The 922,746-nt window shown below is 62.5% G+C and carries 781 protein-coding genes, 4 tRNA genes, 51 pseudogenes and 2 riboswitches (1 of these 838 running past the window's edge); of the genes and pseudogenes, 447 read left to right on the top strand and 389 right to left on the bottom strand.

The window, feature by feature from the left end; genetic code table 11:
- Positions 1-765: 765 nt before the first annotated feature.
- Positions 766-1,641, top strand: a complete 876-nt coding sequence (locus ABIG06_RS16770) for a hypothetical protein (protein WP_036014963.1) — start codon at positions 766-768, stop codon at positions 1,639-1,641.
- Between the two features lie 1,151 nt (positions 1,642-2,792).
- Here the strand turns inward: ABIG06_RS16770 and ABIG06_RS16775 are convergent.
- Positions 2,793-3,642: pseudogene (locus ABIG06_RS16775) on the bottom strand (hypothetical protein); the annotation flags it as partial.
- A gap of 805 nt (positions 3,643-4,447) precedes the next feature.
- On the opposite strand from ABIG06_RS16775, the gene ABIG06_RS16780 reads away from it, so the two are divergent.
- Positions 4,448-4,843: a Rieske (2Fe-2S) protein gene (locus ABIG06_RS16780; RefSeq protein WP_036031949.1), complete on the top strand. Its 396-nt coding sequence runs from the start codon at positions 4,448-4,450 to the stop codon at positions 4,841-4,843.
- Between the two features lie 8 nt (positions 4,844-4,851).
- Here ABIG06_RS16780 and ABIG06_RS16785 read toward each other — a convergent pair whose 3' ends face one another.
- Entirely contained in the window at positions 4,852-5,442 is a 591-nt protein-coding gene (locus tag ABIG06_RS16785) for a hypothetical protein (protein WP_036031952.1), read from the bottom strand.
- 244 nt (positions 5,443-5,686) lie between these two features.
- On the opposite strand from ABIG06_RS16785, the gene ABIG06_RS16790 reads away from it, so the two are divergent.
- The 9 genes from ABIG06_RS16790 to ABIG06_RS16830 all read left to right on the top strand — a co-directional run bounded on the left by ABIG06_RS16790 (position 5,687) and on the right by ABIG06_RS16830 (position 13,171).
- A complete protein-coding gene (locus ABIG06_RS16790; protein WP_036031955.1) occupies positions 5,687-6,007 on the top strand; it encodes a HesB/IscA family protein in 321 nt (106 codons plus the stop codon).
- A gap of 323 nt (positions 6,008-6,330) precedes the next feature.
- On the top strand, positions 6,331-7,503 hold the full coding sequence (nifS, locus tag ABIG06_RS16795) for a cysteine desulfurase NifS (protein WP_124163607.1): 1,173 nt from the start codon (positions 6,331-6,333) through the stop codon (positions 7,501-7,503).
- A gap of 5 nt (positions 7,504-7,508) precedes the next feature.
- On the top strand, positions 7,509-7,730 hold the full coding sequence (gene nifT, locus ABIG06_RS16800) for a putative nitrogen fixation protein NifT (protein ID WP_036031961.1): 222 nt from the start codon (positions 7,509-7,511) through the stop codon (positions 7,728-7,730).
- Between the two features lie 690 nt (positions 7,731-8,420).
- The gene (nifB, locus tag ABIG06_RS16805) at positions 8,421-9,974 is read left to right on the top strand and encodes a nitrogenase cofactor biosynthesis protein NifB (RefSeq protein WP_199752381.1); all 1,554 of its coding nucleotides are present in this window, start codon (positions 8,421-8,423) and stop codon (positions 9,972-9,974) included.
- 10 nt (positions 9,975-9,984) lie between these two features.
- Entirely contained in the window at positions 9,985-10,209 is a 225-nt protein-coding gene (locus ABIG06_RS16810) for a 4Fe-4S binding protein (RefSeq protein WP_036031964.1), read from the top strand.
- Between the two features lie 338 nt (positions 10,210-10,547).
- On the top strand, positions 10,548-10,862 hold the full coding sequence (locus ABIG06_RS16815; protein ID WP_036031967.1) for a nitrogen fixation protein NifZ: 315 nt from the start codon (positions 10,548-10,550) through the stop codon (positions 10,860-10,862).
- Positions 10,859-11,098 (top strand): nitrogen fixation protein NifZ, encoded by a 240-nt coding sequence (locus tag ABIG06_RS16820; RefSeq protein ID WP_124163608.1) that lies wholly within the window; start codon positions 10,859-10,861, stop codon positions 11,096-11,098. Before ABIG06_RS16815 ends, ABIG06_RS16820 begins: the two co-directional genes overlap by 4 nt.
- A gap of 14 nt (positions 11,099-11,112) precedes the next feature.
- Complete coding sequence (locus ABIG06_RS16825) at positions 11,113-11,472, top strand: DUF3024 domain-containing protein (RefSeq protein WP_124163609.1); 360 nt, start codon at positions 11,113-11,115, stop codon at positions 11,470-11,472.
- Between the two features lie 1,330 nt (positions 11,473-12,802).
- Positions 12,803-13,171: a (2Fe-2S) ferredoxin domain-containing protein gene (locus tag ABIG06_RS16830; protein ID WP_124163611.1), complete on the top strand. Its 369-nt coding sequence runs from the start codon at positions 12,803-12,805 to the stop codon at positions 13,169-13,171.
- A 417-nt stretch (positions 13,172-13,588) separates the two neighbouring features.
- Here the strand turns inward: ABIG06_RS16830 and ABIG06_RS16835 are convergent, their stop codons facing one another.
- Positions 13,589-14,332: an OmpW/AlkL family protein gene (locus ABIG06_RS16835; RefSeq protein WP_199763379.1), complete on the bottom strand. Its 744-nt coding sequence runs from the start codon at positions 14,330-14,332 to the stop codon at positions 13,589-13,591.
- 460 nt (positions 14,333-14,792) lie between these two features.
- Positions 14,793-15,206 (bottom strand): ArsC/Spx/MgsR family protein, encoded by a 414-nt coding sequence (locus ABIG06_RS16840; RefSeq protein ID WP_036032000.1) that lies wholly within the window; start codon positions 15,204-15,206, stop codon positions 14,793-14,795.
- Between the two features lie 569 nt (positions 15,207-15,775).
- Here ABIG06_RS16840 and nifH point away from each other — a divergent pair.
- The 7 genes and pseudogenes from nifH to ABIG06_RS16875 all read left to right on the top strand — a co-directional run bounded on the left by nifH (position 15,776) and on the right by ABIG06_RS16875 (position 23,636).
- Positions 15,776-16,660, top strand: a complete 885-nt coding sequence (gene nifH / locus ABIG06_RS16845) for a nitrogenase iron protein (RefSeq protein ID WP_027571409.1) — start codon at positions 15,776-15,778, stop codon at positions 16,658-16,660.
- A 148-nt stretch (positions 16,661-16,808) separates the two neighbouring features.
- The gene (locus tag ABIG06_RS16850; RefSeq protein ID WP_036032003.1) at positions 16,809-17,600 is read left to right on the top strand and encodes a nitrogen fixation protein NifQ; all 792 of its coding nucleotides are present in this window, start codon (positions 16,809-16,811) and stop codon (positions 17,598-17,600) included.
- A 264-nt stretch (positions 17,601-17,864) separates the two neighbouring features.
- Positions 17,865-19,071: pseudogene (gene nifV / locus ABIG06_RS16855) on the top strand (homocitrate synthase).
- A 475-nt stretch (positions 19,072-19,546) separates the two neighbouring features.
- Positions 19,547-19,888, top strand: a complete 342-nt coding sequence (gene nifW, locus ABIG06_RS16860; protein WP_124163612.1) for a nitrogenase stabilizing/protective protein NifW — start codon at positions 19,547-19,549, stop codon at positions 19,886-19,888.
- A gap of 984 nt (positions 19,889-20,872) precedes the next feature.
- Positions 20,873-21,982: an electron transfer flavoprotein subunit alpha/FixB family protein gene (locus tag ABIG06_RS16865; protein WP_074448543.1), complete on the top strand. Its 1,110-nt coding sequence runs from the start codon at positions 20,873-20,875 to the stop codon at positions 21,980-21,982.
- Positions 21,983-21,993: 11 nt separating this feature from the next.
- Positions 21,994-23,301 carry an FAD-dependent oxidoreductase gene (locus ABIG06_RS16870; protein ID WP_036014868.1) on the top strand — a complete coding sequence of 436 codons (1,308 nt, stop codon included), beginning with the start codon at positions 21,994-21,996 and terminating at the stop codon, positions 23,299-23,301.
- Between the two features lie 38 nt (positions 23,302-23,339).
- Entirely contained in the window at positions 23,340-23,636 is a 297-nt protein-coding gene (locus ABIG06_RS16875; protein WP_036014950.1) for a ferredoxin family protein, read from the top strand.
- A 238-nt stretch (positions 23,637-23,874) separates the two neighbouring features.
- Here ABIG06_RS16875 and ABIG06_RS16880 read toward each other — a convergent pair.
- Together ABIG06_RS16880 and ABIG06_RS16885 are read right to left on the bottom strand one after the other, a co-directional pair.
- Positions 23,875-24,359 (bottom strand): annotated as a pseudogene (locus ABIG06_RS16880) (carboxymuconolactone decarboxylase family protein).
- Between the two features lie 6 nt (positions 24,360-24,365).
- Positions 24,366-24,920, bottom strand: coding sequence for a peroxiredoxin (locus ABIG06_RS16885; RefSeq protein ID WP_124163613.1), 555 nt, complete (start codon positions 24,918-24,920; stop codon positions 24,366-24,368).
- 158 nt (positions 24,921-25,078) lie between these two features.
- Here ABIG06_RS16885 and tnpA (ABIG06_RS16890) point away from each other — a divergent pair, with 158 nt between their 5' ends.
- The 8 genes and pseudogenes from tnpA (ABIG06_RS16890) (at position 25,079) to ABIG06_RS16925 (ending at position 32,980) form a co-directional block, all read left to right on the top strand.
- Complete coding sequence (tnpA, locus tag ABIG06_RS16890) at positions 25,079-25,480, top strand: IS66-like element accessory protein TnpA (RefSeq protein WP_124163614.1); 402 nt, start codon at positions 25,079-25,081, stop codon at positions 25,478-25,480.
- Positions 25,477-25,824 (top strand): IS66 family insertion sequence element accessory protein TnpB, encoded by a 348-nt coding sequence (tnpB, locus tag ABIG06_RS16895; RefSeq protein ID WP_027520144.1) that lies wholly within the window; start codon positions 25,477-25,479, stop codon positions 25,822-25,824. Before tnpA (ABIG06_RS16890) ends, tnpB (ABIG06_RS16895) begins: the two co-directional genes overlap by 4 nt.
- A 93-nt stretch (positions 25,825-25,917) precedes the next feature.
- Positions 25,918-26,673, top strand: a pseudogene (gene tnpC / locus ABIG06_RS16900) (IS66 family transposase); the annotation flags it as partial.
- Positions 26,674-26,874: 201 nt separating this feature from the next.
- Positions 26,875-27,009, top strand: coding sequence for a hypothetical protein (locus tag ABIG06_RS16905; RefSeq protein ID WP_256436599.1), 135 nt, complete (start codon positions 26,875-26,877; stop codon positions 27,007-27,009).
- A gap of 214 nt (positions 27,010-27,223) precedes the next feature.
- The gene (gene ltrA, locus ABIG06_RS16910; protein ID WP_370137868.1) at positions 27,224-28,477 is read left to right on the top strand and encodes a group II intron reverse transcriptase/maturase; all 1,254 of its coding nucleotides are present in this window, start codon (positions 27,224-27,226) and stop codon (positions 28,475-28,477) included.
- A 546-nt stretch (positions 28,478-29,023) separates the two neighbouring features.
- Complete coding sequence (ltrA, locus tag ABIG06_RS16915; RefSeq protein WP_370137870.1) at positions 29,024-30,325, top strand: group II intron reverse transcriptase/maturase; 1,302 nt, start codon at positions 29,024-29,026, stop codon at positions 30,323-30,325.
- Between the two features lie 151 nt (positions 30,326-30,476).
- Positions 30,477-31,343 (top strand): annotated as a pseudogene (gene tnpC / locus ABIG06_RS16920) (IS66 family transposase); the annotation flags it as partial.
- A gap of 161 nt (positions 31,344-31,504) precedes the next feature.
- Positions 31,505-32,980, top strand: coding sequence for an IS4 family transposase (locus ABIG06_RS16925; RefSeq protein WP_124163619.1), 1,476 nt, complete (start codon positions 31,505-31,507; stop codon positions 32,978-32,980).
- A 980-nt stretch (positions 32,981-33,960) separates the two neighbouring features.
- Here the strand turns inward: ABIG06_RS16925 and modC are convergent.
- Positions 33,961-35,073 carry a molybdenum ABC transporter ATP-binding protein gene (gene modC, locus ABIG06_RS16930; protein WP_311740022.1) on the bottom strand — a complete coding sequence of 371 codons (1,113 nt, stop codon included), beginning with the start codon at positions 35,071-35,073 and terminating at the stop codon, positions 33,961-33,963.
- A 3,360-nt stretch (positions 35,074-38,433) separates the two neighbouring features.
- Here modC and ABIG06_RS16935 point away from each other — a divergent pair.
- From ABIG06_RS16935 to ABIG06_RS16945, 3 genes and pseudogenes are all read left to right on the top strand, one after another.
- Positions 38,434-38,640, top strand: coding sequence for a hypothetical protein (locus ABIG06_RS16935; protein WP_050996247.1), 207 nt, complete (start codon positions 38,434-38,436; stop codon positions 38,638-38,640).
- Between the two features lie 38 nt (positions 38,641-38,678).
- Positions 38,679-39,257: a hypothetical protein gene (locus ABIG06_RS16940; protein WP_050996249.1), complete on the top strand. Its 579-nt coding sequence runs from the start codon at positions 38,679-38,681 to the stop codon at positions 39,255-39,257.
- 63 nt (positions 39,258-39,320) lie between these two features.
- Positions 39,321-39,796: pseudogene (locus ABIG06_RS16945) on the top strand (NEL-type E3 ubiquitin ligase domain-containing protein).
- 461 nt (positions 39,797-40,257) lie between these two features.
- On the opposite strand, the gene ABIG06_RS16950 reads toward ABIG06_RS16945, so the two are convergent.
- The 12 genes and pseudogenes from ABIG06_RS16950 to ABIG06_RS17005 all read right to left on the bottom strand — a co-directional run bounded on the left by ABIG06_RS16950 (position 40,258) and on the right by ABIG06_RS17005 (position 49,674).
- Complete coding sequence (locus ABIG06_RS16950) at positions 40,258-40,977, bottom strand: hypothetical protein (protein ID WP_036031124.1); 720 nt, start codon at positions 40,975-40,977, stop codon at positions 40,258-40,260.
- 59 nt (positions 40,978-41,036) lie between these two features.
- Entirely contained in the window at positions 41,037-41,786 is a 750-nt protein-coding gene (locus ABIG06_RS16955) for a hypothetical protein (RefSeq protein ID WP_036031156.1), read from the bottom strand.
- Between the two features lie 927 nt (positions 41,787-42,713).
- Positions 42,714-42,953, bottom strand: a pseudogene (locus ABIG06_RS16960) (hypothetical protein); the annotation flags it as partial.
- Between the two features lie 454 nt (positions 42,954-43,407).
- Positions 43,408-43,593, bottom strand: a complete 186-nt coding sequence (locus tag ABIG06_RS16965; RefSeq protein ID WP_424578354.1) for a hypothetical protein — start codon at positions 43,591-43,593, stop codon at positions 43,408-43,410.
- Positions 43,594-43,606: 13 nt separating this feature from the next.
- Positions 43,607-44,281: a hypothetical protein gene (locus tag ABIG06_RS16970; protein ID WP_424578355.1), complete on the bottom strand. Its 675-nt coding sequence runs from the start codon at positions 44,279-44,281 to the stop codon at positions 43,607-43,609.
- 119 nt (positions 44,282-44,400) lie between these two features.
- Complete coding sequence (locus tag ABIG06_RS16975; protein ID WP_245333766.1) at positions 44,401-44,805, bottom strand: tetratricopeptide repeat protein; 405 nt, start codon at positions 44,803-44,805, stop codon at positions 44,401-44,403.
- Between the two features lie 216 nt (positions 44,806-45,021).
- On the bottom strand, positions 45,022-47,112 hold the full coding sequence (gene sctV / locus ABIG06_RS16980; protein WP_124163623.1) for a type III secretion system export apparatus subunit SctV: 2,091 nt from the start codon (positions 47,110-47,112) through the stop codon (positions 45,022-45,024).
- A gap of 9 nt (positions 47,113-47,121) precedes the next feature.
- Positions 47,122-47,550, bottom strand: a complete 429-nt coding sequence (locus tag ABIG06_RS16985) for a tetratricopeptide repeat protein (RefSeq protein ID WP_036031136.1) — start codon at positions 47,548-47,550, stop codon at positions 47,122-47,124.
- A gap of 2 nt (positions 47,551-47,552) precedes the next feature.
- Positions 47,553-48,089, bottom strand: a complete 537-nt coding sequence (locus ABIG06_RS16990; protein WP_036031139.1) for a hypothetical protein — start codon at positions 48,087-48,089, stop codon at positions 47,553-47,555.
- Between the two features lie 33 nt (positions 48,090-48,122).
- Positions 48,123-49,016, bottom strand: coding sequence for a SctD/MshK family protein (locus tag ABIG06_RS16995; protein WP_036031142.1), 894 nt, complete (start codon positions 49,014-49,016; stop codon positions 48,123-48,125).
- 115 nt (positions 49,017-49,131) lie between these two features.
- Positions 49,132-49,323 (bottom strand): hypothetical protein, encoded by a 192-nt coding sequence (locus tag ABIG06_RS17000; protein WP_036014847.1) that lies wholly within the window; start codon positions 49,321-49,323, stop codon positions 49,132-49,134.
- 42 nt (positions 49,324-49,365) lie between these two features.
- Complete coding sequence (locus tag ABIG06_RS17005; protein ID WP_036031147.1) at positions 49,366-49,674, bottom strand: hypothetical protein; 309 nt, start codon at positions 49,672-49,674, stop codon at positions 49,366-49,368.
- Between the two features lie 922 nt (positions 49,675-50,596).
- Here ABIG06_RS17005 and ABIG06_RS17010 point away from each other — a divergent pair.
- On the top strand, positions 50,597-52,042 hold the full coding sequence (locus ABIG06_RS17010) for a DUF1521 domain-containing protein (protein ID WP_036031150.1): 1,446 nt from the start codon (positions 50,597-50,599) through the stop codon (positions 52,040-52,042).
- A 660-nt stretch (positions 52,043-52,702) separates the two neighbouring features.
- On the opposite strand, the gene ABIG06_RS17015 is transcribed toward ABIG06_RS17010, so the two are convergent.
- From ABIG06_RS17015 to ABIG06_RS17025, 3 genes are all read right to left on the bottom strand, one after another.
- Positions 52,703-53,128 carry a hypothetical protein gene (locus tag ABIG06_RS17015; RefSeq protein ID WP_225114932.1) on the bottom strand — a complete coding sequence of 142 codons (426 nt, stop codon included), beginning with the start codon at positions 53,126-53,128 and terminating at the stop codon, positions 52,703-52,705.
- A 790-nt stretch (positions 53,129-53,918) separates the two neighbouring features.
- Positions 53,919-54,785, bottom strand: coding sequence for a hypothetical protein (locus ABIG06_RS17020; protein ID WP_245454656.1), 867 nt, complete (start codon positions 54,783-54,785; stop codon positions 53,919-53,921).
- A gap of 305 nt (positions 54,786-55,090) precedes the next feature.
- On the bottom strand, positions 55,091-55,786 hold the full coding sequence (locus ABIG06_RS17025) for a secretin N-terminal domain-containing protein (RefSeq protein WP_199752385.1): 696 nt from the start codon (positions 55,784-55,786) through the stop codon (positions 55,091-55,093).
- Positions 55,787-55,970: 184 nt separating this feature from the next.
- Here ABIG06_RS17025 and ABIG06_RS17030 point away from each other — a divergent pair, with 184 nt between their 5' ends.
- Genes ABIG06_RS17030 through ABIG06_RS17080 form a run of 11 tightly spaced genes read left to right on the top strand, consistent with a single transcriptional unit; the run spans position 55,971 to position 64,391 of the window.
- Positions 55,971-56,471 (top strand): nodulation protein NolB, encoded by a 501-nt coding sequence (locus tag ABIG06_RS17030; protein ID WP_199752391.1) that lies wholly within the window; start codon positions 55,971-55,973, stop codon positions 56,469-56,471.
- Positions 56,472-56,479: 8 nt separating this feature from the next.
- Positions 56,480-57,346, top strand: a complete 867-nt coding sequence (gene sctJ / locus ABIG06_RS17035) for a type III secretion system inner membrane ring lipoprotein SctJ (protein WP_124163625.1) — start codon at positions 56,480-56,482, stop codon at positions 57,344-57,346.
- Positions 57,347-57,357: 11 nt separating this feature from the next.
- The gene (locus ABIG06_RS17040) at positions 57,358-57,990 is read left to right on the top strand and encodes a nodulation protein NolU (RefSeq protein WP_124163626.1); all 633 of its coding nucleotides are present in this window, start codon (positions 57,358-57,360) and stop codon (positions 57,988-57,990) included.
- Entirely contained in the window at positions 57,987-58,607 is a 621-nt protein-coding gene (sctL, locus tag ABIG06_RS17045; RefSeq protein WP_036031175.1) for a type III secretion system stator protein SctL, read from the top strand. Before ABIG06_RS17040 ends, sctL begins: the two co-directional genes overlap by 4 nt.
- On the top strand, positions 58,604-59,959 hold the full coding sequence (gene sctN / locus ABIG06_RS17050; RefSeq protein WP_036014832.1) for a type III secretion system ATPase SctN: 1,356 nt from the start codon (positions 58,604-58,606) through the stop codon (positions 59,957-59,959). Before sctL ends, sctN begins: the two co-directional genes overlap by 4 nt.
- On the top strand, positions 59,935-60,471 hold the full coding sequence (locus tag ABIG06_RS17055) for a hypothetical protein (RefSeq protein ID WP_124163627.1): 537 nt from the start codon (positions 59,935-59,937) through the stop codon (positions 60,469-60,471). The genes sctN and ABIG06_RS17055 overlap by 25 nt, the downstream gene beginning before the upstream one ends.
- Entirely contained in the window at positions 60,468-61,589 is a 1,122-nt protein-coding gene (gene sctQ / locus ABIG06_RS17060) for a type III secretion system cytoplasmic ring protein SctQ (RefSeq protein WP_124163628.1), read from the top strand. The genes ABIG06_RS17055 and sctQ overlap by 4 nt, the downstream gene beginning before the upstream one ends.
- The gene (sctR, locus tag ABIG06_RS17065) at positions 61,582-62,247 is read left to right on the top strand and encodes a type III secretion system export apparatus subunit SctR (protein ID WP_124163629.1); all 666 of its coding nucleotides are present in this window, start codon (positions 61,582-61,584) and stop codon (positions 62,245-62,247) included. Before sctQ ends, sctR begins: the two co-directional genes overlap by 8 nt.
- A 2-nt stretch (positions 62,248-62,249) precedes the next feature.
- Positions 62,250-62,525: an EscS/YscS/HrcS family type III secretion system export apparatus protein gene (locus ABIG06_RS17070; RefSeq protein WP_036014823.1), complete on the top strand. Its 276-nt coding sequence runs from the start codon at positions 62,250-62,252 to the stop codon at positions 62,523-62,525.
- A 10-nt stretch (positions 62,526-62,535) separates the two neighbouring features.
- On the top strand, positions 62,536-63,357 hold the full coding sequence (gene sctT / locus ABIG06_RS17075; protein ID WP_036014821.1) for a type III secretion system export apparatus subunit SctT: 822 nt from the start codon (positions 62,536-62,538) through the stop codon (positions 63,355-63,357).
- Complete coding sequence (locus ABIG06_RS17080) at positions 63,354-64,391, top strand: EscU/YscU/HrcU family type III secretion system export apparatus switch protein (protein ID WP_036031186.1); 1,038 nt, start codon at positions 63,354-63,356, stop codon at positions 64,389-64,391. The genes sctT and ABIG06_RS17080 overlap by 4 nt, the downstream gene beginning before the upstream one ends.
- A 329-nt stretch (positions 64,392-64,720) precedes the next feature.
- Here the strand turns inward: ABIG06_RS17080 and ABIG06_RS17085 are convergent, their stop codons facing one another.
- The 5 genes from ABIG06_RS17085 to ABIG06_RS17105 form a co-directional block, all read right to left on the bottom strand.
- Positions 64,721-67,162, bottom strand: coding sequence for a hypothetical protein (locus ABIG06_RS17085; RefSeq protein WP_124163630.1), 2,442 nt, complete (start codon positions 67,160-67,162; stop codon positions 64,721-64,723).
- 1,219 nt (positions 67,163-68,381) lie between these two features.
- Positions 68,382-69,044: a CpaD family pilus assembly lipoprotein gene (locus tag ABIG06_RS17090; protein WP_036032006.1), complete on the bottom strand. Its 663-nt coding sequence runs from the start codon at positions 69,042-69,044 to the stop codon at positions 68,382-68,384.
- A 10-nt stretch (positions 69,045-69,054) separates the two neighbouring features.
- Positions 69,055-70,509 (bottom strand): type II and III secretion system protein family protein, encoded by a 1,455-nt coding sequence (locus tag ABIG06_RS17095; RefSeq protein ID WP_036032008.1) that lies wholly within the window; start codon positions 70,507-70,509, stop codon positions 69,055-69,057.
- A 27-nt stretch (positions 70,510-70,536) separates the two neighbouring features.
- Positions 70,537-71,226 carry a response regulator gene (locus ABIG06_RS17100; RefSeq protein ID WP_036032010.1) on the bottom strand — a complete coding sequence of 230 codons (690 nt, stop codon included), beginning with the start codon at positions 71,224-71,226 and terminating at the stop codon, positions 70,537-70,539.
- A gap of 2,040 nt (positions 71,227-73,266) precedes the next feature.
- Positions 73,267-74,244: a hypothetical protein gene (locus ABIG06_RS17105; RefSeq protein ID WP_245454657.1), complete on the bottom strand. Its 978-nt coding sequence runs from the start codon at positions 74,242-74,244 to the stop codon at positions 73,267-73,269.
- A 693-nt stretch (positions 74,245-74,937) separates the two neighbouring features.
- On the opposite strand from ABIG06_RS17105, the gene ABIG06_RS17110 reads away from it, so the two are divergent.
- The 3 genes from ABIG06_RS17110 to ltrA (ABIG06_RS17120) all read left to right on the top strand — a co-directional run bounded on the left by ABIG06_RS17110 (position 74,938) and on the right by ltrA (ABIG06_RS17120) (position 79,465).
- On the top strand, positions 74,938-75,378 hold the full coding sequence (locus tag ABIG06_RS17110; protein WP_036032015.1) for a VirK family protein: 441 nt from the start codon (positions 74,938-74,940) through the stop codon (positions 75,376-75,378).
- Between the two features lie 1,019 nt (positions 75,379-76,397).
- Positions 76,398-77,597, top strand: coding sequence for an IS256 family transposase (locus ABIG06_RS17115; protein WP_124163631.1), 1,200 nt, complete (start codon positions 76,398-76,400; stop codon positions 77,595-77,597).
- A gap of 485 nt (positions 77,598-78,082) precedes the next feature.
- Positions 78,083-79,465, top strand: coding sequence for a group II intron reverse transcriptase/maturase (gene ltrA, locus ABIG06_RS17120; RefSeq protein WP_245454658.1), 1,383 nt, complete (start codon positions 78,083-78,085; stop codon positions 79,463-79,465).
- A 227-nt stretch (positions 79,466-79,692) separates the two neighbouring features.
- On the opposite strand, the gene ABIG06_RS17125 is transcribed toward ltrA (ABIG06_RS17120), so the two are convergent.
- Positions 79,693-80,601 carry a hypothetical protein gene (locus tag ABIG06_RS17125; RefSeq protein ID WP_370137880.1) on the bottom strand — a complete coding sequence of 303 codons (909 nt, stop codon included), beginning with the start codon at positions 80,599-80,601 and terminating at the stop codon, positions 79,693-79,695.
- A gap of 2,422 nt (positions 80,602-83,023) precedes the next feature.
- Between ABIG06_RS17125 and ABIG06_RS17130 the strand changes: the two genes are divergently transcribed.
- The 5 genes from ABIG06_RS17130 (at position 83,024) to ABIG06_RS17150 (ending at position 89,856) form a co-directional block, all read left to right on the top strand.
- On the top strand, positions 83,024-84,364 hold the full coding sequence (locus ABIG06_RS17130; RefSeq protein WP_036032050.1) for an NtaA/DmoA family FMN-dependent monooxygenase: 1,341 nt from the start codon (positions 83,024-83,026) through the stop codon (positions 84,362-84,364).
- A gap of 34 nt (positions 84,365-84,398) precedes the next feature.
- Complete coding sequence (locus tag ABIG06_RS17135; protein WP_124163633.1) at positions 84,399-86,087, top strand: ABC transporter substrate-binding protein; 1,689 nt, start codon at positions 84,399-84,401, stop codon at positions 86,085-86,087.
- 23 nt (positions 86,088-86,110) lie between these two features.
- Positions 86,111-87,049: an ABC transporter permease gene (locus tag ABIG06_RS17140; protein ID WP_424578356.1), complete on the top strand. Its 939-nt coding sequence runs from the start codon at positions 86,111-86,113 to the stop codon at positions 87,047-87,049.
- Positions 87,046-88,728: a pentapeptide repeat-containing protein gene (locus ABIG06_RS17145; RefSeq protein WP_245454660.1), complete on the top strand. Its 1,683-nt coding sequence runs from the start codon at positions 87,046-87,048 to the stop codon at positions 88,726-88,728. Before ABIG06_RS17140 ends, ABIG06_RS17145 begins: the two co-directional genes overlap by 4 nt.
- 246 nt (positions 88,729-88,974) lie before the next feature.
- Complete coding sequence (locus ABIG06_RS17150) at positions 88,975-89,856, top strand: pantoate--beta-alanine ligase (RefSeq protein ID WP_124163635.1); 882 nt, start codon at positions 88,975-88,977, stop codon at positions 89,854-89,856.
- Positions 89,857-91,409: 1,553 nt separating this feature from the next.
- Here ABIG06_RS17150 and ABIG06_RS17155 read toward each other — a convergent pair.
- A complete protein-coding gene (locus ABIG06_RS17155; RefSeq protein WP_260374199.1) occupies positions 91,410-91,544 on the bottom strand; it encodes a hypothetical protein in 135 nt (44 codons plus the stop codon).
- Positions 91,545-92,886: 1,342 nt separating this feature from the next.
- Here ABIG06_RS17155 and ABIG06_RS17160 point away from each other — a divergent pair.
- Positions 92,887-94,122, top strand: coding sequence for a cytochrome P450 (locus ABIG06_RS17160; protein WP_124163636.1), 1,236 nt, complete (start codon positions 92,887-92,889; stop codon positions 94,120-94,122).
- Between the two features lie 1,195 nt (positions 94,123-95,317).
- Positions 95,318-97,531, top strand: coding sequence for a hypothetical protein (locus ABIG06_RS17165; protein WP_370137882.1), 2,214 nt, complete (start codon positions 95,318-95,320; stop codon positions 97,529-97,531).
- Positions 97,532-98,305: 774 nt separating this feature from the next.
- Here the strand turns inward: ABIG06_RS17165 and tnpC (ABIG06_RS17170) are convergent.
- From tnpC (ABIG06_RS17170) to ABIG06_RS17185, 4 genes are all read right to left on the bottom strand, one after another.
- A complete protein-coding gene (gene tnpC, locus ABIG06_RS17170) occupies positions 98,306-99,967 on the bottom strand; it encodes an IS66 family transposase (protein ID WP_124163996.1) in 1,662 nt (553 codons plus the stop codon).
- Positions 99,968-100,012: 45 nt separating this feature from the next.
- On the bottom strand, positions 100,013-100,333 hold the full coding sequence (tnpB, locus tag ABIG06_RS17175) for an IS66 family insertion sequence element accessory protein TnpB (protein WP_370137884.1): 321 nt from the start codon (positions 100,331-100,333) through the stop codon (positions 100,013-100,015).
- Between the two features lie 23 nt (positions 100,334-100,356).
- The gene (tnpA, locus tag ABIG06_RS17180; protein WP_074448291.1) at positions 100,357-100,758 is read right to left on the bottom strand and encodes an IS66-like element accessory protein TnpA; all 402 of its coding nucleotides are present in this window, start codon (positions 100,756-100,758) and stop codon (positions 100,357-100,359) included.
- A gap of 1,102 nt (positions 100,759-101,860) precedes the next feature.
- Complete coding sequence (locus tag ABIG06_RS17185) at positions 101,861-103,207, bottom strand: MFS transporter (protein ID WP_199752452.1); 1,347 nt, start codon at positions 103,205-103,207, stop codon at positions 101,861-101,863.
- A gap of 1,735 nt (positions 103,208-104,942) precedes the next feature.
- Here ABIG06_RS17185 and ABIG06_RS17190 point away from each other — a divergent pair.
- Together ABIG06_RS17190 and ABIG06_RS17195 are read left to right on the top strand one after the other, a co-directional pair.
- Entirely contained in the window at positions 104,943-105,530 is a 588-nt protein-coding gene (locus ABIG06_RS17190) for a hypothetical protein (RefSeq protein ID WP_036030845.1), read from the top strand.
- An 830-nt stretch (positions 105,531-106,360) separates the two neighbouring features.
- On the top strand, positions 106,361-106,669 hold the full coding sequence (locus tag ABIG06_RS17195) for a hypothetical protein (RefSeq protein WP_245454677.1): 309 nt from the start codon (positions 106,361-106,363) through the stop codon (positions 106,667-106,669).
- 293 nt (positions 106,670-106,962) lie between these two features.
- Here ABIG06_RS17195 and ABIG06_RS17200 read toward each other — a convergent pair whose 3' ends face one another.
- Positions 106,963-108,597 (bottom strand): outer membrane beta-barrel protein, encoded by a 1,635-nt coding sequence (locus ABIG06_RS17200; protein ID WP_199752450.1) that lies wholly within the window; start codon positions 108,595-108,597, stop codon positions 106,963-106,965.
- Positions 108,598-109,359: 762 nt separating this feature from the next.
- On the opposite strand from ABIG06_RS17200, the gene ABIG06_RS17205 reads away from it, so the two are divergent.
- From ABIG06_RS17205 to ABIG06_RS17235, 7 genes and pseudogenes are all read left to right on the top strand, one after another.
- Entirely contained in the window at positions 109,360-110,121 is a 762-nt protein-coding gene (locus tag ABIG06_RS17205; RefSeq protein ID WP_225114778.1) for a hypothetical protein, read from the top strand.
- 139 nt (positions 110,122-110,260) lie between these two features.
- The gene (locus ABIG06_RS17210) at positions 110,261-111,094 is read left to right on the top strand and encodes a prolyl oligopeptidase family serine peptidase (RefSeq protein ID WP_349629090.1); all 834 of its coding nucleotides are present in this window, start codon (positions 110,261-110,263) and stop codon (positions 111,092-111,094) included.
- A gap of 1,274 nt (positions 111,095-112,368) precedes the next feature.
- Positions 112,369-112,482 (top strand): annotated as a pseudogene (locus ABIG06_RS17215) (zincin-like metallopeptidase domain-containing protein); the annotation flags it as partial.
- Between the two features lie 1,189 nt (positions 112,483-113,671).
- Positions 113,672-113,956, top strand: a complete 285-nt coding sequence (locus tag ABIG06_RS17220) for a type II toxin-antitoxin system Y4mF family antitoxin (RefSeq protein ID WP_036030851.1) — start codon at positions 113,672-113,674, stop codon at positions 113,954-113,956.
- On the top strand, positions 113,956-115,236 hold the full coding sequence (locus ABIG06_RS17225) for a type II toxin-antitoxin system HipA family toxin (RefSeq protein WP_245333439.1): 1,281 nt from the start codon (positions 113,956-113,958) through the stop codon (positions 115,234-115,236). The genes ABIG06_RS17220 and ABIG06_RS17225 overlap by 1 nt, the downstream gene beginning before the upstream one ends.
- Before the next feature lie 879 nt (positions 115,237-116,115).
- Positions 116,116-116,310, top strand: coding sequence for a hypothetical protein (locus ABIG06_RS17230; protein WP_124163810.1), 195 nt, complete (start codon positions 116,116-116,118; stop codon positions 116,308-116,310).
- Positions 116,311-116,454: 144 nt separating this feature from the next.
- Entirely contained in the window at positions 116,455-119,505 is a 3,051-nt protein-coding gene (locus ABIG06_RS17235; protein ID WP_245454676.1) for a Ulp1 family isopeptidase, read from the top strand.
- Positions 119,506-119,678: 173 nt separating this feature from the next.
- On the opposite strand, the pseudogene ABIG06_RS17240 reads toward ABIG06_RS17235, so the two are convergent.
- From ABIG06_RS17240 to ABIG06_RS17255, 4 genes and pseudogenes are all read right to left on the bottom strand, one after another.
- Positions 119,679-120,111, bottom strand: a pseudogene (locus ABIG06_RS17240) (transposase domain-containing protein); the annotation flags it as partial.
- Positions 120,112-120,589: 478 nt separating this feature from the next.
- On the bottom strand, positions 120,590-121,009 hold the full coding sequence (locus tag ABIG06_RS17245; RefSeq protein ID WP_124163809.1) for an SET domain-containing protein: 420 nt from the start codon (positions 121,007-121,009) through the stop codon (positions 120,590-120,592).
- 2,207 nt (positions 121,010-123,216) lie between these two features.
- The gene (locus ABIG06_RS17250; protein ID WP_124163808.1) at positions 123,217-123,522 is read right to left on the bottom strand and encodes a hypothetical protein; all 306 of its coding nucleotides are present in this window, start codon (positions 123,520-123,522) and stop codon (positions 123,217-123,219) included.
- A 148-nt stretch (positions 123,523-123,670) separates the two neighbouring features.
- Entirely contained in the window at positions 123,671-125,044 is a 1,374-nt protein-coding gene (locus ABIG06_RS17255) for a hypothetical protein (protein WP_124163807.1), read from the bottom strand.
- Positions 125,045-126,511: 1,467 nt separating this feature from the next.
- On the opposite strand from ABIG06_RS17255, the gene ABIG06_RS17260 reads away from it, so the two are divergent.
- From ABIG06_RS17260 to ABIG06_RS17275, 4 genes and pseudogenes are all read left to right on the top strand, one after another.
- Entirely contained in the window at positions 126,512-127,135 is a 624-nt protein-coding gene (locus ABIG06_RS17260; RefSeq protein WP_124163806.1) for a J domain-containing protein, read from the top strand.
- 1,146 nt (positions 127,136-128,281) lie between these two features.
- The gene (locus ABIG06_RS17265) at positions 128,282-129,067 is read left to right on the top strand and encodes a helix-turn-helix transcriptional regulator (protein ID WP_311739829.1); all 786 of its coding nucleotides are present in this window, start codon (positions 128,282-128,284) and stop codon (positions 129,065-129,067) included.
- Between the two features lie 363 nt (positions 129,068-129,430).
- A pseudogene (locus ABIG06_RS17270) lies at positions 129,431-130,080 on the top strand (integrase core domain-containing protein); the annotation flags it as partial.
- 119 nt (positions 130,081-130,199) lie between these two features.
- Positions 130,200-130,349 (top strand): hypothetical protein, encoded by a 150-nt coding sequence (locus ABIG06_RS17275; protein ID WP_158626805.1) that lies wholly within the window; start codon positions 130,200-130,202, stop codon positions 130,347-130,349.
- A gap of 348 nt (positions 130,350-130,697) precedes the next feature.
- Here the strand turns inward: ABIG06_RS17275 and ABIG06_RS17280 are convergent.
- Positions 130,698-131,438, bottom strand: a pseudogene (locus ABIG06_RS17280) (IS3 family transposase); the annotation flags it as partial.
- Between the two features lie 1,282 nt (positions 131,439-132,720).
- Here ABIG06_RS17280 and ABIG06_RS17285 point away from each other — a divergent pair.
- Positions 132,721-132,867: pseudogene (locus ABIG06_RS17285) on the top strand (IS630 family transposase); the annotation flags it as partial.
- A gap of 307 nt (positions 132,868-133,174) precedes the next feature.
- Here the strand turns inward: ABIG06_RS17285 and ABIG06_RS17290 are convergent.
- Positions 133,175-134,311 carry an MFS transporter gene (locus ABIG06_RS17290; RefSeq protein ID WP_124163804.1) on the bottom strand — a complete coding sequence of 379 codons (1,137 nt, stop codon included), beginning with the start codon at positions 134,309-134,311 and terminating at the stop codon, positions 133,175-133,177.
- 464 nt (positions 134,312-134,775) lie between these two features.
- Between ABIG06_RS17290 and ABIG06_RS17295 the strand changes: the two genes are divergently transcribed.
- From ABIG06_RS17295 to ABIG06_RS17305, 3 genes are all read left to right on the top strand, one after another.
- Positions 134,776-135,237 carry a hypothetical protein gene (locus ABIG06_RS17295; protein ID WP_225115040.1) on the top strand — a complete coding sequence of 154 codons (462 nt, stop codon included), beginning with the start codon at positions 134,776-134,778 and terminating at the stop codon, positions 135,235-135,237.
- A gap of 67 nt (positions 135,238-135,304) precedes the next feature.
- Entirely contained in the window at positions 135,305-136,579 is a 1,275-nt protein-coding gene (locus ABIG06_RS17300; protein WP_199752454.1) for an IS256 family transposase, read from the top strand.
- Between the two features lie 259 nt (positions 136,580-136,838).
- Positions 136,839-137,465: a gamma-glutamylcyclotransferase family protein gene (locus ABIG06_RS17305; RefSeq protein ID WP_245454675.1), complete on the top strand. Its 627-nt coding sequence runs from the start codon at positions 136,839-136,841 to the stop codon at positions 137,463-137,465.
- 200 nt (positions 137,466-137,665) lie between these two features.
- On the opposite strand, the gene ABIG06_RS17310 is transcribed toward ABIG06_RS17305, so the two are convergent.
- Together ABIG06_RS17310 and ABIG06_RS17315 are read right to left on the bottom strand one after the other, a co-directional pair.
- The gene (locus ABIG06_RS17310; protein WP_124163803.1) at positions 137,666-138,220 is read right to left on the bottom strand and encodes an AidA/PixA family protein; all 555 of its coding nucleotides are present in this window, start codon (positions 138,218-138,220) and stop codon (positions 137,666-137,668) included.
- Positions 138,221-138,517: 297 nt separating this feature from the next.
- Positions 138,518-139,021, bottom strand: coding sequence for an inclusion body family protein (locus ABIG06_RS17315; protein WP_036032112.1), 504 nt, complete (start codon positions 139,019-139,021; stop codon positions 138,518-138,520).
- Between the two features lie 829 nt (positions 139,022-139,850).
- Between ABIG06_RS17315 and ABIG06_RS17320 the strand changes: the two genes are divergently transcribed.
- On the top strand, positions 139,851-140,444 hold the full coding sequence (locus ABIG06_RS17320; protein WP_124163802.1) for an HdeD family acid-resistance protein: 594 nt from the start codon (positions 139,851-139,853) through the stop codon (positions 140,442-140,444).
- 101 nt (positions 140,445-140,545) lie between these two features.
- Entirely contained in the window at positions 140,546-141,733 is a 1,188-nt protein-coding gene (locus tag ABIG06_RS17325) for an IS256 family transposase (RefSeq protein WP_199752527.1), read from the top strand.
- Positions 141,734-141,997: 264 nt separating this feature from the next.
- Here the strand turns inward: ABIG06_RS17325 and ABIG06_RS17330 are convergent.
- Positions 141,998-142,126 (bottom strand): annotated as a pseudogene (locus tag ABIG06_RS17330) (WGR domain-containing protein); the annotation flags it as partial.
- A gap of 363 nt (positions 142,127-142,489) precedes the next feature.
- Between ABIG06_RS17330 and ABIG06_RS17335 the strand changes: the two are divergent.
- Positions 142,490-143,347 (top strand): hypothetical protein, encoded by an 858-nt coding sequence (locus ABIG06_RS17335; protein WP_124163924.1) that lies wholly within the window; start codon positions 142,490-142,492, stop codon positions 143,345-143,347.
- A gap of 295 nt (positions 143,348-143,642) precedes the next feature.
- Here the strand turns inward: ABIG06_RS17335 and ABIG06_RS17340 are convergent, their stop codons facing one another.
- The 7 genes and pseudogenes from ABIG06_RS17340 to ABIG06_RS17370 all read right to left on the bottom strand — a co-directional run.
- Positions 143,643-143,945: a hypothetical protein gene (locus ABIG06_RS17340; RefSeq protein ID WP_124163925.1), complete on the bottom strand. Its 303-nt coding sequence runs from the start codon at positions 143,943-143,945 to the stop codon at positions 143,643-143,645.
- A gap of 1,288 nt (positions 143,946-145,233) precedes the next feature.
- Complete coding sequence (locus ABIG06_RS17345; protein ID WP_370140865.1) at positions 145,234-145,608, bottom strand: ATP-binding protein; 375 nt, start codon at positions 145,606-145,608, stop codon at positions 145,234-145,236.
- A gap of 6 nt (positions 145,609-145,614) precedes the next feature.
- Entirely contained in the window at positions 145,615-145,776 is a 162-nt protein-coding gene (locus ABIG06_RS17350; protein WP_370137892.1) for a hypothetical protein, read from the bottom strand.
- Positions 145,776-145,979 (bottom strand): hypothetical protein, encoded by a 204-nt coding sequence (locus ABIG06_RS17355; RefSeq protein ID WP_158672120.1) that lies wholly within the window; start codon positions 145,977-145,979, stop codon positions 145,776-145,778. The genes ABIG06_RS17350 and ABIG06_RS17355 overlap by 1 nt, the downstream gene beginning before the upstream one ends.
- A 250-nt stretch (positions 145,980-146,229) precedes the next feature.
- Positions 146,230-146,745 (bottom strand): IS21 family transposase, encoded by a 516-nt coding sequence (gene istA, locus ABIG06_RS17360; RefSeq protein WP_081493115.1) that lies wholly within the window; start codon positions 146,743-146,745, stop codon positions 146,230-146,232.
- A gap of 405 nt (positions 146,746-147,150) precedes the next feature.
- Positions 147,151-147,393: a hypothetical protein gene (locus ABIG06_RS17365; protein ID WP_124163926.1), complete on the bottom strand. Its 243-nt coding sequence runs from the start codon at positions 147,391-147,393 to the stop codon at positions 147,151-147,153.
- A 338-nt stretch (positions 147,394-147,731) separates the two neighbouring features.
- A pseudogene (locus tag ABIG06_RS17370) lies at positions 147,732-148,205 on the bottom strand (ATP-binding protein); the annotation flags it as partial.
- A 168-nt stretch (positions 148,206-148,373) separates the two neighbouring features.
- Here ABIG06_RS17370 and ABIG06_RS17375 point away from each other — a divergent pair.
- The 5 genes from ABIG06_RS17375 (at position 148,374) to ABIG06_RS17395 (ending at position 151,228) form a co-directional block, all read left to right on the top strand.
- Positions 148,374-148,835: a hypothetical protein gene (locus ABIG06_RS17375; RefSeq protein ID WP_124163927.1), complete on the top strand. Its 462-nt coding sequence runs from the start codon at positions 148,374-148,376 to the stop codon at positions 148,833-148,835.
- 320 nt (positions 148,836-149,155) lie between these two features.
- Entirely contained in the window at positions 149,156-149,416 is a 261-nt protein-coding gene (locus ABIG06_RS17380; protein ID WP_124163928.1) for a hypothetical protein, read from the top strand.
- 423 nt (positions 149,417-149,839) lie between these two features.
- Positions 149,840-150,199 (top strand): IS4/Tn5 family transposase DNA-binding protein, encoded by a 360-nt coding sequence (locus tag ABIG06_RS17385; protein ID WP_245334296.1) that lies wholly within the window; start codon positions 149,840-149,842, stop codon positions 150,197-150,199.
- 431 nt (positions 150,200-150,630) lie between these two features.
- Complete coding sequence (locus ABIG06_RS17390) at positions 150,631-150,822, top strand: hypothetical protein (RefSeq protein ID WP_225115037.1); 192 nt, start codon at positions 150,631-150,633, stop codon at positions 150,820-150,822.
- The gene (locus ABIG06_RS17395; RefSeq protein WP_245334297.1) at positions 150,785-151,228 is read left to right on the top strand and encodes a transposase; all 444 of its coding nucleotides are present in this window, start codon (positions 150,785-150,787) and stop codon (positions 151,226-151,228) included. Before ABIG06_RS17390 ends, ABIG06_RS17395 begins: the two co-directional genes overlap by 38 nt.
- A 700-nt stretch (positions 151,229-151,928) precedes the next feature.
- Here ABIG06_RS17395 and ABIG06_RS17400 read toward each other — a convergent pair.
- Positions 151,929-153,087 (bottom strand): annotated as a pseudogene (locus ABIG06_RS17400) (IS3 family transposase).
- A 1,902-nt stretch (positions 153,088-154,989) separates the two neighbouring features.
- Here ABIG06_RS17400 and ABIG06_RS17405 point away from each other — a divergent pair.
- The 3 genes and pseudogenes from ABIG06_RS17405 (at position 154,990) to ABIG06_RS17415 (ending at position 157,587) form a co-directional block, all read left to right on the top strand.
- Positions 154,990-155,820 carry a nodulate formation efficiency C protein gene (locus tag ABIG06_RS17405; RefSeq protein WP_100213463.1) on the top strand — a complete coding sequence of 277 codons (831 nt, stop codon included), beginning with the start codon at positions 154,990-154,992 and terminating at the stop codon, positions 155,818-155,820.
- Between the two features lie 732 nt (positions 155,821-156,552).
- Positions 156,553-156,660: pseudogene (locus ABIG06_RS17410) on the top strand (transposase); the annotation flags it as partial.
- A 450-nt stretch (positions 156,661-157,110) separates the two neighbouring features.
- Positions 157,111-157,587 carry a hypothetical protein gene (locus ABIG06_RS17415; RefSeq protein ID WP_199752495.1) on the top strand — a complete coding sequence of 159 codons (477 nt, stop codon included), beginning with the start codon at positions 157,111-157,113 and terminating at the stop codon, positions 157,585-157,587.
- 388 nt (positions 157,588-157,975) lie between these two features.
- Here the strand turns inward: ABIG06_RS17415 and ABIG06_RS17420 are convergent, their stop codons facing one another.
- Positions 157,976-158,179 (bottom strand): transposase, encoded by a 204-nt coding sequence (locus tag ABIG06_RS17420; RefSeq protein ID WP_199752497.1) that lies wholly within the window; start codon positions 158,177-158,179, stop codon positions 157,976-157,978.
- Positions 158,180-158,284: 105 nt separating this feature from the next.
- On the opposite strand from ABIG06_RS17420, the pseudogene ABIG06_RS17425 reads away from it, so the two are divergent.
- The 5 genes and pseudogenes from ABIG06_RS17425 to ABIG06_RS17445 form a co-directional block, all read left to right on the top strand.
- Positions 158,285-158,480: pseudogene (locus tag ABIG06_RS17425) on the top strand (IS110 family transposase); the annotation flags it as partial.
- A 268-nt stretch (positions 158,481-158,748) separates the two neighbouring features.
- On the top strand, positions 158,749-160,176 hold the full coding sequence (locus ABIG06_RS17430) for a di-heme-cytochrome C peroxidase (RefSeq protein WP_370137893.1): 1,428 nt from the start codon (positions 158,749-158,751) through the stop codon (positions 160,174-160,176).
- On the top strand, positions 160,128-160,406 hold the full coding sequence (locus ABIG06_RS17435) for a hypothetical protein (protein WP_370140866.1): 279 nt from the start codon (positions 160,128-160,130) through the stop codon (positions 160,404-160,406). Before ABIG06_RS17430 ends, ABIG06_RS17435 begins: the two co-directional genes overlap by 49 nt.
- Before the next feature lie 230 nt (positions 160,407-160,636).
- The gene (locus ABIG06_RS17440) at positions 160,637-161,035 is read left to right on the top strand and encodes an avidin/streptavidin family protein (protein WP_036032120.1); all 399 of its coding nucleotides are present in this window, start codon (positions 160,637-160,639) and stop codon (positions 161,033-161,035) included.
- A gap of 156 nt (positions 161,036-161,191) precedes the next feature.
- Positions 161,192-162,187: pseudogene (locus ABIG06_RS17445) on the top strand (IS3 family transposase); the annotation flags it as partial.
- A gap of 1,198 nt (positions 162,188-163,385) precedes the next feature.
- Here ABIG06_RS17445 and ABIG06_RS17450 read toward each other — a convergent pair.
- The 3 genes and pseudogenes from ABIG06_RS17450 to ABIG06_RS17460 all read right to left on the bottom strand — a co-directional run.
- On the bottom strand, positions 163,386-163,676 hold the full coding sequence (locus ABIG06_RS17450; protein ID WP_124163946.1) for a DUF3768 domain-containing protein: 291 nt from the start codon (positions 163,674-163,676) through the stop codon (positions 163,386-163,388).
- A gap of 138 nt (positions 163,677-163,814) precedes the next feature.
- Entirely contained in the window at positions 163,815-163,982 is a 168-nt protein-coding gene (locus ABIG06_RS17455; protein WP_157786120.1) for a hypothetical protein, read from the bottom strand.
- Positions 163,983-164,085: 103 nt separating this feature from the next.
- A pseudogene (locus ABIG06_RS17460) lies at positions 164,086-164,314 on the bottom strand (IS256 family transposase); the annotation flags it as partial.
- Positions 164,315-164,579: 265 nt separating this feature from the next.
- Here ABIG06_RS17460 and ABIG06_RS17465 point away from each other — a divergent pair.
- Positions 164,580-165,784, top strand: a pseudogene (locus ABIG06_RS17465) (IS110 family transposase).
- Between the two features lie 306 nt (positions 165,785-166,090).
- On the opposite strand, the pseudogene ABIG06_RS17470 reads toward ABIG06_RS17465, so the two are convergent.
- Positions 166,091-167,104 (bottom strand): annotated as a pseudogene (locus ABIG06_RS17470) (IS256 family transposase); the annotation flags it as partial.
- A gap of 157 nt (positions 167,105-167,261) precedes the next feature.
- Here ABIG06_RS17470 and ABIG06_RS17475 point away from each other — a divergent pair.
- The 5 genes and pseudogenes from ABIG06_RS17475 to ABIG06_RS17495 all read left to right on the top strand — a co-directional run bounded on the left by ABIG06_RS17475 (position 167,262) and on the right by ABIG06_RS17495 (position 169,818).
- The gene (locus ABIG06_RS17475; RefSeq protein ID WP_124163948.1) at positions 167,262-167,927 is read left to right on the top strand and encodes a hypothetical protein; all 666 of its coding nucleotides are present in this window, start codon (positions 167,262-167,264) and stop codon (positions 167,925-167,927) included.
- Positions 167,928-168,369: 442 nt separating this feature from the next.
- A pseudogene (locus ABIG06_RS17480) lies at positions 168,370-168,453 on the top strand (SEL1-like repeat protein); the annotation flags it as partial.
- Positions 168,454-168,465: 12 nt separating this feature from the next.
- Positions 168,466-169,089 (top strand): tetratricopeptide repeat protein, encoded by a 624-nt coding sequence (locus tag ABIG06_RS17485; protein WP_245334195.1) that lies wholly within the window; start codon positions 168,466-168,468, stop codon positions 169,087-169,089.
- Positions 169,090-169,434: 345 nt separating this feature from the next.
- On the top strand, positions 169,435-169,614 hold the full coding sequence (locus tag ABIG06_RS17490; protein WP_225115165.1) for a tetratricopeptide repeat protein: 180 nt from the start codon (positions 169,435-169,437) through the stop codon (positions 169,612-169,614).
- 24 nt (positions 169,615-169,638) lie between these two features.
- Positions 169,639-169,818: an SEL1-like repeat protein gene (locus ABIG06_RS17495; protein ID WP_245334194.1), complete on the top strand. Its 180-nt coding sequence runs from the start codon at positions 169,639-169,641 to the stop codon at positions 169,816-169,818.
- Positions 169,819-170,079: 261 nt separating this feature from the next.
- Here the strand turns inward: ABIG06_RS17495 and ABIG06_RS17500 are convergent, their stop codons facing one another.
- Positions 170,080-170,304, bottom strand: a complete 225-nt coding sequence (locus tag ABIG06_RS17500) for a hypothetical protein (RefSeq protein ID WP_311739830.1) — start codon at positions 170,302-170,304, stop codon at positions 170,080-170,082.
- Between the two features lie 525 nt (positions 170,305-170,829).
- Here ABIG06_RS17500 and ABIG06_RS17505 point away from each other — a divergent pair.
- From ABIG06_RS17505 to ABIG06_RS17520, 4 genes and pseudogenes are all read left to right on the top strand, one after another.
- Positions 170,830-173,154, top strand: a complete 2,325-nt coding sequence (locus ABIG06_RS17505; protein WP_424578357.1) for a DUF3141 domain-containing protein — start codon at positions 170,830-170,832, stop codon at positions 173,152-173,154.
- A gap of 457 nt (positions 173,155-173,611) precedes the next feature.
- Entirely contained in the window at positions 173,612-174,694 is a 1,083-nt protein-coding gene (locus ABIG06_RS17510; protein WP_124163950.1) for a hypothetical protein, read from the top strand.
- A 66-nt stretch (positions 174,695-174,760) separates the two neighbouring features.
- Entirely contained in the window at positions 174,761-175,060 is a 300-nt protein-coding gene (locus ABIG06_RS17515) for a hypothetical protein (protein ID WP_124163951.1), read from the top strand.
- 466 nt (positions 175,061-175,526) lie between these two features.
- Positions 175,527-175,684, top strand: a pseudogene (locus tag ABIG06_RS17520) (IS256 family transposase); the annotation flags it as partial.
- A gap of 19 nt (positions 175,685-175,703) precedes the next feature.
- Here ABIG06_RS17520 and ABIG06_RS17525 read toward each other — a convergent pair.
- Positions 175,704-175,880, bottom strand: a pseudogene (locus ABIG06_RS17525) (IS3 family transposase); the annotation flags it as partial.
- A 462-nt stretch (positions 175,881-176,342) separates the two neighbouring features.
- On the opposite strand from ABIG06_RS17525, the gene ABIG06_RS17530 reads away from it, so the two are divergent.
- The 7 genes from ABIG06_RS17530 (at position 176,343) to ABIG06_RS17560 (ending at position 186,108) form a co-directional block, all read left to right on the top strand.
- Positions 176,343-176,513 (top strand): hypothetical protein, encoded by a 171-nt coding sequence (locus ABIG06_RS17530; RefSeq protein ID WP_158626816.1) that lies wholly within the window; start codon positions 176,343-176,345, stop codon positions 176,511-176,513.
- Positions 176,503-178,572, top strand: coding sequence for a recombinase family protein (locus tag ABIG06_RS17535; protein ID WP_158672256.1), 2,070 nt, complete (start codon positions 176,503-176,505; stop codon positions 178,570-178,572). The genes ABIG06_RS17530 and ABIG06_RS17535 overlap by 11 nt, the downstream gene beginning before the upstream one ends.
- 80 nt (positions 178,573-178,652) lie before the next feature.
- Complete coding sequence (locus ABIG06_RS17540; protein ID WP_124163913.1) at positions 178,653-178,898, top strand: hypothetical protein; 246 nt, start codon at positions 178,653-178,655, stop codon at positions 178,896-178,898.
- 1,034 nt (positions 178,899-179,932) lie between these two features.
- On the top strand, positions 179,933-182,059 hold the full coding sequence (locus ABIG06_RS17545; RefSeq protein WP_124163914.1) for a prolyl oligopeptidase family serine peptidase: 2,127 nt from the start codon (positions 179,933-179,935) through the stop codon (positions 182,057-182,059).
- A gap of 983 nt (positions 182,060-183,042) precedes the next feature.
- Complete coding sequence (locus tag ABIG06_RS17550) at positions 183,043-183,417, top strand: helix-turn-helix domain-containing protein (RefSeq protein WP_124163915.1); 375 nt, start codon at positions 183,043-183,045, stop codon at positions 183,415-183,417.
- Positions 183,392-184,681, top strand: coding sequence for a type II toxin-antitoxin system HipA family toxin (locus tag ABIG06_RS17555; RefSeq protein WP_124163916.1), 1,290 nt, complete (start codon positions 183,392-183,394; stop codon positions 184,679-184,681). Before ABIG06_RS17550 ends, ABIG06_RS17555 begins: the two co-directional genes overlap by 26 nt.
- A gap of 296 nt (positions 184,682-184,977) precedes the next feature.
- Positions 184,978-186,108, top strand: a complete 1,131-nt coding sequence (locus ABIG06_RS17560; protein ID WP_370124235.1) for an IS701 family transposase — start codon at positions 184,978-184,980, stop codon at positions 186,106-186,108.
- Positions 186,109-186,153: 45 nt separating this feature from the next.
- Here ABIG06_RS17560 and ABIG06_RS17565 read toward each other — a convergent pair whose 3' ends face one another.
- The 4 genes from ABIG06_RS17565 to ABIG06_RS17580 form a co-directional block, all read right to left on the bottom strand.
- Positions 186,154-188,343 (bottom strand): hypothetical protein, encoded by a 2,190-nt coding sequence (locus tag ABIG06_RS17565; protein ID WP_124163917.1) that lies wholly within the window; start codon positions 188,341-188,343, stop codon positions 186,154-186,156.
- A gap of 759 nt (positions 188,344-189,102) precedes the next feature.
- Positions 189,103-189,624 (bottom strand): hypothetical protein, encoded by a 522-nt coding sequence (locus ABIG06_RS17570; RefSeq protein WP_158626807.1) that lies wholly within the window; start codon positions 189,622-189,624, stop codon positions 189,103-189,105.
- Between the two features lie 158 nt (positions 189,625-189,782).
- The gene (locus tag ABIG06_RS17575) at positions 189,783-190,277 is read right to left on the bottom strand and encodes a GSU2403 family nucleotidyltransferase fold protein (RefSeq protein WP_124163922.1); all 495 of its coding nucleotides are present in this window, start codon (positions 190,275-190,277) and stop codon (positions 189,783-189,785) included.
- Positions 190,278-190,333: 56 nt separating this feature from the next.
- A complete protein-coding gene (locus ABIG06_RS17580) occupies positions 190,334-190,684 on the bottom strand; it encodes a GSU2403 family nucleotidyltransferase fold protein (RefSeq protein ID WP_124163918.1) in 351 nt (116 codons plus the stop codon).
- Between the two features lie 538 nt (positions 190,685-191,222).
- Here ABIG06_RS17580 and ABIG06_RS17585 point away from each other — a divergent pair.
- Together ABIG06_RS17585 and ABIG06_RS17590 are read left to right on the top strand one after the other, a co-directional pair.
- A complete protein-coding gene (locus ABIG06_RS17585) occupies positions 191,223-191,594 on the top strand; it encodes a Wadjet anti-phage system protein JetA family protein (protein WP_349629093.1) in 372 nt (123 codons plus the stop codon).
- A complete protein-coding gene (locus tag ABIG06_RS17590; RefSeq protein WP_370124240.1) occupies positions 191,584-191,787 on the top strand; it encodes a hypothetical protein in 204 nt (67 codons plus the stop codon). Before ABIG06_RS17585 ends, ABIG06_RS17590 begins: the two co-directional genes overlap by 11 nt.
- Before the next feature lie 23 nt (positions 191,788-191,810).
- Here ABIG06_RS17590 and ABIG06_RS17595 read toward each other — a convergent pair.
- Positions 191,811-191,969, bottom strand: a pseudogene (locus ABIG06_RS17595) (phosphoenolpyruvate phosphomutase); the annotation flags it as partial.
- 720 nt (positions 191,970-192,689) lie between these two features.
- Here ABIG06_RS17595 and ABIG06_RS17600 point away from each other — a divergent pair.
- The 3 genes and pseudogenes from ABIG06_RS17600 to ABIG06_RS17610 all read left to right on the top strand — a co-directional run.
- A pseudogene (locus ABIG06_RS17600) lies at positions 192,690-192,887 on the top strand (response regulator transcription factor); the annotation flags it as partial.
- A gap of 778 nt (positions 192,888-193,665) precedes the next feature.
- Positions 193,666-193,872: a cold-shock protein gene (locus tag ABIG06_RS17605; protein ID WP_036030656.1), complete on the top strand. Its 207-nt coding sequence runs from the start codon at positions 193,666-193,668 to the stop codon at positions 193,870-193,872.
- Positions 193,873-194,422: 550 nt separating this feature from the next.
- Positions 194,423-194,698, top strand: coding sequence for a DUF4102 domain-containing protein (locus tag ABIG06_RS17610; RefSeq protein WP_124163919.1), 276 nt, complete (start codon positions 194,423-194,425; stop codon positions 194,696-194,698).
- Between the two features lie 282 nt (positions 194,699-194,980).
- Here ABIG06_RS17610 and ABIG06_RS17615 read toward each other — a convergent pair whose 3' ends face one another.
- Positions 194,981-195,133, bottom strand: coding sequence for a hypothetical protein (locus tag ABIG06_RS17615; protein ID WP_158626809.1), 153 nt, complete (start codon positions 195,131-195,133; stop codon positions 194,981-194,983).
- 2,661 nt (positions 195,134-197,794) lie between these two features.
- On the opposite strand from ABIG06_RS17615, the gene ABIG06_RS17620 reads away from it, so the two are divergent.
- The 7 genes from ABIG06_RS17620 to tnpC (ABIG06_RS17650) all read left to right on the top strand — a co-directional run bounded on the left by ABIG06_RS17620 (position 197,795) and on the right by tnpC (ABIG06_RS17650) (position 204,828).
- Entirely contained in the window at positions 197,795-197,998 is a 204-nt protein-coding gene (locus ABIG06_RS17620; RefSeq protein ID WP_225115078.1) for a hypothetical protein, read from the top strand.
- Positions 197,964-198,245, top strand: a complete 282-nt coding sequence (locus tag ABIG06_RS17625; protein ID WP_199752493.1) for a hypothetical protein — start codon at positions 197,964-197,966, stop codon at positions 198,243-198,245. The genes ABIG06_RS17620 and ABIG06_RS17625 overlap by 35 nt, the downstream gene beginning before the upstream one ends.
- A gap of 1,039 nt (positions 198,246-199,284) precedes the next feature.
- Positions 199,285-200,583 (top strand): glycoside hydrolase family 28 protein, encoded by a 1,299-nt coding sequence (locus ABIG06_RS17630; protein ID WP_124163920.1) that lies wholly within the window; start codon positions 199,285-199,287, stop codon positions 200,581-200,583.
- A gap of 251 nt (positions 200,584-200,834) precedes the next feature.
- Complete coding sequence (locus ABIG06_RS17635; RefSeq protein ID WP_124163921.1) at positions 200,835-201,839, top strand: pectinesterase family protein; 1,005 nt, start codon at positions 200,835-200,837, stop codon at positions 201,837-201,839.
- Positions 201,840-202,375: 536 nt separating this feature from the next.
- Positions 202,376-202,777 (top strand): IS66-like element accessory protein TnpA, encoded by a 402-nt coding sequence (tnpA, locus tag ABIG06_RS17640; RefSeq protein ID WP_074448291.1) that lies wholly within the window; start codon positions 202,376-202,378, stop codon positions 202,775-202,777.
- Between the two features lie 23 nt (positions 202,778-202,800).
- The gene (gene tnpB / locus ABIG06_RS17645; protein ID WP_370137884.1) at positions 202,801-203,121 is read left to right on the top strand and encodes an IS66 family insertion sequence element accessory protein TnpB; all 321 of its coding nucleotides are present in this window, start codon (positions 202,801-202,803) and stop codon (positions 203,119-203,121) included.
- Between the two features lie 45 nt (positions 203,122-203,166).
- Positions 203,167-204,828 (top strand): IS66 family transposase, encoded by a 1,662-nt coding sequence (gene tnpC / locus ABIG06_RS17650; RefSeq protein WP_124163996.1) that lies wholly within the window; start codon positions 203,167-203,169, stop codon positions 204,826-204,828.
- Between the two features lie 627 nt (positions 204,829-205,455).
- Here the strand turns inward: tnpC (ABIG06_RS17650) and ABIG06_RS17655 are convergent.
- A complete protein-coding gene (locus tag ABIG06_RS17655) occupies positions 205,456-207,174 on the bottom strand; it encodes an NEL-type E3 ubiquitin ligase domain-containing protein (RefSeq protein WP_424578358.1) in 1,719 nt (572 codons plus the stop codon).
- A gap of 812 nt (positions 207,175-207,986) precedes the next feature.
- Here ABIG06_RS17655 and ABIG06_RS17660 point away from each other — a divergent pair.
- The gene (locus tag ABIG06_RS17660; protein WP_124163668.1) at positions 207,987-209,705 is read left to right on the top strand and encodes an NEL-type E3 ubiquitin ligase domain-containing protein; all 1,719 of its coding nucleotides are present in this window, start codon (positions 207,987-207,989) and stop codon (positions 209,703-209,705) included.
- Between the two features lie 1,270 nt (positions 209,706-210,975).
- Complete coding sequence (locus tag ABIG06_RS17665) at positions 210,976-213,222, top strand: hypothetical protein (RefSeq protein WP_245454665.1); 2,247 nt, start codon at positions 210,976-210,978, stop codon at positions 213,220-213,222.
- Positions 213,223-214,183: 961 nt separating this feature from the next.
- Here the strand turns inward: ABIG06_RS17665 and ABIG06_RS17670 are convergent.
- Positions 214,184-215,764 carry a carbohydrate porin gene (locus ABIG06_RS17670; protein WP_370137914.1) on the bottom strand — a complete coding sequence of 527 codons (1,581 nt, stop codon included), beginning with the start codon at positions 215,762-215,764 and terminating at the stop codon, positions 214,184-214,186.
- 1,666 nt (positions 215,765-217,430) lie between these two features.
- Positions 217,431-218,767: pseudogene (gene hemN, locus ABIG06_RS17675) on the bottom strand (oxygen-independent coproporphyrinogen III oxidase).
- 1,659 nt (positions 218,768-220,426) lie between these two features.
- Here hemN and ABIG06_RS17680 point away from each other — a divergent pair.
- The gene (locus ABIG06_RS17680; RefSeq protein ID WP_124163665.1) at positions 220,427-221,458 is read left to right on the top strand and encodes an IS110 family transposase; all 1,032 of its coding nucleotides are present in this window, start codon (positions 220,427-220,429) and stop codon (positions 221,456-221,458) included.
- A 458-nt stretch (positions 221,459-221,916) separates the two neighbouring features.
- Here the strand turns inward: ABIG06_RS17680 and ABIG06_RS17685 are convergent, their stop codons facing one another.
- The 8 genes and pseudogenes from ABIG06_RS17685 to nodD1 form a co-directional block, all read right to left on the bottom strand.
- Complete coding sequence (locus ABIG06_RS17685; RefSeq protein WP_124163664.1) at positions 221,917-222,642, bottom strand: outer membrane protein; 726 nt, start codon at positions 222,640-222,642, stop codon at positions 221,917-221,919.
- A 484-nt stretch (positions 222,643-223,126) separates the two neighbouring features.
- Positions 223,127-223,372, bottom strand: a complete 246-nt coding sequence (locus ABIG06_RS17690; RefSeq protein WP_124163663.1) for a hypothetical protein — start codon at positions 223,370-223,372, stop codon at positions 223,127-223,129.
- A 985-nt stretch (positions 223,373-224,357) separates the two neighbouring features.
- Positions 224,358-224,720, bottom strand: a complete 363-nt coding sequence (locus tag ABIG06_RS17695; RefSeq protein ID WP_036030678.1) for a hypothetical protein — start codon at positions 224,718-224,720, stop codon at positions 224,358-224,360.
- Positions 224,721-226,226: 1,506 nt separating this feature from the next.
- Positions 226,227-227,366 carry a branched-chain amino acid ABC transporter substrate-binding protein gene (locus ABIG06_RS17700; RefSeq protein ID WP_245333607.1) on the bottom strand — a complete coding sequence of 380 codons (1,140 nt, stop codon included), beginning with the start codon at positions 227,364-227,366 and terminating at the stop codon, positions 226,227-226,229.
- A gap of 299 nt (positions 227,367-227,665) precedes the next feature.
- Positions 227,666-228,370 carry a MerR family transcriptional regulator gene (locus ABIG06_RS17705; RefSeq protein ID WP_199763004.1) on the bottom strand — a complete coding sequence of 235 codons (705 nt, stop codon included), beginning with the start codon at positions 228,368-228,370 and terminating at the stop codon, positions 227,666-227,668.
- A gap of 125 nt (positions 228,371-228,495) precedes the next feature.
- Entirely contained in the window at positions 228,496-228,705 is a 210-nt protein-coding gene (locus ABIG06_RS17710; RefSeq protein WP_199752393.1) for a hypothetical protein, read from the bottom strand.
- A gap of 570 nt (positions 228,706-229,275) precedes the next feature.
- Positions 229,276-230,269: pseudogene (gene nodD2 / locus ABIG06_RS17715) on the bottom strand (transcriptional regulator NodD2).
- Between the two features lie 646 nt (positions 230,270-230,915).
- Positions 230,916-231,860 (bottom strand): transcriptional regulator NodD1, encoded by a 945-nt coding sequence (gene nodD1 / locus ABIG06_RS17720; protein ID WP_124163661.1) that lies wholly within the window; start codon positions 231,858-231,860, stop codon positions 230,916-230,918.
- A gap of 832 nt (positions 231,861-232,692) precedes the next feature.
- Here nodD1 and ABIG06_RS17725 point away from each other — a divergent pair.
- The 14 genes and pseudogenes from ABIG06_RS17725 (at position 232,693) to ABIG06_RS17790 (ending at position 249,421) form a co-directional block, all read left to right on the top strand.
- On the top strand, positions 232,693-233,325 hold the full coding sequence (locus ABIG06_RS17725; RefSeq protein WP_124163660.1) for a NodA family N-acyltransferase: 633 nt from the start codon (positions 232,693-232,695) through the stop codon (positions 233,323-233,325).
- Complete coding sequence (nodB, locus tag ABIG06_RS17730) at positions 233,322-233,981, top strand: chitooligosaccharide deacetylase NodB (protein ID WP_124163659.1); 660 nt, start codon at positions 233,322-233,324, stop codon at positions 233,979-233,981. Before ABIG06_RS17725 ends, nodB begins: the two co-directional genes overlap by 4 nt.
- A 16-nt stretch (positions 233,982-233,997) precedes the next feature.
- Entirely contained in the window at positions 233,998-235,374 is a 1,377-nt protein-coding gene (gene nodC / locus ABIG06_RS17735; RefSeq protein ID WP_124163658.1) for a chitooligosaccharide synthase NodC, read from the top strand.
- 11 nt (positions 235,375-235,385) lie between these two features.
- A complete protein-coding gene (nodS, locus tag ABIG06_RS17740) occupies positions 235,386-236,015 on the top strand; it encodes a nodulation methyltransferase NodS (RefSeq protein ID WP_424578359.1) in 630 nt (209 codons plus the stop codon).
- 13 nt (positions 236,016-236,028) lie between these two features.
- Positions 236,029-237,738, top strand: a complete 1,710-nt coding sequence (gene nodU, locus ABIG06_RS17745) for a nodulation protein NodU (protein ID WP_424578360.1) — start codon at positions 236,029-236,031, stop codon at positions 237,736-237,738.
- A gap of 1 nt (position 237,739) precedes the next feature.
- The gene (gene nodI / locus ABIG06_RS17750) at positions 237,740-238,660 is read left to right on the top strand and encodes a nodulation factor ABC transporter ATP-binding protein NodI (protein WP_124163655.1); all 921 of its coding nucleotides are present in this window, start codon (positions 237,740-237,742) and stop codon (positions 238,658-238,660) included.
- 3 nt (positions 238,661-238,663) lie between these two features.
- Positions 238,664-239,452, top strand: a complete 789-nt coding sequence (locus ABIG06_RS17755) for an ABC transporter permease (RefSeq protein ID WP_124163654.1) — start codon at positions 238,664-238,666, stop codon at positions 239,450-239,452.
- Positions 239,453-239,770: 318 nt separating this feature from the next.
- A pseudogene (locus tag ABIG06_RS17760) lies at positions 239,771-240,182 on the top strand (carbamoyltransferase N-terminal domain-containing protein); the annotation flags it as partial.
- Between the two features lie 143 nt (positions 240,183-240,325).
- Positions 240,326-241,435, top strand: a complete 1,110-nt coding sequence (locus ABIG06_RS17765) for a nodulation protein NodZ (protein ID WP_124163652.1) — start codon at positions 240,326-240,328, stop codon at positions 241,433-241,435.
- A gap of 712 nt (positions 241,436-242,147) precedes the next feature.
- Complete coding sequence (locus tag ABIG06_RS17770; protein WP_124163651.1) at positions 242,148-242,984, top strand: SDR family NAD(P)-dependent oxidoreductase; 837 nt, start codon at positions 242,148-242,150, stop codon at positions 242,982-242,984.
- Positions 242,985-243,165: 181 nt separating this feature from the next.
- A complete protein-coding gene (gene nifA, locus ABIG06_RS17775) occupies positions 243,166-244,983 on the top strand; it encodes a nif-specific transcriptional activator NifA (protein ID WP_124163650.1) in 1,818 nt (605 codons plus the stop codon).
- Positions 244,984-245,489: 506 nt separating this feature from the next.
- Positions 245,490-246,353, top strand: a complete 864-nt coding sequence (locus ABIG06_RS17780) for an electron transfer flavoprotein subunit beta/FixA family protein (protein ID WP_124163649.1) — start codon at positions 245,490-245,492, stop codon at positions 246,351-246,353.
- A 1,182-nt stretch (positions 246,354-247,535) separates the two neighbouring features.
- Entirely contained in the window at positions 247,536-248,759 is a 1,224-nt protein-coding gene (locus tag ABIG06_RS17785; RefSeq protein ID WP_124163648.1) for a GFA family protein, read from the top strand.
- On the top strand, positions 248,744-249,421 hold the full coding sequence (locus ABIG06_RS17790) for a 2OG-Fe(II) oxygenase (RefSeq protein ID WP_124163647.1): 678 nt from the start codon (positions 248,744-248,746) through the stop codon (positions 249,419-249,421). Before ABIG06_RS17785 ends, ABIG06_RS17790 begins: the two co-directional genes overlap by 16 nt.
- Before the next feature lie 456 nt (positions 249,422-249,877).
- On the opposite strand, the gene ABIG06_RS17795 is transcribed toward ABIG06_RS17790, so the two are convergent.
- The 3 genes from ABIG06_RS17795 to trpD all read right to left on the bottom strand — a co-directional run bounded on the left by ABIG06_RS17795 (position 249,878) and on the right by trpD (position 254,671).
- Entirely contained in the window at positions 249,878-251,170 is a 1,293-nt protein-coding gene (locus ABIG06_RS17795) for a peptide ligase PGM1-related protein (protein WP_245454663.1), read from the bottom strand.
- A gap of 1,216 nt (positions 251,171-252,386) precedes the next feature.
- Entirely contained in the window at positions 252,387-252,746 is a 360-nt protein-coding gene (locus ABIG06_RS17800; protein WP_245454662.1) for a hypothetical protein, read from the bottom strand.
- 911 nt (positions 252,747-253,657) lie between these two features.
- Positions 253,658-254,671, bottom strand: a complete 1,014-nt coding sequence (trpD, locus tag ABIG06_RS17805) for an anthranilate phosphoribosyltransferase (RefSeq protein WP_124163645.1) — start codon at positions 254,669-254,671, stop codon at positions 253,658-253,660.
- 4,027 nt (positions 254,672-258,698) lie between these two features.
- Here trpD and ABIG06_RS17810 point away from each other — a divergent pair.
- Positions 258,699-259,106: a DUF7694 domain-containing protein gene (locus ABIG06_RS17810; protein WP_424578361.1), complete on the top strand. Its 408-nt coding sequence runs from the start codon at positions 258,699-258,701 to the stop codon at positions 259,104-259,106.
- Positions 259,107-259,785: 679 nt separating this feature from the next.
- The gene (locus ABIG06_RS17815) at positions 259,786-260,616 is read left to right on the top strand and encodes a YopT-type cysteine protease domain-containing protein (protein ID WP_124163643.1); all 831 of its coding nucleotides are present in this window, start codon (positions 259,786-259,788) and stop codon (positions 260,614-260,616) included.
- A gap of 1,412 nt (positions 260,617-262,028) precedes the next feature.
- Here the strand turns inward: ABIG06_RS17815 and ABIG06_RS17820 are convergent.
- From ABIG06_RS17820 to ABIG06_RS17830, 3 genes are all read right to left on the bottom strand, one after another.
- The gene (locus tag ABIG06_RS17820; RefSeq protein WP_158626804.1) at positions 262,029-263,579 is read right to left on the bottom strand and encodes an acyl-CoA dehydrogenase family protein; all 1,551 of its coding nucleotides are present in this window, start codon (positions 263,577-263,579) and stop codon (positions 262,029-262,031) included.
- Positions 263,580-264,334: 755 nt separating this feature from the next.
- Complete coding sequence (gene groL / locus ABIG06_RS17825) at positions 264,335-265,975, bottom strand: chaperonin GroEL (RefSeq protein ID WP_124163641.1); 1,641 nt, start codon at positions 265,973-265,975, stop codon at positions 264,335-264,337.
- A gap of 84 nt (positions 265,976-266,059) precedes the next feature.
- On the bottom strand, positions 266,060-266,374 hold the full coding sequence (locus ABIG06_RS17830; RefSeq protein ID WP_074448393.1) for a co-chaperone GroES: 315 nt from the start codon (positions 266,372-266,374) through the stop codon (positions 266,060-266,062).
- Between the two features lie 1,044 nt (positions 266,375-267,418).
- Here ABIG06_RS17830 and ABIG06_RS17835 point away from each other — a divergent pair.
- Complete coding sequence (locus ABIG06_RS17835) at positions 267,419-268,066, top strand: FkbM family methyltransferase (RefSeq protein ID WP_124163670.1); 648 nt, start codon at positions 267,419-267,421, stop codon at positions 268,064-268,066.
- Positions 268,067-269,075: 1,009 nt separating this feature from the next.
- Here ABIG06_RS17835 and ABIG06_RS17840 read toward each other — a convergent pair.
- From ABIG06_RS17840 to ABIG06_RS17850, 3 genes are all read right to left on the bottom strand, one after another.
- A complete protein-coding gene (locus ABIG06_RS17840) occupies positions 269,076-270,242 on the bottom strand; it encodes a flavin-dependent monooxygenase (RefSeq protein WP_370137926.1) in 1,167 nt (388 codons plus the stop codon).
- Between the two features lie 1,888 nt (positions 270,243-272,130).
- On the bottom strand, positions 272,131-272,874 hold the full coding sequence (locus ABIG06_RS17845; RefSeq protein ID WP_245333208.1) for a carbonic anhydrase: 744 nt from the start codon (positions 272,872-272,874) through the stop codon (positions 272,131-272,133).
- Between the two features lie 8 nt (positions 272,875-272,882).
- Complete coding sequence (locus ABIG06_RS17850) at positions 272,883-273,668, bottom strand: thermonuclease family protein (protein ID WP_245333207.1); 786 nt, start codon at positions 273,666-273,668, stop codon at positions 272,883-272,885.
- 317 nt (positions 273,669-273,985) lie between these two features.
- On the opposite strand from ABIG06_RS17850, the gene ABIG06_RS17855 reads away from it, so the two are divergent.
- A complete protein-coding gene (locus ABIG06_RS17855; RefSeq protein ID WP_124163825.1) occupies positions 273,986-274,234 on the top strand; it encodes a hypothetical protein in 249 nt (82 codons plus the stop codon).
- A 1,160-nt stretch (positions 274,235-275,394) separates the two neighbouring features.
- On the opposite strand, the gene ABIG06_RS17860 is transcribed toward ABIG06_RS17855, so the two are convergent.
- Entirely contained in the window at positions 275,395-276,117 is a 723-nt protein-coding gene (locus ABIG06_RS17860) for a nodulate formation efficiency C protein (RefSeq protein WP_245333206.1), read from the bottom strand.
- Between the two features lie 952 nt (positions 276,118-277,069).
- Positions 277,070-277,272: riboswitch (cobalamin riboswitch) on the top strand.
- Between the two features lie 101 nt (positions 277,273-277,373).
- On the opposite strand from ABIG06_RS17860, the gene metE reads away from it, so the two are divergent.
- The gene (gene metE / locus ABIG06_RS17865; RefSeq protein ID WP_124163823.1) at positions 277,374-279,719 is read left to right on the top strand and encodes a 5-methyltetrahydropteroyltriglutamate--homocysteine S-methyltransferase; all 2,346 of its coding nucleotides are present in this window, start codon (positions 277,374-277,376) and stop codon (positions 279,717-279,719) included.
- Positions 279,720-280,231: 512 nt separating this feature from the next.
- Here the strand turns inward: metE and ABIG06_RS17870 are convergent.
- Both ABIG06_RS17870 and ABIG06_RS17875 read right to left on the bottom strand, forming a co-directional pair.
- Positions 280,232-280,462: a hypothetical protein gene (locus tag ABIG06_RS17870; protein ID WP_245333205.1), complete on the bottom strand. Its 231-nt coding sequence runs from the start codon at positions 280,460-280,462 to the stop codon at positions 280,232-280,234.
- An 87-nt stretch (positions 280,463-280,549) separates the two neighbouring features.
- Positions 280,550-280,792, bottom strand: coding sequence for a hypothetical protein (locus tag ABIG06_RS17875; protein ID WP_124163822.1), 243 nt, complete (start codon positions 280,790-280,792; stop codon positions 280,550-280,552).
- A 1,114-nt stretch (positions 280,793-281,906) separates the two neighbouring features.
- Between ABIG06_RS17875 and ABIG06_RS17880 the strand changes: the two genes are divergently transcribed.
- The 3 genes and pseudogenes from ABIG06_RS17880 to ABIG06_RS17890 all read left to right on the top strand — a co-directional run bounded on the left by ABIG06_RS17880 (position 281,907) and on the right by ABIG06_RS17890 (position 283,752).
- Complete coding sequence (locus tag ABIG06_RS17880) at positions 281,907-282,167, top strand: hypothetical protein (protein WP_124163821.1); 261 nt, start codon at positions 281,907-281,909, stop codon at positions 282,165-282,167.
- A gap of 37 nt (positions 282,168-282,204) precedes the next feature.
- Positions 282,205-282,483: pseudogene (locus ABIG06_RS17885) on the top strand (IS3 family transposase); the annotation flags it as partial.
- Between the two features lie 81 nt (positions 282,484-282,564).
- Positions 282,565-283,752: an IS256 family transposase gene (locus ABIG06_RS17890; protein WP_199752527.1), complete on the top strand. Its 1,188-nt coding sequence runs from the start codon at positions 282,565-282,567 to the stop codon at positions 283,750-283,752.
- A 395-nt stretch (positions 283,753-284,147) separates the two neighbouring features.
- Here ABIG06_RS17890 and ABIG06_RS17895 read toward each other — a convergent pair whose 3' ends face one another.
- On the bottom strand, positions 284,148-284,429 hold the full coding sequence (locus ABIG06_RS17895; RefSeq protein ID WP_199752469.1) for a hypothetical protein: 282 nt from the start codon (positions 284,427-284,429) through the stop codon (positions 284,148-284,150).
- Between the two features lie 1,679 nt (positions 284,430-286,108).
- On the opposite strand from ABIG06_RS17895, the gene ABIG06_RS17900 reads away from it, so the two are divergent.
- A complete protein-coding gene (locus ABIG06_RS17900; RefSeq protein ID WP_074448398.1) occupies positions 286,109-286,294 on the top strand; it encodes a hypothetical protein in 186 nt (61 codons plus the stop codon).
- An 822-nt stretch (positions 286,295-287,116) separates the two neighbouring features.
- Entirely contained in the window at positions 287,117-287,518 is a 402-nt protein-coding gene (locus tag ABIG06_RS17905) for a sulfotransferase (RefSeq protein ID WP_424578583.1), read from the top strand.
- On the opposite strand, the pseudogene ABIG06_RS17910 reads toward ABIG06_RS17905, so the two are convergent.
- Both ABIG06_RS17910 and ABIG06_RS17915 read right to left on the bottom strand, forming a co-directional pair.
- Positions 287,465-288,130, bottom strand: a pseudogene (locus ABIG06_RS17910) (TauD/TfdA dioxygenase family protein); the annotation flags it as partial. The gene ABIG06_RS17905 and the pseudogene ABIG06_RS17910 overlap by 54 nt on opposite strands.
- Positions 288,131-289,759: 1,629 nt before the next feature.
- Positions 289,760-290,146: a hypothetical protein gene (locus ABIG06_RS17915; protein ID WP_124163893.1), complete on the bottom strand. Its 387-nt coding sequence runs from the start codon at positions 290,144-290,146 to the stop codon at positions 289,760-289,762.
- 44 nt (positions 290,147-290,190) lie between these two features.
- Here ABIG06_RS17915 and ABIG06_RS17920 point away from each other — a divergent pair, with 44 nt between their 5' ends.
- Entirely contained in the window at positions 290,191-290,985 is a 795-nt protein-coding gene (locus ABIG06_RS17920) for a hypothetical protein (RefSeq protein WP_148090223.1), read from the top strand.
- A 187-nt stretch (positions 290,986-291,172) separates the two neighbouring features.
- On the opposite strand, the gene ABIG06_RS17925 is transcribed toward ABIG06_RS17920, so the two are convergent.
- Positions 291,173-292,816: a recombinase family protein gene (locus ABIG06_RS17925; protein WP_245454687.1), complete on the bottom strand. Its 1,644-nt coding sequence runs from the start codon at positions 292,814-292,816 to the stop codon at positions 291,173-291,175.
- A 998-nt stretch (positions 292,817-293,814) separates the two neighbouring features.
- Here ABIG06_RS17925 and ABIG06_RS17930 point away from each other — a divergent pair.
- The gene (locus tag ABIG06_RS17930; RefSeq protein WP_124163896.1) at positions 293,815-294,174 is read left to right on the top strand and encodes an excisionase; all 360 of its coding nucleotides are present in this window, start codon (positions 293,815-293,817) and stop codon (positions 294,172-294,174) included.
- A gap of 1,065 nt (positions 294,175-295,239) precedes the next feature.
- Here the strand turns inward: ABIG06_RS17930 and ABIG06_RS17935 are convergent.
- From ABIG06_RS17935 to ABIG06_RS17955, 5 genes are all read right to left on the bottom strand, one after another.
- Complete coding sequence (locus tag ABIG06_RS17935) at positions 295,240-296,040, bottom strand: hypothetical protein (RefSeq protein ID WP_424578362.1); 801 nt, start codon at positions 296,038-296,040, stop codon at positions 295,240-295,242.
- A gap of 196 nt (positions 296,041-296,236) precedes the next feature.
- Positions 296,237-297,367 (bottom strand): tyrosine-type recombinase/integrase, encoded by a 1,131-nt coding sequence (locus tag ABIG06_RS17940; protein ID WP_124163898.1) that lies wholly within the window; start codon positions 297,365-297,367, stop codon positions 296,237-296,239.
- Complete coding sequence (locus tag ABIG06_RS17945; RefSeq protein ID WP_158626806.1) at positions 297,367-297,558, bottom strand: helix-turn-helix domain-containing protein; 192 nt, start codon at positions 297,556-297,558, stop codon at positions 297,367-297,369. Before ABIG06_RS17945 ends, ABIG06_RS17940 begins: the two co-directional genes overlap by 1 nt.
- A 329-nt stretch (positions 297,559-297,887) precedes the next feature.
- Positions 297,888-298,670 (bottom strand): hypothetical protein, encoded by a 783-nt coding sequence (locus ABIG06_RS17950; protein WP_370137942.1) that lies wholly within the window; start codon positions 298,668-298,670, stop codon positions 297,888-297,890.
- Between the two features lie 22 nt (positions 298,671-298,692).
- On the bottom strand, positions 298,693-299,256 hold the full coding sequence (locus tag ABIG06_RS17955) for a hypothetical protein (protein WP_124163901.1): 564 nt from the start codon (positions 299,254-299,256) through the stop codon (positions 298,693-298,695).
- Between the two features lie 500 nt (positions 299,257-299,756).
- On the opposite strand from ABIG06_RS17955, the gene ABIG06_RS17960 reads away from it, so the two are divergent.
- Together ABIG06_RS17960 and ABIG06_RS17965 are read left to right on the top strand one after the other, a co-directional pair.
- Complete coding sequence (locus tag ABIG06_RS17960) at positions 299,757-300,233, top strand: L-2-amino-thiazoline-4-carboxylic acid hydrolase (RefSeq protein ID WP_370137944.1); 477 nt, start codon at positions 299,757-299,759, stop codon at positions 300,231-300,233.
- A 44-nt stretch (positions 300,234-300,277) separates the two neighbouring features.
- Positions 300,278-300,496: a hypothetical protein gene (locus tag ABIG06_RS17965; protein ID WP_370137946.1), complete on the top strand. Its 219-nt coding sequence runs from the start codon at positions 300,278-300,280 to the stop codon at positions 300,494-300,496.
- An 11-nt stretch (positions 300,497-300,507) separates the two neighbouring features.
- Here the strand turns inward: ABIG06_RS17965 and ABIG06_RS17970 are convergent, their stop codons facing one another.
- Both ABIG06_RS17970 and ABIG06_RS17975 read right to left on the bottom strand, forming a co-directional pair.
- Entirely contained in the window at positions 300,508-300,729 is a 222-nt protein-coding gene (locus ABIG06_RS17970) for a hypothetical protein (RefSeq protein WP_370137948.1), read from the bottom strand.
- Between the two features lie 336 nt (positions 300,730-301,065).
- Positions 301,066-301,278: pseudogene (locus tag ABIG06_RS17975) on the bottom strand (ATP-binding protein); the annotation flags it as partial.
- 541 nt (positions 301,279-301,819) lie between these two features.
- On the opposite strand from ABIG06_RS17975, the gene ABIG06_RS17980 reads away from it, so the two are divergent.
- The 3 genes from ABIG06_RS17980 to ABIG06_RS17990 all read left to right on the top strand — a co-directional run bounded on the left by ABIG06_RS17980 (position 301,820) and on the right by ABIG06_RS17990 (position 306,559).
- Complete coding sequence (locus tag ABIG06_RS17980; protein ID WP_370137950.1) at positions 301,820-303,331, top strand: glucan biosynthesis protein G; 1,512 nt, start codon at positions 301,820-301,822, stop codon at positions 303,329-303,331.
- Positions 303,319-305,442, top strand: a complete 2,124-nt coding sequence (gene mdoH / locus ABIG06_RS17985; RefSeq protein ID WP_370137952.1) for a glucans biosynthesis glucosyltransferase MdoH — start codon at positions 303,319-303,321, stop codon at positions 305,440-305,442. The genes ABIG06_RS17980 and mdoH overlap by 13 nt, the downstream gene beginning before the upstream one ends.
- Positions 305,443-305,626: 184 nt before the next feature.
- The gene (locus ABIG06_RS17990) at positions 305,627-306,559 is read left to right on the top strand and encodes a hypothetical protein (protein WP_370137954.1); all 933 of its coding nucleotides are present in this window, start codon (positions 305,627-305,629) and stop codon (positions 306,557-306,559) included.
- Between the two features lie 91 nt (positions 306,560-306,650).
- Here the strand turns inward: ABIG06_RS17990 and ABIG06_RS17995 are convergent, their stop codons facing one another.
- The gene (locus tag ABIG06_RS17995) at positions 306,651-307,742 is read right to left on the bottom strand and encodes an enolase C-terminal domain-like protein (protein ID WP_124163909.1); all 1,092 of its coding nucleotides are present in this window, start codon (positions 307,740-307,742) and stop codon (positions 306,651-306,653) included.
- Positions 307,743-307,931: 189 nt separating this feature from the next.
- Between ABIG06_RS17995 and ABIG06_RS18000 the strand changes: the two genes are divergently transcribed.
- Positions 307,932-309,494: an adenylate/guanylate cyclase domain-containing protein gene (locus ABIG06_RS18000; protein WP_199752489.1), complete on the top strand. Its 1,563-nt coding sequence runs from the start codon at positions 307,932-307,934 to the stop codon at positions 309,492-309,494.
- Positions 309,495-309,757: 263 nt separating this feature from the next.
- On the opposite strand, the gene ABIG06_RS18005 is transcribed toward ABIG06_RS18000, so the two are convergent.
- From ABIG06_RS18005 to ABIG06_RS18015, 3 genes are all read right to left on the bottom strand, one after another.
- Positions 309,758-310,981 carry an ABC transporter substrate-binding protein gene (locus ABIG06_RS18005; protein WP_370137957.1) on the bottom strand — a complete coding sequence of 408 codons (1,224 nt, stop codon included), beginning with the start codon at positions 310,979-310,981 and terminating at the stop codon, positions 309,758-309,760.
- A gap of 167 nt (positions 310,982-311,148) precedes the next feature.
- A complete protein-coding gene (locus tag ABIG06_RS18010; protein WP_370137959.1) occupies positions 311,149-312,078 on the bottom strand; it encodes an alpha/beta hydrolase in 930 nt (309 codons plus the stop codon).
- A 308-nt stretch (positions 312,079-312,386) separates the two neighbouring features.
- Positions 312,387-312,956: an alpha-ketoglutarate-dependent dioxygenase AlkB gene (locus ABIG06_RS18015; RefSeq protein ID WP_370137961.1), complete on the bottom strand. Its 570-nt coding sequence runs from the start codon at positions 312,954-312,956 to the stop codon at positions 312,387-312,389.
- Between the two features lie 79 nt (positions 312,957-313,035).
- On the opposite strand from ABIG06_RS18015, the gene ABIG06_RS18020 reads away from it, so the two are divergent.
- Complete coding sequence (locus ABIG06_RS18020) at positions 313,036-313,176, top strand: hypothetical protein (protein WP_165935896.1); 141 nt, start codon at positions 313,036-313,038, stop codon at positions 313,174-313,176.
- A gap of 83 nt (positions 313,177-313,259) precedes the next feature.
- Here the strand turns inward: ABIG06_RS18020 and ABIG06_RS18025 are convergent.
- Positions 313,260-313,367: pseudogene (locus tag ABIG06_RS18025) on the bottom strand (two-component sensor histidine kinase); the annotation flags it as partial.
- Positions 313,368-313,564: 197 nt separating this feature from the next.
- On the bottom strand, positions 313,565-314,836 hold the full coding sequence (locus tag ABIG06_RS18030) for a DUF892 family protein (protein ID WP_370137963.1): 1,272 nt from the start codon (positions 314,834-314,836) through the stop codon (positions 313,565-313,567).
- Positions 314,837-315,175: 339 nt separating this feature from the next.
- Between ABIG06_RS18030 and ABIG06_RS18035 the strand changes: the two genes are divergently transcribed.
- A complete protein-coding gene (locus tag ABIG06_RS18035) occupies positions 315,176-315,382 on the top strand; it encodes a hypothetical protein (RefSeq protein ID WP_124163105.1) in 207 nt (68 codons plus the stop codon).
- Positions 315,383-315,433: 51 nt separating this feature from the next.
- On the opposite strand, the gene ABIG06_RS18040 is transcribed toward ABIG06_RS18035, so the two are convergent.
- Positions 315,434-316,279: an SDR family NAD(P)-dependent oxidoreductase gene (locus ABIG06_RS18040; RefSeq protein WP_370137965.1), complete on the bottom strand. Its 846-nt coding sequence runs from the start codon at positions 316,277-316,279 to the stop codon at positions 315,434-315,436.
- Between the two features lie 179 nt (positions 316,280-316,458).
- On the opposite strand from ABIG06_RS18040, the gene ABIG06_RS18045 reads away from it, so the two are divergent.
- The 4 genes from ABIG06_RS18045 to ABIG06_RS18060 all read left to right on the top strand — a co-directional run bounded on the left by ABIG06_RS18045 (position 316,459) and on the right by ABIG06_RS18060 (position 321,757).
- Positions 316,459-317,955 carry an aldehyde dehydrogenase family protein gene (locus ABIG06_RS18045; RefSeq protein ID WP_199752239.1) on the top strand — a complete coding sequence of 499 codons (1,497 nt, stop codon included), beginning with the start codon at positions 316,459-316,461 and terminating at the stop codon, positions 317,953-317,955.
- 109 nt (positions 317,956-318,064) lie between these two features.
- Complete coding sequence (locus tag ABIG06_RS18050; protein WP_370137966.1) at positions 318,065-319,192, top strand: alkene reductase; 1,128 nt, start codon at positions 318,065-318,067, stop codon at positions 319,190-319,192.
- Between the two features lie 126 nt (positions 319,193-319,318).
- Positions 319,319-319,822 (top strand): GFA family protein, encoded by a 504-nt coding sequence (locus ABIG06_RS18055; RefSeq protein WP_370137967.1) that lies wholly within the window; start codon positions 319,319-319,321, stop codon positions 319,820-319,822.
- Positions 319,823-320,095: 273 nt separating this feature from the next.
- A complete protein-coding gene (locus ABIG06_RS18060) occupies positions 320,096-321,757 on the top strand; it encodes a thiamine pyrophosphate-binding protein (RefSeq protein WP_370137969.1) in 1,662 nt (553 codons plus the stop codon).
- Between the two features lie 116 nt (positions 321,758-321,873).
- Here ABIG06_RS18060 and ABIG06_RS18065 read toward each other — a convergent pair whose 3' ends face one another.
- Positions 321,874-323,253, bottom strand: coding sequence for an LLM class flavin-dependent oxidoreductase (locus tag ABIG06_RS18065; protein ID WP_370137971.1), 1,380 nt, complete (start codon positions 323,251-323,253; stop codon positions 321,874-321,876).
- A 264-nt stretch (positions 323,254-323,517) separates the two neighbouring features.
- On the opposite strand from ABIG06_RS18065, the gene ABIG06_RS18070 reads away from it, so the two are divergent.
- From ABIG06_RS18070 to ABIG06_RS18095, 6 genes are all read left to right on the top strand, one after another.
- On the top strand, positions 323,518-324,903 hold the full coding sequence (locus tag ABIG06_RS18070; protein WP_370137973.1) for a M20 family metallopeptidase: 1,386 nt from the start codon (positions 323,518-323,520) through the stop codon (positions 324,901-324,903).
- 111 nt (positions 324,904-325,014) lie between these two features.
- Complete coding sequence (locus ABIG06_RS18075; RefSeq protein ID WP_124163097.1) at positions 325,015-325,926, top strand: amino acid ABC transporter substrate-binding protein; 912 nt, start codon at positions 325,015-325,017, stop codon at positions 325,924-325,926.
- Positions 325,927-326,043: 117 nt separating this feature from the next.
- Entirely contained in the window at positions 326,044-326,775 is a 732-nt protein-coding gene (locus ABIG06_RS18080; protein ID WP_124163096.1) for an amino acid ABC transporter permease, read from the top strand.
- 3 nt (positions 326,776-326,778) lie between these two features.
- Entirely contained in the window at positions 326,779-327,471 is a 693-nt protein-coding gene (locus ABIG06_RS18085) for an amino acid ABC transporter permease (RefSeq protein ID WP_370137976.1), read from the top strand.
- 11 nt (positions 327,472-327,482) lie between these two features.
- Positions 327,483-328,214 carry an amino acid ABC transporter ATP-binding protein gene (locus tag ABIG06_RS18090; RefSeq protein ID WP_124163094.1) on the top strand — a complete coding sequence of 244 codons (732 nt, stop codon included), beginning with the start codon at positions 327,483-327,485 and terminating at the stop codon, positions 328,212-328,214.
- A 204-nt stretch (positions 328,215-328,418) separates the two neighbouring features.
- A complete protein-coding gene (locus tag ABIG06_RS18095; RefSeq protein WP_370137979.1) occupies positions 328,419-329,279 on the top strand; it encodes a D-amino-acid transaminase in 861 nt (286 codons plus the stop codon).
- A 194-nt stretch (positions 329,280-329,473) separates the two neighbouring features.
- Here ABIG06_RS18095 and ABIG06_RS18100 read toward each other — a convergent pair whose 3' ends face one another.
- The 3 genes from ABIG06_RS18100 to ABIG06_RS18110 all read right to left on the bottom strand — a co-directional run bounded on the left by ABIG06_RS18100 (position 329,474) and on the right by ABIG06_RS18110 (position 332,829).
- The gene (locus ABIG06_RS18100; protein WP_370137980.1) at positions 329,474-329,935 is read right to left on the bottom strand and encodes a carboxymuconolactone decarboxylase family protein; all 462 of its coding nucleotides are present in this window, start codon (positions 329,933-329,935) and stop codon (positions 329,474-329,476) included.
- A 28-nt stretch (positions 329,936-329,963) separates the two neighbouring features.
- Positions 329,964-331,571 carry an MDR family MFS transporter gene (locus ABIG06_RS18105; protein ID WP_370137981.1) on the bottom strand — a complete coding sequence of 536 codons (1,608 nt, stop codon included), beginning with the start codon at positions 331,569-331,571 and terminating at the stop codon, positions 329,964-329,966.
- Between the two features lie 106 nt (positions 331,572-331,677).
- Positions 331,678-332,829, bottom strand: a complete 1,152-nt coding sequence (locus ABIG06_RS18110) for an HlyD family secretion protein (protein ID WP_370137983.1) — start codon at positions 332,827-332,829, stop codon at positions 331,678-331,680.
- A 142-nt stretch (positions 332,830-332,971) separates the two neighbouring features.
- Between ABIG06_RS18110 and ABIG06_RS18115 the strand changes: the two genes are divergently transcribed.
- Positions 332,972-333,883, top strand: a complete 912-nt coding sequence (locus tag ABIG06_RS18115) for a LysR family transcriptional regulator (RefSeq protein WP_370137984.1) — start codon at positions 332,972-332,974, stop codon at positions 333,881-333,883.
- Here ABIG06_RS18115 and iaaH read toward each other — a convergent pair.
- Both iaaH and ABIG06_RS18125 read right to left on the bottom strand, forming a co-directional pair.
- Complete coding sequence (gene iaaH, locus ABIG06_RS18120) at positions 333,878-335,302, bottom strand: indoleacetamide hydrolase (protein WP_370137986.1); 1,425 nt, start codon at positions 335,300-335,302, stop codon at positions 333,878-333,880. The genes ABIG06_RS18115 and iaaH overlap by 6 nt on opposite strands.
- A gap of 76 nt (positions 335,303-335,378) precedes the next feature.
- Positions 335,379-338,828: an indolepyruvate ferredoxin oxidoreductase family protein gene (locus ABIG06_RS18125; RefSeq protein ID WP_370137988.1), complete on the bottom strand. Its 3,450-nt coding sequence runs from the start codon at positions 338,826-338,828 to the stop codon at positions 335,379-335,381.
- Positions 338,829-338,977: 149 nt separating this feature from the next.
- Between ABIG06_RS18125 and ABIG06_RS18130 the strand changes: the two genes are divergently transcribed.
- The gene (locus ABIG06_RS18130; protein WP_124163086.1) at positions 338,978-339,433 is read left to right on the top strand and encodes an Lrp/AsnC family transcriptional regulator; all 456 of its coding nucleotides are present in this window, start codon (positions 338,978-338,980) and stop codon (positions 339,431-339,433) included.
- Positions 339,434-339,583: 150 nt separating this feature from the next.
- Here ABIG06_RS18130 and ABIG06_RS18135 read toward each other — a convergent pair whose 3' ends face one another.
- The gene (locus ABIG06_RS18135; RefSeq protein WP_370137989.1) at positions 339,584-340,369 is read right to left on the bottom strand and encodes a fumarylacetoacetate hydrolase family protein; all 786 of its coding nucleotides are present in this window, start codon (positions 340,367-340,369) and stop codon (positions 339,584-339,586) included.
- Between the two features lie 12 nt (positions 340,370-340,381).
- On the bottom strand, positions 340,382-341,749 hold the full coding sequence (locus ABIG06_RS18140) for an LLM class flavin-dependent oxidoreductase (protein WP_370137991.1): 1,368 nt from the start codon (positions 341,747-341,749) through the stop codon (positions 340,382-340,384).
- A 465-nt stretch (positions 341,750-342,214) separates the two neighbouring features.
- Between ABIG06_RS18140 and ABIG06_RS18145 the strand changes: the two genes are divergently transcribed.
- Positions 342,215-346,330, top strand: a complete 4,116-nt coding sequence (locus ABIG06_RS18145; protein ID WP_424578363.1) for a bifunctional diguanylate cyclase/phosphodiesterase — start codon at positions 342,215-342,217, stop codon at positions 346,328-346,330.
- Here ABIG06_RS18145 and ABIG06_RS18150 read toward each other — a convergent pair.
- The 5 genes from ABIG06_RS18150 to ABIG06_RS18170 all read right to left on the bottom strand — a co-directional run bounded on the left by ABIG06_RS18150 (position 346,304) and on the right by ABIG06_RS18170 (position 352,141).
- Positions 346,304-346,645, bottom strand: coding sequence for a hypothetical protein (locus ABIG06_RS18150; RefSeq protein ID WP_370137992.1), 342 nt, complete (start codon positions 346,643-346,645; stop codon positions 346,304-346,306). The genes ABIG06_RS18145 and ABIG06_RS18150 overlap by 27 nt on opposite strands.
- Before the next feature lie 223 nt (positions 346,646-346,868).
- A complete protein-coding gene (gene galE, locus ABIG06_RS18155; protein WP_124163082.1) occupies positions 346,869-347,861 on the bottom strand; it encodes a UDP-glucose 4-epimerase GalE in 993 nt (330 codons plus the stop codon).
- Positions 347,862-347,880: 19 nt separating this feature from the next.
- Entirely contained in the window at positions 347,881-348,684 is an 804-nt protein-coding gene (locus ABIG06_RS18160; protein ID WP_124163081.1) for a WecB/TagA/CpsF family glycosyltransferase, read from the bottom strand.
- Positions 348,677-351,049, bottom strand: a complete 2,373-nt coding sequence (locus tag ABIG06_RS18165; protein ID WP_370137995.1) for a Wzz/FepE/Etk N-terminal domain-containing protein — start codon at positions 351,047-351,049, stop codon at positions 348,677-348,679. The genes ABIG06_RS18160 and ABIG06_RS18165 overlap by 8 nt, the downstream gene beginning before the upstream one ends.
- Before the next feature lie 291 nt (positions 351,050-351,340).
- Positions 351,341-352,141, bottom strand: a complete 801-nt coding sequence (locus tag ABIG06_RS18170; RefSeq protein WP_370137997.1) for a class I SAM-dependent methyltransferase — start codon at positions 352,139-352,141, stop codon at positions 351,341-351,343.
- 386 nt (positions 352,142-352,527) lie between these two features.
- Here ABIG06_RS18170 and ABIG06_RS18175 point away from each other — a divergent pair, with 386 nt between their 5' ends.
- Positions 352,528-353,556, top strand: coding sequence for a glycosyltransferase family 2 protein (locus ABIG06_RS18175; RefSeq protein ID WP_370137999.1), 1,029 nt, complete (start codon positions 352,528-352,530; stop codon positions 353,554-353,556).
- 15 nt (positions 353,557-353,571) lie between these two features.
- On the opposite strand, the gene ABIG06_RS18180 is transcribed toward ABIG06_RS18175, so the two are convergent.
- Positions 353,572-354,558, bottom strand: coding sequence for a glycosyltransferase (locus tag ABIG06_RS18180; RefSeq protein ID WP_370138000.1), 987 nt, complete (start codon positions 354,556-354,558; stop codon positions 353,572-353,574).
- Positions 354,559-354,868: 310 nt separating this feature from the next.
- On the opposite strand from ABIG06_RS18180, the gene ABIG06_RS18185 reads away from it, so the two are divergent.
- The 3 genes from ABIG06_RS18185 to ABIG06_RS18195 all read left to right on the top strand — a co-directional run bounded on the left by ABIG06_RS18185 (position 354,869) and on the right by ABIG06_RS18195 (position 358,446).
- Positions 354,869-356,221 (top strand): O-antigen ligase family protein, encoded by a 1,353-nt coding sequence (locus ABIG06_RS18185; protein ID WP_370138002.1) that lies wholly within the window; start codon positions 354,869-354,871, stop codon positions 356,219-356,221.
- Positions 356,222-356,340: 119 nt separating this feature from the next.
- Entirely contained in the window at positions 356,341-357,486 is a 1,146-nt protein-coding gene (locus tag ABIG06_RS18190; protein ID WP_370138004.1) for a GNAT family N-acetyltransferase, read from the top strand.
- Positions 357,487-357,561: 75 nt separating this feature from the next.
- Positions 357,562-358,446, top strand: a complete 885-nt coding sequence (locus tag ABIG06_RS18195) for a protein-L-isoaspartate O-methyltransferase family protein (RefSeq protein ID WP_370138005.1) — start codon at positions 357,562-357,564, stop codon at positions 358,444-358,446.
- Between the two features lie 278 nt (positions 358,447-358,724).
- Here ABIG06_RS18195 and wrbA read toward each other — a convergent pair whose 3' ends face one another.
- A complete protein-coding gene (wrbA, locus tag ABIG06_RS18200; RefSeq protein ID WP_124163074.1) occupies positions 358,725-359,324 on the bottom strand; it encodes an NAD(P)H:quinone oxidoreductase in 600 nt (199 codons plus the stop codon).
- Positions 359,325-359,474: 150 nt separating this feature from the next.
- Positions 359,475-360,173, bottom strand: coding sequence for a pirin family protein (locus tag ABIG06_RS18205; RefSeq protein ID WP_370138006.1), 699 nt, complete (start codon positions 360,171-360,173; stop codon positions 359,475-359,477).
- Positions 360,174-360,288: 115 nt separating this feature from the next.
- On the opposite strand from ABIG06_RS18205, the gene ABIG06_RS18210 reads away from it, so the two are divergent.
- Positions 360,289-361,224, top strand: coding sequence for a LysR family transcriptional regulator (locus ABIG06_RS18210; RefSeq protein ID WP_124163072.1), 936 nt, complete (start codon positions 360,289-360,291; stop codon positions 361,222-361,224).
- A gap of 49 nt (positions 361,225-361,273) precedes the next feature.
- On the opposite strand, the gene ABIG06_RS18215 is transcribed toward ABIG06_RS18210, so the two are convergent.
- Positions 361,274-361,531 (bottom strand): hypothetical protein, encoded by a 258-nt coding sequence (locus tag ABIG06_RS18215; protein WP_199752229.1) that lies wholly within the window; start codon positions 361,529-361,531, stop codon positions 361,274-361,276.
- Between the two features lie 224 nt (positions 361,532-361,755).
- Between ABIG06_RS18215 and ABIG06_RS18220 the strand changes: the two genes are divergently transcribed.
- Together ABIG06_RS18220 and ABIG06_RS18225 are read left to right on the top strand one after the other, a co-directional pair.
- Positions 361,756-361,899, top strand: a complete 144-nt coding sequence (locus tag ABIG06_RS18220; protein ID WP_370138008.1) for a hypothetical protein — start codon at positions 361,756-361,758, stop codon at positions 361,897-361,899.
- Between the two features lie 94 nt (positions 361,900-361,993).
- Entirely contained in the window at positions 361,994-362,344 is a 351-nt protein-coding gene (locus ABIG06_RS18225; RefSeq protein WP_370138010.1) for a hypothetical protein, read from the top strand.
- A gap of 106 nt (positions 362,345-362,450) precedes the next feature.
- Here ABIG06_RS18225 and ABIG06_RS18230 read toward each other — a convergent pair whose 3' ends face one another.
- The 4 genes from ABIG06_RS18230 to ABIG06_RS18245 all read right to left on the bottom strand — a co-directional run bounded on the left by ABIG06_RS18230 (position 362,451) and on the right by ABIG06_RS18245 (position 367,918).
- Positions 362,451-362,918, bottom strand: a complete 468-nt coding sequence (locus ABIG06_RS18230) for a YbaK/EbsC family protein (RefSeq protein ID WP_124163069.1) — start codon at positions 362,916-362,918, stop codon at positions 362,451-362,453.
- A gap of 32 nt (positions 362,919-362,950) precedes the next feature.
- Positions 362,951-363,682 (bottom strand): haloacid dehalogenase type II, encoded by a 732-nt coding sequence (locus ABIG06_RS18235; protein WP_370138012.1) that lies wholly within the window; start codon positions 363,680-363,682, stop codon positions 362,951-362,953.
- Between the two features lie 597 nt (positions 363,683-364,279).
- On the bottom strand, positions 364,280-366,778 hold the full coding sequence (locus tag ABIG06_RS18240; RefSeq protein ID WP_370138014.1) for a hypothetical protein: 2,499 nt from the start codon (positions 366,776-366,778) through the stop codon (positions 364,280-364,282).
- Positions 366,779-366,956: 178 nt separating this feature from the next.
- Positions 366,957-367,918 (bottom strand): IS630 family transposase gene (locus ABIG06_RS18245; protein ID WP_370134972.1). Its coding sequence is split into 2 segments (ribosomal slippage): positions 366,957-367,582 and positions 367,582-367,918, totalling 963 coding nucleotides; the frame shifts between segments, so codons are not numbered across the junction.
- Positions 367,919-368,336: 418 nt separating this feature from the next.
- Between ABIG06_RS18245 and ABIG06_RS18250 the strand changes: the two are divergent.
- A pseudogene (locus ABIG06_RS18250) lies at positions 368,337-368,544 on the top strand (IS5/IS1182 family transposase); the annotation flags it as partial.
- A gap of 167 nt (positions 368,545-368,711) precedes the next feature.
- On the opposite strand, the gene ABIG06_RS18255 reads toward ABIG06_RS18250, so the two are convergent.
- Both ABIG06_RS18255 and ABIG06_RS18260 read right to left on the bottom strand, forming a co-directional pair.
- Positions 368,712-369,038, bottom strand: coding sequence for a hypothetical protein (locus tag ABIG06_RS18255; protein ID WP_370138017.1), 327 nt, complete (start codon positions 369,036-369,038; stop codon positions 368,712-368,714).
- A gap of 229 nt (positions 369,039-369,267) precedes the next feature.
- The gene (locus ABIG06_RS18260) at positions 369,268-369,639 is read right to left on the bottom strand and encodes a winged helix-turn-helix transcriptional regulator (RefSeq protein ID WP_370140870.1); all 372 of its coding nucleotides are present in this window, start codon (positions 369,637-369,639) and stop codon (positions 369,268-369,270) included.
- Positions 369,640-369,799: 160 nt separating this feature from the next.
- Between ABIG06_RS18260 and ABIG06_RS18265 the strand changes: the two genes are divergently transcribed.
- Positions 369,800-370,534 (top strand): SDR family NAD(P)-dependent oxidoreductase, encoded by a 735-nt coding sequence (locus ABIG06_RS18265; RefSeq protein WP_199752227.1) that lies wholly within the window; start codon positions 369,800-369,802, stop codon positions 370,532-370,534.
- Positions 370,535-370,752: 218 nt separating this feature from the next.
- Here the strand turns inward: ABIG06_RS18265 and ABIG06_RS18270 are convergent, their stop codons facing one another.
- Positions 370,753-371,637 carry an amidohydrolase family protein gene (locus ABIG06_RS18270; protein WP_124163064.1) on the bottom strand — a complete coding sequence of 295 codons (885 nt, stop codon included), beginning with the start codon at positions 371,635-371,637 and terminating at the stop codon, positions 370,753-370,755.
- 304 nt (positions 371,638-371,941) lie between these two features.
- Here ABIG06_RS18270 and ykgO point away from each other — a divergent pair, with 304 nt between their 5' ends.
- The 3 genes from ykgO (at position 371,942) to ABIG06_RS18285 (ending at position 373,240) form a co-directional block, all read left to right on the top strand.
- Entirely contained in the window at positions 371,942-372,067 is a 126-nt protein-coding gene (gene ykgO, locus ABIG06_RS18275) for a type B 50S ribosomal protein L36 (protein WP_006611362.1), read from the top strand.
- A gap of 106 nt (positions 372,068-372,173) precedes the next feature.
- On the top strand, positions 372,174-372,806 hold the full coding sequence (locus ABIG06_RS18280) for a tetratricopeptide repeat protein (RefSeq protein ID WP_124163063.1): 633 nt from the start codon (positions 372,174-372,176) through the stop codon (positions 372,804-372,806).
- 173 nt (positions 372,807-372,979) lie between these two features.
- The gene (locus ABIG06_RS18285; protein WP_124163062.1) at positions 372,980-373,240 is read left to right on the top strand and encodes a hypothetical protein; all 261 of its coding nucleotides are present in this window, start codon (positions 372,980-372,982) and stop codon (positions 373,238-373,240) included.
- Between the two features lie 7 nt (positions 373,241-373,247).
- Here ABIG06_RS18285 and ABIG06_RS18290 read toward each other — a convergent pair whose 3' ends face one another.
- Complete coding sequence (locus ABIG06_RS18290; protein WP_028180446.1) at positions 373,248-373,430, bottom strand: hypothetical protein; 183 nt, start codon at positions 373,428-373,430, stop codon at positions 373,248-373,250.
- 328 nt (positions 373,431-373,758) lie between these two features.
- Here ABIG06_RS18290 and ABIG06_RS18295 point away from each other — a divergent pair, with 328 nt between their 5' ends.
- Positions 373,759-374,715: an alpha/beta fold hydrolase gene (locus ABIG06_RS18295; RefSeq protein WP_370138020.1), complete on the top strand. Its 957-nt coding sequence runs from the start codon at positions 373,759-373,761 to the stop codon at positions 374,713-374,715.
- Between the two features lie 74 nt (positions 374,716-374,789).
- Here the strand turns inward: ABIG06_RS18295 and cycA are convergent, their stop codons facing one another.
- A complete protein-coding gene (gene cycA / locus ABIG06_RS18300) occupies positions 374,790-375,185 on the bottom strand; it encodes a cytochrome c-550 CycA (RefSeq protein WP_028182288.1) in 396 nt (131 codons plus the stop codon).
- 260 nt (positions 375,186-375,445) lie between these two features.
- Here cycA and ABIG06_RS18305 point away from each other — a divergent pair, with 260 nt between their 5' ends.
- The 5 genes from ABIG06_RS18305 (at position 375,446) to ABIG06_RS18325 (ending at position 381,437) form a co-directional block, all read left to right on the top strand.
- Entirely contained in the window at positions 375,446-376,939 is a 1,494-nt protein-coding gene (locus tag ABIG06_RS18305; protein ID WP_370138021.1) for an FAD-linked oxidase C-terminal domain-containing protein, read from the top strand.
- Positions 376,940-376,991: 52 nt separating this feature from the next.
- Complete coding sequence (locus tag ABIG06_RS18310; protein WP_124163113.1) at positions 376,992-378,230, top strand: FAD-binding protein; 1,239 nt, start codon at positions 376,992-376,994, stop codon at positions 378,228-378,230.
- Positions 378,227-379,549 carry a glycolate oxidase subunit GlcF gene (gene glcF / locus ABIG06_RS18315; protein ID WP_370138024.1) on the top strand — a complete coding sequence of 441 codons (1,323 nt, stop codon included), beginning with the start codon at positions 378,227-378,229 and terminating at the stop codon, positions 379,547-379,549. The genes ABIG06_RS18310 and glcF overlap by 4 nt, the downstream gene beginning before the upstream one ends.
- Positions 379,550-379,635: 86 nt before the next feature.
- Complete coding sequence (locus ABIG06_RS18320) at positions 379,636-380,004, top strand: histone (RefSeq protein ID WP_124163058.1); 369 nt, start codon at positions 379,636-379,638, stop codon at positions 380,002-380,004.
- Between the two features lie 401 nt (positions 380,005-380,405).
- Entirely contained in the window at positions 380,406-381,437 is a 1,032-nt protein-coding gene (locus ABIG06_RS18325) for a TorF family putative porin (protein ID WP_124163057.1), read from the top strand.
- 339 nt (positions 381,438-381,776) lie between these two features.
- Here ABIG06_RS18325 and ABIG06_RS18330 read toward each other — a convergent pair whose 3' ends face one another.
- A complete protein-coding gene (locus tag ABIG06_RS18330; protein WP_370138025.1) occupies positions 381,777-383,531 on the bottom strand; it encodes an ABC transporter ATP-binding protein/permease in 1,755 nt (584 codons plus the stop codon).
- A gap of 312 nt (positions 383,532-383,843) precedes the next feature.
- Between ABIG06_RS18330 and ABIG06_RS18335 the strand changes: the two genes are divergently transcribed.
- Positions 383,844-385,508, top strand: a complete 1,665-nt coding sequence (locus ABIG06_RS18335; RefSeq protein ID WP_370138027.1) for an L-lactate permease — start codon at positions 383,844-383,846, stop codon at positions 385,506-385,508.
- Between the two features lie 133 nt (positions 385,509-385,641).
- Positions 385,642-386,040, top strand: coding sequence for an META domain-containing protein (locus ABIG06_RS18340; RefSeq protein WP_370138029.1), 399 nt, complete (start codon positions 385,642-385,644; stop codon positions 386,038-386,040).
- A 186-nt stretch (positions 386,041-386,226) separates the two neighbouring features.
- On the opposite strand, the gene ABIG06_RS18345 is transcribed toward ABIG06_RS18340, so the two are convergent.
- From ABIG06_RS18345 to ABIG06_RS18355, 3 genes are all read right to left on the bottom strand, one after another.
- Positions 386,227-387,438, bottom strand: a complete 1,212-nt coding sequence (locus ABIG06_RS18345) for a hypothetical protein (protein WP_370138031.1) — start codon at positions 387,436-387,438, stop codon at positions 386,227-386,229.
- Positions 387,439-387,637: 199 nt separating this feature from the next.
- Entirely contained in the window at positions 387,638-389,269 is a 1,632-nt protein-coding gene (gene groL, locus ABIG06_RS18350) for a chaperonin GroEL (protein WP_124163051.1), read from the bottom strand.
- A 170-nt stretch (positions 389,270-389,439) separates the two neighbouring features.
- Complete coding sequence (locus ABIG06_RS18355; protein WP_025033779.1) at positions 389,440-389,736, bottom strand: co-chaperone GroES; 297 nt, start codon at positions 389,734-389,736, stop codon at positions 389,440-389,442.
- 316 nt (positions 389,737-390,052) lie between these two features.
- On the opposite strand from ABIG06_RS18355, the gene ABIG06_RS18360 reads away from it, so the two are divergent.
- Positions 390,053-390,574 (top strand): hypothetical protein, encoded by a 522-nt coding sequence (locus ABIG06_RS18360; protein WP_061879002.1) that lies wholly within the window; start codon positions 390,053-390,055, stop codon positions 390,572-390,574.
- 180 nt (positions 390,575-390,754) lie between these two features.
- Here the strand turns inward: ABIG06_RS18360 and ABIG06_RS18365 are convergent, their stop codons facing one another.
- Positions 390,755-391,534: a protein phosphatase CheZ gene (locus ABIG06_RS18365; RefSeq protein WP_199752221.1), complete on the bottom strand. Its 780-nt coding sequence runs from the start codon at positions 391,532-391,534 to the stop codon at positions 390,755-390,757.
- 314 nt (positions 391,535-391,848) lie between these two features.
- On the opposite strand from ABIG06_RS18365, the gene ABIG06_RS18370 reads away from it, so the two are divergent.
- On the top strand, positions 391,849-392,649 hold the full coding sequence (locus tag ABIG06_RS18370; RefSeq protein ID WP_370138034.1) for a L,D-transpeptidase: 801 nt from the start codon (positions 391,849-391,851) through the stop codon (positions 392,647-392,649).
- A 117-nt stretch (positions 392,650-392,766) separates the two neighbouring features.
- Here ABIG06_RS18370 and ABIG06_RS18375 read toward each other — a convergent pair whose 3' ends face one another.
- The 6 genes from ABIG06_RS18375 to ABIG06_RS18400 all read right to left on the bottom strand — a co-directional run bounded on the left by ABIG06_RS18375 (position 392,767) and on the right by ABIG06_RS18400 (position 398,840).
- Positions 392,767-393,600 (bottom strand): DUF2076 domain-containing protein, encoded by an 834-nt coding sequence (locus ABIG06_RS18375; RefSeq protein WP_370138036.1) that lies wholly within the window; start codon positions 393,598-393,600, stop codon positions 392,767-392,769.
- A 127-nt stretch (positions 393,601-393,727) separates the two neighbouring features.
- Entirely contained in the window at positions 393,728-394,573 is an 846-nt protein-coding gene (locus ABIG06_RS18380) for a ChbG/HpnK family deacetylase (RefSeq protein ID WP_370138038.1), read from the bottom strand.
- Positions 394,570-395,616: a glycosyltransferase family 2 protein gene (locus tag ABIG06_RS18385; protein WP_124163045.1), complete on the bottom strand. Its 1,047-nt coding sequence runs from the start codon at positions 395,614-395,616 to the stop codon at positions 394,570-394,572. Before ABIG06_RS18385 ends, ABIG06_RS18380 begins: the two co-directional genes overlap by 4 nt.
- Before the next feature lie 86 nt (positions 395,617-395,702).
- Entirely contained in the window at positions 395,703-396,680 is a 978-nt protein-coding gene (gene hisG / locus ABIG06_RS18390; protein ID WP_370138040.1) for an ATP phosphoribosyltransferase, read from the bottom strand.
- A gap of 3 nt (positions 396,681-396,683) precedes the next feature.
- A complete protein-coding gene (locus ABIG06_RS18395) occupies positions 396,684-397,835 on the bottom strand; it encodes an ATP phosphoribosyltransferase regulatory subunit (RefSeq protein ID WP_124163043.1) in 1,152 nt (383 codons plus the stop codon).
- 249 nt (positions 397,836-398,084) lie between these two features.
- Positions 398,085-398,840 carry a 16S rRNA (uracil(1498)-N(3))-methyltransferase gene (locus tag ABIG06_RS18400; RefSeq protein WP_370138042.1) on the bottom strand — a complete coding sequence of 252 codons (756 nt, stop codon included), beginning with the start codon at positions 398,838-398,840 and terminating at the stop codon, positions 398,085-398,087.
- Between the two features lie 210 nt (positions 398,841-399,050).
- On the opposite strand from ABIG06_RS18400, the gene ABIG06_RS18405 reads away from it, so the two are divergent.
- Together ABIG06_RS18405 and ubiA are read left to right on the top strand one after the other, a co-directional pair.
- Complete coding sequence (locus ABIG06_RS18405) at positions 399,051-399,713, top strand: hypothetical protein (protein WP_370138044.1); 663 nt, start codon at positions 399,051-399,053, stop codon at positions 399,711-399,713.
- A 142-nt stretch (positions 399,714-399,855) separates the two neighbouring features.
- Positions 399,856-400,812 (top strand): 4-hydroxybenzoate octaprenyltransferase, encoded by a 957-nt coding sequence (ubiA, locus tag ABIG06_RS18410; protein ID WP_124163041.1) that lies wholly within the window; start codon positions 399,856-399,858, stop codon positions 400,810-400,812.
- Between the two features lie 105 nt (positions 400,813-400,917).
- Here ubiA and ABIG06_RS18415 read toward each other — a convergent pair whose 3' ends face one another.
- Entirely contained in the window at positions 400,918-401,436 is a 519-nt protein-coding gene (locus ABIG06_RS18415; protein ID WP_124163040.1) for a DUF6101 family protein, read from the bottom strand.
- Between the two features lie 262 nt (positions 401,437-401,698).
- Between ABIG06_RS18415 and ABIG06_RS18420 the strand changes: the two genes are divergently transcribed.
- The 7 genes from ABIG06_RS18420 (at position 401,699) to ABIG06_RS18450 (ending at position 407,841) form a co-directional block, all read left to right on the top strand.
- Entirely contained in the window at positions 401,699-403,102 is a 1,404-nt protein-coding gene (locus ABIG06_RS18420; protein WP_370138046.1) for a TldD/PmbA family protein, read from the top strand.
- A complete protein-coding gene (locus tag ABIG06_RS18425) occupies positions 403,089-403,907 on the top strand; it encodes a 3'(2'),5'-bisphosphate nucleotidase CysQ (RefSeq protein ID WP_124163038.1) in 819 nt (272 codons plus the stop codon). The genes ABIG06_RS18420 and ABIG06_RS18425 overlap by 14 nt, the downstream gene beginning before the upstream one ends.
- 60 nt (positions 403,908-403,967) lie before the next feature.
- Positions 403,968-404,210, top strand: coding sequence for a DUF4170 domain-containing protein (locus ABIG06_RS18430; protein WP_124163037.1), 243 nt, complete (start codon positions 403,968-403,970; stop codon positions 404,208-404,210).
- Positions 404,207-404,926 carry a lysophospholipid acyltransferase family protein gene (locus ABIG06_RS18435; RefSeq protein ID WP_370138049.1) on the top strand — a complete coding sequence of 240 codons (720 nt, stop codon included), beginning with the start codon at positions 404,207-404,209 and terminating at the stop codon, positions 404,924-404,926. Before ABIG06_RS18430 ends, ABIG06_RS18435 begins: the two co-directional genes overlap by 4 nt.
- Entirely contained in the window at positions 404,919-406,235 is a 1,317-nt protein-coding gene (locus ABIG06_RS18440; protein ID WP_124163035.1) for a 3-deoxy-D-manno-octulosonic acid transferase, read from the top strand. The genes ABIG06_RS18435 and ABIG06_RS18440 overlap by 8 nt, the downstream gene beginning before the upstream one ends.
- The gene (gene lpxK, locus ABIG06_RS18445) at positions 406,228-407,244 is read left to right on the top strand and encodes a tetraacyldisaccharide 4'-kinase (RefSeq protein ID WP_124163034.1); all 1,017 of its coding nucleotides are present in this window, start codon (positions 406,228-406,230) and stop codon (positions 407,242-407,244) included. Before ABIG06_RS18440 ends, lpxK begins: the two co-directional genes overlap by 8 nt.
- A gap of 261 nt (positions 407,245-407,505) precedes the next feature.
- Positions 407,506-407,841, top strand: coding sequence for a GYD domain-containing protein (locus tag ABIG06_RS18450; protein ID WP_370138051.1), 336 nt, complete (start codon positions 407,506-407,508; stop codon positions 407,839-407,841).
- A 256-nt stretch (positions 407,842-408,097) separates the two neighbouring features.
- On the opposite strand, the gene ABIG06_RS18455 is transcribed toward ABIG06_RS18450, so the two are convergent.
- Positions 408,098-408,298 (bottom strand): hypothetical protein, encoded by a 201-nt coding sequence (locus tag ABIG06_RS18455; RefSeq protein ID WP_370138053.1) that lies wholly within the window; start codon positions 408,296-408,298, stop codon positions 408,098-408,100.
- A gap of 469 nt (positions 408,299-408,767) precedes the next feature.
- Between ABIG06_RS18455 and ABIG06_RS18460 the strand changes: the two genes are divergently transcribed.
- The gene (locus ABIG06_RS18460; protein WP_370138055.1) at positions 408,768-409,079 is read left to right on the top strand and encodes a hypothetical protein; all 312 of its coding nucleotides are present in this window, start codon (positions 408,768-408,770) and stop codon (positions 409,077-409,079) included.
- A gap of 16 nt (positions 409,080-409,095) precedes the next feature.
- On the opposite strand, the gene ABIG06_RS18465 is transcribed toward ABIG06_RS18460, so the two are convergent.
- Positions 409,096-409,323, bottom strand: coding sequence for a DUF2093 domain-containing protein (locus ABIG06_RS18465; protein ID WP_014491939.1), 228 nt, complete (start codon positions 409,321-409,323; stop codon positions 409,096-409,098).
- A gap of 194 nt (positions 409,324-409,517) precedes the next feature.
- On the opposite strand from ABIG06_RS18465, the gene ABIG06_RS18470 reads away from it, so the two are divergent.
- Entirely contained in the window at positions 409,518-410,342 is an 825-nt protein-coding gene (locus ABIG06_RS18470) for a dienelactone hydrolase family protein (protein ID WP_370138057.1), read from the top strand.
- Between the two features lie 203 nt (positions 410,343-410,545).
- Positions 410,546-410,695, top strand: a complete 150-nt coding sequence (locus ABIG06_RS18475) for a hypothetical protein (RefSeq protein ID WP_162832052.1) — start codon at positions 410,546-410,548, stop codon at positions 410,693-410,695.
- Positions 410,696-410,763: 68 nt separating this feature from the next.
- Here ABIG06_RS18475 and xseA read toward each other — a convergent pair whose 3' ends face one another.
- Positions 410,764-412,386: an exodeoxyribonuclease VII large subunit gene (gene xseA / locus ABIG06_RS18480; protein WP_370140871.1), complete on the bottom strand. Its 1,623-nt coding sequence runs from the start codon at positions 412,384-412,386 to the stop codon at positions 410,764-410,766.
- 174 nt (positions 412,387-412,560) lie between these two features.
- On the opposite strand from xseA, the gene ABIG06_RS18485 reads away from it, so the two are divergent.
- The 5 genes and pseudogenes from ABIG06_RS18485 to ABIG06_RS18505 all read left to right on the top strand — a co-directional run bounded on the left by ABIG06_RS18485 (position 412,561) and on the right by ABIG06_RS18505 (position 417,542).
- On the top strand, positions 412,561-413,361 hold the full coding sequence (locus tag ABIG06_RS18485; RefSeq protein WP_370138059.1) for an acetoacetate decarboxylase family protein: 801 nt from the start codon (positions 412,561-412,563) through the stop codon (positions 413,359-413,361).
- Positions 413,362-413,511: 150 nt separating this feature from the next.
- The gene (locus tag ABIG06_RS18490; RefSeq protein WP_370140872.1) at positions 413,512-414,687 is read left to right on the top strand and encodes an ABC transporter substrate-binding protein; all 1,176 of its coding nucleotides are present in this window, start codon (positions 413,512-413,514) and stop codon (positions 414,685-414,687) included.
- Entirely contained in the window at positions 414,684-415,442 is a 759-nt protein-coding gene (locus ABIG06_RS18495; protein WP_370138060.1) for an SDR family NAD(P)-dependent oxidoreductase, read from the top strand. Before ABIG06_RS18490 ends, ABIG06_RS18495 begins: the two co-directional genes overlap by 4 nt.
- A 392-nt stretch (positions 415,443-415,834) precedes the next feature.
- Positions 415,835-416,985: pseudogene (locus tag ABIG06_RS18500) on the top strand (IS3 family transposase); the annotation flags it as partial.
- A gap of 368 nt (positions 416,986-417,353) precedes the next feature.
- Positions 417,354-417,542, top strand: a complete 189-nt coding sequence (locus ABIG06_RS18505; RefSeq protein ID WP_370138061.1) for a hypothetical protein — start codon at positions 417,354-417,356, stop codon at positions 417,540-417,542.
- A gap of 39 nt (positions 417,543-417,581) precedes the next feature.
- Here the strand turns inward: ABIG06_RS18505 and ABIG06_RS18510 are convergent, their stop codons facing one another.
- Together ABIG06_RS18510 and ABIG06_RS18515 are read right to left on the bottom strand one after the other, a co-directional pair.
- Positions 417,582-418,127: a hypothetical protein gene (locus ABIG06_RS18510; RefSeq protein ID WP_370138062.1), complete on the bottom strand. Its 546-nt coding sequence runs from the start codon at positions 418,125-418,127 to the stop codon at positions 417,582-417,584.
- Positions 418,128-418,220: 93 nt separating this feature from the next.
- Positions 418,221-418,988: an IclR family transcriptional regulator gene (locus tag ABIG06_RS18515; protein WP_370138064.1), complete on the bottom strand. Its 768-nt coding sequence runs from the start codon at positions 418,986-418,988 to the stop codon at positions 418,221-418,223.
- A 42-nt stretch (positions 418,989-419,030) separates the two neighbouring features.
- On the opposite strand from ABIG06_RS18515, the gene ABIG06_RS18520 reads away from it, so the two are divergent.
- Positions 419,031-419,243 (top strand): hypothetical protein, encoded by a 213-nt coding sequence (locus ABIG06_RS18520; RefSeq protein ID WP_370138066.1) that lies wholly within the window; start codon positions 419,031-419,033, stop codon positions 419,241-419,243.
- A 498-nt stretch (positions 419,244-419,741) separates the two neighbouring features.
- Here ABIG06_RS18520 and ABIG06_RS18525 read toward each other — a convergent pair.
- Positions 419,742-420,272 (bottom strand): annotated as a pseudogene (locus ABIG06_RS18525) (REP-associated tyrosine transposase); the annotation flags it as partial.
- Positions 420,273-420,327: 55 nt separating this feature from the next.
- Positions 420,328-420,672, bottom strand: a complete 345-nt coding sequence (locus tag ABIG06_RS18530; RefSeq protein ID WP_370138068.1) for an REP-associated tyrosine transposase — start codon at positions 420,670-420,672, stop codon at positions 420,328-420,330.
- Between the two features lie 63 nt (positions 420,673-420,735).
- On the opposite strand from ABIG06_RS18530, the gene ABIG06_RS18535 reads away from it, so the two are divergent.
- Positions 420,736-421,149: a hypothetical protein gene (locus ABIG06_RS18535; protein ID WP_370138070.1), complete on the top strand. Its 414-nt coding sequence runs from the start codon at positions 420,736-420,738 to the stop codon at positions 421,147-421,149.
- On the opposite strand, the gene ABIG06_RS18540 is transcribed toward ABIG06_RS18535, so the two are convergent.
- On the bottom strand, positions 421,114-421,665 hold the full coding sequence (locus ABIG06_RS18540; protein WP_370138072.1) for a hypothetical protein: 552 nt from the start codon (positions 421,663-421,665) through the stop codon (positions 421,114-421,116). The genes ABIG06_RS18535 and ABIG06_RS18540 overlap by 36 nt on opposite strands.
- Before the next feature lie 297 nt (positions 421,666-421,962).
- Here ABIG06_RS18540 and purD point away from each other — a divergent pair, with 297 nt between their 5' ends.
- Complete coding sequence (purD, locus tag ABIG06_RS18545; RefSeq protein ID WP_370138073.1) at positions 421,963-423,246, top strand: phosphoribosylamine--glycine ligase; 1,284 nt, start codon at positions 421,963-421,965, stop codon at positions 423,244-423,246.
- Positions 423,247-423,448: 202 nt separating this feature from the next.
- Positions 423,449-424,354: an alpha/beta fold hydrolase gene (locus ABIG06_RS18550; RefSeq protein WP_370138074.1), complete on the top strand. Its 906-nt coding sequence runs from the start codon at positions 423,449-423,451 to the stop codon at positions 424,352-424,354.
- Here ABIG06_RS18550 and ABIG06_RS18555 read toward each other — a convergent pair.
- Entirely contained in the window at positions 424,351-424,809 is a 459-nt protein-coding gene (locus ABIG06_RS18555) for a nucleoside deaminase (RefSeq protein WP_124160348.1), read from the bottom strand. The two genes, ABIG06_RS18550 and ABIG06_RS18555, sit on opposite strands and share 4 nt — an antisense overlap.
- A gap of 120 nt (positions 424,810-424,929) precedes the next feature.
- Here ABIG06_RS18555 and ABIG06_RS18560 point away from each other — a divergent pair, with 120 nt between their 5' ends.
- Positions 424,930-426,981 (top strand): pseudouridine synthase, encoded by a 2,052-nt coding sequence (locus tag ABIG06_RS18560; protein WP_370138075.1) that lies wholly within the window; start codon positions 424,930-424,932, stop codon positions 426,979-426,981.
- 1 nt (position 426,982) lies between these two features.
- Complete coding sequence (rsmD, locus tag ABIG06_RS18565; RefSeq protein WP_370138076.1) at positions 426,983-427,537, top strand: 16S rRNA (guanine(966)-N(2))-methyltransferase RsmD; 555 nt, start codon at positions 426,983-426,985, stop codon at positions 427,535-427,537.
- A gap of 90 nt (positions 427,538-427,627) precedes the next feature.
- Here the strand turns inward: rsmD and mutL are convergent, their stop codons facing one another.
- Positions 427,628-429,439 (bottom strand): DNA mismatch repair endonuclease MutL, encoded by a 1,812-nt coding sequence (gene mutL / locus ABIG06_RS18570; RefSeq protein WP_370138078.1) that lies wholly within the window; start codon positions 429,437-429,439, stop codon positions 427,628-427,630.
- 250 nt (positions 429,440-429,689) lie between these two features.
- On the opposite strand from mutL, the gene ABIG06_RS18575 reads away from it, so the two are divergent.
- Positions 429,690-430,007, top strand: coding sequence for a ribbon-helix-helix domain-containing protein (locus tag ABIG06_RS18575; protein WP_370138079.1), 318 nt, complete (start codon positions 429,690-429,692; stop codon positions 430,005-430,007).
- A gap of 108 nt (positions 430,008-430,115) precedes the next feature.
- Here ABIG06_RS18575 and ABIG06_RS18580 read toward each other — a convergent pair whose 3' ends face one another.
- Genes ABIG06_RS18580 through ABIG06_RS18595 form a run of 4 tightly spaced genes read right to left on the bottom strand, consistent with a single transcriptional unit; the run spans position 430,116 to position 433,081 of the window.
- Positions 430,116-431,684 carry a GMC family oxidoreductase gene (locus ABIG06_RS18580; RefSeq protein ID WP_124160353.1) on the bottom strand — a complete coding sequence of 523 codons (1,569 nt, stop codon included), beginning with the start codon at positions 431,682-431,684 and terminating at the stop codon, positions 430,116-430,118.
- A gap of 30 nt (positions 431,685-431,714) precedes the next feature.
- Positions 431,715-432,263, bottom strand: coding sequence for a gluconate 2-dehydrogenase subunit 3 family protein (locus ABIG06_RS18585; RefSeq protein ID WP_124160354.1), 549 nt, complete (start codon positions 432,261-432,263; stop codon positions 431,715-431,717).
- Between the two features lie 35 nt (positions 432,264-432,298).
- On the bottom strand, positions 432,299-432,694 hold the full coding sequence (locus ABIG06_RS18590) for a VOC family protein (protein ID WP_124160355.1): 396 nt from the start codon (positions 432,692-432,694) through the stop codon (positions 432,299-432,301).
- Positions 432,695-433,081 (bottom strand): c-type cytochrome, encoded by a 387-nt coding sequence (locus tag ABIG06_RS18595; protein WP_199751520.1) that lies wholly within the window; start codon positions 433,079-433,081, stop codon positions 432,695-432,697.
- A gap of 309 nt (positions 433,082-433,390) precedes the next feature.
- Here ABIG06_RS18595 and ABIG06_RS18600 point away from each other — a divergent pair, with 309 nt between their 5' ends.
- On the top strand, positions 433,391-433,699 hold the full coding sequence (locus ABIG06_RS18600) for a hypothetical protein (protein ID WP_124160357.1): 309 nt from the start codon (positions 433,391-433,393) through the stop codon (positions 433,697-433,699).
- 62 nt (positions 433,700-433,761) lie between these two features.
- Here the strand turns inward: ABIG06_RS18600 and arfB are convergent, their stop codons facing one another.
- The 7 genes from arfB to ABIG06_RS18635 all read right to left on the bottom strand — a co-directional run bounded on the left by arfB (position 433,762) and on the right by ABIG06_RS18635 (position 442,753).
- Positions 433,762-434,178 (bottom strand): alternative ribosome rescue aminoacyl-tRNA hydrolase ArfB, encoded by a 417-nt coding sequence (gene arfB, locus ABIG06_RS18605; protein ID WP_028176613.1) that lies wholly within the window; start codon positions 434,176-434,178, stop codon positions 433,762-433,764.
- A gap of 118 nt (positions 434,179-434,296) precedes the next feature.
- The gene (locus ABIG06_RS18610) at positions 434,297-435,661 is read right to left on the bottom strand and encodes a M16 family metallopeptidase (protein WP_370138081.1); all 1,365 of its coding nucleotides are present in this window, start codon (positions 435,659-435,661) and stop codon (positions 434,297-434,299) included.
- Positions 435,658-437,052, bottom strand: a complete 1,395-nt coding sequence (locus tag ABIG06_RS18615) for a M16 family metallopeptidase (protein WP_370138083.1) — start codon at positions 437,050-437,052, stop codon at positions 435,658-435,660. Before ABIG06_RS18615 ends, ABIG06_RS18610 begins: the two co-directional genes overlap by 4 nt.
- Positions 437,053-437,247: 195 nt before the next feature.
- Entirely contained in the window at positions 437,248-437,970 is a 723-nt protein-coding gene (locus ABIG06_RS18620; RefSeq protein WP_199751521.1) for a hypothetical protein, read from the bottom strand.
- A 96-nt stretch (positions 437,971-438,066) separates the two neighbouring features.
- Positions 438,067-438,561 carry a signal peptidase II gene (gene lspA / locus ABIG06_RS18625; RefSeq protein WP_124160361.1) on the bottom strand — a complete coding sequence of 165 codons (495 nt, stop codon included), beginning with the start codon at positions 438,559-438,561 and terminating at the stop codon, positions 438,067-438,069.
- 10 nt (positions 438,562-438,571) lie between these two features.
- Positions 438,572-441,580, bottom strand: a complete 3,009-nt coding sequence (gene ileS, locus ABIG06_RS18630; RefSeq protein ID WP_370138084.1) for an isoleucine--tRNA ligase — start codon at positions 441,578-441,580, stop codon at positions 438,572-438,574.
- A gap of 201 nt (positions 441,581-441,781) precedes the next feature.
- Complete coding sequence (locus ABIG06_RS18635; RefSeq protein ID WP_370138085.1) at positions 441,782-442,753, bottom strand: bifunctional riboflavin kinase/FAD synthetase; 972 nt, start codon at positions 442,751-442,753, stop codon at positions 441,782-441,784.
- Between the two features lie 229 nt (positions 442,754-442,982).
- On the opposite strand from ABIG06_RS18635, the gene ABIG06_RS18640 reads away from it, so the two are divergent.
- A complete protein-coding gene (locus ABIG06_RS18640; RefSeq protein WP_008567674.1) occupies positions 442,983-443,378 on the top strand; it encodes a response regulator in 396 nt (131 codons plus the stop codon).
- Between the two features lie 153 nt (positions 443,379-443,531).
- Here ABIG06_RS18640 and ABIG06_RS18645 read toward each other — a convergent pair whose 3' ends face one another.
- Positions 443,532-444,386 carry a TIGR01459 family HAD-type hydrolase gene (locus ABIG06_RS18645; protein ID WP_370138086.1) on the bottom strand — a complete coding sequence of 285 codons (855 nt, stop codon included), beginning with the start codon at positions 444,384-444,386 and terminating at the stop codon, positions 443,532-443,534.
- A gap of 15 nt (positions 444,387-444,401) precedes the next feature.
- Positions 444,402-445,868, bottom strand: coding sequence for an EAL domain-containing protein (locus ABIG06_RS18650; protein ID WP_370138087.1), 1,467 nt, complete (start codon positions 445,866-445,868; stop codon positions 444,402-444,404).
- 272 nt (positions 445,869-446,140) lie between these two features.
- Between ABIG06_RS18650 and ABIG06_RS18655 the strand changes: the two genes are divergently transcribed.
- Positions 446,141-446,980, top strand: coding sequence for a class I SAM-dependent methyltransferase (locus tag ABIG06_RS18655; protein ID WP_370138088.1), 840 nt, complete (start codon positions 446,141-446,143; stop codon positions 446,978-446,980).
- Between the two features lie 43 nt (positions 446,981-447,023).
- Here the strand turns inward: ABIG06_RS18655 and ABIG06_RS18660 are convergent, their stop codons facing one another.
- The 7 genes from ABIG06_RS18660 to uvrC form a co-directional block, all read right to left on the bottom strand.
- A complete protein-coding gene (locus ABIG06_RS18660; RefSeq protein WP_370138089.1) occupies positions 447,024-448,154 on the bottom strand; it encodes a YihY/virulence factor BrkB family protein in 1,131 nt (376 codons plus the stop codon).
- Complete coding sequence (locus ABIG06_RS18665; RefSeq protein WP_124160368.1) at positions 448,154-448,738, bottom strand: phage holin family protein; 585 nt, start codon at positions 448,736-448,738, stop codon at positions 448,154-448,156. The genes ABIG06_RS18660 and ABIG06_RS18665 overlap by 1 nt, the downstream gene beginning before the upstream one ends.
- Before the next feature lie 91 nt (positions 448,739-448,829).
- Complete coding sequence (gene prmB / locus ABIG06_RS18670) at positions 448,830-449,789, bottom strand: 50S ribosomal protein L3 N(5)-glutamine methyltransferase (RefSeq protein WP_370138090.1); 960 nt, start codon at positions 449,787-449,789, stop codon at positions 448,830-448,832.
- Positions 449,789-450,256 (bottom strand): molybdenum cofactor biosynthesis protein MoaE, encoded by a 468-nt coding sequence (locus tag ABIG06_RS18675; protein ID WP_370138091.1) that lies wholly within the window; start codon positions 450,254-450,256, stop codon positions 449,789-449,791. Before ABIG06_RS18675 ends, prmB begins: the two co-directional genes overlap by 1 nt.
- A 4-nt stretch (positions 450,257-450,260) precedes the next feature.
- Positions 450,261-450,512 carry a molybdopterin converting factor subunit 1 gene (gene moaD, locus ABIG06_RS18680; RefSeq protein WP_027565391.1) on the bottom strand — a complete coding sequence of 84 codons (252 nt, stop codon included), beginning with the start codon at positions 450,510-450,512 and terminating at the stop codon, positions 450,261-450,263.
- Positions 450,509-451,126, bottom strand: coding sequence for a CDP-diacylglycerol--glycerol-3-phosphate 3-phosphatidyltransferase (gene pgsA / locus ABIG06_RS18685; RefSeq protein WP_060734879.1), 618 nt, complete (start codon positions 451,124-451,126; stop codon positions 450,509-450,511). Before pgsA ends, moaD begins: the two co-directional genes overlap by 4 nt.
- Before the next feature lie 97 nt (positions 451,127-451,223).
- Positions 451,224-453,302 (bottom strand): excinuclease ABC subunit UvrC, encoded by a 2,079-nt coding sequence (uvrC, locus tag ABIG06_RS18690; protein WP_370138093.1) that lies wholly within the window; start codon positions 453,300-453,302, stop codon positions 451,224-451,226.
- A gap of 235 nt (positions 453,303-453,537) precedes the next feature.
- Here uvrC and ABIG06_RS18695 point away from each other — a divergent pair.
- Positions 453,538-454,162: pseudogene (locus tag ABIG06_RS18695) on the top strand (outer membrane protein).
- A gap of 168 nt (positions 454,163-454,330) precedes the next feature.
- Here ABIG06_RS18695 and ABIG06_RS18700 read toward each other — a convergent pair.
- The 4 genes from ABIG06_RS18700 to ABIG06_RS18715 all read right to left on the bottom strand — a co-directional run bounded on the left by ABIG06_RS18700 (position 454,331) and on the right by ABIG06_RS18715 (position 457,111).
- A complete protein-coding gene (locus ABIG06_RS18700) occupies positions 454,331-454,546 on the bottom strand; it encodes a cold-shock protein (protein ID WP_008544396.1) in 216 nt (71 codons plus the stop codon).
- 262 nt (positions 454,547-454,808) lie between these two features.
- On the bottom strand, positions 454,809-455,669 hold the full coding sequence (locus tag ABIG06_RS18705; protein WP_370138095.1) for a 23S rRNA (adenine(2030)-N(6))-methyltransferase RlmJ: 861 nt from the start codon (positions 455,667-455,669) through the stop codon (positions 454,809-454,811).
- Between the two features lie 169 nt (positions 455,670-455,838).
- The gene (locus ABIG06_RS18710; protein WP_124160376.1) at positions 455,839-456,531 is read right to left on the bottom strand and encodes a ribonuclease T2 family protein; all 693 of its coding nucleotides are present in this window, start codon (positions 456,529-456,531) and stop codon (positions 455,839-455,841) included.
- Between the two features lie 118 nt (positions 456,532-456,649).
- A complete protein-coding gene (locus ABIG06_RS18715) occupies positions 456,650-457,111 on the bottom strand; it encodes a hypothetical protein (RefSeq protein ID WP_124160377.1) in 462 nt (153 codons plus the stop codon).
- A gap of 183 nt (positions 457,112-457,294) precedes the next feature.
- Between ABIG06_RS18715 and ABIG06_RS18720 the strand changes: the two genes are divergently transcribed.
- Both ABIG06_RS18720 and ABIG06_RS18725 read left to right on the top strand, forming a co-directional pair.
- A complete protein-coding gene (locus tag ABIG06_RS18720; RefSeq protein WP_124160378.1) occupies positions 457,295-457,594 on the top strand; it encodes a hypothetical protein in 300 nt (99 codons plus the stop codon).
- Positions 457,595-457,637: 43 nt separating this feature from the next.
- The gene (locus tag ABIG06_RS18725) at positions 457,638-458,168 is read left to right on the top strand and encodes a DUF3617 domain-containing protein (protein ID WP_124160379.1); all 531 of its coding nucleotides are present in this window, start codon (positions 457,638-457,640) and stop codon (positions 458,166-458,168) included.
- A 65-nt stretch (positions 458,169-458,233) separates the two neighbouring features.
- Here ABIG06_RS18725 and ABIG06_RS18730 read toward each other — a convergent pair whose 3' ends face one another.
- From ABIG06_RS18730 to ABIG06_RS18740, 3 genes are read right to left on the bottom strand one after another with little or no spacing between them, the layout of a single operon-like run.
- The gene (locus ABIG06_RS18730) at positions 458,234-459,622 is read right to left on the bottom strand and encodes an ATP-binding protein (RefSeq protein ID WP_370138097.1); all 1,389 of its coding nucleotides are present in this window, start codon (positions 459,620-459,622) and stop codon (positions 458,234-458,236) included.
- 24 nt (positions 459,623-459,646) lie between these two features.
- Positions 459,647-460,378, bottom strand: a complete 732-nt coding sequence (locus tag ABIG06_RS18735) for a response regulator (protein ID WP_124160381.1) — start codon at positions 460,376-460,378, stop codon at positions 459,647-459,649.
- Positions 460,375-460,917 (bottom strand): MarR family winged helix-turn-helix transcriptional regulator, encoded by a 543-nt coding sequence (locus ABIG06_RS18740; RefSeq protein ID WP_370138099.1) that lies wholly within the window; start codon positions 460,915-460,917, stop codon positions 460,375-460,377. Before ABIG06_RS18740 ends, ABIG06_RS18735 begins: the two co-directional genes overlap by 4 nt.
- Before the next feature lie 336 nt (positions 460,918-461,253).
- On the opposite strand from ABIG06_RS18740, the gene ABIG06_RS18745 reads away from it, so the two are divergent.
- The 4 genes from ABIG06_RS18745 (at position 461,254) to ABIG06_RS18760 (ending at position 464,891) form a co-directional block, all read left to right on the top strand.
- Positions 461,254-462,336: a branched-chain amino acid aminotransferase gene (locus ABIG06_RS18745; protein WP_370138101.1), complete on the top strand. Its 1,083-nt coding sequence runs from the start codon at positions 461,254-461,256 to the stop codon at positions 462,334-462,336.
- A gap of 205 nt (positions 462,337-462,541) precedes the next feature.
- On the top strand, positions 462,542-464,056 hold the full coding sequence (gene hisS, locus ABIG06_RS18750) for a histidine--tRNA ligase (RefSeq protein WP_370138102.1): 1,515 nt from the start codon (positions 462,542-462,544) through the stop codon (positions 464,054-464,056).
- 67 nt (positions 464,057-464,123) lie between these two features.
- Complete coding sequence (locus ABIG06_RS18755; protein ID WP_276477896.1) at positions 464,124-464,378, top strand: tautomerase family protein; 255 nt, start codon at positions 464,124-464,126, stop codon at positions 464,376-464,378.
- Positions 464,379-464,495: 117 nt separating this feature from the next.
- Positions 464,496-464,891 carry a thioesterase family protein gene (locus tag ABIG06_RS18760; RefSeq protein ID WP_124160386.1) on the top strand — a complete coding sequence of 132 codons (396 nt, stop codon included), beginning with the start codon at positions 464,496-464,498 and terminating at the stop codon, positions 464,889-464,891.
- A gap of 80 nt (positions 464,892-464,971) precedes the next feature.
- Here ABIG06_RS18760 and proC read toward each other — a convergent pair whose 3' ends face one another.
- Together proC and ABIG06_RS18770 are read right to left on the bottom strand one after the other, a co-directional pair.
- On the bottom strand, positions 464,972-465,799 hold the full coding sequence (proC, locus tag ABIG06_RS18765; RefSeq protein ID WP_124160387.1) for a pyrroline-5-carboxylate reductase: 828 nt from the start codon (positions 465,797-465,799) through the stop codon (positions 464,972-464,974).
- Positions 465,800-465,996: 197 nt separating this feature from the next.
- The gene (locus ABIG06_RS18770; protein ID WP_028176645.1) at positions 465,997-466,497 is read right to left on the bottom strand and encodes a YbjN domain-containing protein; all 501 of its coding nucleotides are present in this window, start codon (positions 466,495-466,497) and stop codon (positions 465,997-465,999) included.
- 544 nt (positions 466,498-467,041) lie between these two features.
- Positions 467,042-467,201: riboswitch (FMN riboswitch) on the top strand.
- Positions 467,202-467,279: 78 nt separating this feature from the next.
- On the opposite strand from ABIG06_RS18770, the gene ABIG06_RS18775 reads away from it, so the two are divergent.
- Entirely contained in the window at positions 467,280-467,840 is a 561-nt protein-coding gene (locus ABIG06_RS18775) for a 6,7-dimethyl-8-ribityllumazine synthase (protein WP_124160388.1), read from the top strand.
- A gap of 101 nt (positions 467,841-467,941) precedes the next feature.
- On the opposite strand, the gene ABIG06_RS18780 is transcribed toward ABIG06_RS18775, so the two are convergent.
- Positions 467,942-468,895 carry a ribose-phosphate pyrophosphokinase gene (locus tag ABIG06_RS18780; protein ID WP_199751498.1) on the bottom strand — a complete coding sequence of 318 codons (954 nt, stop codon included), beginning with the start codon at positions 468,893-468,895 and terminating at the stop codon, positions 467,942-467,944.
- Here ABIG06_RS18780 and ABIG06_RS18785 point away from each other — a divergent pair.
- Positions 468,885-469,070, top strand: a complete 186-nt coding sequence (locus ABIG06_RS18785; RefSeq protein ID WP_370138104.1) for a hypothetical protein — start codon at positions 468,885-468,887, stop codon at positions 469,068-469,070. The two genes, ABIG06_RS18780 and ABIG06_RS18785, sit on opposite strands and share 11 nt — an antisense overlap.
- A gap of 19 nt (positions 469,071-469,089) precedes the next feature.
- Here the strand turns inward: ABIG06_RS18785 and ABIG06_RS18790 are convergent, their stop codons facing one another.
- From ABIG06_RS18790 to lgt, 4 genes are all read right to left on the bottom strand, one after another.
- Positions 469,090-469,716: a hypothetical protein gene (locus ABIG06_RS18790; protein WP_124160390.1), complete on the bottom strand. Its 627-nt coding sequence runs from the start codon at positions 469,714-469,716 to the stop codon at positions 469,090-469,092.
- A 192-nt stretch (positions 469,717-469,908) separates the two neighbouring features.
- Positions 469,909-470,676 carry a peptidoglycan editing factor PgeF gene (pgeF, locus tag ABIG06_RS18795; protein WP_124160391.1) on the bottom strand — a complete coding sequence of 256 codons (768 nt, stop codon included), beginning with the start codon at positions 470,674-470,676 and terminating at the stop codon, positions 469,909-469,911.
- Complete coding sequence (locus ABIG06_RS18800; protein WP_124160392.1) at positions 470,673-471,791, bottom strand: class I SAM-dependent methyltransferase; 1,119 nt, start codon at positions 471,789-471,791, stop codon at positions 470,673-470,675. The genes pgeF and ABIG06_RS18800 overlap by 4 nt, the downstream gene beginning before the upstream one ends.
- 18 nt (positions 471,792-471,809) lie before the next feature.
- Positions 471,810-472,655: a prolipoprotein diacylglyceryl transferase gene (lgt, locus tag ABIG06_RS18805; protein WP_124160393.1), complete on the bottom strand. Its 846-nt coding sequence runs from the start codon at positions 472,653-472,655 to the stop codon at positions 471,810-471,812.
- Positions 472,656-472,853: 198 nt separating this feature from the next.
- Here lgt and ABIG06_RS18810 point away from each other — a divergent pair, with 198 nt between their 5' ends.
- The 4 genes from ABIG06_RS18810 (at position 472,854) to ychF (ending at position 475,985) form a co-directional block, all read left to right on the top strand.
- Entirely contained in the window at positions 472,854-473,117 is a 264-nt protein-coding gene (locus ABIG06_RS18810) for an accessory factor UbiK family protein (RefSeq protein WP_124160394.1), read from the top strand.
- 265 nt (positions 473,118-473,382) lie between these two features.
- Positions 473,383-474,099, top strand: coding sequence for a 50S ribosomal protein L25/general stress protein Ctc (locus ABIG06_RS18815; protein ID WP_124160395.1), 717 nt, complete (start codon positions 473,383-473,385; stop codon positions 474,097-474,099).
- A 58-nt stretch (positions 474,100-474,157) separates the two neighbouring features.
- On the top strand, positions 474,158-474,763 hold the full coding sequence (pth, locus tag ABIG06_RS18820) for an aminoacyl-tRNA hydrolase (protein WP_124160396.1): 606 nt from the start codon (positions 474,158-474,160) through the stop codon (positions 474,761-474,763).
- 124 nt (positions 474,764-474,887) lie between these two features.
- On the top strand, positions 474,888-475,985 hold the full coding sequence (gene ychF / locus ABIG06_RS18825; RefSeq protein ID WP_124160587.1) for a redox-regulated ATPase YchF: 1,098 nt from the start codon (positions 474,888-474,890) through the stop codon (positions 475,983-475,985).
- Between the two features lie 93 nt (positions 475,986-476,078).
- Here the strand turns inward: ychF and ABIG06_RS18830 are convergent, their stop codons facing one another.
- Positions 476,079-476,375, bottom strand: a complete 297-nt coding sequence (locus ABIG06_RS18830) for a DUF4282 domain-containing protein (protein WP_018648333.1) — start codon at positions 476,373-476,375, stop codon at positions 476,079-476,081.
- A gap of 166 nt (positions 476,376-476,541) precedes the next feature.
- On the opposite strand from ABIG06_RS18830, the gene ABIG06_RS18835 reads away from it, so the two are divergent.
- From ABIG06_RS18835 to ABIG06_RS18845, 3 genes are all read left to right on the top strand, one after another.
- Positions 476,542-476,994, top strand: coding sequence for a MaoC family dehydratase (locus ABIG06_RS18835; RefSeq protein WP_124160588.1), 453 nt, complete (start codon positions 476,542-476,544; stop codon positions 476,992-476,994).
- Positions 476,994-477,473, top strand: coding sequence for a MaoC family dehydratase (locus ABIG06_RS18840; protein WP_124160397.1), 480 nt, complete (start codon positions 476,994-476,996; stop codon positions 477,471-477,473). Before ABIG06_RS18835 ends, ABIG06_RS18840 begins: the two co-directional genes overlap by 1 nt.
- 240 nt (positions 477,474-477,713) lie before the next feature.
- The gene (locus ABIG06_RS18845; RefSeq protein ID WP_199751499.1) at positions 477,714-477,860 is read left to right on the top strand and encodes a hypothetical protein; all 147 of its coding nucleotides are present in this window, start codon (positions 477,714-477,716) and stop codon (positions 477,858-477,860) included.
- Between the two features lie 39 nt (positions 477,861-477,899).
- Here the strand turns inward: ABIG06_RS18845 and ABIG06_RS18850 are convergent, their stop codons facing one another.
- The 10 genes from ABIG06_RS18850 to ABIG06_RS18895 form a co-directional block, all read right to left on the bottom strand.
- Positions 477,900-478,037 (bottom strand): hypothetical protein, encoded by a 138-nt coding sequence (locus ABIG06_RS18850; protein ID WP_199751500.1) that lies wholly within the window; start codon positions 478,035-478,037, stop codon positions 477,900-477,902.
- 140 nt (positions 478,038-478,177) lie between these two features.
- Positions 478,178-479,119, bottom strand: a complete 942-nt coding sequence (locus tag ABIG06_RS18855; protein WP_370134307.1) for an IS110 family transposase — start codon at positions 479,117-479,119, stop codon at positions 478,178-478,180.
- 315 nt (positions 479,120-479,434) lie between these two features.
- On the bottom strand, positions 479,435-479,857 hold the full coding sequence (locus ABIG06_RS18860) for a hypothetical protein (protein ID WP_124160398.1): 423 nt from the start codon (positions 479,855-479,857) through the stop codon (positions 479,435-479,437).
- Between the two features lie 334 nt (positions 479,858-480,191).
- Positions 480,192-481,100, bottom strand: a complete 909-nt coding sequence (locus ABIG06_RS18865) for a hypothetical protein (RefSeq protein ID WP_370138106.1) — start codon at positions 481,098-481,100, stop codon at positions 480,192-480,194.
- A gap of 390 nt (positions 481,101-481,490) precedes the next feature.
- Positions 481,491-481,931: a nuclear transport factor 2 family protein gene (locus ABIG06_RS18870; protein WP_370138107.1), complete on the bottom strand. Its 441-nt coding sequence runs from the start codon at positions 481,929-481,931 to the stop codon at positions 481,491-481,493.
- Positions 481,932-482,153: 222 nt separating this feature from the next.
- Positions 482,154-482,600, bottom strand: a complete 447-nt coding sequence (locus tag ABIG06_RS18875) for a nuclear transport factor 2 family protein (protein ID WP_124160589.1) — start codon at positions 482,598-482,600, stop codon at positions 482,154-482,156.
- A 757-nt stretch (positions 482,601-483,357) separates the two neighbouring features.
- The gene (uvrB, locus tag ABIG06_RS18880; RefSeq protein ID WP_424578364.1) at positions 483,358-486,330 is read right to left on the bottom strand and encodes an excinuclease ABC subunit UvrB; all 2,973 of its coding nucleotides are present in this window, start codon (positions 486,328-486,330) and stop codon (positions 483,358-483,360) included.
- Between the two features lie 94 nt (positions 486,331-486,424).
- A complete protein-coding gene (locus ABIG06_RS18885) occupies positions 486,425-486,652 on the bottom strand; it encodes a hypothetical protein (RefSeq protein ID WP_370138109.1) in 228 nt (75 codons plus the stop codon).
- 56 nt (positions 486,653-486,708) lie between these two features.
- On the bottom strand, positions 486,709-486,927 hold the full coding sequence (locus ABIG06_RS18890) for a hypothetical protein (protein ID WP_370138110.1): 219 nt from the start codon (positions 486,925-486,927) through the stop codon (positions 486,709-486,711).
- Positions 486,928-487,042: 115 nt separating this feature from the next.
- Entirely contained in the window at positions 487,043-487,957 is a 915-nt protein-coding gene (locus tag ABIG06_RS18895) for a LysR substrate-binding domain-containing protein (protein WP_370138111.1), read from the bottom strand.
- A 123-nt stretch (positions 487,958-488,080) separates the two neighbouring features.
- On the opposite strand from ABIG06_RS18895, the gene ABIG06_RS18900 reads away from it, so the two are divergent.
- The 3 genes from ABIG06_RS18900 to ABIG06_RS18910 all read left to right on the top strand — a co-directional run bounded on the left by ABIG06_RS18900 (position 488,081) and on the right by ABIG06_RS18910 (position 489,901).
- Positions 488,081-488,860, top strand: a complete 780-nt coding sequence (locus ABIG06_RS18900) for a TSUP family transporter (protein ID WP_370138112.1) — start codon at positions 488,081-488,083, stop codon at positions 488,858-488,860.
- On the top strand, positions 488,857-489,087 hold the full coding sequence (locus ABIG06_RS18905) for a hypothetical protein (protein ID WP_370138114.1): 231 nt from the start codon (positions 488,857-488,859) through the stop codon (positions 489,085-489,087). Before ABIG06_RS18900 ends, ABIG06_RS18905 begins: the two co-directional genes overlap by 4 nt.
- A gap of 115 nt (positions 489,088-489,202) precedes the next feature.
- Positions 489,203-489,901 (top strand): glutathione S-transferase family protein, encoded by a 699-nt coding sequence (locus ABIG06_RS18910; RefSeq protein ID WP_370140873.1) that lies wholly within the window; start codon positions 489,203-489,205, stop codon positions 489,899-489,901.
- A gap of 41 nt (positions 489,902-489,942) precedes the next feature.
- On the opposite strand, the gene ABIG06_RS18915 is transcribed toward ABIG06_RS18910, so the two are convergent.
- On the bottom strand, positions 489,943-490,140 hold the full coding sequence (locus ABIG06_RS18915) for a cysteine-rich CWC family protein (RefSeq protein ID WP_370138115.1): 198 nt from the start codon (positions 490,138-490,140) through the stop codon (positions 489,943-489,945).
- 116 nt (positions 490,141-490,256) lie between these two features.
- Here ABIG06_RS18915 and ABIG06_RS18920 point away from each other — a divergent pair, with 116 nt between their 5' ends.
- The 3 genes from ABIG06_RS18920 to ABIG06_RS18930 all read left to right on the top strand — a co-directional run bounded on the left by ABIG06_RS18920 (position 490,257) and on the right by ABIG06_RS18930 (position 493,517).
- Positions 490,257-491,801, top strand: a complete 1,545-nt coding sequence (locus tag ABIG06_RS18920; protein WP_370138116.1) for a DUF1800 domain-containing protein — start codon at positions 490,257-490,259, stop codon at positions 491,799-491,801.
- Between the two features lie 2 nt (positions 491,802-491,803).
- The gene (locus ABIG06_RS18925) at positions 491,804-493,021 is read left to right on the top strand and encodes a DUF1501 domain-containing protein (RefSeq protein ID WP_370138117.1); all 1,218 of its coding nucleotides are present in this window, start codon (positions 491,804-491,806) and stop codon (positions 493,019-493,021) included.
- A 172-nt stretch (positions 493,022-493,193) separates the two neighbouring features.
- Positions 493,194-493,517 (top strand): antibiotic biosynthesis monooxygenase family protein, encoded by a 324-nt coding sequence (locus ABIG06_RS18930; RefSeq protein ID WP_035710403.1) that lies wholly within the window; start codon positions 493,194-493,196, stop codon positions 493,515-493,517.
- Positions 493,518-493,530: 13 nt separating this feature from the next.
- Here ABIG06_RS18930 and ABIG06_RS18935 read toward each other — a convergent pair whose 3' ends face one another.
- The 6 genes from ABIG06_RS18935 to ABIG06_RS18960 all read right to left on the bottom strand — a co-directional run bounded on the left by ABIG06_RS18935 (position 493,531) and on the right by ABIG06_RS18960 (position 497,413).
- Positions 493,531-494,472 carry an aldo/keto reductase gene (locus ABIG06_RS18935; protein WP_124160409.1) on the bottom strand — a complete coding sequence of 314 codons (942 nt, stop codon included), beginning with the start codon at positions 494,470-494,472 and terminating at the stop codon, positions 493,531-493,533.
- 256 nt (positions 494,473-494,728) lie between these two features.
- Positions 494,729-495,184, bottom strand: coding sequence for a GNAT family N-acetyltransferase (locus ABIG06_RS18940; protein ID WP_370138118.1), 456 nt, complete (start codon positions 495,182-495,184; stop codon positions 494,729-494,731).
- Positions 495,185-495,256: 72 nt separating this feature from the next.
- The gene (locus ABIG06_RS18945; protein WP_370138119.1) at positions 495,257-496,069 is read right to left on the bottom strand and encodes a PAS-domain containing protein; all 813 of its coding nucleotides are present in this window, start codon (positions 496,067-496,069) and stop codon (positions 495,257-495,259) included.
- Between the two features lie 128 nt (positions 496,070-496,197).
- On the bottom strand, positions 496,198-496,356 hold the full coding sequence (locus ABIG06_RS18950) for a hypothetical protein (RefSeq protein ID WP_061877464.1): 159 nt from the start codon (positions 496,354-496,356) through the stop codon (positions 496,198-496,200).
- Positions 496,357-496,429: 73 nt separating this feature from the next.
- A complete protein-coding gene (locus tag ABIG06_RS18955; RefSeq protein ID WP_199751502.1) occupies positions 496,430-496,606 on the bottom strand; it encodes a hypothetical protein in 177 nt (58 codons plus the stop codon).
- A 156-nt stretch (positions 496,607-496,762) separates the two neighbouring features.
- Positions 496,763-497,413: a glutathione S-transferase family protein gene (locus tag ABIG06_RS18960; RefSeq protein ID WP_124160412.1), complete on the bottom strand. Its 651-nt coding sequence runs from the start codon at positions 497,411-497,413 to the stop codon at positions 496,763-496,765.
- A 580-nt stretch (positions 497,414-497,993) separates the two neighbouring features.
- Here ABIG06_RS18960 and ABIG06_RS18965 point away from each other — a divergent pair.
- The 7 genes and pseudogenes from ABIG06_RS18965 (at position 497,994) to ABIG06_RS18995 (ending at position 506,159) form a co-directional block, all read left to right on the top strand.
- A complete protein-coding gene (locus tag ABIG06_RS18965) occupies positions 497,994-499,196 on the top strand; it encodes a pyridoxal phosphate-dependent aminotransferase (protein ID WP_370138121.1) in 1,203 nt (400 codons plus the stop codon).
- Positions 499,197-499,372: 176 nt separating this feature from the next.
- A complete protein-coding gene (locus tag ABIG06_RS18970) occupies positions 499,373-499,852 on the top strand; it encodes a DUF992 domain-containing protein (RefSeq protein ID WP_370138122.1) in 480 nt (159 codons plus the stop codon).
- A gap of 210 nt (positions 499,853-500,062) precedes the next feature.
- Positions 500,063-502,111, top strand: a complete 2,049-nt coding sequence (locus ABIG06_RS18975; protein ID WP_370138123.1) for an elongation factor G — start codon at positions 500,063-500,065, stop codon at positions 502,109-502,111.
- Positions 502,112-502,418: 307 nt separating this feature from the next.
- On the top strand, positions 502,419-502,691 hold the full coding sequence (locus ABIG06_RS18980) for a helix-turn-helix domain-containing protein (protein WP_124160417.1): 273 nt from the start codon (positions 502,419-502,421) through the stop codon (positions 502,689-502,691).
- A 93-nt stretch (positions 502,692-502,784) separates the two neighbouring features.
- Positions 502,785-504,516, top strand: a pseudogene (locus tag ABIG06_RS18985) (SulP family inorganic anion transporter).
- Between the two features lie 111 nt (positions 504,517-504,627).
- Positions 504,628-505,467: a shikimate dehydrogenase gene (locus ABIG06_RS18990; RefSeq protein WP_370138125.1), complete on the top strand. Its 840-nt coding sequence runs from the start codon at positions 504,628-504,630 to the stop codon at positions 505,465-505,467.
- Positions 505,468-505,532: 65 nt separating this feature from the next.
- The gene (locus tag ABIG06_RS18995) at positions 505,533-506,159 is read left to right on the top strand and encodes a hypothetical protein (RefSeq protein ID WP_165935879.1); all 627 of its coding nucleotides are present in this window, start codon (positions 505,533-505,535) and stop codon (positions 506,157-506,159) included.
- Positions 506,160-506,387: 228 nt separating this feature from the next.
- On the opposite strand, the gene ABIG06_RS19000 is transcribed toward ABIG06_RS18995, so the two are convergent.
- On the bottom strand, positions 506,388-507,524 hold the full coding sequence (locus tag ABIG06_RS19000) for an alpha-hydroxy acid oxidase (RefSeq protein WP_370138126.1): 1,137 nt from the start codon (positions 507,522-507,524) through the stop codon (positions 506,388-506,390).
- 127 nt (positions 507,525-507,651) lie between these two features.
- Here ABIG06_RS19000 and ABIG06_RS19005 point away from each other — a divergent pair, with 127 nt between their 5' ends.
- The 11 genes from ABIG06_RS19005 to ABIG06_RS19055 all read left to right on the top strand — a co-directional run bounded on the left by ABIG06_RS19005 (position 507,652) and on the right by ABIG06_RS19055 (position 518,935).
- Entirely contained in the window at positions 507,652-507,819 is a 168-nt protein-coding gene (locus ABIG06_RS19005) for a hypothetical protein (protein ID WP_165935878.1), read from the top strand.
- 224 nt (positions 507,820-508,043) lie between these two features.
- Positions 508,044-509,387: a phosphoglucosamine mutase gene (gene glmM / locus ABIG06_RS19010; RefSeq protein ID WP_370138127.1), complete on the top strand. Its 1,344-nt coding sequence runs from the start codon at positions 508,044-508,046 to the stop codon at positions 509,385-509,387.
- Between the two features lie 137 nt (positions 509,388-509,524).
- On the top strand, positions 509,525-510,772 hold the full coding sequence (locus tag ABIG06_RS19015) for an MFS transporter (protein WP_370138128.1): 1,248 nt from the start codon (positions 509,525-509,527) through the stop codon (positions 510,770-510,772).
- A 227-nt stretch (positions 510,773-510,999) separates the two neighbouring features.
- The gene (locus ABIG06_RS19020; protein WP_124160424.1) at positions 511,000-511,848 is read left to right on the top strand and encodes an outer membrane protein; all 849 of its coding nucleotides are present in this window, start codon (positions 511,000-511,002) and stop codon (positions 511,846-511,848) included.
- A gap of 167 nt (positions 511,849-512,015) precedes the next feature.
- The gene (locus ABIG06_RS19025; protein ID WP_124160425.1) at positions 512,016-512,897 is read left to right on the top strand and encodes an outer membrane protein; all 882 of its coding nucleotides are present in this window, start codon (positions 512,016-512,018) and stop codon (positions 512,895-512,897) included.
- A 75-nt stretch (positions 512,898-512,972) separates the two neighbouring features.
- A complete protein-coding gene (locus ABIG06_RS19030) occupies positions 512,973-513,563 on the top strand; it encodes a glutathione S-transferase family protein (protein ID WP_370138129.1) in 591 nt (196 codons plus the stop codon).
- Between the two features lie 18 nt (positions 513,564-513,581).
- The gene (locus ABIG06_RS19035; RefSeq protein ID WP_370138130.1) at positions 513,582-514,046 is read left to right on the top strand and encodes a GNAT family N-acetyltransferase; all 465 of its coding nucleotides are present in this window, start codon (positions 513,582-513,584) and stop codon (positions 514,044-514,046) included.
- A gap of 256 nt (positions 514,047-514,302) precedes the next feature.
- Positions 514,303-514,509, top strand: coding sequence for a hypothetical protein (locus tag ABIG06_RS19040; protein WP_028180066.1), 207 nt, complete (start codon positions 514,303-514,305; stop codon positions 514,507-514,509).
- A 79-nt stretch (positions 514,510-514,588) separates the two neighbouring features.
- Positions 514,589-515,761 (top strand): phosphoserine transaminase, encoded by a 1,173-nt coding sequence (locus ABIG06_RS19045; protein ID WP_370138131.1) that lies wholly within the window; start codon positions 514,589-514,591, stop codon positions 515,759-515,761.
- A gap of 169 nt (positions 515,762-515,930) precedes the next feature.
- On the top strand, positions 515,931-517,520 hold the full coding sequence (gene serA / locus ABIG06_RS19050; protein ID WP_370138133.1) for a phosphoglycerate dehydrogenase: 1,590 nt from the start codon (positions 515,931-515,933) through the stop codon (positions 517,518-517,520).
- A gap of 242 nt (positions 517,521-517,762) precedes the next feature.
- Positions 517,763-518,935, top strand: a complete 1,173-nt coding sequence (locus ABIG06_RS19055) for a thiolase family protein (RefSeq protein WP_370138134.1) — start codon at positions 517,763-517,765, stop codon at positions 518,933-518,935.
- Positions 518,936-518,995: 60 nt separating this feature from the next.
- On the opposite strand, the gene ABIG06_RS19060 is transcribed toward ABIG06_RS19055, so the two are convergent.
- Entirely contained in the window at positions 518,996-519,976 is a 981-nt protein-coding gene (locus ABIG06_RS19060) for a LysR family transcriptional regulator (protein ID WP_370138136.1), read from the bottom strand.
- A gap of 91 nt (positions 519,977-520,067) precedes the next feature.
- On the opposite strand from ABIG06_RS19060, the gene ABIG06_RS19065 reads away from it, so the two are divergent.
- Complete coding sequence (locus ABIG06_RS19065; protein ID WP_370138137.1) at positions 520,068-520,628, top strand: YybH family protein; 561 nt, start codon at positions 520,068-520,070, stop codon at positions 520,626-520,628.
- A 5-nt stretch (positions 520,629-520,633) separates the two neighbouring features.
- On the opposite strand, the gene ABIG06_RS19070 is transcribed toward ABIG06_RS19065, so the two are convergent.
- Positions 520,634-523,978 (bottom strand): PAS domain S-box protein, encoded by a 3,345-nt coding sequence (locus tag ABIG06_RS19070; protein ID WP_370138138.1) that lies wholly within the window; start codon positions 523,976-523,978, stop codon positions 520,634-520,636.
- A gap of 658 nt (positions 523,979-524,636) precedes the next feature.
- On the opposite strand from ABIG06_RS19070, the gene ABIG06_RS19075 reads away from it, so the two are divergent.
- Positions 524,637-525,071, top strand: coding sequence for a phasin (locus ABIG06_RS19075; protein ID WP_370138140.1), 435 nt, complete (start codon positions 524,637-524,639; stop codon positions 525,069-525,071).
- Between the two features lie 340 nt (positions 525,072-525,411).
- A tRNA-His gene (locus ABIG06_RS19080) sits at positions 525,412-525,488 on the top strand.
- 18 nt (positions 525,489-525,506) lie between these two features.
- On the opposite strand, the gene ABIG06_RS19085 is transcribed toward ABIG06_RS19080, so the two are convergent.
- The 4 genes from ABIG06_RS19085 to ABIG06_RS19100 form a co-directional block, all read right to left on the bottom strand.
- Entirely contained in the window at positions 525,507-525,893 is a 387-nt protein-coding gene (locus ABIG06_RS19085) for a hypothetical protein (RefSeq protein ID WP_370138141.1), read from the bottom strand.
- Positions 525,894-526,168: 275 nt separating this feature from the next.
- Positions 526,169-526,897, bottom strand: coding sequence for a class I SAM-dependent methyltransferase (locus ABIG06_RS19090; protein WP_370138142.1), 729 nt, complete (start codon positions 526,895-526,897; stop codon positions 526,169-526,171).
- A gap of 738 nt (positions 526,898-527,635) precedes the next feature.
- Complete coding sequence (locus tag ABIG06_RS19095; protein ID WP_370138143.1) at positions 527,636-528,040, bottom strand: nuclear transport factor 2 family protein; 405 nt, start codon at positions 528,038-528,040, stop codon at positions 527,636-527,638.
- Between the two features lie 345 nt (positions 528,041-528,385).
- Positions 528,386-528,619, bottom strand: coding sequence for a hypothetical protein (locus ABIG06_RS19100; protein WP_245454505.1), 234 nt, complete (start codon positions 528,617-528,619; stop codon positions 528,386-528,388).
- 77 nt (positions 528,620-528,696) lie between these two features.
- Between ABIG06_RS19100 and tenA the strand changes: the two genes are divergently transcribed.
- Positions 528,697-529,371, top strand: a complete 675-nt coding sequence (gene tenA, locus ABIG06_RS19105) for a thiaminase II (RefSeq protein WP_124160438.1) — start codon at positions 528,697-528,699, stop codon at positions 529,369-529,371.
- A 362-nt stretch (positions 529,372-529,733) separates the two neighbouring features.
- Here the strand turns inward: tenA and ABIG06_RS19110 are convergent, their stop codons facing one another.
- Genes ABIG06_RS19110 through ABIG06_RS19125 form a run of 4 tightly spaced genes read right to left on the bottom strand, consistent with a single transcriptional unit; the run spans position 529,734 to position 531,966 of the window.
- Entirely contained in the window at positions 529,734-529,865 is a 132-nt protein-coding gene (locus tag ABIG06_RS19110; protein ID WP_424578365.1) for a hypothetical protein, read from the bottom strand.
- Positions 529,866-529,873: 8 nt separating this feature from the next.
- Entirely contained in the window at positions 529,874-530,092 is a 219-nt protein-coding gene (locus tag ABIG06_RS19115; protein ID WP_424578366.1) for a hypothetical protein, read from the bottom strand.
- Positions 530,082-530,798 (bottom strand): HpcH/HpaI aldolase/citrate lyase family protein, encoded by a 717-nt coding sequence (locus ABIG06_RS19120; protein ID WP_424578367.1) that lies wholly within the window; start codon positions 530,796-530,798, stop codon positions 530,082-530,084. Before ABIG06_RS19120 ends, ABIG06_RS19115 begins: the two co-directional genes overlap by 11 nt.
- Position 530,799: 1 nt before the next feature.
- Positions 530,800-531,966: a CaiB/BaiF CoA transferase family protein gene (locus ABIG06_RS19125; protein ID WP_124160441.1), complete on the bottom strand. Its 1,167-nt coding sequence runs from the start codon at positions 531,964-531,966 to the stop codon at positions 530,800-530,802.
- Positions 531,967-532,454: 488 nt separating this feature from the next.
- On the opposite strand from ABIG06_RS19125, the gene ABIG06_RS19130 reads away from it, so the two are divergent.
- Together ABIG06_RS19130 and ABIG06_RS19135 are read left to right on the top strand one after the other, a co-directional pair.
- The gene (locus tag ABIG06_RS19130; protein WP_124160442.1) at positions 532,455-532,787 is read left to right on the top strand and encodes a hypothetical protein; all 333 of its coding nucleotides are present in this window, start codon (positions 532,455-532,457) and stop codon (positions 532,785-532,787) included.
- Between the two features lie 375 nt (positions 532,788-533,162).
- A complete protein-coding gene (locus tag ABIG06_RS19135; RefSeq protein ID WP_424578368.1) occupies positions 533,163-533,840 on the top strand; it encodes an AAA family ATPase in 678 nt (225 codons plus the stop codon).
- 139 nt (positions 533,841-533,979) lie between these two features.
- Here the strand turns inward: ABIG06_RS19135 and ABIG06_RS19140 are convergent, their stop codons facing one another.
- The 5 genes from ABIG06_RS19140 to trxB all read right to left on the bottom strand — a co-directional run bounded on the left by ABIG06_RS19140 (position 533,980) and on the right by trxB (position 537,815).
- Positions 533,980-534,126 (bottom strand): hypothetical protein, encoded by a 147-nt coding sequence (locus ABIG06_RS19140; RefSeq protein WP_199751506.1) that lies wholly within the window; start codon positions 534,124-534,126, stop codon positions 533,980-533,982.
- 132 nt (positions 534,127-534,258) lie between these two features.
- Positions 534,259-534,408: a hypothetical protein gene (locus tag ABIG06_RS19145; RefSeq protein WP_199751507.1), complete on the bottom strand. Its 150-nt coding sequence runs from the start codon at positions 534,406-534,408 to the stop codon at positions 534,259-534,261.
- 161 nt (positions 534,409-534,569) lie between these two features.
- Complete coding sequence (locus tag ABIG06_RS19150; protein ID WP_370138146.1) at positions 534,570-535,478, bottom strand: 4-hydroxy-tetrahydrodipicolinate synthase family protein; 909 nt, start codon at positions 535,476-535,478, stop codon at positions 534,570-534,572.
- Positions 535,479-535,921: 443 nt separating this feature from the next.
- Positions 535,922-536,845: a LysR family transcriptional regulator gene (locus ABIG06_RS19155; RefSeq protein ID WP_028178742.1), complete on the bottom strand. Its 924-nt coding sequence runs from the start codon at positions 536,843-536,845 to the stop codon at positions 535,922-535,924.
- A gap of 4 nt (positions 536,846-536,849) precedes the next feature.
- Entirely contained in the window at positions 536,850-537,815 is a 966-nt protein-coding gene (gene trxB / locus ABIG06_RS19160; RefSeq protein WP_370138147.1) for a thioredoxin-disulfide reductase, read from the bottom strand.
- Positions 537,816-538,081: 266 nt separating this feature from the next.
- Here trxB and ABIG06_RS19165 point away from each other — a divergent pair, with 266 nt between their 5' ends.
- Positions 538,082-538,561 (top strand): Lrp/AsnC family transcriptional regulator, encoded by a 480-nt coding sequence (locus ABIG06_RS19165; RefSeq protein WP_027534298.1) that lies wholly within the window; start codon positions 538,082-538,084, stop codon positions 538,559-538,561.
- A 142-nt stretch (positions 538,562-538,703) separates the two neighbouring features.
- On the opposite strand, the gene greA (ABIG06_RS19170) is transcribed toward ABIG06_RS19165, so the two are convergent.
- The 3 genes from greA (ABIG06_RS19170) to ABIG06_RS19180 all read right to left on the bottom strand — a co-directional run bounded on the left by greA (ABIG06_RS19170) (position 538,704) and on the right by ABIG06_RS19180 (position 544,167).
- A complete protein-coding gene (gene greA, locus ABIG06_RS19170; RefSeq protein ID WP_027563740.1) occupies positions 538,704-539,177 on the bottom strand; it encodes a transcription elongation factor GreA in 474 nt (157 codons plus the stop codon).
- A gap of 213 nt (positions 539,178-539,390) precedes the next feature.
- Positions 539,391-542,855: a carbamoyl-phosphate synthase large subunit gene (carB, locus tag ABIG06_RS19175; RefSeq protein ID WP_370138148.1), complete on the bottom strand. Its 3,465-nt coding sequence runs from the start codon at positions 542,853-542,855 to the stop codon at positions 539,391-539,393.
- A 142-nt stretch (positions 542,856-542,997) separates the two neighbouring features.
- Positions 542,998-544,167 (bottom strand): MFS transporter, encoded by a 1,170-nt coding sequence (locus tag ABIG06_RS19180; protein WP_370138149.1) that lies wholly within the window; start codon positions 544,165-544,167, stop codon positions 542,998-543,000.
- Positions 544,168-544,276: 109 nt separating this feature from the next.
- Here ABIG06_RS19180 and ABIG06_RS19185 point away from each other — a divergent pair, with 109 nt between their 5' ends.
- On the top strand, positions 544,277-544,654 hold the full coding sequence (locus ABIG06_RS19185; RefSeq protein ID WP_124160448.1) for an ArsR/SmtB family transcription factor: 378 nt from the start codon (positions 544,277-544,279) through the stop codon (positions 544,652-544,654).
- A 233-nt stretch (positions 544,655-544,887) separates the two neighbouring features.
- Here the strand turns inward: ABIG06_RS19185 and ABIG06_RS19190 are convergent, their stop codons facing one another.
- Positions 544,888-545,589 (bottom strand): class I SAM-dependent methyltransferase, encoded by a 702-nt coding sequence (locus ABIG06_RS19190; RefSeq protein WP_124160449.1) that lies wholly within the window; start codon positions 545,587-545,589, stop codon positions 544,888-544,890.
- A 113-nt stretch (positions 545,590-545,702) separates the two neighbouring features.
- Here ABIG06_RS19190 and ABIG06_RS19195 point away from each other — a divergent pair, with 113 nt between their 5' ends.
- Positions 545,703-546,224, top strand: coding sequence for a Dps family protein (locus ABIG06_RS19195; protein ID WP_124160450.1), 522 nt, complete (start codon positions 545,703-545,705; stop codon positions 546,222-546,224).
- Positions 546,225-546,334: 110 nt separating this feature from the next.
- Here the strand turns inward: ABIG06_RS19195 and ABIG06_RS19200 are convergent, their stop codons facing one another.
- Entirely contained in the window at positions 546,335-546,856 is a 522-nt protein-coding gene (locus tag ABIG06_RS19200; RefSeq protein WP_370138150.1) for a hypothetical protein, read from the bottom strand.
- Positions 546,857-547,001: 145 nt separating this feature from the next.
- Between ABIG06_RS19200 and ABIG06_RS19205 the strand changes: the two genes are divergently transcribed.
- Complete coding sequence (locus ABIG06_RS19205) at positions 547,002-547,217, top strand: hypothetical protein (RefSeq protein WP_424578369.1); 216 nt, start codon at positions 547,002-547,004, stop codon at positions 547,215-547,217.
- Positions 547,218-547,263: 46 nt separating this feature from the next.
- Here the strand turns inward: ABIG06_RS19205 and carA are convergent, their stop codons facing one another.
- Positions 547,264-548,454: a glutamine-hydrolyzing carbamoyl-phosphate synthase small subunit gene (gene carA / locus ABIG06_RS19210; protein WP_370138151.1), complete on the bottom strand. Its 1,191-nt coding sequence runs from the start codon at positions 548,452-548,454 to the stop codon at positions 547,264-547,266.
- 146 nt (positions 548,455-548,600) lie between these two features.
- On the opposite strand from carA, the gene ABIG06_RS19215 reads away from it, so the two are divergent.
- The 7 genes from ABIG06_RS19215 (at position 548,601) to ABIG06_RS19245 (ending at position 554,211) form a co-directional block, all read left to right on the top strand.
- Positions 548,601-549,329, top strand: a complete 729-nt coding sequence (locus ABIG06_RS19215) for an alpha/beta fold hydrolase (RefSeq protein ID WP_370138152.1) — start codon at positions 548,601-548,603, stop codon at positions 549,327-549,329.
- A gap of 33 nt (positions 549,330-549,362) precedes the next feature.
- Positions 549,363-549,818 (top strand): GatB/YqeY domain-containing protein, encoded by a 456-nt coding sequence (locus tag ABIG06_RS19220; RefSeq protein ID WP_370138153.1) that lies wholly within the window; start codon positions 549,363-549,365, stop codon positions 549,816-549,818.
- Between the two features lie 148 nt (positions 549,819-549,966).
- Positions 549,967-551,103 (top strand): epoxide hydrolase family protein, encoded by a 1,137-nt coding sequence (locus tag ABIG06_RS19225; RefSeq protein ID WP_370138155.1) that lies wholly within the window; start codon positions 549,967-549,969, stop codon positions 551,101-551,103.
- A 124-nt stretch (positions 551,104-551,227) separates the two neighbouring features.
- Positions 551,228-552,838 (top strand): acyl-CoA synthetase, encoded by a 1,611-nt coding sequence (locus ABIG06_RS19230; RefSeq protein ID WP_370138156.1) that lies wholly within the window; start codon positions 551,228-551,230, stop codon positions 552,836-552,838.
- A 9-nt stretch (positions 552,839-552,847) separates the two neighbouring features.
- On the top strand, positions 552,848-553,315 hold the full coding sequence (locus tag ABIG06_RS19235; protein WP_370138157.1) for a MarR family winged helix-turn-helix transcriptional regulator: 468 nt from the start codon (positions 552,848-552,850) through the stop codon (positions 553,313-553,315).
- Between the two features lie 81 nt (positions 553,316-553,396).
- Complete coding sequence (locus ABIG06_RS19240; protein ID WP_370138159.1) at positions 553,397-553,765, top strand: nuclear transport factor 2 family protein; 369 nt, start codon at positions 553,397-553,399, stop codon at positions 553,763-553,765.
- A gap of 2 nt (positions 553,766-553,767) precedes the next feature.
- Positions 553,768-554,211, top strand: coding sequence for a hypothetical protein (locus tag ABIG06_RS19245; RefSeq protein WP_370138160.1), 444 nt, complete (start codon positions 553,768-553,770; stop codon positions 554,209-554,211).
- 1 nt (position 554,212) lies between these two features.
- Here ABIG06_RS19245 and ABIG06_RS19250 read toward each other — a convergent pair whose 3' ends face one another.
- Positions 554,213-556,444 (bottom strand): ATP-binding protein, encoded by a 2,232-nt coding sequence (locus ABIG06_RS19250; protein WP_370138162.1) that lies wholly within the window; start codon positions 556,442-556,444, stop codon positions 554,213-554,215.
- Positions 556,445-556,691: 247 nt separating this feature from the next.
- Here ABIG06_RS19250 and ABIG06_RS19255 point away from each other — a divergent pair, with 247 nt between their 5' ends.
- Positions 556,692-557,468 (top strand): DUF2189 domain-containing protein, encoded by a 777-nt coding sequence (locus tag ABIG06_RS19255; protein WP_370138163.1) that lies wholly within the window; start codon positions 556,692-556,694, stop codon positions 557,466-557,468.
- Between the two features lie 133 nt (positions 557,469-557,601).
- On the opposite strand, the gene ABIG06_RS19260 is transcribed toward ABIG06_RS19255, so the two are convergent.
- Genes ABIG06_RS19260 through ABIG06_RS19270 form a run of 3 tightly spaced genes read right to left on the bottom strand, consistent with a single transcriptional unit; the run spans position 557,602 to position 558,888 of the window.
- A complete protein-coding gene (locus tag ABIG06_RS19260; protein WP_370138164.1) occupies positions 557,602-558,114 on the bottom strand; it encodes an SRPBCC family protein in 513 nt (170 codons plus the stop codon).
- Positions 558,111-558,581 carry an SRPBCC family protein gene (locus tag ABIG06_RS19265; RefSeq protein WP_370138165.1) on the bottom strand — a complete coding sequence of 157 codons (471 nt, stop codon included), beginning with the start codon at positions 558,579-558,581 and terminating at the stop codon, positions 558,111-558,113. Before ABIG06_RS19265 ends, ABIG06_RS19260 begins: the two co-directional genes overlap by 4 nt.
- Positions 558,574-558,888 (bottom strand): ArsR/SmtB family transcription factor, encoded by a 315-nt coding sequence (locus tag ABIG06_RS19270; protein ID WP_061880471.1) that lies wholly within the window; start codon positions 558,886-558,888, stop codon positions 558,574-558,576. The genes ABIG06_RS19265 and ABIG06_RS19270 overlap by 8 nt, the downstream gene beginning before the upstream one ends.
- 126 nt (positions 558,889-559,014) lie before the next feature.
- Here ABIG06_RS19270 and ABIG06_RS19275 point away from each other — a divergent pair, with 126 nt between their 5' ends.
- Positions 559,015-559,635 carry a LysE family translocator gene (locus ABIG06_RS19275; protein ID WP_199751509.1) on the top strand — a complete coding sequence of 207 codons (621 nt, stop codon included), beginning with the start codon at positions 559,015-559,017 and terminating at the stop codon, positions 559,633-559,635.
- Positions 559,636-559,638: 3 nt separating this feature from the next.
- Here ABIG06_RS19275 and ABIG06_RS19280 read toward each other — a convergent pair whose 3' ends face one another.
- Positions 559,639-560,442, bottom strand: a complete 804-nt coding sequence (locus ABIG06_RS19280; RefSeq protein ID WP_370138166.1) for an N-formylglutamate amidohydrolase — start codon at positions 560,440-560,442, stop codon at positions 559,639-559,641.
- Between the two features lie 76 nt (positions 560,443-560,518).
- On the opposite strand from ABIG06_RS19280, the gene ABIG06_RS19285 reads away from it, so the two are divergent.
- Complete coding sequence (locus ABIG06_RS19285; RefSeq protein WP_370138168.1) at positions 560,519-560,917, top strand: gamma-glutamylcyclotransferase family protein; 399 nt, start codon at positions 560,519-560,521, stop codon at positions 560,915-560,917.
- On the opposite strand, the gene ABIG06_RS19290 is transcribed toward ABIG06_RS19285, so the two are convergent.
- A complete protein-coding gene (locus tag ABIG06_RS19290) occupies positions 560,914-561,477 on the bottom strand; it encodes a chlorite dismutase family protein (protein ID WP_424578370.1) in 564 nt (187 codons plus the stop codon). The two genes, ABIG06_RS19285 and ABIG06_RS19290, sit on opposite strands and share 4 nt — an antisense overlap.
- Positions 561,478-561,732: 255 nt before the next feature.
- Here ABIG06_RS19290 and dnaG point away from each other — a divergent pair, with 255 nt between their 5' ends.
- Positions 561,733-563,754 (top strand): DNA primase, encoded by a 2,022-nt coding sequence (dnaG, locus tag ABIG06_RS19295; protein WP_424578371.1) that lies wholly within the window; start codon positions 561,733-561,735, stop codon positions 563,752-563,754.
- A 374-nt stretch (positions 563,755-564,128) separates the two neighbouring features.
- Positions 564,129-566,267 carry an RNA polymerase sigma factor RpoD gene (rpoD, locus tag ABIG06_RS19300; protein ID WP_370138172.1) on the top strand — a complete coding sequence of 713 codons (2,139 nt, stop codon included), beginning with the start codon at positions 564,129-564,131 and terminating at the stop codon, positions 566,265-566,267.
- 115 nt (positions 566,268-566,382) lie between these two features.
- Here the strand turns inward: rpoD and ABIG06_RS19305 are convergent, their stop codons facing one another.
- The 3 genes and pseudogenes from ABIG06_RS19305 to ABIG06_RS19315 form a co-directional block, all read right to left on the bottom strand.
- Positions 566,383-566,619, bottom strand: a complete 237-nt coding sequence (locus ABIG06_RS19305) for a hypothetical protein (RefSeq protein WP_370138173.1) — start codon at positions 566,617-566,619, stop codon at positions 566,383-566,385.
- Between the two features lie 519 nt (positions 566,620-567,138).
- Positions 567,139-567,481, bottom strand: a pseudogene (locus ABIG06_RS19310) (hypothetical protein).
- A 113-nt stretch (positions 567,482-567,594) separates the two neighbouring features.
- A complete protein-coding gene (locus tag ABIG06_RS19315; protein WP_124160472.1) occupies positions 567,595-568,119 on the bottom strand; it encodes a hypothetical protein in 525 nt (174 codons plus the stop codon).
- Between the two features lie 144 nt (positions 568,120-568,263).
- Between ABIG06_RS19315 and ABIG06_RS19320 the strand changes: the two genes are divergently transcribed.
- Positions 568,264-569,070, top strand: a complete 807-nt coding sequence (locus ABIG06_RS19320; RefSeq protein ID WP_370138174.1) for a lytic murein transglycosylase — start codon at positions 568,264-568,266, stop codon at positions 569,068-569,070.
- Positions 569,071-569,194: 124 nt separating this feature from the next.
- Here the strand turns inward: ABIG06_RS19320 and ABIG06_RS19325 are convergent, their stop codons facing one another.
- Positions 569,195-570,025, bottom strand: coding sequence for an SDR family NAD(P)-dependent oxidoreductase (locus ABIG06_RS19325; protein ID WP_370138175.1), 831 nt, complete (start codon positions 570,023-570,025; stop codon positions 569,195-569,197).
- 121 nt (positions 570,026-570,146) lie between these two features.
- On the opposite strand from ABIG06_RS19325, the gene ABIG06_RS19330 reads away from it, so the two are divergent.
- The 4 genes from ABIG06_RS19330 (at position 570,147) to ABIG06_RS19345 (ending at position 573,702) form a co-directional block, all read left to right on the top strand.
- A complete protein-coding gene (locus ABIG06_RS19330) occupies positions 570,147-570,521 on the top strand; it encodes a response regulator (RefSeq protein WP_370138177.1) in 375 nt (124 codons plus the stop codon).
- Between the two features lie 55 nt (positions 570,522-570,576).
- Positions 570,577-571,188, top strand: coding sequence for a LysE family translocator (locus ABIG06_RS19335; protein ID WP_370138178.1), 612 nt, complete (start codon positions 570,577-570,579; stop codon positions 571,186-571,188).
- A gap of 646 nt (positions 571,189-571,834) precedes the next feature.
- Positions 571,835-573,046 (top strand): GGDEF domain-containing protein, encoded by a 1,212-nt coding sequence (locus ABIG06_RS19340; protein ID WP_370138179.1) that lies wholly within the window; start codon positions 571,835-571,837, stop codon positions 573,044-573,046.
- Between the two features lie 35 nt (positions 573,047-573,081).
- Positions 573,082-573,702 carry a peptidoglycan recognition protein family protein gene (locus ABIG06_RS19345; protein WP_370140874.1) on the top strand — a complete coding sequence of 207 codons (621 nt, stop codon included), beginning with the start codon at positions 573,082-573,084 and terminating at the stop codon, positions 573,700-573,702.
- A 232-nt stretch (positions 573,703-573,934) separates the two neighbouring features.
- On the opposite strand, the gene rpoH is transcribed toward ABIG06_RS19345, so the two are convergent.
- Together rpoH and ABIG06_RS19355 are read right to left on the bottom strand one after the other, a co-directional pair.
- Positions 573,935-574,834, bottom strand: a complete 900-nt coding sequence (gene rpoH / locus ABIG06_RS19350) for an RNA polymerase sigma factor RpoH (protein WP_061880464.1) — start codon at positions 574,832-574,834, stop codon at positions 573,935-573,937.
- A gap of 219 nt (positions 574,835-575,053) precedes the next feature.
- Complete coding sequence (locus ABIG06_RS19355; RefSeq protein WP_370138181.1) at positions 575,054-576,061, bottom strand: RluA family pseudouridine synthase; 1,008 nt, start codon at positions 576,059-576,061, stop codon at positions 575,054-575,056.
- On the opposite strand from ABIG06_RS19355, the gene ABIG06_RS19360 reads away from it, so the two are divergent.
- From ABIG06_RS19360 to ABIG06_RS19380, 5 genes are all read left to right on the top strand, one after another.
- Positions 576,060-576,404, top strand: coding sequence for a hypothetical protein (locus ABIG06_RS19360; protein ID WP_370138182.1), 345 nt, complete (start codon positions 576,060-576,062; stop codon positions 576,402-576,404). The two genes, ABIG06_RS19355 and ABIG06_RS19360, sit on opposite strands and share 2 nt — an antisense overlap.
- Positions 576,405-576,461: 57 nt before the next feature.
- A tRNA-Glu gene (locus ABIG06_RS19365) sits at positions 576,462-576,536 on the top strand.
- A 539-nt stretch (positions 576,537-577,075) separates the two neighbouring features.
- Entirely contained in the window at positions 577,076-577,510 is a 435-nt protein-coding gene (locus ABIG06_RS19370) for a cupin domain-containing protein (protein ID WP_370138183.1), read from the top strand.
- A 305-nt stretch (positions 577,511-577,815) separates the two neighbouring features.
- On the top strand, positions 577,816-578,685 hold the full coding sequence (locus ABIG06_RS19375) for a LysR family transcriptional regulator (RefSeq protein ID WP_370138184.1): 870 nt from the start codon (positions 577,816-577,818) through the stop codon (positions 578,683-578,685).
- A 7-nt stretch (positions 578,686-578,692) separates the two neighbouring features.
- Positions 578,693-579,895, top strand: a complete 1,203-nt coding sequence (locus tag ABIG06_RS19380; protein WP_370138185.1) for an LLM class flavin-dependent oxidoreductase — start codon at positions 578,693-578,695, stop codon at positions 579,893-579,895.
- A 68-nt stretch (positions 579,896-579,963) separates the two neighbouring features.
- Here ABIG06_RS19380 and ABIG06_RS19385 read toward each other — a convergent pair whose 3' ends face one another.
- The 4 genes from ABIG06_RS19385 to ABIG06_RS19400 form a co-directional block, all read right to left on the bottom strand.
- Positions 579,964-580,959, bottom strand: a complete 996-nt coding sequence (locus ABIG06_RS19385) for a glycosyltransferase (RefSeq protein ID WP_370138187.1) — start codon at positions 580,957-580,959, stop codon at positions 579,964-579,966.
- A 640-nt stretch (positions 580,960-581,599) separates the two neighbouring features.
- Entirely contained in the window at positions 581,600-583,108 is a 1,509-nt protein-coding gene (locus ABIG06_RS19390) for a sensor histidine kinase (protein WP_370138188.1), read from the bottom strand.
- Positions 583,105-583,824 (bottom strand): response regulator, encoded by a 720-nt coding sequence (locus ABIG06_RS19395; RefSeq protein ID WP_124160500.1) that lies wholly within the window; start codon positions 583,822-583,824, stop codon positions 583,105-583,107. Before ABIG06_RS19395 ends, ABIG06_RS19390 begins: the two co-directional genes overlap by 4 nt.
- A gap of 891 nt (positions 583,825-584,715) precedes the next feature.
- The gene (locus ABIG06_RS19400; RefSeq protein ID WP_370138189.1) at positions 584,716-585,741 is read right to left on the bottom strand and encodes an alpha/beta hydrolase; all 1,026 of its coding nucleotides are present in this window, start codon (positions 585,739-585,741) and stop codon (positions 584,716-584,718) included.
- A 942-nt stretch (positions 585,742-586,683) separates the two neighbouring features.
- On the opposite strand from ABIG06_RS19400, the gene ABIG06_RS19405 reads away from it, so the two are divergent.
- Positions 586,684-588,174 (top strand): amidohydrolase family protein, encoded by a 1,491-nt coding sequence (locus ABIG06_RS19405; RefSeq protein ID WP_245454506.1) that lies wholly within the window; start codon positions 586,684-586,686, stop codon positions 588,172-588,174.
- Between the two features lie 3 nt (positions 588,175-588,177).
- On the top strand, positions 588,178-589,107 hold the full coding sequence (locus ABIG06_RS19410; RefSeq protein ID WP_370138219.1) for a CobW family GTP-binding protein: 930 nt from the start codon (positions 588,178-588,180) through the stop codon (positions 589,105-589,107).
- A gap of 48 nt (positions 589,108-589,155) precedes the next feature.
- Here ABIG06_RS19410 and ABIG06_RS19415 read toward each other — a convergent pair whose 3' ends face one another.
- The 8 genes from ABIG06_RS19415 to ABIG06_RS19450 all read right to left on the bottom strand — a co-directional run bounded on the left by ABIG06_RS19415 (position 589,156) and on the right by ABIG06_RS19450 (position 595,807).
- Positions 589,156-589,551 carry a GFA family protein gene (locus ABIG06_RS19415; protein WP_370138220.1) on the bottom strand — a complete coding sequence of 132 codons (396 nt, stop codon included), beginning with the start codon at positions 589,549-589,551 and terminating at the stop codon, positions 589,156-589,158.
- A gap of 298 nt (positions 589,552-589,849) precedes the next feature.
- Complete coding sequence (locus ABIG06_RS19420; protein WP_370138221.1) at positions 589,850-590,320, bottom strand: hypothetical protein; 471 nt, start codon at positions 590,318-590,320, stop codon at positions 589,850-589,852.
- 14 nt (positions 590,321-590,334) lie between these two features.
- Complete coding sequence (locus ABIG06_RS19425) at positions 590,335-590,835, bottom strand: hypothetical protein (RefSeq protein ID WP_370138223.1); 501 nt, start codon at positions 590,833-590,835, stop codon at positions 590,335-590,337.
- Positions 590,836-591,078: 243 nt separating this feature from the next.
- Positions 591,079-591,978 carry a polysaccharide deacetylase family protein gene (locus ABIG06_RS19430; protein ID WP_370138224.1) on the bottom strand — a complete coding sequence of 300 codons (900 nt, stop codon included), beginning with the start codon at positions 591,976-591,978 and terminating at the stop codon, positions 591,079-591,081.
- Between the two features lie 2 nt (positions 591,979-591,980).
- Complete coding sequence (locus ABIG06_RS19435; RefSeq protein WP_370138226.1) at positions 591,981-592,787, bottom strand: ABC transporter permease; 807 nt, start codon at positions 592,785-592,787, stop codon at positions 591,981-591,983.
- Positions 592,777-593,634 (bottom strand): ABC transporter permease, encoded by an 858-nt coding sequence (locus ABIG06_RS19440; protein WP_370138227.1) that lies wholly within the window; start codon positions 593,632-593,634, stop codon positions 592,777-592,779. Before ABIG06_RS19440 ends, ABIG06_RS19435 begins: the two co-directional genes overlap by 11 nt.
- Positions 593,635-594,684 (bottom strand): ABC transporter substrate-binding protein, encoded by a 1,050-nt coding sequence (locus tag ABIG06_RS19445; protein ID WP_370138228.1) that lies wholly within the window; start codon positions 594,682-594,684, stop codon positions 593,635-593,637.
- Between the two features lies 1 nt (position 594,685).
- Positions 594,686-595,807, bottom strand: a complete 1,122-nt coding sequence (locus tag ABIG06_RS19450; RefSeq protein WP_370138229.1) for an ABC transporter ATP-binding protein — start codon at positions 595,805-595,807, stop codon at positions 594,686-594,688.
- A gap of 211 nt (positions 595,808-596,018) precedes the next feature.
- Here ABIG06_RS19450 and ABIG06_RS19455 point away from each other — a divergent pair, with 211 nt between their 5' ends.
- The 7 genes from ABIG06_RS19455 (at position 596,019) to ABIG06_RS19485 (ending at position 607,250) form a co-directional block, all read left to right on the top strand.
- A complete protein-coding gene (locus ABIG06_RS19455; protein WP_370138231.1) occupies positions 596,019-596,789 on the top strand; it encodes a GntR family transcriptional regulator in 771 nt (256 codons plus the stop codon).
- A 1-nt stretch (position 596,790) separates the two neighbouring features.
- Positions 596,791-597,447, top strand: coding sequence for an aspartate/glutamate racemase family protein (locus tag ABIG06_RS19460; RefSeq protein WP_370138233.1), 657 nt, complete (start codon positions 596,791-596,793; stop codon positions 597,445-597,447).
- A 148-nt stretch (positions 597,448-597,595) separates the two neighbouring features.
- Positions 597,596-599,317: an AMP-binding protein gene (locus tag ABIG06_RS19465; RefSeq protein WP_124160514.1), complete on the top strand. Its 1,722-nt coding sequence runs from the start codon at positions 597,596-597,598 to the stop codon at positions 599,315-599,317.
- 12 nt (positions 599,318-599,329) lie between these two features.
- Positions 599,330-602,635, top strand: coding sequence for a carboxyl transferase domain-containing protein (locus ABIG06_RS19470; RefSeq protein WP_424578372.1), 3,306 nt, complete (start codon positions 599,330-599,332; stop codon positions 602,633-602,635).
- A 174-nt stretch (positions 602,636-602,809) separates the two neighbouring features.
- The gene (locus ABIG06_RS19475; RefSeq protein WP_199751512.1) at positions 602,810-604,681 is read left to right on the top strand and encodes a sigma-54-dependent Fis family transcriptional regulator; all 1,872 of its coding nucleotides are present in this window, start codon (positions 602,810-602,812) and stop codon (positions 604,679-604,681) included.
- 127 nt (positions 604,682-604,808) lie between these two features.
- Positions 604,809-605,696, top strand: a complete 888-nt coding sequence (locus ABIG06_RS19480) for a LysR family transcriptional regulator (protein ID WP_124160517.1) — start codon at positions 604,809-604,811, stop codon at positions 605,694-605,696.
- 363 nt (positions 605,697-606,059) lie between these two features.
- A complete protein-coding gene (locus ABIG06_RS19485; protein ID WP_424578584.1) occupies positions 606,060-607,250 on the top strand; it encodes an FAD-binding protein in 1,191 nt (396 codons plus the stop codon).
- Between the two features lie 19 nt (positions 607,251-607,269).
- Here the strand turns inward: ABIG06_RS19485 and ABIG06_RS19490 are convergent, their stop codons facing one another.
- Both ABIG06_RS19490 and ABIG06_RS19495 read right to left on the bottom strand, forming a co-directional pair.
- Complete coding sequence (locus ABIG06_RS19490) at positions 607,270-607,824, bottom strand: flavin reductase family protein (protein ID WP_370138237.1); 555 nt, start codon at positions 607,822-607,824, stop codon at positions 607,270-607,272.
- A 57-nt stretch (positions 607,825-607,881) separates the two neighbouring features.
- A complete protein-coding gene (locus tag ABIG06_RS19495; protein ID WP_157284997.1) occupies positions 607,882-608,979 on the bottom strand; it encodes an LLM class flavin-dependent oxidoreductase in 1,098 nt (365 codons plus the stop codon).
- A gap of 217 nt (positions 608,980-609,196) precedes the next feature.
- Between ABIG06_RS19495 and ABIG06_RS19500 the strand changes: the two genes are divergently transcribed.
- From ABIG06_RS19500 to poxB, 3 genes are all read left to right on the top strand, one after another.
- Positions 609,197-610,111, top strand: coding sequence for a 2-dehydro-3-deoxygalactonokinase (locus ABIG06_RS19500; protein WP_370138238.1), 915 nt, complete (start codon positions 609,197-609,199; stop codon positions 610,109-610,111).
- 13 nt (positions 610,112-610,124) lie between these two features.
- Positions 610,125-610,757 carry a 2-dehydro-3-deoxy-6-phosphogalactonate aldolase gene (locus ABIG06_RS19505; RefSeq protein ID WP_370138239.1) on the top strand — a complete coding sequence of 211 codons (633 nt, stop codon included), beginning with the start codon at positions 610,125-610,127 and terminating at the stop codon, positions 610,755-610,757.
- Positions 610,758-610,864: 107 nt separating this feature from the next.
- Positions 610,865-612,601, top strand: coding sequence for a ubiquinone-dependent pyruvate dehydrogenase (poxB, locus tag ABIG06_RS19510; RefSeq protein WP_370138240.1), 1,737 nt, complete (start codon positions 610,865-610,867; stop codon positions 612,599-612,601).
- A 65-nt stretch (positions 612,602-612,666) separates the two neighbouring features.
- Here the strand turns inward: poxB and ABIG06_RS19515 are convergent, their stop codons facing one another.
- A complete protein-coding gene (locus ABIG06_RS19515; protein ID WP_199751513.1) occupies positions 612,667-613,032 on the bottom strand; it encodes a hypothetical protein in 366 nt (121 codons plus the stop codon).
- A gap of 67 nt (positions 613,033-613,099) precedes the next feature.
- A complete protein-coding gene (locus ABIG06_RS19520) occupies positions 613,100-614,008 on the bottom strand; it encodes a PaaI family thioesterase (RefSeq protein ID WP_370138241.1) in 909 nt (302 codons plus the stop codon).
- A 150-nt stretch (positions 614,009-614,158) separates the two neighbouring features.
- Here ABIG06_RS19520 and ABIG06_RS19525 point away from each other — a divergent pair, with 150 nt between their 5' ends.
- Entirely contained in the window at positions 614,159-614,479 is a 321-nt protein-coding gene (locus tag ABIG06_RS19525; protein WP_061878930.1) for a hypothetical protein, read from the top strand.
- 167 nt (positions 614,480-614,646) lie between these two features.
- Here ABIG06_RS19525 and ABIG06_RS19530 read toward each other — a convergent pair whose 3' ends face one another.
- Together ABIG06_RS19530 and ABIG06_RS19535 are read right to left on the bottom strand one after the other, a co-directional pair.
- The gene (locus ABIG06_RS19530) at positions 614,647-616,116 is read right to left on the bottom strand and encodes an amidase (RefSeq protein WP_370138243.1); all 1,470 of its coding nucleotides are present in this window, start codon (positions 616,114-616,116) and stop codon (positions 614,647-614,649) included.
- Positions 616,117-616,243: 127 nt separating this feature from the next.
- Positions 616,244-617,356 carry a ring-opening amidohydrolase gene (locus ABIG06_RS19535; RefSeq protein WP_370138244.1) on the bottom strand — a complete coding sequence of 371 codons (1,113 nt, stop codon included), beginning with the start codon at positions 617,354-617,356 and terminating at the stop codon, positions 616,244-616,246.
- A gap of 281 nt (positions 617,357-617,637) precedes the next feature.
- On the opposite strand from ABIG06_RS19535, the pseudogene ABIG06_RS19540 reads away from it, so the two are divergent.
- The 4 genes and pseudogenes from ABIG06_RS19540 to ABIG06_RS19555 all read left to right on the top strand — a co-directional run bounded on the left by ABIG06_RS19540 (position 617,638) and on the right by ABIG06_RS19555 (position 622,578).
- Positions 617,638-619,975 (top strand): annotated as a pseudogene (locus ABIG06_RS19540) (Tex family protein).
- Between the two features lie 285 nt (positions 619,976-620,260).
- Positions 620,261-620,722 carry a hypothetical protein gene (locus tag ABIG06_RS19545; RefSeq protein ID WP_370138247.1) on the top strand — a complete coding sequence of 154 codons (462 nt, stop codon included), beginning with the start codon at positions 620,261-620,263 and terminating at the stop codon, positions 620,720-620,722.
- A 100-nt stretch (positions 620,723-620,822) separates the two neighbouring features.
- Positions 620,823-621,515 carry a response regulator transcription factor gene (locus tag ABIG06_RS19550; protein WP_370138248.1) on the top strand — a complete coding sequence of 231 codons (693 nt, stop codon included), beginning with the start codon at positions 620,823-620,825 and terminating at the stop codon, positions 621,513-621,515.
- Positions 621,502-622,578, top strand: coding sequence for a sensor histidine kinase (locus ABIG06_RS19555; protein WP_424578373.1), 1,077 nt, complete (start codon positions 621,502-621,504; stop codon positions 622,576-622,578). The genes ABIG06_RS19550 and ABIG06_RS19555 overlap by 14 nt, the downstream gene beginning before the upstream one ends.
- Positions 622,579-622,590: 12 nt before the next feature.
- On the opposite strand, the gene ABIG06_RS19560 is transcribed toward ABIG06_RS19555, so the two are convergent.
- Positions 622,591-622,962 carry a response regulator transcription factor gene (locus ABIG06_RS19560; protein ID WP_370138249.1) on the bottom strand — a complete coding sequence of 124 codons (372 nt, stop codon included), beginning with the start codon at positions 622,960-622,962 and terminating at the stop codon, positions 622,591-622,593.
- On the bottom strand, positions 622,959-623,825 hold the full coding sequence (locus ABIG06_RS19565) for a S1C family serine protease (protein WP_370138250.1): 867 nt from the start codon (positions 623,823-623,825) through the stop codon (positions 622,959-622,961). Before ABIG06_RS19565 ends, ABIG06_RS19560 begins: the two co-directional genes overlap by 4 nt.
- A gap of 183 nt (positions 623,826-624,008) precedes the next feature.
- On the opposite strand from ABIG06_RS19565, the gene ABIG06_RS19570 reads away from it, so the two are divergent.
- On the top strand, positions 624,009-624,974 hold the full coding sequence (locus ABIG06_RS19570; protein ID WP_370138251.1) for a VOC family protein: 966 nt from the start codon (positions 624,009-624,011) through the stop codon (positions 624,972-624,974).
- Between the two features lie 15 nt (positions 624,975-624,989).
- Here the strand turns inward: ABIG06_RS19570 and ABIG06_RS19575 are convergent, their stop codons facing one another.
- On the bottom strand, positions 624,990-626,126 hold the full coding sequence (locus ABIG06_RS19575; RefSeq protein WP_370138252.1) for a diguanylate cyclase domain-containing protein: 1,137 nt from the start codon (positions 626,124-626,126) through the stop codon (positions 624,990-624,992).
- Between the two features lie 173 nt (positions 626,127-626,299).
- On the opposite strand from ABIG06_RS19575, the gene ABIG06_RS19580 reads away from it, so the two are divergent.
- From ABIG06_RS19580 to ABIG06_RS19590, 3 genes and pseudogenes are all read left to right on the top strand, one after another.
- Entirely contained in the window at positions 626,300-627,175 is an 876-nt protein-coding gene (locus ABIG06_RS19580; RefSeq protein ID WP_370138253.1) for a dihydrodipicolinate synthase family protein, read from the top strand.
- Between the two features lie 170 nt (positions 627,176-627,345).
- Positions 627,346-628,446, top strand: a complete 1,101-nt coding sequence (locus ABIG06_RS19585; protein ID WP_370138254.1) for a S1C family serine protease — start codon at positions 627,346-627,348, stop codon at positions 628,444-628,446.
- A gap of 125 nt (positions 628,447-628,571) precedes the next feature.
- Positions 628,572-630,897 (top strand): annotated as a pseudogene (locus ABIG06_RS19590) (xanthine dehydrogenase family protein molybdopterin-binding subunit).
- Positions 630,898-631,053: 156 nt separating this feature from the next.
- On the opposite strand, the gene ABIG06_RS19595 reads toward ABIG06_RS19590, so the two are convergent.
- From ABIG06_RS19595 to ABIG06_RS19605, 3 genes are read right to left on the bottom strand one after another with little or no spacing between them, the layout of a single operon-like run.
- A complete protein-coding gene (locus tag ABIG06_RS19595) occupies positions 631,054-632,250 on the bottom strand; it encodes an acyl-CoA dehydrogenase family protein (RefSeq protein WP_370138256.1) in 1,197 nt (398 codons plus the stop codon).
- A gap of 13 nt (positions 632,251-632,263) precedes the next feature.
- Entirely contained in the window at positions 632,264-633,412 is a 1,149-nt protein-coding gene (locus ABIG06_RS19600) for an acyl-CoA dehydrogenase family protein (protein ID WP_370138258.1), read from the bottom strand.
- A gap of 5 nt (positions 633,413-633,417) precedes the next feature.
- Positions 633,418-634,272: an enoyl-CoA hydratase gene (locus ABIG06_RS19605; protein ID WP_124160538.1), complete on the bottom strand. Its 855-nt coding sequence runs from the start codon at positions 634,270-634,272 to the stop codon at positions 633,418-633,420.
- 153 nt (positions 634,273-634,425) lie between these two features.
- Between ABIG06_RS19605 and ABIG06_RS19610 the strand changes: the two genes are divergently transcribed.
- The 6 genes from ABIG06_RS19610 (at position 634,426) to ABIG06_RS19635 (ending at position 639,697) form a co-directional block, all read left to right on the top strand.
- The gene (locus ABIG06_RS19610; RefSeq protein WP_370138259.1) at positions 634,426-635,034 is read left to right on the top strand and encodes a LemA family protein; all 609 of its coding nucleotides are present in this window, start codon (positions 634,426-634,428) and stop codon (positions 635,032-635,034) included.
- Positions 635,035-635,166: 132 nt separating this feature from the next.
- A complete protein-coding gene (locus ABIG06_RS19615; protein ID WP_370138260.1) occupies positions 635,167-636,060 on the top strand; it encodes a TPM domain-containing protein in 894 nt (297 codons plus the stop codon).
- 5 nt (positions 636,061-636,065) lie between these two features.
- On the top strand, positions 636,066-636,563 hold the full coding sequence (locus ABIG06_RS19620) for a TPM domain-containing protein (protein ID WP_370138261.1): 498 nt from the start codon (positions 636,066-636,068) through the stop codon (positions 636,561-636,563).
- Between the two features lie 348 nt (positions 636,564-636,911).
- On the top strand, positions 636,912-637,880 hold the full coding sequence (locus tag ABIG06_RS19625; RefSeq protein WP_370140875.1) for a hypothetical protein: 969 nt from the start codon (positions 636,912-636,914) through the stop codon (positions 637,878-637,880).
- 89 nt (positions 637,881-637,969) lie between these two features.
- Positions 637,970-639,508, top strand: a complete 1,539-nt coding sequence (locus ABIG06_RS19630; RefSeq protein WP_370138262.1) for a hypothetical protein — start codon at positions 637,970-637,972, stop codon at positions 639,506-639,508.
- Positions 639,509-639,532: 24 nt separating this feature from the next.
- The gene (locus ABIG06_RS19635; RefSeq protein ID WP_370138263.1) at positions 639,533-639,697 is read left to right on the top strand and encodes a hypothetical protein; all 165 of its coding nucleotides are present in this window, start codon (positions 639,533-639,535) and stop codon (positions 639,695-639,697) included.
- 223 nt (positions 639,698-639,920) lie between these two features.
- Here the strand turns inward: ABIG06_RS19635 and ABIG06_RS19640 are convergent, their stop codons facing one another.
- Together ABIG06_RS19640 and putA are read right to left on the bottom strand one after the other, a co-directional pair.
- A complete protein-coding gene (locus tag ABIG06_RS19640) occupies positions 639,921-641,126 on the bottom strand; it encodes a CaiB/BaiF CoA transferase family protein (RefSeq protein WP_370138264.1) in 1,206 nt (401 codons plus the stop codon).
- A 115-nt stretch (positions 641,127-641,241) separates the two neighbouring features.
- Positions 641,242-644,241 carry a bifunctional proline dehydrogenase/L-glutamate gamma-semialdehyde dehydrogenase PutA gene (putA, locus tag ABIG06_RS19645; RefSeq protein ID WP_370138266.1) on the bottom strand — a complete coding sequence of 1,000 codons (3,000 nt, stop codon included), beginning with the start codon at positions 644,239-644,241 and terminating at the stop codon, positions 641,242-641,244.
- Positions 644,242-644,353: 112 nt separating this feature from the next.
- On the opposite strand from putA, the gene ABIG06_RS19650 reads away from it, so the two are divergent.
- On the top strand, positions 644,354-644,815 hold the full coding sequence (locus ABIG06_RS19650) for an Lrp/AsnC ligand binding domain-containing protein (protein ID WP_124160546.1): 462 nt from the start codon (positions 644,354-644,356) through the stop codon (positions 644,813-644,815).
- A gap of 171 nt (positions 644,816-644,986) precedes the next feature.
- Here the strand turns inward: ABIG06_RS19650 and ABIG06_RS19655 are convergent, their stop codons facing one another.
- The 4 genes from ABIG06_RS19655 to ABIG06_RS19670 all read right to left on the bottom strand — a co-directional run bounded on the left by ABIG06_RS19655 (position 644,987) and on the right by ABIG06_RS19670 (position 648,833).
- A complete protein-coding gene (locus ABIG06_RS19655; RefSeq protein WP_008563500.1) occupies positions 644,987-645,187 on the bottom strand; it encodes a cold-shock protein in 201 nt (66 codons plus the stop codon).
- A 209-nt stretch (positions 645,188-645,396) separates the two neighbouring features.
- Positions 645,397-645,705, bottom strand: a complete 309-nt coding sequence (locus ABIG06_RS19660) for a cytochrome c (RefSeq protein WP_199751517.1) — start codon at positions 645,703-645,705, stop codon at positions 645,397-645,399.
- Positions 645,706-645,717: 12 nt separating this feature from the next.
- On the bottom strand, positions 645,718-646,917 hold the full coding sequence (locus tag ABIG06_RS19665; RefSeq protein WP_370138268.1) for a molybdopterin-dependent oxidoreductase: 1,200 nt from the start codon (positions 646,915-646,917) through the stop codon (positions 645,718-645,720).
- 182 nt (positions 646,918-647,099) lie between these two features.
- The gene (locus tag ABIG06_RS19670; protein WP_424578374.1) at positions 647,100-648,833 is read right to left on the bottom strand and encodes an adenylate/guanylate cyclase domain-containing protein; all 1,734 of its coding nucleotides are present in this window, start codon (positions 648,831-648,833) and stop codon (positions 647,100-647,102) included.
- Between the two features lie 318 nt (positions 648,834-649,151).
- Between ABIG06_RS19670 and ABIG06_RS19675 the strand changes: the two genes are divergently transcribed.
- Positions 649,152-650,657 (top strand): glycosyltransferase family 39 protein, encoded by a 1,506-nt coding sequence (locus tag ABIG06_RS19675; RefSeq protein ID WP_370140876.1) that lies wholly within the window; start codon positions 649,152-649,154, stop codon positions 650,655-650,657.
- A 162-nt stretch (positions 650,658-650,819) separates the two neighbouring features.
- On the opposite strand, the gene ABIG06_RS19680 is transcribed toward ABIG06_RS19675, so the two are convergent.
- A complete protein-coding gene (locus ABIG06_RS19680) occupies positions 650,820-651,848 on the bottom strand; it encodes a YcjF family protein (protein WP_370138269.1) in 1,029 nt (342 codons plus the stop codon).
- The gene (locus ABIG06_RS19685; protein ID WP_370138271.1) at positions 651,845-653,314 is read right to left on the bottom strand and encodes a YcjX family protein; all 1,470 of its coding nucleotides are present in this window, start codon (positions 653,312-653,314) and stop codon (positions 651,845-651,847) included. Before ABIG06_RS19685 ends, ABIG06_RS19680 begins: the two co-directional genes overlap by 4 nt.
- A gap of 177 nt (positions 653,315-653,491) precedes the next feature.
- Here ABIG06_RS19685 and trhA point away from each other — a divergent pair, with 177 nt between their 5' ends.
- Positions 653,492-654,187, top strand: coding sequence for a PAQR family membrane homeostasis protein TrhA (trhA, locus tag ABIG06_RS19690; RefSeq protein ID WP_370138272.1), 696 nt, complete (start codon positions 653,492-653,494; stop codon positions 654,185-654,187).
- A gap of 57 nt (positions 654,188-654,244) precedes the next feature.
- Positions 654,245-655,039, top strand: a complete 795-nt coding sequence (locus ABIG06_RS19695) for an SDR family oxidoreductase (RefSeq protein WP_370138273.1) — start codon at positions 654,245-654,247, stop codon at positions 655,037-655,039.
- Between the two features lie 90 nt (positions 655,040-655,129).
- Here ABIG06_RS19695 and ABIG06_RS19700 read toward each other — a convergent pair whose 3' ends face one another.
- Positions 655,130-655,585 (bottom strand): MarR family winged helix-turn-helix transcriptional regulator, encoded by a 456-nt coding sequence (locus tag ABIG06_RS19700; protein ID WP_370138275.1) that lies wholly within the window; start codon positions 655,583-655,585, stop codon positions 655,130-655,132.
- A 75-nt stretch (positions 655,586-655,660) separates the two neighbouring features.
- Between ABIG06_RS19700 and ABIG06_RS19705 the strand changes: the two genes are divergently transcribed.
- Positions 655,661-656,437: an SDR family NAD(P)-dependent oxidoreductase gene (locus tag ABIG06_RS19705; RefSeq protein ID WP_124160555.1), complete on the top strand. Its 777-nt coding sequence runs from the start codon at positions 655,661-655,663 to the stop codon at positions 656,435-656,437.
- Positions 656,438-656,462: 25 nt separating this feature from the next.
- Here ABIG06_RS19705 and mdlC read toward each other — a convergent pair whose 3' ends face one another.
- From mdlC to ABIG06_RS19725, 4 genes are all read right to left on the bottom strand, one after another.
- The gene (gene mdlC, locus ABIG06_RS19710) at positions 656,463-658,085 is read right to left on the bottom strand and encodes a benzoylformate decarboxylase (RefSeq protein ID WP_370138276.1); all 1,623 of its coding nucleotides are present in this window, start codon (positions 658,083-658,085) and stop codon (positions 656,463-656,465) included.
- Between the two features lie 139 nt (positions 658,086-658,224).
- Complete coding sequence (locus tag ABIG06_RS19715) at positions 658,225-659,076, bottom strand: FAS1-like dehydratase domain-containing protein (RefSeq protein ID WP_424578375.1); 852 nt, start codon at positions 659,074-659,076, stop codon at positions 658,225-658,227.
- 14 nt (positions 659,077-659,090) lie between these two features.
- Positions 659,091-660,194 carry a CaiB/BaiF CoA transferase family protein gene (locus ABIG06_RS19720; protein WP_370138279.1) on the bottom strand — a complete coding sequence of 368 codons (1,104 nt, stop codon included), beginning with the start codon at positions 660,192-660,194 and terminating at the stop codon, positions 659,091-659,093.
- A gap of 10 nt (positions 660,195-660,204) precedes the next feature.
- Positions 660,205-661,374: an acyl-CoA dehydrogenase family protein gene (locus ABIG06_RS19725; protein WP_370138281.1), complete on the bottom strand. Its 1,170-nt coding sequence runs from the start codon at positions 661,372-661,374 to the stop codon at positions 660,205-660,207.
- 125 nt (positions 661,375-661,499) lie between these two features.
- Between ABIG06_RS19725 and ABIG06_RS19730 the strand changes: the two genes are divergently transcribed.
- Entirely contained in the window at positions 661,500-662,420 is a 921-nt protein-coding gene (locus ABIG06_RS19730) for a LysR substrate-binding domain-containing protein (protein WP_028179159.1), read from the top strand.
- Between the two features lie 219 nt (positions 662,421-662,639).
- On the opposite strand, the gene ABIG06_RS19735 is transcribed toward ABIG06_RS19730, so the two are convergent.
- Both ABIG06_RS19735 and ABIG06_RS19740 read right to left on the bottom strand, forming a co-directional pair.
- On the bottom strand, positions 662,640-663,914 hold the full coding sequence (locus tag ABIG06_RS19735) for a cytochrome P450 (protein ID WP_370138282.1): 1,275 nt from the start codon (positions 663,912-663,914) through the stop codon (positions 662,640-662,642).
- Between the two features lie 191 nt (positions 663,915-664,105).
- On the bottom strand, positions 664,106-665,371 hold the full coding sequence (locus tag ABIG06_RS19740; protein WP_124160562.1) for a cytochrome P450: 1,266 nt from the start codon (positions 665,369-665,371) through the stop codon (positions 664,106-664,108).
- 309 nt (positions 665,372-665,680) lie between these two features.
- On the opposite strand from ABIG06_RS19740, the gene ABIG06_RS19745 reads away from it, so the two are divergent.
- From ABIG06_RS19745 to ABIG06_RS19755, 3 genes are all read left to right on the top strand, one after another.
- Positions 665,681-666,826 (top strand): DUF898 family protein, encoded by a 1,146-nt coding sequence (locus ABIG06_RS19745; protein ID WP_199751524.1) that lies wholly within the window; start codon positions 665,681-665,683, stop codon positions 666,824-666,826.
- 3 nt (positions 666,827-666,829) lie between these two features.
- On the top strand, positions 666,830-667,939 hold the full coding sequence (locus ABIG06_RS19750) for a M48 family metallopeptidase (protein ID WP_124160564.1): 1,110 nt from the start codon (positions 666,830-666,832) through the stop codon (positions 667,937-667,939).
- Between the two features lie 61 nt (positions 667,940-668,000).
- A complete protein-coding gene (locus ABIG06_RS19755) occupies positions 668,001-668,492 on the top strand; it encodes a DUF305 domain-containing protein (protein ID WP_124160565.1) in 492 nt (163 codons plus the stop codon).
- A 3-nt stretch (positions 668,493-668,495) separates the two neighbouring features.
- Here the strand turns inward: ABIG06_RS19755 and ABIG06_RS19760 are convergent, their stop codons facing one another.
- The 4 genes from ABIG06_RS19760 to ABIG06_RS19775 form a co-directional block, all read right to left on the bottom strand.
- Positions 668,496-668,708 (bottom strand): hypothetical protein, encoded by a 213-nt coding sequence (locus ABIG06_RS19760; RefSeq protein WP_124160566.1) that lies wholly within the window; start codon positions 668,706-668,708, stop codon positions 668,496-668,498.
- Positions 668,709-668,786: 78 nt separating this feature from the next.
- Positions 668,787-669,416, bottom strand: coding sequence for a uracil phosphoribosyltransferase (upp, locus tag ABIG06_RS19765; RefSeq protein WP_124160567.1), 630 nt, complete (start codon positions 669,414-669,416; stop codon positions 668,787-668,789).
- Positions 669,417-669,549: 133 nt separating this feature from the next.
- Positions 669,550-670,788 carry a URC4/urg3 family protein gene (locus ABIG06_RS19770; protein ID WP_370138284.1) on the bottom strand — a complete coding sequence of 413 codons (1,239 nt, stop codon included), beginning with the start codon at positions 670,786-670,788 and terminating at the stop codon, positions 669,550-669,552.
- A gap of 7 nt (positions 670,789-670,795) precedes the next feature.
- Positions 670,796-672,052, bottom strand: coding sequence for a GTP cyclohydrolase II (locus ABIG06_RS19775; RefSeq protein WP_124160569.1), 1,257 nt, complete (start codon positions 672,050-672,052; stop codon positions 670,796-670,798).
- Between the two features lie 383 nt (positions 672,053-672,435).
- Here ABIG06_RS19775 and ABIG06_RS19780 point away from each other — a divergent pair, with 383 nt between their 5' ends.
- A complete protein-coding gene (locus ABIG06_RS19780; protein ID WP_370138285.1) occupies positions 672,436-673,563 on the top strand; it encodes a threonine synthase in 1,128 nt (375 codons plus the stop codon).
- 49 nt (positions 673,564-673,612) lie between these two features.
- Here the strand turns inward: ABIG06_RS19780 and ABIG06_RS19785 are convergent, their stop codons facing one another.
- Together ABIG06_RS19785 and ABIG06_RS19790 are read right to left on the bottom strand one after the other, a co-directional pair.
- Complete coding sequence (locus tag ABIG06_RS19785) at positions 673,613-674,428, bottom strand: DUF2927 domain-containing protein (RefSeq protein ID WP_370138287.1); 816 nt, start codon at positions 674,426-674,428, stop codon at positions 673,613-673,615.
- 84 nt (positions 674,429-674,512) lie between these two features.
- Complete coding sequence (locus ABIG06_RS19790) at positions 674,513-675,091, bottom strand: L,D-transpeptidase (protein WP_061878977.1); 579 nt, start codon at positions 675,089-675,091, stop codon at positions 674,513-674,515.
- 263 nt (positions 675,092-675,354) lie between these two features.
- Between ABIG06_RS19790 and ABIG06_RS19795 the strand changes: the two genes are divergently transcribed.
- Positions 675,355-676,902, top strand: a complete 1,548-nt coding sequence (locus tag ABIG06_RS19795) for an acetolactate synthase large subunit (protein ID WP_370138288.1) — start codon at positions 675,355-675,357, stop codon at positions 676,900-676,902.
- Between the two features lie 183 nt (positions 676,903-677,085).
- Complete coding sequence (locus ABIG06_RS19800; protein WP_370138289.1) at positions 677,086-677,604, top strand: hypothetical protein; 519 nt, start codon at positions 677,086-677,088, stop codon at positions 677,602-677,604.
- 63 nt (positions 677,605-677,667) lie between these two features.
- Here ABIG06_RS19800 and ABIG06_RS19805 read toward each other — a convergent pair whose 3' ends face one another.
- On the bottom strand, positions 677,668-678,615 hold the full coding sequence (locus ABIG06_RS19805) for a hypothetical protein (protein WP_370138290.1): 948 nt from the start codon (positions 678,613-678,615) through the stop codon (positions 677,668-677,670).
- Positions 678,616-678,870: 255 nt separating this feature from the next.
- Positions 678,871-679,104 carry a DUF3551 domain-containing protein gene (locus ABIG06_RS19810; protein ID WP_124160576.1) on the bottom strand — a complete coding sequence of 78 codons (234 nt, stop codon included), beginning with the start codon at positions 679,102-679,104 and terminating at the stop codon, positions 678,871-678,873.
- A 75-nt stretch (positions 679,105-679,179) separates the two neighbouring features.
- On the opposite strand from ABIG06_RS19810, the gene ABIG06_RS19815 reads away from it, so the two are divergent.
- The 6 genes and pseudogenes from ABIG06_RS19815 to ABIG06_RS19840 all read left to right on the top strand — a co-directional run.
- Entirely contained in the window at positions 679,180-679,329 is a 150-nt protein-coding gene (locus tag ABIG06_RS19815) for a hypothetical protein (protein WP_158626738.1), read from the top strand.
- Positions 679,330-679,367: 38 nt separating this feature from the next.
- Positions 679,368-679,706 (top strand): hypothetical protein, encoded by a 339-nt coding sequence (locus tag ABIG06_RS19820; protein ID WP_370138291.1) that lies wholly within the window; start codon positions 679,368-679,370, stop codon positions 679,704-679,706.
- Between the two features lie 201 nt (positions 679,707-679,907).
- The gene (locus tag ABIG06_RS19825; RefSeq protein ID WP_370138292.1) at positions 679,908-680,390 is read left to right on the top strand and encodes a hypothetical protein; all 483 of its coding nucleotides are present in this window, start codon (positions 679,908-679,910) and stop codon (positions 680,388-680,390) included.
- Between the two features lie 58 nt (positions 680,391-680,448).
- The gene (gene greA / locus ABIG06_RS19830; RefSeq protein ID WP_370138293.1) at positions 680,449-680,931 is read left to right on the top strand and encodes a transcription elongation factor GreA; all 483 of its coding nucleotides are present in this window, start codon (positions 680,449-680,451) and stop codon (positions 680,929-680,931) included.
- A gap of 337 nt (positions 680,932-681,268) precedes the next feature.
- Entirely contained in the window at positions 681,269-681,946 is a 678-nt protein-coding gene (locus ABIG06_RS19835; protein ID WP_370138294.1) for a hypothetical protein, read from the top strand.
- A 335-nt stretch (positions 681,947-682,281) separates the two neighbouring features.
- A pseudogene (locus ABIG06_RS19840) lies at positions 682,282-682,371 on the top strand (PepSY domain-containing protein); the annotation flags it as partial.
- A 99-nt stretch (positions 682,372-682,470) separates the two neighbouring features.
- Here ABIG06_RS19840 and ABIG06_RS19845 read toward each other — a convergent pair.
- Positions 682,471-682,872, bottom strand: coding sequence for a nuclear transport factor 2 family protein (locus ABIG06_RS19845; RefSeq protein WP_370138295.1), 402 nt, complete (start codon positions 682,870-682,872; stop codon positions 682,471-682,473).
- Between the two features lie 113 nt (positions 682,873-682,985).
- Here ABIG06_RS19845 and ABIG06_RS19850 point away from each other — a divergent pair, with 113 nt between their 5' ends.
- On the top strand, positions 682,986-686,099 hold the full coding sequence (locus ABIG06_RS19850) for a LuxR C-terminal-related transcriptional regulator (protein ID WP_370138296.1): 3,114 nt from the start codon (positions 682,986-682,988) through the stop codon (positions 686,097-686,099).
- A 321-nt stretch (positions 686,100-686,420) separates the two neighbouring features.
- Here ABIG06_RS19850 and ABIG06_RS19855 read toward each other — a convergent pair.
- From ABIG06_RS19855 to ABIG06_RS19865, 3 genes are all read right to left on the bottom strand, one after another.
- A tRNA-Val gene (locus ABIG06_RS19855) sits at positions 686,421-686,495 on the bottom strand.
- Between the two features lie 155 nt (positions 686,496-686,650).
- Complete coding sequence (locus ABIG06_RS19860) at positions 686,651-687,949, bottom strand: hypothetical protein (RefSeq protein ID WP_370138298.1); 1,299 nt, start codon at positions 687,947-687,949, stop codon at positions 686,651-686,653.
- Positions 687,950-688,062: 113 nt separating this feature from the next.
- Positions 688,063-688,668 (bottom strand): DUF1134 domain-containing protein, encoded by a 606-nt coding sequence (locus ABIG06_RS19865; protein WP_124160583.1) that lies wholly within the window; start codon positions 688,666-688,668, stop codon positions 688,063-688,065.
- Positions 688,669-688,806: 138 nt separating this feature from the next.
- Between ABIG06_RS19865 and ABIG06_RS19870 the strand changes: the two are divergent.
- Positions 688,807-689,293, top strand: a pseudogene (locus ABIG06_RS19870) (YHS domain-containing (seleno)protein).
- Here the strand turns inward: ABIG06_RS19870 and ABIG06_RS19875 are convergent.
- Positions 689,287-690,117: a 3'(2'),5'-bisphosphate nucleotidase CysQ family protein gene (locus tag ABIG06_RS19875; protein ID WP_124160585.1), complete on the bottom strand. Its 831-nt coding sequence runs from the start codon at positions 690,115-690,117 to the stop codon at positions 689,287-689,289. The pseudogene ABIG06_RS19870 and the gene ABIG06_RS19875 sit on opposite strands and share 7 nt — an antisense overlap.
- A 179-nt stretch (positions 690,118-690,296) precedes the next feature.
- On the opposite strand from ABIG06_RS19875, the gene chpT reads away from it, so the two are divergent.
- The 6 genes from chpT (at position 690,297) to ABIG06_RS19905 (ending at position 697,030) form a co-directional block, all read left to right on the top strand.
- The gene (gene chpT / locus ABIG06_RS19880) at positions 690,297-690,950 is read left to right on the top strand and encodes a histidine phosphotransferase ChpT (RefSeq protein WP_370138301.1); all 654 of its coding nucleotides are present in this window, start codon (positions 690,297-690,299) and stop codon (positions 690,948-690,950) included.
- Positions 690,951-691,147: 197 nt separating this feature from the next.
- Positions 691,148-693,955 carry a hybrid sensor histidine kinase/response regulator gene (locus ABIG06_RS19885; RefSeq protein WP_424578376.1) on the top strand — a complete coding sequence of 936 codons (2,808 nt, stop codon included), beginning with the start codon at positions 691,148-691,150 and terminating at the stop codon, positions 693,953-693,955.
- A gap of 29 nt (positions 693,956-693,984) precedes the next feature.
- Entirely contained in the window at positions 693,985-694,455 is a 471-nt protein-coding gene (locus ABIG06_RS19890) for a chemotaxis protein CheW (protein ID WP_370138303.1), read from the top strand.
- 71 nt (positions 694,456-694,526) lie between these two features.
- Complete coding sequence (locus tag ABIG06_RS19895; RefSeq protein WP_007600538.1) at positions 694,527-694,892, top strand: response regulator; 366 nt, start codon at positions 694,527-694,529, stop codon at positions 694,890-694,892.
- A gap of 75 nt (positions 694,893-694,967) precedes the next feature.
- Positions 694,968-696,161: a protein-glutamate methylesterase/protein-glutamine glutaminase gene (locus ABIG06_RS19900; RefSeq protein ID WP_370138304.1), complete on the top strand. Its 1,194-nt coding sequence runs from the start codon at positions 694,968-694,970 to the stop codon at positions 696,159-696,161.
- Complete coding sequence (locus ABIG06_RS19905) at positions 696,158-697,030, top strand: CheR family methyltransferase (protein WP_370138305.1); 873 nt, start codon at positions 696,158-696,160, stop codon at positions 697,028-697,030. The genes ABIG06_RS19900 and ABIG06_RS19905 overlap by 4 nt, the downstream gene beginning before the upstream one ends.
- A gap of 52 nt (positions 697,031-697,082) precedes the next feature.
- On the opposite strand, the gene ABIG06_RS19910 is transcribed toward ABIG06_RS19905, so the two are convergent.
- From ABIG06_RS19910 to ctrA, 4 genes are all read right to left on the bottom strand, one after another.
- Complete coding sequence (locus tag ABIG06_RS19910; protein WP_370138306.1) at positions 697,083-698,243, bottom strand: glutathionylspermidine synthase family protein; 1,161 nt, start codon at positions 698,241-698,243, stop codon at positions 697,083-697,085.
- 85 nt (positions 698,244-698,328) lie between these two features.
- Positions 698,329-698,706: a hypothetical protein gene (locus ABIG06_RS19915; protein ID WP_124161041.1), complete on the bottom strand. Its 378-nt coding sequence runs from the start codon at positions 698,704-698,706 to the stop codon at positions 698,329-698,331.
- A 1-nt stretch (position 698,707) separates the two neighbouring features.
- Positions 698,708-699,112, bottom strand: a complete 405-nt coding sequence (locus ABIG06_RS19920) for a DUF350 domain-containing protein (RefSeq protein WP_124161042.1) — start codon at positions 699,110-699,112, stop codon at positions 698,708-698,710.
- 217 nt (positions 699,113-699,329) lie between these two features.
- Positions 699,330-700,031 (bottom strand): response regulator transcription factor CtrA, encoded by a 702-nt coding sequence (gene ctrA, locus ABIG06_RS19925; RefSeq protein WP_008138878.1) that lies wholly within the window; start codon positions 700,029-700,031, stop codon positions 699,330-699,332.
- Between the two features lie 421 nt (positions 700,032-700,452).
- Here ctrA and fliI point away from each other — a divergent pair, with 421 nt between their 5' ends.
- The 6 genes from fliI to ABIG06_RS19955 all read left to right on the top strand — a co-directional run bounded on the left by fliI (position 700,453) and on the right by ABIG06_RS19955 (position 706,801).
- A complete protein-coding gene (gene fliI / locus ABIG06_RS19930; protein WP_124161043.1) occupies positions 700,453-701,778 on the top strand; it encodes a flagellar protein export ATPase FliI in 1,326 nt (441 codons plus the stop codon).
- A gap of 121 nt (positions 701,779-701,899) precedes the next feature.
- Complete coding sequence (fliJ, locus tag ABIG06_RS19935) at positions 701,900-702,319, top strand: flagellar export protein FliJ (RefSeq protein WP_011084990.1); 420 nt, start codon at positions 701,900-701,902, stop codon at positions 702,317-702,319.
- A gap of 309 nt (positions 702,320-702,628) precedes the next feature.
- Positions 702,629-703,174, top strand: coding sequence for a sigma-70 family RNA polymerase sigma factor (locus ABIG06_RS19940; RefSeq protein WP_370138307.1), 546 nt, complete (start codon positions 702,629-702,631; stop codon positions 703,172-703,174).
- Between the two features lie 77 nt (positions 703,175-703,251).
- Entirely contained in the window at positions 703,252-704,310 is a 1,059-nt protein-coding gene (locus ABIG06_RS19945) for an anti-sigma factor (protein WP_370140877.1), read from the top strand.
- Between the two features lie 196 nt (positions 704,311-704,506).
- Positions 704,507-705,466, top strand: a complete 960-nt coding sequence (locus tag ABIG06_RS19950) for a helix-turn-helix transcriptional regulator (protein ID WP_370138308.1) — start codon at positions 704,507-704,509, stop codon at positions 705,464-705,466.
- A gap of 114 nt (positions 705,467-705,580) precedes the next feature.
- Entirely contained in the window at positions 705,581-706,801 is a 1,221-nt protein-coding gene (locus ABIG06_RS19955) for an NAD(P)/FAD-dependent oxidoreductase (protein ID WP_370138310.1), read from the top strand.
- A 338-nt stretch (positions 706,802-707,139) separates the two neighbouring features.
- Here ABIG06_RS19955 and ABIG06_RS19960 read toward each other — a convergent pair whose 3' ends face one another.
- The 8 genes from ABIG06_RS19960 to ABIG06_RS19995 all read right to left on the bottom strand — a co-directional run bounded on the left by ABIG06_RS19960 (position 707,140) and on the right by ABIG06_RS19995 (position 714,503).
- On the bottom strand, positions 707,140-707,340 hold the full coding sequence (locus ABIG06_RS19960; RefSeq protein ID WP_370138311.1) for a hypothetical protein: 201 nt from the start codon (positions 707,338-707,340) through the stop codon (positions 707,140-707,142).
- Between the two features lie 294 nt (positions 707,341-707,634).
- Positions 707,635-709,776, bottom strand: coding sequence for a flagellar biosynthesis protein FlhA (gene flhA, locus ABIG06_RS19965; protein WP_370138312.1), 2,142 nt, complete (start codon positions 709,774-709,776; stop codon positions 707,635-707,637).
- 340 nt (positions 709,777-710,116) lie between these two features.
- On the bottom strand, positions 710,117-710,419 hold the full coding sequence (locus ABIG06_RS19970) for a copper-binding protein (protein WP_124161048.1): 303 nt from the start codon (positions 710,417-710,419) through the stop codon (positions 710,117-710,119).
- Positions 710,420-710,434: 15 nt separating this feature from the next.
- Complete coding sequence (locus ABIG06_RS19975; RefSeq protein WP_370140878.1) at positions 710,435-710,890, bottom strand: cupredoxin domain-containing protein; 456 nt, start codon at positions 710,888-710,890, stop codon at positions 710,435-710,437.
- A gap of 32 nt (positions 710,891-710,922) precedes the next feature.
- Positions 710,923-712,257, bottom strand: a complete 1,335-nt coding sequence (locus ABIG06_RS19980) for a copper oxidase (protein ID WP_370138313.1) — start codon at positions 712,255-712,257, stop codon at positions 710,923-710,925.
- 13 nt (positions 712,258-712,270) lie between these two features.
- Positions 712,271-713,695, bottom strand: a complete 1,425-nt coding sequence (locus tag ABIG06_RS19985; RefSeq protein WP_370138314.1) for a TolC family protein — start codon at positions 713,693-713,695, stop codon at positions 712,271-712,273.
- Positions 713,696-713,704: 9 nt separating this feature from the next.
- Complete coding sequence (locus tag ABIG06_RS19990) at positions 713,705-713,986, bottom strand: hypothetical protein (protein ID WP_370138315.1); 282 nt, start codon at positions 713,984-713,986, stop codon at positions 713,705-713,707.
- Positions 713,987-714,059: 73 nt separating this feature from the next.
- The gene (locus ABIG06_RS19995; RefSeq protein WP_370138316.1) at positions 714,060-714,503 is read right to left on the bottom strand and encodes a hypothetical protein; all 444 of its coding nucleotides are present in this window, start codon (positions 714,501-714,503) and stop codon (positions 714,060-714,062) included.
- 152 nt (positions 714,504-714,655) lie between these two features.
- On the opposite strand from ABIG06_RS19995, the gene ABIG06_RS20000 reads away from it, so the two are divergent.
- A complete protein-coding gene (locus ABIG06_RS20000) occupies positions 714,656-715,921 on the top strand; it encodes an MFS transporter (RefSeq protein WP_124161054.1) in 1,266 nt (421 codons plus the stop codon).
- 44 nt (positions 715,922-715,965) lie between these two features.
- On the opposite strand, the gene ABIG06_RS20005 is transcribed toward ABIG06_RS20000, so the two are convergent.
- Positions 715,966-716,607 (bottom strand): TetR/AcrR family transcriptional regulator, encoded by a 642-nt coding sequence (locus ABIG06_RS20005; protein WP_370138317.1) that lies wholly within the window; start codon positions 716,605-716,607, stop codon positions 715,966-715,968.
- A gap of 251 nt (positions 716,608-716,858) precedes the next feature.
- Between ABIG06_RS20005 and ABIG06_RS20010 the strand changes: the two genes are divergently transcribed.
- Genes ABIG06_RS20010 through ABIG06_RS20020 form a run of 3 tightly spaced genes read left to right on the top strand, consistent with a single transcriptional unit; the run spans position 716,859 to position 720,662 of the window.
- Positions 716,859-717,356 carry a (2Fe-2S)-binding protein gene (locus ABIG06_RS20010; protein WP_124161056.1) on the top strand — a complete coding sequence of 166 codons (498 nt, stop codon included), beginning with the start codon at positions 716,859-716,861 and terminating at the stop codon, positions 717,354-717,356.
- Positions 717,353-718,408 (top strand): FAD binding domain-containing protein, encoded by a 1,056-nt coding sequence (locus ABIG06_RS20015; protein ID WP_370138318.1) that lies wholly within the window; start codon positions 717,353-717,355, stop codon positions 718,406-718,408. Before ABIG06_RS20010 ends, ABIG06_RS20015 begins: the two co-directional genes overlap by 4 nt.
- On the top strand, positions 718,401-720,662 hold the full coding sequence (locus ABIG06_RS20020; RefSeq protein ID WP_370138319.1) for a xanthine dehydrogenase family protein molybdopterin-binding subunit: 2,262 nt from the start codon (positions 718,401-718,403) through the stop codon (positions 720,660-720,662). The genes ABIG06_RS20015 and ABIG06_RS20020 overlap by 8 nt, the downstream gene beginning before the upstream one ends.
- A 42-nt stretch (positions 720,663-720,704) precedes the next feature.
- Here the strand turns inward: ABIG06_RS20020 and ABIG06_RS20025 are convergent, their stop codons facing one another.
- The gene (locus tag ABIG06_RS20025; RefSeq protein ID WP_283084201.1) at positions 720,705-720,857 is read right to left on the bottom strand and encodes a hypothetical protein; all 153 of its coding nucleotides are present in this window, start codon (positions 720,855-720,857) and stop codon (positions 720,705-720,707) included.
- A gap of 187 nt (positions 720,858-721,044) precedes the next feature.
- Positions 721,045-721,593: a cupin domain-containing protein gene (locus ABIG06_RS20030; protein ID WP_028180135.1), complete on the bottom strand. Its 549-nt coding sequence runs from the start codon at positions 721,591-721,593 to the stop codon at positions 721,045-721,047.
- Positions 721,594-721,740: 147 nt separating this feature from the next.
- Between ABIG06_RS20030 and ABIG06_RS20035 the strand changes: the two genes are divergently transcribed.
- Positions 721,741-723,069: an aspartate aminotransferase family protein gene (locus tag ABIG06_RS20035; protein ID WP_370138320.1), complete on the top strand. Its 1,329-nt coding sequence runs from the start codon at positions 721,741-721,743 to the stop codon at positions 723,067-723,069.
- 70 nt (positions 723,070-723,139) lie between these two features.
- The gene (locus ABIG06_RS20040; protein ID WP_370138322.1) at positions 723,140-724,405 is read left to right on the top strand and encodes a D-amino acid dehydrogenase; all 1,266 of its coding nucleotides are present in this window, start codon (positions 723,140-723,142) and stop codon (positions 724,403-724,405) included.
- Between the two features lie 120 nt (positions 724,406-724,525).
- Here the strand turns inward: ABIG06_RS20040 and ABIG06_RS20045 are convergent, their stop codons facing one another.
- Positions 724,526-725,176: a helix-turn-helix domain-containing protein gene (locus ABIG06_RS20045; RefSeq protein WP_370138324.1), complete on the bottom strand. Its 651-nt coding sequence runs from the start codon at positions 725,174-725,176 to the stop codon at positions 724,526-724,528.
- A gap of 180 nt (positions 725,177-725,356) precedes the next feature.
- Here ABIG06_RS20045 and ABIG06_RS20050 point away from each other — a divergent pair, with 180 nt between their 5' ends.
- From ABIG06_RS20050 to ABIG06_RS20065, 4 genes are read left to right on the top strand one after another with little or no spacing between them, the layout of a single operon-like run.
- A complete protein-coding gene (locus ABIG06_RS20050; RefSeq protein WP_124161062.1) occupies positions 725,357-726,115 on the top strand; it encodes an ABC transporter substrate-binding protein in 759 nt (252 codons plus the stop codon).
- Between the two features lie 31 nt (positions 726,116-726,146).
- Entirely contained in the window at positions 726,147-726,800 is a 654-nt protein-coding gene (locus tag ABIG06_RS20055; RefSeq protein WP_370138326.1) for an amino acid ABC transporter permease, read from the top strand.
- Positions 726,797-727,528, top strand: a complete 732-nt coding sequence (locus ABIG06_RS20060; protein ID WP_424578377.1) for an amino acid ABC transporter ATP-binding protein — start codon at positions 726,797-726,799, stop codon at positions 727,526-727,528. Before ABIG06_RS20055 ends, ABIG06_RS20060 begins: the two co-directional genes overlap by 4 nt.
- 12 nt (positions 727,529-727,540) lie before the next feature.
- A complete protein-coding gene (locus ABIG06_RS20065) occupies positions 727,541-728,824 on the top strand; it encodes an NAD(P)/FAD-dependent oxidoreductase (RefSeq protein WP_370138327.1) in 1,284 nt (427 codons plus the stop codon).
- A 53-nt stretch (positions 728,825-728,877) separates the two neighbouring features.
- Here ABIG06_RS20065 and ABIG06_RS20070 read toward each other — a convergent pair whose 3' ends face one another.
- A complete protein-coding gene (locus ABIG06_RS20070) occupies positions 728,878-729,096 on the bottom strand; it encodes a hypothetical protein (RefSeq protein ID WP_370138328.1) in 219 nt (72 codons plus the stop codon).
- Between the two features lie 157 nt (positions 729,097-729,253).
- The gene (locus tag ABIG06_RS20075) at positions 729,254-730,843 is read right to left on the bottom strand and encodes a gamma-glutamyltransferase family protein (protein WP_424578378.1); all 1,590 of its coding nucleotides are present in this window, start codon (positions 730,841-730,843) and stop codon (positions 729,254-729,256) included.
- A 127-nt stretch (positions 730,844-730,970) separates the two neighbouring features.
- Between ABIG06_RS20075 and ABIG06_RS20080 the strand changes: the two genes are divergently transcribed.
- Positions 730,971-731,744: an enoyl-CoA hydratase-related protein gene (locus ABIG06_RS20080; protein WP_370138331.1), complete on the top strand. Its 774-nt coding sequence runs from the start codon at positions 730,971-730,973 to the stop codon at positions 731,742-731,744.
- Between the two features lie 144 nt (positions 731,745-731,888).
- Here the strand turns inward: ABIG06_RS20080 and ABIG06_RS20085 are convergent, their stop codons facing one another.
- Both ABIG06_RS20085 and ABIG06_RS20090 read right to left on the bottom strand, forming a co-directional pair.
- The gene (locus ABIG06_RS20085; protein WP_199751614.1) at positions 731,889-732,065 is read right to left on the bottom strand and encodes a hypothetical protein; all 177 of its coding nucleotides are present in this window, start codon (positions 732,063-732,065) and stop codon (positions 731,889-731,891) included.
- Positions 732,066-732,075: 10 nt separating this feature from the next.
- Positions 732,076-732,309: a DUF6894 family protein gene (locus ABIG06_RS20090; RefSeq protein ID WP_124161069.1), complete on the bottom strand. Its 234-nt coding sequence runs from the start codon at positions 732,307-732,309 to the stop codon at positions 732,076-732,078.
- Between the two features lie 200 nt (positions 732,310-732,509).
- On the opposite strand from ABIG06_RS20090, the gene ABIG06_RS20095 reads away from it, so the two are divergent.
- The 3 genes from ABIG06_RS20095 to ABIG06_RS20105 all read left to right on the top strand — a co-directional run bounded on the left by ABIG06_RS20095 (position 732,510) and on the right by ABIG06_RS20105 (position 736,645).
- Entirely contained in the window at positions 732,510-734,582 is a 2,073-nt protein-coding gene (locus ABIG06_RS20095; protein WP_370138333.1) for a PQQ-dependent sugar dehydrogenase, read from the top strand.
- The gene (locus tag ABIG06_RS20100) at positions 734,539-735,480 is read left to right on the top strand and encodes an SMP-30/gluconolactonase/LRE family protein (protein ID WP_199751617.1); all 942 of its coding nucleotides are present in this window, start codon (positions 734,539-734,541) and stop codon (positions 735,478-735,480) included. The genes ABIG06_RS20095 and ABIG06_RS20100 overlap by 44 nt, the downstream gene beginning before the upstream one ends.
- A 139-nt stretch (positions 735,481-735,619) precedes the next feature.
- Positions 735,620-736,645: a histone deacetylase family protein gene (locus ABIG06_RS20105; RefSeq protein WP_370138334.1), complete on the top strand. Its 1,026-nt coding sequence runs from the start codon at positions 735,620-735,622 to the stop codon at positions 736,643-736,645.
- 257 nt (positions 736,646-736,902) lie between these two features.
- Here the strand turns inward: ABIG06_RS20105 and ABIG06_RS20110 are convergent.
- The 5 genes and pseudogenes from ABIG06_RS20110 to ABIG06_RS20130 form a co-directional block, all read right to left on the bottom strand.
- Positions 736,903-737,881, bottom strand: a pseudogene (locus tag ABIG06_RS20110) (LLM class flavin-dependent oxidoreductase).
- A complete protein-coding gene (locus ABIG06_RS20115; protein WP_124161074.1) occupies positions 737,878-738,609 on the bottom strand; it encodes a 4'-phosphopantetheinyl transferase family protein in 732 nt (243 codons plus the stop codon). Before ABIG06_RS20115 ends, ABIG06_RS20110 begins: the two are co-directional and overlap by 4 nt.
- Positions 738,610-738,892: 283 nt before the next feature.
- The gene (locus tag ABIG06_RS20120; RefSeq protein ID WP_370138335.1) at positions 738,893-739,060 is read right to left on the bottom strand and encodes a hypothetical protein; all 168 of its coding nucleotides are present in this window, start codon (positions 739,058-739,060) and stop codon (positions 738,893-738,895) included.
- A 72-nt stretch (positions 739,061-739,132) separates the two neighbouring features.
- The gene (locus tag ABIG06_RS20125) at positions 739,133-739,750 is read right to left on the bottom strand and encodes a condensation domain-containing protein (protein WP_370140879.1); all 618 of its coding nucleotides are present in this window, start codon (positions 739,748-739,750) and stop codon (positions 739,133-739,135) included.
- Between the two features lie 124 nt (positions 739,751-739,874).
- Positions 739,875-742,610 (bottom strand): annotated as a pseudogene (locus ABIG06_RS20130) (AMP-binding protein); the annotation flags it as partial.
- A 136-nt stretch (positions 742,611-742,746) separates the two neighbouring features.
- Here ABIG06_RS20130 and ABIG06_RS20135 point away from each other — a divergent pair.
- The 3 genes and pseudogenes from ABIG06_RS20135 (at position 742,747) to ABIG06_RS20145 (ending at position 748,052) form a co-directional block, all read left to right on the top strand.
- A complete protein-coding gene (locus tag ABIG06_RS20135) occupies positions 742,747-746,211 on the top strand; it encodes an ATP-binding protein (protein WP_370138336.1) in 3,465 nt (1,154 codons plus the stop codon).
- 1 nt (position 746,212) lies between these two features.
- Positions 746,213-747,006, top strand: a pseudogene (locus tag ABIG06_RS20140) (protein-L-isoaspartate O-methyltransferase family protein).
- A 95-nt stretch (positions 747,007-747,101) separates the two neighbouring features.
- On the top strand, positions 747,102-748,052 hold the full coding sequence (locus ABIG06_RS20145; RefSeq protein WP_370138337.1) for a DUF6492 family protein: 951 nt from the start codon (positions 747,102-747,104) through the stop codon (positions 748,050-748,052).
- 11 nt (positions 748,053-748,063) lie between these two features.
- Here ABIG06_RS20145 and ABIG06_RS20150 read toward each other — a convergent pair whose 3' ends face one another.
- Complete coding sequence (locus ABIG06_RS20150) at positions 748,064-749,131, bottom strand: endo-1,4-beta-xylanase (protein ID WP_370138338.1); 1,068 nt, start codon at positions 749,129-749,131, stop codon at positions 748,064-748,066.
- On the bottom strand, positions 749,128-750,216 hold the full coding sequence (locus ABIG06_RS20155) for a glycosyltransferase (protein WP_370138339.1): 1,089 nt from the start codon (positions 750,214-750,216) through the stop codon (positions 749,128-749,130). The genes ABIG06_RS20150 and ABIG06_RS20155 overlap by 4 nt, the downstream gene beginning before the upstream one ends.
- Positions 750,217-750,479: 263 nt before the next feature.
- Here ABIG06_RS20155 and ABIG06_RS20160 point away from each other — a divergent pair, with 263 nt between their 5' ends.
- Together ABIG06_RS20160 and ABIG06_RS20165 are read left to right on the top strand one after the other, a co-directional pair.
- Positions 750,480-751,916 (top strand): lipopolysaccharide biosynthesis protein, encoded by a 1,437-nt coding sequence (locus ABIG06_RS20160; RefSeq protein WP_370138341.1) that lies wholly within the window; start codon positions 750,480-750,482, stop codon positions 751,914-751,916.
- A 360-nt stretch (positions 751,917-752,276) separates the two neighbouring features.
- Complete coding sequence (locus tag ABIG06_RS20165; protein WP_370138342.1) at positions 752,277-753,827, top strand: L,D-transpeptidase; 1,551 nt, start codon at positions 752,277-752,279, stop codon at positions 753,825-753,827.
- A gap of 31 nt (positions 753,828-753,858) precedes the next feature.
- Here ABIG06_RS20165 and ABIG06_RS20170 read toward each other — a convergent pair whose 3' ends face one another.
- From ABIG06_RS20170 to ABIG06_RS20185, 4 genes are all read right to left on the bottom strand, one after another.
- Positions 753,859-754,680 (bottom strand): enoyl-CoA hydratase/isomerase family protein, encoded by an 822-nt coding sequence (locus tag ABIG06_RS20170; RefSeq protein WP_370138343.1) that lies wholly within the window; start codon positions 754,678-754,680, stop codon positions 753,859-753,861.
- A 132-nt stretch (positions 754,681-754,812) separates the two neighbouring features.
- Positions 754,813-755,460: an isochorismatase family cysteine hydrolase gene (locus tag ABIG06_RS20175; RefSeq protein ID WP_370138345.1), complete on the bottom strand. Its 648-nt coding sequence runs from the start codon at positions 755,458-755,460 to the stop codon at positions 754,813-754,815.
- Between the two features lie 14 nt (positions 755,461-755,474).
- Entirely contained in the window at positions 755,475-756,002 is a 528-nt protein-coding gene (locus ABIG06_RS20180; protein ID WP_370138347.1) for a hypothetical protein, read from the bottom strand.
- 358 nt (positions 756,003-756,360) lie between these two features.
- The gene (locus tag ABIG06_RS20185) at positions 756,361-757,173 is read right to left on the bottom strand and encodes a class I SAM-dependent methyltransferase (RefSeq protein ID WP_124161084.1); all 813 of its coding nucleotides are present in this window, start codon (positions 757,171-757,173) and stop codon (positions 756,361-756,363) included.
- 70 nt (positions 757,174-757,243) lie between these two features.
- On the opposite strand from ABIG06_RS20185, the pseudogene ABIG06_RS20190 reads away from it, so the two are divergent.
- Positions 757,244-757,442 (top strand): annotated as a pseudogene (locus ABIG06_RS20190) (carboxymuconolactone decarboxylase family protein); the annotation flags it as partial.
- 250 nt (positions 757,443-757,692) lie between these two features.
- On the opposite strand, the gene ABIG06_RS20195 reads toward ABIG06_RS20190, so the two are convergent.
- The 4 genes from ABIG06_RS20195 to ABIG06_RS20210 are packed head-to-tail and all read right to left on the bottom strand — an operon-like array spanning position 757,693 to position 760,237.
- Entirely contained in the window at positions 757,693-758,202 is a 510-nt protein-coding gene (locus tag ABIG06_RS20195) for a DoxX family protein (protein ID WP_370138348.1), read from the bottom strand.
- Positions 758,202-758,981 (bottom strand): DNA-binding domain-containing protein, encoded by a 780-nt coding sequence (locus tag ABIG06_RS20200; RefSeq protein WP_370138349.1) that lies wholly within the window; start codon positions 758,979-758,981, stop codon positions 758,202-758,204. Before ABIG06_RS20200 ends, ABIG06_RS20195 begins: the two co-directional genes overlap by 1 nt.
- Positions 758,971-759,888 (bottom strand): DUF692 domain-containing protein, encoded by a 918-nt coding sequence (locus ABIG06_RS20205; protein ID WP_370138350.1) that lies wholly within the window; start codon positions 759,886-759,888, stop codon positions 758,971-758,973. Before ABIG06_RS20205 ends, ABIG06_RS20200 begins: the two co-directional genes overlap by 11 nt.
- 43 nt (positions 759,889-759,931) lie before the next feature.
- Positions 759,932-760,237: a DUF2282 domain-containing protein gene (locus ABIG06_RS20210; protein ID WP_061879360.1), complete on the bottom strand. Its 306-nt coding sequence runs from the start codon at positions 760,235-760,237 to the stop codon at positions 759,932-759,934.
- Between the two features lie 304 nt (positions 760,238-760,541).
- On the opposite strand from ABIG06_RS20210, the gene ABIG06_RS20215 reads away from it, so the two are divergent.
- The 3 genes from ABIG06_RS20215 (at position 760,542) to ABIG06_RS20225 (ending at position 764,600) form a co-directional block, all read left to right on the top strand.
- Positions 760,542-762,635, top strand: a complete 2,094-nt coding sequence (locus ABIG06_RS20215) for an adenylate/guanylate cyclase domain-containing protein (RefSeq protein ID WP_370138351.1) — start codon at positions 760,542-760,544, stop codon at positions 762,633-762,635.
- 80 nt (positions 762,636-762,715) lie between these two features.
- On the top strand, positions 762,716-763,300 hold the full coding sequence (locus tag ABIG06_RS20220) for a HutD/Ves family protein (RefSeq protein WP_370138352.1): 585 nt from the start codon (positions 762,716-762,718) through the stop codon (positions 763,298-763,300).
- Positions 763,301-763,409: 109 nt separating this feature from the next.
- On the top strand, positions 763,410-764,600 hold the full coding sequence (locus ABIG06_RS20225; protein ID WP_124161090.1) for an adenylate/guanylate cyclase domain-containing protein: 1,191 nt from the start codon (positions 763,410-763,412) through the stop codon (positions 764,598-764,600).
- Positions 764,601-764,618: 18 nt separating this feature from the next.
- Here ABIG06_RS20225 and ABIG06_RS20230 read toward each other — a convergent pair whose 3' ends face one another.
- The 4 genes from ABIG06_RS20230 to ABIG06_RS20245 all read right to left on the bottom strand — a co-directional run bounded on the left by ABIG06_RS20230 (position 764,619) and on the right by ABIG06_RS20245 (position 766,059).
- A complete protein-coding gene (locus tag ABIG06_RS20230; protein WP_370138353.1) occupies positions 764,619-764,915 on the bottom strand; it encodes a hypothetical protein in 297 nt (98 codons plus the stop codon).
- A 152-nt stretch (positions 764,916-765,067) separates the two neighbouring features.
- Positions 765,068-765,247, bottom strand: a complete 180-nt coding sequence (locus ABIG06_RS20235) for a hypothetical protein (RefSeq protein ID WP_124161092.1) — start codon at positions 765,245-765,247, stop codon at positions 765,068-765,070.
- An 88-nt stretch (positions 765,248-765,335) separates the two neighbouring features.
- Positions 765,336-765,542: a hypothetical protein gene (locus ABIG06_RS20240; RefSeq protein WP_124161093.1), complete on the bottom strand. Its 207-nt coding sequence runs from the start codon at positions 765,540-765,542 to the stop codon at positions 765,336-765,338.
- A gap of 148 nt (positions 765,543-765,690) precedes the next feature.
- Positions 765,691-766,059: a rhodanese-like domain-containing protein gene (locus tag ABIG06_RS20245; protein ID WP_124161094.1), complete on the bottom strand. Its 369-nt coding sequence runs from the start codon at positions 766,057-766,059 to the stop codon at positions 765,691-765,693.
- Positions 766,060-766,683: 624 nt separating this feature from the next.
- Here ABIG06_RS20245 and ABIG06_RS20250 point away from each other — a divergent pair.
- From ABIG06_RS20250 to ABIG06_RS20265, 4 genes are all read left to right on the top strand, one after another.
- Positions 766,684-766,908: a hypothetical protein gene (locus ABIG06_RS20250; protein WP_124161096.1), complete on the top strand. Its 225-nt coding sequence runs from the start codon at positions 766,684-766,686 to the stop codon at positions 766,906-766,908.
- Position 766,909: 1 nt separating this feature from the next.
- The gene (locus ABIG06_RS20255) at positions 766,910-767,122 is read left to right on the top strand and encodes a hypothetical protein (RefSeq protein ID WP_370138355.1); all 213 of its coding nucleotides are present in this window, start codon (positions 766,910-766,912) and stop codon (positions 767,120-767,122) included.
- A gap of 277 nt (positions 767,123-767,399) precedes the next feature.
- Positions 767,400-768,197, top strand: coding sequence for an adenylate/guanylate cyclase domain-containing protein (locus ABIG06_RS20260; protein WP_124161098.1), 798 nt, complete (start codon positions 767,400-767,402; stop codon positions 768,195-768,197).
- 184 nt (positions 768,198-768,381) lie between these two features.
- The gene (locus ABIG06_RS20265) at positions 768,382-769,323 is read left to right on the top strand and encodes a Ku protein (protein ID WP_370138356.1); all 942 of its coding nucleotides are present in this window, start codon (positions 768,382-768,384) and stop codon (positions 769,321-769,323) included.
- A gap of 60 nt (positions 769,324-769,383) precedes the next feature.
- On the opposite strand, the gene ABIG06_RS20270 is transcribed toward ABIG06_RS20265, so the two are convergent.
- Positions 769,384-769,653, bottom strand: coding sequence for a hypothetical protein (locus tag ABIG06_RS20270; protein ID WP_124161100.1), 270 nt, complete (start codon positions 769,651-769,653; stop codon positions 769,384-769,386).
- A gap of 245 nt (positions 769,654-769,898) precedes the next feature.
- Here ABIG06_RS20270 and ABIG06_RS20275 point away from each other — a divergent pair, with 245 nt between their 5' ends.
- On the top strand, positions 769,899-770,375 hold the full coding sequence (locus tag ABIG06_RS20275; RefSeq protein ID WP_124161101.1) for a DUF3833 family protein: 477 nt from the start codon (positions 769,899-769,901) through the stop codon (positions 770,373-770,375).
- 264 nt (positions 770,376-770,639) lie between these two features.
- Here the strand turns inward: ABIG06_RS20275 and ABIG06_RS20280 are convergent, their stop codons facing one another.
- The 4 genes from ABIG06_RS20280 to ABIG06_RS20295 form a co-directional block, all read right to left on the bottom strand.
- Positions 770,640-771,233 (bottom strand): MarR family winged helix-turn-helix transcriptional regulator, encoded by a 594-nt coding sequence (locus tag ABIG06_RS20280; protein WP_349629072.1) that lies wholly within the window; start codon positions 771,231-771,233, stop codon positions 770,640-770,642.
- Between the two features lie 1,193 nt (positions 771,234-772,426).
- Positions 772,427-773,056, bottom strand: coding sequence for a hypothetical protein (locus ABIG06_RS20285; protein WP_370138358.1), 630 nt, complete (start codon positions 773,054-773,056; stop codon positions 772,427-772,429).
- 234 nt (positions 773,057-773,290) lie between these two features.
- Positions 773,291-773,366, bottom strand: a tRNA-Ile gene (locus ABIG06_RS20290).
- Positions 773,367-773,699: 333 nt separating this feature from the next.
- Complete coding sequence (locus ABIG06_RS20295) at positions 773,700-774,674, bottom strand: Bug family tripartite tricarboxylate transporter substrate binding protein (protein WP_370138359.1); 975 nt, start codon at positions 774,672-774,674, stop codon at positions 773,700-773,702.
- Positions 774,675-774,780: 106 nt separating this feature from the next.
- Between ABIG06_RS20295 and ABIG06_RS20300 the strand changes: the two genes are divergently transcribed.
- Positions 774,781-775,767, top strand: coding sequence for a TAXI family TRAP transporter solute-binding subunit (locus tag ABIG06_RS20300; RefSeq protein ID WP_370138361.1), 987 nt, complete (start codon positions 774,781-774,783; stop codon positions 775,765-775,767).
- A gap of 70 nt (positions 775,768-775,837) precedes the next feature.
- Here ABIG06_RS20300 and ABIG06_RS20305 read toward each other — a convergent pair whose 3' ends face one another.
- Together ABIG06_RS20305 and ABIG06_RS20310 are read right to left on the bottom strand one after the other, a co-directional pair.
- Entirely contained in the window at positions 775,838-777,052 is a 1,215-nt protein-coding gene (locus ABIG06_RS20305; RefSeq protein ID WP_124161104.1) for an ABC transporter substrate-binding protein, read from the bottom strand.
- A 100-nt stretch (positions 777,053-777,152) separates the two neighbouring features.
- On the bottom strand, positions 777,153-778,046 hold the full coding sequence (locus tag ABIG06_RS20310) for a substrate-binding domain-containing protein (RefSeq protein WP_370138362.1): 894 nt from the start codon (positions 778,044-778,046) through the stop codon (positions 777,153-777,155).
- 286 nt (positions 778,047-778,332) lie between these two features.
- Between ABIG06_RS20310 and ABIG06_RS20315 the strand changes: the two genes are divergently transcribed.
- The 4 genes from ABIG06_RS20315 to ABIG06_RS20330 all read left to right on the top strand — a co-directional run bounded on the left by ABIG06_RS20315 (position 778,333) and on the right by ABIG06_RS20330 (position 782,761).
- The gene (locus ABIG06_RS20315) at positions 778,333-779,160 is read left to right on the top strand and encodes a substrate-binding domain-containing protein (RefSeq protein ID WP_370138364.1); all 828 of its coding nucleotides are present in this window, start codon (positions 778,333-778,335) and stop codon (positions 779,158-779,160) included.
- 54 nt (positions 779,161-779,214) lie between these two features.
- A complete protein-coding gene (locus ABIG06_RS20320) occupies positions 779,215-780,321 on the top strand; it encodes a molybdopterin-binding protein (RefSeq protein WP_370138365.1) in 1,107 nt (368 codons plus the stop codon).
- Positions 780,322-780,334: 13 nt separating this feature from the next.
- Complete coding sequence (locus tag ABIG06_RS20325; protein ID WP_370138366.1) at positions 780,335-782,284, top strand: molybdopterin biosynthesis protein; 1,950 nt, start codon at positions 780,335-780,337, stop codon at positions 782,282-782,284.
- Positions 782,285-782,461: 177 nt separating this feature from the next.
- Positions 782,462-782,761, top strand: a complete 300-nt coding sequence (locus tag ABIG06_RS20330) for a hypothetical protein (protein WP_370138367.1) — start codon at positions 782,462-782,464, stop codon at positions 782,759-782,761.
- Positions 782,762-782,766: 5 nt separating this feature from the next.
- On the opposite strand, the gene mobA is transcribed toward ABIG06_RS20330, so the two are convergent.
- Positions 782,767-783,459, bottom strand: a complete 693-nt coding sequence (gene mobA, locus ABIG06_RS20335) for a molybdenum cofactor guanylyltransferase MobA (RefSeq protein WP_370138368.1) — start codon at positions 783,457-783,459, stop codon at positions 782,767-782,769.
- Positions 783,404-784,294: a formate dehydrogenase accessory sulfurtransferase FdhD gene (locus ABIG06_RS20340; RefSeq protein ID WP_124161110.1), complete on the bottom strand. Its 891-nt coding sequence runs from the start codon at positions 784,292-784,294 to the stop codon at positions 783,404-783,406. Before ABIG06_RS20340 ends, mobA begins: the two co-directional genes overlap by 56 nt.
- 208 nt (positions 784,295-784,502) lie before the next feature.
- On the opposite strand from ABIG06_RS20340, the gene mobB reads away from it, so the two are divergent.
- The 10 genes and pseudogenes from mobB (at position 784,503) to ABIG06_RS20390 (ending at position 798,757) form a co-directional block, all read left to right on the top strand.
- On the top strand, positions 784,503-785,030 hold the full coding sequence (gene mobB / locus ABIG06_RS20345) for a molybdopterin-guanine dinucleotide biosynthesis protein B (protein WP_370138369.1): 528 nt from the start codon (positions 784,503-784,505) through the stop codon (positions 785,028-785,030).
- Between the two features lie 9 nt (positions 785,031-785,039).
- Positions 785,040-786,296 carry a gephyrin-like molybdotransferase Glp gene (gene glp / locus ABIG06_RS20350; RefSeq protein WP_370138370.1) on the top strand — a complete coding sequence of 419 codons (1,257 nt, stop codon included), beginning with the start codon at positions 785,040-785,042 and terminating at the stop codon, positions 786,294-786,296.
- 46 nt (positions 786,297-786,342) lie between these two features.
- A complete protein-coding gene (locus ABIG06_RS20355; protein WP_061024365.1) occupies positions 786,343-786,576 on the top strand; it encodes a sulfurtransferase TusA family protein in 234 nt (77 codons plus the stop codon).
- Between the two features lie 140 nt (positions 786,577-786,716).
- Positions 786,717-788,150 (top strand): sigma-54-dependent transcriptional regulator, encoded by a 1,434-nt coding sequence (locus ABIG06_RS20360; protein ID WP_124161113.1) that lies wholly within the window; start codon positions 786,717-786,719, stop codon positions 788,148-788,150.
- Positions 788,143-790,239: a sensor histidine kinase gene (locus tag ABIG06_RS20365; RefSeq protein WP_424578379.1), complete on the top strand. Its 2,097-nt coding sequence runs from the start codon at positions 788,143-788,145 to the stop codon at positions 790,237-790,239. The genes ABIG06_RS20360 and ABIG06_RS20365 overlap by 8 nt, the downstream gene beginning before the upstream one ends.
- A gap of 269 nt (positions 790,240-790,508) precedes the next feature.
- A pseudogene (locus ABIG06_RS20370) lies at positions 790,509-792,160 on the top strand (OFA family MFS transporter).
- Positions 792,161-792,460: 300 nt separating this feature from the next.
- Positions 792,461-794,158: pseudogene (locus tag ABIG06_RS20375) on the top strand (NADH-ubiquinone oxidoreductase-F iron-sulfur binding region domain-containing protein); the annotation flags it as partial.
- 4 nt (positions 794,159-794,162) lie between these two features.
- Positions 794,163-796,931 carry a formate dehydrogenase subunit alpha gene (gene fdhF / locus ABIG06_RS20380; protein WP_124161117.1) on the top strand — a complete coding sequence of 923 codons (2,769 nt, stop codon included), beginning with the start codon at positions 794,163-794,165 and terminating at the stop codon, positions 796,929-796,931.
- Positions 796,932-797,178: 247 nt separating this feature from the next.
- Positions 797,179-797,652: a Cys-tRNA(Pro) deacylase gene (ybaK, locus tag ABIG06_RS20385; RefSeq protein ID WP_124161118.1), complete on the top strand. Its 474-nt coding sequence runs from the start codon at positions 797,179-797,181 to the stop codon at positions 797,650-797,652.
- A 19-nt stretch (positions 797,653-797,671) separates the two neighbouring features.
- Positions 797,672-798,757, top strand: coding sequence for a HupE/UreJ family protein (locus tag ABIG06_RS20390; protein WP_370138374.1), 1,086 nt, complete (start codon positions 797,672-797,674; stop codon positions 798,755-798,757).
- Between the two features lie 8 nt (positions 798,758-798,765).
- On the opposite strand, the gene ABIG06_RS20395 is transcribed toward ABIG06_RS20390, so the two are convergent.
- Positions 798,766-799,449 carry a GntR family transcriptional regulator gene (locus ABIG06_RS20395; protein WP_124161120.1) on the bottom strand — a complete coding sequence of 228 codons (684 nt, stop codon included), beginning with the start codon at positions 799,447-799,449 and terminating at the stop codon, positions 798,766-798,768.
- 151 nt (positions 799,450-799,600) lie between these two features.
- Between ABIG06_RS20395 and tcuA the strand changes: the two genes are divergently transcribed.
- The gene (tcuA, locus tag ABIG06_RS20400) at positions 799,601-800,992 is read left to right on the top strand and encodes an FAD-dependent tricarballylate dehydrogenase TcuA (protein ID WP_370138375.1); all 1,392 of its coding nucleotides are present in this window, start codon (positions 799,601-799,603) and stop codon (positions 800,990-800,992) included.
- Entirely contained in the window at positions 800,979-802,079 is a 1,101-nt protein-coding gene (tcuB, locus tag ABIG06_RS20405) for a tricarballylate utilization 4Fe-4S protein TcuB (RefSeq protein ID WP_370138377.1), read from the top strand. The genes tcuA and tcuB overlap by 14 nt, the downstream gene beginning before the upstream one ends.
- A gap of 97 nt (positions 802,080-802,176) precedes the next feature.
- Here the strand turns inward: tcuB and ABIG06_RS20410 are convergent.
- The 3 genes and pseudogenes from ABIG06_RS20410 to ABIG06_RS20420 all read right to left on the bottom strand — a co-directional run bounded on the left by ABIG06_RS20410 (position 802,177) and on the right by ABIG06_RS20420 (position 806,022).
- Positions 802,177-803,484 (bottom strand): annotated as a pseudogene (locus ABIG06_RS20410) (GGDEF domain-containing protein).
- 227 nt (positions 803,485-803,711) lie between these two features.
- Entirely contained in the window at positions 803,712-805,016 is a 1,305-nt protein-coding gene (gene pncB, locus ABIG06_RS20415; protein WP_370138378.1) for a nicotinate phosphoribosyltransferase, read from the bottom strand.
- 79 nt (positions 805,017-805,095) lie between these two features.
- Complete coding sequence (locus ABIG06_RS20420; RefSeq protein WP_199751629.1) at positions 805,096-806,022, bottom strand: LysR family transcriptional regulator; 927 nt, start codon at positions 806,020-806,022, stop codon at positions 805,096-805,098.
- A gap of 96 nt (positions 806,023-806,118) precedes the next feature.
- On the opposite strand from ABIG06_RS20420, the gene pcaH reads away from it, so the two are divergent.
- Both pcaH and pcaG read left to right on the top strand, forming a co-directional pair.
- Complete coding sequence (gene pcaH / locus ABIG06_RS20425) at positions 806,119-806,907, top strand: protocatechuate 3,4-dioxygenase subunit beta (RefSeq protein ID WP_370138379.1); 789 nt, start codon at positions 806,119-806,121, stop codon at positions 806,905-806,907.
- 3 nt (positions 806,908-806,910) lie between these two features.
- Entirely contained in the window at positions 806,911-807,537 is a 627-nt protein-coding gene (gene pcaG / locus ABIG06_RS20430) for a protocatechuate 3,4-dioxygenase subunit alpha (RefSeq protein WP_124161127.1), read from the top strand.
- 22 nt (positions 807,538-807,559) lie between these two features.
- Here the strand turns inward: pcaG and ABIG06_RS20435 are convergent, their stop codons facing one another.
- Positions 807,560-808,171, bottom strand: coding sequence for an NYN domain-containing protein (locus ABIG06_RS20435; protein WP_370138381.1), 612 nt, complete (start codon positions 808,169-808,171; stop codon positions 807,560-807,562).
- A 348-nt stretch (positions 808,172-808,519) separates the two neighbouring features.
- Entirely contained in the window at positions 808,520-809,425 is a 906-nt protein-coding gene (locus ABIG06_RS20440) for a helix-turn-helix domain-containing protein (protein WP_370138383.1), read from the bottom strand.
- 50 nt (positions 809,426-809,475) lie between these two features.
- Here ABIG06_RS20440 and pobA point away from each other — a divergent pair, with 50 nt between their 5' ends.
- The gene (pobA, locus tag ABIG06_RS20445) at positions 809,476-810,648 is read left to right on the top strand and encodes a 4-hydroxybenzoate 3-monooxygenase (RefSeq protein ID WP_370138384.1); all 1,173 of its coding nucleotides are present in this window, start codon (positions 809,476-809,478) and stop codon (positions 810,646-810,648) included.
- 81 nt (positions 810,649-810,729) lie between these two features.
- Here the strand turns inward: pobA and ABIG06_RS20450 are convergent, their stop codons facing one another.
- The 3 genes from ABIG06_RS20450 to ABIG06_RS20460 form a co-directional block, all read right to left on the bottom strand.
- Positions 810,730-812,880 (bottom strand): CHASE2 domain-containing protein, encoded by a 2,151-nt coding sequence (locus tag ABIG06_RS20450; RefSeq protein WP_370138385.1) that lies wholly within the window; start codon positions 812,878-812,880, stop codon positions 810,730-810,732.
- Positions 812,881-812,899: 19 nt separating this feature from the next.
- Entirely contained in the window at positions 812,900-813,568 is a 669-nt protein-coding gene (locus tag ABIG06_RS20455) for a hypothetical protein (RefSeq protein ID WP_370138386.1), read from the bottom strand.
- 187 nt (positions 813,569-813,755) lie between these two features.
- Positions 813,756-814,895: an HD domain-containing phosphohydrolase gene (locus ABIG06_RS20460; RefSeq protein WP_370138387.1), complete on the bottom strand. Its 1,140-nt coding sequence runs from the start codon at positions 814,893-814,895 to the stop codon at positions 813,756-813,758.
- Positions 814,896-815,166: 271 nt separating this feature from the next.
- Here ABIG06_RS20460 and ABIG06_RS20465 point away from each other — a divergent pair, with 271 nt between their 5' ends.
- From ABIG06_RS20465 to ABIG06_RS20520, 12 genes and pseudogenes are all read left to right on the top strand, one after another.
- Positions 815,167-815,490, top strand: a complete 324-nt coding sequence (locus tag ABIG06_RS20465) for an STAS domain-containing protein (RefSeq protein ID WP_370138388.1) — start codon at positions 815,167-815,169, stop codon at positions 815,488-815,490.
- Positions 815,490-815,855 (top strand): response regulator, encoded by a 366-nt coding sequence (locus ABIG06_RS20470; protein ID WP_100231554.1) that lies wholly within the window; start codon positions 815,490-815,492, stop codon positions 815,853-815,855. Before ABIG06_RS20465 ends, ABIG06_RS20470 begins: the two co-directional genes overlap by 1 nt.
- A pseudogene (locus tag ABIG06_RS20475) lies at positions 815,852-817,931 on the top strand (chemotaxis protein CheA). Before ABIG06_RS20470 ends, ABIG06_RS20475 begins: the two are co-directional and overlap by 4 nt.
- Entirely contained in the window at positions 817,931-818,392 is a 462-nt protein-coding gene (locus tag ABIG06_RS20480) for a chemotaxis protein CheW (protein ID WP_370138390.1), read from the top strand. The pseudogene ABIG06_RS20475 and the gene ABIG06_RS20480 overlap by 1 nt, the downstream one beginning before the upstream one ends.
- 38 nt (positions 818,393-818,430) lie before the next feature.
- On the top strand, positions 818,431-820,131 hold the full coding sequence (locus ABIG06_RS20485) for a methyl-accepting chemotaxis protein (protein ID WP_370138391.1): 1,701 nt from the start codon (positions 818,431-818,433) through the stop codon (positions 820,129-820,131).
- Between the two features lie 66 nt (positions 820,132-820,197).
- Complete coding sequence (locus ABIG06_RS20490) at positions 820,198-820,686, top strand: chemotaxis protein CheW (RefSeq protein ID WP_124161137.1); 489 nt, start codon at positions 820,198-820,200, stop codon at positions 820,684-820,686.
- A 56-nt stretch (positions 820,687-820,742) separates the two neighbouring features.
- Complete coding sequence (locus ABIG06_RS20495) at positions 820,743-822,542, top strand: methyl-accepting chemotaxis protein (RefSeq protein WP_124161138.1); 1,800 nt, start codon at positions 820,743-820,745, stop codon at positions 822,540-822,542.
- A 132-nt stretch (positions 822,543-822,674) separates the two neighbouring features.
- Positions 822,675-823,529, top strand: coding sequence for a CheR family methyltransferase (locus ABIG06_RS20500; RefSeq protein ID WP_370138392.1), 855 nt, complete (start codon positions 822,675-822,677; stop codon positions 823,527-823,529).
- Between the two features lie 16 nt (positions 823,530-823,545).
- Complete coding sequence (locus tag ABIG06_RS20505; RefSeq protein ID WP_124161140.1) at positions 823,546-824,637, top strand: protein-glutamate methylesterase/protein-glutamine glutaminase; 1,092 nt, start codon at positions 823,546-823,548, stop codon at positions 824,635-824,637.
- A 5-nt stretch (positions 824,638-824,642) separates the two neighbouring features.
- A complete protein-coding gene (locus ABIG06_RS20510; RefSeq protein WP_124161141.1) occupies positions 824,643-826,370 on the top strand; it encodes a chemotaxis protein in 1,728 nt (575 codons plus the stop codon).
- Positions 826,371-826,522: 152 nt separating this feature from the next.
- Positions 826,523-826,966 carry a hypothetical protein gene (locus tag ABIG06_RS20515; RefSeq protein WP_124161142.1) on the top strand — a complete coding sequence of 148 codons (444 nt, stop codon included), beginning with the start codon at positions 826,523-826,525 and terminating at the stop codon, positions 826,964-826,966.
- Between the two features lie 270 nt (positions 826,967-827,236).
- A complete protein-coding gene (locus tag ABIG06_RS20520; RefSeq protein ID WP_124161143.1) occupies positions 827,237-827,521 on the top strand; it encodes a hypothetical protein in 285 nt (94 codons plus the stop codon).
- A 10-nt stretch (positions 827,522-827,531) separates the two neighbouring features.
- Here the strand turns inward: ABIG06_RS20520 and ABIG06_RS20525 are convergent, their stop codons facing one another.
- Together ABIG06_RS20525 and ABIG06_RS20530 are read right to left on the bottom strand one after the other, a co-directional pair.
- Entirely contained in the window at positions 827,532-827,897 is a 366-nt protein-coding gene (locus ABIG06_RS20525) for a VanZ family protein (RefSeq protein ID WP_124161144.1), read from the bottom strand.
- Positions 827,898-828,069: 172 nt separating this feature from the next.
- Entirely contained in the window at positions 828,070-828,243 is a 174-nt protein-coding gene (locus ABIG06_RS20530) for a hypothetical protein (protein ID WP_199751639.1), read from the bottom strand.
- A gap of 583 nt (positions 828,244-828,826) precedes the next feature.
- Here ABIG06_RS20530 and ABIG06_RS20535 point away from each other — a divergent pair.
- Both ABIG06_RS20535 and ABIG06_RS20540 read left to right on the top strand, forming a co-directional pair.
- The gene (locus ABIG06_RS20535) at positions 828,827-829,243 is read left to right on the top strand and encodes a hypothetical protein (protein ID WP_124161145.1); all 417 of its coding nucleotides are present in this window, start codon (positions 828,827-828,829) and stop codon (positions 829,241-829,243) included.
- A 189-nt stretch (positions 829,244-829,432) separates the two neighbouring features.
- Positions 829,433-829,678, top strand: a complete 246-nt coding sequence (locus tag ABIG06_RS20540) for a hypothetical protein (RefSeq protein WP_245454533.1) — start codon at positions 829,433-829,435, stop codon at positions 829,676-829,678.
- Between the two features lie 103 nt (positions 829,679-829,781).
- Here the strand turns inward: ABIG06_RS20540 and ABIG06_RS20545 are convergent, their stop codons facing one another.
- Positions 829,782-830,894 (bottom strand): hypothetical protein, encoded by a 1,113-nt coding sequence (locus ABIG06_RS20545; protein WP_370138393.1) that lies wholly within the window; start codon positions 830,892-830,894, stop codon positions 829,782-829,784.
- Between the two features lie 616 nt (positions 830,895-831,510).
- Between ABIG06_RS20545 and ABIG06_RS20550 the strand changes: the two genes are divergently transcribed.
- On the top strand, positions 831,511-831,750 hold the full coding sequence (locus ABIG06_RS20550; protein ID WP_124161148.1) for a hypothetical protein: 240 nt from the start codon (positions 831,511-831,513) through the stop codon (positions 831,748-831,750).
- Positions 831,751-831,776: 26 nt separating this feature from the next.
- Here ABIG06_RS20550 and ABIG06_RS20555 read toward each other — a convergent pair whose 3' ends face one another.
- Positions 831,777-832,016: a hypothetical protein gene (locus ABIG06_RS20555; RefSeq protein WP_199751642.1), complete on the bottom strand. Its 240-nt coding sequence runs from the start codon at positions 832,014-832,016 to the stop codon at positions 831,777-831,779.
- A 627-nt stretch (positions 832,017-832,643) separates the two neighbouring features.
- On the opposite strand from ABIG06_RS20555, the gene ABIG06_RS20560 reads away from it, so the two are divergent.
- Positions 832,644-832,979 carry a hypothetical protein gene (locus ABIG06_RS20560; RefSeq protein WP_370138394.1) on the top strand — a complete coding sequence of 112 codons (336 nt, stop codon included), beginning with the start codon at positions 832,644-832,646 and terminating at the stop codon, positions 832,977-832,979.
- Positions 832,980-833,027: 48 nt separating this feature from the next.
- On the opposite strand, the gene ABIG06_RS20565 is transcribed toward ABIG06_RS20560, so the two are convergent.
- Both ABIG06_RS20565 and ABIG06_RS20570 read right to left on the bottom strand, forming a co-directional pair.
- Positions 833,028-833,690 (bottom strand): hypothetical protein, encoded by a 663-nt coding sequence (locus ABIG06_RS20565; protein ID WP_370138395.1) that lies wholly within the window; start codon positions 833,688-833,690, stop codon positions 833,028-833,030.
- Positions 833,691-833,753: 63 nt separating this feature from the next.
- Positions 833,754-834,491, bottom strand: a complete 738-nt coding sequence (locus ABIG06_RS20570) for a metallophosphoesterase family protein (protein WP_370138396.1) — start codon at positions 834,489-834,491, stop codon at positions 833,754-833,756.
- A 192-nt stretch (positions 834,492-834,683) separates the two neighbouring features.
- Between ABIG06_RS20570 and ABIG06_RS20575 the strand changes: the two genes are divergently transcribed.
- Positions 834,684-835,310 carry a transglutaminase-like cysteine peptidase gene (locus ABIG06_RS20575; protein ID WP_370138397.1) on the top strand — a complete coding sequence of 209 codons (627 nt, stop codon included), beginning with the start codon at positions 834,684-834,686 and terminating at the stop codon, positions 835,308-835,310.
- Positions 835,311-835,323: 13 nt separating this feature from the next.
- On the opposite strand, the gene ABIG06_RS20580 is transcribed toward ABIG06_RS20575, so the two are convergent.
- The 3 genes from ABIG06_RS20580 to ABIG06_RS20590 all read right to left on the bottom strand — a co-directional run bounded on the left by ABIG06_RS20580 (position 835,324) and on the right by ABIG06_RS20590 (position 837,448).
- Positions 835,324-836,271, bottom strand: coding sequence for a hypothetical protein (locus ABIG06_RS20580; RefSeq protein ID WP_370138398.1), 948 nt, complete (start codon positions 836,269-836,271; stop codon positions 835,324-835,326).
- A 462-nt stretch (positions 836,272-836,733) separates the two neighbouring features.
- Positions 836,734-837,009: a hypothetical protein gene (locus ABIG06_RS20585; RefSeq protein ID WP_124161153.1), complete on the bottom strand. Its 276-nt coding sequence runs from the start codon at positions 837,007-837,009 to the stop codon at positions 836,734-836,736.
- A 76-nt stretch (positions 837,010-837,085) separates the two neighbouring features.
- A complete protein-coding gene (locus tag ABIG06_RS20590) occupies positions 837,086-837,448 on the bottom strand; it encodes a hypothetical protein (protein ID WP_424578380.1) in 363 nt (120 codons plus the stop codon).
- 478 nt (positions 837,449-837,926) lie between these two features.
- Between ABIG06_RS20590 and ABIG06_RS20595 the strand changes: the two genes are divergently transcribed.
- The 3 genes from ABIG06_RS20595 (at position 837,927) to ABIG06_RS20605 (ending at position 840,919) form a co-directional block, all read left to right on the top strand.
- Positions 837,927-839,129 (top strand): polysaccharide biosynthesis/export family protein, encoded by a 1,203-nt coding sequence (locus tag ABIG06_RS20595; protein WP_124161154.1) that lies wholly within the window; start codon positions 837,927-837,929, stop codon positions 839,127-839,129.
- Between the two features lie 124 nt (positions 839,130-839,253).
- Entirely contained in the window at positions 839,254-839,880 is a 627-nt protein-coding gene (locus ABIG06_RS20600) for a hypothetical protein (RefSeq protein ID WP_370138400.1), read from the top strand.
- A 90-nt stretch (positions 839,881-839,970) separates the two neighbouring features.
- A protein-coding gene (locus ABIG06_RS20605) for an IS630 family transposase (RefSeq protein ID WP_370138401.1) occupies positions 839,971-840,919 on the top strand; the annotation gives its coding sequence in 2 pieces (ribosomal slippage) (positions 839,971-840,306 and positions 840,308-840,919; 948 coding nt in all).
- Between the two features lie 159 nt (positions 840,920-841,078).
- Here ABIG06_RS20605 and ABIG06_RS20610 read toward each other — a convergent pair.
- Together ABIG06_RS20610 and ABIG06_RS20615 are read right to left on the bottom strand one after the other, a co-directional pair.
- Positions 841,079-841,936, bottom strand: coding sequence for an FkbM family methyltransferase (locus tag ABIG06_RS20610; protein ID WP_124161155.1), 858 nt, complete (start codon positions 841,934-841,936; stop codon positions 841,079-841,081).
- A 49-nt stretch (positions 841,937-841,985) separates the two neighbouring features.
- The gene (locus ABIG06_RS20615) at positions 841,986-842,939 is read right to left on the bottom strand and encodes a glycosyltransferase family 2 protein (RefSeq protein WP_370138402.1); all 954 of its coding nucleotides are present in this window, start codon (positions 842,937-842,939) and stop codon (positions 841,986-841,988) included.
- A 451-nt stretch (positions 842,940-843,390) separates the two neighbouring features.
- Here ABIG06_RS20615 and ABIG06_RS20620 point away from each other — a divergent pair, with 451 nt between their 5' ends.
- The 5 genes from ABIG06_RS20620 to ABIG06_RS20640 all read left to right on the top strand — a co-directional run bounded on the left by ABIG06_RS20620 (position 843,391) and on the right by ABIG06_RS20640 (position 849,170).
- On the top strand, positions 843,391-844,857 hold the full coding sequence (locus ABIG06_RS20620) for an O-antigen ligase family protein (RefSeq protein WP_370138403.1): 1,467 nt from the start codon (positions 843,391-843,393) through the stop codon (positions 844,855-844,857).
- Positions 844,858-844,953: 96 nt separating this feature from the next.
- Positions 844,954-845,574 (top strand): hypothetical protein, encoded by a 621-nt coding sequence (locus ABIG06_RS20625; RefSeq protein ID WP_370138405.1) that lies wholly within the window; start codon positions 844,954-844,956, stop codon positions 845,572-845,574.
- A 224-nt stretch (positions 845,575-845,798) separates the two neighbouring features.
- Positions 845,799-848,018 (top strand): polysaccharide biosynthesis tyrosine autokinase, encoded by a 2,220-nt coding sequence (locus ABIG06_RS20630; RefSeq protein ID WP_370138406.1) that lies wholly within the window; start codon positions 845,799-845,801, stop codon positions 848,016-848,018.
- 37 nt (positions 848,019-848,055) lie between these two features.
- On the top strand, positions 848,056-848,778 hold the full coding sequence (locus tag ABIG06_RS20635) for a hypothetical protein (protein ID WP_370138407.1): 723 nt from the start codon (positions 848,056-848,058) through the stop codon (positions 848,776-848,778).
- The gene (locus ABIG06_RS20640) at positions 848,775-849,170 is read left to right on the top strand and encodes a hypothetical protein (RefSeq protein ID WP_370138409.1); all 396 of its coding nucleotides are present in this window, start codon (positions 848,775-848,777) and stop codon (positions 849,168-849,170) included. Before ABIG06_RS20635 ends, ABIG06_RS20640 begins: the two co-directional genes overlap by 4 nt.
- 18 nt (positions 849,171-849,188) lie before the next feature.
- Here the strand turns inward: ABIG06_RS20640 and ABIG06_RS20645 are convergent, their stop codons facing one another.
- The 4 genes from ABIG06_RS20645 to ABIG06_RS20660 all read right to left on the bottom strand — a co-directional run bounded on the left by ABIG06_RS20645 (position 849,189) and on the right by ABIG06_RS20660 (position 853,536).
- Positions 849,189-850,271 carry a glycosyltransferase family 4 protein gene (locus ABIG06_RS20645; protein WP_370138410.1) on the bottom strand — a complete coding sequence of 361 codons (1,083 nt, stop codon included), beginning with the start codon at positions 850,269-850,271 and terminating at the stop codon, positions 849,189-849,191.
- Positions 850,272-850,443: 172 nt separating this feature from the next.
- Positions 850,444-851,115, bottom strand: a complete 672-nt coding sequence (locus ABIG06_RS20650) for an acyltransferase (RefSeq protein WP_124161163.1) — start codon at positions 851,113-851,115, stop codon at positions 850,444-850,446.
- A gap of 118 nt (positions 851,116-851,233) precedes the next feature.
- Positions 851,234-851,986: a class I SAM-dependent methyltransferase gene (locus tag ABIG06_RS20655; RefSeq protein WP_124161164.1), complete on the bottom strand. Its 753-nt coding sequence runs from the start codon at positions 851,984-851,986 to the stop codon at positions 851,234-851,236.
- Between the two features lie 83 nt (positions 851,987-852,069).
- Positions 852,070-853,536 (bottom strand): endo-1,3-alpha-glucanase family glycosylhydrolase, encoded by a 1,467-nt coding sequence (locus tag ABIG06_RS20660; protein ID WP_370138413.1) that lies wholly within the window; start codon positions 853,534-853,536, stop codon positions 852,070-852,072.
- 201 nt (positions 853,537-853,737) lie between these two features.
- On the opposite strand from ABIG06_RS20660, the gene ABIG06_RS20665 reads away from it, so the two are divergent.
- The gene (locus tag ABIG06_RS20665) at positions 853,738-855,189 is read left to right on the top strand and encodes a hypothetical protein (protein WP_370138414.1); all 1,452 of its coding nucleotides are present in this window, start codon (positions 853,738-853,740) and stop codon (positions 855,187-855,189) included.
- Between the two features lie 9 nt (positions 855,190-855,198).
- On the opposite strand, the gene ABIG06_RS20670 is transcribed toward ABIG06_RS20665, so the two are convergent.
- Positions 855,199-856,419: a lipopolysaccharide biosynthesis protein gene (locus tag ABIG06_RS20670; protein ID WP_124161167.1), complete on the bottom strand. Its 1,221-nt coding sequence runs from the start codon at positions 856,417-856,419 to the stop codon at positions 855,199-855,201.
- A 219-nt stretch (positions 856,420-856,638) separates the two neighbouring features.
- Positions 856,639-858,135 (bottom strand): undecaprenyl-phosphate glucose phosphotransferase, encoded by a 1,497-nt coding sequence (locus ABIG06_RS20675; RefSeq protein WP_370138416.1) that lies wholly within the window; start codon positions 858,133-858,135, stop codon positions 856,639-856,641.
- A 191-nt stretch (positions 858,136-858,326) separates the two neighbouring features.
- On the opposite strand from ABIG06_RS20675, the gene ABIG06_RS20680 reads away from it, so the two are divergent.
- The gene (locus tag ABIG06_RS20680) at positions 858,327-859,355 is read left to right on the top strand and encodes an ABC transporter substrate-binding protein (RefSeq protein ID WP_370138417.1); all 1,029 of its coding nucleotides are present in this window, start codon (positions 858,327-858,329) and stop codon (positions 859,353-859,355) included.
- On the opposite strand, the gene ABIG06_RS20685 is transcribed toward ABIG06_RS20680, so the two are convergent.
- Entirely contained in the window at positions 859,352-859,654 is a 303-nt protein-coding gene (locus ABIG06_RS20685) for a hypothetical protein (protein ID WP_370138419.1), read from the bottom strand. The genes ABIG06_RS20680 and ABIG06_RS20685 overlap by 4 nt on opposite strands.
- A gap of 575 nt (positions 859,655-860,229) precedes the next feature.
- Between ABIG06_RS20685 and ABIG06_RS20690 the strand changes: the two genes are divergently transcribed.
- The 4 genes from ABIG06_RS20690 (at position 860,230) to ABIG06_RS20705 (ending at position 864,340) form a co-directional block, all read left to right on the top strand.
- Positions 860,230-861,534 (top strand): WcaI family glycosyltransferase, encoded by a 1,305-nt coding sequence (locus tag ABIG06_RS20690; RefSeq protein ID WP_370138420.1) that lies wholly within the window; start codon positions 860,230-860,232, stop codon positions 861,532-861,534.
- Positions 861,535-861,684: 150 nt separating this feature from the next.
- Positions 861,685-862,755 (top strand): GDP-mannose 4,6-dehydratase, encoded by a 1,071-nt coding sequence (gene gmd, locus ABIG06_RS20695; protein ID WP_370140880.1) that lies wholly within the window; start codon positions 861,685-861,687, stop codon positions 862,753-862,755.
- Positions 862,715-863,698 carry a GDP-L-fucose synthase gene (gene fcl / locus ABIG06_RS20700; RefSeq protein WP_124161172.1) on the top strand — a complete coding sequence of 328 codons (984 nt, stop codon included), beginning with the start codon at positions 862,715-862,717 and terminating at the stop codon, positions 863,696-863,698. Before gmd ends, fcl begins: the two co-directional genes overlap by 41 nt.
- Before the next feature lie 36 nt (positions 863,699-863,734).
- Positions 863,735-864,340, top strand: a complete 606-nt coding sequence (locus ABIG06_RS20705) for a WcaF family extracellular polysaccharide biosynthesis acetyltransferase (RefSeq protein ID WP_370138422.1) — start codon at positions 863,735-863,737, stop codon at positions 864,338-864,340.
- A 280-nt stretch (positions 864,341-864,620) separates the two neighbouring features.
- Here ABIG06_RS20705 and ABIG06_RS20710 read toward each other — a convergent pair whose 3' ends face one another.
- Positions 864,621-865,808 (bottom strand): IS256 family transposase, encoded by a 1,188-nt coding sequence (locus tag ABIG06_RS20710; protein ID WP_199752527.1) that lies wholly within the window; start codon positions 865,806-865,808, stop codon positions 864,621-864,623.
- 2,128 nt (positions 865,809-867,936) lie between these two features.
- Here ABIG06_RS20710 and ABIG06_RS20715 point away from each other — a divergent pair.
- Positions 867,937-868,209: a hypothetical protein gene (locus ABIG06_RS20715; protein WP_370112549.1), complete on the top strand. Its 273-nt coding sequence runs from the start codon at positions 867,937-867,939 to the stop codon at positions 868,207-868,209.
- Positions 868,210-868,247: 38 nt separating this feature from the next.
- Here the strand turns inward: ABIG06_RS20715 and ABIG06_RS20720 are convergent, their stop codons facing one another.
- Together ABIG06_RS20720 and ABIG06_RS20725 are read right to left on the bottom strand one after the other, a co-directional pair.
- The gene (locus tag ABIG06_RS20720) at positions 868,248-868,985 is read right to left on the bottom strand and encodes a metallophosphoesterase (RefSeq protein WP_370112551.1); all 738 of its coding nucleotides are present in this window, start codon (positions 868,983-868,985) and stop codon (positions 868,248-868,250) included.
- Positions 868,986-869,101: 116 nt separating this feature from the next.
- Positions 869,102-869,515, bottom strand: coding sequence for a hypothetical protein (locus ABIG06_RS20725; protein WP_370112547.1), 414 nt, complete (start codon positions 869,513-869,515; stop codon positions 869,102-869,104).
- 82 nt (positions 869,516-869,597) lie between these two features.
- Between ABIG06_RS20725 and ABIG06_RS20730 the strand changes: the two genes are divergently transcribed.
- Positions 869,598-871,028, top strand: a complete 1,431-nt coding sequence (locus ABIG06_RS20730; RefSeq protein WP_124161175.1) for an undecaprenyl-phosphate glucose phosphotransferase — start codon at positions 869,598-869,600, stop codon at positions 871,026-871,028.
- Between the two features lie 42 nt (positions 871,029-871,070).
- Here ABIG06_RS20730 and ABIG06_RS20735 read toward each other — a convergent pair whose 3' ends face one another.
- The 3 genes from ABIG06_RS20735 to ABIG06_RS20745 all read right to left on the bottom strand — a co-directional run bounded on the left by ABIG06_RS20735 (position 871,071) and on the right by ABIG06_RS20745 (position 874,800).
- Positions 871,071-871,358 (bottom strand): hypothetical protein, encoded by a 288-nt coding sequence (locus ABIG06_RS20735; protein WP_370112545.1) that lies wholly within the window; start codon positions 871,356-871,358, stop codon positions 871,071-871,073.
- 540 nt (positions 871,359-871,898) lie between these two features.
- Entirely contained in the window at positions 871,899-874,100 is a 2,202-nt protein-coding gene (locus ABIG06_RS20740) for a GNVR domain-containing protein (RefSeq protein WP_370112543.1), read from the bottom strand.
- Positions 874,101-874,131: 31 nt separating this feature from the next.
- Complete coding sequence (locus tag ABIG06_RS20745; RefSeq protein WP_370112541.1) at positions 874,132-874,800, bottom strand: hypothetical protein; 669 nt, start codon at positions 874,798-874,800, stop codon at positions 874,132-874,134.
- Between the two features lie 488 nt (positions 874,801-875,288).
- Between ABIG06_RS20745 and ABIG06_RS20750 the strand changes: the two genes are divergently transcribed.
- The 4 genes from ABIG06_RS20750 to ABIG06_RS20765 are packed head-to-tail and all read left to right on the top strand — an operon-like array spanning position 875,289 to position 880,046.
- Entirely contained in the window at positions 875,289-876,500 is a 1,212-nt protein-coding gene (locus ABIG06_RS20750; RefSeq protein WP_370138423.1) for an acyltransferase family protein, read from the top strand.
- A gap of 7 nt (positions 876,501-876,507) precedes the next feature.
- The gene (locus ABIG06_RS20755; RefSeq protein WP_124161178.1) at positions 876,508-877,845 is read left to right on the top strand and encodes a hypothetical protein; all 1,338 of its coding nucleotides are present in this window, start codon (positions 876,508-876,510) and stop codon (positions 877,843-877,845) included.
- A 9-nt stretch (positions 877,846-877,854) separates the two neighbouring features.
- Entirely contained in the window at positions 877,855-878,961 is a 1,107-nt protein-coding gene (locus tag ABIG06_RS20760; protein ID WP_124161179.1) for an acyltransferase family protein, read from the top strand.
- Positions 878,958-880,046 carry an acyltransferase family protein gene (locus ABIG06_RS20765; RefSeq protein WP_124161180.1) on the top strand — a complete coding sequence of 363 codons (1,089 nt, stop codon included), beginning with the start codon at positions 878,958-878,960 and terminating at the stop codon, positions 880,044-880,046. Before ABIG06_RS20760 ends, ABIG06_RS20765 begins: the two co-directional genes overlap by 4 nt.
- 15 nt (positions 880,047-880,061) lie before the next feature.
- On the opposite strand, the gene ABIG06_RS20770 is transcribed toward ABIG06_RS20765, so the two are convergent.
- On the bottom strand, positions 880,062-881,177 hold the full coding sequence (locus ABIG06_RS20770; protein ID WP_124161181.1) for a glycosyltransferase family 4 protein: 1,116 nt from the start codon (positions 881,175-881,177) through the stop codon (positions 880,062-880,064).
- A 1-nt stretch (position 881,178) separates the two neighbouring features.
- Positions 881,179-881,982, bottom strand: coding sequence for a polysaccharide pyruvyl transferase family protein (locus tag ABIG06_RS20775; protein WP_370138425.1), 804 nt, complete (start codon positions 881,980-881,982; stop codon positions 881,179-881,181).
- Positions 881,983-882,122: 140 nt separating this feature from the next.
- Here ABIG06_RS20775 and ABIG06_RS20780 point away from each other — a divergent pair, with 140 nt between their 5' ends.
- Positions 882,123-883,604, top strand: a complete 1,482-nt coding sequence (locus ABIG06_RS20780; RefSeq protein WP_245454541.1) for a lipopolysaccharide biosynthesis protein — start codon at positions 882,123-882,125, stop codon at positions 883,602-883,604.
- 123 nt (positions 883,605-883,727) lie between these two features.
- Here the strand turns inward: ABIG06_RS20780 and ABIG06_RS20785 are convergent, their stop codons facing one another.
- The 7 genes from ABIG06_RS20785 to ABIG06_RS20815 all read right to left on the bottom strand — a co-directional run bounded on the left by ABIG06_RS20785 (position 883,728) and on the right by ABIG06_RS20815 (position 896,146).
- Positions 883,728-884,852, bottom strand: coding sequence for an acyltransferase family protein (locus ABIG06_RS20785; RefSeq protein WP_370138426.1), 1,125 nt, complete (start codon positions 884,850-884,852; stop codon positions 883,728-883,730).
- A 232-nt stretch (positions 884,853-885,084) separates the two neighbouring features.
- Positions 885,085-888,993: an RHS repeat protein gene (locus ABIG06_RS20790; protein WP_370138428.1), complete on the bottom strand. Its 3,909-nt coding sequence runs from the start codon at positions 888,991-888,993 to the stop codon at positions 885,085-885,087.
- Positions 888,994-889,539: 546 nt separating this feature from the next.
- Complete coding sequence (locus ABIG06_RS20795) at positions 889,540-890,931, bottom strand: hypothetical protein (RefSeq protein ID WP_124161186.1); 1,392 nt, start codon at positions 890,929-890,931, stop codon at positions 889,540-889,542.
- Positions 890,928-892,202 carry a glycosyltransferase family 4 protein gene (locus ABIG06_RS20800; protein WP_370138429.1) on the bottom strand — a complete coding sequence of 425 codons (1,275 nt, stop codon included), beginning with the start codon at positions 892,200-892,202 and terminating at the stop codon, positions 890,928-890,930. The genes ABIG06_RS20795 and ABIG06_RS20800 overlap by 4 nt, the downstream gene beginning before the upstream one ends.
- A 29-nt stretch (positions 892,203-892,231) precedes the next feature.
- A complete protein-coding gene (locus tag ABIG06_RS20805; RefSeq protein ID WP_370138430.1) occupies positions 892,232-893,563 on the bottom strand; it encodes a cellulase family glycosylhydrolase in 1,332 nt (443 codons plus the stop codon).
- Between the two features lie 109 nt (positions 893,564-893,672).
- Complete coding sequence (locus ABIG06_RS20810; protein WP_370138431.1) at positions 893,673-894,806, bottom strand: glycosyltransferase; 1,134 nt, start codon at positions 894,804-894,806, stop codon at positions 893,673-893,675.
- Positions 894,807-895,042: 236 nt separating this feature from the next.
- Complete coding sequence (locus tag ABIG06_RS20815) at positions 895,043-896,146, bottom strand: glycosyltransferase family 4 protein (RefSeq protein ID WP_370140881.1); 1,104 nt, start codon at positions 896,144-896,146, stop codon at positions 895,043-895,045.
- Positions 896,147-896,332: 186 nt separating this feature from the next.
- Here ABIG06_RS20815 and ABIG06_RS20820 point away from each other — a divergent pair, with 186 nt between their 5' ends.
- On the top strand, positions 896,333-897,223 hold the full coding sequence (locus ABIG06_RS20820; RefSeq protein ID WP_370138432.1) for an aldose 1-epimerase family protein: 891 nt from the start codon (positions 896,333-896,335) through the stop codon (positions 897,221-897,223).
- A 28-nt stretch (positions 897,224-897,251) separates the two neighbouring features.
- Here ABIG06_RS20820 and ABIG06_RS20825 read toward each other — a convergent pair whose 3' ends face one another.
- A complete protein-coding gene (locus tag ABIG06_RS20825) occupies positions 897,252-898,100 on the bottom strand; it encodes an MBL fold metallo-hydrolase (RefSeq protein ID WP_370138433.1) in 849 nt (282 codons plus the stop codon).
- 76 nt (positions 898,101-898,176) lie between these two features.
- Positions 898,177-899,010, bottom strand: a complete 834-nt coding sequence (locus tag ABIG06_RS20830; RefSeq protein ID WP_370138434.1) for a transglycosylase SLT domain-containing protein — start codon at positions 899,008-899,010, stop codon at positions 898,177-898,179.
- A 139-nt stretch (positions 899,011-899,149) separates the two neighbouring features.
- Between ABIG06_RS20830 and pgm the strand changes: the two genes are divergently transcribed.
- The 4 genes from pgm to ABIG06_RS20850 all read left to right on the top strand — a co-directional run bounded on the left by pgm (position 899,150) and on the right by ABIG06_RS20850 (position 903,801).
- The gene (gene pgm, locus ABIG06_RS20835; RefSeq protein WP_370138436.1) at positions 899,150-900,796 is read left to right on the top strand and encodes a phosphoglucomutase (alpha-D-glucose-1,6-bisphosphate-dependent); all 1,647 of its coding nucleotides are present in this window, start codon (positions 899,150-899,152) and stop codon (positions 900,794-900,796) included.
- A gap of 206 nt (positions 900,797-901,002) precedes the next feature.
- Positions 901,003-902,052, top strand: coding sequence for a Rieske 2Fe-2S domain-containing protein (locus ABIG06_RS20840; protein WP_370138437.1), 1,050 nt, complete (start codon positions 901,003-901,005; stop codon positions 902,050-902,052).
- 4 nt (positions 902,053-902,056) lie between these two features.
- Positions 902,057-902,809: a GntR family transcriptional regulator gene (locus ABIG06_RS20845; RefSeq protein ID WP_370138439.1), complete on the top strand. Its 753-nt coding sequence runs from the start codon at positions 902,057-902,059 to the stop codon at positions 902,807-902,809.
- A gap of 11 nt (positions 902,810-902,820) precedes the next feature.
- A complete protein-coding gene (locus tag ABIG06_RS20850; protein WP_370138440.1) occupies positions 902,821-903,801 on the top strand; it encodes a PDR/VanB family oxidoreductase in 981 nt (326 codons plus the stop codon).
- A 208-nt stretch (positions 903,802-904,009) separates the two neighbouring features.
- Here the strand turns inward: ABIG06_RS20850 and ABIG06_RS20855 are convergent, their stop codons facing one another.
- On the bottom strand, positions 904,010-905,971 hold the full coding sequence (locus tag ABIG06_RS20855) for a putative bifunctional diguanylate cyclase/phosphodiesterase (RefSeq protein WP_370138442.1): 1,962 nt from the start codon (positions 905,969-905,971) through the stop codon (positions 904,010-904,012).
- Positions 905,972-906,436: 465 nt separating this feature from the next.
- Here ABIG06_RS20855 and ABIG06_RS20860 point away from each other — a divergent pair, with 465 nt between their 5' ends.
- Positions 906,437-906,724, top strand: a complete 288-nt coding sequence (locus tag ABIG06_RS20860) for a hypothetical protein (RefSeq protein WP_370138443.1) — start codon at positions 906,437-906,439, stop codon at positions 906,722-906,724.
- Between the two features lie 22 nt (positions 906,725-906,746).
- Complete coding sequence (locus tag ABIG06_RS20865) at positions 906,747-906,989, top strand: hypothetical protein (protein WP_124163834.1); 243 nt, start codon at positions 906,747-906,749, stop codon at positions 906,987-906,989.
- 112 nt (positions 906,990-907,101) lie between these two features.
- On the opposite strand, the gene ABIG06_RS20870 is transcribed toward ABIG06_RS20865, so the two are convergent.
- Entirely contained in the window at positions 907,102-907,467 is a 366-nt protein-coding gene (locus ABIG06_RS20870; RefSeq protein ID WP_124163835.1) for a nuclear transport factor 2 family protein, read from the bottom strand.
- Positions 907,468-907,566: 99 nt separating this feature from the next.
- Between ABIG06_RS20870 and ABIG06_RS20875 the strand changes: the two genes are divergently transcribed.
- From ABIG06_RS20875 to hemC, 3 genes are read left to right on the top strand one after another with little or no spacing between them, the layout of a single operon-like run.
- Positions 907,567-908,160, top strand: a complete 594-nt coding sequence (locus tag ABIG06_RS20875; RefSeq protein WP_424578381.1) for a TetR/AcrR family transcriptional regulator — start codon at positions 907,567-907,569, stop codon at positions 908,158-908,160.
- Between the two features lie 53 nt (positions 908,161-908,213).
- Complete coding sequence (locus ABIG06_RS20880; protein WP_370138446.1) at positions 908,214-909,839, top strand: GMC family oxidoreductase; 1,626 nt, start codon at positions 908,214-908,216, stop codon at positions 909,837-909,839.
- Between the two features lie 24 nt (positions 909,840-909,863).
- Positions 909,864-910,844 carry a hydroxymethylbilane synthase gene (gene hemC, locus ABIG06_RS20885; protein ID WP_370138447.1) on the top strand — a complete coding sequence of 327 codons (981 nt, stop codon included), beginning with the start codon at positions 909,864-909,866 and terminating at the stop codon, positions 910,842-910,844.
- A gap of 332 nt (positions 910,845-911,176) precedes the next feature.
- Here hemC and hemE read toward each other — a convergent pair whose 3' ends face one another.
- Positions 911,177-912,211: a uroporphyrinogen decarboxylase gene (gene hemE, locus ABIG06_RS20890; RefSeq protein ID WP_370138448.1), complete on the bottom strand. Its 1,035-nt coding sequence runs from the start codon at positions 912,209-912,211 to the stop codon at positions 911,177-911,179.
- A gap of 106 nt (positions 912,212-912,317) precedes the next feature.
- On the opposite strand from hemE, the gene ABIG06_RS20895 reads away from it, so the two are divergent.
- The gene (locus ABIG06_RS20895) at positions 912,318-912,533 is read left to right on the top strand and encodes a hypothetical protein (RefSeq protein WP_199752473.1); all 216 of its coding nucleotides are present in this window, start codon (positions 912,318-912,320) and stop codon (positions 912,531-912,533) included.
- Between the two features lie 172 nt (positions 912,534-912,705).
- Entirely contained in the window at positions 912,706-914,610 is a 1,905-nt protein-coding gene (locus ABIG06_RS20900; RefSeq protein ID WP_370138449.1) for a diguanylate cyclase, read from the top strand.
- Between the two features lie 6 nt (positions 914,611-914,616).
- Here the strand turns inward: ABIG06_RS20900 and ABIG06_RS20905 are convergent, their stop codons facing one another.
- The gene (locus ABIG06_RS20905; protein ID WP_370138451.1) at positions 914,617-914,835 is read right to left on the bottom strand and encodes a SlyX family protein; all 219 of its coding nucleotides are present in this window, start codon (positions 914,833-914,835) and stop codon (positions 914,617-914,619) included.
- A complete protein-coding gene (locus ABIG06_RS20910) occupies positions 914,832-915,593 on the bottom strand; it encodes a rhodanese-related sulfurtransferase (RefSeq protein WP_370138452.1) in 762 nt (253 codons plus the stop codon). Before ABIG06_RS20910 ends, ABIG06_RS20905 begins: the two co-directional genes overlap by 4 nt.
- Before the next feature lie 196 nt (positions 915,594-915,789).
- Here ABIG06_RS20910 and ggt point away from each other — a divergent pair, with 196 nt between their 5' ends.
- The 5 genes from ggt (at position 915,790) to ABIG06_RS20935 (ending at position 921,998) form a co-directional block, all read left to right on the top strand.
- Positions 915,790-917,376, top strand: coding sequence for a gamma-glutamyltransferase (gene ggt, locus ABIG06_RS20915; RefSeq protein ID WP_370138454.1), 1,587 nt, complete (start codon positions 915,790-915,792; stop codon positions 917,374-917,376).
- A gap of 217 nt (positions 917,377-917,593) precedes the next feature.
- Positions 917,594-918,157, top strand: a complete 564-nt coding sequence (locus ABIG06_RS20920) for a (2Fe-2S)-binding protein (RefSeq protein WP_424578382.1) — start codon at positions 917,594-917,596, stop codon at positions 918,155-918,157.
- Between the two features lie 4 nt (positions 918,158-918,161).
- Positions 918,162-919,178, top strand: coding sequence for an FAD binding domain-containing protein (locus ABIG06_RS20925; RefSeq protein ID WP_370138456.1), 1,017 nt, complete (start codon positions 918,162-918,164; stop codon positions 919,176-919,178).
- A gap of 2 nt (positions 919,179-919,180) precedes the next feature.
- Positions 919,181-921,472: a xanthine dehydrogenase family protein molybdopterin-binding subunit gene (locus tag ABIG06_RS20930; protein WP_370138457.1), complete on the top strand. Its 2,292-nt coding sequence runs from the start codon at positions 919,181-919,183 to the stop codon at positions 921,470-921,472.
- A 61-nt stretch (positions 921,473-921,533) separates the two neighbouring features.
- Positions 921,534-921,998, top strand: a complete 465-nt coding sequence (locus tag ABIG06_RS20935; RefSeq protein WP_124163848.1) for an FKBP-type peptidyl-prolyl cis-trans isomerase — start codon at positions 921,534-921,536, stop codon at positions 921,996-921,998.
- A 171-nt stretch (positions 921,999-922,169) separates the two neighbouring features.
- Here ABIG06_RS20935 and ABIG06_RS20940 read toward each other — a convergent pair whose 3' ends face one another.
- Positions 922,170-922,388: a CsbD family protein gene (locus tag ABIG06_RS20940; RefSeq protein ID WP_124163849.1), complete on the bottom strand. Its 219-nt coding sequence runs from the start codon at positions 922,386-922,388 to the stop codon at positions 922,170-922,172.
- 128 nt (positions 922,389-922,516) lie between these two features.
- Here ABIG06_RS20940 and ABIG06_RS20945 point away from each other — a divergent pair, with 128 nt between their 5' ends.
- A protein-coding gene (locus ABIG06_RS20945; protein ID WP_124163850.1) for a cupin domain-containing protein crosses the window boundary here: on the top strand, positions 922,517-922,746 show its beginning. It continues 280 nt past the right edge of the window; the window shows 230 of its 510 coding nt (coding positions 1-230); its start codon is at positions 922,517-922,519; its stop codon lies off the right edge, out of view.

The raw sequence follows: 922,746 nt of genomic DNA on the forward strand, positions 1-922,746 counted from the left end.
GGCGTGTAAAGCCCGCAGGCACGACTTCAAGATGGCCAACACCTTCGTCCCGGCAGGGACGCTTGTTCCGCCGAAGGCGCATCTGGCGCGTTTAAGACTGCCTCATGCGGCGCGCATCTCTGGCCGGAACTCAGTGCCATCGGCGGTCAGGATAGAGACGCCAAAGAGTCTTTAGCTAGGCGCGCAGGATGCCCAACTGCCGGTGCCCGAGCGTGGCGAGCAATTTGCGGCGTTGCATTCGCAGGTTGTGTGGCTCGATCCTGCCCGCTCGAAACAAGCTCGTGGACGTGCGGCGCGCCGGCCGTTCTCGCTGGACAGCGGCGGATGTCGATCCAGTCCCAATCGACGTTGCCGGCGAGCTGAACCGCGCGTGCTTCATATTGACGATCTGGTCCAGCCTGGCCCGGAACAGATTGCCCGATCCCCGTCGTCCTGTGCTTCTTCGGCCGCATCGCCACCTCCGATGCGACGGAATTATGGCTGTCGATTCGAGGGAATCCAGAAAATGAAATTCCAAGACTCCTATGCCCGATGCACCAAGACCGTGCCTTCGCATATCAGTCCACAACGATGAGATGCGGTTCTAGCTCATTTGCTTTAGCCGCTCTTCACTGACGAGGAGTTAGCTTCCTCTCACAAGAGCCGGCGACAGATGCTCAACCTCGGCGCGTCAGCTCGTGGTCAGCTAGACATCTTACCATCCTCGGTAGAGCTCGAGCAACGCGAGCTCTGACCCCCAAACCGTACCGACAGGAGAGCGATCCGATGTATGGCCGAATTGTTGGCTCATCTAGCCAATCCACAAGCGCTACCCAGGCTGATGAAGCAAGGCATTCAGATGACGAGGGCTTTGCGGAAAGGCTTGCAGGCATGGCGCCCGATGCTGGCCCAAGTTCGTCTCAGGCAGCGACACGGCCGTACTCTGTAACTTCCCAACCTCCGATCAAAGAGATCGACAGTGATGAGTTCGGGGAAGAAGTGAAGGCCTTCTATGGCGACGACATCAAGTACATTGCCGAGCGTCCACTGGAGTACTCGGATTTCATATCCACAAAAGCTGAGCGCGCGGCAAACATTGCTAGAACCTATGGTCACACCGACGAAGATACCGACCAGGCGCGATATTACGCCTATCGCTTGGGTGACAAAACTGTCGGGCTTCTGAGGACAGAAGGCGGACTTCGGGTAGGAGGAAGGCGATTCAGCGCCCAGTTTCCCGGTCGCAACGCAGTCACATCCCAAGTAGATCTTCGGGTTACTCATCCGCTCGTTGAGAACGCTGGCGATATTCTACTTGAACATCAGCTTCGGCAAGACGGCGAACAAGCATTGATAATGTCAAAACCTGCGTTCCCAGGCATCGAGTCCCGTCTGGCTCAGATGGGCTTTGTTCCTGTGAGTGATAAGAATCACTGGGTACTTGATCCTCACCAGCATCCCGACAAGTGGACGCATAACGACGAAGGTAAATGGCAACGTGTAGGCAAACCTGAAGGATATCTTGCCGCCGAGAGTAGTGGTGCTCAGGCAAACATCGAGCGAGCTTCGAGTGAAGCAAGTGATGAGACAGAGTCGTCAGGCGATGACACGTCTTGGTACTTCGAGCGCCTCAATCTAGGCCCGGGGTCGGCTGCCGAATAGTTGCTGTTTACGAGGTCGGGCCTGAAAGCGGTGGCTACTCGTGGTCATTGAGTATGTTGCTGCAGGAATGGCTCGCCACTTCAACACGCGCTTGCGTCAGGCGGCGTGATCGCGCCCAGAGTGCTGCCCGATCAGCTCTGGGCCGCTCGCCGCCAACGCGGCTTAGCCCTCAGCTGCCTGCGCTGGCGCTGCGCAGCCCGGTGCTCCCCCACCGCGGTTGGCTAGGGCGGCGGTCTACCGACCAATCCTGCTTGAGTGGGGCATCTTGATACAGTGGGCGACATCGTCAATGCACCAAAGCAGAGCCCGTAAGAGCGGCGACGGCGCTCAAAGAGAGCCATGAAGTGATCATGAATCCGATTGAGAATAAGCAACCTGGAAATGATATGGTCTCTCTGCGGGACGGTCAAACTTGGCCGCGAGCCTGGTCAAGAACCCGAAACCCTGCTGGCCTTCTACGACTTCCCTGCCGAGCATTGCGATCAACTGCGAACGACGAATGAGATAGACTAGCGTTTTTCTTCATGGTGAGACGATTGCGGCGATCATTCGTCTGCCCGTCCGCATCTGGCGCGGTATTGTTCGCAAAGACGTCGATTGCCGCTGCGGGCGGACGTCCGATTCGACGCCAAATAGACTTGGCGCGAATCCCTCTGTTGGCGGCTTGCACCGAGAGCGGTACCTTGTCCAGGATATTGACGGTGTTGTGCACCTAGCAGCGCGGGTGTCGGGTGACGGCAAGCCTTCCAGAAGCCGAGCGCGCCGTCGCCGACGCAATTTCCGGGCCGATCTGCAACCCGCGATTTGCTTGATGTCGATCAGGAGCTCGCGCCTGATGTAACAGTATTGGTAGTGTCATTCATGGCGTATCGCTCTTCTCTCGAGAGGTTTTGGCAGCGTTCGACAACCGCCTCGATACGCAACCTATCTCAGGCCCGTCATCACTCACATTCCCGCATAGTCTAGCGAAGCTCGAAGGTTCGGTCATCTCGGGCATCGGCCAATAAGTCAGCCGCCTTCTTCGACATCGGGAACCGGGAGCCAGGCTCCGCGAGGCGGTTTCTTCGCGATCATATAGGCTGGTGCCGGCGCCTGGGTCACGCCGTCCTCGTTCTTGAACGCATACTTGGTCGTCCGTTAGAAAGCCGATTTCAGCGGTGATGGCCGCTGAGGGCAACAATGATGGTGGTACGCCAAAGAGTACTCAGCCAGGTGAGGATGCGGCGGAAGTTGTGGCCGACGGCGGAGAGGGTGATTGTCGGCGCCGCCGGCGCGGCCTTTGAGGTAACAGCGGCCGAGGTGACCATCGGCCTTCAGTTGTCCTATGACGGGTTCGATGGCGGAGGGGCGGCGCAGCTCGCGTTTGATGATGCCGAAGACCCCGTGCTTTTGGCCGGAGATGAAGGCGCGACGCGGGTGCACCGAAATATCAGGTGCACTGGCGTCCCTCCATCGCCGAGGCACTCCACGTCCGAGGCGTTGAAAGAATGCAGCTGCAGCCGCGCTGGCGCTGCCGCTGCGCGCGAATCTGCGTGGCCCTTCCAAGCGGAAGGGTGAACGCGTTCTCGAGCGCAGACTGACCTTCGATCTTGCGGCGGATCTCGTGGATGATCCGGCCCAGCCGGCTGCGCAGGATGCGCAACTGCCGGTGATGCCGCTTGAATTGCTTGCAAGGGCGTAGCCAGAAGCCATCATTGCCGCGCTGTTGGCAATACCAAGATAGGACTGCCGGAGCTCGACCCCGGGCTTGCTCGCCAGGCGGCTGATCCCCTTGATTCCCGGGGGCAGCAGCTTGGTCGGTTGGGAAGGTGATGGCCTTCGCTGCACAGTAGTGTCGACCGTGACCCGCTTGAGGTCCTGATTGGATAAGGTGCCGTCCTCGTGCGCCACCCGCAGGCGGTTGGCCTGCAACACCGCCAGCTTCTCGGCCGCTTGCGCCAGTGGCTCAGGTCCCCAGCGCTCGTGCGGGGAGGCGTGCTGAAAGAACTCTTCGCCGGCGAATTACTGGAAACACGTTCTTCGGCCGCATCGCCACCTTCGTGCGACGACGGAATTATGGCTGGCGACGATTCGACGGAACTGAAAATGAAATTCCAAGGCTCCGATGCCCGGTGCACTAAAACCCCGCATTTGCAAACCGGTCCACAACGACAAAGTGCGATTCTAACTCGTTCGCTTAGCCGTTCTTCACTGACGAGGAAGTATTTTTCGAAAGCTGAAGGCGGTGGTATCGATACTGAGGGAAGGTTCGAGTCGGATTCCTCAGACGATGAGCCTTCATGTTACTTGGAGCGCGCTCTTAGTAGGGCTCTTCCTGGAGTAAAGTGGCTGCAACAGCAGCTGCGGGCCGGAAATGACGGACATTTCGCCGTTCCACGCGCGGGCGCAAGGGCTAGCCTAAAAGGGGCGCACGTTCGCCGCGTGCGCCTCTCGCGGGCGGGGAGCGAGCGTTCACTTTCTGGAAAGGCACTTGCGATGCCGCGATGAATACGGTCGCAGGGCATCGGAACCGGGCCTTCCGCAGCGTGACGATTAGCGAGCAGCAACCAGCCATCGAGTTTAGCGGTCCGGCAAATGGTCCAGAAAGGTCGGAGCGCGAAAGCTGTAGCTGCGCAGCCCGGCAGGAAAGGGCAGCAAGGCTCAATGCTCCTGCGAATTGTTCTGAATTATGCGTGAGTAATGGGGTGAGCTGCAAATGGGCTTGCGCGTTGTTACCGCAGACGCGATCCGCGCCGGCACTTGTACAGTTTTTGCACGTTGATTGCACAACGACAATGAAAAGCGCCTTGCAATAAACGAGCGATGAATGCAGCCAAATTCCATCTATACGATTTGCGGCTTTAACGACATTCCAAGCCGCCAAGCCATGGGATTCCATCTTATGGTCGTCGATGATAATGGCAATCACCGACCGTGGTCCATCATTGTGGTGCGCTGGGGCAAAAAGGTACTTGGCTATGTCAATCAATGCCCTCACAACAGCGTCAATTTGGACTGGGAGCGGAACCAATTCCTGGACCCATACGGTATCCGACTGATGTGCGGCAAGCACGGTTCGACCTTCGAACTCGGCACCGGCCGGTGTGTCGAAGGTCCATGTGAGGGTAGAACGCTCACGCCGATCGCGTTGGCAGTTCTGGATGGTGATATCTGTGTCCTCGGCGTGCGTCTTGTCGAAGACGATGCATCGCCAGACAACTGAAGACCGCCTCAGACCGGGCGGTTCTCGTTGCGGTTTTTCACCGGCTCCATCCTCTTTAGCCCGCCGTCGTAAGAGATCTCCTCATAGGACAGATCGAGATCCTTTGCGGCATCGAGGAGGTAATCAAGCTTGCCGCGCGGATCGAGCTTCTTGATGTCGTCCTTGTTCAGCCCGACCAGGTCCATCATCTCCTTCCAAACGGTGGATTCATCGCAGGGTAAGACGTGGAAGTTAATATCGCCGAACTTCACTCTGTACTTCGCCAGCAAATCGATGTTGTTGCAAAACATGAAGTAGCTTCCGGTTGGGCTTAAGGCGCCGTCAAGGACGGTTGCTACGTCAGCAAGATACGCGAAGGAGTGTAGGTATCCGGCCAGCACTGGAAAAGTGCGTTCTCCGTCCTGCGCGATCGTCAGAACCTGCTCGATCGAATAGTCCGGCGGTCGCTTCTCGTCGGCGACCTGAGTCTGGAACTTCAGTGCGATGTCGCCACGAAAGCCGAACCGGCCCGGCTTGGTAGTCGCGCCTTTGAGTACGGCGTTGAGCAGGCGGCCCTCCTTCTCAAATCTGCCGAGTGCGGTGTTCTCGATTGCAGTCATTAAAATCGTCCTCGATCTAAGCTCTTCACCGACCCGTTGGTCGGTGCCAGATGCGATGCAAATTGCCTGCCGCCGCAGCGTAGCAGCGCAACCTAAGAAGAAAACGTGTCATTGGCTGGCACCGCCTCATGTAAGCAATCCGACACCTGTTCCAAAGCCAACGTGCGAAGGCGCGCATCATTAAGTGTCTGCGCGCTGGCACGTGACTTGCTCTTAGCGACGTTCAAGCTGATGAGGGAAAGACGTGATCAACCTGACCGATAGCGCAGTGAATGCGATCAAGAGTGCGATATCATCGTCCACGCGCCCGTCCGGCGGTCTGCGCGTCATGATTGAAGCAGGCGGCTGCAGTGGATTCAAATACAAGATGGGTCTGGCCGAGGAACCGAAGCCTGACGACACCGTGATCGAATGCGATGGGCTGAAGGTGTTCGTCGATAGCAAGAGCTGCGATCATCTAGTCGGTACGACCATCGATTTCGTCGTGGCGCTGGAGGGCTCTGGATTTACCTTTCACAACCCGAACGCCACCGCAAACTGCTCCTGCGGGAAATCGTTCTGCTGATGAAAAACATTGTTCAGGTGATGAGAAGAAAACATCGAAGCGCGCCGGCCGAGCCAAAACAACTGAGGCAATCGTCGTCCACTACGACAAAGCGGGAGCGTCGCATTCGCGACGCGCTTGAAGATATCATGCCTCATTCTACAACTCCACGGTGGCGGCTGGCAGCTGATCGGCATCGATGGCAGCCTGTTTATGGCTAGGCTGGCCGGTGGCTGTACGTCGTGTAAGCTTTCGAGGGCGAGCGTGGGACGTACAGGCGCGGCTGTTAAAATCCGCGGATTTAGTCGGCAAATCCTCGTTGCTGGTACTGGTGGGGCAGTGGATTGAGCGAAGATCGAGCGCCGATTTACCTCGATAACAATGCAACGACACGGACTGATCCGTCCGTCGTGCAAGCGATGTTGCCGTTCTTCACTGAGAACTTCGGCAATGCCTCATCCAGGCATGCCTTTGGCAACGACGTCGCAGTTGCTGTGAGGCAGGCCCGGCGAAGCCTGAGGGACCTGTTAGGTAACGCATACGATCATGAAATCGTCTTCACCTCGGGAGGGACCGAAGCCAATAATGCCGCGATCCTCTCTGCTCTGGCGACGCAGGAAGAGCGAGACGAAATTGTAACTACTTCGGTTGAGCACTCCGCTGTACTTGCGCTGACTCAGCAATTGGCGGCAAGGGGAGTCAAGACGCACATAGTACCCGTAGATGCTTGCGGCCGGCTCGACATCGAGGCGTTTCGCTGCGCGCTTGGGCCACGCACAGCCATTGCCTCCGTTATGTGGGCCAATAACGAGACCGGAACGCTGTTTCCTGTGGAGTTTCTGGCCGGATTGACCCGTGAGGCGGGCGCGCTGTTTCACACAGATGCGGTCCAGGCAATTGGGAAGCTGCGTTTGAACCTAAAGGAAAGCGCGATCGACATGCTGTCGCTATCCGCGCACAAACTGCACGGCCCCAAGGGGGTCGGCGCGATGTATTTGCGCAAAGGGACTAAATTCCGGCCGCTAATCTGCGGCGGATCACAGGAACGAGGGCGCCGCGGCGGGACCGAGAATGTTCCCGGGATCGTCGGCCTGGGAAAGGCTGCCGGGCTTGCGGCGGAGCGGCTTGAACCCGAGCGCGTTCGCATTGGCGCTTTGCGCGACCGCCTTGAACATGGAGTTTTGCGCAATGGGGAGTGCGTTGTGCTCGGTGACGTCAGCAATCGGTTGGCGAACACGGCCAATATTGCCTTCGACCACCTCGAAGGCGAAGCCATCGCCCACCATCTCGATCGGGCGGGCATAGCCGTGTCGCTCGGATCAGCCTGCAACTCCGGTTCAATGCAGCCATCGCATGTTCTGTGTGCCATGCAGGTGCCGACGTGGCGGATGCACGGCGCCGTGCGCTTTTCTCTGTCGCGTGAGACCTCGTTGGCGGAGGTCGATGAGGTCGTGTGCGCTGTGTCCGACATTGTGGCTCGCATGCGCGCCATCTCCGGCGCCACTGTTAGGGAGTAGACCTTGTGAAGATCATGATCCGCCGGTCTCCGGAGGGCCTGTCCATCTACGTGCCAAAAAAGGATCTCGAAGAGCAAATCGTGGAATCCGAGTACGAGACGCTGTGGGGCGGCTGGATCAAAGTGGCTAATGGCTGGGTGTTCGATTTGCCTGATATGGCGAGCGACACCCGGTTGCCAATCACAATCAATGCGAAAAAGCGGGACGAGACCGGGCACGATCCCTGAAGACACTCCCCGCAGATCGACTTTGTCGTTGCGGCGGCTGCATGGGGCGCTCTCGTTGGTTTGAGGGCCCCGAGTATCGTTCCATATCGTCCTGGCCACGCTGAATGGCGCAGATCCGTTCTGCCGACAACGCCAGACGCATTGGCCGGCTTCTTCGCCAGCAAATTTGCGCCGCCGCAGCGAGTTACGGGCAATGCGGTCAGGGGCGACCCCAGTATATCCAAATTAGCAAACATATCGCTGTCGCAACGGAATTGATGACGCAGACAATCGCTCGCTCAGTTGAGCCGAGGCGGTTACACTCCATCCTGCTCCCGGTCGTTGGGCGTCCAGCAGGATCCGTGGTAGCCACTACTGGCCTTGTCGAGCCCGGATCCCCCCGCGTGTATCGGGCTTGCGAGAGCCGCAACGCGGCAAACGCGTTAGATGGAGCGGCGTTCGGGGGAGCTTAGCGCGAGAATGAATGCGCAAGGCATAAAGCTCTGGGTGAGAATGGCGACGTATCTGTCGTTTTGCTAACAAGCTCATCATGGCTGTTGTTGCATGCGCCAGTGCTAACGTCGCGCCAACTCGATGGCCTGCGGCTGCGATTGCATCATTCTGGCCATGGCATGCAAGTTGCTACCCAGCTTTATGAGGCTCGCTCAAGGATGGTCCTGGGAGAGCGACGATGTCTCCAGGGAAAAGCGAATGAACGCGGTCGTCGGACGCGGAACATATGTCAAAGCTGCAGTAAATCACGGCAAGATGATGCAGCCCACCACCGATCATAAGGGCTGCTGCGCTTCGGCCAAGACCGGGCAGGCGAGCTGCGGCTCGAAGGCCGGCCAAGGCGATCTGCCAACCGAAATCTGGGAAAAGGTCAAAGACCATCCCTGCTATAGCGAAGACGCGCACCATCATTACGCTCGCATGCATGTCGCGGTCGCGCCTGCCTGCAACATCCAGTGCAATTACTGCAACCGAAAATACGACTGCGCCAATGAATCGCGTCCGGGCGTGGTGAGCGAGAAGCTCACCCCTGAGCAGGCGGTGAGAAAAGTGCTCGCGATCGCGACCACCATTCCGCAGATGACAGTGCTTGGCATCGCTGGACCGGGCGATGCTCTGGCTAATCCAGCAAAGACGTTCGAAACGTTCGAGCTGGTCTCCAAGGCGGCTCCCGACATCAAGCTTTGTCTGTCAACCAACGGACTCGCACTGCCGGACTATGTTGATACCATTGTCAGGTCCAAGATTGACCACGTCACGATCACCATCAACATGGTTGATCCCGAAATCGGAGCCAAGATTTATCCGTGGATCTTCTTCAACCACAAGCGATACACGGGCATCGAGGCGGCAAAGATACTCACTGATCGCCAGCTGCAAGGCCTCGAGATGCTTAGCGAGCGGGGTATCTTGTGCAAGATAAACTCGGTGATGATCCCCAACATCAATGATGACCACTTGGTGGAGGTCAACAAGGCGGTCACGTCGCGCGGTGCCTTCCTTCACAATATCATGCCGCTGATCTCCGCACCCGAGCATGGCACAGCATTTGGCCGCAACGGTCAGCGCGGCCCGACGGCGCAAGAATTGAAAGCGCTGCAAGATGCCTGTGAAGGGCAGATAAACATGATGCGGCATTGTCGCCAGTGCCGCGCCGACGCGGTTGGTCTACTCGGGGACGATCGAGGCCCAGAGTTTACCACTGATCAGGTGATGAAAATGGACGTCCAGTATGACTTAGAGATGCGCAAGGCTTATCAGAAAAGAGTAGAGAATGAGCGCGTCTCCAAAGCCGAGGCCTGCCAAAAGGAGCTTGAGAAGCTTTCCGGAGAGATCAGCGCGATCACTCTTCTGGTGGCTGTGGCAACCAAGGGCTCGGGGTTGATCAACGAGCACTTTGGGCATGCAAAAGAATTCCAAATGTACGAGCTTTCTACATCCGGCGCCAAATTCGTTGGCGTACGCCGCGTGGAGGTTTACTGCCAGGGCGGTTATGGCGAGGAAGATAGACTTTCCACCATCGTGCGCGGCATCCGTGACTGCCATGCGGTCTTCGTGGCCAAGATTGGCGGCGGCCCCAAAAGCAATTTGATCAAGGCGGGCATCGAGCCGGTCGATCAATTCGCCTATGAGTTCATTGAGAAGTCGGCGATCGCTTGGTTCAGATCCTATCTCGACAAGGTGAGGCGCGGGGAAGTCCAGCATGGGGAGCGCGGCGACGCCGCGGTTCCGCTTCGGATCTCTGCGGCATAAGGAGGAATGTGTGCCGTTCAAAATCATCGCCTCGCAGTGCACGGGCTGCTCTGCCTGCGAACCCTTATGCCCGAACGTTGCTATATCGGAGAAGGAGGGGAGCTTTGTCATTGAGGCGACGAAATGCACCGAATGCGTCGGCCATTTTGACGAGCCGCAATGTGTAGCCGCCTGTCCGGTCGACAATACCTGCGTGGTTGACACGTCCTTGCCCCGCTATCAAGCGCCAGGCTAAAGCGTGAGATCTCATGAACGGCATGCCAGGACCTAGTGCTGAATCCGTCGCAAGCGTCGCCCTCGGGCTGGCGGCGTTGCAGGCGCGGGCGTTCGTACCCTACGGCGACTGCTCTGCATTGTCCTGCGGTCGTGCTGTTGGGTCGGCAGCACGGCCTGGCGGCATCTCGGAGCTCCGAGGGCGCTTCGTGGTACGAGAGCGGCCTCCAAGGCAGCCCTCCCATCGTCGATGTGATTGACGATACGGCGGGTGGGCACGAAATGATGCAGAGTGTTGCCCGCGTGAGCTAGGCGGCTTCTCGGCATCTCTAGAGGGAGCGGCGCATGAGGAGGGGATAGATGAACAGCATTCTTCGCGACAGCGATATCGTCGAGCTCAGCGGCCCGCCCGTCTTTAGCTTTGGCCAAAAGCTTCGAGCCAATCGCACCATCCGAAATGATGGCACCTATCCCGGCAAGGAGATTGGCGACCTCTTAGTTAAGAAGGGGGAGGTGGGTTACGTCGTCTCGATCGGCACTTTCTTGCAGCAATTCTACATCTACGGTGTGGAATTTCTGGACAGCGGCCACCGCGTTGGCATGAAACGCAAGGAGCTAGAGCCGGTGGAGACCTGTGAGGAGATCGATGATCTGCCGTTACCGGAGGAGTCATGACTCAGCAAGGCGTTCCGAAATATCGACGGGGCCAGCGAGTCAAAGCCGCAGTCGACCTCACCAACGACAGCTCATTTCCGAACGCGGAGCCCGAGGGAGTTTTGCTCGCCGCCGGAGCGACCGGCGAAATCATCAAGGTCGCTATCCACACCGAAGCGAACGTGCCGGTCTATATTGTCGATTTTGGTGAGGAGCTGCTCATCGGCTGTCTTGAAGAAGAAATAACAGTGCTTTGAAGGAGGCTTTCGCCATGAATGCCGCGCTGATGAGGAAAGCAAAGGCGGGGTTGCTGCCTCACCCAAACGAGCTCGATCGCAAACGAATTGAGCGGGGCTTGAGCGCGCGCAAGCGCTATCTTTACGTCTCGCCGAAAGTGGGGCCGGTGAGGGGCGGCTACCTCGTCGAGAGCCCTTGTTGCTCGCACAACATCGACACGGATGGCGCTCTCATCAATGTCGCCCTAATTCTTTATGATACCGTGAGCGGGATCTGGAAGCTATTTCGGAAGAATCATGCCCAGGGAGTCTGGGAATTTTACAGCCTTTACCTCCGCTTGCCTTCTGCAATCGACGACTTGAACGCGGATCCTGACCGTCTGTTCTGGCAATAAGGGACCACCCTTTAATTGAAAAGAAGCCACGATGGCGCTCACCACGAAAGAATTGATCGAAATCGAACGACCGCTTGCTGCGGATGGCGCCGACATGGGTCCGTTTGTTAGGCTGCGGCGCCGTTTGCCGCAGCTTTCTTGGGACCGCTGTCATGCGTCAGAGTTATCGGATCAGCCGTTCCGAGTCGATCTTCATATGCTCGATCGATCGGATCGCTGCGTGCAGATTACGCCCGACCCAACTCGACCGACTAGCGTCCTTTTGGCCAAAAGGAACGGTGTGCGGGCACTGAAATAGCAGAGTTTTAGCTGGATGGAGCGCACACCTATCATCGCAAGAGATGAGCAAGCGGACCTAGGAGACGTGCTTTGTACATCGTGATCCACAAAAAAAGCAGGAGCGCGCTGGATGCCACCGGCGACATGTACTGGTCCAGGAAAGGGAAAAGAAATGTTCCAGGCGAGCGCGGAAGAGGTCTGCTCAATCATAAAAAGTCTCGGCGTCCAAGGCTCGGCTTGAGGCCTGCGCCGAGTGCCCGAAGCCAAGCACGTTATAACCGAGATCGTCGGTCTCTTCGGCCCGTGATCGATAATGTTACCAAAATAGGAATCGTATGAACTCGCAATAAATCGTCATCCACGTCCGCTTCGCCCCGAACGGGAGGGTGATACAAATCAGCGAGCGTCCGGCCAAGCTCACGCCAGACCAGTGGTTTGATGTCCTCAACACCCGTGCCAGCTCGGCTTATCGGCCGCTCACTCGTGGCCGCGGGATTTTTCGGCTGAGCCGGACTGCGGTTGATATCTTCAAGCAGGAAACTGCGAGGCCGAGATGAGCGAACAAAACCTGGCGGGATTTGATGAGTGAATAGGTCCGAGGGTTTTGCCGTCTTTCCGGCCGATGCCATTGAGCTGAACGAGGCCATGGGCTCTTAGCCTGTCGGGGACCGCTGATAGAAGCGAGAAGCGAACGACATTGCCCCTGCTTCGGCAATAATTGCGAGGCGCGCAGTCCAAAGCGAAGGATCGTTGCAGCAGCGAACGTTGCGCATCTGGTGTGCAACTTACCTTAAAGAATTTGGATCGTGAATAAGCGATGAGTGGATAAACAGATCGAGATGACAGGAGAAGAGGTTGGAATTGATCAGGAGGCGGCTTCGGACGCGTAGGTATCTATCGCTCATCTTTGGCGACGACAACCACTATGACGCCCGCTCATTGCGCCTGTTTCGCAAGCGCGGGTGGGAATCATGGGACGTTCAATAGTAAGAGACTGTTGGGCATGATGTGCTCGCACCTCATCCCTTCAGCACTATCAGAGGATAGGCGGATGAACTCAGAAAGAGAAATGGAGCTCCCTCAGGTTTATCGGCATCATGTCTTTGCCTGCAACACGCAGCGTCCGCCAGACCATCCCCACGGCAGTTGCGGCGCCTCAGGCGCGCAAGCCCTGTGGGACCGAATGGGCAAGGCGATCGAAGCGCAAGGCCTCAACGATATTGGTTTCACGATGGCGGGCTGCCTTGGATTTTGTAACTCTGGTCCCTTGCTGGTCGTCTATCCCGGCGGAATCTGGTACCGCGTGACCACGCCTGAGGACGTTGACCAGATCGTCAAATCCCACCTCAAGCAGGGCAAACGTGTCGACCGCCTTGTGATGTGCTCAAGCGAAGTTAGAGGCGTCGTGGCGACCACTTGACCGGACCAGCAAGCATGGACGGCGTGCTCGTCCATGAGCTGCCCGGCCTCTCGGAGCTCGGATCGTCTGAGGGTGACCGTCCAACTCGAGCTCCGGGTCGCTAACAGGGTCATTGACATGGGCGCGGCGCACCGCCTCTTGTGAGGCAAATAGGCAAAGTGGCTCCTTTGCAACGCGCGGCGAAGCAGTAATATGATTATAACGCGCCGATCTGTTCGTGTATCGTCACTTACGTGCCGCGCGATCCGTGGCTCACAGCGATAGAAATGCTGCGAATGATTTCCTGCCTCTGGCCAGCTGACGCGTCGATGAGGCGTCAGCCGGCTCCCCACTGCAGACGGTGAGGGCAGGAGATGCGCTTGATGCGCTCGCAGCGTCCGAGTTGATCAAACGGTGTCTCCTTGACCCTGTTCTGCCTCAGAACCTGTAAGCGACGCCGCCGCTGACGAGCCATGGATCGATATTGGCGCGCCCGGTGACAGCAATCGCATTGTTTACGGTCGCGGAGTACTCCGGCCGCAGCCACAGCTTCTTCACGTCAAAATTGAGCCCCCAGTGACGGTCTAGCATGTAATCGAAGCCGAACTGGACCGCCGCGCCGAATTGGTTTTTGATGTGTAGATCCGTGACGGCAAGGCCGAATAGCGACGCATTGGCTGCCGATTGGTTGAAGAATGCAGTGTAGTTGATGCCCGCGCCGATATACGGCTTCAGTGGGCCGAAATCGGTGAAGTGATATTGCAGGGTTAGTGTTGGCGGCAACAGCCAGGCGGTGCCGATATCGAGGCCAGTGAGTACGCCATTGCCGCTGATGTGATGGCGAGTCGCGCCGAGAATGAGTTCAGCGGCTACGTTTTTTGTGAAGAAGTAGGTGATATCGAGCTCTGGTATGGCTCGCTCGCTGAGCGAAAGCCCTGAACTCGGTGACGACAGCGATGGCGTTCCGGCAACGTTTACCGAGCTACCTGCGGTATCCGGCAAAACGCCGAGCACGCGCAGGCGGATCATCCAGGGGCTGGAGGGCTCTATTGGAGGCGCTTTATAGTAGACCGGCGCCGGGCCCAGATCCGCACCTCGTACCGAATTGCTGGCGAACGAGCTCGCAAGCGCGAGGACCGATGCCCTCGCCAGAACTGTTAGTACTCTCATCGAAGTCTCCATTCCAAAATTCGCGCGAGCAGCCGCGCGAGATCTCTGTCACACATGAGGAACGGAGTAGTATTTGATACCAATCAAAATCGAAGCGACGGTTAGCACAATTGTCCCGCTAAGTTGCATTAGGATCACGGCCGCGAAACGTGTTCTGTTCTGATCGTGTTTCAACCTAGTAGTCAATCTAAACAAATCCTTTGAAGAATCTGCCTCTCGGCGTGGCGCTCCGATTCAATGCGGGCGGCGGAGGTCGCGCGTGATAAAGGTAGCAAATGCGGCTACGTCTCTCACACGTTACAAAGCGGCAAGCGCGGCATTCCAGTGCAATACCGGCGATGCCCCGCTACGAGTAATCACTCGCTCGGGCCGTCTCGGCGGAGGTTTCCGCGGTTACTTCGCGTGAAGCAAGCCAAAAGTGAAGAATGTCATTTTTGCCTCGCTTTATGGCTGGCAGAGACGCTCAGCGTCTTCACGTCTGCCGGCAGGGCGTGCGGTGTGCTTCGTGCAAGCATACCTCGAGATTATCTTGCGTCTTGCCGCCAAGCAGCGACAGCACTGGCTCACGATCGAGTCCGGCACTTCGTGTCCCGTCTACGTCGACCAGCGGTCGCCGTATCAGGAGCGGATCCCCTACCATCAATGCGAGTGCGCTTGCCGCGTCGATAGAATCGGGATTGACTTCGCCTGACTTGATACGGGGCGCGGCTCGGTTGAACCAGGAGTTAACGGGCATATTGCGGAAGAAGCTGCGCAATTCGTCCGCGTGCCATGGCTGCTTCAAGATGTCTTGCACCACCACGTGGTGGCCGGCGGACTTGAGCGCTTGAATCTGACGCGCGTTATTGGCGCAGCCGGGCTTCTGATAAACGATGATTGTCGTCACGGCATACCTATGTATGGATGCTGAGCTGAATGTGTGGCAAGCCGCTGCCGCGAGCCCATTCGAAGTTCTTGCCGGTCAACTCCGATATCTGCGCACCAAGCGCCGTATCGCATTTGCAACACTCGCCGCTGGTCCGCCAGGTTTCGAGCCCGTCCGGCATATTCATTCTCCCGAAATCGCTCGGCCTGTGAGAGGAACAGCAAGTTCCGTTCCACAACTGGAGAGATCGGAATAGATCCCGTGATTCCGGCTTTTGGCGTTGATGTTTGTGGTTGTTTGTTTGTTTTCCGACAGCCGCGCAGATCCCGTCACATCCAAAATAACCAACGATCACGCGCCGGCTGGTTGGCCTTTGTAAGCATAATCAGAGGCTTAATGTATGGAGTCAGGCGCTGGCACGGCTGTTGCTAATGAGCTGCAGCAACACTGAGTGAGGGCTGAGTGCACGCCGACGCCGAAGGCGAGCGATGCGCTCCTTCCCTTGAACCCGTGTGCCCTCGCTTCTGTGAGAGAACCAAGCTCGCACAAGAAGCGCGTAACTTTTGGCAAATTGGTTGATGGAGAGCAACATGTCTTCACTAAGACAAATCGCGTTCTACGGCAAAGGCGGCATCGGCAAGTCCACCACTTCGCAGAACACGCTGGCGGCGCTAGCCGAGATGGGTCAGAAAATCCTGATTGTAGGGTGCGATCCGAAGGCGGACTCGACCCGCCTGATTCTGCACGCGAAGGCGCAAGACACGATTTTGAGCCTTGCCGCGAGCGCAGGCAGCGTGGAGGACCTAGAACTCGAGGACGTAATGAAGGTCGGCTACAAGGACATTCGTTGCGTGGAGTCCGGTGGTCCCGAGCCGGGTGTCGGCTGTGCCGGCCGCGGTGTCATCACCTCGATCAATTTTCTGGAAGAGAACGGCGCCTACGAGAACATCGACTATGTTTCGTACGACGTGCTTGGCGACGTCGTTTGCGGCGGCTTTGCGATGCCAATCCGCGAGAACAAGGCGCAGGAAATCTATATCGTGATGTCCGGTGAGATGATGGCGATGTATGCCGCGAACAACATTTCCAAGGGCATCCTGAAATACGCGAACTCTGGCGGAGTGCGGCTGGGCGGTCTGATCTGCAACGAGCGGCAGACCGACAAGGAGCTGGAACTGGCGGAAGCGTTGGCCAAGAAGCTAGGCACTCAGCTGATCTACTTCGTGCCACGCGACAACGTGGTGCAGCATGCCGAGTTGCGCCGCATGACGGTGCTAGAATATGCACCCGATTCCAAGCAGGCCGATCACTATCGCAATCTTGCGACCAAGGTTCACAATAATGGCGGCAAAGGCATCATCCCGACCCCGATCTCCATGGATGAGCTCGAGGACATGCTGATGGAGCATGGCATTATGAAGCCCGTGGACGAATCCATCATCGGCAAGACCGCCGCTGAACTCGCGGCCTCGTAAAGGTCGCGAGTCGCGGCCTTGTAAAGGCGCCCGACGGATGCCGGTCTCCCTCACGGCCCATGCCGGGAGGCCGGCAATCTGACGAGCGACCCTGATCAAAACCAGGATGCGGCACGCAAACCTGACCATTGTGGAGACCCGCAAAATTATGTCCGAAGCGCACTTCCTTCCGTCGCTGGCTGCTTGTGCCGTTGATATCAACAGCCAGATGCACAGGGGAATTGCAACCTACCGCATGCTCACCGGTGTGTCTCCTGCAGATGCCGATATTACCATTGACAGCAATCTCGATCGCCATGTCCTGGCGTCTATCCTGGCGGCTGCCACAATGGATGGTGGCTCCCTTACCGAGAAGGCGGGCCTGTCCGGCCTTGAACTGGTGGCCTTGCTGGAGCAGTACTTTCCCACGCTTGAGATCAAGCTCGCGAAGCAGCTTTCGGCCTTCAAGTGCGAAGAGGACGACGAGATCGCAATGCTGCGCGATCTCTTGCTCAAGCAACGATCGACGGAAGGGGATATCGGCCACTGGCTGGCTGCGATGATCGCGCGCCGCGCCATTGAGCCGGGCCATCTGTGGGAAGCTCTCGGCTTGCGCAATCGCGGCGAACTCTCTCGGCTGCTGAGCCGTCATTTCGCGCCGCTCGCCGCGCGCAATTTCAACAATATGCGCTGGAAGCGCTTCTTCTACCGCATGCTTTGTGAGAATGAAGGCCTCGTGATGTGCACAACACCCGTGTGCAATCAATGTCACGACTTCAACATCTGCTTCGGTGAAGAAAGCGGTGAGAGCCGGATGGCCGAGCGCCGGCCCGATTTTCTGTTGCAGGCGGCTCGGCCGGTGGTTGCCGGCCACCGGCCATCTGAAGTGCCACAAGGGGCCGCTATCGCCCAGTCATCCGAGAAGGCCTCGCCGGATTTGGTAAGCCGCGCGCGACGTTGAGAGCGCGGCTGATGCCGTTTCCATGCCAGCGAGTGACCATGTGTTCAAGGCCGCGGCGGCCCCCAAGTGCTCCGCAACAATCTCACATCCTGGCGAGCCGCAATTGCTAACGTTCCAACAGGCAATGCGTCCGCGTCATGACCTGTCGCATTTGCGACAATCATTTGCTCAAGAAGGTCGAGGGCGGAAGCGGTAGAGTCGTCAATGGGTTGGCCGGGACGGCAGGCTGGCATGCTGGTTGCTGAAGCGTAGGTAGGTCAAAGAATGAGGAGCTCTCGCGTGATCGCCGCCAGCACCGCCGCCAAATCGTCTTGGTCCGACCAGGTGCGCGCGAGGCCCACCGTGCTCAACGACACGACATTGCGCGACGGCGAGCAGGCACCTGGCGTTGCGTTCACCACAGAGGAGAAGCTGGGGATCGCGCAGGCGCTGGCGCGGGCCGGAGTCACGGAGATCGAGGCGGGAACGCCGGCGATGGGCAACGAGGAGATCGCCGCCATCCGCGCCATTGTCGAAGCAGATCCTCCGCTGACCACCATAGGCTGGTGCCGGATGCGGGAATCTGATGTCGACGCGGCGATCGAAGCAAAGGTGTCCATGATCAACATGTCGATCCCGACCTCCGATGTCCAGATCGCGGCCAAGCTAGGTGGTCATCGCGACATGGCGCTAGAACGGGTGAAGCGAGTGGTAGGCTATGCCTGTGAGCGCGGACTTGAGATCGCCGTCGGTGGTGAGGACTCCTCCCGCGCCGACATTGATTTTCTCATTAGACTGATGGCGACTGCAAAAGCCGCGGGCGCGCGTCGCTTTCGTATTGCAGATACGCTCAGTATGCTCGATCCCGACGCAACCTACGCGCTGGTCGGAAATTTGCGTGCGACTACTGATCTCGAACTCGAATTTCACGGTCACGATGATCTAGGACTCGCAACCGCGAACACGCTCTCCGCCATCAGGGCTGGCGCGAGCCACGCCTCAGTGACCGTCATCGGGCTGGGCGAGCGGGCCGGAAATGCACCGCTCGAGGAAATCGCGGTCGCACTCAAGCAGCTCTACGGGCGCGAGACCGGCATCATACTCCCGGAGCTCGAGAACGTCGCCACGGTGGTAGCAGCCGCGGCCGCACGTGCGATTCCTATGAACAAGGCGATCGTCGGACAGCATGTATTTACGCACGAATCCGGGATTCATGTCGCTGGCCTTTTGAAGGATCAGTGCACCTATCAATCGCTTGATCCCGCTTTGCTTGGCCGCTGCAACCGCTTTGTGTTCGGCAAGCATTCCGGACTTGCGGCGATCACCGCGTTACTCGATGAACTGCAGCTCGTCGCCAGCGACGATCAAGCCAGGCAGATCCTGTCGCAAGTCCGCAAATATGCCATCGAGCACAAGCTGCCGGTCGAGCGCGAAACCGTGGCGGCGATTCTGGCGCGACGTGTGCGGATGCTTGGCAACCTACCCCGCGTGAAAAGCCGTGTCCAGCAACGTTTGCGTCGACTCTTCGCAAACCGACGCGCTGCAAGGACAGTGTCCGATGTCGCTGATGGCGCGAGCGGCGTCCAGCTTTCGCACGTCAGATCCCCTTGCGCGATCTCACCTCCAGATCTTACTTCCCGTTCCGCCATACAAGCTGTGATCTCCTACCCAACGACGCGCCGTCCCCGGACCGCCAATCGGCATCTTCTCGCGCGGCTGATTTGCAGTCCGACGACCTCCTGACGAGCGTCAACCTAGATCGTGGTTTGGCCATTGATCCCGGATCTTCATCGGGACTGGCTTCGTCACCGGCGGACCTGCCGATCTGGGCAGCGAAGTTGAGACCGCCGCTTTCGGGACTCAGGCTGTGGCGATGCGGACCAGCTGTGCGAGGCAGGACGGCAGAAGTCAACAGGCGCCACCCCATCTCATTGACCGTCCAGAGCTAAGCCGAAGGAGAATTTTCGATGATCAGCTCACCCACGCCAGCCGGTATCCTGGATCGGCTCAGCAAGGCCTCGTCGGCAGAGGATTTTTTCTCGCTGCTTGGCGTCGATTACGACCCCAAGATCGTAAATGTCGCACGCCTTCACATCTTAAAGCGCATGGGACAATATTTTACCGAAGAGCAATTTACTGGCGCCGAAGAGCCGGAAATCAGAGCGAGGTGCAAGGCGATGCTGGAGCAAGCCTATGCAGATTTTGTGGCATCGTCACCGATCGATCAGCGAGTGTTCAAGGTTTTGAAGGATGCCGTCGCGGACCGTAAGAAGGCCGGGGCCTTTGTCCCGTTGAGCGAGTTGAAGTGATTTAGCGTTTCACTGTAAAGCGAATTACGACCGGCCGGCGCCGAGGCAATCCGATATTGGGGCCATCTCTTTGTGCTCAAGTATCTGCAGCCATCACCGGAGCGGCGGCTGTCGTATTCCCGACCCATGTCTGGACTGGTCGTGTCGACGGTATCAGGGGTTGTTTGAATTGTGTCGCAGGCCATTACTTCCGACTGGCTTTCAATGGTCTTTGCAACTGGTACGACACTTGCTGTTGTCCTGCCAGCGGTGCCGACAGATGGCAGTCGACCGCGATGAGTTTGAAGGAGGACCTATGATGCTGTTTTTACTACCTGCTGAGACCTGCGCTACCATTTCGAGGCGCATAATCGCGTTAGCTCCCCTCGAAACCGGTTTTGACGCGATCAAAGCTCCGTAACGTCGGTGAGATGCTGGTCAATGGATAAGTCTTCGCTTCGCGTTACTCCTGCACTCCGTATGCACAACATCATCTGCATCAAATCGGTCGCCGATCCCGCTCAGATTTGTGCCCATCTCATGGCGGATGGGAACGGTGCCACGAAGAGCGCCAGGTTCGGCCCATACGGAGTGCTTTCGTTTGATGGCCGGGATGGATTGCGTGACAGAAGTGTTGCCAGGATCGCCCTCGTTTGCACCGCCAATGTGGAGTCGTTGGGCCGAACTGGGTCGCAGGTACTGCGCAGCGTACGAACTCGCCCACTCAGGCGCCGAAGCGATCGGTTAGAATCACCACAGCGCCCTGGCGAGCCGCGGTGGCGCTCGTCGAACCCGACGGGTAACGGTCGAGTTTGGAAGACCTCTGCAAATCCAGTCGGACGGGTGCGTCTATTGCGACGACCTGTGTTGTTGTGTGGCCGGTCCGAACACGCAGGCGGGGCAGAGCAGCCAGCCACTTGCTAACCGAAAGTGATCTTCAGTTGACGAAGCGAAAAAGCAACCCGTGGCGCCGGCGCCCCTATCGTTGAGGAGGAATTTGAAACTATGAGCAACGTCAGCAGAACGGCCATGCCAGCGGCTGCCGGCCGCGCAGCAGCCAAAAAAGAGCTGCCGGAGCGCTTTAAGTCGTACAAGCACGTCTGGGTCTTCGTCGAGCTTGAGCGTGGTCAGGTGCATCCCGTTTCCTGGGAGCTTATGGGTGCAGGGCGCGGCCTTGCCGACAGGCTAAAAGTGAATCTTGCCGCTGTGGTTATCGGTCCGGAGGGGCAGCACACACGTAACGCCGCGCTTGAAGCCTTTTGCTATGGCGCCGATCTGGCCTATCTCGTGAGCGACAATGTTTTGTCGGATTACCGTAACGAATCCTATACCAAGGCGCTAACCGAACTCGTCAACACGTACAAGCCCGAGATCCTGCTGTTGGGTGCGACGACGCTCGGTCGCGATCTCGCAGGTTCTGTGGCCACGACCCTGTCGACGGGGCTCACTGCCGACTGCACCGCGCTGGACGTGGACGCCGATGGTTCGCTTGCGGCGACGCGTCCGACCTTTGGCGGCTCGCTGCTCTGCACGATCTACACGCTAAATTATCGTCCGCAGATGGCCACCGTCCGCCCGCGGGTCATGCCGATGCCTGAGCGTGTCGACCGCGATGCCGCTCGTATCGTCGTTCATCCGCTCGGCCTTTTCGAAGACGATATCGTCACAAAAGTATTGTCATTTCTGCCCGACCGCGATGCACAAACGTCCAATCTGGCCTATGCCGATGTCGTGGTTGCGGGCGGCCTAGGGCTAGGATCGCCTGAGAACTTTCGGTTGGTGCGCGAGCTCGCAAATCTGCTTGGCGCCGAATATGGCTGCTCGCGTCCTCTCGTGCAAAAAGGGTGGGTTACGTCTGACCGGCAGATCGGCCAGACAGGCAAAACCATCCGGCCGAAGCTCTATATTGCCGCGGGCATTTCCGGTGCGATCCAGCACCGGGTTGGCGTCGAGGGCGCGGATCTGATCGTCGCTATCAATACTGACAAGAACGCTCCGATCTTCGACTTCGCCCATCTCGCGATCGTCAGTGATGCCATTCAATTGCTACCTACGCTGACGGCTGCATTCCGCGCGCGGCTTTTGCCAGAGTCGCGCGCCCGGATCGCGGTCTAGAGGAGATGAGGATGATTGAAGAGAAATTCGATGCGATCGTGGTCGGAGCCGGTATGGCCGGAAATGCGGCGGCATTGACGATGGCCAAACGCGGCATGAAGGTGCTGCAGCTCGAGCGGGGCGAATATCCCGGATCGAAGAATGTGCAGGGCGCCATCCTATATGCCGATATGATGGAAAAGCTGATCCCCGAGTTTCGAGAGGAGGCGCCGCTCGAACGCCACCTGATCGAACAGCGGTTCTGGATGATGGACGACCGCTCCCATGTCGGCATGCACTACCGTTCGGAGGACTTCAACGAGGAGCGGCCGAACCGCTATACGATCATACGCGCTCAGTTTGACAAATGGTTTTCTTCCAAGGTGCGTGAAGCTGGTGCGATCGTGCTGTGCGAGACCACCGTCACCGAGCTCGTACGGGACGATCGTGAAAGGATCGTCGGTGTTCGTACAGATCGCAGAGACGGCGAAATACATGCCGACGTCGTCGTCCTGGCCGAAGGGGTCAATGGCCTGCTCGGCACACGTGCAGGCCTACGCGCGCGCCCGACAGCCGACAACGTTGCGCTCGCGGTTAAGGAAATGCATTTCCTGCCTCGCGAGACTATCGAGGCGCGCTTCAATCTCAGGGGCGATGAAGGCGTCGTGATCGAGGCGGCCGGCACCATTTCTCGTGGCATGACCGGGATGGGTTTCATCTACGCCAATAAAGAGTGCATTTCGCTTGGCATCGGTTGTCTTGTCGCCGACTTCCAGCGCACTGGCCAAACGCCGTACGGACTGCTCGATCAATTCAAGAGGCATCCCTCTGTGGCGCCCCTGTTAGCAGGGTCCGAAGTCAAGGAATATTCGGCGCATCTCATCCCCGAAGGCGGTTACAAGTCGATCCCGCAGCTTTTTGGGGAAGGCTGGGTCGTAGTGGGCGATGCAGCCCAACTAAACAATGCCATTCATCGTGAGGGCTCCAATCTCGCGATGACCTCCGGCCGTATCGCCGCGGAAGCGATCGGTCTGGTTAAATCACGCGGCGAACCGATGAGTGCAACAAATCTGTCAATTTACAAGAAGATGCTGGACGATTCGTTCGTCATCAAAGATCTGAAGAAGTACAAGGATTTGCCGCCCCTAATGCATACTCACTCCCAGAACTTCTTTCTCACCTATCCGCAGCTCATCTCCAAGGCGATGCAGAACTTTGTGCGCGTCGATGGTACGCCCAAGGCTGAAAAGGAGAAAGCTAGCCTGAAATCCTTTGTCAAGGCGCGGTCATGGTCAGGTCTGTTTGGGGATGCTTGTCGTCTTGCGCGGGCCTGGCGCTGACCGCAACAGTGTGAAGTCCAACAATGGAAGGCTAAAGCATGAGTTCCGAACCCGCGGTGCGCGTCGAAGACAAGCTGTATTACAACCGCTATCTTGTCGACGTCGGAAACCCTCACGTCAAGGTCCGTGCGCACACAACGCCATCGCCGCAGCTACTTTCACTTTTGAAAGTCTGCCCCGCGCGGTGCTACGAGCTCAACGACGGCGGCCAGGTCGAGGTAGCGGTGGACGGCTGCATCGAGTGCGGTACCTGTCGCGTTATCGCTGAGCCGACCGGGGACATCCAATGGAGCCATCCGCGCGGCGGGTATGGTGTGCTGTTCAAGTTTGGGTGATGGTGAACGAAGGCCGCCGGGCGACCGAGGCGAGGCGTGGGAACTCATCCTATCCGTGGCGCATTGCGTGTCATATGCGGGACGGCGGGAATTCGACCACGACGCTCTTCATGAGGACGCTGCGCAACATGACTTGCCGACGTGACCCGTCGTGCAGCTCGTACGAGAGCCGCAAAGGCCTCGTTGTGGTGCCACTGCGTGGCGCCCCAACTGCGTTGATCGAATGGCAGAGTAGAAATCAGCCTCTCGCCTGAGCGGGGGCGGACCCAGCGGCCTCGATAGCGACCGCCACTGACTGCGTGATCGCAGCAAAACGCACGGCGGTGTGTATCTCTCTGGAATCAACGCCCGCGGCCCTCAGTGTCTTCTCATGGGCATCAATGCAGACACCGCAACCATTTATGACGGAGACAGCAAGCGACCACAGCTCGAAATCTGTCTTGTCCACCCCGTGATTGCCGATCACGTCCATACGTAGCCGTGGCGGCATCGCCTTGTATTCCGGGTCGGAAACAAGGTGAGCGAAGCGGTAGTAGACGTTGTTCATCGCCTCCACAGTGGCGGCGGCTTTCGCTGCGGCGATCTCTACAGAGGTCATCACGGCGCCAGCAGCAGCCCGTATTTTCTCTGCAGCGAAAACGTCTCATCGGTCACCACGGAGATCACGTTAAGCCGGACATCCTTCGCGAAATCGGGAATCCTTATTTGTTCGATCCACGACATGCTGGCTCAAGCAACTTTCAAGGTTTCGCCGCCGATTTCGCGGTTGCAGGGACAGAGCTCGCCGGTTTGCAGCGCGTCCAGAACGCGGAGCGTGTCCTTAGGACTGCGCCCCACACTGAGATTGGTCGCATAAACGTGCTGGATCGTATTTTGGGGGTCAACAATGAAGGTGCAACGATAGGCGACCCCTTCGGGTGAACGCACGCCAAGGCCATCGACGAGCGTTCCCTTTGTATCGGCAAACTGCCAGATTGGTAGATTGTGCAGGTCGACATGCGAACGCCGCCAAGCAAGCTTGCAGAACTCGTTGTCAGTCGAACCACCCAGTACAACCGCATCCCGGTCAGCGAATTCCTTGGAAAGGCTGGCAAATTCAGCGATCTCTGTCGGACAGACGAATGTAAAGTCCTTGGGGTAAAAGAAGATGATCTTCCATTTGTCCGAAAAGCTCGTTTCGGTCAGCGTCTCAAATGCACTCTGCCCCTCTTCTTCGTGCGCTTGAAAACCGGGCTTCACGCCTGTGATGTCGAATGGCGGCAACTGACTTCCAATTCCGAGCATGCTGTCCTCACAAACTTCGTTTTGTAGATCGTGACCTCACTGGTGGAGCAAACTATATGCCACCCGTTCTTAGGTAAGCCTCCGGTGGAGGCCGCCTTCCCGGATCGGGTTCGAGCGTGAGATGGTTTGCTCATTAATTGGCAAGCAAATGAGCAAACGTGACGACGGTTACGGTTCTGTCCGGTCCAGAGCGGCGACGGCGGTGGACGAGTGCCGAGAAGCTTCGGATCGTGGAGGAAAGTCTGGCGCCTGGGGCCAGTGTTGTCGAGGTTGCTCGGCGACATGACGTTCACCGCAATCTGGTTACGGCTTGGCGGCGGCAGGCTCGCAGGGGCGTCCTCGCTTGCGGGCCTGAGCCGATGCCGCGACAGGATGGCGAAGTCGGTTTTGCGGCAGTCTCCATTGCGCCAGACCTGCAACCGTTGACGGCGCCCTCCGGAAGCTGCGGTGCGATCGAGATTGAGTTCGCGGCCGGGGCTCGGATGCGGATCACGGGCGCGGTTGACGCGGCGACGCTGAGCGCAGTCGTGGCGGCGCTGACTGATGGACGGCCACGATGATCCCGTTGCCTGCCGGCGTGCGGGTATGGCTCGCGACCGGCCATACCGACATGCGGAAGGGCTTTCCGTCGCTTGCGTTGCAGGTTCAGGAGATCCTGCATCGCGACCCGCTTGGCGGCCACCTGTTTTGCTTCCGCGGTCGCCGGGGCAATCTTTTGAAGGTCATCTGGCATGACGGCCAGGGCGCCTGTCTGTTCACGAAGCGCCTGGAGCGAGGGCGCTTCATCTGGCCGAGCCCGGCGGAAGGTGTGGTGACGATCTCGTCGGCGCAGCTCGGCTATCTCTTGTCCGGGATCGACTGGCGGCACCCACAAGAGACGTGGCGGCCGACATCGGTGGGATGAGGCTTTGGGCTTGCGGATCGTGATGGATGTGATTCCATCATCATCGTGACCACATTTGAATCGCTCCCCACCGATCTTGCCGCCGCGCATGCGATGATCCTCGCGGAGCGCGCCGCGCGTCTTCAAGCGGAAGCGGTCGCGGCGAGCGCCAAAGCGGAAGCTGCCGACGCGAAGGCGGCCGAGGCCCTGATCAGTTATCTCAAGCTCGAGATCGAGAAGCTGCGTCGCCAGATTTATGGCAGCCGCTCGGAGCGCAAGGCACGGCTCCTAGAGCAGATGGAGCTTGAGCTCGAAGAATTGGAAGCCACCGCAACCGAAGACGAACTGGCGGCCGAGAGGGCGGCGGCCAAGACACAGACCGTCAGATCTTTCGAGCGCAAGCGGCCGTCGCGCCAACCGTTCCCCGACCATTTGCCGCGCGAGCGTGTCGTAGTCGCCGCACCGCAGAGCTGCCCTTGCTGCGGCTCATCGAAGCTATCAAAGCTGGGCGAAGACATCACCGAGACGCTGGAGGTCGTTCCCCGGCAGTGGAAGGTGATCCAGACGGTTCGCGAGAAGTTCTCGTGCCGGAACTGCGAGACGATCACCCAGCCGCCAGCGCCCTTCCACGTGACGCCGCGCGGCTTTGCCGGGCCGAACCTGCTGGCAATGATCCTGTTCGAGAAGTTTGGCCAGCATCAGCCCTTGAACCGACAGAGCGAGCGCTACGCCCGGGAGGGTATCGTTCTGAGCCTGTCGACACTGGCTGACCAGGTCGGCGCCTGTGCGGCGGCCCTGCAGCCGCTTTATGGGCTGATCGAGCGTCACGTCCTCTCCGCCGAGCGACTGCATGGCGATGACAGTGTGCTGCAGAAGCACACGGAAAGGATGATCGAGATGATCTGAAAATCTGTGTGCACAAGCTGTGGCAGCGATGAGGGTAGGCCCCTCGGGATCGACTTTCAGGAGTAGGTCCCAAATCACTTCAAGCGGCTTCGCTTAAGAGGCGCGGTCGTGAGCGTTGAAGCCAACGGTCGGGAATACCCGAACGGATAGGCGTCCGAGAGACGAATGAAAATGAACCCGCCGATGAACCGTCGTAACGTGGAAATCGTCGTCAAAACCAGAGGTGTGTCGTCCCTCTGGGATGAGCCCGCCGGAAGCCTGATGACCGGGCGGGCGGCGACCGGCGTTGAGGGGGCGTGAATCGGATGCAGGCGCTGCCGCGGAACTGCAGGAACCAGTCGCTCCGATGGAAAGGGAGAAGCACAAGCGGAGAAGACCGCGAGGCGAGATTACCGACGCGGAGCACTGGGACGGACCGATCCGTATTAGCGACGAAGGCTCGTAATGGGGCCGGAGCAAAGGGATCGGATCAGGAGGGCTGGCCACCGTCGCAACTGACAACAGGAGGACGACGGTGAACCAGCCGAGCAAACCGTTCAACATCGACAAGAGAGAGGTGTACGAAGCATATCTGCAGGTGCGATCCAATGGTGGCGCAGCCGGTGTCGACGGAGTGACGATTGAGCAGTTCGAGTCCGACTTGAAGAGCAATCTCTACAAGATTTGGAATCGAATGAGCTCAGGCGCCTACTTCCCGCCGCCTGTTCGCGCCGTCTCCATTCCAAAGAAGAGTGGGGGCCAAAGGATCCTCGGGGTGCCCACTGTGGCAGACCGCGTGGCACAGACGGTTGTCAAACAACTAATTGAGCCGGCTCTCGACGCAATCTTTCTGGCGGATTCTTACGGCTACAGACCCGGTAAATCGGCTCTCGATGCCGTAGGCGTAACGCGACAGCGGTGCTGGAAGTACGATTGGGTTCTGGAGTTCGACATCAAGGGACTGTTCGATAATATCGACCACGAGCGTCTGCTGCGGGCCGTCCGGAAACATGTGACGTGCGCATGGGCGCTGCTCTACATTGAAAGATGGCTGACAGCGCCGATGGTGCAAGAGGATGGAACGATAATCGAGCGAAGCCGCGGTACCCCACAAGGGGGCGTGGTGAGCCCGATCCTCGCCAACCTCTTCATGCACTATGCATTTGATCTCTGGATGGCACGGATGTTCCCCGATCTCCGGTGGTGTCGGTATGCAGATGACGGGTTGGTACATTGTCGGAATGAGATGGAGGCGCAAAGCATTCGCGAAGCGCTCCAGGCTCGGCTGGCAGAGTGCTGCCTGGAACTGCATCCTACGAAGACGAGGATCGTCTACTGCAAGGACGACCGACGCCGGGGCAAGACTGAGACGGTCATGTTTGACTTTCTCGGTTATTGCTTCCGGCCGCGATCGGTCCTGCGGCCGCGTTCGCAGAGGATGTTCTGCGGGTTCACTCCGGCGGTCAGCAAACCAGCGCTGAATGCCATGCGAGCGACGATCCGAAGCTTGAAACTTCGCAAGCGAACCGAGGTGACTTTGGACGATATTGCCCGCGAGCTAAACCCGATGGTTAGGGGGTGGATCGCTTATTATGGGCAATATACGCGTTCGGCGCTCGATCCTTTGGCGCGCTACATCAACCAGACGTTGGCTATCTGGTTGAAGCGAAAGTACAAGCGCTTCCATCACCGCTTGGGACGCGCGCGTCTCTTCCTGGAGAAGATCGCGCGTGAGAACCGCAGGCTCTTTGTGCATTGGCAACTCGGCGATGGCGGCAAGCTTGCCTGATGGGAGCCGGGTGAGGCGAGAGTCTCACGCCCGGTTGTGTGTCCAGCGAAGGCTGGCATGTTCAGCAGGAGACAAACCTGCCGGGGTAGAAGTCAGAGCCCCGTAGTTTGGATAGCAGAGGTGATGGAAACTGAAACTCTGAAGCCTATCGACAAAGTCTCCCCAGGGGAGGCTACGAGTCATCGGGCCGTAATAAAAGTGAACGCGTTGTGGCCTCGAAAGTGAGTATCCCCGAGGGCCGAGCCTTCAACCGGAGGGCGAAGGCAGCATGAGCAACTGAAGACTGACCGATACGGATGTTCACCTCGGCGGGGTGGAAGCGACAGCACGGTGACAAGGACATGCTGAGCAACTGGAGAAGCCCTCCTCGTCCCGACGCGAAATCGTCGGAGCAAGGTAGGCCGTATAACCGGCGAAACCGGGAAGTCGGCCGAAGACGAGAGGGTGGCGGCCGGGTCCGGAGTAGCAATGAAGCGGAGTAATATCCGTGGAGCCAAGGGACCCTGCCATTTGCAATGTCTCCAACATAGGGAAGGCAAGGACGAGATGACAAAGGCGTCCATCGATTTGCAGGACCTGAGGCGGAGAATATACGTCAAGGCAAAGGCTGAACCGTCCTGGCGGTTCTGGGGACTATACGTCCACGTCTGCAAGATGGAGACCCTGCGCGCTGCGTATGAGATGGCCAAAGAGAACGATGGAGCACCGGGAATAGACGGCGTCACCTTCGAGGCCATTGAGACGCAAGGCGTGGAAGCTCTGCTCGAGCAGTTACGGGACGAACTGATCGGGCGCACCTACCAGCCACTTCCCGCGCGGAGGCAGGAGATACCGAAGGACGGGGGCAAAGTCCGTGTCCTCTCGATTCCGGCGATCCGCGACAGAGTGGTGCAAGGGGCGCTCAAGCTCATCCTCGAGCCTGTGTTCGAGGCTGACTTTCAACCGGGGTCGTATGGATATCGGCCCAAACGGACAGCACATGGCGCCATCAAGCGTGTGGCTGAAGCGATAGTCCAACGGAAGACGCGGATTCTCGACATTGACCTGCGGGCCTACTTTGACAATGTCCGGCATGACCGGCTGTTGGAGAAAGTGGCGCGGCGGGTTGATGACGCGCATATACTGCATCTCCTAAAGATGATGCTGAAAGCCTCAGGCAAGAAGGGCGTTCCGCAGGGCGGTGTGATCTCGCCTTTACTCAGTAATCTCTACCTCAATGAGGTGGACAGGATGCTGGAGCGAGCGCGGGAAGTCACCCGCAACGGCAAGTACACCTACGTCGAATACGCGCGATTCGCTGACGACCTGGTGGTCTTGATCGACGCCTACAAGCGTCATGACTGGCTGATTGGAGCCGTGACCAAACGACTCCGGGAGGAGTTCGCCAAGCTGCAGGTGGAAATCAATGATGAAAAGAGCCGCACAGTGGACCTTGAGCGCGGTGAGTACTTTGGGTTCCTGGGCTTTGAGTTCCGCTACTTCCGCGGACTAAGCGGAGCGATGCGGCCGCATTACACGCCCAAGCTCAAAAAGCGGACGGCACTGGTGCGGGCGCTCAAAGAGGTGTTCCGCCGACACCGGTCGCAACCGGTTGAACGAGTGATAAACTTGATCAATCCGATGCTCCGGGGGTGGGTGAACTACTTCGCGGTGGGGCATTCCAGCGAGTGCTTCAGCTTCATCAAAGACTGGGTGGAGAAGAAGGTCAGGCGCCATCTGGCGCATGCTCAGAAACGAAAGGGCTTCGGCTGGGAACGATGGAATAGGCGGTGGCTGTACGACACTCTCGGGCTGTTCAACGCCTACAGAGTGCGACGCGACGGGCCGAAAGTCGCCCCAGCAGGATAGGTCCCATAAGCGTTGGCGTGAAGCAAATGGGAGCGCGCAGTGCGGGAAATCCGCATGCTGCGTGCGACGTGGAGGGGACTGGAAACGTGGCACGGTCGAGAGGCCTGTCGGCGCGCCAGTCTTCGACCCTACCTGCGAGAGGCTGGAGGTGAAATCCCTCCGGCCTACTCACCCGACAGTGCCGATCCTGGCCAAGGGCCAGACGGTTAAGGGGCACATCTGGACCTACGTTCGCGACGATCGGCCATTCGGCGGACGGGCGCCCCCGGGTGCGCTCTATTACGCCTCGTGCGACCGACGGCAGGAGCATCCCACACGGCATCTTCAAAGCTTCTCCGGCATCCTGCAGGCCGACGCCTATAGCGGCTACAACGAACTGTATGACGCCTCGCGCGCGCAGGGGCCGATCACGTCCGCACTCTGTTGGGCCCACGCTAGGCGCCAGTTCTTCGAGCTGGCGGACATCGCGGCCAATGCGAGGCGAGACAAGAATGCCGCAGCGATCTCGCCGATTGCCCTGGAGGCGGTCAAGCGCATCGATGCGCTGTTCAATATTGAGCGCGGCATAAATGGCCAAAGCGCCGAAGAGCGTCTGCGCATGCGCAAGGAGCAAAGCGCTCCGCCTTTAACGGCATTGGAAGCATGGCTGCGCGAGCAGCGTGCCCGGCTGTCGAACTCGTCTGCAGTTGCCAAGCCAATCGACTACATGCTGCGCCGCTGGGATCGGTTCACCCGCTTCATTGATGACGGGCGGATCTGCCTGACAAACAATGCGGCGGAGCGCGCGCTGCGCGGCTTTGCCCTCGGCCGCAAGTCATGGCTCTTCGCCGGCTCCGAACGTGGTGCCGACCGCGCCGCCACCATGGCGACGCTAATCATGACGGCAAAGCTCAATGACGTCGATCCGCAAGCCTGGCTGGCGGACGTCTTGGCCCGCATCGCCGGCACCCCGCAAGGTCGGCTCAATGAGCTGCTGCCTTGGGAATGGAAGAACAGCCCTGTTCAGTCTGCGGCCTGATCGGGCCACCGCACCGCGGATCATCCCGCGGCCCTCACCGGCTTTCAATTACCCACAAATGCTTGATTCGATTGCGATAGTCCTAATCGAAAAATCTTGAATCGGATGAATCGCTTGTGATTCATTGTCGGGCACCTGAATCGCGACGGCGAGGTGCCTTGATGTGTTCAAGCGGAACGACGTGTCGTTGGTCGGCCGGCCCGGATGATGGTGATGAAAGTGCCGTCGAACATTGGACGGAGCGTGAGATCGACAAGACAGCGTTCAAGGATGCCCGTCTCGGTCAACGATTTAGCGAGCTGTTGAAGCAAATTGGTGACGGCATGGGCGGGAGCATACCGTTCGCGTGCCAGGACTGGGCGAACACGAAAGCGGCCTACCGCTTCTTCGCCAATGATCGCGTGGAGGAAGCCGACATCCTCAGCGGTCACTTCGCCGCCACCCGCGCGCGTTACGATGACTGTAGAGGCCCGATCCTCCTTATTCAGGACACTACGGAATTCTCCTACCAGCGCGCGAACACGAGCGCTATTGGCCTGACCAAGAGCGTCAACAGCGGCCGGGACAAGGACGGCCGTTGGCGCCATCACACGGTCTGTGGAATGCTGATGCATTCCAGTCTCGCCGTGACTGTCGAGGGCCTACCGCTGGGATTGGCGGCGGTGAAGTTCTGGACACGGAAAAAGTTCAAAGGCACGGCGCAGCTCAAGAAGAAGATCAACCCGACCCGCGTTCCGATTGAGAAGAAGGAAAGCGTTCGCTGGCTCGACAATCTCAGGCAGTCGATCGAGCGGCTCGGACAGCCGGCGCGTTGCATTCATATCGGCGACCGCGAAAGCGACATCTACGAATTATATTGCCTGACGCAAGAGCTTGGCGCCCACTTCCTTGTCCGCGCCTGCGTCGACCGGCTGGCAGGCGATGGCGGTCATACGATCGCAACCGAGATGGAAGAGACCAGCGTCAAAGGCTTGCATTACATCGACGTGCGCAACGACAAGGGAGAGGCGACGAAGGCCGCGCTGGAAATCAAGTTCAAGCGGATCGTGGTCTTACCGCCCATCGGGAAGCAGAAACGCTATCCGGCCCTCGACCTGACGATAATCCATGCCACCGAGCGCGGTACGCCAAAGGACCGTAAACCAATTGAGTGGAAGCTCATCACTGACCTAGCCGTCCGCAGTCGCTCCGAAGCAATCGAGAAGATCAACTGGTACGCCATGCGGTGGAAGATCGAGGTATTCCACAAGATCCTGAAATCGGGCTGCAAGGCGGAAGACTCAAAACTCCGGACCGCGGAGCGACTTGCCAATCTAATGGCGGTCTTCTGCATTCTCAGCTGGCGCGTCCTCTGGCTCACCATGCTCAATCGCATCGCCCCGGACGCGCCACCGAAGCTCGCACTGACGAATACCGAGATCGCATTGCTCGATCGACTCATCAGCGGCGCCAGCCATCGACGATGTCGCCCTGGAACCCTTGCATTTTATCTCACCAAGCTTGCACGATTGGGTGGCTACCTGGCCAGGGCGGGCGATCCGCCGCCTGGAAATGTTGTCATCTGGCGCGGCCTCTCAAGACTCACAGATATCGAACTTGGCGCCGAAATCGCAACGGCTGGAAATGTGGGTAATTGAAAGCCTCACCGGACGGTTACGTTCTTAGGTCTGGAATGGGCGCAACAAGACCAGCCCCGCGGCTTGGGTCCGGGCATGTTCGCGCGCTTGGTGCCTCGATCAGCACTAAGCTGACGGTCATCTGGAGCACCAATGCTCTCACAAGGCGTTGGAGCCAACTATAAAACACCGCCATACCCCAGCAGAGGAATGGCTAGGATTAGGGTGCCTTTGAGCTCGACGGCACGCGGGCGCTGGTCAGGGACTTGGCGGGAAGACGTCAGACCCGAACCGTAGCAGTCTCGTCATCGACCGGTAGGTACCGCAAAGCCAGCTACGGGCTTGATGTCGGCTTGCGCTATTTAGCGCGCGCAGCTGGTCGAACTGCGACGTCTCGCCGTTGAGGGTCCACAATCGGCGCGTTCGTAAGACATCAATGTGACGCAGGAGCGGACGCTAGAGCTAAGGCGGCTTCCGGAGATGGCAAAAATTCTGATGGACGGTTGCGGAGCCGACGTGCTCGGCAGCCCCACTGTCGCGTTCAGGTCGTCCGGTTGTAACCAAAGCACCGCAGCTCGGATGGGGCCCGGCTGCGCGCCACGATCAAGGCAGCAGCCTGCCAAGTCCGCGGTGAGGCTCGCCGGTCGGCCTTTTCCCGCGCGCTTCGCAATAAGATCGATCTCCTCGCGATCAGCAAATTCGCTAAAAGAACGAGAAACAGCTGGCCGGTCCGACGGCTGCGGGCTCGGCAAGCCCATTTATATCAAGACTAAAGGGCACCTGCTGCCGAGTGGTTGCGAAATCGAGATCTTTTCTCCCCTCGCAAAATCGATTGCGAGTATAACGTGCGTGCCCATTTGCTGGCCTCGAGTGTCGCTGCACCTGTCGCCGATGCGTACGCATTGGTGCCCGACATCCTGAGCCACATCGGCCAGTAGCCTATTCGTCTTTTGGAGGGTAGAGAACTGCCCGGAACACTATTCGGATCGATCTCATGTAGATTATCGATCACGGCCGGGATCTTGTTGGTGTTTTTCTCGCATCGGGCATAGCTGTCGAAGGTGCTCCTGCGAATGTGGTAGGCGTTGCAAGCAACCGCTCGGCAGCCCGAGCGGAACGGCGCGCGCGACCTCCGCGAATACTTGCCCTCCATTGCTAAGCCGTAGCGCATCAAAGGAGCGGCGTGTGACGCGCGCCAAAAGCGGCACGCCAGATCGGCCGGCTTCAAGGGTCAGAACCAAGGTGACCTCAGCCTCGCCGTGCGGCAGAGAGGCTTTTATGCGTGCTGGAAAAACATTGAGGATAGAGCTTGCGCGCCGAGGTTCGCGCGCAATGCTGACGTCGTCGGCAGCGATGCGCAGCCGCAGCTGCGCGCCCGGTGTAAGCGGCACTCCAGGTATCAGAAAGCGCACAGCTTTGAGGCGGAGCATGATCAGCCCATAGCGCCCGTCATACCCGCCGACCGTAGTATCAAGACAGACTGCCGCTTCGCCCCGCCTGGCAAGCGCCGCATCGCTCTGAATGACATTGAGCGGACCGGCCGTAGTCACGGCGCCACCCTTCATCATCACGAGATAATCGGCAAAACGCTCGATATCAGCGATGTCATGGCCGAAGTAAATCATCGGCAATGGAAGCGTTTGCCGCATGCGCTCGAGAAAGGGCAGGATCTCGCATTTGGCGGAGCGGTCGAGCCCAATGAGTGGATCGTCCAGCAAGAGTAGCCGAGGCTGGCCCAACAGCGCACGGCCAAGGGCGAGTCGCTGTCGCTCCGCTCCGGAAAGATCTGATGGCAAACGCTCGAGCAGTGGCGCCAAGGCGAGCAATTCGACCACACCATCAAAATCGATCAGTGCCTGTTCCGATTTGGACGCGTTGTATAAAACGGTGTGTCGTACAGACAAATGAGAAGAGAGAATCGGTAGGCGAAATACAAATGCGACGTGACGAAGATGAGTCGGTCGAAACGTAGTCTCATCCTGCCAAATCTCCCCATCAATCGCACAGAATCCATTCGGCAGGCGCTGGACGCCAGCGATGCAGCGCGCGAGTGTAGTTTTGCCGCACCCGGGCGGACCAAGAATCGCTGTGACGCCTTTGGCTGTACGCTGAATTGCGTATCTAGCAAAATGCTTCCGAGAGAGCCGTTGAAGGCAACTTCGATATAGCCCTTTTTGGCTTCTCTGATGAACCTTAGCATGTGCTGTATCTTCTCAGCTAAGTCAGGAGGCCAATGGCTGCAGTGGAGCTGATCGCCATGCTTCCGACGATCCACTCTATCCCGCGGCAGCACGGGCTTTTCTGCTCGCGTGAGGGCCTAGGGTAGGGGGCGGACTGCAGATTGGTATCAAGACCGGAGTCTTGTTGAGCAGCTCCGCGCCGCTAGGATTGTGGCAATCGGACGTTGCTCGCTGCACTTGCCATTGAGAGGTAAGCGCCCTTCCAGCAGCGCAAGGTTGTCAGTCTGCTTGGCGGGCCGAGCGCATGTTCGAATAGCGCGGCTTGAGAGGCTTGGCGGTAAAGCTGTCCGATCACGCCAGAGCCGAATACTGGCTCGGGGCCAGAACTCGGCATTACGGATCCCACAGCTTCGCGAGCCGATTCGAAGTTTGCGTCCGTCGCCACAATGGTGGCCTTTGCACTCTCAGGTGCGAGTAGCATCAAAGCTAGATCGATCATGATGAATCGAATTAACTTCATTGGAATCCCGGCTCCGCCGCGACCGCTTCCTTCGCGGCAGCTTTATCCTTACCCAGCAATCGGCGTGCCGTTTTAAGGAATACCTGGCCGGCTAGTGGCAAGGGAGGCTTTGCATCGGTCTCCACCCTGCGTCCTAAATCGCCGCATTGTAGGACCTTGGACGTTCGCGTCGCCAACCGCACATGCAGGAGCTATGAGATGGCACCTGAGGGTGAAACCATGCCTCTCGCATTGGAGACGGTGCTTCGGCGAATGTGCGGCCGTAAAACGCGTCAGTGATACACAAGTCGCTGCCTCCGGCTGGCGCACCTTCCGATCTGCGCGAAGGAGAAGGTTGGCAGCCTCTCTTCGAAAAAGCGCTGATATGAGATGATATGCGCTGTCCGCGCGCTCAAAGTGCTTGAATCGCCCGTAACGTCAGGATGTAGGCATTGCGAAGCAAAACGCCATATTGGGAGCCAACATCGGCACACAAGCGCTAAACGGCCGGATCTCTGTTTGATCCCGGTCCTCGCAATGCGTGTTGCGCCTAGCGGGACGATGATTCGGGGCGCCGTTATCATTGCGGCGCCCGGAACAGTGAGCCAGTGGCTGCCGAAGCGCTCGAATCCGGTAAACAGATCAGCCTCGCGGGGCAAAGAAAAACAGTTGAGAGGTTTGGTGAATCAAGAGCGACGAATGGGCTGGACCTGCAATGCGCATCGCTATTCGGCCGTCCTCGCTGCGATCGCGATCGCAGCGACGTGGTGCACAGGATATGCTCGCGCGCGAGATCGTCGGGCCGAGGAAGTCTTGGTGTCGTGCAAACCAGACGTGATCCGCTTCTGTGACCGCTTTACAGGCCGTAACGATGCTGATGTGGCCATGTTTTGTCTTACGGAAAACTTCAAAAACTTACGCCGCGAATGCCGACGCATGATGCCTACCGCCGCCGCGGACAAAAGCGACCGGTCGAGACAATCTCTCAACAGGCGTCCAGTAGGCCTTCATCCAGAGTGAGGCACGGCAGTTGCGAACTCGAACGATAGTGAGGTGTTCAGCCTGACCGGGCCCGGGGTTTGACCAGCTTGGTGGCTGCAAGTTGATCGGACTGAAGGATCAGCCTGCCTCGCGCAGCTCAACTATCTGAGGACTGATCCGTGGATCGATTGGCAGCAGTTGCGCTTCAAACAGCGCTGCAGCCATACGGCGACTTCGAGGCTTACGTGACGTTGCTATGGGTTCGCTGTAACGGGTCCGAACGACAACTGCGTAAGCTGAGGAGGGAATGGCCTGACATATGCAGGAATTCCGTACTGCTCACCAATCTATACCGTTATGGTCGGCGACTAGGTGTTTTTGGGCAGGTAAGCTAAGCGGTAGTGACGGGCAGACGATTCGCCGGAATATTAGCGTTGGAGTTGGTTTCCCTTAGATTCTCAGCTTGGAACTACCTTGGGCTGGACTGCCGGGCTCAAGGTAATAGAGTGCGCTAGGAAAACATCTTTTGTTAGCCGCTGATCGACTTCTCGAGGCAACCGCTTGATGCCATTGCGGCGTTTTCGATGGGCGCTCCAGGGGAGTCGCTTCGCCCGAACGTGGTACTCTTGAAAGAATACACTTCAGAGCTCAGGGCTAAAGGGAAGGCCGTCGATACGAGTCGTTGAAAGGCAGAAAGCTGTTCATGCAGACGCTTCTCCACGGCCTCCCGCTCCGCGCCAAGCAGACCAGTGCCAAGTAATCGACGGCAGCGCCAGATTTCGTTTCGCAACCATCTGATCTCACTTAATGTATCATCAATCGAAGTCATCACTGATATTCGTCCCTGGAGTATCAAGCATGGCGATCGTCTGAGCGGCCGTTGCTTGGCTCCGCATTTCTGCCGAATAGTTGAGCTGAGGACTTACGACTTTCCGCCCGTTGTCCCCGAGCAAGATGTGTGCAACTCTTACCAATCAATATCACCCGACACCGCGCGTGTGACGACTAATCGCGGCGGATTTTCGCGGTTTCACGGCGCCCCGATCGTGTGTCCTGCATAATTTCAGCGCTTCCACAAGCTTGGTTGGCCGACGAGCAGTTAAGTAGATCCGGCGTGCTATAGGCATTCACAATCGCTTACCCGATAACTAATCCATGGGCGAGGTGGAGCTTATCCACAACATGGGAAAGCCATGAGAACGAATTGTGAGGAACGCAAACCAGCCTGAGTGCGATCCACGGCACGCGCCAGCCAATCAAGAAGCGAACGCGGTTGCGATCTTGGTAATACAAGGTAAAATGTCGATGGACGCAGTGTCGAGCCAATTGAGCATTCCACAGACGGTCATTGCCATCGACATCGGCTGTGCACGCCTCAGAAGAGCGATTGAATAGCTTGAATCCCACGCTGCGCCAGGTTTTAGCGTTGTTGATGCGCCACAGATAAAGGTTGGCAGGCGTTGACGTCCCATCGCAAGTGGAGATCACGGCGACGACCTGTTGATTTCCAGTTTTCTTGCCTGCGGGCGATGGCCAGGAAGGCCATTTCGATGGTCGGCACGGGGCGCCTGGCCGGCATCGTCAAGTACAACTTGACGGTTGGAGCCGCGAGATAGCGTGGATGATGGAATGATGCGGGCAATAGGATGTGTCTGACCCAGCCTAGCCACCCCTTAGCTGGTGCAGGGAAAACGCGCTGGGTGAACAGCCAGCTCGCGAGCAAAGTACTCCAGCAGACGGTTCATCTATCCAGAGGCGGCGACAGGCAGCACTGATAGCGGCACGAGCGCTGCGGCGACAGCTTGGGAGGTCTCATGTCCGTTCAGACCAGCCTCGCGAGGGCGCTAGGCGAAAGCGATCGCGCCAGCGACATCGTTGAATTCTCAACGGTGGTGGTCACGCGCGACAAGCAACTGCGCAACGTGGACCATTCGATGTTCCAGCAAAAGGCGGAGGCTGAGTTTCGATCTAAAGTTCTGCCGAGTTTCGAGGAAATCCGCGCCGGAGGGTCGTGGTGTTAGGCTGTCTGCGGCCATTCTGACCGGGATGCGCCGCCTGAATGTCGACAACAATAAGCTGGCAAGCCTCCCCGACGCCTTCAAAAACGGTTCAGGAGTTGGACGCGCGCGGTAACCGCCTGACCCACCTGCCCCGGCTTCCGGCCGGGCTCCAGCGTCTGAACGTCGAGTACAATCAGTTGGCGGACCTGCCCGAGCCTCTCCCGGCCGAGTTCGAATGGCTCAGCGCCAGCCACAACCGGCTGACCAGCCTGCCTGAGGCCGTCTCGCACCAGCTGCTATGGTTCGGTGCCAGCAACAATCTGCTGACCAGCGTGCGCGAGACCCTGCTGACGCACCTAGGCCGTGAGTCGAGCGTTAATCTGGAGAATAATCCGCTCGCCGATTGGGTGCAGGCCGGCCAGGCAACAGCGATGCCGGACACTATGCCGGCCCTCAGGTTTTCTTCTCGATCACCGCTGGAGCGGTGGAAGTTCAGCCGCGGCCGCTACAAGAGGTCGCCGCGGACTGGCTCGAGGGCGAGCCCACGGCAATGGCCACTTGGCAGCACTTCGCCCATGAGGCGGGGGCCGCGGACTATGCACCGCTTCCTCGATGGGCTCCGGGGCACCGTGAACTAACATCATGAGGCGTTCCGCCAGGCGGTCGCCGAAGATCTGCGGCAGGCAGCCTTCAGGCCGCATTTGCGCGAGCAGTATTTCGAGATGGCTTCGGGAGCGAACGCGAGCTGCGAAGATCGCATTACTTTGGTCTGGAACGGCATGCGGACTGCACGCCTGAACGCTGATATCGAGGACGGCGTCTATGACGGGCGACTGGGCGAACTGCTCCAGAACGGCCGCGTCATGTTTCGCTCGGAAGCGCTTGAGGGGATCGCGCGCGAGAGGGCAATTCACTTCGTCGTGCCGATCCCGACGCAGATGTCGATGAGATCGAGGTCTACCTTACCTACCAGACCCGGCTGCGCGACGCGCTGGAGCTGCGGCACACCGCTCCCGACATGCGCTTCATGAACGTCTCTCACGTGACCGAGGGCGATGTGGCCAGGGCCGAGGCATCGGTGCGGGAGCAGGAAGCGGCGGAATTTCCGGACTATTTGGCAGCGTGCTGGCAACCAGGAACGCGTGGTGAGGCGCATCGCACCCCAAGACTATGCTGAAATGCAGGAGCGGCTCGTCGAGGCGATGAGCGTACAGTTTGAAACCCGCTTGAGCGACTGGCCGAGCATGGTCTAACAGGCGACGCCGATGCCGAGCGGGTCCTCGGCGCCCACACACGAGACGAGATCGCCCGCGAGATCAAAGGCGCGGTCATGCATCAGGTGCTCGGAGAATTCGACCTGAAGCTATGAGCGGCTCCCGAAGGAAGACCTCTTCGATCCGCCTAGCCGCTCACCAGCCAAGGCTGCTATCGTTTCTTGGACGGGCCGCCTGCATCAGCCATTGGCGAATGATCTGCCGTCAATTGCCCTCGCGCTGCCCGTGCGCACGATCGTAAGGTGGAGATCCAAGCGAACAGTCGTATACCGCAATTCATGCGTTCGCGTTGCGAACGCCATTGAAGTCAGCGGTCAACGACCACTCATAGGCCGGACGAATAGATGCGGATCAGAGCGAACTTTCAAGTGGCCCTTGTGCAACGTAGGCTATCGATATCCGTTCCCCGCCGACGATCGGACCTTCGCTGCGTCACACTCGAATCCAGATCGCGAAACAGGCTGTAATTCCGTCGGATCCATTGATGCAGCTCGGTGGACCAGTCCTTCTCGTTGCGCAGATATCCAGTGAAGGAAAAGCTAAGCCGGTCTATATATCGTTTGAGGAACAGCGGAAGTGCGGGAATCCGAATCACCCGCTCGTGATCCATCGCTTCCGGTAATTCGCCGCGCAGCACGAATTCATTGTGGACGGTGACCAGCGACGCCGGCGGAATTCGCCGCCGCAGCATTTCATAAGCGCGAAAGGAGATGCGGTCTGCGCCCGCGACGAAGAGGATGATAGGGGCGACATAGCAGCGCGCCGTCTCCTTCATGAAGCCTATCTCCTCGCACATCTTGAAGAATTCGTCGAAGGCGTGAAAGCCGAGGTCAATTACCTTGGGTACCCGATCGTGGATGATCAGAGGGTCCATCAGCTGCATCTTGCCGTAAGTGTCGATCACATCCGCGGTCTCCGTGATGTTGGGGAGGTAGTCGAGCAATGACGGCTCTTTCAAGTTCACATCGAACGATAGCGTTGCGCCGTTTTTCAGCAGCAAGAACTCGCTCATAGCCCGAGCGATGAGGGTTTTACCGACCTGCGGGCTAGGAGAGCAGATGATGTAGATGGGGGTCGCTAACATAGCCAGCAGATCAATTTCGTTCCGTACGTAGGCCCGACCGGAGCTCGCCGGATATGCCGCTACTTTTCGCCGGCCCGGGTGGCGGACTTGGCCCCCGCCAATTCCGTCAAGTTGATGCGATCGAATTCGCTCCAGACATTTGCCAGCCAGTGCCGGACATAGCCGCGCAGGACGAAGGAGTTGTTCGCAGGTTCATCGTTCCGTCCCTTGTTTGCCACGAAGTCTATGAATGGGATGGATGCGACTTCCACCTGCTCATAGGCCATCTCGTTGAGCTTCGGTATGGTCAGCTCAGTCGCATGTTTGATGCGGTGAAAATAGGAATTATAAGTCGCTTGATCCCACTGGAAGAATTGAGTGTCGTTGATGAAGTTCTTGACGAGGTAGTACTTTGCGCCGCTCATGAAAGTCGCGGTTTCCGCGATCTCGTCTAGCGAAGCGATGGATGATCCCAGGATGTGGAACACGGCGAATGTGATCTGGCCAGACCGTGCCGAGTCCAAAAAGCCGATGTCGCGCAAGGAAGCTAACGCAGAAGACAGTAGTCCTGCGCGAGCATCGATGACAGTGACGGATAGCCCTGAGTTCAAGGTATCGAAGATCTTCATCTGGTCCGCCGTCGTGGTCATGTCGACGATCTCAGTGATCTCGGGATAAAAGCGCTTCAGCGTTCCGCGGGGCGACTCTGTGTCGAATGCGCGTGTTTGCACGTTGTTGACGCTGAAGTAGTCCAGTAGCGTTCGTGATACGGTCGTCTTGCCGACTCCTCCCTTGTCCGCGCCGACCACAATTACAACTGGCTTCACCATAGAAACATCTCCTGAGACACTCGCCATTGCCGCGCGCAAGGTGCGCAATCGGCGCGTCTCTGCTTTGGGCGCGATCATGGCAGAAAGAAGGGGCAATGAACCTTCGATGCTGGAGCTCTGCAACTGATAAACGTTTTCAACATTAAGCGAGTGACGTGGTCCGATGATGCAGGCCTGAGAATGGAAGTAATCACTTGTATTGGTGATCTACGTGAGGTTTGTGGGCAGCTGGAATGCGCGGGCCAAGAATCAACTGTCCGCCTGTGGTGATCGTTGTGATGCCATAGGTTATCTATGGATGCCGTCGCTGCCGCTATCTACTTTTCATGAAGCGACGGAAACTAACGTAGCGTCAGATTGCGAGCTCGGGATGCGACGCGGTGCGACTATGGCTTGGCAGACCACAAAGCCCTGCTGGATTAGATGGTCGTCTCTTCGGCGGAGAGAGAAGCGGCTGGTAAATTCCTGAAAGATGACCCTGAACGACCGAGCTCTCACTCTCACTCTGGTGATGAATGTCGGGATATGCGAAGGCTGAAGCGCGTTGGTGACGCAATAGCAACCATGCATCGCTCTGCGGCGAGATTATCGGGCCACGGAGAACAAGATCGAATCCGGAGCGGGGCGCCGGCGGACGGCGCAGCATCGGTGGGGAAGCGATATCGGGCGTCCGAAAGAAGCGCGCGTCTGGTGGCCGGCACGGCGATCTTTGTCTTGGACACAGAGTTCGCCGAGCGACGTCCTATGGATCGAGAAGGACTTATTGGAATGAACGGTAGCCATGGCGGTGCGTACTCTCGGTGGCCGCTTCCTTGAAGCGGCAGACAGTGTACGCTCCGGTTTTAAAGCGCCCACTTTGATTACCCTGAAGATCCAACCCGGATTGTCGCCTTGTTTAAACGCGTTTGCGCAAAAAGCGGCCTCGAGAGTCACGACGGGTGTGCGATGATCCGGGATCACGACGACCTGCAGGCCGTTCCGCAGCGTGAAGTTTGGTGGTCGATCTGATTTGACCGTGCCGGCAGAGACGCTAGCCTCGTCAGGAAGGTGTAAGTCGGTGCCATTCTCCGTTGTGCGCTCGACCGCCGGGGCGGTGCGCGTCCTCGACTCCGAGGCTTCAGCGGCGGTGCCTGCCGCCTTGCCGGTGACCGAAAGCCGGTTCTTCATGGCATCGCCTTTCGCTCCATAGTTGTCATTATGGTAGAAGATCCGACACGGCACGGAGCCGTGTCTCGTCTTGGCAAACAGTGGAGCGAAAACCGGACCAATCGCCGGCCTCGCGTACGCAACGGCACACAGCGACGTTGCGCACAACGCGTCAGGAGAACTTCGCCCAATGGAGACTTCAGGTCAATCGAGCGCGATATGACGCCGGCACAACACCCGGCAGGCTCGCCCTCACACATCTCGCTCTAGAAGATGAGTAGCTTGACAATATTTCTCATGGACGCGAGCTGGAAGTCGGCGAGCAGCTCCTCGGAGTACACTGCGCCGAAGTAGTCCAGGACGAAGGTGCCAGAATAGCGTAGATTATCGGTCGCGCGGATCAGGTTATCCAGTGCGAGCCTGACCTCACCAAAGTTGATCTGGCCAATCGCTCTTCATGTGGTGCGTGTACGCTCTACATAAAGTCATAGTCATCATCATACGGATCGTTCGCGGGCTTTGCCATACTTTCGGTACACGTGGCATTGCTGCTATTGTCTTCAGTCGCGGCAAGATACAAAGGCGGTTTACCCGCTCGCTGCCATTTGCCTTCTTTGTTCTTCCATTTGTCTTCGTGCTTGGTGGGATCGAGCACCATCATCGAGTCGCTTACCTCAAGAAAGCCCAACGCTGCTGCGCGGGCTTTCGCTTCCGGATTGGAAAGAGTGGGAGAGAACAAGCGGTTTGTTACCATCGATCTGGAGCTGATGTTCAAGCAAGATATCGCCCGCGTTATCGACGAGCGGATGAGTAACCCTGAAAGCTGTCGTTGAGGTGATTTGATCTCGCCCAGGAAATTGTTTGCGCCAATCATCGTTGCCCTTGAACAGCTCACTCATGCGACCTCCGGGTTCCGTTCTCAGAAGCCCGACGCTCTTATTCGCGAGCTGATAGCTGAAAAATCGCGCTTTCTCCGAAATAGACTTGGTGCCGAAGCGAAACGCGGTGTCCGCTGTGCGTTGAGCCTTTTGAGACACCCAGCGAGAGTATCTCTGCGGATTAGCAGCAATATCCTCTATGTCTGCTCCATAAAAGTCCACCAGCTTCCTCTCGAATGAAGATCTTGAGATTTCAACGACCGGCGGCTCTTCAACCAGCGCGTATGGCGGAACTGGCGGCGAACTTGCATCAGGAGAGGAGATCGATGGCGCCAAATTCAGACTAGAGAATACATCCGAGAACCTTTGGCGATCCGTGTAGGAGGAAGAGTCATCGGTCGCGCTCGTTCTCATTTCATCGGGCTCGGAAGCACGTTCGCTACTAGATAGATTGATGATGTGCTGAAACATAACACTTTCTATTTGTATCGACGGGGGCTGCGCTGGTTGAGGTTCCGCGTTCATAGTAAGCCCAGCTGTCGGCAAGCTGAGCATCACTTCGCTATTCCGCCCCGCTCTTTATCGCCACGCTATCTTGAACGAGCCAATGCGTGCCGGCCGCCCGCCTGCGGTGCTGGGCTGGCATCGCCGGCCTCCGTCTTGCGTTCAAGGGCGAGGGACAGTCCGAAATTGTTGCGCAGCATCGGGTTTGCGGGTTCCGCTGCGAGAGCTTGGCGGTATAGTTCTTGGGCCTCCTGATGGCGGCCCTCGTGATCGAGAACAACCGCTTTGGCATTCAATGCGCGCAGGTCGCCAGGGGCTGCCAATAATACGCCGTCGAGCACCTCGAGCGCATCATTCGGACGGTTGCCTGCCAGCAGGGCTCGCGCAAGAGGAATCGCCGCATCGATGTTGTTCGGCTGTTGCTTCAATGCATCACGCAGAGCTCCTTCATCAGGATCTTGGCCGAGCGCGTGCGAAATGCGCTCGCGCACCGCAGGGTCGATCTCTTCGCTGTGTGCGAGGTCAGATGTGGACGTCTGCTGTGGTGAAAGGCTATGCTTATCTGGGGCAGCGCAGCCAGCGAGCAGCACACTAGCCAGCATCGCAAGCAGAGCCGGCCGCGGCCCTGGACTGGCGGAGCACAAATACCGGCGGCACCTGATTCTATTTGATCTCATAGGTTAGTCACGAGGAAGCGCTGCCCATTCTTAGTTTGCAGCTGTGAGAAGCGAGGAAGGCGCCTTGGGAAGCTTGACGGATCCAATCGGTTGGACCGTGAAGTCGGCGGCGAGATCTTGATACGATAGAACAGGCAGGTCGATCCCGTTGCGCGTGAGAAAACCGCGTACGAAACGCCGGATATCCATCGACCCAAGGACGACAGGCTGGCTCTTACTTTGCGCGATGGTCGCATGGATCTGACGAAATTGTGCAAGCAGCTTTTCGCTCTGCCATTCATCCAAAACGAGGTATGGGCCGACGGCAGTTTCCCGTACTGCGCCGCGGATGATTTCCTCGCTCTCACGCTCGATGATAAAGGCGACCACGACGCGATGGGCGTTCGCATACCGAAAGCAGATTTGCCGCTTTAAGGTAGCACGAACGTATTCGGTGAGCAGGACGGCGTTTTGCTCGCGTTCGCTCCATTCTGCCAATGCCTCCAGGAGCAAGCGGGTATTGCGGATTGGAATGCCTTCATCGAGCAATCGGCGCAGGACCTCGGCGATCCGGGGGACGGTGGCCGTACGCAGCACCTCCTTCACCAGGTCAGGATATTCCTGCTCCATCCGGGCGAGCAATTGGCGGGTTTCCTGGATACCCACCAGGCGCTGTGCATAGCGTGTCAATGTGGAATGGAGACGTAAGGCAAGAACTTCGCTCAGCCGATGATATCCGATTCCGGCGGCCTTGAGGGCCGCTGCATGCCGTTCTTCGATCCAGACCCGATTCGTTTCCGGGTCTTGCTGAAAGGGGATGCCGCTCAACTCGATGTTGGCCACATCGTCGTTGAGCGCCAGGTGCCCGGGATTGATCACATCGCGCTCAACTGGCACACTATCGACATCCACCCTGAATTGCGACGAGGACAAGCTCTCGCCGATCTGGGCCGGGATGCGCGGAATGGTGATGCCAAGGTCCGCCGAGACGAGCCTTGAAACACGCGAAATGCTCTCTTCCAGCTCGTCTTTGTCGATCGAATCCGTCAGGTTCGGTGCAAGGAACAACGCGATCGGAAGTGCTTCCGCATGCACCGGCTGCTTCTGGGCCGCTGCGGGTGCCGGCGCCGAAGCAGCGACGCTAGCTCCTATTTTAGCGGCAGGCTTGTCGCCTTTGCCGACCTTGACGAAGCTTGCCGCAGCGAACAGGACGGCCAGCACGAAAAACGGGGGCAAAGGAAAGCCGGGAACGAGCCCCATGAATACCAAGACGCAGGCGGCTAGCCTAAGCGCCTGCGTACTTGCGGTAAGTTGGTGAACGATATCGGCGCCGAGTTTGAGCTTGGAGGGCCCGTTGACGCGCGTGACAATGGTCGCAGCGGTAATTGACAGCAGCAACGCCGGAATCTGCGAAATGAGCGCATCACCGATCGTCAAAAGCGTATATTGATGCAGCGCCTCATCGAGCGACATACCTTTTGAGAGCAGACCGATGCTGATTCCGCCCAGCATATTGATGCAGATCACGATTAGCCCGGCGATCGCGTCTCCCTTAACGAACTTCATGGCACCATCCATCGCGCCATGAAGTTGACTCTCTTGCTCCAAGGCGGCACGTCGGCGACGTGCTTCGTGCTGATCGATGTGGCTGTTGCGCAGTTCCGCATCGATCGCCATCTGTTTGCCTGGTAGCGCGTCAAGGGTGAAGCGCGCAGACACCTCTGCGACGCGTTCGGCACCCTTGGCAAGAACCATGAATTGCACCATGGTCACGATCAAGAATATGACGATTCCGACCGCGATATTCCCTGAAATGACGAAGTCGCCGAATGTGTGAATGATGCTGCCGGCGTCGCCCTCGGCAAGGATCAGCCGCGTTGTTGCTATCGTTAGCGCCAGTCGGAATACGGTGGAGATCAGGATGACGCCCGGTAAGGACGAAAAATCAAGCGGTGTGGTGAGATAGAGGGCAACCATCAGCAGCAATATGGCAAACCCAAGATTGAAGCCGATCAGCATGTCGATCACGATGATTGGGATTGGCATGATCATCATGCCGATCGCCAGAAGCAGCATCAAGGCAACCATGAAATCCGGGTGGGCCGGAGCGCGCACGATGAAGTCACGCAAGACGTTGGCCATGATAGATCCCTATTGCTTTTTGATGAGGGCCCTGCCCGCGCGCAGTGACACATAGCGCTGGAAGACCTCGCGAGCCTCGGGCATGCGGCCAGCGTGACGCAGGGCGTGGCTGCGCAACAGGGTCATCGGTATGCGGGAAGAGGGTTGCGTATCGAGTGCGTCCAGCCGGTCCAACACGTGGAGTGCTTCGTCGCCAAGGCCCTCGGAGATTAGCGTGTAAGCTAGGATGCGGAGTAAACCGACGTCGTTGGAATGCTCGCGAGCTGCAATTCGCAACAGAGCCAGACTCTGTGCGCTCTGCCCGCACGCGAGATGTACATACGAGAGCGCACAAAGCAGGTCGCGCTCCGGCCCGGAGATCGACAGAATATCGCCGGATTTGGAGACTTCTGGCTCCAGGGGAGCGGGCACATGCTGCAATCCATCAGGATCGGCCATGGCTAGCCCTTGATTAAGCTGTTTTGATTTTGCCGGAGCATTAATAGCCGCTGTAGTTCCTGCTGCAGGATTGCCAAACATTCTCGCGCCGTTTTGTCATTCGGCGTCGCCTCCAACGTTCGCGTCAAGCGCTCCAGAAGAACACCATGCTTGTCGGCGCGCAGTACGTCCGGATGACGGAGGCGTGGAACGACGAAGGAGAGTAGTCCGCGGGACAGATTGGGACCATAGAGCGAAGCCAATACCGCGCGCGGATCTAGCTCATTTGCCCCTGCTTCGCTTTCGAATAGAGTGACGCGCTGGATGGCGCCGACGGAGTTGACCTCGAGCGCCGCTTCGCTCGCACCATCAATTGGCAGATCATGCGTAACCGCATCCCGCCACGACGCGCGCTTCGTGCCGCTATCCGCATGGACGCCTCCGACTTCGAGTTTATCACCTCGCGAGGGAGGCGAGCCGATGACCGGTGCGTGCTGGCCCGCATCTAATCCCTGCGATGAGGTGCCGGGCCCTACAGAGTGCTGGGGCAGCCTAGCCATCGCCTTCTCCTTCTTTCTTGCAGGGTAGAGACTTTAATATGGCAAAGCAGCAGATCGGCCGTTGCGACTGAGCAGAACACGTCCATCCTCAATTCGATCAACGGTCCATCCATTACTTAAGAGCGCGCCGACGAAATACTTCTGTCCGGCAATAAGCAGATAAGGTTCGCTTCCGCGCCAGACGGCTTGGACAGCAATCGAAGACGGCATCTTCTCCTCTTTCACCGTGACAGCATTCACAAGGGTCGTGGTACCGTTGGTTTGGCGATCGAACCATTGCTGGATTTCTTTCCATTTTGCGACGAGGTTCGGCGCAATTGTGCCTTCCGCGGTCACAACGCCGGGGCCGCGCCCGATCTTAACGTCAAGAAGGCCCGCTCGTTCGATTTCTTGCCGCAGCGATACGGCCATTTCATCAGCAGCTCTCGGATCGAAATGATCGACGGTTGGCTTAGTGGCAATCTCGACGGCGCGCGACGACTGGGTACTTGGCACCACCGCCCTATCGCCGGGGGAGAGGATAATTGAGACGGTGCCGATCACGACAGAGCTGAGCAGAACCAGGCTGAGTGCGATGATCGAGCTGCGAGAGCGCTTGCTCGAAGCAACTGGCTGGACATCCTCTGTCGACCAGCGGATGGACATCGCACCAGCATGAATGACCGCGGGTAGGGGCACTCTGACGCTCTCACCTGAAGTGATGCTCGCGAGGCCGTCTATGCTGATATTGGCGGCGAGCGCCTCGACTTCAATCGAATCGCGCTGCGCGATGATCCGAAGGTGATGCGGTTCAAGCCCTTGTTCAACGAAGATCATGTCGGCATCGAGGCCGCTGCCAACAATGCTTTCGCCGCCCGCTGCCTTTCCCTTGAGCCCGGTATAGAGCCCCGAAAGCACCTCGAACTCGAGCGAAACAGAGTCGTTCACGATAACCTCCTGAATAACGAGAGAAGCCGTACGGCAGTGCCGTACGGCTCATCCAGATTTCGTCATTCACAGCGCGGCGACGGTAGCAACGCGGTGAGCCACCCGTCTTGCAGAACTACTGAACGCGCTCGTCGGCGACCTTCTTCTCGGACGAGAGTTCGGTCGTGATTCGACGCATTGCCACGGCCTGGGCCTGAACTTTCTGGCTAACACGCTCGAATTCAGCCATCTGGTTCTGGAAGCCCGTATCGCCCGTCGGCTGGGCACCAGCAGCGCCGCCATTTCCGCCAACATTGTCAACTGCCATGTCTACTTACCTTTCTGTTAGGATAACCTTGGTTCTGACTTGTTACGAGTTGTGGGCCGGCGAGATGATCGCAGGAATCGAAAGGAACATGGGCGTACCGCCGAGCGTGCTGAGCCCAAGGTTCAGCTCCGGGCTCTTGCTGAGAGTATCTGACTTGGGTTGTACCTCGCTCTTGTCGCCGGCGTCTTTGTCGTCTGCGGCCTTATAGTGGTTACCCTCGTCGGGCACCGAGGTGTGGACCACCTTGTCAAAGACCTTGTCCACGGTCCCGCCCAGTGCCGAACCAATGGCCGCTCCGGCAGGACCGCCAAGGTATCCGCCGGCAGCGCTTCCGATCATTTCTCCGATCATCGCATTCTCCTATCCTCGTCTTGTTGCGCTCAATAGACGACTGCTCGCCTAGATTTCAGCGGCCTCATGCTAGGGGCGCTAGCTTTCGAAAAGCTGACGAGCCTCATGTTGAGGCGAGTGGGTTGATCTTTTGCGGCAGCCTTGCATCTGCTCGCAATCACCGGCTCGCCCGGGCGTTCCCAGCCCCGCCTATAATCGGCTTGGCTCAAGGCCGGGTTGGATGGTGCTTAGCTGCGCGTTCAGGAATGAGTTTACCTTGCGGACCCTGCACAGGCGCGTGGCCTGCCGGATAGAGCGCGGAAGCGGGATAAGGTCATAGAGTTGTGCGGGTCTCAGTCCGCGCTTGACTCGCTTGGCTAACATGGGCGGCTTGCGAAAAATCAGGTTCCGTGAAGATCCTAATGCCGGAGAGACTGGTGCGCGCGCGTGCTCAACCGATCGATCGCTGCTCGCAGATGATGTGCACGACCGGCGGGAGCGCTGATTGCGCGGGGAGGATGAGATGACTGGTTGATGACCGGCAGACGTGGCGTATCGCGAAGACATAGGGGCACATCTGGTACCAGACGATTCTTGCGGACAGGTGCGTTGAAGCTTGCGATACAGCTTAGCGAAGGATGCGTCTCGCACATGCGATCGATGTCAAAGTGCGTGCGGCTTCGCTCGCTCATCGTCGTCAGCTTTTCGACAGGTATTCGGGCTACAGTCTTTGTGAGTTAAATGCGGTGATGTGATCGTGCGGTTACCGTGGTGCGGCGAGAGGAAGATCTCATTAGGGCTGGTGGTTCTGGCAAGAGAAGCAGTCGTTCGTTCGGATGAGCTAATGGTGCGTTCTCATGCAAATCGAAGCTGCGTACCTTGGTTGACTATGCGTAGCGCTCGCAGTTTTACAGATTTCGTCTATGCAACAGGAGTAAACTAAATGCCGTATCTTCCCGTGGCCGGTCTTCCGGTGGTGGGCGCGCCCGACTCGATGAATGGAGTGGTGCCAGAAGGCGCGGTTGTCACTCCCGCCTTCAACGCCTTGTTGGGACAGTATGCTCCGGCGAGCTACCAGTACCTACCGGTGGCCTCACCAGCCCTCGTCAGTTCGGTCGCCGTTCCCGTCGTCGTGACGCCAGCCGTCGTTACGACCCAAGCGTACATGATGGCGCCTCCTCCTCCCACCATGCTGATGAGCCAGCTGAATCAAAATTCTGAGCCTGCTGTGGATCCGGTGTGGACGCATGAGGTCAAGGATGGCAAGGCCACGATCAACCTTGGGGACAAGTACACGATTACGGCCAATGAAAAGGATGGCACCTGGACAGTTCGCAACAACCAGACTGGTCATGTCACGGTAATTCATGGCGATCCCCACGTTGATGCCGACGGAGACGGCAAAGATGACTTCGATTTCAAGAAGGATATGACGTTTCAGCTCGACGACGGCACGAAAATTACTGTCAATAACGTCGACTACGGTAATGGTGAGGCCATCTCTTCAAAGCTTACCATTACGAACGGCCATAACGCGATGGTTGTCGAGGGGCTCGGCGACGACAAGGATGGCAAAAACAATCTAAGGGTGACGCAGTCCAATGCTGGTATGACGCTTGACGAGCTGACGTCCGATGGTGCCCAAACGATCCATGAGAGTGGCCAAGGCTGGGTCGATGGGGCCGGACGCGCGGTGAATCAGGCGAGCATCGATGCAGGCGAACAAGGGCGCGGGCCTGGTAACTACCAGTATGCAAGCGCAGCGCCTGCCTCTACCGCCCCCGTCTTCTTCGTTCCTCCGCCGCCGCCGCCTCTTGCGATGGTGCCTGTTGCGGTCGCCCAGGCACCGACGCAGTCGTCTCAGCCGGCGCCAGTCTGGTCGCATGAGGTCAGGGGCAGCAGGGCCGAGATCAAGCTTGGTGATAAGTATTCGATGCTGGTGGACGAACGTGACGGAACGGTGCTCATTCGCAACAATCAAACGGGCAAGATCACAGCGATCCACGGCGACCCCCACGTCGATGCCGACGGTGACGGCAAGATCGATTTTGACTTCAAAAAGAACATGACCTTCCAGCTCGACGACGGCACGAAAATTACCATCGACACCGTTGATATCGGCAACGGCAAAACGATGGCATCGAAGCTGACCATTACCAACGGCGACAATGCCATGGTCGTCGAAGGTCTTGGAGACCGCTTCGACGGTAAGAACAACCTTAAGGTGACGCAGTCAAATGCGGGCCGTACGCTTGATCAGCTGACTTCGGATGGAGCCCAGACGATTTATGAACAACCAGGCTCGGGCTGGGTCGATCGGTCTGGACGCCAGGTTAACCAGGCGATCATCGACAGCAATGAGAATCCAGGCACACCGTCGGACGCTTGAGTTGGCCGCAAGCCTGGCGAAGCGTTCTCAGCTTGTGGGTAAGTCACTGAAGCGGGCGTTAGCGCCCGCTTTTCGTGTTCGGCGAGGCAGATGAAGATAGTAGGTGCGGCGGCGTATCGATCTGGATCGCCGCTCTCATCTCGCGATCGGGGCTGTCTAAGCTTGGGCGCCAATCGTACCGACAGACCCGCCATGACCTCACTGATCAGGTACCCGCAACATTTTTCGATGCTGGTCTCAGCGGTCCAGGAGCTGTGCTGGTATGCGCGCAGCGAGCGCCAAAGCTGCCGACTTTATGATCTCAGAGGGTCTCTCTGACGCCCAATTTCGCGGGCGGCTCCAGAACCGATCTAGGACAGCCAGCTGACGGAATTGATCATCAATGGGGAAGCGGTTGGTTCCGCTTGAAACCTGCTGACTGAAAAGCACTCGATGAATCCGCATCGAAGAGTGTGGCGTATGCCCGCCTAGCTAGACGCTGCGGCGTCTTCCGAGAGTTCCCAGTGCGATCGGATTGCGACCGGCCGCACCGCCAACCTGGAGGACCACCTAAGACGCGTCTAGCGGCTGGTTTGCCAAGTCGGCTGCTTCGCCCGGTCGTTCTCGGTTCGGCTTGCCTTCCGAAGAGTCTTCCCTGTGCGCGTCTGATAATCCGGGCCTTCACCCATCATCTAGCTCGCTCATAGCGTCATCCATATCTGACTGGGAATCGCTTATGACCTGGGTGGCGACGGCAACCAGAGCCTTTTCGAAGGCTCGCTGCAACAATGCTGCGGGCGAGTTGTCGCCGCCGTTCGCGGCGTTGTCGGTGTTTGTGCCAGCTTCTGGCGCCGTTGCTGCGATATCGGCTGTGCCTGTGTCCATGTCATAAAACCCAGATAGCGGCGGCGCCGCGAGATGACCTATTCCCGCCGTTCTAGCAGGGACAGCTTGCAAGAAGCTGACGAAGAGTGAGGCTGGATTAATGCTGTGATTCCTGCGCTCAGTGATCTCGGGTGGCTCCGCGCCTTTGGAGTTTGATGCGCAAAGGACGGTGCCGGTTCGAATCATTCGGCCGCTGTTGTCTCCAGGAACATCGGCGCGCATCGGTCCGGCTCCAGGCGCGACTGAGGGCCAGTGGATCGGATGGGCATCTGCGCTCGGCTGCCGTAGAGAGCTGGCCTCTGTCTCACGATACGAGCTAAAAAGCTATCGACGGAGGTGCGCCTTGCCCGGCTTCTGAAACAGGCCATCGCGTGCAAGTGGCTGCTTTGGCCCGGCTGCAAAAAGGAGATGAGAGACCTTGGGGTGCCGAACAGAGTTTTCGCGGATCAATCCGTCGATCTCTGATGATCATGCTTTGGATGATCCGCGGGCATACGTCACTGAGAGCTGTTATCAGCAGGCCGTTACCGCCGGATGCTAGAGTCCTCGTTTTGCGAATGATCAATCGTTCGCCAAGGAACGGCGGACAAGCGGCAGAGCAAGCACTTCGATGTTGAAGGTGCTCAGGGGGTCGGTCATACCCTGACTCTCCTGATCCGGAACGCCCTTACCCTCATCTCGACGGCATGAACGTCTCGCGGTGCTCTTAAATCGCACCGTACTCGCGGGTCCGGCGCGCCAGACCTGATTTCGCAGCTAAATTGCGATGTTCTTCTCCGCGGGCCATTGTGTTCTCAGCGAACCATTGAGAACTGTTTCACGCATTCGGCTCGCGCGGTCTTTGATTTGGCCGCTACCCCTCGCGAGCTGGTCTGGCACTTAGGAGTGGCCGGAAAAGAGAAGGGTGGCCGCGAATACCCGCCGGCAAGCTCGCCTCTCACCAGGTGTCCTGCGATCTCTGAGTCTTTGTCGGCCCCGCGGAGATCGCCCTTCCGTTGCACGGCTGCAGCCGTTAGGGGATGGGCGGATCTTCCGCATCTAGAGGTTGGTCTTGCCCTCCCTCTTCAGGCCAAAGGGTCGGATCTAGCGAAGGTGTGAGACGAATGAAGTCCTCCTCTCTCCATTCGGCCGTATGAGGCACGCCGAGAATGGCGAAAACTGTTGTCGGGTTGTCTTTGCTTGGCTTCACTCCGCTGCGCTCCAGCATGTCCATCTGAGCGCCGGTGGCTGTTTGAGGCGTAAACACCCAATAGTCCTTGGCGAGATGTCCGTCCCACATACGGAACTCGGAAAGTTCTGGCGGAGCTGCGGAAGACCCAGGTTGGGCCGGTCCCGCCTGCAATGGCCGGGCATGGGAGGGGCCGGCGTGCGACGGCTCACCCTGAAAAGGGGCGGTGTGCGATGGTCCTGCATGCGATGGGCCCGCTTGTGGCTCACTGTGCCGTGGCTCGGCATCAGACGGGTCGACATCCAGATTCTGCCATATCAGATCTTGATCGAAGCCGGGATGTTCCTCGATCGCCTGAGCGATGGTCTGCGGCGAGAGATGCTGCCGGCCGTTTTCCGGCTCAGGCGCGGCGACAGCCGCAGGCGCGGCATTTAGATTATCCTGCCAACCCGAGTCTGGCGAATGGGGATGCGCTAAATCTTCGTAAGGCGGATACAGGTGTCCGGTATCAAAGTATGGAGAGTAGGGATGGCCCGCGTCCAGATAGGGTGAATAAGCCTCGCCCTGCAGCAGTGGATGGGCGACGCCCTGCGCCAAAGCGGGAGCCTGTGCGTCGCTGAGCTGCCGGTCGAATTCGGTTGCATCTGAAGCCGTCCGTGCTGCGTCGGGCTCCGGGCTCGTATTCGCCGGGGCGACTGCATTGAAATCCACCCTGTTCCTCCTTCCAACTGATGACGCGCATCGAGTTCCGCGAAGCCTCGGCTAGCTCGGAAGCACACGTGCGGAGGCCCACATTGATTTTTAATACTCGCGCCGCCTGCAAAGACAGCACTACCTAATTTCCCTTGAGCGCCTGGTCTCTGATCCCTCTATCAGGGTTGCCCCAAGCAAGGCAGCCGTCCAGACCTCGCAGGCTCATGCTGGGGACCGTAGCTTTCGAAAAGCTGACGATCGGATGAATATAGGCGTACGCCGGACGGACCGACTTTGCTCGGAGCGGTTTTGCATCTTCGACCTCACTTCTGGCCTGGACCGGTTTCGCGCAAAGTGCCCTCATGGTGCGGCGTTTCGGGAGAACCTTCCGGCCGCCCGTCTCGCAAGACCGTGCTCGAGGAACCGCGAAACAACATCAAAACCGACTCGCGTTGTGGCCTCTCGGCTGCGACGGGGCCGCGCCGGGCCTGCGCTTCCGCCACAAGGCCTTTAAGGGTCTGGTCCACCAGCGCAACAAATCGGGGTGGGCCAGAAGCAAGGATGAGGCCCTCTCCCGGAGCCGGTTTCACGATATAGCGCTCATCCGAGATGTTGAGCGCGTCGAGCGCGGAGGTGAACGCATCGAAGCTGATCGGGTTCAATACGATGAGCCGGCTTTGCGCCTCGTGGGCGGCGGAGATGTAAAGGACGAGCCCGTCGTAATACCACTGAAGATTGTACAGGTTAGTCAAACGATCAAGGAATTCTCGTGGCGGCAGGTCCGGCATTCGTCCGCGAATCCGGCCCTTGACCTCGGCGCTGACATTGACCCTGATATTGAGATTGTTGCCGAACTCCTGCAGCGCCGCAGGAAGATCCTGATCGAGAACAGTGTAGCTATAAGGGGCGGACGGCAGCGAAAGGGATGCAGCAGACGAGCGCATTATCCCGATACAGACAAAAACGCCGGCACAAAAAATTCTTGTTAGAATATGTACGATCGTGGATCGCGCGAGCATTCCCGGACGCCTTCCGCTCATCATCAAGTTGGAGTTTGGTCCTAGCTTGAAAGCGAAAAGTGATCTTTAGATGACGTAGTCAGACCGATCTCCGTCAGGTTTTCGTCAGCTCGCCAGCCTATGAACTTGATCGGTTCATCGGTTAACGCCTAGGTCTCACCACACGAGCACAATGACTCATTCCATGTTGTTAGGCGCAACGCCGATCTCTCCCAGTCCTGCCGACTGTCTTTCCAGTGCCTGCTCGCCCGCAGCTGCTGGCGAGCAGGCGGGCTTTGAGCAGTCCCTAGCGCAAGTATCTGCAAATCAGGGATCTGCTCTCCCGCCTGCGGATCGGCCCGTAGCGGCTTCGCCGATATTGGAGGTCCAGCGCACGAATGTGCTGGCAAGTCCGCCGGGTGACCGAATCCTCCAAACCCTTTCCAGTATGTACCAGGGCCGCGCCGTTCCTCCGGCGGTTGCGTCGGCTGCCGTGACTAATGTACAGCCTGGACCGGCTACGCAGCCGCTTTTGCAGACGGATAACGTCGGTGCACATGCGGATGTTAAACCGGTTGGAGCCGATTTTGAGTCGATGATGACGAATCTGCGAGACGTATACAGGGACGTTATTCAGGTTTCCCTCGTCTCTAAGGGCACCAGCGCTGTCAGCTCGTCGCTAAACAAGCTGCTATCGGCCGGCTGAATAAGCTGATGACTGGCGATATGAAGAGGGCTAGCTGTGGCGGCCGTCAATCGTGGCGGCGGCTTCGCGTGTGTCTCGCGATGCCCCTTCTCCTCTCGCTGATCGGCTGTAAGGCTGATCTCTACACCAAAATTCAGGAGCGCGAGGCTAATGAGATGCTCGCGCTTCTCCTTAGCAAGGGCGTTGATGCTGTCCGTGTTGTCGCCAAGGACGGGACCAGTACAATCCAGGTCGAGGAAAAGCAGCTCGCTTATTCGATTGACCTGCTAAATGTCGAAGGGTTGCCGCGCCAATCCTTCAAGAATCTCGGCGAGGTGTTCAAGGGATCGGGCCTCGTTGCCTCGCCGATCGAGGAGCGGGCACGTTACGTTTATGCTCTAAGCGAAGAATTGTCGCGCACGATCAGCGATATAGATGGCGTCCTTTCAGCACGCGTCCACGTCGTTCTGCCGAAGAACGACTTGTTGCGACAAGATGCGACCCCGTCCTCCGCCTCGGTCTTCATTCGCCATGGCTCCAGCGCGAAGCTCTCGGCACTGTTGCCGCAGATCAAGATGCTCGTCGCAAACAGCATTGAAGGCCTGTCCTATGACAAGGTCGCGGTCGTCTTCGTGCCGGTCGAGCGCGCTCCAATCGAGCAGTCTGCCGCGCCGGTAGTTCCTGCGGCTCAGTCAGCAAGAGCGGGCTCAGCCCCGTTACTTGCGCTTGCTGTGGGAGGCGCCGGAGCGCTATTCGGCATCGTATCTTGCGTATTGCTGGGCCCGCGCATGCGTCAGTTTGGACGATCATCGCGCAAGCTGAGCGTGTTTGGTAGGGGCTCGCGTGTGTCTGCTGAGCAGGAGTCGGACAAAAAGTTGATTGCTGATGCGACATAGTCTGGACGCTCATGTCGGCATCAATGTCATCCACAAAACCCAATCGTTCGTTCACGCTCCCAGCCGATCGGCTGCGCGAGCTTGCTGCCTCGGTCGATCCCGGTCGTTTTGCTGGGCTTCTTGACCCGCTGCTTTCGCCTTCCACGTTGGCTCGGCTACAGCAGAGTTCCAGGCTGCAGCCAAGGCTCGCCGAACTGCTGCTGGGCGGCAAGGTCGAGGTGAGCTGCGCCGATTGGAACGAAGATGCTCTCCTGGGGCATGAGCCGCGGCGGGCTGCGCTGCTCGCGGGCAGCATCTGGCATGCACGCTCTATCCTCAAGCTGGTTTCCAGGCACGATCTGCCGATATTGGTGGAGTTGATCGGTGCCGAAGCGCATGCTTTCGCAGTCCGGCATTTATCCAGTGCCGTCGCAACGACCCCGATCGTCGATCCAGAGCAATTGTCGCGACAGATCGAATATGACGGGCACGCTTGTCTCGGCGCCTGGCTCGAAGAGACTTCATCGCTTGGTCGTATCCGCGTGCTTCTACGCTTGCCTGTTGGGACGGCCGCCGAGAGTCCAACTGCTGAACACCGTAGCGCAGCAGGCCCGCTGCTTTCCCTCGTCATGGCGCATTTGCGTGCAGAGGCTGCCGGAGCATGACGGCCGATGATCCCGCATCACCCGCGGCCCCGCAGATTCGGCCACTTGGACCGCTGATCCCAGCTGCGCAGCTTGAGATCTGGCACGATGCCGTACGGGCGCGAGCCGCTGCCGAGCGGCATCTGCAGCGGGTTCGCGGGTGGGCACGCCAGGCTTATGAGCGGGAACGGGCGCGGGGCCGCGCCGAGGGTGCAAAGGCTGGCGCAGAGGAAATGGCGCGGCTGATTGCGCAGGCGACTTGTGAACTGGCCCAGCGCAAGGCGGCTCTGGAGCGGGAATTGCCGCAACTGGTCTTCGAGATCGTTCGCGATCTGCTTGGCGCGTTTGACCCCGGTGAGCTGCTGGTCCACGGCGTTCGTCATGCCATCGAGCAAAGATATAAGAACACGGAGGTTTGCCTCCACGTCTCCCCACTGAAGGCCGACCTGCTAGCCAGTGAGTTCAAGGACTATGACGGACTTGAGGGCCGGCCGAAGGTCAGGATTGAGGCGGATCCGGCGCTGAGTGCGGACCAATGTGTCTTGTGGAGCGAGTTTGGCAATGTCGATCTTGGACTTGCCGCGCAGCTGCGCGCGCTGCGTCTCGGGTTTGGCTTGTCAGAGGAAGCTGAATCGTGACCGGGCAACGAGCGACCCATGATGCCGAGGCCGCAGAAGGAAGTGTAGAGGCCGCACTCTCGTCCTTGAGATCTTCCGCCAGGCACATCGATACACGCGCCGTCCGCGGCCGGATCACGCGGGCGGTGGGCACGCTGCTGCACGCCGTCTTGCCGGAGGCCCGGGTCGGAGAGCTATGCCTATTGCAGGATCCTCGTAGCGGATGGTCGCTCGAGGCGGAGGTGATCGGCCTGTTGCCGGACGGGGTGTTACTCACGCCCATCGGGGACATGGTGGGGCTGTCCAATCGTGCGGAGGTGGTGACGACCGGGCGAATGCAGGAAGTGGCTGTCGGCCCCGGTTTGCTCGGCCGCGTCATCGACAGTTTTGGCCGACCGCTCGACGGCAAGGGCCCGATAAAAGCCGGCGAAGCCAGACCGCTGCGCGGCAGGGCGCCCAATCCGATGAAACGGCGCGGAATTGAACAGCCGTTCCCGCTAGGCGTTCGTGTCCTGGATGGCCTTCTGACATGTGGAGAAGGTCAGCGGATCGGAATCTATGGTGATGCGGGTTGCGGCAAGTCGACGCTGATGTCGCAAATCGTAAGAGGCGCGGCGGCCGACGTCACCATCGTTGCGCTGATCGGTGAGCGCGGTCGAGAGGTGCGTGAATTCATCGAACGTCATCTTGGCGAAGCCCTTCACCGTTCCGTCGTTGTGGTGGAGACCTCCGACCGTTCGGCGATGGAGCGGGCCCAATGCGCCCACATGGCGACAGCACTGGCGGAATATTTTCGTGATCAGGGCCTTCGCGTCGTTTTGATGATGGATTCTTTGACGCGCTTTAGCCGCGCCATGCGTGAAATCGGCCTCGCCGCAGGAGAGCCGCCGACCCGGCGCGGATTTCCGCCCTCCGTTTTTGCGCTGTTGCCGGGCTTGTTGGAGCGCGCCGGCATGGGCGAGCATGGCTCCATTACGGCCTTCTATACGGTGCTTGTCGAGGGTGATGGCACGGGCGATCCAATAGCGGAAGAATCACGCGGCATCCTTGATGGCCACATTATTCTGTCCCGCGCGCTGGCCTCTCGAGAGCATTTTCCGGCTATCGATGTGCTGTCTAGCCGCAGCCGTGTCATGGATGCGATCGTGTCGGTGCCGCATCGCAAGGCCGCATCCTTCTTCCGTGATCTGCTCTCACGCTACGCTGAGGCCGAGTTCTTGATCAAGGTCGGTGAATACAAGCAAGGTTCTGATCCGTTGACCGATCGAGCAATCGCCTCGATCGAGCAGCTGCGGGCCTTTTTGCGCCAGGGGCAGGGTGAGGCGTGCAGCTTTGAGGAGACGGTCGCATGGATATCGCGTCTGACGGCCTAAGTCCCGTTCACGCCTCAAAGCTGCGGCTGGTAAAGGACATGCGGGAACGAAGCGCCCTTCGTGAATTGTCCAACATGGAAGCCAAGCGCCACCTCGCGATTCAAGCTGTCCAACAAGCGTGCGAGCATCTTGCACATGCCGAAGAGCGCCGCGCAAAGGTCGAGGCGGAGCTCTATCGGGAGATGCTAGCGGCCGATGCGATATCTGTATGCGAACTGCAGCGACGCTATCATCTCATCATCGGGCGACTCACAGACGAGATCACAGCGGCGCAGTGCGTTCTTGACAAGGCCCGTGCTGCCCAAGAGCAAGCTGAGGCTGCGGCTCTTGAGGCCCGAGCCGTTTGGACCAAGCGTTCAGCGGCGAGCCAGAAATGGCGTGAGATCGATCACGACGTTCGGCGCATCACGAATGCACATTTCGAGGCTGCCGCCGAAATCGAAGCCGATGATGAAGTCTTGCTCCGCTACCGGCGAGGCCGATCAGGGCAGACGGGAGGTGAGCCAACATGATTGCAGATCCTCTCCCGCGCGAGCTAGGGGCCTGCGACGCGGAAGCCGCATCCGCGCCATATCGGCCGGCTGAACGCGCAGCCTTCACGCCGACGCTGATCCTCTCGCACGCCGTGACCTCGTGGCTTAACGAGATCGCAGCGTTGCGTGCGCCTCTGCAAACCCTCCTCGGCGAGAAGCCGCTATCTGTGCGCGTGAGCCGAACCGTCTGGCAGGCGGAGCCGGCTGCGACGTCGATGCTTGATTGCGTCTTCCAAGTAAATGGTGAAACCCTGATCCTGTCCTTGCCAGTTGCGCTTGCGGAAGCGCTGATTGGGACCTTGCAGGATGGCCTTACCTTACCTTCTGAGCCGACGCGTTCGCTGGTCCTGGAACTTGCGCTGGAACCCTTGCTGGCTCCGCTGGAAAGAATGACGCAGCGCAATCTGCAGCTTGTTCGCACCGAGGAAGCGCCGAATACGAGGCCTTATCTTGAATTTGACGTCGCCTTTGGTGAGCTCGCCAGCAAGGCGCGGCTGCTTCTATTCTCGCCGCTTGACGGTCCCGTTCCGCCGGCCTTCACCGCCCTCGGCGAGCTGCTCGGCCGATCACCGCGACAGACGGCCAAGCTGCCTTCCGAACTCCCGGTCATCGTTGCAGGCCAAGTCGGTTCGCTTCGCGTCGCGATCGGCGTTCTTCGCCGAGCAGAGCAAGGCGACGCGCTGCTCCCGGACGTAATTCCACTCGCGCGAGGACAGATCATTCTCGCTGCAGACCGATTGTGGGCCCCTGCAGAGATTGGCGGCGACAAGCTGGTGCTGCGAGGACCATTCCGCTTGCGATCCCACCCCCTAACGAGTGAAGATATAATGCCCCAAAACCAGGTGCAACAGCAGCCTCCGTCAGAGGCGGATATCGACAGCATCGAGATCACACTCATATTCGAATGTGGCCGCTGGCCGATGCCCTTGGGAACCTTGCGAACCCTCAACGAAGGCCACGTGTTCGAACTTGGCCGGCCTCTGGATGGGCCGGTTGATATCCTTGCCAACGGCCAACGTATCGGCCAGGGCGACATCGTGCGGATCGGGGACGAGCTGGCCGTCAGGCTGCGCGGCAGGTTGGCGCTTAATGACTGAGGTTCAACCCAGCATCCTTGCGCTTCTTGCGATTACCGTCGGCCTTGGCCTGCTGGCCTTTGCTGTCGTGACAACGACCGCCTTTATCAAGGTCTCCGTTGTTCTCTTCCTCGTGCGCAATGCGCTGGGGACTCAATCGATACCGCCGAACATCGTCCTCTACGGAGCGGCACTGATCCTGACCGTCTTCATCAGCGCTCCGGTCTTCGAGCAGACCTATAACCGCTTTACCGATCCGCAACTTCGCTACCAAAGTTTCGATGACTGGGTGACGGCCGCCAAGGAGGGACAGGAGCCGCTCCGAGCTCATCTGAAGAAATTCACTAATGAAGAGCAACGCCGCTTCTTCCTGTCCTCAACGGAACACGTCTGGTCGGAGGACATGCGCGGCAGCGTCACGGCAGATGATTTTGCGATTCTCGTGCCGTCGTTTTTGATCTCCGAACTCAAGCGTGGATTCGAAATCGGTTTTCTTCTCTATCTTCCCTTCATCACGATCGATCTCATTGTAACGACGATTTTGATGGCCATGGGTATGTCGATGGTATCCCCCACGGTGATATCTGTCCCCTTCAAGCTCTTTTTGTTCGTCACGATCGACGGCTGGTCACGTCTCATGCACGGGCTGGTATTAAGCTACACGACCCCAGGAGGTTGACCATGAACGAAGCCAGTATCCTTACGCACCTGAGTCAATCGCTCGTGCTCTTCATGATCTGGGTTCTGCCGCCGCTGCTCGCAGCTCTCATCTCTGGACTGATCATTGGCCTCATCCAGGCGGCAACTCAGCTCCAGGATCAAACCTTGCCACTGACAGTCAAGCTTCTGGTTGTTGTAGCCGTGCTCGCCGGGTTTTCTCCCGTGCTCAGCGCTCCTCTGATCGACCAGGCCGAGCACATCTTCAGCGAGTTTCCAGCACTCACCGCAAGATATTAGCAGAGCTTGGATGGCTGGCCTGTCACCCGCGGAGGCGCAAGCTCTCGTTCAGGGCACGATCGAGCTCGTCGCCGCAACCGGCCTGAGTGCGGCCCGCGCCCTCGGCATCATGCTGGTGCTTCCGGTCTTCACCCGGCCGCGCATCAGCGGTCTGGTTCGGGGAAGCCTTACGATTGCGATCGGCCTACCGTGCCTCGCTCAGATCAAGCTCGGTCTGCAGACCCTGGACCCGAACACGCGCCTAGTCAGCGTTACCATGCTTGGCCTGAAGGAGGTGTTCGTCGGTCTTATGCTCGGCATCCTGCTCAGTATTCCACTATGGAGCATACAGGCAGTCGGCGACATCATCGATACTCAACGAGGAATTTCGAGCCAAGTTGCGGGGGAGGATCCCGCGACGCACAGCCAAGCGTCCGGGACCGGGCTTTTTCTCGGCGTTACGGCAGTTACGATCTTCGTACTGGTCGGCGGGCTGCAGACCATGGTGAGCGGCCTTTATGGCAGCTACCTAGTGTGGCCTGTCTATCAGTTTCTGCCTGCCGTGACAGCGCAGGGTGCAATGGAATGTCTGGCCCTTCTCGATCGCATCATGATGACGACCTTGTTAGTTGCCGGGCCGGTGCTGGCCCTGCTGCTGCTGGTCGATGTCTCGGTCATGATACTCGGCCGTTTTGCATCTCAGCTCAAGCTGAACGATCTCTCCCCAATGATCAAGAATCTTGCATTCGGGGTCATCATGGTTAGCTACGCCGTCTATCTGCTTGAATACGCCGGAGCTGAAATCCTGACCTCGAACAACATGCTTGAGTATCTGAAGAAGCTGTTGAAATGAGCTCTACAAGTGAGGAGAAAAAGCTTCCTCCGACGCCCAAGAAGCTGCGTGATGCCCGCAAGAAGGGGCAGAGCGCCCGCAGCTCGGATCTGGTGAGCGGCGTCAGCGCCTGTGCCGGTTTCGGCTGTCTGTGGTGGCGAGCGGGTGCGATCAAGGACAAGTGGCAAGAGACGGTCCAACTGGTCGATAAACTGCAGGAGCAGCCGTTCACAAACGCAGTGCCACAAGCGCTCAGCGGCTTGCTAGAACTTTCGATTGCCACCGTCGCTCCGTTGCTCGCTGCTGCCGTCACAGCAGCTCTTCTCGCCAATGTCCTGGCCAATGGCGGCTTTATGTTTGCTTCGGAGCCGCTCAAGCCGAAGCTCGAGAAACTGGATCCAATCAAAGGCTTGAAACGCATCGCCTCGAAACGTTCGGCCATCGAGCTTGGCAAGACACTGGCTAAAGTGGTTTTGCTTAGTGCGACTTTCTTTCTCACGGTGACCGCCAGCTGGAAAGCGCTGGTGTACCTGCCAGTCTGCGGGATGAGCTGTTTTGGCTTCGTTTTCACCGAGGTTAAATTGCTGACTGGGATTGCCGCTGGAGCTTTTCTGGTCGGCGGATTGGCTGACCTCCTAATCCAGCGCTGGCTATTTATGCAGGACATGCGCATGACTGAAACGGAGGCCAAGCGGGAGAACAAGGAACAGCAGGGCAATCCGCAGGTGAAGCGTGAGCACCGGCGTCTGCGGCAAGAGTCGGCCAACGAGGCTCCGGTCGGCGTCAGTCGAGCCACGTTGATATTGCGGGGATCGGCAACGTTGATTGGGCTGCGCTATGTTCGCGGCGAGACCGGCGTGCCGGTCTTGGTCTGCCGTGGCGAGGGCGAAGCTGCTTCACAGCTGCTTGGTGAGGCGCGCGCGCTGCGCCTCAACATTGTGGATGACGATGTCCTGACGCGTCAGCTGCTCGGCAAAGCAAAGCTCGGCAACCCCGTTCCCTCGCAATATTTCGAGTCGGTCGCAAAAGCACTCTATGCGGCGGGGCTAGTCTAGATCATCCTGTCCTGACGCTGCGATCTGCAGAGTGCGCCCAATGGACGCTGGGATCTTGCGCGACGGGCCGATAGGCTCGCCCAGATAGCCTCTGGGCCACGGGCTCGCCGACCGGATCACTGGATCAGCTGCGGCGCCAAGCGCAACAACTTGTTCGCCGATTTCGAGTGCTTTCCGCGCCTGCACCCTCGAGGACGTCGACTTGTACCGTAGCTACAGGGGGTGCCACTCGGATGACGCGGTACTGCTGATCATGAACTAGGACGGCTCCCATCTGGAGCACGCTCTCAACGGGCCTGTGGTGCCGACGAGCCGCTCGTTCAGCCAAATTATGGCCGATGGAACAGAAGAACGCCGCCTCCCGCTAGGCTTTCGGCCGTGTAGCGCTGACCGTGGATCAAAAACACGGTCATTGGGACGTCGCGACTCGGCAGAAGGCCAAGGATCTGCAATATGTCGATCACGGCAGGCGAAGCCTCTTGGGGGCCGTGCGTCCAGTCCTCGCCCAACAACTCTCCCAGTTCAGGCACTTGGGGGAAGGGTTGATGACCTGATGCCGGTGCGGCAGACGGCAGGGAAAGGCTTGGTGCCAGTGCCGAGGGAGGGTCCTCACGCGATTCGAAAGGTGCCAGCCAATCAAAGCCGGGCGCAAGACCGCCGTAAATATCTGAGGAAGTCCTCGGTGCCGCAGGCGTAGCTTCACCCGGCAAACCGGGCCGAGGGTGATGAATGAGCTGAACGTCCTTGGGGCCTTCCGGTCCCAAGATGGCCGTGTAGCGTTCGCCGCCGATTTCGTAGTTCATGATTGGATGTTTCGCAACAGGCAAGAAGTCCCAATCCCCCAACGTGGACAGCATCATGTCGGGGGCCAGCTGGGTGTGATGGGAAAAATTCTCGGGAACGGCGAACGAAACATCAAACGTATCGCCGACAGCGGGCGACCGCAGATGGACGAGCCGAACATCATTGAGCCCTCCCGGTCCCAAGACGGCGATATAGCGTTCACCGCGAATATCGTAGGTCTTTATCCGCTGTGCTGCATCCGGCAGGAGGCCCCAGCGGCGAAGCGTGTGCATCATATTGGGCGCGGCCTGGGTGCCGTGCGAGAAATCCTCGGGAACGCTCAAAGACGCATCAAAGGCGTCGCCGGCTGCCGCGACCGTCTGCTCAAGCATGGTCTGGGCCGCAGCGCCTTGGTTCATCATCCGTCCAGGGTGGTCTTCAGAGGCGGAATTCGGCTGCCGCGAGCTCGGCTGCCAAGTCGCGGCATCGAAAAGCTCTTCCTGAGAGACACTTTGCACCGGCGAGGGGATTATTGGACTGAGCGTTGGCCAAGGCACCGGTGCATCGAAGGCCGGGGCCGGCAAGAGGTTCTCGCGATCCGCGGCATCGAAAAGCTCTTCCTGAGCGACACTTTGAACCGGCGAGGGGATGGTTAGACTCATCGTTGGCCAAGGCACCGGTGCATTGAAGGGTGGGGCCAACAAGAGGTTCTCGCGATCCGCGGCATCGAAAAGCTCTTCCTGAGAGACACTTTGCACCGGCGAGGGGATTGTTAGATTCATCATTGGCCAAGGCGCCGGTGCATCGAAGGTTGGGGTGGGCAAGAGGTTCTCGCGATCCGCGGCATCGAAGAGCTCTTCCTGAGCGATACCTTGCACCGGGGAGGGGATGGTTGGACTCATCGTTGGCCAAGGCACCGGTGCATCGAAGGTCGACGCTGGCAAGAGGTTCTCGCGATCCGCTGCATCGAAAAGCCCTTCCTGAGCGACACTTTGCACCGGCGAGGGGGCGATTGAACTCGTCGTTGGCCAAGGCACCGGTGCATGTGTTGTCGCCGGCAAGAGGACCTCGCGATCCGCCGCATCGAAAAGCTCGTCCTGGGCGACACTTTGTATAGGAGAATGGGCCGCTAAACCCATTGCATGCCTGACCTGCGGAACATCGAACCCGGGCGGCAATGAGCCGCCCCCATCCGCGCCGCTCCCCATCGGCTGCCCATCGGCCGGGGGCATGGGCGAGGGCGCGGACGGCTGAATGACCTGACGCGAGCTGCCTCCTTCCCCGCCTAAATTGTTCTGCAGGGTAGTCGCGCGATAATCGCGGAGGCCGTTCAAGGCGGCGATGAGCGTCTTGTCCTTTGGAAACAACCTGTCCGCGTGGCCAAGCAGTCTATCATCACTGAGCTCGGCCATGGACAAGGGGCGGAGCGCTACCGCCAATTTCCGCAGATGGCTCGCATAGCTCTCGGCCGTTCTCTTGCCAATCCGTCGACCAAAACCTGCGTTGGCGGCCTTCCTGATGACCCTCTCATCTTCCCTGGAAGGACGATAATGTGTTGAGATGGGGCCAGCGTCGGCGTCAGGCTCGCGGTACTGACTGACCATTGACAATGCTGGGGCAATGACCTTATCGCCTGGCAGCAGCTTCTTAGCGTAACCGGCTAACGTGTCGTCATCCAGCCCAGAGATTGATTTGCCAGACTTCTTCAGTGCGTCGGCGAATTTGCGAAGCCGACGATCATAAATTTCGACGGTGGTTTTACTCGGCGGTGGCCCTCGATCGAGAGCAGCGGCCGATGCCGCCTGGATGAGGCGATCGTCTTCGTCAGTGACATCATACAATGCCGCGTGAGGATATACGGGACCCGCCTCTCGCGCGCCTGCCAGGTGCTGCTCAAACGCAACATGCGGCTGTTGCGGCTGTTCCACGCTGGCATCTGACGCAGTGGACTCTCTATCGGCTGGGTTGATCGTGTTGAATCGGTCCATGGTCAGTCCGCTGGCATCGCTTTTTCGCCATTTCGCTACTCACGTTAGCTTTCCAAAATCTGACGTGGCCGGCGGAAAGGTAGAATGACATGTGAATGATGGCCGGCGTGCGCTGTAGCATCGCTCGAGCAGGCAAAAGAAAGCGCCGGAAGAAAAAACAGCGTCTTCAACTGAAGTGTTGAGCTGAAATGGTGGTGTGATGCGCCACAGCGCTTCAGATCTCGGTCCCTTCACGGCGGTATGATCGTGAGGACCGGGTCATCCGGGGGCTTTCGATTACTCGGAGGTCGGGCTGAGGCGGCGACGGGGCGCTCGCTCCTTGAACCAACGAGATATCGGTATGGGCGGCACCAGAATTGAGGGCACTCTTGCGCGTTCCTGACCAGCATTCCCAGGAACGCGCGCTTTCAATAAAGCTCGCAAGCTCTGGTTGGTGGTCGCCTGCTGCGAGAATAGAAGCGAAACGAAGCCATTCGTATACCACCTTGTGGTCATGTTCACTTTCAACACACACGCTCCGACATGCTGGGTGGCAGATTAGGGCGGGATTGCCGAGGGCCATTGATCCATGAAGCCAGCAGCCGAGCGCGTTTTGACTGCTGATGGCTCGGTCGTTGCCATTGAGAGGCAACGCTAGCCTGTGAAGCCGCGTGCATTCAGACACCCAGGACAAACCATGTTATTGTTTGGCTTAATCCGATGTGCTCCTACATAGCGTCCAGCGCGCGGCAACTGTGGCGCTCGCGCAAGAGGGCATTGCATCGATCGGATAAGACGGACGATGATGCAGACCAGCTGCCGAGCGCGTTACTGAACTGGAGCCACAAATGGGTGCTCCATAGCCATAACGGCGCGGAGCCAAACGACCGACGTGGTCGCCAAGCCTAAGTTGCCCTCTTGGAGACGCCCCATAGATCGTAGGCTCGGTCTTCGCCGTCGATCTCGCTTAGGCACGTCCGGTCACGGTTTCACCGTCGAAGCGCTCAGGGTCGTGATGGCGGCCTTGTTGAGCACGCGCACGCCACGTGGAATTTCTGGACGAGATCCATTGGTGCGGGTGAACAAGATCCGCCATCCGTTCGAGAGCTGTGCAGCACGTTGCGCTTGATCGTCACCGCTCCCGAAACAGAGCGCGGGTTTGTGTGTCACGATCGAGCCGCCTCTCCTTGCTAGCCACATGGCAGCAGCTATTGTGATTTCCGACATTCGCCAAAAACCGCTATCGGAGCGGCTGCACATTCGGTTCTGTCGTTCCCGCCGCGTTCGGGGCTGCCGTACCTGCTCCATCTTCTCTGTTGCTCTTGTTACGCGGGGCGAAGGTACCGTAGTTGGCCAGGGGAATGGCGGCGCGATCGCCATTACTTGTGATGACAGACCGATTATCCAGCAAGTCGAGCGGATCGTTTACCATAACTGCCAGATTGTTTTTGGTCGAGCAACCAAGCGTGGGTTCGAACGAATTGTCGTTCACGGCTGGTCCGACGATCAAAAGCGACGGACAGATCGGAGGATGGGCATCAAAGGTGATCGCCTCGATCCTCACGCCGGAACGGGGCGGTAAATCGACGGGAGAAGCGGACAGGCGGATGTTATAAGGTGCAACGCCCATGGCGCGGGCCTCGTGCGCCACTTGGGCAAGGAGCCTGGGTGAGCCGGTGACATCCACATGGAGCGCATCCCGCCGGCCGCCACTGGCGTTCGCGATAAAGCTCCGCAGTTGACGCTTTTCGGAGCCACGCAGGCTCCGCAGGAACAAGATACGTTTCTTCTGCTCTACCTGTATTGCTTGTTCAGCCGGCCCGAGATGGATCGAGGCACTATTTGCACAGCCACCCAATGTTGCTCCTATAGCGATCAAGTGACACAAATGTCGCAAGGTCATATGAGGGTCCTCATTCGATGATAAAGCCGGCACTGCCGGTCAATCCTGGTGTGCTGGTGCGAGGAGCATCGCGGTCTCGCGGCGGCCGGGCCACCGTGTTCGTCAAAATGCGCCCCGCGTCTGAGGGCGGTGAGATGCGGTCGCTCGGTGCACTCATCTTGTTCGGGTTCGATGCCGGCCGCACGATGTACGGCGTGACAATAATGACCAGCTCGGTTTCACGTTTTTGAAACGATGAAGAGCGAAACAGCGCACCGAGGATCGGCACATCGCCGAGCCAGGGAAACTCGCCGATATCAGTGTTGAAGTTGCGCCTGATGAGGCCGCCGATTGCAAAGCTCTGACCGCTGGCAAGCTCCACAACGGTGCTCGCGCGCCGCGTTGAGAGTGCAGGGACCGCCATGCCATTGATTTTGACTTCGCCTTCGCTCGACAGTTCACTGACTTCGGGCTTCACACGTATATTGATCTGATTGTTGTTCAGCACAGTTGGGACGAATTCCAGGCTGACGCCGAACTGCCGGAATTGCACGGAAACCTGTCGATTGTCCTGCATGACCGGAATCGGAAATTCCCCGCCGGCGAGAAAGCTTGCGGCTTCGCCGGACATCGCCGTCAGATTCGGCTCAGCCAAGATAGAGGCGAGGTGCTCGCTCGCGAGAGCGTCGAGAACAGCGCTGAGATTGGTATTGCCGGCGCTAAACCCGATTCCGATCGTGCCGCCGCCGCCGGCCGCGCCGGACCCGCCCCCTTTTCCGGTAATAAGGAAAGCGCCGTTTGGGCCGGAGGCGGTGAAGTTGATGTTGAGATCCTTGACCGCGCTGCGGGAGACTTCTGCCACCCGTACGCTGAGATTCACCTGCAACGAGCCAGCCACCTGGATCTTGTTGGCAACCAGCGCGCCCGCCCCAAGAAACTGCTCAGTGACCTTCCTGGCGTTCTCGACGACATCGGCAGTGGGCGCGGTCCCGCTAAGAATTGCGCCCCGGGGAGTATAGCTGACCTGTATCGGATAGTCGCCGACCTCAGCCCTCAGCGCGGCCCGCAGATCCTGGATCGGTTGGGTAACGACAATACGCAGCTCAGCCAGAGCCTCTCCCTTGTCGTTCAGGGCGAACAGGCTGGTCCGTCCCGCCTTTTTGCCAAAGACGAAGATCGTGGTGTTTGAGGGCGCCTGATAGTCCGCAATCGCCGGGTCGGCGACAAAAATGCTCGCAGCCGGTCCGGTCAGATGAACTGTCTTGCCCTGTGAGGAAGTAAGGCTGAGCGTGCCGGTGGTGCTGCCAGACGCCGCGCGTGGCTGTTCTGCTTTGCCATCTCGCTTTGTCTGAGCTGTGGCAGCAAACGGAAATAACAGAGCGACTGCGCACAGGGCGTACCAGAGGCGGCGAAAAGCGGCATAGTGCGAGCGGCCTGCCACCATGGACGGCTCATCAGCGCCGGGGGCATTGTTAACGATGTTCAAGGGAGTGTCGCTTTCAAGTTCGATCGGCTAGGCAGCCGAGGCTGCGCCAATGAGTTCAAGGGTGTAACCGACACCGCGCGCGGTCTTGATCCTGAGCGTTGCGCCCGCCTGGCTCAAATGCGTGCGCAATCGATAGATCCCGACTTCCAGCGCATTGGTCGAGACCTCGTCGTCAAATGCATACAAGCTATCTTCGAGCGATGCGCGCGGCACGGTACGCCCCGCGCGGTTGAGCAGATGTTCAAGAATGCACACTTCCCGGCGCGCAATTCTGAGGATTCGGCCACCGACCGAGACTTGCCGCGCGATTGGATCGAAATGCAGATTCCCGAATGTCACCACCGGCGCCGTCATTTGCGTTGACCGTCGCAAAATCGCTCGCATCCGAGCAATGAGTTCGTCGGTAGAGACGGGCTTAGGCAGAAAATCATCCGCGCCCGCATTGAAAATCGCAATCCGCCGGCCGAGATCATTGAGACTACTCATCATCATGGTGGGCATTGACCGTCCCTCGCGCCGCAACTGCTTCAGCCAGTCCAATCCGTCTCCATCGGGCAAAGCCGATTCGAGCAGGACCATGTGGTAGTTCGCGCAATCGAGCGCGGCCGCCGCCTCATCCAGCGTGCGTGTTACGTCGACGGCGAAGCCGCAACCTAACAGCACTTCCTTCACGTGGCGGGCAAAGTCCGCATGATGATCAACCAGGAGAATTCGCATTTCATTGCCTCTCGTCCATCCACGCAGACCTGAGCGCGTCACGATTGAGCATGGGCTCGATGTAACTGAGAGGAGGCTGGACCGGTGTGAGTTTGGACAGCCCGAAACGAGAGGGCGGAGCATGTTGGCTGGCGATCAATACCTGCGGGTCGATTGTCGTCGGATGGACCACGGACCGCTGCGGCCTGCTTACGGCGTCGGCGCTGCTCAACATGCCCCTCATGCCAGATCTGTTTTTGTTTAAGAGGCTGACAGCCGCGGCAGCCCGCTGACGCGTCCGTGGGCCGATCACGCCCGTCCTTGCACGCACTGACCCGGCCCCCGCAGAAAGAATAGCGCCGAGCCGCGCAACCGAAACCAAAGCGCGGGAGACGATCGGATTTGTGGCTGAACAGATGAGCGAAACTGACATGGAAACTCCCCAATTCGTCTTGGTCTGCGGCCAGTCTTGCTGGGCTGTCGAGCCTGTCGTGTCGTGAAGTCACGACAGTGCAAGTCTTTCCGGTATTCAAGGACACATCACGCGAGGCATCTGGCCACTGGCTTCACAGGCCGAGATGCACGCCGAAACGATCTGCCCCTCGCGGCCGGAAGAGCACCCTCTCGCGCGCAATTGTTCGCACGCAAGGTGTCAACCGTGCTGAAGTTGTGACGCGCCCGAGGTCCCCGCATACGTCGCAGCCCAGCGAAAGCTGCGAGCGATTGCAGAACCGAGCTCCACAGTTTTGCCATTGCGCATAGATCCCGGTGCCTACACCAGAACAACTTCGCCTCACGGAGTGCACAGCCCCAAAATGATCGGATCTCGATTTCGGAGTTGGAGTGTGCCCCGCAAGGCCGAGATAGCGGCCGCCAGCGTTCTTCTCGCACGGCGCATCTTGATTCGCTTGGGATAGGATCGGCGCTGCGTCCTTCGATCTCCACATAGGCGGTGTGGGACGCTGGCCCTGGAGAGGAGCTATCCAGCAGCATGATTGGGCGGCGCAGCGGAGCATTGTTCTTTTGAGACGTTCGCAATTCTTGCTACCTGTCAGGAAGAGTTCACGCGAGCGGGGGGCGGTGTCGCGACTGTCAGAAATCCTACAATCTGACGCTAGGTGAGGTTCAAGTGCTTTTGACCGCTGGTCCGTAGCGGTGCTCTCGAACTCGACGAGTCTTTAGTAATGACGACACGTCCTAACCAAACTATCGAGCTGCGCGTCGCGCGCGTCCCTCTCCTCAAGGTCATGAGCATTTCGTCGGTCCAAAAGCGTAGCTTGAGCCAAAGGCGATGACAGTGTGTGAGGGCCGTCGTCTTTGCTGGCCCTTTAGGTGTGACGTCGTGGTCGTGCGGTCGACTTCGTGCGTGCGAACTCAGCAGGGAGACAGTGGCGCCCCGTGATGCTTCTATGTGAGGCGCAGGAGCTAACCTATGGGATGCAGGCGCCGGAGCTCGCAAGCTGATTTGACTGACAAGGGACTGGAAGAATTGCGAAACGACATTCTTGAATGCTGCCTCCATACATCACGAGCGACTATGGAGCTTTTAGGCAAGATCGGCAAAATCGATTCTTTTGATGGAACGCATCCAGGTAGCAGATAGACCATTGTGCGAGGGCACGGCTTGCCGCGCGAGCGAGACTCTATTGACTTGATCTTTGATGCGCTCGCGTTCGAGCTCTTGCGATTGATCGCACCATCGATGGCAGGTCGAGCTGCGGAAACGATCGATGCGCGGCCTTAGTGGCTCACGTCATCTGAACTTTCTTCCGAACGTGTCGGCGGCGGCTGGATCGAGCGAGGAGGCCGCAGCACTCGAATGAGGCCGGGGAAGAACAAACAATGGCGCGAGTGTGTCCTCCGCCACACTGTCGGGTACCTCTTGGGATGTGGGCGCCCCTTCGTCCCTCGCCCGGTCAAGGGATAGGTCTCAGCGCCTGTGGCCAAGCCATTATCGTTGTCCGTGAAGCGGGCTCGCCTGGGATGACCCTTCCTTCGGGTGGTCATCTAGTCAGCATTAAGGGACCTACGAGCATGGCGCAGTCGCCAGTTGGCTAATCGTTACTCTCCAGTCCTCCGCTTGAAGGGGTTGTCTTCACTGGCGACTCGATAGCTTTCCAAATTGCCGCCCAGGAACAAGCGCTCTGTCTCACTAGTTGGCGTTCTGCCAAGCGAACACATCAAATCCACATCCGCATCGATGTTGTCGCTATCCTCCACATTCATTGCAAGGCCAATACTGCTCAGTACGTCGTCGGGCGTCCAGACCGCAGACTTCGGGACGACGTAGGTATGCAGCTTGTCGGCATTGTTTGCGATCGCTCTCGCCCAGTGGTCTCGGGAGACGCTGAGTTTCGAAGGGTCTTCGACCAACGACACGAATGGAGAAGCGGTCTTACCGCGCATATGCCATCCAGCCTGGCGTGCCAGGTCCAGGGGATATCGCTCCAGAGGATCTCCAATGGAAGAATGATCGCGCGCCGTGTTACGGACGTGTGATATTGCAGATGTGGTGGCTTCCGTGCGCGGTTTGCAATCGCTGTCCTGGTTCTGGAAACGATGCAGCTTGAGATATGTCGATGCCGCTATATTTTCGAAAATGCGATCCCGGTCGACACCGTTGTCCCCCGCTGGCGCCCATCGCGCTGACTGGTTTTCGGCGAGGGCGATCTCGTTCTTGAGCTCTTGGAGCGTGGCGCCCATTAGCGTTGCCGCAAGCTGGGCGCGCGCGCCGACAAATGATGGGGCTGGATAGCGACTGGTTTCCGAGGCCGCGCCGCCTGGCGCAGACGAGGAGCGGGCGGTAGCGGAATTTGCCGCTAAGGGGGGTGAAGCCGAGGTTGAATAGACCGAGTCTACGTCGTCTAGATTCAAGTCATTCAAGTGCTGCTCGAAGCTTGCTTGATCGTCTGAACTGTGCGCCGATGCGCTGATCTGGGTGTTAAGCTCGTCTTGTGGCCCGTGGACCCGGTGCGGCTCCTGTAGCGGGTTGTGAACCTCAAAGGGAGTGTCTGCGGCATTTCCTGTATCAACATTCATCTCTCTCTCCCTTCGAAGTGCAGGCGGTCGGCGTAGTTGTTGCAGGTGCAGCTTTCGAGAAGCTGACCGACCAGGAAGGAGGTCATTTAGCTTTGGAAAGGGTCGAATAGAGTCAGTCAACGAGGCGAACGGTCAGCTGCACGGAAGCCGCGGGAGGCGACGTACCACGATACCGTGCTGCCTTGTGCCCTCCGGCATTGGTGTTCGATCAGCCGAGATCGGCGCCGCTGAGTGAGCTTTTTCGGACCGCCGCGCCAGGTTCGCTCCACTACCTCATGCGGACGCTTCATCCAGGGAGACGGTCCTTGCACAGCAAGACGGACGGACTGGCGCTTGCGGCTGGCCGAATGTCTTTCGTAGATCGTCTCCTTATGCAGATGTGAGAACTGCATTCTCGCGCCCGTTAGGACTGCGATGGACAAGCGCAACCGGCTTCCGTTTTGTTGTTTCCAAGCGGAGGACGACGCTGGATCAAATCGTTGTAGTCGACGCGCGCGAAGCTAAGCCACTTCAGCAAACCTGACCTACGAGGTTGTGATGTCGGAATAGCCATCACAGCGACTTGCGCCTCGTTGCGACAGGCTGCTTTTGTACAGGCGCGAGCGCGCGTTGTGTCTGGAATCAGACAAAGGGCTTGCGAGCACGACGTCTTTAAAAGCGCAATTTGCGGTACTTATCGAGGGAGAAGAGCATATGAAGTTTACTGGCCGAGCACTAACGATCCTGTTGTCCTTGCTTTCGGCCGCGAGCGTGAGCGCGCCGGCGAGAGCCGACGAGCCCTCGCCGAAATACACCGAGGTGCTCAGTGCCCTCCAGGCGGGGAAGAATGTAAAGCTCATACTGGACATGAGCCGCTGTACCACAGCGGAGGGTGGCAAGCCTGCGTCGGCGACGCAAGCCGGCCTGCTCATCAATGCATTCAGGGTAACCGTCCAGAACGGCATCAGCTTCGCCAATGCTCATCAAACGGTCGACAGCTCCGGACATGCCGTGACCGAGTACATCCGCCATAGCCTTAGCCGCGAGGGCAAGCTGACGGTGCGAGCCTCGAAACTTGTCGTCGGGACCACCGAACTCGTGAACCAGGGCGAATTCATCTGCGAACTGCCGGATGGCGCAAAGTTCATCTGGTAACGAAGAGCACAGAGCAGGGGGCGCTTCAAAGACTTGATCCTTTAATCGCGCGGACACCTTCGCACGGATACGGATCCTTTCGATCGTCAGGAACGATCAGAGTGTTTCTGACGGTCGTTTCGTCGGGCGAGGATCAAGTTGCACGAACTTGCTGCTCAGGTAACTCATGAGGGCCGCCGATCTAGATTCGATATCAGGGATTGGAAGATCGGCGGTTCAGCCAGTCGTCGGATGGGGGGAGCAAGGCTCTCACTTGAACGCTTCAGATGAACTCGCCAAGGACGCCCTCACGCAGTCTGCGGTCATCGTAAGAACATTCCAAGTCGATCCAGCCGCGGGCTCGCGTTGATGACACTCGACCTAGGCGCCCAGGATGCGCTCGTATCCTTCATCCGCCTCTTTTGGGGTCCTTCACCTTGAAATCTCAGTCCTGCCGAATGCAGCCACAAGGTGATTGAACCATCCCGCTTAAGATCATCTGGGCTGGCCGCTATGGGTTTGCTCACCGCTCGTAAACTGCGTTCGCGCGCAGATCGAAGCTCTCTGAGCAAACGATCCGTGGTTTCGGCAGCTTGAGCAACTGCTCGAGGTGCCGACGAGCACCTCGTTCAGCCAAATTGCGCGCCAACGGAAGAGCTGAGCGCGGCCATCGGTTAGGCTGATCGCGTTGTATCGATCCATTCTGCGGTCGGCGGGCATGGCTACCTCGTTCTATCGCTACCATGTTAGCTTCGCAAAAGCTGACCTGGCCAGGCGGAAACCTAGAATGAATAGTGGGGCAAGGGTCGTTCCAACCCGCGGATAAGTGCGGCGAACTTCAGAGACGATACAGGGTTGGGCTGAACTCTCATGTTTCCAAGCGGGTCGTGTCCCCGGTGATGGTGTAGCTCGGTAGAGCAAAGCCGTCCGCACGCGCGCCCTCCCATGGCGCCGTAGCGGGCGGGCGGCTTTGCGGTGGTCACCGGCAGTTCGCCGGTAGGGTCGGGTTGCTGACACCAACCTGATTCGAGGAACCACCGATGACCGATGAGATGATGAACCTCCGCACGCTCGTGGAGAAGACCCCCGATGCGGATCTGCTGCGCGAGATGATCGGCTTTGCTGCCCAGCGCCTGATGGAGCTGGAAGTGGAAGGCCAGACCGGGGCCGCCTACGGCGAGAAGAACCCCGAGCGTCTGGCGCAGCGCAACGGCTACCGCGACCGGACCTGGGAGACCCGCGCCGGCACGGTCGAGCTGCGCATTCCCAAGCTGCGCAAAGGCTCCTACTTCCCCGGCTTTCTGGAGCCGCGCCGGATGGCCGAGAAGGCGCTCACCGCCGTGGTGCAGGAAGCTTATGTGCAGGGCGTCTCGACCCGCTCCGTCGACGATCTGGTGCAGGCGATGGGCATGAGCGGCATCTCCAAGAGCCAGGTCTCGCGGCTGTGCGCGGAGATCGATGACAAGGTGAAGGCGTTCCTCGCTCGCCCGATCGAGGGCGATTGGCCCTATCTGTGGATCGACGCCACCTACGTGAAGGTGCGCCAGCAGGGGCGCATCGTGTCGGTCGCGGTGATCGTCGCGGTCGGCGTCAACAGCGATGGCCGGCGCGAAGTTCTCGGCATGGACATTGGTCCCTCGGAGGCCGAGACATTCTGGACGGCGTTCCTGCGCAAGCTCGCCCGCCGCGGCCTGCGCGGCGTCAAGCTGGTCGTCTCCGACGCCCACGAGGGCATCAAGGCGACCGTCGCCAAGGTGCTCAACGCCAGTTGGCAGCGTTGCCGCGTGCACTTCATGCGCAACGCGCTGGCCCATGCCGGCAAAAGTGGACGGCGTGTCGTCTCCGCCTTCATCGCCACTGCGTTTGCCCAGGACGATGCCGAGGCCGCACGAGCGCAATGGCGGAAGGTCGCCGATCAGCTCCGCCCCAAGCTACCCAAGCTCGCCGGCTTCCTCGACGAGGCCGAGACCGATGTGCTGGCCTACATGACGTTCCCGCCGCAGCACCGCACCAAGCTGCACTCGACCAACCCGATCGAGCGCCTCAACGGCGAGATCAAGCGCCGGACCGAGGTCGTCGGCATCTTCCCCAATGAGGACGCTATCGTCCGCCTCATCGGCGCGATCCTGCTCGAACAGAATGATGAATGGGCCGTCCAGCGCGCCCGTTACATGACGCTGGAAACCATCGCGCCGTCGAGCGATGATCCAACCGTCAGCCTCCCGGCTATCGCCAGCTGACCAGTCCGGCTTTTGCCGGCGAACGCGGTGTCCCACCGCCAGTTACACCACGCTCAGGGAGTACGTCATGCCAAGCTGATGATTGCTTGTGGGTGCAAGTCCCATCCGGCCAAAGCTGTAGCAGGCAAGCCGGGACCGAGTCTTGCGGGCGTCGCGGCAACGCGGGGTCTGAAGTGTAGACAGGAGCCATGCGGGGTGCGGGAATGAGCCTCGAAAGGTGGATGTTCGCGGAGGCCGAGTGTGTTCCCTAGTCACGAAGGCTGCATGAGCATCGTCGTTATGCGAGACGATGTCGCTCCGTCGGGGTCGATGGCCGCATCACGTATGGAAGGCAATCATCGGAACATGAGAGGCCCGACCGGGTCCATTGGATTGGTCTCCAGTGGGGGACAGCGGCAAGGCACTGCCAGAGCCGTTGTCCGAGCTGAGGTCGGGAGTCGGACTGGTCCATACTACCTGTGAAGTCGTCGAAGGTAACGAGACGGATGGAGGGAAGGGACCAGCCCGAGGGGAGCCTGCGCGAGGAGGCCAGGGTCCGGACGCAGAGCCGGGTTGCCTTGCCGCCGAACCTCAAGCGGGTGAACGCGGCAGCCAAGCAAGCTGCCCAAACCCGATTCACTGCCCTGCTGCACCATGTCGACGAAGACGCTCTTCTTCGGGCGTTTCGACGACAAAAGCGGCAGGCCAGCGCGGGGGTCGATGGGGTGACGGTGGCGAAGTACGAAGAGAGGCTGACGGATAACCTCCGCGACCTCTGCGGACGGGTCCACTCCGGTCGTTACCGGCCACAGCCGGTGCGGCGCGTCTACATCCCCAAAGCCGATGGCGGTAAGCGGCCTCTCGGCGTGCCGGCGCTAGAGGACAAGATTGTCCAAAGCGCGGTGGCCGAGGTGCTGAGCGCCGTCTACGAGGCCGACTTCCTCGGGTTCTCCTACGGCTTCCGGCCGGGGCGGAATCCTCACATGGCGCTTGATGCCCTGCATACGGCGATCATGAGCCAGCATGTGAACTGGGTGCTCGATGCCGACATACGCAGCTTCTTCGACTCGGTCGACCACGAGTGGCTATTGCGGATGCTGGCACACAGGATCGCCGATCCTCGCATCTTGCGGCTCATCGGGCTGTGGCTGCGAGCTGGCGTTCTTGAGAGCGGCGAGAAGCAAGAGACGGACAGGGGCACGCCGCAAGGGGCAGGCATCAGCCCGCTCCTTGCCAACGTCTTCCTGCACTACATCCTCGATCTCTGGGTCCAGAAATGGCGTCGTCGCCGCGCACGCGGTCGTATCGTGATCGTGCGCTACGCGGACGACTTCGTCATGGGCTTCGAGAACAAGGCAGATGCGCAGGAAATGCTCTTGGCCCTCAAGGCGCGGCTGGCCAGCTTCGGCCTGACGCTCCATGAGGACAAGACGCGGCTGATCGAGTTTGGCCGGTTCGCGGCCGTCTCGCGTCAGCGGCGGGGCGAGCGGCGGCCAGAGACCTTCGCCTTCCTCGGCTTCACCCACTACTGCGGGCGGACCCGAGATGGCCGGTTCATCGTGAAGCACAAGACGGAAGGGAAACGCCTGACGCGCAAGCTGACGGCGTTGCGCCAGGAGGCCTGGCGGCTCATGCACGCGCCACTGGCCACGCAGCACGAGTGGTTCGCCGCCGTGCTGCGCGGGCACTATGGCTATTATGGCAGGCCGCACAATTATCCAGCGCTCAACGGCTTCTACCGCGAAGTGCGTCGGACCTGGCTGCGTTGTCTGAGACGGCGTAGCCAGAAAAGTCGGCGCATGGGCTGGCCGGAGTTCGAGACCCTGACGGCACGCTTCCGCCTGCCAACTCCACGCATCACTCGCACATGGGCGCAGGCGCGGATATGACGCGGGTTACCCTCGGGAAGAGCCGGGTGCGGGAAAGCCGCCTGCCCGGATCTGTGAGGGCAAAGCCAAATGGCCGAGCTACTCGACCACGATCTCCAAGCGCGGTACGCGGCCAGTCCCCCGCGCTGGCCAGTTGGGCCGGAGTATTATTGGTAGCGTGAAACGCTACTGTTTGATTTCTCCGAGCGTCGTAAAAGGCAAGTCACCCTTTCCGAGGCCTGTACCACTCAGTCGTTTGTTCCTGACGTTTTGTATGGATTAGATGCGCTAGCGGTCCGATAGTCATCCAGGTTCCCGCCGAGAAATAGTACCTCACGCTCCTCAGTTGGGGTATCGCTCACCCAAGCCAGAGCGGGTTCGTCATTCTCAGTCCCGTCCTCGAGAATACTGACGATGTCTTCCGCCGTCCATGTTGTGACTCTCGGGACCGTGTAGGTGTGCAACTCATTCGCGTTTTCCGCGATTGCTTTGGCGCCATACTCGTTGTCATCGTCCGGCGAAAGGAGCAGTTGTGAGGCCTCCTCAGACAGTGACACAAAAGGCGAAGAACTGGTACCTCCCCTCATGTGCTCTGCCGCTGTGCGACCCAGATCAAGTCGTTGGCCTCCCCAGATATTCCAGGGGGCGGCCTCATAACGCAAAGCCGCCATGGAACGCAAATGGGCCATCGCGCTTTGACGGTCCAACGCATTTGGCTTGCAATGGCTGGCGTGGTTTTGAAAGCGCTCCAGCTCCACGTATGACGATCCCACCACGTCATCGTAAACGCGGCCACTGTCCACGCGGTCGACTGACAATCCACTCGCTCGTGACCATTTTGCTGATCTTTGCGCAGCGAGTTCGATTTCTCTTCTGAGTTCCGCAATGTTAGCGCACGTCAGCGTTGCGGCAAGTTGAGCGCGTGTTCTGACAAAGGATGCAGCCCTGCAGCGTTCATTCTCCGGGATACCTTGCGCTCTCTTGTTACCGTCCGTTACCTTCCGGCTCGATCCGGCCCCAGGTGAAGCCAATGCTGCGAGGATTGGCTGAGACTCTCTAAGCCGCTGCTCAAAATCTGCTTGCGCTATCTCTTCCTGTTGAGGCTCGAGGTAATTCATCCGAGCCTCGGATCGGTTGACGTCCTCAAATGGGTCCATGTCGGTCTCCCTTTGGTAGCCTTGTCACTATCATTCGTACGAAGTTGATCCGATAAGGATCAGAAACCGAGACGCCCGCAATGTCGATAAAACGCACCGGCTCCGGTTCTCGAACCGATCGGTGTGTTGAGGGCATACGGGTCGGACTGACCGCCGATCCAAGTCATTCTTCTGTTCCAGAGCTTGGGCCATCAAGTCGGCCTGCCGTCCGGATAAAGATGCTGCGATGCTAGAAGGCTTAGCTGTCGAACAGCTGACCAGACTCAGCGCTTGAAGAAAACGCGGGGTCCTTTCCGACTACCCCCGCGAGCCTGTTGTTCATGCAGAGCAGAGTTTGGGAGATACGGCCATCGTCGCTATCCGCTCCACGGCAGGGCCGTGTGAAGGTCCGGGGAGAAGCAGCGCGGCGGAAGCGCTGCTATCGGTGAGCTTGAGCGGCGTGGAGAAGTATGCCTGGGCCAGCTTGCATCGGCTCCGAGTGGATCTCCTTGAAATGCTCGTCAAGGTGCTAGCTGGATCCGAACAGCTGAGTCTGGCCGCAGCCGTCGGGCTCGTGTCCGGGCCGGGGTGGCGTGAAGCTTATTCCTCTGTCGGGACTGCTGAAACGAGACCTCGCGTCGGTGCGCCGGGGCGCTGGCCGTAAAACAAGAGCCGGGCGTGCGATTTCGATTCGGGCATCCGCAACACATGGGTAATGGCTTAACTGACAACATTAAAACGCTGTGCGGCCGCGAGACGTTGAACTGCCAACCAGAGCTTGACTGGGCCACAAACGATTCGGGTGCATAGAACCCGCGGCGGCAAGAACTGGCGCACGGGCGCCTCAGTTCGGAAAAGAAAAACGGCGCGTTGACGCTTGCAGCCGATGCGCCACACAATGCACCACAACGTTGGTCGCGCCTTACAAACATATCGCCGCACAAGCCTTTTAGTGTGACCTGCAGGCGCAGCAGAACAAAAAGATCCAGGGCAATCTCCGCGGTCGGTCGTATCGGCCCCTCCTTGCCATCTCCGAACCCCGGCGCGGTTCCGGTCAAAGTAGCGATAGATCTCAGGCACCGACGCATGAAAATGTGACTAGCATCAGTCTTCTTGGGTCGATCCAAAGCGACCAGCCCGGATGGCCGAAGGAGGCGGCTCTTGGCGCTCCAAGGGTTGCATTTCTGTTGCTAGTGGCAGGACGGCGATGGCTTAGGTCAGAACGCCGGGGCTGCGGTCGTCCACCATGCTGGCGCGGAGCGTGTCGTCCGTGATCTTTCTCGCCGGAGGTGGCCGCAGACCTCGAGGCTAGCCAGACGGTTCGAACCGGCATTGATGAAGCTGATAGCCTGCGATTCATCACGAGAGGCGCGCCCGACCTCATCTGCCGGTAAGTGACGCGCTCCGATACCCAACTGAGTGATTTCGTGAACGTTGATGCTCCGGGTGTTTGATGCTCCAGGGCCTTTGTGTTCACAAGTAACTGAGTCCCGTGCACATAGCGGGGCGCGCTCACGAAGGCGGCCTCGGGGACGGCATTCTTCCAAAGTCGCGTCGGTCATCATACCGATGGAAAAAGCGAGAACATGCGGCGCCTGCAAGACAATCACGCGAAGATCCGCAGCATCCTCGAATGCAGCAGGCGCCACGGTGCTGCAGAACAAAGCTCAGCGTCCAAGCAATGCTTTAGGCATCTATAATCTAGAATGTTTCATCGCATTATTAGATGGTTGGCTTGGCCCGGCCTTATTGATCGGATGTCGCTTTGCAACGGGGCAGCATGCGGCTGATCAGTAATGTCTCGCCTAATCTGTTTGTGTTCTCGAGCGCATCAATTCATGTCCCTCGCTTTGAGCCGGCGCTGCCAATTAAAGTCGCTGCAATCACGCAGCGCATGTTCGGGGAGCCTGATCAGAGACCATTTGGGCTAAGCGATGGACAGATAGACTTCGCAATAGAATGGGATGCCAACAGACGATAGTAGATTGAAATACTCAACTATTGCGTTTGCGTGGTTTCGCCCTCTAAAAATCCTCTAATCGATCCTTGCTCGCCCGGTCGCGAGTCCAAACGTTCCGATCGCGAATGGGCATCAGAACACCTTCCTGAGAAGCAGCTGGCCTTGATGAATTCTGGAGCGCAGATGTGAGTGTACTCGTGTGGGATCAACTAGCCGCTGGAAACTGGCTGTCACGACAGCGTCAATCGGCGACCACCGTTGTCGAAGCTCTTTTGGGCTGCGCCTGCGCGCAGAACATCATAGCACGTACCCGAATCTTCTTCGGGGAGAGCCCTCTAACATCAGCCGACGGTTTGTTATCCATGCCTCAAATCGGTTGCCCGGCGCACATTGAGCGTGAGCTTGCGCGAAAGGGCAGGGTGGTCGCTGATTTGTCCTCAACGCCCACCAACTGGCTCAGAGGCCGCCGCATTAGGGGTTGTGATGTCTTCGGTTAACTCCATGCTTCATCTCGGCCTAAATCTTCATGGCGCTGGTGGCCATTCCGCCGCGTGGCGCTGGCCAGGTACAAATCCAAGCGCCTTTTTCGATGTCGAGCACTACGTCCGGGCTGCGAAGGTTGCGGAGCGTGGTCTGCTGGATGCTGTATTCCTCGCCGATACTCCCGCGATAAGTTTCGACATTACGCACCAGCCACCGCTGAATGGGCTCGAACCTACCCTCGTTCTTGCGGTGATTGCACGCGAAACGCAGCGGATTGGCCTGATCGCGACAGCGTCGACGACCTACAATGAACCATACAATCTCGCTCGGCGTTTCCAATCGCTCGAGGTCATCAGCGGTGGCCGCGTTGCCTGGAACGCAGTCACGACGTCGAGCCCGGCGACGGTAGCAAACTTTGGCGGTCGAGAAGTCGGGCGAGTGGATCGCTACAGACGGGCCGAGGACTTCGTTGAAACGGTCCGCGCTCTCTGGCTGAGCTGGAGCGGCGAGGTGGTCATCGCCGATCAGGCTGCGGGAGTTTACGCAGATCAGAGTCAATTCCGCCTCCTGGATCCCGATACCAATAGTTTCGGCATCCGAGGCCCACTGACGCATCCCGCTTCGCCCCAAGGTCACCCAGTCATCGTTCAGGCGGGCGGTTCGGATCCCGGACTATGGCTTGGTGCCCGCAGTGCAGATGTCGTGTTTGCGGCCGCCGGGGACTTGACGACGGCTCTGAGGGAGGCAGAGCGCCTGCGTGCGCTCTCTCGGCAATTCGGCCGCCCTGCGGCTCCGCTCATCCTGCCGGGCCTTGTCACCTGTATCGGGGGCACCGAGGACGAGGCGGCTCGTCGCAAAGAAAACCTTGATGGACTGCTCGATCTGGAGCGCGCCCTCGGCGCCCTTGCAAGAAGCATGGGTGTGGCGGTCGAGAAGCTCAGCCTCGAGAGGCCAATCCCGGAGGAGATTCTGCCTGATGCAGATCATGTTCCGTTTTCTGTCGGTCACCATCGCACGATTGAAGCTCTGGCGCGTCAAGGTCGGACGGTTCGCGAGATCATCAGCAGCGTTCAAGCTTTTGGCCACCGCTTGCTTGTGGGTGCACCCGAGCAGATCGCGGATTCGATTGAGGCATGGTTCCGCGCCGGCGCGGTCGATGGTTTCAACATCATTCCGGATGTTCTCACCGATGGCACTTCAGCGTTTGTCGACAATGTGGTTCCCATCCTGCAGAAGCGCGGGCTGTTTCGCAAAGAATATCTGGGACAGACACTGCGAGAGCATTTCGGCATTTCTACTCCGTTCGAGCCGGCACGAGCCACAGCTAGCTCACCGCTCTGACGCTTCCTCAACACCAAATCTCTGGAGCCTGGATATGCATTTAGCCAATGCGCGGTCAGCGAGGCGCTTCACTGGCAAGTCCAACCGTCAAGCAAGAACACTGGCGGCTACCCTTGTCATGCTCTTGGGCCTGTCCCAATTGGCGCCCAGCGTTCATGCGCAGGAAGGCTTGGCCGGCAGCGTCAAGCGAGGAGGCGTTATTCGTTACGGGCATTTTCAAGAGCCTGCCTGCCTGTTCGGAGGATGGGTGCAGCAATGGTATCTGCAACGCCAGTACAGCGATAATCTGGTTGCGCGCGACGAGGACGGCAAGATTTTGCCATGGCTGGCCGAGTCTTGGACCATCTCCGACGACAAAAAGGTGTACACATTCGAGATAAAGCCGAATGTAAAGTTCACTGACGGGAGCGCCCTCGATGCGCAGGCCATCGCTGACAATATCAACGGGTGGCTCAGCAATGACCCCGATCTTCGCAATCCGACTGCCGCTCCTTATCTCGGCGAGAGCTTCGAATCGGCGAGGGCAATTGCTCCTCTGAGATTGGAAGTAAAATTGAAGGTGCCGTTCCAGCCCTTGCTGAACGTGTTCGCCCAATCCTCACAAGGCATTCTCTCGCCATCGGCACTCAAACGTGGACTTGCGGTCAATTGCGAGAACCCCGTCGGTTCAGGTCCATTCATTGTCGACAAGTGGCACCATGGGCGAGAAGTCACCTTCCGCCGCAATCCCGAATACAATTCGGCGCCGGCCACCGCCAGACATCAGGGGCCGGCTTACGTTGACGGGATCAGTTGGAAGTTTCTGCCAGATCAGACTGTCCGATACGGCTCGCTGATCGCGGGGGAGACCGATGCCATATACGATATTCCGGCTGTCGCATGGAAGGACGCCAACTTCCGCTTTCCAGTATTACGGCACCTGACGGGGGACACCCCCCTGCGCCTCGCATTGTATACGGCCCGGCCCCCATTTGACGACGTGCTCGTCCGCAGGGCCTTTGCCTATTCTACTGACCGAAAGGCCGCGGTCGACACATCCTTCCTCGGCTCTTTACCGTTCGAGGGCAACGGTGCGCTAAGTCAGAGCTCGCCGGAATACCTGCCTGAACTCGGGCAGTCCTATGGGTACGATATTCGCAAGGCCAATCAGCTGCTTGATCAGGCGGGTTGGACTGAGCGCAATCCTACGGGCGTTCGTGTCAAGAACGGTCGTCCGCTCATCGTTCGCATTTCCTATTCGTACGCTTTTCTCAAGCCGGATGGCGAGCAAGCCTTGCAAGTTGTCCAGCAGCAGGGACGGGCGGCCGGTTTTGACGTACGTCTTCAACCCACCAATCCGGCTGACTTCTTCGCCGGGAAAAACCTCGGACCCGATGATTATGAGGTCGTTCTCCTCTATTGGGTTGCCCCCGGCGCTGAGATATTCCGGATCTCGTGGAAGCCCGATCAGAATGGCGAGCCCAATCGCTTCAATCCCTCGCGCTACCAGGATCTGATGCTTTGGGACATCATTCGAAAGGCGGAACAGAATTTCAATGGAGCTGAACGTACCGCCCTTTATCAGCAGGCGGAACGGAAGATCGTGGATGAGGCACCCGTTATTGGCCTTACTGTCCTGGACGTAACTTTGGCGACCAAGCCGACCCTGAAAGACGTCTGGCTGGACCGTGGGTCAGTTGGCGAACCTGTCTTCTATGATGCCCATTTTGACGACAAGAAATGATGCCATGAAGATAGCAACCCATCATGCCATTGTTTGGTTCACGCGCCGGATATTGGCCGGCGTGGTGGGTGGTGTGGGCTGCCGCAACGTTTGCGTTCTTAATTCAGTGTGTGATGCCTGGCGATCGCGCCCAGATCATCATTAATGTGACAAGTGGCAACGTCGGGCCGGCGTCCGCGGCAGAACTCGCGGCGATCAATGCGAAATACGGCTTTGATCAACCACTCGTGGTTCAATACGGAAAATACATGCTGGGAATCCTGCATGGAGATCTTGGTGAATCCTACCAGCAGCATCGGCCTGTCGCAGGGATCATCGCGGATCAGATTGGGCCTACGATTATTCTGGCGGTCGCCGCGCTGCCGATTGCATGGATTATCGCCATCCTGACAACCTTGTTCATCGCCGGCAGAGACAACATATGGTCGAAGCTGCTCAATGACACGCAAGTCTTTTTGGCAACAGTGCCGCCTTACTGGCTGGCCACAATTTTGCTGGTTGTTTTTGCGGTAAAGCTGCGCATTCTTCCGGTCATCGGTGGAAATTCCCCGGTCGGGCTCATTCTCCCGACACTTGCGTTGGCTCTTGAACTGTCGGGCTTTTTTGGACAAGTCGTTCAGAACGAGTTCACGCGCGTGCTCGAGCAGCCCTTCGTCACGTCCGCGCGGGCCCGAGGTATGAGTGATTTTGGCGTCAGGCTTCGCCATGTCCTCCGCCACGCCGCATTGCCCGGGATTACTTTGTCAGGCTGGGCGCTCGGCAAACTTCTTTCGGGCGCGATTTTGATCGAGGTGGTTTTCGCCCGTCAAGGCCTAGGTGGAGTCCTCGTCGCTGCAACGTCCTCGAGAGACGTTCCGATTGTCTCGGGAGCTGTTTTGATCTCTGCGGGCGTATTCGCTCTTGCCAATTTGATCGTCGATCTGACTTACCGGCTGGTCGATCCGAGGTTCAAGTTGACATGAGCATGTTCGCCGAAGTCAGCATATCTCGTTCGCTCAAAGAAGTCCTGGCAATCACGCGCCATGTCCCCTTCCGGGTTACCGTCTCTCTTATAATAATTGGCCTCTTTGCCTTCGCGGCTATGGCCCCAAAGGTACTGCAGACGCACGATCCGCTCGCTATAGATTTGAGATCGTCATTGCAGTCTCCGTCGATCATTCATTGGTTGGGAACTGATCAATTGGGGCGAGATCTTTACTCTCGAATAGTCGAGGGGACGGGCCAATCCCTCGCCATCGGACTTGGCGCAACGGCGCTGAGCATGTTCATTGCGATCGTTATCGGCGTCGCCGCAGCGCTTTCTGGTGGCGTAGTCGATAGCATCCTCAGCCGGATTGTCGACGTGCTCTTTGCGATTCCCACGCTCTTGCTCGCCCTTGTGTTCGTGACCGTTTTTGGCCCGTCCCTATTGACTGAGGTCATAGCTGTCGGAATCGGCACAGCGCCAGGCTATGCGCGCATGATCAGGGGCCAGATGCTTGCCATCAAAGGGACAGGGTATGTGGAGGCCGCCAAGGTTCTGGGTCATCCATTTCCCCGTCCGGGGCTAGAGCGGGCAAGTTTCCTCGGGGCCAAGCTTGATTTTGCCTATATGCACGCCATGGCAGCGCAGGTCTGCAACTTCGATGACGCCAGTCTGCGCAATTTAATTGATGCAACCGGCAGCCTATTTCATGGTTGCAGTATGAAAAGAACACGCTTTGACAACGCGATGCTCAGCGGGCTTCTCCTTTATCAGTGCGACGCGAGTAATGCTGTATTCGATGGCGCGGAACTGCAAGGGTCAACTATCAATGAATGCTTCCTTCCTTCCGCTTCCTTCCGCTTTGCTAAGCTGAGCCAAGTCGCTATCACGAAGACGCATCTGGCGGATTGCTCGTTCTTCCACTCAAAGGGAGACTGCTTATCGATCGTGCGTCCCACCTCCATCGATGGTCTTGTCTTGGAAGGTGCTCATCTTCCGTATCTGAGACTCTCAAAGGTGAGCGGGCGGATTCGGGCGAGAGCCCTGAGCGCCCCATTCGCTGATCTTCACCTGTCAAATCTCGCGAGCGCTGAGCTGGAACAGGCAGACCTCACCGAGGCGCGGCTTCTGTCCGTAGGCCTGTCCGACGCGAACCTCGTCGGTGCTGTGCTCAACAGTGCATCTATTCATTCCTGTCAGCTGGACGGAGCGGACCTATCTCAGGCATCAGGTGAGAGCATTTCGATAACAGAGAGCACAATGCGAGCCGCCAAACTCACCGGTTTTCGCGGCCGCTGCGCCTTTGTGCGCGACTGCGATCTCGAACATGCGGACCTATCACAGGCTTACCTCTACAGGTCGATGATCACCGGTGATCCGCCGCAATCAATGGCATTGGGTCACGCAAATCTCGAAGGCTCCAATCTCGTTCAGGCATATCTCGCCGCGGGTATGACCGATAGCAACCTGGAGGCAACGCGGGCCGCATACGTTCGCATGAACCAATCGTCCCTGCGCGATGCGAACCTGAGTGGGATATCGCCATTCCAGGCCAGCTTCGTGAAGGTCGACTTTTTAGGCGCTAAGATAACCACCGTTTTTTGCCGACCGTTGTCGGGGACTGCAGGTCGCTCTGGAGGGGGATCAGCTGAACGAGTCATCGAACTATCTGGCTGAACTCTCATCGTTGATGCGACGTGGTCGAGAAGGGTCAACCTGACTCCTTTGAAAACCGCAAGAACAGAGGGAGCTACAGTGCCCACGAGCTTAGATCAGTTTGATGCGGTCATTCGACTGTAAGCGGGCGTTGAAGCTCTTTGGAGCTCGTCTGCGTGCGCGGCCCACACAGGATGCCCCCGCCGCGCATCTTCCGAGATCCAAGCGCTCCACTCTTTTTGCGTTCAAGGAAACTGGAGTAAGAACATGCATCTGGCAGGTCTTTCCGCAGGCAAGGCGTTCATCCGGGAGGTCGCAAGAACAGGTCAGACCATTGGCACAGTACACACTCTGGGCGCCCTGCATCTTGGGCATGCAGAACTGATCAGAAGAGCGGCCTTGGAGAATGACGTCGCGATTGTCACAGTGTACCCGAACAAGATCCAGCTTAGACCAGGTGGGAGCTACAATTTCAATTTGGACGATGATATTGGACTTGCCCTACGTTCGGGAGCGACTGCCGTGATTTCCTCGAGCGACACCGAAATGTTTCCGCCTGGCTATCGAACGTTCGTATCGCAAGGTGACTATCATTTGCGTTTAGATGGGCCTGAGGCGTGCTTGAAGGAAGCCCTGACCGGTGCGGTCCGCTGGATCTGCTATGCGCGGCCAACTCGCAGCTACTTCGGCCTGAAAGATATCGGTCAGGCGATCCTGGTGAAGCGCGCCGTTGCAGACCTCCTTCTCGATTGCGAGATAAGGTTTGTGCCGACCGTGAGATACAAGAATGGAGTGCCGATTTCGTCGCGCTTAAGGCGATTTAGCCGGTCTGAGCTTGATGAGCTGTCATGCCTCTTCACGGCACTCAACCATTTAAGGGAAGAGATCGTCCGAGGAGCGTCGAGCGTCAAGGACCTTGTAGCGTCGGCTGCATCTCACATAAAGTTCCGACGGTTTAAATTCGATTATCTTCGGATTGTCGGCGGTGACAGCTTCGAAGATCTAGAGCAGGTCAAGCTCCCTTTCATCATTATTGGCGCGGCAACGGCTCACGGCCTGAGGGTTTTCGATAGTATCTATGTTCCAGATCAGGATACCCTCCTAAATGGTGCTCCGGATCTCTCGATCGATCTGCCTAAGCACTCGTAGCTAGACCATTATTCACCGCATGGCCTTCACGGAACTAGTACACTGGCCTGGCATGGAAACAGCATGCAAAAAGAAATCTGAGCTGATCGGTTGGCGCGCTAACATTTCCCCGACATTCACTGGGTGCGAAGTCTAACCAGCAGGCATCCCAGACTACCACCCGCTCGGGGGCCCAGCGCACTACAGCTGACACGGTCGTTACCAAACATATTTGCTCTACTCGACATTTCTGCGAGGGTGACATGTTTGATGTCTATTCGTAATAACAAGCGGGACTTCCTCGTCATAAGCAACGCTTCTGAGATGCCCGCACTTTACTCTTCCAATAAATGGCACAAGAGCAGAACTAGAGTTCTCAAAGTCAGCGACGAGGTAAAGTCGGCCGTTCAGCGACAGGGGTATTACGTTCGTAGCTTTCGAGTTGGCAAAAGGGAAATGATCTAGGGCTTGAACCAATAACGCAATGTCGGCTGACGAGGGCCAAGCGGAAGACATCTGCTCGGGTTGAGGTTGCCGGTTTCAGCCCAAAGCGGACACGTCGGAAGGAAGGCGCATCTGTCGGCAACGCCTAAGCATAAACTCGGCTCCGAAGCGGTGCTGACTGGATGGTCAATACTTTGCGCCTAGAGACGAAGTGTTACTATGGAGATCGGCACTATGAGTCCCATGACTGCTATTTCCTGGAGGTGCAGCCCACAAACATCATCGCGGGTCCGTGACTTATTTCAGCGTCTGAGAGACTCTTTGTGCTTCCGCCAGATCAAGCACGGGAGCGCAGCTATGCCGATCTCGCGCCTGATTTCCGGCATCAATTTCGCTCGTGACCAACAACACCTTTTCGAGTCTGGCTTGAACTGCGCTCTTAGGAAGCTTGGCTTGGTCGAGTCGATCATGGCGATCCAAACTGCGACTGATCGCAAAAGAGTGATTGAGGTTCATAGTCCTGGAGTGACTGACGCTCTTGCTGTGGGCGAGATGGCGGTTCGCGAGATCAGTCTGTCCAAAGAAGGAAGCATGCTAGGCGGGCGGTGTCGGTATGTCTTTTCGGCGTTGATCGGCAAGATGAAGAGGATGTCCACTCATCCGTCTCGCTGTCTAGGCTCTGACCGGGCTTACGCTAGTCCCGCTCGTGCTCGTCAACTCAATCTCCGCGAGGCGATCGGCTTGCTCTTTGGTCAAATTGACCGCCCAATTAATCCCAACCAGAGCCGGCCCCTTCCGTTGTCGACCCCATCCAGCCCTTAGCCCCCTGAGGACCTAAAAATCGGCGCGGTGAGAACGTCTTGTCGCGCACCGTCATGTTAGATCCGCACTTTTATCATCTGATCATCACCTGATCGTTACCCGAGTTCGCTCAAGACAACGCGCCTCCGTAACTCGTGCGCGGCAGCTTTCAAATCGCAGACTCCGATCAGACCGAGCTGCCTCAAGCTCAGGAGAGCAAGCAGGTCACACAGCTCGACACAAAGCCCAGCTCCCAATATGGCTATGGCGCGTTGCTCCTCCGCATCGAGATCAACCCGTGAATTGCTTTCCAGATGCGTTCCGGTTTCTCAAAAGCCAAACCCATGCCTGATGTGCCGGAGCATAGCGATCGCCGCGTCGGTGTACCGACCGTGCGTGAGGTATTGATCCAGTTGCGCTGTGGAAATCAGCGCCGCAACTGCCACCGTGAAGCCCTTGAACATTGGGCCTCTCCTGAAAGAGACCGCTAACCGGGCGTGTCGGAAAATCAGACGTTCTCAGATTGGCTGCCGCCTATGGCGACCTAATATGGAAATGCTGACAGTGAGTGGTAACTACTCTCTTAACGGGTGCGGTGGACGGGTACCCCGAAGCCGCTAGACCCGGTACCGGATGACCTACTCACGATTTCGAACCGGCGGGCTGAAAAGAAGATAGGCTGCATGATCCTTGGCGCCACGAAGCGGACCAAGCGGAGACCGCGTTCCGTATACGCGATCGGGCCATACGCGGAGACGCTGCGTGAATGAAAGAGGCCGCCAATCGAGATGGCCTCTTGTCGCATGAGAAAATTGCGCTGCTCAGAACGACAAGAGCGCTATCGCTGCGAGCACCGTGTTGAGAGCGCCAACGGCGATGATGGCCGCCGTAACGATCCGGTCATGGCTCATCACTTCCTCCACTACTAAAGAGAGGATCTCTTAACGCAGCTATCTAGGCGGGAAAAGCTCTCGACTTGATCATGCGGCGGGAGATCTCAGCGAATCGGCGCATTTGAGCGCCGGTCTCACTCTGACGTGCTGTTCGCACATTTGCCTCGGGCGGGCTGCCCCAGGTTTTGCTGCTCGACCTGACGCGAAGGCGTTCGGCTTCGGCGACTAGTCGGGACGGTGCTCCGTCATGCGCGGTCGCTCCGATTTGCCCCGCCTCCCACGTTTCTCGACCGAAACGGTTCCTGCAGCGTTTCGGTGCAAGGCTTCAGCCTCCATTTTACAGTGTCCGAGCCTTCCAGGCCGGACACCGCATCAGGTTTGAAGCCTCTCCGGCGCTCACCTTGCAGACCTGCGGACCTTACCTGCACCTGCTCGCGTCCGCATTTCAGAGCCTCCTCGCACCGCCCTCTTTCTCAGGTTACCCCACAGGACACCCAATGCGGGAACTACTATGCAAGAGAGGATTGCCCCTTCCAGCTTCGCCGCTTTGGGGTGCCTCGGCCAAGATCACGATGGGCGGCAGACTGCCGAGCCGCCTCAATTGGTCTCCCTGGACTCGAAACGACAGTGAGAGGTCGCAAAATGGCTGGCGACCTTGGGAGTGTGTATTCGATCGGATGTTGTCTCCCGCACAGCCGTCGTCCAGCTCGTGGTGACAGCTCTCAGTGATTGAGTAGATCGGGTCGGAAAGTCAATACGATCCTTACTGCCCGACGTGGTAGGGCTAGGCCAGCCGCGCTTTGAGATAGTCTGGTCGGGCGGCCCGTCGCAGCCAAACGCTCACGGCAGCTCGAACGGTGAATCGTGACCCTAGATCTGTAACCTCTCGGGAGCAAAATCTGCGGAGATGATCATGAGCAGGCGATCAGAAGATCATAAAGCAGATGACATTATCCCGCTGAGCGAGCTGGATGTAAGCGAAGGCAGGCGCTTTCAAGACGATAGCATATGGGGTTTCTTTGACCGGTTGCGAAGAGAAGATCCCATTCACTACTGCAAAGACAGCCCCCACGGTCCATATTGGTCCGTGACGAAGTATCGGGACATCGTAGCGATAGACACAAACCACAAAGCATTCTCATCAAAGCAAGGTGTCACTATTGTCGACGTGCCTGATAAACACTGGACCCAGAGTTTCATCAAGATGGGGCCTCCCAAGCACGCCGAGCAGCGCAATACCGTGAGCCCGATCGTCGGACCGGAAAGCCTGACGAAGCTCGAAACCTTGATCCGCTCTCGGGTCAGGGCGATTCTCGATGGCTTGCCGCGCAATGAAGCCTTCAATTGGGTAGACATGGTCTCGATAGAGTTGACGACGCAAATGCTCGCCACGCTCTTCGACTTTCCATTTGAGGATCGGCGACTACTGACCTATTGGTCAGACGTAGCTGTTACAACTCCGAAAGCAGGCCATGCGATCGACAGCTGGGACAAGCGAAGCACAATCTTATCAGAATGTCTGGACTATTTTACAGGGCTTTGGAACGAGCGCATTAATGCCGAGCCGCGCCTCGACCTGATTTCCTTGATGGCGCATTCGCCCGCCACACGCCATATGAAGCCGAGTGAGTTTCTCGGGAATCTGATTCTGCTGATCGTGGGGGGAAATGATACGACGCGCAACTCGATTACCGGCGGCCTCCTGTTCATGAGCCAGTACCCCTCCGAACTGCGAAAACTAGCCGACAATCCCAAGCTGGTCTCGAGCGCCGTGTCCGAGATTATCCGATACCAGACACCGATCGCGCATATGCGCCGCACTGCCGCGGTCGACAGCATCGTAGGCGGGAAACAGATCCGGAAAGGCGACAAGGTCGTCATGTGGTACATCTCCGGCAACAGAGACGAAGAGATCATTGAGAACGCCAACAGTTTCGTGATCGACCGGAAGAATGTGCGGCAGCACCTCTCGTTCGGATTCGGAATCCATCGCTGTCTTGGTCGACATCTTGCCGAACTGCAGTTGAGAGTCCTCTGGGAAGAGATCTTGGATGCGAGACTGGAGATCGAGGTCGTCGGCGAACCCGAGCGAATTGCATCTAACTTCGTGCACGGCTATTCGGCTCTCCCCGTGCGGATTGAAGCGTAGGCCTGGTCGCGCCAGTCCCCGGCCGCCGGTGCGCGGTCAGGGTGGATTGATCTGAACTAATGTTCAATCTGCGCAGATGGCTCGATCGACGCGAAGCATTTTTAGTGGGCAACTACTGATCGACCGGGCAGACGTTTGAAGTCCCCGTGAGAAGCGACATGTCAGGCGCGCGTCTCGACTTGCAAACGCCTGAGATGCCGAAAGGGCCTCAACGGCAACTCCGATGCCGCCTGTTCGGGTTGCCTTGTATAGCCGGAACGTGGAGGCCGATGAATTGATGCTGAAGATTGTAGCGGGTTGCAGCGATTTTCCTTGGAGAAGCGATTTGGATATTCCCCGAGTTGATTACCTCAAGCTCCCTGGGGAAGACCGGCAGTAATTTGGCAATGCCTGTGGCCGATGTTTCTCCTGATATCCTTCGGTGGCATCTACCTCATTTTCAGATAAGCGCTTCGCCACATGCATATGAAGAATATCTGGATCATTGCCGCGAAATAGTGGGAGCTATTCTGGTAGTGGAGCCGATACTCACCTTTCTGCTCTTTAGAGACGTGCGGACACCCAATTCGCTGGTCGGGGTGACGCTCGGTGTGCTCGATATGCTTGCTGCCACATTTCTATGAGTGTGATTTAACCGGCCTGGGCGGCGGCCCGGCTTTTGCGAGATATAGTTTGAGGGAGTTGCGCAACCTCGATTCTGCTCAGTTCCGACGGGCAAAATGTCGTTGCTGATGGCCTCCGACGTCTCGGCACACCCGTCGATGGCTGGTGACTTGGTAAACTCTTCGGTCGAAGTCTGTTTAGTGGATAGCGGGACGCGTGCGTTGCGAGCGAAGGTCTGCCGATCGACATACGCTGGCCAGTTCTGCTTGGCCAAAAATCGCCGTTCGGGAGGCGAGCGCGTTCCTGGCTGCTCTCTAGCGTTTGACTTGGCCCAGCTCGCGTGCATAGAGCCAAGGCGTTCGGGTAGGGACTATTCCGTGGGTAGGGCAGGTCGGACGCCGGTCACGTCTCAGCTGATCACACCGGCACTGATGCGGCTAGTTCAGCAACACGACCAAGCTGCGATTGAAGTGGAACTCAAGGCGAGGTCTTATTTCTTGTGCATCCAGATGAATGGCTCTTGGTCAGCTAGTCGTCAGCTAGGCGGCCTATCCAGACAGGCTGCGCACTCTCGACTATTCGGAGATGAAGTATGAAAGGTATTGGCCGAGCTGATTCATCACAGGGTGAGGCGGCGGGAGCCGACAGCGCCGGGGAATTGAGCCGTTCGAGCCTGGAGCCTGGTCTCTTCCCTGGGGAACGCGGTCAATCCTTCGATGCCGTCCTGGAGCGGATGCGCTCCGGGCCTCAAGACAGAACTGCGGCTTCAGATATGGCGGCGCCAACGCGCAACGAGATCAAGGCCGCAAAGCGAAATTTGGACAGCCTGCTTGAGAAGTTTGAAACTTGCCGTCGAGCGGCCATGCAACGCTGCAACTCGGAAAAGGCGCAAGAGCTGATCGATCGAGTGGTCGAAGCAGGCTCAACAGTTCTGGAGTATTACGCGAATCTGCCTTCCAATTTGGCGCGTCGTATCCTGCCCGACGATCAGGCTCGCCGGCTCCGCGACAACACGCTGGATGCGGGCAACCAATGTAACGAAGTAGCCACCGAGATTCTGTACCCACTTGAGAACAGGAGAAAGAAAGCAAAAGCCCTGCTCGACGAGGTCAAAGACACCGCTCCGCCCGACCAGCTGAGCCGCGTCGTTGCGGGCGTCGCGAACCAGTATGCTGCCTGCATGGACTGGTGGGGAAAGAAGGCGTTGCGCTTCGAGCGGATGCAGTCAGTCTGTGCGGCTACTGCCCACTTGCCAAGCAGCACGCCCGAGATGCGCAAGACCGAAGAGGGCCAACTCAGGCTCAATACGGGCTGGGCGCTCCATACCAGGTGCATGTATCTGCAATCGCGCATCGCTCTCGCCCAGCTCTTGATTGAGTCGCGAGCGAGCACGTTAGCACCGGACGTGCGAGCCGCCCTCATGGACGAGAGGGGGCAGGTGCGTCTGCTCGGGACCTTTGTTGAAGATGTTTTTCCGGCATTTATTTCGACGGGCGAGGCCGTTCGCGGAGGAGCGGTGCTCGACGCCGAGCACCGCGCCGTTCTGGAAGGAGTGATGGAACGGCTTTCGGAATTTGCATCCCAACTGAGGGGCATGCTTGAGCCCCTGAGGGAGGCTGGAACGGAAGCTGACCTTCCTTTGCAGTTGCTTGGCGAGATCGTGGACGGAGCGTGGGTGACGGCGAACGACGTCATGCGGCTGCTGGCATTGCAGCCAAAGACGGAAGTGACGATTGAACCGCCGGCTTGGGCTGCGCTTCCTGAAAACACTGCCCTGGTGGGTGAAGGCACTCCAGCGCGCAGAAAGGGCAAAGCAAAGCGCGGAGCAGCCGCGGGCGAGGGGAGTTCGACGGCCAGCCCGCCCGCGCCGCAACTGGGAAGGTCCGATGCCGCCGCGGCCGCGACGGGCAAGGTCATCGTGCTCTCGGATCTCGGTACAAAGAAACTCGCCACGCCGGAGGAGGCAGCTGCGTCATCCTCTGCGACCGATCACCTCCAGATGTGGCAGGCTCCGCCCTCCAGGAAGGCACTGCCGGGATTACTTGAGCGATTGGACGAGCTGCTGCAGTTCGATCTGCGGGCTCAGCAAAGCGCCGTCTCGCAAGCGCGCCAGATGAAGCCCGACGACGCCGAACATGTCCTGAATCGCGTGATCAAGCGCTTGCAGACGCAGTCCTCCGAGATTGAGGCCTGTGTAGCCGCGCTGGAGGAGCCTCGCCGAGGGGGCCTGCTCACCGCTGCGCAGGTGCCCGAAGTGCACGAAAAGATAGTCCGGCTTCAAAGGATGGGGTCCGAGGTTCAGGGGCAGGCAAAGTCATTGAGCGCGCGAAAGGCAGCAATCACGAGCGATTGCATGAAGACCTATGCGTTTCCATCGCAGAAATACCTTGTACAGTTACGGGCAGCGGGGGAACTGGCGTCAGTGGATCCACCTCGCGCCTTGAAGGGAGAGCCAGAGACGCTGTTTGAAATCAAGCTACAGCCCATGGCGCTGAGCAATGGCGCGACGCCAAGGCCGATGTGGGTACACATCCACACCAAGCGGCCGGTACATGCCTGGCAATTGGCAACGCTGGGCGATCGCGAATTCGCCGCTTGCCACGTCAAGTCTGACGAACAGCGCGGCTACAATCAGCACTGGCAGAACGCTCGAGCCGCCGAGGGGCACGAGAACGTCGTGATCCACCGAGGCAAGCTCACTCCCGCATTCTGTAGGTCCTTGTTGAGCACCGCCGCTGGCCAGCCATGGCAGCCCCTTCCCGACCCGGAGCACGCTTCAGCTCAGATGGCTCGACTGGGGATCTAGTGAGCTGGTTTTCTTGCGCCGGTGAGCCGTTCGGCGTCAGAGTTCATGCCTTTCGGACCGGCTCGGCGGATTGCCTGAGCTGCGCCGAGCCTCGTCGAACTCCAGCTTACACAAGGATGGAGCCGGGGAGAGAACACTTCTTACGGGAGGGGTATCGGCTGGCGATCCGGAGGATTGTCGGTCGTCGTACAAGCAAGCTGCCATTCCCTGCCCTGGCGAACATCGGCGCTCGGGCGAGAAGCTGGGCCGCTGACTATTGCAGGCGGGAGATATACCAGATGCTGGCGGCGATACGCCCGGTGTCACAGTGCTTTCACCTGCCTGCCCGCGGCGAACTGGCGCGCAAACTCTTCGGGCGAGCTTCAACGGATCGCGGATGGTCCGGATGTACGGGAGCTGAGCGTCCCGGCCGCTTTGACGAATCAAACCGGGCGGTGCACAACAACGCCGCCTGTTTGCTACTCTAGCATCAGGCTACGACGGCCCCAGCATCACGCCTCCTTGGCCTCCAAAAGATGCTGGGGCTTGTCGTTCTTCGTTGAGCGTCTCAATCCGAGTAAGTCGGAGCTTCTTCGTTTCAACTGCAATGGCGCCGGGCGCCGCGGAGACGATTTCAATACACCGTCGTATGGTCAGTCATTTCCCTGCTTTTTTCAGTCGCCGCCACGAGCGAGCAACGGTGGCATCGCCGGAAGAGCGTACGCATACCACGAGGACCGCCTGATTGACGCATGCGCGCGGGTACAGTTAGTTCTATGATCGGCGGGGTGAAGGTCAGGCGGCTTGCTGATCGGTGGGATTGGCTTGGCGCAGGAGCTTCCATTCCCAGGGCAGCAGTTCGTGCAGCCGCGACGTAGGAAGATCGGCGATCCGGGCGAGGACGTCGGCGAGCCAGGCCTTGGGATCGACGTCGTTGAGGCGACAGGTCGTGATCATCGTCAGCATGATGGCGGCCCGATCGGCACCGCGCTGGCTGCCAGCGAAGGTCCAGTTGCGCCGCCCCAAGGCGATGCCTCTCAACGCGCGTTCAGCGCAATTGTTGGTCAAGCAGACCCTGCCGTCGTCGAGGAAGCGGGCGAAGTCGTCCCAGCGCCTGAGCATGTAGTTCATGGGCTTCAGGACCTCGGAGGAGCTCGACAGGGTCTCCCGCTCGCGGAGCAGCCAGTCGTGCATGTCGTCGAGAAGCGGCTTGCTCTGTTCCTGGCGCACGGCGCGCCGGCCGTCGGCACTGCGGCCGTTGATGGCGCGCTCGATCTCGAACAGGGCGTCAAGACGCCTGACCGCTTCCAGCGCGATCGGGGAGACCGGTTTGCCTTTCTGTCCGTCCCGGGCGGCTTTCTCGATGTCAGCCAGTTCGAAGAAGCCCCGCCGCGCATGGGCCAGGCAAAATGCCGGCGTGATCGGCATCGCTTTCCTTTTTGGGTCGAACAACGGCTCGAAGCCGCTATAGCAATCCGCCTGCAGGATACCGCCGAAGACGGCCAGATGCTTCTGGGGATGTTCGCCCCTTCGGTCGCCCGAGGCGTAATAGACCGCCGCCGGCGGCGCAGGTCCGGCGAAGGGCCGATCATCCCGCACATACGTCCAGATCCGGCCGGTCGTGCACTTGCCCTTCGCCAGGATGCGGATGGTGGTGTCGTCGCCATGAAGGCGCTCGGCCGCAAGCACATGACGCTCGATCAGCTGGAACAGCGGCGTGACGGCGAAGGTCCCGTGACCGACCTGGTCGGCCAGCGTCGATAACGGCAGATCGATCCTCTCGGCCTTAAAGCGCACGCTCTGGCGGTTGAGCGGGATATGCATGCCGAACTTGTCGAACAGAATCGTCGCCAGCAATTGTGGGCCGATGAAGCCGCGCGGCGTCGCATGGAACGGTGCCGGCGGCTGGCTGATCTTCTCGCAATCGCGGCAGGTGAACTTCTCGCGTACCGTCTCGATGACCTTAAAGCGACGCGGAATCTCCTCCAGCGTCTTGGTCACATCCTCGCCGACCTTCGCCAACCGCGATCCACCGCAGCAGGCGCAGGTCCTTGGAGCCTCGATGACGACGCGCTCACGTTCGATGTCGTCCGGCCACGGCTTGCGCACCGGCCGCTTGCGCGTGAAGGCGCTCACGCTCTGGGTTTTTGCCGCGGCAGCCTGCGCAGCCAGCTCATTCTCGGTCGCCGTGGTGGCGAGTTCTTCGAGCTCCAATTCCAACTGCTCAAGTAGCCGCGCCGTGCGCTCGGAGCGCTGCCCGTGCAGTTCGCGTTTGAGCTTCTCGATCCGTAGCTCAAGATGAGCGATCAGCACTTCGCTGTCCGACAGCTCCGCCCGCGCGTTGGCGGCATCCGCGACCGCCACATCGCGTTCAGCCTGCAACGCCTCGCGCTCGGCCAGCAGCGCAAGGTAGGCGCTCGCGAGATCCGACGGAAGATCGCTCGGCTTCAATGTCATGAAGCCATTGAATCAGATCGAGCATCAGATTCAAACCCAAAACGATTATCCGACCCGCGTCGGACGCTGGGTTTCTTGCGGATTGCGCCAATCGATCCCGGACAGCAGGTAGCTCAACTGCGCCAGCGAGATCGTTACCGCTTCACCGGCAACCGATGGCCAGATAAACTTTTTTCTCTCGAGTTTTTTTGTGAACAAGCAGGCTCCCTGACCATCGTGCCAGATCACCTTCACAAGATCGCTGCGGCGACCGCGGAAGACAAACAAATGACCGCTGAGCGGTTCTTTGTGCAGCACCTCCTGCACTTGGAGGGCCAGCGATGGAAAGCCTCTGCGCATATCCGTGTAGCCTGTAGCCAGCCACACTCGCACATTCCCTGGTACAGAAATCATCGGCGTCCAAGCACATCGAGGACCCGCGCCAACGCCTCCGGATCGACGTGCGCATCCACCCGGATGCACCGTCGGTTGCCGAGATCGATCTCTATCAATCCAGTACGCGCGGCTGCCGCCGAGCGAACTCGGCCATCAACCGTAGGCAAAAGCTTCGGAGTTTCTTCAGCCGAGGCCGCTACGGCGGCGATCTGCACCGGCGTAAAAGATGGTGCAACTTGTTCCGATGTCCGTGCTTGTCGACGCCAGGTAAACACCAGGCTGGCCGCTACTCCGTTGCGCCGCGCAACCTCAGTTACCTTCGCGCCCGGTGCCAGCGTCTCCTCGACAATCCGTGCCTTGTCGTCCTGCGACCAACGCCGCCGCCGCTCGAGCCCGCCCAAAACTTCGACCCGCATCGCCTGATGACCTTAAAGCTAGACCTAAGGTCACACGCTTCGCGAATTACCACCCGTCACGCAAGACGGTCCTCGTCGGAGCGGTACGGAAGAGCATGCTCCGCCGCAAGATCAGCTTGGTGGACTGTTCATTGAGTCATGGCGCGAGCTCACGACAGCAATCCGTATGACTAGTTTGATCGATCTTTTACAGCTCGATTCCGTGCGGCCCTAAGCACCCGGTGCATCACTTCGCTTTTGATCTCGCAGGCGATCTCGTTGACGTTGAGGTCCGAGCGACCGCTGGGCCTCGGCATCGCCCGTCAGACCCGCTTCGGCCCCGTTGGTTCAGCCGAATTTGAAACTCCTCGCCCATCGCATCGATGAGCCGATCGTCCATTGCTGCGTACTTATCCATTCGGTCGATAGATCTGATCAAGAAAATCAATTTTACCGCTTGCAGCGTCGTCAGATAGACCGTCGAGAGCGGCTGGGGCTAACCTAGGGAAGCGATGTCTCGAATGAAAAAGTCTGTGTTAGTGACCGCGAGCGCCCTCGCGCTTGCAACGGCGGTGGTGCCTCCTTTTGCTGCAAACGTTGCCGCGCAGCCGGTTGCGGCGAGTGCGCCGGTAGCCGATACATCATATCCTGAGTGCGTGGATGACCCGTTGAATGGCATCTGCGATCTGTTTTTTTGCTTGACGGATCCCTCGTGCGTCCGGCACTGACAACGGGAAACATATCAAGCAGAGAATGAGGGTCGACCCTCGTGCGGCCGCTGCTCCGACAGCGGCCGCGTCCTTATGCCGTATGGTTGCGCTGGCAGATAGTATAAGCCGGGCCTATTTGTTCTCTAAAGGCTATGATCAGAGTGACGGCTCACTTACAGCCCGTCGGTGACGCCCGCTGATCGTGCAACTGCCGCATCGGCGAAGATCGGGTAAACGGAAACAAGTCATTTCAGACGGCGCCACTGCGCTCCGACAGGAGCTCCTGCTCGATGTAAAGCTGCTCCAATTTTTCAGGATAGATTGCTTTTACGTGCTGGCCCCATAGCCGTCCTCCGGCTCGATGTTTCGCATTTCGGGCATCATAGATGTCATCCTCACCTGTTCGGGTATGACTAAAGCAGCGGTCGTGGCGTTACGGCCGTTCGTCTATGGTCGGGCACATAATTGAGTGGCGCCGTCTCCGGCATCATAAGCATGGCACAAAGCGCGGCCGCGCCCGCGAAAAGCATGTACCAGGCGGGCACGAGTGCACTCCCGGTAAGATGGATGAGCCAGGTGACGATCGGTTGAGCTGTGCCTCCAAAAATCGCTATCGCAAAAGCGTAGATCGTCGCGAACGCGCGACCACGAATGTACTTGGGCAAACCTTCGGCCATGCTCACGTAGAAGGCGCTATACGGAATCGTTCCGATCAGGGTGAGCACGCCGAGACCTCCTAGAAGTGCGAAGGCACTGCGGCTCTCTGCAATCCACAAGAATACCGGATAGGTCATCAGCAATGCAGTGACCTGCGGCCATATCATGATAGGCCGACGGCCTACGCGGTCGGCGAGCAGGCCGCCCAACAGTGCTGCAGAAATTCCGACCGTGTTGCTGATGAGCGTAGTAGCAAAGGCGAGAGGCGTGGAAACGCGGAGGGTGTTCAACGCGTAGGTCGTCATGTATCCCGTAACATAAGTCGTGATCGTGCAGCTGGCCAAGATGACAAATCCCAAGCTCATGATGCGGCGATCGGTAGGCCGTCGCCCCTCAGGCTGGGTGACAGGAACCGGCGCCTCGGGGCGGTGCAGCGTTTCGGGCAGGACGCTCCGCAACCAAAATCCAAACGGCAACGTGGCCGCGCCGAGCAACAGCGCGACCCGCCATCCGTACGCATTGAGCGCTTCGCTTGTCATGGTGAGCGAGAGTATTTCTCCAACCAACGCTCCGGCCGTCGCAGCTACCTGTTGGCTCGCGGGCTGAAAGGAGACCGCAAGACCGCGGGCTTTGGTGGGGGCCGCTTCCATCAAGTAGGCTGTCGTTGGACCGACTTCACCTCCGAGAGCAAAGCCCTGCAGCAAGCGTGCGAAAATGGCTAGCAACGGAGCGGCAAGTCCTATTGTCTCGTACGATGGCGTGATAGCCAATAACAGGACCGCGGCGCTCATCATGGCAAAGCTGGCAATCATCGCCGGTCGGCGGCCGGCCCGATCCGAATACGAGCCGAGCACGATGGCTCCGATCGGCCTGGTCACAAAGCCTGCGCCGAAGGTTCCGAGTGACAGCATGAGGCTGACAAACTGGTCAGTTGCCGGGAAGAACGCCTGACCGATCTGTATTGCGAAAAAGCTATAGGTCCCGAAGTCGTAGAATTCGATGATGTTGCCGATGGTTGCGCCCAACACCGCGCGGCGTGTCAAGCGTTCGTCTGCCGGACCGAGGACCGGCTCCAGCCTCTCTGGAGTAAATTGCCTCGCCATCCTCGACCTGATCTGGAGCGCGATCCATGGCCCGAACATTTCGACCAGACAGGTCGCGCAAAGTTGCATTCCACTTGCCCGAGTTCGTCCTCACGGCCATCGCCTGTTCACATGTAGGCTAAAGCGTGTCACGACGAACCTCACGGTAATCTCTGCAATAAAAATGCCCGCCTTTCGCGGCCCATTTTACCCTTGATCTGATGACTGGCCTTGCCGGCAAGACAAATATGAGAACCTGCTATAGTTGTCGGGCACCCAGACATTGCGCTGCTTTGGCGAGTTTGAGACAAATTGGCGGGTGCCGAACACGATCGGCGATGTCTCGCGCCCTTTCAGCCTCGGCCAGGTTGCGTCCGCTCCGTGAGGCGTCAGCGGGCCACGCCTTTCGTCGCCAAGCCGATTGTCGCCGCTCAGCGCGCCTGCGGCGGTCTCTCGCGCGCCGGGCAAGATCCACCACTCATCGGTGCTCCACCTTTGTGTCGCGGCCGGGTCCCGTCTAGCGGGCGAACCGGCTGCTCACGGGTCGCTCGCGTCTGGCGACCGCCAAGGCCCAGGTCGTCCGTCATAAGGTGCGTTCGGCGCTGCCCGCCCGCGCATGTTGGCTATCTCCTGCGCGAGGGCCTCACCCGGGACTGGGAGAAGGCCCGGCTATTTGGCCCAACGGCGACGAGGCCGATCTCAAGTCGTTCGGTGAGCGCTGCCAAAGGTTCAGGGGCGTACATCTTGGTCAACCACTTAGAGAGCTGTTAAGGCAAACCAGCGACGCATACCCAGGAGTTACCGTTCGTGCGCCCGCAACGGGCGAGCACGAATGTGCCCTACGGTTCTTCGCCAACGGACGCTTGGAGGAAGCGGACATTTCAGCGGCGACCTCGCCACCGCGCGCACGAAATTACGACGATTTTCCTTATTCAGGACACCAGTGAATTCTCTTTCCAACGCCCTGAGACGAGTGCCATCTGCATGACGCAGAGCGTCCATAGCAGCCGGGACAAAGTTGGCGGTTCCTATTGCCTCACCTGAGGATGTAACGTTCCGCTTGCCCGATGTAGCTCCGGCTGTCAGTCCGAGGTTGTATCATGGCGCGCAGGGTTCGAGGCACTGGGGACTTCGCGGAGTACCCACTACACGCAGCGGCAGTCCCCGGATCACCGGCACCGAGCACCCTTAGCCGTGCGCGGGAGGATCGTCTCAGCTGCTTTTGCGTCTCAGCGATTTCGTTCTCTCAGGTAAACACTTCGCTCCGCGGTTGCCGGACTCTCACGTAGGTCTCGCTTTCGTCTGTTCTCGCGCTGGCGCGGCTATCGCGGTCATTCTGGTTAGCGGCCCCGAGCATAGGCTCGAAGCGTCCGCCAGAACGACGGGTCGCGGGCAGAGGTCGAAATGCACATGTTCGGTGCAAGACTGGGTCTGGCCGCGGTCCGCATCACCTGGACCTCCTAACCAGCTTTACGCCCAGGTGAACGCAATGCACGACGCAGACCCACGCGCCGACTGCGAGGCCAGGCGGAATGAGACTTGGCTCGGAGATGATCGCATCAGACGTGGCAGATGCGGCTGCGGGTTTGTCTCCTTCTTCGACCTTTGTCAGCTTCTCGAAAGCCAGCCTCTTTAACATTCGACCTTGGCCACTCGATGACGAAGCCAGCCATCTCTGAATTCGTGACGAACTCAGCTCATTCCCTGGGGGAGATCTTCAAGAAGCCGTTGTTCTCACAACAGAAAGGAGAGCTTTATGGATCCGAACCCGATCGACAATGCCCGTTCCCCGGAATCGCCAACAGCGCACGTCTGGACACAGGAAGATCATGATTTGTTCAGTCAGATCATGAATGAAGCTGGCCCATCATCACCTGCCGCACCTGAGGAAGCGGTAGATGTCACATTCGCCGCTCCACAGAGATTTTTACACGGTTCGCAAATCGCCCCTGACGCGATGGTTGAGAGGCTGTTCCACCACGGTCTCTTGCCGGACTCGGACCAGCCGACGATGACCTATGAAATCCAAGGTCACCGCTACACGGCCGGTTTGGATGAGTCCAATCGCGTTCGTCTTGTTCATAACCCTGCGGAGGACCAAGTGGTTGGGGTCGGCCGGGCGGGGGTACCGGACTTCGGAGCCTTCTTCGCGGAGAAATGGCGCTACGGAATGCCGCTAGCACAGCAATGGGCCACACCTGCTCTAATGGAGAAGCTGCGCCACGACGGTTTTATGCCGACCGCAGATAACTCCACCACGATCCTACTTAACGGACGGGCCTACAAAGCCGAATTAGCCGAAGGAGGGTTCGTTAGGCTTACACGGGAGACAACCCCGCTGTGAACCGATCGCGCGTGGCTGGAGGCCTGCGATCACTTCGGTTGTCCTTAGCTGGAGAGACATTCGCCCAATAGTGGATTATTCGCGCAGCCAGTGGGTACGCATCCTCGGGCCCACTGGCAGCCCACGAGATGAACGGTCATCCTGGACGTTTCGTCCGCGTGGCGCCGGCCTGTCAGTCCCCCCTGCCATATTGCCTGGGAATTGCCTCATCTGAGGATGTTAGTTTCGCTTGATCGATGTAGCTCTGGCTATCGGCCAGTCCGGGATTGCACCATGCCGCGCAGGATCGGAAGTTTCTGGAGACGCGCGGAATGCCCATTACACGCGGCCAGCGCCGAAGCTTTAGCCGTGCGGGATGATCGTCTCGGCTGCTTTGCCTCTGAGCAATCCCAGCAAGCTCTGCTATGGTGTGGTGCAGGCCGAACTGTTCGGGGCGTTGCTTCGCGAGGCGACCGAGAATTGCATGCGCGGTCAGACGGAGCTCGGCCGCAAGCCAGCGCTCGATGTCGGCTGGGTCCGCGCAAGTTGGGTAGCGAAACCGCTGACCTGGAGGGGTTACTCGGAAACAGCGAAGGCCCTGCCTAGATAGCCTCGGCGGACGCGCGAGGTATTCTCAAGGAGCTGGCAGCAAAGGTCGCGTAGCCGCAACCACTGCCGCAAGTGGCTTCGCGCAGCGGTGGGATCGCGTAAGCGTATTTGTCGGTCGGGAGTCCGGTCAATTGGCACTACCAGATCTGGGCGTTTTGCAAGCAGTATCGCCGTAGGATCACGGCAATGAGCGCATGCACATAGGTGTGCGCAATCTGCTTCGAAACGCGGAAAAGAACGCCATGGCGAACATCAATCTCAATTCCAGATCTCTTGCAGGTGCACGCGCCGGACAGCGGGCCATCACCGCCCTAAAAGTCATTGTATGGAGAGCGCTGGCCCCGAGACGCCGAGGTTTCCAGATGACACGCGGAATGAAGCCGATGGCGCGGATGGTCGCAGCAACAAGGCGCGCGCTCGCCATGTACGATCTCGACCGGTGCTGCGCAATCTGGTGGCTCTATAGTCTCCATTTCGGATTCACCGGCGACGTGATGTTGGGGCTCGCTGCGGTCTCGGTTGCCCACGAGAGATCCCGCTGCGGAATTTAGAAATCGTGCATCGAGCGCATCCCAGCCCGGTCGCAATGGCGCGCACAATCGGCTTTGAAGCGAGTTCGTCCGGACCAAGAAATCGAGCTGTTATTAGTGGACGAGCTTTGGTTCGGGGGCAGAGTTGCGCCCGCCTCATCAAAGGCGGGTGATATGCAATCGTAGCAACCCGGCGAACAGCGTGATCGCGACATGCCAATCCTCGGCGGCAATTGCGCGCCGAGGACTGGTCATCAGCAAACTTCAGAACGGCATCTAAGAATCTGAAGTCGGGAGCCTCGTTAGTGAGGTCCTTAATTGAGCTTATAAGAGGCCTGAAAGCACGTACCCCACCGTTCCATGCTGTACTTCGCAAGAATGCGCGGGTCACCGACGCAGCCGCTGCTGCTGCACAAAGAGTCGCTGTCCTTTTTGGTCCACATGGCCCAATAGCGGCCACCGACCCCGACGCTGATGTTCTGGGTGAGGAAGTAGGACAACACGCCCGCAATCTGGACTCCGCCACCACCATTGCCGCGTTGTTCGTCAAAGGTGGTCTTGGGACGCAAGAGATGATAGTCGCGGCCTTTGAAATCGGTCCAGGGCAGGTAAGCGACATCAGCATTGAGGCGCCAGCGCTCGGTCAGCATAGTTTCGGCGCTCAGGCCGATTCGAGGCGCATTCCATTGAGTATCCTCCACACCGACGATCCTAGTGTCGCCCGGCTTCAGACATGCTTCATCCTGAGGCGCGACCCGAACGCAACCAATGGTATCTGAGCTCTGGCTGTAATAGGCCCAGCCTATAAATGCACCGACCTTGTAGTTCGCGCTGCGCAGGAAATCGTAACCGGCGTCCGCCGTGTAATATGCGAACCTTCCGTTTGACTGACCTGAAAGAGTATTTTGGTACGGGTATCCTTCCTGCTGGACCAGCCAATCTTCGTCGTTCATCTTCCCCTTGTTGAAGCTTCCGATCCCAAGGTTGCCCTTCAGGAACACTCCCCAGGGACTGTCGACCCGGCCGAATACCTCCCCCGAAAGCCCGTTCAGTCCGTGATAAGTGAGCCGCGATACGAGTATGCTGGGGTCTAGGGCATCGTTATTATTAAGTGCGCTGTGATCCCATTGGAATCGTCCCCGGCTCAGCCAGAGCCGCGAGCCGCCTTCGAACGACCAACCAGGCGCGTCGGGAATGGATGGTACGCTGCCCGCTGATTTCGCATACGGCGCATCGGACCTTGGTGCGGCCTCTGGGTCCACACCAAAGTGGTAGTTCAGACCAACTCTTCCGATGTGATAGTTGCTGGATAGGCTGGTTGTGTTCGCCGGCAGAATCGCAGGCGGAGATAACTGCACTGTCGAAGCGGTGGCGACACTTGGTCCGCCGAAATGCAGATAGTCATACTCGACATTCACCGACCATGCCGGCGTAAGGGCTCGCTCGAGACCGAGCGCGATCACGCCGCCAACTCGGCCATAATCGAAATGGGTTTTCTCCTGTGGCTGGTTCTCCGGTTCCACGTTGTTGACGACGTCGCCCCGATTGTTTTGCCAGGCTACGCCTGCCTTGAGATAGGCAAGCGTTTGCCCGAGCGGACCGAAGGCGTAGCCGATGCGGCCGATCCCGGTCGCAAAGAGGTTGGGACCTGCGTTGCAGTTTGCGCTTACAATCAAGTGGGAGGCGGCTAGGCAGGTGTTTGAGCCGTTGGCGGCAGCTGCGCTGGCATCCAGTTCGAGGCCGAACACCCAACTGTTGTTCTGCCAATTGTAGCCGATCTGGCCACCTGCGACGAACGATGGAATATCGACGCTGCCGCCATAGATCGACGGGCCAAAGGGATTGCTAAAGGAGGTTCGGCCGTACCCGCCGCCGGCGTGACCGCCAATGTAGCCTCCAGACCAGTTCCACACCGCCGGTGGCAGTACTTGTCGCTCGAGGTTCGCCATAGCTCTACCCGATGTGACGCGCGCCATCGTCGTAGCACCCAAAAAGAGAACTCTTGATCGCATAATGATTGCCTGCACTTTCCCGAGACGCGGTCCCGCTCGCTAAGTATCGCCGCACGGCAAATCGTCGCAGCGGCCAGACACGTAATGACGCGCCGGGCCGCTCCGAAGATCATCGCACCACGATTGGTGATGATGTCCTGAACGAAGCAAGCCGCGTGCCGGACTAATTCGTATATTTTGCAGGAGTTTCCTAAGAGTGTGTCGCGTCAACTCTCTACGTTGGTTTGAAGGCGGACAATTGAGCGTCGGTAGCACTGCATTGCGCGGCGAGGGTGGAAGGCGCGCGCATGTGCGACTTTCATGTTTTTTCGATTGCAATGTGCGCGGACCCGTTCCGCTCTGACTGAACAGCGTCATTCAAAGTGCAGTGTTCTTTTCCAGCACGAGCTGCCGTGACGGCCAGCGGCCGGTCGTTGCAAGTTTAGTTCGTGTTAGTTTTGGGAGCGTGAGTGCGCGAGAAAGCGAGCTCGTGTCCGGACCACTTTAGCGCGCCCGTTGTCTTGCGGCTTTCGTCGGCTTCGCGGCGTCCTCGAATGCTTTAGGGTGACCGGCGCGATATCCCTTCGCACAAGGTTTGCGAGGTCCACATGCTCAAGGCAATTCATGCCCAGCAGAGTTGTGAATGGCCGAACGGAAGGCGCAAGCGATCGTCGAAGATTTACGGACTGCGACGATGAGCAAGGTGGCCGCCGCGCAAACATGCCGCCCTTACTAAGAACCGACTGTCCCAGCCAAAGCCCCCGATGGGAGACCATCCTCGACGTGGATGCTCTCGCTGACACGGACAAGAAGAACTGGGTTCTTAAAAGGGTGGGCTGCCTCCCGCCCGAGGAGCGCCTATGCTTGCTCAACCTGTCCGAGGGCGGAAAGGACGCTGTGTTCGTCCGGGAGTTCGACGCAGTCGCCAAAACCTTCGTCACGAACGGCTTCGCACTCCCCGAGGGAAAACAGCAGGTCACTTGGGTAAATAGCGACACGGTCCTGATTACACGAGATTGGGGCGAAGGGACCATGACGCAAGCCGGTTACCCTTTCGTTGTGAAGGAGCTCAAGCGCGCTCAGTCGCTCGCGGAAGCGCGCGAGGTCTTCCGTGGTGAGCCGACCGATGTCGAGGCCAAACCATTCGTGCTGCGCGACAGTGAAGGCACGATCCATGCGACCGGCGCCGTCCGCAGGATCGGTTTCTTCGAGCATGAGTATGTTCTCTTTGGGTCCAAGCCGATTAATCTCAATCTGCCAAAGAAGGCGACCATTGGGGGCATCGCGAGTGGTCGCCTGCTGATGACGCTAAACGAAGACTGGATGCCGCCGTCCGGAGATACCCCTTCTCAGCCGGCTCGATCATCTCGTATGACCTGGCCGAATGGAGGCAGGATCCGCTGCGCGCCATGCCCACCCTCGTTTTCAAGCCTGGACCTCGACAAGCGATCAGCGGATTCACCGCCACAAGAAACTTGTTAATCCTAACGATTCTCGACAATGTTCAGAGTAGGGCGTTCGTCTACAAGTACAATCAGGCGCCTGGCAGGCCAGGCCGATCCCGCTTCCAGAGAATGCGAGTGTCGGGCTAGCTGCGGCATCGCATGAAACGGACGAGGCGATGTTCACCGTCTCCAGCTTTCTTAGCCCGACGATGCTCTGGTACTTCGACGCCGCAACCGAACGCCTTGAGACCCTGAAGACGACCCCTCCTAGGTTCGACGCCTCGAGACTTGTCGTCGAACAGTTCGAGGCAATCTCGCGCGATGGGACCCGCATTCCTTACTTTCTGGTACGACCCAAGAGCGCAAGATTTGACGGATCAACTCCAACGCTTCTCTCTGGCTATGGTGGGTTTCAGATTCCACTCATCCCCTATTACGCGGGTCCTACCGGACGACTCTGGCTCGAGCAGGGGAACGCGTATGTCGTCGCGAACCTGCGCGGCGGCGGTGAGTTCGGGCCCCAATGGCACCAGACTGCTCAAGGAGCAACGAAGCAGCGGACATGGGATGATTTTATCGCCGTCGCGGAGGACTTGATCCGGCGCAAAATCACTTCTCCCCGCCGGCTGGGCCTGGTCGGCGGTAGCCAAGGAGGCCTCCTGGTAGGCACCGCAATCACCCAACGACCCGACCTCTTCAATGCGGCCATCTTACAGGTGCCGCTGTTCGATATGGTTCGGTTCACCAAGCTGGGCGCCGTAGCCTCCTGGATCAGCGAGTATGGCGATCCCAGCACTCCCGAACAGCGCAAGTGGCTCGACGCCTACTCGCCCTATCAGAGGTTGGTGCCAGGCAAGACCTACCCGGGCCCCTTCATTCTCACGTCCACCAAGGACGACCGCGTGCATCCAGCGCATGGCCGCAAGGCAGCGGCGAGGCTCGCTGCGTTGGGCCAACCGTACTTCTACTATGAGAATACCGACGGGGGCATAGCGCCGCCGCCAACCTAATTGAACAGGCACGCCAGATCGCTTTGGAATATACGTATGCATCCCGGCGGCTTGTCGATGAGTGATGTCGAGGACGAAGATCTACTTCAATGATGAGGCTTGGCGGACGACGTTATCGGCAGCGGCGTCAGACCCGTCTTTGCTCATTCTCGGCGGGACGATCTCCCTGGGGGATGAATCCGGGCGATCAGCTACGCCCTCAGTCTCGCGTATCAGTCCGGGTAGGTCACTCAAGGCCGATTTCTCCTTGATACCCACCAGGCATTTCGTGTGAACAGCCCTCAGGGCAAAGCCGCTGCGTCAGCCTCTCGATCCCGTGGCTAACTTCGTTGGCAGTGCGGATGCGGATAGGGATAGCGCCTTTCTCATCAAGTCCCCTCGATAGGCGCCGGCGCATCCGCGCTGCGTTCCATCTATTGCTGACCGGCCTATATTGCTCAGTCGTGCGATGCTGTATTTCTCTCGCACCCTAGAGCCTACAATTTAAGTGCACAATCATCATCTGGCTCGCTTATCGTCGATCCGCAGTCGGTTGGAGGCTTACTGGAATTCCACCAATGCACTCCGACAATCGATCGATACGCGGAGTGCGACGAACATGGCAGTACAATATGCACGGCAGAGGGATGGGGGCGCAAAGCACCGAATTCGCAATTTGACGTCACAGAGACCTGCCCCCAACGGGGCGGAGTATCTAGATGGTGTGGTCCGCAACCGACAATGTCTCACTGATCAGCAGCCTGAACCGTCCGGGTGTCCTGACGTCGTGATGGCTGACAGCACGAAAGCATGTCTGAGTGGTTGCAGAAGTTTCCGTGGCGGATTGAGCGGGTGTTGATAGCCCACACACTATTGACCGACTGCGCAAAGGCCTGTCAGGTTGCGGTAAGCTATCACAGATACAGAGCCCTTGGGGTTAACGGGATGTGACAGGGACAGCGTTATCGCTCCAGATCGATCAGCGCCGAGTCACTTTTCCGCTAGTCTCAACGGCAGTGCGGATGTGGTAGGGACTAGTTGGCCTGGTTTCAGCCCCCGAGCCGGTTAGCACCGAGCCGCGCCCGCACTGTTTTACATCTTGCCCCGGGACCAATCCCGCTAGCTATCTCCGACAAGCTTCGCAGGTACTCTGGCGAAGGTCGGTACACCACCCGAAAAGGTGAGGGCCACGTACTTCCATTCCTGCCGCAGCGCGCGCAAGAGTGGCCTTGTATACTGCATGCCGCCACGAGAGCCGCCTGAACCGCGAGTTCGGCCGCTAGCGCTTCGGCGTTGAAGGCTATGCCATGGGAGAGTTGGTCGCGGAGCTTGGCGCGGGCTTCCTGTCTGCCGATCTCGGCCTAACACCGGAGGTGAGGGAGGATCACGCCTCCTATATCGGCTCTTGAATCAAGGTGCTGAAGAACGGACGCGCGATCTTCACGATCTCGTCCAATGCCCAACGGACGGCGGACTTCCTTCATAGGATTCAGGCCAAAAAATTCCGTCGCGACCTGAGCCGCGGCGGCAATCATCGATCTGGACCTCGTCATTTTAGCTCCAAATAGCTTAGGTCTCCAATGGACTCTGGACGAAGTTGTTGACTGGGCGTCCTCCGACTTACAGCGGGGCGGATTTTTCGCACCGGTTTCAGATAGATAAATCGCTGCGGCTGCAAGCATTTTGATTGAGGATGCATGGGTTTGAAGCCGAGGCCCGGTCTCAATCGCGGCGACCGTATCGACCCTGTGAGGTCAACGGCCCTGCTCACTCCTTGCATACCACGATGTCCGTAGATGCTGCGCGAGCGCTCGTCCCCCCCCCGACCATGGGTTGCGAGTCCGGCTTGTGTGCGAAAGGCTCGAGGCCGAGCCTGATAACCAAGTCCTTTCCAGCCGACATAGACCGCAAGACGTGCAGCAACCACGAACTGCCGGGCGGCAACACAAGCCAGACCGTGAAAGCAATTAGTAAGCCGCCATTGAGGGCGAGAAATACGGCTCGTTCACTCATGAGGATCAGCGGACAAAACTTGCGATCCGAGTAACGCTGCTCGTCGATGACCCAGATCCTTCAAAATAGCCGGGGTCAGATTAAGGGCCGTCCGCAATGGTCGAAATCCATGCGTTTGGAAATGCTGCGCAATGATTGATAGTCCGCGTGTCGTATGCCGAAAGGCAGCCGGCGCCTTGCATCCCACGAGCAATTTGGGATCCGAGGCGCGCCTTGGCATGGGTGCAGCCACGCATCGAGCGGCGAGGGGGCAGCATGGCTCGCAACGTCGAGCGGCGAGAAGGAAATGCTCATGCGGATTGATCCCACGCACATGAGCGCGCGCGGCTCATGGCACGTGAGGAGGCGCCACTGGGTGTCACATCCGAGCAAGGCGACACCGAACAGGCGAGGAACTTGCCGCAGCGGAGCGGGGATTGCTGAGCCGGTACCAGGGTCTACTTTATGTCTCTGAAAACGTTAGTACTTCCGTTGACCGAGAATGTCGACCTGACATTTCGGAATGTCGGCGAGCGGCTACATTTATAATTGTCAGCGAGCGGCGACTTATGCTAATGTAAGCTAGCACTAACATTTGGGATTGGAATGCTTATCCGTACACCTGGCGACCTCGGCGCCGTCATTCGCGACAGACGCAAACGCCTCAAGCTAGACCAGGCGACACTGGCCAAGCGGATCGGCGTCAGCCGTCAATGGGTGATTGAGGTCGAGCATGGTCATCCCCGCGCAGAGCTGGCTCTTGTCCTTCGTGCTCTCGACGTTCTCGGCATCCCGGTGGACGTCAACAGTGGAGGGCCCACCAGCCGCGGGTCTACCTCCGCAGTTGATATCAACGCCATCGTCACCAAAGCCAAGGAAGGCAAGACATAATGGCCGAGCTCATTGCACTCTTGGATGGCACCGAAGTCGGTCGCGTCCGCAGTGAGGCGCGCGGCCGGCTGACCTTCGTCTATGACAATGCATGGCGCAACGCGGAGCGGGCCTATCCCCTGTCGCTTTCGATGCCGCTTGCCGCCGAGGAGCACGGTCCAGCCACCGTTCAGTCCTTCTTGTGGGGGCTGCTGCCTGACAACGAGCAGGTGCTCGAGCGCTGGGCCAAGAAATTTCAGGTATCGGCGCGCAACGTGTTTGCCCTCATCTCTAACGTCGGTGAGGATTGCGCCGGGGCTATCCAGTTCGTCACGCCTGATCGATTGGGGGCTCTGAAAACAGGCAAAGATGACAAGATCGAATGGCTGGATAAGTCGGAAATAGCAAATCGGCTTCGAGTCTTGCGCGAGGATCACGCTGCCTGGCGTCTGCCCAGCGACACGGGTCAATTCAGTCTTGCAGGCGCCCAGCCGAAAACCGCGCTTGTCCTCAAAGACAACAAATGGGGCATTCCGTCCGGGCGCATACCAACCACCCACATTTTGAAACCACCGACGGGCCATTTCGATGGTCACGCCGAGAATGAGCATATCTGCCTGCAGCTCGCACGCGAACTCGGGCTGCCAGCCGCTGAAACCAAGGTGATGCGCTTCGAACAGGAAATAGCGATCGTGGTTGAACGCTACGATCGGCAGGTCAGCGGGAACGACATTATCCGCGTTCATCAGGAAGATATCTGTCAGGCCATGGGCATCCCGCCGACCAAGAAATACCAGAACGAGGGCGGACCAACGCCTGCCGATGTGGTCGAGCTCTTGCGGACCTACTCGACAGACCGCGAGGCTGACCTTGAGACGTTCGTCAGCGCTTTGGTCTTCAACTGGCTCATTGGGGGCTCTGATGCTCACGCCAAGAACTATTCATTGCTTCTGGCCAGCGGCGCTCTCGTGCGTCTCGCTCCCCTTTACGACATCGCCAGCATTCTTCCTTACGACCACGTCGATCAGCGCAAGATCAAACTCGCCATGAAAGTCGGGGGTGAATACAAGCTCGATCAAATTGGCTTGCGTCAGTGGCAAAAATTTGCACGCGAGACGCGTGTTGATGCGGACGTACTCATCGCTACGCTGAACTCCATGGCCGGGCAGATCCCTGACCTGGTGGCGGACATTCGCACGCGAGCGCAAAAGGACGGATTGGAGAACGCTGTCATCGAGCGATTGGCAACGGCTTTGAGTACGCGAGCCAAGGATTGCGAACACGTTCTGAAGGGGATCTAGGATACGGATCATCCATCAATTGAAGGGAGTCGAACGCAAAGCTGCCGGTCTAGATTCATGATCTCGCGTTGAGTATTGCCGATGGGGGCTGGAGCGCTTGGGTAATTCGCTAGGGGGGACGCGTGTGGTATGTTTCAGCAGAGTTTTCCCATCTGACGCGGGGTCGCAGGTCCAGCTACCAGCGCCGACACTTCTGAAGAGAGCGAGCTTACGCGGACACACGAAATCGCTGTCCTCTTGCGCGACGATGCTGACTTGCGCCAGCGCACTCTGCCAGAGTCGCTAAGACATCTACGCTGAATCATTTGTTGATCCCGCCCTCGGCGTCCTCCGGCTGCTGCGATCTTTACGTCGCTCAGCAGGCGATCGCTCGTCACCGCGCTCACCTTCAAAACCGACCGACCGCTCATCGGCAGAAAGCTTCAATCTGCCGTGCCGTTCAAGTGCCGGGCGCAAGAACGGCTCGCGACGAGCCGCTTACTGCAGAGCCGGTCAGAGGCGTCCCATACCACGATCAGTGCAGCGCGAATGGAAACCCCATAGGTCCGGCTCGGCCGCCGCGGCAGGGCCGATCCGATGCTCGTCCACTGACAGTGGTCGGATCGCGTGCTTACGATGTCATACCGTGACGGCGCAAAGCTCGTCCAGGAGTCGTCCCTTCTCACGCCGACCGCCCGGCCGATGACGCACGGCCAGGGCTGATGTGATCTCGCGCTTTTCGCGCATGCTGATCGTCCCTGCCGTAGCCGCTACGGAACTGATTCGGCAGCTCCGCCCAAGGCACGACTGGGAAGTTGTCCGGTAACATTTTTAGTGAGGCAATGCGCCCCTCGGCGACACGAGGATTACCGTCTCCTTGGGTAGCCGATGAGAGAGCGAATGAACGAGGAACGAATCGCGGAAGGCTCGTCGTGGAGTTGCGAGACCGATCTGGATCAACTGTGGCTTGGCACCCATGCGTGCACCTGCGGCCCGGTATGGTCGTTTTGCAACCAGAGCAATGACGAGTCGTCGGCTCACATGCCGCCGGAAGGGTTCATCGGCGGCGAGGACGGCGGGTCCTTAAACCCATGAAACCCGCGACGATTGAGAGCCGCGGGGCAGTTTCGCTTTGCAGATGTGGCGATGCATTGCTTCACGAGCGACGGCCTCGTCAGCTTCTGGAAAGCCTATCCATAATAGGATCAGCTCAATTGATTTCTTGGACGTGAGGCTATCGTGGACCCGTACAATTTCGATCCACCCAATCCAACAGCTTGGTCCCCGGTGCAGCACGCCGTCTTGGAAGAGGACCAGGGGGGCCATGCCGGGCAAGAGGGCTTTGAGCAGCACTTGGCCGAGGCGCGCTCACCCGATCCGGGTCCTGTCTCCCGTGGCGGCCGCAACTACCATCCCCATCTCTCTGCAGAACATCGGGACACTATCGACAAGGCGATTGCCGAATATGCAGCTCAGAAAAACCCACAACGGAACACGGTTAAGCGCTATACTCAGGCGCTTCGCCGACTTGGAAATGATCTTGGCGCTCATCGCATTACGATTGATCTGAGGGACCACCAGTCCCTGGTCCGTCATGTCAAGACTTACTTCCCGAACGACGAAGACATGAAGAAAGGGTTGGGTGTCCTTCGTGCGTATCATGATCGGAGCTATGTAGCTTCTGGCGGGCGGCCGCGCACGATCCCTTCAGCGGAAGATGCGCCCCTCTCAGAGCGGCTTAATGCCAGTGGCATGACGTCGGGCAGTGCTGCTCGTCATGATCGTAGTCTTCGCAGATTTTCTAACGCGCTTAATCTTGCGGGCTACTCGATATCCGGGTTAGACCACGCGGCGCGCATTGAATTTGCTCAGAAGTTGTTCCCGAACGACGAGCTTCTGTTGTTCGCATTAGGCAAGGTTCGCGATGCCGAGAACGTTCCCGGCGCGCGTGCATCTCGGAAGCCCAGCGGTCGTGCTGTCCCGTCGCCCGCGTTGCATCTTTATCCCGATGACGCCCGCATCATTGATGGCCTGGAAAAGGCAGAGCTGAGCATGCTCAAACCCGAGGAGAAGAGCCGGAAAAAAGTTGTTCAAAATCTGGCCCGCAACCAACGAAGATTGGGTGCTTGGCTCCAAAGGGAGGGGCGGGGGAGCATAGTGAGCCGACTCACCGGCACCAGTGAGCAGCAAAAGTCGTTGAACGACGATCACACCGACTTTAAAAAATCCAATCGAAACGCGGACATGGGCTTCGATCGGCTTAGGAGCTACCTATTGCTCGTCGAGGCGAACGCTGCGCTGGGCGTCTGCCCTGAACAGGCGGGTGGGGAGCCGCGGCGTGGCGAGTCGAACTCAACGTGGTCGCCGCACCTGCCGTACGATTTTGAGTGGCCGACGCCGGAAGCGGTGCCAGATGGGTCGTCGGCGATCTACCGAGGTCTCGACTCCTTCGTTGATCTGCCGTACACCTCGCAGGAGGTGAGAGACGATGCTCAGTCAACGCCGGTGGGTAGGGCTGCCGCCAGACCGCCGCTCTTCAACGGACCATCGGACGCGCCAGCTCAGTCGCCCGACATTTTCCGCGGTCTTCAGTCTTTCGTTGATTTGCCGTACACGCCGCAACAGATGCGAGACGATGCTCAGTCGGCGCCGGTGAGTGGGGCTGCCGCCAAACCGCCGCTCTTCACCGGACCGCCGGACGCGCCAGCTCAGTCGTCAGACATCTACCGCGGTCTCAACTCTTTCGTTGATCTGCCGTACACACCGCAGCAGATGCGAGACGATGCTCAGCCAGCGCCGGTGGGTGGGGCTGCCGCCAGACCGCCGCTCTTCACCGGACCGTCGGACGCGCCAGCTCAGTCGTCAGACATCTACCGCGGTCTCAACTCTTTCGTTGATCTGCCGTACACACCGCAGCAGATGCGAGACGATGCTCAGTCAGCGCCGGTGGGTTGGGCTGCCGCCAAACCGCCGGTCTTCACCGAACCATCAGACGTGGCAACTCAGTCGTCACAGATCTACCACGGTCTCAACTCTTTCGTTGATCTGCCGTACACACCACAGCAGATGCGAGACGATGCTCAGTCGGCGCCGGTGGGTGGGGCTGCCGCTAGACTGGTGCTCTTCACCGAACCATCAGACGCGCCAACTCAGTCGTCACACATCTACCGCGATCTCAACCCTTTCGTTGATCTGCCGTACACGCCGCAGCAGATGCGAGACGATGCTCAGTCCGCGCCGGTGGGTGGGGCTGCCGCCAGACCGCCACTCTTCACCGAACCATCAGACACGCCAGCTCAGTCGTCAGACATCTATCGCGGTCTCAACTCTTTCGTTGATCTGCCGTACACACCGCAGCAGATGCGTGACGATGCTCAGTCAGCGCCGGTGCTCAGCCCTGCCGGTAAACCCGCGTTCTTCGTCGGGCGATCGGGCGTACTTCAGGAGCTTGAGGACATCGGATACCGAGTCGACGAGGATTGGCAGGATGGCTCCCAGCCGGTGCCGGATTTCTTAATCGATGTCCTGGATAATATCAGGGTCCTGCCGACCCAGTTCAGCGGCCCAACCCAGCTCTCCATGAACGGTGAGACCTACTCGATCACATTGGGGCCGCGAGGACGCCGCGTTGCGCAATTCATCCATCATCCTCGCCCGTCCCCTGTCCCGGGTGCTCAGATCGGCCCCTCGGCTACTGTTGCCTCTTCCGGCCACCGCAGCGGTCCCGTGCTGGGGCCCACGCAGTGGCTGGGTGACGAGCATATCCAGCGGGACTATGAGCTCCTGGCGCAGGAGTTGCAGCAGAACAATCCGGATCTCGCCGCTCGGACGCGGTTCGTGGATCCCCTGATAGCCCAAATGTTGCGATCCCCCTCCAAGGAGGTAGCCGAACGAGCATTAGGGTGGGTTCGCCCTGGTACAGCTGACTTCCTGTTCCTGCCGGTAAGCGATGCCAGCGATACGGATAGACATCAGCGCGGCAGTCACTGGTCGCTGCTGCTGGTTGATCGCCGCGATCGTGGCCGGCGGGTCGCCTATCACTATGACTCTACCCAGGGATACAATGACGGGCTCGCAGCGGAACTCGCAGGACGGCTCGACGCTAACCTGCAACAGGCCCCGATAAGACAGCAGCAGAACAGTTATGACTGCGGCGTCTTTGTCCTGGACGGCACCAGGGAACTGGTAAGGCGATTGGCAGCAAGACGGCCGGACCTGAACCTCAACAATCTTGTCATCAGTCGGCAGGAACTGCGGGACCGACTAGGCGCTGGTGTCGGCTTCAACTGAATAGGGCCACGACCGAGTGAAATGCTGTTCTCGCCGATCGAAGATCCGCAATCGGTGTGTTCGCAGAGCATTATAGTGTCTCACGTGAGGAGCTGAGTACGCATACGACGAAGACCGCCTGATTGACGCATGCCCGCGGGCACAGCGAGCTCTATGATCGGTCGGGGGAAAGGTCAGCGGCCTGCTGACCCGGCGGGCTTATCGGCCTGGCGCAGGAGCTTCCATTTCCAGGGCAGCAGTTCGTGCAGGCGCGACGCGGGAAGATCGGCGATCCGGGCCAGGACCTCGGCGAGCCAGGCCTTGGGATCAACGTCGTTGAGGCGACAGGTCGGTATCATCGTCAGCATGATGGCGGCACGGTCGGCGCCACGCTGGCTACCAGCGAAGGTCTAGTTGCGCCTTCCCAAGACAATGCCTGTCAATGCGCGCTCAGCGCATTGGTCAAGCAGATCTTGCCATCGTCGAGGAAACGGGCGAAGTCGAAGTCGCCCCGCGCCTGAGCATGTAGTTCCTAGGCTTCAGGACGTCGGAGGAGCGCGAGAGGGCTTCGCGCTCGCGCAACAACCAGACGTGCATGTCCTCGAGAAGCGGCTTGCTTTTCCTCTGCGCTGCGCGCGGACGTAAATCGAGGGGCAAAGATCGAGCCGCAAGCGGTCTCATCAAGTGCGTTTGTGAACAGCACATCTGCGACTCTGACGTTGCACAATCAGCGCATGCTAAGATACCTATCAGGCTCAGCTCCTGCGCCTTCTCAGCAACGACTGGGAACTGATCGAGCGTCGTCAGATTCTGAAGTAAGTGCGAGATCAGGCACATCTGCGGAGATCTTGCCTTAGGGTAGGCTCTACAGATGTTGTGAACTCCACGTCGCGCTTATACGTCATCGAAAGCACGTTCCGGGCCGCGGGCCACCGCACTCTGCGCGCCGGGGATGTCGAACACGGCTGCGCTCGCAATAATCTTCAGGCTCGAGGAGGCAGCCGCAAAGCTGGGTCGGTCGATGGCCGCAATTAGTTGGCGAAACTCTTCCCGTAAATTTCGCCGACGAATCAGTCGTCAGACCACGAACTCAATCCACTGCCGCCTAGCCCGTTGGGGCATCAACATTCACCGATGGTTCTTTAGCCCACGATAAGTCACACGTCGGATCGAAAAACAAGTAATTGCAAGTCAGTTCTTCACCAGGTTGTACGTCACGCGCGGTTAAAATTCGGCAATGATCGTCCTGATATGTATTTGGCTGACTGCTGTGGTTCATGAAGCGGGCATTGTCAGCATTGTACTCTATAACACCATCATTAGCCTTGTAGTCTCTTGGATAGGCATGCTTATCAAGTAGAGCTCGAAATGTTGGAGCTAGAGCTTCGTACTGCTCAGGCGTTACCGCGATGTCAACGATTGGGTTGTGAATCCAAATCAGCGAACCTTTGGGCAAAAGGGCAGCGGAGAAAAGTCCAATACCGCCAAACTGGTCTGGCTTTAAAACAGTTTCGATAATCAACATTGAAGAAGTCTCCCTAACACCCAGCAAGCTAACTGACCTGAGCCCCGAAATCTCCTGCGCAAATCGGTAGGGTCGTCTAATCGCGCCTCCGTCCCAAATTGGATTTTTTCGCATTCGTTGCCGCAGCGGCTGGCGGATCGCCTTTCGCGGTACCGCCATTTTGGCGGCGGTGGAAGCGGTGCAAGTCAGTGGGATTGCAAAGATCTGCGTCAATCAAAGATCCGCGTGACCAAGGCGGCGAGTTCATGTCGCGCGATCGTGACCTGTAAGCCTACGAGTGCGGCGACACGCTTGCTTTATCGCCGTCCGGCAAGCCGCGGACATCGGCTTCATCGAGGCCCTCAAGAGCTGCTTTCGCGCCGAGCGTCCATGGCCACTGGTTCCTGCCCCTTGCGCATGCCCAGGACAGAAGTGGAGACATGGGCACATCGTTAGCGAACGGCCACCCCGTGGGCGATCGGCTGTCGAACGCTGATTTCGCCGCACAACCACGTCGGCGTAACCAGCCTGCCATCATAATCACGCGACAAAGCTCTAGCCTTGGGGTGGTCTAAAGCGCGGTCTCGCTGAAATCGCGACATGTGACTGCTGCTGTAAGAAAGTTCGATGGCAGGTCAGGTGCAGGATAATTTCGCGGGCGTATGCACCGTATCGGTCACCTGTGAGCGACCTAGAGCTGGTGGTGCGCTCGTAGACTCCTGGTCATCGCCCGTGCCGCTTCCGCTGCGAGGCCGTCCTGTCGAGGCCGTCCTGTGAGGACGCCGGATCTGCACTAAGCGTTTGGCCGTAAGGGATTTGACGCGATCGGCGCGACGCGCGGCGAGGCTGGAGTCTAGGGTGCAGCATCCCGGTTTGGTGCTTAGCGGTAACGGACAGTAGGCTCCGCAAAACGGCTGATCCTGCAGGTGAGCAACGACAGGCTTATGCGCTTTGTCCGAAGCCGCAGCCGGTCGCAGCCGATTGTCTCAAGCTCATCGGCAAACTCGCCAGGCCCGGCTGCAGGCGGCGCATGAACGAATTGCGATGTTCTCCGCGTCGAGACCCCAGAGCGGACCTGAAGCCAGAGTAGATCGTTTCCCTAAATCGAAGGGCCACCTCTAGCCTTATGGCCACGAGGTAATCGAGCCATAACCAGGGCTGCATTGCTCGCTCGGGCCGTTCCTTTGAGAGCAGCTTCTCGGCCAAGCCGTGATCGCGCCGGGTTCCAAAGAGAGACGACACTCGTGCCAGAAAGTACTCCCCCGCGCTCTATTCCTCAGCCCGGACACTGAAACAGGCAACAAACGCACGGCACAGCCTGCGCACGATTGGTCCAGGCATCTTTCAATGTGGCGTTCGTCGATCCGCCGCTAGGGGCATGCAGACGCCTCGTGAACTTGATCGCCTCGCGCGAGTCGCGCCGGCCAGATGCTTCCGGGAGCCGCGGTGTGCCCGCCTGGTGCTACTTTCGGCCAGGCAGGCTTGCACGATCAGCTCAGGTAGAACATTGTCGCGGCGATCCTCAGTTGAAGCCGGCAGGAAGTGCGAAACGCCTCAACGTTCGCGCCGGCGAGCCTTGCCCTATGATTTGTCCCGGCATCAAAGTACGCGCGAGATGTGCGGTCGTTCACACAAGATGGTCGCGATATGGCTTAGATGGGGCAGCAGCCTCGGGGTCGGAGTTCCTGGTGTTGACATTCAGCAGCGAAAGCTGGTCGCGGACAGATACAGCTTTGGTGCTTGGCAACCATGCTGCAGCGATCGTCTTTGCGGCTCGTTCGCTATTTTGAGGGTCCTCAAACACTAATCTTGCCGATTTGATCAGCCGGACAGAGGTCGCTGCGGCTTGCTCAGCTTCATCCTGCGCTGAAGCTCCTTGAGGAGAGGTCATCTCAGGTCGTCGTCTTCGACGGGCAGAGCAGTGCCGACGGCAGTCCGCGCTGAACCGAAACCTTATCCCGGAGGACGCGGTTCTCATCAAAGCGTCCAAAACCGGAGTAGCGACAGATAATTCACGGTCTATGCACTGCTCTTAAGGTTTCAGCGACTGTCTACGCCGAAAAATGGGAAGGGCATTGCTGACCGGCTTTCCGCGGGGACGTTGAATGCACATGTCAGGAGTATAACCACGGCAGTAGCTTCGGGGTAGCACTGTGTGAGCTGCGGAACACGTCGGCTGGGCTAAGCGATGAAGATCGCGCACGGTATTCCGGACCATTGCTGACCCCTCAGATATGTACTGAAAGGCTCGAGGCGAATCGACGAGGTGCTGGGCAGCGCCTCGTCGGCCAGACGAGCTTTCTGCGGAACGCCACGGCCAGGATGTGCATCTGGGACTGATGGACGACCACACCCATCTGCAGCCAGCTAAGCTCAGCCGACGCGTGTTCGATGCGGGCTCGAGGATGCTTCCCTGTCTCGGGGCCGAGGCCCCAATCAATGGCAATGCTGTAAAACGCAACGGCGATAACACCGTAGGTGTTCTTCGCAGCTTTGGCGTTCGGAAGATCAAAGAAGATCGCTGTGCGGCTCAACGAGGAGCCGCACAGCGATGATGCGCGCAAGTTAATCGGGCGGGGTAGCGCTCACCCGGACCCCCCGGAACCGCGCCAAGCTCGCTGGCGCAAGCTATGCTACATTAATAAGTCCAATACCGGAGCTATGTGGTCGGGTTCCTAATTCTTAGCGCGGGGATTGTCTCTCGGCATCTCCATTGCTTGGGTGATGGATGAGCCGCACGTCATTTGGGCCTCCCGGCCCCAAGAGGGCGGTGTAACGCTCGCCGAGAATATCGTAGTTTATTGCCGGGTGCGCATCGTTCGGCAACTGGCCCCAGCGGCGAAGCATCGAGAGCATCGTGTCCGGGGCTGGTTGGTCGCCGTGCGAAAAATTCTTGGGAACGGCGAATGATGCAGCATAAATCTCGCGGGGCGCGGGGGACGTCCCCTCAGCCCTGGAGGAGGACGCCGGAGCGGCTTGCTCCATCGACCGTCCAAGCCGCGATGATGAGGCTCGGTTCGCTGGTTGCGCGCTGGGCTGCGGAGCGTTTTCCAGCCGAAATCCCAGAGGAATGGCAGCGCCTTGCGGAAGAGGGGTGCTTCGCCTCATCGTTGCCGCGGGCACGAACAGCGCCGTGTAGCGGTCATTGTGAACGATAAAACTGTTGGGTCGGCTGTCCTGGCTCGGCGCGACGTTGCTACGGTCAAGCGCAGCGGACGCGTGCTGGTGGCCCTGCCGGAAATTGAAGGGAATAACGGCCGGTTCTGAATCCAGCCCTTGGTGATGACCCTCGGTTGGCTGGACGGAAGACGATGGGCCGGCGTTTCCCACCATCGCCCACAGCAGATCCTGATCGTAGCCTTCCGCGGGAAGGACGAGCCGATCGCTGGCCTGAAACGGTGCGCCGGCGTCTTCCATCGGCTCGCGAACGACTGAACTGCCGGGCTCGCTCACCTGGCGTCCGATAGCATCCCCTTCTGTATGGCTTAGTGTTCTCTGCCTCTTCGCAGGCCTCAACTCCCCGGTGTAATCCTCACCCATGAGGACCTCGTGACTTGAAGAGGGAGCGCTCCCGGTCAGCTCGTTCCGAGCCGGTTGGTAGCCGTCGCTCCAGTTGAACTGAACGGCTTTTCCGCGGTCCGGTCCCTGGTGATCGCGCGCGGTTGGGAGAGACGATGTTAGGTTGGGTTCGCCCATCATCCCTCGCAGCGGGTCCTGATCGTGACCTTCCGCAGGCAGCTCTTTCGGCCAAGTCCAAGCTTCCCGCGGCGCGCTGTGCTCGGCAGCGGTGTCCCCGAGGTGTCTGGTGACGGCGTCTTCGGGATGAGGACCGTGGGCCGCCTGGTGCCCAAGATCCAAAGCCTCGATGAGGCTACGCTCTTCCTCAGACAGAGGAAAATAGTAGGGATCTGAAGAAGCGGGGATCTCTGCAACGGCAGGGGCATCAAGCTGCGGCACTTCATCCAAGTACGGCTCAAACTCCGCTTGCTGCTGTTGCGGTTGTGACACTGCGGCGTGGTCACGGTCGAATGGGTTGATGCTGTTAAATGGGTCCATGTCAACTCCCCGGGGGTTGGGTCGGTTCGCAATGCTGAGCCGACAGTGTCGCACTCTCCCGATCTATTCGGATCAGCTGTCGACAAGCTGACGCGCTTAGAGACTTACGGATTGCGATCTCAGATCAATCATTTCGCGCTCTTGAACGCGACTCGTGACAGAACCGAGCAGGCGGCATGGCTTTGCCCGTTCGGGACGAGCACAATGGCGTCGGCACTCTGACGCCGCGACCATCTCGGCAACTGAATTGGGTCTCTTCAGTCAACCCGCACGTTTCGAGGCCATCTCGATCAGCTTGCACCAACAATCTTACGGCTTGTGCCGACAACGCTTCCTTGGCTCGCAGGCTTGTGTGCCGCGCCGCGGCGGATGCTCTCGATTGGATTGCAGTTCTCAGCTGGCTCTGGTGCTCGGCAGCAAAGTCAAAGAAAGCCAATGGGCTGTACATTGGCGATCCTTGTCCGGCAATCACGTCACGCGCATGTTTGGCGCGGCTTTCGGCGAAGGTATCAAGTGCATGCTCCGCGACCGCCCGGCTTGGCGCCATTGAGATCCTGCTTGGCCTTCTTGCCACTCCAAACCAGTTCGGGATGTCTTTGAGCAAGTTGACGGCCTTTTGCTGCGGGCGCTCGTATTCGCCCTGCGATTGGTCATTCAGGCCCGAAATCATCGAAGGCGAAAGGTTCGGTGCATCCCCTCCAGCAGGCCGAGAGCGCCTCCTGGATCGCCTGTCGACATAGCGCGCAGCTAAGGGGCGGGCAGCAGGGGATCGAGGCTTCCTAGTTCGCCGCGCTCGGACTGGCAAAATCACCGAGGTGAAGCCGATCCAACTGGCGAGCCGCTCGCGCGCCGGTCCTCACCTTGGGCCTGGCAATCTCGATTGCGCCAATATCCGTTTCGATGTTGCGCGTCGGCCCACGGCCGTGCCGCACGGCCGGGCGCGACCATCCGCGGCGGCTTCAGCTCGCCGGCGTCTCCGAAACGCGGCAATTGCGTCTGGACGGCCCGGACGAACAGATCGCGCGCTATGTTGCGGACAATTTGTAGCAGTGCATGATCAACCACAGGCGGCTGACCGAAGGGCAGGATGTTGATCGTCTCCTTCGGGCCTCATCGGGTCCTTGAAGAAGTTCTCGCAGGTTCGCCATCCACCTGGATACGCTGCCTCTCTGAGCGCGTTATCACCCAGATTCCTGCGCAGCTCCCGCTTTCTTCGTATTCACCTGGTCCCGTTCAAGACCTCTATGTGCAGAACCCGACAGCAAATTGCAATTGAGTCGATCTGAATCGCAGAAGAGATGCTTGCCTGAACCAAGCTCGGCCGTCCTGGCACGTCGATTGCTAAGAAGTGCCTGCTACATCGTGCCACTAACTAGACGCAAAGGCCGAGACCAACTTGCAATCCAAACGCAATTCTCTAGCAGACAAGCGGCGCTGTTAACTGCCGCTCCGCTAACGGATCCAGTCATGCTGATCGACACCTCCAAAATCTTCGACTCCATTCGCATCAACAAGAAGGAAGCGCGGGAGCGCCAGACCTCGGCGCTATGTGAATGGCCTGGTTGCCAGAACAAGGCGACCCATCCCGCGCCCAAGGGCCGCGACAATGCGCGCGAATATTGGCACTTCTGCATCGACCATGTTCGCGAATACAATGAGTCCTACAATTTCTTCACGGGAATGGACGCGGAAGCGGTCGCGCGCTACCAGAACGACGCGCTGACCGGCCATCGTCCGACCTGGAAGATGGGCGAGAACATCAGCGCCCGCAAAATGGCCGGCAGCGCGGCCGATTTCGAGGACGACTGGCATGCCTTCTGCACGCAATTCGAGCTGAACGGACGCGCCGGTACCCGCCCCCGCGCGGAGACCAAGCCTGAGGCGCGCAAGATTTTAAATGCCGAGCGGAAAGCGTTGCAGGTGATGGGCCTGAATGCCAATGCGACGCTCGGCGATATCAAGGCGAAGTACAAGGCGATGGTCAAGCAGCACCATCCCGATGTCAATGGCGGCGACCGATCTACGGAGGATCGCCTGGTCGAGATCATCAAGGCCTACCATTACCTCAAGACCGTGGTGCGCGAGAGCTAGGGCGGACACGACTTGAACGGCTTCACCCCACCGGCCGCTACTAGCACTTCATCGTGTGAAAGCTGCATCCGAGCTGGGGTGTAATCCGCTTCAGACCCCCACGCCTAGGCTGAGAGGTGCAGCATCTCCGCCACGTTAGCCGGAGTCTTTATCAACAGCGCGCTCCGGATCAATCCACGACGAGCCTTCCGTGATTCTTTCCTCTTTCATTTGCTCGCTCCTCGGCGTTGCAAAGAGGGGGCAAGTCCTCGCGACGCCGAAGGGGGCGGTTCGCAAAGGCGCGCCACAGCGAAACGCTGAAGGCGCCGGTCCTCGGCTGCTCAAAGACCCCGCAACACTAAACTGCTGCTGCGCTGCTCGATTTCAAGGATGGAAAGGCCCGTACTGTATTTGGCTTGCGCGTTAGGACCGCACGGGCAGCGCCCATCCCGTTCCGCGTCATGCAGGTGAGGCAACCGCAATCATTCTCATGATCTATATCAATTCGATGTCGCGTCTGACGACGTTGTCGCATGTTTGACGTATGTCGCATCCGCTCGAAACAACTCAGATGAGACGGTCTTTCTCTTAGTGCCTCTCTCTTAAGGGGCGATTTTGCCAAATCGGAAAGTGGTACGAGAATTGCTGTGCCCATCATGCTGGTTCTTGGAAGTCCTGAGGATCGCATGCACGGTGTCGTCCTTGTCAAGCAGCTGGTTGTCAATGTCCGCGAGTGGCGGCCCAACATGCGCAAGCGCCCGAGAGGGGCTGCACCGGTCCGTGACCTGAGGCGTGTCGAGCTGCGCGAAGAGTTCCGTGCCGAGCGCACTTCTTTACGTCGCCGCTTGAGACGTTGGTATGTTCTTACGAGAAGTGCTGACCTTGTCCGCCGCAACCGTTGCATCATTTGCCAGCCATTCTTTCGAGAGTCTGGATACGCACGTGACGATTCGGCAGCTCGGATAGCAACCCGACCGGTCGGCAACGAACCAACTCAGCTCCGCGTTGGCTCAACCTGCGGGGGCGCGCGCCGGTTTTCTCCACCTATCTGATCGGTACGCGCTGGGACCCGGGCAAACATTTCGGGCTCGGCGCTTTCCTTCCCGCGCGGGCGTCCAGCTGCAACAAGCAGAGCCAACATCTGTACAAGTAAAATGGGAAATAGAAATGGATGACCAATCGCACGGCCAAATGCCACTCTCTTCAAGCCGACGGGAAAGCCGCGGGCCAGACCTATTCAGCTTCGTCGAATGCGCTACACAGACAAGATCAATCAAAGCGCTGTTCGAGCTTCTTGTGAGTTTCGCGAGCAATGAAGGCTTTAATAAAGTCGCGTACGCAGCACTCACCTGCTCGAATGAGCGTCGTCTGCTGGACTATCTGCCGCCCCCGCCAACGATAAACTTCCCGTCTGATTGGTGCCAACGCTATGCTGAGCAAGAGTATCGAGCGATCGACCCGGTAGTCCGTCGGACAGCAATGCTGCCAAGGCCCTTTCTTTGGGATGACCTAACCAATAAATATAAACTGCAGCCCCGTGAGCTGCGCGTCTTGCACGAGGCCAGAGAAGCAGGTCTTAAGCATGGCATAAGCGTGCCATTGTTTGGATCGCAAGGCCGATTGGCTTTCGTATCGTTTGCATCTCCCTTCGATGATGCCGATCCACAGCATCGCATGGCTCATCTGGCGACATTGGCGTCGGCGTTTCACAACGCTGTCGCACAGATTACACCGCCCGTTGATGAAGGTTGCGAGCCAGACATTCCGCTAACCGAGCGAGAAACAGAGTGCCTATACTGGGTTGCAGAAGGAAAGTCAGCCTGGGTAATCGGGCGACTTGTGGAGGTCAGCCCGAATACCGTCAACTTTCACATGAAGAACGTCGTCAGAAAGCTAGGGGCGGCGAACCGGACAAATGCTGTACACAAAGCAACCCGACGCCGCCTCATTTAACTCCGCGCCCGTTTAAAGGCACGATCAAAGGCCCCGTCTTCGGGCGGGCTCTTCTGTTATTGCCGCGGATCGGGACAACCGATCTCAAGTGGCTTCAACGATGTACTTCAACGGAAGCGGCTCAAAACAGATAGCTGGGCACGCAAGCGCATCAGGCGCGCGTATGCGGTATCCCTCAACAGCGCCCGGTGTGGACTTCGGGCGTCGTCGTTGCATGCAAGTCTCTCGTTGCGCCAGACTCTCAATCCGCCTCTCAAGCGATCTAGTGTTGCTAAACAGGCGGCTCAACGAGACGGCGGAAGACGCCGAATCATCTTCATTCTCCCCAGCAACCGTCCCGAGGCGATCGAGGCCGCGCCAGCGGTGCGCCGCCGTGGCGGCCGCAAGCGGGCGATCGGGACCCGGGCGCTGATGACGGTGCCGATGCACCGAACGACCGCTGGTCACTGGACTTCGTCTCCGATCAGCTCACGGATGGCCGCCGCTTCCGCATCTTGACCGTGGTCGATGACTGTACCCGCGAGTGCTTGGCGCTGGTGGCCGATACCTCGCTCTCCGGGGCCCGGGTGGCGCGGGAGTTGGATCGGCTGGTCATGGAGCGCGGCAAGCCAAAGATGGTGGTCAGCGACAACGGCACCGAACTTACCAGCAACGCCATCCTGACCTGGGCCGATCGGAGCCGCGTCGCCTGGCATTATATCGCTCCGGGCAAGCCCATGCAGAATGGCTTCATCGAAAGCTTCAACGGTCGGCTCCGGGATGAATTGCTGAACGAGACGCTGTTCACGTCGCTGGCTCAGACCCGCGTCGCGCTCGGATGCTGGCGCGCCGATTATAACTACACACGACCGCACTCACAGCTCGGATGGAAGACACCCTCCGAGTTCGCCTTCACCTGCCACCCGCGCCGGGATCTGGCACTGCGCTATGCCGATGGCTCCGCGCCAGCTCCCGTCGCTACCACCGCCCAACTGGGCAAATCCAATGGCTTGAGCGAACTCAGAACTGGATAAAATCTGGGGGCAAGGTCAATTCGGCTAGCGTGGAGTGGAAGTCGGACAGGCCTATGTGCCCCAAAAGCTCCGGAATCTACTTACGGGATTTTGAACCAGCTCTCTCTGGTGCGGTGATCTTGCCTCGCGAAGGAACAGGACGTTGCGTCGCCGCCAAGCTTGGCGTTGTGACCCGGGTCATCATCACCGACGGCGGGGACTTCATCAATTTCGAATGGAAGTTCGGCGAAGGCGTCACCTATACGCCGGAGATGCGAGGGAGGCAATGATCGGGCTGCAGGGTCGCCGTTGTGCTCGACGAGTACGATCTCAAGCGCACGACGCGCTTTGCTGCTGCGTCTCCGGTTCTTGGGTTATAAGTGAGGTTTGTCGCTACAATCCGTTCTAACAAACGACCACTTATTTTGAAGATGAGACGGGCCCCAAACTTACTGCGCCCTCAGGAGCAACATCACCGCCTTTCCCAATCCGATAGTCGCCACCTGGCGACAGCTTCGTCGTCAGCTTACCGACAGGTAAGTGCTTCAGATATTACAACGTATCGTAGTGGACTGAGTCTACTCAGTCTTGGCAAGGGAGTATGGAATTGAGCTGCTGCCGGTTTGATGGACACCAGGTTAAGCTAATCCCACCTTGCGCTCGAACTGAACCGGGCTGAGATAGCCGATGGTCGAGTGCCTGCGGATCGTGTTGTAAAATCTTTCGATGTAGTCGAACACATCGGCTCGTGCCTCGTCTCTGGTTCGGTAGATCTTGTTGGCGGTCCGTTCGGTCTTGAGCGACGAGAAGAAGCTCTCCATCGCTGCGTTGTCCCAGACGTTGCCGGAACGGCTCATGCTGCAGAGAATGCCGTGGTCGGCCATCAAACGCTGGAACTGCTCGCTGGTGTACTGACTGCCCTGGTCGGAGTGGTGCAACAGGGCGTCCGGCTTGCCGCGTCGCCAGACGGCCATCAGCAGGGCATCGGTTACCAACTGAGCTGTCATGGCGGCGCTCATCGACCAACCCACCACCCGGCGTGAGAACAGGTCGATCACCGCTGCGACGTAGAGCCAGCCCTCGGCCGTCCAGAGATACGTAAAGTCGGCGATCCACTTCTGGTTCGGCCGCTCGGCGGCGAACTGCCGGTCAAGGAGGTTCGCCGGCCCGGTCTCGAGCTGTCGATCGCCGCTGTCCTTCGGCAAGCGCCGGCGTCGCGGCCGCGCCCGCAAGCCTTGCAGGCGCATCATCCGTTCGATTTGGTGCAGGCCACAGTCCGCCCCATCGGCGAGCAGATCACGCCACACCCGGCGCGCACCATAGGTGCGGTCGCTCGCCATGAAGCTGGCCTTCACCTTGCCGCCGAGCTCTTCGTCACGCGAGCGGCTGGGACTGCAGCACGTCGCACCTATGCGCTTCTTTGAAGTTTCGCAGGAGGCTATTAATTCGCATGAGGCGTAGCGCTGTACATCCGACTGCAGAGCGCCGGCCTAGAGGCCGGCGCATTGCTCGACTCATTCCAGCGGGTATCTCCTAAAAAGAACGGATAAGGCGCGTAAGCATGCCGCTCAAAGCGACTTGTCGCCCTAGCGCCGCAGGTGGCGCAGACCGAGCTCGATTAAACCGACGTGACCGAGCGGCAGCTGGATACGACCAGTTCGGACCGCCTGGCCTGGTGGTACTCGAAAGCTCGGTGCTCATGAGCCTACTACAAGTGTCCGCGATTGGGAGGAGGTTGACACGCCCTCCCGTAGGCATGCACCTTCAGGCCCAGCTCGACGGATAGAGCGGTCGCTGGGCCTTGCGAATCGAGAGGTCTCCATTCAATCAACGATTACAATCGCTTCAATTTCTTGTCCCACGCTCGTGATAACGTGCGGCTCCGCGGTGTGCGTTGCCTGATCGTTGAGGCCGATCAGTGCTGGAAGATCCGTTCCACGCGATCATGCTCGAACGGCGGAACCGGAACTCAGGAGGCTGGATCGCAAATCTCTCTACGTAAGAGGACGCGGCCGCTGTTCCCGCGAGCGGCCGGTCCTGCGAGGCCTCGCGCCTCATTTTATGCTTCGTTTGTTATCCGCGATTAGTGCTGTACGCACGCCGGATCGGTCAAACAAAAAAACAGATCGCAGATACCATTCAATGGGTCGTCCGCGCATTGAGGATATGACGTATCGGCTACCTGCACCTTGGTGGCGACGGGTTGAGCGGCGGCCTCAGCAACAAAGGCCGGCACTGCCGCCGTTGCAAGCGCGACGGCGCTTGCAGTTCAAACAGCAATTTTTTCATTCCAGAGTCGCTCCGTTAGATCGACCCCAAGCCGTCCTCACGGATATATGAAGGCGCCGGAAGTGGTAAATTGATTCTCTTGATCCGGTCCATCGAAGGAATGGATGAGTTCGAACATCTGCGCGGCCTCGGTTATGAGTCGCTCGGGAAAGCCTTTATGGTCGGCGTCTCGGCGGCCTCGACGCGGTCATTGAGCGGAGCAATCGGACAAACGCGGTGACTGCATCGTTCGGACCCCAATGACTCGCACTCCTTGGAGACCGGACGTGTGCTGCCCGAGGGGCCGTCACAATCCTGATGAGTGCACAAGCGATCTCTTCATGACCGATGCTACGACTGCAGAGATCGCTGGAATTTCATTGGTGTGTTCGGCTACAGGCTCTGCGCGCAGACATCATGGACTTCATCAGTCGTCACAACGACGATCCCAAGCCGCTCAAATGGACCAAATCCGCCGACGACATCCTCGCTTCCACCGAACGGTTCTGCCGATACAACGCCCAAACTCAGGCTTGGTGATCTTGCGAATTGTTGGTTCAGGACACTAAACTTCTTCGTTCGCAACATTCTCGGGCAGACACCGCGTAAACTGGAATGCCACGTCGACCGAGCCGAAAAGGATCCCGGCCCATGACGTGAAGAGCCAACACTGAGGAGCCAACAATTGGGTCCGAAAAACCTCGGGAGTTTAGCGCGAAGCCCCTCAATTTGAGCCGGCGCGCCTTCCGCATCATCAGCGGCGGATCACTGCCTGATCGTCGATCGCCTGAAGGCGCTCGCTTGTGCCGCCATCCGCCGAGCTGCGCGTGTCGCTGGCGCGTCGATCTCAGCGCGCCTCGATGGTGACAATGCGCGCCGACAGGGTGACCAGACACATGAGTGCGGCCAACATCGCAAATGCGCTCGGCAACCCTGCGAGGTTGGCGAGGAAACCGACGAACCCCGGTCCAACGAGGAGTCCCGCATAGCCAACCGTGGTGATCGCGGCAACCGCTAGACCTGCAGGCATTACCTTCTGAGTGCCGGCCCTCCGGAAGAGAATCGGAACCAGGTTCGATGAACCAAGACCAATGAGCAGGAAACCTGCCATCGCGAAGGGGGCGCCTGGGGCGGCCAGCAGAAGCGCAAAACCCGCGACGGCCATCAGACTGCCGACCACTAGTGTCGCGCGGTCGCCAACGCGCGACACTACGGAATCGCCTCCGAGGCGCCCGACGGTCATGCTAATGGAGAACAGCATGAAGCCGAGTCCACCCTGCGCTTTCGGTACAAGGCCACGGTCCACCAGCAGCAAGGCGCTCCAGTCGAGTATGGCTCCCTCAATAAGAAACGTGATCGCTGCTAATACCGCCAGCAGCACCACAATGGCATGCGGCATGACGAACAAAACCCCTCGCTGAGCTTGCGCTATTTGGGGCAATCGCGACCAAGTCAGCACCATGACGCTCGCCATGAAACTCGAGCAGATCAGGGTTGATGCAAAAGCACCAACATTCGACCAGAGCAATATGGTCATCGCGGCGGAGCCGGCAAAGCCGCCGATGCTGAATTGCGCGTGAAACCCGGACATCAGCGGACGCTTGGCTGCACGTTCCACCTCGACCGCACAGATATTCGCAGCGACATCGATCGCGCCGAGCGAGGCGCCGAAGGCGACCAGCGCGGCCCCGAGCGCCCAAGGCGTATCGGCAACCACCAGGCAAGGAAGGATGGGTGTAAGGCTGAACCCACCGATCAGGATAATCGGTTTACTGCCGTAGCGCGCACTCAACAAGGCGGTCAAAAGCATCGCGAGAACCGAGCCCAAACCTAGGCATAGCAGCAGAAAACCGAGAACGCCCTCGTCGACCGCCAGTCGTTCCTTCGCGAACGGCACCAGCGGCGCCCAGGCCGCCGTACCAAAACCAGCGACAAAAAATGCAAGACGCATCGCGAGCCACGTGGCCGGCCGATCGGCAGACATTTTTAGGAGCTCCGGAGGAAATTGCTAGCGAGCGCAGCGCCCGGGTAATTGCACAGCGTTCCGCCATCTAGGGGGATCGAAACGGAAGAGTCCACCCACCAAAAATGAGGGTGCACTGCGCACAAGCTCTTGATCTATCCAACTTTCTCACGTGCCGGGCTCGATCGTCTCGACCGGCACAGGCGCGCGATGAGCGATCCCGGCCGCCGTCGGTTGCCTCCATTGTGAGCCGTAGATTGCGGAGCTGGCCGGGCTCCGGGCGCTCTAGGTGTGTTAAAGGGGCAGACGTCAGCTTCCGAACGGCTAAGCGGAAATCTTACGATCAATCAGAGCATTACCGCTCGTGGAAGCGGACATCCCGTGTTGCCGCGCCGGATTTTGGAAGCTCCGCGACTCGTCTATTGTTGAGGCTTTCGCAAACCCTTTACAGCCGCGGTGCGACGAGCCCGTCGCGGGAGCCGATCATGTTGAAAGCCACCGAAGAAGAGATCGAGGAAGTCCGAGAATACTTTGAATGGCAGGCGGCCGATCTCGGAGTGACTTTCATGCAGAAGGTCTACTCGGAGACCGTCGGGCACACGCGCCACGATGTGTGGGACATCCACACCAATAAGGATCGCTGGTGGGTCATCACGGGCGGCACGAAGCTCTACTCTCAGGAGCAATTCCCAAGTATGGACCTTGCCCTGACCTTCCATATTGGCCTGATCCTCCGCGTCCCGCGCACGGAAGAACAGCGTGAGAATGATCTACGCATACTCCCGTTCGCTAACGTGTTCGCGAAGATGGAAGAAGCCGGAACCGCCCTGACACAGGCCCAGAGCCTCACTGACTATCAGGCCGTTGGCGTCCGATGCCGCGAGGCGCTACTCGAACTAATCGGCGTCGCGCAGGACTCGGCAAGAGCTATGGCGGAATCTGGGTGATGACGGTGTGAGGAAGGCGGCGTATCGAGGCGGGTGACGAGCCTGCCAGAACCTCTTGAGGAGAGCGATACGCCATGACCGAGACTACCAATGTTCTTGCTTCCGTCAGCCGTCCGCGGTTGATGATCCACTGACCGATATCGTTCGAGCCGGCGCGCGGGACCTGCTTGCTAGGGCGATCGAGATCGAGGTTGGCGCGTTTCTGGCCAGCACGGCCAATCTGACGCTGCCCGACGGTCGGGCGCGCCTGGTCCGACATGGGCACGGTCCGGTGCGCGCGATTGCGACCGGCATCGGTCCGGTGGAGGTCGCTCGTCCCAAGGTCCGCGACCGCGGAGCGAGCGGGCCAGGCGACCGCCTCCGCTTCAGTTCGGCAATCCTGCCGCTATGGGCGCGGCGGACGAAGAGCCTGGATGCCTTGATCCCGGTCCTCTATTTGCGCGGCATCTCGACCGGCGACTTCCAGGAGGCGCTCTCGGCGCTGCTCGGCAAGGAAGCGCCGAACCTGTCGCCTTCGGTGATCGCCGGCCTGAAGGCCGATTGGCAGGTCGAGTACGAACGCTGGCAGAGACGCGATCTGTCGGCGCGTCGCTATGTCTACATCTGGGCCGATGGCGTGTACCTGCAGGCCCGCATGGAAGATCACAGCGAATGCATGCTGCTGCTGATTGGTACCACGCCGGAAGGCAAGAGGGAGCTGATCGGCTTCCAGGTCGGCGTGCGCGAGAGCGCGCAGAGCTGGCGCGAACTCCTGATCGACCTGCGGCAACGCGGGTTACGGATTGCCCCGCAACTCGCCATCGGCGACGGCGCCCTCGGCTTCTGGAAGGCACTGGATGAGGCCTTTCCCGGCACGCGGCACCAACGATGCTGGTGCCATAAAGTGAGCAACGTACTCGACAAGGTCGCCAAATCCGTGCAGGGCCCCATGAAGAACGACCTGCGGAACATCTATCTGGCCCCACACCGGGCCGAAGCTGAAACCGCGATCGACGTCTTCGTCGAGAAATACCACGTCAAATACGAACGTGCGGTGGAGTGCCTGATCAAGGATCGCCACGCGCTGCTCGCCTTCTTCGACTTCCCTGCTGAGCACTGGATCCACCTACGCAGCTCGAACCCGATCGAGAGCGTCTTCGCCACGGTGCGCCACCGAACGGTGGGGACCAAGGGATCGCTGTCGCAACAAACCGCGAAGCTGATGGTGTTCAAGCTCATCGACGCCGCATCGAAGACCTGGCGGCGATTGAAGAGCACGAACCAGTTGCCGAAAGTCATCGCCGGTGTAAAGTTCATCGACGGAATCGAAGTCATTCCGAACACTGAAAGCCACGCCGCCTGATCAGGCCGCGTCACCCAAAATCAGCCATAGCTCACTCGGCAATGTGGACCGACACACCGCCGCAGCATGCGAACTTCCGCGCGTGGACGGAAATCATCTGCAACGAGCTTCTGCCGGGCGACACCAACAAAGAGCGTCGCGGGGCCGTTAAAAGCGCTCTGGAGACCGCATGGACGTTTTCCAACTGGCTAACGCATTCAAAGTCCGCCACCTGGCTTGATGCCGACATGGCGCATGTGATGTCCAGGTTGCCAGCGGAATGCTGTCCCGATCGATCATTCGTGCGTTGCGCGGTGTGCCTGAGGAATGCCCGAACTGCGGCTCGCCGCATCTCGAACCAGAACACGCTGAAAACGCTGCCGCACCCGGCGTACTCTGGGAACGACCGCGCTGCGCTGATTGTGGATGGACCGGCAGGCCCGTCCCAATCCTCGACCTGGAGGATGGACAGCCCATTATCACTCGCGAAGGCGAAAAGTCCGAAGAGCACAGCATCATGACGGTTCCGCTGCGCACGATCGTCAGGCCGGGCGATCCGCCGATCGAGCCGCTGAAGAAAGCAAAAACCGGGCCACCGGAGCCAGGCGTCTATCTTGCCTACGGGTCCAACATGTCGACCGCATGGCTGCGCAAGCGAATGCCGAGCTGCAAGCCGCTCGGCATTGCTATCTTGCCCGGGCATGCGCTTCGCTTCCATAAGCGCAGCAGGGACCTGTCTGGGAAGTGCAACGCATTTGCTAGTGGTAACAACAACACAGTGATCGGAGTCCTGTTCAGCTTCGATCCAGCCGAGCGCGCCAAGCTAGACGAGGCCGAAGGCGTCGGCGCTGGCTACGAGCACGAGATGGTCACGGTCATCAACGAGCAAGGTCGCTGCCGGCGATAAGGCTCGGCGCCGCCTCGAGTTAAGAGTCCGGAATTCCTTGCTGCGGCTGGCCTTCTCGATCACGGCCAGTACCCTCGTCGATACATGATATTTGAGCCGCTAAACGGGCCGAGCGACATCGCGAGAACTGGCTATTCCAGGAGCTCTCACAGAACTCCCAGCCGGGTTCGGGATTGAACGACCGCGCTCGGAGCGGCCGACTACGGCACCTCCCTTAGACCCGAGATGTTGATCTGGAGACGCCATCGGAAGTATCCCAGCACCAAGCAGGCCTTGTTCAAGACCATGAAGTTCAGATCGCAAGCCGCCACCCCATCGGCCAGCACTTGGCTCTGCCAGAAATGGTCGTCGATGCTTTGGTTGCCCGGCTGCAACAAATTCTCGAAGTTGGGCGTCGCGACGGTCAAGGCTCGGCGCAGGACAAGCTCAAAGGGGGAAAGGACACCAGCGTGTTCCTGCGTGATCCCATCAAACACGACGATATGCTCTCCTCTCAAGGCCAGGGCACTTCCACGGATGCGCAGATGGACGCCAGGCGTGACGGTCAGATCGAGATGGCCGTCATTGCTCCCGAGTGGCCCGCCATCGCGCGCGGCCAGGACATAGAGATGCTCACTGTCGACGCGTACGGGCGCCTCGGGCGAGAGACTGGCATTCGGATACCGTGACAGTAGCGTCTCGGCGTCGACGATGATGAGAACGGCAACGTTAGACTCGGAGCGTTGGCTCTTGGTTGAGGGTCTGTCTTTGGCCATTGCTGTTTCCCTTCCTCCCGACCGTGGGATGCTCGGCAACCGCGGAGCTTGCCAAGTGCTTGGGCCGGCCGAACTGGATGGTGCTGACGGCGAATCGGTCTCATTCGAGAGCGACGCGAAAAAGGCGACAGCTGGTCGAGAAGGCCGATCTGCCAGGGACGACGGGTGAGGTCGGCACGCCTCCGGACCGCAAGCTCCGCACCTGCCATTTCATGCCACCCTCGGAGTCGAGGGTGGTTGGGATCATGGCCGTTGCCCCGCTGCGCGGTTCCTTCGACGCCTTGATGATCATCCGCATCAATTGTGGATGCTGATGAACGGATCCCACGAGAAGTATCCCAGCGCGCTGCAATTGCGATCGACGACCATGAAGTTGAAATGGTAGGTAACTCGTCCGATAGCCAAAGTTTCCGAGGACCAATAGTAATTGGCGATCGTCTGACATGTCGGCACGGACGGATTGCTAGGATTGGGATGCGCGAACGAGGCCTCCGCCTTCCGCGGGGTCGGCGTCGAGATCAGCTCGTTCCCTACGTTTCCGATGAAGCGGTAGAAGATCACTGACTTCTCGAACCCAAGGGAGAGGCTGGTCTCGCGCCAACGAATCAAATCCCCGACCTGGGCCTTCAGGTCGAGCTCGCCGCCCGCTTGCCCACTGATCACGTTGTCCTGATTTGTGATCATGTAGACATGGCGGAAATCAATGAGAGTGGGGCTGTCCGGTCTTTTGCTCGGATTCGAGTACTTCTGAAGAATGGATTCCGTATCAAAAGCAACAAGAACGTCTGTGACTCTGGACATGATGCTTCTCCATTGCAAAGAGGAATGTTCGGCTTTCGCCGAGCTCACCCCATCGCCGTAGACCATTGCGATGCCTGACAACGCCGTTCGTTGGATTACGCTGCTTCGACCGGTTCATCAGGAGTTGGTTGCGGCCGCCGAGTAGGCTTGAGCTTTCGTGAGCGGCCCATTCGCGTGATCATAGGATGATTTCTCCTCAGGCCGCGCGCATTGCAGGAGACCTGCATTTGCCGTGCCAAAGGAGAGGGAATCACTATCGAGGGCGTCGTCACTCCCCATCTCGGTTCTGGAGCGCTCAGCCATGGGAGTACTGTAACCAGTGGCTCCGAGGAGGATAATGTACCGGATGGATGACAGCTTTCGGCCTTCGTGTTTGTCCAACTCCGTCGTGTGGGCGCGCATACCACCCCCTCGAGAATGCGGTTAGGCCAATCGCCGCCACGCGCAAGATGTTCATGTTGTCGCGTTCATGCGCGTCGGACTTAAGACGTTTGGCGGCAAGCTGCCACAAACGGCCGCGATTTCACGATCGCGTCACGAAGAAGCTGGTTCGCTCTCGACGCGCGGCTCGCAAAACGTGGCACGCCAATTGCTCGGCCTACGACACCGCCTCGCCGGGCTTAGTAATGTGGTCCTCCCGCGTCCTGGGATGCGGTCCAAGCCCGAAGAGAGGAGGTCACGATGCGGATGGCACCCAGCAGGCGAGCATATAGATTGATGGGCACACTGAGTCGGCTGCTCGCAACGGCCCGCAAGCTCAACCCTAATCGCAACAAAGCGATGGCTAGGCGCGCCATGCTGCGGCACAGCTTTGGCAACGGAGACCTCCATGACAAGTTCGTCTGATATCGTGCGGCTTCGAGCTGGTCCGGGCACCGCTTCGCTAACGAAGTGGGGTTGGGTTTTCGCCCTCGGCGTAGTTTATCTGATCACTGGCTTCGTGGCGCTTGGTAGCGTTGCGCTCGCGACGATGGCGAGTGTGGTGCTAGTTGGCGTGATGATGATCGTCGCCGGCGTTGCCGAAATGATCAATGCTTTCCAGGTTAAGACCTGGGGCAAGTTCTTGCTATGCGCTCTTTTGGGTGCGCTCTACATCGTCGCGGGGCTTGTGACATTTGATAATCCTACGCTCGCCGCTGTGCTGCTTACGCTGGCGCTCGGCGCATCGCTGGTCGCCGCCGGCATCATGCGCCTGATCCTGGCGTTCAGCATCAAACGCGCAACGCCCCGGTCCTGGCTGGCGATATCGGGCGTCATTACTCTGCTGATTGGATCGTTGATCTTAGCGCGTTGGCCGATAAGCAGTGTTTATATTCTGGGCCTGTTTCTCGGCGTCGATCTAATCGTGGCGGGCGCGAGCTGGATTGGAGTCAGCTTCGGCCTACGCCGCAGTCCCATCGTGAAGTCACGATCGTTGACGTAATTGCCGGGCGCCCTTGGTGATAACGTACAGAGTCTTTCGCACTTTCAGGATTGACGGCTTCTTCTAGAATGAAGGAGCTTTGAATGAACGATGGGAATGCCATGGGTCAGGTGATCCAAATTGATGAGGCCCGGATTCGAGATCACCTGGGCGAGATGGTCCGCGGGACAGTGGAAGAGACACTGAACGCGATGCTGGAGGCCGAAGCGGACCAGCTGTGCGGTGCTGGGCGGTATGAGCGCAGCCCGGCGCGGCAGGACACGCGGGCAGGCAGCTACGAGCGAACGCTGCAGACCAAGGCGGGCGACGTCAATCTGAAGGTTCCGAAGCTACGGCGGCAAACCTTCGAGACGGCGATTATCGAGCGCTACCGGAGGCGGGAGAGCTCGGTTGAGGAGGCGCTGATCGAGATGTATCTGGCCGGGATTTCGGTTCGGCGGGTCGAAGACATCACGGAGGCGCTGTGGGGCACCCGGGTCAGCCCGAGCACAGTGTCGAACCTGAACAAGAAGATCTATACCAAGATCGAGGCGTGGCGGAATCGCAGGATCGAAGGCGAGCATCCGTATCTCTACCTCGACGGCATCGTGATGAAGCGCAGCTGGGCTGGTGAGGTTCGCAACGTGTCGCTGCTGGTGGCCTCGGCGGTCAATGCTGAGGGGTTCCGGGAGATCCTCGGCATCTGTGAAGGCGCCAAGGAGGACAAATCCGGCTGGTCCTCGTTTCTGCGGCATCTCGTCGATCGCGGTCTCAAGGGCGTGCAGCTGGTGGTTTCCGACGCGTGCCGAGGTCTTGTCGAAAGCGTTGCGGATTATCTGCCGGAGGCACGCTATCAACGCTGCATGGTGCATTTTTATCGTAATGTCTTCAGCCACGTGCCGTCGACCCGGGTCCGCGAGGTGAGCCACATGCTCAAGGCCATTCATGCCCAGGAGAGCCGCGCCGCGGCCGACGAGAAAGCCAGGACCGTCATCGCGGATCTGCGGGCCAGCCGTATGGCCAAAGCTGCTGATCTCGTCGAGCAGGCGGTTCACGAGACGCTCGCCTACTATGCCTTTCCGGACATCCATTGGCGGAAGATTCGAACGAACAATCCGCTCGAGCGCATCATGAAGGAGATCCGGCGACGAACCCGTGTCGTCGGCGCCTTCCCCGACGGTCAATCCTGTCTCAACTTAGCGGCGGCCCGGCTGCGGCACATTGCCGGAACGGCGTGGTCGACCAAATGCTACATGAACATGCGACCGCTCTATCAGCCACAACTCTCTGAAACCGGAGCCGTCGCCTGATCAAAAGTGCGAAAGATTCTGGACAGTACCAACCTGGCTCTTTCCCGCCAATGTTCGGCTGCTGGATTCGCGCGAAGCCTTCAACAATGGGCGCGGTGACGGGCAACAGTCCGTTGTTGTGCTCGCTTTCGAGACCGCCGATCACCCGGTAGACGCGTGGATGGACCGTGCGCTCGCAATCACCAACGCAAATTCGAACACGAGGCTGCAAACAGCGGCAGCCGACAACGCGCCGGTGCGGCTGAGGCTTGGCGCAACGGCTTTATCCGGCGTCTGCACCATCGTCTGGCCAGTCGTGCCGATCCGGCCCCGCTTGCGGATCAGCGAGACCCCGCCGAAGAGGGTCGGTTGGGTCGAAAGCAAGTAAAACCGCCGCATGTTGCAGGCCCGATCGGTTCTTGAGCAATGCTATTTTGACAGCACGAAGATTACGTCCTCACAAGTTGCAGTGTGTATGCCGAAATGCTTGAGCACCAAAAAGCAAGAGTTGCCATCAGGCGAATGGCTAAGGAGATTGCGCCTTCTCATCTCAGTAAGTACCTCGCGCCACTCAAATCTATTAGCATCCCAGCTCTTCTGATCTGGGGCAATAACGACAGAATTGTGCCTCTTGAGAATGGCCATCGATTGAACCGTGATCTTGCAACTCCAAGCTACACGTCATCCAAGCTTGTGGACATATGCCTCAAGAGGAGTGCCCTGATGCAACTGTTGAGGCAATTGCGACGTTTTTAGATAGAGCGGAGACGGTTCGCAATGCTAGGCCGCTGGCCTGACTTACTATCTCTTTCCATAGCGGCGCTCGTATGCCGCTTGCTTTTTCTTTTTCCCCAAACAGTGTTCGAAAAGACAGGACTGGTGAGGATTTCGTTGCTCGACTGGATCTCATTAGAGCACGACGTTCACAAGGGGCTAATTCGCCTTCTTGCGCTGCTCCTAGTCGTTGCGTGTGGTGCCGCGTCTGCATTCAGGGATTACTCGCACTCTTTTCCTGACTTGTTGAACGTAAACGTGTTCTTTTACGGCGACGGAATAGAGAAGACGATTCAAAGCATGTCGGACCACGATATAACAAAACTCAATTCAACATCTGATTGGAAGCAGCGAAAAAAGGAGTACTACACGAAGATCAACAACGAACTGCAGGAGCTAGGAATACCGTTCAAGTTCGGTGATGCCCCAGGGCAAACATCGGCAACCGGGCCGTTAAGATTTCGAACCCAACCCATCCAGAAGTGGGGTGCGCAACTTTACAGGATCACTGAGGCGGGAGGGACGCTGGTGCACGTTAGTCAAAGCCCAGGAACAGAGGAATACCGGACTGTCTCTGAGTTTGGTCTAACGAATTCCGATTTCAACCTCAAAGGAACAGTGAAGGACGTCTACTGGGAGAACGCGATTCTCATAATGCCCGTACTTAAGCAACTCTATCGTATCTCGCCCTCACGCGAGATTTATCACCATTCTCTAATTGCCGCGACGCGAGTAGAGATCTTTCCTTACATCAACATAAGCAAAACTGTTTACCTGGTACCTTCGTCAGACCGATCGCCTATGGCATTTATTCCTTGCCGTAAGCGCCAACGCTATTCAAATGGATCGGTGCTTTGCTAGGTGTGACCTGTGATCAAGCGCCCGCCTGGCCAGCGCCAGCATGCATCCGAAGACAGCGCTAGCAACAGCGGCAATGTGTTTCGCTAGCCAAATGAGCAGATGCTCAGTCGTGAGCACCGTCATATCGTGGTCGGATCGAAATCGCGAGGTGTCCATTCCTCGCCGGGTTCTAGGTCAGCTAGTTCAATTACATGACCCGTGCCTTCAACCGGCCACCCTCCCATTTTGGCTGCCCCGTCGTAGGTGGCCATGCGCCGGGAGATAACCACTTCATCTGTAGCGATGTTGTAGAGCTTTACTTTGTAAACGGTTTCCTGGCCATCTCTATTTCAATTTCCTCTTGATCTGCGTCGTGGGCGTATCCCCGCACAACCACTAAGTTGCCCCGCCTGGGCAGCGGCGCAAGCTTGTCGAGGATGTACTGCGGGGCTCCTTCTTTGATTTCTACGCCGTATGCGTAAACCAGCCCATCGTCGTTGGCGATCTCGTTTATCGTATACTCGATTTGATTCAATTCATCGAGCGTGAGGTCAAGTGCCGCGGCAATCGCCTCGGCTTCCTGGGCGTCGTACTCATCTTTAAGCTGTCTGCTGCTCATTGTACACAACTCATCATCCCGACTGCCATTCCTAAAGATCAACTTCGTCTGCATCGGCTACCAGCATATTGCTCCAACGCCTTTTGCATAATGAGTGAGCGGTGAGATTCGATCGAGTATCCTGGGCGGCGCTCGCGACTGAGTCATTTGGCAAGGCTCCATATTCTCAGCGAGTGCGGATCAGTTCACGTCTCGAAGGTACTTCAGCATACTGTTGCACGCATTCTCGGCATCAGCGAAGCTTTGGAGCGGCCAGCCGAGAATCCTGATCGAGCCACGGCTCTGGTCAAGCGGACGCCACGAGGCGACGTAGCCCGACCTTCCGCGGAAGCCACGACCAGTCGGGCTCTGGAAGCTGATCACGAACGAATAGCCGTCGCTATTCGCACTCCATATTTCCATGTCTTCGGCAGCGCGATGGAATTACAGGGGCATCAGGCTCCGTTCGCCTGGGCAACCCGAGAACGCAATGCCTCGGTCGAACGTCGTAACGTGTCAATACACGGCAGCTCTCGCCGGCAAATTGCGTTCCCTCGTCAAGCCATGGCATGCATCTGGAATCACTAGCAGCTCGGCTTATCCGTCCAGCCACCTGCCTCGATCCCGCGCTTGAAAACTACAGATGTGAAGGTGTTTAGCCACGCAGAAACGCATTCCTTGGCATCGATTTGTCCTATGTTTGTCGCTTCGATCAACTGCCTAAGCAGGTAGTTGACTGTGACACGAGATGCGCTTGATGGCACCCGATTGACGACCAGCGAGTTCTGGCAAATGGTCCGACGCCCCAGTTTGGGAGTTTAAATCACAGGCCTTCGTCAAAATGCAACGCCCCCCGACCGCCGGCCCTCTGGTTGGGTGCTCACGAGCGAAACGGACATCAACCATCCACCCGAGTGGGCGGCAAGTTCAGATACCCATCCGGATGGGCGGGGACAGCACGCGAACTCTTATCAGAATCCTCGCCAAGCTCTGCCGGCCGATCTTGCGCAACAGCCGCTGCACGCGCTTGCGATTGACGGCATGGCCCTGGCGCGCAGCATCGCGGTCACCCGACGCGAGCCGAGGAATGGCCAACTCACGAACAGTTCATCGATCCGCAGCATCAGCGCCGAATCGTCATCGTCGTTGAGGGCGCGGCCGATAGACGCTTGAGCGAGCGACGCCGAGCAGCTGGCACTGCTGGGGCACCGACAGCTCTCCATGATTGCGGTCGACGAGCACGCGGCGATCCGGGGCGCTCATCTTCCGTAGCCCTTCGCTAAAAACTCCCGCTCGATGATCAACTGGCCTATCTTGGCGTGCAGCTTCTCAATCTCGCGCTCGTGCCCGGCTGCGCTGTCGCCGTTGCTCTCGAACGCCCGCGCTGCTTGATCCAGAAGCTGCTTCTTCTAGCGTAACTCTGGTCCGGGGGCAGTAGCGGCCGAAACGTTCCATCACGTTGCTCGGTGGGCATTTTCTTTTCGGTGATCAGCGGACAATCACTCCGCAATGCTTGGTCTATCCTTGAATTTGCGTTGGCGATCCAACGTGACGCGGCCAGGTCACGGATCTGCTTCGGATCGATCGACGGCTGCGCCTCGAAGTCGAAGCCGGCAAGCTCCTTCACGGCCGGGAAGTGTGCGAGTTTCAGCGCCATCTCGATGCGGCGATGATCCTTCGCGATCTCGCGCTAGCACAGCAGGATCAGCGTCTCACGCGCCGACAGGTTCGCGCGCGCCGCCTCGTCGAGCAGGTTGTCGAGCTGGTCCCGGATGCCGGCGAGCTGCAATCGTGCCAGCATGGCGTCGAGCCGATCGATTGGTGCTTCGGTAGCCTTCTTTATGCGCGCCATCAGAAGCTCCCTCCGATCGCTGCTTCGTATTCGGCAAGAGGACGCAACAACGAGGGCAGTGGAGACGATGCCGGCACCGTCGCTGCCGCAATCTCCGGTCGGCAGACCGCGCCATTCTGCCCGGCAACACCGTCGAGGTGGGTGGTATCGACGATCCGCAGCCGGCGACCTTCCGATTGCTTGTGGACCGCAACCTCGCGCATGCCTTGGCGGATACGCACCTCGCCGGCCGCAACCGCACCGAGTAGCTGTTCGTACCGACCTCGACGGCTTCAACCTGTGTGTCTCGTCACGCGCGAAGCGGACGATCGGCGCCTCGCCGGTCGTGCCGTGGATACGCACGTTCGCCACCTCACGCTCCCACTCGGCGAGATGCGCCTCGAATGCCACCCAGCTCGCGAAGGAATGCCCCGCGATCGCATTCTTCTTCACGTAACCGACGCCATTCTCCGTCTAGCCCTTCGTGCGCGCCCGATACGGTGCGCAGGCGCTAGGACGGAAGCCCCAATGCTTCGCGAACGCGATGAGCTTGGCGTTAAACTGAACCGACCGGCTCACCGCGTCGTGGCGCACCACGAGCGCGCGTGGATTGTCCATCAGCACTTCCTCCGGCACGCCGCCGAAAGTCGTAAATGCGCTCTCGAGCCCACCGAACCAGTGCTCTTGCTTCTCGCCCCGGAACGCACGCACATGCAGCCGCCGCGAATGCCCGAGCGTCGCCACGAACACGAATGCTTTGACCTTCACCCCGCCGATCTCGACCAGACGCTCGCCGAAGTCGATCTGTAGCTGCCGGCCCGGGGGCGTCTCGAACCGCGTCGTCGCCAGCGCTTCCGCCTTGAGTGCCTGGCGATAGGGCTGCACGGCGCGTTGCAGCGTTCGCCGGCTGACTGCCACGCCTTCCTCGGTCAACAGGTCCTGGCGCACCACATTTGCATTGCCGCGATGCCGAATGAACCTCTCGCGCAGCCAACCTTCAAGGCCATCGAGCCGTTTCGGCGCTCAGGCGACCTGAACGGCTTCACCCCGCCCGCCGCAACGTAGTCCTTCACCACGGCACAATTTCACGCCTGTGAAGAACGCGCGGCGCAAGTGCATTGCATCGGGTATGCTACCCGCAAGCCACAAAGTCTGAACGACTCGAAGAACTTCGTAGTATATACAAAGAACTCTCAGGAGAGGAGGTCACCGCTGCGGAAGCGACTGATATCGCGCAACGTTCTCGCACGCTAAAGATTGATTTCGTACCGCTTGCCCGGCGGGCACGAGAAGTCTCCTCCTTCGCCACCAACTCCGGTTCGAAGCGCTGCCGGAGAACGCTGATATTTTGCAGAATGCGCTGATCATCTTCGGTTGCAGGTCACGTAAGATCTCTTATGCCCACTCGGCACCTTTACCCTGTAAAGTTCGAACGTCCTCGTCGATTCCCAGCAACGTGAGTGAGTCCGGCGGTTTGCGAACCGATATGAACGGCTTCTTGGCTTCAATCTTGAGTATTTTCTGCGTGAGGAATGGGTTCGAACCTACGGTTTCGAGAATAAAAAGCGCCTTGACCGATCGTCCCCGGTCAAAAACCAGTCCGCGGCTCTGCTGCTGAATGGAAATCAGACTGACCACGGGTTCGAACCCGTCCTTCGGAGCAATCTTTTCCCGTTGTCGAATGCAATCCTTTTGCAGCGCGGCTCGTTGTATAGTAGATAAAATAACGCATAAGTGACACTGACTCGCGGCTCTAGAATCGAACTCGATCTTACGCGAATCAGAAGTCCACAGATCGTGCCAAGTTGGCTCAAGCATGCGAGAGGGTGCGACAAGCCATTTCGGCACGGATTTCTGCCGCTGAAAGCGAGTTGGATCTTTCTGAGATCTGGTTGACGGCCTAAAGCCCGAAGCCTGTCAAACGCCATCCGGAACTGCCCCCTTTGCGTCATGAAGAACTGCCCCCACGCTCGGGTTCATGATGTCGGGCCGTCAGCGGCGGGCGCCTTGATGAGGCCGCTCTTTCGCTTGACGCGGAGGCGGTAGCTGTCGCCGCGGATGGTCAGCACGTGGCTGTGGTGCAGGAGCCCGTCAAGGATCGCGGTGGCGACCACCGGATCTGCGAACACGGTGCCCCATTCGGCAACGCTGCGGTTCGAAGTGATCAGCATGGCGCCGGTTTCGTAGCGGCGGCTGACCAGCTGGAAGAACAGATGCGCCGCGTCGGGCTCCAGCGGCAGGTAGCCGAGTTCGTCGACGATCAGCAGCTTTGGCTTCGCCAGCGCGAGCAGTTTCTCGTCCAGGCGCCGCTCGCGCGCCTTGGCGAGGCCAGCGACCAGCGTCGTCGCCGTGGTGAATCGCACCGTGTAACCGGCCAGGATCGCCTCTCGCCCGAGCGGGGTCGACAAGTGCGTCTTACCGACGCCCGGCGGCCCGAGCAGCAGCACGTGCACTTATCCGGAGGGAACTCTCAATCGCCGACCCAACGAACTTCGATCAGCTGCAGAACGGCTTCTTCAATGCACTTGCCACGGGGCTGGGCTACGAGACGACTTCGCCATTTCAGGTACTCCAACCCGCCCCACCCTCATCGGAGTTTCCGGTGCCGACAGCCGGTTGTGGGACTATCTCGATATCATTCCGCCAGCCACACTCAATATGAATGTCGGCTCGGAGCTGGCGGCAACAAGTTTTCAGTCGATTATCAGGGCGTACTTTCCGCGCTCCAGCCTGCTTCCGAGCGCTTCCAGGATACCGTGGATCCAGTCTGTTACAAGGCTTGGGCCGAGACACGCGACAAGCAAGAAGCAGGTCCAACCGGGCACGATTTCCAAGTATGGCCTCTTGGTTGCGAGCTCTGCTCTGCTAAAGCACGCCAAGGCGCCATCGCGCTCAACCGAGACAACCTAGATCCGATCTTCGTGGCGATGAATAACGCCATGCCGTATAGACCCAGCGGCACGGAGCCGATCACCTTCTCGATCGGCTATAGCGACATCGTCGAGCTGCTGCTAAAGGCCCCGTCGCGCAAGTTCAATGTCGCACAAGGAACGTGGAACACCGATGTCTCAAAATCTTGAATCAACGGCTCGTCCGGCGGCTTTTTCGGCCTTTGGGGAGGCAGCAGCTCATCCTCAAAGTTTAGCGAGAAGTTCGCTGCAAGCGGTGTTTCTCCCGACGCGTCACTCGCGAATGTGATGCCCGTCAGCCCACGCCCAGTATTCGGCGGCGCTAGGTCTTGCACATCACAACAAGAACGCCGCACCATGGGATTCGGGTTCAATAATCAACTGCGAACGCACATTCGGGCCTGAGGGCAACATGCAACCATTCACCACGACGCTGCTAATTGCCAATAAGATGGATGTACTCGTACAGTCATTCGTCACCTACAGCGAAGATGAGCAAGCAGACGTTCAGAACAATTCAAAAGCCGGGCTATGGCCTTTCTACAGTAGGGCGAATCGAGCGGGTCGTCGCCCTCGGCAAGCTTCGACAAGGACGGGCGATGACGATCATCATCACCAGCGACGACAAGATACCGATCGTGATCGGTGCTCTTGTCGAAGCCGCCGGAACCTATCTCGGCGCTGAGAGCGATGCGTCGGCTTTCCTCACGAAAGCGCTGTTCAGTGCCGAAGCTCGCGGTCCTAAGAAATGACATAGTGCGCCGGGTTGGGAGTCGCGTGATGCGACGCACTAAGCTTATTGTCGTTCGCCGAAGCTCATCCAAAGCGCCGCCTGCATTGGCGCCCGAGATCGTGGATGCGGTCGTCTGGAGGCAGACGTGTCAACGTCAGGCATCCTGAGCTGCCGCCGAATGGAGTAGCTGTGACAACATTCGTATTCTCCAAGCACGGTTCGTGCAGAATGCGCTTCGATCGTTCGGCCTGTTGAACTTCTCGCCAACACCTGCAGACTGGTATCTCTCTTCCGCACTCGGAATGGCCTATAATAATCCGGGTACGCTCCCCTGGGATCTTACGGTTACCCACTTTTTTGAGGTGCACTGAGCCGAGAAACTTGAGTCGCCAGAATCGCTTGCGATTCTTTGATGGGCACCTGATTCGAGAAAAAGTGCTCTATGGGACTGACTTCACGCGTCCGGGATGAGAAGGCGCATCGGTTGGCGTCTGACGCGTTGACTTGGTTTGACCGTGAAGCTGCGCTGTGCGAATTCCGGGACGCTCGACTTGGCGAGAGCTTTCGCATGCTGCTGCAGCAGATTGGTGGAGATATCGGACAGAGCATTCCGGTGGTTTGCCAAGACTGGGCGAATACCAAGGCGGCCTATCCTTTCTTCTCCAATGAACGAGTAAGCGAGGCCGAAATCCTGTCTGGTCATCTTGAATCCACGCGGGAACTTATCGCGGCTGCGAAAGGGCCTGTCTTGTCCTGCATGATACGACCGAATTCACCTATCAAAGGGAGCGCCCGGATCTGATCGGGATCATTAAGCGTGTCCCCAGAAGGAACTCGCGAAGATTGGACGGAAAACCCGAAACGTACACGACATGCGGAATATTGATGCATTCGAGCCTTGCGGTGACCCTCGAGGGCTTCCCCCGGGGCTCAACGCCGTGAAGTGTGGACCAGAAAGAAATTCAAAGGGGTCGCTGCGCTTAGGCGCGAGGTCAACCCGACACGGATCCCCATTGAAACCAAGGAGAGCATTCGGTGGCTGGAGAACCTCAAGCAATCCACGGACCTTTTCGAGGAGCCATCGCAGTGCATCCATATCGGTGATCGTGAGGCCGACATTTATGAATTGTTTTGTGCCGCCCAAGAGGTTGGAACGCATTTCTGGTAAGGACCTGTGTCAATCGCCTGGCAGGCGATGGCGATCATACCGTTGCAACGATAATGGACGAGGTCATGGTCAAAGGCCTCCACCGGATCGAAGTCCAGGATAGCAAGGGCAATCCAGACCAGGCTGTTCGTGAAATCCGGTATCGTAAAATCCGTATTTTGCCACCCATAGGCAAGCAGTCGCGGTATCCAGCTTTGACTTTGACAGTGATCCACGCTGATGAACGAGGAGCGCGCAAAGAACAGAAAGAAGATTGAATGGAAACTCCTGACATATCTTCCGGTGCAATCGAGCAGGGATGCGATCGAGAAACTCGATTGGTATTCCCTTCGATGGAAGATCGAGGTCTTCCACAAGATACTCAAATCCGGCTGTAGGGCAGAGGACTCGCAACTGCGGACTGCTCAGCGATTCACGAATTTGATCTCGGTATTCTGCATTGTGAGCTGGCGCATCTTTTGGATGACGATGCTCAATCGTTCAGCGCAAAATGCTTCACCGGAATTTGTGCTGACCAAAGCTGAAATCCAATTGCTTGATCGGCTCGTCGAAAACAAGACTCCAGTCAGCACCAACGAAAGACATTGTCGCATTATCTCATCAAGATCGCCAGGCTCGGCGGCTATCTCGCCCGCGCCAACGATCCGCCACCAGGGACTCTGATCATGTGGCGCGGATTATCGCGATTCATCGATCTCGCAACGGGAGCGAAACTTTCCCAAAAACTCTGCCCCAAAATGTGGGTAATCGTAAGCCCTGGGATGCCACCGCCCGGCTGGGATACGACTTTCGGCCCTGGGGGCACATTGCCGCGGTTCCTGTCGAGCCTCCTAATAGTTGTGGAAATGCGGATTCACTATAGCTCCGGGGCTACGTTCAGCGAGGTCGACAAAGCGGAGATTATCGCAAATCGGATGGGGACTCTGGCCCTACTATCTCGATGATACACACGCGGCCACAGTTGTCAGCTTCGATAATCAAGGGACGATGACTGTAAGAATCGAGAGTCAGAAGGATCGGCCAGTCGCGCTTTTCGCCTCGGTGCTTTCAGCGGCCGAATATCTAGGTGCAAGATAGGGACGAGCTGGGCGGCGACTTCACTCAACTGTTGCGGAACGGCTGTAAGCATCATGATCTAAGAACTCCCGTACTTGAACAGGGGGCGGCGGACGGATGGGCACACTTCGCAAATGCAGCCGCGATATTGCTCCTGATTTTCCAAGCTTCTGAAGCACGTCGAACATTTTCCCCTCTTGGACGGCGTTTCAGTCGCCCATCCCCGCTACGCGCCCGGTTGCCGCATCTCTTCGTCAGACTGGAAGCACCGGACTCACAATGCGGGCCATGACCTTGCCCCCAAGTGTTATTCAATCCTGAGTTCGCTCCGGCTGTTGGATTTGCCCGGTTGGGTGGTGGCAGCGACGGGAGCTGGCGGCGGAGCTTTCGGCATAGCGCAGCGCCAGATCCCGGCGCGGGTGACAGCTGAAGGCGAACTCGGAGGGCGTTTTCCATCCTGCGAGTGTGGTCGCGCATCGTTGTAATCGGCCCGCCAGCATCCGCGTGCGACGCGAGCCTGGGCCAGCGACGTGAACAGCGTCTCGTTCAGTTGATCCCGCAGCGGGCCGTTGAAGCTCTCGATAAAGGCATTCTGCATGGGCTTGCCCGGCCCAATGTAGTGCCATGCGACGCGCCTCTGATCCGCCCCGGTCAGGATGGCGGTGCTGGTCAGTTCGGTGCCGGTGTCGCTGACCACCGTCTTGGGCTTGCCGCGCTCGATCACCAGCCGGTCCAGTTCCCGCGCCACGCGGATGCCGGAGAGCGAGGTATCGGCAGGCACTCGCGGGTGCAGTCATCCACGACGGTGAGGATACGGAAGCGGCGGCCGCAGGTCAGCTGACCCGACACGAAATCGAGCGACCGGCGGTCGTTCGGCGCCATCGGCACCGTCATTGGCGCCCGGGTCCCGATCGCCCGTTTGCGGCCGCCACGCCGCCGCACCGCCAGCCTCTCTTCCAGGTAGAGCCGGAACAGCTTCTTGTGGTTGACCCTCCCGCTTGAGCAGCACATGCAGGCGTCGATAGCCGAAGCGGCGGCGCTCCTGGGCGATTGCCCGCATGCGCTGGCGAAGGCCGGCTTCGTCCGCCCGAGTCGTTTGGTATCTCATGGTCATGCGGCAGCAGCCGATGGCTTTACACGCCCGCCGTTCGCTCATCCCGTGGGCGCCTCGGTGACAGCTTTCCGCGTGGCCGCGGGCGTCACCATTTCTTTCCCACGAGGTCCTTCAAGGCCGCGTTGTCCAGCATGGCATCGGCGAAAAGGCGCTTCAGCCGTGTGTTCTCGTCCTCCAGGGTCTTCAGCCGCTTGGCCTCCGACACCTCCATTCCACCGAACTTCGCCTTCCATTTGTAGATGCTGGCGTCGCTGACGCCATGCTTGCGGCACAGATCGGCAACCGACACGCCGGCCTCATGCTCCTTCAAAATCCCGATGATCTGCTCTTCCGAAAAGCGGCTGCGCTTCATGCTCTGGTCCTTGTTGTGAGCCAGAACGAACTTCACACTGGATTAAGCCCCTGGGGCAAGGTCACTCACGCGCGAGCGGTAGCGCGGAAGTATCCGCGATACGCTGAATGAAGTCCGTGGGGAACGGGAGGCAACATGGACCTCATCCTGTGCCTGAGTTTATCGTAGTCTGAAAACCGCGAGCTGGGATCTTCGGGCCAACGCGTCCGGTCTCTGCGCAGACCAGCCGAACCAATTCGTTGGGCGTCATGTACGGCGCTGATAAGTCGAAAGCTGGCATATTAGAAGGCTTGCTGCGGTGAACGCCTGGATGGCCATTGCGATCCGGTTTTCAATCATGTGGATATCCCTCAGTACGCCAGGGACACGACCTCATCCGAAGCAAATGGAGCCTCGAGAATGATTATTCAAGTCGCGAGTTGCAACAGCATGCGCGTGCTCACCTACTAGGCCTAGTTGTTGATCGGGGCGACGGAGGCATGCCAACGTTGCTAACGACGCTGACGCTGGTCAAAGCGCCGGCTTGCCTGAAGGCAGGGGGCGTTCGCAAATAGTAGAGGAGAGATATCATGAATCGCTCTGTCGCCACTATCGCACTGACGCGTTTGGGAATCGCTCTTTCCAGTGTTGCCATCGCACAGACAGCTAGACAGGAGAACAACACCCTTCCAGGGCAGGAGCGCGCTCTCAGTGTCGCGCCGGGCTAAGTGCAGCCGACCAGAGGGGTCGTGTTTTTGACAGCGGCAATCAACTCAGACGGCAGCATAGCGGGCTGCTTCGGTTACAACACCGCGAACACCAAGAGGGGCTGGCATATATCAGATCGATTTCGGACACAACGTCCAAGCAATCAAGGGTTGGAGCCGATGGGTTCAGGCCGACACCTTGACGAACGGTGCGGAGAACGCTTGGTGTAACACTGCCGACCGGGCCGGCAATGACAATGCAGTTTGGGTTAACTGCCAGACTAGCAGTGCGCCGGTTGACGCATCCTTCTTCTTGTTCGTCGCCACCGAACTTGCGTGGCGACCTCAACCCCAGTGAGGACGATCGGCCTTCCCACGCTGATCGAGGGCGGGTAAGAAGTAGAGTATTTTCGCTAGTCACGCACGCCCACTCTCACTGGGCTCGTCCGGCTTTTCCTGATTATCGGGCGAGCACGCGAGCAGGCCGCCACCGTTGTGAGCGTGCATGTCGATCTGTTGCCCGCACGCGAGTGCCGTCTCGAACCGCAAATGATTACAGTGGTGTCCGTAGCGAAGGCCTAATCCACTCACTTGAGATCATTTGCTTCGGGGTTCTTGGCAGGATCGTTGATGGCCGGAAGCTCGCATGATCCTGCGCGACATGCAGGCCGACGACGGCGCATCTTGCACAACGCCAGAAGTCTTCGGGAGCGATTTGAGCCGGAGGAGTAGCAAAGGAGGCCGCTCGCGTCGTCGTGCAAATGGCGGGAAAGCAATCTATAGAGCGCGACGAGGCGATGCGCGATATCGCACGCCTCTGCCGCAGTGATCTCCTCCCCGACACGGCTCTGTATATACGCCGAAGCTCTTCGAATCGTTCGGATGAGAATTGATGGCCAGTTCGTACTATGCCCGATGAGATGTAGTGCTGGGGCGCATCCTTCACAGAAGCTGAAAATGCAGGCAAGCGCATTCAAGCACACTACGCATGCTCTCCACTGCCAGCCGAGGTGTTGTTCTAAAAGTCAAGCTGATCAAATGGCCCCGGACCTCCTTGGGCCCGCTCCGCAGAAGTGTCGGCACCTGCATCAGATCGCCAGCAGGCTGGGGTGAACGAAATTGATTTGGGTGCCAACCAGTCCTGGTAGCTGCGCCGCCACTCTCCTCAAGATACAATTTTGCGCGGATATCAGGATAGCTGCGCGGGGTAAGAGAAATGATCGAAAGGCGCGTGCTTTGGCTTTGTCTCGTTATCGGTCTCTGTATCGGCCTTGGCGTATGGTTGATCTTGCCGGGTGGGCCGGCCGGTAAGAGCGATGGTGTTCGTACGAGCGACAACCCGCTTATCGATAAGGTCAAATCAACCTGGCGAGCGCAGGATGGTGAGACAGCGGAGCAAATCTTCACCAAGGTCTCGAAGGTAGCACACTTCATCCCCAGGGGATGGGAGGCTGGTCAAAAGGCCGACTCGGGCGAGTCAGTTATTTTTTCATGGGCCAAACACCGGGCCGATAAAACAAAGGAAGAGTACACGGTCACGTGGGAGGTGATGCCCGATGACACAGTGAAAATTGTGGCGCCGTATGCAAAGCCGATGGAACTAGGCTGGCAGGCGTTCGCACTCTCGCTCATCGCGGACGAAGTGACAAACGACGAAAGCGGCGTGAACCGTCACTTTCTGCATAATCCCGCTAACTTCAACTTCGTGACCACCGCCCAGGGCAAGTTGGGCGATCTTCTACGGCGTGGCCGCTGCGCTATCGGCGAGCCGGTTGGAGTGCATTACTCGCCGACGAGAGATGAGCAGCAAACCACAAAGGGCGGGCTATGGCGCGTCGAGCTTTCGGTCGACTGCAATGTTCCCGGACCTAGTTACTTCACGCGCGACGGAATCATTATTTTCGAGAAGCGTGAAGGGCAAGATTGGGAGCCACAATCGTTCTTTGCCAAGCTTATCGCCACGTATGCACCCGGCTCTTGGTTTAAGCTTGCGGACCCGAAAGATCAGGAATCGTTCGAGGCGGACAGGAAGGTGTTGTCAAAATGACGTTCGCCGTCGATGATGAAGTCGCATCGCTCTTCAAAGTGTCTGCGCTTCGTGCTGCACACTCGATCTCGACAACCAAGCTCAAGTGGAGTTTGTCGGACGGTTGGGCGAGGTAAGATTGCAGACCAACACGGTTGCCGTGCTTTCACGTTCCGAGCCTGTTTGTTCAATACGCAAACTGATCAGCCGCTAACGTCTGTCTACAGCGGAACTATCGAGTATTGGGCCACTGTAGGACCTGCCAGACGCATCGATTATCCAATCTCCCTAGGCGATCGTCTCGCCGGACCGCGACCGTTCCGTCTCCGCAACCCCGAGCAGCTCCGACGGAGCAATCGCGGTCGGCGTGCCACTGGAGAGAAAGAATGGCAGCTTGAAAACAGCCCGCAGTTAAAGGGCCGATTGACATCCATCGATCTTTTCAACCTTTAGCCGCTGACGTCGATGTATGAGGGCTCACTTGCTCGGCCGCCAGTTTGGTCTCTTCAACGCAAAAGCCCGCCATATGGCGGCTTTTGCGTTATGCTTCATCACCTTTGCCGTATCACCTTTGCTAATAATAACTGGGTGGTTGCCCACGGGTTGCCCAAAAAAAGTCTGACTGATCCCGGCTGGCTTGAGTACGATTGAAAGCCTCCGATTCTGGGCTCTACTTCTAGTCGTTCCTTGTGACCTTGCCCCACAGGCTTAATCCAGTTTGAAGTTCGTTCTGGCCCACAACAAGGCCAGAGCATGAAGCGACGCAGCCGCTTTTCGGAAGAGCAGATCATCGGGATTTTGAAGGAGCATGAAGCCGGCGTGTCGGTTGCCGATCTGTGCCGCAAGCATGGCGTCAGCGACACTCTCGCGCAGCGCCGGGACGCGTGGGGTGAGTGCAACCAAAGCGTTGCTTCGCTCACTGCAGCAAACGTAATGAGAATGCAGGGAACTTGAACGCGGGATCACTTTCACGCGAGACCATCTTGTCGGCGCCATCGCAGGGCAAAAGTGTGCGGACTTCAGATTGCGCATTGTTAATTGTTCTCCTCATAACACAATTGGAGGCTGTCGTGACAAATGCAGCAGCAGCGCTTACCAACTCGGTATCGGTGACAGAGAATTCCGATGGACGTTGGAGGTGTTTAGTCTCGGAATCGATAGGGCACTCTGGCATATCTCGCAGGAGAAGCCGCATGCCGGGCCGTGGTCAACCTGAGCCTCGCTTGGCGGCGTTCTCACCAGCTCGCCGTCCAGCGTCGATAATTCGGATGGCCGTCTCGAAGTGTTCGCCCGTGGCATCGACAAAGCGTTGTGGCACATCTGGCCGGACAGCCACATGCCGGACCGTGGTCAGGCTGGGCCTCGCTCGGCGGCGGCATCACCAGCGATCCTGCCGTGGTCGACAATTCCGATGGCCGTCTCGAAGTGTTCGCCCGGGGCACCGACAACGCGTTGTGGCACATCTGGCAGGAGGAGCCGCATGCCGCTCCGTGGTCCGGTTGGGCCTCGCTTGGCGGCCAGATCACCAGCGATCCCGCCGCGATCGCCGACAGCGACGGCCGGCTGGAAGTGTTTGCGCGCGGGGCTGACAACGCGCTTTGGCACATCTGGCAGGATAAGCCGCGCTCCGGACCGTGGTCCGGCTGGGCATCCCTGGGCGGCGTTCTCCTGAGCGATCCACTCGCGCCTGACGGACTGCACAAGAGGTCGGCCGTCTCACAAGGCGGCCTAACTGACCCATCATTATGCGACTACGTCGTCACACAACGTCGCTTCATCGCGCGCTAATTCCGGCTTTGGACCGGCCCTCGGCCCCGTTACCCGTTTTAATCCGTTGAACGGCGATTTACGCTTCGTGTCGCACGCCATGGAAAACTGCTCCCTCGGCGTCACGAGGAATTGCCCCCTCCTTGGATAGCCGAGGAGAGAGCGAATGAACGAGGAACGAATAACGGAAGGCTCGTCGTGGATTGATCCACGGGGGCAGGTGATGAAGACGCCGGATGACGTGGCGGAGATGTTGCGCCTGAGGGCGTGCGGGTAGGGTCTGAAGCGGATTGCGCGGCAGCTGGGCTGCAGCCATCACACGTCATCGACGCGCCGCAAGGACCGAGCGCGCCCTCAGCCGGCACCGGATCGCGGCAGACCGAGTGCCGGATCTGGCGCGCTCCTCTTCTCACCCCGCGTCGGATGGTTGCACGCTCGAATACTCCGACGCCACGAGGCTGAAAAAGGCCGTCAACTTGAGGTCGTTGAAGCGAGAGAAGTCGCCGGCCTCGGCAGCCGCCGTCACGGCAACGATGAAGGTGACGCCCCGCATTGCCTGCAGGGCCTCTACAAATGGCGTGATCGACCATTGTGGCGCCAGCTCCCCGATCACTTGGACAAACAGTCCACACGGACCTCAGCGTCGGTTACGGCATGAATGTAGTCCTGCAGAACGATTTGGCTCGCCGGGTGCTCGAAGGCGCGCCGTATTGAGCCCGCCGGACTCTGCAGATATGGCCTGCATCGCGACAACTGAACGGACTGGGGCACGACTGCCACGTCGTGGTTCCCTCGCTGATCCCGATGAAGGCCGGGGATCGAGTAAAAACCGACCGGCGCGATGCAGCGGTGCTGGCCAAGGGCGGGCTGACAGCTGTGGGGGTCTGGATGCGGCGCATGAGGCCCTGCGCGAGCCCTCGGATTATGGCGCAGATTCTGCGATTTCCATTGGTGGGCGATGCAGAGGCAGCCGACATCACTACAAAACTTGGTAGGTTGAACTTGATGGGTCTTTAATACCAAATCACCTGCCCTCAGATGCTAGACTGCCGTCTGAGGCTCTTTCTGATCGGCTTAACCGTTGCTACCACGACAAGATCGAGCGCACAGGGCGCGGACGCTATTCCATTCTACGTTGACCAAGGTGCAGAGTGGACCGCGACGGCGAGAGCGGACTTCTATGTGCGCGATCAGGGCTCGCGTTTGATCGCGCTCTCCTGGATGCAGGCTCTAAAGCAAAGGAACGGACAACCGTTCCTCGCCGATGGTTTGTCGCGGTACGGCTATCTCCCCAATCCAGGCAACAAGGTCAGTCTTCCCGTCGGCTTTCATGCCTCCGGTCCTGAAGGTTTCCAAATTGTCGGAATGACCTGCTCCGCATGTCATACGCGCCAGATCGAAGTGGAAGGCAATGTGTATCGTGTCGATGGCGGTCCCGGACTCGTGGACTTCTACACGCTGCTTGGTGACTTGGACAAGGCTGTCGGCGATGTGCTTGCTAGCGATGACTCGTTTGCTCCTTTTGCTGCAGCTGTTCTGCAGTCGGCAAATCCCGATACGGCTGATCTTGAGGTTCTTCGCCGGCAGGTAGACAGGTGGTACTTGCGGTTTCACACGCTTGTGGTGCGAGCCCTGCCCAAAAGCGGCTGGGGAGTAGGCCGTTTGGATGCTGTCGGGATGATCTTCAACCGGTTATCCGGACTGGACATCGGTCCGCCACCCGATTTCATGATCCCGGAAAACATAAAAACCGCTGACGCTCCCGTGAGATACCCATTCCTTTGGAATGCGCCGCGGCAGGACAAGACGCAATGGCCGGGATTTGCAAAGAACGGAAGTGACATCTTGGGGCTGGCCCGGAACGTTGGCGAGGTTTTAGGGGTGTTCGCTACGTTCGAGCCGAAGCGTCAGGGAGCGGTCATCAATTTCCTCAATGGCAATTCCACCAATTTCGACGGCCTTAGCGAGCTTGAAAACCTCGTGAAGCGAATCGGCCCTCCGAAATGGCCCTGGAAGATTGACGCTGCCTTAGCCATCCGGGGTAAGATGATTTTCGAAAGAGGTTCCGATGAAGGGGGATGCAGCGGTTGTCATGGGATTGAAGGCGGCGAGCAGCGCTTTCCATTCATCAAAACGTGGAGAACCGTGGTGCAGAACGTCGGTACCGATACACGTGAGTACGATGTTCTCGCCTGGAAAGCGAAGACAGGCGTCCTGAACGGAGCGTACATTCCCTTCGCAACCGCTCCTCTTAAGGAAAGGGATCAGGTTCTTAACATTCTCGCGACCTCGGTCATTGGTTCGATCGCAGAACACTTGCTAGCCGGTGGTGACCCTTCCACCAACGCACGGGTCGCGGCGTCACCAGATCCGGGGTCGTCGGAGACCCCGGAGTCTCTGGGGTTGGTACGACTACCGCCGACCCTGCAGGATCTGGTAACGGCGTTCGACGCTGTCAGCACTTCGGAAGAGATCAAAAAAGCCAAGCGGAAGGGGCAGAAAAGGCATCGCGCAGTCGACTCCCTCAATGGGGCGCCTACGAGGCCCGCGTTCTGCAGGGCATTTGGGCCGCCGCACCTTATCTTCATAACGGCTCGGTTCCTACCCTAGCGGAATTGCTCAAACCATCCGGGCAGCGCAAATCGCAGTTTAGCATTGGACGGAAGTACGACATCGAAAACGTTGGTCTTGCCGCCGCTCAGGAGCCTCAAAGTGACTCACTATCCGTCACGGATTGTAATGACATCAATTCTGGAAACAGCCGATGCGGCCACGAGTACGGGACGAATTTGAGCGAACAAGACAAAAAGGCGCTGCTCGAATACCTCAAGACGCTGTGACCCGTCGTTCGCTCTTTGAGCATTCTCAAGAGGTCGGTACCCAACGTCGCTCGAAATGAGGCCGTCGGCAAATCCACCTCTGGAGAATCTGGCGAAACTACGAAGCGAGAACTTTTCGTGGACGGGTGCGCTTCTGGGTTGATTGTGGAAGCGAATTGCATGGCCGCATCATGAGAGCGAATCTATATCTGGCAGCGTTTGTGCAGTTGCCTAATGCCTAGGGGAATACCATGACACGCTTGTTTGTGCTTCTGCTCTTTGCCGTCATATCGGTATCTGCTCACGCGCAGTTGCCCGTCCCCTCCACATGGGTGAATCAAAGGGGCTCGTTTCTCTCGATCCAGATGCTAGACCCGTCAACAGGGAATTTCGCGGGAACGTATGTCAACAACGCGACTGGATTTTCGTGCCGGGGACAGCCTTACCCTGTCGCAGGCGTCGTCACGGCAAACAGAATAGATTTCTACGTCAATTGGACGGCACCCGCGGCCCCAGACTGCAAAACAATCACGATTTGGAATGGTCGTGTAGCTGCTAATAAGATTCCAGCTGGGTGGACACTATATTACGTGGGATCGGACTGGCAGTTTCATAAAATGACGGGGCGTGACTTGTTCACGAGGAGGTAGACCAAACTGCTTCAAGTTTGTCGTTCCTGTCAGGGGTGCGCATTCCGACGAAGTCGGCCGTGGATTCCGAGCGAAGCCGGCCGCCTGTACCGATTGTGACCTGCCACTGCGTATTCCTCCAGAAGGAGTTAGAGTCCGGCCCGAAGCGAAGCGGCTGAGGCCTTGGAAGAGCAGAACGCGAAGCTGAAGAAGCTTCTGGCCGAGCAGATGCTCGATGCGCCCGCACTTCGCGAGCTCCTTTCAAAACAATGGTAGGGCCCGCCGCAAAGCGCGCTGCGATCGCGCATCTGCAGGCTGTCATGAGCCTGTCGGAACGGCGGGCCTGCTGGATCGTGGGGGCGGATCGCAAGATGATCCGCTACCGCTCAAGCCGCCCGCCGGACGCAGTTCTGCGTGGCCGATTGCGCGATCTCGCCAACGAGCGGCGGCGTTTCGGCTATCGCCGGTTGTTCGTCTTGCTGCGGCGGGAGGGCGAGCCATCGGGGATCAACCGGATTTACCGGCTTTATCGCGAGGAAGGGCTCACCGTCCGCAAGCGGCGGGCTCGCCGCAAAGCTGTGGGGACCCGTGCCCCGATCCTGGTCGAGGCGAGGCCGAACGCGCGCTGGTCGCTGGACTTCGTCCACGACCAGTTCGCCAATGGCCGACGCTTCCGCATCGTCGACGACGTCACCAAGGAATGCCTGAGCGCCATTCCGGAGACCTCAATCTCGGGGGCGGCGCGTGGCCCGCGAACTGACGGCAATCGTCCAGCGATGCGGCAAGCCAGGAATGATCGTGTCCGACCATGGCACCGAATTCACCTGCAACGCCATGCTCGCTTGGTGCAAGGACGCAGCCATCGATTGGCACTTCATCGCACCGAGAAAGCCGATGCAGAACGGCTTCGTCGAGAGTTTCAATGGCCGGATGCGCGATGAGCTACTCAACGAGACCCTGTTCTTCGATCTCGATGACGCCCGCGCCAAGATCGGCAATTGGGTCGCCGACTACAATCTCCAGCGTCCCCACTCGTCGCTGAAATACCTGACCCCCGCGGCCTACGCCGCCCACCTCACCGCAACGGACGATCGGCTGCGCAACCCCGACCAGCTCCGCCGATCGTCCGTTGCTGCACCCGCGCCACTTGGCGTACAAACCCCGAGACTCTAACTGCCGCTGGATGAAAATGCAGTGGCAGGTCACCGCAGATGCGCACCCGATGGGCTTCCTATACTGCCAACCTCGTTCGAAGTAGGTTGCAAGGTCTGCGCGAGCGCAAACAGCGGAACCTGTGGCTGCTAATGGCAGCGGATTCATGATTGCCCCGGTCCTCGCCTGGGCCAGAAAGAGCGTAAAACTCGATTAAGCCTAGGAGCCCCCCTTCTCGAAAAGCCTGGCCAGTCTCAAATTATCTGACACGGACACTCGAAGTTCTCACTCAGGCAAGAGCCGCTAGACAATTTAAACTACGTCATCCTCAAGACATCGATGTCCCAATCCCGACGGTAGGACGGGTATACCCTGTCAGTGCAGAGAGAGGCGCGTTGTGTCACGAGGAAACGCTCGGTCATAAACCTGCAATCAAAGCGTGCTACGTAGCTTGGTCCGACAACTTGCCGCTGCTGGTCGGAGTGACGCGCAGTGTTTTTTGGCTCATTGATTTGTCGGGATGGGTATTCGCGCATGGTTTACGACACTGCTACGGTGCAGATGCTCCGCAACGTCCTTGATGAAGTACTTGCTAGCTCCACGTTCATCGGGCAGGAGCACCGCTCTGCGCTGGAGATCGCGGAGCGCATTCTTTGGCTTGCCTCACAGGGAGAGCGGGAGGCCGCGACAATCAAACAGCACTTACTGAACGAGTTTTTGGTGAGCGGTAGCGATAGCGTAAGAGCCGAGAACGCCACCTCGATGGTAAGCAAGGCTCCGCGTTTGTGTTCGGACATACGATACCGGGGATCCTAGTAACGCCGGTCGGAGGTTCCGAGCTGAATGACAAATGCCGGCCAATCGCCGCTGAAATTGTTTGACGCTGGGCTATGCACATGCAGATCCCATTGCGCCACTCCGCCTCCGCGGAAAAGAGATCTGTTCGGTGTCATCTCCATATCGCTCGCTAGACAAATGCGCCTCGGAGTCATGTGATCTGAACGAATCCTAGAGCAGCCTACTTACCATTCAGGATCCATACAAAGCCCTCGCCGTGGCGAGGGCTGGACAAGCAGTGTCCGAGGCAAATGTCCGCACTGATCGCGCGCTTAACCCTGAGGGTTCGGCAGGGCTTCCGATGTTCCCCGCCACGGTGCTTCGTCCTGCTGGAGCATTCTTCCGCAGCGTCTGGATAGGAGGCGACCATTTCTTGTTCTGTTCAGTACTCGCTTGCCGACATCAGCCTGAGGACACGCAATGTCCTTTCCGAGTCGCTTGGATCTTCGGAGCCTTGCTGCATCTTCCTGTCGTCGTAGTCGATCTTCCAGAAGAACTTTTGACCCACCAAGTCGAAGCTTCCGAAGCCGTGCTCGCCATGAGAATCGTTCTCCTCTGTAAACCCGGAGAAATCCGCCACCTGACGGAGCGCCTCGGCCTTACGCAGTCGGGTAGCTCGGCGGCTCCGATTGTCATCATTGCCTTGCCGCCACCGAAGTGCGCCGGAAGGCATCGTTCAGAAGGGCGATACTATTCATCATCGCACTCCTCCGCGTCCTCGCGCCTGTAGGGCGTCATGCGGACCACACGTCGCTCCACTCGCGTGCACTCTTCGGGGTGGTAGTAGTTGCGAACCAGCATCGCCACCCTCCTAGATCAGGCCGGCGAGCACAAGTGCCGAGACGATCGTCTTGCCACCACATGCTTCGCAGAAGCCCTGGTCTTGATCGGGCTCCATGTCGGCGGTGTTGTTGCACCCCGCCGTCATGCAGATCGCGGGGCTCGTTTGAACTCTCTCGGCAAGAGAAATGTTGGACATCGTGTCCTCCTCGCTACGAGCTTCCGACCCATTCGGGTGCTCGTTCCGAGGCGGAGCGAGCGTCCACTACTGGAGCTATGCGGGATTTTGGGTGACGAGGTGATCAGGCGGCGTGGTTTTCCGGCATTTGGATGACCTCGATGCCGTCATTAAATCTGACACCTGCGATGACCTTGGGCATTGGATTTGTGCCGTTGAGCCGCCGGCAGGTCTTTGATGCGGCGATGACCAGCTTGAACACCATCAGGCTTGGCGGTGGTCGGCGACAACGAGCCCTTGGTGCGCACCGTTCTGTGCCGCACGGTCGCGAACACGCTTTCGATGGGATTGGTAACCGGTATGAGATGGCTCGGTGCCAACGTTCCGCTGCGGTGTTCCTACATCGTGGCGTATGGTGCGACCATCGGGACAGAGGCACCGGGAGCACGAAGTGCGGACAGGCCGATGCACACGATGAGCCGAGAGCTCGAGTTAGTAGCTGGCCGCCTCTGCGACTCGCCCGGTTGCGCCGCGAGCGCGAATCCGTAGTTGTCGTGTCGCCCGCAGCTCCCGTCATGTGTTCGGCAGAGGAGGTGCGAATGCGACGGATAAATTGGCATTGATGTCCACCGAACCTTCGGGGAGGTGGTATTTTGGGAGAACGGCAGGCTTCGACATGCGGGTCGCATTGATATGACGCGGACTGCGCTGGAGGGATTTGGCAAAACCCCGCTGGCCGGTGATGAGGTGGTGCTCGAAGCGACTGGTAACCGCCTGGCGGTGTCGCGGGTTCTGGCGCCATTCGTGGCGCGGGTGATCATCGCCAATCCGTTGCAGGTGAAGGCGATCGCCCAGGCTCACGTCAAGACCGACAAGATCGATGCCGGCACGCTCGCCAGTCTGCAGACGGCGGGATACCTGCCGCAGATCTGGACGCCTGACGCGGAGACCGAGCGCAAGCGTAGGCTGGTGGCGCGGCGCTACCAGGTCGTGCGGCATCGCACGCGGCTCAAGAACGAGGTGCATTCGATCCTGCACGCGCACCTGATCCCGAAGTGCCCGCATGCCGATCTTTTGCCGGGCATGGTTGGCCGCTCAACAGTTGCCGGACGATGAGTGAGCGGCCATCGACCGGCATGTCCGTGAGCTTGACCGGCTGGCGGAAGACCTGGTCCTGCTCGACCGCGAGATCGCGCGGGACGCAATCGAGGATTCCGCGGTCAACAGATTGATGACGATCACCGGCGTGAACCTGGCGGTCGCCGCCGGCATCGTGGCGGCGATCGGCGACATCAGCCGGTTCAACAGCCCGCACAAGCTGGTGAGCTATTTCGGGCTGAACCCGCGGGTGCGGCAGTCCGGGTTGGGAGCAGCCCACCACGGCCGTATCAGCAAAATCGGCCGCAGTCATGCGCGCGCCATGCTGGTCTAAGCGGCCTGGGCAGCGGCCAAGGCGCCCGGTCCACTGCATGCTTTTTTCGTGCGGATCCGTGCGCGGCGGCCATCAGATCGCCGCGGTGGCCGTGGCTCGGAAGCTCACTGTGCTCTGCTGGCACTTGCTGACAAAGGGCGAGGATTACCTGTGGGCGCGCCCGGCGCTAGTCGCCAGCAAGACCCGCGCGATGCAACTTCAAGCCGGACATCCACAACAGAAAGGGAGCCGCCGTGGACCAGCCTATGCCTACAACATCAAGCCGCTGCGCGACCGCGAGATGTTGATTGCCGCCCAGGCCGAGCAAAGCTACGAACGATTCGTGTCGCAATGGAAGTCGCGGCACCCAAAAAGTGGCTCGCGAGCGCCTCAGTTCGGCAGGACAAAATAGGCAGTCCGGTGACGCTTGCAGCCGACGCGTCACGCTTCGCCACGAGGTCGCCCGCGCCCAACAACCATAATCGCGGCTGATGGCAAGTTCTAGCCAGGAATGCAGTCCCGTTCCACTGCCAGTGTGCCGCCGTGCTCGGGCCGGTCAAGGCCAAGCCTTGCGGTGGCCGCAGATGCGGCCAGCCTTGACCGCCCCGGCGCGCGGCGGCTGCGAGATCGGTGGCCGGGACGGAAGAATGGCCCGCAGCGCAGCCGAACAATAGGTGGACTTACAGCGATCTCCGCAGTCGTCGTCTCGGCGACGAAGAAATCGCTTGTCCATCTCATCCGTCGTGCGCAGATGGTCCCAATGCTCGGCGGGGAAGTCGTAGAAGGTCAGCAGCGCGTCGCGGTCCTTGGTGAGGCATTCGACCGCCCGGCCATACTTGGCGCGGTATTTCTCGGCAAAGACATCGATCGCCGCTTCGGCGGCCGCCCGGTTCGGCGCCCGGTAGATCTCGCGCAGGTCCGTCTTCATGTTCGCCTGCACCGAGAGCGGGACCTTGTCCAGGACATTCACGGTCTTGTGCACCCAGCATCGCTGGTGCCGGGTGCCGGGACAAGCCTCATCGAGCGCCTTCCAGAAGCCGAGCGCGCCGTCGCCGACGGCAATTTCCGGGGCGATCTGCAATCCGCGCTGCTTGACGTCGATCAGGAGCTCGCGCCAGCTCTGCGTGCTCTCCCGCACGCCGACCTGAAAGCCGATCAGTTCCTTCTTGCCTTCCGGCGTTGCGCCGATCAGCACCAGCATGCATTCGCCGTGGTCTTCCATGCGCGCCTGCAGGAAGACCCCATCGGCCCACACATACACGTAGCGCCGCGCCGACAGATCGCGCTTCTGCCAACGCTCGTACTCGCCTTGCCATTCGGCCGTCAGCCGGGAAATCACCCCTGGCGACAGGTTCGGTGCGTCCTTACCCAGCAGGGCCGTCAGCGCCTCCTGGAAGTCGCCGGTCGAGATGCCGCGCAGGTAGAGCACCGGCAACAGCGCGTCCAAACTCCTGGTCCGTCGCGCCCACAGCGGCAGAATCGCCGAGCTGAACTGGATCCGCTCGCCATCGCCGGCCGCGCCGCGGTCCCGAATCTTCGCCCGTGCGACTTCGACGGGGCCGATGCCGGTCGTTCGCGCCGGGCCGCGACCGTGCCGCACCACGCGGGCGCGCCCATCGGCCGGCTTCAAGTCCTTCATCGTGGCAAGAAACGTCGCGACTTCGACCTCGATCGCCTGCGCCAAAAGCTGCTGCGCGCCCGCTCGCAGGATATCCGTCAGTGGATCGTTGATCTCGTCGGGCTGACGAAGACCGCTTCTCGCACCTTTACATCATTGGCAAGACTGTACCGGAAAGTCGACTTTAATCGAGACGACGGCGCTTCAGGACATCGAGCGCGGATGTGGAATCGCTCTTATCGATCCTCACGGCGACTTGGTGGAGCGCGTCGTGGCGCAGGTTTCCACGAGACGCTCATCAGACGTGATCTACTTAAATGCGTGCGATCCCTCCCAGCCGTATGGGTACAATCCCCTGCGGCATGTCCGTGAAGATCGGATCGCGCTCGCTGCTTCTGGCTTCATCGAAGTATTCAAGAAAATGTGGCCGGATGCATGGGGCCTTCGCATGGAGCACATTTTGCGCAACGTTTTGATGGCGCTGCAGGAGCAACCGCACGCCACGATGCGCATCCTATCGGACCGGAAGTTCCGCGCCGAGATTGCGCGACACTTGAAAAACGAGTCGGTTCGGACGTTCTTCATAAAAGAGTTTGAGCGGTTCTCGTTTGGCTACCGTGCCGACGGCACGGCGCCGATCCAGAACAAAGTGGGCGCCTTCCTTTCAGATCCGATACTCAACAGACTTCTAACCGCTCCCCAGCATGATCTCCATGTGCGGCAAATCATGGATGAGGGCAAAGTACTACTGGTGAACCTGGCCAAAGGGCAAATCGGTGAGGACAGCTCGTACACCTGGGCGGATTGCTCGTCACTACGCTCGCGCTTGCTGCGTTTAGCCGCGCCGACCTACCCGAGTATGAACGGCGTCCGTTCTTTGTCTACGTCGACGAGTTTCAACACTTGCAGTCGCCCACCAATACCTCCATCAGCTTGAACCAGAGGTGCGTCACGCCGTTCTCGGAAACGCCGGTACGATCATATCCTTTAGGGCTGGTTCAGACGGTGCGACATACAGGGCGCGGAACTTTCAAGGCCGATTTGATGAAGCCGATCTGTTGCAGCTGTCCAACTATCGTCTACTTAAAGCTGATGATTGATGGTACTCTTCTGATTGATGGTACTCCTTCACTTCCCTTCAGTGCGACCACGCTTGAGCCCTGTACTTTTCGAAGTTAGTGAGAGAAGCTGTTATCCTTGGAAGCCATCGCGGAAACGTGAATTGCATCGCGCCGAGCCTATTCATCAAGGAGGCCTTCCGGCTTCAATGCGGTCGGGCACTCCATCTCTACAGCGAAGGGCAGGGGTGCACGAAGGACTTCGCTGCTGCACTTCGTTGATATCACGCGGCGGCCGATCAGAAGTTTGCACCTGCCGAGTTCGCGCTCGGCGATGTCTATTATCAGGGACGCGGCGTACCCGTCGATTTCGCCCAGGCTGCGATCTGGTATGGCAAGGCCGCCGCGCAGGATCACGTGAGGGCGCAGATTGGGCTCGCATTCATGACGCTGAAGGGTAGGGGCTTGCCCGAGAGCCCGACTGAGGCTGCTCGCCTATTCCAGAGTGCCGCCACGCATGATGATCCGATCGCACTCTACAACATCGGCCTGTTTCGGTTCAGCGGCAAGGGCGTCGCCAAGGACCTCGATCGCGCCGAGACCGCGCTGCGCAAGGCGGCGCGGAAGGATTATCTTCCGGCAATTCAGGCACTCGCGGAATTCTATTCGAGCGGAGCCGATGCCGAGCCCGATTTGCGGGAGGCGGCGATTTGGTATGAGAAGGCGGCCGAGCGGGGCGATGTGCAGGCGCAATTCTTCGTAGGGCGGTTCTATGCGACTGGTGTCGGTGTCTCGCCCAACATTCGTCATGCCGCGAAGTGGTTCGAGCGCGCGGCCGAAAATGGCCATGCCACTGCGGCGTTCAATGTTGCAATCTTCTATCTCAACGGCTCCGGCGTTCAGCGCAACTTGGAGGCCGCGATAAAATGGTTTCGAACGTGCCTCCGATGGCGGCATCAGCGCCGCACAGGTGCAACTCGGAAAGCTCTATTCGACCGGCGCTGGCGTTCCCAAAGATCAGGAAATGGCGTCGGAATGTGAGCAGGGCCGCCAGTAGCGGAGATCCTGACGCCAAGACCGCCTATGCGGTCTTCCTGCTTCATTAGGATGCGTCTGCTGATAACGTTGCACGCGAGCACTCTTTGTTGGGAGAGGCCGCGGAGGCTGGTCATCCTCCGGCGGCGTTTCAACTGGGCGCGCTGAAGATGGGTAAGTTCGGAGGGGCCGCCGATATATTAGGCGCAATCCTATGGCTTACACGGGCGGGGGAAGCCGGTTATGTCGAGGCGCAGTACATGCTTGGACTTCTCCATCTGGATCCGAAAGAGCGGCGTGGGGAATGCTCAGCAGCATCATCGTGGATGACCAAGGCCGCGCGCGCGGGGCATGCAGCCGCACAGTTCCAGCTCGCCGTTATGTACTGGAGTGCGCCTGGATCTTGCAGAGGGTGTGAACTGGTATGAGGCCGCTGCAGAGCAGGGACATACTGTTGCGCAGTACAACCTCGCCGTGATGCTCGGGAGGGGACAGGGGCGCGAGGCTGACGTGACGAAGGCGACGGAATAGCTTCAGAGAGCCGCCGAGCGAGGCATGGCGGAAGCGCAGGTTGCTCTGGGCGACGCGTTGATGTCAGGCCGAGGCACCGCACAAGATCGGGACGCAGCAGTCAATTCGTATCAATACGCGGCGCGGCAACGCAATGAAGGCGCCGTGCGGCGCCTCCAGTCGATCGGCGCGACACGCGAGGAGACTTTCACACTGGAAACATAGGCTTTACGCTAGCCTCGGGCGAGGCGCAGCGCCGCTGCCAGGCTGCAATCCAGGTCAGCACTGGGCGCCACAACACTAAACAGTCGGCCGTGAAGAACCGCCCAAGCCATTGAGCGGGAGTCAATTTTGGAGCGGAGCAAGGTTTAATTGCTACCTTTTGGGGTCTGAAGGCCGGGAAGCTTGCAATTTCATTTTCAAGATTGAAGGAAGCCGCTGGCGCGCATTGAATTTCGTCTCCTGTTCTCAATTGGGGTCGATGTATTAGTTGGCGGAGCTCGTGCCGACGATCTGCAAATGAGCGGGAACATCGAATTCCATCTCGCGCGACACCTCGACGATGGTTTCTGGATGATGGCCATTCTTGGACAGCGCGTACTTGAACGCGTGGGTGCGGTTCAGGAAGAGACCGCGAAAAATCGCCGTTCTGTTCGCGCGCAACCCAAATCCCACGGCGATTCCTGCGACTGCCCAGGCGAGGCGCAGCACCGCCAGTGCTGAAAACCGTAGGCGACCGCATCCGCGGCGCTTCCAAATTGATGGATGGCAGCCTTAAGGTCTCTGACGTTTGTTCCCAATCACAACGCCGAGCATTGCATTCTCGCTTGGGTGTCAGCTACACGGGCTCGCGACGCTCGTGTAAACGCCAGCAAGGAATGTACAGACGTCCGCTATCTAACAAAGGTGATCCGCAGTGTCTGATTTCTGCCAGTGTTGGTTTTCGATCAGACAAAACCTGTGCAGCAGAACAGGAAGACGGAAGTTGCTTGGCCATACTTCGTCTCGGCAGCAACAAGATGCCTGGCATCGACTTTGCATAGAGCGATTCGGGAACGTCGTGGAAAGTCACCCCTGCTCGCAAAACGTCCTCTTGAGGTTACGCTTTCTTGGTCACACTGACCTCGCTTGCGAGCAGTTTGCCGGATGAAAGATGCCGTAGACAGGCAATCCGGCACCACAGCGTGAATCAGCACTACGGGGCGGCATCGACTCTAGAACAGAGGAGGTCAGGCCATGTCTGACTCGTTCCAGCGCTCCAACTTGGCCCAGTCAATGGAAGCGCAACATGCAGAACTCGAGCACGCGCTCACCCGCAGCCCATTCAGACTCCACGCTGATCGCATGGTCCAACAGGGCGCGAAGACCATCAACATTCTACAAGTTGCCTGGATACTGCGGGTCAAGCGCGGCTGCGAAATGGTCTTTATGCGCCTGCCCGAGCTCTTGGCAAGCGGCGAACGTCTGGCCAAAGATCTCCGGAACCTGCGTGACGATGGACAGCTTGGGGTTGCCTGGCGTGAATACACCCGCGACGCGGGCGAGCGCGCTATATTGCTAATCGATCTTCTCCGGGAGAGCGGCGACCTCTTCCTTGAACATGAGGCGGCAGGCTGTCAGCCGGTTCTTTTCTACGAGTACGAGAAGATCATGGACGGAAGGGATCTTCCCGTAAAGTCCAACTTCGTATTGCTGCGCATCATCCCGCCGCAAGATGTTACGGTCGATTACTCCCGTCGTCGGCCCTTTGTTATCATCCCTCCACGTGCGGGACACACTGCGGGTGTGGGAGCCCACGAGCACGATAGTCAGCTCGGCGTCGCCTTGCGCGAAGGTCATCCAGTGTATCTGGTGAGCTTCCGTCGCGATCCGGAGCAGGATCAGCAACTCTCTGATGTGGCCTATGCGGAAGCGGCGTTTGTTCGAGAAGTGATCCGCCGGCATCCGCGCGCGCCTCTGCCGGCCATTATCGGCAACTGCCAAGCAGGCTGGGCGACCCTCGTTCTGGCCGCAACAAACCCTGACTTGACAGGACCCGTCGTCATCAATGGATCACCGGTGACGGCTGTGTCGGGAAACATCGGCGACAACGCTTTCCGCTACATTGCCGGCATATTCGGCGGAGTCTGGATCCCGATGTTTCTGTGCGACCTTGGCCAGGGCATGTTTGATGGAGCCAATCTCATACATAATTTCGAGATGCTCAATCCCGAGCGCCGGCTGTTCCTCAAGTACGCCGAGCTTTTCCGCGACGTGGATACGACGCGCGAAAGCTTTCTTGCCACCGAGAAGTGGTGGAGCAGCTTCTGCTTGCTGCACGAAAACGAGATCTGCTGGATTCTCGAAAACTTGTTCATCGGCAACCGGCTCGGCAAAAACATGGCCTACCTGGGATCGGAGCGTCAGCACGTGGATCTCAAGCAGATCCGGGCGCCGATCATCGTGTTTGCCAGCCATGGCGACAAAGTGACGCCGCCCCAGCAGGCTCTGAATTGGATCACAGATGTTTACGAGGACGAGGAGGAGATCCGCGTTCGCGGCCAACACATTATCTATATGGTGCATGACGACATCGGGCACCTCGGCATCTTCGTCTCTTCAAAAGTTGTCAATAGGGAGTTCCGGCAAGTTGCAACCACGCTTGAGGCAATCGAAGCGTTAATGCCCGGCCTCTACGAAATGTGCGTCAAAGATGTTCAGGAACACGATGGACGAAAAAGCTTCAGTGTTGAACTAGTCGAACGCAGCTTCAAGGACATCCGGGCATTGAACGACAACTATCGCGATGAGTTCCCTTTCGGTGCAGTTGACCGGGCGTCTGAACTTCAGGCACAGATCTATCACACAATCGCCCGCCCCTTCGTCAGAGCTGCAGTCACGACCTTCACGGCCCAAGCTTGCCGTAGTGTTCACCCGGAGCGCCTGTCGCGAGCGCTAATTTCTTCGCGAAATCTGATGCTGGCTGGCTTCAAGTCCATAAGCGAGCAGGTTCGCCAGTCTCGAGCCAAGGCCAGAGTAGATAATCCATTCCTGCTGGCGGAAGCCTTGTATGTGCAGCATATCGCACAGGCGATGATCTACTGGCGCGACCTGCGCGACATGATGTATGAGCTGACGTTCCACAGCATGTGGAACACTCCTTTGCAGCACTATTTTGGTGATCGCTACGAAGTGCAGGCGAGGCAAATGACGCCAGAAGAATTGAGGTCGCGCCCGGACGTTCAGTGTGCGCTTAAGATGATCGCGACCGGCGGCTTTATCGAGGCCGTCATCCGCATGATGGCGCTGCTTGTGAGCGATCGCGGCGGTATCCGCCGCGATCGTCTCGATCGCTGGTCACGCGTCCTGACGCAGAACGAGCCGTTCCGCTCGGTCCCTTCTGACCGTCTGATACAATCACTCGCCAACAGACCATCATCGCCACTTTGGAACGGGAGCAAGCAATCGAGACCCTGCCATTGCTGCTGGATGACTCTGAGGAGCGCCGCCGCGCCTGCCTGGTCGCACGCTATGTACCTGGTCCCATCGCGGAAATGTCGCCGAAGACGATCGACCTCCTAGGGCGGTTTGCTCAGGTGCTTGAGCAGCCGCCAATCACCGGCGATGTTACCGAAAATCCGTTGGCACAAATGAAGGCTGAGTAAAGCGTCGACGCTTGGCGTAAAGGATGACCATCGGCTTGAGCGCCAGGCGTGGCAACTGAGGGCAATGTCGATGCGCCTCGTAGTTGGCACAGGATGAAGCCAGTTCGTCCTGCACGTTGTACTCTGACGCTTGCGGCTGGAGCGGCCAAACATGTTCGACGCGCGCCTATTGTGTGTTCCGGATCCTGAGCGCTGATGGTAACGGAGGGCTCGAAGTTCAAGAATTAGCTTGACGAAAGAAGCGAGCAGATACCGATGCGTTCCCTTTGCAGAAAAGAACCAGCCGCGCTGAAGTCGTCGAATCTGGCGACTTCCTCCGGACCGAGCAGAGATATTAGTTGTTGGGGCACTTTCTCCCTGCCGAAATCCGCGGAATGGAGTTCTTCGCCGTGGACCACGATACCATCCGCGCCGAGCTGATGTACTTGGAGTCCCTTGGCTCCCGAATCTCGGGCTCAAAGAGCCACGATCAACTTGCAGAGCATGTTAAACAGCAGTGGGCCGATTTCGGTATGCGAGTTCACGAGGACGTCTTGCGTTTCGATCGCTGGAGCATGGCTGCAGAAAACCCCGACGGTCTGCGTCTTAAGATCGACGGGCGCGATATAGCGATCTCTTCGGTCTTTCCCTACTCCGGGACCACCGGCCCCCTAGGGACCGAGAAGCAGTTGTACAGATTGCGCGGTCCAATACCGCGATGGACCAAAGCGCGCGGCGGAATTGCGGTCGTCGAGGTCCGAAATCGGGAGTTCCCGTTTGATGCGGCGGTCAAGACTTGGGATCGGGCGCGTGCATGGGGCAAGACCACTATGCCGCTGCTTCCTGCCACGTTCGCCGGCCTCGGTCTGGCGCGTGCTAGACGAGCTGGCGTTGAGGCGGTGATCTTCGCCTGGCGTGGCATAAGCATTTTCAACGCCAAAGGACAGTACTTACCGTTCACGTTGCCCTACCAGAACATTCCAGCGGTCTTCGTGGCTGGAGACGACGCCGACTTGGTGCTGGACGCCGCCTCACGGGCCATGCGGGCGACGCTCGTCGTCGACGCCGTGATCGAGCGAGACAGCACTATGCGAACAATATGGGCGGCCGTGGAAGGTAACAGCGCAGCCCACGAAACTGTGCTCGTGGTAAGCCACAGTGACGGTACAAACATTGTCGAGGAGAACGGCCACGTCGGTTTGGTCGAACTCGCGCGCCAGACTGTCGCTCGACCGTTGGCACGCACAGCCGTCTTCGTGTTAACCGCTGGACACCTCCGAATCCCGGCGGTCACCGATCATGGCCAAGCCACTTCGCGCTGGTTGCGGGACCACCCGCAGTGGTGGGCCGGTGGTCCGGGAAATCGCCACGCAGTGGCAGGTCTGGTGATCGAGCACCTCGGTGCTCGGGAATACCGTGACGATCCTCTCAAAAATACCTATGGCCCGACAGGCAACCCCGAACCCGAACTGCTCTAGGCCTCCAATCCGGAGCTGACGGCGCTTATCGAATCAGAGTGGCGTACAACCGGACAAGCGCCGAGAGTGTCAGCCCCAAACGCACTCATTCAGTTCGGCGAAGGCCAGCCGCTCTACCTAAAGGGCATCCCAAACATCGCGCTCGTCACCGTGCCGCAGTACCTACTTAGTATTGAACCGGGCGACTACGTCGACGTCGCTCTTCTGGACAGACAAGTCGGCAGCTTCGCGCGACTGCTGCGACGAATTGACGCCATGCCCAGCAACGAAATCGGAACCGTCGAGACAATTACTCCACTCGCGAAGGCGGCTGCCGCGCTGCGCGCGATTGGCATTCTCGCTTGCAGCTCATCGGACTGGCGGTAATCCGGTTGCACCAACCTCCAAAAACGTACGGAGACAGTAGTCAGCTCGAGGGTCCAGGTCAAAGCGAACCGGCAAGAGCGCCTTTTCGCGTCCGCTTCTGGCTCGAATCTGAAGACCACTTTCCACCCTCTAAGACTTTGCGTCGATGCGGTGCGGTCCGCCGGACGTCATTCAGACAGCAGAACGTGGCCTCGCCGCCAGCGCTCGCGGTAAGACCGCCGGCCATGCCCGTCCCGCGCAGCGGGAGCCGGGCATCACCCAGGTGATGGCCATGCTCCAAAGGATCGGCACCGAGCAGCCGCGGCGGAGCCCACGGGGTCCTAACTCAGAGCGGAGTATCGAGCACACTTTTATGAGGTTTATGAGGTAGCCTGCGGGAAGTTCTGCAAAAGCTGAGCGGCTGAAGCGGTCATGGCAAGTCCGGTGGTTGCGAAGATCACCGCTCGTAGAGGAGCTTGGACCCGCCATGACCGTGACGACGATTAAGACGGATGTCTCTGCAGTCAAAGAGTTGTTGAGGTCGGACAAGGAGTTCCTGAAGCCGCTGATCCGCAGGAAGACCCTCGAAGCCGAGATGACGGAGACGCTGGGTGCGGAGAACGGAGAGCCAGCGAGGGAAGGCTTGTGACCTTGCCCCCAAGTTTTATCCAATCCTGAGTTCGCTCCGGCTGTTGGATTTGCCCGGTTGGGTGGTGGCAGCGACGGGAGCTGGCGGCGGAGCTTTCGGCATAGCGCAGCGCCAGATTCCGGCGCGGGTGACAGCTGAAGGCGAACTCGGAGGGCGTTTTCCATCCTGCGAGTGTGGTCGCGCATCGTTGTACAACAAGACTCAAGAACGCCCACAAAACCGTTTTTCGCGAGGTTCTTTATCGATTTCATCCCTGGTTTGGTCGCCGAGTTTGCGTTCATGGAACGGTCGGGAAGGCTGATGATGTCACTTTCCGCTGCTCTCTGGATGGATCGCAAGCGGATCGATGGTTGGAGGTTCCAGCATGGATGTTCGATCGGGCAGCATGCCCTGACGCCGAGCTTTTGGCAGCTCAGCCGTTTGTCAGCATCGATGCACTTGCGGCGCTCTCTGCGCTTCTCGATCTGGCGTTGAAGGGTCGAACGTCATCAGCTGCCCTGCTTTCTAGCGCATCCAGAGTCTCTCACGACCAGAATCGGGGAGCGACTCATGTCACGCCAGACGGCAATGCCAGGGAGCGGATACCGACACAATCGACAACCGCGGCCGCAGCCGCAGCCGCAGCCGCAGCCGCAGCCGCAGCCGCAGCCGCAGATGGATCTGTTCGGGAGTGGCCTGTCAAACGGCGCCATCGGCGCGCCCGCATGGCTGGAGTTGCCGGCGGAAGCCCGGGCGGCCCTCACGAGCCTGATGACGCAGTTGATCCTCGACCATGCTGCGAGGACAGCAACGCTGCCCGCGAAGGAGGTCGATCATGATCTCTGACAAGGTCAGGCCTCATCATCTGGAGCGCAAGGCGATTCTTTACGTGCGTCAATCCTCGGCCCATCAGGTGTTGCACAATCGCGAGAGCAGCGCGCTGCAATACGCCATGCGGGACCGGCTGACGGCTCTCGGGTGGTCAGAGGTTGAAGTGATCGATGATGATCTCGGTCGTTCAGCCGCCGGCGGCATACAACGCGCTGGTTTTGAGCGGATGGTAGCGGAGGTTTGCCTTGGCAAGGTTGGTGCGGTTTGCGCCCGCGAGGTCTCGCGCTTCGCCCGCAACAGCCGGGATTGGCAGCAACTCATCGAGATGTGCCGCGTGGTCGACACCGTTCTGGTCGATCAAGAGACCATCTATGCGCCAAGACACGGCAACGACCGCCTGCTGCTCGGGCTCAAGGGCAGCCTCAACGAGTACGAGCTGGATCTGTTGCGCCAGCGCTCGCTCTCGGCACGCTACGAGAAGGCGCGCCGGGGCGAGTTGGTTGTGACAGCGCCCGTCGGCTTCGTGAAGGCCGGCGATCGTTATGAGAAAGACCCGGATCGGCGTGTCCAGGAGGCGATCAAGCTGGTGTTCGACAAGGTCGAGGAACTGGGAAGCGCGCGTCAGGCGCTCTGCTGGCTCCACGAGTACAATCTCGATCTTCCGGTGAAGCAGACCAACGGCGACACGGCCTGGCGGCGACCAAACTACTCTGCCATCCACCGGATCATTGAGAACCCGGTCTACGGCGGCGCCTATGCCTATGGTAAGACAGCTGTGGCGGCGGGATATGGCACCGCGGGCGTGCGCGTGAAGATCCGCCGCAAGGCGCGGAACGAATGGCTGACGCTGAAGCCCAACACTCACGAAGGGTATGTGAGCTGGGAGAAGTTCGAGGCGATTCGCACCATGGTCAGCAGCAATGTTCCCACCAGTCGGCATCACGGCGCGCCCAAGCATGGTGACGCGTTGCTGGCCGGTCTGATCCGCTGCAAGCGCTGCGGTCGTAAGCTCACACTCCGCTACTCCGGCATGGAAAACCATATCCCGCGCTACAGCTGCAGCCGTGCCTGGATGGATAATGGCGGGGCCCACTGCATCGCCTTCGGCGGACTGCGCGTCGATGACGCCATCGAGGAATCGCTGCTTGGAGTCGTCGGTCCGGGCGCTGTCGCCGCCGCAACCGCTGCCGCCAAGGGAGCCAGGGAGCGGCGCGATCAGGTACGCGATGCTCTCAGTCGCGACCTCGAAGCGGCGCGCTATGCCGCCGACAGGGCTTTCCGGCAATACGATGCCGCTGATCCCGCGAACCGGCTGGTGGCCAGTGAGCTGGAAGCGCGCTGGAACAGGGCGCTCGCTCACGCGGCGGAGGTTGAGGCCAAGATCGCCATGCATGATGTGGCGACGCCCGCACCCCTTGCTGATCCAGCTTCGTTCGGCGTTCTGGCCTCGAACCTCAAAACGGTCTGGGATGCGCGGACGACGGATGCTCGTCTTAAGAAGCGCATTGTGCGCACCCTCATCCATGAGGTCGTGGCCGATATCGACGACGCGGCCTCGGAGATCGTTCTCATCGTTCATTGGGTGGGGGGCGCCCACAGCGAGTTGCGCTTGCCGAAGCGCCGGCGCGGACAGCGCAACAGCACCTCGGCCGATATCGTCCAGGCCGTGCGTCAACTGGTGCTGATCGCCAGCGACGATCTGATTGCCGGCCTCCTCAATCGCAACGGCCTCAAGACCGGCAACGGCAATCGCTGGACCCGCGAGCGCGTCACATCAATGCGCTCGAACTACCACATCCCGGTGTTCAAGCCTGCCGAGGACGGGATCGAGCCATGGCTCAACCTTGGCAACGCCGCAAAGCTCCTGAAGATCGCGCCCAAGACGCTCCGGCTGGCCGCTGAAGCCGGCGAGATCGAATCCATCCATCCTCTTCCGGATGGTCCTTGGATCTTCGCCCGCACCTCGCTGATAACAACTGCTGCTCGATCTATCGCCGAACGAGCGCGACAGAACCCAAAATACCCCGCGGGATCGCATCCCGCTCAACAAAATCTCTTCTCTTCAATCACATAGCCAGATGGGTGTTCTGATGCGCAGTTGTATAACCGCGCAGGGCCACACCTGACAGGGCCAAGGTTGCGGGCCGGGACAGCTTGAAGAAAGATTCTCTTAAGCGAAGTGCAGGTCCTTCCGATGCTGTTGGGTCGGGCGAGGTGGAGGACCGTCTCGATGGTCAACCAGGAGCCCGAGTCCATCATCTCGGTATGGGCTGGACCAACGAGGCTCAAATCCCCTTGTATCAAGATTATGCCTCGGCGCTGACCGCCTATAACGAGATCGATCCCGCTGATGCCGCGTTGAAGGAGGCTGCCCTATGGAGCCGTGATGTCGGCCTTTGACGCTTTAGTGGCCCCACTGAACCATACACAGGACATACTCTGGGATCTGCCAGCGGCGACAGCTTCACGCCATGGTCATCGCGGACAAGAGCTCGGTGCCCGAGAGGACTGACCGAACGAAAAGCATAGCACGGTGGATGACAGACTTCTGTAGCAGGACAGAGGAGCAATCCAGGTCTTTGGCGCTGACGCGGTTCTTGCGCACGGCGCAGGCCTAGGAAATCAAGGCATCATATGAGTGGTCCATCACCAGAATGGGGGCGATACAATCAATTCATGTTCTATGCCTAAACGACGCTGATGCGAGGGGGGGCGGCGCCAGTCGGCGCGCTGGTGCCCGTTGATCGCTCCGCGGCGGAAAGCGGCGCTTGCTCTAGGCCGCAACAGCACCGTCACGGAACAGTTCGCAGCGAGGGTTGCACGAGCCTTGAACCGCCAAGAGGTGTTGCAGCGTAGGCCGTTTCTTGGGCATTTTTACTCTCCTTGTCTCGAGCGCAATTCTCCCGGCAATCAGTTAACGAACCGAGTTATCGGTGTGACTTCGCATGTTGCGCAAGGAAAAAGCTCCTCCAACTAGGCAATGCTTGCAGCCGAGGTGTCGAGATCGCCATGCATACCACCTTGGCATGATGTCGATCTGGCTGCTGATCAATGCGCTGATCGTTGTCCTGATGATGCCCGTCGACAAGTCTGCCCGGTGACGCCAACCAGGAGAACCTCGCATGCGGAGGTAAGCAGCATCGCTGCGTCCCAGTCTTGCCACTGAAGATCGAAAAAAGCTGGCGCTGTCTCACAGGCTGTCCGCCGACAGGCTGTGATGTCCGCTTGGCAACCAATGGCGGCAACGGAACATGGCCGTGCAGCCCCCGAACGGCTGAAACTTGCGACTCCTTAGCCGGCACGCAGCTTGCAGTAAGCGGCGCATGACATAGCGCAAGCCGCGCTATGTCATGCGCTTGCACGGTTTCCGCCGCGTCTGCCTGACGCGCCAGGGCCGGCCAGCGTGGCCCGCCGATCTTATCGAGAAAAAGTCCATGAACACGCCACCACTCTTGTCCGCGGTGTTGCCTTCGATTGCTAGCGCCACGTCCACGGCGCTTTCAAAGGAGCGAACGGATGCGGCGGTGACTGACGACCCATTCCTTTGGCTTGAGGAGATGGAAGGGCCAGGCGCGTTGGCTTGGGCTCGCGGCGAGAACGAGAAGACGCTCGGGGTGCTTCAGTCAGATCCTCGCTATCGGCGCTTCTACGAACAGGCGCTCTCCATCCTGCAGGCCAAAGATCGGATCGCAGATGTTCCATTCGAAGGGGGCGGTTTGGAGCAGTTCTGGCGAGACGAGAATCAGGTGCGCGGCGTCTGGCGGCGCACCACGCGTGAGAGCGATCGTAGCCAACACCCAAAGTGGGAAACCATTCTCGACGTGGACGCCTTAGCTGCCGCCGAAAACAGAAATTGGGTCTTTCAAGGTCGCAGCTGCCTTCCGCCTGAAGAGCGCCGTTGCCTGATTAGTCTTTCCGATGGCGGAAAGGATGCCGTGTCCATACGAGAGTTCGATCGCGCCGCCAAGACCTTCGTCGCGGACGGCTTTCATCTGCCCGAGGGCAAGCAGGACGTCAGCTGGGTCGATGGTGACACCCTCCTTGTTGCACGGGACTGGGGCGAGGGGACTTTGACGCAAGCCGGCTACGCTTTTGTGGTGAAGGAGCTCAAACGTGCTCAGCCGCTCAGTGAGGCTCGCGAGATCTTTCGGGGCGAGCCCACCGACGTTGGGGCGTCCCCCTTCGTGCTTCGTGACAGCGAGGGTCATATTCATGCGACCGGCGCCGCCCGCGCAATCAGCACTTTCGAGTCCGAGTATGTGGTCTTCCGCCCCGATGGGCCCATCAAGCTCAATCTGCCGAAGAAGGCCGAGATCGCCACGCTCGCGTGCGGCCGCCTGCTTGTGAAACTTGATGAGGACTGGATACCGTCCGAGGGCATCCGCTTCACGGCCGGCTCGATGATCTCGTATGACCTCGATGAATGGAAACAGGATCCGTTGCGCGCCAGACCATCGCTCGTCTTTCAGCCTGGGCCCCGGCAGGCACTGAGCGAGTTCACTCACACAAGGAACTTTTTGATTCTGACGATCCTTGAGAACGTTCAGAGTAAAGCGTTCCTCTACAAGTACGATCAGGGAGCTTGGTCGGCGACACCGATCCCGCTGCCGGAAGATACAAATGTCAGCCTGTCAGCCACTTACGATGAAGCCGACCGGGTCATATTCACCGTCTCGAGCTATCTCAGACCAACCTCAGTTTGGTCTTTTTATGCCGAACGCAAAAGCTTGGAGGAATTGAAGAAGGCACCCTCTGCCTTCGATGCGTCGAACCATGTGGTGGAGCAGCTCGAGGCCATTTCGCGTGATGGCACGTCAGTTCCCTATTTTCTGGTGCGGCCCAAAAACGCAAGGTTTGACGGCACGATCCCGACACTTCTCCATGGCTATGGCGGTTTCAAGGAGTCGCAACTGCCCTCTGATCTGGGATCGATGGGGCGGCTATGGCTCGAACAGGGCAATGCCTATGTCGTTGCGAACCTGCGCGGGGGCGGTGAGTTTGGTCCACAATGGCACCAAGCGGCCCAGGCGGCAACGAAGCAGACGACATGGGATGATTTCATTGCCGTTGCCGAGGACCTGATCCGTCGGAAGATCACTAGTCCGCGCCAGCTGGGCGCGATTGGCGGCAGCCAGGGCGGCCTGCTCGTTGGCGCCGCGATCACCCAGCGTCCCGAGCTCTTCAACGCGGCGATCATCGAGGTGCCGCTATTCGACATGCTTCGATACACCAAGCTGGGCGCGGGCGCCTCCTGGATCGGCGAGTACGGTGACCCCGCCATTGCCGAGCAGCGTGCGTGGATCGAAGGCTACTCGCCATACCAGAAGCTGGTGGCGGGCAAGACCTATCCCGCTCCCTTAATTCTTACCTCCACCAAGGACGACCGCACGCATCCAGCGCACGGCCGCAAAGCTGCCGCGAAGCTCGCCGCGCTGGGCCAGCCTTACTTCTATTACGAGAACATCGACGGCGGACATAGCGCCGCGGCCAATCTCATGGAAGATGCGCGTCAACTCGCCCTTGAATACACCTATGCATCGAGGCGGCTTTGTTCTGAGTAAGTTCGGCGGACGGGCTGATCGAAGCCGATAGACTAGAGACCATTGGTTATCTCAACTCCTCAGTTTGCTCAGCTGAATTCATGGAACGCAAGGCGAGAGAGCTGATGAGGGTGGGCGGACTCGATGAAGCTCGTCAGATGCGCAAATTACCGGTCTGAACAGCCTCGACCGCTGTCGAGCGGATTTCCTGGCGTCCCAAGCACAACATGACGAGCTGGAAGTAAGTTGCTAGATGGGATTCCTTGAGGATAGTCAATCCGCGCCATGCCTGCATTGAGCTCCCTGAGCAACCATCTATTTCTCGTACGGCGAAGTCGCTACGCAAGCGGTCACGGATGCGACCAATTGCTTATTCCTCCGCGCAGTCGCCGTCAGAGGCCGCGGCGACGCAGGAACGGCAGATCCAATCGACGCACAGCGTGACGCAGCAGTCGCCTTGGCTGCCGCCCCGGCTGCGAAGCGCGCGCGGCACTTAACTCAGGTAAAGTGCTATCGTTCTCACGCAGCATAGATCCAAATCGACAGCGATTATTGATGGGTCTGAAATGATTGTCTTTCCGCGGTGAGAAAGCGTTCGCGCAGGGTTGCACAATCTGCCAACTGCACGAGCGGGCGGTATGACCCCGACACATTTATCGCGATCGTCAAAACCTCTATTAGGACGCTACCTCATTCGCCGAACGTGAGGAGGTCGCCACATCGAGGGGACGCCAAGGACCATGTTTCGCTGGACGGGATGAGCGGGGATTCCCTCGGGTCGTCATCGATTTTCAAAGAACAGAGTTGGTATTGGCAGCAGAATTCCCGATCGGTAACTTTCTGGGTCGCCCCACCCCCGGCTTGGGGTTAAAGTTCCCGTTCGGTAACTTTTTGCCTCTCAACCATGGAACTGAGCGAAAAACTCCCGCTCGGTAACTTTTCGCTGGACACCCGCCGTTTCAGCTCATAAAGTTCCCGTTCGGTAACTTTACGACGAGAGAGCTATGAACACGCGTCCAAAGGGCACTCCCCTCTCAGGCGGAAACGACGCTCCTGGCGAGACCGGTGTCGCGCGCCAAGCCGCCGAGTTCGCTGCAGCATTCGGTCGCCTCATCCAGGCAGAACGCAAACGCCAGGGCCTCCGGCAGGACGAGCTGGCCATGGTGGGCGGGACAGGAAAGCGCTTCATCGTTGACCTCGAGGCCGGAAAAAGCACGTGTCAGCTCGGGCGCAGCCTGCACGTGGCAAACGTGCTCGGGCTGCGCATCGAGGATGTTCTCAAGGATGCCCAAGCCCGCCGCGCGAACACTTCCGAGACACCGGACATTCCCGACAGCGACGAGGAGGAGCCTCATGGACCGTCTTCCCGTCTACTTTGAGACGCGAGAGGTCGGCTGGATCACGACCGCCGACGAAGCGTCAGGCTTCACCTATGCCGAATCCTGGCGCGGGCTGACCGGCGCCTTCCCTGTGTCGCTCACCATGCCGCTCTCGCGGGCGTCGCACGATGCCTCGGCAATTCTGTCATGGGCGGCAAATCTGCTGCCGGAGAACGCAACTCTCGGGATCGTAGGTCATATGCTCGGCAAGTCGCCGGCCGATGTCATCGGCCTTCTTGCCGAGATGGGCCGCGACACCGCCGGCGCGCTCTCCGTCGGACAGCCGGGCACCGGGCTGATCGCCGGAAAATGGCGAGAGATCCCCGACAAGGCCGCGCTCGAGCGCATCCTCAATGAGCTACCCCACAAGCCCTTCCTCGTCGGCGAAGATGGCGTGTCGATGTCGCTTGCCGGTGTGCAGACGAAGCTCGCCGTCGCTCTGGATGGCGACACCCTGTACATACCGATCGACGGCGCGCCATCGACCCACATCATCAAGCCCGATGGCGAGCGCTTGCCTGGCGCCGTCCAGAACGAGGCATTCTGCCTGACGCTCGCGCGCATGATCGGAATCCCGACGCCGAAGGTGACGACCGGGACGGCAGGCGAACGTAGCTACCTGCTGGTTGAGCGCTATGACCGCCGTCATGACGGCAAGAGGTGGCGGCGGCTGCATCAGGAGGACTTCTGCCAAGCCCTGGGCCGACCGCCAGCTGCCAAGTACCAGAACAACGATAGAGGCCTAAAAGGACCATCATTGGCCGACATGGTCGGCGTGACCCAGCGCCACATGACAGCACAGGAGACCGCTCGCTTCGTCGACCTTGCCATCTTCAATCCAATGGTGTGGAACACGGATTCCCATGCCAAAAATTACTCGCTGATGCTATCGGCGCGCGGCGCCGCCATGGTGCCAGGCTACGACATCATCTGTGCGGCGCCATATCCGAAGATCACACGCAACATGGCGCAGAAGATCGGCGGGCAGAAGCAGGCTGATCAGCTTGGACGAAACCACTGGGAGCGCTTCGCCATCGACTGCAAGCTCTCTCCAACACAGACGATCCGTCGCGTCTCCGAGATTGCTCAGGCCGTGACGCACCACGCAATGGTGGCCAAGGCCGAAGTCGAAGCCATGCCTGCCCGCGGCGATCCCGTCCTGGACACGGTCGTCGAGGCGGTGATTTCGCGCGCACGCGGCTACCTAGATCGCCTGAAGCAAACGGAGCCAGCGCCGAAAGGCGCAGCAGCCCTATCGTCCTAGTATTACAGTTGCTATTTTCGGTGAGCTCTGAATCCATGGGTGACCATGATACGGGATCTGGTCATTGGTGGTGCGTCGGTTGAAGATACGCTGACGCTGCGGGCTTCCTCGTTGCGAGATGCCAGGCAACGCATCCGTCCGCTGTTTACGCAGGAGCGGGTGGCGGCCTCGGCGTGACGGTTTCTCGACGGACTGTTGGGTAACGAGCCGCGCAAGACGGGTTGGATGCGGGCTGAAGCGGCCGGCGATCCAGGCCCGTGGCGCCAGCAGGCGATCCTGGGGTCGGGGGCAGTGGGATGCCGACACGCTGCGCGACATTGTTGCGTGAGTACGCGCTGGAAACGTTTGCCGATGAGGACGCGGTTCTGGCTATCGATGAGACCGGGTTTTTAAAACAGGGCAAGGCGTCGTGCGGCGTCGCACGCCAGTACACTGGCTCGGCGGGCAAGATCACCAATTGCCAGATCGGAGTGTTCGCCTCCTATGTGTCGCGGCATGGCCATGCCTTCATCGATCGCACGCTCTACCGGCCGAAGGAATGGACGGACGCCCCCGCTCGCCTGAAGGCACCGCATGTACCGAGCGATGTGGGCTTTGCGACCCAGCCCAAGATCGCGCGTCGAATGATCGCTCGTGCAATCGCCGCAAGGGCGCCGTTCTCGTTCGTGGCGGCGGACAGCGTGTATGGCACGGGCGAGATCGAAACCCTGCTGCGCGAGGCGGGCAAAGGCTATGTTCTGAGTGTTGCTTCCAATCACGTGTTCCGTTCCTGGGGCAAGCCGCAGCCTGTCGCCGGCACCGCCTCCGCGATCGCGCAGAACCTTCCCAAGAACGCCTGGCGCCGCCGTCAGGCGGAGGGACCAAAGGTCCGCGCTGGCACGACAGGGCCTATCTCGAGTTGGGCCGATCTCGACGTCAGTGAATACAACGACGACCTTGCCGGGGAATGGACGCGGGGTCTTCTGATCCGCCGCAACATCGCCGACGGCAGCTTGGCCTTCTTCTCCAGTTGGTGCCCCGAGGGCACCTCCATGCAGAAGCTGGTGTCGGTAGAAGGCCATCGCTCGCCCATCGAGGACAGCTTCGAAACCGCCAAGAACGAGCTCGGCCTTGATCACAACGAAAGCCGCTCCTGGCATGGCTGGCATCGCCATGTCTCACTCGTCATGCTGGCCTTCGCCTTGATGGCCGTCATCCGTCATCGGGCCAATGCTGAGCCAGCGCTCAAAAAACGCGACGCCGGCGCACCAAACATCGTTCCTGATCCGCTGGTCGATCCAGGAAATCCGTCGCATCGCTATCAAGCTCGCTCAACGGCGCATCTCGATCGACCGTGTTCTCGCATGGTCGCTCTGGCGGCGAGCTCACCAGACCGACGCTCGCCGCGCTCACCTCGGACGAAAAATGAAACTGTAATGCTAACTTAGATGAGCCCAGAGCCTCTCTTCGCGAAAAGCCTAATCAGTCTCAAATTATCTGACGTCGGACGTGCCAACTGCGTTGTTCAACAAGGACCTACAGAATGCAGGCGTGAGCTTGCCGCGGTGGATCACGACGTTTTCGTGCCCCATCGCGGCTCGCGCGCTCTGCCAGTGCCGATTGTAGCCGCGCTGTTCATTGGATTTCACATGGCAAGCGGCGAATTCGGCGTCAGCCGCCGTCGCCAAATGCCACGCATGTACCGGCCGCTTCGTATGGATGTGCACCCACATCGGATTCGCCGTCGCACCGTTGCGCAGTGCCTTGGGCCGCAGCTTAATCTCGAACAGCGTCCCCGGATCGCCGCTCAACGCGCGCGGAGGATCCGGAGGCTCCAACTCCCCGGCCGCCCGCAACGCTTCAAGGTATTTCTGCGAGGGAAAGCCGTAGCTCTTCATGCAATCGATCATGATCGCGGCTCTTTGCCTCTTCAATGAGTTTGCCTGTCCCTGCACCTCGGAATACATCGTCTTGAGCCGGACTATCTTGTCGTGCACTTCGGGCACTTGCGCGGGCGTGAGCAAGCCACTTCGACGAGGCTCCTCCAACGCGGCTACACAGGCTTCGATCTCGGCGGCCTGTCGGTGGAGGCGCTCGACGACGATATTTAGGACGTGGTCGGCGTCCTCGGGTTTCATCTGACGCGCTTGCGAGACGGCGCTTTGCTGAGCGGGCAGATCGAACTGCAAAAGTTCGTCCAATCGCTTGAGCAGTCCCGTCAGCGCTTCTCTGGAGGGCGGAGCCTGCCACATCGTCAGGTTTCCGCTCGCCGACGATGACGCCCGCGCGCGGGCCTCCTCCGCGCTCGTGAGTTTCTTTGTACCCAAATCCGAGAGTACGATAACCTTGCGTGTTGAGCCCGTGCCAGCGTCGGACCCGGCGAGCTGCGGCTCAGCGCCCCCAGCTGTCGAACTCCCCTCGCCTGCGGCCGCTGCGCGCCTGCCTTTGCCCTTCCTGCGCGCTGCAGTGCCTTCGGCCACCCCGGCAGTATGTTCCGGCAGCACAGCCCAAGCCGGCGGTTCAATCGTGGCGGGTGTCTTTGGCTGAAGTGCCAGCAGCCGCATGACTTCGTCCGCTGTAAGCCACGCACCTTCCACTATCTGGTCCAGCAATTCTAACGGAACATCGGCTCCCGCTCCGGCGTCCGTCAGGCTGGCAACCATGCCGCTCACTCCTGATGCAAATTCCGAAAGCCGCTCCATGACTCCTTCCAGAACGTCGCGGTGCTCAGCGTCAAGCGGCGCTCCGTTGCGGTTCATCACGGCCTCGGCCGTCGAGGCGAATGCCGGAACAACATCCTCGATGAAGGTCCCGAGCAGACGCACTCGCCCGTCTCCATCGATAAGGGCGTCTCTGACGGCTGGTCCCAACCTGCTCGCTAGGGAGAGCTGCGCGAGAGTGATCTGCGATTCCAGATACTTGTACTTCGTGTTGAGTGCATAGCCGGTATGCAGTCGTAGCGCGGCCTCTTCGGACTTCCGCAACTCGGGCGTGCTGCTTGGTAGGTCGGCAGTAGCCGCGCAGACGGACTGCATCCGCTCCGAGCGCAATGCCCTCTTTCTCCACCACTCCATGCAGTGCTCATAGTAGGGCTCCACGCCTGAAAGCACGCGGTTCAGCTGGTCAGGCGAAGCGGTGCGGATGATCCTGCCGAGCAGGGCTGCTGCTTTATGTCTGCTCTTCTCCAGGTCATCGAAAATCGCAGCAGCCACGGCGTTACATTCGTCGGCCGCGCCCAGCGTCTCATCGCGGAGCTGGCGAGCCCGATGGTCGGGCAGAATGCGCCGCGCCAAACCTGGGGGCAGAGCAGCGTAGTAGTCCAGAACTGCTAAGCCTGCTTTGACGACTTGATCGATCAGCTCTTGCCTCTCGGACAAGGTCCGGCCGCCCGTGGCTGCCCTACGACAAGTATTAAGGTCCTCAAGCAGGCAGTCCAACGCTCGCTTTGCTGCCTTAACCTCATCTCGTGTTGGCGCCGCCACATCCGAAGTTGGTTGCCGGTTCACGAGCGGCGCGGTTCTATCTTGAGGCCCGGAGCGCATCCGCTCCACGACGGCCTCGAAAGATTGACTGCGTTCCCCAGGGACGAGGCCGAACTCCAGGCTCGAACTGCTCGATACCCCAGTGCTGTCGGCTCCTGCAGCTCCAACGTACGATTTGCCAGCTCGGCCGATGCCCGTCATATTTTATCTCCGATAGAAGAGTCGAGAATGCGCAGCCTTCCTGGCTAAACCGCTTCGCTGACGAGTAGCTGACCAAGAGCGTTTTTCCCGATGCACAAGCCCATGTCGCCTTGGGTCCACTTCCATCGCAGCTGCTGTGCTGCTGAAGACAGCGATGCCGGGATAACCGCCTCAGCTGCGGGATCATCACCTGCGGTACATGACCGCAGCCTGAAGCGCGAAATTTTCGCGAGCGCGCCGGGGGCAGCACACCGCCACTCGACAGCCTTGCATTGGGAGTTCATTTTCCTCTGGAAATTGCCCGCGATCGGCGCAGCAATAGGTGCGCGGACGTTTCGGGCGAAAATCCGTACGCGGGACATCGCGCATAATCTAGTGTCCTAAACCAGAAGTTCATGGCCTTTAAGGCCTTGGCTGACACAGTGTAGGCAGAAGCGTTCGATGGAGCTGAGAATGTCGTCAGCTGATTTGGTCCATCGGAATGGGCTGGGGTCGGCGTTGTGCTGTTCGATGAAGGACGCGATCTCAGTACGTAGCTCCGCCACGCTGCGGTAGATGCCGCGCCTGGTTTTGCGCTCGGTGATGAGGGCAACGAAACGTTCGACCTGATTGAGCCAGGATGAGCTGGTTGGCGTCAGATGGACTTGCCAGCCCGGTCTTTTGGCCAGCCAGTTACGGATCAGCGGCGTCTTATGGGTTGCCTAATTGTCCTTGACGAGATGAACGTCCAGATCATCCGGCACGGCGACTTCGATCTCATCAGAAACTTGCGGAATTCTGTGGCCCGTGGTGCCCGTAACACTTGCCGATGACCCGGCCGGTTGCGATGTCGAGAGCGGCAAATAGCGATGTCGTGCCATGGCGCTTGTAGTCGTGACTGTGGTGTTCCACCTGACCAGGTCGCATGCGGAACGAGGGTTGGCTCCGATCCAGCGCCAACATCTGCGGCTTTTCGCCGACACACAGCACGATGGCTCGCTCGGGCGGGACTACGTAGAAGCCGACGACGTCGCGAACCTTGGCGACGAAGTCAGGATGGTTTGAAAGCTTGTAGGTCTCCAACCGATGTGGCTGCAGGCCGAAGGTGCGCCATATCCGCTGTACCGTCGAGACCGACAGTCCACTGGCCCTCGCCATGCTGCGCGAGCTCCAGTGAGTGGCGTTGGGCGGTTTCGTCTCAAGGGTGCGGACGATTACTGCCTCGATCCGGGCATCTTCGATCGTGCGCGGCGTCGCTGGTCGACCAAGGAAACCCGTCGCATCGCTATCAAGCTCGCTCAACGGCGCATCTCAATCGACCGTGTTCTCGCATGGTCGCTCTGGCGGCGAGCTCACCAGACCGCGGACGCACGGCGCGCTCACCTAATGCTAGGAACAGACGCATGTGGCGACAAACCCGAGCCGCCTCACCGCCGGAAAACGTGGCTGCACATCTGCGCTCAAGGCTTCCGGGGGCCGTCGCCCATGATGGGCGAGAGAGCCTCGTCGACATGTCGAATTGGCATCACGGCGTTGGCGACGCCGTCGGATTCGCAATTGAAACGCGCGCCAGAAGACCTTCCTTGCCTCCCGTAAGCCCGTACTCCTCTGCAGGCTTGCCGTCGAGTTTGGCCGCTTCGGCGACGCCCTTCGAGCGTCTTGAAAGTGTCATCCGAAAGACGCAGGGCGCCAACACCAAGCCGTCGTCGCCATCTGGCTCCGCGTTCCCACCCTTCCATCCACGCAAAGCCTAAGTCGCTACTACGTTTGACGGCATTGAATGCTTGAATGAGCGCGCCAGCTTGGTTGATCTCTTTTTTTGACTTATCCGCAAAGAACACATTCCTTTTGGTCGCGATGATCAGTTTGTGGACGGCATAGCGCTCCGGGGCCGGTACAAGGACCGGCACGCCGGCGTCGTGCAAGACAAGAGGGCGGATGGGCTCATGGATCAGTTAGTCTAGGAGCCGCAACACCTGCGCTCCTACGGACGGCCCCAATGACATCTGCGTCAGTCTGGAGGAGTAGTCCTCGTCGCCACGGTTTGGTGTAAGGAATTCGACCTTGAGCCGGTGGCATTGGCAAAACCGCTGAACAGCTTGGTTTCATCGGGGGAGAATGAGGGCGCAGATGTCGGATCCACCTTTTTCAGGATCTCTTCGATGTCGGGCATGCTTTCATCGATCCAGATCGAGATGCCGTAAAATTTCGCGATGTCCATATCCTCGGTCGTCACGAGCTCGTCGGGCAGCTTGAGGCCGACTACGCCGCTGTATGTCCGATAGGCCATCGAACCGACGAGCGTGGCGCGAATCCGGAAAAGTCCCGCGCGTGCGAGTTCGTTGACGACGACACCTTCCATGTGGGGAGGAGCAGGGTAGCCGGCCCGCCTCAACTTCGCTGCCAGCTCGCGTCGCGCGCTATAGCCAATCTTGGTGCGCTGGAAAGCTTCCGCGCGTTGGCAATCTCGGGATCATCGGTCGGACAGACATATTGAGGGTCGTCTTCGTCGGTCCCTCGCCACCGAGGGCGCGTAGGTCTTCTAGCAATAGTATTCGCGGCGGCTCGCTTCTGTTTTGAGAAAGGTCTGGTTTTCCGGAGCGGCTCGCGAGCCGCAATAACATCTCTCGAGCGATTCGGCGGCTTGATCGTGCAAATCCGCCTCAACGGAGGCCGTCGAAAAACTGAGGCCCGAGATCACCGACCGCAAGCAGCGCGAAGCCCGCGCTCGCCGTACGCGAGACGCGCAATCAGGCCGACCAGTTCACTAAGCGCCTGCGGGCCATTCTGGCCGACCTGAAGCGCGTCCGACGGACCGTCATGGAGTCGAAAACAGTCGCTACCCGGCTGGCAGCCTTTTTCGAGGAGTTAGTCGAGTCCTGCTGAAGGATTTCGAGTCCATCCTCACCGTTAACCATCCGTACCGCTTCCGCGACGCCATCGTCGATCTCGCGCGGAGCTACACCCCGGAAACCATGCAGGTCCTTGCCGAGGAGTACACAGCTTCCAGCATGGCAGCCGACATCGAGGACGGTCGAATGGCCGCTGCCGACGACCTGCTGGCCATCGAAAGCATCTTCGATCAGATCGGGGAGATGTTCGACAGGATCGAGGCCTTCCGCAAGCAGCTCGAAGCCCGGGTCCGCAGCACCCTTAGTACGCCGAGCGGATCGGGCAGGGACTCGTCGGCCGGGCCGGCGACCTGGTGCGACGCCTGGATGCCCTACTGCGGGACGGCAGGCACCACAAGGCGCCAATCGAATGGAGCATGACTTCGTTCAATCCGTGCCCGGCAATCAGCGCCGCGATCCTGGCCACGAGAACAAGATTCTCGACGACTGCATCTTTTACAGCCTGCAGACGACCGCAGAATTCATCCAGGCGAGCGGAGGCCGCTCACCAATGAGCGAGTTCAGCTTCGGGAAGCAGCTGTCCTCAAGCGAGACGCGCGCCGCGCCAGCCTGACGAAGCTTGCGTGCGAGGAGGCGAGCATTGTTGAAACTGCCGAAGCTGCCATCCCCGTCAACGAGCACAGCTAGCTCTGTCGAGTCCACCATACGTTCGACGCTCTGGACGAGCTGGCTCCATGAAGCTTCATTGGCATCACGATAGCTCAGCGAGCTGGCAATCGACCGACCAGAGCCCAGAGCCCCTTAAATCCTGAGCGCTGGGCGATTGTGGCGGAAAGGCCATCATGGGCTTCCATCAAAACGAGAGCTTATCATTCGAGCAGTCCTGGGCACGAAGCATTTCCACAGGCGAGGGCCGCGCGCGTCGTTGACCTGCGGTGGACCGAACGCCTCTAGCTTGATGCTGCATGCATAGATCCTGTAAGCCGACCTAGATTGCCACCAACGTCGCTGCTCATATTTTTTCGGCGTGATGCCGCTCAATGAACAGCATTGGTAGTTTATTGGGACCGCAAAGGCTTGCATGATCGCCATAGGAGGCGCGCCGAACGCAAAGCTTTCGCTATAGGTTGATTGACATCGCGCCTAAGGCTGGAAAGAAGGGCTTTGGATGCAAAATGAATGACCTGGGTTCGCGAGCCCGTGCTACGCCTCGAGAGAGAATTCCCACACTCCTTCGGGGGAGGAGTGCTTAGGGAAAGGGTGATATCCGGCTCACATAGATTTAGACGAAAATATCGACAGCCACGGATGTCGTAATGCTGCCGTCGGATTGACGACAATGTCGAAAGCCCGTCGATAGGGCTACAGCAGGATGGCAGCCTCGTGCGAATGGAGCGGCAATCGCCGAACAACTTGTCCTGCCTCGCCGACAGTTTGCTGGCGCCACTGAGTGGTATGGCATTTGCTGATGCTTTCCTGTTCTCTGGACTACAGGAGAAATTCATGGCGGATAGGCAAGAGGTTGTGCTGTCGGAACGGGAAAGACAGTGTTTGCGATGGGTCGAGGAAGGGAAGTCATCCTGGGCTATCGGAGTGATCCTGAAAGTGAGCCTGAACACCGTCAACTTTCATGTCAAGAATGCGATGCGAAAGTTGGAAACGACCAGCCGGACGCAGTGCGTCGTCAAGGCGCGGCGTTTGGGTCTTCTTTAAGCCGCGGTTTCGGTGGCGCTGTGGCGAATACAAGGACGTCGCGTGGCAAGTGTACAGCGATGATAGAGGTGCTGATACTATGAACAGTGCGTGCTTCCATGTCATCGCTGATTGCGACGGTGAGGCGCAACGTGGACAAGGTAATCAAGCTAACGGCGCACGCGCATCACACTCTTGAAAGCTGGACGGTCGGTCGAATTCCAATGTCCGTCCTCCCCTTACCGGCGTAGCGGTTCGATATGTGTCGGAAGCGGAAATCTTAGTGATCATAGCGGCTGACGTGCTGAAATGGTGATCACCCAAACGCGGCTCGGACGGCGCGGGCCGCACCCTAAGTCGGCAATGATGGTCGGCAGACGCATTTCCAAAACACGCTGCTGGTAGAAGTTGGACGAACCATGACTCTGCGCGCTTAACCAAGTTCGGGTGATTCCTCACGAAACGTTGCTGGCTTAGTGACCGATACTTCGCGGACCATCAATGCAGACGTCGTGTTTTTGGATTATTGGGGCGTGTTCGATGCGTGCAACTCTCTTGTGAACCGTTCGCCGCGGCAACTGAAGCGAAGGTCAAATCGCCATCCGGATCCACAGGAATGGAAGCGAAGTGCGGTCGCGTCAGGGGCTTTCTATCGTTTGCATATTGGGCGACAGCTAGGCGATCCGACAGAAAAATGAGACGAGACCTTCGCATCCATGCCGCGATGTTTTTTGCCGCTGCTCTTGATGGCCGGAAGACTCTTCGCTAGATCACAACGGTTCACTATGGAGGTGCCGACGTGGCAATGGGTATTGTGAAGTGGTTCAATCCGACCAAGGGTTATGGATTCATCAGGCCCGAGGATGGAGGCCCCGATGTCTTCGTGCACGTCAGTGCCGTGGAAAAGGCCGGTTACACCACTCTCGAAGAGGGGGCCCGCGTAAGTTATCAGCCCAAGGCCGGGCGTACGGGCAAGATCTCAGCTGAAGATCTCCGGGTTGGCTGATCGAAAGACGGATGACGCCTCGGACGAGAGCGGGGTCTCTGTCTCGGGTTGATGAGGATAGTTGTCAGGTAGTGGTGAGGTCTTGCTGACGTGACCACTCCCCTTCTCAGCTGAAGCAACATAGCCGAGGCGTACGCCGTCCAGGCATTGGGATTGCGACACCGGTGAAGCGCTGTTGGCGCAGAGCCGTCAGTCCCGCGACAAATAGTTCTCGATGCGGGCTGGTAGAGATTGTGGTTCGAGTGCGGTGATTGTTTCATCACGAGAGCCGAGCTAGAAAGGCGCGTCAGCATAGCGCCGCACCGTGCTCTGCCGCAGAGTCTGGCGCGTCTGCTCTGCCTGAACTGCCTACTGAAGATGGTCCGGAATTTATTGCCTCTCATGCGCCGCCTGAGGCACGAACTCGTCCTGGACCTCCATCAAAGCCGTCAGGCTCGACGCGGAGGATTGTCCACGCTCTGCTCCTTCTTTCCACGTGAGAGGCGTGCCAGATCGTGCCAATTCTTGGACTCACAGATCTCTCGTTCAGTCACTGAAGCCCGGTTTGTATATGGACCGGAAGACGCCGGCCTTTGCCTTGCGCGTCCGCAAGAGGCGAAAAGCCTGGTCGTTGTCAAACAACCGCACCAAAGTTCGGCTGGGTCACTATTCTGACTTGAAACTTGCTGAAGCACGCCGCCGCGGCTTTGCCGCTCTCGGTACTCCCGTTGGGGAAAATGAAACGTCAATGACCTGGGTCAAAAACATGCTGCTCGATTTGAGGAAGCCGATCGATAACGCAAGCGCCAAGGAGGGCGGAGAGACATCGAGAATGATGAGGGGCTAAGGCGCCCATGAACTCATTTTCGTGCTTTGCGTTACGACACGGATTTGCGCCTGCAGCATGATCGTACCATACGCTACCTTGCGAGTAATCAGCGGAATTCGGTTTATGCGCGCCGCGAATCGTCGCCCCTCTTGAGGCAGTCACTCTGCAACCCTAAGGTCCGTTAGGGGTACAAAATTCCACTGCTGAACAACTGACCCTTTGAACTGGTAGAGCCAAGTAGGATTGCCATTTTTCGTGCGCGGCTTTTGTTGTCGATGCACAGCTTAGTGTCGGCGATACTCAGAATAGCAATTCCCATCGATGCTTGGGATCGGCAGGGTTGTAGACTGCAAGCGTCAGCGCTACTTCCGGAGCGATGCGATCGCCTTCCTGTGCGATGGCGAGCTTACCTGCGCTTGAGTTCAAGGTTGATGTGCGAATGTCGGCTTGCAAACATTTTGCATCCTAATGGACATGGAGACAGAACAAAATAGGACACACTTCACAAGTATACACAGCCCCAAGCGAGGTACAGCAGCCTTTTGGAAGAAAGGCACGGTGCTTGCTTGGGTGCAGTGAGCGTCACCGGTCTTGCAGGGGCTGTGATGCTGGGGCGGGCCTGATATGGTTCGAGACCATTTCGGGTCCGCCCCGTTACTGCTCGCGAGGCAACATGGAGCAACGTATTCGAGCGGCTTCAGCGGCGATCGCGTTCGCTCATGCGCGAAGTCCTCAGCGTGTACGAACATGAAGGCCGCAGGTACAATAGAATCAGAGTCCGCGTAACCGGGAGCATAACAAACGGTTACGACTTCGAAAGTGAATGCCACATCGCCGGTGCGCTACCGAGTATATATCACTTCGGTACGGAGTCGCATTGGCTACTGAGGCCCAAGTGCCCAGGAGTCTACAGCGGTCCTGATTATTGCACCTCACCTCCTTCTCCGTGAGAGTGACAGACAATGGTGTCCAGATAGTCGATTTGCGGAGGAATTCCTTCACATACAACGTCTGGTGGGTGGTCCGCGCAATGAAGGAAGCCGACGATGGAGATTGTGCTAGCAATTGGCGCTGTACTCGTTTTCACCGCAATCACGGTCGCTTGCCTGTGGGCGCTTGGAGCCTGGCGTGGCTGAGTATGTTGGTGAATGAGCCCGATGGAGAAAGCGTTGTTACCATGCCGCTCGCTCTCGTTGAATTTCTGTGCGGTCCGGATTAGCCTGACGGACCCCCAAGCGGTCGTGCTGTTGATTGTGTGCGAATGCCGCCGGAACAAACGGGTGCGGACTGCTCGAAAGCTACACGGCTACGTGGCCTAACTCGCGGCCCGCTCTCAGGGCCGCGCGTTTTGAGCGGATCACTCTGCAAGCTTAAGGTTCAGTTAATTCGGAGAGTAGGGCAGGTCAGCGGTTGGCGTGACAGCACCGAAACGCCCACGAAGGCCATGATCTCACCGGCGCTTCCTTTGTAGAAAACAAGGCAGTCTCCATAGCTCAATACGTGCGCTAGATTGCGTCTATTCAGTGGAAGCGGCGCGCGGCTGACTTGAATACGCCGATGGCTGTCTTCGCGATGCTTTGTGATGCGCGTGATCTGGCGAGGTGCCATCTGGCTGACTCCGGTTAACTTCTAAATTCATACAGTTCGTCAGAAAGACGCGACACTCCCAGCTTAGGTAGGCCATTTCCAAATGGACCCGAACGCGTGCGTTATTCTCGCTTGCTGATCGTCCCATGGAAGAACGGCAGGCAGCCACGATGGGCGGTCTCGCCCCAGTGATCATCGTGCGATTGCTCTCTCTTCGGTTTTCCTCGGCTGCTGATCCCACCAACTGTCCCGCTCGGTTTGGATCCATTCGCTAAGCCGCGGATAAAGGATTATGGATTCCGCTTCCGGGTTCGCGGTTGGTTAGAGTTGCCTCCCTCAGTTCTTCGTTAGTGAAGAACTCGGCGACAAAAAAATCGCGATCTGTTCTTTGACGGACGGTTGGGCTGCGCGACTTATTCCGCGAGACATGGATCTTCGGACGGCGGTCTCGCTCCCGCAATGAGCAGCTCTACCTTGCTCGCGAGTATCAATTGCGGGAGATTTCGGAGGTTTTGAGCCTCTCATCGGGCAAGCAAGCGAAAACGCGCGATGAAGAGTGAAACCGAAAACGCTGGTGACATTCGAACATTGTCCGGGCTCCCGATCGGCTTGAGCTTGGCGTATTCGGACCCGAGTGCTTGACTCACTTTAGGCTCGACCGTTCAATCTCCCACGCCATCCAAGATGCCCATGCTGACTGAAGGTGAGACAGTCCGTTCCGAGCAGCTGCCTAGCATCGCGACGTAGGATGCAAGCGGGCCACGAACTGATCTTCGACCAGGCTGGGCCAAACGCGGCTCCGGAATTTAAGCGTGAGGTCAGTATCGTGAACAGCCGTGGCATCAGATTGCGAGGAGCCCCAACGCCCTTCTGCATTGGGGATCGACTGCCGATCAGCCGCACAGCACCGTCAGTCTGGCGTTGACGCTCGCCACTGTGGCTCACGCCACAACGTCCTGCGCAAAGATGGTGGGAGCACTCTGGCCGACATCGGCTGCCGGAGCGAGCGCTGCTACAGGCTCGTGGTTGCGGTTTCGCTGTCTTGCTCAAGATAACGGTTGTTTCAGTCGCGACAAATAGGAGCCGGCAGCCAGATGGCGCGAAAAAACCTACATGAGTCTGTCTATGAAAATGCACGAGGGCATTGGCATGCCGGTTGCTTGAATGTGTGACAGCACCAATTTGGCCATGATATTCCTTCAGAACGCGATCCAGGTATTCAAATGAAACGTGCCCACTTCATCGATGGCAGACGTCTCCTGATGCACTTTCCGAAACGCGTGCCAGCGTTGCGAACTCTGCTACCTTCGGATTGCCGTTTGCTTTGCCGGCCAGAATCCGACTGTCCTGCAACGGGCTCGCGACCAATGGCGGTCCTCAACAAGATGGCGCACACCGGGGTTAAGACGTTACGCTTCTGGACGATCGTTTGCGCCACCTTTAACCCCTGGCTCAAGCGCCCGTATTGGCGAGATGCCAAGCCTGGGTTCTTGGAGCTAAGCGCCGGCCTTGCATCGGTGGTCACACATGGTAAATGAGCTGTTGCAGGACGATTGGGATGCTGAGAACATAGTCAGGCAGAAGGACGAGCTCAAGGTCAAGCTGCTTCGTGCCCAATCGGTCGTCGCCGAATGTAAAGCAGGATTGGCGGATTTGGAGCGGAGGCTTGAGGGTCGAGCGATCTCATTGCCGATCGATGAACGCCACCGCAACTCTGCGGCAAACAATTGAATACGTGACGCGCTACCGCGCGAACCGCGAAGCATCGATGATCCTGTTGGCTAGAAAGCCGCCGTGGCGTTTTCCAGGCGATCATGAGACCATTAAAACTGCCGTAACCCACGTTAACGGCGAGAATACCGACCGGCTTGGGAGGCATCATTTTTACGGACCGGGGCGCGCGAACTGGCGGCCTGCCGTTATGCCGGGCGTTTTGGTGATCGCGGTGCGTTGGGCCGGCGGATGGGGCGCGGAGTAACACCACATGCGGGACGTCTCCCTGCGGTGTTGACTAGAGCCTCCTATCTGGAGGGCTGCTCACGCACATGTCTGGATTGAACGTCAAGAGCTGTCCCCTTACTCAGGGCCAGTTCGGTCGTTTTATCCATCTTCCCGGCCGTAGCCTCGTCAGCTTTTCGAAAGCTTCTCCGAATACGGATAAACCCATCGATCCTGGACGGGAGGCGGGCGTGCACTCGCACAATTTCGACTATCCAGTGCTGCCCCTCCACCATCGGTACAGCACGCCGGACTAAACGATCAGCAGCCGAAACTGGCGAAAGAAGATGCCTTTGAGCCGCAGCTGGATACAGCGCGTGTGGCAGGCCTTGCCTCGATGCCGCGGTCGCAATCCGCCGTCGAATGTCTAGCGCGCGGATCATTACATTCACGAGATGGTGAGCAGTCCAAGTACTCGTCGGAAACTCTCACCAATCTACGGCTGAGAAGTATCTTCAGATGCTTTAAGGGGGCGGATTTCCCCGGTGAGGGCGGCCAGTCGCTCCAGGCCAGTGGTGACAGTACACTAAACCAGCTCGCCAACACGGTGTTCAAGGAGAACAAGCACGCAGGTATAGCCTTCCAGACGCTTCAAGAACAGCGCGGAGGTTCAGTAGCAGCAGTCGGGGTCAGGCGCGCGTGAGTGCCGCGGCTTCGGCGGGTACTGGGCGTACACCAATTGCTCCCAGTGAGGCTGAAGCGCGGCTTATCGAAATCGATATCAACAGTAAGCACTGGGCGCCGACGACTTTCTAGATGCAAAAAGGCCGAATCCGGCGACCCGCTTGATTGGCGCGAGAAGGCCGACCATTGACGAAGCTGTCGGATTTTGAACCATCGCATGACGCTTCGTGTTTTTTGCGCATCTGCAAAGTGCTGCTGCGCAGGTGCACGGTCCGGTCTCTGCTGCGTCTTATAAATGTCATCTTGCGCGCGCCAGTGACGCGCGCGGCGGCTAGATTGAGCCAGCGGCTCGATACCGATGGGGCGTGGATGCCTGACAAAGCACGAGGAGGTCGATGACAAAGCGTTTTCGCAACTTGGCCCTATTGTTCATACTCACCTCCATCGTTGTCTTCCCCGCCGCGAAAGCGCAAGACCGCCGGACTATCACCGAGCCTGTTGCACCTCATACGGTGTGCGAGCGCCTCGTGCCGTCTGGTAAGCAAGATACGACCACGTTGCAAAATGCCATCGACCAATGTCCTTCCGGGGCCGCCGTGTATTTAGGGCGTGGCGAGTTCCGGTCGGGCCCACTCGAGATGAAATCGGGTGTGACGTTATGGGTCGGACGCGGGGCGACGCTGATCGCCATCCCCGAACCTGCTGCTTACGACAAGGGCCTCGGACAATGTGGTCGTATTGCGCAAAAGGGCGGCGGTTGCCGGCCGTTCATCAGCTTTTCCAGAACCAGCGGCGGTGGCATCTACGGAGAAGGCATCATCGATGGTCAGGGCGGCGCAATAATTGGCGGCGGCGCGGAAACCTGGTGGCAGCTAGCGCGCCGCGCTCAAGCCCAGGGCGGCAACCAGAACGCCCCGCGCTTGATCCAAATCGATCATGCGCAGGACATCACTTTCTCCGGTGTCACCTTGCGCAACGCTCCCAACTTTCATGTCGCGATGAACCGGGTCCAAGGTGCCACGTTTTGGGGCCTCATAATCGATTCACCGGCGGATGCGCGCAACACTGATGGCATCGATCTTGGCGCGAGTCAGGATGTGACCATTACCCGCAGCTTGATCCGTACGGGTGACGACAACGTCGCAATCAAGGCCGGCGACAATGGCTCAAGCAGCCATATCTCGATCATTGATAATTATTTCGGCTGGGGGCATGGCATGTCGATCGGCAGTGAGGTGAATTCCGGGGCCAGAGACATATTGGTGCGTAATCTGACGCTGGATGGTACGACGTCCGGCCTGCGCATCAAGAGCGATGTTAGCCGAGGCGGTCTGGTCGAGAGCGTGACTTATGAGTACGTGTGCCTGAGGGGCAACCGGTGGCCGCTAGCGTTTGATACGAAATATGATCCGCGCGCACAAGGCACGAGAATTCCGGTCTATCGGCGAATCGTTCTCCGTCATGTGCATGGCGACACCGGTGTGTTGCTGATGCGCGGCGTAGACGAGGAGCATGCACTTGACCTGACACTCGAAGATGTCCGATTTTCCGATTCCGCCACTTGGCAAGTTGAACATGCGAACGTCACCGCAAATCACTCGGACGTATCACCGCCGCTGCCAGGACAAGCTGCAAAACCGCTGCTGCGCGGCTCGGAGGTATGTTCCAGGGCGTTCCGCAACAGCAATCGGTAAGCACTACATCCGGCGCCGAACTCGGGTGGTGAGTTCAGCTCTGGACCAAGATTACTGGTGTTGACGAAGGTCGGCCTCATGTCCGGACTTGTTTGCAATTGTCTGACGGTTTGCAGGGCCAGGGATGCGAAGGTGACGTGGAGGTTCTGATTTGGCGCGAAAAATGTGTTGGCCATGCGCGGCGGCTATCCCGCCGAGAGAGGCTCTGTCGACTGCGTCGAGGTGCCGCTGACTCAACGAAGTGTAGGATCATGCGTATTTTCGTTCACCCTGCTGCACTTCTGACGGGATGTTTCTGCATCTCGTCAGCATACGCTCAGCCACTGTTCGTGTCGCATGCCGTAAATGCCGACTATCACTCGGTGCAGCAAGCCATCGACGCATTGCCGGCGGAAGGCGGAGATGTTCGGATCGCGCCGGGTATCTATCGTGAGAAGGTCAAAATCTCCAAATCCGGTGTTCATCTCTCAGGCACTGGTAGCAAGCCGGAGAATACCGTCATTGTGTATGGCGATGGCGCGATCAATGTAGGAGGAACCGCCCGGTCGGCGACGCTGGATGCCACTGGCGATGACTTCCGGCTCGAGAATTTGACCATCCAGAACGACTACGCTCTCAACCCGGCCAATCCACCCTCGCAGGCGGTTGCATTATCCCTTACCGGAGACAGGGACGTCGTTACGCGCGTCCGCCTGCTCGGCGCCCAGGACACGCTGCTTGCCGGCAAGGGTCCAAACGGCAGAATGTCACGTCAATACTTCTCGAACTGCTACATCGAAGGGCATGTCGATTTCGTATTTGGCAACGCCAAGGCCTGGTTCCGGAAATGTGAGTTGCACGGCATCGCCAATCAAGCGGTCGTCTTTACCGCTCAGAGCAAGGCAGTACCGGACGAGGACAGCGGCTATGTTTTTGATCATTGCACTCTAAGTGCCGACCCTTCCGCGCGCGATATCGCGCTTGGCCGCCCCTGGCGGCCGTATGCCACAGTGGTCTTTCTGTCGACAAAGATAGATGCGCAGGTCATTCCGGAGGGCTGGCGCGAATGGGATAGGGGCAAGACCAACAACTTGAGGACGAGCTATTATGCCGAATATAGATCCTTCGGGGTCGGGGCTAACCCCTCAGGCCGCGAACCTTACTCCCATCAACTGACAGATGGGGAAGCCGCGAGATGGTCGCTGACCGCGTTCTTCGGGGGTGCCACAGATTGGCTGCCTGCGGAACCATATCGATGGAAGACAAAACAACGCTGACGGTGAGGGAACGACGGCGATCCTCGGATGAATGACGGAGAGAGCGGACATGATGGAGAGTGGTGTCCAGCAACCAAACTGCCGGGGGCGTGAGAGGGGCAGGGCTTCGGCTGTCACTCCACGCTTAGAGGAGCTCGTTAAGACGCTCCATCGCTTGCGGCGGGATGCGATCATCCGCTTATCCCGCCCTTATTGGCAGCCTGTCCAACTACCCGTCGAAGATTGGCGCCAATGGGCGTAAATCGAATGTGAGGCCAACATCTCAGCTCGATTTAATCGAATGCACAAGCGAGCGCAGAAGGTCATTCTTCAGGCTCAGATGAAGGCAAAGTCGGCTTAAATTTCTCGTCAGGCGCCGGTCGTCGGCATTCAAGATAACACCGTCAATCGACTCCTTCTCATGTCAAGTGCCGCGCAACATTTCCAAACGCGCCGATGGCCTTTTTCATGTACCGCTCCGACGAGGACCGTCTTGCGTGACGGGTGGTAATTCGCGAAGCGTGTGACCTTAGGTCTAGCTTTAAGGTCATCAGGCGATGCGGGTCGAAGTTTTGGGCGGGCTCGAGCGGCGGCGGCGTTGGTCGCAGGACGACAAGGCACGGATTGTCGAGGAGACGCTGGCACCGGGCGCGAAGGTAACTGAGGTTGCGCGGCGCAACGGAGTAGCGGCCAGCCTGGTGTTTACCTGGCGTCGACAAGCACGGACATCGGAACAAGTTGCACCATCTTTTACGCCGGTGCAGATCGCCGCCGTAGCGGCCTCGGCTGAAGAAACTCCGAAGCTTTTGCCTACGGTTGATGGCCGAGTTCGCTCGGCGGCAGCCGCGCGTACTGGATTGATAGAGATCGATCTCGGCAACCGACGGTGCATCCGGGTGGATGCGCACGTCGATCCGGAGGCGTTGGCGCGGGTCCTCGATGTGCTTGGACGCCGATGATTTCTGTACCAGGGAATGTGCGAGTGTGGCTGGCTACAGGCTACACGGATATGCGCAGAGGCTTTCCATCGCTGGCCCTCCAAGTGCAGGAGGTGCTGCACAAAGAACCGCTCAGCGGTCATTTGTTTGTCTTCCGCGGTCGCCGCAGCGATCTTGTGAAGGTGATCTGGCACGATGGTCAGGGAGCCTGCTTGTTCACAAAAAAACTCGAGAGAAAAAAGTTTATCTGGCCATCGGTTGCCGGTGAAGCGGTAACGATCTCGCTGGCGCAGTTGAGCTACCTGCTGTCCGGGATCGATTGGCGCAATCCGCAAGAAACCCAGCGTCCGACGCGGGTCGGATAATCGTTTTGGGTTTGAATCTGATGCTCGATCTGATTCAATGGCTTCATGACATTGAAGCCGAGCGATCTTCCGTCGGATCTCGCGAGCGCCTACCTTGCGCTGCTGGCCGAGCGCGAGGCGTTGCAGGCTGAACGCGATGTGGCGGTCGCGGATGCCGCCAACGCGCGGGCGGAGCTGTCGGACAGCGAAGTGCTGATCGCTCATCTTGAGCTACGGATCGAGAAGCTCAAACGCGAACTGCACGGGCAGCGCTCCGAGCGCACGGCGCGGCTACTTGAGCAGTTGGAATTGGAGCTCGAAGAACTCGCCACCACGGCGACCGAGAATGAGCTGGCTGCGCAGGCTGCCGCGGCAAAAACCCAGAGCGTGAGCGCCTTCACGCGCAAGCGGCCGGTGCGCAAGCCGTGGCCGGACGACATCGAACGTGAGCGCGTCGTCATCGAGGCTCCAAGGACCTGCGCCTGCTGCGGTGGATCGCGGTTGGCGAAGGTCGGCGAGGATGTGACCAAGACGCTGGAGGAGATTCCGCGTCGCTTTAAGGTCATCGAGACGGTACGCGAGAAGTTCACCTGCCGCGATTGCGAGAAGATCAGCCAGCCGCCGGCACCGTTCCATGCGACGCCGCGCGGCTTCATCGGCCCACAATTGCTGGCGACGATTCTGTTCGACAAGTTCGGCATGCATATCCCGCTCAACCGCCAGAGCGTGCGCTTTAAGGCCGAGAGGATCGATCTGCCGTTATCGACGCTGGCCGACCAGGTCGGTCACGGGACCTTCGCCGTCACGCCGCTGTTCCAGCTGATCGAGCGTCATGTGCTTGCGGCCGAGCGCCTTCATGGCGACGACACCACCATCCGCATCCTGGCGAAGGGCAAGTGCACGACCGGCCGGATCTGGACGTATGTGCGGGATGATCGGCCCTTCGCCGGACCTGCGCCGCCGGCGGCGGTCTATTACGCCTCGGGCGACCGAAGGGGCGAACATCCCCAGAAGCATCTGGCCGTCTTCGGCGGTATCCTGCAGGCGGATTGCTATAGCGGCTTCGAGCCGTTGTTCGACCCAAAAAGGAAAGCGATGCCGATCACGCCGGCATTTTGCCTGGCCCATGCGCGGCGGGGCTTCTTCGAACTGGCTGACATCGAGAAAGCCGCCCGGGACGGACAGAAAGGCAAACCGGTCTCCCCGATCGCGCTGGAAGCGGTCAGGCGTCTTGACGCCCTGTTCGAGATCGAGCGCGCCATCAACGGCCGCAGTGCCGACGGCCGGCGCGCCGTGCGCCAGGAACAGAGCAAGCCGCTTCTCGACGACATGCACGACTGGCTGCTCCGCGAGCGGGAGACCCTGTCGAGCTCCTCCGAGGTCCTGAAGCCCATGAACTACATGCTCAGGCGCTGGGACGACTTCGCCCGCTTCCTCGACGACGGCAGGGTCTGCTTGACCAACAATTGCGCTGAACGCGCGTTGAGAGGCATCGCCTTGGGGCGGCGCAACTGGACCTTCGCTGGCAGCCAGCGCGGTGCCGATCGGGCCGCCATCATGCTGACGATGATCACGACCTGTCGCCTCAACGACGTCGATCCCAAGGCCTGGCTCGCCGACGTCCTCGCCCGGATCGCCGATCTTCCTACGTCGCGGCTGCACGAACTGCTGCCCTGGGAATGGAAGCTCCTGCGCCAAGCCAATCCCACCGATCAGCAAGCCGCCTGACCTTCACCCCGCCGATCATAGAACTAACTGTACCCGCGCGCATGCGTCAATCAGGCGGTCCTCGTGGTATGCGTACTTTTTCATCAAGGAGGGCCCTGATGCAAGAGCACGCGTTTATCACGGCGCGCAGACCTGCATGGGGCCGGTGACGGGGTTGTAGCGGCTCTTCCGTCGTCGGCGGGCTTGCCCAGCGAACGATTCAAATGGCTCCGAAGGCCGGGCACCGCGATTACCCAAGGCCCGCTTAGGCCAGCGGCATATTGCAGCGGGCGTCTCGCGCAATCCGCGATGGGGTCTTTACGGGCGCACGCGAAGTGCTGCCCAGGGAAGCCTGGCCCGGCAAGCTGCGCTCAACACGGCGTGGGGCGAGCCGCGGGCGACGGCTGCCGACAACAGGTACTCCATGGTGTCCAAAGCGCCACTTTGCGAGGAAAGACAGCAGTTGGATCGGGATGATGGTCATTTTTTCGTCCTTCCCGAAGTCAAAACTAAATGGGGGGATGCAAAAGTTCGCGACAGCTCCGAACATTGATAGACGACATGCGGCATTACGCATTCCTCTCGGCCACCAACCGGCGCACCAGAGGAACGGCAGCACAATTAACAGCATCCTACGGCAAGGCGGCTTCAGAGCGCGAGGCTGTGCTCATTGAGCACCTTATCTCTCAGGGCCCCCTTGATCTCACGGGCGATCTCTTTGCGAACTGCGGCACCCAACACTCGCTTGGCATCTTCGACGAGGCCAGCTTCAGCCCCGGTCAGGCCTTGAGCGGCGAGCTGTTGCTCCATTCGGCTGTCGAACTCCTTTCCCATTGCACCAATGAGCTGGTCCTGCATCTTGGCATGCTCTTCAGGTGCGATGCGGCGAAGCACATCGTCCCAAGGCTGCCAATCCATTGCCAAATAGTCGGCAAATTCGGCCGCCTCGCTCTCCCGCACGGATGTCTCTGCCCTGTCAACGTCAGAGTCGGTAACGCCGGAGACTTGAAAGAAGCGCATGTCCGGCGCGACGTGTTGTAGTCCCAGCCGCTCGCGCAGTTTGCTCTGATAGGCAAGAAAGACTTCAACGGCGTCGATGTCTTCTACGTTGTCGACCGAGGCGAGCGAGTGAGCCTTATCGCGCGCGGTCGCCTCGAGCGCGTCCATGCGGAACATGACGCGCCCCAATTCGATGAGATCGGCAAGCCGTGCCTTGTTGTCATAGAGCCCGTTCTCGACTTCCGCGATGAGGCGCGCCGTCTGCATTCCGTTCCAGGTTAATGTTCTGCGGTCCTCGCAGCTCTGGTTGGCATCCCATGCCAGTTGAAAGTACTGGGCACGCAGTTGCGGGTTTTTTGCCGCCTGACGCAGATCATTGGCCACCGATTGCCGGAACCCTTCATTGCCAGAGCTGACGGACTCGAACAGCTTGGCGAGGAAAAGCCCGTATTCCCGAGCGCCCGGCTCTTCTGCAAAGTTCTGCCAAGCGGCAAGCACCTCCCGATCGTCCTCCTGTGGATTGCCCTTCAGCCATTCTGCAACTGTTTCAGCGAGAGCGTCCGCCTGCTCATCGTCTGTCCCGGACGATTCACTTTCGTCGTCGTGCGAAAGGTGGACAGTCGGGCCGACATAACCCTCCGCGCCTAGGATTGTACTGAGGTTCGCCAGCACCTGCTCAGATAGCGGATTTTCAGTCAGAACTAGGGTGCCACCATCGCCCAAGGCCGTCAGCAGGTCCTCCGGCAGACTGGTCAAATGGTTTTGGCTTACGTCGAGAAACCGGAGCGAAGCTGGGAGAGCCGGCGGCAGATCCGTCAGTTGATTTTGGCTGACGTCGAGAAACTCGAGCATAGCAGGGAGCGCCACCGGTAGACTCGTCAGCTGATTATCGCTGACGTGGAGAAATTGGAGCGAAGCAGGGAAGGAGTCGGGTAGGTTCAGCAGCCGATTGTGGTTGGCGGAAAGAAATTGGAGCCCGGCAGGTAGGACGGCAGGTAGGCTCTCCAGCCGGTTCGAGTTCACGTCGAGGCCTCTGAGCCCGCCCGGGAGCGCGGGCAGGCTGCTCAACTGATTGCCACTAACATCAAGACGCTGGAGCGAAGCCGGAAGTTCGTCAGGCAGATTGGTAAGCCGATTGAAGGGCACATCGAGCACGACGATCTCGCTTGGAAGTCTGGGCAGACTGGTAAGGGACAGCGACTGGAGATCCAGCATGGCGTCTTCACCCAAAGCATTGACCCGCCTTGCCGCTTCGTCCCGGTCCTCGAGGAGACCCACGTGCTGTTCAGAAGCCCAATTCTCAAGGGTCTCGTCTGCTTCGGTCACCGCATGGGTTGAATGCCCGGAGTTTGCTGCGAAACCCGTCACGAATGCATCCCACTGTGGCGCCCCCCGCCCGTCTTCCGCCCCCTCTTGTTGGGAAGATGCAGAAGGAATGCCTCCGTCACGCCGAATTTGCCCTGTCTCAAAAGGATCCATTTCACCTCCCTTACCACACCGGGCCAACTCAGCCCGTGACGACACCATCTAGGACCTAGGACACTACTCTTTCGACAAGCTGACGGCCCTATCGCAGTTACCGCAGCGATGGCATCGAAGCAGGCATAATTTCGGTGCAACGATTTGGAACAGTGAATCCATGGCGGTCCGTTAGCTGCGCCTACACTCCGCACCGACGCGGCAGCGGCTTAAACATCGAGCCCGGGGCGCGGCAACGGTGCGTTACGTCAATGGCAGGCAGGGGTCCCTTTTCGGCCGAGTCCGTGAAGAACGACGAGCGGCAGGCGCTCGAACGCTCACCTCCGCGGCCGCCCTTTCACTTGCCAAGGCAATCGGTGCAACGCTGGTCTTTGCTACGGGTGGCAAACCGAGTGACTCGGGCGTTTTTGCAGCGAGACTCGTCAGCTGATCGACAGGTGGCCGTGCTAGCGGCAGAACGCTTTCACGTTAGCGGTCCTCTGGATCTATCGGCCAACGGAATGGCAGCAAACTTTGCAGCAGCAGCGATCCATTCGCCGCCTCCAAATCGTGTGAAGCTGAGCCGCCTTAGACCAGGGCGGGCCGCCGCGGGCGCACGTGCGCCCGCTCGAATGATTATTGCGCCAGCGCGCAAACTCCTGCTCCGCGGCCTTGCGCAGCGGCACGCGGATTTCTTAGTTTCTGACGAGGGAGATAAGGTGATGGACACAGGACAGGCACAGCGGAGCGCAGGTTCTGCCCCGGATAATTTTGAAGAAGGGGAGCGGGAAAGCTACCTCGGCGGCTTCAACCGCGCCTTGGCAAATTTGGTCGAAAGCTTGACAGGGTATCGGACCCCCAGCTCCGCGCGCGCGCGGATCCTGGACGAGTGGGTTGGCGAAGAGGGGCAGGGCTCAGCGGAGAGCCGCGGACAGGGGCGCTCGCGAATCAGGGCTGCGGACAACATGCGCTCGCACTTGGTCGATTTGTCATCCCTGTCCTTAACCGCTTTGCCCGACGCCCTGCCGCCGAGACTGCTGAACCTCCGCGCCATGCACAACGAGCTAGGCAGCCTGCCCGCTAGCCTCCCACCTGGTCTCCACGAACTTTTTATTAGCCACAACCGGTTGACCAGTTTGCCGGACGCTCTTCCGGCGAGCCTCTATCGCTTAGAGGTGAGCGATAACAGGTTGACGAGTCTCCCAGATAGCCTCCCGGCGGAGCTGGGGATCCTGAACGCAAACAACAACCGACTGACTAGGTTGCCCGACGCTCTCCCGAGCAGCCTCACCTCGCTCGAGGTTAGTGGCAATCAGCTGACCGAACTCCCCGAGTCCCTCCCATGGCGGCTCGTTGAGCTCGATGTCAGCAGCAATCAATTGGCCAATCTCCCCGAAACCCTTCCGAGCTGGCTTGAATCGATCGATGTCAGCGGTAACCGGCTGACCAGCCTGCCCGAGGATCTCCTACCGGGGAGTTTGAGCCATCCGCTGCAGAACGTCGAGTTCGGTAATAACCCATTCCCGGACGAGGTCCGCGCTCACCTAGCAGCACCCCATCTTGAGCAACTGCCTCTGGACGAGGCTGCCGCGCACTGGCTCGGGGACGATCCGACGGCGCTAGCGGAGTGGCAGCACTTTGCGGATGAGCCTGGCGCCCAAGACTACGCCCGGTTCCTAGAAAGGCTACGTGGGACCGTCAACTATGGCAATCACGAGTTTCGGCAGGCCGTGGCGGACGATCTGCGGCAGGCGGCGACCAATCCGAGATTGCGCGAGCAGTTTTTCACACAGGCTTCCGAAGCCAACGCGAGTTGCGAGGATCGTGTTACTCTGCACTGGAACGGTATGCGGACCGCGCGCCTTAATGCTGACGTCGAGGAGGGGTTGTATGATGATAGGCTCGGCCAACTCATCCAGCGCGGCCGCGTTGCGTTCCGCCTGGACGCGCTGGAAGGCATCGCGCGCGACAGGGTCAACGCGCTCCTCACTCTCCACCCGGACTTAGACGACGTTGAAGTCTACTTGGCCTATCAAAATCTTCTTCGCGAGCCGCTGGAGCTGATTCACGTCGCCCCTGACATGCGCTTTCTGACGGTTTCTCACGTGACATCCGATGATGCGGCGCGCGCACTGGACTCGGTTCGCGAGCAAGAAGCGAACCAGTTTACTGACTACATGGCAACCCGCTGGCAACCGTGGGAGACGGTGCTGAGGCGAATCGCTCCTGATGAATATGAAGCGATGCAAGACCGGCTCGTCGAAGCCATGGGCGAGGAGTTTCAAACCCGCTTGGATCAGCGACTGGGCGAGCACGGTCTTCTGGGCGATCCGGATGCCGAGCGGGTGCTCGGAGCCCAAGTCCGAAACGAGCTCGCCAGCGAGATCAAACGCGATGTCATGCACCGTGTGCTGGCCGAGCGTGGCGGCCTCGAACTCTGAGGTCTCCTCACGCCGGAGATATATCTATCAATGCTCTGTGGCGGAACCAAAAAGTCGATCGTCAAAGCCTCGCCAATTGCCGCGAAGGTGCTTTTGCAGGTTGGAAAATGCGGGCCTTTCGGTCTTGCCGAGCGATGAAAACGCGCGCGCAAGGCGAGGCATATCTGCGTCAGCTCCACAGCTCCTCGGGACCAGAGCTCCGTCAGTCGGAAGTTGTTGAGCAGACCAGACAGGCCGCTGCGCCGACCAACCAGCTGGTTTGACGCGGGAGTTAACTGTTCGTCAGATCTAGTTGACTTCGAGTCCTTCCAGCGAGATCCATCTGGGCAAGCAGTGGTGGAGTACCGTATTCGCAGCTTACGATGGCCAATCCGTCATGCGGGCGAAGTCCTGCACGCGCTTGATCGAGGCGCTTCCGAGACTGCACGACAAGCCTTGCGGTTCCGCAGTCAAGGGACGAATGAAGCCTGCCGGATTTTCATTTGCCGAGCTGGCCTGCCAAGCTCGGCCTCGAACTGCGCGCTGCCTGTCCGCTCCCGAGCGCCGAGAGGCGCTCGGGATGACTGCTGAGAACTCAGGATTGCACATCTTCTTGAAAAAGCTGTCTGGGCGATTTGATATCTGAACTCGCTGTTCCTCTCGTCTAGGCGACTACGCTCCCTCAAGGGCAGCCCTATGTGATCCACGTCTTCCGGGAAGCGGGGGATACGCCGTAAGCCTTCGAAAGGGACGTTCTGCATTCGAGCGAAAGCGCCAGACCTGGTAAACCGCAGTAGGCCAATTCGGTCCCTCACAAGCGCAGCCGAAAGCAACAAATGGAAGTCCAGGACACCAGAACGCCCCCGGTCTGCGTCAAGGAGAGGTCGCTGTCCGCCATTGAAGAGCACCCGCAGGATAAGCTCAGCGCCAAAGTTGATGCGAAGGAGGAGAAGATGCTCGTCACGCATGACCTTAGACAGTCTTAGCGGCTGAGTGAGTTCCGGGCCTGATGCTTGAATTGCTCACACGATCGACAGGACGATCCATTGGTATCATCGGCTTACAAAATTCGCCGACTGGAACAGGCCGGGCGAAGAGGTGCGAAAAAATTGGAGCGCCTGTCGCCAGGCGGTGGCCGATGCGAGGCCGTTAATCGCGCAGCAATGTCCTGATCTCGTCAGCTTTTCGAAAGGTTGCGGCTACAACAATCCACAATCTGTTTCTTGCTAGACGATCTGCTACGAGGCCGTACCGATTGCTGTCCGGCCTGTACAAACATGAGGAGAGCAGGGTGGATCCGGTTGACCCATTCTTCGATTCAGGAGCCTGGATGCGGGAGTACGCCGCCCTGCAAGAGCGGACCGCGCAGCGAGGAGACAACCAAAGGGAGCACCGTGGTTTTGAACGGCGGCTGGAGGATTTGAGTCTCGATCCGTCAGATGAAAGCAACTCAAATTCGCCTGATCGGGCTCCCGCAGGAGGGGGTCGAGCAGTCCGGCGGGAGGATTTCGGCGGTTCGATGCGGGTGCCGCCGGACTCCGCTTTTAGGGAGAGTGCGCTGGGCGGCACGCGCCGGAGCGTAGACATTCCCAGCTTCCAGCTTCCCGCTTCGGCGCAAGTGCCGCAGTCCAGCTTGCGAGATGATCCGTTCAGCAGCGCGCGCTACAGCTTTCCAGACGCAGAGTCTGCCGCGTCGGCCAAGAGCGGCAAGAGCGGCGGATTATGGTCACGCTTCAAGTCGGGAATCGGCAAGGCTTTTGGCGGGAGCAGCGAAAAGTACTCGCGCAATGCGGGACAGGGGGATGCCTTTTCCACGACTCTTCGCATTGACTATGCTCGCCAGCCAGGCCGGACGCGCGCTGTCCCAGAGGAGGACGAGGTGCTGATAAGAGATTTCAGAAACAAAGCGGCGGGTAACCTCACCGACGGCACGATCAAGAATGCCGCAGCCGATTTGCGCCATTTGAGCGCGCGCCTGAGCACCGCCGGCAGGCCCTCAATTGCGGATCGAATTCAACGGGAATCAGAAAACGCGCAGCAGGACAACCCGGAGGTGGAAAACCATCAGCTGGAAGCTGAGCTGGATGAGGATGTCGATACCTACGCAAAGGACAGAAGCAGACGCATCAAAGCGGCCTTGAAGAAGCTCCGTGAGGTCGGTGCCGGAAACGCGCTGGCGCCTGATCTCCGCCGACTGGCCCCTCACCGCGCGGACGCAATCCTCATCGACAGGTGGTCGGCGGCGGAAAAGGCGGCGCACAGGATCGAGCCGGAGACGATCGACAGGCAAGCTCGCCGCATGTATAGGCTAAGTGAGTGGCTGCAGACGCATGATCGGCCGGCAATGGCTGGCAGACTTTCCACCCCAGCGCTTGACCGGGACGTCGAGGAATACAGGCGCGAAACCAAAGACGGCAAGATCAAGCCTGATCTAGTCAAGCTTGGCCAATACGAGCAAATCCTGGAGGCGAACAGGGCGCTTGGATTGCGGCCTCCTGAGGATCCGGGCCAGCCTTCTTGGGAAGCTGCTCGACAGCCGCACTCAATGCAGGAGCCTCCTGCAACGCCACCCACCCCGAGCGCGGGAGCCTGGGATTGGCTTGGCGAGCAGATCCACGGGCCCACCACATCGATGCGAGCGCCCAGCGATTGGCAGGCCGGTTCGTCGCAACAGCTTCCCGAAACCCCGGCAACGCCGAGCGCGGCAGCCCGGGATTGGATTGGCGAGCAAATCCACGAACCCGCCTCACCAGTGCCAGCGCCGCACTGGGCCGCGCAAGCTCATCCGCCGCTCGAGCTTCCTGCTACTCCGGCCACCCCGAGCCAGGGAGCCTGGGCCTGGCTTGGGCAACAAATGCAAGAACCCGCATCACCGTCATCGGTGAGGCCCCGATCGTCAAACATCTACGGCGGCCTCGATTCCTTCGTTGATCTCGATCCACCCACACCGCACGACTTGCGTGACGATGCGCGCTCTGCGCCAGCACCTGGATTTGCAGCCACCTCGTGGTTCGCAGGACCGCCGGGGGCGGCTCCGGAGCTGCGGGATATCGGAGCGATCGTTGGCGCCGACTGGCGCCACGGCTCCAAGGCGGCTTCAGACGTGTTGATCGAAGTATTGAGCAATATCAATCTGCTGCCAAACCAGTTCGGGCCAAGTCAGTTCGTGATCAATGGGGAGCACTATTCCGCGACTGTCGGGCCGGAAGGCCCCATGGATGTTCGCCTGATCCACCACCCGCGCGCTGGCGGGATAAACGAGGCTGGCCCATCGCAGCCCCTCTATCGTCCCCCGCAGATCGTCAGGGCCGCGCGACCCGACGAAGGTACAGTCGATCTTGGGTACTTGATTCGGGGCGGATGGGAGCACCGGGAGCGATTCCTGCCCGATTACCTCGTCCGCGTCCTTGAAGGCCAGCGCATCATGCCCGAAGTTGGGCGCCCGACCTATTTCGCTATCCGTGGAGTGCCTTATAGGGGCGAGTTGGTGGAAAGCGAGGGACGCCGGCGCGTTCGCGCCTATCCCGAACGTGGCTGAAGAATCAAACTTGGCTGCATTTCCAAATGCTCGGCGGGCAGTTCGCGCGCGGCCTTCGCTCACTTCGCGCTTGATGGGCCATGCATCCAGTCGATGTAGATTGCAGAGCTGAGGCGTGACGTTGGCGATGGTGCTGGCGGTCGGTTTATCGTGCTACAACTCCACTGCTCGTACTCAGACAGGAGGTTGGTCTCGAAGACGACTGTCTCTCGCCAACGCCGTGTGCCCCCCGATCGATAGGGCCCTCCTGCAACGCTTACCCGAGGGTTCCTCCCGAGAGCCCTGCTCTGCGTCGAGCCCCCCTCGAGAACTGCTCCTCATCAACAGTAAACTCTTCTGGATCAACGAAAACGAGAGGCCAGGGGATCCTTCCATTGCCGCTGAAGCTCGTCACGTAAGTCCTTTCGAGCTGCTGAAGCTCCTGCGAAAGGGACGGAACATGGCAAGGGTATGGATTGGTCGCCCAGATGATCCAGTAGGCAGCGAAGCTGCTCTTAAGAAGCTGCTCTGGACCGACAAGGACCTGTCCTTCGTGGAGAGCCGAGGTATGGGCGTATTATCCTGCCCACCCTGATGCTCCTCGTGCCGATTAGCCTCGTGCGGCGTGCGGTCCTGCACAGGGGCGCCATCGATGCGTGTCCGTGGGTATGGCGTCTTCGGGCTTGATGAGAGTCCGGTTCTGTGGGGAAGGATTGAGATTAGCGCGAGTGCGCCTTGGACGCACGATGGGCACGACGCCCCCGTCGAGCGAAAGGTCCGTAGATACTTTAATGCTTCAATGAGTCTGTTGCTATTCGCGTCCCCGCTGAACTCGCGCACGTCACCGCCGGGTCAGCGACTTTCCGTCAAGCCGAGCAACAATGCCTGGCTAGCGCAGATGCGGCGGATCCTTTCAAAGAGATCGCCAAGCTCAAGTCCCTCGGGTCACGAGGAGTTGGTAGCACAATGGCGGTTGCGATGATCAGAAGAATATCAACGTAGATAGCAACAGATTGAGCGCGTCTTTAGTCTGGGGTGTGTGCGTGATGCTTGTCGGGTTATGAATGTATGACAGTCCGACCCCTGCATATATTCCCGGAGCGAGATGGGCGGTATATGTTGCGGTGATTGCTGTTGTGTCGCGATGCGCAAGCTGCCCTTTGGCGAGGGCAGCATCCACCGCAAATTTGCTCCAGCTCGTGTTGCTAGCAACGAGTGCAATCAGATCACTGGGCCGACTGTCAAATGCTCCCCTGGCGTAAAGACGAAGCTCAGAATACCGGCTGATCCTGTTCAGGTCCGGCGGAGCTTCCATAATGGAGAAGCCGCCATAGATCCCGCGAGATGGGATCCCATCGGGGTCGTTCTGCCAGAACTGCCTGTCCGCAGCGATGTAGTGAAAGTTATTCCCGCTTTCCCTCCCTCGCTTGGGATCCGTCAAACTCGTGTACCGGCTGGTGTTGAAACCAACGCCCGCCCGCAGCCACGTATCGGGTACGCCGGGAGCTGCCTTGCTCTTGTAGCCGGCTTCATCAATGAGAAGAATGCCTGCATGGGGCGTGCTCCAGTTCAAGCCCGTGGGATTCTCCGTTATCTGGACATAGGGACCATCTGGGCTAATTGAGCGCTGGACGGAGACCTTGTTGTACAAGCCACGGTCAAAATTGTACTTCAGATTGACCGCGGGCGTCGGTGCGGCATTGGTGCTCATGCCCCCCTGGAACAAGGCAGACATGTTCGATCCTGTAATCCCTCCGAACAATGTGCCGGTGAATTCATTTTGGTTTCTGAGATAGCCGAGTTTAAGCTCTAGTGTCTTGTCGAAGAAAGTCTGGTAGTAGGCGAGCGTATTGAGCCCCACTCGATCTGGTCCCGGGCGATCCCATGTCCAGTGTTGCTGCTCGGCCCCTATGACAATTTGTCCGTCGGAAATGCCAAGCCGGCTGAGATCGTAGGTGACGATCATGAAGTTTGCCGACGCGAAGGTCGGATTCTGGCCCATATAGAGCTGGTTTGCGATAATACTTCTGGCGGCATTCGGCAGCAGGTTGTTTGCAAAGCTGTTGTGTGTCCAGCCGATGTAGCCGATGCCGACATCTGCAAGCGCTGATCTAACGCCGCCCTTGTCCTGATCGATCGTGTCCACAGCGCCAGGTATGTTGAACCACACTCCTTTTTCACGCAGATTGTCGTACCGTGCGAGGGGATCGACCGTCTTTTGCGTTCTAGTCTGAGTAGCTCTGTCCGCACGAGCGCGCTTTTCGAAAGACGCACCGGGATTTGGTGCTGGCGCCGGGGCACGAGGGCTGGTTGCCAGGCCCATCCGGAGCTTTTCGGCCGGATCAGAAGCCTTTCGTCTTTTGCTGGCCTGATCCACAGGGTGGCTCCTAGGATCAAACCCGCTGGCGGTTTGTGCCAGTACGGAATTGTCGACCAGATAAGCTGCGAGCGAAACTGCGATAAGAAGCCAACGTTGCTTTCCTCTCGGCTTTAAATTAAAGGAAAGTGCTTTGGCCGCCGGGTATCCCCACGGCAAACTCGTCTCAAGAAAGCAATCACGCACGGCGCACCTTGCTTTCATCTTTCCCGGCCATGAATAGATTGCGCTGCGGCCTGATTGGCCAACGGTAAGCTCTTAGGGTTTTCTCGTTCGAGGGCGAGGACGGCGAGCTGGATCTCGATTGTTCCGACAAGAACCATCCCCGCCTTGTAAAGCTGTTAGCTCGCGACGTGATGATCCGCTTCGCAACCACGGCTATGAACGAGGCCGGTGCGCCGAGAGCCAGCCCCGAGCGTTGGTTCATCAAGATGCTCATCACGAGCGCGCAGCGCCTCGCTGCAATGGGCACGAAAGCGTTGCGAATCTCCACTTTGCTCACCTGAGTCAGCCGATTTGGCGGTGAGACCAGGCTTCACGAAGCGCTTCATTGGCATCGTTGTCACGGAAAGACGAGAAAATCGCCAAGCTCGCCGAGGCGCCTTTGAATTTGCGCGTCCGGCAATCACACCAGAAGGTCTAACCTGATGGCCCAGGAGGCCGGAGGGAACAGCCATACAGCGGCTTTGCCGCCAATCTGCGAGCACGTTGCTGGCTCTGTTACCGCGGTTGTCAGTGCAAAATCTGTGTTGCATCGGAGTCCATGACGTGCGCGGCGTTCGTTGGTCACGCTTGCCATCTATCCGTCATCTCAAGCAACCCGCCGGAATTGGGAGTTGAACAGTTTGCAATGATAGCTAGTCCGATCGGCCATTGCGGGTCGGCCGTTCAGCCGTTGTGCCTATGTGGCGTGTCCCGGATGAAGTTTGTGATGTCGTCAAGGCCTGAGGCGAGGCTGCTCTATCCAACACAATGCAGGAAGCCGCGGACGATTTGCATTCGTGCGACGCTCGAGAAAATCTGCAATATTCCTCTGAATGAGGAAAAAATGCTGCGCCATCGCCATGGCCAAACGACGACAACCATTGCTCGCTGCGGGACTGTATCATGGAGAACGAGCGCAAATTGTCGAGTTGCTGAAGGGGATAGCATCGAAGCAGGAGCAGCCGATCGGGAAGGTGGCCGAGATTGCTTATTGTGGACGCTAGTAGCCCTTAGAAGCGCGTCAGCATCGTAGGCTCTCGCGTCGACAAAGAAACCTGCTGGAAGGGATTTTGAGGGAGGAGCAATGGAGTCGATTGCTCAAGCGGCCGGTTCAGACGTGCGGCCGCTCCTGCACAGGCCGTCAAGACGGATTCTCGCCGGTTTGATGCTGCCGCTTGTCCTCGTCGGCTCGCTTCTGGCGCGTGGCTTTGGGTCATTTTGAACAATTTGTCGAGTCGCCAGAAGTGCAGGACGTCGCTTCAAAGATGAGCCCGTCACCAGGGGAGACAGGTTCAGTCCGAGATAAGGGAGGCGCAACAGAAAGCTGACGATGAGATCGCGGAACTCAAGCGCCGGGCCGTTGCCCAGCGTGATGACCTAAAAGGGATCCTGGATCAGATCACGATCCGGACCTCGCGGATCGACTCGCTGCAGAGTTTAACTCCTCTCCCATCTGCTGCTCCCGCGACTGCTTTGTCGGCAGCCCGGGCTGTTCAAGCAGCGCCAGGAAACCCTTCGGCCGGTCCAAACGAGAACGGCCTGTTTCTCTCGGAGGCGCGCCAATGATCGCAGGACCGAAGAAAGCCGAGCCTTGAGGCCGAGACTGCTGCAGGTGTACTCGAGTCTTCAACTCCGCTCGAGGCATGGCTTAGCTAATGGGGGTACGGTCGAGATAAGTGTCGAATGCGGCAGCAACCGCACGAACGACGAACCGATGCTCCTGCTTGACCCGAATTAAGCCCTTTTCAATGTCCACTATCCCGTCTTCGGCAAGCATTCCCAGCCGGCCTGCAGACTTGAGAAGAGGAATCGGATCAAATCCGTGAGCAGCGCAGATCGCTGGTATGTCGGCGTGCAAATCGCACATTAGACGCTCGATGATTGCGGCGCGGAGGCGATCTTCAGCCGACAGACAATAGCCTTTTGAGGTTGCCAGGCGGCCGGCTCGAACGTGTTCGTAATAGGAAGTGGTCGCGATCTCGTTCTGCACATAACCCTCACGCAAACGGCCGATGGCGGATGGACCTAAGCCGATTACGGTTTTGGTGGTATCAGCCGAATAACCGAGGGAGTTGCGCCGCAGTCGACCAGCTTTCTGCGCCAGGGCGAGCTCGTCGTTGGGCAGGGCGAAATGGTCGAGCCCGATCTGGCGATAGCCGGCCGAGACCAGGGTATTTGCTATGGCCGCGGCTTGCTCAGCACGGGCAATATTGTCCGGCAGCGCCGTCTCATCGAGCTGGCGTTGACGTTTCATATAGGAGGGGACGTGAGCATAGCCGAAAACTGCAAGCCGGTCTGGCCGCATGGCCAGAGCTGTCCGCGCGGTGTCGACGCAGGACCGCACCGTTTGATGCGGTAGTCCGAAGAGAAGGTCGAAATTGATGCGGTTTATCCCATGCTGGCGTAGAGTTTCGACGACAGAAGCCGTCAGCACCTCGCTCTGCGCGCGGTTGACCGACCTTTGAACTATAGGATCGAAGCTTTGCACGCCGATGCTCGCGCGGCTGACCCCGGCCGCTTGTAACGTTTCGACCATCTCGGGCGTGACCCCACGCGGATCGATTTCTATGGCGATGGTAGCTGATTTTTTGAACGCAAAGCAGTGGCGCAGGAGTTCCATCAAGGCGAGAAAATCGCTCGGTGCAATGGTGGTCGGCGTCCCGCCGCCAAAATGCACGTCGCTCACCGGCAGAGCGCGCGGCACTTGCTCTGCGACCAAGCCTATCTCCTCTCGCAACGCTGCCAAGTAATTGCGGACCGGTCGCTCGCTGCGAGTGAGGCTTGTAGGGAAGCCGCAATACCAACAGATAGAGCGACAGAACGGAACGTGGATGTAGAGCGATACGGGCTCGTCGGGCGGCAGTCGCCTCAGCCATGTCTCACAAGTCTCGGCACCGACCACGCGGAGAAATCCGGTACGGTTGGATAGATGGTGTACCAAGGCAGGCGAGCATCGCAATACTTGTTCAGAAGGGAGGTCGGCAAGTCCTAACTTTCCAATGCTCAGGCCAGCATAAAGCTGACGAATACCCTCTCTAATGTCTTTGCGATATGTCAAACCCGCCTAGTGGTTTCTGAGATCTGGTCCCGTTTTCGATGTTACTGCAAACGCGGCTTAGGGGCAGGGTGAGGGAGTGAGAGTCGCTCGTTGGCGGCTATCTGAACGTTTAGGATATGAATTTCTCGTGCGAGCACGGAGAAGCGACTAGACGTGCCCGACGAGCCTGCGCAACGTTCAATCGCTCATACGAGGGCACGTCGTTTCCGCATTCGCTGAGGGCTGCTCATTCTGCGACGAAAACAGGGATTGCAGGTCTCACCAGAAGCAGCTGAGCTGGCGCATATTTTCAAACCGGTGTTTCCAAGCAAAAGCCGATTTGGTTGCTCACAGGGTTCAAAGGATGGCTCCCGTCAAAGGCCGGCGTGCCACGGAAGACAAGTTGCTTGCTGGATGAGAGCGAGAGGAGCGCAATAGTACAACGTGACGCGACGTGCGATTCAAGTCTGTCGGCGCAGCCGACGAAAACTCGCTTTGATCTCTAGTATCGAAGCATAAGCCTCAATTCCGCCACGCTGCTTGTCTCATTGCCACAAGCATCATCACGGATGTACTGATGATGTTGGGGCGAACCCGGCGCACTTTCAGCCCCCCGGCCGAGTGCGTCGGGGCGCCTTGGTTCGGCGGCGTCTCGTTCCTGTCTAATGCAGCTCACCAACTCACAACGGTTGTGGACGTTCTGCTGATGGCAAAGCGAATTCTGGCCAGATACATCAGATGTAACACTATCTGTATGGTCTATTCTGCCTGACCAGCTGGGTAGTTTTCTTTGGACATAGCCTTTGCAGCTATCGATCGCTGCCAGACGCGCATATCTACTCCGTTAGCCTTCATTCGCGTCGCGTCGATGTGATGCACCTGCAGCTCTCAGTGTCACATAGGCCGCCTGGTCAGGCGTCGACCATCCAGTCACTATGTTCTCGATGCTGCGAGCTCGAGCCGTCTATGCAGGATCGGGGTGGAGAGCTTGCGGCTTTTCATTGCATGAATGCGTTCCCATCCTGGTATTCCAGTCCGGTCACAATGGATTGAGGAAGTTTGTGGTTCGGTAGACCAATCGAGCCTGCAGATGCTCTTGCGCGAATGCGAGCTGAGCCTACCCAGGCGTCGAGGAGATTGCGGCAAGCGCTTGATCAGGCGAAAGTGGGTGCCCCACCCGACCTCTGTTGTACAATGCAGTGGCATACCAATGAAAGTTATTAGCAACAGAAATGCAGTACCACCCGCCTCACCAACGCTCGCATAGAGCAGCGAGATGATCGCGAAGAGCGGAGAAATCATGCCTCAACGATCTTGGCTAAGCTCTTCGCCGTTTTCCACCGAGCCCTTCATAAGTTGTGCATCAGGTGCGGCCTAGTTGTGTTTCCGCAAGGGGCTTAAGTGGGGATGGGGCGGCCGGAGCTGCAGTCAGGTCAAGGTCCTTAACGAGCGTCGTGTGTAGACCGTCCCATCAACTGCCGAACTTTGTACTTGACTGGGCTGGAATAGGGCTGCGCTTTTGATGCTGTGGACGGCTCCTCCACCGGCACGAGAGTGCCAAGGTGTGGGCGCCGTTTGAGGCTCCCACGATTCGGAGGAGCAGCCCTATGCAGCCAATTTCGACCATCGGTCTGGATATCGCGAAGTCAGTCTTCCAAGTGCACGGCGTTGATGCAGCTGGCCAGGTGATCATCCGCCGTCAGTTGAAGCGCCGGCAAGTCCTGACGTTTTTCCAGAAGCTGCCGCCCTGCCTGGTAGGGATCGAGGCTTGCGCATCATCACACCATTGGTCCCGCGAGTTGCAGGCATTGGGGCATGCGGTGCGATTGATGCCTCCGGCCTATGTGAAGCCCTACGTCAAGCGGCAGAAGAACGACAGCGCTGATGCGGAGGCGATTTGCGAGGCGGTGACGAGGCCCAACATGGGGTTCGTGCCGACCAAGACGGTTGAACAACAGAGCTGTCTGATGCTTCACCGAGCGCGCCACCTCTTCATCCGCCAGCAGACTGCCGTGATCAATTCAATCCGCGCCTATCTCGCCGAGTCCGGGATTGTCGCCCCTGTCGGGCGCGGGGGTGTCGAGCAACTGCTGGAAGTCGTCGCCGATACAGCCGAAGACCGAGTCCCGGAGGGCGCCCGGATGTGTCTTGCTGCTCTCGGTGGGCAATTGCGCGCGCTGAAGGCCCAGATCCTGGAGTTCGACCGGCGCATCATCGCCTGGCATCGATCAAGCGCGACGAGCAAACGGCTGGACGCGATCCCCGGCGTTGGGCCGGCGCTGGCAACAGCTCTGGTCGCGAGCATTGCTGATCCTAGAGCTTTTCGATCGGGACGAGACTTCTCGGCCTGGGTTGGGCTTGTACCGAAGCAGAGCTCGAGCGGGGGCAAAGACAAGCTTGGCAGCATCAGCAAGCAGGGCGATCGCTATTTGCGTAGCCTGTTTACGGCTGGCGCGCTCGCCGTAATCCGCTACGCCAAGATCCATGGCACCGATCATCGGCCATGGCTCACGCGATTGTTGGCCCGCCGGCCCACCAAGGTCGCGGCCATCGCGCTTGCCAACAAGCTCGCCAGGATGGCCTGGGCGATGATGGCGAGGAACGAACGCTACCAGGAGCCGGCCGCGCTGGCGGCCTAAACGAGATCGCGCCGACATCGCCGGCGTGACGTAACGGTTGGGAGGGCGAACAGCACGTAATGCAGCGCCGGTCGATCCGGCGATCAGGACAACCCATACGGGCCACGGCATCTTCGAATGCGTGCTTTTGATCGGGACCTGATCCGCGGAGGGCATTATGGCCAGCGGTCATGTGAACCGCACAAACAGGCCGAACACATGGCTGCTCCGACCAATCTGCGACGTGAGGATTCTCCTTGCCAACCCGGAGCCGTCCACACATGGCCCTGAGAGGGCCGGACTCGAGGGGCCGCCGAGGTAAGCTGCATTTCTTGCTGTAAGTCACCTCGTGTCCCTGCTTCGCAAATGGTGCTGTCGCCTTCCCTACCAATGTCATGATTGCCGTTTTTGTGGGATCAACTCGCGAAAGAACCCCGACCGCTGGCCGGGGTCCGATTCACGCGACCGCGTGGAGGTCTCTATCTAGCAAAGGGCGAGCCAAACTTGTAATTGAGCCGTGCGGTGATGAGATCGACATCCTGGTGGACGCGATCCGTACCAAGAGCCGCTGGGAAGCTGATGTTGCTGCGCTGCATGAACAAGTGGTTATACTCGACGCCAGCTGACCAGTTCGGCGTGAGGCTGACTTCGGCACCGGCGCCCAGCACGCCACCCCAACGCACATCACTGCTTTTGCCAATCTCGGTGCCAGTAGCCAACGAGTTGACCTGATAGGTGTTGCTGGTCACCGCAGCACCACCCTTGCCGTATAGTAGCACGGCATTGAACGCGTAGCCGATATGGCCCGTGAGTAGACCGAATGCATCTGTCGTGGTGCCAACGGTGCTTGCCGGAAAGGCGGTGCTGATATTGGAGCCGTTGACGTCGGCCCAGTTGCCCTGACCTTCGATGCCGTAGACCATGTTGAAGATGTGCCAACGATAGCCAATCTGGCCGCCAATGGTCCCGCCAGTCGAATTGTGGCAGCCCTCGGGAGTGGCGCCATTGAAATCCCAGCAATTGTGGCTCGTTCCCCAGCCGCCATTTGCACCGATATAGTAGCCGGACCAATCGGTAATCGGGGCCGCGGCCGGCAGCGGTGCCGCTTTGACCTTGACAGGCTGCCCGGCCAAGTCCGTGCCGAAGGAGGGAGTGGCCGCAACGAGTGCGCCGATGCTTGCAGTCAGAATCAGAATGTTTTTCATTCGAGTGTCGTTTCCTTTCGGTGCCCCCCGGCGCCGTGCGTTTATCAATATGAACGCGAATTGCTGTAACTGCCGCACAACATGTCTTGGAAAGAAATGTGTCCAATCGTACGCGGCGTCAGATTGCGGAGCGCGCAAAATGCCGCTGCTCCACAGCCATCGAGACGCTGCGGCCCGGCAGTGGCGCCTCGCGGGGCCCTTCTTTGGACACGAGCCGTTCATGATGGCGTGCGATGCGACTGCAAAGTTGGGAGGTGCTTGGCTCCTTCTGTTGCAAACGGCAAGACGAGGCCGCGCTTACACACTTCGTGCATGCTGACGGCTCAGACAGATCGGTAATGAAGGCCTTGATTACGGGCGCGCCGGGCAGAGCATGAGTAGAGGAAAGTCTGCTCGACTACGCTCTGACCCGATTTGCCTATCGCATAGACCCGTTAGATGCGTTTACCAAGCCGGACGCTCCCAGCGGTACGGCTGCAAGCGCTCATTGGTCGGTCGACGGTGCGAGTTCAGCACGCAAGTTGCGTATCGCCTCGTTTGCCAGATTCAGAGTATTCCGTTCGCCTTTTCTTATCGAACACTCAAGGTAAGTGCGCAATCGTCTATGAAGGACGGCTTTGAGATTATGTGCCAGCAAGGGATCCTTCTCGACGAAGCCCCAAGCCTTGTCAAATGCGACGCTCACGACAGCATCTGGCACCTGCACTTGGTCGGAAGAAAACTGATCCATCTAAAACACTCCTCGACATCCTGACACAAGGGAGTACCCTCCCAACAGCTAACCGAGATTTCGTGACGTGTAGCAAGCGAGACATCAGCGTGCAGACCCCCGATCGAGCTGCTCTCGGTGCTTCAGGGAAGTTTATAGATCGTTGTTGAAAGTCGGATGACCGAATGTCGTATTGCCAGGCGCAGTCGAATAATTCTGAAAGGAGTGAAACGAGCAGGGATTCTAGCGCGCTTCTTTACCGTAGTGCGCAGTTGATTGGCGTCGACAATAAATTGTGGATATTCTTCCTGCAATCGGAAGATCCGCGCCAGGCCAGTCACGACTAACCTGACGTGAGCGGCCCAACCGCAATATTGTGATCTCGGAAAGCTATGTGAGGTTCTCGGATACGGACAGGTGGTGCGCGCCGCGTCTCAGCGCCACCAGTGCGCGGCGGACAATATCGGGGTGCCTCGCGGAAAGATTGCTAACGTGCGGAGTGGCTGATCGCCCTGTTCCGAGCATTAGCTTTCAAGGGTACCACACATCCAACATGTCGTAGCTGCCTTATCTGGTAGATCTTGATCGGAAGAAGAAGCGCCACATCCCCTAGGGCTGCTTTGGGAATCGTATCTGATACATGTAGCGAGTTCGAAGGTCGGCGCAGGGAGCGGTCGGAAGCGGCGATAGCCGTCCGGTGTCTCGAACGTATGTGTTGGGTTGCGCTTCCGCGCTATCAGCTCTTGGTGGCCACAGGCGTCGAGGAACAGCAAGGTCTTGCTAGATCGAACGTAACTGTGTCGTCCGCGGTGCGAGATAAAGCGAGCCTGCTCTCGAACGTCGCGAGCAGTTGCGATATAGAAAGCCAGCGGAAGCGACCCGCTTATGGACGGGTAGCCCATAAGCCGCATACCCTCCATCTGGTGCGGACGACATTGGCACGATTGTCAGTCCAGCGATAAACGTTCGGTCAGCGCCGTCAACCCAGAAAAAGCCAAATGGAAGTTCAGTCCGCCGCCGCACGTGAAAAAATCAGCTTGGCGATCGTCATTCGATTGACGGAAGTTCGTAGCGCTGCCGGTAATGCTGCCACAGTTTGATCGAAGAGGCGTCCCAAGAACTGAAGGTCCTCGGGCTGGTAAACGCCACGGTCTCGAAACAGTCGCATTCGTCCGTCACCGGTGCTCGTATCACCACGCTGGCCGAGCTCCAGCTCCGCCGTAATCATTTGGCCTATGAGTGCATTGAGCAGTCGGATCGCTTCGAGCTCGTTGCCTTCTTCGCGCATGAGCGCGGCCACGATGTCGAGTTGCAGGTCGATGCGATCCTCGAGATCCTGTATGCGTGAATTGGAAGGGTCAAGTTTCACGGTATTTCTCCAAAGTGGTGAAATGCAAGACAGGCGGAATAAGGGTCGTCGTTTCCCGTTCGCCAGACGCCGGATGCGTCGGCCGACGAATCGCTGTTGCACAGGAGGTGCGCACGCTCCCCAAACAGGGCGGCACACATGTCCCGCGACAGGATCGCAAAGGGGAAGGGGGCGTATATGGAAAAGCCGACAAGCGTTGTAGATGGCCCGGAAGTCTATTGGACCGTGATCGAGCCGTCCGGCGTGTCGGATAACTGCAGTGACTCCAGTCGGGGTCACACAGGTGGTTGTACTGCCTTGCTTGGAGCCGCGGCGACACGGCTGGATTGTTGATGCTATCGGCTCTGGTCAGAGCGAAAAGTCCGGCCCGCACCGGTGCAAAGGACAGTTCACCTGCCCGAGTTCTATGCTGCGGACGCATTTACCTTCGCCGAACAGTGCGCGTGAAAGCTGTCTTCTTAGAGCCGCCAAGTATCATCGCAAAGGCGAGAGACGACAACGTGATAGGCTGCGCGCCCGCCTGCGGTTGCTCATCGCACTGCATTGGTGCCCCGCGTGTTTCGTTGTCAAACATTGCGTGGTGCAGCCACGACAGACACGAATTGGGCTACGACCAACCTGCAAGGAATCGTTGTCACGAGACATTCGTGGACTGTTCTTTCCGTAATCCGGCGTCGACTTATGCGGTGTTTGGCTGGAATTAGTAAAATCGAAAGTGTTGATGGGATGCATCCAGTTCGTTGATAGCGCCCGCGAGCAGTCTCACCGCCTTCATCGGAGCCGGCTAATTGGTGCCTCCCGCGGTCTGGGCTCAGAGCAACGTCTAAGGGATGTCGGGCAGGGCTGCTGATCCGTTGATCACCGATCATGATTGACAAAGAAAAAGCCGCAGGGCTGCACGTTTGCGAATAGTTTGAAGCTCTGGGGTAGTCCCAAGCCGAAGAGACAGACATGCAATGTCGGCGCCTACGATCCACCAGCTGTGGTTACCCACCGTACCCGACTATAGCCTATGTGGTGGGTCCTGATTGCTTCATGCCGTCCCGCTCTCTCTCCCCTGCGTGGATCCGAGCTTGCGCGATATGATAGGTACAGGAGAATGCGTCAATGGCGATCGGGCTGTCAGTTTGATCGAAGTAGCGAACGCGCCCCCATCTGAGCCATAGCGTGACTATAAACTCGTTAGCTTCCCGTTCCTCCCCCCTGAACCTTCAATCACTTGGCGGCAGAAAGGTCATGCCTTCAGACCCGCCAGAACTGTAGTCGACCGCTCAGCGGTCCTGTGCTGCCGGACGGATCGGGACAACGGGGCTGCTATTTGTCTATCATCGGACGTAGCACCTCCGTCAGCTCGACCCTAGCTAGCTCTGCGAGCGCCGCAGCGAACGCGAAAAACGCTCCGAAAGCAGCAAGTATAAAAGAGCTAGCGAGTATCGCTGCGATAACGTTCTGAGGGCGTCTCGTCATTCGTGATACATTGCGTTTGGAGCCGGCGGTGCCTGCCAATCAATACTTCTTGACACGTTCAACACGGCCGTCGCGCCAGCGGTAAACCAAAAATCCAGAAGCCGAGTTGTCTCCCTTTTTGTCGAACCGGACCGGGCCAATTACGGTGTCGACCGGCCGTGAACGAAGTGCGCTGGCGACCCGCGTAGCATGGAAGGAGCCGCTCCGGTTCACCGCCTCTGCCCAGGCTTGCACAGCTGCATAGGCGTATAGCGTGTAGCCTTCACCGGACAGGCCGGAAGCTTTGAGTCCGGCGACCACGCCGGCCGCCTTGGCACTCCCGGCCGGATTGGGCATGAAGGTAAACAATGTGCCATTCCCAGCGCTGCCGGTAATCGCCCAGAATTCAGAGGTCATCAGCGGATCGTTTGCCATGACTATGAAGTCTGCTTTTGAATCTGATGCCTGGCGCACAAACAATCCGATTTCGGTATGATAGCCGCCGATATAGGCGACGCGCACTCGATCCTTTTTCATTCTTGAGACTAGCGCTCTGAAGTCCCGTTCACCTGCAACATAGCTTTGCCGACTGACTTGTCGTCCGAATCGATGAAGCTGGGCTTCGACCACGTCGGCAATGCCCTTTCCAGCAGTGCTCTTGTCGTCGAGCACCGCGATGTTCTCGTTGGGATGGTTCACGTGAATGTACTCGGCGGCAACGGTTCCCTGTTGGTCGTCGCGCCCGCAGATCCGAAAGACAGTCTTAAGGCCGCGCTCTGTTAGCTGAGGAGTTGACGAGCCTGGTGACACCTGAACGATGCCTGCTTCAGCGTAGATGTCGGAGGCCGGGATCGACGAAGAGGACCAAAAATGGGCAACCACCAACAGGACGCGCTCTGTCGCGAGCTTATTCGCAACTGCGACAGCTTGCCTTGGGTCGCAGGCGTCGTCAGCGACCCTCAATATAACTTTGGCATTATCCGGAAGTAGGCCCGAAGCGTTCAAGTCCTCAACCGCAGCAGCTGCACCATCGCGCATTTGCGCGCCGAACGCGGCGCTGCTTCCAGTCATTGGACCAGCCACGGCGATCTTTACTTCAGAACCGAGCGCAAGCGGGGCGGCGAGAGCACAGAAGAGAATCGCCGCACTTGCAACAGAAGCGCGCTGCGTATTTGCAATTGTATAGCCTTCAATGCTCACTGAAGTGATCCCAAGTGGTTGTGATCAGACACCCCTGCAGGTCAAGGCTGCTCCAAGCCAACCGTGCGTTGGCTCGACCAGCTTCCAATTTCCGGAGAGTCTACAATTTGACGTTACGTGCGGATCAAGCCGTTTTAAGGGGCATGGGTGCGTCAGGAGCGCGCATCGGCGGGCCATGATCATCTGTTCGCTTAAGCTCATAAAGCTTTCAGCCCGCATCAGAGCGCGGCCGGTCAACCTAGCATTGTCAGGTTGCCTTCAACCGACGTGTGGAAACGGCCATGAACGGGTCAGTACGGCTAATCCTCCAACCCGCCAAGGGCGAGATCGAGATATTGCATCAGGCAGGGATCCCAACCAGCCAGAGCGCGGGGGGCGCTCAGTCGTGCAAGTACCTTCAGGATCATCGAAACGCGTGAATCGGCGCCGGCGATTTCGCTGATCAGCAAGCGTGCTGCAACTGCGACAGCCTTTGCGCGCTCACCGCAAGGGGGCTCGCTCCGATCCATGCAATCGCGAAGGTCGTCACGGATTCGCCGCCACCGGTCCTCGCGCTCTGAAGCTAAATTGCAGATGCATGGGGACGTTTGACTACGCGTCTCGACTCGCGACATGGCATTCAGAGTGGCAGGCAGCTCATCCACACTTACTTGCGCCTCGCCGTCGATGGTCATGTTGCGCAAACGGTCGCGCAAAAGAGTTGCTCGAGCGACTTGAAGTTCTATGCGCTCTAAATGTTTGCGCAGCAGGTCCGTGAGAGAAGTCGTTCCCTCCATGGCTTTACGGATCTCGACAAGTGAGAAGCCAAGCTCACGCAGCGCGCGAATCTGCTGAACCCGCTGCAGGCTTTCGCGGTCATACATCCGGTGGCCGCCGTCAGTACGCTCTGTGGCTGCTAGGAGTCCTGTGTGCTCATAATGGTGCAGCGTGCGTACCGTTACTCCGGTCGCCTCTGCAAGTTCGCCAATGCGCCATCGACGCCTTCTTGGTGTAGGTTTGTTCATGTTGTTCAATTTTGAAGCCTACAACCTGACGTCACGTATGATTCAAGCTGCTTTCTTAGCGTCAGCCTGAATCGTCTTCCATTCTCCAGCGCGAGAGTGGTGACTATCCTTAGAATGGCGGCGGATCAACCCTGAGGGGAAAGGGTGATCAACAAGTTCGCAAGGCATGCCAGTTGAGTCTCGCCAGCCACTGTACGCTCCAGGATGAGCTTGGCGATTGCCGTGCGATTCTCTGGACTCCGCATCGATGGGGGTAGCGCGTCGACGGCGCTGTCATAAAGTCGTCCGAGGGCAGAAAGCTCTTCTGGATCGAACACGCCGCTGGATAGCTTCAACCTTCAGCTCCTTGTTTGAATTGGGTCCAGGGCAGCGCAGGTCGTCAAGACGTTTGGCTGCGGTAGGGCCAAAAGAAGTCATACCTGCGGCGCAGAGCGATGGAGATGCGGTGTACTGTAGAGTGATGCCATAGGGCCACACGCGAGCGCGGATGCTTGCTTCGTCTGTATGATCGACGACCTCTATGCTCACGATGCATTTTGTTGCGACTCCAAAGAGGCCGATCGCCTCCATTCATCGGGAGCAACTACTAACTCGGAGAGTTGACGACCGGAGCTCCGTGCCGGCCATGCGTTCTTGAGAGACGCGCTTGGCGGCCGCGCTGCAACGTAAACGCCTGGCCTAAGGGCAAACGTGCTGCTCCGTGTCCGTCTCTAAAGCCAGGCCAACATTCCGCGGTTCGGACATCGCGCCTAACGCCAACGCGCAAAAGAGATCAAGAACGTCTCATGAACCGCGCGCCCGGAGGGTCTTTATCCCGCGATAAGGAGAGCAAGCCAGGTAGGTGGAATTGTGTGTGTGCTGAGACAAGTGTTGGAATGTGAGGTTCGTAGACTTCACGAGCCTCCTTAAGGCAACGGCGAGACGGATTGTGCGGATTTTCCGGCACTGCCCGCTCCTTCCGGAGTGCTGGTGACGGGGTGTTCTTTCGCAGTTGCCATGCGCGTGGCCTCTTGGAACAACATCTCCCGCATCCACAGGCTTTCCGGGTCATTGTTGTGAAGTGCGGGCCATTGGACCGCTTCAGTGAAGACGGGGAATGGATCCGGAAGCTCGACAATCTGAAGAGGCATCGTTTTTTGGAAATGCCTCACGAGCCCTAATGGCATCGTGCCTATGCGGTTCGTCCCAACAAGGAGGGGCGGGATCATGCTGAAGCTCTGCACGAGAATGTCGATGCGCCGAGTAGGACCGAGATCGATTAAGAATGATTGCTCAACTGCGCGTGTGGGGTGCGCCTCCGTGCTTAACTGCAACGTGACCCATCGACACATATCGATCGAATGTAAGCCCGCGTTGTAATTCCCTGTTCGTGCAGCAACCTACGCAGACGAGCCTCTCCTCGAATAGGGCCGCCCTGGGGTGCGCGCTGGACATGAGAGAATCTGGCAGGATAACAAAATCGACTTCGCCGCGGCGGAGGAGCTCCTCGTGCTCAGCGGTCGGCGCCGCCAGTTCGAAGCTGACGGTGGGGGCTTCTCGTGTGACGCGCTCCACGACATTTTTTAAGAATACAACTGTTATGAAATCAGAAAGGGCGATCCTGAATCGCCGGCTCGATCGAGCTGGATCGAACACGTCTCGCGCCATGATTGAGAGTTCAATGTGCACCAGCGCCTGGCGTACAGGAGCTGCGAGCCCTTCCGCCCGCGAGGTCAAGACAAGTTCGCGCCCCCTCATCCCAAACAGTTCATCGCCAAAATATGAGCGCAACCGGGCAACGGCTGCGCTCATGGCCGGCTGACTGAGATTGATGCTACGCGCCGCTGAGGTGAGATTGCGCTCAGTTATCAGAGCATCCAGCGCAACGAGAAGATTTAGATCCAGACCTTTGAAACGCATCTCTTCTTATCCGGCGCAAACGTCCTTGCTGCGACAAAGCGTGCGGTGGCGGCTGCGTTTGGAGCAATCGTCCTGGCTCGCCCGAATGGACATCGGCTCAACCCGGCCATCACGACAAGAGGCTCGCGAAATGACCACAAGAATGGACAGCAAGCGGTAAGCCGATCGGCCGCGGCGGGAAAGCTTCAGGACCCTCCAAGCTGATCCGTCTCGCCGGTTTCGGCCGACCACGTAGCTGGTCCGTTCAGCTCGCTGATGGCAGATCGTCCCAGCATCCGTGAGCGCCGTGAGGTCCCCAAAGCGCTCCGTCGACGGCTGTGTCGTGCAGCGCAAGTCGCGACGGTCAACCTACAACCTGACGCAATGTGCGATTCAAGCCATTTTAATGGCCAAGCTGAACATTTGTAATGGAGGCGTGTTCTATCCGCGATATTGCCAGGGGTAGCCCTGAACGCAGCGCAAGCCCATCAAACCACACCTGGGAAGTCACCACGCTTACAACTGGAAAAGTCTTCGCAAGCGGATCACTGGCTTGTGAGGTCGTGGCAGTGTCTCTCCAGGAGACGCCGAAGCGAGGAAAGGGACCGAGCACGTCGAAGGGCCCATAGCGTGCTTTGGATATTCGGAGTCGCAGCCTGCGGTAAGCCTAACAGCGCCTACGAGTTGGAGGCCCTTGCTCACCAGATGCCATGTTGGATGCCTCCTCGAGCAATATCCGCCGCATCCAGATGCTCGCGGGATCGGTATTGTGGAACGAGGGCCATTGCACGGCCTCTGTGAATATGGGTAGGGGGAGAGGCGGTTCGATGATTCGCAGCGGCATCCGCTTTTCGAAGTGTCTGGCCAGTCGCAAGGGCATCGTGCCGATACGGCTCGTGTCTAACAATATGGGCGGAATCAGGCTAAAGCCCTGCACGACCACCTCAATTCGTCTCCTCAGACCGTGCTCAAGCAAAAACCATTCTTCGAGGTTCGGTCTCAGTGCCCGTCCGAACTTGGCAGCAACGTGCCCCATCGAGATGTATTTATCGAACGTAAGCTGTCGGGATAGCTGCTTGTTCGCGCGGCATCCCACGCACACGAGGGTCTCGTCGAACAGCGTCGCCTTAGGATGCGCACTCGACATGAACAGTTCCGGCAGAATGAGAAAGTCGACTTCGCCCCGACGGAGCAGCTCATCGGGTTCATCGGAAAATGGCAGCAATTCGAACCGCACGGCGGGAGCTTCTTGTGCGATGCGGTCCACTATTCTGCGGAAGAAAACGATCGTCATGAAATCCGAAAGAATGACCCTGAACCGTCGACTCGACTGAGTCGGGTCGAACGCGTCCCGTGATATGATTGAGAGTTGGATGTGCAGCAGGGCCTCGCGAACCGGACCTGCAAGCGCCTCCGCGCCAGGTGTCGGGACGAGCTCGCGACCTTTCATAGTAAATAGTTCATCACGGAAATAGGTGCGCAGCCGTGCGATCGCAGCGCTCATGGCCGGCTGGCTCAGGTTAATTTTGCGAGCCGCCGCTGTGAGATTGCGCTCCGTCATCACGGCATCGAGCGCAACGAGAAGATTTAGATCGAGTCCCTTGAACCGCATGTTGTGAGTCTATCCATCGTGTGGATGTGTTCTATCGAAACAATCGATTTTACCAAATTGCGGGATGTTGGATAGCAAACTGAAGTTTGAAAAAGTAACCAGGCACACCACAATGCTTTATGGTCGTTCAGGTGAGCTCAGAGGAAAGCTCCTGGACGTGCGAGCGCGCCGCCGATTCCGTTTCATGGGCGTCTACAGGCGCGTCATGCGAGCCGTGTTGCGTCTCCGTGCGAAGTGCGCTCGTTTGGTCGGCAAGCGGGGTCCGATAAACCTTGGTATGGTGACGCCATCCGTTTCCATATTCGAGGTTTACCCGCGTACACTTGAGAGCGCTTTCAGCATCATTCTAGTGTCAGGGAATAGCGGCAGGCGCAGATTGCGGATGCCAATAATTCCAGGCGCCTTTCCAAATGGCTCGCCTGTCCAGTGCATTCGGGGCGTGTCGAAGATGTATGAAAGCCAGTTTGACCTGATGCCGCTCCGAAGCGCCGTCGATGAGGGCCGCGCGTCGATCGCCTGCCCTCAGAGATCAAAGCGGCGGACATCGAAGCGACAGGAGGCGCAAAAGCTCTTTGGTGCAGACAGCATCTGGCCTGTCGAATCGCATCGTGGGCATCTTCCGATATATGGCACGCAGGGCATTGGCCGGATGAGGAGCGCGAACCGAGCGCTCGCTGCCTCGCGAGCATGGGGCCAGCGGCGCTGTGCAGGCGAGCGGTGCCGAGCTCCGACACAGCAAGTCCGCGCATCCCAGCATTGATCGGCGGTTCGGCGACTAACGACTTCACGTGAACGTCTCGCTCTTAATTCCACTGGCGCAAGGAAGCTTGCCATGAACATTGCCGTGTCCCCGGCTGCGGAACGCTCTTCTACGCGCGCTCAAGTGCAGTGGAGCCTTCGTTGGGAGAACGAGCTGCGGCTCGCCGATCATGCCGAGCTCGCGGAGTTCTTCCGCAAGAGTTATGGACCGACGGGTGCGTTCAATGCGCAGCCTTTTGAGGGAAGCCGAAGTTGGGCCGGCGCAAGACCGGAGCTCCGTGCAATTGGTTACGACGCGCGCGGGGTAGCGGCCCACCTCGGGCTACTACGTCGCTTCATCAAAGTTAGTGAAGTCGATCTCCTCGTAGCAGAACTGGGGTTGTATGCGGTGCGTCCGGATCTCGAAGGGCTCGGAATAAGCCACGCAATGCGCGTGATGTATCCCGTACTGCAGGAGCTTGGCGTTCCATTCGGCTTTGGCACGGTTCGGTCGGCGCTTGAGAAACATATGACGCGACTGGTCGAAAGGCAGGGGCTCGCCACCCTGATGCATGGCATTCGCGTCCGCTCCACGCAGCCGGATGTCTATCCCAATTTATCGCCGACCCGCCTCGAGGATGTGATCGTGGTGGTGTTTCCGCTGGGGCGCTCGATAAGCGAATGGCCGGCCGGGACTTTCATCGATCGGAACGGGCCTGAGTTGTGACAGAGCGTTCCACCCCATCCACTGTCCGCTGCGACTACGCTGACGTGAGCGGAAGTCGAGCTGTCTATTTGACCTTTGACGACGGGCCGAACCCGTTTTGTACGCCAGAGGTGCTCGATGTGCTGGCGCAACATCGGGTTCCGGCGACATTCTTCGTCATCGGCACGTACGCGATCGAGCATCCTGACCTCATCCGACGAGTGATTGCGGAAGGGCATGAGGTTGCGAACCATACGATGACCCATCCTGATCTATCCAGATGCGGACCTGCGGAGCTACAGGATGAAGTGCTGACCGCGAGCGAGGCGATCCGTCTGGCGTGCCCGAAGGCCTCGCCCAGGCATATGCGAGCGCCTTACGGCATATGGACGCAACAGGTGCTCGCAATGACTGCGAGCGCTGGTCTCACGGCTCTGCACTGGTCGGTCGACCCGAGAGATTGGTCCCGCCCTGGGGTTGATACAATTGTGAATTCGGTGCTGGCGAACGTTCGCCCGGGTGCAATTGTGCTCCTGCACGACGGGTATCCTCCCGATGAGGAGAGACTGTGCACCGATACAACGCTGCGCGATCAGACCACGAAGGCGCTGGCATTTCTGATTCCGGCACTACAACGGCGCGGGTTTGTAATCCGTCCACTCCCTCAACTTCACTAAACAAGAACTGACACCTATGGACCTGCTCGCGACAACCAGTGCTGCTGCTGTTTCAAGTTATGCGCTGCTCTCGACTATCTATAAGAGCGTGCAAGCGCTTTATGCCCAGCCGACGATCAACTCATCGCTACAGGACAGCCTCGGACAAACCGAGGTGGTCCTTCCCACTGTGGACGTCATCGTGCCGTGCTTCAATGAGAATCCAAACACGCTTGCCGAATGTCTGGAGTCGATTGCCAGTCAAGAGTACGCCGGAAAGATGCAGGTCTATGTGGTCGATGACGGGTCTGCAAACCGCGACGTGGTCGCGCCTGTACACCAGATATATGCCAATGATCCGAGATTCAATATCATCTTGTTGGCCAACAACGTCGGAAAGCGCAAGGCGCAGATCGCTGCAATACGCAGCTCATCCGGGGATCTCGTTCTCAACGTCGATTCCGACACGGTTCTTGCTGCCGATGTCGTCACGAAGCTTGTATTGAAGATGCATGACCCGGAAATCGGTGCGGCGATGGGTCAACTCGTAGCAAGTAATCGCAACCAGACCTGGCTGACCAGGCTGATCGATATGGAATATTGGCTCGCGTGCAACGAAGAGCGCGCGGCACAGGCGCGTTTCGGTGCCGTCATGTGTTGCTGCGGCCCATGTGCAATGTATCGGCGTTCCGCACTCACCTTGCTTCTTGATCAATACGAAGCGCAATTCTTTCGTGGGAAGCCGAGTGATTTCGGCGAGGACCGCCATCTAACGATACTCATGCTCAAGGCGGGCTTTCGAACCGAATACGTCCCAGACGCGATAGCAGCTACCGTCGTCCCGCACAGTCTTGGGCCATATCTGCGTCAGCAGCTCCGTTGGGCACGCAGTACCTTTCGAGATACGTTTCTTGCATTGCGCCTGCTGCCAGAGCTCGATGGTTATTTGACCCTAGATGTTATCGGGCAGAATCTCGGCCCATTTCTCCTCGCGATCTCAACACTTGCTGCCCTTGCACAGCTCGTGATCGGTGGCTCTATACCCTGGTGGACGGGACTGACGATTGCTGCAATGACTATGGTCCGGTGCAGTGTGGCAGCACTTCGTGCTCGCGATTTGCGGTTTATCGGCTTCTCGCTCCACACACCGATCAATATCTTTCTTTTACTACCATTGAAGGCTTATGCGCTTTGTACATTGAGCAATAGCGATTGGCTATCGCGAAAAGTTACTAATGTGCCGGCGGAAGAGGAGAAACAGCGTGTCATCCTGCGCCCCAATGCCGGACGAGGTGCGGCTAGTGTAGGGGTGGGGCCTACTGTCATTCATAAAGGGGGGGTATCGCACCGTCCATCGAGCCTCACGGCCACGGAGAGTGTTTCCGGTCGTGAACGCTCGACTGCCTACGAATAAGTGGTCGTCTCATGATTCTGGACGAAAACCATCAGCTATTAGAGCGAGAGTTGGCTCTCGACGACCCATGGCGCCTTGACAGTAGTTCGTTCGAGCAGGAGCGATACGCGCAAATGCTCCGGATGTCGTGTGGCAACGGAGACGCTGCGTCTGGCCTCGGAGTAGGATGTGCAGCCGGTGCATTCACGGAGATGCTGGCTCCGCTATGCGAGCGACTTACCGTGGTGGATGTCATGCCGCAGGCAATTGAGCGAGCGCGACTGCGGACCAGTAAGTGGTCACATATTGCTTGGGTGACCTGCGACATTCAGCGGTTCTCGTCCACTGAGCAGTTCGATTTGATTGTCGTGGCCGAGGTTCTTTACTACCTCAAAGACGTGAGCGAGATGCATGCGGCTATCCGCAACCTCGTGAGTATGCTTGCGCCAAGTGGCACTCTGATTTTCGGGTCCGCGCGTGATGAAATATGTCAACGCTGGGGGCATGCTGCTGGTGCCGAAACGGTGATCGCTCTCTTTAAGGAGAGCCTATCGGAGGTCGAGCGTCGGCACTGCTCCACCGGATTGGCAAACGAAGACTGCTTGATCGTCCAGTTTCGAAAGCCGGACGCCACGTCAGAACAATCAAACGTCGGTCATTAGGCCAGGAGTACGTATGCGCATCTGCGGAATAAAGTTGACACATGACGGAGCAATTGCTGTCGTCGAGGACGGTCGGCTTCTTTTTTGCGTGGAGCAAGAGAAGCGCGGCAATAGTCCACGCTATCAGTCCGTTGACAATCTCGATGCAGTCGTGCGCGCCTTGGCTGAGCATGGCCTGGAGCCGCGGGATATCGATCAGTTCGTCGTTGACGGCTGGGACGGGGAGAATGAATCGCAGTTCCAGCTCCTAAGCGGAGCGGTGCAGGTTGCGCTAAAAGGCGCGCCATATGTCGAGCGTCATGCTGAGGGCCTCCTTGATCCCGTCGACGGCGTTGGCCTCCTCCTCGGAGGCAAGGAGTTTCCATATAAGAGCTACCCGCATGTCACGGGCCATGTCGCGTCAGCATATAGCACCAGTCCCTTTGCAGCCGCGGGAAAGCCTTCGTTCTGTCTGGTGTGGGATGGCTGCATCTTTCCACGTCTTTACTATGTCGAACCGCGCGGGGCTCGGTTCATTGGATCGCTGTTTCCTATGATTGGCCACGCCTATGCTGCCGCGGGCCTTCACTTCGGGCCGTACCGTCAGCCGAACCGCTCCAGTTGGGATCTGGGCATCGCCGGCAAGCTGATGGCTTACATCGCGCTTGGCTCAGTTGATGAAAGCATAGTGGAAGTGTTTCAGGAGCTTTATGAAACACGGTTGGCGGCCGACACGGAGCAGGCTCGCCGCTACCGCGAAGACATCAACAATGCGGAATCGTCTCTTGCAGCTATGCACGCGTTCTTCGAGGCAAGCACGTTGCGCCTGGCTGCCAAGCGAGCGGAGGACGTCCTCGCCTCGTTCCATGTGTTTCTGGAACGTCTTCTTGTTAAGGAAATCGCGCTGCTTCTGCTAAGATATTCGTCGCTTCCGGGAGCGCGAAATCTATGTGTCGCCGGAGGTTGCGGTCTCAATATCAAATGGAACAGCGCGCTTCGCGCGACGGGATTGTTCGATGATGTCTGGGTGCCGCCGTTTCCGAATGACAGCGGCTCGGCAATCGGCGCGGCGTGCGGCGCCATGGCAGCGCAAGATGGCTTCGGGCCATTGCAATGGTCAGTTTACAGTGGTCCTGCCCTCCAGGAGAGCGAGGTTCCGCCGGACTGGGAGGCCGCACCTTGCAGTCTGAGTGAACTTGCGTCGATTCTTGCCGACAACAAGCCCGTGATCTTTCTTTCCGGGTGTGCCGAGCTTGGGCCGCGGGCGCTGAGCGGTAGAAGCATTGTTGCAGCTCCAACGTGCCCGGCAATGAAGGATCATCTCAACGACATCAAGCGTCGCGAGCACTTCCGACCGGTGGCGCCGATCTGTCTGGAGGATCGGGCGCCGGAGATCTTCAGCCCGGGCACGCCAGATCCTTACATGCTATTCGATCACCAGACCCGGGCGAATTGGCGCGACAAGGTCCCGGCGGTGGTCCATCTTGATGGCTCGGCGCGGCTGCAGACAATTTCCCGCAACTCTCCTCACGAAATTGCCGCGCTTCTCGTCGAATTTGAGCAACTCACGGGCATTCCGCTGCTCTGCAACACGAGCGCCAACCTCCACGGACGGGGATTCTTTCCGGACGCTGCGGCAGCTTGCCAATGGGGGCGTGTCGAGCATGTTTGGTGCGAGGGCATGCTCTGGAGCAAAACGGTCGCCAAGAAGCCATTGTCCACGGAACGACTTCTGTCAGCCTAAGATGAACATGTCCACTGTGGCGATCGACCTTGCCGGGGTAAAAAAGTCATTTGGCGACAACCTTATCGTCAACGACCTGTCGTTCTCGGTCGCGCGCGGAGAGTGCTTCGGACTGCTTGGGCCGAATGGAGCTGGCAAGAGTACGATTGCGCGCATGCTCCTCGGCATGATTTCGCCCGACGCAGGCAATATTACAGTCCTCGATGAGCCTGTGCCTTCCCGAGCTCGTGCGGCGCGTACGCGCGTCGGGGTGGTGCCGCAGTTCGACAACCTTGAGCTCGAGTTCACAGTGCGAGAGAATCTGCTTGTGTTTGGCCGCTATTTTGGCATGAGCGCTCGCAGAATCGAGGCGGTTGCGCCCGCGCTGCTTGAGTTTGCGCGTCTTGAAAGCAGAGCGGACGTGCGTGTCTCCGAGTTATCCGGTGGCATGAGGCGGCGGCTGACACTGGCGCGTGCCCTGGTTAATGATCCACATCTACTCGTGATGGATGAGCCCACCACTGGCCTGGATCCGCATGCACGTCACCTGATTTGGGAACGCCTGCGGGCCCTGCTTGCGCGTGGCAAGACGATCCTCTTGACCACTCACTTCATGGAAGAGGCCGAGCGCCTGTGCGATCGCTTATGCGTGCTTGAGAGTGGATGCAAAATCGCCGAAGGCAAACCAGATGCCTTGATCGACGAGCATATCGGCTGCAACGTGATTGAGATCTATGGCGGTGATCCCAATCAACTTCGAGAGCTGATCAGGCCTTATGCGCGGCATATCGAAGTGAGTGGAGAGACGCTTTTTTGTTACGCGCCATATCCGGAGCAAGTCCGCGTGCACCTGCGCGGGCAAGCAAACCTTCGCGTACTGCAGCGCCCTCCGAATCTCGAAGACGTGTTCTTGCGGTTGACCGGGCGCGAGATGGAGAAATGAGCGATGGATGATGGCTATGCGTCGGTGATGCCGGCTAACGCGTACAACTGGATCGCGGTATGGCGACGAAATTTCCTGGCATGGAGGAAAGTCGCGCTTGCATCGCTTCTCGGCAATCTCGCAGACCCTATAACCAATCTGTTGGGCCTTGGCTTTGGCCTCGGACTTATCGTGGGACGAGTTGAGGGGACTTCGTACATTGCCTTTTTGGCGGCCGGTATGGTCGCAATCAGTGCGATGACATCCGCGACCTTTGAAACCCTATATGCGGCCTTTGCTAGGATGGGTGTCAAACGCACCTGGGAGGGAATTCTGTTCACACAGCTCACGCTCGGCGATATCGTTCTAGGTGAGTTGGTGTGGGCGGCCAGTAAGTCCGTTCTAGCGGGGACAGCAATCGGGATTGTCGCTGCAGCGCTGGGCTATGCATCCTGGACGTCCATTCTGTGCGCGATACCCACAGTCGCCCTTACGGGTCTTGTCTTCGCCAGCCTGGCAATGGTCGTCATATCTCTTGCGCCAACTTACGATTACTTCGTGTTTTACCAGTCGCTCGTCATTACGCCCATGGTGTTTCTCTGTGGCGCGATCTTTCCGACGAGTCAACTGCCTGACTCATTTCAGCACTTTGCCGGCTTGTTGCCGCTCGCACATTCGGTCGACCTTATTCGTCCAACGATGCTTGAGCGCGGCGTCGACAGTGCCGCCCTGCACGTAGGTGCGCTTTGTGTTTACGCGGTCTTGCCCTTTTTCGCGTCGACAGCACTATTTCGGCGACGCCTGCTGCGTTGACGTCAATTGAGCGAACGCGAGAAAGTCAATCGATGCAGTATCATGAGTCCTTCCGCGGTAGCTCGCGAGTGACCTGGTCCGTTACAGCGGCTTCTGCAACGGCCTTAAGAGGCTGCGATCGAGCCAGATCTATGGCCGCCTGTTCGGTCTATCGGCGTCGGACGTCAGCCACCCTATTTCTGAGTGCCTGTCGCTAGGCGCCGAGACAGGCCTTGCAAAGTCATGTTGTGCTGTCTGGCCCGCGCACCGGCGGAGCGTGATTGTACAGGTTAGTTCGATGGGACGGCAGTTGGCCTTCCCGTCACGATGGAGGACGGGATGTTGTGCCCGGGACTGAGTGGTGACCTTGATAGAATCCATGAAAGCTCTCCGGAGCTGCCGAATACATTTCTTCACGGTGGCACTGCGGTTTTTGTGCAGGATGGCCGCGTAATTGCTGCTGTCGAAGAGGAGCGTCTCAACTGTGTCAAGCACTCCAACAAGTTCCCTAGCAGCCCGACCCGATACTGCCTGTCTGCCGCAGGAGTCGAGCTCGGGGATGATCGATCGCATCGCGTCCTACGCGACTGAAGCCTATTGCAAAACCATCCTCGAGCGTCTTTTTGTTTCTCAACCAGTTACGCTAGACGCCAAACTGTTGCTGCGGCAGCTTCTGGCACGGGAGTTCGGGGCAGAGATCGATCCGTCCCGACTTTCCTTGGTGAATCACCACGAAGCGCATGTGGCCACGCCTCCTATGCCTGCATGTGAGGGGACCATCCCATCCGACGCACAGGGAGTATTGGGCATCGGACTTCGGGCAGGTCGATACAACACCGCTGAAGAAAGGACAGAAAGTGTTGAGAGAACGCGGCCATCACGGATAGCCCTGCTATGAAGTTCTACCGACGCAGCTCGCCGGAACCGCAACAGACTGTGACGCCGGGCGAGAAGAGACCCGAGATGTCTGTATCGATGTCTTTTGTCCAACCAGGAGCGCGCGAAAAGGCAATCGAGATGGTTAGCGGTGCGATGAATGTTCGGTTCGTAGTGTCCCGGCGACGTACGGGTTTTGGCGACTGTCTGTGGTCCCTGGCGGCAGCTTGGCGTTTTGCAAAGCAGACAGGGCGGACGCTAGCCATCGATTGGCGGGGCTCTTGCTATCTTGATGAACCATTCACCAATGCCTTTCCAGTCTTCTTCGAACCGGTTGAAGACATTGCCGGCGTGCCGGTGATTTGCGACGACGACATCAACAAACGTTCGTTTCCGGGACCATTCTTTCCGGCATGGTGGAACAAGCCATCTATCGATTGCGTCTACCGCCCGAACGAGCAGATCTTCCGGGAACGCGACCAACTCGATCAACTGTTCCAAAGTCAGAGAGATAGTGACGCTAACACGGTTGTGTGTGATGCCTGCCTGATGTGGCGCTGCGATCAGGAGGCGGAGCGCGAGATCTTTCGGAGTATAAAGCCGCGAGCTGCAATTCAGGCTCGGATTGATGCCATCTACCGCGAGCACTTTGAGCCGTACAGTGTGATCGGAATTCATGTCCGGCATGGCAACGGTGAGGACATTATGGGGCATGCTCCCTACTGGGCGGACGCGGAGCGCGCGTTTCGACAGGTCTGTAATGCCATTGAAAAGGCGAGGGCGTTACCACATGCGAGGCCTGTGAGGGCATTCCTGTGCACGGACAGCGCGCTCATCCTTGAGCAGGTGTCGGCAATATTTCCCGATGTTTTTGCGATTCCAAAACAGTTCCAGGCGCCTCACGCCGGCCCGTTGCACAACGCCGCCCTCGGAGCCGAGGGTGGCTTTTCTGCCCTCACTGAGATGTATCTCCTTGCGCGCTGCGACACGGTGATCCGGTTTCCCCCAACGAGCGCCTTCACGCGCTATGCGCGTCTCTTTGCTCCACGCGTTATAGAGTTCGACTTGAACGATCCGAGCAGGTTGATCTTGGTCGAAGACAACTCGCAAGAGCTCGTAGCTTCATGAAAGTTGTAGCGCGCTTGATCGACCTGATTGTCGCTCTTTGCATCCAAGAGTACTGCCAGTTCTTGTACAGGCGACAATCGTCTGCCCAACGTGATGCTGTTGCAACGAAGAGCAGAACGAAGCGACGGCTAAGTGCCTTCGCTTGAGCCGTGACGTCGATAACAACCGCCCTAAAGTGCTGCGCAGCGTTAAGCAGACGGAACACGTCGTCGTCATCCTTCGGTCAGCCACAAATCGGAGCTGATCAGTGCTCGAGCGTGGATGAACATATCAGTTCGCCAGCTCGTGCCTGGAGCCAACCCGTCCAGCGATATTTCCAGTTCTGCCCAGGGGTGCGACAAACAGAATCGACGATTGACGAATCTGACGTGCGAGGCTGGTACGTCAGTTTTAGAGTTAGCGCGGCAAAATGTCCGTGGTCGCTCCCGAGCGGTCGTTGACTTCGGCGAGGCGCCGACAAGCCGCAGCTCATTCGGTTGCGCGATCAAGAAAGCGAGCGCGGCCCGTCCCCTGTGATGAAGCAGGCGAGTGTGCTAGAGAGCTTACGTAGCTGATTTGCCATTGTTGTCACAAAGCACACCCACGGCTGTCTGAAATCGGCCAAGTGTTCGGTGTGCGCGACGTTAGGACGCAAAACGGAGGTGATTTACCTGCACCGCAGTGGCGCAAATCCTGCTAATCGTCCGCTGCCCTAACAGTAGAGGAGGCGGCCTTGGGTCTCGATCTGCCGAATGACAATCTGATTAGAGAGCCGCTGGCCGAAACACATTTGGGTTGCCTCGTTTACGCCGATAAAGCGCGTGATAATCGTAGAGAACAAAAGACGATGTTGCTCACGGGGGCATCGCGCGGAATTGGTCATGCCACTGCCAAGCTCTTCTCGGAGGCGGGCTGGCGTGTCATTTCTTGCGCGCGCCAACCTTTCGACGGCGAGCGATGCTCCTGGGAGGCAGGGAATGACGATCATTTCCAGATCGACCTCAGCAATCATCGAATGCTGCCGCGTGCGATCACCGAGGTCAAGAAGCGCTTGGCTGGTGCGCCCTTGCACGCGCTGGTGAATAATGCCGGGGTCTCGCCGAAAACGCCCACTGGCGATCGGATGACGTCGTTGACCACGTCAACCGAGACCTGGATGGGGGTGTTTCATCTTAATCTGGTAGCTCCGATCCTGCTGGCGCAGGGTCTGTTTGACGAGCTAAGAGCCGCGTCAGGATCAATCGTAAATGTGACTTCAATAGCAGGCTCACGGGTGCACCCATTCGCCGGTAGCGCCTATGCGACCTCGAAAGCGGCGCTTGCGAGCCTCACACGCGAGCTGGCCTATGATTATGCGCCGCATGGCATTCGTGTGAATGCGATCGCGCCCGGCGAAATCAAGACCGACATGCTATCGCCAGACACGGAAGCCCGTCTCGTGCCAGGTATCCCGCTGCGCAGAGTGGGGACCCCGGATGAAGTGGCCAAAGTCATCTTCTTCCTGTGCTCGGATGCGGCGAGTTATGTCACGGGAGCCGAGGTGCCGATCAATGGCGGGCAGCATTTGTAAAGCCGCCGCTCTGGCGACGCAGCTGACGTGTCCTGCAGCGGCACGTATGTTCTCCGCTGACGACGCGCACGATCCGCAAAAAGTGAAACGAGGGCACATTGCAAGTGTGGTGTCGTGCCATAATAAGGTGTCACGGTTCTATGTCATCTCCTCAACACGTGGGGCTAGATCAGAGAGTGACATGCAAAACGAAGCTCGCCAATCCCAACATGGCTCCATGGAGGATAATCAAGACAACGGAGACAGGCTCATGCTGCACATCCCATCCTCGGGCGAACGACCTGCCTCGCAACCGGAGCCGGAGCGTGATCCCTCGGGGCAGCCGTCGTATGAGAGCGCGCTGGCCGGCATCTTCGAAATATCGAAAATAGTCAGCGCCCCTGGTCGGCTCGAAGTCATGTTGGCCAAGGTCCTTGGCCTGCTGCAATCGTTTGTGCAGATGCGACACGGCATCGTCTCGCTATTCCACGATGACGGTATCCCGGAAATTACCGTTGGCGCCGGCTGGAGCGAAGGCAGTGACGAACGTTACCGCACGTGCCTGCCGCAGAAAGCAATCGCCCAGATCGTAGCGACAGACGGGCCTCTTATTGTCGAGAGCGTAGCCGGCGAGCCAGCCTTCAGCGCTGCCGACCGGGAGCTTCTCGGCGCCTCCGACAGCGTGCGCGTATCGTTTATTGGGGTTCCTATTCGTATTGAAGCGAGGGTCGTTGGTACGCTGACGGTAGACCGTATCCAGGACGATAGTTCCAGTCTTCGGCTCGAGTACGATGCGCGACTGCTGGCTATGGTCGCCAACTTGGTGGGACAAACAGTCAAGCTACATCGCTTGTTGGCCTGCGATCGTGAACGATTGTTAGTGGACAAAGACCAGCCACAGAAGATTGTTGAGCTTGAGGTGGCCGCTCGCGAGCGCAAGAAGCTTCACGCCCACGGGATCATTGGCGACAGCGCCGCGCTGAGCGCTCTGCTCGAGAAGATTGCGGTTGTAGCCAAATCGAACAGCACGGTTCTGCTGCGGGGCGAATCCGGCACCGGCAAGGAGCTCGTAGCCAAGGCCATTCACGAGTCCTCGTCCCGCGCTAAACGACCGTTCGTTAAACTGAATTGCGCGGCGCTGCCAGAGACGGTTCTGGAATCGGAATTGTTTGGCCATGAGAAAGGTGCCTTTACCGGTGCGGTCAGCTCGCGCAAGGGGCGCTTCGAGCTTGCTGACAAAGGGACGCTATTTCTGGATGAGATCGGAGAGATCTCAGCTCCGTTCCAGGCGAAATTGCTGCGAGTTCTGCAAGAGCAGGAGTTCGAGCGCGTCGGTAGCAATCACACGATTAAGGTCGATGTTCGAGTCATAGCTGCGACCAACAAGAACCTTGAAGAGGCCGTGGCAAGGAGCGAGTTCCGCGCGGACCTCTACTATCGTATTAGCGTAGTTCCCTTGTTGTTGCCGCCGCTGCGCCAAAGACGCACTGATATTCCGCTGCTAGCCCGAGAGTTCCTCAGAAAGTTCAACAGCGAGAACGGCCGTACGCTCACCCTGGAGGCGAGTGCGATCGAGGTACTGATGAACTGCGGGTTTCCGGGAAATATTCGCGAACTCGAAAATTGCATCGAGCGAACAGCGACGCTGTGTACCGGGCCATCGATTGTGAGAAGTGACTTTGCATGCTGCCAAGGCCAGTGCCTTTCCATGATGCTCTGGAAAAGCACATCGAACGACAAGGCCGACGTGGCGGTACCCATGCAGCCGATGCCTGCAAAGTCCATCATTCCGCTAGCTCAAACGACATTGCCACCGCAGTCTGTCTGCGGACCGGCCCCACTGGCACCTGCCGGCACAGTTCTCGTTGGTGGTGCGAGCATGACCGATCGCGAGCGTGTCATTGCGGCCATGGAAAAATCTGGCTGGGTGCAGGCCAAGGCAGCGCGCCTACTCGGACTAACCCCGCGCCAAATCGGCTATGCGCTGCGAAAATACGGAGTTGAGATAAAGCGGTTCTGAACAACCACACCCGTCGGAACTTCTGCTGCCAAATAGATAGTTGAAGAATGATTCCGAAGAGGCAATCTACGCACTCTGAAGGGAATGGGCCGGCCTGCGGCGACGACGGCGCGCGCGCAACATGGATTTGTGCGCCATGAGTTACAGAGCCTCACCTGGGGCCATACAATCGTGAACCGTCCTCCGTAGCTCGAACATGTAACAAGCTATCATCCCTATTCTGCGGACGAGTGAGCGGCAATGCTTAACCGTCGATCGGCCCGATGCCCGCAGGTGGTTCGCAGCAGTGATCCTGCGAGCATCCCTTGCGTCTCTCGGCTGGCGTGACGAGCGGAACCGCGTTGTCGGTGCCCTGACTTGTGTCGGCATTCGTTCGTCAGGAAGAGCGGCTGGAGCGACTTATCGCCCGGTTTAAGCCTTTTTGACAGCGAGCCGATTCCAGGCAACGGCGATGGTACAACACTTGCTGTTCTCTTCGCAGCTATCGCAACTGTTGGAGCAACATCGTGCACAATGTCGTCTGCATCAAACAGGTTCCGGACTCGGCGCAAATCCGCGTTCACCCCGTGACCAATACAATCATGCGCCAGGGAGTGCCGACAATCATCAACCCATATGACCTCTTCGCGCTCGAGGCCGCGCTGGAGCTGCGCGATCGGTTCGGCGGCGAAATTACCGTGCTTACCATGGGACCGCCATCGGCAGAAGAGTCCCTGCGAAAGGCGCTGGCTTATGGTGCCGATCGCGCCGTCCTACTCACCGATCGCTGCTTTGCGGGCTCCGACACACTGGCCACAACGTATGCACTTGCAACCGCCATCCGGAAAATCGGTAAGGACTATCGCCCGACGAATGTCATTTTCACGGGAAAGCAGACCATCGACGGCGATACTGCGCAGGTGGGGCCCGGCATCGCAAAGCGAGTGGGCGTAGTGCAGCTGACTTACGTTGCTAAGATCAGATCCTTGGACCTCGCCGCTCAAACGATTGAAGTGGAACGACGCTGCGAAGGTGGTGTGCAGGTGTTGCAAACCAAATTGCCGTGCCTCATCACCATGCTTGAGGCGACCAATCAGATTCGGCGCGGCGCGATGGCGGATGCCTTGCGTGCCGCGCGTGCCCAAATCGTGAAATGGAGCGCGCAAGAAGCCGGTGTCGAAGACACCTCCAACTGCGGTCTCAAGGGCTCGCCGACGGTCGTTAAGCGTGTGTTCGCTCCCTCTGCGCGGGCCGAGAAGGCGGCGCTGGTTGAGGCCGCTGAGCAACCGGCGCAGGCGTTGATAGACGCAATGTTCTCGCTTCAACCGAAGCTCGAAACCGATCTTGCGGCACTTGCTCGTGGCGCTCGATCCGGAGAGTCCAGGCCATGATAGTGGATACGCTCCAGAAATGTATCAACGCCGCACCCGTGTCGAAGAGCGCGCAACATGTAGCGACCCATCTCGGCCAGCTACCAATAGGGTCTGCCCATGGCATCCGTCGATCTCGCGAGCAGCGGGCCCGGATGTTCCCTAGACCACGTTACGCTACGACGGAGTCGCGGGGGATTGTCGGGGCACAGGCAAAGGGGCCTGCGTATGTTCCAGGTCACCGTTCGGTCGTATTCGACGACGTGGAAGGCCATTTCTTCTCTTGTAACGGTCACGGCGAAGACGCAATAGTCAGCGACCCGGGTCACCATACTAGCGCTGCCGTCTGCACGCACAAAGCGCTGTCGCTGGCTTCGGGGCGCAAAGTCAACCCATGCGTCGCCTTTGAAGCAGTCTCCGCGATTGAGCAGACCTGTACGCATGTGAGCGGCCGCTGGCTCTTCGCTGTTTGCTTTCTGACAGCGGCGCGCAGGCTCTCAAGGTCGATACACTCGCAATGAGGAGGCGACACGACCGTTGTATCAACTGATTCAGATCTTACGGAGCGAATCCAAGAGTTGGCATAATGATTGCTGAGAGCGACTAAGAACTTAGAGGTGGTAATCGCGAACGAAGAACGGGTGAGGGTCTCTTTGAGATGCTTTGTGCCGCCAGCAGCGGTATGTGACACCAGGGGCCAAAAACCTTAAGAGCATCATAGGTACAAATTGGAGTCTACAATGCTGTCCCAGGCTGACAGCGGTTCGGCGAAATGGCGGGAGCAGCACCCGCGAGGGCTTGATCCATTCGCCCAAGATCGCGAAAGCTGCAAGCGTGCCGAGCGGCCAGGCACGCCACTCGCCCACGCGACATTAGCTACAAAACGGCGTGGGCGGCGCAGTATCCATTATGAGTCTCCGCGCGAATGCTGGTCGGGGCGGGCACTGCGGCGTCGGACTGCTGGTGGAGAGGAATCCGACTGGATTCCCGCCGCTCCAATAATGAACGCATTCCCTTCGATGCTTATGAGCTGGACTGAGCATGCCGCTGTCTGCCATCGCGAAGCAAACTACCAAAAGTTCGCCTGGAAGGTGAGCGCAATCATTGGCCCTTCTAAGCAAATGAACCCAGGGCGGTTAATAGGTGGCCCGGACACGAAGCTGCTTCGTCAGGGACCGTTCGCTTCTCATCTGCAGGGATCACATGACATCTCAAGCGTCTCGATTTGCAGCGGATCAGCCTCCGAAGATATGCTGCGAGTACCTGACCGAGCAAGCGCGAGCCTTGTTCGGCCCGCATCCGTTCGCCTCTCAGTTGTCCGAAGATCAGGTTGCCAGGGTGCTGCCCGAATATCTGGCGATGTCACAGGCGTTCCCGTACCTGCAGGCGGGGTCCCAAGGGGACCTCATATTTGATGCAATGCATCACAATCGGGATATTGCGAGAGACATTGAGCTGACCAGCGTGGTCGCGAACTTTATCTGTTGGGACGAGACCGGAGGCCATGGCCGAATTCTCCAGGGGGGCAAGGCCGCGCTACCGGATATTCTGTTGACAGAAAGCTTTCACTCCAACCTGTTGAAGAAAGATGCCTCCCAACTACTCGGCCGAGCAATACTGCCCAACTATAGCTCTAGGACGAAGCAGTATCTGCATTCTCTCTACGCCGGATTGTCATCGAAAGACTCCCTCGTTCGTTGCGCTTACATGGTAGCTTTTGAGCTACATGCTGCGGACATGATCCAATCGCTGTGGACCACCCTGGCCGAAACGTTTAAAGCGCAGCCGGACGATCTGGAGTATTTTCGCAGCCATGTGGGCGGAGAAGATCCCGCGGAGAAGTACCACGGAGAAATGACAGGCCGGCTGATTGGTGAACTTGTGCAGCCTGACCGTAGTGATCGTTTTTTGAATGAATTCCTCCAAGCCTATCGGGTCAGCGTCCAGTGGTGCCGCGATCTCATCGCAATTGCGGCACGCACCGGAGATGATCACTCGGAGATCGAACATCATGGCAGTTGCCATTGTGGCTCTGTCAAGTTCTACGTCAGAGCGCCGCGGGAGCTCTCTGGAGTTCGTTGCAATTGCTCGATTTGTCAAATGTCTGGGTTTCTCCACTTACTCGTAACTGGCGATAAGCTACGCATCGAGCGCGGTGAAGAATTCCTCACTACATATCAGTTCAACAAGAACATTGCTCGGCACACGTTTTGCCGGCTTTGTGGGGTAAAGCCATTCTATAGGCCGAGGTCGAACCCCTCCGGGTTCAGCGTAAATATTCGATGCCTGGACAGAAGGACGATCGCGCGCGTAAGAATAACCGAGTTCGATGGCGAGCATTGGGAGCAAGCATTCGTCTCAATGCACAAGGACCCGGAGTCCTGCTTCGAAGATCAAAGGAGTGAGCTCGAATGGCGCGCGCAATGAGTGATAAATCCCGCCAGCTTTCAGAGGAAATGCTGACAAAGTACCGCATAGAGCTGTTAGTAAAGGGGACGGCCGTTATCGCCCCCCAGATATTGTTCACTCAAGCCGACTTGACCAAGATCGATCAGCTGCAGGCTGAGATTCCCGAGGAAGAAGTGCGGGAGGGAGATGCCGGCGACTTGCACAGCGTCTTTGTCAAGCGCGTAAGGGTAGATCCACCCGGCCGGGCGCCTAGCAACGTGAGTGGTACAGCTTCAGGGCAGATCATGGAGCTACTTGAAAGTAAAGACCGCAGCTTCGCGCTAAGACAGATCTTCGGAGCATCCTCAGATTACGTGGTTCGCCGATGCCAAATGCATCGTATGCCGCCCGGGTCCTTTGTGGGCATCCATTTGGATGCGAAGAGTGATCCGGACTTCGAGTACGCGGTGATTGTGCAGCTAGCGAGAGACTTCGAGGGGGGTGAGTTCGTGGTATATCCTACCGTGTACGAACAGCACGTATTCCGGCCACCATTCGGCGCCGTGCTTGTCACGACATGTAAGGTCCGGCATGAAGTTAAGCCGGTGTCGAGCGGGGAGCGCCGATCTCTTGTCTACTTCTGTTCAAAAAGGGGCGGCGCGAACCGCCGGGTCATCGAAAGTTCTACCGCTCGGCTATGAGGTGGCGCGCCTGATATGAGTCTGCCCAGGTTCTCGTTGTAGGCGAGCCATCATCCCACTATAAGGTCGGCCCTCGTCCTCACCCGAAGATTGGTGCCGCATGCGTGCAGTTGCGAAAGTCGCCGGTTGCAAACGCAGCCGCTCGAGCATGACTCTAATCTCCGCCGAGAGAATGTCCGATTGATGGACGCAATGCGCTTAGCGGATGCCGTTGCGTAGGACAGCCTCTTGCAGCGATCGACCAGCTGGGTGAGAATATTTCCCGCGCAAGGTCACGATCATGATCCGACGTTTAGCATTAAGGATCAACCTAGCCTCTCGCCTGTCCGGCGCTTCAGGGAGTGCAGCCGGCCGCAGCGCCGAACCTATTTGCTCAGACTGTGCCCTCTTTATGTAGGGCCGAATAAAGCGCTGCTTTGGAGCGGGGCAGTGAATTGAGCGTGTGAAGATTGCTCGCTAGGAGCTCAAAAGTCGGTGTTGCTGATCGTGGGCCGCAGTCCTGTCTGGCGCAATCACAACGCACTCCACGGTGCCAGCCTCCTCGTCGGCGGCAAGCGGGATCACGCCCGCCTTACGTGTGCGGTCGAATAGGAGTCCTTCTTTGAAGAAGCGATCATGCGCCGCTTGAAAGGATGGCGATCGCACATTTCTTACAGATAGAATAACGTTGCGGCTGGAATAGTCGAAGCCGAGCAGCCGGATCGCAATGTTGTGTAACACCGATCCGCCACCCCAGCGGCCGTTCGCTTCATTGAACAGCAACCGTTCGTCTTTTGTGAAAATGGCGTCGATGTTGATCATTCCGCGATAGCCCAGGTCTCTCGCTAGTGCCACAAATCGGTAGGCATGCTCCTGGGCAGTCAACCATTGCTCGTTCTCCAGGTCGCTTGGAAGCTCAAGCCCCGTCCAGGTGAGAGCCCGTTCGGACCGATCTGTGCTTTTACGCAGGCGTATGTTTCCACTGTTGATAAAAGCGATTGATGCATCATCCTGGATTTCATACTCGAGATAAAATAGAGATCGGGCCAAGTGGTATGATTCGACGACCAGCGTCTTACACGATGCTGTTGTGATCTCAGAGTAAAGCGCGTCAGGATCAAGCGACGGCCACGAAATCATCCGAGTATCTCTGGCTCCAGGTAGCGGATCGCTTTTGCTGCGGGTCAAGATGACATTTCCGACTCCTCCAGCTCCATTATCCAACTTTACAATGACCCTGCCCGTCTCGGATTTGAGGGCAGTGACCGCTTTGAATAGTCCATTTGGGTCTGTCGCGACACATCCATGAGGGAGCGGAAGTGCGACGCTTGTTGCCAACTGACGGAAGTGGCTCTTGCGATTCAACAGATCAGGCCCGCGCTGCAGAGCGAAGTCGTCCCCGGTCTTCGATATGCCCAGTGTGGCCGCCAAACGTGCGACACCTTCTGTAAAGTAGCAGGGATGCAATCGCCAGGCGGATTTCTGACGAATATGTCTTCTGAGCCGCTCGACAACAGGCTGGGACAGCAACGTGCAATCATCGAGGATCGTCGATTGGCGGCTCGCAGGTACAACAAGGCGAAGACGCGATGCATCGAAATCGAGCGTCGCGCCAATGAAGGATAGCAGATCCGCCGGGATCGCTACCGGGGAGACGATCAGGTCGCCCTCCTGAGCAAACCACGCTGAACGGTATGCCGAGCTGGCGGCCAGCGAACGTTGAGCCTTTGTTAGATGGGCGCCCGACATCTGAGGCGTACCGGCATTCATAATTAGGATCCGCGGCATTCGCGACCTCCGGGCATCTGGACTTGATCAGGATGGGATGGTCATGGCAAGCATGACAGCCGTGCCACCCCGTGGTAAGGCGCTGAGACAGGGAGAGTTTGCGCCGTCTCGATGTCACCTGCGATGTAGTGGGAGAGAACGGCCCGTCTCAGATCTGCCGATCTCAATTGATAGCTCGGTCGCATGGCTATTCGCTTCAGAAAAAGCGCGGGACGTTGGGTAGTGCGATGTTCGGAATGCTTCGTGTGAAATGATTTCGCGCGGCACGCTAAAACGGACCGTGACCAAACATGTGCGATCAGCGCGTCTGCCTCGATCTCGCACCCCAGTCGCTTGGTCATATAAGCGACCGGTACTTCTTCCCAGCGCGCATCGGCTCGACCGACCGGCCGCATTCGGCTAGATCTGGATATTACGTATGCACTCGCTCTATTTTCGCTAGGTAGATGTTCTCGGCGGAAGTAACCGAGTGCTGATTTGGCGTCGTGAAGCGGAAAAGATCCATCTGCGTCGCAGCATCCAAAGTCCCCTGCGAGTCGGGGCATCTTGATTCGGCCTCCTCTCTGGACACCAAACTGGCTCTCGAAGGCGCGAGCGATCCGCTCGATCAGTCGATTGAGGATGACATAGCTGGGCGTCTTCCGTTCGAAATGGATCGTGGTCTTGTCAGGAGTATACTTGGCGTTTTGCTCGACGAAGGTGGAGAATCCAACTCGCTATTCATGTGCATCAGGTCCGCACATTGTGTTTGTGCCGATGCGTTTCATCGGAAGCCCGGAGTGCTTGGCGACGCCCCAGTCATATGCTTCTTTTGGCCGGCTCTTAATGGTTGTCATGGGTTGCGAACGATGGTTATTTCTTGAGGGAAATCTGCCGATTGATCACTCACTTCGCTCGGCTCTGCTGCGGTCGTGTGCATCTGTCGGTTGTGACAGGCGCACCACGAAGAGGGTTTCTTGCCGCGCCTTTGATATACAGAGGCGCCGCACATATATGGCGCTCTCATATCTCCATCATTGAAGCCGATGATGCAGCGGCACTGACCTTCAATATGATCAAACACACAGAACCTTCTTAAGGCCGGCCGGGTCTTTCAACTTGCTGCTCCCGCATGCCATGCAATAACGTCCGATGCCGCGCTGGTCACGCGGAGCAAGACGCCGGGTCACTTCGAAAACCTGCGCAGGCCCACCGTCTGTCACACCTTTGCGCGATCGAGACGCCACGTGCGGGAAAGCAGCTTGAAGGTAGCGGGTTCGGCAAACTGATTTTGTGCGCTGCTGCGCCAGAGGCGGGCTTGCGTCAGCTTGAGGAAAGCAGCACCATCTAGGCGCTTCGGATTGAGTTCTACGTCGATCAATTCTGTCGTTATCGGCTCTCTGGCGGGGCGGTACGCGACCGCCACTTCGTCCAGATCCGAAATGCCGCAGCATTGAAAGTTACTTGCTACCCTTAGCGCCGCGATTGGAACTTGGTGCAAAGCCCTCTCGACCAATGGGCCATCGGGCATAAGGAGCATGACCAGCGACCGGTCCGCGGATCTGACCAACTGAGGCATCCGAAGTCCTTCACACCCATGTAGGTAACACCTCAAGAGCCTACGATTTAACGTTACGTCAGATTCAAGCCCCTTTTTGCGGGCAAATGAGAACGTGGCCAAGCTCATGCTACCCGAAGAGGGCCCCCGAGGGGCTGGTGTCGCAAGCATTCAGCGCCACCCTGAGGGGGAAGCCTGTGGCTGAGGCCTTAGGAGCGATCCGGCGAATGCGCCGGCGGCGTGTCCAACGCATGACCCCAGTGCGCCGAGTTTGGACGAAATGTAGAGTTGGTCAGGGTGCGTATGCGGGCCATCACCATCGATGGCCAGTCCGCGGCGAGATGAGCGGCGCTGAGCAATCGCCATCGGAATCACCGCTGAACGAGCGAGCAGCTCGAAGCCAAGCTTGGCCGCAAGCGTTTTGAGCGTGGGCATAGAGCGCAACGCCGGCCTGCCAGTGTCTCTCCGTGTGTAAACGGCATCCGGACCTATTCTTCTCTCAGGAGAACACGCCGCTTTGCCTCCAGAAGATGCCCATCCAGCGTCTCGTGCAGCGCACGCCGCAGCTCCGGCGGGATCGAGCTATCTGTATCGATCAATTCCCGAAACTTCCGAATGATGTGTTCTATCGTTGCGATAGTTCCAAGTGTTTCAATCCTCTGCCAGGGCATCTTCGATCGTCTCCTTTGCCGCGTTGCGCACGCTTCGTCGCGGGTCCTCACCTCAGCAACCGGGGCGCGAACAACCTCTAGTGCACCAAATGTTGGCTGTCGGGCTGAGTGTTCAGCGCGGAGCTGTTTTGACCAGGACTTGCGCAAGCGGGCGCTCCATGAGAAATCGGCACAAGTAACCCGCATTCGCGGCTGCAACAGTTTTCTCGCGCGTAAGCTGCACTATCGATCGCAAGGATGCGGCATCAACCAGATCGGCTGTCAGGCGTTTGAAACGGCGATCAAGCGATTCAGTCGAGCGGCGGCAGCGCCCCGATCAAGTGATTCTTGTCCAAGCGCCACGCCTTCCTGTAGGTTCGAGGCCCGCCCGGCCACCACCAGTGCGGCCGCCGCATTCAGAAGGGCGGCATCACGAAAACGACCTGGCAGCCCATCAAGCACTTTTTGTAACGCAAAGGCATGAGCCTCGACATCACTGCACTCCAGCTCATCGGCGCGGTAGCGGGGGAGCCCGGCTTCCTCCGGCGTGACTTCGAACGTGCGGACTGTACCCGCCTCAACCGCAGCAACAAAGCTTGTGTCGGTGAGGGATAATTCATCGAGCCCGTCCGAGCCATGAACAACCCATACCGAGTCGGCACCAAGGTTCTTCAAGACTTGCGCCAGAGGCTGCACCCATTCGGGAGTGAACACTCCAAGAATCTGCCGCTTGACCCTGGCTGGATTCGACAGAGCCTCGATTAGATTGAACATCGTGTGGGTTCCAAGTACGCTCCGGATCTGCCTGATGCGCTGCATCGCCGGATAGTCGGGTGACGCAAAAATGAAGCCAATGTCGGCTTCGTGCACACAACGTGCAATTGCCTCAGGCTTGAGATCGACCTTTACGCCGAGGCGCGCCAACACGTCTGCGGTGCTTGAGCGCAAAGATGCCGCGCGGTTGACATTCTTGGCGACGGGAACGCCGACCCCGGCGACGATGAACGAAGCGCACGTCGAAACGTTGAGCGAACACATAACGGTATCGCTCGTGCCAGCGATATCGATGGGGTCACATCGCGTCTCGACGGTGGGCATTATATTTCGCATTGCGGATGCGGCGCCCGTGACTTCTTCGATCGTCTCCCCGCGGACCCTCATCCCAATCAACAAGCCACCGATTTGCGAGGGAGTTGCGTCGCCGGACATCATGCTGTCGAACGCTAACGCGGCCTCCTCGCGGGTCAGAGTGGCACCGGTGGCAACTTTGCCGATGATCGATTTAAGCGGTTCCATCGAACTTTACACGTTCCTTATCCAATCTAGGGTCCGTCCGTCCAGCCAGGCGTCTTCGCAACCGGGCGCCCTGATGCAGCTGCCGGTCTATCCGCACTCGCTATGCCGCACGAGTCCTTGAGGCGGGCCGTCGGATGAACGTGGCACCCGTGGCGACGCTACAACCTGACGCTACGTCAGGGTCAAGCTCCCTCCGTTCGATGGTGCCCTCGAGAGGACATCGGCGGCTAGTCAGAGCACTGAGTTGCTTGATGCGAGGATAACAGCTCTGTCTCGCGCCCGCTTGCCGTCGATGTTCCGGCCGGATCACAAGGCTTCGCTTTCCGGTGCCGCCGTGGCGGAGCCGCAGAGCGGCTTCCGCACGTGCTATGAATATATCGATGCCAATTCCAGGCTGAGCTTAGCTGGCTCTACGAAATGACCCCACCTCACTATAATGAACCTGCGCATGAAAGCCTCCAAGGAGCGATGGACGCGTCCGTTGACCGGCCCGCATGAGCTGGTGAGCCGTTGGGCGAACCCTCGTGTGACGTGCTGCACGTCAAGCTGGGACGACTTCTGGAGAGGAGTCGGGCGGACAGCTCGCAGCATCTTCACCTCGATCCGCTGCTCTTATTGCCGGTGTCCCGCCCGGAGATCACGTAGCGACATTGCTGACTGAGACGATCTTGCTTGGATCTGAGGCAGGCAGTAATAGCGGTACGATCTGGTATGTGACTGCTACAAAGGCGAAACACGTCTCCCATGCAGGCCTCTTTCTCCTCTGCGGTCGGCGTTCGATCAAGCGCGTTGACCGGCGCAAGCATTGCAGTTGCCATTGCCACGCCTAGGGCGATATCGCGGTAGTAGAGCCTGAGGCGCGGAGCCGGCCGAATTTGTTGTTTTTGAACCATGACATTTCTTCAGTTCGGTGGAGCTGATTATTGTTCTTGCTGCCCGGAACGCATCACCTGCAAACCGGGAAACAGGCGGATCTGCTTAGCTGTCTGCAAGCTCGTTGTTCTACTTTTGCCGTTCTCACTGTACGGAGTTCGTCATTTGTCCAGGAGGACAGGAACGACACCTTGCATACCGGCAGAGCCTTACGAAAGAGGGGAGTTAGTAGCAGCTGCGCCGACGCACCAGATGAAGGTCTTGGAGTTGCTGTGATTGTGCAGCCAGTGCATGCCTCGATGCCTCGAGGATTGCTTGAGTCTGCTTGACATGACCTGAGGTGCTATGGTCAGCCTAATCGCCGGCCGGTGAGTGACGGCGGACTCGCCACGATGCCGGCTCGACGCGGCCCTGGCCAGCTGTGGCGAAGCATACATATTAGGGAGGCCAGATGTGCTTCTCTCGTTGTTGATGATGCATTCGGCCTGGCAAGAGCGACCATGATGGCGCGCTGAGGCAATGTTTGGTGTCATCGCGCTTCTGCTCCACTTTATGTGAAGAGGTTGGGGGGTATCTCTGTGAGGTAGGTTTCGTCTTGCGTCGGGTCAGCCGAGTCTGAGTTGATCGGAGTCGGCCGCGCAGACCTCCTAACGCGCGATTACGTACAGCAGAAAGAGGAATAGCATTCGATGAATCGCGGGCAGGCTCGCATCTGGATGATGTTAGGCTCTCTATTCGGTCGTCCCGGGCGATTGTAGATGTTTGAGGCATTTCCAATGCTCGTGAACTATCAGTAATCGACTGATTGTCAGAGGTGATCCACACCTGTCCAGAATCCTACAATCTAACGCAGCGTGCGATTCAAGTCTTTTGGTGGGAGCAATGGTCTGAAGCTGTCGGTGACTGTGCATTCTTCGTACGAGCATCGTCTGCAATGCGCATTCAGCCGTTTCTGAATGGTTGCTGTGGACTGGGGACTGACTGCTTCGGCAGCCGGAGCCACGAGCGTCGCTCCTACGTGATTATACGGAGCGTCAGTGTCGCAATTCGTTGATCTACGGATTGCATGCTCTCGGCATGAATCCGAAAAGTAAACTGTACCAGCCCGATCACTGGCGAGGCCGCGCGGAAGCAACGCGAAAGAAAGCGGCAGCGCTCATCGACGGAAAAGCCAAAGACAGGCTGCTTAAGATTGCCCTGGAGTACGACAAGTTAGCGTGGCGTGCACACGTGTGGCAGATGCGCAAGAATGAGGACGATACGTAGCCTGAGCAAGAGCTGTAAAGCGTCGCTACGGTCCATAAGGCCTCAGCCTGTCGATCTCTACCCGACCCATTGGCTAGGTAGATATCGCTCAGCAAGCAAGTCAATGCCGCCTGTACGGAGCGTTGAGAGAGCCAGAAGGCAAGACGCCTGACCGTCCTATGCCACACGCACGGGGCCCGAGCCAGCCGCCTGCCCAACGTTCCCTTAGGTCACCTTGTTTCGTCAGCTTCTCGAAAGCTAACTTTCACATAAGGGGAATACTGGCACTAGTCCTCACTTGCAGTCGATCCGTCGCGCCTCACTTGGAAGCCCGGATGCCACTCGCCGCGGACGGGTTGAGCTGCTACAGGTCAATTTGGCACTTCGTCGCGCGGCAGCGGCACATCAGTGTCGCTAATTCGAGGCATCTGGGTCATGCGTCGACATTTCCTTCCGCCGGAGCAGCGCATTGTATATCCCGGTAGGAGCGCGAAGCGCCTTGGCATGAGTTTGTTCGCAGCCGTGGCGGCCCGCGGTTGCGAGAGGCGCCAGAAGTCCATCGCGCGGTTGCCATGCGCGAGAGTGTTTCAGAAGAACGCTGCGATGACTAAGTAGATCCCGGCCCAAAGCAGCGCATTTATGAGGAGTGCGGCCAGAGGCCACAAGTTCCACCTTTTCTGGGCTCGCCGGGAGGGACGATCGGTGCCGCAATGCTTGATCGTTGGGCGCTTTGTTGCGCGCCAATGAGTCATTTCATTACGCTGAGCGCCGGTGAACAGAAAAATGCCAAGCTTTGCATGACTCCTATCACTCATAAGTTAGCAGTCCTCTTTTCATGGGGCATCAGAACCGATGTTCGTTGCGGCGACGATTCGGCCGATTCATTGCTCGTGCATCCTCGCTACAGCGAGGTCGCGTTCTGTCAGCACAGCAAGCGACATGCCACGAGGTAGAACTGTCTGCAGCGCGTTTGATGCGGTGGGTTGGTGACACGGAGCCGTTGCGCGGCGTCTGAGTCGCGACATTCATGTCGGAAACAACACCCTGATTAACGGCAAAGGGTGAGCGGTTCGCGAGCGCCATGCCGTAGACAACGCGTTAGGAGCTGCATCTTAGTGATGCGGAAAATCGGGCAACATTCGCAGTTGCAGTCGATGAAATCGACTAATCATTGTTTCTGACCGTTAGCTTACGACCAAGATAGCAGGCGATCCGCCGGATGGTCCATTTGGAAGAACGGAGCATGCCGGCGTCCGCGGCTATGTGTATGCCGATTTGGAAGCCATAAAGCTGAACCATTTTCACATAAACGGCGCATTGGGCCTGTTCAGCCTTGGCGAGGAGGCCGTCGAGTGATCAAGTACTCTCTCTCGCGAAGCAGCAATGTAACTCCGATCTATCTGGTGCCACTACTGGTTTCGCGAGCATCATGAGCTCTAGATGTTTCGCCAACACGGCAGCGTGCCATGATGAAGACCAATTCATTGAAGACGAGGTGACGCGTCAGAGTCGCCGATTTCTTCTGCTCATGCGGGATGTGCGCTCTGCCGGCGATGAGCAGTGAATACTGCCTGGCACGGATGACAAACTGTTTCGCCTCGGAGAGACTTAATGATGGACTTACATAAGTAGCGCCAGGTGCAATCGGCGGCTCAATTCGCCCGACGCGCAATTAGTGGTACCGCTCATGCTCAGGCGACCGGCGGCCCGAGGGCGAAGTACGTCTTAGAGCAATAATCAGAGGAGAGTGAGTGATGATAGACATCTACGGCTTTCGCGGATGGCGCGCTGTAGATTGGTTTAGGAACGCTGGGCCGAGGACCGAGCAGGTTGACTTGTTACGAGACAGCGTCATCTACGTAGACGTCAGGGCTATCCGAGAAGAAAAGGAGCGGGCGTGCGACCGCAGATGATAGACAAGCTGGAGGCCGGCCGCGTGCAACACGGCCGGTTCGCTACTGCTCCAGGGTCAGGCCCTTCCGGTCTGTTCCTTGTGCAGGGGCCTTGTGGGTGTGAACTTAAGATAAGTGCGTTTGTCCGTCCCGGTTGGGAGCATGTCGCTGTTTCGACCCCGCGGCGTTGTCCGAATTGGGACGAGATGTGCTTTGTGAAAGACTTGTTCTGGGATGAAGAAGAGTGCGTCATGCAACTGCATCCGCCACATTCGAGGTACGTGAATAACAGCCGATATTGCCTTCACTTGTGGAGACCCACTTATCGAGACATCCCGATGCCGTCCCCGAGCTTCGTAGGCGTCGTTGGATTAAGTCCCTCCGATGCGGCAACGTTGTTCGCGCAAATGAGCGCGACAGCATGACGGGCTGAGCTAACAAAATGCGAGCAGAAGGTGAGGTCGAGCGGGCGCACAAGCACCGGTTCGGCTTCCCGATATGACGTGTCACATGCGGGTGTATGTCGGGCTCGCTCGACTGTTGCAGTGTTTAGGCGGGCTGAACCTGAAATGCCGCCGTCCGAGCGGCTAACGGCACACTGATGGGCGTGAGAAATGTCTGCGCCAGTTCTTGTAGAGTGAACAAGATCGTAATTTGTATTCAAACCGGGTTTCGGATCTGTGCTGAAGGTACGTCAGCGGCAACAACAGCATCTCACTCGCCGATGGCCGATCACGGGGACGTGAATTGCGCACTGTTGGAGGCGTAGTTGTGCGACCGAGCGGCGCAACACGATAAAGGTGAGATCGACCACCAAACCGACGGTCGCGCTGTCCAGCGTAGCCATCATCCTGACGGCATCTGCAATTCCAAGCGCGCCCTCCGTAGTGTGCAAGAGTAACTAGCCGTTCGGCCACTACCTCACACCTGCAGCCCCGCTCGTGAGTGGCACTGTCGTGCAACCAATTGGCCGCCGCGGCCGTAGCTTCCCCAGGCTTGTTGGTGGTCAGCTCTTCGTCAGTTTGCTGCGATATCATCCGCAGCAAGATGTAAGCAGCGCGCTCTCCCTGAGGACGCGTGCGCCGAAGAAGCAGGTGAACCAGGATGTATAATCGACTCGATGGCCAATACACACGCGCTGATCAAGCCGACGGATCGATCAGGCCCGCAGATAGTACCGAATTTGCGCAAACACTCACTGAAGTCGCGCGACGAGAGAGCCTGCCGTCGGGCGAATTGATCGACAGGATGGGGCTCTGCTTCAGCAAGCCACATACCTCAGATTCAATCGTTTATAGTCCAAGCAACTCGCGCCACAGCTCTCTGTCCTCCAGCTCGGAGTTATCCTCTGCCGATAGCCCTGTCCGCGCTCTATTCGATTACAGGACTGCTGAATTGCCCGAAGCCAATGTCAACGGAATCTGTGTTGGATTGGTAGCGGAGTGGCTCCTTAATCTCCCAAGCAGCCCGTCATCCCGAATGAGGGCTCTGCTCCCGGACACTGAAAAGCACCGCTCAGCGGCAAGTCGGCAGGAACAGTACGAAGAGCTCAAGGCTCAATTGAAAACCGGTGGCGCGGAAGGGTCTCACAACCTCCAGGCAAAAAACACAACGTTACGCGACGCTGGCTTAGAGCCGTCTGCTGAAGAGACGCGATATAGGTTTGATACATCTTCGTGCATTGACCAGATCGTGAAGGAGCTCACCCAGGATGCGTCCATGTATTTGGTCAGCTTGCGTTTCGCCGCAGGTGGCGCCCACATGATTGCGACAGTGACCTCGAATGGAACGACGACCCTTTTTGATCCTAACTATGGGGAATTTTCTGTTCCTTCAGATGAGGTCGGAGAGTTATTCAAGAGTCTTGCGGAGCGCTACAGGAGCCCCCCGAACAAAATGTACATATCGACTGTCGTCACACAAAGGGTGACGTGAGGACTTCCTAGGTTGCAACGGACCTTACCCGATGCCCCCGCGCGGAACCTACTCGGTCGGTGCGGGACAGCCGCGTCCCTAGATGGTGCAGTCGACGCGGTTCTTCGGATGTTGGATCGGTGCTCTCGACGGAAGCTCCTGGAAGTAGTGCAGAGAGGGGAGAATGTTCAGCCGATATAGGTCGTCCGATCACTCAGGTTCGTGAGCCAGCGTCCTCGCCGCCTCAAAGCCCTTGCACTCGAGCACGATCGAGGGCCCGTTAGACTAACTTCCTCGTGTGGGTTCCGATGCCCGACCCCAATCGCGCTCAGGGCTAAGGTCGGTGACCAGGCATCCACAGAGCCGGCACAAGCTGTAGTTCGACTGCTTCGGAATTCTCGCCAGTCCTTCTGTACTGATTCGCCAACCAAATAGCTGCAGCCGCCGACAACTGCATGCAGTCGCACCGGCGTCCAAACCGAGTCCTCACTCGCCACGAGCTCCGGCGCCTTGTCGCGTCGCCGCACTTCCCGTATCGTCCGGCTTTGGTGAAACCCCCAGCCACGAACTAGCTCGGTGACAACACTATGCAGTTCCGAGCCTCACGGTCGAGATTTTCCGCCGAGCTGGATTACAAAGTCGTTGAGGAGTGACTTGTCGAATAATGCGAGGTGAGATCCTTCTCCTGGACGGAGCGAGCGCATGCGGGCATTGAGCTTGATCTGGAAGACGGCCGCCCCGTAGTGCGGATCTGATCCAGTCTCACGCCGGAAACAGCGCGGGGCGACTCGGCCCTGGCCGGACTGGATGGATCAGATCTTCTCTCTGCCACGCCCGCACCACTGGTTGAAGTTAGCAGAAACGTGACTCGGCGCCAAAATCCCCACGCATACTCGGGGCAAGCGCTGTCCCTACCACGTGCTGCTAACTTCAACATCGATGTAGATGGGCGAGCTTTCCGAAACCTGACGAACCCGACGCCATGCATCAAGCGAAAGCGGCCTGTGCGGGGAGGCCCTCCCGTCTTGAGCCCCGCCACCCGCCTAGCGGAAGTTTGACTTAAAAGTATCGTTGACTACAGACGCAAGCTCCTCCTTTAAGAGGTCGTGAAAACTCGCATATGCCATGTGCCAGCGAGAAGGTGGCAGCAGGACGCTTAAAACACACCACGCCTATCGATGTTTGCAGCGCGGGGCGAATCGAGGCGGCCCACCCTTCTCGGGCGCCAGCCCCGATCGGGGAGCGGTATCGGGTGCTCTTTAACGCGAAAGCCTTCGCTGCCGCGGCGTGCCGCCAGGAATGAGAAGGTTAGGCCTTCACAGCAGCGCGTGCCGCATGTAGACGTGAGAGTTGTCACGGACCTTTCCGCTTGCGGAAGTTGCGCGTCGCGCGCGGCACCACGGCGTGGAAGGACGTCGGACATGCGGGAGATGTCAGACATACTGCAGCAATTTAAGGTAGTCGTCTGTGAAGACAGGGGAGCGAATAGAGCAAGCCGCGTCGTGAAGAAAGGTGGCGAGTGTCCGATTAGCCCGACTGCGAGTTTCGACAGAGTGTCGTGCCGGCATGCGAGTGCGGAGAGATGCCAGTTCAGAACTGACCAGGTCAGCCGCCGCCGCGGCGCAATCTGAGGCTGAGAAGCAATCAGCAGACATGACAGCTTTTGCCAGTCCCAATGTGGTGAGCCAACCCGCATAGATCAGCACGGCACCGTCAGTCTCATTCAGCCCGGAGAGCTCGTCAATTGCAGCAGCATGGACTGATGCCGCCCCAACCGACCGAAACAGATCGGCTATCTCGTCGCGCGTGGCTTTAGAGAGGAGGCAACGGCCGAGATGCGATAGGAGCGTCTCAGTCGGACCTTCGAAGATGCGGAGGATGCGAGCGTCTCGGTAGATTTTGGCCAAAGGCGTTCCCTCATCGTAGCCGCGGCCGCCTAACAGCTGGACGCATTGATCGGCGACAAGGCCGCACCACTCTGAGGACAAAACCTTCGTCGCCGACGCAAGGTGGACGTTCGGCGCACCGTGCGCTGAAACAAGTCGGCAGGATGCTGCTAGCATCGCCTTCACTACTTCCCGCCGCAGCACCATCTGTCCAAATAGCTGCTCAATGTAACTGTTTTCGATCATGCGCAGTTTACCAAGCCGACGCTGGCCTGCATAAGAGGCGGCTACCTGGATAGCGCGCTCAAGGGCTCCAAGACCCATAGCAGCCACACCGATGCGGCCGCGGTTCATACTAGATGCCGCCGCACCCCAGCCGTCTTGATGGCGAGAGAGCACGTAAGAACGGGGCATCTCGACGTCCTGGAACTCCAGGGTATTCTGAATGATGCCACGTAGGCCGAGTGTACGATGCTCGTGCGTGACCTTTAGGCCTGGAGCCTGTCTGTCAACGAGTACACCAACCAGCCGACCTTTCGCATCGGGTCCCGACGCGCGCGCAAAGCAAACGATCCAGCGAGCCCAGTCAGCAAGGCCGATCCAGATTTTGCGGCCAGAGATACGCACTTTATCTTCGTGCATGAAAGCCGCAGACTTTATATGTCTCGGGGCAGAACCAGCTCCAGGCTCCGTCAAAGCGAAAGCGCAGAGATCGCCGCTTGTTGCACCCCGAATGATATGGGCTTGTGCGGGTATGTGCGGTGCCGCTTCGATGCAGGGCAAAGCTAAGAAGTTATGGATAACGAGGGTCGACGCAGCGGAGACATCGAACGATGCCGTGGCGGAGGTGAGGTCGATGGCCTCTTGCAAAGAGAGAGCTAACCCGCCGTGCTCTCTTGGTGCGGTGAGCCCGAACAGTCCATGCCTTGCCAAGATGCTGTGTAGGGTCGGAGGGAAAGCTCGGCGGTCATCCGCGTCTGCGAAATTCAGCTGACTGAGCTCAGCGATGAAACTGGAGTATCGTGCAGTTGCATGCCCTTCAGCTAAGCGTTCCTGCGTCTCGGCGAATTGGGCGTAAGCTTGGGTGTGCATGGCCATAAAGACCACAATGATCCTGACCGCGTTTCGTGCCAATTCATCCGAGCGGCTACCTTGGCCAGACATTGGTATAGTGTGGATGCAGGCGCAGTATAGGCACATTGCCGAGGGCCGGAGTGTCTTGCGGCCGCCCCGCCGGCGAGTTCTTTTGGAAAGCACCCCACCGTTCCCATCGGATTCCCTATAGATTGGACGCAAAGCAAGCCTTGGGACTTTAGTGTGCGATCATTCTAAAGCATGTCCTGCCCCGAGCTCCGCAGCAGGGGAGTTGAGGGGAGCCCCGTCCGCGAGGACCAAATGAGGCGCAGAATAATCGGCGCACTTTCCGCAAAATACTTGTGATTTTTGAGAATGTTCTCCGGGTTCAAACAAGCCCTTAGGCCAAAAGATGTAAGTGCGCAAACGTCACGAAAGGCATTTCGTCGCTTCCAGTTACGCGACAGGTAAAGAAAGTGGGCAAGGAGGTCGAAAGCGGGCAGGCGGCGCCGGGTCTACCGCACGGCAAGGGTCCGAACATTTGGATGAGCAGACGCAGCTTCGTGAGTCAAAATAGCCGGCTCCATCGTCGTACCGGACGCGGTACTGTCGTCGCGAAGCACATGAAATTTGAGTCGGGGTCCTGCCGCTGCGCACATTGGATAGGCCGATGGGCCGGACCTTCGGGGGCTGGCAACGGGCTACCTGCCGCTCGATGCAAAAAAAACCTGACAATATTGCCAGGGTTTCGCATGTCATCGAGAACTTGAGAAGGTGGATCAGAAGTCCATGCCGCCCATGCCGCCGCCCGGAGGCATCGCGGGGCCAGCGCCGCCCTTCTTGGGCAGCTCGGCAACCATCGCTTCCGTTGTGATCAGCAGCCCGGCCACCGAGGAGGCGTTCTGGACCGCGATGCGCACGACCTTGGCCGGGTCAATGATGCCTTTGGAGAGGAGGTTGCCGTACTCGCCTGTCTGCGCATCGAAGCCAAAAGAGTACTGCTCGTTATCGAGCACCTTGCCGACCACGATCGAACCGTCTTCGCCGGCATTGATCGCGATCTGGCGGGCCGGCCAAGACAGTGCTTTGCGCACGATCTCGACGCCGGTCTTCTGGTCGTCGTTCTTGGTGCGCAGGCCCTTGAGCTGCTCGGAGGCACGGAGCAAGGCGACGCCGCCGCCCGGAACGATGCCTTCCTCGACCGCGGCGCGGGTCGCATGCATCGCGTCATCAATGCGATCCTTGCGCTCCTTCACCTCGACCTCGGTCGCGCCGCCGACGCGGATCACCGCGACGCCCCCCGCGAGCTTGGCGAGACGCTCCTGGAGCTTCTCACGGTCGTAGTCCGAGGTGGTCTCCTCGATCTGCGCCTTGATCTGGGCCACGCGCGCCTCGATGTCGGCCTTCTGGCCGGCGCCGTTGACGATCGTGGTGTTCTCCTTGTCGATCATCAACTTCTTGGCGCGACCGAGCATGTTGAGCGTGACGTTCTCGAGCTTGATGCCGAGGTCTTCCGAGATCGCCTGGCCGCCGGTCAGGATCGCGATGTCCTGCAGCATGGCCTTGCGGCGATCGCCGAAGCCCGGAGCCTTGACGGCCGCGACCTTCAGGCCGCCGCGCAGACGGTTCACGACCAGGGTCGCGAGCGCTTCGCCCTCGACGTCCTCGGCGACGATGACCAGCGGCTTGCCGGTCTGCACCACGGCCTCGAGCAGCGGCAGCAGCTCGTTCAGCGAGGAGAGCTTCTTCTCGTTGATGAGGATGTAGGCGTCGTCCATCTCAACGCGCATCTTGTCGGCGTTGGTGACGAAGTAGGGCGAGATGTAGCCGCGGTCGAACTGCATGCCCTCGACCACATCGAGCTCGGTCTCGAGCGACTTGGCTTCCTCGACGGTGATGACGCCCTCGTTGCCGACCTTCTTCATGGCGTCGGCGAGGAACTTGCCGATCTCGGCATCGCCGTTGGCCGAGATGGTGCCGACCTGGGCGATCTCGTCGTTCGAGGTGACCTTCTTCGAGTTCTTCTCGAGGTCGGCCACGACGGCTTCGACCGCGAGGTCGATACCGCGCTTGAGGTCCATCGGGTTCATGCCGGCGGCGACCGACTTGGCGCCTTCACGCACGATTGCGGCGGCCAGGACGGTCGCGGTGGTGGTGCCGTCGCCGGCAGCATCCGCAGCTTTCGAAGCCACTTCGCGCACCATCTGGGCGCCCATGTTCTCGAACTTGTCGTCGAGTTCGATGTCCTTGGCAACGGCAACGCCGTCCTTGGTAATACGTGGCGCGCCAAACGACTTGTCGAGCACGACGTTGCGGCCCTTTGGACCAAGCGTAACCTGTACGGCGTTGGCGAGAATGTCGACGCCGCGCAGCATACGATCTCTCGCATCTACTCCGAACTTCACGTCTTTGACTGACATAGAGAATTCCCTCAGTTCCGTTTAATTCATCCTTCAGCGCCCCGGTGGGCTCTCCTCAGGAGGGTGAGCTGTGCGAGCCCAGGATTAGGCGACTTTCTTCTTGGAGAACACATCGGTGAGAACGCCCATAATGTCGCTCTCCTTCATGATCAACAGGTCTTGCCCATCGATCTTGACCTCGGTGCCGGACCATTTGCCAAACAGCACCCGCTCACCGACTTCGATGTCGATCGGAATTAGCTTGCCGGCCTCATCGCGGCCGCCCGGCCCAACTGCAATGACTTCGCCCTGGGAGGGCTTTTCCTTGGCAGTGTCGGGAATGATGATGCCGCCAGCGGTCTTCTCTTCGGCGTCGATGCGCTTGACCACGACGCGGTCGTGAAGCGGACGGAAAGTCATAGAGGTCTCCTGAGCGTTTGAACAGTTGAAGTTAGGCACAATGTGACAAGTAGACTGTAGCAAGAGTCAGGCCAGAAATGCGCTGAGCGATCTATCCTTCTAGTTCTGCAAAAGCATTGCCCGGGCAGCGTGTGTGTTTGTCCGGAAGCAAACCCGCTGAGGTGCACAGCCCGCCCGGCTGTTGTGAAAATGACATTGCGCTCCTTCGAAACACCCGCAGAGAGCCCCGGGACACTTCAACGTTGCTCAGGCGGCGGTTGCACTGATCGAGAGGCCTCGGGTTTCGACGACGTCGGGATTGCACATGATTACCTGACGGTACAATCTAGTAGTGTGGCCGGCGAAGCGTGCGGTCTACAAGCTTTATCGAAGAGCGGCTCGCAAAATTTTCCGTACTCGTGCATGCGAATATGTATGCAACGATCTCGAGAAAATCGGGTGCTGTTCTTGTAAGAGGTGGCGTGCTCCAAGGCAGGTCACCATCGAATTGTATCGGATTGCCCGTGTCCAACCGTGGCAGGGCGCTCAAAGCCTACCGAATTGACCCTGGTCATTCGTCCGCCGACAGCACTTGAAGAAAGTTGCACGCGCCACGAAAGCTTGATTGCGCCGAGCGATGCGTGCGTCGGGGCTTTCGCCGACTTCGTTCCTCGCCCACGAGCCCGAGGGAAAGACCGCCGGGAGCTACTGGCAGCGAATCTGAGATGGCGGCCATCAGTCGGCCGAGCACATTCTGCGCAATTGGTATCCATATCTGACAGGTGACGCTCAAACGAGGGCGCTCTTTCGGCAACTCGAAAGAGCTAAGAGGACGATCTGGCTCACTGAGGCCGCACTTTCCAACAATAGGTTCGAGAACTGCATCGCGAGGGATAGCCTCTCCGGTTGATGCCGATGGCATCCAAACAGCTGTCGTGGATCAAGAGGACTGGCGGATAAATGAATCTTATACCTTGATATACGTTGTGCGGCGGCTTCCGGCGTGTGAAGGCGGATTTGAAGTCGAAATTTCACCAGATCTCCGCGCACCATGGAAAAGCAGCTGTGTCGTCCGTAGAAGTACATCAGCACATCGTCTCACTTCTTCAGAAGCCGAACCCAGTCATCCTGGATATCGGCTGCAATGACGGGGCTGATACGCAAAAGTTCCTAGAACTGTGCCCGCAACCCCAGCTCTACTGCTTTGAGCCGGATCCTCGAGCGATCGCGCGCTTCAAGAAGAAGCTTGGCTCATCCCTCAATAGGGTGAAGCTGTTTGAAATCGCCATCAGTGATCGAAACGGAACGATCGACTTCCATCCAAGCAATGCAGATGGCGATGCGAAAGATTGGGACCTATCCGGTTCAATACGCCGTCCAAAGAACCATCTTACCGAGTACGATTGGGTCCGCTTTGATCACCCTGTCTCGGTTGAGACACGGCGGCTGGACGACTGGTGCAGCGAAGCCAAGCTGGACGGAGTCGATTTTATCTGGATGGACGTTCAGGGAGCCGAGGCCGACGTTATCGCCGGCGGTATGCGGACCTTGAGCAACACGCGCTTCATCTACACCGAATATAGTGACCGCGAGCTCTATGAAGGGCAGTTGTCCCTGCAAGCCATTCTTAACTTGTTGCCATCATTTGAAGTGGCGGCTCACTATCCGCGCGCAGTGGAAGGTGATGTATTGCTCAAAAATACGCGTGCCTAGCGGCTACTCATATCGAGCGTCTCATTCATGGCCTAGCCAGCGGCCTCTATGCTGGCCACAGCTGCACAACGGTGATCATCAAGGCGAGCGGCTATCGCGAGCCGGACAGCCAGTGCGGCTGCGGTTGCCATTGGGCCGGCGTGCACGGCCGATCCATCGGGAGCGGCCAGCGCCATCGCAGTCCTCGGGTCCACGCGGTCCTGAGGAAGGCAGGGCCGTGGGGCTACCGTGGCGATCGAACGGCCGATGTAGCAGAACGGCGCTCGCGCGCTCATGGCCTCTACCACCGACACTCGCCAGGATCTAACGCCGGTCACGCCGAATCTGATCGCACGGCTTCACCGGCGCAGAAAACCGGGTCCGGCTTGCCGATATCACTCCATCCAAACGGCATAGGGCTGGCTGTATTGGAGGGCGCCAGGGATCTCTTCAGCCGCAAGATAGCCGGCCGGGCGAACGCGACCTTATGCGGGCCGAGCGTCTCTTCCGCGCCGTCGGTGCCGAGTCGCCAGCAGCGGGCAAGAGCGGATTGATCGAATTTCGGGGGTGTACAGTACGCTTTAGATTAAGGTCGCACGGCCGTTGCCAGCGCTGGCGTGCCGCATCGATGAGCCGCAAGGGTGAGTGCTAGGATAGTGCGCCACGGAGAGCTTCTTCCGCACCGTGCGCCGCAAGCGGCAAGTAAGCAACCAGTGCGAGAGTCGAGCCCGCTTGCGCGGGTGGTTTGGAGAGTTCGTGAGTTGAACGGCGAGCCGTTGCGCAGAAAGTTCAGGTGTATCCTGCCCGGCAACGTCAATGATCGGACAGGGGCCAAGAGGCTTATGAGGGCTCGTATGTTTGGACAACGAATGGGTAGTCCGGGATATGGAGCGGGGTCAAAGGGGGAGAGCCAAGCGGTGTCTTTGTTCACATTGAAACAAGGGGCCATGTCCTCAGCGGCAGACCACATCATCACGCAAGTGCGGTAATCCGTTGGCGTGGCGTGTGGCTTGCCCGTGCGTGCCCCACTTTATGGGAAGCCCGGTTGTATTGCACTTCCGAGCAGGGCGCGGCCAGCGCTCTGGAGCGTTCCCTCGTTTAAAGCTGCGTGCTGGGCAACCACGAAGCTGTCGCACATGGCCCGTGCTAGATTGCTGGTGCTATAGAGCGCCTCAGTTCCAGCAAGACCGCTCGCAATCCTGCACACCTCAGCCCCCTGCCGCGCTGCGTTCGTCGCGGCGAGCCGCATTAGCGTCGTGGTGCCAAGATTTACCTCACCCTTGAGCGCTTCCTTCCACAGCTCCTCCGTGGCTTCGTAAAAGAAGGAACGAGCGGAACGTAGCATGGCTTCGGCTTTGGCGATTTCAAGCTGGACATAGCCGCGCTCAGCCCTCACGGGCGCTCCAGTGATCGAGGCACGGGTTTCGGCCATGGCGATCACGTCGTCTATTGCGGAGCGCGCAATCCCGATGCCGACAATCGCATGCGCCTGCGCGGCGAAGGCGACGGCAGGATAACGATAGATCGGCCCATCAAGTGTCGGCGGACCGCCGCGGATCAAGGTCCATTCCTCTGGCACAATGACGTCGCTGACGACGACATCGTGGCTTCCGGTGCCTTGCAGTCCGATGACGTCCCAATTGGGCCGAATTGTCACCTTCTCGGCCGGCATCACCGCTACACGCGGGAGGTCACCGCTCGGATCGTCTTCCAACGTGATACCAACTCCTATCAAATCCGCCTCTGGTGAGCCGCTAGCGAATGGCCACACGCCGTTCACGATAAATCCGTCGGCGCATCGCTTAGCGGGTTGGAGCGGGAAAAGCGCACCCGCCAACACCACGTCAGGTCCATTGGCGTACACTTTGCGAAGCGTGTCGTCCGGAAGAGCAGCGAGGTAGCGAGCTCCATCCCCGAAGCTGGCGACCCAACCGGCGGAGCCGTCGGTTTCGGAAATGCGCTCGACCAGCCGACAAAAATCGGCGGGCGTTCGCTCCTCACCGCCGAATCGCTTGGCAGCCATAGCCCGATAGACGCCGACTCGTCTGAAGCCGTCGATGATTTCTTTCGGAATCTTCTGCGTGCGGCTAAACTCGTCGCGACGCGCACGGATCTCGACGAGTAGTGGCGACAGATTAGCCCAGGTCGCAGCCGCGGCGTGGGTTCCGGAACTTATCTTTTCTGGTGGAGCGTTCATAGATCATCCTCCGTGTCTTGAGCCGATCATCCCCGCATGTCATTCGGATGGACTGCGCGCATGGCGAGGCCAGGTGATTTGGCACCCGCAGGACGGCATTCTCGAAGCTGTCGCAGTTGACATCGAATGCACGAGATTGAATAGGGTAGCTTCCCAAGTTAAGCGGCCTGAGGCCTGACGGAGATATAGCTGTTCTCGCTGGCATTCAGGCTGGCCGGCAAAGCAGCCGATACGCTGCGGCGGCATCGATCCGCCTTTACCGCACTGGGTCTCTGGCGGCTGATCGGGGACTGCGGTGCATGTCTTCTCCACATGAACGTGTGGTCACACTTGGGACAGGCAGGCTCGAACCAAGTTTGGAATTCTTGAGTTGTGCTTGGGAGAGCGCCCAAGCCTGCGGCCTGTTGCCCGTCTTCCCAGCAATTGACGTGCCATCAAGCATGGTTGCCGGGCTTGTCTGAATCGCGCGGAGATCACTCCCCCGTGCCATGCCAGCACAATGCGCGTGTCTCCGTGTTTGCTTTCATGCACAAGATGTCATTAACTCAACAAGCCGCATAGAAAACCACAGAGGCGGACTCGACCGCCACGGACCGGGCTCAACGTTCCTGCTTAAGTTTAAGGGCCGCTCCGGTCTCCTGACGCGACCAACAGCCCAAATTGCTGCTCGTGCGACTGCTGGTGAGCGCTTGCTTCGAAGCGGACCTCCGGACCCCAGGTGTTCAAGAAACGCACGGCGGCTCCAGACGCTGTGATTGAGCGATCAACTCTGGCTCGAGGTGACTGCAAGAGTGCCCCGCTCATGCCAGCGACGAAGCGTTACGAACACGTTTTCGGAGGCTTTCCGGGCTGCCAGCAACAGAGGAGCCTGTTCCACGTTCTGTCGGGCCGGACGCGAGAAGTTCGTGCACATTCCTGAGTGGCCGACCCTCTTACGGCCGCTAGCGTCTTTTTCTTCGGCGATCTACCAATGCTTCCGATCTTGGCCGAGCTTACCAAATTTGCGCGACAACTATGGGCGCACCACGCGCGTTACGACAGACCAGGCGCCACACGATCTGAAGCTAGTGCTCTGTTCCCACTAAGCGACTCCGTGCAAGAGCCTGATTTCGGAAGCGGTTGCCAGCTGATTTCAGGCCTGTAGAGGCGGTGCGCGCGGTTGAAACATGGCTGACGCACCGACGTCACCTGTGCAGGTAGAACTAGAAACATTCTCTAAGTCTCGCCGCGGCTTAGAACCGACCAGCCTCCGTGTACAGGGGACGCCACTTTGTGAGCTTCGAGTTTCTTCTCGTGTGGAGCTCGTCATCGAGGACGCGAACGAGACGATCTAACGAATGATTGATGCGACGCTGGCTTTCCGACGGTCGCGGTCTCCCAAATGGCTGGTGCAGGAAGGCCGTCCGGTACTGATGCGGGTAGCATGTCGCCTTCAGCCCTAGGCCGAAGAGTCATGCTGATTGTTCTGTTGATCCTCGGCCCTGGCTGAGCTCGGTTACAAAAGCAGGACCGCGGATGCCTTGCCCGCTCAGAGCTGAGAAGCTCTCGGGATCGTCGCGTGCTCTGGAGTGCAGAGCTTGCAATTCTTCGCATTGCGATCTGCTGCCTGAACCACCTCCATTGGGTTGGCGGCTCAACCAGGAGGAATGAATGCTGCCGGACGCGCTATGTGGGTTTCTGGATGCTGGCCACGCGTTGCCAACATGAGTGCGTATAACAAGAGAAGAATTAAGAGGCCGCGCATATCTAAGGAGTCCTGAAGCGAGGACAATTGTGGAGCGGATAGTATCCGGTGTGTTTGTTGTAGACGATGGACCAACAAAACTGCGCGGAACAGATGCGCTGTATTAGGCGGCAGACGATTTGCCGGAGTGTGAAAGTGCTGGCATCAGCTGACAATCTCGACCTTGCCGGTGCCGATCCGATACACGCCCCCGACGACCTTCAGGCGGTTCTGCTCGACTGCGGCGTTCAGAATCGGGCCCGTCGATTTAAATTTGTTGACGTTGTCAATCACATTTTGTCGGGTTGCTTGGGCGAACGCGTCGCCGGCTTGGTCGCCAGTTGCTTTCACTGCAGGAGAAAGTGCAGCGACCAGGGATGAAATGTGCCCCGGCGGCCGCTTATCTTCATGGAGCGACTTGATCGTGGCGTCTATCGCACCGCAATGATCGTGGCCAAGTACGAGGATCAGCGGCGTGTTGAGTATGGCAACCGCGTATTCCATACTGGCGAGCGTATCATCGTTAGCGAAGTTGCCGGCGACGCGGCAGACAAACAGATCACCTAGTCCGCTGTCGAAGACAAGTTCGGGGACCACACGGGAGTCGGCGCAGCTCAGAACCGCCGCATATGGATTTTGTCCCTCAACCAAGACCAGCCGCTCGCGCCTGAAATCGTCGATTCGTGGTGCGCCCTGGACATAACGATCGTTCCCGTTCAGCAGCCGATTCAGGGCAGCATCTGGCGAGAGTACGTTGTTTGGCTTGGGCGGGCCTTTTGCTTCCTTCGCGTCGACAATCTTATTGCCGAACCGCAGGAAAACTGTCGAAGCAGCAAACAGCAACAGTGACCGCCGCGAACGCACGTGCTTGGCTAAATGGTATATGTCTTGAGAATGGGCTGCTTGCATGTGTCGCCTCATGGCACGGCCTTACGCCACCCGGTGGCTTCGGCTTCCGCTTCGCTGCAAAGCCAGCGTTGGCCGCGCTTCTTCGTCATGTCGATTTGTTCGTAACCGGGTTGCCCTGGCAGGTAATAAATGCGCTCGCCTCTGCGCTCGACTGTGCCTTTTATCGGGCACTCGGGGGACGGCGGTTCCAATAGCAAGACGGATCCAAGCAGGACTTCCTGAGCGTCGACCGGAACCGACGTCGCGCCCACGATAATCGTGCTCCTATTGCGGCGACGCCAGTCCCAGGGCGCGATGAACGCGCCGGACCACAGCCCCGCATGGGCTGTGCTGGCCACCAACTCATAAACAACGTATGTATGGTGAGATGCAAAAGCCGATAGTGCCAAGCCCGAGCGTACCATCCAGGCGTTTATATCCTCGCCTTCGATGAAGCAGCTGCCGAGGGCTCGCCGATACTCATCGACTCTTCCGGTATGACAATCCCACGTTCGTCCATTCGAATGCTTGATGAGCTCGTCGCGAACAGCTACGCCGCAGGCCCATTTTTGGCCCTGTGCGTCGAGGCAAATCTGATCGGTCTCAGGAGCTTCGATGCCTGAGAGCCGAACGGTGGTTTTCTCGATCTGGATCGTATTTCCGTCGAGGATGCGCGGAGCACCGCTGAGTGTCGCGGCGGAAACCGGAGATGTGATGAGAGCGATCAATGCGAACATAATTCCGCGGTGCTTCATCCCGACAATAACCTTTCGCTCCTGGTCCATGTTCACGCGCACGATACGGTGCCGATACATTCGATTGCTCGACCGCAGATGTCCATTCCGCCGGCTTCGATGTGTGCCTTATGAGAGCTTCGCGTGAGTTCGAACCTACGACCTGACGCTGCGTAAGGATCAAGAGATTTCTTCCCGTGTGCGTGCGGCGGTATCCTTCGAGCATCGGCGGCTCTCTCACCGCGAGCGTGCTGTACCCTCTGGACGTAAGGAGGAGATTCTCATCGCGTGGCGCCGAACTCGGGATGCTGGACAAGCCCGAGCCTTGGAACGCTGTGCTCCCTCCTTGCAAAAATTGAGCGGCTATGAGGCGTCGGTGCTTGCGGCGGAGTCAGGCGTTGAGGAGCAACCTTGCCATTGTTGGTGACGACTTCCATCGGCAAACCGGACAGTTCCGACGAGGGCGAGGAAATGCGCCCCAAAGTCTTGTCACGAAAAAGATGCTCAAAAAGGATCTGCTCTGGCTCGCTCTGACCGGTTTAGACAAAGACGTGATGGAGTTCAGCCTCAACGCTCGCCGCGTAAATGAAGGTTTCTTGTTCGAGCAAACCGCGCAAATCCGTTCCTTGTTACGCCAGACGAGATGATCGTTGATACCAATCGCATTATGGCATTTGGCTCCTCCGCGCGGCACCATAGTCGTTAGTGCTACTGCCCAGACGTGTGTACAAGAATTGAACTGTTTATGGCTCAGGCGCTACGGGCCGCCGCTCTTCGGTAGTGACGGTTCCCCGCGATCTCAAGTGACTTACCCAGGAGCGCTGGCATCAGTGCCCGTTTTCTCCAGGAATTGAAAAGGCTGCGATATTGAGCCGCGGGCTTTGCCGTGGATGCACCAGGCGTGGGCAAGCTGCCCACGTGTTCGGACAATCGCGAGTGCCATGCAATTCGTGTGAGGTTTAAGTCCACAATACGTGTTTGCCCATCGCGTACTTCGGGTGAATAGCTCTGGTGCGGTTTAGCCGACTCAAGCTACATCATTCTAAAGCACATCACTACATAATGGGAATGACATGGTCGCAGTCGTTCGGGAAGTACCGGTCTCATCTTACGCGCTTGAAGTAGATGGCCAACTCAGAGCCGAATTCGCAACCAAAGACGGTGCCACCGCAGGTGGAGCAGAATTAAAAAGGCGGTTTCCCATGCTTAAAATCCGGGTCTATGACGTGCAGACGAATGAGTGCGAGGAAATCTACGGCTGAGTCAGTGCGGTAATCGACGTTCTTGCGTACTGCTCCGGAGCTTCCCGCCCTGCGCACTCGGAAATTGGCAGGCGCTCAGCGGGTATGCCCGGGGTTGCTACCCTGTAACTTCCTGTTTCGTCTCAGCATCGGTCCCTAGTGCCGGCTCAAAGTCGCTAAGCTCACGCTCCTGCGTATGCCGCGCAATTACACGATGCGCGGCGCGCACCCCGAATCGGCTTGGCCGGAGGCATCTCCAAGGGCTCTAGTGAAGAATGCATGAGAGCTGGTTCCCCCGCAGTTGGTGTACTCTAACAGGGTGGAGTGCAGGCGGGCAAACCACATCTCGCAAACTAGTACGCGCCACTGAGCTCGACACCTGGCGGAAAAACGCAATCGTGCTGCTCGACCTTCCGTACGACGGGCCGAACTGCTGCGAGAAAGGCAGGCGGACTGTTGCGGAGCCGTTAAACAACGCAACTGCAGAGCGCGTGTCTCTTGCAGTTAGTACGAGGCGTTCGACCGTGCGGCAGCTGCGGTGCGGTGTTGCTCTGCGCGACCGTCTGCTAAGGCCTTCGCTCTCCTGAGTCTTGCTCTTCCTTTGGCTCGGTTCGTTGGAACCAGGAGCCCGGAGGAAATTTCGCGATGCGCTTGGCAAAAGAGGATTGTGGCTCCCAATCTTGGCCTTCGCTCTTCTCAAAAGTGATGACCCCGTTGTGTGTAAAATAACGTGGTCCTTGGATATCGCAATTCACCAAGAGCAGAATGCGCCATAGATCGCCTTTCTCGTTCGGCTTGTCATTCTGCTTGGGTAAGTAGTCTACCCCAACAGGTTCAATGATAGTGCATCGGCCCTGCCGCAGAAGATCGCCGAGCCGGCCTTGCGGCGTAGTCACAAAGTTGAAGTTACTTGGATCATGCAGAAAGCTAAGGTTTGCGTCCCTTTCACCATCTGCGACTTCTTTGGCGATCAACGAGAGCGCTAGGGCACGCCAGCCCAATTCCATCGGCTTCGCATAGGTTGACGCAAGCTCAGTCGTACCGTCGAGCGCGACTTTCCAGGTGATCGCGTACTGTTCGTCTGATTTGTTGTCTCGGTGCCTGGTCCACGAAACGAAAACATGGTCGCTTTCGCCGAGTTCAGCGACCCCCCACATCTGAGGGACGAACTGTGCCACCTTCGAGACATTCGAGATGATTTGTTCTATCGTCTCACCATCTTGCGCTCGCCAAGTTGACTTAAGTCTTTCGACAAGGGGGTTGTCGCTGGCGCGAATAGTGTTGCTCATGGCAGCCGGCCAGCCTAGGCAGATTAAAAGTCCGCCCAGGCGAAGCCATAGCGCGGGTCTTCCCGACATTCTCTTCATAATCCTCCGCCTATCGCGTTTCATCCATACATCTTTCAAAGCGGTAACCTTGAACCTGCTATGAGCGAGCGCAAGAAGTTTACGGAGACGCGACGGGGCACCCGCGGCTGTCCCACGCGGGCAGGCGCTCCCCTCTATGTCACGCGCCCCTAACTTCCCTAGCCAGCGACAGCGTCAATTGGCTGAGCTGGACATCCCCAAGCAGAAGAGACTGGGCATGTCGAGGGGCTTGCATTCTTCGTGCCAGGCAGCAGGCAGAGATTTGCATGGGTTTTATGTCCCTCTTGTCCACTTTCCGACCTGCGCACGGTTCGATGTTTCCATTCAGTGTATCGGCCGTAGCTCGATGCCAAGTGCCTGATGAGAATCGGGAGTGCGTTTGCCGTCATTGAACCGTGTGGTTCGCTATAGTTGCCCGTCGGCGTTCGGCCTACATGATGGCTGGCGATACGAAGCCGACTTAATCGACGAACTTTGAAGTCTGGCTGGCACGAAAATCAACCTGCTCGCCGCGTATGTGGCTAGATTGCGCCGCCTGCCTTGACGTGTTCAATGGGGATCCTCTAGTCGAGAAAATAGCTGGCCAGCGGATGTGCTGGGCGAACCGCTGGAAGTCGGAAGCCGCATCGAATGCATTCTGCTCGAAACGGCGGTAATCGCCGCCGCGCGGGCTGGTTTTGTCCCTTTCATTGATGGGGCGGGCGGCGTCGCCTCAAGGCAGCTCCGAGTCTCACTCCCACATCTGAGACAAGGACATCTCTGATTGCGACAGCTCTGTTTAGAGAATCATAGAGATGCACGGTCATTCGCCTACTAGATGTCTCAGATTAGCGTGCCACAAAATCTGAGAGGTTGACGGAAGAGTCCTCCTGCCGATAATCGAACTCGTCGAGGTTCTCCGAATCCCGCTTGATCCGGAGCTAAGAGGGAAGCCGGTCCAAATGCCGGCGCTGCCCCCGCAACTGTGAGCTGCGAGCTACTGTCCAACGATGTCACTGAAGCCCGCACGGCTTCGGGAAGGCCGGACAGCAGCGACGACCAGCGAGCCAGGAGACCTGCCCCGACGATAGATTGGTCCACGGGCGGGGTGTCTCGGTGGTGCGCCAAGCAGCCGTCGCGCGCGCGACTTCCTCTGCCTGCGTCCGCCATGGCCTCTGTCCCCAACAGGGGTTTACACTATGTCTCTTCTCTCTCTTCCGGTTGCTACGCTCGGTACGCCACGCATCGGTCCAAGGCGTGAGCTCAAATTCGCTCTTGAAAGCTACTGGGCGGGAAAGATCAGCGAACAGCAATTGCTCGAGGACGCATCCGGTCTGCGCGCAGCGAACTGGGCCCGTCAGAAGTCTCTCGGCGTTACGATCATTCCGTCGAATGACTTCTCGCTGTATGATCAGGTGCTCGATACAAGTGTCATGGTTGGTGCTATCCCGGAGATCTACGCCTCGAAACGAGAATACGTTTCCCTCAAGACGTACTTCGCCATGGCTCGCGGATCACAATGCGACGACCAGGATGCGAGTTGCGGTCTGGGGCCGCGGAGGTCTGGCGCACCCGCGCAGGAAATGACTAAGTGGTTTGACACCAACTACCATTACATGGTTCCCGAGTTTTACAAGGGACAAGCGTTCAGACTTTGCTCTCGCAAACCCATTGAAGAGTATGAGGAAGCAAAGGCTCTTGGCTTTCAGACCCGCCCTGTCCTGATCGGGCCGATCACATTCCTAAAGCTCGGCAAGAGTGCCGATAGCGCGTTCCAGCCCCTCTCCCTACTCGATGATCTAATACCGGTCTATATCGAGGTTCTGCATGAATTGGCCGAACGAGGGGCAAGTTGGGTTCAATTTGACGAGCCCTGCCTGGCCCTTGATCTGGATGAGGCGGCGCGAAAATCATTGCTACATGCCTATAACCGGTTCGCAAAGGAGGGACCGGCTATCAAAATCATGGTTGCCAGCTATTTCGGCGAGCTAGGCCACAATCTGGATACCGCATTGAGCCTCCCGGTTTCCGGTCTGCACCTCGATCTGGTCCGAGCGCCAGAGTTGTTGGATCAGGTCATCGCTGTCGGCCGAAGTGACCTCGTCATGTCGCTCGGGGTCATCGACGGCCGGAATGTATGGCGGTCGAACTTGTCGTCGCTCCGTCAGCGGATGGAGCCCGCGATTGCGAAGCTCGGCAAGCACCGTGTACAGCTCGCCCCATCCTGCTCGCTGCTTCATGTGCCAGTGGACGTTGAACTCGAGACCGGGCTCACGTCCGACGTCAAGAGCTGGCTTGCTTTCTCGGTTCAGAAGATGCGTGAGCTTGCGATCCTGGCGCGAGCACTCGCTGGCGACCAGAATGTCGAGCTCGCTCTCGCCGATTCGGAATGCGCTGCGACTGCCCGGCGGACTTCGCCCAAGATCCATGATACCAATGTCGCTGTGAGGATGAGGGCGATCGACCAGACAATGCGCCGGCGCGCCAGCCCATTTGTCCGTCGTTCCGAGATCCAAAGGGAACGCTTTGGACTACCAACGTTTCCCACCACGACAATCGGATCGTTTCCGCAGACCACAGAAGTCCGAAATGCTCGTGCGGCGCATGCGCGAGGTGCGATGAGCGACGAACAATACGACGAGTTTATCAAGGAAGAGATAGCCCGCGCCGTACGTTGGCAGGAGGACATCGGTCTTGACGTCCTCGTGCACGGCGAATTTGAGCGCAATGACATGGTGCAGTACTTTGGCGAGCAACTCGCCGGCTTCCTATTTACCAGGAATGGATGGGTACAGTCTTATGGTTCGCGCTGCGTCAGGCCTCCGATCCTGTTTGGCGATGTAGTGCGGTCGAAGCCGATCACTGTGGACTGGTGGCGCTACGCGCAATCACTAACTAGCAAGCCAATGAAGGCGATCTTGACCGGACCGGTCACGATCCTGAACTGGTCGTTTGTTCGCGATGACATTCCTAGAAGCGAGGTCTGCCGCCAGCTTGCGCTCGCGATCCGCGACGAAGTCCGCGATCTCGAGAATGCCGGTGCAGCCATGATCCAGATCGACGAAGCTGCACTCCGGGAAGGATTGCCATTGCGCCGATCGGCGTGGAAGGCATATCTCGATTGGGCGGGAGATTGCTTCCGCATTTGCTCATCGGGCGTTGCCGATCAAACGCAAATCCATACACACATGTGCTACTCGGAGTTTAACGACATCATCGGTGCAATCGCTGCAATGGATGCGGATGTCATTTCGATCGAAACGTCGCGGTCGAAAATGGAGCTACTGGACGCATTCAGCAAGTACGAATATCCAAATCAAATCGGACCGGGCGTGTACGACATCCACTCTCCACGCGTTCCGGAGGTGGGCGAAATGAAGGAGCTGATGGTGCTGGCTCGGACGCGTTTGCAGGAATCGCAGCTCTGGGTCAATCCGGACTGCGGCCTAAAAACTCGCAATTGGGAGGAGGTTCGGCCTGCCCTAACCAACATGGTCGTTACCGCCCGCGAACTGCGTGCAGCATCCGATCCGCAAAACCATTGATCCCGCGCTCGGGTCTGTTCTCGACCAAGCGAATTCGCTTGTGCTCATTTGCGTTCTCCACAATCTCGAGCAAGCCTTGGGCCAACAAAAATGCCTAGCCCGGCTTGGTGGTCCGAACGAGGTGCACCCGGAGGAACGACGCAGACGCGTCGCGCTACTTGGCCGAGAGAGAATAGCCGACGGTTCATCAAGGTGAGAACATTCGCCGAAAATATGGACTCATATCGACACGTTTATCGTAGCTCATTATGACGTGGTAAGCGATCGTTGGTTTGAGATTCAGAATCTACACAGAGGTGTGTCGCTCGCGAGTACATTAGGAACGGTTGCGACAGCAATGCGAGGAGTGATGCCGGACGGTCACCGCACGCCCCCACCATAATCGGTCCCGCTCGGACATGTTTCCCGTCAGGCGCTCTCATGCGATGAACTCTACATAGTGTCCGACGAGAGGACGCCGAAGCCAGTTCCTGCCTCAACTCACGCCAATCTATTTTGCAGGATCGCCGCCGCTATCCGGGCCAGATACGCCAATGCGTCGGCTGCACGGCGACGTGCTCTCCGGTATTCGCGTTGATCCATCCGCCGAACACCCGGCGACAAGGAAAGATCACCCGGTGAATTGAATTGCCCTCGATCACGGCAATCTCCAGATCCTGATCGAAGGGCGGCGTGATTTCGAGCCGCTCCCAGATCGAATCGCCACTGGATCCTGGACGAAGTTCATCGCTGCGAGCTGACAAATGCAGACAACCTTGTGAACATTACGAACATCGCTTGGCTTCCGCGCGAACAGGCTCTGCCCGACTCGACCGGACGGCGCGCGGTCTCTATGGCGTGAGCCGCGGCAGAGGGCAATCGGCCGTGGCATCGTTGGTACGGAACACGATCCGCTCGCGAACCGAAATATTTGGATTTCTGCCGGGAAACAAGGCCTGAGCTTCCGTCAAATCGATCTGGGTCAGCTCAATACCTCGGCTGTTGGTATTTGTAACTGTTCTGCACGAACTAAACTGGTCTGCAGCTCCGGCAATCCGGCCCGGAGCGGGGTAAATGGTCCGGCTTTCTGTCATGTCACGTCTCTTGTTGGTGAGACATCTCCGTGTTCTGCAGCGTCATCGCGTGGGTGTGCAGGCGACCTCAGCCGCGCTCTCGCGCGCGTAGCACGCGCTCCAGCGAGAGCGCGAAGAATTCGGTTGACACCATTAGGATGGACGTAGCTTCGCTCCGAGCCCATAATCGGGCTTGTCCGCAGGTCGATAAAGTAGACGCCATCGCAAGCGGCGCAACTTATCATGTGCAGGTCATTGACCCGCGGCTCGGCTGCGCCCGGAAGGAGTCCTAAAAAGTGATCGCTGGTAGCCGGACATGAAGGCATCATAGGCTCAAGTCGTTCTTTCCGCCATGCGTCTGACCTTACTAGAAGATCACTTCTATTAGGACGCAGCCGCCGCAGCATTGATGCGGGTCAAAAGGCTGGTCCGTCCGGGAGTGGTTGAGCTCGAGCGGTCGCTACGTGCCGCAGACGCTCGCGTTGGCAGTCGACATGTCCGAACTCGGGCGTCCGCCAGGGCCTGGCGCTCTCTGCAACACGCCAGCGTGTTGATTTGAGGCGCAACTCACGCTTCATGGGCTACGGCAGCATTTTTCCTCATTGCTCCGTGCACGCGGATGGTCAAACGATTGTTCGCCTTTCATTGTCGGTAGCCTTGCCGAGGCTGATCCACCCTTAGGGTTTGGCACTGAAATCCGAACCTGGGCTCGTCGAAACGTCGGCTGCGACAAGCCTTATGATCGGCTTTGCTGTGCCGGCTGCTGGTGGACCGTCGGGTGCAAGATCGGGGTTCCTTGCCTGATTGCCGCACGATCTCCTGCGCGTAAGTGCATGTTGCCCTCGATCGTCTCTGCGAGACAATCCTCGATCAAAGACTTGATTTTGCCGGTCGGCGGCATGAGGCTCCTGAGAGGCGCTGCCCCTCGGCTCAAACGGTCGTGCGATACCGCAGGTAGGACAGACAGGCCGTCGCTATTCTTCGCGACAACAAGCGGCTCGCGCGCCGCGCTGTTACATCTGGATCTATCTTCGGAGGAGCAGACAGACCTCTTGGGGTGCTGCTTGAGGCAGATCAAATACTCTCGGTGCGAATGGCAGAATAGTGGATAAGCGAACCACGGGAAGAGAGGGGCATGCCTTCATTTAATGTTCGGTTTATTAAGACCGTTTGTGACGATACTGGCGGCGAGCATCGTGCGTGCCAGGCAGCATTCAAGGTCGATGCCGCCTCCCTGAGTGCTGCTGCTCAGCAGGCGGAGACTGATTTTTGCAAGCAAAAGAGTGTCCGCGATTGGACAATCTTCGCCGATGTGTTGGAGCTTCGAACCCCACCTGCATTAGCTAATCCGTCCACATCAGCCTTTCGAGCATCCCGCCAGGACGAGCTCTCATGAGCAAGCAAGGGTTTCGCACTTCCTGAATGTTCCACGGAAGCGGGACTTCTTCAGCACCGAACAAGGCTCGTAGTTCACGGGCGCGAGGTTCACCGGCGTGCTCGCCTGTCATGGCATCGCCACCAGAATGGACGGCTTGCTTGCCCGGCGCGACAACGTGCTCGTCGAGCATGCCTATGAGACTGTGTCCGACGCCCGCGTCTCGATCGGACGATACCTCGCCTTCTACAATGGCCGGCGTCCGCCTTCGAGCCTTGGCGGCGGCGCTCCGGATCAAGCTTACTTCCGGCCGCTGCCATTCCGTGCGGTAGCCTGATAACGTACAGAGTCTTTCGCACTTTCAGGATTGACGGCTTCTTCTAGAATGAAGGAGCTTTGAATGAACGATGGGAATGCCATGGGTCAGGTGATCCAAATTGATGAGGCCCGGATTCGAGATCACCTGGGCGAGATGGTCCGCGGGACAGTGGAAGAGACACTGAACGCGATGCTGGAGGCCGAAGCGGACCAGCTGTGCGGTGCTGGGCGGTATGAGCGCAGCCCGGCGCGGCAGGACACGCGGGCAGGCAGCTACGAGCGAACGCTGCAGACCAAGGCGGGCGACGTCAATCTGAAGGTTCCGAAGCTACGGCGGCAAACCTTCGAGACGGCGATTATCGAGCGCTACCGGAGGCGGGAGAGCTCGGTTGAGGAGGCGCTGATCGAGATGTATCTGGCCGGGATTTCGGTTCGGCGGGTCGAAGACATCACGGAGGCGCTGTGGGGCACCCGGGTCAGCCCGAGCACAGTGTCGAACCTGAACAAGAAGATCTATACCAAGATCGAGGCGTGGCGGAATCGCAGGATCGAAGGCGAGCATCCGTATCTCTACCTCGACGGCATCGTGATGAAGCGCAGCTGGGCTGGTGAGGTTCGCAACGTGTCGCTGCTGGTGGCCTCGGCGGTCAATGCTGAGGGGTTCCGGGAGATCCTCGGCATCTGTGAAGGCGCCAAGGAGGACAAATCCGGCTGGTCCTCGTTTCTGCGGCATCTCGTCGATCGCGGTCTCAAGGGCGTGCAGCTGGTGGTTTCCGACGCGTGCCGAGGTCTTGTCGAAAGCGTTGCGGATTATCTGCCGGAGGCACGCTATCAACGCTGCATGGTGCATTTTTATCGCAATGTCTTCAGCCACGTGCCGTCGACCCGGGTCCGCGAGGTGAGCCACATGCTCAAGGCCATTCATGCCCAGGAGAGCCGCGCCGCGGCCGACGAGAAAGCCAGGACCGTCATCGCGGATCTGCGGGCCAGCCGTATGGCCAAAGCTGCTGATCTCGTCGAGCAGGCGGTTCACGAGACGCTCGCCTACTATGCCTTTCCGGACATCCATTGGCGGAAGATTCGAACGAACAATCCGCTCGAGCGCATCATGAAGGAGATCCGGCGACGAACCCGTGTCGTCGGCGCCTTCCCCGACGGTCAATCCTGTCTCAACTTAGCGGCGGCCCGGCTGCGGCACATTGCCGGAACGGCGTGGTCGACCAAATGCTACATGAACATGCGACCGCTCTATCAGCCACAACTCTCTGAAACCGGAGCCGTCGCCTGATCAAAAGTGCGAAAGATTCTGGACAGTACCGGTAGCCTTACTATGGCAGACGCTCCACTTACACAATCGGCACAGATCGGCAGTCGGTCTATGGAATCTGAAGGCACGGCCAATATGGGGTAAGCGTGACCTTAAATTCGGTACGACGAGTGGTCGAGATTGAAGGAAGTCGTGGTGGGTGCGGCCACCAATCATGCGGCTCACGATCGCGAACTCTCTTGCGATCTATTCCTTTATATCAATCTTAAGCTTCGCTCGGCGTGGTATTATCCGCGTTCTCGTCGGCGGCAGCAGCTACGCAAGCTGGTGCACGGGTCCGCCACCGGATCAAGAACCGCTATCTCGACGAACTGAACGAGGACGTCGAAGGAATTGTGTGAACACGTTGCGGGAGCTTAACGCGACCGTGCATCGACCGATGACTTTTTGCTCGTGCGGTCTTGCGAGGTGACCGATCGCTTGCCAGAAGCAATGCGCAACTGATAGTCGCGCCCGAACCACTCAAAAGTAATTCCCCAGCTTACGAGGATGACGATCTGCTGTTGTCCAGTCTTTACATAGATATCAACGTCCTTTCGGTCTCTCCTGACGTCGTTTTGGTAAACGACGCCTGCCCCGAACTGGCCCGGATCCTGGAACATAGTCGCGTTCAGGTCGTCCCGGCTCGGCACCGCCATAGGTGGATCTTTATCGGGGGCGCCATTGCTTTACTCTCGACACGGCCCGCGAAGACGGGTCGAAGGATTACTTCAACTAGTATCGGCGATAAACGTAATCGTCTGCTTCCCAAGGCGGCGGCTGGTAAACCCATTGCTTTGGGAGCCTGAAAGCTGGGGAGGATGTGCTCGCTAGGACTGGTCAAGGTTATGCCGCATCAACTAGTTGCCAGAACCCAAAACTTGGAGCGTAGGCTCCGCAGAGCCGCAAAGCAGCTGAGTCAACTAGATGTACTCTCGCCACGTTTCAGTCCGACGATCGTCGAGTGCGCCTCTCAGCGGACCGCAAGTTGGGGCGTGAACACGCCCACATCTTGCGGGACCATCGTGCCCGTGACGGTCTTGACGTATCAGGACGGGAGCTTTCGAATGTCATTTGGTCGTCCAGTGACTTTAAGGGAGACTGTTGCTTCGATGTCACCAAACCGATGAACGGTCGATCTACGCTCGTGCGACAAGAGACACCATATGTTCGATATCTATTTGAACCGAAGACACGATCTTTTGGTCGTCCCGACAGGCTTTGGAATCCCCGCGGGATTAGACGGCAATTGGAGGAGAAAGAAGCGGGCGTTTCGTTCCGTGAGCGACGTCATTCGTCAAGATGTACAACAGCTTGGTTACCACCGACGTCGTTTGATCTCGTACCGGTCCAAGCGGCAGTTGAGACCTCGTCACACTCCTAGTCAACGCAGCTATCTGATGCTGAACCGTTCTTCGGAAACTTCGGGCAGGATGTGGCCGATGCCGTAGAAAGCGTTGCTTACCGCGGCGACAGCAGGCGGGTGTCGCGCATTGGGCTTAAGGAGGAAACTTTCTTTTGAAAGCGGGGCACGCCTCTGGAGCTTACCGCAAAATAGGCGTTATCGGGCTCTTGCATGAGTCAATGGCGTGCGCGTGAGTTTTCAGCTGTCTATACTGAAGATACTTGCCGGCCAGCCGCACGACCGGGCGAGCATCGAAGTCGTTAAGCAGCATTGGATATCTGTATAGCAGCGGCCCGGAGTGGCCGGCTCGTATGAAGCGCATCGCAGGCCGCGCGCCCCAACTCGGTATTTTCGGCCAAAGCTGATGCGGGAGGCCGGATGCTGGATGCTCACCGAGGAGGGAAGGGAATATCTTGAGACGCTCGAACAGTTAGATCGGCGTAGTGTGCAGGCGTAGGTTGAGCGAGAGACCGCGCAACAGCCGAAAGCCGAGCAACCGCCCCTTTGACTTCGCAGCTGGGAACGAACGCGGGCAGAAAGCGCCCCACGGCAAGCGATTGAGCCCACGTAAATTGCTGCCGGGGTGACCGCCAGCCGCTCAACCCCTTGCTGATCGTGATGTACTCAACTAGATCTCGAAGTTCACATTTGAAACAGTGGCGTTGTAATGGGTATTGCGAAGTTGTTCAACGCGGCTAGGGATACTGGCTTGATTTAAACCTGAGGGATGGAGAATCTGGCCTCTTCATGCACATCAGCGTGGTCGAGACGGTCGACTAAACTGATCTCGCGCTTGGCTTACTCATTCCACGCGTTTGGAAGGCATGACGAAGTTATACCCTGGCGCAACTCCTATCATATTGTCTGTTTTTTGCGGTCGTCGTGCTGTGAAAACTATGCTACAAGCCGCTCCTCTCAAAAGGAGCATTCATCGTGAAGAAAGCAACCAAGAAACGCGTTAAGCGGCGCGAATGGACGAGGGCAGATATCAAGGAGCTCAAAGTCCATTCGAAGGCCCGAACCCCGGTCATAAAAATAGCAAAGATGACCAAACGCAGCGTCGGCGCGCTCCGCCAGAAGGCCTTGCATCTTGGAATCGGACTCGGACATCAGCGGTAGTTTTGAGCAGCGCTGGTACTGGCGCGGTAGGGCGGCTCCCTGGGGGCCGCCCTCAGTACCCGTAGAAATTTTGTCGGAAATTAGCTTTGCGGATCCGCGCTGAGAAGAGTGTTTGGATGGTGTTTCGCTGTCGCGGTAGGAGCTCCAGCATCTTCTCATCATTGATGGACTTTCTTAGGCGTGGTCTCAACGGTTGTGACAAATCGGCAGTGAAGACATTGTCTTGGTGATGGCCCTGTCAAGGATCTCTCACATGAACGGCCGATCCAGTGTGTTGACCGACCAACGGCGGCGCTCCCTGGAGGTAGCGTCTGGATCGCTCCCGCGCTGAGAAGACCTGCGTCCTGCCATGTGTGAATGTCCGCGATATGGTCTGCTTCTTTGCAGCACTGCGCTCATATGCCGAAATTGTTTGTGTCTGCCGAGCCTCAGCGAGGTGCATGTCGCAGTTACCTCTTCAATGCCTCAGCGGATGCATCTTCTATACGTATCAACCTTCCATGTGCCGCGCGCGGTCTTTAACAAACGTCCGTATAGTTCTTTTCAACCTTCCCATATTCGCAGTCAATCTTCGTGCAATTGAGCTGTTGCTTGATTTCGTTTTATCGGTCGAGCAATCGGGGAAGCGATTGCAGTTATCGTTCTGTGATCCCGCCCGATCGGACTGAACGGGTCTCAAGTCATGAGTGGCAGACAAAATTCTTGTCCTTTCGACTCCTTGTACGCAAGCGGTTGCTCCCATGTGATCCGGCGGCCGGCTTTGTTTCGCCCAATCGAGCTAGCGCCGACAGATGGCGCTTGCCGAGAACGAGTGTCTGAATGATGAGCGGACGTCTTGGTCGTTCACCTGAGGTGTGCTTTCTCCTTGGTCTTCCACGATCCGGGACCACACTCCTGGCACATTTGCTGCAGCGCCATCCAGACATTGTGGCGCCGCCTGAACCCTGGTTAATGCTGGCGCTTGAAGCATTTGGCAACGTGGATCGGCGCCATCCGGCCGGCAGCTCACTAATTGAGGCCGCGACCTCCGAATTCTTGGGACGGATAGATCGCACGATCGTTAGCCGCGCTTTTGCAGATGCAGCATACGATCAATATCTGGCAGAAGCGGGCAAGCGAATCATCATAGATAAGACGCCACGCTACTGGACCGTCCTTGACTTTGTTGAATCCGTCTATCCGGAAGCGCCACATGTCCTGCTTCACCAAGGCGCCGAGCACTAGCGTCCGCTCGCCTGTTTCGGGGTGGACGCGTACGACGGGATGCTCCGTCTCAAAAACCGCTTTGGTGAACACCTCGTCAAAGTGCTTCTTGTCGACCTCGCGGAGACGCGCGATCCCAGCGTAATCGAAAACGTTGCTGTGAACGGCCCATAGGCCCTCGGCGAGCCGTTGTAGTGGCGACGGCAAACCAAGATAAGCGGCAGCTGTGTTAGACCACACGGTGTCGCCTCCGAACGTTGGCATTACCACGGCCCGCAGGACCAAGATCTTGGGATAGGCGTCGGCAAAGGTCCCATCCGCATGCCAAACGTCGGCGCGACCGCCACCGCGAGTGGAGTCCAGTTCGAGGAGCGACGCCCCCTTGGTAGCGCCGAGTATCGGATGTGGCACTAGCTTTCCCAGACGAGCGGAAAAGCGCTCCTGCTCGGCGTCATTGAGATGTCCTTGATTGCGGAAGAAGATCACCTTGTGCTCTAGCAATAAGCTGTTGATCGCAGCTATCGCGTGATCCGGTAGATCGCCTGATAGCTTGATATTTTTGACTTCGGCACCGATGCGCGCTGCACGTTTCACAATATCCGCGCTCGGAATGACGCCACCGATCAAAGTCATTGCGCTGATCTCGCTTTTCCAGGCCCTGGCAGGTCTCCCCCACCCCCTTGGAGCGAATGATCTTCAGCAAGCATCGTGCCAATCGAAAGACCAGCATGTCCTCGACAGTAGGCGCTGAACGAGTCGTGGTCTTTGCCGCGAGTCATCGAACGCCATCGTGCCATATCAACGTGTTCGAGAGTATTTGCTGGTCTACATGCCTCGGATGGTCATAGCGGGTATGTCCGCATTGTGAATCAGCTGACCGTTCCTCAAGGGTGAGATGCGAGTGAAGCGTGAGCATTTGCTGCTTTATGGTTCTGTTTCTTGATAGATTTGTTTTAGGCAATGGCCATGCCAGGCGACGCTGGGCAAGCCACAACGCCGAATGGGCTTTTTGAGAGTTCGCGTACTATGCCCACTGTACTCGACCTGACATGGGATTTGGGCCTCTGTCAGAATACCGACAACTCTCCACATCCTTTAGTAAGCTCAAGCTGACTGTTCCATTGGCAGACTCGCGAGTTAGTTGACGGCCCGAGTTAATCTCCCTAATTGCCGTTGGAGCCTGTGAGAGTTGCAGATGTAAGATCGCTCTCTGTCGAGCGGCGCTCTTGGCGGCAGTTATGCACATTATCGTCTCGGTCCTGAAGTAGGATAAAAGCTGCAATTTCCTGGTCCTGTGCCAGTTTGCTCGCCGCTAGACCGGTGGAGAAGAATGCGATCAGGCACGGGGGGGGGCTCATCTTGCGCTTGCCTTCCACAATGTGATCGCGACGAAATCCGCGGGAGCATCGCTGACCGCCCACGGCATCGCACGTCACGTCTCATGGAGATTCGTCAGCCGCGTCACGATCTGAAGCAGGCGATTCAGACTCTCGAAGAATTCAATCGGCCCATGGGCGTGGACCGCGATGTAAATTCCCTGTCGGCACCATATGTTCGGCTTGTGGCTTGCTGGGAGCAGGATGGCGTCTCGCAAGCCTCTGCGCCAGTAAAGATCGCCAGAGCGGTCCGATTGGGCAATGCGCGATTGCGGATTGCTAAGTTCACTTCGCCGGCGGCTTGCCCAGCGTCTCTGTCTCCTGGACAATAGACCGAGCCGCCGCCATGGCGCGGAACGTCGTGGCACCGGCGGTAGGGCTGGTCTACAGCGGCTCGTGCGGTCGTTTGTTCCGCAATGTCCGGAAGTATCCCAATTTCCAGGAAACGGATGCTTTCTCGCGCACTTAAGCGCTGATAGCGGAACGACCGTGCAGCTTTTCGTGAGGCTATGGGCACGGCCCCCTTGGCACACTGGGCCCAAAGCTACCTCACTTGCTCGCCAGTTCTCTTGATCCTTCTCAAGCGATGCCCTTCTGCAGCAGTAGAGCAGGCGCGCCTGCCGCGCTGCGCTGGCAAAGGCGTTCGTGGTCGACGATTCTAAGACGGATCAGCTTCGGGCAAGGCCAGGAAACTGAAATCGCATCCATCTTCCAGGGATCCGGCGAGTACCGTGGTTCAAGAGCCGCCCCTCCTCATTGCCTCGATGCTGGCTCGGGCGAGCCCCCAATCGTCAGACTTCAGAAGGGCAACTTCCACATGAAATAGAGAAGCGCAGCGATTGCCACCCAGAAAAGTATGCCGCGGAAGATGAAAGCGAGCGCCATTTTAATCGCCATCTTGCCCAAGCCGCTGCGCCATGGCGATTCCATCGATCGCGTCTGCCAGCCCTTCCAAGAAAGTCCGATACCACGCGTCATCGTCGGGAAGGTCCCACTCTCGTAGGCTGCCGACGTAACGCGTCAGAGCAATCACGCCCGCGATCGTGGTTGGCGTTGAACGGATGAGCACGTTCCCATGCTCCGCGAGAGCATGGTTCCTTTGACAGCTAATTTCGTCGGCGGCATCAAACTCGGGCCCCGAATCGAGCTTCGCCGATACGGACAGGGCCGCATCGTAATGCGCCAACAGCTCGCGATGACGCTCGATCACTACGAAGATTAGATCCCGATCGGCTGCAGCAGTCGACTGGGGGGAAATTTCCTGCAATGGCAATGTTGGCCCCAAGTAAGTAGCAGGCCTACGTTAGCATCGTGGCCATGAGGATAACCAGCGTAGAGGGCCTTCATCTGCGGTATTTCTGCTCGATCGGCTTGACATTCAGACGAGGTCACCGGCTCCATTTGGAGGTCGAGAAGTTTCGCGGACGACTGCGCGAGCCTTACTCGCCGGAAAACGACTCCGCTCTAGCTGTTCCCGATGTAAAGCTGCATATTTTGCCCATATCAGAAGTTATTATCTCGCACTGGATGCGCTTGCATACGCGTCCGCATTCCAAGGGGCGGGCGAAAATGAGGTTGATTGCAATAGTTGCCGGTCTGTTGCTGCTCGGCGCGATCAGGCAAGCAGACGCGCGCGGGGGCATGGAGGGCGCGTCAGCTACGGAGGCGGACATCACACTACCGGTCATGGGGGCAGCTATTTGGGCGGATCCGGCTCATCACACCGTGGCGGAACTTATGTCAATTCGAGAACTGGCAACCGTTACGCCACTCATCGATAAGGAATGGCATATGCTTCCGAGATCAAGCCAATTGATTGTGAGATTTGGCCATGCGACGTCCCAGCCACCGCGATCCGGATGCGCCACGCGTCCGATCGTCGGAGGAATATCCATCGGGCAGTCGTCCGCCACCGCCGCTGACGATGTTCTGACGGTCGAGGATTCTGACAATCGCGGTCGGCATGTTCTGGAGAGATATCCGAAGGCCGTCAGAAGTAAGCGGCGCTTCTTGAAACAAGTTGGCGCTCCGCGCCAGCCGGCAACAGATGCGCTCGCTCTACCGTTGCCGTCGCTTCTGCTCCCGCTTTCGGCTGACGGCTGGCGAACTTGACCAGACCACAAGTTCCCTGGGCCGCCTAGCACCCGCTTGCCGAAAAGTAGTTTGGCAAAGATGGTCGGAGAAGCGAACGGCATGCTCCGAAACAGCGAACCGCGGCAGGAGTGAAGGCGCGTGAAATCTGGACAAGATTCAAAAGATTATGAAGCACTGCTTTGCGGGGTTTTGTGCCTGCGTCTGATCAGCGGCGCGCGCCGGCGTTCTTGGTGTTGAGCTGCTTTGGTCTCGATCGCTTCTCATGTGATGCTGGCGCAGAACGGTCTTTTCGTGTCACTAGCTTGGCGATAGCTCGAACCAAAGCGTCAGGGGTATCGAAGCGAGCGATTCCACGGCGAACGCGAGCCCTCTCAGAAAAGTTTATGGTTCGTTTTACTTTCCCGTCGACCGACAGCAGTACGTAATCGAGCACTGACTCGTTATGCTCAGACAGCCTGATGGCGGCAATCCAGCCCTGAGGCAGGCGTGCCCTGCGTTTGATCGACCAGTACATTGCTCGATTTTGCCTTCCGCAGCAGAGGGCTGATCGAATTGAGATGTTGACCGATCCACGCACGCGCAAGTAATCGGTCCTGTTGCTAGAGGTGATGCGGCAACCAGCTTTCCTGATGGCCATGGCGATGTGAGAGCCGAGCTTGGCCTCTTCCTCCGCCCAGCGCGGGCGCGACTCAAGAAATGCATAGTTTCGCTTGGGAGTGTAGCCGATTAACCGATACACGTTCGTCATGCTGCCGAAGTGAGTTTGATAGGTGGAAGCGCAGGGAAGGCCGACCGTGCTGGCAATGATGGCAGAGCTCAGGCGTCCTTCCTTGAGTAGCGTTTTGCGTAGACGGGCAAGCATCTCCTCTTCAGTTAGATCGACACGCCGTTCCTCAATGATCTTGTTTACTTTCAGGAAGACTTCGCGTTCGATGATCGGCTCGATACATCTCTCGCTGGTGATCCAAAGCTCGGGAGGATTGTAGGTGCAGTGCTGCCGCAACTTACGTGATCGGCGGTTGAAGGTCAGGTTCCCAATGTAGTTCTCGTTTCTAAGCACCGTGTTAACCGCTGCGCGCGTCCACCGAACTCCCGTGCTCGTGAGTATGGGCCGCCGGTTTAGCTCCCGGGCGATAGTCGCTTCGGACTTTACCTGCAGAAAGCGCTCGAAGATCCACTTCACCACGGCGACTTCCTCGGGAATGCCGGGTCGCACTCGGACGTGGTCAGTCATGAGGTACTTTTGGTCACCATTCTTCAGCACGCCTCGCGATCGCTGGCTCTGATCGACAAGTTCTCGCAAGAGAGCATAGCCAGGGCGACCGCCGAGCTTGAAGCCAAGTCGGGCGAACCGGCACTGCGCAGCGTGAACCTTTGCCGAAAGCTCACGACTGTACTCGGCTGCCATTACGCGCTTGATGTTTTTGATGATGCTGGAGAGCACGCTGCCGTCATTGTCAAACTGCTCAGCACAATACACGATGTTAATGCCTGCCTGTTTGCATACAAATTCGTAATACGCGCTCTCATCGACGTCCTGAAAGCGGCCCCACCGGCTTACGTCATAGACCAGAATATGACCGAAATCCGCTTCTCCTGTTTGGACATCCTTGATCAGCTGTATAAGGCCGGCCCTGTTCTTGATGAGCAGGCCGCTCTCTCCCTCGTCGCGATAGGTTCGTACAATGGTCAGGCTATGGGCGTGCGCGTATGCCGCAATCACAGCAGCCTGATTCTGAATCGAGTATTGCTGCCTTTGTGTCGACATGCGTACATATTGTGCCGCTCTCATGCCGAGCCGCGATGGTACCGGATGAGCCTTATAGATCTCGAGCGCGTTGGCCATCATCCTCGCTCCCGAAAGTTACACCACTAAATTGGACATCTATACGACAGTTGCAGCAAGGATTACATCAATTGAAGAAAATAGCGCCGCCATCGCGGCCCGTGTCGACGCAAGGGCGACCACCTCTCTTCGCAGCTCGCGTGCCAAGGAGCTTGTTCAGGAGGCATATACAACGCCTAGCGGCGGAGGGCGCGATGGGTCCAAAAGTAACTTGTCTTCGGTGCCGCGTATATTTAGCGCATTAAGGGGTCTTATACTAAGGCTGTATCAATCCCTCTCTGTAATCCGCAATAGGTGGGAAGTGCGTGTCTCGATCGCCGCTCGGATAGGGTTGAATGCGCTGGGGCCAATGCCTGCTTTCTTTCAACTCTACTAGAAAATCACCGGCTGCTCCTCTGATCAGCCTCGTCTATTCTGGATGGAACTTACGAGTAGACGCCTCACACCGCGCGTTGCAGGTGCGAGTGTTGGTCATATTCGGTCGCGCCAGCTCGGGTCGAAGCGTGGATCATCGAGGGCGCGACCAAGTAAGAAAGCATTTCGGCGCACGCCTCACGACGCTGAGACTGAGATTGAGGGCGAGCCTGGGCGACAAACGATGGCATTGGTTTATGAGCGGTGAGGAGGCGGAAACCACACATTCCGCCGCGTCATCGCGATACAGGCGGGCCGCCTGCTCGACCAAATGACGATATGTTCGTCAGGCAAACGACGCTTCTTTTCGGCAGAGCCTTCCATATGTCGACGCGCTGAATTCGAGTGCCGGAACCTGGTCCCGCCGTACGAGCGGCCTGCAGCCTCCTGCCATGAGTAGTCGAATGGGAAAGACCCATTCCCACCGGAGCAGGTAATCGATGCTTAGTGCGCCTAACTGGCAACGCGACTCTCGCTGATCCCGTCCAGGTACTTGCAGATTGCGCGATTGTGACGGCTTCATTTCGAGGCAGTCGTTTGCAAGGGCTCGCCACACCGCACACGGTTTACAGGTCCGAAAAGCGTCGATGCTGAATCGAGCGCAACCTGAAATGTCGCCTGACACGCCGCTTCGCCTTGCTGATGCCGTGAAGATCGCATTTCCTTTCGGAGGAATGACGGTTGCCGGTCTACGCCGTGAGCGCGATCGCAACCGGTTGGTTATCGACAAGATTGCCAGCAAAGAATTTACAACGCTGGCTCATATCGAACGGATGCGAGAGTTATGCTGCGAAGACGCAAGAGAGCCAGACTTCAGGCCAAAAGCGCCCGCCGAAACAGGAGCGGACAGATCAGCCACCAGGCAACCTGAATTATTAGAGACAACGGACGGGATGTCGGCACAGGCTGCGCTGCAGATGAGATTGCGGCCGCAGAGGAAGAGCTAAGGGCTACATAACCTCCAACCACACCCCGATCGTGGTCGCGACACCGAGATGGGTGTCGGAGCCGCCGATTGCTACCGAACGGCGGTGACGTCGGACGGAGGCGGACTACAGCTCAATGGCACGAATATTACGCGACTGGCACCCTGTACGCCGATCACTTGATCGTAGCGGCTGACCAGAGCGGCAAGCGGATCGCCGTACTTGTCGATACCAAGCAGCCCGGCGTCAGCATCCAGGGCGATGGGATGGCTCCGGCCAGAGACTTACGGCGAGCGGTACAGTTGATTTCGGGAATGCGATCCCCGAGGACCGGATATGGAACGGAAGGCCGGGTCTTTGGAACGGCCTATGTTCAGCTGGTCCTGCTTGATCCTCGCCGGAATTGCGCGGCGCGCCGGTAGCGACAGGACGGAGTGGATTAAGGCGCGAACCCGTACCTTTACCCACGCGGTTGCCGACCTGCCGCGGAACGATCCGTTGGTGCAACAGGTTATGGGCAGGCTTTTCGGCGCGGCCTTTGGTGCGCGAGCAGCACTCTCGCCTGTTCTGCGCTGAATCGGCTGCTTGGGTGGGCCGTTCGTATGATTGCGCCAAGTGCCGGGCGTGCTTGCATGTTGGACGGCAATTGCCGGTCCCTTCATGCGCATTCATGTCTCCGATCCTTTCACAAAACAAGTGATCTCAGATGCCGGCGTACGCGATAAGAATGTTCCAGTCAGCCGCGGAAGTCGCAGTATTCAGTGCAGGGTGGCTATGCTGATGCCAAACTTCCGTGGTGATTGAATGGGCTTCTGCGCGGCGAGGAATGATAAGCTTGCACCAACACTGCAAAAAACTATGCGTTCGCCGCGGAACAAAGGAAGCTGCTTATCTCGGCGCCAGTTAAGATGGTGGCAGCTTCTCCGATCCGGGCCGTGCGCCATTGCGAATTGCCCTTCGCAAGAGGGTAAGAGCGGGGCGGGGCCCAATAGGCTCATGCGCTGGATTGGATGAAATATCGTAGGTCTGGTCGGTGTGGGGAAAGGCGGTAGCGCTCCCCCGCTACCAGGTGTGCTCGACTACTATTTAGGGCTTAAGGCTATCGCGCTTCTTGCTCGGTGCCGAGTAGCGCTTGCGGACGCGCGCGACTTCGGTGGGGTCGGGCGTCGGGACAGGAAACCTGCCGTCCGCCTCGCGCGGGCGTGCGTAGTGTCTGGTCGCGGTTTCGTCGCTGGCGTGGCCCAACAACGCCGCCACGATCGCAAGTCCGAGCTCCTTCTCCTCCGGCGTGCGAGCGGGAGCCACGTAGATCGCTTTCCATCTCGCCGCCGCGGCGTGCCGGGCTGACGAAAGGGTGGGGCGGCGCTTCCGCGTCGGGAAGAGCTGCTTCGTGACCCGACGCATCAGCGATCTCAGCGTTGAAATGAGAGTCTCATAGTGTCCATTGCAGGCCGCTTCGCGAGCCGCGAAGATCCATGCTTTCGTCTGGTCGACAAGTTCTTCAGGGAGCCAAGCCCAGCGTAACACGCGCGTTTCGCCGTGAGCCCGGCCATTTCCGGACTTGCCGTTCGCGAACTCCAGTTCCCATGCGTAGTCGGGATCGCTGGAGGGGCGGAGTTTGGCGCTTGGCCACTCCTCCAGTCTAGCACCGGTCAGCGATCCAGCGGTCAGACAGTCTACCAGGATACCAGCATTCGGGCTCGTGGTGGCCAGTGCACCGTGGCAGATGCGATCCAAATCGTCGTCGAGGCGCTTCAACTTCTGCTGAGAGGTGCGCAACAGTCCATCGTCGGACCTTTCGCGCGATTCGACATCCTCCAGGAGGGCAATCGCCGCGCGCATTTCCGGTACCAAGCTCGGCTGATCCTCCGCAACCTCGTTCATCATGAAGCGGAGGGCAGCGCGATTTTGGCGGAAGCTCGACGGGGCAAGCTCGGCGCGGCGGTCGACGAGGCTTTGGGCGAGTTCCCTCGGCGACAGCCGGCGTCCTGCTTTCTTTGGCGCCCGCCGTCGCTATCTGCTTTGCACGGTTGCGGTATGAAATTTTGGTTTTCTCGGTCCGGGTGGTCATCATGCACCTCAGTCAGTTGAGCCAGGGCGGGGTCAGGATGTCGTGTCGGCGGCAGCGTGAAGCGATCTCGCGCACGAAATCCTCCACCGCTGCCTTGGCTGCGCGCAGATAATCGGGCGCGTACGGTGAATAGATCAGGGTCGTTTCGGGCGAGTCGGCGGGCTTGATGTGGCCCAGCCACTGCCCGATTTCGGCACGGTCGACGCCCTTCTGCAGCATATAGCGGGCGACGGAATGCCTGATTGAGTAGGTGTTTTCGCCGCCGGGGAGACCTGCACGCTTGCATGCAGCACCGAAGCCGGTGTCGATTTCTTCGACCGCGACTCCGCGCCATACGACCAACGGGCCGGGCGGCAAGTTGATCGTCCACGGCATGAGCGTATTGGTGATTGGCAAGTCAGGGCGGTACTTGTCAGTCTGGATACGGCCCTTCGCATTCAGGTGAATAATATTACAGGTGCCATCGATCTGATCAGCTTGCGCTTCGAGGATTGCGCCAATGCGGCTTGCCGTATTGAGGAGGAAAACGTTGGCCACAAGGAGGTGCAGATAGTCCAATTGATCAATTGCCGCAGCGATCTCAGGCGCCGTCATGACGCGGCCCTTCGCCGGCGCCGAACGGGCGTCATTCTTGCTCATGATATAGGGGATATGCGGAACGCTCTCTTCGGCCAGCCGGCGCTCTCCGACCGCTATCTTGCACGCGCTCCGCAAAACGGTGAGGGTCCGAGCCACCGTTGAAAGGGCAAGACCTTCTGCTTCTGCAGCCTTACGAAAGTCGTCGAAATCGCTTTTGACCATGGTCGACAAGATCGAAGTGCCGATGAGGCGATTGATGCGTTCAATAGCGATGTTGGTGAATTCCGCCGACTTGAGCTCGGCAGCGTGCGGCTTGTAGAGCTCAAGGACCTCAGCGACCGTCTGAATCGGCTTTTGAACCAGCGCGTCGCCGGGGTCGCCCGCGATACCGCGGGCGACAAGGCTTTTCACTTGGGCGATCGCATTCTCTAGATCGCTCGTGCGCAACGAGCGGTACACCATCTGCTGCGTTTCGCGGACGTAGGTCGCGACGTAGTAATTCGGGCTGTTGCTTGCCTTGCACAGCTCGAACTCACCGATCGAATGGACGCTCGTGTACCGCATCAGACACCAGCGCCGGCCGCGAACTCGCGCACCGCTTGGGCCGAAAAATACAAGACCCGGAAGCCGTCGATCGTGCGCAGGCGACCGCTCCGGGCTAACTTTCGCACGGCGCCCTTGCTAAGGCCGAGGACCGCCGCAACCTCCTTGGTCGAGAGCAACAGATAGGGGCTGCAATTATTGAGGTCGATCATGATAGGCCGGACTCCTTTGTTTACCATATCTATGGCTTTTCTAATCGCTCATCGACTAGCGCCGGCTCCGAACGTCACGCGAGCCATGGCAACGGTCAATGACGCAGTCGTACAAGAGGCGGGAAAACCTGTAGAGAGACGGGATTCCCAGCAAAATTTCCAGTTCTGCCCGGAGCCGGATCCGGTGGACGGTGGCGGACGAAAAGAGGCGCAGCACATAACCGGGAGGCATCCGGCGGTGGCGGCGATAGTAGGCCAGCGTGAAGGCTGCCGCCTGGACGGCAAGGAGCCGCCGCAGGCGTACCAAGTAGTTTACGCGTTCGTTGAGCCTACGCGGTGACGGGTACACGGGCGGCTCCGAGCAACTTGCGCAGCTCTCCGCCGACCCGCTGCCACCAAACCGCGATCTCGGTGGCGCAGGCCGTGGCCTGGAAGATGTGGACACCGAGACGCGCAGCGAGCTCATCGAAGTTCATCAGCAGCGCCTGCGTCGGGTCGAGGCCGGCGTCGGCACACACCTGCAGGGCCCTGCCAGCGGCGAGCGGGATGCGCAGGACCGGGACCTCTCCCGCCGCGGCGAGCAAGCGGTCGAAATGGCCGCGCTGCTCGCTGTTGACCGGCCAGTCGAACGGTCCCGCACGGCCGGAGAGAGCCAAGGCGCGGGGCAGGTGGGGAGCAACCTTCTGAAGGCTGTGGAGGTGCTTTTCAGCCTGGGCCATGTGCTCGCTGGAATTGGTGGTCATGACGATCGACAGCGCCTTCACCTGCATGGCGGCGAGCGTGGCGTCGAAGTTGGTGGCGGCCAGAACCTCCAAACGATGGCCCGCCGTGCCGCCCGCCCAATCGACGACGACGCCGGCGCCACTCTTGCGGGCCTCTATGACCGCCTCAAACAGCGGGGAAAGCACGCCGACCAGGCCTCCGTTGCGGATTCCGGCGGAGGCAAACTCCTCAAGATTGATGAAAATATCGCCCGTCTCCACCGCGCCTCGGCGGCGGCTGCTCTCGATCTGGACCCTGATGACCTTTCGTCCCACCTCGCCGAAGAAGTGTGCAACGCGGCCGGCCAAAACCGTCTTGCCGATCGAGGTGCCGTCCGCCGTGATCTCCACGAGGTCCGGAAAATCGGTCGTCTTAGCTGTCTTCATCGTTTTCGCTCCTTATCTTGTGTAGAAGTGCCGCGGTGCGGCGCGCGTGTGCCGGAAGGACGAAACCTGCCGGTCCGTTCGGGGAAGTCCGAACAGAACTGAGGCCGGGCATAGGGGCCGGCGGGTGTTGAACGGGCGGGCGTCGGGGCAGGCCGCCAGATGAGCGGGTTTCCTCCCCACTCTGCAGGGCATTGCAGGCCGGTGCAGGGCTCGGCAGGGGCATGCAGGGACCGGCCGACGTCGTGGTGCGGCGGCCGGCGCGTTCGCGCGCACGGCTCAGGGCGCTGGTAACCGTCCCCTCCGGCAGGACCATGCCGTCCTTGCGCGTCACGCCGGCGGCAGCCAGCACCTCGCCGATATCGGCTGCCGTCGCGCCATTGGCGGCCAATCGCTCGAACAGCTGCAGGTTTTGATCGAAAACGTCCTGAAAGCGGATGCGGCCGAACATGTTTTTGGCGCGCCGCCCAAGCGTGATGAGCTCCTCACGGAGCTCGGGCGGCAGGCGGTTAAACAAGGCTTTCCGGTGCGCCGTGGATGTCTCGGTGCTCATGCGGGCACCCGCAGGGAAGCGCAGCCGTTTCCACGAACCTTCCAGGAAAGGGCCAAAAGCCGCGGAAACGAGGCTTCACCGAACGTAACGAGCTGGAGCGAATGTGAACCAAAATCAAGGAGATACGCCGGCGAGCCCTTCCTTGACATGGTAGGGGTCACAGGTTCGATCCCTGTCGTGCCCACCACGCTTCGCCTTCGGCTTCGCGTGGCACAGCCTGAATAATTGCAGCGAAGCGTGTCCGGCGTAGCTCGAAGAGCGGAGACGGACTGGTGCGGCTTGCTCGGCGTCGGAGCCACGCCGAAGCCAAACGGGCGCAGGCGGGCTGACGCGGCGAGCTACGGCCGGGCGAGCCAATATCTGATCCTTCTATAGTCGGACCGAGTCATCCGGTCGGCGCAAGCGCCGCCCGATGGCAGCCCCCGCGCAATCGAGGGTGTATCCTCTCGGGCGCTGTTCCGGATTACGCTACGCGCCCGGTTGCAAGCGAGGCTCTGCCCATGACAGTATCCGTCATCGAACACGCAAAAATCCAGGCGCAGGTGCTGGTCCCGCTGGTCAAGGCGCTCCAGGCCGAACTCGGCGCGGCGCGCGCCAATGCGCTGGTGCGCAAGGCTCTCGGCGATCTCTATCGCGGCTTCGGAGAGGAGTTCTGGAAAGCCAGAAACCACGGCAAGAACGAAGCCGATCTCGGCAAGGCCGTCGCGTCGGCCTTCAGGACCTACGCCCGCGACGATGCGCTCGCCTATGACGTCATCGAGCAGACGCATGACGCATTTGCGTTGGACGTGAAGCGGTGCGCCTTTGCCGAGTTTTACAAGGCGCTGGGTGAGCCGGAACTCGGCTTCCTCCTGATCTGCACTGCGGACTTTGCGACCGCGGAAGGTTTTGGTCCCGACATCAAGCTCACGCGTACGCAGACGATCATGCAAGGCGCCTCTCATTGCGACTTCCGCTACAAGCGCGATGCGGGCTGATCGCGATGAAGGGAATGCGAGCGATGCGGATGATCTGTCTTGCGATGGCGATGCTGGCGCTGATCGCCTCGTGCGCTGACGCCGCCGTCGACTGGCAAGCCGAACTCCAGCGCTGCCGGAGCTTGCGCGAAAACGTGGCGCCGCTGCTTCAGGCCGGCGAGGGGATATCCGCCGTCGGCCGATCAAACAAGTCCGTCCGTCGCTGCATCTGGATCCAGCGGAAGGCGATGCGGAAGAAAATTCCGGGCGCGGAAGCGTGGTAGCCTGACCGAGTTTATGGCCCCGGCGTGACGAAGGCCGAGATGATCGTGCCATCGCTGCCAAGCGCGATGTGCCAGCGCGACGCGGCGCCACCCTGGTGCCAGACAGAATAGACGTCCTGTCCTTGCGCGCTCACGCCGAGGAAATCGATCGACGTGATCGGACCCATTTCGGAAAGGCCCGGCTGCAGGTGCGGCAATTGCTTGATGACCGGAGACATCGGCAGGCGCGGCAACGCACGCCCTGCGCGCACTTTCAGCAGCGCGATCTCAATTCAACCTTCTTTCGAACGTCGGTCAACGACGAGATCGAGCGCTACTTGTTCGGCGACATGGATGCCAAGGGCGCCCAGGATGTTCGGCGCGGTTCCTTCAAGCTTGCGGCTGTGTCGCGTCTTTCAAGCGCATAGCTTCGGATCGAGTTGAGCAATCGATATCGCGCGAGACCCTCGCCCGCTTCGAACGAGATCAATGACTTCGTGATCAACTTGTCGATGACAAGCAGATCATCGAAGGGAGTCAGCAAGACCTGACGAGCAGCCTTCCGTTTGGCCGAGTGCCGTCCCGTTCGTTCATAGGTCGACCTGCGCCTTGCTCGGCAGGGTGAACTGGAATAGCGCGCCGTGTGGTTCTGCGGGTGAAGCCCATAGCCGTCCACCATGCGCTTCGATGATAGAGCGGCAGATCGTCAATCCCATTCCCATCCCCTTGGCCTTGGTCGTGAAGAAGGGACTGAAGATCTTGTCCACCGTCTCGCGGTCGAGACCAATTCCGCTGTCACGCACGAATCAATGAGATACGCCGACGACACCTTCCTTGACATGGTAGGGGTCACAGGTACGATCCCTGTCGTGCCCGCCATCTTTTTCAGTGCTTTAGGCGCCCCGCGCTTGAGGCTTGAAGTTGTGGTTTCCACGAGATTTCCATTTCGGAGCGGGTTGCCCCATCCAGATTGGGCTGGTGCCCAAATGCGGGCGTTACTCGGAAGGTAACGCACAAGGCCGCTTGCGCTTCCCGATCGTCGCTTCGGCTGCAGCCACACTTCCCTATCTCGCATCGAGCGCGCTCGTATCGACTGGAGGCGGCGTGCGTGAACAGTGTCCACGCGCAGCACTTCTTTCGTCAACAGCACGTTTCGCGGCCAAAACTTTCCGCGGGCGGTCGGATCTTCCGGCCTGGCGGAGGAGGTGCGGCTCTCAAATTCCGCCCGTCTTGTGGTCCATTGCGGCTGCGACACTTGCTCCTGCGCCAATGATCGCCGGGCGGTGGAACTCGCGGGCGCGACGGCCGTTGCTTTGGCCGCGGCAGCAGTAGCGAGGAGAACGCGTGAACCGACGCCAGCTTGTTCAAGGGTCGGCAGTGCTGCCGGTATTGCTGCTCGCATCGCGAAGCGGTTTCGCCGCTGCTCGCACGTCGGAGGGCGCATTCGGGTCGTCCACGGTGAGGGACCTCGCCCGTATGCTAGCGGCTAAGCCGTACGAGGCGCCGGACGAGAAGCTGCCGAGCGGATTGCACGATCTCGACTACGATCAGTATCGTTCGATCCGCTATTTGCCCGAGCGCGCGCTCTGGCGCGGCAAGAATCTTCCCTTCGAAGCGCAGTTCTTCCATCGTGGCTTTTTCTACAAGAACAGAGTGAACATCTTCGAGGTCGCGGACGGAAAGGCAACCGAACTCAAGTACAGCAAGGCGGACTTCTCGTTCGGCGAAAAGGTTCCGGCGTTCGAGGGCGTGGATCTCGGGTTCGCAGGCTTCCGCATACACGCGCCCATGAACCGCGCCGACTATTACGACGAAGTCTGCGTCTTCCTGGGCGCGAGCTACTTCCGCGCGGTGGCCAAGGGACAGACGTACGGGCTTTCCGCCCGGGGACTTTCGATCGATACGGGCGAAGCCAAGGGCGAGGAATTTCCGCTCTTCAAGGCCTTCTGGCTGGAGCGGCCGGCGCCGGGTGCGACCTCGTTGGTGATCCATGCTCTGCTCGACAGCAAAAGCTGCGCAGCGAGCTATCGATTCACGGTGCGGCCGGGGGACACGACGGTCTTCGACGTCGAAATGTCGGTCTATCCGCGTGTCGAAATGCAGCGGGCCGGACTCGCGCCCATGACCAGCATGTTCTTCTACGGTCCGAACGACCGCAATGACATCGACGATTTCCGCCCCTCGGTCCACGATTCCGACGGTCTTGCGATCTTCAACGGGAAGGGCGAAAGCCTCTGGCGGCCGCTCAGCAATCCCCGCGATCTCCAGATCAGCACCTTCCAGGATCTCAATCCGCGCGGGTTCGGCTTGATGCAGCGGGAGAGAAACTTCTCCGCCTACCAGGACATCGAATCCAGCTTCGAAAAACGCCCAAGTCTTTGGATGGAGCCGATCGGAGATTGGGGCGAGGGCGGGGTCACGCTGTTCGAGATCCCGACCAAGGAGGAGGTCCACGACAACATCGCCGCATTCTGGCGGCCTAAAAACCCGCTGCAGGCCAAGGGCGAACACAACTATACCTATCGGCTGCATTGGGGGCCAGATAGCCCGAAGCCGCATTCGCTCGCCAGATTCACGCGAAGCGGGATAGGGGCGAGGGGCGAGGACGCCCGCCTCTTCGTGCTCGATCTGCTCGGCGACAACCTGAAGGGCATTGATCCTGCGGGCGTCAAAGGCGTGGTGACAGCGGAGAAATCCGAGATCAAGAACATCGTCACGCAGCCCAATCCCCACACCGGCGGTTGGCGGCTCAGCTTCCAGTGCCAGGTGAAGGGCGAGCCGATCGAGCTGCGGGCGTTTCTGGCCGAAGGCGACAAGCCCTTGTCGGAAGTCTGGGTCTACCGATGGGCCCCTTGAGCACGGCACCGCGGCCGGTTGTCGGCGAAATCGCGAGCCAACGCCTGCTGCCGCACGAGTCCCCCCTCCCGATGGCGCCTGGCGACCTCGGAAAGGACCGGGTATCGGACCGTATTCCTGCGCAGGTCGCCCCCACGATGGTTTGGCGGCGCGGCCTCATCCTGCTCTCGGCGGCGGCGCTCACGGGGGCGGGCGGCTATGAGATGTATCGCGTGCTGCAGGTCGGTGGCGTCACCGTCCTCGAAGGCATGGTGCTGGCGCTCTTTCTGGTCCTGCTCGCCTGGGTCGCGTTCTCGTTCGCCTCCGCCGTGGCGGGCTTTGTCGTGTTGCTGAACCACCGTCCGGACGAGGTTGCCTTTGCCTCCGGCGCGGAACTGCCAGCCATCGCAAGCCGCACTGCCATGCTGCTTCCAACCTACAACGAAGACCCGCACCGATTGACGGCACGGCTCCGAGCGATGATCGAATCCTTGGAGACGACCTCGCACGGAAAGCTGTTCGACTGGTTCGTTCTGAGCGACAGCACCGATCCGGACATCTGGGTCGCCGAAGAAAAAGCGCTCCTCGCCCTGCAACAAGCCGTCGGAACACGGCTGTACTATCGCCACCGAGCCGAGAATAGGGAGCGGAAGGCCGGGAACATCTCCGAGTGGATCACGCGGTTCGGCGGCGTCTACGACTTCATGATCGTGCTCGACGCCGACAGTCTCATGAGCGGGCAGACCGTTGTCCGATTGGTCCATGCCATCGAGACCAATCCGAGCGCCGGGCTGGTCCAGACGCTCCCCATGATCGTCAACGCGCGAAGTCTGTTCAGTCGCGTCCAGCAATTCGCGGGCCGCCTCTACGGACCGATGATCGCCGCCGGCGTTGCCTGGTGGCACGGCTCCGAAGGCAACTACTGGGGCCACAACGCGATCATCCGGGTGAGGGCGTTTGCCGAAGCGGCGGCGCTGCCGCAGCTGCGCGGGCGCAAGCCTTTCGGCGGACACATCCTCAGCCACGATTTCGTCGAGGCTGCGCTGATGCGGCGGGCCGGGTGGGGCATCTACATGCTGCCGATGCTCGGCGGAAGCTACGAAGAGGTGCCGCCTTCGCTGCTCGACTTCGCCGCGCGCGACCGACGCTGGTGTCAGGGCAATCTTCAGCATCTCGCTGTCGTGCCCGCGCGGGGCCTTCATTGGGTGTCGCGCCTGCATTTCATCGTGGGAATCGGAGCGTATCTGACGGCGCCGCTGTGGCTGCTGTTCCTGCTGCTGGGAATGCTGATCTCGCTGCAGGCCCGCTTCGCGCGTCCGGAGTATTTTCCGAAGGGGTTCTCCCTGTTTCCGACGTGGCCGGCCCAGGATCCCGTGCTCGCCATCTGGGTGTTCGTCGCCACGATGGGGCTGCTGCTGTTGCCCAAGCTGCTCAGCCTGGTCCTCCTTTGGATGAGGCGGCCGGTGCGACGCCAATTCGGCGGCGCATTGGGTGCCTCGGCCGGAGTTTTCGCAGAGATCGTCGTATCCGCGTTGATGGCGCCCGTGATGATGATCTTTCAGTCAATCGCGGTGGTCGAAATTCTGGCCGGCCGCGATGCGGGCTGGCAGACGCAAAGGCGGGACGATGGCACAGTGGAGCGCCGCGAGCTCTATCGGAAATACGGTGTCCCAACCCTGTGCGGCGTTGCGATGGCGGCAAGCGCGTACGCAGTTTCGCTGCCCCTTCTGCTCTGGATGTCGCCGGTCGTCGTCGGGCTGCTGTTCGCCGTTCCCATAGGCGCGCTGACCGCCAGGCCCGTGTCCGGCAAATTGTTCGTCACGCCCGAAGAAGCAGCGCCGCCTTCGGTGCTACGTCGAGCGAATCAATTGAGTGAGTCGGCGGATGCAGGGATCAGACCCGCGTTGCTGGAGCTGCGCGAAGACGCCAGGCTCTTGGCCTTCCACGTCGCGCAGCTGCCGCTTCCACGCGCCGTCCGGCCCGACGCGGTCGACGCGAACCTGGCGGTCGGCCGTGCCAAGGTCGATGCGAGCGATACTTTCGAGGAGGCCGTCGCCCATCTGTCCTCCCGGGAGGTTTTTTCGATCTTGAACGACGGTTCGGTGTTGCCGGCGGTGTTGCAGAAGCAATGAACACGCGCCGGGCGTTGACGACCTGGCCTTGGCGCCGACTTCGCAGCACGAAGGGATGATGACCGGAGGCATCGGCAGGTGCCAACGCGCGACCTACGCGCACTTGCGTCATGAGTTCGCAAAGGTGGGCAGACGTCCGGCGGCTTTCCCCCTCCGGCACGGCTGCGTCGCTGGGATCAATGCGTTGATCTTGATCAAGGTGGTGGCGACGAAGTGGGGCAATCTCAACGCGAAGATGCATATGGGGAGATTGACCGTGCGTGCCTGTCTCTTTGCGTTGGCTTTCGTGATCACTGTTCTGGGATCGTCCTCGGCCCACGCGGGTTGCTGGCCGAGCGAGAACTTTCCGCTCGTCTGTTGGCTCGATACGAAGGGCGAAGGGTGTTCGGAACACCACGCGCTGACCAGCGCCAAAGCAGTGATGTACCCGTATCCGAACCAATCCATCTATGAGTTCGAAACCACCCATTGGTGGACTGGGCCTCCCATAACGGCCTGCCCGCCGAGCAAGACGATCAAGTTTACCGGCATTTGGGACCGCGAGACGGGCAAAGCGGAGGAAAAGGCGTCCACCGGCTGGTCGTCGTGGTCGCGCTACGTCTATTGCAGCAACAACCCATGGACCGGACAAGGCCCGCCAACGGTGCCGATCTGCTCGGGGCCGACCAACGACCCAAATGTGGGGCAGCCGGTGACCTCGGCGATGCTTTCGCAAAGTCAGAGATTGAATCTGCTTCAGGTTCAGGAGCCGCTACACACGAGGTGCCTGCAGGTCGAACCCGACCCGATGGGTTCGGAATGGCTTACGGGAAGCTCACTGGTCCGGGTCGTCGTTTCGCACCATGAATTCCAGAAGATCGAATGGCACTATTTCTTCCAGGAGTTCTATTCGCTCGACGGCTGGAAGGAAGTCCCCGCGCCGAAGTCGAAGGTCCCCTTGATCTCGACGAAGAAATACACCGAGCGCCGCATCGCGACCACGACGGGACGGTTCTGGCTCAATAAACAGGGTCGTTGGAAGATCGTTGCGGTCCCGAAGCCGACCTCGCCCGCCGCCCAGCTCGTCGCAACCACGGTCACCAACGAATGCCCGGGCGCGCGATTCAATATCCAATGAAAGGCAGATCGATTGAAGGACCCGCTCCCGAGGTACGCGTCACAAGATCGACAGCTGACGAACACGCGAGGGAGCGTCTGCCGATCAAGGCCTATCCGACCAGATATTTCTTCACCGCCGCCTCATCCCATTCGATGCCATTCCCCGGCTCTTCGCCCGGCAGCGCAAAGCCGTCCTTGATCGTCAGCCGCGTTGCCAGCACCGCGTCGGCCCAGTCGACATATTCCAGCCAGTGCGCGGTCGGCGTCACGCAGAGCAGATGCGCGCTCACTTCCGAGAACAGGTGCGTCGACATCTCGATGCCGGCGGCGTGCGCCAGCGCGGCGGCGCGGAGCCAGCCGGTGACGCCGCCAATGCGCTGGACGTCGGGCATCACGTAGTCACACGCCTCGGCCGAGAGCGCGGACTGCATCGAGAAGGCGCTGTCGAAATTCTCGCCGATCTGGACCGGCGTATGCAGCGCATCGGCAATGCGGGCGCAGCCGGCATAATCGTCATGGCGGATCGGCTCCTCGATCCAGCTCAAGCCCTCGTCATCGAGCATCTCGCCGCGGCGGATCGCCTCGGTCACCGTCAGGGCCTGGTTGTAGTCGCACATCAGCGTGACCTCGTCGCCGACCGCCTTGCGCACCGCGCGCACGACGGCGAGGTCCTCCCGCGCATCGGACCGCCCGACGCGGATCTTCGCCGCCCGAAAGCCCTCGGCCAGCAGCTTGTGGGCTTCCTCGACCGCCGCGCCGGCCGGCATGATGCCGAGCCCCTTCGAATTGTAGGCCCTCACCGGTTTCGGAGCGCCGCCAAGCAGCCGGGCCAGCGGCAGGCCACGTATGCGGGCCAGCGCGTCCCAGGCGGCCATGTCGATGCCGGATTGGGCCAGCCGCTGCAGACCAGCGAGACCCAGCAGCGTGAAGCGCTGGGTCAGCTTGCGTTCGATCTCGAACGGCAGCAGCTCGTCGCCGGCGAGCAAGTCTGACATTTCCGTGACCATCGCCGTCAGCGGCTTCAAGGCCGAGGGCGTGATCGAGAACAGATAGGCGTGCCCCACCGCGCCATCGTCAGTCTCGCAGTCGATCAGCACCAGCGGCGCCTTGGCGATTGCCCCGGTCGAGGTCTGGAGCGGCAGGTTCATCGGCACCATCACGGGGCGCGCGTGGAAGCGTTTGATGCGAATGGTCTCGGTCATGGGATCTCCCGGCGGAGCGGATGCAGGACGGGCCGATCTTAAACATCTGTGATGAAACGAAAAGGCGCTTGGCCCGACCACCATAAAATGGGGTTGCGCGGGCCCGCAATTGTTGGCTCTGTGCTGCCGCATTCTTTGCCGCAAATCCCGACGGGTTTGCGACAAAATCGCACACAGCGGAGCCACAGAGTGAAACAAGAGATCGCCGAAGATCAGCGCAAGAGCGGCATTCTCACGGGCGCCGTGATCGCCTTCCTGCTCCTCGCCCTGCCGCTCGCGGTGTGGCTGGACCTGACCGAGCTGAGTAAGACGGCGCTACGCCGGCAGGCCATCGATCTCAACTCGGTGATCACGAGCGTGCGCAGCTACTACGCGACAAACGTGGTCGGACGGGTGCTGGCCAATCCCAACGGCACGACGAGGGTGGTGCACAATTACGAATCCATCCCCGGCGCGATCCCGATTCCGGCAACGCTGTCGCTCGAGCTCGGCCGGGTGATCGGCGCGCAGCAGGAGAACATCACCTACCGCTTCGTCTCCGACTTCCCGTTCCAGAACCGTGCCTCGCACCAGCTCGACAAGTTCGAGAAGGATGCGCTCGATGCGCTGCGGAAGGACCCCGAGCAGAAGATCGTGGAGACCGAGACCTCGCTGTTCAACGACAAGGTCCGCCTGGTCGCCCCCGTCACCATGGGGCCGGCCTGCGTGAGCTGCCACAACAGCCACCCCGAAAGCCCGAAGAAGGACTGGAAGGTGGGGGATGTCCGCGGCATCCAGGAGGTGATCATCGCCCAGCCGATCGCCGCCAACATCTTCTCGTTCAAGTTCCTGCTGGCCTATTTCGTCATCGCTGCCGGCAGCGGCCTGTCGTTCCTGTCGCTGCAGCGCCGCCAGGCGCGCCGCATCAAGGGCATGAACAAGGAGCTCGAATCCGCCAACGACTTCCTCGCCTCGCTCTCGATGAAGATCTCGCGCTACATCCCGCCCCAGGTCTACAAGAGCATCTTCTCCGGCCAGAAGGACGTCACCATCCACACCGAGCGCAAGAAGCTCACCATCTTCTTCTCCGACATCCAGAATTTCACTGCGACCGCCGAGCGGCTGCAGCCGGAGCAGCTGACGCAGCTCCTCAACGAATATTTCACGGAAATGTCGGCGATCGCCCACGAATATGGCGGCACCATCGACAAGTTCATCGGCGACGCCATGCTGATCTTCTTCGGCGACCCCGAGACCAGGGGCGACCGCGCCGATGCACAGGCCTGTCTGCAGATGGCCTGGCGCATGCAGCAGCGCCTTGCCGAGCTCAATGCGAAATGGCGCGCCTCCGGCATCGAGCAGCCGTTCCGCTCGCGCATGGGCATCAACTCGGGCTATTGCAACGTCGGCAATTTCGGCAGCGCCGACCGCATGGACTACACCATCATCGGTGCGGAGGCGAACCTCGCTGCGCGCCTGCAATCGATCGCCGAGCCTGGCGGCATCGTGCTGAGCTACGAGACCTTCGCACTCGTCAGCGATATCGTCCGCGCCCATGCGTTGCCGGCGATCACCATGAAGGGCATCAGCCGGGAAGTCATTCCCTATTCGGTGGACGCGCTGAGCGACGCGGCGGCGGAGAACAGCGGCATCATCACCGAGCGCGCACCGGGCCTGGAGCTCTATCTCGATCCCGCCGTGGTGAAGTCAGGCGATGCCGCACGCGTGCGCTCGCTGCTGGAGAACGCGCTGGCCTCGCTGAAGCCGGCGTGAGGGGGCCGACTTACGTAGCCGCTCTTCTCATGGAGAGAGCCCCGTGTGGCACCCCTCTTCCTAACCCTCCCCCGCAAGGGGGGAGGGAACGCACCTTTGCTCTGGCAAGAGTGGTTCTTATCGATTGCGGCAGTGCTGTGAGGCACAGCGCTGCGGTGCACTCCGCTGCGCTCCCTCCCCCCTTGCGGGGCAGGGCGGGAGGAGAGGGGTGGCTCAGCAAAAGGTGTCAGTAATGGGGGGGCAACTGCGCGACGTGAATCACCTCACCGCGCCGCGCCTTCCGTGAAGGCCGTCTCGATCACCTCGCCGAACGGCTGCCACGAGCGTCCGTCGAACTGGACGAGCCGCATCTGCCTGATCGGCAGATAGTTGCTGGGCGAGGTGTTCATCCTGATGTTGGGTAGGGCAACGGAGGGATTGACGTCCCTGAGCGAAGCCGCCTGCCGCATGATGTTGTCGCGCGAAAAATCGTCGCCGCATTGCTTCAGCACCTGCGTCAGCGCCTCGGCCGCGGCGTAGCCATAGAGTGCTGCGCTGTTGTTGGTGCTTTCGACCCGATGGTATTTGTCCATGAAGGCGAACCAGTCCTTCATGGCGGGATCGTCCTTCCAGGCGGGATCGCTCGGATCCTTCAGAAAGGCCGCCGAGATCACGCCTGCGGAGTTCTCGAGGCCCGCGGGCGCCATCGCATTGGCGATCGAGGCGGAGGCATCGTTGACGATGAAGACCGGATGCCAGTTGAAAGACGCCGCCAGCTTGATGACCTTGGATGCCGTCGACGGCACGCCGAGAAAGACGAAGATGTCGGCGCCCGCGCGTTTGAGAATCGAGACGTGCCCGTCGAGATGCTCGTCGGCAATGTCGAAGGCGATGTCGACGAGGACGTGACGGTTGAGATCGCCGAGGCCTTCCTGGATGCCCTTGTAGAGCATGCGCCCGAACTGGTCGTTCTGCCAGAGCACCACGATCTTCTTCTTGGGATAGTAGGCCTGGATGTAGTTGGCGTAGATGCGCCCTTCAGACCTGAACGACGGCTGCCAACCCATGGTCCAGGGAAACGCCCTGGCCTGGCTCAGCTCTTCGTCGCCGGACGCGACGAAGAGCTGCGGGATTCTCTTCTCGTTCAGATACCAGCGCGCGGCGAGATTGCCGGGTGTGCCGAACGAGCCGAACATCAGGTGCACATCCTCGGTCTCGACCAGATTGCGCGTCAGCTCCAGCGCAGTCGCCGGATCGGAATTGTCATCGCGCGTGATGAAGCGGATCCTGCGGCCGTTGATGCCGCCACGCGCATTGATCATGTCGAAATAGGCGGCCTCCGCCTGGCCGATGGCGCCGAACTCCGAGAGCGGTCCCGAATACGGCATGACATTGCCGATGCGGATTTCCTCGTTGCTTGCCGGTTGCTCGGCACGTTGCTGGGACATCGCCCCGAGCGAGGCGAAGGCGGCGATCAACACGAGCAGCAGTCTGCCGGGGACGCGCATGCGCGACATCCTGTCGTTGGCCCCACACCGAGGCCGCTTGGTCTAGGTCGAGCGTTTGTCAATCGTATGGCTTGCCGGCCCGCTGCAAGGCAGCGGGGCTGGCGGCCTCGAACGAAAGCGGCAGACGTGCTGACGCTCTGTTACAGCTGTGTGCCCGCAACCCGTCGCTACGGCAGCCCGCGCGCCTCGAGCTGACGCACCAGCAGCAGTGTCGGCTCGGCGAGGCTGTCGCCGGAGCCGTCGAGGCCGAAGGCGCTCGCGATACCTTCGCGGCTCCGCAGCAGCGCGCCGCGCGGGCAGTGGCCGGCGCCGCAGAGCGTCTTCTTCAGGGTTTCGCCCTGCGCCACGAGACCGGCGGAATCGTCCGCGGCCCAGGCCAGCACGATCGGCACATCGACATTGAGGATGCCGGGGAAGGCCGATCGGCTGTCGTACTGGGTGGGATCGGTGCCAAGATAGGCCTTCTCGCTGTCACTCGCGTCCTTGCCGACGCGGTAGATTCCGGACACCAGCACGACGCCGGCGACGTCGGCACCGTCGGTCTGCAGCTCGGGATGGGCCAGCAGGGTGGCGACATGGAAGGCGCCGGCGCCGTAGCCGACCGCGACGATTTCACGGGCATCGCCGTTGAAGAGGTCGATATTGCCGTGAACCCATGACAGGGCCGCCGCCACATCGGACGCGCCGGCGGGCCAGGTCGCCGAGGGCGCCAGGCGATAGTTGACGCGGACCCCGATCATCTCGTTGCGCGCGGCAAAGCACATGGCCTGGTCCTGGATCTGGCGCGACAGCTCCGGCGCCCCGCGGTCGCCGGTAAAGGTGTCGCCCGCCACGAACAGCAGCACAGGCCGCGGCGTATCCGCCTTGGTCGCACTGGTCGCGACATCGAGCACATTGGCTTCGCTCTCGCCATAGCGCAGACCGCGCGAGAAGGTGACCTGCTCGCACAGCCGGGCGGTGCCGCCGGCGGTGGTATCGTTGTCGGTCAGGCCCGCCTGGACGAGCCCGGTGGGCGGCGATACCCGCGCGGGCAAAATTCCGTGTGCGGAGGCCGCGGTCATGGTCAAAAGCAGGAAAAATGCCAGGTAATTCTTCATGGTGATGCCGGCCTCGCGGACTGATATTGGCTTGCCGATTTGGCCTGTCTTTTCAATTCGCCTCATTAGTTGGCTGATGTTGAGGCGAATTCACGGCACCTTCGCTCGGCAGGCAGCCGGGGTGGAACGGGCTATCGTCCGGCAAGAAACCCGATTGGACCGCAAGTTCGCGGGCCGCGCGACGATTGCGCGGCGCGGCCACTTTTATCCCCGTCCGTCAAGCCGTCGCCCGGCGCCACCAGCCGCGCACCGGACGTGGGTTCCTACTGTGCATGGGGTTGTTTTCGCATTTTGGTTGGGCCGGCCTGTCAGACCCGCTTCATCGTCCGGAAAGTGATGGAGTAGCGGCGCGCCTCGACCGGCGAAATGCTGTGCTCCCATTGCGATCGCGCCTCGCCGTCCATCATGTAGAGCGAGCGCGGCATGGCCTCGAGCGTGTGGCGTTCCCATTTTTCCCCGTTGCGGCGGCGGAAGCGGAATTTGCAGGGCGAGCCGAGCGACAGGCCCAGGACCTTGTCGAAGTGCGGCTTGTCGCGGTGCCAGCCGATGCCGAGGCCGATCTCATATTCAGTGCACAGCACCTGCCGAACGCTGCCCTTCGGCAGGTGCGCCCATGCCTCGACTTGCCGCGCGACGGGCAGCAGCCAGTTCGGGATCGGCTCCGCCTCGGCCAGACGTTGCAGCGCGTAGTCATAGCGATAGCCGAACGATGCCACGCGGCGGTTTCCCTCGAACGCGCCGAACTGAAAGCGCTGGAGCGGCAATGCTGCGATGCGGTCGATCAGGTCCTGCTCGACCGCGGCATCGATAAAGTTGTCCGTATAGCGAAGCCCGGCAGGGCCCGCTTCCGGTTCGGCGAACAAACCAAGCTGCGTCATGCCTCGCATTTCCGTGATGGAACCTCGTGGCGGCTGATGCGACTTATCTATGACGCGGGAAGAAACGTGCGAGGCTGTCATGGCAGAGAAGCATACCGCCGATCCGGTCGAGATCATGCGGGCGACCGGTCATCCTGAGCTTGAATATGCCGCGGGCTGGACCATCGCCGGTCTCGTCACCATCGGCACGATCGTCGCCGCCTGGGTGTTCGCGATCTGAGGCATGATCCGGAAAAGTGGGAAGCGGTTTTCCCGATAGATCATGCCCAAACAAGAACCTGTGGGGCAATGGTGCATCGCGCCTCAGGCCACAGGGAATTGGAGCTCGAAGGCGACGCCGCCGTCGGTCGGCTTGAACCTGATCGAACCGCCATGGCTTGCCATCACCGCCCGCGCGATCGCTAGCCCCACACGCCCTGTCAGCGAGATGCGCCGGCACCATCAGCGCCTTCTCGCCGAAGCGTGGCTGGAAAGAGGCTTCCTGGCCGGGCAGGCGCGAGCCGTCTCACTCACTGGAGGTGCGCTTGAGACCGCGCGTACCGCCCCCCGCGCGAAAGCGAGGGGCGGTTGAACGCCGTGCATCTGCGTATCATCGCGCTGGGTGCGGTCTATTCGGCCTGCTCCAGCGCCGCGGGCATTTTCGCCACGGACATCAGCGACCGCGCCACCTGATTGAGCAGGAGATCGGCGTTCTCCTCTTCCGCGAGCGACTTCGAAAGCAGCGCCACGATGGCGCTGTGGCGGAGCTGCTGCGCGAGGTTGCGTGCGGTGGTGTAGCCGGCCATCTCGTAGTGCTCGACGCGTTGAGCCGCTGAGATCAGCGCGAGGTCGGCGGCTGCGTCCTCCTTCTCCTCGCCTTCCTTCATGACCTCCTGGCCTTCCTCGATCAGGCCCATCATGCCCTTGCAGGGCTTGGCCCGCACATTCTCGCCGAGCAGCTCGAAGCATTCGTTGATACGCTCGACTTGGTTCTCCGTTTCGGCCAGATGCTGCTCGAACAATTCACGTAGCTGGTCATAGCGCGCGGCCTGGGCCATCTTGGGAAGCGCCTTGGTGAGCTGCTTCTCGGCATGGAGTATGTCGCGCAGCTCATGGAGCAGGAGATCTGTCAGGCCGGCCTCGTCGACAGGCGGCGAGCTCTCCGTGACGATCGACGGGGCTGCGCCGGGATCAGAAGACTGAAGCGCAGGCGAATCCGTGAACACCCAGTCCTCTCCTTCGTTCCAGGGACCGCGGGTGTCGATTTCGCCGTGGTCGCCACTGCCGGTGGAGTCATTGAAGTACTGGTTTACGAGGCCGGGCGTCGGCGCAATCCTGCCGACACTGAAGGCCGGCTTCGACAGGCTTTCGAGCGCCCGCGCGAACGCCTTCATGTGTGTGATCTCGCGCGTCATCAGGAACTGCAGCGCGTCCTTGCTGCCGGCGTCGTCGCAGAAATTGATCAGTCGTTCGTAGACGATCTTCGCACGCGCTTCGGCGGCGATGTTGCTGCGGAGATCGACGTCGAGCTCGCCGGTGATCTTGAGATAGTCGGCGGTCCAGGGATTGCCTTGCGAGTTGAACAGATTGACGCCGCCGCCGCCGGCGATCGCAATCAGCGGATCGGCCTCGGCCGCCTGGCGGTCGTTCTTCGAGGGCGCGAGATGCATCCGGGCCAGGCAGCCGACGACCTCGAGATGGCTGAGCTCTTCGGTGCCGATATCCATCAACAGGTCCTTGCGGTCGGGATCCTCGCAATTCAGCCCCTGAATCGAATATTGCATCGCAGCCGCAAGTTCCCCGTTGGCGCCGCCAAACTGCTCGAGGAGCATATTGCCGAAGCGTGGATCGGGTTCGTCGACGCGCACGGTGAACATCAGCTTCTTGACGTGGTGATACATGGGATGGCTCGCGCTCTGAGGGAAACTACGCGCGACAACGAGCCCTTGGAATGTTCGTTCCTAGTCATCCCGAAATTCGGATTTCACTCCAAATCGGGTTCGGCGGGAGCGAAGAGGCGCCGGTCCAGACCCAAAAACCTTCACCAGGATCGTGCGGGACAATCACGAGAGCAGCCGGCCCGGTAACCAGAACCGCGACGGAGCCATGGGCTTCCGCCGCCTCCCCGCGTCTGTGACCATTTCGTACGAGGTTGACGGGCCCCGCGATCTTCATCACGCATTGTGCTTCGAATGCAGGTGCGATATGGCTCTCGCGCTTTCCAGAGGCGGAGACGAGCTTTGTCGAAACAATCCCTGCGCGAGGAGGCCGAACGCCTGATCCGCGAATCGATGGAAAAGAAGACCGTCGTCGTCAAGCAGGGCACGACCCGCATCGAGGCGGTCTGCGGCAAGTGCGGCGCCCCGAACCGGGTTCAGGCGGAGAAGGGCCAAACCCGCGTCAAGTTCGCGTGCAAGCAGTGTGGGCATAAGCAAGAGACGTTGTAGCCGGGCCCCCTGGTCCTCACCCTGCTGTCGCGCTCCAGCTGCTCACCACGATCAGTCTCGTTCCACGAACTTCTTGAACGCATCCGCATAGTCCGGGTGCCAGCGCGACAGCGGCGGGCGGTTCTCGACGATGTCGCCGGCGGCCCAGAGAATACGCTTCTCGTCGAGGGCGCGGGGCACGTCATTGTCCGGGCAGAGGATGTAGAAATCGCCGACCTCCAGCCGTGTCAGCATGAAATCCACGGTCTGTTCCGGCGTCCAGGCGCCGGCCGGCTTCTCGGTGCGTCCCTTCGCGGTAAGGTCGGTGAAGACGAAGCCCGGGATCAACAGATGTGCCGTGACCCGACAGTCCTTGGTGTTGCGCAGCTCGTGTTGGAGCGCCTCGGTGAATGCCTTCACGCCGGACTTCGAGACATTGTAGGCGGGGTCGCCCGGCGGCGTGGTGATGCCCTGCTTGGAACCGGTGTTGATGATCAGGCCTGGTTTGCCGCGCGCGACCATGCCGGGCGCGAAGATTCGCGAGCCGTTGATGATGCCCCACATGTTGACGCCGATGATGCGCTGCCAATTGTCGGGTTCGCCGAACAATGTGCTTCCGGGCTGGATGCCGGCATTGTTCATGAGGATGTCGGTGCCGCCAAACCGCTGGCCTACTGCGCGCTCCAGTTCCGTGACGCTCTCGACCTTGCTGACATCCACGGCCAAGGTCATCACGTTTGTGGCAGCCGTGATGGATGACAATCTTGTTGCAGCCTCTGCCAACCGTGTCACGTCGACATCCGCGACGCACACCTTCATTCCGGCGCGCGCGAAGGCGGTGGCGGCGGCGAGTCCAATGCCGGACGCGCCGCCTGTGATCACGGCAACATTGTCTCTGACGATTGCGGGATGTGGCATGGATCGTCTCCGTGAAGGGGTCTCAGTCGAGCTATAACATGGCAGCAGTCGGACCCTGCACAAGTCGGCATGGGAGGTCTTTGTTTTGCGCTGCCTTTACGCCTAACGGCCACAGCTGTATCCTCGATCGAACGATCCCGCCCAGATCGAGCAATCAATCACTGACAGGGAGTACAGCCATGGCTGTGTCGCAGGCTATTCCGATCACGCGCCATCCGTTTGCAAACGGGTCCTACAAGCAGATGCTGATCGATGGGAAGTGGGTCGATGCAGCCTCAGGCAAGCGCTTCGAGACCCGCAATCCCGCCACAGGCGAGCTGCTTGCAACCGTTGCCGAAGGCGACAAGGAAGACATCGATCGTGCGGTTGCCGCCGCTCGCCGCGCCTTCGAAGGCCCCTGGAGCAAGGTCAAGCCGTTCGAGCGGCAGAACCTTCTCTTGAAGCTCGCTGACCTCGTCGAGAAGAATTTCGACGAATTGTCGCAGCTCGATACGCTCGACATGGGCGCGCCGCTCAGCCGCACCCGCGCCTATCGCCTGCGCGCCGTCGGCATGCTGCGCTATTACGCCGGCCAGACCACGGCGATCCACGGCGAGACCATCGAGAACTCGCTGCCCGGCGAGATCTTCTCCTACACGCTGAAGGAGCCGATTGGCGTCGTCGGCGCCATTATTCCCTGGAACGGCCCGCTCACCGCGACGATCTGGAAGATTGGCCCCGCGATCGCGACCGGCTGCACCGTGGTGCTCAAGCCTGCGGAAGAAGCGCCGCTGACCTCGCTGCGCATCGCTGAGCTGGCGATGGAAGCGGGCGTGCCGCCCGGCGTCATCAACGTCGTGCCCGGCTATGGCGAGACGGCTGGCGCCGCGCTCGCCTCGCATCACGACGTCGACAAGGTCGCCTTCACCGGATCGCATGTCACGGGTCAGTCGATCATCCGAGCCTCCGCCGGCAACCTCAAGCGCGTCTCGCTTGAGCTCGGCGGCAAGTCGCCGGACATCGTGTTCGCGGATGCCGATCTCGACGCAGCCGTGCCGGGCGCGGCGATGGCGGTGTTCGCCAATTCCGGCCAGATCTGCAGCGCCGGAACGCGCCTGTTCGTCGAGCAGTCGATCTATGAGGAGTTCGTCGGCCGCGTCGCCGAGTTCGGCAAGAAGCTGCAGGTCGGCAACGGCCTCGATCCCAACGTGCAGATCGGACCGCTTGTCTCCGAACAGCAACTCGAGCGCGTCACCGGCTATCTCGACATCGGCCAGAAGGAAGGCGCAAGGGCGCTTGCCGGCGGCGGGCGCGTCACGGAAGGCGCGCTGTCGAAGGGCTTCTTCGTCTCACCGACGGTGTTCGCGGGCGTTGAGGACAACATGCGCATCGCGCAGGAGGAGATTTTTGGTCCCGTCATCTCCGCGATCGCGTTCAAGGACATGGATGAGCTGGTCAAGCGCGCCAACGCCACCACGTTCGGCCTCGGCTCCGGCTTGTGGACGCGCGATGTCAGCAAGGCTCATGCGGTCGCGAAGAGCCTGCGTGCCGGCTCGGTTTGGGTGAACTGCTACCAGGCGATGGACCCGGCCGTGCCGTTTGGCGGCTACAAGATGAGCGGCTACGGCCGCGAATCCGGCAAGCAGCACGTCGAAGAATATCTCAACGTGAAGGCCGTCTGGATCAAGACGGCGTAGAGTGCTCCGTCGCGTTCCGTCAGAGAGAATATCTGCCTGGGGCGGCGCCTTTTCCGGTGCCGCCCCTCGCTATATGATCCGCATCCTTTCATAGATATCCGGGGACCCCATGAAATTCGAAGCGTTGTTTAGGCCGTTGCAGGTCGGTCCGTACAAGCTTGCGCATCGCGTCGCCATGGCGCCGCTGACGCGCATGCGCGCCGAGCGCGAGAGCTTTTCGCCGCGGCCGCTCAACGCCGAATATTACGGTCAGCGCGCGACGAAAGGCGGCCTGATCATCGCCGAAGCCTCGCCGGTGCTCTCGCACGGCCGCGGCAACCCGGCGACGCCCGGCATCTATTCGGAGGCGCAGATCGCAGGCTGGCGTAAGGTGACGGATGCCGTGCACGCCAAGGGCGGCATCATCTTCCTCCAGCTCTGGCATGTCGGCCGCGTCTCGCATTCCTCCTTCCACGGCGGCCAGCTGCCGGTCTCGGCCTCGGCGATCCCGATCGAGGCCCAGGGCATGAGGGCGATGACCGCCGACGGCAAGATCGCCGACTACGAGACGCCCCGCGCGCTGGAGACCGAGGAGGTCAAGGGCATTGTCGAAGCATTCAGGCAGGGCGCGAAGAACGCGCTTGCCGCGGGCTTCGACGGTGTCGAGATCCACGGCGCCAACGGCTATCTGCTCGAGCAGTTCCTGCAGTCGCGGAGCAATCAGCGCACGGACCAATATGGCGGCTCGATCGAGAACCGCGCGCGGCTGCTGCTCGAGGTGACCCAGGCCGCGATCGACGTCTGGGGCGCCAATCGCGTCGGCGTGCGGCTGTCGCCCTACGGCATCGCCAATGATTCCGGCGAGCCCGATCCGATGCCGCTCTATACGCATGTCGTGAAGGCGCTCAAGAAGCTGGGCCTGGCGTACCTGCATTTCATCGAACCGCGCTCGAGCGGCTCCGGCCGCGCCGAGGTCAACTGGCAGAACGTTCCGTCGGCGATGGTGCTGTTCCGTCCGCTCTACAGCGGCGTGCTGATGACCGCCGGCGGCTTCACCGGGGAGACCGCGAATGCGGCGATCGCCGAGGGACATGCGGATATCATCGCCTTCGGCCGCATCTTCATCTCCAATCCCGATCTGCCGCGCCGTCTCGAGCACGACTACCCGATCACGCCGTATAATCGCGCGACGTTCTACGGCGGCGAGGAAAAGGGGTATACGGACTATCCGGTGTATGACGCGCTGACGCCGGCGTAGCTTGCTCCGTCATTCCGGTGCGATGCGGAGCATCGAACTATCGTGCGCAAATTGCGCACCGGAGAATCTCGAGATCCCGGGTCTGGTGCTTCGCACCATCCCGGAATGACGGCGAGGAAAATACAAATGGCCAAGGCCGCAGCCGCCGCAGGGATAGCCACCGGCCAATGCCTCTGCGGCAAGGTCACCTTCGAGATCGACGTTCCCGCGCGCTGGGCCTGGCACGATCACTCCGCCGCCAGCCGCCGTGCCCATGGCGCGGCTTACGCCACCTATGTCGGAAGCTGGAAGAAGCGGTTTCGCATCACGTCGGGCAAGACCGCGCTGACCCGCTACGAGGACAAGGCCACGAAGACCGTGCGCAGCTTCTGCTCGCATTGCGGTACGCCGATCATGTACGAACGTCCGCGTGGCCCGCACATGGTCAACATCCCGCGTGCGCTGTTCACAGAGCGCACCGGCCGCCAGCCGCTCTATCACATCGCGATCGAGGAGCTGCAGGAATGGGCCTATACCGGCGAGCCGCTGGTGCCGCTGAAGGGGTTTCCGGGCGTGGTGTGGCAGCGCTCGAAAAAGAGGAAGCGCGCGGGCGGCGAGGATCCGTTCGAGCTCGGCCGGGAGGAGATGTAGCGCGGGCCGCGCACTCACCTCTCGTGCCCCGGACGCAGCGCAGCGCCTATTCGACGGTGCGCTGCTGAGCCGGGGCCCATGCATCGGCAACCTCGCTAAAGGTGGGTCCCGGCTCTGCGCCGCAATGTTGCACGTTGCGTCGCGTCCGGGACACGAGAGCGTAGTTTGCCGCGCCCACGCAACGCAGCCATGACAGCGCTTCCTTGCGTGCCTCCCAAGACTTCGGCCATCATGCTTTCAGTCCTTGCGGCAATGTCCGCTCCTGGAGGAAACATGAAGAACAAGATCACCGGCCGCTCCGCCTTTCTTGCGCTGCTCAAGGACGAAGGCATCACGCATCTGTTCGGCAACCCTGGTACCACCGAGCTGCCGATCATGCATGCGCTGAAGGAGCATCCCGACCTCACTTATGTGATGGCGATGCAGGAGAGCCTGGTGATCGCGATCGCCGACGGCTATAGCCGCGCTTCGGGCAAGCTCGTCGCCTGCAACGTCCATGTCGCGCCGGGCCTCGGCAATGCCATGGGCTCGCTCTACAACGCCCAGTTCACGGGCACGCCGATGATCCTCACGGCCGGCCAGCAGGAGCAGGGCCACGGCCTGATGGAGCCGGTGCTTTATGGACCGCTGGTGCGGATGGCCGAGCCGCTGGTGAAATGGGCGGTCGAGGTGACGCGGCTGGAGGATCTGCCGCGCATCGTGCGCCGCGCCGCCAAGGTCGCGACGACGCCGCCGACCGGACCGGTCTTCATCTCGCTGCCCGGCGACATCCTGAACAGCGAGGCCGGCATCGATCTCGGCCGCTCCACCCGCATCGATGCGCGGACAAGACCATCCGATGAAGCGTTGAAGGCTCTTGCGGCCCGTCTGCTCAAGGCCGAACGCCCGGTGATCGTCACCATGGACGAGGTGGTCAAGAGCGATGCGTTGCAGGAGGCCGCCGAGTTCGCCGAGCTGCTCGGCGCTGCCGCCTATCAATCCTCCACGCCCTATGGCTCGCATTTCCTCTCGGAGAGCCCGAGTTTCGTCGGCTCGCTCGCGCGCGTGCAGAAGGTCGCGCGCGACACGCTGGCGCCTTACGATCTCCTGATTGCGCTCGGTGGCGATCCCCTGCGGATGTCGGTGTTTAGCGAGGTCGATGCGCTGCCGGATGGTCTCGGCATCGTGCAGGTTGGCCTCGTGGACTGGGAGATCGCCAAGAATTACGGCGCCGAGATCGCGCTGAAGGCGGATCTGAAGGAAACGCTGCGCGCGCTGATCCCGATGCTGAAGGAGATGGGTGGCGAGGCATTGGCGCAACGCGCCAGGCGGCGCCTTGCCGAGCTCGCGCCGAAGAACTGGACCGCGCGTCGTGCCGAGCTGGTCGAGCAGATCGGCAAGAGCGCTGGCCGCGCGCCGATCGATCCGGATTTTCTGGTGCTGCAAATGGTCGAGGCGATGCCTGACAATGCCATCCTGGTCGACGAAGGCCTCACCTCCAGCCGCCAGATCACGGCGCTGCGGCCGCATCGCGATCGCCATGGCTACCACGGCCTCGCCTCCGGCGGCATCGGCTGGGGCCTGCCGGCGTCGGTTGGCGCCAGCATCGCCAATCCGGGCCGGCCCGTGGTGTGCTTCTCCGGCGACGGCAGCGCGATGTACTCGATCCAGTCGCTGTGGACGGCGGCGCATCACAAGCTGCCGCTCAACGTCGTCATCGCCAACAATGGCGGCTACCGCATCATCAAGCAGCGCCTGCTCGCCTTCCATGGCGACGACAATTACGTCGGCATGGATTTCGTCGATCCGCCCGTGGATTTCGCCGGCGTCGCCAAGGCGCTCGGCTGTGAGGCGATCAAGGTCAGCGATGCCAGCGAGCTGAAGGCGACGCTGACCTCGGCGTTCGGCCGGCCGGGGACCAAGCTGATCGAGGTGATGGTGGACGGAAAGGTGTAGGGGCGGGATGTCGTATCGTCATTGCGAGGAGCGTAGCGACGAAGCAATCCAGACTGTCTTTGCGGATGCATCTCTGGATTGCTTCGCTTCGCTCGCAATGACGAGGAGGCGGCAACCTACCCCTTTTTCCCCACGCGATACCCCGCGGCAGGATGCGGCGCGTCGAGCCGCGCGCGGTCCTGGCCGAACAGCTTCTCCCGCAGCGTGCCCTTCGCATACTCGCTCTTGTATCGCCCGCGCCGGGTCAGCTCCGGCACCAGCATGTCGGCGATGTCCTCGAAATCACCGGGCGAGATCGCGAACGCGACGTTGAGCCCGTCGACGTCGGTCGCCTCGAACCACTCTTCGATCTTGTCGGCGACCATCTCCGGCGTGCCGACCACGACCGGGCCGGCGCCGCCGATGCCGACATGCTCGATGACGTCGCGGACGGTCCAGACCCGGTCGGGATCGGCGCGAGTGACGTTGTCCATGGCGCTGCGGCCGGCATCGTTCTGGACGTGCCGCACCTGCTGGTCGAGGTCGTAGCCGGAGAAGTCGACGCCGGTCCATCCCGACATCAGCGCCAGCGCGCCCTCGGGGCTGATGTGGCGGCGATAGGCGTCGTACTTTTCTTTCGCTTCGGCTTCGGTCCGGCCGAGGATGATCGTCATCATCGAGAACATCAGGATCTCGGCCGGGTTGCGGCCGAGCGCGGCGGCCTCCTGGCGGATCGCGGAGACGCGTGGCGCGATCACCTTGGCGGACGGTCCCGACATGAACACGCATTCGGCATGGCGGGCCGCGAATTGCCGGCCGCGCGGCGACGTGCCGGCCTGGTACAGCACGGGCGTGCGCTGGGGCGACGGCTCGCTGAGGTGAATGGTGTTGTTGATACGATAGTTCGCGCCTTCATGATTGACGCGATGAACTTTTGTGGGATCGGTGAAGATGCCGCGCTTGCGGTCGCGCAGCACGGCGTCGTCCTCCCAGCTGCCTTCCCAGAGCTTGTAGACCACCTCCATATATTCGTCGGCGATGTCGTAGCGGTCGTCATGTCCGGTCTGCTTGTCCTTGCCGGCGCCGCGCGCGGCGCTGTCGAGATAGCCGGTGACGACATTCCAGCCGATTCGCCCCTCGGTGAGATGGTCCAGCGTCGACATCCGCCGTGCGAACGGGTAGGGCGGCTCGAAAGACAGATTGCTGGTGACGCCGAAACCGAGATTTTGCGTCACCCCTGCCATCGCCGACAGCAGCAGCAGCGGCTCATTCGATGGCGTCTGTGCTGCATTGCGCAAGGCTGCGTCAGGGCTGTTGCCATAGACGTCGTAGACCCCGAGCACGTCGGCCAGGAACAGCCCGTCGAAGCGGCCCCGTTCCAGGGTTCGGGCGAGATCGATCCAGTAGGGCAGGCGGTTATAGTCGGCCGTGCGGTCGCGCGGATGGGTCCACAGGCCCGGCGACTGGTGTGCGACGCAATTCATCGCAAAGGCGTTGAGCCTGATCTCTTTGGCCATGCTTGTCCCCTCGGCGCCCTGTACTGAGCGCTCTTCGAATGATAGATGTGCGCCCCAACTTGGCGAAGTTCTTGCATATGTTTGGGTATTGGCAAGGTCAAATCAGCGATGCCGCGCCTGGCAAGCCGATCTCAAGCAAGCAGGAACGAAATCCCAAGAGAATTACAAGAGAAACTCCAAGAAACTCTCCTAGCCCCCTGCCACTTTCGATGGCCTACGTAGCCCGCTACGTTCGCCCGCGTCGAAACCTTGAAAACGAAAGCAATGACCAGAGCCGACGCCATCGCCCGCGCCCGGGACGACTTCAAATCCGGCGCGTTCCTCGCCGAGCTCGACCGCCGCGTCGCGTATCGGACCGAAAGCCAGAATCCGTCGCGCGGCACCGAGCTGCGCGCCTATCTGGAGCAGGAGATGCAGCCGGCCTTCGCCGCGCTCGATTTTTCCAGCCGCATCGTCGAATCCCCGAGCGGCAAGGCGCCATTCCTGTTGGCTGAACATCACGAGAGCACGTCGGCGCCGACCGTGCTGATCTACGGCCATGGTGACGTCGTCGACGGCATGGAGGGCGAGTGGCGCGAGGGACGCGATCCCTGGCGCACGGCGGTTGCGGGGACACGCCTCTACGGCCGCGGCACCGCGGACAACAAGGGTCAGCACAGCATCAATATGGCGGCACTCCGCGCGGTGCGCGAGGCTCGCGGCGGCAAGCTCGGCTTCAACGCGAAATTCATCATCGAGATGGGCGAGGAGATCGGCTCGCCCGATCTCGGCAAGGTCTGCGATCTCAATCGCGACACGCTCAAGGCCGACCTGTTCATGGCTTCCGACGGGCCGCGCCTGTCCGCCGAACGGCCGACGCTCTTTCTCGGCTGCCGTGGCGGCCTCCGCATTCATCTCGACGTGAATCTGCGCGACGGCGGCCACCATTCCGGCAACTGGGGCGGCGTGCTCGCCAACCCCGCGACCATCCTGGTCAACGCGATCTCGACCCTGGTCGACGGCCACGGCCGTCTCCTGCTCGATGCCTTGAAGCCGCCGCGGCTCACCAACCAGATCCGCAGCTATCTCGCCGACGTACAGGTGGTGCCGACCGCGGACGAGCCGGCGCTCGCGGAAAACTGGGGCGAGGAGGGGCTGTCGGCGGCCGAGCGGCTCTATGCCTGGAACACGCTCGAAGTGCTGGCGATGTCGTCGGGCAATATCGAGAAGCCGGCGAACGCCATTCCCGGCCATGCCAATGCCGTGCTGCAACTGCGTTTCGTGGTCGGCACCAAGATTGACGGACTGATCGAGGTGATCCGCGCGCATCTGGTCGAGAAGGGTTTTCCCATGGTCGAGGTCCGCGCGGCGCAGAGCTTTGCCGCCTCGCGCACCGATTTCGACAGCCCCTGGATCAGATGGGTGGCGGATTCGGTCAAGGAGACCACGGGCAAGGCGCCGGCAGTGCTGCCGAATTTCGGCGGCTCGCTGCCCAATGATGTGTTCTCCGAGATCCTGGGCCTGCCGACGATCTGGGTGCCGCACTCCTATCCCGGCTGCTCCCAGCATGCGCCCAATGAGCACATCCTGCTGCCACTGACCGAGGAGGCCTTGACGGTGATGGCCGGGCTGTTCTGGGATCTCGGGGAATTGCCAGGACCACTGACATGACCACTGACAAGCCTGTTAACCTGAGCCTTCGATCCAGCCGAAAGTCACATTCTAATCCGGCCCGATTTGTGCTTGCATCCGGCCGCATCATCCTGAAAGGGGAAGAAGAAAGTGAAACATTTCCGTAGCATCGGGCTCGCGCTCGCCGCGACCTTCGTCGTCAGCCAGGCCGGGGCCCAGGAGCTGACCGGCACGCTGAAGAACATCAAGGACACCGGCGCCATCACGCTCGGCTTCCGCGACTCCTCGATCCCATTCTCCTATCTCGACGACAACCAGAAGCCCGTCGGGTTTGCGATGGACATCTGCTACAAGATCGTCGACGCCGTGAAGAAGGAGCTCAAGCTCGACAAGCTCGAGGTCAAGCTCAACCCGGTGACTTCGGCGACGCGTATCCCGCTGATGGCCAACGGCACCATCGACCTCGAATGTGGCTCGACCACCAACAATGCCGAGCGCCAGAAGCAGGTCGCCTTCACCAACACCCACTACCTGACAGCCAGCCGCTATGTCTTCAAGAAGTCGAGCGGCCTGAAGTCGATCGACGATCTCAAGGGCAAGACCGTCGTCTCGACCGCCGGCACCACCAACATCAAGCAGCTCACCGAAGCCAACGCCGCGAAGGGTCTCGGCGCCAACATCATTCCGGCCAAGGACCACGCCGAAGCCTTCCTCATGGTCGAGACCGATCGCGCGGTCGCCTTCGTCATGGACGACATCCTGCTGGCGAGCCTCGTCGCCGGCTCGAAGAACCCGGACGACTACGTCATCTCCAAGGATGCGTTTTCCAAGCCCGAGCCCTACGGCATCATGCTGCGTAAGGACGACCCCGCCTTCAAGAAGGTGGTCGATGCGGCGACGGCGGCACTTTATACGTCCGGCGAAGCCCAGAAGATCTACGACAAGTGGTTCACCCAGAAGATCCCGCCGAAGGGCCTGAACCTCAACACGCCGATCTCGGCCGAGCTGAAGAACGAGTTCGCCAAGCCGACGGACTCGCCGAACCCGGACGACTACAAGTAAGATTAAACCTCGATCTTTCGATCGGGACCATGTCCGGCCACTCTTGACACTGGGGTGGCCGGACATTTGCATAGGCGCTCAGGATATCCATGACTGGCGCGTTCGCGCGGGGGACACGTGAACTACAACTGGAACTGGGGAATCTTTTTCCAGCCGAACCCGATGGGGACCGGCACCTATCTCGACATGCTGCTGTCGGGCCTGGTGCTGACCCTCAAGACCGCGGCGCTGGCCTGGGTGATCGCGCTGATCACCGGCTCGATCGTCGGTGTGATGCGCACACTGCCGTCGAAGGGGGCGAACTGGTTCGGCTTTGCCTATGTCGAATTCTTCCGCAACATGCCGCTGCTCGTGCAGCTCTTCCTGTGGTACTTCGTGCTGCCGGAACTGCTGCCAAAAGCTGCGGGCACCTGGCTGAAGCAGCTGCCGAACGCGCCGTTCTGGACGGCCGCGATCGGTATCGGCTTGTTCATGTCGGCCCGCGTCGCCGTGCAATTGCAGGCCGGCATCGGTTCACTGCCGCGCGGGCAGAAAATGGCCGCAACCGCGCTGGGCCTGACCACCGTGCAGGGCTATCGTTACGTGCTGCTGCCGATGGCGTTCCGCATCATCCTGCCACCGCTGACGTCCGAGTTTCTCAACACCATCAAGAACACCGCGGTCGCGATCACCATCGGCTTGCTCGAGCTGACCGGACAGGCGCGGTCGATGCAGGAATTCTCGTTCCAGGTGTTCGAGGCCTTCACGGCCGCGACCATTCTCTACCTCCTCGTCAACGCCGTCGTCGTGACCGCGATGCGCTTCCTCGAGCGCTGGGTCGCGATTCCCGGCTACATCACGGGGAAATAAGCGATGTTCGGCAATCTCGATTTCGACGTCATCCGCCGCGCGCTACCCTATCTGTTCTTCGAGGGCATGACGTTCACGCTGACGCTGACGGGGCTCGCTGCCCTCGGCGGCCTCATCTTCGGCACGGCGCTCGCCCTGATGCGGCTCTCCGGCTTCAAGCTGCTCGGCCGCATCGCCGGAATTTATGTCGACTTCATGCGCTCGCTGCCGCTGGTGCTGGTCATCTTCTGGTTCTACTTCCTGGTGCCCTATATCGGACAGTGGGTGACCGGCGCCCCGCGCCCGATCAGCGTCGGCGCGTTCGCATCCTCGCTCATCACCTTCATCATGTTCGAGGCGGCTTACTTCTCCGAGATCATGCGTGCCGGCATCCAGTCGATCTCGCGCGGACAGCCGGCCGCGGCCAGCGCGCTGGGGCTGACCTACGCCCAGACCATGCGCTACGTCGTGCTGCCGCAGGCCTTCCGCAACATGCTGCCGGTGCTGATCACGCAGACCATCGTGCTGTTCCAGGACACCTCGCTGGTCTACGTCCTGTCGATCACGGACTTCCTGGGAGCGGCCAGCAAGGTGGCGCAGCGCGACGGGCGCCTCGTCGAAATGTATCTGTTCGCAGCAGTCGTCTACTTCACCATTTCCTGTGTCGCGTCCTACGGCGTCCGCCGCCTCCAGGCGCGCATCGCCATCATTCGATAGAGCTGTCGGTCATGATCGAAATCAGCCACGTCAACAAATGGTACAGCCCCAGCTTCCAGGTGCTGACCGACTGCACCACCACCGTCACCAAGGGCGAGGTCGTTGTGGTTTGTGGTCCGTCGGGTTCGGGCAAGTCGACGCTGATCAAATGCGTCAATGCGCTGGAGCCGTTCCAGAGCGGCGACATCCTGGTCGACGGCACCAAGGTCAACGATCCCAAGACCGATCTGCCGAAGCTGCGGTCGCGCGTCGGCATGGTGTTCCAGCACTTCGAGCTCTTTCCGCATCTCAAGATCATCGACAATCTCTGCCTCGCGCAGGAGAAGGTGCTTGGGCGGCCGCACGACAAGGCACAGACCAAAGGCATGCAGCTCCTGGAGCGTGTCGGGTTGAAGGAGCAGGCGCAGAAATTCCCCGCGCAACTCTCCGGCGGCCAGCAGCAGCGCGTTGCCATTGCCCGCGCGCTCGCCATGGATCCGATCGTCATGCTGTTTGACGAGCCGACCTCGGCGCTCGATCCTGAAATGGTCAGCGAGGTGCTGGATGTCATGGTCGATCTCGCGCGTGAAGGTATGACCATGATGGTGGTTACCCATGAGATGGGTTTCGCCCGCAAGGTCGCCAACCGTGTGATCTTCATGGACCGCGGCGAGATCGTCGAGGACGCGGCGAAGGACGACTTTTTCGGCAAGCCGCGCAGCGACCGGGCGCAGAAGTTCTTGTCGAAGATTCTCTCGCACTGAGCGCTCCTCATCCCGAGGCGCGCGTCGCGCGAGCTATGATGCGCAATTGCGCATCTGATGATCGATCAGGCGGCGTAACGCGGGGCGAAATGGATTCCGGGCTCGTCGCTCCGCGCCGCCCCGGAATGACGAATAGAGGGGTGATCCGGCCCCCTAACTGGCGTATAAGCGCGCCAAATTCCCCATCTCGCCAGGAGACCTGCCTTGGATCCGATCGCCTATGTCAACGGCTCATTCGTCCCGCTCTCGGAGGCCAAGATCTCGGTGCTCGATCGCGGCTTCCTGTTCGCCGACGGCATCTACGAGGTCTCGGCCGTGCTCGACGGCAAGCTGGTCGATAATGCCTCGCATCTGGCGCGGCTGGAACGCTCCGTCGGGGAGATCAAGCTGAAGCTGCCGGAGACGATCGAGCGCATCACCGAGCTCCAGAAGGAGCTGATCGCGCGCAACAAGCTCCAGGACGGTCTCGTCTATCTCCAGGTCACGCGCGGCGCCGACAAGGGGCGCGACTTCCCGTTTCCCAAGGGGGACGTCAAGCCGAGCCTGGTGATGTTCACTTCCGAGAAGGACATCATCAACGCGGCGGCGGCGAAGACCGGCATCAATGTCATCACGGTGCCCGACATCCGCTGGGAACGCCGCGACATCAAGAGCGTGGCGCTGCTGGCGCAGGTGCTGGCGAAGCAGGCCGCGGCGGAAGCCGGCGCGGGCGAGGCCTGGATGCTGCAGGATGGCTACGTCACCGAGGGCGGCTCGTCGTCGGCGTTCATCCTGACCAAGGACGACGTCATCGTCACGCGCAAGAATTCCAACGCGATCCTGCCGGGCTGCACGCGCAAGGCCGTGATCGCGCTTGCCGAGGAGCGCCAGCTCCGCGTCGAGGAACGGTCCTTCACGGTTGCCGAGGCGCTCGCTGCCAAGGAGGCGTTCATCACTAGCGCATCCTCGTTCGTGCAGCCGGTGGTCGCCATCGACGGCAAGACGATCGGCGACGGCAAGCCCGGCCCGGTGGCAACGCGCCTTCGCGAGATCTACGTGGAGTTCGCCAAGGCGACGGCGGTTTGAGCCACGCCCACCGCGGTCATCGTCCGGCCTGACCGGGCGATCCAGTACGCCGTGACGGCAGGGATAGGTCCGATGGGCCGCGGCGTACTTCGGGCCCCGCCTGCCGCCTTCGCTAAAGCTTCGGCGCCCCTAGACCTTAACCCCGGCGAAGCCTTGGCGTAGCCGGGTCGCGGGGCATGACAGCTGCGGATGCCTCACGCCACCGACGTCTTCACTTTTACCGGATGCACCGCGCGGAACGCGATCGCAATCCTGTTCCAGGCATTGATGGCGCCGATCAGCATGGTCAGGTTCACCGTCTCCTCATCGGAGAACTGTGCGCAGACCTGCTCGTAAGTCTCGTCGGGCGCATGCGTCTGCGAGATCAGCGTCACCGATTCCGTCCAGGCCAGCGCGGCACGCTCGCGCTCGGTATAGAGCGGGGATTCGCGCCACGCGTTGAGCAGGTAGATGCGCTGCTCGGTCTCGCCGCGTTTGCGCGCGTCCTCGGCGTGCATGTTGATGCAGAAGGCGCAGCCGTTGATCTGCGACGCCCGGATCTTGACGAGCTCGATCAGCGATTTCTCGATGCCGGTCGACTGGATCTGCGCCTCCAGCGCCATCAGCGCTTTCATCGTATCGGGCGCGGCCTGGAAGTAGTTCATGCGGGGCTTCATGATCGTCTCCTTGCTTCTCGGATCGAGGTCAGTGGGCGCCACCGGCCGAGGTCTGGCCGGGCTTCTTCAGGAAGAGGACGGCGAGCAGCGCCACGATCAGCGCCATGCCGAGCAGATAGAAGGTATCGCTGAAAGCGAGGATATAGGCCTGCTTCTGCACGATACGGCCGATCGCGACATAAGCGCGATGCGCGGCGGCAGCATGGTCGAGCACGCCGTGATTGATGAAATACTGGGTCAGTTGCTCCAGCCGCGTGCGCGTCGCCTGCTCGAACATCGAGACCGACTGCATCAGCACGTTGGAGTGATATTGCTCGCGCTTGGTCAGAACGGTTTGCAGGATCGCAATTCCGACCGCGCCGCCAAGGTTGCGCATCATGTTGAACAGGCCCGACGCCGAGCCTGCGTTCTCGGCTTCGATGCCGGCGGTTGCCACCGCCGACAGCGGCGCCATGACCAGGGCCTGCCCGATCGCGCGAACGATATTGGGCCACAGCAGCTGGTCGGCGGCGTAGTCGTTGGTCATGTAGATGTTCATGAAATTGGACGCCGCAAACAGCATAAAGCCGACGCCGATCACGATGCGCGCATCGAGCTTCTGCATCAGACGCGGCACCAGCGGGATCAACACCAGTTGCGGCAGTCCGGTCCATGCCAGCACCATGCCGATCTGCTCGGCATTGTAGCCCTGGATGCGTGACAGATACTGCGGCAGGATGAACACAGAGCCGTAGAGCGCGATGCCGAGGAGGAAGTTCGCGAGCATGCCGAAACCGAAATTACGCCGCACCAGCAGGCGCAGGTTCAGGAGCGGCTTCTTCACAGTGAGCTCGATGATCAGGAAGGCGGTCAGCGCCACCGCCGCGATCGCCGACAGCTTGACGATGAAGGGGGAGCCGAACCAGTCGTCCTTGTTGCCTTCCTCGAGCACGGTCTGGAGCGCCGACAGGCCGATTGCCATGGTGACGATGCCGGCCCAGTCGCCCTCGCGCAGCAGCGAGAGTTTCATCGGTTTGGCCTCGAGTGCGTACCAGAGCATGCCGACCATGATCGCGCCCGGCACGAGGTTGACGTAGAAGATGTACTGCCAGCCGAAATTCTCGGTGAGATAGCCGCCGATGGTCGGGCCGATCGCCGGTGCGAACGTCGCCGACAGCGCGAACAGCGCGAGGCCCACCGGCTGCTTGCCGCGCGGCAGCAGGGTGATGATCAACGTGAAGGCCAGCGGGATCAGCACGCCGCCGGTGAAACCCTGGATGGCGCGCAGCACGATCATCTGCGACAGATCCTGCGCCAGCGCGCAGGCCGCGGACAGGATCAGGAACAGGATCGCGTTGGTGAGCAGATAGATGCGGATCGAGAACACCTGCGCCAGCCAGCCGGACAGCGGGATCACCACGATCTCGGCGACGAGATAGGAGGTCGAGATCCAGCCGCCGTCGTCGATGCCGGCGCCGATCGCGCCCTGGATGTCTGCGAGCGAGGCGTTGACGATCTGGATGTTCAGCACCGCCATGAAGGCGCCAAGCGTTGCGCCGATCACCGCGATCCAGGTTTTGGCCGGCACCGACGGTGCGGCGGGTGCGGGAATGCTGGCGGTGGATGCGGCGTTGAAGGCGGGTTGAAGCGTGCTCATGGAAGCCTCGTCTCGGCTACGGAGACAGGATGCGGATGATTTCGACAATCGACGACGTTCTGGAACGATCTTCCGGCGGGGGTTTGACAAACCTGCCGGAGTTGGGTCAGCCGCCGTTCGGCCGGAGCATGTTGTCGGCGAGACGCCTGGCCGTCTCGCGCTCGGCCAGCACGGTCGCCTTGGTGTCGATGGTCGGCACCGCGGACATGCCGGGGCGAAGCAGGCCGGTGAGGCTGTGGTCGTCGAGCACAATCTTCACCGGAACGCGCTGCACGATCTTGGTGAAGTTGCCCGTGGCGTTGTCGGGCGGCAGCAATGCGAATTCCAGCCCGCTCGCCGGCGACAGGCTGTCGACATGGCCATGCAGGGCCCGATTGCGAAAACTATCGACGTACAGCTCGACCGGCTGGCCCGGCCGCACATGTGTGAGCTGGGTCTCCTTGAAGTTGGCAACGACATAGACTGCATCGAGCGGCACCACCGCCATCAATTGTGTGCCGGCTTGCACGTATTGGCCGACGCGCAAGCTGCGGGCGCCGACCGTGCCATCCACGGGCGCGGTGATCTCGGTATAGGACAGGTTTAGCGTCGACTGCTGCGCGACCGCCCGGGCACGTTCGAGCTGGGCCGTGGCCTGGGCGCGTTGGCTGGTAAGCACGTCGATCTTGCGCTGCGCAGCCAGAAGGCCGTACTTCGCGTGCTGCAATTGCGCGCTGCTGGCGCGCAGCGCCGCGTCGGTCTGCTGCGCGCGCTGGATCGTGCCGGAGCCCGACTTCATGAGGTCGTCGTAGCGGGCGCGCTCCTCTTGTGCGAATTTCAGATTGGCGTCCGCAGCAGCGACGTCGGCCGTGCTTTGCTCGATGATCGGCTGCTGCAGCTCGAGCTCGGCATCGATGTTGCGCACAGATGCTTCGGCAGCCGCGACATCCGCGCGGGCCTGGTCGAGCGCCGCCCTGAAATCGCGGTCGTCGATCTTGGCCAGCAGCTGGCCTGCCTTGACCTTCTCGTTGTCGCCGACCAGCACCTTTGCGATGTAGCCGGAGACCTTCGGCGCGACGATCGTGGAATCGGCCTTCACATAGGCGTCGTCAGTGGATTCGAGGTACCGGCCGGTCTTGAAATAGTCGTAGCCATAGTCGCCGGCCACCGCGATGCCGAGGATCAGCGCCAGGCCGATGGCCGCCCAATTGATGGTCTGTCGAGACAGGCCTAGGCCGATTTTTGCAGTTGTTCCAGAGACATAAGAAGCGTTCGACATGACATCCTCGGAATTCGCGGCCGCCCGTTCGAAAAGGGGCGCCGCATTGACGAGGATAAGATGCGTTGTCCCGACCTTTGTGATAATCCCGGAATTCTTTGAAGCATTATCCAGTCATAATGGATAATCGGAACGTCGAGCCATGGATCGTTTCACCAGCCTCACCGCCTTCGTCCACGTGGTCGAAAACGGCGGCTTTTCCGCCGCCGCCCGCCGCCTCAACATGTCGACGACCATGGTGAGCAACCACGTCCAGGCGCTGGAGGACCGGCTCGGGGTGCGGCTACTCAACCGCACCACGCGGAAGGTGAGCCTCACCGAAATCGGCAAGGCCTATTATGAGCGCTCAACCCAGATTCTCGCGGATCTCGAGCAGGCCGACGACATCGCGAGCGAATTGCAGTCGGTGCCCCGCGGCACGCTGCGCATTCACGTCGCCACGCACATGGTGCCGTTTGTCGCGCCGGTCGTGGCGAAGCTGCTGTCGACCTATGCGGAGCTCAGGATCGATTTGCGCATGGGCGAGGCCGATGTCGATCTCATCGAGGAGGGCTACGACGTTGCCCTGCGCATGACCCCGCCGCCGGATTCGAGCCTGATCGTGCGGAGACTTGCCACCTGGCGTCACGTGCTGTGCTGCTCGCACGATTATCTCGAGAAGCACGGCCGGGTGCAGACGCTCGACGAGCTCACCGGGCACAATTGCGGTCGGCACTTGAACTATCCGTTTGGCGACGAATGGCGCTTCCTTGACCGCAAAGGCACTCCGGCTTCCGTTCGCATCTCGGGCAGCTTCGTCACCAACAGCGGAGAAGCGCTGCGGAAGGTCGCACTGGAGGGCGCCGCTGTCTGTCTGATGGCGGGGTTTCTCATTCAGGACGATCTCGAAGCCGGCAGCCTCGTGCGCCTCTTGCCGGAATATCGGACGGTCGAGCTGTCCATGAATGCGGTCTATCCGCATCGCCATCATCTGTCGGCGAAGGTCAGGACCTTCATCGACCTGCTCACGCACCACAGCGCCGAGCAGCAGAAGCTGATCAACCCTTATTCATGAGCGACGCGGCGGCGGCAACCGGCCAAACACGTTGTCGAGTGCCATGCCGATCGCAAGCAGACGACGATCACTTCCTGCAGGGCCGTCGAGCTCAAGCCCGATCGGCAATCTGCTGCTGGCGCCGAGTGCGATTGGGATCTGGATGCCGGGAATGCCGGCATTGCTGCCGGGATCGGTGTTCTGGATAAACAGTGCGAAATTCTCCAGGCTGCTGGAGTCCGGGTTGGAGGGAATGGCGATGCGCGGCGTGGTCGGAAAGGCGATGGCGTCGAGCTTGTTTCCGGAGAAGGTGTTGTCATAGAGAGCCTGAAGCGCAGGCCGTGCGGTCTTGATCGCGGCGTCGTAGATCGGCTTGGCGTCGATAAGCGTGTCGTCGGGACCGGGCAGCTTGCGCGGGATCACGAGGTCCTCATAGGTAGCCTTGACGTCGGCGCTGGAGATTTCCTGCGCCAGCGCCTCGATGCCGAGGCCGGTGCCGGTGTGTGCGAGATAGGCGACCAGATCGTCATAGGCCTCATATAGCGCGACTGGAAAGCTGACCTGGCCGTTGAGCTCCGCCAGTTGGGCCATCTCGATCTCGACCACGATGATCCCCTGAGCTTTCATCTGCGCGACTGCCCGATGGAAGGCGGCCTCGGTGTCGTCATCGAGATTGGTCAGCATCGCCTTGGCTATGCCAATGCGGACCAGCTTGAGATCCGCAGGCAGGACCGGATCGCCTCCGGCGATGACGCGGTCGAGCAGCGCGACATCGGCCATGGTTGCGGCCATAGGCCCCGCGGTGTCGCGGGTGTGCGAGATCGGCGCGATGCCGTCTTGCGGATAGCGCCCGACCGTTGGCCGCAGCGAGGCGCACCCGTTCAGGGCGGCGGGCACGCGTACCGATCCGCCGGTGTCGGTGCCGAGCCCGCCCGCGACGATTCGCGCGCCGATCGCGGCGCCCGTCCCGGACGAGGAGCCGCCGGCGATCCGCCTGCGATCATAGGCATTGCGCACGCCGAACTCGGCGCCGGTCTTGAACGCGGTGTTGTAGCCGGAGATGCCGAAGGCCAGTTCGTGCATGCTGGTCTTGCCGATGATGATCGCTCCCGCGGCGCGCAGCTTTGCCACGACAGGTGCATCGGCCGTTGGAATGTAATCCTTCAGCGCGGGGGTGCCGGCGCTACAGGGCAGCCCGGCCACCTCGATATTATCCTTGATCACGACGGGCACGCCGCCGAGCGGCCTGCTCCTGTCGCCCTTCGCGTCGAACGCCGCGGCGGCCTTCATGGCGCCGGCCTCGTCCAGGGTCACGAAGGCATTGAGATCGGCGTTGGCTCTGGCGCGGGCAAGAGCTTCCCGGATGAGTGCGGTGCTCGTGACCTTCCCGGCGCTGAGGCCGTTCGCGGCCTCGGTCAATGTCAGCTGGTCGAAATCCATGATGCGTCACCCGATCGCGGGAGCGCCATCAGGGCGTCCCTCCAGGTTCAGAGGCTGAAACGTTGCCGGCGCGGCGTCAACCGGTGGCGCGCATCCTTGCCGGCGATGGCGTGGGGAGTTCGGCGAGCAACCGCTCGATTTCGGACCTCACCTTCGCGATCGCGGCGGCCTTGACCGGCCCATACCCGCGGATTTCCATAGGGGCCCTTGCAATCGCGACGAGATCCGGAAGACTCGCCGTGTCGAGCCCGCCGAGCATCCGCTCGATCAGGTCTTGATACCAAGCGATCAGCTCCCGCTCGGCTCGCCGTTCCGCGGCGTAGCCGAATGGATCGAACGGCGTCCCGCGCAGCCCCTTCAAGCGCGCGAGCATGTTGAGAGGCATCTGGATCCACTGTCCGAAGGCACGTTTGCGAGGACGGCCACGTGCGTCGCGCCGCGACGGCAGGAACGGCGGGGCGAGGTGATACTGGATGCTGAAGCCGTCCTCGAATTCGCGCTTCAGCTCGTCGAGGAAGCCGCTTTGCATGTGCAGCCGCGCCACCTCGTATTCGTCCTTGTAGGCCATCAGCTTGAACAGGCTGCGCGCGACGGCCTCGGTCAGCGCCTCGCTGTTCAGGCCGGCTTCGGCGCTGCGGACTCTTGCGACGATCGCCCGGTATTGCGCCGCATAGGCCGCGTTCTGATAGGCCGTGAGGAAATCGAAGCGCCGGGCGATGAGCTGGTCGAGCGTCTCGGCCTTGGGCGCCTCGTCCGCGTTCGACAGAGAATCCGGATCGGCCGCGGCGACCCGGCCCCAGGCAAAGGCCTGCTTGTTGCGTTCGATCGCCACGCCGTTGAGCTCGATCGCGCGCGATAGCGCCTGCAGCGAGACCGGCACCAGTCCGCGTTGCCAGGCGAAGCCGAGCATGATGATGTTGGCATAGACGGCATCGCCGAGCAGGCGCTCGGCCAGCCCATTGGCATCGATCGTGCGGAGATTGTTCTCGCCGACCACGCGGCCGATCGCGCGCAGGCGGGCGGGCGAGGCGAGATCGGCGTCGCGGAAGCGGACGACGTCGCCGGTCGGCATCTCCGCCGTGTTGACCGCAGCGCGCGTGCCTTTCCGGTAGGTTCCGGACGCCTTTGGCGAGGAGCTGACGACGAGGTCGCAGCCGATCAGCGCGTCGGCCGCACCCTGGTCGATGCGGACCTGGTGCAACATTTCGGGGCTCGCGGCGAGGCGGATGTAGCTCAGCACGGGACCAAATTTCTGCGCAAAGCCGGTGAAGTCGAGGACCGAGACGCCGCGGCGTTCGAGGTGCGCGGCCATGCCGATCAGCGCGCCAACCGTGATCACGCCGGTACCGCCGACGCCGGTCACCAGCAGATCGTAGGGGCGGTCGAGCGTTCGGGGCGTGGGCAGGGGGAGCGTGGCCGCGCGGCCGACCGCGTCGATCCGGCTTGCGCTCTTCCTCCGGCGCGTCGCCCCTTCGACGGTGACGAAGCTCGGGCAGAAGCCGTTGAGACAGGAAAAATCCTTATTGCAGGCCGACAGGTTGATCTGACGCTTGCGGCCGAACGGCGTCTCCCTCGGCTCGACGCTGAGACAGTTGGATTCGACCGAGCAATCGCCGCAGCCTTCGCAGACGAGGTCGTTGATGTAGGCGAAGCGTTTGGGATCGGCCATCTGCCCGCGCTTGCGGCGGCGTCGCTTCTCGGTGGCGCAGGTCTGCTGATAGATCAGGACGGACACGCCGGAGACGTCGCGCAGTTCGCGCTGCACGGCATCCATCTCCTCGCGCGGGTGGATGGTGACACCGGTCGGCAGGTCGGCAGGCGAGAACTGTGCGGGATCATCCGACACCAGTGCGATACGCGCCACGCCTTCGGCGCGAACGCTGTGGGCGATGGCATGGACGCTGACGGGGCCGTCGACCGGCTGGCCGCCGGTCATCGCGACGGCATCGTTGAACAGGATCTTGTAGGTGATGTTGGCCCTGGCCGCGATCGCCTGCCGGATCGCCATCGAGCCGGAGTGGTAGTAAGTGCCTTCACCGAGGTTCTGGAACACGTGCTTGCCGCCGGTGAATCTCGACGACGCTGCCCAGTTCACGCCTTCGCCGCCCATCTGGATCAGCGAGGAGGTCTCGCGATCCATCCAGCTCGCCATGAAGTGGCAGCCGATGCCGGCCAGGGCCTTTGATCCCTCCGGCACTTTCGTCGACGTGTTGTGCGGGCATCCCGAGCAGAAATACGGCGTTCGTGTTGCGCCGCTGACGTTGATGGTGCGCGCCGCTTCCGGCATCAAGGCGGCTGCCCGCGCGGCGAGATTGAGATCCGGAAACATCGGGTCGAGCCGCCGCGCCAGCACGGAAGCGAGCGTCCGCGGCGACAACTCGCCGATCCAGGAGATCAGTCTCGCCCCTCGCTCGTCGTGCTTGCCGACCATGCGCTCGGGCTTGGCGCCGGGATAGTCATAAAAATATTCCTTGAACTGGCTTTCGATGATGCCGCGCTTCTCCTCGACCACGAGGATCTCGCGTTTGCCCTTGACGAAATCCATGGCGTCGTGCAGCGCCAGCGGCCAGACCATGCCGACCTTGTAGACGTCGATGCCGATGCTGCGGCAGGCCGCTTCATCGAGGCCCATCAGCCGCAGCGCCTCCATTAGATCGAGATGCGCCTTGCCCGTGGTAACGATGCCGTAGGTCGCGTCCGGAATATCGTAGATGTGGCGGTCGATCGGGTTGGCCTTGGCGAAGGCGTAGACCGCGTGCTTCTTCGCCTCCAGCCGTTCCTCGATCTGCGGGCCCGGCAGGTCGGGCCAACGATAGTGCAGGCCGCCGGGGGGCGGCGTGAAGTCGGGCGCGCGGAAGTCGCGGGGCGGACGCAGCGCGACGGAGGCGCCTGATTCCACGATGTCCGAGATCGCCTTGAAGCCGACCCACATGCCGGAGAAACGGCTCAGCGCGTAACCATATTCGCCGAAGGCGAGATATTCGCTGACGCTTGCAGGGTGCAGCGTCGGCATGAACCAGCTCATGAAGGCGACGTCGGACTGGTGCGGCATCGAAGAGGAGACGCAGCCGTGGTCGTCGCCGGCAACCACCAGTACGCCGCCATGCGGCGAGGAGCCATAGGCATTGCCATGCTTGAGCGCATCGCCGGATCGATCGACGCCGGGGCCCTTGCCGTACCAGAGCCCGAACACGCCGTCGACTTCGCGGTCGGCTTGCGTTTCGACCTGCTGCGAGCCCAGCACCGCTGTCGCCGCGAGGTCTTCATTGACCGCCGGAAGAAACTCGATGCGGTCCCGTTTGAGCCGTTCCTGGATGCGCCACAGTTCGAGGTCAACGCCGCCGAGCGGCGAGCCGCGATAGCCGGAGATGAAGCCGGCGGTATTGAGCCCGGCCGTACGATCTCGACGCGCCTGATCGAGCGCGATGCGGACGATGGCCTGCGTTCCCGTGAGGAAGACGCGGCCCTCCTCGCGTTCGTAGCGGTCGGAAAGTTCATAAACGTCGAGTGACGGAATGGCGTCCATGGCGGACCTCGCGCGGCACCCTGCCTGCTGGAAGGTTATGCCTGCGCGGCTGGTAAGTCTTACCTATTTACCCCGATTTGATCACGAGATCGGCAGAATTTTGCGAAATCAGGTGAGTTCTGGTAGAGGCTCCCACCGGGGAGGCTTTCATGATCGAAGAGCAGGACACCCGGATTCTCGCCCATCTTCAGAGGGACGGCCGCGCCACCAACCAGCAGCTGGCCGACGAGGTCGGCATGTCCACCTCGGCCTGCTGGCGCCGGGTGCGGGCTCTGGAGGAGAGCGGCGTCATCCGGGGCTATGCGGCGCTGGTCGCGCGCGAGCAGGCGGGCTTTGCGATGTCCGCCATCCTCCACGTCTCGCTGGAGCGGCATGACGCGAAGTTTGTCGACGAGTTCGTGGCCAGGGTCACGAAGCGCCGCGAGGTGCTGGAGTGCTTTGCGACCACGGGCGACGCCGATTATCATCTGCGCGTCGTCGTGCAGGACATGGCGGCCTACAACCGCTTCCTCGACGAGTTCATGTTCCGCATCCCCGGCATCCGCTACGTCCGCAGCAATGTTGTGCTGAAGGAGATCAAGACGGGGGTGGCGCTGCCGTTTTGAGGGAGCGCAGGACGACACGGTGGACGCAAGGTGCGCAACTCCATCCCCCCACCCTGAGTAGGCCGCGCAGCGGCCGTCTCGAAGGGCGAGGCCGAGAGCCGGGCCTTCATCCTTTGAGACGCTTGCTTCGCAAGCTCCTCAGGATGAGGATCACCGCTGCTCCCGCACGAACCTGTTGCGCAGCGTCCCGACACCCGTGATCTCGACCTCCACGACGTCGCCGTGCTTGATATCCGGCGAGGCACCGTCGGTGCCCATCCAGATCACGTCGCCGGGCCATAGCGTGAAATACCTGGTCAGCTCGACCAGGAAGGGCACCACGCCGAAGATCATGTCGGCGGTCGCGAAGCGGTTGGTCTCCTTGCCGTTGACGCGGACGATCGTTTCCATCTTTTCGAGATCGGCTTCGGTCTCGATCCACGGTCCCATTGGCTTGAACGTGTCGGCGTTCTTGGAGCGCCACAGGCTGCGGTCGGCCTTCTGCCAACTGCGCTCGCTGACGTCGTTGCCGATGGTGTAGCCGAACACGCAATCCATCGCGTTCTGCTCCGTGAGATGCTTCACCTTCTTGCCGATGACGACGACGAGTTCGCCCTCGTAGTGGATCTTGTCCGTCGCGAAGGAGGGGATCACGACCTCCTCGTCATGGGCGATCAGCGCGTTCTGCGCGCGATAGCCGATCTCGGGCCTGTCAGGCACCGCCGGCACCTCGCCGCGCTTGTCGGCCGCTTCCTTGAGGTGCTTCAGATAGTTCAAGCCGACGCAATAGAAGGTACGCGGGATCAGCGGCAATTCGATCTTGACCTCGGACAACGGAAGCATCCGCGAGGAACGCTGCCATCCGGCGAAGGGATCGCCATCGACCGCGATCACCCGGTCGCCTTCGACGATTCCCCAGGACGTCTTGCCCGAGGCGGCGAATTTCAGCCAGCGCATGTCATGTCCTCGCTATTTTGGTGCATCGCGCGGCTGCACCTTCCAGGCGCCGGCAGCCGGCCGCTCGAGCCCGAGGTTTTCGCGTAGCGTCCTGCCGCGATAGTCCGTCTGGAACAGGCCGCGACGCTGCAATTCTGGTACGATATGCTTGACGAAATCGGCGTAGGAGCCGGGCACGTAGGTTGCGGCGATGACGAAGCCATCGCAACCGCGCTCCACGAACATCTCTTCCAGCTTGTCGGCGATCTCCTTGGGACCGCCGACCATCGCGTCCTGCACTTGCCCGCGACCGGAGAAGGTGACGAAGTCGCGCGCGCTCGGGTTGCTCTTGCCTGACGCCCTCAGTACGCCGTCGCGGATACCCAAGATGCCCTGCATGCTCTTCAGTTCTTCCGTCGTCAGCGGCTCGTCAAGATCCTTGGAGGCGAAATCGTAGTTGAGCGCTTCGGCGAGCAGCGACAGCGCGTCGATCTGGAGCGGCAGCTTGTCGATCAGCGCCATCCTGTCTTCGGCCTCAGCCTTAGTTGCGGCGCAGACCGGCGTGGTCAGATTGCACAGGAGCATCTGGTCAGGGTCGCGGCCGGCCGTCGCCGCTTCGTTGCGCACGGCTGCATAGCCGTCCTTGGCGGCGGCGAGATTGCGCGCGGCGGTGAAGATCACCTCGCCCCAGCGCCCGGCGAAGCGCTGGCCGCGGCCCGAAGCGCCGGCCTGGATGATCACGGGATGGCCTTGTTGCGAGCGCGGAACGGTGAACGGCCCGCGCGACTTGAAGGCCGGCCCCTTGTGGTCGAGCCGCTTCACCTTGGTGGGATCGGCGAAGCGACCGCTTTGCTTGTCCATGATCAGCGCGCCGTCTTCCCAGGTGTCCCAATGGCCGAGCACGACCTCCATGAACTCGTCGGCACGGTCGTAACGAGAATCGTGCTCGGGGTGGGAATCGCGGCCCATGTTGAGCGCCTCACCGTCATTGAGCGAAGTGACGACGTTCCAGCCGGCGCGCCCGCCGGACATCAGGTCGAGCGTTGCGAAGCGGCGCGCGACGTCGAAGGGCTCATAGTAGGTGGTCGAGCAGGTCGCGCCCAGGCCGAGCTTCTCAGTGACCATGCCCATCGTGGTCAGAACGATCAGCGGATCCATCTTCACGCAGCGGATGCCGTATTCGACAGTGTGGGCGTGGTCGTTGCCGTAGCGGTCGGGCATCGCCAGGCGGTCGTCGAAGAAGGCCATGTGGAACTTGCCGGCCTCGAGGATTCTGGCGATCTCCTGATAATAGTCCGCCGACATCGAATCGTTGCGCGAGTCCGGATGCCGCCAGGAGCTCGGGAGGTTCGTGCAGTTCTGCGCCTGGAGGAAGCCGACCAATACCATCCGCCGCGTCATGCTGCTGTTCTCCCGATGACGTCAGGCCATATCGAGGATGGTGTCGAGCCTGTCTTCGCACGCCAGCGCGCGCAGCTTTTCCCAGGTGGCATCCTCGATCTCAATACCGTCGCGCAGCCGCTACAGCTCGCGCAAGCCGTCGATCTCACCGGGATACAAGTCCGCGGCATGGCGTTCCCTCGGCTTGCTGCCTTCAATAGGCTGCTTGTTAGGTGCCATCGTCTCAAAGCGCAGGAGCGATATCAATCTCCTGTAAACCAACACAGGGCTACAAATTCGTAAAGAGAACGCGCCTTTGATCGAGGATTCGTCCCACGCGGAGGCATTTCCGGCAGTTGTGCGTTGTTCGTTCGTTGCTCGTTCACTTTGATCGACGGTTTGCAGTGCGCAATAACGACCACTTAGGCGATCGCCGCTGATAAAGTCACCGGGATAAATAGGCAGAAATGCCCGGGAGCTGAGATCGTGCCGACGACACTCGCGCGCACCTTTGCGGCGTTGAGCGCCATCAATGAAGCGATCCTTTACGCGAGATCGCCGGACGAGCTGTACCAGAAGGTCTGCGACGCCGGATTTTCGAGCGGGGATTTTCTGGCTGTTGCCGCGTTCCTGGTGGAGCCGGACGGACGTCGGTTGCGCTTTGCGGCTGGCTGTGGCGATGACATTGCGCGGCTCCGCTCGATCGTGATCACGACGGAAGCCGGCACGCCAGAGGGATCCGGCGTCGGCGGTGAGGCATTTCGCGATCAGAAGCTGTGCGTCAGCAACGATTATCTGAACGATCCACGCTCGCTGGCCTGGCGCGAGGGTGCCGCCCAGGCCCGCATCGGTGCGGCTGCGGCGCTGCCGCTGCTCTGCAACGGCAAGAGCGTCGGCGTCCTGTATGTGACGCGGAGCGAGGCCAACTCGCTGAACGAGCAGATGGTGTCGCTGTTCGAGCGCATGTCGGCGAACATTTCCTACGCACTGGACAATTTCGCCCGCGAGACCGCGCGGCAGACAAGTGAGCGGGCGACACGGCGGCTCAACCGCATGTTCGGTGCCATCAGCGCCACCAACGAGGCGATCCTGCGCGCCAAGACCGAGCAGGAGCTGTACCAATTGGTGTGCGACGCCTCGGTCCACGGCGGCAAGTCGCTGGCGACCATCGTGCTGCTTCGCGAGCCGGATTCGCACTGGATGAAGCCCGTCGCCGCCACCGGGCAGAACCTCGAGCTGGTCACCCAGGCGCGCTATTCCGTCGATCCGGAGAATCCCTACGGCAAGGGCATCTCGGGCGAGGTGTTTCGGACGCAGAAAGCCATCGTCGAGGACGATCTCGCCAGACGCACCAGGGGCACGCCGTGGGAGCAGGCCAACGTCAACACCGGCGTCGCTGCCTGCGTGGTCGCGCCGTTGATCAGGTACGGCGAGAGCGTTGGCGTGCTGCTGTTCTTCATCAGCCGTTCCTGGGCCAAGGACGAGGAGATCGTCGCGCTGCTGCTGCGTATGGCCGAGAACGTCTCGTTCGCGATCGAGAATTTCGGCCGCGAGGCCGAGAAAGCCTGGATCTCCGCCGAAGAAGAGTGCCTGGCGCGCATGTATGCGGCGCTCAGCGCCACCAACGAGGCGATCCTGCGGGCACGGTCGCGGGCTGAGCTGTTCGACCTCGTCTGCGAGGCGACCGCAACGGGAGCAAAGTTCACCTCGGCCACCGTCGCGCTAGTCGATCGACGCGCCGAGCTGCTGCGCGTGGTCGCCAGTTATGGACCGAATGCCGACGAGGTTCGTAAGTTCAAGTTCTCCACCTCCGACCAGGTGCCCGAGGGCCGCGGGCTGACCGGCACCGCGTTTCGCACGGGCCAGCCCGCGGTCAGCAACGACGTGCTCGCCGACGAGCGCATTGCGCCGTGGCACGCCAGCTGCCGCCGCAACGACATCGCTTCCGCGGCGGCATTGCCGCTGTTCAACGGCGACCGGGTGAAGGGCGTCTTTCTGTTCAACTCTCCGGGGCGCGGCACCTTCACGCCGGAACTCGTCGAGTTGCTGCGCAAGCTTCAGGCCAATGTCGCCTTCGCACTCGAAAGTTTCGACCGCGCCGACGAGAAGGCGCGGGCGGACAAGCAACGCAATCGTCTGAGCGGCATGTTCGAGGCGCTGAGCGCAACCAATGAAGCCATCATGCGCGCCAAGTCGCGTGAGGAGCTGTTCGAGGCTGCCTGCCAGGCGGCCGTGCTCGGCGATCTCTTCGCTTCGGCGACCATCGGCATCATCGATGAAGAGCTGGAGCTCGTTCAAGTCGTTGCGGTCAAGGGGCGCCTGCAGGAGCGCATGGCTGGACGCAGCTGTAACATTTCCGCCGGCCATCCCGAGGGCGAGGGCATCATCGGCACCTCGCTCCGAACCCGCCGGCCCAGTGTCATGAACGACTATCTGAACGAACCGCGGTCGGCATACTGGCGCACAAAGGCCATCGAGGATGGAACGCGGGCTGCTGCCAGCTTCCCGCTTCTGAGGGCGGGAGAGAAGCCGGTCGGCATTCTGCTCTTCCTCGCGCTGGAAGAGGATACGTTCACGCCCGATCTGGTCGAGCTGCTCGGACGCCTGGCGGAAAACGTCTCCTTTGCACTCGACAATTTCGATCGTGCCGAGGAGAAGGTCCGGACCGAAGCGCAGAAGGAGCGCCTGACGCGCATGTTCGCGGCTCTGAGTGCGACCAACGAGGCGATCATGCGGGCAAAGTCGCGTGCCGAGCTGTACGACCTCGTATGCCTTGCAGCATCGAACGGTGCCAAGTTCACCTCGACTACGATTGCGCTGTCGAGGGCCGGCACGGACCAGCTTGAGATCGTCGCCGCCGCCGGTCCGTCCGCCGAGACCACGCGCAACGTCCGTCTCTCCATCGATCCCGAGCGGCCCGAAGGGCGCGGCATGAGCGGTACGGCGTTCCGGACGCGTCGGCCCTGCATCAGCAACGACTATCTCAACGACGACCGCGTGAGCGCCTTCCACGCCATCGTGCGTGGCGACGGCGCGCGCTCGGGCGCGGCATTTCCGCTCATCGCGCACGACCAGGCCGTCGGCGTCATGATCTACCTGTCGACCGAAACGGCGACGTTCACGCTCGAATTCGTCGAGCTGTTGCAGCGCCTTGCCGACAACGTCTCCTTCGCAATGGAGAACTTCGATCGCGCCGACGAGAAGAAGCAGGCGGACGAGCGGATCGAGTATCTCGCCTCGCACGACAGCCTGACCGACCTGCCGAACCGCGAGACCTTCAACGGGCTGCTGCACGCGGCGATCGATACCGCGCAGCGGCACGATCACCGTTTTGCGGTGCTGTTCATCGATCTCGACCGTTTCAAGGTCATCAATGATTCGCTGGGTCACGAAGCCGGCGACCTGCTCCTGCTCGAGGTGGCGAACCGGTTGCGCGGCGCGCTGCGGGCCAGCGACGTGGTGGCGCGGCTCGGCGGCGACGAGTTCGTGGTGATCCTTGACCAGTGCAGCGAGATCGACGACGTCCAGCGCATCGCGACCGGGCTGCTTGCGGCACTCGCCGAGCCCATGGAGCTGGCGGGGCACGAGTGTCACACCACGGCCTCCATCGGCATTGCGATCTATCCGGCCAACGGCTCCGACGCGCAGACGCTGACCAAGAATGCCGACATGGCGATGTACCTCGCCAAGGAGGACGGCAAGAACGGCTATCGCTTCTTCTCCAACGAAGTGAAGACGCAGTCGATCGAGCGGCTGTCGCTCGAGAGCGCACTACGCCGCGCGCTGGAGCGCGGGCAGTTCTCGCTGAACTACCAGCCCAAGGTGGACATGGAGACCGGCCAGATCACGGGCGTCGAAGCGCTGCTGCGCTGGGCACATCCCGAACTCGGCAATGTCTCGCCGGCGCAATTCATTCCGCTTGCGGAGGAAACCGGGCTGATCGTGCCGATCGGCCGCTGGGTGCTGAACGAGGCCTGCGCGCAAGCCACGGCCTGGCAGCGCCGCGGCCTGTTGCCGCTGTCGATGGCGGTCAACCTGTCGCCGCGGCAGTTTGCCGACGAACATCTGTTGCAGGACGTCGACGAGGCGCTGGCCGCCAGCGGCATGTCGCCGGTGCTGCTCCAGCTTGAGGTCACCGAGAGCATGATGATGCGCAATGTCGGTCGCGCGCTCAAGGTGCTCGACTCCATCCAGAGCCGCGGCATCCGTCTGGCCATCGACGATTTCGGTACCGGCTATTCGTCGATGTCGCTGATGAAGCACTTTCCGATCGATACCATCAAGATCGACCGCTCCTTCGTGCGCGACCTGCCGCAGGACTCGGAGGATCAGGCGATCGCACAGGCGATCATCAGCATGGGCAAGGCACTCGGGATGACCGTCGTCGCCGAAGGCGTCGAGAACGCCGAACAGGAGGCCTTCCTGCGGACCCACGGCTGCGACGAGATGCAGGGCTTCCTCATCTCCAAGCCGCTGCCGGCGCGGCAGATCGCGGAGCTGCTACGGCCGATGGTGCTGCCCGTCGCGCCGCCGCTTCAGCCGGAGCGGGATCCCATCGCCGAGGAGGCCGCGGCGTTACGGTTGAAAAGCGCTGTCGTCTGACGGCTGCGGGTGCAGCTCACGAGGCTCGTGAGCCTCGCTTTCCTCCTTGCGCGGAAAATCGTCCGGCCACGGCAGCGAGGTCTGATCCTCGAACAGGGCGAGAAGCAGGCGCGCGCCGTCGGCAAAGGTCGATCCGTCGCCGAGGCCGAGCGTGGATGACCACGCACCTGGCATCGGCTGGTGCGCGTCGCGCATCGCGATCGCGGGTCCCCACCACCAGGCCGGCGCCGGCGATCGTTCGTCCTCGGGCACGGCGAGCCAGCGGGCGAATTCGTTCACCACGCGCTCGAATTGCAGGCTTGCGGCCTGATGCATTCGCTCCGTGCTCCTTGTCGCGCCTGAAAGCAGGCCGATGCGCGCGCCCGGTCGTGGTCTTGAAGCTCTGAAGAACGGCGCGCCGCGCGGCCACGTATGCCGCTCCATCGGCGGCCATACCACAAGCACCCGGCGGCCAGAAAAGCGGCCGACGCGGGCTTTCATAGTCTCTTCATTCTCTTTAGCGGCTTAAGGTCCCCGCCGGCAAGGGCAATAAGGTTGCCTAACGCGATCTGAACGGATGCGCCTTCTGGTGCCAGGCCCAGGCCGTGCGGATGACCGTCGGCAGGTCGGAGTGACGTGGCACGAAATTCAGTACCTTTCTCGCAGCAGAAGGATCCGCAACGAGATAAGTGGGATCGCCGGCACGGCGCGGCTTGACAGTGTGCGGCACCTCGCGCCCGGTCTCCTGCCTGATCGCATCGAGGATCTCCCGCACGGAAAATCCGGAGCCCGTGCCGAGATTGAAGCTGCCGCCGGCGTGGCCTTGTTCCAGAAGCTTCAGTGCCGCGACATGCGCCGCCGCAAGGTCCGTGACGTGGATGTAGTCGCGGATCGCGGTGCCGTCGGGCGTGTCGTAGTCGTCGCCGAACACCGCGAAGTCGACATGTCCCTGAAGCGCCATCATGGCGCGCGGAATGAGGTGGGTTTCGTTGTCGCGCAACTCGCCGATGCCGCCGGCCGGATCGGCGCCACTGGCATTGAAATAGCGCAGGCAGAAAGCACCGAAGCCATAGGCCGTGCGGTAGTCGGCGAGCATGCGCTCGATCATCAACTTCGATGCGCCGTACGGATTGATCGGCGCGCAAGGAAAGTCTTCCGGCAGCTCCTTGGAATCGGCGTTGCCATAGACGGCGCCGGTCGAGGAAAACACGATGCGATGGCAGCCCGCGTTGCGCATGGCCTGCAGCAGCGACAACGTGCCCTGGACGTTGTTGATGTAGTATTTCTGCGGGTCGATCATGGACTCCCCGACGAGGCTCGCTGCCGCGAAATGCATCACCGCCGTGACCTTGTGGTCGGCGAAAGCGCGCGCCAGCACCGCGCCATCGAGCAGATCGCCCGTCACCAGCGGGCCGGAGACGAAGCTGCGGTGACCTGTCGAGAGATTGTCATAAACGACGGGCTGATAGCCGGCGGCGGTCAATGCGCGGCACGCATGCGAGCCAATATAGCCCGCGCCCCCGGTGACGAGGACGGTCGGTCGGTCGGTCATGTCGTCTTCTGCTCTTCTTCTAGCGGATGGGGCGGTTGCGGCTGAGCAGAAGATAGAGCGCGCGGGGGTTGGTGGTCAAATAGCGCCAGAGCAGACGGCGTGGCTCGAGCAAGGTGCGCCAGGCCCATTCGAGTCCGATCTTCTGCATCCATTGCGGCGCGCGGGAACGGCTCCCGGACAGGAAGTTGAACAGGCCGCCGGATGTCTTGATGACGCCAACATTGGTCAGATGCGCCGTAAACTCCTTCACGAATGCCTGCTCGTTGGGCACGCCGAGCGCGACCCACAGATAGTCCGGCGCCAGGGCGTTGATCTCCTCGACCTTGGCACGCAGCGCCTCGCCTCGCAGATAGCCGTGGCTGCGCCCGACGATCTTGAGGCGTGGATACATCTTCTGGACGTTCTCGACCGCAGCAGCGTTCTCGGCCTCGCTTGCGCCGAACATATAGAACGTGCGGCCGATCGCTTCCGCCTTGCGCGCGACGACGTGGAACAGGTCCGTGGTGGCAACGCGCTCCGGCAGCGGGAACCAGGATTGAAGCTTCGAGGCCGCGACCAGCGGCTGACCGTCGGCGTTGATCAGGTCGGCGGCGCGGAACAGGCGCTCCGTCTGCGGTTCGGTCGAGCAGCGCGCCAGCACCTCGCCATTGGCCGAGGTCAGGAACAGCGGACGTCCGATGCGACTATCCGGATCGGTCGCCTCGATCATGAAATCGGCGGTGGCTTCCAGGTCGAGCGCGGCCATACGAAGCCCGCCGACCGTGATTCTCGGCACGTCGGCAGTCGCTGCCCGTCCGTCGAGGTTGACGCGGCGCTCAAGCATATTGTCTGCCTCGTTGGCGCGTTTGGATTGCTGGGGTGAGCTCCTCGAGCACGACGCCGACGAGCTTGCGCTCGGCGGGGCCGAGCGCGGCCAGGATCTCTTCCAGGTTGTCGTTGACGTCGAGGCTGGTCGGCAGCACGGCCACCAGCGAATCGGTGTCGTCGAGCAACTTGAAGTCGCCGGCCGACAGCGGCATCGCCGGGCCGTCGAGGATCACGAGATCATAGCCGCCGGCGGAACGGGCCTGCGCAATCGCCTTGCGGATCGCGGCGGCAGCCTTGCCGGCATCGCCCTCCGCGGCCGGCAGTACGGAGATGCCGTTGACCGTCTTGATCTCGCGTGTGTCCTTGTTGCCGATCGAGAGCCATCCGAGCCTGCTCGGTTCGCTCTTGCTGAGACGGAGGACCTTGTTCGAGAGCGAGCGTGCCTGATGGTCGGCATCGATCATCAGCACGCGGGCGCCGTCGCGCGCAGCCGCGAGTGCGAAATTCAGCGTGGTCACGCTACGTCCGGTGGTCTCGCCGGCCCCGACGAGCGCGATGACCGGCATCGCCTTGCCGCCGGCGCGCCGGGCTACCGCCGCGCGCATGTCGCGCCAGGCGTTGAGCAGTGTCGTCAAGGGAAAGCCGGGGCGGAGCGTTGGCCAGCCCAGCCGCGTGAGGTCGACTCCGCCGCCCGTAGCGAGTATGGCGCCGAGGGTGTGGATGACGTCGGCTTCCTGGAAGCGTGCGATCAGCGGCTTTTCGATCAGGGGCTGTTCGACCATTGAGGGCTGCAGCGGGGGCGCGGCAAGTTCCGGCGGAACCCGTTCGACTTCCAGAATTCGCGAGGCCGGCTGAGGCGGCGAAGCCTCTGGAGGAGGCGCGGGCTGCGGAGCTCGCACGGCATCCGGTGCCGGCGCGCGCTGTGGACGCGCAGGCGTCGGCGCTGGTGCGGTCGCGCCGGTGAACAGGAGCTCGACCGCGACGAACCAGCTCGATGCCGCGATCGCCCCGAAAATGAACCCGATCATGGCGAACAGGCTCATCGCGGGCGGGAACGAGCGCCGCTGGGGCACCGTCGCCTCGCCGATGACGCGGGCCGCCGACGTGTTCAGGCTCTCCTGCTCCTCGGTCTCGCGCGAGCGCTTGAGAAAGGATTGATAGACGTCGCGGCTGGCATCGACCTCGCGTTCGAGTTCGCGCAGGCGCACGGCAGCCTGGCTCAGCTGGACGCTCTGCCGCTTCTGCGCTTCCAGCGCCCGGTTGAGGGAAGCTTCAAAATCGCGGGCGCGCGTCAAATCGTTCTTGGCGGACTGGGCGAAGCGGTCGATCTCTTCGTTGATGGTGCGCTTGAGGTCCTCGACCTGCTTCTCGGTCTGGCGCAGCGCCGGATGGCGCGGCCCGAGCTCGCTGGCCTGTTCCGCATATTTCTTGCGGGCATCGGCATATTGCGCGCGCAGATTCGCGATCGTCGGCGATTGCAGCGCCTCTGGGATCGCACCTGCATCCGCGGCCGTGCGCCGGCTCGTCTCGATTTGGTCGAGCCGTGCCTGCGCATCCATCGTCGCCGCACGGGCCGCGGAGAGACGCTGGTTGCTGGCGGAGAGTTGCTGGTCGCTGATCAGCGCATCCTGGGTGCCGACGAAATTGTTCTGGGCCTTGTAGGCGGCAAGCGCAGTCTCGGCGTTGCGCAGCCGATCGCGCAGCTCCTTCAGGCGGCTGGAGAGATCGTTGGTCGCGCGCCGCGCGGCAGAAGCCTGCGAGCTGCGGGATTCGGCGAGGTAGGCGCTGGTCAGCGTGTTGGCCAGCATCGCCGCTTTCGCCGGATCCGTCGACCAGACCTCGATATCGACGATGAAGCTCTTCTCGGTCTTGCGGACGGCGATGTGCTTGTTCAATGCGTCGAGCGCAGCAAGCTGCACTTCATTCTTCTCCGCGACGGAAGGTGCGCGGGCGTGCAGGCCGATCAGCCCGAGCAGCGACGACATCAGGCTCGTGCCGCCCCCGCCGCCGAATTCCGGATCCTTGTCGAGACCTGCCTGCTGGATCACCTGGAGCAACACGCTGTTGGAGGTGATCAGGCGTGCCTGGCTCTCCACCACCATGGACATGCCGGAGACGTCCTGGGCGCGGGGCGTGAGCTCGCGGTCGACGAGTTGAAGCTCGCGCGGGTCGACATAGAGCTGAGCGGTGGCGGTGTAGCGCGGCGTCAGGCTCTTGCCGACGACGACGGCGAGCGTCGCACCGAGCAGGGCGGCCGCGGTGATCGCGACCTTTCGCCGCCACAGCAGATTGGCGAGCTCGATGACGTTGAAGCCGGCCTGAGACTTCCGTTGCGAGGCCACCGGTCCGGCCCGATCGATCGGCTGGTCATAGTCAAGCATGATCCCCAGCTTTCATTCCAACTGCCGCGGGCTGAGGGGTTACTCTTCGCTTTACGCTACGCACCCGGGATATGGGGGCCCAATCAACGCAACAGGGAAAATTAACCATACTCACTGAGGGACTATTCACCGAAATGGCAAACAAAGCGTTTAAGCGCATGCCGCCCATCGGGGCGTCCTCGCGACGCTCGCGACACCGGGGCCTTCCAGGGATTAACGATTCGTTACCGCGCGCAGCGTGGCCGCGAGCCTCCGCTCGATCAGTGATGGGCCGGGCACGCGTCACGGCTGTCAGATCTTCCGCAGGATGACGTGATAGTCGCCGCGACGGACGTCGGTGCCGCGCGGGAGCACGGCGTTCAGCACCGCGGCGCCGGCGTCGACCACGGCTGCAAACAGCGGCTTGCGCCGGCGCATCTCGGGATAGCGCGGACTCTCGACCTCGCGACGATAGATCATCTCGAGGCCGTTGGCGGTCGCGAATGCTTCGAGCCGGGGCAGCGTCACCAGCGGATGGAAGAACGTCGGGAACGGTGGCTCGCCGGGCAGACCGGCATCCTTGATGCCGCGGATGTGCCGGTAGAACCAGACGTGAAACCAGTGCGGCGAATATTTGGTGACGACACCTGAGAGCGAGCGCGGATTGGGCGCACCGATCAGGATCATCCCGCCGCGCTTGAGTGCGTCACGGAAGTTCAGGAGCGCGGCGTCGACGTTCGGCAGATGCTCGATCACGTTGTAGCAGATCACGAGATCGAAGGTCTCGCGTCCGAAGCGGTAGGTCTGGACGTCGCCGAGGATCGCCTCGTCGGCGTAGGTGTTGTTGCGGACCTGGTCCTCGTCGATGTCGACGACCGTGACCTTGCTGCGGCTCAGCAATTCCGGTGGGAGAACGCTGCACGAGCCGCCGCCGGCTTCATAGATGGCGAGCCGGTCCCGCGGCAGCTCGCGGCACAGCACGTCATGGACGGCGAGCAGGCTGTCGCGGGCTTCGCCGGGGACCAGATCGTGCAGCGCCTGGGTAGGTGGTGTGGACGCGGAGACATTGATTGCCGTGGCTGTCGCGAAGTCGATCGTGGCTGGCTTGTTCATGATTTTCTGACCGCGCTTGTTCTGTTCAATTTTACAGGAGAAGACTCGCTCGCCCGAAGAGCAAATCCGATGCCGCGCCGTCTCACTGATCGCAGTGCTTACGGCCGGGTTAATGCGTATAGGCGTTAACTACGGCATTGTTCATGTTGAGACGTTGTCGGCACACTGGACCGCGAATTGCACTAACACGCATGCGAGGTTCTGCGGCAGAAACCCGCGAAGGCGGTTAAGTGCCTAGTGTTATGTCAGGATGGCTGGAGATCGCCGCGCGCCGGCCGTTCATTCTGGCACGCATCTGTTCCGCGGCGGCGTGCCATCGCGGGACGAGGTCGATCCGCGCGATCGAAGCAGGGCTTTTTCAATACATCTCGGACATCTAGAACGTCATGACATTGATCCCGACAGACCTGTCCGCCACGCGCGTCTCGGATGCCGTGCGCGATCCCAACCGGGAGATCGCGGCGAGCTCTGATGTCATCGACCTGTCGGTCGGCATCGTCGTCTGCATCCCCTGCTTCCGCCGTCCGCAGCACCTGCGGCTGACGCTGGAATCGCTGGCGAACCAGCGTACCCCGCGTTCCTTTGCGGTCGTCATGGTCGAGAACGATGCCATCCGGCGCGAAAGCGCCCCGGTTGCGGCAGAGTTTCTGGCCGCTGGACGGCTCCAGGGCGTCTGCCTCATCGAGAAGCGGCAGGGGAACTGCCAGGCAATCAATGCTGCATTCGAGACGGCGCAGGAGCTGTTTCCCGCCGCGACCCGTTTCCTGATGATCGACGACGACGAGATCGCATCAAGCGACTGGCTCGAACTGATGGTCCGCACTGCGGAGGCGACCGGTGCCGACGTGGTCGGCGGGCCGGTGCTGCCGGTCTTCGACGACGACAGCAAGCCCTGGCTTTCGCGTCATCCCGCCTTCTGTCCCGCCTACGATTACAGCGGCGCGGTGCCGCTGATCTACGGTTGCGGCAATTGTCTGATCACGCGTGCCGCCTTCGAGCGGTTCGATCGTCCCGCGTTCGACCTGCGCTTCAATTTTCTCGGCGGCGGCGATTGCGATTTCTTCGTGCGATGCCGCGACGCCGGCATGCTGTTCCACTGGACGGCGGACGCCGTCATCACCGAGACCGTGCCGCACAACCGCACCAGCCTGGGCTGGATCGCAAAGCGCGGCCTGCGCATCGGCGCGATCAACTATCGTGTGCAGTACAAGGCCGCGCAGAACACGGCGGCGCGTGCGCGGGTGTTCGCGCAGATGCTTGGGCGGGTGCCGCTGTCGCTGGTTCGCGCCGCAGCCCTGCTGAGATCGTCGAAAGCAGTCGTCGCGATGCATCCGGTGATGGTTGCGCTTGGCGCTGCCCTGGCAGCCTTCGGCCTCGAGCCGCAGCCTTATGAAGCCTCGAAGATCGTGTCCTGATGCCGCGGTGACGGACTAGATGCCGAAGCGGGCGAGGACGACCCTGATCGCGGCGCGTGGCAGCGATCTGAGCGACCGCCGGCCGATCATCGCAATGTAAGCGAAGGCTTCGCGATATCTGCCGAAGCGAACCGCCTGCATCGCCGAATAGGTGACGAGATGAATCTCGGCGGCCCGGCGCAATCCGCTTGCCGCGCCCTCGGGGAGCCTCGCCAGGATCAGCCCGTCGTCGAAAACCCGCGCGACCGCCGGCAGGAAATCCTGCGGGGTACGCACCGCCGCGTTCATCGTGTTGGCCGTATGCAGGCGATAGTCGAGCAGAAGCTTCGGCGCGAATTCGAACTCGCCGATCGCTGCAAGGCGGCACCAGCAATGCCAGTCCTCGCAATATCGGAGCGAGACGTCGAAACCGCCGACGGCGCGGAAGGCGTCCGCACGGGTGAGCACGATGCCACCGTTGACGATGAAGTTCCCGGCGGCGAGCTGCACCAGCACGTCGCCGGACGGCTTGCGGCGTCCCTTCAACAGGTCGCGCCGGCCGATCTGCCGTCCTTCGCTATCGATCGTGTTGTAGTCGCCGTAGACGAGAACCGCGCGCGGAGCACCGCGCGCCGCCGACAGCAGCGCCGCCACCGCGCCGGGACGGAGGCGGTCGTCGGAATCGAGGAAGAGCAGCCACTCGCCGCTCGCATGCCGGGCGCCGAGATTGCGCGCCGCCGAGACACCCGTGGAGTCGTTCTGCATCAGGCGCAACCGCGCGTCTCGCACAGCCCGGACGATCGCAACGGTTTCGTCGGTCGAGCCGTCGTCGACGACGATCACCTCGGTCACCTCGGGCTGCGCCAGAGCGCTGGCGAGCGTTTCGCCGACATAGGCTGCGGCGTTCTTGGCGGGAATGACGACGGACACCGACGTAGTTGAGCCGAGCTGAAGCCGGAGGCGCGCTGGCGCCGCGGCGCGGGTTGCGGCTGGCAGTTCGAGAACGTCTTCGGCGGTGATCAAGTTGCGGCTCGTCTTTAAGGATCCGTTAACCGGGACCTATCGGCCGCGTTGGCAACGCTGACGATCGCAAGTCCGGCTGCCGGCGGATGATACTCGCTTTCCGGTCAAGCCGTTGCCGCGAAGGTCTACGCGGCGCCGGTTTCGCGTATTAGCGTTAAGCCGGGCCATCGAGCCGGTGGCAGATCTGGAAGAGTGCGGCCGGCTCGGCTGCACCAATGTCCGCCATCGTCGGGATGCTGGTTGACGGATGGTTAACGGGAACGAGCTAGAAATTGGAGCTCCTCCGCGTACCACTTGCCTGGAATGCAGTTTGGACCGCAGCGCCGCAGACATGATTGAGATCGAGGCGAGATCGTGGAGCCATGTCCTGCGCGACGGCCTTGCGCGGCTCAATGCTTTGCAGGCGGCGCGTTGCCTCGTCGCGATCGGGGCGCTGCTGTTGGTGCTGGTGACGCTCGATCCGTTCCCCGACCTGCGCAACTCCGACGTCGCCACCGTCGTCGGCGGGCGAATGGCGCTGACCTATGTTTCCTGGGGCCTCCTGGCTGCGGTCGCCGTGCTGTGCGTCGCGGCTTCGGACGCGCCCGCGCTGAAGAGCCTGCTGACGCCGCTTCATCTCTGCCTCGTGAGCTGGCTGCTGGTCAACATCCTCTTCTCCGAGAGCCGCGGCGTTTCGCTTCAGCGGTTCGTGCTCGCGGCCAGCGTGACGTCGCTCGCCGTCTCGCTGCCGTTGCTGCCGCCGACGCAGCGCAGCTTCAATCTTTGCCTGGGTATCGCCGCGCTCGTGCTGCTCGCGCTCTGCTATCTCGGCGTCGTCCTCGCGCCGCAGTATTCGATCCACACGGCCCTCGACATCACCGAGCCGCAACTTGCCGGCGACTGGCGCGGCACCTTTGGCCACAAGAACATCGCCTCGCCCGTGATGACCATCCTTGTCTATGTCGGCATCTACCTGTCCGCCGTGGGCTCGTTCGTGATGGGGCCGGCGATCGCAGCGCTGGCCGGCATCTTCCTGATCTTCACCGGTGGCAAGACGTCCTCGGTGCTGTGCCTGGCGATCTACGCGCTCGCCTCGCTGGTCTATGTCACGCCAGGCCTGTGGCTGAAGCGGATCATCTGCTTCGTGCCGCTGATCGCGATGAACCTGTTGACCGTCGGCAGCGTCATGAGCCCGGCGCTCGGCGGCATGACGCGGCTGCTTCCGCTCGATCCCACCTTCACCGGCCGCTCCGCGATCTGGGAGTTCGCGCTCGCGGCCGTCGCGGAGAAGCCGATCATCGGCCACGGCTATGCGGCGTTCTGGGACGACGTGACGGCACGTCAGACCGCGCAAGGTGCCGAATGGGCAACCACTGCGGCCCACAGTCACAACAGCTATCTCGACCTCGCGGTCACAATCGGCCTACCGGGCCTGCTGCTGGTCGTTCTCGTCTTTGTGCTCACACCGCTGGGCAACTTTCAGACGGCCCAGGCGCGCAGCCGCAGTGGCGCACTGGCCAAGCTGTTCCTCACCGTGTGGTTGTTCGGCCTGTACTACGGAGCCACCGAGACGTTCCTGCTCGACCGGCAGAATCCCATCTGGTTCATGTTCGCTCTTGCCGTGGCCGGCCTGCACTTCCTGGCAAGGTTCCAATGCGTCGAGCAGAGAGAGCCGGGACGCTGACAGCTTGTCGCAGCCGGGCCGCCGGTGACATCGGCTTAACGATAAGCGGCAAGGTTGCTTGTGGTCTGCAGCAAAACATAATCTACCGGGAAACATTCAGTAGTCGTATGTCCGGCGGAATGACGTTTCTCAGCGTCGAGCAACTAGACGGCCAGGTGTCCAGCACGTCGGCAATCGCGATCGATTTCGTGCGTGACTGGCGGCACGTGGCCTCGCGCCTGAGCACCGGGCACCGCACCGCGTTCCAGCATGTTGACTGGCTCGACGCCTGGTACGAGGCGTTTCGCGACGTCGCTCCGCTGATCGCCGTGATCTCCGATGTGGCCACCGGCAAGGACATCGCGATCGTGCCGATGATCAGCCATATCAGGCGCGGCATCCGCATCGTCGGGTTCGCGGACCTCGGCGTCTCCGACAACAACGCGCCGATCCTGGCGCTCGATGCCGCGCCGGACGCGGGGGCGACGGATGCGATCAACAAGGCATTGATCGACGCGTTGCGCGCGCTGCCCGACCGTTTCGATCTGCTCCGCCTGAGGAAGATGCCGGCCCAGATCGGCGGCAAGCCGAACCCGCTGGTGTCGCTCGGCCGGATCGGATCCTCCTCGCTCAACGGCAATCTCGTGTTGATGGGCGATGACTATCGAGACTACCAGGCCGCGATCAAGCGCCTGCAGATGCCGCGCTGCTGGCGGGTCTTCAGCCGCCACGCCGGCGCGCGATTCGAGATCGCCGCGAACGTCGGGCGCGCGCATGAACTGCTGGACGTGATGGATGCGCAGCAGCAGGCGCGCATGCAAAAGCTCGGCTCGCCGTTCGTCCTCAACGACGAGGCCCATGCGCGGTTCTATCGCGAGGTCGTCCGCCGGGGCGTCGCGGAAGGTTATGCCACCGTCTCGGCGCTGGTGTGCGATGAGGGCATCGTCGCCACCGCGCTCGGCGTCAAGCACGGCGCGACCTATGTCCTGCTGCGCATCAGTCACGCCAGCGATTCATGGTCGAGCTGCTCGCCCGGCCTGCTCGTGACCGAGCGCACCATGGCGGCGCTGCATGCGCAGGGCCTGCGCCGCTTCGACCTCAGCATCGGCAATCAGGACTACAAGCGGCGCCTCGGAGCCGAGAGGGTGCCGCTGACCGATGTCAGCGTCGCGCTGTCCTGGCGCGGTTTGCCCTACGCATGGCGCGATCATGCCGCGCAGGGCCTGCGCCGCTATCCGAAGCTCGCCGCCCTCGCGGCGCGGGCGATGGGCAAGGGAGTGCGATAGCGCCACGCCCGGTTGCAGGATCACGCGAATATCGCAATTGATGTGCTATCGTCGTCTGCGCTTCCCGGAGGCGACATGGAAGATCGTTCGACAAAATATCGTGCATTCTATGCACAGCTGATTTGTGCCGCTGCGAAGACTGCGGATCCTCGCATCGAGCAGGCGTTTCGGACCGTCAGGCGCGAGCCGTTCGTCGGGCCCGGGCCGTGGTCGATCTCCTTCGGCAGTCACCCCTATGTCGTGACGCCCGATGACGATCCTGCCTTCATCTACCAGAACGCGCTGCTGGCGTTGGACGCGGCGCGCGGCCTCAATATCGGAATGCCCGGTGCGCACGCCTACTGGCTCAGCGGTTGCGCCGTCAGGGAAGGCGAGACCGTGGTCCAGATCGGCGCGGGCAGCGGCTATTACACCGCGATCCTCGCTCATCTCGTCGGACCCGGCGGCCGCGTTCACGCCTATGAGATCGACTCGCGCCTTTCGGCGCTCGCGCGCGACAATCTGAAGGACATTGCCCATGTGGATGTGCGCGAACGCTCCGGCATCGCGTCGGATCTGTCCGCTGCGGACGTGATCTACGTCTGCGCGGGCGCGGCGCAGCCGGCTGCGGAATGGCTCGATGCGCTGCGGCCCGGCGGGCGGCTGGTGTTCCCGTTGGCGCCGGAGGGCACGCTCGGCGGCATGTTGATGATCACCCGCCCGGATAGCGGCGCGATCTGGCCAGCGACATTCCTCGGCCGTGCCCAGTTCATCGGCTGTGCCGGATTGCAGGACGCCGAGGTCGGTCGGCGATTGAGTGAGGCGTTCGCAAGAGGATGGGAAGGCGTGCAGTCTCTGCGGAGAGAAGGCGCTCCCGATGAGACATGCTGGTTTGCCGGTGAGGGCTGGTGGCTGTCGACGGCCCCGGCCCCTCAGCCGACGGATTCAGCTCCGCCCTACGCCGACATCACGCGAATCTAGTCTAGCGAGAGGCCGCCGCCTTACGATCCCGTGCAACTGGCGCAGCGAAGCCGGCCGCGCGAGGCGCGGAATAGGCTGCGACAATACCAGCGGCGCGCAAGCGCCTGTGCGGGCTTGCGGATCATCTGCGCGATCAACAAGAGTTCGAAGGCCATTCGTATCGTTCGTTGTCTCGTTCGTTGTCGAGTATTCCGGTCATAGATGGGGCGGCATCCTCGAATGAGAATGCCGCCCGAGTCGCACCAGCCATGCGTCGGTCGTAAGCTGAACTGCGAGGCTCAGCCGTGCAGCTTCTTCGCGGTTTCCGCGATCTGGCGCCCCTGATAGCGAGCGCCGGCGAGCTCGTTGCTGCTGGGCTGGCGGCTGCCGTCGCCGCCGGTGATGGTGGTGGCGCCGTAGGGTGCGCCGCCGGTGACCTCGTCGAGCTTCATCTGGCCGGCGAAGCCGTAGTTCATGCCGACCACGACCATGCCGAAATGCAGCAGGTTGGTGATGATCGAGAACAGCGTGGTCTCCTGGCCGCCGTGCTGGGTCGCGGTGGAGGTGAAGGCGCCGCCGACCTTGCCGTGCAGCGCGCCCTTGGCCCACAGCCCGCCGGCCTGATCGAGGAAGTTCGCCATCTGCGAGGCCATCCGGCCGAAGCGGGTGCCGGTGCCGACGATGATCGCGTCGTAGTTGGCGAGGTCCTCGATTTTGGCGACCGGCGCGGCCTGGTCGAGCTTGTAATAGGAGGCTTTCGCGACCTCGGCCGGCACCAGCTCCGGCACGCGCTTGATGTCGACGGTGGCGCCGGCCTCGCGCGCGCCTTCGGCGACGGCATTGGCCATCGCTTCGATATGGCCATAGGCGGAATAATAGAGGACGAGAACTTTGGTCATGGTGGTCTCCGTTGAGTGGTGAGGTGAGTCGTTCTGTTCGGTGTCGTTGCCGGGCTTGACCCGGCAACCCATCGCTCTTCGAAGCTTCATGCGAAGGCGATGGATGCCCGGCTCAAGGCCGGGCATGACGAGTTGGTGTGTGGATGCGCTCTAGGCTGCGTCGACGAGCACGAGCTCGGAGTCTTCGAGCGCGGTGATCTTCAGCCGCTTCTCGTCGCGGATCGCGGCGCCGTCGCGGGCATTGACGCGGACGCCGTTGATCTCGACGGAGCCCGCAGCGGGCACGAGGTAGAGGTGCCGCGACTGCTGCGGCTCATACTCGGCGCTCTCGCCGGCCTTCAGCGTGCTGGCGAGCACCCGCGCATCGGCGCGGATCGGCAGTGCGTCCTTATCGTCCCCAAATCCGCTCGCAATGGTGACGAGCTTGCCGGAGCGGTCCGCCTTCGGGAACGGTTTGGAGCCCCAGGTCGGCTGGCCGCCTCGCGCGGTCGGCTCGATCCAGATCTGAAAGATCCGCGTCCTGGTCGGCTCGAGATTGTACTCGGAGTGGCGGATGCCGCTGCCGGCGCTCATCACCTGCACATCGCCCGCTTTAGTCCGGCCTTCGTTGCCGAGGCTGTCCTGATGGGTGATTGCGCCCTCGCGCACATAGGTGATGATTTCCATGTTGGCGTGGGGATGGGCGGGAAAGCCGGTGTTCGGTGCGATCTCGTCGTCATTCCACACCCGCAAGGCGCCGTGGCCCATGTTGTTCGGGTCATAGTGGCCAGCGAATGAGAAGTGATGCTTGGCCTTGAGCCAGCCGTGATCGGCGCCGCCGAGCTTTGCGAAAGGTCTGAGTTCGATCATCTGTGCAATTCCTTGATGTCCGATTGACCTCTTGGATAAGCCTTCGCCTGTGGTATAGAAATAGAAACTGTTGAAACGCATTGTTTCCCTAAATGCCCCGTTAGGACCGGCTGCCATGGCAAAACTCCCAGACTTCGAAGCACTCGCGATCTTTGCCAAAGTCGTGGAGCTGCGGTCGTTTGCGGGGGCTGCGGGCGAGCTGGCGATGTCCAAGGCGACGGTTTCGAAGGCCGTGACCCGGCTGGAGGAGCGGCTCGGCGCCCGGCTGTTCAACCGCACCTCGCGCCGTCTCGCGCTGACCGATGCCGGCCACAAGCTGGCCGAGCGTGCGACGCGCCTCTTGGCCGACGGCGAGGCGGCCGAGAACGAGGCGCTGGCGCAATCGGTCGCGCCGCGCGGGCTGGTGCGGCTGGCCGTCCCCATGACGTTCGGCATCAAGGCCGTGGCGCCGCTGCTGCCGGAGTTCTTCGAAGCCTATCCGGAAGTCTCGGTCGATCTGCATTTGAGCGATGCGACCGTCGACCTGATCGGCGAGGGTTTCGACATGGCGGTGCGGATCGCGCGGTTGCCGGACTCTTCGCTGATCGCGCGGCGGCTCTTCACCATGCCGCGCTACACGGTCGCCGCGCCGTCGTATCTGAAGCGCCACGGACGGCCGACGCATCCAATGCATCTCGCCCAGCACAAGTGCTTCAGCTACGCTTATCTCTCGACGCCGAACGTCTGGCACTACACAAATTCCGCCGGCGAGCAGGTCAGCGTACGCCCGGGAGGACAACTTCGCGTCAACAACGGCGAAGCCGTGATGCCGGCACTGATCGCCGGCCTCGGCATCGCCGAGCTGCCTGAATTCATCGTCGGCGAAGCCATTTCCTCCGGCGAGGTCGAAGTCATCCTGAAGGACTGGACGCAGGCCGAAGGCGCCGTGCACCTGGTGACGCCGCCCGGCGGCCCGCGTCCCGCACGCGTCGAAGCGCTCGGCGATTTCCTGGCGGCGGAGCTGCCCAGCATCTGCAAGCGGCGCTCGAAGATGGGTGCCAGAGCCACATAGCTGCCGTACCAACCATTTAGCGGTTGCTACGGCATCTCGCGTAATCGGACTAAGACACCTCCACGCCATCGCTTGCGACAATTCGCAAGTTCGGCCTCAGCGTCTCCTCCAGCTGCATCTTCAACTCGTGAACGCGCGGATCGCTCGAGCGTGCTGCGCAGGCGGCGTATTGATGGACGGATTGCGCCAGTGCGCGCCGCGCGTCCGGCGTTCGCGTCACGTCCGGTCTTGAGAGCCGCAACACGATCGCGGCGAGATTGACCAGCATCTCGTCCAGAGCGACGTCGATGGTTCCAGGATTGCGCATCACTCTCTCCCTGGGAGGGCAACAGCGGGTCCGGACATGCGTTCCCGGCTCCGGACCGGACATGGCTAACGCTTCGTAAACGTCCTGTTCTTGCCGCTTGGCAGGTTAGGCTATCAACGTAGCAAAGAAAATCAGGGGGAGGCACCGAAGCCGCAGATCGATGACGGCAAGCTGTGCGTGCTCGGCAATTGCGGCGCGCATCGCGAGACGCGATGGCGCAGCCGATGACGAGTCCTGATGTCCTCGAGGCGTTCGAGGCCTCGGGCAGTCTCGCTTCGTATCAGGACGCGCCGGCCTTGTCGGACTTCGTCGCGACCGACGGCACACGGCTGATCGCGGCGGTGAAGAAGACCGGCAAGGTGGAATAGGTTCCTGCACTCCTTTCACATTTTTTTGTTGGTTCAGAACCGGCTCTCGCCTCATTGATTGAAGAGATTTGTCGGATTCGAGAAGGACCGAGACATGCGAGCAGAGCGGATTGTGCTGGGTGTGGCGCTTGCGGTTGGCGGCATCGCCGCGCAGGGCGCAGTATTCGCTGAGGAATACCGCGGCACGATGGAACAGCAGATGGCTTGCACGCCCGATGTATGGCGTCTGTGCAGCGACCAGATTCCCGATGTGAATCGCATCACGGCTTGTCTGCAGCAGAACACGCCGCAGCTCTCAAGCGGCTGCCGCGCGGTGTTCCAGTCCAACAACCAGATGCCGCAACAACAGCCGGTGCCGCGCAATCGCGCCGCTCCGCCACCGCGTTACAACGCGGCTCCGCCACCTCCGTCCGCGCGGCCGCAGCCTTACGACGAGGATGACTAGCCGCTCGGAAGCATGATCCGCGAAAGTGCGCGACGGTTTTGCCAAAGGATTGTGCTCAAACAACGAGCTCCATCGCAACGACGATTCGTCCTCATCTCATCGCGCTTTAGGGGCGGTGCTCACAGACATCGACCCACTCGGCGGCGACTAGCTCTGCCAGCCGATCAGGCGTGATCCGCACCGCGCTGTGGGTCGAGCCTGCGGCCGGAACCACGACGTCGAACGCCTTCAGCGAGACATCGCAATAGATCGGCAGGGGCGATTTCAGGCCGAAGGGGCAGACGCCGCCGACCTCGTGCCCGGTGATGTCGGCGACTTCCTCCAGACCCAGCATCTTCGGTTTGCCGCCGAACTGCGCCTTCACCTTCTTGTTGTCCATGCGTGAGGTGCCGGCGGCGACGATCAGGATCACGCGCTCGCCGATCCGCAACGACAGCGTCTTGGCGATCCGTCCCGGCTCGACACCATAGGCTTCGGCCGCCAGCGCCACGGTCGCGGAGCTGATCGGGGATTCGATGACGGAGATGTCGGGGGCTTTCTCGGCGAAGAAGGCGCGAACGGATTCCAGGCTCATTCCAGTCTCACGGGCGGGCGGCGATACCTACCTCAGATGATACCTGGCAGCTCGGAGAGCGAATGGACGCGGTGGTCCGGTGCAAAGCCAAGCTCGTCCATCTGGGTGCGGATCGCCTTGAACATGGTGAGCGGTGCCACGAGTTCGTTCTCGACGCAAGCCAGTGCCATCGCTTCGGGCGTCACCCGCTCGATCCAGGCAACCTTCAATCCGAACGATTTCGCCCCGGCGGCGTCCCAGGGATTGGAGGAGACGAAAAGTACCTCGTCCGGCCCGGTGCCGAGCACATCGCCGATCAGCTCATAGGCCTGCGGGCTCGGCTTGAAGATTTTCTTCGCATCGACGCTGATGGTGGCATCGAGCAGGGCATCGAGCCCGGAATTGCGCACCAGCGCATTCAGCATGTCCGGGCTGCCGTTGGAGAGGATGGCGAGCTTGCGCGGCTTCAGCGCCGTGAGCGCTGCCGTCGCGTCCGCATAGAGATCGAGGTGCAGATATTTCTCGATCACACGCTCGAATGCGTCGTTCTCGTAAGCAAGCCCCAATATTCGCAGCGTATAGGCGAGCGAGTCGCGGGTGACGACGGCAAAATCCTGGTAGCGTTGCATCAGCGAGCGCAACCATGTGTATTCGAGCTGCTTGATGCGCCAGACCTGCGTGATGATCTCGCCATAGCCCGGAAACGCATCCTCCGTGATGTCAGCGACCGACTGGATGTCGTACAACGTTCCGTAGGCGTCGAAGACGACGGCTTTGATGCTCATGGGCTGTCCTTCCAGGCCGTTGTGGTTCGCAAGAACTCCGCTTGGGAGTGCACATCATCTTCAGCTTACCAGAGCAAAGCGGAAGTCTGCCACTGCAAGTGCGATCGGCGGCTTGTGTGACCCACATCGGACGTGCTGCCGTTCTCCCGTCCCTAGTTTATTCTGGTTGGTAACTGTCTCAGCACACCTTTACCGCCTTGGGGGCGCTCGGTAATGGTTTCCCCGTTCAACCTGTGGGGGAATCATGAAGCATGTTTTTACTTTGGCTATAGCCCTAATTGCGTCTCCAGCCTTGGCAGCTCCGCCGTATGCTTGCCACCACGATCCGGTCTGCCAAGCAAAGCGTGATGGCACTTCGGTGGAGCAGGCCAAGCGGCGCGACAGTGGCGCGGAGCCCAGCAATAGTTCTCCGCATGCATTGGCTTGCATGAAGAAATACGGCTTCACCTATGCGGAGTGGCGCGCATACACGGTCCCCGCATCAAAGGCCGAGCCTTATCGGAGATGTCGAGACGGCAGAGGATAAGAACCGAGAGTTAGGCCGCCTCAGTTGGCGGCCTCTTTCATTTTTGAAGGTCACCCTTTGCCGCGGGTCGGTTACCGGCTTCTCGCACGAGCGTTCGCGCGCCATCGATCGGGGAGGCTCTGCGGCGAGGCCGCCGGTTTCCACTGCAGGGACACGACCCAGTTGTCGAAGACCGTGTTGAAGCTTCCGGACTGGTACGAGAAGTTCTCGTACGCCGGCCAATAGCGGCCGGCATCGGCTGCGTAGGTAAAGAGCGTCCAGGTATGGGGCTTCTGCCAGAACGCGTCGCCGCCGTCCGGGTCCCCGTCGAGGGCGCTGAAGTCGAGGAAGAGCCAGAGAGGTGCATTCTTGGTGCCGAGGTTCGTATCCGGCGAGTTGAACTGCAGCGCGTTCCAGTAGATCCCGGGTCCGGCACCGGGATCCGCATCGTCCACGAGCTTCTGCAGCCGCCAATAGAAGCTCGCGTCGCCGGTCATATTGGTTTCGCCGGTGAACGTGATCAGGCCAGCCTGCGGGCCTGACTGGATGATGCCGCTGACGGAGGTGGTCCCGCTGATTGTTCCGCTCCCTTGTAATATGCCGCCGGGAGCAGGCGTATCGGTGCCGGTCGCTGCAATAGTGACCGGGCCCGAGACCGTCCCACCGTTCATGAACAGTGTGCCCGACTCGCCGACGACAACCGCGCCGGTCACCGTGCCGGCGACCTCCAGCGTCGCCGCGTAGGATACCTGCACCTCGCCGGCACCCGTTGCTGATCCACCGGTAGCGCCCGCAATCAGCGTACCCCCATTGACCCTGATCAGGCCGGAAAGCGTGCCGCTGCTGTCTGCACTCAGGGTCAGCGTGCCGGGACCGAAGATCGTCAGGCCCGCCGATCCCTCGATGGCGGCTGCGATCTGCGAATTACCGCCGGCGGCATTGGTGTAGATCAGGCCTTCTGCCGCGCCGAACGAAAGGCTCGCAGTAGCGATGCTGCCGCCGTTCATGATGAGGCCCGCGGCGTCGCCGCTCGCCTGGCTTCCGACCAGAATGCTCGCATCGCTGCCCGTAATCGCCCCGCCGTTCACTTCGAGCGCCGCCACCTGCGGCACACCGCCGCTCTCGATCGCCTGGCTGTCGACGACCTCGTAGACGGCATCGGCCGGAACGTCGTTGATGCCGACATCGGTCGACGACACGGTCGCCGCGCTTGCGAAGCCTTCGGAGGGCGAATAGGTCAGAAACTTGCCCGAGCTGGCCGCGTCGTCGTCCTCTCCGAGAATGTAGGGAGCGACGATCCCGTTCGTGACGATGGGCAGGTTTGCTCCCGTTCCTGCCACGAACACCTGCTGCGTCAGCCCAAGCTGGGCCATGCCGCCGCCCGGCACGATGACAAGAGTTCCGCCGGAGTTGCGGACAATGTTCGCCAGGGTACCGTCGTCATTGCCCCCGATTACGACGCGATAGTTGCCGCTTCCGGAAAGCTGCAAGGCGCCTCCCGTAGAGCCGATGACGAATGTCGCCAGAGATCCCGAGGCGATCTGCACATCGACCGTCGCGCCGTCCGAACGAAGCTCGAGTATTCCGCCGTTCGTCACCGTCACCCTGAAGCTGCCAAATGGTGTGCCGGATGTCCGGGTACTTGCCAGCGTCCCGGCGCCCACGATGTTCTGTCCCATCAGCTGGTTCGTGTTGGTGAGCAGGAGCGTGCCTTCGCCGTATTTTTGGAGGCCGCCCAGCCCGGAGATCGGCGCGACGACGGTCAGCGTGCCGCCGTTCGTGTTGATGACCTTAGGCTTGTTGATCGTCCAAGTGCTGGGTTCATATCCGGATTTCGAGGGCAGCGCCGACGGCGAGATCGCCCAAGCTTGCCCCTGCCAGAGCACGGCGTAGACGCCCCTCCCGGTGAGCGCGTCGGTGACGACCTGGCTGTAGTCTTCGGAGGGGAGCGGCTGATTTTCCAGCTTCCATCCGCTGGGCATCTGCGCGATCTGGACGGTCTGCGGATTGCTGGACGGGAGGTTGGGTACGTTCTCGAACGAGGCGGGGAAAGCGTTGTTGATGGTGATCGTGCCGCCCGCCAGGTTCACCGTGAGCGGCGCGAGGACATGGCCGCCGCTATTTTCCATGTATCCCTTCGTCGTCTGGGAAACGGAAAACCAGCCAACCGCGAAATTGGCCAAGACGATCGTCTGCGGACTCTCGGACACGTTCGGGGCCAATTGATCGGCGAGCCACGCGAGGTCCGGATTGGGATTGCTCGTCAAATGATAGAGATCAGGCCCGATTCCGCAGGCCGACAGATAGTCGGCCATCCCGCTCGTCATGCCGTCCACGAAGCTGCCGCTCTCGCTTGACGTCTGCATCAAGCCCGCGACCACCCTTTCCAGGTTGATCGCCACGGGGTCATCCTCGCCGTTGTAGACCACAGGAGCAACCTGCGTGAAGCCGTTTGCCGATAGCCAGTAAAGGCCCATGACCATCGACGTCGGGCCGCAATAGGCTTCACCGTCCCCCGGCAGGCTCTGCCCGAAGGGCCCGAAATCGGTCTGGATGATCGAAGGCGTGCTCTCGATGGGGTCTTTCCACATGGGACTGGTCCACTCCTGTCCGACAAGGCCACGGTACGCGCTTGAGCCGCAGGTTAATGTCCCGTTAATTGCGGGACACAACTTGTGGATACGTTAGTGAGCCGATGCTGTCTAAGAGTGTAGTGCGGAATCTTGAATGTACGCAAGCTGGGTCTCCAGCTTGGCCGGCAGGGACGGCTTAGAGCGTTAGCCGATCAGGTTGCAAATAGCCGGCGGCGGCGAAGTAGTTTTTGGATTCAGTGGGCGTGTAGGTGTCGACGATGCGCCCGATCGCGTCCCAAAGGCCGCCGACGGTACGTTCGGCGGCCTTTCGCAAGTGCGCCTTGAGCTTGGCGAAGGCGTTCTCGATGGGATTGAGGTCGGGGCTGTACGGCGGGAGATAGAGGAGCGTGGCGCCGGCCGCCTCGATCATCTCGCGTATGCGTGGCCCTTTGTGGCTGGACAGATTGTCCATGATGACGATGGCGTGCTCGGGCAGCTCGGGGACGAGCACTTTTTCGACATAGGTCTCAAAGGCGTCGCGGTTGATGGGACCGTCGAGCACCCAGGGAGCGATGATGCCGTGCGTGGTGAGAGCAGCTACGCAGGTTGTCGTTTTCCAATGGCCGTGCGGAATGGCGGCGCGCAGGCGTTCGCCGCGCCGGCAGCGGCCATGTGTCCGCGCCATGTTGGTCGATGCCCAGGTCTCGTCAATGAAGACGAGGCGATCCCGGTCGAGCTTGTCCTGACGCTCGCGCCAAGCCTCGCGCCCCTTCAAGACATCCGGACGGTCCTGCTCTGCGGCATGGGCAGTCTTTTTTTGCGCGTGATCTTGTGACGCGCGAAGAAGCGGCGGATCGTGCCATAGCCGAAGGATAGGCCTTGTTTGCTCAAGCTATGCCGCAATTCCTCGATGGTAATATCGGGCGAAGCCTCGAGCAGAGCCATGATCGTCGCCTGATGGGCATCAATGCGGTGAGACTTGCGATCGCCCCCTTGAGCCCTCGGCAGGGCATCGCCTTGCTTGCGCTCACGCGTTCGCCAGCGGCTTACGCTCGCCGGACTGACGCCAAATCGCTCGGCAGCCTGCCGGCCTGAAACGCCCCCTTCAATACAGCCGAGAACGCGTTCACGAAGATCCATCGACAACGGTTTCGCCATGCCCGCCGGCCTCCAGTCCCCGGCAGACAGTTTGAATCATTAAACCGCTGATTTGGGAATCCCAAACGATTCAGTCAGGTAGGCTACCGCTCTAGGAGTTCAAGCGCGGGCCGCCGAGCGGCAGCATGTTCATCGTGAGTGGCGCATATCTGCCACCAGCGGCGATGTCCTGCGGCAGGGCTGATGACAGGTGGCGTCGCGGCCGGTCCGCGTAACGCGAACGTCTACTTCCGAGGCGTGCTGAGAATCCTGGAAGCGGCACCTTCGAGATATGGCGACCGGCTCTGAAGATGTCCGTTCATTGGGGTAGGCCGGAAGTACCCGACTGACTGCTAGTCTAAGACGGCGCGTTTGACCCTGGCTGTGTGAAAACACTGTGCCGCTGTTATGATTCTCTCGTGATTCTGCGAGGGAATTGATGAAGCGCTTCGTTGAAGAGGCGGATCGTGGGCAATGGACGCTATTGCCGGAACGCCTCGATGATTTCATTGACGAGCGCAACCCCGTTCGCGTGATCGACGTATTTGTCGATGCGCTCGATTTGGTTGAGATGGGCTTTGAGGGGGAGCCGGCGGCAACGGGTCGACCGTCGTACCACCCCCTCGGTTCTTCTGAAGCTTTACATCCTTGCACGCATCGATCTTGCTGAGACTACGAACCCAACAGAGTTACCTGGTTCAGGGACCATGGCTGCATTGGGCACCCATCGTCTTCCTGAACGCCATACGCGAAGCTGCCCTTGGCACTGCTTTATGACGAGTCGCGCAAGGTGAGCACGAGGTCGGCCAAGCGATTACTGCTGGCCTTGTTTCGAAGGGCCAGTCTGGCTGCCAGAACCAGTCGTCTGTTCACTCCCCGGTTGGCCCGGGGGATGCGCAGAGGCGCCCGGCTTGTCTTGGTCGGCAACGTATCCGGACGCGCCTGAATTGCGTGTCTTGGTCCCTTTATCCGCGTCGCGCTGCATCTGCTCGTTGGGCTCGCTCGTCTTGAGCCCTTTGTCTACGTCAGTGCGCATCTCGTCCTTGGTTTGCTCACTAGGCGCGGCTTGCTGTTGCGCTGTTGCCTGGAAGGCAATTGCGCTTGCGGCAACTACAATCATCGCGAGAGTTACGGTTCGCATGCTTCTTCTCCAATGCGGTGCCCTATCCCGCTCAACGCGCCACTTTTCCCAACGTTCGTGGTCACGATCGCTATTTTCAAAAGGGCTGGCGATCAGACAAGGATTGGCTCGGGACCTGCCTGACCTAACGACTAAACGTCCGCTTTTGGCTCGAGCCGGACTCAAGGCGAGTTACGCCAACGCGCTGCGATCGGGGGCGGAGCAGACCTCGAACGACGAGCAGCGCAAGCTAGACGGTCGGCTGACGTTCTCGCCGCGTCCAGGTGGCCCGCTCGGCGAACACCTGGCTGACCTCCGCCATGTGCTCGGTGCCCCACGTGCAGAGTGGCACGAGAGCTTGGGCGAGGCTCTGGCCCAAAGGCGTGAGGCTATAGTCCACCCGCGGCGGCACCTCCTTGTAGTCGGTCCGCTTCACGAGACCGTCGGCCTCCAGCTCCTTGAGTTGCTGGATCAGCACCTTGTCGCTGACGTCGCGGATGGCGCGCCGGAGCTCGCCGTAGCGGGTCGGGCCGTCCTGGGCGAGGAAGTAGAGGATCAGCGGCTTCCACTTGCCGGCGACGACCCGCAGCGTCGCATCCAGGCCGCAGGTGAAGCCGGGCAACGTCGGCGTGCAGGTCTGGACGTCTGCTTGAGCCTGCGCCGGCGGGGAGATGGGGTCCGAACGATCTGATGACATTTTTTGGGTACTTACCAAAAGGTGCATACTTGTCGATAGGTGGGTAGGCCGCCAGCTCAGTGCAACCCTAGTGAAGGAGCACATCATGAGCAGACTACAAGGCAAGACGGCGGTGGTGACCGGCGGCGGCACGGGCATCGGATTTGGCGCGGCGAAACGGTTCGTCGACGAAGGCGCGTTCGTCTATCTGTTCGGACGGCGGCAGGAGCCGCTCGACGCCGCCGTGGCGAAGCTCGGATCCTCGGCGCGAGCCGTCAGGGGCTCGGTGACGGATCTGGCCGACCTCGACCGGCTGTATGAGACGGTGAAGGCGGAACGGGGCGGGCTCGACATTCTGTTCGCCAACGCTGGGACCGGGTTGTTTGCCCCGCTCGGCGAGATCACGGTCGAGCACTACGATCATATCTTCGACGTCAATGTGAAAGGGCTGGTGTTCACGGTGCAGAAAGCCCTGCCGCTGATGCGGAGGGGATCGTCGATCATCCTGACGGGATCGAGCACGGGCGTGATGGGGACGCCGCAATTCAGCATCTACAGCGCGACCAAGGCCGCGATCCGCAATCTGGCGCGCAGCTGGGCGCTGGACCTGCGCGGCACGGGCATCCGCGTCAATGTGCTGTCGCCGGGGCCGACCAAGACTGAGCTGGCGCTGGAGGTCGTGGGCGAGGAAGCATTTGATGCACTCGGCAGCTCAACCCCCATCGGGCGCGTAGGCGATCCGAGCGAGACCGGCGCCGTGGCCGCGTTCCTGGCGTCCTCGGACAGCAGCTTCATGACGGGCGGCGAGGTCTTCGTCGATGGAGGCCTGGCGCAGGTCTGAGTGAGCATGAGGGCTTCGGTCGCTCGATCGAAGCCCTCGATGCTCCTTCGAAGGCGTGAGGAGTGAGACGCGCTGCGCGCGCCTCGACGGAACGCCCGAAAGTGTCCACGATGTCTCCGAACACCTGTCCACCATGTCCCCGGTCTGAACACCCACAAGGGGAGGGAACGGAGAGGGGCGCTACTGTCCGAGTTCGATCCGACGTCAGCCTATCGCGCTCAGATCCCCAGCAGCTTTCTCGCGTTCGCCTTCAGCACCTTCGGCCGGATCTCGTCGCGGATGTCGATCTTGGCGAAGTCGGAGAGCCAGCGGTCCGGTGTGATCACCGGCCAGTCCGAGCCGAACAGCATCTTGTCCTGCAGGATCGAGTTGATGTAGCGCACCAGGATCGGCGGGAAATATTTCGGCGACCAGCCCGAAAGGTCGATATAGACGTTCGGCTTGTGGGTCGCGACCGACAGCGCCTCCTCCTGCCAGGGGAAGGAGGGGTGGGCGAGGATGATCTTGAGGTCGGGGAAATCGGCCGCGACGTCGTCCATGTACATCGGGTTGGAATATTTCAGCCGCATGCCCATGCCGCCGGGCATGCCCGAGCCGACGCCGGTCTGGCCGGTGTGAAACAGCGCGATCGCACCGCCATTGTTGATCTCTTCATAGAGCGGATAGGCCATGCGGTCGTTGGCGTAGAAGCCCTGCATGGTCGGGTGGAATTTGAAGCCGCGCACGCCGTATTCCTCGATCAGCTTGCGCGCCTCGCGCGCGCCGAGCTTGCCCTTGTGCGGGTCGATCGAGACGAAGGGGATGAGGACGTCGAGATGCTCGGAGGCGACTTCCAGCATCTCGTAATTGTTGTAGCGGCGGAAGCCGGTCTCGCGCTCGGCGTCGACCGGGAAGATGACGGCAGCGATGTTCTTGGAGCGGTAGTAGGCCGCGGTCTCCGGTACGGTCGGCGGGTGCTTGTTCGGCGACTTGAAGTACTCGGCCATCTGCGCCTGGAAATCGTCATAGCCATCGTCGGGATGGCAGCCGCAGGGCTCCTCGGCATGGGTGTGGATGTCGATCGCGACGACATTGTCGATATCAGGCAGCTTCAGTTTCGGCATGGGTTTCCTCCCGACGGGTTGCCGAATTGATTATATGATATAACGAAATTGGCAAGGCGCTGCCGCAAGTGACCGGTCGGGCGGATCGGGCCGATCCGGCCGCTTCTACTGTGCATGGGGTTGTTCTCACGATTTTGCTGCCCGGAACGGGGCGGTTAACATTGACATCACCGCCCGCCATGCCTTAAGAACCGCCCCGTCCCGGGCGGTCGGTCCGCCAGCGGGAAGAATCTCATTTCGCCACATTCGCGCGTGCCGAAACGGTAGTGCCGAACACGGCCTTTCGAACGTTCAGGATTCTGCCATGAAGGTCCGTAACTCGCTGAAATCGCTGCGCGGTCGCCATCGCGCCAACCGCCTGGTCCGCCGCAAGGGCCGGGTCTATGTGATCAACAAGGTGCAGCGCCGCTTCAAGGCACGGCAGGGCTGATCTCGCCCGGCCGGACGCCTTCGCGCGCCCCGCAAGATCACGGCTCACACGAGTTTGACGCCGCCTTTGCTTTGCAAGGGCGGCTTTGCGCGTTTAGACTTTCATCATGGCAGACAGATTCCCCTTTGCGCGCATCCTCGGTCTGGCCCTCGTGCTGGGAGCCGCCGGCCCGGCTCCGGCCTTGGCGCAGCAGATTGAGCCTCCGGCCAAACAGAAGAAGCTGCCCGAAGCGCCGGCCAAGCTGCCCAAGGTCGATCGCAGCAAAAATCTCGATTTCCTGTTCGGCGCACTGAAGGCCGCTCCCGACGAGGTCAGCGCCAAGCATGTCGAGGCGCGGATCTGGGCGATCTGGCTCCAGACCCCGAGCGACACCGCGGCGCTTCTGATGTCGCGCGCCAAGACCGCCGTCGATGCGAAAAAGATCGATGTCGCGATCAAGCTGCTGGATTCGGTCATCAAGCTCAGGCCCGATTACATCGAGGCTTGGAATCGGCGGGCGACGCTCTATTACATGCAGAACGACTATGGCCGCTCTCTCGCGGATATCCAGCAAGTGCTGATCCGGGAGCCGCGCCATTTCGGCGCGCTCGCCGGGCTCGGCATGATCATGCAGGAGGTCGGCGACGAGAAGCGCGCGCTTGATGCCTATCGCAAGGCGCTCGCCGTCAATCCGCACCTCGAAAAGATACCCGATCAGGTCAAGGCGCTGACAGAGAAAGTCGAAGGTCGCGACATCTAGGCGTGAGCCGCAAAGGGTGTGCAGCGGTTGATCGTGCTCAAGCCAATAGGGACAAGTTGATCAATTGCCGAGCGGTTGCGGCGTGTCCGGATTAACCACGATCCGAAGCGGGGCGTCGCGAGGGCTATTGCGGGACCTGCTGCAGGCCTACCTGAATGGCAGGAGCGAAAGCCATGAAGCGTTTGGTACTCGCAGCCATATTGCTGCTCGCGTCGGGGGCGGTGAGCTTCGCCGACGGACTGTTCTGGGTGGTCGGCAACCGCGCCACCGGAAAATGCAACATCGTGACCAGCAATCCCGTGATCATCGGCGATATCTGGTTCGGTGACGGTCCCTACAAGTCCATGGCCGATGCCAAGCTTGCCCGTTCGACGATCCGCGCCTGTCCCGCTGTCACGCCCGAGGATGAGAAAGCGGAAGGCGGTCCGAACTAGACTGCGCTCAATGCAGGACGCTGCTGCCGCGCTCGACGAGGCCGCGGTCGGCGGCTGCGGCGTAAGCCTTTGCAAGCTCGGTCTCGAGATGCTCGTTGATCAGGAGCAGCGCCCGCACGGCACCGCGCAGGTCGCCGTTGCAGCTCGCGACGATCTCGTCGATCGCAGTATCGTTCGATCTGAAGCTCATTGAAATTCTCCGGTTCAAACCAGGACAAATCCTGCCGGCCTTTCCCGCATCGCGTGAGATTGCGAGAAGGATCGGCACCCACCCGCGCCTAGATGGCGGAACCGACCATGGCGATTATATGGAAGCCGTGATGACGGCCGCATGAAGCTGTCCCGGGGGCTTGTGCGTGCAGCAGAAGATCCTTGATTTCATTGAATTTTCCGTTCTGCAATTATGCACATATCCACAGCCCCTGGATTATCAGTGGAAGCTCGCCAGGCCGACGGCGAAACTGCCGCCCGATCAGACCCGTAACTGCCCTGTGCCCAGGATCACCCGGATTCTCCCCATGATCGTAATGTCAGTCGTGACGGCGCTGGTTCTGCTGGCGCTGGTCACGCAGGCGGGAATCGTCGCCGTGCAACGCACCTTTCCACCGCAGGGCCGGATGGTCGAGGTCGACGGCGCGACCCTTCATGTCGTCGACATCGGCCCACGCGATTCGGGTCTTCCGATCGTGATGCTGCACGGCGCGAGCTCCAATCTCGAAGCGATGCGGCGGCCGCTCGGCGACATCCTCGCCGGAGACCGTCGCGTGATTCTGATCGACCGCCCGGGCCATGGCTGGAGCCACCGTGCGCGGCGGCAGGATTCGACGCCGCAAATCCAGGCGCGGATGATCGATGAGGCGCTTCATAAGCTCGGAATCGATCGCGCGGTTTTCGTGGTGCATTCCTGGAGCGGCGCACTCGGCGCGCGAATCGCGCTCGATCATCCGCACCGCGTTGCCGGTCTCGTCATGCTCGCGCCCGTCACTCATCCCTGGCGCGGCGGCGTCGGCCGCTACAACGAGATCATCGCAACGCCCGTGATCGGTCCGCTGCTCGCCTACACCATCACGCTGCCACTCGGTTACGCCCTCGCTGAATCCGGCGCGCGCAACGTCTTCCTGCCGCAGATCATGCCGGATGGTTTCGTCAAGGACTCCGCGACGCCGTTGCTGTTGCGTCCGCGCGAGTTCATCGCCAACGCCCATGATCTGGTGACGCTGAAGGAAGCGGTGGCCGCGCAAGTCGCGCGCTATGGCGAGATAAAGGCGCCGGTCACGATCATCGCCGGCGAGCCCGACAAGACTGTGAAGACCGACATCCACGCACGCCCCTTTGCCGCGACCGTGCGGAATGCGAAGCTGATCGTGCTGCCCGACCTCGGCCACATGGTGCAGAATGCCGTGCCGGATCTCGTGAAGGCGGAGATCGAGACGATGATCGGCAGGATCGTCCCGGCGCAGGCGGCCGCCGATTAAGGCGCTCTCATGCGAAGTGGATACCACTTCGCACGATGAAAACGCGTCAGCTCCGGCGGCCGCCTCTTGCGCGCCTACTGCTTGATCTTCCCGTCCTTGTCGTATTGGGCGAGGAAGGCCCAGAGATTGTTGATCTCGGTCTCGTTCTTGATGCCGGCGAACGCCATCTTGGTGCCGGGAATCTTGGCCTTGGGGTCCTTGATGTATTCCTTGAACGTGGCCTCATCCCAGGTGATGCCGGAATTCTTGTTCGCGTCCGAATAATTGTAGTCCGGCGCGGTTCCCGACTTGCGGCCGTTGAGGCCGTTGAGCTCGGGGCCCACCTTGTTCTTGGCGCCTTCGCCGATCGCGTGGCAGGCCAGGCATTTGTTGAACGACGTCTTGCCGGCCGCTACATCCTGCGCCATCGCGGCGGGTGCGGTGGCAATCACGGTGAGGATCGTCAGTGCGCCAAAAGTCAGTTTTGTCATCGGGTGCTCTTCGTCTCTTCCCTGGTGGGTCTGGTCAGTCTCTTGCCTGATCGACAATCGCCGGCCCGCCGCTTTTGGCAGGCCTGCTCGGCTTGGACAAGCCATCAAACCATGACAGGTTTCACGATTTCCTACTTGTCCCAGAGCGAACTCGCGGAACACCGTCGATCCGACTTTCGGATGGCCTACACAAACAGGCGTGGACGTGATTGATTTGCCGCGACAAATTGATCTTGGGTTACGAGCCGGAAGGATATGTCATGGCCATCATGATGCCTGCGAGCGACCAGGCGGTGCTCGCGCGCCGCGCGGAGATCATTGCTGCGTTGCGCGCAATCGTGCCCGGCGAGGGCGTGATCGACAGTGCAGCCGAGATGCGGGCGTATGAATCCGACGGGCTGACCGCCTACCGGCAGCCGCCGATGGTCGTGGTGCTACCCGACACGACGGAGCAGGTCTCGCTGGTCCTGAAATATTGTGCTGCACAAGGCATCAAGGTCGTGCCGCGCGGCTCCGGCACCTCGCTGTCCGGCGGCGCACTGCCGCTCGAAGACGGCGTGCTGCTGGGGCTCGGCAAGTTCAAGCGCATTCGCGAGATCGATTTCGACAACCGCGTCGTCGTCACCGAGCCCGGCGTCACCAACCTTGCGATCAGCCAGGCGGTCGCGCATGCCGGCTTCTATTATGCGCCCGATCCGTCCTCCCAGATCGCCTGCTCGATCGGCGGCAATGTCGCCGAGAATTCCGGCGGCGTGCACTGTCTCAAATACGGCATGACCACCAACAACGTGCTCGGTTGCGAGATCGTGCTGATGAGCGGCGAGATCCTGCGCATCGGCGGCAAGTCGGCGGAAAATTCCGGCTACGACCTGATGGGCGTCATTACCGGTTCCGAGGGCCTGCTCGGCGTCATCACCGAGATCACGGTGCGCATCCTGCAAAAGCCGGAGACGGCGCGCGCGCTGATGGTCGGCTTTGCGCAAGTCGAGGCGGCCGGCGAATGCGTGGCGCGCATCATCGGCGCGGGGATCATTCCGGGCGGCATGGAGATGATGGACAAGCCCGCGATCCACGCCGCGGAGGCCTTCGTCCATGCCGGCTATCCGCTCGACGTAGAGGCACTGCTGATCATCGAGCTCGACGGGCCCAAGATCGAGGTCGACGAGCTGATCACGCGCGTCGAGACCATCGCCAATGCCTGCGGCTCGACCAATTGCCAGATCTCGACCTCGGAGGCCGAGCGCAATCTGTTCTGGGCCGGCCGCAAGGCCGCGTTTCCGGCCGTCGGCCGCATCTCGCCCGACTATCTCTGCATGGACGGCACGATCCCGCGCGGCGCGCTGCCGAAGGCGCTCGCCCGCATCCGCGAGCTCTCGGAAAAATATCAGCTCGGCTGCGCCAACGTGTTCCACGCCGGCGACGGCAATCTGCATCCGCTGATCCTCTACGATGCCAACAAGCCCGGCGAGATCGAGCGCGCCGAAGCGTTCGGCGCCGACATCCTGCGCGCCTGCGTGGAGTTCGGCGGCGTGCTCACCGGCGAGCACGGCGTCGGCATCGAGAAGCGCGACCTGATGCCCGACATGTTCAGCGAGATCGACCTCAACCAGCAGCAGCGGCTGAAATGCGCCTTCGATTCGCAGGGCCTGCTCAATCCCGGAAAGGTGTTTCCGACCCTGCACCGCTGCGCCGAGCTCGGCCGCATGCATGTACATGCCGGCAAGCTGGCGTTCCCGGATTTGCCGCGGTTCTAGCGACGCGACGAACGAATTGCTTTCCCTTGTAAACTTCGATACCGGCTCAGTGGTGGATACGCTCAAGGTCAGAGACGCCAAAGACGTCGAAGAGGTGGTGCGCGCGGCGATTGCGAGCGAGCAGCCGCTCGAGATCATCGGCCATGGCAGCAAGCGCAGCATTGGCCATGCGATGGCAACCAACGCCGTGCTCGACGTTTCCGCGCTGAGTGCCGTCACCTCCTACGAGCCGAACGAGCTGATCGTGACGCTCCAGGCCGGAGCGCCGCTCGCCGACGTGCTGTCGCTGATCGATGCCAAGAACCAGCAATTCGCCTTCGAGCCCGTCAACACCGCCCCGCTGCTCGGCACGCCCGTATCAGGCACCATCGGCGGCATGATCGCGGCCGGGCTCGCCGGGCCGCGGCGCATCCGGGCGGGCGGGGCGCGTGATCATCTGCTCGGTGCGCACGCCGTCTCGGGCTTCGGCGACAGCTTCAAGACCGGCGGCAAGGTGGTGAAGAACGTCACCGGCTACGACCTCTGCAAGCTGCTCGCCGGGTCCTGGGGCACGCTGTCGGTGATGACGGAGGTCACGCTCAAGGTGATGCCGAAGCCGGAGGCCGAGCGGACGCTGTTGCTGCGCGGGTTAGAGGATGCTGCCGCCAACAAGGCCATGACCGCCGCGCTGGGCTCGCCCTTCGACGTCTCCGGCGCCGCGCATCTGCCGAAATCGGAACTCCGGGCCAAGGTCGAGGGGCTTGGCGACATTGCCGGCCAAGGCGAGGCGCTGACCATGCTGCGGCTCGAGGGCATCACGGCCTCCGCCGCGCACCGCGCCGGATCGCTGCGCGAATTGCTGGCGCCGTTCGGAACTTCGACGCTGGTCGAGGATGGGGCCTCCGCGGCGCTGTGGGCCGCGATCCGCGACGTGGTGCCATTTGCGGCCGGCGGCGCGCTCGGCGCCTGGCCGGTGTGGCGGATCGTCTGTCCGCCGGCCTCGGGCGCGGCACTCGGCGTCCAATTGGCGCGCGAGACGGGGGGCGACTTGATCTACGATTGGGGCGGCGGACTGATCTGGGCGGCATTGCCGCCGAAATCAGACGCGCATGCCCCGCTCGTGCGCACGCGCGCCAATGCGGTTGGGGGACACGCCACGCTGATCCGGGCGGCCGAGGATGTCAGGCGCATGGTCGACGTGTTCCAGCCGCAGGCGCCCGGGATCGCCGCCCTCAGCGAGCGGGTACGTGCCAGCTTCGATCCGAAGACCATTCTCAACCGGGGACGGCTGACGCGAGGCGCTGCGTCATGAAGACCGAATTCTCGCTCGCGCAACTCGCCGACCCCGACATCGCGGAAGCCGACAAGATCCTGCGGGCCTGCGTCCATTGCGGCTTCTGCACCGCGACCTGTCCGACCTATGTGCTGCTCGGCGACGAGCTCGACAGCCCGCGCGGGCGCATCTACCTGATCAAGGAGATGCTGGAGAAGGACCAGGCGCCGACGGCCGAGGTGGTCAAGCATGTCGACCGCTGCCTGTCCTGCCTTGCCTGCATGACGACCTGCCCCTCGGGCGTGAACTACATGCACCTCGTCGACCAGGCCAGGGTCCGGATCGAGCAGCGCTATCAGCGGCCTTTGGCCGAGCGGCTGCTGCGCCAGGTGCTGGCCTTCGTGCTGCCGGACCCGCAGCGCTTCCGCATCAGCATGTGGCTGGCGCGGCTGGCGCGTCCGCTGGGCGTCTTGCTGCCGACGCCCCGGCCTTCGGCGACGCCCGGATTGATCCAGCGCATTAAGGCGATGCTGGCGCTGGCCCCGAACCAATTGCCGCCGGCAGGGCCTGCTGCGGGCAGCGTATTCGCGGCGCTCGGCAAGAAGCGCGGACGTGTGGCGCTCCTCCAGGGCTGCGCCCAGCAGGTGCTGGCGCCGCGCATCAACCAGGCCGCCATCAGTCTCCTCACCCGCCACGGCATCGAGGTGGTCCTGGTCCGGGACGAGCAGTGCTGTGGCGCGCTGACCCATCACCTTGGCAACGACCAGGATGCGTTGGCGCGAGCTCGCGCCAACGTCGCGGCGTGGTGCAAGGAAGCCGCCGGAGAGGGGCTCGACGCGATCCTGGTGACGACGTCCGGCTGCGGCACGGTCATCAAGGACTATGGCTATCTCCTGCGCGAGGACTCCGCGTTCGCGGCCGATGCGGCGAAGGTGTCGGCGCTCGCCAAGGATATCACCGAATACGTCGCCGGCCTCGACCTCGCGACGACCGCGAGACAGGACGACATCGTCGTCGCCTATCACTCCGCATGTTCGTTGCAGCACGGGCAGAAAATCACGGGCCTTCCGAAAGAATTGCTTTCCAAGAATGGATTCGTGGTGAAAGATGTGCCCGAGAGCCATTTGTGTTGCGGTTCGGCGGGGACCTACAACATTCTCCAGCCCGAGCTTGCGGGCCGGTTGCGCGATCGCAAGGTCGCCAACATCGCAAGCGTCAAGCCGGACATGATTGCCGCGGGCAATATCGGCTGCATGGTGCAGATTGCCAGTGGCACGTCAGTTCCGGTCGTACACACGATTGAGCTTCTCGATTGGGCTACGGGCGGGGCGCGGCCGACATCGAACGCACAAGCTTGAGCTTTCAAGGGCTCGAGCTTTCGTCCGAAGGTGACGGCAGAACGACGCCCGATCGACCATTGTTCGGCGGCAACAGGAGGACCACGATGGCGAAAGCGAAGAAGAAGAAAAGCAAGAAGGCCAAAAAAGCGAAGAAGGCCGTAGCAGCGAAGAAGAAGACCGCAAAGAAGGTAGCCAAGAAGGCAGCCAAGAAGACTGCAAAGAAAGCTGCGAAGAAGTCTGCCAAGAAGGCAGCTCCGAAGAAGGCTGCCAAGAAGAAGGCTGCGGCGAAGTCGGCCAAGAAGGCCGCACCCAAGAAGGCCGCGAAGAAAGCGGCACCGAAGAAGGCGAAGGCAGCTCCTGCTCCGAAGCCATCGGCCCCGGCGGAAGCTCCGGCTCCCGAGCCTGCCTCCGAGACAAGCTGGGCGATGCCTTCGTCTTCTGCGGAACCCGCGCCGGCAGAGGGGCAGGGGTAAGCCCGGCCGCTCCTTGGCTCTTGAAGCGATCTGCAATCAGAAGGGCCGCGGCGCCGGGCGCTGCGGCCTTTTTGCATCGTCGCAAGCTGATTCAGTGTCAGCCGTTTGCCGCGCCTGTCTAATTCGTGGCCTGGGCGTCACCCAGCCGAAGACCCCCGGACTTACACGGGCCTCCTGTGCACTTTGGAAAGAGAAAAATGTGGTCGGGAAGCCACACAGGCCAACAACCTTTCGTGAATTGGTCGAAACGCCTAAAAAGTCGGCAGATGCCCGCGCTTTTTGCTTCACGGTTCCTATCCGCCAATCCAGATTGTCGCAGTGATGTAATTTGCAATCAGGTCGGGCGCCCCGGGGGCTTCCGGAATCCGACTGGGGTCTAAGAATTGGTGATGGGGATCGAAATGAAAAAAGCGGTTTTGTTGGCAACGGCGCTGGCAATGGTAACGGGTTCGGCTTTCGCGGCAGACTTGCGCGTGAAGGCGCTGAAGGCCCCGCCGCCCCCGGCCTTCGATCCATGGGATGTCGCTTTCGGCGCCGGCATCATGAGCGATTACATCTTCCGCGGCATTACCCAGTCGAACCACAACCCGTCGGTCACGGCCTATTTCGAGCCGCGCTACAACGTCAACAAGGACCTCCAGCTCTATATCGGTACGTCCGCCTCGAGCATCTCGTTCCCGAACCGGGCGGCGGCAGAAGTCGACATCTACGGCGGTATCCGCCCGACCTTCGGCATGTTCGCCTTCGACTTCGGTGTCTGGGGCTACCTCTATCCGGGCGGAAGCTGCTTCGGCTCGCAGGGCACCCTTGCGCAGGGCAATTGCGGTAGCAGCCTCGACAACTCCCAGGGCGCGATCGGCCTTCCGATCAACGGCAACTTCGCCAAGAAGGACGCGAGCTTCTTCGAAGCCTATGCCAAGCTGAACGTCGCCATCAACGACCAGTGGACGGTCGGCTTCAACGAGTACTATTCGCCGAACTTCCTGAACCTCGGCGCCTGGGGCAACTACGCCTCGGTCACGGCCAAGTGGACTGCGCCGAGCACGACCTTCGGTGCCAGCGGCGTCGGCATGTATGTGTCGGGTGAGTTCGGCCGCCAGTGGCTCGGCACCTCCGACATCTTCTACGGCATCGCAGGCGATCCGGTGTACGCGAACGGCATCAAGGAGCCGAGCTACAACACCTGGAACGTCGGCGTCGGCTTCACCTACAAGGTGTTCACGCTCGATCTGCGCTACTACGACACCGATCTGTCGAAGGGTGACTGCAACGCCTTCACCAGCGACTTCTCCGCCACCAACTCGAGCCCCGGCTTCGTTACCCCGATCAACGGTGGCGCGAACGCAACCACGGCTTTCGGCTCCAACTGGTGTAGCGCTGCTGGCGTCGCCAAGCTCTCTGTCGACCTGACGGCGATGACCAACCTGAAGTAAGTTTCTTTCCGAGACGACTTAGGCAAGGGCGGCAGGACAACCTGCCGCCCTTTTGCTTTGGGGTCGGAGGTGAAGCAGGGACGGCCTTGGGGGAGGAGCCGGCCAAGAGATTACAAAGCTGCGTCTGCGGCTCGAAATGCGAGGCGGGAGAGCGGCGCCGCTGCCTCACATTGCGCCGTCGCGCAGCGAAGCAATCCAGCGTCTTTCTGCCGAGACAGTCTGGATTGCTTCGTCGCAAGAGCTCCTCGCAATGACGAGGCCCGAGTTGGGCGTCCCTTAGACCAGAAGCCGCCCATCCGGTTCTTTCGACGCGACGGCCGGCGAGGGAGGCCTTGCGCCTCAGCGCGCCACGGTCGGCTCTGCTGCAGCCCGTTCGCCGCCGAGGACGTGAATGGCACCGTCCTTCACCAGCGCCACCTTGCGCGTGTGGAAGGCGTCGAGCGTCGAGCGGTGGCCGATCGAGACGATGGTGGCCTGCGGCAGCTTCTCCACCAGCAGGCGGTAGAGCCGAGCCTCCGACGGCTCGTCCAGCGAGGCAGTCGCCTCGTCCAGGAACAGATAGTCCGGGACATGCAACAGCGCGCGGGCGAGCCCGAGGCGCTGCTGCTCGCCGAGCGAGAGCGTCCGGTTCCAGTGGCCGTCCTCGTCGAGCCGCCCGGCGAGGTCGGGCAGGCCAACGGCGCTCACCGCATCGCGAACTTGCGCGGCCGCGAATGCACCTGGCGCTGCCGGATAGACAACGGCATCGTGCAACATGCCGACCGGAAAATAGGGCCGCTGCGGCAGCATCATCAGCTTTGCCTTCTCGGGGATGACAACCGTGCCGGTACCGAATGGCCAAATGCCGGCGATGGCCCGGAACAGCGTGGACTTGCCGGAGCCCGACGGTCCGGTCACCAACACGCGCTCCGACGTCTCGATGGTGAACGCCTTGGCGGCAACCAGCGGGGTGCCGTTGGGCAGGTTCACGCAGATCTGCTCGAGGTCGATACTGCGGCCGCCGGTAACCTCCAGCGCGATGGCAGGCTCATGTGCCGGCAGATTCGCGGCTGACTCGACGGACATCTCGAAGCCATCGAGGCGCGCAACGATCGAGCGCCACTCCGCCAGAGACCGGTAAGCCGTGACGAAGAACGACAGCGCGCCCTGTACGCTGGAGAAGGCGGATGCGGTCTGCATCATGTCACCGAGCTGGATCTTCTTGGCGAAGAAGGCCGGCGCCACCAGCACGTACGGAAAGATCACTGCGGCCTGCTGATAGCTGGCCGTGAACGCGGTGAGGCGCTTGGTCCGGCTCATGATGGCGTACCAGTTGGCGATCACGAAGCCGAAGCGGTCGAGCAGGCGGGTCCGTTCGGCGCTTTCACCCCTAAGTAGCGCGATCTGCTCGGAATTTTCGCGGACGCGGACGAGGTTAAAGCGGAAGTCGGCTTCGTAGCGTTGCTGCTCGAAATTGAGGTTGACCAGCGGTGCGCCGATCCAGTGCGTCAGAGCGGTGCCGAAGATCGCGTAGATCAGCGCGCCCCAGCACAGATAGCCGGGGATCATGAGATCGGTGCCGAACAGGCGTAGTGGCGCGGCATTGGAAAGGCCCCAAAGGATGATGACGAAAGAGAACAGCGTCACGATCGACGAGAGCAGGCCAAGCCCGATGATCAGGGTCTGCTCGACGAAATTCTTGACGTCCTCGGTGATGCGCTGGTCCGGGTTGTCGGCCGCGTCGCCCTTGAGCTGCATGCGATAATGCGTGGCGCTCCGGAGCCATTCGCCGAGATAGTGCCGGGTGAGCCATTGCCGCCAGCGAATCTGGAGCCACTGGTTCAGGTAGAGCTTGTAGACAGCCAGTGCGATATAGGTGAACGCGAGCGCGAGGAAGATCCAGATCTCCCTCACGAAGCTGTCCCAGTCGCTGTTCTGCAGCGCGCTATAGAACCGGTTCTGCCACTGGTTCACCAGCACGTCGATCGCGACCAGCGCGAGCTCCATCGCGACGACGGCGGCGAGCAGGCCCCGGCCCGCCCATTTGTCCTCCGACCGAAAATAAGGAGCGGCGATTCGCCAGACGATCGCGAGCGTGGCGCTGATGTTCTTCACAGAGCTGGGTCTCCTCGGGGGATGTGCACAAACGCCCAGAGCCAAGACTTGCGGCAATGGCGGAGACGGGCGCGGGTTAGACTAAAGTCGCAGGATCTGCAATTTGCGTTGGATTGTCGCAGCCCGCAACCCTAGCATGGCGCTCGACGGCGCGGGGCAGGTGCTTCGGGGTTTCGCGAGCTTGTGAGCGGGTGGGAACCACCACATTCGCGAGGACGTCGCGTCCGGCTCGGGAGGTCTCACTTCGAGCGTCAAGCAGGATCGGCTCTCCACGCGGGCCGCCTGCCGCAAACATGCGTGGGGAGAAAGAGCATGTGGAATCAAATCTACGATCCGCTGAACAGCCCGGTGCTGTCGACCATCGCGGCGGCGGTGCCCGTCGTCACGCTGCTGGTCCTGATCGCGAGCGGTCGCGTCCAGGCGCATATCGCGGCCGTTATCGCCGTGATCGTGACCAACCTGATCACGATCTTCGTTTTCACCATGCCCGCGAACATGTCGATCCGCGCCTCGGTGCTGGGCATCGTCACCGGGTTCTTCCCCATCGGCTGGATCGTCCTCAACGTCATCTTCCTCTACCAGGTGACGGTGAGCACCGGCCGCTTCGAATTGCTCAAGCGTGCCATCGGCGGCGTCACCGAGGACCGGCGGCTGCAATTGCTGCTGATCGCGTTCTCGTTCGGGGCGTTCTTCGAGGGCGCCTCCGGCTTCGGCACGCCCGTCGCGATCACCGGCGCAGTGCTGATCGGGCTCGGCTTCTCGCCGCTCGCAGCCTCCGGCCTGTCGCTGATCGCCAACACCGCGCCGGTCGCCTATGGCGCGCTGGGCACACCGATCCAGGGCCTCGCTTCGGTCACTGGCTTCGATCCCTACATCCTGGGCGCGATGGTCGGCCGGCAATTGCCGTTCTTCTCGCTGATCGTGCCATTCTGGGTGGTGTGGGCGTTCGCCGGATGGAAAGGCATGAAGGACGTCTGGCCGGCGATCCTCGTCACCGGCATATCGTTTGCCGTCCCGCAGTTCGTGATTTCGAACTACATCAATCCCTGGATCGTCGACATCGGCGCGTCGCTGATCTCGATGGGGGCGCTGATCCTGTTTCTGAAGGTGTGGCAACCGAAGCAGCTTTGGCTGTCGCCGGCGCTGCGGGGCCACGATGAATCGGCCTCGACCATGACGGCGGCAAGACCGCTCGACAAGACGCCGCTGACGCAGGCCGAGCTCTTCAATGCGCTTCTTCCCTGGATCATCGTCTGCATCGTGATGCTGATCTGGGGCAATGGCGCCTTCAAGGGCTGGGCGAACTCGATCTTCGTCTGGAACTATCCCGTGCCCGAGCTGCACCAGATGATCAACAAGATGCCGCCGGTCGCTCCAGGGCCGACGAAAGAGGCTGCAGTGTTCAGCTTCACATACCTGTCGTTCACCGGCACAGGCATGCTGCTTGCGGCGATCATCTCCGGCGTCCTGATGGGCGTCGCTCCCGGCCGGCTTGTGGCCGAGTATGGCCGCACCATCCGGCTCTGCGCGATCTCGCTGATCACGATCTCGGCGATGCTGGCGATCGGCACGCTCACCCGGCTGTCCGGCGTCGACGCAACGCTGGGACTCGCCTTTGCCGCGACCGGTGTGCTCTATCCCTTCTTCGGCACGCTGCTCGGCTGGCTCGGCGTGGCGCTGACGGGATCGGATACGTCGTCCAATATCCTGTTCGGCAACCTCCAGAAGATTACCTCCGAGCAGCTCGGCCTGTCGCCGATCCTGATGGCCGCGGCGAACTCCTCCGGCGGCGTGATGGGCAAGATGATCGACGCCCAGTCGATCGTGGTCGCCTCCACCGCCACCAACTGGTACGGGCATGAGGGCACCATCCTGCGCTTCGTGTTCTGGCACTCCATCGTGCTGGCGTGCCTCGTCGGCGTGCTCGTGACGTTGCAGGCCTATGTCTGGCCGTTCACGGCGATGGTTCTGAAGTAGCCGGCAGCGCTTCGCTTCGACGCAAATCCCCGCGAGGTCCGCCCTCGCGGGGATTTTTGCATCTGGACCAACCTTCTCAATGATGCCGCCGTCTTATAGAAGGTGCCGCAAATCAGGTCGGTCGAGAGGTCTCATGGTTTCGCTCAAGCGATTGATGTGTGCGGCGGTTGCAATGATCGCGATCTCCACGCTCGCGCGTGCCGAGGACGGTTTCCCGTTCGGCACCGAGATGACGCTGGAAGCATTGCCGCAAGCAGGCTCGAAGCGGATTCCGAACATCGAGATCGGCGACCATGGCGAGGTCGTGCTGGAGCTCTGGTGCAAGGGCGGCAAGGGCCAGTTCTCGGTCGCCGGCAACACCGTGATCTTCGTCCCCGGCCAGATCCAGGACCGTTCCTGCCCGGCGGCGAAGGCGCAGGCCGACGACGAACTCGTGGCCGCGCTCGGCAGCGTCGAGACCTGGAAGCGCCAGGGCGACGTGCTGACGCTGATCGGCCCCAAGCCGCTGCGCTTCAGGACGACTGGGAATTAGGTCTCTCGAACGTTGCTCTCGTGTCCCGGACAAGGCGCGTCGCGCAAGCGAGGCGCCGCAGAGCGGGACCCAGCTTCCTATCCGCGACTTCGCTTGTAGCCCCTGGGCCCCGGCTCTGCAGCGCATCACATCGGACCATGCTTTGCATCGCCGGGAGTGCTGCGCTGCGTCCGGGGCACGTGAGGCCTACTTCCACACCGATTTATCCGCGTCCCAGCGCTGGCCCTTCAGCTCGGTGGCGAGCGCCTCGATCGCCCCGTTGTCGTCAGGCAGATCGCCTTCTTCGTCCAGGCTCGCATCGTCGGACAGGTTGAGCCTGGCACCGCTGCTCTCGTCGGCGGTCGTGGTCGCGGGGCTGCCGATCCAGAGCATGAGCTTGTCGGTGGCGCCCGGCTTGTCGGGCGATATGAGCCCCGCGACCTCGATCGTGTCGGTGAGCTCGAGCGTCGGAAAATCCTGATTCGGCCGCTTGAACACCAGCTTGAGCTTGCCGGTCGCGGGGTTGAAGTCTTGCGAGACCGGCTTTGCCGCGAACGTCCTGCCCAGCACGCTTGCTACCGCAGTCGCAAGCTTGCCCTTGTTGATCTTGTCACCCTCGCGCCAGTCTGCCGCGGGGAAGCGGATGGTGCGGTCCATCTCGATCATGCCCGCGGTCCAGCCTGCGGCCGTGACGCCGGGCATCGCCTTGATCTTCGACAGCAGCGCTCCCGCGCGCTCGGGATCGACCGACATGTTGATGGTCTGCTCGCCTGCGCGCAGTGCGTCGCAGCCGACGGTGAGGCTCGCCAGCGTCACCTCGACCTCCTGGCCCTTCAGGCTCTTCAGGAAGTCGGTTGCAGCGTCGAGCTTGACCTTGACTGCAATTGCTTCCGGCGAGACGTCGGTGAAATCCTTCGGCTGCGGCGTGATGCCGTCGTCTGAGGTCTGGCTATCCAGAAATTCCTTCTCGCTGAGATCGGAATTGTCGGGGGAGGTGACCTCGGTCACCGCCTGGCCGATCGCGATCTGGCCGCGAAACTCGAACGTGTCGCCGGACTGTTTGCGCAGCAGCTTGACGCTGACCGGCGACTTGTTGCCAAGGCTCTGCGTCGTTCCCGTCAGCGTCTGGCCGGCGATCTGGAGATTGACGACGAAGCGGTCCTTGCGGTCGGAGTTCTTCGCGATCGGGTAGCAGACGTCGAGCACCGCCGCGGTGACCGTCCTGCCCTGGCGCGTCTCCTTCAGGATCACGTCGGCATTGCCGTCCATCAGCCCGTCGATCGACGTGAAATAGCGCGTCTCGGGTCCGCCCGGCACTGTCGCCTTCGGCGACAGCTTCATCTGGGCGGAGGCGAACTCGGGCGAGACGGCGAGCAGAGCCGCCAGAAGGGCAGTCGAACAAACCAGAAGCGCGCGCATCGACGAAGACCTCGGGCAACGGGCATGATCCGGAAAAGTGTGAAGCGGTTTTCCGAGGAGATCATGCCCAAACAGTTAGAATCGGCGCCACCGTAGTGGTTTTTGGCTGGCGGTTGAATTGGAAAGCGAAAGAGGCAGGGTCGGCAAAAAAGAAGGCCGCCCGGAGGCGGCCTTCGCAATACTGCGATGGAACGGAGGCTTAGAAGCCGCCCATGCCGCCGCCGGCCGGCATGGCCGGCGGAGCTTCCTTCTTCGGCAGCTCGGCGACCATGGCCTCGGTGGTCACCAGCAGGCCGGCCACGGAGGAGGCGTCCTGGAGCGCGGTGCGCACCACCTTGGCGGGGTCGATGATGCCCTTCTCGACCATGTCGACATAGTCCTCGTTCTGGGCGTCGAAGCCGAAGGTCTCGGACTTGTTCTCCAGGATCTTGCCGACGACGATCGAGCCTTCCACGCCCGCGTTCTCGGAGATCTGGCGGATCGGGGCTTCCAGTGCCTTCAGCACGATGTTGATGCCGGCCTGGACGTCGTCGTTGGCGTTGGTGAGACGGCCCACCGCCTTCTTGGCGCGGAGCAGCGCGACGCCGCCGCCGGGGACGATGCCCTCCTGCACCGCAGCGCGGGTGGCGTTCAGCGCGTCCTCGACGCGGTCCTTCTTCTCCTTGACCTCGATCTCGGTGGCGCCGCCGACGCGGATCACCGCGACGCCGCCGGCGAGCTTGGCCAGGCGCTCCTGGAGCTTCTCACGGTCGTAATCCGAGGTGGTCTCCTCGATCTGGGCCTTGATCTGGCCGACGCGCGCCTCGATCTCGGGCTTCTTGCCGGCGCCCTTGACGATCGTGGTGTTCTCCTTGTCGATCACCACCTTGCCCGCGCGTCCCAGCATCTTCACCGTGACGTTCTCGAGCTTGATGCCGAGTTCCTCGGAGATCAGCTGGCCGCCGGTCAGGATGGCGATATCCTCCAGCATGGCCTTGCGGCGGTCGCCGAAGCCCGGCGCCTTCACGGCGGCAACCTTGAGGCCGCCACGCAGGCGGTTGACGACCAGGGTGGCCAGCGCCTCGCCCTCGACGTCCTCGGCGATGATGACGAGCGGCTTGCCCGACTGCACCACGGCTTCCAGCACCGGCAGCATGGCCTGCAGGCCCGAGAGCTTCTTCTCGTGCAGGAGGATGTAGGCGTCCTCGAGCTCGGCGGTCATCTTCTCGGCGTTGGTGACGAAGTAGGGGCTGAGATAGCCGCGGTCGAACTTCATGCCCTCGACGATGTCCACCTCGGTGTCGAGCGACTTGTTTTCCTCGACGGTGATGACGCCCTCGTTGCCGACCTTCTGCATCGCCTGAGCGATCATCTTGCCGATGGCGGCATCGCCATTGGCCGAGATGGTGCCGACCTGGGCGACCTCGGAGGAGGCGGCGACCGGCTTGGCGCGCTTTTCGATGTCCTTGACGACGGCGGCGACCGCGGTGTCGATGCCGCGCTTGAGATCCATCGGGTTCATGCCGGCGGCAACCGCCTTGGCGCCTTCGCGCACGATGGCCTGGGCCAGCACGGTCGCGGTGGTGGTGCCGTCGCCGGCGAGGTCGTTGGTCTTGGAGGCGACCTCACGCACCATCTGGGCGCCCATGTTCTCGAACTTGTCCTCGAGCTCGATCTCCTTGGCGACGGTGACGCCGTCCTTGGTGATGCGGGGCGCGCCGAACGACTTCTCGATGACGACGTTGCGGCCCTTCGGGCCGAGCGTCACCTTGACGGCGTTGGCGAGAATGTCGACGCCGCGCAGCATGCGATCGCGCGCGTCTCCGGAAAACTTGACGTCTTTGGCAGCCATGGTCTGCAGTCCCTCGTGTTTACGATGTGTCTTGTGCTGTGCTGGGTTGCGCTTTCTCCGTCATTGCCGGGCTTGACCCGGCAATCCATCATCTTGCGAACAATGATGGATGCCCGGGTCGAGCCCGGGCATGACAGCGGCACATTCAGCGGCCGTTCAGGCAGATGGCCTTAGGCCAGCACGCCCATGATGTCCGACTCCTTCATGATCAGGAGCTCTTCGTTGTCGATCTTGACCTCGGTGCCCGACCACTTGCCGAACAGCACGCGGTCGCCGACCTTGAGGTCGATCGGGATCAGCTTGCCGGTCTCATCGCGGCCGCCGGGGCCGACGGCGACGACTTCGCCCTGCGACGGCTTTTCCTTGGCGGTGTCGGGAATGATGATGCCGCCCTTGGTCTTTTCCTCGGCGTCGATACGTTTGACCACGACACGGTCATGCAGCGGACGAAATTTGGATTTAGCCATGACGTTTCCCTTTGGAGGCTCGCTTCGGAAGTAGTGGAAGTCGGTGGGGCGGCGCGTCCGTCCACCCTCTCCCCGAGGGATCGAACGGCGCGCTTAGCAATCGGGCTTTCCGAGTGCTAATAGTGGGCCCGGAAATATGGCTTGGCCGCGATCCTGTCAAGCAAAGGTGGTTAAGCGATTGTTGAGGCGGATATAGGATGGTGGCATTGGAAACTCGTTCGGGGCGTCGGCGTACAGAAGGACGTCATTGCTCCGGCAGCGGTTTTGCGCTTGGCTGCGGGAGGGGTGCGGCCGTCGTCTTGTTCGGGGGAATGCCATGATCAGTTCAGCTCACGCGCGCACGGTTGCCAATCTGGCGGCAGCCTCCTGTCTGGCGCTGTTGCTGGGCGCCTGCGGCGGCGGCATGAGCCTGCCGTCCTTCTCGTCGTCCTCACCGCCGCCCGAAGCCGAACCCGGCACAGCTCCGGAAATGCCGGCCACCATCCGCGCCGACGAGATCGTCGGCCGCTGGGGTCTCGCCTCGTTCCAGAACCCGGCCGACCGCGCCCGCACCGAGGCTGCCGCCCGGGCGCAGTGCAAGAACCCCTATGTGATCACGGCTGGCTCCTCCGGCGGCGTGATCATGCATCTGGCCGACCAGGCGACGCCGCAGGAACTGCGGCTGAAGGGCTCGCCGAGCGGCAAGAACTACATCGGACCGGCGGGGCCGACCCCTGGCGAGCAGGATCGCGAGATCATCTCCTTCGACGGCCGCGTCCTGATCACCCGCTTCATCGACAAGGACGCCGCCACCCGCTACGGCAACATGGTCTACGTCCGCTGCGCGCCGCGGGCGTGACGCTCGTCTCCGTCATTCCGGGGCGCGCGAAGCGCGAACCCGGAATCTCGATGTGAGTCCGCTGCCCTAAAGCTCTGGAGTCCGGGTTCGGTCCTGCGGACCGCCCCGGAATGACAGCGAGAGACAAGACAAAAAACGCCGGCCCCAGGACCGGCGTTTTGGTTTTACGTATGCGCCCGCTCAGTCGAACAGCGCGTCGATGTCGTCCTGCGAGGCATGGCCGACGTCGCCGGCGAGCTTCGGGCCGTTGAGGAGCTTCTCGTCGTCGCTGCGGTTGTCGACATGCGCGGGGACATGGGCCTTGATGGCGTCGACGCCGCCCCAGATGTCCATCATCGCATTGATGTGCTGCTCGATGAACTTCATCGTGGTCATGACCTTGCTGATGCGCTGGCCGGTCAGGTCCTGGAAGTTGCAGGCTTCGAAGATCGAGATGACGCGTTCCTGGATGTCGTCGGCCAGTCGCTTCTGCTGATCGGCCGAGTCCACCTTGGACATTGCGCTGGCGGCCTGATCGATCGATTCAGCGGCTTCGAGGATCTGCTGGGTCGCCTGCTCGGTGCCGCCGACCACCGCGCCGAGCTCGCCATTGACCTTGGCCATTTCGCCGCCGTCGAAGCTCTTGCCGTGCAGCGTCGCGATCTCGCGCTTGGTGCGGTCGATGGCGTCGTGGATGAGGTCGAGCTCGACCTTCAGCTTCTCGCACTGCTCGATCTGTGCCCGGTAGGTCTCCAGCATGGTGCGCGCTTCGGCGAGCTCGTGGGCCGTCGAGGCATCGATCGCCGCCATGGCTGCGCTGCCGGACAGCGGTGCAGTGCCCTTCGCCATCTGTGCGCGGATCGCGCGCAGCTCGGCCATGATCTCGCTATGCATCGGGGGAGCCTCTTCAGTTACGTCTAGAATGGGCATCTCGCCACCGACGATATCCTCGACACGAAAACGTTTGCGGTGAACAGCCATCAGGATACTCCCCCACCTCATTCACGCGTCTTTGTAGGCAGAAGCGATTTAACACGAGGTTCACAGCGGGAACTGCCGGGCGGCCGCGCGCGAGGCTGCGCGAAGAAGCGATTAACCATGGACGCGCGTCATTCATGGAAAATAAACGCTGATCGCCAAATTGCGCCGTCACTTGCGACGTGGTGAATCCAAACGCCCGATCCGTTTACCAAACGCAACGGCTTTTGCTTTTTATTGACCACGTCGCGGGCGCCGATCAGCCAGGCAGCTTCCACGGCGCGTGTGATCTAGACGAAACAGTACAGAGTACGTCGATGTTCAAGAAAATGTCTGTCGCGCTGCTCGGCAGCGCTTGCACCTTCATGGCCGGCGCCAACGACGCCAGCGCCTTCGACAACAGCGTGCCGAACGATCCGCCCGCGGTGCTCTATGCGCCGCAGGTGCCGCCGGCGCCGGTGCGCGTCGCTTCCAATTCGAACATGGGTGGCGGCTTTATCGAGTTCCTGTTCGGCGACGGTCCCGGCCGCGGTCCGGCCTACGCGCCGCAGCAGCCGGTGTATCAGCAGCAGCCGGCCTATTACGATCAGCGCCGCCTGCCGCCGATGGGCGAGCCGCAGATGCAAGGCGCAGCTCTCCAGGAAGAGGCGGTCGACCCGCGGCAGCGTCCGTTCGATCCGAGATTCGAGAAACAACTCGTTGACTATAACGGCAACGAAAGTCCCGGCACCATCGTGGTCGATACGCCGAACAAGTTTCTTTATCTCGTCGAGGGCAACGGCAGGGCGATGCGCTACGGCATCGGCGTCGGCCGTCCCGGCTTCACCTGGTCCGGCGTGAAGTCGATCACCGCCAAGCGCGAATGGCCGGACTGGACGCCGCCGAAGGAAATGCTCGCACGCCGTCCCGATCTGCCCCGGCACATGGAAGGCGGTCCGGAAAATCCTCTTGGCGCCCGCGCGATGTATCTCGGCTCGACGCTCTACCGGATTCACGGCTCCAACGAGCCCTGGACCATCGGCACCAACGTCTCCTCCGGTTGCATCCGTATGCGCAACGAGGACGTCATCGACCTCTACGGCCGCGTCAATGTCGGCACCAAGGTTGTGGTGATGTGATCGTCGTTGCCCTCTCTCCTTGTTGCAGGGAGAAGGAAGGACGCCCGAGCAAGACGCATCTCATGAAAACGGCCGCCTCATCGGCGGCCGTTCGCTTGCATGCGTCGTAGATCGGCGTCACGCGTAGTCGCTGCCGCCGTCGTCTCCGTCGCCGAAATCGCTGTCGTCGGCCATGTCCATGTTGTCGTCGTGATCGTTGTCGTAATTCTGGTCGTTGTTGTTGTTTCGGTCGTCGTTCGAGGCCTGGTCGAAGAAGCCCTGGCGGGAATCGCGGTTCGAGCCGATGTCGTTGAGGCCGGCATCGCGCGACAGCGAACCACCCGACTGATCGCTACCGCCCCAGGGGCTTCCGCCTGCACCGCCGCCGCGCTCCTCGATGATCGTGGTGTCGCCAAAAGCCTGCTGATGCGATCCACCCATCATGCCGCGGATGCTGGAGAGCAGCAGCGAGCCGCCGACGACGCCGGCCGCGGCCGCCGCCGCCGTGCCGAGGAACGAGCCGCCGCCACCGCCCACCGGCGGAGCGCCATAGCCCGGCCCTGGCCCCTGGCCATAGGCCTGCCCGTAAGGCGGCGCGCCGTAGCCCGGCTGGCTCTGTTGCATCGCCTGGCCGGTGTTCCATACCGGGCGCTGCTCACGCGGCGGCACGTTCGGAACCGAACCACGCGAGGGGCTCCCGCCGAACAGCGTGTCGCGCATGGTGTCGAGGAAGCCGCCGGACTGGGCGGGCTCGGGCGCTTGGGCGGCTTCCAGCTGCTGGATGCGGTCATGGGCGCGCTTCAGCGCTTCGTCCTGCAACAGCGTGGTCTGCACCAGCGCATAGACGGCGCCGGGCGCCTTGCGCAGGCCGTCGGAGATCGCGGCGACCGCATCGGGATCGCGCGGTGCATTTTCCAGCTTTGAAAGCCGGTCGAAAAGGTCGTCGACGAGCTGGCGTTCCTGCGGCGTCATGATCTGTCTCCTTCGCGCGAAACCAAGCGCGGAGGAGATGTAGGGTTCCATTGTGGCCCCAACAGTGCCGGCCGGATTAAATTTCCGTATGCGACAAGCTGCCTCCTGGGCCAGCTCTTCGCCGGTTTCATCCCAGTGTCACGTTGCTGTCCGCCAGCAGGCGCGCGAAGGCTTCGCCCGAGAGATAGGCATGCTCGCGCTCGCGGACATCGGTCATCGGATCGAGGCCGGCGAGGACGTCATCGACGAAGCCGGGATGGCACATCACGAGACCGCCGTCGGGCAGGCCTTGCAGGAATTGCCGCATCAGCGCGCCGAAATCGGCGTTGCGCGTAAAATCATAGGCGCCGGCGAAGCCGGGGTTGAAGCTGAGGCCGGCGCTGCCGGCGCGGCGGCGGAATTGCGCGCTGAGGCTGTCGAGCACCAGAGCTTTGGGGGACGCCAGCCGTTGCCTGAGCGGCAGATCGCGCCCGCCCTGACGCACCCAGGCGTTTGGCGCAGTCTCGGCGACCGCATCGACGAAGCCGTCGCGCACCTGCGGATAGAGCTGCACGTGCTGGTGACCGTCGACAAAGTCAGGGGCGCGCCCGAACGCGTCCATGAAGGCTGCCAGCTGCGCCTTGACTTCGTTGCGGAAGAATTCCCGGTCGAGCCGCCGCAAAACGCCCGCGCGCAGCAGCTTCGGAAACGGCATGAACATGTCGCCGTCGAGCGGTCGGAAATGCATGGTGAGCGGCCGGAACGGCGCCGACAGCGTCACGTGCAATCCGATCGTGCAGCGCGGGTTGGTCTTTGTTGCGGACTGAAGCGCCTCGATCTCGCTGCGTTCGATCGCTGCACCCACCATCATCACCGAGGTGGCGTTGAGGCGGCCGCGTTCGATCAGGTCGCGGATGGCGCGGTTGACGCCCGGGCTGATACCGTAATCGTCGGCGCAGAGCCAGATTCGCCGCGGGCTCGCGGCCGCGCTCATTCGGCGGCCGTCCTGTTCGGGGCGTCGTTGGCCTTGCCGGCCTCGGAGTGCTTTTCGCTGTGCTCGGCGACGAAGTAGATCGGGCGCGCCTTCAGCTCGGAAAGGATCTTGCCGATATATTCGCCGACGATGCCGATCATGATGAGCTGCACGCCGCCGATCGTCATCAGGCCGATCACGAGCGAGGGATAGCCGGGCACCTGCTTGCCGGTCGTGAACACCTCCCAGAGGATCGACAGGCCGAACAGGAAGGCACCTCCGGCGAGAATGACGCCGAGCAGGCTGGCGAAGCGCAGCGGTGCCACCGAAAACGATGTCAGACCCTCGATCGAGAGGCCGAGCAGGCTTGCGGCGTTGAAGGTGGTGACGCCATGGACGCGCGCTGCGGGCTCGTAGTCGACGCGGATCTGGCGGAAGCCGATCCAGCTGGCGAGGCCCTTGAAGAAGCGGTTGCGTTCCGGCAGCTGCCTCAGCGCCGCGACCGCGCGCGGCGACAGCAGGCGGAAGTCGCCGGCGTCCTCGGGAATCTTCTGGCGTGCGCCCCAATTGATCAGCGCGTAGAAGCCGTGCACCGCGACCCGGCGCAGGAAGGGCTCGTTGTCGCGATGCGCCTTGGCGGTGTAGACGACGTCGTAGCCGTCATCGATCCAGTGCCGCACCAGCTGTTCGATGAGCGCCGGCGGATGCTGGCCGTCCCCGTCCATGAACATGACGGCGCCGAGCCGGGCATGGTCGAGGCCTGCCATCAGCGCGGCCTCCTTGCCGAAATTGCGCGACAGCGACACCACCTGGACGTCGATCGCGTCGGCCGGCAGCGACCGGGCGATCGACAGCGTCGCATCCTTACTGCCGTCGTCGACGTAGACGACCTCGCAAGACAGCCGATAGCGCTGCCGCAGCGTCTTTGCGAGATCGCAGATGCGCTGATGCAGGGCAGCGAGGCCCGCCGCCTCGTTGTAGACGGGGACGACGATCGACAGCCCCTTCGCGGCGGCGCTCGCTGCGGTGGTCGTCATGCCGGAAACGTCAGAGCCCAGCGTCATCGATCAAGGTTCCAGAGGCGTTTAGATGTTCTCAACAGCATATGGTAGCTGCCGCTTGCTGTCGCCATGCTGAACGAACCCTGGGCTCACTGCCCCAGGAACGCCTCGAGCTTGGCGAACAGCGGGTTCTCCCGATCGAACACGTAGTCCAGCGAGACCACCGAGACGGTCTCGGCGCCATGCTCGCGGAGGAAGCTCGCCAGCGCATAGAGCTGCCCCGGCGGGCAGTGCAGCGTCAGCATGCCTGACGAAGTCGGACCGCCGAACGGGGCCTCGACTCCATATTGGCTATGGGCCTCACCGAGCAGGGCGGCGTCGCATTGCCGGAAGCGGGTGCGGACTTCGCGGTACTTGTTGGCCCGCGCCCGCGCTGCGATGTGATCGAGGATGACGCGCGCCGTCTCTCGCGCCTGCGGCGACCAGTCGGCTCCTTTGGACGCCACCAGATTGGCCTGGCTGCGCAGGATCATACCGTCGTCGAGCACCCGCAAGCCGTTGGCGGCGAGCGTTGCGCCTGTGGTGGTGATATCGACGATCAGCTCGGCGCTGCCAGCCGCCGGCGCGCCTTCGGTTGCGCCCGCGCTTTCGACGATGCGGTAATCGGTGATGCCGTGAGTCTGGAAGAAGCCGCGGGTGAGGTTGACGAACTTGGTCGCGACCCGCATCCGCATGTGATGCTGCTCACGGAAGCCGGTGGTGACATCGTCGAGGTCTGCCATGGTGCGGACGTCGATCCAGGCCTGCGGCACCGCGACGACAACGTCGGCATAGCCGAAGCCGAGCCCTTCGATCAGCGACACGCGCTTGTCGGCATCGGCGATGCTCTCACGCACCAGGTCCTCGCCGGTGACGCCAAGATGCGCAAAGCCGCGTGCGAGTTGCGAGGCGATCTCACTCGCCGAGAGATAGGCGACCTCGACATTGTCGAGACCTGCGATCGTGCCGCGGTAGTCGCGGACGCCGCCGGCCTTCGACAGCTTGAGCCCGGCGCGGGCGAAGAAGGCCTCGGTATTCTCCTGAAGGCGGCCCTTGGAGGGAACGGCCAGAACGAATGGCGCGCTCATGACTTAAGCTCCCACCTTGCGGCCGATCGTCGTCAGCGCATCGACCCAGACCGAGAAGCCGACCGCGGGGATCGGCGCGATCGAGCCGAGCTGGGTCATCAGCCCATCATAGCGGCCGCCGGCGACGAGCGGCCCGGCGCCGTCGCCCCTGTGATGCAGCTCGAATTCGAAGCCGGTGTAATAGTCGAGGCCGCGCCCGAACGCCGTCGAGAAGCGGGTCTGCTTCACGTCGATGCCGCGCGCCGCCATGAAGCCGACGCGGCTCTCGAACTGATCGATCGCCGGGGCGAGATCGAGCTTCGCGTCGGTCGTGAGTGCACGCAGCTCGGCGATGGCGTCGTCGGGATTGCCTGATATCGACAGGAAGCGCTTGAGCACGGCGATCGCCTCGCGCGGCAGCGCACCGCCTTTCAGCGTCGATTGCTCGAGGAAGCGATCGGCGATCTCGGCCGTGGTGCGCCCGCCGACATTGGTGGTGCCGGCGATCGACATCAGATCGGTGACGAAGGCGAGTGCCGCCTTGCGATCGGAGCCGGCGAGGGCGGCCAGCACGCCCTCATATTCGCTGCGCGTCGCCGTGCTGGCGGCTGCCAGCCGCTCCAGATCCTGCTCCAGGCTGATCTTGCGGTTGAAATCCTTGACCAGGCGGCGGCGCCAGACCGGATAGAGGTTGAGTGCGTCCAGCAGGGCATTGAACAGCGCGACATCGCCGGTGCGGATCTCGACATCGCGGACGCCGAAGGCGGCGGTCGCCTCCAGTGCCAGGGCCAGCATCTCGGCATCGGCTGCGGCGCGGTCCTGGCGGCCGAACGATTCGATGCCGGCTTGCAGGAATTCGGTGGCCTGGCCGCTACGGTAGCGGAACACCGGACCGAGATAGCTGAACCCGGCCGGCTGGCCGGCGCGCGGCGAGGCGAGGTAGTCGCGCGCGACGGGAATCGTCAGGTCCGGGCGCAGGCAGAGCTCCTCGCCGGAGAGGTCTGTGGTGAGGTACAGGCTCTTGCGGATGTCCTCGCCGGAGAGGTCCAGGAACGGTTCGGCCGGTTGCAGGATCGCCGGCTCGGCCCGGACGTAACCGGCCTGCGCGAACGACAAGAGCAGCGTATCCGCCCAGGCGGCGGAGCCGGCAGCATTTGAGGTGGCAGTCGCGGTCATCTCAGGGTCCATCATCCCGGTGGAACCGGGCAGGGCGAGGAAGGAATGGGAGTTGGCGCAGCCCTTAGCACGGCCCGAAAGCGGTTTCGACCTCCAAAGGATCAATCGCTTAACGGGCGGGCAATTCATCTTCCGTCGTCATGGCCGGGCTTGTCCCGGCCATCCACGCCTTGCCTCCGGCACAAAGAACGTGGATGCCTGGGACAGTCCAGGGCATGACGGCTTCCTGCGTTTGCATCGGCGACGGGGTTAGGCAGACTTGCCGCCCCAATCGCCCAGCACCGCCTGCACCAGCGCCAGGGCCGCTACCGCGGCGGTGTCGGCCCGCATGATCCGGGGGCCGAGGGCCAGCCGCAGGATCCTGGGCTGCCGCAGCAGCAGCGCCCGTTCCTCCGCGGCGAAGCCGCCTTCGGGGCCGATCAACACGTCAATACCTTGGCCGGCCCCGCGGGCGCGTTGCAGGCTCTGAACGGGATCCTGGACCTCCGCCGCCTCATCGCAGAAGATCAGTAGCCGGTCCGCGGCGCGCTGGCTCAAAAAGCGCTCCAGCGGCACGGGCTCGGCCACGGTGGCGATGCTGAGGATGCCGCATTGCTCGGCCGCCTCGACCACATTGGCGCGCATCCGCTCGGTATTGACCCGGGAGGCCTGGGTAAACCTTGTCAGGACCGGCTGCAGGGCGGCGGCGCCCATCTCGATCGCCTTCTGCACCATGTAATCCAGCCGGGCATGCTTGAGCGGGGCGAAGACGTAAGTGAGGTCGGGCAGTCGGTCCTGGGGCCGGGTCTGCTGAAGGATCACGAGGCCATCCGGCCGCTTGCGGCCTTCGATCGCCGCCTGCCACTCGCCGTCACGGCCATTGAACGCGAGAACCTCGGCCGCGGCGGCAAGGCGCAGCACGTTGCCGAGGTAATTGCTCTGGTCGCGGTCGAGCGGCACCCTGGCGTCCTGGACGAGGGCGGCATCGACGAACAGGCGGGGAGCGCGAAAATCGTGGGAGGGCATCGTTCAAATGGTCCGATTCGCCGCCGTTTTTAACCGAAACCAGTAGTTTTGGGGGTAAATATCGCCGAATTGGTGCGTCCCAGCGCCGCGCTCTTGCCCTATTCCATGGGTTGTTAAGAGTCGGCGGGAATCGTAGAAAAGCGAACACGCTGGTCGCGCTTCAATTGAGAAGACCCGACCCCGTAAGCTCCTGCCGGAGAGACTGCCTTCATGATCCGTCATCTGATGGTTCCGATCACTGCCGCCATGGTTGCCATGGGTGCCGCGGGCGCCTATGCGCAAAGCTCCTTCCCGGCGCCGCTGCCCGGCCAGGCTGCGACCAACTCCCCCTTTCCGCCCGTGAACGGCTCGGCGCCCGCCGCCTCCATCGGTACGGCGCCGCAATCGTCCTTTCCCGTGAACGGCGCCGCGCCGGTCGGCGGTGCCGGCGCCTTCAGCGCGGCTCCGCCGACGCAAGCCGGTCCCGGTGAGGACTGCATGAAGGCGTTCATGCCCCTGCGCGAAGAAGCCGAGAAGCGCGGCAAGCTGATCAAGGCGGCGAGCGACCGTCACGCGCCGCCGGACGAGGCCTGCAAGCTGATTCGCAATTTCAGCCAGGCTGAGACCAAGATGATCAAGTACATCGAGACCCATGCCGCCAAATGCGGAATCCCGCCGCAGGTGGGCGCGCAGATGAAGGACGGTCACAAGAACACGGAGGCCATGGCGACGAAGGTCTGCAACGTCGCGCTGCAGATGCAGCAGCAACAGGCGCGTCCGGCCGGCCCGTCGCTGAGCGAGGTACTGGGTTCGGGCTCGGCGCCTGAGGCCAATGCCGGCAGGAAGGGCGGCAGCACTTTCGATACGCTCAACGGCAACGTCCTGACCCGATGATACACGTGCCGCCGATTTGAAGTTCCTACGATGCTAGCCGCGAGATCCTCATAGGAACTTCAAATCGATAAGCGGCACGTGAATTAAAGTTTTCTTGCTAGTGCCCTTGTAGTTTTCGAAGTTCGTACCGGAACACGCCGCGATGGAATACGAACTTCGAAAACTGGGCACTAGCGCATCCGCCCGCGTTGCCGATTCCACCGGCAACTGGGTCGATACGCTCGCGCCGCATTGGGCGCGGCCTTACCTGCGCCTGTCACGCTTCGACCGCCCGATCGGCTCCTGGCTTCTGCTGATGCCATGCTGGTGGTCGGCGGCGCTCGCGGCCGGCATGGCGCACGACGTCCGCGGCCTGCCTCTTACCATCGTGCTGTTCTTCATCGGCGCCTTCGTGATGCGCGGGGCGGGCTGCACGTGGAATGACATCACCGACCGCGATCTCGACGACAAGGTCGAGCGCACGCGCTCGCGGCCGTTGCCGTCAGGGCAGGTGACCACGAAGCAGGCGCTGGCCTTCATGGTCGCGCAGGCGCTGATCGGCCTCCTGGTGCTGCTGCAATTCAACCGGTTCGCGATCGCGACCGGCATCGCCTCGCTTTTGATCGTCGCGATCTATCCCTTCATGAAGCGCATCACCTGGTGGCCGCAGATCGTGCTCGGGCTTGCCTTCTCATGGGGCGCCTTGATGGGATTTGCCGTCACGTTCGGACGCATCGACGTCACAGCGCTCGTGCTCTATGCCGGCGCGATTTCCTGGGTGATCGGCTATGACACGATCTACGCGCATCAGGACGCCGAAGACGACGCGCTGATCGGCATCAAGTCGACCGCCCGCCTGTTCGGCGCGCACACGCACCAGGCGCTGATCCTCTTCTACGGGCTCGCGGTGACGTTGATCGGCATCGCGCTGGCCTCCGGCGATGTGCGCTGGCCGGCCTGGCTCGGGCTCGGGGCCTTTGCCGTGCATCTGGCTTCACAGATCGTTCGCCTGAAGATCGAGGATCCCGAACTGTGCCTGCGCCTGTTCAAGTCGAACCGCGATGCAGGCTTGCTGCTGTTTGCGGGATTGCTGGTGGACGCGGTGCTGCGGGCGGCCTGACGCGAAGGCGTCGGGTGGATTAGCGCAGCGTAATCCACCACTTTGCTTTCCATGCGGGTAGACCTTGGTGGGTTACGCCTACGGCTAACCCACCCTGCGGCACCTTCAATTCCTTGCGATGATCTCGCGCTCGCCGCGATGAATCGGCAGCTGCCGCGCCATGCCGGTGCGCCGGCGCATCAGGAATTTCGGGCGGCGGGCGCGGATCGCGTTGGCGCGGCGGCGGCGCGGCGCGGGCTTGCGAGTGCCTTCGTCGAGCTGTGGCAGCGCGAAGAGCTCGCTCCAGATCGCCCAGGCTTGCGCGATCTCGTCGGCATCGGCGCCAACCAGCAGTGGAATGGACAGCGAGGGATCGCGATGCACGAGGACGAGCGTCTGTGCTTCGTCATTGCCGCGCAAAGCGACGCCGGTGAAGTCGGCAACGCGGACGTTGATCGCCATCTGCATGCCGCGGACGGCCCGGCGCAGCACGACGCGCTCGCGATGAAGCTCGATCTGCCTGACATGTCCGTCGGCGCGCGGGTCATGCGCATCGAAGCGGACCGGAAGGGAAAGGGGGTCGAGCCGCAAGGAGCGGCTCGACCCGGCGGGAGCAACCCCGCATGTTGCTGTTTGACGCCTCACGGCTTAGTTCTCCCCGCCGGGATTATGTTCCCGGTCGATGCGAGGACCTTAGCGCGCGCCTTTCCGAAACCGCTTAAAAAGCCTGGTTAACCCACCGTCACTGCTGCTCATGATTGACAAGACCTTGGCGCGCATGATTGACGAGACGTTGCGCCGAAGCTGCGAATCTGAGCTTTTGGCGGCTGAAAATGCTTGAAGTCCGCGCTATCAGGGCACATCTGTGGGTTCCGGTCCCGAACCCCGCCCCAACAGGATTTCGTTCGTGAACTCTTCACCAAGCTCGACGCTTTCGACCCAAACATCGTCGCAGGCCAATCGCGACCTGTTCGATCAGTCCGCGCTCTCCGATCTCGCGCAGCGGCTGGTCGAGGCGGCCAGGCGCGCCGGCGCGGATGCGGCCGATGCGGTCGCGGTGCGCGGCGTCTCGCACGGCGTCGAGGTCCGCGACGGCCGTGTCGAGGAATCCGAGCGGTCCGAGGGCGACGACGTCGGTCTGCGCGTGCTGGTCGGGCAACGCCAGGCGGTGGTCTCCACCAACGACGTCAGCGGTGACGCCGTCACCAAGCTTGCCGAGCGCGCGGTCGCGATGGCGAAGGTTGCACCTAGCGACAAATATGTCGGGCTCGCCGATCCCGCGCTGCTCGCGCGCGACTTCCCCGATCTCGACCTGCTCGATCCCGCCGTGCCGGCGACCGCCGAGCTCGAGCGCCGCGCGCTCGCGGCCGAAGCCGCGGCGCTCGGCGTGAAGGGTGTGACCAAATCCGGCGGCGCCTCGGCCTCCGCCGGCATCGGCGGCATGGTGCTCGTCACCTCGACCGGCTTCCACGGCTCTTACCTCCGCTCCAGCCAGGGCATTTCCGCGACCGCCATATCGGGCGAAGGCACCAGCATGGAGCGCGATTACGACTTCACCTCGGCGCCGCACGGCGCCGATCTCTTGTCGCCGGAAACCGTCGGCCGTTCCGCCGGCGAGCGCACCGTGGCGCGCTACAATCCGCGCAAGGTCGAGACCTGCAAGGTGCCGATCGTGTTCGATCCGCGCGTTGCCGGCTCCCTGGTCGGCCACCTCGTCGGCGCCATCAATGGCGCCTCGATCGCGCGCAAGACCAGCTTCTTGAAGGACAAGCTCGGCCAGCAGCTCTTCGCGAAGAACATTCGCATCATCGACGATCCGCTGCGCCGGCGCGGCCTGCGCTCGCAGACCTTCGACGCCGAAGGCGTCGCGGTGAAGAGGACCGCGCTGGTCGATGAAGGCGTGCTGACGACTTGGTTGCTCGACTGCGCGACGGCGCGCGAGCTCGGCCTCACCACGACCGGCCATGCCCATCGCGGCGTTTCCTCCTCTCCCTCGCCCGGGCCGTACAATCTGCATCTCGAGGCCGGCGCGCCAACGCCGGCCGAGCTGATCTCCGATATCAAGCAGGGGTTCTATGTCACCGATTTGATCGGCTCCGGCGTCAACGGCGTCACCGGCGATTACAGCCGCGGCGCCTCCGGTTTCTGGATCGAGAACGGCGAGATCACCTATCCCGTCAGCGAGGTGACGATCGCCGGCCATCTGTTCGAGATCTTCAACTCGATGCAGCCCGCGAACAATCTCGAATTCCGCTACGGCATCAATGCGCCGACGGTGCGCATCGAGGGTCTGACGCTTGGCGGACGGTGACGCGAACTCCCTCGACAACACTATCCTGACTCGCGACGCGGCGCTGCTGAAGGACACGGTGCGGGAGGCGGGTGCGCTCGCGCAGTCGATGTTTGGCACCGAGCTGAGGAAGTGGACCAAGGGCGCGTCCTCGCCGGTGTCGGAGGCCGATATCGCGGTCAACGATCTCCTCGAAGCGCGCCTGCGCGCCGCGACACCCGACTATGGCTGGCTGTCCGAGGAGAGCGCCGACGATGCCGCACGGCTGTCGCGGCGGCTGACATGGATCGTCGATCCCATCGACGGCACGCGCAATTATTTGGGCGGTCATGACGAATGGTGCGTCAGTGTGGCGCTGGTGGAGGACGCCTCGCCCGTTCTTGCCGCGGTGTTTGCACCAGCGAGCGACGAGTTCTTCTTCGCAGTGCGCGGCCAGGGCACGACGCTCAACGACAAGCCGGTGAGGGCGACGTCCGGATCCGAGCTCGACTTCGCCCGCGTCGCCGGCCCGAAGCCGCTGGTCGAGCGCCTGAAGCCGTCACTCGGCGAAATCAAGCTGCATCGGCGAATCGGCTCGCTGGCGCTGCGGCTGTGCCGGGTCGCCCATGGCGCGCTGGATGCGGCTTTTGCGGGGGGCAATAGCCATGACTGGGACCTTGCGGCGGCCGATTTGATCGTGCAGGAAGCGGATGGTAGGATGAGCAATCTCTCCGGAGAACCCATCCTCTACAACCGCCGGGAAGTGGCGCACGGGGTGCTGGTGGCAGCGGGACGCGATCGTCATGCGGGCATTGTCGCGCATTTTCGCAACCGTCCCTTGCCGTGAAGCGCTTCGTCGTGCTTGTCGGACACTGCTTTGCCGGGCAGCCCGTTAGGAATAGAACTCATGCCAGATAGTGCCCCGCAACAACTGCTTCACCTCGTCATCGGCGGCGAGCTCGTCGATCTCAAGGGCAACACCTTCAAGAATCTCGACGACGTCGAGATCGTCGGCCTCTATCCGAACTATGCGGCCGCCTATGCCGCCTGGCGCGCCAAGGCGCAGAGCACGGTCGACAACGCACAGATGCGCTATTTCATCGTCCATCTCCACCGGCTGCTCGACCCGAATCAAGAACCGGCGCGTTGAAAAGACTGCTTCGCAATACGCTGCGAAGCAGCTGGCTTCAGCGTGCCGTCGGGGTCCTGGCGGCCGAATATCTGCGTCTGGTCTGGCGGACCAACAGGTTCACGTTCGATCCCCCGGACGTCTATGAACGCGTCGAGCCGCAACTCCCCGCGATCTTCGCGTTCTGGCACGGCCAGCATTTCCTGACACCCTTCATCAAGAACCGGGACAAGGCCTCCTATCGGGCCAAGGTCCTGATCTCCCGCCATCGCGACGGCGAGTTCAATGCGATCGCGGCGGAACGGCTCGGCATCGGCACCATCCGCGGCTCCGGCGACCATGGCGGGGCGTTCCATCGCAAGGGAGGTGTGGGCGCCTTCAAGGAAATGGTGCGGACGCTCCAGGCCGGTTGTAATGTCGCATTGACCGCCGATGTCCCCAAGCGCTCGCGCGTGGCGGGGCTCGGCATTATCATGCTGGCACGGGAATCGGGGCGGCCGATCATGCCTTTCGCGATGGCGACCAGCCGCTTCGTCCGGCTCAAGAACTGGGACCGCACCACCATCAATTTGCCGTTCGGGCGCGGCGCATTGGTCGGCATCAAGGAAATCCACGTTCCTCCGGATGCCGACGCCGCCACGATGGAAGCATTGCGCCAGGAGCTGGAAGACACGTTGAACGAAGCGACCCGCCGCGCCTACGCCCAACTCGGTCGTCGGGGACCGGAACATGCCTAAGTCGCTGCCCATTGCGCTGCCGATCACGCTGCGGATGTATCGGCGCTTGGCCTCCGGCCTGGTGCCGCTTGCGCCTGCGCTGATCAAGCGGCGGCTGAAGCAGGGCAAGGAGGATCCCGCGCGCGTCGGCGAGCGGCGGGGGCTGTCCGGTGACGTGCGGCCGCATGGCCCGCTGATCTGGATCCACGGCGCCAGCGTCGGCGAGGTGCTGGCCGCGGCGGCGCTGATCGGGCGCCTGCGCGATCTCAATCTGCGCATCCTGCTCACCTCGGGCACCGTCACCTCGGCGGCGGTGGTGGCGAAGCGCTTTCCGCCTGACGTCATCCATCAGTACGTGCCGTATGACTCTCCGCGCTATGTCGCGCGCTTCCTCGATCACTGGAAGCCGTCGCTGGCCCTGTTCATCGAATCCGACCTTTGGCCGAACCTGATCCTCGCCGGCGCGGCGCGCCGGATGCCGATGGTGCTGATCAACGGGCGGATGTCTCCGCGTTCCTTCCCGCGCTGGCGCCGCATGCACGGCACCATCTCGGCGCTGCTGTCGCGGTTCGACATTTGTCTTGCGCAGTCGAGGACTGATGCCGAGCGCTTTTCCGCGCTCGGCGGCCGCAACGTCGTCACCACGGGCAATCTGAAGCTGGACGTGGCGGCGCCGCCGGCCGATCCCGCAAAGCTCGAACGGCTGATGGCGATGACGCGCGGGCGTCCGATCATCGTCGCGGCCTCGACCCATCCGGGCGAGGACGAGATGCTGATCGCGGCGCATCGCAGCCTCGTTGGTTTCTTCCCGCAGCTTCTCACCGTGATCGTGCCGCGCCATCCGGATCGCGGCTCCGCGATCGCAGGCCTGGTCACGGCGTCCGGCCTGAAGCCGAGCTTGCGCTCGCGCGAGGAGCTGCCGACGGCCACGACCGATGTCTATGTTGCCGACACCATGGGCGAGCTCGGCCTGTTCTACCGCCTCTCGCCGATCGTGTTCATGGGCGGGTCGCTGATCCACCATGGCGGCCAGAATCCGATCGAGGCGATCAAGCTTGGCGCTGCGATCGTCCACGGTCCGCACGTCTTCAATTTCGCCGATGTCTATGAAGCGCTCGACGGGAGCGGCGGAGCGCGCGAGGCCGATACACAGGAGGCGTTGGTCAAGCAGCTCGGCCTGCTCCTGGCCGAGCCGACCGTGCGCGACAAGATGCAACGCGCAGGCTCGGGCGTGGTCGAGCAGCTCGGCGGTGCGCTCGATCGCACCATGACCGCGCTCGAGCCGTATCTGCTGCAGTTGCGGATCGAGATGGGGGCCGCGAATGCGTGAGCCGGCCTTCTGGTACCGGCCACATTCCCCGCTATCGCATGTCCTCTTTCCGCTGGGTGCGCTCTACGGCGTCGTCACCGCATGGCGCATGCAGCGCGCCGGCGTGGACGCCGGCATTCCCGTGATCTGCGTCGGCAACTATCATGTCGGCGGCGCCGGCAAGACGCCGACCGTGCTGGCGCTAACGAAGCTGCTTCGCGAGCTCGGCGAGACGCCGGTCGTGCTCAGCCGCGGCTACGGCGGGCACCTGAAGGGGCCGGTGATGGTCGACCGCGCGCGTCACACCGCATCCGACATCGGCGACGAGCCCCTGATGATGGCGCGCGACGTCCCGGTCGCAGTCGCGCGCGACCGCCTCGACGGGGTCGCGCTGGCGAAATCGCAGGGCGCCACCGTGATCGTGATGGACGACGGCTTTCAGAACCCGGGCCTTCTGAAAGACGCGTCCCTGATCGTGATCGACAGCGAGCGCGGTCTCGGCAATGGCCAGGTGTTTCCCGCAGGCCCCCTGCGCGCGCCGCTGCAGGCCCAGCTCGCGCGCACCGACGCGCTGGTGCTGATCGGCGATGGCCGCGCCGCCAACGATGTCGCGGCCGAGCTCGCCAAGCGCGACAAGCCGGAGATGCGGGCACGCCTGAAGCCCAATGCGGGCTCGGTCGCGCAGCTTCTTGGCAAGAAGGTGTTCGCCTTCGCCGGCATCGGGGACCCCGAGCGCTTCTTCCGCAGCTTGCGCGCCAGCGGGATCGAGGTCGTGCGCACGCGCGGCTTCGCCGACCATCACGTGTTTTCGCAAGTCGAGATCGCAGCTCTCGCAGCGGAGGCCCAGCGCGAGCAGCTCACGCTGGTGACGACGGAAAAGGATCTTGCACGCCTGCGTGGCCGCACGGACGTGCCCGACGGCGTCGTGCCGTTTGCCGTTCAGCTCGAGTTCGACGAGCCGGCAAAGCTGCGGCAACTGATCAGCGATCATCTCTACAAGGCGCGCGAGCGGCGGTTCAGCAGGCGATGATCTCGTGCACTAGGCAAGCGTCTCTGCCATAGCTCATACAGCGACGTGTCGCGGGTGACGAATTCTCTTCCGCGCTCTTGGCAGTTGATGTAGCCTTTCATGAGAGCCGTCACCGGGACGTGCCGAACTCCCGGCAATCATCGACGGCGTTGATGCCCACGGCGGGCAATGAAATCTTCATCATGTCAGTTGCAGCGGCCGTAACGATCAGTTCGGAACGGCACGGAGGGTTATTGCCAATAGTTCAGAGGAGAATTTGTCATGCATTTTTGCCTCACCGGACAATACACGCCACGCGCTCTCAATGCCATTTTGGAGAATCCCACGACCAATCGCCAGGAGGCAGCCCGAAAACTCATCGAAGCGGCCGGCGGAAAGCTGATCTCGATGTACAGCGTCGCGGCCGACGGCCCAGGCGTCCTGGTGATTTTCGATGTGCCTGATCCCAGTGCGGCTCCGGCCATTTCAGGTCTCACCGTCACGGCGGGCACGCTGCAGAACGTGAAACTGGTCCGGTTGTTCACGCAGGACGAGATCAAGCAGGTCCGTCAGAACGCGGCGAAGCTGCGTACTTCGTATACCCCGCCTGGAAGCTGATATCCGGATCCAACGCGCAGCCGCCGCAGCCGAACGACGCGGCGGCTGTGCTCATGTCGAAGTCAGAACCATGTCTCCAACGAGGCGAGGGCCCTGCTCACCACACCCCGACGGCCATCAATCCGATGATGGTCACGCACGAGATGCAGGCCACGATGACAGTATAGTACTGCGGTGCGTTCATTGCTGACTCCCAAACTGTTCGCCAGTTGCCTGGTCGCCGCCATGCGGGAGTGATCGCCGGTCTTGGGCCGCTTCAGTTCGGCATGCCCTGACCGGTCTTGCGGTGTGCGTCCGCTCCCTCATCGTCGCCCTGCTTCGCAGGATGATGATCCGCTTCGAGAGTTTCGGAGCGTTTAGCTGCGATCAAAAGCTGTTTGCGCATCTCAGCGAGACGAGCGCGGCAATATTCACGATAGAGCAGGTCTAGTATGGCGGGCATGATCACCCCCATCATTTGACTCTCAATTTACAGATATTCCACCGCGAATTTTCGAGATGATCATAGCCCGCCAGATGGCTCTTCGGTATGAGCCCGTTCACAGACTGTGTAAATTCCGAAGCTCGATGGCCGATTGATTGTCTGTGCGATCAAAACAACAGGGCTGATTACCTAACATGCACTTTAGCAGCACTCTGTTTCGCCAAGACTTCGTCAAACAACTTAAGGGCGCCGAACGGTGCCGAAGAATCCAACCACAGCGCGAATGACTCGCCGCGGAGTGCACGTAGCTGTCCGATGCAACTCGGAGCGGCGCGACGGAGATCATTTCGGCTGCGAGACGCCGGATCAGGCGCGCGAACATCGTCGGGACGCGACACACTCCCCGTGTTTCGTCACAAGCTGCACCGCCCGCGCTGCTGCCCGTCATTCAGGCGGCATTCATCGCGAAACTTCTATCGGTTCGGACGATCGGGAGAATGCGATGAAATTTCCGTCTGCGACTGTCGCCGCCAGCCTTGTGTGTCTGATCATTGCGCCTGTGTTTGCTGCACAGACGACGCCGTCCGCTGCGCCAGCAGCGACGGTGCCGGTTCCCGCAACCAAGCGGGTCACGTGCCTGGCTACGACGCAATACCTGAAGGGACAAGACAGGCACGACCAGCTGCAGCTCTGCATGGCGCAGGCGCGGGTCGATTGCCTGAAGCAGGCGATCGATCAGAAAGTGGTCGGAGAGGCCCGGAAGGATTTCATCAAGACCTGCGCGGGCTCGTCGGATGGCACGGCGCAGGAATAGCCGCGAGCCGCGGACGTCACGGCTGCGGCTTGAGCGCGCCGGGGAAATGCCGTTGCAGCACCGCGGCGGGCGTGGCATAGGCCTCCTGCAGATCCACGCTCCAGTACTTCAACTCGTCGAGCGGGATCCGCGTGTCGGTGATCGCGCAGCGCACGAAGGTCCCCGGCGAGATGACGCGGAAATCGCCGTCGAGATACTGCACCTGCGCTTCGCCATGGCCCGAGGGGCCGAACTTGTTCAGCACGGTCGAAAGTCTCCGTGGAAGGCCTCTCCCGGGAAAACCCTGGAGGGCAGAATGTGTTGGATTGGATGTAGCATAGATAGGGTGGCTTGTCCGCCCGTCAAACCCACCGGTTCGTGATGTTTTACCGCCGTTTCTGCGTGATAAGGCCTCGAGCGAAGGATCGCTGGTTCCGGCACCTGATACGGCAGAGTCCGATGCGCCTTCGACTGACCGCCCTGCTCCTGACGCTGCTGATATCGACCGCGCACGCCACACCGGCGCCGCAGCCGGTCGACATTCCGCTCGCGTCCGGGGTCCTCCATGCGCAGCTCTACAAGCCCGAGGGCGCCGGCCCGTTTCCGACCGTGATCGCGCTGCATGGCTGCGGCGGCCTTGGTGGCCATTCCGATCCCGTGCTGCCGCGCTATCGGGATTGGGCCGAGCGCCTGCTCAAGGCGGGCAACGCCGTGCTGCTGCCGGACAGCTACGGCTCGCGCGAGCTCGGGCCGCAATGCCGCGTCAGGGAGATGCATGTCAAAGCGCGGCGCGAGCGCGTCGCCGATATCGCGGCCTCACGCGCCTGGCTGATGAAGCAGGCCTGGGTGGCGCACGACCGCGTCAGCCTGATCGGCTGGGCCAACGGCGCGAGTGCGCTGCTCTGGGCCGTGCGCCCGCAAAGCGCAGCGCGCGATCTCAGTCCGGATTTCCGCGCCGCGATCGCGTTCTATCCGGATTGCCGGATCTCGGCGGGTCTGGGGTGGAGCACGCGGGTACCGACGCTTGTGCTGATCGGCGCCGATGACGACGTGTCGTCGCCGCCGGCCTGCCGCCAGATGGTGGACGGCGCGCGCGGCCGCAGCGCGCTCGCGCGCATCGTGGTCTATCCCGGCGCCGATCACGATTTCGACCGCGCCAACATGCCGCTGCACGCATCTGCCGGCAGCCGCGACGCCGCTGCGCCCGAGCGCGGCGATTTCGGTATGGACGCCGAGGCGCATGCTGAATCGCAGAAGGATGTCGCGCGCTGGCTGGCCCGGTGAGGCGGAGGAGTGGGCCTGCCGCGCCGTAGCTCGGTAGAGCGAAGGCGGGGCCGCCCTGGGAACAACGTCAGGCGGGCAGCCCCGCATCGACCACCGCCCTGCACGGAACATGGCCGACCGTCAATCTACGGACCCATGCCGCGCCGGCTTTGGCCGTGAACCGTGCCATCATTCGACCACGATGGCGGTTAAACCGATCTCACATGCGCAACCGCATCGTTCTGTTCGCCTCCGCCCTGATCGTCTTCACCGTGGCGATCTTTCTGTTCGAAGCCCGCGCCGGCGCGCCAATGCTGGCGCCGGAACATTGCGGCTTCTGGACCACGATCGACGCGGGACTGTCCTGCCGGTAGGACGCGTTGCGTCCACATCGTCTTGCGAGGTTTGGGTCGATCATGCCTACACTTGCCGTCCTCTCGCCTCAGAACAGACTGCCCTGATCCACCTTCTTGGCCACGCGCTTCGGCGCGGGCTTTGTCTCCGGCACGGCCGGCTTGGGTTGCGGCGGCGCGCGCGTTGCCGCGGGGGCCGCGCGATCCGCATCCGCGGTTGCGCCGACGCGACCATCCGCGAACTCGATCTCGACGCGTGCGCCGGGACCGATCGTATCAGCCGCATGCACGGGATGGCCGGCCTCGTCGCGCACCAGCGCGAAGCCGCGCGCGAGCACGCTGCGGTAGGACAGCGCGGAAAGCAGCTTGCCGCTGTTCTCGACCCGCGTGTCCAGCCGGTGCAGCAGCGTCGCAAGCGCTCGCCCCGCGCGTTCGGCCAGACGATGTGTGCGCTCGCGCTGGCGGGCAATCGCGTTGCGCTGCGCTTGCGCATTCGAAAGCTTCGAGGCACGCAGCCGTACTTCAAGCCCGGCAAAGCGGTCACGCCGCTGCCGCAGCAGCGAGCGCGCGGACAGGCCCAGCCGCTCGCCGCAAACGGTGAGGCGATGATCGGCCTGCGAGATCTGCCCGTGCAGCACCCGCAGCGTCAGCTTTGAGCTGGCTGCGGTGAACCGGCGGAAATGCGCATGCGTGTTGGCCTTGAGGCAGCGGGGTAGCGAAGCGCCCGCCGAATCCAGCCGCTGCCGCGGGATCGCCAGCAGATCGCCGGCCGCCGGCAATGCGCGCGCGGCGGCGCGCAGCTCGCTGCGGCGGCTCTCCTGGGCACGCTGCCAATAGGCGCGGGTGCGGCGGCCGAGATCGGCGACCTCGACGAACAATTCGCTGCGCACCGGCACCGCCATCTCGGCCGCCGCCGTCGGTGTCGGCGCGCGCTTGTCGGCGACGAAGTCGATCAGCGTGATGTCGGTCTCGTGCCCGACCGCCGAGATCAGCGGGATCATGCTCTCGGCTGCGGCCCGCACCACGATCTCCTCGTTGAACGACCAGAGATCCTCCAGCGAGCCGCCGCCGCGCGCGACGATCAGGACGTCGGGGCGCGGAATCCTGCCGCCCGGGGCAATCGCGTTGAAGCCGCGGATGGCGGCCGCGACCTGCTCGGCCGAGCCGTCGCCCTGCACCTTGACCGGCCACACCAGCACGCGCCGGGGAAAGCGGTCCTCCAGCCGATGCAGGATGTCGCGGATCACGGCGCCGGTCGGCGAGGTCACGACGCCGATCACCTCCGGCAGCCAGGGCAAGAGCTGCTTGCGCGCCTCGTCGAACAGCCCTTCGGCGGCGAGCTTCTTCTTGCGCTCCTCCATCAGCGCCATCAGCGCGCCGATGCCGGCCGGCTCCAGCGCCTCGATCACGATCTGGTATTTCGAGGAGCCCGGATAGGTCGTCAGCTTGCCGGTGGCGATCACCTCGAGCCCCTCCTGGGGCTTGAAGCGCATCCGCCCGTGCACGCCCTTCCAGATCACCGCCTCGATCTTGGCGCTCTCGTCCTTGAGCGCGAAATAACAATGGCCGGAGGAATGGGCGCCGCGGAACCCCGAGATCTCACCGCGGACCCGGACATGGCCATAGGTGTCCTCGACCGTCCGCTTCAGGGACTGGGAGAGCTCGGAGACGGTGAATTCGAAGGCGTTGTTCAGTTGTTCCGCAGGCGGCATCGGCAAATGATTCGGCATTTTGGGATCAGACCCGACGTTAAGGATTTTCGCAGGCCAGCGCCAATCGATTCGATGAGCCGTGGAACCGCTTCCGCGGGGGCTGCTTGACTCGTCTCTGATTTCATATATGAAAGTATAAAATCATATATGAATGAAGAGAAGGAAGCGGACCCGATGACCCTGGCCGATCCCAACGATCCACGTCGACGCATGTTTGCGCAGTACCGGCTCAAGCCGAACAGCGGGGTCAATCCGCCCTATTCGCCGGCTTACCCGGTGGAGTGGGGCTGCACCTTGCGGACCGTGGAGATCATGACCCGTGTCGCGCCGGGCAAGGTCGCCGCCCTGCTTGCGGACACGCCGTTCGAGATTGCGAGTGATCGCGTCGCCTTCCGCTTCATGCGTTCGCCCGGCCATTCCCTAGCTGTCCATGCGGGCGAGATGTTCGATCTGATGATCTCGGTGCCCGTGCGCTACAAAGGGCTGTTCACCGAAACGCACATCTTCATGTATTGCAGCGATCCCATGGGGATCTGTGCCGGACGCGAGGTGTTCGGCTACACCAAGAAGGATGCCCACTACGCCTTCGACGAGCATCCGGACGGCTCGATCACCGGGTGGGTCCGGCGCCGCGGAATTCCACTCGCCGATTTCGCCTTCACGCCGGATGCATCCGCGCCCGTCGTCCGTATCGTCGATGGCGACGAACTGCCGGCCGGCGAGATCCATGTGCGCCGTTTGCCGCATCCTGAGCGCCTCGGCATCGCCTATGCGGACATCGCTTATCGCCGCACGCCGTTGAAATACTCCAAGCCCGTGCCGGGTCGCGCCGCGATGACGCTGCACGCCAGCGAGTACGATCCGATTGCCGAACTCGAGCCGGAAATCCTCGGCGCGCATTTCATGGTGTCGGAGGTCTATGGCGGCGGCTTCGAGGTCGAGGACCGGCGGCTCATCGAGCGGCTCATTCCCTAACCAACAAGATCAGCCTGCGCGCCATGTACGTGCGGGCGGCGAATAGCGGGAAGAAACACGCACGAGGCAAAGGAGGGATTCGACATGGAAGGACGATTTCGGGTGAGCCGCCGCCGGCTGCTGGCCGGCGCCGGCGGATTGGCGCTGGGCATGACGGGCCTCGGTGCACGGGCGCAGGAGACGAAGCCGCTCCGCATCGGCGTGCTGACGGACATGTCCAGCCTCTATGCCGATGTCACCGGCCCGGGCTCGCTGCTGGCGGCCAAAATGGCGGTCGAGGATTTCCAGGCTTCGGGTCCAAAGCTGACCCGGCCGATCGAGATCATCAGCGGCGACCACATGAACAAGGCCGATCTCGGCGCCAACATCGCGCGCGAGTGGATCGACCGGCAAAGTGTCGACGTCATCGTCGATGCGCCGAATTCGGCCGTCGCCCTCGCGGTCCGCAACGTCGTGCAGCAGAACAACAAGACCCTGCTGGTGTCCGGCGCCTCGTCGTCGGACCTGACCGGCAAGTCCTGCTCGCCCAATCTCGTGCACTGGACCTACGACACCTACGCGCTCTCGTCGGGCGTTGCGCGCGCCGTCGTCGAGAGCGGCGGCAAGAGCTGGTTCCTGCTCACCGCCGACTACGCCTTCGGTCATGCCATGGAAGGCGACATCAAGAACGTCGTGCAGAAATCCGGCGGCAAGGTTCTCGGCGGGGTCCGCACGCCCATCAACACGCAGGACTTCTCCTCCTTCCTGTTGCAGGCCCAGTCGTCGAAGGCGGAGATCATCGCGTTGATCAATGCCGGCGGCGACACCATCAATTCCATCAAGCAGGCGGTCGAATTCGGCATTCCGCAAGGCGGCCAGCGCGTGGTCGCGACGGTGCTGTATCTCAGCGACGTGCATTCGCTCGGCCTGAAGATTGCGCAAGGGTTGCAGTTCACTGAATCCTTCTACTGGGATCTGAATGACGATACGCGCGCATGGACGAAGCGCTTCGCTCCGCGCAACAGCGGCCGCTATCCGACCGCGCTGCACGCGGGCGCCTATGCCACGACGCTGCACTACCTCAAAGCCGTCGATGCGCTCGGCGCCTCCAGCGACGGCAAGGCGGTGGTCGAACAGATGAAGAAGCTGCCGACCGATGATCCGCTGTTCGGCAAGGGCAGCGTGCGCGCCGACGGCCGCAAGCTGCACAACATGTACCTGTTCGAGGTGAAGACTCCCGGTGATTCCAAATATCCCTGGGACTATTACAAGCTGGTCAAGACCATTGCGCCGTCCGAGGCCTGGCGGCCGCTGGCGGAAGGCGGCTGCGAGTTCCTGAAATCGTGAGCGGCACGGACCGGCCGCCGGTCGCGCTCGTCACCGGCGGCGGGGGCGATATCGGGCGCGCCATTGCGCTGAGTCTGGCGCGGATGAGCGATGCGGTCGCGATCGTCGACCGCGACGAGGCGGCCGCACGCGCCACCGCGCAACTGGTCGAGCAGGGCGGGGCGAGGGCGCTCGCCATCCGCGCCGATGTCTCCCTCGCGCCGGATACGATCGCCTTCGTCGAAGCCACCGAAGCACGTCTGGGGCCGATCGGCATCTTCGCCAACAACGCGGGCATCGAGGGCGTCGTCGCTCCTCTTCACGAATACCCCGACGAAACGTTCGACCGATTGCTGCAGGTGAACGTCAAGGGCGTGTTTCTCGGCCTCAAGCACGTGCTCGCGAGGATGATGCAGCGCGGGACCGGCGCCATCATCAACACCGCATCGACCTCGGCGATCCGGGGGCGCGCAGGGCTCGCCGGCTATGTCGCCTCCAAGCACGCCGTGCTCGGGCTGACACGCACGGCGGCGCTCGATGTCGCCGGGACGAGGATCAGGGTCAACGCCGTTCTGCCCGGACCGGTGGAGTCGCGCATGATCCGCGAATTGGAAGGCCAGGCGCGCGAGGGCGGCATTGCATTGCGCCAAAGCCGTGCGACGGCGCATGGCCGGCCGCAGGATGTTGCCAACATCGTTGCTTTCCTGGCGTCCGACGAGGCTGCGCATGTGAACGGTGCGGCCTGGGTCGTGGATGGCGGAATGACGCTGGCGTAGGGCATGTACTTGCGACCCGAAAGTAGAAGCGGCTGCCAACCTGCTAATCTGAAAGGCGAACGACTAGGCTTTTACAATGAGGTTCGCCAATATCGCGAGCCCAAGCCTCCTTCTCGTTGATCTCTGGCTGTAGCGCCACCAGGGCTGTCGACTGCCAATACTTCCTCATCTCACCAAACGGCAATGCGTCAGTCTCGGAATCTATGCCAACAAAGGCAAGCAGATCGGGGTCTCGCTCATCGAGGCGTGCAGCCATGGCAAGCGCAACGATCCTCCGCGCACCTTCGATGTAAGTGAGCCTTCGAGCAAGCATGTCTTGCGCGGTCGTGAGTGAGCTGCTGCCGGTTTGATGGACACCGGGATTAGGTGTTTCATGAAGCCGGAGGTGGACGATGAAGAGACGGAAGTTCAGTCGCGAGTTCAAGATCGAGGCGGTCAAGCTGGTTAGGGAGCGTGGGGTGTCGGTGGCGCAGGCCGGGCGCGACCTGGATGTCCATGAGAACGTTCTGCGCAAATGGGTGAAAGAGTTCGGCTCCGATCCGGTGCAGGCCTTTCCCGGCCACGGGCAGATGAAGCCGGAGCAGCAGGAGATCGAGCGGTTGCGCCGTGAGGTCGCCAAGTTAAAGGCCGAGCGGGATATCCTAAAAAAGGCCGCAGCCTTCTTCGCGAAGGAAGCGATATGAAGTTCGTCTTCATCGCGAAGCACCGGGCGATCTGGCCGGTGGCATGGCTATGCGATGCGCTGGGGGTGTCGCGGTCGGGATTCCATGCCTGGCTGAATCGCTCGCCCAGCGCCAGATCCCGCAGCGACGAAGAGCTCGGCGGCAAGGTGAAGGCAAGCTTCATGGCGAGCGACCGCACCTATGGTGCGCGCCGGGTGTGGCGTGATCTGCTTGCCGATGGGGCGGACTGTGGCCTCCACCAAATCGAACGACTGATGCGCCTGCAAGGCTTGCGGGCGCGGCCGCGACGCCGGCGCTTGCCGAAGGACAGTGGCGATCGACAGCTCGAGACCGTGCCGGCGAACCTCCTTGACCGGCAGTTCATTGCCGAGCGGCCGAACCAGAAGTGGATCGCCGACTTTACGTATCTCTGGACGGCCGAGGGCTGGCTCTACGTCGCAGCAGTGATCGACCTGTTCTCACGCCGGGTGGTGGGTTGGTCGATGAGCGCCGCCATGACAGCTCAGTTGGTGACCGATGCCCTGCTGATGGCCGTCTGGCGACGCGGCAAGCCGGAAGCACTGTTGCACCACTCCGACCAGGGCAGTCAGTACACCAGCGAGCAGTTCCAGCGTTTGATGGCCGACCACGGCATCGTCTGCAGCATGAGCCGCTCCGGTAATGTCTGGGACAACGCGGCGATGGAGAGCTTCTTCTCGTCGCTCAAGACCGAACGGACGGAAGGCAAAACCTACAGGACCAGAGACGAGGCACGAGCCGATGTGTTCGACTACATCGAACGATTTTACAACACGATCCGCAGGCACTCGACCATCGGCTATCTCAGCCCGGTTGAGTTCGAGCGCAAGGTGGGATTAGCTTATCCCGGTGTCCATCAAACCGGCAGCAGCTCAGAGGATCTCCCGGCGGGCAGCCAAAATCGCAGTTTCGTTCCAACACATCGCACCCAACATTTGAGCGTGAACTATGGAGCGCTGTTAACACATCAAACTCACAATGTCGCCTTTTGGCCCGCAGCCGAGCTTGTCGCCTGATCCGGCGACGCCGGCCTTGACCCGAGGCAGACGTTCGAGCGCTGTTGGGTTCGCGTCGAAGCGTGCTTAGCGCGTCGATGCCGGCTGTGCCGCGGCTCGACTAAGAGCGTCAACGGAATCGGGAACAATGTTTAGGTGATCTGATTGGAACGTTGGCACGCCCAATCCGGGATCAACCAGCGGAGGAGCCACCAATGGATGACGAACGAAAATCATCAAAGGCGGGGCAACAGGCCGCCGAAGGCTTGCGGGAAGCGACTTCCAGGGACGAAGCGAAAAACGAGAGCAAGATGGGGCACGATCTGGCCAAGAGCGCTGATCGTTTCGAAGAGCGCGCGAAAAGCTCCGATGGAAAAAGCGCAGAAGAGAAACAGACAGGGTGACTCCAGGTTGCAATCAAACCTGATCTCATCACGCTTAGTCTAGGTCTCTCGCTTAGGCTTTGCCGAGATCAGGCTTGAGATAGCCTCGGCACTCTCTGACGGCTTCAGATGACCTGCATCAAGGGTGAGTGCGGGCTGAGGCATTGATGCCATGCAGGCATCGAACTGCGGTCGGAGTGTGCGCAGTAGCGACAGGTCCCGCATCTTGCCGAAGGCAGCACGATCTTCATCGACCAGGCGTCGCTCTTGCTCTGCCTGTTCCAGGTGAAGCGCTACGAAGATGACCTCACCGCCATTGCGCTCGACTAATTCTTGTACTCGGACCGGAAAATCGCCAGCCACCGTTGGCTCGGGGGCGAATGTGAATATCAACGATCGCCTCTGCTTGGCAGCTTCCTCGAACACGGCCATCCAGAACTGTTCGCGTAAACGCGCGAATGCCTCCGTGCCAAACGGAAACACCGCGCCAACTGCATCGACGACGAGGTGATTGTGAAACAGCGCAATCCCTGTCCCGGAGGCAAGATGGCGCGCGATAGTCAGTTTTCCTGAGGCGACTTGCCCATAGATGAAAATAAGCAGCATCGGATCATGATATCATAATAGGGACTCCCTCAAAGGCTTCTCCTGGAATCGCCAAGTCCAGGCATTGCGGCGGCGACAATGTCGGCTATGGCGTCAAGAAACGCCGCCGATCTTCTCGGAGACGATCCTGGCCGCGCTGCGCAGCTCGGCGGCGATGGTGCTGGCTTCCGCGGCTAGAATTTGTTCCTGCTTCACCAGCGGGACGGTCATCGCGGCCACCGCACGGCCGGAGGCTTCGATGATCGGGCAGCTATAGGCAAGGATGCGCGTATAGCCGTCGTCGTTGGAGAAGTTTCCGCCCTCCGCCGAAATGCGGTCGAGCGCGGCAAGCGCCTTCTTGATGCTGATCCGGTCATTGATCGCGATGACCTGCGCCAGCTCCTGGCGCCGGCCCTCGAGCTGGAAGGCCGCCAGCACCTTCGCTGAAGCGTATTGCTGGGTGAGCGGAAACACCGCGCCGACCTTGACCGACCAGCCCATCAGCCATTCCGGCTCGATCCGGGCGATCACCATGAACTGCTCGCCGTGCAGCACCGTCAGGTGGCAGGACAATTGCACGCGCGAGGCCAGCTGCTCCATCACCGGCAGCGCCGCCTTCAGCAGCCGCTCGGTCGGCGGGAATTGCGAGGCGATCCGGAACAGCTTCAGCGTCAAGGTGTATTCGCCGGTGGCGGGGTCGCGCGCGACATAGCCACGCCGCTCCAGCGCCACCAGCATCCGGAAGATCTCGCTGACGGAGCGCCCGACGCGTTCGGCAAGCTGCTTCTGGCTCATCCCGCGTGCAGCGCCCGCCAGCGCCTCAAGGAGGTCCAGCCCCTTTTCCAGGGCGGGCGCGCCCGGCTGCGGCTTTTCAGGGTTCATTCATCAGGCCTTTGACGTGCACTGCCGGGATCACACGTTGGCGTGCGCCTTCATGTACCCGATCACCCGAGCGGCGAAAAGCCGTTCAGCGGTGAACGCCTGTCCGCGCTGAACATCCTGCTGGCGCAGTTCGTAGGATGGGTTGAGCCCTTGCGAAACCCATCGCTTTCCTGTTCCGGATCGGTCCTGGCGGTTGTCATCCGACTGCAAGTGACGCCGAAGCGCGAATGGCGCCCGATCGGTTATGTCTTTTGAATGCCGAGAGACACGAGTGATGGGTGTCGCGAGAGCTCAACCCATCCTACAGCCTGAACATGCTCAAGGCGGATGGAGCAATCCGTCGGACCTTAGCAAGTTCATCGCTTCGGCGAGCGTAAGACCGCGATGTCGGAAGAACCATTCTCCGGTGTGACGGTGCCACTGGATATTGAAGTGGTTGCGACTGATCCAGTCGAGGCGGGTGAAGGGGGCGTCGAACTCTTCGCCGAGATTCTCCGGGAAACCGGAGCGATAGCGTTGAACGAAGCGATATTTGGTCCCGTGCCACTTTCCCAGGATATCGACGGGGTAATTGAACTGGGTCGGCCGGATGGTGGACAGGAAGGTGGGCTTCAGGAAGTTGTCGATCAGATCTTGGCAGGCAGCCGTCACCGCTGCTTTTTCTGCCGCGGAAAGGCCCGTCGATCTCATGTGTCCTCCCGACTCAGCTCGTAGGATGGGTTGAGCCCTTGCGAAACCCACCGCTGCTCTATCCCGCTCACCGTAATCGCGGCCGTCATCCGACTGATCGCCGGCCCAATCGACCGGGTAATCGCCAAGCTTGACGTGGCGATGAAACGAGGAGGGCGCCCAGTCACGCACCCGGTTGACGAGCCCGTGCTTGACCGGATTGATGTGAACATAGTCGACATGCCGCGCGAAATCGACGTCGTCACGAATGGTATGCTCCCAATATCTGCGCTGCCAAATGCCCCGTTCACCTTTGGCCAAGCGGCTTTGGGATATCTTTTCATTGCGCGCCAGGCCGCGCGAAAAGGTGGACTTGATCAGCTGCCAGCGTATTGCAAAATCGGCATCACCTTCGGGTAACGTCCACACGGTGTGAAGGTGGTCAGGCAGAACCACGATGGCATCGATCGTGAACGGATGGCGCTGGCGCGTTTCGCGAAACGCTGCGCGCAACGCCTCGACGTGATCTGTCAGCAACGCTAGCCTCCGCTCCGCCAGATTAACGGTGAAGAAGAAACACCCGCCCTGAACGAAGTTGCGCCGGTACGCGGTCATGACGCGATCTTGTCACGAAACAAGTGCGATGGGTTTCGCAAGGGCTCAACCCATCCTACGGGCTGCCAACATCTACGCTGCATAATGCCCCATTCACCTTTGGCCAAGCGGCTTGGGATATCTCCTCGTTGCGCCCCAGGCCGCGCGAAAAGGTGGATTTGATCAGCTGCCAGCTCATTGCAAAATCGGCCTCACCTTCCGGTAACGTCCACACCGTGTGAATGTGGTCAGGCAGTACCACGACGGCATCGATCGTGAATGGATGGCGCTGATGCGTTTCGCGAAACGCCGCGCGCAACGCCTCGACATGATCTGTCAGCAACGCTAGCCTCCGCGCCGCCAGATTGACGGTGAAGAAGAAACGCCCACCCTGAACGAAGTTGCGCCGGTACGCGGTCATGATGCGATCTTATCACGAAACAGGGGCGATGGGTTTCGCAAGGGCTCAACCCATCCTACGGGCTTGCAAGCGCTTTCCGATACACTGAAGGCGCGCAAACGTACCGGCCTTGACCCTCGCTGGACATTGTGTCCAACCGGCGGCATTGGCAATGTGCGTGCATTCGTGTCGTTGTTCGGCGGAAACAAACTTGATGTTGCCGTACTCGCTAACCAAACAAAAGGCGTTTCAAAGGAAATCGAAGATCTACGGCGCAGTGAGATTTTGAAGAAGGGCCGCGTCTACACGATTGCGGACTTTATTGGAAAGGACGAGTCCGACATTGAGGGCCTCTTTGAGTCGGATACCTTCGTTGCAATCATCAATGCATGCTACGAATTGACAGGAAAGAATAAGCCGACCGCCTTGAAAATGCGCAGTCTCTGTTGTGGCGTTCGCCGTCTAAGAGGTGCCGCCGATTATCTTCTTGGAGCGTAAATCATCAAAAATTGCAGAAACAGAGCTTGATGCGCTGCTTCCGTTTCCCACGAAAAGTCGGCCGCCCGCGCTTACCTCTCCCGACCCCACCCAGAGGTTTCTTGCGGTAGCTGGATCAACGAGGCGTGCCTTGAACACCGTTTGACGGCTGTATCTGTGCATAGGGGTTGCTGTTCCGGTCATCGTTCCGGACGTACTTCCTGCGAGAGAGACATTGGAGATATTTCCGTTGCGTGTAACAGTGCTGCTAACATCGGTCGAACCCGAATATTGGCCTTGAAAGAACGTGCCAGCGTATTCCTTGACGACGCCCGTATCCCCTACATTTATGATCAGAACTGCATCGACGCTGTTGTCAGCCAATATTTTCCGAATTTCCGCGTCAGTGTACGTTCGCGTCGGTGGAAGGAGCGCGTACGCATCTTCGGCCCCAATACCCCGCTTCGCCGACTCCTCAGCGATGCTCGACTGGAAGCTGGAAGCCAGTGCTGTAGGCGCGACAACGTAAGCTGCCATGCGTTGTATGGGCCGCGCCGGTAAATCTCGATCAGCGTAACCCTGCATGGCAGTGGTTATGCAGCCTGACAGCAGCATAGCGACCAAGCAAAGCAATACGGACCCAAACCGTGCCATGTGATGTCCCCCCGTTCAGGCTAGTACAGCCTTCAGAAGAGCGCCACCGAAAGTTGCGGCCCTCAGGATGGCGTGACCATCATCTCCACCGGTGCGGCGAATTCCGTCAGGGCCCCCCTTCACACCCACCCCGATTCGTGCGACCTCCGCCCCAGCAAAACCCCTTATCTTGAGCCTTCGATGCACATTCTCCTGCTCGGTTCCGGCGGCCGTGAACATGCCCTGGCGTGGAAGATCGCGGCCTCTCCTTTGGTGACCAAATTCTGGTGCGCGCCCGGCAATGCCGGCATCGCGAAGGAGGCGGAATGCGTCGCGCTCGATGTCGCCGACCATGCCGCGGTGATCGCCTTCTGCAAGCAGAACAAGGTCGAGCTCGTGGTGGTCGGGCCGGAGACGCCGCTGGCAGCCGGGATCGTCGACGATCTCACGGCTAGCGGCATCAAGGCGTTCGGGCCGAGCAAGGTGGCGGCGCAGCTCGAAAGCTCAAAAGGGTTCACCAAGGCGCTGTGCACCGAATTCGGCATTCCCACAGGCGCCTACAAGCGGTTCACCAATCCCGAAAACGCGCGCGCCTATGTGCAGAGCCAGGGCGCGCCGATCGTGGTGAAGGCCGACGGGCTCGCCGCCGGCAAGGGCGTCGTCGTCGCCAAAACCGTGCGCGAGGCCGAGGACGCCATCGCCATGATGTTCGAGGGCGCCTTCGGCGAAGCCGGCGCGGAGGTCGTGATCGAGGAGTTTCTGCCGGGCCGCGAGATCAGCTTCTTTGCGCTCTGCGACGGCGAGACGGCCATCCCGCTCGCCTCCGCCCAGGACCACAAGCGCGTGTTCGACCACGACGTCGGCCCGAACACCGGCGGCATGGGCGCCTATTCGCCGACGCCGCTGGTGACGCCCGCCATCCACGACGCGATCATGGCGAAGATCATCCTGCCGACGGTATCAGGCATGAAGCAGCGCGGCACGCCGTTCCGCGGCGTGCTCTATGCCGGCATCATGCTGACGACGCAAGGCCCAAAGCTGTTCGAGTTCAACGTCCGCTTCGGCGACCCTGAATGCCAGGTGCTGATGCTGCGTATGATGAGCGACCTCGTGCCGGCGCTGCTCGCCGCCTGCGACGGGCAGCTGAAGAATTTCGACCTGCGCTGGCACAAGGAAGCCGCGATCACCGTGGTGATGGCGGCGAAGGGCTATCCCGGCGATTATCAAAAAGGGACCCGCATCGAGGGGCTGGACGACGCGGCCAAGGTCGAGACGGTCGAGATCTTCCACGCCGGCACGGTGGCGAAGGACGGCGCGATCCTCGCCAATGGCGGCCGCGTGCTCAACGTCTGCGCGCTGGGGGCGACCGTGACGGAGGCGCAAGCCCGCGCCTACCAGGCCGTCGATCGCATCCGCTGGCCGGAGGGTTTTTGCCGCCGCGACATCGGCTGGCAGGCGGTGGAGGCGGAGAAGGCCAAAAATTAGCGCGTCACCCCGGATGGGGCGCGCCATCACGCCGATCCGGAATCTCGCGTTCACGTCACCGCGCCGCCATATCCGTGTTCCAGAATATGTAATCTGTTGTTGGGGTTAGTGGCCCCGATGATAATACCGGTACTGTGCATGGGGTTGTTTTCGAACTTTGTTTGTCGAGGCCCCCGCGACCGACCAACAAGGATGCAAGAAGATGTCCGATCTCGCCGATCTCTATCCGGGCTTTGCCGCCGAATGGATCGACACCTCGTTCGGCCGCATCTTCGCCCGCGTCGGCGGCAAGGGCCCGCCGCTGCTGCTCCTGCACGGCTTCTCCGAGACCCACGTGATGTGGCACCAGGTGGCGCCTGAGCTGGCCGAGCACTTCACGCTGATCATCGCCGACCTGCCGGGCTACGGCTGGTCCGACATGCCCGCGAGCGATGCGCTGCACATGCCCTACAGCAAGCGCGCGATGGCGAAGGCCATGGTCGAGGCGATGGAGCGCCTCGGCCATGTTCACTTCGCGCTCGCCGGCCACGACCGCGGCGGCCGCGTGTCGTATCGGCTCGCGCTCGACCATCCCGGCCGGCTGTCGAAGCTCGCCGTGCTCGATATCCTGCCGACCTACAATTACTGGGAGCGGATGAACCGCGCCTATGCCCTGAAGATCTATCACTGGACCTTCCTGGCGCAGCCCTATCCGCTGCCGGAGACGCTGATCTCGGGCAATGGCGAGTTCTTCCTGCGCTTCAAGATGGCGAGCCAGACAGGAGCGAAGACGCTGGACGCGATCGATCCGCGCGCGCTCGAGCATTACCTCGCCCCGTTCCGCGATCCCGCCCGCATCCACGCCATGTGCGAGGACTACCGCGCCGGCGCCTATTTCGACTACGACCTGGACAAGGCCGATTTCGAGGCCGGCAAGAAGATCACGATCCCGATGCTGGCGCTGTGGGGCAATGCCGGGATCGCCCAGGCCGCCGCGACGCCGCTGGACACGTGGAAGCAATGGGCGACGAACGTCGACGGCATGCCGGTGGATTCGGGGCACTTCCTCACCGAGGAGAACCCCGAGGTGACCGCAAAGGCGCTGCGCGAGTTCTTCGCGGGCGATTAGCGCCGTTCCCGAAAGAACTCCCGCAGCAGCCGCGCCGCCTCGCTCTCGCCGACGCCGGAATAGACATCCGGGGCGTGGTGGCAGGTCGGCGAGGCAAAGAAGCGCACGCCCGACTCGACCGCGCCGCCCTTGGGATCGGCGGCGCCGTAATAGAGCCGCCTGACCCTTGCAAACGAGATCGCGCCCGCACACATGGTGCAGGGCTCCAGCGTCACGTAGAGATCGCAATCCACGAGGCGCTCGCTGCCGATCTTCGCGGCCGCCTCGCGCAGTGCGATGATCTCGGCATGGGCGGTCGGATCATGGTCGGTCAGCGTCCGGTTTGCGGCGGTCGCGATGACCTCGTAATTGCGGACCACCACGCATCCGATCGGAACTTCGCCCGATTTTCCGGCATTTTCGGCCGTCTGAAGCGCCAAATCCATGAAAGAAGGGGCTTTCGTGCCTCGTATCATCGCCAGAAACCTGCTACTAGCTCCGCCTTCAGCAAGAGTGGATACCGATTTTGCCTGAGCATGCGGCTCGCAGCGAGCGCGCACAATGCTCATCGCGCTACCCCCTAGGTGAGATTATTCATGCCTCGCGACAGCGACAAAGACAACGATTCCCGCGGCCGGCGAGGCCCGGCCAAAGGCCGTAGCGGCAAGCCGCGTGGCCCCGAGAAGAAATTCGCCAAGCGCGGCTTCGAGGGCAAGGGCGAGCGTAAGGGCGACCGCGACAGCCGCGCGCCCCGTGGCGATCGCGAGAACCGTCCGTTCCGCCGCCGCGAGGAGGGCGACGCCCCGCGCCGCGATTTTTCCGACCGTCCGCGCTTCAAGCGCGACGACCGGGGCGGCGAGGGCCGCGGCGAGCGCAGCTTCAAGCCGCGGGGCGAGCGTCCGTTCTCCGATCGCTCTTCGCGTGACGGCGAGAAGCGGCCCTTCAAGCCGCGCGGTGATCGCCCGTCGTATGATCGTGACGACCGTCCGCCGCGTAGCCGTGATCGCGACGAGTCCCGTCCCGCCGGCCGGTTCGGCGACAAGAAGTTCGGCGACAAGCGGCCGTATTCGCCGCGTGGCGACCGCCCCGAACGCAAGTTCGACAGCGAGCGGAAGTTTTCGCGGGGCGGCGACCGTGGCGATCGCGGTGACCGTCCGCGCGATCGTGGCGAGCGCGCCGATTCCAAGCCCTGGCAGAGGCGGGATGACCGTCCGCGCGGTGATCGTCCGCCGCGCAAGGACTTCGGCGGTCGCGATCGCGGCGACGACAAGCCCTGGCAGAAGCGCGAAGGCGGCGAGGACCGTCCGCGTTTCTCGCGCTCGCGCGACGATCGTGCCTCGGGCGACCGTCCGTTCCGCGAGCGGCCCAAATCCGATCGTCCACGCGACGACCGTCCCAAGTTTGATCGGCCCCGTCGCGACAGCGATGGCGAGCGCGGTGGGCGCGGCGGTGATCGCCCGAAATTCAGTCGTCCACGCGAGCGCTCCGAGGGCCGCGCCGACTGGCACGAGCATCCGCGCAGCGAAGGCCGTTTCGGCGATCGTCCGCGCCGCGAAAACGAGGATGAGAGCAGGATCTTCGAGAAGCGCCCCGCCTTCGGGGGCCGTGGCGCCTATCGTGAGCGCGATCGCGATTTCGAGGGCCGGCCGCGCCGCGAAGACGCGCCGAAGCCGAAGAAGGCCGGCGAGCGCATCGCAAAGGTGCTGGCGCGCGCGGGCCTTGCCTCGCGCCGGGATGCCGAGGAGATGGTCACGCAGGGCCGCGTCACGGTCAATGGCCGCGTGATCAACTCGCCGGCGCTGGATATCACGAAGAATGACGTCGTCCTGGTCGACGGCAAGCCGTTGCCGGAGCGCGAGCGCACGCGGCTGTTCCTCTATCACAAGCCGCGCGGGCTAATGACGACGCATGACGATCCCGAGGGGCGTCCGACCGTATTCGACAATCTGCCCGAAGGCCTGCCGCGCCTGATCAGTATCGGCCGGCTCGACTTCAACACCGAGGGTCTGCTCTTGCTCACCAATGACGGCGGGCTCGCGCGCACGCTCGAGCTGCCCGATACCGGCTGGCTGCGCCGCTATCGCGTCCGCGCCCATGGCGATGTCACCCAGGTGCAGCTCGACGAGCTGAGGAACGGTATCGAGGTCGAGGGAGTCAAATACGGTCCGATCGAGGCAACGCTCGAGCGCGACCAGGGGGCCAATGTCTGGCTGGTGTTCGCGATCCGCGAAGGCAAGAACCGCGAGGTGCGCAATGTCTGCGCCCATCTCGGGCTCGAGGTGAATCGGCTGATCCGCGTCTCCTACGGCCCGTTCCAGCTCGGCGAGATTGCTGAAGGTCAAGTCGAGGAGGTCCGCTCGCGCGTGCTGCGCGAGCAGCTCGGCGACAAGGTGATCGAGAAGTCGGGCGCGCAGTTCGACGTGCCGCAGAAATCGTCTGCGGCCGATGACGATGCGCCCCGCGAGGGCAAGCCTGCCAGCAAGCGGGCCGTGATAAACGACCGCAAGGGCCGCCGCGTGCTGGTGCAGCGCACCGGCAGCGAGGAGGCGCGCGAGCGCAACGAGATGGACGCGAGCGGCTACGGCCCGCCGCGCCGTCCCAAGCGCGGCTATCACGGCAAGCGCGACCTGAAGCCGCGGGAGGACTGACTTGCGCGTCGTCGGCGGTCGCTTGAAGGGGCGCAATCTCGCCTCACCGTCCTCGCGCGACATCCGTCCCACGGCGGACCGGTTGCGTGAGTCCGTGTTCAACATCCTCGTGCACGCCTATGGCGATCCGATCGAAGACGCGCGCGTGCTCGATCTCTTCGCAGGCACCGGCGCGCTCGGCATCGAGGCCGCCTCGCGCGGCGCCAAGTTCACGCTGTTCGTCGACAACGGCGCCGAGGCGCGTGCGCTGCTCCGTAACAACGTCGAGGCGCTCGGTCTCGGCGGCGTCACCAAGGTCTATCGCCGCGATGCCACCGATCTCGGCCCTGCGCATCCCGTCGAACCGTTCTCGATGGTGTTCCTCGATCCGCCCTATGGCAAGGGATTTGCGGAGAAGGCGCTCGCGAGCCTGCGCGACGGCGGCTGGCTGACGCCGGGCGCGCTGCTGGTGGTGGAAGAGGCCAAGGCCGCCCAGTTCGCGACACCGGAAGGTTTTGAGGAGCTGGAGCGGCGGGTTTATGACGATACGGAGTTCGTGTTCTTGAGGAAGCCGTAGGATGGGTCGAGCGAAGCGAAACCCATCGTCTCACCGCGCGAAGAAAATTGATGGGTTTCGCTTCGCTCTACTCATCCTACACGGCCGGACCTACCTCCGCCCGAACAACTTCTCCACGTCGCTCAGCTTCAGCTCGACATAGGTCGGCCGGCCGTGATTGCACTGGCCGGAGTTCGGGGTGTCCTCCATCTCGCGCAGCAGGGCGTTCATCTCCTCCGGCCGCAGCCGGCGGCCGGCGCGCACCGAGCCGTGGCAGGCCATGGTGGCGGCGACGTGCATCAGGCGGCGCTCCAGCGGCAGCGCCTCGTCCCACTCGGCCATGTGCTCGGAGAGATCGCGCAAGAGGCCGCCGGCATTGGTCTTGCCGAGCAGCGATGGCGTCTCGCGCACCGCGACCGCGCCGGGGCCGAAGGATTCGATGGCAAGGCCGAACGAGGCCAGCTCGTCGCTGCGCTCGAGCAGGCGCTCCACCGTCGCCTCGTCCATCTCGACGATCTCGGGGATCAAGAGGATCTGCCGCTGCACGCCGTTGGCCGCCAGCGAGGCCTTCAGCCGCTCGTAGACGATGCGCTCATGCGCGGCGTGCTGGTCGACGATGATCAATCCGTCGCGGGTCTGCGAGACGATGTAGGTCTCGTGGATCTGCGTGCGCGCGGCGCCGAGCGGGCGATCGACGAGGTCGGCGGTCGGCTGCGATTCGAACCGCACATCCGCGCTGGGCGCGCCGACATCGAATGCAGCCTGCACGCGCTCGGCGAATGCGGGGGCGGCGGCGCCTTCGAAGGACGGCATGGGCGCGACCGGGGCGGCTGGCGAGGCGCGCCAGTCCCAGCTTGCGGGACGCGGCGTAAAGGCAGGCCGGAACGAGGACAATGCGCTCTCGCCGCTGTTGGCGGCGGTGCGCCGGCCTTCGCGTGCGAGGGCCTCCTTCAATCCGTGCACGATCAATGCGCGCACAAGGCCGGCGTTGCGGAAGCGCACCTCGGTCTTTGCCGGATGCACGTTGGCGTCGACCTCGCGCGGATCGAGCGTGACAAACAGCGCCAGCACCGGGTGGCGATCGCGCGGCAGGTAGTCGGAATAGGCGGCGCGCACCGCCCCCAATATCAGCTTGTCGCGCACCGGTCGGCCATTGACGAAGAGATACTGCCCGAGCGCGTTGGCCTTTGTGAGCGCGGGCGCTGCGGCATAGCCGGCGACCACCACGCCCTCGCGCTCCGCATGGACCTCGATGGCGTGGCTGCGGAATTCAGCGCCCAGAATGTCGCCGAGCCGGGTCAGCCGCCCGGCGGCGCCGGGCAGGGCGGCGGACCAGGTCACCGGCGCGCGCTCCTCGCCCGCGAGTGTGAAGGCAATGTCCGGCCGCGCCATCGCAAGGCGCCGCACCACCTCGCGGATGGCTTCCGCCTCGGTGCGGTCGGTCTTCAAGAACTTCAGTCGCGCCGGCGTCGCGTAGAAGAGGTCGCCAACCTCGACGCGGGTGCCATGGGCCAGCGCCGCCGGCATGATCTCGGACTTCGCGCCGCCCTCGACGGTGAGTGCCCAGGCATGCGGTTCGCTGGCATGTCGCGTGGTGATCGAGAGACGCGCCACTGAGCCGATCGAGGGCAGCGCCTCGCCCCGGAACCCGAGCGTGCGGATCTGGAGCAGGTCCTCGTCGTCGAGCTTCGAGGTGGCGTGGCGCTCGACCGCGAGCGAGAGGTCCCTCGCGGTCATGCCGCTGCCGTCGTCGGTGATGCCGATCCGCCGCCGCCCGCCGCCGTCGGTGAAGACGTCGATCCGGCTCGCGCCGGCATCAATGGCGTTCTCGACCAGCTCCTTGACCACGCTCGCGGGACGTTCGACCACTTCGCCGGCGGCGATGCGGTTGACGACCTGTTCTGGCAATTGACGGACGGGCATGAATTCGATCGGGGACTCGGCCTTGGATTCGCTGGGAGTGCTATTCTAGGCCGTGTTGCGTCAAAAGCATGGGTTGGGCAACAGTCGCGTGACGGGCTGGGGAAGAAGGTCCCTTATCACATTGAAGACATTGGACGTTCCGGACAATCCCGCGGCGTCGATGAGCCGGCTTTCGGCCGTGGTCGCGATTGTGGAGGCACGGGCAGCGGTGTAGCATCGTGAAAAAACGGCAACAGGACGGGAGGACGCCATGTGCCATCTCTTCGCGCATCAGCCCCAACGCGACTACGAATCCCAGACTCGGTCTTTGCGAATCGGCGGGCATTGCACGTCGATCCGTCTGGAAATGGCGTTCTGGGACACGCTGGAGGAGATCGCGGCCAAGGAGAGCATGAGCCTCGGCAAGTTCCTGACCACGCTCTACAACGAGGTGCTCGACCACCATGGCGAGGTCAACAATTTTGCCTCGTTGCTGCGATGCTCGTGTTTGATCTATCGCTCGAGGAGCATGGTGGCGGTGCAGCAATTCAAGGCCACGGTGGCGCCGATCCTTGATGCGGCCGAGTAGCCGCTCCACCCTCGGTGTCGTCCCCGGCGAACGTCGGGACGACAGCTTGAGTGTGGATACGCAATCCCTCCTTAATGCCGTCCCAGCAACCGCAATGGCAACGTCAGATCAAATCTCCTTCTTCTGCATCGCACCGGCGATGTAGTCGGCCTGCCGGATCGCCAGCGCGACGATGGTCAGCGTCGGGTTGCAGGCCGCGCCGCTGGTGAACTGGCTGCCGTCCGAGACGAACAGATTCTTGATGTCGTGGCTCTGCCCGAACTTGTTGACCACGCCGTCCCGGGGCTTTTCGCTCATCCTGTTGGTGCCGAGATTGTGCGTGCTCGGATAGGGCGGTGTCGGATAGGTCACGGTGGCGCCGACGGCGTCATAGACCGCGGCGCCCTGCTTGTAGGCATGCGCGCGCATCGCGACGTCGTTGGGATGGTCGTCGAAATGCACGCTCGCGACCGGCTGACCGAACTTGTCCTTCACGACCGGATCGAGCGTGATGCGATTGGTCTCCTGCGGCATGTCCTCGCCGACCAGCCACATGCCGGCCATCCTGGGATAACCGTCGAGCGCTGACGTGAACGAGCGTCCCCAGGCGCCGGGGTTGAGGAACGCCGCCATGAACGGCAGGCCGATCGACAGCGTCTCCATCTCGTAGCCGCCGACGAAGCCGCGCTTCGGGTTGTTGGCGGCCTCGTCGCGGATGATGCCGGCCATGGTGGTGCCGCGATACATGTGCACCGATTTTTCGAACACCGCGTAGACGCTGCCGGTCATGTGCCTCATGTAGTTGCGGCCGACCTGGCCACTGGAGTTGGCGAGGCCATCGGGGAACATCGTGGAGGCGCTGTTGAGCAGCAGCCGCGGGCTCTCGATCGAATTGCCGGCCACCGCAACGATGCGCGCCTTCTGGCGCTGCATCGCGCCTTGCTCGTCAGCGTAGACGACGCCGGTGACCTTGCCGGTGGCATCATGCTCGATCTTCACCACCATGCTGCCGGGGCGGACCTCGAGATTGCCGGTCGCCTCGCCCTTGGGGATCTCTGTGTAGAGCGTCGACCATTTCGCGCCGGATTTGCAGCCCTGGAAGCAGAAGCCGATCTGCTGGCAGGAGCCGCGTCCGTCGCGCGGCTGACTGTTGATGGCCATGTTGCCGGTGTGTACGGTCTTGTAGCCGAGCTTCCTGGCGCCGGCCTCCAGCACCTTGAAGTTATTGTTGCCGGGAAGTCCGGGAATGCCGTTGGTGCGAGTCACGCCCATCTTGTTCTCGGCCTTGGCGTACCACGGCTCCATCTCGGCAAGCGTGACCGGCCAGTCCAGGAGGTTCGCGCCGGGAATGTTGCCGTAGGTGCTCTTCACCTTGAACTCGTGCTCGTCGAACCGCAGCGAGGCGCCGGCCCAATGCACGGTCGAGCCGCCGACCGCCTTGACGATCCACGCGGGAAGACCCGAAAAGTCCTTGGCGACGCGCCATGTGCCCGACGTGGTGCGCGCATCGGTCCAGGCGAGCTGGGAGAAGCTCTCCCATTCGTCGTTGATGAATTCGTGGTTCTCGATGCGGGGACCTGCCTCGAGAATGACGACCTTGACGCCTTTCTGCGCGAGCTCGTTGCCCAGTGTGCCGCCACCGGCACCGGAGCCGACGATCACCACGACGCTGGAGTCGTTCAGATCGAATTTTGCCATATGCGTTCTCCTGAACCGTTGGGTGGTGATCTAAGCCTTCGGCAGCCAGTCGATGTCGGCGAAGCCGCGGTTGATGTAGCCGCCGAACTCGGCGGAAGAGCCCTCGTATCCGAACCGCGGCCAGATCTCTTTTTGGTTGTAGAGCGAGACGACGAGATCGCCGCGCACCTTCTGGAAAAAGGCGGTTTGCTCGATCTCCTTCAGGAGCACCACGCGGTCGGCTTCCCAGGCCACTTCGACATAAGGCACCTTGTGGCGGTCGCGCGCGTTCTGATCGAGCCGCGCAATGCCGTCGCTGATCAGCGACTTGACGGCAGGATCCTTCGCCGCCTTGCCGTCCCACGGCTTGATCGCGGTGATGTAGTAGCTGTCGCCGAGCACGTCATGCGGATAGATATCGCGCGCGACCTTCAGCAGCGTCTTCATCGTCGAAGGCGAGAGCGCGCTTGTCTCTTCGGCCCAGGCATTGTCGATGCTGACTCCGGCGCTGGTCGCAACGGCCGCGACCGGCACGGCGGCCGCGGCGCCCTTGATAAAGACGCGGCGGCTGTGCTTGCTTCGACGATCGACTTCTCTCATGGCATGTCCTCCGTAGATTTCTGATTTTGGTTCGGTCAGTTGAAACGGCCGCCCCGCTGGATCACCTCGATCTTGTAGCCATCGGGATCACTGACGAAGAAGAAGCGCGCCAGCGTTCGGCCGTCGTGCTTGAAATCGCGTAAGGGTCCCGGTGCGAGCTTCTCGCGCTCGAAGCGGGCATGCTCGGCATCGAGGTCTTCAACGACCACGGCGAGATGGCCGTAGCCATCGCCGAGCTGGTACGGCTCCTTGCGATCGAAATTGACCGTCAGCTCGACCTCGAACGGTGAGGAGGGGTGACGCAGATAGATCAGGGCGAAATCCGCGAACTTCAGATGGTCGGTGACCTCCAGGCCGAAGGCACGCTTGTAGAAGTCGAGCGAGCGCGCCTCCTCCAGCACGCGGATCATGGAATGGACCGGCTTTGCCATTCAGTTCAGCTCCTTGAGGTAAGTGATGATGGCGGCGCGCGTCTCTGGCCTGGCCTGCCGATAGGCCATGATCGCACCGGGGATCACGGCTTGCGGATTGGCCAGCCACGCGTCCAGCCGGGCCTCATCCCAGGTGAAGTCAGCCTTGGCGAGGCCGTCTGAAAAATGAAAGCCTTCCACCTTGCCGGCGGCCCGGCCCACGATTCGGACCAGCGGCGGACCTTGTCGCATCGGGTCCGAGAGATTGGTGGTATGGCACACCGCGCATTGCTGCTTGAACAGCGTCGCGCCATCCGGCGGCCTTGCCGCCGGCAATGGCATCTGCGCGTCGGCGCCTCGCGCCATCAGCACCATCGCGGTGCACAATCCCAGCACGATCGTGCGCATCGCCAAGAGCTTGCTCATCCACGTCAAATCCAGCGTGTGCAAACTCTAATCGGCGTCAGAGATGAGGTGGTAGTAGCGGGCTGTTTCGCAGCGAACGGAGATAGCTTGGGCCGTGTGATGTTCCAAGCCGCCTTATATGCGGAGCACAATTCCGCGAAACCGCCGTCAAATCCCTAAACGATCACCACACGATGCGCATTGCATGACGTTGCGCCGCTCGAACTCTTTACGCGATGCAATGGTCCGGTGCAGACGAGCGGCGCAAGGAGCCGCCGAGCCATTCATCGCGAAACAATCCAGGAGAAATGGATGAAGTTGGTGAAGACCTCGATGATCGCCTGCGCTCTGTCGGCCCTCATTGCGACACCTGTCCTCGCGCAAAGCGCGCCCCCCACCGCCAAGCCAGGCGGCACCGTGCAGGGCAAACCCATGCAAGGCAGCACCATGGGCAGCGGCGACGAGGAGATGAATGCTCAGACGGGCGCAGCCGGCGAGAAGACCGGCATGAAGTCGACCAAAGGCACCAGGGGCGCGGTCGGCACCACGGGCAGTGCTACGCACAAGGGAACAGCCGACGATGCCGCGACGGGCGGCGCAGCCCCGTCCAAACGTTACTAGTCTCGCCGGGTGAATCGGCAAAGCTCCGGTCGCCTCGCGGCCGGAGCTCTTTGCCGCGCCAGTTAGTCGTCGAAGCTCCGGCCGCGCCCTGCCTTGACGTCGCTGCGGCGCTTCTTGCCCTCGAGCCGGCGCTGCTTGGAGGCGAAGGTCGGTCGCGTCGCGCGCCGCGGCGTCGGCCTGATCATCGCCTCGCGCAGCATCTCCGTGAGGCGGTCGATGGCATCCTGGCGGTTGCGCTCCTGGGTGCGGAAGCGCTGCGCCTGGATCACAATGACGCCGTCCTTGGTCATGCGCTGGCCGGCAAGGCGCGCAAGCCGCAGGGCCGCGTCCTCCGGCAAGGTCAGCTTGCGCGTGTCGAAGCGCAGCTGTGCCGAGGTCGCGACCTTGTTGACGTTCTGCCCGCCCGGGCCGGAGGCGCGGACAAAACCGATCTCGATATCGTCCTCGTCGATGACGAGATTGCGGGATATCCGCAGCATGTAGGCACCATCCGTGATGTCTGGACATATCGCGGACGTTCAGGTTCGGCAATGGTGCTCATGCAAACGCAAATGGCCGGGCAGGGCCCGGCCATTCAGGACGCGCTTGGAGGAGAGATCAGTTCGACTTCGGCGTCGCAGCCGCCGGTTGGGCCGCGGCCTGCGGGGCGCGGCCCACAATGACGGTCAGCAGCCCCTGGCCCCAGAGGCGCTTGGCGGCCGCCTTGGCGTCGTCCAGCGTCACGGCGTCGACGATGGCGTTGCGCTTCTCGATGTAGTCGATCGGCAGCTTGTCCTGCTGATATTGCAACAGCGCCTGCGCCAGTTTGGAGGAGGTGTCGAGCGCCAGCATCTGCGAGCCCTTGAGGTAGGACTTGGCCTCGTCGAGCTCCTTCTGCGTCGGACCCTCCTCGGCCATGCGGCGCACTTCCTTTTCGATCGCGTCGATGGTGTCGCCGGCGCGGTCGGCACGGGTGCCGGTGTTGCCGATGAAGATCGCCGAATGCTCCATCCAGAGCAGCGATTCGAACACCGAATAGGCCAGCCCACGCTTCTCGCGGACCTCGCGATAGAGCCGGGAGGACAAGCCGCCGCCGCCGAGGATGTGGTTGACGACATAGGCCGCCATGAAGTTCGGATCGCTGCGCTTCACTCCGGGGCCGCCGAAGGTGATCACGGTCTGCGGCACGTCGAGCGTCACGAAGGTGCGTTGCGGCGGCTTTGCAGCCTCGACGTCGGGGACCGGCGTCAGATTGGCCTTGGCAGGCAGGCTTCCGAATGTGTGGTCGAGCAGCTTGCCCAGGGTCGCCGGATCGACGTCGCCGACGACCGCGATCTTCAGCCCGTCCTTGGCCAGGACGCGGCCGACATAGTCCCTCATGTCGGCGACCGTGATGGTCGGCACGCTGTCGAGGTTGCCGTTGGTCTGCCGGCCGTAAGGATGCTCGCCGAAGGCGACTTCCAGGAACTTGCGACTCGCCAGCGAGGTCGGATTGGTGGTCTCGCGGCGCAGCCCCGAGATGACCTGCGAACGGATGCGTTCGACGTCGGCGGTGTTGAAATGCGGCGAGGTCAGCGCGCTCCTGAGCAGGTCGAAGGCCTCGTCCTTGTTGTCGCGCAGCATGCGCAGGCTGCCGCGAAACGTATCGCGCGTCGCGTTGAAAGAGAGCTCGATGGCGCGGCGGTCGAGCCGTTCATGGAACGTCTTGGAGTCGAGATCGCCGGAGCCTTCATCGAGGAGGTCGCCGACCAGATTGGCGACGCCCGGCTTGTCCTTCGGGTCCTGGGACGAGCCGCCGGCAAAGGAATATTCCATCGCGATCAGCGGTACGGTTGCGTCCTGCACGAACCAGGCTTCGATTCCGCCGGGCGAGATCAGATGCTGGATTTTTGCGGCGGCATGTGACGGCGAGACAGCGGCGAGCGCGAGCATCGCGCCGCTGGCAAGGGAGAATGCAACACGTCGAAGGAAGGGATAGGTCACGAACGCTTCTCCTCGCGCTTGGCGGTAGCGGTGTCCTTGATCAGATAGCCCGTCACCGAACGCTTCTTCTCGAGCCATTTCTGCGCGACGGCGCGGACCTGCTCGGCGGTCACGGCGCGGATACGGTCGGGCCAGCTCCTGATGTCCTCGATCGACAGGCCCGTGGTCAGCGCGCCGCCGTACCAGCGCGCCAGCACCGCCTGGTTGTCCTGGGCGTAGATCGCCTCGGCAATGAGCTGGGTCTTCACGCGCTCCAGATCCTCGGCGCGGATCGGGTTCTGCGCAACGCTGGCAATGACACCGTCGACCGCCTGCTCCACCTCTGCGAAGCTGACGCCGGGTTTCGGCGCAGCGGAGATTGCGAACTGGGTCGGGTCGAGCGAGATGCTCGAATAGCTGGCATTGGCGGAGACCGCGAGCGGCTTGTCGACGACGAGTGCGCGGTAGAGATAGGAATTGCTGCCGCTGCCGATCAGTTGCGCCAGTACGTCGAGGGCCGCGCTCTCGCCGGCTGCCGCCGTGGTCGCGGAGGGCACCAGATAGTAGCGCCGCATGCTCGGCTGCTCGACGCGCGGGTCCGCCAGCGTGACGGTGCGCGGCGCGGCCGGCTCCGGTTCCTGCGGACGGACGCGGCGTGCCGGGATGGCCGGCTGCGCCGGGATGGAGCCGAAATTGCGTTCGACCAGCGGGCGGATTTCGGCGGCGTCGACGTCACCGGCGATCACCAGGATCGCGTTGTTCGGCGCATAAAAGCGGCGATAGAAGGCGAGCGCATCCTCGCGATCGAGCTTCTCGATCTCCTGGTGCCAGCCGATCACCGGACGGCCGTAGGGATGGTTGAGATAGAGCGCGGCCATGATCTGCTCGTTCAGCCGTGCGTCCGGATTGTTGGCGACGCGCATGTTGTACTCTTCGAGCACGACGTCGCGCTCCGGCAGCACGTTCTCGTCCTTGAGAACGAGGCCCGTCATGCGGTCGGCCTCGAACTCCATCATGGTCGGCAGCTGCTCTTTCGGCACCCGCTGGTAGTAGTTGGTGTAGTCGACCGAGGTCGAGGCGTTCTCGTTGCCGCCGACGCGAAGCACGGTCTGGGAGAATTCGCCGGCCGGATGCTTCGAGGTGCCCTTGAACATCAGGTGCTCGAGGAAATGGGCGAGGCCGGACTTGCCGGGCGTCTCGTCGGCCGAGCCGACCTTGTACCAGATCATCTCGGTGACGACGGGCGTGCGGTGATCGGGGATCACCACGACCTGCATGCCATTGCCGAGCGTGAAGCTGGCGGGCGGAGCCGAAGTCACCGTGGTCTGGGCGAGGGACGCGCCGGCAGACAGGACACTCGTCGAAAGCAGCGCAGCAAGGAGGCAGGCAGCCGATCGGTAAGAGGACATCATGATCCTTTTGAAAGGCCGAGCTCGGATGTCCGGCTCGGAGGCACGGCATGCTACACCGTGCGGCTGAGGCTTCGCGTCACGAAGCAGAGAACGCATCTCGTAGGCAAGTTACTGATAGGCAATTTACGACTGCGCCGGGCGCGCAGGAAAGGCGCCGGCTTCGCTTTTGTCAGGATGTCGCAGTCGGCAGGAACGCTATTGTTCCTTCTCCTTGCCGGACATGATGTCGTAGTACATCCGCCGCGACTTGTCGGGCCCGGCGCCATAAGCGTAGTTCGGCGACGGTGTCTGGTAGCCCGGCGGCGGCTCGACCAGCGACTGGCGCGGCGGCTCCGACGTGAACTCCTTGGACTCGGAGCTGTTGCCACCCTTCATCATGTTCCACAGACCGCCGGTGAAGCCGAGTTCGGCGGGGCTTAGCGAGGGGTTGCCGTTGGTGCCTGGCTGAATCGGATCGTTGCTCGTGCGGGGCGCTGCGGCGACCTGGCCGGCCTTCATCTCGGCAGGCGTCAGCGGCTGGGCGGCCTGCCAGTTCTCCGTTGCCTTGGTGGCCTTCTTGCGCGCGGCGATGGCTTCCTTGCGGCGCTTTTCTTCGGGGTCCTTGGGCCAGTTCGGCGCAGCCTTGGCTTCGGTCGCAGGCGGCGGCAGATCGAGCTTGGGCGGCACCACCAGCGGCGAGCGCTCGCGGTATTCGATGCCCTTCTTCTCCATGCTCTTGGCGCCGATGCCGGACATCAGATTGTCGATGAGCCTCTCTTCGAAGGTCATATCGTCTTCCTCGTCGTCGTCACCGGCGCGGGCCGCGCCGGTCGACATGACGAGGCCAACACCGAGCGCGACAGCAGACAATTTCAATGCCCGCCAGAACCCCCACTGGGGATCTCGCACCATCGAACCGCTGGTCTTCGAGCTGCGCATCATGTTACCTGTTCCATATCGTGGCAGATTGCCGCCCGTAAGCGGCTCTAACCCTCGCAAGAGCCGGGTTCCACCTGCCGGTCGTATCGGCCGGGATCAGGGCGCTTTTGCGGCGGGTACCCCCAGGAAGGAATCATACAATAGCGCTGCCACCCCAGCAACGATGGCCACGTCGGCGAGGTTAAACACATACCAATTATAGGTTTTTCCGGCGATCTCGATGTGGAGCAGGGCGAAATCCACCACCGCGCCATAGGCCAGGCGGTCGATGCCGTTACCAACGGCGCCGCCGATGATCAGGCCGAGCGCGACCGTAGCCAGCACGGTGTGAGAGCGGGCCATCCAGATCGCAAGCGCGATTACCGCGATACCTTTGACGGCCATCAGCGCGATCTGCGCTGCCTGGCTGTCGTTCTGGAGCCAGCCGAAGCTGATGCCGATATTCCAGGCCAGCACGAGGTCGAAGAACGGCGTCACCCGCACCGCGCCGCGACCGGCGAGATCGAACACGTTCAGGAGCCAGAGCTTCGAGGCCTGGTCGGCCACCAGCGTGATCATGGCCGCGAAGATGCCGGCGCGGAGCGGGGTCATGGGCGACCGATCAGACGCTCACGCCCAGCGCCTTCCATTCGCGTAGCGCCTTCGCATCGCGCGGGGTGACGTCGGGGTATTCGGGGTCTTCGCCGACCGTCGGCGAAATTTTCCAGGAGCGGGCGCATTTGGTGCCGACCGCCTTCTCCACCACGACGGCAACGCCGGGCACGGCATCGAGACGGAACGCCGAAGCCGGCGCCTCGCCCTCACGCACCTCGTAGTTCGAGGTGATGCAGATTTCGGCGAGATCGGTGTCGAACAGCGTCATCAGCATGTCGCGGTCGGCGACATAGATCACCGGCGATGCCTCGAGCGAAGAGCCGATGTTCTTGGCGGCGCGTTCGAGCTCGAGCGCCCCGGTGACGACGCGGCGGACGTTGCGGATCGTCTCCCATTTTGCAGCGAGCTTGTCATCACGCAGGTCTTCGAGGTCGGTCGGGAACAGCGTCAGATGCACAGACGGCTCGGCACCGGGCCGGTACATGCGCCAGCCTTCTTCCGCGGTGAAGCTGAGGATCGGCGCCAGCCATTTCAGGATCGAGGCGCACAACAGGTCGATGGTCGTCAGCGCCGCCTTGCGCGTCAGCGAAGAGGGCGGATCGCAATAAAGCGTGTCCTTGCGGATGTCGAAGTAGAACGCGGAGAGCTCGCTGTTCAGGAAGGCGGACAGGATCGCGACCACGGTCTTGTAGTCGAACTCCCGATAGGCCTTCCCGATCGCGGCGGCGCGACCTGAGAGCTCGTGCAGCATCAGGCGCTCCAGCTCGGGCATCTCGGCGGGCGCGATTGCGTCGGCCGGCTTGTAGTGATGCAGCGTGCCCAGCATCCAGCGCACGGTGTTGCGCAGCTTGCGGTAGGTCTCGACGGTGTTCTTCAGGATCTCGGGCCCGATGCGCTGGTCGTCGGTGTAGTCGCTGGATGCGACCCAGAGCCTCAGGATATCGGCGCCGGAGTCCTTGATGACGGCCTGCGGCTCGATGGTGTTGCCGAGCGACTTCGACATCTTGCGGCCGTCCTCGGCCTGGGTGAAGCCGTGGGTCAGCACGATGTCGTAAGGCGCGCGGCCGCGCGTGCCGCAGCTCTCCAGCAGGGAGGAGTGGAACCAGCCGCGATGCTGGTCCGAGCCTTCCAGATACATCACCGTGTCGGTGCCGCCGTCGACCTTGCGCTTGATGCCTGACAGGCCCGGGAAATGCACGGGGTCTTCGAGCACGAAGGCGTGGGTCGAGCCGGAATCGAACCAGACGTCGAGAATGTCGTCGACCTTCTGCCAATCCTCGCTGGCGCGTGACCCGAGGAAGCGCTCGCGCGCGCCCGTCGCGTACCAGGCGTCGGCGCCTTCCTTCTCGAAGGCTTCGCCGATGCGCGCATTGACGGCCTCGTCCTGGAGGATCTCGGCGGAGCCGTCACCCTTCTCGCGCACGAACACGGCGATTGGCACGCCCCAGGCGCGCTGGCGCGAGATCACCCAGTCCGGCCGCGCCTCGATCATGCCGTTGATGCGGTTCTGGCCAGAGGGAGGCACCCATTGCGTCACCGAGATCGCGTGCAGCGCGCGGGCGCGCAGCGTGTCGCCGCTCTTGGTCTTGCCGCCCACCGCGATGTCCTTATCCATGGCGATGAACCATTGCGGCGTGTTGCGGAAGATTACCGGTTTCTTGGAGCGCCAGGAGTGCGGATATTGATGCTTCAGCCGGCCGCGCGCGAGCAGCATGCCTCTGTCGACGAGCGCCGTGATCACGGCCTCGTTGGCATCGCCCTTCTCCCCCTTGTCGGTGATGACGCGCTTGCCGGCAAAGCCCGGCGCATGATCGGTGTAGGCGCCGTTCTCGTCGACGGTATAGGGGATCGCGGTGTTGATGCCGCGCGCGTCGAGATCGCGCGCCTGCGCCATCCAGACATCGAAGTCCTCGCGGCCGTGGCCGGGCGCCGTGTGCACGAAGCCGGTGCCGGTGTCGTCGGTGACATGGTCGCCAGACAATAGCGGCACGATGAAGTCGTAGCCGCCGCCAAGGCCCTTGAGCGGATGGGCGCATTCGATCGCGTCCATGGTGTCGCCGGGGACGTCGCGGACCTTCTCATAGGCCGTCACCCGCGCCTGCTTGAACACTTCCCCAGCGAGCGCGTCGGCGAGGATCAGGAGATCGCCGGTCTTGGTCCAATTGTCGGCCGGCGCGTCCGTCACCTTGTAGAGGCCATAGGCGATCTTCGGCGAGAACGAGATGGCGCGGTTGCCGGGCAGCGTCCAGGGCGTGGTGGTCCAGATCACGACGCTTGCGGAGGCGAGCGCACCGTGCGCGGGCGAGGTGACCGGGAATTTCACCCACACCGTATCGGAGGTGTGGTCTTCGTACTCCACCTCGGCTTCAGCGAGCGCCGTCTTCTCGACCACGCTCCACATCACCGGCTTGGAGCCGCGATAGAGCGTGCCGTTGGCGGCGAACTTCATCAGCTCACGCGCGATCTGGGCTTCGGCCGGGAAGCTCATGGTGGCGTAGGGATGGTCCCAATCGCCGATCACGCCGAGGCGCTTGAACTCCTCGCGCTGGATTCCGAGCCAGTGCGTGGCGTAAGCGCGGCACTCCTTGCGGAAATCGATCATCGCGGCGGAGTCGCGGAAGTCGGGCTTCTGCTTGCCCTTCTTGCGATAGTGCTCTTCCTCGACCTTCCATTCGATCGGCAGGCCGTGGCAGTCCCAGCCCGGCACGTAGTTGGAATCGAAGCCGAGCATCTGCTGGCTCTTGGTGACGAGATCCTTCAGGATCTTGTTGAGCGCCGTGCCGATATGGATGTTGCCGTTGGCGTAGGGCGGGCCGTCATGCAGCACGAACTTGGCGCGGCCCTTCGCAGCTTGGCGCAGCTTCTCGTAGAGGCCGATCTCGTACCAGCGCTTGAGGATCTCCGGCTCGCGCTGCGGCAGGCCGGCGCGCATCGGGAATTCCGTCTGCGGCAGGAACAGGGTTTTCGAATAGTCTTTGGCTTCGGACTTTTGCGACTTTTGCGGCTTTTCGGACATGAGGCTGACTGGCTCGGAAGGGCGCGGGAACGGATGGCGATGCGGAATCGCGGGTGAACGACGAAATCCCGGTCTTGCGCCGAGCCAAAGGCTCAGGCGGAAGCCGGGCCGCTAATCCCTATGATGCGCCGCGCAAACATGGGCTCTCCCATAGCAGGGGGCCAAGGGAAGCGCAAAGGTTCGGGTAGCCCGGTTTCAGGCTCAATCGATCACGCCCAGCCTCGGAAACGCGTCCGGGGCGGCGGCGAGGATGGCGCGGGCGCGGGCGGAATCGTCGTCCATCTGGCGGATCAGGGCCTCCAGGCTGTCGAATTTCAGCTCCTCGCGGATGAAGCCGATGAAGGCGCAGTCGAGGAGCTGCCCGTAGAGATCGCCCTTGAAGTCGAACAGGAAGATTTCCAGGAGCGGGGCGCCATTGTCGAAGGTCGGGCGGCGGCCGAAGCTGGCCACCCCGTCCAGTCGCTCGGGACCCCGGCCGACCCGCACCGCGTAGATGCCGTGCTTGAGGCCGCAATTGGCGTCCAGGCGAATATTGGCGGTGGGATAGCCGAGATCGCGGCCGCGCTTTTCGCCATGGATGACCTCGCCGGTAATGAACCAGGGCGCGCCCAGCATCGTGGTCGCGTCGTCGAGCTGGCCCTCGGCGAGGGCGATCCGGATCGCGCTGGAGGAGACGGGCCGCTCGTCGATATCGACATGCGGTTGCACGTCGACCTCGATGCCGAGCCGGGGGGCCTCGGTGACGAGAAGGCTCGGCGAGCCGACCCGTCCCTTGCCGAAATGGAAGTCGTAGCCGACCGCGATGCCGCTGACGCCGAGGCGCCCGATCAGGTCATGGTGAATGAAATCTTGCGCGCTGGTTCCGGCGCGCGCCTTGTCGAAGGTCATGACCACGGCGCCGGCCAGTCCGGTGCCAGCCAACAGCCGCAGCTTGGCCCGCTCGTCCGTCAGTCGGAATTGCGGGGTGTTGGGGCTGAAAAACCGCCGCGGATGCGGCTCGAAGGTCAACGCCAGCGCAGGGCGGCCATGCGTCCGGCCCATCTCCAGGGCTGCCGCGATCACGGCGCGATGGCCGAGATGAACGCCGTCGAAATTGCCCATGGCAACCACGGCGCCCCTCGGGATCGCGGAATCCGGCGTTGTGTCGCGGATAACGGTAAAAGGCGGAGCCATCAGGGGAAATTCTCGAACCGGGCAGGACCGGCCCGGACCGTGGCTCGACCGGCCTGATGAAGTCAAGCGGGGGGAGCGCAGACATTGAACACGATCTCAATCCTTCGGAGGCGTCCCCAATTAACGCGCTGTTTAACGCCTTGATGCTAGTCCTTGAGCCGCGGAACTGCCGGGCTCCGGCCTGGCGGGTCTGATCGTAAATTCCTGGGTATGCGTTGGGGGAGTCGAGATGGCGGTTGATTTGTCGATGCCGGTTCTGGTGGTGGATGACTACAGCACCATGATCCGTATCATCCGGAATCTGCTGAAGCAGCTTGGCTTCGAGAACATCGATGATGCCAGCGACGGTTCGGCAGCGCTGAACAAGATGCGCGGCAAGAAGTACGGGCTCGTGATCTCCGACTGGAACATGGAGCCGATGACGGGTTACGACCTCCTGCGCGAAGTCCGCGCGGATCCGAACCTCGCCACCACGCCTTTCATCATGATCACGGCGGAATCCAAGACCGAGAACGTGATCGCGGCCAAGAAGGCCGGCGTGAACAACTACATCGTCAAGCCGTTCAACGCGGCGACGCTGAAGACCAAGATCGAAGCGGTCTTCCCGGACATGGCGAGCGCGTAAGGGCCGCCAAAGCTTTCAGCTCAATTCGAAGGCCCGGGCTCGTCCCGGGCTTTTCAATTGATGCGTCATTCCGGGGCGCCGAAGGCGAGCCCGGAATCTCGAGATTCCGGGTTCAGTGCTGCGCACTGCCCCGGAATGACAGAAGCTATGCCGTCACCACTTCAATTCGCGCATCAGCGCCTTCGGCGGGTGGCCGAACAATTCCGTGACCGATGTCGGGTCGAGCTGGTCAAGACCCTCGAACTCCTCCGCATGGATGCCGCGGGTCACGAACAGGCAGTCGATGCCGAATTCGCGCGCGCCGGTCAGGTCGGTGCGAACGGAATCTCCGATCGCCAGCACCTTCCTGCGATCGATCTGATAGCCCTGCCGTTCCCCGGCGAGCGCCATGGCGCGCTCGTAGATCGGCCGGTGCGGCTTGCCATAGAAGATCACCTCGCCGCCGAGCTCGCGGTAGAGCTCCGCGATCGCGCCGGCGCAATAGATCAGCCGGTCACCGCGTTCCACCACGATGTCGGGATTGGCGCAGACCAGCGTCAGCTTGCGCTCGCGTGCCTTCAGCATCATGCCGCGATAGTCTTCCGCCGTCTCGGTTTCGTCGTCATAAAGGCCCGTGCAGACGATGTAGTCGGCTTCCCCCAGCGGCGCGGTCACGGCATCGAGGCCGCGGTAGATCGAGTTGTCGCGCTCGGGGCCGAGCCAGAACATCTTGCGGCCGGGATGCTCCGCGACATAGAGCCGGGTCAGGTCGCCTGACGATACGATCGCGTCATAGGTCTCATCGGGGACACCGAGCTTGCGCAACTGCCGCTGCACGGAGTCGGCCGGGCGCGGCGCGTTGGTGATCAGGATCACCGTACCGCCGCGGCTGCGATAGGTGTGCAGCGCCTCGCAGGCTTCTGGGAAGGATTCCAGCCCGTTATGGACCACGCCCCAGATGTCGCTGAGCACGACGTCGACGCCGCCCACGAGCTCGCGCAGGCCTTCGGCAAAATGCAGCGTGGTCATGATGCGCGCGGTCGATCAGATGCGGCGCGCGAGCGCCGCGTTGCCGGTGATGCGTTGTGGCGGAGGCGCAGAAGATGTCGCGCCTGAGCTGGGTGTGCCGGAGCCATGAGGTCCCTGAACATCTTTCGTCTGGTTCGGCGGGGCCCCGGCGGTAGCAGATGCCCCCTCCGGCCGCAATGGCCGCGGCGGCGCGAACAGGAAGCCCTGTCCGAACCGCACGTCGTAGTCGAGCAGGTCGACCACCGCGCGCTCACCTTCGATCCGCTCGGCGATCAGGTCGATGCCGAAGCGGCCGAGCAGGTCGGAGAGATCGGAGGGGTGGATGTCCGAGGTCGAGGCCTGCCTGGGATCGAGCAGCAGCGTCGCCGGAACCTTGATGAAGCGCACCCCGCGGTCGGCCAGCTCGCGCGGCTCGATGCGCAGGTCCGTGACATGGTCGATCGAGAAACGGAAGCCGCGCTGGGCGAGCGCCGCGAGATTCTCGGTCTCGGCCGGGCCGAGATTGCGGAACGTCGACTGCTTGAACTCCAGCACCAGGGAGGGCGCCAGCGCGCGGTTGGCTTCGAGGAAGTCGAGACATTGCGCGAAGGTGGTGGAATTGCCGAGCGTGGAGGCCGCGAGGTTACAGAACACGCCGACGTCCTTGTTGCGGACCATCAGGCGCCGCAGCACCTGCACGCAGCGCAGCATCACCATATTGTCGATGCGCCCGATCAGCCCGGAGGCTTCCGCGATGCTGATGAACTCCTCGGCGGCGATCAGCTGGTCACGCTCGTCGCGCAAGCGCGTCACCGCCTCGTAGAACCGCACCTTGCGCTGCGGCAGCGTCACCATCGGCTGCAGGAAGATGTCGATACGGTTCTCGTCGATTGCATTGCGCAGCATCGCCAGCAACTGGGTCTGGTTGCGTCCATTGCCGGTCTGAGCCGGGCTGGCAGGCTGGGCCTGGACGGCCGGGGCCGGCCGGGGCGGCGCGGGAAGTGGTGGAGCGGCGACCGGCTTCTCCTCGAAGGGGGCAGCCAGATCGACCGGCGTCTCTGGCTCGGACCTCGTGACCGGGGCGGGAGCCGGCGCGTTGCCGGCCAGCAGATCCTCATGGCCCGACACGGTGGTGGCAAGCTGCCTGACTAATCCGCCCAGTTCGTTGATCTCGCCAATGACCGACTGGACGCGGTCGGAGTTGGCCGAATTGGACGAGGCGATGCGGCCCTCGATCGCGGCAAGCCGGCGGCCGAACTCGGCCACCTGGCGGGCGAGGTCGGCGGTGCCCCGCGAGAGGTCGGCGATCTGGCCGCCGACGTCGCTGCGGTCGCGCAGCCGCATCGACACAGCGTTGTAGAGGATCAGGAACGTCAGCGCGGTCAGCGCCACGATCGCCGATTCCGTTCCGCTGATGCCGGCGACCGAATAGAGCACGAGCCCGAGCGAGACCGCGACCAGGACCATGCAGATGGCGATGAAGATCGTCGAAATGCGAATCATGCCGCGCGCTATGCCTTTAAGAGCTGTCTGCTTCACCCGGGAAAACACAGGTCGCGCTCGAACCCGTCACGCCTCATGCTCCCCCAAGCAATGCATGACCCTAACATCATTGTTGATTCGAGGGGATAGCGACCGTCCGGCAGCCTGTATCAGGCTCGCCGCGGCTCCCATCCGGAAATCAAGGCACTCTCAGCGTAAAATAACGCCGCTCTCAAGGCCAGCGGACCGCATGCGCCCTATCGTCCCGGCGTTTTCAACCACAGGAGATTGCCATGTCGACATCCGCAGCGCTGAAGCCAACCGCAGCCGAACCCGATCTTGCCGCCGTCAAGCAGCGCCAGCACGGCGCCTGGTCGTCGGGCGATTATGCCGTTGTTGGCACCACCCTGCAGATCGTCGGCGAACAGCTCTGTGAGGCCATCGACTTACGCGCCGGCAGCAAGGTGCTTGACGTCGCCGCCGGCAACGGCAACGCGACGCTGGCCGCGGCGCGGCGCTGGTGTGAGGTCACATCCACCGATTACGTGCCGGCACTGCTCAAGCGGGGACGCGAGCGCGCGGCGGCCGAACATCTCATGGTCGAGTTCCGCGAGGCGGATGCCGAAGCGTTGCCGTTTGCCGATGCCACCTACGACGTCGTGCTCTCGACCTTCGGCGTGATGTTCACGCCGGATCAGGACAAGGCCGCCTCCGAGCTCGCGCGGGTCTGCAGATCCGGCGGCAAGATCGGCCTCGCCAACTGGACGCCGCAAGGTTTCATCGGCCAGCTGTTCAAGACCATCGGCCGGCATTTGCCGCCGCCGGCGGGGGTGAAGTCACCGGCGCTGTGGGGCACGGCTGCGCGACTTGAAGAGATGTTCGGAAGCCAGGCTTCCGACATCGCCGCCGAGACGCGCATGTTCGTGTTCCGTTATCGCTCGCCGGACCACTGGCTCGACATCTTCAAGACCTTCTACGGGCCTACGCTGAAGGCGTTTGCCGCCCTCGACGAGAGCGGCCAGGCCGCGCTGAAGCGGGATCTGCTGGCGCTGCTCGGGGAGTTCAACCACGCCGACGACGGCACGATCGCGGTGCACAGCGAATATCTGGAAGCCGTGATCACCAAGCGCTGATGGCCCGGGATGCGGTCGGGCCGGCCGGCCCGACCGCCACAGATCAAAATGGCGCGGTGGCGCCGACCGTGTCGGCTGAAACGGCGTCCCGGGTGCCGAGCGGCTTCGGCCGCCCGGTGGTCGTGTCGCGCAGCGTCTGCCGCTCGATCTCCGAATTGAGCTCGGCGCCGAACATGATGACGATCGCCGACATCCACATCCACATCATCAGGCCGATAGCCGCGCCCAGCGAGCCGTAGGTCGCGTTGTAATTGGCGAATTCCGAGAGATACCAGGACAGCAGGGCAGAGCCTGCGATCCAGAGGAGCGCGGCGGTCACGGCGCCGAGGCTCAGCCATTGCCAGCGCGGCGCGTCACGGCTCGGCGCGAAGCGATAGAGGATGGCGAGCGCAACCAGCAGGATGATGAACAGCAGCGGCCATCGAGCCAGCGCCACGATTAGCTTGCTTTCGGGCGCCATGCCGAGATGATTGAGCGCAAGTGGGAAGGCGACGACGGCTCCCACCATCAACAGCAGCGCCAAGATGCCGCCGACGGTGAAGGCCAGCGAGACCATGTTCAGCCGGATAAAGCTCCGCTTCTCGCGTTCCTCATAGGCGACGTTGAGGGCGTCGAAGATCGCCTTGACGCCGGCATTGGCGCTCCAGATCGCAAGCAGCAGGCCGACCAGGAAGGTGACGCCGAGCGTCGTATTGCCGTTCGAGACCACGCGCGCGACCTGGTCCTCGACGATCTGGAACGAGCCCTCGGGCAGCATGGTCGCGAGCGTGTGCAGATTGGCGCTGATCGTGGCGGGATCGGCGAACAGAGCATAAGAGGAGACGAGCGCGGTGACTGCGGGGAAGAGCGCGAGCAGCCCGAAGAAGACGACGCCGCCCGCCGTCGCGAGCAGGCGGTCCTCGTCGATGCGCTGATAGGTCCGCCAGAAGATATCCTTCCAGCCCGACCAGGGAATCTCCAACGGACTTTTCGCGCGGCGGCCGCGGCCCGGCTGCATCGCCGCGCCGGCCGGGTGCGTTTCCGGGGAATTCGCTTCGCCCTTGCGGTGCTCTTGCGGAGGCCCCGGCCTCGCCAGGCCGGAATCCTGAAAGTAGCGCTCCGCGGTCAGCACGAACACTGCCGTCGCCGCCACCAGCAGCCAGGAGTCGATCTGTTCGGGGCGCCGCGCCAGCATCAGGCCTCCAGACTGTGCTTGTTGCGTCGCCGCCGGGCGGCCGTCAGCCCGACCAAGCCGACCGCCGCGAGCATCAGGCCGAGCTGCACGGGACGGTTGGCGCGGGCTGGCCAGGTCTTGATGCCGCCGCGCTCGCCCGGTGCGAGCGGCGCGAGGGGAATCGTCGTTGCGACCTCCTTCACCGCCTCCTTGACCGTTCCACGCGGGATCCGGGGCGTCGCGACCGCCACGCGCAGACGGCTCGCAAGCGGCACGATCGGCTTGGCCTTGCGTTTCATCTGCGCCATTGCCACCCCGGCACAGACCGCAGCCAGCACCAGCAGCAGGGCGCCGACGGCACCAAATCCCCAGAACTGGCCGTAAGTGATCGCGATCCAGCGGTACAGGGCGATCAGTCCGACGAAAAATGCTGCGACAACGAACAGGCCCGCGACCGCGAACAGCCCGCCGGCCATCGCGTAAGATGTCACCTTGCCGGTTGCGTGGCTGGTCTGGTCACGCAAATAGGATTGAGCGGCGCGTTTGACGTGATTGAGCTTGAGCGCCATGCCGGCGCGCAGCAATTCGCCCGATGGCGCGAGCATGCGGACACCCTCCGAAGACTACAGAATTCGTCGGGGGATGAACGTGGCGGTATTTGACTTGTTCCGACGCAGCGTGATCCGTCGTGATGAATCAAGTGAGATCGGCGGCCGCGATCCAGAATACCTCGCCCTCGGACTCTTCGGTGTCCAGCCAGAGCAGCGGCAGTTCCGGAAAGGCTTCGTCGACCAGTTCGCGGCCGCGGCCGACCTCGCAGATCAACCCGCCATGCGGCGTCAGGTGATCGGGCGCATCGCGCAGGATGCGGCGCACCACGTCGAGACCGTCGGCGCCGCCGTCGAAGGCGAGCTTCGGCTCGGCCCGGCACTCCGGCGGCAACGCCGCCATGCCTTCGGCATCGACGTAAGGCGGGTTGGTGATGATCAGGTCGTATCTCCTGCCGCCGAGCGGGGCGAACAGGTCGCCGCGATGGAGGCTGATGCGGTCCTCGAGCCCGTATTCGCCGACATTGCGCGCAGCGACCTCGAGCGCGCCCTTGGAGATGTCGACGGCGTCGATGGTGGCGTTCGGGAAATGATGCGCAGCGAGGATCGCAAGGCATCCCGAGCCCGTGCAGAGATCGAGCACGTGCTCGACGGCCGTCGGGTCGTCGATCAGCGATCCGGCCTCGCCGTCAGCGCCGAAATGCGACTCCAGGAGCTCGCCGATGAAGGAGCGCGGAACGATGACGCGCTCGTCGACATAGAAGGGCAGGCCGCGCATATAGATCTTGTTGACGAGATAGGCGGCCGGTTTGCGTGTGGTGACGCGCCGATGAATCAGATCGAGGATGGTCTTGCCTTCCGCGGCGGTCACGCGGGCATTGGCGAAGCCCTCGAAATGTCCGGGATTGAGATGCAGCGGCTCGCAGACCAGGAAGACGGCTTCCGCGACCGGGTCGGTCGTGCCGTGGGCCAAGGCGAGCTTGGCCTCGACGAAACGGCTCGCCGCGTAACGGACGAAGTCGAGCAGCGTGAGAAGCTCCCCGGGCCCCACCTTCGCGAGCTTCGGCGCGGCGCGGCCGCGCGCGGTCTTTTTCGTCACTTTGGCCATCAGGATTTGGTCCAGCGCGCGGCGGCCTCGTCGTCGCGGGCGTGGGCCTCGACCCAGCCCGTGCCGGTGGCGCTCTCTTCCTTCTTCCAGAACGGCGCACTGGTCTTAAGATAGTCCATCAGGAACTCGGCCGCGTGGAACGCGGCCTGTCGGTGCTGCGAGGCGGTCAGCACCAGCACGATGTTCTGGCCGGGCATGAAGCGGCCGACGCGGTGGATCACCGTGACGCCGTTCAGCGGCCAGCGCGAGGTCGCCTCGTCGACATGGCGCCCGATCTCCTCTTCCGCCATGCCGGGATAATGTTCGAGCGTGAGCGCGGCGACCTTGGCGCTGTCCTCGTCGGCCCGGCAGATGCCGGAGAAGCTCACGACCGCGCCGATATCAGTGCGGCTGTTGGTCAGGAGTGCGATCTCGCGCGCAATGTCGAAATCGTCTTCCTGGATGCGGATGGTGACGGGGCAGGTCATGAGCCTAGCCGCCGGTCATCGGCGGAAAGAACGCGATCTCGCGGGCGCCCGCGATGGCTGCGTCTGATTTGACGTGGGCATGGTCGATCGCGGTGCGGATCACCTTTGGCTTCTCGAACGCATAGGCATAGGCCTCGCCCTGGCCAGACAGCCAGGCGATCAGCTCCTCGACGGTGCGGACGGTCGCCGGCGGCTCGATCGTCTCCTCGGCCTTGCCGACGCGCTCGCGCACCCAGGCGAAATACTTCACCTTCATCCCTCGTCCTCCTTGATGAGGTGATGGATGCCGGCGCGGAAATAGTCGTAGCCGGTGTACATGGTGAGGATTGCCGAAGCCCACAGCAACGCGAGACCGATCATCGAGACGACAGGCACGACCTCGTCGCCGGCAGGCCCCGCGAGCAGGAACCCGATCGCGACCAGCTGGACCGTTGTCTTCCACTTCGCAAGCTTGGTCACGGGCACGCTGACGCGGAGCGCAGCCAGATATTCGCGCAGGCCCGAAACCAGGATCTCGCGGCACAGGATCACTATGGCGGCCCACAGTGACCAGCCGTGGATGATGCCGTCCGCAGCCAGCATCAACAGGCACGATGCAACCAGCAGCTTGTCGGCGATCGGATCGAGCATGCGGCCGAACGCCGATTGCTGATTCCATATCCGCGCGTAATAGCCGTCAAGGTAATCAGTCACCGCGGCGCCGATGAAGATGGCCACTGCGACCCAGCGCAGCCAGAGCGGCTGATCCAGAATCGACTGTGCATAGATGCATCCGACCACGACCGGGATCGCGGCGATCCGGCCGTAGGTCAGGATGTTGGGGAGGGACATCGCGCGGCTGGTCGTCCCTCGTGTGGTGGCGATGTTCATCCGTCCTACCAATACCGCTGCTGCCTGAACGTCAACCGTCCCGCGCCCCAAATGAGGTGCGGACACGACGTTCATATGACTGCGGTCCCCCTTTAGTTCATCCCGGCTGGGGATGGAAATACTCGAAAATCCTTCGGGCGCTCTCGGCGCTCACCCCCGGAACCTTGCCGAGATCGGCGATCGAGGCCCGTTCGATCTCCTTCAGGGTCCCGAAATGATGCAGCAACGCACGTTTGCGTGACGGGCCGATGCCCGGAATCTCCTGCAAACCGGCCTCGCGGATGTCCTTCTTGCGCAGCTTGCGGTGCGAGCCGATGACGAAGCGGTGGGCCTCGTCGCGCAGGCGCTGAATGAAATAGAGCACGGGATCGCGCGGCTCCAGCTTGATGGCTTCGCGTTCCGGCATGAACAGGGTCTCACGGCCGGCATCCCGGTCCGGTCCCTTCGCGACCGACATCAGCGAGACCTGGGTCAGGCCGAGATTTGCAAAGATCTCCCGGACCGCGTTGAGCTGTCCGCGGCCGCCGTCGATGATCACGAGGTCGGGCCATTGCGGGAAGTCGTCGTCCTTCGCCTTCGCGGCACCCTCCTCGGGCGGATTGATCAGGCGCTTGAAGCGGCGCTCCAGCACTTCGCGCATCATGGCGTAATCGTCGCCGGGCGTCAGTCCTTCCGACTTGATGTTGAACTTGCGGTACTGGTTCTTCACGAAGCCGTCGGGTCCCGCGACGATCATGGCGCCGACCGCATTGGTGCCCTGGATGTGGCTGTTGTCGTAGACCTCGATGCGCTTTGGCGGGTGCGGCAGGTTCAATGTCGCGGCCATGGCGTCCAGCAGGCGGCTTTGCGTCGCGGTGTCCGCGAGCTTGCGGCCGAGCGCCTCGCGCGCATTGGTCAGCGCGTGGGTGACGAGCTCCTTCTTCTCGCCGCGCTTGGGCGCCGCGACCTCGACCTTGTGGCCGGCCTTGATCGACAGCGCATCGGCGAGCAGCTCGCTCTCCTCGATCTCGTGCGAGAGCAGGATGTTCTTCGGCGGCGGCTTGTCGTCGTAGAACTGGGCGAGGAAGGAGCCGAGCACCTCTTCCGGTGTGAAGGTCTTTTCCGCGCGTGGGAAATAGGCGCGGTTGCCCCAGTTCTGGCCGGTGCGGAAGAAGAACACTTCGACGCAGGAGAAGCCACCCTCCTGGTGGATGGCGAACACGTCGGCTTCTTCCACCGTGCGCGGATTGATGCCCTGCTGCGACTGGATCGCCGAGAGTGCAGCAAGGCGGTCGCGGTAGAGCGCGGCGCGCTCGAATTCGAGCTCACTGGCCGCCTTCTCCATCTCACCGGCAAGCTCCCGCTTCACCGCATGGCTTTTGCCGGAGAGGAAGTCGGTCGCCTCGCGCACCAGTGTCGTATAACCGGGAAAATCGATCTCGCGGGTGCAGGGGCCGGCGCAGCGGCGGATCTGGTAGAGCAGGCAGGGCCGGGTGCGGCTCTCGAAGAAGGAATCGGTGCAGGAGCGGATCAGGAAGGCGCGCTGTAGCGCGGTGATGGTTCGGTTGACCGCGCCCGCGGAGGCGAACGGGCCGAAATAGCGCCCGGGCCGGCTCTGCGCGCCGCGATGTTTCAGGATCTGCGGCGCCCAATGGTCGCCGGTGATCAGGATATAGGGAAACGACTTGTCGTCGCGCAGCTGCACGTTGAAGCGCGGCCGTAATTGCTTGATGAGGTTCGCCTCGAGCAGCAGCGCCTCGGTCTCGGTGCTGGTCGAGACGATCTCCACCGTGGCGGTCGCGGCGATCATGCGCAGGATGCGGGCCGGTAGCGGCGCACTCTGGCGTGCATAGCTGGACAGACGCTTTTTGACGTTCTTGGCCTTGCCGACATAGAGCACGTCGGAACTCGCATTGAGCATGCGATAGACGCCGGGCGAGGTGGGGGCGAGCCGAACCGCGCGTTCGATCGCCTCGTGGCCGGTCGCGAGCGGGCCTTCGGCGACGGCGCCGCTCTCTTCCAGGATATCAGGCAGCCGCGCATCGTCCTCGTCGTCGCCGCTTGCGCTGGCGGGATCGAGGTCGGGCGGCGCCGTCGTCTCCTGTTGGATCTCCCGGGGCGGGGCATCCGGTGCCGTGCCGCGCCGGAATTTGCGCGCGCGTGCGTCGTCCGGATTGTCGGTGGAATCGTGAACCATGGGACGAATTTAGGGGTTGGGGGTGCTGATTTGAAGTTCCGGCTCTGCCGCACGCACAGGTCCCGGTAACGCTTCCTTAAGTCTGTTAAGAGCGCAGTAACCGGACTTAACAGCCCTTTAACTTAAAACTCTCGATAAATCCTACGCGAAAAGTTCTTGGTTCCGTAACCATGCGACAGGCCGGCGCGGCGGCGCAGGCGTCGCGCGGGTTGCAACAGTTGCGTTGGAGTGAGTGATGAAGGGGCTCGTTGTGGGCGCGGCCGCGTTGGTTGCAGCCGGCTGGACGGCTTCGGCAGAGGCCGCCGATCTCAATTATGGGCAGCGTGCGCCTTATACCGTCAACCAGCCCGCTCAATGCCTATAGCTGGGCAGGTCCCTATCTCGGCGGCAACATCGGTTATGAATGGGGCTCGGTGGACAACAACCCCTCGAAGCCGTCGGGCTTCGTCGGCGGCGTGCAGGCCGGCTACAATTTCCAGAACGGCCCATGGGTGTTCGGTGTCGAGGGTGACATCCAGGCCGCCGGCGCCGACGACACCTTCGCTCCGTGGAAATTCTCCAATCCGTGGTTCGGCACCCTGCGCGGCCGCGCAGGGTATGCGTTCAGCAACGTGCTGTTCTACGGCACCGCCGGACTTGCGTTCGGCGAGCTGCATGGGGAAACCTTCGGCTGGACGGAGTCGCACACCACCGCGGGCTGGACCATTGGTGCCGGCGCGGAAGTGGGCCTCGTGCCGAACTGGAGCGTGAAGCTCGAATATCTTTACATCGATCTGTCCACGAGTCAGTTCGCAATTACGGGCGTGTCAAACGGCTACAGCGCCAGCATTGTCCGCGCAGGCGTGAACTATCACTTCTGACGTCTCAAGAAGAAAATTCCGGACCAGCCTCCCGGCCGCTCACGGCCGGGATTTTTTTGCGCCAGGCTGGCTAGAGCCTTTCCCGTTCCGATGGAATCGGACGGGGCTCTGGATTCTCGTTTGACGCGTTTTTGCCGCGAACCGATGTCCACTTCGCGCGAAAACGCTCTAGGAGAGGATCACCAGATTGACCGCCTTCGGTCCTTTCCCCTTCTTGTCCGGTTCGACTTCGAAAGTGATACGCTGTCCTTCGGCAAGGTCCTTCAGTCCCGCCCGCTCCACAGCGGTGATGTGAACGAAGACGTCGCGACCGCCGTCGTCAGGCTTGATGAAGCCGTAGCCGCGCTCGCCGTTGAAGAACTTGACCGTTCCCGTCATGGCCATCGGGAAACTCCCCCTCATTGCTCCTCCGCCGCGACGCAGACTCACGTCGCGACATGACCGGGCCTTACGGAGCCCGGGAGCTGGCCATCCTTGGACGGACCATCGGTCCGTCCGGATCTTTCTTAGGCCTTCACTCCGCCGCAACCATTCGCGGAAGCGGAACGTAAAGCCAGTCACGGAAACAGCATAATACGGTTCTTCGCGGATTGACTACCGTTCCTGCATATTTTTCCCAAGAATGCCGGAGTGTTACGGCTTGGCTTTAAGGCTTGGGCACTTCCAATCGGAATCTGGCAGCTCCGCCCTGGCCGAGCGGCATTTCCAGTTCGGGCAGGATGGTCTTGAGCTCGCCTTGCAGCGTGTAGGGCGGATTGACGATCAAAAGCCCGCTCGATGTGAGGGGCCCGCCATCGACTTGCGGCGCAGCACTGAATTCGAGGCGCAGGCATTTTCCCGGCGGTTTTGCTGCGGCTGCGAGCCGCGCCACAAACTGCGCCAGCGTGTCGGTGGCGCGTCGGCTCTTGGCGGGATACCAGATTACATAGATACCGGTCGGCCATTTCGCGAAGGCTGTCGAGAAGGCTTGGCCCAGCCGTTCGAACTCGTCCTTGGCTTCGAAGGGCGGGTCGATCAGCACGAGGCCGCGCCGCTCCTTCGGCGGCACGAAGGCCGGCAGTGCCACCCAGCCGTCGAGATCGACCACGCGGGCCTGTTCGTCGCGGCGCAGCACGTCGATCAGCGCTTTCCGCGCCTTCGGCTCGAGCTCGCAGGCGACAAGCCGGTCCTGCGGCCTGAGCAGGCCGCGCGCAATCAACGGCGAGCCCGGATAGGCCTTGAGCTCGCCCTTCGGATTGAAGGCGCGGACGATGTCGAGATAGGGCTTGGTCAGCGCCGCGGTCTCGTTCGACAGGCGCGCCTGCAGCAGTCGCGCAATACCGGTCAGCCATTCGCCGCCCCGGCGGGCCTCGTCGCTGTCGAGATGGTAGAGGCCGGCGCCGGCATGGGTGTCGATGACGCGGAACGCCGCCGGCTTGTCCTGCAAGTAGGTGAGGATGCGCGCCAGCACGATGTGCTTGATGACATCGGCGAAGTTGCCGGCATGGAAGGCGTGACGGTAGTTCATGGCGGAGAGTTACGACATCGCGCGATGAAAGTAACTCCCGTCATTCCGGGGCGGTGCGCAGCACCGAACCCGGAATCCATCTGTCAGCAGTGTTTGTGGCGAGATGGCTTCTCGGATGCGCAACGGCGCATCATAGTTCGCGCTTCCGCGCGCCCCGGAATGACGAACTCTACCCGCCCCTGATCGGCGGCATCGTCACCTGGTCGCGGCGGCAGGCGCGGCGCTCGAACTCGTCACAGGCGCGGAATTGCAGGTCCTTGCTGAGGCAGATGCGGACCTCGGACAGCCGTGTCCGGTTGCAGGTGACCGAGACGCTGGCATTGCTGAGGCCCGGATTGGCCTTGATGAAGGCCTCCTCGACCTCCGCCGGCGCCACGGTCTTGGCCTCCGACAGATCGAGATAGTCGGCCGGGATCTTGATCGCGGCACGCGCCTTCCGGATCGTCTCGAAATAGCTGCGGCCCTCGAGCCCGGAGCAGGTGCCATGCTTGTCCCATTCGTTGAAGATCAGGCCCGGCGCCGGCATCAGATCGAGCATCGAGGACACGATGTTGCGGTTCAGCCGCGGCGCCGGCCGCTGGCAATATTCCGGAAAGCCGTTCTCATATTGCGGCCACAGCCCATGCACCACGAAAGCGTAGGGCCGTCCGCCGCATTGAATCTGGGAGCGGCCGCCGCGCTCGGCCGCCTCCTCGCAGAACGAGGGCGACCACGACAGCGCGAGCACATAGAAATCGAACTCGCCCGGTGCGTTCTGGCGCTTGTCCTGCGCCTTCGCGCCGCCGGCGAGCGTTGCCAGCCCGGCGGCGAGGGTCAGCGAGATCATCAGACGGGACAACGAACGCAATCTGGAATGAAACATGACGACGCCCCTCAACTAGACTGTGCATACAGCCTAGCAGGCAACGAGAACATTTCAAGAACAAAATCCACGCGGCTGTCGTCTGACGGCTGACCAGCCGAATCAGGCGTTCTTCGGATCAGGGCTTGGCGGCGCGGCAGGCCGGATTGTAGGCCCAGTTGCGATCGAGTCCGACCACGCACCATTCGACACCGTCGCCGTAGCCGGCAAAGCCGCCATCCTCCATGATCGAGAAGTGCACCTTGCGCACCTTGCCGTCAGTGAGCAGGGCGTCGCCGGTGCAAAAGCGGCGCGGAATGTTGTCGGACTGCCAGGGTCGGAACGCGACCTCGCGAACGCCGGAGAAGCCGGTGATCTTCAACGAGGAATTCCAGAACGAGCTTTCCTTCTCCCAGAACTGGGTGGCGATCGTCGGCAGGGCCTTGTCGCAATCGACGACGGCGCCGTCATAGCGCGGCCCGCTCAGCCAGAAATTCAACTCGAGCGGATTGGCGGCCCTGGCCTCGCCGAGCGACAGTGCCCCGAACATGAGGCCGAGCAGGGCGGCAAAGCGGAACGACTTCGGGGAGGGCGCGCGCATGATCAATCCGACAGCTAAGGTCTTGCGAAGGTCGGACGGTGCCGCGAAGGCCGGGGGAGGTCAAGTGCAGCGCGGCAACACTTGGCCAGGAGTTGACCAGGATGTCGCGGCCAACAGGGCTTCGGTTCTTTTCACGCCGGTCCCGGCACCGTAAACTGCCGCCAGCCAATTGGAGTGACGGTAATGCGAATCATTGCGGCCGCGGGTTTTCTCGCCAGCCTGGTTGTCTCGGGTCTGATGGCGAGCCAGTCGGCGCGCGCCGATTGGGTGCCGCCGTTCAAGGGCAACGACACCGGCGGGATCATCGCCTATTCCATGGCGACCCAGGTCGATGCCCGCCAGGTCGCGGTCGATCACTGCGCGCGCTACGGCAAGGTCGTCAAATTCCTCGGGGTGCAGGCCTATGACGGCGGCTACATCTCGTTCGCCTGCCGCTGGGTGCCCTATGGCGCCGCCGATCGCCCGATCCGCACGCTCTACTGAGGCGCTATCGTAACGCCGCACTATCTCGGCCGGGAGCCTCCACATGACGCGCAAACTCGCTTTGCTCGGCTCGACGCTTTGCCTCGCGTTGTCGGCAGGCAGCGCCAACGCCGACGACCTGCCGGTGCGCAAGGCCGGTCTTTGGGAAATGAAGCTGGTCACATCAGGCTCGCCGGTGCCCGAGATGACCATGCAGCACTGCACCGACGAGACCATCGACAAGGAGATGAGCAACAACGTCTCCCCGATGGCCAAGCAGATCTGCGCCAAGCAGGAGATCAAGAAGACCGCAACCGGCTATGTCAGCGATTCCGAGTGCAACGTCGCCGGCGTCAGCACGACGTCGCACGCCGAGATATCAGGCGATTTCAACTCGGCCTACACGGTGAAGACCACCTCGCACGCGCAAGGCGGCGTCGCCGGGGCGGCGGGGCGCGATAACACCACGACGCTGCAAGCCAAGTGGTTAGGGGCCTGCAAGCCGGACCAGAAGCCCGGCGACATCGTGATGCCGGGCGGATTCAAGATGAACGTGCGCGACATGGACAAGCTGAAGGCGCTGCTGCCGAAGTAGGATTTGCTCGCCGCGCAGGCGATGCGCTCCCTCGCCCGCTCTCACGGGCAGAGGTTAAGAGCAGCCTACACAGGTATCCGCACGCTCGCGCGCAATCCGCCCATCGGGCTGTCACCCAGCGTGATGTCGCCGCCATGCGAGCGGGCGATGTCGCGGGCGATGGCGAGGCCGAGGCCGGTGCCGCCTTCGTCCTGGTTGCGGGCGTTGTCCAGCCGCAGGAACGGCTTGAACACCTCTTCGCGCAAGTGAGCGGGAATGCCCGGGCCGTCGTCGTCGACCGTCACGGTCAAATAACGGTGATCGCGCTGGCCGGTGATGGCGATGTTCTTGCCGTAGCGCGCCGCGTTGGTGACGAGGTTGGCGAGGCAGCGCTTGAACGAGGCCGGCTTCACCGTCACCACGGGCAGGCCGTGGAACGCGACGGTCGCGTTGTGGCCGTGGCGTTCGGCATCGCTGCGCAGCTCTTCGAGGGCCTGGGCCATGTCGGTCGGCTGCGACTGCTCGCCGGAATCGCCGCGGGCGAAGGCGAGGTAATCCTCCAGCATCATCGACATCTCGTCGACGTCCTTGCGCATGCCCTCGAGCTCCGGACTGTCGCCGATCAGCGCCAGCTCGAGCTTGAAGCGGGTCAGGATGGTGCGGAGATCATGGCTGACGCCGGCGAGCATCGCGGTGCGCTGCTCCATGGTGCGCTCGATGCGCGACTTCATTTCCAGGAAGGCGACCGCTGCGCGCCGCACCTCGCGCGCGCCGCGCGGCCTGAAGTTCGGCGCCTCGCGGCCCTTGCCGAAGCTCTCGGCGGCATCGGCAAGGCGCAGAATCGGCTTGATCTGGTTGCGCAGAAACAGCACGGCGACGATCAACAGGATCGAGGACGTGCCGACCATCCAGAACAGGAAAATCTCCGAGTTCGATGCATAGGCGGCGCTGCGCTGCGCGAACACGCGCATCACGGCATCATCGAGCTGGATGCGGATCTCGACCAGGTTGGAACGGCCGACCGTGTCGATCCAGAACGAGCGCCCGATCTGGCGGCCGAGCTGCACCGACAGCGTCTGGTCGAGCAGCGAGAAGAACGGCTTCGGTCCTGGCGGCGGCATGTCGCCGGCGGGGAGGAAATCGACCACGAGGCCGAGCCGCTGCTGCGCGATGCGGCGGATCTGGTCGCGGTCCTTGTCCTGCGGATAGCCCTTGTAGACGTCAATCAGCGCGGCGATGTCCTGCACCACCGCAGCCGACAGACGGCGCGTCACCGTGTTCCAGTGCCGTTCCATGAACACGAAGGCGACGACCGATTGCAGCACCACCATCGGCACGATCATGATGAGGAGCGCGCGGGCGTAGAGGCCGGTCGGCATCCAGCCCTTGAACGCGTTGCCCATCCAGCCATTGGCGGCGGAGACGCGGCCGGCGGCGCTCTTCAAGAGCGTCAGGCCGGTATCGATCGTGCTCATCGGTCGCGCTTCACTGCTGAGGTCTCAAGGCGAGGCCACCAGCCGGTAGCCGATGCCGCGCACCGCCTGGAGGAACAGCGGATTTGCGGGGTCGGTCTCGATCTTGCGCCTGAGACGGTTGATCTGCACGTCGACGGCGCGCTCGTTGACGCTGCCGTTGCCGGTCAGCGCGCTGCGCGGCACGGTCTCGCCCGGTGTTTCCGAGAGAACCCGCAGCATCTCGCGCTCGCGGTCGGTAAGGTGGATGACCTCCTCGCCCTGGCGCAATTCGCCGCGTTCGAGATGGTAGACGTAGGGACCGAAGGCAATTTTCTCCACGGTCACGGCCTGCGGCGGCGGCGCGGCCCGCTTGAGGATATTGTTGATGCGCAGCGCGAGCTCGCGCGGCTCGAACGGCTTTGCCACGTAATCGTCGGCGCCGATCTGCAAGCCCTCGATGCGGGCTTCCGCCTCGTGCCGCGCCGTCAGCATCACGATCGGCACCGAGGACGACGTGCGGATGAAGCGGGCGAGATCGAAGCCGGTCTCGCCGGGCATCATGACGTCGAGGATCAGGAGATCGAAATGCAGGCCCAGCAGTTTCGAGCGTGCATCGCCGGCGCTCGCCGCGGTGGTGACGCGGTAGCCTTCACTGGCGAGAAAGCGCGAGAGCAGATCGCGGATGCGGCGGTCGTCGTCGACGAGCAGCAGATGCGGGGCATCGTCGGCCGGTTGCACCGGCAGGCGGGCGAGCGTGGCAGCGAGCGGCACGGTCACTCCTTGGCGTCTTGGTTGACGGAAGCGAAGATCGTCTCCAGCACCTTGTCCGGATCGTCGCGGTCGATCATCGCGCGCAGGAAGCGCTTGACCGTCTCGGCGTCCTGCGGCGCCATCTCCGCAAGCGCCCTGGTGATGCGCGTGGTCTGGAGGCCGGCGAGCTTCTGCACCAGCGCCTCGCCCTTCGGCGTCGCGTAGAGCAGGCGCTGGCGGCGATCATTGTCGCCGGTCTTCTGCACGATATAGCCCTCGTCCAGGAGCTGCTTGAGGACGCGGCCGAGCGACTGCTTGGTGATGCGCAGGACGTCGAGGAGGTCGGCGACCTTCAGGCCGGGATAGCGGTAGACGAAATGCAGGACGCGGTGGTGGGCGCGGCCGAAGCCGAACGCCTCCAGCTCCTGGTCGGGATCGCCGACGAAGTCGCGGTAGGCGAAGAACAGCAGCTCGATGATATCCCAGCGCAAATTGCCTCCGCCGTCTGCGGCCGGCCTGGGCTCGGCGGCGTCGTGAGAGGAAGTCGCGAAATTTATGTCAGGCATATTGACGTATCTTGGGTTCAATGTTACAAAACGATCGACCCGCACGAAATTTTAGATCGCTTCGCGTCGGGTAGCATCGGAGCAAGGCGCCGGAGAGAGCCGGACAGGCGACGACGGCCGGATCAGATCTACCGTGTGATTGTCGAGCGGCATTTCGGCAAAACATACTGGACTTCCGCCTTCCGCAAAAGCATGTCCTCGGTGACATGCTGGCCACGGAAGCCGGCCGTAAAAAGGCTGGCGGTGGTCCGGCAGAAACAATCAAAGCCAGCCGGGCCCCGAAGCGGGCAGGCGGGCGCCAGAACAGCGCCGCCGGCGGCAGCGGGAGGCAAGGACATGAGCATGAAATTCGATATCCAGCCCGCATCCAATCCAACCCCTGAGAAGGACCGCGTCGCCAAGCTGGTGGACCCCGGCTTCGGACGGGTCTTCACCGATCACATGGCCATCGTCCGCTACAGCCAGGCCAAGGGCGGCTGGTATGAGGCCAAGATCGAAGCGCGCGCCAACTTCCAGCTCGATCCGGCCGGCGCCGTCCTGCACTACGCCCAGGAAATCTTCGAGGGCCTCAAGGCCTACAAGCGCGACGACGGCGGGGTGAACCTGTTCCGCCCCGACGCCAATGCGCGGCGCTTCAGGGACTCGGCGGACCGCATGGCAATGGCCCAGCTTCCGGAAGACGTCTTCATCGAGGCGGTCGAGCAGGTCGTGCGCATCGACCGCGCCTGGATTCCTGGCGGCGAGGGCAGCCTTTACCTGCGCCCCTTCATGATCGCGAGCGAGAACTTCCTCGGCGTCAAGCCGTCGTCCGATTACATTTTTGCTGTCATCGCTTCGCCGGTCGGCTCCTACTTCAAGGGCGGGCCCGCGCCGGTCTCGATCTGGGTGTCCGAGAGTTATACCCGCGCCGCGATCGGCGGCACCGGCGCCGTCAAATGCGGCGGCAATTATGCCGCGAGCCTGCGCGCCCAGGCCGAAGCGATCCAGCACGGCTGCGATCAGGTCGTCTTCCTCGACGCGGTCGAGCGCCGCTACATCGAGGAGCTCGGCGGCATGAACGTGTTCTTCGTGTTCGACGACGGCTCGCTCTCGACGCCGCCGCTCGGCACGATTTTGCCGGGCATCACCCGCGACTCCATCATCACGCTCGCCCGCGATGCCGGCAAGACCGTGCGCGAGGAGCCGTACTCGCTCGATCAATGGCGCAAGGATGCGGCAAGCGGCAAGCTGAAGGAAGCCTTCGCCTGCGGCACCGCCGCGGTGATCTCCCCGATCGGCAAGGTGCGCTCGGTGAACGGCGACTTCGAGATCTCGGGCGGCGCCGCCGGCCCCGTCGCCATGGGCCTGCGCAAGCAGCTGGTCGACATCCAGTACGGCCGCACCAACGATCCGCACAACTGGATCCGCAAGGTGTTTTGAGGCCTTCCTCTTCTCCTCCTGCGGGAGAAGGTGGCGCGCGAAGCGCGCCGGATGAGGGGGCGGCTCCGCGAGTTCAATTGTCAGTTGGACGCGCGGGGAGAACCCCTCACACGTCTCGCCGCTTCGCGGCGAGCCACCCTCTCCCGCGCAAAGGGAGAGGGCAAGAACGGTTGCCGCCTCGCGCCCCGGCTGGTAAACGCCGCGCATGGCCGAGAAACCCAAAAAACCCCAGAAACTGAAGGCGCGCCTGCCGCGCGGGCTCGAGGATCGCGATCCCTCAGCGATACGGGCGACGCGCGAGATGGTCGAGAAGATCCGCGCCGTCTATGAGCTCTACGGCTTCGAGCCGGTGGAGACGCCGGCGATGGAGTATACGGACGCGCTCGGCAAATTCCTGCCCGACCAGGACCGTCCCAACGAGGGCGTGTTCTCGTTCCAGGACGACGACGAGCAGTGGATCAGCCTGCGCTACGATCTGACCGCGCCGCTCGCCCGCTATGTCGCGGAGAATTTCGACACGCTGCCAAAACCCTATCGCAGCTACCGCGCCGGCTACGTGTTCCGCAACGAGAAGCCCGGCCCCGGCCGCTTCCGCCAGTTCATGCAGTTCGACGCCGACACGGTGGGCTCGGCGACGCCGGCGGCGGACGCCGAGATCTGCATGATGGCTGCCGACACGATGGAGGCGCTCGGTATTGCGCGCGGCCAGTACGTCGTGAAGGTCAACAATCGCAAGGTGCTCGACGGAGTCCTGGAAGCCATCGGGCTCGCCGGTGACGAGAACGCAGGCCGCAGGCTGACCGTGCTCCGCGCGATCGACAAGCTCGACAAGTTTTCCGCCGACGAAGTGCGGAAGCTGCTCGGTCCCGGACGATGGGACGGCGGTGAAGAAGGCAAGGGCGACTTTACCAAAGGCGCCAACCTAAGCGCGGCGGAAGCCGACGTTGTTCTCGCTATCACCAAGCCGCGCGACGATTGGAAAGAGGCCATTGCTGCGGCAGAAACTTACCTTGCCAAGAGCGACGTCGGTCAGGCGGGCGTGAGCGAGCTGGAAGAGATCGCCAGGCTGGTGACGGGGGCGGGTTATGGTGCGGATCGCATCAAGATCGATCCCTCCGTCGTCCGCGGACTCGAATACTACACCGGCCCCGTCTACGAGGTCGAACTCCTGCTCGACACCAAGGACGAGAAGGGCCGCCCGGTGCGCTTCGGCTCGGTCGGTGGCGGCGGGCGCTATGACGGCCTCGTCTCGCGCTTCCGCGGCGAGCCGGTGCCGGCGACCGGTTTTTCGATCGGCGTGTCGCGCTTGCAGGCCGCGCTGACGCTGCTCGGCAAGCTGGATACGCGGCCGGAATTCGGCCCCGTCGTCGTCACCGTGTTCGACCGCGACCGCGTCGCCGATTACCAGAAGATGGTCGCAAGCTTGCGCACTGCCGGCATCCGCGCCGAGCTCTATCTCGGCAATCCCAAGAACATGGGCAACCAGCTCAAATATGCCGATCGCCGCAACTCGCCTTGCGTGATCATCCAGGGCTCGGATGAAAAGGCGCGCGGCGAGGTGCAGGTCAAGGACCTGATCGAGGGCGCGAAGGCAGCCGCCGCGATCGCCTCCAACCAGGAATGGCGCGAGAGCCGGCCGGCGCAGTTCTCGTGCAGCGAAGCCGACCTCGTGGCGAAAGTGCGCGAGGTGCTGGCGCGCCATGACGTGAGCTGGGGCTAGCTATTCGCTGACGCCGTCATGCCCGGGCTTGTCCCGGGCATTCACGTCTTGTTTGATAGAGGAGAACGTGGATGGCCGGGACAAGCCCGGCCATGACGACAGCAGCAGGGAGAAAACGATGCCTGAGATCACCATCAGCATGGCCGAAGGCCGCACCGACGAGCAGAAGGCCGGCATGATGCGCGACATCACGCAGGCGTTGGTGAAGAATCTCGGCGTCGACGCCGACGCCGTCGTCATCCAGATCAACGAGGCCCCGCTGCGCCACAAGATGAAGGGCGGCAAGACCTTTGTTGAGCGCGCGGCGGCCGCGAAGAAGTGACGCGTTAGACTAGCGTCATTCCGGGGCAGCCCGCCAGGGCTGAACCCGGAATCTCGATCGACGATCTCTGGATTCCGGGTTCGCGCTTTGCGCGCCCCGGAATGACGAGCAAGCACCATGGACGCACGCGACTTCATCAAGGCCGGCATGAGTGCCGAGCGAACGCTGGTGGTCCCGGCCGAGCGCACGGTCGGGCATTTCGTGCCCGGCATGCCCATGGTCTACGCCACGCCGATGATGATCCTCGAGATGGAGATGACGGCGGGCGATGCGATCCGAGCTGCGCTTCAGCCCGGCTGGGTCACGGTCGGCACCGAGGTCGACATCCGCCATCTCGCCGCGGCACTGGTCGGCGCGACGGTTCGGACCACGGCGAAGGTGCTTGCCGTCGAGCGCCGCGTCATCCGCTTCGAGGTCGAGGCCTTCGCGGGGACGCGCAAGCTCGGCGAAGGCCGCCACGCGCGCGGTCTCGTCAATGTCGAGATGTTCAACAAGCGGCTGGGGGCGACGTAGCTTCCGCATGGCCGCGGGGCGAGAGCCGGGCCTTTCATGGTTCGAGACGGCGCTTCGCGCCTCCTCATCATGAGGATCGACTACTTCGCCAATTCCCTCGACCGCTGCGTCGCCGCCGCGATCGCGCGGATCATCAGATCGCGCAGGCCCGGCTCGCCCATCAGCACGCCGAGCGCCGCGGCGGTGGTGCCGCCGGGTGAGGTGACGTTCTGGCGCAGCGTGGCGGAGGGAAGCTCCGACTGGTGCAGCAGCTCGCCGGAGCCGGCGACGGTCTCGCGGGCGAGCTTCGTCGCCAGCGCTTCGGGCAGGCCCGCTTCCACACCGGCGCGCGCGAGCTCCTCGGCGAGCAGGAACACATAGGCCGGCCCCGAGCCGGAGACGGCGGTGACCGCATCCATCAGGCCTTCGTCCTCGACCCATTCGACCGCGCCGGTGGCGCGCAGCAGCGCGTCGGCCACGTCGCGCTGGGCGGCGTTGACGTCCTTGGCTGCGACCGCAACGGTGATGCCGCGGCCGATCGCCGCCGGCGTGTTCGGCATCGCGCGCACGACGGCGCCGCCGCAGACTTCGGCAAGCGAGGCGATCGTGGTGCCCGCCATGATCGAGACCACCGAGGTCTTGTCTGAGACGAACGGCTTCAGCTTGGCGCCGGCCTCGCGGAACATCTGCGGCTTCACCGCGACGACCAGCGTCTCGACGGAGCCGGCGGTGTTTACATCGGGATTGATCGCCACGCCGTTGGCGGCAAGCGCGGTGATCTCGGGCGAGATGTGCGGATCGATCACCGCGACGCGGCGCGGATCGAGCCCGCCGGAAAGCCATCCCGTCAGCATCGCGCCGCCCATCTTGCCGGCGCCGGCGAGCAGGATGGTGCCGGTGATGTTTTGGAGGGGGTTGCTGTTTGCCACTTTGATCACCCAAGCAAGAGGTGTCGTCCCTGCGAACGCAGGGACCCATAAACACGGGCGGTTCTAATGGATGGAGGGCAGAGCAACAAGCACCGCACGCTACGGCGAAATCACGCGGTATGGGTCCTGCGTTCGCAGGCACGCCGATGGGGTGAGAGCAGTGGTCGCCTCACAGCGCCGGGAGAGCGAGGCGCGCCTTACGCCTCGCCCACCGTGTCGAACATTGCCGCGTCCATGGCTTGCGCGGTGGTCTTGCCGGCCCACACTACGAACTGGAACGCCGGGAAGTAGCGCTCGCAGGCGTGGATGGCGCCGGCGAGCATGGCTTCGCACTGCGCGGTCGAGGCGATGAGGCCGCCCGGCAGCACCAGGGCCTGGCGATGCATCACCATGCCGGTGTTGGTCCACAGGTCGAAATGGCCGACCCACAGCTGCTCGTTGACCGCGGCGACGAGCCGCTGCACCTCGCTTCGCCGCGGCAGTGGAATCTTCATGTCGAAGGCGCACGCCAGATGCAGCGCCTCGATCTCGCCCATCCAGGTGAAGGAGAGCTGGTAGTCGGTCCATTGTCCCTTGGAGACAATCGTGAGTTCGTCTTCGCCGGAGCGTTCGAACGGCCAGTTGTTGCTGGCAGCGATGTCCTCGACCACCGCGAGCGGATGGCTTCTGGAATCGATAGTGCCTTCGAGCAGGGACATGCCGTCTCGACCTCTTGCCTTCTTGTTGTCTTTGATACGCACGCGGTTGGGCCCAGCGCGCGCTCCCTAAACGTCGCTGCGGCGATCCCTGGGGTCGCTCTCGCGAGCCCCTCGGATCAGCGCGGGCTTGTCGCGGATCAAGTGATGTGATTTGCGGAATCTGCGCAACGGGGTCGCGAGTCCGTCCACAAGCCAGGACTCGTTCGTCCACAGCTCATCTCCGCCACAATTCTTAACGGGGCGTAGTGCCATTCCCGTCCCAGGGAGAACAAACCGGAATCAAATCGCGGGGAGAGACCCTCAGTGCTAATTCCGTACTGCGAGGGCCGAACCGCCGCCGCGGCATGGCACCATGCGATTTGCCTATGCGGAACACGCTTGCCGCGACTGCTCGCCGGCGGCATATTTCAGGGCAGGCCGTTCATCCCGGGCGGCTGCGCGTATTCCGCAAAAGTGGGTACCGGTTTTGCGACCAGAGTACGCGCAATCTTAAATTTGAGCATTTTTCTGCGACAAACCGGTTCCCACTTTGTCGGAAAAATGCTCGCGTTCTCAGGGCGGGGTGAAAGTCCCCACCGGCGGTAAGGGCCGAAAGGCCTGAAGCCCGCGAGCGCCTTCCACGAGGGGTATCCCGAAGGGAAGGGTCAGCAGATTCGGTGCAACTCCGAAGCCGACGGTTAAAGTCCGGATGAAAGAGAACGGTCGGTGGCAGACGCATCGAGACGATGCGGCTGTTTGTCGTTCCGTGTGCCCTGGTTCTGGTCCTTAAACCGAGGAAAGCCATGAATCAGATGCTGCAAGATCCCCCAACCGAAACGTCCCAAATACAGCCGCCGCCGGTTCCCGCGGACCCGGCACCTTCGCATCCGCGCTTCGCCAAGCCGCAGCGGGTGGCCTTCGTGCAGGCCTGCTGGCACCACGACGTGGTCGAAGAGGCTCGCATCGCCTTCATCAAGGAGGCGGAGGCGCGGCACCTCACTCATGTCGACGTGTTCGAGGTGCCGGGCTCATTCGAGATCCCGCTTCACGCGCAGGTCCTCGCCAAGACGCGGCGCTACACCGCGATCGTCGCTGCGGGCCTCGTCGTCGACGGCGGCATCTACCGGCATGAATTCGTCGCCGACACCGTGATCAAGGCGCTGATGGACGTGCAGCTCCGCACCGAGGTGCCGGTGTTCTCGGCCGTGCTGACGCCGCAGCAATTCCACGAGACCGAGGTGCACTACGACTTCTTCCGCAAGCACTTTGCGATCAAGGGTGTCGAGGTCGCGGCAGCCTGCGCGGAGACGTTGCATGGGCTGGAGCGACTGCGCGGCCAGGTGGCGGCGGGAATCGTAGGGTAGGGTCTGAAGTCATTCCGGGGCTCGCGAAGCAAGAACCCGGAATCTCGAGATTCCGGGTTCGGCGCTGGCGCGCCGACCCGGAATGACGGTGGGGGATCAAATCAGTCGAACAGGCTCGACACCGACTCTTCCGCGGCGGTGCGCGCGATCGCGTCCGATATCAGGCTGGCGATCGGCAGCGTGCGGATGTTCGGCGCCTTGGTCACCGCATCCGTCGGCAGGATCGAATCGGTGATCACCAGTTCCTTCAGCTTGGAGCCGGAGATGCGCGCCGCGGCGCCGCCGGAGAGCACGCCGTGGGTGATGTAGGCGTAGACGTCCTTGGCGCCTTTGGCGATCAGCGCGTCGGCCGCATTCACCAGCGTGCCGCCGGAGTCCACGATGTCGTCGACGAGGATGCAGGTGTAGCCGGCGACGTCACCGATCACGTTCATGACCTCGGACTCGCCGGGTCGCTCGCGGCGCTTGTCGACGATCGCGAGCGGGGTGTTGATGCGCTTGGCAAGGCCACGCGCGCGGGCCACGCCGCCGACGTCGGGCGAGATCACCATCACCTTGGAGAGGTCGAACTTCTCCTTGATGTCGCGCACCATCAGCGGCGCCGCGTAGAGATTGTCAGTGGGGATGTCGAAGAAGCCCTGGATCTGGCCGGCATGCAGGTCGAGCGTCATCACGCGATCGACGCCAGCCTGCGTGATCAGATTGGCGACGAGCTTGGCCGAGATTGGCGTGCGCGAGCCCGATTTACGGTCCTGTCTTGCGTAGCCGAAATAGGGCAGCACCGCCGTGATGCGGCGCGCCGAGGAGCGGCGCAGCGCGTCGGTGATGATCAGCAGCTCCATCAGATGATCGTTCGCCGGGAACGAGGTCGACTGGATGATGAAGGCATCCGAGCCGCGGACATTCTCCTGGATCTCGACGAAGATCTCCATGTCGGCGAAGCGCCGCACCACCGCCTTGGTCAGCGGCAGGTGGAGGCCTTGCGCGATGGCCTGTGCGAGAGCCGGATTGGAGTTGCCGGCGACGAGCTTGATGGAGCCGTTCTTGGCCGACATGGATGCTTCCTCCCGCGCTTTGCTGGATACGACGTTCAACATCAGAAAATACCCACTGGAAGCACGGTTACGACGGGCGAGGAAATATCAGGCCGGAGGCTGCAATGGCAACCCGGGATGCTACGTTTTCCCTTTGAAAATCCTGAGTCGGGCCAACGGCTTGGCGGCAATTTGAGGCCGTGGTTTAGCGGGGGTTATCGCTCGGCATAGCCGAGGGCCGAAGTCGGCATATCCGGCAGCGGAGCGTCCTTGAGGACGCTCGCCACCGCCGGTCCGCGCAGAGCCGGAGCCGCGCCCGGAGCATCCGGCGTTCCGTTGATCATATTGGAAAGTCCGCTGAATCCGGCCTGGGCGATCTTCCGCAACACGAGGTCGTCGGCCGCCGCCCAAGCATCACGTGTCGCGTCGCGGCCGCCCTTGGCCGAGGTCGGTTCCTCGCCGGAGAGGCGCAGCGCCCGCTGCTGGTTGGCGTCGTAGACGTCCCAGACCCAGGCGATCACGGTCTTGCCGCGCACCACCTGGGCGGAGAGGTAGCTGCGCACGCGGTAGGCGGCCGTTCCCTCGCGGGAGACCACGGACAGGCTGCGCAGCTTGGATTCGCTGTCGAGCACCCCGACCATGCGGTCGAACACCTGCGGCGGCGGTCCGTCGATCGATTCGAACGCCACCGTCGCGCCGCTGCCACCGCTCGGCGCCATCGCATAGGAATTGCCCGGCGCGTTGCCGCCGGCGCAGCCGCCAAGCGCGGTCGCCGCCGCCAGCAGCATGACCGCCAGCACGCGCGAACCTGCGCGGCGCAGAAAAGATGACGCTTCCCTCATTATGGAGGGCAGCGATATCGTTAAAACGCGTTAACGTCTAGGGCGGCGGGGCCACAGGCTGCTGTCATCGCTCTAAGCACCGTCGTTCCGGGGCGATGCGAAGCATCGAACCCGGAATCTCGAGATTCTCTGGTGCACAAGGGCGCACCATAGTTCGGCTCTTCGAGGAATGACGGCGTGTTGCCTCTGTGTTCACTCTTCCAGCGCGATGGCATGAACATGCCGGCCGTAGTCCGGCTCCTTGCGATGCACCGAGCGGCGATAGCTGAAGAAGCGTTCGTCGGCATAGGTGTCGAGGCCGAGATCGTCGATCATCAGGATGCCCGCCATTTCCAGCCGCTTGCGGATGAAGCCGGCGAGATCGAACATCGCGTGGCCCTCGCGCACGGACGGGATGAAGAACACCGTGTTCTCGGCGTCCGCCTCGATGAAGCGCGTCACGAACTCGTTGCCGACTTCGTAGCTCTCCTGCCGGATCAGGGGACCGATCGCGGCGATGATGCCGCTGCGCGTGGCGCCGACCTTCTCCATCGCCGAGATCGTCGCTTCCAGCACGCCGGTGAGTGCGCCCTTCCAGCCGGCATGGGCGCCGCCGATCACGCGCGCATTGGGATCGACGAACAGCACCGGCCCGCAATCGGCCGTGGAGACGCCGAGCGCGATGCCCGGCGTCTTCGTCACCAGCGCGTCGCCCTTGGGCCGCGGCCCGTTCGGCCACGGCGCGTCAGCGACGAGCACGTCGGGCGAATGGACCTGGTGCAGGCTGAGGAAACGTTCCGGCGCGACGCCGACATGCTCGGCCATGCGGCGGCGGTTCTCGGCGACGAGGGTTTGATCGTCATTGGAGCCGAGCCCGCCGTTCAGCGCGGAATAGATGCCGCCGGAAACGCCGCCCTCGCGCGTGAAGAAGGCATGGCGCAGGCCGGGCACGGCGGACAGCAGCGACGAGGCAACCGTCATGAGGTCTCTCCAGCCTGTTCGAGATCGCTGAGGCCGGCAAGGCCCGTCAGCCGCGGCTCGGAGATGCCGAGCACCTTGAACATCGAGCCCATGCCGCCGCGCCCGGTATCGGTCAGGCGCTTGAGTGCGACCGAAATGTCGGTGGCGACCTCGGGTGTCGCCTTCTGCATCAAGGCCGCGGCGCGGGTGTCGATGCCGATACGCTTGAGGAAGTCGCCTTGCGTCACCGGGCCGTGCACGCGGGCGCCGACATCCTCGGCCGCGCGCGCCAGTGCCTGGAAGTCGACATGGGCGGTGACGTCGGCCTGGCCCGGGGCTTTCAAGGGATCGGCGAAGGTGTGGCGCGCGATGGCCTGGAAGGTGTCGCCGGCGTCGCTGCGCAGATGGCCGTAGTCGATGATCAGCGCCGCGCCGTCCTGGTCGCGCACGCGCGTGGCGAGCTTCATGATCTCGCCGTCGGGCCGCCACTCGAAGACCGCCCCGATGGGCGCCGCGCGCACCAAGGGCGGCAGCAGCACGTCGAAGCGCGGCGTCGGCTCCGGCGCAGCGCCGAACTGAAGCTTGCCGTTGGGGTCGATCTCGATCACACGCTCGTGCCAGCCGTTCTCGAGCCTGACCATCTGGCGGACCGGCAGCACGTCGAAATATTCGTTGGCGAGGATAATGCTTGGGCCGTCCGGTACGTCGTCGACGCTGTCATGCCAGGCGATGTTGCGCACGTTCGCCAGCGTCGCACTCTGCCGTTCGCGCAGGACCGGGTTGACCTCGACCAGGTGGATGTTGAGCGCCTGGTAAAGCGGCGGCAGCACGCGCAATGCGCGCAGCGCATCCGCCATCATGGTGCCGCGGCCGGGGCCGAGCTCGATCAGCCGCAGCAATTGCGGCGAGCCCATCTGCTTCCAGACCGAGGCGGTCCACAACCCTAAGAGCTCGCCGAACATCTGGCTGACCTCGGGGGCGGTGGTGAAGTCGCCCTCACGCCCGAGCGGATCGCGCGAGATGTAGTAGCCGTGGCGCGGATGCATCAGGCACAATTCCATGTACCGCCAGACCGGCATCGGGCCTGAGGATTTGATCAGCGCCTTGATCTCGTTGAGGAGCGGCGAGTCTGTCACGGCTATCTTCTCGAAAAACTAGCGAATGGCCTGGAGGGGCTTCGGCGCCCCCCGCCTGACAGCCCATACAATAAGTATCGCGCCGACGATAAGCATCGGGATCGACAACAGCATGCCCATGGTTAACCCGCCCCAGAGGAAACCGAGCTGCGCGTCCGGCTCGCGGAAATGTTCGCCGGCGATCCGGCTCAGGCCGTAGATCAGGATGAAGGCGCCGAGGATCATGCCGGGGCGCCTCAAGGCGCCGAAGCGGATCATGATGGCGAGCACGGTGAACAGCAGGATGCCCTCCATGCCCGCTTCATAAAGCTGGCTCGGATGGCGCGGCAGCTGCGTGGGATCGTTGGGGAAGATCATCGCCCAGGGCAGGCTCGGGTCCGTGGCGCGGCCCCACAATTCGCCGTTGATGAAATTGGCGATGCGCCCGAGCAGCAGGCCGACCGGGGCGACGGCGGTGGTGATGTCGCCGAGCGACAGGATCGAGATGCCGTTGCGATAGGCGAACCACATTACCGCGACGACGCAGCCGAGGAAGCCGCCATGGAACGACATGCCGCCCTCCCACAGTCTGAAGATCGCGGCGGGATGATCGACGAAGAAGGGCAGATTGTAGAACAGCACGTAGCCGGTGCGGCCGCCGAGGATGATGCCGAGCGTGACCCACAGGATGAAGTCGTCGATCTGCACCAGCGAGATCGGCGCCGGTCCGCCCCACAGGCGCTCGTTCTTCAGGAGCGAGCGCGCATAGAGCCAGCCGAACACGATGCCGCAGATATAGGCCAGCGCATACCAGCGGATCGCGAAGGGACCGATCTCGATCGCGATCGGCTTGAAGGCAGGAAAGTCGATCAGCAGAAAGGGCATCGCGCCTTCTATGTCTGGACCAGTTTGCGGCGAAGGAGCACCAGCGGACGCCGCATGATTCTTCTTATGCAGGCACGGTGAATACGATTGCAAGGAAACCGATTCATGACAAGGATAGCTGCGATCGGCTCTTGAACCGTTCCCTGCGGATTGCCATTGTCTTTTCGAGAGTTCGCGCAAAGTTTATCGGAGGCCGAAATGACCCAGACCAGCAACCGGTTTTTCGACGAGATCGGCCGCCTGATGAACGACGCCGCCGGTGCCGCCCAGGGCGTCAAGCGCGAGTTCGATACCGTGATGCGCACCCAGGCGGAAAAATTCCTGCGCGACATGGACCTCGTCAAGCGCGAGGAGTTCGAGGCGGTCAAGGACATGGCGCGCCTGGCGCGCGAGGAGAACGAAGCCCTGAAGGCGCGGATCGCGGCGCTGGAGGCGAAGCTGGGCGGCACGCCGACGCCCTGAGACGGGCAATAAGGACGAGGTCTCGCCGACTCCTCATGGCCGGGCCTGACCCGGCCATCCATCCCCTTCGGAAGGTGCGGTTCTGCCTGATGGATGCCCGGGTCACGCCCCGGCATGACAGGGACCCATTCTCCTTGTCATTTCCGCATCTTCCGGGTAAAAGCCCGCCACGTTCGCGGCCCCCGCACCCCTGGAGGCTTGCTGCGGATGATGCATGGGCCGCGTTGCGGCCCATTAACTTTTGCAAAAACAAGGACTTAACGACATGGCGACGACCGTCAAGGAATTGAAGGCGACCGCACGTCCGAAGAGCGGCAAGGGGGCCGCCCGGGCTGAGCGTCGCGCCGGCAGAGTGCCCGGAGTGATCTATGGTGACAACCAGCCCCCGCTGACGATCTCGATTGCAGATCGCGAACTGCGCCAGCGCATCCTCGCGGGCCGGTTCCTGACTACGCTGGTCGACATCGACCTCGACGGCAAGAAGCATCGCGTGATTCCGCGCGATTACCACCTCGATCCGGTCAGGGACTTCCCGATCCATGTCGACTTCATGCGGCTCGGCGAAGGCGCCACTATCCGCATCAGCGTGCCCCTGCACGTGGTGAAGGCGGAAACCTCCCCGGGCGTGAAGCGCGGCGGCACCGTCAACATCGTCGCCCACGCGATCGAGCTCGAATGCGGCGTGGAGAGCATTCCGCAATACATCGAGGCCGATGTCGGTTCGCTCGAGATCGGTCACTCCCTGCATCTGACCGACATCAAGTTGCCGGCCGGCGTGAAGGCGCTGACCCGCGAGGACGCGACCCTCGTCACCATCGTGCCGCCGTCCGGCTACGCCGAAGAGCAGAAGGCTGCTGCCGCGGCTGCGGCTGGTGGTGCGGCTCCGGCCGCGGGCGCTGCTCCGGCGGCGGCTCCGGCTGCGGGCGCTGCTGCTCCGGCTGCGGCTGCCAAGGCTCCCGCCGGCGGCGACAAGAAGAAGTAATCTCTCAAGGCTGGCGCGCGGTCCTTGATCGCGCGCCGAGCGAGGGGCGCGCCGCGTCATGCGACTCTTTGTTGGGCTCGGCAATCCCGGCGCGAAATACGCACGTAACCGGCACAATATCGGCTTCATGGCCGTCGACGAGATCGCGCGGCGTCATGGCTTTGCGCCATGGCGCCGCCGCTTTCAGGGCGAGACCTCGGAAGGCACGCTCGGATCCGAGCGCGTGATCCTGCTCAAGCCCACGACCTACATGAACGAGTCCGGCCGCAGCGTTCAGGAAGCGGCAGGCTTCTTCAAGATCGCCGAGGGCGACGTCACAGTGTTCCATGACGAGCTCGAGCTGCCGCCGGGCAAGGTGCGGGTGAAGATCGGCGGCGGCATCGCCGGCCATAACGGCCTGCGCTCGATCTCGGCGCATATCGGCAACGACTACCGCCGGGTCAGGCTCGGCATCGGTCATCCCGGCGTCAAGGAACTGGTGCACGGCCACGTGCTGTCGGACTTCGCCAAGGCCGACAACGAATGGGTGGCGACGCTCTGCGACGCTGTCGCCGAGCACGCCGCGCTGCTTGCCAAGGGCACGGACGCGACCTTCGCCAACAGGGTGCATCTCGCCATGCAGGCGAAGGGATTTTTGACCAAGGACGACAACGGCAAGGACTAACATCCTGTCATCGCCGGACTTGATCCGGCGATCCATCCTTCGAAGACGATGGATGCGCGGGTCAAGCCCGCGCATGACGAGTTCGGAAGACATTGACGCGCGAAGCGCGGAGGCCAGGACCACCATGGGATTCAAATGCGGGATCGTCGGATTGCCCAATGTCGGCAAGTCGACCTTGTTCAACGCGCTGACCGAGACGGCCGCGGCGCAGGCCGCGAACTATCCGTTCTGCACCATCGAGCCGAATGTCGGCGAGGTCGCCGTGCCCGATCCGCGGCTGGAGAAGCTCGCCGCCATCGCCAAGTCCGGACAGATCATTCCGACGCGGCTGACCTTCGTCGACATCGCGGGCCTCGTGCGCGGCGCCTCCAAGGGCGAAGGCCTCGGCAACCAGTTCCTCGCCAATATCCGCGAGGTCGACGCCATCGCGCATGTGGTGCGCTGCTTCGAGGATTCCGACATCACCCATGTCGAGGGCAAGATCGCCCCGCTCGCCGACATCGAGACCATCGAGACCGAGCTGATGCTCGCCGATCTCGACAGCCTCGAGAAGCGCGTCGACAATCTCGCCAAGAAGGCCAAGGGCAACGACAAGGACGCCAAGGAGCAGCTCGACCTCGTCAACCGCACGCTGGCGCTGCTGCGCGAGGGCAAGCCCGCGCGCCTGGTCGAGCGCAAGGCCGAGGAGGAGCGCGCCTTCGGAATGCTCGGCCTGCTGTCGTCCAAGCCGGTGCTCTATGTCTGCAACGTCGAGGAAGGCTCGGCTGCGACCGGCAATTCGTTCTCGAAGGCCGTGCAGGAGCAGGCCGACAAGGAAGGCGCGGTTGCCGTCGTCATCTCGGCGAAGATCGAATCCGAGATCGCCACGATTTCCCGCGAGGAGCGTGCCGAGTTCCTGGAGACGCTGGGGCTGGAGGAAGCCGGCCTCGACCGCCTGATCCGCGCCGGCTACCGGCTTCTCGATCTCATCACCTATTTCACCGTGGGCCCGAAGGAAGCGCGCGCCTGGACCATCCATCGCGGCACCAAGGCGCCGGCCGCGGCCGGCGTGATCCATACTGACTTCGAAAAAGGCTTCATCCGCGCCGAGACCATCGCGTATGAGGATTACGTCGCGTTCGGCGGCGAGGCCGGCGCGCGCGATGCCGGCAAGCTCCGCCTCGAAGGCAAGGAATACGTCGTCGCCGACGGCGACGTGATGCATTTCAGGTTCAATACGTAGGATCTCTCCTCGTCATTGCGAGCGAAGCGAAGCAGACTGTTTCCGCGGTGGCAGTCTGGATTGCTTCGTCGCTTCGCTCCTCGCAATGACGGGCTAGCGCATCCCGCCGCCCTGGTCCCTTATCGCGCCGAGATGCTCGTTGATGCGGAAAACGATCAGGATCAGCTCCGCGACGATGCGCGAGAACACGATGCCGACCACGACGCTGGCGATCGAGGACAGCAGCACGAGGAAACCGCCGAACGGGCTGATCGCCATCGCAGCTAGGCCGGAGAAGATGCCGGAGAGGCCGAACAGGCAGATCAGCGCGATCACCAGCCAGTAGAAGGTCTTGATGATCGTCGGCGTGATGAAACGGTCCCACTGAAACAGGTCGCTGAATGAAAACATTGCTCTCCCCAGGCAAGTCGGGACGTCAAATCGGGTCTCGGCTCTCGGTGCATCCGACTCAAGGCCGGACCGCCGCGTCGAATGTAGCATGAGCCATGCGGGCCGGCGGGTTGAGATTGCCGCAAAGTGCGGCCACAATCTGTCATTTCCGCCAACCAATCCCAAGATGACCCTGACCTTCGAAGATTTCCCGCCCGGCCGGTTCGGAACGTTCGGCCCGCGTCATGTCACCCGCGACGAGATTTTGGCCTTTGCCGCCGAGTTCGACCCGCAGCCGATGCACCTCGACGAGGAGGCGGCGGCGAAAAGCATGCTGCGCGGCCTGTCCGGCTCGGGCTGGCACCTCTGCTCGCTGATGATGCGGATGATGGCCGATGGCTTCATCACCCGTGCCGCATCACTCGGCTCGCCCGGCGTGGACGAGGTGCGCTGGATGTCGCCACTTCGACCAGGCGACGATCTCATGCTCGACGTCGACGTCCTTGAGGCGCGCACCTCGAAGAGCCGACCGGAGCTCGGCATCGTCAAATTCAAATGCACCGCGCGCAACGCCAAGGGGCAGTCCCTCGCGGAGATGACCTCGCCGATCCTGATCAAGCGGCGCGAGGGAGCGGTCTGATGCGGTTCTTCGAAGACATCGCCATCGGACAGCGCCGCGAGATCGGCAGCTATACGTTCACGGCCGAGGCCATCAAGACATTCGCCGCAAAGTTCGATCCGCAGCGCTTTCACCTCGACGAGGAGGAGGGCAAGAACTCGCTGTTCGGCGGGCTCGCCGCCTCCGGCTGGCATGTCGGCTCGGCTTGCATGAGCCTGCTTGTCGCCGACGGCCAGCGTCTGGCACGGGAGGCGGCGGCGCGCGGCGAGGAGGTCGCGGTGTGGGGCCCGTCGCCGGGCTTTCGTGACCTGCGCTGGATCAGGCCCGTGCTCGCCGGCGACACCGTCGCTTACGTCAATGTCGTCATCGACAAGCGCATGTCGGCCTCGCGCCCCGGCTGGGGCATTCTGACGGCCCGCACCGCCGGCACCAACCAGCGCGGCGAGGAAGTCTATTCCATCACCGCCTCGGCCTTCGTGCCGATGCGCAAGGGCGCGTGATTTAGAATCGATCGAGGCGGTCGCCGTTTCCCTTACCTCTTCCCGTGAGAACGCGGAGAGCGAGGCGAGAAACCAGCCGAGTGTTGCCCTGACGCTATGGACGCGATTCCGGGTGGCTGCCATAAGCCTGCGCAACATGGTTGCCGCGCAGCAGTTCGGCGGAACCAGTGAGTTGCTAACTAATTATGAACCTGTCGCTGCCTATTTGAAACGAACTGGCAGAGACAGGGGACGAGGACCATGGCAGACCGCGGCGCACTCAAACTCGTTGGATTCATCTTCGCGACCGCGACGCTGGCCGTGATGCTGGCCGCTGGTATGGTGGTGAAGGGCTATGCCGATGGCGCCTACACGCTGGAAGCCTCGACCGTGGAAGCGGACCGGTAAGACTTCGTTAACGATCGCGGCCGGCAACCCGGCCGCAGCTCAGCGGCTATAGACGAACGCCAGGACGGCGATCGCAACCGCCAACAGCCCGACGAAGCGCAGCATGATCGTGCCCAGCTGATTCGCCGCAGGCCGTAGCGCGATAGGGTCCGTGTTGTCGGGCCGAATGCTTTCCATGAGATGTCCCCCAGGCCCGGCCGCAAGGCTGCGGGCGCTTGGCATTGGTCGCCGGCGAAGGGCTTGGGGTTCAAAGCTGCCGGCCCGTGTCCCGGACGCGCTGCAGCGCCTTCAGCGCTGCTGCGCGGAGCCGGCAACTGTTATGTTGATGGTGCGATTTTATAGGGTTTTCGGTCGCGCAGCATTGCGTTGAGGATGGTCAGCAGCTTCCTTGCGACAGCAATGAGGGCGAGCTTTGCTGGTTTGCCGGCCAGACGGAGCCGGTCATAGAAGATTTTGAAGTGATCGGCGCGACGAACGGCGTTGAGAGCAGCCATGTAGAGGGCGTCGCGGACGCGCTTTCGTCCGCCGCCGATCTTGCGCTTGCCACGATAAGCCCCGCTATCGACATTGAAGGGAGCCAGGCCGGCAAGAGCGGCCACCTCCTTTGGCCCGAGACGCCCAAGTTCGGGCATCTGGGTGAGGAGTTGCATGCAAGCGACGGGTCCCACGCCGGGCACCGAGCGCATCAACTGTGCATCATTGGCAAGCTCCGGTTCGGCTTTGACGAGCGCATGAATCTCAGTGTCGATTTCGGCGATCTCATCATTGAGGACCTCGATGAGGCGAGCGATGCGTTCCACCATGGCGCGGTCCTCGGCTTCGCTGCGGCGGTTCTTTTCCTGGGCCCTCATGGCAACCAGTTGGTCCCGCCGTTTTGCAAGCCTTGCCAAAGTGTTGCGAGCAGGCGTCGCGGCCTGCTCGGTGGCGGGCTTCATGGCGCGGGCAAAGGCCGCCAGCATCCGCGCATCGATCGGATCGGTCTTGGCGAGCTGGCCGCTGGCGCGGGCAAAGTCGCGGGCACGGGCCGGATTGATCCGGGCAAAGCGGATGCCGGCCCGATGCAGGGCCTCCCGAAGCTCGAGGTCATAGACCCCCGTAGCCTCGAAGACGATCAGCGCATCACATCGCCAACGCGCCACCAGCTGTGTGATGGCCTGTGGCGCGTTGGCGATGCGTTCCGCTACGCCGATGGCCTCATCGAAAATATCAAGGTGATGTTTGGAGATGTCGATCCCGACGCAACGAGAGGATATGATCACGGTGCCTGTCCCTGTGATGCGAGGTCTGTTGACGCAGCCTCGTGCAACTGTTCAGGTTGATAGATGGAACGGGCGGGAGACCGAGCCGGCTCACGGCGTCAAGCGCCAAGGACCCAACGGCTTCCCGCCCACCATCATCATGCCAGACTTCCCAGACACAGGGACCCATTGCGCTGCGCATTCGTCCTGCTCTGGGCCCCGGCTCTGCGACGCGTCACTGCGTGCCGCATCGCGTCCGGGGCACGAGACCGCGAGAATCAAAACCGCCGCGCTCCCGTCCGGGAACGCGGCGGCCAATGATGCTGTTCGCAGTGATCAGCTGTTGCGCAGGCCGTCGGCGGCGCGCTTCCACTGCGCGACGTTGTCGGCGATCATGCGGGTCGACTTCATCGCGGCCTGGCTGAGCTGGGCATAACCGGAGATCTCGCGCTGGACGCGCTGGCCTTCGGCGTGGAGCAGGTCGCGCAGGCTCTCGAGCTCGGAGATCAAGTTCTCGATCTCGGCAAGCGAGGTGCCGGCGACGCGCTGGATCAGCGAGTTGACGTTGTTGACGGTGGCTTCCGCGCTCGGGTCGAGCGGCGGCGCGTCCGTGCTGGTCGCGGCCGGGCGGCGCAGATAGGCGATGTCGTTGCGGACGAAATCGCGGATGCCGGCTTCGACCTCGGTCACGGCGGCGAGGTTGGTGTCGACCGTCTCGGTCTCGGTGGCTTCGATCTTTTCGGGACGGGTGGCGTTCATCGTTGTTCCCCTGTTCGCGTTGAGCGCAGCGCGAGTGTCCCCCGCACGACGACGTCTGTGAGGCTTTCCCATCTGTGCGTCCGAATTTGGCCGCAAATGGGCCGAGATGCGGCAGAGGGGGACGATTCAGGGGTTTTGCCGTGGCGCATGGTTAGGAGAGTGTGAACGCCGTTGCGGCGATGGCCCTGTCCCCGCAGGCGGCAGGGAATCGCATTTGAATTTTGCAGAGGTCGTCATGGCCGGACAAGCCCGGCCATCACGCCGTGGACACAGTCGGTGCCTATAGCCACCCAATGTGCGATAGCCCTGCCGCACGCGGGGAGAGGCGAAGGGCTCACCAGCTCTTCTTGAACCCTGCCGTCAGGCTCTTGTTGATCGCGCCTTGCGAGGTCTCGCCGACCGAGCCGGAGACGGTGACGTTGTCGAACAGCTTCTGTTCGGCGCCGAATCTGCGCAGCCATTTGTCGTCGGTGGTCGACAGCATCTGGCCGGCGGTGATGCTGGTGCCGGTGTCGGTGAGGGTGACCTTGGCGGTCTGGTCGGTCTCGTAATTGCGCGTGACGTGTCCGCCGATGCCGGGGAGGGCGGTGGTGCCCTGCTGGTTGACGCTATAGCCGTTCTGGAGCGTCAGCGAGGTGTCGCCCGACAGCGGCACCGACTTGGTCAGCGATGCCCCGATCTTGCTGTGCTCGGCGCCGGGATCGACCCGGGCTTCCACCGCGGTCTTGTCCCAGATTGAGCCCGCGCCCGGCGCGGTCGCGGTGGCCCAGGCACTGCCGGAGGATTGGGGCAGGCTGCCGCCATTGGTGGCCTTCTGCGCCAGCAGCTCGGACATCGTTCGCGGCTCGCTCGTCACCATCATGTCGGCGCCGATCCGCGTATCCCAGAACGAGAACACGGACTGCTTCACGGTCACGGCCGAGGAGCCGTTTGCATTGGGGTTCGACGACCAGTCCAGGCCGTCCCTGGCCGCGGCCTGGGCGCGCTTCTTGGCGGCCATGGTGTCGATGCCGGTTCCGGCATCGACGGCGAGCTGGCTCCAGTCGAGCTTGTCGATGTCGATGCCCTTGAGCACGTCGGGATCGTTGACGTCGGCGGTCTCTGTCGCCTCGGTCGCCTCGTCGTCAGGCGCAGCCGCCGTGGGCGGAATGATCTGCGCCGCGGCCGTCAGCACCGAGCCCAAAATGAATGCGGCCGCCAACACTGGCAGCCTGGTCCAGCCAAACCCTGTCGAGAATTCCATCGTCCTGCCCGCGAACCCCGGCGCATGCTTTCCGACAATATATATCGGGCCTCCGCAAAGACCATGCGCCATTCCGCGCGCAAAATGTTGCTTCATCGTTGCGGAATTGTGGCGGTTCGCCACGGGACGCGGGCCAACGGGACGCGAACCAACGGGCCGCGCGAACGGCGCGCGCCCGATGACGAGCTTTTGATGCGACGGCATCCGGCGGGGCTGGAGGCCGGGACGTCGCGGTAGCCCTGTCGTCGGTCCCGACAAACGGGGCCCGTTGGCGTCCCCCCTAAAGCGCGATGATCATCATCGCGCTTTAGGTTGTTGTTTGCGCATGATCTTCTCGGAACACCGCTTCGCACTTTGCGCTAACGCGGCCCTTCGGGTCCGGATCATGCGTTAGCCGACGCTGGTCATCTTCGGCAGATGAATGGCGCGGCCGAGTGCCTGCTCGACCAGATCGAAGGTGTCGATCAGCACGCGCATGCTGGCGAGCTTGCCCGCCCTGAACTGGGCGAACTGCGCCACGCGCAAGCTGATCGGCTTGTTGGAATCCAGCGCCGTCAGCGAATAGCGCAGCATCGAGGCGGCGGAATCGATGCCCAGCATGATGCTCTCGCGGTCGAAGCGGCGAACGTGGAAATTGTCGGCGAGTTGGCGGATGACGTCGAGCACGGCCTCCTTGCCTTGGCGCGCACCGAGGAACGGAAACATGTCGATCGGGCCGTAGAGCGCCCACTCGACGTCCTCGTCGATGAGGGCTTCGATGTCCTCGAACTGCCGGTCGTTGATCGCGCGGTGCAACGCGCGCGAGAAACGCCAGAGACTGTGCTCTGTCATTTTGGGACGTCCTGAAGCTGGCTTGCGAAGAAACGGAAAACAACCCCATACACGGTTACGGTGCCGGGGCGCTCAACTCATTTGTATACAAACAACTTAAGGGATTTCGGTCCAAACGCAATTCACGTTTTTGCAATGCATCATTGACCGGATTTTTGTGAGATTTGCAACAGAACCCCGTAATTGCCCGGTCCCGGCGGTTCCAGGCGGGGGGGGGAAGCATCAATCCCTCCGCGCCCTCGTGATCAGCGGCCCGATCTCCCGCTCCAGCACCTGCTGCACCAGGTCGTAGGAATCGATTATCTCCCGGATCTCCGACACCAGCCCGCCGCGGAAGGTGTAGAACACCGCCATGTCGAACTGCACGATGCGGCCGTTGCCGCGCTTCTTGAAATAGGCGTGCATGTAGGTCGCCACCGCCTCGCCCTCGGCCAGGATGTGCGGCGCCTTGTAGCGGATCTCCGAATAGCGCGACCAGACCGTCCGCCAGAGCTCGCGCAGCTCCTGCTTGCCGTGGCGCGGCTCCATGTGCGGCAGCACGTCGATCGGCGCGTGGGTGAGGAAGTCGACGTCGTCGGTGCAGCACGCCAGCGCCGCCTCGATATCGCCCCGCGCGAAAGCCTCGAGCAGATGCACGATGCGTTGGCGATTCAGCTTCTCGACCGTCATCCCGCCCGTCCTCGTCTGGCCCGTGCCGCCGCGCAACGCCAAGGCGCGGTTGCGCGCACCGGCAATCCGCGAGGTCACAGGGACGTTGCAGACGATATGACGCGCGAGCGCCATGCCTGGTTCATGGCATGCAATTGCGGGTTGAATGCGGTATGCAGCAATTCCCGCCCATCCGGTTGCGTGGCGCGCATGGCGCAATGCGCTTGGTGCAGGCGGAGGCGCGTAAGCGCCGTCTCGCAGGACGTGGCGCGCTCAGGCGCCGCCAGGGTCATGTGAGATGGCGCTGCCGCAGGCGGGCAGGGCAATCGCATATCATGTGCAGAATGCAGCGGCATCGGCAGCGGGCTTCCTCCCCCGCTTGCGGGCGAGGGTTGGGGAGAGGGGGCTCCGCGCTGGGATTATTGAGATTAACTGAGGACGTCGCTGTGCGGCGAGAGCCCTCACCCGCCGCGCTCTGCGAGCGCGTCGGCCTCTCCCGCAAGCGGGAGAGGCGGAGCAAGTCTGCAGACGGTCCCCGTGGAATTCATATGCGATAGCCCTGGGCACGCGGGGAGAGGCGAAGTCCGCGGCCGCACCGCTCGACCTGACCCATCTCACATCATCCCCCGGATATCTGCCAGCTCGTGCCGATCGTGCTGCTGCTGTCGGTGACGGCCGTGGTGAGTGTGAGGTGAGGAGAACAAATCTCTCCTCGTCATTCCGGGGCGCTGCGAAGCAGCGAGCCCGGAATCCATAACGACCACTCGCGCGGTTGCGCCTACCTCTTCTTCCACCCACCCCGTCGCCCCGGCGCGCCACCCGTCGATTTCGGCGCTGGCCCAAACTCCGGTCCGGACTGCCGCGAGTCCGTCGGCTGGATGATCCTGCTCGTGCTGCCGAACGGCTTTGACGGCAGTGCGCGGCTCTCGCGATACGGCAACGACTCCGGGCCGTGCATCTCGTCGAGATGCGGCTTGTGCACGCGAGAGCCTTTGCCGCCGCCGGCCTTGAGCGCAGTTGCGACGCTCTTGTTCTTCATCGCGCTGACCGGCAAATTCGCCGCGTCGCCGTATTTCTTCGCGCCGGCATAGGCGCCGGCCTTGCCCTGCACGGTGCGCTGCTTGGCGGTGGGGTCGTCGACGACGGCGAGCTCGGTGGCGCGCAGACGCTTGACCTCGTCGCGCAGGCGCGCGGCCTCCTCGAAGTTCAGGTCGGCCGCAGCCTCGCGCATGCGGGTTTCGAGATCGGCGAGCACGGCTTCGAAATTGTGGCCGATCGAGATGACGTCGTCGGTCATGTCGTGACCGCCGACCTCGACCAGCACGTGGTCGCGCTCGTAGACCGAGTTGAGGATGTCGCCGATCTGCTTCTTCACGCTCTCCGGCGTGATGCCGTTGGCGGTGTTGTACTCGACCTGCTTCTCGCGGCGGCGGTTGGTCTCGGCGATGGCGCGCTCCATCGAGCCGGTCATCTGGTCGGCATAGAGGATCACCTTGCCGTCGACGTTGCGCGCGGCGCGGCCGATGGTCTGGATCAGCGAGGTCTCGCTGCGGAGAAAACCTTCCTTGTCGGCATCGAGGATCGCGACCAGCGCGCATTCGGGAATGTCGAGGCCTTCGCGCAAGAGGTTGATGCCGACCAGCGCGTCGAACGCACCTAAGCGAAGATCTCTGATGATCTCGATGCGCTCGATGGTGTCGATGTCCGAGTGCATATAGCGCACGCGAATGCCCTGCTCGTGCAGATATTCGGTGAGGTCCTCCGCCATGCGCTTGGTCAGCACCGTGATCAGCGAGCGATAGCCGGCCTGCGCGGTGGCGCGCACCTCGCCGACGAGATCGTCGACCTGCGTACGGGCAGGACGAATGTCGACGGGCGGATCGATCAGCCCGGTCGGGCGAATGACCTGCTCGACGAACACGCCGCCGCTCTCGTTCAGCTCCCAGCTGCCGGGCGTGGCGGAAACGGCGACGGTCTGCGGCCGCATCATGTCCCACTCCTCGAAGCGAAGCGGGCGGTTGTCCATGCAGGAGGGCAGGCGGAAGCCGTATTCCGCCAGCGTCGCCTTGCGGCGGAAGTCGCCGCGGAACATGGCGCCGATCTGCGGAATGGTGACGTGGCTCTCGTCGGCGAAGATCAGCGCGTTATCGGGGACGTATTCGAACAGCGTCGGCGGCGGCTCGCCGGGGCGGCGTCCCGTGAGATAGCGCGAATAGTTCTCGATGCCGGCGCAGCTTCCGGTCGCCTCCATCATCTCGAGGTCGAAGGTGGTGCGCTGCTCCAGCCGCTGCGCCTCCAGCAGGCGGCCCTGATCGTGCAGCTGGTCGAGCCGCTGCTTCAGCTCCGACTTGATCGACTTGATCGCCTGCACCAGCGTCGGGCGCGGCGTCACATAGTGCGAGTTGGCGTACATCTTGATGAATTCGAGCTCGTCCTGCTTGTGGCCGGTGAGCGGGTCGAACTCCTCGATGGTCTCGATGGTGTCGCCGAACAGGTTCACGCGCCAGGCGCGGTCTTCATAGTGCGCCGGGAAGATGTCGATGACGTCGCCGCGGACACGGAAGGTGCCGCGGGTGAAATCGGCCTGGGTGCGCTTGTATTGCAGCGCGACGAGGTCGGCGATCAGCTGGCGCTGGTCGATACGCTCGCCCTTCTTCAGCGCGAAGGTCATCGCGGTGTAGGTCTCGACCGAACCGATACCGTAGATACAGGACACCGAGGCGACGATGATGACGTCGTCGCGTTCCAGCAGCGCGCGCGTCGCCGAGTGGCGCATGCGGTCGATCTGCTCGTTGATCGAGGAATCCTTCTCGATATAGGTGTCGGTACGGGGGACGTAGGCCTCCGGCTGGTAATAGTCGTAGTACGAGACGAAATACTCGACCGCGTTGTCGGGGAAGAAGTTCTTGAACTCGCCATAGAGCTGCGCGGCGAGCGTCTTGTTCGGCGCCAGGATCAGGGCCGGGCGCTGCGTCGCCTCGATCACCTTGGCCATGGTGTAGGTCTTGCCCGAGCCGGTGACGCCGAGCAGCACCTGGCTGCGGTCGTTGCGATTGATGCCCTCGACCAGCTCGGCGATCGCGGTCGGCTGGTCGCCCTTGGGCTCGTAGGACGACTTGATCTCGAAACGCACACCGCCTTCGGACTTCTCCGGGCGCGGCGGCCGGTGCGGCGTCCACACCTGCATGGAGCCGTCGCCCTTGCGAAACTCCGGCCGGCCCTCGCGGATCAGCGACTCCAGCGCATCCGCGGTCGCCTTGACGCCGAGCGCCTCCATCTTGCTGCGCGGCGGGCGCGCCAATGCCTCGGCATCGTCCTCCTCGGTGGGAAGGCCGAGCTGCCGGGCCAGTTCCGGATCGAGCGTCGGGATCGTGGCCGCGGTTCCGTAATTGGCCTGCGGCGCTTCCTCCAGTCCAGCAAGCTCACTGGATTGACGGGCGCCCGGCGGCTGCGGATTGGGCCGCAGCGGCATCCGCCGCGCAGCATCCTGCGGAAACTCCTTCGGCGTCGAGGCCCGCGCGCGGTGCGCGGCGGCCTCGCCCCCGGCGCGGCGGTCGCGCGAATTGTCCGGCGGCGGCTGCAAGCCAGTCCCCGATCCAAGGCCGGCATCGCCGCGATTGATCGCGGGATTGAGCAGCTCGGCCAGCGCCGGCCCGATCGGCTGTACATCGGGGCGATGTGCCTTCGAGTTCGGGGCCTTGGTCTTGGGGGATTTGCCGGATTTTTCGGAGGATGCAGGTTTCTTCGCCATGGGGCGAATATGGGACGAGTCCGCGCCACGATAAAGGGTGAATGCCCGTCGCGATGCGCGCTGCTGACAGCAGGTTGGCAGCAGGCCGGGACCTTCACGCCGCCGGCAGCGGCCCCTCGTCGTTCCCGGGCGCCCGATACGGTTCGAGGATGTCGAGATGGATGCCGCCGCAATCGGTGCAGCGCATGGTCCAGTACTCGCATCCGGCGCGGCCGCCGATCACGCGGAGCACCGCGAGATCGCCGTCGCATTCCGGGCAGTTGGACAACACCGCGCGGTCGTAGATCCGCGGCCGCGCTGTGTCGGTTTCGATGATGGACATGATCGGTGTTCCCCCCAGCGCCGCCCTGTCTCTGGTCCGCCTGCGGACCCGTTCGCCTATTCGCCCTCGGCCCGCCGGCGGAAGCGATCGATGTGGTGCTTGGCATCGGCAATCGCGGCATCGCGATCGGGCCAGGCGAAGCCGACTTCCATGGCAGGAAACAGCACGCCGTCGATGGCCACCGGGCTGAAATCGGCCCGGCGGATCCGCGCGTGCCACAGCCCCTTGCCAGCTTCGAAGGATTCGATGTCAAAGCCGTCGTAAAGGGTCGTCATGAGTGTAGGTCCCACTTTTCTTCTCGGAGGGTCAGGGGACCACATTTGCGGAATTCAGGATGTGAAGCCGTTCACAAGCGGAGCGGCTTTTTTGCCCAAGCCTATCGAAGAGGCTTCAGTTCCGTGCGCCGGCCCGGCCGATCCGCCGCGGGCGGGCGGCGCGTTCCGACGCCGCGCGCATGATCCAGCGGCGGAAGGCGGCAAAGTCGCGCTGCTCGGTCTGGAAGCTGCGATAGAGCAGGTACCAGCGCATGCCCTTGGGCACCGAGAGGTCGAATGGTGCCACCAGCCGGCCGGCCGCGAGATCGTCGTCGATATAGGGGCGGATGCCCATGGCGATGCCGAGCCCGTCGGCAGCGGCCTGGAGCGCCTGGCCGTAGAACTGGAACTCGGGCCCACGCGCGTTGATCCGCGCAACGCCCGCGGCCTTCAGCCAGATCGGCCAGTCCTCGGCTGAGTGCGCGACGCGGATCAGGCTTGGTCCCTTCAGGTCGGCCGGGCGTTTCAGGCCGCCCGCGAGGCGGGGCACGCAGACGGGGGTGAGGTCGCCTGCGAACAGCGGCTCGGCGACGAGGCCGGGCCAGTCGCCGGTGCCGAGCTTGATGCCGCAGCTCCAGTCCTCGCCGAACGGCACCGCCGCGCCGCCGGTGGTGAAGCGCACCTCGATGTCGGGCTCCTCGCTGCGAAACTCCGACAGGCGCGGGATCAGCCAGCGCATCGCAAAGGTGTGGCCGACGCCGATGGTGAGCACGCGGACGCTTGCAGGCGCCGTCACCTGCGCAGTGAGGCTCGCCAGCGCATCGAAGATCGGGGTCAGCCCGCTTTGATAGGCGCGGCCGGCCTGCGTCAGCACCAGGCGATTGGCCTTGCGCTCGAACAACGCGACGCCGAGCCGCTCTTCGAGCAGATGGACCATGCGGCTGACGGCGGCCGCCGACACGCTCAGCTCCAGTCCGGCCGCAGCAAAGCTGCCGGTCCGCGCCGCCGCTTCGAACGCCTTGATGCCGTTGAGAAACAGCAGCCGCCGCAAATGTCCGACCCTCAGGAAAGCTGATGCCAGGGCAAGATAACTCGGTTTGCGGAGAAGGGGCAAGCGAGGCACGTTCACCTTAGCTGCCTGCGTCCCTGACCCGAGAACCTGGAGATCCTGCGCGTGACGCCCCTCATGATCGCTGCCCTCGGATTGCTGATGGTCGCCACCGCGTTCCTGTCGGGACTGTTCGGCATGGCGGGCGGGCTGATCCTGATCGGCGTGCTGCTGGCCCTGATGCCTTTGCCGACCGCGATGGTGCTGCATGCGATCACGCAGATGGCCTCGAACGGCTGGCGCGCGTTCCTGTGGCGGGCGCATATCCGCTGGCGACCGGTCGCGAATTATCTGGTCGGCTGCGCAGTCGCGCTCGCAGCATGGTCACTCACCCGCTACGTGCCGGATAAGCCGGTCGCGCTGCTGATGCTGGGCGCCACGCCGTTCATGGCGCGGCTGCTTCCCGCGAACGTCAAGCCCGATCCGGACCGTCTCTGGCAGGGCACGGTCTATGGCACGATCTGCATGGGTCTGATGCTGATGACCGGCGTCTCCGGCCCGCTGCTCGACACCTTCTTCCTCGGCGGCGATTTCGGCCGGCGCGAGAAGGTCGCGACGAAGGCGATGTGCCAGCTCGTCAGCCATTTCACCAAGCTGGTCTATTTCGGCGGCGTCATCGACCAGGCTGCGAGCCTCGATCCCGTGCTCGCCGGCGTTGCGATTGCGGCCTCGATGCTCGGCACCACGCTGGCGCGGCGCATTCTCGAAGCCATGACCGACCAGCAATTCGTCACCTGGTCGAACAAGCTGATCACCACCATCGCCTGCTACTACATCGCCTATGGCGGTTGGCTCCTGGTTCGTACCCCGGTGCTGGCCGCCTTCGACAAGGGAGGTTTGCAATGAGCGAGACGGCCGATCCGCTGGTGCTGGACTTCGTCGAATGGGTCGCGCGCGAGCCGCGCGCCTATGCCGAGGTGATCGCGACCTGGAAGACCTCGTGCCCGCGCCTCACCGTCTGGGAGGACGCCGCGGACCGTGGCTACGTCGCGCGCGAAACGCTGCCCGGAATGGGGCTGATCGTCGCGGTGACGGAGGATGGCGAGAGGCTGTTGCGCACGAACGGGCGGTGACGGTCTCCACAACGTCATTGCGAGCGCAAGCGAAGCAATCCAGAATGTCTCCGCGGCGGCAGTGTGGATTGCTTCGCTGCGCTCGCAATGACGGAGCATGAGGAGGCCGCGAATGATGTCACTCAAACTCTACGAACTCGTCGGCATCGATGCCTCTCGTCCGTTCAGCCCGTATTGCTGGCGCACGCGGATGGCGCTGGCGCACAAGGGGCTGGCGGCGGAATCACTGCCCTGGCGCTTCACCGAGAAGAGCACGCTTGCGCCGCACGGCTCGGATAAGGTTCCGGTGCTGTTGCACGACGACAAGGCGGTGGTCGATTCCTGGACCATCGCGAATTATCTGGAAGACAATTTTCCGGATCGTCCGTCGCTGTTCGGCGGCGAGGGCGGCCGCGCCATGGCGCGCATGATCAATGCGTGGGGCGACATCGCCATCGTGGGCGGCATCTTTCCGCTCATCATCGCCGACATCCCGAAGAATCTGAATGAGGTCGATGCCGCCTATTTCCGCAAGTCGCGCGAGGCGCGCTTCGGCGGCAAGAGCCTGGAAGAGGTCATGGCGAGCCGCGACACCGGCGTGGTCGCGTTCCGCAAGTCGCTGGAGGTGATGCGCCAGACACTGAAGAAGCAGCCCTATATCGGTGGCAATGCGCCGAACTACGCGGACTACATCGTGTTCGGCGGTTTTCAATGGGCGCGCGTGGTCAGCCCGTTCAAGCTGCTGGAGGCGGACGATCTGGTCTATGCCTGGCGCGAAAGACTGCTGGATGCGTTCGACGGCATGGCGCGGACGTCGCCGGGGTTTGCGGTGTAGGGCACACTCTTTCCACTGGCGTGTGTCGCGCGCTCCCGCATCTAACGAGCCGCGCTCGCCGCCGTCTGCCGCAAGCACTCCCGGCACAAGCAATCCTCGCCCTCGAGCGGCATCGGCAGCTTTGCCGTCTCCTCCGCGCACCAGCAGCTTCCCGAGAGGTCGCAGCCGAACTCGGTGCCGCAGCGGGAGCAGGCGAGGCGGCGTGGTTCCTGCAACGCGGATTCTTTCGGATTTGTCATGATCTACGCCGAAGCTTCGCCGTCATTTTCATGTCGGGTTCATCTGTCGCTGCGGTATATTACGCGCCGCGCACGCATCAGGAAAGCGGCTCCAACGCGCGAAGGACACATCACCGATGGCCCGCGATTCGCAAGCCGCCCTCGTCGCGCTCAACCGCTTTGGCTTCGGCGCCCGCGGCGGAGCGTCGGGCGATCTCGTCAACGCAGCATCCGACCCGCGCGGCTTCGTGAAGGCGGAGCTCGCGCGTGCCAACGGCGTGCTGCTGGAAGCGCCGGGACTGCAATCGACGCCGCAACTCGGGCAGACCGTCTTTGCCTATCAGGACGAGGTCAGACGGGCGCGCGAGGCAGCGAAGGCCGCCGCGCCCGCTGAGACGCCGTCGCCCGCGCCGACCGAACCGAACGCCGGGCTCCGCCGCAATCCCTCGCTGAACGCGACGGCGACCGCGGGCCAGATGGCGGAGGCGAAGCCTGCGGACAATGGGACAAAGCCGGACGCCATGCAGCCCAACGCGGCAGCACCGACGGCGGCAAAGCCGGCGCCGCTCAACGTGATTCAAAAGACGTTTCGTGCGGAAGCGCTGGCTCGGCTGCAGCGCGCGACGCTTGCCGAGTGCGGCTTCACCGAGCGCCTCGTCGCGTTCTGGTCCAACCATTTCTGCATCTCCGCCAGCAAGGGCGAACTGGCGCGGATCTGGGCCGGTGCATTCGAGCGCGAGGCAATCCGGCCGCACGTGCTCGGGCGCTTCGCCGACATGCTCAATTCGGTCGAGCAGCACCCGGCGATGCTGTTCTTTCTCGACAACCAGCAATCGCTCGGTCCGGATTCGCGCGCCGGGCAAAACCGCAAGCGCGGGCTGAACGAAAATCTCGCGCGCGAGATCATGGAGTTGCATACGCTCGGCGTCGGCGGCGGCTACACGCAAGGCGACGTCACCTCGCTCGCGCGCATCATCACGGGGTGGACCTTTGCCGGCCGGCAGGCGCAGTTGGGGTCCCCCGGCTCCTTCGTCTTCAACGCCAATGCGCATCAGCCCGGGCCGCAAGTCCTGCTCGGCAAGACCTACGAGGCCACTGGGCGCGCACAGGGCGAAGCCGCGCTCGCCGACCTCGCGCGGCATCCGTCGACCGCGAATTTCATCGCCACCAAATTCGCTCGTCACTTCGTCGCAGATGATCCGCCGCCGGCGCTCGTTGCGCGCCTGCGCGACGTCTTCGTCAAGACCGACGGCGATCTCAAGGCGCTTGCCATGGCGCTGGTCGATTCCGACGAAGCGTGGAAGGCGCCGCTGACCAAGATGCGCTCGCCTTACGATTTCCTGGTCGCGAGCGGCCGGCTGCTCGCGCAGGTGCCGGAGGATCCGAGCCGCTATCTCAACGGCCTCAACCTGCTCGGTCAGCCGCTATGGTCGCCGCCAGGCCCCAACGGTTTTCCCGACACCAATGCCGCCTGGGCCGCGCCCGAAGGCATCAAGCTCAGGCTGGACATCGCGGCGCAGATCGGCGCGCGGCTCGGCAACAACGTCGATCCGCGCGACTTGCTGGAATTTGCCGCTGCCGACGCGGCCTCGATCGAAACGCGTAAAACCATCGAGCGCGCGGAGTCGCGACAACAGGCGCTGGCGCTGCTGTTGATGTCGCCGGAAATGCAGAGGAGATGAGGATGATCGACTGCGTCGAGAACCGCCTCCTCACCTCGCGCCGCGGCCTCTTGCTCGGCGGCGCTTCCTTTGCAGCCTGGGCTTACCTGCCGAAATTCGCCCGCGCCGCCGATCGGCACGATCCGCGTTTGATCGTGGTGATCCTGCGCGGCGCGCTCGACGGTCTCTCGACCGTCGCGCCGATCGGCGACCCCGACTACGCCGGCCTGCACGGCTCGATCGCGCTCACCGCGGATGGTGCGCATCCCGCGATCATGCTCGATTCCTTCTTCGCGCTGCATCCGGCGATGCCGGAATTTGCGCGCATGTATCGCGACGGGCATGCGGCGGTGATCCATGCGGTGGCGACGCCCTATCGCGACCGCTCGCATTTCGACGGCCAGGACGTGCTCGAAAGCGGCTATGCCGGACCGGGCCGCGTGCAGTCCGGCTGGCTCAACCGCGCGCTGGAAGCGCTGCCGCGCGGCGAGCGCGTGTCGAGCGGTCTCGCCGTCGGGCCGACCACGCCGCTGGTGCTGCGCGGCAATGCGCCGACCGTCGGCTGGGCGCCGGTGGCGCTGCCGCAGGCGGATGACGACACCGCGATGCGCCTCGTCGAGCTCTACCGTCACCGCGATCCCACGCTGGCCTCGGCGTTGTCGCAAGGCCTCCAGCTCGACAAGGTCGCGGCCGGCGAAGATATGAAGGCGAAGCGCGGCAACGCCGTCGCGCAGATGCGGCAGGTCGCGCGCGGCGCCGCAAAGCTGATGGCGGCCGACGACGGCCCGCGCATCGCCGCGCTCGCCTTCGAAGGCTGGGACACGCATGCCAATGAAGGTGGCCCTGTGGGGCGTCTCGCCTTCCTGCTCGGCGGCCTCGACGGCGCGCTCGCCGAGTTCGAAAGCAGCCTGGGAGATCGCTGGCGCGACACCGTCGTCGTCGTCGCCACGGAGTTCGGCCGCACCGCGCGCATCAACGGCACCGAGGGCACCGATCACGGCACGGGAACGATCGCGCTGCTCGCCGGCGGCGCGGTGAAAGGCGGCCGCGTCATCGCCGACTGGCCCGGCCTCAAGCTCGCCGACCTCCACGAGGCCCGCGACCTCAAGCCGACAACTGACCTGCGTTCCGTGATCAAGGGCGTGCTGCAGGACCGGTTCGGCCTGTCCGATCGCGTGCTGGCAGAGATCGTGTTTCCCGACAGCGCAAGCGCGAGGCCGATGAAGGGATTGGTGACTTAGGCCGTCATTCGGGGCGCGGTCTTGTCCGCCGAAGCTCGAAGAGCGAAGGCGGAAGCGCGAACCCGGAATCCATCCATCGACTTGCTCCGTGACGGAAGGGATTTCGGGCCTGCGCCTTGCGGCGCATCCCGGAATGACGACATGATGGGCCGAGCATCAGGAGAGATCACCCATGTACATCGCCATGAACCGTTTCCGCGTCGCCAAGGGCTCCGAAGCCGCCTTCGAGCAGGTCTGGCTTTCGCGCGACACCCATCTCGACAAGGTGCCGGGCTTCGTCGAATTCCATCTGCTGAGGGGCCCCGAGCTCGAGGACCACACGCTCTACGCCTCCCACACCGTGTGGGCGAACCACGCCGCGTTCGAGGCCTGGACCAAGTCGGAGGCGTTTCGCGCGGCGCATCACCGGGCGGGCGACAACAAGCCGCTTTATCTCGGCCATCCCCAGTTCGAAGGCTTCGAGGTGGTGCAGACGGTGGGGCGCGGTGCGAAGTAGCGCGCCGCAGAGCTCAGCCCAGAGTGATCTTGTCGATCTCCGCCATCTCATCCGCGCTGAGTTTCCAGGCGATCGCCTTCACGTTCTCCTCGACCTGCTCGACGCGCGTGGCGCCGGCGATCACGCTCGACACTTGCGGACGCGCGGCGAGCCAGGAGAAGGCGAGCTCCAGCATCGAATGGCCGCGCGCCTTGGCGAAGGCCTGAAGCTTCTCGACCATGTCCTCGTTGCGCGGCGTGACGTAACGGTCGCGCAGCGCCGGCGCCTTGGCGAAGCGCGTGTCGGCGGGTGCCGCCGCGCCGCGCTGGTACTTGCCCGTCAGCAGACCGCTCGCGAGCGGGAAGAACGGCAGCAGGCCAAGCCTGTACTCCTGCGCAGCCGGCAGCAGATCCTTCTCGATATCGCGCACCAGCAGTGAGTATTCGTCCTGGCAGGAGACGAAGCGGCTGACATTCATCGCGCGCGCGGTGAACTCGGCTTCCGCGATCCGCCAGGCCGGGAAGTTGGAGTTGCCGGTGTAGCGCACCTTGCCTTGCCGGATGAGATCGTCGAGCGCACGCAACGTCTCCTCCATCGGCGTCAGCGGATCGTAATCGTGCTGCTGGTAGAGGTCGATATAGTCGGTCTTGAGCCGCCTCAGGCTCGCCTCGACCGCGGTCATGATGTAGCGGCGCGAGGCGCCCTGCTTGGTGCCGTCGGTCGCCATCGGCTTGGCATATTTGGTGGCGAGCACGATGTCCTTGCGGCGATCGCCGAGCACGGTGCCGAGCACCGTCTCCGAGCCGCCCATCCCGGCATAGATGTCGGCGGTGTCGAACAGCGTGATGCCGAGATCGAGCGCGCGATGGATCACCTTGCGCGAGGTCTCCAGATCCGTGCGCTGGCCGAAATTGTTGCAGCCGAGCCCGACCGCAGACACGCGAAGGCCGGAGGCGCCGAGATTACGAATTTCCATGGGAGATCCTGTCAGATGAGCAGCGGCACATTGTGACGACCGTGCGCAACATCAGCAAGCTGATGCCCGCGCTGCTGCCATGCAGACAATCCCGAACAAAAAACGCGGCCCCTGTCAGACGCGGCGACTGACGGGGACCGCTTTGGGCGCTTGATCGGTGACGGGGGGCCTGACCAGACGCAGGTGCAGCGTAGCCTTGCTCTGTTACGCGCGGGTGACAGGCGGAGTTATCCACAGGGACTCCCGGACCCAGGACTCAGAAGATATTGCGATAGACGATGAAGCCGGACCGCTCCGCGACCTTATCGTACAGGCGCTGCGCCGTGAGATTGGTCTCATGCGTCTGCCAGTACACGCGCGGCGATCCCGCGAGCTTTGCCCGTTCATAGACGCCATGGATCAGCGCCGAGGCGACGCCCTTGCCGCGCGCGGCCTCGAGCGTGAACAGGTCCTGCAAATAGCAGGACGGCTCGATCGCGGTGGTGCTCCGATGAAACAGATAATGCGTCAGCCCGAGCAGGCGTCCGTCGTCCTCGGCGACCAGCGCGTGCATCGGCTCATAGGCGTCGAAGAAGCGCTGCCACGTCATCTTCGTGATCTCGGGGGCCAGGGCGGTCGGGCCCGAGCGGCCGTAGAAGGCGTTGTAGCCGTCCCACAGCGGCAGCCATTGTTCGTAGTCCTGCCTCGTGACGGCGCGAATGATGAGCGACATGTGAAATTCCCGCGATCGATGAAGTGTCCTTCATACGTGATGGTCGCGCTGCCGATCAATCACGCCGTCGCGTCACTCCGCGACGCGGAGGTAACGGGTCAGCTTGCGGTTTGCGGGGTCGCGCAGCGAGCGGTAGTAGTCGGCGCGTGATGGCTCGTCGGTGTGGCGCACGAGGTCGGTCACCGGGGTGTAGCTCAGCATGCGTCCACCGTCGGGCAGCGCGGTGCAGACGAAGCGCAGCACCTCGCCGTTGCTCAATTTGATGTTGATCGGTGTGGCATCGCCGCCCCGCACCATCTCCATGCGGCGTGCGATGAAGGTGCCGAGCTCGTCCTCCGGCAGCTCGAACGCGCCGATGTCGCGGCCGTGATACATCAGCGCGATGAAGGGCGGCTTGCTTTCGGCGATCTGGTCGGGCAGTGCAAAATAATCGCGGAACGCGCGGTTGATGAATTCGGCTCGGGTCTCGGCATCGAGCAGCACGATGCCGATATCGACTTGGTCGAGCGCGGCCGACAGTCGCGCGGCCGTGGCGTGGCTCCGGCGCTCGGCCGCGACCGTGCCGAGCAGCCGCTCGCGCATCAGGCCGGTGATGCCGGCGGTGCCGACAGCCGTGACGGTCAGGAGGCCGAGCCGGACCAGATCGGCGGCGCCATAGCCGGAAACGCCGTGGCGGTTGAGGAAGAACAGCGCCGCGCCGATCACGGCGACGGCGGCGGTCGTCATGGCGGAGGCTAGACCCGCGAGCGCACCGGCGAAAGCCACGATGCAGACGAGCAGCGGCGCGGGCGAGGGGGCGGGGGAAAGGCGATCGAACAACATTGCCAGCAGCGGGGCCGCTGCCGCCAGCGCCGGACCGGAGATCGCACGCCATCCGAACCGCATGGACCAGTCTCGCTCCTCCGAACGAGGTAACGCCGCCACACTGACTGATTTGTTGCGCCACAGCGATACAGTGTCGCGCGGCGTGCTTAAGGCGCGCTTACGTGCAAGCGTAGGGTTTTCGGATGATTTTAGACCATGTGCGCGTGCTTGACGCGCTGTTGCAGCGTGGGCGCATTCAGGGTCGACGTCCCCGTGCCCTTGCGCGTGCCGACGATGATCAACAGCGACGCCGCGACCAGGATGGCCGCAGTCAGGGTGATTGCAACGACTACCACAGGTGATTTCATCGACGTCCTGTCGCGATGCCGGTCGGCGCGGGCCGCGCGGCGCCCTGAAGGCAGGTCCAGGATGAAACGGGAATCAGACCGGCAGGCCCATCGCCATGGTCGCCTTGGTCGACAGCACCGTCAGGGCGACGATCAGGCACAGCGAGAGCGCGGCGACGGCGAGCGAGGCCGCGACCGCGTGGGTGAGCCGGGAAGACGCGACGGTAGCGGGTGGGCTCTGAAAGCCTGCCGTGCCGGACGCCCGTATCATGGTCTAAATCCTTCAACACGCGAGCGAATCACCCGCGACTTTCCGGAATTTCCCAGTTTCAACCGGCAATATTGCGGCGGCTACCGCGCCAAAAATGGCGGGATTGGGGCAAGGACGTTCCTTGTACCCGCTATTCCGCCGGAGCGGGGTGCGCGGTCAGGCGCCTGCGGCGATGCTGGCGGGGTCGTCGACGTCAGCCGGGCGCCAGTCCATGGTCACGAAGCCGGGCGCGGCTTCCACGCGCTTGAGCCAGTCCCGGATCGCCGGGAAAGTGGAAAGATCGAAATCGCAGCGGTCAGCCAGGTGTGTGTAGCCGTACAGCGCGATGTCGGCGACCGTGAGCTGGCGCGCGGCGAAATAGGCGTTGGTCTTGAGATGGTTCTCCATCACCTGGAGCGCGCCATAGCCCCGCTCCATCCAGTCCTCCAGCGAATGGGTCTGGAGATCGCGGCCGCCCTTGACCAGCGAGAGCCAGAAATAGGCGGCGCCGATGTTCGGCTCGAGCGCGTGCTGCTCGAAGAACATCCATTGCAGCGCCTCGGCACGGTCGATGCGGTTCTCGGGCGCGAGCGGCGTGCCGACGGCGACATACCAGAGGATGGCATTGGACTCCGCGAGATAGCGGCCCTCGGCGACCTCGAGCAGCGGCACCTGCCCCGAGGGGTTCTTGCTCAGAAAGTCCGGCGTGCGGCTCTCGCCGCGCAGAATGTCCACCTCCAGCGCCTCGTAAGGCAGGTTGAGCAGCGCCAGCGCAAGGCGAACCTTGTAGCTGTTGCCCGAGCGTTGCATCGAATAGAGCTTGTACATTCTGCAGTTCGAATCCGAGGATGGGAGACGCGGCGCTCGTTGCCCCGCGAGGCGGCTAAACAATGATGCCGATGCGAATCCGCCGCAAGAGCCAGCCAATAGAAAAACTCGAAAACCTTGCCGCACCGCAATGTTGCGGAAGATCATTTCCGCGCGACCATGCAATTCAGATCACGTGTACGTCATCCGCGGACACATCGCTCTGCGAGGTCGTGAAGCACGTCGGCTATCGCATAGACGATCGGGATCAGGACGCCAGTGTTTCCACATCGTCATAGGCGGGATGGCCGGCGAAGCTTCAGCGAAGACGGCAAGCCCGGGCATGACGACGGGCGGTTTCCTGGCGAGGCGCACCACTCAAAATTGCTCCGAGGACAGGCCTTGCCGGATATGAGCAATTCCGCCGGTAAAGTTCCGGAATATTGCGGTGAATCATGCCCTCGAACCGCGTGAATCCGTAAACTTTTCCGAGATCGGACCGAAGCTTCTTGCGGCGCAGCGGCACACGTTTTAGGGTGGCTCATTCCCCCAATCAGAGTCGTGAGGCGAAAGGCTTCACGACGCTCGCCAGGAGATGATGATGTCCTTCCTTGCCGCTGCGCTCGACCGTGTGAAGCCGTCCGCGACCATCGCGGTCACGGATAAAGCACGTGCGCTGAAAGCGGCTGGCCGCAACGTCATTGGCCTCGGTGCCGGCGAGCCCGACTTCGACACGCCCGCCAACATCAAGCTGGCGGCAATCCGCGCCATCGAGGCCGGCAAGACCAAGTACACGGCGGTGGACGGCATCCCCGAGCTGAAGGAAGCCATCATCGCCAAGTTTCAGCGCGAGAACGGCGTCGCCTACAAGCCGAACCAGATCATCGTCGGCACCGGCGGCAAGCAGGTGCTCTACAACGCGCTGATGGCGACCATCAACCCGGGCGACGAGGTGATCATTCCCGCGCCCTATTGGGTCAGCTATCCCGAGATGGTCGCGCTCGCCGGCGGCGAGCCGGTGCCGGTGGTCTGCACCGCCGCGACCGGTTTCAAGCTCCAGGCGGAAGCGCTCGAGCGCGCGATCACGCCGAAGACAAAATGGGTCATCCTGTGCTCGCCGTCGAACCCGACGGGAGCTGCCTACACGCGTTCGGAACTGAAGGCACTCACCGACGTGCTGGTGAAGCATCCCCATGTCTGGGTGATGACCGACGACATGTACGAGCATCTCGTCTACGACGACTTCCAGTTCACCACCGTCGCGCAGGTCGAGCCTGGTCTGTACGACCGCACGCTCACCGTGAACGGCGTCTCCAAGGCCTATTGCATGACCGGCTGGCGTATCGGCTATGCCGGCGGTCCCGCGCATCTGATCAAGGCGATGGCGACGATCCAGTCGCAATCGACCTCGAACCCGTGCTCGATCGCGCAGTGGGCTTCCGTGGAGGCGCTGAACGGTCCGCAGGAGTTCATTCCCGCCAACAACAAGGTCTTCAAGGAGCGTCGTGACCTCGTCGTCTCCATGCTCAACCAGGCAAACGGCATCGAGTGCCCGCGCCCCGAAGGCGCGTTCTACGTCTATCCGTCCTGCGCCGGTACCATCGGCAAGAAAGCGCCATCGGGCAATGTGATCTCCAACGACGAGCAGTTCGTCACCGAGCTCTTGGAGACCGAGGGCGTCGCTGTGGTGCAGGGCTCGGCCTTCGGCCTTGGACCCGCGTTCCGCATCTCCTACGCAACCAAGACCTCGGACCTCGAAGACGCCTGCAAGCGCATCCAGCGCTTCTGTGGCAATCTGCGCTGAGGCTCTGCCGCGGACAGAATATCGAAAAGGCCCGCCTCTGGCGGGCCTTTTTAATTGTTTGCACGCTTATCCTCGTGCGCGATCTGGCACCACCACGGCTGTTGTGGCATAGACCGATCACGCAACACGGGTGGGGCGCTCTCACTGCTCGCATCACTTCATCGCCGGAGACATTCATGCGCCGCTCATTCCTCCTCGCAGGGCTCACCGCCGCCAGCCTTCTTGCCTCCGTCGCGAACAGCGGCGCGCAGCAGCGGATGACGCGGGTCGGCGTGCTCGAGTGCCGCGGCGGCGCCAGCGTCGGCTTCATCGTGGGATCGGTAACCCATCTCGGCTGCGTTCTGCGCGCCGACGGCTTGCCCGACGACCGCTACGTCGCGACCATCCGCAAAGTCGGCCTCGACATCGGCATCACCCAGGAGACGGCCTTGGCCTGGGGCGTGTTCGCGCCGGTCGACCGGCTCGGCCCCGGCGACCTCTCCGGCAATTACGCGGGCGCGCAGGGCAGCGCTTCGATCGGTGTCGGCCTTGGCGGCAACGTTCTGGTCGGCGGCTCCAACAACTCGATCGCGCTTCAGCCGCTCAGCGTGCAGGGCCAGGTCGGCCTCAACGTCGCCGCCGGACTTGAAAGCCTGGAGCTGCGTCCGGGGCGTTGAGCTCCAACGCTGGAATTGCGTTCACCTCTCCGCTGGGAAGAGGTGGAACACCGCCGGTGGACGATTGGATCCCAACAGGCACTATAAAACTAGATCCAATTGACGACGCACCGCAGCGACGTTTGATGCTTGCCAAATCTCGGGGAGGGGCAGAGCATCCGCGTTTGCCGACCCAATCACGGGCCGAGCTCCACACCAAGGAGGCGGCGAATGGGACAAGACGTCAGAAGTCCCCGAGGTCCACGGTGCATTGCGCTGGTGGGCCCTTTCCAAAGCGGTAAAACCTCACTTCTCGAAGCGATCCTGGCGCGAACGGGCGCAATCCCGCGCGCCGGCAGCGTCGACGCCGGAACTTCCGTCGGCGACGCCACGCCGGAGGCCCGTCATCACAGGATGACCGTCGGGCTGACTGCCGCGACCACGAGCTTCATGGGCGACAGCTACACCTTCCTCGATTGTCCCGGTTCCGTCGAGTTTGCCCACGACATGCGCGCCGCGCTTCCCGCGGTCGACGCCGCAATCGTGGTCTGTGAGGCCGACGAGAAGAAGCTGCCGCAGCTTCAGATCATCCTGCGCGAGCTGGAGGAGCTGAAGATCCCGCGTTTCCTGTTCCTGAACAAGATCGATCGCGCCAGCCAGCGCATCCGCGAGACGCTCGCCATGCTGCAGCCCGCCTCGCGCGTGCCGCTGGTGCTGCGCCAGATCCCGATCTGGAAGGACGAGTTGATCGAGGGCTTCGTCGATCTCGCGCTGGAGCGCGCCTTCATCTATCGCGAGCACAAGGCGTCCGAGGTGGTTGCGCTCGAAGGCGGCGATCTCGATCGCGAGAAGGAAGCCCGCTTCTCGATGCTGGAGAAGCTTGCCGATCACGACGATGCGCTGATGGAGCAACTGCTCGAGGACATCCAGCCGCCGCGCGATGCCGTGTTCGACGATCTCGCCCGCGAATTGCGCGAAGGGTTTATCTGCCCGGTGCTGCTGGGCTCGGCTGCGCGCGAAAACGGCGTGCTCCGCCTGATGAAAGCGCTGCGCCACGAGGCGCCCGGCATCGCGGAGACGGCGAAACGTCTCGGCGTTCCCGAGACCAGGGACGCGCTCGGCTACGTCTTCAAGACAGTGCATTCGCAGCACGGCGGAAAACTGTCGCTGACACGCCTGCTTGCCGGCCATCTCGACGACGGAGCGACGCTGCAATCCGCCTCTGGAGGCTCGGGGCGCGTCTCCGGCGTCCTCGCCGTCAATGGCGCCTACGACACCAAGCGTGCCTCGGCCGAAGCCGGCGACACGGTGGCGCTCGCCAAGCTCGATGCGATCAAGACTGGCGACACGGTGTCGAACGGCAAGACGCCGCCCGCGGCCTTGATCACGATCGAGCCGACTCCGCCGGTGCTCGCGATCTCGATTGCCGCCGTCGATCGCAAGGACGACGTCAAGCTCGGCCAAGCGATGGCGCGGCTGCATGAGGAGGATCCGTCCCTCGTCGTCGTGCAGAACGCCAAGACCCATGACACCGTGCTGTGGGGGCAGGGCGAGATGCACCTGCGTGTTGCGGGTGAACGGCTGCGCGACCGCTTCGGCGTCAAGGTCACCTCGCATCCACCGGGGATCGGCTACCAGGAAACCATCCGCAAGCCGATCACCCAGCGCGGGCGGCACAAGAAGCAGTCTGGCGGCCACGGTCAGTTCGGCGATGTCGTGCTCGACATCAGGCCGCTGCCGCGCGGCGACGGCTTCAGGTTCGGCGAGAAGGTCGTGGGCGGTGCGGTGCCGCGCAACTATATCCCGGCGGTGGAAGAAGGCGTCGTCGACGGATTGGCGCGCGGCCCGCTCGGCTTCCCCGTTACCGATGTGGAGGTGACACTGACCGACGGCTCCTATCACAGCGTCGATAGCTCCGATCTCGCCTTCCGCACGGCGGCGCGGGTCGGGCTCAACGAAGGCCTGCCGCAATGCCAACCTGTCTTGCTGGAGCCGATCCACATGGTCGAGATCGTCTGCCCGACCGATGCCACCGCCAAGATCAATGCGATCCTGTCGGCGCGGCGCGGCCAGATTCTCGGCTTCGACACCCGTGACGGCTGGACCGGCTGGGACTGTGTCCGCGCGATGATGCCGGAAGCGGAGATCGGCGAACTGATCGTGGAGCTGCGCTCGGCCACCGCCGGCGCCGGCAGCTTCACGCGCCAATTCGACCACATGGCCGAAGTCACCGGCCGCGCCGCCGACCAGATCATCGCCGCGCACCAACACGCGGCGTGATTTGGAAGGGATGCCCCTCTCTCACCCCTCTCCCGCCCTGATCGATCAGACCGGGAGAGGGTGGAAAGGCTGTATCCGGGATTGCGGTATTCCATCCGGCCAGACCGACTCCTTTCGTCATTGCTGCGAGCGAAGCGAAGCAACCCGGACTGTCTCTGAGGAGCCGGCCTGGATTGCTTCGTCACAGGAGTTGCTCCCAATGGGGGAGACGGGTGCACAGAGCCTTGCATTTGAGCGGATTTGATGTATTATACATCGTTGTATATGTTCTAAGCATCATATATAAGCTCTGATATGTGAGGCCAAGGTGATCACGTCATTCCAGATGCGGGCAGCCCGGGCGCTGCTCGGCATTGACCAGAAAACCTTGGCCGAGCTCGCCGGCGTTTCGCTGCCGACCATCCAGCGGATGGAGGCCAGCACCGGCAATGTTCGTGGCGTGGTCGAGACCCTGATCAAGGTGGTCGAGGCGTTCGACCGGGCTGGCGTCGAGCTGATCGGCGAGCAGGCCCGTAGCGACGGCGGCGGGCGTGGCGTTCGCCTGAAGGAGCCGGGGCAGCCGCGCCGCGTCGGAGCATGATCGAGCGTTGATCGTGCCCGGGATTAGGATCGGCTGGCGCATCGTCGCACCTCGGCAACGAAGGGGCGCACGGTGGTTTGGAGCATTGTGGGCATGAGCATCACGACCGATCAGGCAAGCCGGCTGCACCAGCTGCGTCAGCCGACCTTTGCCGAACTGTATTTGCCGAAACTCGTCACCGTCTGGCGCGAAGGCTACGGCCTCGCGGATTTTCGTGCCGACGTCTTCGCCGGCCTGACGGTTGCGATCGTCGCGCTGCCGCTGTCTATGGCGATCGCGATCGCCTCAGGCGTGACGCCGGACCGCGGTCTCTATACCGCCGTCGTCGGCGGCTTCATCGCCTCCCTGCTCGGCGGCAGCCGCTTCCAGATCGGCGGGCCTGCGGGCGCGTTCATCGTTCTGGTCGCATCGACCGCGGAGCGTCACGGCGTCGACGGCGTCATCCTCGCCACCATGATGGGCGGGCCTGTTCCTGATCGCCGCCGGGCTGCTCAGGGTCGGCACCTACATCAAGTTCATCCCCTATCCGGTCACGGTCGGCTTCACCGCCGGCATCGCCGTGATCATCTTCGCCAGCCAGCTCCGCGATCTCTCAGGCATCACGCTCGCGGGGAAAGAGCCCAGCGAGTTCGTGCCGAAGCTCGTGGCGCTCGCCGGCGGCCTCAACACCGTCAATCCGTCCGCCGTCGCTGTCGCCATCGTCAGCATCGCCATCATCGCGGCCTTGCGGGTCTGGCGGCCGTCCTGGCCCGGCATTCTGATCGCCGTGGCCTTTGCTGCGGTGGCGACTGCGGTGTTCTCGCTGCCGGTCGAGACCATCGGCTCACGCTTCGGCGGCATTCCGCGCGAATTGCCGTCGCCGGCCCTGCCGGCGTTCTCACTGGCGAAGGCACAGGCGGTGCTGCCCGACGCGATCGCCTTCGCCCTGCTGGCCGCCATCGAATCGCTGCTGTCTGCGGTGGTCGCCGACGGCATGACCGGGCGCCGTCACCGCTCCAATTGCGAGCTGGTGGCGCAGGGAGCGGCCAATGTCGGCTCGGCGCTGTTCGGTGGCATCTGCGTCACCGGCCTGATCGCACGCACCGCCACCAACATCCGCGCCGGCGCGCGCGGACCGCTCGCGGGCATGCTGCATTCGGTGTTCCTGCTGCTGTTCATGCTGATCGCGGCGCCGCTGGCGAGCTACATTCCGCTGGCCGCGCTCGCCTCGGTGCTGGTCGTGGTGGCCTGGACCATGGCGGAGAAGCACGAATTCGCAACGCTCGTGCGCTCGTCATGGGGCGATGCTGTCGTGCTGCTCGCGACCTTCCTGCTCACGGTCTTCCGCGATCTTACCGAGGGCATCCTGGTCGGCTTCGCGCTCGGCGCGGTGCTGTTCATCCACCGCATGGCGGAGATGACGGGCATCGAGGAACGCACGCCGCTGGTGGCGGCCGATCGCCCTGACGACGGCAATGGCGATCGCGTTCCCTACGATCCCGCCCTCGCGGTCGATCGCGACGTGCTGGTCTATCGCATCACCGGCGCGTTCTTCTTCGGTGCGGCCTCGGCGATCGGCGGCGTGCTCGACGGCATCGCCGACAAGCGCAAGGCCTTCGTGGTCGATTTCGCCGCGGTGCCGTTCCTGGATTCGACCGCGGCCAACGTGCTCGGCCGCGTTGCTGCCAAGGCGCACCGCCAGGGCATCAGGCTGTTCATCACGGGAGCCTCGCCCACGGTCCGCCGCGCGCTGCTCACCCATGGCGTGACGCCGCCGCGCGCGCGCTATCGCACGAGCCTCGAGCGCGCCATCGCCGACATCAAGAGCCAGGCTGCCGCGAGCTGACGACGCTGTTATCGCGCCGGCCGATCCGACCGACCCTGCGGCCGCGCGGGCCGCGCTTGACAGGGCCTGCGGGACGCGAAATGGATCGCCTCCACACTTCCTGAGGGACCGATGACCCTGACCAAGGCCCCTGCAGCCTGTCTGATCGGATGGCCGGCCGCGCATTCGCGCTCGCCGCTGATCCATCATTACTGGCTGCGCACGCTCGGCATTGCAGGCGGCTACGTCATCGAGGCGGTGCCGCCCGAGAATCTGCGCGATTTCGTGCTGCGGCTGTCGCTCCGCGGCTTCGTCGGGGCCAACGTCACCATCCCGCACAAGGAGGCCGTGCTGGCGCTGTCGACGCCCGACGCCCGCGCAAAGGCGGTCGGCGCCGCGAACACGCTGTGGTTTGTCGACGGCGAGCTGCGTTCGACCAATACCGATGTCGAGGGTTTCATCAACAATCTCGACGCCGGCGCGCCCGGCTGGGGAGCGGCCGAGGAGGCGCTGGTGCTGGGCGCCGGAGGCTCCGCGCGCGCGGTCGTGTTCGGCCTGCTGGAACGCGGCATCAGGTGCGTGCATGTCGCCAATCGCACCGTCGCGCGGGCCGAGATGCTGGCAAAGCAGTTCGGGCCGAACGTGCATCCGCTGCCCTGGGACGCGATCGGCGACGTGCTGCCGCGCGTAAAACTTCTCGTGAACACGACCTCGCTCGGCATGCATGGTCAGCCCTCGCTCGATGTCGACGTCGCGCGCCTGCCGCAGGCGGCGGTCGTCGCCGACCTCGTCTATGTTCCCCTGCTGACGCCGCTGCTGGCCGCAGCAACGGCGCGCGGCCTGAAGACCGCCGACGGGCTCGGCATGCTGCTGCACCAGGCGGTCCGCGGTTTCGAGCTGTGGTTCGGGCGGCGGCCCGAGGTCACGGCCGAGTTGCGGGCATTGGTCGAGGCCGATCTCACAAAGACTTGAGAGGGGCGCGGCGAATAGCACACCATCTCCGGAGTTCTACCGTCGTGGGACAATCGGAGACCGTCATGTCTGTTCAACGTGCAACCTTCACACGTCCGCTGATCGCCGTCGCGATGGTGGCCGTCTCGACTTACTGCGCCTTTGCCCAGCGGGCGCCGGTGCCGACGCGCGTGCGCGGCACGATCGAGAGCGTCAATGGCGACACCATGCAGGTCAAGTCGCGCAGTGGTGAGGACGTCAAGCTTCACATCGCCTCCGACGTGAACGTGTCGGGGATCACCAGGATTTCACTCGCCGACATCAAGCCGGGCTCGTTCATCGGTGCGACCACCGTGCCGGGACCGGACGGCAGCCAGAACGCGGTCGAGGTCCACGTGTTTCCCGAGAGCATGCGCGGCACCGGCGAGGGCTCCCGGCCCTGGGACCTCAAGCCGAACTCCAGCATGACCAATGCGACGGTGGCCGAAAGCGTCGTCGGCAATGACGGTCATACGCTGCTGGTCAAGTACAAGGACGGCGAGAAGAAGGTGTTCGTCGCCGACAACACGCCGGTGGTGACCTTCGTGCCGAGCGACAAATCCGAGTTGAAGCCGGGTGCCAAGGTCATCGCCTTCATGAAGCAATTGCCCGACGGTTCGTTCGAGACCAACCGCGTCAGCGTCGGTCGCGACGGCCTGGCGCCGCCGATGTGAGGGGCTGTGAGACGCGCACCTGCCGCCTCAAATACGGCCGTCGTCCCGAACAAGCGTCAGTGCAGATCCGGGACCCATAACCACAGGGAAAAGTTGTCACGCGAAGCAGGTCACTCCGAGTCCCCGTAGCCACACCCGCCTGTGGCTATGGGTCCCGGATCGGCGCGCGCTTTGGGCGCGCTTGTCCGGGACGACAGTGATTATTGCTGCGACATCCTGGCAGACGCCTCACACCGCAATGATATGATCGTCGATCTCGTCGATCCGGTTGACGCCGCACAGGCCCATGGTCGTGAGCAGCTCCTTCTGGATGATGTCGATCGCCTTGGCGACGCCGGCCTGGCCGCCGGCACCCAGGCCATAGGCATAGGCGCGGCCGATCATGCAGGATTTTGCGCCGAGCGCGAGCGCGCGCATCACGTCCTGGCCGGAGCGGATGCCGCCGTCGAACATGATCTCCATCTTGTCACCGACTGTATCGACGATTTCGGGCAGCACCTCGATCGAGGACGGCGCGCCGTCGAGCTGACGGCCGCCATGGTTGGAGACCACGATCGCCTGCGCACCGGTTTTTGCGGCGAGTTCGGCGTCCTCGACGTCGAGAATGCCCTTCAGGATCAGCTTGCCCGGCCAGATCGAGCGGATCCAGTCGATGTCGTTCCAGTTCAGCGAGGTGTCGAATTGCGAGTTGATCCAGGTCGACAGAGAAGTGATGTCGTCATTGACCTTCAGATGCCCGGCGAGATTGCCGAAGGTGCGGCGCTTGCCCTGGAGCACGCCCGACACCCAGGCCGGCTTGGTGGCGAAATCGATCAGCTTGGACAGCGACCATTCCGGCGGCACCGTCATGCCGTTCTTGATGTCCTGGTGGCGCTGCCCGATCACCTGGAGATCGACGGTCAGCACCAGCGCCGAGCATTTGGCCGCGATCGCGCGCTCGATCAGCGCCTTGATGAAGCCGCGGTCCTTCATCACGTAGAGCTGGAACCAGAACGGCTTCTCGACATTGGCGGCGATGTCCTCGATCGAGCAGATCGACATCGTCGATTGCGTGAACGGGATGCCGGCCGCCTGCGCGGCGCGGCAGGCGTGGATCTCGCCGTCGCCGTGCTGCATGCCGAGCAGGCCAACCGGCGCGAGCATCAGCGGCATGGTCGAGGGCTCGCCCAGGATCGTGGTCGAGGTGTCGCGCTTGGAGACGTCGACGAGGATGCGCTGGCGGAACTTGATCGCCTGCATGTCCTCGCGGTTGGCGCGCAGCGTTTCCTCCGCATAGGAGCCGCGGTCGCAATAATCGAAAAACGCCTTCGGAACGCGGCGCTTATGCAGCGCGCGAAGATCGTCGATACAGGTGATATGCTTCATGTCTTTTCCCCGGCCCGTCCTACTCGGAAGTCTTAATCGGAAGTCTTGCATCGGAAGATTTCGGGGTCATCTAGCATGGTTGGATGCATAGCCAAATCGTTTGCAGAACGGTTTGCAGGAGGGCGCAATGACGAGGCCGCACGCTGGACCTTCCCCGGAAGAGATCAAGGAGAAGCACGATCTCGAGGAGGCGCTGGAAGAGGGATTGGAAGAGACCTTTCCGGGCTCCGATCCCGTCAATGTCACCCAGCCGGCACCGAGCCGCGAGGACGGCCATGTGAAGCGCACCAGGTAGGAGCGGGTTCCGCCCGGGCGCCGCGTTCCGGCAGGAGATATAATGTTAACAGGATCTTATTGCGCCGGTCCGCGCCCGGTTCCGTAATGATTCATCATATTTTTTGAAGGCAAGTTAGGCGCGATAGCATTATAAAGACCCTCAGCAAATCAGGGATGCGGGGCCCTTTCGGGCACCCCGTGGTTGTAGAGGGGATCCCCTGGTTGTTGCCTTTGGGGGACGATATGAGCCGCAAATATTTCGGGACGGACGGGATTCGGGGCCGCGCCAACGGACTGATCACGCCGGAGCTCGCGCTCAAGGTCGGCCAGGCCGCAGGCCTTGCGTTTCAGCGCGGTGACCATCGCCACAGGGTTGTGATCGGCAAGGACACCCGTCTGTCCGGCTACATGATCGAATACGCGATGGTCGCAGGTTTCACCTCGGTCGGCATGGACGTGCTGCTGGTCGGCCCGATGCCGACGCCGGCGGTCGCGATGCTGACCAAGTCGATGCGCGCCGATCTCGGCGTGATGATCTCGGCCTCGCACAATCTGTTCGAGGATAACGGGATCAAGCTGTTCGGCCCGCAGGGCTTCAAGCTTTCCGACGACGTCGAGAGGCAGATCGAGCAGCTGCTCGACGAATCTCTCGACAGGAGGCTCGCACAAAGTGCGAGCCTGGGCCGCGCCCGCCGTATCGATGGCGTGCACGACCGCTACATCGAATTCGCCAAGCGGACGCTGCCGCGCGACCTGTCGCTCGATGGCCTGCGCGTCGTGATCGATTGCGCCAACGGTGCCGCCTACAAGGTGGTGCCGGAAGCGCTGTGGGAGCTGGGCGCCGACGTGGTGCCGATCGGCGTCGAGCCCGACGGCTTCAACATCAACAAGGAATGCGGCTCGACCTCGCCGGAAGCGCTGTCGAAGAAAGTGCGTGAGATGCGCGCCGATATCGGCATCGCACTGGACGGCGACGCCGATCGCGTCATCCTGGTCGACGAGCGCGGCCACATCGTCGACGGTGACCAGCTGCTCGCGGTGATCGCGCAGAGCTGGAAAGAGGACGGACGTCTGTCGCGCCCGGGCATCGTCGCCACCGTGATGTCCAATCTCGGGCTCGAGCGCTTCCTGAAAGGGCAGGGGCTCGATCTCGTGCGCACGCCGGTCGGCGATCGCTACGTGCTCGAGCAGATGCTGAACGGCGGCTACAATCTCGGCGGTGAGCAGTCCGGTCACATCATCCTGTCCGATTACGCCACCACCGGTGACGGTTTTGTGGCGGCCTTGCAGGTGCTGGCCGTGGTGCAGAAGCTGCGCCGGCCGGTCTCGGAAGTCTGCCACCGCTTCGACCCGCTGCCGCAGATCCTCAAGAACGTCCGTCACAAGGGCGGCAAGCCGCTCGACGATTCCGACGTCAAGTCGGCGATCTCCGACGGCGAGATGCGGCTCAACGGCCACGGCCGTCTGCTGATCCGCTCTTCCGGCACCGAGCCCGTGATCCGCGTCATGGGCGAGGGCGAGGACCGCATCCTCGTCGAGGACGTCGTCGACACCATCGTCCTGGCGCTGGGGCAAGCGGCGGCGTAAGTCCTCTTCCCTTCTCCCACGACAAGGGGAGAGGGTAAGACCGGCGCATCCCAGCCATTTGCGATTGACGGTGGTTCTGCTGCCGCCCGCGTCGTACCTACGCGACCGTGGCAATCTGCCGCGCCGGGATTGCTGCCTTGAACAAGCCTGTCGTCGTCTCAGAGGAAACGCTGACCGAGCCGGTCGTCGCCGACGTGACGCCCGCCGCCGCCAAGGCGGCAGGGCCGGCTTACATCGTGCTCGCCGGCATCAGCTTCTCGCACTTCCTCAACGACACCATGCAGTCGCTGATCGCCTCGGTCTATCCGATCCTGAAGGACACCTACGCGCTCGACTTCGCGCAGATCGGCATGATCACGCTGGCGTTCCAGTTCACGGCCTCGCTGCTCCAGCCGGTGGTCGGGCACTACACCGACAAGAAGGCACAGCCCTATTCGCTGGCGATCGGCATGGCCTCGACCTTCTTCGGCCTGCTGCTGCTCAGCGCCGCGCACCAATATCTCGTCATCCTCGTCGCCGCCGCTCTGGTCGGGCTCGGCTCGGCAGTGTTTCACCCGGAGTCGGCGCGCATCGCGCGGCTCGCGTCCGGCGGCCGCTACGGTTTTGTGCAGTCGGTGTTCCAGCTCGGCGGCAGTTTCGGCACCTCGATGGGACCGGTGCTCGCCGCGCTGATCGTAGTGCCGTTCGGCCAGGGCAGCATCGCCTGGTTCTCCTCGATCGCGTTCCTCGCGATCCTCATCCTCTGGCGCATCGGCAACTGGTATGCGCCGCAGATCAGGGCGAAGAAGACGGCCACGGTTCAGGCCCATCCCGACGCGCCGAGCTCGCGCCGCGTCGCGGTGGCGCTGGCCGTGCTCGTCGCGCTGTTGTTCTCCAAGCAGCTCTACGTCTCGAGCCTGTCGAGCTACTACATCTTCTACCTGATCGATCGTTTCGGCGTGTCGACGCAGGCAGCCCAGATCTATCTCTTCATCTTCCTCGCCGCGAACGCCGTGGGTGCGTTTCTCGGTGGTCCCTTGGGCGACCGCTTCGGCCGCAAGATCGTGATCTGGATCTCGATCCTGGGCGCGCTGCCGTTCACACTGGCGCTGCCTTATGCCGGGCTCGCTGCCAGCGCCGTGCTCAGCGTCGCCATCGGCCTGATCATCTCCTCGACGACGTCGTCGATCATCGTGTTCGCGCAGGAGCTGGTGCCGCACCGCTTCGGCATGATCTCCGGCGTGTTCTTCGGCGTCGCGTTCGGCATCGGCGGTCTCGGGGCCGCCGTCCTGGGCAAGGTCGCCGACCACACCTCGATCGAGTTCGTCTACCAGGTCTGCGCCTGGCTGCCGGCGATCGGGCTGCTCGCGGTCTTCCTGCCCAAGCTGCCGCGGCACGCGCGTTAACGGATTACTATTCGCTGCATTGCAGCTTCATACATCGTTAGGAAATGCGGCCCGCCCCGCGCTGCATTCTTGCAACGCTGCCGCCGCATCGGCGTGTGCGGTGAGGAAAAATCAACCTTAAAAATTAGGGTTAAGTGGCGCTTAAACATTTGCTGCCATCGTCCGGGTCGTGAGTTTCCAGAACGTGGGGCGCCCGTCTTTGCCTCACCGGCCAAAAGGACGAAGCAATGCGTAGCGTTAAGTCTCTGCTTGCCGCGGGTGCGGCAACCCTGATCTCGTCGATGGCGTTCGCCGCCGATATGCCGATCGCGGCGCCCCCTCCCATGTACGCGCCGCCGGCCCCGCCGGCCGATTTCGGCGGTTGGTATCTGCGCGGCGACATCGGCATGACCAACCAGCGCGTCAAGAGCATCGAAAGCGCGCCGGCGGCCGCCTTTCCGTTCACGACCGAGGGCCTCGGTTTCGACAGTGCCGGACTCTTCGACCTTGGCGTCGGTTATCGCTTCAACAACTGGTTCCGTGCCGACGTGATCGGCCAGTGGCGCGGAAGGGCAAACCTGCACGGTGCTAACAACCTCGTTCTGCCCGGCTACGCTGAGACCAACAACTATACCGGCAGCAAGTCCGAATGGGTCGTCATGGCGAATGCCTATGTCGATCTCGGCACATGGTGGTGCGTCACGCCGTTCATCGGCGCCGGTATCGGCGGCTCGTACAACAAGATCAGCGGCTTCCGCGACGACGGTGTGATCTACGGTGCGGCAGGGGTGCCGGCCGGGGTCCCGAGCAACAGCGTCACTTACTACGCAGACAACGGAAAGTGGAACTTCGCCTGGGCCGCACACGCCGGTCTCGCCTACAAGGTCAATCCCGGCTTCACTGTCGAACTGGCCTATAGCTACATGAACCTCGGCGACGCCGCGCCGGGCAACTTCCGCGCGTTCGACAACAGCATCTCCGGCCCGACCTCGATCAAGCTCAAGGAGCTCACCTCGCACGACGTCAAGCTCGGCGTGCGGTGGAATCTCGACAGCCCGCCGGTCTACGCGCCGCCGCCGCTCGTCACCAAGGGCTGATCGTCAGCATCATCGCTTAACGTCGCTTAACGGCGCGGGATCATCCCGCGCCGTTTTGCTTTGCGTATTTTTCACGGCTCGCAGTGACGAAATTGCCTACCGCAACCATTGGTTAAGGTTAACGAGGCATGATCACGAGCGAAAGTTAGAGTCGATGGAGCGTTGCGATGCGTAGGCTTTTGTTGGCAGCGGCGATGTTGGGGACGGTGACTGTCGCGCACGCGGCCGACATGCCGGACCTGCCCGTCCTGCGCGGCGGCTTCACCGACGGCCTGTCGACGACGGCCCACAACTGGGATGGCTTTTATTTCGGCGGCAACGCCGGCTACACGACCGACGCGACGGATTTCAGCCAGAGCGTGGTCGGCCTGACCAACTACATCTTCCGCGACAGCGTGCTGCAGCAACCGACCGCGAACTGGTCGCTCCTCAACAAAGCCAACACGCAAGGTGTCAATTTCGGCGGCTTCGTCGGCCGCAACTGGCAATGGTACGATGCCATTCTCGGTCTTGAAGGCACCTACAGCTACTTCGGCAATCTCTACACTCAGACGAGCGGTTACAACTCGCTCGTTATCACCAACCCGCCTGGGGATAACCCGCCTGAGGGAACGACCAACAATTACAACGTGACCTTGATCGGCACCGCCGCGGCGAAGGTCAAGGACATGATTTCGCTCCGTGGCCGCGTCGGTTGGGATGGCGGCGATTTCATGCCGTATGCCTTCTTCGGCGCCGCGGTTGGGCGGATGGACGTCTCACGCACGGTGACGAGCGATGTGACACTCACGCAGATCGTATCGACAACCGTCGGCGGCGTTACGACGACCACGAGCAATACCTATGCTGTTCCGGCGCAGTCGCAGACTCAGAGCCAGCACAGGACCAACACTTTCGCTGTCGGTTGGACCGCGGGCCTCGGGCTCGAATATTGCATTTGGGACGGATTGTTCGCACGCGTGGAATACGAGTATGTGAGATTCTCGCCCGTCATGAACACGCAGGTCACACTCAACAACGCGCGCCTCGGCCTCGGCTACAAATTCTGACACCGCCGCGCCCCGCCGTGGTTGACAGATTCACGCCGTCCTGATGCTCTGTCGCCCGACGGCGGGGCGGCAGCGATGAAGATTTACGGCGATAGCAATTCCGGAAACTGTCTGAAGGTGAGATGGGTCTGCGACAAGCTCGCAGTGCCCTATGCGTGGATCGAGATCGACACGCGCAAGGGCGAGACGCGCACGCCGCAATTCCTGAAGATGAACGGCGCAGGCCAGGTGCCGACCGTCGAATTCGACGATGGCCGCACGCTCGCACAGTCCAACGCCATCATCCGCTACCTCGCCCGCGACAGTACGCTCATTCCGCGCGACGCCTTTGCTGCGGCCAAGATGGATGAATGGCTGTTCTGGGAGCAGTACAGCCACGAGCCCTATATCGCGGTGTGCCGTTTCCTCCTCGTCTATCTGGGCAAGGATGCATCCGAGCTCGATCCTGAGAAGGTCAAACGCGGCTATGCGGCGCTCGACCGTATGGAGCAGCATCTCTCCGCCCGCCGCTTCTTCGCCGGCGATGAGGTTTCGCTCGCCGACGTGTCGCTGCTCGCCTATACGCGTGTCGCGCATGAAGGGGGCTTCGATCTCGGCCGCCATGCGTCCGTCCGCCGCTGGATCGGCGAAGTCGAAGCGTTTCTCGGCCTTTCGCCGGCGCGTTGAGGTGCGGAGTTGTCTGACATGAACGCCGAAGCCGTCTCCATCCGTCACGCGCGCCGCGAGGACGTTGCCGCGATCGTTGCGATGCTCGCCGACGATCATCTCGGCCGCGCGCGCGAGCGCGTGGAGGATCCGTTGCCCGCGTCCTATTACGACGCATTCGCGCGGGTCGAGCGCGATCCGAATCTCACGCTCGTGGTTGCCGAGAGCGCGGGCAGGGTGGTCGGCTGCCTGCAACTCGCGATCCTGCCGGGCCTGAGTTCCCAAGGCGGCGTGCGTGGCCTGCTCGAGGACGTCCGCGTTGCTTCCGATTGTCGCAGCCGCGGCATCGGCGAGCAATTGGTGCAATGGGCGGTCGCGGAAGCGAAGGCGCGCGGTTGCAATCTCGTCGAACTGCTGACGCATCAGACCCGCGTCGACGCGCAGCGCTTCTACAAGCGGCTCGGATTTGCCGCGAGCCATGTGGGCATGACTATCCGCTTTTGAGGTAGCGGATGCGTTTCCGAGCGAAGTGGATACCGGGTCGCGTAAGGAAAACGCGTCGATACAAGGATCCAGAGTCCAGTTCCGATTGTATCGGAATGGGGCTCTGGCCACGAGCCTTGCACGATCAGCAAATTCGGATCGCGCGTTCGTTCATCTTAATGGGCGGTAAACTACCTGTCCGTCGTTCAGGTTGAATCGGGAACGAACGGTGCTACGGCAGCTTCTGGTACCGGGCTCGGTCGGTTCGGGGATTTCGATGACAAGCTATTCAATGATCAAGGTCGGCAACGACTACGTCGTGCAGGCCCATGACAAATGCATTTTGAAGGTCGGCAGCCGCCGCAGGGCCGCGCAATTGATCAGCGATGCCACGGACTTGCTGAATGCGCTCGCCGTGGTCCAGTCCCCGGAGATCGCGCCCGAGGCGCCATCACTCGCACGTGAGGCCCCGGAACTTCCTTGACTGGCCTTTCCGTTTCCCGTATCAGCCGCGGCGGGACACCTCCCCCCAACGGGAGGCTTACTATCTGGAAGGGTAGATCATGAATGTAGCGAAGCCCGCTTCGCGGCCGACCGTGCTGCATTTCTCCTCCGGCCCCTGCGCCAAGCGCCCCGGCTGGAACGCCCAAAATCTCAAGGACGCAGCTCTCGGCCGCTCGCATCGCGCGAAGATCGGCAAGACCAAGCTCAAGCTCGCGATCGACCTGACGCGCGAAGTGCTCGAGGTGCCCGCCGATTACCGCATCGGCATCGTGCCGGCCTCCGATACCGGCGCGGTCGAGATGGCGCTGTGGTCGCTGCTCGGTGCGCGGCCCGTCACCACGCTTGCCTGGGAATCCTTCGGCGAGGGCTGGGTCAGCGACATCGTGAAGGAATTGAAGCTCAAGGACGTGACCAAGCTCAACGCGGCTTATGGTGAGATTCCCGATCTGTCGAAGGTCGATCCCAAGAGCGACGTCGTCTTCACCTGGAACGGCACCACCTCAGGCGTGCGCGTGCCTGATGCCAACTGGATCAGCGCGACCCGCGAAGGCCTGACCATCTGCGACGCGACCTCGGCTGCGTTCGCGCAAGCGCTCGACTGGCCCAAGCTCGACGTCGTCACCTTCTCCTGGCAGAAGGCGCTCGGCGGCGAGGCCGCACATGGCATGCTGATCCTGTCGCCCCGCGCGGTGGAGCGGCTCGAGACCTACAAGCCGGCCTGGCCGCTGCCGAAGATCTTCCGCATGACCAAGGGCGGCAAGCTCAACGAAGGCATCTTCGTCGGCGAGACCATCAACACGCCGTCGATGCTCTGCGTCGAGGATTATCTCGATGCGCTGAACTGGGCCAAGTCGATCGGCGGCCTCAAGGCGCTGATCGCACGTGCCGACGCCAACACCCGGGTGCTCGCCGACTGGAAGGCGAAGACGCCCTGGATCGACTTCCTGGCCAAGGACGCTTCGATCCGCTCCAACACCTCGGTGTGCCTGAAGTTCACCGATCCCGCGATCACCTCGCTCTCGGCGGATGCGCAAGCCGACTTTTGCAAGAAGCTGGTCGCGCTGGTCGAGAAGGAAGGCGCCGGCTACGACTTCGCCTATTACCGCGATGCGCCGGCCGGCCTGCGCATCTGGTGCGGCGCCACGGTGGAGGCAAAGGACGTCGAGCTGCTGACGCAGTGGATCGACTGGGCCTTCGCCGAGACCAAGGCCGCTCTGCCCAAGGCGGCGTAAGTTTCTTACCCTCCCCTGCAGGGGGAGGGTCGACGCACCGCCAGGTGCGGCGGGGTGGGGTGATCTCTCCACACGGCGCACCGGCAATTTTCTTTGTTGCAGCTTCACCCCACCCCGGCGCTTCGCGCCGACCCTCCCCCTCCAGGGGAGGGTGTGAAGGACACATCCCATGACCAAACCCAAAGTTCTCATTTCCGACGCGCTCTCGCCCGCCGCCGTGCAGATCTTCAAGGATCGCGGCATCGAGGTCGACTTCCAGCCCAACCTCGGCAAGGACAAGGACAAGCTGGCCGAGATCATCGGCAATTACGACGGCCTTGCGATCCGCTCGGCGACCAAGGCCACCGCCAAGATCCTCGAGAAGGCGGCGAAGCTGAAGGTGATCGGCCGCGCCGGCATCGGCGTCGACAATGTCGAGATTCCCGCGGCCACGGCCAAGGGCATCATCGTGATGAACACGCCGTTCGGCAACTCGATCACGACCGCAGAGCACGCCATCACCCTGATGCTGGCGCTGGCCCGCGAGATCCCGCAGGCGGACGCCTCGACCCAGGCCGGCAAGTGGGAGAAGAACCGCTTCATGGGCGTCGAGATCACCGGCAAGGTGCTCGGCGTCGTCGGCTGCGGCAATATCGGTTCCATCGTCGCCGACCGCGCGCTCGGCCTGCGCATGAAGGTGATCGCGTTCGATCCCTTCCTCTCGCCGGAGCGCGCCAAGGACATCGGCGTCGAGAAGGTCGAGCTCGACGACCTCCTGAAGCGCGCCGACTTCATCACGCTGCACACGCCGCTCACCGAGAAGACGAAGAACATCATCGACGCGGCCGCGATCGCCAAGATGAAGAAGGGCGTCCGCCTGATCAATTGCGCCCGCGGCGGCCTGGTCGACGAGCAGGCGGTGGTCGATGCGCTCAATTCCAAGCACATCGCCGGCGCCGCCTTCGACGTGTTCGTCGAGGAGCCCGCGACCAAGAACGTGCTGTTCGGCCATCCCAACGTGATCTGCACGCCGCATCTCGGCGCTTCCACCACCGAAGCCCAGGAGAACGTCGCGCTCCAGGTCGCCGAGCAGATGTCGGATTACCTGCTCACCGGAGCGATCTCGAACGCCGTCAACTTCCCCTCGATCACGGCCGAGGAAGCGCCGAAGCTGAAGCCGTTCATCGCGCTTGCCGAGAAGCTCGGCTCTTTCGCCGGCCAGCTCACCGAGACCGGCATCCTCAAGGTCGAGATCACCTATGAGGGCCATGTCGCCGAGATGAAGATCAAGGCGATCACCTCCGCCGTGCTGTCCGGCCTGCTGCGGCCGATGCTGGGCGAGATCAACGTGGTGTCCGCGCCCGTCATCGCCAAGGAGCGCGGCATGGTGGTGGACGAGATCGTGCGCGCTGCCCAGAGCGACTATGAGAGCCTGATCACCGTCACCGTCACCACCGAGCGGCAGGAGCGGTCGGTCTCGGGCACCGTCTATGCCGACGGCAAGCCGCGCCTCGTCGACATCAAGGGCATCCGTGTCGATGCCGAGTTCGGCAAGTCGATGATCTACGTCACCAACGAGGACAAGCCGGGCTTCATCGGCAAGTTCGCGAGCCTTCTGGGAGATGCCAAGATCAACATCGCCACGTTCCATCTCGGCCGCGTCGCGCCCGGCAGCGATGCCATTGCGCTGGTCGAGGTCGACGGCGCGGTGCCCACGGACCTGCTCGCCAAGGTGCAGGCCCTGCCGCAGGTCAAGCAGGCCAAGGCGCTGACGTTCTGAGGATTGTCATTCCGGGGCGATGCGAAGCATCGAACCCGGAATCTCGAGATCCCGGGTTCGGCTCTTCGAGCCGCCCCGGGATGACGATGATCATATATTCCGACCCGCGGAACAACGCCGCTTCCTTCACCGGGAGGCGGCGTTTTATTTTCCCCGCGACCTCCTGACTTTGTGTACCAATGGCGCTCAGAACGCCTCGTAACCACGCTCCGTTCAAATTCGTTCGACAAGGGAGAAAACACATGCGTGAAGCCGTCATCGTTTCCTATGCGCGCACGGGCCTGGCAAAATCCGGCCGCGGCGGGTTCAACATCACGCCGCCGATGTCGCTCGCAGCCCACGCCATTCACCACGCGGTCGATCGCGCCGGCGTCGAGAAGGACTATGTCGAGGACTGCTATCTCGGCAATTGCGCCCATGGCGCGCCGAACATCGGCCGCCAGGCCGCGCTGCTCGCTGGCCTGCCGAAGACCACCGCCGGCGTCTCGGTGAACCGCTTCTGCTCCTCGGGGCTTCAGACCATCGCGATGGCGGCCAACTCGATCCGCTCGGACGGCGCCGACTGCATCGTCGCCGGCGGCGTCGAGAGCATCTCGATTCCGGGCGGTGCCACGCCGAAGGAATCGGTTGACCCGGAGCTGCTCAAGGTCGCCCCCGACATCTTCATGGCCATGATCGACACCGCCGACATCGTCGCCGAGCGCTACAAGCTCAGCCGCGAATATCAGGACGAGTTCTCGCTGGAATCGCAGCGCCGCATGGCCTCGGCGCAGCAGGCGGGCAAGTTCAAGGACGAGATCGTCCCGATGAAGACGAAGATGAAGGTCGTGGACAAGCAGACCAAGGCAGAGTCGATCGTCGATTACGTCGTCGATCGCGACGAATGCAACCGGCCGGAGACCACGCTGGAGGGTCTTGCCAGGCTCGAGCCGGTCAAGGGTCCCGGCAAGTTCGTCACCGCCGGCAATGCCAGCCAGCTCTCGGACGGCGCCGCCGCCGTGGTGCTGATGGAAGCCAAGGACGCGGAGAAGCGCGGCCTCAAGCCGCTCGGCCGCTTCGTCGCCTGGGCGACCGCCGGCTGCGAGCCCGACGAGATGGGCATCGGCCCGGTGTTCGCGATTCCGAAGCTCTTGAAGCGCACCGGCCTGAAGATCGACGACATCGACCTGTGGGAGCTCAACGAGGCCTTCGCGAGCCAGTGCCTGTATTGCCGCGACAAGCTCGAGATCGATCCCGCCAAGTACAACGTCAACGGCGGCTCGATCGCGATCGGCCATCCCTTCGGCATGACCGGCGCCCGTCTCACCGGCCATTTGCTGCAGGAAGGCGCCCGTCGCAAGGCCAAGTGGGGCGTCGTGACGATGTGCATCGGCGGCGGCCAGGGCGGTGCCGGCCTGTTCGAGATCTACAGCTGAGGCCAGGCGGCAGGAATGCGAAAGGGCACGGCGCGCGCCGTGCCCTTTTGTTATCTGGCCTCAGGCCGGGACGCGACGCTTGGGCGTTGTCGGCGTCGTCGGATTAATGCAGCGCGCCACCGTCTCGAACAGCCAGGCTACACCGGCATCCGCCATCGCAGCTTGCGAGGCGACGACACGCACCGGGTCGGGCGTCCACGGAAACGGCACGGGACGCATCACCAGGTCGAATCGCGCGGCATGGCGTTCGACCAGATGACGCGGCAAGGTCGCAATGAAATCACTCTCGGCGAGCTGCGCCAGCGCCATCATGAAGTTGGGCACGGTGAGCGCCACGCGGCGGGTATGGCCGCGTTCGGCAAGCCGGATGTCGACGATGCCGAGCGCATCCCCGATGGCTGAGACCAGCAGCTGCGGTGCCGCCAGATAGGCCGCGAGCGTGACCTTGCGGGCCATGCGGTGCCCCTTGCGCATGGCGACGACGAAGTCTTCCTCGAACAGCAATCGTTCGGCGTAGCGTGACGGCAGCGGGCCGACCGGCAGCACGGCGAGGTCGAGCCGGTGCGAATCGAGCTCCGAGAGCGTGCCCTGCCAGGCCTGGCTCGACGCCTTGCCCTGACGTTGCGGCATCAGCTGCAGCAATCGGATGTCGATCCCCGGTCCTTCCCGGGCGAGAGCCTTGAGAAGTGAGCCGAGAAACACCGCGGCAAGCGCATCCGGTGCGCCGATCGTGAACGAGCGCCTCGCCGTTCTCGGGTCAAACGGTGCGGCTGCCGACACGATCGCGTCGAGGCGCGACAGGAGCTCCGTGACGGGACCGGCAAGCGCGAGCGCACGCTCCGTCGGCTTCACGCCGTTCGGCGTCTTCAGGAACAAGGGATCATGGAAGATGCGCCGCAGCCGCCGCAGTCCGTGGCTCACCGCGGACGGCGTGAGATTGAGCTTGTCCGCCGCGCGCAAGACCTGGCGCTCCTCGAGCACGGTGCTGAACACCACGAGGAGCGTGACGTCGACGCGGGCAAGCTGAGCCGGATTCAGCATGGTCCTGAGATCTTATCACTGGCTTCATGACGGTCAAAGCGGCATCCAGCATCTCGTGCAACCGTATGAACCATCAAGACGGAGCCCTCGCATGAAGAACGATCAAGATGCGCGTCGCGCAGCTGCGCCGGCGCCGATGTCCAGGCGTCGCACGCTCGCGGGCATGGCGTGCATGCCGCTCGTCGTCGCCGAGGCGGCCACGGCCGACGACGTCATCGCAAAGCTGCTTGCCCATACGCAGCAGGCGAACGCGGCGCTGATGCGCGGCGACGTCGCGGCCTACCGGCAGATGATTTCCATCACCGACGATTTCGTGCTGATGTCGCCGTTCGGCGGGGTGCCGTCGAAGGCCGCGGAGTACACGCCCGAAAGGTGGGAGCGGATGGGCCGGTTCTTCAGGAACGGCACGCACAGGCAGGAGGTCGTCCAGACCTATGGCTCGCAGGACATGGTCATTCTGGCGCTGATCGAGCGGGACAGCGTCGAGGTCGGAGGGCTGCCGGCGCAGGAATGGGAGTTGCGCGTGACGCTCGTCTACCGGCGCGTGGGCACCGAGTGGCACCTGGCGCATCGCCATGCCGACCCGCTGGCCAACGGCGTCAGCCTGCAGCAGGCGGCGGCGCTTGCGCGCGGTCTGCCCGCGAGCCAGTGAGCGCCTCAGGCCTGCGCCAGCACTGGCGCGAACACCACCTCGATCAGCGCGCCGGAATGGCCAGCGCTCTTGATGTTGAAGTGGGCGCGGTTGGCTTCGACCAGCGCTTTCGTCAGCGACAGGCTCAGCGCCGAGCTGTCCGCGGCATCGCCGGGCGGCGGGGTGCGGAACGGCTCCATCGCGGCGGCGACCTCCCGCTCGGTGAGGCCGTGGCCGGTGTCGCGGATGCGCAAGGCAATCTCGCCGCGGTCGGTCAGCGCGGTCGAGACGATGACCTGGCCGCCGGCGCTGGCGAGCCGGATCGAGTTCGAGATCAGGTTCATGGTGATCTGCCGCATCGCGCGCGCATCCGCGCTCACCTGCGGCAGGGCATGGGCGAGCGAGGTGCGGATGATGATGCGCTCGCGGTTGGCCTGCGGCTGCATCACCGCGACGCAGGCTTCGACGAGGTCGTTGAGATTGAGGTTGGCGAAGGTGAGATCGAGCTTGCCGGTCTCGATCCGCGACAGCTCGAGCAGGTCGTCGATGATGGCGATGACGCGCTCGCCGGAGGCGCGGATGTCCTTCATGTATTCGCCATAGCGCTCGTTGCCGAGCGCGCCGAAGCGTTCGGAGATCATCACCTCGGCGAAGCCGATGATGGCGTTGAGCGGCGTGCGGATCTCGTGGCTGATCCGCGCCAGCATGTCGGCCTTGGCACCGGCCGCGCCGTCGACGAGGCGGCGGGCCTGCGTCAGCTCGCTCTCGCCCTTCTTGCTCTGCGAGAGGTCGCGGAACACGGCGAAGAAGTTCGGCCCGTCGGGCCGGGTGCGGCCCATGATCATCGCGAGCGGAATGACGCCGCCCTTCTTCTCGCGTCCGAGCACCTCGCGGCCGTGGTCGAGCAGGCTCGCAATGTCCTGGCTCTTCAAGCTTTCGAGATAGTCGGCGACGATCTGCTGGCTCTCGGGCGCGAACAGCGTCGTCAGGTTCTGCTCGAGCAGCGCTTGCCCGTCATAGCCGAACAGCGCCTCGGCGCTGCGGTTGCAGGCGTGGATGTTGCCTTCGGCATCGAACATGACGATGCCCTCGGCCGTGGTGTCGAGGATCGCGGCGAGATCCTCGGCCTCGGCTTCGCCCGCCGCGGACTCGGGTTCGTAGAAGGACTCGGCGACAACGGTCTCCGCGACCACCGTCTCTGCGATGACGGGCGCCGCCTGCGGCAGCGCGCAGATCAGCGCATGCGCGCTCTCGCCGTCCCAGTCGATCGTGTGAAGATGCGCCTCGGTCGTCGCCAGCGGCGCTTCGCCGTTCGCGACCGTCGCGCTGATGGTGACAGGCGTGCCGCCCTGCGACGTGCTGCTGGCCGCCGACACGCCCGGCTCGACATAGAGCGCATCCAGCCCGCCTTCATGCTCGAGCGCGCCGAGGTCGGCATAGCCCATGCGCGCGAGGAAGGCGGGATTGGCGTAGAGCAGGCGGTCGAGCCGGTAGATCAGGATGCCGGTCGGCAGCAGGTCGAGCAGCGTGCGGTCACGCGCGCTCATCCCGCGCGCCGGCGGCGCAGGCTCGGTCAGCCATTCGGCCGCGGCTTGCGGCGCCTCCGGCTCCGGTGGTTCGGCTGCGATCTCCGCCGCCGGATCGGCCGCGTCAGTCGCGATGGTCTCGCGATCGCGTTCGAGCCGTTCGGACAATTGCCGCGCCAGCTCGTTGAACGCGCTGTTCTCGACAGGCGTCAGCGTCGGGGAGCGCGTGTCGCCGGGCGAGCGGAACGGCACGACATTGGGAGGCGTTTCCACGGGCGTTTCCAGATCGGTTGGGTGTGAATTCGCGTCGGCTGTGGCGGCTACCGGTTCAGGCTCGGGTGTCGGCTCGGGCTCGGGCGGCTCGATCGGCGGAGGTGCTGCCGTTGCCTCCGGCTTCTCTTCGCCCTCGCCTTCGGGCTCGACTTCGGGCCTGGCCTCCGGATCGGGCTCGACGGCGTCAGCGGAGAGGTCCTGCTGCGCCGGCGGCGCGGCGCGCAGCTCGAAGCGTCGCAGCGCCTCGAGCCGGTTGAGGCCGTCGAGATCGCGGCAGACGCCAAATCCCCTGAAGCCCGCGAAGTTGCGCATCCCGTCGTAGACCGGCAGGCCCGCGAGCTCGACCGGGAGACGCTCGCCGCCGTCGGCCGGCCAGTTCACGGTGATGCCGGCCCAGGTGTCGTGGCTTGCAAGCGCCTGTGCGACGCGGCCATCGGGATCGAGTGCGAAGTCGGCTGCGATCTCGCGCCAGGGCCGGCCGAAGCCGGCGGCCGTGTGCGGGCCGATCAGGCGGATGAATTCGTCGGAGAGGAGCACAAAGCGGCCCTCTGCATCCATCTGCCAGAGGAAGCGCAACGGATGCTGACGCGGTGCGGGCGGCTGTTGCTGGCCCGAGGATTCCTGGCCCGACTCCGGCTCGACCATGGCTTCAGTGATCGGCGCAACCTGCGGCGACACAATGGCTTCCAGCGGGTTTTCAACCGGAGTGTTTTCAGCGGCAGTTTTGGACGCGGCAGTTACGGACGCGGCCGCTGCAGCCGTTTCGGTCGGCTCGGCGAAGGCGTCGAACAGCGCGAACGCGGACGGCGCCACGTTCGACGGCGCAGGCTGAGCGTCCTCGCGCTCCGCGGCCGGAGTCTCGACGGGGGTGGTCCTGGGCGCGGCCTCGCGCGCCGCCGCTGTGTTGACGGCCGGCTCGATCAGCGCGACCAGGCCGATATCGGCCCCCGCGCCGACCCGTTGCAGCACCATCTGGCCGATGCCGATCGGTGTTGCGGCGCGGCCGGTGGCCAGCGCATCGCTGCGTGCCCGGTCGAGACCGGCCTCGAACAGATCGCGGAAGCCGAGCAGGGAGCGGGCGGCCTCGCTGGCGCCGACGAACAATCCGTCCGGCGCGAACGCGGCCATCGGCACCTTGGCGCCCGCGACCAGGCGAGACAGCCGCTCGACCAGCGGCATCGGGCGCGAGGTGGGATCCATGGCGATGACGAGCACGGCAGATCTTTCAGAGAGATGGCCGCCACCGGCGAAGTCGAGCCGCGCGCAGGCGCAGGTCATCAGCGCGCCGAGCCGAGCGCCGAAGCCGCGCAGCCGCTCGAGCCGCACGGTGCCGTTCGCCGGCAATCGACCCGCGAGCCGGGCCACCTGGCGGCGGTGGCTGTCCGCCGGACCGAACACCTTGTCCGCGAGGCCGGCGCTGTTCGCCGCGCCGAACAGGCTGGCGCCGACCGGATTGGCCCACAGCACGCGCGCGCCGTCGACCGACCACAGCCAGGTCGCCAGCGGCGAGGTCGCATGCACGGCCAGCCGCGGATCGCCCACACCTCGCAACTGGAAATCCGAACGCGTCATAAGGCCGGCTGTCGCTCACGCATCAGGTGTGGCGGCTACCGGAATGGCAGCCTTAAGAAAGAGTTATCGCCCGAGAGGGGCGGGCAGGTCCACGGCCGCAAGCCCGGGAGGGCCCCCCAAGCGGCGATAACCTTAATGGTGCCAACCCCGCAAGCCGCAGCGATGCTGCATCCAAGGGATTCGCGGGGCGAGGCGGGCCAGGCCGGCCTGACGAGCTAGACTCGCTGAGAGCCCCGACAAAGGCGCGCTCCCTCCCCCGCTTGCGGCGGAGGGTTGGGGAGAGGGTGTCTCGACAACGAAGACTCTCCCAGAGGAAAATGCCCTCACCCGGATCGCTTGCGCGATCCGACCTCTTCCGCAAGCAGGCGGGAGAGGGTGAAGATCCACCTGGCCAGCGCACCCAACTACCTCAACCCCCGGTTCCCCTGACCCGGAACCTCGCCCTCTCCGAGATTAAATTTCGCAGCGCACCCTCGTGGCGCGTTGCGATGCACAATGTTGACATGATAGGCAGTCATAGTGCTGGACGCCGGGCGAGCCATCTCATTCGCTTCGTGTTTTCCAGTCGTCGTACCCGCTGAATGCGAGGGCCCATGGTCGGGGCCGGCGGGCGCGCCAGAGGGCTCACTCGATTTTTTCATTAGCGTGAGGGACAACCATGACAGGTGCGACTGATCCGTTTTCTGCCTCGATCATTCCGTTCGAGGTTCCCGAGCAGATGCGTGCGTTCGCCGAGAAGGGCGTGTCGCAGGCCCGCGAGAGCTATGCCAAGTTCAAGGACGCCGCCGAGACCCACAACGGCACCGTCGAGGCCGTGTTCACCTGCGCCAGCAAGGGCGCGAGCGAGTACACCGCCAAGCTGCTCGAGTTCATGAAGGCCAATTCCAGCGCCCAGCTCGACTTCGCCCAGCAGCTGTTCGGCGCCAAGTCGCCGTCGGAAGCGCTGGAGCTGTGGACCGGCCACACCCGCAAGCAGCTCGAGACCTACCAGTCCCAGGCCAAGGAGCTGGTCGAGCTCACCCAGCGCGTCGCCGCCGAGACCGCCGAGCCGATCAAGGCGAGCGCCTCGAAGTACTATCCGTCCGCCGCCTGAGCGGTAAGGCCGGTTTGAGCCAACGAAACCCGGGCCGAAAGGCCCGGGTTTTTTCTTGCCTCTCCCGCGTGCGTGCGGGAGAGGCCGGCGCTGGGCGATGCGAAGCATCGTCAAGCGACGGGTGAGGGCTCTCGCCCCACGGGGAGTCTCCCGGCAGCCGGGAGAGACACCCTCATCGCTGCCATCAAGCCCGATTTCATCGCACCGGCGGTGATTTCCGCCGGTTTTTCGTCCCTCTGCGGCCTTGCCAAAAACCCCCGTTGCACCTAGTTTCCGCCCCGTCCAGCCCCCTCGGCACCGGCCCCTCTTAAGGGCGTCCCAAGGCGCGGCTCGCCAGGATGCAGTTGTAGCTCAGTTGGTTAGAGCGCCTGTCTGTGGAACAGGAGGTCGGTGGTTCGAGCCCACCCAACTGTACCAGCGATGGTAGGGCTTAGATTAACCCGGCTCTTCGTCTGGTACATCAATGGCGGCCCAAATAGTCCCGAACCCGAAGCCGACTACAAGACCAATCGGGTAATAAAAAACGGCATGCGGATCAGCCGCATCGTAGCGTAGCAACGCAAGCGCGCCCGCACCGGTTAGCACAGCGACGGACGCTGTCATTGCCTGACGAGTCCAATCGTCTGCCTCTTGCGCGTAGAAACCAACCAGCATTCCAATCAACAAGCCGAGGAACGTACCACCCACAGCGGGAAGCAAGTTCTTGTTGACTAGGGCAGTGACGAAGCCGCATAGCCCAATCAAAATAAGTAAGCCGCCGAAGGCAATTGTGCGCCAGGTCGTCTCGATCCCTTCCTTTTTTGGTATTGTTTTCTTGGTCATGTTGCCCCCATTTCCGATGTTTCAGCAGCGAACGCGGTTTAGCCTCCAGCTTCAAGATCACTTATTGCGTCATTAAGCTCTTGAGCTGTTCGCCGGCACGCACCGCGCAATATATCGAGTGCTAAGATATACTTGCCAACGTACTTGTCGTTGCGAGCGCCAAGTCTCGTAGCCTGATAGTTCTCTGGCAATTGCGGTGACAGTGCATAAAGCTTCAAGGGTGAGCACATTGTCCCGGCACGCCACGAGGCGACCTACCCGCCGGCCGCACGCCCCTACCGCCGCGCTGACACCAGCAGCATCATCGGCCGTTCCAGCTCCTCCTTCAGTGCCGGGTTCTCCCTGATTTGCTGCACCGACGGCGCGAACTCGTCGACGGCCTCGATGACAAATCCGGCCCGGATCAGCACGTTCAGTGTCGTTGCGATCGTGCGGTGATACTTCACCACGTCTTTCGCTAACCAACTGGTGCGGCGCTCGCCCTCGATCGCATAGCGATTGACCGGCCATGTCTTTCGCCCATCCTCGTCCTCGATCCAGCGGGGATGAGTGGCGGCCATGAAAACCGGATGCTCGATCGAGAAGACGAAATGGCTGCCCGCCGTGAGCGAGCGATGGATCATGCGAGCGAGCCGGTCGAAGTCGCTGATGTAGTGGAACGTCAGCGAGCTGAAGGCGAAATCGAAGGCCGCTTCTGAAAGGTCGATCGTCTCGAGGTCCGCGAGTCGATAGTCGATTGCAGGATCGGCTGTAGTCTGCCGTGCCCGCGCGATCATGCTCTCGGAGAGGTCGACGCCCAGGACCGCTTTGGCGCCATTCTCGCGCAGCCAACGTGAAACCCAGCCGAAGCCGCAGCCGAGATCGACGGCTCGTTTGCCGGCCATTTCGGGAAACATGGCGCACAGCGCCGGCCATTCGGGTGCGCCGGCAAGGCCGTGCACCTGCCGAGGAAGTCGGCTGTAACCTGAAAAGAAATCCGGATTGTCGTAGATGTTCTGTGCCATGACGTACTCCGTCGGGGTGAGGCGGATGCGCGCGGCTGAATTACCTCACCCTCGCATCAGCGTCACCACCGGTAACGTCACCGCCGCCAGCAGCGTGCCCAACGCCACTGCGCCAGACACCGGGTCCACCGCCGCTGATACTGCACCGCGCAGATGTACGCGTTCGCGCCGGTCGGCATCACCGCGAGCAGCACGATGATGCCGCTGCCATTGGGGGCAAATCTAACGGGCTTCGCGCGTCAGAGATCATCGCGAGGACCAACGAACTTGATCAAGGGACCAATGTCATCCCGGTCGGCGGCCTTGAGAGCTGCGATATAGGCGGCGCGCCGCTCATTCATCCTTTGAAGATCATGTCCGCCTGTCCAGTCGATTGGCTTTGCATTGTAGACGCGGTCGAGGACCGAATCCGCCATGATGCGGGCGTGCCTACCGTTGCCGTTAGGAAAGGGATGAATCCTAACAAGGCATGGTGCAGGCGAATTGCAGCTTCGGAAGGCAGGTAGGTTTTGTTGTCAGCCCAATACTGCAAGGTGGCCATGCGCCGCTACGCCCCCAGCCCAATGATCCGCCGCGCCATCCGCCCATTGGCATAGTCGATCATCTTGCCGTCCAGCGTCACCGCGCCCTGGCCTTGCGCCTCAGCCGCCTCCATCGCCTCAACCACCCGTCGCGCCTGGGCCAGCTCGCCGGCCGACGGATTACGGTGACAGTGCAATAAACTTTACGAAGTCGTCCTCACGCAATCATCATCTTGACCTGCGCCGTATCCGCAAACTCGATCAGCTCGACGATCTTGCCGTCCTGAAGCTTGAACAGGTCCAGGATCTCGGTGCTGGAAACTTTTCCGGTCGGGCGATATCGAACATCGACACGGGAATGGATGGCGACACGATCTCCGTCAACCAGCTCAGCTAGGATCTCGCGGCCTTCGAAGCCGAAGTCTTCAATGAATTTGCTGAAGGCACCACGCAGGCTTGCGTGTCCCTCCACGCTTCCCGTCAATTCGAGTGCGGTCTTGTCGCCCATTAGGGCGAACTGACCCTTGGGATGAAAAGCGGCTACCAGCCCGTCGGCGTCATCGTTGTCGCGTGCGGCATAGGCGCGCCGGACCACTGCGAGCATCTCTTCGCGTTGTGCCATGTTACCTCCCTGAACGTATCAGGAGAGACTAGCGACCTTTGCGTGCAAAGGCAAAATCATCTGGAGGTGGCACGGGACCCGGGCGCGTCGGAGCAGAGAGTGCGTTTTCGTTTCCCGGCTCCCCGGTAGAAAACGGCGAGATGTCCCGGCGAACCTTTCATGACCCCAGGTGTTTGTAGCTGCAGCAGGACTGACAACGCTGAGGGAGCTGAGCTATGAACGGTATTATCTATATCATCGGGCTGGTCGTCGTGATTGGTGCAGTGCTCTCGTTCCTGGGCCTGCGCTGATTGTTGATGGGGCGCGGCGAGGCCGTGAGGCGTCGCCGGCCAAAGATTTACGCGTTCACGCCGGCGGCATCGCCGCGAACAGCAGATGACGCCGGCTGCCACCGACGGCGGGTTCAGCAGTCGGACCAGCATGAACGCTGCGGCCGGCTTCGCCTCCAGCTTCAGCGCGCACTTCACCAGGATGCTCAGGCTCGCCCTTCACGGCGAAGCGATGGCTGGTTGATGCCAAGGCAGTGCGGCTCGACGCGGGGCCTATCCGCCGTTTCTCAAAGCCGGCTTTGTCCGCCACCACCGTAGCTCCTTCGTTGGCAATGCGCTATCGGTAGCGAGCCAGTGTGATGGACAAGCAAGCAGGCGGAAAAGATCGTGAGTTTTTTCGAGCGTCTCAAGGCAGCCGCGTCCACTGAGTGGCGGGCCTATACGGAGCATCCCTTCACGAACGGATTGGCGGACGGCTCGCTCCCTGAAGCTGCGTTTCGTCACTACCTCGTTCAGGACTATCTGTTCCTCATCGAGTTTGCTCGCGCCTACGCGCTCGCGGTCTACAAGTCGCCCAGGCTTGCCGACATGCGTGAAGCCGCGGCCGGCCTGTCGGCCATCCTCGATGTCGAGATGAACCTGCATGTGAAGCTCTGTGGCGAATGGGGCCTGTCCCCGGACGACCTTGAACAAGCCCCTCCGGCGGCCGAGATGCTGGCCTATACGCGCTACGTGTTGGACGCGGGAATGCGCGGCGATCTGCTGGCGCTCAAAGTGGCGCTTGCGCCTTGCGTGATCGGCTACGCGGAGATCGCAACGCGGCTCGCCTCGCGCCCTTCTGCCGACGCGGTGAGCAACGCCTATCGCGTCTGGATCGAAGAATATGCCGGCGCGCCATACCAGGAAGTCGCTGCCAAGGCGCAGGCGCATATGGAGAATCTCGCCGATCGCTACGCCACTCCGGCGCGCGAGGCCGAGCTGATTGCGATCTTCAAGGAAGCCACCCACCTGGAGGCAGACTTCTGGGAGATGGCCTGGCGCGCCGGCCAGGTTGTTGCATAGCGGTGTCGGCAATCGAAAGGCCGCCTACTTCCCTCCTGCCACCACCCACACCACCACCGCAATAAGTCTCCATGCGCTCTCCTGAACGCTTATATCCGAGCCGCGCGAGCGGATTGTGGGTCTGCGTTCGGTTGGACAAATTCGTCATTTGGAGTAGCCTTTTCGGACACAGCAACATGTTAGCGGAGGTTCTCCGTGGAGCATCGCGGCGTAAGCTTCTCAATCGTTGAAATGAGCTACCCGGCTGGTTGGAAGTGGACTGTCGGAAAGGGCCGAACAGTGTCGGTTGGTGTCTGTGCGACGAGGCTCGACGCGATCCGCCAGGCGCAGACCTTCATCGATGCGATCATGGATTGGGCTGCCTAGGCCAAAGTCAAAATGCTCGTCTTCGATTGGTCATGCCGAGCACCGTAAACCCAGCAGCTGAGTTTTTGTTGGCGCGGCGCTACCGCGATCAGCGCGAACACCGGCGCGACGATCAAGAGCGTGGCCATGCGCGCCCCTACGACCCCAGCTGGATAATCCGCCGCGCCATCCGCACATTGGCATAGTCGATCATCTTGCCGTCCAGCGTCACCGCGCCCTGGCCTTGCGCCTCGGCCGTCTCCATCGCCTCGACCACCCGCCGCGCCTGGGCCAGCTCGTCATCCGACGGCGTGAACGCGCGCAGCGTCGGCTCGATCTGGTCGGGATGGATGACCTGCTTGCCGTCAAAGCCCATCGCGGCGGCCTTTTGCGCGCTGGCCTCGGTGAGCCTGGCATCGCGGAACGCGCCGCAGGGCGCCGTCGATGGCGATGAGGCCGAAGGCGCGCGCGGCCACCAAGAGGCGCATCATGGGATAGGCGAACAGGTCGAGTGGCGCGGCGGCGTAGCCGCTTTGCGCCGATCCGACGTGGCGGTAGCCGTCCGGCGAGATGCCGATGTCGGAGGTGCGGGCGCCGAGCGAGGCCGCGAAGTCGCCGACGCCGAGATGCAGCGCGGCCACGCTCGCGTGCGCGGCGGCGAGCGTGTCGACATTGACGAGGCCGAGCGCCGTCTCGATCAGCAGTTCGAGCACCACCGACGAAGCGCGATCCGGCGCGGCCGCGCGCAGCTGGTCGGCGATGGCGACGATGTCGCCGGCGCGCTCCGCCTTCGGCACGATCACCGCATCCAGCCGCGGCAGCGCCGCCAGCGCGCGGATCTCCTCTCCGATGAACGGGCTGTCGACGGCGTTGAGCCTGACCGCGACGCGCTTGTTGCCCCAGTCGAGCGATGACAGCGCGCGGACGGCTTCCTCCAGCGCAAGACCTTTTTCGGATGGCGGCACCGCGTCTTCGAGATCCATGAACACGGCATCCGCGCTTGAAGCCGCTGCCTTGGCGACGAGGCGGGCGCGATGCGCAGGAACAGCCAGATAGGCCCGGCTCGGCCGCTGCGAGGCCATCTCAATGCTCCCCGCTGATGCCGAGTTCGCGGAGGATGGCGTCGTTGTGCTCGCCCACGTCAGGTACCGGGTCCATCCGCGGCGTCACGCCGGGAATGGTGAGCGCCGGCAGGAAGCTCATCACCGGCCCGCTCGGCGATCCCACGCTCTGCACCCGCGCGCGTGCGTGGAGCTGCTCATGCTTCAGGAAGGCCTCGACCGAGTTCAGATGCGCATTGGCGATCGCGGCTTCGTCCAGCAGCCGCAGCACCTCTTCGCTGGTCATGGATGCAAAGCGCTGCTCGATATGCGCCTGCAGCTCGTCGCGGTTCTGCATACGCAGCGGATTGGTGCGGAAGCGCAGGTCGTCGGCAAGTGCGGCATCGCCGAGCACGATGCGGCACAGCGACCGCCATTCCCGGTCGTTCTGGATGCCGAAGAAGATCGTGTTGCCGTCACCGACGCGGAACGGTCCGTACGGCGCGATCGTCGCATGCTTCGCGCCGGTGCGCGGCAGCGGCCGGCCCGTGCTCTCGGTGTAGAAGGCGGGATAGCTCATCCAGTCCGTGATGGAATCGAACAGCGAGGCCTGGAACGCCGTGCCCTTGCCGGTCCGCTCGCGCCGATACAGCGCCATCAGCACGCCGCTCAGGATGTACATGCCGGTGGCGATGTCGACCACGGAGAGCCCCACCTTGGCAGGCTCCGCCTCGGTGCCGTTGATGGCGAGCACGCCGGCCTCACACTGCACCAGGAGATCATAGGCCTTCTTGTCGCTGTAGGGGCCGCCGGTGCCATAGCCCGAGACGTCGCAGGCGATGAGGCGCGGAAATTTCCGCACGAGCGATGCCGCATCGAGGCCGAGCCGCTCCGCCGCGCCGGGCGCGAGGTTCTGGATGAACACATCCGCCCGCGGCAGCAGGGCGTCGAGCACCTTGCGCCCCTCGGGGCTTTTGATGTCGATGGCAAGGCTTTCCTTGGAGCGGTTGGTCCAGACGAACTGGCTCGACATGCCGTTCATGACATGATCGTAGTCCCGGCAGAAATCGCCGCTTCCGGGCCGCTCGATCTTGATGATGCGCGCGCCCCAATCCGCCAGATGCCGGCTGGCCAGCGGCGCCGCGATCGCCTGCTCGAGCGAGACCACCGTCACCCCCGCGAGCGGAAGTTCCGCCTCATTCCCATCCATGCGCTCGCCTCCACTTCCAACGCTTTCTATCAGCGCAGGAGACAGGCCGACCACCCCACGCGCATCTTTTTTGATGATGCCATCATGCCCCTGTTTTGCCCGACAAGTCAAATTTGACTTCGTGAAATCCTAAGAATGGAAATGCCGAGGGATTGCCGTCCCTTGGCTACTGTGCATGGGGTTGTTTTCGGAGTTTTGTGTTGGAGGCCCGGAAACTCCGGCGCCAGTCCACCGCGACACAGTGGTCGTCATGCCGGGACAAGCCCGGCCATGACGTCGTGGCGAGTTCCGTGTCTCAATCGCTTTCTGGATGACTGCGGGTCGGTCCAGTGCGCAATTGCGCACAAGGCCGGACGACGACGGTAAGGAAGACTGCCCGTCGCCCCTGTTGCCGAGACCGCACACGTCGCGGCTTTCGCATCTGCCCTCGTTGCCAACGCACCGCCGTTCACCCACTATTCCCAGGGACTCATGACGTGGGGACATCGATGCCGGCATTTCGCTTGAACAAGTCATTGGCCGCCGCAACGCTCGGCCTTGCCCTGGCCGTCCTGGCTCTGCCGCGCGCCGGCTTCGCCTACACCCAGGAGGAGCAGCAGGCCTGCTCGCCGGATGCGATGCGGCTGTGCAGCGAGTTCGTTCCGAACGTCGATGCCATCACCGCCTGCATGATCAAGAAGAAGGCGCAGCTCTCGCCGCAATGCCGGGTGTTCTTCCGCCCGGAGCCGGGCGAGGTCCGCGCCGGCAAGCCGACCAATACCACCAAGACGAGCGCCAAGCCGGCGAAGGCGACCAAGAAGAAAAAGGCCGAGTCATTTTGAGCCGGGGCGGAGCGCCCCTTGCTTGAAACCTGCGCCATGACCGACATCGGCTCTGCGCCAGCCTCCGGACTCGTTTTGTTCGCGCGACGCTGCGCAGGCTTGCTGTAATTACGGCCGGTGCGCGACGGGAAAGAGTCGCCCGCAGGTTTGCGCGGCAAGGTTGCGTCGTCCCGTCTGTTGCTCAAAAAACGCACAAATGTCCGCGCAAGCGGTGTTTCGCAGGGAGCTGCGTCTTTCTCCTGCGATGCAGTGTGACTCAAAAGCCAACACGCCTTGTTATTTCGTGGCCGTAACGCAACCCCTGATAAATTTTTCTTTCCCGAATCAGCGCGCTGATTCATTTTCGCGGCCTGGGGTCAATTGGAGGCGGAAGGTATGAACGTTATTGTTTTTGCATCGCGCAAGGGCGGCTCGGGCAAGAGTACCCTGGCTGCACATCTCGCCGCGCAGATCAAGGCGAGCAAGCAGGTCATGCTCGTGGACGCGGATCCGCAGGGTTCGCTCACGCTGTGGCACAAGCTGCGCGGCACCAACGAGCCGCCGATCAAGGCTGCCGTGAACTCCGTCAGCGGCATCGTCTCCGCTGCCAAGCGCGACGGCTATGAATGGGTGTTGATCGACACGCCGCCGAACCTGTCGACCGTCGTCGACGACGCGATCAAGAACGCCACCATGGTGGTGATCCCCGCCCGTCCCGGCGTGTTCGACGTCAACGCGGTGCAGGAAACCATCCAGATGTGCCGCGCCGCGCGCAAGCCCTACGCGGTCGTGCTCAACGGTGCGCCGGCCAAGCGCGACGAATCCGAAAGCCCGATCGTCACCATCGCCCGCGAAGCGCTGGCGAAATTCCGCGCTCCGGTGTGGGGCGGCCAGATCACCAATCGCTCGGACCTGCTGATGGCGCTGAGCCACGGCGAAGGTGCGCGCGAGTATCAGGCGGAGAGCCGGGCAGCCCAGGAGATTGCAAGGCTGTGGGCGGCGATCGAGCGTTCGGTCAAGGCTATTCGCGGCACGGCGTCGGCGTCCGGCGCAATGCACAAGCAGGCGGCTTAATTTTCATTATTCATTCCCCGGACGACGAACGCGCGGACAAGCCGCGCGTTTTGCGTTTCTGCCTGGCCCGTCATTTGCGGGATGGCGCACGCGCCAGACCCGGAATCCCGAGCTTGCGTTGTTCGGGAACTTGCCTGGGCTACGCCACCAGCAGCATGTAGAACACGATGACCGGCGACAAGGTCAGGATCACCGACCAGATGCCGACGGCCCAGAGAATGTCCTCGGTGGTAAAGGCCTGCTGCCCGGCGTCGTAATGCGACGCCAGTTCATTATGATTATTCACAAACGCCTCCGCGATTTCTTCGCTTATGGGCGTCAAGTGTTAGCGAGGATGTTTTAAGATCCGGATCGCAGCTGCCAGTGCATTTTGAGCACAGGTGCTACCACGGATTAACCATCCCGCGCTCGCTTTGCGTCAGCCGACCAGCCAGAGCCGAAACAGCAGCACCGGCATCAGGCCGAGCATCACCGCCCAGAACCCGAACGACGACACCACCAGAATTCCCTGCACGAGATCGGCGGGCGCGAATTGCCGCGCGGCCGTAGGCCGGATGCGATGTCCCATGGTCATTCCCCCTCTGTAGGTGCCGAAGAATAGGCGCGACTGTGTAAACGAGCCGTGGATGCGCCATGCGGCGACAGCGAAGGCCGTTGGGAGGACATTAACCATGGGGCGGTGCTCTTACCCTCCCTGGAGGGACCTTCCAGGGAGGGTAAGCGAAGCCGCTACGCCGCGACCTTCGTCCGTCGCTCGATCTCGCGATCGATCGCCGCCGCAAGCTCGCTGCTCACTTCCACCATCGGCAGGCGCACTTCGGGGCTGTCGATCAGGCCGCTGCGCCACAGCCAGTACTTCGCCGGCGCGGGGCTTGGCTCGGCGAACAGCAGGCGGGTCAGCTCGGCGACCTCGTGCCAGCGCGCCAGCGCCGCATCGTGCTTGCCGCGCTTCAGCTCGGCATGGACGGCTGCGAACGTCGCGGTCTCGACATGTGCCGACAGCACGATGCCGCCGTCGGCGCCGTCGCAGAGCGCCTCGAAATAATTGGCATCCTCGCCGGTGAGCACGCGAAATGCCTTGGGCCTGTCGCGCAGCAGCGCGATCGACTGCTCGCGGCTCGCGCCGCAATCCTTCAGGCCGACGATGTTCCTGTGCTCGGCAAGCCGCAGCAGCGTCTGGTTGGTGATGTTGACGGAGGTGCGATAGGGGATGTTGTAGAGCGCGAGCGGCCATGCCGCGTGATCGGCGAGGGCTTCGAAATGCGCCAGCAAGCCGCGCTGCGATGGCCGCACATAATAGGGGCTGGCGATCAGGTAGCCGTCGATCGGCCAGTCCGCGGTCTCGTCGAGTCGCTCCTTCAGCCGCGCGGTGTCCGCGCCCGAGAGCCCGAGGCAGATCGGCACGATGCGGCCGCTGGCCGCCATCTCGTCGCGCACCACGGCGACGAGACGTTCGAGCTCTGCCTCGCGCAGCGTCATGCCTTCGCCCGAGGTCGCGCCGAGGATGAAGCCGTCGACGGCGCCCGCGCCGTAGTGCCGCGTCAGCCGCCGCAGCGATCTCTCATCCAGCGCGCCGCCGTGAAACGGCGTCACCAGCGGCAGCCACAGTCCGTGCAAGTGATCTTCAAGTCCGGTCATGTTCCATCTCCTTCTCGGGAAACCTGAGACGGAGGGCACATGAAAAAACCCCGTCCAGGCGGCGGGGTTTTCGGGATCTGCAGCGATGACGATATCAGCCTAGTGCGCGCAAAAAACCGAGGTCCCCGGATGGGGACCCTTTTTCGAGATTGCTGCGCACGACTTCGTGATCATCCGCAAATGATGCGGGGTATGCCTGGAACTGTCAATACACGCGGAGGGCGAAGGCTGCATGCGACAGAAAAAAAGCCGGACCCGAAGGGCCCGGCTTAGGTATTGGCCACGTGAGGCCGACACAATCACCTTCCAAGAGGGATTACTGAACTCCCGCGCCACTGGAGGAGGGGGACAAATGCGCAACGCGAAGGCTCAGCGTGCAAACATTATGGGCTTGCCGAGTGCCGCGCAGCAACAGCCGAGGTCGCATGTCAGTCATGCGGAAATTAGGACGGCCAGCGCTGCGCCTTGCTCACCACGAAGTCGCGGAACACCTGCACGCGGGCGACGGTCTTCAACTCCTCGGGATAGACGAAGTAGGTGTCGAGCTGGATCGAGTCCGACTCGCCGAACAGCTGCACGAGCTTGTTCTGCTCCTCGACGAGATAGTCCGGCAGCGCGGCGATGCCGAGGCCCTGCTGGCAGGCGCGCACCAGACCGAGGATGTTGTTGACCTTGAAATAGGCTTCGCGCGGGCCGGAGCCGTTGCGCCCGGCTTCGATCAGCCAATTGCGGTTCTGAAGATGCGGCGCGAAGCTGCCGTCGCTGAGCGTGATGATGCGGTGGGAGTCGAGCTCCTCCAGCGTGCGCGGCGTGCCGAAGCGCTTGATGTATTCCGGCGAGCAATAAGCGTGGAAGCCCATCGCGAACAGCTTGCGCTGGATCAGGTCCGGCTGGGTCGGCTTGCGCGTGCGGATCGCGACATCGGCCTCGCGCATCGACAGATCGAGCTCCTCGTCGGTAACGATCAGCGAGATGCGGATCTCCGGATAGAGCGCAGTGAACTCGCCGAGCCGCGGGATCAGCCAGTTGATGCCGACGCCGGGCGTGGTGGTGATCTTGAGGTCGCCGCTGGGCCGCTCGCGGCTGTCGGTCAGCTTGGCGCGTGCCGCCTGCAGCTGCATGAACACGTCATGCGCGGTGCGGAAGAGCAGGTCGCCCTGCTCGGTGAGGATCAGGCCGCGGGCGTGGCGGTGGAACAGCGAGACTGAAAGCTCCTGCTCCAGCGCGGAGACCTGGCGCGACACCGCCGATTGCGACAGGCCGAGCTGCTCGCCCGCATGCGTGAAGCTGCCCGCTTCCGCCGCCGCGTGAAACACCTTCAGCTTGTCCCAATCCATGTCCGTAAATCCGTCGCGTGTTCGAGGCATGATGTTATTCCGCTGCCGCGCGCTCGCTGGCGCGAAGGGCCAAGAAACGTTCGGCTTCGAGTGCGGCCATGCAGCCGAGGCCGGCGGCCGTCACGGCCTGGCGATAGGTTTCGTCGGCCACGTCGCCGGCGGCGAACAGGCCGGGCACCGAGGTGGCAGTCGAGTTCGGGGCGACCTCGACATAGCCCGACGGTTTCAGCTTGACCTGGTCCTTGACGAGCTCGGTGGCGGGTGCGTGGCCGATGGCGATGAAGACGCCGTCGGTCTTCACGTCCGTGAGCGCGCCCGTCTTGACGTTCTTGAGCCGGACATGGGTGACCTTGTTCGGGGTCTCGGTGCCGCAGATCTCGTCGACGGCCGAGTCCCAGATCACCTTGATCTTCGGGTGCTTGAACAGGCGTTCCTGCAGGATGCGCTCGGCGCGGAAGTGATCGCGACGATGCACGATGGTGACCTGCGAGGCATGATTGGTGAGGTACAGGGCTTCCTCGACCGCGGTGTTGCCGCCGCCGACCACGATCACCTCCTTGCCTCGGTAGAAGAAGCCGTCGCAGGTGGCGCAGGCCGATACGCCGCCGCCCTGGAACTTGGCTTCGGACGCCAGCCCGAGCCAGCGCGCCTGCGCGCCTGTGGCGAGGATCACGGTGTCGGCGAGATAGACGTCGCCGCTGTCGCAGGTGAGGCGGAAGGGCCGCTGCGCAGTCTCTAATCTGGTGACCAGGTCGGTGACGATCCTGGTGCCGACATGGACCGCCTGCTTCTCCATCTGCTCCATCAGCCAGGGGCCCTGGATCACGTCGGCGAAGCCCGGATAGTTCTCGACGTCGGTGGTGATGGTGAGCTGGCCGCCGGGCTGGATACCCTGGATCAGAATCGGCTCGAGCATCGCGCGCGCGGCATAGATCGCCGCCGTGTAGCCAGCAGGGCCAGAGCCGATAATGACGACCTTTGCATGTACAGGAGCGGACATTTCGATGGAGGCCTTTCACGGGGGATCTGCAGCGCGAGCGCGGAACGTGCCGGGAGGTCTCGCGGAGGCGCTGAAATATCAGAGCTAATCTAAGCCTTCTGGTGAGCTATGCAAGAATTGCATTCCCTCTCGGCGGATTTTTCCAACAGGGAACAAAAGTCGATTGCGCTGCGCGCGCAATAAAATTGCGCTGGCAGTGCGGACTGGGCTATGACGATTTCGAGAAAACCATCAATACCGCTGCAAAGGGCAGGAGTTCCAATCACGTGTCGCGGAACCTAGACGAGATCGACCTGAAAATTCTCGCCGAGATTCAGGCCGACGGTCGAATCACGAATGTCGAGCTGGCCAAGCGCGTCGGCATCTCTCCGCCCCCCTGCCTGCGCCGGGTCCGGGCGCTGGAGGAGGAGGGCTACATCCACGGCTACCGGGGCCTGCTCGACGCCCGCAAGCTCGGCTTCGACGTCACCGTGTTCGCGGCCGTGCACCTGTCCAGCCAGGCCGAGGCGGATTTGCGTGCTTTCGAGGAATTCGTCCGCGCCGAGCCCTTGGTGCGGGAATGCTGGATGCTGTCGGGCGAGGTCGATTTCATCCTCAAATGCGTCGCCCCTGACATGGCGACCTTCCAGGATTTTGTCACGCACCTGACTGCCGCGCCACATGTCCGCAACGTGCGGACCTCGCTGGTGTTGCACAATTCGAAGTACGAGGCGGCCGTGCCGCTCGATGTGAAGGGAAGAAGGTAGGGTCGCGCGAACTCGTGCCCCGGACGCGGCGTAGCAACGTTAAGGGCGTGGCAGTGCGTCCGGGACACGAGACGCAGAAACAAAAAGGCCGCGCACTGCGCGACCCTTTCGAAGATATCATCTCAGCGCAGGCGGCAAATGCTTACCGCCACTCTACCTTGGTGATCTCATAGGCCTTGGCGCCGCCCGGCGTGTTGACCTCGACCGAGGCGCCTTTCTTCTTGCCGATCAACGCGCGCGCGAGCGGCGAGGTGATGGAGATGCGGCCCTTCTTGGCGTCGGCCTCGACCTCACCGACGATCTGCCACACCGTCTTCTTTTCGGTGTCCTCGTCGACCAGCGTCACGGTAGCGCCGAACTTGATGGTGTCGCCGGAGAGCTTGGAGATGTCGATGATGTCGGCGCGCGCGAGCTTGTCCTCGAGCTCGGCAATGCGGCCTTCATTGTGGGACTGCTCTTCCTTCGCGGCATGATATTCCGCGTTTTCCGATAGGTCTCCGTGCGAGCGCGCCTCCGCGATATGCTCGATGATCCGCGGACGATCCACGGACTGGCGCTGCTTCAATTCTTCCCCGAGCGCGACAAAGCCGGCCTGGGTCATCGGAACCTTTTCCATCGTCTCTCTCGTCCTTCGATCGTGCGCCCGAAACGCGATGGGCGCCGCAACCTTGATTCGTCAGTGTTTCCGGAGCCCAACGCGAGGGCTGCCGGACGTTGACAGATATGGGCTTTTAGCGCCGGAACAGAACCACCACCTGGCCGGACAGTTCCTCCGGCCATTGTGGCTTCATCGCCAATCACTTAGCAGCGGCTTCGCCGGAGCTAGCGATCAGGTTTCCGAAAAGTAGCTCTGCAGGGTACGAACCTCAAGATCCCCGCCCAGATAGGCGCGGATGCCCTGCGCGGCCGCCACGGCCCCGGAAAGAGTGGTGTAATACGGCACTTTATGCAAGAGGGCCGCGCGCCGCAGCGAACGGCTGTCGGCCAGCGCTTGGGGCCCTTCAGTGGTGTTGAAGACGAGCTGGACGTCCCCGTTGGTGATGGCGTCGACGATGTGCGGCCGCCCCTCCAGCACCTTGTTCACTTTTTCGGTCGGGATGCCCTGGTCGGTCAGGAAGCGCTGAGTTCCCGAGGTCGCCAGCACCTTGAAGCCGAGCGAGTGCAATTCGCGAACGGCCTCGGCGATGCGCGTCTTGTCGCTTTCGCGGACCGACACGAACACCGTGCCCTTGCGCGGCACCCGCGTGCCGCCGCCGAGCTGGCTCTTGGCGAAGGCCACCGCGAACGAACGGTCGATGCCCATGACCTCGCCGGTCGAGCGCATCTCGGGGCCGAGCACCGTGTCGACGCCGGGGAAGCGCGCGAACGGGAAGACCGATTCCTTGACGCCGACGTGTTTGAGCCTGGCCTTCTTCAGCTTGAAATCGGCGAGCTTCTCGCCCGCCATGATGCGCGCGGCGATCTTGGCGACCGGCGTGCCGACCACCTTGGCGACGAACGGCACCGTGCGCGAGGCGCGCGGATTGACCTCGAGCACGTAGATCTCGCCGTCCTTGATGGCATATTGCACGTTCATCAGGCCGATGACGTCGAGGCCGAGCGCGAGCTCGCGGGTCTGGCGCTCCAGCTCCTCGATCATCTTCGCATCGAGCGAGTGCGGCGGCAGCGAGCAGGCGCTGTCGCCGGAATGGATACCGGCTTCCTCGATGTGTTCCATGATGCCGACGATGAACGTGTCCTTGCCGTCGGAGAGGCAGTCGACGTCGATCTCGGTCGCGTCCGACAGATAGCGGTCGAACAGCAGCGGGTTCTTGCCGAGCACCGTGTTGATCTGCCCGGTCTTGTCGTTCGGATAGCGCGCCTTGACGTCGGCCGGCACCAGCTCCGGCAACGTGCCGAGCAGATAGTCGTTGAGCTGATTCTCCTCGCGGATGATCTGCATGGCGCGACCGCCGAGCACGTAGGACGGGCGGACCACGAGCGGCAGACCGAGATCGGCGGAGACGAGCCTCGCCTGTTCGACCGAATAGGCGATGCCGTTCTTCGGCTGCTTGAGACGAAGCTTGTCGAGCACGCGCTTGAAGCGGTCGCGGTCCTCCGCAAGGTCGATGGCGTCCGGCGAGGTGCCGAGAATCGGCACTTCGGCGGCTTCCAGCGCGCGCGCCAGCTTCAGCGGCGTCTGGCCGCCGAACTGCACGATCACGCCGTGCAGCGTGCCCTTGCTGCGCTCCTTCGCGATGATCTCCAGCACGTCCTCGGCGGTGAGCGGCTCGAAATAGAGCCGGTCGGCGGTGTCGTAGTCGGTCGACACCGTCTCCGGATTGCAGTTGACCATGATGGATTCGTAGCCGGCGTCATGCAGCGCGAAGCAGGCGTGACAGCAGCAATAGTCGAACTCGATGCCCTGGCCGATGCGATTGGGGCCGCCGCCGAGGATGATGACCTTCTTCTTATCGGAGGGCGTGCTCTCGTCGGCAGGGGCGCCCGCAAACGGCGCCTCATAGGTCGAATACATGTAGGCGGTCGGCGAGGCGAACTCGGCCGCGCAGGTGTCGATCCGCTTGTAGACAGGGCGAACGCCGAGCGCGTGCCGTTTCGCCGTCACCTCGGCCTCCGTCGTCTCGGCGAGCACGGCGAGGCGTGCATCGGAGAAGCCCATGGCCTTGAGCGTGCGCATGCCGAAGGCGTTGCCCGGCAGGCCGTTCTTCCTGACCTTCTCCTCCATGTCGACGATGCCGCGCATCTCGCCGAGAAACCAGGGATCGATCTTGCAGGACTTGAAGATGTCCTCGTTCGACCAGCCGAGCCGCATGGCCTGGGCGACCTGGAGCAGACGGTTCGGCGTCGGCGTGCCGAGCGCGGCGCGGATGGCGTTCTTGTCGTCGTCGCGGCCGAGGCCCTCGATTTCGATCTCGTCGAGGCCGGTCAACCCGGTCTCGAGCCCGCGCAGTGCCTTTTGCAGGCTTTCCTGGAAGGTGCGGCCGATCGCCATGACTTCGCCGACCGACTTCATCGACGTGGTCAGCGTGGTCGAGGCGCCCGGAAATTTCTCGAAGGCAAAACGCGGCACCTTTGTAACGACGTAGTCGATGGTCGGCTCGAACGAGGCCGGCGTGGCGCCGCCGGTGATGTCGTTGGCGATCTCGTCCAGGGTGTACCCGACGGCGAGCTTGGCGGCGACCTTGGCGATCGGAAAACCGGTGGCCTTCGAGGCCAGCGCGGAGGAGCGCGACACGCGCGGATTCATCTCGATGACGACCATGCGGCCGTCTTCGGGATTGACGCCGAACTGCACGTTGGAGCCGCCGGTCTCGACGCCGATCTCGCGCAGCACCGCCAGCGAGGCGTCGCGCATGATCTGGTATTCCTTGTCGGTCAGCGTCAGCGCCGGCGCCACCGTGATGGAATCGCCAGTGTGCACGCCCATCGGATCGAGGTTCTCGATCGAGCAGACGATGATGCAATTGTCTTTCTTGTCGCGCACGACCTCCATCTCGTACTCTTTCCAGCCGAGCACGGATTCTTCGATCAGCACTTCGTTGGTGGGAGACGCGTCCAGGCCGCGTTCGATGATGTCGAGGAACTCTTCCTTGTTGTAGGCGATGCCGCCGCCGGTGCCGCCCATGGTGAAGGAGGGGCGGATGATCGCGGGCAGGCCGATCTCGGATAGTGCCATCATCGCCTGTCCGAGCGCATATTCCTGATAGCGCTTGCGCCGGTCGCCTTCGCCGAGTGTCCATTGCCGGTCGAGCTCTTCGAGCGCCGCGCCCGACAGCTTCTCGCGTTCGGCCTGGTATTTGTCGCGGAACGACTTCTTCAGCTCGGACGCGTTGGCGAGCCGCGACTTCGGCGTCTGCAGCCCGATCTTCTCCATGGCGTTGCGGAACAGCTGGCGGTCTTCGGCCTTGTCGATCGCGTCGGCGGTGGCGCCGATCATCTCGACGTCGAACTTCTCCAGAGTGCCCTGACGGCGCAGCGACAGCGCGCAGTTCAGCGCGGTCTGTCCGCCCATGGTCGGCAGCAGCGCGAAGCCGCCGGGAATGACGTGACGTTCCTTCTCGATGATCTTGGCCACGATCTCGGGCGTGATCGGCTCGATATAGGTCGCATCGGCCAATTCCGGATCGGTCATGATGGTGGCCGGGTTGGAATTGACGAGGACGATGCGGTAGCCCTCTTCCTTCAGCGTCTTCACCGCCTGCGTGCCCGAATAGTCGAACTCGCAGGCCTGGCCGATCACGATGGGACCGGCGCCGATGATCAGGATGGTGGTGATGTCTGTACGTTTGGGCATCAACTCTCGCCGAAGTGGAATTTTGGCACAAAAAAAGGGCGCGCTGCTGCGCGTCCCTTTGGCCGAGAGCGCGGTGGTCTCCCTCGCGCGCGGGTGGGTCTTAGACCAGTTTTAGGGGCGGCGAAACCCCGAAAAACGCCCATCAACCGGCAATTTTGACGGGTTTTGGCCGGACCTGCCAGCCACGGGCGAGGTGCACCAGGAGCGAGGCCGCAACGCTCGTTCCGCCGATCCAGCCGAGGTCGGTCGGTGAGAGGGTGACCAGCACTGCGCCGCCCAGCGCTCCGCCGATGGCGAAGCCAAGATACATCGACGAGGCGTTGAGCGAGAGCGCAATCATCGAAGCCTGCGGCTCGATCCGGATGATGCTGGCGAGCTGGGCCGGATAGAACGCCCATCCCGAGATGCCCCAGAGGAAGATCGCGCCCAGCACGGCGTAATGCGCCTGTCCGGGCATCAGCTTCAGCACCAGCGAATGCAGGAACAGGGCGCCCGCCATGCCGGCGAGCCCGAGGCCAGCGGTCGCGAGCGTGCCGAGCCGATCGGCCAGGACGCCGCCAAGCATGTTTCCGATCGCGGCGGCGCCGCCGAACACGAGCAGTGCCAGGCTGATCTGCGAGGCGTCGAAGCCGAGCCCGCGCAGCGGGACCGCGAAATATGTGAACACAGTGAAGCCGCCCAGTGCCCATAACATCGTGATCAGCAGGGCGGTCACAACATGGCCGTGTCGCGCCACCGCCAGCCGCTCGCCGAGCGAGGCCGTATTGCGCGGCAGGCCGCGGGGCAGACCGAGCAGGAGGCCGGCGAGCGCAACAGTGCCGATCAGGGCGACCATGGCAAATGTCGCGCGCCAACCGAGCAGGCTGCCGACGAGATTGCCGAAGGGAACGCCGACCACGGTCGCAACCGTGAGCCCCGCGGTAACGAGCGCCACCGCGCGGCCGCGCCGTTCGGGCGCGGCGACCGCCACGGACACCGCAAGCGCCGTCGGCATGCACAGCCCCGAGCCCAGCGCCATCAGCATCCGCGAGGCCAGCAGCAGGGCGTAGTTGGATGCCACCATGGCCGCGAGGTTGCCGGCGATGAAGGTCGCCAGCGCCAGGGCCAGCACGGTGCGGCGGTCGATGTTGTTCAGCGCCACGGTGAGGATCGGCGAGCCCACCGCATAGGTGAGGGCGTAGGCGGTGACCAATTGGCCCGCGGCCGAAACCGAAACTGAGAGGTCGCTCGCGATTGCCGGCAAAAGTCCTGCGATGACAAAGCCTTCGGTGCCGATCGCAAAGGCCGCCAGGGCCAGCCAGACCACGCTCATTGGAAAAGTCCATATGTTCAACGATTATTGAACTATTCAATGCTGCGGCCCAGGAGTCAATTGGTTCAAGAACTATTGAACATAATGGCCGCGTCGCTATGATCTGAACATGAGCCGCACGCCACTTCACCCGACCCGCGGGCAGATCGAGCTGCCGATGGTGCTGGATTGCCTGAGCGATCCGATCCGGCTCGCCATCGTCTACCAGCTCGCCCTGCAGGAACGTGTCAGCAGCGAACTATGCTGCGGCGACTTCAGCGGCCTCGGCGGCAAGTCGAACCTCGCCTACCATTTCGCCAAGCTGCGCGAATGCGGCCTGATGCAGACGCGCGTGGCGGGGACCAACCGGTTCATGCGCCTGCGCCGCGAGGATCTGGACGCGCGGTTTCCGGGTCTGCTCGATGCGGTGATCAGCTCCGCGGCCAAGGATGCGGACCGGCTTCAACTGCTGCCGGAGTGCAAAGTGGTTGAGGCGGATCGCAGCTGAGCGGATTGCTGACATAGGTCCGGCTCCGCCCGTTCGGGCTTCGCCGCGGCAGCCTTCGCCACGAGCGGGCTTGCCGAGCCGAAGCTGCGCAAGCAGCGAAGGCTGGAGACCCGGCCTGGATTTGAACCAGGATGAAGAGCGATGCACCGCCCCCGCGTAGACACTTCCGCCACCGGGCCGCGGCAATCATGTCCGATTGCAGTGCGACAAGCTACAACGGCTAATTGTTATGCTTAACGAACCAGAGGCGGCCGCGCGATGAAGGTCATGCGCCAGCGATTGTGGCCGATATTGCCATCGGCGCGCCGGACCGCGAATCCGGCCACCTTCAGCTTGGTGGTGATCTCGTCCTCGCTGTAGCGCTGCAGCCCGATCTTCGAACGCAACTGCCGGTAATCCGACAGCGCGGTGCTGATCAGCCCGATCAGCGCGTCCTTCAGGAAGCCGTGGCGCAGGCCGAAGCTGAGCAGCGCCATCACGTCTCTGGCCATGCCAACATTGGGCTGGAGAATGTCGCCCAGCACCAGCTTGCCGGAGGGCTTCAGGATACGGCGGATGTTGAGCAGTGCGGCATCGAGCTCCTCGGGCGTCATGTATTGCGCGACCGAGTTCATCACGACGAGGTCGATCGACTGGTCCTGCATCTTGCGGACATCGTCGAGCGAGCGGACGCGGATCTTGGTGTTCGGGGCAAACCGCGCGATCAGCCGGCCACGCACGCCCGGCGCGGGCTCGGCCAGAATCAGCTTGCCGCAGGCCGCTGCCACCTCGCTCGCCGACAGCGCTTCCCCGCAGGCATAGTCCAGCACCGTCGCATCGGGCGAGGGGATGTAGCCGATGATGTCCCGCGCAATGATCTGGAAGTGCAAGTCGCGATGCAGCTTGCTGACATAGATCGTATGCGTCGAGTCGTAATAATCGATCCAATCGTCCATGCTATTCAAAGGTCCCGGCAAACGGTTCCGATGGGGGAACCGGCGCTGCCCACCTTGCGTTAGGGGTGCGACGGCGCGCCGTCAATGTCCGCGTCCTAACAGGAAGGTCTCCCGTGAGCAAAACCAGCAAGGTCTCGCCCGATCTCGATACCCCCACTGATCTGTCGTCCGACGGAGTCAAGAAGGTCTCGGAGGCGCTCAACGTGCTTCTGGCCGACGCGTTCGCGCTTTATCTCAAGACCAAGAATTTCCACTGGCACATCAGCGGGCGCCATTTCCGAGATTACCATCTCCTGCTCGACGAGCAATCCGACCAGATCTTCGCCACCACCGACCAGCTCGCCGAGCGCGTCCGCAAGATCGGCGGCACTACGCTGAAGTCGATCGGCCAGGTCGCAAAGCTCCAGACCATCAAGGACAACAACGAGGACTACGTCCCGCCGCGCGAGATGCTGCGCGAGCTGATGCAGGACAACAAGCACGTCGCCGCCGCGATGCGCAAGGCGCACGAGGTCTGCGACGAGGCCGGTGACGTCGCCAGCGCCAGCATCCTCGAAAACTTCATCGACGAGACCGAGCGCCGCACCTGGTTCCTGTTCGAGGCGACCCGGCAGGAAGGTGCCAACGTGGCGTAGCAGGGATCCTGAGGTGGATTAGCGGAAGGCGTAGCCCACCACGTGTGCCTCGGCGGAACGGAAGAGGTGGATTACGCTTTGCTAATCCACCTACGGTACTGCGTTTGCGGCTACCGCCACAGCCGCATCAGTGCGCCATCCTTGCCCGTCACCGGATCCGCCGGCGGCAGCGCGACTTGCGGAATTGTCTTCAGCGCCCTGGCATGATTCTCCGGGGTCGCCCGCGTGATCTCCATCCTCGCGCCAGGCGGGTAGGCGCCGATGATGCAGAAATCCTCGCTCGCCTGGATGCATTGATGCCCGGTGCCGGCCGGCAGGATCGCGACGTCGCCGGCCTTGATCCGAAGCTCCTGGCCATGGTCGCCGCCGAAGCGAACGCGGGCATTGCCGCGCGCGACGCCGAGCGCTTCGTGCACCGTCGCGTGATAATGCAGGTAGTCGTAGACGCCGTTGCGCCACGTCCCGCCCCAGCCGTTGCCTTCGAACAGGTCTTCGATGGTCTCTTCCGGATGCTTCGGATCGAGCTTCAACGCGCCCTGGTAGACCAGGAACGGAAGGATGTTGTTCGGCACGAGGCCATCGTCTTCGAATACGATGGCGAGCGGCTCGGCATTGTCGCGGACGACGGACATGGGGGCTCCCACTGGCAACGGACCGGAATCAAGAGGGCACAGGCCGTCTTGTTCCGCACGACACTCCATACGTCGGCTTGACCGAGATCAAGGCGCCGGCGGCCAATGGCGGGCACGCAGATCGAAGCGAAGGAGGGGGAACGCCATGTACGCATCCGACGTTGCGCAGCGTCATTTCTCGGCGCCCGTCGACGAGGCGGAGACAGCGGGCCTGGGGCACGAAGCCGTCTGTCGGGCGTTGCTCAATTTGGTGGTTTCGAAATATCTGGAGACGAGGTCGGTCGCCGACATCCAGGCGGAACTGCGCTTCATCGCCGAGAACTGCGATCCCGACACCGACTTCATGTTCATGCGTCCATGACGGAGCCGGGTCCCGGCGGACTCATCCGCCGGGTGGTATTGTCGCCCTACGCGCTCTTCCTCTGCCGCATCAGGTCGGCGAAGCGCTTGAACAGATAGTGCGAGTCGCGTGGGCCCGGTGAGGCCTCGGGATGGTACTGCACCGAGAACACCGGCTTGCCATCGAGCTGGATGCCACAATTGGAGCCGTCGAACAGCGAGATGTGGGTCTGCGTCGCGCCTTTCGGCAGCGTCGTCTCGTCGACGGCAAAACCGTGATTCATCGAGGTGATCTCGACCTTGCCGGTGGTCTCGTCCTTGACGGGATGATTGGCGCCGTGATGGCCCTGGTGCATCTTCTTCGTCTTGGCGCCGACGGCGAGGCCCAGCATCTGGTGGCCAAGGCAGATCCCGAAGGTCGGCGTGCCCGACTTGATCACGTCCCGGATCACAGGCACGGCATATTTGCCGGTCGCAGCCGGATCGCCAGGTCCGTTGGACAGGAACACGCCATCCGGCTTCATTGCCAGAATGTCCTCGGCTGAAGTCGTCGCCGGCACCACCGTCACCTTGCAGCCGACGCCGGCGAGCAGGCGCAAAATGTTGCGCTTGATGCCGTAGTCGATGGCGACGACGTTGAATTCCGGCTTCTCCTGCCGGCCGAAGCCTTTGTCCCACAGCCACGGCGTCTCGTCCCAGGTGAAGCGCTGGCCGGAGGTGACCAGCGGCACGAGGTCCATGCCCTCGAGGCCCGGCCATTCGCGCGCTTCTTCCTTCAGGCCATGCAGATCGAACTCGCCGGTCCTGGAATGCGCGACCACGGCGTTGGGCATGCCCTTGGAGCGGATCAGCGCGGTCAGCGCGCGGGTGTCGATGCCGGAGAGGCCGATGATGCCGCGGGCCTTCAGCCAGGCGTCGAGATGCCTGGTGGCGCGATAGTTCGAGGGATCGGTGATCGCGGTGCGCAGGATCACGCCGCGCGCGCCCGGCGTCGCCGCCATGTTCACCGTTTCGATGTCGTCCTCGTTGGTGCCGACATTGCCGATATGCGGGAAGGTGAAGGTAATGAGCTGTCCGGCATAGGACGGATCGGTGAGGATCTCTTCATAGCCGGTCATCGCCGTGTTGAAGCAGACTTCACCGACGGCGTGGCCTTCTGCGCCGAGACCGAAGCCCTCGAGCACCGTGCCGTCCGCAAGCACGAGGAGCGCGGTCGGTTTGTGGTCCGGCCAGGCGGGATCGTTGTCTTGTTGTGTCATGAGCCCGCTTCATAGTCCCCACAGGCGCCGCCGTCAAAGCGGAGAATGGCCGATTCACATGCGTTTTTGCATATTTGACAGCCCGTCTCGGGCACTTAAGCTCAGGCGCACAATTTCCGGCAATTTCCTGGGCTTGCGAGGCAATAATGGACCAGACCACCCCGATTCTGCTTGTTCCGGGGCTGGCCTCCTCGGCCCGGATCTACGCCCCGGTGATTCCGGCGCTATGGCGGTTTGGCCCCGTGATGATTGCCAACCACATCCGCGACGACAGCATCGCGGCGATCGCCCGCCGTATCCTCGCCGAGGCGCCACCGCGCTTTGCTCTCGCCGGCCATTCCATGGGCGGCTACATTGCCTTCGAGATCATGCGTCAGGCGGGCGAGCGCGTGACCAAGCTCGCGCTGATCAACACGCAGGCCCGGCCCGACACGCCGGAGGCGACCGCCCGCCGGCACGCTCAGATGGAGCGCGCCAGGCGCGGCGAGCTCCGCGCCGTCCGCGAGGAGAGTTTTCCGGAGCTCGTGCATCCGTCGCGGCGCGATGATGCCGATATTCTCGCGCTCGTGCATGCGCAGGACGAGGACGTCGGCGTCGAAGGCTATCTGCGGCAGCAGACCGCGATCATCGCACGGGTGGATTCGCGCCCGACGCTGGCGACGATCGCATGCCCAACTCTGGTGCTGACGGGCGATACCGATAACACCATCCCGAACGCCTTCTCGAAGGAAATGGCCGAGGGCATCGCCGGCGCGAGGCTCGTGATCCTCGATCGCTGTGGGCACCTGCCGCAAGCCGAACAGCCGCAAGCGACAGTGCGGGCGCTCGCGGAATGGCTCGCAACCGAGGTTGTCTCAAGGGCGCGAACGGCCTAGATCAGGCGTCGGATATTCGAAGGGATCACGATCATGCTGCGCGACGACATCAACAATGCGGTCAAGGAGGCCATGAAGGCCAAGGACGAGCGCAAGCTGTCCACGCTGCGCATGGTCAACTCGACCATCAAGAACGCCGACATCGATGCCCGCGGCAGCGGCAAGCCGCCACTGTCGGACGCCGACATCCTCGCGGTGCTGCAGAAGATGATCAAGCAGCGCCAGGAGGCGGTCGAGCTCTACGACAAGGGCGGCCGCGCCGAGCTTGCCGCGCAGGAGCGCGAGGAGATCGCGGTGATCTCGGCCTACCTGCCGAAGCAGATGTCGGAGGATGACGTGAAGAAGGCGATCGCGGACGCGATCGCTGAGACCGGCGCTAGCGGCATGAAGGACATGGGCAAGGTGATCGCCGTGCTGCGCGCGAAGTACGCGGGACAGATGGATTTCGGCAAGGCGAGCGGCTTGGTGAAGTCTGCGCTGTCGGGCTAAGTCGACATTCCGGGGCACGCGTAGCGTGAACCCGGAATCCATCGCGCTGCTGAGTCCGTTGCTTGATGGATTCTCAGATGCGCAACTGTGCATCATAGCTCGCGCTACGCGCGCCCCGGAATGACAAGAAGAACAAGGGAGGCAACCGATGAGCGCCATCAAACCGTTCCGCATCGCCATCGGCGACGACGTCCTCTCCGATCTCAGGTCACGCCTCGTCCGCACGCGCTGGCCGGATGCCGAGCTCGTCGACGACTGGAGCCAGGGCGCGCCGCTACAGTGGATCCAGGAGATCTGCACCTACTGGGCCAACGATTACGACTGGCGGGCCCGAGAGGCAAAACTCAATCGCTTCGAGCAGTTCACCACCGAGATCGACGGGCTCGACATCCACTTCCTCCATGTGCGTTCGAAGGCGCCGTCCGCGCTGCCGCTGATCATCACCCATGGCTGGCCGGGATCGATCGTCGAATTCCAGAAGGTGATCGCGCCATTGGTCGATCCCGCCGCGCATGGCGGCAATCCCGCTGATGCGTTTCACGTCGTCTGTCCCTCGCTGCCGGGCTTCGGCTTCTCGGCCAAGCCAAAGACCACCGGCTGGGGTGTCGATCGCATCGCCGCGACCTGGGCCAAGCTGATGGACCGGCTCGGCTATGCGCGCTACGGCGCGCAAGGCGGCGATTGGGGCTCGGCGGTGACGACCTCGCTCGGGGCGCAGGACGCCGAGCATTGCGCCGGCATTCACATCACGCTCGCCTTCAATGCGGCGCCTAGACTCGAGGGCGAGCCGACGGCTGAGGAGAAGCGCGCTCTCACCGGCCTCAAGCACTATGTCGATCTCGATTCCGGCTACTCCAAGCAGCAGTCGACGCGCCCGCAGACGATCGGCTATGGCCTCACGGATTCACCGAGCGGGCAGGCGGCCTGGATCCTGGAAAAGTTCTGGGCCTGGACCGATTGCAGCGGGCACCCCGAGAACATCTTCAGCAAGGACGAGCTGCTCGACAACGTCATGCTGTATTGGGCGACGCAGACAGCGACCTCCTCGGCGCGGCTCTATTGGGAGAGTTTTGGCAAGCGCCGCACCACGCCTGTGGTGAAGGTACCGACGGGCGTCGCGGTGTTTCCCAAGGAGATCGTCACGCCGGTGCGGCGCTGGATGGAGCCGAACTTCCCGGACATCACCCACTGGAGCGAGATGGAGAAGGGCGGCCATTTCGCCGCCTTCGAGCAGCCGGAGCTGTTCGCGCGCGATGTCAGGAAGTTCTTCGCGACGGTGCGATAGCTCCTGCCGTCATGCGCGGGCTTGTCCCTGCCATCCACGGCCCTAGAATGTCGCCAAGGCAAGAAGACGTGGATGGCCGGGACGAGCCCGGCCATGACGTTCCCTCCAGGAAGCGCCTGCAGCCATGCTCACCGAAGCCGCAACCTACGACGAGCTCTACCGCGATTTTCGCTGGGACATCCCCGCGCGCTTCAACATTGCGGAAGCGTGCTGTGATCGCCATGCCGACGGCACCGGTCGCCTCGCGCTGATCTATGTCGACGAGAACGGGGCGAGCAGCCGCACCTCCTTCGACGAGGTCGCCGAGATGTCGCGCCGCTTCGCCAATGTGCTGAAGGCGGACGGGCTTTCCCGTGGCGACCGCGTCGCGGTGTTTCTGTCCCAGTCCCGAGAATTGCCGATCGCGCATATGGCGGCATTCCGCTCCGGCATGATCTCGATCCCGTTGTTCGCGCTGTTCGGAGAGGACGCGCTGGAATTCCGACTGTCGAATTCGGAGGCGAAGGCCATCGTCACCGACGAAGGCGGCTGGGAGAAGCTCGCAAAAATTCGCGATCGTTTGCCCGACCTGAAGACGGTCTATGTGGTCGGTGAGCGCGCGCCGGCGGGAACGAGGTCGTTCTGGGGCGCGGTGAAGGCCGCGTCGGCCGACTTCGCGCGGGTCGACACCTCGTGCGATGATCCCGCGCTGATCATCTACACCTCGGGCACAACGGGCAATCCGAAGGGGGCGCTGCATGCGCACCGCGTCGTGCTCGGTCATCTACCGAACGTGGAGATGTGTCACAACTTCCTGCCGCGCCCCGGCGATCTCATGTGGACGCCCGCGGACTGGGCCTGGATCGGCGGGCTCATCAACGGCCTGTTCGCGTTCTGGTATCACGGCATTCCCCTCGTCGGTCACCGCGCACGCAAATTCGAGCCGCAGGCCGCGATGCAGATGATGGCCGATCTTTCCGTGCGCAACGTCTTCCTGCCGCCGACCGCGCTGAAGCTGATGCGGCAGGCCGGAGTGAAGCATCCCGGCGTCAAGCTGCGCAGCATCTTCACCGGCGGCGAGTCGCTAGGCGGCGAATTGCTCGGCTGGGTGCGCGAAACCTTCGGCATCGACGCGCACGAAGTGTTCGGCCAGACCGAGTGCAATCTCGTGATCGGCAGCAACTCGAACCTGTTTCCGATCCGCCCCGGTTCGATGGGCAAGGCGACGCCGGGCTTCGACGTCCGCATCGTCGACGACAAGGGCGAGGAAATGCCGCGGGGACAGCGCGGCCTCATCGGCGTGCGCCAGCCATGCCCCGTCACCATGCTCGAATATTGGCGCAATCCGGAGGCGACGGCGAAGAAATATGCCGGCGAGTTCCTGTTGACCGGCGATCTCGGCGTGCAGGACGAGGACGGCTATTTCTGGTACGTCAGCCGTGAGGACGACGTCATCACCACCGCCGGCTATCGCGTCGGGCCGTCCGAGATCGAGCACACGCTGATGAAGCATCCGTCGGTGGCGATGGCAGCCGTGGTCGGCATCCCCGATCCGATCCGAACAGAGTCCATCAAGGCCTGGATCGTGCTGCGGCCGGGCTTTACGGGCAGCGACGCGCTCGCGCGCGAGATCCAGGAGTTCGTCAAGGTGCAGCTCGCAGCCCACGAATATCCGCGTTTCGTCGCGTTCGCCGAGACGCTGCCGATGACGGCGACGGGCAAGGTGCTGCGGCGCGAGCTGCGGGCAAGAGGCTAGCTTCCTGCAATGGCAAAGGCGCCTCAAACCGCGGGACTCCACCGCGCCTCACTGACCAAGTTGCACGATCTGGATGCGGCGCTCGAGCTCATGTATTACGGCTGGCGCGGGATGACGCTGGAGGCCGACGCATATCTTGCGAAGCAGGGTCTTTCGCGTCCGCACCATCGTATCCTCTACGTGGTGGCGCGCCGGCCCGACATCGCGATCGGCGCGCTGATCGAGATCCTCGGCATTTCCAAGCAAGCCCTCAACCGGCCGCTCAATCTGCTGGTGGAGCGCAAGCTCCTGACGTCGAAGCGTTCGCCCGAGCAGCACCGCTCGAAATTGCTGCGCCTGACGGAAACGGGGCGGCGCATCGAGCAGCGGGCCTCCGACCACGAGCGCAAGGTGCTGCGCGAGGCGTTCGATCGCGTCGGGGCGTCGGGTGCGGCCGGGTGGATGGGCGTGATGGAGGCGATCGCCGACAACAACTGACGGAATCCTCAAGTCAATGTAGTTGACATGATGCGCGGGCTTTGCCACTTTCCTTGCCACGAGCCAGGGAGGATCCGTGCCATGAGCGGACAGGCAATGAACCGCGCGACCGCGGAAGGCTTTGTTGCGGCGTGGTGTTCGAATTGGCGCAGGGTCGACATCGACGCGGTCGTCGCGCATTTCGCCGACGATGCGCAGATGCGCAGTCCTCTCGCTCTCACGCTGACGGGGTCTCCTGTCGTCAACGGCGCCGAGAGCATCCGTGCCTACTGGCGGAAGGCCTATGGCCACGTCGAGCGCGCGGACCTGAAGATCCTGAGCTGGAGCTGGGACGAGGCGATCGCGCGCCTCACGGTGTGGTGGCAGCTGGGCGATACGCGCGCCAGCGAATTCATGGATTTCGACGAAACGGGGCGCGTCGTGCGCAGCGAAGCCTTCTATGGAAAATGACGATGCGCCTTTCTGACTTCGTTCTGCTTCTCAACACGCTCTGGTTCGTCGGGGCGTTCGTCCAGTTCAGCATCGCGCAAACCAACACGCTGAAGATCCTGCTGCCGCGGGAGGAGCGCAGCAATCCGATCGCGCCGACCCTTGCAGCGAGCGTCGCGTTCCTCGGCGGCATGAATCTGCCGATCGGGCTTTTGTCCCTTTATCTTCTGGCCGCCCGTCCGTCCTTCTTCCAGCCGGTCGAAGCGCAGCTCGCGCTGTTCCTTTTCTTTGCCGCCTGCCATTTCAGCCAGTTCGCCTATAACGTCCCGGTGCTGATGCGCGGCGGCCGCGTCGGGGTGGCCTATTGGCCGGTGTTGAAGGGGCCGATGCTCCGGATCTTCGTCATCGATGCCGCTCTGTTCGCGGCCAATCTCGCGGTGGCGCTGCAGCTCACGATTGCGTCCTGATCTAGCGCGGCGGCTCCGAGAGAGCCGCGCGCAGCATCGCGGCGAGATCCTTGCGCCGGAACGGCTTGGTCAGAATGCGGGCGCCGCCGATCTGGTCGGGCGTCCTGACGGGACTCTGGCTGTAGCCGGAGGTGAAGAGAACCTTGAGACCAGTGCGCAGGCCGGTTGCCTGCCTCGCCAGCTCCGGTCCGGACATCCCGCCGGGCATCACGACATCAGTGAACAGCAACTGGATGTCTCCGGGCTGGCGCAGCACATCCAGCGCCGCCGGCCCGTTCGATGTCGCGATGACGCGATAGCCGAGCGACTTCAGCTCGTTTTCGACATAGGCTCGCACCATATCGTCGTCCTCAACGACGAGAATTGTCTCGTGTCCGTCGGGTGCGGTGACCTGCTCCGCCGGCAGCGGTTCCTCATTCGGCGCCGTCGCGAGGCGCGGAAAGAACAGCCTGACGACGCTGCCTTGATCCGGTTCGGATTGCATTTGCACCAGTCCGCCGGATTGTCGCGCAAACCCGTAGACCATGCTGAGGCCGAGACCGGTCCCCTTGCCGACCTCCTTCGTGGTGAAGAACGGTTCGAACGCGCGCCCCAACACCTCGCTGCCCATGCCGGTCCCCGTATCCTTCACGGCCAGCATCACGTAGTCGCCCGGCCGCGGCTCGCCGTTGACGTCGAGGTCGGTGTCACTGAGCGAGATGTTTCGTACCTCGACCATCAGCTTGCCGCCGTCGGGCATCGCATCGCGCGCGTTGAGCACGAGGTTGAGCACGGCCGTCGCCAATTGGCTGGGATCGACGCTGGCGAGCCATAGATCCGGCGCGAGCGCGAAGCTGCAGTCGATGTGCTCGCCCAGGGTCCGCCGCAGAAGCTGCTTCATGCCGGTCACCTGCTCGGCGGTGTCGATCTCTCGCGGTCGCAGCGGCTGCTTGCGCGCGAAGGCGAGCAGGCTCCGCGTCAGGTCGGAACCGCGCTCGGCGGCGGTCGCAATGTCGTTCGCTATCCGGTGCAATTCCTTGTTGCCCGCAAGCCTGTCGGCGAGGTGCTCCGCATTGCCGAGAATGACGGTCAGGAGATTGTTGAAATCGTGCGCCACGCCGCCGGTGAGCTGGCCCATGGCTTCCATCTTCTGGGACTGGCTGAGCTTGTGGCTGAGATCCGCGATGGCGGCGCGCTGCTGCTCGAGCGATTCGGCCGTGCTGTTGAGCAGGGTCATCAATCCGCCGAGTTCACCGCCCGGGTGGGGCTCCGGAATGCGCGCGCTGAGATCGCCGCGCCCGAGACTCTTGGCCATGGCGGCGAGCCGTCCGACTTGGCGGCCGACGCTCATGGTCGCAAGAATCCACACACCGGCGAGCAACAGAAGCGAAGCCACCGCAAGGATTGTCGTATCCTCCAACAGCCGGCGATTGGCCGCTGCCACCAGTCCGTCCTTGGATCGTCCGACCAGGACGGTGAGGCCGGCCTTGCGGATCGAAGGTGAGCGGGCAACGGCCCAGATCTGCGTGTGGCCGTTGCGGTCGCTCACCTGGCGAAACGGCTCGCGATCGGGCGCTGCCGCAAAGCGGAACAGGTCGGAACCAGCAATGGATCCGCCGACGGGCTCGCTCCAGCTGCCGCCCTTGGGGGCGACCAGCACTGTACCCTTGGCATCGATCAGCAGGATGTCCTTCTCGGCGAGCAGCCGCTTGTCGTGAAATTCTGCGAACTTGTTGAGGTTGAATGACGCGAGCAGCACGAATTTCAACGCACCCGCCTCCGATCGCACGGGATAGGCGATCTGCAGCACCGATAGCCCGGTGAGCCGGCCGAACACCGGCTCCACTGCGACGATGCCATGAAGACCTTTCACCTGCTTGAAATAGCCGCGGTCATTCAGGTCGAGCGTGCGGTTGGTCCGCAGCGAGTCGCAGAACAGACGGCCGTCGGGATCGATGGTCAGGATGCCCGTGAACTGCGGGTATTCTTCGCGGACATCAGACAGAAATGCCGAGCACGCCGCCTTGTCGCGCGTGTCGAGATCGCGGGCACGGGCGAGCCCATAATGAAGCTGGGCGGTGCCCTTGATCTTCTCGTCCAGATCGCCCGCGATGTCGTCGGCGGATGCGACCAGATTGGCCAGTGCCGCGTCGATCTCACTGGCCCGGTTCTGCACGAAACGGAGCCCGACCAGGATCGCCGGCACGAGCATGGCGGCGATAACGAGGATCAGTAACCGGGTACGCAGGCTCATCGGTTGGCGATCGGCTCCCAGGCGAGGGTGGTCGGAGGTACAATTTGAGGCACGATCATCTGCTCCGTCCATAGTCATCGGCACGAAAAGCGCACCAAAGGCCAGGATTTCGCATTGGGATCATCGTCTCGTCGCCGCTCTCTTCACGCCGGCCGGCCGGCATCAAGTTGCGCCTCCGCGTGGCGGCGCTAATATCGTGTTCAATCCAAGCGCGACGAGAGATCGCGCCGATCTGCGGAGGAAGCTGATGTCCATCTCGGGCAAGGTCGATCCGGTGGTGCGTCCCGTGGCGGCGACCGACATCGCCGAGGCGCTGGTCGAAGGCCTGCGCGACTTCCAGGCGCTGCCTCTTTACGGTCTCTGCTTCGGCGCGCTCTACGCCGCCGGCGGTATCGCCATCATGCTCTGCCTCACCGCCTTCGGCATGGTCTATCTGGTCTATCCCCTGGCTGCCGGTTTTGCGCTGATCGGGCCGTTCGTGGCGATCGGCCTCTACGAAATCAGCCGCCGCCGCGAGTGCGGCGAGCCGGTCTCGTTCGGTGCGATCTGGTCGGCGATCCGTTCGCGCAGCGAGATCGGCTGGATGGCCTTCGTGACGTTGTTCGTGTTCGTGGTGTGGATGTACCAGGTGCGGCTCCTGATCGCGCTGCTGCTCGGCCTCAATGCCTCGTTTTCGAGCTTGCAGGAATTCATGACGGTGGTGCTGACGACAAACGAGGGCCTGCTGTTCCTTGGCATCGGCAACGCGGTCGGTGCCGTGCTGTCGCTGATCCTGTTCTCGCTGACCGTGGTGTCGTTCCCGCTGCTGCTCGATCGCGACGTCGATTTCGTCACGGCCATGGTGACGAGCGTACGTGCCGTCGTCGCGAGCCCGCTGCCGATGATCTCGTGGGCCGCTGTGATCGTGATGCTGCTGATCGTCTCGGCGCTGCCCTATTTTCTCGGGCTGATCGTGACGCTGCCGGTGCTGGGGCATGCGACCTGGCATCTGTACCGGCGGCTGGTGGCGCCGGTGCCCGCCTAGTCGTCATTCCGGGGCGCCCGAAGGGCGAACCCGGAATCCATTGATCCATCAGCTCAACCGCTTGATGGATTCTCAAATGCGCAATTGCGGCATCATAGCTCGCGCCACGCGCGCCCCGGAATGACACAGCGTCCTACGGCGTTTTGATGCCCATCGCCTTAAGCGCCTCCAGCAACCGCACCGGCGGGGACATCTCGATCTGCGGCGCCTTGCCGGTCTCCAGCAGGCTCTTCAATCCGGAGAGGATCGCGGGCCAGCCGGTACGGCCGCCGGAAAGGATGTCGTCGCTGAGCTCGCGGTCGTGGCGCTGGCTCAGGGTGAGGCGGACGGCTTCGCCGGCCTGCTCGATCTCGTAGGTGACAATGGTGGTGCCGAGCTTTTCCACGAGGTCCGGCCAGTTGACGTTCCAGCTCACCGTGAGCCTCCTCGGCGGATCGTATTCGAACACTTCGCCACGAATGTGCTCGGAGCCGTCGGGCGCGTGCACGATGAAGCTGCCGCCGAGCTTCGGCTCCATCTCCACTGCAAAGCCGGAGAAATATTTCCGGCTGAACTCGGCGGAGGTGAGCGCCTCCCACACCTTCTCCGGCGTGGAGACGATGTAGATGGTGTAGACGGTCAGCGGCTTGAACTGATCGAGGTTCATTTTGCGTCGAATCCCTTGTTGAGGGCCGCGCGCGGGATGGAGAGAACCTTGCCTGTCTCCAGGAGACTCTTCAGCCCGGACAGGATCGCCGGCCAACCATTCGAGACGGCGCCGAGATATTTGCCGCCTTCGGCGAAGCCGTCATGCAGCACGGTCAAACGCACGAGCGGGCCGAATGGTTCGAGGGTGAAGACGACGCGAGAGATCGGCTCGCCGCGCAGCTCCTCGTACTTCTGGTGCTTGAAGCTGTAGGACAGCCGTCGCGGCGGATCGGATTCCAGGATCTCGCCGGAATCGGTGACCTCGCCGTCGAGCGTGAGCGCGAAGGGAGAGCCGACCTTCCAATCCGATTTCACCTCGGCGCCGAACCAGTACTGCCTGGTGAACTCGCTCGACGTCAGCGCCTGCCACAGCTTCTCGGGCGTGGTCTCGATGTAGGTCACGTAGACGAACTCCGGCTTACTCATCGCGTTTCTCCAACTGACGTTTCAATTCGCTGAGCGCAGCGAGCTTGCCGCGCTCGAACTTCTTGATCCAGCGCTCACCGATCTGATGGATCGGCACCGGGTTGAGGTAGTGCAGCTTCTCGCGGCCCTGCCTGATGGTCGTCACCAGGTTGGCCTCTTCCAGAATGACGAGGTGTTTCGTGACGGCCTGCCGCGTCATGGCGAGGCCCTCGCAAAGTTCGTTCAACGTCTGGCCGTTCCTGGCGTGAAGCCTGTCGAGCAGCGACCGTCGTGACGCGTCGGCGAGCGCTTTGAAGACTTCATCCATGGTCGAGATAATAGGCAACCAAATGGTTGCATGTCAAGTCGCGAAAGCGAGGAGAGAGGGAACGTCTTCCGTTCCAGCCCTCGCCATGCATTAATGTGGCAAAACCGCTGTCAGCGAGTCCTCCCCATGATGTCCATGCAAGCCTATCTCGCCTTCGTCGCCGCCTGTATTGCGCTGGCGCTGCTGCCGGGACCGATCGTCACCCTCGTCATCGCCAACGGCCTGCGCCACGGCACGCGCGCCGCGCTCACCAACGTTGCCGGCGCGCAAGCGGGCCTCGCCATCGTGATCGGCATCGTCGCGGTCGGCCTGACCTCCCTGATGGCAACCATGGGCTATTGGTTCGACTGGGTGCGCTTTGCCGGTGCAGCCTATCTGATCTGGCTCGGCATCAGGCTGATCTGGGCGCCGGTCGAGGGCGTCGATCTCGAGGCGCCGCCACCGCCGCCGCGCGGCGGCTTCTTCCTGCAGGGATTCCTGGTGCTGCTGTCGAACCCCAAGGTGCTGGTGTTCTTCGGCGCCTTCATTCCGCAATTCATGGACATGAACCAGCCGCACTTTCCGCAAGTCGCGCTGCTGGGCGCCACCTTCATGGTGACGGCGGTCATGACCGATGCGCTCTACGCCATCGCCGCCGGGCGGGCCCGAAAATTCTTCTCGGCGCGCCGCACGCGGATGATGTCGCGCATCTCCGGCGGCTTCATGATCGGCGGCGGCATCTGGCTGGCGCTGACTCGGGCGAAGTGAGCATCACGCCATTCCGTCCTCGCGCAGCGTTGCTGCGATCTCGCGCAGGATCCGCGCCAGCCGCTCGGCCCATTGCTGCTGGCCGGTTTCGTCGGTGATCAGGTCCTGGCGGATTTCGATGCCGGTGTTGATCAACCCGCGCGCCTCGCCGTGCACGGGGATGGTGTAGTCGGTGATGTCGCTCACCGCATAAGGCTGGTTATCGCCGACGACGAGATCGCTCTCCCCCCGCAGGTGTTGCAGCATCAGCCGCGGCAGCACCGTATCGCGGTGATAGAGCGTGCCGATGTGCCAGGGCCGCGGGTCGCCGTAATAGACGGGCGTGAAGCTGTGCAGCGCCACCAGCACGGTTGGTCGCTCGGCGTGCACGCGCGCATCGATCGCCGCGCCGATCCGGCCGTGATAGCGATCGAAGATCTCGCGCCGGCGCATCTCCTTGGCCGCGGCCGATAGATTCTCGTTGCCGGGGATGGCGGTCGCCTCGGAGATCACAGGTATCGAGCTCGCGACGCCCGGCGGACGGTTGCAGTCGATCACGAGGCGCGAGTAGCGTTGCGCAATCAGGTGCGCGTCGAGCATCCTGGCGAGCCGCTCGGCCACGCCGGCGATGCCGATGTCCCAGGCGATGTGCCTGACAAGCTCGCCTTCCGCCAGACCGAGATCTCCGAGCGCGCGCGGTAGCACCCGCCCGTAATGATCCGCGGTGAGCAGGAAGGGCGATGCCCCCGCCGCATTCACCTCATGCACGGGCGGAATGTCGCCCTCGCCGAGCAGTTGATCAGTTACCTCGGTTGTCTCGAAATCCATCTAGATTGCCTATGGAAGAGCAACGTGTGTAAACGGAGTAACGGTATTGCGCCGTCGTCGCAACGTTGGAACACCCATGAGCTTCGATCGCCTCTTCGTCTACGGCACCCTGATGCGCGGCTTCGACCATCCGATGGCGCGGCTGCTGACGGGCCATGCGGATTTTCTGGGTGAAGCCACCTGCCGCGGCCGGCTCGTTCTGGTGAAGCACTATCCGGGATTGCTGCTCTCCGACGTGCCGACGGACATCGTCCACGGCGAGCTCTTCCGCCTGCGCGTGGCGGGCGAGCTCCTGCGCGAGCTCGACATGTACGAAGCCTGCGGCGAGGGCTTTCCGGAGCCGACCGAATATTTGCGCCAGTTGGTGGATGTGACGCGGGCCGACGGCGCCACGGAGAAGGCCTGGACCTACGTCTACAACTGGCCCGTCTCCGATCTGCCGCGCATCGATTCGGGCCGCTTCCTCGAGCATTAGGCCGACAGCACTTCCTTCACCAGGCGCACGTCGACCTCGCGCTCGACATAGGTCCACTCCTCGGTCTGCCGGAGCATCGTCACCAGCTCCTCGAACAGCGCGGCGTGCGCGGGGGCGAATTCGAACCAGGTGAGAAAGTCGAAAGGCCCGCCGAGGTCGCGGCAGTGATAGAGCTGGCGCGCAATCGCAGGCAGGAAGCGCAGGCTGCTCGCGATGGGATGCGACTTGTCCTCGAAGATCCTGCGGCGCTCTTCCTGGGTCAGCTCCCACCAGGCCTGCGACTTGCGGATCGGAATCAGCGCAGCGCTGGTCGCCTCGATGCGGCCGAGGTCAGCCTGCACGGCCACGAGCTGCTGCTTCTCGGATCGCTCGGTGTAGCGCAAGCTGCTCTCGACACCCACCAGCCGCCACGCATTGCGCGAGGGTACCAGCGGCAACGAAACGGCATCGCTGTCGGTTACCGATAGCGCCGGCACGAAGGGCAGGGGCTCGCCCGTCACGGGCGAAAGCGAGGTCACACGCCAGCCCCCGCTCTGGCCGCCTCGAAAGGTCTTGAACATGGGCGTATGGAAGCGTGGAACCGGGCGCGGTTCAAGCCTTCTGTCATTCCGGGCGCCCGCTCCGTCATCCGTCGAGGCCGGCCGAAGATACGGGCGCACTGGGTGAGGGGGCTAGGCGCCCCCGAATGACGGGGGCCAAGGCCTGTGCATAGGTCGAATAACCCGGATAAACCCGACAAACCTGGCCTTTGGCCGCGCCGCACCTATATCCCTGATCTTTCGCCGACTCACCCGGTTTCGCGCTAGACAAAATCCATGCGCTTCACGCCCCAGTTCCTCGACGAGCTTCGTGCCCGGCTTTCGGTCTCCGAAGTCGTGGGCAAGCGCGTCAAGCTGAAGAAGGCGGGGCGGGAGTGGAAGGGGCTGTCGCCGTTCCAGCAGGAGAAGACGCCGTCCTTCTACGTCAACGACCAGAAGGGTTTTTACCACGACTTCTCCTCCGGCAAGCACGGCGACATCATCACTTTCGTGATGGAGACCGACGGTCTGCCGTTCGCCGAGGCCGTGGAGCGGCTCGCCAACATGGCGGGCCTGCCGCTGCCGGCGGTGACGCCCGATGCGGCGCGGCACGAGCAGCGACGCAAATCGCTGCATGACGTCATGGATCTCGCAGCAAAATTCTTCGCGGAGACGCTGGCCTCGCGTCTCGGCGCCAAGGCGCGCGGCTATCTCGCCGACCGCGCCATCTCGCCGGGGACGCAATTGCAGTTCCGCCTCGGCTATGCCCCGCCCGATCGCTTCGCGCTGAAGGAGCATCTCGGCAAGCTCGGCATCTCCGTCGACGACATGGTCGAGACGGGATTGCTCGTCGCCGGCAACGACATCCCCGTGCCGTACGACCGCTTCCGCGATCGCGTGATGTTTCCGATCACGGATCTGCGCGGCCGCGTCATCGCCTTCGGCGGACGCGCGCTGGAGAAGGACGTTCCGGCAAAATACCTGAACTCGCCGGAGACGCCGCTCTTCCACAAGGGCGACAATCTCTACAACCACCAGACCGCGCGCAAGGCCACGCATGACGGCAGCGCTCTGATCGTCGTCGAAGGCTATGTCGACGTCATCGCCATGGTCACCGCGGGCTTTGCGGGTGCGGTGGCGCCGCTCGGCACCGCGCTGACCGAAAGCCAGCTCGCGCTGCTCTGGAAGATGGCGGACGAGCCGATCCTCTGCTTCGACGGCGACCGCGCCGGCCAGAAGGCGGCCTACCGTGCCGCCGATCTCGCGCTGCCGTTCCTCAGCCCCGGCAAGAGCCTGCGCTTTGCACTGCTGCCGGAGGGGCAGGATCCCGACGATCTCGTGCGCTCCGGCGGACGCGGCGCGATCGAGGAGGTGATCGGGGCGGCGCGACCGCTTGCCGACATGATCTGGTCGCGCGAGCTCGAAGGCGGCAATTTCGCCACCCCCGAGCGCCGCGCCGCGCTGGAGGCGCGCATCAGGGAGCTCACCAACGGCATTCGCGACGAGGTGGTGCGGCGCTATTATCGCGACGAATTCGTCGAGCGGCTGCAGCGCACCTTCGCGCCCGAAGCTGGACGCGGCTATGGCGGCCGGGGCAATTTCCGCTCCGGCGGCGGCCGGCCGTTCCAGCCGAGGGCAGGGGGAAGCGCGAATCGATTCGGCGGCCAGGGATTTGGTGGACAGGGATTTGGCGGCGGCCGCCGCGGCGCCCCCGGCCCGACCCCGCTCCCGTCCGGCCCCTATCAGGCGGCGAGCCCCCAGCTGGCGGCAAGCCCGATCATGAAGGGCCAGCGCAGCGCGATCTCCCGCCGAGAGGCCCTGATCCTGCAATGTCTGATCAACCACCCCTGGCTGCTGCACGACCACCTCGAGGAGGTCGCCGCCCTGGAGCTGGCCCATCCGGAGGCCCATAAGCTGCGGGCCGGCATCATCGCCGCCTTCGCCAACGACCACCATCATTTGCCGGAGCCCGGCGAGCAGGCCGAAAAGATGCGTGGCGATCTCGATCGGGGCGGATTTTCCCAAGTTCTTCAAAGGGTTGAGAATGGCATCACGACCCAGGCGGTGTGGGGTGCCCGCGAAGGCGCGGCGCGGGATGACGTTCTTGCGACGTGGCACCAGCTCGTTGTCTTGCATCGGCAATGGCATTCACTACTTAGGGAGCTGAAGGACGCCGAGCTGGCCTTGGGGGAGGATCCCAGCGAGGCCAATTTGGCATGGCTCCGTGACGTCAAGGCCCGGATGGCCGAGGTCGACGGCACCGAGGCCCTGATCGAGGGTTTTGGCGAGCTGTCGGGCCGGCTTCAGAAGAGCGTATGATGAAAGAATCATGCGGACGGCCGGGGTCGGAACCGCTAAAAGACTCGCCAAATCCAAGGTTTGGCGGCACAAACAGGGTTAATCGAGGCTTAACGGTCTTGTAGCACTTTGGCCCAGAGGCGGCCGCAGGCAGAACAGACGCGTCAGGAATGAATCCGCGCAATCGCTGTTGGCACTACACCTGCACCCGCCGCGACAAAGAGGCTGACGAAGCGTTAGGCAATTCCGGCGAGAGAAAGTTGGGGGGGCGAGAGGTTTGTGCGCCGCCCTTTCCGTGTCGAGAGCTGCCGAAGCGAGAGCGTCGAGCAACAGGTTCAAGTGAATTCAGGCAGGCGCTGCGGGCGTCTCGCGTGAAGCGCGTTTAGGAGCAATGGATGGCCACCAAGGCAAAGACGCTGCAGGCGAAGGACAAGGAAAAAGACGACAAGGCAGCGGATGCGCCGGAGAAGGACTCCCAGGACGCGCCCTCGCCGTTGCTCGACCTGTCCGACGCCGCCGTGAAGAAGATGATCAAGCAGGCCAAGAAGCGCGGCTTCGTGACCTTCGATCAGCTCAACGAAGTCTTGCCGTCCGACCAGACCTCGCCCGAACAGATCGAGGACATCATGTCGATGCTCTCGGACATGGGCATCAACGTCACGGAAGCCGACGACACCGAAGGCGAGGAAGAGAAGGACGAGGGCGACGACGAGACCGATAACGAGCTCGTCGAGGTCACCCAGAAGGCCGTCACCGAGGTCAAGAAAAGCGAGCCGGGCGAACGTACCGACGATCCCGTGCGCATGTATCTGCGCGAGATGGGCACGGTCGAGCTGCTCTCCCGCGAAGGCGAAATCGCGATCGCCAAGCGCATCGAGGCCGGCCGCGAGGCAATGATCGCAGGGCTGTGCGAAAGCCCGCTGACCTTCCAGGCCATCATCATCTGGCGCGACGAGCTCAACGAGGGCAAGATCTTCCTCCGCGACATCATCGATCTCGAAGCAACTTATGCCGGCCCGGACGCCAAGGGCGGAATGAACAATGCGATGATCGCAGGTCCCAGCGGCGAGGCCGGAGAAGCTTCGGCCGAGGGCGGCGAGGCCGCCGCCACCGCTGCGCCCGCGCATGTGGCGCCGCCTGCGGCGCCGCCGGCGCCGACCCCGTTCCGTGCCGCGCCTGCAGCCGCTGGCGCCGAGGCCGGCGAGGAGAAGGATCCGGGCGAGGCCGCCGCCGAAGCCGACATGGACGACGACGAGTTCGAGAACCAGATGTCGCTCGCGGCGATCGAGGCCGAGCTCAAGCCGAAGGTGGTCGAGATCTTCGACAAGATCGCCGACAGCTACAAGAAGCTGCGCAAGCTTCAGGAGCAGGACATCCAGAACCAGCTCCAGAACGAGTCGCTCTCGCCGCACCAGGAGCGCAAGTACAAGAAGCTCAAGGACGAGATCATCGTCGAGGTGAAGTCGCTGCGCCTCAACCAGGCGCGTATCGACAGCCTCGTCGAGCAGCTCTACGACATCAACAAGCGCCTCGTCTCGCATGAGGGCCGCCTGATGCGCCTTGCCGACAGCCACGGCGTCGCGCGCGAGGATTTTCTGCGCAACTACACGGGTTCTGAATTGGACCCGCGCTGGCTCAACCGCGTCTCGAAGCTGTCCGCAAAAGGCTGGAAGAATTTCGTCCACCACGAGAAGGACCGCATCAAGGACCTTCGCCACGAGGTGCATCAGCTCGCCGCGCTCACCGGCCTCGAGATCGTCGAGTTCCGCAAGATCGTGCACTCCGTGCAGAAGGGCGAGCGCGAGGCACGTCAGGCCAAGAAGGAGATGGTGGAAGCCAACCTCCGCCTCGTGATCTCGATCGCCAAGAAGTACACCAACCGCGGCCTGCAGTTCCTCGACCTGATCCAGGAAGGCAACATCGGCCTGATGAAGGCGGTCGACAAGTTCGAGTATCGCCGCGGCTACAAGTTCTCGACCTACGCCACCTGGTGGATCCGGCAGGCGATCACGCGCTCGATCGCGGACCAGGCCCGCACCATCCGTATCCCCGTGCACATGATCGAGACGATCAACAAGATCGTGCGCACGTCGCGCCAGATGCTCAACGAGATCGGCCGCGAACCGACGCCGGAAGAGCTCGCCGAAAAGCTCGGCATGCCGCTGGAGAAAGTGCGAAAAGTCCTCAAGATCGCCAAGGAGCCGCTGTCGCTGGAGACGCCGGTCGGTGACGAGGAGGATTCACATCTCGGCGACTTCATCGAGGACAAGAACGCGATCCTGCCGATCGACGCCGCGATCCAGTCCAACCTGCGCGAGACCACCACGCGCGTTTTGGCCTCGCTCACCCCGCGCGAAGAGCGCGTCCTGCGCATGCGCTTCGGCATCGGCATGAACACCGACCACACGCTGGAAGAAGTCGGCCAGCAGTTCAGCGTGACGCGCGAACGCATCAGGCAGATCGAGGCGAAGGCGCTGCGCAAACTGAAGCATCCGTCGCGGTCGCGGAAGCTGCGGAGCTTCCTGGACAATTAATTCGGATTGTCATGCCCGGGCCTGACCCGGGCATCCACCCCAGACAAAAACGGCGGGCCGAAAGCCCGCCGTTTTTGTTTGCGTTGGAGCTTGGAGTATCACGCGTCCAACCGCGCTACTTCTTCTTCGCCCCCACCCGCTCGATCCGCTTGATCTCCAGTGGCGGGCGGCCGCTCTTCTCGGCGATCTCGCGGTCCTGCTCCATGATGAAGCCGCGGGCGGGTTCGTCGCCGTCGAGGCCGCCGAGGAGTTCAGCGGGCACGCGGCGGTTGGAGCGTTGGGAATCGTCTTCATAGACGACGTTGAAGAAGGCGAATTCGCCTTTGAGATTGGTACCGGGTTTCTTGGCCATGGCGGCTTTTCGTCGATAGCCACGCCGCAGTCAAATGACTTTGGCGCTGATCGACCTCCGCCGCGTCCGAACGCGGCGGGCTTGGCGCGGCTGTGAAGGTACCTGATGTGGGGAGGAAGGAGGAGCCAGAGATCTTCTGCGGCCCTTCGAGAAGACTTTCGTCTCCAATAAACGGCGGGCCCGAAGCCCGCCGTTTATCTTGGTCTTCAGCGCCGCCCGGGGCTGGCAGGGCGACAACCTAAGATAGAATACTATAGAAGGCGCGCTGCGATGGCAAGGTAAATCGTGGTGGTGCCGATGTCGCAGCCAGCGCATCAGATATGCGTTTGTTCCGATGTGCGACATGGTCATGCATAGAGACATGCTTTGAGCTGCCAAATCATTTTGTTCATCTCGCTTGCTCTTGCGACCCAGCGAGAGCGAGGCGCTCTGTAGGAAAACGCGTTGGCCTGCACGTATTCCCGCCGGCGTGCCCTGTGATTGCAAAGCAAAGCCGGTGCCATCCTCCGAACGCGTATCTCAATGCGTGTGTGTGCGCTGCGTCAATTCCGGCACGGCGAGTCGCGATCCGTGCCCGCCGCCCTTGTCGGTGTCCTCCTTGCGCCCCTGCGCCATGATCGCGGTGCCCATCGCGGCGGAACCGAAGGTGATGAGAAAGGATGCGAGCAGCAGGAGAAGCGCCACGCCGGGCGCGCGGTCGGCGAAGATCAGCTCGCAGATGTCCGGGATTGAGCCAGAGCAGGCCGCTAACCAGCAGCGCGGCGGCGCCGGCGCCGATGGCGAGATTGATGGCGAGCAGGCGGAACAGCGGGATGCGGAGGAGGGCGGGGGTTGCCCGGCGAGGATGCTGATGGTTGGACATGGGTGGTTGCTTCGCGCCGGCTTTGATGCAGTGACTGACGGTTGCTCAGGCATCGGCATTCTAGCGCCGACTCTCTCCGCTCGTCATTCTGGGGCGCGACGATATCATCCGCCTCACGCCGCCGGTGCGACCCGGCTGCCCGAATCCTGCGCGGCCTGTTGGCGCTCCATCATGGTCTGCCACAGCGTTGCGATGCTCACTTGCGTCTGCGGCGCGATCAGGCAGTGCCCCTCATTGTCGAAGCCGCAGAACCGAGCCGACGGGTCCTTCTTTACCTCGGTCAGCGCCTGGTTGATCATCTCAAGGCACGTCATCACCTGCCCGATATCCTGCAGGCGCGTGTGATGCAGGATGTCCATCAGGCGGAACGTCATTACCGCAGGGCGGCCGAAGCTGATGCCGGGGCGGCCGAGCTCGAACAGCACGTTCACCGCAGGAAGCACGCCGCGGATGTGCTCGAGCACGCCGGCCATGTCTTCCACGCTGCAGGCGACGAGATGGGCCGCCTGTGGTGGCGGCGCGGCCTCCGGCGTCCGTGGCGCCAGCCCGAGTGTGGCCATCACCTCCTGCTCGATCCATTGCCGCACCGGGGCGGGGGCATTGCGGATCTGCTCGGCGGTCAAGGTGATTCCAGTCATGTGCGGTTCTCCTGTTTGCCTCAATCTAGAAAGCACGGCGTGAGGCGGTTTGATGCGGATCAAGCCTGCCGCTTTGACGCTCGCTGCGTTCCCGGGCATGATCGGCTGCCTGCTTCGCGCAAGGAATTTGAGGAACTGCTGCACATGCTGAGACCGCTTCTCGCCGCCGCCGTCGTCGTTTGTCTGACCGGCGGGTCGGCGCAGGCCGCCCGCTGCGGCGGCGATTTCGACAGCTTTGTCGCCAGCATGGCGCAGGAAGCACAGGCGGCCGGCGTCTCGGCGGGCGTGACCAATGCGGCGCTCGGCGGCGTGACCCAGGACGCTGCCGTGCTCGCCTTCGACCGGCGCCAGCGCTACACCTTCAAGAAGAGCTTCGAGCAGTACGTCTCGACACGTGTCGGCCCCGGCCGCATCAATGGCGGCCGCGCGATGCTCCAGCGTCACGCCGCGCTGCTCTCCCGCGTCGAGCAGCAATTCGGCGTGCCGCGCTATATCCTGGTCGCGATCTGGGGTCTTGAGAGTGATTTCGGCAAGGGCGACACCGGCAAGCTGCCGGTGATCCGCACGCTGGCGACGCTCGCGCATGATTGCCGCCGCACCGATCTGTTCCAGGGCGAGCTGCTCGCCGCGCTCAAGATCGTGCAGCGCGGCGACCTGCCGCTGCGCGACCTCATCGGCGCCTATGCCGGCGAGATCGGCCAGACCCAGTTCCTGCCGTCGTCCTACATCAAGTACGGCGTCGATTTCGACGGCGACGGCCATGTCGACCTCCGCCACAGCGTCCCCGACGTGCTCGCCTCGACCGCGAACCTCCTGCACACCAACGGCTTCAAGATGGGCCAGCCCTATGATGAAGGCACGCCGAACTTCGAGGCGATGCGCGAATGGAACAGGGCGGTGGTCTATCGCAAGACGATCGGGTATTTCGCCGATCGGCTGGCGGGGCAGTGAGGAGCGGCGCGCCGCCAGCCACACTCGATTGCGAGCGCAGCGACGCAATCCAGAGTCTTTCCGCGGAGACTGTCTGGGTTGCTTCGCTGCGCTCGCAATGACGGTGGAGAGACATTGTCTCTCCTCACGTCCCCTTCGCCATCTTCTCCAGTCGCCGCTGCAGCGGCGCCCAGTACGTTGCCGGGCGGAAGCGCTGCAACAGGTCCATGAAGCGGGCGTCGTTGCCGATCAGGATGCGCGGCTCGTTCCTCTCGATGCCCCTGATGATGCGCAGCGCGGCATCCTTTGGCGTGGTCTTCGCTGCGTTCTCGAACCGGTCGATCGATTGCGCGCGGCGGGCATTGTCGGTGACGCCGATCCCGGTGCGCGCGTTGCGCGCGATCGCGGTGGCGACGCCGCCGGGATGGACGACCGACAGCTTGACCGGGCTTCCCGCCATCGCCAGCTCGTGCCGCACGCTCTCGGAGAAGCCGCGCACCGCGAACTTCGCCGCCGCATAGGCCGATTGCCCCGGCGGCGCGATGATGCCGAAGATCGAGGAGAGGTTGACGATGTGTGCCTCTGCCAGCGTCTTCAGATGTGGCAGGAAGGCGCGCGTGCCGTGCACCACGCCCCAGAAATTGATGTCGAACAGCCAGTCCATCTGGGCCTGGTCGATCTCCTCGAACGAGCCCATGAGCGCCACGCCGGCATTGTTGATGACGATGCCGAGGGCGGGATGCGCGGTGGTTGCTTCGCTTGCGAACTGCGCGATGTCGGCGGGCTCGCCGACATCGACGCGATGCACGCTGACCCTTCGCGTTGTTCCGATCTCCGCCGCGACCATCTTCAATGCGGCCTCGTCGCGGTCGGCCAGCGCGAGATCGCAGCCGCGCTGCGCCAGCTCAACCGCCAGCGCCCGGCCGATGCCGCTCGCGGCTCCCGTGATGGCGGCGGCGCCCCGAATCTTCGTCATGAATTCCCCCGTCAAGTCCCCGAACGTGGAACTATGAATTACTTTTTTTTGAAATGAAACCGAACCGTTGCCGGCCTCGGTTTTTAACATGCGTTATGGAGGCATGCATTGGGAGCCGCCGATGGGACAAGCAAAGCCGTTTCGCGCGACAGCGCTGATCGTTGAAGACGACGTCATGCAGCGGGAGATGCTTTGCGTTCTCCTGGAAGAGAGCGGCTACCAGGTCATCCAGTGCGAAAGCGCGGAGGCCGCCGAGCGCGTGCTCGACAAGAGCGCAGGCGCGCTCTGTCTGATGCTGACCGACGTCCAGCTTGCTGGCCGCATGAACGGTGTCGAGCTCGCGCACGTCGCCAAGCACCGCAATCCGAAGCTCGATGTCGTCGTCACCTCCGGCCGCCCCTTGAAGCAGCCCTTGCCCGATGGCGCCAAGTTCTGGGCCAAACCCTGGGCGCCGCTCGACGTGCTGCGCGAGGCCGAGCTCGCTCAGCTGTCCTGACGGCTGCCCCGCGGGCGCGCTTTCTCGCCGCGAGCCGCGGTGATAAGGTCGGTCCATGACCTTGTCCTTCCTGCTCACCTCGCTCATCGTCGTGGCATCGCCTGGCACCGGCGTGCTCTACACGCTCGCGGCGGCGCTGACCCGCGGCTCGCACGCGAGTATAGCGGCCGCCTTCGGCTGCACGCTCGGCATCGTGCCGCACATGGTGGCGGCGATGCTCGGCCTTGCCGCCGTGCTCCACACCAGCGCGCTCGCGTTCGCCGTGCTGAAATGGTGCGGCGTCGCCTATCTTCTCTATATGTCCTGGCAGGCGCTGCGTGAGAGGGGGGCGCTCGCGGTCGGCGGCGAGATCAAGGAGCGGTCGAGCGGCCGCGTCATCGTCACCGGCTTCCTGATCAACATCCTCAATCCAAAGCTGTCGATCTTCTTCCTCGCCTTCCTGCCGCAGTTCATCGCGGCGGACGAGGTCCATGTGCTGGCTCGCATGCTGGAACTGAGCGGCGCCTTCATGGGCATGACCTTTGCGGTGTTCGTCCTCTATGGACTCTGCGCTGCCTCCGTGCGCGAGCGCGTCATCTCCCGTCCCCGCGTCATGGCCTGGCTGCGGCGGAGCTTTGCTGCCGGCTTTGCCGCGCTCGGTGCCAAGCTTGCGTTTGCGGAGCGGTAGAGTCTTCTCTTCACCTCTCGAAACGTCGTCATGCCCCGGCTTGTCCCAGGCAACGCGCCTCGGACACTTACCCAATAAAAAAGCGGGCTTTGCGCCCGCCACCTTCCAACCTGCCCGACTATACCCGACGCCCGGGCGGAGCGAGACTCCACCCGGGCAAAGAAACAGAAGCCTCGTTACTTCTTCTTCGCCTTCTTGGCCTTTTTCGCCTTCTTCTTCACCGCCTTCTTCGCTTTCTTAGCCATAGTATCCTCTTAGGGGTTAATGGTGGAACGCGACACGAGGGATGCTCGGCGGAGGGCCAGCCTCGCAACATCCTCGATGACAAACTCAGCAGATTCGGAGCCGGCTGCCCCGCGCCGTCATATCTCCGTCATTGCGTTATCCACAGCTCAGATGCGTTTTGGGTGATCTTTGGCCCCGAATCCGCTGCGTCGCCGCCCGCTCTCCGCAGCAAGGTTTGATTAACGATGCCGCAATCCGTTCGCGGATTCATCAATCCAAAACCAACGCCCGACTTTGCGCGATTGCGGTGAGACTCCATTAAGCGCGCCGCGCACATGATCGCCCGCAAGAACACGGGGGCGGGTATGTACGGGCAGTTGCCAAACGAAGAGGGCGGGACCATGCACGTCCCGCAGTCGCCATGCTGAGCGTGCCGACACTCTGGACCGTCATCGTCATCAATTTCCTGGCGCTGGGCCTGGTCTGGGCCTATGTGGCGCGCGCCTATCCCAAATTCGAGGCGGCGCGGTACTGGACGGCGGCGGCGGTGCTGGCTGCAGCAGGCGCGGCCATCTCGATGCTGCGTGACGTCATGGATCCACGCTTTCCGCTGATCGGCGGCGGCGGCCTGATGATCTTTTCGTCGTGGCTCGCCTGCATGGGCGTCGCCCGGTTCTATCACCGCCCGGTGTCCTGGCCAGCGGCGATCGCCAACTCGGTCCTAGCCAGCGCCGGTCTCGCCTTCTTCCTGGTCGTCACCGACAACATGCCGATGCGGGTCGTGATCTACTCGCTGGCACAATCGACCCCAATTGCGCTGATGCTGCCGCTGCTGCTCGGTCAGCAGAACGGCCGGGAGAATCCGGGGGCGCGCCTCGCTGCGATTGTGGGCTTTCTGCTCCTGTCCATTCACGTCGTCCGCTCCGGCGCGGCGCTGCTCGGCTATGGCGGCGCCATCACCGCGATCAATTTCAACGGCCTGCAGGCTGTGATGATCCTGCTCCTGGTGTTCCTGGCCATGGGCTGGAATTTCGCCTGTCTGCTCATGGCGATCGAGCGGCTGCGCAACGAGGTTGCGGACCTTGCGCTGCTCGACGATCTCACCGGCGTCGCCAACCGGCGACATCTCTTGCAGCGCCTGACCGAGGAATGCGCCCGCTCGACGCGCAGCGGCGCGCCGTTCTCGCTGCTGCTGATCGATCTCGATGGCTTCAAGACCGTCAACGACACGCATGGTCATGCCGCCGGCGATGCCTGCCTGAAGCACTTCACCCTGATGGCGCAGACGCGCCTCCGGCCCGGCGACATGCTCGCCCGCACCGGCGGCGACGAGTTCTGCGTCGTGCTGCCGTCCTCGTCCTTGTGCGAGGCCTCCGCGATCGCCCGCCGCGTGATCGAGGTCTGCCGTCAGGATGCCGCCACCTGCACCGGCAACGACATTCCGATCGCGATCTCGATCGGGGTTGCGCAGTGGGACTGCGACGTCGGGGAGTTCCCGGATCGCCTGATGGCCAACGCCGACCATGCCCTCTATGCCGCCAAGAAGAACGGCAAGAACGATTTCGCGATCTATGATCCCGCCCCGCCGCCGCTTTCGCCCGACACGATCGAGGCGTTGAGGAAATTCGCGTAAAGCCTGCTAGGCTTGGATCGCACTGGGCCTTGCATATGATGTTTCGCGTGCTCGCGGTCATTCTCGCCGCTCTTCTGATCAGTCCCGCCGCCGCTGACGACGCCGAGCTCGTCAAGCTCGCGCGCGCCTCCGGCACGCCCGACATTCCCGGCCTGAAGATCGTCTGGCTGGCGCCGTGGGGCGACGTCCGCAACGCCAAGCCCTGGCGCAACATCATCGTGCACCAGACCGAGGGACCTGCGGGCTCGGCGCGCGGCGGCGCGCAAGCGCAGGCGAAGAACCCGACACGGCGCGGCGTCACGGTCTGGGTCGAGACCGACGGCACGGTCTATTGGGCCGTCGCCGAAAACCTGGTGCCGACCCACGGCGATGGCGCCAACCGCAACGACAACAAGTACATCGACAACAGCTCGACCTACCGCCAGGTGGTGCGCGACAACTCGATCGGCGTCGAGTTCGCCGGCAACTATCCCGATGTCACGACGGAGCCGACCGAGGCGCAGGTCGCGGCGTGGAAGATTCTCGTGCAGGTGCTGCGCGCGCGCTATGGCATCCCGCTTGATCGCGTCTATGCGCACAATTGGATCGACTACAAGGACGCGCGCTATTGCGAAGGCTGCACGCTCGCGACGCTGGCAAGGCAGTGGGGAGAGTAGTCTCCTCCGTCATTCCGGGCGCGACGAAGTCGCGAGCCCGGATCCATTCGTCCACCAACTCTGCGGCCTGATGGATTCTCAGGTGCGCAATTGCGCACCATAGCTCGCGCGCGTGCCCCGGAATGACAGCGGAGCGCCGTCCGCCGAACCGTGTCACGCAAACAAAAAAGCCGGCGTTGCCGCCGGCTTTTTCTCTCTTTCGATCCGCCAATCTCTTCTGCTGAACTGCCGCTTAGTGCGCGGCTTCCAGCGCGGCCTGTTCCTGCCTTGCGATCGTGCCCTTGACCGCGGACTGCACCTTCTCGAAGGCGCGGACCTCGATCTGGCGGACGCGCTCGCGCGACACGCCGAACTCGGCGGCAAGGTCTTCCAGCGTCATCGGCTCATCGGCGAGGCGGCGCGCCTCGAAGATGCGGCGTTCGCGCGGGTTGAGCACGCCCATGGCGCCGTTCAGCGCATCACGGCGGTGATCATACTCCTCGTGCTCCGCCATCATGGCTTCCTGGTTGGGCGTGTTGTCGACCAGCCAGTCCTGCCATTCGCCAGCTTCGCCGTCGTCGCGGATCGGAGCGTTGAGCGACGCGTCGCCGCCGAGGCGGCGGTTCATGTCGATCACGTCCTGATCGGTGACGCCGAGGCGCTTGGCAATCATCTTCACCTGGTCGGGGCGGAGATCGCCTTCGTCCAGCGCGTTGATCTTGCTCTTCGCCTTGCGCAGGTTGAAGAACAGCTTCTTCTGGTTCGCGGTGGTGCCCATCTTCACGAGCGACCAGGAACGCAGGATGTACTCTTGAATCGACGCCTTGATCCACCACATGGCGTAGGTGGCGAGACGGAACCCCTTCTCGGGTTCGAAACGCTTCACCGCCTGCATCAGGCCGACATTGCCTTCCGAGACGACCTCGGAGATCGGCAGGCCGTAGCCGCGATAGCCCATGGCGATCTTGGCCACGAGCCGGAGATGGCTGGTGACGAGTTGGTGCGCCGCGTCGCGATCGTCATGCTCGCGCCAACGCTTGGCGAGCATGTATTCCTGCTGGGGTTCCAGCATCGGAAACTTGCGGATCTCGGCGAGGTAGCGAGAAAGGCCGGATTCTCCATTGAGGACCGGCAAAGCAGCGGTACGGGCCATAGTGCGCCCTCCAAAAAGGTTCAGGCCCCCGATAGCGGCGGGCCAGGCAGACGACCGCTGTGTTAAAGCCGGCCGTAGCTGCGATGTTCCGCGTTGGTCATTTCAACGCAGACGCAATATACCCTATCGGGGGTCGAAAAGGGAAGGATTGCTGACGTCACGTCCCCGTGTGGCAGCTATAACTTTTTGTAATGTAAAGACTTTCTGAAACGGCCTGCGTCATAGCGCCGCTTTGAGGGCGCATTCGAGGAGAAGCAAATCCTCCGGCAGTGGCGCTTCCCAGTGGAGTAATTCTCCTGTCCTTGGGTGCTCCAATTCCAGCAGGTAAGCATGTAGGGCCTGCCGCCCCAGCGCCGCCAAAGCGGCCTGCGACTGAGGCGCCAGCTGGTTGGCTTTGGTCTTGAAATGCGGGCCATAGACGGCATCGCCCATCAGGGGGTGGCCGATATGGGCGAGGTGGACGCGGATCTGATGGGTGCGGCCGGTCTCGAGCTCGCAGGCGAGCAGGACGGCGACCGGCTTTCCGTCGCGCCCGGCGAAGCTCTCCAGGATCTCCCAATGCGTCACCGCCTCGCGGCCACCCTGGCGCACCGCCATCTTCTCGCGCGCATGCGGATGGCGGTCGATCGGCGCATCGACCGTGCCGCGATGCCGGTTCGGCACCCCCCAGGCAAAGGCCATGTAGCCGCGGCGCATCGCGCCGGTGCGGCCGTGGTCGGCGAATTGGGCTGACAGCGAGGCATGCGCAAGGTCGTTCTTGGCGACCACCATCAGCCCTGTCGTGTCCTTGTCGAGCCGGTGCACGATGCCGGGCCGGCGCACCCCGCCAATGCCGGACAGCGAGGCGCCGCAATGGGCGATCAGCGCGTTGACCAGCGTGCCGGTCTCGTGGCCGGCCGCGGGGTGGACCACCAGCCCCTTCGGCTTGTTGATGACGACGATGTCGTCGTCCTCGAACACGATATCGAGGGCGATATCCTCCCCCATGGGCTCGGCGGGCGCCGCCTCCGGCACGTCGATTATGATCGTATCACCGGGACTGACGTGATAAGCGGGGTCGCGGACCGCGGAGGCCTTCAGGTGCACTGCGCCCGCCAGGATCAGGGCTTTCAGCCTCGATCGCGATAGCTCCGGCCGGCGCGCCGCCAGCACGCGGTCGAGGCGGGACGAGCCCTCGTCGCCGGCGACCACCACCTCCAACCTTTGCGCAGACCCAGAGCTTTCCATGACGACGTCTGATACCGCTGTTCCCGAACCGACCCCCGAGCAGGCCGCGCTGTTCGCGCGGGTGCGGCGGATGATGCTGATCGCGGGGTTGACCACGGCGCTGGCGATCTGCGCCGTGCTGCTCGCGGTGGGCTACCGCCTTTTCAAGTCGGAGGGAAGGGCGCCCGAACCGGTGGGCGACGTCATCGCCACCCTGCCGAAGGGCGCCAGGATTGTCTCGACCGGCGTCGCCGGCGACCGGCTGGTTATCACGCTCGACATCGGCGGCGTCACCGAGATCCGCACCTTCGACGCCCACACCCTCAAGCCGGCCGGAAGGCTGAAATTTGCCAACGAGCCGTAAAAGGCCCGTCGGGGTCCTTGCGGCGGACAAATTTCGAGGTTATTGGCTAGCCCTCACGCTCCCTTCGTCTAGCGGTTAGGACGCGGCCCTCTCAAGGCTGAAACAGGGGTTCGATTCCCCTAGGGAGCGCCAGCGATTTCAGTCACTTAGCTGGTCCCATTTTCTCCCGTTCCGTCGCCGACGAGGTTGGAGCCGAGTATCGAGCGCAAGCGGTTTCTCTTGCGCTTCGCGATAGCCCATCAAATCCGACGTAGGTAGTGTCTGAGCAAGCTCGGCGAGGTCGAGCGTGTCGATATCGAGCGTTTGATCAACACCGCTGTGCTGTGGGCCGTCCTCGCGACGAATGAGCCGGATGGCGGCGCGACGTTTTCTTTTGCTTTCCCGGCAGCGTAAACCGGCGCCGCCTCTTCGACGCCGGCGTCTGTTGCGGGTCGATTCCGGCCGGCTTGACGATCCGTCCCCACTTGCCGATCTCGAGCTTCAGAAAGGCTTCAAGGGCTTCCGGGGTCGCACGCTCAGGCTCCACTGGAGCCACGCTGAGCTCGGCAAAACGGCCGACAATTAGGCTATTGGCGATTGTCTTGGCCGGTCTGTCCAGAGGATTGGGCTATGCGCGGCGCGCCGGAGCGACGAAGTATGGACCGACGCCCACTCGAGCCTCGGAGACCGACATGGAAGCTGGCATCGCAACCACATTCGAGCAGACTGACTTCGCGGGAATCACCACCAGGATCATCAATTCCAGCACAAGCCCATTCACGATTCTGGACATGACGATCAAGCCAGGCTTCGGTGCACCGGCCCATATTTCCGCGTCCGAGGACAAGCTGTTCGTCGTTCTTGAGGGAACGCTGAAATATCTCATTGGCGACCAGACCGAGGTCGTAGAGCCCGGGGCACGCGTGCAGGTTCCGAAAGGCATGGTTCATGGATTCACGAATGTCGGCTCCCGTGATGCGCGCCACATCCTGGTTTCGACGCCGCGAAAGCACGAGGAATTCTTTCGCGATCTCCGCGACATCCCTGAACCACGGGAGCAGAATATGAATCTCCTGCCTGGTATCGCACAACGGCACGATCAAATGATCGTCGGACCTCTGCCATAGCGCTCGCTTCGAGCGAGGAAATCGGACGAGCGATGGTGGGGAGGTCTCCCGATCCCCGGATGTCTCAATCCTGGCTTTGACCAACCCATCTTCCGGCGGGCATTCGTGAAAACGAGGATGTGAAAAAGAGGCAGCGCCCGATATCGTACTATCCCGCGATAGATGCGGACTCTCAAACATTCCCGATCCCGCCGCTCGTCCATGCTTAGGGATGGCCGCCGGAGGGCTCGTCGCTCGCTTTCGGAGGTGGCGCGCCATTTCACCCGTGATCCTATCAGACGTCACGGTTCGCTGTGGGTGCGCTGATGGATCTCAACGCACTCAAGACATTCATTGAAGTTGTTCGCGCGGGCAGCTTCTCCGGAGCCGCGCGCCGGACAGGAATGCCGCGGTCTTCCGTGAGCCTGCGCATTCGCAACCTCGAGAGCTCGCTAGGCGTTCGCCTGTTCAGACGGTCGACACGCGCCTTCGCCCTGACCGCCGAAGGGCAGGATCTGTATCAGCGGTCGGAGGGCGCCCTGGTGTCCCTGGCCGATACACTCGCCGATCTGAAGCAGGTCGGACCATCTCATACAGGCGAGATCCGCATGACGCTGCCTGCGGACTTTCCTGCAAAGATCGTTGCTCCGGCCATCGCGGAGTTCTGCGCGGCATATCCGAAAATGCGGATCAATGTGGTTCCGACCAACGCGGTGCTCGACCTCGTCTCCGAGAATGTCGATATCGCACTTAGGATCGGTGCGGCCAATCCCCAGGATGCCGTCGTGCGGGGGGCGCTCGATATGGAATTGGGCTTCTATGCGAGCGCCGATTATATGCGCCGTCACGGTGCTCCGGCGAGCATCGCCAAGGCAACGCGGCTGATCGGCCCACAGCAGCCGGAACTGCGCCGCCTTTTCGAACAGTGCCTCGATGGCGGGGTCCTGCCTCAGTTCCACGTTACGGTCGACAGTTTCACATTCATCCGCGAGCTGGCGCTGCTCGGTCAGGGCATCGGCCTCCTGCCCAGGTCGCTATGCAGAACGGCGTTGGCGTCCGGCGCTCTCGTGAAGGCCCTCCCGGTTTCGGCTTCGGTCAGACTCCAACTCACCTATCCCTCGCGCGCCGACATCTCCTCGAAGGTACAGGTGTTCGCAGAGATACTTGCCCGTCATCTGAAAGCGGCCGTCGCCTGAACGCCGATTGGCGATCCTTCTGGCCGTTCTGTCCAGAAGCACAGGCTATGCGTTGCGCGCCTTTGCGACAGAATATCGGCCGAGCACCCCGGCCTTGGAGATCGCGCCCAGTGAAGGCGTCGTCAAGACGTCGCTTCATTGGCAGCCCCATGGCCGAAGGACCGTGCCGGACAACACGAAGGGATTCATGATGGACAGATCGCTTCCGATCTCGATGCTCGATTTTTCTCCCAAGTACAATGGCGACGGCATACGTCAGGCCCTGGCCCGCACTGTCGAGCGAGCGCAGCATGCGGAGGCATTGGGCTATCGACGCTTCTGGTTTACCGAGCATCACAACGTGCCGCGGCTGACCAATGCGGCGCCACCTGTCGTGCTTGCACATGTTGCGAGCCGCACGCTATCGATCCGCGTCGGCTCCGGCGGCGCAATGTTGCCCAACCATTCACCCCTTCTGATTGCCGAACAATTCGGAACATTGGCGGCGCTTCATTCCGGCCGGATCGATCTCGGAATCGGACGCGCTACGGGCGGACCAGGGTCGGACGAAGACACGCTGCGTGTGCTACGCAAGGCGCCCGATGCGCGCATGCGATTTGACGCTGACCTCGGCGAATTGTTGGCGCTCCTGCGCGAGCCGCAATCGGGCGACAGTCCACATGCACCCGCGCGCGGGATCGATGTACCCGTCTGGTTGCTGGGCTCTTCAACGGCCTCGGCGGCAATGGCGGGTAAACTCGGCCTGCCGTTCTCCTACGGGACCCATATCGCGCCCGATGATTTGATACCTGCCATGCAGGCGTATCGCGCGCATTTCCGGCCCGGCGCCACAATGCGATCTCCGCATGCGATGGTGTCGGCTTTTATCATCGCGGCGGACACGGATGCAGAAGCGGAGGAAATGATGGCCGGCGTCCGGCCGATCCTGGTGCAATGGTTTCGCAAGAAGCTGCCGGCGTCGGCGACGGACGCGACTGCGGCGCCCGTCGCCGCCGTGCCCGATCGTTTGTCCTACGCCATCGTTGGCGGGCCGGAAACCGTGCGTTCCGGTATCCAGGCGATGATCAGGAGAACGCAGGCAGACGAACTCATGATCATCACGTTCATCCAGGACACCGCCGCGGCCTATCGCTCCTATCAGATCGTCGCCAGCGTCTGCCAGGATATCGATAGAGGAGTGGCTGATGACGAACCCATTCAGCCGGGGTGATCGCCAGAATGTAGGTCTCGTATAGCATCTGCCGCCGCACCATGGGCGGGCGGTGGCATCGAGGTTCGTCAGGCGCGATGAAGCGCTGTCGTTGCAGGAGACGGCCGTCTCATTCGGCGGCCAGCGGCGGCGATGGTCTCCATCTCGTCGACGAGGCTGGACCGATCGATATCGACCTTGATGGCCTCGCCGAGGAAGCGAGCCGTCGTCGTGAATTGCGGCTCGGTGATCAGCCGGTCCACTGCCGCGGCGATCTCCATCTCCGAGGCCGTTGGCGGCAATCGAAGCCCGGCGCCCTTGGCCTCGACCCGCGCGGCGTTCGCAGCCTGATCCCGTCCCATCGGAAGAACGAGCTGCGGCAAGCCGTGGAGAAGCGAACGAGTAACGGTTCCGTGGCCGCCTTGCGACACCACCATAGAAACGTCTTTCATGATGAGGTCATGGGGAGCGCCACTGATCAATTGCACATTCTGCGGAGCCCGCAGATCTGTAACCTTCAGATTGGGCCCAGTGGTGGTGATGGCATCGATCTCGAGCATGCCCATCGCGTTGACGACGCGTTGAAACAGATCGCGCTGGCCTTGAGCGCCGGTGCTGCAAGCGATCAAGACGCGGGGGCGCCCCGATCGCATGGACGATGCTGGCCAGGTGGCGGCCTGCCGCGAATTGGGTTGCGTGGCCTTGGACCAGTTCGGCACGTCGAGCAGCGGCCCGACATACCGGAAATTGTACGGCAGAGCATCAGCCTGAAAGTCGAACGCCCGACTGGTTGCGAGCAGAAGCCGGTCAGCCCGATCGAACAGGTGCATGACATCCGCGAGCGGGGCGAGTCCCAGATCGACGCGGGCGCGGTTGAGAAGAGGAAGAAACGAATTCAGCATCTGGGATACGGCGGCATTGGCCACGTCGACTTCGGCACGCTCTTGCGGAGTTTTCGGCTGGCCCAACCCGCTCGTGGCCGGCGGCATTCCCGGCAGAGTCCGCAGGCTGACATGGGGGGATAGAAGAGCGAGGGGCACATCCGATGTCTCCGCTCCGAGCGCGGCGCCGAACAATACGTCCAAGCTGAGAACCGCATCCGTCGGTCCCGCGGCGAATTTCGTCCCGGATATCGGCCGCATAGGCCGAGCAGGGGTCGAATGCGACGCGGCGTATCCATTGCGGTATCTCCGAGAGATCTGTCGGATCGGCGGCCTCTCCCGTCGGAGCGCGGCGCCATGTCACGAATTCGAAGTCGGCGCTCTCGACTTCGGCACGCATGGACGGATCGGCCATCACCCGGACATGATGACCATTCCGGCGCAGTTTCCGTCCCGCAGTCAGGAGAGGGCTGAGGTTTCCCAATGTGCCCCACGACGCCAGCAGAAAATGGTAGAACATTCCGGAAGCCTCATCAGGTCGCGAAACCCGCTGACACAATCGTTTCTTTCGCGACCCGAAGCAGGCGATAGGATAATTGCGTGACCGCGGGTGTAGCCGCGCGGGCCGCGCCAACGATGGGGCAATGCCGCTACTGAATGATGTCTGGTCGAGACCAAATGGTTACCCCTGTAATAATGGCGCGCGCGATCATGTGCAGCGTTCGCGGCAGGCAATGCCGCGGCGATCGCTGGCACAGTCTATCCCCCACGAGGCGGCGGCTCCGCATCTGTCACTGCTGAGCCTTGTCCAGACTTCTGACGTCTGTCACGACCTCGCCGGGCTTCACGCAGAGATGCCGCGCGATGCCGGTTCGAGATCGTTGATAACGTCTTTCGCTGCTGCGGCCGTGATCGGGCGGCTGACGAGAGGCGGCGCGCCCTCCTGCGCCGGCAGGCTGATGACCGCGCGCAGTCCCTTCGGCCCGTTGGTCAAGACGATGTCTCCGCCGTGGTGGCGGACAATGGTCCGGGCAATGGAAAGACCGAGGCCCACGCCTCCTGTTTCGCGATTTCGCGAGTTCTCAATCCGGAAAAAGGGCACAAAAACCTGCTCGCGGGCGCTATCGGGAATGCCGGGTCCATCATCAGAGACGATGATTTCGACGTTGTCTGCGCGCCGCTCCAAGGTAACGCGCGCCCGCTCGCCATAGCGGATGGCATTCTCAATGAGGTTACGGCACGCGCGGCGAAGTGCGTCTGGCCGGCAGCTGTAGCCGATCTTCTGTCCGTTCGAGAAAGAGACGTCATGACCGAGTTCGGCGAGATCGTCGCAGAGACTTTCCACGAGAGCCGAGAGATCCAAGGTGCGCGTATTTTCCGCGGTTGCATCTTCGCGAGCAAATGCGAGGGTAGCCTCTGTCATTGTCTGGATCTCGGCAATGGTGGAAAGCATTTTCTCGCGGACGTCCTCGTCGCGCACGAATTCCGCACGCAAACGGAGCGAGGTCAGAGGTGTGCGCAGATCATGACCGATGGCAGCCAGCATCTTGGTGCGGTCGTCGACGAAACGATGCAGGCGCGCCTGCATGCGATTGAATGCCTCGGCGGTGCGTCGGATATCGTCGGGGCCGGTTTCCGGCAGCGGCACGACCTCCTGACCACGGCCAAGCGCCTCGGCCGCTACGGCGAGGCGGCGCAAGGGTTGCGCAATGCCGCGTGCGGCAAACACGGCTATGATGGACAACGACAACGCTGAAAGGCCGAGCGCGAGGGTGGATTTGGAGGTCCAGAAGCCGTCTTGTGCGGGTTTGGCAAATGCAGTGTTCAGCCACGCCCCATTCGCCAACTGGACGGCCAGGCCCATGCCGGTGGTGTCATCGAGATAAAGGAACTTCGCCGGCCGGGAGAGGGGCCAGGCTTCCGGTCTCAGGTCGAGCCACTGGGAGGAGGTGGCGCCGCTGCTCCTGGCTGCGTTTCGGGTGAAGTCCGGTCTCACCTCGGCGGGCACGTTGTGGCCGGGAAAGGATACGCGCGGCAGTGGCTGCGCCAGGCGCTCCCATGCCTCCTCTCGCCACTCCGAGGCATCCTTCAGGCCGTTGGTCGATATCCAATATCTCGCGGAACTGGTGTTGCTGGCATTAAGGATGTCGGTCTGGAGCGATTGAGGAGTCGCTTCCAGGACCCGGGCCAGCGAGGCACACCTGCTGAGTATCTCGCCCTTGGCGGCCTTCCGGATCGATTGCCCGTGCTCGTCCCAGGAAATGAAGAATACGATTGCCTGCGACAGCACGAGGGACAGCAGCGTGAAGCAGATGAAACGGGCCGCAAGACTGCGCGTCCACAAGTTCGTCATGGTTGCCCGATCTCCGCGACGAGACTGTATCCACCACCCCAGTGAGTCTTGATCAAGGCTGGTACTTTCGGATCGGCCTCGATCTTCTTCCGCAAGCGGCTGACCTGATTGTCGATGCTCCGGTCGAACGGATCGGCATCTCGGCCGACTGTCAGGTCAAGGAGCTGGTTGCGGCTGAGTACCAGGCCCGGATGATCGAGAAACGCGCACAAGAGACGAAACTCGGCCGTGCTGAGCGGCACGGCAACGCCGTCGCTTCCCAGCAATTCGCGCCGGTTGACGTCGAAAGTCCACCGGTCGAAACGTACGATCTTGCTCGCCAGCCGGCCTTTTCGCGGCGGCAGGCTTTGCACTCGCCGAAGCACCGCCTTGATGCGGGCGAGCAACTCGCGGGGATTGAATGGCTTGGACAGGTAGTCGTCAGCGCCCACTTCCAGACCGACGATGCGGTCGGTCTCCTCCGCCATGGCAGTCAAGAGAATAACAGGAAGCTCCGTGGTGCTGCGCAGATGGCGGCAGAGGGACAATCCGTCCTCGCCCGGCATCATGATGTCGAGAACGATCAGGTCAGGAGCACTTCGTTCGAGCAAACGGCGCAATGCGATAGCGCTCTCCGCGAGGCTGATGCGGTAGCCATGCTGCATCAAGTATTTGCCGACCAGGTCGCGGATGTCACGATGATCGTCCACGACGGCGATGTGCGGTGCCGAGTCCATCCGATTGCTCCGTTCCGCATCGTGATGAATTCCATTAGCCAACCGATCGGAAGAGCGTAATAGAATGTACCTGTCGCGTACGATCGGCTGAAATCACATCCTTGCGGGATGGCTTCCCTGAAAGGAACGTGGCTTCAAATCGCGATCGCAAGGTGCCGGCCTGTTCCGGGGAACTGCCCTCATCTGCAACGATTTCCGCCCATGGCCGAGACATCCTGGCCATAAGCTGTCGCAGAACTTTGTCCCGGCAGGCCGCTTCTGTCGCAAATTGTCGCAAGCTCGCATGTCCCTCGGGATCCGATGCGATCCCGGAAGCCGAACTGAAAGCAACGTGATTGAAAGAACGGCAGAGGAGAGGAGGTGGCAGGTAAAGAGGGCCACTTTGTCGCGAACTGTGCGAGGCAGCATACCTGAGACCGATCGCGACAATTTCCGGTAGCCGTCGGCAAAGTTCTGCGACAACCGGATCCCATCGTGCGCATGTTCAACCGGACAGGAGCGCTGCATGTACGCGATGGAGGCGGTTTCTCACGGAGCAGGTCTGGAAACCTCGAGAGGCTCAACGGTCGGGCACGATGATGGCGACGCCACAAAGGGACGGCTTCTTCGTAGAGCCGCATTTCGGATCACTTGCCTGCTCGTTCTATTGTTGCGAAATACTTCGTCTTCGGCCACGCTCATTGGCTTGACGCAGGGAGCGAGTGGCATGGCCATTTCGCGTCTCGTGGCGGATAGCGACCGTTTGACGCCCGGCCCGCATCTCAGGTGCACATCCGCAGCGCCCATGAGAATCGTTTTCCCGGTCCGAAAAGATGTGTGCACACATGATTGCGTTTCTGGAGACCGAACGGCACCGGCGCCGTGATTGCGAAAGCAGCATAGATGCGCTGCTCACGCGGTCGTGCCGTCGATGGAACGGCGGATCACCCGCTGTACTTCCGCGTTCGACAGGAACAGGTCGTGGTTGATGATGCCCCAGCCTTCCTGCGAGGCGTCGACCACGCGCACACCGAGCCGCGCGATGGCGGCCTTTTCGGCGGCGCCGACCCTCGTCATTCCGCCTGCGATCTGCCCCGACAGCGCCAGCGCGCGATCGTTCGTCGCGGCGATCACGGTGATCTTGCCGGCGAGCGGACCGATGCGCTGGATCGCCGACGAGAACACGTCCATGTCGATGTCGGGCGAGGCAAACACCACCGCGCCGATCTTGCTCGTGACTGTGTCGCCGTATCGCCCATAGAGCTGACGCAGGCTTTCCAGCGTCAGCATGGTTCCCATGCTGTGCGCAACGATGTGCACGCGGCCGCCGCCTGGCGCCGACACGAGCGCCGAGAGCACGCGTTCGAAATCGTCGCGGGACCACATCGCGCTGTCGCGATCATAGGCATAGTCGAACAATCCTGCCCTGGACGGCCAGGAAAACGCGATGGTCCGGCCGCGGAACTTGATCCCATCGGAGAGATGGGCGGTGTCCAGCACCGCGGTTTCGAATGTCTGCTTGAAGCCGTGCACATAGATCAGCACGTCTCCTCCGCCGGCCTGCGCGGCGAGATCGCCGGCGTCGGCCGACACCGGCTCGATCCGATCAAGACGCCAATCCCCGAGTCCGACGGAGGCGAGAGAAAGACGGCTCTCGTCCGGGGCGACCAGCCTGGCCCGCGCGACCGTCATGCTCGTCGCGCGCTCCGGCCCGAACCAGGGTTTCGTACGACCGCCGTTCGCGGACTTGCGCGTGGTGGCGACAAGCAAGGTGGGATCGGCGGAGAGGGACGATGCGTCAAAGCGCGCGCCGGTCGCGCCCAGGCCGGCGCATCCGCCGAGCGCAAGGGCACTCCCTGCCGACGCCAATCCACCGAGGAAGGTGCGGCGCGAAACAGAATGGCAGGAGTCGCGTTGCAGGAGACGTCGGACGATCACATGGAACCTTTGGGAACTTTGCCACCGTAACGCCGCCCCGCCAGCTCACTGAATGACAATGGGGGCGAGAAGACGGCAGAGCCGCACGCCGGGTCTCAACCTCACTGAACATCCGCAAAACACCCGGGTCGCTGTCAACCCCCTCCCAGCAAAAGATTCCGCTTTACCGAAATTCGGATTTGTCGTATGTCTTGGCCATCCCAGCCCACCATAGGGGCGGTCGTACGTCGTTTCGAGCGCGGGCTGGGAGTTGCGGTGGACGCGGGAGGCGTTAAAGGCGGCTTTCGGGCGTGCAGGGCGAGATGAACCTCGTGAGCGCGTTACGGACCGCGCAGACGAACGGCGCTCAATGTCTTGCGAAGCCCCTTGGCGACGCAGGAATGCCTGCGTACGGCGAAACCGTGTGGTCCTGGCCGTCGTTGCTACGGTCAAGCCTTGGCGAAGGCGTCACTCGCGTCAACCGGCGCGGGTAGCGTGAATTTCGCTGAGGTGACGGAGGCCAGAAGGAATTCGGCTCCGGGGAGAGCGCGGCATAGGCCGTCAAACCATCGCGCAGGGAAGGCCTGGTTTCGGCTGCCCTGTGTCTCCCCTGTGCATTGCGTGTGCATTCGTTCAGCGCAGGGGTCTTATGGGTGCCAGCCGGCGCCCGGCCTTCCCTGCGCCCTTTCCTTCAAAGGGTGCGAAGCGAAGCACAGCTCGGGCAAATCATGCCGCGAGGATGCGAGCGCATGGCGATTGGGCCGGCGAATTGACGCAGCGGCGTTGTTGCCTTCCGGGCCCGATATACTCTCCTGCGTTCACCGGTCTTACTTGCAAGCATGCAGCATCGGCATCGGTGGTGGTGGTCGTTCTCCCCAGAATCTGCACTATGCGCGCCGATACGCCCCCGAAGCGGCCGCCGGGCCTTTGGAGGTTTTGGCAATGGCTTTTCGGAGTGACGATATGAGCGGTTTGGTGATCAGCGGCGGCCGGGTGGTGGATCCCGCGAGCGGGATGGACGCCGTTGGGGATGTGGCGGTGGTGGATGGCAAGATCGCCGCTGTCGGCACGGGCCTCGGCGGCGCCGAGCGGGTGATCGACGCGACCGGGCTTGTGGTCGCGCCCGGTTTCATCGACCTGCACGCGCATGGCCAGTCGATCCCGGCCGACCGCATGCAGGCGTTCGACGGCGTCACGACGACGCTGGATCTCGAGGCCGGCGTGCTGCCGGTCGCATCCTGGTACGAGCGCCAGGCGCGGAAAGGCCGCGTGCTGAACTACGGCGCCGCCACCAACTGGGCCTTTGCCCGCATCGGCGCGATGACGGGCTCCAATGCGGAGAGCTCGCTGGAAGCATTCGGCAATGCCATGCGCGATCGGCGCTGGATGGACAACGTGGCGACCGATGCGGAGGTATCAGGCATTCTCGATCGCCTCGCCCGCGGTCTGAACGAGGGCGGCATCGGTATCGGCATCCTGAACGCCTATGCGCCGGGCGCGGGCGTGCAGGAGCTGACGGCGGTGTGCCAGTTGGCTGCGGCCAAGGACGTGCCGACTTTCACCCACGTCGCCTTCATGTCGCGCATCGATCCCGAGAGCGCGGCGGAAGCCTATATCCGCCTGATCGGATATGCCGGCGCCACCGGCGCGCACATGCACATCTGCCATTTCAACTCGTCGAGCAAGACCGACGTCGAGCGCTGCCGCGTGCTGATCGAGAAGGCGCAGGCGCAGGGTCTGCCGATTACGGTCGAGGCCTATCCCTACGGCACGGGCTCGACCGTGCTGGCCGCCGCCTTCTTCAGCGATCCCGAGTTCGTCGAGCGCAACGGCACCGGCTATGATTCCGTGCAGCGCGTGACCGACGGCTACCGTTTCCACGACCGCGAGGAGCTGCTCAAGGCGCAGGCCGAGGAGCCGTCGTCGCTGGTGCTCTGGCACATCCTCGACACCGAGAACAATGCGCATCACCGCGACCTGCTCGACATGTCCGTGCTGTATCCCGGCGGCGCCATCGCGTCCGATGCGATGCCGTGGACGCTTTCCGACGGCACCACCTACACCGGAGATGCCTGGCCGCTGCCGGATGACGCCACTTCGCATCCACGCTCGGCCGGCTGCTTCACGAAATTCATCCGGGAATGGGTGCGCGAGCGCAAAACCGTGTCGCTGCTGGAAGGTGTGCGCAAATGCGCGCTGATCCCGGCGGAGATCCTGTCGCAGAGCACGCCGGCGATGCGCGCCAAGGGCCGGCTCGCGAAAGACGCCGATGCCGACATCGTCGTGTTCGACTACGAGAAGCTCTCTGACCGCGCGACCTTCACCGCGATGAACCGTCCCTCGGAGGGCGTGCGGCATCTCGTCGTCAGCGGCCAGCCGCTGATCTCCGACGGCGTGCTGGACGTGGCGGCGCGGCCCGGCAAACCGGTGCGCCGCCCCGTCGTCGAGGGCTGACCCATGCCGGTCCCCATTCTCCTGGTGACGGGCTTTTTGGGGGCGGGCAAGACCACGGTCATCAACCATCTGCTAGCGCATGCAGAGGGGCGGCGGATCGCCGCCGTGGTCAACGATTTCGGCGCGATCAACATCGATGCGGAGCTGATCGCGGGCGCGAGCGAGGGCGTGGTCAGCCTTGCCAATGGCTGTATCTGCTGCTCGCTCGAGGGCGATCTGTTGCGCACGCTCTCGACGCTGCTGCGGCGCGATCCCAAGCCGGATTATATCGTCATCGAGACCAGCGGCGTCGCCGATCCCGCCGACATCGTCCGCAATCTAATGGATCCGGTGATCCTGCGCGAGGCGCGGTTGGAGACGGTGCTCTGCGTGATGGACGCGACGGGGCCGCCCGCCGCACTTGAAGATGCGCTGCATCGGTCGCAGCTGCGCGTCGCCGATATCGTGGCGCTCAGCAAGCTGGATCTGGCGGATGCGGGCGCGGGGGCGCGGATGCGCGCGGCCATCCGCGCGCTGCGTGTTCCCGCCGTCGTGGTCGATGCGCAGCACGGCGAGATTCCTGCCGCCCTGCTGTTTCCCGCGGATGTCGATCGCCCGCCCGCGCCGCGCGACGTGGGCCCGCGGCGACCGGCAGAGGAGCGCTTCGAGACGCTGAGCTGGACCTCGGACAAGCCGGTCTCGCTGCCCCGCCTGCAGCAGGCCATCAATCGACTGGCGCCAAAGCTGGCGCGTGCCAAAGGACTGTTCGAGAGCATCGAGCAGCCCGGCCGTCCGATGGTGTTTCAGTTCGCCGGCGGTCGCGCCACGCTCGCACCGGGCGATGCGCCGGCGGCGGGCGCGGCACGGACGCGGATCGTCTTCATTGCCGAGCTAGGGGTGCTCTCGAAGGCGGAGATCGACGGTATCATGGAGGTGTGCGTTGCGGGCGGGTAGCGCGATCCGCATCGATTGCACGCGTATCAGTTCAAACCGGGCGCCGCCTCAATCCTCGACCGGCAGCGCATCCCCGTGCGCGTACCAATCGGCGCGGGAAGTCCAATGCACATGCCGGTCTGGTGTCGCGGCCAGCTTCTGGTCGAACGCGCCGGCATGGATGATCGCCTCGCGCCCACTGCGTGTGAGGTGCGGCATCGGGCTGCCGCAGATCTTGCAGAATGCGGTGGCAAAGCTCCGGGCGTCGGGCAGGTCGAAGCGCATGACGGATGCTTCACCGCGCAGCCATCGCAGTGCCTGCGCCTTCACGATCACCTCGCAGGAATGCGCCGTCCCGGTTGCCTTGCGGCAGCGCGAGCAATGACAATTGAGGAAGCGCTCGAAGGGTCCCTCGACCTCGAAGGCGATCTCGCCGCACAGGCAGCTCCCGCGGAATGCGGCCATGTCACTCTCCTGCCGGCTCGACCGGCTTCTCGGCCGCCTCTTCGTCGACTGGCGGACGCGCCGTGCGCGGCGCAGCTGCATTCGCGGGAGTCCTTTCCCCGCGCCCCATCAGACCTTTCCGGCGGTCAATTCTCAAGAGGGGACCGCCCCGATCGTGCGGCCCTATCCAGAATGACGATCCCAGCGGTGGTCGCGCTGGGATCGTCTGGAGGTTTCATGGAGGGCATCGAGCACTGCGCCTCCATGAGGATATGATAGCGCAAGGCCGCTTCAGATGCGACTGGAACCCGTCAAAACATCAGCAGAACGCCAGCGCGTTGACCGCCCGCGTGGTCGCAATCTCGTTCTCATTGCCGACGAACTGGCAGACGACGGATTCGAGCTCGCCCGGCTGCTTGCGGCGCGCCACCGCCAGCAGCCGCATCAGCTCCGCCTCGTCCTTCGACAGGCGCCGGGAGGACGGCGGCATGAAGCACAGCTCGCAAGGCCGGCCGCTCCGCAGGATTCTGACGAGCGCGGCAGCTCGTGCGACCAGCAGCGGGCTGTCGGCAACGCCAGGTGCCTCGTCCGCGAAGCGATAGGCCGCTTCCCAGCAATCGGATGTGCCGGTCGCGTAGGCCGCTCCGATGAACCGGAACAGCGACAGCGCGACGCGGCAGAAGTCATCGTAGCTTTCGACGCTTCGTGGCGCCGCAAGCGCGGCCCGAAGCGGACAGAGCTGCGGCCGGACGGCGTCCGGGGCTGCCGCGGAATCGCATGGATCCTGCATCGTGAATGTTCTCGTCAGTGCAGCGTGGGGCTTCCGACCAGCCAGCTCTTCATCGCCATCATCCGATCATGGTTGAAAGACCGCACGTGCCGGTCGGGCAGGATGAGACCGGCCATGCGGAAGATCGTTGCAAGCCCCTGGACCGGCGCAAGCGCCCAGTCGGCGCCGACAGGCGGCAGCCAGCGCTCGAACCGCTCGCGGGCGAGATCGACGCGATCCTGCTGTGCTGCGGCGATGGCGCACAGAATCTCGCGCTCGCTGTCCGACATGCGCGGACAAGTCGGGCAGTGTACCTCGATGGCCGTATGGGCGGTGCAGGCGAATATCTCGATGATGGATTCCAGCGAGGGCACTGCGTCGCCTACGCGGAAATGGTCATACACCTCCTTGATATCGGCTGCGGTCGGAACGGCACCTCCGCTGCGGGCCTTCGCCCTGAATCCCCAGATGAAGAGCCGCTCCGCTGCGCTCAGCGCAGGAAGATCGAGGGGACCAGTATGTGTCGATTGATGCATTGGGCTTCTGGCCTCTGGCTGCGCTCACGGCAGAGCTGGCGCGGATGATCTGTGCCGATCGTTCCGCCAGAGACCTCTTCAAGTCAACGCTCGGAGAGGCGATGTCGAGGTGTTCTAGATTGGAAGAATTCGTATCCCGGAAGCGGCATGCCGGCAGTTCTCCCGCGGAATTGCTGGGCAAACATCTGCGGCAGTGTGACGGCGGAGACCGGCCAGGCCGGCTTCGTGCTGCAATCGAGCGGCCTAGCGCGCGACTTCACGAAAATGCGCCGCGATGTCGGCGCGTGTTGCGACCCAGACCCGGCCCTCCAGCCGCGCCAGCTCGGCCAGAATGGCCTTCACCGCGCGGAAGCGCGCGGGCCGACCGCAGATGCGCAGATGAAATCCGACGGACAGCATCGCGGAGCGGCCGCGCTCCGCCTCCTCGACCAGTGTGGCGAGTGCGGCGCTGACATAGTTTGAAAAATCCTCCGGCTGCACAAATCCGTTGGGATGGAAGAACTTCATGTCGTTGGTGTCGAAGCCATAGGGCAGGACCAGCATCGCTCCCTCTGGCGACCGGCTCCAATAGGGCAGATCGTCGTCGAGCGCGTTGGAATCGTAGGCGAAGCCGAGCCTGATCAGGATATCGCGCGTCCATGCGCTCTGGCTGCCGCGCGACATGAAGCCGACCGGCGTGAGGCCGGTCGCGTGGGCGATGACGTCGCGCGTCTTTTCAATGTCATGACGTTCCGTCTCGGCATGTCCATAGAGCGCGTGCGGCAGCCAGCGCCAGCCATGCACCGCCGGCTCGTGCCCGGCCTCGACCACGGCGCGGGCAAGGTCCGGTACGCGCTCGACGGCGCGGCCGCACATCATGAAGGTGGAACGGATCTTGGCCTCAGTGAAGGCGTCGAGGAATCGCCACAGGCCGGCGCGCATGCCATAATCGAACACCTGCTCCTGCACGAGATCGCGCACGCCGGGCGGCGATGTCGAGGCGACCTCGCCATAGCGCTCCGTCTCCGCATCGCCTTGCTCGACCGCGAGCTCGGCGCCCTCCTCGAAGTTCACCACCAGCGACACCGCGACGCGGGCGCCGTTGGGCCAGACGATATCCGGCTGCGCCCGGCCATATCCGCGAAGATCGCGTTCGATCGGCATGATCAGCGGCTCCCGATCTGGCGGCTGACGCCGCCGAAGATTTCGGCGCAGACGAGGCCCGCCAGAGTCAGCAGCACGATCACGCCGGAGACGGCGGCGACGCGCACGTCGAGGCTGCCTTCGAGGATCGCCCAGAGCTTGATCGGCAGGACCTCGGTGCGCGCGTCGGCGAGGAATAGCGACACCGGAACATTGTCGAACGAAGTGAGGAACGCGACGAAGCAGCTCGCGACGATGCCGCGGCGGATCAGCGGCAGAGTGATGCGGCGGAAGGTGTACCAGCGGCTGGCACCCAGGCTCAACGAGCAGGTGATGAGCACCGGATTGAGCTGCTGCACCGAGGCGCCGACCATGCGGATGAAGGGAACGGAGATGATGGTGTGGCCGAGCACCAGCGTCGCCGCCGACAGGCGGATGCCGAGCAGGTTGAAGACCAGCAGCAGCGACAGGCCGAAGGCCATCGCCGGCAGCACCATCGGCGACATGAACAGGGCATCAAGGACGCGCGCGATCTTCAGCCGGCTCCGTGCCAGTCCGAGTGCCGCCGCGCCGCCCAGCACTGCGGAAAGAATCGTCGCCGCCGCAGCGACCTTGAGACTCGTCAACGCGGGCGCGACGATTTCCTGCGATTGCAGCAGCTCGACATACCAGCGCAACGACCAGCTCGGCGGCGGGAATTTCAGCGTGATGCCGCCGGTGAAGGAAATGATCAGCACGACCAGCGTCGGTGCCAGCAACAGCAGCATCCCGAATGCGGTGATGGTACCAATGATGGTGGAATAGGCGCGATCAATGAGGCTACGCTGCATCGACGCCTCGCACGCAGCGGCGCGACAGCGCACCGATGGCAAAGACGATGCCGGTCACGGCCAGCGTGAAGATCAGCGACAGCGCCGCCGAGAACGGCCAGTCCTGCACGCCGACCGCCTGTTGGTAAATATAGGATGGCATCAGGATAATGCGCCCGCCGCCGACCAGCGTCTGGGTGATGAAGGCGGTCGCAGCGGCGGCGAAGACGAGCAGCCAGCCGGCGATCGCGCCTGGCAGCGTCAGCGGCAGGATGACGGTGACGAAGATGCGGGCGCGGCCTGCACCCAACCCTTCTGCCGCACGCGTCAGATTGCCGTCGAGCCGCAGCAGGCTGTTGATGACAGGCAGCGCCATCAGGGGAAGCTGGATCTGGGTCAGCGCCAGCACCATGCCCTCCCACGTGTACAGCAAGCGAGCCGGGGCCTGCCAGAGCCCGAGCGACAGCATCGCCGTGTTGATGATGCCGTCGCGGCCGAGCAGGACGATCCAGGCAAAGGTGCGCACCACCGTGCTGGTCAGGAGCGGCAGCATGATCAGGAACGTGATCAAGGTACGCATGACCTGGCCGCTCGCGGCGTAAACAAGTGCGAGCGGGTAGGCGAGGATCAGCGTCGCCAATGCGACCTCCGTCCCCAGCCAAATCGTGTCCGTCAGCACCTTGATGCTGAACGGGTCCGAGAAGAAGCGCAAATACTGCGCCCGCGACAGCTCCGCGAATTGTGGCGTGCGGAACAGACTGATCGCGACAAGCGCAATCAGTGGCAGCACGAAGGCGGCCAGGAACAACGCCGCCAGTGGGATCACCGGCAGCATTTGTCGTGATGCAGTCGTGCTTGCCGGCGTCATTTAGATCTTCACTTCCTTGCTGAAGCGGGTGATCCATTCGCCGCGCAGCGGCTGGAACTTGGTCCAGTCGAGCAGCACATTGCTGGCAACGAGGTCGTCGACGCTCTTGGCGACGGTGAGATTGGCGCCGGTCAGCGCCACCTTGCTGTTGGTCGGCATCATCACCCAGGGGGCCGCCTCGAGGCCCTTCTGCGTTTCGACCGACATCACCGTGTCGAGATAGTCCAGCACCGCCTTCGGATCCTGGTTGTTCTTGACGATCTGGGCGCTGGTGCGGATCACGACGGCGCCGGATTTCGGCTTCGCGAAGGCGATGTCGACGCCCTTGGCGGCGAGCAGCGCGACGTTGTTCCAGAAATTGAAGGCGATATCGATCTCGCCCTGCTGGAACAGCGCAGCCAGCGCGCCGGGCGATGCCGCGATCGCACCGACGTTGGGCAGCAGCTTCTTGATGGCCTCGAAGGCCGGCTCGATATTGGTCTCGGAGCCGCCGTTCAGCTTCGCGATCTCGACCATGAAGGCAGTGCCGAGGCTCGAGCCGAGCCCGGTGATACCGACGCGCCCCTTGTACTCCGGTTTCCAGAGATCCTCCCACGAGGTTGGGGGCGTCGTGATCTTCTTGGGATTGTAGGCGATACCGATCAACTGACAGGTGATGACAGGCGCGTAACCGTCGGGATGACGGAATGCGCTTGGAATGTCGGCAAACGACTTCGATTGCCCGACCGGGAATTTCTCCAGCACGCCGCTCGCGATCGCAGGGATCAGCGGGCCCTCGTCGAACAGCACGACATCGAACGGCGGCGCGTTGCGCGAGGCCTGGATTTTGCCGATCTGGTCGACGCCGAGCAGGGGCGTGAAGGTGACACCGCCATCGCTGGACTTCTTGAAAGCCGGTCCGACCACCGCGCGGAAGGCTTCATCGAAGCTGCCGGGATAGGTCGTTGCCACGATCGAGGGCGCCGCCCGCGATGATGTCGGCCATCCGAGACCAGCTGCCGCAAGCGCGGCCGAACCTGAGGTGAGCAGCGATCGCCGGGATAGGCTCATGTCAAACACTCCTTTGCTGAAACTTGGAAACGTCGTCGACGGGCGTGCTGAAAATGCTGACGCGCGAGACATCGGAGATCGCGAGCCAGGCCGTCTCCCCGGCCTGCGCTTTCGCGATGCCGGCGGCGCGGGCCTGGCTGACCTTCACGGCTTCACCGCTCGCGGTGACGCCCTCGGTGACGCTGACGGCGCCGAGCGGCAAGGTGGCGCGAATCGTGATGGGAATGGCGCCGGGCCGCTCGGCGCCGAACGCGATGTTCTCAGGCCGAACCGAGATCGTCACCTGCGTGCCGCGCCTGCGCTGGGTCGAACGGCCGAGGTCGATCTCGGGCCCGGCGTCCAGCTGCACGCGATCGGCATCGGTGACGGTACCGCGCAGGAGATTGGTATGGCCGATGAAGCTCGAGATGAACAGGCTCGCCGGGCGGTCGTAGAGCGCATCCGGGCTGTCGATCTGCTCGATGCGTCCCTTGTTCAGCACGACGATGCGGTCGGCCATCGACAGCGCCTCCTCCTGGTCGTGCGTGACGATGATGGAGGTGACGCCAAATGTCTTCAGCAGGCTCTTGATCTCGATCTGCATGTCGAGGCGCAAATTCTTGTCCAGCGCCGAGAACGGCTCGTCGAGCAGGACGAGGCCCGGATCGATCGCGAGCGTCCGCGCCAGCGCGACGCGTTGCTGCTGTCCGCCGGAGAGCTCTCCGGGCAGTCTTCGCGCAAACGACGCCATCTGGGTGAGGCCGAGCATCTGCTCGACCTTTGCCGCGACCACGTCCTTCGCCGTCTTGCGCGCCCGCAGGCCATAGGCGACGTTTTCGAACACAGTCAGGTGCGGAAACAGCGCATAGTTCTGAAACACCATGCCGATGCGGCGGCGGTTGGCCGGAATATGCTCGACCCGCGCGCCGTCGAAGCGCACCTCGCCCCGGGACGGACGCAGGAAGCCTGCGATGATCTGGAGCATCGTGGTCTTGCCGCAGCCGGACGGGCCGAGGAGGGCGATCAACTCACCGGCCGCAACGGTAAGATCGATCTCGTCCAGCGCAACGGTCGCGCCGAAGGCGTGGCCGATGCCCTTCAGATCCAGCGAGAGTCCGCGTACATCGCTCAACGCCAGCTCCATCCTTCGAAGAATTGTTTGTTTGTCCTGCGCGAGGGAAGTTAGCAATCGCCGTGCCAGTGCGGCTCGTCCAATAAGGCATTGCGATCATTGCAATAATTTTCAGGCAACAAATATTGGCGCCAATCTGTTGGCTATATTGTAAACAGTCGCGCGGCCAGTTTGTCTAAAAGATGGGCTCCGGCAGCATCCCGGAATCCTGTAAAAGCGACGCATGAAGCGAACCCGTCCCCTCAAGCGCAAGCCGAAGCGCACCGAGCCGAAGCACAGGGAGCTGGAGGCCGTCGATCCGCGCAGCATCGACGACGATCCGGTGGTTCAGGGAATCCTGACCGCGATCAGCCAGAAGCGGCTCAAGCCGGGCGCCAAGCTCGGCGAGGACAAGCTCGCGGCGGCCTTCGGTACCACACGGATTCACATCCGCCAGGCGTTGTCCCATCTCGCCTCGCGCAAGGTTGTGATGCAGATCCCCAACCGCGGCGCCTTCGTGTACCGGCCGAGCTGGGAGGAGGCGCAGGACATCTTTGCCGCGCGCCGGATCATCGAGACCGCAGCGGTGAGCGCCGCGGTCGACCGGCTGGACAAGGCCGGCAAGGCGGAGCTGAAGGCGCATATGGAGCGGGAGGCGCGTCACGATCGCAATGACCGCTGGGCCTCGCTGTCGCTGACGGCCGAGTTCCACATCCTGGTTGCCAAGCTCGCCGGCAACCGCGTGTTGCTGGAAATGTCGCGCGAGCTGATGCTGCGGACATCGCTGGCGATCGCGACCTTCGAGCAGCCGGGAGAGCCGGATTGCTCGCCCGACGCTCACCCCGACATCGGCGCGTTGATCCTCGCCCGCGACAAGGCCGGCGCGGTCCATGCCATGCGTCATCACATCGAGGAGATGGAGCAGCGGATCCGGCCGAAGGAAGGCGAGGACGAGGTTGACGAGCTCACCGCGATCTTCAAGGAGATCGGCGCGCGGGCGCGGGCGGGCGGATAGCATGGCGGGCCGCCGTATCCTCCTGATCAATCCGAACAGCCTCGAGGCGACCACCACGATGATGGTGGCGATTGCCAAGTCTGCAGCCGCGGATGGCTTCCACATTGCCGGTGCCACGGCAACGCGTGCGCCCACGATGATCGTCTCGGCGGATGCGTTGGAGGCAGCCGCGCCGGAGGTCGAGGAGATCGCGCATGCCCGCAGCGGCGAGTGCGACGGCATCATCGTCGCGGCATTCGGCGATCCCGGTCTCGCCGGAATCAAGGCGAGGATGAAATTGCCTGCCGTCGGCATCGGCGAGTCCTCGATGCTGGAGGCCGCGGAGAACGGCCGACGCTTCGGCGTGGCGACCACGACGCCGCTGCTGAAAGCGAAAATCGATGCACTGACGGACGCGCTGGGATTGCGATCGCACTACACCGGCGCACGCTTCGCCGAAGGCGATCCGCATGAGTTGATGCGTGATCCATCGCTGTTGCGCACTGCTCTTGCCGGCGCGGTCGAGGCTTGCATTGCGCAGGACGGCGCGGAGGCGGTGATCATCGGCGGTGGGCCGCTGGGTGAAGTAGCACGCGATCTTCAGCCGATCTTCACCGAGCCGGTCATCGCGCCGATCACGTCAGCCGTGCGGCGGATCATTCGCCTCGTCGGGGCGTAACGTCTGGTTTTTCCGCGCTGCGGCATCGGCCGTGCTGCGGAAAACTGTTTTCCTTGACATGAACTCTGCCGTGCTCGACGTGTAACGAGGTCGCGTGATGGCAGGTTGCGTCCCTCACGATAAGAAAAAGCAGCACGGGAAAGACGCCATGAGTGCAGGCCTCAACGAAAAGGACTATCTCGCCGCTTTGCGCGGGTTGTGGGACAAGGCTTGGCCGAAGGGCATGCCGCGCTCGCCGAACTATCTGCACGGCGAAGTTCCCCTGACGGAATATCTGCGCGCCTGGGCGAAACAAAGTCCGGAGCGTGCTGCCGTGATCTTCTACGGTCACGTCACCACTTACGCGGAGCTCGACCGGCAGAGCGACCGCTTCGCGGCGCTGTTGCAAGCCAAGGGCGTGCGCAACGGAGACCGCGTCGCCGTCTTCCTGCCGAACTGCCCGCAATTCCACATCGTGTTTTTCGGTATCCTGAAGCTCGGTGCGATCCACGTTCCCGTCAGCCCGCTCTCGCGCGCGTTCGAGCTGTCCTACGAGCTCAACGACACCAAGGCGGAGGTGATCGTCGCGCTGGACCAGCTCATGCCGGTCGTCGAGCAAGTCAGGGACGAGGTGCGGCTGCGCGAGATCATCGTCACCAGCTTTGCCGACGTCGTGCCTGCAAGGCCGGCATTTCCGGCGCCAGACTCGATCCGCGCGCCGCGTGTTGCAATCGCTGGCGCGACCGATCTGTTGCCGACGCTCGCCGCGATGCCGACTCCTGTGCCGCTACCGCCGCCCGGCCTCGATGATGTCGCCGCGCTCAACTACACCGGCGGCACGACCGGCATGCCCAAGGGCTGCGTCCACACCCATCGCGACATGGTCTACACGGCCGCCGCCAATTACGGCATCTCGGTCCTGTCCGACGAGAGCAGCGTGTTCCTGTCGTTCTTTCCGGAATTCTGGATCGCGGGCGAGAACTTTGGCCTGATCTTCCCGCTGTTCTCCGGCGCGACGCTGGTGCTGCTCGCGCGCTGGGATGCCATCGGCGCGATGGCGGCGATCGACAAATACAAGGTCACGATCACCGCGATGCCGGTGGACGGCGCGGTCGAGCTGATGGACCATCCGCGCTGGAGCGAATTCGACCTGTCGTCCTTGAAGCAGGTGCGCGTCGTCTCCTTCGTCAAGAAGCTCAATGCCGATTATCGCAGGCGCTGGAAGGACCTCACCGGCACAATCCTGATGGAGGCGGCCTGGGGCATGACGGAAACCCACACCTCCAACACCTTCACGGCTGGCTTTCAGGACGACGATTTCGACCTCAACAACCAGCCAATCTTTGTCGGGCTACCGGTCCCCGGTGCCGAGTTCAAGATCACCGATTTCGAAACGGGTGCGCTGTTGCCGCTCGGCGCCGAAGGCGAGATCCGCGTCCGCACGCCGTCGCTGCTCAAGAGCTACTGGAACAAGCCGGAGGCGACTGCGGAGTCTCTGATCGATGGTTGGCTGCGCACCGGCGACATTGGCACCATCGACAAGGATGGTTTCTTGCACTTCCTCGGCCGCCGCAAGGAGATGCTGAAGGTCAAGGGCATGAGCGTGTTTCCGCCGGAGATCGAGGCGCTGCTGGGGCAACACCCGAAGGTGCTGGGCTCGGGCGTGGTCGGCCGCGACGATCCCGACAAGGGGCAGGTGCCGGTGGCCTTTGTCCAACTTAAGCCGGAGGCCGCCGGCAGCGTCTCTGCCGAGGATCTGCGCGCCTGGTGCGCCGAGCGCATGGCCGTCTACAAGGTTCCGGAGATTCGTATCATCGAAGCGCTGCCGCTGACGGCCACGGGCAAAGTGAAGAAGCAGGACCTCAATCCAAGCCTGCCCGCTGCTGTCTGAGTGAGAGGGATCATGTCGTTCAAGAAGCTCCTGATCGCCAATCGCGGCGAGATCGCCATCCGAATAGCGCGCGCGGCGGCCGACGCCGGCATCGCGACGGTCGCGATCCATCCTGCGGACGATGCGCTGTCGCTGCATGTGCGCGTTGCGGACGAGGCGATCGAGATCCCCGGCCGCGGCGCTCGGGCCTATCCGGACATCGACGCCGTAGTGAAGGCGGCCAAAGCGGTGGGCTGTGACGCCGTGCATCCCGGCTATGGCTTTCTCAGCGAGAACGCGGCCTTCGCAAAGGCCTGCTCCGACGCAGGGATCACTTTCGTCGGCCCCAAGGCGACAGCGCTCGAACTGTTCGGCGACAAGGTCGCGGCACGGCAACTGGCCAAGCGCTGCGGCGTGCCAATCATCGCCGGCACCAGCGGGCCGTCGAGTCTTGAGGAGATCGCGGCCTTTTTCGCGTCGCTCGGCAGCAACGCGGCGATCGTGATCAAGGCGATGGCCGGCGGCGGCGGTCGCGGCATGCGCGTGGTGGAGAACGCGTCCGATTTCGCGGAAGCCTATGCGCGCTGCCAGTCCGAAGCCAAAGCGGCGTTCGGTTTCGATGGCGTCTATGCCGAGCGGCTGATCCGGCAGGCGCGCCACATCGAGGTGCAGATCATCGGCGATCGCCATGGTGCGATTTCACATCTTTGGGAGCGCGAATGCACCATCCAGCGCCGCCATCAGAAGCTGATCGAGGTGGCGCCGAGCCCGTCGCTGAGCGATGCCTTGCGCGGTCGTATCATCGAGGCGGCGAAGCAGCTTGCGGCGGCGGCCTCTTACGACAATCTCGGCACCTTCGAGTTCCTGGTCGACGGCACGGCAGACGACAGCTTTGCCTTCATCGAGGCCAACCCGCGGCTCCAGGTCGAGCACACCGTCACGGAAGAGGTGCTCGGGCTCGATCTCGTCCGCGCCCAGCTCGCGGTCGCTGAAGGCAGCACGCTGGCCTCGCTGGGACTTGCGCAGGGATCGATCCCGAAGCCGCGCGGCTATGCCATGCAGCTTCGCGTCAACATGGAGACGCTGGACGAGACGGGCGCGACCCATCCGACTGGCGGGGTGCTTGCCGTGTTCGAGCCGCCGTCGGGCCCGGGGGTGCGCGTCGATAGCTTTGGCTATGCCGGCTACAAGACCAGTGCCGCCTTTGATTCACTGCTGGCCAAGGTGATCGTGCACACGCCGGGCGAGGCCTGGCATGACGTGGTCGCGAAAGCCTCGCGCGCCTTGCGGGAGTTCCGGATCGACGGCGTCGTTACCAACATCGCTTTCCTCCAGGCGGTGCTCGCGCATCCCGATTTCAGGATCAACCGCATTGCGACCGATTTCATCGACCGCAACATCGGCAAACTCGTCGGGGCGGCCGAGGGCGCGGCAAAGCCGCTCTACTTCGCTGCGACCGAGCGGAGCGGCGCCCACGGCACGGAGGCCCACGTCGCGCAAGTGGTGCCCGAAGGCGCGGTGATGGTCGCAGCCCCCCTGCAAGGAACCATCGTCACGGTCCAAGTCAAGGAAGGTGAGATCGTGCGCCCCGGCCAGCAGCTTGCCGTGATCGAGTCCATGAAGATGGAGCATCTCGTCATGGCCGAGCAGGGCGGCCGGGTCATGAAGCTCCTTGCCGGTGACGGGGCCACGCTGATGCATGGCGAGCCGATCCTCTATCTCGAGCCGCTCGATGTTGCGGCTGATAGCACCGCGGCGGAAGCGGACATCGATCTCGACTACATCCGCCCCGATCTCGCCGAGCTCATCGCGCGCCAGGCCAATACGCTCGACGAGAACCGTCCGGCCTCGGTCGAGCGCCGCCGCAACACCAATCAGCGCACCGCGCGCGAGAACGTTGCCCAGCTCGTCGACGAAGGCTCGTTCATGGAGTACGGCAGCCTTGCCATCGCGGCACAGCGCCGTCGGCGCAAGCTCGACGATCTCATCAAGAATACGCCGGCCGACGGCCTCGTCATGGGCGTCGGCACGGTGAATGCCGGGAAGTTCGGCCCCGAGGGCGGGCGCTGCATCGTCGTGGCCTATGATTACACCGTGCTCGCGGGCACGCAGGGCCACATGAACCACAAGAAGATCGACCGCATGCTGACGCTTGCGGAAGACTGGCGCGTGCCGCTGGTGTTCTACGCCGAGGGCGGCGGCGGCCGGCCCGGCGATACCGACCGGCTCGGCATGACAGGGCTCGACGGTCCGTCCTTCGTGCAGTTCGCAAGGCTCTCGGGCCTCGTGCCGGTCGTTGGCGTGGTGTCCGGCTATTGTTTCGCCGGCAATGCCGCGATGCTCGGCTGCTGCGACGTCATCATCGCCACCAAGAACGCCTCGATCGGCATGGGCGGTCCGGCCATGATCGAGGGCGGCGGGCTCGGCGTCTATCATCCGGCCGAGGTCGGCCCCGTCTCGTTCCAGGCGCCGAACGGGGTCATCGACATCCTGGTCGAGGACGAGGAGGAGGCGACGTCCGTCGCGCAGAAATACCTGTCCTATTTCCAGGGCGCGGTTACGGCTTGGGAAGCCGCCGACCAGCGCATGCTTCGCCGCGCGATCCCGGAGAACCGGCTGCGCGTCTACGACATCCGCAGCGTGATCGACCTCGTCGCCGACAAGGATTCCGTGCTTGAGCTGCGACGCGACTACGGCGTCGGCATGATCACCGCGCTGATCCGCATCGAGGGCAAGCCGTTCGGCCTGATCGCCAACAATCCGCGCCATCTCGGCGGCGCGATCGATGCCGATGCCGGCGACAAGGCCGCGCGATTCCTCCAGCTCTGCGACGCCTTCGATCTGCCGATCGTCTCGCTTTGCGACACGCCAGGCTTCATGGTCGGCCCGGAGGCCGAGAAGACCGCGATCGTGCGCCACGTCTCGCGCATGTTCGTCACGGGCGCGAGCCTCACCGTCCCGCTGTTCGGCATCGTGCTGCGCAAGGGCTATGGGCTCGGGGCGCAGTCCATGATCGGCGGTGGCTTCCACGCCTCGTTCTTCACCGCGGCCTGGCCGACCGGCGAGTTCGGCGGCATGGGCCTCGAGGGCTATGTCCGCCTCGGCTTCCGCAAGGAGATGGAGGCGATCGCCGATTCCGAGGAACGCGAGACCTACTACCGCAACAAGGTCGCCGAGCTCTACGCCAACGGCAAGGCGGTCTCGATCGCCTCCGTGTTCGAGATCGACAACGTCATCGACCCCGCCGAGACCCGGCAATGGATCATGGCGGGCCTGCGATCGGTGCCGAAGCCCGAGCCGAGGACGGCGAAGAAGCGGCCGTGCATCGACACGTGGTGAGGGCGGTGCAGCAATTTTGATGATTCACTTCCCGTCATGCCGGGTTCGATGCTTCGCATCGCCCCGGAATGACGAGAAGAGACAGCACACCGCGTCCCCGTTCCCGGTTCCCGATTGACATCCCGCCCCGTGGTGCCAGACTTTGCACAATAATACAGGGTGGAGACGTCCGCGATGGCCAGCCTTTCGGCCTCGAACCATGTCGCCCGTGTCTTGTCCGTCGCCAATCAGGTCACAGACCGCTTGGCCGACGTCGACGCCTCGTCGCGGATCGCCAGTTCCTGGCGGCGCTGCCTGGTCAATCACAAGCTCGATCCGGCCCGCCAGGGTCCGCCACAGACGCTGACCGAAGCCGAGATCCGGCACGCCGCCGAACCGATGGAGCAGATGATCAGGCTCGCAATGCCCGAGCTCGACGATCTTGCCCGTGTGCTGCGCGACGCTGGCTACTGCGTCAATCTCGCGGATGCGAACGCGACCATGCTGTTCAGCCGCCTGCCGGGCGAAGCCGATGCAAAGATGTTTCTGGACTGGAAGATCTACACCGGCTCGAACTTCGCCGAGACCTTCGAGGGCACGAATGGGCTCGGGACCGCGCTCGCGGAGGAGAAGCCGATCCTGGTGCATCGCGACGAGCATTTTCGCGCGCAGTGGCACATGTTCTCCTGTGCCGTGGCGCCGCTGTTCGACCAGGCCGGGCGTCTCGCAGGTGCGGTGAACATCACGTCCTGCCGGGAGGATCTCGAACGCACCGCGCACCAGCTTGCGCTGGCTGTGACCATGGAGGCGACGCGGCGGATGGAGGGCGCGATCTTCCGTGGCCATTTCCACAATGCCTGGATCGCCACTGTGCCCGGCGACGGCGGCAGCGGCCTCATCGCCTATGACGACGACCGTCGCATCATCGGGGCCTGCCGTTCCGCGCGTCTACTGCTGGGCCTCACCGACGGAATGATCGCCGCCGGCATTGATCTGTCGCGCTACATCGAGTTCGACCATCAGGCCGAAGGTGGCGCGGAGGATGTCGTTCGGCTGCGCCGTGCCGACGGCAGCGCCCTGGGCCAGGGCCATGTCGCGCCGCCGCTGCGCAAGAGGACGCGCCCGCTTGCGCCGCGCCGCGATGCGCCTGTCGATCGCTTCGATGCACTGCATCGGCTCGCCGGCCGCGATCCCGGCCTGACCAAGAGCGTAAACCGGCTCAGGCGCATCGGAGATCACAATCTGCCGGTGCTGCTGCATGGCGAGACCGGTGTCGGCAAGGACGTGTTCGCGCGCGCCATTCACGCCGCCAGCAACCGAGCGCGTCACAATTATGTCGCACTGAATTGCGCGGCGATGCCGGAGAGCCTGATCGACGCCGAACTGTTCGGCTACGAGGCCGGCGCCTTCACCGGCGCCCGGCGCGACGGTTCGAAGGGCCTGATCGTGCAGGCCGATCGCGGCACGCTGTTCCTCGACGAGATCGGCGACATGCCGATCGGCTTGCAGACGCGCCTGTTGCGCGTCCTGGAAAACCGCGAGGTCTGGCCGCTCGGCGCGCTCAAGCCTGTTGCCGTCGACATCCGCCTGATCAGCGCCACGCATCGCGATCTCGGCCGCATGGCGGAGCAGGGCGCGTTCCGCGCCGATCTCTATTTCCGCCTGCGCGGCATCGAGGTGCGGCTGCCGGCGCTGCGCGAGCGCGCCGACCGCGACGATGTCATTCGCCAGATCGCCCGCGAGGAGGCGCCGAATTGTCGTTTGTCGGACGAGGCTTGGTCACAGCTCGCGGCCTATCCGTTCCCCGGCAACATGCGTCAGCTCCGTCACGTTTTGCGGCTCGCCGGCTGCACAGCGGAAGACGGCACGATCACGGATGCCGACCTTGATCTGCCGCCGTTCGGTGGACGGGCGGCGGAGCCCGATCTCGCGGCCGCCGAACGCGGGACGATCGTCGGCGCCCTGCGCGCGCATGGTGGCCGCGTCAGCGAAGCGGCTCGCGCCCTGAAGCTCAGCCGCGCGACGCTGTATCGGAAGATCAAGCAATTGAAGATCGAGCCCGTTTGATCCTTGGCCCGGCACGACGTCCCACTTCCGCCGAAACAAGCTCGGAACGTGGGCAGCGCTTGAATCGTCCCGCGCCGATGGGCCGCCGCGAACGGGCATTGCCGCAAATTGCGCGAGAGGAGGCTCGATGGAGGAGATCGAAGTCTTTCTGGCTGTCGTCGAAGCCGGCAGCCAGACCGCGGCTGCGCGGCGGTTGGGACGCTCGCTCCAGTCGGTCAACCGGGCGCTGGCTGCGCTGGAACGTGGCGTCGGCGTCGAACTGGTTCGGCGGACCACGCGGCAGTCGGTGGCCACGGAGGCGGGGCTTGCGTTCTATCGTCGCGTCAAGCCAGCGTTTGCCGAAATCAGCGAAGCGCGCCTCGAGGCGGCAAATCGGCGCGTCGAGCCCTCCGGGCTGCTCAGGGTCGCCGCGCCAATCCTGTTCGGGGCCACCCATGTCGTGCCGGCCATTGCCGAATTCATGGCGCGCTTTCCGGAGATCGAGGCCGACGTGAACATGTCGGACCGGCCCGTCGACCTCGTCGCTGACGGCTTCGACCTCGCCGTCCGGATCAGGGAATTGCCGGACTCCTCGCTCAAGACCCGGCGGCTGGGAGAGCTGCGCACCGTTGTCTACGGCGCGCCCTCCTATTTCAAGCGCCACGGCCGCCCGCGTCAGCCCTGTGATCTCGCCGATCATCAATGCATCCTGCGCAGAACTGCCGAGGGCGAAGCCGATACATGGCGGTTTCGGATCGACGGCCGCTTGACCACCGTGCAGGTGAATGGCCGCTTTCGCACCGACAGCACGACGGCAGCACATGCTGCCGCTCGTCATGGCATCGGTGTCGGATATGGCCCGTTCTGGCAGATCCGCGATCTCGTCGACCAGCAGGCTCTCGAAATCGTGCTCGAGGATTTCGAGGCGCCGCGAACGCCCGTGGGCGCAGTGTTTCCACCCAGTGCGATGCCGCCGGCCAAGACGCAGCTCTTCGTCGATCTCCTGGCGGAGAGGCTGAAGCTCGAGCGGCTTTAAGCGACGTTGGGGAACCCATTCTACCGGCTGGCGGGAATGTCTATCCCGCGCCGTACCCGTTGTCCCGGCGTCGGGGCCATCGCAGCTTGAAGCGCAAGGGCACTTTCGCCCCGCGAGAAGGACTGCGCCATGACTCCCGATCGACGGACACTCCTCCATGCGGGCGTCAGCGTCACCGCGACGCTGGCCTCCGCTACTTTTGCCGGACAGTCGTCCGGCGCGCACGATTCACAATCGCCCGAGCCCTTGCTCGCGACCGATGCAAAATCTCGCGCGGCGGCCGCGCAGGATTTCGGCCACATCGTGGATAGACGGCCTCGCGCCGTCTGCAAGCCTGCGACGTGCGGCGAGGTCGCTGACATCATGCGCTGGGCAAAAGCCCAAGGCCTGAAGGTTGCGGCGCGCGGGCAAGGGCACGCAACCTATGGCCGGGCCATGGCCGAAGACGGCATCGTGATCGATCTTGGCATGCTGGCCACGATCCATCGGATCGAGCCGGATCGTGTCGTGGTCGATGCCGGTACGACCTGGCACAAGGTGGTGGAGGCGACCTTGGCTAAAGGGCTTGTCCCGCTGGTCTTGACCAATTACCTCGAATTGTCCGTCGGCGGCACGCTTGCCGTCGGAGGAATCGGGGGATCCTCATCCCGGCACGGTCTCCAGACCGATCAGGTTCTGGAACTCGACGTCGTCACCGGCGAAGGCGTGGAACTGACCTGTTCGCCGGCCTCGCATCCCGAGCTCTTCGATGCGGTTCGAGCCGGCCTTGCGCAATGCGCGATCATCGTCAGAGCGACGCTTCGCTTGATGCGCGCACCCGAGCGGGTTCGCCGATTTCAGCTGTCCTATCCCGATCTTGCCTCGCTCACGGCGGATCAACGGCGCGTTCTGGAAGAGGCGCGCTTCGATCAGTTGCAGGGGGCTGTCGTGCCGGACGGCACCGGTGGCTGGCGCTATCAACTGGAGGCGGGTGTCTTCTACGGCGACAAGATGCCTCCTGACGACGGCGGCTTGCTCTCGGACCTGGTGGACAAGCGCGAGATCGTCTCCGACCTGACTTTCGGCGAAGACGCGAACGCATTCGCCAAGCTCGAAAAGATCCTCCGGGCGAATGGCCACTGGCTCAATCCGCATCCCTGGCTTCTGACCTATCTGCCGGGCAGCAACGCGCTGAAGATCGCGAGCGATGTCATTGCCGAATTGAACAGCGATGATCTGAGCCCGTTCGGGCGCATCACCTACTATCCGATGTTCACCGACGGATGCCGCACGCCCCTGCTTCGGCTTCCTGACGAACGCGTTGTGTTCCCGTTCAATGTCATCCGTATCCCCGCGTCGGCGGACAGAGCGAATGCGGAACGGCTGGTCATGCGAAACCGCGAGCTCTATGAGCGTATTCGCAGCGCAGGTGGTGTGTTGTATCCGGTGAGCGCGTTTCCGATGTCGTCCAGCGATTGGGCGGATCATTTCGGTGCGCGATGGTCGCTCTTGCGCGAAGCCAAGGGCAGGCATGATCCCGGCAGCCATCTCACTCCGGGCTATGAGCTGTTCTAGATCGCCCTGTCCGGCATCGTCAGGAAAAATCCGTCCAGCTCAGATGCCGTGCATCAAGATCGCCGATCGTCACGCCCTCGCGCATCTCCCGCGGCGTATGGAAGTTGCTGCGCAAGTACACGAGCGGCGTCGCCGTGGCCGAATGCGTCGCGCTACGCACCTCGCCCACGAAGATCGAATGTGTCCTGGTCTCGAATTCCTGCGCCAGCACGCAGTCGAACGCGGCAACCGCGTCTGTCAGCACCGGCGCGCCGGTTGCTCCACGCGTCCACTGCCCGAAGGCGAAGCGGTCGTCGCCGCTGACGCCCTTCTGACCGCTGAAGGTCAGCGCGAGCAGCGCATGATCCTCGTGCAGGAAGTTGATCGCAAACGCGCCTTCCTCGCGGATGCGCGCATGGGCACTGGCGTTGCGGTTGACGCAGACGATCAGCGAGGGCGGATTATCCGACAGCGAGCAGGCCGAGGTCACTGTCAGGCCTGTGCGCTTGCCGTGCTCGGCACCCACCGTCACCAACGCGACGGCGCCGGCGCATTGGCGCATCGCCTGCTTGAAATCCTTGGCATCGACCGTCACGCGGAAGTCTCCGAAATGAATGCGGGTGCGGCACGATCGCGCCGCACCCGCAGGCGGTCAAGCCGCCTTCTTCGCCGAGCCGAGATGCGCAAGACGCGGCATCACCTCGTTCTTCAGCAGCGAGAGCGAATGGTGCCAGGCCTCGGCCTTGTGCTTGTAGTCGAAGCCGAACACCAGGAGCACGCCGAAGCCGCCGACCTCGTCGTAGATCTTTTCGATCTTCTCGGCGACCGTCGCGGGCGAACCGACGATCCAGTTCCGCTTGGCGCAATATTCGACCGTGACGTCGCTGTCAGGCACGTCGGGCGCGTGCTTCAGATAGTCCTTGAAGCCGAAATGGCCGAGCAGCGGCAGGAAGTACTCGCTCATCATCCGGCCCATCATGTCGCCGGTCGAGAGCTTCCAGGCCTCTTCATCGGTGTCGGCAACGAACACCTCGCGCACCAGCCGCCAATCCTGCCGGTTCGGCTTGCGTCCGGTCTTGGCGGCACCGATCTCGACCGAGTCCCAGTGGCTGGAGACGTAGGCCGGGTTGAGGTTGAGGCTCATCGGAATGAAGCCGCGCTCGCCCGCAAGCTTCAGCGTGTCCGAGTTCTTCGACAGCCCGGCGACACCGATCGGCGGATGCGGCGCCTGCAGCGGCTTGATGTGCGGCTTGAGGAAGTCGAACATTGTGTCCGGCTTGGTCACGGTCCAGTACTTGCCCTTGTGGGTGAAGGGTGCCGGCTCCGTCCATAGCTTCAGGATGATCTCCAGCGCCTCGCGCGTCATGTCGCGGTTCTGCCCGCTCATGCCGTCGACGTTGAACATCGCCCAGTCGCTCGGGAGCCCCGAAGCCGCGACACCGAAATTGAGCCGGCCCTCGGAGAGGTGGTCCAGCATGGCGACGCGGTTGGCGAGCTCGGCCGGATGATGATAGGGCAAGAGAAAGCCGCCCGGTCCGATGCGAAGCTTTTTCGTCTGCATCAGCGCCTGCGCGATCAGGAGGTCGGGCGTGGGATTGGGTTCCCAGGGGGCGGTGTGGTGCTCACCAACCCAGGCTTCCTGATAACCGAGCTCGTCGAGCCAGCGCATGACTTGCAGGTCCCAGTCGTTCCCTTCCTTCAGTCCGCACTCCGGCGGATGCGAGGGCATCGTGAAATAGCCGATCTCCATGGGTTTCCTCATCTGATGTTGACGCGTCTTGTCGCGCGTTGACGGAGTTGAACGACCAGTCTTCAGCAAGCGGTGTGCCAGCATGGCGGAGCCGCAAATTGGAGAGAAAGCGCTGGTTTGCCCGCGCAATAGCCGGTATCTCGACGAGAGCCTGCAAGACGTCGTCTCATTCGTCGCGAGACGGCGTCTCAGCCGTGAGACGAGGACGAGATCTGACATGACCGAACCCGCTTATGTCGCCGTGGACTGGGGCACCAGCAGCTTCCGGCTCTGGCTGATCGATGGCGCCGGCCAAGTGCTGACCGAGCGCCGCAGCGGCGAGGGCATGCTGGCGGCTGCGAAGGCCGGCTTCCCGGCGGTGCTGCGATCGCATCTTGCGGCGGTCGAAGCGCCGGATCATCTGCCGGTGCTCGTCTGCGGCATGGCCGGTGCCCGCACCGGCTGGGTCGAGGCCGGCTATGTCGACACGCCGGCGCCGCTCTCTGCCGTTCTGAAGCAGGCGGTGCGTGTGCCGGGCGAGGCACGCGACATCCGGATCCTGCCGGGCATCGCGCAGCGCGACGCCAAGGCGCCGGATGTCATGCGCGGCGAGGAGACGCAATTGCTCGGCGCGCTCGGCCTCGACGCCGCGGGCGAGGCGCTGGTCTGCATGCCCGGCACGCATTCGAAATGGGTTCGCGTGAAGGACGGCACGGTGGCGCACTTCTCCACCTTCATGACCGGCGAGCTGTTCAGTGCTGTTTCGCGCGAGACGATCCTGTCGCTCGCGGTCGCCGGCGCGGACGACGCCGAGGATGTCGCGAGCTTCAAGGCGGCCGTGAAAGCTGCGTACGATGCGCCGGCCTTCGCGGCCAATCTCCTGTTCGGCGCGCGGTCGCGACAACTTCTGTTCGGCGGCACGCCGGCCGCGGCGCGCGAGACGCTGTCGGGCACGTTGATCGGTGTCGAGCTGGCGGCAGGGCTCTCCGGCACCGTGCCGCAGGCGGGTGTCATGCTGATCGCCTCGGGACAGCTCGCGGCATTGTACCGGCTGGCTTTCGAGGCGTTATCGATGACCGCAAGGCCGGCCGATGCGGATGAAGCCGTCCGCCGCGGTTTGTCGATGGCGGCTGCCGCGATCTGGACGAAGTAGAAGGATTCTTGAGATGACCGTTCCATTTCCGCCGATGAAGCGGCCGCTGGTCGCGATCCTGCGCGGCGTCAAGCCCGAGGAGACCGAGGCCATTGTCGGCGCGCTGATCGAAGCCGGCATGACTGCGATCGAAATTCCCTTGAACTCGCCCGATCCGTTCCGCTCCATCGCGACGGCGGTGAAGCAGGCGCCATCAGGCGTGTTGATCGGCGCCGGTACAGTGCTGACCGCGGCAGATGTCGATCGTCTCAACGACGTCGGCGGCAAGCTCATGGTCTCGCCCAATGTCGACACCGCGGTGCTGGTGCGCGCACATCAGCACGGTATGGTGACGATGCCCGGCGTGTTCTCGCCGACCGAGGCGCTGCTCGCCGCGCGCTCGGGCGCGTCGAGCCTGAAATTCTTTCCGGCGAGCGTGCTCGGCGCCTCCGGCATCGCCGCGATCAGAGCCGTGCTGCCATCAGGCGTGATGATCGCGGCTGTCGGTGGCGTCTCCGACCAGAACTTCGCGGAGTACATCAAGGGCGGCGTGACGGCGTTCGGGCTCGGCTCCAGCCTCTACAAGCCCGGCATGACGGCAGCGGATGTTGCAGCTCGTGCAAAGATGACGATCGCGGCCTACGATCGGGCGATTGCGCAAAATTGAGCAGGAACAGACAAGCCGTGATCGTGTCATAGCTTATTGTCCCTCGCGGTGTCGCAACCGATGTTTGCGCATCGTACATATGCGACTGGCTGGAGCAGGAGACCGACATGGCAATCAACAACGTAGCCGATCTGTTCGTGGCAACGCTCGAGCAGGCCGGCGTCAAGCGTATCTACGGCATCGTCGGCGACAGTCTGAATGCGCTGACCGAGGCGCTGCGCCGTCGCGGCACCATCGAATGGATCCATGTCCGGCACGAGGAGGTTGCAGCCTTTGCAGCCGCCGGCGAAGCCGAGATGACGGGCAGCCTTGCGGTGTGTGCGGGCTCCTGCGGCCCGGGCAATCTGCATCTGATCAACGGGCTGTTCGATGCGCATCGCAGCCGCGTTCCGGTGCTGGCGATTGCGGCGCAAATCCCAACCGCCGAGATCGGCGGCGGCTATTTCCAGGAGACCCATCCGCAGAACCTGTTCCGCGAGTGCAGCCATTATTGCGAGCTGGTCTCGGATTCGAGCCAGCTTCCCTACGTGCTGGAGAATGCGATTCGCGCCGCGGTGGGCTTGCGCGGCGTTGCCGTGGTTGCCATGCCCGGCGACGTCGCCTTCCGCAGTCCCCCGAAGCGCGCGCTGTCGACGGCGCGCGGCCTTGCCTTGGCGGCGCCGAAGGTCTTGCCGGAGCCCGACGAGCTGAAGGCGCTTGCGGACCTCCTGAACGGTGCCGAGCGCATCACTCTGTTCTGCGGCCGAGGCTGCGCCGGCGCGCATGCGCCGCTGATGCAGCTGGCGGAAGCTCTGAAGAGCCCGATCGTGCATGCGCTCGGCGGCAAGGAGCATGTCGAGTACGATAACCCTTACGACGTCGGCATGACCGGCTTCATCGGCTTCTCATCGGGCTACGCCGCCATGCACGCCTGTGACGCGCTGGTGATGCTCGGCACCGATTTTCCCTACAAGCAGTTCTTCCCGACCGACTGCCAGGTCGCGCAGATCGACATCCGTCCCGAAAATCTCGGCCGGCGTTGCAGGATCGATCTCGGCCTCGTCGGCGACGTCAAGCTCACCATCGAGGCGCTGCTGCCGCTGCTCAGGACCAAGACGCAGCGCAAGTATCTCGACGACGCCGTCGCGCACTACAAGAAGGCCCGCGAAGGGCTCGACTCGCTCGCCAAGGGCACGCCGGGCGCCAAGCCGATCCATCCGCAATATCTCGCCAAGGTCATCAGCGACCATGCGTCCGACGATGCCGTGTTCACCGCCGATGTCGGCACGCCGACCGTGTGGGCCGCTCGCTATCTCGACATGAACGGCCGCCGCCGGCTGATCGGCTCCTTCGTGCACGGCTCGATGGCCAACGCCATGCCCCAGGCGATCGGCGCGCAAGCCGCGCAGCCCGGCCGCCAAATCATCTCGCTCTCCGGCGACGGCGGCTTCACCATGCTGATGGGCGACCTCATCACGCTGACGCAGATGAAGCTGCCGGTGAAAGTCGTCGTGTTCAACAACGGCGTGCTGGGCTTCGTCGCGCTGGAGATGAAGGCGGCGGGCTTCGTCGACACCGGTGTCGATCTGGAGAACCCCGATTTCGCTGCGATGGCGCGCGCGATGGGTATCTTCGCGAAACGCGTCGAGGATCCCGGCGAGCTCCCCGGCGCGGTGAAGGAGATGCTGGCGCACAATGGGCCGGCACTGCTCGACGTCGTCACCGCCAAGCAGGAGCTGTCAATGCCGCCGACCATCACGGCCGAGCAGGTCAAGGGTTTCAGCCTCTGGGTCCTGCGCGCGGTGATGAACGGTCGCGGCGACGAGGTGCTCGATCTCGCAAAGACGAACCTCTTGCCGCGCTGATTTCGGCCGAGGCGGTTCGGTTCACCTCTTCCCAACGGGGAGAGGTGAACACCGAGTGCGCGGCCTCAGCCGCGCTTCACCGATGGCGTGGCCAGCCGATCATGGCGGTTCTGGAAGCGTCGCCAGTGCAGCACGGCGCCGACCAGCAGGGCTGGCAAAAAGCCGAGCCCGATCAGGAAAGGCGGCAACTGCTTCGCTGCGACGAAGGCGATGGCGATGTCCGAGATCAGCCACAGCGCGGCAAACACTACGGCAAAATCCATGCGCGGGCAGCGCAGATGGTAGAACACGGCCGTGATGACAATCGCAGGTCCGATCGCGACCGCGATCGTCACCGCCGTCAGATCTTTCGGCGTCAGCGCGTCGAGCATCATCGATGCCAGCAGCCAGAGCGCGGCGAACATGGCGACGATGTCGAGCGGGTGCCGCAATCCAATACCTCTCGCGGGGACGTGCTATCGTTGTTGCCGGAACTTCGGCCGTCAAGTCAAAATCCGCTTATTCGTCGTCACTTCCCGGCGTCGGGCGCAGCATGAAGTGACCGAAAGCGGTGGCGATCGGCTTGGTGGCATCATCCTGCCAGGCCCGCGCCTCGAAGGCCACGATGCGCCGGCCCTGCTTCACGATCGAGACGTCGGCGAACGTGTCGAGGGCACGGCCGGAGCGCAGATAGTTGACGGTGAGGCCGATCGGCTTGGGCGGCGCCGCAGTGCCGAGCTCGCGCGCCACCCCGACGATCGCGGTGGTCTCCAGGAAGGCGCCGGTCATGCCGCCATGGATCGCGGGCAGGATCGGATTGCCGATGATCTTCGGCGAGAACGGCATCGTCAGCGTGCCGTCGTCGTTGACGCGGATGCCGAGACAGCGCGCGAACGGGCTACGCGCAAACGGCCCATCCGGATCCTCAGGAGCCTCCAGCGATGGGATGCTGCGCGCATCCATCCGGCGGTCGGCCAGCATGTTGGTGCGGTTGGCGCCGATCATGAAGCAGGCGGTGGCGGTCGCCACCGGATCATCCTCCGACTCCTGATAGGCGGTGGAGCGCACGAAGGCAATCGAGCGTGTGGTGCGGTAGCAGACCGAATGCGCCTTGATGTCGAGGCCCGGCGTCGCCGGCTTCTGATAGTCGATGCGCAAGTCCAGGGTTGCGATCGCGCGCGTGCCGTCGAGCGCAAGCTGCACGGCCATGCCGCAGCTCTCGTCCAGCATTGCCGTGACGACACCGCCGTGCAGCACGCCGGTCTCGGTGTCGCCGACGAAGACGGGCCGGTAGGGCAGGCTGGACCAGGCCTCGGCTGGCGCGAAGCGGTCGAGCTGGAGCCCACTGATATGGCCGTAATCAGAGCGGCGGCCCTTGATGGCTTCGGCGAGTTCCTCGAATGGGAGCGTGACAGGTACAGTGGACATGGCGCTGTTTTAAACCAGTGCCGAGCGCCGCGCAAAACCCCCGAATGTGCCTTGTCCGGGACGCCTGCCGGGGGCGGTTTGGCCTCGACAGGGCGGGCCAAAGCAACGATGGTGGGCGCTTCGTTCGTCCCATGCCCGCAAGGAGCGCCCATGACCGACCCCGAGACACCCGGCACCAACCAGGGGCCCGTCACCATTTCCACCTCAAGCTCGGAGCGGGCGCCGATCATCTATTTCGACGGCGCATCCTGCTTCGGCCACCACAACGGCGCGATCCAGATCGAGCTTGCCGCCAACCTCCTGATGCCGGTCGGCGCCGCCGTCAGGGTCGACGTGGTCCAGACTGCGCACCTGCGTTGCAGTGTGGCCGCGGCGCTGGCGCTGCGCGAAGCGCTCGACAAGGCCCTCGCGATGTATCAGCAGGGCCAGCAGCAGCCGCGGCCGGAGGAAATACCGGCGGTGAAGAACTAGGGACCGCCGTACGGCCTGCATGGTTCGAGACGCGCCGCGAGGCGGCGCTCCTCACCATGAGGGTCTAAGAGATGGCCGCGAAATCAGACCTCGTCCTGAGGGCCCGCCAACGGCGGGCGTCTCGAAGGATGGCCGCAAGCGCGGGGACTGCGAGAAATAGGCCTGCCTCAGCAGACATGCACCTTCGGCTTCTTGCCGCCGTTCCACTTGCCGTCGAGCGCGCGCTCGATCTGTGCGGCGAGCTGCAGCAAGAGGCCGTCATTGGCCTGCTTGGCGATGGCCTGGATGCCGAGCGGCAGGCCGTGGTCCTGGGTTGCCATCGGCATCGAGATCGCGGGCATGCCGCAGAGATTGGCGAGTGGCGTGAAGGCGAAGTTACGCCAGAGATTGCCGAACCAGTCGAGCACGTCGGGATTATCGGAGATGGTGAGGTATTCCCTGGTGCCGACCTTCGGCGTCGGCAGCGCCGTGATCGGCGTCAGGATCACGTCCCACTGCTCGAAGAACGCGCCGAAGCTGCGCGAAGTCGTATTGAATACGCCCTGCATCTTCGCCCGCTCGGCGAAGCTCGTGTGCCGGCCGTGTTCCCAGATGCGAATGTTCACGGGTTCGATCAGATCTTCCGGGGGTCTTTCCAGCCCTCGCGCAGCGAGCATGTTGGAGATCACCACCGCAAAGTTCGAGATGTAGCAGGTGGTCTGCGCCGCGAACGCGGCACGGAAATCGAGCTCGGGCAGCGCGTAGTCGACGTGATGGCCGAGGCCTTCGAGGAAGCGGCGGGCCTTCTCCAGCTCGGCGGCGATCTCAGGCGTGGCGGTATAGTCGCCCCACGTGTGTGAGAGCGCAATGCGGAGCTTGCCGGGATCGCGCTTGATCATCTCGGAATAGGGCTGCGCCGTGGTCCAGAACGGCATGAACTCGCCGGGCGCAGGCCCGCGCACATGGTCGACGAAGGCGGCGGTGTCGCGCACCGAGCGCGACTGGCAGCCCTGGATCGAGACGAGGCCGGTGAGGTCGGACATGTGGGGAGCGAGCGAGAACACGCCGCGCGAGACCTTCAGCCCGATATTGCCATTGACGCCGGCGGGAATGCGAACCGAGCCACCGCCGTCGGTCGCATGCGCGATCGGCACCACGCCCGCGGCGACCATCGCCGCGCTCCCTGCGGACGAGCCGCAGGTGGTGTAGTCGGTATTCCAGGGATTGCGCGTGACGTAGACGGCAGGATTGTCGGCGGAACTGCACACGCCGAACTCCGGCGTCGTGGTGCGTCCGATCAGGTTCAGCCCGGCCTGGCGGAGTTTTCCGGTCAGGAACGTGTCGGCGCTGGCGCGGTTGCCGCGCATCAACAGCGAGCCCATTTCCTGGAGCCGGCCTTTCATGGTCGGCCCGAGGTCCTTCATCAGGAAGGGCAGGCCCGCGAACGGGCCAGCGAGATTGGCGCCATCCTTGGCGGGGTCGGCGATCACGTCCTCGAACAGCTCGACCACACCTGACAGAGCCGGATTGACCTTGGCAACGCCGGCCGCGGCCTGCCGCGCCAATTCCTTCGCCGTCAGCTCGCCCTTGCGGACGCGCCCTGCCAGCGCGACTCCATCGTGCTGCGCCCATTCATTCCAGCTCATCGGCAAAGTCATGACGTCAAAATCCTTTTGGATAGCAGCTATCTTCCTTTCGCAAGGAACGGTCCGAATCAAGCGAGCCGGCGCGAGGGGCAGGGTTGCGTGGGGCGGACAGGTCGCAAGACCGGAGATGCCGGTCGTATCAATCCGACAGTCTTGCGATCGCTGCAACCGGCCCGCCGCCCGGCGGGCCCTGGTGCTCGGCGCCGCCGGACACGTAGACTGCCCCGGTGCCGGCAAGGCCAGCGATCAGGCCGCCGACCGCTGCGCGGGCGTGTCGCGTCGAGCTGATGTCTGTGTCTTCCAGCATCGTGTGGCGAAAGCCGCGCACGCTGCCATCGGGCGAGGCTTCCGCCTTGGCGAAGATGTTGACGAGCTCGCGGCCCTTCGTTGCTTGCGGCGCGACGCGGAGTCCAGCGCTTTCCAGCGCTGCGATGACCGCGGCGGAGTCGATCGCGTCGCTCATCACGGCATGCCCGATCTCGAACTCGCTCGCGGATGCCGCCGAGTTGCCGAGCACGATGACGACGTTGTGCATCAGCTCGATGCCCGATGAGGTGGAGGCCACGGAGGAGAACAGATCGTAGCGCCGCAGCACGTCATCATCGCGGAGATCGGCTGCAATCTCGCCGAGCGCAACGGCTACGCCGAGCGCGGAGGCGCCGCGGGAATAGGCCATCGAGGCGTAGGCGCTGGTCGTCGCAGTCTTGTTGCCGCGCGCCGCTGCCGCCTCGATGCGATCGCTGGTGAGCAGCGGGCACTTGATCTGCACGAAATGGACATCGGCGGGATCGCTGATGCCGGCATCCGCCATGGCGGCCTTCACGGCCGTCGCCGTTTCCGTGATCTGCGCGGAGCGGCCGAGCTCCTCGGGCAGGAAATCCCGCGTCTGCGCCATGCCGATGCTCAGCCGCTTGCCGGAGGGGCCCACCGGGCGGGTGTCGACGGTTCGACGCGTGAACACCGTGATGTGCGGGCTGAGCACGCCTTCGGTGCCGCCGGACATCACGAAGGCAATGCGTTGCTCGACCTCATGCGGCGGCAGGTTGAGGTGTGGCGCCAGCGCCGTGCACAGCGCGCTGACGGCGTATTCCCGCGTGAAATCATTGACACCGCCATTGCCCTCGGTCTTGCCGAGGATCGCCAGGATCTCGCGCGGGTCGATCGCGCCCGAGCCGATCATGGCCATGAGGCCGGAGACATCGCCGGGGCCCGTGGTAGCGACCTTGAAGACGCCGACCGATGTTGTACGCATGACTGTCCTCGTGGAGTTCAGGGGCCCGGCGGAGCAAACAGCCGCTGAACGGCGACTCCTGTCAAGCCGGATGACGGGCCAGTTATCCTGGTCTGCCGCGACGCAAGAGAGAAGTCGCGCGTCCCCACGAATGTGGCGAGATCGCATCGATCCGACAAAAAATCCTCTGTCGACGGTTGCGCGCCCCACCTTGATGAATCAACCTCGGTTGGTCCATAAGCGGCGTCCCGCGGCCGGTGCTTTTCGCCCTGCGTCGCGTGCTTTGATAGAGGGAATCTCGCGTGGCAAATATCAACCACAAAATTGCGCAGGAGCTTGGGGTTCGCGCCGAGCAGGTCGAGGCGGCGGTGACGCTGCTCGACGGCGGCGCCACGGTTCCCTTCATCGCCCGCTACCGCAAGGAAGCGACCGGTGCGCTCGACGACGCGCAGTTGCGCACCCTGGAGGAGCGCCTGGTTTACCTGCGCGAGCTCGAAGACCGCCGCAAGGCCATTCTCGAATCGGTCCGCGAGCAGGGCAAGCTCGATGCAGCCCTCGAAGCCACGATCATGGCCGCCGACAGCAAGGCACGCCTCGAAGACATTTACCTGCCGTTCAAGCCGAAGCGCCGCACCAAGGCAGAGATCGCCAAGGAAGCCGGTCTCGAGCCGCTCGCCAATCAGTTGCTGGCCGAACCCGGCAACGATCCGAAGGTCGTGGCAGAAGGTTTCGTCAACGCCGAGAAGGGCGTTACGGATGCCGCCGCCGCGCTCGACGGCGCCCGCGCCATTCTGGTCGAGCGCTTCGACGAGGATGCCGACCTCATCGGCGCCTTGCGCGAGGAGATGTGGACCAACGCGCGCATGGCCTCCAAGGTGCGCGACGGCAAGAAGACCGAGGGCGAGAAGTTCGCCGACTATTTCGATTTCTCCGAGCCTCTGACCAAGCTGCCATCGCACCGTATTCTCGCGATGTTCCGCGGCGAGAAGGAAGAGATCCTCGATCTTCAGATCCAGGCCGAGGCGGAGGCGCCGCCGCCGGGCGTGCCGAGCGCCTATGAGCTGAAGATCATGAAGCGGTTCGGCATCGCCGACCTCAAGCGCTCCGGCGACCGCTGGCTGGTCGACACCGTGCGCTGGGCCTGGCGCACCAAGATCCAGGTGCATCTCAACATCGACCTGCGCATGCGGCTGTGGAATTCGGCCGAGACCGAGGCCGTGCGCGTGTTCGCCTCCAACTTGCGGGACCTCTTGCTGGCCGCGCCGGCAGGCACCCGCGTCACCATGGGGCTCGATCCCGGCTACCGCACCGGGGTCAAGGGTCGCGGTCGTCGACGCGACCGGCAAGGTGGTCGACACCACCGCGATCTATCCGCACGAGCCGCAGCGGCAGTGGAACGAGTCGCTGGCGACGCTCGGCAGGCTCGCGCTGAAGCATCGCGTCGAGCTGATCGCGATCGGCAACGGCACCGCCTCGCGCGAGACCGACAAGCTCGCCGCGGACCTCGTCAAGGGCCTGCCGGAATTGAAGATGACGAAGATTGTCGTCTCGGAAGCCGGCGCGTCGGTCTATTCGGCCTCGGCTTTCGCCTCGGAGGAATTGCCCGGCCTCGACGTCACCTTGCGCGGCGCGGTCTCGATCGCGCGACGCCTGCAGGATCCGCTGGCTGAGCTCGTCAAGATCGAGCCGAAGGCGATCGGCGTTGGCCAGTATCAGCACGACCTCGGCCAGGCCAAGCTCGCAAAATCGCTCGATGCGGTGGTCGAAGACTGCGTGAACGCGGTCGGCGTCGACGTCAACACCGCCTCCGCGCCGCTGCTCGCGCGCGTGTCGGGCGTCGGCTCGGGCCTTGCGCAGAGCATCGTGGCGCACCGCGACGCCAACGGCCCGTTCAAGTCGCGCAAGGCGCTGAAGGACGTGCCGCGGCTCGGGCCCAAGGCGTTCGAGCAGTGCGCGGGCTTCTTGCGCATCCTCGGCGGCGAGGACCCGCTCGATGCCTCCGGCGTGCATCCGGAAGCCTATCCGGTGGTGCGCCGGATTCTCGCGGCGACCAAGAGCGACATCAAGGCGCTGATCGGCAGCAGCGAGATCGTGCGCACCCTCAAGCCGAAGGATTTCGTCGACGAGACTTTTGGCCTGCCGACCGTCACCGACATCCTGCGCGAGCTGGAAAAGCCGGGCCGCGACCCCCGCCCCGCGTTCAAGGCCGCGGTGTTCAAGGAGGGCGTCGAGGAGATCAAGGACCTCAAGAAGGGCATGATCCTCGAGGGCACCGTCACCAACGTCGCCGCCTTCGGCGCCTTCGTCGACATCGGGGTGCACCAGGACGGCCTCGTGCACATCTCGGCGATGTCCAAGACCTACATCAAGGACCCGCGCGAGGTGGTGAAGCCGGGCGATATCGTCAAGGTGAAGGTGCTGGACTTCGAGGTCGCCCGCAAGCGCATCTCGCTGACGCTGCGCCTCGACGACGAGGTCGGCGCCAAGAAGGATGCCCCCGGCATGCAGCGCGACAACAGCTCACGCAATCCCTCCCGCATGACCTCGTCGGCTCCGCGCAAGCAGGAGTCTTCCGGCGGCGGTGCTCTCGCCGAAGCGCTGCGCCGTGCGGCGGAGAAGAGTGGCGGCAAGCGGGTGTGACCTCTTAACCTCTCCCCGCTCTTTGCGGGAGAGATTCGCTGCTCGACGTATGGAAGACTTTCTCCACGTCGTCACTGCGAGCGCAGCGAAGCAATCCAGAGTCTTTTCCACGGATTCTGGATTGCTTCGCCGCGCTCGCAATAACGAGGAGGGAGCTAAACTCCCTCTCTCTAACATCCGCGTCAGAATCTGGCGCATTTGTAAGTTGAAGGCGGCAGCCCGTTCTCCTCATCTGATCATCCTCGTACGGCGCGCTGACCGCCGCACTGCAAGGAGGATGTTTCGATGAACAGCAGGCTTCTCAAAGGCCTCACCGTGGCGGCGGTCGCCGCGATGATGGCGCTCGCTTCACCGGTGCTCGCTCGTGGCGGCGGTGGGGGCCATGGCGGCTTCGGCGGCGGCGGGCATTTCGGCGGTGGCGGCCATTTCGGTGGTGGCATGCACGCCGGCGGTTTCGGCGGTTTCGGCGGCTTCGGCGGCATGCGGGCTGGCGGCATGGGCGGCGCACGTTTCGCTCACGTCGGCGGGCCCGCCTTCGGCGGCCCGCGTTTCGCGCACGCGGCGATCGGGCCGCGCTTCGCCGGCGCAGGCTGGCACGGCCGCCACGGCTTCCGTCACCACCATTTCCGTCGTTTCGCCGTCTTCGGCGCGCCCTATTTCTACGGCGGCTACAATGACGGCTGCTGGAGCAGGAGCTGGACGCCCTATGGGTGGCAATGGGTCAATGTGTGCGGAGACTACTGGTAGTCGCATCGCCGTACCGCACCATTGTCGCGATCGCCGCCGGGCGGTTCCGCTCAGCCCCGGAACGGGATAGTCTGGTGGCGATCGTCGCGCGGAGCTTGTCATGAGCGGAGGTCACCGTCGCATCCTGGTCGTGGAGGACGATCCGGAAACCGCAGGCCAGCTCGTCGAGGAGCTGACGGTTTCGGGCTACGACGTCGACCTCGCAACCAATGGCCGCGAAGCCCTGAACCACGGCGCTGCGCGCGACTATGCCGTGATCACCATCGACCGCATGCTGCCTGATATCGACGGCATCAGCGTGATGCGCCAGTTGCGCGACGACGGCATCGCCGCGCCGTTCCTGATCATCTCCGCGCTCGGCGAAGTCGACGACCGCGTGCGCGGCCTGCGCGCCGGCGGCGACGATTATCTCGTCAAGCCGTTCTCCTTCACCGAATTGCTGGCGCGGCTCGAAGCACTCGGCCGCCGCAGCGAGACCATCGCCAAGGAGACGCTTCTGCGCGTCGGCGATCTCGCGATCGACCTGATCGCACGGGCTGCCTCCCGCCGCGGCCGCAAGATTCCGCTGCTGCCGCGCGAATTCCAGCTACTCGAATATCTCGTCCGCAACGAGGGCCGCGTCGTATCTCGCGCGATGCTGCTTCAGCACGTCTGGGACCTGCATTTCGATCCGTCGACCAATATCATCGACGTCTATGTGGGGCGCGTTCGTCGCAAGGTTGACGATGCCCAGGCCTATCCGCTGATCCATACCATCCGCGGCATCGGATATTGCCTCCGTGCTCCTGGCTAAGACCCTTCGCTCCTCGACCTTCCGCCTCGCGCTGATCGCGATCGCGGCGTTCGGGTTGATTGTCGCGGCAATCATGGCCTATGTCTATTTCGGGACGCTCGCCTACGTCGAGCGCCGGCTCGGCACGGTCGCCGACCACGACGGCTTCACCGGCATGATCGAGCTCGCGATGGTCGCGGTCGCCATGCTGCTGCTGGTGCTCGCCGGGCTCGCGGCCGTGCTGGTGACGCGGCGCACTGTGGGGCGGATCGAACAGATCAACGCCACCAGCCGCGCCATCATGCTCTCCGGCCTCGACCAGCGTATCCCCATGCGCGGCAGCAACGACGAGTGGGATCGTGTCGCCGAAAACCTCAACCAGATGCTCGACCGCATCGAGACGCTGATGGGGGAGGTTAAGCAGGTGAGCGACAATGTCGCGCACGATCTGCGCACCCCGCTGACGCGCATGCGCGGCCGGCTGGAGAAGGCTTATCACGCCCCGCGCAACAGCGAGACCGACGCCGCGCTGATCGGGGACACCATCGCCGATCTCGATGCCGTGCTCGGCATGTTCGCCTCCATCACCCGGATCTCCGAGATCGAGACCCGCGCCCGCACCGGCGCCTTCCGCGGGCTTGATCTCGCCGAGATCGCCGGCGAGGTCGTCGAGCTCTACGATGCCGCCGCCGAGCAGGTTGCTACAAAGCTCAGCCTTGCCGGAGAACGTGGGGTGGCGATCACGGGCGACCGCGACCTGCTGTTCGACGCCATTGCCAATCTCGTCGACAACGCGATCAAGCACGGCTGCAGGGGCGGGCGGGTGACCGTGACCTGCCGCAGAACCGATGGCGCTGCGGTGATCGCGATTGTCGACGACGGTCCGGGCATTCCCGCCGAGCAGCGCGAACACGTCTTCAAGCGCTTCTACCGGCTCGAACGGAGCCGCTACACGCCGGGCAATGGCCTCGGCCTCAGCCTCGTCGCTGCGGTCGCGCACCTTCATGGCGCCGAAATTGCGCTGCATGACAATGCGCCGGGCCTGACGGTCGCGCTCAGCTTTCCGGCGGCGTCAGCACCGTGAGGGTTGGCGGCGTCAAAGCTCGATCACGCCGCGCCGTGCCGCATGCGCGACTGCATCGGTGCGGCCGGTCGCGTCCAGCTTGTCCAGCAGCGAGCCGACATGGAATTTCACGGTGTGCACGGAGATGCCGAGCTGACGCGCAATCATCTTGTTCGAGGCACCTTCCGCCATCAACGCCAGCACGTCGAGCTCGCGCTGTGTCAGGGCAATGTCCTCAGGCATGATGCGCGAATCGCGCGCGATGATCGCTGCGGCGGCCTGCTCGTCGGGCGCAGCGAGACGAAGCCCAGGGATATTGCCGAGGAGCGCCGCCAGGCGATCGGCGAGGGCGGGGTCGCCGATCTCCAGGGCGATCACGATCTCGGCCGTCTTGTCCTCGCTCACGCCTCCGGCCTCTCGACCACCGTAACCTTGAAGCTGGCCGGCTCGCCGCCGCGCCGCACGGCGACATCGACCACCGTGCCGACGCTCGAAGGTCCCAGTGTCCGCGACAGCGCACGCACGCCCGACAGTTTCTGGTCGTTGACCGCGACGATCACGTCGCCCTGACGGATGCCGGCCGCGGCCGAGGGACCGGCCTTGTCGACATTCATCACCATGGCGCCGACGCCGTCGTCGAGCCGCACCGGCTGAAGTCCGAGGCCGAGATATCCCCGCGCGATGCGGCCCCGCGCCTCCAACTGCGCCGCGACGCGCTCGATCGTCGCCGTCGGGATCACCAGCACGCGCCGCGGTCCGAGCACGGCCATGCCAAAGGCTTCGCCCGATGCATCGAGCGCGAGGCCACCCTGCTGGCTGCCGCGCAGGCGGACGTCGAGCTCGATGCACGCATCGATGTCGCCGCCGCGTAGGGAGCGCCAGCTCTTGCCGGATGCCGACACCACCCCGAGCGCGGCGCTCGGCGTCTCGCGATTGGTGGCGACCACCACCGACAGGGAGCCGAGCGGCGGGACCGTCGCGGCGAGCTTGACCGGCGCGACGGCGGCATCGATACGCAGCAGCGCGATGTCAGTCGTATGGTCGCGGCCGGCGATCGTGGCGGCCGCGGTGCTTCCGTCGCCAAGGCCGATCTCGACCGCGCCCTCGTCCGCCAGTGCCTCGTCGGCAGTAACGATCAGGCCGGGTTTCCAGGCGAAGCCGGTGGCGCGGGAACGGTGCGAATGCACGGAAACGACGGACGGCGCCGTGCGCGCCACCATGTCCGCGAGGGCGGACGACAGGGAAGACAGGGGAGTAGGGGCGGTCATGGCAGGCTCCTGTAAGCTGTCCTCAATCTGGGATATCGCGGGCGCGCGCGAAACTGGCCGGGTGGCCAGGACTCCTCTCCGCGCGGCCGACGAACATGTGATTGGGACCCACTCACGGCAACGTGTAGCAATCGGCCGACATTGCGCCGCCTGGCCTCAACCCTTTTGAACGAGCCCTGACCGATGACCATCGATCTCACCCGCCGCACCCTGTTGCAACTCGCCGGTGCAACCTCGCTCGCGATGGCGGCTGCAGCCGCGGCGCGCGCCGAGGGCGTTCCTCAAGGCGGCGGGCCGACCTTTGCCAGCCGCACGCCGATGCGCGTCGGCATGGTGACGCTGCGGGTGAAGAATCTCGACAAGGTTGCGGACTACTACCGCGACGTGATCGGGCTTGCCGTGATGGAGCGTTCGGCGATCGCCGCGAAGCTCGGCACGGCCGGAATAGCGCTGCTGGTGCTGGAGGCCCGTCCCGACGCGGAAATCGAGCCGCGCAATGCCGCCGGCCTCTACCACACCGCCCTCCTGATGCCGACGCGAAAAGACCTCGCGCGCTGGCTGGTGCATGCCGCCTCGCATCGCGTGCCGCTGTCGGGTTTTGCCGATCACCTCGTCAGCGAGTCCGTCTATCTCGACGACCCCGAAGGCAACGGCATCGAGGTCTATGCCGACCGCGATCCCTCGCAATGGCAATGGAGCGAGGGCAGCGTTAGGATGGCGACCGACGAGCTCAACATCCCCGACCTGCTGTCGCTGACCAATACACGCGTCGCCGACTATGCCAAGGCGCCGGACGGAATGCGCATCGGCCACATGCATCTGCGCGTCGGCGATCTCGCGCAGGCCGAGAGCTTCTATCACGGCACGATCGGCCTTGATCCGACGCGCAAGCGCAGCGGCGCCGCGTTCCTCTCGTCGGGCCGTTATCACCATCACCTCGGCATGACTGTCTGGCAGAGTCAGGGCGCCGGCCGGCGCGACGATGCCACCACGGGCCTTTCATGGTTCTCGCTCGTGACGGCGAAGCAGGACATTCTCGCCGCACAGGAGGAACGCCTGCGCAAGGGCGGTGCGCAGCTCACCACGCTTGCGAATGGCGTGGAGGCGATCGATCCATGGGGCACGCGGGTGCGGCTGCTCAACGCGTGATCGAAAGCGGCAGCTTCAGCCCGCTGCGCGTTCCAACTCGACGCCCTCATCCGACCAAGCGCAACGGCCGCCTCCGGCACGTTTCGCCGTATAGAGCGCACGATCGACCCGCTCCATGAGCTGCGACGTTGAGCCGGCGGTGGCCGGATCAGCGCTGACCAGAATGCCGGCGCTTGCGCCGATGCGGACCGGAATGTCCGTGAGCAAAAACGGCATCGAGAGATCGCGAATGGCCTGGCGGGCCAGCGCGAGCGCTTGCTCACAGCCGGCATCGCCTGAAGCAACCGGTTTGAGCATCATGAACTCGTCGCCCCCGAACCGTGCGGCTATGCCTGGATTGCCGATACAGACCGACAGCCGCTCTGCGACCTGGCGCAACAGATCGTCGCCGACGTGATGGCCGTGGCGGTCGTTGACCGGCTTGAAGCCGTCGAGATCGATGGCGATGATGGCGAAGTTTCCGCGGGTCTCCGCCAGCGCCTGGAAGAACGCGGCGCGGTTCGGCAATCCCGTCAGGAAATCGTGGGTCGCCTGGCGCGCCAGCCGGTGCTTTGCTTCGAGCCGCTCGACGAAGGCGGCGCTGAGATGTTTCGACGCCTCGCGCAATGTGAGCCAGAAGAACACCAGCATGATCGCGCCGAGCTTGTAGGCGAACTCGGGGCGGAGCAGGCCGGCCAGGATGGTCGGCGTCAACAGCACCGCGGCGGTGGTCAGGATGATCCAGGGGCGGATCGCCGCGCGCGAGACCATGCCGACGCAGAAGGACATCGAAAGGCCGAACGCGATCCAGGCGCCGGGTCCATCGTCGAGCTCGAGCGCGCGATACGACAACATGCCCAGCGCAAGGCCGAAAGCGGACGCGCCGGCGCCGTAAAGCCCTTCCCAGCGGATCACGTCGGCATCGGAGAACTGCGCAGCGCGCGACTTGTAGCGGAACAGGGATGCGATCCGGGCTGCGGCCGTGATGAAGATGAAGACCGAGATCACCGCATAGCCGGTATCGCCGCTCATGAGCGCCAGCGCGGCGGCGCCCGTCACCGACGTGACGCCAATCGCGAACACCTGCGGCAGCGACGTGTACAGGAGATCCACGAGCTCGCGCCGGATGCGCGGATCGGGATGCAGGAACCTGGACAACATTGTCAGAGTCATGGCCGGCACCATCTCCGCTTCTTCCTAACAAGGGGTAGGGGAAGGGGCGCGAGACGATGTTGGTGCGCAACGTCCTTAAGAAGTGGTCAATGCACAGGGTTGCTGGCGATTTTTCCCCGTGTTAGCAGCGGTGAGGCGCGCAACGGCGGCCTGATGTCCTGAATGCAGCTGACATGTCCGAATTCCACGGTGTCTTTCCCTATCTCGTCTCGCCCGTCGGTGCCGACGGCACGGTGCGGGCCAACGTGCTGGCAAAGCTCTGCGACGACCTAATCGGCGCCGGCGTACACGGCCTGACGCCGCTGGGCTCGACCGGCGAATTCGCCTATCTCAACGCCGAGCAACGCGCGGTGGTCGTGCAGACCACGATCGAGGCCGCGCAGGGCCGCGTACCTGTCGTGGCCGGCGTCGCCTCCACCTCCACGACGGATGCCGTGGCGCAGGCAAAGGCCTACCAGAAGATCGGCGCCGACGGCATCCTCGCGATCCTGGAAGCCTATTTCCCGCTTGCCGACGTCCAGGTCGAATCCTACTTCCGCGCCATCGCCGATGCCGTCGACATCCCCGTCGTCATCTACACCAATCCGCAATTTCAGCGTTCCGATCTCACCCTCGACGTCATTGCGCGCCTCGCCGAACATCCGCGCATCGGCTACATCAAGGATGCTTCGACCAACACCGGCCGGCTGCTCTCGATCATGAGCCGCTGCGGCGATGCCTTGCGCGTGTTCTCGGCCTCGGCTCATATCCCCGCCGCAGTGATGCTGATCGGCGGCCGCGGCTGGATGGCGGGACCGGCCTGCATCACCCCGCGCCAGAGCGTTGCGCTTTACGAGCTCTGCAAGGCCGGCCGTTGGGACGAGGCCATGGTGCTCCAGCGGCGGCTGTGGCGCATCAACGAAGCCTTCGCCCGCTACAACCTCGCCGCTTGCATCAAGGCGGGGCTTGCGATCCAGGGCTACGATGTCGGCGACCCCGTCCCGCCGCAGGCGCCGCTCACGGCCGATGCACGGAAGGTGGTGGAAATGGCGCTGCGCGAGCTGACCTAGCTGTTTGGCACGCGGCAATATGCCCCGGCACCCGTGCATCAGCCAGAAAAGCCCTTACCTCCCCAACGGGAAACTTCCGTTCGTCTGCGACGTTGCTGCGTGAGCGAGGTCTGTCACTCCATGCATGTGCATCCCAAGGCCGTATTCAGCACTGGAGACGGTGGTCACCGATGAATCGTCGCTACGCGATTGCCGCGGCAGCCTTCGCCGCCCTGCTGCTTGCCGTCACTGCCGCGAAGATCCTGCATGTCCCGACGCTGCATGTCCCATGGGCGGCGCCCTCCGCGCGCGCGGTCGAGCAGCGCGGTCCGCTGTCCGATGGCGAAAAGGCGACCATCGAGATCTTCGAGCGCGTGTCTCCTTCGGTCGTCCAGGTGGCGGTGAAATCCGCGGCCAATCCTCTCATGGGTGAGGAAGGCCAGGGCGGCTCTTCCGGCACGGGATTCGTCTGGGATCGCGACGGGCATCTCGTGACGAACAATCACGTCGTCGCCAGTGGCGGCGAAATCGCCGTGCGCTTTGCCTCGGGAGAGGTGGCCCAGGTCGATCTCGTCGGCACGGCTCCCAATTACGATCTTGCGGTGCTGCGGATTCGCAGCGTGCGCGAGCTTCCGCCGCCGGTCGCTCTCGGCAGTTCGAGCGACCTGAAGGTCGGGCAATCCGCCTTCGCGATCGGTAATCCCTTCGGACTGGATCAATCGATGACGAGCGGCATTATCAGCGCGCTCAAGCGCAGGCTTCCGACCCATGCCGGTCGGGAGATTGCCAACGTCATTCAGACCGATGCCGCGATCAACCCCGGCAATTCGGGTGGACCGTTGCTCGACTCTGCCGGCCGGCTGATCGGCGTCACGACTGCGATCATTTCGCCGTCCGGTTCGAACGCCGGCATCGGCTTTGCGGTCCCGGTCGACGTCGTGAACCGGATTGTCCCTGAGCTCATCCGCAACGGCCGCGTGCCGACACCGGGCATCGGCATCGTGGCCGCCGGCGAGGATGTTTCGACCCGCCTTGGTGTCGAAGGAGTGATCGTGGTGCGGACGGCCCCCGGCAGTCCTGCCGAGCGGGCGGGGATTCGCGGTGTCAACTTTTCTACGGGCGCAGTCGGAGACATCATTACCGAGGTGGAAGGCAAGCCGGTGCGACGCCTTGCCGACCTGACCGATGCGCTCGAGCAGGCCGGGGCCGGAAAGACCGTTCGCCTCACGGTCAAGCGCGGCTCGGACACCCGTGACGTGGATGTGAGCATTGTCGATATCGACAGGTCCTAGCCGGCCAGTCCGCGCTGGCAAGGGGTTCTGACGCGCATTGCAGATGTGCCCGGGCTCGGTTGTCTGGCCCGCAAAATCGGTTAAAACCGCCGCGGTCGTTTTCCGGATTTCGAGGACATAACGGAATGAACATTCTTCCCGGCAATTTGCGTTTCGGAGCGGGCCAGCCCGTCAAGCGTTTGGAAGACCAGAGGCTGCTCACCGGGAAAGGGACAGTTCATCGACGACAAGCCGGAGGAGGGCGCGCTGTGGCTGCACGTGCTGCGTTCGCCGCACGCCCACGCGAATATCGTCTCGATCGACACCAGCGCCGCGGCCGGAATGCCCGGCGTCACCGCAATCTACACCGGCGCCGACCTCGTCAAGGACGACGTCGGTAGCATCCCGACGCTCAATATCTTCAAGCGCCCCGACGGCAAGCCGATGACCGTGCCGCCGCGCCGGCTGCTGGCCCACGAGATCGTGCGCTATGCCGGCGAGGCCGTGGCCGCAGTGGTGGCCTCGTCGCGGGTGGAGGCGCAGAGCGCGGCCGAGGCGATCGCCGTCGAGTACGACGTGCAGCCCGCGGTGGTCGATCCGGTCGAGGCTCTGAAGCCCGGCGCGCCCGTGGTATGGCCGGAGGCGCCGGACAACATCGTCGGCGCCATGAGCTATGGCGATGCCGCCAAGGTGGACGAGGCCTTTGCCAAGGCGGCGCACACCGTCGAGCTCGATCTCGTCAGCCAGCGCCTCGTGCCCTCCGCGATGGAGCCGCGCTCGACCATTGCCGAGATCGACAAGAAAACAGGCCGTCTTCTGCTGCACGTGCAGTCGCAGACTCCGGCGTCGACCCGCGACGTGCTGGCGGAAGCCGTGCTGAAGCGTCCGAAGGACAGCGTCCGTGTGCTGGTCGGCGACATCGGCGGCGGCTTTGGCCAGAAGACCAATCTCTATCCGGAGGACGGCATCGTCGCCTATGCCGCGACCAAGCTGAACAGGAAGATCCGCTGGCGCGGCGACCGCACCGACGAATTCGTCGGCGGCACGCACGGCCGCGATCTCACCTCCACGGCAGCCTTCGCGCTGGACGAGAAGGGCAAGGTGCTGGCCTATCGCGTCAAGTCGATCGGCTGCACCGGGGCCTATTCCTCGGGCGCGGCCAACATCATTCCGCTGGTGCTCGGACCGTTCGTGCAGACCGGCGTCTACGATCTGCCGCTGGTGCATTTCGAGGTGAAGTCGGTGATGACCCACACCGCGCCCGTCGGCGCCTATCGCGGCGCGGGTCGTCCCGAGGCGGTCTTCATCGTCGAGCGCCTGTTCGACGCCGCCGCGCGAAAAATCGGCATGGATCCGCGTGCGATCCGGAAGGCCAACTACATCAAGCCGGCGCAGCTGCCCTACACCAATGCGGCGGGCCAGGTCTACGATTCCGGCGCCTTCGCGCACATGCTCGATCGCGCCGTGAAGCTTGCCGACTGGGACGGCTTTGCCGCGCGCAAGAGGGCGGCGAAGAAGAAGGGCCTGCTCTACGGCCGCGGACTGACCTCTTACATCGAATGGACCGGCGGGCGCGCCCACACCGAGAAGGTCAGCCTGCACGCGACCTCGCAGGGGCGCGTCGTGCTGCATTCCGGCACCATGGCGATGGGTCAGGGGCTGCAGACCACCTACACCCAGATGATCTCCGACACGCTCGGCATTCCCATGGACAAGATCGACGTGGTCCAGGGCGACACCGATCTCGCCATGGGCTTTGGCAGCGTCGGCTCGCGTTCGCTGTTCGTCGGCGGCACGGCGGTCGCGGTCTCCTCCAACGACCTGATCCAGAAGGCGCGCGAGAAGGCGGCGAACGTGCTGGAGACCTCGGTCGAGGACATCGAGTACCAGGGCGGCATGCTCATCGTGGTCGGCACCGACCGCCGCATCAGCCTGTTCGATCTCGCCGAGAAGGAGAGCGGCGCCAAGCTCAGCGTCGATTCCGAGGGTGAGGTCGACGGTCCGAGCTGGCCGAACGGCACGCATATCTGCGAGGTCGAGATCGACCCCGAGACCGGCGTCTCCAAGGTCGTGCGCTACACCACGGTCGACGACGTCGGCGTCGCCGTGAACCCGATGCTGGTCACCGGCCAAATCCATGGCGGTGTAGCGCAGGGCATCGGCCAGGCGCTGTACGAAGGCGTGTCCTACGATGCCGACGGCCAGCTGCTGACCGCGAGTTACCAGGATTACTGCATCCCGCGCGCCGACGACGTGCCGCCGATCGTGGTGACGCTGGACGATTCCGCGCCCTGCCGCACCAATCCGCTCGGCGCCAAGGGCTGCGGCGAATCCGGCGCGATCGGCGGCCCGCCCTGCGTCACCAACGGCGTCATGGACGCGCTCGCCGAGCTCGGCATCACCCAGCTGAATACGCCGCTCACGCCGCAGAAGATCTGGCAGGCGATCCGGGACGCGAAGGCGGCGGTTTAATCCTTTAACGACACCGCCATTGCGAGCCACCGGGTCCGCGCAAAGCGCGGCCCGATGACAGGCTCCGCGAAGCAATCCAGTCTCTCTCCGCGGAAAGATTTTGGATTGCTTCGTCGCAAGAGCTCCTCGCAATGACGGAGGAGAGAGTCGTAGTCCTCAAATCCCCAGCATCATTTTCGCGATGATGTCGCGCTGGATCTCCGACGTGCCGCCGAAGATCGTGTAGGCGCGGCCGTTGAGATATTCCGGGATCACCGTCAGCATCTCCTCGGGCGTCGCCGGCTCGTGGTTGAGCTTGTAGAGCGGGCGCATCGGCTCCACGGCGAGGGCGTCATGGCCGATCACGTCGGCGCCCAGCCGCGTCACGGCCTGGCGGATCTCGCTATTGCGCAGCTTCAGGATCGACGACACCGCGCCGGGATTTTGCCCGGTTTGCAGTGCCGAGAGCACGCGCAACTCGGTCATCTCCAGCGCGTCGATGTCGACCTCGACCTCGGAGAGGCGCGTCGCGATATCGGGGCTGTCGATCGCGCGTCCCGTGAGGTCGGACTCGGCAAGGTCCGCGATCGCCTTCAGCCCCTCGCGCAGCTTGGCCGAGGCAATCCCCGAGCCGCGCTCGAACTCGAGCAGATATTTGCCATAGGTCCAGCCCTTGCCTTCCTCGCCGACGCGGTTGGCGACCGGCACGCGCACATCGTCGAAGAACACCTGGTTGACCTCGTGATCGCCGCCGATAGTGAGGATCGGCCTTGTGGTGATGCCCGGCGTCTTCATGTCGATCAGGATGAAGCTGATGCCGTCCTGCTGCCGCGGCCCGTCGCCGGTGCGCACCAGCGCGAACATGCGGTTGGCGTGATGGGCGTGCGTGGTCCAGATCTTGGTGCCGTTGATGATGTAGTCGTCGCCGTCGCGCACGGCGCGCGTCTTCAGCGAGGCGAGATCGGAGCCGGAGCCCGGCTCGGAATAGCCCTGACACCAATAGTCCTCGCCGGAGAGAATCCGCGGCAGGTAGAAGTTCTTCTGCTCCGGTGAGCCGAAGCCGATGATGACGGGCCCGACCATCTTCACGCCCATCACGTTGACATTGGGCACGCCGGCGCGCGCACATTCGGTCTCGAAAATCCAGCGCTGCGCCGGCGTCCAGTCCGGGCCGCCATATTCGACCGGCCAGCCCGGCGCGCCCCAGCCTTGCCTGTGCAGCGCGCGTTGCCAGGCCATGCCGATGTCGGGGTCGGAGAACACCGATGGCGTCAGCGCGGTCGCGCGCTTCATCTCCTCGGTGAGGTTCTTGGCAATGAAGCCGCGCACTTCGTCCTGGAAGGCACGCTCCTCGGCATTGAACGACAGGTCCATGATGCGCTCCTTGTCAGGCCGAGACGGCCCTGCGTCCCAGCTCGGCGTGGCGGGCATAGTGATGTGCGCTGCCGCCGAACAGCGTGTCGAAGGCGACCAGCCGCTTGAAATAGGCGCCGACCTCGAGCTCCTCGGTGACGCCCATGCCGCCATGGAGCTGGATCGACTGCTCGCCGACGAAGCGCGCGCATTTGCCGATCTTCGCCTTCGCGCCCGACGCCGCCCGGGCACGCTCGATCGGCGGGCTATCTGCCTTCAACGCAGCCCGCAGCGCCATTGAACGGGCCTCGTCGACCTGCATCGCCATGTCGGCGAGGCGGTGACGGATCACCTGGTTGGTGGAGAGCGGCCGGCCAAATTGCTTGCGGATCTTGGTATAGTCCAGCGTGGTGTCCATCAGCGTCTGCATGATGCCGACGGCCTCCGCACCTAGCGCTGCCATGGCGCGGTCGACGGCCCATTCGATCGCCGGCAGAGCATCGCTGCCGTCGCCGAGCAGGGCGTCTTCCGGCAGATGCGCCTCGAACAGCTCGATGTTGCAGGCACGTCCGCCGCCAAGCCGCGGATAGTCGCTGATGACGAGGCCCGGCGTCGTTGCCTGCACGAGAAACAGGCCGATCCGGCCCGACGGCCCCCGATGATCGTGGATATGGGCGGAGACGATGATGTCGTCGGCGGCATGTCCGTCGAGCACGGCGATCTTGCTGCCGGACAGGCGCCAGCCTTGTCCCGTCTTGTTGGCGCTGGTCGTGACCTTGGCGAGATCGAACCGGGCCCCGCGCTCGGAATGTGCAAAGGCAAGCTTCAGTGATCCATCCGCCACCTTGGACAGGCTCGCTTGCTTCTGCTCGGCGGTGCCGCATTTGGCGATCAGCGCGGCTCCCAGCACGGCCGTGGCGACATAAGGCTCCGACACCAGCCCGCGGCCGAAGGCCTCCATCAGGATGCCGATGTCGACCGCGCCGCCGCCGAGCCCGCCGAACTCTTCGGGAAGCGGCAGCGCGAGCCAGCCGAGCTCGGCGAACTGCTTCCAAAGGGCCGGACTGAAGCCGAGCGGATCGTTCGCCATCTTGCGGCGGTGATCGGCGTCATAGCTTTCGGCCACGAAGCGTTCGGCGCTTTCGCGCAGCAGCTTTTGCTCGTCACTGAGATTGAGGTCCATCGTGTTTACTCCGCGGCCGCCGGCGGTTTGCGCACGGAGGGATGCAGTCCGGCGGGATCGACGATCATGCCGAACTCCTGGAGATTATGGGCGTGACAGAGCTGGTGCAGCGCAAAAGCCTGGTCGATTGCGGCCGGCTGGCCCATTACGTCGATCGAGCGGTTGACGGCTTCCTTGGTCAGCTTCAGCGCGAAGGACGGTTTTGCCGCGATCCGGCGCGCCAGCTCGAGCACGCGCGACGACAGCTCGGCGCGCGGCACGACCTGATTGACCATGCCGAGCTGGTGCGCCTCCTGCGCGCTCCAGCTGTCGGCGGTGAACAGGAACTCCTTGGCTTTGCGCGGGCCGAGCTCCCAGGGATGCACGAACCATTCGACGCCGCAGACGCCCATGGTGACGACGGGGTCGCAGAACTGCGCGTCGTCGCTGGCGACGATGAGATCGCAGGCCCAGGCCAGCATCAGCCCGCCGGCGATGCACTTGCCATGCACCTCGGCAATGGTCGGCTTGGCGAGGTTGCGCCAGCGCCGCGTGATCTGGAGATATATTTCCTGCTCGCGCGCGAAGCGGCCATGGGCACCAGCCTCGTCAAAGCCGCCCCAATGTCCGATCGGCGGAAAATCGACGCCTGCGGCATTCTTGGCGCCGGGCCGCAGGTCATGGCCGGACGAGAAGTGTGGCCCATTGCCGGCGAGGATGATCACCTTGACCGCATCGTCCTGCACCGCCGCGTCGAAAGCGGCATTGAGGTCGTAGGTCATTTGCAGGTTCTGCGCGTTGCGTGCCTCCGGCCGGTTCATCACGACCCGGGTGATCGCCGGATCCGGCCTCTCCACGAGGATGGTCTCGAACGAGGACATCGTGTTTCCTCCGACCTTTCCGCTTTTTGCCGGAGTTGACTATGTCGGCCTGCGATAGGCAAGAGGCTTGCGTCAGCCGGCTGCTTTCGAGCGCTCTGGCGTCTCGCGTGCTCGATCTGGTAGTTTGTATCAGATTCCACCGGGAGAAATTTGATGCGCAAGATCCTGACCGTGCTGGCGGCGCTGGCCTCGCTGAGCCTGACCAATTGCGGCTACAACGCGATCCAGAGTGAGGACGAGCAGATCAAGTCTGCCTGGTCCGAGGTCGTGAACCAGTATCAGCGCCGCGCCGATCTCGTGCCCAACCTCGTCAACTCGGTGAAGGGTTTTGCCCAGCAGGAAAAGGACGTGCTGCTCGGCGTCACCAACGCCCGGGCCAAGGTCGGCAGCATCCAGGCGACGCCCGAGGTGCTGAATGATCCCGCCGTGTTCCAGAAGTTCCAGGCCGCCCAGGGCGAACTCTCCAGCGCGCTGTCGCGACTGCTGGTCGTCACCGAGAACTATCCGCAGCTGAAGTCCGACGCGCTGTTCAAGGATCTGATGTCGCAGTTGGAGGGCACCGAGAACCGCATCACTGTGGCGCGCAACCGCTACATCAAGTCGGTGCAGGATTATAACGTCACCATCCGCTCCTTCCCGAGCAACCTCACCGCGATGGTGTTCGGCTACAAGGAGAAGCCGAACTTCTCGGTCGAGAACGAGAAGGCGATCTCGACCGCGCCGAAGGTGGACTTCAACCCGGCCCCGGCGCCATCGAAGTAAGCGCGTTCGCCTCTCATGCGCGCCCCACACAGTGCTGTCATTCCCCGCGAAGGCGGGGAATCCAGTACGCCGCGGCTTCTCGGTTCAGGCACGGCTGCCTCTGGAATACTGGATAGCCCGCTTTCGCGGGCGATGACGGCGAGTTTGTTGCGGACGATAGCGGTCATCGCGCTCTTCCTTATCCTTGCGTTCCCCGCCTTCGCCGACGTCCCCGTACCTCAACTCACCGGCCGCGTCGTCGACCAGACCGGCACGCTGTCCAGCAGCGACATCGCAGCGCTGTCCCAAAAGCTGAGTGACTTCGAGAACCGCAAGGGCAGTCAGATTGCGGTCCTGATCGTCCCGACCACCCAGCCGGAGACGATCGAGCAATTCTCGATCCGGGTCGCTGAGGCCTGGAAGATCGGCCGCAAGAAGGTCGACGACGGCGCGATCCTCGTGGTCGCCAAGAACGACCGGCACTTGCGCATCGAGGTCGGCTATGGCCTCGAAGGCGCGCTGACCGACGTGACCTCACGGCGCATCATCGACGAGGATATCACCCCCAAGTTCAGGAGCGGCGACTTCGCTGCGGGCATAGGCGCAGGCGTCGACCGCATGATGCGGGTGATCGATGGCGAGCCGCTGCCGTCGCCGTCGCGCAGCGCAAACTTCGCCCACAATCTGGACGACCTTATGCCGGTGTTTGCCGTGGCGCTGTTTGCTTCGATAGGCGTCGGCGGGTTCTTCCGCGCGATCCTGGGACGGCTGCTCGGATCCTTGGTGACCGGGGGCATCATCGCGGCGGTGACCTGGCTCATCCTCGGCTCCGCCGCGATCGCCGCGGCCGTCGGCGTGCTCGGCTTCATCATCGGGTTCATCGCCGATCTTTTTTCGGGGATGGGGCCTGGCACGAGGTCGTCGCGCGGCAGCTCGTGGTCGGGTGGCTCGGGCGGCTGGAGCAGCGGATCGTCTTCCAGCGACAGCGGCAGCTTCAGCGGCGGCGGGGGTAGTTTCGGCGGTGGCGGCGCCTCGGGGAATTGGTAACGATCATGAGCATCAAGCGCATTGCCACACATCTCGTGCAGCATCATTGGCGGGTGAAGCAGATCTTCCCGCAAGCCGTGCTCGACCGCATCGAGCACGGCGTCAAGCGCGGCGAGGCGACCCATTCCGGTCAGGTCCGCTTCGTCGTCGAAGGCGCGCTTGACGGCGTGCCGCTGTTCCGCAACCAGCCGGCGCGCGAGCGCGCGCTCGACGTGTTCTCGCATCTGCGCATCTGGGACACCGCGCACAACAACGGCGTGCTGATCTATCTCCTGCTCGCCGACCGCGACGTAGAGATCGTCGCCGATCGCGGCATCGATGCCAAGGTCGGCGCCGAAGGCTGGGAGAGCATTTGCCGCGCGATGGAGGGCGAGTTCAGATCGGGCCGTTTCGAGCATGGCGTCATCGCCGGCATCGAAGCGGTGTCGAAAGAGCTGGCAAGGCACTTTCCGCCGGGCGCATCGCATTCGAACGAACTGCCGGACGCGCCGGTCGTGATGTGACGGACGCGCGACTGGAGGCGGCGCGACAGTCCAGACTCCGTCATTGCTTCGTCGCTCCGCTCCTCGCAATGATGACGTGAGGCCCCGCGGCTTACTCTCTGTCGGCGACCCCCGCGCGACGACGAAGCCGCACCGACGAAGGCTGCTGGGGTCCATTCCGCCGCGGTTCATCTTCCCCCGGTTACAAACTGTTTCACCCGCCACGCCGGTTCCATCTTCCCGGCCAAATTCGGCCCCGGATCAATTCCTAAAGTTTCGGTAAGCGGGTCCCAAGGTAAGGATTTCGCAAGCAATGAAAGTTACCAAAAGGTCAATCCAGACTGGAGTATTTGAGCCGTGAGCGAACCATTGCCCGAGCAGCCTGCCCAGGATCATGGCGCCGTCGAATCCATAGCGACCGCGCCGCAGGCCATGGAGGCTGCTGCCGGGATCGACGCCCCCTCGATCGCCCCCGATCACGAGGCGCCGCCCAAGCCGGATCCGGTCAAGGCGGAAGCTCCCAAGGGCGAGCCCCCGCGGATCGACGTGCCGAAATTCGAAGCGAAAGCCGAACCCAAGGCCGAGCCAAAGCCGGGCAAGCTCATCGTCATGGCGCCCTCGGACCGGTCCTGGGACCGCGAGGACTTCGCTCCCCATGTGAAGGCGGACGAGCCGCGCCAGACCGGCAGGCGCCGCTTGTCGGCGATGGCCGCGGTGGTGGCGATCGCCGCTTGCGTCGGCGCGATCAGCGGCGCGCTTGCGACCGCCGGCATGATGCGTTTCGCCGCCCCGGCCCAGGCGCCGGTGCAGGTCGCCGACACCAGCGCGCTGGATGCTTCGGTCGCGCGGATCGATGCCGACCTTGTCGCACTGAAGGCCAATGTCGAGCAGAGCTCGAAAACCGGCGTCAGCCAGTTCAACCGGACCAATGACCGCCTCGACAAGCTCGAGAAGGCGCAGGCCGAGCCGCTGGCCAAGATCGCAAAGCTGTCCGAGACCGTCGACAAGCTTCGCGCCACGCCGCCCGCAGCGTCCGCGCAGGCTGCAGCAGCTCCCGCCAGGGAGACCACCGGCTCGATCGCGCCGGCCCAGGTTGCGACCGCCGCAGCCGCACCGGCTCCCGCCGCCCCCAGGACCGAAGTCGGCCGTCTGCCGACAATCGAGGGCTGGAGGCTGCGCAATGCCGGCAATGGCGGTGCGCTGATCGAGGGCCGCGACGGGCTCTACGAGGTCTATCCCGGCGATCCCATCCCCGGCGTCGGCCGCGTCGATGCGATCCGCCGTCAGGACGGCCGCTGGGTGGTCGTCACCAGCAGGGGCCTGATCGTGTCGCGCTGAGCGTTCGATATCTTTCGAAAAGGCGCTTCACCACGATGTGAGGCGCCTTTTTACTTGAATAGGCGTCTCTGCGCGGTGTTACCTGAGGCATGAGCCGCGCCTTGCGAATTCTCTTTGCTGTCGCCGTATTGTTGGGCGGCGTCGTTTCGCTATTCGCAGCGGAGAATACGGCGCTGACGCGCGGCACGGCGATCACCGATCCCGATCTCCTGCGCAAGCTCGACCAGAACAGCACGCTGACGATCTCGCGTCTGCTCTCGCCGGAGCGGAACGCGGACGTCCCGCTCACCACAGACCTGATGTTCGCGTCGCTGCCGCAGCTGAAGGAGATTCCGCCGGCGATCGATGCTGAACTCGATCGCTACATCGCTCGGTACAGCGCGACATATCCGACCGAGACCATCGGCGTCGGCGAAGGCTTCGACGTCCAGTTGTTCGATCGGGCCAATCTGAAGTCGCGTGACACGCGGTTCGTGCTGGCCGGGATCGTCAACCGCATGGACCGCGCCTATGTGTCGGAAGAGTCCTGCGGCGAGATCCGGCTGATCTATCGTCTGGCGCGTTTCGACGGCGGGCCGAATGGCGGCAAGACCGCAACGCGCCTGCCAATGACGCTCAACCTCGTGATGAAGGCGCGCGATCCGCGTCAGACCGATGCGAACGGCACGCCGGTCACCTGCGCCGAGGTTGCCCGGCGCTGGCTCGACAATGGCGACTGGCAGGGGTTGATCGGCAGTCGAATCCCCCCTTACGACGCCATGCTCGACCGCATCGAGACCAACATCCAGGTCTCGGTCGCGCCGAAATCGGCGCTGCACGATTTTCGCTCCGACTATCTGCTCAAGGTGTTCAAGTACGACGCTGCCACGAAGACGTTCGGGGAATCGACGCTGGAGAACCAGATCGACCGCGACAGGATCCACGCCGACGATGCGCTCCTGCGCGACTTCAAGGCCTGGTTGCTCGCGCCCGATCATCTGCGCGAATTCGATCTCGGCACCGTGCTGATCCCGGAAAAATTCCTGGCCAGGGCCGCGGTGGTGCCGACCCCAGCCGGCCTCGATGCCTCGGCGCTGCAGCCCGAGTTCGGCATGATGCAGGGTGAGGGTAGCGGCGATCCAGTCTTCACCGCTGGCGACGTGATCGGTGCGCTGAAGCAGGCGGCGGCACGCGGTGTCGACATGCAGAACGTCCGCTCGGTCGCAGGCTTCCAACGCCGTCTCAACGACGTCACCTGCGCCGGCTGCCACCAGACCCGCGGCATCGGCGGCTTCCATTTCCCCGGCGTCGACTGGCTCGCGGACAGGCCCCCCAATTCCGCCATCGTGCCGGCCTCGCCGCATTTTTTCGGCGACCAGCTCCGCCGCCGCGACATTCTGGCCGCGTTCGCCTCCGGCAAAAGGCCTGATTTCTCACGCGGATTTGCCAGCCGGCCGCAGACCCGCGGAGGTAAGGAACTCGCCGGCACCGAATATCAGGACGGCTGGGGCGCGCATTGTTCCCTGCAAGATGCGGGATCGGGAGCGCCGGACAAGAGTTTTACGTCATGGAGCTGTGCTAACGGTCTCACCTGTCAGGCTGCCGCGGCCTCGCGCCGCATCGGCATGTGCTTCATCAAGACGCGTTAAACCAACAAGCGATTTGGATGACCCATGACGAATACGAGCGAAGCGAACAAGGAGCGCAATCGCGAGATCGCTCATAATGAGGAAGCCAAGCAGGTCACCGGCAGCGTCCGCGTCAGCACCTGGGCGATCGCGGTCGCCTTCATCATCGGCGGCATCCTGTTCACGCTCGGCTGGCTGTCGTTCAGGTGATCGAAGCCCCTCACTTTGCGTAATTCGTCATCCGCTTTCCTGGCAGCAGTTCATAGGCCGGCTTTCCGGATTGCTTCGCTGCGCTCGCAATGACGGGGCTTTGTTGCACGGGCGGGCCTCCCGATCGTCGTCCCGGACAAGCGCAGCGAAGCGGGGCGCAGATGGGGTCCCGGGTTCGCGCTTTTGCGCGCCCCGGGACGACAGTGGAGCGCGAGGCGCCGCCTTACCCCACAGCCCCCGAACTGCGCAGCTGCTTGATTGCCGCCTCGTCGTATCCCGCGCCGCGCAAAATCTCGTCACTGTGCTCGCCGACGGCTGGCGGCTTGCGCGGCTGCACCTTCTTGGCGCCGTCGATCCAGATCGGGCTGTTGATGGTGAGCATGGTGTCGTTCTCGAACGGCACCAGCACCTCGTTGTCGAGCATCTGCTTGTCGGTCGGGATGTCGTCCAGGATGCCGACGACGCCGAACACGAGGCCGCTGCCGTCGAGGATCTTTCGCCATTCGGCGAGATCCCTGGTCGCAAAAATGTCGTCCAGAATCTTGATCAATTCGACCGAGCGGGCGTGACGGTCGGCCTTGGTGGCGAAGCGGGGATCATCGATCAAATCCTCGCGTCCGAGGCAGCGGGCCAGCGTCGGAAACTGCTTCTCCTCGTTGAGCAACGACAGGATCAGCCAGCGGCCATCCTTGCATTGATAGTGGTTGGCGACCGCATTCAGCGCGCGCTCGCGCGGCCGCCGCTCGCCGAACTTGGAGCCGCAGAGCTTTGCCTGCGCCAGCACGCTCGCCGCCCACACCCCGTTCGCCATCAGATTGGAGGCGACGTGCGAGCCCTTGCCGGTCTTCTCGCGCTGATAGAGCGCGGTGACGATGGCGCCGTAGAACGCCATGGCGCAGGGATGATCGCCCATGCCGGCGACCGAGCGGGCCGGCGTGGTGTCGGTGTCGGCGCGGACGAGGTCCATCAGGCCGGAGCGGGCCCAATAGGCGTTGCTGTCGAAACCGGGCTTGTTGGCCTCCTCACCCTTCTCGCCATAGCCGGTGAAGGACGCATAGATCAGCCGGTCGTTGAGATGGGCGAGATGGTCGTAGGTGATGCCGAGCTTGGCGCGCACCGGCGGCGGCATGTTGGTGATGAAAACGTCGGCCCCCGCCACCAGCTTGTACAGCACGGCCTGCGCCTCCGGCTTTGCGAGGTCGAGGGCGATGCTCTTCTTGTTGCGGGCTTCCAGCAGCCAGGCGAAATTGTGCTCGCCGGTCGGATAGCCCGGCAGGTTCGGCAGATTGCGGTAGGGATCCCCAGCGCCCGGCGGCTCGATCTTGATGACGTCGGCGCCGAAATCCGACAATACGGTCGCGGCCGCGGGCGCTGCGATGAAGCTCGCGCAGTCCAGAACCTTCAGCCCAGCAAAAATGCCCTTGTCCATCGCGGCGTTGCTCCCTCGCTCTTGTCGTTTTCCCGCGCGCTGGAATTGGCGCGGGCGCATCGTCGAGCATTAGACCGATGTTTCGGCTGGATGCAACGGCGCCCGGTACAGGGCCTCACTCCTCCCCCGCAAGCAGGGCGGCATTGCCGCCGGCTGCTGCGGTGTTGATGGTCACCGTCTGCTCGGTGGCGAAGCGCGCGAGGTAGTGCGGGCCGCCGGCCTTCGGGCCGGTTCCGGACAGGCCGTTGCCGCCGAAGGGCTGCACGCCGACCACGGCGCCGATCATGTTGCGGTTGACGTAGATGTTGCCGACCTGGGTGCGGTCGATGATCGCCTCGATGGTGTCGTCGATGCGGGAATGGACGCCGAGGGTGAGCCCGTAGCCGGTGCGCTCGATCGCCTGCAGCACGCGTTCGAGATTCTCGGCGCGATAGCGTACGACATGGAGGATCGGGCCAAAGATCTCCTCGGTGAGCTGACCTGCGTCCTTAAGCTCGAAGATGTGCGGCGCAACGAAGCAGCCGTCCGGCGCGTGGCCTGCAAAGTGCAGCCGCGCCTCGCGCTTCATCCGCGCGATGTGCGCATCGAGGCGTTGCTTGGCCTCCCCGTCGATCACAGGCCCGACATGCGTCGCAACGTCGGAGGGATCGCCGATCTTCAACTCGCGCGCGGCGCCCGCGATCATCTCGATCATGCGGTCGGCGACGTCCTCCTGCACGAACAGCAGCCGTAGCGCCGAGCAGCGTTGGCCGGCTGAACGGAAGGCCGAGGTCACGACGTCGTCGGCGACCTGCTCGGGCAGCGCGGTGGCATCCGCGATCATCGCGTTGATGCCACCGGTTTCCGCGATCAGCGGCACGATCGGTCCGTCCTTGGCGGCGAGAGTCCGGTTGATGCTGCGGGCCACTTCGGTCGAGCCGGTGAAGACGACACCCGCGATATCCGCATGCGCGGTCAGCACGGACCCGATGCGGCCATCGCCGGTGACGAGGTGCAGCGCGCTCTTGGGGATGCCTGCCTCGTGCAGCAGGGCAACGGCCTCGCTTGCGATGCGCGGCGTCTGCTCGGCGGGCTTTGCGACCACGCTGTTGCCGGCCATCAGCGCGGCCGTGACCTGTCCCAGGAAGATCGCCAGCGGAAAATTCCAGGGCGAGATCGCGACGAAGACGCCTCGGCCGCGCATGGCGAGCACATTGCTCTCGCCGGTCGGACCCGGCATGGCAGCGTCGCCCCCGAACAGCTTGCGGCCCTGCGCGGCATAGTAGCGGCAGAAGTCAGCGGCCTCGCGCAGTTCCGACAGCGCGTCGTCAAGCGTCTTGCCGCCCTCGCGCTGCAACAGCGCGATGAAGTGTGCGCCGCGGCTCTCCAGCAGATGCGCGGCCTGCTCCAGCGCGGCCGCCCTCGTACCGGCCGGTGTTCGGGTCCAGGCGGCAAAGCCGGCGCGTGCCGCGGCGACCGCCGCACTGGCCTGATCCGGCGACGCATCGGCAATCGGCTTGAGGCCGGCCGCCTGGGCCTCGACGTCGGTCAGCAACCGGTCGAGCGCGGCACGTTCGCCGAATTCGATGCCGCGCGAATTGCGCCGCTCCGGCGCGAAGAGATCGCAGGGCAATGGGATTTTGGAATGGGCCGCCGCCTGCGGCCGGGCGATGCCATCTGCCGGACGCTGCAAAAGCGCCGACACCGGCACGCGATAGTCGGCGGCCTGCGCCACGAAGGACGAGTTCGCGCCGTTCTCCAGGAGCCGCCGCACCAGATAGGCGAGGAGGTCGCGATGGCTGCCGACTGGCGCGTAGGTGCGGTAGGCGATGTCCGGGCGATCTTTGGCCAGCTGCTCGTACAATGCTTCGCCCATGCCATGCAGGCGCTGGAATTCGAAGCCGCCGCTGTCCGCGGCAAGCTCCAGCACGGTCGCGACCGTCAGCGCGTTGTGGGTGGCGAATTGCGGGAAGATGCGCGGTCGCAAGGCCAGCAGTTTCGTCGCGCAGGCGACGTAGTTCAGATCCGTCATCGCCTTGCGCGTGAATACGGGATAGCCGCCGAGCCCGCGCTCCTGAGCGCGCTTGATCTCGGTGTCCCAATAGGCGCCCTTGACCAGCCGCACCATCAGCTTGCGGTCATGTGCACGGGCAAGCGCATCGACATAGTCGATCACCGCGCAGGCGCGCTTCTGATAGGCCTGGACCGCCAGGCCAAACCCGTCCCAGCCGGCAAGTGAGGTATCGGCCAACGTGGCCGCGATGACGTCGAGCGACAGCTCCAGACGGTCGGCCTCTTCGGCATCGACGGTGAAGTTCAAATCGTGAGTCTTGGCGCGCTGTGCGAGGTCCAGCACCAGCGGCACCAGCTCGGTCATCACACGGCCACGGCTGATCGCCTCGAAGCGTGGATGCAGCGCCGAGAGCTTGACCGAGATGCCGGGCCGGTCGGGCAGAGGATGGTTGCCTGCCGCCTTGCCGATCGTCTCGATCGCGCTCGCATAGGCGTCGAAATAGCGTCTCGCATCGGCCGCCGTGCGTGCGCCTTCTCCGAGCATGTCGAAGGAATAGCGTGTCTTCTGGCTGGAGCGCGGCCCGCCCCGCTCCAGCGCCTGCTCGATGGTCTCGCCCAGCACGAAATGATTGCCCATCAGCCGCATCGCCTGGCGCGTCGCGGTGCGCACCGCCGGCGCGCCGAGCCGCTTCACCAGACGGCCGATCGTGCCGTCGGGCGTCTCCCCGGGCTGGATCACCCGCGCCGAGAGGCCAAGCGCCCAGGCCGAGGCGTTGACCAGGAACGCGGTGGACTTCGTCTCGTGATGGATGAAATCGCCCTCGCCGAGCTTGTCCTCGATGAACTGGTCGGCGGTGCGCGCATCCGGCACGCGCAGCAGCGCCTCGGCCAGCACCATCAGCGCGAGCCCCTCTTTGGTCGAGAGCGCGAACTCCCGCAGCATGTCCTCGACGCCGCCGAGGCGGTCGTCACGCTTGCGGATCGCCTCGATCAGCCGCGTCGCGGTGCGGTCGATCCGCGCCTCCTGCGGCGGGCTCAGATGTGCCGATGGCAACAGACGCGCGGCAATGTCGGCGTCGTCAGGTGCATAGGGGGCGGTGAAGGGAGGCGGGTTGTTCGGCATGGCGTGTCCTGTGGCTAATTTCAGGATAAGGCCCGCATGACCGTCGTTCGATAGACAAATTAGCCGTTCTGCCTTAGAAAATAAGTTCATGGGGCGAATGGCCGAGTAAAATATGGAATTCGATCGCGTCGACCGGAAGATCCTCTCGATTCTGCAGCAGGACGGCCGCATCGCCAATGTGGAGCTCGCCGAGCGCATCGGGCTGTCGCCGACGTCGATCGGCGAACGGCTGAAGCGCTTGCAGCGCGAGGGTGTTGTCGAAGGCTATGGCGCGCGGCTCAACCCGCACCGGCTCGGTCTCGGGCTGCTGGTGTTCGTCGAGGTGCTGCTCGACAAGACCACGCCCGACAATTTCGAGCGCTTTGCGCGTGCGGTGAAACTCGCGCCCGAGGTGTTGGAGTGTCACATGGTTGCCGGCGGCTTCGACTATCTTGTAAAGGCGCGGCTTGCGGATATGGCCGCCTATCGACGCTTTCTCGGCGAGACCCTGCTGTCGATGCCGGGCGTGCGCGAGACGCGGACCTATGCGGTGATGGAGGAGATCAAGCGCGACGCACCGTTGCCGGTGGGCTGACGACATGCCGTCGCGATTGTCATTGCTGTGGCGTGAACAAGCGGTCTTCCAAGGAAAATAACTATCCCCCGTGCAATCGCAACGCCTGTCGTCGACTGCACTGGCCGTCTACTGAATTTTCTTGGCCCGGCTCCCGGATTGGCCTGGGAGGCAGCAAATAGCTGGTGGGCTTTATACTTTGAGGTTTTCTGCGGAGGTCTTGCCCCGGTTTGCGATCTCTTCGTATTCCACCGTCTGTCCCTCGTTGAGGGTGGACAGACCGGCTTTCTGCACTGCCGAGATATGCACGAACACATCCTTGCCCCCCGACGCAGGCTGGATAAATCCATAACCCTTCGTCGGGTTGAACCACTTGACCGTACCTTTAGCCATCACGACTTTCTCCGCGGGTCTTCCTCCGAGATCGCGAACCGCCAGTCCCCGCCAACCGGCCGGTTCGGTCCTATAGGATACGCGGAATGTGGCAGGCTTGGTAGCTCAAACCACATCGCCATTTCGCTGAATTCCGCTCAACTTCGCGGCGTTTTTGCCGGTTTTGCCCGTTTCGCGGTCAAATGGCCCGCATGCGTCCCCCGCATCCCTCAATACGTCGCAGCCAGGTAATCGACGATCTTGCCGACATCGGCATCGTCGATCGGCGCGCCATAGACCTTGATCATCTTCGTCACCTCGGCCTGCCAGAAGCCCTTCTTGTCCTTCATCGGCGGCTGCGTGGCGATGTAGTCGGACGAGTGGCAGGCGCTGCAATTGCCTTGCACGACCTCGAGATTGGGACCGGGCTTGAAGGCGGCGACCTCGTCGGGAGTCTTGTAATTGACCGGCGCGGCAAACGCCGAACCCACTGCGGTGGCTAGGGCGAGCGTGACGGCGGGGAGAACGGTGCGCTGCATGATCAGTCTCCTTCAGGCCACGCGGACGCGGACGGTTTCGACGACGTTGCGTAAGTAACCCGCCGGGTTCCAGCGCGGCGTGTCCGGCTGCGTCTCGCCGCCATTGCCGGTGGCGCGCACCTTGAGCTCATGGCCGCCGGCGTCGAGCTTCACCGGCAGCTTCCATTCGCGGAAGGCGTAATTGCCAAGGTCCTTGCCGAGCTTGGCACTCGTCCAGGTCTTGCCGCCGTCGGTTGAGACCTGGACTTCCTTGATGCCCTTGCCGCCGTCGAAGGCGATGCCGCGCAGGGTCGTCGTTCCCGCCTTCAGCCTGGCGCCATCGGGGACGCTGGTGATGAAGGAGCGGATGGTGAAGCGGTTGATCGGGATCGTCGCCTTCGGCGCGGTGCCCGGCTCGACCGCGTTATCAGGCGTATCGGGAATGCGATACGCCGACTTCATCCAGAAGCCGTCATAGACGTTGTCGATGACGGTGATCTCGTTGAGGTGCTTGACCCAGTAGGTGCCGAAATAGCCGGGCACGATCAGGCGCAGCGGGAAGCCGTTGAGGAACGGCAAGTCCTCGCCGTTCATGCCATAGGCCAGCATCACCTCGCCGTCGGTGGCGTGATCGAGATCGAGCGCCTTGACGAAATCGGGCGTCTTGTCGCTGACCGGTCCGTCCATGCCGTTGAACGTGACCTGCTTTGCGCCGCTCTGAACGCCGGCCGTCTCCAGCACGGCCTTCAGCGGTACGCCGCGCCAGCGCGCGCAGCCCATCGCGCCGTTGGCGAGCTGGCCGCCTGCAACGCGCGGCTCGAAGAAACCGCGGCTGTTGCCGGAGCACTGGTTGACCGCGACGATCTCCGTCGCCTTCATCTTCCTGATGTCCTTCAGCGAAAGTTTCAGCGGCTTGTCGACCTTACCCTTGACCTCGAGCGTGAACTTGTCGGGGTCGAGATTGTAAGGCAGGTCGGAGAGGTGATAGCGCACGAAGAACGCGTTGTTCGGCGTGATCGGACCGTCGTTGAACACCGCAAACGGCGTCTCCAGCTGCGGCGGCCGGCTGGTCAGGCCGATCATCGGCCGCTTCTGCGGATATTTCACCAGCGGCCGTTCGCCATTGGCGAAAGGCAGGGTGACGGTGTCGAGCGCCAGCGCCTTGGTGGAATTCAATGTGGCCGCAATGGCGGCAACGCCCGCTCCCTTGAGCAGGTCGCGTCGGTCGAACATTCTGGTCTCCTCCCGGAGCTTTTCGTTGGATCGCGGTCATCACCGCGATCCTGCGCTCATCTGTCGCAATGATCTGGATGATGTCAATTGGTGCTTTCGCAGCAAGCCCATGCCGCTGTGTTGCAGCAGGCCGGTGTTACGCGGTGAATAGGGAGGAGCCGGGCACTGCCGCCGTGGCTGCCTTACGCCGCCACCCGCTCGCTGCGATCAACCAGCGCCGTCAACTTCCTCGCATCCGCCACCACGCGCACCGCCATCGGCTCGTCGCGGCCGCGGATTGCGACCTCCTGCTGCGGCAGGGCGTCGTCGGCGAGGTCCGCGGTGCGGAGGATCTCCTCCGAGACGATCGCCTCGCAGGCCAGAGTCTTGGTCATGTCCTGGAGACGGGCGGCGACGTTGACGGCATCGCCCAGCGCGGTGAAGACGATATGATCGCGATAACCGATGTCGCCAATGATGACCTCGCCGCCATGGATGCCGATGCCGAAGCGGATCGGCTGGCGAAGATCGTGGCTCAGGAGCTCGTTGAGCTCGTCGATATGGGCGGCGATTCCGGCAGCGGCCTTCAGCGCCTGCCGGCACGCGGTTCGCGGGTCGGCCGACAGCCCGAACAGCGCCAGCATGCCGTCGCCGACGAACTGGTTCGGTTGCCCGCCGTTCTCGATCACGGCCTGCGAGACCGCACCGAGGAAACGGTTGACGATGAAGACCGTGTCGAACGGCAGCCGCTTCTCGGCAAGCTGCGTCGAGCCGCGCATGTCCACGAACAGGCTGACGAGATAGCGCTCCTGGCCGATTCTGGCCGGCGTCGAAGCCTGCGCGTTGGCGGAGAGTGTGTGCGGTGTGAAGAGCTGGAAGAAGGAGAGGTCGGAGGTTGGCCGCAGCTGGCAGGCGAGCCTGATCGAGGGATCGGTGGTGCCGACGCGGGTGAGCACGAAGGCCTCGCGCTGCGACGGTTCGGGCAGGGCATCATGATCGCCGATGATGCGGATGCGGCAGGTCGAGCAGCGGGCGCGGCCGCCGCAGATGCTGGCATGCGGCACGTTGTGGCGCAGGCTCGCTTCCAGCACCGAGAGACCCTTGGGGACCCGCACCGTCTTGCCGTTGCCGTAGGACAGCGCGATCATGCCGCCGCGCCGCTCGCGCAAGGCCCGCGCGCCGCGTGCCGCCAGCACCAGTCCCAGCAGACCGAAATAACCGATGGTGAGCCCGCCGGCGATGCGGTCGAGCGTGTTGCCTTCCGCTACCGTGCCGACCTGGCGGCGCGTGAGATTGTGCGTGCGCCATTCTCCATCATCGCTCTCGATGGCGACGCTGCGGCCGCCCTGATAGATGCCGAGCAGCGCCAGCGTCGGGATCAGCACGGCGGCCGCGAGCAGATAGGGCGCCGCGCGCGTGAAGAACGGCTTCAGGCGAAGCCAGAAGAAGATGCCGATGCAGCCGTGCACCCAGGCAATGAGGAGCAGGATCGTCATCTGCCAGAGCCGGCCCGGCGCTGCGACGAAGAACAGATAAAGCTCCTGCGGATAGAGCTTCTGATGATCGTACAGCGTGTAGCCGAGCCTCACCCCGATCACGTGGCCCATGACCAAAGCGGGGATGCTCAGGCCCAGCACCAGCTGGAGCGGCTCGACCGTCCGCCAGCGGAACTGCCGGCGCTGATACAAGGCGTAGATGCCGAGGCCCATATGGGTGAGCGCAGCCGTGTAGAACACGATCGCGACGGGTAGGAACTGCCAGAACAGGGTATGGTAGTAGACCCCGACCTCCATGGCATCGACCGAGATGTTGCCCAGCGCGTGGTTGAGGAAGTGGCTGACCACATAGGCGAACAGGATGATTCCGCAGATGAGCCGCACCTGCCGCGCGCTGGTGGCGCGGACAAGTTCGGGCATGTGTACGGGAGCGGTGGCCATGATTCGATTGTATCAGTTCATGGAGGAGAACAGCCAGCCTAGCGTTTAATTCCGCCCGCGGACAGCTTGCCCGATCACATGCGCGGCAAGGTTACAGAACCGCAGGCGGGAAAGGACGCGCTCTTGCGCGCCGTGCCCACCATTTCGCGGTCACCCTCCGCTGTCGTCCCGGCCCTCGCCGGGACCACGACGCCTACATTGACTCCCCCTCTCAAGTCGGGGAAAAGCGCGGCCGTGACGACCGCTCCCGACATTTCTGCGGAACCAGACGGCGCCGAGCGCCGTCTCATCCTCGTTGCCGCAGCGATCATCGCCGCGATGACCGTGCTGCGCATCGTCTACGCCTCCGCGATCGAGCTGCGCACGGACGAAGCCTATTACTGGACCTGGTCGAAGGAAACGGCGCTCAGCTTTCTCGATCATCCCCCCGGCATCGCCTGGATGATCCGCCTCAGTACCGCGATCTTCGGCGATACCGCGCTCGGCGTCCGCTTCGGTGGCATCGTCGCAATGCTGGTGACGCAGCTGCTGCTCGCCAACATCGTCCGCCGCCTCACCCATGATGCGCGCGCTGTCATGTTCGCGGTGCTGATGCCGGAGGCCGCGCTCTATTACGGCCTGCTGATGGCCAAGGTCGCGCCAGACGTCGCGATGATCCCGTTTGCGGTCGCGATGATGTGGTCGCTGGTGCGGCTCGCACAGGGCGGCGACGGCCGCTGGTGGCTCGCGGCGGGCCTGTTCGCAGGCCTCTCGATGCTGTCGAAATTCACCGCGATCATGTTCGCGCCGGCGGTTGCCGCCTTTCTGCTGGTGCCGGACTGGCGCTGGCGTTGGCTTCGGAGCCCTTACCCTTACCTCGCCGTCCTGATTGCGATCGCCGCGTTCTCGCCGGTGCTGATCTGGAATGCGCAGCACGACTGGGCCTCGTTCCGTTTCCAGGGCGTGCGCGCCACCGCCAGTTACGGCATCTCGCTGCGGACGATCGGCGATTACATCGGCCTGCAATTCGGCCTGGTCGGCTTCGTCATGCTGCCGGTCGTGCTGACGGGCCTGGTGCTGACGGCATGGCGCGGCTATCGCACGCGCGAGCCGGTGGCGATCCTGCTGTCGACAGCCGTGCTGGTGCCGTTTCTTTATTTCCTCGCGAAGTCGATGACGCTCCGGGTCGGCGACACCTGGCCGATGTTCATGTGGCCGGTCGGCTTCGCCGCCACCGCGCTGAACCTCGCAACGATGACGAAAGAGGGATGGTCGGCCCGAATGCTCAGATCGTCGCTGTTCTGGGCCAGGACTGCAATTGTCTCGGGTATCGCCTTCGTCGTCATCGTGTTTCTCTATTACGTCGCCGCGCCATGGAACTTCCTGGGCAGGATCGATCCGATCGGCGCCGAGGCCGGCTATGAGCAGGTCGCCGCGCGCGTGCAGGCCGCGCTGGATGAGACCGGCGCGACCTGGATCGCAACATCGGACTACCGCACCTACGCCATGATGCGCTGGCTGTTCAGGGGGCGCGCGCCCGTGATCGAGATCAACGAGCGCGGCCGTTTCCAGGATTTCCGCGATCCCGGCATGGACAAGATCAAGGACCACGCGGGCGTCTATGTCGGCCGCGCGCCGGACGATCGTTCGTCGCTGTGGCAGAACATCCCGGCCAAGCGGGAGCAGCTCGGCCAAGTCGAGCGCAGCTGGCGCGGCCGGGTGATGGACACCTATGTGCTGGAAAAGCTCACCGGTTGGACCCCGGAGCTGTCGCCGCCGAAGGACTCGCCATTGTTCCAGTGGCGGGTGTTGGCGGGGGAATTTGAGAAACGTTCGCTTGGATAGAGCCGCAAGCTCGGACTCTTCCCTTCTCTCCTTGCGGGAGAAAAGGTGGCGCGAAGCGCCGGATGAGGGTCTCTATCCACACGGCAACAGCCGCGTACATGCAGAGATACCCCTCGCCGTCTCGCAAGGGGAGAGGGGGCGGCGAACGCGTGGCACGAGAAACTACTCTTCTCCATCCTTCTTCCGCAGCAGATCCGTGGCCAAATCCGACAGCTTCGGCGGCGGCAGTGCCGCGAACGGCAGCGGCCGCGTGACGTCGATCGCAGCTAGCCCCAATCGCGCCGTCAGCAAACCATTGAGCACGCCTTCACCCAGTCGCTGCGAAAGCTTCGCAGCGATGCCATGGCCGAGCATCTGCTGCACCAGGCTGTCGCTCGCGGCCATGCCGCCGGTGATGGCGAGATGAGCGATGACGTGACGGAGCAGGCGGATCATGCCGAGCGCGCCGGGGCGGCCGCCATAGAGATAGGCAAGCTGGCGGATCAGGCGCAGCGCGGCGACGAACACGAACAGCACGTCGATCGCCGCGCGGGGGGAGACCGCTGTGACGATCGAAACCTTTTGCGCGGCTGATGACACCAGCCGCCGCGCTTCCGCATCCAGCGGCGACATCAGTTCGCGCTCTGCCAGGCGGATCATGTCGGCTCCATCGATGATCTCGCCGGCATGGCTCTCCAGCGTGGCGCGGGCTCGCGCCAGCTGCGGGTTCTGGTGCGCGATGTTCAGCAGGTCCTGCACGATGACGCGGCTCTCCTTGCGATCGTCACTGGCAAGCACGGCGGCCGCGCGCTGATGCAGCTTCTCGATGGTCGCAAGACGCGCGAGACCGAACGCCTCGCGCCCGATCACCACGGCGAGCGCCAGCGCGGTGACGGCGGCGAAGGCAAGTCCGACGAAGCCGAGCGTCTGGCTGCGCGCGAACAGATCCTCGATCAGATGCACCACGCCGAGCCCGGTGCCGAGCAGGGTCAAGCCCGCGAGCCCCGACCAGAACAGCGTGCCCCAGGGAAAGCCGCGCCGCGCCGGGACCGCGGCTTGCACCGGCACCGGCAGCATCGCCGGGTCGGGCTCCGGCGTGATCTGGATGGTGCCGCGACCGAGCCGTCCCGTCTCGTCGGCCTCGGTGACGACGACGCCGGGATCGTCGAGCCGGAACGTCGCCGGCCGCCGCTGCTGGGATCGGTCGTTCATGACAGCTTGTCTCCGATCAGGAACTGCAAGGCACGGTCGAGGCGGATGTGTGGCAGTACCGGCTCGTCGTTGCCCCCGCGTTCCAGCTTGGGCGGGCGGAAGCGCAGGAAGCGGAAGTCGCTTTTCCCGGCCGCCTCCGTCGCGAGTCCGCGGAACGCATCCGTGCCGTTGAACAGCGGCTCGGGATCGACGGGCAGATCGCCCGGAAAGGTCGCAACTTCCGTATTGCCGTCGAAGAACTCGCCGCCGGCGCTTTCGCCCGCAGCCGGCGTGCCCAGGATCGACGGCAATTTGTCGCGGCCACGCGCCACCTGCGCCTCACGCGTGGCGCGGACCGCGGCCAGCGCCACGACGTCGACCGCCGCGCCGGTATTTTCCGCGCGCGCGACGGCGCCCACAACGGCGCGGCGCAGCACGGCTTCGAGCCGGTCATGGCTGGAATGATGCAGATGGTCCGCCTTGGTCGCCGCAAACAGGATGCGGTCGATGCGCGGCCGGAACAGGCTGGAGAGCAAGGTGCTGCGGCCGATGTTGAAGCAGTCGAGAATGCCGGCGAGCGCGGCTTCGAGATCGTGCAGCGCTTCGGGGCCCGAGTTGAATGCGGCGAGTGCGTCCGCCAGCACGATCTGGCGATCGAGCCGCGCAAAATGATCGCGGAAGAACGGCCGCACCACGACGTCCTTGTAGGCCTCGAAGCGCCGCACCATCATCGCCCAGAGCGAGCCGTCGGGGGCCTGTCCGCCAGAGGGCAGATCGAGCGGCGCAAAGGTCAGCGCGGGGGAGCCTGCGAGATTGCCGGGCATCAGGAAGCGGCCGGGCGGCAACAGGCTCATCGCAAACCGCTCCTCGCGGCATGCGCGCAGATAATCGGTGAACAGCTTTGCGGCCGTCAGCGTCGCCTGCTCGTCCTCGCGCGCTTCGGGCTTGAGCGTTGCGAGATGCGCGTGCCAGTCCGCCGCGAGATGCACTCGGGGTGTCTCGCGCGACAGCGCCAGGCTTTCCGCCGACCATTGCTCATAACTTTTCTGCAGCAGCGGCAGGTCGAGCAGCCATTCGCCGGGATAGTCGACGATGTCGAGCGTTAAATTGCGGTCCGCTCCGTTCGGGCGCTGGTACTCGATGATGAGCCTGAGCTCGCTGATGTCGACCGTCGAGTTCGGCCAGCGCCGTTCCTCGATCAGCGCGCGCAGGTGGTTCTCATAGGCAAAGCGCGGCACGGCATCGTCCGGCTGTGGCGCCAGATGCGCCCGGGCGATCCGGCCGGAGGCATAGGCTTCGAACACCGGAAACCGCCCGCCGCGCGTCAGCCCGTGGATCAGCGCTGTGATGAATACGGTCTTACCGGCCCGCGACAGGCCGGTGACGCCAAGCCGCACCGTCGGGTTGAAGAAATGCTCGCCATAGTCGATCAGCGCCCTCGCCGACAGCCGCGCCTCTTCGACCATATCCTGGAAACTGAATGCCATATGAACGTTAGGTGATCTCGGCGGGCAGATGTGTGCGACTGTTCACAAAAGTGGCAATTGCGTGAGGAAAATCAAGCTCCATACTTCCACCGCCTTTATCGGCGAGTCAGCCGCTTGAACGACCTGCCGATCCCGAGAGACCCATACAAGAGGCATTGCCACACCTAGCGGATTGCCATGACTGTCTTCCAGCTGAAAGAGTTCGCATCCAGCTCCGTCCACGCCGCAGCCGACGCGATCGGCTGGAATTACGACCGCGCCGAGCTGATCGCCGATGGTGTCATCCACGCGATCGGCGTCTTCGCCGGTATCGTCGCCGCGACCGTGCTGGTGGTGCTGACGGCGATCTATGCCGATGCGACCGACGTCGTCGGCGTCTCCATCTACGTCGCCGGCCTGCTCTCGATGCTGGTGCTGTCGGCGACCTATAATCTCTGGCCGATCTCGCCCGCCAAATGGCTGCTGCGCCGGTTCGACCATTCCGCGATCTATCTGCTGATCGCGGCGACCTACACGCCGTTCATCCTGGAGCTGAAGGACAGCGTGTTCGCGCTGGTGCTGCTCGCCGGGGTCTGGTGCGTGGCGATATTAGGCATCGTGTTGAAGCTTCTCTATCCCGGCCGGTTCGACCGCCTCTCGGTCGGCATCTACCTCGCGATGGGCTGGAGCGGCATGATGCTCTACGACGCCGTGGTCAGGGCGCTGCCTGCGCTGGTGCTTGGCTTCATCGTTGCGGGCGGCCTGCTCTACAGCTTTGGCGTGATCTTCCACGCCTGGCGTCGGCTGCGCTTTCAGAACGCGATCTGGCACGGCTTTGTCTTGGCCGGCGCGGCATGTCATTATACCGCGGTGCTCGATCTCGTGTTGAGCTGAGCAAGATTCCCGCGAAGCGGTATAAGAGACGCGGTCCAGGACAAGAGGAGACGTCGCATGCAGGTGACCGGCAAGGTCGTGGTCGTCACGGGCGGCGCAAACGGCATCGGCAAGGCGCTGTGCGAGGCCTTTCATCATGCGGGCGCAGCCAAGGTCGTGGTCGCAGACATGGATGCCGCCAATGCGCGGGCGGTCGCGGCCATGGTTGATGGCGCCGCCTTCAAATGCGACGTTGCGCAGGAAAAGGATATCGCTCACGTCATCGAGGAGACCGAACGTCAGTTCGGGCCGATCGACTTGTTCTGCTCCAATGCCGGCATCGGCGGCGGCTTCGATCCGATGTCGGAAAACGCCGGCGGCGCCTCGGATGAACCCTGGCAGCGCAGCTGGGCGATCCACGTCATGGCCCATGTCTACGCGGCGCGGCATCTCGTCCCGCGCATGAGGGCCCGCGGCGGCGGCTATTTCCTCAATACCATCTCGGCCGCAGGCCTGCTGTCGCAGGTCGGGAGCCCCGCTTATTCGACGACCAAGCACGCCGCGGTGGGCTTTGCCGAAAACCTTGCGATTTCGCACAAGGCCCACAACATCAAGGTCTCGATCCTCTGCCCGCAGGGCGTCGACACCAACATGCTGCGCTCGATCCCGAAGGGACCGCAATCCGGCGACGGCGACCTGACGCCGGAGCAAGTGGCGAAAGACGTGCTCGCCGGCCTCGAGCAGGAAACCTTCCTGATCCTGCCGCACCCGCAGGTGCTCGGCTACATGCGCAAGAAAACCGAGAATTACGACCGCTGGATCGGCGGCATGGCCAAGATCCAGGCGAAGATGCGGGAGGAGTTCGGGAATTAAGATCTCGTAACCCGGATGAGCGCAGCGACATCCGGGGCCTTCTTTGTCGAGGAATCCCGGATATCGCTGCGCTCATCCGGGCTACGGACCTCACACCGCCGCTTCCACCTCATCCCGACTCGCCCGCAGCGCCCGCGCGTAGAGCATCATGCCCTCGCGCACCTTGCGCTGCTCCGCTTCCGTCAGCGTCGCCAGCGCGCCGCGGACCTGCTGCCGGCCGAATGCATGCAGTGCTTCCAGGGTGCGCCGGCCCTTCGCCGTCAGTGACAGCAGCTTGCTGCGTGCATCAAGCTCATCCGGCGTCTCCCTGAGCTCGCCGCAATCGATCAGCTTGCGCACCATGCGGCTGACGCTGGATTTCTCCAGGCGCAGGAAATCACCGAGCTCGCCCGACGTCATGGGACCGCGGATGCCGATCTCCAGGATGGTGTGGACCGCCGAGGGCGGGTAGTCCGATGCCGCGACCGTCGCGTCCATGAATCCGAGCTCGCGCACCATTAACCGCGAGGCGGCGCGGATGTCGTCGATCAGCGAAAGCTCGGCCATCTTGACTCCCGGCACATAGTTGTATCATACAACTATATGTGCGCAAAGGCGCGCGCAAGCGTTTTGGAGTCGACGATGAGCGGAACTTTGCCAACCGGGATGCGGATGAGGGGCAAGGTCTGCCTGGTCACGGGCGGCGGCAGCGGCATCGGGCGCGCCACGGCGCTGAGGATGGCGGCCGAAGGCGCCGAAGCGATCTTCGTCGCCGGCCGGCGCGAAGCCGAGATCGACGCCACCGCTTCAGCGTGCCGCGAGCTCGGTGTGGAGGCTGTCCCCGTCAAGACCGATATCACGAAGGAGGACGACGTCGCGCGGCTGGTGCGCACGGCGGTCGAGCGCTGCGGAAGGCTCGACGTCGCCTTCAACAATGCCGGATTCCAGGAGCGCCGCGCGCCGCTGGAGGAGCAGGGCACGGAGATCTACGACAGCGTGTTCGATACCAATGTCCGCGCGCTGTTCCTGTGCCTGCGCCACCAACTGCCGGCGATGCTGGCGCAGGGCCGCGGCAGCATCGTCGTCAACGCCTCCGTCAGCGGCGTGCGCAATCCCAATCCCGGCTTCTCGCTCTATTCGGCCTCGAAAGCCGCCGCGATCTCGCTGACGCGCTCGGCCGCGATGGAGAACGCGCCGCGCGGCATTCGCATCAATGCCATCGCCCCCGGCCGCGTCGTCACCGACATGATGCTACGCGCCGGCGTCGGTGACGTCGCGACGGTGAGTGCAGGCCTGCCGCTGCGACGGATGGGAACTCCGGAGGAGGTGGCGGAAGCTGTGGTGTGGCTGTCGTCGGATGCATCGTCCTATGTCGTCGGCCACGTGCTCGCGGCCGACGGAGGATTTTTGGCGTCGTGATGGTCGTAGCGGGGATGAGTGCGCCTTAATGCTTCTGCCCGTACAGCACCGGCACGGCCGAATCCACGACGACCTCGACGAGGCTGCTGCCTGCATGCGTCATCCCGCGCTTTAGCGCTTCGCCCAGCTCCGCGGCCTTCGTCACGCGCACGGCGTCGCACCCCATGCCCTCCGCGAGCCGCACGAAATCGATGCCCGGCAGCTCCAGCCCGGGCACGTTGCGCACCTGCATCACCTGGCTGAACGAGCGCATCGCGCCGTAGCCGGAATTGTTGAGGACGACGACCGTCAGCGGCAGCTTGCGCTGCGCGGCGGTCCACAGCGCCTGGATCGAATACATCGCCGAGCCGTCGCCGATCAGGCAAACCGTGCGCTGCTTCGGCTTGCCGAGCGCCATGCCGACGGCAGCCGGCAGGGAGTAGCCGAGGCCGCCGCTCGACATCGTGTAGAAACTATCCTGGCCGGGCATCGGCATGAACTTCTGCATCGCCGGCCGGTGCGAGGGCACTTCCTCGACCAGCGAGGCGCCCTCGGGCATCGCTCGCGACAGCGCGTGCAGCAGGAATTCCACCGGCAGCGGATCAGCGGCCTGCGGTGCCGGCGGCAGCGTGCGGCCCTTCGGGGCCGCGCGCTTGCTCTCCGGCAGCAGGTCGAGCAGCAGGCTGAGCGCCGGCTTCATCGTCGCGATGATGCTGGTGCCGACGGGCGTCACCGCCGCCGCATCCGGATCGTCCGTGATCTGGAAGATCGTCGCCCCGCCATCGAAGATCGCGGCATGGCCTTCGACATGGAAGGTGAACACGGGCGCGCCGACGACGACGACGACATCGTGCTCGCGCAGCGCATCGGAGAGCTGTGCCGGCGATGCATGCAGGAAGCCCGCGAATTGCGGATGCCGCTCCGGAAACGAGCAGCGCGCCGAGAACGGGCTGACCCAGACGCTGGCCTTAGCCTTCTCGGCGACGCGCACCATCAGATCGACCGCGCCGGCGCGATCGATGCCGGGACCGACGACGAGAGCAGGGTGCTTTGCGGAGCCGAGCGCGGCAACCAGCGCCTTCACCGCGTCAGCCTCCGGACCGATCTCCCGGCTGACCTTGCGCGCCTCGATGGGAGCTACCGCATGCGCCCAGTCGTCGATCGGGATCGACACGAAGGTCGGGCCGCACGGCGGCTGCATCGCGGTGTAATAGGCCCGCGCGATCGCGGCCGGTACGTCCTCGGGCCGCGCGGGCTCGATGCTGTACTTGACGTAAGGCCGAGGGAATTCCGACGCGCGCTCGGCATAGAGGAACGCTTGCAGCGGGAGGATCGAGCGCGCCTGCTGGCCCGCGGTGATCACGAGCGGTGTCTGGTTGCGATGCGCGGTGTAGATATTGCCGAGCGCATTTCCGACGCCGGCCGCCGAATGCAGATTGACGAAGCCGGCATTGCGCGTCGCCTGCGCGTAGCCATCGGCCATGCCGACGGCGGAGGCCTCCTGCAGCGCCAGCACGTAGTCGATGTCGTCGGGCCAGTCGCTCAGGAACGGCAGCTCGGTCGAACCAGGGTTGCCGAACACCTTGTCGATGCCAAAGGCCCGCAGCAGGTCGAGCGTTGCCTGCTTCACGGTGACGGACTTGCTGCCGGTCTTGCCGTTCTTCGCCATGGTTTCCGTCCCCTGTTGTTGATTGACGCCGCCAATCCCACTCGTCATTGCGAGAGAAGCGAAGCAATCCAGGATCTTTCTGCGGCGGCAGTCTGGATTGCTTCGTCGCTTCGCTCCTCGCACTGACGAGGAGAGAGCGTCACCACACCGCCATGCCCTTCATCGTCGGCTGCCCCTCCGCGTTCGCGGTCCACAACTCCATCCCCGTCTCGATCTCGTTGGCGTTGACGGAGAACTCCGTGCCTTCGAACAGCGGCTGCAGCCCGCGATAGGTGAACTTCTTCGGCGCCTTGCCGCCGCGCAGCTTGGCCGCCATCTCGATGATCAGCGCCGCCTGCAGCGGGCCGTGGAAGATCAGGCCCGGATAGCCCTCGACCTTGGTGACGTAGTCGCGGTCGTAATGGATGCGGTGGCCGTTGAAGGTCAGCGCGGAGTAGCGGAACAGCAGCACGGGATCGGAGACATGAGTCTCTCGGTGTTGCGCCTTCGGCGGCGGCGGGGGGGCCTTGGCGGTCGCAGGCGCGCTGCTCGTCATCTCGCGATAGACGATGTCCTGCCGCTCGCGGATGGCTGTGCCGCGCGGCGAGGAGATGCTGTGCTCGACCGAGACGAAGCACAGCGTGCCGGTCGAGCCCGATTTGACCTGCACATCGGCAATCCGCGAGGTTCGCGCAGATTCGTCGCCGACGCAAAGCGGCTGCAAGAACTCGATCTCGCCGCCGGCCCACATCCGGCGCGGCAGCGGCACCGGCGGCAGGAAGCCGCCGCGGGTCGGGTGACCGTCAGGGCCGAGCATCGACATCGGAAACACCGGTTGCGCCAGGCACCAATGCACCGTGAACGGCGCGGCGTCACCTGTCCTGGGCTCGCCGACCTCCTGGAACAGCGTCGCGCGCAGGCCCTTCACGAGCTGCGCGGTGACGATGTCGGTGGCCTCCTGGCTGCGGCCGATCCATTGCCGCAAATGATCGATGTCGAGCTTCTCGGTCATGACGCCTCGCTCTCTTACTTCTTGGACTTTGGATTTTCGCCGATCGCGGGCACGGCACCGTAGCTGCGCGTCTCCCCGACGATGATCGGCGCTGGCGCGGGATAGCTGACGCGGCCGTTCGGCGTGTCGACCTCGATGCGGCGAAGATGCGGATGGTTGGTGAGGTCGGCCATGGTGTTGACCTCGGCAAAGGCAATGTCGGCATCCGATAACCGCTTGAGCAGCTCGTCGCGCGTCATCTTGCCGAAGGCGTCGGCCACCGTCGTGTCCGTGAAGTCACGGTTGCGCACGCGCTCGACCATGTTGGCGACGCGGGGGTCGGCGGGCAGGTCGGGCTTATCAAGCACCTTCACGCACAGCGTCTTCCACTCCCGCTCGCTCTGGATCGAGATCAGGATGTCCTTGCCGTCCTTCGAGGTGAACACGCCGTAGGGAGCGATCGAGGGATGGCGCAGGCCCATGCGCTTGGGCGGATTGCCGGCCTCGGAGTTGAGCAGCGGCACGGTGCACCAGTCCGCCATCACGTCGAACATGGAGATGCGGATATCGGCGCCCTTGCCGGTGCGCCCGCGCGCGATCAGTGCTTCCAGGATCGCCGCATGGGCGGTGGCGCCGGTCGCGACGTCCACGATCGACATGCCGACGCGCGAAGCGCCATCGGGATTGCCCGTGATCGAGGCAAGCCCGCTCTCGGCCTGGATCAGGAGGTCATAGGCCTTGCGATGCGCATAGGGGCCTTCGTCCCCATAGCCGGTAATGGTGCACGAGATCAGCTTCGGATAGTCCCTTAGCAAGCGCTCGCGCGAGAAGCCGAGCTTGTCCATCGAGCCCGGCTTGAGGTTCTGGATCAGCACGTCGGCGCTGGCGATCAGCTTCTCGAGTTCGTCACGGCCTTCTTTCGTTGCGAGATCCACCACGACCGACTGCTTGCCGCGGTTGAGCCAGACGAAGTAGCTGCTCTGGCCCTTGGCCGCCGCGTCATAGCCGCGGGCGAAATCGCCCTCGGGCCGCTCGATCTTGATCACCTCGGCGCCGGCATCGGCCAGGCGTGAGGAGCAGAACGGCGCCGCGACCGCCTGCTCGACCGCGATCACCCTGATCCCGTCAAGTGCTCCCATGGCCGCGACCTCAGTACGAGCGCGGCATGCCGAGCACGTGCTCGGCGACGTAGGACAGCACCAGGTTGGTCGAGATTGGCGCCACCTGATAGAGCCGCGTCTCGCGGAACTTGCGCTCGACGTCGTATTCCTCGGCGAAACCGAAGCCGCCATGGGTCTGGATGCAGGCATTGGCCGCTTCCCAGGATGCGTCCGCCGCAAGCATCTTGGCCATGTTGGCTTCCGCGCCGCAGTCGAGGCCGGCCTCGTATTTGCGCGTGGCTTCCTTCACCATCAACTCGGCCGCTCGCATCGAGGCGTAGGCCTTGGCAATCGGGAACTGGATGCCCTGGTTCTGGCCGATCGGCCGGCCGAAAACGCTGCGCTCCTTGGCGTAGTTCGTCGCCTTGGCGATGAACCACTTTGCGTCGCCGACACATTCGGCCGCGATCAGGATGCGCTCGGCATTCATGCCGGAGAGGATGTAGCGGAAGCCCTTGCCTTCCTCGCCGATCAGGTTCTCCGCCGGCACCTTCATGTCGGTGAAGAACACTTCGGTAGTTGCGTGGTTCATCATGGTGCGGATCGGGCGGATCTCGAGACCGTTGTTCTTGGCCTCGCGCATGTCGACGATGAACACGGAAAGGCCGTCGGTGCGCTTCTTGGCCTGTTCCTTCGGCGTGGTGCGCGCGAGCAGAACCATCAGGTCGGAATGCTCGGCGCGGCTGGTCCAGATCTTCTGGCCGTTGACGATGTAGCTGTCGTTGCCGTCCTTGCGCGCGAAGGTCTTCAGCGAGGAGGTGTCGGTGCCGCTGGTCGGCTCGGTGACGCCGAACGCCTGCAGCCGCAATTCGCCGCTCGCGATCTTCGGCAGATATTTTGCCTTCTGCTCGGCATTGCCGTGCCGCAGCACCGTGCCCATCGTGTACATCTGGGCGTGGCAGCCGCCGCCGTTGCAGCCCGCGCGCTGAATCTCTTCGAGGATCGCGGCGGCCGCCGAAAGCTTCAGGCCCGCGCCGCCATATTCCTCGGGGATCAGCACCGACAGATAACCGGCCTCGGTCAGTGCATCCACGAACGCCTTGGGATAGGCCATCTCGCGATCGAGCTTGCGCCAATATTCGCCGGGAAACTGCGCGCACAGCTTGGCGACGGCTTCGCGAATGTCGGCATGATCTTCGATATGGTGTTCTTGACTCATGGCGTTTCCTGTTCGTAGCGGCAGTTAAGATAACGCCGGCCAATCCCCTGGCGTTGTGAAAACAACGCCAGCCCCCTATGCTCATTTGCTATAGCGTATGGAGTAGCCTTCCAGGATTGGCAAGCATGGATTTCCGGCAGCTCAGGACCTTCAGTTGCGTGGCGGAGCTCGGCAGCCTCTCCAAGGCGTCCGACACGCTGCGCGTGGCGCAGCCGGCGCTCTCCAGGCAGATCAAGCTGCTGGAACACGAGCTGCGCACCGATCTGTTCACCCGCAACGGCCGCGGCATGGTGCTGACCGAGGCCGGCCGGCTTCTGCTCGCGCGCACCTCCGGCATCGTGCGGCAGATCGACCAGATCCGCGACGACATCCAGTCCGCCAAGGGACCGCCGTCGGGCCAGGTCGTGCTCGGCCTGGTTCCGACCGTCAGCTGCGTGCTGTCGGCGCGCTTCGCGCGGCGCTGCGTCGAAAAGTTTCCCGGTATCTCGCTGCGCATCGTCGAGAGCTACAGCGGCCATCTCGTCGAATGGCTCCATCGTGGCGAGATGGATCTCGCCATTCTCTACGGCCGCTCGGCCGATCTGCATCTCAATGTGCAGAGCCTGGGGCGCGACAACATCGTTGCGGTCGGCCCGCGGGGCTGTGGGCTGGCGCGCAAGAAGAGCGTCGATATCGGCTGGCTGCTGCGCCAGCGCCTGGTGCTGCCCAGTCATTCCCACGGTCTCCGTGCGCTGATCGAGCACGCGGCGGCCCAGCGCAAGATCAAGCTCAACGTCCAGTTAGAGGCGGATTCGTTCCGCGTGCTGACCAGCCTTGTCGAGGAGGGCCTCGGCTTCGCGCTGCTGCCGCCCTCGTCGGTCCACGGCGAGGTCGCGGACGGGCGGCTTGAAACCGCGCCCGTATCCAGGCCGATGACGCGCGAGCTCATCTTTGCCTCTCCGATCGATCGCCCGGCCTCGACGGCCTCGCTCGCCATCACCGCCCTCCTGCGCGAGGAAGTCGCCGCCTGCCGCAAGGAAGGCGTGTGGGACATCAAATTGAGTTAGATGGCGTGTGGTAGAACAGTCAGGCGCCGTCTTGCCTTCGCATCTGGCGCGACCTGTCATGCCGGAATTTTATTGCCGGGCCAAGGGTACTGCGAATGAGACTCGCATCTGCCCGGAACTCGTCATTGCGAGCGCAGCGAAGCAATCCAGAAATCCCTCCGCGGTGACGGCCTGGATTGCTTCGTCGCAAGAGCTCCTCGCAATGACGGAGGAGAGAGCTTAGGCCGCTATCCGCACCGGCAGCGACTCATACCCCTTGATGAAGCTCGAATAGATCCGCTTGGGCTCGCCGACCACCTCGATCCGGTCGAACCGCTTCAGCATCTCCTCCCAGACGATGCGCAGCTGCAGCTCGGCGAGGCGCATGCCGACGCAGCGGTGGATGCCGAAGCCGAAGGAGAGGTGGGTGCGCGGCCGCGGGCGGTCGATGATGAATTCGTTCGGCTTCTCGAACATCTCCTCGTCGCGATTGCCGGAGACGTACCACATCACGACGCGGTCGCCCTTCTTGATGTGCTTGCCGCCGATTTCGGTGTCCTGCAATGCGGTGCGCCGCATATGGGCCAGCGGCGTCTGCCAGCGGATCACCTCCGGCACCATGGAATCGATCAGCGCCGGATTGGCGCGGAGCTTGTCGTATTGCTCGGGGTTCTCGTTCAGCGCCAGCACCGAGCCGGTCATGGTGTTGCGCGTGGTGTCGTTGCCGCCGACGATGAGCAGGATGATGTTGCCCATGAGGTTGTCGGGGTCCATGTGGCGCGTGGCCTCATTGTGCGCCATCAGCGACAACAGGTCGTTGCGCGGCGCGGAGTTGACGCGCTCGTTCCACAGCTTCGACATGTAGGCGTAGCATTCGTCCATCTCGCGGCGGCGCTCCTCGGCCGATGCGACGATGCCGCTCTTGGGCAGCGCGGTCGAGACGTCGGACCAGCGCGTCAGCTTGCGCCGCTCTTCCCACGGGAAGTCGAACAGCGTCGCCAGCATCTGCGTCGTCAGCTCGATCGAGACGCGCTCGACGAAGTTGAAGGTCTCGTTGCGCGGCAGATTGTCGAGCACGGTCTGCGAGCGCTGGCGGATCAGCTTTGCCAGCTCGTCCAGATGCTGAGGGGTGAACATCGGCGACACCGTCTTGCGCTGCGCCGAATGCCGAGGCTGGTCCATCGCGATGAAGCTTGGATAGTCGTAGCCTTCCGGCACGTCGCGGATCGAGATGCCGCCGAGCTTCGAATCCGAAGAGAAGATGCCGTGATTGGTGTCGACATGCATGATGTCGTCGTACTTCACCACCGACCAGTAGGGCTCGATCGGCGCGTTGGTGCAGTAGTGCACCGGCTCTTCCTTGCGCAGCCGCTCGAACCACGGCCACAGCGTGTCGTCCTGGAACAGCCTGGGCGCGCCGGGGTGGAATTGCGAAAGCGGCGTCGCATAGGCCTCCTCGCGCGCCCTGCGCATGCGTTCGGTCTTGTCGGACTTGACCGGGGTCTGGATGTTCATCGTGGCGTGCTCCAGTGCTTCTGCTTAACCTCTCCCGCTTGCGGGAGAGGTCGGCGCGTAGCGCCGGGAGAGGGTTTTCTCCTCTTGGGGATTATCCCATTGTGGAGATACCCTCTCCCCAACCCTCTCCCGGAAGCGGGAGAGGGGGCGCACCTTCCTTGTAGGCGACCTCGAACCCATCTTACTGCAACTTACGCCGCAATCTTCACCGGCAACGTCTCGAGACCCTTCACGAAGCTCGAATAGACCCGCCTGGGCTCGCCGACCACATCAATATGGTCGAAACGCTTGAGAATTTCTTCCCAAATAATCTTGAGCTGGAGTTCGGCAAGCCGCAAGCCCACGCAGCGGTGGATGCCGAAGCCGAAGGAGAGATGCGTGCGTGGGCGGGCGCGGTCGATGATGAAATCGTAGGGCTTTTCGATTGCCTCCTCGTCGCGGTTGCCCGAGACGTACCACATCACGACCTTGTCACCCTTCTTGATCTGCTTGCCGCGGAATTCGAAGTCGGAGAGCGCCGTGCGCCGCATATGCGCGAGCGGCGTCTGCCAGCGGATGACCTCGGGCACGAAGCTGTCGAGCAGATCAGGGTTTTCGCGCAGCTTGCGGTACTGCTCCGGATGCTGGCTCAGCGCGAGAAGCGAGCCGGACATGGTGTTGCGGGTGGTGTCATTGCCGCCGACGATCAAAAGGATGAGATTGCCGAGGAAGTTCCTGGCGTCCATGTCGCGCGTGGCGGCACCATGCGCCATCATCGACAAGAGATCGCTCTTCGGCGGCTGCTCGATGCGCTCCTTCCAGAGGCGCGAGAAATAGGCCGCGCATTCCGTCAGCTCGGCCATGCGCTCGTCCTCGGTCGCGACGAGGCCATCGGGGCCGGGAATGGTGGTGGCGATGTCCGACCAGCGCGTCAGCTTGCGGCGATCCTCCCAGGGGAAGTCGAACAGGACCGCGAGCATCTGTGTCGTCAGCTCGATCGAGACGCTGTCGACCCAATCGAACACCTCGCCGCGCGGCAGGTTGTCCAGGCACTCGGCCGAGCGCTTGCGGATGTTGATCGCGAGATTGTCTAGGTGCGTCGGCGTGAACATCGGCGCCACGGTCTTGCGCTGGGCCGCGTGGCGCGGCGGGTCCATCGAGATGAAGCTCTCGCGGCGCAAATCCGGATCGATGTCGCGGATGGTGATGCCGCCGAGCGCGGAGGCCGAGGAGAATACCGCATGGTTGGTCTCGATCTCCATGATGTCGTTGTAGCGCGTCACCGACCAGTACGGCCCGAACATCGAGTCCTTGCAGTAATGCACGGGATCTTCCCGGCGCAGCCGGTCGAAATAGGGCCAGAACGTATCCGTCCTGAACAGTTCAGGATCGCCCGGATCGAATTGCTCCAGCGGCAGCGACGTGGCGCGCGCGCGAAGTGCGTCGAGCTTGGCCGCGCTCTCGATGGTCCCATGCATGACCGTTCTCCCTGACCTGAACCGCGCGTTCTCGTTGAATTCTGCGCTGCGGTATTTGATTTGCAATTACAGCCGGTTGTCTGCGTCGGAGCAAGGGAGAGTTTTGCCACATCCAACCTTCACGAGAGCGTCGGACGGTGCTCATGCTGCCGCGCAAGCGTGACCTCCCGCACGCCGATCAGTCGGAATCGTGCAAGAAACCGACTGGAATCGAGCTAATCGAACCCGGCCATCTTGGGGATCGACTAACCTCTGATCTATAGTTTGACCGGAACAGATCCGCATCTCGAGGTTGCCGCCGTGAATAACATGCAGTGGGTCCCCATTGGCTCCGAACCTTTACCCCCGCCGCTGCCGCCCACGCAGGTCGAATTCACCGGCAACCGTTCCGAGTTCCGTAAATTGGTCACCAAGGGTGCCATGTTGGAGCTCGTCACCTTCGGTTTCTACCGGTTCTGGCTCGTCACCGACATCCGCCGCCATCTGTGGACGCACACCGCGGTCGACGGCGATGCGGCCGAATACACCGGACGGGCGAAGGAGCTCCTGATCGGCTTCCTGGTCGCGCTCGCGATCTTGGTGCCGATCTATCTCGCCTACTTTCTGATCGGCATCGAGTTCGAGCGCTGGCAGGGCTTCGCCTCATTGCCACTGTTTATCGGCTTCTACGCCTTCGGCCAATTCGCGATTTTTCGTGCGCGGCGCTACCGACTGACGCGCACGATCTGGCGCGGCGTGCGGTTCTGGATGGACGGTTCGGGCTGGGCCTATGCGCTCCGTGCCATGCTGTGGGGCTTGCTTGTGGTCCTGACGCTCGGCCTGGCGCTGCCGTGGCGCGCAGCTGCGCTCGAGCGCTACAAGATGCAGCACACCCATTATGGCGAGCTCTCCGGCGACTTCGAAGGCGACGGCTGGACCTTCTTCAAGCGCGGCTGGTGGCTGTGGCTGCTCAGCCCGGTCGCGCTCGTGATCTTTCCGCTCGTACCGTTCCTCTACGCCGAGTTCAGGGCGCGCGAATGGCGCTGGTGGCTCGACGGCATCCGCATCGGCGGCGTTAGCCTGTCCTCGAACCTGCCTCATGACGCCTTCTATGGCCTGTACTGGAAGGTGATCGGCTGGTGGACGCTGCTCTCGGCCGTTTTCGGTGCCTATATGATCGGCGGTACCTTGCTCGTCGTGCAGCTCACCGGCGTGCCAGTCGATCGGGTATTCGAGCCTGACGATGGCGCGAAGAGTATCCCGGTGGTGGCAATGATGGTCATCGGCTATTTCGCCGTCGCGCTTGCCGTCAACATCGTCATGCGCGTCTATCTTCAGCGCGATCTCTGGGCCAAGGTGCTGGAGACCGTCGAGGTGCACGATATCGCGGCCGCGGCGGATGTGCGTGGCAGCGGTCAGCTTGCCAGCGCGCTCGGCGAAGGCTTTGCCGACGGACTCGACGTTGCGGGATTTTGAGCTGTGAGTGACGTGTTTGCCGAGGCGCCGGCGCAGTCCGCCAAGCCGACCGTCTTCTTCGACGGCGTGTCCAGCCGCAAGCGGCAGGTTACGTTGACGCTCGGCGATGCGCTCGAGATATGCGAAGAGGGTGGGACGCCCGTTCGCTGGGCCTATGCCGAGATTCGCCGTGCCGACAGTCCCCCCGGGATCCTGCGCCTGGCCGCGATGTCCGCACCGCCGCTGGCGCGGCTCGAGATCCGTGACGGAGTGCTGGCGGCAGATGTGACCGCGCGCTGCATGCATCTCGACGAGCACCGGACCACGCGCCGCGGTGTCGCAAAGATTGTCGGCTGGTCGGTGGCTGCCGCCGTCTCCATCGTCTGCGTCGTCCTGTTTGGTGTGCCGCTCGCCGCCGATCGTCTCGCACCGCTGGTGCCGAAGCCGGTCGAGCGCCGCATCGGCGATGCCGCCGAAGTGCAGATGAAAACGATCTTCGGCCGCAGCGTCTGCGAAGACCCCGCGGGCAAGGCCGCCTTCACGAAGCTCGTCAACCGCTTGCGCGATGCCGCCGGCCTCGACGACACCATGACGGCGGGCGTGCTGCCGACCTCGGTGCCGAATGCCTTCGCGCTGCCCGGCGGCAAGGTGTTCGTGCTGAAGGGCCTGTTCGACAAGGCCGAAAGCCCCGACGAACTCGCAGGCATTCTCGCCCACGAGCTCGGCCATCTCAAGCATCACGACAACATGCGCGGCCTGATCTACAACGGCGGCACCTCGTTCCTGATCGGCCTGTTGTTTGGCGACGTCACCGGCTCCTCGGCCGTGATCTTCGCCTCGCGCAGCCTGGTCGAGGCGTCCTATTCGCGCGAGGCCGAGACCGGCGCCGACACCTTCGCTATCGAGATCATGCACAAGCTCGGCCGCTCGCCAAAACCCGCGGCTGAGCTGATGTTTCGTATCACCGGCAAGGAGGGGGGCTCCGGTCTTGCCACGATCTTTGCCAGCCACCCGCTGACCGAGGACCGCCTCGCGCGCATGACGAAAGAGGATCGTCCCCCCAGCGGCCCGCCGCTGCTGACCGACAAGGAGTGGCAGGCACTGAAGGGCATTTGCGGCAGCGGGAAGATGTGAGCGGAAAGGAACAATCGCACCAGACCGGCATATCCTCTCTGAGAACGACAGGATGTACCGCATGTCTTACAGTCGCTTCGCCGTGATGATCGCGGCCTCCACGCTGATCATGTTTGGGCTGATGTATCTCAACACGTTCGCCCTGGAGCACGTCTGGTACAGCCAGACCCGGACCTGGATGGCGCTGCTGATGGGCGCCGTCATGGCCGTCGTGATGCTGGCTTTCATGTGGGGCATGTACAGGAACCGTGCAGCGAACATCGCGATTTTGGCCGCCAGCGCCGTGGTGTTTGCCGTTTCGTTATGGCTCGTTCGCAGCCAGCAGACGGTGACCGACGTCGCCTATATGAAGGCGATGATTCCGCATCATTCGATCGCGGTGCTCACGAGCGAGCGCGCGCACATCAGGGATCCCCGCGTTCGCAAGCTGGCTGATGACATCATCGCGGCACAGGTGCGGGAGATCGGCGAGATGAAGCGGTTGATCGCCGAGCTGAAGGAGAAACCGGTGGCGGCAGATGCAAAGGACCTGCCGCCAAGGCCGCCCACCTGACGGCTACTTCGCCGGCGTGGCCGGCGCGTTCGAGCCCGTGGTGACGCTCGGCGCGTTGTTCGGACTGGTCGACGTCGCCTGTGGCCCCACCTCGCGCCCATTGTAGAAGAAGACGGCCGCGACCACGGCGATCACGAAGATCGCACCGATCGCCCAGCCGACCGGGCTGTTGCGGCGTGCTCTGTCGGCCCTGCGGTCGTCATTCTGATAGGTCATCGTGCTCTCCATCGCAAAGCAGGAGAACATCGCGCGATGCAAGCTGTTCCTAAAGTGGTGCGGGGTGGACGCGCAGCATTACCTCGTCCCGTAGGCGCGGTCGCCGGCATCGCCAAGTCCCGGCAGGATGAACCCGTTCTCGTCGAGACCTTCGTCCACCGCCGCCGTCCAGATCGGCACGTCCGGATGCAGACCGCGCAGCCGTTCGAGGCCTTCCGGCGCGCCGATCAGGCAGGCGAGGCGGATGTCCCTGGCGCCGCGCTCCTTCAGCCGGTCGATGGCGGCGACGGCGGTGTTGGCGGTGGCGACCACCGGCGTCACCACGATCGCCAGACGCTCGCTGAGATCGGACGGCGATTTGAAGAAGTACTCCACAGCGGCAAAGCTGTGCGGCTCACGGTAGAGCCCGATATGCGCGACGCGCGCGGTCGGCACCAGGTCCATCATGCCGTCGACGAAGGTGGTGCCGGCGCGCAGCATCGGTACGAACACGAGTTTCTTGCCGGCGATCTTGGCCGAGTGCATCGTCGCCAGCGGCGTCTCGATGACGGTGTCAGCGAGCGGCAGGTCGCGCGTCACCTCATAGCACAGGAGCATGCCGATCTCCTTGATCAGTTCGCGGAACGACTTGGTCGAGATGGACTTGTCCCGCACCAGCGTCAGCTTGTGCTGCACCAGGGGATGATCGACGATCGTGACGCCTTCCATGGGATGCTCCTGAAATTCATCGAGCTGTCATTGCGAGCGTAGCGAAGCAATCCAGGATCTCACCGCGGTGGGGCTCTGGATTGCTTCGCTGCGCTCGCAATGACGCGCGTGGTCGAAAATCTCTATCCATTCTCTAAAAGACGGTGCCGTCGCTGATCACCTTGAGCGGCGGCGATCCATCGGGACGGCGTGCAAATGCGATCGCGCGGCCGGCCGCCCAGGTGCCGCCTTCGAGAATGCTCGCAAGCGGCAAGGTTTCAGGCGTGCGGCCGAGCTTCGCACGAATGCACTCCGCCAATTTGTCGAGCAATGCAACCGTCAGCGCACGCCACTCCACGACGAGCAGCGAATCCACCGCATGCGCGCGCGCGGCATCGGTGGGATCGCGCAGGCGCAGCACCTCATGGTCGACGAACAGCCCGCCGTTGCGGTACTCGGCAAGCCCCGTGAGGCCGTCGATGTCGGTGACATCAAAGCCGGCGCGCTGGAGCGGCTCGATCAGCGAATAGCTCAGCCATTGCGACAGCTTGTGCAAGGGCACGAGGCCCGCGGTCGCGTCATCCGCCTTGATCGCGGGATGGCGCCAGCAATCGCCGAGCGGGACGCCCGCGAGCTCGAGTCGCGAGGGCCAGATCGGTCCGAGCTGGTTCAGCACCGCGGACAGGATCGCGGGCGCGGCGATGGTGGTGCCGAAAGCCTGCGCCGCGATGTGATCGAACAGGCCTCCCGGGCGCGGCGTGTCGTGGAGGCCGAACACCTCCGCACGCTCTGTCGCCAGCTTGCCGAGACGCTGCAGCAGATCGGTGCGCCCCTCGAGGCCGAGCAGCGGATTGGCATCGCTCGCCTGAAAGGCGGAGGTGAGTGCGGGGAGCGGCAGTTTGGCGAGCACATCCGCATCGGCCCTGAATGGCGCACGCGCATCGCGCGCGAGGAGACCGCTCGCGAACATGTCGAGGCTGGCGATCGCAAGCCCCTCGGAGCGGCCGATCGCTTCGCCCGTCGCGGCGTCGCGGTATCGCCACGCAGCGCCTGCGCCGGCATCGAGCAGCACGCTGACGATCGCAAGATCGAACTCCGCGCGCGCCCGCGCGGCGCGATCCGGCCAGGACGCAGCGTCTGCAAGCCGCGCCCAACGGTCGACGCCGCCAAGCACGAAGTGCCTCCACCGCGCGTGGAAGGGGACATCCAGCGTCGGATAGGCTTGTCGCGTCACCGCAAGCACCGCCTCCGCGACGCCATCCATGCGGTCGAGATCGATCGTGAAGTGCGAGAGCCCGCCGGCGAGGCCGATCTCGAGCATCTGCCCCGCCCGCGCGCGGACCGCGCTTGCGGTGAGCAGCGAGCGTGCCTCTCGTTCCAAAGAGTCCGACATCACGCGATCAGTATTTTTCCAGCGAGCGTCCGACCACGCCGTTCACGTCCTGCTCCGGCGCGATGTCGGTCGAGTAATAGCCGGCGGCCTTCTTCGCGGCGATCTCGACATAGGCGTCGGCCGGAATCAGCTCCGGCGGGATCGGCACGCGCTCGACGATGTCGATGCCCTGCGAGGTCAGCGCGTCGTGTTTCATGTCGCTCATCGAGAGGAAGCGGTCGATGCGCTTGAGGCCGAGCCAATGAATCGTATCCGGCATCAATTGCTGGAAGCGCGCATCCTGCACGCCGGCGACGCATTCGGTGCGCTCGAAATAGGCCGCGGCTGCGTCGCCGTCCTCCTGGCGCTTGCGCGCGTTGTAGACCAGGAATTTCGTGACCTCGCCGAGTGCGCGGCCCTCCTTGCGGTTGTAGACGACGAGGCCGAGCCCGCCCTCCTGCGCACCGCGCGCGGATTCCTCGATGCCGTGGATCAGGTAGGGACGGCAGGTGCAGATGTCGGAGCCGAACACGTCGGAGCCGTTGCACTCGTCATGCACGCGGCAGGTGATCCTGGTGCGATGGTCAGGCAGCTTGGTGACGTCGCCGAACAGATAAACCGTGGTGCCGCCGATCGGCGGCAGGAACACTTTCATGTCCGGCCGCGTCACCAGCTCCGGGAACATGCCGGCAGTCTGCTCGAACAGTGTGCGCCGCAGCTCGGTCTCGCCGGTGCCGAAGCGCGCGGCAAGCCCGGGCAGGTGCCACACCGGATCGATCGCGATCTTCACCACGGATACGCTGCCATTGGCATGCACGACCTCGCCGTCGGCGCGCAGCCGCTTTGCGGCCAGCGCCTCGCGGATCTCCGGCAGGTCGAGCCGCGCCCGCGTCACCGCGATGCTCGGGCGGATATCGGCGCCTTCGGCGATCTCCTGGCGGAAGTTCTCGGCGACGAGATGCCCCCAGGGATCGAGCGCCACGATTTTTGTGGGATCGCTCCATTGCTCGAACGGCCCAATGGTCGCGGCGGGAAACGTGTTGGTGAGATCGGGACGCCGTATGGGATCGAGCGCGCCGGCGGAGACGGCGAGCGCGCGGTACATCGCATAGGATCCGCCATGACTGCCGATCACGTTGCGGTCTCCAGCGCGCGACACCGTGCCGACGATCGGCCCACGGGCGCGCGCATCGGTGGCGCCCCAATGGATCGGAAAGGCGGCCTTCCTGCCCGGCTCCGGATGGGAGGTCAGGCGGATGTGGTCGGTACGGTTGGCGCGGCTCATGTCCAGGCTCCCAAAAAGCCAACGGCCCGCCGCTGGGACGGGCCTGGCTCGCTTGCGCTGCCTGACAGGAACAGCGGCGACGCAAGCTCAATCCAACATATTGTAGCGGCCGGCGACGACAGACAAGTTAATCGTGCCGGGCGGCAGGGCCATTTGCGACCAAATTCCTGTCATCAACGGCCCTGCAAAGTTCGCCTTCAGCGCCGGGCGCACGCGCTGGCCAAAGCGCGCAGCTCTGCCGGCGGCATCTGCTTAAGGAATTGAAGTATTTATACTTTTCATGTTTTCAAGGGGTTGTTTATCCTTTCGCTCGGCCAGCGTCGAATCCCGGACTAAACGTGTCATTCGTCCAATCGCAGATCGTCCTTGTCTTGGAGACCCCAATGCCCGCCGCCAGCTACATCGACCCTCGCAACGGAAAACTCTATCCGCTGGACCAGCCGCGCTGGTGCTCGGACGAGCGTACGCCGCTGCTGGTGACGCCCGGTGCCGGCATCTCCCGCGAGGACATCGATGGCCGGACGCGGTCGCTGTGGCGCTACCGGGCGGCATTGCCGGTCGAGATCGCCGATCCGATCTCGCTTGGCGAGGGCTGCACGCCGCTGATCCAGCAAGGTTGGGGTGACCTGCGGCCCTTCTTCAAGCTCGAATGGTTCAATCCGACCGGCAGCTTCAAGGACCGCGGCTCTTCGGTGATGCTCTCCTTCCTGCGGCAGATCGGTGTCGATGCCATTCTGGAGGACTCGTCGGGCAATGGCGGCTCGTCGATGGCAGGGCTTGGCGCCGCCGGCGGCATGCGCGTGAAGATCCTCGCGCCCGCGTCCACCTCGCCGGCCAAGATCGCGCAGGTCCGCGCCTACGGCGCGACGGTGCAACTCGTCGAAGGCCCGCGCGAGGAGTCGGAAGCCGAAGCCATTCGCCAGTCGAGCCAGACCTTCTATGCCAGCCACAATTGGCAGCCGTTCTTCCTCGAAGGCACCAAATCGCTCGCCTACGAGATCTGGGAAGACCTCGGCTTCCGCGCACCCGACAACGTCATCGTCCCCGTCGGCGCCGGCAGCAGCCTCTTGGGGTGCGCCTTCGGCTTCCGCGAGCTGTTGAAGGCCGGGCAGATATCGAAGCTGCCGCGCCTGTTCGCGGCGCAGCCGCTGAATTGCTCGCCGATCGATGCGAGCTTCAAGGCCGGTGTCGATACGCCCGTCGCGCGCGAGGTGCACAAGACCATCGCCGAAGGCACCGCCATCAAGAGCCCGCTGCGCCTGCGCGAGACCATCGCAGCTCTGCGCGAGAGCGGCGGCGCCACCGTCGCGCTCACCGAGGACGAAATCGTCGCCGCCTTGCGCCGTCTCGCCCGCCAGGGCCTGTTCGCCGAGCCGACCAGCGCCAGCGCGGCGGCCGCGCTGGACAAGCTCGCAGCCACTGGTGCGATCAAGCCGACCGAGACTACGGTGGCGGTCCTCACCGGCACCGGGCTGAAGGCCGCGACCACTGTGGCTGATCTGGTGCAATAGGTCGGAGCGGGGCGCCGTTCTTACCCTCCAGAGGAGGGTAAGTACGACCTCACTCCCTCAGGTCATTCACCCGCTTCACCCACGCGCGCACATCCGCGAGCACGGCGGGCAGGACCGCCTTGACCTCAGCCACCGTCATGCCGGCCTTGATGCGGGGATCGTACAGCAGATTGAGAATGTACTGGTCGTAGACGTCGAAATAGCCCATCGAGACGTTGTCGTTGAACATGGTCCACGGCACGCTCGTGGTATCGTTGATGGGCCCGAGCGATTGCAGGAGCTCCTCATAGGCGCAGTCGAGAAAGACGAAATCGCCGTTGTCCACGGTGAGGATGACGTCGGAATGCTCGATCTCGAAATTGTCGTTCTTGCGGAAGCCGGACAGGCATTGCGGGTCGAGCGAGGTGCGGATCTCGCGCGCCTTCTCCGCGCCGTAGAAGCTCGTGATGGTGCGGAAGAGATCGCGGTCGCGCACCAGCTTCACCCGGACGTTCGCCGCTTCGTTGGTGTCGATCATGGCGATGTCGAGATGCTGCACGCGCCTGCCGATGTCGGCCACGACCTTTGCGAGCTGCGTCTTGCGGTCGGCGCGCTCGCTCTCGGCGAACACGCGCACCGGCCCGTCGAACTTGCGGATGCGGTCGACGCGGCCGGCGAGATGATATTCGGCGCCGAATGCCGTCTTCAGGAAGCCTTCGACGATCTCGCCGTCGGTGAAGCTCCTCTTCTCGGCGCGCTGACGCGAGGAGATCGCGGCCAGTTCGCCCGCGGCAGCCATGAGTGCGGTGTCAGGCACCAATGTGAGCGCGGCGAGCGCCAGCAGGGCGATGCGAAGGGCGGGCGAGGACGGAGTGAATGCGCTCATATTTGCCCGACGCTGCCGTATTCACGCCGCGCGCACAAGTCCACAAATCTACGCGCTTTGCCGGTTCCCGCTGCGGCTGTTCGGCTAGTTGTTCAGCACCACCACCGTGGTGCCGACGGCGACACGGCTGTAGAGGTCGGTGACGTCGTCATTGGTCATGCGGAAGCAGCCTGAGGAGACGGCCTGGCCGATCGTCTCCGGCTCGTTGGAGCCGTGGATGCGGTACAGCGTCGAGCCCAGATACATCGCGCGGGCGCCGAGCGGATTGTCGACGCCGCCCTTCATGTGGCGCGGCAGGTCGGGCCGGCGGGCCAGCATCTGCGACGGCGGCGTCCAGTCCGGCCATTCCCTCTTGGCGGTGATCTTGTGCACCCCGCCCCAGCGGAAGCCGTCGCGGCCGACGCCGATGCCGTAGCGCAGGGCTTGGCCGTTGGGGAGAACCAGGTAGAGCCGGCGCTCGCTGGTGTTCACCACGACAGTGCCGGGGGCGTAGTTGCCGTTGTACATGACGGTGGTGCGGGGAACGGGATTTGCGCCGGAACGGAAGAAGTTCGGGCCGCCACCCATGATGTCGCGCGTGTCGAACTCTTCGGCGAACGCGCCCCCCGCCGTGGCCGACAGCAGTGCGATGGCGGCGATCGGCGCGGCAAAAAACCGGATCATTGTCTCCCCCAGAAAGCAATCGATTCAATGAATGCCACAGGCCATATTTGCAGGCATTCCGCAAGCCACGGGCTCGTGAGGGATGCCATGCTCGACGATCGACGTTACCAAATCGGCAACCACAATTTGCCGAGATCCATTAGCCAAACCGGCGCATCGTCGCGCGGGGCAGGGCGGCGATGGCGGCTATTGCTTTGACGGGACGCGCGAACAATGATTGATCGGACTGATATCTGGATATGGCCGGCTACGGGAGCTTTGGAATGAATGGTGCGGAAAGCCTGGTGCGGACGATGGTCAAGGGTGGGGTGGACGTCTGCTTCACCAACCCCGGCACTTCCGAAATGCATTTTGTCGCAGCGCTCGACCGCGTGCCGGGCATGCGCTGCGTGCTCGGCCTGTTCGAAGGCGTGGTGACGGGCGCCGCCGACGGCTATTTCCGCATGAAGGGCACGCCGGCTTCGACCCTGCTGCATCTCGGCCCCGGCCTCGCCAACGGCCTTGCCAATCTGCACAATGCCAAGAAGGCGAATTCCGGCATCGTCAACATCGTCGGCCAGCACGCGGTCTACCACATCGGCTACAACGCGCCGCTGACCTCCGACATCGAGGGCCTGGCCCGGCCGATGTCGTCCTGGGTCCGCACCTCGCCGGATGCCCAATCGGTCGCCGCTGACGGTGCCGCTGCCATTGCGGCCGCCAAGAGCGCACCGCCCCAGATCGCGACCCTGATCCTGCCCGCCGACACCGCCTGGAACGAGGCCGACGGCATCGCCGAGGTTCCGGCCGAGCAGCAGCGCGCGAGCTATTCGCCCCAGGCGGTCGAGCAGGCCGCCAGGATCCTGCACGGCGACGGCGAGGGCACGCTGCTCCTGATGACCGGCAGCGCGCTGAGCGAGCAGGGTCTGGCGCTTGCCGAGCGCATTGCCGGCAAGACCGGCTGCACGGTGATGGGCCCGACCTTCCGTCCGAAGATGGCACGCGGCCGCGGCCGTTTCTCGATCGACCGCATCCACTATGTGATCGATCAGGCCCTGCCCATGCTGGCGAAGTTCCGTCACATCGTGCTGGTCGAATCCGACGATCCCGTGGCCTTCTTCGCCTATCCGAACAAGCCGAGCATGCTCAAGCCGCAGGGCTGCGAGGTCCATCGCATGACCTCCTGGGGCGAGAACTCGGTCGCGGCGCTGGAGGCGCTCGCCGGCGCGGTGAAGGCCAGTGCCAGGGACGTCAAGCCGCAGGCTCTGGCCGAACTGGTCAAGCCGACCGGCGCGCTCACCTTCGCCTCGATCGCGCAGGCGATCGCCTGTGCGATCCCCGAGAACGCGATCATGGTCGACGAATCCCTGACCACCGGCCGCGGCTTCTTCCCGCCGACGGCGGCGGCCGCCCCGCACGACTGGCTCCAGAACATGGGCGGCTCGATCGGCTTCTCCACGCCGCTGTCGATCGGTGCTGCGATCGCCTGCCCGGATCGCAAGGTGATCACCATGGTCGGCGACGGCAGCGCGATGTACACCATCCAGTCGCTGTGGACGCAGGCGCGCGAGAACCTCGACATCGTCACCATCGTGTTCGCCAACCGCATCTACCAGATCCTGCGCGGCGAGTTCGACAATGTCGGCGCGGGCGAGCCCGGCCAGCGCGCCAACGACATGCTCAGGCTCGACCGTCCGACGCTCGATTTCGTCGCGCTCGCTAAGGGCATGGGCGTGCCGGGCCGCGCCGTCACCAATGCCGACGAGTTCAACAAGGCGCTGGCCGAGGCGGTCGCCGAGCCCGGGCCCCGACTGATCGAAGTCCAGATGTAGGAGCGTTGGTTGGCCAGGCTCTCTCTCCATGTCGTCCCGGCGTTCGCCGGGACCCATAACCCCAGGGAGAGGTTTGGCGAAGACTCGGGGTCCGGTACGCGCACCGCGCGTACTCGATAGACCTCGCGGTATGGGTCCCGACACCGAGAATGTGGCGTGCACACGAGTTGGTCGGGAGGCATGATGCAGGCCGAGCTGAACAAGGTGATCGCGGCGCTCCAGGACTTCTACGCCCACGAGGATTTCCTGTTCGAGAAGGACATCGGCGAGCGGGCGGTCACGCACCGCTTCGCCGTGTATCTGGAAAAGCAGTTTTCGGGCTGGTCGGTCGATTGCAACTACGACCGGCTCGGCGAGCGCACGCTGCACCTGCCGCACGGCACCATCATCTCGACCGACGATCATCTCGGCAAGTCGATCTACCCCGATGTCGTCGTGCATCAGCGCGAGATCCCGAACAACCTGCTCGCGGTCGAGATCCGCAAGGCCAGCAATCATACGCCGCTGGAGCATGACGAGCACAAGCTGCGGGCGGTCACCGATCCGAATGTCTGGTTCGCCTACACGATCGGCGTGCTGCTGGTGCTGGATAGAACCGGAGTCACGTTGTCGGACGTCTATTTCGGCGGCGAGCCCGACCGGGCATTGGCGGCGTGGTTTGCCAAGCGGCTGAATGACGCCGGTCTTGCCGGGACCTCGTGAGGGCGCCGGCGAGCGGAACGCAGCCTCGAGGTCCCTGTTGGGTTCGGGCCCGAATTTCCTCGCTCAGAACTTGAAGCTGCTCTGGACGAAGGTGCCGTATCGGTCGACCTGATAGGTCTGCGCCTGCCCCGCTGCTCCGCTCGCAGGTTCGGTGAAGTCGTTGATTCCGGTGTGCCAGTATCGGGCGCCGATTCCGACATTCGCGTTGGGCGTGACAGCGTAGGACATGACCGTCTCGAGCTGGAAGCCATGGCCGTAGCCGCGCGAGGGCTCGGTGCCGAAGGTGAAGTAGTGCGTGTCGAAAGCTCTCACGTCGGAATAGGTGTAGGCGGCATCGACGGTCAGCTTGAGCGCCGGCGTAAACCAGAGATCGGCAACGGCGCCGGCGCGTACGGTGTGCAGGATGTCTCGCTCGGTGATGACCCTGACGTTGCCGGCGAGGACGCCGGCACCTTCGCAGATCTGACCGCCAGACACGGTCTGTCGGCAACCCCATGCATCGGCCAGTTCGCCGCGGTAATGGTAGCCGACAAAGGCACCCAGACGAAGGCGCGGCTCCGCATTGACCGGGTGGGACTCGTAAAAGGAGTAGCCGATATCGAGATTGGCGTAGCCCAGAAAACCGCGGGTCTGGCTCTCCGTCTTTGTGTACGGCCCGTTGAAGAACGGAGGAAAATCCTCGTCGTTCATGGTGCCGCCGGTGATGCCTCCAAATCCCCCGTAGCCCTTCACGAAGAACTTCATGGGGCTGTCGACCCGGAAGAAAACCTCCCCCGAATGCGTGCTCATGTTGTGATAGTCGAGCCGTGAGATGACCGGTGAAGATCGCGAGCCGCTGGTGTGCAAGTCGTAGGCGGTGCGGCCGATACTGTACCAGTACCGCGCACCGACCTCGACCTGCCAGAGATTGAGCGGCTCGGGAGCCCTGACAGCCTTGATCGGCAGATCGGCGGCGATTGCCGGAGTGACGAGCATGAAGAGGCCGGATGCGATGAATGCTGCCTTGTGCACGACGTGCTCAGCCTGCTTGTCCGGATATCCTGCGAATCGGAGTGAAACCTTGCGTCGGATTGTGGTGATTTGCTGCGAAGGGAGCAATCCGCCACCTCGCCCGCGCAGCGGATTTAGGACGGTTGTGATAACTTGGCACCGCACGCGAGAGCCCGGCGCCGATGTCGCTGCGCGCGCGACGGTCGAGAGGTTGATCGCAGCCCACCGCGCGGCGTGCGCTATCACGCACGCCGCCATGTCTTCAGCCGCCGCCCTTCAGTAATGATACGGCTGCGAGTAGGCGTAGCGCGGGTTGATGCCGCAATAGGCCGACGTGCCGGAGGCCGTGGCGGCACATTGCTGGTAGCTGGCGAACTGGCAGTTGCCGGGGTAACCCCAGTGGCGGCCTTGCAGGCAATATCTGTCGTTTGCGGCCTGGGCCGGTGCCGTCGACAATGACGCGGCGATCAAGGTCGCGAACGATGCAAGCGTGAGGATGGTGCGACGCATTTCAATTTTCCTTTCAAGCATGGGGAAGGAACGGCCGTGCCTTGGCGTTCCCGCTGGACTGTCTGATACACGGTCATGCCTATATTGGTGTCCGCGACGCCGGATGCGTTCGAGGTGAGATACATCCTGACGCAGCCGGTGCCGGGCAATGTGATCTCCACCACAGTTCGCGCGCGGGTTCCGAGCTATTCGACGAACTTGCACGCCTCGATCCCGCGGGGCTAGGCTTGCCCTTATTTGGATCAGGCATTTTGGAGGTTCTGATGCAGAATTCATATTTGCTGGCTGCGACGGCCGCGCTGCTGCTCGTGATGCAGACGCCGCTTGCGCTGGCGCAGACTGCCCCGGCCGCCGGCGGAACCGCTACGCCTCCCGCGACAAATGCTGCGCCGGCCGCGACGACGACAGCGCCAGGCGCCACCGCCGACAGCTCGAGCCAGCCGACCGACGCCAAGAAGAGCGCGTCGAAGAAGCCTGCGAAGAAGAAGATGACCCGGCGGCAGGAGATCGATCATTCGATCGACACCGGCACCGTGCCGGCGCGCTACCGCAGCTCGGTGCCGAAGCAGTACCAGCAGTATATTCCGTTCGACAAGCGGTAGCGGATCGCACAGCGGCGTGACGCGATCGACCGTCATGCCGCCGGCGTCATCCCGAGGCGCAATTGAAATACGGCCTTGATAATACCGTCTTGGTGATGCGGTCTTGGTGATGCGGTTTTGGCCGGGCGACTTCCGGCCCCACGTCGCCGGTGGCGGTCTGCGGGAGCAGTGCTAGAGTAGGCTGAGGCCCCGGGGGGAGCGATGAATGACGAGGTGAAGGACGCTGGTCTTGTGGCGATGATCAGCGGCATCCTGGGAGGCAACAGGCGTGCAGACAGTCTTGCGCCGCTGCCGATCGCCGATGTTCCGCCGACTGTGCCGGCGGATGGATCGGAGCCGGTCGAGTCCAGCTCCGCTCCTGTAGCGGCCAACGCCGAGAGCGCGGCCGATGACACGCCGGCTGCCACGAAGCCGGTCGAGCCGCCCGCGCAAATCGCAACCACGCGGGACGGCAAGCGCCTGCTGCCGGCCGAGGCGATCGCCGATCTCGTGCTCGGCGAGCTGCGCAAGCTGGAGAATTTCCCGAGTTCTGGCGTCTCGGTTACGGTCTACGGCTACCGGAACTGGAACGCCATGCTCACCTTCGCGCCGTTCTCGACCACGTTCCAGAATGCAACGCGGTTCCGCCAGGCCATGCCGGACCTTGTCTTCAAGCTGCGCCGTTTCGTCGAACTTGATATATAGTTCAGTGCAATCGGCGGCGCGCGGCGTCGTCTTCCGAAAAGCCCGACAGGATCTTCACTTGAGCGTCGCCTTTACCAAGGAAGAGAGTGCCGAAACCGCGTCCGAGACGCTGTTGCCGGATCGTCCGATCTCGCCGCATGCGAACCTCGTGACGCAAGCAGGCTACAAGGCGTTGCAGGCGCAGCTTGCCGAAGCGCGCGAGGCCTACGAAGCCGCGCAACGCATCGATGACGTCAACGAGAAGCGCCGGCAGTCGGCCGTGCCCTTGCGCGACGTCCGCTATCTCACCGAAAGGCTGCGGACGGCACAGGTCATGCCTGATCCGACCGCGACCGACGTCGTGGCCTTCGGCAGCACGGTAACGTTCAGCCGCAACGATGGCCGCGTGCAGACCTACTGCATCGTCGGCGAGGATGAAGCCGATCCAAAAGCCGGCTCGATCTCGTTCGTCTCGCCGGTGGCGAGGTCTCTGATGGGAAAGGCGGTCGGAGACGTCGTCGGTTCGGGCAGCCAGGAGATCGAGATTCTGTCGATTGCGTAGGCGCGCTCGGGTGAGGCGGGGATTGCATGAGCAAAGGGTGCTCGACAGGAGCAATCTCATTCGCCTAAAGCATGAGCCGGACAAGAACCGCGGTCGCGCAAAATGCAAAACGGTTCTCCGGAAATATCATGCGCCAACAGGGAGCTGAGGCGCGAAGTCGATCCACCTTGATGTCCATCGCGCCAGAGCTGTCCGGAACGGAGACCATGGTACCTGAAGCACGAAGAAGGCAGAGCCCCGGCAGCCGTGCCGGAATTCGGCTTGCGAGACATTTCGGTTGTCTTCTGTCGATACCGATGGTCGCCGCTGTGTCCGTCAAACAAAGCGCGTTGGTTGGATGAGACGTTTTCTGGCGGGAGCGGTACCATTTTACGCGCTGGCTGCACTAGCCATGTGCATGTACCTCGTCCTGTACAGGACGAACCTCTTCGACTTGAACGCCATCGTCCAGGGTGCGACCGGCTCGTCATGGTTTCTGGTCTTCATGTTCGTCTGCGTGCTCCTGGAGTCGGTCTTTCCATATTTCGGCTATTTTCCGGGGACCGCCCTCATCCTGATGTCCGTGGCGCTCAATCCGAAGTCCGCGGATGTCTCCGTTTTCACCGTGGCGTGGCTGGCCATCATCGTCGGTGCCGTTCTGAGTTACGGACAGGCTCGCTTTTTCAGGCCGCTCTTGCAGCGGGTTGCCTCGAAAGCGGCGCTGCGTCGATGTGAGTCCCTTCTTCATGCCTACGGTCCCTACGCGCGCGTCGCCCTGTTCGTTCATCCCAACGCCTGCTCGATGTATTTCACGGCACTCGGACTTCTCGGCGGAAACCTGACGCGAGAGCTCGCCCATCTTTGCCTGGGTGCAGCAACCTCCGTCGGAGTGCTGTTCGTCATCGTGACCCGCCTCGTGTCGTCCGTAGGCCCGACCGATGATGGACAATTGCAGCTGCTGCTGGCGGCAGGGCTGGTTTCTATCGGGACTCTCGTCGGTCTTTACGCGGCCTGGCGGGCGGAGCGGGCCATTTAAGCGAGAATTTGTCGATTGCCGGAAAGTGAGGCTCGAACGACGGGCAAGACGCGAGAATGGACCGTCGTTGCTCGATGCCCGATTAGACCTCTTGGCTCCGATCCCTGCGCAAGCGGGTGTTCCAGACGAAATCGGCGATGATGCGCATTCGCAAGCTCGAAGCATTTCGCAAATTGCCGGATCGCCCATTGCCACGATCACTTGGTTTGCGATGTATCGACGCAATGTCGTGCGCTTGACCGAGGAACTTCAGTTCGGCGTGCCCGTTGAGGCTCCATATCGAAGCAGGCTCGTGATGAAGCTTGCCACAAATTCTGGTTCTCGGTTCCCTCGCCATGGGTTCGGCTGCGAGAGCAGATCAACCCGGGCCTGACTGGGTACCGATGGAGCAGGTGAAGGCCAAAGTTATGGAGTCCGGCTATTCGCAGGTCACCAAGCTTGAAGTCGACGACGGCCGGTGGGAGGGCGAAGGCATCAAGAACGGGCAAAGACGGAATTCCATGCCGATCCTAGGACGAGCGTCATCACGCGCGAAAAGCCGGACGACTGAGCCCCGGGATCATACGAGGCAGGTTGCCGGCTTGCCGCAGCATCGCGCCCTTAGTGCAAGGGCTGCAGTTCAGTTCCTTGATCCTCCCGGCGGCATCAAACGTGAAAAGCGCACTCATGACACCGGTACTGGTAATGTAGGAGATAATGGCTCCCTCGTGCGAAGGATTGAGATTGTCCAACTGGCCTGCCGGATAGTCTTGGAGGCGGTCGACCCAATAGGCGCGAAGTGCCTCGCGGCTCGTAATGGTTTTGACGCCGCCGCAGCTGCAGTGAACCACGGCATCTTCGGCATACATTTCCAGGATCGCTTCGATATCGCCCGCGCGGTAGGCGTCGAGCCAGTCAATCGCAACGGCCATCGGGTCAAATGACATTCTTCTCACCTAAAAGCCGTCAAAAACTTGCGATTCCAGGTCGGGTTGACCGCGCTAAGTCACTTTCTTCGCACGGTTAGTTGTATTTTAGTATCTCACCGGGCGTCAGCCATATGCCGAAGCGCATAGGCGGCCGGGCCGAGGCAGAGTCCATGTTAGATGTGTCTGCAAAGCAGGGGACATCCGCGCGCATCCGGCTCGTGATCGTAGATCGACAGCCGATCGTTCTCCACGGACTGAAATCGGTACTCGGGGCGCAGCAGGACTTCGACGTTGTCGCAGCATGCAGCGATGGGACAAGCTGCCTCGAAGCAATCCGGAATTTGACGCCCGACGTCGCGCTACTTGCCGAGACGCTGCCGGATCTGACGGTATCCGAGTTCCTCGCGATTGCGAAAGCCGAGGATCTTTCCACGCGCTTGGTGTTCTTTACCGAGTCCGAATCCGACCACCATCTAACCGCAGCGATTGCTGCTGGCGCGTGCAGCGCAATCTCGAAATATGCCTCCCCCGACACCATGCTGCGATCACTGCGACTGATGACGAAACGCAGTGTAGGCTTGGAGCAGTCCGATCTCTGTCCAACCGGCAAGGAAGCTGACGGCGGCGGCAAAATCGAAAAGATGCTGGAGCTATTGACGCCCCGGGAGCATCAGATCGCACGACTGGTGTCAGAGGGAATGTCGAACAAGGAGATCGCGCGCCAGCTAGACGTTTCCCCGGGGACGGTCAAGGTACACCTCCACAATATCTTCCAGAAGCTCGAGATCACCAACAGGACTGTGCTCGCTACCCTCGCGTTGCTGCGAGGGCCCTCCGGCTCCGGCACGCTCGCGCTGGCCTTTCTGGCGATCGCCATTGCGGACGAACTTAAGGCGTCGGAAGCGAACGACATACTTCCGGATGACGACGGCATCGGCCACGTGGGAGAGCACGCCGACTATGAGCCGTGGAAAAAAGCCATTCTCCGGCACCTCATCGTCTGGGAATTCGCCGAGCCGCCTCCGCTCACCCAAAGAGGCTCCGTTGCCAAGGTGAGCCACGTCCCGAATCCGGCGGCAATGGAAGCGCAGCGCACGGCCGAGCAATCTGTCGGCACGAAATCGTGGAAAGACAACAGTCCTATTGGATCGAGCGCGCCTCTATCGCGAGGACCCAGCGACACCCGGATTGAAGGTGACCCGGCTCAGGAACACCAATTCCCGAGGCTTACCTCCCATCCGATGTTGATGCAGGGAGAGTATGGCACCTTCGCCACTCTCGCCGGTGCGTTGATCTACGCACTGCACGACCCCCATCTCTCCGTGCAATCGCATGACCGGGGTCAAGCGTCGATCGACAGCTTCCTGGCCCTCACCGGAGAGCATGCGACCACGAGAGTGGCCGCGGTCACCCGTGAGCACGCCAATGGTGGAGACAACTCAGCCCCGGGTTTGCCTTCGCACGATTTCAGCCTGCCTTCCGCCGTCGTGGCCACTGGAAACGAGGGCGTCGCTCGAGAAGACGCGCGCGGCGAAATGGCCCCAGGCGCCGCGAATGACAACCTCCAAAAACCTCCTGGCTTATTGGATTTTGGCCACGATGCCGGTATGGGCGGATATAGCCGCGATCAGCTGATGGGTGGCAACGTTGAAAACGCTGTTTACCGCGTCCCGATCGATTCCGAGTTTACCGCCTCCGACTCTGTCTTCGATTTCGCATCCGGGCCGAGCAGGATCAATCTAGCGGCTTTCGGAGGGCTTGCTTGGCTGCATATGGCAGCAGCAAGCAAGTCCATACCGCCACATACCCTTGCCTGGGTCTACAACGCCGCCAGCAATGAAACGATCGTCTATGTGAATCCGACCGATCGTATCCTCGATATCGGAGATCGCCGCCTGCTGGAAATTCATCTGCAGGGGATCGTATCCATTGCGGAGTCGGATTCCGTTTACCAGCAGGAAGGCGTGGTTGTCGCGGCCACCTTGGATAAGCTCGAAGAACTGCTGATGTCGGCGGCCGCAATCCATGAGACCGCTCTGAGTACGGATGACACCCATGCCATTGTCGAGACGAGCGACAGCACATGTGGGACGGCGGGAGTTTGGAGCGTTCTGGCCGACGACGGCTTGAGCTTCCAATTCAGGCAGATTCGGACCGACTTGGGGGCGTCCGTGAGGTTCAAGACCTTCACGAGCGATTCGGCGGATGCAACGGAAGAGAACGCCGGTGCGTCTGGTGTATCGGCCCACGGATCATCATTCGAGCTCGGTCATAGCGCGATGGTTCCGGCAGTTGAAAATCTCAAGTCGAACAGTGAGCCGATCAATGCGAACACCAGCAGTTGGTTGACCAGGCAGAACGAGATCGTCGAACCGGGCGTCGCAACGGCCGGCAGCGCGGACCACGGTAACTCGCAGCACGCTTCGGAGAAAGGGTCTGCAAAGGCGGCGGCCGCGGAGATGGCTGAAGCGAAGTCCATACCGGGCAACGGCGGCGGCCACGACAATGAGCTTCATTCCCCGGCTTCGGACGGTTCGCCAGGCGCTACGAAGTCGGCAGAACCAGGCGGCGTGGCGCACGGCAATCCGGGCCACTCAAGCTCTGCAAAAGCGCCGGGAGCAGACGAGGTCGTCGAACCGGGCGACGCAACGGCCGGCTCGCAGCACGCTTCGGAGACAGGGTCTGCAAAGGCGGCAACCACGGAGCTGGCTGAATCTGACTTCGTACCCGGACATGGTGTCGGCAATGGCACTGAGCATCGCGCTCCGGCTCCGGACGCTGCGAGCACGTCAGCGGCAGTGAAGACGGCAGAACCGGCCGTCGTGGAACACGGCAATTCGCGGCACGATTTACCCTCAACCTCTGCAATCGCAGCGGAAGGTGCCGAAATTGTCGAAGCGAGCGTCAAAGTCGGCGTTGACACCGGACACGGAAACTCGCAGCAGGTTGCGCCATCTGCTGCAATCGCATCAGAGACCGTACAGCCGGCCAAAGCTGCGCCTGAGAATGGCGGCGCGGATCAAGAACTGGTGTTCCGCTTCCATACCGTGGCAACTCCTTCCACTCTCGTCGCGACAGTTGAGCCAAAAGAGCTCGATAATCCGCACGTTCCGCCCGCTCACGATGCGGATATCGATATCGTCGTCAAGACGATCCCCAGTGCGTTCGACGAACACGCGGCCAACCACGGCAATAATGATCCGCATCATGCCATTGCACCTACGCCTCATGACTTGCTGATTTGAAGTGTTGCATGGTCATTGGCTGACAGCGGCATCCTGCTCAGGCCAGCCCTGTACTCCGACAATCCGGCGATGCGACCTGAGACCGCGGGCGCAGTCTGCTCGTCAGGCGGCGTGCGTCTCATCGGATGATCGCATCCTGCCCCTGTTTTGCCCGACAAGTCAAATTCAGATTCGGAAAAGGCGCAATTCATTGATCCGGCTAGGGCCGTCTACTGTGCATGGGGTTGTTTTTCGATTTTTGTCGGAGCGGCTCTCGGCAAGTGCCAACTGAGCCCGTCAACGGTCCGGGATAGTTCGATACTGCAGGGGCAGGAAGATGGATGGTGGGCGCACAAGGGATCGAACCTTGGACCTCTCCCGTGTGAAGGGAACGCTCTCCCGCTGAGCTATGCGCCCGGGACCATCATGCAGGCGGCCGCAACTGTCGGCCGGTGCATCGGAGCCCGCGATTTAGAAGTGCGGGCCGAAGGTGTCAAGTTTTCAGGCGCAGCGGGGGCGGAAAACCTTGCCTCGACCGCCCGATTCGCAGGGGAAGCCGGATTCTGGGTTGGTTACGCGCCCTGCTGGCGGGCACGGGAGGCGTGGGCCTGGAGCGCACGGATGCGCTCGGCGAGCGTACCGCCGCCTTCGGGAAGGCGGGCGGCGGGAGCGCCGCCCGTCTTTGCGTCGTTGGCCGGGCGCGGTGCCGGCTTCGCCGGCTGGCCCGCCTCGGCCGCGAGCAGGGCCTCGATCGGCGAGTTCGGGCCTTCGAGCTGCATCGCGAGTTTTGCGACTTCCGCCGCGATGTCGTTGATCCGCTCGCGCAGAAGCGCGTTCTCCATGCGCTCGGTGGCCCAGGAGCTCTCCGCCTGCTGCTGGATCGCGTTGACGTCGCGCTGAAGCTTGGCGCGCTCGTCGCGTGCGGTGCGCAGCTGCTCCTCCAGCGCGGCCTTTTCCGCGCGCAGCGATTCCACTGCAGCCGACGATTTGCCGCCGCTCAAGGCGGCGATCTCGACGCGCAGCTCCTTGATGGTGCGCTCATTGCTCTCATTGGCGTGGCGCAGCTGGTTGTTCTCATAGTCGCGCTCGGCGAGCAGCTTACCCTGCGTGGCGAGGCGTGCCTCGAGGTCGGCAACGCGGCCGGACAGCATCTCGGCTTCCTTGACCTGCACGATGAGCTGGCGATCGAGCTCGGTGACGCGCTGGCTCAGATTCTCGACGCGGCCGCGCGCCTCGGCGAGCTCGCGCGAGGCGGTCTCGGATTCGGTCCGCTCCTGCGCGAGGCGCGCCTGCGTTGCGGCAAATTCCTTCTCGGCATCGCCGACGCGGTTCTTCAATTCCTCGATCTGCGCACGTACCGCGATGAGCTCGACCTGGCGGGTCTCGGCCATCATCGAGCGGTCGGACAGCTCGGCATTGATCTTGGCGAGCTCGGCCTGCTTGTCGGCCAGCGCGATCTCGGCCTCGCGCAAGGCGTCGGTCTTGGCGTTGAATTCCTCCTCTGTGGCGCGCAGCTGCTCCTTCACCGCCCTCTCGCGCGCCTCCAGCGCGAAGATCGTGGCGTTCTTCTCGCCAAGCTCGATCTTCATGCGGTTGATGGCGTCGCTCTTCTTGCCGAGCTCGGCGAGCTGGCTCGTGGTCTTGTTCTTGAGCTGCTCGACGCTCATCTCGAGCCGCCGCGCCGACATGGCGAATTCGGCGCGGAGCTGGTCCTTGTCGGCCTGGATCTCGGCCATCGACAGCGGGGTGGCGGCCTCTAGCCGCCGCGTGGTCAGGCGCACCGCGCGGTTATGCACCAGCGGCACGATCGCGAGCCCGCACAGCATCGAGAGCAGGAAACCGATCGCCAGGTACATGATCGGTTCGACCATGAGAACTCCCAGAGCTAAGGAAAAATTTACCAACGACAATGCATGCGGGGCCGGCAAAAAGCCAGCCCCGGCCTGTCGTTAACCTTGATCCGCAGGGGGACGGGGAGCGAATCCTAGAACGGGTTCCAGGTCGCGCGCGGGGTGTATTTGAGGTAGCCGATATTGGCTCCCAGCCGCAGGCCGAGTCCCGAGCGGATCGGCACCAGCACGATGTTGTTGGCGGTGAGCGCCGTCATGCCGAAGCCGCCGATGATATAGGCCGAGCCGTCGATGCCGCCGAAGCGCTGGTAGATCGCGTTGGTGGCGGGCAGATTGTAGACCAGCGTCATGGTGCGCGCGCCGTCGCCGCCCCAATCGAAGCCGAGCGAGGGGCCCTGCCAGTAGACTCTGAGGTCGCCGGCATTCTTGGTGTAGAGCGTGCCTTCACCGTAACGCAGGCCGGCGACGAAAGCGCCGGAGCCTTCCTCACCCAGGATGTAGCCGTTGGGCAGCCCCCATTGGCTGACCGCCTTCTCGATGATCGAGGCGAGCCCGCGTGAGACGTTGCCGAAGAAGCGGTGGCCGGCCGTGACGAGCTCGTCCGGCCCATAGGTATTGGGCGTCGGGGACCGCTGCGGCGGCGGCAGGTCGGGCGGCGGCGCCTGCTGGGCGGAGGCTGGCACGATCCAGCCGATCATCGCGGCAAGCGCGAGCGCAGCAAGGCGTGATGCGAAAGTCATGAAGAACCCCTGGTACCGAATCCGGTCGCTTCCTTAACCTGACGCCAACAGGCGCGGCTCTAGGTTGCGCCGGATGTCCCCTCGACTCGGATGTTATCCGTAGCAACTATGACGGCACAACGGCAGGAAGATAGCCCTTTGCGCCCCGGAATTGCCTTGATCGGTCTTCGCGTCTGCCTGTTGGCGGGCCTTTGGATCATCTGCCCGGGGCGGCCGGCATGGACCGCCACCACCGAGCGGATCGTCGTCAATCGCTTCACCGGCGTCGCGATCGAGGGCTTCGACCCCGTCGCTTATTTCGTCACAGGCACGGCCGTGCGGGGGACGGCGGAGTTCGAGGCGAATCTCTGGGGCGCTGTCTGGCGCTTCCGCAACGAGGGCAACCGCGCCTCCTTCCTAGCCCATCCCGAGATCTACGGACCGCAATTCGGCGGCTATGACCCGGCCGACATCGCCCGCGGCGTCACCGTCGCCGGCAATCCCCGTTTTCTTCGCGATCGTGGCGCAGCGGCTCTATCTGTTCAGCCGGGAAGCCAATCGCGACGCTTTCGCCGCCGATCCCGAGCGCTTCCTCTATGAGGTAGGCAAGCGCTGGCCGGCGCTTCAGGAACAGCTCAGTCAGTAGCAACCTACCGCCTGCAGATCGCCCCAGGCGATGAATTCCGGGACGATGAAGCCAGTGTCGCTGCGTTGGCCGAAGCGGAGTTCGCCGCCCTTGCCGTCCGTCACCCTGCCGCCGGCCGCGGTCACGACCGCGCAGCCGGCCCCGACATCCCATTCCGAGGTCGGCCCGAAGCGGGGATAGATGTCGGCGCTGCCTTCCGCGATCCGGCCGAATTTCACGGCTGAGCCGATCGTTCTTCGGACGGCATTGGGCCTCTCGGCGATGAACGCCTCGCTCCTGGGATCGCCATGCGAGCGGCTCACCGCCGCGATCCAGGGCTCCCCTCGCGCGGGCAGCTTGCGGGTGTGGATCGGCTCGGCCGCCCCGATGGTCGCGCCGTTGAACCTCACCCGCTCGGCGCCGCGGCCTACAATTCCGCGCCACAGCAGGCCGAGCGCGGGCGCGCTGACGATGCCGAGCAGCGGAATACCCGATGTCACGAGGGCGAGGTTGACGGTGAACTCGTCGCGGCCGGCGACGAACTCCTTGGTACCGTCGAGCGGATCGATCAGGAAGAAGCTGCCCGGAAACGGCGGCGAGGCGTGCTGGGCCCGCTCTTCTGACAGCGTCGGAACGTCGCCCGCGAGCTGCGCGAGGCCGTCTGCGATGATGCGGTCGGCGGCAAGGTCGGCCTCTGTCACCGGCGAGCCGTCCTGCTTGCCTTCGATCCGCATGGCGGCGCGGTTGATGCCGAGGATCGCCTCGCCGGCCTTGACCACCAGCCCCGTCAGCGGCTCCATCAGGCCGAATGCGGCCGCCCCGTCGATGATCCGCATCACCTGCATGCCTCATTCATCGGCAATTCCGCTCCTCGTCCACTGATTCGCTTTATGGCCTGCTCGAACCGATCGCAAGCTAGCTGCCGCGGGCTTGCGAATGTTAAAACCCGCAGCATCCGTCAAGCATGCGTGATTCGCGGCGTCCGGCGCCGTGCAATTCCAGGAACCCTCCAGGACCCCTTTATATGTCTGACGCCTCGTCGCCCGCGCCCGTTACCGCTCCCGATATGCTCGAACTCGCAGCGCTCCTGTGCTCGCGGGTCTGCCACGATCTCATCAGCCCCGTCGGTGCCATCGTCAACGGGCTCGAAGTGCTCGACGACGATCCCAAGCCCGAGGACCGCGAGTTCGCGCTCGAGCTGATTCGCAAGAGCGCCAAGACCGCCTCGGCCCGGCTCCAGTTCTGCCGCCTTGCCTTCGGCGCCGCCGGCTCTTCCGGCGCGCAGATCGATCTCGGCGATGCCCAGACCATGGCGCGCGGCCATATCGAGGACGGCAAGTGCTCGATCACCTGGAATTTGCCGCGGCTCCTGCTGCCGAAGAATCGCGTCAAGCTGCTGCTCAACATGCTGGTCGTCGCCCAGCATACGATCCCGCGCGGCGGCATGCTGACGATCGACCCGATTGGCGAGGGCGAGACGATGAGCTTTCGCATCACCGCGACCGGACACAATGCGCGTCTGCCGCAGAACATCTCCGAGCTCCTGAGCGGCGAGCGCGGCCCTGCCGCCGATGCGCATGCGATCCAGCCTTACTATACGCGCCTGCTCGCGCACGCCTGCGGGCTCACGGTGACGCTTAAAGCGGAAGGCGAAGCCATCATCGTTACCGCGTCGTAAACGTACGCGTCGCGCTCGGCTTCTTAATCGAATCTTTACGAGGCGCTTCGGCTTGTCCGGAGCGCCTTATCTCTTTGTTGGTCCCGTTCTTTTGCACATACTCAACCAATATTAAACGCTTTGCGGTGAAGCTGGCCCTATTCCGAAATGGCGCATCACGCCTCGTGCGCGCCCTTCCTGTATGAAGGCCTGTTTTCATGGATGATCTGTTGCGGGAGTTTTTGACGGAGACCAGCGAGAGCCTGGACACCGTGGACAATCAGCTGGTGAAGTTCGAGCAGGAGCCGAACAACGCCAAGATCCTGGATAACATCTTCCGCCTGGTCCACACCATCAAGGGCACCTGCGGCTTCCTCGGTTTGCCGCGGCTCGAAGCGCTGGCGCATGCCGGCGAGACCTTGATGGGCAAATTCCGCGACGGCATGCCGGTGACCGGTCAGGCGGTGACGGTGATCCTGTCCTCGATCGACCGCATCAAGGAGATTCTGGCCGGGCTCGAGGCGACCGAAGCCGAGCCCGAAGGCAACGACCGCGACCTCATCGACAAGCTGGAAGCGATGGTCGAGCAAGGCATGGCAGCGATGGCGGCCGGCGCTGCTGCTCCTGTCGCTGAGGCCCCGCCGCTCGTGCCGGAAGCCCCCGCCGCTGCGGCCGCACCCGCCAAGGAGCTGACCACGGGCACGCTGATCGAGCAGACGCTGGAGCGCCCGTTGCGCCCGGGCGAGGTCTCGCTCGACGAGCTCGAGCGCGCCTTCCGCGAGACCGCGATCGAAGCGCCGGTGCCCGCGCCGGCTGCCAAGGCCGAAGTGAAGGCTGAAGCCAAGTCCGAAGCAAAGGCTGAGCCCGCCCCCGAGGCGCCTGTCGCGAAGGAAGCAAAGCCCGCCAGGGAGAAGGCCGCGCCGAAGAAGTCGACGGCCGACGAGGGCGCCTCCGAGGGCGAGCGCATCGCCAACCAGTCGATCCGCGTCAACGTGGATACGCTGGAGCATCTGATGACCATGGTCTCCGAGCTGGTGCTGACCCGCAACCAGCTGCTGGAGATCTCGAGGCGCAACGAGGACACCGAGTTCAAGGTGCCGCTGCAGCGCCTGTCCAATGTCACCGCCGAGCTGCAGGAAGGCGTCATGAAGACGCGCATGCAGCCGATCGGCAATGCCTGGCAGAAGCTGCCCCGCATCGTCCGCGATCTGTCGAGCGAACTCGGCAAGCAGATCGAACTGGAGATGCACGGCGCCGACACCGAGCTCGACCGCCAGGTGCTCGATCTGATCAAGGACCCGCTCACCCACATGGTGCGCAACTCCGCCGATCATGGCCTGGAGACCCCCGCCGAGCGCCTCGCCAGCGGCAAGGGCGAGCAGGGCACCATTCGCCTGTCCGCCTATCACGAGGGCGGCCACATCATCATCTGCATCGCCGACAACGGCCGCGGCCTCAACACCGAGAAGATCAAGGCCAAGGCGATCTCCTCAGGTCTCGTCACCGAGGCCGAGCTGGAGAAGATGAGCGAAGCCCAGATCCACAAGTTCATCTTCGCGCCGGGCTTCTCCACCGCGGCCGCCATCACCTCGGTGTCGGGGCGCGGCGTCGGCATGGACGTGGTGCGCACCAATATCGACCAGATCGGCGGCACCATCGACATCAAGAGCGTGGCCGGCGAAGGCTCGTCCGTCACCATCAAGATCCCGCTGACGCTGGCCATCGTCTCGGCCCTGATCGTGGAAGCCGCCGGCGACCGCTTCGCCATCCCGCAGCTCTCGGTGGTGGAATTGGTGCGGGCCCGCGCCAACTCCGAGCACCGCATCGAGCGCATCAAGGACACCGCGGTCCTCAGGCTTCGCAACAAGCTGTTGCCGCTGATCCACCTGAAGAAGCTGCTCAAGATCGACGACGGCGCGGCCTCCGATCCCGAGAACGGCTTCATCGTGGTGACCCAGGTTGGCAGCCAGACGTTCGGCATCGTGGTCGACGGCGTGTTCCACACCGAAGAGATCGTGGTGAAGCCGATGTCGACCAAGCTGCGCCACATCGACATGTTCTCCGGCAACACCATTCTCGGCGATGGCGCGGTGATCATGATCATCGATCCCAACGGCATTGCGAAAGCGCTCGGCGCCGCCGGTTCCTCGGCCCATGACATGGCCGACGAAGCGGCCGGCCATCACATCGGCAGCGGCGAGCAGACCACCTCGCTCCTGGTGTTCCGCGCCGGCTCGTCCCAGCCCAAGGCAGTCCCGCTCGGGCTCGTCACTCGCCTGGAAGAGCTCCCCGCCGACAAGATCGAGTTCAGCAACGGCCGCTACATGGTGCAGTACCGCGAGCAGCTGATGCCGCTGGTGGCCATGGAAGGCGTCACCATCGCCAGCCAGGGCGTCCAGCCGATCCTGGTGTTCGCCGACGACGGCCGCTCCATGGGCCTCGTCGTCGACGAGATCATCGACATCGTCGAGGAGCGGCTCAACATCGAGGTCGGCGGCTCGTCCTCGGGCATCCTGGGCTCGGCCGTGATCAAAGGCCAGGCCACCGAGGTGATCGACGTCGGCCACTTCCTGCCGATGGCGTTCTCCGACTGGTTCACCCGCAAGGAGATGAAGCCGTCGATGCACTCGCAGTCGGTGCTGCTGGTCGACGACTCGGCCTTCTTCCGCAACATGCTGGCCCCGGTGCTCAAGGCCGCCGGCTACCGCGTCCGCACCGCGCCGACCGCGCAGGAGGGACTGGCTGCGCTCCGCGCCCAGAGCTTCGACGTGGTGCTGACCGACATCGAGATGCCCGACATGAACGGGTTCGAGTTCGCCGAAGTGATCCGTTCCGACAACAACCTCGCCGCGACGCCGATCATCGGCCTGTCCGCGCTGGTGTCGCCGGCGGCGATCGAGCGCGGCCGTCAGGCCGGCTTCCACGACTATGTCGCCAAGTTCGACCGTCCCGGCCTGATCGCGGCGCTGAAGGAGCAGACCGCGGGCGCCGCCGGCGCTTCCGAGCTGAGCCGGGCGGCGGCTTGAGAGCAGGACAGGGATCAGGAGATACGCCTATGACCAGCAAGACCCAGTCCACCGAAGGCGCCATGGTCGAATACGTCACCGCGATGATCGGCGGCCAGCTGTTCGGCCTGCCGATCTCCCGCGTCCAGGACGTGTTCATGCCCGAGCGCGTCACCCGCGTTCCCCTGTCCTCGCGCGAGATCGCGGGCGTGTTGAACCTGCGCGGCCGCATCGTCACCGTGGTCGACATGCGCGCCCGTCTCGGCCTGCCCAGGGCCGAGGACGGCAAGGTGCCGATGGCGGTCGGCGTCGACCTGCGCGGCGAATCCTATGGCCTCTTGATCGACCAGATCGGCGAGGTGCTGCGCCTGCCCGAGGACGGCAAGGAGGAGAACCCGGTCAACCTCGACCCCCGCATGGCCAAGCTCGCCGGCGGCGTCCACCGCCTCGACGGCCAGCTCATGGTCGTCCTCGACGTCGATCGCGTCCTCGAACTCGCACCTGAGATGATGGCGGCCTGATAGGGCGGCGCTGCCGCCGACGGACTTGCAACTGAAAGTGCCCCCGCAAAGGGGAGGAAGCAGAGGTTCACATGCGAACTTGTCTCGTCGTTGACGATTCCAGCGTCATCCGCAAGGTTGCGCGCCGGATCCTGGAGGGCCTCGACTTTCAGATCCTCGAAGCCGAAGACGGTGAGAAGGCGCTGGAGGCCTGCAAGCGCGGGCTGCCCGATGCGGTGCTGCTCGACTGGAACATGCCGGTGATGGACGGCTACGAGTTCCTCGGCCATCTCAGACGCATGCCCGGCGGCGACCAGCCCAAGGTGGTGTTCTGCACCACAGAGAACGACGTCGCGCATATCGCGCGCGCGCTGCACGCCGGCGCCAACGAATACATCATGAAGCCGTTCGACAAGGACATCGTGACGGCGAAATTCCAGGAAGTCGGCCTGATCTGAGCGATCGTCCGGAGGGCGAACGGATCCTCCGGAGCTAGTTTTCAACTGAACCGTTTCGATCTGTGTTGGTGAGTAATGAGTGTTGCGTTCGCAGGTAATTCGACCACGGGCTCGCCGCGCGAAGCCGGGCCTCTGCGGGTGATGATCGTCGACGACTCCGTCGTCATCCGCGGTCTGATCTCGCGCTGGGTCGGTGCCGAGCATGACATGGAGGTCGCGGCCTCCTTGCGCACCGGGCTCGAGGCGGTCAACCAGCTCGAGCGCATCAACCCTGACGTTGCCGTGCTCGACATCGAAATGCCCGATCTCGACGGCCTTTCGGCGCTGCCGCAGCTGCTGGCGAAGAAGCGCGATCTCGTCATCATCATGGCCTCGACGCTGACCCGCCGCAACGCGGAGATCAGCTTCAAGGCGCTGTCCCTCGGCGCGGCCGACTACATCCCGAAGCCGGAGTCGACGCGCGAGGCATCGGCCGCCGATATCTTTCACCACGACTTGATTCAGAAGATCCGCCATCTCGGCGCGCGGCTGCGTCGCAAAGCTGCGGTTGCGAGCCCGCCGCTGGCGCCCGCAAGCCCGGCTCCGGCCGCGCGCGGTCCTGTTGCGCGGCCTGCCGTACCTTTGCCTGCTCCGGCCGTGCATGCCCCGTCAGGATCGCTGTCGACGCGTCCGTTCTCGACCCAGGCGCCGAAGGTGCTGTTGATCGGCTCCTCGACCGGCGGTCCTCAGGCGCTGATGTCGCTCGTCACCGAGCTCGGCCCGGTGATCGATCGCTTCCCGGTGCTGATCACCCAGCACATGCCGCCGACCTTCACCACCATCCTTGCCGAGCATCTGGCGCGCTCGAGCCGCCGGCCGGCGAGCGAGGCAGTCGACGGCGAGCCGGTGAAGGCGGGACGGATCTACCTGGCGCCCGGCGGCAAGCACATGCGCGTCGTGCGCAGCGGCGCGGATGTCGCGATCTCGCTCGATGACGGGCCCGCCGTCAATTTCTGCAAGCCCGCGGTCGATCCGCTCTTCACCTCGGCCATCGACGTCTGGCATGGCAATATTCTCTCCGTGATCCTGACGGGCATGGGCTCGGACGGCATGCGCGGCGGCAAGGACATCGTCGCCGCCGGTGGCAGCGTCATCGCACAGGACGAGGCCTCCAGCGTGGTCTGGGGCATGCCGGGGGCGGCGGCCAATGCCGGCATCTGCGCGGCGATCCTGCCGCTCAACCAGATCGGCGCCAAGGTCAACCGTCTGTTCGCGGGAGACCGCTCGTGACGCCGACGGATTACGACTATCTGCGCAAGTTCCTGAAGGAGCGTTCCGGCCTCGATCTCTCGGCCGACAAGCAGTACCTGGTCGAGAGCCGGCTGCTGCCGCTCGCCCGTAAGGCAAGCCTATCAGGCATCCCCGATCTCGTGCTGAAGATCAGGAACGGCGACGGCCGGCTTGCGACCGACGTGGTCGAAGCGATGACCACGAATGAGACTTTCTTCTACCGCGACAAGATTCCGTTCGACCATCTGCGCGAGACCATCCTGCCGGGCCTGATCAAGGCGCGCGCCGCGCGTAAGAGCTTGCGGATCTGGTCGGCGGCGTCCTCGACGGGGCAGGAGCCTTATTCGATCGCGATGTGCGTGAAGGAGATGGGCGCGGCCCTCGCCGGCTGGCGCATCGAGATCGTCGCCACCGATCTGTCGCAGGAGGTGCTGGAGAAGTCCAAGGCCGGCGTTTACAGCCAGTTCGAGGTGCAGCGCGGCCTGCCGATCCAGCACCTGATGAAGTACTTCACGCAAGTCGGCGAGCTCTGGCAGCTCAATGCCGACATTCGCGCGATGGTGCAGTTCCGCCAGCTCAACCTGTTGCAGGACTTCTCGCATCTCGGCACGTTCGACGTGATCTTCTGCCGCAACGTGCTGATCTATTTCGATCAGGACACCAAGGCGGTGATCTTCGAGCGGATGGCGAAGGCGATGGAGCCCGACGGCGCGCTGCTGCTTGGCGCTGCCGAGTCCGTCGTCGGCATCACTGATGCGTTCCGCCCAATGACCGACCGTCGCGGTCTCTATCAGCTCAATACCGCGCGCTCGGGCCGGCCGATGGGTGGATTGATGCCGCCGACATTGAAGGTGGCAGCGGCGAGGTGAGCTCTCCGTCATTCCGGGCTCGCGACTTTGTCGCGCCCGGAACGACGAGCCCTCACAAAATCGCATGTGGCAGAAACCGCGAGCGGTTGCCCGTGATCGGACTTTCGTCCTCGCGGATCGAGAGGCCGCACGGCTCGTGGTTCACCAGCCAGCTTCCCACCACCGGATAGAAGCCGGAGAAGTTCGGAAGCGGTGACAATGACTGGCGCACGAAACCTTCGGCGCCATAGGGACCAGCCTGCTCGTCGAGCGGCATTCCGCCGGACACCAGCGTGACGTTGGCGCCTTCGCGCGACAGCAGAGGCTTGCGGACGTAGGACGTTCCGAGCTCCGCGGCGCGCGGATCGTCCTCGAAGAAGGCCGGCAGCAGATTGGGATGGTTCGGAAACATCTCCCAGAGCAGCGGCAGGATGCCCTTGTTGGAGAGCACCGCCTTCCACGGCGGCTCGATCCAGCGCGTGGTTGCGTCCTTGAGCTTGGCACCGAACGCGTCCTGGAACATCCACTCCCAGGGATAGAGCTTGAAGGCGAGCGCAATGTCGCCATCGTCGAGATCGACGAAGCCGCCAGTCTCGTCGCGCCAGCCGACGTGCTCGATGTCGAGCAGCGTGGTCGAGAGCCCCGCCTGGCGCGCGGTGTCTTCGAGATAAGCGAGAGTGCCGGCGTCCTCGTCGTTACCGGTGGTGCCGGTGAGGTGGACGCGACGGCCGGCCGCGATCTCCTTCCATGCCGCGATCAGCCGCTCGTGGATGGAGTTGAACTGATCGGCGCGGGCCGGGATGATGCGGTGTTCGATCGCCTGTTCGAGCCAGGTCCATTGAAACACCGCGGCCTCGAAGATCGAGGTCGGCGTGTCCGCGTTGTATTCGAGCAGCTTTGCCGGCGCCTTGCCGTCGAACTTCAGATCGAGCCGGCCGTAAAGGCTGCGGTCGTCGCGTTCCCAGCTCTCTGCGATCAGGCTCCAGAACGCTTCCGGGACCTTCAAGCGCCGCAACTGGCGCTCGTCGCCGATGACACGGCCGGCAAGCTCCAGACACATCGCCTCGATCTCGCCGGTCGGCGTCTCGATGCCGCGCTCGATCTCGTCGAGCGTGAAGCCGTAATAGGCGCTTTCGTCCCAATAGCGCTCGCCGTCGATGGTGTGGAAGGAAAAGCCGCATTGCTCGGCGGTCTGCCGCCAGTCGTCGCGCTCGGGGCAGGTGATGCGCTGCATGTTATTCCCTGCGCATGATCTCCGCGCAAACGCGTTTCGCGTTCGTCGCGATGGAAAACCGGTGGCCACTTTTCCGGATCATGCGCTAGCCGCCGCCGGAGAAGCCATGGCCGAACGAGCCGAAGCCGCCGCGGCTCACGCTATGGGAGCCTGAGTCGGACGACGTTCCCGTCGAGGAGTGGCTCGAGGAATCGCTGCTGAAGAAGCTCGATCGCGACGACCAGCGCGAGCTGCTGCCGCCTGACGAACTGCTGCTGCATGTCGTCGTCGTCTGGCCCGGTACGGCGCCGGGAGAAGGCTCGCAGGTCTGCCGCGGCATCAGCGTGTAGGCGGTGGTGCCCACCGCGATCGTGCCCATCACGAGGAGGGCGACATGGCCGGAGCGCTTCACCGGCGGCCGCGGCGGCGGCTCGGCCACCGGCCGGCGCTTGCCGAACTCCTTCTTGGCAGGTTTGTCGGCCATCTCAGTAGATCATGCTGGCGGCGTTGAGGAGGCCCGCGGCGAGCGAGGACAGGCCGAGCCAGATCGCCGGGGCAAGCTCCCCGGCGGAGATCCGCTCCGACAGGCTGGGGACCGGGACCTTGACGAGGAAGAACACGATGACCTGCACGACCAGCGCGATCGTCGCCCAGATCAGGCAGTCCAGCACGTTGGCCGAATGCGCGATGGCGCTCACCAGCGGTGCCACGAAGCCGAGAAGGCTGAGGCCGAGCGCGATGGCCGCGGCCGGTTCGTTGTCGCGGATGAGCTGGAACTCGTTATGCGCCGTGATGCGGGTGTAGACGAACAGATAGGCCACGATCGCGATCAGCCCGGTGCAGAAATAGACCAGGAAGGCAGGCAGGCCGGCGAGTGATTGCAGGATCATCGTTCCCCCATCGTGCAGCGACCATTCGTCGGCAGGGGAAGGGTAGTGGTTCAAACGTTAGAGAGGGATGAAGTCGTATCAGCAGCGGCTGCCGCACCGATTTCGCAAGCAAGCGGGAGAGGGAGAATACGCCTCCAAAAACAAAAACCCCGCCATTCGCGGCGGGGTCCAGGCTGGGAGGAGCGAGCCCTATGGGCTCGCGACGTAACCCAGGAGATCAGGCGGGAATGCGCTCTTCGTGCTCGTGCGGCTCGCGCAGCACGTAGCCGCGGCCCCACACGGTTTCGATGAAGTTGCGGCCTTCGGAGGCGTTCGCCAGCTTCTTGCGCAGCTTGCAGATGAAGACGTCGATGATCTTCAGCTCCGGCTCGTCCATGCCGCCATAGAGGTGGTTGAGGAACATTTCCTTGGTGAGGGTCGTGCCCTTGCGGAGCGAGAGGAGCTCCAGCATCTGATATTCCTTGCCGGTCAGATGCACGCGCTGGCCGCCGACTTCCACCGTCTTGGTGTCGAGGTTGACGACGAGGTCGCCGGTCTGGATGACCGACTGGGCGTGGCCCTTGGAGCGGCGCACGATCGCGTGGATGCGGGCCACCAGCTCGTCCTTGTGGAAGGGCTTGGTCATGTAGTCGTCGGCGCCGACGCCGAGACCCTTGACCTTGTCCTCGATGCCGGCGAGGCCGGAGAGGATCAGAATCGGTGTCTTGATCTTGGAGACCCGGAGCTGCTTGAGCACGTCATAGCCGGACATGTCGGGCAGGTTGAGGTCGAGAAGAATAATGTCGTAATCGTATAGTTTACCGAGATCGACGCCTTCTTCCCCCAAATCGGTCGTGTAGACGTTGAAGCTCTCCGACTTCAGCATCAGCTCGATCGACTGCGCGACGGCGCTGTCATCTTCAATCAGCAAAACGCGCATGCCAGTTCCCCATAGTCGCCGCTCCTGGGCGTCAGGTCGGCCGCATTCGCGGCACTCAACAAAACGCCTTTGAACAACTGATTCGGATCCTGACGACAGATGGTTAACAAACTCTGATTCTGGAACGCAAGTCCCTACGGTGCAATTTTTGTCGAATCGCCCTAAGGTCTTGCGTATGAAGCAGCTTTCGTTACCCGATTCCGTTCAAGCTCCACTTTAAGAGACGGGCCTAACCGACTCCCGCGACTCAGCCTTCTTCTGAAGGGGAGTCACGCTCAGTCACAAAGACAGTGACGCAATGATTAATGATGCGGGTAAACACGAGGTTAAGCGCCGTTCAGAAATGTGGCGAAACTTAAGGCTTTCACCGTGAAGAAGGCGACCACGTCATGAAGGCCCCTCACATGAAGGCGCGCTCCCGATGAAGGCTCTTGCCGAACAGATCGGCGACATCGACGGCGTCAATATCTATGGCCGCGTGGTTGGCGTCCGCGGACTGATGGTCGAGGTGGCCGGTCCGATTCACGCGATGTCGGTCGGTGCGCGGCTCGTGATCGAGACCGGCGCCAACCGCACCATTCCCTGTGAGGTGATCGGCTTCTCCGGCAACAATGCTGTCGTGATGCCGTTCGCGGGTCTCGACGGTGTGCGCCGCGGCTGCAAGGCGGTGATTGCCAATGCCGCCAACCAAGTGCGGCCGTCCGCAGCCTGGCTCGGCCGCGTCGTCAACGCGCTGGGCGAGCCGATCGACGGCAAGGGGCCGCTGCCGCAGGGTTCTTCGCCGATGCCGTTCCGCAATACGCCGCCGCCGGCGCATTCGCGCAAGCGCGTCGGCGCCCCGCTCGATCTCGGCGTGCGGGCGATGAACACCTTTCTCACCTGCTGCCGCGGCCAGCGCATGGGCATCTTCGCAGGGTCCGGCGTCGGCAAGTCGGTGCTGCTGTCGATGCTCGCGCGCAACGTCGATGCCGATGTCAGTGTCATCGGCCTGATCGGCGAACGCGGCCGTGAGGTGCAGGAATTCCTGCAGGACGATCTCGGCGAGGAGGGCCTCGCGCGTTCGGTCGTAGTGGTCGCGACCTCCGACGAGCCCGCGCTGATGCGCCGCCAGGCGGCCTATCTGACGCTCGCGGTCGCCGAATATTTTCGCGACGAGGACAAGGACGTGCTCTGTCTGATGGACTCGGTGACGCGCTTTGCCATGGCCCAGCGCGAGATCGGCCTGTCCGCCGGCGAGCCGCCGACCGCCAAGGGTTACACGCCAACCGTCTTCACCGAGTTGCCGAAGCTCTTGGAGCGCGCCGGGCCGGGCCTGGGGGAGGGGGCCATCACCGCGATCTTCACGGTGCTGGTCGACGGCGACGACCACAATGAGCCGATAGCGGACGCCGTCCGCGGCATCCTGGACGGCCATATCGTGATGCAGCGCTCGATCGCCGAGCGTGGCCGCTATCCGGCGATCAACATCCTCAAATCCGTCTCGCGCACCATGCCGAAATCGGCGGATCCGCAGTTCTGGCCCGTCATCCAGCGGGCGCGCCAGGTGATGGCGACCTATGCCGACATGGAGGAATTGATCCGTCTCGGAGCCTACCGGGCTGGCTCCAGCCCCGAGGTCGACGAGGCGATCCGCCTGCACGAGCCCTTGGAGGCCTTCCTGCGCCAGCGCAAGGACGAAAATGCCTCGCTCGCGGACGGCTACGGCCAATTGGCGCAGATCCTCGGTAATTTGGAAACGGAACGCTAACTTTGTCAGGTCATCATCCGTTCCCACAGAGTAGCAGAGCCGGTCTTGGCCTCAATCGGGCCTCTGGGGCGACCGGTGCCGTCCCACGTGCAGCGGGGGGACTTCTGGGGAGTACGAGTCGATGAAGTCACGAGATACCCTCATCCGCCTGAAGAAGTTTCAGGTCGACGAGAAGCGCCGCCGGGTCACCCAGATCGAGACAATGATCGCCGATTTCCAGCGAATGTCGGTCGATCTCGAACGCGAGATCCAGACCGAGCAGGAGCGTGCCGGGATCAACGATCCCTCGCACTTCGCCTATCCAACTTATGCCAAAGCCGCGATCCAGCGCCGCGAGAACCTCACCCGCTCGGCCGACGAGCTGAAGGGCCAGCTCGACGAAGCCAAGGCCGCACTGGCCGAGGCCTTCGAGGAGCTGAAGAAGGTCGAGCTCCTGGACGAGCGCGACCAGGCTCGCGAGCGCGCCGAAGAAAACGCCCGTGAGCAGGCCGACCTCGACAGCATCGGCCTGATGCGTGCCCGCATCGGCGCGGTTGCCTGAGCCGCTCGCAGCCGGACCACATTGGAATGCGCCAAGCCCGGACCCGCAAGGTCCGGGTTTTCGCATGTGCTGTCCACAGCGTGGCGCCGCGCCCCTTGGTGGTCGGCTTTGCCGCGCGCTATGGTGGCAGCAATGAATGCTGTGCCAGCGAGGGCGGTGCCCACCTCTCCCTTGGGAGAGGTCGGCGCGGAGCGCCGGGTGAGGGGTGACGGTCCCCGTTTGCCCTGCGCCCCTCCCCCGATTTGCTGCGCAAGTCGACCTCTCCCCGTCGGGGAGAGGCGAAGACGGGGCCGCGCGTTGGGGGGCTGAATGCTGACGCCAGCAGAGCTGGTCGGGTTGATTGAGGCGGTGGCGAAGGGCGATCAGGCCGCGTTCGAACGCCTCTACGCCGCCACGCGCGCGAAACTCTATGGCGTCGTGCTCCGTATCTTGCGCCGACAGGATCTCGCAGAGGAGGTCATTCAGGAGACCTACGTCAAGATCTGGAACCGCGCCGGCCAGTTCAATTCGGCCTTGTCGTCGCCGATCACGTGGATGGCCTCGATCGCGCGCAACCGTGCAATCGACATCGTGCGCAAGAAGTCGGAAGTGTCCATCGAGGAAGAGCCTCAGGCGATGGAGGTCGCGGCCGAGAGTCCCGATCCGCTGGCGCGCCGCGAGATGACCGAGGAGCTGAAACGGCTCCTGGAATGTATCGGCCGGCTCGAGCCGGACCGCCAGAGGCTTGTGCTTCTCGCCTATTACAACGGCTGGAGCCGCGAGCAATTGGCGGAGAAATTCGCCGCGCCCGTCAACACGGTGAAGACGTGGCTCCGGCGCAGTATGCTGGATATACGGGAGTGCTTCGGGCTTTAGAGGATGATGAGAGCGGCACGAACCAGGGCGGCAACGACAGTCCACCTCTCCCCGTTGGCGAGAGGTGAAGGAGCGTGATGGCCTACACGGAGGACCATATCGCGCTCGCCGCGGAATACGCGCTCGGTACGCTCGACGCCGATGAGCGTGCGCAGGTCGAGGCCATGATGGCGGAGGACGAGGCGTTCGCCGATATCGTGCAATCCTGGTCCTATCGACTCGGCGCGCTCAACCAGATGGTCGGCTCGGTCGAGCCGCGTCCGGTCGTGTGGGAGAACATCAAGTCCGAAATCGCGCGCACCGCGCTTGCGCAGGAGCCGCCTGCACCTGCCGAAGCTTCGCCGCCGCCTGCGCCCATGCCGGACCTGCCCGCGGAGGAAGCTGCGACGTCGGAATCTTCCGCGGAGAACGGGCCCCCGCAGACATCGCATCCCGCCGCGGAGCAGCCCGGGTCGTCGCGCCCCGAACCCGATGCCATCCCGGACATCGCGCCGCAATTCATTCCGCAGGTCCATGCTCCGGATATCAGTGTTTTGCGCGCACAGCTGACGCCGGTCGTCGATGGTGACGTGATCCGCCTCGAAGGGCGCGTGAAGCGCTGGCGCAACATTGCATCCGGACTCAGTGCGCTCGCGGCCGCGCTGCTCGTGACGCTGTCGCTTCAGATATTCCTGCCCGATGCGCTGCCGGGCGCCTTGCGTCCTGCGCCCCGCATCCAGACGGTGGAGGTGAAGACGCCGGCCGCCCCGCTCACCGCCTCCGCGCAATATGTCGCGCTGCTGCAGGGCCAGGGCGGCGGCCCCGCCTTCATCCTCACCATCGACGGCGCGACGCGGAATTTCACGGTGCGGAAAGTCGGCGCGACGCCGGAGCCCGGCAAGAGTTTCGAGCTCTGGCTGATCTCGGACAAGCTGCCGCGTCCGCGCTCGCTCGGCGTCATCGGCGCGAGCGATTTCACCGCGCGTCCGCTGCTTGCCTCCTACGATGCCGAGGTCGTCAATGGCGCAACCTTCGCCGTCACCGTCGAGCAGGCCGGTGGCTCGCCGAACGGCGAGCCCACCTCGGCCCCGGTGTTTTCCGGCAAGCTGATCGAGACCGTGCCGCCCACGCAGCCGCAGGCGCCCGCGACGAAGTAAGCATCGAAGCATCGTACCCGGATGGAGATGCGCTCCATTCGGGCTGAAAGGGCGCGCCTTGTCGCCGCGGTCCATCCGGTCGTCGCATTTCGACAAGTCCCCCCGAATCCGCCCTCGATTTGAACCTCTCCGCAATTCGCCGCGTCAAATCCCCAGAATTTGAAGTCGGCGATGCCGGAGAGGGCGAGAGAATCAGATGGATGGAGCGAGAACGCCGGGCATCTTCGTTCACCAATATGCCGGGCTGCCGCACGGCCCGGCGTTCGAAGATTGGCGCGAGCGGGCCTTTGGTCGCTGCGGCCTTGACATCGGGCCGAGCCATGGCGACAGCATCGATTGCCGGCTCCAGATCAGCGTCATCGACAACATCGTGCTCGCCATTCCCGAAGGCGCCTCCGCGCAATATTCCCGTACCCAGAGTCATCTTGCCGACGGCAGCGACGACCTCGTCCTGATCGCGGCACATGCGGGGCTCGTCCGCGTCGGACAGAACGGGCATACCGTGGAGCTCACGCCTGCCCAGATGGTGCTCGTCGACATGGGCATCACCGGCACCGTCGGCCACACCGACGAGAACCGCTTCACCAGCATTCGCATGCCGCGCCGCGCGCTGCTCGACATCAATCCGCGCGCCGAGGAGAAGCTCTCGCAGGTGCTCTCCGATGGCGCGGTCGCCGAGACCATCTTCCGCTACCATGCGCTCGCCGCCAACCACGCGCCGCATCTCGATGCGGTAGGCCAGCGCCTGACCGCGCAGCATATGGTCGATCTCGTCGGTCTCCTGCTCGGCACCGATGCGGAGCATGCAAGCCGTGCACGCGGCCGCGGGCAGGCGGCCGCTCGCCTCGATCTGATGCGTGCCGACGTGATGGCCTCGCTCGGCCGCAACGATCTCTGTCTGGCCGAGGTCGCGACGCGCTCAGGACTGAGTCCGCGCCAGGCACAGCGCCTGTTCGAGCAGGCCGGCACGACCTTCACCGAATTCGTGCTGGAGCAGCGCCTGCTCCAGGCGCGCAAGCTGCTCGGTGATCCCCGCGCCAGGGCGCGCAAGATCAGCGACATCGCGCATTCCTCCGGCTTCTCCGATCTATCCTATTTCAATCGCGCCTTCCGCAAGCGCTTCGGGACGACGCCGTCGGAGCTGCGCGAGGCCTAAGTCGCGATTTTGTGCGGCGGTGCGGGCGCTGGCGCATTTGGTCGACGCCGGCCGTTGAGCTAGTCTGTCCAGGCGGGGAGGCCGCAGGATCCTCTGAAAGGTGCGCAGGCAGACATGGCGCGTATCGTCGTGCTCGGTGCCGGATTTGCAGGGCTGTGGGCGGCCATCGGCGCTGCGCGCAAGCGAGACGAGATCGGCGCGAGCGACCGCGACATCGAGATCCGTCTCGTCGACCGCAATCCCTATCACAATATCCGCGTGCGCAACTACGAGGCCGATCTCGGCGAGGTCGCGCTGCCGCTGCCGCGACTGCTCGATCCGGTCGGTGTCAGCCACGGCCTCGGCGAGGTCGAAGCGATCGATCCGGCCCGGCGCGAAATCTCGCTCGTCACCAGCGCCGGCGCGGAGACGCTGCACTACGACCGCCTCGTGCTGGCGCTCGGCAGCGAGGTGATGCGCCCCGACATTCCCGGCCTTGCCGCGCACGCCTTCGACGTCGACACCTATGCCGCGGCGCTCCGCCTCGAGGATCATCTGGTTTCGCTTGGATGCAGTGCGTCGTCTCCGGGGCGTTCAACGGTGGCGGTGGTCGGCGCCGGCTTCACCGGCATTGAGGTCGCAACCGAGATGCCTGACCGGTTGGCGCGTGCGGGCATCACCGGCAGCCATCGCATCATCCTGGTCGATCCCAACCCGGCGGTCGGCGCCACCATCGGCGCGCACGCGCGTCCGGTCATAGAGACAGCGCTGGCTTCGCTCGATGTGGAGACCCGGCTCGGCGTGCGCGTCGCCTCGGTCGAGGCGGCCGGCGTGCATCTGAACTCGGGCGAGTTCATCCCGGCGCAGACGGTGATCTGGTGCGCAGGAATGCGTGCAAGCCCCTTGGCAGCGAACTTTCCGGACGGACGCGATCGCCTCGGGCGGCTTCTGGTCGATCCCTACATGCGGGTTGCGGATGTCGGTGGCGTGTTCGCGGCCGGCGACATTGCCTCGAGCGTGATCGACGGGTTGCATCCGACCGTGATGTCCTGTCAGTTCGCCCGCCCCATGGGCCGCTTCGCCGGCCACAACGTGGTGGCCGATCTCGCCGGCCTGCCGATGCTGCCGCTACGGATCGACTCGTACGTCACCGTGCTCGATCTCGGCGGCTGGGGCGCGCTCTACACGGAAGGCTGGGATCGCGAGGTGAGGACGACCGGCGCGGCTGCCAAGGCCACGAAAGCGACCATCAACCGCAAGCGCATCTATCCGCCGCTGACCGGCAGCAGGGACGAACTGTTCGCTGCCGCAGCGCCGACCGTGCAGGCACCGCCGCCGACTTATGGGGGGCGGTAGTTGCCAAAGATAAGGCGTCATCGCCGGCGAAAGCGGGCGATCCAGTATTCCAGGGACGATAGTGGGATACGGAGAAGCCGCAGCGTACTGGATTCCCCGCTGGAGCCTGTCATCGGGCTCGCCGAAGGCGAGACCGCGGTGGCGGGGAATGACAGCGGAATTTGTGGGACTGCTGGCCCCACACCCACCACGCAAACACTATTCCAGACATGAGAAAGCGCCCGTGGGGGGCGGGCGCTTTCTGTAGTCGACTTGGGGTTGGGGTCGTCTACATATCCACGTGGCGACTTTGGGGGGCTGGTAAAGAGCCGCGTGAATTCCTGAAACTCTAGATCTCCTTATCGAACAAGGGATGCGTTCGAACTGGTGACAACGACCGGCTTGCCGGCCTTGATGACGCGGGCGGTCTCGGTCAAACCTTCATCGGAGCCCGAACGCGCCGTAATGCCAAGGCCTGCCACCGCGATCCCTGCGACGAGGGCCACGACCACTATTTTCAAGTGGGTCGAGCGATCTGCGCTGTAGATCGAGTGGTTCATGGAAGCCTCCTGCCGCCATCTACCCGAAGTAGTCGCCAGCCAGTTCAGGCAGGTTCATGCTTCCGGTGCCCAACAACCTAGTATTGGCGGGATTCGTTCCCAAGAGGCGATCACAAGAGCGTGACGCGACGTGAAAGGTCGCGATCAAGAATGATCGTCGATCGCTAGATTACTTAATTCTTTCAAATACTTGGTCTGCAATTCGGGTGTCGTTCCAGGGTTTGGTCGACAAGGCGCCAGGAACTCAAAAACCATTTGCCTGTGGCTGAAAAACATACGGCTTCTTAAGGCAAATCAGATGCTTCCGACCGTTTTCAGCCTCGCCCTGGGGTGGATTTCTGCCTGCGACAGCACGGTCGTCTGGGCCCTGAAGCGCTCCACCAGAGAGCGGACGAACGGACGAATTGCCGCAGACGTGACCAGCACCGGGGCCTCGCCTTCGCGGGCGGCTCGCTCGAACGCCTCGCGCACAGCGGTCATGAACTCCGACAGTTTCGAGGGCTGCATCGCGAGGCTGCGCTCCTCGCCCTGGCCGATGATGGATTCGGCAAAGGCCTGCTCCCACCGCGCCGACAGCGCGATCAGCGGCAGATAACCGTTGTAGGAGGTGTTCTGCGCGCAGATTTGCCGCGCCAGGCGCGCGCGGACGTGCTCGACCATGGTGGCGGGGTTGCGCGAGAAGGCGAGCGAATCGGCGATGCCTTCGAGGATGGTCGAGAGGTCGCGGATCGAGATGCGCTCGGCGAGCAGCAGTTGCAGCACGCGCTGGATGCCGGAAACCGTGACCTGTCCGGGGACGATGTCCTTGACCAGCTCGCTCTGCTCCTTCGGCAACTCCTTGAGCAGCTTCTGCACCTCGCCATAGGAGAGCAGGTCCGACATGTTGGCCTTGAGCAGCTCGGTGAGGTGGGTCGAGAGCACGGTCGCTGCGTCGACCACGGTGTAGCCCTTGAGAGAGGCTTCTTCCTTGAGGCTGGCGTCGACCCAGGTCGCGGGCAGGCCGAAGGTCGGCTCGGTGGTGTGGATGCCGGGCACCTGCACCTGGCTGCCGCCGGGATCCATGACCATGAACTGGTTCGGCCAGATCTTGCCGGTGCCGGCATCGACCTCCTTGATCTTGATGATGTAGGTGTTGGCCTCGAGCTGGACGTTGTCGAGGATGCGCACCGCCGGCATCACAAAACCCATTTCGATCGCGAGCGAACGGCGCAGCGCCTTGATCTGCTCGGTGAGACGGTCGGTGCCGTCGGGACCGTTGACGAGCGGCAGCAGTGCATAGCCAAGCTCGATCTTGAGGTCGTCGATCTTGAGCGCTGCCGAGATCGGCTCTTCGGTCGCAGCGGCCCCCGGTGCACCGGGCTGACCTGGCGCGGGCGCGGCCTTGGCGGCTTCCTCGGCCTTGGCGGTGACCCGGTTGCGGTTGCGGGCGTTCCAGGCCAGTGCGCCGGCGCCGGCGCCAAGCGCCAGGAAGGGGAGGGTCGGAATGCCCGGCAGCGCCGCCAGCACCAGCATCACCGCCGAGGACATCGCGAGCGCCTGCGGATAGCCGGAGAACTGCTTCATCAGCGCCTTGTCGGCGGCGCCGGACACACCGGCCTTGGAGACGAGCAGGCCCGCCGCGGTCGAGACGATCAGCGCCGGCACCTGGGTGACGAGACCGTCACCAACGGTCAGCAGCGTGTAGCTGCGGCCGGCGTCGGCGAAGGACATGCCCTGCTGCGCCACGCCGATGATCATGCCGCCGACGACGTTGATGAAGACGATCAGGAGGCCGGCGATGGCATCGCCCCGGACGAATTTGGAGGCACCGTCCATGGCGCCGAAGAAGCCGCTCTCGTCCTCCAGCTCCTTGCGCCGCTCCTTGGCGACCTTCTCGTCGATCAGGCCGGCGGAGAGGTCGGCGTCGATCGCCATCTGCTTGCCGGGCATGGCGTCGAGGTGAAAGCGCGCGGCGACTTCGGCGATGCGGCCCGAACCCTTGGTGATGACGACGAAGTTGACGATGATCAGGATGGCGAAGACGATGATGCCGATGACGAAATTGCCGCCCATCACGAAGTTGCCGAAGGCTTCGATGACGTGGCCGGCAGCGGCCGTGCCCTCGTGCCCATGCGACAGGATCAGGCGGGTCGAGGCCATGTTGAGCGACAGGCGCAGCATGGTCGAGATCAAGAGGATGGTCGGGAAGGCCGAGAACTCGAGCGGCGCCTGGATGAACAGCGACGTCATCAGAATCAGGATCGAGAGCGTGATCGAGATTGCCAGGAACAGGTCCAGCACGATCGCGGGCAGGGGGAGGATCAGCACCACCAGGATGGTCAGGATGCCGAGCGCCAGCGCGATGTCGCCGCGCTTGAGGATGTTGACGATGTCGTTGAGGGAGGGGATGCCGGGCTTCGCGCTGCCTACGCCCTGTCCCGCCGTGACGTCGACCATGGTAGCTGCCTCCCCGCGCGACTGCCGTCCGCGCGCCCCAAACGTCTGCGCGGCGGCCGATGGGCCGCCGTTCCGAAAGTGAGGCACCGCACTGGCGTCCACGGGAGCTCCCGTTCTAAACGCGGCCGACGACACTCGACTTCACCCGGCAATTCTTGCCGGGTGTATGGTTAGCAAAGGGTTAACGGAGGGGGTGGGAAGGGGGAGCTGGCGTTTTGCCCGTCATTCCGGGGCGGTGCGAAGCACCGAACTACGGTGCGCAATTGCGCACCTGAGAATCTCGAGATTCCGGGTCTGGTCCTGCGGACCATCCCGGAATGACGGGGCAGGTGGCAAGGCCCTACTTCGCCTTCTGCATCTTGGTCACCGTGTACCCCGACGCCGCTTCCTCGGCCTCGAAGGTGATCTTGTCGCCGACCTTCACCTGCTTGAGCATGGCGGGATCCTTGACGCGATAGACCATGGTCATCGGCTCCTCCATGCCGAGGCTCTTCGCCGGTCCGTGCTTGAGCGTGATCTTGCCGGCGCCCTCGTCGATCTTCTTGACCTCGCCGCTGATCACGGCGCCCTCGGCTGCGAGCGTTACGGTCGCAAGGCCAATGCTCAGTGCCAGTGCAGCAACGATACCAATGATGCGGTTCATGAGAGTCTCCATTGCTTACTTCACGGTGACCTGGCCGACCATGCCGTATTCGCGATGGTCGGGAATGAGGCACGAATATTCGAAGGTGCCGCGCTTGCTGAACTTCCAGAGGATCTCGGCCGTCTTTTTTGGAGCAAGCCGCGCCGCATTGGGCTCGTCGTGCTCCATGTGCGGATGCTTCTTCATCTGATCCGCATGCGCGAGGTTCTCCTTGGTCGTGGCCAGCAGGAATTCGTGGTCCTCCCTGCCGATATTGCGCAGCACGAATCGGATCTGCTCGCCGCGCTTCACCTCGATTTTCGCGGGCGTGTAGTCCATCTCATTCATCAGAATTTCGATGGTGCGTGCGGGCTTCTTGGGATCGCCGGGCTCGCCGGCCGAAAAGGTCGCGTGCCCGTGCTTGTCATGGGCAAGGGCCGGCGCGGTCGAAAGCGCAGCCAGTGCGAGGCCGAGCCTGATAGTGGTCTTCATCCTGGTCTCCGGTTGTTCGTTCATCGAAACGCTCACATCTTCATGTTCTTCATCGGCGCTCCCGGCTTCTGCCGAGCCGGCTCGATGGCGGGTGCGGCCACTTCGTAGGCGACGGTGCCTTGCGGGAATTTGTACGGCCCGGGATCGCGGTAATCGTCGCGCGCGAGGTCCTCGCGGATCTTCATCACCGTGAACATGCCGCCCATCTCGATCGGCCCGAACTGGCCGGTGCCGGTCATCATCGGCAGCGTGTTGTCGGGCGCAGGCATCTCCATGTTGCCCATGGCCATGCCGGTCGAGCCCATGGCCATGCCGTCAGGCGCAAGCTTGCCGACGGCCTTGGCGAGGTCTTTGCGCGACACGCCGATGAGATTGCGCACATCGTGTCCCATCGCGTTCATGGTGTGGTGCGACTTGTGGCAGTGGAACGCCCAGTCGCCGGGATTGTCGGCGAGCACGTCGAACACCCTGACAGCGCCGACCGGCACGTCGGTGGTCGTTTCGGGGATCTGTGCGCTCTCCGGGATCCAGCCGCCGTCGGTGCAGGTCACCGCAAAGCTGTGGCCATGCAGATGGATCGGATGGTTGGTCATGCTGAGATTGCCGATGCGCACGCGCACCTTGTCGCCGAGCCGGACCGGCAGGGAATCGATGCCGGGAAATACCCGCGCATTCCAGGTCCACATGTTGAAGTCGGTCATCTCGTTGACATGCGGCAGATAGGTGCCGGGGTCGACGCGGTAGGTGCTCATCACGAAGACGAAGTCTCTGTCGACCGGTCGGAAGCTCTGGTCGCGCGGATGCACGACGACCATGCCCATCATGCCCATCGCCATCTGCACCATCTCGTCGGAATGCGGGTGGTACATGAAGGTTCCGCTTTTCTTCATCTCGAATTCGTAGACGAAGGTCTTGCCCGGCTGGATGTGCGGCTGGGTCAGTCCGCCGACACCGTCCATGCCGCTCGGAATGATCATGCCGTGCCAGTGCACGGTGGTGTATTCGGGCAGTCTGTTGGTGACGAAGATGCGGAGCTTGTCGCCCTCGACCGCTTCGATGGTCGGGCCCGGCGACTGGCCATTGTAGCCCCACAGATTCACCTTCATGCCCTCGGCGAATTCCCGCACCACCGGTTCGGCGACGAGATGGAATTCCTTCCAGTCGCCGTTCATGCGGAACGGCAACGACCAGCCGTTCAGCGTGACCACTGGCCGGTAGTCGGGCCCGCTGATCGGATGCAGCGGCGGCTGCATCACCACCTTGTCCATGGTGGGCGCTTCCGGAATCGAAGCGGCTTGCACACGGCCGCTGATGGCCGACGCGCCGGCAAGCGCCGCGCTGCCTAAGAATCCTCGCCGGGAAAACATGCTGGCCTCCATCTCAGTGGCCGCCGGCGGCAGGCGCTGCCGCGGCGATGGTGGTTGGACTGTCGCCGCCGGCCGTCGGCACGCCGCCGCCGTTGACGGCAGTCTGCAAATCGGCCTGGGCGAGAAAGAACCGTTGCCTGGCATCGATCGCGCCGCGCAGCGACGCCAGGCGCTGTCGCGCCTCGGTGAGGAGCGCGAAAATGTCGACCTGCATGCTGGAGAAGCGCAGCTGCATCTCCTCGGTGATGATCTTCCGCAAGGGGATGATCTCGCGCTGGTAATGGCCGGCGATGTCGTAGGTGGAGCGATAGACACGATAGGCATCGCGCGCTTCGGAGCGAACATTCACCGCGCGCTCGGTCAGGCGGTTGAAGGCGAGATTGTAGGTTTCGGCGGCCTGCCGCACCCGCACCTCGCCGCCGTCGAAGATCGGGATCTGGAACTGCACGTCGAAGCCGCGTTCGCGGAACGGCGGCCCTTCCGGATCCTGGGTGCGGCGGGAGATGCCGGCGAGATCGAGCAGTGTCACGAAGCGCGTCGCCTCGGTGAGGTTCAGGGCCTTCGCCAGCGCCGCCAGCTCAAGCCGTGCGATCTGCAGGTCGATGCGGTGCGCCACGGCATCGACCTCGATCGAGGGCAAGGCCTGCGGTCGACGCGGCAGCGGCGGCATTTGATCGGGGAGGCGGAAGTCGAGACCGTCGTCCCACAGCCCCATCAGGCGCACCAGCCTTTCGCGCGCGCTCGTCGCCGCCTGACGCGCCGTTGCGAGGTCGGCGGTGGTTTCGGCATAGAACACCTGCTCGCGGGCCTGGTCGAGCTTGTTGAGCGAGCCGGTTTCGCCGAGTTTGACCGCGAGCTGCGCGGTGGATTCCGCCGTGGCCTTCGCGTCCGTCAGCAGCGCGACCATCTCATTGGCGGCAACAGTGCGGATATAGGCGCGGCGGACGTCGGCGGCGAGTCGCAGCGTCGCCAGGGCCGCGCGCAGCTGCGCTCCGCGGAAGCGGTCGCGGGCGATATCGGAGCGGAACGGCAGGGTGGCCAGCGCGAGGATGTCGCCGACCACCTGGCGCTCGATCTCGCTGGCGCCGTTGCCCGTGATGCGCGAAACCGCGAACACCGGATTGGGCGGCAGGCTCTGCTCGACGAGATCGGTCTCGGCCAGCGCCAGCTCGTTATAGACGGCTTGCAGTCCCTTGTTGTTGAGCAGCGCGATCTGCACGGCGGCATCCGCGCTCAGCGTCCGCGACAACAGCTGGCGAACGCGCGCGTCGACCGTGCTGGCGCCCTCGGCCGTTCGCACGAAGGCGACATCCTTGTTGATGGTCTGGCTCGTCAGATCCGAGACGGCAGTCATCCCGCCGTCGGGCGAGAACGCGGCGCAGCCGGAAACGCTGAGCGCAATGAGGACGAGCAGGCCCGGCGCAAGATGGCGTGTCATGGCGCGTTCCTACCGGTCTTGCTTCGGCTGCGGCGTCACCGCTTCGTTGCGGCCACGCCATGGCGCCGGCGTCGCAGGGCGCAGGCTGGTATAGGGCGCAATGGTCGAGCGGTAGCCGATGCGTGCCACTTTTGCCGCCGGATCTGCGGGATCGGCGCTGGCGACTTGTGTCGTTGCCGGCATGCAGCCGGACAGCCCCAGCGCAGCAAGGGCCAGCAGCAGCGAATTCAATCGAAACTGGCGTCCACCCACCGCAGATGCGGCGGACTTCGCCCCCGAAAGCGTGAACATCACTCATCCCTGATCTGGAGACCACAGGTTCGCGCGCGCAAAAGCGCGCTCGGCCCGAAATCGTCGCGTCAGATCAGGCGATGGGGGGGCGGTAGTGCACGGGCGGCGCCGCGCTGTGCAGGCTGGCCACGAGTTCGGGCGCACAGGCCGAGACGGGCAGCATCGGCGTGGCGACGCCGGGCAGATCGGCCGGCAGCGCGCTCACGCACATCATGGCGCAGCACGGTCCCACTGTTCCCGCGTCGCCGTGATGATGCGGAGCAGGCGCGTCCTGCGCGGCCGTCTGGTGGTGAGCGTGGGTTCCCGCGTGTTCGTGCGAGGCATCGCCATGCATATGGCTGGTCGGCATCTGGTGATGCGCCGGCACGCGATCTGCGAGGAGTGCGTCGTCAAGGCACGGCGCAGGACCATCGCCCCAGGCAAGCGCCGCAGCCGGCGCGAGCACGCAGAACAGGTAGGCGAGGGCGATGATCCGCCCCACCCTGATCCGCATCGATCGCGTCAATCGCAGCAACATTCCGCCGGCATGGCTCTCCGCGCGGCAAAGGTGCACACGCGAATTGCAAACTAGTGGCAAATTGCGCGGTCGCCAAGCGCCTTCTTACCGCAGTGCACCGCGCATGCCCAATATCGCGCCACAATGCTTGACCCTGCGGCGATCCGCGGGCCATGTTCCGGCCCGTGCACGCGCCAAATCATCCAGGACAGACGCCTCAATCATTCAGCCCTGATTCCCGTCAGGCCTGGATGCGGCTCGTCATTGCACTTGTGATCGGCTCGATCGGCGCCGTCGGCATGTGGGCGGTCGTGGTCGTGATTCCCGTAGTGCAGGCCGAATTCGGCGCCACGCGCGGCGCGGTGTCGCTGGCCTTCACCCTCATGATGTTCGGCTTCGGGCTGGGTGGCGTGATCGCCGGCAAGATCACCGACCGGTTCGGCATCGTGCCGGCCATGGCGATCAGCATCGCCTTCCTCGGCGTCGCCAACGTGCTCGCGGGCCTGTCCAGCCACCTCTGGCAGTTCGTGGCGGCCTACTTCCTCATCGGGCTCGGCACCTCCGCGACCTTCGCGCCGCTGATGGCCGAAGCCTCGCACTGGTTCGAGCGCTATCGCGGATTGGCGGTGACCATCGTCGCCAGCGGCAACTATGTCGCCGGCACGATGTGGCCGCCGATTGTGAGTTGGGGCACGCAGGAGATCGGCTGGCGCTACACCCATATCGGCATCGGCATCGTCTGCGCCGGCCTGATGACGGTGCTGGTGCTGATTCTGCGGGCGCAGATGGGGCGCGACACCCTCCACGATCATGCCAACGCACCGCCGCCGCGGGTCGATCTCAGGCTGTCGACCAACACGCTGACCGTGCTGCTCTCGATCGCCAGCATCTCCTGCTGCGTCGCCATGGCGATGCCGCAGGTGCATATCGTGGCCTATTGCGGCGATCTCGGCTATGGCGTGGCGCGGGGCGCCGAGATGCTGTCCTTGATGATGGGCTGCGGCATCATCAGCCGGATCGGCTCCGGCTATCTCGCCGACAAGATCGGCGGCATCCGCACGCTGCTCGTCGGATCGCTGGCGCAGGGGTTCGCGCTGGTGTTCTATCTGTTCTTCGACAGCCTGACCTCGCTGTATCTGATCTCCGCGATGTTCGGCCTGTTCCAGGGCGGCATCGTGCCGAGCTACGCCATCATCGTGCGTGAGGCGATGCCGGCGAGCGAGGCGGCGACGCGCGTCGGCATCGTGATCTTCGCCTCCGTGTTCGGCATGTCCTTCGGCGGCTGGGTGTCGGGCGTCATCTTCGATGCCACCGGCTCCTATGCCGCGGCGTTCGCGAACGGCGTGGCGTGGAATGCGCTGAACATCGGCATCGTCGTTCTGCTGCTGATTCGCGCGCGGATGAGCGCGACGAAGACCGGCCCGGGTTTTGCGACTTAGGCCGCCTGCCCGGCCTTAGGCTGTGGTGATCTTGCCGCCGCCGGTTATCGCTTTTGCTTCGCGACCTTCTTCCCAGGTTTGGCGACGGCGCGCGGCCTGGCTTTCATAGCGGCCTGCATCCTCAAGCCGTCGACGAACACGTCGAGCAGGCGCAGCGCCGTCGCCTGCCAGCCGGGCTGGTCGTGCACGTAGCACATGCCGAAGAAGGCGCGCAGCAGATCCTCGGGGTTGATGTCGGCGCGCATCTCGCCGGCTGCGACGGCACGGTCCAGCAGCGAGCCGATCGCCTTGGTCAGACGCTCGAAGGAGAAGGCATGCAGCTCCGACCCGCTCTGCACCGCGAGCGCCAGTGCCGCCATCATCCCCTTCTTGGTCGCAACAAACTCGACTCCCGAGCGCAGCCAGCGCCGCAGCGCCTCGACCGGATCCTTCGCATTCTTCAATTGCTCGGCGAGCTCGCTGAGCTGCTCGACCTCGCGCCGGTACACCGCCTCGAACAATGCCTCGCGCGTCGGGAAATGCCGATACAGCGTGCCGATGCCGACGCCGGCGCGCTTTGCCACTGCTTCCAGGCTCGCCTCCGAACCGCCCGCATTGAACACCAGCTTCGCCGCTTCGAGCACGCGCTCGCGATTGCGCACGGCGTCGGCGCGGGGCTTTCGGGTCTGGTCGGTCTGGTCGTCCATGGCGCGCAATGTAGATCACGAATTGGTTAGATTGAACCCTTCTTGAACCCTTGGGGCGCTGCATCGCGTTGGTGACGCACGCGCTTTTGACGAATTCCAGATTTTTCCGGGCGGCCCTTGTTAAGCGGAGGCCGCCTCCGTATCTTCGTTCGAGCGCCGGCCGCATCATGTTCGGGCGGCGCTATTCGACAGCGGTCACGGCGGTGGCGCGCTGGGCGATGACTCATGTCCATATCTGATCGGAGCCTTGTATGAACCACTCCATCAGCCTCACCGTGAACGGTGCGCGGCGCGATTTCGTTCTCGACGATCCGCGCGTCACGCTGCTCGATCTCCTGCGTGAGCGCCTCCATCTGACCGGAACCAAGAAGGGATGCGACCGCGGCCAGTGCGGCGCCTGCACCATCCTCGTCGACGGTAAGCGCATCAATTCCTGCCTCGCGCTCGCGATCAGCCACGACGGCGCCGACATCCTCACCATCGAAGGTGTCGCACGCGGCGACCAGCTTCACCCGGTACAGGCTGCCTTCATCGCCCATGACGGCTTTCAGTGCGGCTTTTGCACGCCCGGCCAGATCATGAGCGCGATCGGCATGATGCGCGAAGGCCAGACCGGCAATGACCCTGAACGCGTCCGCGAATGCATGAGCGGCAATCTCTGCCGCTGCGGCGCCTATGCCGGCATCGTGGATGCCGTGCTCGACGCGCAAGGACAGATGGACGAATCCAACCAGAGGCGCTCCGCATGAAGCCGTTCGATTATGTCAGGCCGGCCTCGGTTGCAGAAGCGGTCGCCGCCGCCGCTCAGCCCGGCACTGCCTTCCTTGCCGCCGGCACCAATCTGCTCGACCTGATGAAGGGCGGCGTCAGCCGTCCGGATCGGCTGGTCGATGTCACGCATCTCGATGGCCTCGACCAAATCGAGACTCTCGCCGACGGCAGTGTGCGTATCGGCGCACTCGTCAGCAACGCCGATCTCGCGCATGACGCGACCTTTGCAAAATCCTATCCGGCCGTCGCCGAAGCCCTGCTCTCCGGCGCGTCAGCTCAGTTGCGCAATGCCGCAACCGTCGGCGGTAATCTGTTGCAACGGACACGCTGCGCGTATTTCTACGACACCGCCAGCCGCTGCAACAAGCGCGAGGCCGGGAGCGGCTGCGACGCCCGCGACGGCGAGAACCGCAGCCATGCCGTGCTCGGCTGGAGCGAGAATTGTATCGCCACGCATCCGTCCGACTTCTGCGTCCCGCTGGTCGCGCTCGACGCCGTCGTCGAGATCGAGGGCAGGAATGGCCGGCGCGAGATCGCGCTGGATCAACTGCATCGCCTGCCGGGCGATGCGCCCGAGCGCGAGTCCGCGCTCGAGCCCGGCGATCTCATCGTCGCGGTGCGCCTGCCGCCGGCGGCGCGCGCGTTTGCGTCGCATGCGCGCTATCTGAAGGTGCGCGAGAGAACGTCTTATGCTTTCGCCATCGTCTCGGCGGCCGCCGCTCTGCGGATCGAGAACGGCAAGATCGCGGAGGCGCGGCTTGCACTCGGTGGTGTCGCCGCAAAGCCCTGGCGCGCTCGCGCGGCGGAGGACGTGCTCAGGAACGTCGCGCCCACGGCAGACGCGTTCCAGGAGGCCGCCCGGCGTGCGCTCGAGGGTGCGAAGCCGTCGGGCGACAATGCCTTCAAGATCGAGCTCGCGCGCCGCATCGTGGTGCGCGCGCTGCTACTCGCGGCCGCCGGCACGCCTGCGCGTATCCCCGCGCTGCCGGCCTCTCCCTTTGCCTCGATCTCTGGAGCCATCCATGCCTGAGCTCAACCTCACCAGCGCGCCCGCCCATCTCAGGCACGGCTCGAATATCGGACAGCCGCTGACCCGCCGTGACGGCATCCTCAAGGTCACGGGACAGGCGACCTATGCCGCCGACAATCATCTGCCCGGCATGCTGTTCGCGGTGATCGCCGTGTCCAGCATCGCGCGTGGCCGCGTGACTTCGCTCAATGTCGCCGCGGCCAAGCGCCATCCCGGCGTCGTCGACGTCATGACGCCGGACCACAAGCCGCAGCTCGCGATCGATCCGGAGATCAAGACCAATCCGTTCGTGTTCCGGATGGAAGCGTTGCACAGCAACGAAGTCCGTTACGCCAACCAGCCTATCGCGGTCGTGATCGCGGAAACGCTGGAGGCGGCCACGGAAGGCGCGGCGCTGCTGGCGCCTCGCTACGAGACCCTGCCTCCGCTGGTCGGCCTCGACGCCGGCGAGAGTTTCGTGCCGCCCGTTGTCGGCGTCGGAAACCCCGCCGAAAATCACCGCGGCGATGTCGAGGCGGGCCTTGCCTCGGCCGAGAAGCGGATCGACGCGACTTACGAGACGCCGCCGCAATATCACAACGCGATGGAGCCGCATGCGATCGTGGTTCAATGGGATGGCGACAGGCTGTCCGTGGACATGCCGACCCAGGGTCTGATGCTGTCGCTGGCGCGCATTGCCGAACTGTTCGGCATCGCGCACGACAAGATCCACATTCGCAGTCCCTTCCTCGGCGGCGGCTTCGGCTCCAAGGGGCTGATGGGCGGTCCGCCGGTCCTCGGTATCATGGCCGCCAAGCTCGTCGGCAAGCCGGTCAAACTGGTGCTGCGCCGTGAGCAGATGTACGGCCCGGTCGGCCATCGCGCGCCGACGCGTCAGAGACTACGCATTGGCGCCGATGGCGAGGGACGTCTGACCGCGCTCGATCACCATGCGCGGACCGTGTCGAGCACGTTCGACGATTTCTACGAGCCGGCCGCCGATGCCTCGCACACGCTCTACGCGGCGCCTGCGATCCGCACCTCGCATGACGCCGTGCGCGTCAACACCGGCACGCCGCTGTTCATGCGCGCGCCGGGTGAGGCGACCGGCTCGATCGCGCTCGAAAGCGCGATCGACGAGATGGCCTGGGCCTGCGGCATGGATCCGCTGGCCTTCCGCCTGAAGAACTACGCCGAGGTCGAGCCGATGACGGGCAGACCGTTCTCCTCCAAGGCGCTGCGAGCCTGTTACGAGCAGGGCGCAGCGCGCTTCGGCTGGGCGAAGCGGTTGCTGCAGCCGCGGCAGATGCGCGACGATGCCGGCCTTCTGGTCGGCTGGGGCATGGGGACCGCGACCTTCCCGGCGCTGATGTTCCAGGCCGAAGCCCGGGCGGCGATCCGCCGCGACGGCTCCGGCGTGATGGAAATCGGCGCGCACGATATGGGGCAGGGCGCCTGGACGGCGCTCGCCCAGATCGCCGCCGACGGTCTTGGCCTCGATGTCGACCGCGTGGAGTTCAAGGCGGGGACGTCAGACCTGCCGGATGCCGGCATTGCCGGTGGCTCGGCGCACACGGCCACCGCCGGTGCGGCGATCCACAGTGCCGGAGCGGCCGTGATTGCCAGGCTCGCCGATCTCGCCACCAATGACGAACGCTCGCCGTTGTTCGGCGCCGGCAATGCCGGCGTGATCGCGCGCGATGGCAGGTTGATCCGTCGCGACGACGAGAGCCGCAGCGAGAGCTATTCCGAGATCCTGGCGCGCGCCGGCGTCGCCGAGGTCGAGGCGCGCGGCACCGGCGCGCCGAACCCTGCCGCGATGGAGGAGTATGCGATGCACGCCCACGGCGCGGTGTTCGCGGAGGTGAAGGTCGATCCCGAGCTCGGCCAGGTCCGCGTCACCCGCATGGTCGGGGCCTTCGCGGCCGGGCGCATCGTCAATCCGCGCATGGTGCAGAGCCAACTGTTCGGCGGCATGATCTGGGGCATGTCGTTCGCGCTGCACGAGGCGGCCATCACCGACCGGCGCAGCGGACGGATCATGAACGCCAATCTCGGTGAGTACCACATCCCGGTGAATGCCGACGTGCCGCCACTCGACGTGATCACGGTCGAGGAGCACGATCCGCATGTGAATGCGCTCGGCATCAAGGGCGTCGGCGAGATTGGCATCACCGGCAGCGCCGGTGCGGTCGCCAACGCGGTCTGGCACGCAACCGGCGTGCGCGTCCGCCGCTTTCCGATCCGGATCGAGGAGTTGCTGACGCAGCTTTGAGGGATAGGGCGGGGCGGGATCTTCTCGCTCCGCCGCGTCTCGTTAATGCAGCTTCTTGCGGAGCGCCTTGAGCGCCTCTCGCTGCGTTTCGATGTATTCGGCGATGGCCTTGCGCAACTCGCGCGAATGGAGCTTGTCGGCGTCGCGCTGGACTTCGTCGAGCGCGGCTTCTGCATTGGCGAGCGTGATCTTCATCTGCGAGCCCTGTTACGAAGCGGCCCCGGAGTGCCTGGGCATCCGGGCGATAACCTCAGCACCTTTTGCGCCAGGCTGCTCGGCTATGGTTCGCAATATATAGCGGTGCGGCCCGCGGAAATTGAGATGGCTCAAGCTCCGTAAGAAACCGGTGAGTCCGTAAGAGTCCGGATATCTTGTCGCGCCTTCAGAACGTCGGCGGCGTGCAGGCCGAGATCACCTCGCACGGCTTGCCGCCGACGCAGCGGAAGCGATGCGGCCGGCGGCTCTCGAAATAATAGGCATCGCCGGGATTGAGGATGCGGCGCTCGTCCTCGACGGTGACCTCGAGCTTGCCCGAGATCACGATGCCGCCTTCCTCGCCCTCATGGACGAGGTGGACGCGGCCGGTGTCGCTGCCGGGCTCGTAGCGCTCCTTCAGGATCTGCAGGCTGCGGCCGAACAGATTGTCGCCGACCTGCCGGTAGGAGATCGGCTTCTTGCCGACCTCCGTCAACTCCTCGGCACGGTAGAAGATCTTGCGCCTGGACTCCGGCTCCAGCGCGAAGAACTCGGCGAGTCCCATCGGGATGCCGTCGAGGATGCGCTTGAGCGCCCCGACCGAGGGGTTCATCTGGTTGGATTCGATCAGCGAGATCGTCGAATTGGTGACGCCCGCGCGCTTGGCCAACTCGCGCTGCGACAGCTTGTGGCGCGCCCGGATGAATCGCAGCCGTCCACCGATGTCGACGCTCATAGCCCAAGCCCTGTTGCAGGTGTTGCGGATCGCGCAAATATGCACCGGCAGCCCCAGTCGAATCAATGGCTTGCACGTCGCCAGAAAAGGACTTGTTGCGGTTCCGAAACCGTGGCTCAGCTATGGGGTCAGCAAAGGAGCGCGGCCGTGACCCTTCATCAGATTCCGAACACCATCAAGACCGACTCGTACTGGATGCCGTTCACGGCCAACCGGCAGTTCAAGAAGTCGCCGCGTCTGTTTTCCTCGGCCGAGGGCATGTACTACACCAGCGTCGACGGCCGCCAGGTGATCGACGGCTCGGCCGGCCTCTGGTGCGTCAATGCCGGCCACGGCCGCAAGCAGATCGCCGCCGCCGTCGAGCGCCAGCTGATGACGCTGGACTTCGCGCCGTCGTTCCAGATGGGCCATCCGCTGGCGTTCGACTTCGCCGAGCGGCTCGCCGAGATCGCGCCTGACGGCCTCGACCGCGTCTTCTTCACCAATTCCGGATCCGAGTCGGTCGACACCGCGCTGAAGATCGCGCTCGCCTATCACCGCGCCAACGGCCAGGCGAGCCGCACCCGCCTGATCGGCCGCGAGCGCGGCTATCACGGTGTCGGCTTCGGCGGCACCTCGGTCGGCGGCATGGTCGCCAACCGCCGCGCCTTCACCACCCTGCTGCCGGGCGTCGATCACATCCGCCACACCCATGATCTCACCCGCAATGCCTTCGCCAAGGACCTGCCCGAGCATGGCGCCGAGCTCGCCGACGATCTCGAGCGTCTGGTCGCCCTGCACGGCGCCGAGACGATCGCCGCCGTCATCGTCGAGCCGGTGCCGGGTTCGACCGCGGTGCTGCCGCCGCCCAAGAACTATCTCCAGCGCCTGCGCGCGATCTGCGACAAGCACGGCATCCTTTTGATCTTCGACGAGGTCATCACCGGATTCGGCCGCCTCGGCACGCCGTTCGCCGCCAACTTCTTCGGCGTCACGCCGGACCTGATGACGACCGCCAAGGGCATCACCAACGGCACCGTGCCCTGCGGCGCGGTGTTCGCCAGCCGCAAGATCTACGACGGCATGATGAACGGCCCGGAGAACCAGATCGAGCTGTTCCACGGCTACACCTATTCGGCGCATCCGGTCGCGTGTGCCGCCGGCATCGCGACCCTCGACATCTACAAGGACGAGGGCCTGCTCACGCGCGGTGCCTCGCTCGCCGAATACTGGCGCGATGCGCTGCATTCGCTGAAGGGGCTGCCGAACGTGGTCGACATCCGCAATTGCGGCCTGATGGGCGCGGTCGAGCTCGCACCGCGTGACGGTGCGGTCGGCGCGCGCGGCTACGACATGCTGGTCGAATGCTTCAACAGCGGCCTCTATCTTCGCACCGGCGGCGACTCCGTCGCGATGTCGCCTCCGCTTATCGTCGAGAAGAGCCACATCGACCAGATGGTCTCGATCCTCGGCGACGCCATCAAGAAGGTGGCCTGATAATTGCTCTCGCCGTTGCGAGTTGTTTCCTTGCAGCGGCGAGCGTGATGCCGCGGGAGTTTGACGAAGCGTGAAAGTTCTGATCCTCGGCAGCGGTGTCATCGGTGTCACCTCTGCCTACTACCTCGCACGTGCCGGCCATGACGTGACGGTCGTCGACCGCCAGCCCGAGCCGGCACTGGAGACCTCTTTCGCCAATGCCGGCGAGGTGTCGCCGGGCTATTCCTCGCCCTGGGCCGGCCCCGGCGTGCCGGTGAAGGCGGTCAAGTGGCTCTTGATGAAGCACGGCCCGCTGGTGATCCGGCCGAAGCTCGATCCTGTCATGTGGGTCTGGCTGCTCAAGATGCTGCGCAACTGCACCAGCGCCCGCTACGCTGTCAACAAGAGCCGGATGATTCCGATCGCGGAATACAGCCGCGATTGCCTGCGCGACCTGCGCCGCGACATCGGTATTCAATATGACGACCGCGCGCAGGGCACGCTGCAGCTGTTTCGCTACCAGGCGCAGCTCGACGGCACGGCTGAGGACATCGCCGTGCTCAAGCAATACGGCGTTCCCTTCGAGGTGCTGAGCCGCGAGGGCTGCATTGCGGTCGAGCCGGCGCTCGGCGGCGTGAAGGAAAAGTTCGTCGGCGGCCTTCGTCTGCCGCAGGACGAGACCGGCGACTGCCACATGTTCACGCAGTCACTCGCCAAGCACGCCCAGGCGCTCGGCGTGCGCTTCATGTTCAACACCGGCATCGATCGCATCGTCACCGACGGCGCGCGCGTCAGCGGCGTCGCGACCAGTGCCGGCCTGTTGCAGGCAGATAGTTACGTGCTCGCGCTCGGCAGCTATTCGTCGCAGATGGTCGCACCGCTTGGCATCTCGCTGCCGGTCTATCCGGTGAAGGGCTATTCGATCACGGTGCCGATCAAGGACGCCTCCGGCGCGCCGGAATCGACCGTGATGGACGAGAGCTACAAGGTCGCGATCACGCGCCTCGGCAATCGCATCCGCGTCGGCGGCACCGCCGAAATCTCCGGCTTCTCGGACAAGCTCTACGATGCGCGCCGCGCCACGCTCGATCATTCGCTGACCGACCTGTTCCCGCGCGGCGGCGATCTCGCCAAGGCGACGTTCTGGAGCGGCCTGCGCCCGATGACGCCGGACGGCCCGCCCGTCATCGGCCGGACGCACTACGCCAATCTCCACCTCAACACCGGCCACGGCACGCTGGGCTGGACCATGTCCTGCGGCTCGGGCCGCGTGCTCGCCGACATGCTGTCGGGCAAGAAGCCGGAGATCGACGTCAGCGCGCTGACGGTGGATCGGTACAAGCACCGGTTCGGCTAGACTCTATCCGCGTCATTGCGAGCGCAGCGAAGCAATCCAGTAACTGTCCGCGGTGACAATCTGGATTTGCTTCGTCGCAAGGGCTCCTCGCAATGACGGGTGGTTACGTCGCGAACAGCGCTACCCCGCCGCCGTCACGCAATTCACCCACAGCACCACGGACTTCGCATCGTTCGCCGGATTTGAAAACCGGTGCGGCCTTCGGCTCGCGAAGCGAAAACTGTCGCCGCTTTTCAGCGACCACGTCTCGCTGTCGACCGTCAGCATCATCTCGCCTTCGAGCACGAGGCCGGCTTCTTCACCATCATGAGTGTAGAGTTCGTCCCCGGTGGAGCCGCCGGGCTCCAGATGCACCAGGAACAGGTTGAGCTTGTTGTCGGCGCTGGCCGGGCTCAGCAACTGTTTTGACACGCCGGTGCGCCAGAGCTTCAACTCCGGCCGTTGCAGGCCGCGCGTCACCACCTGGTCGGATGCGCCGTCGGCGCTCGGGCTCGCGCCGAACAGCGCGGCGATCCCGACGCCGAGCATGTCGGCGAGCGTTGCCAGCACGCGCAGCGACGGCGAGGACAGCCCGCGCTCGATCTGGCTGAGGAAGCCGATCGACAGGTCCGTCCGCGCAGCAACCGTTTCCAGCGAGAATTGCCTGACCCGCCTGAGATCCCTGATGCGGCGGCCGACGGCGACGTCCATCGCCGGCTCGGCCACTTTGGCGACGGCTTTCACCTTGGCCGGCTTTTGCTTGGCCGGCTTTGCGGCGGTGGGTTTGCGCATTCTTTTGCCACCGCTCACGTCAAACCGCTTCCTTCATGTGCATGAAAACCGCTTGCATCGATCCCAAAAGTGTGACCAAATTTTCATATTGGTGAAAATAGGCCGAAATGGCTTGGCTCGCAACGTCTGATCACGACAATCGCGAGCGCCGCCACTGGCCGGACCCAAAGGGGGAATGCGATGAAGCGTTTTGTTCAGGCCGCAGTCGCGGCGCTCGCGATTGCCGCAGCAGTGCCGGCTTCGGCGCAACAAGTGCTGAAGGTCGGCTCGACGCCCACGGGCATTCCCTTCACCTTCCTCGACACCAAGACCAACACCATCCAGGGCATTATGGTCGATCTCATCACCGAGGTCGGCAAGGATGCCGGCTTCAACGTGCAGATCGAGCCGATGCAGTTTTCGGCACTGATCCCGTCGCTGACATCGAGCAAGATCGACATCATTGCGGCTGCGATGTTCATCACGCCGCCGCGCAAGGAGGTCGTCGACTTCTCCGACCCGATCTACAGCTACGGCGAGGGCCTCGTGGTGCCGAAGAGCGACACCAAGGCCTACGCCACGCAGGACGATCTGAAGGGCGAGACGGTCGGCGCCCAGGTCGGCACCGCCTTCGTCGACGCGCTGAAGAAGACCGGCCTGTTCGCCGAAGTGAAGGCCTACGACACCATTCCCGACATCCTGCGCGACGTGAACACCGGCCGCCTCAAGGCCGGCTACGCCGATTATCCGATCCTCGCCTACAATCTGAAGCAGGGCGGCTTCCCCGAGGTGCGCCTGGTCGACGGCTACAAGCCGGTCACGGTCGGCTCGGTCGGCATCGGCGTGCGCAAGGGCGAGACCGCGCTGCTCGGCAAGATCAATGTCTCGCTCGCGAAGCTCAAAGCCAACGGCACCATCGACAAGATCCTCGATAAATGGGGCCTGAAGGCGCAGGGTTGATCGTCAGCGTCTGATCGATGAAGGCTGCCCGATGAAAGGCTTCTGGCACGACGCCGTCGAGTTCGTCCCGATCCTGATGAATGGCGTCGCGCTGACGATCGTCGTCACGATCGGCTCGCTGCTGCTCTCGACGGTGCTGGGCCTCGTCTGGGCGATGATGCGGGTCTCCGGCATCAAGGCGCTGTCGATGCTCAGTGCCAGCCTGATCAACGTGATCCGCGGCATCCCGATCATCGTGCTGTTGTTCTACCTCTATTTCGTGATGCCCGATCTCGGCGTCACGCTGTCGGCGCTGCAGGCCGCGATCCTCGGGCTCGGCATCGCCTATTCGGCCTACCAGGCCGAGAATTTCCGCGCCGGCATCGAGGCGATCGACAAGGGCCAGATCGAGGCGGCGCAGTCGATCGGCATGGGCTGGTGGCTCACCATGCGGCGCGTGGTGCTGCCGCAGGCCGTGCGCATCGTGCTGCCGCCCTACGGCAATGTCATGATCATGATGCTGAAAGACTCCTCGCAAGCTTCGACCATCACGGTCGCCGAGCTCGCGCTGCAAGGCAAGCTGATCGCGTCCTCGACCTTCAAGAACACCAGCGTGTTCACGCTGGTGGCGCTGATGTATCTCACCATGAGCATTCCGCTGATCCTCTTGGTCCGTCACTTCGAGAAGCGGGCCGGCAAGCGATGATCGAGCTGAACGACGTCCACAAGAGCTTCGGCAAGGTCGAGGTGCTCAAGGGCATCAATGCGTCGGTGCAGAAGGGCGAGGTGGTCTGCATCATCGGCCCTTCCGGCTCCGGCAAGTCGACCATCCTGCGCTGCATCAACGGTCTGGAAAGTTACGACCGCGGCGAGATCAGCGTCGAGGGCCTGAAGGTCGACCGTGAGTCACCCTCGATCGTGAACATCCGCACCCAGGTCTCGATGGTGTTTCAGCGCTTCAATCTGTTCCCGCATCGCACGGTGCTGGAGAACGTGGTCGAGGGACCGCTCTACGTGAAGAAGGAGCCGCGTGCCGCCGCATTCGAGCGCGGCCGCGCGCTGCTCGCCCAGGTCGGACTCGCGGAAAAGGCCGACGCGCATCCGCCGCAGCTCTCCGGCGGCCAACAGCAGCGCGTCGCGATCGCGCGTGCACTTGCGATGCAGCCCAAGGCAATCCTGTTCGACGAGCCGACCTCGGCGCTCGACCCCGAGCTCGTCGGCGACGTGCTTGGCGTCATGCGCAAGCTCGCCGACGACGGTATGACCATGGTCGTCGTCACCCACGAGATGGGCTTTGCCCGCGACGTCGGCGACCGTGTGCTGTTCATCGACGGCGGCGTCATCGTCGAGCAGGGGCCAGCCAAGGCGCTGCTCAACCAGCCCCAGCATCCGCGCACGCAGGACTTCCTGCGCCGCGTGCTGCATCCGCTCTGACCGGACCTCGCCATGACGCGCCTGCCTCTGCCGCCCTCGCTCTATGCCGACACCGCCGTCGCGCCGGTTGCCACGCCGCCGCTCGACGTCGACAAAAATGTTTCCGTCGCGATCGTCGGCGGCGGCTACACCGGCCTGTCCACCGCGTTGCATCTTGCCGAGCAGGGTGTCGAGTCGATGGTGCTGGAAGCGCAGGAGCCCGGCTGGGGCGCGTCGGGCAACAACGGCGGCCACACCAATCCGGGCCTGAAGCACGACCCCGATCAGATCGAAGCCGATTTCGGCGCGGAGCTCGGTCGCCGCATGATCGAATTCGCCTACGGCACCACCAACTTCACGCATGATCTGATCCGCCGCTTCCAGATCCCGTGCGAGGCGCGCCAGAACGGCACGCTACGCGCGGCCTACAACGAAGCGAGCGCCGCCGCGATCGAGAAGACCGCGCAGCAATGCATCCGCCGCGGCATGCCGGTGACATATCTCAACCGCGAGCAGCTCCGCGAGATGTCCGGCACCGATCGTTACATCGGGGCCATGCTGGATAGAAGCGGGGGTGACCTGCATCCGTTGAGCTACGCCCGCGGTCTCGCGCGCGCGGCAATCTCCGCCGGCGCAAAGGTCTTTGGCGAGACACCGGCATTGTCGCTGCGCCGCGACGGCTCGCGCTGGCGCATCGAGACGCCACGCGCGGTGGTGCACGCGGAAAAAGTGCTGCTCGCCACCAACGGCTTCACCGATGATCTCTGGCCGGCGCTCCGCCGCACCATCGTGCCCGTGTTCTCCTCGATCGCCGCCACCGCGCCGCTGCCTGACGCTGTCGCCCGCTCGATCATGCCGACCCGTCCCGTGCTCTACGAGAGCGGCCACATCACGGTCTACTACCGCATCGATCAGCAGAACCGCCTGTTGATGGGCGGGCGCGGTCCGATGCGCTGGATCAAATCGCCCGACGACGTTGCCTATCTGATGCGATATGCCGAGAGACTGTGGCCGCAGCTGAAGGGCGTTGCCTGGACGCACGGCTGGAATAGCCGCCTCGCCATCACCGCGGATCATTACCCCCATGTGCATGAGCCCGCGGAAAACATCCTGATCTCGCTCGGCTGCAACGGCCGCGGCGTTGCGCTCTCGACCGCGATGGGCGCGCAGCTCGCCCGCCGTCTGATCGGCGGGCCGAAGGCGGAGATCGATATGCCCGTCACCGGCATCAAGCCGATCCCGATGCACGCGTTCTGGCCCGTTGGCGTGACGACCGCAGTGATCGCGGGCCGCGTACGCGACCGGCTCGGCATATGAAGAAGGCGCCGCCCGCTTCTAGGGCGACGCCTTGCTGCGTTTCGGATCAAGCCTCAGCAGCGACCCTGCTTCCACAGGCCGGGCGGGCAGCCGTAACCGCGCCAGCCGACCTTGCGACCATGGTGCCATCCGGGCGGCGTGCCATGGTAATGATGGCCCATCTTATGACCATGACCATGACCGCCACCATGGCCGCCCTTGGCCAGTACAGGGCTTGTCAGTGTGAGGCCAGCCGCAACGATCAGCGACGCGGCGAGCGCAAGTTTCTTCATTGTGTCCTCCAGTGGGGCGAGCGCACTTGTCCATTCAATGAACGAACGATGTGCAGCTAGGTTCCCTGCAAATGTGGAGGAGTCGTGACGCTCGCGCTGATGCGCAAGCGCGCATCGGCTCAACGCGCGCTGGCATCATCTCGCAGCGGTGCGTCCCTCAGCCTTCCGCCACCGCATCGGCCCAAGGCTGGAAGATCTCGACCGCGCCGGAATTCGTGTCGCCCTCGCGCATCACCACGCTCGGGCAGGCGAATTTCTGCGGCAACGTCTGCACGCGGCTCTCTTCATAGTTGAAGCGTGCGGCCAGGGCTTTGCGCACCTCAGCCGGCAGCCGCGCATCGCCAATCACGATTGCGCCCTCGCTGGCGTCAATGCGCGGCTGGTGAATGGCGGCATCGAGATCCATGCCGAAATCCATCGCAAAGGACACGAGCTGCGTCACCGCCGGAAGGATGCGGCGGCCGCCGGAGGCGCCGACCGCGAGCCGCTTGCCATCCTTCGTCTCCGCGATGACGGGCGTGTAGTTGCAGAGGCAGCGCTTGCCGGGCGCAAGCGAGTTGGTCGTGCCCGGCGTCGGATCGAACCACATGATGCCGTTGTTCATGGCGATGCCGGTGTGCGGCGTGACGTATCTCGAGCCGAACGACGAGAGCAGCGTCTGCGTCACCGCGGCGATGTTGCCGTGGCGGTCGACCACGGAGAAATGCGTGGTGCAGGCGGGCGCCAGATATTCGGCACCGAGCGAGCGCTTGCCGTCGGCATCGCCCATGTCCTTGAGCCGCTCGCGGAAGGCTGCTTGCAGGGCGAGCGCATATTCGGCATACGCGGCCGCGTCCGGCGTGCCTGCCGGCTTCAAATTCTGCTGCAGCAGGCGCAGCGCATGCGCCATGGTCGGGCCGGCCGTGAGCTCCGGCGTCGCAAACACCTTGCCGCCGCGATACGGGATCGCCAGCGGCTCGCGCAAATGCGCGCGGAAGGCGGCGAGGTCCTCGACCGACAGCGAACCGCCGTCGGCCTTGATGTCGGAGGCGATGCTCCTGGCGAGATCACCCTGATAGAAATCGCGCGGTCCGGCGTCGGCGAGATGCGACAGCGTTGCCTTCAGCGTATCCTGCGGCAGCCGCGTCTCGGCCTTGATACCCCAGGGCGCGCTCGGTGGCAGCCCGTCCTTCAGGAACGCCGCCGCGCTCGCGGGATAGCGCCTGAGATCGGCGGCCGAGCCCGAGATCGTCACCGTGGTCCACCAATCGACCAGCAGGCCTTCGCCGGCGAGACTGGCTGCCGGCGCGACCAGATCCTTCCACGGCATTCTGGCGTAGCGGCGATGCGCCTCTTCCATCCCGGCGACGACGCCAGGCACGGCGATCGAACCGGGGCCGTGGATGTTGCGATCGTCCTTCACCCGCGGCCAGGGAAAGAGATCGGAGGCTGCGCCTTCGCCGCTGAGCGGGTAGTCGGCAGCACGCAGACTCTGTGGCGCACACATGCCGTAGTCGATCACCTCATAGCGATTTTCCTTGGCGCGGTAGAGCACCATCGCACCCCCGCCGCCGATGCCGCTGTTCCAGGGCTCCAGCACGTTCAGCGCCATGGTGGTTGCCACGATCGCGTCCACGCAGTCGCCGCCCGCCGCGAGCGCCTGTGCCCCCACTTCGGCCGCTCGGCGCGATTGCGAGGCGACGATGCCGCCCTTGGAGGTGACGGCGAGCTTGCGGACGTTTTGGTTCAGGCTGAACTGATGAGGCATGATGTCGTCTTGATGTTCTGTGCTGTATTTTATGATGGCTTCGTTGCGCTGACTTGCTCCGCAATTGGCGAAGCGCGCGGACCATGGCACATTGCGGTCAACGAGAACATCAAAAGGGAGGCGCGGCATGGCTGGTGTGAAACAGGCGCGGGATGGCGCGGTCGGGATCTTGACCCTCGACGAGCCGGCGAGCCTGAACGCAATGACGCCGGACCTGCTCGGCGCGCTCGCCGCCGCCGTCGCGGAGATGACGACGAAGGAGGACGTCCGCGCCCTCATCCTGACCGGAGCCGGGCGCGGCTTCTGCTCGGGCCAGAACCTGAAGGCCTCGGAGGCGCTCGGCGAGGATATCGCCGCTGGCGTCATGCGCTTCTACTGGCCGGCCTTCAAGGCCTTGCGCGAGTGCCGCGTGCCCGTCGTGGTCGCCGTCAACGGCGTGGCGGCCGGCGGCGGCTTTAGCCTGGCGATGGCCGGCGACATCATCGTCGCGGCGCGGTCGGCGAGCTTCATCCAGGTGTTCAGCCGTATCGCGCTGGTGCCCGATCTCGGCTCGACCTGGCTGCTGCCGCGGCTGGTCGGCCGGCAGCGCGCGCTCGAGCTGATGCTGCTGAACGAGCCGCTGACGGCGGAACGCGCCCAGGAGATTGGGCCGGTGCGGCAGGTCGTCGACGATGCCAAGCTGATGGACGAGGCGCTGGGGCTGGCCCGCCGCCTCGCCGAGGGACCGACGCGCGCCCTGGTGGCAACGCGCGCGCTGATCGAGGAGAGCGAGCATGCGACCTACGAGGCGCAGTTCCGCCGCGAGATCGAACTCCAGGCCACGATCCGCAAGAGCGCAGACGCCGTCGAAGGCCGCAATGCCTTCATCGAGAAGCGCAAGGCGATGTTTACGGGGAGGTGAGGGAGGGGCTGCTCCGCAATCTCGTCATGCCCGGGCTTGACCCGGGCATCCACGTCTTTGCATCCCAGAACGTGGATGGCCGGGACAAGCCCGGCCATGACGATGCTAGGGAGATCGGTGGGAAAGCGGTGAACCCGACAGCGCTCAGCGCATGCGGTCCAGCCGGCCGGCCTGATGCTTGGCGTGCCATTTCGGACCAGGCCCGCGCATGTAGTGCAGCTCGGGGCGGTAGGGGTTGCCCGCGACACGGATCAGCGTCTGCCATTTGACGGCGACGAAGCTCAGGGGCTGGCGGAGGAGGCTCAGGGAAGCGATCAACATGGCATCACCCTCAATGCGGCTTGCCGAGCATGGCGGTGAAGGGGAGATCGAAAATCTCCTCGCCATCGTCGTCGCTGACATGGATCACCCAGTCGCGCCAGTCTTCGGCACCGGGGGTCTGGATCATCGAGTTCATGATCTGGGCGGCGTGGTCGCGCGCCTCGGTCAGATTGGCGACGACGGCGCCATAGCGGTCGATCAGCGTGCCCTCGGTGTTGGAGCAGTGAAAATAGACCTGGACCATGAACGCCTCCTGTAGAAAGCGATTGGGATGGCAGATTGATACCACCTCTGGCATTCGCGAAACATTCGGGTCGAGCCCGGTAAGGGAATTTACGGAGGTTGGTCGCCACCAATGCCGCAACGGGTTTGATCACAGGCAGGTGATGACTGGACGCAGCACGGTCGTCATGGAACAAGCGTCCCGGGAAGAGGGGGGCCACCGTGAACCAGTTTACATTCGCAGGCGAACGGCGAAATCTGCGCTTGGTTGCTGCGGTGTTGGCCGGCGTGCTGCTCGGCTTCGTTCCGGCTTCGTCCGAACCGATCAGGAAGAGCGGCTATGCGATCGGCGCGGACGTTTGCGGCAGCGGCGATCTCGCTTTTCCCCGGATCCAGATCGACATGAAGGCGGAGTTTTGCGCCGGCCTCGTCGCCAGCGAAGAGGATCATCTCAAATTTCCGCGTGCGATCGTCCAGGTGCCGGGCCGCGACCTGTTCGTAGTGGCCGACATGGGCGGCTGGGGTCACGCCGATGGACGGCTGCTGCTGCTCGACCCGCACGCGCCACAGGGTCGGCGTTTCAACGAGCTATTGACCGATGTCGAATATCCGTTCGGGCTGGTGATCGGCCCCGACCGGAAGCTCTATGCCTCGACCGCAGAGACGATCTTCCGCTTCGATCCGCTCGCCGACAATCCGCGCGGCACGGTAGAGACCATCATCCGCCACATGCCTGGCAGGCGGATCAGCTTGCCCGGCAGGACCAGGATCGACGAGAGCGCGCATCCGCTCAAGCCGTTCGTCTTTGACCGGAATGGGCGGCTGTTCGTCAATATTGGCTCGCATAGCGACGACTGCGTTACGCCCGCACCGATCACGAGGCCTTGCGCGGCCGCCGAGGGCGCGTCCGCGATGGCATCGATCTGGCTGTATACGCCGCCCGCAGGCGGCGTCTTCGCGGCATTGAAGCCTGGCGATCCCGATCCGCCGCACACCGTCTATGCGCGCGGCTTGCGCAATTCGATGGCGCTGGTGCTGCACCCGATGTTTCCGAATGCCGGTTACGCCTTCCTGCAGGCCGAGAACGGTCGCGATCTGCCTGACATCTTAAAGCCGAACGAGGAGATCAACGCGGTCGAGCAGGGCAGGCATTATGGCTGGCCCTATTGCTACGACCTGTCGACGCCGAGTCCCGAATTCAGGCTCGTGCTGCAATCGGGGATCTACAAATCGCTCTGCACGGCCAACGCGCTCTACAAGGCGCCGCTCTCGCTGCTGCCGCCACACGGTGCGCCGCTCGCGATGATGTACTATCACGGCGGCAAATTCCCGGAGCTTGATGGCAAGCTGCTGGTCGGCCTGCACGGCTATCGGCCGACCGGCAGCCGCCTGCTCGTCTATGACATCGACGATCACGGCTTTCCCAAACCTGCCCCGGCACCGGTGCGCTATCACGTCAGTTGCGCAGCCGACCCGACCCGCAGCTTCCAGACCGATACCGGCGAGGTCGCCGCTGCGCCGTTCCAGGAGCTGATTGCAGGTTGGCATCGTGTCAATGGCGCGCGGCCGCAAGGCGCCCCGGTCGGCATGACGGTGGCCGAGGACGGCGCGATCTGGCTGGTCGAGGACAAGAACAAGACCGTGATCCGCATCGACCGCGCCGCGGGCGATGGGCCTCAGCCGCTCCCCTGCGACATGCGCAGCCAGGCCATGATCGACCAACTCGCGGCGTTCGTCGCCGGGGACGCGCAGAACAGCGCCCGGCTCACAATGCTGCGCAAGGGTCTCGTCGAGAAGCATTGTGTCGGCTGTCACTCCGATTTCGGTCTGACGCCGGGCCAATCGGAGACGAAGAAGGACGGGGCCGTGCTCCGCTTCATGCTGTCGCAAGACGGCTGGATCTATCCGGGCGATCCCGACGCCGGCAGGCTGCGCACGCGCCTGCGCGGCCTTGGCGCGGAGAAACTGATGCCGCCAGGCGGCGAGAACCTGCCGAAGACCGAGCCCGGCTACAAACGTCTGCTGGATGCGGCGGATCTGCTCGTTGCGAAAATGGTTCCGGGCACGCGGATGCGGATCAAATCCGGTCCGCCGCAGCGCAAATTCTATGGCAGGACGAACAAGGAATGCGGCGAAATACCGGCCGCCAAGGTCGTTGTCGTGACACAAAAGCGCGCTGTAGACAAACCCGGCTTCAGCCGCTTCTTTCGGCCGGCCGATCCCTATCTGAATGGCGAGTGCACCGACGGCGATGGCTATTACATCCGGCAGGAATTTCTGGTGCCTGTGCGGTAGCGTTGTTCTCGTCATTGCGACCGCGTCCGCCCGGGCCGACACCAAGCTGTTCGAAAGCGTGCAGGTGACGCCTGCGGGCGAATACACGTTCGGCATCGAAGGGCCGGCCGCTGATCTCGACGGCAACCTCTACGTGGTCAATCTCGGCAAGCCCGGCACCATCGGCAGGCTGCCGGCCGGCGGCGCGGCGTCGGAGCCATTCACGGTGCTGCCCGAAGGCAGCGTCGGCAATGCCATCCGTTTCGATCGGAACGGCACCATGTTCATTGCCGACTACAAGAAGCACAACATCTTCGCGATTCCGAAGGGCGCGACCGAGCCGGCCGTCTGGTTTCACGCCGGCGACATGAACCAGCCGAACGACATCACCATCGCGCGCGACGGCACGATCTATGCGAGCGATCCGAACTGGAAGGGCCGCCAGGGACACATCTGGCGCATCGCCAAGGAAGCCGACGGTACGGTGCAGGGCCGGGTCATGGCTGCGCCGCGCGCGATGGGCACCACAAACGGCATCGATCTCAGCCCGGACGGCAGGACGCTCTATGTTGGCGAGTCCAGCAGCGGCCAGATCTGGTCCTATGCGATCAACGGCAACGAGCTCACCGGGGCAAAACTCGTCAAGTCGTTTCAGCCCGACACCGTCGACGGTCTGCGCACCGACGTTGCCGGCCGTCTCTATGTCGCGCGCATTCTCAAAGGCACGATCGCGCTGATGAAGCCCAGTGGCGCCGTCGAGCGGGAGGTCGCGCTGAAGGGCAAGGAGCCGACCAACCTCGCCTTCGGCGGCAGCGACGGCAAGACCGTCTTCGTCACTCAGCGCCAGGGTGGCTTCATCGAGTCCTTCCGCACTGACCAGCAGGGGCGCGAGCACTGCCTCCAGCGCGGACGCTGCTGAGCCCGGCCGTTCAAAGGCGGTCTCCTTGGCGTGCAGAACGGTGGGGGTGAGGGCGGCATTCTTCTTGCTTGCATCCGGCCGCCGCAGGGATCAAGAAATCTGTGGCAACCCTTAGAGCATGCGATCACGGAGTGTTTGAGTGAAAGCCGTCCATACCGAACTGCACCGCAGCCACGATCCGCAATTCTTCCTGGTTCGCGGTGTCGTCAAGCGCACCACCGAGCAGCCCGAGCGCGCCGACCGCCTGCTCAAGGGATTGAAGGACGGCAAGCATCAGCTGGTCGAGCCGACCAAGTTCGGGCAGGGGCCCCGCGCGCGCATCCACAGCCCGGAATATCTGTCGTTCCTGAGCGAGGCCTGGGACGCCTGGACGGCGCTCGGGGATTCCGGCCCGGAGATGATCGGTAACATCCATCCGGTGCGCCATGCCGCAACCTATCCCACCCACATCGTCGGCAAGCTCGGCTGGCACACTGCCGACACCGCGGCGCCGATCGGGCCGGGCACGTGGGCGGCGGTCTGTGCCGCGACCGATGTCGCAGTCACCGCCGCGCAGATGGTGATGGACGGCGAGGACGCGACCTACGCGCTGTGCCGTCCGCCCGGCCATCACGCCTATCGCGACATGGCCGGCGGCTTCTGCTTCCTCAACAACAGCGCGATCGCGGCGGCGCATCTGCGACAGAAGCACGAGCGCGTCGTGATCCTCGACGTCGATGTCCATCACGGCAATGGCACGCAAGGCATTTTTTATGCTCGGCCGGACATCTACACGATCTCGATCCATGCCGACCCCGTCGCGTACTATCCTTACGTGTGGGGCTATGCGCATGAGCGGGGCGAAGGGCCCGGTCTCGGCACCAATCTCAACATTCCCCTCGCCATCGGCACCGGCGATGACGGCTACATGCAGGCGCTGGACCTCGCGCGCAGGGCGATCGAGTCGTTTGCGCCCGGAGCGCTCGTCATCGCGCTTGGTCTCGATGCTTCTGAGCACGACCCGCTGAAGGGATTGGCCGTCACCACGCCTGGCTTCCGCCGCATCGGCCAGGCCATCGCGAGGATGGGCCTGCCGACCGTGTTCGTGCAGGAAGGCGGCTATCTCTCGGATATCCTTGGCGCGAACCTGACGTCGGTGCTGGCGGGATTCGAGGAAGCGAGGTGAGCCGTCCGCCTCTCCCCGCTCGCGGCAGGACAATCGCATATGGCAGTGGGGGCCGCGGGACGAGCCGGGCCCGCATGGTTCGAGACGCCCGTTTTGGCGGGCTCCTCACCATGAGGGTCTGATATCTCGCCGCAAAACGCGCCCTCATCCTGAGGGCCCGCCGGAGGCGGGTGTCTCGAAGGATGGCCACAGGCGAGTTTCCCGCCGCGTTTCCTCATATGCGATTGCCCTGCCGCTCGTGGGAGAGGGAGAAGGCTTCAAAACATCCCGCTCGCCGCGAGCGCCTTGCCGACATGCCGCATCTCGGTCTCGTCCGCGACCATGTCGAGCATGATCGTGGTCAGGCCGTTCGCCGCAAACTCCTTCAGCTTCGCGCCGATCTCCTCGTAGCTGCCGACGAGATATGGGCAGTCGGCCTGGAAAGTCAGGAACGGCAGCAGCCAGTAGCCGTTGTCCTGAAGCTCGCCGCTCTGGCCCTCATAGAGCCGCCGCTTCCACACGGAGTCACTGTTCTCTACGGTGAGCGCGAGCAGCTCACGATCATCGGGATTGTCGCGGAAGCGTGCCTTTGCGGCCCGCCGAGCCTCGTCCCGGCCCTCGCGCGCGAATATTCCAAAGTTCAGGCCTGATACGTCGAGCCCGCGATCGAGATCGGGCGGCAGCATCTGCATCTTGATGCAGCCGGTCTCCTTCGCGATGCGCTGGGCCGCCTCGGATTGGCCGGCGATCAAGAACTCCGGCATCAGCTCCGCGGGCAGGCGCGGACGAAGTTGCAGATTGCTGGCGCGGTAGAACCGGCCTTCGAAATTCACGGGCCGCGGGCTTACCAGCAACTGGTGCGTCAGCGCGACGAATTCACCGAGCCGAACGTAACGATCGGCATGCGATTGGTCGTCGCCAAGTCCCCGCAAGTCGCTGATCGCCGTTCCCGTGATCATGTTGAGATAGACCTTCCGGCCGTAGAGCTGCGAAGGACGAAACGAATTTCGCGGTCGTGAACGGGTGCATATAGACCGGATTGACGGCGATCAGCGGCGAGCTCCGTGTCGTCTCTGTCATGATGTGCTGGGCCATCGCCCAGGGCTCGACGAACACGTCGTTGCCTTCGAACAGCAGGATGCCTTCGAAGCCGTAGCGGTCGGCGAATCGGGCCACCCGCATCAGCTCGCCGATATAGGCCTTGGGATCGCGGTTGCGTGAAATCGCGGGAAAGACGCGCAGCCGCGGCGGCATCATTCAGCCGCTTGCTGGAGCGGCCAGGCGTGGCGGCTGATGGGAAGGCCGCCGGCCGCACGGGAGCCGTCGGCGATCGCGAGGCGGTGCGAGGGCGATGGCGAGCACAGCGAGAAGCGCCAGCCGTCCGGATCGTCGACGATGTCCGGCTTGAAGCTGATCTCGATGGCCTTGCCCGACACCTGCATCGCGAAGGCGTCGAGCGGCAGATTGAGTCCAAAGCCCCTGGCCTTCAGATAGGCCTCCTTGAGCGTCCAATAGTCGAAGAAGCGCTCGATGGCCGCGGGCTCCGGCAGTCCGCGCAGCGTTTCGACCTCCTCCGGGGCAAAGAAGCGGAGCGCGGTGGACAGCGGGGCGACGCGCCGCGACACGGCTTCGACGTCGACGCCGACGGCCTCATGCCGCGACACCACGCAGGCGACGCAGCCGTCGGCATGCGACAGGCTGAAATGCAGCGCTGTCGAGGTGACAGGCGCTGCGACAAACGGCCGCCCATAGCGGCCCGCGGCAAAGGACCAGTCGGAGGGGGCGACGTTGCGCGCGACCTGCGATAGCGCGAGGCGCAGCATGGCGTGTGCGAAGATGTATTGCCGTCGGTGCCGCTCGAACATGAATCTATCGGCCCGGGCCCGTTCGTCGACCGAGAGCAGGCGCCGGCACGCCTCGGCCGCGCCCGGGGCGTCAAAGGTCTCGATCAGCCCGACAAAGAGTTCAATTCTGTCGTCCGCCATCAATTGGGCCCATGGCGTCAGGCGAGGCCAATCCCCGGTCCCGACGGAAAATTCAACTGAGCAAGAATCACCAAGTGGACTGTTCCTAACGATCCACCCAGGCGAATTCTTGTCGATTTGCAGGCCGGTTTACAGGCGCAAGCTTGTGCGAGACCCCAACTCGACCAGCGAGCGGCCACGACCGAAAACTAAAAATCGAAAACGAAAGACCGAAAGTCAAAGTCCGAAAACTGAAAGCCGAACATTGAAGTCTGGAGATTTCTGCAGCGTCGGCCGGCGAATTTTACTTCTTTTTCTTCTTGGCCTTCTTCGACTCACCCAGGATGGAAAGACTGGCGTCGACCTCCTTCAGTGCCGACTGCAGCTTCTTCTCGTCGGTCAGCAGCTTCTGGAGGGCCTTGCGGTCCTTGTCGCTCAACGAGGTGCCCTTGGTAAATTTGATGAAACCCATAATACTCCCCCGGTTGAAAATAGTCGCCCAAATCAAACTGCGGGAACAATCTTGCGCGGCGACACCGAATAATCAAGACGCAACTTGATCATTCACAGGCTTGGCCGTGAATCCGTACAGCCGGCCGAGCGGCGTGTTGGGTTGAGCGATGGCCGCCGTCAGCAGCGCGACGAGATCCTCCATCCACTCGCCGACCATTCGGCCCTCGAGCAACTCGCGCTTGTAGTTGCATGAGCCGGTGATGCCGGTCGGCCGCTCCTTGAGCATCAGCGACAGCCGGGTCTGGTCGATCGGCAGCACCGGCTGGCCTTCGCGCGCGATGTTGCCGATCGATGCTGTCGCGAGATCCGGCAGATCGAGCGGCTGGCGCAGCGGATTCTGCAGCGTGAAGTAGACCTGCAGCAGCGAGGCCGGATCGATCCCCTCCTGCTCCAGATGGTCGGCCAGGATGTTGAACGGCAACTCCTGCCGCGCATGCGCATCGAGCACGCTCTGGCGCACCCGCATCAGGGCTTGTGCGAACGACAGCTCCGGCGTGATTGTCGTACGGACGATCACCGTGTTCTCGAACGGGCCGATGATGCGGTCGGTGTCCGGCTGGGCACGATTGGCCATGGAGGTCGCGACCGCGATGTCGGTGCGGCCCGTCCGCGCCAGCAGCATGCCCTTCAGGCCGGTGAGCAGGCACATGAACAGCGTGCAATTGTGCCGGCCGGCGAACGCCGTGAGCCGGCCGACCAGTTCACGCTCGAGGCTGACCGGATGGTGGCCGGTGGATGCGCCCGGGCGCGCTTCGCCGTCGAAGACGGGGCCCGCTCCGCGCAAATTCTCCGTCCAGTCTGACGCCTGGGTTGGCGATCAGCGATCCCGTCGCGACGTCCTCATGCGAGGTGTGGCGGAACAACAGGCACTGGAAGGCGGCCAGCAGCGTCATGAACGGTGTGACGCCCTGGGTCTGGCTCAGTGCGCGCAGGTCACCCGACAGCGTCTTGGAAAGTTCGAGATAGTGGCGCGCGCCGTGACCGCTCCAGATCCCTGGCCTAGGCCTGTCGGTTCGCAGCGGCAGTGTGGTGACGCCGTGGAGCTGGGCCCTCCAATAATCGAGCTGCTCCTTCGCCGCCGGCGTCTGCGCCCAGCTCTGCTGCCAGAGCGCGAAGTCGCGATACTGGAAGGCAGGCGAAGGCAGCGTGACCGGACGCTTCATGCGCGCCGCGGCGTAATGGACGGCGAGATCCTCCCAGAACAGCCGCTGCGACCAGCCGTCGGTGACGAGGTGATGGACGTTGACCACCAGCGCATGGCTGTGCTCGTCGAACGACAGCAGTGCGACCTTCAGCGGCGGCTCGTGGGACAGGTCGAACGGATGTTGTGCGAGCTTGAGCGCCTCGCGCCGGACCGCCGCGAGCCGCTTGTCCGCAGGGCAGGGCTTGAGCTCGATGCGCTCGAACTGCGACGGCGATGACTGCACAAGCTGCACCGGCTCGCCCAGACGTTCGATGAAGACCGTGCGCAGCGCCTCATGGCGCGCACAAATCGCAGTGAGGCTCGCAGAAAGCGCGGCGACGTCGACCGGGCCGCTGAGAAGCGCCACTTCGACGACATTGTAATTGTAGCGGGTCGGGTCGAGCCGCGAGAGCACGTACATCCGCTGCTGCTGGAACGACAGCGGTGCATCTGCGCCCGCAGGCGGTGCCAGGCCGGCAGCGCCGTCTCGCGCCGGCTTGCGGCGGTATCGATCCGGGCCGCAAGTGCTGCGACCGTGGTGCAATCGAAGATGTCCTCGAACGAGAAGTCGACATTGAAGCGTTCGCGCAGGCGCGAGCGCATCTGCGTCACTGCGAGCGAGTCGGCGCCGAGCGCGAAGACGTCCTGGTCGACGCCGACCTGCGGCAACTCCAACAGGCCCTCCCAGATTTCGGCGAGCTGGGTCTCCAGCGCATTGCGCGGCAGCCGGGTCTCGTCCCTGCCGTCAACTGCTGCAATGTGTCCGGCCAGCACATTGCGTTGAACCTTGCCGCCGGCGCCTTTCGGCAGCGCCGCGACGCTGCGGATCAGGCTCGGTACCTTGTAGGCTGCGAGCCGCTTTCGTGCGAACTGGCGTAGCTGTTCGGAGGTGGCCTCGGAATTCGGCCGCAGCACCACGACGGCGGCGACGTTCTCGCCGAGCTTTTGGTGCGGGATGGCGAATACGCCGGCCTCCAGCACCGCCGGATGGCCGAGCAGAACTTCTTCCACCTCCAGCGGCGATATCTTCTGACCGCCGCGGTTGATGACATCCTTGATGCGGCCCACGATGAAGAGATAGCCGTCGGCATCGAGATAGCCGAGGTCGCCGGTCCGAAACCAGCCATGGCGGAACGCAGCCTGCGTCGCCGCCTCGTCATTGCAATAGCCGCGGCTCATGTTTGGCCCGCGCAGCATGATCTCGCCGCGCGCGCCGCTCGCAAGCGTGCGGCCCGTCTCGTCCATGATCGCGATCTCGGGGCCGGCGGCGCGGCCGACCGATCCGACCTTCCGCAGCTCGAACGGATTGGCCGCGATCTGCGAGGCCGCCTCCGTCATCCCGTAGGTCTCGAGCACGGGAACGCCGAACGTCGCCTCCAGCCCTCGAAGAATCGCAGGCGCGAGCGAGGCCGAGGCCGAGCGGATCACGCGCAGCGACGACGGTCGGGCATGGTCCGGGTTCGCCTCCGCCGCCGTCAGCAATGCGCGATGAATGGTCGGCACCGCCGTGTACCAGGTCGGTTGCAGCTCCCGCATCCAGCCGAAGAAGGACGAAGAATCGAAGCCATCGGTGCAGATCACGCTGGAGCCAGCGGCCAGCGCAGTGAGAAGGCCGGAGATCAAGCCATGGCATGAAACAGCGGGAGGACGTTGAGCAGGCGATCGCGCGACGTGAGCGACAGCACATGGCCGGCATTGTAAGCGGACAGGCAGACATTGCGATGCGTCAGCGGCGCCATCTTCGGCCGCGCCGCCGTGCCCGACGTCAACAGGATGAACGCATCGTCGTCCCCGCGCGAGGGGCCGCTCGTGCTCGCCGGCCCGACCGACGGGCCGATGAACGCGCAGCCGCCGAGATCGTCTTGCGGCCCCGGCACGAAATCGATCACCGCGATATCGAGCGCCCTTGCGACGTCGCGGCTCGCGGAGTTCACGTCGGCCCGGGTCACGAGCGCCGCCAACTTCAATTCGCTGAAATAGCGTTGCAGCTCGTCCGCCGTCAGATCCGGGTTGACGGGGACGCAAACGGCGGCCGACGCGACCGCGATCAACGCCAGTGCGCTGTCGGCGCCACGCGGCAGCGCAACTGCAATGCGGTCCGCGGGCGCGATGCCGAGCCCGCGCAGCGTCCGGATCAGATCCTGCGTCCGGTTGCCAAGGGCGCGGTAGTTGAGAACCGGCCGGCCAGGGGCGAGGAGTGCGGGCGCCGCGGTGTCCTGCGCGCGTAGAATTCGAGAAGGCCGCTGATATGCGCGAATATTTTCGTTTCGGCCGTCGTACCGGCTGATCCTTCGTTCGCTCCGGATGCAATGTCCGACAACGCCATTCCCTTTTGATCCGATTGAGCTATTCTTCCAAGAAGTTGGGGAACGGGTCCAGTCTGAGGTGAAGTTTGAGCCCCAAAATCTGTGGTTGAGGGGCATCGGAGCCCTTCGACGGAGTGATGGTCGGGCAGAATCACCATGCTGGAGAATGAACCGGGCACGGGGACGGAAGGCGAGCTGAAGCGCTGGCTCGACGGTATCGGCCTCGGTCACTACACCGATCTCTTCGCGCAGCACCGTCTCGATCTCGACGTGATCGGGGACCTCACCGAATCCGACCTGGCCGAACTCGGATTGCCGCTCGGCGATCGCAAGCGGATCCAGCGGGCGATGGCGGCGCTGTTTCGAGCGGAAACGGCGGAGGCGCCAACCGAGGCGGTGCGTCCGCAAGCACGGGCGGACGTCGGAGCCGAACGGCGCCAGCTCACCACGATGTTCTGCGACATGGTGGATTCCACCTCGCTGTCCGCGCAGTTCGATCCCGAAGACGTCCGCGACATGATTGCGAGCTTCCGCGAAACCTGCGTCCGCGTGGTCAAGCATTATGAGGGCTTCGCCGCCCGTTTCGTCGGCGACGGTATCCTGGTCTATTTCGGCTATCCGACCGCACATGAGGATGATGCCGAGCGCGCGGTGCGCGCCGGGCTCGAGATCGTGCGCGTGCTGTCGATGGCGCACGCGGTCGAGCCGCGCGGTGCGCTCGGCCACTCACCCGCCGTCCGCATCGGAATCGCGACCGGCCTCGTCGTGGTCGGCGACCTCGTCGGACAGGGCACCGAAGAACGCGACTCCGCGGTCGGGGAGACCGTCAATCTCGCTGCGCGCCTGCAGGCCCTGGCGCCGCCAAACGGTGTGGTGATCTCCGCTTCGACGCAGTCATTGCTGAAGGGGAAGTTCGATTACCGCAATCTCGGCGTCCATGTCCTGAAGGGGATCTCCGAGAAGGCACAGGCCTGGCATGTGGTGCGCGCCTCGCGGATGGAGACCCGCTTCGCCGCCGCGATGGGCTCGCGGTTGACGCCGCTCGTCAACCGCGAGGAGGAGATCTCGCTGTTGATGGGGCGCTGGCAGCAGGCCAAGGACGGCGACGGCCAGGTCGTGGTCAAGTTCGGCGAGCCCGGCATCGGCAAGTCGCGCATCATCCAGGAAATCTTCGAGCGGATATCGGGCGACCGCCACGGACAAGTTTCGCTCCAGTGCTCGCCTTACTACACCTCCACGGCGTTCCATCCGTTCGTCGATCAGCTCAAATTCTCGCTCGGCCTCGATCGCGAGGATCCGTCCGCGCTGTCGCTGGCGGGCCTCGAGACCGCGATCGCCGCCGCTCATGGCGACATCGAGCAGGTCACTCCGCTGTTTGCCGCGCTGCTGTCGATACCGACCGGAGACCGCTATCCGCCGCTCGAACTGTCGCCGCAGCAGCAGAAGGATGCGACGGTTGTGGCGCTGGTCGACCATTTCCTCGGTCTTGCGCGCGAAATGCCGGTGGTGATCGCGTTCGAGGACCTGCACTGGATCGACCCGACGTCCCGGGAGGTGATCGACCTTCTGGTCGACCGCGTGCAGAATCGGCCGATCCTGGTCATCATCACCGCGCGCTCCGAATTCCAGCCGAGCTGGAGCGCGCATTCGCACATCACCACCGTGGTCCTGAACCGCCTGAGCCGGCAATTGCGCACGACGCTGGTCGAGCGCGTGGCAGGACGCGAGCTGCCCAAGGAGGTCGTCGAGGAGATCATCGTCAAGACCGACGGCGTGCCGCTGTTTCTGGAAGAGCTGACCAAGACAGTTCTCCAATCCGACCTCCTGACCGAGCGGCACGGGCGCTACGTGCTGTCCGGGCCATGGCGGCAGCTCGCAATCCCGGCAACCCTGACCGACTCTCTGATGGCGCGGCTCGACCGGATGGGACCGTTCAAGCGCATCGCGCAGATCGGCGCCACGGTAGGCCGCGAGTTCTCCTACGAGACGCTGCACGCCGTCGCCAACACGCCGGCCGAGCAGATCGTGGCGGCGCTCAATCATCTGGAGGACGCAGGGCTGATCATGCGCCGCGGCCACCCGCCGGACGCGCTCTACTCCTTCAAGCATGTGATGATCCAGAACGCCGCGCATGCGAGCCTGTTGCACAGCGAGCGGCGCAAGCTGCATTCCCGGATCGCCCAGGTGCTTTCCGAAATGTATCCGGAGAAGTCCGAGCGCGAGCCGGAGCTGCTCGCCTATCACCTGACCGAATCCGGCCAGAGCGAGGGCGCCGCCGGCTTCTGGCTCAAGGCCGGCAAGCAGGCGGCGAGGAACGGCGCCAATCTGGAGGCGATCGGCCATCTGCGCCGCGGCCTCGGCGTCGTGCACGCCAACGCGGGCATACCGGGGGCCGACGAGATGGAGCTCGAGCTGCGCATCGCGCTGGGCAACGCGCTGATTGCCGCCAAGGGCTATGCGGTGCAGGAAGTCGAGGAGAACTACATCCGCGCGCTGGAGCTCGGTCATCAGCTCGATGACGACGAAAAGGTCTTCGCAGCCACTCGCGGACTCTGGGTGTGCCACTTCATCCGCGCCGATCTCACCCGCGCGCACGATCTCAGCGTCGAGCTGTTGAAATTCGCCAAGCGGCAGCGGCTGAACGAGCGCTCGCGGCCGGCGCAGCAGACCGGGTATTTGATCGAGGCGCACCGTTCGATCGCGATGACCATGCTCTATCGCGGTCGCTTTGCCGCCTCGCAGCATCATCTGCACCGCTGCATCAATCTCTACAGCCCCGATTTGCACTCCGATCTGATGGTGCGGCACGGCACCGATCCCGGCGTCGTCTCGCTGTCCTATCTCGGTTATCTGCTCTGGTTTCTCGGACGGCCCGACGCGGCGCGCCAGCACAGCGAGCAGGCGATCGCCAATGCCGAGAAGATTCGCCATCCCTTCACGCTCGCCTTTGCGCTCGTGTTCGGCGCCTATCTCTGCCAGCATCTGCGCGACGTCGAGGGTACGCGCGACCACGCCAACCGCGCCATGATCATCGCCAGCGAGCACAATTTCCTGCACTGGAAGCAGCAGGCGACGATCCTGCGCGGCTGGGCGCTGACGCAGCTCGGCGAGACCGACGAGGGCCTCAGCCAGATGCGCTTGGGCCTCGACGAGTACGAGGCGATGGATTCCTGGCTCGCCGGCTGCTGGTTCCGCTGCCTGCTCGCGGAAGCCTATGCCAAGATTGGGATGCGGGATGCCGCCTCGCGCGCGCTGGACGGCGCGCTTGCAACCGCGCGGCGGACCGGTGATCATTCCTATCTCGCCGAGGTCTATCGCCTTCAAGGCGAGATTACCCTGTCGGATGGCCATCCGGCCTCGGTGCAGGAGGCCGAGGAGCTGTTCGCGCAGTCGCTTGCGACAGCGCGCAAGCAGGGTGCGCTGTCCTGGGAGCTTCGTACCGCCGTCAGCCTCGCGCGCTTGTTGCTCGAGGCCGGCAGGCGCGAGCACGCAAGTCTTCTGCTCGTGCCCGTCGTGGGCAAGTTCAGCGAAGGTCTTTGCACGCCGGACCTGACGCAGGCGATGCAGCTGGTGGCCGAGCTTGGGACCGACACGCCCGTGCGCGAACAGGCCGATCTGTGACATGCGCGATCTTGCCGCCGCGCGTGCGCGCTACGTGGAGAGGATTGCCAGGCGCGAGCGGATTCCTCGCCCCGCCTGCTCGAGGCGCTTGCCACTGTTCCGCGCGAGGATTTTCTGCCGAGGGGGCCCTGGCGCATCAAGAGCGAGGCGGCGCGCAGCTACCGGCTGACGCCCGACGCGGATCCGGTTCATCTCTACGACAATGTGCTGGTCGCGATCGACGTCCGCCGCAGGCTTGACACCGGCTTGCCGAGCCTGTGGGCGCATCTCATCGACGTGCTCGACGTCAGGGAGAAGGAGCGCGTCGTGCAGATCGGCTGCGGTCTTGGTTATTTCTCGGCGGTGCTGTCGGTGATCGTCGGCCCAAAGGGCGGCGTACATGCGGTCGAATGCGACGGGCGGCTCGCAGCCCGGGCGGCGAACCACTTGCGCCGATATCGCAACGTCACGGTCGTCAACGGCGACGGATGCAAGGACGTCGGCGAGCCCGCCGACGTCATCATCGTCCATGCCGGCTTCCCGCAGCCGCACCTGCTCTGGCTTCAGTCGCTCCGCCCCCGCGGCCGCCTCCTGGTGCCGCTGACGCAGCGGGATCGCGAAGGCGTCGCCCTCAGGATCGCGCGCAGGGGCAGGGGGTTCGAAGCTGAGGCGATCCAGCAGATCCGGATCTTCCCCGGCCATGGCCGCGGCACCACCGGCCTCGACGACCGCGTCGCCGACTGGTCGCAGCGAGCATCAGCGCTGGCACCCCTGCGCTTTCGTAGGCTGGAGCAGGGGCTGCCGGCGGATGGCTAATACTTCGTTTCATTTTACCTTGATTGCGATCGCAAGTTTCCAACGCCCCACATTGCCGCTATGAGTGCGGCCTGATTGCCATTCGAGCGCGCGCCATGCATTCCGTCGCCCTGCTGACTGCCAGCTACGCCAAGGATATCGAGCGCTTTTCGCTGCTCAGCGAGAGCATCGACACCTGGCTCTCGGGATATACGCGGCATTATGTTCTCGTTAACGATGAGGACGTTCCGCTGTTCGCGCGGTTCGCCTCCGACAAGAGGGTCATCGTTCCGGCCTCGCACTACCTGCCGAAATGGCTGTTCGCGGTGCCGCCGGCCCTCCAGTTCCTCAGCAGCCGGCGTGTCTGGCTCTCGCTGCTGTCGTCGCCCGTGCATGGCTGGCACATCCAGCAGATCCTGAAGATCGCAGGCGTTCTCAATGCGTCCGAGCAGCGCGTCTGCATCCTGGATTCGGACAATCTGTTCTTCCGCGAATTCGACGTCAGCCGATATGCCGGCGACGAGAAGGCGCCGCTCTACGTCACGCCCAAGGCGATCGGCGCCGACCACCCGGTGCATGGCGTGTGGCTCCGCACCGTGGATCAGCTTCTGGGGATCGAGCAGCGCTCATTCCCGGCGGACGATTATGTCGGCAACGCGCTGGTCTGGGACAAGGACACCGCGCGCGCGATGACCGACGCCATCAAGTCGGCGACGGGCTTGAGCTGGGCTCTGGCGTTGTGCCGGAAGAAGAAGTTCTCCGAATATCTGCTTTACGGGAACTTCGTCGCGAACTCGCCGGAACATCTGGCGAGGCATCGGGTCACTGAAGACAGCATCGCAGCCTCGCACTGGGACGACACGCCCCTCGACCGTCCGGCCATCGAAGCGATGATGCGGGCCGCTTCGCCCGAGCAGGTCGCGCTCTGCATCCAGTCCTATTCGTCGACCTCGGTCGACGACATTCGTGACGTGTTCCGCCTCTCTTCGCGCGACCGTCGCAGTCCGAGCCTTGCTCCCGATCACATCGGAGATGCGCCCGCGTTCGAAACGCCGAGGACACGCTGAGGACCAGCGCCTCAGGTGTCCCTCGTGAACTTGCCGATGACGTCCATGAACGGCTTCGGCTTGAACTCGCCGTCGAGCGGCAGCGGACGGTTCGGCTGCTTGTCCTTGCGGGAGAAGGTGCCGTTGATCCAGCTGTAACGGTCCGAGATGCCCCAGGTCAGGATCGAGCGCACCGGGCCGCTGGTCGAGATCGCCGTCAGCAGATCGTCGACGCGCTTGGCGACGATGGCGTCGCGCTCTGCCGGATTGCCCGCCAGCTTCTGGTCGTCGACGTCGAGCTCGGTGACCAGCACCTCTAGCCCCCAGGACCGCAGCTCGGCCACGAACGCGGCAAGCCCGTGCGTGTCGATCTCGAGCTCGGCGTGCAGATGCGATTGCAGCCCCACCGCGTGCAGCGGAACACCCTGATCGAGCAGGTCCATGATGAGGTTGCGGTAGGCTGCCCGCTTGGCGATGAACGAGTCTTTCGCCGACTCGATGTCATATTCGTTGATCGCGAGCTTGACCGAGGGGTCGGCGGCGGCCGCCGTGCGGAACGCCAATGGAATCCAGCCTTGACCCAGATGCTGTGTCCAGAACGTGTCGCGCCGGTCCTTCGGACTGCGGGGATTGTCCGGGATCGGCTCGTTGACGACATCCCACGACGTCAGCTTGTCCTTGTAGTAGGACACCACGGTGCCGATGTGGTCGCGATACGCGCGCTCGACGCCCTTGGTGGTCTTGATCTGCTTGGTCCAGTCCGGAATGTCGTGATACCAGGCGAGCGCGTGGCCGCGCATCGTCAGATCGTTGTCTCGCGCGAAATCCAGGATCGCGTCGGCGCGTTCGAAGGCAAACGTATGCGCGTCCGGCCGCAACATCGGCCATTTCAGCTCGAGCACCGGCACCACCTGGGTGCAATAGGTGCTGATGGCCTCGCCGAGCCTGGGATCGGCTTGCAGGTCCCAGAGCGTCGCCGCAGCGCCAAAGCCGGGACGGCGCTGGGCGCGTCTCGACGCCGGCACTGCGGACGCCGATGCGCCCGCCGCGAGGCTCGCGGCGCTGCCGAGGAGAAATTCGCGTCGGTCGATCCTGGTCACGCGTGACGCTGCATCGCTGCTTCGGCGATCTCGTAATAGTGAAGCGCGCCCTTCTCGAGCGTCAGGTGGTCCAGCACATAGTCGCGCGGCGCGAAGTCCCCCGCGCCGACGTGCGACCAGAAGCGGTCCCAGCCCGCGGCGAACCCGCTCGCATCGGTGAAGGTCATGCCACAGCGTCCGTCGAAATAGGGAACGGAGGACACGTCGCCTTCGAACCTCACCTTGTCCGGAAAATATTTCGGATCCTGCCACGGTCCGCCACGGTCCCAGGCAAAGACAGGAACGCCGCTCGACAGCGCCTGCTGGCAGGCGATGCCCTGGCTTTCGTGCTCGCAGAGGAAGACCATGCTGCGGCAACGCGCCAGCGCGGCCTTGTAATCGTCTTCCTTGTAGTGCCCGTAGCGGATCACCTCGACGGTACGGCCGCTTGCCGCGAGATGCCTGCGGATCGGCTCGATCAGCTCTCGCTCGTACCGTCCCTGATCCCAGCGGACCTTGTCGTAGAGCAGCACGTCGACGCTCTTCTGATCCGCCGGCGCGGGTGTCCACAGATCGGTCTCGATGCCGACGGGCCAGGCACCGACGTGGGGCCAGTGCGGACGGAACATGTCGGCATACCACGCGCACGGCACCAGCACGCGCCTCACATCGAGGTCCTTCAGGCTCTCCGGCGCATCGATCGGATGGTCATACATGGCGACGCCGAGCAGGAGCGGGTTCTTCCACTTGAACCAGTCGAGCACGAACGGCCGGCCGATGATGCAGGCCAGTTCCTCGGGGTGCTTCCGGATGTAGTGATAGTCGTTGACGCGGTAACGGATGCCGAGCCGGTCGAGGCCCGCGCACAGATTGAGCAGGACGCGCCGCTGTCCGCTGATGAAGGACTTGCCCAGCAGCAAACGCCGCAGCAGCGGCCGGAGATGACGGTCGCCGGGAAACCAGCGGTCGTCCCGTTCTTCGAAAAAGAGGTTGAGGACCATCCTGTCGCGGCCTCCTGCGCCGAAATCCGAAGGAACCGTAGGCACGTTGGTGCTGCGACGCGGCAGCGAGGCCGGTTTCACCCGGGTTGGTTCGGCAACGTCCATGTCGGTCACTTCAGGGCATCGGAGGAGTCGAGCGACGCTTCGCCATCATTGCTTCTTTTCCGTGATCACGCCGGCCGCTTCAAGGACAGGGCAAATTTAACGCTAACGCGCGATAACCGCCCGCGCGCTCCATTCGCGGTCCGATTTGCGGGCTTGTGCGGCTATCTTCGCCGATGCCAGCCGCACAATCCGATTGTCACACCAAAGTCCAACTGCCTTAACGTCTCGTTAATCCTGATGACCGCCAACGGTCCCGTGCTCGCATGCTGAACCGCCATTTCTCGATTTACCTGGTCGCCTACATCCTGCCTGCGGCGGTGGGCTTTTTCGCGGTCACCGCCTATACGCGGCTTCTGAGTCCGGCCGAGTACGGCCTCTATGTCGTCGGCATCAGCCTTGCGGGCATTCTGGGCGCGATCTTCTTCGCCTGGATCAAGCTGTCGGTGTCCCGCTATCAGGCGATGTCGGCGGAGGTCGATTTCCGCGGCACGGCGATGGTCGCCTTCGCCCTCACGGCCGCGGTGCTCTGCGCCACCACCCCGCTGGTTGTCCTGTTCCGCAGCGACGTCAGTGTCGAGCTGCTGCTCGCCAGCATGTTCGTCGCGATCATGGCGAACGCGGTCGATGTCGGCCAGGAGTTCGAGCGCGCCAAATTGCGCCCCTACCGCTTCGCGGCGATCTCGATCGTGCGCAGCGTCTCCAGCGTCGGCTTCGGTCTCCTTGCCATCTGGCTCGGCTGGGGCGGATTGGGGTTGCTCGCCGCGTTTGGTCTCGGGTCGCTCGCCGGCATCATCCTGAACCTCATCGGCGACCGCACCAGGATCGCGCGGTTCCAGCGCAGCCAGTTCATGCAGCTGGCGCGCTACGGCCTGCCGCTGACGCTGGCAGGGCTTTCCGTTGCCGTCTATTCGGCCTGCGACCGGCTCATTGTCGCCTATTTGCTCGGCAAGGACGCTGCCGGCATCTTCGGCGTTGCCGCCGATCTGCCACGCCAGTTCATGGTCATGATCGCATCCAGCGTTGCCGCGGCAACCGTGCCGCTGGTGTTCCGGTCGTTGGCCGAGAAGAACGGCGAGACGACGCGGGAGCGGCTGACCGAAAGCCTCGAGCTCCTGCTCGTCGTCGTTGCGCCCGTTGCGGTCTGGCTCGCGCTCGCCGCGGACCAGGTGGCCGGCACGCTCGTCGGCATCGACTTCCGCGCCGGCGTCTCGGCGTTGCTGCCGACGCTGGTGCTCGCCCGTTTCTTCGGTATCGCCAATCAGTTCTACGTGCAGATCAGCTTCCAGCTCGCCGAACGGCCCTTCATGCTGGCGGCGCAATCCTTTCTCACGCTGGTGATCAGCGTCGCCCTGATGTTCGCGCTGATCCCCGGCTACGGCCTTTACGGCGCGGCCCTGGCGACGCTGGCGACCGAGGCGATCGGCTTCCTCGTTGCCGCCGTCCTGATGCATCGGGCCTATCCGGTCCCGTTCGAGTTCAATCGTCTCGCCGGCGTTGCCGTCTCCGCAGCCGCGATGGCGGCCGCGATCCTGATTGCGCGATCGCAGGCGGGCGGCACCGGCTTCGTGTCGCTCGCCGTCGTCAGTCTCGCCGGCGGCCTCGCTTATGCAGTTGCGGCCTGGCTGCTGAATGTTGCGAACGTGCGAACGTTGTCGCTGCGTTTCCTGCGAACGTCGAACCGCAAGGCGCTCGGCGTTTAGCTCGAGCATGATCCGGAAAAGTGCGCAGCGGTTTTCCCTCGCGACAAACGCGCAACGCGTTTCCGCGGAGTTCATGCTCGAACAATAACCTGAAGGTGCGCAGCGGGCGGTGTCGGCCCATACGGCTGCACCAAAAGGTGACTTGGACATTCTGCCGCAGTGATCGATGCCAGCTTCGGGCCAGTCCCGGCCGAAGGCCGCCTTCCGCCTGCGCAAACCGTCGTATATGAGTGATTTATCGCCGGAACGTGCCGAATCTCGCCACAGACGGAACGTAAGGCGGCTGCGATTTCTTAATCCAATGATTCCAATCTGGCGCGTGATCGACACAGGCGGACTGGCAATTCGACCGAGGATGGCATGAAAAACCGACTGACGACGGCGCGTTCCATCGTGGCGATGCGGCGTTGGGGGCCTCCCGGAATTGTGGCGTTGGCGTCAATGGTCGCATTGGCGGCGACGCCCGCAACCGCCGCCAAGCAGCCGCGTCAGGCGGTCGAGGCCGTGGCGCCGCGTGTGGCCGGCGAGCCGATCATGGCGATCGTGTCGATCAAGAGCCAGCAGGTCACTTTCTACGATGCCGACGGCTGGATCATGCGCGCGCCGGTGTCGACCGGGACGACGGGCCGCGAGACGCCGGCGGGCGTGTTCGCCATCGTCGAGAAGGACAAGGACCACCGCTCGACCATGTATGACGATGCCTGGATGCCGAATATGCTGCGCATCACCTGGAACGGTATCGCGCTGCATGGCGGACCGCTGCCCGGCTATGCCGCCTCGCATGGCTGCGTGCGCATGCCGTTCGGCTTCGCCGAGAACCTGTTCGACAAGACGAATATCGGGATGCGCGTGATCATCTCGCCGCACGACGCGGCCCCGGCCGACTTCTCCCACCCCTCGCTGTTCGTGCCGAAGCCGGACGCCATCGCGGCCGCGCCTGGCCTTGCCGACAAGCTCTCCGCCGAGGCCGAGGAGGCCACGCGGGCCGCCGATGCGGCCAGGAAGGCTGCTTCTGCCGCCGCGAAGGAAGCTGCCTCGCTTCCCGCCGCGCTGCGCAAGCTGGAACAGCAGAAGGCCCGCGCCGATGCCGAGCTCGCCTTCGCCGACAAGACGCTCGCGAACGCCAGGACCGATCAGGCCCGCGCCAAGGCCGAGGAACTGAAGCAGAAGGCCGCGGCCAAGGCTGCCGACGCGGCGACGCAGCTCGATGCCGCCAGGGCCGACGCGCAGCCGAAGCGCGATGCAGTGGCCGCCACGAAGGAAGCCGCGAAGGCGGCCGCGACCCGGAAAGCCGACGCCGTGAAGGCGGCGACCGACGCGAAGCTCGCAGGCGAGCCGGTCTCGGTCTACATCAGCCGCGCGACGCAGAAGCTCTACGTGCGGCGGAACACGCACAAGCCGGCGCCCGATGGCGGCGGCGAGGTGTTCGACACCAGCATCGAGGTTCCCGTCACGATCCGCAATCCCGACCAGCCGCTGGGTACGCATGTCTTCACCGCGATGGCGAAGACCGATACAGGCCTGCGCTGGAACGTGGTCACGATCGAGAACAGCGACGAGGCGAGGAATGCGCTCGACCGCATCACCATCCCGCAGGACGTGTGGGATCGCATCGGGCCGACTGCGCTGCCGCGCTCGTCGATCATCGTCTCGGATGAGCCCCTCAGCAGCGAGACCAACTACCGCACCGAGTTCGTCGCCGTGCTGAGCAACGAGCCGCAGGGGGGTTTCATCACGCGCAAGCCGACCGCGCCTGCCATGATCGCGAGCGACGATGGCTGGGACAACGGCGGGAACGGCTTCTTCTTCTTCCAGCAGCGCGATCCCTACGTGCAGCCGGCCAATCCGCGCCGACGCAGCCAGTACCAGTACTATCAGCCGGCGCAGCCGATGCAGCGCGGCTTCTGGTAGGGATGCGCCGCGCGCATCGTCGCTGTGGACATCATCCGAGGTCGGCCACCGCCTGGCCCAGCCGCAGCTCAATGTCGGAACGGAGCTGGAGGCCGCGTTCGACCAGAGCCGCCGCACGCGCGCGGCTGGCTGGGTGAGATGCTGAGCTGAAGAAGGCCGACAGCGCCGCCGGAAAGACGCCGTCCGCAGGGAGCGTGACGTCGTTCATCAGGGCCTTGGCACCGACCAGCGCGTGCTTTTCGAACGAGGCGAGGCGGCGTGCGAACGCATCGACGAATGCCTCGATCTCACTGTCCGGCAGGGCTCTATTGACGTAGCCGTAGCGCTCGGCGAGGTCGGCTGAAAAATCGTCGGCGCCCAAGATCACCTCCAGCCCGCGCCCGCGTCCCATCAGGCCGGCCAGCCGCGCCATCGGATTTCCGCCGGGCACCGAGCCGAGCCCGACCTCGAACTGCCCCAGGATCGCGCGCTCGCGACTGGCGAAGCGCATATCGCAGGCGAGGACGAATTCGCTCCCCGCACCGCGTGCGCGGCCACGGATCTCGGCAATGGAGGCGACCGGCGCCCGCGACAGCCGCACGAGCACGTCGATCCACGGGTGCATTCCGGTCGGACCGGGCGGCATCGCCGCGACCTTGGTCTTGTCGGCAAGCACGTCCCAATGCGCGAGGAAGAAATCAGGGTCGGCACTCCGGAATACCACAACCTTCACATGCGCATCGGCTTCGAGCGCCGCAACCAGCGCCTGCAGTTCGCCGATCGTGTCCGGATCGATCAGGTTGATGGGCGGATTGTTGAATGTGGCGGTCCAGAATCCTGGCAGCGACTTCTCGATCGTGATCTGCCGGCTCACTGCTGTCTCCATGTGATGTTGCGAGGGATGTTCGGTCGCATTCGGGCTTGTTGCCCGCGTCGGTGCGCAGGCATTTCCGCGCGAATGCCGCCCGATCCGGTTCAACCGTCCCGGGCTTTCGTCGGATCAAGATCACACGGCAGCGGTGATCGCCCGGTTTGACGACAGCGCCGCGACGACCTCGTCCGTCGTCACGATCGCGCTGGCGTAGTTGGGCATGTTGATGTCGAGCGCTGCGTGCATCATCTCTTCGGAGTAATCGGCAACCGCATCCCTGACGACCGTGACGTCGTAGCCGAGTTCGGCAGCAAAGCGGACCGTCGCTTCGATGCAGGTGTGCGCGACCAGTCCGATGACGATGAGCCGCTGGATGCCGTGCCGCTTCAGCTGGAGATCCAGATCGGTGTTGGCGAAGCCACTGGAGCACCAATGCTCGCTGGCGACGATCTCGCCGGGTGCGGGCACGAACTCGGCGCGGAACTCGCCGCCCCAGGTGCCGAATTCGAAGCTCCTGTTCCTCCACGCTCTCCGCTGGATCGGCGCAATGTACTTCCAGGATGCATAATCGCCTTCGCGGTAGCGATGGTGCATGGCGTAGACGACGCGAAGCTTCGCGTCGCGCGCGGCCTGCAGGACCTGTTGCATGTGTGGAACGCAATTGTTCGATTCGGCGATGGCCTTGATCCGCGGCCAGATCTTGCCGCCTTCCGAAATGAAGTCGTTGTAGGGATCGACCACCAGGAGCGCCGTGACGGTCTTGTCGTAGGATAGGTCGGTCATGGGACTCTCCGTCGTCAGGCGTTCGCCAGGGCCGCGCGCTCGATGCTTGCAGCGAACAATGGCGCTTCGCCCTGATTGTGAGCGATCGAGGCGGGCTGGCGCTGGGCGCGAAACAGGTCGAACGGAATGCCCTGCTTGCCGATGAACGACATGAACTCGTCCGTCGCGTACGACCTGACGCGATTGGTGAACTCGCACTTGCCGGGCTCGATCTCCTTCACGCTCAACTCCCAGGTCACGTGAATGGTGGTGTGTCCATTGGGCGTGAACACGTCGGAGGTGGAATCGAGGATCAGATGGTCCTTCTCGCCCAGCGTCTCGACATAGTGTTGCACCATGAGGCTGCCGCCGATGATCTCGACATTGATGGACATCCGCTTGCCGTCCGGCGCCGTCGTGAAGCCCGCGGCGATGTGCGCGGGCGAGCAACCCTGATATTCGCGTTCCGGCAGGTTGAAGCACCATTCGGGGAGGTCGATCTGGTCGATCGGTGCGTTGATGATGGCGGTGAAACTTGAATCAACGATCTGGTTATCGGTCATCTCCGGAACTCCTCATGGGTTGCAGGCTCGAGGCTTCGCGGCTCCGTGTCCCAACGCTGCCCAATGTGCTCGCAGGGGTGGCTGGCCGCTCGTCCTGCGACCAAACTGGCGCGGGCCGCCGGAAATTGCTCGTTATGGGTTGTTATAGGTCGTTAGCCTCCGAGGAGCCGTGGAAAGCGCGCGGAAAACGCGCAGACCGTCGCCCGGCGCCGATCGGACCGGCCGGTGTTAGGGACTGCGAGATTCTGTTATGGCGGTGATCGGGAGGCCGCAGCTCTGCGCCTGCCGGCCCGATGCATGCGCGCGCCGTTGGTCTTGAAGGCGAAGCCGGTGGCGCAGTGGATTACGCTCCGCGCAACTACCCGCGTGCCTCGATCACGATAGCCTGGATCTTGCCCTCGACCGGGCCGGGCCCATGGCGCGTCCGGATCGCCTCGGCAACGATATCGGTCGCCGCCTGAAGCTTGCCGGCATCCCTTGCCTCGATCTCGCTGCGCAGCGGCGTGCCCTGGCAGAGCGCAATGGCGGCGTATTCGGCCGACGGCGCGCGGCTGATTTCAGGTCGGGTTTCGATCAATATGTCACGGAAGCCCGCCCGTTCGAGGTCGCTTCTGATGACGGACTTGTCGCAATAGCCGTGCGGCGTCCGCACCATGAAACGAGGTGGATCGTCTGGAAACAGCTCTTCGAGCGCGACCGTTGCTTCCTGCGCGAGCACATTGTCCTCGATGCGATCCCAGACGTTGAAGACGAACGTGCCGTCGCCCTTCAGCACTCGCTTCACCTCTCCGTACGCCCTGATCCGGTCCGGAAAGAACATCGCGCCGAACTGGCAGCAGACCACGTCGAACTCGGCATCGGCGAAGGGCAGGTCCATTCCGTCCGCCTGGCGCCAGGTGATGCGATCATCACCCGCCTGCCGCTGTGCGGCGACCGCGAGCATCGGTTCGTTCAGATCGGTCGCAACGTAGCGGATGCCGCGCGGCAGCGCCGCTGCCACGGCGCGCGTCACCGCCCCGGTGCCGGCCGCGATCTCCAGCAGCGCGGAGGGTGAGAGCGCCGCGACGCGTCTTGCGATGTCCTCGGCGTAGACGGCGAAGATCATCGGAACGAGATATTCGTCGTAGAGTCTGGGGATCGAGCCGGCGAAGACCTTGTCAGTGTCGGGCATGCTTGCCTCCCTGAAGGTTCGGATACGGCTTCAGGTTAGCATGGTTTGGCCTCGGTCCTTACGTCGTCTTCGCGAGGCGGTCGAGAACGTCCGCGTGGCGGAGGCGACCTTAGCAGCCGCGAGAAAACACTTCAGTGACCAGGAGATCGTCGATCGTCGCGCTCGGCTTCTACATGATGATGGCGCGCCTGACCGAGGCGACCGAGACCGATCTCGATCCCGCGGCCGGCATGAAGGTCTATGACGGCGGCAGGAGGCCGGGTGGCTGAGATGGCGGAGACCGATAGCAAGCCGGACCGTTACATTCGTCCGCCGAGCGCGGAATCGCTGGGCAACCCCCGGGTACGGAACGCCTGAAAAGGGGCGTCGCATCCTCATCGTCGGCGGCGGCCAGCGCACTTGCATTGCAAAGTGAGCCTCGAAGGATGAGCTACGGGCGCTTGCAGCCTATCCTTCGAGGCGCGCAAGAGCGCGCACCTCAGGATGACGGCGTGCTTGTGGATAGACAAGATCGTGTGCCTATCGCTCCGGCGAACGCGCGCGACAGATCAGATGATCGAGCGAAATGTGCCCCGGCCCGTAGGCCATGATGCCGAGCGCCATAGCGGCCCAGGTGAGGTGGATCGGCCAGCCGTCTGGCACCGTGAGCTCCACGATCAGCGTCATGAACAGCAGTCCCAGCGCTGCGAACCGCGTGCCCAGTCCCAGCACCAGCAGGACCGGGAACATGATCTCGCCCGAACCCGACAGGAAGGCCATCACCGTCGGCGCCGGAAAGTGGTAAGGCCCACCCGGCAGATGCAGCATGAACTCGTCACTGAACAGCGTCACGGCGGTGTCGTTGAGCCTGAGGAAGCCGTCCCATTTGAGGAGGCCCGAGCGCCAGAACGGCACGGCCAGCGCGATACGCAGCACGAGCTGCACCAGCGAAGGGACGGCAATCATTTGGACCAGATGATTGGCCCTCTCGACGAGCAGTCCTGGCGAGAGCGGGCCGCTGTCGGTGCTCATGTGCTGGTCCGTGATCATCATTGGTCTCCGCAAGCGAGCGAGGTGAAGGCGCCGGCCTCGATCAGTCCGGCGATGTTCGCGGCGATGTCGAATTCGCTTGAGGCTTCCAGCGCCGACGCCGCGGCCTCGCCGAGCGGCCGCCCCGAGATCAGGCAGTCTGCGAACACTGCACCGCCCGGCGGGAGGCGGCGCACGGCGACGTCGCATTCGGGGCGCGTGATCAGGGCATCCTCCGGCGTGGAGGCATCGATGCGCGTGACCGGTGCATCGTCGCGGTTGGCGGCAAAGATCGTCACGGCCGCGTATTGCGAGTGCAGGCATCGCGCCGCCGGATGTGGAACGAACACCAGATCGGCCAATCGATCGGGCGTCACCGCCGACAGCCGGGCCGGCGACAGCGGAAGAGCGTCGGCAGCGTGATAGGCATCGAGCCAGGCGCGTTCGATGCGGGCGACGTCGGGGAGCCAGGGCATGGCCAGCGCATGCTCATACCGCGCGATGAACTCCGGGAAATCGCGGCCGTACTCGAACAGCAGCGGCGATGCCGGTGGGTTGCTCCGGACGTGGGAACGCGCCATGGCGCGGAAGAAGTCGGCGCCGGTGATGCGCTGGACTGCCGGATAGATTGCGGCCAGCGCGTCGATCAGGCTGACGGTGACGTTGTTGCGGTAGACGTCGTAGCGTCGGCCGGCGGCCTTGCCGTTCGGGCCGGTCAGGCCGTCGGGCGTGCTGCGCGCCGGATCCAGCAGCGCCGGCGCGAACGAAGCGGTGAAGGACAGGCCGGGTTCAGGCGGCACGACGGTCTCCTGCGGGCGCGGCGGACTGATGACGGTCGAGGATCGCCTGGGCCGCGAAGGCTTCCGCCTGCAGCACTGGCCAGTCCGGTATCTTGCTGTCCCATTCGATCAGCGTCGGCACCGCGCCGCGGCGCCGGATCACGATCTCGTAGAGCGTCCAGACAGCGTCGGCGACCGGGCCATCGTGGCTATCGATCAACAGCAGGTCACCTTCTTCATCGGCCTGCTCGGCATGGCCCGCGAGATGAATTTCCCCGACGCGCGACAGCGGGAAGTCCGCGAGGTATTCCAACGCCGAGAATCCCTGGTTGGTGGCGGAGACGAACACATTGTTGACGTCGAGCAGCAGGCCGCAACCGGTGCGCTCTGCGACGGCGCGAATGAACTCGGTCTCGCTCATCGAGGATTCGCGAAACGCGACATAGGTCGAGGGGTTTTCCAGCAGCAGCGGACGGCGGATCGCCTCCTGCACCTGGTCGATGTGATCGCAAACGCAAGCGAGCGTCGCTCCGGTATAGGGCAGGGGCAGAAGATCGTTGAAGAAGCTGGTCTCATGCGTCGACCAGGCGAGATGCTCGGAGACCAGCGCCGGCTGATAGCGTGCGACCAGGCCGCGGAAGCGCGCCAGATGCGCCTTGTCGAGCGGCTTGGGCCCGCCGATCGACATGCACACGCCATGCAGCGAGAGCGGGTGGTCGCGGCGGATCTCCTCCAGCGCACGATGCGGCGGGCCGCCGGCGCCCATGTAGTTCTCGGCGTGGACCTCGAAGAAGCCGCGCCGAGGTCCCGCCTCGAGGATATCAGGGAGATGCTCCGGCTTGAAGCTCGTCCCGGCGACGCCGCCGATGGGCATCGCGAAGCGGAGCGGCACGGCCGCAGATCCGGTCGACTTGATCTCCGTGCTCATCGTGCTGCTCCGTTCGTGCTTGCTGGCGATGCCCCGCCGGCCGTTACACCGGCTTCAGCGAACCCTTCTTGCCGTTCGGCAGCTCGATGCTGGTGCAGGTGCCGCCCTGCACGAATTTCCAGGCGTTGCCCTGGAAGTCGACGGTCGAGGTGCCCTGGCAGGTCGTGCCCGGACCTGCCGCGCAATCGTTCTGGCCCTTCAGTGCGACGCCGAAGCACTTTTCCTTCTTGGCGGCGACGGCCGCATCGCCCTCTGCCTTGGTCAGTGGCCCGGCGGCGGCAAGGGTCGCAAGCGCGGTCGACATCGCGCCGGCGAGGACGAGGGAGGTGACAGCATGTTTGGCAGACATCGAATTCTCCTGTTCGAGATGGCATCGCCTGACAGGCGGCTGCGCATGATCTCTTTCGCTCCGCTCGCCACCCGCGTTACCGGCAGGCTGCTCACGAATCCGTGAGACCGATTGGATCGGGCGCACGGGCGGTGCGCTCGAGCGGCGATTAGCGGGCAAGCGGCGGCGCGAAGCCAATGCCCAGATTCTATCGAGATGGTAGCCAGCGGGCATTGGCTGCGCGCGCTCGCTCCTGCCAGAGGTAACGAACGGGCATCGGCGGCGTAAGAATGTCAGTGACTCGCAACGAGGCGCGAAAGCAGCGATGAATGTCGATCCCGAACGACGGCTTCGCGCGATCGCAGGGCTGACGGTCAGCATCCGCCTTGCGGTCTCCGCGCTGGTCCTGGCGGCAATCCTGCTGACGGCCGCCCTCTGCAGCCTGTTGTGGTGGCGCACGGCGGAAGCGACCAGCCGGCAGCTCGCCTCCACCATCAACGAGCAGATCGTGGCGGCGGTGCGCAAGGAGGTGTCGGCCATCGTCGACGAGGCGCGCGCCGCCCACACCGCCATCCGCACGCTGTTCCTCCAGAACGTGCTCGATACCCGCGAGGCCGACAAGCGCGAGTTCGTCTTTCTCTCGCAATTGCAGTCGCAGGCGACGATTTCCTGGGTCGCGTTCGGCTGGCCCGACGGCTCCTTCTTCGCCGCGCACAAGCTCGGCGATCGCCGGCTGGAGATGATGGAGATCTCGCTGACCGACCATGCCGGCCAGCGCCGCGTCGATGAATATGACGTGGTGCCCGGCGACATCGAGTTCGCCAACCGCCGGTTCGAGCCGACCGGATTCCGCGTCGCCGACCAGGCCTGGTTCAAGGCCGGGCTGACCGCGGATGATCCGCAATGGTTCAGGGTGCTGGACCATGCGACCGGCGTGCGGCCGTCGATCGCCTTTGCAGGACCGATCGACGTCTATCAGGAGCGGCAAGGCGTACTGGCCGTCGTCATCGAATACACCAGGCTCGCGCGATTCCTGTCGCAGCTCGAGGTCGGGCGCACGGGGACCGCCTTCATCGTCGATGGCAGCGGCGAGCTCGTCGCCGCGCCGGACAAGGATGCCGACGAGCTTCATCCGGCGCGTGGCGACACGGCGCTGCTGCCGCTCGCGCGCCTGGCGCTTCACAAGGCGGGCGAGGCCGGTGGCAGGGAGGCCTGGCGGAGCCGGCTCACGTCGGGCGGCGCTGCCTATGAAGTCGCGCTGACGCCGCTGCCGTTTCCCGGCTGGTCGCTCGCGACCGTGATCCCCGAGGCCGAATTTCTCGGGCCGGTCGAGACGACGCTGCGGCGTCTGATCCTCGGCCTTGCCGTCGGCGCCGTGCTCGCGGCGCTGGCCTCGGCGGTGCTGGCGCGCTCAGTCATCGCCGCGCCGCTGTCACGCGTTGCCGGCGAGCTGCGCCATGTCGAGGCCTTCGCGCTGGAGCAGGTCCGCCGCCATCCGTCGCGGCTCAGGGAAATCGCGAGCCTGTCGGGCGCGATTGCAGAGATGGCGGCCGGATTGTCCGCCTTCCGCAAGTTCATCCCGGCGGACCTCGTCCGCGGCTTGCTGCGCCAGGGCGTCGAGGCGAGGCCCGGCGGCAGCGTCCAGGAGCTCAGCGTGATGTTCATCGACATCGCCGGCTTTACGGGGTTGTCCGAGCGGCTGGGCGATCGCGTGGTGCCGCTGCTGTCGCGCTATCTCGATATCACCTCGGAGATCATCGTCGCCAATGGCGGGACCATCGACAAGTTCATCGGGGACGCCGTGATGGCGTTCTGGGGCGCGCCGCAGCCGCAAGACGATCACGCCGCGCGATGCTGTCGCGCGGCGCTCGCCTGCCGGAGGGCGATCGAAGAATCGGGTCTCGTCGACGATCTCGGGCAGCCGCTCCAGATCCGTATCGGCATCAATTCGGGCCGCATGCTGGTCGGCAATATCGGCTCGGAGCTGCGGCTGAACTACACCGTGATCGGCGATGCCGTGAACGTCGCCAGCCGGCTCGAAGGCGCCAACAAATCCTATGGCACGCAGATACTGATCGGCGCGAGGGCCGAACGTCTGGCGCGCGGTGCCGTCATCACGCGCGAGATCGACAGCATCGCGGTCTACGGACGCGAGGAGGGGATCTCCGTCCACGAGCTGATCGGGATCGCGGGCGAAACGGCCGCTGGCGACACGATCGGCTGGATCGCGGATTACGAGCGCGGTCTCTCCGCCTATCGTGCGCGGCGGTTCGCCGACGCGCTCGCCGACTTCGAGATGGTGTTGAAACAGCGCGGCTGCGATCGTCCGGCAGAGCTGATGCGTGACCGTTGCCGGCAGTTCGCCGCGACGTCGCCTGATAACGCCTGGCGACCGGTGGCAGCATTGGCGTCGAAATAGCGGCGTACACCCAATTCGGGCTCCAGTGGCTGCCGTGAAAACCGGTGGCAAAGCCGGTCCATCCCGCGCATGATGTGGACATGAAAACCACGCTGCTCAAACCTGACGACTACACCCGCTCACCCTGGAAGAACGGCGGCGGCATCTTCACCGACATTGCGGACGCTCATCGGGACGATGCGGCGCAGAAGAGCTGGGACAGCCTGCTGTGGCGCTTTGCCTCGACGCCGATCGCGGCGCCCGGTCCCTTCTCCTACATGCCCGGTATCGACCGCTTGCAGATGGTCGTCGATGGGCGCGGGCTCGTGCTGAAGTCGCCCACGCAGGAATTCGACGAACGTGAACCTTTCACGACCGTGCGCTTCACCGGCGAGCTCGAGATCGTCACCGAGCTCGAGGCCGGTCCGGTCGAGGTCGTGAACCTGATGGCGCGGCGCGGTGCGGCGGAGATTGATCTCCTCGCGCTCAGGGAGCCCGGCGAGCGGCCGCTCGCGGTGGGCACCCATCTCGTCTACGCCGCGCGCGGCGAATGCCGCATCCGTCTCGACGGCGAGAATTTTACGGTTCCCAGCCAAGGCACGTTGAAGGTCGAGCTGACGGAGCCGGCGATGCTTGCGCTCGTTTCGGGCGTCGCCGTGCTGGGATCGATCCGGCTGCTCGCTTAGGCCGCCGCTGCGGCGCTCGACCGCTGCCCATGCAATTGGTCAGGTTGACGCCGCCCGCCCGGGGCGTGATATCTGCTTCGGTAGCACACCGCAGCTCGAGGGGCAGGATATGAACGCGCCAGACAACCATGCCCCCACGCCTGCCGACGGTGTCATCGACTGGCTGACCAACGGCACGCGCGACGAGCGCTTCATCGACGACATCTTCGCGCAGATGTGCATCCGCCTGCAGCAGGACGGCATTCCCGTGAAGCGTGCGACGCTCCACGTGTTGATCAATCACCCGCAATGGCTGGGGGCCCGCATGATGTGGTCCGACGGGAGCCGCGAGGCCGAGATTGCGCTGGTCGACTATGAAGTTCGCGAGCGGCCTGAATATATCGGCAGCGCCGCCCACGAGATCCATGACGGCGCCACCGAACTGCGGGAGAGGCTCGAGCAGGATCCCTCGCTCGGCCGCAAGCACGCCCTCTATGACGAGATGCGCGCCAGGGGCCTCACCGATTATGTCGCCTGGCCGCTCTACCATACGCTCGGCAAGCGCCACATCGTCACCTTCGCGACCGACCGGCCCGGCGGCTTCGACGATGCGCATATCGCGGGTCTGAAGAAGCTGCTGCCGGTGCTGGCGCTGGTCAGCGAGATCCGTATCAAGAACCGGCTGGCACGGACGCTGCTGGAGACCTATGTCGGCTCCCATGCCGGCGAGCTCATCCTTGCCGGCGCCACGAGGCGCGGCACCGGCACGACGGTCCGCGCCGCGATCATGATCTGCGACCTCAGGGATTTCACCAAGATTTCCGACAACTGGCCGCGCGACGACGTCATCGACCTGCTCAACGACTATTTCGACGCGATGTCGGAGCCGATTGCGCGACACGGCGGCGAGATCCTGAAATTCATCGGCGACGGACTGCTCGCGATCTTCCCGCTCAGCGCGCCCGACGCCTGCGCGAACCTGCTGCATGCCGTGGCCGAGGCCCGGCAGGCCATGGCTGCGCTGAACGAGCGGAACAGCGGCACCGGCCGCGCGCCGCTGAACTACGGCATCGGCGTCCATGTCGGCGACGTCATGTACGGCAATATCGGATCGACCAGCCGGCTCGACTTCACCGTGATCGGCCCGGCCGTCAACATGGCCTCCCGCCTCGAGGCGCTGACCAAGACGATCGGCAAGAAGGTGCTGCTGTCGCGTGCCTTCGCCGAACTGGTGGAGAAAGAGTTCGCGCTGGAGCATGTCGGCCGGCACGAGGTGCGCGGCTTCAACGAGCCGATCGATCTGTTTGCGTATCCGGAGTGAGGGCGCGAGCTTCCGCCCCTATTTGCGGTTCGTTCCCATCGTGCCGGCCCCCGGTGCCTTCATCTGGCCGCCCTGGCTTTGCCTGGTGTCATTGTCCCCGGGGCGCTCCGTCTTTGATTTCGCCGGTGCGCTCGAGCCGCCGCTGTTGGCGTCCGATGACGTGTTGAGGCTCGATGCGCCCGCGCCCGTCGTGCCGCCTGTTCCGGTTGCATCGATGCTCGATCCGGTTCTGGAGGCACCCGCGCCGCCTTGGGCGAACGCGGAAGGTTGAGACGCGAGAGCTGCAATGAGCCCTGCCAGAACAAGCGCTTTCATGTTCGCTCCTTTCGCTCGCGATCAGGCGGCCCCGGCCGTCCGGGGGCGGTTCGTGCCGGGGCCGCCATTGCCGGATCATGTCGGATCTGGCGCGGGCCAATGCGCGGGAACGCCTGGTCGTTCCAAATCCTGCGGGGCGCGGCGGGCTGCCGCTACGCCGACCAGCGATCCTGCTCTTCCTGGTGCGCGTGCTCGTTCAGCCGGTCGGCGATCTCATCGGCAATCTGCTCCGATTCGGCCTCGGCGACGTGCTCGCCCTTGTGGGTCTTCAGCTTGTCCTTGTCGGCTACGATCGGGAAGTCGTCGGGCTTCAGTTCGCTATCCTTGCCCATGGCGCGCCTCACTGTGTTCCAGGTGAGGAGAACACGCGTGACGGCCAATCGTTGCTACGAAGATGAAGTCCCGATCGACGCAGCAAGGTCAGGCGCCGCCAATGGCCCGAATGACGGTGCCGCTCCCGCCGCAGGTCGCGCAAGGCGCGCCGTCGATACGCCCCTTGCCGTGGCACTCGGGACAGATGTCTTCGCCGGTGCCCATGGTTCCGGGCGGGGCTTCATCGCCGGGATTGAGCGTGGGCTGTGTTCCCGTCCTTGCGACTTTCGCGTCGGAAGCCTTCGTCTTGGTCATCTGCACCTCCTCGAAAGGACCGCAACGCGCCTTGCCGCAGGAAGTGCCATTCGGGGCGCGCGGCACCAAGGTCCGCGCCCCCCGGATCAATCGTTCATGGCCGTGATATGCGAGCGCCAGGAAACGGGAACCGCGCTGCCTGTTCCGCCTATTTCTCGACCGCCCCGGACCAATCCTTGAACCCGCCGACGTTGTAGACCTTGTCGTAGCCCATATCCTTCAGCACCTTCCCGGCCAGCGCCGATCTGCCGCCGGACGCGCAATAGAGGATGACGGTCTTGGTCTTGTCGAACGCCTTGTCGTGATAGGGCGACTCCGGATCGGCGCGAAACTCCAGCATCCCGCGCGAGACGTTCACGGCCCCGGCGATCTTGCCACTGGCGGCGACTTCCGGCGCATCGCGAACGTCGACGACCAGCGTGTTGCCGCTTCTGATCATCTCGGCCGCCTGCTCCGACGTGATCTTCGGGACCGCCGCGTTGGCAGCTTCCAGCATTTGCTTGACACTCGTTGCCATGGGTTCTCTCTGGGTTCTCTCTCCCGCCGCCCCGCGGGAGGATAGCACATCGCTTTTGACTGCGCCTCCTCCGGTCGATGGACGCCGTGCAAGCGGGCGTTTGCCGGCCCCCTCATGTGCCGGGCCGGGCGTCGTGCGGATGCGCAATTGAGGACGCCTTGGTGAAAGAGATCGCCGCGCAGCTCTCGTAAGCTGGCTTCGTTGGCGGCCTAAAGCATGATCCGGAAAAGTGCACAGCGGTTTTCCGAAAAGATCATGCTTAAACAATCACCTAAAGCGCGATGATGATCCTGATCGCATTGCGCTTTAGACGACGAGTGCCGCCCGCGTCATCGGGAGGCGAGGCAAGCCCCGGTGCAACAGAAGAGGTGATCGGCGACATCAGGCGCGACAACGAGAGGAGACGTCAATGCCAACCTGCTCCGCAAATCTTCATGGCCAAACCGGACGCTGTGCCGTCTGCGACGGCCGATTCGGTCTTGTCAGGTATTACGCGTGGCGCAACTCGCTCTGCTCGAAGAAGTGCGTCGAACGTCTCGCGACCCGCCGCCGGGACGACCGCGACTGGTTCGGCCGTGTCCCTATCGCCATCGACGTTTCTCCAGAGAACCGCGCGAGGATGCTATGACCCTGCAGATGTCACGACGAGGCAAGCAATACATGGAAACGGCGCAGAGCCTGCTGCGCGCTGCGATGAGCATGACCGACGAGGTGGTCGCGACCCGGCTGAAGCTGCTGGCCGATGACTATCAGCGGCGCGCCGAAAAGGCCTCCAGCGTCGACGCCGCCAAACCGGCGACGCGCCCGGCGGCCAGGCCCGAATACGATTGGCCGCAGGAGCTCGTGTGAGATGATCAGGATCATCGCCGTGCTCTGCAGCCTGTCATCTCCGACGGACTGTCATGAACAGATCGTCACGACCGCGGACTTCGCCGACGTCACGATGCAGTCCTGCCTGATCGGCGCGCCGCAGCTCGCCGAATGGATGGCGCAGCATCCGGCCGAACGTCTGGCCGGGTGGCGCTGCACGATCGGCCAACAGGGCGGCGGCAGAGGAATTTAGATTGCCCGCTGGCGGGCGCAGTGCAGGGCAATCGCAAATGGCATCTCGTTCAGGCGGAGGCCAGGCGCATCGGTGCCCGTTGAAACTGCTGCCGCGCACTCCATCCTCATCCTGAGGCCCGCCAACGGCGTGCGTCTCGAAGCATGGCCATAAGGGACCTCGCTTCCACATGCGATTGCTCTGCAGGCGGAGGGCGGGACGGGAGTCCGGTTGCCAACGCCGGGTTGTGCGACTAGCTTTTGCGAAAGCGACGCAAACGGTCCTTGGCCGCACGTTCATGCCGAAATTCCTTCGCATCGGTGTCCATCAGTCCAACGTCTCCGGGTACACGTCGAAGGCGTGGTGCGTCAGGCGCGTTGGCTCGGCGGTCTTCCTGAAGTGGGGCGCGGTGGAGGTGCATGGCGCCGGTGCCGGCCGCAAGGTCTACTGGTCGCGTCTGCCGCAGGAGAAGACGGTTCGTTGCGGCACCGCGCAGCGCGCGCAGGACTACACCAAGGCCGCGATCGCGCGGCGCCGCAATCATCGCTACGAGCCGCTGACCGGCCCCATCGCCAACCGGCGTCCTTCGGCCGCGCGCGGCACCGAGCTCAAGCAGGCGCTCGCCACCATCCTGATCGTCGACATCGTCGGCTCCACCGCGAAGGCCGCCAAGCTCGGCGATGCGCGCTGGACCAAGGTGATGGGCCACTATTACGCCGCCGTTCGCAAGGAGCTGAAGACGTGCGGCGGCAAGGAGGTCGTGACCACCGGCGACGGCGTGCTCGCGACCTTCAAGAAGCCCGCCGCCGGCATCGCCTGCGCGACCGCGATCCAGAAGGCCATGCGCACGCTCGGCCTCGAGATCCGGGTCGGCCTGCACGCCGGCGAATACACCATCAGCGGCGGCGAAATGGTCGGCCTCGCCTTCCACATCGGCACCCGCGTCGCCGCAAAGGCGCGCGCGGGCGAGGTGCTGGTGTCGAGCGCGGTGAAGGAGCTGATGACGGCGCAGTCCGCGATCAGCCTGAGGGATCACGGCGTGCACCGGCTCAAGGGCGTGCCGGAAAGGTGGAGGCTGTGGCGGGTGGAGGGGTGAGGGCGAGGCGCGTCCGTTCACGGGATGTGCCGGATGCGGGCCCGCTTCCGGCCGAAACCGATCCCGCCCAGGCCGGCTGCGCTCGGCCAGCTCGCGTCCCGCGTTTTTCTGCACAAGCCATGTCGGAACCCAGGCCGGCCGTTCGTCTTGAATCCGAGCCGCCTCGAACCGGAGTTCTGCGTACATGGCCCCGCGCGCCAACTGGAAAGGCTTCCTGAGACTGTCCCTCGTCACCTGTCCCGTGGCGCTCTATCCGGCCACGTCCGAGAGCGAGAAGATCTCGTTCAACCAGCTCAACCGGCAGACCGGCCACCGCATCAAATACGTGAAAGTCGATGCGGACACCGGCGACGAGGTGCCGAACGAGGACATCGTCAAGGGCTATGAGCTCGAGAAGGGCCAATACATCGAGGTGTCCAAGGAGGAGCTCGAGGAGATCGCGCTGGAGTCCACGCGCACCATCGAGATCGACGAGTTCGTCGCCCGGTCGGACATCGACCCCCGCTATCTGATCCGCCCCTATTACATCCGGCCCGACGGCAAGGTCGGCCATGACGCCTTCGCGGTGATCCGCGAGACCATCCGCGAGATGGACAAGGTCGCGATCGGGCGGGTGGTGCTGACCAACCGCGAGCACATCATCGCGCTGGAGCCGATGGACAAGGGCCTCGTCGGTACCCTCCTGCGCTATCCCTACGAGGTGCGCAGCGAGCAGGACTATTTCGACGACATCCAGGATGTGAAAGTCACCAAGGACATGCTCGATCTCGCCAGGCACATCGTCAACCAGAAGGCTGGACGATTCGCTCCCGAGAAGTTCGAGGACCATTACGAGACCGCGCTGATCGAGCTGATCAACGAAAAGCGCGCCGGCAAGGTCATCCGGCCGAAGGAGCGGCCGAAGGGCGAGAACGTCGTCGACCTCATGGAAGCGCTGCGGCGCAGCGTCGGGAAGGAAGCCGGGAAGCAGGCCGCGCCTGCGAAGGCGGTCAAGCCGGCGAAGAAGCCGAGGAAGGCGGCGGCCGGCCAGAAGGAGATGCTGATGCCGATCGCAGGCAAGAAGGCGGCCGCCAAGGAGACGTCCGCGAAGAAGCAGGCCTCAGCGGCGCGGCGGAAATCGGCATGAAGCATCCGGTGACGCCGGACGCTACTTCGTCGTCGTACGCGAAGCTCCTTGCCGCAGGCCTCAAAGGCTCTCGTCCGGACACTCCGGACACGCATCGCCGATCGAATCGAGGACATCGTTGATCTCCGCGACGGCCTGATCCGCGGAGACGCCGTCCGGCGGATGCTTCCGCGCAAGCGCGAGCGCGCGTGTCCGAGCGTGCGGGTCGGCACGATCCCTGGCCCAGCCGTGCTCCTCGCATTCGTGGATGGCGCCAGCCTCTTGCAGCACATTGACGGCCCATCCGCGCAGCGTGCGGATCGCCGGCCGTCTTTCCTTCGTCATCAGCATGAGAACCGCTCCTCGCCGGGACGAATCCGTCCGCCCGCCCGCTCGTTCCCGGCGGTTAGCACGGGTCAGGGATTCCCAAACGGTAGGGCTGGGCTTGTCCACGTGTTCCCAAGGGCTGTGGAGAACGCGAGGGGTTGACGCGGTCTGCATGCGCCGCAAGCACGCGACCGGGCTAGGCGGGTCTTTGCTGCGGAACCCGGGGCCGAGAGGCGACTTGAGTGGTCATCGGTTTCGGAGGAAAAGCCATGGCCATAGACGCGTTCGCCGGCACCACACCGGTGTTTCTCCCTGAGCGGTTCTTCGTTGGCCGCTTGGAAGGCTGGGCGGTGGTCGAAAGCCTCGTCGGCGGGCTTCTGAAGCGGGCGACGATCACGGCTCATGGCGAGCTCGACGCGGACACCGATACTGTCGTCCTGACCGAAACCTACACCTTCGATGACGGTCACAGCGACACGCTGCGCTGGACGATTCACAAGCTGGACGAAGGTCGATACACCGGCCATGAGAACCGCCTGGAAGGCGAAGCCACCGGCGAGCAGGCCGGTTGTGCATTCCATTGGACGTACACGCGCGATACGCCTCAAGGCGATGGCAAGTCGTTCAAGCTGAACTTCGATGACTGGTTCTACGCGATCGATGATCGCGCCTGCATCGTTCGCGGAAGCGCCGGGCGTGCGGGCATCCCTTTCGCGACGGCGCATGTTACGTATCGGAAGCTATAGGTTTGGACTCGGCGGTGACAGTACATTCAATCGGTGCGAAGCGGCATGCGCCGGCCATTTAGTGCACTGTCACCGTAATTCCAATCGCTCAAATGGGCGCCCGTCTTGGCAATGAGTTCCGCGACCCTTGCGCCACCTCAACGCATCTTCATAAAAGCTTCATAGATTAGCCAACGTAGCCGAGCGGCGCCGCCACGACGTTGCTGAGGTTATGGCCCCGGACTCCCAGGCGCTCCGGGGCCCGGATGCATCCTTGCCCGAGAACTAGACGGGGAAAGCGCCGCTCTCTCTACGCTCGAAATTGAAGCACAGAAGATCGATTTCGGATGCGTCGACATCGGCCCGAAAGAATCTGCACGTATATTCAGGCTGCTTTCTGCTCGCACGGTTGGAGGTTGCCTCACCTAGGAAAATGCACTTTCTGCAATTATCCGCATGGTGACGATCACGGCGCGCGTCCAGTTGCTCCAATATCTGGCGAAGCAAATCACGAAAGTTTTTTGCGCCAAGTTCAAGCGCAGCAATCGCGTGAACGAGCTGCGTAATTGGATCCGTTAAAAGGAGCTTTTCTCCTCGCGGAGTTACATCAAGGATCACCGAGCGCTTGTCTTGATCAGAATTTCGGCGCTGAAGGTAGCCCTTGTCTTCGAGACGCTTGACTGTCTGAGAAGCGGTAGCACGACTTGTGCCGACGAACTGGGCTAATCCGGAGGGTGTTCGCGAGAATCTGTTCGCGCGCGCGAGAAAGCGCAGCGCCATCCACTCTCGATCACGCAATCCGTCGAGAGTATCGTCGAACTGCCAACTGCTCGCGGCTTGAATTAGCAGGTCGACTGCTTCCCGTGCTGCCGTAATCATCCTCGCCCTCTCGTATGCTCTGGCAATACACAGGTCAGAGCTAGCAGCGCACGAAGAAAATGACGTCTACATACGAAGGTTTGCAATCAGCGCTTGTGCGGCCACGTTGACGATCATCTGCAATAGGCCATTCTTTACATGAACCTGACAAGACTTGCCGCCGACGGTGCGGCAGTTCCACAGCCAACGCAATGGTGAGCGGCAGATCGCTTCAATTCATCTTTGTGCCGCAGCTTCCTGAGAAATTGGCGCTGCTCCTGAATGTCCCGAACCTCATTGACCTGCCTTTGCTTCTATTCGCCTGCTGGTTCTGCGGGCGCGGAAGCATTGGGCCCATGATCAAGGAAGAGCCCACCCGATGATCGCCTGCTCTACAGTCGGCGCTGAACGATCCAGCACGAACTGGGGAAACGGGTGGGATTTAAAGGCTTGCCTGGCCCGGGTGCCAAGCGCCGAAGATGGCCGCTGTCCAGCTCGATCACGATCCGACAGGCTGAAGAGTCACTCACCAACGTCTTGAGGACCGCTCCGTCTCCTAGAAGAATCGGCAGGTCCACGCCGCGAGGCGGGGCAGTCTGGCCTTTCGCGGCGGCCATGAGCCATACCGATGCACCGGTCTCAAGCGTCCAATGATGCGTGTGCGCCGACCAATTCAACCGCATTCCTCCGGTCAGGGCGAGACGCGATCGTCCAAGCTACGGAAGATCGAACTTGATGATCGACAAACCATCCGGTGGACTGATTGTCGCGTCCCGTTCGCATCGCAGGCGGCCGTGCTGAGAGGGGCCGCCTTGAGGCCTTGAGAAAGAAGCGGCTCTAGGAACCTTCACGAGCGTCCGCGGTTGGAGGCCGACGCCCGGTCTTTCCCTTCCGATATTCATTGCGACGTATTGTCGATGACGAAGACGTGACGTCATCGATCAGGATGCCGATGTTGGAGATCGCACCTTGCAGACTTCAAATTATTGCAGAGATCAATCAGCAGACTGCTATCGATTGGCACGGGAAACACAGGATGGCACCAAAAGTCGGATGCTTGGAGAGTTGGCTGGAAGTTGGCTTCGCTTAGCCAACCAGATCGGTATGTGAGCTATGTAAAGCAACGGGAAATCAGATTGTGAGCGGTTCCAGGGAGGAAACTCGCCATTGATGAACGTCTAGAGGACGGGCCGGATGTGCTCGCCGCAACGACGTCAAATTACCTGGTTGTCGCGGGCGGCGAAGTTTCTGACGTTCTCGCTTGGCCGTTGTTCATCGAAGCGGACAATTGTAAGTCGTGACGATAAAGATTCCACGACGCATTTGTTTCGAAACAACGATTTCGCAACTCGATCCGACGTGGCGGAGCCACTCCGAAGCTCCACCGCCTCGGCAAGAGAGTCGCTTGGGTTCGAGACAAGGTAAGCGTCGTTTTCCATGCCTATCATTCCCCAGCTTTCCCAATCCAAAATGATCGCGTCTTTGTCTGCGAACCCTCGCAGTGCGTCGTTGTGAGTGAGAGACACAGACAGAAATCGAAGTTCATCCTTCAGCGGCGGCACTGCCCAGAATGTTCCGCCGATCAGCGTGAGCATGATCACCAGCGAGATTACGATCGAACGCGCTCGAGGTGATTTCCTTTCAACTCCCGCCCAGATGCAGAGGCCGAGGACAACTAGTGCCAACACGGGCAAGTAGACTGAGATGACAAGCACAAACGTGCCAAAGTTCTTACTGTCCCACGCAAGGGGAGTCGCAGTCATAACCGCGGCAATAGCTGCAATGACGGGCAGCCACCGTAGCCTACGAGCCGCTTTCTCCGCGGCTTGAGCAAAGGTGGTCATGGTCGCAGATTCATCGAAAAGGTTCTTGGAGTTGCAAGCACGAACCGCTTTCGACCGTTAGCTCCGGGGCGACGGCCTTCACATGCTTACTTTGATCTGTGGCGTTAGCCTGCTCAGCCGAACTCGCCTCCACAGTCCGTCTTCGCTTCCGCTGCGCTCCAGCTACGCCGGACACCACGCTTCGCCCGCCGTTCTCCGCTCGGCTGCGCCACGCGTAGCCCGAAGAGCGAAGCGTGGTGGGCCCGGCAGGACTCGAACCTGCAACCAGACCGTTATGAGCGGCCGGCTCTAACCATTGAGCTACAGGCCCCGCCGCGAGGCGGCCGCAGGAAGGCGGCCGGCAACGGTGCGCGGTTCGTTTACAGGGACGGAGGCGGGGGTGCAATGCTGGCTCTCGCGGCGGGGAACGCCGCTACACCATCATAGAGCATTTTTGAATAGCCGAAATTAGCAACGATGCCTGTATAACCCTGTTTTGCCCGACGGAGCAAACCGCTTTTTCGGAGGTTTTTTCGAGTCGGGCGGTAACCCCTTGAAATCACTGGCCTCGTCTACTGTGCATGGGGTTGTTTTCGCAACTTTGTTTGAGAGGGCCTAGTTGGCCCCCTCAAATGTCATGCGGCCGCGCTCGGCGGCCTGCCGCCTAGTCCACCGAGACCCCGGCGAACTCGACCACCTTGCGCCATTTCTCGGTCTCGTCCGCGACCAGCTTGCCGAACTCGGCCGGCGTCATCGGCTTGGGGATGCCGCCGGTCTCGGCGAGCTTTGCCACCAGCTTCGGGTCCTTCAGCGCTTCGCCGACGGCCTTGTTGAGGGTCTCGATCACCTCGGGCGGCGTGCCCTTCGGCGCGGAGATGCCGTAGAAGCCGACCGATTCGAAGCCCGGCACGGTCTCGGCGATCGCGGGCACGTCGGGCACGCTCGGCCAGCGCTGCGGCGAGGTCACCCCTAAGGCGCGGACGTTGCCGCCCTTCACCTGCTCCATCGCCGAGGGCAGATTGTCGAAGATCAGCTGCACCTTGTTGGAGATGATGTCCGGGAAGGCGATGGCCGAGCCGCGATAGGGCACGTGCACCATGTCGCACTTCGTCATCACCTTGAACAGCTCTGCCGACATGTGCACCGAGGTGCCGTTGCCGGACGAGGCATAGGAGACCTTGCCGGGGTTGGCCTTGCAATAGTCGATGAACTCCTTGACCGACTTCGGCGGGAACGCGTTGGAGACGACCAGCATGTTGGTGAGCTGCATGATGCTGGCCACCGGCACGGTGTCGCGCAGGAAGTCGAACGGCAGCTTCTTGTAGAGCGAGGTCGAGATCGCGTTGTTGGGCGCGACGAACAGCAGGGTGTAGCCGTCCGGCGGCGAGTTGATCGCGGCGGCGGCGGCGATGTTGCCGCCGGAGCCGGTGCGGTTCTCGACGATGACCTGCTGCCCGAGCCGCTCCGACAGCCATTGCGCCATGATCCGCGCCACGATGTCGACCGGGCCGCCGGCGGCGAAGCCGATCAGCCAGTGCACGGGACGGTCGGGATAGGCGGCGGAGGCGGGAGGGGTGGTGCTGAAAAGACCTAAGAGGACTGCGAGCCCGAACAAACCGTGACGCAAAATTCGCACCATGACGTCTCCCATTGCTTTATTGTCGTTGGCTGCATGCTTTCACAAAATCGGGGCGCTGCCTATATCGTCGCAAGTCGGTGTTGACGCAGGTCCGCCAGGAGCGACCATGAGATTCGCGATGACCCTTCTCGGTGCGGCGCTGCTCGCAAGTCCCGCTGCTGCCCAGACCGGAGGCACGGCCATTCCGACCACGACGACCAGCCAGACGATCAGCCAGACAATCAGCCTCGGCACCGCGACGCCCGGCGGCGGCTTTCCGCTCTATGGCAACGCCTTCGCGGAGGTGATGAACGCGGCCGATCCGCAAGTCTCCATCGTCCCGCGCAACACCAGGGGTAGTAACGAGAACATCCCGCTGCTCGAGAAAGGCGAGCTCGATCTCGCGTTGGTCGCGGGCGAGCCGGCCTATGAGGCCTTCGCGGGCATCGGCCGTGCGCCGGTGCGATTGAAGATCCTGACCGCGATCTATTCCAACCCCGGCATGTTCGTGGTGCGCGCGGACAGTCCCTACAAGACGATCCGCGATCTCGTCGGCCAGCCGGTTGCCTTCGGCGCGAGAGGCTCGGGCCTGCCGATCCTGGCGCGCTATGTGCTGGACGGGCTCGGCCTGAAGCAGGACGAGGACTTCAAGGCTGTTTATCTCGACCGCGCCGGCGACGGCCCGGCGATGGTCGAGGACGGCCGCGTCGCCGCGCTGTGGGGGGCCGGCATCGGCTGGCCCGGCTTTGCCGCGGTGGCATCGAGCCCGGCAGGCGCGCGCTTCATCGCGCCCACTGCCGAAGAGATCACGCGCATCCGTGCCAGGCACGCGTTCCTGAAGCCGCTCACCGTGCCGGCCGGCTCCTATCCGAAGCAGACGGAGCCGATCGCCTCGCTCGGCTCCTGGAGCTTTGTCCTCACGCGCGAGGACCTGCCCGACGATGTCGCCTATCGCCTCGCGAGAACGCTGCACGGCGCAGAAGTGACGTTCTGCAAGAGGCTCGCACAGGCCTGCGAGACGACGGCCGCAAACACGGTCGCGGCGGCACCGAAGATGGAGCTGATCCATCCGGGCGTGATGAAATACTTTCGCGAGATCGCCGTGGTGAAATAGCGAGTGGCGAGTTGCGAATAGCGAATGGAGGCGTCCCCATTCGCTACTCCCCATTCGCCACTCGCCACCATCATTTCTTCACCAGCGCACAGGCCGGGTCCGGTGGCCCGAACGCCTTGTCGCCGGAGATGGTGGTGAGGATCTTGTAATAGTCCCACGGATATTTGCTCTCCTCCGGCGTCTTCACCTGCACCAGCCAGAGGTCGTGCACCATCAGATTGTCCTCGCGCAGTTTGCCGTTGCGGGCGAAGAAATCCTCGATCGGCTTCTCGCGCATCTTGGCGGCCACCTTGAGCGGATCGTCGGTGCCGGTCTCCTTGATGGCGTTGAGATAGTGCATCACGCTGGAATAGACGCCGGCCTGCCACATCGACGGCATCTTGTTCAACTTGGCGAAATAGCGCTTCGACCATTCGCGGGTCTTGTCGTCCATGTCCCAGTAGAACGAGGTGGTCAGGAGCAGGCCTTGCGCCGCCTGCAGGCCGAGGCCGTGGATGTCGGTGATCAGCGCGAGCAGCGCCGCCATCTGCTGGCCGCCCTTGAACACGCCGAATTCCGAACCGGTCTTGATCTCGTTCATATTGTTGGGGGGACCGGCGGCAATGCCGATGATCTTGGCCTTGGAGGCCTGGGCCTGCAGCACGAAGGAGGAGAGGTCGGGGGTTGCCAGCGGCGGCCGCACCGAGCCCAGCACCTTGCCGCCATTGGCGGTGACGACGGCGGACGCATCGCGCTCCAGCGAATGGCCGAAGGCGTAGTCGTCGGTGATGAAGAACCAGCTGTCGCCGCCGCGCTTGACCACCGCATCCGCGGTGCCGACCGCGAGCGCGCGAGTGTCGAACACCCATTGGATCGCGTAAGGCGAGCAGAACTTGCCGTGGAAATCCGCGGTGCCCGTGGAATGCGTGATGAACAGCCGCTTCTTCTCGTTGGCGACATTCTGCACCGCGAGGCCGACGGCGGAGACCGGCACGTCGACGATCAGATCGACCTGGTCGACGTCGTACCAGCGCCGCGCGATCGTGCCGCCGATATCGGCCTTGAGCTGGTGGTCGCCGATCACGATGCTGATCGGCTTGCCGAGCACGGTACCGCCGAAATCGTCGATCGCCATCTGCGCCGCCGTCACGGAGCCCTGGCCGGTCGGCGCGGAGGCGGGGCCGTTCATGTCGGTGAGCACGCCGATCTTGACGACGTCGTCGGACACCTGTGCCGACGCCGTGCCCGACAGCAAGGCCGCCGTCATGGCGGCCGCGACCGGCAGTCCAAATCTGGTTGGATTCACGTTTGTCCTCCCCTGAGCCGGCTCGTTGGCCGGTGTTGCGTCCGGGTACGGCCCGGCTGAATTGGTTTCTTTTGCAACTATTCGGGGGCGGGCGTCAACGTCAGGCCGCGAAGCGGATCAGTCCTGCAGGCGAGGGATCGTAGCCGGTCAGCTCGTCGGCGCGCTGGCGCAGCCGCCGCTCGTTCAGGAAGCGGAGCACGGCCTGCATGGCAGGGCGGAAATAGCTGCGCTGCCGCATCGCGAGGTCGAGGTTCTCCCAGACCAGCGGCACGAAATCGAGACCGGCCGAGCGCGCCGCCGCGCGGGTCGCGATGCCGCAATCGGCCTGGCCGGCGCGGACCAGTTCGGCAAGATCCGGGCCGGTCAGGGCCGCCGTTTCGATGCGGTGCAAATCGCGCGTCGAGGCGCCCGCGCGCTTCAGGAGCACGTCGAGCAGCATCTGCGCGCCCGTGCCCTGTTGCCGCATCGCCATCCGGGCGCCGAGTGCGAGCACATCGGTCAGGCTGTGCAGCCGCTTGGGATTGCCGTGTGGCAGCACCAGCCCTTCTTCACGGCGCACGAACGCGACCAGCACGGCGTCATGCAGGTCCGGCGCGGCCCGCAGAACTTCGATACTGGCGTCGCTGGCGAGATTGTCGGAGGGGTTCAAGGCGTGGAAGTGCACCGCCGCGGCCATCACCTCGTTGCGCTGCAGGCGCTCGAGCCCGCGCGCGCTGCCCTCGCTCATCGATCCCAGGCCAGAGCCGGATTCGCGCAGGCTCCAATCCAACAGTTCGTCCTGGCTGCCGCCGACGATCGGCGGCGGCTCCGCGATCAACATGCCGGCCGGACGCGCCAGTCCCGACAGGACCCAGAGGTCGAGTTCGTGCCGCGGGAAGAGCCATTTCCCCGTCACCTTGGTGCAGGGGATCGAACCGGTGGTGACGAGTTCGTAAAGCTTGCGTTCGCCGAGCCGAAGATAGTCGGCGGCTTCGCTGGTCGTCAGGAATTCCATCCTGCATTCCTATGCAAATTATTGCTTCTTTTTGACGCCCGACGCAGGTGGAATTCTGCATTTCAGATTTTTTGTCGGCGGGAACCATGCCCGATCATCTCGCTGCTTTGCAATACATCCCGCACGCGCGATTTCTGCTTTGGTGAACGATCCTGAATCAATCGCTCGCGCGATGCGCTCGGCGGCCTTGCCGAAATTTCCCGATCATGCCGCGCGAAAACGCGTCACGAGTGCGGCGCAATCGCTCATCATCATGATCGCGTCATAGCTGAGGGGAACCCCGATCATGGGCCGCCTGTCCGTTGTATTTGCGCTTCTCTGCGGGCTTGCCTCGGGCGTTGCGGCGTCGTCCGCGGAGGACCGCGGCATCGTCCTCGCCACGACCACGGCGACGCAGGAGTCCGGCCTGCTCGATTATCTGCTGCCGATCTTCCGCGACAAGGCCGGCATCGAGGTCACCGTGATCGCGCGGCGCGCCGACGAAGTGCTCGACGGGGCGCGACGGGGCGAGGTCGACGTCGTGCTGATGCATGCGCGGGCCCAGGAGGAGAAGTTCGTCGCCGATGGTCTCGGCGTGAAGCGCTACGACGTGATGTACAACGATTATGTGCTGATAGGGCCGAAGAGCGACCCCGCGGGCGTGAAGGGCAAGGACATCGCAACGGCGCTGAAGGCGATCGAGGCCAAGGGCGCGCCGTTCATGACGCGCGGTGATCGGTCGGGGACCCACGCCGCGGAACTCGCGCTCTGGATCGTGGCCGGCATCGACATCGCTGGCGCCAAGGGACCCTGGTATCGCGAGGCCGGGCAGGGCATGGCCTCGGCGCTTCACGCGGCGCGCGCCGCGAATGCCTATGTGCTGTCGGACCGCGGCAGCTGGATCGCCTTCAAGGATCGCGGCGATCTCGACATCGTCGTCGAAGGCGACAGGCGGCTGCTCAACCAGTACGGCGTGATGCTGGTCAACCCTGCGAAGTTCCCGAACGTGAAGAAAGACCTCGGGCAGACCTTCATCGACTGGCTGACATCGCCGGAGGGACAGACGGCGATCGCCGGCTACAAGGTCGACGGGCAGCAGCTGTTCTTCCCCAACTCGGACAGGTCGGGCGGTTGAGGCGCGTATCGCCGGCGGTTGCCAAACCGGGCGATGCATGGTCCATCATGGCGCATGACCCAGCGCCTGCCGCCATCGCTGACGCCGCTCGACACCGCCCTCGCCGCGTTACTGCGAGGCGTTGATCCCGTCGCGCCGGTGCAGGTGCCGTGCGCAGAAGCGATCGGCTTCGTCGCGGCGGGCACTCCGCAACTTGCCGCCTATCCTTCGCGCGACATTGCCGCGGCGGACGGCTGGGCGCTATGCGCCAACGATCTCGTCGGCGCATCCTCATACTCGCCGCTGCCTTTGACAAGCGTGCCGGTGTGGGTCGAGGCCGGCGAAGCGATGCCGGCGGGATCCGACTGTGTGCTCGATGCCGATGCCGTGGAGGTGTCGGGACCGCTCGCGCAGGTGCTGGCGGAGGGGGTGCCCGGACAGGGCGTCCGGCGCGCCGGCAGCGACATCGCGGAAGGTGCGCCTGCCGGCGCCGAGGGCCATCCGGTCGGCGCGGCTGATCTCTTGATCGCGCGCGTTGCCGGTCTGGAGAAGCTCGGCGTGCGGCGGCCCCGGCTGCACATTGTCAATGTGCCGGGCGCAACGGCAACGATGCATATCATCGCCGGGCTCGCGCGGGCGGCGGGACTCGACGTGGAAACGCGTCAAGCTCGAGCACGCGACGAAGCATCGATTGCCGATGTGCTCGATGCGTCCTCTTGCGATCTCCTGCTGACGATCGGCGGCAGCGCGGTGGGCCGCCAGGACGCTGCCATCACGGCCCTGGCCCGGCGCGGTACGGTGCTGGCGCACGGCCTTGCGCTGCAGCCCGGACGCACCGCCGCCATCGGACGGCTCGGACAGGTTCCCGTCGTCGCCTTGCCCGGCTCGCCCGATCATGCGCTTGCGGTGTGGCTCGCGCTCGTGCTGCCGCTGGTCGATCGTCTGTCGGCGCGCCGGCCGCGCCGACGGGTGACCTTGCCGCTTGCGCGAAAAATCGCATCCGGCGTCGGAATCGCCGAGATCGCCTTGCTGGCCGGGGAACCTCGCGCCTGGATGCCGCTTGCCGTGGGCGAATGGCCGCTTCAGGCCATGGCCCGTGCGGACGCGTGGCTGCTCATTCCCGCCAGTCACGAGGGATATGCGGCAGGTACGCCGGTCGATGCCCATCTGATTCGGGAATGATATGGGTCCTGGCATGACGATGATCCCGAAATCACCAGACCGCAGCGCGCTCGAGCAGGAGCAGTTTCTCAAGATCCTCTCGCGCGAGGAAGCCCTGGCGCGCTTCGAGGCGGCCTTGTTTCCGCGCGTGCTTCCGAGCGAAACGCGTAAGCTCGCGGCTTCACTCGGTGCCGCGCTCGCAGAAGACGTCACCGCACCGATCGACGTGCCGCCATTCGACCGCTCCAATGTTGACGGTTTTGCGGTGCGCTCCTCAGATCTCGCGGCGGCCGGCGAGGGCGCGCCCGTGCGCCTCGCGCTGAATGGCGAGACGATTCATTGCGGCACCGCGCCGACGCTGCAGGTGGTGGCCGCGACCGCGACGCCGATTGCCACCGGCGCTCCGCTGCCGCGCGGCGCCGATGCCGTGGTCATGGTCGAGCACACCCAGCCGGCAGCCCTCGATGCGATCGACGTCCGTCGCGCCGTCTCGCCGGGGCAATTCGTCTCGTACGCCGGATCCGATATCGCGCGCGGCGAGGCGCTGCTACGCGCCGGCACTCTCATCGGCTCGCGCGAGATCGGCATGCTGGCGGCTTGCGGCATTGCCGAGGTGAGTGTCGTGCGCAAGCCGCGGGTTGCCGTGATCTCCACCGGCGACGAACTGGTGCAGCCCGGCCAGCCGGTCGCGCCTGCCGAAATCTACGATACCAACGGCGCCATCGTCGCGGCCGCGGTCGACGAGAATGGCGGCGAGGCCGTCTTCCTCGGTGCCATTCCCGACGATGAAGCCAGGCTCGAAGCGGCCATGCGCCGCGCGCTTGCGGACTCCGACATGCTGGTGCTGTCGGGCGGTACGTCGAAAGGCGCGGGCGATCTCTCCCATCGCATCATCGGCCGACTCGGCGCACCCGGCATCATTGCGCATGGCGTTGCGCTCAAGCCCGGCAAGCCGCTGTGCCTTGCGGTGTGCGATGGCAAGCCGGTGGTGATCCTGCCGGGCTTTCCGACCTCGGCGATGTTCACCTTCCACGACATGATCGTGCCGGTGCTGCGCAAGATGGCCGGCCTGCCGCCGCGCTCCGATGCCAAGGTCAACGCGACCGTGCCGGTGCGCATCGCCTCCGAGCTCGGTCGCACCGAATTCGTCATGGTCTCGCTGGTCGAGGGCAAGGGTCGCCTGATCGCCTATCCCTCCGGCAAGGGGTCTGGCGCGATCACGTCATTTGCGCAGGCCGATGGCTTTCTGCGCATCGATGCGCTGGCGGATCAGATGCCGGCCGGGGCTGAAGCCGAAGTGACGCTGTTCACGCCGCATGTGCGCGTACCCGATCTCGTCATCGTCGGCAGCCATTGCACCGGCCTCGATCTCGTTACTGCACCGCTCGCGCATGCCGGCCTGACGGTGCGCTCAATCGCGGTCGGCAGCCTCGGCGGGCTTGCGGCGGCCAGGCGCGGCGAATGCGACCTCGCGCCGATCCACCTGTTCGACGATCGAAGCGAGACCTACAACACACCTTATCTCGTCGAAGGACTCGAGCTCGTCGCCGGCTGGCGGCGGATGCAGGGCATCGTCTTCCGCAAGGGCGACGAACGTTTCGAGGGTCTGAGCGCAGAGGACGCTGTTGCTGCCGCGCTCGCTGACTCCACCTGCATCATGGTCAACCGCAACCAGGGCGCTGGCACACGTATCCTGATCGACCGGCTGCTCGGCGGCGTCCGGCCGGAGGGCTACTGGAACCAGCCACGTTCGCACAATGCGGTTGCAGCGGCCGTCGCCCAGCACCGCGCCGACTGGGGCATGACCATCGCGCCGGTCGCACATGCGGTCGGCCTCGGCTTCATTCCGCTGGCGGAAGAGCATTATGACTTCGCACTGGTGACGGCGCGCAAAGACCGGCCGGCCGTGCGGGCCTTTCTCGACGCACTCGGCTCGGACGAGGCGCGCGCGGCGCTGGAGCGGGCCGGATTCCGGTCCGCATAGCCCGTTACCGGAGGCCTCGCGCGCCAAGATCCGGCTGGAGGAAAGGACCACACGAGAGGGTTTATGGTTATGGGGCCTGGTCGGTGCCGCTGGCGGCCTCAGCGGCGCGCTCCCGTCCGGTTCGAGGGCCATGAACTCTGACGGCCGCCGCTGCGACCAAGGGACGTGAGCCAGATCATGACCGCGTCAACGTCCCCAAATTTCCGCAAGGTTGCTGCACTCGTCGCAGCGGCCGGCACGCTGTTCTGGCTCTACACCTTCTACTACATTGCGAATGTCCCGCCCGGGGATGGCAGTGGCTTTCAATGGCTCGCGGTGTTTCCGCTGGGTATGATCTTCGTGCTGTTCTTCCTGCCGGCCTGGCTGCTGGTTGCGATCGGACGCTTGCCACGGTTCACCATTGTCGTCGGCCTCTGCGGCCTCATCGCGTTCGCGATCATCTGGGCGCAGCTGCTCAACGAGTTTCCGAAATCTTGAAGCTGCTAGGATGCCTCATCCAGCGCCGCCAGCCGCTCGGCCTCGGAGATGTCCTCGGCCGTGTTGGCGTTGAAGAACGGATCGAGCGGCTCTGCCGGCCACGTCACAGTTGCGAGCGGATAACGTGCGGTCCAGCGGTCTATCTTGCGGAGGTCCTCGACGACCAGCGCGTGGCGCAGCTCGTCGCGCAAGGCGACGCGCCACAGGCCGATCACCGGATGCGACTGCTGGCCTGACGCGGCGACCGCAAGCTGCGCATGCTCACGCGCGCGTGCGTCATGCAGCCGTGCGACGAGATCGCGCGGCAGGAACGGGCAGTCGCCGGCGGCGCTGAGCACCCATTCGATTTCCGGCCGGTTCGTCGCGGCCCAGTCGAGCGCAGCGAGGATGCCGGCGAGGGGGCCGGGAAAGCCGGGCACGTCGTCGGCGACGACCTGCAGTCCGAACGCAGCAAAGCGGGCGGGATCGCCGTTCGCGTTGAGGATCAGCCCGCTGCACTGGGGCGAAAGGCGCGCGATCACGCGCTCCAGGATGGTGCGGCCGCCAATGGTGCGCATCGGCTTGTCGCCGCCGCCCATGCGCCGTGCCAGGCCGCCGGCGAGCAGCACGCCAAGAGTCGACGGAACGCTCGTTGCCGGAATCCTAGTCGTCACCACCTTCACCCTTGCGCTTGTGCTTGGCCGACTCCTCCTCGACATAAGCAAGGTTCTGGTCGTAGACGATGCGCTCCCCGCCCGCGAGCGCAATGAAGCGCTTTCCGCGGGTGCGTCCCACCAGCGTCAGCCCGACCTGCCTTGCGAGATCGACGCCCCAGGCGGTGAAGCCGGAGCGCGACACCAGAATCGGAATGCCCATGCGGACGGTCTTGATCACCATCTCCGAGGTGAGACGTCCGGTGGTGTAGAGGATCTTGTCGCCAGGTTCGACGCCGTGGCGGTACATCCAGCCCGCGATCTTGTCGACGGCGTTGTGGCGACCGACGTCCTCGGTGTAGCAGAGCGGGGTGCCTTCCTTGCACAACACGCAGCCATGGATCGCGCCGGCTTCGAGATAGAGCGAGGGCATGGTATTGATGGTCTGCGTCAGCTGGTAGAGCCAGGAGGTGCGCAGCTCGGCCTTCGGCAGCGCGACGCTCTCGACCGCCTCCAGCAGATCACCAAAGGCGGTGCCTTGCGCGCAGCCCGAGGTCTGCGTGCGCTTCTTCAGCTTGGCCTCGAAATTGGTGTGATGTGAGGTGCGCACGACGACCACCTGGAGGTCGTCGTCGTACTCGACCTCGGTGACCACGTCGTTATATTTCAGCATGTTCTGGTTCAGGAGATAGCCGAGCGCCAGATATTCGGGGTAGTCGCCGATCGTCATCATGGTGACGATCTCCTGGGCATTCAGGTAGAGCGTCAGTGGCCGCTCCATCGGGACCTTGATCTCTACCCTGGCGCCGGTCTGGTCGGTCCCGATCACGCTCTGGGTCAGGCGCGGGTCGTCGGGGTTCGGGATGATCAGGGGCACCGGGGCTTTGTCGATCTTCATCATGGCGGCGAGGTTAGCATGACATTCGGGTCAAGCCGATATAAGCATGGTTGGGAATGGGCAAAATGCCTCCGCTCGTCATTGCGAGCGCAGCGAAGCAATCCAGCATCTTTCCGCGGCGGCAGTCTGGATTGCTTCGCTCCGCTCGCAATGACGGGGGAGGGGGCCGGAGTTCCATCGGCCAGCGAGCCGTTGGCGGAGATCGAAGGGCATGAAAGTCATCGGCCTTGCAGGATGGAGCGGTGCGGGAAAGACCACGCTGTTGACGCGGTTGATCCCGCATTTCAACGCGCAGGGCCTGCGCGTCTCCGTCATCAAGCATGCGCATCACCAGTTCGACGTCGACGTGCCCGGCAAGGATTCCTGGCGCCATCGCGAGGCTGGTGCGGCGGAGGTGCTGGTGGCGTCGTCGAATCGCTGGGCCTTGATGCATGAATTGCGCGGTGCGGCGGAGCCGCGGCTGCCGGAATTATTGAGCAAGCTCTCCGCGGTCGATCTCGTCGTGGTCGAGGGCTTCAAGCGGGAGCCGCATCGCAAGATCGAGGTGCACCGCGCCGCCAATGCCAAGCCGTTGCTGTTTCCCGACGATCCCGGAATTGCCGGTATCGCGACCGATGCGGCGGTTGAAACCCGGCTGCCGACCGTCCATCTCGATGATATCCCCGCCGTAGCCGCGTTGCTGCTCCGGGCGGCGATGCCGGTCGAGGAAGCGGTAGCGAGAAGCACCGCCATACGCTGACGAGGCACCATGGCGCAACTATCGGACGATTGCTTTGCCTTTGGCGGCCCGATGATGTCGGTCGACGAGGCCGTTCGCCTCATCACGACGCGCGTCAACGCGATTGTCGATCTCGAAACCGTGGCGCTGGTCGATGCCGACGGGCGCGTGCTCGCGCACGATGTGGCCGCACCTTTGCCGCTGCCGCCGTTCACCAACTCTGCCGTCGACGGCTACGCCCTGCGCAACGCCGACCTTCCGGACAGCGCCGAACGGGCGTTTCCGCTCGACGGTCGCATCCAGGCCGGCGGTCTTGTGCAAGCGCCGATCAAGCCCGGTCACACCGCGCGCATCTTCACAGGCGCGCCGATGCCGCCGGATGCGGAGACCGTCTTCATGCAGGAGGACGTCCGCATCGATGATTCCGGCAGGATCGTGCTGCCGCCGGGGCTGAAGCGTGGGGCCAATGTCCGTCCCGCAGGCGAGGACATTCCGCAGGGGCACGTCGCGCTCCGCGCCGGCCAGCGCTTGCGACCGCAGCATGTCGCCCTTGCTGCCGCGTTCGGCCTGACAAGGCTCGACGTCGTCAGGCGCATCCGTGTCGCCGTGTTCTCGACCGGCGACGAATTGACCTCGCCGGGCGAGCCGCGCGGCGCCTCGCAGCTGTTCGATTCCAACCGTTTCATGCTGATGGCGATGCTGCGGCGGCTCGGCTGCGAGGTCAGCGACCTCGGCATTCTGCGCGACGAGCGGACGTCGCTTGCGAGCGGCCTGAAGCAGGTCGCAGGTGACCATGATTTGATCCTCACCACCGGCGGCGTCTCGACCGGAGAGGAGGATCACGTCAAGGCGGCGGTGGAGAGCATCGGCTCGCTGGTGCTGTGGCGGATGGCGATCAAGCCCGGCCGTCCCGTGGCGATGGGCATCATCGACGGCACGCCGCTGATCGGATTGCCCGGCAATCCCGTCGCGAGCTTCGTGACGTTCGTCCATGTGGTGCGACCGACGGTCTTGGCGCTCGCGGGTGGCTTGCCGGAGCCGCTGACGCCCATCCCGCTGCGGGCGGCGTTCACTTACAAGAAGAAGGCAGGCCGGCGCGAATATGTGCGGGCCTCGCTGCGGCGCGCGCAGGACGGCGGGCTCGAGGCGATCAAGTTTCCGCGCGAAGGGGCCGGACTGTTGTCCTCGCTGGTCGAGACCGACGGCCTCGTCGAACTCGGCGAGGACATCACCAATGTCGAGCCGGGGCAGGTCGTCGGTTTCGTGTCCTACGCCGATCTGCTCTAGGCGCCTTTGCGTTGACGCGATCGATCGGTCCCGCCATGTTGCAGCCATGACCAGAACCATGCTCGATCTCACCGGACTGAAATGCCCGCTGCCCGCCCTGAAGACGCGCAAGGCGCTCAAGCCTTTGCAGCCGGGTGATCAGCTCGAGGTTCATTGCACCGATCCGTTGTCGGTGATTGACATTCCGAACCTGATCCGCGAGACCGGCGACAAGGTCGAGATCACCGAGCGCAACGAGGCGCGCATCGTGTTCCTGGTCGAAAAGAGCGGCGCCCCGTAGAAGGGCGAATGTTCACGGCGGCGACGCTTGACTATGCTGCGGCCTGCGGGGAAACGGCCGGTGTTTCGCTGCAATGCGAAAGACCGATTATTGCGGTGGATGATCTCAAACCTAAGACTCTCAAACCTAAGACATCGGGCATGACTTTCTCAACATCGAGGGCAAGCGCAGCCGCAAGTCCCGCGGTGGGACGCGAGCCTGTCGTCAAGCCCGGCAAGACGGCTGCAGGGCCGGAGTTCAGCGCGCTGGCGCAGGCCTCCATCCTGATCGTCGACGACGAGCCGGGCATGCGCAATTTCCTTGTGCGCACGCTTGCGCCGCGCTGCAAGCTGGTGGACGAGGCGGCCGATACCGACCAGGCCTCGCGCAAGCTCGATTCCAACCGCTACGACGTCGTCATTCTCGACAACATCATGCCCGGCAAGAACGGCGTCGACTGGCTCGCCGAGCAGCGCGCCGTCGGCTTTTTCGCGGACGCGATCCTCATCACCGCTTATGCCGACCTCGACACCGCGATCCAGGCCCTGCGCGCCGGTGCGGCCGATTTCGTGCTCAAGCCGTTCCGCTCCAACCAGATCCTCAACGCGGTGGCACGATGCCTCGACCGCGTCCGCCTCCAGCGCGAGAATTTTGTCCTGCGCTACGCTCTGCGTGCCTCGTCCGACCGCACCTTTCTGCGCGACAATCTGATCGGACAGTCGACAGCGACGCTGCGCGTGCGTGAGACCATCGCGCGCGTCGCACGCCTGCCGACCTCGGTTCTCCTCACCGGTGAATCCGGCACCGGCAAGGAAGTGGCAGCGCGCTCGATCCACTCGCTGTCCGACCGCGCCGACAAGCCCTTCGTGCCCGTGAATTGCGCGGCGATCCCGCCCGAAATGATCGAGGCCGAGCTGTTCGGACACATCAAAGGTGCCTTTACCGGCGCCGATTCGGGCCGCGAGGGCCTGTTCCTGTATGCGCATGGCGGCACACTGTTCCTCGACGAGATCGGGGAGCTGCCGCTGCCGATGCAGAGCAAGCTGCTCCGCGTGCTCGAAGATCGCCGCGTCCGTCCGGTTGGCTCCGAGCGTGAAGTTCCGGTCGACCTGCGCTTCATCTTCGCGACCAATGCCGAGCTTCAGCAGGAGGTCGAAAAGGGCCGCTTCCGCGCCGATCTGTTCTACCGGCTCAATGTGATGCAGATCCGCCTGCCGCTCCTGAAGGATCGCGGCGATGACGTGCAGGAGCTCGCCACCATCTTCATGAGCAAGCTGTCGGTGCAGCTCGGCATGCCGCCGGTGCCGATCGACGCCTCGGTGCGGGCGGCGCTCGCAAGCTATGACTGGCCGGGCAATGTGCGCGAGCTGCGCAATCTGATCGAGCGCACGCTGATCCTCGGCGCCTTCCCCGACGATTTCGCGGGTCCCCGCAATAACGGTCAGTCGGCGCCTGCCGACAGTCTCGCAGAACTCGAGCGCCGTCACATTCTCGGCGTGCTGAAGGAGGTCAATGGCAATCGCGAGGAGGCGGCCCGGCGCCTCGGTATCTCGCGCAAGACCATCGACCGCAAATGCGCGTTGTGGGATGTCTGATGCGGCCGGCCGCACCGGCGAGCCCGTGCGGGGACGCTCCGTCCGATTCCGGTTGCTCGCGATCGCGCTGCTGCCGATGTTGGTCATCCTGCCGCTCCTGCTCGGTGTTGCGATCTATCGGTGGAACGCGAAATTCGATGCGGCCCTGATCTCCAAGGTGAACGGCGATCTCACCATCGCCCACCAATATCTCGCCCGCATCCTGGAAAAGACCGGCGTTCAGATCCGGGCGCTCAGCCTGTCGGCTCGCTTCCACGAGGTGCTGGCGCCGGATGCCCGCGGCTCCCTGCAGGATCTGCTCGAGGAGACCCGCAAGGAAACCGGTCTCGATTTCCTGTATCTGATAAACGGTCGCGGCGACGTCCTGGCCTCGTCGCCGCCGTTGCAGCATCGACCGAGGAGTGACTGGCCGATCATCACATCGGCGCTGTCGGGCGAGGTCCCTGCGACCGGCGTCGACATTTTCGGCAATGACGAGCTCGCCGCCATCTCGCCGGCCCTGGCCGGGCGCGCGCGATTGGACCTTGTGCCGACCCCGAACGCGGTGCCGACCGACCGCAGCACGGAGACGCGCGGCATGGTCGTGCATGCGGCGAGTCGGGCGATGCTACCCGACGGTGGCGCCGCTGCGCTGGTCGGCGGCACCCTGCTCAACCAGAATCTCGAATTCATCGACACGATCAACGATCTCGTCTATCGCGCGGCGAGCCTGCCGGAGGGCAGCCAGGGCACCGCGACGCTGTTCCTGGACGACGTGCGGATATCGACCAATGTCCGCCTGTTCGAGGGACGGCGCGCGCTCGGCACGCGCGTGTCGGCGGCGGTGCGCTCGGCCGTGCTGGGCGAGGGGCGCACCTGGCTCGACAGCGCTTTCGTGGTCAATGACTGGTACATCTCCGCCTACGAGCCGCTGGTCGACAGTTACGGCAAGCGCGTCGGCATGCTCTATGTCGGTTTCCTGGAGAAGCCGTTCAGCGAGGCCAAATACCAGACATTGGTGATCATCATCGCAGCGTTCATCACGATCACCGCCGCGACCGTACCGATCTTCCTGCGCTGGGCGACCTCCATCTTCATGCCGCTGGAGCGCGTCACGGCGACGATCACCGAGGTGGAGCGCGGCAACCTCTCCGCCCGCACCAAGATGCCGGTGCTGGGTGACGAGATCGGCCGCGTCGCGGTTCATCTCGACAGCCTGCTCGACCAGATCCAGGAACGCGACCGACAGCTCCGGGAATGGAATGAGGAACTGAATGTCCGCGTGCGGGAGCGCACCCGGGACCTCGAGCACGCCAATCTCAAGCTCGAGGCAACCACCAAGCAGCTCATCATGTCCGAGAAGCTGGCTGCGATCGGCGAGATCACCGCCGGCGTTGCGCACGAGATCAACAATCCGATCGCGGTGATGCAGGGCAATCTCGACGTCATCCGCAGCGTGTTCGGGGCCGATGCCGACAAGGCGAAGGTCGAGTTTCGCCTGCTCGACGAGCAGATTCACCGCATCAGCCAGATCGTGACCAAGCTGTTGCAGTTTGCAAGGCCGGAGGAATATGCCGGTTATGTCGAGCGACATGCGCCGGCCAGCGTCATTTCCGACTGTCTGCCGCTGGTGCAGCATCTTCTGAACAAGACCGAGATCGCCGTGGTCAGGGACGACCGCGCCAGCCGGCTGGTGCTAATGAACCGCAGCGAGCTGCAGCAGGTCCTGGTCAATCTCATCGTCAACGCGATTCACGCCATGCCGGACGGCGGAACCCTGACGCTCCGCTCCTTCGATGCCGAGCGCGACGGCCATCAAGGCGTCGCCATCGAGGTCTCGGACACCGGCATCGGCATGAGCACTGAGGTGATCGAGAAGATATTCGACCCCTTCTACACCACGAAACGACGGCAAGGCACGGGGCTCGGCCTCTCCATCAGCCAGACGCTGATCAAGCGCCAAGGCGGACAGATCACGGCCGAGAGCCGCGTCGGTTCTGGAAGCACATTCACGGTGTGGCTGCCGGGAAGCGAGCTGATTGGACATTTTGTCCGAGGACCTCGGGACATTCTGTCCTCTGCAATATATTGCAATGCGGGAAGTCGTTGAATCATCATGGCGCGACGACTGGCACGCGCGTTGCTCATCTCAAGACAGGGTGTTGAGGGGGAACGAGGGCGCGAAGCCGTCATGGCAACGCTGCTTGCGAGGCGAAGGGGCATCACTCGCGATCAGCTGCTTGTTCGGCGCACATGGCGCGATGCGCACCAGACCTTCCACTTCGACATGAAGTCCGACCTGTCATGCGCGGCCGCAAGGCACGCACGGCCGGTCTCAAACCGATGTGCCGGCAAGGCCGCGCTTGGGAGGGAATGCTTATGACGACTGCCGATACCGTTCTTGCACCGGTTGGTGCTTCCGGCTTGCTCGATCGTGAACGCACGATCGCGACGGCCGGTTTCAATCGCTGGCTGGTGCCGCCGGCGGCGCTGTGCATCCATCTGTGCATCGGTATGGCCTACGGCTTCTCGGTGTTCTGGCTGCCGCTGTCGCGTGCGATCGGCATCACCGCGCCGAAGGCCTGTCCGGACATGACGCTGTGGCAGGAGCTGTTCACAACGAGCTGCGACTGGAAGGTCGCGAGCCTCGGGTGGATGTACACGCTGTTCTTTGTCCTGCTCGGCGTCTCCGCCGCGATCTGGGGTGGCTGGCTCGAGCGCGCCGGTCCGCGCAAGGCTGGCGTCGTCGCCGCCTGCTGCTGGGGCGGCGGGCTTCTGATCGGTGCCTTCGGCGTCTACGTCCACCAGCTCTGGATCATGTGGCTTGGCTGCGGCGTGATCGGCGGCGTCGGACTTGGGCTCGGCTACATTTCCCCGGTGTCGACCTTGATCAAATGGTTTCCGGACCGCCGCGGCATGGCGACCGGCATGGCCATCATGGGATTCGGCGGCGGTGCCATGATCGGAGCGCCCCTGGCCAATCTCTGATCAACTACTTCAAGACGCCCAGCTCCGTCGGTGTCTGGGAGGCCTTCGTCACGATGGGGGTGGTTTATTTCGTCTTCATGATGATCGGCGCCTTCGCCTATCGCGTGACGCCGGCCGGCTGGAAGCCCGAGGGCTGGACGCCGCCGAGTGAGAAGAAGTCGATGATCACCGAGCACCACGTGCACCTCGACAACGCGCACAAGACGCCGCAATTCTGGCTGATCTGGTGGGTGCTCTGCCTGAACGTCTCGGCGGGCATCGGCGTGATCGGCATGGCCTCGCCCATGCTCCAGGAAATCTTCGCGGGCAAGCTGATCGGGCATCCGGAGCTGACCTTCAGCCAACTTTCGGTTGAACAGAAAGCAGCGATCGCAGCAATCGCTGCGGGCTTCGCCGGTCTCTTGTCATTGTTCAACATCGGCGGCCGGTTCTTCTGGGCTTCGATGTCGGACCTCATGGGCCGCAAGAACACCTACTACACGTTCTTCGTCCTCGGCATCGTGCTTTACGCGCTGGCGCCGACCTTCGCGGCGATGGGCTCGAAGCTGCTGTTCGTGCTGGGCTTTGGCATCATTCTCTCGATGTATGGTGGCGGCTTCGCCACCGTGCCGGCCTATCTCGCCGACATGTTCGGCACCCAGTTCGTCGGCGCCATCCACGGCCGGCTGCTGACGGCATGGTCGACGGCGGGCATCATCGGCCCGGTCGTGGTGAACTACATCCGCGAGTTCCAGCTCGCGGCCGGCGTTCCCCGCGACCAGCTCTACAACACCACCATGTACATCCTCTGCGCGATGCTGGTCGCAGGCCTGATCTGCAACTATCTGATCAAGCCGGTCGATTCGAAGTGGCACATGAAGGACGCCGATGTCGCCAAGTTGCAGGCGGCGAGCGCCAGCGCTGCAGCCGCGGGGCCGCGTGGCTCCTACGGCATCGGCCTTGGCGGGCTCGACGCCAGGGCGGCGTTATTCTGGGCCTTCGTCGGTGTTCCCTTGGTCTGGGGCGTGTGGAAGACGCTGGAGAGTGCGGTCAAGATTTTCTGATCGCACCTTCATCGCGAGCGGGAGCGCACTATGCGCGCTCCCGCCGCAGCTTCGGAGCGGAAGCTCGATACGATTTCGCTATCGCAGCATGGGAAGCCTTTATTGATCTCCAAACCAATTCAGGCTTCGTTCTGTCAGTTGGCGCGTTGGACGAAGGCGAGACCGCGTCCGGGCAGCGATCCAGAGGTGCCCTTGGGCTGCGCGCTTAACTGCTTCCGTGAGAATGATAATTTTCTTGGCATCTGGCATGCCAGTGGCTAGAACTGGAGCCGTTCTAAACGACGAGGGCGAGACGAATCGATGAGTCACGACGTGCACCAGGTCCGCCCGTTCGAGCATCCCGGCGAGGGACGCCGACGCGCCAAGGCCACCCCCAAGGGGCGGCAGGTCGACCCTGCGTCCGCGCACGAGATCGAGCTATTGCTCGGCGACAGGCCGCGGCGGCGCGACCTTTTGATCGAATATCTGCACCTGATCCAGGACAAGTACCACCAGATCTCGGCTGCCCATCTGGCGGCGCTCGCCGACGAGATGAAGCTCGCCTTCGCCGAGGTGTTCGAGACCGCGACGTTCTACGCGCATTTCGACGTGGTGAAGGAGGGCGAGCCTGACATTGCGCCGCTGACGATCCGCGTCTGCGATTCGCTGACCTGCGCCATGCTCGGCGGCGAGAGGCTGCTGCAAGATCTGCAAAGCAAGGCTGGACCGGGCATCCGCGTCGTGCGCGCGCCCTGCGTCGGTCGTTGTGATGCTGCGCCCGTGGCGGAAGTCGGCCACAACTTCGTCGATCACGCCACCGTCGCCCATGTGATGGCGGCGGCCAAGGCTGGCGAGACTCACGCGCATCTGCCCGAATATGTCGACTACGACGGCTATGTCGCTGGCGGCGGCTACAAGCTGCTGGGCCGCCTGCGCTCCGGCGAGCTGCCAAAGGAAGATCTGCTGAAGGCACTCGACGACGCCTCGCTGCGCGGCCTCGGCGGCGCCGGCTTCCCCACCGGGCGCAAATGGCGCGCGGTGCTCGGCGAGCCCGGGCCGCGGCTGATGGCGATCAATGGCGACGAGGGCGAGCCCGGCACGTTCAAGGACCGCTACTATCTGGAAACCGATCCGCACCGTTTCATCGAGGGCATGCTGATCGGGGCGCATGTGGTGCAGGCCTCCGACGTCTACATTTATCTGCGCGACGAATATCCGGCCGCGCGCGAGATCCTGCGGCGCGAGTTCGCAAAGCTGCCGCCGGGCGGGCCGACGCTGCACATGCGGCGCGGCGCCGGCGCCTACATCTGCGGCGAGGAATCCTCGCTGCTGGAGAGCATCGAAGGCAAGCGCGGCCTGCCCAGGCACAAGCCGCCTTATCCTTTCCAGGTCGGCCTGTTCGGGCTGCCGACGCTGATCAACAACATCGAGACGTTGTGGTGGGTGCGCGACATCGTCGAGAAGGGTGCCGACTGGTGGAAGGGCCATGGTCGTCACGAGCGTCATGGGCTGCGCAGCTTCTCGGTGTCGGGCCGCGTCAAGTATCCCGGCATGAAGCTCGCGCCGGCCGGGATTACCGTGCGTGAGCTGATCGAGGAATATTGCGGCGGCATGGCCGATGGCCATCAGTTCTACGCCTACCTGCCGGGCGGTGCCTCCGGCGGCATTTTGCCCGCGTCGATGGATGACATCCCGCTCGATTTCGGCACGCTGGAGAAATACGGCTGCTTCATCGGCTCGGCTGCGATCGTAATCCTGTCGCACAAGGACAGCGTGCGGTCGGCCGCACTGAACCTGATGAAGTTCTTCGAGGACGAGAGCTGCGGCCAGTGCACGCCGTGCCGGGTCGGAACCCAAAAGGCGGCGCTGCTGATGCAAAAGCCGGTCTGGAACCGTGCCTTGCTCGAAGAATTGGGCCAGGCGATGCGCGATGCCTCGATCTGCGGGCTCGGACAGGCGGCATCGAACCCGCTGTCTTCCGTGATCAAATATTTCCCTGACGAGTTCAAGGAAGCCGCGCCGAATGACCAAGATTACGTTCGAACTCGACGGCAAGCAGGTCGAGGCCAAGCCCGGCGAGACCATCTGGCAGGTCGCAAAGCGCCAGGGCCGCGACATTCCGCATCTCTGTTATTCGCCGGCGCCGGACTATCGCCCCGACGGCAATTGCCGCGCCTGCATGGTCGAGATCGAGGGCGAGCGCGTCTTGGCGGCGTCCTGCAAGCGCACCCCGTCGGTCGGCATGAAGGTGAAGACCGAGTCCGCGCGCGCGGTGTCGGCGCAAAAGATGGTGATGGAGCTGCTCGTCGCCGACCAGCCGGCGCGCGAGACCTCGCACGATCCCGATTCCAAATTCTGGCATTGGGCCGAGACGACAGGCGTCACCGAGAGCCGTTTCCCCGCAGCCGAGCGCTGGGCGACCGACGCCAGCCATCCGGCGATGCGCGTCAATCTCGATGCCTGCATCCAGTGCGGCCTGTGCGTGCGCGCCTGCCGCGAGGTCCAGGTCAACGACGTCATCGGCATGGCCTACCGCAATGCCGGCGCCAAGATCGTGTTCGACTTCGACGATCCCATGGGCGAGTCCACCTGCGTCGCCTGCGGCGAATGCGTGCAGGCCTGCCCGACCGGCGCCTTGATGCCGGCTGTGATGCTGGATGAGAAGCAGACTCGCGTGACCTATGCCGACAGGAAGGTCGACTCGCTCTGCCCGTTCTGCGGCGTCGGCTGCCAGGTGACCTACGAGGTCAAGGACGAGAAGGTGATCTATGCCGAGGGCCGCGACGGCCCCGCCAATCATAATCGTCTTTGCGTGAAGGGTCGTTTCGGCTTCGACTATATCCATCATCCGCATCGGCTGACCAAGCCGCTGGTTCGCCTGCCGAACGCAAAGAAGGACGCCAACGACCAGGTCGACCCGGCCAATCCGTTCACCCATTTCCGCGAGGCGAGCTGGGAGGAAGCGCTCGACATCGCGGCCAGGGGGCTCGTCAAGATCCGCGACGAGAAGGGTGTGAAGGCGCTGGCCGGCTTCGGTTCGGCCAAGGGCTCGAACGAAGAGGCCTATCTGTTCCAGAAGCTGGTGCGCACCGGCTTCGGCTCGAACAACGTCGACCATTGCACCCGGCTGTGCCACGCCTCGTCGGTGGCGGCGCTGTTCGAAGGCTTGAGTTCGGGCGCGGTGTCCGCGCCGTTCTCTGCCGCGATGGATGCCGAAGTGATCTGGGTGATCGGCGCCAACCCGACCGTGAACCATCCGGTCGCCGCGACCTTCATCAAGAACGCGGTCAAGCAGAACGGCGCCAAGCTGTTCGTGATGGATCCGCGGCGGCAGACGCTATCGCGCCACGCGACCAGGCATCTGCAGTTCAAGCCCGGCTCGGACGTTGCCATGCTGAACGCGATGATCAACACGATCATCACCGAGGGCCTGACCGACGACCAGTACATCGCCGGCTATACGGAAGGCTTCGAGGACCTCAAGGAGAAGATCAAGGAGTTCACGCCGGAGAAGATGGAGCCGATCTGCGGCATCCCGGCGCAGACGCTGCGCGAGGTGGCGCGCACCTATGCGCGGGCAAAATCGTCTATCATCTTCTGGGGCATGGGCATCAGCCAGCACGTCCACGGCACCGACAATGCGCGCTGCCTGATTGCGCTCGCGCTGATCACCGGCCAGGTCGGCCGTGCCGGCACCGGCCTGCATCCGCTGCGCGGCCAGAACAACGTGCAGGGCGCCTCCGATGCCGGCCTCATCCCGATGTTCCTGCCGGATTACCAGCCGGTCGGCCGCGACGACATGCGTGGTGCTTTCGAGAAGCTGTGGCAGCAGGATCTCGATCCGGTGCGCGGCCTGACCGTGGTCGAGATCATGAACGCGATCCATGCCGGCGAGATCAAGGGCATGTATATCGAGGGCGAGAACCCCGCGATGTCCGATCCCGATCTCCAGCATGCCCGCGAAGCGCTTGCGATGCTCGATCATCTCGTGGTGCAGGATCTCTTCGTCACCGAAACCGCGTTCCACGCCGACGTGGTCCTGCCGGCCTCGGCCTTCGCCGAGAAGGAGGGCTCGTTCACCAACACCGACCGCCGCGTGCAGCTGGCGCGCCAGGTGATCAAGCCGCCGGGCGATGCGCGGCAGGATCTCTGGATCATCCAGGAGATCGGCAAGCGCATGGGCCTGCCCTGGAATTATGCCGGGCCCGGCGACGTTTACACCGAGATGGCGGAGCTGATGCCGTCGCTGAAGAACATCAGCTGGGAGCGGCTGGTGCGCGAAGGCGCGGTCACCTATCCGGCCGACGCTCCTGACAAGCCCGGCAACGAGATCATCTTCACGACCGGCTTCCCGACTGCGAGCGGCCGTGGCAAGATCGTGCCGGCCAAGGTGATCCCGCCGGACGAGATTCCGGACGATGAATATCCTATGGTGCTGTCGACCGGCCGCGTGCTGGAGCACTGGCACACCGGCTCGATGACGCGCCGCGCCCAGGTGCTCGACCAGATCGAGCCGGAGGCGGTCGCCTTCATGTCGCCGAAGGACATGCGGAAGAAGAAGCTCGCGCCCGGCGATTTCATCCGCCTGGAAACCCGCCGCGGCGCGGTCGAGGTCAAGGTCCGCTCCGACCGTGACGTGCCCGAGAACATGGTGTTCATGCCGTTCTGCTACGCCGAGGCGGCAGCGAACCTGCTCACCAATCCGGCGCTCGATCCGTTCGGCAAGATCCCGGAATTCAAGTTCTGCGCAGCCAGGGCGGAGCGCGCCGAGATGCGGGACGCGGCGGAGTAGGGGAAGGTAGCCTGAGGCGTTACGGCGCCCGCAGCGCCCTCGGTGTCGTCCCCGCGCACGCGGGGACCCATACCGCGTGATTCACGATTATGGACGGTCGAAGTCCCGGAGCACGAGTCTTCGCCAGATTCCTCCCTGGGGTTATGGGTCCCCGCGTGCGCGGGGACGACACCTGAATTTGTCGCGGGTCATTGCACCTCAACTGTCACCGCTTCGTTCCCCGCCATGACGGTGGTAAACACCGTCCATGTCCAAAGTCACCCCAGCCACGCGCGCGCTTGACGCCGCCGGTGTTGCCTTCACCGTTCACGCCTATGAGTACGATCCCGACGCCGAGAGCATCGGGCTCCAGGCCGCCGCCGCGCTCGGTGAGGACCCGGCGCGCGTCCTGAAGACGCTGATGGCGCAGGTCGACGGCAAGCCGGTCTGCGTGGTCGTCCCTTCCGACCAAGAAGTCTCGATGAAGAAGCTCGCCGCGGCCGCAGGTGGCAAGTCGGCGCAGATGATGAAGCCGGCCGAGGCCGAACGCATCACCGGCTACAAGGTCGGCGGCATCAGCCCGTTCGGCCAGCGCAAGCAGGTCGGCGCGGTGATCGAGCAGAGCGCGCTTGCGCATGACCTCGTCTATCTCAATGGTGGCCAGCGCGGACTGCAGGTCCGGCTGAAGCCAGCCGATGTCCGGGATGTCCTCAAGGCGGTCGTGGCGGATGTGCTGGCGTGACGGCGACGGAGCGGGGATCGTGAAGTGGCCGCTTCTGCTGTGGCTTGCGATTCTGCTCGGTATCGGTCGTCCGGCTGAGGCGCATCAGGTCAACCTCGTCACGGCGCGCGTGGCGCTGACCGCCGATCGCATCGTGAAGGTAGAGCTCGGATTGAAGGGCAGCGATGTCGATCGCCTGATCGGCACCAGGGCGTATGACGCAAAGCAGGACGCGGTCGATCCCGCGGCCGTCGAAGCGGCCGGCGCCGCAATCCTTGCCTATCTCGATACGCATATGGCCGTGACAGGGGGCGGCACGGCCTGTGCCCCGGGCAGTGCTGCGATTTTGCCCGACGGTGACGGCATCGTCTATCGCAACAGCTTTGCCTGCGCGAACATGGCCGGCGATATCGTCTACCGCTCCACCGTGCTGACGGAAAAGGACAAGGCTGCGCGTCAGGTCGTGCTGGTCGCGCAGGGCAAGTCCGAGTCGCAGGCCTTGCTCGACGCCGACAATATCACGGTCACGCTCTCGAAGGAGCCGCCGTCGCTGTCCTCGACCATGTGGCGCTATCTCCTGACCGGCATCGAGCACATCTTCCTCGGCTACGATCACGTCGCATTCCTGGCAGCAATCGTTCTATGGGCGCGCCGGCTGATGCCGGTCGTCAAGATCGTCACCGCCTTCACCGTCGCTCATTCCCTGACATTGTCGCTCGCGGCGTTGAATGTCCTGGTCATCCCGAGCCGCATCGTGGAGCCGGCGATCGCGGCCTCGATCGTGTTCGTGGCGGTCGAGAACTTCTTCTCGCGAGACGTCGACAAGCGCTGGCGCCTGGCTTTCCTGTTCGGCCTGATTCACGGCTTCGGTTTCGCCGGCGTGCTTCGGGAAATTGGTTTGCCGCCGGACGCGATCGTCCCGGCGCTGGCCGCCTTCAACCTTGGCGTCGAGATCGGGCAGATCGCGATCGTCGCGCTGATGCTGCCGGTGCTTGGCCTGATGGACCGGATCACCCTAGTCGGTCGGGATGAGCCGGCGCGCGCGGCGAGGCTGGTCTACGCCATGTCCGCGGTGATCGGCCTGCTTGGTGGCTATTGGCTGGTGACGCGAATGTTCGAGGCTTGAGCTGACGCCTACTGCTTTTGCAGCAACTTGAGCCGGCAGCGCAGCGCTTCCCGGATATGCGCGCGCGCGAACTGTTCGGCCTTGTCGCCGTCGCGCGCGGCGATGGCCTCGATAATCCCTCGGTGCTCGCCGTGACTGGTCGAGGGACGGCCCGATACGGTGAAGGTGGTCGGGCCGAGCAGGGCGATCCAATCCTGCAATTCGCGCGAAGCGTTGTCGAGATAGCGATTGCGCGCGGCGCGGCAGATGGCCTCGTGGAAGGCGCGGTTCAGTCGCGCCATCTCGGCGGTGTCGGTTCCGGGTGCCTCGACAAAAGCCTGCTCGATATCTCGGAGCGCGTCGATCTCCGTTGTTGAGGCGTGCTCAGCGGCGAGGCGTGCGGCGGCGCCTTCCATGATCTCGCGCATGGCGTAGAGCTCGAGCACCTCTGAGATGTCGAGATTGCGCACGATCAGCCCGCGGCCGGCTGCGGGTTCGACGAAGCCGCGCGCGGCGAGCCGGCCCAGCGCTTCCCGAACCGGAGTGCGGCTGACCTTCAGCCGCTGGGCAACCTCCTCCTCCCGCAGCCGGTCGCCCGCGCGATAGCTGCCGGCCTGAAGGGCTGCGCAAAGCGAGCGGAACACGGCTTCACCGAGCGCCAGGCCTGCGCCGCGCGAAACCGATGCGTCTGTCTTTGCCGGGCGTCTGGCCATGATCCCTCGATGCGCATCCTGTCCATGCAAGATGCCGCTTGCGCCTGATATGTATATCTTTGTATACAAAAGTGCGCAATGGCGGGATCAGGTTGATCGAGGCCGCTCGGCGGGTGGAATGTCTCCAACCTCGCCGCATCGGGCAGACGGTATGAGCAGCAAGTACGACGTGCTGGTGATCGGCGGCGGCAATGCGGCGCTTTGCGCGGCGATCAGCGCCCGGCGCGCCGGCGCCTCGGTGCTCGTCCTCGAAGGAGCACCAAAATTCTATCGCGGCGGCAACACCCGCCACACCCGTAACATGCGCTGCGCCCATGATGCCGCGACCGAAATCCTGACCGGTCCCTATACCGAGGAGGAATTCTGGGAGGACCTGCTGCGCGTCACCGGCGGACAGACCGACGAGGTGCTGGCGCGCCACATGATCCGCGAATCCAAGGACATCCTGAACTGGATCGTGGAGCAGGGCGTGCGCTGGCAGCCTTCGCTCGGCGGCACGCTGAGCCTCGGCCGCACCAACTCCTTCTTCCTTGGCGGCGGCCGGGCGATGCTCAACGCGCTCTATCTCACCGCCGAACGGCTCGGCGTCGAGGTCGAATATGACGCCGAGGTTACCGACCTCGTGATCGAGCACGGCATGTTCCTCGCTGCCCGCCTCAAGCGGCCGATCAAGGGCGAGACCGAGGTCCGCGCGACCTCGCTGGTCGCCGCCGCCGGCGGATTCGAGGCCAACATCGAATGGCTGAAGCAATATTGGGGCGAGGCCGCCGACAACTTCCTGATCCGCGGCACCCCCTACAATCGTGGCTCGATCCTGAAGATGCTGCTCGACAAGGGCGTGCAGGAGGTCGGCGATCCCACGCAGTGCCATGCGGTCGCGATCGACGCCCGCGCGCCGAAATTCGACGGCGGCATCATCACGCGACACGACTCGGTCGTGTTCGGCATCGTCGTCAACAAGCACGCGCAGCGCTTCTACGACGAGGGCGAGGACATCTGGCCGAAGCGTTACGCGATCTGGGGGCGGCTGGTCGCAGCGCAGCCCGACCAGATCGCCTACATCATCTTCGATTCCACGGTTGTCACCAGCTTCATGCCAACGCTGTTTCCACCGATCGCCGGGCAGACGGTGGCGGAGCTCGCCGGCAAGCTCGAGCTCGATCCGGCCGCGCTGGAGAAGACCATCACCGAGTTCAACGCCGCGGTCCGGTTCGGCACTTTCGATCACACGATCCTGGACGACTGCCGTACCGAAGGCATCACGCCGCCGAAGACGCACTGGGCGCGCCGGATCGAGACGCCGCCTTATCTCGCCTATCCGGTGCGGCCCGGCATCACCTTCACCTATCTCGGCACGCGCGTGAACAAGGAGGCGCGGATGCTGATGAAGGGCGGCAAGCCGTCAGGCAACATGTTCGCGGCAGGCGAGATCATGGCCGGCAACGTGCTCGGCAAGGGTTATGCCGCCGGCATGGGCATGACGATCGGCAGCGTGTTCGGGCGGATCGCGGGACGGGAAGCGGCAAAACATGCACGGAACTAGGATTCTCGACGAAGCCGACCGCCTGATGACGGTCTGCAATTCCTGCCGCTATTGCGAGGGCCTGTGCGCGGTGTTTCCGGCCATGGAAATGCGCCGCGCCTTCTCCGACGGCGATCTCAACTATCTCGCCAATCTCTGCCATGGCTGCGGCGCCTGCTACGTCGACTGCCAGTTCTCCCCGCCGCACGAGTTCAACGTCAATGTTCCCAAGACGCTGGCGGTCGCGCGCGCGGAATCCTATGCGGCCTATGCCTGGCCGCAGGCGCTGTCCGGCGCGTTCGCGCGCAACGGCCTCGTCATCAGCGTCATCGCCGCGCTCAGCATGGCCGCCTTCATCCTCGGCTTCGCCGCCCTGAACGGCACCAGCGTGCTGTTCGGTGTCCATACAGGGCCGGGCGCGTTCTACAGGCTGATGCCGCACAATGTGATGGCGGCGTTGTTCAGCGCCGCATTCCTCTACGCCATCCTGGCTCTCGCCATGAGCGTGCGCGCCTTCTGGCGCGACATTGGCGCACCCATTGGCGGCCGCGCCGATGGCGGCTCGATCTTTCAGGCGATCCGCGACGCGGGCGAGCTGCGCTATCTCCATGGCGGCGGCGTCGGCTGCTACAACGAGGACGACAAGCCGACCGACCGGCGCAAGCTCTATCACCACCTGACCTTCTACGGCTTCCTGTTCTGCTTCGCCGCGACGTCGGTGGCGACGCTGTATCACTATCTGTTCGGGCGCGAGGCGCCATATCCGTGGTGGGACCTGCCCGTAGCGCTTGGCACGCTCGGTGGTATCGGTTTGATCATCGGGCCGGTCGGCCTGTTCATGGCCAAGATGCGGCGTGATCCCGCGCTGCTTGACGAGAGCCGTTACGGGATGGATGTCGGCTTCATCGCCATGCTGTTCCTGACCGGCGCCACCGGAATGCTGCTGCTCGTCCTGCGCGAGACAGGCGCGATGGGGCCGCTGCTCGCGCTGCATCTCGGCGCTGTGTTCGCGTTGTTCATCACCATGCCCTACGGCAAGTTCGTGCACGGCATCTACCGCTTCGCCGCGCTGGTGCGGTACGCGCAGGAGCGGCGGACCGCGGCGTGATCCCTTGTCCCGGTTGAAACTGACCGTCGCGCTGGAAGGCGATGGCGGGACCAAGAATCAGAGAGCGCTGCCTCCGCGGTGACAGCGGCCAGCTGCGTCAGGCGCGCGCAGCTTCCCGCAGGCGGGGGGCGGCGGCGACGGCGCCCGAACTTTTGCTCTCGACCTGAACGCGGTTGCGTCCCATTTCCTTGGCGCGATAGCAGGCAGCATCCGCGCGCCGCATCGCATCCTCGAGCGTGATGTTGCGGTCGGCGATGCAGGTCACGCCGATGCTGGCGGTCACCGCAAAGCAACGATCGTCCCAGGCGAAACTGAGCAGCTCAAGCGATCTGCGCAGCTGCTCGGCAATGTCGACGGCATCGAAGGGCGAACATTACGGCAGGATCAGCCCGAATTCGTCGCCGCCGAGCCGGGCCACCAGATCATGCGCATGCCGGTTCTGTTGCAGGAGGCGCGAGACCTCGCGGAGCAGGCGGTCGCCGGCAAGGTGGCCGCAGCTATCGTTGACGCTCTTGAACTGGTCGAGGTCGAGCAGGATCAGGCCGAGCGCACCCGCCGCGGCATTGTCCAGCTCGCTTTGCAGGCGCCCCTCGAAGGCGCGACGGTTCGACAGGCCGGTCAGCGAGTCGTGCGAGGCCTGCCAGGCCAGGCGCTCCTTCTCGGCATACAAGGCGTTTTCGAACGCCTGCCGTTGCAGCACCAGCTGCCGCGTATGCCAGATCAGAAGCAGGATCAGCGTCGCGGCGGTGACGATGTTGATGCAGGTCAGCGTCACCTTGATGGCGCGGGAGCCCTCGCCGAGGACGGTGGAGAACCGGTTGGCGTGCACGGTGAATTGAGCATTGAGTTCAGAAAGCCGCGACGACAGGAATGCCAGGCGGCCGTCGTCTTGAATGGGCCCGTTCTCCAGCTCGGACCGGATGACCTCGCCAAAGATGCTGAGCTCCAGCAGCATCGGGTCGGTGGCAGCCCACTCACGAATTGCGTCCTGGAGGAAGCTGACGTGGCCGAAGTAACGATACAGCCAGATCAATCCCGGTACGTCATCGGGATGATTGCCGCCTTGCAGGAGGCCGATGCGGGCGGCTTCAACGTCGACCGGATCGCGCTCGAGCGCCCAGCGCGCGAACTCGTCTCCGATCGGAACGGCGAGCGAGGCCTGGTATTGCGTGAACTGGCTTGCCTCACCCGAATGCAGGTAGAGATTGAGAAAGTAGACGGCATTCTTCTGCGAGCGCGACCATAGTGCTTCGCCGGCGACATAGGCGCGGACCGACGACATCACCTCGAGGCTGAATCCCGCGATCGCCGCCTGGAGCACGACGACCATCACGAAAGGCGAGACGAGCTTGATGACGTGAAGGAAGCTGTGTCCCTTCGCCGATGTCGCTGTTCTGCGAAACACCTAATACCCCAAGTCGATCAACGATCCCAACGAAGCGTTGCGCTGCAACGCGAAGTACACGAGATGGTTGCTTAACTCGACCTGAAAGGCGCGGGGGACTCCGTCGCAGGGTGAAGCCGTTGTGAAGCAGGCGCCGGCAAATCGCTTCAAATGCCGGCGAACCGGAGCGCGGCGGCGAACCAATGCAGCGTATTCGTCGTGCGCGGTTTACCTGATCGAGCGGGGCGCTAGACCAGCACCGGCTTGCGCACCCGGCCCGCATCGCCGAACACACGCAGGTAACGCTCGATCTCCGAGGGAAGGCCGGTCGCCTTCTCCGGATTGTCGGAGAGCTTGACGGCCGGATGGCCGTCGACGGACGAGACCTTGCAGACCAGCGAGATCGGATCGAGGTTGAACGAGCCGTCCGGCGTGCAGCCGACGAAGTCGTTGGTGAGGTTGGTGCCCCAGCCGAAGGAGAGTCGGACGCGCCCGGTGAAGTGGTGGTAAGTCTCCTCGATCGAGCCGACGTCCATCGCGTCGGAAAAGACGAGAAGCTTGTCCCTGGGGTTGCGGCCCTTCTTGTCCCACCAGGCGATGATCTCCTCGCCGGCCTGGATCGGCGGCGCGCTGTCGGGACGGAAGCCGGTCCAGTCGGCGACCCATTCCGGCGCATCGCGCAGGAAGGCCTTGGTGCCGAAGGCGTCGGGCAGTGCGATCAGGAGATTGCCGCCATAGGTCTGGCGCCACTGGTCGAGAACGCGGTAGGGCGCCCAGCGCAATTCCTCGTCGTCCCGGGCGAGCGCGGCCGCGACCATCGGCAGCTCATGGGCGTTGGTGCCGATCGCTTCGAGATCATTGTCCATCGCGAGCAGCACGTTGGACGTGCCGATGAAGGATGAGCCCAAGCCTTCCTTCACCGCCTCCACGCACCAGCGCTGCCAGAGGAAGCCGTGTCGGCGGCGGGTGCCGAAGTCGGAGAGTCGCAGGCTCTCGAGCTTGCGCAGCCGTTCCACTTTGGTCCACAGCTTGGCCTTGGCGCGGGCATAGAGCACGTCGAGCTCGAAGCGGCCGCGGCCCTTCATCGCCGCGCGCGAGCGCAGCTCGTTGAGGATCGCCAGCGCCGGAATCTCCCACATCGTGGTGTGGGTCCAGGGGCCGTGGAAATGCAGCTCGTACTGGCCCTCGACCTTGCGCAGCTCGTATTCGGGCAGACGGAATTCCGCCAGCCAGCGGATGAAGTCGGCCGAAAACATATGGGTCTTGCCGTAGAAGGTGTTACCGGCAAGCCAGATCAGCTCTTTCTTGGAGAAGCGGATAGTGCGGGCGTGGTCGAGCTGGGCGCGTAGCTCGCCCTCGTCGATGATTTCGGCAAGTCGCACATGACGCGAGCGGTTGATAACCGAGAAGGTCACCTGTTGATTCCGGTAGTCTTCCCGAATCATCTGTAACATCAATAGCTTGTAGAAGTCGGTATCCAGCAGGCTGCGGATGATGGGATCCAGCCGCCAGCTGTGATTGTAGGTCCGGCTCGCAATGTCGGTCACTGTCATGGGGGGATTTTAGCGTGGCTCCCGGTGCGCAACCAGTGGGTCTGGCGGGAATCAGGTTTTGCGGCGGAGGGGCCGTCGTTCAGGCGGCAACCGTCGCCGCGACAGTCTCGAGCTGGCTCCTGATCCAGCGATGGGCCGGATCCTTCTGATAGCGCTGGTGCCAGACCATGAACATCGGCAGCTCGGCCAGCGTTCGCGTGCGGGAGGCCAATGGAATTCGCGTATGCGCGAAACCGCGCATCACGCCGGACGCCAAAAGGCTCGGCATGCTCGCAAGCATCTGCGATCCACGCAGGAAGGACGGCACGCCGGAGAAGCTCGGCACGGAGATCGCGATGTCGCGGTGAAGCCCGTTCGCGGCCAGCCGGCGATCGAAGTCCAGCCGCTCGTTGTCGGTGTAGACCACGGTGATGTGACGCGCCGCGAGATAGGCGTTGCGGCTGGCCGGCGCAGCACGTGCCTTTGCGTCGTAGTAGCAGACGTAGTGATCACTCAGCAGCCGCTTCTGCACGATATCGACGCCCGACGGCGGCAGCGGTGTGATCAGGAGATCGCAGCGGTTTTCACGCAGCATCGCGGGCGAAGGCGACTGCGAGGGGATCACGCGAAGGTTCAAGCTCTTCACTTGTGCGGCGACGTGATCGAAGAACCGCGGCAGCAGCAGGTCGCGCTGGAAGTCGTTGGCGGCGATGGTCAGCGACAGCTGGGCCTGCGCCGGCGCGAAGGTGACGCCGCCGGCAAAGCTGCGCATCTCGTCGATCAACGCGCGCGCCTTCGTGGCGAGCGCCTGGGCATGCGCCGTGGCGACGATGCCGCGGCCGGATTTGGCGAACAGGGGATCGCCGGCGATCCGCCGCAGCTTGTTCAATCCGTGGCTGACCGCCGATTGCGTCAGACCGAGCCGTGTTGCCGCCGCCGTCACCGAGCCTTCCTCCAGCACGGCGAGGAACAGTGCGAGGGCGTGGCCATCGAGGGCCAAATGATCGATTTCCTTCATGGAATTCATTATAATCGATCTATTTATCTTGAGAATAGACCGTTCCATAATTTCCCCGACAAGCTGCGCGCCCAGACTCGGGCGCCACAGGGAGAGACAACGCCGATGAACGCCCAGGCGCCAGCCTTGCGGGATCCCCGCATCAATCGTCCCGAGCCCTTTACGCCGCCGCTTGGCGACGGCGGCTTCTTCCAGCGCGACCGTTCCATCCATCCGCCGGCGCATGCGCCGGGGTACAAATCCTCGGTGCTGCGCTCGCCGCGGCAAGCCCTGCTGTCTCTGGAGAACTCGGTCTCGGAGATCACCGGGCCGGTGTTCGGCCACAATGATCTCGGCCCGCTCGACAACGATTTGATCCGCAACTACGCCAAGGACGGCGATCCGATCGGCGAGCGCATCATCGTCCATGGCCGCGTGCTGGACGAGACCGGCCGGGGCGTTCCGAACACGCTGGTCGAGTTCTGGCAGGCCAATGCCGGCGGCCGCTACCGGCACAAGAAGGATACGTATCTGGCGCCGATCGACCCGAATTTCGGTGGTTGTGGCCGCGCGCTGACCGACGAGACCGGCTACTACTATTTCCGCACCGTCAAGCCGGGGCCCTATCCCTGGCGCAACTACGTCAACAGCTGGCGCCCGGCCCACATCCATTTCTCGGTGTTCGGCTCAGGCTTCGCGCAGCGGCTGATCACGCAGATGTATTTCGAGGGCGATCCCTTGATCCCGGTCTGCCCGATCTTGACGACGATCCCGGACAAGGATGCGCTCGATCGCCTTGTGGCGCCGCTCGACCTCAACGCCTCGTCGCCGTTCGATTCGCTCGCCTACCGCTTCGACATTGTCCTGCGCGGCCAGCGCTCCACCTATTTCGAAAATCGTCCCGAGGGGAACTGAGCCATGCCGCAGCCGCTCAACTATCTCAAGGAAACCGCCTCGCAGACGGCCGGGCCCTACGTCCATATCGGCCTGATCCCGGCGATGGCCGGCTTCGACATTTTCGAGAAGAACTTCTCCAACGTGCTCGTGACGCCGAACACCAAGGGTGAACGCATCACGCTGGAAGGCAAGGTGCTCGACGGCACTGGCACGCCGCTGCGCGACGTGCTGCTGGAGGTCTGGCAGGCCAATGCGGCTGGCCGCTACAACCATCCGGCCGATCGCTCGGCAGGCGCGCTGGAGCAGGAGTTTCGCGGCTGGGGCCGGGCAGGTTCCGACTTCGAGAGCGGCCTCGTCACCTTCGAGACCATCAAGCCGGGCGCGATCACCGACAAGGCGGGCCGCAAATGCGCGCCGCACATCAATGTCTGGATCGTCGCGCGCGGCATCAATATCGGCCTCAACACGCGGCTGTACTTCTCGGACGAAGAGGCGGCCAACGCCGCCGATCCCGTGCTCAACCTGATCGAGCAGCCGACACGTCGCTCGACGCTGATCGCAAAGCGTAGCGAGCGTGCCGGCAAGGCCGTGTATTCCTTCACGATCAATTTGCAGGGGCCCGAGGAGACGGTGTTCTTCGACGTGTGAGGTGCCAGGGGCCGTCCCCCGTTCATTCCACCCGGTCGCTCCGATCGATGGATCCGCGCGCGAGGGCTTGCGGTGGTTGCCGCACCTCGCGCGATCCCGGCCGGTCGACCGGATCGCGACCAACTTTTGCTTTCAGCTCCACCAAATCAATGAATACGTCCGCCTGCCGGCGCAGGTCGTCGGCGACCATCGGCGGCTGAGTAGAGAGTGTGGAGACGACCGTCACGCGGACACCGCGGCGTTGCAGGGCCTCAACCAGCGACCGAAAGTCGCCATCACCCGAGAACAGCGCGATTTGATCGACGTGTTCGGCGACTTCCATCGCGCTCACGGCGAGGTCGACATTCATGCTGCCCCTCACCTTGCGGCGGCCGGTGGTGGCGTCGACGAACTCCCTGGTGAGCTTGGTGACGACGGTGTATCCGTTGTAGTCGAGCCAATCGATCAGCGGGCGGATTGACGAAAACTCCTGATCCTCGATGACGGTCGTGTAGTAAAAGGCGCACAGCAGCGTACCCCGGCCTTGAAACTCGCCGAGCAACCGCCTGTAATCGATGTCGAAGCCGAGCGCCTTGGAGGTGGCGTAGAGACTGGAGCCATCGATAAAGAGTGCGATCTTCCCAAACGAAGACATTATGCACAAATCCCAGTTCGACACGAAAGCTGACGGATCCAGCCGAAATGGCGCGATCTGTCGGCCGGAAAATACTGAAGGCGCCGATGGCTTGCCGAAAAAGCGGCGCAGACGGCCGGACAGGGTCGGCCGCCTTGCGCCGAGGTTAGGGAGGTTCCATGCCACCAGCGCCAGGGCGCCGAATGCAGTGACGCTAAGGCGTGCGCATCCCCTGCTCAATTGTACGGAGGTAAAGGGCCTCTATCCAAAGGATGGGACGCTATATACGAAGGTAAGTGGCAATGAGGGTCATCGCGGTTCGCAGCGTGGGCGTCGGCCACATGTGCCCAGGGTCTTTCGTCCGATGCCTCAGCCTTCGTCGCCATGCAGCTGCGCACGAAACGCGCGCGGCGACAGTCCCGTGGCGGCGGCATAGACGCGGCTGAAATAAGCGGGGTCCTCGAAGCCGAGCGCGTAGGCGATCGTCGAGACCGGCAGGTTGGTGTAGACGAGGTTGCGCCGCGCCTCGCGGATCAGCCGGTTGAGGATCAAATGCGAGGCGGTGTCGCCGGTTGCCGATCGCGTGATCCGGTTGAGATGCGTCGGCGTCACCGACAGCGCCTCGGCATAGTCGGCGACGCTCCAGCGCTCCAGATGATGCTGCTCCAGCAGCGCCTCGAAGCGGCGGAACAGGCCGGATTCGGCAGTGCTATTGCCGCCACTCTCCCCTGTGAGCGCGCGAGCCACGAGCCCGATCATGGCCGACGACAGGGCGCGAAGCACATGCGCGCGGCCGAAATCGCGGGCGGCGTGTTCGGCGAAGATCTGCTTCATCGTGGCGCGGATCTGCGGCGTGCCGCGCACCACGGCCGATCGCGACAGCGCACCGCGCAGGCCCTCGGCGGCGAGCAGCGCCTCATCCAGAATCTCCGCCGCGATGGTCAGCACCCAGCCCTGGGTATCCGGCTCGAAGCGGAAGCCGTGGACGTGGCCGACAGGCACGTTGACGATCTGCATCGGCCTCAGAGGCACCACGCGCCCGTCGAGCGTCGCTTCGCCGCCGCCGCGCTCGATCAGCAGGACCTGGTGCAGCCGGGCATGGCGGTGCACGGCCAGGGTCCAGTCGTGCAGCACCGAGCGGGACGCGATCGTCTCGCAATGCACGACGTCGGGCAGGTCGCCGGACTCGCCGAATAGATTGTAGACCCGGATCGCCGAGGCGGGGGCTGCGCTTCTCATGTTCGAATAATACAAGACAAAGGCAAAACCCTCCATCGGTCTGCAGCAAAAAATCTGCAAAAAAGTGCCGACGGGAGGATGCAAAAATGAAAGTTCAGGTCTGTATCATCGGCGGCGGGCCGTCCGGGTTGTTGCTGTCCCAGCTCCTGCACCTGAAGGGCATCGACACCATCGTGCTGGAGAAATACAGCCGCGATCACGTGCTCGCCCGCATCCGCGCCGGCGTGCTCGAGCACGGGTTTGCCAAGCTGATGCGCGAGGCGCAGTGCGGCGAGCGGATGGATCGCGAGGGCGAGATCCACCGGGGCTTCGAGATCGCCCATGACGGCGTGCTCTCCAAGATCGACCTGCACAAGCACTCCGGCGGCAATTCGGTACTGGTCTACGGCCAGACCGAGCTGACGCGCGATCTCTACGAGGCGCGCGACCGGCTCGGCGGCAAGGTCGTGCACAATGCCGAGGATGTGACGCCGCACGATCTGACGTCGGACCGGCCCTACGTGACCTATCGCTCGAATGACGACATTGTCCGCATCGATTGCGACTACATCGTCGGCGCCGATGGCTTTCACGGAGTCAGCCGCAAGTCGATCCCGAAGGACGTGCTGCGCGAATACGAGAAGGTCTATCCGTTCGGCTGGCTGGGGGTGCTGTCGCGCACGAAGCCGGTGTCGCCCGAGCTGATCTATGTGAAGCACGAGCGCGGCTTTGCGCTCTGCTCCCTGCGCTCGCAGGTGCTCAGCCGCTACTACATCCAGGTGCCATTGACGGACAAGGTGGAGGACTGGAGCGACGATGCGTTCTGGGCCGAGCTGAAGCGCCGCCTGCCGGAGGAGGTCGCCGGCCGTCTGATCACGGGACCTTCGATCGAGAAGAGCATCGCGCCATTGCGCAGTTTCGTCGCCGAGCCGATGAGTTATGGCCGGCTGTTCCTCGCCGGCGATGCCGCGCACATCGTGCCGCCGACCGGCGCGCGCGGGCTGAACAGCGCCGCTTCCGACATCTACTATCTCTACCATGCCTTGCTCGCGCATTATCAGGGCGGCGACGATTCCGGTCTCAAAGGCTATTCCGCCAAGGCGCTCGCGCGGATCTGGAAAGCGCAACGCTTCTCCTGGTGGATGACGATGATGCTGCACCGTTTTCCCGACCGGCTCGAATACGAGGACCGGCTTCAGCAGACGGAGCTGGACTATCTGCTCTCGTCCGAGACGGCGCAGCGCCTGCTTGCGGAGAATTACGTGGGGCTGCCGTTCTAGGGAATGATCTCGCTAACATGAGTGCTGCCATCCTTCTCCCACAAGAGGAAAGGGGGAAGAAGGCGCACTTGGTGAGCCGCGCTACTTTCCTTCCAGCGTATTGACCGGTGTCCAATCCGGCGGCGGCGGAGTCTCGGTCAGCACTTTCGCACGCTTGGCGAACCGAGCTGACGCAGGATCGATCTTCGCTACGCCGTCGAACGCATCAGCCGCCTTCGCGAACTCCCTTGCCCGCCAGCACGCCAGCCCTTCCGCATGCGCGGCAGCCACCTTCGCCTGCTCGTCGCTCGCGGCGTCCCTCTCCGCCAGCGGCTCGAACACCCTGATCGCCTCGCCGCGCCCCTGGACCCTGATCGCATCGAGCTCGCGCCAGGCGAAGGTGTCGTTCGTCTGCGCCATCGTGGTTTCCGACGCCATGATCGCGGTGCCGTAATATTTGTTGGCGCCCTCGAGCCGCGAGGCGACATTCACGGTGTCGCTCATCACGGTGTAGTTGAAGCGGCGCCGCGAGCCGATATTGCCGACCACGGCTTCGCCGCTGTTGAGTCCGATGCGATGCGACAGGCCGTGGCCGGCGAAGGCGGGATGGCCGGCATTGAGCTCCGCCAGCTTCTCATGGCACTTCAGCGCGGCACGAACCGCGTTGCGCGCGTGCGCGGGATCGTCGGCCGGCGCGCCGAACATGGCGACGATGGAATCGCCGATATATTTGTCGACGTAGCCGCCATGGCTTTCGATGATGTCGGTCATGGCGGAGAGATATTCGTTCATCAGCGTGACCAGCTCGACCGGCGTGATGGTCTCCGCGATCGAGGAGAAGCCGCTGAGGTCGGAGAAGAACATCGTGACGTTGCGCATCTCGCCGCCGAGCGCCGGCATCTTGCCGGACGCCACCATGGTCTCGATCACTTCGGGCGCGAGATAGAGCGCAAAGCTCTTGCGGAGGAAGCGCTCGTCGCGATCGGCCAGCACGAACCGGTAGCCGATCATCATCGCCAGCGCGGCGAGGCTTGCCAGGGCGGGTTCAGCCACAGGCAGCGCCAGCGCATGTGCGAACGCACCGACGGCGAAGGCTGTGTAAACGGCGACGACGGCGAGCCAGGCGGTCACCGCGCCGACAGGTGCGAGCATGCAGGCCGCGCAGGCGATGATCGCCGCGAGCGCAATCGTGAGAACGGCCCGCGCGGCAAAGCCGAGTTCGGTCACCGCGTCTTGCTCGATCAGGTTTCGGACCGCAGTGGCATGCACGAACACGCCTGCGATCTCGCTACGGGCCTTTGGCGAGGTGCTGGCCGGGGCGGGCAGGGCGCATCGTGGCGCGGGCGTGCCGTCATATGCGCCCGACAGCCGCATCGAGGTGAGCTTGCGGTCCTCGAAATTGAGGACGGTGCCGAGCAGAACGACCTTGCCATCGAAGGCGCGCCGAAAAAAATCGCGGTCGCCTTTTTCGACGCAGGCCCGCAGATCGGCGAGAGAGAAGGTCGGAACGTCGCGGCTACGGCCGCGAAAATTCAGCGTCAGCGTGTTCGGCACGACGCCCGGGATTGCGTAGCCGGCCAGCTCGCCCGCACCGGATGGCGCAATCTCGAACTTCGTGCCGAGTGCGCGCGCGGCGAGCTCGAGGGCCATCGCGGGCACCGGCCTGCCGTCGATGGGGAAGGTGAGGGGCATCCGCCGGATCACGTCGTCCGCGTCGGTGTAGACGTTGAGCGCGCGGACGTTGTTTCGCACCGCCAGTTGCTGCGCACGGTAGGGTGGTTCTGGATGGTCGTTGCTCAGGATTTCGCCAAGTACCAGCTTGCCGGTGTCGGAGATCTGCCGCAGAGCTATCAGATAGTCCCGGTCGAATCCCCGCATGCGGGCGCCGAGCGGCCCGTCGCCGAATGGAATCTCGGACTGCTCGATCGAGTTCTTGAAGATGACGTCGAAGCCGATCACCTTGGCCCCGCCTTCGGAGATGCTTCCGAGCACCCGGCCGATCTCGCGCGTCCAGGTCTGGGTCGGCGATCCCCTGAAGGGCGGGGTGTCGTAGGTCTCCCCGTCGATCGCCACCACGACGACCGGCGACGTGACGAGATCACGGCGATCGCCAATGACCTTGCCGCGCAGCGCCGTGAGGATGTCGAGGGAGAGACCTTGCAGCGTCCGAAGCGGTGGTGACGTGAAGATCGCGCCCGCAAGAAGCGCAATCAGGATGGTCGCAACGATGTCCCGCCTGCCGATCCGCTGCATCGCGCCTTCGCGGAGCCGCCTATTCGAGCCGCAGCAGGCGGCCGACGATCGGCGTCGGCGATGACGTGGCGGTGGCGTCGACCTGGAAGGCGTAGCGCTTGGCGCCGAGAATGGCGAGATAGCTGCCGCCCGGTGTCAGCGACTTCCCGGCCTTGGCGAAGTCATAGAACTTGCCGCCAACCATGGTTTCGTTCCTGAGCGGCACGGTGATCGTGGGCTCCTTGCCGTCGGTGCGCTCGATCACCAGCGTGCTCCCGCTCCTGGCCTGCACCAGCGGGGCGACCCCGTAGAGCGTCGGCAGCTTGGCCGGGGCGCTCTTCGCGTCCGACCGCACGGTGCGGAAGGTGGTCGCGGCACTCTGGTTGGCCTCGCGCTCCGATAGTTTTGCCGCGTTGGAATCGCAGGGCACCTTCTCCCGTTTGACCTCGCCCAGCTGAACGGTGCTCTGCTCGGTGCCGACCAGGACAACACCTTCGCTGATCGTCTCGCGCTGGCAGGATTTGAGATAGCTGAGCGTGATGGTGGCCTTGGGCCCGAGCTTGATGATCTTGCCCGGCGCCACATAGTCCATGAACGCGATTCCATCGACCTTGCCTTGAACGTCCTCGACGATCGCGGCGGGAGTCTGCGCCAAAGCGGGGGCCGCAAGGCAGAACGCGCCGACGAAGGCGCCAATCAGGCTTTTCATGGGAATTCTCATCCAATTCGACGATGCTCTACCGGTGCCCGTCCTGGTTCGATGCCTAGCAGCAGGGCGCCCTGGCAAGTGTGACCAGAATCACTCTTGGTTATTGGTGCCACTTTAGCAGCAACAGGTTCAAACCGGCGACCGGAGAAAAATGGAGCCGTAGCAAGATGTTGGTGGATTGCTCGTGTCAGGCGGTCGGGACGGCCTCGGCCGAACGGCCCTCGATCGAACCGCTCTCCGCCGCACGCTCGATGACGGGAGCGAGGGGGGCCTCGGTCCTCTGAAAAGGAGCCGTCTGTTGACCCGCGGCGATCTCGACCACCTCGTCCCAGCGCGACAGGAAGGCCTCGACGCAGTCCGGATCGAACTGCCGACCCGCGTTCTCCGCCAGGTAGCTGCGCGCCACCTCGAGCGGCATCGGCTCCTTGTACGGCCGCCGCGTCGTCAGGGCGTCGAAGACGTCGGCAACTGCAACCACGCGCGCAGCGACCGGGATTTCATGCGCCTTGAGGCCGTTCGGATAGCCCGCGCCGTCCCAGCGCTCGTGATGGCCTGCGGCAATTTGCGCGCCGAGCTGGATCAGCTCGCAGCTCGAATCGGCCAGGATCCGCTCGCCGATCGTCGCATGCATCCGGATCACCGCCATCTCCTCGTCGGTCAGCTTTCCTGGCTTGAGCAGAATTTTGTCGGGAATTGCGACCTTTCCGACATCGTGCAGGGGAGCGGCCAGATAGATGTCGCGGCAGAGCCGGGCCGGCAGGCCGAGCTGGTCGGCGATGATACGGCTGTATTTGGCGACCCGCAGCGTGTGCTCGCCGGTATCGTTGTCGCGGTATTCGACCGCGAGCGCGAGCCGCAGGATGATCTCCTCCTCGCGCTCGCCGAGCTTTCGTGTCGCTGCCGCGACTTCGCTGGCGAGATGCGCGGCGCGGTCGTTGAGCTTGCGTACGGCTGCACCAAGCTGAATCAAATTCCGAAGACGCACCGTCATCTCGAGGCTTTGCGGCGCCTTGGGCAGGAAATCCGTTGCACCGGCCTGCAGCGCTTCCATCTTGACGTCATCAGTCTGTCGCGAGGTGATCATCGCGATCGGGATGTCGGCGCAGCCGGCAAGCCTGCGGAAGCTGCGGATGAAGCTGATGCCGTCCATATGCGGCATCTCGTAGTCCACCAGCACCAGATCGAAGACGCGCTCCTGCGCGCAGGCCAGCGCCTCCACGGGATCGAGGAAGGTGGTGGCCTCGACCAGACCATCAGCCTCGATGTGACGTTTCAGGAAGTTGAGGACGGAGCGGCTGTCATCAACCAGCAGCGCTTGGGTCAGCATCGGCGGCCGGGGCTCTCTTCGCTGGCAAAGGCACGAACCCAAGCCATAGCCTGAGCAAATTTAACGCGAAGCAAATGCGCGCCGCATGGAAGCGACGCGCCGCAGAGATGCGCGCTCCGCATGAGAGGTCAGCAGGGTATGCGCGTTGCACGCAACTGCGCGAATTCCCGGCGAATGTGACCCGTAGTTGTACGGATGCCCGCGTTAGGAGTTTGCTCACTCGATTCGCGTCAAACGAGTAGCGGAATTTTAGCAAAGGGCGGGTGCAGCGATGGCGCTCAATCCGACGGAGCCGAAGTGGTCGTTGCGGTTACCCGCCGATTGCAGCATTGCGGCCATTCGCAGCGTCTATGAGCTCATTCGCGAGGCCTTCGGACGCCAGGAGCGACTCGAGATCGACTGCTCGAGCGTCGACAAGGCCGACGTGACCTCGATCCAGCTTCTGCTGTCGACCGCCAGGACGGGCGAGGCCCAAGGCCGTTCGGTGGTGCTCACGTCATTCTCCCAATCTCTGCGCAACACCCTTCGCCGCGCCGGCTTCACCAGCGAGGCGATGATCGATCAGCACTTCCCGCAAAAGAAAGATGGCACCTGATGGCCACGATTCTTACCGTCGACGATTCCCCCAGCATTCGCCAGATGATCAAGGTCGTACTGGAGCCGGCCGGTCACAACGTGATCGAGGCCGGCGACGGTGCGCAAGGGCTCGCCAAGGCGCAAGCCGGCAAGCTCGATCTCGTGATCACCGACCTCAACATGCCCGTCATGAACGGGCTGGAGCTGATCCGCGCACTGCGCAAGCTGCCGAGCGCGGTCGGCATGCCCATCGTGTTCCTGACCACCGAATCCAACGACACGGTGAAGCAGGAAGCCAAGAGCGCCGGCGCCACCGGCTGGATCACCAAACCCTTCAAGCCCGAACAGCTGCTTGCCGTGGTCGGCAAGTTGGTGCGCACATGAGCGCAATGGACCCGACCGAGGTCTTTCGTCAGGAAGCCAGTGAGCTCTTTGAGGTTCTCGAAGGGGCCTTGCTCGATCTCGGCCAGCGTCCCGACGACCGCGAGCTGGTCGATTCCGCCTTCCGCGCCCTGCACACGATCAAGGGGTCGGGCGCCATGTTCGGTTTCGACAAGGTCGCCTCCTTCACCCACGAATTCGAGACCGCCTTCGACCGCGTCCGCAAGGGTGAGATCAAGCCGACGCAGGAGCTGATCTCGGTCGCGCTCGCCGCCAAGGATTACATCCGCGCGTTGATCGAGGATCCCGCAGTCGACCGACGACATTATCGGCGAAGCTATTCTCGACGATCTCAAGCGCTTCGTCTCGGCCGACAGGTCTGACGCTCCGGTCGTCGAGATCGCCGAGGCGCCGTCGCTGGCTCCTGCCGGCAGCAAGCAGGCCGGCTGGCACCTCTATCTGGAATTCGAATCCCATATCCTGCGCAACGGCTCGAATCCACTCGACCTTTTGGAAGATCTCTGCAAGCTCGGCCCGTGCTTCGTCGTGCCCGTCACCGACGGCGTACCGTTCCTCGATGAGATGGAGCCGGAAGACTGCTATTTGAAGTGGGACGTCAAGCTGCACGCGGCCTGCGACAAGGACGCGATCGACGACGTCTTCATGTTCGTCCAGGACGAGTTGGAGTTGACGCTCTCGCCTTTGGAACATGTTGAAGCGCCCGCGCCGGCTCCGCTGTTTCAATTGCTCGACGAGGAGCCGATCGCTGAAGCGGCTGCACCGATGGCGGAGGCTATCGCCGAGCAGCCCGCCGCCAGGGCGGAGCCCCAATCCGAGCCGAAGCCGGAGATCAAGCGCGAGGCGGCACCCGCGCGCCGCGAGGACGCCAAGCAGGAGCGCGGCATCGCCACCGTTCGCGTCCAGGCCGAACGTCTCGACGAGCTGATGGACCGCGTCGGCGAACTCGTGATCGCGCAGGCGCGGCTGACCCAGCTCGCCGCCTCCGGCTCCGACCTCTCGATCAAGATGATCGCCGAAGAGATCGAGCGCCTCGCCTCGTCATTGCGCGACACCACGATGGGTGCGCGCATGGTGCCGATCGGCTCGCTGTTCGGCCGCTTCCGTCGCCTCGTGCACGATCTGTCGCGCGATCTGTCCAAGCCGGTCGAATTCGTCACCTCGGGCGAGGACACCGAGCTCGACAAGACCATGATCGAGTGCCTGGCCGATCCGCTGGTGCACCTCATCCGCAATGCCATCGACCACGGCATCGAAGACAACGCCACGCGCGCTGCAAATGGCAAGACCGAGCAGGGCCGCATCGAGCTCGCCGCCGTGCATTCCGGCGCGCAGGTGCTGGTCACAGTGAAGGACAATGGCGGCGGTCTGAACACCGCGCGGATCCGCGCGAAGGCGGAAGAGCAGGGGCTGATCGCGGCCGGCGCCGTGCTGACCGATCACGAGATTCACCAATTCCTGTTCCATCCCGGCTTCTCGACCGCCCAGACCATCTCCGCGCTGTCGGGCCGCGGCGTCGGCATGGACGTGGTCAAGCGCACCATCGAGAACATGCGCGGCTCGATCGATTTGTCGACCAAGCCGGGCCAGGGCACCACCGTGACGCTGCGCCTGCCCTTGACGCTCGCGATCATCGAAGGCCTCCTGATCCGCGTCGGCGAGGGACGCTACATCATTCCGCTGTCGGCGGTGGAGGAGTGCGTCGAGCTGACGGCCGAGGACGAACGTTCGCGCGGCCGCAACTTCCTCAACGTGCGCGGCAACCTCGTCCCGTTCTTGCGGTTGCGCGAGATCATGTCCTCGTCGGGCTCGCCCGACAAGCACCAGAAGACGATCATCATCTCGACGGGCGAGACCCGCGTCGGCCTCGTCGCCGACCAGATCATCGGCAACCACCAGACCGTGATCAAGTCGCTCTCCAAGCTGCACTCCGACGTCACGATCTTCTCCGGCGCGACGATCCTTGGCGACGGCACGGCGGCTCTGATCCTCGACGTCGCGCAGCTGGTCCAGCTGGCTCAGTCGAAGGTCGAGAAGCAGCATATCAACGAGGCGGCGTGATGAACGGGAATTTGGCCAGCGAGCATCAGAGCGGCGCAATGCAGGTCGTGATGATCGGCCTCGGCGAGGAGAAATTTGCACTCGACGCCGGTCTCGTGCGCGAGATCATAGATCCCGTCCCCGTGACCAAGGTGGCGGGTGCGCGCGCCTTCGTTCCCAGCGTGATCAACGTGCGTGGCAACGTCATTCCGCTCGCCGACCTGCGCATTCGCTTCGGCATGCCGCAGCTCGACGACTCGGCCGACACGCGCATCGTCGTCATCGAACTCGATCTCGACGGCGAACCGGTTCTGGTCGGCCTCACCGCCGACAAAGTCTACGAAGTCACGGAAATCGCGCAGACGGATGTGCAGCAGACGCCACGCGTCGGCATGCACTGGAAGCCGGAGTTCATTCGCTTCATCGCGAAGTGGCGTGAAGAGTTCGTCATCGTTCCCAACATGGAACGCATTCTGAATTGAAATGAGGTCTCGGGGGCGAGATCTGTAGGGGCTGGAAAATGAGATTTACCGTCAAGGCAAAGCTTGCCACCGCGTTCGGTTTGGTCATCGTCCTGTCCGGGCTCGCGGGCGGCGTGTCGTACATGAAGCTCGGCGACATGATGGCCACCGCCGACAGCATGGTCCTGCGTGCAAACCGGATGGAGAAGGCGACGCAGATCGAAAAGGATATTCTGCTTCAGCTGCGCGCCGAGAAGAACGCAGTTCTTGGAACGGAAGCTCAGGCCGAGCAGTTTGCCGCTGAGGCCGCGAGGCTTCGCGACGAAGCGACGAAGACCAGGGACGAGGTCTACGCGCTCGCCAGCGAGGGGGGCCGGAAGCTGCTCGACAGCTTTGCAGCCACCTACGCCAAGATGAATACGTACCAGGAAGAGACGCTTCGGCTTGCGAAGACCGACAAGACCAAGGCCATGGAGCGCTCGATGGGCGACGGTCGCAAGGTCGTCGCGGACGCGATGGAAGCCATGGGGGCCTATGTCGTCAACACGAAGAAGCAGATGGCCGAGCAGGCTGTCCAGTCCAAGGCAGAGGGGCACCAGGCCCAACTCTTGCTGACGATGCTGATCGGCGTCTCGCTGGCGGTTGCGATCGGGGCTGCGCTGTGGATTTCCATCTCGATCAGCCGTTCGCTTGGAAGGGCTGTTGGCCTTGCGGGCGCGGTCGCGGAGGGTGATCTCAGCCGGACCATCCCCTCGGCGAGCAATGATGAGATCGGAGATCTCGTCAGGTCGCTGAACGTGATGGTCGAGAAGCTCCGGCAGATCGTCACCGAGGCGATCACGGCGGCGCAGAACGTCTCGGCCGGCAGCCAGGAGCTGTCCGCCAGCGCCGAGCAGCTCTCCCAGGGCGCGACCGAGCAGGCATCGTCCGCCGAGGAAGCCTCCTCCTCGATGGAGGAGATGGCCTCCAACGTGAAACAGAACGCCGACAACGCCAACCAGACCGAGAAGATTGCGGCGCAATCGGCCAAGGACGCCGAGGCCAGCGGCGTCGCCGTCGGTCGTGCCGTCGAGGCGATGCAGACCATCGCCGAGAAGATCACGATCGTGCAGGAGATCGCGCGCCAGACCGATCTGCTCGCGCTCAATGCGGCAGTGGAAGCGGCGCGCGCCGGCGAGCACGGCAAGGGCTTTGCGGTGGTCGCCTCCGAGGTGCGCAAGCTCGCCGAGCGCAGCCAGGCGGCCGCGGCAGGCATCGGCACGCTCTCCACCGAGAGCGTCAAGGTCGCGCAAGAGGCGGGCCAGATGCTGTCCAAGCTCGTGCCCGACATCAAGAAGACCGCGGAGCTGGTGCAGGAGATCACCGCGGCCTGCCGCGAGCAGGACGTGGGCTCAGCCCAGATCAATCAGGCCATCCAGCAGCTCGACAAGGTCGGCCAGCAGAACGCCAGCGCATCCGAGCAGGTGTCCTCGACCTCGGAGGAACTCGCCTCGCAGGCCGAGCAGCTCCAGTCCACCATCTCGTTCTTCCGGATCGAGCACACGGCACGCAAGGCGAATGCTGCGGCCGAGCCGATCGACCGCGCCGTCGGTCAGCTCCGGGCCAAGGCTGCGCATATGGCGGCTGTGGATCGCGAGACGAAGAAGCCGGCCCCCGTCCGCAGACCGGCACGCGCGATGAAGGTCGCCGGTGGCGGTGGTGGCTTCGCCTTCGACATGCATGACGGCGAAGACGACCGCGACGCCGACTTCCAGCGTTGATCAGCCGGTCCGGCCGTTATGCCGGACCGCATTCATTTGCCAACCTCCGGATCCTTGGACTGCATCATGGCCGCAACCTCGCAATATCTGACGCTCGGGCTCGCCGGCGAGACGTTCGGCATCAGCATCCGCAATGTCCGTGAGATCCTCGACATGCGGCCGATCTCGCGGCTTCCGCACGCCCCGAACTTCCTGCTCGGCATGATCGACGTGCGCGGCAGCGGCTATCCGATCGTCGACCTCCGGACCAAGCTCGGGCTGCCGGGCGTGCCGTCTACCGAAGCCACCCGCATCATCATCCTCGACGTGCCGATGAAGGACCGCCTGGTCGGCGTCGGCTTCGTCGCCGACTGCGTGTTCGAAGTCACCGACATCGACGAGCAGGCGATCGAGCCCATCCCCGAAATCGGCGGCAAATGGCAGTCCGACTATGCCGCCGGCATCGGTCGCAAAGGCGAGAAGTTCGTCGTGATCTTCGACCTCGCCAAGCTGATGGCCAACGACAAGATCCCGGCAGGGCGCGATGCAGGCGCGGACGCGCCTCGCGCCGCCTGAGTAAGAGTGAAGCGTGATCACGCGTAAACACCCCAATTCGAACCAACGAGACTGACATGAGAGTCACCGTCAAAGCCAAGCTTGCCACCGCCTTCGGCGTCGTCATCCTGCTGTCCATGATCGCCGGCGGGGTCGCGTATCTGAAGCTGAACGACATGGTCGCGACGGCCGAGCATCTGTCTGCCCGTGCCGGCCGGCTGGCCAAGGTTGGCGAACTTCAGGAGGCCGTCCTGCTTCAGGTGCGGGCCGAGAAGAACACTATCCTCGCGGCGGAAGCCGACCAGGACAAGTTCATCGGCCAGATCGCTCAACTGCGCGAACGCGCGATGAAAGTGAAGGACGAGGTCTATTCCAGCGCGAGCGAGACCGGCAGGAAAATGATCGAGACTTTCGCCATTGCCTACGCGAACTCCAACGCGGTACAGGATCAGACGCTTGCGCTCGCCAAACAGGACAAGGCCAGGGCGACAGAGCGGTCGATGACCGAGGGCCTGAAGGCCTCCACGCCGGCACTCACGGCGGCGAGCGACTACATCAATTATGTGAAGAAGCAGATGGCCGCGGAGAGCGAGCAGGCCAAAGTCGACGGAAGCCACGCCACCCTGATTCTCGTTTCCCTGATCCTCGCCTCGCTCGTCATCGCCATCGCTGCCGCGGTCTGGATGGCTCTGAATATCAGCCGTTCGCTTTCCAATGCGGTCGGCCTTGCCGATGCAGTGGCGATCGGCGATCTCAGCCAAAAGATCGATTCATCCAGCAATGATGAAATCGGCGACCTCATCAAGTCGCTGAATGCGATGACCGTCAATCTGAATCAGACCGCCGCCGTCGCCAACGAGATCGCCCAGGGCAACCTCACGGTCGAGGCCAAGCCGCTGTCGGACAAGGATACGCTCGGCCTTGCGCTCGAACGCATGGTCGAGAAGCTCCGCCAGATCGTGTCCGAAGCTCTCACTGCCGCGCAGAACGTCTCCGCCGGCAGCCAGGAGCTCTCCGCCAGTGCCGAGCAGCTTTCGCAGGGAGCGACCGAGCAGGCCTCCTCTGCCGAGGAAGCCTCCTCCTCGATGGAGGAGATGGCTTCCAACGTGAAGCAGAACGCGGACAACGCCAACCAGACCGAGAAGATCGCCGCGCAGTCGGCCAAGGATGCCGAAGCCAGCGGCGCAGCGGTCGGCCGCGCCGTCAGCGCGATGCAGACCATTGCCGAGAAGATCACGATCGTGCAGGAGATCGCGCGCCAGACCGATCTGCTTGCGCTCAACGCGGCAGTGGAAGCCGCGCGCGCAGGCGAGCACGGCAAGGGCTTTGCGGTGGTCGCCTCCGAGGTGCGCAAGCTCGCCGAGCGCAGCCAGGCGGCTGCGGCCGAGATCGGAACGCTCTCGGTCGACACCGTCAAGGTCGCGCAGGAGGCCGGCGCCATGCTGTCCAAGCTCGTTCCGGACATCAAGAAGACGGCCGAACTCGTCGAAGAGATTACCGCGGCTTGCCGCGAGCAGGACGTGGGCTCGGCCCAGATCAACCAGGCGATCCAGCAGCTCGACAAGGTCGGCCAGCAGAACGCCAGCGCATCCGAGCAGGTGTCCTCGACCTCGGAGGAGCTCGCCTCGCAGGCCGAACAACTCCAGTCGACCATCGCCTACTTCCGCATCGAACAGGGCGGAAAAGCTCACGCCGCGCCGATTGACCGGGCGGTCAATCAGCTGCGCGCCAAGGCGGCCACCATGGCGGCGGTCGAGCGTCCGGCGAGAAAGCCGCTGGGCAAGCCGGCGCGTGCCGTGAAGGCTGCCGGCGGCGGCGGATTCGCGTTCGACATGAACGACGGCGAGGACGATCGGGACGCGGATTTCCAGCGCTAGGATTCCGACGGATCGGCCCCCATCGGCGGGCCGATCCGTCTTCGGCAATTTTAGTTAAAGTGTAGGATTTAAGATGCTCCGAATGGCCGGTTATGCAATGCAGGTGGCCGTCCCGGCTCGGGGCAGGCGGCCATGATGCCTGCGATGCAGGATACGGCCGTGCACCTGTCCGACCGCCACTTCCGGACCATCGCCGAATTGATCGAGGGCCAGGTCGGCATCAAGCTGCCTCAGGGCAAGCGGTTGATGCTGGAGGGGCGGCTGCACAAGCGCGTGCGCGCGCTGAATTTCTCCGATCTCAATGAATATGTCGAAAACCTGTTCGAGGCGGATCATTTCGACACCGAGCTTACTCATCTCATCGATGTGGTGACGACCAACAAGACCGACTTTTTCCGCGAGCCGCAGCACTTCACCTTCTTGCGCGAGATTGCGATTCCCGCCCTGCTCAAAGTCCGCGGACGGAGAAACGCCAACCTGAAGATCTGGAGCTCGGCGAGCTCCACCGGCATGGAAGCCTACACGACCGCGATGGTGCTGGACGACATGACGCGCAGCGGATCGCGCTTCCAGTACCGCATTCTCGGGACCGACATCTCGACCGCGGTGCTGCGCCTCGCCAGGATGGCGATCTACAACCGCGATGTGCTCGCCCCCGTGCCGGAGCAGTTCGTGAAACGGTATTTTTCGTCGTCTCGCGACAAGTCGCGCGGCGAAGTGCGGATCGTGCCTGAGCTACGGCGCATGACGCACTTCATGAGGATGAACCTCATGGACAAGTCCTATCCCGTCGACCGTGACGTCGATATCATCTTCTGCCGCAACGTCCTGATCTATTTCGAGCGCGAGACCCAGCGCAAGGTGGTGGAGCAATTGTGCAGCCATCTGCGTCCGGGCGGCTATCTGCTGGTCGGGCATTCGGAATCGATGATTCACAGTGCCGTGCCTGGGCTGAAGCAGATTCAGCCAACCATCTTCCAGGTCTAGCCGGAGTGCAACCAGAATGCCGAGGGAGAAAGTTCGCGTGCTGATCGTGGACGATTCGGCGTCGGTGCGCCAAATCCTGCTGACGATCTTGAGTGAAGATCCTGATATCGAAGTGATGGCGACCGCGTCCGATCCGTTCGTGGCGGCCAAGCGGCTCGAGAAGGAGCTGCCTGACGTCATCATCCTCGACCTCGAAATGCCGCGCATGGACGGCATGACCTTCCTGCGCAAGATCATGGCGCAACGTCCGATACCGGTGATCATCTGCTCGTCGCTGACCGAGGAGGGCTCGAACGTGATGTTCGAGGCGTTCGAGGCGGGGGCAGTCGACATCGTGCCGAAGCCGAAGATCGACACGCGCCAGGCACTGCTCGAATGCTCCGCGCGGCTGCGTGAAGCCGTGAAGTCGGCCGCCCGCGCCCGGGTGCGCCCGCGTGCGGAGCGTCGCGCAATCGAGAAGAAGCTGACCGCCGATGCCATCATCCCGCCGCCGGTCCAGGGCAAGGTCCGGCCGACCACGGAACGCATCGTGTGCATCGGTGCCTCGACGGGCGGCACCGAAGCGCTCAACGACGTTCTTGAAATGCTGCCGCCGCACTGTCCGCCCATCGTCATCGTCCAGCACATGCCGGCAGGCTTCACCGCCGCCTTTGCCAGGCGTCTCGACGGCGTCTGCCAGATCCGGGTCAAGGAGGCCGAGGACGGCGAACCGGTGCTGCCGGGTTGCGCCTATATCGCGCCGGGAGCCCGCCACATGCTGCTCCAGCGCATCGGCCTGCGCTACCAGATCGCGATCAAGGATGGGCCGCCGGTGTCCCGGCATCGTCCGTCCGTCGACGTGTTGTTCCGCTCGGCGGCCCAAAATGCCGGCGCCAACGCGCTCGGCGTGATCATGACCGGCATGGGCGACGATGGCGCGCGCGGAATGCTGGAGATGCGCAAGCTCGGCGCCTCGACGCGGGCACAGGATGAAGAGAGCTGCGTGGTGTTCGGCATGCCCAAGGAAGCCATCGCTCACGGCGGTGTCGAGAAGGTCGTCTCGCTGAACCATATCCCGCGCGAAATCATGCTCTGGTATCAGGCCGGGCATGTTGCGGTGGCAGGGTGAGCGCAATGTCCGTCATTCCCGCCGACACGCTTGCCGAGGCGATCGCCGCGACCGAGGACGTCTCCTCCCGCATCGAGGACGTGTTCGCGCGGGTCGGTCAAGAGCTCGGACGCGGGCATCTCATCTTCAAGGAGTTGAACCAGGGCCTCGCAACGCTTTCCTCGGAACTCTCCGGTGCAGAGATCGAGGGCGCCGCGACCGCGCTACAGGAGATCGCCACGCGGCTCAGCGATCTGGCGCAGGCGCTGCCGGCCGAAACCGCCCTGCTTGATGCGATCGGCAAGAGCACGGCGGAGGCGTCTGCCTTGCTCAAGCCGCTGTTCAAGCACATCCAGATGATCACCATCATCGCCCGCAGCGCGCGGATCGAGGCAGCCTCGCTCGACAGCGATCGCGAGGGTTTTCTCGCCTTCACGCAGGAAGCTTATGATCTCGGCAAGGCCGTGCAGGGCGCGATCGAAGGCTGCGCGCGGGATCAGGAGCGCCTGTTCGAGGCGGTCGCTACCGCATCGGGCCGGCAGAAGGAGTTCGAGAGCCGCTACCGGAATCAACTGGCGGCCGAGAGCGTCGAACTTGGCTCCGCCTATGCCGGATTGCATGATCAGCGCCGCAACAGCAGCCATCTGGCCGATCGTGCAAGTTCCAGCACCAGGAAGATCGCCGAGGCGGTCGGCAGCGCCATTATTTCCCTGCAGGCGGGCGACAGCACGCGTCAGCGTCTCGAGCACGTCTCCCACGGCCTCGGCCTTGTCTCTGGACCCGCCCCGAGCCTCGTGCCCGAACCGGTCGCGAGCGATGACGGCGCACGTGCGATCTGCCAGTTGCAGGCGGCCCAGCTCAGGGATGCCCAGCGCGAGTTCGGCGGCGACATCGGCCAGATCGTTCGCGCGCTGACCGCCATCCTGAACGATGCGGGCAGCGTCGTCGGCCACGGCCGCACGTTGTTTGGCGGCGAGGATGGCAGCTCGTCGTCGTTCCTGACACGCATCAAGGAGACGCTGGCGCACGCATCGACCCTGATCGCCACCTGCGAGGGTGCGGGCCGCTCGGTCGACGAGGCGCTCGCGATCGTTGAGGATACGCTGGCGAAATTTCGCCAGGCGATCGCCGGGCTGGCCGAGGCGACAATCGACATCACGCTGATCGGAATGAATGCGGGCCTCAAGGCAAGCCATCTCGGCAGCCGCGGCAGCGCTTTCGTCGTCATTGCCAACGAGCTCAAGGCAACCGCCGACCAGGTCTCGGTGGGAGCAGGGCGTTTGAGGCCTGTGCTCGACGGCATCGAGCGGTCGGCCGGGGAGCTGAAGGTACTCCGCTTGCAGGGCGATCCCACGCAACTCGCCAAGCTCGAACCGCAGATCCTCCAGGCGCTGCGCGAGATCGAGGCCGGCAATGAGCGGCTCGGCAAGCTGATGAGCCGGCTCGTCGATGAAGGTGCGGAATTCGAGGGCCTGATGAATTCGGCGCAAGGCCTGATGACCACGCTAGGCGAAGGCTCCGCGGCGTTGCCCACGGTCGCGGCCCGGCTCGAGACCGCGAGCGCAGCCGCGCAGAAGCCGCGGCCGCAAGCGCAGGACGAGGCGGTGCTTGACCAGCTCTTTGCGCGCTACACGATGGAACGCGAGCGCGACGTGCACCGGGAGTTCCTGCAAACCTTCGGGCTGGGGTCGATCGCCGCCGTGCGCCCGGTCGAGGCAGTCGAGACGGCGGACGACGGCATAGAATTGTTCTGATCCTGCTGCGGGCGCCGCCGCCTGCGCCAGCGGAAATTTGACGGATTGACTTTGCACGGCGTTAACCGTGGCGGAATGCTCACCACCGCGGTCATTGTCGCGGCCCCACGGCTCGTTGCAAATACGCATGGAATTCATGGGTGGATCTTTCCATGCTGAAAGAGGGCAAATACGCGGCGTGGTTCAGAACCGCGCAAGCGCAAGGCACCGGAATCGTGCATGTGGCCCAGGGTCGGATCTCCGGCAGTGACAGCTTCTTCACCTATGGCGGCTCCTATCAGTTCCATGACGACCAGCGTTTCACGGCCGTTCTCACCACACGGCGACATGCCGACGGCCCGCCGACCGTGTTCGGGTTCGACGAAGTCGAGGTCGAGCTCTCCGGCGTGTATACCGGCGCGATGGCGACCTGTTCGGGAACGGCCCGGGAAGCGCCTGACGTGAAGTTCGAGGTGACGCTGATCTACAGCCAGGAAGATGCGCCGGCTGAAGCCGACCGGAGCGCGGTCGTGAAGCTCAAGGCCGACAAGCTGCCCAAGGGGCTCGACGGCCGCTCCCGCCCGCGGCAACCATTCACGGCGGGCTTGCCCAAGTAAGACGCAGATCGCCGACGATCCGCGCAGCTTCACAAGAGCTCGCACCTAGAGCGCGATGAGATTGGGATGAATCGTCATCGCGCTTCAGGTTATTGTTCGAGCATGGTCTCTTCGGAGAACCGTCCTACACTTTCCCGGATCATGCTCTACCGCCGCGATTAGCATTGCATTGACATTGTTGTCCCGAAGTCACGCCGCGGCCGCGCTGAAGCAATGCTGCCTTTAGAAGCGAGAGCTAGTATTGCGGCCGATCAAGCGTGGTGGAAGAACATGCCTCAAATCTGGATGACATACGACGAACTCGGCGCGCTTTGCGGCTGCGGCGCAATGGAGGCCCGGGACCGCGCCATCCGTTTGTCGCTCGATCGCCGCAGGAGTCGCGATGGGGCAACGCGCGTCAAACTCGATCAGATACTGACGGTCAAATTCTTCGCATCCATTCGTGAGGCGAATTTCGATCTCGATTACGCCATTGAGGCGCTGGACGAAACCCATCGGCAGATGGCCGAACTCCTGGATCCGTCCGAGCTCCACAACAGGCGTGGGGTGGCTTGAGCCGGCCGCCTCAGGAAGGTGGTCTGGGCAAGAACGCCAAGATCATCTGGGCGAGCATGACGCCTACGGTGCCTCCTGCCGCCTTCTGCAACACGTCGAGGAAGCCCGGATCGCGGTCGGGTATGAACGCCTGCATCAGCTCCAGCCCCATAGCGACCGTGACGACGAGAGAGCAGGCGAGTACGAGCCGTCCGGGTAGCAGGAAGGAAAGCAGGAAGCCGAGCAGCCCGTAGGCGCTGAAGCGCTCGATCACGACGACCCAATAGGCCTCGTGATGCCCCATGAGTGCGGGTCTACCCGCCAGTCTCGCCAGGGTGGCATAGACGATCAGCGCAAGACAGATGCTCGCAGCTGCTATGATGTGATTCCTGCGCATGACGCCAACATACAAGGTTGGTCGCCCGTCAGGTTCGAAAGCCGAAAGTATCGTTAAAGGCGCCGCTCGCACACGCCTGCTTTCAACGTGATACGTTCTGGCGATTCGACGTCGCAGGCCGAGCGACAGGCTGCGCGGAGTGCGGCGAGCGGCGTGCGCTGCCGCGCCGAAGTCAGGTCTTCTTGCCCGTCTTCGACTTCAACGAAAGGCCAAGCCGTAACGCCATGCGCTTGATCGCATCGGGCGAGCGCCCGAGAATTTTCGCGGCTTGTTCCAGCGAGGCTGAAGACTTCGCCAACTCCATGAGCCGGCGGTCTTCCTTGAACGACCAGGGCCTGCGCGCCATAACCAAACGATCCTCTCGTCGACACAACGACAAAGCCGCCAAGCGGACCCATATTCGCTCGACGGCTTTGCTTGGGCGGGGCCGGGCTTTGGGGGAGCCCGGTGCGAGAGATGGATAAGGAAAGCGTGAAAGTTCGCAACAAACAACGCGGATTAAGCTAACCTCTCAACCTTACCGGGATGAAGTTGGTGAATGACGCTCCGTATAACCACGGATGTTTCGTTAATGTCGTCCGCAACCGGGCAGCGACCGCATTCGAAATCCGTCGAAGCAGTCTTCATCAATGCGAAGAGCAGACGTGCTCGGTCACCGTGCGCTTGCCGCTTGCCGAGAGGGATACGGGATTCGGCTTCCACCTTATGTCCACCCATGCCCAAGATCTTCCGCCGCCCTCAACATGAACGAGGGAGATTACGGGCTGCCGCCGCGGACGAAGTTCGATGGCTCCAGCTTGATTCCAGGCAGGAAGAGGCTTGGCTGGTCTGGATCGCACAAAGCCGGCCGGGCGGGTGCAAGCTTTAAGCTTTGTTAACTATGCCTGACCGATGGTAGCGGCCCAGATCTCGAATGCGGGATGGCCCAAATGTTTCAGCTGTTCCTGAGAGCGCGTGCACACAGTCTTCTCGGCTCCCGCCGCGAGGACAAGGGCTTCAAAGCCCGCTCCGTCGAGCGTGATGCGGAGACCGACCGCGTGCGGATCGGTGCCGTCCTGGCGGCGATCGAAACGGCATTGCAGGAGGCGGAGAGGGAGCAGGCCGGGCTGAACCGGCGCGTTGACGATGCCCTCGCGCGTGCATCCGTCACCTTCGGAAACGGGACCGATGAATATCTCGAGCGGGAGCCGCTCGACAATTATCATCAGGATCTCTTCGCGGCCGACATCTCGAACGGCCAGCGCCGGCTCAAGGAGCTGACAAGCACCATTGCTCACCTGAAGTTCGTCAAGTCCGCAATGCTCACGCGTTTCCCGGACTTCAAGCCGCCGCAGCTCAACAGCTAGTACTTGGGGTCTTGCTGCGCTCTGCCTCCATCCTTCGAGATGCGCGGATCACCCGGGGTCGACCGCGTTACAGTTCAGCATCGGTTTGCGGTTTGGTGCTGCGATCCTTTTTGATATGGTTCCGGCAAGCATTCACGGAATTGAAGGAGAGACGAGGTGCCGGTCAAAAATCTACAGAGGTTGGTTGGATTGGCAGGTGTTTTGACACTGACTGCGCCGGCGACGGCCTCAGCCATCACCGCCGAAGTCGCGCGCGCATGCGATGCTGCGGTCGCCAAAGCCTTTCCGCCCAGACAAATCGGCAATCCCGCGGCCGGCAGCGCCAAGGGAACAGGCAAGGATCAGCGCGATTACTTCCAGAAATGCGTCGCCAACAACGGCAAGGTCGACGACATGCCGGCGGATGCGCCAAAGGACAACAAGCCGGCCAAATAAGAAGTAGGCGAGTGGTCGAGCGAAGTGGATGCCGGTTCGCTTGAAGAAATGCGTCGATGTAGCGATCGAGCGTTTCGGTTCTGAGAAAATCAGACCCCAAGCTCTACCGCCGTGGCGGCGGACATGGCGAGTAGAAGGCGCCGTTCGCCGCATTGATGCGTTCGACGCATTGATTGGGATCAGTGACTGTTCCGGCGACCGTGAAGTCGTAGCCCATCCCCTTGACCACGACGATGTAGCGGCCGGGAGCGAGCGTAAAGCCGTCCTGCTCCGGCTGGAGCAATAGCATTCGCGACTGCTGTTCGATCGGACCTACCTTGTAGGGGTACGACATGCTGCGGATGACCCAGGAATCGCCGGCGTTGACCATGGCGGCTTTCCCGCTGGCATCGACGCCCAACGCCCGGGAAACTTTCGCGACGACCCGAACTTCGGTCCCGCTCGCGTCGACGCCCCCATCGGGCCTGAACACGATGAACCTGACGTCGCCATCCATCAGTGTGGTCACGCTCGGCGCGTTGATGGCTGCCGAGATCGCGACGCGCCGGTCCGGAATCTTTCCGGGCACCGGCTTGAGCTCATGGAGTTGGCCCTCGCTCAAGGCGTAGACGCCGAACGTCGTCGGCAAAGGCATCGAGGGTTGCGCAACCGGCGCTGGCTCCTTTGGGGTCTCCGGCGTTCGTTCCAAGGTCTCGCCCAGCGAGGGACTTGGAATCGTGGTCGGTTGAGGCTCCGAAGGCTTCGCCCGCTCGGACGGCGGCGCTACCTGCGACAATGCGGTCAGTTGTGTCTTCAGCCGTGGCCAAGAGACGATCGCGGTCCCGGCGCCCGCAACGAGCAGGAGGATGGCGGTCAATCGAATGAGAGAATTGAAGGCCCCCTTCTGTTTGGGATGCTCGGGCAACCTCGGCGATGCGACAGGATGACGTGCCGTTTCCGCAGCCATGGAAGGGGTCGGGGAAGCCAAAGCAGGCGACGATGGAATGGGCGGGGGAGTAACACGCGCCTGCGGAGGGGCATCGACTTGCGGAGAATTCGACGCGATGGTGGCACTCGCCTTTGCTGATGAGGAAGTTCCGCCTCGCTCAAAGGACCGTTCGACCTCCTGAATGGCGCGTTCGAGGACCTGCTGGAGCTCTCGTGCTTCCCACGCACTGGCGGGGGTGAATTGTTCCAGAAGCTTGACGCGGGCCAACTCGTAGACGACATCCCGCATCTGCCGCGGATCGTCGGAGATCTCGCGGATCCGCCCCGAAAGCAGGCGGACGAGTCCGGCCTCGATCTCTTGCGCCTTCGAGGCGTTGGCTGCTGTGTCGCCGGTCTCGGTCATCAAGGCCGATCAACTAGCCCGGATACTGCTGTTTCGCCAGGCTTTTCACCCCGGCTCCCCTCGGCCGGGGCGAGCGCTCTATGCCGCCCTGCAAAGGTCCTGCGCGATCGTCTCGAAGCGCTTGCTTTTGGGTGGAAACCTGTGACATTTCGCCCGGCTCCTCATTCCGGTGTTTGACCATGCGCGGCGTTTTGACAGCAACCATGTTTTTGGCCTTCCTGGTTCAGTCCGCTTCTGCCCAAGGGACCAAGGATCAGGCCAACACCACCAGCTCCAGCATCATCACGACCCCGACGAAAAAAGCGCAGACCACCCCAGCTGCGTCCCGGCCGACCGCAGTCCGGAACGTGACGGGGAGCCTTCCTGCCGGAAGGGCCGCCCAAGGCGTTTGGAGGGATGGCAAGCTGGTTGCCGTGCCCAGGTGAGGTCACGTAACGAACTGTCAAGCAGCCGTGAAGGAACGGTGTTCGCCTCCCTGACGTTCTTGATCGGGAGATTTCGCATGAAACGATTGGTCTTGATCATACTCGCGTTCGCCGTGCCTGCCAGCGCTTGGGCCCAGGGCGTCAATGACACCTCGACGCCCAATCGCAACGTGATCATCGTCAACCCCTCGCAGCCCGCGCCTCCCAACGCGACTCGGAATATTCCGAGCCGGATCGAGCCGCCGGTCACGAGCGGCGGACGCGCCCGGCCCTATCACGGGAACAGAACCCGGGGCAGCGGGTCGAGCCGCTATTAGCCGCTTCGGCGGCGCTGTGAGACAAGCTATTGCGGGTTGACCTCGACCTCCAGGGTCGAGGTACCGGGGTCGTGCCGGTTCTTGCCCGAGATCAGCAGCGTGAACCTGTCGGCACCGCGCGTCGTGCTTTCGGCCGAATAGCGGAAGCCGGACCCGACCACTGCCAGTTGCCCTCGCGATGGTCCGCTCACGACCGAGACGTTGAAGATCTGCATGTACGACCAACGGAGCCCCTGGATGCAGTCGGCTCCGGGTTCGATCGACATCGTCCATCTGACCGTGTCCTGCGATAAGGCGAACGGCGGCCGTTCCTTGATGCAGAGGGGGCTGGCGTGCGCCGCCGGGCCAGATATGGCGCAAGCCGCAGCGACGATACCTGCCAGCAATACGGGACTTGCGCGCATTCTCAGCAACTCCATGGGCGGATGCCGAAAGTTAGCAGCAATGACCTAATGAGGTCTTAGAGCGGAGCCGTCTGCCCTTGAGCCGATCCCGTGACGCGAATCTCAGGTCCTTCGGTCATCCGGTCAACCTCTCTCCGGACCATGCCATTCTGCCCTGTTTTGCCCGACAGGTCAACTGCCATTTCGGAAAACTGTAACTCCTTGATCCAACTGGTGCCGGCTACTGTGCATGGGGTTGTTTTTTGGATTTTTCATGGAAAGTCCAAAGGGAAGCTCGTCCGCGAAACGGGCTTTCCTGCCATCGACAAAGGTATAGGCTGAGGCGTGGAAGACGAGGACATTGGCCAATGGTCGTCCTTGTCGCTCTGTCAGGGAGTGATCAGCGTGCGAACGGGTCGACGTGGCCACTGTGAAAAGCGATTTGGGAAGCTGTCTCGGACCGTCGCAACCATCGCCGGTGTACTCGGCCTTGGTCTCGCCTGTCCGGCCTTGGGTCTCGCTCAGACCGAACTGGCGCCCTCGCTCAACGACTATCTTCCATCCAGCGAGCCGGAAGTCACGCGCGACGAATGGCGCCAGCGGATCGAGGACGCACGGCGCCGCGCCAAGGAAGTCTTGCGCGAGCGGCGGGAGCATCCCGAGCTCTCCAAGCCCATTCCGGTAGATCCGGACCTTGTCGCGACCGAGAGCCTGCTCAACGATGAAAGCCTGCAGCGAGGCGACATCGTCACGACCAAGAAGGGCATGTTCGTCTACAAGGGGCGATCCGATCAGCCGCGGCGCGATGAGGACTTTGTGCCCGTCAATCCGAAATCGGTACGCTGAGGAATTGGCTGCAGCCCCGGAAGCGATAGCCACAAGGCTGGAGCGGGCTCAGTACCGCCGCAAGATCTCGTTGAATTTGGGATCGGCAATCTTCGTCGTCTCCAGCAGCAACGATTTGCCTTGCGGCGTTGCCTGCACATAGGCCGCGATCAGCAGAGGCTCGTAACGCGAGCGCCTGGCCAGCGCCGCCCGAATGTCGGATTGCGCCAGGAGCTTGATCTCCTCATCGGTCGCCGCCGCGCTCGACGTCACGGTCCGGACGCGAGAGAAGGCAATGTCGATCGGCACCGATCCGGTCAAGTAGGACATCTTCACCGCCGGCGTGGCCGCTTCGCCGGATTGGGCCTGTAGCGTGCCGAGCGTGAGCCACAGCGCGGGCCGGATCGGTGAGACTTTCAAGGCAGCCAAGACGGCGGCCTGAGCTGCTTTGTTCTCGCTGGCCCTGCCGCCCGCCGCGGTCGGCGGACCTTGAAGAGCGTCAGCGGCCATCGCCGCCGCGTAGTTCGCAAGCAGATCGCCATCCCATGAAAACGCGGCCAAGCCAGCTGCGGCTGCCAGCTTCGCCTTCTCGGGCGGAGGCTCGCCCGAGAACAGATCGCTGGCGCGAAACTTCGGCCTTGTCAGATCGCCGTAGAACGCCATGCCGGCGTGTAGCGCCAGCAGGATTGCTGTGCAGATGCCGACGACGCGAAGCAGGATCATGCGGGTCATGGAGGAATTGACGAGGCCTGTGCGGGCGGGCCCGACGACGGGACCGAGGTCTGGCCAGAGCGCTTAGATTGCCAGCAGACTATCGCCCTGGATGGTCAGCAGCGTCAAGTTTCCGGTCGCGTAGGCGCCGGTGTCGATGTTGATGCGGTTCGGACGGATATCGGGCGTGCTGACCGGCGTATGGCCGTGAACGACATATTTGCCGAAGCGCTCCTCGGAGGTCAGGAATTCCTCGCGGATCCAGAGCAGATCCTCATCCTTCTGGCGATCGAGCGCGAGGCCCGGCTTGACGCCGGCATGGACGAAAAAGAAGTCGCCGCAGGTAAAGGAGGAGGGCAATTGCTGGAGGAACGCCAAGTGCTCCGGCGGCAGCGCGCGTTTCAGTCCCTCGATCAGTTCGACCTGCTGCTCCGCGGACGGATTCATGGTCGGCGTGATGCCGTAGGAGACCAGGGTCAGCAGGCCGCCATAATGGCGCCACTCCTGCAGGCGGGCCGGGTTCTTGAGGACCTCGAGCAGGAAGACCTCGTGGTTGCCTTTCAGACAAACCGTCTCGTGCGATTTCGAGCGTTCGATCAAGAGATCAAGAACGGCGCGTGAGTCCGGGCCGCGATCGACATAGTCACCGAGAAAGACCTGAATGGCGCGTTCGGGGGCCGAGCGGGCGAGATCGACGTCGATCACGGTTAACAGCGATCGAAGCAAATCGGCACGGCCGTGCACGTCGCCGATCGCATAGACGCGAACGCCGTCGGGAAGCCGAGGTTTGGTCTTCTTTCGAAAATGGCTGGAAAAGCCCATCAGGTCGGTCGAATCGCTTCTAGCGTCACGAGCGGATCATCGCGACCGCTATTAGCAGAAAAGTCACACTTCGGTATTCTTAATTATTTCCGACCGCTTAGCCCGCATTTTGATTAAAGGGTCGCGCGGCGTTTGAGCCGTATTTCAAGGTGTCTGGCGTAGCGTCTCCCCAACAAGAACGGGGAGCGCAACATGCGCAAAGTCGTGAAATTCCTGGCGGCCGTGGCCGCAATCGTCGTTGCTGCGGGGGTGCAGCAGAATGCGGAAGCCGCGTTCGTCGGCGCGCCCATGGGGCTGCGCGGTGCCATCCAGTACATCAAGTTCGACCAGCCGACGCTGGCGCCGATGGCTTTCACCATCTTTTGCCTGAAGTACAAGGACGAGTGCAAACCGCGGCCGCAACAGATCGTCTTCCGCGGCGGCCGCCTGAAGCTTACGGCCCAACGCCTGGTGCAGATGCAAGAGGTCAACAAGCGGGTCAACAGCGCGATCCGTCCCGAACCCAACCTGGAAGGACTGCGCGGCGAAAAGTGGCTACTGCATCCCGCGAGCGGCGACTGCAACGACTACGCTGTGACAAAACGCCACGATCTGATCGCCAAGGGCTTCCCGGCGCGTTCGGTGCTGCTCAGCGAGGTCGTGACCTCCTGGGGCGAGCATCATCTCGTGGTCGTGGTGCGGACCTTCTCAGGCGATCTCGTGCTGGACAATCTCTCCGGCCACATCATGTCCTGGTCGAAGAAGCCCTATCGCTGGGTCCGCATTCAATCGCCCAAGAACCCGAACTACTGGGCCTCCCTCGGCGATCGCGCCGTGTGAGAACGGCCGGACTTCATCGGGAGGATTGGCTGACGCTCTGCGACAGCCCCAGCCCCACGATCACCGCGAGACACAGGATTGCTGCCGGGCGAAGCAATCCTGGACCCGCAAAGCTCTGCACGAGCGCAAACAGAACGCAGGCCGCGGCTGCCGCGGGAAAGAACGAGTCGCGTCCGCGCTGCAGAGCCCCGAAGAACAGGCGGACCAAAGCGATCAGGCTCACCGCTATCATAGCAGCCAAGCCGATCCATCCCATCCCGGCAAAGACGGCCATGGCCGCTGAGGGCGCGGTCAAGACTGCTCCGGCATCGCTCTGATAGATCCTGCCCACCGCAGCAAAAGTCCCGGCACCAGCGCCGAACCAGCGCGTGTCGGCCAACATGCGCTCGAGGGCGGCCTTGGTCTCGGCTCCCATTTCCGGGACGAGCCGCATCAGGACCGGTCCGGAGCTCTTCTCGAACAGGAAGGTGAGCACGATCGCGGCGCCGACCAGGGCTGCCACCGACAATGCGCTCGCGGCCAATGGTGACAGGGCCAATCTGCGGATGACGAGGATCAGCAGCATCAGCACAACGCCGAAAGCCGCTGCGATTGCGCTGTTCGTTCCGGAAAACCCAAAGACCGCAGCGGCGCTGACCAAAGCTCCGACCATGCCGCAAAGGCCGATCGCGACCGAGCGCAGCACCGAGCGATGCGTTTCAGCCCGTTCAGCGGCGAGCTGAATGACCGCCAGATTGAGCATGAGGCCAAGGCCGGCCAAGGTCGCAGTGAGGTCATGCGGTACCTCTGCAGCAAACGCCGGAAACAGCCGATGCAAGTCGAAAATCAAGGCTGCAATCGCGGCTACGCCACTCAGCACAAAGAGGATCAGCTGGGCACGGCTGCGGTTGCGCACGACTAGGACGGTGACACCGAGCAACGAGATCGCCGGAAGCGCCAGCAGCAGCGCGTTCAGCGTCAAGCCGATATCGGCTGTGATCGGCCCGAGCGGCAGACCGCCGAGGACGTCGTGAGCGCTGGCCCAGATCGGATGCGCCCAGCTCAGCGGAAGAGGGACGAGTTGGACTGCGATGAACAGCGGAATGGCGGTCAGGATCCACCGGCCCCCCGAGGTCGCGCGAACGTAGTGATCGTAGCCGGCCTTGCGCGTGCTCGAGGCGGCCGCCAGCAAGCTCAGTGCTGCGGCCATCGTCGCGAGCTGTGCCCCGAACTTGACGCCGGCGATTTCGAGAGCGGAAGCGGAAACGATGGAAACGATGAGGGTAAAATAAGCGAAGGACAAACGGCGCTCGAAGGGAATCCTGAAACGGTCAGGCCACCATACAAGCGAGCGGTGCGTTTTCAAGCAAAGGTCTTTGGAGGCAGACAAAGCTGGCTTTCGCGCGCCCTACGAAAGACTCATGGCAACGTCAGCCCGGCGTCATCAGCGCACGGACTTGACTGGGCGGGCGAATACGCGCCCGGCACGCGCGGCAGCAAGGCCAAAGCGGGCCCCGGACCCGAAGAGATAGCCGCCCTGCAGGGCGATGGCTGCGAACACCATGCCTTTCAGGCTCTCGAGCACGGTGAGATCGATCAGCAAGCCGACCGGGATGGCGGCGAGCACCATGACAAAGGTCAACGGCAGCAGCACCAGGACCCGAAAGCGTTGGCCCAGCACGGCACCGACGAGAAAGCTGAAAATCAAAAACGCGATCATCCGAAACACTCTCCGTGCTCCGGACCCTAGGTTCCCCTCCCTAAAAAGACCCTTAAGTTGTATGGCTAAATTTGGCCTATTGGCTGCAACTTGCCAGCAGCGAATGATAAGCCTCTCGCAGCCCGTTCAGCACTACTACGCCTCTGATCTCGCTGTCGCCTTCGCTGACCGCCACGGACAGCGAGGCCGCTGTCTGCCACTTGCCGGCGGCAAAGGCAGAGACCTCGTCCGGTAGCAGCACGGTAGCGCCTGCGGCCGCCATGCGAGCGTCGAAGGTCAAGGTGCCGCCGCCGGTCGCAGCGATCGTGACCTTAGGGCGGCTCCGCGGCGGGAAGGGCCGGATCAAGGCCACCATCACGTCGATCTTGCCCTTTGGCGCACAGCGGACGATCAGGCCGGCAAAGTCCGGGTCCGACTGGGCCGTATCCGCGGTCTTCATGATGGCGGCGAAGCTCTCGCCGTCCTTGGCCCCCTGGGTCCGGGCGAGTTTCCAGACGGAGGAGGAGTCCGGTCGGGCGATCGCAACAAGTGGCGCTTCGCGGCACGACGATTCTGGGCGGCCAGGGCAGGGGGCGGCAGGGCTCCATGGCCGACCAGCGGCGCCGAGGAGGGAGCCTGCCAACAGCGGGATCAGAAGGAGGCCAGACACGCGGAAGTCCTATCCTGAATGGGCTTGGCCGGAGCAAGGGGCGGCGACGCCTGCGCCCAACATGCTTTAGGCCTCAAGTTGCGCATTTTGCCCGCCGGCCGGGCACATGAAATACAACAAATAGTCACAAAGGGTTAAACCAAGCCCCAAAGAGTGGCTTGAAGGCAACAGTAGCCAACGGATCGCTCCGTTAACCACCGGGAGCGCTTGTCGCACCACCCCCTAGGCCGTACCAACTACGTCAATTGGGGACTCTCGGGCGCTATTCATGTCATCTATCGCCAAAACCTATGTTTTGAAGCCTGCGCTTCTGGTGGCCGCCTTGGCGCTCGCGGCATGTTCGACTAATCCCGGTTCGGGCCCGCTGACGGACGACGTTAACAACAAGGTCCAGACTGAAAATGCGCCGGCCTACGAGCTGGTGCCGCTCAATCCGGCGACCGTAAAGATCCTGCACACCCATGAGCCCAAGGGGCTCGCGGGCGTGTTCACCGATCGCCGTCCGCCCGCCAGCATCGTGTTCGGCATCGGCGACGTCGTCAGCGTCACCATCTTCGAAGCCGCGGCAGGCGGTCTGTTCATCCCGGCGGAAGCCGGCGTTCGTCCGGGTAACTTCGTGACCATCCCGGATCAGGCGGTGGACAATGACGGCTTCATTACGGTGCCCTATGCCGGTCAAGTCAAAGCCGCGGGCCTTACAGCGGTCCAGATCCAGCGCTCGATCATCGAGAAGATCGGCAACCGAGCCATCGAGCCGCAGGCGGTCGTGGCGATGTCTTCACAGCGCACCCAGCTCATCAGCGTGCTCGGCGAGGTCAATTCGCCCGCGCGTTATCCGGCCAGCGCGGCGGGCGCCAAGGACCGCGTGCTCGACGCGATCACCCGTGCCGGCGGAATCAAGGGCCAGGGCTTCGAGACCTGGGTCATGCTGGAGCGCGGCGGCAAGCGGGCGACCGTGCCGTTCGAAAATCTCGTGATGGCGCCCGAAAACAACGTCTATGTTCGCCCGGACGACAGCATCTACGTCTATCGCGAACAGCAGAAGTTCCTGGCGTTCGGCGCCAGCGGCCAGAGCGGCGAGTTCAACTTCGATGCCTGGCGCATCAACCTCGGCGAAGCGGTCGGCAAGGCCGGCGGTCTGTTGGACGGCCAAGCGGATCCGGCCGCGGTGTATCTCTATCGCCGCGAGCCGCGCGAGGTCGCTGCCCAACTCGGCATCGACGTGAGCAAGTACACGTCAGAGACGATCCCGGTCATCTTCAACGTGAACTTCCGCGATCCGGGCGGCTTCTTCCTCGCCACCAAGGTCATGATGAAGAACCAGGACATCATCTACGTCTCGAACTCGCGCAACGTCGAGGTTGCCAAGTTCCTGAGCTATCTGCGCGTGATCATGGCGACCGGCAGCGATGCCGTGAACCTCTCCAACGATGCCCTGATCTTCCGCAACAACATCAAGCTGGCGCCGTAAGCGCCACCTGATCGACCCAGAACCGATGGCACCGGGCCTTTGTCCCGGTGCCATTTTCGTTTAGCAATGGAACTGGTTCTGCCTGGGCTGCGAGTTGGGGATTTGGATCAAGGCGTCACTGAGCATGGCGCGCCAGTCATCAGTCCCCCCGCAATGTTGCAAGGGCTTCATGCGCTTTCGAGCATTCTGGCGTCTTCTGGCACTGGTTCCTGTCGCCTTCGGGTTTGCACCGGTCGGGACGGCTCTCGGCGCTGCCGCAGAGCTGGGCGTCCGCCATCGCATAGACTTGATGGTCTCTGCCGAGCCTGATTCTCCGATCCTGTCGCGCCTGAGGGGGGCCAAGGGCGAGCTGTCCCTGACCGTCCGTCTCTCGGCGAACTCCAAGGAGAGCAGGTTCTTCGGCATGCTGCGCCCGTCTTTTCCCGATATCGTCGTTCCCGATGGCGCGGGCCAGCCGCTGGTGAAACAGACCAAGCTCTGGGAGGAGGAGGTCTGCCATCAACGCCGCGGTCTGCCGAAGGTCACCGTGACCCAGCTCGGTGGGCATTTTGCGGAAGGCGAGGGGCGGATCGAGATCTCCGCCATCAATCGCCACATTGGTCTTCTGGTCCCGCCCGACGAATTGACCCCCGGAATGAAACTCGATTCCGGAAGCGATAGTCTTGGGCCATTCTATGCCTTTCGCGCGCAGACGCGAAACAGCCGCCTGAATGTGGATGTTAGGATTTATTCAATCGATTGCTCTCTTTAGTGCGGTTCATCGATTAATTGAATCGGGAGGGATTCCGTCGGGCGGCGGTTTGTGATTCAAGATGCTGGCTGGATCGGAGGCCAGCATCGGATGGTCCGACCTCTTTCGAATGATCTTCGGGAACGAGCCGTGAAGGCGGTGGAATCGGGCGAGAGTTGCCATGCTGTGGCAGCCCGGTTCGATCTTGCAGTGTCGTCGGTCGTGAAGTGGCGGCAGCGCTATCGCGCGACGGGTTCGGTGGCGCCGGGCAAGGTGGGCGGTCACCGCAAGCCGGTTCTGGAGCCGCATCGAGCGTTCATCGTGGAGCGGATCAGGCAGACGCCACATCTCACGTTGCACGGGCTGAAGGACGAGCTTGCCGCGCGAGGCGTGAAAGTCTCGCACCAGGCGGTGTGGACCTTCCTGCGACGCGAAGGTCTCAGCTTCAAAAAAAACACTGTTCGCCCTTGAGCAGGGCCGCGCCGACGTCGCGCGGCGACGGCAACGCTGGCGCAACTTGCAGGATCGCCTCGATCCAAACCGCCTGGTGTTCATTGACGAGACCTGGATCAAGACCAGCATGGCCCCGCTGCGCGGCTGGGGATCCAAGGGCGAGCGGTTGCGCGGCTTTGCACCGCACGGTCACTGGCGAACCCTGACCTTCCTCGGTGCCCTACGCGCCGACCAGCTCACCGCGCCTTGCGTGTTCGACGGACCGATCAACGGCGAAAGCTTCCGCGCCTACGTCGAACAGCAACTCGTCAAAGTGCTCAAACCGGGCGACATCGTCGTCATGGACAATCTTGGTAGCCACAAGTCGCCAACCGTCCGGCAGATGATCCGGAAAGCCGGCGCAAGGCTATGGTACCTGCCGCCGTACTCACCTGACCTCAACCCGATCGAGCAAGTCTTCGCCAAGATCAAGCACTGGATGCGCATCGCACAGAAGCGCTCGATCGACGAGGCCTGCGACTACATCGGCCACCTGGTCAGAAACGTTCTGCCCGGCGAATGCAGCAACTACTTCGCTAATGCTGGATACGCTTCCATCAAAAAGTGAAACGCTCTAGTCCAGGCAAGGCAGCCGAGGCGAACAACGACCGTTGTGGTTGACGGTTGTCGGAAATCCGAGCCCGCGAATCCGAACAGAACCAGGCAAGGAGCAATCGGCCTCGGCAAATGGGCTGGTGCTTTCCCGATCTGATCTGCTCTCGGCGCGCTATCGCGCTGCGTGCGTGTCGTACCAACCAGCCGGAGGAAAGTCCGGGAAGCGGTAATCCTTTCGCCCGGCCGCGCGCACCAGCGCTGCCTGAAGCCCGCCAAGCATTCGGAATAGGCTCTTGCGCCCCTGGAAGATGCCTGCGTCTCCCGCCAGCGCATAGCCGCGGAAGATCCCCTTGTAGACCTCAAGCGCTTCAAACATGTCCATCCACCGCCCTGGCAATTCGTTGCCGAACAGTCCGCTGCTGCCTTGTTCGAATCTGTGCGCCTGGAAACAGCCTTCGGTCGCCGGCTGAGGCGGCTCCTGCAGGGAGACGAGGCTCTGATCTACAATTTTGTATTTGGAATAGCCCAGGCTCCTGAGCAGTTCGAACTCCCTTACGAGATCATTCCAGTTCTTCTTCTCGGACTCGATCGACACGAATCGCGGGGGTTCGGAAATGTTCTCGAGCGATGACAACGCGTCAAAATCGTTTCCTTCGATATCGATCTTGCAATATCTGGGAATACCGTGGTCGCGCATGATATCGGCCAGCCGCTCGGCTTTAACCGTTATCTGTTGCACGCTCGCTGCGCCCAGCATCTGGTTTCGCTTGACCCACTCGAGATTTGCCGTTCCCCAGACCGAGTGCTCCGTGTTGACGTAGAAGTCGATATTCCCCGGCGTCTTGGCGACGGCCAGGTTGAGAATCTTCAGTTGCCCTGTGGCAACCTGCTGGGAAAACTGCTGGCCAAGTGTGGTACAAAATTCCGGTACAGCTTCGATGGCAACGACCTTGAATCCCTTTTTGAGGTAGAACCCGGTGTCTTCACCCTTATGGGCGCCGAGATCGTAAATGAGGTTATCGTCAATCATGATTTGGTACTCGTGTCCCGGTCGTGATGAGCGTAGCGCGCAATGCGTTCTAGCGGCGGAAAGACAAGATGTTGGTTGGATGAATTGAACCGGCAATCAAATCGGCCACTGCAGCCATGTTTCCGGCAAGCCTGCCTCGATAGTCGATCATCGGATGCTCGCGAAGCGAGCGCAGCGCGTTGGACGCGAGCGCTCGTGTCCAAAAGTATGCGCATTTTCCGAGGGTAATTGTTCCTTTTCGCGCAAGGTAGAGCGGATTGGCGAGTTGCGAGTAACCATATTTGTAGCCACTGACCCGTCCAGACTTTGACCCGAGATGAACACCGATCAAGCTTTTAGCTCGATGGATGTCCGAGAACTTCCTGATCTGTCCGGAAAAATCCGTATCCTCGAGCCAGCCATAGAGCGGCAGATTCTCGTCGAATGCACATTGGTCGAAGACTGTCGCTCTGAAGGCCATATTGCACCCGTACAGTCCTTCTTTCCACTCGCTGCTTCCGATCTGATCGTTCGTCCGAGGCAGCGCCAGCGCATCCGAAGCCTGCTGCTCGGTGATTGCGATGCTGCCTCTTGCCCCGTCCATGATCACCGCTCCCGTAACGGCGACGACCTGTGGACTTGCCGCAAACAGCGCTTCGCACTTCTGCAGCCAATCGGTTGCAGGCCTGAAGTCATCGTCGAAGAAGACAATGATCTTCGCAAGCCAGGCCTCGGGAGTGCTTGTCTTCCTAGCCGTTTGTATGCCGTGGTTTCTCTGCGACGTCAGTCCCGGCCGAGGAGAAATCAGTCGGTGCACGCTGAGATCATCAGGGACGGCGGCAACACCGGGCAAATCCTTGGGTTCAGCGCCCACAAGCATGACGCTATCAGGCGCGCGTTCTTGAAGTCGAAGCTGGTCTAGAAGAACTTGAACGTCCGCCGGTCTGCCACGTGTCGCTAAGATGACGTCAATATTCAATTTACCCTCGCAGAGCGACGGCCAGCAACGCTGGTCGTCTGACATAAGAACTTCGTGGAAACGTTCGATCGGAAGCAGGAATTCTCCCGGAAACAGTCTGCCGGCAATTGGCGACGTGGGCTTTCGCAAGCCTGGAGATGCGGTGCGGGCGAAGCACTACCGGACCACGTCGCGGAAATCCAGCGTAGACGATTGAAATTGGGACCGTCCAGCCCCTTCATCGGATGAGATCCGCGCTTGGGGCGAACCGTCCTGTTAACGAACTCGAGGCCGTCAGGATCGGGACGCATTGCGGAGCAGGGCCGGCAGAACGTTCTCCCTCTTTAACCGTGCTCCCGGATGAGTTGACGCCGGAAATTAACCTCTGTAGGCGGGATACGGTTCAGAATGGATCATCCACCTCCGAGTGCGGCTCTTGCTGGACGCCTGCGGGATCATCCGCTCTAATGTATTCTCCACTGGGGGGCCTCAGACGAAAGCGATGGGCCGTGTTTCGATGAACATTCGCTGGTCGGCCGATCTCGTATCCAGCTGTGTGCTGTTCTTTGTTGTAGCGAGTGCGCCGTTCCCGTTTGGGTCGACCAACAATCTGGCCATTGCCTTCTGGTGCGCTTGTCTGGGAATTGCCCTGATATTTGCGCCAGCGAACGCCCTGCGTCGTCCCCATCTCTGGATCATCGCAGGCATCCTCATCGTTGTCGCCGCTTACGGCTTCGCGCTGCACGAACAGCTGTCTGACAGCCCCTGGATTGCGCCATATCATCCGATCTGGAAGCAGCTCGGCTCGCTGCTCGATACAGCCGTTGCGCCATCGGCCTCGATTGTCAGGTACGAAGCTTTCTTTGCTGTGGGGGCGCCACTTGCAAACATCTTGGCTATTCTGGTGGGGCTCGTGATTGGCGCCGACGCGAGGCGTGCACGCCAGGTAATGCTGGTGATCGCGCTCTCAGGCAGCTTCTACGCTGCATATGGCGTCCTCTCGTTCCTCATCGAACCGACCATGATTCTGTGGCGCGACAAGACCGCCTATCTCAGCAGCGTCACCGGCACGTTCATCAACCGCAATACCGCCGCTGCCTATTTCGGCTCATGTGCGGTCATCTGGATGCTTCTGCTTCTTACGGACGTGCGCCGCCACCTTCCCGGAGGACGCTTCAGATGGAGCAATCTCTCCCGCGATCTGGCTAAAATTCCTCAGGCTTCGCTAGCTCTGAAATTCGCCGCGCTCCTGATCTGCGTCATGGCGATGTTCATGACTGGCTCGCGGGCGGGCGTGGCTGTTTCGCTCCTCTCCATGATCTTCGTCTTTGTCGTCTTCCTCCGGAAGGACCTTCGACCGCGCACCGGCGTCTGGATGGCCTTTGCGGCCGCCGCCTTGGTCGCTCTCGTTCTCTTGGAATTGCTCGGTGGTCGTGTCGTGGGCCGCTTCGATAGCCAGGGGCTGACCGATAGTGGCCGGCTTGAGGGGTGGAAGTCCTCGCTGCTCATCATCGCCGATACCCCCTGGTTCGGTACTGGGATGGGGACTTTCCAGTCGGCCTTTCCAGCCTTCCGCAGCCCGAATATTTCTATGCGCGGCACCTGGAATGCAGCCCATTCGACCCCTCTGGAGGTCGCTTTGGAGGCCGGAAGTCCGATGACGCTCCTCCTGGCGGCCGGTTGGGCGGTCATGCTCACGGTGCTTGCACGCGGGGTGTTCAGCCGCAAGCGTGACGCTTCGATTCCCCTGGCTGCCATCGGCACTGCGCTGCTGGCGTTGCTCCATTCCGGCCTCGATTTCACGTTGCAGATACCGGGTTACAGCATCCCCTTCTTTGCGCTTTTCGGGGGCGGCCTGGCGCAATCCTTTCACTCCGGCGAGGGGAGCGTCGAGCCGAAAGGGGCTGCAACAAATGCGCTGTCGACCCGTGCTCTCACTTCGGGATCGCCAAAACAGCCCTCTTTCCAGGTACTTGGGCCTTAACTATTCCTTTAGAATTGGTGGACAGGACTGCCTGTTTCGACTACTTTCCTATCGTTTCGTTCGGGCCATAAAGGCAAACTAGTTGTTGAGGAAATTATGAACCTTGTCAGGTTTACGGTTCGAGCCGCTGTGGTGATTGCGATCGCAAGCTCGATATCCTCCGCCGCCAGCGCGGCTGTTTATCCGCCCAGCCGGCAACTGCAGGCTCAGATCATTTCCGATTTCAAGGGATCTCCTGCAACGCTTTTGCAGCAATATCCTGATGGCGGTCCGCAGTTGATTTCGCGCGTCCGCGACCTTGGAGCGTCGGATCCGACGACAGTGCCGGGTCTGATCGAACTGCTGAAGAACCCGGCGACATCGAAGGACCAGTTGCGCGCGATCGTCGCTGGACTTGCCCAGGTCGCCCGCATGGCGGCACAGACCGATCAAGCGTTTGCCAATGAGATTCAGGCCGCCGTCGCCGGAACGAACAATCCGGACGTGATTGCTGCCTATCAGGCCGCAACCGGTGATGTTGCAATCGCTGCGGCTGGCGGTGCCGGGGGTGGTGGCTCCGGTGGTGGGGGCCCGACGACCGGCTTCGGATTTGCCTTTGGTGGCAGCGGCTCCGGTGCCCAGAGCTTTGGTGGCCTGCACTACCCGAACAGTGTGACGACTTATACGGGTTCAGTGACTCCCTCGACCGCCTATCCTGCGGTCAGTCCGACGCAATAACGTCCGGGCCTCTTGCGCCGGCATCCCCTTAGAGAAAATAAACCAAGGCAGCGTGTCACGCGCTGCCTTTGATCTTCCGCGATGACTTGCACGATATACTGCCCGTGAAGCACGTGGTGCGCCCATGCTTCGATGACTATGCGTGATTTGCGGACACGTGAAATCACGTCGCCGCGCGCTTGTCGGCCCAAGTACGGGCATTGATTGATTTCAGGATTTACCGGATGTTGCAGCTGAACAAGTCCACCTCAGAGATCAATCGCGAATTCGCCGAGACTCAAGGCTCCCCGTTTCAATCGCTGACTCTGCATTTGGATGTCATCCGGCATCAGTTCCCAACAATCGTCGCGATCATATCCGCCTCTGTGATCTTGGCGCTTCTCTATCTCTTTACCGAAGCTCCGCAATTCACCTCTACGGCGTCGATCGTCATCGACACTCGCAAAGTACAATTGTTCCAGCAGCAATCGATGCTCGGTGACGTGGCCCCTGACTCGGCGTCGGTGGAAACGCAGGTTGAAATTCTCAAGTCCGAGAACATCAGCTTGGCGGTCATTCGTGACCTGCATCTGACGGAAGATCCGGAGTTCCTCGGCAACGGCGGAAGCTTGATCGGGTCGATCGGCAATTTCTTTTCCGATCTGTTTTCCAGTGGCCGTGCCGGTTCCGAGTTCAGATTGCAACGCAAAGCTCTGCAACGTTTTGAGAGCAATCGTACCATCAAGCGTCTCGGTCTCACATACGTCATGGAGATCGGCTTCACCTCGCGTGATCCAGCGAAAGCGGCGCAGATCGCCAATGCGATCGCTGACGCCTACATTGTTGACCAACTGGAAGCCAAGTACCAATCAACGCGTCGCGCCAGCGTCTGGTTGCAGGATCGCATCAAGGAGTTGCGCGCTCAGGCATCCGCGGCACAGAAGGCGGTTGTCGATTTCAAGACAGCCAACAACATTGTCGATACCGGCGGGCGCTTGATGAACGAGCAACAGCTCGCCGAAGTGAATAGCCAGCTGGTTGGGGCGCACGCCTCGACGGCCGAGGCCAGGGCGCGGCTGGACCGCATCAACGATATTCTGAAGCGCGAAATCCCGGACGCGGCGGTGGCGGATGCTCTTCGGAACGAGACCATCGTCAAGCTGCGCGGCCAGTATGTCGATATGGCCGCCAAGGAAGCGATCTGGGCCGCCAAGTATGGCCACGATCATCTTGCCGCGGTGAATCTGCGTCGCCAAATGGACGAGATCAAGCGGAACATGATCGACGAGCTCAAGCGCATTCAGGAATCTTATAAGAGCGACTATGATATCGCCGTCACGCGCGAGGAGAGCATCAAGGCTAGTTTGGCCACCGTGGTCTCGGAGTCCCAGCTCACCAATCAGGCGCAGGTTCGGCTGCGCGAGCTCGATAGCAATGCGCAGTCGTATCAGGCGATGTACGACAATTTCCTGCAGCGCTACATGGAATCGGTCCAGCAGCAATCGTTCCCCATCAGTGAAGCGCGCGTGATCAGTGCAGCAACGACACCGCTGGTCAAGAGCTATCCAAAGACTCTTATCGTACTGGGGGTGGCTCTTTTTGGCGGTCTGGTGCTGAGCTTCGTCCTGGCGATCGTGCGTGAAATGATGGACCGGGTGTTCAGGACGACACAGCAGGTCGAAGAGGTGCTCGGCGCGAGTTGCATAGCGCTGCTGCCGACAGTGAACGCAGCTGCGACCAAGGACGCAACGCCCAGATTGCTGCGTTATGTCGTTGATCATCCTCTCTCGCGCTTCTCCGAAGCGGTGCGCTCGACGAAGGTGGCAGTCGATCTGAACTCGATCGTTCGAGAGAACCGCGTGCTGGCGGTTACGTCGACTCTTCCGAATGAAGGCAAAAGCACGCTGTCTGCCAACCTGGCGCAATTGATGGCCCATGGCGGTGCGCGCGTCCTCCTGATCGATTGCGATCTCCGCAATCCCTCGCTCTCTCGCGCGCTGACGCCTGACGCGGAGTCTGGTTTGGTCGAGATCCTCGCGCATAAGGCTAAACTGGTGCAAGCGTTGACGGTTGATGCGCAGACGGGGCTCTCGATCTTGGCTGCAGGTACGACCTCCAAGCTTCTTCATACGAATGAGATATTGGCATCCAAGATGATGCATGGCCTGATTAGCGAGCTGAGGGACAAGTTCGATTACATCGTGCTCGACATGCCGCCGATGGCGCCGGTAGTGGACGTGCGCGTGACGTCGACGTTCGTCGACTCCTACATATTCGTTGTGGAGTGGGGCAAGACCCTGATGGATGTCGTCAGGCACAATCTGCGTGGTTCTCAGGAAATCCAAGACAAGCTGCTTGGCGTCGTTCTCAACAAGGCAGATACGAAGCGCCTTGCTCGCTACGAGTCCTATCACAGCCGTTACTATTACAAGAAGAACTATGCCCGCTACGGCTACGTCGATTAGCATGGGCGAGATCCGGCGGAGATGCTGCAGGGGCGTATTGCTTCTGACGGGTATCGTTGGAGTAACCTGGTCACTGATCGTGTTGCCATCGTTCTGGGCCGATCTGCAGGTCAGCTCCGTGGCCACGCACATCTTGGTCGGTGAGCAGCTCAAGCCGGGAACCGTGGATTCGATTGCGGTTCGTATGGACGCGGACTCGCCATCGAGCCTTCCCTACCCCAATCTGATACGAGCCCGAGCGCTGATTGCGCTTCGCTCGGCCGAGGAGGCCATGCTGGGAAAGGGTTCCCAGGACCTGGATCGCAAACTGGCGGCCGCGGAGAACAAGCTGAAGTCGTCGTTGATGCTCGATCCGGCCGACGCTTTTCTTTGGCTGTTGCTGTACTGGGTGAGGAACGAGCGCGACGGCTTCGACTCAGGAAATATTCGCTATCTCGAACAGTCGTACGCCGCTGGACCATACGAAGGCTGGATCGCGCTCCGTCGCAACAGGTTGGCGCTTGCGGTATTTCCACTGCTTGGGGAACAGCTGCAGCAAAAGGTCGTTGCCGAGTTCGCCGGCATGGTCGAAAGCGAGTTCACCGATGATGCGGCACGCAACCTGACGGGAGTCGGCTGGCCTCAGAGGGATAGATTGCTGGCGAGCCTCGCAGGCGTTCGCCTGATCGCCCGTGAAGCTTTTGCGAAGCGGCTGGCATATGACGGCGTGAAGGCCACTGTGCCGGGAGTCGATCTGCCTGAAAGGATGTGGCGGCAATGATTCGATCGCTCTTTCGGCTTGTCCTGCTGATCTGCATGGCTCCGGCCTGGACATTGATCCAGAACGCTCCATCGGCTCACGCCCAAAGCACCAAGTCAAAATTCACGATGCAGGGCGTCGCCGACACATCGGAATCGCCCGTCATCCGTGACGGCGCCAATCGGCCCTGCCTCAATGTTGAGGCGGCTGCCAAAGGGCATGTCCAGAACGGAGAGCTGATGGATCATATCGTGAGCGTCAAGAACAACTGCTCTCGAATGATCAGAGTCAAGATCTGCTATTACCATAGCGATCACTGCAAGGATGCGACCGTCTACGGCTATCAGCGCGTCGACACGATTCTGGGAACGATGAAGATGTCGACCTTTCGATATTCACTATTTCAAAAATGAACTTGCCGCGCGCTCTGCTCATCTGATCGCAGGGACCGCGAAAAGGTCCACGAACTTTCTCGCGTCGTCTTCGCGCTGAACGAGCAGCCCTGCGCGATTACGGTCGGCCTCGTTCAGGGCGGTTTGAAAGTCAGCGACCGACTTCTCCCACGCGAGGATTTGTTTCGCGATCCCGTCGAGATCCGACGCGCTCGGATCGAGCAGCAATTCTTCCGGTACCATGTTGGCGATGCATCCGCGGCTGGAGGCAGCGACGATGATGCCTGCCATCTGCGCCTCATAGATCACCACGGGCTGCGCTTCGTTGACGTATCTCGTCGGAAATATCAGAGCGTCTATCGAGGAGAGAAAGTGGACCTTGGCGTCATCGTATACGGGCCCCACGTACTCTATTCCACCGATCTCGCTCGCGCGACGCTTGATGTAGCGCTCGATTTCGAGATCGGAGCAGGGACCAGCGATTCGTGCCGTCAGGCTGGATCCGCTCTCTCGCAGTCGAGCCATCAGGTCGAGAAATCGGTCGATACCCTTTTCGAACGAGATGTTCGATAGATAGCCGATCGAGCTGAATTTCCGGCCACAGTTCCGCAGTTCGACCGCGGGCAAATCGATAAACGCTAGGTTGGAGATGACGACCGTCCTCAGATGCTTGCCATACAGCTCCGAAAGTGTCGTCGCCATCCTGGGACAGAGCGTAATATGAAGCTGGTTGGTGCCGGCCATGCGAACGATGGACGCCAAGATAGGGCTGCGCTTCGTCAGGTATGCAAAGCTGTGATGATGGAACGCGATCGTCTTTCCCAACCACCGCGCGAGGGCGACCATCAAGAGGTCATAGAGCAGACCATATCCGCCGGACAGAGAAAGGTAGAGTGTCGGGGCCTCGGAGTGGCGAATAATAGCTCGTCCGCATCGGGCGTATGCTCGTGCGCGATTGAAATGATGCCGCCACCGATTGGGAGCATTGCCTGGTGATGTGTCGCCGAACGCGAGTTGAAATCCAGCAGCGCGCAGAGTGTCGGCCGCCCGCTTGGTGATGAGAGCAGCGCCATGAACCGGCGGAGGAAGTGGACCCGCCACAACGATCATTTTACCGGGCACGGAGTCGTCGGTCCTTCAGCATGTCGGCAAAAGAATAATCGATGGCGAGCGCATTCTTGGCAAGGCAGCGGCACGGATCCCCAATGTCGCCCTAGCCGGACGGTAGAGAACAGGTCACCGTGTGCGACACACAGGGCGAGCCCGGGACGCACCTGCGAGCCGCGTCCGAGCACTACGTGACTGTGAAGGCGGTTCGGTGAAAAATCTTTGCGGTCTTGGGTATGTCCCGCTGGTGAACCGCGGGATTGCCACCGATCATCGAGTATTCTTGGGGCGCGACGTGAGTTACAACTGCGCCCGAAGCCACAACGCAATAGTCCGGGATGGTGACGCCCTGCAGAATGATCACGCCGGTGCCGATCATCGTGTAGGCTCCTATCGTGATTGGAGAGCATGTTTGCCGGGCAGACATTGGATTGACCCCGTGGGTCAACAACTGGCTGCGGAATCCGGCCAGACCGCAGAACTGACGAAACTCGATCCGGTCTGTGCAATCAATGTAATGCTGGCTCATCACCAGACTTGCCTTGCGCATAATAAGATCCGAACGCCGTTTCGTTCTGTTTCGGAAGGCCGGCGAATTCAGGCGAGTTGACAGTCCACCGATCCAGTTCAGATTGCCGATGACCGCATCTTCATCCATCTGCAACCGATCAAGCCGGCCGATATAGTTGAGATGACCGATGTAGGTCTTCGCTTCCAGGACGCATTCGTCGGCGAGGATCAAGGACAGACCGATCCGCGCGTCGCGATGGATCGAAAAACCGGGGATCGCGTTGAGGACCAGCCGGCGGATTCTCCAGGGGAAGAAAAGAAATAAAACTTGAATAGCAATCTTCAGCATAGTCGTTCCTCGCGCCACCCAAAATAACCGAAAGTGCTGCGGTTTGGTCAAGATCTCGGCTTTAAGGTTTATTTCGATAGCGTATCGCCTCGAGGACACGAATTCACCAGCGCACCAGCTAGGCGGCTTCCGCCGGACAGTCGAGCTTCTTCCGGATGAAAACCATCAAGACGGTCTTGAAGGCGTGAGGCGTAAGCGACTGAACGAGTTGGAACGCGCGGTAAAGACCGCGGTTGTTGGCGTGGTAGGCTGGCTCTGCATCCCAAGCATATACAAAATGGTCGAAACGCGCGGGTGGGAAATACCTCCGTAGCGTAGCCGGCGTATTCAAACGATAGACCGCCGGAAAGATGTCCTCATCCTTGCGCTCGGGTTGTGCCGAGCTGAGTATGCTGCGGCTTATTCCGCTCGGGATGAGGCGGTTGGCTAATGCGATGTAGCCGTACCTGTTTGGGGTTCGCGCGCAGATCCAGCCGCCGGGCTTCAGAAGCCTGTCCATCTCGGCGGTGCTTTGGGCCGGATCCGGAATATGCTCGAATGTGCAATCCGACAGGATGATGTCGGCGCAATTGGCAGGCAGTGGCGCACGTCCCGTCGGATCCAGGAGCATCGCCTCGTCCAGGGACGGATTGGTGAAGACGGCTTCGTCGACGTCCAATCCGATGACTTGGGCAACGCGTCCCTTGAAATTGCAGAGATTGCGCCGGTACTCCGAGCTGGCGTCTTCGTGGATCGCGCCGCGGCCTGCGCCGAAATCGATCATTCTGGTGCTCGGCGTCGCGAGGGCGTTCACGCGTTGGTAAAACGCAATCGTGCCGTCGATCCTGGAGAATCCGCCAGCAGCTAATTCCGGGAAGAAAGTTGAATGCATGGGACCCACTGACGCTGGTGCGTTCAAGAGAAATGACGGCCAAATACCTAGGCAGTGTTCGTCCGAACCACGACCGGAATATTCTAGACCGGCGGACGGGACGACGACCCGCCGTGATACAGCAAATCCTGATAGGCCGAGGTCTCACGAATTTCGAACGCGCTCGGGAGGTCTATGACATTGGCGTCGCCACGGCTGAGCCGAAAACTCACCTTGCCTGGCACCAACGGAATTCGAAACGAGGTGATTCCAGCTTTCGCCTTCATGCTCTTTGAGCCCTTCGCGGTCGCTATCGTGAGCTCGCCCGGCTCCTTCAAGAACGCAAGCAGCTCGATGTCATTCTGAGGCGGATCGGCAAAGCGACTGACCAGATTTGTTGCGAACCTGAACGGCTGAGCGGAGCCAGTCCCGGCCGCCTCGGTGGATTCGATTCGGTGAAAATAGTAGAGCACGTCTTCAGTGATCGGCGGCATCGTACCGTTCTTGAACCACGCGATATAGAACGCAGCGAGATCATAGAAAGCGTACTGAATGCTGGTTGACGGTCGAATTTCGGATCCTTCGGAATAGTCGTTCCAGGTGGCGATGTTGACCGCGTCGGAGCCGATTTCCATTGCCGCGGCCCATGAAGCTCGGAACAATTCACTGTTGTGGCATTCCGAGAACCAGCGATTGTGCGGCCGGAAGTCCTGAGGCCACACCACGGATGCCCAGACCTTCCCGGCCTGTTTGGCCAACTTTCCTACCTTCTTGAGGAGAGGGACGTCGCTCAATTTGTCGACCCCCCACATCGAGGCACCATCGATCAATTCCATGAAATCGATCGTTCTGCGCACATCGAGAAATGTAGGGTAGAAGAAAACCTTCTCTCCGCTTGACGTCAGTCGTTGCAACAGTTCCTTCCATCGGCCAACGTCCCACTGCTCGGGAGAAAAAGCCCCTAGGATCAGTCGGCCGTCGGATTGGCGCGCAACATGGGAATTCCGCGCCAGCTTGAGGATTGCGTCGGCAATCGCGTCGACCGGTGTCTTCACCAGAATTACGGTATCGATCGATAGTATGACTTCGAATCCCGGCGGCCCCTGTTGGGCGGCCTCAAGCATGTTGCGCAAATGGATCATGTACGGGGAGCCGTCGTCTATACCCCCCATGTTGAACAGGAAGCCATCGAGCCCGATGTGATGCGCGGCTTTGATCTCATCAATCATGTCAAGCACAGCCCAGTTTGCCTCCGGGCGCGGAGGTCGAGGCAGGGGGCGTTCGCGCACGAAGCCGCCCTCGGCCCGAAGTTTACCTTGGGTGCCGTCCGGCGACAGATAATCAGCATACTGGTCTTTATCCGCCGGCCAGTTATCAAACGAGGTCGGGAACCAATGCCAATGCGCGTAAACTTTCTTCCTCTTCGCTCCTGAACTCGTCGCGGCGGCCACCGGGGCCGGCATTGAAGATGCTCCTGCGAGGAGGATGCTGGCGGAAAGAAGCTGGCGCCGGTCCATACGCGCGTGCAGCTTAAGGTCGGCGTTAATCCGGGCCGGAGAAAAGGACTTCAAGTAAGTATTCCGTTGATATCTTCTATATATTACAAGGATATCTCACCTGAGTTTTGGCCGCAAGGTGAGCGAGCTCGAAGCGTTAACGCGACCGAGATATGTATTGTACGATCTGCACCGGGGCTGATCAGCGGTGGGATGCGCTCTTTCCAGAGCCGGCGCCGCAATGTGGAGCTTGGCGAACTCTAATGTTTTTAGGTTATGAACCAGTTCTCGCGTAGTGCAGCCGCCTCCCAGTTGTATGTGACGCCGAAGAGCGTCTTCGACTATGTCGTGATCGGCTCGGCCGGAGCCTACCTGCTTCTCTCGTTCACCCAGGCTTGGTCGAGCCCGCGTGCTTCGTTGATCGCAGCCATGATACTCGGGGTGAACGGCATTGTTTCCTTGTTCGGCTTGAAGATCGCTCTGGCTAGATCTTACCTGCTGTTCGTTGTCTTCTTCGTTTTCAACCTCCTGTTTCTGGCGGTGGCGCCTCTTCAGCAGATCGGAAACGACTTCGATCCAATTCTGGCTGATGTAAGTCTCGTTGTGCCGGCCAGTCTCCTTTGCGCATTCATGACGATCGTGGGTCTCTGCTTCGTCATCTATCGTCCGTTTCGAACTCCCGAACCCCGCCCTAACCGGTTTCTGGACAGAAGCCTCGCCGCGGAGCCAAACCCGAACTACACCCTTCTGGCAGCTGCCTCGATCGTCGTATCGCTCGGATTGGTTGGTTATCTTGGCTCGTCATTGCTCCAGGTGAATCGCGAGGCCTTCGGTTCGGTGGTTGGCGAAAGCAAGATGATCAACATTCTGGTCACGGCATTCTTCCGGCCATTCACCCTGGTTGCTCCCGTTATCGGTGCCAGTGTCGCCTTGGCTCGCCGGAACACGGGCTGGGTGACGTGCTTTGCAGTTCTGCTTCTGGCGGGTCTCTTCATCAACAACCCGCTCATTTCCGCACGTTTTCGTTCCTCGACATTGATCGTATTCTGCGTGCTTGCGATATTCGGTCCAAGAAGCGTTCGTCTGTTTCTCGTCACCTATTTCGCCGGATTGCTGGCGTCGCCCATATTCGGATCCATTTTCCGGTACGCAAACGTCTCTCTCGATCAGCGGCCCTTCTCCCAGTTCTTCGTTCATCCTGATTTCTCAGGCCTCGACCTGTTCTGCTATGCCATCATGTGGGTCGAAATGAAGGGCTTGGAATGGGGATCGAACATCATGGGGGCACTGCTGTTCTTCGTTCCGCGCGACCTTTGGGCGGGGAAGGGAAGAACAGTCGGCGAGATCATGCATGACTACATTTTCATCCTGAAAGGCTTTGGTACCGATAACGTTTCGGCTCCGCCGCCGATCGAGGGCTATTTCAGCTTCGGAATTGTTGGGGCGATGCTGATGTCCGTCGCGATCGTCTATGTTCTCGATCGCGTAGAGCGTCGCAGCTTCGCCGCCCAAAGGCTGTCGCCGCTCTACTTCATTCTCTGTCTTTCGCCGATGCTTTGCATGATCCTGCTTCGCGGCCCGTTCCAGGTCGGGTGGTCGGAATGGGCAATCCATAGCTCTACCGTCTTGGCTTCGGCGGTCATGCTCCTCCTCACCAAACGCGCCGTCTATGTTCCTGCGCCCCCCTCAATTCGCCGCGGGTCGATGCCCGAGACGTCTCAGAAGTAAGCGGCTAGACTAAACGGGTTGCGCCCGGATACGGCCCGAGGTTCCCTTGAATGCTACCCAAAGCGCCGCGGCGCCATTGGCAATTGCCAACGACACGAACGCACCGGTAACTCCAAGAGCCAGGCAACTGGGAATCGCGATGACGGCGGTTATCGCCGCGGAGATCAAGCCGCCGGCCTGCATCAAGCCGAGCCGGTGATTGGCCCTTAGCCACATGCTCACGGTCGCGAGTGCGAGGGCGAAGCTCGTCGAGATCAAGGCAACGGGGATGGATCCCCCGAGCGCGACATACTTGGTTCCGAAGATGAGAGAGGCCGCGTCGTTGCCGAACCAAATTGCCATGACGGCCAACGGAAGCGGAGCGAAGACGATCAGAGCCAGGATGAGCAGGTGAGGGGTTTCGATCTGGCTGATCTTCGCGACTGCAATGCGCGGCGTGATGAACCCTGAGAGCCCGCCAAGCAACTGGGCGAATGGGGATATCACGGCGAACATCAGTCGATAGCTTGCAACGGCTTCAGGCGAGTTCAGAAACACGAAGACGAACGGATAGATATTTGTCGTCGCCAGACCGAGGAGATTGTTGATCAGGAACGAGTATCCCGCCCGGAAATGGGACTTCAGGGAGATGGTCTGGGTGTCGTTGTGCCTGCGTGGGATGTTTCGCCAAGCTGAGACAAGGAAGACCAGATTGCCGAGAATGAAGGGTACGGTATATGCAAAGTGCGATTCCAGTTTGACGTGAGGCAGCATCCAGGCTGAGACGATTAGGACTGTCGCGTACGCCGCCGCTGCGATGGCGGATGCTTGCACGTGTCCCTGAATGTGCATAATTCGCCGAACGAATTGGACCGGACCGGCAAAGCTGAAGAACAGGCAAGCTAGAGCTACAACCGTGAGCGTTTGCATCTCGTGAGTGCTGCTGTTCAAGACGAATGCGCATCCTGCGGCCAGTGCCAGGCAGCAAAAGGATACATTGACCGTCCACAGTCGCCGCAACAATGATTGTTGACCGTCCTGTGCGCTGATTCCAGTCGCGATGATGGGGTCGCAGATGACCGCGTGATGAGCGCCGATGAGAATGAGATAGCAGGTATATCCCAGGCTCAGCTCGGCGAATTCGGCCAGCGGCAGCCGGCGCGCGACTACCGCCAGGTAGAAGAAATTGGAGAAGCTGAAGATGACCTGCTCGCTGCCCAGAACGAAATATTTGATGAGGTAGGTTTTCATCTTCCTGAAATTGGATTGCTGCTAGCGGGCGCTAGGGCCTTAGCGATGGTGCCCTGATTGCACGACGTTATAGGATGATGCGGAGCCCTGATGCGAGCTTGTTTGAGGACAAAGTTAATTGCCTGATTCTCATTCTGGGTGAACGAATCTACGATCAGGCGCGCGCCCATGCGATTGGTGTCATGAACGGGCTGCTTCTACTGGCGGGGGGTAAGACCATCAGTAGGCCACGGGATCGCGAGTCACTTGTACCACGGTGCGCAGGATGATCTTTGCGTCGAGCCAGATGCTCCAGTTGTTGATGTACCACAAGTCCAGGTCGACCCTGGATTTCATCATGCCGACAGTCAGCGTTTCGCCGCGATAGCCGTTGACCTGGGCCCAGCCGGTGATGCCTGGTTTGACGTGTTGGCGAAACGCGTAGTTGCTGATGACTTGCTCATACTCCGAATTGTGCGCAGCCGCGTGCGGGCGGGGGCCGACCAGCGACATGTCGCCCTGCAGGACATTGAAGAGCTGCGGCAGTTCGTCGATCGAGGTCTTGCGTAACCATTTGCCGACCGGAGTTACGCGAGGATCGTCCCTGCGCGCCTGCAAAATGATCGGTCCATCTTCCAATACGCGCATCGTCCGAAACTTGTAGATCTTGAAGGCGCGACCGTTGAATCCGTTCCGGGTTTGCCGAAAGAGTACCGGGCCGTTCGATGTGCATTTGATCAGGATCGCGGTCATCAGCATGACCGGTGCGAACACCAGCAGGCCGAGGCTGGCGCCGATCAGGTCGAACGTGCGTTTGAGAGCTTGTTCTTGCCGCGAAATTGGTGCGCGCCGAATCTCTGCAATCATGCTGCTTCCGGCGGTCGTGACCGGGTAGCGCAAGAATCTCGAGACATCGGGATCGGAGACGAGATTTACCGGTACCGGAAGGATTCTCAATGCGTCGGCGATCTTGTCGATCGCGTGCCAATGATCCCACCTGAGCAGCAAAAACACCTGTTCGATCTGGTTCTCTCGTGCGTAGGCGATAAAGTCGTCAAGGCGTGGACCGATCGACGGGATCAGCGATGATAAGGTCAGGCACTCCGGGCGGAGCTCCATGACCCGCGTGATCCGGTAGCCATGCTGCGTAAGTCCTGCCATTGCCTCCGATGATATCAACCCGCGCTCGGCGATCGCCACGGCGCGGCGCCTGGCGAAGGCGCCGTTCCGCAAGGCGGTCGTGACAAAGCGCGCAATGGCTGCCTTCGCCAGCAGAAGGAGAACTGGAGCGACAAGGTAGAACGAGATTATCGTGCCGCGCGAGATTTGACTGCTGGCCTTTATGGCGAAGGTTATAACGATCAGGGCACCGAACAAGGCGGTCCACGTGGCCAGCGTCTTTTTGAATAGCCGCGGCAGGTCAGTAAAGTTCCTGAGAGCGTAGCCGTGCTGAACCTTGATCAGAAGTACAAAGTTGAGCGCAACCAGGAGGCTGAGCGCGGTGTAGACGTCGAGTTGGTCGTGCTCCGGCCGCGCATAGATCTGATATCCGGCGGCACAGCCAGCGCCGCTTGCCACGATGATGATAGCGTCGGCCACGAGAGCCAGCAGTTCAACAATTTTGGGTCGCCACCATCGTACGGCTAAACTTGCACGTGCCGGATTCGCCTCATCGAGAACGTGAATTTCTACCGGACTGTCCGCGGCGGAAGTCGGGCGAGCCGATGCAATCGTCATAGTATAAACTCAGGAAAAGGAAGATCGGGTTGGGTGCTATCAGGAATGGCCGCAGCCGAAACAAGTCGAATGAAAAAATAACCTTACTTCTTGTGCTCTCATTATCCTAATTCTGCCATTTAGAACACAAAATTCGAAGGTCGGAAGGGAATACGTTCATGCGTCACCGACGACGGCGATCGGGATCAACGGTGACGCGCCGGGTGGCGATCGGTCTCGCGGCGCTGTCCGCAACCGGACTTGTTGTCTTCGCCTTGATTCCTGACGTTACGCCCGTCCACACCCCCGCCGATTCCTCGTTTCACGCCAGCTTCTTCCTGGATGGACCCTACTCCGCTCGCTTCGCGGGGGAGATGATTGCTGCCAAGGAGGGCTATTTCAAGCGAGGCGTCGCAATGAGAGCCCTTCCAGACGATCCCAATTTCGTCGAAACGGTTGCGAGGGAGAATGCAATCGGGGTGACGACGGGCCAGAAGTTCCTGCTTGCGGTTTGGCGAGGGGCTCCTGTCACTGCCTTTGCAGCCAGCTTCCTTGACACCTCGGTGGCAATTTTCGCGCTGGAGCGGTCGGGCTTCCATCGGCCGGATGACCTCATCGGCAAGCGCATCGGTTGCCGCGAGGGGAGTGAGGCAGAAGTCGTCTTTGACGCCATGATGGCCAGGCTTCGATTGCCACGGAGCCAGATCGTCAAGGTTTCCGACCGGGCCGACTTCCAGGCACTGAGATCCGGGGATGTGGACGCGATCGTTGTCCCGATCGATCAGCAGCCTAGCCAGACAAGCGCGGACTACGTCCAATTGAGCGTTATGAAACCTCAGGACTACGCAATCCACGTGCCTGGGCAGGTTTATTTCGCCAGCAACGATCTGATTCGAGAGCGGCCGTCCGCAATTGCCGATCTGTTGCACGGCTTGGTTCGGGGGTGGCAATTTGCCTATGCCGATTACAGCCGGGCGATTCCGATCATTGTCGATTTTGACCGGGCGGGCCTCGCTCCCGAGCGAGTCAGGTTCGAATTGGAGCAGCAGCGGTCGCTGGTGCTGCCTGTCGGCGCCCGAATAGGCGAATACGACGAAAGTCGGTGGCGAGCCCTGCGCGATATCCTGGTCTTCGCGGGTCTTGGAAGGGAGAACGCCCCGCTGTTTCAGGCTGTCAGCACACAATTCATCAGGGGCGAGTACCGGCGCGCGCCGGAAAAGGAGGGAGCCGGCGCCTTCTAGCGGCCCCGATTCGACATCCCGGGCTGGTGGATGAGTACGCTTTGGTCCGTTGCCTTTTTCCGATCCCGTTGATAAACAATCTGCTCGATATCCGGCTGAATTTTGAAATATTCTGATTTGGCGCATTTCGTGGCCGGTGGGCGAGCGCAGGGGAAGGTGGTGATGGCGAAGCAGACTATCCGGCGTTTGGGGTTGTTGGTATCGGCAATGGTCTTGTTGGCCGGGCCGCAGGCAATCGCTGCGATGCAGTTGCCGGCACCCGTCGTCCCAACGCCGGCCGAACACGTAGTACCGATCACCTTCTGGGCTCAACCATATCCATACCGCTATGTACCGCGGCGGCGTTGTCCTCAAGTCCGCGTGGAAACTCCCTACGGCTGGTATTGGGATCGGGTCTGTATAGCGGAGACCAGCCCGATACTTCGCCGGGCTTACTAGGCGGGACGTTTCACGGAGAGCTTGCGTTGCTTGTCGCGCTTGACGGCTCTTGACGGTACGCGTTCATCATTAAAATGATCCTTTCTTTACTCCGTTAATGAGAGCTGCCACCACCTCGCAAGCGAAAGAGCGGGGAGCGACAGACTGGTGCCTTGCGCAAGCGCACGTACGGGCCCGGAGGTTCACGGACTGCGGGGCCGAGTTCGGTCAGGCTGCCAAGATCGGCAGAAGCGTGGCGTGTCGGAGCGAAGTTTTTCTTTCCGACGATTTTGGCGGGCCTTACCGAGCGTAGTCCCCTCGATTTCGCACCGGAGTTCAAGCGGCAATTAGCCGCCGCGGCAGCGATCGTTTCAGCGGAGGCTGCGAAGCCAAAGCGGTGATCCTTGGCTGTCTCGGTTTTTTTTGGATACGAGTTATCGTTCAGGATTTGGATTGAATGCGTATTCTTTTGGTCGGCATCAATTACGCTCCCGATCTCATCGGCGTTGCCAAATACAATACGGAGCTTTGCGAAAGCCTTGTTGCCGAGGGCCACGAGGTGAGGGTCGTTACGGCGCCTCCCTACTATCCGGCCTGGAGCATCCCCGCCGGTTTGAATGCCTCCTATTTCAGGCGCTCGATGATGGGGGACGTCGGCGTCATGCGAGCGCCGATCTACGTTCCCAAGCAGCCGACTGGTGCAAAGCGTCTGATTCATCACCTGTCCTTCGCACTGACAAGCTTGGTGCCGGTGCTGATCGATGCGTATTCCTGGCGGCCCGACATCATAATCTCCGTCGCGCCGTCGTTGATGTCGGCCCGATTTGCTTCCTTTGTTGCTCGTCGCATCGGTGCAAAGTCGTGGCTTCATGTGCAGGACTTCGAAATTGATGCCGCATACGGACTGGGACTGCTCCGGAATGCTTCCCTACGGAAGGTGATGCTCAAGGCGGAAGCGGCGGTCCTCCGATCGTTTGATTGCGTTTCCAGCATCTGTCCGCAAATGGTGGAGCGCTTGTGGGACAAAAACGTTGATCCGCAAAGAACGACCGAGATCCGAAACTGGATCGACACGGATGCGATATTTCCCCGCCCAAAGCAGACCAGATATCGCACGTCCCTGAATATCGACGAAGATGACATCGTGGCTCTCTACTCCGGGACAATGTCGGCCAAGCAGGGGCTTGACCTCCTCGTCGGAGCCGCCGCTCTTCTTCGGCGCAATCCGCGACTGCATTTCATCCTCGCAGGCGAGGGGCCACACAAGGCAAGGCTGGTGGAGATGGCCTCCGACAATCCGAGAATTCATTTCCTGGGACTGCAGCCGAACGAAAGTTTCAACGAATTGCTGGCGACGGCTGACCTTCATGTCGTCCCGCAGAGGGCGGAGGCGGCCGATCTTGTATTACCGTCCAAGCTGGGGGCGATGTTTGCGTCCGCCCGTCCCGTCGTCGCGATGGCAGAAGGGGGCACGGGGCTTGCTGCCGAAGTGCAGGGTGCCGGCTTGCTCGTCCCGGCGGGAGACGTTCGATCGCTTGCAGATGCCATTCTTCACTTGGCCGAAGATCCGTCTCTTTGCGAGAGGCTCGGTGCAGAGGGACGAAAGCGTTCCATCGAGCGTTGGGACCGCCGTACCATCGTGCGTCGCTGGATTGCGAGCATGAGTTCGATTTGCGGACGGCCGGGCAGATCCGAACACGGGCCGGGTGTGGTTTCCGAGAATCCGGCGGCATCGATCAATGACGCTCTTCCTCTGTCCTGACGGGCCACGTCAGGATGTCTCCTGCGTTAATGATCAGTCCCTGCTACGATTGACCTGCATGGAAGGTCGCTTCTAGATGTCTCCGGCGGTCGAGCCATTCCATCGTCGTATTTGTTTCCAATCCCGGCGGTGAACGGTAGGTTTTCGCATATGAGTGGACGTGTTGCGCTAATTACGGGCGTTACTGGACAAGACGGCGCGTATCTTGCCGAGCACCTCATATCGCTCGGCTATGTCGTTCATGGCATCAAGCGGCGTTCGTCTTCCTTCAACACCGCTCGTGTCGATCATCTGTACCGGGATCCGCACGTTGGTGAGGTGCCGTTCCTGATGCACTACGGCGACATGACGGATTCCACCAATCTGATCAGGCTTGTGCAACAGATCAAGCCGACGGAGATCTACAATCTGGCGGCGCAGAGCCATGTCGGCGTCAGTTTCGAGAGTCCTGAATACACCGCGAACGCCGATGCAATCGGGGTACTGAGGCTCTTGGAGGCGATCCGCATCCTGGGCATGGAGAAGGAGACGCGATTCTACCAGGCATCCACGTCCGAGCTGTATGGGCTGGTGCAGGAGATCCCGCAGAGGGAGACGACGCCGTTCTATCCGCGCTCGCCCTATGGTGTCGCAAAGCTCTACGGATACTGGATCACGGTCAACTACCGCGAGGCCTACGGGATGTTTGCCAGCAACGGCATCCTGTTCAACCACGAGAGTCCCATCCGCGGTGAAACGTTCGTGACCCGCAAGATCACGCGCGCCGTGGCCCGCATCGAGGTCGGGATCGAGGATACGCTTTACCTGGGCAATCTCGAGGCGAAACGAGACTGGGGGCATGCCAAAGACTATGTCGAAGGGATGCACTTGATCATGCAGGCGGATAAGCCGGACGATTTCGTGCTTGCCACTGGCGAGACCCGCTCGGTGCGCGAGATGGTTGAACTTTCCTTCAGGGAGGTGGGACGAGAGATCGAATGGCGCGGCAAGGGCGTTGATGAGATTGGTATCGACAAAAGCAGCGGCAAGACGGTGGTTCGAATCGACCCGACCTATTTTCGGCCAACCGAGGTGGACATTCTGGTTGGCGATGCGAGCAAAGCGAACAAGATGCTGGGCTGGAAGCCGAAGCGGACGTTCGGCCAGCTCGTGCACGAGATGGTGGCAAGCGATCTGAAGGATGCAAGGCGGGAGCGATCGAGTGCCAGCCACAAAGTTTGATCTGAAAGGCAAAAGCGTCTACGTCGCCGGGCATCGGGGGATGGTCGGCGCTGCGCTCGTGCGCCGGCTGGCGCAAGAAGACGTACGGTTGCTCACCGCGAAGCGAACCGAAATCGACCTGACAAACCAGGCTCAGGTGTTCGATTGGTTCGCAAGGATGCGGCCGCAGGCCGTGTTCGTCGCAGCGGCCAAGGTGGGAGGAATTTCGGCGAACGACAAGCTTCGCGCCGAGTTCATCTACGAGAACATTGCAATCGCGGCTAACGTCATCCACGCTGCGCATACGAGCGGTGCCGAGAAGCTGATGTTTCTCGGTTCATCCTGCATCTATCCAAAATTTGCGCCTCAGCCGTTGCGCGAAGACTCGATCTTGACTGGCCTGCTCGAGCCGACCAACGAGCCCTATGCGATCGCCAAGATCGCCGGCATCAAGATGGCAGAGGCCTATCGGCGCCAATATGGCTCTGACTTCATTAGCGTGATGCCGAGCAATCTCTATGGCCCCGGGGACAACTATCACCCGGAATATAGCCATGTCGCAGCGGCCCTGATCCGACGCTTTCACGAGGCCAAGGTCGCCGGAAGCAAGAGCGTCGTCGTCTGGGGGAGCGGTTCGCCGCGTCGCGAGTTTCTCTTCGTTGACGACATGGCGGACGCCTGTATTCACCTGATGAAGAACTATTCCAACGAGCGGCCGATCAACATCGGGACTGGCAGCGACATCACCATCGCTGAGCTCGCCCGTATGATCGCCGGTATCGTCGATTATCGAGGAGACATCGTCTTCGATCCGACACGCCCTGACGGAACGCCGCGCAAGCTGCTTGATGTCAGTCGTCTCTCAACGCTCGGGTGGCAGGCCAGGACTCCGTTGGAGGCCGGGATGAGGCGCGCCTATGAGGCCTACCTGACGACCCACACATCCGCCATAGACGATCGGTGAAACATAGTCCTCCCTCCCTCGGCCGAACTTACCAGAATGCGCGAGTTTCAGAAGCTGGATCAGTTTCGTGTGCCGCCGGGGTTTCGCGGACGGGGAGCGGTCGTCGTGGTGCTTTGGCAGGTCGTTCAATCGACACTCTTTGCACTTTCGCCTCAGCCCTTTTTTGCATGGCGGCGCTTTCTGTTGCGCCTGTTCGGAGCAAAGATCGGCCGCAAGGTGCTGCTGCGCCCGACCGTGCGCGTGACCTACCCCTGGAAGACTGAGATAGGGGACTATTCCTGGGTTGGTGATCACGTCGAGCTGTACAGCCTGGATTGTATTTCAATCGGTTCTCATTCGGTCATTTCGCAGCGATCCTATCTCTGCACGGGATCGCATGACATGGCCGACCTCGCGTTCAGCTACATCACCGCTCCGATCACGGTCGGCGATCAGGTTTGGATCGCCAGCGACGTGTTTGTTTCGCCGGGCGTGAAGGTGGGCAGAGGCGCCGTCGTCGGCGCGCGGAGCACCGTACTCGAGGACGTTCCTCCCGAGGTCGTGGCAATTGGCGAGCCTGCGCGGGTCGTGCGCGATCGCCTCGCGTCAGGCGGGAACAGGTCCTGCAATGCAATCTCGGGGCAATCCGGTCCGCGCCGCTGATTGGCTTGAGCCACGGGCCTCAGATTCCTGATCATGCGCCGTCTTCCGGTCGACACGTGCAGATCGTGATGCCGATCCGGAACAACCTGGCTGACCAAAGGGCGTTGATGTGCCAACCATGCAGCGATTGCCGGTTTGGCGATGCATCAATAAGCTCGGGCGTTTAGGCCGACTTCATCGCGGAGGTCCATATGAGCAGTAGCGGCTCGCAGTTTTCGGCGCTTGGGCCGTGGCGTATCGACGACCGGACGGTACTGTCCAGAATCTTTCGCACTTTTGATCAGGCGACGGCTCCGGTTTCAGAGAGTTGTGGCTGATAGAGCGGTCGCATGTTCATGTAGCATTTGGTCGACCACGCCGTTCCGGCAATGTGCCGCAGCCGGGCCGCCGCTAAGTTGAGACAGGATTGACCGTCGGGGAAGGCGCCGACGACACGGGTTCGTCGCCGGATCTCCTTCATGATGCGCTCGAGCGGATTGTTCGTTCGAATCTTCCGCCAATGGATGTCCGGAAAGGCATAGTAGGCGAGCGTCTCGTGAACCGCCTGCTCGACGAGATCAGCAGCTTTGGCCATACGGCTGGCCCGCAGATCCGCGATGACGGTCCTGGCTTTCTCGTCGGCCGCGGCGCGGCTCTCCTGGGCATGAATGGCCTTGAGCATGTGGCTCACCTCGCGGACCCGGGTCGACGGCACGTGGCTGAAGACATTGCGATAAAAATGCACCATGCAGCGTTGATAGCGTGCCTCCGGCAGATAATCCGCAACGCTTTCGACAAGACCTCGGCACGCGTCGGAAACCACCAGCTGCACGCCCTTGAGACCGCGATCGACGAGATGCCGCAGAAACGAGGACCAGCCGGATTTGTCCTCCTTGGCGCCTTCACAGATGCCGAGGATCTCCCGGAACCCCTCAGCATTGACCGCCGAGGCCACCAGCAGCGACACGTTGCGAACCTCACCAGCCCAGCTGCGCTTCATCACGATGCCGTCGAGGTAGAGATACGGATGCTCGCCTTCGATCCTGCGATTCCGCCACGCCTCGATCTTGGTATAGATCTTCTTGTTCAGGTTCGACACTGTGCTCGGGCTGACCCGGGTGCCCCACAGCGCCTCCGTGATGTCTTCGACCCGCCGAACCGAAATCCCGGCCAGATACATCTCGATCAGCGCCTCCTCAACCGAGCTCTCCCGCCTCCGGTAGCGCTCGATAATCGCCGTCTCGAAGGTTTGCCGCCGTAGCTTCGGAACCTTCAGATTGACGTCGCCCGCCTTGGTCTGCAGCGTTCGCTCGTAGCTGCCTGCCCGCGTGTCCTGCCGCGCCGGGCTGCGCTCATACCGCCCAGCACCGCACAGCTGGTCCGCTTCGGCCTCCAGCATCGCGTTCAGTGTCTCTTCCACTGTCCCGCGGACCATCTCGCCCAGGTGATCTCGAATCCGGGCCTCATCAATTTGGATCACCTGACCCATGGCATTCCCATCGTTCATTCAAAGCTCCTTCATTCTAGAAGAAGCCGTCAATCCTGAAAGTGCGAAAGACTCTGTACGTTATCGACCGGACGGATGCTGCGCGACGCCTTATTCCAGAGCGCTTACGGACCGGCTTACGTCTGAGCTGCAATCAATTAGGAATTCAATCTTAAGTATGTATGCGGCTCTTGGGATCTGTACTCAGATCGAGAAATCTGCAGCAATCTTGTTGCCCTCGTGGTCCGGATCCAGCGACCCGTTCCAGATCAAAGGTTGCGTCGCCGCCGTCCTCGTTTGACCTCAATCGAGAAATAAGGATATCTGGACCTGGAAATGCAACCTGTGGTGATGTCTGAGCGACGATCCATGCGCCCGAGGCGAGTGAATGCCTGTTGATCGCTACGCCGAATACACGGAAAGTCGAAATGGACTAGAGGCAGAGCCGAGGGGACGGCTGATGCCAAGAACTCTCCAGGAACAGCTGGACCAGGTTGAGCGCGACATCAGACTCTTCACGGAGTTTGATAGGGCAGAGAAGGCTCGGTTGAATTGCGAGTCTTACCTGTGGACTGCCGAGGATCGGATCGAGTGGCAGGAGACGCAATCTGACAATGCTCGACGACTACGAGAACTTCTCGACGAGCGTGAAGCTTTGCGCCGCCAGCTGAGTCTCTAAAACCTATGATTGCTGATACTGAAATCCGCAACGAAAAGATTGCGGCTCTCCCTGACCCTGCTTCAAGAATGCCCCCGCTTCGATCTTACCCGCATTCGCCTTCTAATTGCTTTGGCGAGAGCGACGTTCTTCGCGCGGCACCCCGCAATCGGAATGATTGATCAATCCGGCAGCGGACCGCTGCTGACGGATCGAAATCGTCGGTGCGGGTGATGCGGGTTCGAGCGCACTTGGTCGCGCAGGCGTGCGGTCTTGAGAAGGTCGAGGACGGCAGCCGGATGCAGCCAGCCATTTCAGTCGGGATGCAGGTGATATCTGTGAGCCAGAGCCGACCCCAGGCCGGAGCGGTGAAGTCGCGCGCCACGACGTACTGCGCATGACCACCTCAAGCACGATCCGTCGGTCTATGTCTTCGGGTTGCAAGCCGGCCTGCTGGCACTTGCGAGGCCTGTGGGCGATACGGCCCCGAGCCAAAATGACGAGAAGCAGCCTTGGAGAATGCGCTGGCTCAAATCCGGCGACCGCTCCCCGGTCAATCCAGCGCCTTTGGTGTTTAGCGCAAAGTCGCCCAAGTCAATTCGCTTCGGTCTCCTACCGGACGTACCAATACCCCCACCAGCGCTGGGACACCGGGCGCGCCTGCGCCTTCATGGCTGCGACTTCCTCGACCGGGCGAAGCTGGGGGCCGTAAATTGCGGGCGGGTAGACGTCATCCCATAGCACAACTCCGCCTTGAAAGTGGGCCGCCCGCTGATGCGCCGGAGCAAGGGCGAGCTCGGCGGCTGGAGCCACCGATACGGTCAAGCTGAGGCCGAGGGCAGACAGCGCAATGGATGGAATTAGGCGGCGGAGGTGCATTGGATTGAATCCCTCGTGAGTGAGATGCGAAATAATGCGACGGGTTCCAAATGGTTGCAAGGGCATGGGCTGGCTCGGTTGTCCTAAATTTGACGACCGAGGAAGAGGCATCTGCTCGACGGCAGCAGGCCGCGAGCACCTCCGCTATATGCGTACACCTCTCTATATAGAGCGTGGCCCTTACAGAAGGATTTGGAGCGGGGCTGCCGAGACGAGATGCACGGCAGGCTCGCAGGGCGGCACTGCATGCGCACGAGAGATCACGCCTGAACAATCTTTCGGCGCCAGGAATCGCCGAGAACCATGATGTCGACACACTGCTTGGCCTTGATAAGTCCTGCAATATCCGGGACGACTCCTATGGCTTCTGCACTTGTCTCCGCTTCCATATTCGGCACAGGCCTCATCTTGGGATACGCACTGCGCACCTGGCGCGGCCAACGAGGACCTGCGAGCTCATCTCGCGGCACCTCGCGTCGGGCGGCCCAGCCGACTCCCACCTCGACGTTCGGCCATGCCCGGCGAGCCTTTTAGGTAAGGTCTGATTGGCGCGCGGGCATCTGGGGGCTCGCCGAAAAGAATGGGGCATGACGCATGAGTGAACCCAAGAAGGACGCGCCTCGGCGCTACATCGTCGATGGCGCCGGACAACGTGTGCTTGTTGGGTTGACGATCTCGGAGACGATCGAATTCGAAACCTTGGACAATCCGGATGCCCGCTTGAGCGCTGGTGCTGAGGCGGAGCCTTGTGTTCGGGAGGACGAGCGTTGGCTCGAGCTCTACATCAAACACGAGCGGGCCTGGAACGATTGGATGGCCGAAACACGTGCCCGGGGCCGGGTGGAGAAGCCCCGCTTGCTCAACTAACGAAGCGTATCGCCAGGGCCGGCCCGCCGCGTCCGCGCTCACACCGCGAGCATGCGGCTTCCCTGAATGCTCATCAGGGTGAGGTTGCCGGTCGCGTAGGCGCCGGTGTCGATGTTGACGCGGTTGGTCAGGAATTCCGCGCTGCGCACCGGCGTATGACCATGGACAATATACTTGCCGAACTGCTCCTCGCTCCGCAGGAATTCCTCGCGAATCCAGAGCAGATCGCGCTCCGTCTGCTCGGCCAACGGGACGCCCGGCCGAACGCCGGCGTGGACGAAAAAGAAGTCCCCGCAACTGAAGCTCAATCGCAGATTGTCCAGGAATTCCAGATGTTCGGTCGGCATCGCGCGAATCAAGTCGCGCAGGATCGATGCCGGCTCGTCGCGCTTGAGATCTGGCGGGGCCAGTCCGTAGGACATCAATGTCTGGGTCCCGCCGAAGGCAATCCAGTCCTCGAACAGTGAAGGGTCTTCGAACACCCTCACCAGAAAGGCCTCGTGGTTGCCCTTGAGGAAAACCGCATTTCCCCTGCGGCTCCGCTCGACCAGGATGTCGAGGGTGGAGCGCGTATCCGGGCCGCGATCGATGTAATCGCCCATGTAGACTTCGACAGCATAGCGCGGCCGGCTGCGCTCGACGTCGGCGTCGATCACCCGCAGCATGGGCTGAAGCAAGTGTGCGCAGCCGTGAATATCCGAGATCGCATAGATGCGCACTCCGTCCGGCAATTGCGGTTTGGGAATGGGCGGGCGTGGTCGCGCGAGAGATTTCATGGCGCTCAATCGGTCGGGTGGTCGAAAAATGTCCCCAAGTCGCCGGCACCGGAGAGCTTCCATCCAACACGAACAACGCAAATTCGGTGGGGCCGCGTCGTCGTTCTCCGACCTGATCACGCCAAAAGAAGGGCGCGGCATTTTTTGCCGGCCTTGTTGCGGGCTTCAGGAACGACAGCGGTTCGCAGGAATTGCATCGCTGCCCCGAAGCGTGCGGCAAGTCTGCATGACTCGGCACGAATTTTTGCATGCAGCCACAGATAGAAGGACCAGGAAATTCTCGTTTCGACCTCGATTGTGCTTCGGGGAGCAACGCAGCGCCTCAAAGTTGAGCGAAGAAGCGTTGATGCTAACGACTGGCCTTTCATCCGATGCGGAACTTGATTCAAAATAGGGCAGTCCGTCCGCTCATATGTCAGCACTGTGACGACATTTTCAGCGCGCCGAATTTCGCTGCGCATTTCAACACGACGCATTGTCCGTGCGCCGCAAAAGTTTTGAGTGCAGCGCCACAATGTCGCTGCGATCAAACAACACTTTCCATGCGGGGAAGTGACGAGTCTTCAGCATCACGATGAGCGTCAGGCACTCTCTCGATAAGCAGAGGTTCGAATGGCTGTTGCAACTTATGGTTCTGAGAATGCTCATGTGCTGTCATCTGCGCGCGGCAGCGCTCTTCAGAGGCCGTTCCAGATCTTCGTCATCGGTGCTGATCTTCTGTTGATCCTATTGAGCTATGCGGCGGGTGCTTCGCTGTATGGAATGGCCGTCGCTTCGTCTCCCGACGGCGCATCGGTGGGAGCCGGATTGTTCGTCGGCGTGGTGTTCGTCGGGATTGCCTATTTCCGGGACGTCTATTCTACGCACCGCCTGCTCAATCTCGTGTGGCAGCTTCGAATGGCGGTGTTTATCTGGCTGACGTCGCTCACGATCCTTGCCGTTGCGGCCTTCCTGCTGAAATCGACCGACAATCTATCGCGCGGAACCGTCATCGTGTTCGGCGTGATCGGCGGGCTTGGCTTGATCAGCCTCCGCTTCGGCTGGCAGGCCGTGTTCGGCACGAGCTTTGCGAGAAGCCGGTTGGTCGATCGCAAGGTTATCCTGCTCAGCCTGAAGCCGCTCGACTTCACCTCGAACCGCTTCAAGGATCTGCGCAGGAATGGCTTCGACGTCATGCGCCATTTCGTGCTCGGAGCCGACCAGGATGACGGGCACTGGGAGCGGCAGATCCGCGACGTCATTCGTCAGTCGCGCTCGGCTGATGTCGACGAATATCTGCTTGCGCTCGACTGGAATGAATTGCCGATGCTGCGCAAATTGGGGCCATATTTGCGTGCCGTCCCCCAGCCCATTCGCCTGCTGCCGGACGACTCGGTCGCTGATCTGGTGACCCGTCCCTTTCTGCCCGTCAGCGGAACCGTAGCGGTTGAGATCCAGCGACCGCCGCTCACCATTCTCGAGCGGCTGCAAAAGCGCTGTCTCGACGTCGGTGTCGCTCTGTTCGCGCTTGTGATGCTGACGCCGCTGCTGCTGACCGTTGCCGTGCTGATCAAGCTGGATTCCCCCGGAACCGTCATATTCCGGCAGTCGCGTCGCGGCTTCAACGGCAGGCCGTTCGAAATCTGGAAATTTCGCACGATGACCGTCAGTGAAAACGGCGAGACGGTGACGCAGGCGACCAAGAGGGATGCTCGGGTCACCAAGATCGGGCGCTTCCTGCGCATGACGAGCATCGACGAGCTGCCGCAGCTCTGGAACGTGTTGCGCGGCGACATGTCACTGGTTGGACCGCGCCCGCACGCGCTCGCTCATGACAATTACTACGACGAGCTCATCAGCAAGTACGTCTACCGCCATCACATGAAGCCGGGTCTGACGGGCTGGGCCCAGGTGAACGGATTCAGGGGAGAAACGCCGACGATCGATCTCATGGAGAAACGTGTCGAGTACGACGTCTGGTACGTCAGCAACTGGAACATCTGGCTCGACCTGAAGATCATGGCCCGCACTGCTTCCGCAGTGATGTTCCAGGAAGCCTACTAGTCGGCTCGATCTCTGAAGAACCGGAGCCTCCGACCCGAAGGCTCAGGTTCCATTGCGCGGCGGCCTGCCAAAGATCCGCATGATGGCATCGCGCAGGGCGAGCAGCGGCGGCACGAGCACGAAAAAGGCCCCCATTGCAACGGAGACGATGACGTGGCGGATCGAAAAAGATTCGTCCTGCTCGATCTCGCGCCGGCTTGGGTCGATGGGCGCCGGCGAGAGCGTCGTCGTCATAGGTTGTCGAAGCGGCTTGCGCGGGGGAACTACGATCAACACGAAGAGAATGTTGAGCAGAACCCAAATCGTCAAAATCGTAAGGGCGATCAGCATCCGAGCCACCGGAAAGGAACTGCCGAGTATGAGGCGAGCTTAGCCTCTGGGAACCGAGAATGAAAGATGCCTAAAGTTTCGGCGATTTGAGGCATCAGGGCCTTGTCTCGTTTGTCGCCGGCTGGTCGCCAATGGCCGCACTGTCCTGGCCACCATCTTTGTCGTCAATCCTTGCTTTTGGCTAGAGCAATAACTGCAAGTTGTGGATTCCGGACGAATACGGAGATCGCGTGCGGGCGCGCAGCGGGATCAAGGTCCGCCCGGCGCTTCCCGATCGAGAGAGGGGTTTCCCCCGCAGCAAGGGACGCGGGTCTGTGGGCCGCCAGCGTCTGACGCCAGTCTGGCTGAAACACGATCCCTGCTGATTGAAGCCCGAGGGTTCTGCTCTCATGCAGTGCTGAGCTTGCTCACCCCGCTTGCGCGGGGGATGCTCCGCATCGGCGCAATTCGAGCTCCCCCGGTCGAGGAGGGTGGACCACGGCGCCCGACCGAACTCCTCATCCATCCGCGCGAGCGGGAGGCGCGGCGCCGCGCCTCCGCTCAGGCATGCTCGACGTAATAGCTGTTGTGGTGCTTGCCCTTGTAAGCCTCGATGCGCTTGAGCATTTTCGGGTTGGCGCGGTTGAGCACGGCGCCGAGCAGCTTCTTCTGGAGGACTTCTGACCCGGAAACCGATTCCTGGAGAGCGCTTCGTGTTGTCTGCCCCCATTCGATAACGTAGACCATGGCATCGATCAGGAAGCTGACAGCCTTCGAATCCGCCACCGGCATCACCGGGGCGAGATCGATCACGATGTATTCATAGTGCTCTCTCAGCACCTTGAGCAACTCGGCCATCGCCTTCGATCCAATGACGTCGGCCGAATTCACCATGCGAGAGGCCACGACGGAGGGAAGGAAATCCAGTCCCGTTTCCTTGCTTCGCTGCACGTGGTAGCCGAGGCTCGCGGGGTCGTTGAGCGCCTCCACCAGTCCGCTCTTGGCGTTGGGCGCGAGCTCTCTCGTCAGCGAGCGCGTGTGCAGATCGCCGTCGATCAGAACCGTGCGGTGCCCCGTCAGAGCGACCAACTGTGCGAAATTCGCGGCGACAGTCGTTTTTCCTTCCTTGGGAAGGGAAGAGACGATGCCGATCACCTTGATCTCGCGGGTCAGGCGGGCAACGTCGATGGACACCTTGATGTTGCGCAACGTCTCCGCAAACCGCGAGAATGGATGATCGACGACGTAGCGAGACAGATCGGATGCGCCGGCCTTCGCGGGTGGACGAATATCGGGCAGGACGCCGAGGCACTTCACGCCGAGCTCGTCCTCGACCTCGCCGGGGGTCCGCAACACGTCGCTCAGCAGTTCACGCGCAAATGCGACGCCGAAGCCGAGACAGAGACCGCCCACCAGGCCGCCCACGAGGGCGAGGACCGTTCGCGGCGAGCTCTTGCGGTCCGGCTTGGTGGCGGTGCTGATGAGGCGGGCCTCGCTGAGGGGAAAGCTCTGGTTCTGCGTCGCGCTCTGCAGCTTTTCCAGGAAGTTGTTGTAGAGATTGCGGTAGGTGTCGGCGGCACTTTCGAGATCGCGCAGCTTGACCTCGGCCTGGCCCTTGTTGCCGGCCTGGGCGACGAGCTCCTTCACGTTCTTCTCGAGCGATGCCTCGCGGCTCTTCGCGATCTCGTAGTCGCTGCGATAGGCATCTGCGATCCGACGCACCTCGTCGGCGATGTTCTTGCGCAGCTCGTCCATCTTGTTGGCCAGATTGACCGCCGCAAGGTGGGTCTTGCCGTAGCGCCTGGACCAGTCGGAATATTGGGCCTGCAGGTCGAGATATTGAGCGCGCAGACGGGTGATCACCGAGTTGTTGAGGGCGTCCGTCACGGTTGATTGCGCAACATCCTGATCGGAGATCGTGTCGATCCGGTCAAGCCGGGCCTTGGCTTCGGCGGTCGCAGCCCGCGCCTGAACCAGCTGCGTGTTGAGGTCCGACAATTGCTGCTCGGACATCAGGCCGCGGCTGGTTCCGACGATGTTGTTCTCGGCCTTGAAAGTCTGGACGGCGCGATCGCTGGCCGATGCCTGCTCGCTCAGCTCGAGGCTGCGCTGCTGCAGCCATTCGGTGGCCCGCTTGGTGGACTGATATTTGGCCTCCAGGGCGCCGACGAGATAGGCATTGGCGATCGCGTTGGCGATCTTGGCGGCCTTGTCGGGGCTCCGCGCTTTATAGCTCAGCGACAGCACATATGTCGTCAGCACGCGCTCCGTACGCAGATTCTTCTGAACCTGCTGGACGACCGCATGTTCGATTCGCTCCTGGCTTGCTGGTTCGCCGGAGCCGAATAGCGATGTCAGCTTGCCGATGATGATAGAGAGCAGGCCGGGCTTGGAGCCGTTGAACTCCGGGTCTTCTGTCAGCTTCAGGCGGCGGACGACGGACAGAATGAGGTCGTCCGAGTTGATGATCTCCACCTGGCTGTCGACGTAGCCCGTGTCGATCAGGGCGCTGCTGGCGTTGCTGTCCTTGTCCAGAACCTGAGTCTGCCGCGTATCCATCATGATGCGGGCATTTGCCGTATACATGGACTGCGCCATGGCCAGGTAGACGATCACCAGGGCCAGCGAAGCTCCCGTACAGACCGCGATGATCGGCCATTGGCGGCGAAGGACGTCGGCCACGCGCTCGAAGCTGAGGACCGCCCCGCCGAATTCAATGCCGAATCGGTGCCCCGACTGGAAATGTTCCCTAGGCTGGTACATGTGCTAATTTGCTGCCTTTGACGATCATGGATCAGTTCGGAAGGGGGACGGGCTTGAATGGATCGGCCAGCTTGGTTCTCCACTCGCCCTCGAGCAGTGCTCCGCCGCGGCCCGGCTGCGGCGAGGTCTTGATTTGCGATTGGACCTGGACGCCGGAGCTGTCGTCTCCTGCGCCGGAATAACCGGCCTGCACGTTGAGATCACCGATCCGCTGCACAAAATCCCTGATCTTGCGCGAGGCGTCCGGCTTGGTGGACGTGCAACGTGCTTCGGCAATGCGCAGCGCAGCGCCGATGGACGAGCGATCGGTTGAGGCCGAGGCCGAGATTAGCGTCTGCACGGAGGGCAGCACCGACGGATTTGTGGCGACGTAGCGCGCGAGCCAATACCGCAACTTCTCCTTGTCATTGCGCAGCCGCTCCAGGAGCGAGGAGGGCGACTTCACGAAGGTGTCGAGTTCGAGTTGCGAGGCGCGGTCCGAGAATTCGACGCACTGCGCGCGGCAAGCACCGGCGCCCGACACGGTCAGCGCAGAACCAATCAAGACAATCGCTAGCCATCGCGGCTGCGCATGACGACATGTTAGTCCGCGGCCCATCGATGTTCCTTGCTTCTGTTGCAATAGGAGAACAGGTGAAACTTGGCAGGAAACTGTGTCATCATTTTGTGCGACGCAAAAGCTGAGAAGCGCCGTCGGCAAGCCAACGGCGTTGCCCGCTTTCTCGCCGGTTGCAAAAGAAAGTTTTACAATGCCTGCGAGACCGGCAAGTCGCGCTCAGGAATGTTGCAAACTGAAAACATATCGGGCACACGGCCGCTCGTCGCAAAACCGACACAAGTGGTGATGCGCGCTTATTGTTCCCCCGCGGCGAGAGATTTTTTCGTGCGACATCTGCACCCGGACAGATCAGTGTGCTGCGAAGAGCATCGATCGCAACAGTGCCGAACTTCGCGCACACTTTGCACGCAAATACTCGCAATCATCACATCCGGATCGGCTTGCGCGCCGAAGCAGGCGCGCATCGGATGAAAGTGGCATGAACTTGGCGCTCGCATGTCCGAAAAATCTGCGAGCCTTGAAATTATCGTCGGGCGTCATGCATCGAATGCCAGTCCGCGATCGCAGAGATTGAACAGGCGCGAGACCTGATACACACTGCTGCGATGCAACAGCAACGGAATGTTGATGTGACGGAGTTGGTTGATCGTGAGAAGGCGCATGTCCAGCCGCTCGACAGTATCCGGGGGATCGCCGCGACTTCGGTGGTGATCCACCATCTGCTGCTGATGCCGACCTTTCTCGCGGCATTCCCGCACAACGCCTGGATCAACTGCTCCTTCTTCAGGAGTGCATGGCTGCTGGTCGATCTGTTCTTTGTTCTCAGCGGAATGGTCATGGCGTTGAGCTACATCGAGAACGACTTCACGCGCTTCTCGCTGCGCGAATTCATGATACGGCGCCTTGCGCGAGTCTACCCGCTGCATATCGTCATGCTGCTCGCAAACCTCGTCTTTCGCCTGCTGCGCATCGGCCTGGTCATGGCGGGCGTCGTGGTCGCCGCACCGACGGTCTTCGAGGTGAACAACGCCTATTCGTTCAGCCTCAATGTTCTGCTGCTGCATTCGATGGGCTTCATCGACTATCTCAGCTGGAATGCGCCGAGCTGGAGCATCAGCGTCGAGTTCTACACTTATTTCGTGTTTGGTCTGATCGTTCTCTTTGCCCTGCGCATGGGCTCGCTATCGTGGTTCTATGTGCTCTCCGGGCTTCTCGCGGTCGGAAGTCTGGTCTTCATCATCTTCGTGCTCGAAAAGAGGAGCCTCGAGCTTCAGACGGATTTCGGCCTTCTGCGCTGCTTCGTCGGCTTTTTCCTTGGCGTGCTGATGGTGAAGATCGTCGATCGCCTGCGGGCAAAGCCGGGCGCTGCCGTGCAGGGCGTGCTGCAATTCGTCGCCATGATCGCGAGCGTCGTCCTGGTGTCCCTGGCGGAGACCAATCCTGCGGCGACTTTCCTCGCACCAGTGATGTTCGCGATCTTCCTCGGCAGCTTGCTCGCCTTTCCGGATGCGCTGCTAATGCCGCGGATCCTGGTGGCCAAGCCGCTGATCTGGCTGGGGCGCCGCTCGTACTCCATCTATATGGTGCATGCGCTCGTGGTGCTGCTGGCTGAATATTTCGTGCGGGGCGTGGGAGCGGGGCGAATCGCCGCCCTGGATTCGATCTGGGCAGGCCTGCCGGCTACGTTGAATCTCGTCGTTTCACTGGCTGCCGTGCTGGCGGTTTCGCACCTCACCTATCTCTACGTCGAAATTCCCGGCGGCAGGCTCCTGCGAAATGCATTCGGAAGCCCCCCGGATTTTGCGCCATCCCCCGCCCGATCGGCGCGGCTGAGCAACTGAGCCGCGCATGAGCACCTTCGCGCTGCAACCCCGCAGGATGATGCTGATCAGCCTTAATATCGAGGCGATCGCGCTCGCAGCCTATCTGGTCCGGGATGCCTTCGGCGGTATGATGCGGTACTACACCAGCATCATGCATTTGGACGCGCTTTGGTTCGTGCCGGATGGCATTGCGCTGCTGTGCCTGGTCCAGTTCATTGTGCATTGCATCTTGCGCAATCGCAGTATCATGGCTGCAGTTGTCTTCGTGCAGATCATGCTGTCGCTGGTGCTCGGCTACTTCATGCTGGGGACGGTCAACGCGGCGATGTCGTCGTTTAAGATGATGTTGCCGGTGTTCGTCGGCTTCTGTTTCTGCGATACCAGTCTGGGCTCCTACAAGAAGTTGCTGTCGGTCATCGCCGCGACGTTCTACCTCTCGCTGATCGGCGTGCTGCTGACGAAATTCTACTTCATGCCCTGGGTCGGATACAAATATGAGTCCTTCGGCGCCGTTCGTGAGGCGGGTCGCTTATGGTGGGCCTATGGCGGTGACGATCAGCGTCTCACGGGCTTTGCTGCCGAAAGTACCATGGCGGCCTTCTTCATACTCGTGTCCTTCGCAATTACGTCGATCCGTAAGAGCACGATGTGGTGCCTTCTGTATGGCTCTCTTGCGGTCTACATCATCCGTCTGACGACCAGCAAGACGACCATGATCGTCCTCGTGCTCTACTTGATTCTGCTGGTGTTCGTGCGGATGCTGCCGGAGAAGTCGCGCTTCTCCGCGATACGGAACATTGCGTTGTGGTCGTTTGCCGCGATCCTGGTGCCGTTCTTCATGATCGTGCTTGCTTCCGGTACCGCCGCGGTGCCGCACACGACCCTGTTCAGCATCGTCGATCGCATCAACAACAGCTGGCAACTGCCGTTCGTCTACCTGAGCCAGCTCATGCCCGTTGGTCTCGTGACCGGCTGCGGCGTGGGCTGCTTCAACTATCCGCAGAAGCTGTTCTCGCCGCTCGCCCCCTTCTGGGTTCCCGTCGACAATTTCTACATCGGCACGTATCTGATGTTCGGACTCCCGTTCGTCGCATTCATGGTGATGGTATTCCGGGCGACGTTCGGCACGACCGACGTCTACAAGCTGACGCTGATCTTCGTCGTCAACTTGTTCACGATCACCGTTCTGAACTACGGCCCGGCGTCCGGCCTGCTGATTATCGCGTTGAGCTTCAGCGAGGTGTTCTCGCGGCGCACGGCCACGGCGCGGGCGGGCGACGCCGTGCCAATCATCGTACGGCCACCGATGCCGTCATTAGAAGGCTTCCGCCCGGATGTACCGGCGGCGAGCGGAAGCAGGTGAGAACGAACAATGCATAAACGGCTCGCATTCATCGACACACTGCGCGGCATTGCCGTGCTGGCCGTCCTGATCCAGCACGTGTTCGAGGTCATCCTGGAAAAGCACCCGACGGGTGTCTATTACGGGCCCCTCCATGACATATTCGGCTACTACATGAACTTTGGCCGGTTCGGCGTCGTGTTGTTCTTCTTCGTCAGCGGCTTCGTCATCCCGTTCAGCTTCCCGGACAGCGCCACGCCTGTGCGCGACTTTACGATCAGCCGCTTTTTCCGGCTCTATCCGGCTTATTGGACTTCGATCGTTGTCGGGCTCGTGTCGGTGCAGCTGCTGGATTCGAAGAGTTTTCCGCTGGGGCAGATCGCCGCTAACGTGACGATGTTGCAGACTTTCGTGAACGTCCCGAATCTCTGGGTGTTCTATTGGACGCTGGCGATCGAGCTCTTGTTCTACGTCGGATGCACCATTCTCTTTGCGATGGGCCTACTCAACCGGCGCTTCACGGCGGTGACCATCGTCGTTGCCGCTGCGCTGGTGGGAACCACAGCTGCACTTTTCGTTGAGAGCAGGGCAGTCTCGTCGGTGATGGAGGTCGGCTTGAATCTCTCGGCGATGTTCCTGGGCAAGATCATCCGCGACACCGTCATTGGCGGCAAGCTGCGATGGACCCATGTGACCGTCTGCACGCTTCTGTATGCGGTCTTCGCCGCCACCCTGTCCGATCGGCGTTTCGGAGGCGTCTATCACGAGAACTTCTTCTACAGTTATTCGATCGGATCGGCGTATATCTGCGCGGCGCTTGTCTTCATCGGCTTTGCCCTGTTCGGCGAACGTATGGCCTGGCGCCCGATGGCATTCGTCGGCGTGATCAGCTATTCGGTCTACCTGATGTCGCCGTTCGCGATCGTCTACGTCCATCGCCTGGTATGGTTCGGCGACGGACCGCTCGGATGGTCGATCTTCCTGGTCGTCATCCTGGCATTGTCGATCCTCGTCAGTTGGATGACATACACGTTCATCGAGAAACCCAGCATTTCCTTCGGGCAAAGATTCCGCTCCGCGCGAAGAAAGCCCCTCGTCCTTGAGCCAGTGCTCAGCACCCAGGGTGCCGCAGAGTGATCAAGGCACCTCACCAGCCGGGCGCCGCCTATGATGGATCGTTCCTTCCTTCGGTCCAGGGCCTTCGCGCGATCGCTGCGCTGAGCGTGCTGATGGATCATTTCTACGACATGCCGAAGGGGGGCATGTACGACATCCCGGATCCAGGCTTCCTGCCGCCGCTCTGGCCCTGGCTGCAATCGATGATCAATGTCGGCGGGCACGGCGTCGAACTGTTCTTCATGATCAGCGGATTCCTGATCCCGGCGAGCCTGGTGCGGCACGGGTCGCTGTCACGGTTCTTCTTCGACCGCGTCCTGCGCATCATGCCGGTGTTCGTCGTGCTGCATCTTGCGCTGTTCGCGATCGGTCCGATCGTGGCCTACAAGTTCTTTCGCGGCATCGATCTGAGCAGCTACCTCGCGATCTTTGCGGCCAATCTGTTCTTCGTGCAGGACGCGCTCGGCCTGCCCATCGCCCAGCAGAACGCCTGGACATTGACATACGAGTGGGCGTTCTACATCTGGTTTGCGCTGACGTTCTCGATGTGGCGCACCGGTGGCAGATTGCTGGCGGCGCCCCTGATCCTGCTTGGCATCGCCTGCCTGATGCACTGGCCGATCACTGCCTTCTTCTGCATCGGCATGCTGTTCAGCGCCATGGGATTCCGCATCTCGATTCCGGGACGCATCGGCCTGCTCGCGGGCCTTGCTTGCGGAGTTGCGCTGTATGCGAGCCTGGTGCTGTTTCATCCCTTCGTCGGGCTCGTTCCCGGATTTCTGCTGTTCGGCATGGTGCTCGCTCCGGACTCGGGCCTCGGCAGGGCTCTGAGCCTACCGGCGCTGCAATATGTCGGCAAGATCAGCTACAGCCTCTATCTGGTGCACCCCTTCGTGCTGTTCCCCCTGCAGGTGATCGGCCTGAAGCTGGTCGCCGCCGGCGTCGACCGCTGGCTGCTGTGGACCGCCTTCATCGGGCTTGGGCTGGTGATGTCGCTGGTTGCCAGCGCGATCAGCTATGAGCTGATCGAGGTCAGGCTAAGGCGATTGCTGGACGGCGCGATCCGCAGCATGTTCTCCCGGCCGCAGATCGAGCAATCGGTTTGAGGGCGCCGGCCGTGCTCAGCTCACGGTGCGACCGGCGAGCTTGTGATAGGACCCCAGCAGACCTTCAGCGATGCGATCCCAGTTGAGGAGGCCGGCCGCGGTTTGCCGTGCGCCTTCGGTCAATGTCTCGGCCAGAGGCTTGGAGGTCAGCACCCGTTCGAGCGCGTCGGCCAGTGCCGTGGCATCGCCGGGCGGGACCAGCAGCCCGTTGACGCCATCAGTCACGACGTCGGGAATGCCGCCGGTCGCGCTGGCAACGACGGGCCGGGAGTTGCCATAGGCAGATGCAAGCACGCCGCTCTGCGTTGCATCCTTGTAGGGCAGGGCGACCACGGTCGCGGACTGAAACAGTCGCCCGGTATCGGCAGGCGAGATGTAGGCGTTGATGGTCTTGACCGTCGGCATTGCCTCCATCCGCGCGCCGAGCCGTGTCATCTCGGGGCCGCGGCCGGCGACGATCGCTTCATGGGCCACACCGCGCCTAGCCAACATGTCGAGCGCATCGATGAAAACGTCGAGACCTTTGTAAGCCCACATCCGCCCAAAAAACAGGATGCGAGCAGCTTCAGGCGCCGTGACTGCACTCCCGGCCGGCGGAACCATGAGCACGCCGTGCATGCTGGAGACCGTTTCGCCCTTGAAGTCGGGCGAGGCTCGGCGAAAATCGGCGATACAGCTCTCACCATGCGTGGTGACGACGGATGCTGCCGCCCGCATGCGAGCCCGCCATGCATCTTCACGCGGCGACGTACCGGAGCCGCCTTCCGAATGCGGGATCGCATCGTGAACGGTCAACACCAGCGGAATGCCGAGCGGACGAAGAAGCTGGATCAGCCTGGACGTATAGATCTCCGGAACTTCGTGACAATGAATCACGTCGGGACGAAAGGAAATTATGTCCAGGAAGGAGGCCGGGATGCCGATCGCGCCGCCGCGGCGCAGGCTCAGATCGCGAATTCTCGTCTCGAATGGAGCTGTCACGGCGATATCGGCCAGTTCCCATTGCTGGTTCGCGTCTTTGCGGTTGAGTGCCAGCCGGACGTCGCAGTGGCGAGCCAATCCCGACGCGAGCCGGTAGGAATATTCCGCGAAATGCGGTGCGTAGATGGCAACGCGGAGGCGCTTGGCCATATCAGCTGTTTCCGCTCCAGAGGTCGATCGGGAATGCACTCATCAAGGCACGATAATCGAAGTTGAGGCGCGCAGCCCCACCCATCTCGCGACCTTCGTCAATGCTCGAGGCAAACTCGACGGCAAACCGGCCGGTGCCCTCGTAATAGTCACGATACTTGAACTCGGATTCTCCGCTGCTCAGACGCACATAGCGCGCCGGTATCCCGAATGCCTCGGCGACAATGATGCCGTGGAGCGAGCTTGCCAGAACCAGCTCCGCTTCGAGAATGGCGTCAATTCGTCGGTTCCATGATCCCAGTGGTGAGACCACCGTATCGGCGCCGCGGTCGATGAGACTCAAATCGTGCAAATTCGGAACGAACACCCACGGCTTCTTGGCAGTGGGGCGAAAGCGATTCGGAAACAGCTGAGGGAGCAGCAACGCAGGGTCCCCGAACACTTCGGGTACCGCGATGCCCCGGCGCCGCAAAACCTCCCGTGTACGCGGGCCGCGCACCGCTCGCACGTCCAGGTTCTGCACGCGCCGATTGAGGTCGTCCTGGCCGGGGCGCCCGTTCACGCCGCTGCCCCAGATCACATCGTCATTTCGCGCGTAATGGAGCACGGAGCCGATCGCGAACAAGCGCGCTTGCCGCGGCACCTCGTCGACGAGCGTATAGCCGAAATGCCGCAAGAGATGATCAACGACGACGACCGAAAGATAGTCACCGAAATTTATCGTTCCGTCGTCGGGACGCCAGAAGAACAAGTCCACGTGCGGATACGGCAGCTGATGAATAAAGTCGCAACCGACCTCGTTCATCAACCGTCGTAGATTGGTCCGAAAATTCATGCTGCCTCGGATTGTAGCTGCTTTCTTGCCGTAGTGTCCTCGTAAACAAGGCGACTATTGGACCATTGCAGCCAATGGCTCAACGACGAAAGTCGGCCTAACCGGAAATTGTGACAGGCCTCCAATTGCGCCACGAGAATATCAAGCCTCGCTCGATCGTTTCGGGCGTCATTTGGTCCGCACTCGATTCCGCAGTCGGGCAGGCTCTCACGCTCGCGATCTACATGATCATGGCGCGGCTGCTGTCGCCGCAGATTCTCGGCATCGTGGCAACGGGGGCGCTGGCGCTCGAATTCTGCCGGGCAGTCCTGATCGAGAGCATCGCGATAGCGGTCCAAGCGCGTGCCGAGCCGAAGGACGAGGATTACACTGCCTCGTTCTGGCTCATTGCGGGCCTCTCCTTGTTTGCAGCGCTCGCACTGTTCGCCTCGAGCGGCGCGATCGAACGATTCTCGGGTCTTTCGGACATTGCCATCGTTCTCAAGGGGTTCTGCATCGTGGTGGCCGTACAGGGCCTGTCACGGACGCACGAAGCCTGGTTGATGCGCAATCAACTGTTTCGATCCCTCGCCATCCGCTCGCTTTCTTCAATCTCGGTTGGCGGGGCGGTTGGGATCGGGCTGGCGATCCAAGGGTACGGGGTCGTTGCGCTAGTCGGACAGCTCGTTTCGACGTCGTTGATCTCGCTGGTCAGCCTTTGGATCCTGACGCCCTGGCGCCCTCGGCTCCGGGTCAGCCGGCAGGCTGTTGTCGAACTCCTGAGCTATGCGCGCTACGTGGCGCTGACGGGAATCACGAACTTCGCCAATGCCAATTCCGATCTGATTTTCGTTACCTGGTATACCGGCGCCGCCGGCGCCGGCTTGTACAGCCTGGCCAAGCGCCTGGTCAATGCCGTGAGTACCGTGATTGGGAATGCGTTGAACCGCGTGTTCTTTGCGACCATCGCTGGCCTCCAGCATGACCGTGAAGCATCGCGTTCGACGCTGGTTGCCTTCGTCATGTACACGTCGCTGCTGACGGCCCCGATCTTCGCCGGCATAGCCGTTCTGGCGCCGGATCTGATCACTGCTTTCTTCGGGTCCAAGTGGAGCGAGGCCGCGCCTCTGCTCGCGATCATGTCGATCACCGGATTCCTGACCACGATTGGCCTCTACAATCACTCCGTTATCCTGGCGTTCGGCAAACCGCACTGGCAAACCTGGCTGACGCTGATCTACGCGGTTTCGAACATAGCAATCTTCATCCTCGCTGCGCCGTTTGGCCTTATCGCGATTGCTGTCGGCTACGTCGCTCGCGCCCTGTTGCTGTATCCGCTATCCGCCGGAGCCTCGATGCGGATCCTGTCGCTCGGTATCAGGCCTTATGCCGCGGCGCTGATGCCCGCACTTGCGGGCTCCGCGGTGATGGCATGCGCGGTGGCCGGTGCCTCCGTTGCGATGCCGGCCACGTCGCCATGGCTGCGTCTCGCCGCGCTCGTGCTGCTTGGTTCTTCGGTTTATCTCGTCGTTGTTGTCGCGATCGCCCGGCCGGCCGTGGTGCGGATATGCCAGGAAATCCTGAGCCGTGTGCGGCGATCGTCGAGAACCTAGCTGCAAGATCCGCCCTGCAGACACCTAAAGCGATGCGATCAGGATGAATCGTCATCGCGCTTTAGGTTGTTGTTTAAGCATGATCTTTTCGGAAAACCGCTGCGCACTTTTCCGGATCATGCTTTAGCTCGCATTGGCCGCTTGTCGGGTCTCCGAAAGATCGAGCGGCTCGGCCTTCGGGATGTGGACCGACCTCGCATCGCCCGGCGCAAGCCGGTTGATCAGTTTTCGAGCGGGATTCTCGACGTAGTGATACGTCACGTCGGCGACGACTGTCAGAATGATGCAGCAGACCAAAGCAAACACTGGAAACATGCTTGGTTGAAGTCCGAAATAGTGCCACGCCGGCTTGAAAAGCAGGATCAGTAGCACTTCGTGAACCATGTAGATCGCGTATGACGTGTTGCCGAGGCGGCCAAGCCAGTCAGAGCCGGGAAACCGGGCGAAGGCGCTCTCTCCGGTGGCTGTAACGAGGATCGCGAGAGAGAACAATATGATTGCAAGGTCGGGCTTGGCATAGAGGTTGAGGATCAGGACCGAGCCGGCGAACAGCGCTATGCCGGCGAATGCGACGGGCTTCCTGCGATAGTCGCTCGAGAGCCTGAACAGGACGGTCAGGAGAATCCCGTTCAGGAAGCTCGGAAGGGCCCGCAACATCCCGAAATCGAAGGTTGCCCCGTACATCTGCGAGCGTTCCTGCCAGATCGGCAGGTGAGCGTGAGCGAGGATTCCGTAACAGAGCGCGACGATGATCGCGAGCGCCAGCGGCGAGACCCTGCCGGCGAGCAGCATAAACGGTGGGAATAGAACGTAACAGAACAGCTCGGCGCTGATGGACCAGGCCGGCGAGTTGAAGCTGAGGTGATCTGTGACGCCCCACGCCTGCACGAGGAGAAGGTTGTGAAGGAAATCCAGCCAGCTCGCGTGCGAGGTCGGACCGGATATGCCCACGAGAGCAAGGACCGCGAATATCAATAATGTGAGCAGATGCAAGGGATAAATTCGCGCGATCCGCCTGACGAGGAAGCGCACATAGGTGCGCGGGCCTGTCGAGGTCGCGGGATAGGAATAGGAGATCACGAAGCCGGACAGGATGAAGAACATGTCGACAAACAGGCCGTAAGAGCCGTTCCAGGCCGGCGAGATGCCTTTGTCGATATTCTTCAGATGAAAGATGAAGACGCCCAGCGCGGCGATGAACCGGTAGAAGTCGAGAAGAACGAATCGCTTTGGTCCGCGGACTTCCATGTCGGCGTCGATATCCCTGCAGCAACGAGAAGGTCTCTTTAGACAGTAATTGTGACGCAAGTTCGCAACCACCGCCGATCATGTGCAGTGCTGATGAGCCTTTGAACGAGCCGGGAGTCGGTGCGGTCGTGTCAGGTGAGTAGGCCGAAGGCGGTCCTTGCCTGCTTGCTGTGCGAGGGACGGGGGTTCCCCCATCCCTCGCTGCCTCGATGGATGCCCATCTGCCGCGACTTTAGACGAATACGAAGTCGTGGCTCGTCAGGCTGCTGACATAGACGTTCTTGAGAAGGATCGAGTCGTTGGCCGAGAACGTGATGAGCGCATTCGTCCCGGACTGCGTCATCTGCAGGTGACTGTAGTCTGCCGCCAGCAGCTTCGAGATCTGGATCACGTCGTGAGTCGTGGCGTCGCCGGCCTGGAAGTTGAGGATCTGGTCCTGGCCGTGATCGTAGGTGATGGTGGTCGAATTCGGCGCGGCCGAGAACACGTCGTTGCCGGCTCCGCCTTGGATCGTCACGCCGCTCCCAACGGCCGTGACGTTATGGGTACCGTCGGTCTTGGTCTGATCGATGAACTGCAGTGCGTTGGCGGTGTTGTAGTTCTCGTGCTGCGTCGTGCCGGCCTGTCCGTTGAAGTTGAACAGGAAGACGTCCCTCGAGCCGTCGGCGTGGCTGGCGATCTCCTGGGTCTTGATGCCGGCGCTGTTATAGATGTCGGTCAGCTTGCTGCCGTCATTGTTGATGACCTGGGTATAGTCCAGAGTGCCGTCCGCGTGGGTCCTTGTGATCTCGACGATATTGCCCGAGGCATCGAGGTGCTGGTGCTGCGTCGTGTAGGACTGGCCCGTGATGTTGTAGTTCCAGTTGTCCGACGTGCCGTCGGCGTTCTTGATATAGGCAGCGGTCTCGATACCGCCGGTGTAGACCGTGGTGGAACTGTAGCCGTCGCTCTTGGTCGTCACCTCGCTGGTGATAATTCCTTTGGCATCATACCAGCCCGAGGTCTTGGTGCCGTCGGCGCTCTGCACAAGGGTGAATGCCAGGCTGTCGTCGGCGTGGGTCCGCACGATGTGCGTGAGGAAACCGGTGGTATCGTAGGTATCGTGCTCTTTCGTGTAGTTCTGACCGATGACGTTGAAGAGATAGACATCCCTCGAGCCGTCGGAGTGATAGTCGGTTTGTGTCTTCTTGAGGCCTGAAGCGTCGTAATTGGTCACGACGCTGCCACCGTCGCTGCCGACGACCTGGGTATAGTCGAGCGTGCCGTCGGCGTGCCAGCGGGTCACCTCCGTCGTCTTGCCCGTCGGATCGAGATGCTGGTGCTGCGTGGCATAGCTCTGGCCGGTGATGTTGTAGGTGTAATTGTCTTGGCTCAGGTCGGCATTGGTGATGTAGGCCGCAGCTTTCAGGCCGTTGGTATAGACCGTTGTCGAGCTGTAACCGTCGGCCTTCGTGATCACCTCGCTGGTGAGGACCCCCTTGGCATCGTACCAGTCCGTTGTCTTGGTTCCATCCTTGCTCTGCACCAGCTTGAACGCCATGCTGCCGTCCGCGTGCTTCCGGATCAGCGTCGTAAGGAAGCCGGTTGCATCGTAGACGTCGTGTTCGGTCGTGTAGTTCTGGCCGGTGATGTTGAAGAGGAAGACGTCCTTGCTGCCATCAGCGTGGTACTCGGATTGTTTCGTCCGTACTCCCGTCGAGTCATAGATGGTGACGACGCTGCTCCCGTCGTTATTGACGACCTGGGTATAGTCGAGCGTGCCATCCGCGTGCTTGCGGGTGACGGACGTGACCTTGCCGGCCGGATCGATGTGCTGGATCAGCGTGGTGTAGCTCTGGCCGGTGATGCCATAGGCATAATTGTCCAGACTACCGTCGGCGTTCTTGATGTAAACTTTCGTCTTGACGCCGTTGCTGTAGAGGGTTGTCGAGGCGAAGCCGTCGGCCTTTTGGACCACCTCGCTGGTGAGGCTGCCGGCAGCATTGTACCAGTTGGTCGTCTTGGTGCCGTCGGCGGTCTGCATCAGCTCGAAGGCCAGGCTGCCATCGGCATGCAGGCGCGTCAGGGTCGTGAGGAATCCGGTCGAATCGTAGACGTCGTGCTGGGTCGTATAGTTCTGGTCCTTGATGTTGTAGGTCCAGACATCCTTGCTTTTGTCGGCATGATAGCTGGTCTCGACCAGCTTGACGCCAGTGGCGCTGTACAACGTGATCACGCTGCTGCCGTCGCTGTTGTAGACCTGCGTCGAATCCAGCGAGCCATCGGCATGGCTACGTGTGACCGAGACGACCTTCCCCGAGGCGTCGAGATGCTGCACCTGCGTGGTGAAGCTCTTCCCAGTGATATTGTAGGTGTAATTGTCCTGCGAGCGGTCGGCATTCTTGACGTAGGCGGCGGTCTTCACGCCGTTCGTGTAGAGCGTGGTGGAGTAATAGCCGTCGGACTTCTGCACGACTTCGCTCACAAGGGTTCCGGCCGTGTTGTAGCTGTCGGTTGTCCGGGTTGCGTCGGTTCCGACATGAACGAACTTCGTCTTCACGCCATTGGTGTAGCTGATCAGGTCCTGGGAACCATCGCTGTAGGCGACGGTGGTCGAGGTCGGCTGCCCGCTCGAATTGAGGCCGGTGTCGGAATTCGACAGCAGCTTGCCGCTGGCGTCGTAGGTCTTCGTGTTGGTCCAGGTCGCGGCCGTGTTCGTCACGGAGAACGAGTATCCGCCCTGGATCTTGGACAGCGCGCTGCCGTAATGGGCAATGATGTAGTCCATCGTCGCTTTCGAGGCGACCGGCAGGACATGCGAATCCGTCAACGTGATGCTCTGCAGCGCCGTCGACTCGCTCAGGTCGGACAGTTGCGGCACGATCCCGGCGGCCGTACCGCTGACGCTGGTCCGGGTGTCCACGGGAGGCGGCGTTGTCGGGGGCGCGTCGATCTCGATGATCAGCGGGTGATCGCTGACCGGAATCGTGATCGTGCTGACGTCGGTATAGCTGGCGATCGCCGTGGTTCCCGTCAGCGTATCGTACACCTTCACCGTATGATGCACGCCGCCGAGATCCACCGTGACCGTCCGGGCGCTGTTGGTGACCTCGGTATCGGTGGCATCGTTCCAGAGCTTCGGCTCGGCCCACACGACCAGTTCGTAAGCCCCATTGCTCTTGCCGAGCACCATGCTGTTGCCCGAGGCCGGCATGTTGCTCAGGGTGTAGTTCAACGGATCGGTCGGCTGCAGGCCGCCCTTGCCGTCGTCGGCCAGAATGGTCGTCAGGTTATGAATAGCGGTCGCGGCGAGCTTGGGCGTCCCGTCGGAGTTGAACAATCCGAAGTTGGCCTCGGGATTCGTGTTGCCCGCGGAGGAGTCGCGGTCGAACAGCTCGTAGAGATAGGTCGCGCTGACACCGGCCTTGTAGGCATCGACCAGCGTGTTTAGGATCGATTTGGCCTGCACCGTCTCGTTGACGCCGAGATATTGGGTGTTGGCCTGCGTGGTATAGCCGGTCTCGGTGATGACGACGGGCTTTCCCGGTGCCGCGGACATGACGGCGCTGAGCGTTGCCGCGATGGAGCTGCCGGGCGTCAGGCCGGTGCTGACATAGGCGTGGGCATTGGCGTAGTCGACCGAGCCCGACATGTTGCCGAGCTGGCTGTAGCCCTGGGGATCGTTGTAGGCCAGTGACAGATTGTAGACGGGGATGCTGCCGAGCGCGGCGTTGGCATTGACGGCCTGATAGAGCGCGCTCTGGAATTGGGCCGCGGCGGTGAGGCTCGAGCTGCCATTGTAGCTGAAGGGCTGGTGATTGGCCTCGTTGAGACCCTCGATGGCGCTGATGCTGCCCGGGTGGCTCGCCGCGAACTTCTCGAGCGACGCGATATACTTCTGAAGTCCGGCCGCCCCCGACTGCGGCAGCGCGGACGATACGAGGAAGTCGAACTTGTAACCGGCAGCGGCGAGCCCCTCGACCACCGGCTGCGCGGCCGGGCTGGTTCCCATTGCGTCGCGGAGATTGGTGACGCCGAGATATTCCAGGTCGTCGATCATCATCGCGAGATTGTTGTAGCCGGTCCATCCGAAGCCGGCATGCGCGTTGACGCCGATGGAGTTGATGAAGCCGCTGGCGGACAGGATTGCTTGATCAGACATTGCACACTCGATTTCAGCGCGAACCAAATTGCTCGCAGGGATTTGCGTTCAAGCTTCTCTGGCGAGTGTGAATTTCAGATAAAAACAAAGCTACAAATAGCGAGCGAAACGGGTTCCTTGTGCAGGAACAGGCTTGCTCTGTTGCAGCAGAATGTTGATTGCGATGCCGGAGCAGGATGGCGTGAGAAAGGCGCTTTCAAGAATTTTGTCAATCTCACTGCTGAATGTATGCGCAGGCCGTGCCGATTGGATCCACGCGACAGGTTCGGAAAGGAACGATGCGGCGCTTGCAGCGCGTAATGTAGGCAAACGGATTCGGCGCGCGTCCGCAACCCTACGGACTTTCCTCCGCGCGTTCGTGCGATCGATATGACTGCACAGGACGTTTGCAGATGCCGTTTCTGTGAGCGGCTAAACTGTAGGATACACCCGGTAGGGTTGTGTTGATTGCGTGATGGCACACCCACCCGCTGCGGGAGCTGACACGGCAGGCCGGTTCCCGCTCGGAAAATTGGATCTGACTGGCAGACATACGGGTGCGGCAGATCAGCCGCGGCGGGCCAGCATGAGAAAGTCCCCGCGCCATGCGATAATCGCCGTTGCAAGCGCGGCGATCATGATCTTGCCGGCAAGCCATGCCGCGGGCTCCGTCGGCATCGAACCGAGTGATCCGATCAGGATTGCGGCCACCAGCGCCTGCACGACCAAAGACCAGCGCGGGAATGCCTCAAACCGCAGCGTAGGACCGAGTGCGACCAGAATCGTTGCGAGGGTGGCCAGCGAAGCACAGCCCACCGCCCCTCGTGGCGACAGGCCGGCCGACACTGCGACCAGGGAGAGGACGACAACGAGGGCGAGCTGGCCGGCGGCGACCAGGACCAGCCTGGTCGCCAGCTTCTCGAGGTGGGGGACAACAGCTATCGTCGCCTGCAAATGGGTATGCAGGAAATAGAAGGCGGCGATCGCCGGCGCCGTCTGCAGGAATCCATCCAGGCTCTCCCGGGGCACCAGGATACGCGCGGCATCTGGAATGAAGCCGACCAATCCGCCGAGCAGGACGAGGGTCGTGCAGATCATGAACTCGAACATGCGGCGCGCAGATTGCACTGATTTTGCGTCGGTCCCGTGCTCGAAATCCTTGACCACTTCGGGATAGCTCACGGTATGGATCGCCGCATTGAGGACCCAGAAGGGACGTTGCAGCAGGTCGAGCGCGATCGAAAATCCGGCGCCGGCCCCCGTCGCGCCCAGCCGGCCGATGACGATGAAGCGGAGCAGCACCGGCACCGACAGATGGATGACGGACGCAGCCGCCGCGAGCATGCCATAGCGGGAGAACTCCTTCCAGTCGGCCAGCATCGTCGGCAGCGAAGCGCGCTCCAGGGGTGTGCGATAGGCCGCCAGCCCGGCGAGGAGGCCCAGCGTGTGGCCGGCGGCAACGCCGAGCAGCGCCGCTTCGGCCGTTCCTGAGCTCGCTGCGCCGGCGGCGGCCCCGGTCAGAAGGCCGGTGGCACGAAGCGCAAGAAGAGAGGACGCGATGCCCAACCGATCGGACAGACGGACCGACAGGAAATAGAGATCCGTCAAGCCCTGAAGCACGGATATGCCGAGGCCCAGTGCGACGATCCCTGTCGGGAGCACGCTGGCCAAGGATGCGCAGCTCCCGACCAAGATAAGCGCGCCCGCACTCGACAGGCCTGCCGCAAAGAGCGACCACCTCAATCGAGCCGCTTCGTTCTCCCTTGCTGCCGCCAGAAAGCGCAGTCCGGCGAGCTGCAGCCACTCGAACATCAGGACGCAGAGCAATTGGCTCGAGGCCAGTGCCAGGGAAAAATTGGTGTAGTCGGCGGCGGGCAGCAGATGACTGACCGCGAAGATCAGGATGATCGCCGCGGCGCTTTGATAGAAGTAGCCCGCCATCGCCAGGAGGCGTGTCATCTCGGAATGAGGCGCCCCTTGCCGATGGTCCGTCCCAGCGGCGCGTCGGCCGTTGCTGCGTGCAGGCGCGACATCCGTTGCTGGCGCAATTGCTCATACAGGTTCTTGTATGAAGACAGCACGTCGGCAAATACCCATTTGTTGGTATCCGCGATGAGGCGCCGGCTGATCTCGTCGATCTTGTGCGGATCCGCCGCGATTGCGAGCATGCTGCCGGCCAGGGATTGCGGATCGGCTTCGGTCAGCCAGCCCGTCACGCCGTGCTCGATGACCTCGGGCATGCCGCCAAAGGGCGTTCCGAGCAGCGGCCTGCCAGCTGCCTTGGCGTCTGCGACGACGAGTGGACCGGGATCGTGCCAGATGGATGGCGCGACCACCACGTCGACTTGCCTGTAGAAATCGTCCGGCGACACGAAGCCCATGAACTCGATGCGCGCGTCTGGAGCGAGCGCCCTGAGGCGTCGTTGCTCCTCGTCGCTGACGCGACCGGCGATCAGCATCCGGATGCGATCATGGGGCAGCATGGCAAGTGCTCGCATCAGGTTGTCGATGCCCTTTTCCTCCGTGAGGCGACCGATGAACCCGAACGTCACTTCCGTGGTGCAGATTGGACGAGGATAGGGCTCACGCGGCGGCTCGGTCGAGGCGTTGCGGATCACGGTACGGATCGGCGTCTCGGTGAACATGCCCATGTCGGTATGAATGGACAGGACGCGCTCACTCACGCCGACCACGGCACTGAGCCAATGCGTGGCGCGCTTGCGATGATAGCTCAGAATTCCGCAGCTCGTGCAGGTGTGCTCGCAGGCGCGTCCCTTGTCGAAGCGCGAGCAGCGCGGACAGGTCAGATAATAGTCGTGAAGCGTATGGAGCACCGGGACGCCGAGGTGGGCGGCAACGCGCCAGATCGCGGTGGTGAGACCCGACAAATTGTTCGAGTGCATTACGTCCGGCTTGAAGGCCCGGACTCGCTCCGCGATCAGGGGCGCCTGCATCTGCCAGTCATCGACCGCGTGCCAGATGCTGCGCAGCGCGACGTTCTTCTGCTCGGTGAAAGGCAGATAGATGTTCTGTACCGGCGCGGAATAGATGTCGATGCCGTTGCAGGATTCGCGAGCCTGTTGGGGGGCAGACGCGGCCCGTATCACCTCGACCTCGTCTCCGCGTTGCACCAGGCCTTCGGCGAAACGTCGCGCGAAGATCTCTGCACCGCCAACGATCTTTGGTGCCTGAGGTGTCGGATAAAGCGTGGACGTCAAAAGAACTTTCATCGCGTAACCTCATGTTTGCAAAATCGCGCCTATCGCGCCGGCCGTATCTCCAGGCCGGGTATGGAACCGTTGTTGACTGCAATGAGAACCGGTGTGCTCGAAACCGGAATCCAGGCCCCGGATGCCGGTCTTGCGGTGGAATCGCACGGCATCGCAAAAGTCGCTCCTTCCTGTTCTCCCTTAAGCCGGATTTCGTAACGTCGGTCCGGGGCCTCGGACCAGACTGCAACTCTGCCGCCGGACGCCGTGGATGCATTGATCGACACGACGCCGCTGGCGAGCTCTCGTCGCTCGGCACTCAGGCTGGAGCGAATGAAAGCCCAGGCGCCCTGGGCCGCGCAGGCGACGGGTTTTGGCGAGTTGTCGAAACGGTAGAGGCCGAAATTGTGCTCCAGATCCGATGGATTCTTTCCGCTGTCCTTGAGCTCATAGAGCCAGACGCCCTTGAGCCAGCGTGCCGCGGTCGACGCCCACAGGATGAGCTGTGCCGTATTGTCGGCCTGGGCCTGCTCGCTGACGTCGCATTTGTTGGTGGCCGTGGTCCAGCCGGTCTCGGTGACATAGATCGGAAAGTCGGGGTTTCCGCTCGCCTGACCCACGAGCCGGTGGAACGCGGTGAGCCGATCGATGATCTCGGCGGAGGTGCGTTTGCTTGGGCCCATGCAGAAATTGTAGAGATGGACCGAAGCGCCGTCCGCGTACTGGAGAATGCCGGTTCGCAGCATCTTCTCGGTCCACGTCCAGCCCGGATCGTCGCCGAGCGCCCCGACCAGGAAAGGCGCGTTCGGCGCAACCCGCTTGACCGCCGGGCGTGCGGCCTCCGCGAGTGCCAGATAGTTTTCCGGTGAGAATGCGGCATCTTTCTTTGCCGCCAGGTTCCATTCGTTCCAGAGCTCGAACAGCGGGTGTTGCGCCACGACCGATTGCGCCGCGGCCGCAGCATAGTCGGCAAACCGCTGCCGGGCTTCATCGGTCGTCGGTGGTGAGGAATTCGGAACGAGATGATGGCCGAACGCAAGAATCAGGAGCGGCCGCGCGACGCCGGACCTGACTTGCGCCTCCAGCCTGCCGAGTTTGGGCGTGAATCCCATCCGGCGTCCTGGCGTCTCGAAATCGGACCAGGGGAAATCGTCGCGGAAGGAGTTGAAGCCGAGTTGCTTGATCTGGGCGATGTTCTCTGCCGGCACGTACCCGCGCGCGCTCACCGGCCCGCCCAGCCCCTGATGGGTGCCGACACCCAGCAGGAATCGAGCATCGAGCGGTTGAGCGTGCTGAGCGCAGGCAGGGACCGACAGAAGAATGGACGAGATGAAGGCCGCGAGGCGGACACTGTCGCGAACCAAGGTGCGTGGGCGTGTCATGGTCTAGTTCATGCTCACGCGCGATACACTGGCGGTGACACCAAACCGGGCTTGGCGGATCGCCATCGCGATCTCCGGCATCTGCGAGGGCAAGCGTGCATGCTGATCGTCACTTTGAGAGATCCGATTGCAGCCCCGCCTTCGTTGCAATCGGCGTCCGGTCGTCCTGAAGGAGCTCGAGATAGACCTGCTGCAATTGTCCATGCGTCTTCTGAACGTCATACAGCTGCTTGAACCGGTCGTAGCCGCGCTGTCCCAGCACCTTGAGATCGAGATCCAGTGCTCGCCGGAAGCCGTCGACGAGCGGCTGAACGGCGACGGGCTCGCACAGCACGCCGGTGACGCCATCGACGACGATCTCGGGCAATGCGCCGCTGCGGAACGCCAGAATGGGCTTGGCGGCGCGCATCGCCTCCAGGGCAACGAGGCCAAAGGCTTCCCATCGTGACGGGATCACGACGAGGTCGGCGGCCTCAAGCTGGGTCTCGATGGTTGGCCGGTCCAGCCAGCCCAGCAGGGACACGTTGGAGGGGACCGTGGGGCCTTCGTATTTGCTGACGACGGAGGCGCCGACGATGCGGACGTCGAGGTCGTCCTCGAGCGAGCGTGCCGCTTCGATCAGGAGATCAAAGCCCTTCTGCCGGTCCAGACGACCGATGAACAGGACCTTGACCTTCTTGGAAGTCCATTCCGCCGCAACGGGCTGCAGCGTACGGCTCTTCGAGATGCCATTGTGGACGAGGGTGAGGCGGTCGGCGGGAATTCCCGCGCGGACCGCCTCGTTGAATTCGTCGCCGGAGATGCAGATGATCCGGTCCGACGTGCGCGCGAGAAGGTTCTCCGCCGCCTTTGTCACCACGTGACTGAGGCGGCCGGTCTCGCGCGAAAACGCCCAGCCGTGCGGACAATAGACGACGCGCGGTCCGCCCGAGCGGGCCGCCAGCGCAGGCCGGAGCACGAGGCCTGCAAACGAGGAATGCAGGTGCACCACGTCCGGTCTGAAGGCATCCAGCGCTTGCATGCTTGCGCGCAACATCTGGAATAACCCGGCGATGCTGCGTCCGGATCGCTCGAACGTCGTAATCTGATTGTCATCGACCGCGGCGAGATCGCGTCGATGATCCGAGGGCACGACATAATGTACGTTCTCGGCGCCGAAACTCGTCTGTTGCTGGGGATGTAACTCATTCAGGTAGCTCGCAATCCCGCCACGAATCGTCTCGGCGACGTGCAGCACTTTCATCGTCTGTCTTGGATAGGGCTGCGTCGGAGAGCCGGACATCGTGTATCCCTGTTCTGAGCTTCACTGAAGACGGCACAGTTCCTCGAATACGTAGCGATATTGGGGCAGCGATGTGGTGTTGTTGCGCCGCGATCGTGCACGAACGAAAAAGTTCTCGTGGAACAATGCAAGGAGCCGCGACTTGCAAAACGTTTGTGCAAGAACCATTGCGCGCAATAGGCGAACTGCGTCGAGCTTCAAGCGGCGCTGGCGATTCGTGCTGGTCGTTCGAGATGATCGAGCAGAGCCTTCGCCGACTTCTTCCAGGAATAGAAGGCAAGGCGATTCTGCTGCCGCATGCGTTCCTGGTCAGAGATCGCACCGATTGCCAGTCTTTCGAGCATAAGCTGCTTCAGCGCTTCGGCATCGGTGGCGCAAAAATACGCAGCCGCGTCACCGCACGTCTCGACGACGGCATCAGCCATCGAGGCGATGACCGGACAGCCGAAGATCATGGCTTCGAGCGGCGGTACGCCGAATCCCTCGTAGAGCGAGGGAAACACGAATGCCGATGCATGCGCATAGAGAGCTGCGATCTCGCTGTCCGTCAGACGTCCGGCAAGCAGCAGGCCGGAAACCCCTTCGCCCGAATTGTCCTGAAAGACCTTGCTGTTATCGCCTCCGACGATGACCAGTGGAACGTCGGCCCGCTCGAGCAACTGGACGGCGCGGATCGCGACCGAGAGATTCTTGTTCTTGGTCTTCGAGCCCACGAAGAGGAAGAATTTTTGCGGCTGAATGCCCAGTCGCGCAAGGATGCCGGGGTCAGGCTTCGTGGCGGCGAAATGTTCGGCGCTGTTGGGAAAGACCGGAATGCTCGATGCCGATAGATTCAGCACGTCAGCAAGTTCTCCGCGGGAAAATGCCGACACCGTTGCGATGGTTGCGTGGCGGGCGAGCAGCCGCCCCATCGTGCGATGAACGGTCAAGTAGCGCCAGTTGAAGAAGTCCGGTCTGCGAAAGACCTGGGCGTCGTGGAGCACGACAATGTGGTCGCCATGGAAGACGGGACCGGAATTGGCCAGACTGATCAAGCGGCCTCCGGCAGCGGCGCGTGCGAGATCGATCTGATCCCAGGCGTGCCCATGCAACCGGCCGACCGCGCGGATCTTGATCCGATCGAGATGAAGGGTCTCGCTTGCATCCGCTGGCGTCAGCAATTTCCATTCGGCGTTGCGCAGCGGGGCAGGCGTCTGCTCCGACGCCAGGAGCACGTCGATCGCCTTGACCATTTCAGCGGCATAACGCTGAACGCCGGTTAGCTTTTGCGACAGAAAGCGGCCGTTGATGAAGAACTTCAATTGGCTACCATGGGAGTTCATCGGCTTTCAGGTCGGGTCGGCCTCGGGGAGGCAGACGGTGATCAAGCCAACAGAGCAATCGTTGGGTACGGAAATATGACGTAGCGCTCGATCGGCGCCAAAACGTTCGAAACGCATGATCGGCGCTGCCTTGCTGCGGGTGGGTTGGGGGTGTAGACGTCGGGCATGACCGACGACACCTACTCTCTCCGCAGCGGCTCCCTCACGGCAACCATCAAGGCGCACGGTGCCGAGCTGTGCTCGCTGAAGGACGACAGCGGCATCGAATTCGTTTGGCAGGCAGGACCGGAATGGCCGCGCCACGCGCCGCTGCTGTTTCCGATCGTCGGGCGCCTTGCCAAGGACGAATTGCGGCACCGGGGCAAGGCATATCGGATGACCCAGCACGGCTTTGCCCGCGACAGCCGCTTTGCGTGGGCGGAACGCGGCGAGAGCCGCTGCACCCTGGTGCTCGATGACAATGAGGCGACGCGCGCGCTCTATCCGTTCGCGTTCCGGCTCGCCGTCGCCTACGCCATCGATGACACCGGTCTCGACCTGACGCTCACGATCGCCAACACCGGCAAGGAGACGCTGCCGGCCTCGATCGGGGGCCATCCCGCCTTCAACTGGCCGCTGCAGCCCGGCGTGGCAAAGGAGAGTTATGCGCTTACCTTCGCGCGCGCGGAGTCGTCTCCCGTCCGCCGTCTCGATGGTGGACTGCTGCGGCCGGCGGCGGAGCCGAGCCCGGTCAAGGGCAACTCGCTTCCTCTGTCCGAGTCCCTGTTCACCGACGACGCCATCATCTTCGACCGGATCGAGAGCACTTGGGTCCGCTATGCCGCGGGGCAGGGTGCTTCGACCGGGCCGTGGCTGAAAATGTCCTGGCGCGGCTTCCGCGAGCTCGGCATCTGGTCGAAACCGTCAGGTGCGCCGTTCCTCTGCATCGAGCCCTGGCGCGGCCATGCCAGTCCCGCCGGCTTCGAGGGCGAGTTCACCGACAAGCCGGGCCTGATGCATATCGCGCCGGGTGGGGAAGAGCGCTTGTCGTTCCGGATCGAGGTCGGATCGTCCTGAGGCCGAGGGGCGCGCTGATCGATGGTCCTCAGACCTCGATGCGCGTGAGATCCTCGCCGAGCACGACCGGACCTGAATAGTCGCGTCGGACATCCTCAAGCAGGGCGGCCAACATGGCATCATCGTTGCGCGGCCGGTGGTGGGTCAGCGCGAGCTTCCTGACGCCGGCCTTGGCCGCGACCTTGCCGACCGTGTCACCGCAGGCGATCGTGTATTTCGCAAGGCGGCGGAGGTGCTCGTTGTTGATCTCGGGCGTTGCGAGAAAGCAGCACTGGACCAGCAGGTCGGCGCCCTCGGCCAGCCGCTGGAGCCCGGGGCAAGGGACGGTGTCGCCGGAAATCGCAATAATCTTGCCCTCTGCCTCGAAGCGGTAGCCGAGACACATCCATCGCGCGAGGAAGGCCGGCGGCATGTCGAGGCCGTCGCCATGCGAGACCAGCTCGGTGCTGATCTTCCAGCGGCCGGTGTCGAGAACTGGACCCGGTACGATGTCCCTTCCGACGACAGGCTTCCAGCCGCCGAAGCTGGGCTCGCCCTTGTCCCGCCAAATGATGTCCTTGTCGTAGACCTGCGTGATCAGCGTGCTGACGAGCCGCTCAGTATCCGGCGGTCCATAGATACGCAGCTCGTCCTTGCGCCCCTGCATCCATGAATTCAGCATCACATCGTAGAGGTCGCCGATGTGGTCGAAATGATGGTGCGTGAGAAAGACCGTGTTGATGGTGCCGAGCGGCACGCCGGCCTTGCTGAGCTGCACCACGACGCCGCGACCCGCGTCGAACAGGATGTTCTCGTCGCCGAGCCTGATCAGCGTGGTCGTCGCCATCCGGCGCGGGTCCGGGCGCGGGCCACCGGTGCCGAGTAGTATGACCTCCATGGCGCCACCTCCCGGATGCGGACTCTTGCGACACACAGTAGATGCGGAGCTCGCGGCGGGGCAAGCCGGCTCGCCCTCAACGCGATGCGACGCGCTTCCATCTGGCTCCAATGCGTGCCTTGATTTGGCTGATCCGGGCCTCGTGCGCGGCCCAATAGGCGCGGCTGGCGGCCGCGGTGCCCTGACGATAGCGGGCATAGACCGTTTTGGGCTGCACCGGCATCTTCGGGCGGCTCGCCGGTTTTGCCGGGGCCGCAGCAGCGACGGGGGGCGCAGGATCCGGAGCAGCCGCAGCTGCGGTCCCTGCCGGCATCGCGTTCATGGCGAGGAGACGGTTACGGGCTCGGTTGCAATAGACCTGCGATCGCGCGGTCATCTCTTCTTCGCCGTGACCTGCCCGGTACTTCATCAGGGCGCGGCAGAGGTCCCCGCCCGCCAGACGCCAGGCCCGGCTGAGATAGAGCACCCCGTAATGGATATTGACGTCCAATTCTGCGAGTTCCGCATTGCTTCCGCGGAAGCCCAGCCTCGCCGCCGTCTCGGGCCGCACCTGCATCGGGCCGATTTCGCCGGCGCTGCCGATGACCGCCGGGTTGTAGCCGCTTTCGATGAAGACGAGGGCTTCGGCGACGTCGGCCGGTAGATTGGTGTTTGCGGTTTCTCTCTCGATGATCTTCCGGATCGTGGCCCGGGATGACGCCGTTTCGCCGGCGCCGAGCTCGGTCCCGGTGTTGGCGATCGTCGAAATCGTGTGCGGGCCGTCGATATCGCCGTCGCTCGCATGTGCGCCGATCGGGGCCGACAAAAGCAGGGCGACCGCCACGTGTCTCCACGTCGCGCCGAGATTGAAGCGTGCCCGATCCCGCAGCATGAGCTCGTCATAGAGCTCCGGAGTTAACAAACCGGCCATTGGCGCGCGGTCACTGTCGCGCGCGGGCGCTCACCCCCAAGGAACGCCTTCCCCGTCGCGCGTGTTGTGGCCTTGGCGGGGGCGCGGCCAATGCTATGGTGTCCCGCTATTTCCGTGACGACAGGACGAGGATATTTCAGTGGCTGATGTTCATCCCGCGGCGGGCAAGCAGGCTTCGCCGGACGCGCTCACCAACATTCCGCGGCTGGTGACGGAATATTTCGCCGGCAAGCCGGACGCATCGGATCCGGCGCAGCGCGTGGCGTTCGGCACGTCGGGCCATCGCGGCACCTCGTTCAAGAACACCTTCAATGAAGGCCACATCCTCGCGACCACGCAGGCGATTTGTGACTACAGAGCAGAAAAGGGGCTGACGGGGCCGCTCTTCATCGGCATCGACACCCATGCGCTGGCCGAGCCGGCGCTGGTCAGCGCCGTCGAGGTGTTCGCCGCCAACGGCGTCGATGTCATGATCGACAAGGACGGCGGCTACACGCCGACGCCCGTCATCTCGCACGCCATCCTCACCTACAACAAGGGCCGCGCCAGCGGCCTCGCCGACGGCGTCGTCATCACGCCGTCGCACAATCCGCCGGAGGACGGCGGCTACAAATACAATCCGCCACATGGCGGCCCCGCCGATACCGACCTCACGGGCGTGGTCGAGAAGCGCGCCAATGCCTATCTCGCCGACGGCCTCAAGGGCGTGAAACGAATCGACTACGCCAAGGCGCGCAAGGCCGCGAACGTCCATGCCTGCGACTTCATCACGCCCTACGTCGCCGATCTCGGCAATGTCGTCGATCTCGATCTCGTCAAGTCCGCCGGCGTCAGCATCGGCATCGATCCGCTCGGCGGCGCCGCCATACACTATTGGCATCCGATCATCGATCGCTACGGCCTGAAGGCCACGGTGGTGAACGAGGCCATCGACCCGACCTTCCGCTTCATGACAGTGGACTGGGACGGCAAGATCCGCATGGATTGCTCCTCGCCTTACGCCATGGCGAGCCTGATCGCGATGCGCGACCGCTTCGACGTCGCCTTTGCCAACGACACCGATGCCGATCGTCACGGCATCGTGACGCGCACCGGCGGCCTGATGAATCCGAACCATTATCTGGCGACCGCGATCTCCTATTTGTTCGCGCACCGCCCGCACTGGGGCAAGGACGCCGCGATCGGCAAGACCGTGGTGTCGAGCTCGATCATCGACCGCGTCGCCAAAAAGCTCGGCCGCAGGCTGGTCGAGACGCCGGTCGGCTTCAAATGGTTCGTCGACGGCCTCCTCACCGGCGGCTTCGGCTTCGGCGGCGAGGAGAGTGCAGGGGCCTCGTTCCTGCGCCGCGACGGCGGGGTGTGGACCACCGATAAGGACGGCATCATCCTCGGCCTGCTCGCTGCCGAGATCATGGCCAAGACCGGCCGCGACCCCAGCCAGCTCTTTGGCGAGCTCACCGCCGAGTTCGGCATGCCCCATTACGCGCGCATCGACGTTGCCGCCACCGGGCCGCAGAAGGCGATCCTGAAATCGGTCACGCCCGAGCAGCTCGGTCTGAAGGATCTCGCCGGCGATCCGGTACGTGCGACGCTGAGCAAGGCGCCCGGCAACGGCCAGCCGTTCGGCGGCATCAAGGTCGAAACCGATTTCGGCTGGTTCGCCGCAAGGCCGTCCGGCACCGAGGACGTCTACAAGATCTACGCCGAGAGCTTCCGCAGCACCGAGCACCTGAAGCGGATTCAGGAAGAGGCCCAGGCCGGGCTGGCCAAGGTGTTCGGCGGGTAAAGCGCAAAGCAACTGAACAATTGCATATGAGCCCGGCCATGACGCCGCGGAGCGCAGAACCTCAATCTCAAAAATGGGGTTCTTAGAGCTGCTGTATACACTGCAATAGATAAAGGTAATATAATAAGGAAAATTTGGAACTTGAACGGTTCATTCTCTCAGCTATTGTATACACAACGCATACATAAGCCGTGGGAGTGAAACTAATGCCAAAACCCTTCCCGATGAATGCCTGGTACGCCGCGGCCTGGGACGCCGAGGTGAAGGCGGCGCTGCTGCCGCGGACGATCTGCGGCAAGCATGTCGTGATGTATCGAAAGGCAGACGGTGTAGCGGCCGCGCTGGAGGATGCCTGCTGGCACCGCCTGGTGCCTTTGTCCAAGGGCCGGCTCGAAGGCGACACCGTCGTCTGCGGCTATCACGGCCTCAAGTTCAACGCGCAGGGCCGCTGCACCTTCATGCCCTCGCAGGAGACTATCAATCCGTCGGCCTGCGTCCGCGCCTATCCCGTGGTCGAGCGTCACCGCTACGTCTGGCTCTGGATGGGCGATCCTGCGCTGGCCGATCCCGCGCTGGTGCCGGACATGCACTGGAATCACGATCCGGCCTGGGCCGGGGACGGCAAGACCATTCACGTCAAATGCGACTACCGCCTCGTGCTCGATAATCTCATGGACCTAACCCACGAGACTTTCGTTCACGGCTCATCGATCGGCAACGAGGCGGTCGCCGAAGCTCCGTTCGACGTCACCCATGGCGAGAAGACGGTGACGGTGACGCGCTGGATGCGGAACATCGAGCCGCCGCCGTTCTGGGCCAGGCAGCTCGGCAAGCCCGGCCTCGTCGATCGCTGGCAGATCATCCGTTTCGAGGCCCCATGCACGATCGCGATCGACGTCGGCGTGGCACCTAGTGGCAGCGGCGCGCCGGAAGGCGACCGCTCGCAAGGCGTCAACGGTTTCGTGCTCAACACCATCACGCCGGAGACCGAGAAGACCTGCCACTATTTCTGGGCCTTCGTCCGCAACTACCGTATCGGCGAGCAGCGCATCACCACCGAGATCCGCGAGGGTGTCTCCGGCATCTTCCGCGAGGACGAGCTGATTCTGGAAGCACAGCAGCGCGCCATGGACGAGAACCCCGATCGCATCTTCTACAATCTCAACATCGACGCCGGCGCGATGTGGTCGCGCAAGCTGATCGACAAGATGATTGCCAGGGAGAATGCGCCGCAACACCTCCAGGCCGCGGAGTAGGAACATGGCCGAGCGCGAGGTCGACCGCTCTGTCTCGCAGACCGTGAAGGCGCAGCTCGCGCTGCGCGACCAGATCCTGTCGGGGGCGTTGCGCCCGGGCGAGCGCATCTCCGAGCTTCAGGCGGTGGAGACGACAGGCGCCTCGCGCACGCCGGTGCGCATGGCGCTGGTGCGGCTGGAGGAGGAGGGCCTCCTGGAGGCGATCCCCTCCGGCGGCTTCATGGTGAAGGCGTTTTCGGAACGCGACATTTCCGACTCCATCGAGCTGCGCGGTACGCTGGAAGGCCTGGCTGCGCGCTTCGCCGCCGAACGCGGCGTCTCCGCGCGCGAGCTGGAGCCGCTGAAGGAATGCCTTGCGGCGATCGACGAATTGCTCCGCCAGATGCCGATCTCGGTCGATGCCTTCTCGTCCTATGTCACGTTGAACGCGCGCTTCCACGCCGTGCTCACGGAGCTGTCGCGCAGCCCACCCCTGATCCGCCAGATCGACCGCGCTTCGGCGCTGCCGTTTGCCTCGCCCAGCGGCTTCGTGATGGCGCAATCGGCATTCCCCGAGGCGCAGCAGATCCTGATCATCGCCCAGGAGCATCATCGCGTCGTGATCGACGCCATCGAGAACCGCGAAGGCGCGCGGGCCGAGGCCATCATGCGTGAGCATGCCCGGCTCGCGGTGCGAAACCTGCGACTCGCGCTGCGCAACCGGACCCATCTCGACCTCTTGCCGGCGCTCGCGCTGATCAAGACCGCAACCGATTGAGGGCCGTCACCATGCGCTTCATCGAAACCTGGATTCCTGCAACGCTTGTCTCCACCCGCGACCTTGCGCCCGGAATCCGCGAGTTCCTGATCAGGCCGGATCAACTCGACGTCACGGCCTATCCGGTCGGCAGCCACATCAATGTCAGCGTGACCATCGACGGCCTGCCCGAGACACGGTCCTATTCGCTGGTCGGCGAGGGCGCTTCGCACGGCTTCAGGATCGCGGTGTGCCGCGCCGAGGATTCCCGTGGCGGCTCGCGCTACATGTGGTCCTTGCAGCCGGGCGCGCGGCTCGACATCACCCAGCCCGCCTCGCTGCTCGCGGTCGACTGGACCCGCGCCAATTATTGCCTGATTGCCGGCGGCATCGGCATCACCCCGATCCTCGGCGCCGCGCAGGCGCTGGCGAGGCGCGGGGCAAACGTCATGCTGCACTATGCGGTGCGCTCGCGCCGCGAAGCCGCCTATCTCGACGATCTCGCCGCGATGCTCGGCGACCGCCTCGTCGTTCATGTCAGCGACGAAGGCAGCCGGCTCGATCTCGACGCCCTGTTCGCCTCATTGCCGCAAGGAACGCTTACGCTGTTTTGCGGCCCGATGCGGATGCTCGACGCCGCGCGTCATGCCTGGATCGGCGCCGGCCATCCGCTCCCCGATCTCCGCTACGAGACCTTCGGCTCCAGCGGCACGCTGCCGACCGAAACGTTTCGCGTGCGATTGAAGGACTCGAATATCGAGATCGAGATCCCGCGCGAGCGCTCGATGCTGGACGTGCTCAACGCCAGCGGCTTTGAGGTGATATCCGATTGCAAGCGCGGCGAATGCGGCCTCTGCGCCATCGACGTGGTCGACGTCGACGGCGAGATCGACCATCGCGACGTCTTCTTCAGCGACCACCAGAAGCAAGCCAACCAGAAGATCTGCGCCTGCGTCTCCCGCGCGAGGGGCACGGTCACGGTGGATACGCTGCTGCGGGCGGATGCGGTTTGAGGTGACTGCAGCGAGATCTATCTGACGGCATGGGCGGTGCCGCCGGCTCCAACTCTCCCGCTTTCGGGAGAGGTCGGCGCGAAGCGCAGGGTGAGGGTTCTCTCCTCTGGGGGAGTCCCTCCGGGGAGACACCCTCTCCCCAGCCCTCCCCCGCTTGCGGGGGAGGGAGCGCACCTCCCGCGTCGCCGGCCCTGAGGGACAATGGCTCCTACGCCGCGAAAGTCGCCCGAATCCTCTTCGTCTCCAGCAGCGCCATCACGCCATCCGCGGCCACCGGCCGGCTGACTAGATAACCCTGCACTTCGTCGCAGCTGACCTGCCTGAGATATTCGAGCTGGTCGGCGGTCTCGACACCCTCCGCCACCACGCCGATCTGCAAATCGCGCGCAAGGGAGATCACCGATTTCACGATCGCGGCGCAGTCCGGCTGCACCAGCATGTCGCGGATGAAGGACTGGTCGATCTTGATCCGGCTGAACGGCAGCTTGCGCAGGTAGGTCAGCGATGAGAACCCCGTGCCGAAATCGTCCAGCGCCACCGTGACGCCGAGCTCCAGCAGCGCGTTCAGGATCGATGCGGCCGAGCCGTATTTCGACAGCAGCATCGATTCCGTGATCTCGATCTCGAACCGGTTGGGGGAGACTTTCGCATCGGCCAATGCCTGCACGATGGTCTGGAGGATGGCCGTGTTGTGAAACTGCGACGCGGAGAAATTCACGGCAACCCTGATGTCTTCGGGCCAATCCGCCAACGTCGCGCAGGCGCGGCGGATGACCCATTCGCCGATCTCGTGGATCAGCCCGGTCTCCTCCGCGATCGGGATGAATTCGCTTGGCGGCACCAGCCCGCGCGAAGGATGCTGCCAGCGCAATAGCGCCTCGAAACCGGTGATCCGGTTGGTGCCGAGATCGAGGAATGGCTGAAACACCAGGAACAGCTCGTTTCGTGCGATCGCACCGTCGAGGTCCGCTTGCAGCGCCTTGCGGTCGCGGGACAGCCCGTCGTCGGCTTGCTCGAAGAAGCACACGGTGCCCGGCCCCGCCTTCTTGGCGCGGTAGAGCGCGGCGTCGGCATTCTTCATGATATCGAACGGCGTATTGCCGTCGCGTGGCGCCAGCACGATGCCAACGCTGGTCGCGCCGACGATCTGACGGCCCTCGATCTGGAACGGTTCAGCGAAGGCCGCAACGAAGCGCTCGGCGATTTCGAGCGCATCCTCCGGCCGCGCCATATTGGCCATGACCAGCGCGAACTCGTCGCCGCCGATGCGCGCGACGTGCTCGGCCACGCGCGTGCAGCGTTGCAGGCGGCTGGCGACCTGGACCAGGAATTCGTCCCCGGCGGGATGGCCGAACTTGTCGTTGACGTCCTTGAAGCGGTCGAGATCGAGCAAGAGCACCGCGAATTCCTCGCCGGACAATGCGAGTCGCCTCAAGGCGGCATCGAGCGTCTCGTTGAAGGCGACGCGGTTGGGCAGATGGGTCAGGGGATCCAGCCGCACCGTGCGCTCGGCCTCGATCTGCCGCATCACGCGCCGCGCGAACGAGAACGAATTGACGAATACGCCGCGCAAGAGGACGCTGCCATAGACCACGACGAGAAAGGCGATCAGCAGGAAGGCCAGATCGCCGTTCCTGCCGAGGCAGATGGCGATCCCGACGAAGATGGGGGCCGTGAAAGCGATGGCCGCGATCGGGATGGTGGCGAAGGCCAGCGCACCGCCGGCCAGCATGCCCGAACACAGGCAGGTGATGACGAGCTGGCCGCCGGTCGAGGCGTTGGCGAAGAAGGCGACCGGGACGATGCCCCAGGCGGAGCCAAGGATGAAGGCGTTGCGCACCAGCCGGTGCATGGCCCCGCGCGAGACGAATTGCGGCTTGGTGATGCGGCGCGCCGCGTGGGATTGCAGGCCAAAAGCGATCGCGGCCCCGGCCACGGTGGCCGCCCAGATCAGGGCGAGGGTCCTGTCCGGCGACTGCCACAGTGCGATGGCGAGCACGATGGCGTTGCAGGCATTGCCGAGCATGATGCCGACCGAATAGCCTAGCACCAGCGACATCTGTTCGGCGCGGATATGCCCGGCCATGGCTTCGTCGGTTGCGGGACCGCCAAAGGCCGACAGATCGCCGGCGAACAGCCGTGCGACATAGTTGGTCGTTTGAGTCCGCATTCGATAGCCTGGCAGCACCGGCCGTTTGTCCGGCTCGATCGGGAGAATTCGTTGCAAACCTTTGACGAACTATGAATTATCCCCGTTCGCCACGACCGGCGTGACCACATCTGCGTGTTCAAATCGCGGTATCGATAACAAAATCGATACGAACGCGCGGCTGTGCGGTTGTGCACCGGGCCTTAAACTCGCGCCGCAGTCAGGCCAGCATGAAGGTCGGCCGCCCCCGATAGCGGGCCTGACCAGAGGTCCGGGGCGGGCCCAGATCCGGGTCTTCATGATCCGCACCGAGCTCGGTGTGCGGGTCCTGCGTCAGGCCGGATCGGCCGGGGCAGGCGTCAGTCCGCCTTGCGCCGCCGGCAGGCGGGCAAACGCGCTGCAGCGCAGCTACGGAACAACGTTACATCTGGAAATTCACGGGAACGAAACGTGGCGTCAGTCTTTTTCGGCCTTTGGGAGGTGCGCATGACTTCTCAGACCATCGAAGGCGCCTGTGCATTTGCTTGGCGAAACTATCTGCTGCTCAACAGCGGCATCAGCGAGAACGACAACAGGCGTTCCGCGCTCTATCGCTACGTCACCAACCTTCGCGATATGGGCGAAGACAATTTTGATCTCTTGCAAATAGCGGCAGTCGCATATTTGAAGAAGTTGGACGAGCTGCATGACGACCGCTGTGCGAGACTCGCGGCGGATCAAGTCTTGGCCGAGTGTTTGGAATCGCGCAGTGCACAGCCAACACGGAAATCATAACACCTAACAAGGAGCGAAAGACATGGCAGACAAAACCGCCAGCGCAGATCGTTTCGCGCGCGATACCCGAGGGAGCATTGCCGCGGCGACAGCAATCGGCATCAACGCGTTGAAGCCAATCATGCACTTTCAGATCTCAGTGCTCAGGATGTGGGCGGATAGTATTGAGAGGTTCGCGAGCAGCTACGACAAACGGCTGGAGGAAACCGCCACGTCCGTCGACGGACAGGCAGATGAACGGTCAGGCAAGGAGCGTGCCGCATAAATCAGCGCGGATGGGGGAAGCCGCTCTGGAGTCGGCGGTAAGCTGTCGCCGATGCTAGGCCCTTCGCCCAGGCGTCGCGGCTGACTTCTGCGCCCTTATGTCCGTGCACTGGTCAGCGTCCGAGCTGCTTCGGATCGTAATAGAAGCGCTCCTCGACTAGCTTGTCGCCCCGCCAGGTCTGCCACGCGATCTCGTCCAGCGTCCGTGTGACGCCTTCGGCATTGGTGAAGCTGAAGGTCCAGCGCGTCGCGACATGGTCACCTTCGATCAGGCTCGGTCCGACGCGGACGGCCTTGACCTCTTTGGACGCCGCCAGCACGCCGCGCTCCTTGGCGACGAGCTTGTCGCGCCCGACCGTCGGGGCGGCGTTGTTCTCGTAAGTCGCGGCATCAGGCGTATAGAACTGTTCGATCGCGCCGACGAAGTCCCCATCCTCCAGACGTCTGGCGAATGCTTCGACGATGTCACGGCTGGGCATGGCACATCTCACAATATAACCGACTCATAGTCGGTAAATACCGACCCGTGGTCGAAAAGTCAACTGGCCGCCTCCCGTGAATTCGGTTAGACGGGATTCATGGCGAGACAGGCGGAGCGGCGCGCTGCGACAACCGAAGCGATCCTGACGGCGGCGCGCCGCTTGTTCGGGACGCAAGGCTTTGCCGCCGCCACCACCATGGACGAGATCGCGGAAGGCGCTTCCGTCGCCAAGGGCGCCGTCTATCATCACTTCAAGACCAAGGAGGCGGTGTTCGAAGCCGTGTTCGACCAGGTCTCGCGCGATCTCGTTGTCGAGATCGATCGCACGGCACGGGCCGAGAAGGACGTGCTCGCCGCGATGGTTGCCGGCACCCAGCATTACTTTACCGCGACCGCGAAGGGCCCGACCGGCCAGATCATTTTACGCGACGGTCCCGCCGTGCTCGGCTGGGAACGCTGGCGCGAGATCGACGCCAGGCATTTCGGCGGAAAGCTGCCGCGCGCGATTGCGGCGGCCATGGAGGCCGGCCTGATCGCCCGCCAGCCGGTCGAGCCGCTGGCACGGCTGCTGCTCGGCGCAGTCACGGAGGCCGCGGTCGCCTGCGCCGTACGGGCCGACATCGCAAGGGCAGGCGCGGAATACGCCCGTGCGTTCAAGTCGCTGGTCGAGGCGCTGCGCGTGCGCGAATGACTGTGCTAAGTGAACGACGGAAACGCCCACACCAACAAGAAGAACAGTAGCGCATGAACGCAAATCCCTCCCTCGCGCCGTCCGATCCCGAATTCGATTACGTCATCGTCGGCGCCGGCTCCGCCGGCTGCGTGCTTGCCAACAGGCTTTCCGCAAACGGCAAGCACAGCGTGCTGCTGCTCGAGGCCGGCCCGAAGGATTCCAACATCTGGATCCACGTGCCGCTCGGCTACGGCAAGCTGTTCAAGGAGAAGACGGTTAACTGGATGTACCAGACCGAGCCGGAGCCGGAACTGAAGGGCCGCCAGGTCTTCCAGCCGCGCGGCAAGACACTGGGCGGATCGAGCTCGATCAACGGCCTGCTCTATGTTCGCGGCCAGCACGAGGACTACGACCGCTGGCGCCAGCTCGGCAACACCGGCTGGGGCTATGACGACGTGCTGCCCTATTTCAAGAAGGCCGAGAACCAATCGCGCGGTGCGGATCAGTATCACGGCACGGGCGGTCCGCTGCCGGTGTCCAACATGATCGTGACCGATCCGCTGTCGAAAGCCTTCATCGACGCCGCGGTCGAGAGCGGTCTGCCCTACAATCCTGATTTCAACGGCGCGACCCAGGAAGGCGTCGGCCTGTTCCAGACCACGACGCGCAACGGCCGGCGCGCCTCCACGGCGGTGGCCTATCTCGGACCCGCCAGGACGCGTAGCAATCTGAAGATCGAGACCTCCGCCCACGCTCAGCGCATCCTGTTCGAAGGGCGCCGAGCCGCAGGCGTCGAATACCGGCAAGGCGCCACCTTGCGCCGCGCCCGCGCGCGGCGGGAAGTCGTCGTGTCGAGCGGCGCCTACAACTCGCCGCAGCTGCTTCAGCTCTCAGGCGTCGGGCCCAGCGATCTCCTGCGCAAGCATGGCATCGAGGTGGTGCTCGATGCTGCCGGCGTGGGCCATGATCTGCAGGATCACATGCAGGTCCGCATCGTCATGCGCTGCTCGCAGAAGATCACGCTCAACGACACCATCAATCATCCGCTTCGCCGCACCATGGCCGGCGCACGCTATGCGCTGTTCCGCAAGGGCTGGCTGACGATTGCGGCCGGCACGGCGGGCGCGTTCTTCAAGACCAGCCCGCGGCTGGCTTCGCCCGACATCCAGGTCCATTTCCTGCCGTTCTCGACCGATAAGATGGGCGAGAAGCTGCACGATTTCTCCGGCTTCACGGCGTCAGTGTGCCAGCTCCGGCCCGAGAGCCGCGGTAGCCTGCGCATCAAGAGCGCCGACCCGACCGTGCCGCCGGAGATCCGCATCAACTACATGTCGACCGAGACCGACCGCACCACCAATGTCGAGGGCATTAAGATGCTGCGCAAGATATTGAACGCACCGGCGCTGAAACCGTTCGTGGTCAGCGAGCACGACCCCGGCGCGGAGGTATCAACCGACGCGGAGATACTGGATTATTGCCGGGAGCGCGGCAGCACCATCTATCATCCGACCTCGACCTGTCGTATGGGCAACGACGCGCTCGCGGTAGTCGATCAGCGGCTGAAGGTGAGGGGGCTCGACGGCCTTCGCGTCGTCGACGGCTCGATCATGCCGGACCTCGTCTCGGGGAACACCAACGCGCCGATCATCATGATCGCCGAAAAGGCCTCCGACATGATATTGGAGGATGCGCGTTAATTCGCAGTTTGAAAGGATTTGGACTTGGCTACGCGACTGAGGATCGGCACACGCAAGAGCGCGATGGCGCTGGCACAGACGGAAGAGATTGCGCGCCGCCTGACCGCCGCCGTGCCCGGTCTCGATGTCGAAATCGTCAAGTTCGACACCACGGGCGATCTCGACCAGACCAGCAAGCTCTTGCCGCACGGCGGCAAGGGCGGCGCCTTCGTGGCGCAGATCCGCGCTGCCGTGCTGTCGGGCGAGCTCCAGGCGGCGATGCATTCGCTGAAGGATATGCCCGGCAACGAGGATACGCCCGGCCTCGTCATCGGCGCCACGCTGTCGCGCGATCCGCCCAGCGATGCGCTGGTGCTGCGCGACGGCGTGACGCTGGAGACGTTTCGGCAAGTGCGTGGCCGGGGCTTCAAGATCGGAACCAACGCCGTGCGGCGCGCAGCCTATGCGCGGCGGCTGTTTCCCGATGTCGAGGTCATCCACTTCCGCGGCGCCGCTGACACGCGTGTGCGAAAGCTCGACAACAGGACGAAGCAACGTTTGCCCGATGGTGGCGAGGTGGGACCTGCGGATGCGCTGATCATGGCGCGCTCGGGCCTCGATCGCGTTGGCCTTTCTCATCGCATCGCCTACGAATTCTCCGCAGCGGAGATGCTGCCGGCGGCAGGGCAGGGCATCGTCGCGGTCGAATGCGCCGCGCAGGATTGGCAGACGCGACAGATCCTGTCGTCGATCGACGACGCCTCTGCGCACGCTTCCGCCGACGCCGAGCGGGAGGTGCTGTGGGTGCTCAATGGTCACTGCAATTCGCCGGTCGCGGGCTTCTCGACCATCACGGGCGATCAGATGTCGCTCACTGCCTCGGTGCTCGACCTCTCCGGCAACACCATCATCGAAGCCTCGCGCACCGGGCCCGCCAACCGTCCGCGCGAGCTCGGCCGCGCGGTCGGATTGGACCTGCTGGCGAAGGGTGCGGCGGAGATCATCGAGCGCAGCCGGCCGCGCTAAGGCGCTTTCGGCTGCCGACGTCGGCATTGCGAGCGCAGCGGAGCAATCCAGACTGCTACCCGCGGAAAGACTCTAGATTGCTTCGCTGCGCTCGCAATGACGGGTGTGGTGAGGAAGCGCCGTCGCACCCGCTCCAGCAGGCCGCTTGGCACGCTGGTCCTTCTCAAAACGGGTCAGTGGCGATGATGCCATTATGCCCCTGTTTTGCCCGACGGGTCAAATCTCGTCGCTTCCGGACCTAAAGCTGCGCCGTGCGAAATTCTCCAATGATTTGTACTGTGCATGGGTTGTTTTCGCACTTTTTGTATCCGCCCGCCTAAGAGGCGGAAAAATCAGCCCCGCACCCGCCTGATCATCTGCTCGACATGGGCGATCGGCGTTTCCGGCTGGATGCCGTGGCCGAGGTTGAAGATCAGCCGCCCGGCAGCAAAATTGGCCAGCACGTTGTCGACCGCGCGGTCGAGCGCGGCGCCGCCCGTGATCAGCACCAGCGGATCGAGATTGCCCTGCACCGCAACCTTGCTCTGCACCCGCTCGCGAATGAAGGCCGGCTCTGCGGTCCAGTCGATGCTGACCGCGTTGACGCGGGTTGCCTCGACATAGCCGGGCAGCAGCGCCCCGGCGCCGCGCGGGAAACCGATGATTTTCGCGTCCGGCACCTTGGCCCTTACGCCCTCCACGATGCGCCGCGTCGGCTCGGTCGACCAGCGCGCGAACTCGGCAGGCGGCAGCACGCCGGCCCAGGTGTCGAAGATCTGTAGCGCGTCGGCACCGGCGGCGAGCTGTGCCAACAGATACTCGATCGAGCTGTCGACCAGTACGTCGATGATCCCTGAGAAAGCTTCAGGATGGCGGTATGCCATCATCCGGGCCGGTGCCTGGTCCGGCGTGCCGTGCCCCGCGACCATGTAGGTCGCGACCGTCCAGGGGGCGCCGCAGAAGCCGATCAGCGCGACCTTGGGGTCGAGCGCGCCGCGCACGATCTTGAGCGCCTCGAACACCGGCTCGAGCTTGCCGAAATCTGCGCGCGGCGCCAGCGTCGCCACCTTGGCCGGATCGTCCAGCGGCTCGAGCCGCGGGCCCTCGCCGACCTCGAACCGCACCTCACGTCCGAGCGCAGAGGGGATCACCAGAATGTCGGAGAAGATGATCGCCGCATCGAAGCCGAACCTGCGGATCGGTTGCAGCGTCACCTCGGCGGCAAGCTCCGGGTTGAAGCAGAGATCGAGGAAGCCGCCTGCCTTGGCGCGCACCTCGCGATATTCCGGAAGGTAACGCCCGGCCTGCCGCATCATCCACACAGGCGGGATGGTCTGGCGCTGGCCGGAGAGCACGTCGATGAAAGGCTTTCTTGCAGACTGGGGCACGAATGGTCCTGAAGAGGGTTACCGCTCCTGATACACCGCCGCGGCCCTCAGCGGAACAGGGGAACCTGTGCAATCGGACCGCGTTGATCAGCCAATGGAGGAGATCATGGCTGAGACATTCAATCCCGCGCCGCACGACAAGCACGCCGAAGACCTGCGCGAGGCGCTCGCTGCCGACCGCAACGCCAAGCTCGACGCCGGGCTGAAGGATACGTTCCCGGCTTCCGATCCCGTGAGTGCCGCGCAACCGACGCCCTCGAAGGCCGATGCGGATGCCGATCATCCTTCGCTCTGGGACAAGGTCAAGGCCATCTTCAGCTAGCGGAACTCGGCGCCGGATTCCGATCGGCTTGCTAATACCTTGTTAGCGACGCGCTGATCGCGGCGTCCGTAGGACTACTGGAAAGCGACAGATCGCTGCGTATTGGAGTAGCGATTTCAGAGTTCACTAATAGAAACGGCAGAGGTTCCTCGACATCGGAGAACTCTGCCGCATGAGCGCTGTTACCCACCGAGCCGGATGGAGCCGCCTGCCGCTGCGCGCGGCGGCGTTCGTCGTGCTGACCTGTGCGACCATTCTCGCCGTCAGTGGCTGGCGCGAATGGGCCGCGCGCGACGCGGTGGTCCGGGGCGCCGAGACCGAAATGGCGAACGTCGCCCGTTCGCTGACACAGCATGCCGAGGACAGCCTCGATCTCCTGGATTCCGGCGTCGTCGGCGTGGTCAGCCGGTTGGAGATGGATGGCACTGGACCGGCCACGATAGCCAAGCTCGGCACCCTGCTGGACGTGCGCAAGAAGGCGATCGCGCGCATCCACAGCTTCGACATCATTGACGATCAGGGCAACTGGCTGACCTCGCCCGGTACGGTCGGCTCGACCCTCAGCGATGATGCGTTCTTCCGACATCACCAGCTCTCGCCGAAGCGTGAGGCCTATGTCGGCCGTCCCGTGAAGAGCCTGCTCGATGGCGAATGGGTCGTCCCACTGTCACGCCGTTTCAACAACCAGGACGGCAGCTTCGGCGGCGTGGTGCTCGCGACCATCAGCTCCAGATATCTGTCGCATTTCTACGAGCAGTTCGAGATCGGTCGCAACAGCTCCGTGACACTGACGCATCGCGAAGGCATGATCCTCGCGCACAATCCCGGCAACGAGAAATTCGTCGGACGCAGCGTCGCCGACACGCCTTTCTTCCGCGAGCCGAGCCTGCAGCGGCCGAGCGGCACCTATCACTTCAAATCGCCGGTGGACGGCGCCGAACGTGTCAGCTTCTTCAATCGCAGCAGCCGCTTTCCGCTTCTCCTGGTCGCCACGGTCGACAAGGACGAGCTGCTCGCGCCCTGGCGTGCCACGGCAATCTCCCGCATGCTCTACGTGCTCGCGCTGGTGATGCTGATCGCGGTCATCGGCGGCGTGCTGGTGCGGCAGTTGCAGCGCGGCCAGCGCATGGCCGTCGCGCTGGCGGAGAAGGAGGCGCATTTCCGCCTGCTCGCCGAAGGCTCCAGCGACATGGTGACGCGCATCGGGCTCGACGAGCGGCTGCGCTATGTCTCGCCCTCGTCGGTTCGCGTCGTCGGCTGGCGCCCCAATCAGCTGATCGGCACGCCGGCTCTTGCGGGCATCAATCCGGAGGATCTGCCGGAGGTCCAGGCGATCGTCGACGCCATGAAGCGTGGTGAGAAGGAGGAGGCGCGTCTCATCTACCGCAACTCGCACCGGCAGAACGGCGAAATCTGGCTCGAATCGACCATGCAGGTGACGCGCAACGACAATGGCCGCATCGACGGCGTGGTCGCGATCTCCCGCGACATCACCGAGCACAAGAAGCTGGAAACCAGGCTCGAAACACTTGCAATCGAGGACAGCCTCACCGGCCTCGCCAATCGTCGCCGCTTCGACGAAGGGCTGAAGGAGGAATGGGCGCGGGCCTATCGCGACCGCTCCAGCCTTGCTCTGCTGATGATCGATGTGGACCACTTCAAGGCATACAACGATGAATACGGCCATCCCGCGGGCGATGCCTGCCTGCGCCGGATCGCAAAGATCATCGCGGCCGAAACGCAGCGCGCCGGCGATCTGGCGGCACGCTATGGCGGCGAGGAGTTCGCCGTGCTGCTGCCGAACATCGACGCCGCCGGCTGCGCCCGGGTCGGCGAGCGGATCCGCAGCGCCATTCGCGAGGCCGGCCTCGTTCATGGCAGCAATCTGGCGGCTGGATGCGTCACCGCCTCGGTCGGCGGTGCGACCTGCCGGCCGGTGCTGGAGCGCACGGCGGGTGTGGCCTCGCTGGTCGAAGCTGCCGACCGGGCGCTCTACGCCGCCAAGGACGCAGGCCGCGACCGCCTGGTAATGTCCGGCGAGGTCATGAACCTGCTGCCCAAGGCGTCCGGCGAGTAAGACCGATCAATAATGCGGCGGACGTTCGTTGGCGGGCCCCGGCGCATTTGCCTCGGCCTCCTGCAGCCGCTCATTGAGCTGCGCGATCTGCCGCATCAGCGTGTCGATCTGCTTCCACTGCGCGGTGATGGTCTGGTTCAACGTCTCGATCGTGTCGTCCTGGTAGGCAATGCGCGTCTCCAGCGTGTCGATGCGCTCGCTCAGCGTCTTGATCTCATTCGTCACGTGCCCGCGTCCTTGTCCCGTTCCCGCAAACCGTGGCCGAGCGCCACGCGCTCGTCGAACACGAAGCATTCGCCGCGCCAGCGGCTCTCAGCCTCCGGCACCTCCTCGAGATATTTGAGAATGCCGCCTTTGAGGTGATAGACCTCTGCAAAGCCGCGCGCGAGCAGATGCGCGCTCGCCTTCTCGCAGCGAATGCCGCCGGTGCAGAACATCGCAATCCTGCGGTGTTTGGCCGGATCAAGCTCAATCGCGGCAAAGTCCTTGAACTGGCCAAAGCTCTTGATGCCGGGGTCGACCGCGCCCTCGAACGTCCCCATGGCCACTTCGAAGGCGTTGCGGGTGTCGAGCAGCAGCGTGTCGGGCTTCGCAATCAGCGCGTTCCACTCGGTGGCATCGACATAGGTGCCGACCTGGCGGGTCGGATCGGCAGTCTCGTCACCGAGCGTGACGATCTCCTTCTTCAGCCGCACCTTGAGCCGGCCGAACGGCATCGCCTCGGCGGTCGAGAATTTCAACTCGAGCTTGTTGAGCCTGCCGCCGAACATGTCGCCGTGTGGCAGTTCGTGGGCGAAGGCATCGATCGCCTCCGGCGCACCGGCGACAGTGCCGTTGATGCCCTCCTGCGCCAGCAGCACGCTGCCCCTCAGCTTAAGGCCAGCGCAGAAGGCGCGCAGCGGCTCGCGCAGCTCGCGGTAATCGGGGAGGGCGACGAATTGATAGAAGGCCGCGACCTTGGTCGCCGAATTCGGATCGGACATGGCGGCTCGTTTAGCAGGCGGCAGCCATCCGGAAAACCCGCAAGGCCGCTAGCGTCGAAAACTCCATACGTCGAGCGGATGGCAGCCATTTTCCTGGTATGCCAGCATTGCCCCGCTGGGCCGGAATGTGCCATGTAGACGCGGTTTTCGAGATGGCGCGCCACCCGCGCCCACGACCAAGAGAGCAAGAAATTCGATGAGAAACTTCCATTTCCCGGGCAGGTCCACGGTCCACGCCACCAACGCGATGGTCGCGACCTCGCATCCGCAAGCCTCGCTCGCGGCGATCGAGGTGCTGCGCGATGGCGGCACGGCGGTGGATGCGGCCGTTGCCGCCTCTGCCCTGCTCGGCGTGATCGAGCCGCAATCGACCGGCATCGGCGGGGACTGTTTTGCGCTGATCCAGCCGCGCGGCGAGGGCAAGATCATCGCCTATAACGGCTCCGGCCGTGCGCCCAAGGCTGCCAACGCCGACTGGTATCTCGAGCGCAAGATCAACTCGGTGCCGCTGACCTCGGCGCACGCGGTCTCGATCCCAGGCGTGATCGATGCCTTCGCGACGGTTCTGCGCGACCACGGCAAGTTCGGCTTCGACCGGCTGCTTCAGCCCGCGATCAAGGCGGCCGAGGAAGGCTACGTCGTCGCGCCGCGCATCGCCTTCGACTGGAAGAACCAGTTCGAGAAGCTGAAGAATGGTACCAACACCGTGCGCTACCTGCTGCCGGGCGGCAAGCCGCCGGTGGCCGGCGACGTCATTCGCCAGGCCGAACTCGGCAAGACCCTGCGCGCGATCGCCAAGGACGGCCGCGACGCCTTCTACAAGGGGCCGGTCGCGGAAGACATGGTCGAGACCCTCAGGGGAATCGGCGGCCTGCACACGCTTGACGATTTCGCCGCGCATACCACAGAGGTGACGACGCCGATCGGCACCATGTACAAGGGTTATGACGTCTGGCAGTGCCCGCCGAACGGACCGGGCCTCACCATGCTGCTGATGCTCAATATCCTGTCGCGGTTCGATCTGACAAAATACGCGCCGCTCAGCATCGAGCGCTTCCATCTCGAAGCCGAGGCCGCGCGCATCGCCTACATGCACCGCGAGGTGCATGTCGCCGATCCCGACCATATGCAAACCGAAGTCGCCAAGATCCTCGCCAAGGAGTTCTGCGACGAGCACATCGCCAAGATCCGCATGGACGGCATGCTCGACCTGCCGAATGTCGCCCCGCCGATGAACCCCTCGACCATCTACATCACGGTCGTGGACAAGGACCGCAACGTCTGCTCGTTCATCAACTCGATCGCGCACTCCTTTGGATCCGCCATCGTGTCGAACAAGACCGGCGTCTTGTTCCAGAATCGCGCCGGCGGCTTCCGCATCCAGCCGGGTCACCCCAACTGCATCGAAGGCGGCAAGCGTCCGTTGCATACGATCATGCCGAGCCTGCTGACCAAGGGTGGACGCTCCGTGATGCCGTTCGCGGTGATGGGCGGCCAGTATCAGCCGACCGGCCAGACCCATGTCTTGACCAACATCCTCGACTACGGCTGCGACGTGCAGGAGGCGATCGACATGCCGCGCGGCCTGCATTACGAGGGCCAATATCAACTCGAGGACAGCGTGCCGGCTGCGATCGTCGAAGGCTTGAAGAAGCTCGGCCACAAGACCACCAGCGTGGTTGGCCCGCTCGGTGGCGCCCAGGCAGTCTGGATCGACTGGGACAAGGGCACGCTCACCGGCGGCTCCGATCCGCGCAAGGATGGCTGCGCCCTCGGCTATTGAGTTCGCGCGGGTTCCGCGCGCAAGATCAGGAAAAGTTGACGAAGGGCGGCGCGGCATTTGCTGCGCCGCCCTTTGTCATTCGGAACTGCACTCATTGCTCCAAGTTAAGGGGCGATGAGCAGTGCAGGCGTGCGCTGCTCTTGCAGATAGCGGCGGAGGCCGGCCCATGTCCGACAAGTCCAGTTCCAGAACATCGACATTCGATCGCCGGGCCTTCATGGCCGGTGCCGCCGGAAGTGCGCTGGTTCCGATGACGGCGCGTGCGGTTGCGCAAGATGCGAATGAGCCTGTCGCGCAGGATCCGTCGCTTCCGGTTGAGGTCACGCTGCGCGTGAACGGCAAGGACAAGCGTCTGCGCATCGACGCGCGCACCACGGTGCTCGATGCGCTGCGTGAACATCTCAAACTCACTGGTAGCAAAAAGGGCTGCGACCACGGTCAGTGCGGCGCCTGCACGGTGCTGATCGATGACCGGCGCGTGGTGTCGTGCCTGACGCTGGCGCTCGCAGCCGAAGGGCAGGAGATCACGACGATCGAGGGCCTCGCCACCGACGACCGCCTGCATCCAATGCAGCAGGCGTTCATCGACAACGACGCGTTCCAGTGCGGCTACTGCACGCCTGGCCAGATCATGTCTGCCGTGGCCTGCGTGAAGGAGGGACACGCGGGAAACGAGGCTGACATCCGCGAATATATGAGCGGCAACATCTGCCGCTGCGCCGCCTATCCCAACATCGTCGCTGCCGTGAAGCAGGCCGCGCCCGAGATCATGAAAGGCTAGGCGCATGCGATCGTTTTCGTATCAGAGAGCATCAGACCCCGACATGGCCGTGCGCGCGCTCAGCGCCGCCGCAGCTGCCAACAATCCGCTGACGAAGGCGACCGCGCAGCCGCTCGCCGGCGGCACCACGCTGATCGATTTGATGAAGCTCGACGTGATGCGGCCCGCTGCGGTCGTCGATATCAACCCGCTGGCTCACGCCTGGTCGGCGATCGAGCCAGGCAGCGAAGCCCTGCGGCTCGGCGCGCTCGCAAAGATGTCCGACGTGGCCGCGCATGCCGAGATCCAGCGCAGCTATCCGGTGATCGCGGATTCGCTGAGGCTCGCCGCCAGCGCCCAGCTGCGCAACATGGCGACGCTGGGTGGCAATGTGATGCAGCGGACGCGTTGCAGTTACTTCCGCGATGTCTCCTATGAGAATTGCAACAAGCGCAATCCCGGTTCCGGCTGTGCCGCAATGGACGGCGTCAATCGGATGCATGCGGTGCTCGGTACCTCCGACCAGTGCATCGCGACCTATCCCGGCGATTTCGCGCAGGCGCTGATCGCGCTTGATGCCGTGGTCGAGATCACGGGCAAGGCCGGCACGCGCAGCATGCCGTTCGCGCAGCTGCACAAGGCACCGAGCAGCACGCCCGAGATCGAGACCACGCTTCAGCCCGCGGAGCTGATCTCCGCCTTCTCGATCCAGGGCCGGTGGCCCCGCTCGGTGTATCTCAAGGCGCGCGACCGGCAATCCTACGAATTCGCGCTGTCCTCGGCTGCGGTCGCCCTCGACGTGCAGGATGGCACGATCAGGGACGCGCGCGTCGCGCTCGGCGGTGTCGCCACCGTGCCGTGGCGGGCGCGCGAGGCGGAGGCGCTCTTGAAAGGAGAGAAGTTCGACGAAGCGCTGGCACAGCGTGTGGCCGATGCCGCCTTTGCGGACGCCCGTGGCCGTCGGCACAACAGCTTCAAGATCGGGCTCGGCAGGCGTGTGGTGGCACGCGCGCTTCAGCAGGCCGTAACGATGGAGATCTGACCATGACCGCTGCAGCTCCCGAGCCCAAGGCGAATATGGGGCAGCCCGTGCCGCGCTACGATGCGACCGCAAAGGTCACGGGGCGGGCGACCTACGCCTCCGACATGCCGCTGGACAATCCGGCCTATGCGTTCCTGGTCACCAGCGCTATCGCCAAGGGCCGCATCGACCGCTTCGATCTCGACGACGCTAGAGGGGTCCGCGGCGTGATAGACATCATCACGCACGAGAACGCCCCGAAGCTGAAGGAAGCGAAACTGTTCAGCAATGGCGGCTATGCCGGCACCACGATCCAGCCGCTGAAGTCGGCCGAGATCGCGCATGACGGCCAGATCATCGCTGCGGTCATCGCGGAGAGCTATGAGGCGGCGCGCGAGGCCGCCAGTCGCGTCAAGGTCAGCTATACGGCGACGGCGCCGAGTGCGAGCTTCGAATCGGCGGGTACTACGACGGCAGCCGCAAAGGGACAGAACGCGCAGTTCAAGGAAGATCCCGTGGTCGGCGACTTCGCCAAGGCCTTCGAGGCGGCCGAGGTCAAGCTCACCGCGTCCTACGACACGCCGACACAGCACCACAATCCGATGGAGCTGTTCACGACCAGTTGCGCCTGGATGGGCGACAATCTCGTCGTCTACGAGGGCAGTCAGTATGTCTATGGCCTGAAGAACGGCGTGGCCGAGCAACTCGGCATCGACGCCGACAAGGTGCGCGTGGTCAATCCCTATGTCGGCGGCGGTTTTGGTTCGCGCGGCTCGATGACGCCGCGCACTGCCATCATCGCCGGCATTGCCAAACGCCTCAACCGCCCGATCAAGCTGGTCCCGACCCGCGAACAGGGCTTTACCATCGCGACGTACCGCGCCGAGACGCGGCACGAGATCAAGCTCGGTGCGAGCCGGGATGGCAAGCTGGTCGCTTTGAGGCATGAGGGGGCTGAAATCTCCTCGCGGCCCGACGCCTATTGCGTCGGCGGCACCAAGACCACGACGCGACTCTATGCGTGCCCTAACATCGAAAGTCTGGTGTCGATCGTGCGCGCAGACCGTAACACGCCGGGTTTCATGCGCTCGCCGCCGGAAGTGCCCTATCTGTTCGCGCTGGAAAGCGCGATGGACGAACTCGCCGTGAAGCTCAACATGGATCCGGTCGAACTTCGTCGCATCAACGACACCACTACCGAACCCATTGGCGGCAAGCCCTACACGTCGCGGTCGCTGATGGCGTGCTTCGACGAAGCCGCCAAGGCGTTCGGCTGGTCGCAGCGGTCGCCGCAGGCAAGATCGATGTCCGACGGGGATTGGTTGCTCGGCTACGGCTGTGCCGCCACCTGCTATCCGACGCAGATGGCGCCGTCAGCCGCCCGCGTTCGCCTCCAGCGCGATGGCCGCACCCGTGTCGAGGTCGCCGGTCACGAGATCGGCACCGGTGCTTATACAGTCATCGCCCAGACTGCGGCCGAGCGGCTCGGCGTGCCGCTGGAGAAGGTCGCGGTCTTCCTGGGCGACAGCGACCTGCCGCCCGCGCCGGTTGCCGGCGGCTCCAACTCGACAGCCAGCACCTGCTCCGTGGTGATGATGGTGTGCGATCAGATCCGGCAGCGCCTGTTCAAGGCGGTAATGCCGAGCGACAGCATCGCCGACAAGGCCAAGGAGACTGTCGGCATCAGCCCGGCACCGTCGACCCGGGCGGCGAAGGGCGACCGTCCGCTCGACATCGAGAAGGCGTTCGATGCGCTCGGTGTCGGCGTGGTCGAGGAATATGGCGAGTGGAAGCCGGAAGGCGCACCGCTCGACTCGTTCAGGGCCTTGCATGCCGGGCAGCCTCGGTTCGTCGGCGGTCACCAAATGAAGGACAAGATCGCCTATGCCTTCGGCGCCGAGTTCGTCGAGGTCCGCGTCAACCGCTTCACGCACGAAATCCGTTGCCCCCGGCTTGTCGGCGCATTTGCGGCAGGCAGGATCATGAATCCACGCACCGCCCGCAGCCAACTGATGGGCGGACTGATCTGGGGCATGTCTTCGGCGTTGCTGGAAGCCACCGAGATCGACGAGCGCAATGCGCGGTACGTCAACGACAATCTTGCCGACTACCTCGTGCCCGTGAATGCCGATGTGCCCGGCGTCGAGGTCATCATGCTCTCCGAGCAGGACGATCACATCAACCCGGTGGGCGCAAAGGGGCTCGGCGAGCTTGCCAATGTCGGCACCAATGCCGCGATCTGCAACGCGATCTATCACGCCACCGGCCAGCGTATCCGCAGCTTGCCGGTACGTCTGGAAAATATCGAGGTCTAAAGGGGTGGAAACGGCGACGGCGTTGGGTTAGACACCTCCCGCCTCTAATGGAAGGTGCCCTATGCAGCGTTTTCAGCGCGTGCTCCTCGCCCTAATCTCGGCACTCGCGATCACTATGATTGGTGGCGCGTCCGATTTCGCTTCCACCACGGCCTCGGCCCAGACCGCAGGAAAGACCATGACCACAGCTTCAGGCTTGCAGATCATCGACTCTACCGTCGGCACCGGTGCCTCGCCGCAGCCCGGTCAGATTTGCGTGATGCACTATACCGGCTGGCTCTATGAGAACGGCCAGAAGGGCAAGAAATTCGACAGCTCCGTCGATCGCAAGGAGCCGTTCGAATTCCCGATCGGCAAGGGCCGCGTTATCGCCGGCTGGGACGAGGGTGTTGCCTCGATGAAGGTCGGCGGCAAGCGCACGCTGATCATCCCGCCACAGCTCGGCTATGGCGCGCGCGGCGCCGGCGGCGTGATCCCGCCGAACGCGACTCTGATGTTCGACGTGGAATTGCTCGCGGTGAAGTGACGGCGTAGCCGTCATTCCGGTGGCGATGCGCAGCATCGAATCCGGAAGCTCGAGATTCTCAGGTGCGCAATCGCGCACCATGGCTCGGCTCTGCGCGCCGCCCCGGAATGACTGCATAAATAAAAAAGACCGGCCTTTCGGCCGGTCTTTTCGCCTTCAGCTCTAGCGGCGTCACTCGGCTGCGCGCTTTGCGGCAGCAGCAGCGCGATCCATCGCATCTTTCGCGGCGTCTTTGGCGTCGCCCATGGCTTGCTGGCCCTTGCCCTTCACCTCCTGCACCGCGCCTTCGCCCTTCATGCGATCGGAGCCGGTGGCTTCGCCGATGCCCTGCTTGGCCTTGCCGATTGCCTCGTTGGCATTGCCCTTGATCTTGTCGGTCGTGCTACCCATGAAACACTCCTTCCATTTTGCTCGGTGAGACAACGTCCGGCAGCTACCAGTGTTCCGATTTTGGTATGGCTTGCGGCTGCGGCTTTGGGGTATTTTGCCGCGTACGGAACCAACAGAAAGCAAGTCCCATGACCGGCCATGACCACTCGCATTCCCACCATGACCACGATCATGATCGCTGGAAACATGACGGCGTGCGCGTCATTCCGGGTAACCAGCTCGACAGGAACGTACCCTCGACGGCCGGTATGGACCGCGCTGCCGCCATCAATTTCGCACGTGTCGGCGCACAGAAATTGTGGGCGGGCACGGTCAGCATCAAGCCGGATGCCAAGACCGGCGCACATCATCACGGCCA

It is taken from the genome of Bradyrhizobium sp. USDA 326, assembly GCF_049739485.1.
Lineage (GTDB): Bacteria > Pseudomonadota > Alphaproteobacteria > Rhizobiales > Xanthobacteraceae > Bradyrhizobium.

Excerpts from the sequence above, each read along its gene's own strand:
- tcuB (WP_370138377.1), top strand. The coding sequence starts at position 800,979 with ATGCACGGAACTAGGATTCTCGACGAAGCCGACCGCCTGATGACGGTC.
- ABIG06_RS18720 (WP_124160378.1), top strand. The coding sequence starts at position 457,295 with ATGCGAATCATTGCGGCCGCGGGTTTTCTCGCCAGCCTGGTTGTCTCG.
- ABIG06_RS20000 (WP_124161054.1), top strand. The coding sequence starts at position 714,656 with ATGTTCCGGCCCGTGCACGCGCCAAATCATCCAGGACAGACGCCTCAA.
- ggt (WP_370138454.1), top strand. The coding sequence starts at position 915,790 with ATGAGAAACTTCCATTTCCCGGGCAGGTCCACGGTCCACGCCACCAAC.
- pobA (WP_370138384.1), top strand. The coding sequence starts at position 809,476 with ATGAAAGTTCAGGTCTGTATCATCGGCGGCGGGCCGTCCGGGTTGTTG.
- ABIG06_RS17660 (WP_124163668.1), top strand. The coding sequence starts at position 207,987 with ATGGACACAGGACAGGCACAGCGGAGCGCAGGTTCTGCCCCGGATAAT.
- ABIG06_RS19735 (WP_370138282.1), bottom strand. The coding sequence starts at position 663,914 with ATGAACATCCAGACCCCGGTCAAGTCCGACAAGACCGAACGCATGCGC.
- ABIG06_RS20850 (WP_370138440.1), top strand. The coding sequence starts at position 902,821 with ATGCGCTTCATCGAAACCTGGATTCCTGCAACGCTTGTCTCCACCCGC.
- ABIG06_RS19265 (WP_370138165.1), bottom strand. The coding sequence starts at position 558,581 with ATGAGTAAGCCGGAGTTCGTCTACGTGACCTACATCGAGACCACGCCC.
- ABIG06_RS17295 (WP_225115040.1), top strand. The coding sequence starts at position 134,776 with ATGTTGAAAGCCACCGAAGAAGAGATCGAGGAAGTCCGAGAATACTTT.
- ABIG06_RS18745 (WP_370138101.1), top strand. The coding sequence starts at position 461,254 with ATGAGCATGAAATTCGATATCCAGCCCGCATCCAATCCAACCCCTGAG.
- ABIG06_RS19375 (WP_370138184.1), top strand. The coding sequence starts at position 577,816 with ATGGATCTCAACGCACTCAAGACATTCATTGAAGTTGTTCGCGCGGGC.
- ABIG06_RS17995 (WP_124163909.1), bottom strand. The coding sequence starts at position 307,742 with ATGACCGAGACCATTCGCATCAAACGCTTCCACGCGCGCCCCGTGATG.
- ABIG06_RS20005 (WP_370138317.1), bottom strand. The coding sequence starts at position 716,607 with ATGGACGACCAGACCGACCAGACCCGAAAGCCCCGCGCCGACGCCGTG.
- ABIG06_RS19020 (WP_124160424.1), top strand. The coding sequence starts at position 511,000 with ATGCGTAGCGTTAAGTCTCTGCTTGCCGCGGGTGCGGCAACCCTGATC.
- ABIG06_RS19800 (WP_370138289.1), top strand. The coding sequence starts at position 677,086 with ATGCAGGCCGAGCTGAACAAGGTGATCGCGGCGCTCCAGGACTTCTAC.
- ABIG06_RS19850 (WP_370138296.1), top strand. The coding sequence starts at position 682,986 with ATGCCGAAGCGCATAGGCGGCCGGGCCGAGGCAGAGTCCATGTTAGAT.
- ABIG06_RS19585 (WP_370138254.1), top strand. The coding sequence starts at position 627,346 with ATGAATCGTCGCTACGCGATTGCCGCGGCAGCCTTCGCCGCCCTGCTG.
- carA (WP_370138151.1), bottom strand. The coding sequence starts at position 548,454 with ATGACACAACAAGACAACGATCCCGCCTGGCCGGACCACAAACCGACC.
- ABIG06_RS18910 (WP_370140873.1), top strand. The coding sequence starts at position 489,203 with ATGTCACTCAAACTCTACGAACTCGTCGGCATCGATGCCTCTCGTCCG.
- ABIG06_RS17800 (WP_245454662.1), bottom strand. The coding sequence starts at position 252,746 with ATGCCTCAGTTGGTCAGATCCGCGGACCGGTCGCTGGTCATGCTCCTT.
- ABIG06_RS19730 (WP_028179159.1), top strand. The coding sequence starts at position 661,500 with ATGGATTTCCGGCAGCTCAGGACCTTCAGTTGCGTGGCGGAGCTCGGC.
- ABIG06_RS19205 (WP_424578369.1), top strand. The coding sequence starts at position 547,002 with ATGTACGCATCCGACGTTGCGCAGCGTCATTTCTCGGCGCCCGTCGAC.
- ABIG06_RS17565 (WP_124163917.1), bottom strand. The coding sequence starts at position 188,343 with ATGACGGGCATCGGCCGAGCTGGCAAATCGTACGTTGGAGCTGCAGGA.
- ABIG06_RS18380 (WP_370138038.1), bottom strand. The coding sequence starts at position 394,573 with ATGAGCGCGGCCGCGAGCCCGCGGCGAATCTGGCTCTGCGCCGACGAT.
- ABIG06_RS20505 (WP_124161140.1), top strand. The coding sequence starts at position 823,546 with ATGCCGAGGGAGAAAGTTCGCGTGCTGATCGTGGACGATTCGGCGTCG.
- ABIG06_RS16875 (WP_036014950.1), top strand. The coding sequence starts at position 23,340 with ATGAGTTCCGAACCCGCGGTGCGCGTCGAAGACAAGCTGTATTACAAC.
- ABIG06_RS18890 (WP_370138110.1), bottom strand. The coding sequence starts at position 486,927 with ATGACGACCCTTTACGACGGCTTTGACATCGAATCCTTCGAAGCTGGC.
- ABIG06_RS17255 (WP_124163807.1), bottom strand. The coding sequence starts at position 125,044 with ATGGACCCATTTAACAGCATCAACCCATTCGACCGTGACCACGCCGCA.
- ABIG06_RS19250 (WP_370138162.1), bottom strand. The coding sequence starts at position 556,444 with ATGAGCCTGCGTACCCGGTTACTGATCCTCGTTATCGCCGCCATGCTC.
- ABIG06_RS16780 (WP_036031949.1), top strand. The coding sequence starts at position 4,448 with ATGCAGCCAAATTCCATCTATACGATTTGCGGCTTTAACGACATTCCA.
- ABIG06_RS17165 (WP_370137882.1), top strand. The coding sequence starts at position 95,318 with ATGAAAGGTATTGGCCGAGCTGATTCATCACAGGGTGAGGCGGCGGGA.
- ABIG06_RS19125 (WP_124160441.1), bottom strand. The coding sequence starts at position 531,966 with ATGGATGGGAATGAGGCGGAACTTCCGCTCGCGGGGGTGACGGTGGTC.
- ABIG06_RS18555 (WP_124160348.1), bottom strand. The coding sequence starts at position 424,809 with ATGATACGAGGCACGAAAGCCCCTTCTTTCATGGATTTGGCGCTTCAG.
- ABIG06_RS20175 (WP_370138345.1), bottom strand. The coding sequence starts at position 755,460 with ATGACCGACCTATCCTACGACAAGACCGTCACGGCGCTCCTGGTGGTC.
- ABIG06_RS17040 (WP_124163626.1), top strand. The coding sequence starts at position 57,358 with ATGTCGGCATCAATGTCATCCACAAAACCCAATCGTTCGTTCACGCTC.
- ABIG06_RS18510 (WP_370138062.1), bottom strand. The coding sequence starts at position 418,127 with ATGCTGCTTATTTTCATCTATGGGCAAGTCGCCTCAGGAAAACTGACT.
- ABIG06_RS20155 (WP_370138339.1), bottom strand. The coding sequence starts at position 750,216 with ATGGACGTTGCCGAACCAACCCGGGTGAAACCGGCCTCGCTGCCGCGT.
- nodC (WP_124163658.1), top strand. The coding sequence starts at position 233,998 with ATGGACCTGCTCGCGACAACCAGTGCTGCTGCTGTTTCAAGTTATGCG.
- ABIG06_RS18725 (WP_124160379.1), top strand. The coding sequence starts at position 457,638 with ATGACGCGCAAACTCGCTTTGCTCGGCTCGACGCTTTGCCTCGCGTTG.
- ABIG06_RS20465 (WP_370138388.1), top strand. The coding sequence starts at position 815,167 with ATGGCGCTCAATCCGACGGAGCCGAAGTGGTCGTTGCGGTTACCCGCC.
- ABIG06_RS18135 (WP_370137989.1), bottom strand. The coding sequence starts at position 340,369 with ATGCGCTGGCTGAAATTCGCCGCCTCGGGCAAGACGTCCTGGGGAATC.
- ABIG06_RS20900 (WP_370138449.1), top strand. The coding sequence starts at position 912,706 with ATGAGCGCTGTTACCCACCGAGCCGGATGGAGCCGCCTGCCGCTGCGC.
- ABIG06_RS19430 (WP_370138224.1), bottom strand. The coding sequence starts at position 591,978 with ATGCCGATCGAACGCGATCTTCGCGGATATGGCCGGGCGCAGCCGGAT.
- nifW (WP_124163612.1), top strand. The coding sequence starts at position 19,547 with ATGATCAGCTCACCCACGCCAGCCGGTATCCTGGATCGGCTCAGCAAG.
- ABIG06_RS17025 (WP_199752385.1), bottom strand. The coding sequence starts at position 55,786 with ATGCTCGCGCGATCCACGATCGTACATATTCTAACAAGAATTTTTTGT.
- ABIG06_RS20285 (WP_370138358.1), bottom strand. The coding sequence starts at position 773,056 with ATGACCACCTTTGCTCAAGCCGCGGAGAAAGCGGCTCGTAGGCTACGG.
- ABIG06_RS18140 (WP_370137991.1), bottom strand. The coding sequence starts at position 341,749 with ATGACGCGGCGGATGGTATTGGTCGGCTTCCTCCAGGCGCAGAACTGC.
- ABIG06_RS19950 (WP_370138308.1), top strand. The coding sequence starts at position 704,507 with ATGGATGGAGCGAGAACGCCGGGCATCTTCGTTCACCAATATGCCGGG.
- ABIG06_RS19670 (WP_424578374.1), bottom strand. The coding sequence starts at position 648,833 with ATGGCCACCGCTCCCGTACACATGCCCGAACTTGTCCGCGCCACCAGC.
- ABIG06_RS18740 (WP_370138099.1), bottom strand. The coding sequence starts at position 460,917 with ATGCCTGACATAAATTTCGCGACTTCCTCTCACGACGCCGCCGAGCCC.
- chpT (WP_370138301.1), top strand. The coding sequence starts at position 690,297 with ATGTCTGACGCCTCGTCGCCCGCGCCCGTTACCGCTCCCGATATGCTC.
- ABIG06_RS17920 (WP_148090223.1), top strand. The coding sequence starts at position 290,191 with ATGAGGATAACCAGCGTAGAGGGCCTTCATCTGCGGTATTTCTGCTCG.
- ABIG06_RS18935 (WP_124160409.1), bottom strand. The coding sequence starts at position 494,472 with ATGGAAATTCGTAATCTCGGCGCCTCCGGCCTTCGCGTGTCTGCGGTC.
- ABIG06_RS18170 (WP_370137997.1), bottom strand. The coding sequence starts at position 352,141 with ATGAACAAGCCAGCCACGATCGACTTCGCGACAGCCACGGCAATCAAT.
- ABIG06_RS20575 (WP_370138397.1), top strand. The coding sequence starts at position 834,684 with ATGCGCAAAGTCGTGAAATTCCTGGCGGCCGTGGCCGCAATCGTCGTT.
- ABIG06_RS18195 (WP_370138005.1), top strand. The coding sequence starts at position 357,562 with ATGGAAGATCGTTCGACAAAATATCGTGCATTCTATGCACAGCTGATT.
- ABIG06_RS18090 (WP_124163094.1), top strand. The coding sequence starts at position 327,483 with ATGATCGAAATCAGCCACGTCAACAAATGGTACAGCCCCAGCTTCCAG.
- ABIG06_RS17100 (WP_036032010.1), bottom strand. The coding sequence starts at position 71,226 with ATGCGAATTCTCCTGGTTGATCATCATGCGGACTTTGCCCGCCACGTG.
- ABIG06_RS17555 (WP_124163916.1), top strand. The coding sequence starts at position 183,392 with ATGGACCGTCTTCCCGTCTACTTTGAGACGCGAGAGGTCGGCTGGATC.
- ABIG06_RS18065 (WP_370137971.1), bottom strand. The coding sequence starts at position 323,253 with ATGGCCAAAGAGATCAGGCTCAACGCCTTTGCGATGAATTGCGTCGCA.
- ABIG06_RS17350 (WP_370137892.1), bottom strand. The coding sequence starts at position 145,776 with ATGGCGCGCATAAAGAAGGCTACCGAAGCACCAATCGATCGGCTCGAC.
- ABIG06_RS19995 (WP_370138316.1), bottom strand. The coding sequence starts at position 714,503 with ATGTTGCTGCGATTGACGCGATCGATGCGGATCAGGGTGGGGCGGATC.
- ABIG06_RS17765 (WP_124163652.1), top strand. The coding sequence starts at position 240,326 with ATGAAGTTCTACCGACGCAGCTCGCCGGAACCGCAACAGACTGTGACG.
- pgsA (WP_060734879.1), bottom strand. The coding sequence starts at position 451,126 with ATGAACATCGCCACCACACGAGGGACGACCAGCCGCGCGATGTCCCTC.
- ABIG06_RS17815 (WP_124163643.1), top strand. The coding sequence starts at position 259,786 with ATGTATAATCGACTCGATGGCCAATACACACGCGCTGATCAAGCCGAC.
- ABIG06_RS20160 (WP_370138341.1), top strand. The coding sequence starts at position 750,480 with ATGCTGAACCGCCATTTCTCGATTTACCTGGTCGCCTACATCCTGCCT.
- ABIG06_RS17610 (WP_124163919.1), top strand. The coding sequence starts at position 194,423 with ATGGACCGGAAGACGCCGGCCTTTGCCTTGCGCGTCCGCAAGAGGCGA.
- cycA (WP_028182288.1), bottom strand. The coding sequence starts at position 375,185 with ATGACAAAACTGACTTTTGGCGCACTGACGATCCTCACCGTGATTGCC.
- ABIG06_RS20310 (WP_370138362.1), bottom strand. The coding sequence starts at position 778,046 with ATGGAATTCCTGACGACCAGCGAAGCCGCCGACTATCTTCGGCTCGGC.
- ABIG06_RS17195 (WP_245454677.1), top strand. The coding sequence starts at position 106,361 with ATGGCGAACATCAATCTCAATTCCAGATCTCTTGCAGGTGCACGCGCC.
- wrbA (WP_124163074.1), bottom strand. The coding sequence starts at position 359,324 with ATGACCAAAGTTCTCGTCCTCTATTATTCCGCCTATGGCCATATCGAA.
- ABIG06_RS18950 (WP_061877464.1), bottom strand. The coding sequence starts at position 496,356 with ATGAAATCACCTGTGGTAGTCGTTGCAATCACCCTGACTGCGGCCATC.
- ABIG06_RS19825 (WP_370138292.1), top strand. The coding sequence starts at position 679,908 with ATGAATGACGAGGTGAAGGACGCTGGTCTTGTGGCGATGATCAGCGGC.
- ABIG06_RS19485 (WP_424578584.1), top strand. The coding sequence starts at position 606,060 with ATGCGCTGGGCAAAAGCCCAAGGCCTGAAGGTTGCGGCGCGCGGGCAA.
- ABIG06_RS20880 (WP_370138446.1), top strand. The coding sequence starts at position 908,214 with ATGAACGCAAATCCCTCCCTCGCGCCGTCCGATCCCGAATTCGATTAC.
- ABIG06_RS16815 (WP_036031967.1), top strand. The coding sequence starts at position 10,548 with ATGAACAGCATTCTTCGCGACAGCGATATCGTCGAGCTCAGCGGCCCG.
- ABIG06_RS20670 (WP_124161167.1), bottom strand. The coding sequence starts at position 856,419 with ATGAAAACCTACCTCATCAAATATTTCGTTCTGGGCAGCGAGCAGGTC.
- ABIG06_RS19545 (WP_370138247.1), top strand. The coding sequence starts at position 620,261 with ATGAACAGCAGGCTTCTCAAAGGCCTCACCGTGGCGGCGGTCGCCGCG.
- ABIG06_RS18540 (WP_370138072.1), bottom strand. The coding sequence starts at position 421,665 with ATGGCAGCTTACGTTGTCGCGCCTACAGCACTGGCTTCCAGCTTCCAG.
- ABIG06_RS19810 (WP_124160576.1), bottom strand. The coding sequence starts at position 679,104 with ATGCGTCGCACCATCCTCACGCTTGCATCGTTCGCGACCTTGATCGCC.
- mobA (WP_370138368.1), bottom strand. The coding sequence starts at position 783,459 with ATGTCGAGGAGGAGTCGGCCAAGCACAAGCGCAAGGGTGAAGGTGGTG.
- ABIG06_RS17620 (WP_225115078.1), top strand. The coding sequence starts at position 197,795 with ATGGTAAATGAGCTGTTGCAGGACGATTGGGATGCTGAGAACATAGTC.
- ABIG06_RS19240 (WP_370138159.1), top strand. The coding sequence starts at position 553,397 with ATGAGCGGACAGGCAATGAACCGCGCGACCGCGGAAGGCTTTGTTGCG.
- ABIG06_RS20875 (WP_424578381.1), top strand. The coding sequence starts at position 907,567 with ATGGCGAGACAGGCGGAGCGGCGCGCTGCGACAACCGAAGCGATCCTG.
- ABIG06_RS19480 (WP_124160517.1), top strand. The coding sequence starts at position 604,809 with ATGGAGGAGATCGAAGTCTTTCTGGCTGTCGTCGAAGCCGGCAGCCAG.
- ABIG06_RS17930 (WP_124163896.1), top strand. The coding sequence starts at position 293,815 with ATGCTGAATCGAGCGCAACCTGAAATGTCGCCTGACACGCCGCTTCGC.
- ABIG06_RS18365 (WP_199752221.1), bottom strand. The coding sequence starts at position 391,534 with ATGGCTGTTCACCGCAAACGTTTTCGTGTCGAGGATATCGTCGGTGGC.
- ABIG06_RS17385 (WP_245334296.1), top strand. The coding sequence starts at position 149,840 with ATGGGACTGACTTCACGCGTCCGGGATGAGAAGGCGCATCGGTTGGCG.
- ABIG06_RS19725 (WP_370138281.1), bottom strand. The coding sequence starts at position 661,374 with ATGAGTCAAGAACACCATATCGAAGATCATGCCGACATTCGCGAAGCC.
- ABIG06_RS20625 (WP_370138405.1), top strand. The coding sequence starts at position 844,954 with ATGAACCTTGTCAGGTTTACGGTTCGAGCCGCTGTGGTGATTGCGATC.
- ABIG06_RS17530 (WP_158626816.1), top strand. The coding sequence starts at position 176,343 with ATGGATCTGTTCGGGAGTGGCCTGTCAAACGGCGCCATCGGCGCGCCC.
- ABIG06_RS20565 (WP_370138395.1), bottom strand. The coding sequence starts at position 833,690 with ATGACCCGCATGATCCTGCTTCGCGTCGTCGGCATCTGCACAGCAATC.
- ABIG06_RS20545 (WP_370138393.1), bottom strand. The coding sequence starts at position 830,894 with ATGCGGGATGTCGTCTACGAGTTGGCCCGCGTCAAGCTTCTGGAACAA.
- ABIG06_RS18305 (WP_370138021.1), top strand. The coding sequence starts at position 375,446 with ATGGCCATCATGATGCCTGCGAGCGACCAGGCGGTGCTCGCGCGCCGC.
- ABIG06_RS19445 (WP_370138228.1), bottom strand. The coding sequence starts at position 594,684 with ATGAGCCTATCCCGGCGATCGCTGCTCACCTCAGGTTCGGCCGCGCTT.
- ABIG06_RS19275 (WP_199751509.1), top strand. The coding sequence starts at position 559,015 with ATGATGTCCATGCAAGCCTATCTCGCCTTCGTCGCCGCCTGTATTGCG.
- ABIG06_RS19320 (WP_370138174.1), top strand. The coding sequence starts at position 568,264 with ATGCTGAGACCGCTTCTCGCCGCCGCCGTCGTCGTTTGTCTGACCGGC.
- ABIG06_RS18345 (WP_370138031.1), bottom strand. The coding sequence starts at position 387,438 with ATGCGCGCGCTTCTGGTTTGTTCGACTGCCCTTCTGGCGGCTCTGCTC.
- upp (WP_124160567.1), bottom strand. The coding sequence starts at position 669,416 with ATGGAAGGCGTCACGATCGTCGATCATCCCCTGGTGCAGCACAAGCTG.
- ABIG06_RS18930 (WP_035710403.1), top strand. The coding sequence starts at position 493,194 with ATGTACATCGCCATGAACCGTTTCCGCGTCGCCAAGGGCTCCGAAGCC.
- ABIG06_RS20840 (WP_370138437.1), top strand. The coding sequence starts at position 901,003 with ATGCCAAAACCCTTCCCGATGAATGCCTGGTACGCCGCGGCCTGGGAC.
- purD (WP_370138073.1), top strand. The coding sequence starts at position 421,963 with ATGCACATTCTCCTGCTCGGTTCCGGCGGCCGTGAACATGCCCTGGCG.
- ABIG06_RS19570 (WP_370138251.1), top strand. The coding sequence starts at position 624,009 with ATGACCATCGATCTCACCCGCCGCACCCTGTTGCAACTCGCCGGTGCA.
- ABIG06_RS19860 (WP_370138298.1), bottom strand. The coding sequence starts at position 687,949 with ATGGTCGAACCGATCATGTACCTGGCGATCGGTTTCCTGCTCTCGATG.
- ABIG06_RS20295 (WP_370138359.1), bottom strand. The coding sequence starts at position 774,674 with ATGGTGCGAATTTTGCGTCACGGTTTGTTCGGGCTCGCAGTCCTCTTA.
- ABIG06_RS17545 (WP_124163914.1), top strand. The coding sequence starts at position 179,933 with ATGAACACGCCACCACTCTTGTCCGCGGTGTTGCCTTCGATTGCTAGC.
- ABIG06_RS19475 (WP_199751512.1), top strand. The coding sequence starts at position 602,810 with ATGGCCAGCCTTTCGGCCTCGAACCATGTCGCCCGTGTCTTGTCCGTC.
- ABIG06_RS19440 (WP_370138227.1), bottom strand. The coding sequence starts at position 593,634 with ATGACGCCGGCAAGCACGACTGCATCACGACAAATGCTGCCGGTGATC.
- fdhF (WP_124161117.1), top strand. The coding sequence starts at position 794,163 with ATGACCAAGATTACGTTCGAACTCGACGGCAAGCAGGTCGAGGCCAAG.
- ABIG06_RS17785 (WP_124163648.1), top strand. The coding sequence starts at position 247,536 with ATGACATCTCAAGCGTCTCGATTTGCAGCGGATCAGCCTCCGAAGATA.
- ABIG06_RS19055 (WP_370138134.1), top strand. The coding sequence starts at position 517,763 with ATGCGTGAAGCCGTCATCGTTTCCTATGCGCGCACGGGCCTGGCAAAA.
- ABIG06_RS18285 (WP_124163062.1), top strand. The coding sequence starts at position 372,980 with ATGAAGCGTTTGGTACTCGCAGCCATATTGCTGCTCGCGTCGGGGGCG.
- ABIG06_RS18020 (WP_165935896.1), top strand. The coding sequence starts at position 313,036 with ATGGCAGAGAAGCATACCGCCGATCCGGTCGAGATCATGCGGGCGACC.
- ABIG06_RS18010 (WP_370137959.1), bottom strand. The coding sequence starts at position 312,078 with ATGAAGAATTACCTGGCATTTTTCCTGCTTTTGACCATGACCGCGGCC.
- sctV (WP_124163623.1), bottom strand. The coding sequence starts at position 47,112 with ATGGCCAACGTCTTGCGTGACTTCATCGTGCGCGCTCCGGCCCACCCG.
- iaaH (WP_370137986.1), bottom strand. The coding sequence starts at position 335,302 with ATGGATTTCGACCAGCTGACATTGACCGAGGCCGCGAACGGCCTCAGC.
- ABIG06_RS17560 (WP_370124235.1), top strand. The coding sequence starts at position 184,978 with ATGCCGACACGCTGCGCGACATTGTTGCGTGAGTACGCGCTGGAAACG.
- ABIG06_RS18190 (WP_370138004.1), top strand. The coding sequence starts at position 356,341 with ATGACGTTTCTCAGCGTCGAGCAACTAGACGGCCAGGTGTCCAGCACG.
- hisG (WP_370138040.1), bottom strand. The coding sequence starts at position 396,680 with ATGAGCGCGCCATTCGTTCTGGCCGTTCCCTCCAAGGGCCGCCTTCAG.
- ABIG06_RS19130 (WP_124160442.1), top strand. The coding sequence starts at position 532,455 with ATGCCGGCATTTCGCTTGAACAAGTCATTGGCCGCCGCAACGCTCGGC.
- ABIG06_RS20790 (WP_370138428.1), bottom strand. The coding sequence starts at position 888,993 with ATGTCTGATCAAGCAATCCTGTCCGCCAGCGGCTTCATCAACTCCATC.
- ABIG06_RS17225 (WP_245333439.1), top strand. The coding sequence starts at position 113,956 with ATGGCCGAGCTCATTGCACTCTTGGATGGCACCGAAGTCGGTCGCGTC.
- ABIG06_RS19225 (WP_370138155.1), top strand. The coding sequence starts at position 549,967 with ATGAGCGCCATCAAACCGTTCCGCATCGCCATCGGCGACGACGTCCTC.
- ABIG06_RS17085 (WP_124163630.1), bottom strand. The coding sequence starts at position 67,162 with ATGGACCGATTCAACACGATCAACCCAGCCGATAGAGAGTCCACTGCG.
- ABIG06_RS20485 (WP_370138391.1), top strand. The coding sequence starts at position 818,431 with ATGAGATTTACCGTCAAGGCAAAGCTTGCCACCGCGTTCGGTTTGGTC.
- ABIG06_RS18355 (WP_025033779.1), bottom strand. The coding sequence starts at position 389,736 with ATGGCTAAATCCAAATTTCGTCCGCTGCATGACCGTGTCGTGGTCAAA.
- ABIG06_RS19075 (WP_370138140.1), top strand. The coding sequence starts at position 524,637 with ATGACAGGTGCGACTGATCCGTTTTCTGCCTCGATCATTCCGTTCGAG.
- ABIG06_RS17830 (WP_074448393.1), bottom strand. The coding sequence starts at position 266,374 with ATGACTTTCCGTCCGCTTCACGACCGCGTCGTGGTCAAGCGCATCGAC.
- ABIG06_RS16835 (WP_199763379.1), bottom strand. The coding sequence starts at position 14,332 with ATGGAGACTTCGATGAGAGTACTAACAGTTCTGGCGAGGGCATCGGTC.
- tnpB (WP_027520144.1), top strand. The coding sequence starts at position 25,477 with ATGATCCCGTTGCCTGCCGGCGTGCGGGTATGGCTCGCGACCGGCCAT.
- ABIG06_RS20065 (WP_370138327.1), top strand. The coding sequence starts at position 727,541 with ATGACGCGCCTGCCTCTGCCGCCCTCGCTCTATGCCGACACCGCCGTC.
- ABIG06_RS19420 (WP_370138221.1), bottom strand. The coding sequence starts at position 590,320 with ATGCAGGATCCATGCGATTCCGCGGCAGCCCCGGACGCCGTCCGGCCG.
- ABIG06_RS18110 (WP_370137983.1), bottom strand. The coding sequence starts at position 332,829 with ATGTCGAACGCTTCTTATGTCTCTGGAACAACTGCAAAAATCGGCCTA.
- ABIG06_RS20260 (WP_124161098.1), top strand. The coding sequence starts at position 767,400 with ATGCCGAAATTCCTTCGCATCGGTGTCCATCAGTCCAACGTCTCCGGG.
- ABIG06_RS18485 (WP_370138059.1), top strand. The coding sequence starts at position 412,561 with ATGACCCTGGCCGATCCCAACGATCCACGTCGACGCATGTTTGCGCAG.
- ABIG06_RS18640 (WP_008567674.1), top strand. The coding sequence starts at position 442,983 with ATGGCGGTTGATTTGTCGATGCCGGTTCTGGTGGTGGATGACTACAGC.
- ABIG06_RS18635 (WP_370138085.1), bottom strand. The coding sequence starts at position 442,753 with ATGGCTCCGCCTTTTACCGTTATCCGCGACACAACGCCGGATTCCGCG.
- ABIG06_RS19635 (WP_370138263.1), top strand. The coding sequence starts at position 639,533 with ATGACGAATACGAGCGAAGCGAACAAGGAGCGCAATCGCGAGATCGCT.
- ABIG06_RS19460 (WP_370138233.1), top strand. The coding sequence starts at position 596,791 with ATGGCGGGCCGCCGTATCCTCCTGATCAATCCGAACAGCCTCGAGGCG.
- ABIG06_RS20865 (WP_124163834.1), top strand. The coding sequence starts at position 906,747 with ATGGCAGACAAAACCGCCAGCGCAGATCGTTTCGCGCGCGATACCCGA.
- ABIG06_RS19155 (WP_028178742.1), bottom strand. The coding sequence starts at position 536,845 with ATGCCTCGAACACGCGACGGATTTACGGACATGGATTGGGACAAGCTG.
- ABIG06_RS19745 (WP_199751524.1), top strand. The coding sequence starts at position 665,681 with ATGCAGTGGGTCCCCATTGGCTCCGAACCTTTACCCCCGCCGCTGCCG.
- ABIG06_RS19945 (WP_370140877.1), top strand. The coding sequence starts at position 703,252 with ATGGCCTACACGGAGGACCATATCGCGCTCGCCGCGGAATACGCGCTC.
- ABIG06_RS18770 (WP_028176645.1), bottom strand. The coding sequence starts at position 466,497 with ATGTCCCTGCTCGAAGGCACTATCGATTCCAGAAGCCATCCGCTCGCG.
- ABIG06_RS17015 (WP_225114932.1), bottom strand. The coding sequence starts at position 53,128 with ATGCGCGCCGATGTTCCTGGAGACAACAGCGGCCGAATGATTCGAACC.
- ABIG06_RS18490 (WP_370140872.1), top strand. The coding sequence starts at position 413,512 with ATGACGGGCCTCGGTGCACGGGCGCAGGAGACGAAGCCGCTCCGCATC.
- ABIG06_RS20470 (WP_100231554.1), top strand. The coding sequence starts at position 815,490 with ATGGCCACGATTCTTACCGTCGACGATTCCCCCAGCATTCGCCAGATG.
- ABIG06_RS16950 (WP_036031124.1), bottom strand. The coding sequence starts at position 40,977 with ATGTTAGCGACCCCCATCTACATCATCTGCTCTCCTAGCCCGCAGGTC.
- ABIG06_RS18240 (WP_370138014.1), bottom strand. The coding sequence starts at position 366,778 with ATGTGGAAAGACCCCATCGAGAGCACGCCTTCGATCATCCAGACCGAT.
- ABIG06_RS18515 (WP_370138064.1), bottom strand. The coding sequence starts at position 418,988 with ATGAACCCTGAAAAGCCGCAGCCGGGCGCGCCCGCCCTGGAAAAGGGG.
- ABIG06_RS17130 (WP_036032050.1), top strand. The coding sequence starts at position 83,024 with ATGTCTTCGGTTAACTCCATGCTTCATCTCGGCCTAAATCTTCATGGC.
- ABIG06_RS20230 (WP_370138353.1), bottom strand. The coding sequence starts at position 764,915 with ATGAAAGCGCTTGTTCTGGCAGGGCTCATTGCAGCTCTCGCGTCTCAA.
- ABIG06_RS19605 (WP_124160538.1), bottom strand. The coding sequence starts at position 634,272 with ATGTCCTCGTTCGAGACCATCCTCGTGGAGAGGCCGGATCCGGCGATC.
- ABIG06_RS20705 (WP_370138422.1), top strand. The coding sequence starts at position 863,735 with ATGCGCGAGTTTCAGAAGCTGGATCAGTTTCGTGTGCCGCCGGGGTTT.
- ABIG06_RS19065 (WP_370138137.1), top strand. The coding sequence starts at position 520,068 with ATGAAGAACGATCAAGATGCGCGTCGCGCAGCTGCGCCGGCGCCGATG.
- ABIG06_RS18925 (WP_370138117.1), top strand. The coding sequence starts at position 491,804 with ATGATCGACTGCGTCGAGAACCGCCTCCTCACCTCGCGCCGCGGCCTC.
- ABIG06_RS18055 (WP_370137967.1), top strand. The coding sequence starts at position 319,319 with ATGGCCAAGGCCGCAGCCGCCGCAGGGATAGCCACCGGCCAATGCCTC.
- ABIG06_RS17340 (WP_124163925.1), bottom strand. The coding sequence starts at position 143,945 with ATGAGCAGCAGACAGCTTAAAGATGAGTACGACGCCCAGGAAGCCGAG.
- ABIG06_RS17890 (WP_199752527.1), top strand. The coding sequence starts at position 282,565 with ATGGGTCAGGTGATCCAAATTGATGAGGCCCGGATTCGAGATCACCTG.
- ABIG06_RS18965 (WP_370138121.1), top strand. The coding sequence starts at position 497,994 with ATGTCCTTCCTTGCCGCTGCGCTCGACCGTGTGAAGCCGTCCGCGACC.
- ABIG06_RS17230 (WP_124163810.1), top strand. The coding sequence starts at position 116,116 with ATGAACGAGGAACGAATCGCGGAAGGCTCGTCGTGGAGTTGCGAGACC.
- mdoH (WP_370137952.1), top strand. The coding sequence starts at position 303,319 with ATGGGCCCCTTGAGCACGGCACCGCGGCCGGTTGTCGGCGAAATCGCG.
- ABIG06_RS18715 (WP_124160377.1), bottom strand. The coding sequence starts at position 457,111 with ATGCGCGCGCCCTCCCCGAAGTCGTTCCGCTTTGCCGCCCTGCTCGGC.
- ABIG06_RS18780 (WP_199751498.1), bottom strand. The coding sequence starts at position 468,895 with ATGTCGGCCAAGAACGGCTCCATCAAGCTCGTCGCCGGCAACTCCAAT.
- ABIG06_RS18205 (WP_370138006.1), bottom strand. The coding sequence starts at position 360,173 with ATGATCGAACTCAGACCTTTCGCAAAGCTCGGCGGCGCCGATCACGGC.
- ABIG06_RS20300 (WP_370138361.1), top strand. The coding sequence starts at position 774,781 with ATGAGATTCGCGATGACCCTTCTCGGTGCGGCGCTGCTCGCAAGTCCC.
- ABIG06_RS19095 (WP_370138143.1), bottom strand. The coding sequence starts at position 528,040 with ATGGCACAACGCGAAGAGATGCTCGCAGTGGTCCGGCGCGCCTATGCC.
- ABIG06_RS19835 (WP_370138294.1), top strand. The coding sequence starts at position 681,269 with ATGAGACGTTTTCTGGCGGGAGCGGTACCATTTTACGCGCTGGCTGCA.
- ABIG06_RS20025 (WP_283084201.1), bottom strand. The coding sequence starts at position 720,857 with ATGAAGATCACGCTCGCCAATGCAGAAGCCGCGCTCGACGAAGTCCAG.
- ABIG06_RS18705 (WP_370138095.1), bottom strand. The coding sequence starts at position 455,669 with ATGAACTACCGTCACGCCTTCCATGCCGGCAACTTCGCCGATGTCATC.
- ABIG06_RS20710 (WP_199752527.1), bottom strand. The coding sequence starts at position 865,808 with ATGGGTCAGGTGATCCAAATTGATGAGGCCCGGATTCGAGATCACCTG.
- ABIG06_RS19090 (WP_370138142.1), bottom strand. The coding sequence starts at position 526,897 with ATGGCACAGAACATCTACGACAATCCGGATTTCTTTTCAGGTTACAGC.
- ABIG06_RS17155 (WP_260374199.1), bottom strand. The coding sequence starts at position 91,544 with ATGTTCAAGGGCTTCACGGTGGCAGTTGCGGCGCTGATTTCCACAGCG.
- ABIG06_RS19685 (WP_370138271.1), bottom strand. The coding sequence starts at position 653,314 with ATGGCATTCAGTTTCCAGGATATGGTCGAAGAGGCGCGGCTGTCGGCG.
- ABIG06_RS19900 (WP_370138304.1), top strand. The coding sequence starts at position 694,968 with ATGAGTGTTGCGTTCGCAGGTAATTCGACCACGGGCTCGCCGCGCGAA.
- ABIG06_RS20210 (WP_061879360.1), bottom strand. The coding sequence starts at position 760,237 with ATGTCTGCCAAACATGCTGTCACCTCCCTCGTCCTCGCCGGCGCGATG.
- ABIG06_RS19025 (WP_124160425.1), top strand. The coding sequence starts at position 512,016 with ATGCGTAGGCTTTTGTTGGCAGCGGCGATGTTGGGGACGGTGACTGTC.
- fliI (WP_124161043.1), top strand. The coding sequence starts at position 700,453 with ATGAAGGCTCTTGCCGAACAGATCGGCGACATCGACGGCGTCAATATC.
- ABIG06_RS20480 (WP_370138390.1), top strand. The coding sequence starts at position 817,931 with ATGAACGGGAATTTGGCCAGCGAGCATCAGAGCGGCGCAATGCAGGTC.
- ABIG06_RS19315 (WP_124160472.1), bottom strand. The coding sequence starts at position 568,119 with ATGACTGGAATCACCTTGACCGCCGAGCAGATCCGCAATGCCCCCGCC.
- ABIG06_RS20135 (WP_370138336.1), top strand. The coding sequence starts at position 742,747 with ATGCTGGAGAATGAACCGGGCACGGGGACGGAAGGCGAGCTGAAGCGC.
- ABIG06_RS17440 (WP_036032120.1), top strand. The coding sequence starts at position 160,637 with ATGACACGCTTGTTTGTGCTTCTGCTCTTTGCCGTCATATCGGTATCT.
- ABIG06_RS17705 (WP_199763004.1), bottom strand. The coding sequence starts at position 228,370 with ATGAACAAACCTACACCAAGAAGGCGTCGATGGCGCATTGGCGAACTT.
- ABIG06_RS18105 (WP_370137981.1), bottom strand. The coding sequence starts at position 331,571 with ATGAGCACGCTTCAACCCGCCTTCAACGCCGCATCCACCGCCAGCATT.
- nodI (WP_124163655.1), top strand. The coding sequence starts at position 237,740 with ATGAACATGTCCACTGTGGCGATCGACCTTGCCGGGGTAAAAAAGTCA.
- ABIG06_RS19630 (WP_370138262.1), top strand. The coding sequence starts at position 637,970 with ATGAGCCGCGCCTTGCGAATTCTCTTTGCTGTCGCCGTATTGTTGGGC.
- nodD1 (WP_124163661.1), bottom strand. The coding sequence starts at position 231,860 with ATGCGGTTCAAGGGACTCGATCTAAATCTTCTCGTTGCGCTCGATGCC.
- fliJ (WP_011084990.1), top strand. The coding sequence starts at position 701,900 with ATGAAGTCACGAGATACCCTCATCCGCCTGAAGAAGTTTCAGGTCGAC.
- ABIG06_RS19655 (WP_008563500.1), bottom strand. The coding sequence starts at position 645,187 with ATGGCTAAAGGTACGGTCAAGTGGTTCAACCCGACGAAGGGTTATGGA.
- mdlC (WP_370138276.1), bottom strand. The coding sequence starts at position 658,085 with ATGGCGAAGAACGGCAAGACCGGCAGCAAGTCCGTCACCGTGAAGCAG.
- ABIG06_RS18235 (WP_370138012.1), bottom strand. The coding sequence starts at position 363,682 with ATGAGCATCAAAGCCGTCGTCTTCGACGCCTACGGAACGTTGTACGAC.
- lgt (WP_124160393.1), bottom strand. The coding sequence starts at position 472,655 with ATGCCCTTTCTGCTGATCGACTTTCCTGCCTTCAAGCCGATCGCGATC.
- ABIG06_RS17190 (WP_036030845.1), top strand. The coding sequence starts at position 104,943 with ATGGATCCGAACCCGATCGACAATGCCCGTTCCCCGGAATCGCCAACA.
- ABIG06_RS19955 (WP_370138310.1), top strand. The coding sequence starts at position 705,581 with ATGGCGCGTATCGTCGTGCTCGGTGCCGGATTTGCAGGGCTGTGGGCG.
- pgeF (WP_124160391.1), bottom strand. The coding sequence starts at position 470,676 with ATGACGGTTGCCTCGTCGCTGCTGTCCGCCGTGCCCGGCCTGCGCCAT.
- ABIG06_RS19575 (WP_370138252.1), bottom strand. The coding sequence starts at position 626,126 with ATGACTCTGACAATGTTGTCCAGGTTCCTGCATCCCGATCCGCGCATC.
- ABIG06_RS19500 (WP_370138238.1), top strand. The coding sequence starts at position 609,197 with ATGACCGAACCCGCTTATGTCGCCGTGGACTGGGGCACCAGCAGCTTC.
- ABIG06_RS19695 (WP_370138273.1), top strand. The coding sequence starts at position 654,245 with ATGCAGGTGACCGGCAAGGTCGTGGTCGTCACGGGCGGCGCAAACGGC.
- ABIG06_RS17380 (WP_124163928.1), top strand. The coding sequence starts at position 149,156 with ATGAGCAAGCAGACGTTCAGAACAATTCAAAAGCCGGGCTATGGCCTT.
- ABIG06_RS20330 (WP_370138367.1), top strand. The coding sequence starts at position 782,462 with ATGACCGCGTCAACGTCCCCAAATTTCCGCAAGGTTGCTGCACTCGTC.
- ABIG06_RS19145 (WP_199751507.1), bottom strand. The coding sequence starts at position 534,408 with ATGGGACATCGCATCCGGCCTACGGCCGCGCGGCAATTCGCGCCCGCC.
- ABIG06_RS20015 (WP_370138318.1), top strand. The coding sequence starts at position 717,353 with ATGAAGCCGTTCGATTATGTCAGGCCGGCCTCGGTTGCAGAAGCGGTC.
- ABIG06_RS18550 (WP_370138074.1), top strand. The coding sequence starts at position 423,449 with ATGTCCGATCTCGCCGATCTCTATCCGGGCTTTGCCGCCGAATGGATC.
- tcuA (WP_370138375.1), top strand. The coding sequence starts at position 799,601 with ATGAGCAGCAAGTACGACGTGCTGGTGATCGGCGGCGGCAATGCGGCG.
- ABIG06_RS18325 (WP_124163057.1), top strand. The coding sequence starts at position 380,406 with ATGAAAAAAGCGGTTTTGTTGGCAACGGCGCTGGCAATGGTAACGGGT.
- ABIG06_RS18360 (WP_061879002.1), top strand. The coding sequence starts at position 390,053 with ATGATCAGTTCAGCTCACGCGCGCACGGTTGCCAATCTGGCGGCAGCC.
- trxB (WP_370138147.1), bottom strand. The coding sequence starts at position 537,815 with ATGTCCGCTCCTGTACATGCAAAGGTCGTCATTATCGGCTCTGGCCCT.
- ABIG06_RS19975 (WP_370140878.1), bottom strand. The coding sequence starts at position 710,890 with ATGAAGACCACTATCAGGCTCGGCCTCGCACTGGCTGCGCTTTCGACC.
- sctR (WP_124163629.1), top strand. The coding sequence starts at position 61,582 with ATGACTGAGGTTCAACCCAGCATCCTTGCGCTTCTTGCGATTACCGTC.
- ABIG06_RS17495 (WP_245334194.1), top strand. The coding sequence starts at position 169,639 with ATGGCGGAAGCGCAGGTTGCTCTGGGCGACGCGTTGATGTCAGGCCGA.
- ABIG06_RS20045 (WP_370138324.1), bottom strand. The coding sequence starts at position 725,176 with ATGCGCAAACCCACCGCCGCAAAGCCGGCCAAGCAAAAGCCGGCCAAG.
- ABIG06_RS18575 (WP_370138079.1), top strand. The coding sequence starts at position 429,690 with ATGTGCCATCTCTTCGCGCATCAGCCCCAACGCGACTACGAATCCCAG.
- ABIG06_RS17590 (WP_370124240.1), top strand. The coding sequence starts at position 191,584 with ATGGAGCATGACTTCGTTCAATCCGTGCCCGGCAATCAGCGCCGCGAT.
- ABIG06_RS20555 (WP_199751642.1), bottom strand. The coding sequence starts at position 832,016 with ATGTCGATCGAACCCGGAGCCGACTGCATCCAGGGGCTCCGTTGGTCG.
- ABIG06_RS16985 (WP_036031136.1), bottom strand. The coding sequence starts at position 47,550 with ATGGCCGATCCTGATGGATTGCAGCATGTGCCCGCTCCCCTGGAGCCA.
- ABIG06_RS19520 (WP_370138241.1), bottom strand. The coding sequence starts at position 614,008 with ATGTCCACTGTACCTGTCACGCTCCCATTCGAGGAACTCGCCGAAGCC.
- ABIG06_RS19865 (WP_124160583.1), bottom strand. The coding sequence starts at position 688,668 with ATGACTTTCGCATCACGCCTTGCTGCGCTCGCGCTTGCCGCGATGATC.
- ABIG06_RS20590 (WP_424578380.1), bottom strand. The coding sequence starts at position 837,448 with ATGAAGACCGCGGATACGGCCCAGTCGGACCCGGACTTTGCCGGCCTG.
- ABIG06_RS17820 (WP_158626804.1), bottom strand. The coding sequence starts at position 263,579 with ATGGCCATGCACACCCAAGCTTACGCCCAATTCGCCGAGACGCAGGAA.
- ABIG06_RS19530 (WP_370138243.1), bottom strand. The coding sequence starts at position 616,116 with ATGACTTTGCCGATGAGCTGGAATGAATGGGCGCAGCACGATGGAGTC.
- nifA (WP_124163650.1), top strand. The coding sequence starts at position 243,166 with ATGCAAAACGAAGCTCGCCAATCCCAACATGGCTCCATGGAGGATAAT.
- ABIG06_RS19410 (WP_370138219.1), top strand. The coding sequence starts at position 588,178 with ATGCCGGTCCCCATTCTCCTGGTGACGGGCTTTTTGGGGGCGGGCAAG.
- ABIG06_RS20525 (WP_124161144.1), bottom strand. The coding sequence starts at position 827,897 with ATGCGCAGGAATCACATCATAGCAGCTGCGAGCATCTGTCTTGCGCTG.
- ABIG06_RS18115 (WP_370137984.1), top strand. The coding sequence starts at position 332,972 with ATGGATCGTTTCACCAGCCTCACCGCCTTCGTCCACGTGGTCGAAAAC.
- ABIG06_RS20715 (WP_370112549.1), top strand. The coding sequence starts at position 867,937 with ATGAGTGAACCCAAGAAGGACGCGCCTCGGCGCTACATCGTCGATGGC.
- ABIG06_RS17305 (WP_245454675.1), top strand. The coding sequence starts at position 136,839 with ATGCTGTCCCGATCGATCATTCGTGCGTTGCGCGGTGTGCCTGAGGAA.
- ABIG06_RS20550 (WP_124161148.1), top strand. The coding sequence starts at position 831,511 with ATGAAACGATTGGTCTTGATCATACTCGCGTTCGCCGTGCCTGCCAGC.
- ABIG06_RS20250 (WP_124161096.1), top strand. The coding sequence starts at position 766,684 with ATGACCCTGCAGATGTCACGACGAGGCAAGCAATACATGGAAACGGCG.
- ABIG06_RS20650 (WP_124161163.1), bottom strand. The coding sequence starts at position 851,115 with ATGCTGAAGATTGCTATTCAAGTTTTATTTCTTTTCTTCCCCTGGAGA.
- ABIG06_RS20055 (WP_370138326.1), top strand. The coding sequence starts at position 726,147 with ATGAAAGGCTTCTGGCACGACGCCGTCGAGTTCGTCCCGATCCTGATG.
- ABIG06_RS18530 (WP_370138068.1), bottom strand. The coding sequence starts at position 420,672 with ATGACCGCGTACCGGCGCAACTTCGTTCAGGGTGGGCGTTTCTTCTTC.
- ABIG06_RS20760 (WP_124161179.1), top strand. The coding sequence starts at position 877,855 with ATGCATAAACGGCTCGCATTCATCGACACACTGCGCGGCATTGCCGTG.
- ABIG06_RS20125 (WP_370140879.1), bottom strand. The coding sequence starts at position 739,750 with ATGTGCCTGCTCACCGGCCTGAAGGGCATGCTGCTGGCGCGGACGGGC.
- ABIG06_RS18290 (WP_028180446.1), bottom strand. The coding sequence starts at position 373,430 with ATGAGCTTCAGATCGAACGATACTGCGATCGACGAGATCGTCGCGAGC.
- ABIG06_RS19700 (WP_370138275.1), bottom strand. The coding sequence starts at position 655,585 with ATGGCCGAGCTTTCGCTGATCGACGACATCCGCGCCGCCTCGCGGTTA.
- ABIG06_RS18125 (WP_370137988.1), bottom strand. The coding sequence starts at position 338,828 with ATGGACGCCATTCCGTCACTCGACGTTTATGAACTTTCCGACCGCTAC.
- ABIG06_RS18220 (WP_370138008.1), top strand. The coding sequence starts at position 361,756 with ATGACGAGTCCTGATGTCCTCGAGGCGTTCGAGGCCTCGGGCAGTCTC.
- ABIG06_RS17550 (WP_124163915.1), top strand. The coding sequence starts at position 183,043 with ATGAACACGCGTCCAAAGGGCACTCCCCTCTCAGGCGGAAACGACGCT.
- lspA (WP_124160361.1), bottom strand. The coding sequence starts at position 438,561 with ATGACCCCGCTCCGCGCCGGCATCTTCGCGGCCATGATCACGCTGGTG.
- ABIG06_RS20820 (WP_370138432.1), top strand. The coding sequence starts at position 896,333 with ATGACCGACGACACCTACTCTCTCCGCAGCGGCTCCCTCACGGCAACC.
- ABIG06_RS17150 (WP_124163635.1), top strand. The coding sequence starts at position 88,975 with ATGCATCTGGCAGGTCTTTCCGCAGGCAAGGCGTTCATCCGGGAGGTC.
- ABIG06_RS17940 (WP_124163898.1), bottom strand. The coding sequence starts at position 297,367 with ATGCGGTACACGAGCGTCCATTCGATCGGTGAGTTCGAGCTGTGCAAG.
- ABIG06_RS17965 (WP_370137946.1), top strand. The coding sequence starts at position 300,278 with ATGGCGATGCTGGCGCTGATCGCCTCGTGCGCTGACGCCGCCGTCGAC.
- ABIG06_RS20735 (WP_370112545.1), bottom strand. The coding sequence starts at position 871,358 with ATGCTGATCGCCCTTACGATTTTGACGATTTGGGTTCTGCTCAACATT.
- ABIG06_RS20520 (WP_124161143.1), top strand. The coding sequence starts at position 827,237 with ATGCCTCAAATCTGGATGACATACGACGAACTCGGCGCGCTTTGCGGC.
- ABIG06_RS19785 (WP_370138287.1), bottom strand. The coding sequence starts at position 674,428 with ATGAGCGCATTCACTCCGTCCTCGCCCGCCCTTCGCATCGCCCTGCTG.
- ABIG06_RS17105 (WP_245454657.1), bottom strand. The coding sequence starts at position 74,244 with ATGAATGTTGATACAGGAAATGCCGCAGACACTCCCTTTGAGGTTCAC.
- ABIG06_RS19910 (WP_370138306.1), bottom strand. The coding sequence starts at position 698,243 with ATGCAGCGCATCACCTGCCCCGAGCGCGACGACTGGCGGCAGACCGCC.
- ABIG06_RS19215 (WP_370138152.1), top strand. The coding sequence starts at position 548,601 with ATGGACCAGACCACCCCGATTCTGCTTGTTCCGGGGCTGGCCTCCTCG.
- ABIG06_RS20600 (WP_370138400.1), top strand. The coding sequence starts at position 839,254 with ATGGCGCGCCAGTCATCAGTCCCCCCGCAATGTTGCAAGGGCTTCATG.
- ABIG06_RS17205 (WP_225114778.1), top strand. The coding sequence starts at position 109,360 with ATGCCGCCCTTACTAAGAACCGACTGTCCCAGCCAAAGCCCCCGATGG.
- ABIG06_RS17680 (WP_124163665.1), top strand. The coding sequence starts at position 220,427 with ATGCAGCCAATTTCGACCATCGGTCTGGATATCGCGAAGTCAGTCTTC.
- ABIG06_RS19470 (WP_424578372.1), top strand. The coding sequence starts at position 599,330 with ATGTCGTTCAAGAAGCTCCTGATCGCCAATCGCGGCGAGATCGCCATC.
- ABIG06_RS20770 (WP_124161181.1), bottom strand. The coding sequence starts at position 881,177 with ATGGCCAAGCGCCTCCGCGTTGCCATCTACGCACCGCATTTCGCGGAA.
- ABIG06_RS18975 (WP_370138123.1), top strand. The coding sequence starts at position 500,063 with ATGGGACAAGACGTCAGAAGTCCCCGAGGTCCACGGTGCATTGCGCTG.
- ABIG06_RS18270 (WP_124163064.1), bottom strand. The coding sequence starts at position 371,637 with ATGCCGAAACTGAAGCTGCCTGATATCGACAATGTCGTCGCGATCGAC.
- ABIG06_RS19085 (WP_370138141.1), bottom strand. The coding sequence starts at position 525,893 with ATGACCAAGAAAACAATACCAAAAAAGGAAGGGATCGAGACGACCTGG.
- ABIG06_RS19235 (WP_370138157.1), top strand. The coding sequence starts at position 552,848 with ATGGCAAAGGCGCCTCAAACCGCGGGACTCCACCGCGCCTCACTGACC.
- ABIG06_RS20620 (WP_370138403.1), top strand. The coding sequence starts at position 843,391 with ATGAACATTCGCTGGTCGGCCGATCTCGTATCCAGCTGTGTGCTGTTC.
- ltrA (WP_370137870.1), top strand. The coding sequence starts at position 29,024 with ATGACAAAGGCGTCCATCGATTTGCAGGACCTGAGGCGGAGAATATAC.
- ABIG06_RS20570 (WP_370138396.1), bottom strand. The coding sequence starts at position 834,491 with ATGGGCTTTTCCAGCCATTTTCGAAAGAAGACCAAACCTCGGCTTCCC.
- ABIG06_RS20490 (WP_124161137.1), top strand. The coding sequence starts at position 820,198 with ATGGCCGCAACCTCGCAATATCTGACGCTCGGGCTCGCCGGCGAGACG.
- ABIG06_RS20495 (WP_124161138.1), top strand. The coding sequence starts at position 820,743 with ATGAGAGTCACCGTCAAAGCCAAGCTTGCCACCGCCTTCGGCGTCGTC.
- tnpC (WP_124163996.1), bottom strand. The coding sequence starts at position 99,967 with ATGACATTGAAGCCGAGCGATCTTCCGTCGGATCTCGCGAGCGCCTAC.
- pcaH (WP_370138379.1), top strand. The coding sequence starts at position 806,119 with ATGAACGCCCAGGCGCCAGCCTTGCGGGATCCCCGCATCAATCGTCCC.
- ABIG06_RS20805 (WP_370138430.1), bottom strand. The coding sequence starts at position 893,563 with ATGACACGCCCACGCACCTTGGTTCGCGACAGTGTCCGCCTCGCGGCC.
- nodS (WP_424578359.1), top strand. The coding sequence starts at position 235,386 with ATGATTCTGGACGAAAACCATCAGCTATTAGAGCGAGAGTTGGCTCTC.
- ABIG06_RS17110 (WP_036032015.1), top strand. The coding sequence starts at position 74,938 with ATGAAGTTTACTGGCCGAGCACTAACGATCCTGTTGTCCTTGCTTTCG.
- ABIG06_RS20265 (WP_370138356.1), top strand. The coding sequence starts at position 768,382 with ATGGCCCCGCGCGCCAACTGGAAAGGCTTCCTGAGACTGTCCCTCGTC.
- ABIG06_RS17070 (WP_036014823.1), top strand. The coding sequence starts at position 62,250 with ATGAACGAAGCCAGTATCCTTACGCACCTGAGTCAATCGCTCGTGCTC.
- gmd (WP_370140880.1), top strand. The coding sequence starts at position 861,685 with ATGAGTGGACGTGTTGCGCTAATTACGGGCGTTACTGGACAAGACGGC.
- ABIG06_RS19845 (WP_370138295.1), bottom strand. The coding sequence starts at position 682,872 with ATGTCATTTGACCCGATGGCCGTTGCGATTGACTGGCTCGACGCCTAC.
- ABIG06_RS20435 (WP_370138381.1), bottom strand. The coding sequence starts at position 808,171 with ATGTCTTCGTTTGGGAAGATCGCACTCTTTATCGATGGCTCCAGTCTC.
- ABIG06_RS16885 (WP_124163613.1), bottom strand. The coding sequence starts at position 24,920 with ATGCTCGGAATTGGAAGTCAGTTGCCGCCATTCGACATCACAGGCGTG.
- lpxK (WP_124163034.1), top strand. The coding sequence starts at position 406,228 with ATGCGTGAGCCGGCCTTCTGGTACCGGCCACATTCCCCGCTATCGCAT.
- ABIG06_RS19185 (WP_124160448.1), top strand. The coding sequence starts at position 544,277 with ATGAGCCGCACGCCACTTCACCCGACCCGCGGGCAGATCGAGCTGCCG.
- ABIG06_RS16965 (WP_424578354.1), bottom strand. The coding sequence starts at position 43,593 with ATGATGGTGCTCGATCCCACCAAGCACGAAGACAAATGGAAGAACAAA.
- ABIG06_RS17055 (WP_124163627.1), top strand. The coding sequence starts at position 59,935 with ATGGATATCGCGTCTGACGGCCTAAGTCCCGTTCACGCCTCAAAGCTG.
- ABIG06_RS17200 (WP_199752450.1), bottom strand. The coding sequence starts at position 108,597 with ATGGCGAACCTCGAGCGACAAGTACTGCCACCGGCGGTGTGGAACTGG.
- ABIG06_RS17135 (WP_124163633.1), top strand. The coding sequence starts at position 84,399 with ATGCATTTAGCCAATGCGCGGTCAGCGAGGCGCTTCACTGGCAAGTCC.
- ABIG06_RS19230 (WP_370138156.1), top strand. The coding sequence starts at position 551,228 with ATGCTCACCGAAGCCGCAACCTACGACGAGCTCTACCGCGATTTTCGC.
- ABIG06_RS20450 (WP_370138385.1), bottom strand. The coding sequence starts at position 812,880 with ATGCAGCGGATCGGCAGGCGGGACATCGTTGCGACCATCCTGATTGCG.
- hisS (WP_370138102.1), top strand. The coding sequence starts at position 462,542 with ATGGCCGAGAAACCCAAAAAACCCCAGAAACTGAAGGCGCGCCTGCCG.
- ABIG06_RS19260 (WP_370138164.1), bottom strand. The coding sequence starts at position 558,114 with ATGAACCTCGATCAGTTCAAGCCGCTGACCGTCTACACCATCTACATC.
- ABIG06_RS19465 (WP_124160514.1), top strand. The coding sequence starts at position 597,596 with ATGAGTGCAGGCCTCAACGAAAAGGACTATCTCGCCGCTTTGCGCGGG.
- poxB (WP_370138240.1), top strand. The coding sequence starts at position 610,865 with ATGGCAATCAACAACGTAGCCGATCTGTTCGTGGCAACGCTCGAGCAG.
- ABIG06_RS20360 (WP_124161113.1), top strand. The coding sequence starts at position 786,717 with ATGACTTTCTCAACATCGAGGGCAAGCGCAGCCGCAAGTCCCGCGGTG.
- ABIG06_RS18455 (WP_370138053.1), bottom strand. The coding sequence starts at position 408,298 with ATGATGGGGGTGATCATGCCCGCCATACTAGACCTGCTCTATCGTGAA.
- ABIG06_RS17510 (WP_124163950.1), top strand. The coding sequence starts at position 173,612 with ATGGAGTTCTTCGCCGTGGACCACGATACCATCCGCGCCGAGCTGATG.
- ABIG06_RS20050 (WP_124161062.1), top strand. The coding sequence starts at position 725,357 with ATGAAGCGTTTTGTTCAGGCCGCAGTCGCGGCGCTCGCGATTGCCGCA.
- ABIG06_RS20060 (WP_424578377.1), top strand. The coding sequence starts at position 726,797 with ATGATCGAGCTGAACGACGTCCACAAGAGCTTCGGCAAGGTCGAGGTG.
- ABIG06_RS18160 (WP_124163081.1), bottom strand. The coding sequence starts at position 348,684 with ATGCTTGAGCGCCGCGTCAACCTCGACGGACGGGCAGCGACTGCCGAC.
- ABIG06_RS16825 (WP_124163609.1), top strand. The coding sequence starts at position 11,113 with ATGAATGCCGCGCTGATGAGGAAAGCAAAGGCGGGGTTGCTGCCTCAC.
- greA (WP_027563740.1), bottom strand. The coding sequence starts at position 539,177 with ATGGAAAAGGTTCCGATGACCCAGGCCGGCTTTGTCGCGCTCGGGGAA.
- ychF (WP_124160587.1), top strand. The coding sequence starts at position 474,888 with ATGGGATTCAAATGCGGGATCGTCGGATTGCCCAATGTCGGCAAGTCG.
- ABIG06_RS18620 (WP_199751521.1), bottom strand. The coding sequence starts at position 437,970 with ATGCGCAGCTCGAAGACCAGCGGTTCGATGGTGCGAGATCCCCAGTGG.
- ABIG06_RS20365 (WP_424578379.1), top strand. The coding sequence starts at position 788,143 with ATGTCTGATGCGGCCGGCCGCACCGGCGAGCCCGTGCGGGGACGCTCC.
- ABIG06_RS17925 (WP_245454687.1), bottom strand. The coding sequence starts at position 292,816 with ATGATGGCCAACGCGCTCGAGATCTATAAGGCTCATCCGGTACCATCG.
- ABIG06_RS18760 (WP_124160386.1), top strand. The coding sequence starts at position 464,496 with ATGGACGCACGCGACTTCATCAAGGCCGGCATGAGTGCCGAGCGAACG.
- ABIG06_RS18810 (WP_124160394.1), top strand. The coding sequence starts at position 472,854 with ATGACCCAGACCAGCAACCGGTTTTTCGACGAGATCGGCCGCCTGATG.
- mobB (WP_370138369.1), top strand. The coding sequence starts at position 784,503 with ATGAAAGTCATCGGCCTTGCAGGATGGAGCGGTGCGGGAAAGACCACG.
- ABIG06_RS18400 (WP_370138042.1), bottom strand. The coding sequence starts at position 398,840 with ATGCCCTCCCACGATTTTCGCGCTCCCCGCCTGTTCGTCGATGCCGCC.
- ABIG06_RS18915 (WP_370138115.1), bottom strand. The coding sequence starts at position 490,140 with ATGACAAATCCGAAAGAATCCGCGTTGCAGGAACCACGCCGCCTCGCC.
- nifH (WP_027571409.1), top strand. The coding sequence starts at position 15,776 with ATGTCTTCACTAAGACAAATCGCGTTCTACGGCAAAGGCGGCATCGGC.
- ABIG06_RS20630 (WP_370138406.1), top strand. The coding sequence starts at position 845,799 with ATGTTGCAGCTGAACAAGTCCACCTCAGAGATCAATCGCGAATTCGCC.
- carB (WP_370138148.1), bottom strand. The coding sequence starts at position 542,855 with ATGCCCAAACGTACAGACATCACCACCATCCTGATCATCGGCGCCGGT.
- ABIG06_RS19335 (WP_370138178.1), top strand. The coding sequence starts at position 570,577 with ATGACCTTGTCCTTCCTGCTCACCTCGCTCATCGTCGTGGCATCGCCT.
- ABIG06_RS18385 (WP_124163045.1), bottom strand. The coding sequence starts at position 395,616 with ATGACGCTGGGCTCTGACGTTTCCGGCATGACGACCACCGCAGCGAGC.
- ABIG06_RS20030 (WP_028180135.1), bottom strand. The coding sequence starts at position 721,593 with ATGAGCGTCGACATCGGTGGACGGCTGCGATTCATCCGGGCGCGCCAC.
- ABIG06_RS19715 (WP_424578375.1), bottom strand. The coding sequence starts at position 659,076 with ATGACCGAGAAGCTCGACATCGATCATTTGCGGCAATGGATCGGCCGC.
- ABIG06_RS20870 (WP_124163835.1), bottom strand. The coding sequence starts at position 907,467 with ATGCCCAGCCGTGACATCGTCGAAGCATTCGCCAGACGTCTGGAGGAT.
- ABIG06_RS20895 (WP_199752473.1), top strand. The coding sequence starts at position 912,318 with ATGGCTGAGACATTCAATCCCGCGCCGCACGACAAGCACGCCGAAGAC.
- ABIG06_RS20240 (WP_124161093.1), bottom strand. The coding sequence starts at position 765,542 with ATGACCAAGACGAAGGCTTCCGACGCGAAAGTCGCAAGGACGGGAACA.
- ctrA (WP_008138878.1), bottom strand. The coding sequence starts at position 700,031 with ATGCGCGTTTTGCTGATTGAAGATGACAGCGCCGTCGCGCAGTCGATC.
- ABIG06_RS20755 (WP_124161178.1), top strand. The coding sequence starts at position 876,508 with ATGAGCACCTTCGCGCTGCAACCCCGCAGGATGATGCTGATCAGCCTT.
- ABIG06_RS20775 (WP_370138425.1), bottom strand. The coding sequence starts at position 881,982 with ATGAACGAGGTCGGTTGCGACTTTATTCATCAGCTGCCGTATCCGCAC.
- ABIG06_RS20320 (WP_370138365.1), top strand. The coding sequence starts at position 779,215 with ATGACCCAGCGCCTGCCGCCATCGCTGACGCCGCTCGACACCGCCCTC.
- ABIG06_RS18675 (WP_370138091.1), bottom strand. The coding sequence starts at position 450,256 with ATGACCTGCCCCGTCACCATCCGCATCCAGGAAGACGATTTCGACATT.
- ABIG06_RS20340 (WP_124161110.1), bottom strand. The coding sequence starts at position 784,294 with ATGATGAAGATCGACAAAGCCCCGGTGCCCCTGATCATCCCGAACCCC.
- ABIG06_RS19450 (WP_370138229.1), bottom strand. The coding sequence starts at position 595,807 with ATGGAGCTGGCGTTGAGCGATGTACGCGGACTCTCGCTGGATCTGAAG.
- ABIG06_RS17145 (WP_245454660.1), top strand. The coding sequence starts at position 87,046 with ATGAGCATGTTCGCCGAAGTCAGCATATCTCGTTCGCTCAAAGAAGTC.
- ABIG06_RS19760 (WP_124160566.1), bottom strand. The coding sequence starts at position 668,708 with ATGACCTATCAGAATGACGACCGCAGGGCCGACAGAGCACGCCGCAAC.
- ABIG06_RS20115 (WP_124161074.1), bottom strand. The coding sequence starts at position 738,609 with ATGGCGGACGACAGAATTGAACTCTTTGTCGGGCTGATCGAGACCTTT.
- ABIG06_RS18175 (WP_370137999.1), top strand. The coding sequence starts at position 352,528 with ATGACATTGATCCCGACAGACCTGTCCGCCACGCGCGTCTCGGATGCC.
- ABIG06_RS19550 (WP_370138248.1), top strand. The coding sequence starts at position 620,823 with ATGAGCGGAGGTCACCGTCGCATCCTGGTCGTGGAGGACGATCCGGAA.
- ABIG06_RS17315 (WP_036032112.1), bottom strand. The coding sequence starts at position 139,021 with ATGTCCAGAGTCACAGACGTTCTTGTTGCTTTTGATACGGAATCCATT.
- ABIG06_RS18590 (WP_124160355.1), bottom strand. The coding sequence starts at position 432,694 with ATGGCAAAGCCGGTCCATTCCATGATCCGCGTGCTGGAGGAGGCGCGC.
- ABIG06_RS17355 (WP_158672120.1), bottom strand. The coding sequence starts at position 145,979 with ATGCGCGAGGTTGCGGTCCACAAGCAATCGGAAGGTCGCCGGCTGCGG.
- groL (WP_124163051.1), bottom strand. The coding sequence starts at position 389,269 with ATGGCTGCCAAAGACGTCAAGTTTTCCGGAGACGCGCGCGATCGCATG.
- ABIG06_RS18730 (WP_370138097.1), bottom strand. The coding sequence starts at position 459,622 with ATGAGCACGATCGATACCGGCCTGACGCTCTTGAAGAGCGCCGCCGGC.
- ABIG06_RS17220 (WP_036030851.1), top strand. The coding sequence starts at position 113,672 with ATGCTTATCCGTACACCTGGCGACCTCGGCGCCGTCATTCGCGACAGA.
- galE (WP_124163082.1), bottom strand. The coding sequence starts at position 347,861 with ATGACCGACCGACCGACCGTCCTCGTCACCGGGGGCGCGGGCTATATT.
- ABIG06_RS18885 (WP_370138109.1), bottom strand. The coding sequence starts at position 486,652 with ATGTCCATCATCGAAACCGACACAGCGCGGCCGCGGATCTACGACCGC.
- ABIG06_RS19615 (WP_370138260.1), top strand. The coding sequence starts at position 635,167 with ATGACGGCGAGTTTGTTGCGGACGATAGCGGTCATCGCGCTCTTCCTT.
- ABIG06_RS16830 (WP_124163611.1), top strand. The coding sequence starts at position 12,803 with ATGAACTCAGAAAGAGAAATGGAGCTCCCTCAGGTTTATCGGCATCAT.
- ABIG06_RS18100 (WP_370137980.1), bottom strand. The coding sequence starts at position 329,935 with ATGAAGCCCCGCATGAACTACTTCCAGGCCGCGCCCGATACGATGAAA.
- ABIG06_RS19495 (WP_157284997.1), bottom strand. The coding sequence starts at position 608,979 with ATGGAGATCGGCTATTTCACGATGCCCTCGCATCCGCCGGAGTGCGGA.
- ABIG06_RS18015 (WP_370137961.1), bottom strand. The coding sequence starts at position 312,956 with ATGACGCAGCTTGGTTTGTTCGCCGAACCGGAAGCGGGCCCTGCCGGG.
- ABIG06_RS18505 (WP_370138061.1), top strand. The coding sequence starts at position 417,354 with ATGGATGACGAACGAAAATCATCAAAGGCGGGGCAACAGGCCGCCGAA.
- ABIG06_RS17505 (WP_424578357.1), top strand. The coding sequence starts at position 170,830 with ATGTCTGACTCGTTCCAGCGCTCCAACTTGGCCCAGTCAATGGAAGCG.
- ABIG06_RS17395 (WP_245334297.1), top strand. The coding sequence starts at position 150,785 with ATGAACGAGGAGCGCGCAAAGAACAGAAAGAAGATTGAATGGAAACTC.
- ABIG06_RS19245 (WP_370138160.1), top strand. The coding sequence starts at position 553,768 with ATGCGCCTTTCTGACTTCGTTCTGCTTCTCAACACGCTCTGGTTCGTC.
- ABIG06_RS20315 (WP_370138364.1), top strand. The coding sequence starts at position 778,333 with ATGGGCCGCCTGTCCGTTGTATTTGCGCTTCTCTGCGGGCTTGCCTCG.
- ABIG06_RS20180 (WP_370138347.1), bottom strand. The coding sequence starts at position 756,002 with ATGACCGATAACCAGATCGTTGATTCAAGTTTCACCGCCATCATCAAC.
- ABIG06_RS20020 (WP_370138319.1), top strand. The coding sequence starts at position 718,401 with ATGCCTGAGCTCAACCTCACCAGCGCGCCCGCCCATCTCAGGCACGGC.
- ABIG06_RS20530 (WP_199751639.1), bottom strand. The coding sequence starts at position 828,243 with ATGGCGCGCAGGCCCTGGTCGTTCAAGGAAGACCGCCGGCTCATGGAG.
- ABIG06_RS19535 (WP_370138244.1), bottom strand. The coding sequence starts at position 617,356 with ATGCGTACAACATCGGTCGGCGTCTTCAAGGTCGCTACCACGGGCCCC.
- ABIG06_RS20795 (WP_124161186.1), bottom strand. The coding sequence starts at position 890,931 with ATGACACGCCTCCTGGCGATGGCGGGCTACTTCTATCAAAGCGCCGCG.
- ABIG06_RS18335 (WP_370138027.1), top strand. The coding sequence starts at position 383,844 with ATGTGGAATCAAATCTACGATCCGCTGAACAGCCCGGTGCTGTCGACC.
- putA (WP_370138266.1), bottom strand. The coding sequence starts at position 644,241 with ATGCCGAACAACCCGCCTCCCTTCACCGCCCCCTATGCACCTGACGAC.
- ABIG06_RS18450 (WP_370138051.1), top strand. The coding sequence starts at position 407,506 with ATGCATTTTTGCCTCACCGGACAATACACGCCACGCGCTCTCAATGCC.
- ABIG06_RS16785 (WP_036031952.1), bottom strand. The coding sequence starts at position 5,442 with ATGACTGCAATCGAGAACACCGCACTCGGCAGATTTGAGAAGGAGGGC.
- ABIG06_RS18085 (WP_370137976.1), top strand. The coding sequence starts at position 326,779 with ATGTTCGGCAATCTCGATTTCGACGTCATCCGCCGCGCGCTACCCTAT.
- ABIG06_RS20740 (WP_370112543.1), bottom strand. The coding sequence starts at position 874,100 with ATGTACCAGCCTAGGGAACATTTCCAGTCGGGGCACCGATTCGGCATT.
- ABIG06_RS16970 (WP_424578355.1), bottom strand. The coding sequence starts at position 44,281 with ATGTTTCAGCACATCATCAATCTATCTAGTAGCGAACGTGCTTCCGAG.
- ABIG06_RS19000 (WP_370138126.1), bottom strand. The coding sequence starts at position 507,524 with ATGAAGCATATCACCTGTATCGACGATCTTCGCGCGCTGCATAAGCGC.
- sctJ (WP_124163625.1), top strand. The coding sequence starts at position 56,480 with ATGACTGGCGATATGAAGAGGGCTAGCTGTGGCGGCCGTCAATCGTGG.
- tnpA (WP_074448291.1), bottom strand. The coding sequence starts at position 100,758 with ATGCGGGTCGAAGTTTTGGGCGGGCTCGAGCGGCGGCGGCGTTGGTCG.
- ABIG06_RS17140 (WP_424578356.1), top strand. The coding sequence starts at position 86,111 with ATGCCATTGTTTGGTTCACGCGCCGGATATTGGCCGGCGTGGTGGGTG.
- ABIG06_RS18580 (WP_124160353.1), bottom strand. The coding sequence starts at position 431,684 with ATGGCAAAATTCGATCTGAACGACTCCAGCGTCGTGGTGATCGTCGGC.
- ABIG06_RS19200 (WP_370138150.1), bottom strand. The coding sequence starts at position 546,856 with ATGTCCGTCGTCCGCGACAATGCCGAGCCGCTCGCCATCGTATTCGAA.
- ABIG06_RS18970 (WP_370138122.1), top strand. The coding sequence starts at position 499,373 with ATGCGCCGCTCATTCCTCCTCGCAGGGCTCACCGCCGCCAGCCTTCTT.
- ABIG06_RS20280 (WP_349629072.1), bottom strand. The coding sequence starts at position 771,233 with ATGATTACGGCAGCACGGGAAGCAGTCGACCTGCTAATTCAAGCCGCG.
- ABIG06_RS20460 (WP_370138387.1), bottom strand. The coding sequence starts at position 814,895 with ATGCTGACCCAAGCGCTGCTGGTTGATGACAGCCGCTCCGTCCTCAAC.
- ABIG06_RS18370 (WP_370138034.1), top strand. The coding sequence starts at position 391,849 with ATGTTCAAGAAAATGTCTGTCGCGCTGCTCGGCAGCGCTTGCACCTTC.
- ABIG06_RS19325 (WP_370138175.1), bottom strand. The coding sequence starts at position 570,025 with ATGACGAAGATTCGGGGCGCCGCCGCCATCACGGGAGCCGCGAGCGGC.
- uvrB (WP_424578364.1), bottom strand. The coding sequence starts at position 486,330 with ATGGCGAAGAAACCTGCATCCTCCGAAAAATCCGGCAAATCCCCCAAG.
- ABIG06_RS17010 (WP_036031150.1), top strand. The coding sequence starts at position 50,597 with ATGCCGTATCTTCCCGTGGCCGGTCTTCCGGTGGTGGGCGCGCCCGAC.
- ABIG06_RS17845 (WP_245333208.1), bottom strand. The coding sequence starts at position 272,874 with ATGCAAGCAGCCCATTCTCAAGACATATACCATTTAGCCAAGCACGTG.
- ABIG06_RS18060 (WP_370137969.1), top strand. The coding sequence starts at position 320,096 with ATGAAGAACAAGATCACCGGCCGCTCCGCCTTTCTTGCGCTGCTCAAG.
- ABIG06_RS20205 (WP_370138350.1), bottom strand. The coding sequence starts at position 759,888 with ATGAGCACGGAGATCAAGTCGACCGGATCTGCGGCCGTGCCGCTCCGC.
- ABIG06_RS18395 (WP_124163043.1), bottom strand. The coding sequence starts at position 397,835 with ATGACCGCGACTGCCACCTCAAATGCTGCCGGCTCCGCCGCCTGGGCG.
- ABIG06_RS17725 (WP_124163660.1), top strand. The coding sequence starts at position 232,693 with ATGAACATTGCCGTGTCCCCGGCTGCGGAACGCTCTTCTACGCGCGCT.
- ABIG06_RS20440 (WP_370138383.1), bottom strand. The coding sequence starts at position 809,425 with ATGGAGGGTTTTGCCTTTGTCTTGTATTATTCGAACATGAGAAGCGCA.
- ABIG06_RS20940 (WP_124163849.1), bottom strand. The coding sequence starts at position 922,388 with ATGGGTAGCACGACCGACAAGATCAAGGGCAATGCCAACGAGGCAATC.
- ABIG06_RS19990 (WP_370138315.1), bottom strand. The coding sequence starts at position 713,986 with ATGTTCACGCTTTCGGGGGCGAAGTCCGCCGCATCTGCGGTGGGTGGA.
- ABIG06_RS17905 (WP_424578583.1), top strand. The coding sequence starts at position 287,117 with ATGAGCGGACGTCTTGGTCGTTCACCTGAGGTGTGCTTTCTCCTTGGT.
- ABIG06_RS20935 (WP_124163848.1), top strand. The coding sequence starts at position 921,534 with ATGCAGCGTTTTCAGCGCGTGCTCCTCGCCCTAATCTCGGCACTCGCG.
- ABIG06_RS18790 (WP_124160390.1), bottom strand. The coding sequence starts at position 469,716 with ATGAGGGAAGCGTCATCTTTTCTGCGCCGCGCAGGTTCGCGCGTGCTG.
- ABIG06_RS18865 (WP_370138106.1), bottom strand. The coding sequence starts at position 481,100 with ATGGAATTCTCGACAGGGTTTGGCTGGACCAGGCTGCCAGTGTTGGCG.
- ABIG06_RS18775 (WP_124160388.1), top strand. The coding sequence starts at position 467,280 with ATGAATCAGATGCTGCAAGATCCCCCAACCGAAACGTCCCAAATACAG.
- ABIG06_RS20515 (WP_124161142.1), top strand. The coding sequence starts at position 826,523 with ATGCTGAAAGAGGGCAAATACGCGGCGTGGTTCAGAACCGCGCAAGCG.
- ABIG06_RS17390 (WP_225115037.1), top strand. The coding sequence starts at position 150,631 with ATGGTCAAAGGCCTCCACCGGATCGAAGTCCAGGATAGCAAGGGCAAT.
- ABIG06_RS20395 (WP_124161120.1), bottom strand. The coding sequence starts at position 799,449 with ATGGCCAGACGCCCGGCAAAGACAGACGCATCGGTTTCGCGCGGCGCA.
- ABIG06_RS19270 (WP_061880471.1), bottom strand. The coding sequence starts at position 558,888 with ATGGATGAAGTCTTCAAAGCGCTCGCCGACGCGTCACGACGGTCGCTG.
- ABIG06_RS19790 (WP_061878977.1), bottom strand. The coding sequence starts at position 675,091 with ATGATCCGGTTTTTTGCCGCGCCGATCGCCGCCATCGCACTGCTGTCG.
- ABIG06_RS19070 (WP_370138138.1), bottom strand. The coding sequence starts at position 523,978 with ATGACGCGTTCGGATTTCCAGTTGCGAGGTGTGGGCGATCCGCGGCTG.
- ABIG06_RS18375 (WP_370138036.1), bottom strand. The coding sequence starts at position 393,600 with ATGACGCCGCAGGAACGCCAGCTCGTCGACGACCTTTTCGACCGGCTT.
- ABIG06_RS20720 (WP_370112551.1), bottom strand. The coding sequence starts at position 868,985 with ATGAAATCTCTCGCGCGACCACGCCCGCCCATTCCCAAACCGCAATTG.
- ABIG06_RS20665 (WP_370138414.1), top strand. The coding sequence starts at position 853,738 with ATGAACCAGTTCTCGCGTAGTGCAGCCGCCTCCCAGTTGTATGTGACG.
- uvrC (WP_370138093.1), bottom strand. The coding sequence starts at position 453,302 with ATGGTTCACGATTCCACCGACAATCCGGACGACGCACGCGCGCGCAAA.
- ABIG06_RS17625 (WP_199752493.1), top strand. The coding sequence starts at position 197,964 with ATGAACGCCACCGCAACTCTGCGGCAAACAATTGAATACGTGACGCGC.
- ABIG06_RS18650 (WP_370138087.1), bottom strand. The coding sequence starts at position 445,868 with ATGATTCGCATTTCGACGATCTTCATCGCCATCTGCATGGTCCTGGTC.
- ABIG06_RS19135 (WP_424578368.1), top strand. The coding sequence starts at position 533,163 with ATGAACGTTATTGTTTTTGCATCGCGCAAGGGCGGCTCGGGCAAGAGT.
- ABIG06_RS20610 (WP_124161155.1), bottom strand. The coding sequence starts at position 841,936 with ATGATTGACGATAACCTCATTTACGATCTCGGCGCCCATAAGGGTGAA.
- ABIG06_RS19340 (WP_370138179.1), top strand. The coding sequence starts at position 571,835 with ATGCTGAGCGTGCCGACACTCTGGACCGTCATCGTCATCAATTTCCTG.
- ABIG06_RS16865 (WP_074448543.1), top strand. The coding sequence starts at position 20,873 with ATGAGCAACGTCAGCAGAACGGCCATGCCAGCGGCTGCCGGCCGCGCA.
- ABIG06_RS19505 (WP_370138239.1), top strand. The coding sequence starts at position 610,125 with ATGACCGTTCCATTTCCGCCGATGAAGCGGCCGCTGGTCGCGATCCTG.
- ABIG06_RS18655 (WP_370138088.1), top strand. The coding sequence starts at position 446,141 with ATGTCGACATCCGCAGCGCTGAAGCCAACCGCAGCCGAACCCGATCTT.
- trhA (WP_370138272.1), top strand. The coding sequence starts at position 653,492 with ATGACTGTCTTCCAGCTGAAAGAGTTCGCATCCAGCTCCGTCCACGCC.
- ABIG06_RS18660 (WP_370138089.1), bottom strand. The coding sequence starts at position 448,154 with ATGCTGGCGCGGCGCCCCGAACAGATCGACTCCTGGCTGCTGGTGGCG.
- ABIG06_RS19675 (WP_370140876.1), top strand. The coding sequence starts at position 649,152 with ATGACCGTGCTGCGCATCGTCTACGCCTCCGCGATCGAGCTGCGCACG.
- ABIG06_RS20615 (WP_370138402.1), bottom strand. The coding sequence starts at position 842,939 with ATGTCAGACGACCAGCGTTGCTGGCCGTCGCTCTGCGAGGGTAAATTG.
- ABIG06_RS16870 (WP_036014868.1), top strand. The coding sequence starts at position 21,994 with ATGATTGAAGAGAAATTCGATGCGATCGTGGTCGGAGCCGGTATGGCC.
- ABIG06_RS19620 (WP_370138261.1), top strand. The coding sequence starts at position 636,066 with ATGAGCATCAAGCGCATTGCCACACATCTCGTGCAGCATCATTGGCGG.
- ABIG06_RS19665 (WP_370138268.1), bottom strand. The coding sequence starts at position 646,917 with ATGTTCGACCGACGCGACCTGCTCAAGGGAGCGGGCGTTGCCGCCATT.
- ABIG06_RS18700 (WP_008544396.1), bottom strand. The coding sequence starts at position 454,546 with ATGGCCATGACGGGAACGGTCAAGTTCTTCAACGGCGAGCGCGGCTAC.
- ABIG06_RS17030 (WP_199752391.1), top strand. The coding sequence starts at position 55,971 with ATGTTGTTAGGCGCAACGCCGATCTCTCCCAGTCCTGCCGACTGTCTT.
- ABIG06_RS19770 (WP_370138284.1), bottom strand. The coding sequence starts at position 670,788 with ATGTCGGACTCTTTGGAACGAGAGGCACGCTCGCTGCTCACCGCAAGC.
- ABIG06_RS19110 (WP_424578365.1), bottom strand. The coding sequence starts at position 529,865 with ATGGCCACGCTCTTGATCGTCGCGCCGGTGTTCGCGCTGATCGCGGTA.
- ABIG06_RS20510 (WP_124161141.1), top strand. The coding sequence starts at position 824,643 with ATGTCCGTCATTCCCGCCGACACGCTTGCCGAGGCGATCGCCGCGACC.
- ABIG06_RS19060 (WP_370138136.1), bottom strand. The coding sequence starts at position 519,976 with ATGCTGAATCCGGCTCAGCTTGCCCGCGTCGACGTCACGCTCCTCGTG.
- ABIG06_RS17405 (WP_100213463.1), top strand. The coding sequence starts at position 154,990 with ATGATCGAAAGGCGCGTGCTTTGGCTTTGTCTCGTTATCGGTCTCTGT.
- ABIG06_RS19960 (WP_370138311.1), bottom strand. The coding sequence starts at position 707,340 with ATGAACCACTCGATCTACAGCGCAGATCGCTCGACCCACTTGAAAATA.
- ABIG06_RS18920 (WP_370138116.1), top strand. The coding sequence starts at position 490,257 with ATGGCCCGCGATTCGCAAGCCGCCCTCGTCGCGCTCAACCGCTTTGGC.
- ABIG06_RS16770 (WP_036014963.1), top strand. The coding sequence starts at position 766 with ATGTATGGCCGAATTGTTGGCTCATCTAGCCAATCCACAAGCGCTACC.
- mutL (WP_370138078.1), bottom strand. The coding sequence starts at position 429,439 with ATGCCCGTCCGTCAATTGCCAGAACAGGTCGTCAACCGCATCGCCGCC.
- ABIG06_RS18955 (WP_199751502.1), bottom strand. The coding sequence starts at position 496,606 with ATGATACGGGCGTCCGGCACGGCAGGCTTTCAGAGCCCACCCGCTACC.
- ABIG06_RS19795 (WP_370138288.1), top strand. The coding sequence starts at position 675,355 with ATGAATGGTGCGGAAAGCCTGGTGCGGACGATGGTCAAGGGTGGGGTG.
- ABIG06_RS18030 (WP_370137963.1), bottom strand. The coding sequence starts at position 314,836 with ATGTATCACCACGTCAAGAAGCTGATGTTCACCGTGCGCGTCGACGAA.
- ABIG06_RS20355 (WP_061024365.1), top strand. The coding sequence starts at position 786,343 with ATGACCAGAACCATGCTCGATCTCACCGGACTGAAATGCCCGCTGCCC.
- ABIG06_RS18845 (WP_199751499.1), top strand. The coding sequence starts at position 477,714 with ATGGCAGACCGCGGCGCACTCAAACTCGTTGGATTCATCTTCGCGACC.
- sctL (WP_036031175.1), top strand. The coding sequence starts at position 57,987 with ATGACGGCCGATGATCCCGCATCACCCGCGGCCCCGCAGATTCGGCCA.
- pcaG (WP_124161127.1), top strand. The coding sequence starts at position 806,911 with ATGCCGCAGCCGCTCAACTATCTCAAGGAAACCGCCTCGCAGACGGCC.
- prmB (WP_370138090.1), bottom strand. The coding sequence starts at position 449,789 with ATGGCCAAAGTGACGAAAAAGACCGCGCGCGGCCGCGCCGCGCCGAAG.
- ABIG06_RS18595 (WP_199751520.1), bottom strand. The coding sequence starts at position 433,081 with ATGCGCACGATCGTGCTGGGATTGTGCACCGCGATGGTGCTGATGGCG.
- ABIG06_RS20270 (WP_124161100.1), bottom strand. The coding sequence starts at position 769,653 with ATGCTGATGACGAAGGAAAGACGGCCGGCGATCCGCACGCTGCGCGGA.
- trpD (WP_124163645.1), bottom strand. The coding sequence starts at position 254,671 with ATGGAACCGCTTAAATCGATCATCGGCAAAGTTGCCACCGGTGCCACT.
- metE (WP_124163823.1), top strand. The coding sequence starts at position 277,374 with ATGTCTCTTCTCTCTCTTCCGGTTGCTACGCTCGGTACGCCACGCATC.
- ABIG06_RS18840 (WP_124160397.1), top strand. The coding sequence starts at position 476,994 with ATGCGGTTCTTCGAAGACATCGCCATCGGACAGCGCCGCGAGATCGGC.
- ABIG06_RS19600 (WP_370138258.1), bottom strand. The coding sequence starts at position 633,412 with ATGGACCTCAATCTCAGTGACGAGCAAAAGCTGCTGCGCGAAAGCGCC.
- ABIG06_RS18665 (WP_124160368.1), bottom strand. The coding sequence starts at position 448,738 with ATGCTCGCGCCATCGGGCGAATTGCTGCGCGCCGGCATGGCGCTCAAG.
- ABIG06_RS20165 (WP_370138342.1), top strand. The coding sequence starts at position 752,277 with ATGAAAAACCGACTGACGACGGCGCGTTCCATCGTGGCGATGCGGCGT.
- ABIG06_RS20595 (WP_124161154.1), top strand. The coding sequence starts at position 837,927 with ATGTCATCTATCGCCAAAACCTATGTTTTGAAGCCTGCGCTTCTGGTG.
- ABIG06_RS20640 (WP_370138409.1), top strand. The coding sequence starts at position 848,775 with ATGATTCGATCGCTCTTTCGGCTTGTCCTGCTGATCTGCATGGCTCCG.
- ABIG06_RS16925 (WP_124163619.1), top strand. The coding sequence starts at position 31,505 with ATGTGTTCAAGCGGAACGACGTGTCGTTGGTCGGCCGGCCCGGATGAT.
- ABIG06_RS18320 (WP_124163058.1), top strand. The coding sequence starts at position 379,636 with ATGGCGAAAGCGAAGAAGAAGAAAAGCAAGAAGGCCAAAAAAGCGAAG.
- ABIG06_RS20255 (WP_370138355.1), top strand. The coding sequence starts at position 766,910 with ATGATCAGGATCATCGCCGTGCTCTGCAGCCTGTCATCTCCGACGGAC.
- ABIG06_RS19650 (WP_124160546.1), top strand. The coding sequence starts at position 644,354 with ATGGAATTCGATCGCGTCGACCGGAAGATCCTCTCGATTCTGCAGCAG.
- ABIG06_RS19305 (WP_370138173.1), bottom strand. The coding sequence starts at position 566,619 with ATGGCCAAGAAACCCGGTACCAATCTCAAAGGCGAATTCGCCTTCTTC.
- arfB (WP_028176613.1), bottom strand. The coding sequence starts at position 434,178 with ATGCTGCGGATATCCCGCAATCTCGTCATCGACGAGGACGATATCGAG.
- ABIG06_RS20785 (WP_370138426.1), bottom strand. The coding sequence starts at position 884,852 with ATGGAAGTCCGCGGACCAAAGCGATTCGTTCTTCTCGACTTCTACCGG.
- ABIG06_RS19290 (WP_424578370.1), bottom strand. The coding sequence starts at position 561,477 with ATGTTCAAGACCTTTCGAGGCGGCCAGAGCGGGGGCTGGCGTGTGACC.
- ABIG06_RS19405 (WP_245454506.1), top strand. The coding sequence starts at position 586,684 with ATGAGCGGTTTGGTGATCAGCGGCGGCCGGGTGGTGGATCCCGCGAGC.
- ABIG06_RS19280 (WP_370138166.1), bottom strand. The coding sequence starts at position 560,442 with ATGGATTTCGAGACAACCGAGGTAACTGATCAACTGCTCGGCGAGGGC.
- ABIG06_RS20275 (WP_124161101.1), top strand. The coding sequence starts at position 769,899 with ATGGCCATAGACGCGTTCGCCGGCACCACACCGGTGTTTCTCCCTGAG.
- ABIG06_RS18130 (WP_124163086.1), top strand. The coding sequence starts at position 338,978 with ATGATCGAAGAGCAGGACACCCGGATTCTCGCCCATCTTCAGAGGGAC.
- ABIG06_RS19815 (WP_158626738.1), top strand. The coding sequence starts at position 679,180 with ATGCCTATATTGGTGTCCGCGACGCCGGATGCGTTCGAGGTGAGATAC.
- ABIG06_RS19580 (WP_370138253.1), top strand. The coding sequence starts at position 626,300 with ATGTCCGAATTCCACGGTGTCTTTCCCTATCTCGTCTCGCCCGTCGGT.
- flhA (WP_370138312.1), bottom strand. The coding sequence starts at position 709,776 with ATGGTCGACGTCACGGCGGGACAGGGCGTAGGCAGCGCGAAGCCCGGC.
- ABIG06_RS20585 (WP_124161153.1), bottom strand. The coding sequence starts at position 837,009 with ATGATCGCGTTTTTGATTTTCAGCTTTCTCGTCGGTGCCGTGCTGGGC.
- ABIG06_RS20120 (WP_370138335.1), bottom strand. The coding sequence starts at position 739,060 with ATGGGTTTCATCAAATTTACCAAGGGCACCTCGTTGAGCGACAAGGAC.
- ABIG06_RS19390 (WP_370138188.1), bottom strand. The coding sequence starts at position 583,108 with ATGACGAACTTGTGGACGCGCAGTCTTGCGGCCCGTTTCATCTGCTTC.
- ABIG06_RS18255 (WP_370138017.1), bottom strand. The coding sequence starts at position 369,038 with ATGCGAACCGTAACTCTCGCGATGATTGTAGTTGCCGCAAGCGCAATT.
- nodU (WP_424578360.1), top strand. The coding sequence starts at position 236,029 with ATGCGCATCTGCGGAATAAAGTTGACACATGACGGAGCAATTGCTGTC.
- ABIG06_RS18165 (WP_370137995.1), bottom strand. The coding sequence starts at position 351,049 with ATGCTTGACTATGACCAGCCGATCGATCGGGCCGGACCGGTGGCCTCG.
- ABIG06_RS17630 (WP_124163920.1), top strand. The coding sequence starts at position 199,285 with ATGACAAAGCGTTTTCGCAACTTGGCCCTATTGTTCATACTCACCTCC.
- ABIG06_RS17755 (WP_124163654.1), top strand. The coding sequence starts at position 238,664 with ATGGATGATGGCTATGCGTCGGTGATGCCGGCTAACGCGTACAACTGG.
- ABIG06_RS17125 (WP_370137880.1), bottom strand. The coding sequence starts at position 80,601 with ATGGACCCATTTGAGGACGTCAACCGATCCGAGGCTCGGATGAATTAC.
- ABIG06_RS19425 (WP_370138223.1), bottom strand. The coding sequence starts at position 590,835 with ATGCATCAATCGACACATACTGGTCCCCTCGATCTTCCTGCGCTGAGC.
- ABIG06_RS17850 (WP_245333207.1), bottom strand. The coding sequence starts at position 273,668 with ATGTATCGGCACCGTATCGTGCGCGTGAACATGGACCAGGAGCGAAAG.
- ABIG06_RS18995 (WP_165935879.1), top strand. The coding sequence starts at position 505,533 with ATGTCTGTTCAACGTGCAACCTTCACACGTCCGCTGATCGCCGTCGCG.
- ABIG06_RS20420 (WP_199751629.1), bottom strand. The coding sequence starts at position 806,022 with ATGAATTCCATGAAGGAAATCGATCATTTGGCCCTCGATGGCCACGCC.
- ABIG06_RS20220 (WP_370138352.1), top strand. The coding sequence starts at position 762,716 with ATGAAAACCACGCTGCTCAAACCTGACGACTACACCCGCTCACCCTGG.
- ABIG06_RS17450 (WP_124163946.1), bottom strand. The coding sequence starts at position 163,676 with ATGCCTTCCGGCGCACTTCGGTGGCGGCAAGGCAATGATGACAATCGG.
- ABIG06_RS18645 (WP_370138086.1), bottom strand. The coding sequence starts at position 444,386 with ATGACCACGCTGCATTTTGCCGAAGGCCTGCGCGAGCTCGTGGGCGGC.
- ABIG06_RS18815 (WP_124160395.1), top strand. The coding sequence starts at position 473,383 with ATGGCGACGACCGTCAAGGAATTGAAGGCGACCGCACGTCCGAAGAGC.
- ABIG06_RS18585 (WP_124160354.1), bottom strand. The coding sequence starts at position 432,263 with ATGAGAGAAGTCGATCGTCGAAGCAAGCACAGCCGCCGCGTCTTTATC.
- ltrA (WP_245454658.1), top strand. The coding sequence starts at position 78,083 with ATGGAGGGAAGGGACCAGCCCGAGGGGAGCCTGCGCGAGGAGGCCAGG.
- ABIG06_RS20535 (WP_124161145.1), top strand. The coding sequence starts at position 828,827 with ATGTTTCAGCTGTTCCTGAGAGCGCGTGCACACAGTCTTCTCGGCTCC.
- ABIG06_RS20215 (WP_370138351.1), top strand. The coding sequence starts at position 760,542 with ATGAATGTCGATCCCGAACGACGGCTTCGCGCGATCGCAGGGCTGACG.
- ABIG06_RS18470 (WP_370138057.1), top strand. The coding sequence starts at position 409,518 with ATGCGCCTTCGACTGACCGCCCTGCTCCTGACGCTGCTGATATCGACC.
- xseA (WP_370140871.1), bottom strand. The coding sequence starts at position 412,386 with ATGCCGCCTGCGGAACAACTGAACAACGCCTTCGAATTCACCGTCTCC.
- ABIG06_RS19120 (WP_424578367.1), bottom strand. The coding sequence starts at position 530,798 with ATGGCCTCGCAGCGGCCGAGCCGGGCCTATCTGGCTGTTCCTGCGCAT.
- ABIG06_RS19255 (WP_370138163.1), top strand. The coding sequence starts at position 556,692 with ATGTCCATCTCGGGCAAGGTCGATCCGGTGGTGCGTCCCGTGGCGGCG.
- ABIG06_RS16940 (WP_050996249.1), top strand. The coding sequence starts at position 38,679 with ATGTCGACAACAATAAGCTGGCAAGCCTCCCCGACGCCTTCAAAAACG.
- ABIG06_RS19045 (WP_370138131.1), top strand. The coding sequence starts at position 514,589 with ATGAATGTAGCGAAGCCCGCTTCGCGGCCGACCGTGCTGCATTTCTCC.
- ABIG06_RS19355 (WP_370138181.1), bottom strand. The coding sequence starts at position 576,061 with ATGGAAAGCTCTGGGTCTGCGCAAAGGTTGGAGGTGGTGGTCGCCGGC.
- ABIG06_RS17810 (WP_424578361.1), top strand. The coding sequence starts at position 258,699 with ATGATAGACAAGCTGGAGGCCGGCCGCGTGCAACACGGCCGGTTCGCT.
- dnaG (WP_424578371.1), top strand. The coding sequence starts at position 561,733 with ATGCGCTTCACGCCCCAGTTCCTCGACGAGCTTCGTGCCCGGCTTTCG.
- ABIG06_RS18835 (WP_124160588.1), top strand. The coding sequence starts at position 476,542 with ATGACCCTGACCTTCGAAGATTTCCCGCCCGGCCGGTTCGGAACGTTC.
- ABIG06_RS17245 (WP_124163809.1), bottom strand. The coding sequence starts at position 121,009 with ATGTTGATTATCGAAACTGTTTTAAAGCCAGACCAGTTTGGCGGTATT.
- ABIG06_RS17320 (WP_124163802.1), top strand. The coding sequence starts at position 139,851 with ATGACAAGTTCGTCTGATATCGTGCGGCTTCGAGCTGGTCCGGGCACC.
- ABIG06_RS17080 (WP_036031186.1), top strand. The coding sequence starts at position 63,354 with ATGAGCTCTACAAGTGAGGAGAAAAAGCTTCCTCCGACGCCCAAGAAG.
- ABIG06_RS20675 (WP_370138416.1), bottom strand. The coding sequence starts at position 858,135 with ATGACGATTGCATCGGCTCGCCCGACTTCCGCCGCGGACAGTCCGGTA.
- ileS (WP_370138084.1), bottom strand. The coding sequence starts at position 441,580 with ATGTCCGAAAAGCCGCAAAAGTCGCAAAAGTCCGAAGCCAAAGACTAT.
- ABIG06_RS19660 (WP_199751517.1), bottom strand. The coding sequence starts at position 645,705 with ATGCAGCGCACCGTTCTCCCCGCCGTCACGCTCGCCCTAGCCACCGCA.
- ABIG06_RS20080 (WP_370138331.1), top strand. The coding sequence starts at position 730,971 with ATGGCTGGTGTGAAACAGGCGCGGGATGGCGCGGTCGGGATCTTGACC.
- ABIG06_RS17535 (WP_158672256.1), top strand. The coding sequence starts at position 176,503 with ATGATCTCTGACAAGGTCAGGCCTCATCATCTGGAGCGCAAGGCGATT.
- ABIG06_RS20195 (WP_370138348.1), bottom strand. The coding sequence starts at position 758,202 with ATGATCACGGACCAGCACATGAGCACCGACAGCGGCCCGCTCTCGCCA.
- ABIG06_RS17265 (WP_311739829.1), top strand. The coding sequence starts at position 128,282 with ATGGATGACCAATCGCACGGCCAAATGCCACTCTCTTCAAGCCGACGG.
- ABIG06_RS19415 (WP_370138220.1), bottom strand. The coding sequence starts at position 589,551 with ATGGCCGCATTCCGCGGGAGCTGCCTGTGCGGCGAGATCGCCTTCGAG.
- glp (WP_370138370.1), top strand. The coding sequence starts at position 785,040 with ATGGCGCAACTATCGGACGATTGCTTTGCCTTTGGCGGCCCGATGATG.
- ABIG06_RS19890 (WP_370138303.1), top strand. The coding sequence starts at position 693,985 with ATGACCAGCAAGACCCAGTCCACCGAAGGCGCCATGGTCGAATACGTC.
- tnpA (WP_074448291.1), top strand. The coding sequence starts at position 202,376 with ATGCGGGTCGAAGTTTTGGGCGGGCTCGAGCGGCGGCGGCGTTGGTCG.
- ABIG06_RS17335 (WP_124163924.1), top strand. The coding sequence starts at position 142,490 with ATGCTAGGCCGCTGGCCTGACTTACTATCTCTTTCCATAGCGGCGCTC.
- sctQ (WP_124163628.1), top strand. The coding sequence starts at position 60,468 with ATGATTGCAGATCCTCTCCCGCGCGAGCTAGGGGCCTGCGACGCGGAA.
- ABIG06_RS19285 (WP_370138168.1), top strand. The coding sequence starts at position 560,519 with ATGAGCTTCGATCGCCTCTTCGTCTACGGCACCCTGATGCGCGGCTTC.
- ABIG06_RS20925 (WP_370138456.1), top strand. The coding sequence starts at position 918,162 with ATGCGATCGTTTTCGTATCAGAGAGCATCAGACCCCGACATGGCCGTG.
- ABIG06_RS20455 (WP_370138386.1), bottom strand. The coding sequence starts at position 813,568 with ATGAAAAGCCTGATTGGCGCCTTCGTCGGCGCGTTCTGCCTTGCGGCC.
- tnpC (WP_124163996.1), top strand. The coding sequence starts at position 203,167 with ATGACATTGAAGCCGAGCGATCTTCCGTCGGATCTCGCGAGCGCCTAC.
- ABIG06_RS20245 (WP_124161094.1), bottom strand. The coding sequence starts at position 766,059 with ATGGCAACGAGTGTCAAGCAAATGCTGGAAGCTGCCAACGCGGCGGTC.
- ABIG06_RS17790 (WP_124163647.1), top strand. The coding sequence starts at position 248,744 with ATGGCGCGCGCAATGAGTGATAAATCCCGCCAGCTTTCAGAGGAAATG.
- pth (WP_124160396.1), top strand. The coding sequence starts at position 474,158 with ATGCGACTCTTTGTTGGGCTCGGCAATCCCGGCGCGAAATACGCACGT.
- ABIG06_RS16935 (WP_050996247.1), top strand. The coding sequence starts at position 38,434 with ATGTCCGTTCAGACCAGCCTCGCGAGGGCGCTAGGCGAAAGCGATCGC.
- ABIG06_RS20070 (WP_370138328.1), bottom strand. The coding sequence starts at position 729,096 with ATGAAGAAACTTGCGCTCGCCGCGTCGCTGATCGTTGCGGCTGGCCTC.
- ABIG06_RS19610 (WP_370138259.1), top strand. The coding sequence starts at position 634,426 with ATGCGCAAGATCCTGACCGTGCTGGCGGCGCTGGCCTCGCTGAGCCTG.
- ABIG06_RS20825 (WP_370138433.1), bottom strand. The coding sequence starts at position 898,100 with ATGGAGGTCATACTACTCGGCACCGGTGGCCCGCGCCCGGACCCGCGC.
- ABIG06_RS20690 (WP_370138420.1), top strand. The coding sequence starts at position 860,230 with ATGCGTATTCTTTTGGTCGGCATCAATTACGCTCCCGATCTCATCGGC.
- ABIG06_RS19970 (WP_124161048.1), bottom strand. The coding sequence starts at position 710,419 with ATGAACCGCATCATTGGTATCGTTGCTGCACTGGCACTGAGCATTGGC.
- ABIG06_RS20185 (WP_124161084.1), bottom strand. The coding sequence starts at position 757,173 with ATGCCCGACACTGACAAGGTCTTCGCCGGCTCGATCCCCAGACTCTAC.
- ybaK (WP_124161118.1), top strand. The coding sequence starts at position 797,179 with ATGTCCAAAGTCACCCCAGCCACGCGCGCGCTTGACGCCGCCGGTGTT.
- ABIG06_RS19190 (WP_124160449.1), bottom strand. The coding sequence starts at position 545,589 with ATGGACGATTGGATCGATTATTACGACTCGACGCATACGATCTATGTC.
- ABIG06_RS19180 (WP_370138149.1), bottom strand. The coding sequence starts at position 544,167 with ATGAGCGTGGTCTGGCTGGCCCTGGCGGCCTTTGCGATCGGCACCGAA.
- ABIG06_RS18215 (WP_199752229.1), bottom strand. The coding sequence starts at position 361,531 with ATGCGCAATCCTGGAACCATCGACGTCGCTCTGGACGAGATGCTGGTC.
- ABIG06_RS17960 (WP_370137944.1), top strand. The coding sequence starts at position 299,757 with ATGACAGTATCCGTCATCGAACACGCAAAAATCCAGGCGCAGGTGCTG.
- ABIG06_RS20090 (WP_124161069.1), bottom strand. The coding sequence starts at position 732,309 with ATGGTCCAGGTCTATTTTCACTGCTCCAACACCGAGGGCACGCTGATC.
- ABIG06_RS20500 (WP_370138392.1), top strand. The coding sequence starts at position 822,675 with ATGATGCCTGCGATGCAGGATACGGCCGTGCACCTGTCCGACCGCCAC.
- ABIG06_RS17880 (WP_124163821.1), top strand. The coding sequence starts at position 281,907 with ATGCCTTCATTTAATGTTCGGTTTATTAAGACCGTTTGTGACGATACT.
- ABIG06_RS20325 (WP_370138366.1), top strand. The coding sequence starts at position 780,335 with ATGACGATGATCCCGAAATCACCAGACCGCAGCGCGCTCGAGCAGGAG.
- ABIG06_RS17895 (WP_199752469.1), bottom strand. The coding sequence starts at position 284,429 with ATGGCGGTGCCGAGCCGGGACGACCTGAACGCGACTATGTTCCAGGAT.
- ABIG06_RS18940 (WP_370138118.1), bottom strand. The coding sequence starts at position 495,184 with ATGTCGCTCATCATTCGCGCCGTCACGAGGCAGGACTACGAACAATGG.
- ABIG06_RS17860 (WP_245333206.1), bottom strand. The coding sequence starts at position 276,117 with ATGAGCAACACTATTCGCGCCAGCGACAACCCCCTTGTCGAAAGACTT.
- ABIG06_RS17310 (WP_124163803.1), bottom strand. The coding sequence starts at position 138,220 with ATGGCCAAAGACAGACCCTCAACCAAGAGCCAACGCTCCGAGTCTAAC.
- ABIG06_RS18280 (WP_124163063.1), top strand. The coding sequence starts at position 372,174 with ATGGCAGACAGATTCCCCTTTGCGCGCATCCTCGGTCTGGCCCTCGTG.
- ABIG06_RS17490 (WP_225115165.1), top strand. The coding sequence starts at position 169,435 with ATGCAGCCGCACAGTTCCAGCTCGCCGTTATGTACTGGAGTGCGCCTG.
- ABIG06_RS19115 (WP_424578366.1), bottom strand. The coding sequence starts at position 530,092 with ATGGGCTTTGACGGCAAGCAGGTCATCCATCCCGACCAGATCGAGCCG.
- ABIG06_RS18040 (WP_370137965.1), bottom strand. The coding sequence starts at position 316,279 with ATGCCACATCCCGCAATCGTCAGAGACAATGTTGCCGTGATCACAGGC.
- ABIG06_RS19820 (WP_370138291.1), top strand. The coding sequence starts at position 679,368 with ATGCAGAATTCATATTTGCTGGCTGCGACGGCCGCGCTGCTGCTCGTG.
- ABIG06_RS20225 (WP_124161090.1), top strand. The coding sequence starts at position 763,410 with ATGAACGCGCCAGACAACCATGCCCCCACGCCTGCCGACGGTGTCATC.
- ABIG06_RS17115 (WP_124163631.1), top strand. The coding sequence starts at position 76,398 with ATGACCGATGAGATGATGAACCTCCGCACGCTCGTGGAGAAGACCCCC.
- ABIG06_RS18070 (WP_370137973.1), top strand. The coding sequence starts at position 323,518 with ATGACCAGAGCCGACGCCATCGCCCGCGCCCGGGACGACTTCAAATCC.
- ABIG06_RS19985 (WP_370138314.1), bottom strand. The coding sequence starts at position 713,695 with ATGACACGCCATCTTGCGCCGGGCCTGCTCGTCCTCATTGCGCTCAGC.
- ABIG06_RS18405 (WP_370138044.1), top strand. The coding sequence starts at position 399,051 with ATGATCCGTCATCTGATGGTTCCGATCACTGCCGCCATGGTTGCCATG.
- ABIG06_RS18560 (WP_370138075.1), top strand. The coding sequence starts at position 424,930 with ATGCCTCGCGACAGCGACAAAGACAACGATTCCCGCGGCCGGCGAGGC.
- ABIG06_RS17635 (WP_124163921.1), top strand. The coding sequence starts at position 200,835 with ATGCGTATTTTCGTTCACCCTGCTGCACTTCTGACGGGATGTTTCTGC.
- ABIG06_RS19640 (WP_370138264.1), bottom strand. The coding sequence starts at position 641,126 with ATGGACAAGGGCATTTTTGCTGGGCTGAAGGTTCTGGACTGCGCGAGC.
- ABIG06_RS18905 (WP_370138114.1), top strand. The coding sequence starts at position 488,857 with ATGAGCGAGACGGCCGATCCGCTGGTGCTGGACTTCGTCGAATGGGTC.
- ABIG06_RS19360 (WP_370138182.1), top strand. The coding sequence starts at position 576,060 with ATGACGACGTCTGATACCGCTGTTCCCGAACCGACCCCCGAGCAGGCC.
- ABIG06_RS17690 (WP_124163663.1), bottom strand. The coding sequence starts at position 223,372 with ATGGATCAGTTTTCTTCCGACCAAGTGCAGGTGCCAGATGCTGTCGTG.
- ABIG06_RS19035 (WP_370138130.1), top strand. The coding sequence starts at position 513,582 with ATGAACGCCGAAGCCGTCTCCATCCGTCACGCGCGCCGCGAGGACGTT.
- serA (WP_370138133.1), top strand. The coding sequence starts at position 515,931 with ATGACCAAACCCAAAGTTCTCATTTCCGACGCGCTCTCGCCCGCCGCC.
- ABIG06_RS16955 (WP_036031156.1), bottom strand. The coding sequence starts at position 41,786 with ATGGTGAAGCCAGTTGTAATTGTGGTCGGCGCGGACAAGGGAGGAGTC.
- ABIG06_RS17840 (WP_370137926.1), bottom strand. The coding sequence starts at position 270,242 with ATGAACGCTCCACCAGAAAAGATAAGTTCCGGAACCCACGCCGCGGCT.
- ABIG06_RS18050 (WP_370137966.1), top strand. The coding sequence starts at position 318,065 with ATGAAATTCGAAGCGTTGTTTAGGCCGTTGCAGGTCGGTCCGTACAAG.
- ABIG06_RS20930 (WP_370138457.1), top strand. The coding sequence starts at position 919,181 with ATGACCGCTGCAGCTCCCGAGCCCAAGGCGAATATGGGGCAGCCCGTG.
- ABIG06_RS19705 (WP_124160555.1), top strand. The coding sequence starts at position 655,661 with ATGAGCGGAACTTTGCCAACCGGGATGCGGATGAGGGGCAAGGTCTGC.
- ABIG06_RS20100 (WP_199751617.1), top strand. The coding sequence starts at position 734,539 with ATGGCTATTACATCCGGCAGGAATTTCTGGTGCCTGTGCGGTAGCGTT.
- ABIG06_RS17795 (WP_245454663.1), bottom strand. The coding sequence starts at position 251,170 with ATGAATGCCGGTACGCCTCAGATGTCGGGCGCCCATCTAACAAAGGCT.
- ABIG06_RS19980 (WP_370138313.1), bottom strand. The coding sequence starts at position 712,257 with ATGTTTTCCCGGCGAGGATTCTTAGGCAGCGCGGCGCTTGCCGGCGCG.
- ABIG06_RS18860 (WP_124160398.1), bottom strand. The coding sequence starts at position 479,857 with ATGAACGCCACCCGTCCCGAAAAGATCGAAGCCACCGAGACCGAGACG.
- ABIG06_RS20075 (WP_424578378.1), bottom strand. The coding sequence starts at position 730,843 with ATGCCTCATCAGTTCAGCCTGAACCAAAACGTCCGCAAGCTCGCCGTC.
- ABIG06_RS17580 (WP_124163918.1), bottom strand. The coding sequence starts at position 190,684 with ATGGAAGGTGTCGTCGTCAACGAACTCGCACGCGCGGGACTTTTCCGG.
- ABIG06_RS19875 (WP_124160585.1), bottom strand. The coding sequence starts at position 690,117 with ATGCAGGTGATGCGGATCATCGACGGGGCGGCCGCATTCGGCCTGATG.
- ABIG06_RS18615 (WP_370138083.1), bottom strand. The coding sequence starts at position 437,052 with ATGATGTCCTCTTACCGATCGGCTGCCTGCCTCCTTGCTGCGCTGCTT.
- ABIG06_RS17160 (WP_124163636.1), top strand. The coding sequence starts at position 92,887 with ATGAGCAGGCGATCAGAAGATCATAAAGCAGATGACATTATCCCGCTG.
- ABIG06_RS17260 (WP_124163806.1), top strand. The coding sequence starts at position 126,512 with ATGCTGATCGACACCTCCAAAATCTTCGACTCCATTCGCATCAACAAG.
- ABIG06_RS17005 (WP_036031147.1), bottom strand. The coding sequence starts at position 49,674 with ATGATCGGAGAAATGATCGGAAGCGCTGCCGGCGGATACCTTGGCGGT.
- glmM (WP_370138127.1), top strand. The coding sequence starts at position 508,044 with ATGAGCCGCAAATATTTCGGGACGGACGGGATTCGGGGCCGCGCCAAC.
- ABIG06_RS17090 (WP_036032006.1), bottom strand. The coding sequence starts at position 69,044 with ATGACCTTGCGACATTTGTGTCACTTGATCGCTATAGGAGCAACATTG.
- ABIG06_RS18045 (WP_199752239.1), top strand. The coding sequence starts at position 316,459 with ATGGCTGTGTCGCAGGCTATTCCGATCACGCGCCATCCGTTTGCAAAC.
- ABIG06_RS19525 (WP_061878930.1), top strand. The coding sequence starts at position 614,159 with ATGACCGACCCCGAGACACCCGGCACCAACCAGGGGCCCGTCACCATT.
- ABIG06_RS19150 (WP_370138146.1), bottom strand. The coding sequence starts at position 535,478 with ATGACCGGACTTGAAGATCACTTGCACGGACTGTGGCTGCCGCTGGTG.
- ABIG06_RS19680 (WP_370138269.1), bottom strand. The coding sequence starts at position 651,848 with ATGAACGACCGATCCCAGCAGCGGCGGCCGGCGACGTTCCGGCTCGAC.
- ABIG06_RS17455 (WP_157786120.1), bottom strand. The coding sequence starts at position 163,982 with ATGTCCAACATTTCTCTTGCCGAGAGAGTTCAAACGAGCCCCGCGATC.
- ABIG06_RS20830 (WP_370138434.1), bottom strand. The coding sequence starts at position 899,010 with ATGGCCGGTTTGTTAACTCCGGAGCTCTATGACGAGCTCATGCTGCGG.
- ABIG06_RS18710 (WP_124160376.1), bottom strand. The coding sequence starts at position 456,531 with ATGTTTCATTCCAGATTGCGTTCGTTGTCCCGTCTGATGATCTCGCTG.
- ABIG06_RS18440 (WP_124163035.1), top strand. The coding sequence starts at position 404,919 with ATGCCTAAGTCGCTGCCCATTGCGCTGCCGATCACGCTGCGGATGTAT.
- ABIG06_RS18005 (WP_370137957.1), bottom strand. The coding sequence starts at position 310,981 with ATGCGCGTCCCCGGCAGACTGCTGCTCGTGTTGATCGCCGCCTTCGCC.
- ABIG06_RS19395 (WP_124160500.1), bottom strand. The coding sequence starts at position 583,824 with ATGGACTCGGCACCGCACATCGCCGTCGTGGACGATCATCGTGACATC.
- ABIG06_RS19895 (WP_007600538.1), top strand. The coding sequence starts at position 694,527 with ATGCGAACTTGTCTCGTCGTTGACGATTCCAGCGTCATCCGCAAGGTT.
- ABIG06_RS18475 (WP_162832052.1), top strand. The coding sequence starts at position 410,546 with ATGCGCAACCGCATCGTTCTGTTCGCCTCCGCCCTGATCGTCTTCACC.
- ABIG06_RS19780 (WP_370138285.1), top strand. The coding sequence starts at position 672,436 with ATGCCCGCCGCCAGCTACATCGACCCTCGCAACGGAAAACTCTATCCG.
- ABIG06_RS19720 (WP_370138279.1), bottom strand. The coding sequence starts at position 660,194 with ATGGGAGCACTTGACGGGATCAGGGTGATCGCGGTCGAGCAGGCGGTC.
- ABIG06_RS19370 (WP_370138183.1), top strand. The coding sequence starts at position 577,076 with ATGGAAGCTGGCATCGCAACCACATTCGAGCAGACTGACTTCGCGGGA.
- sctT (WP_036014821.1), top strand. The coding sequence starts at position 62,536 with ATGGCTGGCCTGTCACCCGCGGAGGCGCAAGCTCTCGTTCAGGGCACG.
- ABIG06_RS20085 (WP_199751614.1), bottom strand. The coding sequence starts at position 732,065 with ATGTTGATCGCTTCCCTGAGCCTCCTCCGCCAGCCCCTGAGCTTCGTC.
- ABIG06_RS17935 (WP_424578362.1), bottom strand. The coding sequence starts at position 296,040 with ATGATGAACGAGGTTGCGGAGGATCAGCCGAGCTTGGTACCGGAAATG.
- ABIG06_RS17210 (WP_349629090.1), top strand. The coding sequence starts at position 110,261 with ATGTTCACCGTCTCCAGCTTTCTTAGCCCGACGATGCTCTGGTACTTC.
- ABIG06_RS20800 (WP_370138429.1), bottom strand. The coding sequence starts at position 892,202 with ATGAAAGTTCTTTTGACGTCCACGCTTTATCCGACACCTCAGGCACCA.
- ABIG06_RS18210 (WP_124163072.1), top strand. The coding sequence starts at position 360,289 with ATGGCAAAACTCCCAGACTTCGAAGCACTCGCGATCTTTGCCAAAGTC.
- ABIG06_RS16820 (WP_124163608.1), top strand. The coding sequence starts at position 10,859 with ATGACTCAGCAAGGCGTTCCGAAATATCGACGGGGCCAGCGAGTCAAA.
- fcl (WP_124161172.1), top strand. The coding sequence starts at position 862,715 with ATGCAAGGCGGGAGCGATCGAGTGCCAGCCACAAAGTTTGATCTGAAA.
- ABIG06_RS17185 (WP_199752452.1), bottom strand. The coding sequence starts at position 103,207 with ATGGCGAGGCAATTTACTCCAGAGAGGCTGGAGCCGGTCCTCGGTCCG.
- ABIG06_RS19595 (WP_370138256.1), bottom strand. The coding sequence starts at position 632,250 with ATGGACCTGTCGTTCAATGCCGAGGAGCGTGCCTTCCAGGACGAAGTG.
- ABIG06_RS18960 (WP_124160412.1), bottom strand. The coding sequence starts at position 497,413 with ATGTACAAGCTCTATTCGATGCAACGCTCGGGCAACAGCTACAAGGTT.
- ABIG06_RS19345 (WP_370140874.1), top strand. The coding sequence starts at position 573,082 with ATGATGTTTCGCGTGCTCGCGGTCATTCTCGCCGCTCTTCTGATCAGT.
- ABIG06_RS20145 (WP_370138337.1), top strand. The coding sequence starts at position 747,102 with ATGCATTCCGTCGCCCTGCTGACTGCCAGCTACGCCAAGGATATCGAG.
- ABIG06_RS19920 (WP_124161042.1), bottom strand. The coding sequence starts at position 699,112 with ATGATCCTGCAATCACTCGCCGGCCTGCCTGCCTTCCTGGTCTATTTC.
- ABIG06_RS18265 (WP_199752227.1), top strand. The coding sequence starts at position 369,800 with ATGAGCAGACTACAAGGCAAGACGGCGGTGGTGACCGGCGGCGGCACG.
- ABIG06_RS18850 (WP_199751500.1), bottom strand. The coding sequence starts at position 478,037 with ATGGAAAGCATTCGGCCCGACAACACGGACCCTATCGCGCTACGGCCT.
- glcF (WP_370138024.1), top strand. The coding sequence starts at position 378,227 with ATGAAGACCGAATTCTCGCTCGCGCAACTCGCCGACCCCGACATCGCG.
- ABIG06_RS17875 (WP_124163822.1), bottom strand. The coding sequence starts at position 280,792 with ATGACAGAAAGCCGGACCATTTACCCCGCTCCGGGCCGGATTGCCGGA.
- ABIG06_RS19885 (WP_424578376.1), top strand. The coding sequence starts at position 691,148 with ATGGATGATCTGTTGCGGGAGTTTTTGACGGAGACCAGCGAGAGCCTG.
- ABIG06_RS20860 (WP_370138443.1), top strand. The coding sequence starts at position 906,437 with ATGACTTCTCAGACCATCGAAGGCGCCTGTGCATTTGCTTGGCGAAAC.
- ABIG06_RS19915 (WP_124161041.1), bottom strand. The coding sequence starts at position 698,706 with ATGGCCGACAAACCTGCCAAGAAGGAGTTCGGCAAGCGCCGGCCGGTG.
- ABIG06_RS18225 (WP_370138010.1), top strand. The coding sequence starts at position 361,994 with ATGCGAGCAGAGCGGATTGTGCTGGGTGTGGCGCTTGCGGTTGGCGGC.
- ABIG06_RS18460 (WP_370138055.1), top strand. The coding sequence starts at position 408,768 with ATGAAATTTCCGTCTGCGACTGTCGCCGCCAGCCTTGTGTGTCTGATC.
- ABIG06_RS17325 (WP_199752527.1), top strand. The coding sequence starts at position 140,546 with ATGGGTCAGGTGATCCAAATTGATGAGGCCCGGATTCGAGATCACCTG.
- ABIG06_RS20855 (WP_370138442.1), bottom strand. The coding sequence starts at position 905,971 with ATGCGGACTCAAACGACCAACTATGTCGCACGGCTGTTCGCCGGCGAT.
- moaD (WP_027565391.1), bottom strand. The coding sequence starts at position 450,512 with ATGAAGGTGAAGTATTTCGCCTGGGTGCGCGAGCGCGTCGGCAAGGCC.
- ABIG06_RS19040 (WP_028180066.1), top strand. The coding sequence starts at position 514,303 with ATGACAAGCTATTCAATGATCAAGGTCGGCAACGACTACGTCGTGCAG.
- ABIG06_RS20910 (WP_370138452.1), bottom strand. The coding sequence starts at position 915,593 with ATGTCCGATCCGAATTCGGCGACCAAGGTCGCGGCCTTCTATCAATTC.
- rpoD (WP_370138172.1), top strand. The coding sequence starts at position 564,129 with ATGGCCACCAAGGCAAAGACGCTGCAGGCGAAGGACAAGGAAAAAGAC.
- ABIG06_RS17685 (WP_124163664.1), bottom strand. The coding sequence starts at position 222,642 with ATGAAAAACATTCTGATTCTGACTGCAAGCATCGGCGCACTCGTTGCG.
- ABIG06_RS19740 (WP_124160562.1), bottom strand. The coding sequence starts at position 665,371 with ATGCATGGGACCATCGAGAGCGCGGCCAAGCTCGACGCACTTCGCGCG.
- ABIG06_RS20655 (WP_124161164.1), bottom strand. The coding sequence starts at position 851,986 with ATGCATTCAACTTTCTTCCCGGAATTAGCTGCTGGCGGATTCTCCAGG.
- ubiA (WP_124163041.1), top strand. The coding sequence starts at position 399,856 with ATGGAATACGAACTTCGAAAACTGGGCACTAGCGCATCCGCCCGCGTT.
- ABIG06_RS17290 (WP_124163804.1), bottom strand. The coding sequence starts at position 134,311 with ATGTCTGCCGATCGGCCGGCCACGTGGCTCGCGATGCGTCTTGCATTT.
- ABIG06_RS18875 (WP_124160589.1), bottom strand. The coding sequence starts at position 482,600 with ATGACGGTCGAGAAGCTGAATCGCCAACGCATCGTGCATCTGCTCGAG.
- ABIG06_RS20810 (WP_370138431.1), bottom strand. The coding sequence starts at position 894,806 with ATGAAAGTGCTGCACGTCGCCGAGACGATTCGTGGCGGGATTGCGAGC.
- ykgO (WP_006611362.1), top strand. The coding sequence starts at position 371,942 with ATGAAGGTCCGTAACTCGCTGAAATCGCTGCGCGGTCGCCATCGCGCC.
- ABIG06_RS18870 (WP_370138107.1), bottom strand. The coding sequence starts at position 481,931 with ATGACAGAGCACAGTCTCTGGCGTTTCTCGCGCGCGTTGCACCGCGCG.
- ABIG06_RS17000 (WP_036014847.1), bottom strand. The coding sequence starts at position 49,323 with ATGGCAGTTGACAATGTTGGCGGAAATGGCGGCGCTGCTGGTGCCCAG.
- ABIG06_RS19755 (WP_124160565.1), top strand. The coding sequence starts at position 668,001 with ATGTCTTACAGTCGCTTCGCCGTGATGATCGCGGCCTCCACGCTGATC.
- ABIG06_RS18230 (WP_124163069.1), bottom strand. The coding sequence starts at position 362,918 with ATGAGCCTGGAATCCGTTCGCGCCTTCTTCGCCGAGAAAGCCCCCGAC.
- rpoH (WP_061880464.1), bottom strand. The coding sequence starts at position 574,834 with ATGGCCCGTACCGCTGCTTTGCCGGTCCTCAATGGAGAATCCGGCCTT.
- ABIG06_RS17955 (WP_124163901.1), bottom strand. The coding sequence starts at position 299,256 with ATGAGCACCGAGACATCCACGGCGCACCGGAAAGCCTTGTTTAACCGC.
- ABIG06_RS19030 (WP_370138129.1), top strand. The coding sequence starts at position 512,973 with ATGAAGATTTACGGCGATAGCAATTCCGGAAACTGTCTGAAGGTGAGA.
- ABIG06_RS19455 (WP_370138231.1), top strand. The coding sequence starts at position 596,019 with ATGAAGCGAACCCGTCCCCTCAAGCGCAAGCCGAAGCGCACCGAGCCG.
- ABIG06_RS20920 (WP_424578382.1), top strand. The coding sequence starts at position 917,594 with ATGGCCGGTGCCGCCGGAAGTGCGCTGGTTCCGATGACGGCGCGTGCG.
- ABIG06_RS20730 (WP_124161175.1), top strand. The coding sequence starts at position 869,598 with ATGGCTGTTGCAACTTATGGTTCTGAGAATGCTCATGTGCTGTCATCT.
- ABIG06_RS18150 (WP_370137992.1), bottom strand. The coding sequence starts at position 346,645 with ATGCATCAGGCCGCAAGCCTGCAATTCGAGCGCGTGGTGAACGAATTC.
- ABIG06_RS16990 (WP_036031139.1), bottom strand. The coding sequence starts at position 48,089 with ATGGCTAGGCTGCCCCAGCACTCTGTAGGGCCCGGCACCTCATCGCAG.
- ABIG06_RS16850 (WP_036032003.1), top strand. The coding sequence starts at position 16,809 with ATGTCCGAAGCGCACTTCCTTCCGTCGCTGGCTGCTTGTGCCGTTGAT.
- ABIG06_RS19565 (WP_370138250.1), bottom strand. The coding sequence starts at position 623,825 with ATGACCGCCCCTACTCCCCTGTCTTCCCTGTCGTCCGCCCTCGCGGAC.
- ABIG06_RS18945 (WP_370138119.1), bottom strand. The coding sequence starts at position 496,069 with ATGCGGTTCGGATGGCGTGCGATCTCCGGTCCGGCGCTGGCGGCAGCG.
- ABIG06_RS18295 (WP_370138020.1), top strand. The coding sequence starts at position 373,759 with ATGATCGTAATGTCAGTCGTGACGGCGCTGGTTCTGCTGGCGCTGGTC.
- ABIG06_RS18340 (WP_370138029.1), top strand. The coding sequence starts at position 385,642 with ATGGTTTCGCTCAAGCGATTGATGTGTGCGGCGGTTGCAATGATCGCG.
- ABIG06_RS16905 (WP_256436599.1), top strand. The coding sequence starts at position 26,875 with ATGAAAATGAACCCGCCGATGAACCGTCGTAACGTGGAAATCGTCGTC.
- nifB (WP_199752381.1), top strand. The coding sequence starts at position 8,421 with ATGAACGCGGTCGTCGGACGCGGAACATATGTCAAAGCTGCAGTAAAT.
- ABIG06_RS19775 (WP_124160569.1), bottom strand. The coding sequence starts at position 672,052 with ATGAGCCGCGCCAACCGTACCGACCACATCCGCCTGACCTCCCATCCG.
- groL (WP_124163641.1), bottom strand. The coding sequence starts at position 265,975 with ATGTCAGTCAAAGACGTGAAGTTCGGAGTAGATGCGAGAGATCGTATG.
- ABIG06_RS19005 (WP_165935878.1), top strand. The coding sequence starts at position 507,652 with ATGACGAGGCCGCACGCTGGACCTTCCCCGGAAGAGATCAAGGAGAAG.
- pncB (WP_370138378.1), bottom strand. The coding sequence starts at position 805,016 with ATGACAGTGACCGACATTGCGAGCCGGACCTACAATCACAGCTGGCGG.
- ABIG06_RS19435 (WP_370138226.1), bottom strand. The coding sequence starts at position 592,787 with ATGCAGCGTAGCCTCATTGATCGCGCCTATTCCACCATCATTGGTACC.
- ABIG06_RS19220 (WP_370138153.1), top strand. The coding sequence starts at position 549,363 with ATGCTGCGCGACGACATCAACAATGCGGTCAAGGAGGCCATGAAGGCC.
- ABIG06_RS18430 (WP_124163037.1), top strand. The coding sequence starts at position 403,968 with ATGCCAGATAGTGCCCCGCAACAACTGCTTCACCTCGTCATCGGCGGC.
- ABIG06_RS18830 (WP_018648333.1), bottom strand. The coding sequence starts at position 476,375 with ATGTTTTCATTCAGCGACCTGTTTCAGTGGGACCGTTTCATCACGCCG.
- ABIG06_RS17945 (WP_158626806.1), bottom strand. The coding sequence starts at position 297,558 with ATGATCGACCTCAATAATTGCAGCCCCTATCTGTTGCTCTCGACCAAG.
- ABIG06_RS18990 (WP_370138125.1), top strand. The coding sequence starts at position 504,628 with ATGACCCTGACCAAGGCCCCTGCAGCCTGTCTGATCGGATGGCCGGCC.
- ABIG06_RS18600 (WP_124160357.1), top strand. The coding sequence starts at position 433,391 with ATGAAGTTGGTGAAGACCTCGATGATCGCCTGCGCTCTGTCGGCCCTC.
- ABIG06_RS19330 (WP_370138177.1), top strand. The coding sequence starts at position 570,147 with ATGGGACAAGCAAAGCCGTTTCGCGCGACAGCGCTGATCGTTGAAGAC.
- ABIG06_RS20235 (WP_124161092.1), bottom strand. The coding sequence starts at position 765,247 with ATGGGCAAGGATAGCGAACTGAAGCCCGACGACTTCCCGATCGTAGCC.
- ABIG06_RS20010 (WP_124161056.1), top strand. The coding sequence starts at position 716,859 with ATGAACCACTCCATCAGCCTCACCGTGAACGGTGCGCGGCGCGATTTC.
- ABIG06_RS20845 (WP_370138439.1), top strand. The coding sequence starts at position 902,057 with ATGGCCGAGCGCGAGGTCGACCGCTCTGTCTCGCAGACCGTGAAGGCG.
- ABIG06_RS19940 (WP_370138307.1), top strand. The coding sequence starts at position 702,629 with ATGCTGACGCCAGCAGAGCTGGTCGGGTTGATTGAGGCGGTGGCGAAG.